762 protein-coding genes, 32 tRNA genes, 3 rRNA genes, 1 other RNA gene, 16 pseudogenes, 3 riboswitches and 1 other annotated feature (2 of these 818 cut by a window edge) are annotated in these 922,746 nt (G+C 40.7%); of the genes and pseudogenes, 304 read left to right on the forward strand and 510 right to left on the reverse strand.

Going from position 1 to position 922,746, the window contains the following annotated elements; translation table 11 throughout:
* Together nrdD and rssA are read right to left on the reverse strand one after the other, a co-directional pair.
* Window positions 1-1,513, reverse strand: partial view of an anaerobic ribonucleoside-triphosphate reductase gene (gene nrdD / locus ACRWP9_RS13790; RefSeq protein ID WP_434926478.1) — the 5' portion only. It extends 605 nt beyond the left edge of the window; the window shows 1,513 of its 2,118 coding nt (coding positions 1-1,513); the start codon lies at window positions 1,511-1,513; its stop codon lies off the left edge, out of view.
* A 236-nt stretch (window positions 1,514-1,749) separates the two neighbouring features.
* Window positions 1,750-2,715, reverse strand: a complete 966-nt coding sequence (rssA, locus tag ACRWP9_RS13795; RefSeq protein ID WP_434926479.1) for a patatin-like phospholipase RssA — start codon at window positions 2,713-2,715, stop codon at window positions 1,750-1,752.
* Between the two features lie 148 nt (window positions 2,716-2,863).
* Here rssA and ACRWP9_RS13800 point away from each other — a divergent pair, with 148 nt between their 5' ends.
* The 3 genes from ACRWP9_RS13800 to ACRWP9_RS13810 all read left to right on the forward strand — a co-directional run bounded on the left by ACRWP9_RS13800 (window position 2,864) and on the right by ACRWP9_RS13810 (window position 5,453).
* Window positions 2,864-4,219: a DEAD/DEAH box helicase gene (locus tag ACRWP9_RS13800; protein ID WP_434926480.1), complete on the forward strand. Its 1,356-nt coding sequence runs from the start codon at window positions 2,864-2,866 to the stop codon at window positions 4,217-4,219.
* Window positions 4,220-4,283: 64 nt separating this feature from the next.
* Entirely contained in the window at window positions 4,284-4,721 is a 438-nt protein-coding gene (locus ACRWP9_RS13805) for a DUF3010 family protein (protein ID WP_434926481.1), read from the forward strand.
* Between the two features lie 234 nt (window positions 4,722-4,955).
* On the forward strand, window positions 4,956-5,453 hold the full coding sequence (locus ACRWP9_RS13810; RefSeq protein WP_434929075.1) for a YgjP-like metallopeptidase domain-containing protein: 498 nt from the start codon (window positions 4,956-4,958) through the stop codon (window positions 5,451-5,453).
* A 45-nt stretch (window positions 5,454-5,498) separates the two neighbouring features.
* Here the strand turns inward: ACRWP9_RS13810 and ACRWP9_RS13815 are convergent, their stop codons facing one another.
* The 13 genes from ACRWP9_RS13815 to smc form a co-directional block, all read right to left on the reverse strand.
* Window positions 5,499-6,623, reverse strand: a complete 1,125-nt coding sequence (locus tag ACRWP9_RS13815) for a DUF481 domain-containing protein (protein ID WP_434926482.1) — start codon at window positions 6,621-6,623, stop codon at window positions 5,499-5,501.
* 228 nt (window positions 6,624-6,851) lie between these two features.
* Window positions 6,852-8,144: a peptidoglycan DD-metalloendopeptidase family protein gene (locus ACRWP9_RS13820; protein ID WP_434926483.1), complete on the reverse strand. Its 1,293-nt coding sequence runs from the start codon at window positions 8,142-8,144 to the stop codon at window positions 6,852-6,854.
* Window positions 8,145-8,435: 291 nt separating this feature from the next.
* On the reverse strand, window positions 8,436-12,131 hold the full coding sequence (locus tag ACRWP9_RS13825; RefSeq protein WP_434926484.1) for an AAA family ATPase: 3,696 nt from the start codon (window positions 12,129-12,131) through the stop codon (window positions 8,436-8,438).
* Window positions 12,131-13,423 carry an exonuclease subunit SbcD gene (gene sbcD, locus ACRWP9_RS13830; RefSeq protein ID WP_434926485.1) on the reverse strand — a complete coding sequence of 431 codons (1,293 nt, stop codon included), beginning with the start codon at window positions 13,421-13,423 and terminating at the stop codon, window positions 12,131-12,133. The genes ACRWP9_RS13825 and sbcD overlap by 1 nt, the downstream gene beginning before the upstream one ends.
* A gap of 69 nt (window positions 13,424-13,492) precedes the next feature.
* Window positions 13,493-14,254: a TSUP family transporter gene (locus tag ACRWP9_RS13835; protein ID WP_434926486.1), complete on the reverse strand. Its 762-nt coding sequence runs from the start codon at window positions 14,252-14,254 to the stop codon at window positions 13,493-13,495.
* 292 nt (window positions 14,255-14,546) lie between these two features.
* On the reverse strand, window positions 14,547-14,933 hold the full coding sequence (locus tag ACRWP9_RS13840; RefSeq protein WP_434926487.1) for a ribonuclease E inhibitor RraB: 387 nt from the start codon (window positions 14,931-14,933) through the stop codon (window positions 14,547-14,549).
* 10 nt (window positions 14,934-14,943) lie between these two features.
* Window positions 14,944-15,165: an RNA-binding S4 domain-containing protein gene (locus ACRWP9_RS13845; protein WP_226414945.1), complete on the reverse strand. Its 222-nt coding sequence runs from the start codon at window positions 15,163-15,165 to the stop codon at window positions 14,944-14,946.
* A gap of 61 nt (window positions 15,166-15,226) precedes the next feature.
* The gene (locus ACRWP9_RS13850) at window positions 15,227-16,033 is read right to left on the reverse strand and encodes an NAD-dependent epimerase/dehydratase family protein (RefSeq protein WP_434926488.1); all 807 of its coding nucleotides are present in this window, start codon (window positions 16,031-16,033) and stop codon (window positions 15,227-15,229) included.
* Between the two features lie 8 nt (window positions 16,034-16,041).
* Window positions 16,042-17,241, reverse strand: coding sequence for an HD-GYP domain-containing protein (locus tag ACRWP9_RS13855; protein ID WP_434926489.1), 1,200 nt, complete (start codon window positions 17,239-17,241; stop codon window positions 16,042-16,044).
* 92 nt (window positions 17,242-17,333) lie between these two features.
* Window positions 17,334-17,837, reverse strand: a complete 504-nt coding sequence (locus ACRWP9_RS13860) for a DUF2919 domain-containing protein (protein WP_434926490.1) — start codon at window positions 17,835-17,837, stop codon at window positions 17,334-17,336.
* Window positions 17,838-17,896: 59 nt separating this feature from the next.
* Window positions 17,897-19,903 (reverse strand): NAD-dependent DNA ligase LigA, encoded by a 2,007-nt coding sequence (gene ligA, locus ACRWP9_RS13865; protein ID WP_434926491.1) that lies wholly within the window; start codon window positions 19,901-19,903, stop codon window positions 17,897-17,899.
* A 75-nt stretch (window positions 19,904-19,978) separates the two neighbouring features.
* Window positions 19,979-21,004, reverse strand: coding sequence for a cell division protein ZipA (gene zipA / locus ACRWP9_RS13870; RefSeq protein WP_434926492.1), 1,026 nt, complete (start codon window positions 21,002-21,004; stop codon window positions 19,979-19,981).
* Between the two features lie 18 nt (window positions 21,005-21,022).
* A complete protein-coding gene (gene smc / locus ACRWP9_RS13875; protein WP_434929076.1) occupies window positions 21,023-24,457 on the reverse strand; it encodes a chromosome segregation protein SMC in 3,435 nt (1,144 codons plus the stop codon).
* A gap of 171 nt (window positions 24,458-24,628) precedes the next feature.
* On the opposite strand from smc, the gene cysZ reads away from it, so the two are divergent.
* Window positions 24,629-25,402, forward strand: a complete 774-nt coding sequence (gene cysZ / locus ACRWP9_RS13880; RefSeq protein WP_434926493.1) for a sulfate transporter CysZ — start codon at window positions 24,629-24,631, stop codon at window positions 25,400-25,402.
* Between the two features lie 270 nt (window positions 25,403-25,672).
* On the forward strand, window positions 25,673-28,009 hold the full coding sequence (locus tag ACRWP9_RS13885) for a DUF5916 domain-containing protein (protein WP_434926494.1): 2,337 nt from the start codon (window positions 25,673-25,675) through the stop codon (window positions 28,007-28,009).
* A 186-nt stretch (window positions 28,010-28,195) separates the two neighbouring features.
* On the opposite strand, the gene ACRWP9_RS13890 is transcribed toward ACRWP9_RS13885, so the two are convergent.
* A complete protein-coding gene (locus ACRWP9_RS13890; protein WP_434926495.1) occupies window positions 28,196-29,317 on the reverse strand; it encodes a beta-ketoacyl-ACP synthase III in 1,122 nt (373 codons plus the stop codon).
* Between the two features lie 378 nt (window positions 29,318-29,695).
* Between ACRWP9_RS13890 and cysK the strand changes: the two genes are divergently transcribed.
* Both cysK and ACRWP9_RS13900 read left to right on the forward strand, forming a co-directional pair.
* The gene (cysK, locus tag ACRWP9_RS13895) at window positions 29,696-30,661 is read left to right on the forward strand and encodes a cysteine synthase A (RefSeq protein ID WP_434926496.1); all 966 of its coding nucleotides are present in this window, start codon (window positions 29,696-29,698) and stop codon (window positions 30,659-30,661) included.
* 321 nt (window positions 30,662-30,982) lie between these two features.
* A complete protein-coding gene (locus tag ACRWP9_RS13900) occupies window positions 30,983-31,897 on the forward strand; it encodes a LysR family transcriptional regulator (protein WP_434926497.1) in 915 nt (304 codons plus the stop codon).
* 117 nt (window positions 31,898-32,014) lie between these two features.
* Here the strand turns inward: ACRWP9_RS13900 and focA are convergent, their stop codons facing one another.
* Entirely contained in the window at window positions 32,015-33,583 is a 1,569-nt protein-coding gene (gene focA / locus ACRWP9_RS13905; RefSeq protein ID WP_434926498.1) for a formate transporter FocA, read from the reverse strand.
* A 674-nt stretch (window positions 33,584-34,257) separates the two neighbouring features.
* On the opposite strand from focA, the gene ACRWP9_RS13910 reads away from it, so the two are divergent.
* The 3 genes from ACRWP9_RS13910 to pflA all read left to right on the forward strand — a co-directional run bounded on the left by ACRWP9_RS13910 (window position 34,258) and on the right by pflA (window position 39,443).
* The gene (locus tag ACRWP9_RS13910; RefSeq protein ID WP_434926499.1) at window positions 34,258-35,790 is read left to right on the forward strand and encodes a DUF3360 family protein; all 1,533 of its coding nucleotides are present in this window, start codon (window positions 34,258-34,260) and stop codon (window positions 35,788-35,790) included.
* Between the two features lie 545 nt (window positions 35,791-36,335).
* Window positions 36,336-38,618, forward strand: a complete 2,283-nt coding sequence (gene pflB, locus ACRWP9_RS13915) for a formate C-acetyltransferase (protein WP_434926500.1) — start codon at window positions 36,336-36,338, stop codon at window positions 38,616-38,618.
* An 87-nt stretch (window positions 38,619-38,705) separates the two neighbouring features.
* The gene (pflA, locus tag ACRWP9_RS13920) at window positions 38,706-39,443 is read left to right on the forward strand and encodes a pyruvate formate lyase 1-activating protein (protein WP_434926501.1); all 738 of its coding nucleotides are present in this window, start codon (window positions 38,706-38,708) and stop codon (window positions 39,441-39,443) included.
* A 39-nt stretch (window positions 39,444-39,482) separates the two neighbouring features.
* On the opposite strand, the gene yfbV is transcribed toward pflA, so the two are convergent.
* On the reverse strand, window positions 39,483-39,926 hold the full coding sequence (yfbV, locus tag ACRWP9_RS13925) for a terminus macrodomain insulation protein YfbV (protein WP_434926502.1): 444 nt from the start codon (window positions 39,924-39,926) through the stop codon (window positions 39,483-39,485).
* Window positions 39,927-40,113: 187 nt separating this feature from the next.
* On the opposite strand from yfbV, the gene ackA reads away from it, so the two are divergent.
* The 4 genes from ackA (at window position 40,114) to ACRWP9_RS13945 (ending at window position 45,359) form a co-directional block, all read left to right on the forward strand.
* Entirely contained in the window at window positions 40,114-41,316 is a 1,203-nt protein-coding gene (gene ackA, locus ACRWP9_RS13930) for an acetate kinase (RefSeq protein WP_434929077.1), read from the forward strand.
* Between the two features lie 91 nt (window positions 41,317-41,407).
* The gene (gene pta, locus ACRWP9_RS13935; protein WP_434926503.1) at window positions 41,408-43,564 is read left to right on the forward strand and encodes a phosphate acetyltransferase; all 2,157 of its coding nucleotides are present in this window, start codon (window positions 41,408-41,410) and stop codon (window positions 43,562-43,564) included.
* Between the two features lie 447 nt (window positions 43,565-44,011).
* Window positions 44,012-44,449, forward strand: a complete 438-nt coding sequence (locus tag ACRWP9_RS13940) for a hypothetical protein (RefSeq protein WP_434926504.1) — start codon at window positions 44,012-44,014, stop codon at window positions 44,447-44,449.
* A gap of 685 nt (window positions 44,450-45,134) precedes the next feature.
* Window positions 45,135-45,359: a hypothetical protein gene (locus ACRWP9_RS13945; RefSeq protein ID WP_226414899.1), complete on the forward strand. Its 225-nt coding sequence runs from the start codon at window positions 45,135-45,137 to the stop codon at window positions 45,357-45,359.
* A gap of 103 nt (window positions 45,360-45,462) precedes the next feature.
* Here ACRWP9_RS13945 and hrpA read toward each other — a convergent pair whose 3' ends face one another.
* The 3 genes from hrpA to ACRWP9_RS13960 all read right to left on the reverse strand — a co-directional run bounded on the left by hrpA (window position 45,463) and on the right by ACRWP9_RS13960 (window position 51,132).
* Window positions 45,463-49,374, reverse strand: coding sequence for an ATP-dependent RNA helicase HrpA (hrpA, locus tag ACRWP9_RS13950; protein WP_434926505.1), 3,912 nt, complete (start codon window positions 49,372-49,374; stop codon window positions 45,463-45,465).
* Window positions 49,375-49,481: 107 nt separating this feature from the next.
* Window positions 49,482-49,898, reverse strand: a complete 417-nt coding sequence (locus tag ACRWP9_RS13955) for a CBS domain-containing protein (protein WP_434926506.1) — start codon at window positions 49,896-49,898, stop codon at window positions 49,482-49,484.
* 217 nt (window positions 49,899-50,115) lie between these two features.
* Window positions 50,116-51,132, reverse strand: coding sequence for an isoaspartyl peptidase/L-asparaginase family protein (locus ACRWP9_RS13960; protein ID WP_434929079.1), 1,017 nt, complete (start codon window positions 51,130-51,132; stop codon window positions 50,116-50,118).
* Between the two features lie 217 nt (window positions 51,133-51,349).
* Here ACRWP9_RS13960 and ACRWP9_RS13965 point away from each other — a divergent pair, with 217 nt between their 5' ends.
* Window positions 51,350-53,125: an autotransporter assembly complex protein TamA gene (locus tag ACRWP9_RS13965; RefSeq protein WP_434926507.1), complete on the forward strand. Its 1,776-nt coding sequence runs from the start codon at window positions 51,350-51,352 to the stop codon at window positions 53,123-53,125.
* Complete coding sequence (tamB, locus tag ACRWP9_RS13970) at window positions 53,125-57,087, forward strand: autotransporter assembly complex protein TamB (RefSeq protein WP_434926508.1); 3,963 nt, start codon at window positions 53,125-53,127, stop codon at window positions 57,085-57,087. Before ACRWP9_RS13965 ends, tamB begins: the two co-directional genes overlap by 1 nt.
* Before the next feature lie 145 nt (window positions 57,088-57,232).
* Here the strand turns inward: tamB and rplY are convergent, their stop codons facing one another.
* Complete coding sequence (rplY, locus tag ACRWP9_RS13975) at window positions 57,233-57,517, reverse strand: 50S ribosomal protein L25 (protein ID WP_434926509.1); 285 nt, start codon at window positions 57,515-57,517, stop codon at window positions 57,233-57,235.
* 388 nt (window positions 57,518-57,905) lie between these two features.
* Here rplY and ACRWP9_RS13980 point away from each other — a divergent pair, with 388 nt between their 5' ends.
* Window positions 57,906-58,181 (forward strand): HU family DNA-binding protein, encoded by a 276-nt coding sequence (locus tag ACRWP9_RS13980; RefSeq protein ID WP_434926510.1) that lies wholly within the window; start codon window positions 57,906-57,908, stop codon window positions 58,179-58,181.
* Window positions 58,182-59,485: 1,304 nt separating this feature from the next.
* Here the strand turns inward: ACRWP9_RS13980 and ACRWP9_RS13985 are convergent.
* Both ACRWP9_RS13985 and ACRWP9_RS13990 read right to left on the reverse strand, forming a co-directional pair.
* A complete protein-coding gene (locus ACRWP9_RS13985) occupies window positions 59,486-59,806 on the reverse strand; it encodes an Mpo1-like protein (RefSeq protein ID WP_434926511.1) in 321 nt (106 codons plus the stop codon).
* A 13-nt stretch (window positions 59,807-59,819) separates the two neighbouring features.
* Window positions 59,820-60,446, reverse strand: coding sequence for a GNAT family N-acetyltransferase (locus ACRWP9_RS13990; RefSeq protein WP_434926512.1), 627 nt, complete (start codon window positions 60,444-60,446; stop codon window positions 59,820-59,822).
* A 154-nt stretch (window positions 60,447-60,600) separates the two neighbouring features.
* On the opposite strand from ACRWP9_RS13990, the gene ACRWP9_RS13995 reads away from it, so the two are divergent.
* Window positions 60,601-60,843, forward strand: a complete 243-nt coding sequence (locus tag ACRWP9_RS13995) for a DUF2789 domain-containing protein (RefSeq protein WP_434926513.1) — start codon at window positions 60,601-60,603, stop codon at window positions 60,841-60,843.
* Between the two features lie 26 nt (window positions 60,844-60,869).
* On the opposite strand, the gene ACRWP9_RS14000 is transcribed toward ACRWP9_RS13995, so the two are convergent.
* The gene (locus ACRWP9_RS14000; protein WP_226414874.1) at window positions 60,870-61,244 is read right to left on the reverse strand and encodes a DUF3192 domain-containing protein; all 375 of its coding nucleotides are present in this window, start codon (window positions 61,242-61,244) and stop codon (window positions 60,870-60,872) included.
* A gap of 179 nt (window positions 61,245-61,423) precedes the next feature.
* Between ACRWP9_RS14000 and ACRWP9_RS14005 the strand changes: the two genes are divergently transcribed.
* Both ACRWP9_RS14005 and ACRWP9_RS14010 read left to right on the forward strand, forming a co-directional pair.
* The gene (locus ACRWP9_RS14005; RefSeq protein WP_434926514.1) at window positions 61,424-61,774 is read left to right on the forward strand and encodes a hypothetical protein; all 351 of its coding nucleotides are present in this window, start codon (window positions 61,424-61,426) and stop codon (window positions 61,772-61,774) included.
* Entirely contained in the window at window positions 61,774-62,547 is a 774-nt protein-coding gene (locus ACRWP9_RS14010; protein WP_434926515.1) for a Zn-ribbon-containing protein, read from the forward strand. The genes ACRWP9_RS14005 and ACRWP9_RS14010 overlap by 1 nt, the downstream gene beginning before the upstream one ends.
* A 5-nt stretch (window positions 62,548-62,552) precedes the next feature.
* On the opposite strand, the gene syd is transcribed toward ACRWP9_RS14010, so the two are convergent.
* Window positions 62,553-63,203 (reverse strand): SecY-interacting protein, encoded by a 651-nt coding sequence (gene syd, locus ACRWP9_RS14015; protein ID WP_434929081.1) that lies wholly within the window; start codon window positions 63,201-63,203, stop codon window positions 62,553-62,555.
* A 54-nt stretch (window positions 63,204-63,257) separates the two neighbouring features.
* On the opposite strand from syd, the gene queF reads away from it, so the two are divergent.
* Together queF and ACRWP9_RS14025 are read left to right on the forward strand one after the other, a co-directional pair.
* Entirely contained in the window at window positions 63,258-64,115 is an 858-nt protein-coding gene (queF, locus tag ACRWP9_RS14020) for an NADPH-dependent 7-cyano-7-deazaguanine reductase QueF (RefSeq protein ID WP_434926516.1), read from the forward strand.
* 335 nt (window positions 64,116-64,450) lie between these two features.
* Entirely contained in the window at window positions 64,451-66,034 is a 1,584-nt protein-coding gene (locus ACRWP9_RS14025) for a S10 family peptidase (RefSeq protein ID WP_434926517.1), read from the forward strand.
* 27 nt (window positions 66,035-66,061) lie between these two features.
* Here ACRWP9_RS14025 and ACRWP9_RS14030 read toward each other — a convergent pair whose 3' ends face one another.
* The 4 genes from ACRWP9_RS14030 to ACRWP9_RS14045 all read right to left on the reverse strand — a co-directional run bounded on the left by ACRWP9_RS14030 (window position 66,062) and on the right by ACRWP9_RS14045 (window position 73,912).
* Entirely contained in the window at window positions 66,062-67,027 is a 966-nt protein-coding gene (locus ACRWP9_RS14030; RefSeq protein ID WP_434926518.1) for a 4'-phosphopantetheinyl transferase family protein, read from the reverse strand.
* Window positions 67,028-67,104: 77 nt separating this feature from the next.
* Window positions 67,105-69,183 (reverse strand): amidohydrolase family protein, encoded by a 2,079-nt coding sequence (locus tag ACRWP9_RS14035; protein ID WP_434926519.1) that lies wholly within the window; start codon window positions 69,181-69,183, stop codon window positions 67,105-67,107.
* A gap of 638 nt (window positions 69,184-69,821) precedes the next feature.
* A complete protein-coding gene (locus tag ACRWP9_RS14040) occupies window positions 69,822-70,424 on the reverse strand; it encodes a glutathione S-transferase family protein (RefSeq protein WP_434926520.1) in 603 nt (200 codons plus the stop codon).
* Window positions 70,425-70,480: 56 nt separating this feature from the next.
* A complete protein-coding gene (locus ACRWP9_RS14045; RefSeq protein WP_434926521.1) occupies window positions 70,481-73,912 on the reverse strand; it encodes a hybrid sensor histidine kinase/response regulator in 3,432 nt (1,143 codons plus the stop codon).
* Window positions 73,913-74,190: 278 nt separating this feature from the next.
* Here ACRWP9_RS14045 and acs point away from each other — a divergent pair, with 278 nt between their 5' ends.
* On the forward strand, window positions 74,191-76,143 hold the full coding sequence (gene acs, locus ACRWP9_RS14050; RefSeq protein ID WP_434926522.1) for an acetate--CoA ligase: 1,953 nt from the start codon (window positions 74,191-74,193) through the stop codon (window positions 76,141-76,143).
* A 224-nt stretch (window positions 76,144-76,367) separates the two neighbouring features.
* Here acs and ACRWP9_RS14055 read toward each other — a convergent pair whose 3' ends face one another.
* A complete protein-coding gene (locus ACRWP9_RS14055) occupies window positions 76,368-77,882 on the reverse strand; it encodes a carotenoid oxygenase family protein (protein WP_434926523.1) in 1,515 nt (504 codons plus the stop codon).
* 67 nt (window positions 77,883-77,949) lie between these two features.
* Entirely contained in the window at window positions 77,950-78,468 is a 519-nt protein-coding gene (locus ACRWP9_RS14060; protein WP_434926524.1) for a DUF2141 domain-containing protein, read from the reverse strand.
* A gap of 189 nt (window positions 78,469-78,657) precedes the next feature.
* On the opposite strand from ACRWP9_RS14060, the gene ACRWP9_RS14065 reads away from it, so the two are divergent.
* The 4 genes from ACRWP9_RS14065 (at window position 78,658) to ACRWP9_RS14080 (ending at window position 81,726) form a co-directional block, all read left to right on the forward strand.
* Window positions 78,658-78,996: a hypothetical protein gene (locus tag ACRWP9_RS14065; protein ID WP_434926525.1), complete on the forward strand. Its 339-nt coding sequence runs from the start codon at window positions 78,658-78,660 to the stop codon at window positions 78,994-78,996.
* Complete coding sequence (locus tag ACRWP9_RS14070; protein ID WP_434926526.1) at window positions 78,977-79,510, forward strand: LytTR family DNA-binding domain-containing protein; 534 nt, start codon at window positions 78,977-78,979, stop codon at window positions 79,508-79,510. The genes ACRWP9_RS14065 and ACRWP9_RS14070 overlap by 20 nt, the downstream gene beginning before the upstream one ends.
* Window positions 79,511-79,560: 50 nt before the next feature.
* Window positions 79,561-81,372 (forward strand): DEAD/DEAH box helicase family protein, encoded by a 1,812-nt coding sequence (locus ACRWP9_RS14075; protein WP_434926527.1) that lies wholly within the window; start codon window positions 79,561-79,563, stop codon window positions 81,370-81,372.
* 93 nt (window positions 81,373-81,465) lie between these two features.
* Window positions 81,466-81,726: a GrxA family glutaredoxin gene (locus tag ACRWP9_RS14080; protein WP_226414840.1), complete on the forward strand. Its 261-nt coding sequence runs from the start codon at window positions 81,466-81,468 to the stop codon at window positions 81,724-81,726.
* Between the two features lie 105 nt (window positions 81,727-81,831).
* Here ACRWP9_RS14080 and ACRWP9_RS14085 read toward each other — a convergent pair whose 3' ends face one another.
* From ACRWP9_RS14085 to wecB (ACRWP9_RS14175), 19 genes are all read right to left on the reverse strand, one after another.
* Window positions 81,832-82,986, reverse strand: coding sequence for a DcaP family trimeric outer membrane transporter (locus ACRWP9_RS14085; RefSeq protein WP_434926528.1), 1,155 nt, complete (start codon window positions 82,984-82,986; stop codon window positions 81,832-81,834).
* A 351-nt stretch (window positions 82,987-83,337) separates the two neighbouring features.
* On the reverse strand, window positions 83,338-84,228 hold the full coding sequence (gene galU / locus ACRWP9_RS14090; protein ID WP_434926529.1) for a UTP--glucose-1-phosphate uridylyltransferase GalU: 891 nt from the start codon (window positions 84,226-84,228) through the stop codon (window positions 83,338-83,340).
* Window positions 84,229-84,345: 117 nt separating this feature from the next.
* Complete coding sequence (locus ACRWP9_RS14095) at window positions 84,346-85,692, reverse strand: O-antigen ligase family protein (protein ID WP_434926530.1); 1,347 nt, start codon at window positions 85,690-85,692, stop codon at window positions 84,346-84,348.
* 433 nt (window positions 85,693-86,125) lie between these two features.
* Entirely contained in the window at window positions 86,126-86,830 is a 705-nt protein-coding gene (locus tag ACRWP9_RS14100; protein WP_434926531.1) for a hypothetical protein, read from the reverse strand.
* Window positions 86,831-86,836: 6 nt separating this feature from the next.
* Entirely contained in the window at window positions 86,837-87,565 is a 729-nt protein-coding gene (locus ACRWP9_RS14105; protein ID WP_434926532.1) for a tyrosine-protein phosphatase, read from the reverse strand.
* Window positions 87,565-89,808 carry a GumC family protein gene (locus ACRWP9_RS14110; protein WP_434926533.1) on the reverse strand — a complete coding sequence of 748 codons (2,244 nt, stop codon included), beginning with the start codon at window positions 89,806-89,808 and terminating at the stop codon, window positions 87,565-87,567. The genes ACRWP9_RS14105 and ACRWP9_RS14110 overlap by 1 nt, the downstream gene beginning before the upstream one ends.
* Window positions 89,808-90,341 (reverse strand): polysaccharide biosynthesis/export family protein, encoded by a 534-nt coding sequence (locus ACRWP9_RS14115; protein WP_434926534.1) that lies wholly within the window; start codon window positions 90,339-90,341, stop codon window positions 89,808-89,810. Before ACRWP9_RS14115 ends, ACRWP9_RS14110 begins: the two co-directional genes overlap by 1 nt.
* An 8-nt stretch (window positions 90,342-90,349) precedes the next feature.
* Window positions 90,350-91,552: an outer membrane beta-barrel protein gene (locus ACRWP9_RS14120; protein ID WP_434926535.1), complete on the reverse strand. Its 1,203-nt coding sequence runs from the start codon at window positions 91,550-91,552 to the stop codon at window positions 90,350-90,352.
* Window positions 91,553-91,731: 179 nt separating this feature from the next.
* Window positions 91,732-93,132, reverse strand: coding sequence for an undecaprenyl-phosphate glucose phosphotransferase (locus ACRWP9_RS14125; protein WP_434926536.1), 1,401 nt, complete (start codon window positions 93,130-93,132; stop codon window positions 91,732-91,734).
* A gap of 39 nt (window positions 93,133-93,171) precedes the next feature.
* Entirely contained in the window at window positions 93,172-93,915 is a 744-nt protein-coding gene (locus tag ACRWP9_RS14130) for a WecB/TagA/CpsF family glycosyltransferase (protein ID WP_434926537.1), read from the reverse strand.
* A complete protein-coding gene (locus ACRWP9_RS14135) occupies window positions 93,912-95,120 on the reverse strand; it encodes an aspartate-semialdehyde dehydrogenase (RefSeq protein ID WP_434926538.1) in 1,209 nt (402 codons plus the stop codon). Before ACRWP9_RS14135 ends, ACRWP9_RS14130 begins: the two co-directional genes overlap by 4 nt.
* A gap of 21 nt (window positions 95,121-95,141) precedes the next feature.
* The gene (locus ACRWP9_RS14140; RefSeq protein ID WP_434926539.1) at window positions 95,142-97,319 is read right to left on the reverse strand and encodes a bi-domain-containing oxidoreductase; all 2,178 of its coding nucleotides are present in this window, start codon (window positions 97,317-97,319) and stop codon (window positions 95,142-95,144) included.
* Window positions 97,316-98,362 (reverse strand): glycosyltransferase family 4 protein, encoded by a 1,047-nt coding sequence (locus ACRWP9_RS14145; RefSeq protein WP_434926540.1) that lies wholly within the window; start codon window positions 98,360-98,362, stop codon window positions 97,316-97,318. Before ACRWP9_RS14145 ends, ACRWP9_RS14140 begins: the two co-directional genes overlap by 4 nt.
* Window positions 98,359-99,579 carry a hypothetical protein gene (locus ACRWP9_RS14150; protein ID WP_434926541.1) on the reverse strand — a complete coding sequence of 407 codons (1,221 nt, stop codon included), beginning with the start codon at window positions 99,577-99,579 and terminating at the stop codon, window positions 98,359-98,361. Before ACRWP9_RS14150 ends, ACRWP9_RS14145 begins: the two co-directional genes overlap by 4 nt.
* Window positions 99,576-100,760, reverse strand: coding sequence for a hypothetical protein (locus ACRWP9_RS14155; RefSeq protein ID WP_434926542.1), 1,185 nt, complete (start codon window positions 100,758-100,760; stop codon window positions 99,576-99,578). Before ACRWP9_RS14155 ends, ACRWP9_RS14150 begins: the two co-directional genes overlap by 4 nt.
* Before the next feature lies 1 nt (window position 100,761).
* On the reverse strand, window positions 100,762-101,277 hold the full coding sequence (locus ACRWP9_RS14160; protein WP_434926543.1) for an acyltransferase: 516 nt from the start codon (window positions 101,275-101,277) through the stop codon (window positions 100,762-100,764).
* Window positions 101,270-102,385, reverse strand: coding sequence for a hypothetical protein (locus ACRWP9_RS14165; protein ID WP_434926544.1), 1,116 nt, complete (start codon window positions 102,383-102,385; stop codon window positions 101,270-101,272). Before ACRWP9_RS14165 ends, ACRWP9_RS14160 begins: the two co-directional genes overlap by 8 nt.
* A gap of 83 nt (window positions 102,386-102,468) precedes the next feature.
* Window positions 102,469-103,707: a UDP-N-acetyl-D-mannosamine dehydrogenase gene (gene wecC / locus ACRWP9_RS14170; RefSeq protein ID WP_434926545.1), complete on the reverse strand. Its 1,239-nt coding sequence runs from the start codon at window positions 103,705-103,707 to the stop codon at window positions 102,469-102,471.
* Window positions 103,708-103,784: 77 nt separating this feature from the next.
* On the reverse strand, window positions 103,785-104,927 hold the full coding sequence (wecB, locus tag ACRWP9_RS14175) for a non-hydrolyzing UDP-N-acetylglucosamine 2-epimerase (RefSeq protein WP_434926546.1): 1,143 nt from the start codon (window positions 104,925-104,927) through the stop codon (window positions 103,785-103,787).
* 1,254 nt (window positions 104,928-106,181) lie between these two features.
* Between wecB (ACRWP9_RS14175) and ACRWP9_RS14180 the strand changes: the two genes are divergently transcribed.
* From ACRWP9_RS14180 to ACRWP9_RS14190, 3 genes are read left to right on the forward strand one after another with little or no spacing between them, the layout of a single operon-like run.
* On the forward strand, window positions 106,182-106,862 hold the full coding sequence (locus ACRWP9_RS14180) for a transglutaminase-like cysteine peptidase (protein WP_434926547.1): 681 nt from the start codon (window positions 106,182-106,184) through the stop codon (window positions 106,860-106,862).
* 20 nt (window positions 106,863-106,882) lie between these two features.
* Window positions 106,883-108,943, forward strand: coding sequence for a bifunctional diguanylate cyclase/phosphodiesterase (locus ACRWP9_RS14185; RefSeq protein ID WP_434926548.1), 2,061 nt, complete (start codon window positions 106,883-106,885; stop codon window positions 108,941-108,943).
* Window positions 108,944-108,961: 18 nt separating this feature from the next.
* Window positions 108,962-109,453, forward strand: coding sequence for a hypothetical protein (locus ACRWP9_RS14190; protein ID WP_434926549.1), 492 nt, complete (start codon window positions 108,962-108,964; stop codon window positions 109,451-109,453).
* Between the two features lie 635 nt (window positions 109,454-110,088).
* Here ACRWP9_RS14190 and ACRWP9_RS14195 read toward each other — a convergent pair.
* The 16 genes from ACRWP9_RS14195 to ACRWP9_RS14270 all read right to left on the reverse strand — a co-directional run bounded on the left by ACRWP9_RS14195 (window position 110,089) and on the right by ACRWP9_RS14270 (window position 118,382).
* Window positions 110,089-110,193, reverse strand: a tRNA-Lys gene (locus ACRWP9_RS14195).
* Between the two features lie 60 nt (window positions 110,194-110,253).
* Window positions 110,254-110,348 (reverse strand) — tRNA-OTHER (locus tag ACRWP9_RS14200).
* A gap of 131 nt (window positions 110,349-110,479) precedes the next feature.
* Window positions 110,480-110,555 (reverse strand) — tRNA-Lys (locus ACRWP9_RS14205).
* A 140-nt stretch (window positions 110,556-110,695) separates the two neighbouring features.
* Window positions 110,696-110,771, reverse strand: a tRNA-Lys gene (locus tag ACRWP9_RS14210).
* Between the two features lie 39 nt (window positions 110,772-110,810).
* Window positions 110,811-110,886, reverse strand: a tRNA-Lys gene (locus ACRWP9_RS14215).
* A 58-nt stretch (window positions 110,887-110,944) separates the two neighbouring features.
* Window positions 110,945-111,020, reverse strand: a tRNA-Lys gene (locus tag ACRWP9_RS14220).
* A gap of 41 nt (window positions 111,021-111,061) precedes the next feature.
* A tRNA-Lys gene (locus ACRWP9_RS14225) sits at window positions 111,062-111,137 on the reverse strand.
* 60 nt (window positions 111,138-111,197) lie between these two features.
* A tRNA-Lys gene (locus tag ACRWP9_RS14230) sits at window positions 111,198-111,273 on the reverse strand.
* A 151-nt stretch (window positions 111,274-111,424) separates the two neighbouring features.
* Window positions 111,425-112,165, reverse strand: a complete 741-nt coding sequence (gene ybgF / locus ACRWP9_RS14235) for a tol-pal system protein YbgF (RefSeq protein WP_226414781.1) — start codon at window positions 112,163-112,165, stop codon at window positions 111,425-111,427.
* A gap of 51 nt (window positions 112,166-112,216) precedes the next feature.
* Window positions 112,217-112,753 carry a peptidoglycan-associated lipoprotein Pal gene (pal, locus tag ACRWP9_RS14240; RefSeq protein WP_434926550.1) on the reverse strand — a complete coding sequence of 179 codons (537 nt, stop codon included), beginning with the start codon at window positions 112,751-112,753 and terminating at the stop codon, window positions 112,217-112,219.
* Between the two features lie 25 nt (window positions 112,754-112,778).
* Window positions 112,779-114,107, reverse strand: a complete 1,329-nt coding sequence (gene tolB / locus ACRWP9_RS14245; RefSeq protein ID WP_434926551.1) for a Tol-Pal system beta propeller repeat protein TolB — start codon at window positions 114,105-114,107, stop codon at window positions 112,779-112,781.
* 63 nt (window positions 114,108-114,170) lie between these two features.
* A complete protein-coding gene (gene tolA / locus ACRWP9_RS14250; protein ID WP_434926552.1) occupies window positions 114,171-115,142 on the reverse strand; it encodes a cell envelope integrity protein TolA in 972 nt (323 codons plus the stop codon).
* Window positions 115,143-115,571, reverse strand: coding sequence for a protein TolR (tolR, locus tag ACRWP9_RS14255; RefSeq protein ID WP_434926553.1), 429 nt, complete (start codon window positions 115,569-115,571; stop codon window positions 115,143-115,145). It lies immediately after the preceding gene.
* Window positions 115,571-116,260: a protein TolQ gene (gene tolQ, locus ACRWP9_RS14260; RefSeq protein ID WP_226414766.1), complete on the reverse strand. Its 690-nt coding sequence runs from the start codon at window positions 116,258-116,260 to the stop codon at window positions 115,571-115,573. The genes tolR and tolQ overlap by 1 nt, the downstream gene beginning before the upstream one ends.
* Complete coding sequence (ybgC, locus tag ACRWP9_RS14265) at window positions 116,250-116,651, reverse strand: tol-pal system-associated acyl-CoA thioesterase (RefSeq protein ID WP_226414763.1); 402 nt, start codon at window positions 116,649-116,651, stop codon at window positions 116,250-116,252. Before ybgC ends, tolQ begins: the two co-directional genes overlap by 11 nt.
* A gap of 861 nt (window positions 116,652-117,512) precedes the next feature.
* On the reverse strand, window positions 117,513-118,382 hold the full coding sequence (locus ACRWP9_RS14270) for a flagellar protein MotY (protein ID WP_434926554.1): 870 nt from the start codon (window positions 118,380-118,382) through the stop codon (window positions 117,513-117,515).
* 190 nt (window positions 118,383-118,572) lie between these two features.
* Here ACRWP9_RS14270 and rnt point away from each other — a divergent pair, with 190 nt between their 5' ends.
* Complete coding sequence (rnt, locus tag ACRWP9_RS14275; RefSeq protein ID WP_434926555.1) at window positions 118,573-119,253, forward strand: ribonuclease T; 681 nt, start codon at window positions 118,573-118,575, stop codon at window positions 119,251-119,253.
* A 109-nt stretch (window positions 119,254-119,362) separates the two neighbouring features.
* On the opposite strand, the gene ACRWP9_RS14280 is transcribed toward rnt, so the two are convergent.
* A complete protein-coding gene (locus tag ACRWP9_RS14280) occupies window positions 119,363-119,968 on the reverse strand; it encodes a peroxiredoxin (RefSeq protein ID WP_226414754.1) in 606 nt (201 codons plus the stop codon).
* Window positions 119,969-120,325: 357 nt separating this feature from the next.
* Between ACRWP9_RS14280 and ACRWP9_RS14285 the strand changes: the two genes are divergently transcribed.
* Entirely contained in the window at window positions 120,326-121,651 is a 1,326-nt protein-coding gene (locus tag ACRWP9_RS14285; RefSeq protein WP_434926556.1) for a Na+/H+ antiporter family protein, read from the forward strand.
* Window positions 121,652-121,824: 173 nt separating this feature from the next.
* Here ACRWP9_RS14285 and upp read toward each other — a convergent pair whose 3' ends face one another.
* On the reverse strand, window positions 121,825-122,451 hold the full coding sequence (gene upp / locus ACRWP9_RS14290; protein WP_226414748.1) for a uracil phosphoribosyltransferase: 627 nt from the start codon (window positions 122,449-122,451) through the stop codon (window positions 121,825-121,827).
* Window positions 122,452-122,691: 240 nt separating this feature from the next.
* Here upp and purM point away from each other — a divergent pair, with 240 nt between their 5' ends.
* Complete coding sequence (purM, locus tag ACRWP9_RS14295) at window positions 122,692-123,729, forward strand: phosphoribosylformylglycinamidine cyclo-ligase (RefSeq protein ID WP_226414746.1); 1,038 nt, start codon at window positions 122,692-122,694, stop codon at window positions 123,727-123,729.
* Window positions 123,729-124,373, forward strand: a complete 645-nt coding sequence (gene purN, locus ACRWP9_RS14300; RefSeq protein ID WP_434926557.1) for a phosphoribosylglycinamide formyltransferase — start codon at window positions 123,729-123,731, stop codon at window positions 124,371-124,373. Before purM ends, purN begins: the two co-directional genes overlap by 1 nt.
* A 119-nt stretch (window positions 124,374-124,492) precedes the next feature.
* Here the strand turns inward: purN and cysB are convergent, their stop codons facing one another.
* Window positions 124,493-125,467 carry an HTH-type transcriptional regulator CysB gene (gene cysB / locus ACRWP9_RS14305; RefSeq protein WP_434926558.1) on the reverse strand — a complete coding sequence of 325 codons (975 nt, stop codon included), beginning with the start codon at window positions 125,465-125,467 and terminating at the stop codon, window positions 124,493-124,495.
* 424 nt (window positions 125,468-125,891) lie between these two features.
* On the opposite strand from cysB, the gene ACRWP9_RS14310 reads away from it, so the two are divergent.
* On the forward strand, window positions 125,892-126,677 hold the full coding sequence (locus tag ACRWP9_RS14310) for a hypothetical protein (protein ID WP_434926559.1): 786 nt from the start codon (window positions 125,892-125,894) through the stop codon (window positions 126,675-126,677).
* A 102-nt stretch (window positions 126,678-126,779) separates the two neighbouring features.
* On the opposite strand, the gene ACRWP9_RS14315 is transcribed toward ACRWP9_RS14310, so the two are convergent.
* On the reverse strand, window positions 126,780-127,793 hold the full coding sequence (locus ACRWP9_RS14315; protein ID WP_434926560.1) for a rhodanese-related sulfurtransferase: 1,014 nt from the start codon (window positions 127,791-127,793) through the stop codon (window positions 126,780-126,782).
* A gap of 208 nt (window positions 127,794-128,001) precedes the next feature.
* On the opposite strand from ACRWP9_RS14315, the gene ACRWP9_RS14320 reads away from it, so the two are divergent.
* Window positions 128,002-128,673 carry a glutathione S-transferase gene (locus ACRWP9_RS14320; RefSeq protein WP_434926561.1) on the forward strand — a complete coding sequence of 224 codons (672 nt, stop codon included), beginning with the start codon at window positions 128,002-128,004 and terminating at the stop codon, window positions 128,671-128,673.
* Window positions 128,674-128,887: 214 nt separating this feature from the next.
* On the forward strand, window positions 128,888-129,088 hold the full coding sequence (locus tag ACRWP9_RS14325; protein WP_434926562.1) for a hypothetical protein: 201 nt from the start codon (window positions 128,888-128,890) through the stop codon (window positions 129,086-129,088).
* Window positions 129,089-129,349: 261 nt separating this feature from the next.
* Here ACRWP9_RS14325 and ACRWP9_RS14330 read toward each other — a convergent pair whose 3' ends face one another.
* The 10 genes and pseudogenes from ACRWP9_RS14330 to hinT all read right to left on the reverse strand — a co-directional run bounded on the left by ACRWP9_RS14330 (window position 129,350) and on the right by hinT (window position 137,226).
* Window positions 129,350-129,898 (reverse strand): NAD(P)H nitroreductase, encoded by a 549-nt coding sequence (locus ACRWP9_RS14330; protein WP_434926563.1) that lies wholly within the window; start codon window positions 129,896-129,898, stop codon window positions 129,350-129,352.
* A 154-nt stretch (window positions 129,899-130,052) separates the two neighbouring features.
* Window positions 130,053-130,653: pseudogene (locus ACRWP9_RS14335) on the reverse strand (HvfX family Cu-binding RiPP maturation protein).
* A 192-nt stretch (window positions 130,654-130,845) separates the two neighbouring features.
* Window positions 130,846-131,892: a phosphotransferase gene (locus ACRWP9_RS14340; protein WP_434926564.1), complete on the reverse strand. Its 1,047-nt coding sequence runs from the start codon at window positions 131,890-131,892 to the stop codon at window positions 130,846-130,848.
* Window positions 131,885-132,553, reverse strand: a complete 669-nt coding sequence (gene pnuC / locus ACRWP9_RS14345; protein WP_434926565.1) for a nicotinamide riboside transporter PnuC — start codon at window positions 132,551-132,553, stop codon at window positions 131,885-131,887. Before pnuC ends, ACRWP9_RS14340 begins: the two co-directional genes overlap by 8 nt.
* Window positions 132,554-132,558: 5 nt before the next feature.
* Window positions 132,559-132,819 (reverse strand): hypothetical protein, encoded by a 261-nt coding sequence (locus ACRWP9_RS14350; protein WP_226414723.1) that lies wholly within the window; start codon window positions 132,817-132,819, stop codon window positions 132,559-132,561.
* Between the two features lie 115 nt (window positions 132,820-132,934).
* On the reverse strand, window positions 132,935-135,136 hold the full coding sequence (locus tag ACRWP9_RS14355; RefSeq protein WP_434926566.1) for a TonB-dependent receptor: 2,202 nt from the start codon (window positions 135,134-135,136) through the stop codon (window positions 132,935-132,937).
* A 59-nt stretch (window positions 135,137-135,195) separates the two neighbouring features.
* Window positions 135,196-135,320, reverse strand: a riboswitch (TPP riboswitch).
* Between the two features lie 141 nt (window positions 135,321-135,461).
* Complete coding sequence (locus ACRWP9_RS14360; protein ID WP_434929083.1) at window positions 135,462-135,857, reverse strand: YcfL family protein; 396 nt, start codon at window positions 135,855-135,857, stop codon at window positions 135,462-135,464.
* Window positions 135,858-135,879: 22 nt separating this feature from the next.
* Window positions 135,880-136,368 (reverse strand): PaaI family thioesterase, encoded by a 489-nt coding sequence (locus tag ACRWP9_RS14365; protein WP_434926567.1) that lies wholly within the window; start codon window positions 136,366-136,368, stop codon window positions 135,880-135,882.
* Window positions 136,361-136,873: a PaaI family thioesterase gene (locus tag ACRWP9_RS14370; RefSeq protein ID WP_226414713.1), complete on the reverse strand. Its 513-nt coding sequence runs from the start codon at window positions 136,871-136,873 to the stop codon at window positions 136,361-136,363. Before ACRWP9_RS14370 ends, ACRWP9_RS14365 begins: the two co-directional genes overlap by 8 nt.
* The gene (gene hinT, locus ACRWP9_RS14375) at window positions 136,873-137,226 is read right to left on the reverse strand and encodes a purine nucleoside phosphoramidase (RefSeq protein WP_434926568.1); all 354 of its coding nucleotides are present in this window, start codon (window positions 137,224-137,226) and stop codon (window positions 136,873-136,875) included. Before hinT ends, ACRWP9_RS14370 begins: the two co-directional genes overlap by 1 nt.
* A 175-nt stretch (window positions 137,227-137,401) precedes the next feature.
* Here hinT and ACRWP9_RS14380 point away from each other — a divergent pair, with 175 nt between their 5' ends.
* On the forward strand, window positions 137,402-139,165 hold the full coding sequence (locus tag ACRWP9_RS14380; RefSeq protein ID WP_434926569.1) for a M61 family metallopeptidase: 1,764 nt from the start codon (window positions 137,402-137,404) through the stop codon (window positions 139,163-139,165).
* Window positions 139,166-139,296: 131 nt separating this feature from the next.
* Here ACRWP9_RS14380 and ACRWP9_RS14385 read toward each other — a convergent pair whose 3' ends face one another.
* The 11 genes from ACRWP9_RS14385 to htpX form a co-directional block, all read right to left on the reverse strand.
* Window positions 139,297-139,929, reverse strand: coding sequence for a LuxR C-terminal-related transcriptional regulator (locus tag ACRWP9_RS14385; RefSeq protein ID WP_434926570.1), 633 nt, complete (start codon window positions 139,927-139,929; stop codon window positions 139,297-139,299).
* 260 nt (window positions 139,930-140,189) lie between these two features.
* Window positions 140,190-142,061: a protein kinase domain-containing protein gene (locus ACRWP9_RS14390; protein WP_434926571.1), complete on the reverse strand. Its 1,872-nt coding sequence runs from the start codon at window positions 142,059-142,061 to the stop codon at window positions 140,190-140,192.
* A gap of 213 nt (window positions 142,062-142,274) precedes the next feature.
* Window positions 142,275-143,741, reverse strand: coding sequence for a NarK family nitrate/nitrite MFS transporter (locus tag ACRWP9_RS14395; protein ID WP_434926572.1), 1,467 nt, complete (start codon window positions 143,739-143,741; stop codon window positions 142,275-142,277).
* Window position 143,742: 1 nt separating this feature from the next.
* Window positions 143,743-144,078, reverse strand: a complete 336-nt coding sequence (gene nirD, locus ACRWP9_RS14400; RefSeq protein WP_434926573.1) for a nitrite reductase small subunit NirD — start codon at window positions 144,076-144,078, stop codon at window positions 143,743-143,745.
* Window positions 144,075-146,693, reverse strand: coding sequence for a nitrite reductase large subunit NirB (gene nirB, locus ACRWP9_RS14405; RefSeq protein ID WP_434926574.1), 2,619 nt, complete (start codon window positions 146,691-146,693; stop codon window positions 144,075-144,077). Before nirB ends, nirD begins: the two co-directional genes overlap by 4 nt.
* Window positions 146,694-146,882: 189 nt before the next feature.
* Window positions 146,883-147,569, reverse strand: a complete 687-nt coding sequence (locus tag ACRWP9_RS14410; protein ID WP_434926575.1) for an ANTAR domain-containing response regulator — start codon at window positions 147,567-147,569, stop codon at window positions 146,883-146,885.
* Window positions 147,557-148,783, reverse strand: a complete 1,227-nt coding sequence (locus ACRWP9_RS14415; RefSeq protein ID WP_434926576.1) for a glycosyl transferase — start codon at window positions 148,781-148,783, stop codon at window positions 147,557-147,559. The genes ACRWP9_RS14410 and ACRWP9_RS14415 overlap by 13 nt, the downstream gene beginning before the upstream one ends.
* Window positions 148,776-149,654: a uroporphyrinogen-III C-methyltransferase gene (cobA, locus tag ACRWP9_RS14420; protein WP_434926577.1), complete on the reverse strand. Its 879-nt coding sequence runs from the start codon at window positions 149,652-149,654 to the stop codon at window positions 148,776-148,778. Before cobA (ACRWP9_RS14420) ends, ACRWP9_RS14415 begins: the two co-directional genes overlap by 8 nt.
* Window positions 149,654-152,491, reverse strand: coding sequence for a molybdopterin oxidoreductase family protein (locus tag ACRWP9_RS14425; RefSeq protein ID WP_434926578.1), 2,838 nt, complete (start codon window positions 152,489-152,491; stop codon window positions 149,654-149,656). Before ACRWP9_RS14425 ends, cobA (ACRWP9_RS14420) begins: the two co-directional genes overlap by 1 nt.
* 324 nt (window positions 152,492-152,815) lie before the next feature.
* A complete protein-coding gene (locus tag ACRWP9_RS14430) occupies window positions 152,816-153,151 on the reverse strand; it encodes a cytochrome c3 family protein (protein WP_434926579.1) in 336 nt (111 codons plus the stop codon).
* Window positions 153,152-153,416: 265 nt separating this feature from the next.
* Complete coding sequence (htpX, locus tag ACRWP9_RS14435; RefSeq protein WP_434926580.1) at window positions 153,417-154,280, reverse strand: protease HtpX; 864 nt, start codon at window positions 154,278-154,280, stop codon at window positions 153,417-153,419.
* Between the two features lie 269 nt (window positions 154,281-154,549).
* Here htpX and pepE point away from each other — a divergent pair, with 269 nt between their 5' ends.
* Window positions 154,550-155,260, forward strand: a complete 711-nt coding sequence (gene pepE, locus ACRWP9_RS14440) for a dipeptidase PepE (RefSeq protein WP_434926581.1) — start codon at window positions 154,550-154,552, stop codon at window positions 155,258-155,260.
* 92 nt (window positions 155,261-155,352) lie between these two features.
* Here the strand turns inward: pepE and ACRWP9_RS14445 are convergent, their stop codons facing one another.
* Together ACRWP9_RS14445 and ACRWP9_RS14450 are read right to left on the reverse strand one after the other, a co-directional pair.
* Window positions 155,353-156,888, reverse strand: coding sequence for an MATE family efflux transporter (locus tag ACRWP9_RS14445; RefSeq protein WP_434926582.1), 1,536 nt, complete (start codon window positions 156,886-156,888; stop codon window positions 155,353-155,355).
* Between the two features lie 87 nt (window positions 156,889-156,975).
* Complete coding sequence (locus ACRWP9_RS14450; protein ID WP_434926583.1) at window positions 156,976-157,824, reverse strand: ion transporter; 849 nt, start codon at window positions 157,822-157,824, stop codon at window positions 156,976-156,978.
* A 156-nt stretch (window positions 157,825-157,980) separates the two neighbouring features.
* Between ACRWP9_RS14450 and ACRWP9_RS14455 the strand changes: the two genes are divergently transcribed.
* Together ACRWP9_RS14455 and ACRWP9_RS14460 are read left to right on the forward strand one after the other, a co-directional pair.
* Window positions 157,981-158,484 carry a L,D-transpeptidase family protein gene (locus ACRWP9_RS14455; protein ID WP_226414681.1) on the forward strand — a complete coding sequence of 168 codons (504 nt, stop codon included), beginning with the start codon at window positions 157,981-157,983 and terminating at the stop codon, window positions 158,482-158,484.
* A 40-nt stretch (window positions 158,485-158,524) separates the two neighbouring features.
* On the forward strand, window positions 158,525-159,085 hold the full coding sequence (locus tag ACRWP9_RS14460; RefSeq protein WP_434926584.1) for a VOC family protein: 561 nt from the start codon (window positions 158,525-158,527) through the stop codon (window positions 159,083-159,085).
* Between the two features lie 27 nt (window positions 159,086-159,112).
* On the opposite strand, the gene ACRWP9_RS14465 is transcribed toward ACRWP9_RS14460, so the two are convergent.
* The 3 genes from ACRWP9_RS14465 to ACRWP9_RS14475 form a co-directional block, all read right to left on the reverse strand.
* Window positions 159,113-159,514, reverse strand: a complete 402-nt coding sequence (locus ACRWP9_RS14465; protein ID WP_434926585.1) for a GFA family protein — start codon at window positions 159,512-159,514, stop codon at window positions 159,113-159,115.
* Between the two features lie 106 nt (window positions 159,515-159,620).
* Window positions 159,621-160,469 carry a M23 family metallopeptidase gene (locus tag ACRWP9_RS14470; protein ID WP_434926586.1) on the reverse strand — a complete coding sequence of 283 codons (849 nt, stop codon included), beginning with the start codon at window positions 160,467-160,469 and terminating at the stop codon, window positions 159,621-159,623.
* A 121-nt stretch (window positions 160,470-160,590) separates the two neighbouring features.
* Window positions 160,591-161,463, reverse strand: a complete 873-nt coding sequence (locus ACRWP9_RS14475) for a 6-carboxytetrahydropterin synthase (RefSeq protein ID WP_434926587.1) — start codon at window positions 161,461-161,463, stop codon at window positions 160,591-160,593.
* Window positions 161,464-162,162: 699 nt separating this feature from the next.
* Here ACRWP9_RS14475 and ACRWP9_RS14480 point away from each other — a divergent pair.
* The 3 genes from ACRWP9_RS14480 (at window position 162,163) to ACRWP9_RS14490 (ending at window position 164,461) form a co-directional block, all read left to right on the forward strand.
* Window positions 162,163-162,747 carry a TetR/AcrR family transcriptional regulator gene (locus ACRWP9_RS14480; RefSeq protein WP_434926588.1) on the forward strand — a complete coding sequence of 195 codons (585 nt, stop codon included), beginning with the start codon at window positions 162,163-162,165 and terminating at the stop codon, window positions 162,745-162,747.
* A 128-nt stretch (window positions 162,748-162,875) separates the two neighbouring features.
* Window positions 162,876-163,562: a type 1 glutamine amidotransferase domain-containing protein gene (locus tag ACRWP9_RS14485; protein ID WP_434926589.1), complete on the forward strand. Its 687-nt coding sequence runs from the start codon at window positions 162,876-162,878 to the stop codon at window positions 163,560-163,562.
* Window positions 163,563-163,840: 278 nt separating this feature from the next.
* On the forward strand, window positions 163,841-164,461 hold the full coding sequence (locus tag ACRWP9_RS14490; protein ID WP_434926590.1) for a glutathione S-transferase family protein: 621 nt from the start codon (window positions 163,841-163,843) through the stop codon (window positions 164,459-164,461).
* Window positions 164,462-164,717: 256 nt separating this feature from the next.
* Here ACRWP9_RS14490 and rrf read toward each other — a convergent pair.
* The 6 genes from rrf to gmhB all read right to left on the reverse strand — a co-directional run bounded on the left by rrf (window position 164,718) and on the right by gmhB (window position 171,144).
* Window positions 164,718-164,833 (reverse strand): 5S ribosomal RNA (rrf, locus tag ACRWP9_RS14495).
* A gap of 144 nt (window positions 164,834-164,977) precedes the next feature.
* A 23S ribosomal RNA gene (locus ACRWP9_RS14500) occupies window positions 164,978-167,880 on the reverse strand.
* 361 nt (window positions 167,881-168,241) lie between these two features.
* Window positions 168,242-168,317 (reverse strand) — tRNA-Ala (locus ACRWP9_RS14505).
* 145 nt (window positions 168,318-168,462) lie between these two features.
* Window positions 168,463-168,539, reverse strand: a tRNA-Ile gene (locus ACRWP9_RS14510).
* 89 nt (window positions 168,540-168,628) lie between these two features.
* Window positions 168,629-170,173: ribosomal RNA gene (locus ACRWP9_RS14515) — 16S ribosomal RNA — on the reverse strand.
* The 16S, 23S and 5S rRNA genes sit together here with 2 tRNA genes alongside, the layout of an rRNA operon.
* A gap of 416 nt (window positions 170,174-170,589) precedes the next feature.
* Window positions 170,590-171,144: a D-glycero-beta-D-manno-heptose 1,7-bisphosphate 7-phosphatase gene (gene gmhB / locus ACRWP9_RS14520; protein ID WP_434926591.1), complete on the reverse strand. Its 555-nt coding sequence runs from the start codon at window positions 171,142-171,144 to the stop codon at window positions 170,590-170,592.
* Window positions 171,145-171,303: 159 nt separating this feature from the next.
* On the opposite strand from gmhB, the gene ACRWP9_RS14525 reads away from it, so the two are divergent.
* Together ACRWP9_RS14525 and ACRWP9_RS14530 are read left to right on the forward strand one after the other, a co-directional pair.
* Window positions 171,304-171,975: a GntR family transcriptional regulator gene (locus tag ACRWP9_RS14525; RefSeq protein ID WP_434926592.1), complete on the forward strand. Its 672-nt coding sequence runs from the start codon at window positions 171,304-171,306 to the stop codon at window positions 171,973-171,975.
* 71 nt (window positions 171,976-172,046) lie between these two features.
* Window positions 172,047-173,132, forward strand: coding sequence for a ketoacyl-ACP synthase III (locus ACRWP9_RS14530; protein WP_434926593.1), 1,086 nt, complete (start codon window positions 172,047-172,049; stop codon window positions 173,130-173,132).
* 95 nt (window positions 173,133-173,227) lie between these two features.
* Here ACRWP9_RS14530 and ACRWP9_RS14535 read toward each other — a convergent pair whose 3' ends face one another.
* The 4 genes from ACRWP9_RS14535 to ACRWP9_RS14550 all read right to left on the reverse strand — a co-directional run bounded on the left by ACRWP9_RS14535 (window position 173,228) and on the right by ACRWP9_RS14550 (window position 177,919).
* Entirely contained in the window at window positions 173,228-173,926 is a 699-nt protein-coding gene (locus ACRWP9_RS14535; RefSeq protein ID WP_434926594.1) for an exonuclease domain-containing protein, read from the reverse strand.
* The gene (locus ACRWP9_RS14540) at window positions 173,926-175,773 is read right to left on the reverse strand and encodes a DUF294 nucleotidyltransferase-like domain-containing protein (protein WP_434926595.1); all 1,848 of its coding nucleotides are present in this window, start codon (window positions 175,771-175,773) and stop codon (window positions 173,926-173,928) included. Before ACRWP9_RS14540 ends, ACRWP9_RS14535 begins: the two co-directional genes overlap by 1 nt.
* Before the next feature lie 147 nt (window positions 175,774-175,920).
* On the reverse strand, window positions 175,921-177,639 hold the full coding sequence (locus tag ACRWP9_RS14545; RefSeq protein WP_434926596.1) for a sodium:solute symporter family protein: 1,719 nt from the start codon (window positions 177,637-177,639) through the stop codon (window positions 175,921-175,923).
* 13 nt (window positions 177,640-177,652) lie between these two features.
* Entirely contained in the window at window positions 177,653-177,919 is a 267-nt protein-coding gene (locus ACRWP9_RS14550; RefSeq protein WP_226414645.1) for a DUF4212 domain-containing protein, read from the reverse strand.
* Window positions 177,920-178,390: 471 nt separating this feature from the next.
* Between ACRWP9_RS14550 and ACRWP9_RS14555 the strand changes: the two genes are divergently transcribed.
* Window positions 178,391-180,565, forward strand: a complete 2,175-nt coding sequence (locus tag ACRWP9_RS14555) for a sensor domain-containing diguanylate cyclase (protein ID WP_434926597.1) — start codon at window positions 178,391-178,393, stop codon at window positions 180,563-180,565.
* On the opposite strand, the gene ACRWP9_RS14560 is transcribed toward ACRWP9_RS14555, so the two are convergent.
* Window positions 180,543-181,997 carry an alpha/beta hydrolase gene (locus tag ACRWP9_RS14560; protein WP_434926598.1) on the reverse strand — a complete coding sequence of 485 codons (1,455 nt, stop codon included), beginning with the start codon at window positions 181,995-181,997 and terminating at the stop codon, window positions 180,543-180,545. The genes ACRWP9_RS14555 and ACRWP9_RS14560 overlap by 23 nt on opposite strands.
* 105 nt (window positions 181,998-182,102) lie before the next feature.
* Between ACRWP9_RS14560 and ACRWP9_RS14565 the strand changes: the two genes are divergently transcribed.
* Window positions 182,103-182,645, forward strand: coding sequence for a DUF6942 family protein (locus tag ACRWP9_RS14565; RefSeq protein WP_434926599.1), 543 nt, complete (start codon window positions 182,103-182,105; stop codon window positions 182,643-182,645).
* A 39-nt stretch (window positions 182,646-182,684) separates the two neighbouring features.
* Here ACRWP9_RS14565 and ACRWP9_RS14570 read toward each other — a convergent pair whose 3' ends face one another.
* From ACRWP9_RS14570 to ACRWP9_RS14620, 11 genes are all read right to left on the reverse strand, one after another.
* Window positions 182,685-183,692 carry a WD40 repeat domain-containing protein gene (locus ACRWP9_RS14570; protein ID WP_434926600.1) on the reverse strand — a complete coding sequence of 336 codons (1,008 nt, stop codon included), beginning with the start codon at window positions 183,690-183,692 and terminating at the stop codon, window positions 182,685-182,687.
* Window positions 183,693-183,853: 161 nt separating this feature from the next.
* On the reverse strand, window positions 183,854-184,684 hold the full coding sequence (gene nadE, locus ACRWP9_RS14575) for an ammonia-dependent NAD(+) synthetase (RefSeq protein WP_434926601.1): 831 nt from the start codon (window positions 184,682-184,684) through the stop codon (window positions 183,854-183,856).
* Between the two features lie 124 nt (window positions 184,685-184,808).
* Window positions 184,809-186,113: an inosine/guanosine kinase gene (locus ACRWP9_RS14580; RefSeq protein ID WP_434926602.1), complete on the reverse strand. Its 1,305-nt coding sequence runs from the start codon at window positions 186,111-186,113 to the stop codon at window positions 184,809-184,811.
* Window positions 186,114-186,248: 135 nt separating this feature from the next.
* Window positions 186,249-186,545, reverse strand: coding sequence for a hypothetical protein (locus ACRWP9_RS14585; RefSeq protein WP_434926603.1), 297 nt, complete (start codon window positions 186,543-186,545; stop codon window positions 186,249-186,251).
* A gap of 160 nt (window positions 186,546-186,705) precedes the next feature.
* Window positions 186,706-187,350: an adenylate kinase gene (adk, locus tag ACRWP9_RS14590; RefSeq protein ID WP_434926604.1), complete on the reverse strand. Its 645-nt coding sequence runs from the start codon at window positions 187,348-187,350 to the stop codon at window positions 186,706-186,708.
* A gap of 136 nt (window positions 187,351-187,486) precedes the next feature.
* On the reverse strand, window positions 187,487-188,353 hold the full coding sequence (locus ACRWP9_RS14595) for a co-chaperone YbbN (RefSeq protein WP_434926605.1): 867 nt from the start codon (window positions 188,351-188,353) through the stop codon (window positions 187,487-187,489).
* Window positions 188,354-188,409: 56 nt separating this feature from the next.
* On the reverse strand, window positions 188,410-190,323 hold the full coding sequence (htpG, locus tag ACRWP9_RS14600) for a molecular chaperone HtpG (RefSeq protein WP_434926606.1): 1,914 nt from the start codon (window positions 190,321-190,323) through the stop codon (window positions 188,410-188,412).
* Window positions 190,324-190,554: 231 nt separating this feature from the next.
* Window positions 190,555-191,154 (reverse strand): recombination mediator RecR, encoded by a 600-nt coding sequence (recR, locus tag ACRWP9_RS14605; RefSeq protein ID WP_434926607.1) that lies wholly within the window; start codon window positions 191,152-191,154, stop codon window positions 190,555-190,557.
* A gap of 114 nt (window positions 191,155-191,268) precedes the next feature.
* Window positions 191,269-191,955 carry a class I SAM-dependent methyltransferase gene (locus tag ACRWP9_RS14610; RefSeq protein ID WP_226414621.1) on the reverse strand — a complete coding sequence of 229 codons (687 nt, stop codon included), beginning with the start codon at window positions 191,953-191,955 and terminating at the stop codon, window positions 191,269-191,271.
* Between the two features lie 175 nt (window positions 191,956-192,130).
* Complete coding sequence (locus ACRWP9_RS14615) at window positions 192,131-194,614, reverse strand: ABC transporter permease (protein ID WP_434926608.1); 2,484 nt, start codon at window positions 194,612-194,614, stop codon at window positions 192,131-192,133.
* Entirely contained in the window at window positions 194,614-195,363 is a 750-nt protein-coding gene (locus tag ACRWP9_RS14620; RefSeq protein ID WP_434926610.1) for an ABC transporter ATP-binding protein, read from the reverse strand. The genes ACRWP9_RS14615 and ACRWP9_RS14620 overlap by 1 nt, the downstream gene beginning before the upstream one ends.
* Here ACRWP9_RS14620 and ACRWP9_RS14625 point away from each other — a divergent pair.
* A complete protein-coding gene (locus tag ACRWP9_RS14625) occupies window positions 195,329-195,982 on the forward strand; it encodes an arylesterase (RefSeq protein WP_434926611.1) in 654 nt (217 codons plus the stop codon). The genes ACRWP9_RS14620 and ACRWP9_RS14625 overlap by 35 nt on opposite strands.
* A gap of 128 nt (window positions 195,983-196,110) precedes the next feature.
* A complete protein-coding gene (locus ACRWP9_RS14630) occupies window positions 196,111-197,208 on the forward strand; it encodes a DUF3083 family protein (RefSeq protein ID WP_434929084.1) in 1,098 nt (365 codons plus the stop codon).
* Window positions 197,209-197,859: 651 nt separating this feature from the next.
* Here ACRWP9_RS14630 and sohB read toward each other — a convergent pair.
* Complete coding sequence (gene sohB / locus ACRWP9_RS14635) at window positions 197,860-198,870, reverse strand: protease SohB (RefSeq protein WP_434926612.1); 1,011 nt, start codon at window positions 198,868-198,870, stop codon at window positions 197,860-197,862.
* A 115-nt stretch (window positions 198,871-198,985) separates the two neighbouring features.
* Window positions 198,986-201,484, reverse strand: a complete 2,499-nt coding sequence (locus ACRWP9_RS14640; RefSeq protein ID WP_434926613.1) for a VolA/Pla-1 family phospholipase — start codon at window positions 201,482-201,484, stop codon at window positions 198,986-198,988.
* 259 nt (window positions 201,485-201,743) lie between these two features.
* Between ACRWP9_RS14640 and ACRWP9_RS14645 the strand changes: the two genes are divergently transcribed.
* A complete protein-coding gene (locus tag ACRWP9_RS14645) occupies window positions 201,744-202,481 on the forward strand; it encodes a YciK family oxidoreductase (RefSeq protein ID WP_434926614.1) in 738 nt (245 codons plus the stop codon).
* A 314-nt stretch (window positions 202,482-202,795) separates the two neighbouring features.
* Here ACRWP9_RS14645 and ACRWP9_RS14650 read toward each other — a convergent pair whose 3' ends face one another.
* From ACRWP9_RS14650 to pspA, 6 genes and pseudogenes are all read right to left on the reverse strand, one after another.
* The gene (locus tag ACRWP9_RS14650; protein WP_434926615.1) at window positions 202,796-203,122 is read right to left on the reverse strand and encodes a ComEA family DNA-binding protein; all 327 of its coding nucleotides are present in this window, start codon (window positions 203,120-203,122) and stop codon (window positions 202,796-202,798) included.
* Between the two features lie 138 nt (window positions 203,123-203,260).
* Window positions 203,261-204,419: pseudogene (locus tag ACRWP9_RS14655) on the reverse strand (TIGR01620 family protein).
* Between the two features lie 9 nt (window positions 204,420-204,428).
* A complete protein-coding gene (locus tag ACRWP9_RS14660) occupies window positions 204,429-205,886 on the reverse strand; it encodes a YcjX family protein (RefSeq protein ID WP_434926616.1) in 1,458 nt (485 codons plus the stop codon).
* A 46-nt stretch (window positions 205,887-205,932) separates the two neighbouring features.
* Window positions 205,933-206,328, reverse strand: a complete 396-nt coding sequence (gene pspC / locus ACRWP9_RS14665; protein WP_434926617.1) for an envelope stress response membrane protein PspC — start codon at window positions 206,326-206,328, stop codon at window positions 205,933-205,935.
* Window positions 206,321-206,554 (reverse strand): envelope stress response membrane protein PspB, encoded by a 234-nt coding sequence (gene pspB / locus ACRWP9_RS14670; RefSeq protein WP_235089213.1) that lies wholly within the window; start codon window positions 206,552-206,554, stop codon window positions 206,321-206,323. The genes pspC and pspB overlap by 8 nt, the downstream gene beginning before the upstream one ends.
* A 20-nt stretch (window positions 206,555-206,574) precedes the next feature.
* The gene (gene pspA / locus ACRWP9_RS14675; protein WP_434926618.1) at window positions 206,575-207,258 is read right to left on the reverse strand and encodes a phage shock protein PspA; all 684 of its coding nucleotides are present in this window, start codon (window positions 207,256-207,258) and stop codon (window positions 206,575-206,577) included.
* A 177-nt stretch (window positions 207,259-207,435) separates the two neighbouring features.
* Here pspA and pspF point away from each other — a divergent pair, with 177 nt between their 5' ends.
* From pspF to fabV, 7 genes are all read left to right on the forward strand, one after another.
* Complete coding sequence (pspF, locus tag ACRWP9_RS14680) at window positions 207,436-208,554, forward strand: phage shock protein operon transcriptional activator (RefSeq protein ID WP_434926619.1); 1,119 nt, start codon at window positions 207,436-207,438, stop codon at window positions 208,552-208,554.
* 146 nt (window positions 208,555-208,700) lie between these two features.
* Window positions 208,701-210,326: an ABC transporter substrate-binding protein gene (locus ACRWP9_RS14685; RefSeq protein ID WP_434926620.1), complete on the forward strand. Its 1,626-nt coding sequence runs from the start codon at window positions 208,701-208,703 to the stop codon at window positions 210,324-210,326.
* Window positions 210,327-210,328: 2 nt separating this feature from the next.
* On the forward strand, window positions 210,329-211,360 hold the full coding sequence (locus tag ACRWP9_RS14690; RefSeq protein ID WP_434926621.1) for an ABC transporter permease subunit: 1,032 nt from the start codon (window positions 210,329-210,331) through the stop codon (window positions 211,358-211,360).
* Window positions 211,347-212,237: an ABC transporter permease subunit gene (locus tag ACRWP9_RS14695; RefSeq protein ID WP_434926622.1), complete on the forward strand. Its 891-nt coding sequence runs from the start codon at window positions 211,347-211,349 to the stop codon at window positions 212,235-212,237. Before ACRWP9_RS14690 ends, ACRWP9_RS14695 begins: the two co-directional genes overlap by 14 nt.
* 3 nt (window positions 212,238-212,240) lie before the next feature.
* A complete protein-coding gene (locus tag ACRWP9_RS14700; RefSeq protein WP_434926623.1) occupies window positions 212,241-213,251 on the forward strand; it encodes an oligopeptide/dipeptide ABC transporter ATP-binding protein in 1,011 nt (336 codons plus the stop codon).
* A complete protein-coding gene (locus ACRWP9_RS14705) occupies window positions 213,232-214,017 on the forward strand; it encodes a peptide ABC transporter ATP-binding protein (protein WP_434926624.1) in 786 nt (261 codons plus the stop codon). Before ACRWP9_RS14700 ends, ACRWP9_RS14705 begins: the two co-directional genes overlap by 20 nt.
* A 104-nt stretch (window positions 214,018-214,121) precedes the next feature.
* On the forward strand, window positions 214,122-215,324 hold the full coding sequence (fabV, locus tag ACRWP9_RS14710) for an enoyl-ACP reductase FabV (protein ID WP_434926625.1): 1,203 nt from the start codon (window positions 214,122-214,124) through the stop codon (window positions 215,322-215,324).
* Window positions 215,325-215,553: 229 nt separating this feature from the next.
* On the opposite strand, the gene ACRWP9_RS14715 is transcribed toward fabV, so the two are convergent.
* The 10 genes from ACRWP9_RS14715 to ACRWP9_RS14760 form a co-directional block, all read right to left on the reverse strand.
* Window positions 215,554-216,453 carry an AraC family transcriptional regulator gene (locus ACRWP9_RS14715; protein ID WP_434926626.1) on the reverse strand — a complete coding sequence of 300 codons (900 nt, stop codon included), beginning with the start codon at window positions 216,451-216,453 and terminating at the stop codon, window positions 215,554-215,556.
* 160 nt (window positions 216,454-216,613) lie between these two features.
* Window positions 216,614-218,488, reverse strand: coding sequence for a SurA N-terminal domain-containing protein (locus ACRWP9_RS14720; RefSeq protein WP_434926627.1), 1,875 nt, complete (start codon window positions 218,486-218,488; stop codon window positions 216,614-216,616).
* A gap of 210 nt (window positions 218,489-218,698) precedes the next feature.
* The gene (locus tag ACRWP9_RS14725; protein WP_226414554.1) at window positions 218,699-218,971 is read right to left on the reverse strand and encodes an HU family DNA-binding protein; all 273 of its coding nucleotides are present in this window, start codon (window positions 218,969-218,971) and stop codon (window positions 218,699-218,701) included.
* Between the two features lie 262 nt (window positions 218,972-219,233).
* A complete protein-coding gene (gene lon / locus ACRWP9_RS14730) occupies window positions 219,234-221,585 on the reverse strand; it encodes an endopeptidase La (RefSeq protein WP_434929085.1) in 2,352 nt (783 codons plus the stop codon).
* 133 nt (window positions 221,586-221,718) lie between these two features.
* Window positions 221,719-222,996, reverse strand: a complete 1,278-nt coding sequence (gene clpX / locus ACRWP9_RS14735; RefSeq protein ID WP_226414552.1) for an ATP-dependent protease ATP-binding subunit ClpX — start codon at window positions 222,994-222,996, stop codon at window positions 221,719-221,721.
* A gap of 132 nt (window positions 222,997-223,128) precedes the next feature.
* Complete coding sequence (gene clpP / locus ACRWP9_RS14740) at window positions 223,129-223,740, reverse strand: ATP-dependent Clp endopeptidase proteolytic subunit ClpP (protein WP_226414549.1); 612 nt, start codon at window positions 223,738-223,740, stop codon at window positions 223,129-223,131.
* Window positions 223,741-223,830: 90 nt separating this feature from the next.
* Window positions 223,831-225,135 (reverse strand): trigger factor, encoded by a 1,305-nt coding sequence (gene tig, locus ACRWP9_RS14745; protein ID WP_434926629.1) that lies wholly within the window; start codon window positions 225,133-225,135, stop codon window positions 223,831-223,833.
* Window positions 225,136-225,459: 324 nt separating this feature from the next.
* A tRNA-His gene (locus ACRWP9_RS14750) sits at window positions 225,460-225,535 on the reverse strand.
* A gap of 8 nt (window positions 225,536-225,543) precedes the next feature.
* A tRNA-Arg gene (locus tag ACRWP9_RS14755) sits at window positions 225,544-225,620 on the reverse strand.
* Between the two features lie 94 nt (window positions 225,621-225,714).
* A tRNA-Pro gene (locus ACRWP9_RS14760) sits at window positions 225,715-225,791 on the reverse strand.
* A gap of 270 nt (window positions 225,792-226,061) precedes the next feature.
* Here ACRWP9_RS14760 and folD point away from each other — a divergent pair.
* Window positions 226,062-226,916: a bifunctional methylenetetrahydrofolate dehydrogenase/methenyltetrahydrofolate cyclohydrolase FolD gene (folD, locus tag ACRWP9_RS14765; RefSeq protein WP_434926630.1), complete on the forward strand. Its 855-nt coding sequence runs from the start codon at window positions 226,062-226,064 to the stop codon at window positions 226,914-226,916.
* Window positions 226,917-227,001: 85 nt separating this feature from the next.
* Here folD and ACRWP9_RS14770 read toward each other — a convergent pair whose 3' ends face one another.
* The gene (locus ACRWP9_RS14770) at window positions 227,002-228,456 is read right to left on the reverse strand and encodes a sigma-54-dependent transcriptional regulator (RefSeq protein WP_434926631.1); all 1,455 of its coding nucleotides are present in this window, start codon (window positions 228,454-228,456) and stop codon (window positions 227,002-227,004) included.
* Window positions 228,457-228,480: 24 nt separating this feature from the next.
* Complete coding sequence (locus ACRWP9_RS14775; protein WP_434926632.1) at window positions 228,481-231,972, reverse strand: PAS domain S-box protein; 3,492 nt, start codon at window positions 231,970-231,972, stop codon at window positions 228,481-228,483.
* Window positions 231,973-232,242: 270 nt separating this feature from the next.
* On the opposite strand from ACRWP9_RS14775, the gene ACRWP9_RS14780 reads away from it, so the two are divergent.
* Genes ACRWP9_RS14780 through ACRWP9_RS14790 form a run of 3 tightly spaced genes read left to right on the forward strand, consistent with a single transcriptional unit; the run spans window position 232,243 to window position 234,113 of the window.
* On the forward strand, window positions 232,243-233,556 hold the full coding sequence (locus tag ACRWP9_RS14780; RefSeq protein ID WP_434926633.1) for a SpoIIE family protein phosphatase: 1,314 nt from the start codon (window positions 232,243-232,245) through the stop codon (window positions 233,554-233,556).
* Window positions 233,557-233,566: 10 nt separating this feature from the next.
* Window positions 233,567-233,959, forward strand: coding sequence for an ATP-binding protein (locus ACRWP9_RS14785; RefSeq protein WP_434926634.1), 393 nt, complete (start codon window positions 233,567-233,569; stop codon window positions 233,957-233,959).
* 1 nt (window position 233,960) lies between these two features.
* Window positions 233,961-234,113 (forward strand): hypothetical protein, encoded by a 153-nt coding sequence (locus ACRWP9_RS14790; protein ID WP_434926635.1) that lies wholly within the window; start codon window positions 233,961-233,963, stop codon window positions 234,111-234,113.
* A 25-nt stretch (window positions 234,114-234,138) separates the two neighbouring features.
* On the opposite strand, the gene ACRWP9_RS14795 is transcribed toward ACRWP9_RS14790, so the two are convergent.
* On the reverse strand, window positions 234,139-234,339 hold the full coding sequence (locus ACRWP9_RS14795) for a hypothetical protein (RefSeq protein WP_434926636.1): 201 nt from the start codon (window positions 234,337-234,339) through the stop codon (window positions 234,139-234,141).
* Between the two features lie 600 nt (window positions 234,340-234,939).
* Here ACRWP9_RS14795 and ACRWP9_RS14800 point away from each other — a divergent pair.
* The 10 genes from ACRWP9_RS14800 to ACRWP9_RS14845 all read left to right on the forward strand — a co-directional run bounded on the left by ACRWP9_RS14800 (window position 234,940) and on the right by ACRWP9_RS14845 (window position 247,467).
* Window positions 234,940-235,305 carry an STAS domain-containing protein gene (locus ACRWP9_RS14800; protein ID WP_434926637.1) on the forward strand — a complete coding sequence of 122 codons (366 nt, stop codon included), beginning with the start codon at window positions 234,940-234,942 and terminating at the stop codon, window positions 235,303-235,305.
* 41 nt (window positions 235,306-235,346) lie between these two features.
* Window positions 235,347-236,618, forward strand: a complete 1,272-nt coding sequence (locus tag ACRWP9_RS14805; RefSeq protein WP_434926638.1) for a polysaccharide biosynthesis/export family protein — start codon at window positions 235,347-235,349, stop codon at window positions 236,616-236,618.
* 11 nt (window positions 236,619-236,629) lie between these two features.
* Window positions 236,630-238,195, forward strand: a complete 1,566-nt coding sequence (locus tag ACRWP9_RS14810; RefSeq protein ID WP_434926639.1) for an exopolysaccharide biosynthesis protein — start codon at window positions 236,630-236,632, stop codon at window positions 238,193-238,195.
* Window positions 238,135-239,421 carry an O-antigen ligase domain-containing protein gene (locus tag ACRWP9_RS14815; protein WP_434926640.1) on the forward strand — a complete coding sequence of 429 codons (1,287 nt, stop codon included), beginning with the start codon at window positions 238,135-238,137 and terminating at the stop codon, window positions 239,419-239,421. The genes ACRWP9_RS14810 and ACRWP9_RS14815 overlap by 61 nt, the downstream gene beginning before the upstream one ends.
* Before the next feature lie 407 nt (window positions 239,422-239,828).
* Entirely contained in the window at window positions 239,829-241,148 is a 1,320-nt protein-coding gene (locus ACRWP9_RS14820) for an oligosaccharide flippase family protein (protein ID WP_434926641.1), read from the forward strand.
* The gene (locus ACRWP9_RS14825; RefSeq protein ID WP_434926642.1) at window positions 241,145-242,185 is read left to right on the forward strand and encodes a glycosyltransferase family 2 protein; all 1,041 of its coding nucleotides are present in this window, start codon (window positions 241,145-241,147) and stop codon (window positions 242,183-242,185) included. Before ACRWP9_RS14820 ends, ACRWP9_RS14825 begins: the two co-directional genes overlap by 4 nt.
* A 207-nt stretch (window positions 242,186-242,392) precedes the next feature.
* Window positions 242,393-244,375, forward strand: coding sequence for a WecB/TagA/CpsF family glycosyltransferase (locus ACRWP9_RS14830; RefSeq protein ID WP_434926643.1), 1,983 nt, complete (start codon window positions 242,393-242,395; stop codon window positions 244,373-244,375).
* 9 nt (window positions 244,376-244,384) lie between these two features.
* The gene (locus tag ACRWP9_RS14835) at window positions 244,385-245,737 is read left to right on the forward strand and encodes a sugar phosphate nucleotidyltransferase (RefSeq protein WP_434926644.1); all 1,353 of its coding nucleotides are present in this window, start codon (window positions 244,385-244,387) and stop codon (window positions 245,735-245,737) included.
* Window positions 245,738-245,768: 31 nt separating this feature from the next.
* Entirely contained in the window at window positions 245,769-246,188 is a 420-nt protein-coding gene (locus ACRWP9_RS14840) for an adenylyltransferase/cytidyltransferase family protein (protein ID WP_226414508.1), read from the forward strand.
* 34 nt (window positions 246,189-246,222) lie between these two features.
* Window positions 246,223-247,467, forward strand: a complete 1,245-nt coding sequence (locus ACRWP9_RS14845) for a CDP-glycerol glycerophosphotransferase family protein (RefSeq protein WP_434926645.1) — start codon at window positions 246,223-246,225, stop codon at window positions 247,465-247,467.
* Window positions 247,468-247,496: 29 nt separating this feature from the next.
* On the opposite strand, the gene cysS is transcribed toward ACRWP9_RS14845, so the two are convergent.
* Window positions 247,497-248,876, reverse strand: a complete 1,380-nt coding sequence (cysS, locus tag ACRWP9_RS14850; protein ID WP_434926646.1) for a cysteine--tRNA ligase — start codon at window positions 248,874-248,876, stop codon at window positions 247,497-247,499.
* A gap of 142 nt (window positions 248,877-249,018) precedes the next feature.
* Here cysS and ACRWP9_RS14855 point away from each other — a divergent pair, with 142 nt between their 5' ends.
* Both ACRWP9_RS14855 and ACRWP9_RS14860 read left to right on the forward strand, forming a co-directional pair.
* Complete coding sequence (locus tag ACRWP9_RS14855; protein ID WP_434926647.1) at window positions 249,019-249,510, forward strand: peptidylprolyl isomerase; 492 nt, start codon at window positions 249,019-249,021, stop codon at window positions 249,508-249,510.
* A complete protein-coding gene (locus tag ACRWP9_RS14860) occupies window positions 249,510-250,229 on the forward strand; it encodes a UDP-2,3-diacylglucosamine diphosphatase (RefSeq protein WP_434926648.1) in 720 nt (239 codons plus the stop codon). Before ACRWP9_RS14855 ends, ACRWP9_RS14860 begins: the two co-directional genes overlap by 1 nt.
* A 112-nt stretch (window positions 250,230-250,341) precedes the next feature.
* On the opposite strand, the gene miaE is transcribed toward ACRWP9_RS14860, so the two are convergent.
* On the reverse strand, window positions 250,342-251,106 hold the full coding sequence (gene miaE, locus ACRWP9_RS14865) for a tRNA isopentenyl-2-thiomethyl-A-37 hydroxylase MiaE (RefSeq protein WP_434926649.1): 765 nt from the start codon (window positions 251,104-251,106) through the stop codon (window positions 250,342-250,344).
* 333 nt (window positions 251,107-251,439) lie between these two features.
* Here miaE and ACRWP9_RS14870 point away from each other — a divergent pair, with 333 nt between their 5' ends.
* Complete coding sequence (locus tag ACRWP9_RS14870) at window positions 251,440-252,036, forward strand: Yip1 family protein (RefSeq protein ID WP_434926650.1); 597 nt, start codon at window positions 251,440-251,442, stop codon at window positions 252,034-252,036.
* A gap of 85 nt (window positions 252,037-252,121) precedes the next feature.
* Here ACRWP9_RS14870 and fabB read toward each other — a convergent pair whose 3' ends face one another.
* Entirely contained in the window at window positions 252,122-253,333 is a 1,212-nt protein-coding gene (fabB, locus tag ACRWP9_RS14875) for a beta-ketoacyl-ACP synthase I (protein WP_226414494.1), read from the reverse strand.
* A gap of 155 nt (window positions 253,334-253,488) precedes the next feature.
* Here fabB and mnmC point away from each other — a divergent pair, with 155 nt between their 5' ends.
* Complete coding sequence (gene mnmC, locus ACRWP9_RS14880) at window positions 253,489-255,504, forward strand: FAD-dependent 5-carboxymethylaminomethyl-2-thiouridine(34) oxidoreductase MnmC (RefSeq protein ID WP_434926651.1); 2,016 nt, start codon at window positions 253,489-253,491, stop codon at window positions 255,502-255,504.
* Window positions 255,505-255,564: 60 nt separating this feature from the next.
* Here mnmC and ACRWP9_RS14885 read toward each other — a convergent pair whose 3' ends face one another.
* The 15 genes and pseudogenes from ACRWP9_RS14885 to ACRWP9_RS14955 form a co-directional block, all read right to left on the reverse strand.
* Window positions 255,565-255,915 carry a hypothetical protein gene (locus ACRWP9_RS14885; protein ID WP_434926652.1) on the reverse strand — a complete coding sequence of 117 codons (351 nt, stop codon included), beginning with the start codon at window positions 255,913-255,915 and terminating at the stop codon, window positions 255,565-255,567.
* 297 nt (window positions 255,916-256,212) lie between these two features.
* On the reverse strand, window positions 256,213-257,727 hold the full coding sequence (gene purF / locus ACRWP9_RS14890) for an amidophosphoribosyltransferase (protein WP_434926653.1): 1,515 nt from the start codon (window positions 257,725-257,727) through the stop codon (window positions 256,213-256,215).
* A gap of 35 nt (window positions 257,728-257,762) precedes the next feature.
* Complete coding sequence (locus tag ACRWP9_RS14895) at window positions 257,763-258,251, reverse strand: CvpA family protein (protein WP_226414484.1); 489 nt, start codon at window positions 258,249-258,251, stop codon at window positions 257,763-257,765.
* A 202-nt stretch (window positions 258,252-258,453) separates the two neighbouring features.
* Window positions 258,454-259,118 (reverse strand): annotated as a pseudogene (gene dedD, locus ACRWP9_RS14900) (cell division protein DedD).
* Between the two features lie 15 nt (window positions 259,119-259,133).
* Complete coding sequence (gene folC, locus ACRWP9_RS14905; RefSeq protein WP_434926654.1) at window positions 259,134-260,429, reverse strand: bifunctional tetrahydrofolate synthase/dihydrofolate synthase; 1,296 nt, start codon at window positions 260,427-260,429, stop codon at window positions 259,134-259,136.
* Between the two features lie 24 nt (window positions 260,430-260,453).
* The gene (gene truA, locus ACRWP9_RS14910) at window positions 260,454-261,239 is read right to left on the reverse strand and encodes a tRNA pseudouridine(38-40) synthase TruA (RefSeq protein ID WP_434926655.1); all 786 of its coding nucleotides are present in this window, start codon (window positions 261,237-261,239) and stop codon (window positions 260,454-260,456) included.
* Between the two features lie 94 nt (window positions 261,240-261,333).
* Complete coding sequence (locus ACRWP9_RS14915) at window positions 261,334-265,596, reverse strand: FimV/HubP family polar landmark protein (protein ID WP_434926656.1); 4,263 nt, start codon at window positions 265,594-265,596, stop codon at window positions 261,334-261,336.
* 267 nt (window positions 265,597-265,863) lie between these two features.
* Window positions 265,864-266,880 (reverse strand): aspartate-semialdehyde dehydrogenase, encoded by a 1,017-nt coding sequence (locus tag ACRWP9_RS14920; RefSeq protein WP_434926657.1) that lies wholly within the window; start codon window positions 266,878-266,880, stop codon window positions 265,864-265,866.
* Window positions 266,881-267,047: 167 nt separating this feature from the next.
* Window positions 267,048-268,187, reverse strand: coding sequence for a 4-phosphoerythronate dehydrogenase (locus ACRWP9_RS14925; RefSeq protein WP_434926658.1), 1,140 nt, complete (start codon window positions 268,185-268,187; stop codon window positions 267,048-267,050).
* 68 nt (window positions 268,188-268,255) lie between these two features.
* Entirely contained in the window at window positions 268,256-269,926 is a 1,671-nt protein-coding gene (glnS, locus tag ACRWP9_RS14930) for a glutamine--tRNA ligase (RefSeq protein WP_434926659.1), read from the reverse strand.
* 154 nt (window positions 269,927-270,080) lie between these two features.
* Window positions 270,081-272,390, reverse strand: a complete 2,310-nt coding sequence (gene feoB / locus ACRWP9_RS14935) for a Fe(2+) transporter permease subunit FeoB (protein ID WP_434926660.1) — start codon at window positions 272,388-272,390, stop codon at window positions 270,081-270,083.
* On the reverse strand, window positions 272,387-272,620 hold the full coding sequence (locus ACRWP9_RS14940) for a FeoA family protein (RefSeq protein WP_226414467.1): 234 nt from the start codon (window positions 272,618-272,620) through the stop codon (window positions 272,387-272,389). The genes feoB and ACRWP9_RS14940 overlap by 4 nt, the downstream gene beginning before the upstream one ends.
* 176 nt (window positions 272,621-272,796) lie before the next feature.
* Entirely contained in the window at window positions 272,797-273,327 is a 531-nt protein-coding gene (locus ACRWP9_RS14945; RefSeq protein ID WP_434926661.1) for a GNAT family N-acetyltransferase, read from the reverse strand.
* An 84-nt stretch (window positions 273,328-273,411) separates the two neighbouring features.
* Window positions 273,412-273,690, reverse strand: a complete 279-nt coding sequence (locus ACRWP9_RS14950) for a peptidylprolyl isomerase (RefSeq protein WP_235089149.1) — start codon at window positions 273,688-273,690, stop codon at window positions 273,412-273,414.
* 76 nt (window positions 273,691-273,766) lie between these two features.
* Window positions 273,767-275,605 (reverse strand): DUF885 domain-containing protein, encoded by a 1,839-nt coding sequence (locus ACRWP9_RS14955; protein ID WP_434926662.1) that lies wholly within the window; start codon window positions 275,603-275,605, stop codon window positions 273,767-273,769.
* A gap of 74 nt (window positions 275,606-275,679) precedes the next feature.
* On the opposite strand from ACRWP9_RS14955, the gene ACRWP9_RS14960 reads away from it, so the two are divergent.
* Window positions 275,680-276,189: a diguanylate cyclase domain-containing protein gene (locus ACRWP9_RS14960; RefSeq protein WP_226414458.1), complete on the forward strand. Its 510-nt coding sequence runs from the start codon at window positions 275,680-275,682 to the stop codon at window positions 276,187-276,189.
* 70 nt (window positions 276,190-276,259) lie between these two features.
* On the opposite strand, the gene ACRWP9_RS14965 is transcribed toward ACRWP9_RS14960, so the two are convergent.
* The 8 genes from ACRWP9_RS14965 to ACRWP9_RS15000 form a co-directional block, all read right to left on the reverse strand.
* Window positions 276,260-277,507 (reverse strand): tetratricopeptide repeat protein, encoded by a 1,248-nt coding sequence (locus ACRWP9_RS14965; protein ID WP_434926663.1) that lies wholly within the window; start codon window positions 277,505-277,507, stop codon window positions 276,260-276,262.
* Window positions 277,507-278,127 (reverse strand): energy transducer TonB, encoded by a 621-nt coding sequence (locus tag ACRWP9_RS14970; protein WP_434926664.1) that lies wholly within the window; start codon window positions 278,125-278,127, stop codon window positions 277,507-277,509. Before ACRWP9_RS14970 ends, ACRWP9_RS14965 begins: the two co-directional genes overlap by 1 nt.
* Window position 278,128: 1 nt before the next feature.
* The gene (locus ACRWP9_RS14975; protein ID WP_226414450.1) at window positions 278,129-278,533 is read right to left on the reverse strand and encodes an ExbD/TolR family protein; all 405 of its coding nucleotides are present in this window, start codon (window positions 278,531-278,533) and stop codon (window positions 278,129-278,131) included.
* Between the two features lie 13 nt (window positions 278,534-278,546).
* On the reverse strand, window positions 278,547-279,074 hold the full coding sequence (locus tag ACRWP9_RS14980) for a MotA/TolQ/ExbB proton channel family protein (RefSeq protein ID WP_226414447.1): 528 nt from the start codon (window positions 279,072-279,074) through the stop codon (window positions 278,547-278,549).
* The gene (locus ACRWP9_RS14985; RefSeq protein WP_434926665.1) at window positions 279,074-280,429 is read right to left on the reverse strand and encodes a MotA/TolQ/ExbB proton channel family protein; all 1,356 of its coding nucleotides are present in this window, start codon (window positions 280,427-280,429) and stop codon (window positions 279,074-279,076) included. The genes ACRWP9_RS14980 and ACRWP9_RS14985 overlap by 1 nt, the downstream gene beginning before the upstream one ends.
* Window positions 280,429-281,211 (reverse strand): DUF3450 domain-containing protein, encoded by a 783-nt coding sequence (locus tag ACRWP9_RS14990; RefSeq protein ID WP_434926666.1) that lies wholly within the window; start codon window positions 281,209-281,211, stop codon window positions 280,429-280,431. Before ACRWP9_RS14990 ends, ACRWP9_RS14985 begins: the two co-directional genes overlap by 1 nt.
* 1,175 nt (window positions 281,212-282,386) lie before the next feature.
* A complete protein-coding gene (locus ACRWP9_RS14995; RefSeq protein ID WP_434926667.1) occupies window positions 282,387-285,224 on the reverse strand; it encodes a TonB-dependent receptor domain-containing protein in 2,838 nt (945 codons plus the stop codon).
* A gap of 518 nt (window positions 285,225-285,742) precedes the next feature.
* Window positions 285,743-288,247 (reverse strand): DNA polymerase II, encoded by a 2,505-nt coding sequence (locus ACRWP9_RS15000; protein WP_434929087.1) that lies wholly within the window; start codon window positions 288,245-288,247, stop codon window positions 285,743-285,745.
* Between the two features lie 74 nt (window positions 288,248-288,321).
* Between ACRWP9_RS15000 and dinG the strand changes: the two genes are divergently transcribed.
* The 6 genes from dinG (at window position 288,322) to ACRWP9_RS15030 (ending at window position 293,867) form a co-directional block, all read left to right on the forward strand.
* Window positions 288,322-290,397: an ATP-dependent DNA helicase DinG gene (gene dinG, locus ACRWP9_RS15005; protein WP_434926668.1), complete on the forward strand. Its 2,076-nt coding sequence runs from the start codon at window positions 288,322-288,324 to the stop codon at window positions 290,395-290,397.
* Window positions 290,398-290,405: 8 nt separating this feature from the next.
* A complete protein-coding gene (locus ACRWP9_RS15010) occupies window positions 290,406-291,179 on the forward strand; it encodes a sulfite exporter TauE/SafE family protein (protein WP_226414433.1) in 774 nt (257 codons plus the stop codon).
* On the forward strand, window positions 291,176-291,838 hold the full coding sequence (locus ACRWP9_RS15015) for a primosomal replication protein (protein ID WP_434926669.1): 663 nt from the start codon (window positions 291,176-291,178) through the stop codon (window positions 291,836-291,838). Before ACRWP9_RS15010 ends, ACRWP9_RS15015 begins: the two co-directional genes overlap by 4 nt.
* Window positions 291,839-291,847: 9 nt before the next feature.
* Entirely contained in the window at window positions 291,848-292,552 is a 705-nt protein-coding gene (locus tag ACRWP9_RS15020) for a DUF2057 domain-containing protein (RefSeq protein WP_434926670.1), read from the forward strand.
* 7 nt (window positions 292,553-292,559) lie between these two features.
* Window positions 292,560-293,468, forward strand: coding sequence for a histone deacetylase family protein (locus ACRWP9_RS15025; RefSeq protein WP_434926671.1), 909 nt, complete (start codon window positions 292,560-292,562; stop codon window positions 293,466-293,468).
* A gap of 78 nt (window positions 293,469-293,546) precedes the next feature.
* Window positions 293,547-293,867 (forward strand): late competence development ComFB family protein, encoded by a 321-nt coding sequence (locus ACRWP9_RS15030; RefSeq protein ID WP_434926672.1) that lies wholly within the window; start codon window positions 293,547-293,549, stop codon window positions 293,865-293,867.
* Window positions 293,868-293,981: 114 nt separating this feature from the next.
* On the opposite strand, the gene ffs is transcribed toward ACRWP9_RS15030, so the two are convergent.
* An RNA gene (ffs, locus tag ACRWP9_RS15035) (signal recognition particle sRNA small type) lies at window positions 293,982-294,079 on the reverse strand.
* 262 nt (window positions 294,080-294,341) lie between these two features.
* Here ffs and ACRWP9_RS15040 point away from each other — a divergent pair.
* The 5 genes from ACRWP9_RS15040 (at window position 294,342) to ACRWP9_RS15060 (ending at window position 303,067) form a co-directional block, all read left to right on the forward strand.
* Window positions 294,342-295,157: a hypothetical protein gene (locus ACRWP9_RS15040; protein WP_434926673.1), complete on the forward strand. Its 816-nt coding sequence runs from the start codon at window positions 294,342-294,344 to the stop codon at window positions 295,155-295,157.
* 329 nt (window positions 295,158-295,486) lie between these two features.
* Entirely contained in the window at window positions 295,487-297,622 is a 2,136-nt protein-coding gene (locus tag ACRWP9_RS15045) for a multiheme c-type cytochrome (RefSeq protein ID WP_434926674.1), read from the forward strand.
* Between the two features lie 278 nt (window positions 297,623-297,900).
* Window positions 297,901-299,877, forward strand: coding sequence for an OmcA/MtrC family decaheme c-type cytochrome (locus ACRWP9_RS15050; RefSeq protein WP_434926675.1), 1,977 nt, complete (start codon window positions 297,901-297,903; stop codon window positions 299,875-299,877).
* Between the two features lie 103 nt (window positions 299,878-299,980).
* Window positions 299,981-300,967, forward strand: a complete 987-nt coding sequence (locus tag ACRWP9_RS15055; protein WP_434926676.1) for a DmsE family decaheme c-type cytochrome — start codon at window positions 299,981-299,983, stop codon at window positions 300,965-300,967.
* 12 nt (window positions 300,968-300,979) lie between these two features.
* Window positions 300,980-303,067 (forward strand): MtrB/PioB family decaheme-associated outer membrane protein, encoded by a 2,088-nt coding sequence (locus tag ACRWP9_RS15060; protein ID WP_434926677.1) that lies wholly within the window; start codon window positions 300,980-300,982, stop codon window positions 303,065-303,067.
* A gap of 202 nt (window positions 303,068-303,269) precedes the next feature.
* Here the strand turns inward: ACRWP9_RS15060 and ACRWP9_RS15065 are convergent, their stop codons facing one another.
* The 3 genes from ACRWP9_RS15065 to ACRWP9_RS15075 all read right to left on the reverse strand — a co-directional run bounded on the left by ACRWP9_RS15065 (window position 303,270) and on the right by ACRWP9_RS15075 (window position 307,431).
* On the reverse strand, window positions 303,270-303,797 hold the full coding sequence (locus ACRWP9_RS15065) for a tRNA-uridine aminocarboxypropyltransferase (RefSeq protein WP_434926678.1): 528 nt from the start codon (window positions 303,795-303,797) through the stop codon (window positions 303,270-303,272).
* A 76-nt stretch (window positions 303,798-303,873) separates the two neighbouring features.
* Window positions 303,874-304,194: a hypothetical protein gene (locus ACRWP9_RS15070; protein WP_226414409.1), complete on the reverse strand. Its 321-nt coding sequence runs from the start codon at window positions 304,192-304,194 to the stop codon at window positions 303,874-303,876.
* An 18-nt stretch (window positions 304,195-304,212) separates the two neighbouring features.
* The gene (locus tag ACRWP9_RS15075; RefSeq protein ID WP_434926679.1) at window positions 304,213-307,431 is read right to left on the reverse strand and encodes an SNF2-related protein; all 3,219 of its coding nucleotides are present in this window, start codon (window positions 307,429-307,431) and stop codon (window positions 304,213-304,215) included.
* Between the two features lie 178 nt (window positions 307,432-307,609).
* On the opposite strand from ACRWP9_RS15075, the gene ACRWP9_RS15080 reads away from it, so the two are divergent.
* Window positions 307,610-308,335, forward strand: coding sequence for a tRNA (adenine(22)-N(1))-methyltransferase (locus ACRWP9_RS15080; protein WP_434926680.1), 726 nt, complete (start codon window positions 307,610-307,612; stop codon window positions 308,333-308,335).
* A 24-nt stretch (window positions 308,336-308,359) separates the two neighbouring features.
* Here the strand turns inward: ACRWP9_RS15080 and ACRWP9_RS15085 are convergent, their stop codons facing one another.
* From ACRWP9_RS15085 to ACRWP9_RS15115, 7 genes are all read right to left on the reverse strand, one after another.
* On the reverse strand, window positions 308,360-309,544 hold the full coding sequence (locus ACRWP9_RS15085) for a trans-sulfuration enzyme family protein (RefSeq protein ID WP_434926681.1): 1,185 nt from the start codon (window positions 309,542-309,544) through the stop codon (window positions 308,360-308,362).
* Window positions 309,545-309,837: 293 nt separating this feature from the next.
* Window positions 309,838-310,353 (reverse strand): hypothetical protein, encoded by a 516-nt coding sequence (locus ACRWP9_RS15090; RefSeq protein WP_434926682.1) that lies wholly within the window; start codon window positions 310,351-310,353, stop codon window positions 309,838-309,840.
* A gap of 148 nt (window positions 310,354-310,501) precedes the next feature.
* The gene (gene oleD / locus ACRWP9_RS15095; RefSeq protein ID WP_434926683.1) at window positions 310,502-311,572 is read right to left on the reverse strand and encodes a 2-alkyl-3-oxoalkanoate reductase; all 1,071 of its coding nucleotides are present in this window, start codon (window positions 311,570-311,572) and stop codon (window positions 310,502-310,504) included.
* Complete coding sequence (gene oleC, locus ACRWP9_RS15100; protein WP_434926684.1) at window positions 311,572-313,314, reverse strand: olefin beta-lactone synthetase; 1,743 nt, start codon at window positions 313,312-313,314, stop codon at window positions 311,572-311,574. The genes oleD and oleC overlap by 1 nt, the downstream gene beginning before the upstream one ends.
* 114 nt (window positions 313,315-313,428) lie before the next feature.
* Window positions 313,429-314,322 (reverse strand): alpha/beta fold hydrolase, encoded by an 894-nt coding sequence (locus ACRWP9_RS15105; protein ID WP_434926685.1) that lies wholly within the window; start codon window positions 314,320-314,322, stop codon window positions 313,429-313,431.
* 65 nt (window positions 314,323-314,387) lie between these two features.
* Entirely contained in the window at window positions 314,388-315,437 is a 1,050-nt protein-coding gene (locus ACRWP9_RS15110; protein ID WP_226414388.1) for a 3-oxoacyl-ACP synthase III, read from the reverse strand.
* Between the two features lie 304 nt (window positions 315,438-315,741).
* Window positions 315,742-317,097 carry a methyltransferase gene (locus ACRWP9_RS15115; RefSeq protein ID WP_434926686.1) on the reverse strand — a complete coding sequence of 452 codons (1,356 nt, stop codon included), beginning with the start codon at window positions 317,095-317,097 and terminating at the stop codon, window positions 315,742-315,744.
* A 93-nt stretch (window positions 317,098-317,190) separates the two neighbouring features.
* Between ACRWP9_RS15115 and ACRWP9_RS15120 the strand changes: the two genes are divergently transcribed.
* Window positions 317,191-317,415, forward strand: a complete 225-nt coding sequence (locus ACRWP9_RS15120; protein WP_434926687.1) for a DUF1289 domain-containing protein — start codon at window positions 317,191-317,193, stop codon at window positions 317,413-317,415.
* A 125-nt stretch (window positions 317,416-317,540) separates the two neighbouring features.
* On the opposite strand, the gene ACRWP9_RS15125 is transcribed toward ACRWP9_RS15120, so the two are convergent.
* Window positions 317,541-317,894, reverse strand: coding sequence for a YajD family HNH nuclease (locus ACRWP9_RS15125; RefSeq protein WP_434926688.1), 354 nt, complete (start codon window positions 317,892-317,894; stop codon window positions 317,541-317,543).
* Between the two features lie 109 nt (window positions 317,895-318,003).
* A complete protein-coding gene (locus ACRWP9_RS15130) occupies window positions 318,004-319,971 on the reverse strand; it encodes a BCCT family transporter (RefSeq protein WP_434926689.1) in 1,968 nt (655 codons plus the stop codon).
* Window positions 319,972-320,487: 516 nt separating this feature from the next.
* On the opposite strand from ACRWP9_RS15130, the gene panP reads away from it, so the two are divergent.
* Window positions 320,488-322,128 (forward strand): pyridoxal-dependent aspartate 1-decarboxylase PanP, encoded by a 1,641-nt coding sequence (panP, locus tag ACRWP9_RS15135; protein WP_434926690.1) that lies wholly within the window; start codon window positions 320,488-320,490, stop codon window positions 322,126-322,128.
* A gap of 519 nt (window positions 322,129-322,647) precedes the next feature.
* Here panP and ACRWP9_RS15140 read toward each other — a convergent pair.
* From ACRWP9_RS15140 to ACRWP9_RS15175, 8 genes are all read right to left on the reverse strand, one after another.
* Window positions 322,648-322,733 (reverse strand) — tRNA-Leu (locus tag ACRWP9_RS15140).
* Window positions 322,734-322,783: 50 nt separating this feature from the next.
* Window positions 322,784-322,857 (reverse strand) — tRNA-Cys (locus tag ACRWP9_RS15145).
* An 18-nt stretch (window positions 322,858-322,875) separates the two neighbouring features.
* Window positions 322,876-322,951 (reverse strand) — tRNA-Gly (locus ACRWP9_RS15150).
* Between the two features lie 157 nt (window positions 322,952-323,108).
* Window positions 323,109-323,657, reverse strand: a complete 549-nt coding sequence (gene pgsA, locus ACRWP9_RS15155) for a CDP-diacylglycerol--glycerol-3-phosphate 3-phosphatidyltransferase (protein ID WP_226414372.1) — start codon at window positions 323,655-323,657, stop codon at window positions 323,109-323,111.
* 44 nt (window positions 323,658-323,701) lie between these two features.
* Complete coding sequence (gene uvrC, locus ACRWP9_RS15160; protein ID WP_434926691.1) at window positions 323,702-325,534, reverse strand: excinuclease ABC subunit UvrC; 1,833 nt, start codon at window positions 325,532-325,534, stop codon at window positions 323,702-323,704.
* A gap of 74 nt (window positions 325,535-325,608) precedes the next feature.
* On the reverse strand, window positions 325,609-326,253 hold the full coding sequence (uvrY, locus tag ACRWP9_RS15165; RefSeq protein WP_226414368.1) for a UvrY/SirA/GacA family response regulator transcription factor: 645 nt from the start codon (window positions 326,251-326,253) through the stop codon (window positions 325,609-325,611).
* A 203-nt stretch (window positions 326,254-326,456) separates the two neighbouring features.
* Window positions 326,457-326,879, reverse strand: a complete 423-nt coding sequence (locus ACRWP9_RS15170; RefSeq protein WP_434926692.1) for a secondary thiamine-phosphate synthase enzyme YjbQ — start codon at window positions 326,877-326,879, stop codon at window positions 326,457-326,459.
* A 41-nt stretch (window positions 326,880-326,920) separates the two neighbouring features.
* The gene (locus tag ACRWP9_RS15175) at window positions 326,921-327,469 is read right to left on the reverse strand and encodes a DUF1569 domain-containing protein (RefSeq protein ID WP_434926693.1); all 549 of its coding nucleotides are present in this window, start codon (window positions 327,467-327,469) and stop codon (window positions 326,921-326,923) included.
* Between the two features lie 123 nt (window positions 327,470-327,592).
* Between ACRWP9_RS15175 and ACRWP9_RS15180 the strand changes: the two genes are divergently transcribed.
* Entirely contained in the window at window positions 327,593-328,348 is a 756-nt protein-coding gene (locus tag ACRWP9_RS15180) for a substrate-binding periplasmic protein (protein WP_434926694.1), read from the forward strand.
* Between the two features lie 148 nt (window positions 328,349-328,496).
* On the opposite strand, the gene ACRWP9_RS15185 is transcribed toward ACRWP9_RS15180, so the two are convergent.
* A complete protein-coding gene (locus tag ACRWP9_RS15185; protein WP_434926695.1) occupies window positions 328,497-328,901 on the reverse strand; it encodes a hypothetical protein in 405 nt (134 codons plus the stop codon).
* Between the two features lie 60 nt (window positions 328,902-328,961).
* Window positions 328,962-329,585: a 2OG-Fe(II) oxygenase gene (locus ACRWP9_RS15190; protein ID WP_434926696.1), complete on the reverse strand. Its 624-nt coding sequence runs from the start codon at window positions 329,583-329,585 to the stop codon at window positions 328,962-328,964.
* Between the two features lie 439 nt (window positions 329,586-330,024).
* On the opposite strand from ACRWP9_RS15190, the gene ACRWP9_RS15195 reads away from it, so the two are divergent.
* Genes ACRWP9_RS15195 through ACRWP9_RS15205 form a run of 3 tightly spaced genes read left to right on the forward strand, consistent with a single transcriptional unit; the run spans window position 330,025 to window position 333,802 of the window.
* Window positions 330,025-331,419 (forward strand): diguanylate cyclase domain-containing protein, encoded by a 1,395-nt coding sequence (locus ACRWP9_RS15195; RefSeq protein WP_434926697.1) that lies wholly within the window; start codon window positions 330,025-330,027, stop codon window positions 331,417-331,419.
* Window positions 331,416-332,744, forward strand: coding sequence for a glycosyltransferase family 2 protein (locus tag ACRWP9_RS15200; protein ID WP_434926698.1), 1,329 nt, complete (start codon window positions 331,416-331,418; stop codon window positions 332,742-332,744). Before ACRWP9_RS15195 ends, ACRWP9_RS15200 begins: the two co-directional genes overlap by 4 nt.
* Window positions 332,744-333,802: an HlyD family secretion protein gene (locus ACRWP9_RS15205; protein WP_434926699.1), complete on the forward strand. Its 1,059-nt coding sequence runs from the start codon at window positions 332,744-332,746 to the stop codon at window positions 333,800-333,802. Before ACRWP9_RS15200 ends, ACRWP9_RS15205 begins: the two co-directional genes overlap by 1 nt.
* A gap of 97 nt (window positions 333,803-333,899) precedes the next feature.
* Here ACRWP9_RS15205 and ACRWP9_RS15210 read toward each other — a convergent pair whose 3' ends face one another.
* The gene (locus tag ACRWP9_RS15210; RefSeq protein WP_434926700.1) at window positions 333,900-335,669 is read right to left on the reverse strand and encodes a SulP family inorganic anion transporter; all 1,770 of its coding nucleotides are present in this window, start codon (window positions 335,667-335,669) and stop codon (window positions 333,900-333,902) included.
* A gap of 353 nt (window positions 335,670-336,022) precedes the next feature.
* On the opposite strand from ACRWP9_RS15210, the gene ACRWP9_RS15215 reads away from it, so the two are divergent.
* The 3 genes from ACRWP9_RS15215 to ilvN all read left to right on the forward strand — a co-directional run bounded on the left by ACRWP9_RS15215 (window position 336,023) and on the right by ilvN (window position 339,765).
* Window positions 336,023-337,198 (forward strand): multidrug effflux MFS transporter, encoded by a 1,176-nt coding sequence (locus tag ACRWP9_RS15215; RefSeq protein WP_434929088.1) that lies wholly within the window; start codon window positions 336,023-336,025, stop codon window positions 337,196-337,198.
* Window positions 337,199-337,552: 354 nt separating this feature from the next.
* Window positions 337,553-339,271: an acetolactate synthase 3 large subunit gene (locus ACRWP9_RS15220; protein ID WP_434926701.1), complete on the forward strand. Its 1,719-nt coding sequence runs from the start codon at window positions 337,553-337,555 to the stop codon at window positions 339,269-339,271.
* Window positions 339,271-339,765 (forward strand): acetolactate synthase small subunit, encoded by a 495-nt coding sequence (ilvN, locus tag ACRWP9_RS15225; RefSeq protein ID WP_226414341.1) that lies wholly within the window; start codon window positions 339,271-339,273, stop codon window positions 339,763-339,765. The genes ACRWP9_RS15220 and ilvN overlap by 1 nt, the downstream gene beginning before the upstream one ends.
* A 144-nt stretch (window positions 339,766-339,909) precedes the next feature.
* Here the strand turns inward: ilvN and ACRWP9_RS15230 are convergent, their stop codons facing one another.
* Window positions 339,910-341,922 carry a methyl-accepting chemotaxis protein gene (locus ACRWP9_RS15230; RefSeq protein WP_434926702.1) on the reverse strand — a complete coding sequence of 671 codons (2,013 nt, stop codon included), beginning with the start codon at window positions 341,920-341,922 and terminating at the stop codon, window positions 339,910-339,912.
* A gap of 789 nt (window positions 341,923-342,711) precedes the next feature.
* Here ACRWP9_RS15230 and ACRWP9_RS15235 point away from each other — a divergent pair.
* Together ACRWP9_RS15235 and ACRWP9_RS15240 are read left to right on the forward strand one after the other, a co-directional pair.
* Entirely contained in the window at window positions 342,712-343,761 is a 1,050-nt protein-coding gene (locus tag ACRWP9_RS15235; protein WP_434926703.1) for a hypothetical protein, read from the forward strand.
* 5 nt (window positions 343,762-343,766) lie between these two features.
* The gene (locus ACRWP9_RS15240; protein WP_434926704.1) at window positions 343,767-344,840 is read left to right on the forward strand and encodes a hypothetical protein; all 1,074 of its coding nucleotides are present in this window, start codon (window positions 343,767-343,769) and stop codon (window positions 344,838-344,840) included.
* 233 nt (window positions 344,841-345,073) lie between these two features.
* Here the strand turns inward: ACRWP9_RS15240 and nhaC are convergent, their stop codons facing one another.
* Window positions 345,074-346,486 (reverse strand): Na+/H+ antiporter NhaC, encoded by a 1,413-nt coding sequence (gene nhaC / locus ACRWP9_RS15245; protein ID WP_434926705.1) that lies wholly within the window; start codon window positions 346,484-346,486, stop codon window positions 345,074-345,076.
* A 371-nt stretch (window positions 346,487-346,857) separates the two neighbouring features.
* Here nhaC and ACRWP9_RS15250 point away from each other — a divergent pair, with 371 nt between their 5' ends.
* Window positions 346,858-347,991, forward strand: coding sequence for an ADP-ribosylglycohydrolase family protein (locus tag ACRWP9_RS15250; RefSeq protein WP_434926706.1), 1,134 nt, complete (start codon window positions 346,858-346,860; stop codon window positions 347,989-347,991).
* Here ACRWP9_RS15250 and ovoA read toward each other — a convergent pair.
* The 4 genes from ovoA to ACRWP9_RS15270 all read right to left on the reverse strand — a co-directional run bounded on the left by ovoA (window position 347,960) and on the right by ACRWP9_RS15270 (window position 353,329).
* Window positions 347,960-350,125 (reverse strand): 5-histidylcysteine sulfoxide synthase, encoded by a 2,166-nt coding sequence (gene ovoA, locus ACRWP9_RS15255; protein WP_434926707.1) that lies wholly within the window; start codon window positions 350,123-350,125, stop codon window positions 347,960-347,962. The two genes, ACRWP9_RS15250 and ovoA, sit on opposite strands and share 32 nt — an antisense overlap.
* A gap of 119 nt (window positions 350,126-350,244) precedes the next feature.
* On the reverse strand, window positions 350,245-351,378 hold the full coding sequence (locus ACRWP9_RS15260) for a MalY/PatB family protein (RefSeq protein ID WP_434926708.1): 1,134 nt from the start codon (window positions 351,376-351,378) through the stop codon (window positions 350,245-350,247).
* A 1,004-nt stretch (window positions 351,379-352,382) separates the two neighbouring features.
* On the reverse strand, window positions 352,383-352,805 hold the full coding sequence (locus tag ACRWP9_RS15265; RefSeq protein WP_434926709.1) for a hypothetical protein: 423 nt from the start codon (window positions 352,803-352,805) through the stop codon (window positions 352,383-352,385).
* A 2-nt stretch (window positions 352,806-352,807) separates the two neighbouring features.
* Window positions 352,808-353,329: a hypothetical protein gene (locus tag ACRWP9_RS15270; RefSeq protein WP_434926710.1), complete on the reverse strand. Its 522-nt coding sequence runs from the start codon at window positions 353,327-353,329 to the stop codon at window positions 352,808-352,810.
* Between the two features lie 41 nt (window positions 353,330-353,370).
* Between ACRWP9_RS15270 and ACRWP9_RS15275 the strand changes: the two are divergent.
* The 3 genes and pseudogenes from ACRWP9_RS15275 to ACRWP9_RS15285 all read left to right on the forward strand — a co-directional run.
* Window positions 353,371-354,077, forward strand: a pseudogene (locus tag ACRWP9_RS15275) (IS3 family transposase); the annotation flags it as partial.
* A 667-nt stretch (window positions 354,078-354,744) separates the two neighbouring features.
* Window positions 354,745-356,253, forward strand: a complete 1,509-nt coding sequence (gene ltrA, locus ACRWP9_RS15280; protein WP_434926711.1) for a group II intron reverse transcriptase/maturase — start codon at window positions 354,745-354,747, stop codon at window positions 356,251-356,253.
* 80 nt (window positions 356,254-356,333) lie between these two features.
* Window positions 356,334-356,807: pseudogene (locus tag ACRWP9_RS15285) on the forward strand (IS3 family transposase); the annotation flags it as partial.
* On the opposite strand, the gene ACRWP9_RS15290 reads toward ACRWP9_RS15285, so the two are convergent.
* The 4 genes from ACRWP9_RS15290 to ACRWP9_RS15305 form a co-directional block, all read right to left on the reverse strand.
* On the reverse strand, window positions 356,743-357,570 hold the full coding sequence (locus ACRWP9_RS15290) for an RHS repeat domain-containing protein (RefSeq protein ID WP_434926712.1): 828 nt from the start codon (window positions 357,568-357,570) through the stop codon (window positions 356,743-356,745). The pseudogene ACRWP9_RS15285 and the gene ACRWP9_RS15290 sit on opposite strands and share 65 nt — an antisense overlap.
* Window positions 357,571-358,165: 595 nt before the next feature.
* Window positions 358,166-359,749: a hypothetical protein gene (locus ACRWP9_RS15295; RefSeq protein ID WP_434926713.1), complete on the reverse strand. Its 1,584-nt coding sequence runs from the start codon at window positions 359,747-359,749 to the stop codon at window positions 358,166-358,168.
* Window positions 359,750-359,755: 6 nt separating this feature from the next.
* Complete coding sequence (locus ACRWP9_RS15300) at window positions 359,756-360,907, reverse strand: tyrosine-type recombinase/integrase (RefSeq protein WP_434926714.1); 1,152 nt, start codon at window positions 360,905-360,907, stop codon at window positions 359,756-359,758.
* 667 nt (window positions 360,908-361,574) lie between these two features.
* On the reverse strand, window positions 361,575-361,841 hold the full coding sequence (locus ACRWP9_RS15305; protein ID WP_434926715.1) for a helix-turn-helix domain-containing protein: 267 nt from the start codon (window positions 361,839-361,841) through the stop codon (window positions 361,575-361,577).
* A 129-nt stretch (window positions 361,842-361,970) separates the two neighbouring features.
* On the opposite strand from ACRWP9_RS15305, the gene ACRWP9_RS15310 reads away from it, so the two are divergent.
* A complete protein-coding gene (locus ACRWP9_RS15310; protein ID WP_182742552.1) occupies window positions 361,971-362,489 on the forward strand; it encodes a hypothetical protein in 519 nt (172 codons plus the stop codon).
* 419 nt (window positions 362,490-362,908) lie between these two features.
* Here ACRWP9_RS15310 and ACRWP9_RS15315 read toward each other — a convergent pair whose 3' ends face one another.
* The 8 genes from ACRWP9_RS15315 to ACRWP9_RS15350 form a co-directional block, all read right to left on the reverse strand.
* Complete coding sequence (locus tag ACRWP9_RS15315) at window positions 362,909-363,253, reverse strand: hypothetical protein (RefSeq protein ID WP_434926335.1); 345 nt, start codon at window positions 363,251-363,253, stop codon at window positions 362,909-362,911.
* Between the two features lie 383 nt (window positions 363,254-363,636).
* A complete protein-coding gene (locus ACRWP9_RS15320; RefSeq protein WP_434926716.1) occupies window positions 363,637-364,104 on the reverse strand; it encodes a hypothetical protein in 468 nt (155 codons plus the stop codon).
* Between the two features lie 312 nt (window positions 364,105-364,416).
* On the reverse strand, window positions 364,417-365,007 hold the full coding sequence (locus tag ACRWP9_RS15325; protein WP_434926717.1) for a hypothetical protein: 591 nt from the start codon (window positions 365,005-365,007) through the stop codon (window positions 364,417-364,419).
* A gap of 146 nt (window positions 365,008-365,153) precedes the next feature.
* Entirely contained in the window at window positions 365,154-365,639 is a 486-nt protein-coding gene (locus ACRWP9_RS15330; RefSeq protein WP_434926718.1) for an AHH domain-containing protein, read from the reverse strand.
* Between the two features lie 648 nt (window positions 365,640-366,287).
* The gene (locus tag ACRWP9_RS15335; RefSeq protein ID WP_434926719.1) at window positions 366,288-366,608 is read right to left on the reverse strand and encodes a hypothetical protein; all 321 of its coding nucleotides are present in this window, start codon (window positions 366,606-366,608) and stop codon (window positions 366,288-366,290) included.
* Between the two features lie 454 nt (window positions 366,609-367,062).
* Entirely contained in the window at window positions 367,063-367,338 is a 276-nt protein-coding gene (locus ACRWP9_RS15340; RefSeq protein WP_182743084.1) for a transcriptional regulator, read from the reverse strand.
* A gap of 488 nt (window positions 367,339-367,826) precedes the next feature.
* A complete protein-coding gene (locus ACRWP9_RS15345; RefSeq protein ID WP_434926720.1) occupies window positions 367,827-369,158 on the reverse strand; it encodes a tyrosine-type recombinase/integrase in 1,332 nt (443 codons plus the stop codon).
* 87 nt (window positions 369,159-369,245) lie between these two features.
* Window positions 369,246-369,335: transfer RNA gene (locus tag ACRWP9_RS15350), tRNA-Ser, on the reverse strand.
* Window positions 369,336-369,578: 243 nt separating this feature from the next.
* Here ACRWP9_RS15350 and ACRWP9_RS15355 point away from each other — a divergent pair.
* Window positions 369,579-371,336 carry a S16 family serine protease gene (locus ACRWP9_RS15355; RefSeq protein ID WP_434926721.1) on the forward strand — a complete coding sequence of 586 codons (1,758 nt, stop codon included), beginning with the start codon at window positions 369,579-369,581 and terminating at the stop codon, window positions 371,334-371,336.
* A 75-nt stretch (window positions 371,337-371,411) separates the two neighbouring features.
* Window positions 371,412-371,927 (forward strand): bifunctional 3-hydroxydecanoyl-ACP dehydratase/trans-2-decenoyl-ACP isomerase, encoded by a 516-nt coding sequence (fabA, locus tag ACRWP9_RS15360; RefSeq protein ID WP_434929090.1) that lies wholly within the window; start codon window positions 371,412-371,414, stop codon window positions 371,925-371,927.
* Between the two features lie 109 nt (window positions 371,928-372,036).
* Here fabA and rmf read toward each other — a convergent pair whose 3' ends face one another.
* The 5 genes from rmf to rlmKL all read right to left on the reverse strand — a co-directional run bounded on the left by rmf (window position 372,037) and on the right by rlmKL (window position 378,697).
* On the reverse strand, window positions 372,037-372,213 hold the full coding sequence (rmf, locus tag ACRWP9_RS15365) for a ribosome modulation factor (protein ID WP_226414298.1): 177 nt from the start codon (window positions 372,211-372,213) through the stop codon (window positions 372,037-372,039).
* Between the two features lie 279 nt (window positions 372,214-372,492).
* Window positions 372,493-374,397, reverse strand: coding sequence for a DUF3466 family protein (locus ACRWP9_RS15370; RefSeq protein WP_434926722.1), 1,905 nt, complete (start codon window positions 374,395-374,397; stop codon window positions 372,493-372,495).
* A gap of 26 nt (window positions 374,398-374,423) precedes the next feature.
* Window positions 374,424-376,340, reverse strand: coding sequence for an ABC transporter ATP-binding protein (locus ACRWP9_RS15375; protein ID WP_434926723.1), 1,917 nt, complete (start codon window positions 376,338-376,340; stop codon window positions 374,424-374,426).
* A 1-nt stretch (window position 376,341) separates the two neighbouring features.
* Window positions 376,342-376,572, reverse strand: coding sequence for a glutaredoxin family protein (locus ACRWP9_RS15380; RefSeq protein WP_434926724.1), 231 nt, complete (start codon window positions 376,570-376,572; stop codon window positions 376,342-376,344).
* On the reverse strand, window positions 376,562-378,697 hold the full coding sequence (gene rlmKL, locus ACRWP9_RS15385; RefSeq protein ID WP_434929091.1) for a bifunctional 23S rRNA (guanine(2069)-N(7))-methyltransferase RlmK/23S rRNA (guanine(2445)-N(2))-methyltransferase RlmL: 2,136 nt from the start codon (window positions 378,695-378,697) through the stop codon (window positions 376,562-376,564). Before rlmKL ends, ACRWP9_RS15380 begins: the two co-directional genes overlap by 11 nt.
* Before the next feature lie 309 nt (window positions 378,698-379,006).
* Between rlmKL and ACRWP9_RS15390 the strand changes: the two genes are divergently transcribed.
* From ACRWP9_RS15390 to ACRWP9_RS15405, 4 genes are all read left to right on the forward strand, one after another.
* Window positions 379,007-379,083 (forward strand) — tRNA-Met (locus ACRWP9_RS15390).
* A 57-nt stretch (window positions 379,084-379,140) separates the two neighbouring features.
* Window positions 379,141-379,217, forward strand: a tRNA-Met gene (locus ACRWP9_RS15395).
* Window positions 379,218-379,253: 36 nt separating this feature from the next.
* Window positions 379,254-379,330: transfer RNA gene (locus tag ACRWP9_RS15400), tRNA-Met, on the forward strand.
* Between the two features lie 52 nt (window positions 379,331-379,382).
* Window positions 379,383-379,459 (forward strand) — tRNA-Met (locus ACRWP9_RS15405).
* Window positions 379,460-380,169: 710 nt separating this feature from the next.
* Here ACRWP9_RS15405 and ACRWP9_RS15410 read toward each other — a convergent pair.
* From ACRWP9_RS15410 to prmB, 6 genes are all read right to left on the reverse strand, one after another.
* Entirely contained in the window at window positions 380,170-380,751 is a 582-nt protein-coding gene (locus ACRWP9_RS15410) for an RNA methyltransferase (RefSeq protein ID WP_434926725.1), read from the reverse strand.
* Window positions 380,752-380,754: 3 nt separating this feature from the next.
* On the reverse strand, window positions 380,755-381,033 hold the full coding sequence (locus tag ACRWP9_RS15415; RefSeq protein WP_226414285.1) for a YfcL family protein: 279 nt from the start codon (window positions 381,031-381,033) through the stop codon (window positions 380,755-380,757).
* A gap of 4 nt (window positions 381,034-381,037) precedes the next feature.
* Window positions 381,038-382,222 carry an ATP-NAD kinase family protein gene (locus ACRWP9_RS15420; RefSeq protein ID WP_434926726.1) on the reverse strand — a complete coding sequence of 395 codons (1,185 nt, stop codon included), beginning with the start codon at window positions 382,220-382,222 and terminating at the stop codon, window positions 381,038-381,040.
* A gap of 64 nt (window positions 382,223-382,286) precedes the next feature.
* Window positions 382,287-383,456 (reverse strand): MFS transporter, encoded by a 1,170-nt coding sequence (locus tag ACRWP9_RS15425; protein ID WP_434926727.1) that lies wholly within the window; start codon window positions 383,454-383,456, stop codon window positions 382,287-382,289.
* On the reverse strand, window positions 383,457-384,551 hold the full coding sequence (aroC, locus tag ACRWP9_RS15430) for a chorismate synthase (RefSeq protein ID WP_434926728.1): 1,095 nt from the start codon (window positions 384,549-384,551) through the stop codon (window positions 383,457-383,459).
* 63 nt (window positions 384,552-384,614) lie between these two features.
* Window positions 384,615-385,559 carry a 50S ribosomal protein L3 N(5)-glutamine methyltransferase gene (gene prmB, locus ACRWP9_RS15435; RefSeq protein WP_226414274.1) on the reverse strand — a complete coding sequence of 315 codons (945 nt, stop codon included), beginning with the start codon at window positions 385,557-385,559 and terminating at the stop codon, window positions 384,615-384,617.
* A 79-nt stretch (window positions 385,560-385,638) separates the two neighbouring features.
* On the opposite strand from prmB, the gene smrB reads away from it, so the two are divergent.
* A complete protein-coding gene (gene smrB / locus ACRWP9_RS15440; RefSeq protein WP_226414271.1) occupies window positions 385,639-386,166 on the forward strand; it encodes an endonuclease SmrB in 528 nt (175 codons plus the stop codon).
* Between the two features lie 75 nt (window positions 386,167-386,241).
* Here the strand turns inward: smrB and sixA are convergent, their stop codons facing one another.
* The gene (gene sixA, locus ACRWP9_RS15445) at window positions 386,242-386,709 is read right to left on the reverse strand and encodes a phosphohistidine phosphatase SixA (RefSeq protein ID WP_434926729.1); all 468 of its coding nucleotides are present in this window, start codon (window positions 386,707-386,709) and stop codon (window positions 386,242-386,244) included.
* Window positions 386,710-386,898: 189 nt separating this feature from the next.
* Between sixA and ACRWP9_RS15450 the strand changes: the two genes are divergently transcribed.
* The 3 genes from ACRWP9_RS15450 (at window position 386,899) to ACRWP9_RS15460 (ending at window position 395,045) form a co-directional block, all read left to right on the forward strand.
* A complete protein-coding gene (locus tag ACRWP9_RS15450) occupies window positions 386,899-389,685 on the forward strand; it encodes an insulinase family protein (RefSeq protein ID WP_434926730.1) in 2,787 nt (928 codons plus the stop codon).
* 285 nt (window positions 389,686-389,970) lie between these two features.
* Window positions 389,971-394,257 carry an EAL domain-containing protein gene (locus ACRWP9_RS15455; protein ID WP_434926731.1) on the forward strand — a complete coding sequence of 1,429 codons (4,287 nt, stop codon included), beginning with the start codon at window positions 389,971-389,973 and terminating at the stop codon, window positions 394,255-394,257.
* 110 nt (window positions 394,258-394,367) lie between these two features.
* Window positions 394,368-395,045 carry a hypothetical protein gene (locus ACRWP9_RS15460; protein ID WP_434926732.1) on the forward strand — a complete coding sequence of 226 codons (678 nt, stop codon included), beginning with the start codon at window positions 394,368-394,370 and terminating at the stop codon, window positions 395,043-395,045.
* A 303-nt stretch (window positions 395,046-395,348) separates the two neighbouring features.
* Here ACRWP9_RS15460 and ACRWP9_RS15465 read toward each other — a convergent pair whose 3' ends face one another.
* From ACRWP9_RS15465 to fadI, 3 genes are all read right to left on the reverse strand, one after another.
* The gene (locus tag ACRWP9_RS15465; protein ID WP_434929154.1) at window positions 395,349-395,564 is read right to left on the reverse strand and encodes a hypothetical protein; all 216 of its coding nucleotides are present in this window, start codon (window positions 395,562-395,564) and stop codon (window positions 395,349-395,351) included.
* Window positions 395,565-395,858: 294 nt separating this feature from the next.
* Entirely contained in the window at window positions 395,859-397,985 is a 2,127-nt protein-coding gene (gene fadJ, locus ACRWP9_RS15470) for a fatty acid oxidation complex subunit alpha FadJ (protein ID WP_434926733.1), read from the reverse strand.
* A 5-nt stretch (window positions 397,986-397,990) separates the two neighbouring features.
* Complete coding sequence (fadI, locus tag ACRWP9_RS15475; RefSeq protein WP_235088956.1) at window positions 397,991-399,301, reverse strand: acetyl-CoA C-acyltransferase FadI; 1,311 nt, start codon at window positions 399,299-399,301, stop codon at window positions 397,991-397,993.
* 346 nt (window positions 399,302-399,647) lie between these two features.
* On the opposite strand from fadI, the gene ACRWP9_RS15480 reads away from it, so the two are divergent.
* The 14 genes from ACRWP9_RS15480 (at window position 399,648) to ACRWP9_RS15545 (ending at window position 416,792) form a co-directional block, all read left to right on the forward strand.
* Window positions 399,648-400,604 carry an AAA family ATPase gene (locus ACRWP9_RS15480; protein ID WP_434926734.1) on the forward strand — a complete coding sequence of 319 codons (957 nt, stop codon included), beginning with the start codon at window positions 399,648-399,650 and terminating at the stop codon, window positions 400,602-400,604.
* Window positions 400,605-400,607: 3 nt separating this feature from the next.
* Window positions 400,608-401,543 carry a DUF58 domain-containing protein gene (locus ACRWP9_RS15485; protein ID WP_434926735.1) on the forward strand — a complete coding sequence of 312 codons (936 nt, stop codon included), beginning with the start codon at window positions 400,608-400,610 and terminating at the stop codon, window positions 401,541-401,543.
* The gene (locus ACRWP9_RS15490) at window positions 401,544-402,119 is read left to right on the forward strand and encodes a DUF4381 domain-containing protein (RefSeq protein ID WP_434926736.1); all 576 of its coding nucleotides are present in this window, start codon (window positions 401,544-401,546) and stop codon (window positions 402,117-402,119) included.
* A complete protein-coding gene (locus ACRWP9_RS15495) occupies window positions 402,113-403,117 on the forward strand; it encodes a vWA domain-containing protein (RefSeq protein WP_434926737.1) in 1,005 nt (334 codons plus the stop codon). Before ACRWP9_RS15490 ends, ACRWP9_RS15495 begins: the two co-directional genes overlap by 7 nt.
* Entirely contained in the window at window positions 403,114-405,219 is a 2,106-nt protein-coding gene (locus ACRWP9_RS15500) for a VWA domain-containing protein (RefSeq protein WP_434926738.1), read from the forward strand. Before ACRWP9_RS15495 ends, ACRWP9_RS15500 begins: the two co-directional genes overlap by 4 nt.
* Window positions 405,213-406,838 carry a BatD family protein gene (locus tag ACRWP9_RS15505; RefSeq protein ID WP_434926739.1) on the forward strand — a complete coding sequence of 542 codons (1,626 nt, stop codon included), beginning with the start codon at window positions 405,213-405,215 and terminating at the stop codon, window positions 406,836-406,838. The genes ACRWP9_RS15500 and ACRWP9_RS15505 overlap by 7 nt, the downstream gene beginning before the upstream one ends.
* A gap of 208 nt (window positions 406,839-407,046) precedes the next feature.
* Window positions 407,047-407,610 carry a sigma-70 family RNA polymerase sigma factor gene (locus tag ACRWP9_RS15510; RefSeq protein WP_226414235.1) on the forward strand — a complete coding sequence of 188 codons (564 nt, stop codon included), beginning with the start codon at window positions 407,047-407,049 and terminating at the stop codon, window positions 407,608-407,610.
* Window positions 407,603-408,310, forward strand: a complete 708-nt coding sequence (locus ACRWP9_RS15515; protein WP_434926740.1) for a DUF3379 domain-containing protein — start codon at window positions 407,603-407,605, stop codon at window positions 408,308-408,310. The genes ACRWP9_RS15510 and ACRWP9_RS15515 overlap by 8 nt, the downstream gene beginning before the upstream one ends.
* A gap of 145 nt (window positions 408,311-408,455) precedes the next feature.
* Entirely contained in the window at window positions 408,456-409,919 is a 1,464-nt protein-coding gene (putP, locus tag ACRWP9_RS15520; RefSeq protein WP_434926741.1) for a sodium/proline symporter PutP, read from the forward strand.
* A gap of 399 nt (window positions 409,920-410,318) precedes the next feature.
* The gene (locus ACRWP9_RS15525) at window positions 410,319-411,569 is read left to right on the forward strand and encodes an outer membrane protein transport protein (protein WP_434926742.1); all 1,251 of its coding nucleotides are present in this window, start codon (window positions 410,319-410,321) and stop codon (window positions 411,567-411,569) included.
* 195 nt (window positions 411,570-411,764) lie between these two features.
* Entirely contained in the window at window positions 411,765-412,835 is a 1,071-nt protein-coding gene (locus ACRWP9_RS15530; RefSeq protein WP_434926743.1) for an efflux RND transporter periplasmic adaptor subunit, read from the forward strand.
* A 14-nt stretch (window positions 412,836-412,849) separates the two neighbouring features.
* On the forward strand, window positions 412,850-416,083 hold the full coding sequence (locus ACRWP9_RS15535) for an efflux RND transporter permease subunit (protein ID WP_434926744.1): 3,234 nt from the start codon (window positions 412,850-412,852) through the stop codon (window positions 416,081-416,083).
* Window positions 416,084-416,128: 45 nt separating this feature from the next.
* On the forward strand, window positions 416,129-416,341 hold the full coding sequence (locus ACRWP9_RS15540; protein WP_434929093.1) for a YgaP family membrane protein: 213 nt from the start codon (window positions 416,129-416,131) through the stop codon (window positions 416,339-416,341).
* 67 nt (window positions 416,342-416,408) lie between these two features.
* Window positions 416,409-416,792 (forward strand): rhodanese-like domain-containing protein, encoded by a 384-nt coding sequence (locus tag ACRWP9_RS15545; RefSeq protein WP_434926745.1) that lies wholly within the window; start codon window positions 416,409-416,411, stop codon window positions 416,790-416,792.
* A 155-nt stretch (window positions 416,793-416,947) separates the two neighbouring features.
* Here the strand turns inward: ACRWP9_RS15545 and ACRWP9_RS15550 are convergent, their stop codons facing one another.
* Window positions 416,948-417,442: a GNAT family N-acetyltransferase gene (locus ACRWP9_RS15550; RefSeq protein ID WP_434926746.1), complete on the reverse strand. Its 495-nt coding sequence runs from the start codon at window positions 417,440-417,442 to the stop codon at window positions 416,948-416,950.
* A gap of 367 nt (window positions 417,443-417,809) precedes the next feature.
* Between ACRWP9_RS15550 and ACRWP9_RS15555 the strand changes: the two genes are divergently transcribed.
* A complete protein-coding gene (locus ACRWP9_RS15555; protein WP_434926747.1) occupies window positions 417,810-420,257 on the forward strand; it encodes a S8 family serine peptidase in 2,448 nt (815 codons plus the stop codon).
* Window positions 420,258-420,360: 103 nt separating this feature from the next.
* On the opposite strand, the gene ACRWP9_RS15560 is transcribed toward ACRWP9_RS15555, so the two are convergent.
* From ACRWP9_RS15560 to ACRWP9_RS15580, 5 genes are all read right to left on the reverse strand, one after another.
* Window positions 420,361-420,942, reverse strand: coding sequence for a CBS domain-containing protein (locus ACRWP9_RS15560; protein WP_434926748.1), 582 nt, complete (start codon window positions 420,940-420,942; stop codon window positions 420,361-420,363).
* Window positions 420,943-421,196: 254 nt separating this feature from the next.
* Window positions 421,197-421,733, reverse strand: a complete 537-nt coding sequence (locus ACRWP9_RS15565; protein ID WP_434926749.1) for a YaeQ family protein — start codon at window positions 421,731-421,733, stop codon at window positions 421,197-421,199.
* Window positions 421,734-421,808: 75 nt separating this feature from the next.
* On the reverse strand, window positions 421,809-422,720 hold the full coding sequence (locus tag ACRWP9_RS15570; protein ID WP_434926750.1) for a precorrin-2 dehydrogenase/sirohydrochlorin ferrochelatase family protein: 912 nt from the start codon (window positions 422,718-422,720) through the stop codon (window positions 421,809-421,811).
* The gene (locus ACRWP9_RS15575; RefSeq protein ID WP_434926751.1) at window positions 422,721-423,080 is read right to left on the reverse strand and encodes a rhodanese-like domain-containing protein; all 360 of its coding nucleotides are present in this window, start codon (window positions 423,078-423,080) and stop codon (window positions 422,721-422,723) included.
* Window positions 423,081-423,152: 72 nt separating this feature from the next.
* On the reverse strand, window positions 423,153-423,470 hold the full coding sequence (locus tag ACRWP9_RS15580; RefSeq protein WP_434926752.1) for a DUF2007 domain-containing protein: 318 nt from the start codon (window positions 423,468-423,470) through the stop codon (window positions 423,153-423,155).
* Between the two features lie 204 nt (window positions 423,471-423,674).
* On the opposite strand from ACRWP9_RS15580, the gene ACRWP9_RS15585 reads away from it, so the two are divergent.
* Together ACRWP9_RS15585 and ACRWP9_RS15590 are read left to right on the forward strand one after the other, a co-directional pair.
* Complete coding sequence (locus tag ACRWP9_RS15585; protein ID WP_434926753.1) at window positions 423,675-424,085, forward strand: DUF3224 domain-containing protein; 411 nt, start codon at window positions 423,675-423,677, stop codon at window positions 424,083-424,085.
* A gap of 175 nt (window positions 424,086-424,260) precedes the next feature.
* On the forward strand, window positions 424,261-424,716 hold the full coding sequence (locus ACRWP9_RS15590) for a hypothetical protein (protein WP_434926754.1): 456 nt from the start codon (window positions 424,261-424,263) through the stop codon (window positions 424,714-424,716).
* A gap of 87 nt (window positions 424,717-424,803) precedes the next feature.
* Here the strand turns inward: ACRWP9_RS15590 and secF are convergent, their stop codons facing one another.
* The 6 genes from secF to ACRWP9_RS15620 form a co-directional block, all read right to left on the reverse strand.
* Window positions 424,804-425,751: a protein translocase subunit SecF gene (gene secF, locus ACRWP9_RS15595; protein ID WP_434926755.1), complete on the reverse strand. Its 948-nt coding sequence runs from the start codon at window positions 425,749-425,751 to the stop codon at window positions 424,804-424,806.
* 14 nt (window positions 425,752-425,765) lie between these two features.
* Window positions 425,766-427,616 (reverse strand): protein translocase subunit SecD, encoded by a 1,851-nt coding sequence (gene secD / locus ACRWP9_RS15600; protein WP_434926756.1) that lies wholly within the window; start codon window positions 427,614-427,616, stop codon window positions 425,766-425,768.
* Between the two features lie 17 nt (window positions 427,617-427,633).
* The gene (gene yajC, locus ACRWP9_RS15605) at window positions 427,634-427,966 is read right to left on the reverse strand and encodes a preprotein translocase subunit YajC (RefSeq protein WP_226414194.1); all 333 of its coding nucleotides are present in this window, start codon (window positions 427,964-427,966) and stop codon (window positions 427,634-427,636) included.
* Window positions 427,967-428,028: 62 nt separating this feature from the next.
* Complete coding sequence (gene tgt / locus ACRWP9_RS15610) at window positions 428,029-429,153, reverse strand: tRNA guanosine(34) transglycosylase Tgt (protein WP_434926757.1); 1,125 nt, start codon at window positions 429,151-429,153, stop codon at window positions 428,029-428,031.
* A 155-nt stretch (window positions 429,154-429,308) separates the two neighbouring features.
* Window positions 429,309-430,349: a tRNA preQ1(34) S-adenosylmethionine ribosyltransferase-isomerase QueA gene (gene queA / locus ACRWP9_RS15615; protein WP_434926758.1), complete on the reverse strand. Its 1,041-nt coding sequence runs from the start codon at window positions 430,347-430,349 to the stop codon at window positions 429,309-429,311.
* Window positions 430,350-430,541: 192 nt separating this feature from the next.
* Window positions 430,542-430,757, reverse strand: a complete 216-nt coding sequence (locus ACRWP9_RS15620; RefSeq protein ID WP_434926759.1) for a hypothetical protein — start codon at window positions 430,755-430,757, stop codon at window positions 430,542-430,544.
* Window positions 430,758-430,977: 220 nt separating this feature from the next.
* On the opposite strand from ACRWP9_RS15620, the gene ACRWP9_RS15625 reads away from it, so the two are divergent.
* The 3 genes from ACRWP9_RS15625 (at window position 430,978) to ACRWP9_RS15635 (ending at window position 433,002) form a co-directional block, all read left to right on the forward strand.
* On the forward strand, window positions 430,978-431,574 hold the full coding sequence (locus tag ACRWP9_RS15625; protein WP_434926760.1) for an ACP phosphodiesterase: 597 nt from the start codon (window positions 430,978-430,980) through the stop codon (window positions 431,572-431,574).
* 105 nt (window positions 431,575-431,679) lie between these two features.
* On the forward strand, window positions 431,680-432,246 hold the full coding sequence (locus ACRWP9_RS15630; protein WP_434926761.1) for a protein disulfide oxidoreductase: 567 nt from the start codon (window positions 431,680-431,682) through the stop codon (window positions 432,244-432,246).
* A gap of 102 nt (window positions 432,247-432,348) precedes the next feature.
* Window positions 432,349-433,002: a pseudouridine synthase gene (locus ACRWP9_RS15635; RefSeq protein WP_434926762.1), complete on the forward strand. Its 654-nt coding sequence runs from the start codon at window positions 432,349-432,351 to the stop codon at window positions 433,000-433,002.
* A 145-nt stretch (window positions 433,003-433,147) separates the two neighbouring features.
* Here the strand turns inward: ACRWP9_RS15635 and sstT are convergent, their stop codons facing one another.
* The 6 genes from sstT to ACRWP9_RS15665 form a co-directional block, all read right to left on the reverse strand.
* On the reverse strand, window positions 433,148-434,383 hold the full coding sequence (sstT, locus tag ACRWP9_RS15640; protein WP_434926763.1) for a serine/threonine transporter SstT: 1,236 nt from the start codon (window positions 434,381-434,383) through the stop codon (window positions 433,148-433,150).
* A gap of 144 nt (window positions 434,384-434,527) precedes the next feature.
* Window positions 434,528-435,454: a chemotaxis protein gene (locus tag ACRWP9_RS15645; protein WP_434926764.1), complete on the reverse strand. Its 927-nt coding sequence runs from the start codon at window positions 435,452-435,454 to the stop codon at window positions 434,528-434,530.
* A 285-nt stretch (window positions 435,455-435,739) separates the two neighbouring features.
* A complete protein-coding gene (locus ACRWP9_RS15650) occupies window positions 435,740-436,219 on the reverse strand; it encodes a dual specificity protein phosphatase family protein (RefSeq protein WP_434926765.1) in 480 nt (159 codons plus the stop codon).
* A gap of 7 nt (window positions 436,220-436,226) precedes the next feature.
* Entirely contained in the window at window positions 436,227-437,504 is a 1,278-nt protein-coding gene (locus tag ACRWP9_RS15655) for a DEAD/DEAH box helicase (protein ID WP_434926766.1), read from the reverse strand.
* A gap of 335 nt (window positions 437,505-437,839) precedes the next feature.
* Entirely contained in the window at window positions 437,840-438,397 is a 558-nt protein-coding gene (locus tag ACRWP9_RS15660; protein WP_434926767.1) for a methylated-DNA--[protein]-cysteine S-methyltransferase, read from the reverse strand.
* 73 nt (window positions 438,398-438,470) lie between these two features.
* A complete protein-coding gene (locus ACRWP9_RS15665) occupies window positions 438,471-440,039 on the reverse strand; it encodes a DNA-3-methyladenine glycosylase 2 family protein (protein WP_434926768.1) in 1,569 nt (522 codons plus the stop codon).
* A 214-nt stretch (window positions 440,040-440,253) separates the two neighbouring features.
* On the opposite strand from ACRWP9_RS15665, the gene ACRWP9_RS15670 reads away from it, so the two are divergent.
* Together ACRWP9_RS15670 and ACRWP9_RS15675 are read left to right on the forward strand one after the other, a co-directional pair.
* Window positions 440,254-442,083: an ABC transporter ATP-binding protein gene (locus ACRWP9_RS15670; RefSeq protein ID WP_434926769.1), complete on the forward strand. Its 1,830-nt coding sequence runs from the start codon at window positions 440,254-440,256 to the stop codon at window positions 442,081-442,083.
* 183 nt (window positions 442,084-442,266) lie between these two features.
* Entirely contained in the window at window positions 442,267-442,557 is a 291-nt protein-coding gene (locus ACRWP9_RS15675) for a GIY-YIG nuclease family protein (RefSeq protein ID WP_434926770.1), read from the forward strand.
* A gap of 393 nt (window positions 442,558-442,950) precedes the next feature.
* Here the strand turns inward: ACRWP9_RS15675 and rfbC are convergent, their stop codons facing one another.
* The 7 genes from rfbC to ACRWP9_RS15710 form a co-directional block, all read right to left on the reverse strand.
* On the reverse strand, window positions 442,951-443,499 hold the full coding sequence (rfbC, locus tag ACRWP9_RS15680; protein ID WP_434926771.1) for a dTDP-4-dehydrorhamnose 3,5-epimerase: 549 nt from the start codon (window positions 443,497-443,499) through the stop codon (window positions 442,951-442,953).
* Window positions 443,500-444,531: a dTDP-4-dehydrorhamnose reductase gene (gene rfbD / locus ACRWP9_RS15685; RefSeq protein ID WP_434926772.1), complete on the reverse strand. Its 1,032-nt coding sequence runs from the start codon at window positions 444,529-444,531 to the stop codon at window positions 443,500-443,502.
* Complete coding sequence (rfbA, locus tag ACRWP9_RS15690) at window positions 444,531-445,403, reverse strand: glucose-1-phosphate thymidylyltransferase RfbA (protein ID WP_434926773.1); 873 nt, start codon at window positions 445,401-445,403, stop codon at window positions 444,531-444,533. Before rfbA (ACRWP9_RS15690) ends, rfbD begins: the two co-directional genes overlap by 1 nt.
* 50 nt (window positions 445,404-445,453) lie before the next feature.
* Window positions 445,454-446,536, reverse strand: coding sequence for a dTDP-glucose 4,6-dehydratase (gene rfbB, locus ACRWP9_RS15695; protein ID WP_434929094.1), 1,083 nt, complete (start codon window positions 446,534-446,536; stop codon window positions 445,454-445,456).
* 181 nt (window positions 446,537-446,717) lie between these two features.
* Window positions 446,718-448,946 (reverse strand): DUF255 domain-containing protein, encoded by a 2,229-nt coding sequence (locus tag ACRWP9_RS15700; protein WP_434926774.1) that lies wholly within the window; start codon window positions 448,944-448,946, stop codon window positions 446,718-446,720.
* Window positions 448,946-452,104 carry a CRTAC1 family protein gene (locus ACRWP9_RS15705; protein WP_434926775.1) on the reverse strand — a complete coding sequence of 1,053 codons (3,159 nt, stop codon included), beginning with the start codon at window positions 452,102-452,104 and terminating at the stop codon, window positions 448,946-448,948. Before ACRWP9_RS15705 ends, ACRWP9_RS15700 begins: the two co-directional genes overlap by 1 nt.
* Window positions 452,105-452,228: 124 nt before the next feature.
* A complete protein-coding gene (locus ACRWP9_RS15710; protein WP_434926776.1) occupies window positions 452,229-461,987 on the reverse strand; it encodes a putative Ig domain-containing protein in 9,759 nt (3,252 codons plus the stop codon).
* A 328-nt stretch (window positions 461,988-462,315) separates the two neighbouring features.
* Here ACRWP9_RS15710 and ACRWP9_RS15715 point away from each other — a divergent pair, with 328 nt between their 5' ends.
* A complete protein-coding gene (locus ACRWP9_RS15715) occupies window positions 462,316-462,819 on the forward strand; it encodes a hypothetical protein (protein ID WP_434926777.1) in 504 nt (167 codons plus the stop codon).
* Window positions 462,809-464,101 (forward strand): tail fiber domain-containing protein, encoded by a 1,293-nt coding sequence (locus ACRWP9_RS15720; RefSeq protein WP_434926778.1) that lies wholly within the window; start codon window positions 462,809-462,811, stop codon window positions 464,099-464,101. Before ACRWP9_RS15715 ends, ACRWP9_RS15720 begins: the two co-directional genes overlap by 11 nt.
* Window positions 464,102-464,200: 99 nt before the next feature.
* On the opposite strand, the gene ACRWP9_RS15725 is transcribed toward ACRWP9_RS15720, so the two are convergent.
* From ACRWP9_RS15725 to ACRWP9_RS15750, 6 genes are all read right to left on the reverse strand, one after another.
* Window positions 464,201-466,099: an asparagine synthetase B family protein gene (locus tag ACRWP9_RS15725; RefSeq protein WP_434926779.1), complete on the reverse strand. Its 1,899-nt coding sequence runs from the start codon at window positions 466,097-466,099 to the stop codon at window positions 464,201-464,203.
* A gap of 21 nt (window positions 466,100-466,120) precedes the next feature.
* A complete protein-coding gene (locus ACRWP9_RS15730; protein WP_434926780.1) occupies window positions 466,121-467,011 on the reverse strand; it encodes a sulfotransferase domain-containing protein in 891 nt (296 codons plus the stop codon).
* Window positions 467,012-467,013: 2 nt separating this feature from the next.
* Complete coding sequence (locus ACRWP9_RS15735; RefSeq protein WP_434926781.1) at window positions 467,014-467,865, reverse strand: hypothetical protein; 852 nt, start codon at window positions 467,863-467,865, stop codon at window positions 467,014-467,016.
* A 134-nt stretch (window positions 467,866-467,999) separates the two neighbouring features.
* Entirely contained in the window at window positions 468,000-468,272 is a 273-nt protein-coding gene (locus tag ACRWP9_RS15740; RefSeq protein WP_434926782.1) for a PqqD family protein, read from the reverse strand.
* A gap of 9 nt (window positions 468,273-468,281) precedes the next feature.
* Window positions 468,282-468,434 (reverse strand): hypothetical protein, encoded by a 153-nt coding sequence (locus ACRWP9_RS15745; RefSeq protein ID WP_434926783.1) that lies wholly within the window; start codon window positions 468,432-468,434, stop codon window positions 468,282-468,284.
* Between the two features lie 280 nt (window positions 468,435-468,714).
* Window positions 468,715-470,385 (reverse strand): ATP-binding cassette domain-containing protein, encoded by a 1,671-nt coding sequence (locus ACRWP9_RS15750; RefSeq protein WP_434926784.1) that lies wholly within the window; start codon window positions 470,383-470,385, stop codon window positions 468,715-468,717.
* Between the two features lie 155 nt (window positions 470,386-470,540).
* On the opposite strand from ACRWP9_RS15750, the gene ACRWP9_RS15755 reads away from it, so the two are divergent.
* Window positions 470,541-471,425 carry a hypothetical protein gene (locus ACRWP9_RS15755; protein ID WP_434926785.1) on the forward strand — a complete coding sequence of 295 codons (885 nt, stop codon included), beginning with the start codon at window positions 470,541-470,543 and terminating at the stop codon, window positions 471,423-471,425.
* On the opposite strand, the gene ACRWP9_RS15760 is transcribed toward ACRWP9_RS15755, so the two are convergent.
* From ACRWP9_RS15760 to ACRWP9_RS15945, 38 genes are all read right to left on the reverse strand, one after another.
* Entirely contained in the window at window positions 471,397-472,506 is a 1,110-nt protein-coding gene (locus ACRWP9_RS15760; RefSeq protein ID WP_434926786.1) for a sugar-transfer associated ATP-grasp domain-containing protein, read from the reverse strand. The two genes, ACRWP9_RS15755 and ACRWP9_RS15760, sit on opposite strands and share 29 nt — an antisense overlap.
* Before the next feature lie 120 nt (window positions 472,507-472,626).
* A complete protein-coding gene (locus tag ACRWP9_RS15765) occupies window positions 472,627-473,124 on the reverse strand; it encodes a lasso peptide biosynthesis B2 protein (RefSeq protein WP_434926787.1) in 498 nt (165 codons plus the stop codon).
* Window positions 473,125-473,135: 11 nt separating this feature from the next.
* Entirely contained in the window at window positions 473,136-474,281 is a 1,146-nt protein-coding gene (locus tag ACRWP9_RS15770) for a nucleotidyltransferase family protein (RefSeq protein WP_434926788.1), read from the reverse strand.
* 176 nt (window positions 474,282-474,457) lie between these two features.
* A complete protein-coding gene (locus ACRWP9_RS15775) occupies window positions 474,458-475,867 on the reverse strand; it encodes an MBL fold metallo-hydrolase RNA specificity domain-containing protein (RefSeq protein WP_434926789.1) in 1,410 nt (469 codons plus the stop codon).
* A gap of 733 nt (window positions 475,868-476,600) precedes the next feature.
* On the reverse strand, window positions 476,601-477,488 hold the full coding sequence (gene galU / locus ACRWP9_RS15780; protein WP_434926790.1) for a UTP--glucose-1-phosphate uridylyltransferase GalU: 888 nt from the start codon (window positions 477,486-477,488) through the stop codon (window positions 476,601-476,603).
* Between the two features lie 62 nt (window positions 477,489-477,550).
* Window positions 477,551-479,482 carry a polysaccharide biosynthesis protein gene (locus ACRWP9_RS15785; protein WP_434926791.1) on the reverse strand — a complete coding sequence of 644 codons (1,932 nt, stop codon included), beginning with the start codon at window positions 479,480-479,482 and terminating at the stop codon, window positions 477,551-477,553.
* Window positions 479,483-479,773: 291 nt separating this feature from the next.
* Window positions 479,774-480,940: a nucleotide sugar dehydrogenase gene (locus ACRWP9_RS15790; protein ID WP_434926792.1), complete on the reverse strand. Its 1,167-nt coding sequence runs from the start codon at window positions 480,938-480,940 to the stop codon at window positions 479,774-479,776.
* Window positions 480,941-480,944: 4 nt separating this feature from the next.
* The gene (locus ACRWP9_RS15795) at window positions 480,945-481,541 is read right to left on the reverse strand and encodes a sugar transferase (RefSeq protein ID WP_434926793.1); all 597 of its coding nucleotides are present in this window, start codon (window positions 481,539-481,541) and stop codon (window positions 480,945-480,947) included.
* On the reverse strand, window positions 481,534-482,694 hold the full coding sequence (locus ACRWP9_RS15800; protein ID WP_434926794.1) for a DegT/DnrJ/EryC1/StrS family aminotransferase: 1,161 nt from the start codon (window positions 482,692-482,694) through the stop codon (window positions 481,534-481,536). The genes ACRWP9_RS15795 and ACRWP9_RS15800 overlap by 8 nt, the downstream gene beginning before the upstream one ends.
* On the reverse strand, window positions 482,694-483,320 hold the full coding sequence (locus ACRWP9_RS15805) for a GNAT family N-acetyltransferase (protein ID WP_434926795.1): 627 nt from the start codon (window positions 483,318-483,320) through the stop codon (window positions 482,694-482,696). Before ACRWP9_RS15805 ends, ACRWP9_RS15800 begins: the two co-directional genes overlap by 1 nt.
* Window positions 483,304-484,170 (reverse strand): glycosyltransferase family 4 protein, encoded by an 867-nt coding sequence (locus ACRWP9_RS15810; RefSeq protein ID WP_434926796.1) that lies wholly within the window; start codon window positions 484,168-484,170, stop codon window positions 483,304-483,306. The genes ACRWP9_RS15805 and ACRWP9_RS15810 overlap by 17 nt, the downstream gene beginning before the upstream one ends.
* A gap of 52 nt (window positions 484,171-484,222) precedes the next feature.
* Window positions 484,223-484,528, reverse strand: coding sequence for a hypothetical protein (locus ACRWP9_RS15815; RefSeq protein WP_434926797.1), 306 nt, complete (start codon window positions 484,526-484,528; stop codon window positions 484,223-484,225).
* Window positions 484,528-485,658, reverse strand: a complete 1,131-nt coding sequence (gene wecB, locus ACRWP9_RS15820) for a non-hydrolyzing UDP-N-acetylglucosamine 2-epimerase (RefSeq protein WP_434929095.1) — start codon at window positions 485,656-485,658, stop codon at window positions 484,528-484,530. Before wecB (ACRWP9_RS15820) ends, ACRWP9_RS15815 begins: the two co-directional genes overlap by 1 nt.
* 11 nt (window positions 485,659-485,669) lie before the next feature.
* Window positions 485,670-486,788, reverse strand: a complete 1,119-nt coding sequence (gene wbjC / locus ACRWP9_RS15825) for a UDP-2-acetamido-2,6-beta-L-arabino-hexul-4-ose reductase (RefSeq protein WP_434926798.1) — start codon at window positions 486,786-486,788, stop codon at window positions 485,670-485,672.
* Complete coding sequence (locus ACRWP9_RS15830; RefSeq protein ID WP_434926799.1) at window positions 486,789-487,823, reverse strand: polysaccharide biosynthesis protein; 1,035 nt, start codon at window positions 487,821-487,823, stop codon at window positions 486,789-486,791.
* A 15-nt stretch (window positions 487,824-487,838) separates the two neighbouring features.
* Complete coding sequence (locus ACRWP9_RS15835; protein ID WP_434926800.1) at window positions 487,839-489,020, reverse strand: glycosyltransferase; 1,182 nt, start codon at window positions 489,018-489,020, stop codon at window positions 487,839-487,841.
* A gap of 117 nt (window positions 489,021-489,137) precedes the next feature.
* Complete coding sequence (locus ACRWP9_RS15840) at window positions 489,138-490,310, reverse strand: hypothetical protein (RefSeq protein WP_434926801.1); 1,173 nt, start codon at window positions 490,308-490,310, stop codon at window positions 489,138-489,140.
* Window positions 490,310-490,972, reverse strand: a complete 663-nt coding sequence (locus ACRWP9_RS15845) for a CatB-related O-acetyltransferase (protein WP_434926802.1) — start codon at window positions 490,970-490,972, stop codon at window positions 490,310-490,312. Before ACRWP9_RS15845 ends, ACRWP9_RS15840 begins: the two co-directional genes overlap by 1 nt.
* Window positions 490,973-491,028: 56 nt before the next feature.
* Window positions 491,029-492,072: an EpsG family protein gene (locus ACRWP9_RS15850; RefSeq protein ID WP_434926803.1), complete on the reverse strand. Its 1,044-nt coding sequence runs from the start codon at window positions 492,070-492,072 to the stop codon at window positions 491,029-491,031.
* A gap of 416 nt (window positions 492,073-492,488) precedes the next feature.
* The gene (locus tag ACRWP9_RS15855; RefSeq protein ID WP_434926804.1) at window positions 492,489-493,913 is read right to left on the reverse strand and encodes a lipopolysaccharide biosynthesis protein; all 1,425 of its coding nucleotides are present in this window, start codon (window positions 493,911-493,913) and stop codon (window positions 492,489-492,491) included.
* Window positions 493,914-493,950: 37 nt separating this feature from the next.
* Window positions 493,951-495,018, reverse strand: coding sequence for a TDP-N-acetylfucosamine:lipid II N-acetylfucosaminyltransferase (locus ACRWP9_RS15860; protein ID WP_434926805.1), 1,068 nt, complete (start codon window positions 495,016-495,018; stop codon window positions 493,951-493,953).
* Window positions 495,019-495,020: 2 nt separating this feature from the next.
* Complete coding sequence (rffA, locus tag ACRWP9_RS15865) at window positions 495,021-496,145, reverse strand: dTDP-4-amino-4,6-dideoxygalactose transaminase (protein WP_434926806.1); 1,125 nt, start codon at window positions 496,143-496,145, stop codon at window positions 495,021-495,023.
* 3 nt (window positions 496,146-496,148) lie between these two features.
* On the reverse strand, window positions 496,149-497,291 hold the full coding sequence (locus ACRWP9_RS15870) for an ATP-grasp domain-containing protein (RefSeq protein ID WP_434926807.1): 1,143 nt from the start codon (window positions 497,289-497,291) through the stop codon (window positions 496,149-496,151).
* Window positions 497,288-497,965: a hypothetical protein gene (locus ACRWP9_RS15875; protein ID WP_434926808.1), complete on the reverse strand. Its 678-nt coding sequence runs from the start codon at window positions 497,963-497,965 to the stop codon at window positions 497,288-497,290. Before ACRWP9_RS15875 ends, ACRWP9_RS15870 begins: the two co-directional genes overlap by 4 nt.
* 8 nt (window positions 497,966-497,973) lie before the next feature.
* Window positions 497,974-498,837, reverse strand: a complete 864-nt coding sequence (gene rfbA / locus ACRWP9_RS15880; RefSeq protein WP_434926809.1) for a glucose-1-phosphate thymidylyltransferase RfbA — start codon at window positions 498,835-498,837, stop codon at window positions 497,974-497,976.
* A gap of 64 nt (window positions 498,838-498,901) precedes the next feature.
* A complete protein-coding gene (gene rfbB / locus ACRWP9_RS15885) occupies window positions 498,902-499,981 on the reverse strand; it encodes a dTDP-glucose 4,6-dehydratase (protein WP_434926810.1) in 1,080 nt (359 codons plus the stop codon).
* 264 nt (window positions 499,982-500,245) lie between these two features.
* Window positions 500,246-501,205: a Wzz/FepE/Etk N-terminal domain-containing protein gene (locus tag ACRWP9_RS15890; protein WP_434926811.1), complete on the reverse strand. Its 960-nt coding sequence runs from the start codon at window positions 501,203-501,205 to the stop codon at window positions 500,246-500,248.
* A gap of 120 nt (window positions 501,206-501,325) precedes the next feature.
* Window positions 501,326-503,761 (reverse strand): SLBB domain-containing protein, encoded by a 2,436-nt coding sequence (locus tag ACRWP9_RS15895; RefSeq protein WP_434929097.1) that lies wholly within the window; start codon window positions 503,759-503,761, stop codon window positions 501,326-501,328.
* Between the two features lie 940 nt (window positions 503,762-504,701).
* Entirely contained in the window at window positions 504,702-505,211 is a 510-nt protein-coding gene (rfaH, locus tag ACRWP9_RS15900; RefSeq protein WP_434926812.1) for a transcription/translation regulatory transformer protein RfaH, read from the reverse strand.
* Between the two features lie 237 nt (window positions 505,212-505,448).
* On the reverse strand, window positions 505,449-506,000 hold the full coding sequence (locus ACRWP9_RS15905) for a DUF4136 domain-containing protein (protein ID WP_434926813.1): 552 nt from the start codon (window positions 505,998-506,000) through the stop codon (window positions 505,449-505,451).
* A gap of 133 nt (window positions 506,001-506,133) precedes the next feature.
* On the reverse strand, window positions 506,134-506,559 hold the full coding sequence (gene ruvX, locus ACRWP9_RS15910; RefSeq protein WP_434926814.1) for a Holliday junction resolvase RuvX: 426 nt from the start codon (window positions 506,557-506,559) through the stop codon (window positions 506,134-506,136).
* Between the two features lie 54 nt (window positions 506,560-506,613).
* Window positions 506,614-507,219 (reverse strand): YqgE/AlgH family protein, encoded by a 606-nt coding sequence (locus tag ACRWP9_RS15915; protein ID WP_434926815.1) that lies wholly within the window; start codon window positions 507,217-507,219, stop codon window positions 506,614-506,616.
* A gap of 139 nt (window positions 507,220-507,358) precedes the next feature.
* Entirely contained in the window at window positions 507,359-507,688 is a 330-nt protein-coding gene (gene yciH / locus ACRWP9_RS15920) for a stress response translation initiation inhibitor YciH (protein ID WP_434926816.1), read from the reverse strand.
* A gap of 571 nt (window positions 507,689-508,259) precedes the next feature.
* The gene (gene hemH / locus ACRWP9_RS15925; protein WP_434926817.1) at window positions 508,260-509,273 is read right to left on the reverse strand and encodes a ferrochelatase; all 1,014 of its coding nucleotides are present in this window, start codon (window positions 509,271-509,273) and stop codon (window positions 508,260-508,262) included.
* 113 nt (window positions 509,274-509,386) lie between these two features.
* Window positions 509,387-509,899 carry a glutathione peroxidase gene (locus tag ACRWP9_RS15930; protein WP_434929098.1) on the reverse strand — a complete coding sequence of 171 codons (513 nt, stop codon included), beginning with the start codon at window positions 509,897-509,899 and terminating at the stop codon, window positions 509,387-509,389.
* A gap of 385 nt (window positions 509,900-510,284) precedes the next feature.
* Window positions 510,285-511,409, reverse strand: coding sequence for a hypothetical protein (locus ACRWP9_RS15935; protein WP_434926818.1), 1,125 nt, complete (start codon window positions 511,407-511,409; stop codon window positions 510,285-510,287).
* Between the two features lie 178 nt (window positions 511,410-511,587).
* Complete coding sequence (locus ACRWP9_RS15940; RefSeq protein WP_434926819.1) at window positions 511,588-512,700, reverse strand: PilT/PilU family type 4a pilus ATPase; 1,113 nt, start codon at window positions 512,698-512,700, stop codon at window positions 511,588-511,590.
* A 12-nt stretch (window positions 512,701-512,712) separates the two neighbouring features.
* Entirely contained in the window at window positions 512,713-513,750 is a 1,038-nt protein-coding gene (locus ACRWP9_RS15945; RefSeq protein ID WP_434926820.1) for a type IV pilus twitching motility protein PilT, read from the reverse strand.
* A 24-nt stretch (window positions 513,751-513,774) separates the two neighbouring features.
* Here ACRWP9_RS15945 and ACRWP9_RS15950 point away from each other — a divergent pair, with 24 nt between their 5' ends.
* From ACRWP9_RS15950 to ACRWP9_RS15980, 7 genes and pseudogenes are all read left to right on the forward strand, one after another.
* Entirely contained in the window at window positions 513,775-514,467 is a 693-nt protein-coding gene (locus ACRWP9_RS15950; protein ID WP_434926821.1) for a YggS family pyridoxal phosphate-dependent enzyme, read from the forward strand.
* A gap of 220 nt (window positions 514,468-514,687) precedes the next feature.
* On the forward strand, window positions 514,688-515,506 hold the full coding sequence (gene proC / locus ACRWP9_RS15955) for a pyrroline-5-carboxylate reductase (RefSeq protein ID WP_434926822.1): 819 nt from the start codon (window positions 514,688-514,690) through the stop codon (window positions 515,504-515,506).
* A 132-nt stretch (window positions 515,507-515,638) separates the two neighbouring features.
* The gene (locus ACRWP9_RS15960; RefSeq protein ID WP_434926823.1) at window positions 515,639-516,187 is read left to right on the forward strand and encodes a YggT family protein; all 549 of its coding nucleotides are present in this window, start codon (window positions 515,639-515,641) and stop codon (window positions 516,185-516,187) included.
* Between the two features lie 198 nt (window positions 516,188-516,385).
* The gene (locus ACRWP9_RS15965) at window positions 516,386-516,826 is read left to right on the forward strand and encodes a DUF4426 domain-containing protein (RefSeq protein WP_434926824.1); all 441 of its coding nucleotides are present in this window, start codon (window positions 516,386-516,388) and stop codon (window positions 516,824-516,826) included.
* A gap of 139 nt (window positions 516,827-516,965) precedes the next feature.
* Window positions 516,966-517,583 carry an RdgB/HAM1 family non-canonical purine NTP pyrophosphatase gene (gene rdgB, locus ACRWP9_RS15970; RefSeq protein WP_434926825.1) on the forward strand — a complete coding sequence of 206 codons (618 nt, stop codon included), beginning with the start codon at window positions 516,966-516,968 and terminating at the stop codon, window positions 517,581-517,583.
* A gap of 80 nt (window positions 517,584-517,663) precedes the next feature.
* Window positions 517,664-518,799, forward strand: a pseudogene (gene hemW, locus ACRWP9_RS15975) (radical SAM family heme chaperone HemW).
* A 212-nt stretch (window positions 518,800-519,011) separates the two neighbouring features.
* Window positions 519,012-520,865, forward strand: a complete 1,854-nt coding sequence (locus ACRWP9_RS15980; RefSeq protein ID WP_434926826.1) for a DUF885 domain-containing protein — start codon at window positions 519,012-519,014, stop codon at window positions 520,863-520,865.
* Window positions 520,866-521,310: 445 nt separating this feature from the next.
* On the opposite strand, the gene ACRWP9_RS15985 is transcribed toward ACRWP9_RS15980, so the two are convergent.
* From ACRWP9_RS15985 to trmB, 5 genes are all read right to left on the reverse strand, one after another.
* Window positions 521,311-522,252: a LysR family transcriptional regulator gene (locus tag ACRWP9_RS15985; RefSeq protein ID WP_226414080.1), complete on the reverse strand. Its 942-nt coding sequence runs from the start codon at window positions 522,250-522,252 to the stop codon at window positions 521,311-521,313.
* Window positions 522,253-522,720: 468 nt separating this feature from the next.
* Window positions 522,721-523,572: a YggN family protein gene (locus tag ACRWP9_RS15990; RefSeq protein WP_434926827.1), complete on the reverse strand. Its 852-nt coding sequence runs from the start codon at window positions 523,570-523,572 to the stop codon at window positions 522,721-522,723.
* Between the two features lie 235 nt (window positions 523,573-523,807).
* Window positions 523,808-524,722 carry a glutaminase B gene (gene glsB / locus ACRWP9_RS15995; protein ID WP_434926828.1) on the reverse strand — a complete coding sequence of 305 codons (915 nt, stop codon included), beginning with the start codon at window positions 524,720-524,722 and terminating at the stop codon, window positions 523,808-523,810.
* Window positions 524,723-525,049, reverse strand: a complete 327-nt coding sequence (locus ACRWP9_RS16000) for a 50S ribosome-binding protein YggL (protein WP_226414077.1) — start codon at window positions 525,047-525,049, stop codon at window positions 524,723-524,725.
* A gap of 26 nt (window positions 525,050-525,075) precedes the next feature.
* Window positions 525,076-525,792 (reverse strand): tRNA (guanosine(46)-N7)-methyltransferase TrmB, encoded by a 717-nt coding sequence (gene trmB / locus ACRWP9_RS16005; protein ID WP_434926829.1) that lies wholly within the window; start codon window positions 525,790-525,792, stop codon window positions 525,076-525,078.
* 159 nt (window positions 525,793-525,951) lie between these two features.
* On the opposite strand from trmB, the gene mutY reads away from it, so the two are divergent.
* Both mutY and ACRWP9_RS16015 read left to right on the forward strand, forming a co-directional pair.
* Window positions 525,952-527,070: an A/G-specific adenine glycosylase gene (gene mutY / locus ACRWP9_RS16010; protein ID WP_434926830.1), complete on the forward strand. Its 1,119-nt coding sequence runs from the start codon at window positions 525,952-525,954 to the stop codon at window positions 527,068-527,070.
* Between the two features lie 2 nt (window positions 527,071-527,072).
* Window positions 527,073-527,348 (forward strand): oxidative damage protection protein, encoded by a 276-nt coding sequence (locus ACRWP9_RS16015; protein WP_226414073.1) that lies wholly within the window; start codon window positions 527,073-527,075, stop codon window positions 527,346-527,348.
* 297 nt (window positions 527,349-527,645) lie between these two features.
* On the opposite strand, the gene ACRWP9_RS16020 is transcribed toward ACRWP9_RS16015, so the two are convergent.
* Window positions 527,646-528,233 carry a YceI family protein gene (locus ACRWP9_RS16020; protein WP_434926831.1) on the reverse strand — a complete coding sequence of 196 codons (588 nt, stop codon included), beginning with the start codon at window positions 528,231-528,233 and terminating at the stop codon, window positions 527,646-527,648.
* Window positions 528,234-528,266: 33 nt separating this feature from the next.
* The gene (locus ACRWP9_RS16025) at window positions 528,267-528,818 is read right to left on the reverse strand and encodes a cytochrome b (RefSeq protein WP_434926832.1); all 552 of its coding nucleotides are present in this window, start codon (window positions 528,816-528,818) and stop codon (window positions 528,267-528,269) included.
* A 384-nt stretch (window positions 528,819-529,202) separates the two neighbouring features.
* Between ACRWP9_RS16025 and ACRWP9_RS16030 the strand changes: the two genes are divergently transcribed.
* Window positions 529,203-529,278 (forward strand) — tRNA-Phe (locus tag ACRWP9_RS16030).
* 7 nt (window positions 529,279-529,285) lie between these two features.
* Window positions 529,286-529,361: transfer RNA gene (locus ACRWP9_RS16035), tRNA-Thr, on the forward strand.
* Between the two features lie 293 nt (window positions 529,362-529,654).
* On the opposite strand, the gene nagP is transcribed toward ACRWP9_RS16035, so the two are convergent.
* From nagP to ACRWP9_RS16065, 6 genes are all read right to left on the reverse strand, one after another.
* A complete protein-coding gene (gene nagP, locus ACRWP9_RS16040; RefSeq protein WP_434926833.1) occupies window positions 529,655-530,959 on the reverse strand; it encodes an N-acetylglucosamine MFS transporter NagP in 1,305 nt (434 codons plus the stop codon).
* 158 nt (window positions 530,960-531,117) lie between these two features.
* The gene (gene nagX, locus ACRWP9_RS16045) at window positions 531,118-532,278 is read right to left on the reverse strand and encodes a transmembrane glucosamine N-acetyltransferase NagX (protein WP_434926834.1); all 1,161 of its coding nucleotides are present in this window, start codon (window positions 532,276-532,278) and stop codon (window positions 531,118-531,120) included.
* A gap of 54 nt (window positions 532,279-532,332) precedes the next feature.
* On the reverse strand, window positions 532,333-533,523 hold the full coding sequence (gene nagA / locus ACRWP9_RS16050) for an N-acetylglucosamine-6-phosphate deacetylase (RefSeq protein WP_434926835.1): 1,191 nt from the start codon (window positions 533,521-533,523) through the stop codon (window positions 532,333-532,335).
* Window positions 533,524-533,558: 35 nt separating this feature from the next.
* A complete protein-coding gene (nagB-II, locus tag ACRWP9_RS16055) occupies window positions 533,559-534,560 on the reverse strand; it encodes a glucosamine-6-phosphate deaminase NagB-II (RefSeq protein WP_434926836.1) in 1,002 nt (333 codons plus the stop codon).
* A gap of 100 nt (window positions 534,561-534,660) precedes the next feature.
* Window positions 534,661-535,566 (reverse strand): N-acetylglucosamine kinase, encoded by a 906-nt coding sequence (nagK, locus tag ACRWP9_RS16060; RefSeq protein ID WP_434926837.1) that lies wholly within the window; start codon window positions 535,564-535,566, stop codon window positions 534,661-534,663.
* A 267-nt stretch (window positions 535,567-535,833) separates the two neighbouring features.
* On the reverse strand, window positions 535,834-538,521 hold the full coding sequence (locus tag ACRWP9_RS16065; protein ID WP_434926838.1) for a family 20 glycosylhydrolase: 2,688 nt from the start codon (window positions 538,519-538,521) through the stop codon (window positions 535,834-535,836).
* A 594-nt stretch (window positions 538,522-539,115) separates the two neighbouring features.
* Here ACRWP9_RS16065 and ACRWP9_RS16070 point away from each other — a divergent pair.
* On the forward strand, window positions 539,116-540,018 hold the full coding sequence (locus ACRWP9_RS16070; RefSeq protein WP_434926839.1) for a sulfite exporter TauE/SafE family protein: 903 nt from the start codon (window positions 539,116-539,118) through the stop codon (window positions 540,016-540,018).
* Between the two features lie 104 nt (window positions 540,019-540,122).
* Here ACRWP9_RS16070 and ACRWP9_RS16075 read toward each other — a convergent pair whose 3' ends face one another.
* The 3 genes and pseudogenes from ACRWP9_RS16075 to ACRWP9_RS16085 all read right to left on the reverse strand — a co-directional run bounded on the left by ACRWP9_RS16075 (window position 540,123) and on the right by ACRWP9_RS16085 (window position 545,222).
* The gene (locus ACRWP9_RS16075; RefSeq protein WP_434926840.1) at window positions 540,123-540,824 is read right to left on the reverse strand and encodes a SapC family protein; all 702 of its coding nucleotides are present in this window, start codon (window positions 540,822-540,824) and stop codon (window positions 540,123-540,125) included.
* 187 nt (window positions 540,825-541,011) lie between these two features.
* Window positions 541,012-542,535, reverse strand: a complete 1,524-nt coding sequence (locus ACRWP9_RS16080; RefSeq protein WP_434926841.1) for a tryptophan halogenase family protein — start codon at window positions 542,533-542,535, stop codon at window positions 541,012-541,014.
* Window positions 542,536-542,610: 75 nt separating this feature from the next.
* A pseudogene (locus ACRWP9_RS16085) lies at window positions 542,611-545,222 on the reverse strand (TonB-dependent receptor).
* A 396-nt stretch (window positions 545,223-545,618) separates the two neighbouring features.
* Between ACRWP9_RS16085 and ACRWP9_RS16090 the strand changes: the two are divergent.
* Complete coding sequence (locus tag ACRWP9_RS16090; RefSeq protein WP_434926842.1) at window positions 545,619-546,629, forward strand: LacI family DNA-binding transcriptional regulator; 1,011 nt, start codon at window positions 545,619-545,621, stop codon at window positions 546,627-546,629.
* Between the two features lie 78 nt (window positions 546,630-546,707).
* Here ACRWP9_RS16090 and ACRWP9_RS16095 read toward each other — a convergent pair whose 3' ends face one another.
* Window positions 546,708-547,994 carry an NAD(P)/FAD-dependent oxidoreductase gene (locus ACRWP9_RS16095; protein WP_434926843.1) on the reverse strand — a complete coding sequence of 429 codons (1,287 nt, stop codon included), beginning with the start codon at window positions 547,992-547,994 and terminating at the stop codon, window positions 546,708-546,710.
* Window positions 547,995-548,088: 94 nt separating this feature from the next.
* Window positions 548,089-548,427: a nitrogen regulatory protein P-II gene (gene glnB, locus ACRWP9_RS16100; protein WP_226414035.1), complete on the reverse strand. Its 339-nt coding sequence runs from the start codon at window positions 548,425-548,427 to the stop codon at window positions 548,089-548,091.
* 239 nt (window positions 548,428-548,666) lie between these two features.
* On the opposite strand from glnB, the gene ACRWP9_RS16105 reads away from it, so the two are divergent.
* Together ACRWP9_RS16105 and ACRWP9_RS16110 are read left to right on the forward strand one after the other, a co-directional pair.
* A complete protein-coding gene (locus ACRWP9_RS16105; RefSeq protein WP_434926844.1) occupies window positions 548,667-549,188 on the forward strand; it encodes a GspH/FimT family pseudopilin in 522 nt (173 codons plus the stop codon).
* Between the two features lie 90 nt (window positions 549,189-549,278).
* Window positions 549,279-549,803 carry a GspH/FimT family pseudopilin gene (locus tag ACRWP9_RS16110; protein ID WP_434926845.1) on the forward strand — a complete coding sequence of 175 codons (525 nt, stop codon included), beginning with the start codon at window positions 549,279-549,281 and terminating at the stop codon, window positions 549,801-549,803.
* Window positions 549,804-549,878: 75 nt separating this feature from the next.
* Here the strand turns inward: ACRWP9_RS16110 and ACRWP9_RS16115 are convergent, their stop codons facing one another.
* The 12 genes from ACRWP9_RS16115 to murJ all read right to left on the reverse strand — a co-directional run bounded on the left by ACRWP9_RS16115 (window position 549,879) and on the right by murJ (window position 563,780).
* The gene (locus tag ACRWP9_RS16115; RefSeq protein WP_434926846.1) at window positions 549,879-550,172 is read right to left on the reverse strand and encodes a TapY2 family type IVa secretion system protein; all 294 of its coding nucleotides are present in this window, start codon (window positions 550,170-550,172) and stop codon (window positions 549,879-549,881) included.
* The gene (locus ACRWP9_RS16120; protein WP_434926847.1) at window positions 550,169-550,564 is read right to left on the reverse strand and encodes a type IV pilin protein; all 396 of its coding nucleotides are present in this window, start codon (window positions 550,562-550,564) and stop codon (window positions 550,169-550,171) included. The genes ACRWP9_RS16115 and ACRWP9_RS16120 overlap by 4 nt, the downstream gene beginning before the upstream one ends.
* 5 nt (window positions 550,565-550,569) lie before the next feature.
* Window positions 550,570-554,103 (reverse strand): pilus assembly protein, encoded by a 3,534-nt coding sequence (locus ACRWP9_RS16125; protein WP_434929099.1) that lies wholly within the window; start codon window positions 554,101-554,103, stop codon window positions 550,570-550,572.
* 6 nt (window positions 554,104-554,109) lie between these two features.
* On the reverse strand, window positions 554,110-554,535 hold the full coding sequence (locus ACRWP9_RS16130; RefSeq protein ID WP_434929100.1) for a pilus assembly PilX family protein: 426 nt from the start codon (window positions 554,533-554,535) through the stop codon (window positions 554,110-554,112).
* 50 nt (window positions 554,536-554,585) lie between these two features.
* A complete protein-coding gene (locus ACRWP9_RS16135) occupies window positions 554,586-555,557 on the reverse strand; it encodes a PilW family protein (protein ID WP_434926848.1) in 972 nt (323 codons plus the stop codon).
* Between the two features lie 8 nt (window positions 555,558-555,565).
* Window positions 555,566-556,114 carry a type IV pilus modification protein PilV gene (pilV, locus tag ACRWP9_RS16140; RefSeq protein ID WP_434926849.1) on the reverse strand — a complete coding sequence of 183 codons (549 nt, stop codon included), beginning with the start codon at window positions 556,112-556,114 and terminating at the stop codon, window positions 555,566-555,568.
* 257 nt (window positions 556,115-556,371) lie between these two features.
* A complete protein-coding gene (gene ispH, locus ACRWP9_RS16145; RefSeq protein ID WP_434926850.1) occupies window positions 556,372-557,331 on the reverse strand; it encodes a 4-hydroxy-3-methylbut-2-enyl diphosphate reductase in 960 nt (319 codons plus the stop codon).
* Window positions 557,332-557,340: 9 nt separating this feature from the next.
* Window positions 557,341-557,784 carry an FKBP-type peptidyl-prolyl cis-trans isomerase gene (fkpB, locus tag ACRWP9_RS16150; RefSeq protein WP_226414019.1) on the reverse strand — a complete coding sequence of 148 codons (444 nt, stop codon included), beginning with the start codon at window positions 557,782-557,784 and terminating at the stop codon, window positions 557,341-557,343.
* Window positions 557,781-558,299, reverse strand: a complete 519-nt coding sequence (gene lspA, locus ACRWP9_RS16155; protein WP_434926851.1) for a signal peptidase II — start codon at window positions 558,297-558,299, stop codon at window positions 557,781-557,783. Before lspA ends, fkpB begins: the two co-directional genes overlap by 4 nt.
* Before the next feature lie 12 nt (window positions 558,300-558,311).
* Complete coding sequence (gene ileS / locus ACRWP9_RS16160; RefSeq protein WP_434926852.1) at window positions 558,312-561,134, reverse strand: isoleucine--tRNA ligase; 2,823 nt, start codon at window positions 561,132-561,134, stop codon at window positions 558,312-558,314.
* Between the two features lie 30 nt (window positions 561,135-561,164).
* Window positions 561,165-562,100: a bifunctional riboflavin kinase/FAD synthetase gene (gene ribF, locus ACRWP9_RS16165; RefSeq protein ID WP_434926853.1), complete on the reverse strand. Its 936-nt coding sequence runs from the start codon at window positions 562,098-562,100 to the stop codon at window positions 561,165-561,167.
* 111 nt (window positions 562,101-562,211) lie between these two features.
* The gene (murJ, locus tag ACRWP9_RS16170; protein ID WP_434926854.1) at window positions 562,212-563,780 is read right to left on the reverse strand and encodes a murein biosynthesis integral membrane protein MurJ; all 1,569 of its coding nucleotides are present in this window, start codon (window positions 563,778-563,780) and stop codon (window positions 562,212-562,214) included.
* A 257-nt stretch (window positions 563,781-564,037) separates the two neighbouring features.
* On the opposite strand from murJ, the gene rpsT reads away from it, so the two are divergent.
* Complete coding sequence (gene rpsT / locus ACRWP9_RS16175; protein ID WP_226414009.1) at window positions 564,038-564,304, forward strand: 30S ribosomal protein S20; 267 nt, start codon at window positions 564,038-564,040, stop codon at window positions 564,302-564,304.
* 165 nt (window positions 564,305-564,469) lie between these two features.
* On the opposite strand, the gene ACRWP9_RS16180 is transcribed toward rpsT, so the two are convergent.
* Entirely contained in the window at window positions 564,470-564,766 is a 297-nt protein-coding gene (locus tag ACRWP9_RS16180) for an ArsR/SmtB family transcription factor (RefSeq protein ID WP_226415862.1), read from the reverse strand.
* Window positions 564,767-564,900: 134 nt separating this feature from the next.
* Between ACRWP9_RS16180 and ACRWP9_RS16185 the strand changes: the two genes are divergently transcribed.
* Window positions 564,901-566,340: a M20/M25/M40 family metallo-hydrolase gene (locus tag ACRWP9_RS16185; RefSeq protein ID WP_434926855.1), complete on the forward strand. Its 1,440-nt coding sequence runs from the start codon at window positions 564,901-564,903 to the stop codon at window positions 566,338-566,340.
* Window positions 566,341-566,496: 156 nt separating this feature from the next.
* On the opposite strand, the gene yaaA is transcribed toward ACRWP9_RS16185, so the two are convergent.
* Both yaaA and ACRWP9_RS16195 read right to left on the reverse strand, forming a co-directional pair.
* Window positions 566,497-567,273, reverse strand: a complete 777-nt coding sequence (yaaA, locus tag ACRWP9_RS16190) for a peroxide stress protein YaaA (protein WP_434926856.1) — start codon at window positions 567,271-567,273, stop codon at window positions 566,497-566,499.
* A 124-nt stretch (window positions 567,274-567,397) separates the two neighbouring features.
* Window positions 567,398-568,834, reverse strand: coding sequence for an alanine/glycine:cation symporter family protein (locus tag ACRWP9_RS16195; RefSeq protein ID WP_434926857.1), 1,437 nt, complete (start codon window positions 568,832-568,834; stop codon window positions 567,398-567,400).
* 511 nt (window positions 568,835-569,345) lie between these two features.
* Between ACRWP9_RS16195 and ACRWP9_RS16200 the strand changes: the two genes are divergently transcribed.
* From ACRWP9_RS16200 to pgi, 4 genes are all read left to right on the forward strand, one after another.
* Window positions 569,346-571,712, forward strand: coding sequence for a phosphoketolase family protein (locus tag ACRWP9_RS16200; RefSeq protein WP_434926858.1), 2,367 nt, complete (start codon window positions 569,346-569,348; stop codon window positions 571,710-571,712).
* Between the two features lie 377 nt (window positions 571,713-572,089).
* The gene (locus ACRWP9_RS16205) at window positions 572,090-573,208 is read left to right on the forward strand and encodes an OmpA family protein (protein ID WP_434926859.1); all 1,119 of its coding nucleotides are present in this window, start codon (window positions 572,090-572,092) and stop codon (window positions 573,206-573,208) included.
* Between the two features lie 291 nt (window positions 573,209-573,499).
* Complete coding sequence (tal, locus tag ACRWP9_RS16210; protein ID WP_434926860.1) at window positions 573,500-574,453, forward strand: transaldolase; 954 nt, start codon at window positions 573,500-573,502, stop codon at window positions 574,451-574,453.
* Between the two features lie 17 nt (window positions 574,454-574,470).
* Window positions 574,471-576,105, forward strand: a complete 1,635-nt coding sequence (gene pgi, locus ACRWP9_RS16215) for a glucose-6-phosphate isomerase (protein WP_434926861.1) — start codon at window positions 574,471-574,473, stop codon at window positions 576,103-576,105.
* 37 nt (window positions 576,106-576,142) lie between these two features.
* On the opposite strand, the pseudogene ACRWP9_RS16220 reads toward pgi, so the two are convergent.
* Both ACRWP9_RS16220 and ACRWP9_RS16225 read right to left on the reverse strand, forming a co-directional pair.
* Window positions 576,143-576,532 (reverse strand): annotated as a pseudogene (locus tag ACRWP9_RS16220) (IS4 family transposase); the annotation flags it as partial.
* A 162-nt stretch (window positions 576,533-576,694) separates the two neighbouring features.
* Window positions 576,695-577,096: pseudogene (locus ACRWP9_RS16225) on the reverse strand (transposase domain-containing protein); the annotation flags it as partial.
* Window positions 577,097-577,366: 270 nt separating this feature from the next.
* On the opposite strand from ACRWP9_RS16225, the gene ACRWP9_RS16230 reads away from it, so the two are divergent.
* Window positions 577,367-577,552 (forward strand): DUF3545 family protein, encoded by a 186-nt coding sequence (locus tag ACRWP9_RS16230; RefSeq protein WP_226413992.1) that lies wholly within the window; start codon window positions 577,367-577,369, stop codon window positions 577,550-577,552.
* A gap of 95 nt (window positions 577,553-577,647) precedes the next feature.
* On the opposite strand, the gene ACRWP9_RS16235 is transcribed toward ACRWP9_RS16230, so the two are convergent.
* The 4 genes from ACRWP9_RS16235 to thrA all read right to left on the reverse strand — a co-directional run bounded on the left by ACRWP9_RS16235 (window position 577,648) and on the right by thrA (window position 583,124).
* Window positions 577,648-578,199 carry a hemerythrin domain-containing protein gene (locus ACRWP9_RS16235; protein WP_434926862.1) on the reverse strand — a complete coding sequence of 184 codons (552 nt, stop codon included), beginning with the start codon at window positions 578,197-578,199 and terminating at the stop codon, window positions 577,648-577,650.
* 185 nt (window positions 578,200-578,384) lie between these two features.
* Window positions 578,385-579,668: a threonine synthase gene (thrC, locus tag ACRWP9_RS16240; protein ID WP_434926863.1), complete on the reverse strand. Its 1,284-nt coding sequence runs from the start codon at window positions 579,666-579,668 to the stop codon at window positions 578,385-578,387.
* Window positions 579,669-579,705: 37 nt separating this feature from the next.
* Window positions 579,706-580,656: a homoserine kinase gene (gene thrB / locus ACRWP9_RS16245; RefSeq protein ID WP_434926864.1), complete on the reverse strand. Its 951-nt coding sequence runs from the start codon at window positions 580,654-580,656 to the stop codon at window positions 579,706-579,708.
* Window positions 580,656-583,124: a bifunctional aspartate kinase/homoserine dehydrogenase I gene (gene thrA, locus ACRWP9_RS16250; RefSeq protein ID WP_434926865.1), complete on the reverse strand. Its 2,469-nt coding sequence runs from the start codon at window positions 583,122-583,124 to the stop codon at window positions 580,656-580,658. Before thrA ends, thrB begins: the two co-directional genes overlap by 1 nt.
* Before the next feature lie 710 nt (window positions 583,125-583,834).
* On the opposite strand from thrA, the gene slyD reads away from it, so the two are divergent.
* Window positions 583,835-584,407, forward strand: a complete 573-nt coding sequence (slyD, locus tag ACRWP9_RS16255) for a peptidylprolyl isomerase (protein WP_434926866.1) — start codon at window positions 583,835-583,837, stop codon at window positions 584,405-584,407.
* A 286-nt stretch (window positions 584,408-584,693) separates the two neighbouring features.
* The gene (locus tag ACRWP9_RS16260; protein ID WP_226413982.1) at window positions 584,694-585,077 is read left to right on the forward strand and encodes a hypothetical protein; all 384 of its coding nucleotides are present in this window, start codon (window positions 584,694-584,696) and stop codon (window positions 585,075-585,077) included.
* Between the two features lie 94 nt (window positions 585,078-585,171).
* On the opposite strand, the gene trpR is transcribed toward ACRWP9_RS16260, so the two are convergent.
* Window positions 585,172-585,447, reverse strand: coding sequence for a trp operon repressor (gene trpR / locus ACRWP9_RS16265; RefSeq protein WP_226413980.1), 276 nt, complete (start codon window positions 585,445-585,447; stop codon window positions 585,172-585,174).
* 195 nt (window positions 585,448-585,642) lie between these two features.
* On the opposite strand from trpR, the gene ACRWP9_RS16270 reads away from it, so the two are divergent.
* A complete protein-coding gene (locus ACRWP9_RS16270; protein ID WP_226413978.1) occupies window positions 585,643-586,092 on the forward strand; it encodes a c-type cytochrome in 450 nt (149 codons plus the stop codon).
* Between the two features lie 94 nt (window positions 586,093-586,186).
* Here ACRWP9_RS16270 and ACRWP9_RS16275 read toward each other — a convergent pair whose 3' ends face one another.
* Window positions 586,187-586,852 carry a cytochrome b/b6 domain-containing protein gene (locus ACRWP9_RS16275; RefSeq protein ID WP_434926867.1) on the reverse strand — a complete coding sequence of 222 codons (666 nt, stop codon included), beginning with the start codon at window positions 586,850-586,852 and terminating at the stop codon, window positions 586,187-586,189.
* 387 nt (window positions 586,853-587,239) lie between these two features.
* Between ACRWP9_RS16275 and hpf the strand changes: the two genes are divergently transcribed.
* Both hpf and ACRWP9_RS16285 read left to right on the forward strand, forming a co-directional pair.
* Window positions 587,240-587,590: a ribosome hibernation-promoting factor, HPF/YfiA family gene (hpf, locus tag ACRWP9_RS16280; RefSeq protein ID WP_434926868.1), complete on the forward strand. Its 351-nt coding sequence runs from the start codon at window positions 587,240-587,242 to the stop codon at window positions 587,588-587,590.
* Window positions 587,591-587,702: 112 nt separating this feature from the next.
* Window positions 587,703-587,827, forward strand: a sequence feature (Phe leader region).
* Between the two features lie 48 nt (window positions 587,828-587,875).
* Window positions 587,876-589,816, forward strand: a complete 1,941-nt coding sequence (locus tag ACRWP9_RS16285; protein WP_434926869.1) for a chorismate mutase — start codon at window positions 587,876-587,878, stop codon at window positions 589,814-589,816.
* A gap of 66 nt (window positions 589,817-589,882) precedes the next feature.
* Here the strand turns inward: ACRWP9_RS16285 and ACRWP9_RS16290 are convergent, their stop codons facing one another.
* The 8 genes from ACRWP9_RS16290 to ffh form a co-directional block, all read right to left on the reverse strand.
* Entirely contained in the window at window positions 589,883-590,263 is a 381-nt protein-coding gene (locus ACRWP9_RS16290) for a hypothetical protein (RefSeq protein ID WP_434926870.1), read from the reverse strand.
* Window positions 590,264-590,394: 131 nt separating this feature from the next.
* Window positions 590,395-591,534 (reverse strand): bifunctional chorismate mutase/prephenate dehydrogenase, encoded by a 1,140-nt coding sequence (gene tyrA, locus ACRWP9_RS16295; protein ID WP_434929102.1) that lies wholly within the window; start codon window positions 591,532-591,534, stop codon window positions 590,395-590,397.
* Window positions 591,535-591,545: 11 nt separating this feature from the next.
* Window positions 591,546-592,637: a 3-deoxy-7-phosphoheptulonate synthase gene (locus tag ACRWP9_RS16300; RefSeq protein WP_434926871.1), complete on the reverse strand. Its 1,092-nt coding sequence runs from the start codon at window positions 592,635-592,637 to the stop codon at window positions 591,546-591,548.
* A gap of 381 nt (window positions 592,638-593,018) precedes the next feature.
* The gene (gene rplS / locus ACRWP9_RS16305; protein ID WP_188955527.1) at window positions 593,019-593,372 is read right to left on the reverse strand and encodes a 50S ribosomal protein L19; all 354 of its coding nucleotides are present in this window, start codon (window positions 593,370-593,372) and stop codon (window positions 593,019-593,021) included.
* Window positions 593,373-593,406: 34 nt separating this feature from the next.
* Window positions 593,407-594,153 (reverse strand): tRNA (guanosine(37)-N1)-methyltransferase TrmD, encoded by a 747-nt coding sequence (trmD, locus tag ACRWP9_RS16310; protein WP_434926872.1) that lies wholly within the window; start codon window positions 594,151-594,153, stop codon window positions 593,407-593,409.
* A gap of 15 nt (window positions 594,154-594,168) precedes the next feature.
* Window positions 594,169-594,699, reverse strand: coding sequence for a ribosome maturation factor RimM (gene rimM / locus ACRWP9_RS16315; RefSeq protein WP_226413964.1), 531 nt, complete (start codon window positions 594,697-594,699; stop codon window positions 594,169-594,171).
* 20 nt (window positions 594,700-594,719) lie between these two features.
* Window positions 594,720-594,971 carry a 30S ribosomal protein S16 gene (gene rpsP / locus ACRWP9_RS16320; RefSeq protein WP_160053063.1) on the reverse strand — a complete coding sequence of 84 codons (252 nt, stop codon included), beginning with the start codon at window positions 594,969-594,971 and terminating at the stop codon, window positions 594,720-594,722.
* Between the two features lie 191 nt (window positions 594,972-595,162).
* On the reverse strand, window positions 595,163-596,536 hold the full coding sequence (ffh, locus tag ACRWP9_RS16325) for a signal recognition particle protein (protein WP_226413962.1): 1,374 nt from the start codon (window positions 596,534-596,536) through the stop codon (window positions 595,163-595,165).
* A 358-nt stretch (window positions 596,537-596,894) separates the two neighbouring features.
* On the opposite strand from ffh, the gene ACRWP9_RS16330 reads away from it, so the two are divergent.
* The 5 genes from ACRWP9_RS16330 (at window position 596,895) to ACRWP9_RS16350 (ending at window position 603,546) form a co-directional block, all read left to right on the forward strand.
* A complete protein-coding gene (locus tag ACRWP9_RS16330; protein WP_226413960.1) occupies window positions 596,895-597,683 on the forward strand; it encodes a cytochrome C assembly family protein in 789 nt (262 codons plus the stop codon).
* 217 nt (window positions 597,684-597,900) lie between these two features.
* Window positions 597,901-599,208: an HlyC/CorC family transporter gene (locus tag ACRWP9_RS16335; protein ID WP_434926873.1), complete on the forward strand. Its 1,308-nt coding sequence runs from the start codon at window positions 597,901-597,903 to the stop codon at window positions 599,206-599,208.
* Window positions 599,209-599,477: 269 nt separating this feature from the next.
* On the forward strand, window positions 599,478-600,014 hold the full coding sequence (locus tag ACRWP9_RS16340; protein WP_434929103.1) for a ligand-binding sensor domain-containing protein: 537 nt from the start codon (window positions 599,478-599,480) through the stop codon (window positions 600,012-600,014).
* A gap of 98 nt (window positions 600,015-600,112) precedes the next feature.
* The gene (locus tag ACRWP9_RS16345; RefSeq protein WP_434926874.1) at window positions 600,113-603,097 is read left to right on the forward strand and encodes an ATP-binding protein; all 2,985 of its coding nucleotides are present in this window, start codon (window positions 600,113-600,115) and stop codon (window positions 603,095-603,097) included.
* An 86-nt stretch (window positions 603,098-603,183) separates the two neighbouring features.
* Window positions 603,184-603,546, forward strand: coding sequence for a PilZ domain-containing protein (locus tag ACRWP9_RS16350; RefSeq protein WP_434926875.1), 363 nt, complete (start codon window positions 603,184-603,186; stop codon window positions 603,544-603,546).
* 36 nt (window positions 603,547-603,582) lie between these two features.
* On the opposite strand, the gene radA is transcribed toward ACRWP9_RS16350, so the two are convergent.
* Window positions 603,583-604,947, reverse strand: a complete 1,365-nt coding sequence (gene radA, locus ACRWP9_RS16355) for a DNA repair protein RadA (RefSeq protein ID WP_434926876.1) — start codon at window positions 604,945-604,947, stop codon at window positions 603,583-603,585.
* A 214-nt stretch (window positions 604,948-605,161) separates the two neighbouring features.
* On the opposite strand from radA, the gene ACRWP9_RS16360 reads away from it, so the two are divergent.
* Window positions 605,162-607,567: a PilZ domain-containing protein gene (locus ACRWP9_RS16360; protein WP_434926877.1), complete on the forward strand. Its 2,406-nt coding sequence runs from the start codon at window positions 605,162-605,164 to the stop codon at window positions 607,565-607,567.
* Window positions 607,568-607,597: 30 nt separating this feature from the next.
* Here ACRWP9_RS16360 and ACRWP9_RS16365 read toward each other — a convergent pair whose 3' ends face one another.
* Entirely contained in the window at window positions 607,598-608,554 is a 957-nt protein-coding gene (locus ACRWP9_RS16365; protein WP_434929105.1) for an alpha/beta fold hydrolase, read from the reverse strand.
* Window positions 608,555-608,639: 85 nt separating this feature from the next.
* On the reverse strand, window positions 608,640-609,689 hold the full coding sequence (gene serB, locus ACRWP9_RS16370) for a phosphoserine phosphatase SerB (RefSeq protein ID WP_434926878.1): 1,050 nt from the start codon (window positions 609,687-609,689) through the stop codon (window positions 608,640-608,642).
* Between the two features lie 140 nt (window positions 609,690-609,829).
* Here serB and ACRWP9_RS16375 point away from each other — a divergent pair, with 140 nt between their 5' ends.
* A complete protein-coding gene (locus ACRWP9_RS16375; protein WP_226413946.1) occupies window positions 609,830-610,480 on the forward strand; it encodes a YtjB family periplasmic protein in 651 nt (216 codons plus the stop codon).
* 70 nt (window positions 610,481-610,550) lie between these two features.
* Here ACRWP9_RS16375 and deoD read toward each other — a convergent pair whose 3' ends face one another.
* From deoD to pnp, 10 genes are all read right to left on the reverse strand, one after another.
* A complete protein-coding gene (gene deoD, locus ACRWP9_RS16380) occupies window positions 610,551-611,261 on the reverse strand; it encodes a purine-nucleoside phosphorylase (protein ID WP_188840584.1) in 711 nt (236 codons plus the stop codon).
* Between the two features lie 102 nt (window positions 611,262-611,363).
* Window positions 611,364-612,581, reverse strand: a complete 1,218-nt coding sequence (locus tag ACRWP9_RS16385) for a phosphopentomutase (RefSeq protein ID WP_434926879.1) — start codon at window positions 612,579-612,581, stop codon at window positions 611,364-611,366.
* Window positions 612,582-612,592: 11 nt separating this feature from the next.
* Entirely contained in the window at window positions 612,593-613,924 is a 1,332-nt protein-coding gene (gene deoA / locus ACRWP9_RS16390; RefSeq protein ID WP_434926880.1) for a thymidine phosphorylase, read from the reverse strand.
* 118 nt (window positions 613,925-614,042) lie between these two features.
* Window positions 614,043-614,816, reverse strand: coding sequence for a deoxyribose-phosphate aldolase (gene deoC / locus ACRWP9_RS16395; RefSeq protein WP_434926881.1), 774 nt, complete (start codon window positions 614,814-614,816; stop codon window positions 614,043-614,045).
* A 395-nt stretch (window positions 614,817-615,211) separates the two neighbouring features.
* The gene (locus ACRWP9_RS16400; RefSeq protein ID WP_434926882.1) at window positions 615,212-616,048 is read right to left on the reverse strand and encodes an outer membrane protein OmpK; all 837 of its coding nucleotides are present in this window, start codon (window positions 616,046-616,048) and stop codon (window positions 615,212-615,214) included.
* Window positions 616,049-616,408: 360 nt separating this feature from the next.
* Window positions 616,409-617,683, reverse strand: a complete 1,275-nt coding sequence (locus tag ACRWP9_RS16405; RefSeq protein WP_434926883.1) for a NupC/NupG family nucleoside CNT transporter — start codon at window positions 617,681-617,683, stop codon at window positions 616,409-616,411.
* 182 nt (window positions 617,684-617,865) lie between these two features.
* On the reverse strand, window positions 617,866-618,627 hold the full coding sequence (locus tag ACRWP9_RS16410; protein WP_434929107.1) for a TatD family hydrolase: 762 nt from the start codon (window positions 618,625-618,627) through the stop codon (window positions 617,866-617,868).
* A gap of 94 nt (window positions 618,628-618,721) precedes the next feature.
* Window positions 618,722-620,305 carry a peptide chain release factor 3 gene (gene prfC / locus ACRWP9_RS16415; protein WP_434926884.1) on the reverse strand — a complete coding sequence of 528 codons (1,584 nt, stop codon included), beginning with the start codon at window positions 620,303-620,305 and terminating at the stop codon, window positions 618,722-618,724.
* 77 nt (window positions 620,306-620,382) lie between these two features.
* Window positions 620,383-621,285, reverse strand: coding sequence for a lipoprotein NlpI (gene nlpI, locus ACRWP9_RS16420; protein ID WP_434926885.1), 903 nt, complete (start codon window positions 621,283-621,285; stop codon window positions 620,383-620,385).
* A gap of 158 nt (window positions 621,286-621,443) precedes the next feature.
* The gene (pnp, locus tag ACRWP9_RS16425) at window positions 621,444-623,540 is read right to left on the reverse strand and encodes a polyribonucleotide nucleotidyltransferase (protein WP_434926886.1); all 2,097 of its coding nucleotides are present in this window, start codon (window positions 623,538-623,540) and stop codon (window positions 621,444-621,446) included.
* Between the two features lie 412 nt (window positions 623,541-623,952).
* On the opposite strand from pnp, the gene ACRWP9_RS16430 reads away from it, so the two are divergent.
* Window positions 623,953-625,989 carry a putative bifunctional diguanylate cyclase/phosphodiesterase gene (locus ACRWP9_RS16430; RefSeq protein ID WP_434926887.1) on the forward strand — a complete coding sequence of 679 codons (2,037 nt, stop codon included), beginning with the start codon at window positions 623,953-623,955 and terminating at the stop codon, window positions 625,987-625,989.
* An 83-nt stretch (window positions 625,990-626,072) separates the two neighbouring features.
* Here the strand turns inward: ACRWP9_RS16430 and rpsO are convergent, their stop codons facing one another.
* The 14 genes from rpsO to rlmE all read right to left on the reverse strand — a co-directional run bounded on the left by rpsO (window position 626,073) and on the right by rlmE (window position 639,225).
* The gene (rpsO, locus tag ACRWP9_RS16435; RefSeq protein ID WP_235088586.1) at window positions 626,073-626,342 is read right to left on the reverse strand and encodes a 30S ribosomal protein S15; all 270 of its coding nucleotides are present in this window, start codon (window positions 626,340-626,342) and stop codon (window positions 626,073-626,075) included.
* 138 nt (window positions 626,343-626,480) lie between these two features.
* On the reverse strand, window positions 626,481-627,443 hold the full coding sequence (gene truB, locus ACRWP9_RS16440; protein WP_434926888.1) for a tRNA pseudouridine(55) synthase TruB: 963 nt from the start codon (window positions 627,441-627,443) through the stop codon (window positions 626,481-626,483).
* Window positions 627,443-627,865, reverse strand: a complete 423-nt coding sequence (gene rbfA, locus ACRWP9_RS16445; protein WP_226413920.1) for a 30S ribosome-binding factor RbfA — start codon at window positions 627,863-627,865, stop codon at window positions 627,443-627,445. Before rbfA ends, truB begins: the two co-directional genes overlap by 1 nt.
* Before the next feature lie 61 nt (window positions 627,866-627,926).
* Entirely contained in the window at window positions 627,927-630,572 is a 2,646-nt protein-coding gene (gene infB, locus ACRWP9_RS16450; protein ID WP_434926889.1) for a translation initiation factor IF-2, read from the reverse strand.
* Window positions 630,573-630,597: 25 nt separating this feature from the next.
* On the reverse strand, window positions 630,598-632,097 hold the full coding sequence (gene nusA / locus ACRWP9_RS16455) for a transcription termination factor NusA (RefSeq protein WP_434926890.1): 1,500 nt from the start codon (window positions 632,095-632,097) through the stop codon (window positions 630,598-630,600).
* 31 nt (window positions 632,098-632,128) lie between these two features.
* Window positions 632,129-632,584: a ribosome maturation factor RimP gene (gene rimP / locus ACRWP9_RS16460; protein ID WP_434926891.1), complete on the reverse strand. Its 456-nt coding sequence runs from the start codon at window positions 632,582-632,584 to the stop codon at window positions 632,129-632,131.
* A gap of 159 nt (window positions 632,585-632,743) precedes the next feature.
* A tRNA-Met gene (locus ACRWP9_RS16465) sits at window positions 632,744-632,820 on the reverse strand.
* Window positions 632,821-632,903: 83 nt separating this feature from the next.
* Window positions 632,904-632,990, reverse strand: a tRNA-Leu gene (locus ACRWP9_RS16470).
* Between the two features lie 12 nt (window positions 632,991-633,002).
* A complete protein-coding gene (gene secG / locus ACRWP9_RS16475; RefSeq protein WP_434926892.1) occupies window positions 633,003-633,338 on the reverse strand; it encodes a preprotein translocase subunit SecG in 336 nt (111 codons plus the stop codon).
* A 4-nt stretch (window positions 633,339-633,342) separates the two neighbouring features.
* Window positions 633,343-634,125 carry a triose-phosphate isomerase gene (gene tpiA, locus ACRWP9_RS16480; protein WP_434926893.1) on the reverse strand — a complete coding sequence of 261 codons (783 nt, stop codon included), beginning with the start codon at window positions 634,123-634,125 and terminating at the stop codon, window positions 633,343-633,345.
* 147 nt (window positions 634,126-634,272) lie between these two features.
* Entirely contained in the window at window positions 634,273-635,610 is a 1,338-nt protein-coding gene (glmM, locus tag ACRWP9_RS16485) for a phosphoglucosamine mutase (protein WP_434926894.1), read from the reverse strand.
* Between the two features lie 61 nt (window positions 635,611-635,671).
* A complete protein-coding gene (folP, locus tag ACRWP9_RS16490) occupies window positions 635,672-636,505 on the reverse strand; it encodes a dihydropteroate synthase (protein WP_434926895.1) in 834 nt (277 codons plus the stop codon).
* Window positions 636,506-636,581: 76 nt separating this feature from the next.
* Window positions 636,582-638,549: an ATP-dependent zinc metalloprotease FtsH gene (gene ftsH / locus ACRWP9_RS16495; RefSeq protein WP_434926896.1), complete on the reverse strand. Its 1,968-nt coding sequence runs from the start codon at window positions 638,547-638,549 to the stop codon at window positions 636,582-636,584.
* 46 nt (window positions 638,550-638,595) lie between these two features.
* Complete coding sequence (rlmE, locus tag ACRWP9_RS16500; protein ID WP_226413902.1) at window positions 638,596-639,225, reverse strand: 23S rRNA (uridine(2552)-2'-O)-methyltransferase RlmE; 630 nt, start codon at window positions 639,223-639,225, stop codon at window positions 638,596-638,598.
* A gap of 90 nt (window positions 639,226-639,315) precedes the next feature.
* Between rlmE and yhbY the strand changes: the two genes are divergently transcribed.
* Window positions 639,316-639,615, forward strand: a complete 300-nt coding sequence (gene yhbY / locus ACRWP9_RS16505; RefSeq protein WP_434926897.1) for a ribosome assembly RNA-binding protein YhbY — start codon at window positions 639,316-639,318, stop codon at window positions 639,613-639,615.
* A gap of 99 nt (window positions 639,616-639,714) precedes the next feature.
* On the opposite strand, the gene greA is transcribed toward yhbY, so the two are convergent.
* The 13 genes from greA to ACRWP9_RS16570 form a co-directional block, all read right to left on the reverse strand.
* Window positions 639,715-640,191 (reverse strand): transcription elongation factor GreA, encoded by a 477-nt coding sequence (greA, locus tag ACRWP9_RS16510; RefSeq protein ID WP_434926898.1) that lies wholly within the window; start codon window positions 640,189-640,191, stop codon window positions 639,715-639,717.
* Window positions 640,192-640,465: 274 nt separating this feature from the next.
* Window positions 640,466-640,687: a (Na+)-NQR maturation NqrM gene (gene nqrM, locus ACRWP9_RS16515; RefSeq protein WP_226413896.1), complete on the reverse strand. Its 222-nt coding sequence runs from the start codon at window positions 640,685-640,687 to the stop codon at window positions 640,466-640,468.
* A 25-nt stretch (window positions 640,688-640,712) separates the two neighbouring features.
* On the reverse strand, window positions 640,713-641,726 hold the full coding sequence (locus ACRWP9_RS16520) for an FAD:protein FMN transferase (protein ID WP_434929109.1): 1,014 nt from the start codon (window positions 641,724-641,726) through the stop codon (window positions 640,713-640,715).
* Between the two features lie 96 nt (window positions 641,727-641,822).
* Window positions 641,823-643,070 (reverse strand): NADH:ubiquinone reductase (Na(+)-transporting) subunit F, encoded by a 1,248-nt coding sequence (gene nqrF / locus ACRWP9_RS16525; protein WP_235088546.1) that lies wholly within the window; start codon window positions 643,068-643,070, stop codon window positions 641,823-641,825.
* Between the two features lie 47 nt (window positions 643,071-643,117).
* Window positions 643,118-643,726, reverse strand: a complete 609-nt coding sequence (gene nqrE, locus ACRWP9_RS16530; protein WP_226413892.1) for an NADH:ubiquinone reductase (Na(+)-transporting) subunit E — start codon at window positions 643,724-643,726, stop codon at window positions 643,118-643,120.
* Window positions 643,727-643,731: 5 nt separating this feature from the next.
* Window positions 643,732-644,364, reverse strand: a complete 633-nt coding sequence (locus ACRWP9_RS16535; protein ID WP_226413890.1) for an NADH:ubiquinone reductase (Na(+)-transporting) subunit D — start codon at window positions 644,362-644,364, stop codon at window positions 643,732-643,734.
* Complete coding sequence (locus ACRWP9_RS16540; protein ID WP_434926899.1) at window positions 644,364-645,149, reverse strand: Na(+)-translocating NADH-quinone reductase subunit C; 786 nt, start codon at window positions 645,147-645,149, stop codon at window positions 644,364-644,366. The genes ACRWP9_RS16535 and ACRWP9_RS16540 overlap by 1 nt, the downstream gene beginning before the upstream one ends.
* Window positions 645,142-646,341 carry an NADH:ubiquinone reductase (Na(+)-transporting) subunit B gene (locus tag ACRWP9_RS16545; RefSeq protein WP_434926900.1) on the reverse strand — a complete coding sequence of 400 codons (1,200 nt, stop codon included), beginning with the start codon at window positions 646,339-646,341 and terminating at the stop codon, window positions 645,142-645,144. The genes ACRWP9_RS16540 and ACRWP9_RS16545 overlap by 8 nt, the downstream gene beginning before the upstream one ends.
* On the reverse strand, window positions 646,341-647,675 hold the full coding sequence (locus tag ACRWP9_RS16550; protein WP_434926901.1) for a Na(+)-translocating NADH-quinone reductase subunit A: 1,335 nt from the start codon (window positions 647,673-647,675) through the stop codon (window positions 646,341-646,343). The genes ACRWP9_RS16545 and ACRWP9_RS16550 overlap by 1 nt, the downstream gene beginning before the upstream one ends.
* 492 nt (window positions 647,676-648,167) lie before the next feature.
* Window positions 648,168-650,240 (reverse strand): hypothetical protein, encoded by a 2,073-nt coding sequence (locus tag ACRWP9_RS16555; protein WP_434926902.1) that lies wholly within the window; start codon window positions 650,238-650,240, stop codon window positions 648,168-648,170.
* 164 nt (window positions 650,241-650,404) lie between these two features.
* A complete protein-coding gene (gene luxS, locus ACRWP9_RS16560; protein WP_226413880.1) occupies window positions 650,405-650,914 on the reverse strand; it encodes an S-ribosylhomocysteine lyase in 510 nt (169 codons plus the stop codon).
* 413 nt (window positions 650,915-651,327) lie between these two features.
* A complete protein-coding gene (locus ACRWP9_RS16565; RefSeq protein ID WP_434926903.1) occupies window positions 651,328-651,627 on the reverse strand; it encodes a BolA family protein in 300 nt (99 codons plus the stop codon).
* Between the two features lie 213 nt (window positions 651,628-651,840).
* On the reverse strand, window positions 651,841-652,452 hold the full coding sequence (locus tag ACRWP9_RS16570) for an alpha-ketoglutarate-dependent dioxygenase AlkB family protein (protein WP_434926904.1): 612 nt from the start codon (window positions 652,450-652,452) through the stop codon (window positions 651,841-651,843).
* 190 nt (window positions 652,453-652,642) lie between these two features.
* Between ACRWP9_RS16570 and ACRWP9_RS16575 the strand changes: the two genes are divergently transcribed.
* Window positions 652,643-653,254 (forward strand): PH domain-containing protein, encoded by a 612-nt coding sequence (locus tag ACRWP9_RS16575; protein ID WP_434926905.1) that lies wholly within the window; start codon window positions 652,643-652,645, stop codon window positions 653,252-653,254.
* Complete coding sequence (locus ACRWP9_RS16580) at window positions 653,247-654,824, forward strand: PH domain-containing protein (protein ID WP_434926906.1); 1,578 nt, start codon at window positions 653,247-653,249, stop codon at window positions 654,822-654,824. Before ACRWP9_RS16575 ends, ACRWP9_RS16580 begins: the two co-directional genes overlap by 8 nt.
* A gap of 250 nt (window positions 654,825-655,074) precedes the next feature.
* Here ACRWP9_RS16580 and ACRWP9_RS16585 read toward each other — a convergent pair whose 3' ends face one another.
* Window positions 655,075-655,506 (reverse strand): universal stress protein, encoded by a 432-nt coding sequence (locus tag ACRWP9_RS16585; RefSeq protein WP_434926907.1) that lies wholly within the window; start codon window positions 655,504-655,506, stop codon window positions 655,075-655,077.
* Window positions 655,507-655,688: 182 nt separating this feature from the next.
* Here ACRWP9_RS16585 and ACRWP9_RS16590 point away from each other — a divergent pair, with 182 nt between their 5' ends.
* The 7 genes from ACRWP9_RS16590 to ACRWP9_RS16620 all read left to right on the forward strand — a co-directional run bounded on the left by ACRWP9_RS16590 (window position 655,689) and on the right by ACRWP9_RS16620 (window position 661,206).
* Window positions 655,689-657,113 (forward strand): coniferyl aldehyde dehydrogenase, encoded by a 1,425-nt coding sequence (locus ACRWP9_RS16590; protein WP_434926908.1) that lies wholly within the window; start codon window positions 655,689-655,691, stop codon window positions 657,111-657,113.
* 14 nt (window positions 657,114-657,127) lie between these two features.
* A complete protein-coding gene (locus ACRWP9_RS16595; protein WP_434926909.1) occupies window positions 657,128-657,718 on the forward strand; it encodes a TetR/AcrR family transcriptional regulator in 591 nt (196 codons plus the stop codon).
* 216 nt (window positions 657,719-657,934) lie between these two features.
* Entirely contained in the window at window positions 657,935-658,282 is a 348-nt protein-coding gene (locus ACRWP9_RS16600) for a MipA/OmpV family protein (protein ID WP_434926910.1), read from the forward strand.
* Between the two features lie 11 nt (window positions 658,283-658,293).
* Entirely contained in the window at window positions 658,294-658,785 is a 492-nt protein-coding gene (locus ACRWP9_RS16605; protein ID WP_434926911.1) for a MipA/OmpV family protein, read from the forward strand.
* 2 nt (window positions 658,786-658,787) lie between these two features.
* Window positions 658,788-659,207, forward strand: coding sequence for a DUF3019 domain-containing protein (locus ACRWP9_RS16610; protein ID WP_434926912.1), 420 nt, complete (start codon window positions 658,788-658,790; stop codon window positions 659,205-659,207).
* Complete coding sequence (locus ACRWP9_RS16615; RefSeq protein WP_434926913.1) at window positions 659,207-659,920, forward strand: response regulator; 714 nt, start codon at window positions 659,207-659,209, stop codon at window positions 659,918-659,920. Before ACRWP9_RS16610 ends, ACRWP9_RS16615 begins: the two co-directional genes overlap by 1 nt.
* 14 nt (window positions 659,921-659,934) lie before the next feature.
* Window positions 659,935-661,206: an ATP-binding protein gene (locus tag ACRWP9_RS16620; protein WP_434926914.1), complete on the forward strand. Its 1,272-nt coding sequence runs from the start codon at window positions 659,935-659,937 to the stop codon at window positions 661,204-661,206.
* Here the strand turns inward: ACRWP9_RS16620 and ACRWP9_RS16625 are convergent.
* Entirely contained in the window at window positions 661,203-661,514 is a 312-nt protein-coding gene (locus ACRWP9_RS16625) for a DUF1289 domain-containing protein (RefSeq protein WP_434926915.1), read from the reverse strand. The two genes, ACRWP9_RS16620 and ACRWP9_RS16625, sit on opposite strands and share 4 nt — an antisense overlap.
* 85 nt (window positions 661,515-661,599) lie before the next feature.
* On the opposite strand from ACRWP9_RS16625, the gene ACRWP9_RS16630 reads away from it, so the two are divergent.
* Window positions 661,600-662,175 (forward strand): DUF4136 domain-containing protein, encoded by a 576-nt coding sequence (locus tag ACRWP9_RS16630; protein ID WP_434926916.1) that lies wholly within the window; start codon window positions 661,600-661,602, stop codon window positions 662,173-662,175.
* 46 nt (window positions 662,176-662,221) lie between these two features.
* Here ACRWP9_RS16630 and ACRWP9_RS16635 read toward each other — a convergent pair whose 3' ends face one another.
* Both ACRWP9_RS16635 and ACRWP9_RS16640 read right to left on the reverse strand, forming a co-directional pair.
* The gene (locus ACRWP9_RS16635) at window positions 662,222-663,364 is read right to left on the reverse strand and encodes an HlyD family secretion protein (RefSeq protein ID WP_434926917.1); all 1,143 of its coding nucleotides are present in this window, start codon (window positions 663,362-663,364) and stop codon (window positions 662,222-662,224) included.
* A complete protein-coding gene (locus ACRWP9_RS16640; protein ID WP_434926918.1) occupies window positions 663,364-663,792 on the reverse strand; it encodes a DUF3302 domain-containing protein in 429 nt (142 codons plus the stop codon). The genes ACRWP9_RS16635 and ACRWP9_RS16640 overlap by 1 nt, the downstream gene beginning before the upstream one ends.
* A gap of 220 nt (window positions 663,793-664,012) precedes the next feature.
* Between ACRWP9_RS16640 and purT the strand changes: the two genes are divergently transcribed.
* Window positions 664,013-665,188: a formate-dependent phosphoribosylglycinamide formyltransferase gene (gene purT, locus ACRWP9_RS16645; RefSeq protein ID WP_434929111.1), complete on the forward strand. Its 1,176-nt coding sequence runs from the start codon at window positions 664,013-664,015 to the stop codon at window positions 665,186-665,188.
* A gap of 171 nt (window positions 665,189-665,359) precedes the next feature.
* On the opposite strand, the gene ACRWP9_RS16650 is transcribed toward purT, so the two are convergent.
* The 5 genes from ACRWP9_RS16650 to ACRWP9_RS16670 are packed head-to-tail and all read right to left on the reverse strand — an operon-like array spanning window position 665,360 to window position 669,595.
* On the reverse strand, window positions 665,360-666,307 hold the full coding sequence (locus tag ACRWP9_RS16650) for a D-2-hydroxyacid dehydrogenase (RefSeq protein WP_434926919.1): 948 nt from the start codon (window positions 666,305-666,307) through the stop codon (window positions 665,360-665,362).
* Window positions 666,308-666,332: 25 nt separating this feature from the next.
* Window positions 666,333-666,950: an outer membrane beta-barrel protein gene (locus ACRWP9_RS16655; RefSeq protein WP_434926920.1), complete on the reverse strand. Its 618-nt coding sequence runs from the start codon at window positions 666,948-666,950 to the stop codon at window positions 666,333-666,335.
* A 57-nt stretch (window positions 666,951-667,007) separates the two neighbouring features.
* Window positions 667,008-667,781: a co-chaperone DjlA gene (gene djlA, locus ACRWP9_RS16660; protein WP_434926921.1), complete on the reverse strand. Its 774-nt coding sequence runs from the start codon at window positions 667,779-667,781 to the stop codon at window positions 667,008-667,010.
* Window positions 667,782-667,822: 41 nt separating this feature from the next.
* Complete coding sequence (gene murU, locus ACRWP9_RS16665) at window positions 667,823-668,539, reverse strand: N-acetylmuramate alpha-1-phosphate uridylyltransferase MurU (protein ID WP_434926922.1); 717 nt, start codon at window positions 668,537-668,539, stop codon at window positions 667,823-667,825.
* Window positions 668,540-669,595, reverse strand: coding sequence for an aminoglycoside phosphotransferase family protein (locus tag ACRWP9_RS16670; protein WP_434926923.1), 1,056 nt, complete (start codon window positions 669,593-669,595; stop codon window positions 668,540-668,542). It abuts the gene before it with no gap.
* Window positions 669,596-669,739: 144 nt separating this feature from the next.
* Here ACRWP9_RS16670 and lptD point away from each other — a divergent pair, with 144 nt between their 5' ends.
* The 7 genes from lptD (at window position 669,740) to ACRWP9_RS16705 (ending at window position 678,713) form a co-directional block, all read left to right on the forward strand.
* On the forward strand, window positions 669,740-672,040 hold the full coding sequence (gene lptD, locus ACRWP9_RS16675) for an LPS assembly protein LptD (RefSeq protein ID WP_434926924.1): 2,301 nt from the start codon (window positions 669,740-669,742) through the stop codon (window positions 672,038-672,040).
* Window positions 672,041-672,192: 152 nt separating this feature from the next.
* On the forward strand, window positions 672,193-673,497 hold the full coding sequence (gene surA / locus ACRWP9_RS16680) for a peptidylprolyl isomerase SurA (protein WP_434926925.1): 1,305 nt from the start codon (window positions 672,193-672,195) through the stop codon (window positions 673,495-673,497).
* A 9-nt stretch (window positions 673,498-673,506) separates the two neighbouring features.
* Window positions 673,507-674,490, forward strand: coding sequence for a 4-hydroxythreonine-4-phosphate dehydrogenase PdxA (gene pdxA, locus ACRWP9_RS16685; RefSeq protein WP_434926926.1), 984 nt, complete (start codon window positions 673,507-673,509; stop codon window positions 674,488-674,490).
* An 8-nt stretch (window positions 674,491-674,498) separates the two neighbouring features.
* Window positions 674,499-675,311, forward strand: a complete 813-nt coding sequence (rsmA, locus tag ACRWP9_RS16690) for a 16S rRNA (adenine(1518)-N(6)/adenine(1519)-N(6))-dimethyltransferase RsmA (RefSeq protein ID WP_434926927.1) — start codon at window positions 674,499-674,501, stop codon at window positions 675,309-675,311.
* Between the two features lie 66 nt (window positions 675,312-675,377).
* Entirely contained in the window at window positions 675,378-675,758 is a 381-nt protein-coding gene (apaG, locus tag ACRWP9_RS16695) for a Co2+/Mg2+ efflux protein ApaG (RefSeq protein ID WP_434926928.1), read from the forward strand.
* Between the two features lie 4 nt (window positions 675,759-675,762).
* On the forward strand, window positions 675,763-676,581 hold the full coding sequence (locus tag ACRWP9_RS16700) for a symmetrical bis(5'-nucleosyl)-tetraphosphatase (protein WP_434926929.1): 819 nt from the start codon (window positions 675,763-675,765) through the stop codon (window positions 676,579-676,581).
* A gap of 110 nt (window positions 676,582-676,691) precedes the next feature.
* Complete coding sequence (locus ACRWP9_RS16705; protein ID WP_434926930.1) at window positions 676,692-678,713, forward strand: HAMP domain-containing methyl-accepting chemotaxis protein; 2,022 nt, start codon at window positions 676,692-676,694, stop codon at window positions 678,711-678,713.
* Between the two features lie 188 nt (window positions 678,714-678,901).
* On the opposite strand, the gene ACRWP9_RS16710 is transcribed toward ACRWP9_RS16705, so the two are convergent.
* The 7 genes from ACRWP9_RS16710 to rplU form a co-directional block, all read right to left on the reverse strand.
* Complete coding sequence (locus ACRWP9_RS16710; protein ID WP_434926931.1) at window positions 678,902-679,297, reverse strand: DUF3718 domain-containing protein; 396 nt, start codon at window positions 679,295-679,297, stop codon at window positions 678,902-678,904.
* Between the two features lie 64 nt (window positions 679,298-679,361).
* Window positions 679,362-679,865 (reverse strand): type 3 dihydrofolate reductase, encoded by a 504-nt coding sequence (gene folA, locus ACRWP9_RS16715; protein WP_434926932.1) that lies wholly within the window; start codon window positions 679,863-679,865, stop codon window positions 679,362-679,364.
* A gap of 14 nt (window positions 679,866-679,879) precedes the next feature.
* On the reverse strand, window positions 679,880-680,350 hold the full coding sequence (locus ACRWP9_RS16720) for a threonine/serine exporter family protein (protein ID WP_434926933.1): 471 nt from the start codon (window positions 680,348-680,350) through the stop codon (window positions 679,880-679,882).
* Complete coding sequence (locus ACRWP9_RS16725) at window positions 680,350-681,108, reverse strand: threonine/serine exporter family protein (RefSeq protein WP_226413822.1); 759 nt, start codon at window positions 681,106-681,108, stop codon at window positions 680,350-680,352. The genes ACRWP9_RS16720 and ACRWP9_RS16725 overlap by 1 nt, the downstream gene beginning before the upstream one ends.
* Window positions 681,109-681,124: 16 nt before the next feature.
* Window positions 681,125-682,300 (reverse strand): Obg family GTPase CgtA, encoded by a 1,176-nt coding sequence (cgtA, locus tag ACRWP9_RS16730; protein ID WP_434926934.1) that lies wholly within the window; start codon window positions 682,298-682,300, stop codon window positions 681,125-681,127.
* A gap of 307 nt (window positions 682,301-682,607) precedes the next feature.
* A complete protein-coding gene (gene rpmA / locus ACRWP9_RS16735) occupies window positions 682,608-682,862 on the reverse strand; it encodes a 50S ribosomal protein L27 (RefSeq protein WP_006080527.1) in 255 nt (84 codons plus the stop codon).
* Between the two features lie 16 nt (window positions 682,863-682,878).
* Window positions 682,879-683,190 (reverse strand): 50S ribosomal protein L21, encoded by a 312-nt coding sequence (gene rplU, locus ACRWP9_RS16740; protein ID WP_226413818.1) that lies wholly within the window; start codon window positions 683,188-683,190, stop codon window positions 682,879-682,881.
* A 553-nt stretch (window positions 683,191-683,743) separates the two neighbouring features.
* Here rplU and ispB point away from each other — a divergent pair.
* The gene (gene ispB, locus ACRWP9_RS16745; RefSeq protein WP_434926935.1) at window positions 683,744-684,715 is read left to right on the forward strand and encodes an octaprenyl diphosphate synthase; all 972 of its coding nucleotides are present in this window, start codon (window positions 683,744-683,746) and stop codon (window positions 684,713-684,715) included.
* A gap of 65 nt (window positions 684,716-684,780) precedes the next feature.
* Here the strand turns inward: ispB and ung are convergent, their stop codons facing one another.
* Window positions 684,781-685,446 (reverse strand): uracil-DNA glycosylase, encoded by a 666-nt coding sequence (ung, locus tag ACRWP9_RS16750; protein ID WP_434926936.1) that lies wholly within the window; start codon window positions 685,444-685,446, stop codon window positions 684,781-684,783.
* A gap of 83 nt (window positions 685,447-685,529) precedes the next feature.
* Here ung and ACRWP9_RS16755 point away from each other — a divergent pair, with 83 nt between their 5' ends.
* The gene (locus ACRWP9_RS16755) at window positions 685,530-686,072 is read left to right on the forward strand and encodes a prepilin-type N-terminal cleavage/methylation domain-containing protein (RefSeq protein ID WP_434926937.1); all 543 of its coding nucleotides are present in this window, start codon (window positions 685,530-685,532) and stop codon (window positions 686,070-686,072) included.
* A 67-nt stretch (window positions 686,073-686,139) separates the two neighbouring features.
* Window positions 686,140-686,508 (forward strand): DUF3144 domain-containing protein, encoded by a 369-nt coding sequence (locus ACRWP9_RS16760; RefSeq protein WP_434926938.1) that lies wholly within the window; start codon window positions 686,140-686,142, stop codon window positions 686,506-686,508.
* A gap of 150 nt (window positions 686,509-686,658) precedes the next feature.
* Here ACRWP9_RS16760 and ACRWP9_RS16765 read toward each other — a convergent pair whose 3' ends face one another.
* Window positions 686,659-687,276 carry a LysE family translocator gene (locus ACRWP9_RS16765; protein ID WP_434926939.1) on the reverse strand — a complete coding sequence of 206 codons (618 nt, stop codon included), beginning with the start codon at window positions 687,274-687,276 and terminating at the stop codon, window positions 686,659-686,661.
* 112 nt (window positions 687,277-687,388) lie between these two features.
* Here ACRWP9_RS16765 and ACRWP9_RS16770 point away from each other — a divergent pair, with 112 nt between their 5' ends.
* On the forward strand, window positions 687,389-687,919 hold the full coding sequence (locus ACRWP9_RS16770) for a thioredoxin family protein (RefSeq protein WP_434926940.1): 531 nt from the start codon (window positions 687,389-687,391) through the stop codon (window positions 687,917-687,919).
* A gap of 96 nt (window positions 687,920-688,015) precedes the next feature.
* On the opposite strand, the gene ACRWP9_RS16775 is transcribed toward ACRWP9_RS16770, so the two are convergent.
* The gene (locus ACRWP9_RS16775; RefSeq protein WP_434926941.1) at window positions 688,016-690,595 is read right to left on the reverse strand and encodes a TonB-dependent receptor plug domain-containing protein; all 2,580 of its coding nucleotides are present in this window, start codon (window positions 690,593-690,595) and stop codon (window positions 688,016-688,018) included.
* 577 nt (window positions 690,596-691,172) lie between these two features.
* Here ACRWP9_RS16775 and ACRWP9_RS16780 point away from each other — a divergent pair.
* On the forward strand, window positions 691,173-692,771 hold the full coding sequence (locus tag ACRWP9_RS16780) for an AMP-binding protein (RefSeq protein WP_434926942.1): 1,599 nt from the start codon (window positions 691,173-691,175) through the stop codon (window positions 692,769-692,771).
* 73 nt (window positions 692,772-692,844) lie between these two features.
* Here ACRWP9_RS16780 and ACRWP9_RS16785 read toward each other — a convergent pair whose 3' ends face one another.
* Window positions 692,845-694,641 carry an ABC transporter transmembrane domain-containing protein gene (locus ACRWP9_RS16785; RefSeq protein ID WP_434929112.1) on the reverse strand — a complete coding sequence of 599 codons (1,797 nt, stop codon included), beginning with the start codon at window positions 694,639-694,641 and terminating at the stop codon, window positions 692,845-692,847.
* Window positions 694,642-694,851: 210 nt separating this feature from the next.
* Here ACRWP9_RS16785 and ACRWP9_RS16790 point away from each other — a divergent pair.
* Window positions 694,852-694,947 (forward strand): annotated as a pseudogene (locus tag ACRWP9_RS16790) (prepilin-type N-terminal cleavage/methylation domain-containing protein); the annotation flags it as partial.
* A 72-nt stretch (window positions 694,948-695,019) separates the two neighbouring features.
* A complete protein-coding gene (locus ACRWP9_RS16795) occupies window positions 695,020-695,343 on the forward strand; it encodes a hypothetical protein (protein WP_434929155.1) in 324 nt (107 codons plus the stop codon).
* Between the two features lie 92 nt (window positions 695,344-695,435).
* Here ACRWP9_RS16795 and ACRWP9_RS16800 read toward each other — a convergent pair whose 3' ends face one another.
* Complete coding sequence (locus ACRWP9_RS16800; protein ID WP_434926943.1) at window positions 695,436-695,846, reverse strand: hypothetical protein; 411 nt, start codon at window positions 695,844-695,846, stop codon at window positions 695,436-695,438.
* 286 nt (window positions 695,847-696,132) lie between these two features.
* Here ACRWP9_RS16800 and ACRWP9_RS16805 point away from each other — a divergent pair, with 286 nt between their 5' ends.
* Window positions 696,133-697,266 (forward strand): methyltransferase, encoded by a 1,134-nt coding sequence (locus ACRWP9_RS16805; RefSeq protein WP_434926944.1) that lies wholly within the window; start codon window positions 696,133-696,135, stop codon window positions 697,264-697,266.
* On the opposite strand, the gene ACRWP9_RS16810 is transcribed toward ACRWP9_RS16805, so the two are convergent.
* Both ACRWP9_RS16810 and ACRWP9_RS16815 read right to left on the reverse strand, forming a co-directional pair.
* On the reverse strand, window positions 697,256-698,158 hold the full coding sequence (locus ACRWP9_RS16810; RefSeq protein ID WP_226413792.1) for a sterol desaturase family protein: 903 nt from the start codon (window positions 698,156-698,158) through the stop codon (window positions 697,256-697,258). The genes ACRWP9_RS16805 and ACRWP9_RS16810 overlap by 11 nt on opposite strands.
* A 38-nt stretch (window positions 698,159-698,196) precedes the next feature.
* The gene (locus ACRWP9_RS16815; RefSeq protein WP_434926945.1) at window positions 698,197-699,222 is read right to left on the reverse strand and encodes a DUF2804 domain-containing protein; all 1,026 of its coding nucleotides are present in this window, start codon (window positions 699,220-699,222) and stop codon (window positions 698,197-698,199) included.
* A gap of 170 nt (window positions 699,223-699,392) precedes the next feature.
* On the opposite strand from ACRWP9_RS16815, the gene ACRWP9_RS16820 reads away from it, so the two are divergent.
* The 4 genes from ACRWP9_RS16820 to ACRWP9_RS16835 all read left to right on the forward strand — a co-directional run bounded on the left by ACRWP9_RS16820 (window position 699,393) and on the right by ACRWP9_RS16835 (window position 702,781).
* Window positions 699,393-699,959, forward strand: coding sequence for a YajG family lipoprotein (locus ACRWP9_RS16820; RefSeq protein ID WP_434926946.1), 567 nt, complete (start codon window positions 699,393-699,395; stop codon window positions 699,957-699,959).
* Between the two features lie 49 nt (window positions 699,960-700,008).
* Entirely contained in the window at window positions 700,009-700,608 is a 600-nt protein-coding gene (locus ACRWP9_RS16825) for a peptidylprolyl isomerase (protein ID WP_434926947.1), read from the forward strand.
* A gap of 314 nt (window positions 700,609-700,922) precedes the next feature.
* Window positions 700,923-701,255, forward strand: coding sequence for a hypothetical protein (locus ACRWP9_RS16830; RefSeq protein ID WP_434926948.1), 333 nt, complete (start codon window positions 700,923-700,925; stop codon window positions 701,253-701,255).
* A gap of 131 nt (window positions 701,256-701,386) precedes the next feature.
* A complete protein-coding gene (locus ACRWP9_RS16835) occupies window positions 701,387-702,781 on the forward strand; it encodes an AmpG family muropeptide MFS transporter (protein WP_434926949.1) in 1,395 nt (464 codons plus the stop codon).
* A 58-nt stretch (window positions 702,782-702,839) separates the two neighbouring features.
* On the opposite strand, the gene ACRWP9_RS16840 is transcribed toward ACRWP9_RS16835, so the two are convergent.
* Complete coding sequence (locus tag ACRWP9_RS16840; protein ID WP_226413779.1) at window positions 702,840-703,325, reverse strand: YajQ family cyclic di-GMP-binding protein; 486 nt, start codon at window positions 703,323-703,325, stop codon at window positions 702,840-702,842.
* A 152-nt stretch (window positions 703,326-703,477) separates the two neighbouring features.
* On the opposite strand from ACRWP9_RS16840, the gene ACRWP9_RS16845 reads away from it, so the two are divergent.
* Both ACRWP9_RS16845 and ACRWP9_RS16850 read left to right on the forward strand, forming a co-directional pair.
* Window positions 703,478-703,843, forward strand: a complete 366-nt coding sequence (locus ACRWP9_RS16845; protein WP_434926950.1) for a VanZ family protein — start codon at window positions 703,478-703,480, stop codon at window positions 703,841-703,843.
* A 16-nt stretch (window positions 703,844-703,859) separates the two neighbouring features.
* Window positions 703,860-704,807 (forward strand): ketopantoate reductase family protein, encoded by a 948-nt coding sequence (locus tag ACRWP9_RS16850; RefSeq protein WP_434926951.1) that lies wholly within the window; start codon window positions 703,860-703,862, stop codon window positions 704,805-704,807.
* A 24-nt stretch (window positions 704,808-704,831) separates the two neighbouring features.
* Here ACRWP9_RS16850 and ACRWP9_RS16855 read toward each other — a convergent pair whose 3' ends face one another.
* From ACRWP9_RS16855 to hemA, 8 genes and pseudogenes are all read right to left on the reverse strand, one after another.
* Window positions 704,832-705,704 (reverse strand): multidrug transporter, encoded by an 873-nt coding sequence (locus tag ACRWP9_RS16855; protein WP_434926952.1) that lies wholly within the window; start codon window positions 705,702-705,704, stop codon window positions 704,832-704,834.
* Between the two features lie 84 nt (window positions 705,705-705,788).
* Complete coding sequence (kdsA, locus tag ACRWP9_RS16860) at window positions 705,789-706,640, reverse strand: 3-deoxy-8-phosphooctulonate synthase (RefSeq protein WP_226413771.1); 852 nt, start codon at window positions 706,638-706,640, stop codon at window positions 705,789-705,791.
* A 16-nt stretch (window positions 706,641-706,656) separates the two neighbouring features.
* Window positions 706,657-707,904, reverse strand: coding sequence for a DUF819 domain-containing protein (locus tag ACRWP9_RS16865; RefSeq protein ID WP_434926953.1), 1,248 nt, complete (start codon window positions 707,902-707,904; stop codon window positions 706,657-706,659).
* Between the two features lie 152 nt (window positions 707,905-708,056).
* Complete coding sequence (locus ACRWP9_RS16870) at window positions 708,057-708,845, reverse strand: transglutaminase family protein (RefSeq protein ID WP_434926954.1); 789 nt, start codon at window positions 708,843-708,845, stop codon at window positions 708,057-708,059.
* Between the two features lie 10 nt (window positions 708,846-708,855).
* Window positions 708,856-709,251 (reverse strand): SirB2 family protein, encoded by a 396-nt coding sequence (locus ACRWP9_RS16875; protein WP_434926955.1) that lies wholly within the window; start codon window positions 709,249-709,251, stop codon window positions 708,856-708,858.
* Between the two features lie 86 nt (window positions 709,252-709,337).
* Window positions 709,338-710,192, reverse strand: coding sequence for a peptide chain release factor N(5)-glutamine methyltransferase (gene prmC, locus ACRWP9_RS16880; RefSeq protein WP_434926956.1), 855 nt, complete (start codon window positions 710,190-710,192; stop codon window positions 709,338-709,340).
* 9 nt (window positions 710,193-710,201) lie between these two features.
* Complete coding sequence (gene prfA, locus ACRWP9_RS16885) at window positions 710,202-711,287, reverse strand: peptide chain release factor 1 (RefSeq protein ID WP_434926957.1); 1,086 nt, start codon at window positions 711,285-711,287, stop codon at window positions 710,202-710,204.
* A 14-nt stretch (window positions 711,288-711,301) separates the two neighbouring features.
* Window positions 711,302-712,553: pseudogene (gene hemA, locus ACRWP9_RS16890) on the reverse strand (glutamyl-tRNA reductase).
* A 211-nt stretch (window positions 712,554-712,764) separates the two neighbouring features.
* Between hemA and lolB the strand changes: the two are divergent.
* From lolB to ACRWP9_RS16910, 4 genes are all read left to right on the forward strand, one after another.
* Window positions 712,765-713,370, forward strand: coding sequence for a lipoprotein insertase outer membrane protein LolB (gene lolB, locus ACRWP9_RS16895; protein WP_434926958.1), 606 nt, complete (start codon window positions 712,765-712,767; stop codon window positions 713,368-713,370).
* A 26-nt stretch (window positions 713,371-713,396) separates the two neighbouring features.
* Window positions 713,397-714,296 (forward strand): 4-(cytidine 5'-diphospho)-2-C-methyl-D-erythritol kinase, encoded by a 900-nt coding sequence (ispE, locus tag ACRWP9_RS16900; protein WP_434926959.1) that lies wholly within the window; start codon window positions 713,397-713,399, stop codon window positions 714,294-714,296.
* Between the two features lie 47 nt (window positions 714,297-714,343).
* Complete coding sequence (locus tag ACRWP9_RS16905; RefSeq protein ID WP_226415846.1) at window positions 714,344-715,291, forward strand: ribose-phosphate pyrophosphokinase; 948 nt, start codon at window positions 714,344-714,346, stop codon at window positions 715,289-715,291.
* A 187-nt stretch (window positions 715,292-715,478) separates the two neighbouring features.
* A complete protein-coding gene (locus ACRWP9_RS16910; RefSeq protein ID WP_434926960.1) occupies window positions 715,479-717,623 on the forward strand; it encodes a M3 family metallopeptidase in 2,145 nt (714 codons plus the stop codon).
* A 78-nt stretch (window positions 717,624-717,701) separates the two neighbouring features.
* Here the strand turns inward: ACRWP9_RS16910 and ACRWP9_RS16915 are convergent, their stop codons facing one another.
* From ACRWP9_RS16915 to ACRWP9_RS16965, 11 genes are all read right to left on the reverse strand, one after another.
* Complete coding sequence (locus ACRWP9_RS16915) at window positions 717,702-717,992, reverse strand: YkgJ family cysteine cluster protein (RefSeq protein WP_226413751.1); 291 nt, start codon at window positions 717,990-717,992, stop codon at window positions 717,702-717,704.
* Window positions 717,993-718,218: 226 nt separating this feature from the next.
* A tRNA-Gln gene (locus ACRWP9_RS16920) sits at window positions 718,219-718,293 on the reverse strand.
* Between the two features lie 38 nt (window positions 718,294-718,331).
* A tRNA-Leu gene (locus ACRWP9_RS16925) sits at window positions 718,332-718,416 on the reverse strand.
* 91 nt (window positions 718,417-718,507) lie between these two features.
* Window positions 718,508-718,584, reverse strand: a tRNA-Met gene (locus ACRWP9_RS16930).
* Between the two features lie 19 nt (window positions 718,585-718,603).
* Window positions 718,604-718,678 (reverse strand) — tRNA-Gln (locus ACRWP9_RS16935).
* A 52-nt stretch (window positions 718,679-718,730) separates the two neighbouring features.
* A tRNA-Gln gene (locus ACRWP9_RS16940) sits at window positions 718,731-718,805 on the reverse strand.
* 47 nt (window positions 718,806-718,852) lie between these two features.
* Window positions 718,853-718,937, reverse strand: a tRNA-Leu gene (locus ACRWP9_RS16945).
* 44 nt (window positions 718,938-718,981) lie between these two features.
* A tRNA-Met gene (locus tag ACRWP9_RS16950) sits at window positions 718,982-719,058 on the reverse strand.
* Window positions 719,059-719,386: 328 nt separating this feature from the next.
* Entirely contained in the window at window positions 719,387-720,478 is a 1,092-nt protein-coding gene (ychF, locus tag ACRWP9_RS16955) for a redox-regulated ATPase YchF (RefSeq protein WP_434926961.1), read from the reverse strand.
* Between the two features lie 62 nt (window positions 720,479-720,540).
* Entirely contained in the window at window positions 720,541-721,128 is a 588-nt protein-coding gene (gene pth / locus ACRWP9_RS16960) for an aminoacyl-tRNA hydrolase (RefSeq protein ID WP_434926962.1), read from the reverse strand.
* 133 nt (window positions 721,129-721,261) lie between these two features.
* On the reverse strand, window positions 721,262-722,536 hold the full coding sequence (locus ACRWP9_RS16965; RefSeq protein ID WP_434926963.1) for an FAD-dependent monooxygenase: 1,275 nt from the start codon (window positions 722,534-722,536) through the stop codon (window positions 721,262-721,264).
* Window positions 722,537-722,933: 397 nt separating this feature from the next.
* On the opposite strand from ACRWP9_RS16965, the gene miaB reads away from it, so the two are divergent.
* The 7 genes from miaB to ACRWP9_RS17000 all read left to right on the forward strand — a co-directional run bounded on the left by miaB (window position 722,934) and on the right by ACRWP9_RS17000 (window position 729,798).
* Window positions 722,934-724,358 (forward strand): tRNA (N6-isopentenyl adenosine(37)-C2)-methylthiotransferase MiaB, encoded by a 1,425-nt coding sequence (gene miaB / locus ACRWP9_RS16970; protein ID WP_434926964.1) that lies wholly within the window; start codon window positions 722,934-722,936, stop codon window positions 724,356-724,358.
* 147 nt (window positions 724,359-724,505) lie between these two features.
* Window positions 724,506-725,576: a PhoH family protein gene (locus ACRWP9_RS16975; protein ID WP_434926965.1), complete on the forward strand. Its 1,071-nt coding sequence runs from the start codon at window positions 724,506-724,508 to the stop codon at window positions 725,574-725,576.
* Entirely contained in the window at window positions 725,573-726,037 is a 465-nt protein-coding gene (gene ybeY / locus ACRWP9_RS16980) for an rRNA maturation RNase YbeY (RefSeq protein WP_434926966.1), read from the forward strand. The genes ACRWP9_RS16975 and ybeY overlap by 4 nt, the downstream gene beginning before the upstream one ends.
* Before the next feature lie 61 nt (window positions 726,038-726,098).
* Window positions 726,099-726,974: a CNNM family magnesium/cobalt transport protein CorC gene (gene corC, locus ACRWP9_RS16985; RefSeq protein ID WP_434926967.1), complete on the forward strand. Its 876-nt coding sequence runs from the start codon at window positions 726,099-726,101 to the stop codon at window positions 726,972-726,974.
* 201 nt (window positions 726,975-727,175) lie between these two features.
* Window positions 727,176-728,780 carry an apolipoprotein N-acyltransferase gene (lnt, locus tag ACRWP9_RS16990; RefSeq protein WP_434926968.1) on the forward strand — a complete coding sequence of 535 codons (1,605 nt, stop codon included), beginning with the start codon at window positions 727,176-727,178 and terminating at the stop codon, window positions 728,778-728,780.
* A 4-nt stretch (window positions 728,781-728,784) separates the two neighbouring features.
* Window positions 728,785-729,285 (forward strand): type II secretion system protein, encoded by a 501-nt coding sequence (locus ACRWP9_RS16995; protein ID WP_434926969.1) that lies wholly within the window; start codon window positions 728,785-728,787, stop codon window positions 729,283-729,285.
* A 222-nt stretch (window positions 729,286-729,507) separates the two neighbouring features.
* Window positions 729,508-729,798, forward strand: a complete 291-nt coding sequence (locus tag ACRWP9_RS17000; protein ID WP_434926970.1) for a DUF6482 family protein — start codon at window positions 729,508-729,510, stop codon at window positions 729,796-729,798.
* Between the two features lie 40 nt (window positions 729,799-729,838).
* Here the strand turns inward: ACRWP9_RS17000 and ACRWP9_RS17005 are convergent, their stop codons facing one another.
* A complete protein-coding gene (locus ACRWP9_RS17005; RefSeq protein WP_434926971.1) occupies window positions 729,839-730,339 on the reverse strand; it encodes a zinc ribbon-containing protein in 501 nt (166 codons plus the stop codon).
* Between the two features lie 138 nt (window positions 730,340-730,477).
* On the opposite strand from ACRWP9_RS17005, the gene leuS reads away from it, so the two are divergent.
* The 14 genes and pseudogenes from leuS (at window position 730,478) to lipA (ending at window position 744,775) form a co-directional block, all read left to right on the forward strand.
* On the forward strand, window positions 730,478-733,069 hold the full coding sequence (leuS, locus tag ACRWP9_RS17010) for a leucine--tRNA ligase (RefSeq protein WP_434929114.1): 2,592 nt from the start codon (window positions 730,478-730,480) through the stop codon (window positions 733,067-733,069).
* Between the two features lie 156 nt (window positions 733,070-733,225).
* Entirely contained in the window at window positions 733,226-733,720 is a 495-nt protein-coding gene (gene lptE, locus ACRWP9_RS17015; protein ID WP_434929116.1) for an LPS assembly lipoprotein LptE, read from the forward strand.
* On the forward strand, window positions 733,721-734,752 hold the full coding sequence (gene holA / locus ACRWP9_RS17020) for a DNA polymerase III subunit delta (RefSeq protein ID WP_434926972.1): 1,032 nt from the start codon (window positions 733,721-733,723) through the stop codon (window positions 734,750-734,752).
* A gap of 14 nt (window positions 734,753-734,766) precedes the next feature.
* Window positions 734,767-735,420, forward strand: a complete 654-nt coding sequence (gene nadD, locus ACRWP9_RS17025) for a nicotinate-nucleotide adenylyltransferase (protein WP_434926973.1) — start codon at window positions 734,767-734,769, stop codon at window positions 735,418-735,420.
* A gap of 154 nt (window positions 735,421-735,574) precedes the next feature.
* Window positions 735,575-735,904 carry a ribosome silencing factor gene (gene rsfS / locus ACRWP9_RS17030; RefSeq protein ID WP_226413721.1) on the forward strand — a complete coding sequence of 110 codons (330 nt, stop codon included), beginning with the start codon at window positions 735,575-735,577 and terminating at the stop codon, window positions 735,902-735,904.
* Window positions 735,904-736,374, forward strand: coding sequence for a 23S rRNA (pseudouridine(1915)-N(3))-methyltransferase RlmH (gene rlmH / locus ACRWP9_RS17035; RefSeq protein WP_226413719.1), 471 nt, complete (start codon window positions 735,904-735,906; stop codon window positions 736,372-736,374). The genes rsfS and rlmH overlap by 1 nt, the downstream gene beginning before the upstream one ends.
* A gap of 98 nt (window positions 736,375-736,472) precedes the next feature.
* A pseudogene (mrdA, locus tag ACRWP9_RS17040) lies at window positions 736,473-738,379 on the forward strand (penicillin-binding protein 2).
* The gene (gene rodA, locus ACRWP9_RS17045) at window positions 738,372-739,493 is read left to right on the forward strand and encodes a rod shape-determining protein RodA (protein WP_434926974.1); all 1,122 of its coding nucleotides are present in this window, start codon (window positions 738,372-738,374) and stop codon (window positions 739,491-739,493) included. The pseudogene mrdA and the gene rodA overlap by 8 nt, the downstream one beginning before the upstream one ends.
* Window positions 739,494-739,502: 9 nt before the next feature.
* Window positions 739,503-740,497, forward strand: a pseudogene (gene mltB, locus ACRWP9_RS17050) (lytic murein transglycosylase B).
* On the forward strand, window positions 740,487-741,311 hold the full coding sequence (locus ACRWP9_RS17055) for a septal ring lytic transglycosylase RlpA family protein (RefSeq protein ID WP_434926975.1): 825 nt from the start codon (window positions 740,487-740,489) through the stop codon (window positions 741,309-741,311). Before mltB ends, ACRWP9_RS17055 begins: the two are co-directional and overlap by 11 nt.
* Window positions 741,312-741,434: 123 nt before the next feature.
* The gene (locus ACRWP9_RS17060; protein ID WP_434926976.1) at window positions 741,435-742,649 is read left to right on the forward strand and encodes a serine hydrolase; all 1,215 of its coding nucleotides are present in this window, start codon (window positions 741,435-741,437) and stop codon (window positions 742,647-742,649) included.
* A 134-nt stretch (window positions 742,650-742,783) separates the two neighbouring features.
* Window positions 742,784-743,050, forward strand: a complete 267-nt coding sequence (gene ybeD, locus ACRWP9_RS17065; RefSeq protein ID WP_226413709.1) for a DUF493 family protein YbeD — start codon at window positions 742,784-742,786, stop codon at window positions 743,048-743,050.
* Window positions 743,051-743,159: 109 nt separating this feature from the next.
* On the forward strand, window positions 743,160-743,810 hold the full coding sequence (gene lipB / locus ACRWP9_RS17070) for a lipoyl(octanoyl) transferase LipB (RefSeq protein ID WP_434926977.1): 651 nt from the start codon (window positions 743,160-743,162) through the stop codon (window positions 743,808-743,810).
* Complete coding sequence (gene lipA, locus ACRWP9_RS17075) at window positions 743,810-744,775, forward strand: lipoyl synthase (protein WP_434926978.1); 966 nt, start codon at window positions 743,810-743,812, stop codon at window positions 744,773-744,775. The genes lipB and lipA overlap by 1 nt, the downstream gene beginning before the upstream one ends.
* Before the next feature lie 174 nt (window positions 744,776-744,949).
* Here lipA and ACRWP9_RS17080 read toward each other — a convergent pair whose 3' ends face one another.
* The 5 genes from ACRWP9_RS17080 to ACRWP9_RS17100 all read right to left on the reverse strand — a co-directional run bounded on the left by ACRWP9_RS17080 (window position 744,950) and on the right by ACRWP9_RS17100 (window position 751,233).
* Window positions 744,950-745,423, reverse strand: coding sequence for a hypothetical protein (locus ACRWP9_RS17080; RefSeq protein WP_434926979.1), 474 nt, complete (start codon window positions 745,421-745,423; stop codon window positions 744,950-744,952).
* Window positions 745,424-745,627: 204 nt separating this feature from the next.
* Window positions 745,628-745,933, reverse strand: coding sequence for a DUF3240 family protein (locus tag ACRWP9_RS17085; protein WP_434926980.1), 306 nt, complete (start codon window positions 745,931-745,933; stop codon window positions 745,628-745,630).
* Window positions 745,930-748,983 carry an efflux RND transporter permease subunit gene (locus tag ACRWP9_RS17090; RefSeq protein WP_434926981.1) on the reverse strand — a complete coding sequence of 1,018 codons (3,054 nt, stop codon included), beginning with the start codon at window positions 748,981-748,983 and terminating at the stop codon, window positions 745,930-745,932. The genes ACRWP9_RS17085 and ACRWP9_RS17090 overlap by 4 nt, the downstream gene beginning before the upstream one ends.
* Before the next feature lies 1 nt (window position 748,984).
* Window positions 748,985-750,016: a membrane fusion-like protein gene (locus ACRWP9_RS17095; protein ID WP_434926982.1), complete on the reverse strand. Its 1,032-nt coding sequence runs from the start codon at window positions 750,014-750,016 to the stop codon at window positions 748,985-748,987.
* Entirely contained in the window at window positions 750,013-751,233 is a 1,221-nt protein-coding gene (locus ACRWP9_RS17100; RefSeq protein WP_434926983.1) for a metal transporter, read from the reverse strand. The genes ACRWP9_RS17095 and ACRWP9_RS17100 overlap by 4 nt, the downstream gene beginning before the upstream one ends.
* Window positions 751,234-751,417: 184 nt before the next feature.
* Between ACRWP9_RS17100 and ACRWP9_RS17105 the strand changes: the two genes are divergently transcribed.
* A complete protein-coding gene (locus ACRWP9_RS17105; RefSeq protein WP_434926984.1) occupies window positions 751,418-751,915 on the forward strand; it encodes a helix-turn-helix transcriptional regulator in 498 nt (165 codons plus the stop codon).
* Window positions 751,916-752,050: 135 nt separating this feature from the next.
* On the opposite strand, the gene rimI is transcribed toward ACRWP9_RS17105, so the two are convergent.
* Window positions 752,051-752,497 carry a ribosomal protein S18-alanine N-acetyltransferase gene (gene rimI / locus ACRWP9_RS17110; protein ID WP_434926985.1) on the reverse strand — a complete coding sequence of 149 codons (447 nt, stop codon included), beginning with the start codon at window positions 752,495-752,497 and terminating at the stop codon, window positions 752,051-752,053.
* 239 nt (window positions 752,498-752,736) lie between these two features.
* On the opposite strand from rimI, the gene ACRWP9_RS17115 reads away from it, so the two are divergent.
* The 4 genes from ACRWP9_RS17115 (at window position 752,737) to torD (ending at window position 757,370) form a co-directional block, all read left to right on the forward strand.
* The gene (locus ACRWP9_RS17115) at window positions 752,737-752,907 is read left to right on the forward strand and encodes a periplasmic nitrate reductase, NapE protein (protein ID WP_226413701.1); all 171 of its coding nucleotides are present in this window, start codon (window positions 752,737-752,739) and stop codon (window positions 752,905-752,907) included.
* A gap of 39 nt (window positions 752,908-752,946) precedes the next feature.
* On the forward strand, window positions 752,947-754,125 hold the full coding sequence (gene torC, locus ACRWP9_RS17120) for a pentaheme c-type cytochrome TorC (protein WP_434926986.1): 1,179 nt from the start codon (window positions 752,947-752,949) through the stop codon (window positions 754,123-754,125).
* 12 nt (window positions 754,126-754,137) lie between these two features.
* A complete protein-coding gene (gene torA / locus ACRWP9_RS17125) occupies window positions 754,138-756,630 on the forward strand; it encodes a trimethylamine-N-oxide reductase TorA (RefSeq protein WP_434926987.1) in 2,493 nt (830 codons plus the stop codon).
* A gap of 101 nt (window positions 756,631-756,731) precedes the next feature.
* Window positions 756,732-757,370 (forward strand): molecular chaperone TorD, encoded by a 639-nt coding sequence (gene torD, locus ACRWP9_RS17130; RefSeq protein WP_434926988.1) that lies wholly within the window; start codon window positions 756,732-756,734, stop codon window positions 757,368-757,370.
* Window positions 757,371-757,442: 72 nt separating this feature from the next.
* Here the strand turns inward: torD and torS are convergent, their stop codons facing one another.
* On the reverse strand, window positions 757,443-760,592 hold the full coding sequence (gene torS / locus ACRWP9_RS17135; protein WP_434926989.1) for a TMAO reductase system sensor histidine kinase/response regulator TorS: 3,150 nt from the start codon (window positions 760,590-760,592) through the stop codon (window positions 757,443-757,445).
* Between the two features lie 86 nt (window positions 760,593-760,678).
* On the opposite strand from torS, the gene torT reads away from it, so the two are divergent.
* Window positions 760,679-761,755 (forward strand): TMAO reductase system periplasmic protein TorT, encoded by a 1,077-nt coding sequence (torT, locus tag ACRWP9_RS17140; RefSeq protein WP_434926990.1) that lies wholly within the window; start codon window positions 760,679-760,681, stop codon window positions 761,753-761,755.
* Here the strand turns inward: torT and torR are convergent.
* From torR to ACRWP9_RS17155, 3 genes are all read right to left on the reverse strand, one after another.
* On the reverse strand, window positions 761,739-762,464 hold the full coding sequence (gene torR / locus ACRWP9_RS17145) for a two-component system response regulator TorR (protein WP_434926991.1): 726 nt from the start codon (window positions 762,462-762,464) through the stop codon (window positions 761,739-761,741). The two genes, torT and torR, sit on opposite strands and share 17 nt — an antisense overlap.
* Before the next feature lie 187 nt (window positions 762,465-762,651).
* Window positions 762,652-763,401, reverse strand: a complete 750-nt coding sequence (locus ACRWP9_RS17150; protein WP_434926992.1) for a TorF family putative porin — start codon at window positions 763,399-763,401, stop codon at window positions 762,652-762,654.
* Between the two features lie 155 nt (window positions 763,402-763,556).
* The gene (locus ACRWP9_RS17155) at window positions 763,557-763,901 is read right to left on the reverse strand and encodes a DNA polymerase III subunit psi (protein ID WP_434926993.1); all 345 of its coding nucleotides are present in this window, start codon (window positions 763,899-763,901) and stop codon (window positions 763,557-763,559) included.
* Between the two features lie 380 nt (window positions 763,902-764,281).
* Here ACRWP9_RS17155 and ACRWP9_RS17160 point away from each other — a divergent pair, with 380 nt between their 5' ends.
* The gene (locus ACRWP9_RS17160; protein WP_434926994.1) at window positions 764,282-765,775 is read left to right on the forward strand and encodes a hypothetical protein; all 1,494 of its coding nucleotides are present in this window, start codon (window positions 764,282-764,284) and stop codon (window positions 765,773-765,775) included.
* A gap of 123 nt (window positions 765,776-765,898) precedes the next feature.
* Window positions 765,899-766,309: a hypothetical protein gene (locus tag ACRWP9_RS17165; protein ID WP_434926995.1), complete on the forward strand. Its 411-nt coding sequence runs from the start codon at window positions 765,899-765,901 to the stop codon at window positions 766,307-766,309.
* 99 nt (window positions 766,310-766,408) lie between these two features.
* On the opposite strand, the gene ACRWP9_RS17170 is transcribed toward ACRWP9_RS17165, so the two are convergent.
* Both ACRWP9_RS17170 and ACRWP9_RS17175 read right to left on the reverse strand, forming a co-directional pair.
* Complete coding sequence (locus tag ACRWP9_RS17170) at window positions 766,409-767,176, reverse strand: cobalamin-binding protein (protein ID WP_434929118.1); 768 nt, start codon at window positions 767,174-767,176, stop codon at window positions 766,409-766,411.
* A 242-nt stretch (window positions 767,177-767,418) separates the two neighbouring features.
* Window positions 767,419-768,435: a DUF2235 domain-containing protein gene (locus ACRWP9_RS17175; protein WP_434926996.1), complete on the reverse strand. Its 1,017-nt coding sequence runs from the start codon at window positions 768,433-768,435 to the stop codon at window positions 767,419-767,421.
* A gap of 156 nt (window positions 768,436-768,591) precedes the next feature.
* On the opposite strand from ACRWP9_RS17175, the gene ACRWP9_RS17180 reads away from it, so the two are divergent.
* The 7 genes from ACRWP9_RS17180 (at window position 768,592) to ACRWP9_RS17210 (ending at window position 775,916) form a co-directional block, all read left to right on the forward strand.
* Window positions 768,592-769,134: a hydrolase gene (locus ACRWP9_RS17180; protein ID WP_434926997.1), complete on the forward strand. Its 543-nt coding sequence runs from the start codon at window positions 768,592-768,594 to the stop codon at window positions 769,132-769,134.
* Window positions 769,135-769,199: 65 nt separating this feature from the next.
* Window positions 769,200-770,546: an ABC1 kinase family protein gene (locus ACRWP9_RS17185; RefSeq protein ID WP_434926998.1), complete on the forward strand. Its 1,347-nt coding sequence runs from the start codon at window positions 769,200-769,202 to the stop codon at window positions 770,544-770,546.
* A 72-nt stretch (window positions 770,547-770,618) separates the two neighbouring features.
* Window positions 770,619-771,410, forward strand: coding sequence for a subclass B1 metallo-beta-lactamase (gene bla / locus ACRWP9_RS17190; protein WP_434926999.1), 792 nt, complete (start codon window positions 770,619-770,621; stop codon window positions 771,408-771,410).
* Window positions 771,411-771,477: 67 nt separating this feature from the next.
* Window positions 771,478-771,864, forward strand: a complete 387-nt coding sequence (locus ACRWP9_RS17195; protein WP_434927000.1) for a VOC family protein — start codon at window positions 771,478-771,480, stop codon at window positions 771,862-771,864.
* Between the two features lie 212 nt (window positions 771,865-772,076).
* Window positions 772,077-773,783 carry a pseudouridine synthase gene (locus ACRWP9_RS17200; RefSeq protein WP_434927001.1) on the forward strand — a complete coding sequence of 569 codons (1,707 nt, stop codon included), beginning with the start codon at window positions 772,077-772,079 and terminating at the stop codon, window positions 773,781-773,783.
* A gap of 341 nt (window positions 773,784-774,124) precedes the next feature.
* Window positions 774,125-774,550, forward strand: a complete 426-nt coding sequence (locus ACRWP9_RS17205) for a GYF domain-containing protein (RefSeq protein WP_434927002.1) — start codon at window positions 774,125-774,127, stop codon at window positions 774,548-774,550.
* Window positions 774,551-774,617: 67 nt separating this feature from the next.
* Complete coding sequence (locus ACRWP9_RS17210; RefSeq protein WP_434927003.1) at window positions 774,618-775,916, forward strand: GYF domain-containing protein; 1,299 nt, start codon at window positions 774,618-774,620, stop codon at window positions 775,914-775,916.
* Between the two features lie 91 nt (window positions 775,917-776,007).
* Here ACRWP9_RS17210 and cobO read toward each other — a convergent pair whose 3' ends face one another.
* From cobO to ACRWP9_RS17250, 8 genes are all read right to left on the reverse strand, one after another.
* Entirely contained in the window at window positions 776,008-776,700 is a 693-nt protein-coding gene (gene cobO, locus ACRWP9_RS17215) for a cob(I)yrinic acid a,c-diamide adenosyltransferase (protein WP_434927004.1), read from the reverse strand.
* Window positions 776,697-778,181 carry a cobyric acid synthase gene (locus tag ACRWP9_RS17220; protein ID WP_434929119.1) on the reverse strand — a complete coding sequence of 495 codons (1,485 nt, stop codon included), beginning with the start codon at window positions 778,179-778,181 and terminating at the stop codon, window positions 776,697-776,699. Before ACRWP9_RS17220 ends, cobO begins: the two co-directional genes overlap by 4 nt.
* Window positions 778,182-778,261: 80 nt before the next feature.
* Window positions 778,262-778,834 carry a bifunctional adenosylcobinamide kinase/adenosylcobinamide-phosphate guanylyltransferase gene (cobU, locus tag ACRWP9_RS17225; protein ID WP_434927005.1) on the reverse strand — a complete coding sequence of 191 codons (573 nt, stop codon included), beginning with the start codon at window positions 778,832-778,834 and terminating at the stop codon, window positions 778,262-778,264.
* Window positions 778,834-779,616, reverse strand: a complete 783-nt coding sequence (locus tag ACRWP9_RS17230) for an adenosylcobinamide-GDP ribazoletransferase (RefSeq protein ID WP_434927006.1) — start codon at window positions 779,614-779,616, stop codon at window positions 778,834-778,836. Before ACRWP9_RS17230 ends, cobU begins: the two co-directional genes overlap by 1 nt.
* Window positions 779,617-779,623: 7 nt before the next feature.
* A complete protein-coding gene (gene cobT, locus ACRWP9_RS17235) occupies window positions 779,624-780,670 on the reverse strand; it encodes a nicotinate-nucleotide--dimethylbenzimidazole phosphoribosyltransferase (protein WP_434927007.1) in 1,047 nt (348 codons plus the stop codon).
* Between the two features lie 75 nt (window positions 780,671-780,745).
* Entirely contained in the window at window positions 780,746-781,828 is a 1,083-nt protein-coding gene (locus tag ACRWP9_RS17240) for a FecCD family ABC transporter permease (protein WP_434927008.1), read from the reverse strand.
* A complete protein-coding gene (locus tag ACRWP9_RS17245) occupies window positions 781,825-782,688 on the reverse strand; it encodes an ABC transporter ATP-binding protein (RefSeq protein ID WP_434929120.1) in 864 nt (287 codons plus the stop codon). The genes ACRWP9_RS17240 and ACRWP9_RS17245 overlap by 4 nt, the downstream gene beginning before the upstream one ends.
* A gap of 165 nt (window positions 782,689-782,853) precedes the next feature.
* Window positions 782,854-783,002: riboswitch (cobalamin riboswitch) on the reverse strand.
* Window positions 782,973-783,728: a histidine phosphatase family protein gene (locus ACRWP9_RS17250; RefSeq protein ID WP_434927009.1), complete on the reverse strand. Its 756-nt coding sequence runs from the start codon at window positions 783,726-783,728 to the stop codon at window positions 782,973-782,975. It overlaps the preceding riboswitch by 30 nt.
* A gap of 192 nt (window positions 783,729-783,920) precedes the next feature.
* Between ACRWP9_RS17250 and metH the strand changes: the two genes are divergently transcribed.
* The gene (metH, locus tag ACRWP9_RS17255; protein ID WP_434927010.1) at window positions 783,921-787,637 is read left to right on the forward strand and encodes a methionine synthase; all 3,717 of its coding nucleotides are present in this window, start codon (window positions 783,921-783,923) and stop codon (window positions 787,635-787,637) included.
* Window positions 787,638-787,782: 145 nt separating this feature from the next.
* Here metH and ACRWP9_RS17260 read toward each other — a convergent pair whose 3' ends face one another.
* The 3 genes from ACRWP9_RS17260 to pbpG form a co-directional block, all read right to left on the reverse strand.
* On the reverse strand, window positions 787,783-788,985 hold the full coding sequence (locus ACRWP9_RS17260; RefSeq protein WP_434927011.1) for a diguanylate cyclase domain-containing protein: 1,203 nt from the start codon (window positions 788,983-788,985) through the stop codon (window positions 787,783-787,785).
* Window positions 788,986-789,089: 104 nt separating this feature from the next.
* The gene (locus ACRWP9_RS17265) at window positions 789,090-789,725 is read right to left on the reverse strand and encodes a cupin domain-containing protein (RefSeq protein ID WP_434929121.1); all 636 of its coding nucleotides are present in this window, start codon (window positions 789,723-789,725) and stop codon (window positions 789,090-789,092) included.
* A 395-nt stretch (window positions 789,726-790,120) separates the two neighbouring features.
* Window positions 790,121-791,020 carry a D-alanyl-D-alanine endopeptidase gene (gene pbpG / locus ACRWP9_RS17270; RefSeq protein WP_434929122.1) on the reverse strand — a complete coding sequence of 300 codons (900 nt, stop codon included), beginning with the start codon at window positions 791,018-791,020 and terminating at the stop codon, window positions 790,121-790,123.
* 385 nt (window positions 791,021-791,405) lie between these two features.
* Here pbpG and ACRWP9_RS17275 point away from each other — a divergent pair, with 385 nt between their 5' ends.
* Genes ACRWP9_RS17275 through rpiA form a run of 4 tightly spaced genes read left to right on the forward strand, consistent with a single transcriptional unit; the run spans window position 791,406 to window position 794,203 of the window.
* Window positions 791,406-792,659, forward strand: a complete 1,254-nt coding sequence (locus ACRWP9_RS17275) for a hypothetical protein (RefSeq protein WP_434927012.1) — start codon at window positions 791,406-791,408, stop codon at window positions 792,657-792,659.
* A 21-nt stretch (window positions 792,660-792,680) separates the two neighbouring features.
* Window positions 792,681-793,004 carry a hypothetical protein gene (locus ACRWP9_RS17280; RefSeq protein WP_434927013.1) on the forward strand — a complete coding sequence of 108 codons (324 nt, stop codon included), beginning with the start codon at window positions 792,681-792,683 and terminating at the stop codon, window positions 793,002-793,004.
* A gap of 46 nt (window positions 793,005-793,050) precedes the next feature.
* Complete coding sequence (locus ACRWP9_RS17285) at window positions 793,051-793,503, forward strand: mechanosensitive ion channel domain-containing protein (protein ID WP_434927014.1); 453 nt, start codon at window positions 793,051-793,053, stop codon at window positions 793,501-793,503.
* A gap of 37 nt (window positions 793,504-793,540) precedes the next feature.
* The gene (gene rpiA / locus ACRWP9_RS17290; RefSeq protein WP_434927015.1) at window positions 793,541-794,203 is read left to right on the forward strand and encodes a ribose-5-phosphate isomerase RpiA; all 663 of its coding nucleotides are present in this window, start codon (window positions 793,541-793,543) and stop codon (window positions 794,201-794,203) included.
* Window positions 794,204-794,433: 230 nt separating this feature from the next.
* Here the strand turns inward: rpiA and ACRWP9_RS17295 are convergent, their stop codons facing one another.
* The 3 genes from ACRWP9_RS17295 to rsuA form a co-directional block, all read right to left on the reverse strand.
* Window positions 794,434-796,296 carry a methyl-accepting chemotaxis protein gene (locus ACRWP9_RS17295; protein WP_434927016.1) on the reverse strand — a complete coding sequence of 621 codons (1,863 nt, stop codon included), beginning with the start codon at window positions 796,294-796,296 and terminating at the stop codon, window positions 794,434-794,436.
* 312 nt (window positions 796,297-796,608) lie between these two features.
* Window positions 796,609-796,842, reverse strand: coding sequence for a cytochrome c3 family protein (locus tag ACRWP9_RS17300; RefSeq protein ID WP_226413640.1), 234 nt, complete (start codon window positions 796,840-796,842; stop codon window positions 796,609-796,611).
* Window positions 796,843-797,102: 260 nt separating this feature from the next.
* Window positions 797,103-797,795, reverse strand: coding sequence for a 16S rRNA pseudouridine(516) synthase RsuA (gene rsuA, locus ACRWP9_RS17305; protein WP_434929124.1), 693 nt, complete (start codon window positions 797,793-797,795; stop codon window positions 797,103-797,105).
* A 283-nt stretch (window positions 797,796-798,078) separates the two neighbouring features.
* Between rsuA and ACRWP9_RS17310 the strand changes: the two genes are divergently transcribed.
* The 4 genes from ACRWP9_RS17310 to ACRWP9_RS17325 all read left to right on the forward strand — a co-directional run bounded on the left by ACRWP9_RS17310 (window position 798,079) and on the right by ACRWP9_RS17325 (window position 802,171).
* Entirely contained in the window at window positions 798,079-800,175 is a 2,097-nt protein-coding gene (locus tag ACRWP9_RS17310) for a M13 family metallopeptidase (RefSeq protein WP_434927017.1), read from the forward strand.
* Window positions 800,176-800,313: 138 nt separating this feature from the next.
* Entirely contained in the window at window positions 800,314-801,096 is a 783-nt protein-coding gene (locus ACRWP9_RS17315) for a GTP pyrophosphokinase (RefSeq protein WP_434927018.1), read from the forward strand.
* 129 nt (window positions 801,097-801,225) lie between these two features.
* Window positions 801,226-801,627: an SMI1/KNR4 family protein gene (locus ACRWP9_RS17320; protein WP_226413636.1), complete on the forward strand. Its 402-nt coding sequence runs from the start codon at window positions 801,226-801,228 to the stop codon at window positions 801,625-801,627.
* Window positions 801,628-801,670: 43 nt separating this feature from the next.
* Window positions 801,671-802,171 (forward strand): DUF4447 family protein, encoded by a 501-nt coding sequence (locus tag ACRWP9_RS17325; RefSeq protein ID WP_226413634.1) that lies wholly within the window; start codon window positions 801,671-801,673, stop codon window positions 802,169-802,171.
* Window positions 802,172-802,305: 134 nt separating this feature from the next.
* Here ACRWP9_RS17325 and ACRWP9_RS17330 read toward each other — a convergent pair whose 3' ends face one another.
* Window positions 802,306-804,876: a TonB-dependent receptor gene (locus ACRWP9_RS17330; RefSeq protein WP_434927019.1), complete on the reverse strand. Its 2,571-nt coding sequence runs from the start codon at window positions 804,874-804,876 to the stop codon at window positions 802,306-802,308.
* A 341-nt stretch (window positions 804,877-805,217) separates the two neighbouring features.
* Between ACRWP9_RS17330 and ACRWP9_RS17335 the strand changes: the two genes are divergently transcribed.
* From ACRWP9_RS17335 to ACRWP9_RS17345, 3 genes are all read left to right on the forward strand, one after another.
* The gene (locus tag ACRWP9_RS17335) at window positions 805,218-806,480 is read left to right on the forward strand and encodes an Nramp family divalent metal transporter (protein WP_434927020.1); all 1,263 of its coding nucleotides are present in this window, start codon (window positions 805,218-805,220) and stop codon (window positions 806,478-806,480) included.
* A gap of 194 nt (window positions 806,481-806,674) precedes the next feature.
* Complete coding sequence (locus ACRWP9_RS17340) at window positions 806,675-807,139, forward strand: DUF1456 family protein (protein WP_226413628.1); 465 nt, start codon at window positions 806,675-806,677, stop codon at window positions 807,137-807,139.
* A 197-nt stretch (window positions 807,140-807,336) separates the two neighbouring features.
* Window positions 807,337-809,025, forward strand: coding sequence for an NAD-dependent malic enzyme (locus ACRWP9_RS17345; RefSeq protein WP_434927021.1), 1,689 nt, complete (start codon window positions 807,337-807,339; stop codon window positions 809,023-809,025).
* Between the two features lie 83 nt (window positions 809,026-809,108).
* On the opposite strand, the gene ACRWP9_RS17350 is transcribed toward ACRWP9_RS17345, so the two are convergent.
* Both ACRWP9_RS17350 and ACRWP9_RS17355 read right to left on the reverse strand, forming a co-directional pair.
* Window positions 809,109-809,537: a DUF3069 domain-containing protein gene (locus ACRWP9_RS17350; protein WP_226413624.1), complete on the reverse strand. Its 429-nt coding sequence runs from the start codon at window positions 809,535-809,537 to the stop codon at window positions 809,109-809,111.
* A 72-nt stretch (window positions 809,538-809,609) separates the two neighbouring features.
* Window positions 809,610-810,125 (reverse strand): phosphatase PAP2 family protein, encoded by a 516-nt coding sequence (locus ACRWP9_RS17355; RefSeq protein ID WP_434929126.1) that lies wholly within the window; start codon window positions 810,123-810,125, stop codon window positions 809,610-809,612.
* A 241-nt stretch (window positions 810,126-810,366) separates the two neighbouring features.
* Here ACRWP9_RS17355 and ACRWP9_RS17360 point away from each other — a divergent pair, with 241 nt between their 5' ends.
* A complete protein-coding gene (locus ACRWP9_RS17360; RefSeq protein ID WP_434927022.1) occupies window positions 810,367-812,250 on the forward strand; it encodes a diguanylate cyclase in 1,884 nt (627 codons plus the stop codon).
* Between the two features lie 148 nt (window positions 812,251-812,398).
* On the opposite strand, the gene ACRWP9_RS17365 is transcribed toward ACRWP9_RS17360, so the two are convergent.
* Window positions 812,399-813,178: a substrate-binding periplasmic protein gene (locus tag ACRWP9_RS17365; protein ID WP_434927023.1), complete on the reverse strand. Its 780-nt coding sequence runs from the start codon at window positions 813,176-813,178 to the stop codon at window positions 812,399-812,401.
* A 165-nt stretch (window positions 813,179-813,343) separates the two neighbouring features.
* Between ACRWP9_RS17365 and queG the strand changes: the two genes are divergently transcribed.
* Both queG and ACRWP9_RS17375 read left to right on the forward strand, forming a co-directional pair.
* Window positions 813,344-814,528, forward strand: a complete 1,185-nt coding sequence (gene queG / locus ACRWP9_RS17370; RefSeq protein WP_434929128.1) for a tRNA epoxyqueuosine(34) reductase QueG — start codon at window positions 813,344-813,346, stop codon at window positions 814,526-814,528.
* Window positions 814,529-814,864: 336 nt separating this feature from the next.
* Window positions 814,865-815,779 carry a LysR family transcriptional regulator gene (locus ACRWP9_RS17375; RefSeq protein ID WP_434927024.1) on the forward strand — a complete coding sequence of 305 codons (915 nt, stop codon included), beginning with the start codon at window positions 814,865-814,867 and terminating at the stop codon, window positions 815,777-815,779.
* A gap of 34 nt (window positions 815,780-815,813) precedes the next feature.
* Here the strand turns inward: ACRWP9_RS17375 and ACRWP9_RS17380 are convergent, their stop codons facing one another.
* The 6 genes from ACRWP9_RS17380 to ACRWP9_RS17405 form a co-directional block, all read right to left on the reverse strand.
* Entirely contained in the window at window positions 815,814-816,554 is a 741-nt protein-coding gene (locus ACRWP9_RS17380) for an HDOD domain-containing protein (RefSeq protein WP_434927025.1), read from the reverse strand.
* A 162-nt stretch (window positions 816,555-816,716) separates the two neighbouring features.
* Window positions 816,717-818,711, reverse strand: a complete 1,995-nt coding sequence (locus ACRWP9_RS17385) for a TonB-dependent receptor family protein (protein ID WP_434927026.1) — start codon at window positions 818,709-818,711, stop codon at window positions 816,717-816,719.
* 121 nt (window positions 818,712-818,832) lie between these two features.
* A riboswitch (cobalamin riboswitch) is annotated at window positions 818,833-819,027 on the reverse strand.
* A 133-nt stretch (window positions 819,028-819,160) separates the two neighbouring features.
* The gene (locus ACRWP9_RS17390) at window positions 819,161-819,826 is read right to left on the reverse strand and encodes a hypothetical protein (RefSeq protein WP_434927027.1); all 666 of its coding nucleotides are present in this window, start codon (window positions 819,824-819,826) and stop codon (window positions 819,161-819,163) included.
* A 160-nt stretch (window positions 819,827-819,986) separates the two neighbouring features.
* Window positions 819,987-820,286, reverse strand: coding sequence for a DUF3622 domain-containing protein (locus ACRWP9_RS17395; RefSeq protein WP_226413615.1), 300 nt, complete (start codon window positions 820,284-820,286; stop codon window positions 819,987-819,989).
* An 86-nt stretch (window positions 820,287-820,372) separates the two neighbouring features.
* The gene (locus ACRWP9_RS17400; RefSeq protein WP_434927028.1) at window positions 820,373-822,286 is read right to left on the reverse strand and encodes a peptidase U32 family protein; all 1,914 of its coding nucleotides are present in this window, start codon (window positions 822,284-822,286) and stop codon (window positions 820,373-820,375) included.
* 120 nt (window positions 822,287-822,406) lie between these two features.
* Window positions 822,407-822,973, reverse strand: coding sequence for a phosphoribosyltransferase (locus ACRWP9_RS17405; protein WP_434927029.1), 567 nt, complete (start codon window positions 822,971-822,973; stop codon window positions 822,407-822,409).
* Between the two features lie 180 nt (window positions 822,974-823,153).
* Here ACRWP9_RS17405 and ACRWP9_RS17410 point away from each other — a divergent pair, with 180 nt between their 5' ends.
* Window positions 823,154-823,813 (forward strand): DNA-J related domain-containing protein, encoded by a 660-nt coding sequence (locus tag ACRWP9_RS17410; RefSeq protein WP_434927030.1) that lies wholly within the window; start codon window positions 823,154-823,156, stop codon window positions 823,811-823,813.
* Between the two features lie 146 nt (window positions 823,814-823,959).
* On the forward strand, window positions 823,960-824,640 hold the full coding sequence (locus ACRWP9_RS17415) for a thiol:disulfide interchange protein DsbA/DsbL (protein WP_434927031.1): 681 nt from the start codon (window positions 823,960-823,962) through the stop codon (window positions 824,638-824,640).
* Window positions 824,641-824,771: 131 nt separating this feature from the next.
* On the opposite strand, the gene ACRWP9_RS17420 is transcribed toward ACRWP9_RS17415, so the two are convergent.
* The 6 genes from ACRWP9_RS17420 to ACRWP9_RS17445 form a co-directional block, all read right to left on the reverse strand.
* Window positions 824,772-825,383 carry a hypothetical protein gene (locus ACRWP9_RS17420; protein ID WP_434927032.1) on the reverse strand — a complete coding sequence of 204 codons (612 nt, stop codon included), beginning with the start codon at window positions 825,381-825,383 and terminating at the stop codon, window positions 824,772-824,774.
* A gap of 164 nt (window positions 825,384-825,547) precedes the next feature.
* A complete protein-coding gene (locus tag ACRWP9_RS17425; protein ID WP_434927033.1) occupies window positions 825,548-826,063 on the reverse strand; it encodes a cytochrome b/b6 domain-containing protein in 516 nt (171 codons plus the stop codon).
* Window positions 826,064-826,067: 4 nt separating this feature from the next.
* Complete coding sequence (hemG, locus tag ACRWP9_RS17430) at window positions 826,068-826,589, reverse strand: menaquinone-dependent protoporphyrinogen IX dehydrogenase (protein WP_434927034.1); 522 nt, start codon at window positions 826,587-826,589, stop codon at window positions 826,068-826,070.
* Window positions 826,590-826,734: 145 nt separating this feature from the next.
* Window positions 826,735-828,372 carry a di-heme oxidoredictase family protein gene (locus tag ACRWP9_RS17435; RefSeq protein ID WP_434927035.1) on the reverse strand — a complete coding sequence of 546 codons (1,638 nt, stop codon included), beginning with the start codon at window positions 828,370-828,372 and terminating at the stop codon, window positions 826,735-826,737.
* Between the two features lie 72 nt (window positions 828,373-828,444).
* Window positions 828,445-829,599 carry an imelysin family protein gene (locus ACRWP9_RS17440; protein WP_434927036.1) on the reverse strand — a complete coding sequence of 385 codons (1,155 nt, stop codon included), beginning with the start codon at window positions 829,597-829,599 and terminating at the stop codon, window positions 828,445-828,447.
* Window positions 829,600-829,666: 67 nt separating this feature from the next.
* The gene (locus ACRWP9_RS17445) at window positions 829,667-831,082 is read right to left on the reverse strand and encodes a hypothetical protein (RefSeq protein WP_434927037.1); all 1,416 of its coding nucleotides are present in this window, start codon (window positions 831,080-831,082) and stop codon (window positions 829,667-829,669) included.
* A gap of 298 nt (window positions 831,083-831,380) precedes the next feature.
* Between ACRWP9_RS17445 and ACRWP9_RS17450 the strand changes: the two genes are divergently transcribed.
* Together ACRWP9_RS17450 and ACRWP9_RS17455 are read left to right on the forward strand one after the other, a co-directional pair.
* Window positions 831,381-832,514 carry an MFS transporter gene (locus ACRWP9_RS17450; RefSeq protein WP_434929129.1) on the forward strand — a complete coding sequence of 378 codons (1,134 nt, stop codon included), beginning with the start codon at window positions 831,381-831,383 and terminating at the stop codon, window positions 832,512-832,514.
* Between the two features lie 11 nt (window positions 832,515-832,525).
* Entirely contained in the window at window positions 832,526-833,371 is an 846-nt protein-coding gene (locus ACRWP9_RS17455) for a TIGR03899 family protein (RefSeq protein ID WP_434927038.1), read from the forward strand.
* Window positions 833,372-833,378: 7 nt separating this feature from the next.
* Here ACRWP9_RS17455 and ACRWP9_RS17460 read toward each other — a convergent pair whose 3' ends face one another.
* The 3 genes from ACRWP9_RS17460 to ACRWP9_RS17470 all read right to left on the reverse strand — a co-directional run bounded on the left by ACRWP9_RS17460 (window position 833,379) and on the right by ACRWP9_RS17470 (window position 835,937).
* Entirely contained in the window at window positions 833,379-833,993 is a 615-nt protein-coding gene (locus tag ACRWP9_RS17460; RefSeq protein WP_226413604.1) for a hypothetical protein, read from the reverse strand.
* Between the two features lie 200 nt (window positions 833,994-834,193).
* Window positions 834,194-834,871, reverse strand: coding sequence for a type 1 glutamine amidotransferase domain-containing protein (locus ACRWP9_RS17465; protein ID WP_434927039.1), 678 nt, complete (start codon window positions 834,869-834,871; stop codon window positions 834,194-834,196).
* Between the two features lie 31 nt (window positions 834,872-834,902).
* The gene (locus ACRWP9_RS17470; RefSeq protein ID WP_434927040.1) at window positions 834,903-835,937 is read right to left on the reverse strand and encodes an NADP-dependent oxidoreductase; all 1,035 of its coding nucleotides are present in this window, start codon (window positions 835,935-835,937) and stop codon (window positions 834,903-834,905) included.
* Window positions 835,938-836,089: 152 nt separating this feature from the next.
* On the opposite strand from ACRWP9_RS17470, the gene ACRWP9_RS17475 reads away from it, so the two are divergent.
* The gene (locus ACRWP9_RS17475; RefSeq protein WP_434927041.1) at window positions 836,090-836,539 is read left to right on the forward strand and encodes a MarR family winged helix-turn-helix transcriptional regulator; all 450 of its coding nucleotides are present in this window, start codon (window positions 836,090-836,092) and stop codon (window positions 836,537-836,539) included.
* A 207-nt stretch (window positions 836,540-836,746) separates the two neighbouring features.
* Here the strand turns inward: ACRWP9_RS17475 and ACRWP9_RS17480 are convergent, their stop codons facing one another.
* Window positions 836,747-838,063: an amidohydrolase family protein gene (locus ACRWP9_RS17480; protein ID WP_434927042.1), complete on the reverse strand. Its 1,317-nt coding sequence runs from the start codon at window positions 838,061-838,063 to the stop codon at window positions 836,747-836,749.
* Window positions 838,064-838,283: 220 nt separating this feature from the next.
* On the opposite strand from ACRWP9_RS17480, the gene ACRWP9_RS17485 reads away from it, so the two are divergent.
* From ACRWP9_RS17485 to ACRWP9_RS17505, 5 genes are all read left to right on the forward strand, one after another.
* Window positions 838,284-839,336, forward strand: coding sequence for a 2-dehydropantoate 2-reductase (locus ACRWP9_RS17485; protein WP_434927043.1), 1,053 nt, complete (start codon window positions 838,284-838,286; stop codon window positions 839,334-839,336).
* 4 nt (window positions 839,337-839,340) lie between these two features.
* A complete protein-coding gene (locus ACRWP9_RS17490; RefSeq protein ID WP_434927044.1) occupies window positions 839,341-841,773 on the forward strand; it encodes an nSTAND1 domain-containing NTPase in 2,433 nt (810 codons plus the stop codon).
* A gap of 20 nt (window positions 841,774-841,793) precedes the next feature.
* Entirely contained in the window at window positions 841,794-842,669 is an 876-nt protein-coding gene (locus tag ACRWP9_RS17495) for a hypothetical protein (RefSeq protein ID WP_434927045.1), read from the forward strand.
* 10 nt (window positions 842,670-842,679) lie between these two features.
* Window positions 842,680-843,033 carry a DP-EP family protein gene (locus ACRWP9_RS17500; protein WP_434927046.1) on the forward strand — a complete coding sequence of 118 codons (354 nt, stop codon included), beginning with the start codon at window positions 842,680-842,682 and terminating at the stop codon, window positions 843,031-843,033.
* 123 nt (window positions 843,034-843,156) lie between these two features.
* Window positions 843,157-844,251: a diguanylate cyclase gene (locus ACRWP9_RS17505; protein ID WP_434927047.1), complete on the forward strand. Its 1,095-nt coding sequence runs from the start codon at window positions 843,157-843,159 to the stop codon at window positions 844,249-844,251.
* Window positions 844,252-844,354: 103 nt separating this feature from the next.
* Here ACRWP9_RS17505 and ACRWP9_RS17510 read toward each other — a convergent pair whose 3' ends face one another.
* Window positions 844,355-845,536: an alkane 1-monooxygenase gene (locus ACRWP9_RS17510; RefSeq protein WP_434927048.1), complete on the reverse strand. Its 1,182-nt coding sequence runs from the start codon at window positions 845,534-845,536 to the stop codon at window positions 844,355-844,357.
* A 154-nt stretch (window positions 845,537-845,690) separates the two neighbouring features.
* On the opposite strand from ACRWP9_RS17510, the gene ACRWP9_RS17515 reads away from it, so the two are divergent.
* Window positions 845,691-846,755: an AraC family transcriptional regulator ligand-binding domain-containing protein gene (locus ACRWP9_RS17515; RefSeq protein ID WP_434927049.1), complete on the forward strand. Its 1,065-nt coding sequence runs from the start codon at window positions 845,691-845,693 to the stop codon at window positions 846,753-846,755.
* 126 nt (window positions 846,756-846,881) lie between these two features.
* Entirely contained in the window at window positions 846,882-847,631 is a 750-nt protein-coding gene (locus ACRWP9_RS17520; RefSeq protein ID WP_434927050.1) for an oxidative stress defense protein, read from the forward strand.
* Window positions 847,632-847,802: 171 nt separating this feature from the next.
* Here the strand turns inward: ACRWP9_RS17520 and lgt are convergent, their stop codons facing one another.
* A complete protein-coding gene (lgt, locus tag ACRWP9_RS17525) occupies window positions 847,803-848,597 on the reverse strand; it encodes a prolipoprotein diacylglyceryl transferase (RefSeq protein ID WP_434927051.1) in 795 nt (264 codons plus the stop codon).
* Between the two features lie 179 nt (window positions 848,598-848,776).
* Between lgt and ACRWP9_RS17530 the strand changes: the two genes are divergently transcribed.
* Window positions 848,777-849,631 (forward strand): pseudouridine synthase family protein, encoded by an 855-nt coding sequence (locus ACRWP9_RS17530; RefSeq protein ID WP_434927052.1) that lies wholly within the window; start codon window positions 848,777-848,779, stop codon window positions 849,629-849,631.
* Window positions 849,632-849,649: 18 nt separating this feature from the next.
* Here the strand turns inward: ACRWP9_RS17530 and ybaK are convergent, their stop codons facing one another.
* The 4 genes from ybaK to ACRWP9_RS17550 form a co-directional block, all read right to left on the reverse strand.
* Window positions 849,650-850,120, reverse strand: a complete 471-nt coding sequence (ybaK, locus tag ACRWP9_RS17535) for a Cys-tRNA(Pro) deacylase (RefSeq protein WP_434927053.1) — start codon at window positions 850,118-850,120, stop codon at window positions 849,650-849,652.
* 261 nt (window positions 850,121-850,381) lie between these two features.
* The gene (gene dbpA / locus ACRWP9_RS17540) at window positions 850,382-851,785 is read right to left on the reverse strand and encodes an ATP-dependent RNA helicase DbpA (protein ID WP_434927054.1); all 1,404 of its coding nucleotides are present in this window, start codon (window positions 851,783-851,785) and stop codon (window positions 850,382-850,384) included.
* A 160-nt stretch (window positions 851,786-851,945) separates the two neighbouring features.
* Window positions 851,946-852,815, reverse strand: a complete 870-nt coding sequence (locus ACRWP9_RS17545) for a pirin family protein (protein WP_434927055.1) — start codon at window positions 852,813-852,815, stop codon at window positions 851,946-851,948.
* 348 nt (window positions 852,816-853,163) lie between these two features.
* Window positions 853,164-854,252 carry a hypothetical protein gene (locus ACRWP9_RS17550; protein ID WP_434927056.1) on the reverse strand — a complete coding sequence of 363 codons (1,089 nt, stop codon included), beginning with the start codon at window positions 854,250-854,252 and terminating at the stop codon, window positions 853,164-853,166.
* Between the two features lie 1,061 nt (window positions 854,253-855,313).
* Here ACRWP9_RS17550 and ACRWP9_RS17555 point away from each other — a divergent pair.
* A complete protein-coding gene (locus tag ACRWP9_RS17555) occupies window positions 855,314-855,883 on the forward strand; it encodes a DUF7010 family protein (protein ID WP_434927057.1) in 570 nt (189 codons plus the stop codon).
* Between the two features lie 111 nt (window positions 855,884-855,994).
* On the opposite strand, the pseudogene ACRWP9_RS17560 reads toward ACRWP9_RS17555, so the two are convergent.
* Window positions 855,995-856,225, reverse strand: a pseudogene (locus tag ACRWP9_RS17560) (DUF998 domain-containing protein); the annotation flags it as partial.
* Between the two features lie 268 nt (window positions 856,226-856,493).
* Here ACRWP9_RS17560 and ACRWP9_RS17565 point away from each other — a divergent pair.
* The 3 genes from ACRWP9_RS17565 to ACRWP9_RS17575 are packed head-to-tail and all read left to right on the forward strand — an operon-like array spanning window position 856,494 to window position 861,086.
* Entirely contained in the window at window positions 856,494-859,223 is a 2,730-nt protein-coding gene (locus tag ACRWP9_RS17565) for an EAL domain-containing protein (RefSeq protein WP_434927058.1), read from the forward strand.
* Window positions 859,224-859,251: 28 nt separating this feature from the next.
* Window positions 859,252-859,791 (forward strand): methanogen output domain 1-containing protein, encoded by a 540-nt coding sequence (locus ACRWP9_RS17570; RefSeq protein WP_434927059.1) that lies wholly within the window; start codon window positions 859,252-859,254, stop codon window positions 859,789-859,791.
* 5 nt (window positions 859,792-859,796) lie between these two features.
* Entirely contained in the window at window positions 859,797-861,086 is a 1,290-nt protein-coding gene (locus ACRWP9_RS17575; protein ID WP_434927060.1) for a sensor histidine kinase, read from the forward strand.
* A gap of 302 nt (window positions 861,087-861,388) precedes the next feature.
* On the opposite strand, the gene ACRWP9_RS17580 is transcribed toward ACRWP9_RS17575, so the two are convergent.
* The 3 genes from ACRWP9_RS17580 to ACRWP9_RS17590 all read right to left on the reverse strand — a co-directional run bounded on the left by ACRWP9_RS17580 (window position 861,389) and on the right by ACRWP9_RS17590 (window position 866,420).
* Window positions 861,389-862,348, reverse strand: a complete 960-nt coding sequence (locus ACRWP9_RS17580; protein WP_434927061.1) for a hypothetical protein — start codon at window positions 862,346-862,348, stop codon at window positions 861,389-861,391.
* A 619-nt stretch (window positions 862,349-862,967) separates the two neighbouring features.
* Window positions 862,968-865,373, reverse strand: coding sequence for an EAL domain-containing protein (locus ACRWP9_RS17585; RefSeq protein ID WP_434927062.1), 2,406 nt, complete (start codon window positions 865,371-865,373; stop codon window positions 862,968-862,970).
* A gap of 3 nt (window positions 865,374-865,376) precedes the next feature.
* Complete coding sequence (locus tag ACRWP9_RS17590) at window positions 865,377-866,420, reverse strand: polyamine ABC transporter substrate-binding protein (RefSeq protein WP_434927063.1); 1,044 nt, start codon at window positions 866,418-866,420, stop codon at window positions 865,377-865,379.
* 718 nt (window positions 866,421-867,138) lie between these two features.
* Between ACRWP9_RS17590 and ACRWP9_RS17595 the strand changes: the two are divergent.
* Window positions 867,139-868,240, forward strand: a pseudogene (locus ACRWP9_RS17595) (IS3 family transposase).
* Window positions 868,241-868,247: 7 nt separating this feature from the next.
* Here the strand turns inward: ACRWP9_RS17595 and ACRWP9_RS17600 are convergent.
* The 6 genes and pseudogenes from ACRWP9_RS17600 to ACRWP9_RS17625 form a co-directional block, all read right to left on the reverse strand.
* Window positions 868,248-868,400: pseudogene (locus ACRWP9_RS17600) on the reverse strand (transposase); the annotation flags it as partial.
* A 232-nt stretch (window positions 868,401-868,632) separates the two neighbouring features.
* Window positions 868,633-868,848 carry a hypothetical protein gene (locus ACRWP9_RS17605; RefSeq protein ID WP_434927064.1) on the reverse strand — a complete coding sequence of 72 codons (216 nt, stop codon included), beginning with the start codon at window positions 868,846-868,848 and terminating at the stop codon, window positions 868,633-868,635.
* Window positions 868,849-869,065: 217 nt separating this feature from the next.
* On the reverse strand, window positions 869,066-870,604 hold the full coding sequence (locus tag ACRWP9_RS17610; protein ID WP_434927065.1) for a transposase: 1,539 nt from the start codon (window positions 870,602-870,604) through the stop codon (window positions 869,066-869,068).
* Between the two features lie 215 nt (window positions 870,605-870,819).
* Window positions 870,820-871,284, reverse strand: a complete 465-nt coding sequence (locus ACRWP9_RS17615) for a hypothetical protein (RefSeq protein WP_434927066.1) — start codon at window positions 871,282-871,284, stop codon at window positions 870,820-870,822.
* A 56-nt stretch (window positions 871,285-871,340) separates the two neighbouring features.
* A complete protein-coding gene (locus ACRWP9_RS17620; RefSeq protein WP_434927067.1) occupies window positions 871,341-871,667 on the reverse strand; it encodes a hypothetical protein in 327 nt (108 codons plus the stop codon).
* Window positions 871,668-871,777: 110 nt separating this feature from the next.
* Window positions 871,778-872,278, reverse strand: coding sequence for a GNAT family N-acetyltransferase (locus ACRWP9_RS17625; RefSeq protein WP_009840367.1), 501 nt, complete (start codon window positions 872,276-872,278; stop codon window positions 871,778-871,780).
* Window positions 872,279-872,608: 330 nt separating this feature from the next.
* Between ACRWP9_RS17625 and ACRWP9_RS17630 the strand changes: the two genes are divergently transcribed.
* The gene (locus ACRWP9_RS17630; protein WP_434927068.1) at window positions 872,609-873,571 is read left to right on the forward strand and encodes an integron integrase; all 963 of its coding nucleotides are present in this window, start codon (window positions 872,609-872,611) and stop codon (window positions 873,569-873,571) included.
* Window positions 873,572-873,690: 119 nt separating this feature from the next.
* On the opposite strand, the gene ACRWP9_RS17635 is transcribed toward ACRWP9_RS17630, so the two are convergent.
* The 10 genes from ACRWP9_RS17635 to ACRWP9_RS17680 all read right to left on the reverse strand — a co-directional run bounded on the left by ACRWP9_RS17635 (window position 873,691) and on the right by ACRWP9_RS17680 (window position 884,672).
* Window positions 873,691-874,461, reverse strand: coding sequence for an ABC transporter permease (locus ACRWP9_RS17635; protein WP_226413527.1), 771 nt, complete (start codon window positions 874,459-874,461; stop codon window positions 873,691-873,693).
* Window positions 874,461-875,396, reverse strand: a complete 936-nt coding sequence (locus ACRWP9_RS17640; protein WP_261297065.1) for an ABC transporter ATP-binding protein — start codon at window positions 875,394-875,396, stop codon at window positions 874,461-874,463. The genes ACRWP9_RS17635 and ACRWP9_RS17640 overlap by 1 nt, the downstream gene beginning before the upstream one ends.
* 67 nt (window positions 875,397-875,463) lie before the next feature.
* On the reverse strand, window positions 875,464-875,991 hold the full coding sequence (gene hpt / locus ACRWP9_RS17645; protein WP_434927069.1) for a hypoxanthine phosphoribosyltransferase: 528 nt from the start codon (window positions 875,989-875,991) through the stop codon (window positions 875,464-875,466).
* A 7-nt stretch (window positions 875,992-875,998) separates the two neighbouring features.
* Window positions 875,999-876,658 (reverse strand): flavin prenyltransferase UbiX, encoded by a 660-nt coding sequence (locus ACRWP9_RS17650; RefSeq protein WP_226413521.1) that lies wholly within the window; start codon window positions 876,656-876,658, stop codon window positions 875,999-876,001.
* 46 nt (window positions 876,659-876,704) lie between these two features.
* Window positions 876,705-878,093, reverse strand: coding sequence for a UDP-N-acetylmuramate:L-alanyl-gamma-D-glutamyl-meso-diaminopimelate ligase (gene mpl / locus ACRWP9_RS17655; RefSeq protein ID WP_226413519.1), 1,389 nt, complete (start codon window positions 878,091-878,093; stop codon window positions 876,705-876,707).
* A gap of 116 nt (window positions 878,094-878,209) precedes the next feature.
* The gene (folE, locus tag ACRWP9_RS17660; protein WP_226415826.1) at window positions 878,210-878,869 is read right to left on the reverse strand and encodes a GTP cyclohydrolase I FolE; all 660 of its coding nucleotides are present in this window, start codon (window positions 878,867-878,869) and stop codon (window positions 878,210-878,212) included.
* Between the two features lie 40 nt (window positions 878,870-878,909).
* Window positions 878,910-879,287, reverse strand: a complete 378-nt coding sequence (gene folX / locus ACRWP9_RS17665; RefSeq protein ID WP_226413517.1) for a dihydroneopterin triphosphate 2'-epimerase — start codon at window positions 879,285-879,287, stop codon at window positions 878,910-878,912.
* 121 nt (window positions 879,288-879,408) lie between these two features.
* Window positions 879,409-882,480: an efflux RND transporter permease subunit gene (locus ACRWP9_RS17670; protein ID WP_434927070.1), complete on the reverse strand. Its 3,072-nt coding sequence runs from the start codon at window positions 882,478-882,480 to the stop codon at window positions 879,409-879,411.
* Window positions 882,481-882,487: 7 nt separating this feature from the next.
* Entirely contained in the window at window positions 882,488-883,570 is a 1,083-nt protein-coding gene (locus ACRWP9_RS17675; protein WP_434927071.1) for an efflux RND transporter periplasmic adaptor subunit, read from the reverse strand.
* 1 nt (window position 883,571) lies between these two features.
* Window positions 883,572-884,672 carry an efflux RND transporter periplasmic adaptor subunit gene (locus ACRWP9_RS17680; RefSeq protein WP_434927072.1) on the reverse strand — a complete coding sequence of 367 codons (1,101 nt, stop codon included), beginning with the start codon at window positions 884,670-884,672 and terminating at the stop codon, window positions 883,572-883,574.
* A 233-nt stretch (window positions 884,673-884,905) separates the two neighbouring features.
* On the opposite strand from ACRWP9_RS17680, the gene ACRWP9_RS17685 reads away from it, so the two are divergent.
* Window positions 884,906-885,310: a thiol-disulfide oxidoreductase DCC family protein gene (locus ACRWP9_RS17685; protein WP_434927073.1), complete on the forward strand. Its 405-nt coding sequence runs from the start codon at window positions 884,906-884,908 to the stop codon at window positions 885,308-885,310.
* A gap of 123 nt (window positions 885,311-885,433) precedes the next feature.
* Entirely contained in the window at window positions 885,434-886,336 is a 903-nt protein-coding gene (locus tag ACRWP9_RS17690; protein ID WP_434927074.1) for an SDR family NAD(P)-dependent oxidoreductase, read from the forward strand.
* Window positions 886,337-886,418: 82 nt separating this feature from the next.
* Here the strand turns inward: ACRWP9_RS17690 and mdh are convergent, their stop codons facing one another.
* The gene (gene mdh, locus ACRWP9_RS17695) at window positions 886,419-887,354 is read right to left on the reverse strand and encodes a malate dehydrogenase (RefSeq protein ID WP_434927075.1); all 936 of its coding nucleotides are present in this window, start codon (window positions 887,352-887,354) and stop codon (window positions 886,419-886,421) included.
* A gap of 506 nt (window positions 887,355-887,860) precedes the next feature.
* Here mdh and ACRWP9_RS17700 point away from each other — a divergent pair.
* Together ACRWP9_RS17700 and ACRWP9_RS17705 are read left to right on the forward strand one after the other, a co-directional pair.
* Entirely contained in the window at window positions 887,861-888,310 is a 450-nt protein-coding gene (locus ACRWP9_RS17700; protein ID WP_226413503.1) for a GNAT family N-acetyltransferase, read from the forward strand.
* A 147-nt stretch (window positions 888,311-888,457) separates the two neighbouring features.
* Entirely contained in the window at window positions 888,458-889,357 is a 900-nt protein-coding gene (locus ACRWP9_RS17705; RefSeq protein ID WP_434927076.1) for a hypothetical protein, read from the forward strand.
* A gap of 64 nt (window positions 889,358-889,421) precedes the next feature.
* Here the strand turns inward: ACRWP9_RS17705 and ACRWP9_RS17710 are convergent, their stop codons facing one another.
* Both ACRWP9_RS17710 and ACRWP9_RS17715 read right to left on the reverse strand, forming a co-directional pair.
* Window positions 889,422-890,195 carry a ribonuclease H1 domain-containing protein gene (locus tag ACRWP9_RS17710; protein WP_434927077.1) on the reverse strand — a complete coding sequence of 258 codons (774 nt, stop codon included), beginning with the start codon at window positions 890,193-890,195 and terminating at the stop codon, window positions 889,422-889,424.
* 172 nt (window positions 890,196-890,367) lie between these two features.
* A complete protein-coding gene (locus tag ACRWP9_RS17715) occupies window positions 890,368-891,192 on the reverse strand; it encodes a hypothetical protein (RefSeq protein WP_434927078.1) in 825 nt (274 codons plus the stop codon).
* Window positions 891,193-891,489: 297 nt separating this feature from the next.
* Between ACRWP9_RS17715 and yjjX the strand changes: the two genes are divergently transcribed.
* From yjjX to fliB, 7 genes are all read left to right on the forward strand, one after another.
* Window positions 891,490-892,047 carry an inosine/xanthosine triphosphatase gene (gene yjjX / locus ACRWP9_RS17720; RefSeq protein WP_434927079.1) on the forward strand — a complete coding sequence of 186 codons (558 nt, stop codon included), beginning with the start codon at window positions 891,490-891,492 and terminating at the stop codon, window positions 892,045-892,047.
* 6 nt (window positions 892,048-892,053) lie between these two features.
* Complete coding sequence (locus tag ACRWP9_RS17725; protein ID WP_434927080.1) at window positions 892,054-892,542, forward strand: GNAT family N-acetyltransferase; 489 nt, start codon at window positions 892,054-892,056, stop codon at window positions 892,540-892,542.
* Between the two features lie 249 nt (window positions 892,543-892,791).
* On the forward strand, window positions 892,792-893,832 hold the full coding sequence (locus ACRWP9_RS17730; RefSeq protein ID WP_434927081.1) for an NADP(H)-dependent aldo-keto reductase: 1,041 nt from the start codon (window positions 892,792-892,794) through the stop codon (window positions 893,830-893,832).
* A gap of 132 nt (window positions 893,833-893,964) precedes the next feature.
* Complete coding sequence (locus tag ACRWP9_RS17735; protein WP_434927082.1) at window positions 893,965-895,197, forward strand: aminotransferase class V-fold PLP-dependent enzyme; 1,233 nt, start codon at window positions 893,965-893,967, stop codon at window positions 895,195-895,197.
* Window positions 895,198-895,205: 8 nt separating this feature from the next.
* Complete coding sequence (locus tag ACRWP9_RS17740) at window positions 895,206-895,661, forward strand: SufE family protein (protein WP_226413489.1); 456 nt, start codon at window positions 895,206-895,208, stop codon at window positions 895,659-895,661.
* A 15-nt stretch (window positions 895,662-895,676) separates the two neighbouring features.
* Window positions 895,677-896,837, forward strand: a complete 1,161-nt coding sequence (locus ACRWP9_RS17745; RefSeq protein ID WP_434927083.1) for a membrane dipeptidase — start codon at window positions 895,677-895,679, stop codon at window positions 896,835-896,837.
* Between the two features lie 60 nt (window positions 896,838-896,897).
* Window positions 896,898-898,076, forward strand: a complete 1,179-nt coding sequence (fliB, locus tag ACRWP9_RS17750; protein WP_434927084.1) for a flagellin lysine-N-methylase — start codon at window positions 896,898-896,900, stop codon at window positions 898,074-898,076.
* 61 nt (window positions 898,077-898,137) lie between these two features.
* Here fliB and cysC read toward each other — a convergent pair whose 3' ends face one another.
* From cysC to cobA (ACRWP9_RS17775), 5 genes are all read right to left on the reverse strand, one after another.
* Window positions 898,138-898,761: an adenylyl-sulfate kinase gene (gene cysC / locus ACRWP9_RS17755; protein WP_434927085.1), complete on the reverse strand. Its 624-nt coding sequence runs from the start codon at window positions 898,759-898,761 to the stop codon at window positions 898,138-898,140.
* Window positions 898,762-898,834: 73 nt separating this feature from the next.
* Entirely contained in the window at window positions 898,835-900,559 is a 1,725-nt protein-coding gene (locus ACRWP9_RS17760) for an SLC13 family permease (protein ID WP_434927086.1), read from the reverse strand.
* 3 nt (window positions 900,560-900,562) lie between these two features.
* Window positions 900,563-902,005 (reverse strand): sulfate adenylyltransferase subunit CysN, encoded by a 1,443-nt coding sequence (gene cysN / locus ACRWP9_RS17765; protein ID WP_226413479.1) that lies wholly within the window; start codon window positions 902,003-902,005, stop codon window positions 900,563-900,565.
* Window positions 902,006-902,067: 62 nt separating this feature from the next.
* The gene (gene cysD, locus ACRWP9_RS17770; protein WP_434927087.1) at window positions 902,068-902,976 is read right to left on the reverse strand and encodes a sulfate adenylyltransferase subunit CysD; all 909 of its coding nucleotides are present in this window, start codon (window positions 902,974-902,976) and stop codon (window positions 902,068-902,070) included.
* Between the two features lie 58 nt (window positions 902,977-903,034).
* On the reverse strand, window positions 903,035-903,856 hold the full coding sequence (gene cobA / locus ACRWP9_RS17775) for a uroporphyrinogen-III C-methyltransferase (protein ID WP_434927088.1): 822 nt from the start codon (window positions 903,854-903,856) through the stop codon (window positions 903,035-903,037).
* 235 nt (window positions 903,857-904,091) lie between these two features.
* On the opposite strand from cobA (ACRWP9_RS17775), the gene ACRWP9_RS17780 reads away from it, so the two are divergent.
* Window positions 904,092-904,961 (forward strand): phospholipase A, encoded by an 870-nt coding sequence (locus ACRWP9_RS17780; RefSeq protein ID WP_434929132.1) that lies wholly within the window; start codon window positions 904,092-904,094, stop codon window positions 904,959-904,961.
* 532 nt (window positions 904,962-905,493) lie between these two features.
* Here ACRWP9_RS17780 and ACRWP9_RS17785 read toward each other — a convergent pair.
* Both ACRWP9_RS17785 and ACRWP9_RS17790 read right to left on the reverse strand, forming a co-directional pair.
* Entirely contained in the window at window positions 905,494-905,742 is a 249-nt protein-coding gene (locus ACRWP9_RS17785; protein WP_226413472.1) for a DUF3297 family protein, read from the reverse strand.
* A gap of 337 nt (window positions 905,743-906,079) precedes the next feature.
* Window positions 906,080-907,588 carry a cytochrome-c peroxidase gene (locus ACRWP9_RS17790; protein WP_434927089.1) on the reverse strand — a complete coding sequence of 503 codons (1,509 nt, stop codon included), beginning with the start codon at window positions 907,586-907,588 and terminating at the stop codon, window positions 906,080-906,082.
* A 398-nt stretch (window positions 907,589-907,986) separates the two neighbouring features.
* Between ACRWP9_RS17790 and ACRWP9_RS17795 the strand changes: the two genes are divergently transcribed.
* The 7 genes from ACRWP9_RS17795 to ACRWP9_RS17825 all read left to right on the forward strand — a co-directional run bounded on the left by ACRWP9_RS17795 (window position 907,987) and on the right by ACRWP9_RS17825 (window position 916,376).
* Window positions 907,987-909,813 carry a S8 family serine peptidase gene (locus ACRWP9_RS17795; protein WP_434927090.1) on the forward strand — a complete coding sequence of 609 codons (1,827 nt, stop codon included), beginning with the start codon at window positions 907,987-907,989 and terminating at the stop codon, window positions 909,811-909,813.
* A 311-nt stretch (window positions 909,814-910,124) separates the two neighbouring features.
* Window positions 910,125-911,198, forward strand: a complete 1,074-nt coding sequence (locus ACRWP9_RS17800) for a DUF2157 domain-containing protein (protein ID WP_434927091.1) — start codon at window positions 910,125-910,127, stop codon at window positions 911,196-911,198.
* Complete coding sequence (locus ACRWP9_RS17805; RefSeq protein ID WP_434927092.1) at window positions 911,191-912,333, forward strand: DUF4401 domain-containing protein; 1,143 nt, start codon at window positions 911,191-911,193, stop codon at window positions 912,331-912,333. Before ACRWP9_RS17800 ends, ACRWP9_RS17805 begins: the two co-directional genes overlap by 8 nt.
* A complete protein-coding gene (locus ACRWP9_RS17810; protein WP_434927093.1) occupies window positions 912,320-912,808 on the forward strand; it encodes a GDYXXLXY domain-containing protein in 489 nt (162 codons plus the stop codon). The genes ACRWP9_RS17805 and ACRWP9_RS17810 overlap by 14 nt, the downstream gene beginning before the upstream one ends.
* A 234-nt stretch (window positions 912,809-913,042) precedes the next feature.
* Window positions 913,043-913,867: a hypothetical protein gene (locus ACRWP9_RS17815; protein ID WP_434927094.1), complete on the forward strand. Its 825-nt coding sequence runs from the start codon at window positions 913,043-913,045 to the stop codon at window positions 913,865-913,867.
* A 129-nt stretch (window positions 913,868-913,996) separates the two neighbouring features.
* Window positions 913,997-915,190, forward strand: coding sequence for a serine hydrolase domain-containing protein (locus ACRWP9_RS17820; protein ID WP_434927095.1), 1,194 nt, complete (start codon window positions 913,997-913,999; stop codon window positions 915,188-915,190).
* A 184-nt stretch (window positions 915,191-915,374) separates the two neighbouring features.
* A complete protein-coding gene (locus ACRWP9_RS17825; RefSeq protein WP_434927096.1) occupies window positions 915,375-916,376 on the forward strand; it encodes a GGDEF domain-containing protein in 1,002 nt (333 codons plus the stop codon).
* 99 nt (window positions 916,377-916,475) lie between these two features.
* Here the strand turns inward: ACRWP9_RS17825 and ACRWP9_RS17830 are convergent, their stop codons facing one another.
* Window positions 916,476-918,077 (reverse strand): mannan-binding protein, encoded by a 1,602-nt coding sequence (locus ACRWP9_RS17830; protein ID WP_434927097.1) that lies wholly within the window; start codon window positions 918,075-918,077, stop codon window positions 916,476-916,478.
* A gap of 409 nt (window positions 918,078-918,486) precedes the next feature.
* On the opposite strand from ACRWP9_RS17830, the gene ACRWP9_RS17835 reads away from it, so the two are divergent.
* Both ACRWP9_RS17835 and ACRWP9_RS17840 read left to right on the forward strand, forming a co-directional pair.
* Window positions 918,487-918,945: a nuclear transport factor 2 family protein gene (locus ACRWP9_RS17835; protein WP_434927098.1), complete on the forward strand. Its 459-nt coding sequence runs from the start codon at window positions 918,487-918,489 to the stop codon at window positions 918,943-918,945.
* A gap of 85 nt (window positions 918,946-919,030) precedes the next feature.
* Complete coding sequence (locus ACRWP9_RS17840; protein WP_434927099.1) at window positions 919,031-920,050, forward strand: IS110 family transposase; 1,020 nt, start codon at window positions 919,031-919,033, stop codon at window positions 920,048-920,050.
* 340 nt (window positions 920,051-920,390) lie between these two features.
* On the opposite strand, the gene trxC is transcribed toward ACRWP9_RS17840, so the two are convergent.
* Window positions 920,391-920,813, reverse strand: coding sequence for a thioredoxin TrxC (gene trxC / locus ACRWP9_RS17845; protein WP_434927100.1), 423 nt, complete (start codon window positions 920,811-920,813; stop codon window positions 920,391-920,393).
* A 281-nt stretch (window positions 920,814-921,094) separates the two neighbouring features.
* Here trxC and ACRWP9_RS17850 point away from each other — a divergent pair, with 281 nt between their 5' ends.
* Window positions 921,095-922,306, forward strand: coding sequence for a porin (locus ACRWP9_RS17850; RefSeq protein WP_434927101.1), 1,212 nt, complete (start codon window positions 921,095-921,097; stop codon window positions 922,304-922,306).
* 111 nt (window positions 922,307-922,417) lie between these two features.
* Here the strand turns inward: ACRWP9_RS17850 and ACRWP9_RS17855 are convergent, their stop codons facing one another.
* Window positions 922,418-922,746, reverse strand: the 3' portion of a protein-coding gene (locus tag ACRWP9_RS17855; RefSeq protein ID WP_434927102.1) for a CBS domain-containing protein. Its footprint extends 97 nt past the window's final position; only the last 329 of its 426 coding nucleotides appear in the window; the start codon falls outside the window, past its right edge; its stop codon occupies window positions 922,418-922,420.

The following is a 922,746-nucleotide window of genomic DNA, read 5'->3' on the forward strand; positions in this document are numbered from 1 at the left end:
GTTGTGCACTGCCATATAAAGCATTAATGGTTTCATGTAAGCCGATGTAACCTAATGAAATTGACGCTCGACCATGTTTAAATATTTCACTGATGTCATCATCTGCTTTTAGGCGAACACCACAGGCGCCTTCCATATATAAAATTGGCGCAACACGGGCTTTAACACCCACTAACCGAGCAATACGAGTGTCTAAAGCTTTTTTTGCTACCACTAAGCGTTTATCTAATAAAGCATAGAACTTGGCCTCATCGCCCTTAGATTCTATCGCAATACGTGGCAGATTTAAGCTCACCACACCGAGGTTGTTGCGGCCTTCATGTACCAACTGACCATCTTGCTCGAACGTGTCTAAAAATGAGCGACATCCCATAGGTGTTTTGAATGAGCCAGTGGCCTTAACCACTTGTTCATAATTCAAAATATCGGGATACATGCGTAGACTTGCACACTCTAGCGCCTGACGTTTGATGTCGTAATTTATATCTGCCGCTTTATGATTAACGCCCTCTTTTATCGCAAAAACCAGTTTAGGAAAAACCGCTGTTTTACGATTTTTACCTAATCCCGCCTTGCGCACAGTTAATATTGACTGCTGAATTAAGCGAGACTCCCAACTTGTACCCAAACCAAAGCCAAAGGTGACAAAGGGCGTTTGGCCATTGGCGGTATGCAAGGTATTCACTTCATATTCAAGTGATTGAAATGCATCGTGGCATTCTTTTTCTGTTTGTGCTTTTGCAAAGGCTTCAGCGTCGGCAATTTGCCACTTAATCCCCGTCGCAAGATGCTTTTGATAGCTTTTTTGAACAAAGATTGCCAACACTTCATCAATACGATTAATGGTGGTGCCACCATAAATGTGACTCGCCACCTGGGCAATTATCTGCGCCGTTACTGCCGTTGCAGTCGAAATAGATTTGGGGGTTTCAATTTCGGCGTTACCCATTTTAAATCCGTGGGTTAACATGCCGGCTAAATCTATTAGCATGCAATTGAACATAGGAAAAAAAGGCGCGTAATCTAAGTCATGATAGTGCAGCTCCCCCCGTTCGTGGGCGGCCACCACATCTTTGGGTAACAAGTGCGTTTTGGCATAATGTTTTGCCACAATACCGGCTAATAAATCGCGTTGAGTGGGTATAACCTTGGCGTCTTTGTTGGCATTTTCATTTAACAGACTGCTGTCACTTTGCTCTACTAAACCGCGAATTTGACAATTTAACTTACTTTTGGTCTCGCGGCTCACATCGCGATCATGTCGGTATTCAATATAATGACGTGCAACCGACTTAAAAGGACCTGACATTAACCTGTTTTCAACTGCATCTTGTAGTTGATGAATATCCACTTCTGTTTGTTGCTGAAACTCTTGTTCAACTGTCAATGCCAAAGTGTTGGCATAGTCATGATCTGATTGTCCGGCAGACTTCATTGCTGCAATAACGGCATCTTTTATTCGACTTGAATCAAATGCAGTGCGGCATCCGTCGCGCTTAATAACAACCAACATAACCAGCTTCTCCTTTAGCGTCGCCAAATCAATATATCGGCATACGAAAAACACAAAACACTATATGTAGTGTATTAAGCGTTAAATCGTCACTAACCGTGTTGATCTAGATCATCATTTTTCACGCTAAAGAAAAGCAAAGTAAATTTATGTTATAAGCACCAAAAATCGGCTTGATAGCGCTTGATAGCGCTTGATCATAGATATCAAGCTAGTTTAGGAACAATATTTTCAAATTAGTTTTTAAGCGACGCTTTAATTAAATGCGCGATATCTTCAACTGCTTTTTTACCCGCGGCAATCGCTTCATCTGCACGATGAAACTCCATGGTGCCAATATCAGATACATTGGGAATAATACAAATATCTGGTGGGTCGCCCATTAATCGAGATCGCTTATGACGCTGTTCTAAAATATCCATCGATTGTGACATTACCGCTAACATGCCAGGGTGCGACTTAGTGCCAAGCGACAGTTTGTCACTTAAGCTACTGATATAGTCTTTGCCCTTACCCAATAAATCCATAAAGCCTGAATCTTGCGGTTCAGCATCTGCATCAAGGTGTTCATCAGACACAGGCTCAGAGCTACTGACTTGCTGGGGCAACACTTGCATTTGTTTACGTAAATAACCATTCAAATCAACAGCGATGACAATATCGACACCAAGCGAGCGACATAATGAAACTGGTACGGGATTAACTACGGCACCATCAACTAACCAACGGCCATTTTGTTGTACTGGCGGTAAAAAGCCAGGCATAGAACATGATGCCCTGACAGCATTGCGCAATAATCCTTCTTTAAACCAAATCTCCTGGCCAGAATATAAATCCGTTGCCACTGCGGCAAAGGGGTGTTTCAAGTTTTCAATGTCAACAGCGCCAATATGAGTAGACATAACATCAAATACTTTTTCACCGCTAATAAGCCCACCTTTACGCCAACTAATGTCCATTAATCCAATAACATCCCAACTTGAAAAGCTACACACCCAACTTTTAAGTTCAGCTAGACTGTCATTAGCATATGCCGCGCCAACCAGAGCGCCAACAGAGCAGCCAGCAATTTTATCCGGGTAAATACCTAATTCAGCCAAGCCTTCAAGCACACCAATATGCGCCCAACCTTTCGCTGCACCGCTACCTAATGCCAATCCGATAATCGGTTTTTTCTCTGGTGAAGCTTGAACTGGTGCCATTTACATACTCCATAGGGTCACTTTTAAACGTAAATAATCAGGCTTTACTGGCCAAGTGCTTTATTAGCATAAACAAGCAAGTCATTATTGGCTATACAAAGCTTATCCAGCTATAATATTTGGCTATTATTTTCTAGGGGATCCACCTTTGCAGTTTTCTGATTTTTCGCTTGATAAACGCTTGTTAGATAGTTTGAAGCATATGGGTATTACTGACCCAACCGAGATCCAAGAACAAGCCTTACCTATTGCCCTAGCGGGTAAAGATTTGATGGCATCATCGAAAACTGGCTCGGGGAAAACTTTAGCGTTTTTACTGCCTGCGATGCAGCGGATTATTTCCAGCAGAGCGCTGTCGAAAAAAGATCCTCGCGTGCTAATTTTATTGCCGACTCGTGAACTTGCTCAGCAAGTATATGGTCAACTTAGATTACTGGTTGCCAACACTCAGTACAAAGCAATCAGTATTTTGGGCGGTGAAAACTTTAACGACCAAGCCAAAGGTTTGTCCCGTGACCCACATTTTATTGTGGCAACTCCGGGTCGAATTGTTGATCATCTTGAGCAACGTCACTTGTTTTTAAATGGCCTTGAATTACTTGTTCTTGATGAAGCTGACCGCATGTTGGACCTAGGGTTTGCACCACAACTGAAAGCCATTAATGAAGCTGCAGATCATAAACGTCGTCAAACCTTGATGTTTTCAGCCACTTTAGATCATCAAAGCATTAACGATATTGCCGCCACATTATTGAAGAATCCAAGCCATGTGGCTATTGGCACCAGTTATGCTGAACACAAAGATATTGAACAAAAAATGCTGTTTGCTGATCATCTAGATCACAAACAAGCACTGTTAAGCCACTTATTGAAGCAGCCAGAACACAAGCAGACTATTGTATTTACCGCAACTCGCTCAGACACAGACCGCTTAGCCACACTTTTAGCTGAACAGGGATTTTCTACCGCAGCATTAAGCGGTGAGCTAAAACAAAATGCGCGTAACCAAATTATGGATCAATTTAGTCGTGGCCAGCAGCAAATTCTTATCACCACGGATGTGGCCTCTCGAGGGCTAGATTTAGTTAACGTGTCATTAGTGGTTAACTTTGACATGCCAAAATTTGCTGAAGAATATGTCCATCGTATAGGCCGTACTGGCCGTGCTGGCGCTAAAGGTATTGCAGTTTCATTAGTGGGCCCAAAAGACTGGCAAAGCTTTTTACAAGTGCAATCATTTTTACGCAAAAACTTTGAATTTACCGCGGTCGACGGTTTACCGGCTAAGTTTTCGGGCTTAAGTCAACAAGCGGGAACGAAAGCCGCCAAAGACAAGCCTGAAACCAAAGTAGCAGCTAAAACTAGAGCTAAGCAAAAAGCTAAAGCAGTCCCTAAGCGCGATAAAACATTTATTACTGGTATCGACGTTGGCGATGCGCCAATGCGCCGTAAAGCGAAACCTATTGTGATTATTGAACAAAAAATCAGTGACAGTGAAGACTAATTATTAAGTGACTCGCCGGTTAAAATATCATGCGGTCACTCATTGAAATACGGAAAGGATAAACATGAAAGTTTGTGGTGTAGAGTTAAAAGGTGGCGAGGCCATCATCAGTTTACTTAGCTATGAAGGTGAAACCTTCAATGTGCCGAGTTGTCGTAAAGTGTCATTTTCGGTGTCAGATTCGGCATCGACAGAGTCTCTGCGTGAGTTTCATTTTGCTTTTCATAAGCTAATGGAAGACTACAAGATTGACCAAATCGCGATTATTGAACGTGAACAAAAAGGTAAATTTGCCGGCAGTGCTACCAGCTTTAAATTAGAAGCGGCGATTCAAATTACCGAGCTGCCAGTGATAATGATTTCACCATTAACCATTAAAGAGCAACTGAAGCGTAATCCACCGCAAGTTGACTTTGATTCTTTAGATTTAAAACGCGTTCAGCTAAATGCATTTGATGTCGCTTATGTGCATCATAACCGATTAATATTCGGTAAAGTTTAATTCCGAGCTAACATTTTAAGGCTAAGCTTTAAGCGTTATCTGTCATCACACATAATGGAGATAACGCTATAGCAGCGCTTAACAACACTTATGACAACCTCTAAATCAAAAAAACTAACTGCTCCACCAAAAATGCAATTAAAGCCTACTAGCCAAGCATTAAAGCCCAAAATAGACATAAGCACACTCATCACCAGCGATGACGTTAAAAAGCAGCAAAGTGAGCGCAGTGCTATGCGCTATCTGTCTGGTTATAACCCTCAAATCATCAGCCAAATAGCTGAATTAGTTGACAATAATAAACTGGGCGAACATTTTTTAAGCCGCTACCCTAAAAAGCATGATATTCGTACAGATAAAGCACTATATGACATGGCAATTGCGTTGAAAAATACTCATATGCGCCAATCAGACCCGCTATCAAAAGTCATTTTTGACGAAAAAATTAACCTAAGTCATCATGCACTTGGATTACATTCATATGTTAATCGTCGCCAAGGACATAAAGTTAAAGCAAAAAATGAAATTCGTATTTCATCTCGCTTAAAACACACACCTTTTGAATTACTGCAAATGGTAGTGGTGCATGAATTAGCCCATTTACGTGAAAAAGAACATAACAAAGCCTTTTATCAGTTATGTACTTTTATGTTAGCTGATTATCACCAACTAGAGTTCGATATGCGGGTATGGCTGGTTGCCGAAGAAGTCGGACAATTACCCTATACTTAACGGCATATTGGTAATTGCCACACTAACATTTTGATACTGTAACAATTAAATAGCCACGCCAAAACCAATAATTAACTGAAAGTCATCTTTTTCAGGAACCTGACCATCGCTCTCAGCACGGGGAGTATTGGTTCTATCCCAAACTAATGACAAGTCAAGATCAAACATATCGGTTAACTCTACGACAATTCCAGCAACAGCATGGTGGGTATAACCGCCATAATTTTGGTTACCCAACTGCATCCGATAATCCGCATTAAAATCAACCGAGTCAGTTAGTTCAGTGGTAAACGTACTGTCTACAACCAAAGTGCCGCTACTTTCATTATCATCCTCGCCTAATTCAACCTCTTTAAAATTCGTCATGGTATAAGCGGGACCACCACTGATACTCCACTCGGTTTTAGCGGTATCAATAATGCTGTAACCCACACCAGAACCTAGAGTGACACGTGATGAAATATTCATAAAAGGATCGGTATAATATTCAACAAATATAGGTCGTAGGAAGAACTGATTCGATAAAAACCAATCGAAAAAACTGTTTACACGGTGATTGTTAGTAGTATTTTCTCCACCAGATTTACTGTAATTACCCAGGTAATCGGTTCTAAAACGCGACTCAGTAGTTCTGCGACTCATTCTTGCTTTGGCTGAATAGTCGATTTGATTATTATTGCCTGAACGCAAGTTTGCCCCTAATGACACAGTACTCGTCCAGTAATTGGCTTCATGTTGTTCACCGGCAATGATCGTCATAATGTCATTCACATTAAATACAACACCATCAAGGTAGCCCTGACCGTTCTGGATCAGCAAGCGCCCTGTGCGAGTAGATAAATCGGTAAAACCAATACTGACTGCACCGCGACTTTGCAACACCATGACGTCTTCCCAATCGACTATAAGCGTATCAAGCTGATCACTTTCAAACTCTAGTTTATTGTCATAAAGGTGTTTAATCTCGCCTTTAAGCAGCTCATTGCTGTTTAGCTGTAGCCAATCATACTTATCTCCCACAGGCACATTAACCTGCATGGGAGTAAATTGATTTTGCACATTTTGTTGTGCTGCTGGCGTTTGCGCAGCGACATTGGTACTAACTAAATAGCTAAAAAAAGTAAAAGCTAACGGCTTGAAGGTTCGCTTTACGTTTGAAGAGCGGATCATGTGAATTTTCCATTGGCCGCAGCTAACTTGTGAACTGCAATAAAATTATAATTTGCTGACATTTTAAAGGCTAGCGCCAACTTAAACAACCGCTAGCCGTTAGGTTATTAACTCGATATCAGTGACTTTTTTGAGTTCGAGAATGCAACTAATGACAGCCTAAAACAAAACTGCAGCCATTAGGCTGCAGTGTTAATTTGTGTAAAGCGGGCATTGATATTAACTGAGTTAACCCAATTCCATCATCATCTTACGGCTACGAACGATTGACTGGAACTCAGATAAATCTTTCTTTGGTAATACTTTCGCTTCGGCAATATTAGCTTTCATCGAGTCAATTGGGCGACCTTTGACATGAAATTCATAGTGTAAATGTGGTCCCGTAGACGCGCCTGTATTACCCGACAAAGCAATAACTTGACCTCGCTTAACACGTTGACCTTTTTTGACCTTAAAAGCAGATAAGTGTAAATATCGAGTACGCACTTTATTATCATGCTCTATTACTATGTATTTGCCTGCAAACGCATGATTAGTCACTAGGCTTACTACACCGTCACCGGGTGCAAGCACTGGTGTACCCACTGGAGTCGCATAGTCGGTACCGTTATGTGGACGTACTCGACCAGTAATAGGATGTTTACGATTAGGGTTGAAGCGCGAAGTCATGCGATAGTTTTTACTCAGGGGAACACGCTGAAAAGCTGGCGCTAAACTTTGGCCTTTTTCATCGTAATAATTGCCGTCTAAATGTTGAAATGCGGTAATATCACGGCGACCGGTGTGAATTTGTATCCCTTCTAAATTACTATTACCAGTGGTTTCACCCGCAATAAATTGATCATTCATTAATACTGAAAATCTATCTCCTGCACGCAATTCACGCGAAAAGTTTAATTTACTTGTTAATAAACTCTCAACCTTGGCGATTTCAGCAGCACTTAAACCAGCGGCTTTGGCTGACACATAAAACGAGCCGTTAATTTCGCCACCAACAATTCTATTTTGCCAAATCCCTTCAAGATTAATGTCTTTGACTTCATAGGTACCGTCATCATAACGGGTGAATACCACTTGGTGGGCTGGGTTAAAGTACAACTCCATTTTGGCCAAATTACCTTGGTTATCATCCCAAAATTGAATACGGTTACCTGGCATTAACGTATCTAAAGCCAGTACGTCTAAATCAGCCTCTAGTACTTTATACATGGTTTTTTGGTCGATACCGGCCATTTCAAACAATTTACTCAACGTGTCACCATTAGTGATCACATGTTCAAGTATTGGAGTCGGTTCTTCAAAAACCTGACCGGCTTTAATAGGCTGGTTAATATGGGGAATAAGTGCATCTAGGTCTAATGTGACAGGAATTCGCTGCGATGAAAATTCTTGCTGTGTTGGCCATAATAAAGCCGCACCAACCATAAAAACACTCGCCAATAACACTTTCTTATGCAAGTTTGGCAAGTTTGATAAACTTGCTGATGGCTTTTCGAAGCCCATAATTTTACTCGTTAGCAATCTTTAATCCACCTAAAAGTTTTTAGTTATTATTTGTCGTTATTAATATTTTTACTTTTATCGTAAACTTTAATCGCGCGTTATCAATATGTTAAGCCGAGACTAATGCTTTAAACATTTGTCACTTGCTTGCATCAACTGATGCATTTTCAAGCAAGAATAAATTTTCGTGTGCACTGTTATATCAAATATTTGTCATATTACAAATATATATTGAAGAGTTTTCATATATTTTTTGCGCTAGATTCCACTCTCTGCAGTAGCTTGAGCCAGATCAAGCCCTGAATTGTTTCAAGCTATTGCAAACTGGCTTTGTAGTTTACTTACACCAAGTCCATTCATTTTGTTGACTTTAATTTGTACAGCTATGCGCTCTTTCATGGCTTCTATATGGCTGATCACACCGATCATTTTGCCTGATGCATTAAGATTATCTAACGCATCTAACGCTGTATCTAATGTTTGACTGTCTAACGTGCCAAAGCCTTCATCAAGAAATAATGAATCAATGCTGGTTTTATGGCTGACCAAATCGGACAAGGCCAGTGCTAATGCTAAACTGACTAAAAAACTTTCGCCCCCAGATAAAGTTCGCGTATCTCTAATTGCATCACCTTGCCATGTATCCAGTACCTGCAGTTCTAGTGCTTCGCTATCTTTGCGCTCAAGTTGATAGCGACCATGCAATCTATCTAACTGTTTATTAGCCAAGGCGACCAAATGGTCGAGCGTTAAACCTTGCGCAAAACGGCGGAATTTATCGCCCTTTTGTGAACCAATTAATGAATGTAAATAGGCAATGTCATCATAGTCTTGCTTTGCCAGCGTCAACTGTTCAAGTAAAGTTTGTTGTTGATCTTTTAACTCTAGATCTTGTTTTAAGGCATGCTGACACTGCCATAATGTTTGTTGCTGAAGATGCTGGCGTTCAAGCAGTATTTGCTGCTCTAACGTGACCTCATCTATTTGCAACACATTAAAAGCATGCAACACGCCTTGCTGTTGTAGTTCATTGTTATTTTTAGTAGCTTGAGTGAATAACACCTGCGACTCTTGTAATTGATTATCTAGCTGGCGCTTCAATACTGTTAATCTTTGATGTTCATCTGGCGCCAGCAATGCTTGGTGATATGCCGCTGCATTTTCAAATGGACTGGCTGTTAATGCCAGGTGCCAACGCTCAGCAACCTGTTGATGGTCTTGATGCTCTGACTCAAGCTGACGAGTTAATCCCTGTTTTTGGGTGGCTAGGGCTTGAATGTGAGTTTTACTATCTTGCAGTTGAGTGAATTTTCCCTGCAAACCGCTTTCTTGCAGCATCAAACCATGTTCACTTTGATGCTTGACCTCATCGACTTGCTTATCGGCAAATAAATCCGCTCTTTGCTGCTGCTTTAACTGTAAATCCTCTTGGGTTTGAACTAATACTACTTGAGCCAGCTCAATTTGTTCGGCGATTTGCATTGCTTGATGCTGATATTGCTGTGATTCCTGCTCCAGCAATGCCAATTGCTGACGATTATTATCCAGCGTTTGACGAGCATCTAGCCATTGTTGAATATCGGCCTCAAGTGAGTGTAACCATGAAGCGGCCTCAGCCCAATCGGGTAATGTTAAATCACACTCGTTGATGTGTTGGGTTAACTGCTGTTTGATCTCGCTTGAACTCGACTCAATTTCGTTAATTTGATGGGTGTGCTTATCGATTTGCAGCTGAGCCGTTTTAAGCTCAAGTTGTGCCAACTGCAACTGGCTATTTTCAGCATTTTGTCGCTGTTCCAATTGAATCATCTGCTCACCCAATTGGCTGACTGATTCATTAAGGGCTTTAAGCTGCAACAATACATCTGACAACTGCTTTTTATATCCATCTATTTGGGCATTATAATCAGCAATAGCTTGCTGACTTTGCACATCATTCAAATCAAAGCTCACGCCCAAAGCCTGACAGCAATCTATTGCTTGATGCTGGTATTGCAGCTGTTTTCCTTGCCACTCTTGGATAGCGGTTTGTTGGTTTTGTTGAATATAAGTCAACTCGGCTAGCGCTTGCTTTTGCTGCTCGCCTTGTTTTTTCAATTGTTCAAGTTCATCGAGTAACACGGCTTCTCGGCGCTCGGTGTGCGATAAATCCAGTTCTTGGTATTCAGTCACTAAAGGATGTTCAATTGAACCACATAATGCACACGGCTCACCCTCAATCAGTTTTGCTCGCTCGCTGGTTAAATCAGCAATGCGCTGTTCTTGCTTGAGTAGTTGCTGTACATCTTTTAATTGCAGATTTTTATCGCTCCACTGCCCCCGTGTTTGGGTAAGCGCCTTATCTTTATCAACCATTTCCTGTTGGCGCTGATGAATAGCCTGTTGCCCATCAGCTAAAACTTGACGCCCGAGAGTGTAATCCTGTGCAAGTTGTGTCAATTTCTCTCGAAAACCTTGCTGTTCTAGTATCTGTTGATGTTCATTTTGTAAGTCGCCTTCGGTTTTACCCGCTAACAATTGGCTTATATTGGCTTTTAGGTTTTGTTGTTCGCTACTCAAAAGCACTACTTGCTCGCTATTGGCAGTAATACATTTTTGTACCCTATCAATTAGCTGTTGCTGCATTGCCGATGTGCGCGTATGAACATCAATCTCGGCGCGATACTCCCGTTGGTTTTTAGCCAGAGACAACCATTGCTGATACTGAGTTTTCCAAGAAGCAATATGTTGGCCAATAACCTGCCCCAAGGGAAACTGGCTCACCAAATCAGTTAAATGATGCTGGTTTTGGTTGATATTCGCGATGGCGTTTTGGCTATCGATAAGGCGTTTACTAACAGCCAGGTGGTCTTGCTGTTGTTTGGCAAGAGTTTGCTGCTCACGCTCAACCTGCTGCTTTAACACTTTAATATCATGATCTAAGGGTATAATTTGCTGATCAATTAATAGTAATAATCGTTTATGTAAGGTTTTAGCCGCATCGACTGTGAGTTGCTGAGCAATATAAGCCTGTTCATTTTGGCCTACCTTAATGCTTGATTGTTGTAACTGCTGACCAATGCGTTCGATTTGCATGGTTAAATCAACCAGCTTTTTGGCTAAATAAGCTTGCTGTTCAAATATCGGTTTAAGCTGTTGCGCTGGCTCACTATCCGCTAACCTTTGCAATGCACTTTGTTGACCATCAATAGCTACTTTTGCCTGTTCAAACGCTTTTTGGCAAGCTAAATGGTGTTGAGTGGATTGAGTCAGTTGCTTGTGCCACTGCAAGAACACATTTTTATGTTCGATCTGTTGATGTAATGTTTCCAATTCGCGGGTTAACGTTTGCTGCAACGCTTTATTTTCTAACACTTGATCAGTACTTAATACCTGAACATGGTTAATTTGGCTTTCGAGTAACTGTAATTGCTGCTTAGATTGGCTAAATTCCTGGTGCACTCGCTCAGATATCAAACCATAAATTTCCGTGCCGGTTAATTCTTCAAGTAACTCTGCTCTGACATTAGCATCGGCATTCAGAAATGCCGCAAACTCGCCCTGAGATAACATCATGGACTTAGTGAAACGCGCGAAATCTAACCCGGTTATTTTTTCCATGGCATCAGATTTTAATTTTATTTGGCTGGCTATAATTTTACCGTCGGCCATTTGTGCTAACTCAACTTGCGCATCCTGTAGGTTACCATCGGCATTATCTCTGGCACGACGCTGGCTCCAAAATGCCCGATAACCGACCCCTTTCACTTCAAATTCAACCTCAGCTAAACACTCACTGGTGCCACGGGTCATTAGCTCGTTAGTTGACTTTGATATCACAGCTAAGCGCGGTGTTCTGTGGTAAAGCGCTAAACAAATCGCATCTAAAATAGTCGTTTTACCCGATCCCGTTGGGCCGATAATGGCAAACAGACCGTTTTCAGCAAATGGGCTGGCGGTAAAATCAATTTTCCACTCATCTTTAAGTGAATTGATATTTTTAAATCGCAGAGACAGTATTTTCATTATTTATTCTCCGCTTGTTGCGCCAATTCAACTTCTTGCTGTAATTGGTCAAACTTGGTCATTATCCGTTGTTTAAATGCTTCATCATCAAACTGTTCTTGCATTAGTCGGCGTTGAAAAACCTCTTTTACTGATAATTCTGACAGGGTTTCATTTTGATTAATTTGCATTGCCGCTTTACGGTTAGCACGAGCACGTTTAAGTTGCAGTACTTCGACAGCTTTATGTTGAGTCATTTCGATAATTCTTGACTGTAAGTCAGATAAATAATCTTGTTCAGTGACCTCGATACTTAGCCAAGTTTGTTTGAATGAGCCAGAAACATCAGAAGCGCTAGACACGTTATCGTCATTACTGTCAGCAAATAATGCTATTTGTTGCTGAATTTGAGCAAGGTTGCCACGAATAAACTGCATAGGTTGGAACATAGGAATATTAAGTGCCTCAACCTGCATAGGGCCTTCAGCCTGCCACTGTACTAAAAACACACTTTTATTAGACTGGTTATCTTTTGATAACTCATCAAAACTTAATGCTAATGGCGAGCCTGAATAACGAATATGCTCAGTTTTAGCGACGTTTTGAGGCCGATGAATATGCCCTAAAGCGATGTAGTCCGCAGGTGGAAATAAGTTGGCATTAAAAGCATCTAAACTGCCAATATAAATCTCGCGCACTGATTCAGACGTACTGGCGCCAACAGTCGTTAGATGCCCTGTGGCGATGATCGGTAAATCTTCATTTGTAACATTTTTATGCTGCGCTTGCAGGATCTGTGCTTGTTCAAAGCTTGCTTGATAGTATTGGGCTATTGCATTGCCAAGCTTTAATTGCTTGTCTTTTGCACTTTCATCTACCTGGCTTTGAATTAACTCTCTGGGACGCAAAAAAGGAAGACCACACATAATGGCACCCGGCAGACCTTGACGGTTGTTAATCACAAAAACATGCTCTTCAGGTAAGGATAATGCGCCAGGGATCACTAGGGTATTTAGGCAAGCAAGTAGTTCTTTAGACTCGCCCAGCATGGATACTGAATCATGGTTGCCACCTAAAATAATCAACTGGCAACCAGATTGCTGCATTTGTACAATAAATTGATTGTAAAGGGTTCTGGCATAACTTGGCGGCGTGCCGGTATCAAAAATATCGCCAGCAATAATTAAGGCATCAACCTGATGTTGCTCAATTTGCAGCAGTAACCAAGCCATAAAAGCTTGATGTTCTGCGGCGCGGTTTTTTCCAAAAAAATGCTGACCTAAATGCCAATCTGAAGTATGAATAATGCGCATAATGACCTTTACTCTAATTCGTTTTCAATACGACCCACTGAAATAAATACTGGGTGCGGATGTTCGACATTACATATATTGTGACCACAAGAGTTTTATACTCATAGCAAAAGACATGACCACCACCAAGGGTTTGATGATTTTCACGCCTTTGGTCATCACTAACCTTGAACCCAAGGTGGCGCCTATAGCCTGGCCAACCAACATAATAAGCCCAAGTACTACAACCACCTGACCACCAATTACAAAGAATATTAACGACGCTATATTGGTTGAAAAATTCAGTACTTTCGCATGCGCTGTGGCTTTAGCTAAACCAAAGCCCATTAATGACACAAAAGCGAGTGCAAAAAAGCTTCCGGTACCTGGGCCAAAGAAACCATCGTAAAAACCGACACTCAGTGCAGCGGTAAAGGCAAATACGGTCGGGGTGAGCACTTGGTGACGATCATCTTCTGCAATTTTTTTAGAAAATAGAAAATAACAGCCAATGGCTAAAATTAAGAATGGCAATACCAGTTGTAACACCTCAACATCAATCATTTGAACTAAAATAGTACCTACAGCGGCACCTAAAAAAGCACATATTAATGAGAGTTTAATCGCTTTAAGGTCAACCATGCCTTTGCGAATAAAATATAAACTCGCAAAAAAGCTGCCTCCACAAGCTTGTAGCTTATTGGTACCCAATGCCGCCGCGGGCGGTAAACCCGCCCACATCAATGCAGGAATAGTAATTAAGCCTCCACCTCCGGCGATAGAATCAATAAAACCAGCAAGCAGCGCAACGGCAAATAAAATTAGGCCAATTTGTAAAGTGAGCTCAAACATGTATCGCAACCAGGACAGGCAAAGAGAGGTATTAAACCTGCTTTAAAACAGAATTACAAAGTATCAAAGCTAGAAAATACTGTAACCTTAATAAAGAGGCTTATTTGCGATTAAACAAACACCATTTTAATCGAATGCTGTTCATATCGTTTACAGGCTTATTGCGCTAATATTGATTAATTTAACCTTGTCATTTTATATGGCATAAAAAAACCACCTATTAAAGGTGGCTTCTAGTTGTTAGTCATATCTAGACTAACCCATACTTATAGTAATGAGTATGGCTGTAACCCTAGTGACGACAATGTTCATCATGTACATGATCGTCATCGGCAAAATCACCGTCACCTTCTTGATGCTGCATCACGCCCCAACCATCGGAAACACCATCAAACTCTTTAGCAAAGTCGTTTAATTGGATTTCTTTAGCCACTAATGCATCATAATCTGGCACCATATTGGTACACACAATGACTTCCCATTTACTGCTATCTTCATCAAAGTTGAGTTCTAACTCACCTTCTTCATCTTGTTTGCTTAACACTTCAAGTGCTGATTCAGCATCGCGCTTATCATCAAAAACAAGGAAAAAATCGACTTCTAATTCAAGGGTTAAATCAATACCAGACTCAGCCATTGCAGCCAACATTTGTCCGTTATCATCATCAGGGAATTGCATGGGATATTCCTTAAACTGTTGGCACTATTTTAATCATTTGACCGTTGAATGAAATTACATCATCAACGACACACTTTTTACGTTTGCGGGTGTCAACATCACCATTAACGGTAACTTGACCTTCAGTGATAACATGTTTTGCCTCACCACCGCCGTTCACTAAACCTTGTACTTTTAGCACTTTATAAAGTTCAACGAATTCATCGCCGGGTAATAATGGAAAATCTACCATGGGGATTTCACCTTGATTAACTAATTCATAAGATCAAACGAAAATTATACCCTATGGCAGCTTAGCAAGCATCAAGCATTTTTAATAGATGAGGTTGCTGATAGATAAAGCCCAGCTGTTGGCATATAAGATTGCCATCAATAACTTTACTTGGCGAAATTTGTTGATTAAAAGTCGGTGCACTCGTTCCAGCATGGATAGCAGCCTGGCTATAAAAAGTTTGCTTTGTTGGATGGTCTGGCGCACAAAGATTATAAACAGCACCGACTGTAGATGAACTTAGAATAAGGCTTATTGCCGCGACACAATCATCAAGATGAACCAGATTAACCGCTACATTACCGCCACTAACATTTTCTTTGCCAGCCAAAAAGCGTCCAGGATGTCGTTTAGGCCCGACAAGCCCTGAAAATCTGACGATACAAGCATTGCCCATACAAGAAAAAAGTGATTCAGCTTGTAACAAAATGTCACTGACTGGGCTATGTGATGTGGCGTCTTGTTCCGTCATAATCTTATCTTCACTAGGATAAACACCTGATGTACTGATAAAAATGACTCGTTGGTATTGTTTATCCCCAATGACTGTTTTTAGCGAATTAAGATTTGCCATATAGTCTGTTTCACCACGTCTAAGACCCGGCGGTATATTAACCACAAGCATGTCACTATCAAGTAACTCAGTAGCGGAAGCCACATCGATTTCAGTACTAAGATCTAATTGATATGCTGTGATGCCAGCTTGTGATAAGGCGATTAAATCTGCTTGTTTGCGTTTATTAGATTTAACATGGTGCCCTTGCTTAATGAGTGATTGAGCCAATGGAAAACCAAACCAACCACAACCAATGATGGTAACAGATGCCATAAAATACCTTAGTAGGAAAAATGATTAAAATAGAAGTTGATAAGATTATCTGCTTGCAAAGTTTTTATCGCGCCATCACTCAAACTGTCTTTTTTGACCACCTCAACAATTTCCACTTCACCGTCAATTAAAAAACGAAGGCTGGGATGACCACCACTGATATTACACGACCAAACATGGGGCTTTTTAACTTCACGGGTAGTCATCATCACTTTTGCGACTTGATCATCAGACAATTTAACTAATGTTCCTGGAGGGTAAATACCCAACACTTTGACTAATAGTGACACTAAATGAGCTGAATGCTGACCGGTCCGTTGTTTAAACAATATCCCTAACGCCAATTGAGGTGAATGGTACTGATGCATCAGCTTTTGATAATCATTGGCCAAAGCCACAATTTGGGTGGTTTCGGCAATGTTTTTTTCAGTGAGATGATCAGGATAACCTGACCCATCTATAAATTCGTGATGATGTAAAATAATATCGACTACCGCTGCAGGAAACAGACCACTGCGATTAACTAGGTCATAACCTAAATTGGGGTGCATCTTCATGAAATTAACTTCGTGGGCAGATAATTCGCCATGCTTACGCCGAATAGCCTCTGGTACTTTAAGCTTACCTATATCGTGTAACACACTCCCTAAAGCAATATCCCTTAGCTTTGATTTATCCATATTATTTAAGTGAGCAATGGCCATTGAAAGTACGGCAATTGAAACACCATGTGAAGTCAGGCTGCTCTCTTTCTTACCATGATCAACTAGGGATAAATATACTGCTTCACTTTCGAGTAAGTGTTCTAATAAGTCTTCAACTAATGTTGCTGATTCACGGTACATACCTTCAGGATCACTGATCACTTGACCAAACATATTATGGCTATCATTGATCGCTTTCATAAATCGTTTCTGCCCGATACGCATCGACTTTTTGGCTAGCGCTTTATAATCAGTTTCAACAATTTCTTCTTCAGTTTCTTCTTCAACTTCCCCAACTTCGCTAACAGTAGGCAGCAAATCATGACCAGCCAGTACAAATACAAAATCAATATCCAGCCCTTTAATTATTTCAATTTGGGCCTGTTGTTCAAGCTTAATTTTATTAATAAAAAAAGGGTTTTGTGTCCACGGCAAAGGCAGCTTTATCGTCAGCCCCAATATAAGCTCAGAAAGTGGTATTTGGATAGATTCTTGTTTAGCCAATGAATATGTCTTCCATACTGAATTGTTATTGTGGTCGGAGCCATGGTTCAAAATAGATATCGAGTACTTACACTATAGAATAAATGTTGAATTTAAGTTGCTTTTTTATCATCTTGTTCATCGTCTTGTTCATCAATGATGTGCCAATCATTAAAGTAATGATGTAAACGCTTAGACTTGAACAGGTAAATACTGGTCCAAAATAGAAATAAAGCATCCAGCGCATAGGTCAAACTAAATAAAAAATCAGCATGTATTAAACGTTGTATCAACATGCCTGCATCAAGCATCAATAACAACCACAGTATGGCTTTTCCACGCTTAAACCAGGGTATGAACCAGTGCCATTGCCTTTTACGCTCAGCAATAATCAGTCCATACAAAAATACCGCGCCTAACCCAGCAAATAATGCCAAAATAAAATCTTGTTTGTGCGGGTAAAACAACCTTACTAGCCCCGACTGATCATTAAACTGGGTCAAAGAGGCAATAAAAACACACCAACCACGGGCTAAAAACACCAAAATTATATACAAGAAGTAAGGCGGCTTTATATGGCCTTTATCATCAAGCCAAGTAATGTTGCTAAAATCCATGCTACACAATGACCTTTTTAACAAAGATATGAGTAGAGTCGTTCGCTATATTACTCATATTAAGCCCGTAAAATAGCGATTAAACCATCTTCATCAATCACTTTTACACCTAACTCCTGTGCTTTAGCGAGTTTAGAGCCTGCGGCCTCTCCTGCGACTAGACAATCGGTATTTTTTGACACACTACCTGCGACTTTGGCGCCTAACGCCTGAAGTTGTGCCTTAGCATCATTGCGATTCAATTGGGTTAAGGTACCTGTTAATACCCAGGTTTGACCTTTTAAACTTAAACCACTTTCATCTGTTTGCTCGATAGATGGCCAGTTAATACCGCTTTCGAGCAATTTATTCACCACCTCTAAATTATGCTCCTGGGCAAAGAAATGGCTGATATGTTGAGCAACAATTTGGCCAACATCATCAACGTCTAATAGCTGTTCAATTGAAGCAATACGAATTGCCTCAATAGTTTTAAAATGTGCCGCTAGGTTTGCTGCGGTGGCCTCGCCAACTTCACGAATACCTAGGCTATATAAAAAACGCGCTAAGGTAGTTGATTTGGCATCTTTAATTGCTGCAACTAATTTTGTTGCTGATTTCATTGCCATACGATCAAGCATAGTTATTGCTGACGCAGATAAACCAAATAAGTCCGCGGGGCTTTTTACCAGTTCTTTGTCAATCAGCTGCTCGACAATTTTATCGCCCATACCATCAATATTTAATGCTTTACGGGAGGCGAAATGCTTAATCGCTTCTTTGCGCTGTGCTTCACAAAATAATCCACCAGTACAACGAGTAACAGCCTCCCCCTCAATACGTTCGACATCGCTTTGACAAATTGGGCAGCATAGCGGGAAAACAATATCCGTGGCACTGTCGGCACGCTGTTCTAACACCACAGCGACGACTTTAGGGATTACATCTCCGGCACGTCTAATAATCACAGTATCGCCAATTTTCACCCCAAGACGGGCGATTTCATCGGCATTATGTAATGTGGCATTAGACACAGTAACACCACCAACAAAAACAGGCTGTAATCGAGCAACAGGAGTAATTGCACCAGTACGGCCCACCTGAAAATCAACTGCCTCTAATACTGTCATTTCTTCCTGAGCAGGAAATTTATAGGCGATTGCCCAACGTGGCGCTTTAGCCACAAAACCTAAATCAAGCTGTTGCTGAATAGCATTAACTTTAATCACCACCCCATCGATTTCATAGGCAAGTGCGCTTCTGCGGGTTAAAATATCCTGATAATAGGCATATACCTTATCTAAATCATCACACACTTTTACTTCAGCACTAACAGGCAAGCCCCAAACTTTAAGTTGCATTAACTGACCAAAATGGCTTTGTGCCATTGGCAGTGATTCACCCTCAACCACACCCAAAGCGTAAGCATAAAACCCCAGCGCCCGTGAAGCAGTAATTTTACTATCAAGCTGGCGTAAACTGCCGGCGGCGGCATTGCGGGGATTAACAAAAGCTTTTTCATCTTTCGCCATTTGACGTTGGTTTAAAGCATCAAAGGCGGCTTTGGGCATAAACACTTCACCGCGCACCTCAACTAATTCAGGGTAACCTTCACCCCGCAGTTTTAATGGGATTGACTTAATGGTGCGCACGTTGTCAGTAATATCTTCACCAACAGCGCCATCACCGCGGGTTGCTGCACGTTCAAGTACGCCATAACGATAAGTAATTGATACCGCTAAACCATCTAATTTGGGCTCACACACATACTCGAGCTGCCCAACCTTATCTGTAATACGCTTGTTAAATGCTTCAAAGTCGGCTTGTTCAAACGCATTATCTAAACTTAGCATAGGTTTTAAATGGGTGATCTGATCAAACTTTGCTAACGCTAAACCACCCACTCGCTGGCTGGGTGATTCAGAAGATTTAAACTGTGGGAAGTCTCGCTCAAGTTGAATTAAACGCTGCATTAAGCGGTCGTATTCAGCATCAGGAATAGTAGGTGCGTCATCTACATAGTAATTGATATTATGTTGATTTAAGACTTGAGATAATTGAGCGATTTCAGTTTGAATTTCTTGCATGATATTAATCCGTAATACAATAAATAAGGCCGCATTAGCGGCCTTATAATACTAATAAACAACAAATATTCGATATTAAGCGGTTGCGATCCGGCGCTTATAATCTTCTTTGGCAGCATCATTCCAAGGCTGACGCTTACCATCTAACAGTTCAGCGTCTAAGTCTTCGGCCAATTGCATGGCGGAATTAAGCATAATGGTGAAGTTCATTTTAGGGTCGCCATAGCAAGGTAATGTCATAAACAACACCACACCTTCGGTAACAAATTGTTCCATATTATCAGGATCAAACACCCCGGGTTTTACCATGTTAGCTAACGAAAATAGCACCTTGCCTGTTCCGGCATTATCAATATGACGGTGAAAAATTTCCATATCACCAAACTTAAAATTTAACGACAACAATGCGGGCAATAACTCAGCACCTTGCAATAATTCACCAGTTTTAGACACAACATGCAATACTAATACATCTGTTGGATCGCCTAGTGGCTGCTCTGGTTTTGAGTCGGCAACATCATCAGTAGCCACTTTTACAACCGCTGACTGCACTGGTTGACTATCTTGTATATTTTGCTGTTCAGAAAATGACACTTGATGTTTATCTGGTTTAGTTTGTAACAACTGTTCTTTAGATTCTGCATAAGTCGGCAGCTTTATTTCTTCAAGATTTCTATTTTTAACATCGCGACTTTCAACATCTCCATTAGCCGCGTTTAATGGCGCTTGCTTTTTATCAGTTGATGACTGCTGGCCGATTAATGTTTGTTGTTGTGCTTTCTCAGCCGCTTTATATAACCCCATCTCAACAGGTTTATCTTTGTCCTGCGCGGTTTTAAATATCGTGCTGGTTTTATTAAAGGCAGATTTAAGCACAGGAGGTTCAACTTCAGTTGATTTACGTACCCTTATAGGGCCAATACCATCATTATCGAAACCATTTGAATCGCGTCGATCGGCTTGTTCTTTATAGAAGTTTGCCATAGGGCTTTCTTTCATCGACTTTGGTTGCTGTTTTCTAATCGACCAAAAACCGTGCACAAGAACCGCAATAATTGCGATTGCACCTAAAACTAACAACACTAGCTGTAAATCTTCCATTGTATACTTAATTCCTATTTATATTGCGTCAGCAAGCGCTACAGCGGCTTCTATATCTACCGCGACTATACGTGAAACACCCGGTTCATGCATAGTGACACCAATGAGTTGGTCAGCCATTTCCATGGTTATTTTATTGTGGCTGATATAGACAAATTGCACACTTTGCGACATCTCTTGTAGCAAACGACAAAATCGTTCTACGTTAGCGTCGTCCAAAGGTGCATCTACTTCATCCAGCATACAAAAGGGTGCTGGGTTTAATCTAAATATGGCAAATACCAATGATAAAGCGGTTAACGCTTTTTCTCCACCACTAAGTAAGTGGATGGTACTATTCTTTTTACCCGGAGGCTGCGCCATGATGGTCACACCGGTTTCGAGTAAGTCATCATCGGTCAATGCAAGGTATGCTTTTCCACCACCAAAAACCTTAGGGAACAACTGCATTAAGCCATTGTTTACTGAGTCAAAAGTAGCTTTAAATCGTGTTCGCGTTTCTTTATCAATTTTACGAATAGCATCTTCCAATGTCATCAGACCTTGATTTAAATCACTATCCTGACTATCTAAATATTGTTTACGTTCACTTTGGGTATCATATTCCTCAATAGCCGCGAGATTGATGGCACCCAAGCCATTAATCTCGTCACGGACTGTTTCTAATGCTTTTGAACATGCCTTTATATCAAAATCATCATCAATATTGGCTAACGCGTTTTGAAGGTTAATATGCTCTTCCTGCAAAACCTGCAATTGCACATCCGCTTGGCCTTTTATACCCTCACGACGTAACTTTAACGCGCTTATTTTTTGAGTCAAGCTTTGTAGCGTGACAAGCTGTTGTTTTTGCATCATTAGTGATGCATCTAGGCTTTGTTGCAAATCAGCTTGTTGTTGACGGTTATCATTAAGCTTAATCTGATTGCGGTGCTGAATATCAAGCTGTTGCTCTAGCTGTAGCTTAATATTATCCCGCTCAACCTGTTCAAGTGACGCTTGTTTTACCTGACTACGCTGTTCAATAGTTTCGTAACGCTCTGATAGCTCAGATATTTTTTCACCCTGCTGGGTTAACTGCTGACGGCTGACGGCCACCTGAGTATTAATTTGCTGCAAGGTCTGATTGATATTGGCCTTATTTCTTTCAAGCTCCGCACGCTGGGTTTTCAAGTCGCGTAATTGTGTGCTGGTATGCTCAAACCTATGCTGTGCGTGCTCTAGCCTCAATTGACGCTGATGAGTTTGTGTCTCTAAAGTTTCAACTTGCATTGATAAAGCTTCAGCTTCAATCAATTGTTGTTGCTGATGTTCCTTGGCCAAGTGTAATTCTTGAACCAATTGCTGCAGGGTAATTTGATGATTATGCTGCTGTTCAACTAATCCTTCATACTTAGACTGTGCTTGGGTTTGTGCCACCAACAGCTGTTGTAACATTTGCTGAGATTGCCCTAATAGGACATTTACTTGAGCTAACTGAGTAACTTGAGTCGTTTGTAACTGCAATGCAGTAGCACTTTGAGCTTCAAGCTCTGCCACGCTTTCAATTAAGCATTGTTGCTCGGTGACTAAGCTGATCACTGATTGATGATTAGACTGCGCTAGTATAAAACCGTGACCAACTAAATAACCTTCTTTTGATACCACAACCGATGAGGCTGATAAACTGGCAATTTTTTCTTTTGCTTCTACAAGCGTCTCAGCAAACACAACCTGCTCTAACCAAGGTGCCAGATTAACTGGGCTGGTTAAAGCCATATGTGAAAAAGTATCACTTAAAAGCATAAAGCCATTACTGATAGAATCTAAATGAGTAAGCGCATTTTCAGTCGTTAGCACTGCAGCCTTGCTAACAGATTGTAGCAATACGTCAACGGCTTTTTCATAACCTGGGGTAACATTGATCACTTGCCATAACTGCTGAACATCGACATCGCCAACTTGGTTATCTAACCACTCATTAATTAATTGCAGCCGCGCCTTGGTGCTGGCGAGTGAATCTTTTATGAGATGATAACCATTTTGTGCCTGTAATAGATGTTGTTCAGCCTCAACTAAATGTAGATCAAGTTGTTGTTTAGCCGCTTGCTCCGCGATTGTTTGCTCATTTAAACGGCTTAATTTAGCTTGCTGTTCTAGAATATCTTGCTCGATATCTGCATGGGTTAACTGTTGCAATTTTTGCTGTAATAAAGGAATTGTTTGCTCATGCTTATTAAGCAATTGTTGCTGGTGCTCATTTCGCGATTGATACACGGCAAGCTCAGTTTTAACCTGGTTTAACGCATTTGCAGCATCATTAAACTGATGCCTTAAATCATCGCTAGATTCATCAACCTGATGAACTTGTTCATCTAACATCTCGAATTGAATTTTAGCTTCTTCAAGCTCAGGCATTAACGCTGACTGTTTATTTAATCCTGCAGCTAAAACTAACTCATATTGTTGTTGCTTGAGTACGGCATCATCAAGACGCTGCTGAATCACTAACATTTCTTGTTCGCGCTGCGAATCTTGAAGTTGTTGATGTTTCAATTGCTGCTCAAACTTAGCAACTTCATTGCCGGCTTGATAATATTGTTCAACCAGTTTTTGTTCGGTATCTGTTAAGCCGTTAATTTGTTGTTGTAATTGCAGCACTAAATTTTCAGATGATTGCTGACTCGCGGCAAATTCACTTTGTTGGCGTTCAAGCTCATTTAACTGGCTGTGCATTTCTGCCGACTGCTTCGACAAATCTTGGTAGCGTCCGGCTAATAAATTGGTGTGCAGCTCACGTTCTTGCGATTTTAACGCTCGATATTGTTTTGCTTCTTGGGCTTGCTGGGCTAAGCGTTCAATTTGATTGCCCAATTCTTGACGAATATCGTTTAACCGTTCAAGATTTTCACGGGTATGGCGAATGCGGTTTTCGGTTTCACGGCGGCGCTCTTTATAACGAGAAATCCCCGCGGCTTCTTCAATAAATACCCGTAACTCTTGTGGCTTAGACTCTATTAGGCGCGAAATGGTGCCTTGTTCAATAATGGCATAGCTGCGCGGCCCAAGACCAGTACCCATAAATAAATCGGTAATATCTTTGCGACGACACTTTTGACCATTTAAAAAGTAGAATGATTCACTGTCACGGTTAACCTGCCGCTTAACAGAAATTTCTTGATAGCTAGCATATTGCCCTGCTAGTCGACCTTGAATATTTTCAAATATCAGTTCAACACCCGCTACAGAAATAGGCTTTCTGGAGGTGGAACCATTGAAAATGACGTCTGTCATCGAGTCGCCGCGCAGGTTTTTAGCGCTACTTTCGCCCAGCACCCAACGCACAGCATCAATTACGTTAGATTTTCCGCAGCCGTTTGGACCTATAATGGCGGTCAAGGGATGATCAAAGGGGATTTTTGTTGGGTCTACAAACGACTTAAATCCAGCAAGTTTTATTTGTTTTAATCGCATTAATGCCGGTATAGTTTGGTTAACGTTGCTTCTAGGCTGCTCACTGTAGCAATTGAGGCGCATTTTGTAACGATTTTTTGCTTTTAGATACAGTTTATCGCTTGTTTTCTGTCACATCGATTGTCACACTCCCCCCTAAGAAATACTTATCACCCCGTCGAGGAGCCATCAATGGCAGTAACATCTCCTTCAAACCGTAAAAGTGGCGTTAACTACTTTTTGGAAGGCTTTGCGCTTATTAAGCAACCCGGATTACGTGCATTCGTGTTTATCCCCTTAATGATAAATCTACTGCTATTTGCTGCGGTCATGTATTTTGCAGTGGGAAAATTAGGCGATTTATTTACCTGGATGAACGGTGAAATACCGGACTATCTTTCATGGTTAAATTTCTTCCTGTGGCCGTTAGCCGTATTAACCATGCTAGTGGTGATGTCGTTTATTTTCAGCTCTGTGATGAACTGGCTAGCGGCACCTTTCAATGGTTTGCTAGCTGAAAAAGTTGAACAGCATTTAACCGGTAAAAATCTTAATACCGGTGGCGCGGTAGATTTAATTAAAGACTTGCCGCGCATAATGGGCCGCGAATGGATTAAGCTGAAATACTATTTACCCCGGGCACTGATTTTTTTAATCTTATTCTGGGTACCTGTTATAGGCCAAACCGCTGCGCCTATTTTGTGGTTTTTATTTACCGCATGGATGATGGCAATACAATATTGTGATTACCCATTTGATAACCATAAAGTGCCCTTTGATGATATGAAATTTGCTTTGCGAAATACTAAGGGAACCAGTTTTAGCTTCGGGGCATCTGTAACACTATTTTCAATGATCCCAATTGTGAACTTTATTGTTATGCCAGTGGCTATCTGCGGGGCAACATCAATGTGGGTTGACCGTTACCGTGATGCCTATAAAAACCCGTCAGTTGCAGCAGATTAACCATAGTTGCTTACAAACAGTAAACCCTTTATGCAGCGATTTCATTAAACAGTTGCAGGCCAAACAGTAGCCAACTTAAATCACCCCCAACTAAAGCGCTAAGATTGACTCTTGGCGCTTTTTTTGTAATGATATCTACATTCACATCGTACAATTTCACCAGCACAAATTTTGTAACATTTTGACAATCTTTTTATAGCATTAAAGGTCGGAATTATTGCGTTTGTTTGCGACAATGCATAAAACAACTAACAATATTCAAGATAACCAGTGAATAACTACTCAAAAACTCTATTAATACTCAGTGGCCTAATCAGCTTTAGCACCTTTGCTGGCAGTAGCGATCAATTTCATGCCACGCTGCCTACACTAAGCGATGACATTATTATTGATGGTGATTTCGATGAGCCTCAATGGCAGCAGGCTGAAGCAGTTGAATTGAAGTTTGAAACATCACCAGCTGAAAACGTTGCTGCACCAGTGGTTACAACCGCAAGAATATTTGCTTCGCAAACCAGTTTATATGTGGCATTCACCGCTCATGATCCTAATCCACAAGCCATTCGTGCCAATTTGCGTGACCGAGACAAGTCTTGGGGTGATGACATGGTGGGTATTAAACTAGATACATTCAATAATGCCCGGTTGGCCTATCAATTTTTTATCAACGCCTACGGTGTTCAAAGTGATTCAATTGAAAACGAGCTAACAGGACAAGAAAGTGATGCTTGGGATGGTATTTGGTACAGCAAAGGTAAAATCACTGAGACAGGCTATCAAGTAGAAGTTCAACTTCCGCTCAGATTATTCAATTTTGATGATTCAAATGCCGTTCAAAACTGGGGCGTGGAATTTATCCGCTTTTACCCTCGACATGAAAATCAGCGTTTTTCAACGCATAAAATAGACCGCAATGTGTCATGTAAATTATGTCAGCTGGGGATTTTACAAGGGTTAGAAGGTGCTAAACAGGGTAAAGACATTCAAATAACGCCGTCACTTGTTGCCAACCAAAATAACCAGCGCAACTTAACCCCTAGTACGCCCTGGGAAGCGGAGTCAGACGTTGAAGCAGGACTGGATTTACGTTGGGGCATAACGCCAACAACCCTATTAAATGCAACAATTAACCCCGACTTCTCCCAGGTGGAATCAGATGCAGGTCAATTAGATGTTAACAATACATTTGCGCTGTTTTTCCCCGAAAAACGTGCATTCTTTTTAGATAACAAAGACTACTTTGACAGCCAAATGGAATTGCTTCATACCCGTAATATCAGTTCTCCTGACTACGGTGTAAAACTGACCAGTAAAACCGATGATCATACTATTGGGGTATTAGCTGCAAATGATATCCAGACTCAATTTTTAGTTCCTGGTAATTTAAGCTCAGATATCGCCACCCTTGATCAAGAAAGTTATAACGTAGCAGCGCGATATCGTTACGACCCCAGCAAACAATTATCTATTGGCGGGGTCATGACACTCAAGCAGTCTGATAATTATCACAACTATGTTTATAGTACTGATATGAAATATCAGCCGACAGAACAAGACACCTTTACCGCCCAGTATGCATTTTCACAAACAGAATATCCTGATAAGTTTTTTAATCAATTCTGTAAAGGGGATGACTGTACTATTGCTCCAATAGAATGCGATTTAAGTAACTGTGACTATAACGAACGAGTCCTGCGAACGAATAAACAGGACCAATTTAGCGACAATATGTTCAAACTAACCTACCAGCATAATCGTCGCGAATGGTACGCCTCAACACAGTATGAATCTGTGGGTGATGACTTTAGAGCCGATTTAGGCTTCATTGAAAAAGTCGATGCGGCCAAGTTTGTTGCCGGTGGTGGCTATCGCTGGTACCCATCTGAGAACTTTTTTAATAAGATTCAATTAGGTGGCGATTGGGATATTACACATACCCAAAAAGGGGAGTTGCTCGAACAAGAAGCTGAAATGTTTGTTGAACTTGAAGGTGGCTATCAAAGCTATATTGCTTCAGGCATCACCCAACGTGAACGTGTAGGCAGACGCCATAATCCATCCAATATCGACATTGACAACAATACCCAAATGTTTGATGAAACTATCGGCTGGTTTTATACCAACTTTGTACCGCTGCAATCAATCAAGCTAGAGTTGGACATCAATTACGGTGATAGCATCGACTTTGCCAACGATCGCTTAGGCACATTAACCATGTTCAACCCCGAAATTGAATGGAAAATGACCGACTCGATTGTGTTAGATTTATCCCACAGATATCAAACGCTTGATGTTGATGGCGGTAGACTGTTTACCGCAAACCTAACCGACATCCGAGTAAACTGGCAAATTACTCTTAATAGCTTTATCCGCCTGTCTAGTGTGTATACAAATATAGAAAGAGACCCAAGCCTGTATATTTATCAACAACCTAATACCAAATATAAAGACCTAGGTAACGAGTTGCTCTATGGCTACAAACTCAACCCACAAAGTGTGTTCTATATCGGTTACTCAGATGCATTTAAAGCCGACGACGAGATTGATTCATTAACCCAAAATGACAGAACCTACTTTATGAAGGTAAGCTACGCTTGGTTATTGTAACGCGGTAAACAGGCATTGAGCGTGTATTTTTTATGATAAGCAGCTGCTAGGACAAGACACAAAACCAATAAAAGCCGTGAGTATTTACTGACGGCTTTTATTGAGTATTAATGTAATACAGAGTGGTGAAACAATCAGATATTTAAGTGCTTTTGATACAGCTGCACCGTATTGAACATTTAATCTTTAACATTTCTCGAGCACGATACTGCCAATAGAATAGCCAGCCCCAAATGAACATAGTAGACCGAGATCGCCGGTTTTAAAATCGCTATTAAACTTGTTAAAAGCAATAACCGAACCAGCAGAAGCGGTATTAGCAAACTCATCAAGTACTATTGGTGCCGTTGTTTCGTCAACGTCATCACCTAATAATTTTTTAACTACAAACATATTCATGTTGATATTAGCTTGATGTAACCATAAACGTTTAAATTCTTCAGGTTTGATTTGCTCATCTGCAAATTGCTTATCTAAATGCTGATAAATCATTGGCAAAAGCTCTTTAAATACTTTACGTCCTTGTTGATGAAATAACTTATCGGCAGTGCTCGCATTGTCAGGATCACAACGATTCACAAAACCAAAATTGCTGCGAATATTGTTAGAGTAATCTGTCATACAACTTGTCGATAAAATATTGAAAGCATGTTCTGTTTGAGCTAAATCTTGCCTTTCGACCACAACCGCAGTTGCCACATCACCAAAAATAAAATGACTGTCTCGGTCTCTGAAATTACTTTGCGGCGAAGTCAGTTCAGGGTTTATGACTAATACGCGATTTGCAGTACCGCCTTTAATCGCATTAACCGCATTTACTATGGCAAAGGTCGCTGACGAGCAAGCTACTAGCATGTCATAGGCAAAACCTTTAGTGCCAATAGCTTGTTGAATTTCAATTGCAATTGCAGGATACGCCCGCTGCGTATAGGCACAGGCTACAATCACTAAATCGATATCCTCAGCATTCACTTTTGCCTGGGCCAGCGCTTGCTTTGCAGCTGCAATACCCATGCTAGCCTGCAGCGACAGCTCATCAGACGCTTGATCAGCAATTAATGGCATCATTATCTCAGGGTTTAAGATCCCCTCTTTCACCATTACGTATCGATTTTTTATCCCTGATGCTTTCTCGATAAATTCACTAGATGAATATGCCAAGGGCTCAAGTTCATTGCTTTCTATTTGCTGAGAGTGTTGTTGATTATGCAAATCAACATAGCTGTTGTAGCTAGCAACTAACTCATCATTAGAAACCGCATAAGGAGGAACAAAAAGACCACTACCTGAAATAACTACTTTTATCATGATGATTACCATTATTAATTTAATTGAGCTAAATGCCTATTATTTGGAATAACAAAAACCATTAAAATCCCAAATGAGGCTATACAGTCACCACAAAAATTGTATCTGTGAAAAAGAATTCATATATTTAGCCGCTTGGCGCCATTTTAGTCCTAACTAGAAAAATAGTCTCACTAATATGTCCAAAATAACTCGATGGTCAGACCATACAGGGGCTAGAGGATATCTCTTTGTATACAAAACGACCACCAAAACCATGCATTAAGCATAACAGCGAACCCTTTTATAACCAAAAGGAATAAAGAATAACAAATATTCACTTCTAAATTCCCCTGTGAAGTTTATGATTAGGCAATGCAAAAATAGGAGTAAACATTCATGAGCAAAATTTTCGAAGATAATTCATATACTTTAGGTAATACTCCACTCGTTCGCTTAAATCGCGTCAGTAACGGTAACGTATTAGCCAAAATTGAAGCCCGTAACCCAAGCTTTAGTGTTAAGTGTCGTATTGGCGCTAACATGATTTGGGATGCGGAAAAGAAAGGCACCTTAACTAAAGATGTCGAGTTAGTAGAACCAACATCAGGTAATACAGGTATTGCACTTGCTTATGTTGCCGCAGCTCGTGGTTACAAGTTAACCCTAACCATGCCAAACACAATGAGCCTAGAGCGTCGTAAACTGTTAAAAGCACTTGGTGCTAAAGTGGTATTAACAGAAGGCGCTAAAGGCATGAAAGGCGCAATTGATAAAGCAGAAGAAATTCGTTTATCAGATCCGTCTAAATATTTAGTTTTAGGTCAATTCAGCAACCCTGCTAATCCTGAAATTCATGAGAAAACCACAGGTCCTGAAATTTGGAATGATACTGATGGCCAGGTAGATGTGTTTGTTGCCGGTGTTGGTACTGGTGGCACGATTACAGGTACTAGCCGTTTCTTAAAAGCACAGGGTAAAGAAGTTATTTCTGTTGCTGTAGAGCCAGTAGATTCACCCGTTATTGCTCAAGCTAAAGCGGGTCAACCTATCCAACCTGGACCACATAAAATACAAGGTATTGGCGCGGGTTTCATCCCTGGAAACCTAGACCTTTCATTAGTTGACCGCGTTGAAGCTGTTAGCAATGAAGATGCTATTGAAATGTCATTACGCTTGATGAAAGAAGAAGGCATTTTAGTAGGTATATCTTCTGGTGCAGCGGTTGTAGCAGCTAATCGTATTGCTGCACTGCCAGAATTTGCAGACAAAACAATCGTAGTTATTTTACCATCAGCCGCTGAGCGTTATTTATCATCAGTGTTATTTGCTGGTGAGTTTGGCGAAAGCGAAAACGTACAGTAATTTGTTATTTTCAGACCACTTTAATCAGTGGCTTGTTATTTAATCCAAAAGCCTAGCTCATGCTAGGCTTTTTCTTGTTTCAAATGTTTTAAAAATCAAAAACTAGAACTGGATCAAAATCTTACTTAAATTGCCTTGTTATTATAGTAGTCATTTAATTGGCTGCTTTAAATAACAGTACCGATGTCTTATTGGTATTCTGAAAAACATCAGCCTTCTAAAGCTGCTCGCCGTATTAACAAGCCATTAAACCACATATATTAATCTATCAATGATATTGATCTTTTTATTTTACAAAGACTATTAGGGGCTTATTCTTTAATGAAATACTCACTAAAACAAATAATGGTGTTTGACGCAGTAGCTAGTTTAGAGAGTGTTAGCGCCGCAGCCCGAAAACTGTCGATGACTCAATCAGCGGTTAGTATGTCACTTGGACAATTAGAAAACCTATTGGACCGCCCCTTATTTATCCGCCAAGGTAATCGCCTTACCCTGAGCCATTGGGGAAATTGGTTACGCCCCAAAGCAAGAAAGCTGCTTCAAGACGCCCAACAAATAGAGTTAGGGCTACACGAACAGCATCTTATCAGCGGAATATTCCGGTTATGTTCAAGCCAAACAGCAGCTGAACATCTACTTCCAGAACTTATCAGTAAAATTGATACTGACTTCCCAGAGCTTAGAATTGCTCTCACTGTGGAAAATACTGAACATGTAGTAGAAGGCTTACTTAATTATCAATATGACTTTGGCATTATTGAAGGCCGCTATGATGACAGTAGACTCCACCAAGAGCAGTGGTTAAATGACCATTTAGTCGTGGTTGCCTCGCCCCATCATCCTTATGCGCGTTATGAAACCACCAGCGTTTCTCAGCTAGAGCAGGCTAAGTGGGTACTTCGTGAGCAAGGAGCTGGCACACGACGGATTTTTGAAGGTGCAATTCATGGGGTAATTGAAACACTCAACGTATGGAAAGAGTATGAACATGTTTCCTTACTAAAGGCGCTGGTTAAAAATGGACCCTATTTAAGTAGTTTGCCATTCTTAGATGTCGAAAAAGAGGTCTCTGATGGTGATCTTGTTATTCTATCGACACCACAACTTAATATGCATCGTCACCTGTCATTTGTGTGGCGCTGTGATGCGGGAGAGAACCCATTGAGGGACTGTGTGATTACCCAAGCTCGAAAAATGAGTAAACATCGTCAGAACCATAAACTTTATAAATAATGTGAGTTTGTACAAATAATAAATGAGACCTTAGCCCCATTTATTATATTAACCATCGCGCACCTCATAGGGCCCACCCAAAGCCCAGGTTAACAATGTAGAGTTCACAATATAAGATTAACAAGAATAAACAGTCGAGATTTTCGCAGCGATGGCCTCTCTTGAAATGATACCAATTAACTTACCTTGAGCCACTACGGGGAAGCTGCTTGGTTTACTGGCATAGGCATGGCGTAAACGCTCCTCATAGCAGGCAAAAGTACTACCAGTAAATATCCCCATATCATTAACAGGAAATAGTTTATTTCTATCCACGACCATTAATTCAATTAAATCTGTAATGGTGTCATTTGGTGCGACAGTTAGCACTTTTTTTTGCATTAAGTCCGCCACTTTATATGATATATCGCGCATATACTCTTGTGACCATAAACTGCGTAATAGATCCTGCTGCGACACAAAGCCAATAAGCCGCCGCTGACTGTCAATAACGGCGGCCCCGCGCTCACCTTTATCAGACAAAAGCTTAAGCCCTTCATATACTGATAATTCTGCCGTTAAGGTAAATGGGGCAGTATTCATGACTTGACTAACAAGTAGTTGTTTAATCAATTTTGGCATAGATATTTCTCCAGAAGACATTGCGGATAAAATTTGCGGTTCAGTTAATGTTGATAACGTAGAGTTGTGTAAATTTAATGAGTGAGATAATGACAAAACACAATCAGCTAACGCTGGTGTTGCGGTATGAAGCGTTTTTTTATGGGGAGCTGCCCCTTCGATAAGCCAATAACCTAGACCAACTATGACTCCTCCCCCGACAATATTACCCAGCGTCACTGGAATTAAATTATTGACAATAAAATGACTCAAGGTTAAATCACTAAACTGGGCAGCTGTTAAGCCGGCAACAGCAAAATACTCAGCTGAAGCAAAGTGAGTAATCGCAATACCCAGAGGCACCATAAACAAATTAGCAATACTGTGTTCAAAGCCGCTACTAACAAACATCGCCACGGGTAGAATCAATAATAATGCCTTGGTTAGTGCATCTTTCGTCACAAAGGTCATCCAAATTCCTAAGCACACGAGTAGGTTGCACAATACGCCCAGCGCAAAAGCTTGCCCCCAACTATGGTGTAATTTATGCTGAGCAATATTTAGTGCATTAACTCCCCAGTCCCCACCGTCTAGCTCATACATTTTTGCAATCATAATTAAAGCAACCATCAGTAGTGCTCCTATTAAGTTGCCAAAATAAACCCTTGCCCAACACACCATTAGCTCCTTAGTGCTAACTAACTTTTGGGCCCAGGCAAGACTAACTAATACCGAGCTGGTAAATAATTCACCACCGCAAATAACGACTAGAATTAGCCCTAAACTGAAAACCAAGCCACCAACTAATCGAGTTTCACCCCATGAGCCAGTTGTTCCAGTGGTGACAGTGATATAAAACACAAAGGCTACTGCGATAAAGACTCCTGCAAAAGTCGATAAGCCTAAAGACTGCCATGCTGATTTGCTGACTTTCTCCATTCCATAGTCTTCTGCTTGCTGATACATATTTGCTTCAATATAACTCGACGTAGTTTGCGCATTATTGGTATTTATATACTCAATAGGCTGATTATGATTTGGGGCCTGCCCCATCGATGCAGCTGAGCTAGACCAAAAGGAGTTCATAAATTGACTCCTTGTTGCCGTAAAAATAATTGAGCTGGATTATTAGACATTTGCCCTCCAATGCTTAGACGGTGTAACTAACTTTGATGACACTGACCGTATCTCGATTGAGAGCAAAATAAAATCTGATAATAATGATTGTATGTATCAATAATATTGATGCATACATTATCAACAACCACAGACAACATAAGTGTTAGCCATTGTTTTATAACGATTATTAGATTAAACCGGCCTATCCATACATTAATAGCATCATTAATTGACTAAGCTCAAGATATTCTGTCATTCACTAAATTGCTTGTAAGGTAAGTCGTTCGAATTCACTGTGATTTAACTGCAACATGCACGTCTGATTTAATATTCACTGCACCAGTTCACGACAAACTGTTAGCTGTGTCTCAAATCAATAAATCAGTAGCGTCAAGTTTATTGATACATAATGCTTGCGCAACTTTGCTATGTTAAAATCCAATAGGTAAATTGGTCTTACCAATAAAATTCAATTTAAGGCTTACTACCCGCTCATCATGACGGTTATAAATTTACGATGATGGGCAAGTTTTTCACATTTAAATGACGACATTTCAGCCAAGTGATTGGGTCGATTCTATGTATTTTGTTGAAGTGATCATTAATAGGTAAACACTTTACCCTTTTCAGAGAAAAAAATTATGTCAGAAACAGTCAAAAGCAATGATATGGAAGCCTCTGAGTTAACTTATAAAGAGCTTCACCGTCCCGCGTCAGAGTTTAATAGCCGTGAAGAGTATTTAGATCATGAATTAAAGATTATGAAACCTAAGCGCTGGGGGCTCAATTTACCCGGTAGAGATTTTCGTTTTGAATGGGAGGATTTAGTACCAGCTATCGCTGGCACTATTGGTATAACAGTAATGTATTCAGCCGTCATGGCGGCTTGGGCATCAGGCTTAACAGAACGTTGGGACCATATTAACTTAGGCGCAGAATTCGCCATTCAAGTTGTTCGAGTAGAAATGCTCATTCCTGCGTTACTCTTTTGTATTATCAGTTCTGGATTTATTAACCCTCGTGCTAATTTGGCTGGTAATCATGGGCCGATGATCCCTTTAATTGGGGCAATTGCCTTAGCTGGAGCTCACCCACTTGCTTTAGCTATTTTACTGGGGATATTTGGTCTGCTGCTGAGTTACTTTAAAGGCGGTTCTAAATTAGTTAACCTCACCTCAAGCGGCGTCGCGGGTGGCTTGCTGGTATTTCTGGGGTTTATGGGCGCAAAAAGCCAAATCAGCTCTTTATTTGAATGGGCTGGCGAATTACAAACAAAGCATCAACTCGATTACAGTTTAGGTTATGTTGCTTTCTTTATTCTATTAGCCAATGTTATTTTATATGCTTACCTAGCAAAAGTGGGTAAACGTTGGCTAGCCATTCCGTTATGTTCCATCTCTGCCATTGCACTTGCATTTGGTCTAGGAGCAGGATTAGATTTACAGTTTGTGACAGAACCTGGCATTCCAAATCTTAATCCTGTTTATTGGTGGGGGTCAACCGAACATGGCTGGCAGTTAGGCTTACCCAATACGGCACACTTTATCGCTTCATTACCTTTTGCCATTTTAGCCGTTGCAATGTGGTCACCTGATTTCCTTGGCCATCGTATTTTCCAAGAACTGAATTATCCAAAAGGTTCTGAAAAAGTGCTAATGGATGTGGATGACACCATGACGACTTGTTCACTTCGTCAAATCGTCGGCACTGCTGTCGGTGGCGGTAATATTACCTCCTCTTGGGGGACTTATATGATCCCCGCTGCCATTGCTAAACGCCCTATCCCTGCTGGCGCAATTCTATTAGGTATTCTATGCATTATTGTGGCGATAATCGGTTATCCAATGGATGTCACCGTTTGGCGTCCCGTCATGTCCATTGCTTTATTGGTGGGGGTATTTTTACCTCTGTTAGAGGCTGGTATGCAAATGGTTAAAGACACACAAAACAGTCAGGCCGCAGGCATCTGTATTTTTGCGGCTTTTGTTGCCAACCCCGTACTAGCGTGGGCTTTAACCATGTTTCTGGATAATAATGGGCTTATTGGTGATAAAGAAAGAGCTAAGAGTTTATCGGTTACTGATCGTCTAATTATACCTGGACTTGCTTTTATCATCTGCTTAGCAGCTATGTTAGCGGTAGGCATGATTCAAGGTATTCCCGCTTTGTTATAAGCTATCTATTCACTAAGCAGCTTAGTGGTGCAATCTACCAAAAGAGAGCAGATGCTCTCTTTTTTATTTCTCCAACCGTTGGCTAACCTTAATATACTCAAAGATTGTTAATCATAGGCGGCATAACTTCATTACAATATCTATTATTAATACGAGTTAAAATTGGCAAACTAAGTAATTTTAAGACTGCTACAGAGAGTCAAACAAGCAAAAAATGATAGCTAGTTAACAGTTTTAAATATAGGCCAACTGATTTTAATGCGGTTGCTATATAGGTATGATAATATCATTAGGTAAATTGGTCTTACCAATATTGAAGTAAATTTTTATAAATGATTTTTTTGACGTCCTCAAAGTTATAATCAGCACGTTCATTTGACGTCAATTAATCCATGTGGCTATTGTGGTTGTTTGTGAATTGACCATTCAACTATGCAGCCTAAAAGAATTTCTGAGCCTGTTAGCCTAGCTATTTAACTCATTAAAAAAGCTAAATAGCATAACAGAGTGACATACCGATTCATTAAGTTTAAAGGTAAAATGACATGACTGATAAAACAACGGTTTTTGCAAATGCGTGGAATAACTTTGTCGCCGGTGACTGGAAAACACAAGTCAACGTTCGAGATTTTATTCAGCGTAACTATACTCCTTATGAAGGTGACGAATCCTTTCTAGCCGATGCCACCGACGCGACTTTATCTTTGTGGGATAAAGTAATGGAAGGTATCAAGCAAGAAAACACCACTCATGCCCCGATAGATTTTGACACAAAAATGGTGTCAACTATCACCTCTCACGATGCCGGTTACATTAATCAAGAACTTGAAACCATAGTAGGCTTACAGACAGATGCCCCACTTAAACGTGCCATGTTACCTAATGGCGGCATTCGTATGGTTGAAGGCTCATGTAAAGCTTATGACCGCGAATTAGACAGTGATATTAACTACATTTATTCAGAGCTACGTAAAACCCACAATCAAGGTGTATTTGATGTTTACACCCCTGAAATTATGGCTTGTCGTAAATCTGGCATATTAACTGGCTTACCTGATGCTTATGGCCGTGGCCGCATCATTGGTGATTACCGTCGTATTGCCTTATACGGTATCGACTATTTAATGCAAGACAAGCTTGCCCAGTTCACGTCTCTACAAGCACAAATGGAAGCGGGTGACGATCTCAATAACGTTATCCAGCTCCGCGAAGAAATATCTGAACAATATCGTGCATTAACGCAAATGAAAGTGATGGCCGCTAAGTATGGCTTTGATATTTCAGTACCCGCCTCGTCAGCGAAAGAAGCTATTCAGTGGACCTATTTTGGTTATTTAGCCGCAGTTAAGAGCCAAAATGGTGCGGCAATGTCTTTAGGGCGTACCTCATCATTTCTAGATATCTTTATTGAACGTGATATCAAAAATGGCATCATTACTGAACAACAAGCTCAGGAAATGGTTGACCATTTTGTGATGAAACTGCGTATGGTTCGTTTTTTACGTACCCCTGAATACGATGAACTATTCTCTGGCGACCCTATTTGGGCAACAGAATCTATCGCAGGTATGGGTGTAGACGGTCGTACTTTAGTGACTAAATCAAGTTTCCGTTTCTTACATACTCTATACAATATGGGCCCAAGCCCTGAGCCAAATATCACCGTATTGTGGTCAACAAAATTGCCACAGGGCTTTAAAAGTTATTGCGCAAAAGTCACTATCGATACCAGCTCAATCCAGTATGAAAATGATGACTTAATGCGCCCAGATTTCCAATCGGACGATTATGCTATTGCCTGTTGTGTTAGCCCTATGATTGTCGGTAAACACATGCAGTTTTTCGGTGCTCGCGCTAACTTAGCCAAAACTATGCTTTATGCTATTAATGGCGGCGTTGACGAAAAGCTTAAAAAACAAATTGCCCCAAAAACCGCTGCAATTACTGACACAGTGCTAGATTTTGATGATGTGATGGCGCGTTTAGATTCGCAAATGGATTGGTTAGCGACCCAATATGTCACCGCACTTAATAGCATTCACTTTATGCACGATAAGTATTCTTATGAAGCTGCGTTAATGGCATTACACGACCGTGATGTTCGTCGTACTATGGCCTGTGGTATTGCCGGTTTATCGATTGCAGCTGATTCACTTTCAGCGATTAAATATGCCAAAGTAAAACCTATTCGTGATGAAAGTGGTATTGCCGTCGATTTTGATATCGAAGGTGATTATCCAAAATTTGGTAACAATGACTCACGCGTAGATGATATTGCCTGTGACTTAGTTGAGCGTTTTATGGCGAAAATTCGCGATAAAAAAATGTATCGCAATGCGATACCTACTCAATCAATTTTAACCATTACCTCTAACGTGGTTTATGGTAAGAAAACCGGTAACACGCCAGATGGCCGCCGCTCTGGTGCGCCTTTTGCGCCAGGTGCCAACCCAATGCATGGTCGTGATGAAAATGGCGCTATTGCATCATTAACCTCTGTGGGCAAGCTACCCTTTGAGCACGCACAAGACGGTATTTCTTATACCTTCTCTATTGTGCCCAATGCGCTAGGTAAAGAAGATAGTACGCGTCGCAATAACCTTGCAGCATTGATGGATGGCTACTTCATGCACAATGATCATCAACAAGGTGGTCAACATTTGAACGTTAACGTGATGAACCGTGAAATGCTTGAAGATGCGATTATCAATCCAGACAAGTATCCACAGCTCACCATTCGAGTGTCTGGTTACGCAGTGCGTTTTAATGCCCTTACCACAGAGCAACAACAAGACGTTATCACCAGAACCTTCACTAAAGGTTTATAAACTCTGCTAAAATTAGCTGTATCGAATATTCGATGCAGCTTTTTTATTGAACATTGGTTTATTACTCTCATTTTTAAAGGGTGTTAAATGGCAACGGGACGCATCCACTCCATCGAATCATTTGGCACAGTTGACGGTCCAGGTATTCGCTATATTGCTTTTATGCAAGGCTGCCTAATGCGCTGCCAATACTGCCACAACCGTGATACCTGGGACCTAGAGGCGGGTAAGGAAGTCACTGTAAATGAGCTAATGTCGCAAATTATCACCTACCGCCCCTTTTTAGAAGCCAGTGGCGGTGGAGTTACTGCAAGTGGTGGTGAAGCCATTTTGCAGGCCGAATTTGTTGCTGAGCTTTTCAAAGCCTGTAAAGACCAAGCAATTCACACTTGTCTTGATACCAATGGCTTTGTCCGAAAATACGATCCTGTTATCGATGAGTTACTTGATAGCACTGATTTAGTGTTACTCGATATTAAACAAATGGATGACCCAACTCATATTTTGCTCACAAAAGTCAGCAATCAACGCACATTGCAATTTGCTCAGTACCTGGCAACTCGAGGGCAAAAAACCTGGATACGCTATGTGGTGGTCAATGGTTTTACCGATGATATTGAATCGGCAATTAAGTTGGCTGAATTTATCAAGCCCATGACCAATGTGGAAAAAGTAGAATTGTTGCCGTTTCACCAGCTAGGTGAACATAAATGGCAAGCCTATGGCGAAGCATCGCCTCTTGCTAATTTATCACCGCCAAGTGAACAAACCATGTTATCCATTAAACAAGTATTCACTGACCGTGGTATTGAAGCTATTTTTTAATTCGATGCTTGCAGTGTTAGTAATGTTAGCTCATGTAACTTATAGCTCATCCCAATAATGCTTATCCAATCGGTTAAAGGCAATATTAAGTAAGCTAGCAAAATCTAAGTAACACGCTTTGGCACCTAGTGGTTGGCAATTAACGCCCATTTGGTTGAGTTTTTGGCTAAGCTGATTGCTCCAATCAAACAAACTTAATGGCAATGGATGACGCGAACGCCAACCAAGCCAGAGCAAGCCTTGAATAGGTAAACTAATAATAAACAGGGTCATTGCCAAAGTTTGGGGTAAATGATCCCAACCTAAAACATAAATTTGGCTAAATGCAACAAACAAGGCAATAACTGGCATTGCCCAAAAAGCGGTTTGAGTCGCTTTAACGACACGGTATTCGGGAAAATAAAAGCCTAACTGGCGCACCATGGGCCAAGTGGACATGTATTTTTTACCGTCGCGAATGAGCGTGACAACATTGAGTACCAAAGAGAATTACCTAACATGGTGGAACATGCTTAAACAATAGCATATTGAGTAAGTTTGTCCCAAATAAACAGCCAAAATGATGTTGGCTAACACACGATACCAATGCACTGCCTAACATCGATTATGCGGCGCACTCTTTAAAATTTTTGATTAAGCTTAGTAAGGTCTAATTATGTCAGATAACCTAGTGTCAGATAATTTAGTATTAGTTTTAAACTGCGGCAGTTCATCGCTAAAATTTGCCGTTATTGGCGCACAGTCGGGTGAAGAGCACATTTCAGGTTTAGCGGAATGCTTTGGCCTTGAGGACTCGCGCATTAAATGGAAAGCTCAAGGCGGCAAAAACGAAGCAAAGTTAGGCGCATTTACCGCACATCGTGAAGCCGTTGAATATATTGTTAAAACTATTCTAGCGGGCCATCCAGAATTAGCCGCACAGATTAAAGCCATTGGTCATCGTATTGTTCATGGTGGGGAAAAATTCACTCGTTCAGTGATTATCACTCCTGATGTCATTCAGGGTATTGAAAACTGCGCGTCACTTGCTCCACTTCATAACCCAGCGCACTTAATTGGTATTCGTGCAGCAATGGCATCATTTCCAACACTGCCTCAAGTGGCGGTGTTTGATACCGCATTTCACCAGTCTATGCCTGAAAAAGCCTATATTTATGCTCTTCCATATAAATTGTATCGTGAGCATGGCATTCGTCGCTATGGCATGCATGGTACCAGTCATTTTTATGTCAGTCGTGAAGCGGCAAAAGTATTAAATAAAGACATTGCCGACACCAATGTTATCGTCGCACACTTGGGCAATGGCGCATCGGTTACTGCGATTAAAGGCGGTAAAAGTGTTGATACCTCAATGGGGTTAACCCCACTTGAAGGTCTAGTGATGGGCACACGTTGTGGCGACTTAGACCCATCGATTATTTTTCATTTAGTCAATCAACTCGGATACACCCTAACTGAAGTCAACAACCTGTTAAATAAGCAAAGTGGATTACTGGGGATTTCAGAACTGACTAATGATTGTCGTGGCATTGAAGAAGGCTATCAAGATGGCCACAAAGGCGCGACATTAGCATTAGAGATATTCTGCTATCGTTTAGCCAAGTATATTGCATCATACACTGTGCCACTAGGACGATTAGACGCGATAATTTTTACCGGTGGCATTGGTGAAAACTCTGACTTAATTCGTGCCAAAGTATTGGATTTATTAGCTATATTCAACTTTAAAGTCGATGATACTAAAAACAAAGCTGCTCGTTTCGGCAACGAGGGGATTATTACTGCTGATAACAGCCCTGTGGCGATGGTTATTCCAACTAATGAAGAGTGGGTTATTGCTGAAGATGCGGTTAAATTAATATCAGCTAGATAGACTCGGTTAAAATAAACACAGCTAACATAACACTAAGCAAACTCGGCTTTAAAGGTTTAGCTTTAGTCATTAAGAATTTATTGAGGTTTATATGTCTCGAAATATTATGCTCGTTCCGATCGGTATCGGCGTGGGCTTAACATCACTCAGTTTAGGTATGGTGCGCGCGCTTGAACGTAAGGGCGTAAAAGTACAATTTTTCAAGCCAATTGCACAAATACGCTCTGGCGATAAAGGCCCTGAGCGCTCTACCACCATTTTAAGCAAATCGCCCACCGTTAATCCGTTAGAGCCATTTGGTATGGAGCACGCTGAAGCGTTAATCCGCTCTGAACAAACAGATGTGCTAATGGAGCAAATTATTGCACGGGCATCAGAGTGTGCCGCCAATACTGAAATTATTGTAGTAGAAGGGTTAGTGCCTACCCGCAGCCACCCATTTGCCGATGATATTAACTATGAAATAGCCAAAGCACTTGATGCTGATGTTATTTTCATTGCAACACCAGGTAATGACACCCCTAATGGCTTAATGAACCGCTTAGAAATTGCTTATAACTCATGGGGTGGGGCTAAAAATAAACGCGTAATTGGTTCTATTATTAACAAAATTGGCGCTCCTACCGATAATGAAGGTCGTGCTCGTCCAGACTTGTCTGAAGTATTTGATCATAACAACGTTAAAGTCGGAGATACCGCAGGCATGTTTCAGCTACCAGGAAAAAGCCCACTGCGCATTCTGGGCAGCGTACCATTTAATTTAGATTTGATTTCGCCTCGTGCATCAGATTTAGCAAAACATTTAAATGCCAGAATAATCAATGCGGGTGAAATGCATATTAGACGTATGCGCCGAGTGACCTTCTGTGCCCGTTCAATTCCTAATATGGTAACCCATATTAAGACTAACTCATTATTGGTCACCTCTGGTGATCGATCTGATGTTATCGTCTCGGCCTGTTTAGCGGCAATGAATGGTGTCAAAATTGGTGCATTACTGCTGACCGGTGGCTATGAGCCTGAACCTGAAATTATGAAATTATGCGAACAGGCATTCGAAACAGGTTTACCGGTATTCTTAATTGACAGTAACACCTGGCAAACCTCACTCAACATTCAACGTTTTGATCATGAAGTACCTGTAGACGATGCGGTTCGAGTTGAGAAAGTACAAGAATATGTCGCCAGCCATATCGATCAAAGCTGGATCGAAAGTGTCACTCAGGATTCAACTCGCGAACATCGCTTATCACCGCCCGCTTTCCGTTACAAACTAACCGAATTAGCTCGTGCTGCGCGCAAGAAAATTGTGCTACCTGAAGGCGAAGAGCCACGCACCATTAAAGCTGCGGCTATTTGCGCTGAACGTGGTATTGCCCGTTGTGTATTGTTAGGCAATAGAGAAGAGATTCTTCGTATTGCTTCGGTTCAAGATGTGGTGCTAGGTGAAGGAGTTGAAATTATCGACCCTGAAACCGCACGTGAGAAATACGTCGAACCTATGCTAAACCTTCGTCGCCATAAAGGCTTAACGGAAGTGGTAGCCAGAGAGCAGCTAGAAGATAACATGGTACTCGGTACTATGATGTTGGCTGAAAATGAAGTTGACGGCATTGTATCTGGTGCAATCAATACCACAGCGAATACGATTCGTCCGCCATTGCAGTTGATCAAAACAGCGCCAGGCTCAAGCTTAGTCTCTTCGATATTCTTTATGTTGATGCCAGACCAGGTGCTCGTATACGGCGACTGTGCCATTAATCCAGATCCCAATCCTGAACAGTTGGCAGACATTGCCATTCAATCTGCAGAATCTGCTGCTGCATTTGGTATTGAACCTCGTGTCGCTATGATAAGTTATTCAACCGGGACTTCAGGTACTGGCTCAGATGTTGATAAAGTACGTGAAGCAACACGTATTGCCAAAGAAAAACGTCCCGACCTCATCATTGACGGTCCATTACAATATGATGCCGCGGTAATGCCGAATGTCGCCTTGTCTAAAGCACCTAATAGCCCTGTTGCAGGTAAAGCCACAGTATTTATTTTCCCAGATTTGAATACGGGCAATACAACCTATAAAGCGGTACAGCGTAGTGCCGATCTAGTCAGTATTGGACCAATGTTGCAAGGCATGCGTAAACCTGTAAATGACTTATCTCGCGGCGCATTAGTCGATGATATTGTTTACACTATCGCATTGACGGCTATTCAAGCTGCACAAAATGAAGCTAAAGCTAAATCTTAGCAAACATTCAATTTTATCGCTTCAAAGCTATTATTAAAGCTAACAAAAAAGCACTACTAATAAGCAGTGCTAATAAGCAGTGCTTTTTAATATCTTTTAATAATACGTAAAAGGCACTTTTTAACCAAGAAATATAGCCAAACAAAAACAATGACTTAGGTGATCATCATTAATCCATTCACATACTTGTCCACAGATTCTGTGGATAACCTTTAAGATGTAAAAGTTTACTCGCAGTTATAAATACTGCAATTAAAGGTGAATACATTGTTTACACCAATTCACCATAGCAATTTATAGACTTACCTTGCCAGTGATAATTTAATTATAGATACTATTACCCATTCATTTGGCTAGGTTTTGCACAAACTGCAGGCTTTAGCGGCATTTTAATACTCTAACGGGGTCATACCTTAATGAGTGTCTTTATAGGAACAGCGTATTTTTATGTTTAGATTTGTATTTATTTTTAGCTTGATAGCCTTATTAGGCTGTGAAAAAGTCATTGAAAAAGGCGAACCCCCGCAAACACCTGAAAGCGTCACATTAAGTTTTTTAGAAGCTATCTATAACGAAAGGGACGTAAGTAAAGCGTTACCCTACGTGACACCTGAGTTACGTGAAGTATTAGAACACTATCACATTGCCTCATCAGTACAGCGTCATGTGATGGGATTATCAATGACCGAAGTTAATATGAGCATTGATGAAATCGATATCGATTTTTTTCGTAAGTTTACTGATGAAGTGACCATTATTGTCAAAATGGAAGGACTTAAAGGCGGTAGACCTTGGATCGATGACAGAACACTGCATCTAAAGAAGAAAGGTAAAAAGTGGATTATTGTAGAAGTATTACCAGAGAAAGGCCGTATTAGTGGTTAATAACCTGAGTTTATTATTGTTGCTCGAAGTACACTTAATCGGTGTTCAATCATTATGAACGACAACATACTGCTCACGACCTACAAAAAACTCACCAGATAAAAGTCAGTCAACCTTTGGATAACTCTCCAAAAATAAAACAAAAAAATAGCAGTCTAGGCTGCTATTTTTTTGTTTTTGCATTGTCGCTTGGAGTGTAACCCTAAATCTATAGGCCATTATTCCTCGTTCAAACCCTACTCTTCATCAGAAGGCAGAGACTCTAACACGTCGTCTTTTACTTGATAGTAAGCGTTTTCGTATTCATGAACTTCCATAATAACTCCAATCATTTCTTAGGTCGTTTAGGGTCTAGGCATGTTTATTTTTTGACTATTTTGTCAGTAACATTTACCTAGTAACAGAGAAGAGTACCAATCACGTTCTTCTGTCGGTGAGTATATCAACCTAGGGCTAATGATTACTAGTCCAACACCCAAAAACTTACCAAAAACTTTCAGAATAGAATGTTTTTATTGCAGCACAATCCATATAACGGCCAAAATAATGAAACACTTTCAGATTAACAGTCACTTTTTATATCCTAAAAGCTGATATTAAGAAAGTATTACAATTAATGGTTATAACAAACCGCGTACTTTTACACTATATTTGAATTACCCCAACCTGTTTGTAGGGAATATATATGAATGCACTTGTTGAATATGAAGCAAGCCAGTTAGTGGCTCTCTTTAGGCAAAGTGATAATCTGGGTATGCATATGTTTATGGAACATATGAGTATCCCTGTTGATGTCCAAGATCTGCTGATTAATGAAATTTCAACCCTGCGCCAACTCGATCAACATTCTGTTGGTGAAGTTATTGAACACTATGGTCAAAGCTTGATGTCAGAACGTTTACTGCGGTAAATATTAGCTTCTATCGTTTACAGTTATCCCCATAAAAAAACCTCAACTTATACAATAAATTGAGGTTTTTATCTGTGTAGATCCTATTGAATTAAAACACGCTTTAAACTTGGCTGATGTGATTTAAAATTCGTTTTTCAGAAATTGGATACGCTGTGCCAAGTATTTGAGCAAAACACGACACCCGGTATTCTTCAATCATCCAACGTGCTTCATGTAATGCCTCTGGCACTGCTTGCAGTCGCGGGACTTTCGCTAATTGCGCTGCCAGCAATCCTTCAACCTTACTGATACTGTGCATGTGTATTCGGTCTCTACTAGGGTCAACAGGTAACTTATCTAATCGAGTTTCAATAGCGGATAAGTAACGAGCCACATCAGTCAGTTTATCCCAACCACATTCTTGCACAAATCCTCTATAAACCAATTTATCAAGCTGGGTTTGAATATCACTCATAGCAAAGGCAATATCTAAACTGATTTTACCTTTTAAGCGTTTTTTAATTTGCTGATAAATTGTTAGTACTTTTTCGACTTTTAAGGCAATTTTTTCAGCGGTGCTGTTGAGTTCTTGCCTGACCCAGTCTTTAGCTTGCTCAAATTGTTGTTCGTTGCGCACATCAAGGTTTTTTTCATCCAGTAATTGCTGCACAGATGCCTGAATAATATCGTCTATCAGTAATTGCACTTGGCCAAATGGATTAAAGTACATTGCCAGCTTAGCTTTGTTAGGCAAGGATTTTTGTAAATGCTTTACCGGTGAAGGAATATTGATCAACAATAACCGTCTAATGCCTAATCTGTGCTGCGTGGCCGCTTCTAACTCATCATCAAAAAGTTTAATCGACACGTCAGTTTTATTATCAATTAACGCAGGAAATGCTTTAACCTCATAGTTGCCTTTACGCTGCTGATATTGCTCCGGCAAATGGCCAAATGACCAGCTAGTTAAACTGTCTTGTTCAATACCTTTATCAGCCACCTGGCGAATAGCTTTGGAGACGACACCTTGCAATTGCTCTTTTAACGGCTCGATTTGTCGGCCCTGGGCAATTAATTCACCTTTATCATCTTCAATTTTAAAGTTAATTAATAAATGGGCTGTTAATTGGTTAAAGTCAAAATCATCTGCCGTAATGCGTGTCCCGCTCATGCGGAGTAACTGCTTACATAAGCTGTCGATTAAAGGCAATTCAAACGGTGTCATGGCTTGCACACATGCCCTGGCATAATCAGGTGCGGGCACAAAATTACGGCGTAATGTTTTAGGCAAAGACCTAATTAAGCCAATCACTTTTTCTTCACGAAGCCCTGCTACTAACCAATCAAAATCTTGCTCATCTATTTGATTCAATAACGCCACGGGTATGTGAACTGATACGCCATCATCGGCATTAGCCGGTTCAAAATGATAACTGACTTTAAGGGCTAGATTGCCTTTATGCCAAACCTCAGGAAAATCTAACGCTGAAATATGCTCAACACTGCGCTGCATTAATAAATCAGCGTTAAAGTCTAATAATTGTGGCTGTGCTACACGTGCTTGCTTCCACCACTTGAAAAATAGCGGCGCATTATAAATACCTTCAGGTATTCGTGGCTCATAAAAGTCCACCAGCACATCTTCATCCACTAAAATATCCCGGCGCCGAGATTTATGTTCTAGGCTTTCGATGTCATCGAGCAGTTTTTGATTGTTAATAAAAAAAGCTTCTTTGGTTTGCAACTGCCCTTCTGCTAGCGCGCTGCGAATAAATATCTCACGCGCTTCAATAGCATCGATAGGACCATACTGCACACGACGTCTATTGACGATAGTTAAGCCATAAAGTACTTGATTCTCTAGTGCGACGACGCTGCCAGCTTTGGCTTCAAAATGTGGCTCAACATGGTTGATTTTAATCAAATGAGCTGCAAGTGGCTCTAACCATTCAGGCTGTATTTTGGCGCAGCAACGGGCAAATAATCGTGATGTCTCGGTTAACTCGGCCGCCATAATCCACTTAGGGCCTTTTTTAGCTAAAGGTGACCCCGGAAACACAAAAAACTTACGGTTGCGGGCACCTAGATATTCATTATTAACATCTTTAAAACCAATATGACTTAACAGCCCTGCTAGCAAAGCTTTATGCAAATTATCATAGCTAGCCGGAGTGTCATTTAAGCGCCATTTTAATTCGTGAACCGCTTGTTTGAGCTGAGTGTATAAGTCTTGCCACTCGCGCACTCGCAAATAGGCTAAGTATTCATCACGGCACTGTTTTCTAAATTGGCTAGCGGATAATTCGCGTTTCTGATCCTTGATGTGATCCCATAATTTAATCCAGCTACTAAAGTCAGAGTCTTTATCGGCAAAGCGATTATGGTACTCGTTAGCGGCTTGTTTTTTATCAATGGGACGCTCACGGGGATCTTGAATCGATAATCCTGCGGTGATCACTAATGTTTCATGTAAGCAGCCCTGTTGATTAGCTTCAAACACCATGCGGGCTAATCGTGGATCTAGCGGAATTTTAGCTAAGTTTCGCCCAAGCGGGGTTAACACCAAATCGCCTTTTTGCTTTTTAACCGCTTGCAGCTCTTCAAGTAGTAAAAAACCATCGCGAATATGCTTTTGCTCTGGTGGCTGAATAAACGGGAAACCAGCTATATCACCTAAACCTATGGCCAGCATTTGTAAAATAACCGAGGCTAAATTGGTGCGCAGAATCTCAGGGTCGGTAAATTCAGGACGTTGAATAAAATCAGTTTCATCATACAGACGAATACAAATACCTGGGCCAACACGACCACAACGCCCTTGACGTTGATTGGCACTAGCTTGAGAAATAGGCTCAATCGGTAAGCGCTGCACTTTGGTGCGATAACTATAACGACTCATTCGCGCCGTACCGGGGTCGATAACATAACGAATACCGGGCACAGTTAATGAGGTTTCTGCCACGTTAGTCGCTAATACAATGCGGCGGCCTATGTGACTTTTAAATATTTTAGACTGCTCACCATAGGAAAGACGCGCGTATAACGGCAAAATTTCGGTATCACGATAATTTTGTTTACGCAGCATATCTGTGGTGTCACGAATTTCCCGCTCGCCATTCATAAATATCAGAATGTCACCGGGGCCTTCGGCAATCAGCTCATCTACGGCAGCAAAAATACCATCGGTCACATCACGATCTGCATCATCATCTTGCACCAAAGGCCGGTAACGAGTGTCAACCGGATAAGTACGGCCTGATACTTGGATAACGGGCGCATTATCAAAATGCTGAGAGAAACGCTCAACATCAATGGTTGCTGAAGTAATAATGACTTTTAGTTCAGGACGTTTTTTAAGCACTTGCTTCAAGTAACCTAAAATAAAATCGATATTCAAACTGCGCTCATGCGCTTCATCAATAATAATCGCGTCATATTGATTTAGGTATTTATCTGAGGTTAATTCTGCCAATAAAATACCGTCGGTCATTAACTTGATATAGCTATTTTCGCTGATAGCATCGGCAAAACGCACCTTAAATCCAACAACGTCGCCTAATGGACTATTCAATTCATCCGCTATACGGCTGGCAACACTGCGGGCCGCCAAACGACGTGGTTGGGTGTGACCAATAATGCCACGGCAACCTAAACCAAGATCAAGGCAAATTTTAGGCAACTGGGTGGTTTTACCCGAGCCAGTTTCACCTGCAACAATCACCACTTGATTGGTGGCTATTGCAGTGGCAATTTCATCACGCTTTTGCGAAATGGGTAAGTCATCAGGATAGTTTATTTTAGGCCGATTTTGCAGACGCAGCTGTACTTTTTCAACCGATGCGATAGCTCTTGCTTCTAACTCTGCAATCGCTTTTTCTCTAGCAGCAATATTTGTAGGATCTGGCGATGTTTGTTTATTGAGCCGAAACAAACGACGACGAATGTAGGCCGCGTCAGTTTGCACACAACGCTGTAAAAATGCTTTGGAGAGTGGCTTAAGATCCGCGTTCAAATTTGTTTCCTTAGCTAGCATCGAAATCGAAAATATCGATCCTAGCAAGGAAGCTGACACATTGGTATGTTTTAACGCGTTAGTTTGGTGCCTTTTTAAGCATATATGACTTTAAAAATAATTTAGCCCTAGGCTGGTGATAAATAACATTGTTGCATGTAGATGTTCATCGCTTTTAATACATCTTGACGAGTTATCGCACCTATCACTTTGCCATGTTCTACCACAGGATAAATTTTGGGTTTTGCGCCTGTCATTTGTTCAGCTAAATGCAGCATACTGTCCTGTGGACCGACACTCAGTACATCGGTTTTCATGCAATCTGTTACCATGCTAGTTAAATCACAGTGATAACTGCTTTTTAACATCACGGCAAGGCAGTCTTGTTGAGATAAAAAACCGACTAACTCGCCAGATTCACCCACTACTGGTGCGCCGGGTCTGTTACTGGTAATTAACTTTTCAACAGCAACCGCAATTGACATATCTGCTTTAAGCAACACAGGACGCTTGTCCATATAATCGATAATTTTAATTGAATCCATTTAATATCCCCATAATGATGTTTGACTGCCTGTTAATATTCCAACCTAAGCTAACAATAAATAAGCTTGGCAAATAAGGCTCAACTTCATAATTAAGTTTAGTCAAAAATTATTAAAGAGCATTAAAATAAATCTAATCATTTTAATCGATATAATCGATTGATTGGTTTTCAAAGTAAAAACTCATTCACAGATGAAAACCACTCAGAACCTATGCTTATTTATCTCTCCAAATCATAATATTAGCAGGCTCATTACCCACCTTAGTGGCACGATACATGCCCGAAGTATTAAACGGTGTAGCGATATTACCTTTGCCATCAATGGCAATCACACCACCAGTCCCGCCGGCTTCTACTAGTCTTTGGTTAATCACTTCATCCGCTGCTTGTATAATTGATTTTTGCTGATATTTAACCCGCGCGCAAATATCGGCAGCCACATTATAACGAATAAAAAACTCACCATGTCCTGTCGCAGAAATAGCACAAGTACCATTTTCAGCATAATTCCCTGCGCCAATAACAGGCGCATCACCTATGCGGCCAAACCTTTTTGCCGTCATACCACCTGTTGAGGTTCCTGCGGATAAATTACCCTGTTTATCTAAGGCAACTGCACCAACGGTACCAAACTTATAGTTGTCGTCTAATTTATTAACCGACGCTTGATAATCATTGTCTTGCAATTCTGATTCTATGATTTTCTTCTTTGCATCAAGTAATTGATTATATCTATGCGGGGTATCAAAATGTTGGTTTGGTACAAAGTCCATTCCCTGTGATATGGCAAACTCTTCTGCACCTTGACCATATAACATCACATGGGGAGATTTCTCCATCACAGCACGCGCTAAGTTAATCGGGTTTTTAATGTGACTCACTCCAGCAACTGCACCGGCTGCCATATTCCGCCCATCCATAACAGACGCATCTAACTCGTGTTTACCATCAAAGGTATATACCGCGCCAACACCAGCGTTAAATAATGGGCTGTCCTCTAATACGTTTATTGCTGCTTGCACAGCATCAAGACTGTCGCCACCTTGAGTCAAAATTTGATGCCCAGCATCAATAGCCTGTTGTAATTTATCGCGGTAGGCTTGCTGTTGTACTTCACTTAAATCGGCTTCATTAATGGTCCCTGCGCCGCCATGAATTGCTATTGCAAAAGGTTTATTATCATCCGCCTGTAGATTAAAACTTAAGCCAATTAGTAATGGCATTAAGCTCATCCCCACACTTAAACGGTTAAAAAGTTTATTTTTCATTATATTTCGTTCCTTCAGGATTAATTCTACCCATAGTTTGCCTTGCGACTTTAGCGCTTTCTAGCGACAATATACACAATATGCGCCTAAATCGGTAAGTACCTTAATATTGTTAATTAAATATCTAAAATTAAGCCTTTTTCTCATCATTACACTTGCTGTATTTTACAGCAACAGCATCATGGCGGCAGATGATTGGTTAACCGTGTCGATTTCGGGCGTTAAAAGCTCACTTAAGAAAAATATTATCTCCCACTTGGGGCAAAACCCTCAAAATGAAATACAGCGTCGGGCATATTTATTCGGTGTGGAAGACAATACCACCGAGGCCTTAGAATCCATGGGCTTTTATCGTGCTCAAATTGAAGTCAATGTAGTTGAAACTGAAACCGGCCCTTGGCAACTCAACATTAAAGTTGAGCCAGGAGAACCTGTAATCCTTCAGTGGATTGATATCGGCTTTGATGATGAAATGTTAGAGGATCGTACTTTTATGCGCTGGCTTGATGGGCTAACCATTAAACCTGGAGATTCATTACATCACGGTGTTTACGAAGACATAAAATCGCAACTGGTCACTTTAGCGTTAGCACGCGGTTATTTCGATGGTAAAATTACCCGTTCTGAGATTGTCATCAATCGAGATAAAAATACCGCCCAAATCAATCTTCATTTCCAATCAGGACAACGTTACCATTTAGGCGACGTAACCTTTGAAGGTCATACTCTTAACGACAACATAGTACAAGCACTAGTGCCGTTTAAACTTGATACCCCTTACGCCACGTCTGACTTAGGTACCTTAAACCGAAATCTAATCGATACAGGTTACTTCAGCAATATTAAAGTGTTGCCACAAATTGACCAAATAAAAGACGGTAATGTCCCCGTACTTGTTGAACTGACCCCGCGGGCAAGTCATTCGCTAGAAATAGGCGCGGGTGTAGATATTGGTAATAGTAGTGATAACGGGGTTGAGCCTCGTATTCGGCTCACCTTGCGTACACCGCAGGTTAACCGTTTTGGTCATAAACAAGAAACCACTGCTGAATGGGCACCAGACAGACCTAAGCTGTTAACGACCTATACCATTCCCCTGACACATCCATTAGATGACCAACTAAAAATAAGAGTTGGATTATTACGCGACAAATATGGCGTCACCCAGGAATACAGTGCCGATGATAGAAAGTTCGTCAATACTGGCCAATTAGAGTCCGAAAAATACCAAATAGGCTTTATTAGACAGCGTCGCACCGAAAGCAACTGGTTATTAGGTTACTCTTTTGAAGCCGTTAAGGAGTTTTATAATCAGCTAGATACTGACTATATGCCAAATTTTTATTTATTTGGTTTAACCATGTCAAATACAGTTCGCGGCGATAACACCCTCGATCCTAAATCGGGTTTTCGCCAAACCTACAGTGTTGAGTATGCCGATCCCAATTTAGGCTCGGCCATTCAATTAGCGCGTTTGCAGGCAAAACTGAAATGGATAGATACCTTTTATGACAAACATCGATTTGTCGCCCGGTTAGACATAGGCGCTAATATCGCGGATAAAGAAGATATTCCCTTTATTTCACCTTCACTGAGATATTTTGCCGGTGGTGATCAATCGATACGTGGCTATCGATATCAAGAGTTAGGCCCATATATTGATTATACTAATACCGAAGGTGGTATCTCACGGCAAGTTGTCGGTGGTCGTTACCTACTCGTCGGCAGTCTAGAGTATCAGTATTACTTAACCCCAACGTGGCGACTAGCGACATTTATTGATGGCGGTAATGCATTTGACACTGACCAATTTGAATCTGTGGTCTCGGTCGGTGGTGGTGTTCATTGGATTTCCCCTATCGGCCCAATTAAGTTCGATCTTGGTTTTGGCTTAAAAGAAACTGAAACCGTTGATCGCTCGTTCCGTTTCCATTTAACCATGGGGACTGAGTTATAATGAACACGCCTAATAACAAGAGTTCAACGACTGCTACCCCACTAACGGCTAAGCAACAAGGTGAGAATGCCGTTTCAGACAGTGCCACATCTCAACAATCTCAACAATCTCAACATGGTGTAGAACAAAACAAAGCTGAAAACTTAAAGCCCAAAGACTCTGTAGCCATAGGTCTGCTTAAACAGCTATGGCGAACCTTTAAGTTCTACACCCGATTATTAATTTATATTCCACTTGTTCTACTTGTTGTTGCTGCATTAGTGCTTGGCACCTCCTTTGGCAGTAAAATAGGCATTATTGTCGCCAGCCAGTTAGTGCCTAATTTAACCTTAGATTATCAATCAGGCGCCATTAATAGTGATCTAAAGTTACACTATGCATCTTGGTCGATGGACGGAATGAGTGTTGAAATTGAAGGCCTGACTCTGGACTGGTTACCACGCTGTTTTATCAACAAACAGCTTTGTGTCAATAACCTAGAAGCATCTACTGTTAAGGTCAACATTCAAACTGACCAGTTTAGCAATACCGCTAAAGTAAATGAAAATGCCAGTGTTGATGATGCTTCATTAGAAGAACTTGCGTTACTGCAACTGCCATTTGACATTAGCCTCAATCACGCTGAATTAACCAACGTGAATATCACTGTAAACGACATGCATTATAATGCCGCGCGACTCAAGGCCCAGGCAATTTGGAATGAAACAGGCTTAAAGGTCGAGCACCTAAGCAGCGTTGGACTAGAAGTGATTATTCCGCAAAGTGACGGAATCAATGATGTTCAAGTAGTAACTGATGCCAACAAACAATGGCCATTAGCTCAATTACCTGCGGTTTATCTTCCGTTTCGATTATTTGTAAAACAATTAACCTCAGTTGATAGCATGCTCCAGCTAGGTGATAGAAAAGACGTATTCGAGCTCATTAACCTTTCGGGTAATTATATTGGCTACAACGTCAGTATCAGCCAGCTACTTGTCAATCATACCTATGGCAATATTGATTTAATCGGTGATATTCATTTAGTTGACCATTATCCGATGGATATCAAGGTCAAAGCACAAATAGATAATATTACTGAAATACCGCATTTACATGATCAAACGCTAAACCTTGAAATGACAGATAACCTAAGTAACTTAGGTATTGAGTTAAAAGTCGCTGGCAATACCCGAGTCAATTTGCAAGGTGTGATCGATTTAACTCTCCCCACGGTGCCATTTGATGTAAAATTAACCGACAGCAAACTTATCTGGCCATTAGAAAATGAGTTATACATTGCTGATATCAAAAACCTGAATGCTAAAGGGTCAATCGACACCATTAAAGGGCAATTATCAGGGACATTTATCAGCCCTTATCAACCAGAGCTAAGCTTAGATTCCACATTCGCTTACCAGCAACAAACCCTAACATTCAACAACCTTGATATAGCATCCGAAGCAGGTAATTTTAATATTGCTGGCGACATAAACTTAGCGGACAACATTTCGTGGCAAGTGAATGTCAGCATGCAAGATTTTCGGCTACAGCAAATTCAATGGTTAAATCAACATTTGCCAATGCGCAGTAAAATTAGCGGTCAGTTCAACACCCATGGCAACATTGCTAATAAAAAATGGAACATAGGTATCGATGACGCGAGCCTACAAGGACGTATGAATGGCTACCCTTTGACGCTCGAAGGACAAGTTATCGTTGATCAAGATTTTGCGGTTAATGCTAACAACCTGCATGCTACCGCTTTAGGTGCTGACTTATTCGTTAATGGTCAAGTTGATGACATGTGGGATATCGACCTAGAGCTCAACGTACCCGATCTAAGCCAATGGCTAGCGGGTGCCAGAGGTAATTTACATGCCAAAGTGGATGTAACAGGTGAAAATAGCCATCCTAATGTCGATCTCAGCGCCGAAATGCAAAACACAAGCTACATGGGTGCAAAATTAGATAATCTGGGCTTAAAAGCGCATTACCTGCCATTTGACAAGCATGAGTATTCGTTATTACTAAGCAGTCAGAATATTTATTATAAGGGTTATAAACTCACTAGTTTGCAACTCGACAGCAAGGGCGATGAGAGCCAACAAATAAGTTCAATTAATGCCAGCGGTGATACCAGCATTAAAAGTGAATTAATCAGCCAAACTGATCTTATAAAGCAAACGATAAGCGCACAACTTAACCAGTTGAATATTGACAATATACTGGGGAGCTGGCAATTAGATGCGCCTCTTTCTGTAGCATGGGATCAACTTAAAAATCGAGGCAACATAAACGCTTTTTGTATCAGCCACCCCAGTAATAAATTTTGCCTCACCAACAATGTCACCCTCGGGCCTACAGGCCAGGCTGAGATAAATTTCAGTGGTAACCCAGGTCAACTTTTTGCTCCAATAATGTCAAAAAATATTGATTGGAACGGTAATGCAGCATTAACCAGTCAAATTAATTGGCAACCTAAACATAAGCCGACAGCATCGGTCAATTTCACCCTTTTACCGGGTAATATTAAGTTAATTCGTAATACTAACAACATCGTCAGTATTGATTATCAACAGCTATTGCTTACAGCTAATTTAGATGAGAAGCAATTGCGTACCACAATCAGTGCTGATTCAGAGGGCATCGCCAGCTTACAAGCTGAAATCAATGTCAATGTGACCCCAGATAAAAGTTTAGATGGATTTATTCACATAAATTCACTCAACCTTGAACCCTTTGGAGAGTTTTTCCCAAGAATCCAAACACTTCAAGGTGACTTATCTAGCCGAATTACATTAGCAGGCAATTTAGGCACCCCTGAATTAACAGGCAACATAAAACTAGCAGAAGGTGCTTTTGCGCTTTCATCTAACCCAACCTTGCTGGAAAAAATATACCTTGGCTTGCAACTTAATGGTCAACAGGCAGCATTGGATGGTCAACTTCATATTGGTGATGGACAAGCCTTAGTTAATGGCTCGCTCTATTGGCCTAATGGACAAGTGTCCGGAGACATAAGCTTTAAAGGGGATAATCTTGCGGTTATTCAGCCGCCAATTGCTATTTTAAATGTATCGCCAGACCTTAATATTCAATTTGATATGCAGCAAGTTTCAGTTAAAGGCGCATTAGATATTCCTTCTGGTCAAATTAAAATAATGCAGCTTTCTGAGGGCGGAGTCGCCGTATCAAATGATGTGATATTTAATGACTCAATATCTGAATTAGAAGTTAAGACCAGCCCTTATGCCATTTTAGCTGACATCAATATCAATGTTGGTAATGAATTATCCATTGATGGTATGGGATTAACCGGAAAATTAGCCGGTAGTCTAAGGCTTCAACAACAAGCATTTAAGCCACCACTATTATTTGGTGATATTAGAGTCACCAATGGTAACTACAAATTTATGGGCCAAACTCTTAAAATTAATGCCGGTGAAGTGCAGTTTGTTGGGCCAATAGAAGTGCCCAACTTAAATATTGAAGCGATTAAAGAAATCAAAGAAGAGGACTTAACCGCTGGAGTGCGAGTAACTGGCACGCCTATGCGTCCAACGGTTACGGTATTCTCCAATCCAGCAAAAGAGCAAGCAGAGGTTCTTTCCTACATCTTAACGGGCAAAGGATTTAGCAGTACTAACGATCAACAAAGCAACTCATTAATGATGGGCGCGGCGTTAAGCCTAGGCTCACAGGTTGATGGTGGTGCGATAAATAACATTGGATCAACAGCCAGAGGTGTTATAGAAAAGTTTGGGTTTTCGAACGTACAGTTAGATGCAAATGATGATGGCAGAATGGCTATCAGTGGATTCATTGGTGAAGACTTAATGATTAAATATGGAATTGGCGTATTTAATCCAGGCTATGAAATGACGGTAAGATATTACCTATTATCACAACTTTACCTTGAAACCGTATCAGGGACGATTAGCCAATCATTAGATATTTATTATAACTACGACTTTGATTAGTAAACTATCTCTACATCAATATGCCTTGAAGTGATATTGACCCCTTGAAGTGATATTGGCATAAGAACAGCTTGCCTTGCGGGATAAAAAGTAAATTACAAGTACAAAAAAAGCGCCTTAAGGCGCTTTTTTCACATAGATGCGATTAAGCAAATATGAAGTCAACATGTTCAATTAGGTGTCTAAAAGCATGACGTTGCATTGCTTTTGGAACAACTTTGATTTCTTTACCGTCAACGGCGATAGTTAAACCATCATAGAAATCTTTGTTTTCTTGAATGTTGATGATGTCTTTGTGTAAGAACTTAATTGAAATAGGCTCTTTACCAGGACCATAAATTACAGCAGGTACCATATCAGCGTGACGTAGGCGGCGGCTCGAACCTTTCCCGACTTCAGTGCGGATTTGGGCGTTAATAGTGTAAGACATGTTAATACTCACTTAATAATTAAAATAAAGGACGTCACCGTTCTCGACCAACGACGACTCAAAATAAAGCGCGCGAATGTTAACACACACACAGACAAAGCAACAAGGTTAATTAAATTTAAATCTTGTATGCTTCAATGTGTAGCCTTGTTTGCTTTAAATGTAATGCAAAACAGCAATCAAGCTCACTACCCTAAAGCAGTATAATGCAGTCTATTATTCAATAGACTGTTAGTTAACAATTATAACAGGCAAGATAACAGCTTGTTAAAAAACGCTTTAAAATTAACCGCATAAGTTAAATAAACAAGAGTTAATTGGGACTCAAGCTATATAATTGCTATAAAGCCCTAACAATGCCAATCACTCAATTAAATACGCTTTTTCTATGAATAAAAAACAGCTAATTTGTAAAATGTCGCAACAACTCGATATTCCACAAACACAGTGCAAAACTCAGTTAGAACAAATTCTCGCAACAATTCACCAGGCACTCTGTGAAGGGGAAAAGGTGTATATTCCGCAGTTTGGGACATTTGAATTACGGTTTTATCTACCTAAAAATGGGCGTAATCCCCAAACCGGTGAAAAGATAGAAATTGCAGGCTTTAATCAGCCGAGCTTTAAAGTATCAAATCACTTAAAAGCACAGGTCAACACCTAGACAGCTATAGTGGGCTATACCCATGACATTGATAGCAGGCTTTTATCTGCACAAAAAGAAAGGCCGCGACATAAAGTCACGGCCTTCTGATCTCTTGTTAAGCTATCCCGCTATTTTGGTTGCTCCCTGCACCATCCATGCGTATATGCTGCTCCTGCACCTATCCGTGTTCTATCCTTGAAAATCCTTGTACTTACGTACTGTCCTTCTTACTCGATTATCCTTTGACCGAGCCTGCTCCATCCTGAGCGTGTCCTTGAATCATCCTTGAAATCTATTTTATTTATCCACATCATCCTGATGGGTTTTACTATGTTAAGTGTCAATCCTAGACACTTATCTCGCCTTATCCATAAAACGAGTTTTTTATCCTTTGTTACAGCTTCGTTGTCTTCCATAACAACACATCCATTGTATAAGCATCCTGCCTAATCACATTTCCAATGTCGCGCTTTCCTTAGCTGCAGTAATAATAGTGGAAATCATTTAACCATAATAGGCTTAAACATATCCGCAACAAAAAACAAACAAGGCCACAAAACACATAAAATAAAAAACTCTTTTAATATCAATGGCAAAAATTAAAAATGTAAGTAGTCTATTATAATTAAAACCTATTAGGCTTACATGCTTTGTGAGATATATCTCACAAGGACGGTAGAGTTAAGCCATCAACAATAGCTTAGGGAAATGACTTACAGCCAATAAAAAGGCACAACCTAAAAAGGTTGTGCCCATTTAACACTGTCGTTAGCCATCCTGCTAAATTTGTGCTCCCTGCTCCATCCTTGCGATTCGCTATCCTAGCGGCTCCCTGTTCCTTTTATCTCAACATTCCTTTACTAATGTAAGTTGAGTTCAATCCATTGTTCAGTCATCCATGGCTGAAAATTCAAATCCGTTGAATCGTCCCTGTGCATCCTGCAATCCTATCCTTGATTCCTTGTGTTAGCTTACGCTTCCACTCATCCTTGTTTCGGCTATCCATTTACCGAGCTCATGCCCATAATCCTTGAGCGTGTCCTTGTTTCATCCCTGAAGTTCAAAATGGTGAGGTCATATTATTGCTCTTCCTGAGCAAACCTAGTGACCTCATTCACTTGATGTAACTATTGTATCTCGAACGGCCTGCATTGAAACACATCGCACCAACACAACTAAAAAGATATCCCCAACAAAAAACAAAGGTAAATCGTAAGGTATTGATATATATTTAAATAAATATTAATGATTGATTTTGTACTACAGCAAAACCTAATAACACCTACACAACTGTAGGATAAGGCTTACAAAATACTGGGCACTTAAAGCTTAGCAATCAACTTTGATAACACTCTTTTTAACATTTGCCCGTACATTACCCAATCTCCAAGTAAGCTATATAGAGGGTAAGTGAAAGTAGCTGGACGATTCTTCTCAAACATAAAGTGTCCAATCCAAGCAAAACCATAACCAATCACCGGCAACCAAACTAATTGCCACCATTGCTGGTTAATAAAAGTATTGATTAGCAAAACAACAATAATGGTGCTGCCAAGGTAATGCAGTCGCCTACATACTAAGTCTTGGTGCTGAGATAAATAGAATGGGTAAAACTCTTTAAACGTTTTATATTGTTTACTCATCATCGCTTACCATTCATTTTGCATAAAATAAGATTTCACCTTCAACCTCACCAATCGTTACACTGGCTATGCTTTTAAATCCCTGGTGACTAAACGCCTTATTATGAACTGGGTTGTTAACAAATACGCCAATGCCATCAAGTTGAGGCTGTTCATCACACCAACTCAACACAGCTTGAATTAATTTAGCCCCATTACCCTTGCGCTGCTCATTCGGTGTTAGCGCAATAAACTGCAATATTCCGCATTTATCAGAGGGTAAGTGTGTTAATAAACAGGTTTCTTTTTCCATTAATCCCTGGGTAGACTTCCAACCAGTGCCTAACACCATTTTCAAACGCCAATGCCAGTAGCGTGATTGACCAATCGGAATTTGCTGAGTAATAACACAAGCCACCCCAATGAGTCGCTCACCATCAAACCAGCCAATTAAAGGTTGTTCTTGCTGCCAAAGCTCATTTAATTCTTCACGAATAGCTGCACGTAACTTTTGTTCATACATACTATTATCTTGGTTGCCAAATACCTTTAAAAAGAATGGGTCATCGTGATACGCGTTATAAATAATAGAGGCTGCTACACGTAAGTCTTCAGCCGTTAGATACACTGCTTTAAATTGTTCCAAGGTTTTGTTATCCATTATTGTTCCTTGACTATTTTACGTTCAACATTAACTTAGCAAGTTAACAAGTTTGAAACAATCACCAATTAAAGCTGGATAATAAATTATAACCACAGTGGGTTTGCAATTAGCGGCTACGGCAGTAATACTGGTTAAAATCAAAGGAGCTAAAATGGATACCACTAAAACAGATCTGAACCATTTATTTATGCAACTAGGCTTAGCTTATGGGGAAAAGGAAGTGACTGCATTTATTGCTAGTCACCAAATAGATGACCATACATTATTGATAGATGCGCCCTTTTGGAATTTGGCCCAAAAAACCTTCTTCAAAGAAGCACTAAATCAAGACGCCCAATGGTCAGAGGTGATAGACCAATTGGACGTTATGCTAAGATCGACACATACTAGCTAGACATTAGCGGTCAGCCTAGAGCAAACTTAAATTTGTTTGTAGGCTGTATCGCCCCAGCCTACTAACTCGCTATTTTTAAATACAATAGGTGTGCATTCATCTTTGGTTGTTTTACCATCGCCTTTCGCCCATTGGGTACGATAAAATAATACTTTAACCTGTTCTTTATCTGCCTGGTTCACAAATGCCTCACTAAAGTCTGAGGTGCCCATAATCACTTGCACTTGATCTAAGGTCATTCCTAACGACAGTTTTGTTAAACTATCGCGGTTTTTTTCTTGTTGTACTTCCCAATAGTCGTGACTTTTTCCAGACTCATGATCACCCACATTTAATACACAGCCACTTAAGCCTAAAGATATAGCGGTAATTAGCGCTGCGCCCATTAATTTTGATTTCATGTTATTTCCTTTTTGTTAGAATAAATAGCTATTGAGTAAGTTAACACTTACAGTTCAATTAACATTCCTTAATGCTATTTTCATGCCAAAACGTATGCTATTGATTTTATATAAATTAATATCAAAATAATAATAAAGTAGTATTTCTCACTACTAAAAAACAAGGATTTTCACCACTTATGAGTCCAATTGAACACGTTATCGCGGCAGCTAAAGCCATCGCCATCAATGGACATACTCCCAGCGTTGCCTTAATTAAAGGCCGTGTAGGCAAAGTACCTATGCCATTAATTGTTCAAGGGCTTCAGCAATTTAAAGCAATACCTAAATCTGAATGGCAAGGTATTGCTGATTTTGTGCCGACGGAAGAATCAGAAAATAAACCGCAAAACAACATCAGCTTGATCGAAGTGGCAGAACAGCAACACAAGATGCAGCAACAAATTAATCAACTAATGGCGCGTATCACACAACTTGAACAACAACTCGAGCAGCAAGCTGAACAACCTTTAGCACAAAAGGCACCATAATGTTTGTTATTGAATTACGCTTTGAACCTTTTGCTGATACCACTATCTCCAGTGCCGAAAAAGCCATTAATCACTATTTAGAAGCTCTACGTGCCAACGGCCAAATACTGGGCAGAGAATTTGCAGTGGCGTTTAACGATGGCGAATTTAAAGCGCGTTTGATGCTGCCAGAAAAAACCAGCTTAGCAAAACGCCATAACAGCCCCTGGGTCAAATCAGCGATAAATGGATTAACTGAAGCTAAATTGCTTGCACCAAGGGAAAAGTTTATTGGTCAGGACATTAATTCAGAGGTCAGTAACACTGAACCGGCTAGTTGGCAGCTGCTTTACACCAGTTATGTACATATGTGTTCGCCATTAAGAAGCGGAGATAACTTACTGCCAATTCCGCTTTATCAGATCCCCGCAACCTTTAATGGTGATCATAAGCGCATCATCAAATGGCAAAGTGAATGGCAAGCATGTGATGAGTTACAAATGGCTGCTGCAACCAAAGCAGAATTTGCTGCACTTGAAGAAATAAGTACAGTCACTAGCGACCTGTTCAGGCGAGGCCGTGATTTATGCGGCAGAATAGAATACCTCACCCAAATTCCAACCTACTACTACTTGTATCGCGTCGGGGGTGAAAGCTTACTCGCTGAGCAAAGCCGAACTTGCCCTAAGTGCAACCGTGCTGAGTGGAAACTAGATGAGCCGTTATTAGATATGTTTCACTTCCGCTGTGAAGACTGCCGCATCATCTCAAACCTGTCATGGGATCATCAATAAACTGTTTATTTTTTACGTAACAGATATTGCCACATCAATTTAATACGTTGCCAAATACCCGGATGCTGCCACTCGGTATCATCCGGGGTATCGGGTTTAATTGGCGGCGTAATTCTTGGCGAAAGTTGATCAATAAAAGCACTCAATGAATCAGCTAACTTTTGTTTAGGCCTATCACCCGGTATTTCAATCCAAACACCACCGGTTTCATTATCAACTGTCAGCATTTGATCGCCATCGCCTAACACTCCAATAAACCAGGTCGGCTCTTGTTTAAGCTTTTTTTTCATCATTAAATGGCCAATCATGTTTTGCTGCAGATATTCAAAATCTTGTTGATTCCACGCCTGCAGTAACTCGCCTTCACCCCAGGTAGAGGTAAACATTAATGGTGCGCTATAGAATTGACCATAATATTGATTAATATCATCATGCAGTGAGAGTTCTAACGCATGCTCAACATTACTAAAGTCTGCTGATGTTTTACGTTTAAAAGGTTTAAAATATACTGCATGATCACTGTTCTGCTCGAACTGACCTTGAATACAAGCAGAGTCTTCACCCATAGGGTAATATCGCGGTAATTCCGACAGTGCATCTTGATATGCGAGCAGATACTTATTTATAAAATTTTCAAGTGCGGTTGAACAAGACACTGGTGCTTCTCGTAGTTTATAATAAAGCGATATTTTGACATGGAAACCGATTAGATGACACACAATCACGATCCTTATAGTGATGCAGAAGCACTCAAAGGCTTAACGTTAGGCCAAACAACCGAGTATCAAGCTGAGTATGATGTATCACTGCTGCAAGGGGTCCCGCGTAAACTGAACCGAAACGCTATTGAATTAACTAATGAATTACCTTTTCATGGCACAGATATCTGGACAGCTTATGAATTATCTTGGCTAAACAGCAAAGGTAAGCCAATGGTTGCCATCGCTGAAGTCAGCCTAGATATAAACAGTGTTAATTTAATCGAATCTAAGTCATTCAAGTTGTACTTAAACAGCTTTAATCAAACAAAATTCGACAGTGTTACCGCTGTAGAGCAAATATTACAAAAAGACTTAGCAAACTGCGCCCAGGGTGATGTGGTTGTTAAAGTGATTGAGCCTAAACACTTTAATCTAGAACGAATCGTTGAACTGCCAGGTACCTGTATTGATGATCTGGACATTGAAGTCGACAATTATGACTTTAACTCTGACTTGTTGTTGGGCAGTGGCTCTGAAGAAAAAAACGTTGCTGAAACCCTAAACTCTAACCTGCTGAAGTCTAATTGCTTAATTACGTCTCAGCCAGATTGGGGTAGCGTGATGATCCGTTATCAAGGGCCAAAAATAGACCGTGAAAAGTTGTTACGTTATTTGATATCTTTCCGTCAACATAATGAGTTCCATGAGCAATGTATTGAGCGGATTTTTGTTGATCTAAAACATTATTGTCGCTGCACTAAACTAACGGTTTATGCTCGCTATACACGCCGAGGCGGTTTAGACATAAACCCGTATCGCAGCGACTTTGAAAATCCACCGGAATCAAATCGTTTAGCAAGACAATAAGCTAGGCGCTTGTTAACCTGTAGAGATGAATTTTCAGCAGTTTGTAGCCGTTTAATATAGACAATAATTGGTTAGTGGCGATATAAGCCATTAACCCATTGATTACGCCATACTCACGCTGATTAACTCCCATAACTACTAACTGGCTTGGTCTTTATAGTTGTTAAGTTAACAAGCTCTGCAGTGAATAAAAAAGCCGCCATCAATTTATATTGATGGCGGCTTTTTGTTATACAAAGTGTTACAAAATGGTGATACAGACTGAACTCTGTTTGTCGACTTACATGTTAATCTGCTCATTAACCCTCAAAAATTAATAACAATGAGACTTTATAATGCGCAAACTTCTGGTCACATCCTGCACTGTACTATTTTGCATGCAATTAAGTTTATCGACTTCAACCAGTTATGCTGCCGACAACAAAAATAGCGGCGCGAATAACAATCCGAGTAACACCAGTAACACAGCTGACAGGGCAAAACGTCAAATACCAATCGATCAAACAGTTATCACTCAGCACAAAACGACTATATTAGATAAAAAAATAGCCTATAGCGCGACTACCGGCACCCAACCAGTTTGGGACGAACAAGGTAACCCTACCGCCACTCTATTTTATACTTATTACCAACGCACTGATATTAAAGACAATAGCAGCCGTCCCCTGGTTATCTCTTTTAACGGTGGTCCAGGTTCAGCATCGGTGTGGATGCATGTTGCCTATACCGGGCCGCGCGTACTCAATGTTGATAATGAAGGCTACCCATTACAGCCATATGGGGTAAAAAGTAATGATTACTCTATTTTAGATGTAGCCGATATTGTATTCGTTAACCCGGTTAATACCGGTTACTCACGCGTCCTGCCAGATGCAGAAGGCAAAATGCCTTCTAAAGATGAGCAACAGAAAATGTTTTTCGGTGTCAATGCTGATGTCAGTTATTTAGCAGAATGGATCACTACCTTTGTGTCACGAAACGAGCGTTGGCGCTCACCTAAGTATTTAATCGGTGAAAGCTATGGCACCACAAGAGTGTCTGGTTTAGCACTAGAGTTACAAAAAAACCAATGGATGTACCCAAATGGCGTTATCCTAGTTTCACCTACCGACATAGGTATTGAACGTAATGGGCCGGTAAAAGCCGCTAATCGCCTGCCCTATTTTGCCGCAACCGCCTGGTATCATAAAGCGCTAGCAGAGGATCTACAGCAACTGGATTTAACCCCATTATTAGCCGAGGTTGAAAACTTTACCATCAACCAGTACTTGCCAGCATTAGCCAAGGGAAGCTTTATTGATGATGAAGAAAAACAACGTATTGCTAAGCAAGTGTCGCATTATTCAGGCTTAAGTGTGACTGAAGTATTGCAAAGTAATCTAGATATCGACACCGACTACTTTTGGAAAACCTTACTGCGTGAACGCCAACAAACGGTTGGACGATTAGACTCGCGCTACTTAGGGATTGATGAAAAAACAGTCGGCGCACGCCCTGATTACAACGCAGAGCTTACCTCATGGTTGCACAGCTTTACCCCAGCAATTAATGATTATCTTCGCACTGAATTAAATTACAAAACGGACATGAAATACAACATGTTTGGCCCAGTTCACCCGTGGGATAGAAGTAATGATCATTCTGGTGAAAACTTGCGTTTAGCGATGGCACAAAACCCCTACCTAAATGTCATGATCCAATCAGGTTATTATGATGGCGCCACCAACTATTTTGATGCCAAGTACACCATGTGGCAGTTAGACCGCAGCGGCTTGATGAAAAACAGACTGTCGTTTAAAGGATATCGAAGTGGCCATATGATGTATTTACGTTATGAGGATTTAAAGCAATCTAATCAAGATTTACGCGACTTTATTCTCTCTAGTTTACCAAAACCAGACCAAGCGGCTAAGTACTAAGCTGCTGACAACAGTTGTTCACAATAATTAAGACAACAACTGAGCCAATGATGTTAAGACCATTATTGGCTCAGTGATGTTCACCCCACCCGCTAAATCATCACTGCCATTTGCATTACTGCCACTCAATACAGCATCAGTCCCGATACAAAAACTGAATCGATAGGTGTCAGTCAAGCGCCCGAAACGGCAAGCCCATTGTGAGTTATCAGTCACCGGAGCAGTAAAGTGAATCTCATCATGGCGGCATAATATCGGTGATGGCGCGCGCTCGGCGGCCTTGACATGAGCAGAGCTTACAGCAGCAGGCGCAGTTCCAGAAACAGAAACAGAAACAGAAAAACAGTCTGCTTGAAACACCTTGTTATCAGTGAATGAAAACGAAAATGAGCTTAATGATTGTGCTAACCCCTTACCCGTCGCTTTAATAAAGGCTTCTTTTAAGGTCCATAAATCAAAAAAACGCTGCCGTTGAAGCGCATCAGGTAAAGCGACTAAATCAGCCACTTCATTGTCAGTAAAGTAATGATTTAAAATAGGCTGAATATTTGTACTGGCACGCACACGTTCAATATCAAGACCAAATAATATCGCCTTGAACGCACCATAATGGCGACGTTCACTAGCACCAGAGCTAATACTAGAGCTAGCTTCAGCACAGGGCAACACTCCAATCATTAACCAGTCACCACTGTGGCTTAAGTTAAAATGTAACCCCGTTTGCTCAAATAGCTCAGCAGATAAACTCGGCTTACCTTTATCACCATATTCAAATAACCATTGATGTGGCAGCACATCACTGTGCATGGATAAAACCGCCCGCAATGCCAACCGAACCTGTAATGCATTATGTTGAGCCTGCTCAGCTTTATAACGATGCACCTTGTTTATTTCATCCTCAGTTAACCAGCTTAATGCCAATCCCTGTTCAAACTGAATTCGACTAAGCTGATTATTTAACGGTATAAAATAAACATGTGGTTGAATGATCATTAAAAACTCTATGTGAGCCGACAGGCTTTTTATCGTTAAAGGGTGTTCACATTATTTAGCAAACACACTCAAGTTAATTATTCAACAACGGTCGGAATTGCGGTAAAAGGCTTTATGCCAAATTCAGGGTAAACTTCACTTGGAAAATAAATCACCCCGCCTTTTGACACCATAGCCACAGTCTTAATGGCGCGAAGATCTGCAATAGGATCACCAGGCACTAAGAAAAAGTCAGCATACTTACCCACTTCAATACTGCCAAGCTGCTCGCCATAACCTAAATAATTCGCCATATCATAAGAAGCCCGGCGCAATACTTCAGCATTAGACATACCTATTTTTTTGAATAACTCTAACTCGCGATGCAGTTCAAAGGCGCCACCTAAGTCGGTACCCGGAACCAGTAAAATGCCTTTTTTATGCATCAATGCCAGTGTTTCAATCACTTTATCAAACGCTAGGCGATATTCTTTATCCTCTTGTTCATCGGCTACATTTAATAAGGCCACTTTCGCGCTTCTTTGCTCGCCAATCGGCATATGGTCGATATAGTCTTTAACGCCAATACGGGTTTCACCGTTTCTAGCCGTTAAACCTAATTCATGAATAACGATGGTGGGATCAACCGCGATATTTTTTGCCACCATAGTATTTAAGGTATGTTGTACTTTGTCGCTGTTAAGGTCTAAATCGACAAAACGTTTCATGCCAGTGATGCGATAAAGCGTGCGCGTATCTTCATCTTTATCAAGCACCCAACTCAGCATTGCCTGGTTGATATGGGTAATTTCATCATACCCTGCAGCAATCATTTCATCAGCGTTTGAGAAAGCAGGAATATGCCCAGTTATGCGCATACCATGCTTTTTAGCGGCTTTAGCCATAGCAGGTACCCACTCACCATTAATCGAGCTGTATACTTTTATTTGAAAATAACCGCCTTTTTCACCGTACATATTCACCAGGTCAACCGCTTCTTGCTCAGTAGATGCTATCTCACCGGTGGCCGCGGAAAACTCACTTTTACCCTCAATAAAACCACTTTTGGTAATGCGTGGGCCAATAATTTGATTAGTTTCAATTTTGTCGATTAATGGATCGAGAATGTCAATTTCATTGCCCATATCTCTAACAGAGGTGACGCCTGCCAATACATTCAATAAGGCATCGTTATCACTCATGTGGCCGTGCATTTCATACAACCCAGGAATTAATGTACCACCGTTACCCTCAATGAGTACTTCGCCCTCTTTTGCCGAATCAACCATGGCTTCAATAGCCTTAATTTTATCGTTTTCAAGCAAAACGGATTTAGCCGCAGTCAGCTGCAGGCTTACAGGGTCAAATATTCTAACGTTGTTAATCCGTATCGGCTTGTCATATTGATGAATCGCTTTCTGGGCAATTATTTCAAATCGGCTGGCATTCAAGTTAGCCGCTAAATCACTTAGCACCTTACTTTGTGCTTCTAATCCCTCACGAATAATCACCACACGTGGCGACAAATATCCAAGCATTAACTGGTTGTCATCAAGGGCGATATAACTTGGGTCAAGATTAATTCCTTTAACGGCATAAATCGTCGCATTCACCTTAGTGTTATTCGCATCGGTAAGCACAACTTTACTCACCTGACTAATCGTCAGCTCACCAGCAGGCAATGCCGATAATGACAATGTCGGTTGCCCAAGCAAGGCTTTGGCGTAAATGTAAAGCGCATAAGGACTAGCGTTTTGCGCAATGAATAACGCATCAGGGTTAAACTCAACACTGCCACTTTCAGATGAACTCTGCCAGTTCACCCTATTACCTTTAAGGCTAAACTGCTCATTCACCTCGTTGCCGAAAACCGTTTTACCGCTGATTTGCCAATCAATAGGTAAACCTCTATCAGAAAGCTTTAACACCTCTTGTGAACTGGCACCGCGACCGTTATTACTGAATGAAAAATCAATGTCGATGTTTTGACCATCACGATTAACTGTCATGCCACCAACATCAGTACCACCAAATATAACGCTAAACTTTTGTTGCGCCGGCTGAATAACAGCGGCTTTTTCGACTGAAGCATACTGCTGGGAACAGCCGGCAATAGTGATTAGCAGCACGCTATACATTATTGATTGGAAGATTTTTGACGGTATTTTAATCTGCATAGAGATACCTTTTTCTATTATTATTTTTAAAGTACGAAGAGTAGACAGCATCAATGCGTAATGCAACGTATTGGTATTGAATTCTGGCAATGTTTTTAAGCTAGATTACCAGCAATTGATTTTACAAGAGCCCTTTAAAATTCAACGATTTTAAAATCATCAGGCAGCATTCTTTGTTTTACAAGCGTTCGCAACCAGAGAGTCTTCATATGTTTTTGCATGTTATTTCTAAAAGCACGATAGTTCCACAGAGGTAAGCATGCTGCAGATGAGACACTTTTCAGCTAAGTGCAGCGTGTCGCAGCTTTACTCGCAGCTGAGTTCTATAGTGAATGCCCTATTATTTAAACCGCTTATAAAGCGAGATCCCCGATTAAAGATCTCGGGGATGACGTGATGGTGAGCTGACGAGATGGCGAGATGGCGAGATGGCGAGATGGCGAGCTGACGAGCTGACGAGCTGACGAGCTGACGAGCTGACGAGCTGACGAGATGGCGAGATGGCGAGCTGACGAGCTGACGAGCTGACGAGATGGCGAGCTGACGAGCTGACGAGCTGACGAGATGGCGAGATGGCGAGCTGACGAGCTGACGAGCTGACGAGCTGGCCAGATGATGAAATTATTGGATAGTTCAAACTAATCCATCATTCCCACAAATCCACTTTGTTGCTCAACATTCGCAAGCCATTGCTTAATAGCAGGGTAATGGCTTAAATCAAATCCGCCTTGATGGGCGACATGGGTATAAGCAAACAGGGCGATATCGGCTAAGGTAAATTGATCACCCACTAAAAATGATGAATTTTTCAGAGTGTGCTCCATTAAATCTAGCGCTTTATAGCCTTTTTTATGCATCGCTTTATATTCATCAAGTCTGTCATCTGGCATACCTAAATAAAACTGAATAAAACGGGCTACTGCAATATAAGGTTCATGGCTGTATTGCTCAAAAAACATCCATTGGTACATTTGCGCTTTGGCAAATGGATCGTCAGGGATCAACCCTGAACCCTCGGCTAAATACCCTATAATGGCATTCGATTCTGATAATAGTTTACCATCATCGGTTTCAATCAATGGAATTTTGCCAAATGGGTGTTTTGCAAGATACCAATCATCCTGGGTATCACCTTGTAAAATATCCATCTCATGCCAGCGATGCTCAATGGCTAATATTGCCAGCACTAATTTAACTTTGTAACAATTGCCAGATTTAATGTCGCCATACACAGTTAACATAGTTTTCCTTAAAAAAGCATTCCTTAACTAAATCCTTAAGTAAATCCTTAAGTAAATCATTGCTTAACTAAACTTGAGATAAGTGCCCTTAATGCCGCAGGTTTAATCATTTTCGCCATATAATGATAGCCGCGCCTCTCAACGTCTTCTACTAACTGTTTGTTGGTGTTGGCCGTAATCAAAATACCCGGTAAATGTTCCCCATATCGGGCACGAATACCGTCCATCGCATCCACACCATTTTGATCATCATCAAGGTGATAATCAGCTAACACAATATCTGGCGCTATGCCTTTTAGGCCTAACTTAATCCGCGCATCGGCTAAATCTTTGGCGCACACCACTTCACACTGCCATCGGGTTAATAATGATTCTAATCCCGCTAAAATGGCTTCTTCATTATCAATACATAATACTTTCACCCCAGCCAGAGGTTGTAATAAACTTGCGGTTGGTTTGGTTTCAACCTGGTGCACGGTTTGTCCTAGCGGCACTTTGATGGAAAACATAGAACCTTCCCCCAGCTGTGAAGTTACATTGATTTCATGTCCCAGCACCTTGCTTATTCTATCGGCAATCGCTAATCCCAAGCCTAATCCACTAATGTTGCGACTACTTGGATGGTTAAGACGTTTAAACTCGCGGAAAATTTCTTGTATATCGTCTTCAGCAATGCCGCAGCCAGTATCAAATACTTGAATCTCGATATATTGACCTTGTCGGCGACAACCCATTAACACTCTACCACCACGGGCATAGCGATAAGCGTTAGTTAAAAAGTTTTGCAAAATACGTCTTAACAGCGCAGGGTCTGAGTTAACCGTTAATGTTGAACGCACCATATTAAAATTAATCTGACTGTCTTGCGCCATCGCATCAAACTCTATCGCCAGTGCATTAAGCAACTCTCCAATAGCAAAGTCACGGCGATTAACCTCAACATTGCCAGAATCCAGCTTGGAAATATCTAATAAATCAGTTAATAACTCACCGGCAGTTTTCAATGAGCTGTTGACATGGGTAAGCGTAGTTTGTGCCTCTAAATCTAAATTAGGGTATTGCGCTAATGACGCCGTAAATAATCTGGCAGCATTCAAAGGCTGCATAAGATCATGTCCCACGGCGGCTAAAAATCGCGTTTTAGAGGCGTTTGCTAACTCTTCCTGGGCTTTAGCTTCCAATAATTCGCTATTAAGCATAGCCAACTCATAGGTACGAGATTTAACCCGTTCCTCCAAGGTTTCATTGGCTTCTTTTAAGGCTTTTTCCTGTAAACGATATTGGGTAATATCGGTAAACGTCATCACAAAACCACCGTCAGGCATAGGGTTACCTTGAATTTTGATGACTTTACCGTCCCTTCTTTCGCGCTCAGAAATATGCTGTGTACCGTTACGCATATGTTGTACTCGCACATTCACTTGGTCTTCAATATCACCCGTACCACAAAAGCCTCTGGCGGCATTAAATCGCACCACTTCACTGATTGGCATGCCTTGTTTTAAAAAACCTTCAGGATACTGATAAAGCTCAGAATACTTATAATTCCATGCCATTAAGTTAAGGTCTTTATCCACCACACTCATGCCCTCGTAGGCATGTTCAATCGCACCACGTAGCATATCCTGGCTAAGCATAATTTTAGAGGATGCTTCATCCACTAAGCTGAATACTTCATCCAAGGCAAGATCCCGCCCTTGCATGACAGAGTCCATCACTAACTTAGCACTAGATGCCCCCAATATGCCCGCTAACATGTGTTCTGTGTGGGCAATAAGCTCATCGGGTGCGGCTTTATGCCAGCTATCACTTTTAACGGCATCGGGGGAAAATCGACTAAAACTTTCATATGCCCGTGTGGGGCTAACAAAACGACTCGCAAGAATTAATAAATCTTGTTGTGCAATAGGGCCTTGGCGCTTATTGTCATTTTGTTTTAAATGCCAGGGTTTAACAAAATTACTGGCTTGAATACGCTCCGCAACCCCAGTTCTAAACCATAACGAGCCCAATACATAACAAATAATATTGGCTAAAAGTGCAATGAGGGTATCGCTAACATTAGGTTTAATCGACTCTAAAACACCTTGATTAGCACCAAAGTGCGATAACGCACTAACATCATTGGTGCTAAAAAACAAAATGTAACACCATAAACTAAAGCCCACACCCAAACCTAAAAATACCCCACTACGGTTACCGTATTTCCAGTACAAGCCACCAATTAATGCCGGGGCAAGTTGTGCAAAAGCGCCAAAAGACAGCATGCCTAAATGCGACAGCGAGTCACTATCAGCCAGGGTTAAATAGCTGATATAACCAAACCCTAAAATGAGCACTATGGCTAAACGTCTGGCATTCAGTAACAACTGTGAAAACTGGCTAAAGTTCTTTTTTCTTATCTGGCCGGTACGCAACATAATCGGCACTAACCACTCATTGCTGATCATAATGCTAATGGTCACCACAGCCACAATCACCATTCCTGTGGCGGCTGATAAAGTGCCTAGTAATGCAATAACAGCAATAATGGGCTGCTCTAATGCCAACGGCAGATTAATCACATAAGTGTCAGCAGCAACGCTGTCACCCAGTAGAATTTTCCCCGCCAATGCTAACGGCGCGACAAAAATACCAAACAAGGCTAAATAAACCGGAAAAATCCAACGGGCTTTCTTAAGCACCGACTCGCCACCGCACTCCACCACCATCACATGAAATTGCCTTGGCATACACAAAAATGCCGCCATACCGACAATCAATTCCGGCAATAACGCCCCAACTCGTAACTCACCAAACTCAATCAAATCGCGTTCACTAGCTTGGCGCCAAATATCACCAAAACCATCAAAATAGCCAAAGCTAATCACTACGCCCACCAGCATAAAAGCCGTTAACTTCACCAGAGATTCAAACGCAATGGCCACCATCATGCCGGGGTTATGTTCAGTAGCATCCAGTTTTCGGGTACCAAAAAGAATGGCAAACACCGCCAGAATAAAGGTGATCAGTAATGGTACGCCCTGGGGATTAAGCGGCGAATTTTCAGGTTGAAATAAGTTAAGCGAAAACACCATAGCCTTAAGCTGCAGCGCGATATAAGGCATGATGCCAAATAAGGCAATCAATGTGACTAACGCGGCTAATAGCTGTGACTTACCATAGCGGGCGGCAATAAAGTCAGCTACTGAGGTGATATTTTGCGCTTTAGACACCACCACCATTTTGCGCAGTAAACCAAAGCCAAAAGTAAAAATGATGATCGGGCCAACAAAAATAGGCAAGAACGACCAAAGGTCATTAGCCGACTGCCCTACCGTGCCCAAAAAACTCCACGACGAACAATATACCGCCAGACTTAAGCCATAAATCCATAACTGAACTTTTTGGCTAATTTTGCCATACCAACGCTCTGCGCCCCACGCTAAAGTAAATAATAGCGACACATAACATACGGCAATAATTGCCACAAAAAGGGTTAAATTCATAACGCGATTCATTACCTTGAATTATTGAATGAGTCATTCGATATCATTCTTATTATTATCTGGTTATCTTTTCAAAGCCTGCAACATTTGTCGATTAAACAATCAATATTATGCCGCCCTATTAAATTCGCGGCATATATGTACAATTGAACCTCAGTTTAGCACGTGCAACAGGTTAAATAATAAGGACTTTCTCAAACTAGACCAAGGTCTAATAGTGTTACAAGCCTGTTGCAGATGATACTTTAACCACGCCATTTATAGAAAGGGAAGCCCCAATGAGCTCGCAGTCTCTTTACAAAGTGCCTAGCGCTATCGCTGAAAATGCACTGGTCAATAACGATCAATATAAAAAAATGTACCAGGAATCTATTGTTAATCCAGAAGGTTTTTGGAGAGAACACGGTAAACGCATTGACTGGATCAAGCCTTACACTAAGATAAAACAAACCTCGTTTGATGACCATAACTTATCAATCAATTGGTTTTATGACGGCACACTAAATGCTTCAGCCAACTGTTTGGACCGCCACCTTGAAAAAAATGGCGACACTGTTGCCATTATTTGGGAAGGCGATGACGCTAATGAACAGCGTAAAATCACCTACGCAGAACTGCATGCCGATGTCTGTAAGTTTGCTAACGCCCTAAAAGGCCAGGGCGTTGTTAGAGGCGATGTTGTCACTATTTATATGCCTATGGTGCCAGAAGCTGCGGTAGCTATGCTTGCCTGTGCTCGTATTGGTGCAATTCATTCTGTTGTTTTTGGCGGCTTCTCACCAGACTCGATCGCATCACGTGTGATTGACGGCAAATCTAAAATCGTTATTACCTCTGATGAAGGTGTTCGCGGTGGACGTAAAATTCCGCTTAAGCGCAGCGTTGATGAAGCAATCGCTCACCCTGATGTTGATTGCGTCGAAAAAGTCATTGTACTTAAACGTACTGGCGGCAACATTGATTGGGTAGAAGGCCGCGATGTGTGGTGGCACTCATTAATGGAAGTAGCATCTGAGCATTGCCCGTATGAAGAAATGGGTGCAGAAGACCCACTATTTCTACTTTATACCTCAGGCTCAACCGGTAACCCTAAAGGTGTGTTGCACACCACAGGTGGTTACATGGTTTACGCATCAATGACCCACGAATACGTATTTGATTATAAACCAGGTGAAGTTTACTGGTGTACCGCCGACGTAGGTTGGATCACCGGACACTCTTACATGGTTTATGGCCCATTAGCCAACGGTGCAACCGTGTTAATTCATGAAGGGGTGCCAAATGCACCAACACCTTCACGCATAGGTGAAATGATTGACCGTCATAAAGTGAACATTCTTTATACCGCACCAACCTTAATCCGCGCATTAATGGCTGAAGGTAAAGAACAGTTCAGTGACTATAAAGGTGATTCACTGCGCATTATGGGCTCGGTCGGCGAACCCATTAACCCTGAAGCATGGCGCTGGTACCACGAAGTCATTGGTAATGAGCAATGTCCAATTGTCGATACCTGGTGGCAAACCGAAACCGGTGGTATTTTGATCAGCCCATTACCAGGCGCAACTGATACTAAACCAGGTTCTGCAACGCGACCATTCTTTGGTGTTCAACCAGCATTGGTTGATAACATGGGTGAAATTGTTGAAGGTGCAGCTGAAGGTAACTTAGTTATTCTTGACTCATGGCCAGGACAAATGCGCACCATTTATGGCGACCACGACCGTTTCGCCCTAACTTATTTTAAAACCTTCCGCGGTATGTACTTTACCGGAGACGGTGCCCGCCGTGATGAAGACGGTTACTACTGGATAACTGGCCGAGTGGATGACGTGATTAACGTATCTGGTCACCGCCTAGGTACCGCAGAAGTTGAAAGTGCACTTGTAGCACATGAACTGGTCGCAGAGGCAGCTGTTGTAGGTTATCCGCATGATATTAAAGGACAAGGTATTTATGCCTACGTCACGTTAACCCGCGACGTTGAACCAACAGAAGAGTTGCGTCAAGAGTTACGTCAGTGGGTTCGTAAAGAAATCGGCGCCTTAGCCACACCTGATTTAATTCAGTGGGCAACCGGTTTACCTAAAACCCGTTCAGGCAAAATCATGCGTCGCTTCTTACGTAAGATTGCCGCTAACGAAGTGACTAACCTAGGTGACTCTTCAACACTGGCAGATCCAGCAGTGATTGACACCTTGATAGAATCTCGTTTAAACAAAACCGAGTAAAAATAACATGAGTTGATCAGTTAACCCTACTGCTCAACTCTTTTGCTCGCTTAATACCCAAATGCTTATTTCCATTACTTGATTTCCATCCACCCAAGAGAATTCTAACCAGTTTCTCTTTTTCGCCCCTCTTTACGAGGGGCTTTTTTTGCTCTGCTTTTCGCGAAGAGGAACAGTTAAGCACCTAAGTGTTAATCTTGCTGCCAATACTGTTTAAATGGCCACTAACTCGCCATAAAATTGCCGTGAAACCCAAGCGGTAAATGGTAAGGTAACCAGGCTCTGGCTAATGGTCCCGCAGCTAAGTCATTAGCCGCAAAAATATTCAAGCAAGTGCGTTTTGTCGGCACGTGTAATGCCGTACCCATTAAGTAGCCGCTGCCCTCAACGCCTTTAGGGCAAACACTAACATGCTCTTCAACTAAATAATCATCTCCAAAATGATAATGCTGCGTCGCACCGCTATCAATATGCAAAGACGACAAGGTATCGCTCCATAAGCTGCTTGATTTAGCTGATAAGTGATACAAATACTGATTTTTAAGCCCAACAAGATGGTCGCATACCCGCGGAAACTCACTGCTATCGCCCACGGTTTGCATATCATAAGTGCCATCAATATATAAACTAAACAGGGCTGTTTGCGCCTTCACACTTGCCTGCGACATCTTACCTTGCATCACATTCGCCAACTTATGCAGCACATCAACATTAGGATACAAACTGGCGTCAAAATGAATGGTGCCATTGGCTTCTTCCCACGCATTACCATAATGAAACGCAAAACCTGCGGGTAACTCAAAGCGTTTAGTCACCTTAAGAGACTGCTTATTTATCACCAATACACTCATTGGAATATCGCTATTATATTGAGTACGGGCAAAATTACCTTCAATCGCCTTATCAACAAACAATGACGGTAAAATGATCAACACACTTTTATCTGTAATCAAAAAGTCATGCAACATACCGCCACGGTATTGGCTATTAATTAGCCCCACATTTTTAACCTTGCCATTAGCCGCTAATTGATAAATCACCACCTGACCTGATGGATGCAAACCAAAATTCCAAATATCCCCATTAGGGTCAACTTTAGGGTGCGCTGAAAAAGGCAGTCCTTGTAAACTGTTGTCATATTTAGACCCTGCGCCTAAATTAACCTGTTGAGTAAACTGCATGGTATCTCGGTCAATTTGGGTAGGAGATCCCGCCTCCCACAGCGCCCAAAGATCATCACCCACCGCAATAATATTAGTATTAGCGGTATTAACCGTATCAGCGCTGGTCACAGGCAAAGCATGGGCAATTTTAGTATCAGGGCCTGAGTAAACAAACTGCTGCGCCTGCTGTTCTTTAGCAAACTTAGGCGTGTTAATAAATTGGCCACGGTGGACTATTTTTTGGTCGCTAATCTCAAAACGCTGCAACATACCGTCGCCTTCAAAGGCATGTAGATAACGAATATCGCCACGCTCATATTTACCAGGGCCGTTACGATAAAAAACACCTTGTAAATCGGCAGGAATACGCCCTTCAATCGTCAGCGGTTGCGGCTCAAAGTTAGCGTCAACATTGGCAAAACCAATTAACTCAGGGTGCTGTGCCAGCGCCTGATTAAATTGCTGCTTAATATTAACCACAGTAGGAGCAGAAGATGCCAACGCATTCACTGCACCGGGCAACATGCTTGATGCGCCTATTATTCCCATGCCTTTTAAAAACTGTCTGCGTTGCATGCTCATCTCCAAAATAGTCACCTTTAAAATTGCCATCTCTAGAATTGCCATCTCACAAATGAGTGGCTTAATAAATAATTTGTGTGTGGTTAATCTGGGTTGATGCGTCTTCAGTGACCGTGAAAGCAGCGTCCTTATAAGCAACCGGACCATAATTAGGTTTAGCATTGTTAGAAAAACCATACCCTTCAGACGGCAAACCAAATAAATTGGTGTCTAACGTGCCGTTATTATTTTCGTCCTGAAAAAAGCGCACCGCATACTCACCTGCGGGAACGTCAGTAAAAGACACAAAATTAAGTCCCGCTTTAGCCTGAATGTAAGTCGCAGTTAGCGCATTGCCATTTAAGTAATTATCTTCACCATTAAACAGCTGCACATAAATCTTACTTTGCTGGGCATTGACCCCTGTAATCTCAAGCTTAATATCCGCAGCAAAAGTGGATGAATTAACCCACATTGATGCAAACAGCAATGAAACGGCTAATAACGATGATTTACTCATATTGCTGCTGTTGGTCTGAGTGAATTGAGTCACGGCATTATGTGCCAATGCGCCAGTCAGTTTAGTCGTTAATCTAGTCATTTTTATGTTCCTATCGTCTGTGATAAAGGGGTTATCTTAATTGGCAGTTCGCCTCGACATAAGCCGAGCCAATCTCGCCATTGCTTCGTGTTGAAAAGACGATAGAATGGAGCGATAAAAAATTAAAGTCGCTTTTCGTAAAGTGACCCAAAAACTTCGTAAAATGTAACTAAAAAGGAATGTGTACCTTTGACGAATCGTGAAATACCCCTAAATAATCAACAACTAAAATCTGAACCCACTAAAAACAAATTACTGCGCCAACTGCTTATTGTGGTGTTTATTGGATTATTTATTGGCTTTATGCGCCCCTTCGGCATGGATCAATTTACCCTATTATTGTCGATGAGTTACTGGGTGTTTACCTGTATTTGTGGCTATTTAATTTATATGCCACTGATCAATTTAGGCCATAAATACTTAGCAAAAAGCATCACTACGCTCTGGCAACGGGTAGCAATATCATCACTATTAGCCAGCCTAATAATGAGTCTAATTGTGCCTTTTATTGGCTGGCTTTTTTTTTGACCACACATTACATTTAGCTGATAATTTTCTACTCGCGCTGCCTAACACTCTGGTTATTGGCAGCATTATTACCTTTGTCAGCATGTTACAAAATCATGTTAATCATCAAAAACAGCAACTTGAACAATCACAACACGTCATTGAGCAATCGCAAAAGGTCATTGAACAGCATCAACAAAGTCGTGATACAGATACCATTCAAATTGAACAGTTTATGGGTTTATTACCATTAGAAAAGCGCGGACAATTACTGTGTTTAGAAATGGATGATCACTATTTAAAAGTACACACAGATAAAGGCCAACATATGCTGTTAATGCGCTTAAAAGATGCCTTAATGCAGCTAGAAGGGTTTCCTGGGCTGCAAACACATAGATCCTGGTGGGTAGCAAACCATGCCGTGGTATCGGTCAATAAAGAAAATAGAAAAATGTCATTGTTGTTAACCAATCACCTTGAAGTGCCAGTTTCCAGAACCTTTGTTGAAGCCGTTAAAGCTAACCTAGCCCTATAACCATGATATTATCCAACCATAGCTAACCCAATGCATGTTGAACCGAATATTTGAAAGCTTCTACTGACGCACCTACTTTGCAACTGCGCGATTACCAACAGGATTCGGTTAACGCCGCCATCAAGCACTTTCGCAGCAGCCAACAATCTGCCGTATTGGCTTTGCCAACGGGTGCAGGTAAAAGCATTGTAATTGCTGAACTGGCTCGCATCGCCAACGGCAATGTATTAGTACTCACCCATGTAAAAGAGTTAGTTGCGCAAAATGCTGAAAAAGTCGGCTTACTCACCCAGGCTGCCAATATTTACTCTGCCGGATTAAACCAGAAAAAAGCTAACGGCAAAACCGTCGTCGCCAGCGTACAGTCAGCAGCGCGGGCATTAGATAAATTCAACCAGCCTTTTTCGCTGGTGATTATTGATGAATGCCATCGTGTCAGTAATGAAAAAACCAGCCAGTATCAGCAAATTCTGCTGCACCTTAAAAAGCAAAACCCTGCTATAAAAATTTTAGGGCTTACTGCTACCCCTTATCGTCTGGGCATTGGCTGGATATATCATCACCATTACCACGGTAAAATTGGCAATACTGACACTGCAGTGTTCGATAAATGTATTTTTGAATTACCCATGCGCCCGCTTATCAAGCAAGGCTTTTTAACTGCGCCTAAGTTATTTGATGGCCTCAGTGCCCAGTACGATTTTAGTCAACTTGAACCGACAGAAAACGGCGAGTTTAATCAGCAGGAAGTCGAATCTTTACTGAATCATCAAGGCCGTGCCACAACCGCAATAGTCAAACAAATCGTCCAACTGGCAAACACCCGTAAAGGGGTAATTATTTTTGCCGCAACCGTACGTCACGCGCAGGAAATTATTGGCTTATTAAACAAGCTTATCGACAATGCCGCCACGCCAACCAAAGCAGCATTAATCACTGCTGCTACTCCCCATAATGAACGCGACACCATTATCGACGCCTTTAAAGCGCAGCACATTAAATACATTGTCAATGTGGCCGTACTCACCACGGGCTTTGACGCGCCCCATGTGGACTTAATTGCTATTTTAAGGCCTACGGCATCGGTAAGCTTATTTCAACAAATGGTGGGGCGTGGGCTGCGTTTAGCGCCGGGTAAAACCGATTGTTTGGTGATTGACTACGCCGCCAATGGTTTTGACTTATATTACCCTGAAGTGGGCCAGGCCAAACCCAATAGCAAGTCAGTGCCGGTTCAAGTGCACTGCCCTGTGTGCCAATTTGCCAATACATTTTGGGGACTAGTCGATAATGACGGTGACATCATCGAACATTTTGGCCGCCGATGTCAGGGGCTTGTTGCTGCTAATACCGCGACGGTAAAAGCTAAAACAGCCAATACCGAACAACAATGTGACTTTCGCTTTCGCTCTAAGGTCTGCCCAGACTGCGGCGCAGAAAACGATATCGCGGCGCGCATTTGCCAAACCTGCAACTCAACACTCATCGACCCGGATAAGCGCTTAAAGCAAGTATTACAGTCGCAACATCACCACTTATTCAAATGCCAAGAGATGTTAATTAGCCAAAATGAACAGGGTTTGCAGGTGCGCTACATAGATATTGAAGGCAATGACTTTAAGCAAAGCTTTAAGTTTGATACCCCAGCACAAAGAAAAGCCTTTTACGCGGTATTTGTGCTTAGCCACACCCGAACGCCTGGTATGTTACATCCGCGATATGACAAAGCAGAACAGGTACTGAGTGACCAGAGCCGCTTTAGAAAACCTGACTTATTATTACTAAAAAAACAAAAACATCACTGGAAATTAATTGATCTATTTTTTGACTATCAAGGTAAACATAAAACAGATTTCAGTTAACCTCACCTGAGTTAAGCTAAATTCATTCAATCTCGTTATCATTTGCAAAAAAGTTGTGCTATAAACACACCATCTAGCCAAGTAGGAGTTACTATGTTTGTTGTTATTTTTGGCCGTCCAGGCTGTCCGTATTGTGTTCGTGCTGTTGAGTTATCTGAAAAATTAGCCGCACATCGTGAAGATTTTAAATTTAAATATGTAGATATTCACGCTGAAGGTATTTCTAAAGCTGACTTATCAAAAAGTGTTGGTAAAACAGTAGAAACAGTACCACAGGTATTTGTTGATGAAGCCCCAATCGGTGGCTATACCGAATATGATCAATATGTTCGTCAACATGGTCTACTAGACTAAGCTTTTGTTTATAAAGCTTTTTATAAAATAAGAAAAAAGGGCCATAACAATGTTATGGCCCTTTTTTTATCGGTAATCTCAGTGATTAACCCGAGCTAAAATCACTTAAAGTACGTATTTAGCCGAGAACATAATGCGATTTAAATCGCCATCTGTGCCGTTTTCTCTCTCGTTCAATGCTCGCATAAACTCAACACCAAAGGTCACAGGCTTAGACGGTGAATACAGTAAGTTAATGTAGCTTGAGTAAGCTTCTTTGTTTACGCCGCCACCCGTTAACGTAGCGTTATTGTCTGCAGAAAATCCTGACAATGTCACGCTAGTGCGCCATTGATCATTCCACCAGTGACGATAGGCTGCAAAACCACCATAAGAGGTAATGGTCTCAATGTCGCCATTGGCATCCAATACACCCGCGTTAGCATAGTTTAATGCCATGTAACGGCCTAAACCTTCACCATAGGTAGCAGTGAATTTAAAATCATCTTTACCCACCGGAATAACACCCGCAAAGCTCACACCATAACCCATTTCGCTGGCATCAAGCTGAGTGCCGCCCTGTGTCTCTTCAATGTTTAATTGACGCACAATACCCGCTAATGAATACGCAGCACCGCCACCAGAGGTAAAGTTGTAACGTGCCACCACATCAGGAATCACGCCACTACCGCTAGTAATGCGACCGCCACCACCATTTGGGGTTAAAGTGGTTTCAGGGTTTTCTAATGCAAACTGAAAGCTACCGTTGGTGTATTTAATCAATGATTGACGCACAAACGGCGTACCATCAGCTGCACCCACAAAATCTAAATTATCGGGTAATGCACCAGGGTTTTGAAATGTGGTCCAGGTTTGACCAATGGTCCAGTTGTCATAGGTTACAAATGCATGGCGAATACGCGGTGAATAACTGTTTGATACGCGCTCGTTACCGTCGGTATGGGTCATAAAATCTAATTCAATAAACCCAGTTAACGAATGACCGCCTTCCATATCGGTAACGGTTTTAAAATTAAAGCGAGTTTCACGGGCTTGAAAGTCTACAACCTGTTCACCACTGCCTTCTTTACCATAAATAGTACCTGGCACATAAAATTGGCGCGACAAGTTGCCCGACTCAGGTGCACCATTACCATAATCACTAAACATAACATCGGCTTTAATATAGCCACCAAAAGTCATATCGGTATTAGCTTGCGCCGTACCTGTCATTGCTAACATTGCCCCAGAAATCAATGTAGCGAGTGTTAAATGTTTCATCCATGCTCTCCAAATTATTGTTTTAATCCTATGCAATATGTCTCAATTAACAAAAACGAAACATTAGCAATAGGTCTATAAGACAAAAGTAGAGCATTGAAAACTCACTGCCAGTGATATATGGACGTACCATTTGTGGGTAAATCACTTGCACTGATGAAAACAAGTTACTTCCACTTAAGCACAAATCTTAATGACGCGAGTAATTCGACTAACAAGGAAGGAAAAAAGGAAAAAGCAAGGAAACAAAACAAACCTAGAAGTGAACGCATTTAATGTAAACCTACAAAAAAGCCAATGCATCCTTTACAGATGTATTGGCCTAGGGTCTTGAGTTAAATATCAGCGGTGTTAGCGGTATTCTTCTAATAAACCAGCAAGTTCACTTTTAAATGCACTGCCCAGTTTAGGGTCGCGTATACCGTACTCAACAAACGCTTTCATGTAACCTAGCTTATCGCCACAGTCATGTGACTTGCCTGTCATATTGAATGCTTCAACCGTTTCAGTGGCAATTAGCATATCAATCGCATCGGTTAACTGAATTTCATCGCCTGCACCGGGTGGTGTTTTGGCCAATAAATCCCAAATTTTTTCAGACAACACATAACGGCCAACAACCGCTAAGTTAGACGGCGCCTCGCCAATTTCAGGCTTTTCAACCATGTTAAATATTTTAGTAGAGTCACCAGGGTTAATCTTCTCGCCACCACAGTCAGCAATACCATACTTATTAACCTGATCATCAGGCACTGGCGCAACCATAATTTGGCTGGCAAGAGTTTCACGGTAACGAATTAGCATAGACGCCAGGTTTTCGGTACGTTGGTCAGCAGAGTAAGAATCTAAAATAACATCCGGTAACACTACCGCAAACGGGTTGTCACCAATACACGGCTTAGCACACAAAATGGCATGCCCTAGCCCTTTAGCTTCACCTTGACGTACATGCATAATAGTCACATTTTTAGGGCAAATTGACTGCACTTCATGCAACAGCTGACGCTTGACCCGTTTTTCCAGGGTTGATTCAAGCTCGTAAGATTTATCAAAATGGTTTTCAATCGCGTTTTTACTGGCATGGGTGACCAACACAATTTCTTTCACCCCAGCGCTAACACATTCATCAACAATATATTGAATAAGTGGTTTATCCACCAATGGCAGCATTTCTTTCGGAATTGCCTTAGTCGCTGGCAGCATCCGTGTACCTAGCCCTGCAACGGGAATAACAACTTTCATAGATATCCTTATATAGCGTAACGCTAAATGAAACAAAATTGATAATTTATAATAGCTTACATAATTTTACCCAGACAACTTAATCTAGGCCTAAAACAAATATGATATTTCTGGCGCTTATGGCGCTTTTTGCAGCCTGGAACCCTGCTCAGTGGGTAAATAACGCACCAACCAACACAGGGTTAATATAGTCAAAAACAGCAAGGTATTCGCCGGAGACTGCAAATTAAAATCAACCGTACAATGAATCAGCATATGCACAATCGCCATCGCGCAGCCAAATGCAATGCCTTTGTACAGTTTATTATTACGTAAATACATGGTTCGGCAAGCTAACCACAAACAATAAATTATCCATAACCCAAGTGACGCTGTAATGACAACCCCATATTCTACTGCAAATTGAATATAGTCATTATGGGCATGGTCATAAAAGCCGGAATAAGGCACGGTTTGATACTGCGGAAAAACAGTGTAAAAACTGCCGGCGCCGTTACCGGTTAACCAGTGTTGTTCAATAATCGGAATACTGTCTCGCACCACATCATCACGTGTTTCTGCCGCAAATGAGGTATCTTCAATACGCTGCTTAACCTTTTCGACCCCAAATATAGACCCAACAATAATCAAATCTAAAATAAAAATACTGATCACCAGCGGCTTTAACATTTTTGGCGGATTACGGTAAATCACCAGGGCCAGTAAGGCTACGGTAATTAACGCGGTAAAAAATCCAGCGTTACCCATACGCGAGCGGCTTAAAATCAAGCCAATAATCATAATCACAATGGCTAATCGCAAAATAATCTTACTGCTTATTAGGGTTTCAAATACCCCTAACATAAAGGTTCTAAAATCAAATTGGCCTGAACGGGTTGTTTTTAACTCAGATATTAACCAACCAAAGGCAATGCTAATCGACAGGGCTAAAAAGTTAGCAAAATGGTTTTGATAGACAAATGATCCCCTTGCCCTGTCACCATCGCTAATACCAAATATTGGCGACTTTGGTAAATCCAGTAAATTCAATACACTGCCGTAAAATGCCTGAATACAGCCAGACACAATAATAGCAATACACACCCAACGCAGCAGCCTGGCTGACTGGCAATGCACAGCTAAAAGGTAGACAAATAAGCCAAAACATAAGGTTTTAATTAACTGCTGAAAAGTTTGAAACCCATCAACGGTATCAATACCCGTCACCAATCCAGTCCATTGCAGCAAGGTAAACAGCAATAATAAGCCTATCGGCAACAAAGCATACTTCTGCCAATGCTGGGTAAATAAAGGCTGGCTGCGCACAATACAAAATACTAAATGCAAACACGACAAACTAATAATGTAAAACTCAATAATAGACCAAGCCCAAATACGATTACTGGCAAGTGGAATAGGCGCCCACACCAGTAAAATGCACAGGGCAATAATAAAAAAAGAACTGCCATATAAAGATGGTTTCATAAAACGTTAAATAACCTCTTGCGGAACGAATAAAAAAGCCAGTTTGCTATGCTTATTTTGCCGTCATCCTCGAATGCTTTTATCGGGGATCCATTCTTGGCTTTAAGCGCCTGAACTGCGGCTAAAGGATTTAGATCCCGGCCCAGAAGCATTACCGGGATGACGTAGTAGAAACATACCCGGATGACGTAATAGATCCCGGCCCAAAAGCTCTACCGGGATGACGTATTAGAAGCATACCCGGATGACGTAATAGATCCCGGCCCAAAAGCATTACCGGGATGACGTAGTAGAAACATACCCGGGTGACGTAATAGAAACATACCCGGTTGAGGTCATTGATCCCGGCCCAGAAGCATTACCGCGATGACGTAATAGAAACATACCCGGGATGACGACAGGTGACGGGACAGATGATTCGCTGCTCGTCACACTAACGTTTTTTACACAAGGTATGTTCTATCCAGTTAGCAGTGTTTTCTGCTAGCGGTTCTGTCAGGTGGTTAAAATAGCTGCACACTACAGACTGTTTCTGGAACAACCCCATAACACTAGCAAGATGACGACGGGTGTCATAACCCATTCCGGCGGCAGTTTTTAGGGTTTCAAACACTAAATACTTATCCTCCATGGCAATAGTGTCCCAATTGGCAAAGCCAACCGTTAACACCTGTTGCACTACCTCAGGGGCAAAAGCGCCGTAATCTAGCCCAAGGCGCAGCTGCTTAAAGGCTAAATCGGGTCTAGCCTGGTAAAATGCTAAATTAAACGCGTAATCGCTATAGGCTGCAGGCCAATTGCGGCGCAGCTTAATGGCCTGGTTAAATAACTGGTTAAACTCGTCGCTTGTAAACGCATCAAAACCTGAATAAATGCCCCACTCCATCACTTTAGCCAGAGTAATAGCATAATGCGGGCTAGTATCATTTAAATCATAAGCTTTGGTTGCGGCCGCTAGGGCGTCACGGTACTGGGTTTCATCAATAGCCGTTTTACCTTGCCAGGCAGTAAGGTAAAAATTAGATTTAAAATGGTAAGTACTCGCTACGCCCTGGTTAAACACCAAAGGCAGTAAACTGACTAAGCCTAGCAGCAGCAATAGCAAAAAAAACTGGCGGGAATAACGCTTTATCGACATACAATATTAATCATTAAATAAACAAGCAGAAATTAACGCAGGCGTATTGCGGGTAACATCATCAGCGTACTGTTTATCTGTTAACTCACACACTCTTTGCCATGCCTGGGCAAGCTTTGGCGGACGCCTGTTCACACTATGACAATCAGACGCCACTATGGTGTAGCGCTTTTCTATAATCCATTTCTCAGCCAAGGTTTTGGCCGCGTCGCTCATATCACCCAGCAACGAAGCCCCGGTTAATTGAAATAAACAGCCTAACCTGGCAAATAACTCAATCCGTTCAGGGTGAGCTTGTAGCTCGCGGTTTCGCTCAGGGTGAGCAATCATAGGCAGCACATTTTTAGACAACAACCAGCTGATTAACTTATCTGTGCCAGGGGTAATATGGCTGCTGGGTAACTCAAGCAATAGCACATCTTTATCGGCAAATCGGCCAATAAAAGGCAATTGTTGCCGTTCAATAAAAAACATGATTTCAGGGCAAATACGCACTTCTGCTGCGGCACGAATATTTAGCTTACCGCCACGCAGTGTGTACTTTTGTTGCAATAGCTCAAATGCCGCAGTAATGGTGCTGATATTATTATCAAACACCCCCAAATGAATATGTGGCGTGGCCACCATATGGGTAATACCTTGCTGTTCGGCTAATTCAAGTAATGCTAGGGCTTCGTCAATCGACTTAGCCCCATCATCTATGCCAGGTAAAATATGGCAATGTAAATCAAACACTATGCCGTTTTCCCATCACTTTCAGCTCGCTCTATACTCGCAGCGTCTTGCCCATAAGCCTGATAGTAACCATATTGACCATAATACTGGCGCGCCTCGTCGGTATTAAACTGGTTTAATACCACCCCAAACACTTTACCGCGGGCCTGGGTTAACTTAGCTAGTGTCAGTTTAATCGCTTCTGTACGAGTATTATTAGCCTTAACCACAGCAACCACGGCATCACAATGTGACGACATCACTAAGGCATCACTCACGGCATGTACCGGAGGCGTATCAATAATAATTTTGCTGTACTGGCCTTTTAACTCGGCCAACAGCTCAGCAAACCTAGGCGACGATAATAGCTCTAGCGGGTTTAACGGTATTGCGCCCGCTGGCATTAAGTCAACATTCGGTTTAACGTTTTCAACAATACAATGGCTTAGTGCATCAGTACCGGTAAGGTAATTAGCTAAACCATGTTGAAACGTTGGTAAACCAAAACGCATGCCCATATTCGGTTTACGCATATCGGCGTCAATAACAAGCACTTTTTCCATCGCCGAATAGGCAAACGCGATATTCATCGACACTGTGGTTTTACCTTCATTAGGAAACGAAGACGTCACTTCTATCACCGACAAGGGTTCACCAATGGCCAACAAAGACAATGAAGTACGGATCGATCGCACACTTTCAGCATGCAGACGTTTTTCGGGATCAAAAAAGGCAAAGTTAGTTTGTTCAAAGGTTTCTTTTTTGCCGGCTTTAGGAATATAACCTAACGCCCGTTGTGCTAATAATTTCTCAACATCATCAGTTGACTTAATAGTGTCGTTAATAGCATCAAACACTAATACCAATACAATACCCAGGCCGAAACTGGCGACAAAAGCTAAAATAACAATCAGTTTTTTCTTCGGTTTTATCGGCTCTAATGCAATAACAGCATAGTCAGTAAAGCGTGCCACGGGTGAGTCAAAATCACCGGTTACTTCGGTTTCTTTTTGGCGCGACAAAAAGCTTTCAAATAGCTGGCGGTTAGTGGCAACTTCACGTACCAGTCTGCGGTAGTCAGTGTCCACTGAACTTAAATTTTGAAACGAGCCTTTAGACTGGCTAAATTGCGCTTCCAAGGCTTTAAGTTTTTGGGTCGCTGATTGTGCTTCATCTTCAATACCCTGCACTAATCGGCCAATTTGAGTGCGAAGATTTTGCTGCACTGTGGCTAGCTCGGCATTAGCACCAATCATTTTAGGGTGCTTAGGGCCGTAAACTTGTGACAGTTCCGACACTTTACGCTCAACTAAAATCACGTCTTTTTTAACGTTTTGCACCGACATATGTGAGGTAACTTCAGGCAAGCTTTCCAGGCGACCAATATCTGACTTACCATATTGTCTTACCACAGACAAAAAGCTTTCTGCTTGTGCTTTAGTCGATCTGGCAACGGTAATTTCATCGCTTAAACGTTCAAGTTCTTTGGCGTCTAACGCGGTGACCCCTTCAACGTCAACCAGGCCATTTTGACTTTTAAATTGTTCAAGCTTTAGCTCAGATGCATCTAACTTTACGCGTAAGTCTTCTAAACGCCCACCCAGCCACACATTGGCTTTTTGGGTCATGCCAGACTTAGCTTCTAGCTGGCTAACAATGTAGGCATCGCCTATCGCATTGGCGACAGACGCGGCTAATTTAGCATCAGGGCTGTTATAGCTAATATTGACTAACTGAGTTTTTCGCACGGGCGACACGCTAATGTCTGCCATAAAAGCATTAACTAATTTTTGTTTTTTGGCCACATCATCAACTTCAGCCTCGCTGATATCAATCGGTAAAAAATCTAACCAGGATATCACCTGTGACTTTACCTGTGACAAAGCTGAAGGCTTAGCTTCAAAGCTAGGATGATTAATTAAATCTAATTGGTTAAATACTCGCTCAGCAATAGAGCGCGATTTAATAATCTCAAACTGAGTTAAATAGTATTCCTGTTGGCCAGAATTCATACCATACACTTGCTCAATTTTAATCGCCTTCGCCTGTTCTGACTCAATTAGCAGGGTGGCAGTCGAGCTGAAAATAGGTTGTAAGCTAAACACCACAAAGGTAGTTAATGCGGTAATGAGTATTGAAAACGATAAAATACGCCACTTTGACTGCATCACTGGCTTAATCAGCTTACGTAAATCAATCACCTGCTCAATGGCTTTTTCAGGTGAATGAGGTTCGTTTATTAACACATTGGCTTGCGAGGTCATTAAAAAAATCTCTGTTCAATAGTAATAGTATCGCCAGCGCTAATTTGACTATTAATAGTACCGTTCACTGATTCTGACTTGGTCCCTTCGCGTGAGATAAAAATTTTCTCCTGCGAGGCACGTTCGGTAAGCCCCCCAGCCAGGGCGACAGCCTGATTGACTGTCATGCCGGGCTGATAAGGGTAGCCACCGGGTTTTTTAACTTCACCATGAATATAAAATGGTCGATATAACACAATGCCCACAAACACATTAGGCTCAACCAAATAATCCCCTTTTAAACCTTTATATACTAATTCTTCAACTTGCTTTATCGACAAGCCTTTAACCGAAATGGTACCTAAAAAAGGGTAATTTACCTTGCCACTATTGGTGATTTGCGTTTCAAGTGTCAGGTCATCTTCACCAAACACTTTAATCACAATGGTGTCACCTGCACCTAAGCGATAACTGTCATCAATTGCTTCAGCAGACGTTATCGGGCTTAGTAGTACAAGCAAGGCAAACAAACACGGAATAAAAAACCACTTCATCTTAAAACCTATAATGTCATCTGAGCATTAATATAATAAACGTTACGATCAAACCCAAAGTTTTCATCGCTAGACCAGCTATCGGTCACATCAACACCCGCTACAAGTGTTAACCAACGGGTGGTCACGTAAGATGCTGAAAGTGATAACACTTTTAGCTCATCTTGACGGTCAACGCCGTTATAGTCATCATCGGTTTGGTTATAGCTTACGTTAGTTGATACAAAGTCATTCCAACCGTGGTCCCAGCTAACGCCATAGGTGGTTGACTCAATATAGTTACCTGCACCATTAGGGTCTTTAGCGCTGTTACCGGTATTGAATGTCAGTGCTGAGTAAGTTAATGGCGACCATGTCACGCTGGCGTCCCACGATAAACCACTAAAGTCATCACGGCTTGCGTTATCAAAGTCTTTTTCCTGGTTACCTATTCGGATAGAACCTGATGTAGCAGCGGTTGCTTCCCAATCAACACCGACGCGATAGTAAGTGCTGGTACTGTTGCGATCACCACTTGGATCAACCGCCTCATATTCAGTGTTGACTATGCTGGTATCAAATACCCAGCTAACCGATGCGCCGCTATCGTAATAAAAAACCGCGCCATACTTGGTATCTGCATAATTACGAAATACCGTTGCCGCTTCAAAGTTAGTGAATTCTTTATCATAGTAATTGGCATTGACTTGCACGCGCGCAGGCGTGGTTTGTGCGCCATACTCGTAAAAGCCACCTACATTGTAACTGTCAAAAGTAGCAGGTTCATTTTGTAAATCACCGTTACCTTCAAACACTCCGCTACCACGTTCTTCATGGCCAGCATCATAGTTTGCATTAACGTTAAATTTGTTTGACTGGTTTAGTTCAACATCTGCTGCACCACCTAGATTGAAATCTAAGAAGTTATCGTCAGAACTGTCTAAAAAGTTACCGTAATCAAGATTGGTTTGGAAAGTATATTCACTATTACCATCCAATAATTGACCTTGCAAACCGGGGGTAATACCTAAAATCCAGCTGTCTGTTTTAAAGGTTTTAGTGCTGGCAATGTTGTCATCGTATTTAAAACCAGTATTAAGATACGGAATTAAATCAATGCCAGATGCCGTTTGAATCACGCCAGGCTGTTCATCTGCAGCAAAGGCTGGCGACAAAGCAAACACGCTGAGCAAGGCTGCACATGAGCAACTCAATTTAAAAGGGATGTTCATTTTATATATCCTTATAAAAACACGTATAGCAGAAAAGTGAGATTAGAACTCGCACCTATAACTGCTTATTCTACTTAAAATTATTCATCAAAACTTATTGCCAAAACTCGTTATCGAAACCTCTGTCAAACAAGGGGATTAAGCAATCGAGCTAACACTATCTAAAAAGTAGTGACTATCTAATAAACATTCTTGCCGACAAAGCCCTTAAATAAAGTCATAAACACAATTCTAACGTCCCACCACAGGGTCCAGTTACGAATATAAGCAAGGTCATATTCAATGCGCATTTCCATCTTATCTAATGTGTCGGTTTCACCGCGCCAACCGTTCACTTGCGCCCAACCAGTAATGCCGGGTAGCACCTTGTGGCGCAGCATATAATAACTTACCAATTTACGATATTGCTCATTATGCGATACCGCATGAGGCCTTGGGCCAACCACCGACATATCGCCCAATAACACATTAAAAAACTGTGGCAATTCATCTAATGAGGTGCGGCGAATAAACGCGCCTACTCTTGTAATACGGGCATCACCTTTACTGGCCTGGGTGACAATATCGGCATTTTCAGTCACCGTCATCGACCTAAACTTCCACACTTTAATTTTACGACCATCTAAGCCGTATCTGTCTTGCTTAAATAACACCGGCCCTGGTGAGGTAACAAACACCGCAATAGACACAGCTAATAACACAGGCGATATAGTAATAATGGCGAAAAAGCTGAATACCACATCAAAACTGCGTTTATAAAAACGCTTCATGCCATTTACCGGCGACTCAAACACACTAATGGTATCAACATCACCCACGTTGCCAATACGCGCATGCATCAGGTTTTTAATTAAAAAGTCAGGGGTAATTAGCACATCAACCGTGGTATTACCCAATTGCTCTATAATTTCGGCAATACGCTTTTCTGCTAATAAAGGCAAACAAATATATAACTTTTGAATGTCGCCATTTTTAGCTAATTCAATCGCATGATTAATATTGCCTTCTATTAACTTAGGCTCGTGGCTTTCAATCCGGCTAGGGTCTCTATCATCAAAAAAACCGACACAATCAAAGCCAAGTTCGTCGTGTTTCCAAATTTCTTCATATAAGCTCATCCCCATATCGGTTAAGCCAATAATGGCTACCTTATCGACATTGTAACCTTTAACCCGTCTAATCCGTTTTATTTCACGCACACAAAAGCGCCAGCTTAATAATAAGATGACCGACAGCACGTACCAACCCACCATTACCACCCGTGAATACAGCTCGGCATATTTGAAAAAAAACAGCGTAGTCACAATTAACACAAAGCATATGGTCACAATCATAACCAATAGGCGACACATGTTGGAAAACTTACCTAATCGCCACGACCGATATAACCCGAATGACTCACTAATATAACTAAATAGCAGCAGTAACCCTGCAAGCACTAATAGGTAGTCTTTATCGAAAAGCACCCCATAGCAGTAGGTAATAATGAATAAAGAAAATATTATTAATGAAATATCAACCATACGAAAAAGAAAACTCGCTTTGGAATCAACAAACTGAAAGTTAGAAGGGCTATCCATATCATTTACCTAAATTTTAATAAATATTCACTAATAAAACTAAAGCTTGTGACTTGAAAAAAGCTTTTCTTTTAAAAGCAAATAAAGAAAAACAGAATTAGTGACAAAATAGCGCTTCCACATTCTTCCTGGTTCTTGCATAACACGATAAAACCACTCTAAACCGTACTTTTGCATCCACACTGGCGCCCGCTTCACTTTGCCTGCAACCACATCAAATGTGCCACCTACACCCATAACAAAGTCGACACCTAATTTGTCTTGCCACTTATTAATAAAGTTTTCTTTTTTAGGTGAGGTAATAGCAACAAACAATAACTTAGCGCCTGATTCACGGATCTTATTAACCACGGCTTCTTCATTGTCCCAGAAGTAACCATCGTTGAAGCCAGCCACCTTCAAATTTGGATAAAGAAGTTGAACTTTTTCAGTCGTTTTTATCACCACATCCTCTGTTGCCCCCAACAGAAAAACAGGAAACCCGCGTTTCGCGCTCATCTTTAGCAATTCATGAAACAAGTCAACACCGGCAACACGCTCGGGCACATCATGGCCTAAAAATCTCGCACCAAATACAACCCCCATACCGTCAATGTTAATCACATCACAGGCGTTGACTGACGCAGCTAAAATAGGATCTTTTTGCATATGCACAATTTTGGCAACATTAACGACGACATGCTGTAAAAATTCGCCTTTGTCTATTTTAGCTTCAATAGAATTGACAGTTTCAGCCATGGTCGCAATATCCATTGGCGACTTGAGTAATTCAATACGTTTCATAAATGGGTCTTTTCCGTTTCCGTTTGGCTTTGTTGAAATGCTAAATCTTGAGCTTTACATCGATTAAAATAAGCAAATGAATAATAAACCCATGCTTGAGTCCAGCGAACATAGTTAATCTTATTGCTAAAGTGTTTATTTTTTTGATAAATAAACCTTTGCTGCTTTGGTAAATATAAGGCTTCAATCGCCCGCTCAATCACTTTTTCTGCCATCGCAAAGTCAGCTTCAGTTTTACCGACTTTAAGCAAAGTAAAAATAGCCTGCGACACGCTATGCATATCAAGTGGGTAACGATTGGTATTGTAATATTTAGCCGTGCCATCTTGTTCAAATAAATGGGTTTTATAATAGGTAAACCCAAGGTCAATTGCAGATTCAAACTCATCAACCATTAACGCATCACTCAGCATTCTAAGTGCTTCAAGATTATAACCTGTGTGAAAACCATCAATAAATTGATGATGATGGCGAGCACCATAAACCCAAGACCCATTAGCCCCTTGTTCAGACACCGACTGCCTTGCGGCATTCAACGCTAATTGCTTGTAGCTATCGTTATTGGTTAATACCGCAACCTTAGCAACCCAGGCCGCACCCCATAAACTGGCATTATGCACAAACGCCGTTTCGCCGGGAATATAAGCAAAAAATTTGCGCCCCTCAAGCTCGCTATAAAGCGTTTTTACAATAAAATGTGCCGAATCTAGCGCAGGCTCACGATACTTATTGTCACCGGTCACTTCACTTAATGCATATAAAGCTTGAGCGACATAAATAGTGGTGATCACATTCGGTTTGCCTTTGGGCACAAAAAAAGCACGCGCATTCCAATCAAAATGATAACCCCAGCAACTGTGCTGCCATAGGGCTTTATCACTTTGTTGAGTTAACAACCAATCAGCCAACGCTGTTGCTTCTTGTAAAAAATTAGCCTGCCCCGTGGCTTGGTAATCGTCAAGCAAACCTAAAATAAACAGCCCTATCCCCTTCGGATTACGCATTTTAGGAATACCAAACAGTGGCCGTAAATTAATAGGCAAACGTTTGTGAACTTGTATCCACGCCAGCCCAAATAACCCTTTTTTTAAACTCGGCACTAAGTTAAAAAATGCACTGTTTAAACCATCAAAAGGATCTTGGCCTGCATAGTTGTTGTTCTGCGCATCGGTTAAAATCGCAGTATTTATCGTTTTTATCTTCATAATTTAAAACGGGCAAGCCCGTTATTCTTGCTCAAGAATAGATAAGTCAACGTTCAATGTTGTGCCAACGGCTAACGATTCAACAGCTAAAATAGTTGCCAAGCTGTTACTCATTAAACATTGGTAACTTACACAGGGCTGACCTGAAGTTAAGCCTGCCAACCAAGCATTTAACATCGCCTTTTGACCCTTGTCTTGTGCGACTTGTTTTTTGACTTCTTGCTTTGCGTCGCCAGAATATAAAACCGCTTCTTTAAAATCATTAATCACAGCACTTCGGCCACCGCCAAATACTTCAATATATTCTTTCTGCATCGCCTTAGCGCCATCAGCGGTATAAATAATGGTTGCTATAGATCCATTTTCGAACGTTAAACTAATAACAACATTATCGTTAAGCAATGCAGATTTATTCGGTTTTGAAGTACCTATAGCTGATACCGTTTTAGGATTACTTCCTACAAGCGCTGACGCTAAATCAACGAAATGACAACCTTCACCTATCACTCGGCCACCACCTGTTTTAACATCTTGAATCCAATGATCCGCCGGAATGCTGCCAGAGTTAACGCGAATATTCACGACTAAAGGCGCTTGTACCCCAGAAAAATGGGCGATAACATCTTGTGTTGAAGGTGCAAAACGACGGTTGAAGCCGACCATAACCTGGCTATTATCATTAGACATTTTAGCCCTTTGGATAAGGCTCAACTCTTCTACAGTTAGCGCGATTGGCTTTTCAACATAAACATGTTTATTTGCATTGATAGCAGCCACTACAGATGATGCATGAGTATCATGGCGTGTAGTCACCATAATTGCATCAGTATCATCCGTTAAAATTTCATTGAACTCAGCGGCACAAAACACAAAACCAAACTGCTTAGCAACCCCTTGAGCGGTTCTGCCACTTGCGGTAACTAAACCTCGAAATTCGACATTTTGTTTATCAACTAAAGGAGGCAGCAAACTTGCGGTGGCATAATTACCCGCACCAAAAAATGAAATGCCCAATTTATCTTTGTTAATTGCTTTAGTACTCGTAGCAATACGCGTCGCATTATTTAAAACATCAGTATTGGCGGCATATTGCATCACAATACCTAAATACGGTTCGGTTTTTGCCCCTTCAATTAACTGATACGCTAGTGCGGCTTGATCCACCATAAAGCGGTGAGTAATAAGTGACTTAACATTAACTTTACCTTGGCTGACTAACTCTAAAAAAGTCTGCATATTACGTTGTTCGGTAAAGCGTACATAGCCAAGCGGGTAATCATTGCCGTTTTCTTCATAAAATGGATCATATCGGCCAGGTCCATATGAACGAGAAATCACCACACTGATTTCTTTTTTAAAGTAATCTTCACGCGGAATATCCATACGCACAGCACCAACAACCACCACACGGCCTTTTTCACGGGTAACAGCACCGCACAATTCAATCGGTTGATTACTCGATGTACCAGCACAAACCAGTACACCATCTACACCATGCCCTGCGGTTAATTGCTTACATAGTGACTCAACATCGGTTCCAGGCCCTGCACCGATAGCACCAAACCCTTCAGCCTGCTTAACTAGGCTAGCGTCTAAATCGGTGGCAATAACGTTACAGCCATTGGCACGTAACAGCTGTACGGCTATTTGGCCAAGCAAGCCTAAACCTAAAACTAAAAAGGTTTCGCCTAACCTAGGTTCAGCTAAACGAACGCCTTGTACCGCAATAGAGCCAACGGTAGTAAACGCAGCTTCTTCATCGGTAACATTTTCAGGAATTTTAACCACTAAGTTTTTAGGAATGGTCACAAATTCTGCATGGTTAGCATAATCAGCACCACCACACGCAACTCGGTCACCTGGTTGTATGCCTTCAACCAAACCGCCTGCGGCAACCACAACACCAGCACAGCTATAGCCTAATGGTGATGGAGAATCTAAACGAGACTTCACTGTTTGAAAGGTCTTTTTTAACCCTTCAGTTTGTATTTTTTGTAACACTTGTTTAACTAAATCAGGGCGTGCTTTGGCTTTTTGAAATAAATTCTTTTTGCCCATATCAATTTTAGTTTTTTCAGTACCAGCACTGATGACGGAAGCTGTATTACGAACCAGCACAAAAGCATCGGTTAATGTTGGAACTGGCACTTCATTAACTTCAACTACGCCGGTTCTAAGTGTTTGGGTAACTTGTTTCAATGTACAATTTCCTTATAAATTTTCTTCAAATCTTTAAAAACAGCATCAGGGTAGTAATTTTCCACCTTTTTTGATGATAAATTGCTGAATTTCTGACGAAGATCTGCATCTTTCATTCTACAAATGCAATTAACCAAACCATCTAGATCACCTGGTTCGTATAATAAGCCATTTTTATTGTCATCAATTAATTCCGGTATTGCTGCAATATTAGTTGCAATGACCGGAACGCCTATAGACATAGCCTCCAATATCACTATTGGCATCCCTTCCCTGTAAGAAGGAAGAATAAGTACATCAGAATCTGATATCGCTTTATATTTATCTTCTGAATCTAACCACCCTAAATTAATAACATTAAGGCGTGTATTATTTGATGCTTCATCAATTACATGTTGTAATTCACCAGCACCGGCAAATGAAAACTCAATATTATCATTCGCTAAAACCTTTGCTGCCTCAATTAAATCTAAAATACCTTTATTCTTTATGAAAAACCCTAAAAAAATAACTTTTAAATAAGCAGTACTTCTTATTAGTTTATCTCTGCTATAACTAACAGGGTCAACAGGATTTCTGAGAACAATTACATTATCAAGAGTGTAGTAGTTGGATAGCTCAGCTTTAAGTTTGGCACTTAATACAATAACAAAATCAGCCTTATTTAAAAGAAACCTTACTAGTTCCTTTCTCAACCCTAATTTAGTGAGGAAAAACTCTTCGAACCTGCTAGCATGAAAATTCCAAATTACAGGCTTACCCAATATTTTACAGAGAATCAAAAAAATAGATTTTCGATAAAAACTACCGTGAGAAGACCCTTGTAAATGAACAGCATCAATTGACTTAACGCTACAAAGAAATATGACTATCGCTTTTATGAAAACAATCAAATTATTAAGCTTGCTACCATGTTTATAGCCAGTTGTTTTTAATAGTTTATACTCGACACAATGATTTTTAGATTCCTTATAAAAGGTCTTAACAACACTAGCTATACCACCATTACTAGTCAAATCTGTTCCGACAACTAAAACCTTCATTGAAATTTCCCTGTATTTGAAATACCGCAATATTTCAATTGCAAAATTGATAAAACAAACAAAACGTCCAAGAAAAACCGACTTCCGCCTTGAAATAAAACAAAAAGTAAATAAGAAACAAACATTGAAACAGCAAGGGCAAACATATTTTTATTGTGGCCCTTACAATTACGAATCAACTTATAACTTAAACTTAAAATCATAATATATAGATATAAACCAATTAACCCATTATGAGTTAAAGCATCAACAAAACCGTTATGGGAAAAAACTCGGATCCCCACTACAGCTTCCATATTATCTTTAGAAGGTCCTATACCCGTACCAAACACCCAACCGAACAACCCAGAATCAAACCAATAAACAAGGTTTGTCCACCCCATCCACAGCCTGCCAGAACCAACATTGTAAAACCAATGCTCATGCTCCCTTTCATAGACACTTCCATCAAAGAGTCTGAGCATAATAGCTTCGTTATTAGACACAACTAAAGTTAAAACCAAAATTATTAATATTAAAAAGGGTGTAAACTTAATAAACCATCTAATCCCATAAAATGAATATAAGAAAGTTAATAGACCTATTAAAATCATCAACAGTCCAGTTCTAACTAGAGTTTTGAAAATGATAAATAAAGCGAAAACAAGTAGAATACAATAGAGATACTTCATTACTTTATCTTTTTGAACTGTAATCTTATAAAGAAAATATAACCCAACAGCACCCATAGTGATACTAGCAGCATGACCATTTTGAAAGGGGCCAGAGTAACCAGTTTCATCGCCACCAAGAGCAGTCAGTGCTATACCAGAGGATAACTCAGGTAAAAACCCAAAAACAAAAGGAATATTAAAAAGCAATAAGCTAATTGAAACAAAAGATATAGTCTGATTTACAACTCTTTCAGCTTGCTTGGGGGATCTATTATATAAAGTACTGAAAAAGTGTAGGATCAGTGGGATTGTAGAGGTTTTCACTAACTCCATAAATGATTCAAAAAAACTATGAATAGCGCCGAACGAAATAATATGTTTTAAGCTATATAAATAAGAGATTAAGTTTAGCTTTGTAATTCTCAAATCAGATATAGAATAAATAAAAATGGCACCTAAAAGTGCAGCCTTCCAGAGTAAGGATACTTTTACACCAAAAATACTTAATGGCTCAAGGTATACGGCCAAAAAAAATATGAAGAACAAAAAAAAACGCATGATCATGTTAAAAGCTCACTAACAGACTTAATAACTTCCTGTTGTGAAAAAACACCTTTCGCACGACTATATAACTCTTCAGTTATATCTATAGAATTGAGAGAAGCAATCAATTTAAGCATTTCATTATCATCCATACAATGAGTAACAACTACACCATTATTTATATTACTTATAAGATCACTTGATTCACTAAACTGGTTTGTTAAGCATAAAATTGGGATTGGAATATTAAAGTACTCGGCAAGTTTGCTAGGGATAAAAGGTGAATCTGTCATTTCAGCTTCAATTAACAAAACAGCTTTTGCTGAGAATGCTATATTAATTGCCTGTTTCTGCTCTACCTCACCAACCAATTCAAAATAGTCCTCCCATTGATTCTCTTTGATAACATTTAAAAACATGTCACAAACTCTACCAACAAGTTTAATTCGGTCTATCTTTAAATGTCCTAGTGAATCTACTAGACATTGAAAAAATTTAACATTGACTCTTTCTTTAGATAAATGCCCTATGTGCACGATATAACTATCACCTTCTACAGATTTCGAGTCTAAATCAATGTCTGCCATCTGATGCCTTACAATATTACACTTATGTTGTAAGGTTATTTGTAGTTTCTTCTCAATATATTGCATTGCTTTATTGTTTGTAAGTAAAACAGCATCTGCAAGATTGAGTACTTTTTTACTTCTAAACTCTTGTAATTTACTAATTAAAGGTAGTGCACTATTGCTATAGGGTTTTGGCATAATTGAGTGTGGCCATGGATCACTATAAAAACACAACCAGTTAAAATCATGCTTTTTATATACATCTAAAACAGCTAAATGTGAATCAAATGGCTCTGACAAGGAGATAACATTATTACTATATTGTAAATTATTGATTAACTCCTTCGATACTTCACGTGACCAAGCATTCCCAAACGTAACTTTAAACTCTTTTATTAATTTTCTAGCTATTTTTTTAAAAAAACCAACTTTATAACTATCAACAACAGGCGGTTTCCCCACCCTTATAATGACTAAATTCTCATTATTACTTTCGAAAGTATCACCATTTCTTACTGTAATTAAAATAACTTTATACTTAAGAGTTAGTGCATCAACAAAAAGTTTCGCTTGTATCGATCTAGCATTAGTTAAAGGCGGATAGTATTTTGCAACAACAATTATTGTTTTCATTTTATTGTCTCTCTGATATTTTTTTTGCCGGAACACCGGCATAAATACCATATTCATCTGTGCTTTTAGTAACTACTGAACCAGCAGCTATAACAGAACCTTTTTGAATAGTGACGCCAGGCATTATTTTAACATCAGCAGCGATCCAAACATCAGATTCTATTACAACCTTACTTCTGCTATAGCCTTGTTCACTTATTAAAAGACTTCTAGATATAAAATTATGATTTTGACTATAAATAAGCGCTCGAGGCCCTATAAGTACATTATCACCAATATCTATACCTCCTGCACAGTTTAAAACACTACCTCTATTGATACTTACATTATTACCTAGGCGTAAATTTCCCCTATACTCTATGGTTACACCATCCCATATCATAAAGTTTTGAGGCCCACTTAACTTGAAAAAAAAACGCCTCAAAAAACAACCAGTGAAACCTGGAATACACTTTAAAAAATGTAAAAACCACATGTCCAATTCCAGCAATATATAATATTTTAATTTACTAAACATAATTTTTTGACTTTAAGTAATATAAATAGGTTCTTACCATCCAAACAAAAGAAATTGAATAGATACAGAAATATACATTTTTAAAAAACAAATTAACTACACAAACAACACTTAACAAACCTAATGACATGTGATTTATTTTCAGGATATCATTAGAACTCGATTTCGCACCCATAATTGATGATAATAATGAATATGGAACTTTGCAAATAGCTATAATAAATGCAGCAAAAAAAACTTTAAAATCAAAATCTAGTGATATTAAATCTTTTACCGAGTACAAAATGACACTATAAAATACATATAATATAGATGAAAATAGAACTATCCGCCTCAAAGAATCTACCAAATTTATTTCCTTTCCAGCTTTGAAGGAAACCAACTCCTTATAACCAATATAATTAGAAATAATACCTAGAGGGAAAATCAGCAAAGTTATAAGATAAGCATATTCAGAAAATTCTTTATCAGTCAATATACCTTCTAAAAATACTCTATCAAAACTCCCCAGTACGGCAAAAAAAACAAAAGACATAAAAAAAGAATATTGAAAAACGATATTTTTAAAACTAGAGGACTCATTGGGTATTACTAAAACATCTGTAAACAATCTAAAAACGTCTTTTAAACAAAACAATAAAGATACACTAAAGGATATAACAACGTAGTTTACCAAAGCATCTACGCCAATATAACTATCAATAAAAAAAGCTATTAAAACCAATAAAAAAAATGCTATCTTCCAAGAATTCAAATAAAACTGAGAAATAAAAAACTCACTTTTCAACCGAGTAATAATGGAGCATAAAAAAACTAAAGAAATGATAATAAAGATTAAAAAGTAAATAGAATAGGTATACTTTAAGCCAATATAATCACCAACAAAAAAAACAAAACAAAAACAAGCTAAAACCCATGAGATAAGTAACTGCAATAATAATATAAAATCCACTTCAATTTTATTTCTAACTAAAGTTGAAAATCTTAAAAGAACGCTATCAGCACCTAAAAAACCTAACGTAAATACATAACCAATAAATATTTGTACGATTACAAAGCTACTATATACTTCTGGTGATGTATAATTTTTTAATACTACATTGGTCATAAATGTACATATAGAGGCACTCAACATTAATAATAACGACGAGTGCCCTTTAAGCTTTAAATATATATTAAGGCGCATAGAACTTAAACAATCCCGCGAGTATCAATAATCACTTTCTTAGCAAACTGGCTTTTATCCGCTGCTTTAAACTGCTTATGATCAACCAAGACAACAATAACATTAGCTTTTTCTAAGGCTGTTTCTAGCGTGACTAATTCAACGTTTTTATCCACCAGCTTATTCGGTAAGTTTTTAATATTTGGCTCTACCGCTAATATATCGGCAATACCTAAACCTGCTAGATGCTCAACGATTTGTAATGCTGGGCTTTCACGTAAGTCGTCAATATCAGCTTTAAAGGCAAGGCCTAAGCAGGCAATAACAGGCTTTTTAAATTGGTCTGCGGCTTGAATAATTTGATCGATAACATAAAACGGTTTGGCGTCGTTGGTTAAGCGGGCCTGGCGAATAATTTTAGCCTCGTCTGGGCAGCTATCAACAATAAACCATGGGTCTACCGCGATGCAGTGGCCACCAACACCTGGGCCTGGGCTTAAGATGTTAACGCGTGGATGACGGTTAGCCAGTTTGATTAGCTCCCACACGTTGATTTTTAGCTTGTCGCAAATAACCGACAATTCATTAGCAAAAGCAATGTTAACGTCGCGAAAGGAGTTTTCAGTCAGTTTGGCCATTTCAGCGGTACGTGCATTGGTGATAATGCATTCACCACGTACAAAAGTGTGGTAAAGCTCGACCGCTCTTTCACTACAGGCTTTGCTCATGCCGCCAATTACGCGGTCATTGGCTACCAGTTCCTGTAATACATAACCAGGTAATACACGCTCAGGACAATGCGCCACTTTAATGTCGGCTGTGTCCCCTAAGTCTTGTGGGAATGTTAAGTCTGGGCGCGCTTCTTTTAACCAGGCTGATAGTTTTTCTGTTGCACCTACTGGTGATGTAGATTCTAGAATAACCAAGTTGCCTTTTTCTAACACTGGCGCAATAGCTTTGGCTGCGGCTTCAATGTATTTAAGGTCTGGTGCATTGCCTTCTTTAAAAGGTGTTGGCACGGCAATCATAAAGGCTTCAGCAGGTTCTGGCTTAGTGGTTGCGCGCAAGTTACCTGTCGTTACCACACCACGTACAATAATATCTAAATCTGGCTCAACAATATGAATTCGGCCTTCGTTGATGGTATCAACCGCTTGTTGATTTATATCAACACCAATGACTTCTAGCCCTCTTGAGGCTAAAACTGCGGCGGTAGGTAGGCCAATATAGCCAAGGCCGATAACTGATACTTTTTTGAATGACATGATGCTTCCTTGAACACGAATTTGTTTTATAAAATAATTTAATTAATCAATATGCAAACTGGCTAAAAACCCAGTGTTTACGAGGGTGATGTTTCGCTAAAGTGTTGCTTAATTTTGTCAATAATATGCTGGCAAGCTTTACCGTCGCCATACGGGTTATGTGCTTTACTCATAGCACTGTATTGCGCTTCATTGGTTAGCAAGCTTTCAACTGCATCGATAATTATCTGTTTGTCTGTACCGACTAATTTAACTGTGCCTGCTGTAACGGCTTCTGGTCGTTCAGTGGTGTCGCGCATCACTAAAACTGGCTTACCCAGTGACGGGGCCTCTTCTTGTATCCCGCCTGAGTCGGTTAATAATATGTGTGCCTGATTCATAAAATACACAAAAGGCAGGTAGTCTAATGGTTCGATTAAGTGAACGTTATTAACACCTTGTAAAATACGATTTACCGGTTCACGCACATTAGGATTTAAATGCACAGGATAGATTATTTGGCATTCTGGGTGGTTTGCAGCAATGTTGACTAATGCTTCACAGATGCGTTCAAAGCCGCCACCAAAGCTTTCACGGCGATGGCCCGTAACCAAAATCATTTTTTTGGTTTTATCAATAACAGGATATTGCGCCGACAAAGCCTCATTTAGGCTAGCGTCTGTATCGAGCTTATTTTTAATAATCAACAGTGCGTCAATAACAGTATTACCCGTTATGGTAATTTGATCTGGATTAATACCTTCATTAAGCAAGTTGTCTAAGGACGCTTGAGTGGGTGCAAAATGCAAGGTGGCTATTGCGCCCGTTAATTTGCGATTGCCCTCTTCAGGCCAGGGCGAATAGATATTGCCGGTTCTTAAACCAGCCTCAACATGGCCTACGGGTATTTGCTGATAATAAGCCGCTAAACTGGTTGATAGTGTTGTTGCGGTATCACCATGCACAAGTACTATGTCTGGCTTAAATTCTTCAAGAACAGGCTTTAACCCCAGTAGGATATTGGTTGTGACATCATAAAGCGTTTGACCTGGCTTCATTATGTTTAAGTCATAATCTGGGATGATGTTGAATAAATTTAACACCTGATCCAGCATTTCACGGTGTTGTGCTGTTACACAGACTTTAGCCTTTATGCCTTCGGCGCTTTCAAGCGCTTTAACCAAAGGAGCCATTTTAATGGCTTCGGGTCTGGTGCCAAATACTGATAATACTTTGATCATATCTTATCCTAGCTTTAAGTTAGTCCATTAGAAAAAATTTATATAACAAATCTGTACAGGTTTTCAGCGAGCACTAGTGTTTAATAAATTCCAGTATTCACCAAAGGCTTACTTATGACCTTATAGCGCAGATGCCAATAAAGCACTTAAAGATAAAAGCTTAATAATTGACTGTTAGCTAAAAAAGCACGCTACCGCAACTAGATTGCAGCTTCCAGATTGCTGTGACACTTTTAAATTTTTGGCTTAGCGACTATAGCTATAACTCTACCGTAAAGGTTGACAAGGCCAACTTTGAACGCTAAGTACAGTGCTAACTAAGGTGCTAAGTAACGTTTTAAGCTGTAGACATGTCCCTTACATCGATAGTTAGGTAATACACCTAAAGTGATGGTTTGGAAATTCTGTGGGAAATAATAACGGGATGAGGAACATAGACACGCTAAAGGAGCTAAATCGTATGATTTTGACCCAAAAAATAGCTATCTGTGGCGTCATGCCTTGTTTTAAAATTTCCTTTTCTACTACTAATTTCTATGTCAGCACTCTAATTGGTGGCGATTATAGAGTAAATGCTAAGTGAATGACAGTTTTTTGACGCATTGGGTTATTTTTTGACGGTTTTTTATTTCTCTAATTTTTCATGTTATTTTTTTTATTTAAAATCAGAAACTAGTCACGCTTGCTGGTTTTGTCGTTTAGTCGTTTTGTCACGTCAGTAATAACACCTTGCACTGTATCCTCCCTGTTACTTTTACTTTCCTTTTCACCTTCACTATCACTATCACTTTACCCTAGTGCGCTTTCGTTTATGAGTTACGTTTTGGTTTCTGAGTTGCATTTTTACTTAAGAGTTGTTTTGGCTGCTAACGACGGTAACGATTATGTTCGCTAATTGGATATAGCTTATTTGACTATTATGACAATACTATGTTGGCCAATGTTTTGTTTTTGGCTGCTTTGTGGTGACTGGGCTAATGCTTCAGAAATGCAGCGACTAAATGTAAACGGCTTAAGCTAGTGTAAACGGATTTTTTCACTTGCATAATGGCTAACACTTTTGAATGACGAGGTTAAGCGCAACGCATTCAAATAAAAGACTTTGTTTGCCTGTGCCGTGTTCTTTTATTTTTGTTTGTAACTTAACTAGATTATGATGTGCATCAAGTTTGTGTCACTTTGATCTCAATAGATAGATTATTGGTTAATTTAGCGTTGATTATCGCCCTATTGATTCAATGATAAACAGCAGGAATGACGCGTATTAAGAGTGTGCTTGTTAATATGAATAAATACCGCCATTGGTTAGCCATACCTGTGGTGTTTTCCGCTGTGTGTTTTGCCACCTTAAGCGACAGTTTATTTACCGATGATTTTTTTGCTGGCATAAAACAAGGCTACGGCGATAAAAAACTTAGCGACTTTTATGACTGGCGTGAAACCATAAATGAAGGTAGCGACCTGGATGATTACGATAGGTTGTTACTGGCCAATGAATTTGCCAATAGGCATATTGATTTTAAGTCTGACTTGAAACATTGGAATACCTTAGATTACTGGGCAACGCCAATTGAGTCCCTAGGGACTGGCGCTGGCGACTGTGAAGATTATGCCATTTTCAAGTATATGACTTTGCTTGCTATGGGCATGGATGAGAATAAGCTGCGTTTGATGTATGTGCGGTCGTTAACCTTCAATGAACCCCATATGGTGCTAATTTACTTTGAAACACCGTCGTCTTTGCCGTTAGTGTTAGATAATCTTAATCGTAAAGTGTTATCGGCAAATCGTCGTCCAGATTTAAAACCCATATATTCCTTTAATGGGCAAGGTTTATGGTTAGCTAAGGCACATGGGTTAAGTTCAGCTAAACCCGACAGTAAAGGCACTACTGATTGGTCAGTTTTAATGCAGCGTATAGAAAACGGTGAATAACTTTAACAGGGTCAAATATTATGTTTAGAAAGGGAATATCTTTACGGGCGCAGTTGTATTTATTGATTGCGTGCTTGTCTTTATTTAGCTTTGGTGCGTCGCTGTTTAATAATGTGTCTAATATGCGCAGTTATTTAAATGAGCAATTAGCATCTCACGCTCAGGGGGCGGCTATTAGTTTAGGTTTGTCTATATCGCCTTATATGGATGAAGAAGGCATGGTGATTGCGGCAACCATGACTAATGCCATTTTCGACTCTGGTTATTATCAACGTATTTCGTTTACGGACATTAACGGTGACGTTAAATTTGAGCGGCTTAATAAGCAAGGTAACTTTAATGTCCCTGACTGGTTTATGGCGATATTGCCGCTTACGCCACCGTTAATGGTAAGTGAAGTGAGCAACGGCTGGAACATTGCCGGTACACTTGAAGTGCAGTCCCATGCGGGCACATCTTATAAAACATTATGGGACCATAGCGTTAATGCGTTAACCACCACCCTAATACAATTTTTTATCGCGTTATTGTTTGCCTATTTGATTATTAAGTCGGTACTTGCGCCGTTAAAACGCATTGAGTTACAGGCTGAAGCGGTCATTGAAAAGCGCTTTGATTTAAACCCTATCAAGCCGTTCACCACTGAGTTAAATACGGTTGTGAATGCCATTAACAAAATGGTGACCAATATTCAGCGCTCTTTTTCAGAGCAAACACTGAATGCGGAAAAGTTATCAAAAGAAGTGTATATCGATAGCCACACTGGCTTGCCTAATAGACGTGCTTTAATGAAGGCGTTTGACTCGTTAAAGCATGAGGCTGAAAAAAACGGTAACCGTTTGTATTTTGGCATGGTGTCGTTAACCTCACTGCAATTGATTAACGATACCGAAGGTTATGCCCACGGTGATGCGTACATTACTGAAGGGGCAACTATTTTAGCGGATCAGGTATCGGTTTATAACGATGTAAGCCTTTATAGGGTGTCGGGGTCTGAGTTTGCTATTTTGTCGCAAACCACCCATGACCTGGTGTCTATTTTAGACGGTAAAATTGGCGATGCGTTTTCGGTAGCCAATACCAACCGCTTTAGCCAGGGCTTTGCAAAACATGCATTAACCAGTGTTGAGTATAGTGAAACCTTTTCTGATGCGGCGCAGCGTTTAGATAGCCAGTTAACCCATGACAGTTATTTAGATTCCCCTGTAACGGGATTAACCACATCAACACCTACAGTAACCCATTCACGTGAAGAGTGGGTGGCAATACTTAAGCAGTTTACTGAATATTTTAACGCTGAAATTGTTCACACTAAGCCGCAGGATTTTGCGATTAAGTGTATCCCTTTAGATAAGCTGTTTGATTTAATGCTGCAACCGGTAGTAGATACCCATAATCAGCTGCTTTATGTTGAGTGTTTTGTGCGGTTTAAGCACAACAATGAAACGCTGTCGACCATTGATGTGTTTGCTATGGCCGAACGTTTAGGGTTACTGCAAGAATTAGAGCAAACGGTTATTTGTTTTATTTTTTACAAGCTGCATCATGTTAAAAATACTCGTGTGGCGATCAACATTAGTAACCATGCACTGCATAATACTCGGTTTACTGAATGGCTATTTGACACATATAAACAATTGCAGTCGAAACTGCCGCCGCTGTTGTGTGAATTTAATGAGTCTGGGGCCATGTTGTCACTGGAGTCGACTAAGCAATTTATTAGTCAGTCGAAAGCATTAAATATTGAAATCGCCATTGAGCGTTTTGGTTCAAGCTTAAGCTCGTTTCAATATATTAAAAATTTAAATGTTGACTACATTAAAATTGATGGCAGCTATATACGTGATATAGAACAAGCAGATACACAGTTTTTTATTCAAACCATTACCCAGATTTGTCACGGTATTGGCATTAAAATGATAGCACCACAGATAGAAACCTTAGCAATAAGCCAGCAATGTGTGCAATTGAACATTGATGGCCTGCAAGGAAACGGCTTGTACTCTGTACGTAATTTTAATACACTTTTCAGAGTAAGTGCTGGTACAATTGAAACAGAACTTAAACTGAATGATTTTTAACTAATTGTAAGGAACACAATGATGCGTAAGCTACAAACTGCTGCAGTTGTACTTTCTCTTCTATTGTCTGCCGGTGTTTCTGCTGCCAGCCTAGAAGAATTTAACGCTGGTTTACAGGCGGCCGTTGAAGCTGGCACTGTTGGCGACTACACAGAACAGATGTTCGCAAACTCAACCGCTGAAGAAGCTGAGGCAATTTTAGCAGCCGCACTTCAAGCTGCTGGTGCTGATGAAGCTGCGCAAACAAAAATTCTTGCTGCGGCTCAACAAGCTGGCGTATCGCCAGACCTAATTGCTGCAATTGCTGCATCAAATGGTGTTTCTGCAAGTGTAGTTGCTGCTGCAACTCAGATAGCGACTGCTGCGGGTACTAACAACGCTGGCAATTCAGGCAACCCAAATGCGATTAATGCTGCGAATAGACCAAACCCAGGCCAAGGCCGCGGTAATACCGGTGGAAATAACGGCGGTGGCGGCGGTGGCGGCGGAGACGGCGTTTCTGGTAACTAGAAACCGATTTCACTAGCTAATATCTGTTTTAAAAAAGCCCATTAATATGGGCTTTTTTATTGGCTGAATTTTAATAATTAACTGTTTTACTTCCATCTCTTATCCCGAGTTCATCAGGTTATTTTATCGAGATATACAGCAGTACATTGCCCTCGTTTTCAAATTCTAATCTTTGTTGCTTAGCACACCTCAGATCTCCTCAAGACTTAATCTGTAGGCTTTAAAGTGCCGAGCTAATTGATACGGTTTGTGTTTTAAATACCTATTACAAAAATGCGGATTCTGCATATAGATTTAAAGTGGGTTAGCGAGCCTGAAATGGCTTATTTATAATTAAGCTCACTTTGTGAGTCTACTCAATGATCTACGCTGCTAGCTGTTTATATTTGCTTGTAGAGGCACTTAAACATCATAACCCCAAAGCATTTTGTTTAAACAACTAGATAAGCCGTATTGGAAGAAACAAAGAGGTGTTGGGTCGTCAAGGATCGAACCCTAGACCAATGGGTTAAAAGCCAACTGCAGCTTTTGATCTAACTTTTAGCTTAGAGAAGAAGTGGCTGAGCTAATGACCCATCTTGGTTTTGCTGATCTTTAAGTAGTTAACTGAAATTTAATACGGAGAGTTGAAGAAGTGGTGGGTCGTGAAGGATTCGAACCTTCGACCAATTGGTTAAAAGCCAACTGCAGCTCTTGATGTAGCTCTTCGCTTAGAGAAAGAGTGACTGAGCTAACGACCCATCTTGGTTTTACTGATCTTTAAGTAATTAACTGGAATTTAATACGGATAGTTGAAGAAGTGGTGGGTCGTGAAGGATTCGAACCTTCGACCAATGGTTTAAAAGCCAACTGCAGCACTTGATCCAAATAGAGAGGATGACTGAGCTAACGACCCATCTTAGTTTTGCTGATCTTTAAGTAGTGAACGGGGATTCAACGGATAGTTATTAAGAGAATAAAAAGCTGATATAAATTAATAAACAATTGATAAATACAGGAGGAATTTAATACGGAGAATTGAAGAAGTGGTGGGTCGTGAAGGATTCGAACCTTCGACCAATTGGTTAAAAGCCAACTGCTCTACCGACTGAGCTAACGACCCAACGATGTTTTGCTAACCTTATTGGTTAACTGGAACAAAAGCCAACTGTCTATGTTTCAAGACTGACTGAGCTAACGACCCATCTTGTATTACTTTAAACTTGATTCTGCTTTAAATTCTTTAGCCACTCTCAAATAAAGTGGTGGGTCGTGAAGGATTCGAACCTTCGACCAATTGGTTAAAAGCCAACTGCTCTACCGACTGAGCTAACGACCCAACGATGTAAGTGAATTATTTAACCACTCTCAAATAAAGTGGTGGGTCGTGAAGGATTCGAACCTTCGACCAATTGGTTAAAAGCCAACTGCTCTACCGACTGAGCTAACGACCCATCTAGTATTAATTTAAACTTGATTCTACTTTAAATTCTTTAGCCACTATTTAAAAAGTGGTGGGTCGTGAAGGATTCGAACCTTCGACCAATTGGTTAAAAGCCAACTGCTCTACCGACTGAGCTAACGACCCATCTAGTATTGCTTTAAATTCTTTAACCACTATTTAAAAAGTGGTGGGTCGTGAAGGATTCGAACCTTCGACCAATTGGTTAAAAGCCAACTGCTCTACCGACTGAGCTAACGACCCAACGATGTTTTACTTAAACTTGATGTTACTTCTCAATTATTTAGCCACTCTCAAATAAAGTGGTGGGTCGTGAAGGATTCGAACCTTCGACCAATTGGTTAAAAGCCAACTGCTCTACCGACTGAGCTAACGACCCATCTAGATAAATTACCTTTCAACATCCCCCAAAAGGCTATGCCGTTCTGAGGGCGCCTATAATACCGTTTTCATTTTGTCATGCAAGCGCAAATTTCTAATTTGTGGTTGTTTGCATGAAAAACAGACTAAGAGGCTGCTTTTTGACTTTATTAGCCATTAAGTGCTGATAACTGCTGCTGTGCAAGGCGTGCTGAAGCGCTGTTAGGGTATTCTTTTAATACTTTATTATAGAGTGCTTTTGCTCCGGCAAGGTCACTCTCTTTTTCAGCTATCATACCTAGCTTAACTAAACTATCGCCACGTTTGTTTGAATCAGCAAATTGACTCACAACCGCACTAAAGGCGCCTTTAGCATCTGCATGCTCACCTTTATTAAACAATAGCTGACCTAACCAGTAATTGGCATTAGCAGCATAGCTTGATTGTGGATATTGTTTTATAAAACTTCGAAAGGCTGGAATTGCATCATCATACTTACGATCTTTAAGCACTAGGTTAACCGCAGCTTCATAGCTACCGGTTTCACCTAATGTCGAGCTTGAGGCGGCAACGCTAACTGCATCTGTTGCAGCGGGTGCATTTGCTACTGGTGCGGCTTTGGTCGATAAGTTTGCTATGTCTTCGTAAAGCTGGCGTTGACGTTGCAACATTTGATTAATCTGGTAATTCTGTTGCTCAGTAATGCCACGTAAATCCAACACTTCTCTTTGCAAAGCGTCTAGTCGACGTTGCATGTCAAATTCACCCTGTTGCTTTGCTTTTATGATGCGTTCTACACGTGCTAAACGATCATCGCTTGAACCATTAGCAACATCCTCTACAGGAGCGGGAGCAGCTACTGCTGCCCCTGCACCAAAGAACATTGCCGCAACTAATACGGCATGTTTCATGTAAATCTCCTAACGGGTCAACCAAGGTGGTTGACCTTTCTTCAATAACGCTTAGTAAACTAACACACCGCGACGGTTTTGAGCAAAACCGGTGTCAGTGCGAGAAAAGTCTAAAGGCTTTTCTTCACCGTAGCTTACGATACTCATTTGGCTAGGTTGTACACCCATACCTTGTAAGTATTTAGCAATCGCTTTAGCGCGACGTTCGCCTAGTGCGATGTTGTATTCTGGTGTACCACGTTCGTCAGCATGGCCTTCAATTAGTACGCGAACATTTGGGTGTTCAACTAAGTAATTGCCGTGTGCCATAAGAATATCAGCATTGTCAGTTTGTACTTCACTGCGATCGAAATCGAAGTAAATAATGTTTTGACGACGTAATTCTTGCTCTTTCAAACGTTGCTGTTCTGCTGGGCTTAATACTGCACCAGCACCACCAGTTTCAATACCACCATTACCATACTCGCTAGATGAACCAGAAGTAGAACCGCTAGCATCTGTGTCAGAGTCTGAAGTTGAGCTACAAGCACCCAGTGCCATTAGCGGAACTGCAACCATCATAGCTTTGAACAACTTATTCAGATCCATGTTAAATCCTTATCGATACTTAATATTAAAGAAATGGGGACCAGGCTGGTGATTTCACCTCACCTTGTCCAGCAGGCAATCTTGCCTTAAATCGGCCATCGGTAGAAACCGCTGCCAGTACTTGTTTACCTTCGTGAGTCGTACCATAAATCACCATAGTGCCATTAGGTGCAACACTTGGAGATTCATCTAATCGAGTAGATGATAACACCTGCATAAAGCGAGTTGCTAAGTCCATTCTGGCAATATTGAAACGTCCATTAGTACGATTCACAAAAATCATGCTGCGACCATCAGGTGTAATTGAACCACCTAAATTCCATTCGCCTTCAAAAGTCATTCGACTGACTTTGTTTGTATCCAAATTCACTTTGTAAAGCTGCGGTCTACCGCCACGTTCAGACGTGAAAAGAAGCGACTTACCATCAGGGAACCATGAAGGCTCTGTGTCAATGGCGTAGTGATCTGTTACACGTTTGGTTGCTTTTGTGGCTATATCCACTGTGTAAATTTCTGGCTGACCATCTTTTGATAAGGTCACGGCTAACTTTTTACCGTCTGGTGAAAAAGAAGGCGCACCATTTATACCGTCAAAACTACTTACTAGCGTACGAGTTTGAGTGTATATGTCTTGAACAAATATTTCAGCTTTGCGATTTTCAAAACTCACATACGCTAAACGACGACCATCTGGTGACCAGCTTGGTGACATTAATGGTTCTGGCGAGCGTAATAACATTTGCTCGTTGTAACCATCATAGTCGGCGATCATTAAATGATACGGCGCTTTTTGGCCTTGCTTAACGACAACATAGGCGATTCGAGTTAAGAACGCGCCTCTTATTCCAGTTAATTTTTCATATACCACATCGCTGATGCGATGGGCGTATTGTCTAAATTGGTTGGCGTTAATCACAGTTTCGCGGCTTTCTAAAACCAGTTCGCTATTGTTAACAGGGCCTTTGCCAGCTTGAAGCTGTGCTTTTACCAGGTCGATAAGTTCAAAAGTCACTAAAAATTGACCTGTGCCGTAGGGCTTAACCGAACCAATAACCAGTGCATCTGCGGACACATTGCCCCAGTTAGCAGCGTTGAACTGAGCCACTGTATTAATATTAGACTGTGGTAGTGCACGTTTATCTAGTGGTGAAAAAGTACCACTTCTAGATAAGTCAGACATCACTACATCTGAAATAGATGCAGGCGCTGCACCTTCACCTTGCCATACAAAAGGCACGATAGCGATTGGACGCGATTGATCAACACCTTCGGTGATCACAATATCCAAGGCTGCACGTGCTGGCGTTATCATTACAACACATGCCAATGCGAACCATTTAACCAAATTATTCATGAGACTCCTTCATACCCTTCGCATTTTTAATGCATTATTTTGTATCGGTAATACATTAATATACTAATTAAATTCCGGTGAAACCGTTAAGTTAATTTCTTTTAATTTATCGTACACACCCGCTTCTGTAGATACGGGTAAACGACCTGCTTTATTAATTGCTGCTTTTGCTGCACGACACACAACCTGATCGCCATCTAATGTCTGACTTGACGTCACAAAACCATCTTGTGCTAATCGGATAAACACGCGACAACTTTTTCCGCGCATCGATTCGTCAACCACAAGGTTACGTTGAATTGTGGCAATGATCATCGCTTTAAATCGATCCACTTCTGACATAACTTGCTTATTTCGCGTTTGCGATAATGTTGCTTGTTCTGCCGCGAGTGCGTCTGTCATTTCTTGCTCTTGACGTGCTTTTGCATCGGCATCGGCTTTCGCTTTGCGTTGGCGATCTTCCTCTAATTTACGTTTGCGTTCATCTTCTTCAGCTTTACGCTTACGTTCATCTGCGGCTTGTTTCGCTGCGGCTTCTTCTTGCTTACGTTTTTCGGCCGCTTTTTGTGCGGCTTGTTCCGACGCTTTTTGTTCTTGCTCTTTTTGCTTACGAACGGCTTCAGCCTTATTCGCACGCTCTTTTTCTTGCTGCACTTTTATTTGAGCAGCTTTAGCGGCATCATTGGCTTTTTGTGTTTCAACTTCTTTCTGTTTACGTTCGATTTCTAAATTCTTAATTTTTTGCTGTTCTTGCTCACGTTGTTGGCGGGCTTCGTTAGCTTTACGCTCTAGCTCTGCTTGACGTGCTTTTTCTCTGTTTTCAGTGTCTTGCTTTTGTTGCTTTAACTTTTCTACATACTGAGTGATTTTTTGTTGATCAACCATCACAGCTTGAATAGCAGGTGCACTAGGTGCAGATGGCATTGTTTTAGGCTTATCATCGAAACTTACGCCTATCACTAAAATAACAATCGCACCAATGTGGATACCGGCAGAAATCGCTACCGGTATTTTAATAGTAGATTGATTAGCCACCTATTTCTCCTTCGGTGAATCAGTCATTAACCCTACCGCAGGCACACCCGCTTGTTGCAAGCTCACCATGAGTTGAATAACATTTTCATAGGCAATACTTCTGTCTGCCTTTACAACCACAGGTCGTAACGGTTCAAGCTGGATCATAGCGCCAACCTGAATTGCAATTTCATCCAGGTCTAAAGGGTCGCTATTAGAACCAGTACCAACGTTTAAAAAGTATTCACCCGCTGCATCAATAGAGGCTACGATTGGCGGTTTACTGTCTGGTGGTAATGATTCAGCTTTGCCCTGTGGCAATTCAACTTTAACACCCTGAGAAACAATTGGCGCCGTGACCATAAAAATGATCAATAGCACCAACATAACGTCGATATACGGTACAACGTTAATTTCAGCAATAGGACGTTTACGCTTACGTTGGTACATTACACCGCTTCCTTTTCACTATAGGCTTGGCGCTGTAAAATGTTAGAAAACTCTTCCATAAAGTTTGCGTAGGCCATCTCTAGCTTTTCAGCTTGTGTAGCAAAACGGTTATAGGCAACAACAGCTGGAATAGCGGCAAATAAACCCATAGCGGTTGCAATCAGTGCTTCAGCAATACCTGGTGCAACCATGGCCAATGTGGCGTTTTCTACTGTACCTAACGCGATAAACGAGTTCATGATTCCCCATACGGTACCAAACAATCCAATATAAGGACTGGTTGAACCGATGGTGGCTAGCATAGGTAAATTGTTTTCCAGTTTTTCCATTTCACGTGACAAACTCACGCGCATGGCTCTAGATGTGCCTTCCATTACAGCATCTGGTGACTTACTGTTAACTTTGATCACTCTTGAGTATTCTTTAAAGCCTGCAACAAACATTGCTTCTAGGCCAGCAATGCTTTCGCCTCTGGCGGTTAGTTCTTTGTATAAGCGGTTTAAGTCGACACCGGACCAAAAGGTATCTTCAAAACGCGCGGATTTTACCCGTGCTGAATTCAGCATTGATCGGCGTTGAATGATCACCGCCCAAGATGCAATAGATAAACCTAACAAAGTAAACATAACTAGCTTTACCAACACACTGGCTTGTAAAAACAAACCAATAAAAGACATATCAGCGTGCACTCTTAAACTCCTGAACGATAAATTCTGGGATGGCTATGGGACGCATTTTTGATAAGGACACACAAGCGACTATCACTGTTGCCTCACAATAGCATTCACCTAGCTCATCAATTAAACGCTGTTGGAACACCAACGACGCTTTTTTTAATGACGATATAGAGGATTCAACTATAAAATCCTGTTCAAACTTTGCCGCGCGGCGAAAATCTAATTCTGCACGTTTTACAACAAAAGCAATGTCATCAGCCAATAATTTAGTTTGGCTAACACCCATTGATTTAAGCCATTCGGTGCGTGCTCTTTCAAAGAAGTTTAAGTAATTTGAATGATAAACAACGCCACCAGCATCGGTGTCTTCATAGTACACTGTTACAGGCCAATTAAACGTCACTTTAAGACTCGTTCTTTACTTACAAAATTTTGCATACTATACCGAGTAGCAAGGCAGTTGTGAATCATCTCACCCGCTAAAAACAGACTTTATTTCGAGCATAACAGTGTTAAATTGCATTATCTGGGTTTTAACCTACTTAGATGAAGATTCTTTAATGTTTTCTGGCCTTCAAACAACCCAAAAAATGAATCTTAATTAGATAAAGTCATCGCATTTAATGATACAAATTGCAGCTTAGTTAAATATTAATTTCAAAAAGCGCCTCATCGCTATGCTTTGCCGGTCAAAAGTATAAAAAACGATGGTAGATTACAAAAAAATAACCCAATAAAAGCTTATTTTTTCAGGTAAACGCTCACTTTATCAAAGCTATTAACATTTACTTTTAAAAAACAATTCAACTTATCCGAATATTTATTCACTCAAATATGAGTTATCTCAACAAAACCTAATATTATGGTACTCAGAGGCCATTTTAAATTCAAAACCAGTACACTCAATCATTAAAAAATCTAATGCGAAAGTGGAAAAAATCTATCTTGTGCATTTAGAGTAATAAATCTATTATGAACTTGTTTTCAGGACACATCGATTTGATGAGAAAACAATGAACTTCAAGTTAGTGTTTGTGAAACATTAACTTATTCCCAGTTCTTATGCTTGACTTCCTTCCTTAAATTTGTTGATTGCAAATTATTTAGCCCACTCGGTTTGAGTGGGTTTTTTTTGTCTAAAATTTACCTTCAAACACATACAAAAAAGCCTGAATATGATTCAGGCTAATGCTACAGATTAATGGCTAACGTTACTTTGAAACGAATTCAGGTCTGTGTATTTTCAAAGTAATAATTAACAGCACTATATAGGTTTAGTTATTCTAATCACGACTCTGCGGTTTGTTTGTCGCTCTGACGCTAAGTCATTACCAGCCACGTGACGTTTTTCACCATGCCCTTCTGTGGTGATACGGTCTTGTGAGATACCACTGGCTATTAATAAACTTTTAACTGAATCAGCACGTTTTTCTGACACTTTTTGGTTAATTGAACGCCCACCGTAGCTGTCGGTATAGGCATCAACCACCACTAACTCGATATTAGGATCGTATGATAAGTATTCTTGTACTTTTTTAAGCTGATAATTTGAAAAACGAGTTAATTCGGTTCCACCCTCTTGGTAGTTTAAAACCGTGAATGCAATGTCATCAAAACTGTATGGTAATAAATTAGCTAAGCATGAGCGAAACTCACGATACTTGCTGGCAAAGTTCACCGCTGAAATCCCCACTGCAACTTTACTTGATGCATCATACCAATCGGCATAATAAAACGTAGGCTGACGGCCCTGGCTTAATTCATTTAGCATAGCCCAGGCAGCTTTTTTAGGGACTTCACCGTTAAATTGTTTTTGATACTTTAATGCGATAATTTCTTTTGATGCATCACCTGGGCGCCAGGTCGGTGCTCGGCTGATTAATTTAGCATTGGTAACCGCGTCTGGCTTTGCCCACATATCAAGCGTAAAGAGTAGGTTGAGGTTTTTTCCTGATTTACTGGAAAAAATAGCTTTGCCGTAATCTGGAATATCATGTTCTAGTCGACATTCAATAGGGGTATTTTCACCTACACGCCAGGCAGAGTTTTCAAGGGAGGCAACATAGTGACGTAGATCAGCACTTGCAGAAGCACTGATACACAAACTGGATACTAATATGATTTTTTGCCACATGGTGTCACCTGTCGATTTTATTACCTGTTAATATATCGGCGGCTAAATCTTTTTCTTAAGTTTAAATTATCACTGAAACGAGCATATTAAGACAGTTTGGGTATAATGCACGGCCTATCTGTCACAATAGGCGCAGGCCGGTCTTTAATGGTGACAATAATATTCAGGTTTAATGGGGTAATAGAATTACATGAGTGACATCTGCAACAGCAATAAATTTAAATATCGATTTCGCGGTTATTTTCCTGTGGTGATTGATGTTGAAACAGCAGGATTTAATGCTAATACAGATGCATTGCTTGAAATCGCAGTTACCATGCTAAAAATGGATGATGACGGCTTTATAAGCTTAGATAAAACCCTTCATTACCACATTGAGCCATTTGAAGGTGCAAACCTTGAACCCGCTGCATTAGCATTCAATGGGATTGACCCTACCAACCCGCTTAGGGGTGCTGTTGATGAGAAGTCCGCTTTTTTAGAAATATTTAAAGAAGTTAAAAAGGCTCAAAAAGCGGTTGGCTGTCATCGCAGTATTGTTGTGGCACATAATGCGGCATTTGATCTTGGTTTTGTTAATCAATGTATCGAGCGAAATAGTTTAAAGCGCTCACCGTTTCATCCCTTTGCCAGTTTTGACACAGCGTCCCTTGCCGGATTAGCTATTGGCCACACGGTATTGGCTAAAGCGTGTAAAATGGCTGGCATTGATTTTGATAATAAAGAAGCTCATTCAGCACTGTATGATACTGAACGTACCGCTGAACTTTTTTGTTATATCGTTAATCGCTGGAAAACCCTTGGCGGTTGGCCGTTGGCGACTATAGATGACTCGGATGACGAGGCTGACAATAGTGATACCGACGACTAAACTTAGCAGATGTGCGGTTTAGTTTAGTTTAGTTTAGCTTAACTTTATTTAAGTTACAGAAACAAAAAAAGCTGCCTAGGCAGCTTTTTTGATATTCAACAAGCGAAGATTATAGCTTGTCTGAGTGATCTTTTAAGTATGAAGCAACACCATCAGTGCTAGCTGTCATGCCTTTATCACCTTTAGACCAACCTGCTGGACATACTTCACCGTGCTCTTCGTGGAATTGAAGTGCATCGATCATACGTAGCATTTCGTCAACGTTACGGCCTAATGGTAAATCGTTAACCACCTGGTGACGTACTTGACCTTCTTTGTCTACAAGGAATGAACCACGGAAAGCAACACCTGCTTCTGGATGTTCAACATCGTATGCTTTACAAATTTCATGCTTAACGTCAGCAACTAAAGTGTATTTAACTTGGCCAATACCACCTTTGTCTACTGGAGTGTTACGCCATGCGTTGTGAGTGAACTGTGAGTCAATAGACACACCAATAACTTCAACACCACGCTTAGTGAACTCTTCCATGCGGTGATCAAAAGCAATTAGCTCTGATGGACACACGAAAGTGAAATCTAAAGGATAGAAAAAGATAACCGTTGGCTTACCTTTAGTTGCCGAAGCAAGGTTAAAGTTGTCAACAATTTCGCCTGAACCTAATACTGCTGCTGCGGTAAAGTCTGGGGCTGGACGGCCTACTAATACGCTCATTTTATATCTCCATTAATGGCTTGTTAAAATTCTAAAAGAAGGTGCAATGTTCACCCTTCCACAATGTGCTATACCATACCTTTTATTTGCGCCCCCGATAAGAGGTTTCGAATGAATTTTGTTTTACCTGCTGAAAAACCCCTCATCACAGCCTTACTATTTTTAAGGTTTTAAAAACAAATAACTAAAAATGGCTTACAACAGATTACATTTTGGCCTCATTCTTTAACATTGATGAACGCGATAGGCACAGCATGCTAGTGATACACTAATAAAATAAAGGCTTTACTGGACAAGCAAAGTAAATAACGGCATAAATAAACGCCTTAACACTTATAATAAATAGAATTAAAAAATATGAATGCTGTGGTGATATCTGTTTGCTTAATGCTTGCATTGAGTTTTGTTCGAGTAAATGTGGTGATTGCACTGACAATAAGCGCTTTAGTTGCCGGCCTTGTCGGTGGGCTTGATATACAACAAACAATTTCCGCTTTTAACGATGGTTTAGGTGGCGGTGCTCAAATAGCCTTAAGTTATGCCCTACTGGGGGCGTTTGCTGCAGCATTGTCACATTCTGGTTTAACTACATTAATTTCTAACAGTATTATTAAAAAATTGGGTAAAGAGCCTAATAGTAGTAATACCCAGGTTGTGCGATGGATGCTGTTGGTGACTATTCTGGCAATGGCTATTTCTTCGCAAAATATTTTGCCCATTCATATCGCCTTTATTCCTATTTTAATTCCCCCACTATTGCATGTATTAACTGCATTGAAAATTGATCGCCGCCTTATTGCCTGTTTACTGACATTTGGTTTAGTGACTACCTATATGATTTTACCTATCGGTTTTGGGGGTATTTTCTTAAATGACATTCTACTGGCAAATTTAAACAGTAATGGCTTAAACGCGGTTCACGCTCAAGTACCACAGGCGATGTTATTACCCGCATTAGGCATGGTATGTGGGCTATTATTTGCGATGTTTATTAGTTACCGCAAACCGCGAGAATACCTATTTATCGCACAGCAAACGGTTACTGAACAGGCAGAGCAGACAATTAACACTAAAAGCATTGTCATTTCTTTAATCGCCATAGTCGCTACCTTAATAGTGCAACTTCAAACAGACTCAATGATATTTGGTGCCTTAACCGGATTTGTCATTTTCCGCTTTTCGGGGATTATTAAACAAAGTGTTGGCCAGGACTTATTTAACCAGGGCGTACATATGATGGCCAACATTGGTTTTATTATGATTGCTGCTGCTGGTTTTGCAGCGGTTGTAAAGTCAACCGGCGAAGTGAGCTCTTTAGTGACGTCACTAGGGGATTTTATTGGTGACAATAAAGCATTGGCGGCAATACTCATGCTTTTGGTCGGTTTACTTATTACCATGGGGATTGGGTCTTCTTTTTCAACGATACCCATTATTGCAACCATTTATGTGCCACTGGCACTTAGTTTTGGATTTTCGGTGGCTGCGACAATTGCCCTTGTGGGCACAGCAGCCGCATTAGGTGATGCTGGTTCACCTGCATCTGATTCAACTTTAGGCCCTACAGCGGGTTTGAATGCCGATGGACAACACGACCATATTCGTGACAGCGTGATCCCGACTTTTATTCATTATAATATTCCGTTGATTATTTTTGGCTGGATAGCGGCCATGGTGTTGTAGTGAGTAGTGAGTAGTGAGTAGTGAGTAGTGAGTAGTGAGTAGTGAGTAGCATTTAGTTTTTAGACATACTGCTTTAAGCGTCGACGGGGTAGATTAAGCAATATGACGGATAAAAAATGGGAACCTTGTGGTTCCCATTTTTTTCTAACCGATTTATAAAATCAGCTTATTTATTATTTAGTGCCGAATATCTTATCACCAGCATCACCTAAGCCAGGCAGAATATACCCTTGCTCATTTAGACAATCGTCAATTGCTGCGGTGTAAAGTTCAATATCAGGATGAGCTAAACCAAGTGCTTTAATGCCTTCAGGTGCAGCAACAAGCACTAATGCTTTAATTGACGTACAGCCGCGAGCCTTTAATAGGTCAATAGTGGCTATCATAGAGCCGCCAGTGGCTAACATAGGGTCAACGACTAACGCGATGCGCTCGTCAACATTACTGACTATTTTTTCAAAATACGGTACCGGTTCTAACGTTTTTTCATCACGATAAATACCGACAACAGAAATACGCGCACTCGGTATATGCTCAAGTACACCATCCATCATACCTAAGCCCGCGCGTAAAATAGGCACTACAGTAACTTTTTTACCTTTGATTTGATCGACTTCAACAGGGCCGTTCCAACCATTAATAGTGACTTTTTCAGTTTCAAAGTCTGCGGTAGCTTCATAGGTTAACAAACTGCCGACTTCGGTCGCCAATTCGCGAAAACGCTTAGTACTGATATCTGCTTCACGCATCAATCCTACTTTGTGGCGAATAAGAGGGTGTTTTACTTCAACAACTTTCATCTTCGATCTCCCAGCTTTGTCTAATTACAGCCAAATTTAACGAATTTTAGTGTATTTATCCCTTCTATAAAACATAAAGTTTTATAAATGCAGTAAATCGTGAGCTAAGCCAATAAAAATCACACAATTTGGTGTTTTATCTGGCGGATAAAGCTAAATGATGGCTTTCGAGTAACGGCACAAGCTGGTAGAATGTGGCCGCATAAAATTCCTTAAACGATGTACCCGAGAGGATCCTCCGTGAGCACTCCTACACCATTAAGTTACAAAGATGCCGGCGTTGATATAGATGCAGGTAACGCATTAGTTAGTAACATTAAAACTGCGGTTAAACGCACCCGTCGCCCTGAAGTTATGGGCAACTTAGGTGGTTTTGGCGCATTATGTGAATTACCGACTAAATATAAACACCCTGTATTAGTGTCTGGCACCGATGGTGTTGGTACTAAACTGAGACTGGCAATTGATCATAAGAAACATGACACTGTCGGAATCGATCTTGTTGCCATGTGTGTGAATGATTTAATTGTATCGGGTGCCGAGCCGTTATTCTTTTTAGATTACTATGCGACTGGCAAACTAGACGTTGAAACTGCAACCTCTGTTGTTAATGGTATTGCTGAAGGCTGTGTTCAATCTGGTTGTGCGTTAATTGGCGGTGAAACTGCTGAAATGCCAGGTATGTACGAAGGTGAAGATTACGACTTAGCCGGTTTCTGTGTTGGCGTTGTTGAAAAAGCTGACATTATTGACGGCACAAAAGTTAAAGCCGGTGATTCACTTATCGCTTTAGGTTCTAGCGGCCCTCACTCAAATGGTTATTCGTTAATTCGTAAAGTCTTAGAAGTAAGCAAAGCAGACCCTAAGCAAGACTTAGCCGGTAAGCCGTTAATTGATCATTTACTTGAACCAACCAAGATTTATGTAAAATCATTACTTAAATTGCTTGAGCAAACTGAAGTTCACGCGATGGCGCATATCACTGGTGGTGGATTCTGGGAAAATATCCCACGCGTATTACCAGCAGATTGCAAAGCGGTTGTTAAGGGTGATTCTTGGCAATGGCCTGTTGTGTTCGACTGGTTAATGACTAATGGAAATATCGCTAAGCGTGAAATGTACTTAACCTTCAACTGTGGTGTGGGTATGGTCATTGCACTGCCAACTGATAAAGTTGACGCTGCATTAGCATTGTTAACTGCTGAAGGTGAAAACGCTTGGCTAATTGGTGAAATTGCCAATCGTAATGCCGATGAAGAGCAAGTGGAGATTGTATAATGCCTGCTAGCTGTCGCGTTGTGGTGTTGATTTCAGGTAACGGTAGTAATTTACAAGCTATTTTAGACGGTTGTGATGACAACCTAAACGCTGAAGTAGTGGGTGTTATCAGTAACAAACCTGACGCATATGGCTTGATACGCGCTCACCATAGTGAAATTGATACCAGTTGTGTCATTGCTCGCAAAGGTGAAGCACGTGAAGAGTATGATATTCGTCTTGCTGCTTGCATTGAAAAATATCAGCCAGACTTAATTGTACTTGCCGGTTTTATGCGTATTTTATCCGATGACTTTGTCTGTCGTTATTTAGGTAAGATGATCAATATTCATCCGTCATTATTACCTAAGTATACTGGCCTTAATACTCATCAACGCGCTATCGATGCAAAAGACAAAGCGCACGGCACTAGTGTGCACTTTGTTATTCCAGAACTTGATGCAGGACCGGTTGTTTTACAAGCTAAAGTACCGATTTATGCTGAAGATGATGCTGAGATATTAGCAGAACGAGTGCATGAGCAGGAACACGCTATTTATCCTCTTGTGGTTAAATGGTTTAGTTTGGGCAGACTTGAAATGAAACAAAATCAAGCTTATCTGGACGGTGCGCTAATCGGCCCTAATGGTTACGCACCGGATTAATCCTAGCCCACTATGTTTGCATAAAAAAATCACGCTGCGGCGTGATTTTTTTATTCTAGTTATTTTTTAACGGGCTATTTTAAAAAACTCTTTTATTATCAACTTAGCTAATCGACACTTTAGCGAACAGGTAAGGTGATATCAGCAAACATTTCATCAATAAGTTGTTGATCACGCAAGGCCACCGCATTTTCAACCACGGTACGGGTTAAATGGGGAGCAAAATGCAACATGAAGTCATACATGTAACCACGTAAGAAGCTGCCACGTCTAAAGCCAATTTTAGTGGTGCTGTGAGCAAATAAATGACTGGCATCTATCGCGATTAAATCTTTATCGATATTGGCATCAATTGCCATAGATGCAATAACCCCTACCCCTAGACCAAGACGGACATAGGTTTTTAATACGTCAGCACTGGTTGCACTAAACACTACTCTAGGGTGTAAATTAGCACGATTAAACGACTTTTCAATTTCAGAGGCTTTATCAAAACCAAATACATAGGTCACTAAAGGATATTTGGCTAAATCTTCAATACTAGGTTTTGTGATACTGGCTAGAGGGTGATCGCGGGTGACCACTATTGAACGATTCCAGTGGTAACAAGGTAGCATAATTAGGTCGGTATAAAGATGCATAGCCTCTGTTGCAATAGCAAAATCAGCTTCACCTCGAGCCGCTTGCTCACTGATTTGGCTAGGCGTACCTTGATGCATATGTAAATTAACTTTAGGGTAACGCTTAATAAATTCTTTAATGATTTGCGGTAAAGCATAACGGGCCTGGGTATCAGTTGTGGCAATATTTAGCTCACCTTGATTTGGCTTAGTGTATTCTTCTGATACTTTTTTAATGCTTTCTACTTTGCCTAGAATATCATTCGCTATTTCGATAACCTGCAAACCCGCGGGGGTAACATGGGTTAAATGTTTGCCACTTCGACCAAAGATTTGGATCCCAAGCTCATCCTCAAGCATACGAACTTGCTTGCTGATCCCCGGTTGTGAGGTATATAAATTTTCAGCAGTAGCTGATACATTTAAATTGTGTTTGACCACTTCGGCAATGTATCTTAATTGTTGCAGCTTCATGGCACCATTCCTTACTATTTAATTGGAACATTAGCAGTAATGACGCAATAGGACGCCACTAACCTCAACCCATCTATAACTAAATGTTATAGATGTTAGCAAATGTAATGTAAATTAGCATATAAGACAAGTGAAAATAGCCTACTGTAACTCAGTAAAATACCCTGAAATAGGCGTTAGTCGGCAAACTCACACGTGTGACAAGCTACAAAAATAGTGCTTTTGATGATCATTCAACAACTAACAACAACTTTTATCATCAAAATGACTGGGTTTTCAACGACAGTAGGCATAACTTACGCTAAGATATATATTAATTTTGGTTTTGCTATTCATCTATTATTAAAACAACAAATAGACTCGTGTTGCTTCTAACTGTTTTTAGATGCTGTACACGCAATAACTATGACAACATGGAAAACCTATGTCTTTAATTCTAATATTAATGCTGATTGGCGCTCTACTGCTACTCATTATTGGCTTCAGTATTATTCAACAACAAAAAGAACGAGCTGAAGCAGAGCGAAGAGTAGAAGTCTCTCGTCATCGCGCTATTATTGATGAAACTGAAGCTGTTTTAGCTAACTCAGGAGCGGCATCTTGTTCTAGCCATATCATCTTAGTCCTTTATAAACGGATACAAGATGCACTCGAACAATCTATATCGCATGCGTCAGGCCAATTACTGAGTGATTATCAGCGTCGTTTAAGCGACATAAACAGCCAAATCAGCAGTATTTCTGGTTCGTCCCCTCAAGTACCTCCGGTTGAGAACTTTCGCTTACCTGATAATGATCGACAAGTATTAGACTTAGTAAAAACCTTAAAAAAGCTAAAAGCTATATTACGTGCCGAACACAATAAAGGAAAAGTTGATCCGTCTGTGTTCAACGCAGAAGAAATGCGAATTGACAGCTTACAGCAGCGTATTAACGTGGAGTCGATGATTTCCCGTGCACGCGCGGCATGCTATATGAAGCAATATGGTTCGAGTAAGCAAATGGTGACTAAAGCACTTTCTACATTGCACCTCATTAAAGCCCAAACGCCTAACGACCCCTTTATAACCCGAAAATTAGATGAAGCAAAACAGTTGTTAGATGAAATTATGGGTGCGCAGAAAAACTCAGGTCCTGCGGTTCCGCAACCGAAGAAGAGTGATGACGAAGACGATTTAGATATGTTATTTCAGCGGAAGAAAAAATGGTAATTGGCTGTATTCTTGTCTGAATAACCGTTAATAACCACTACTGACTGAAACAAAAAAGCCTCATTTACTGAGGCTTTTTTGTTTTATGATTTTAAATAATCATTACTTTTGCTTTTGTTTCTCTTGTGCTTTCTTTAATGCTTCTTTGTCTTGTCGGCGCTTTTCAATTACTTGATTTACGTCACTGCCGATATGGACCTCACCACGCTGCGTAGCAAGCTGTACCTGGCGTTCACGTTCAATAAAACGTTGACGCTGTTCGTCTGTCACCTTGTCAATACAATGCGGACAGCTAACACCTTGCTCATACGCAGCAGACAGCTTTTCTTGTTCCGTAATAGGCATGCGACAAGCGTTACACTGGTCATATTGACCTTTCTCTAACGCATGATTAACAGCAACACGATTGTCAAAAACAAAACATTCACCTTTCCATAAGCTGTCTTCTGGCTGAACTTCTTCAAGATACTTAAGAATGCCCCCTTCCAGATGATAAACCTCTTCAAAGCCCTGCTCTTTCAAATACGCGGTTGATTTTTCACAGCGGATGCCACCGGTGCAGAACATAGCCACTTTCTTGTGCTTAGCAGGATCAAGATTTTGCTTAACGTATGCTGGAAATTCACGGAATGTTTCTGTTACTGGATTAACCGCGTGTTCAAAAGTACCAATTTGCACTTCATAGTCGTTACGAGTATCAACGAGTAATACATCGGGATCAGAAATAAGTGCATTCCAATCTTTAGGCTTAACATAGGTTCCGACAACTTTGCGTGGGTCGATGCCTTCGACTCCCATAGTAACAATTTCTTTCTTCAGTTTAACTTTGGTGCGATAGAAAGGCATTTCATTATCGAAAGAGACCTTAGTGACAATATTATCTAAGCCGGGCTGTGAGTCTAGCCAGGTGAGTAAAGCATTGATGCCTTCTTTATTGCTGGCTACCGTTCCGTTAATGCCTTCACTGGCTAACAGCAATGTGCCTCTTACGTCATGTTGTTCCATGACACTCAGCAATGGCTGCCTGATGGTTTCAAAGTGAGGTAAAGCAACAAACTTATAAAGAGCGCACACCACAAATTCAGATGTAGTTGCTGGTGTAGGTGTAGTAGACATAAGATCTCCGCTAGCTGGAACTTCATTTCCAGTGCATTGTGATTAAAAAATTGTGTGTCGAGGCCAAAAAACGGCCGGAATTATAACTAAATCACACTAAAAAAACAGTTATTAATCCATCAATCGTCTTTTCTGTGTCATTTACCCCTCAGTCTTGATCTTTTACGATAGAATATTGCTCTATTTAATGATTTCTACTCAGGTTAGCATGATAAATTATTTGTATACTTTTCGTCGTTGTCCTTACGCTATGCGTGCAAGAATAGGACTACACCTCAGTACACTTAATCCCGATGTGCGTGAAATTGAGCTTAAAAACAAGCCTGCTGAAATGTTAGCTATTTCAGCAAAAGCAACTGTGCCTGTTTTAGCTTATCAACAGCAGACCATTGCAGAAAGTTTAGATATTTTACAATTTGCGATTAGGCATTATCCACTCGATACATGTCCATATTTAGATGAAACTGAATATCAATTAGTTATTCAAAGTATTCACTCTGAAGAACAGCAAGCACTGGTTTATAAAAATGATAACCACTTCAAACCCTGGTTAGATAAATATAAATATGCCGACAGACACCCACAAATGAGTCAATCGGCTTATCGACATAAAGCTGAAGAATTTGTCCAAGAGCTTGAACACAAACTTAATCTACAAACATTTTTATTTGCTAACAGTCCGACATTTGCTGACTACGCTATTTTTCCCTTTATTAGACAATTTGCAGCGGTTGATCATAAATGGTTTGAGTCTTGTGAATATATTAAAGTACAGCAATGGTTATCAGCGCTAGTTAACTGTGATCTATTTAAACAAGTGATGATTAAATACCCACTTTGGTTAGATGAAAAAAAATCGATCCCGCTAAAGCCACAATAAAATAGTTACTAAGTATTAGTTCTAAGTAATACTAAAAAATAATCTAAATTTTAATAACTTAAGGCTCTTTTATTTAGAGCAAACTTAAGGTAAATTAGCTTGCTGCACATAATACAGCTAAGTATTAAGATGGATTTTTAACTATTTTGCAGCAAGTTCACAATTAACAATTATGCTTAATAAAAGTCATTGCATAACGCAAAGGAAAAATGACATGGACAATATGGATATTACGCTAGCAATACTGCTTGTTACACTGATGCTATTACATGTTTTATTTTGTTATCGTGCGATTACCTCGCATGCGCAAATAAGCAGTAATAAACGCTGGTTTTGGAGTGGAATAAGCTTAGTGATGGGACCATTCGGTTATTATGTGTTTCAAAACTCATTGCCGATAGAGTCTCTTGAATAAAAGGGTTATTTGATACCCCTTACCTTTATAGCTTAAGTTTTACAGTTTAAGTGCTAAAGCTTCACTTGTTTTGGGTTAAGTTTTTGAAGTAACTTTTTATCTTGAGTTTGATACTTGAGAAGTGACCACGGCTTAACAATATCATTTAATGTTATCGCCGAAATGTATGCCCTCATAGGCTAAAAGAACACATACATTCAACACAGATAAAACTGCCATATAGCCAGTGCCTATTAGATAACAGGCACTAGAATGTATCCTCTACAAAAAGCGCGCAAATTGACGCCCTTCTTTCAATGACTTTATTGGTGCTGTTACTGTTGGCGTACCTATATATAAAAAGCCTACTATTTGATCATTGTCATTCAAGCCTAAATCTTGATGTACGTTTCTGTCAAAAGCAAAGTCTCCCGAACGCCACACAGCTCCTAGACCTAGAGAAAACACTGCCTGCTGCATCGCCATTGTTGCACACCCTGCTGCTATGTGCTGTTCTATAATTGGTACTTTGGAATGAGTTTGTGTTTTTGCCACCACAGTGATGACCAATGGCGCTCTAAATGGCATTTTTTCAGCTTTTTCGATAAGCGCTTCATCGGCTTGCGATTTTTTTGCGGCGCTGACAAAAATCTCAGCAAGGCGAGTCAGACCATCATCTTGGGCAATAATAAACTCCCATGGCGTTAACCCACCATGATCAGGTACACGAGCGGCTGCATTAAGAATGAAGTCCAGCTGTTCTGTCGTTGGCGCTGGAGTGGTCAATCTTGGGCTAGACTGACGAGTTAATAATAGTTCTGATGCTTTCAACGTTTTTATCCTAGCGATGGCTTTATTTAGGCTGATAATAACAAATATCCCACCTGTTTGGTGGGATATTTGCATTGGGTTTAATTGGGTTTAATTGACTTTAATTGGAATTAAACTCGCCTAATGTGATAAATACGTATGCCATGAATACTGCTTACGCAGTTTTAGCCAGAAAGCGCTGAATATAATAGTCGATGCTGACGTAACGCCCTCCGCCCATGAACAGTAATACCAAAAGCATCAGTAAATAGGTAATCGCAAACTCAATGCCGTTATTCAAAATAACAAAGTTACCTGAACTGGTTAACCATTCATAATTACCATGTTGCTGTAAAATAGCTTTAGCGGCGGCGAGTTTTTTCACCCGCGGCTAGCACACTGTCATTAGCTAGCCATGAGTTAGTATCAGCAATAGCTAACCAGCCATTTTGCCAATGAACCGCAAAAGCTGCCACAGCCATTGTCACTATCAAAGGTAATGAAATAAGTCTTGTGGCTAATCCCATAAGCAACAAAAAGCCACCAAAAAGTTCAGTTCCAGCTGCCAAAGCAGTCATCACTTCAGGCATAGGCAGACCAAGGCCCCAATCAGGATTACCAAACCAGCTCGCGGTATCTTCAAAATGGGCCAATTTATTGTATCCAGCTTGCATCAACACTGGTGCAAGATAAATTCTTAATGCTAGTGGAGCCAGACCATCAAAATGAGACAGTTTTTGAAGTATCTTTTGGTATAGAGAAAATAACGTTTGCATCCAACTTCCTTTATTAAACAACAACATTGTTAATACTTAAACTATGTCTGAAATATTATATAAATGGGTATAGCTAAATAAGACCCTGTATAAGGCAAAAATATTTCAACACAGAGGTATTTAAACCCAAATTCAGCACTATCAGGCAATTCGCATCATAAGTATTGATTAACTTACTGTCTAAATTTTCGTTTAAGGATAGCTGAAATCAATTAATGAAAAGTATCGATGATACAAGGGAAAGAAGTTTTGACGGGTATTTCTTGCCATCAATAAAGCCCACATAACACAAAATAGCCAATAACAATTTATCGCATATGCTACGCATTTAGGGGCATTAGTGTTTAGTGAAGGAGATGCAGTTTCTGCTTGCCATTGAAAGTAGGCTTGCAACAAAGTATCCGTTTGTTGCGTTGATAAACTGTGGGTTGCCAATATTGACGCTAAATCAAAAAGAGGATGACTGGTGGCTGCATATTCAAAATCAATACACATTAATCTTGCTAAGCCTCTGTTTTGATAGCCGTGAATGTCCAATAGCAGGTTAAAGGGGGTTAAATCCCTGTGGCAAAAAGTCGGTGCAATTAAACATTCCTCTAATGCATTAAACCACTGCTTAATCATGTCGCTTTGGTCGTCGAGTTGGTTAAAATAGTGTTGCCATTCGGCGGTTTCCTGCGGATAAGAGGCTATAAGCTGCTGCCGATACTCGTGCCATTGTTGCAGTAAGCTCACCTTTTTTTCAGGTAAAGGCAAAGTTGATAGGTTTTTTAATACTTCAAGAAGTTGTTCTACAGGTTGTGAGTTTGATGTACCTATGAGTATCTCATCCTGGCGAGGAGTATTTACACCATACTCGTGATAAGCCTTATGCCAAGGTGTGGTTTCAACAATAAAGTCACTGAGATAAATTTCATAATTATCACTGTAAAAGTGTAATTTAGGGGCGATTGCTATCTGCTGTGCTTGTCGCCAGCTAGCGACTTCATCTTGACGAGAGCACCACACAGCATCAACTTGATTCACTCTTAATACTTGTGATTTTTGTATCTGCTCAAATTTAGAGTTAAGCAGATAATTTTGGTTACTCAATCCCGCTGACAAGTGTTCAACGCTGATGCAATACTTAGCCAGTTTTTCCAGTTGGTTCGAAGGTACAAGCTTGAGCAGCAAGCTGACCACGTCATTAGGAAGTAAGTTTAACGCTGATTGAGCAACCAATGTTTCTAATTCAACCATTTTGAGAGAGTGGCTCTGAATTTGAATCTGTTTCTGCAAGCCATGTTTTGCGCCACATAAAGTATCCCACCACAGCCATAAAGACATAAAGTACAAACAGTGCAGTTGTCAGCATCAAGCCTTTACTAAAGTACAAATAAATTGATAGCGTATTGATAACAATCCAATAAAACCAATTTTCAAGCACCTTTTGAGCCACTAAAAAAGTGGTCATTACGGCAAAGCAGGTAGTGGCAGAATCTAGATAAGGAAATGATGCTTGGGTGTAGGTTGCCATAAGGTAACCCACTATAATTGATATTATTGATGTCACAGTAATCAACATGAAATGCGTATTAAGCGACCAACTAACAATGGCCGAGCCACTGTCATTAATAGCATGCTCCGGGCTATTACTCGGCTGCTGCATCCACATCCAATAACCGTAAACAGCCATCGCCATATAATAAATATTAAGCACTGACTCCATTAACAAAGACACTTTCCAGAAAAGTACCGTATAAATTGCCGTGCTGATAAACGCCGCTGCCCAGCACCAAATATTGGTGCGCATGGCTAATGCTAGGTACACCACGGCTAAAATGACTGCAACGGCCTCCCAGGCGGTCATCACACTCATTTCATTGAAGGCCTGGCTTATTGTTTGGCTAAATTCAAACATAAACATTACTCACTGTGGGCTAAATTAAGTTCACCACCAATAAACTTACATACAAATACCGCCTTGCCCCACTTAACATGTGCCGCTTGCATTTCAATCGCAAGCATCGACATAACATCCCCATACTCTCCACATATCTGTGTTGCCATAGCATTAGTTACTCGCTCAATATTGCTATAGCTGTCAACACGGCCTATAAACCACTTAATAGGGTCTAGGTAATTTTCATTAAATGGATACATGCTAATTTCTGCAGTTAATTTCATTATTGCCCCTCAAATAGTATTTTGCGGCGCCAGGAAATACCAAACCGTCGCAATGGTTAAGCTCATTTAACAACGTCCAATATCAACATATGATGCAAATGAGCTTCACGAAAAATTACATAAATTTATAGTCGAAAGTTACGCCAATTTGACGTGGGTCACCGTAACGAATGTATTGCTTATCAGCCCAATCTGTATCGGGTTCGTTACCAAAGTAGAATCCACGTACGCCATAGTTTTCATCAAACACATTACGACCCCACAAATAGGCCGACCAGGTTGGTGTTTCATAACCTAGGCGAGTATTGACTATGTTATAAGCGTCAGATTGAGAGTCATTGCTGTCTGAATAATAGAAGTCACTTTTACCACTAGTATTAATATTGGCAAACCAACCGGAGTCAGCAAGATAAGTCACACCAGCACTGTAAGTAAAGTTGGGAGAGTGAGCTAATTCGCGTCCAGATAAATCAACAATAGTCCCATTTTTATCCTGGTAGCTATAATCGCCATATTCTGTTTCTAACCAGCCAACACTACCGTACATTTGCAGATTTTCAGTCGCGTACCAATTCAAGTCAAGTTCGGCGCCGTAGTTACTTGAGCTGCCTGCATTTTCAGTGAATAACACAAAGCGTTGTGGATTTTCAGGATCTTGTAATGATGCTGCAACTTGTTGATCTTCTCTGTCCATAAAGAAAAGCGCAAAGTTAGTATCAATTGCCCCCGCTAACCACACAGACTTAAGACCCAACTCGTAGTTATATAAAATTTCAGTATCGAATTGTTTTTTATCAGCCAACTCTGCCGGTAAAGTCATGTTAAAACCACCCGCCTTGTAGCCACGCGCGACTTTCGCATAAGCATTGTGTGCAGCATTAAGCGATTTAGACAAGGCTATATGGCCGCCCCACATGTCTTCAGAAGGCTTGAAATTGTCATTATTAGTATCAGAGTACTCACTGTTGCGACGCTCAAGGCGCAATCCGCTAGACAGTAAGTAATCGTCACCTAAATGACTGTCAAGTTGCGCAAACACCGCGAAATTAGATGCATCATAGCTTGATTGCAGTACTTCATCTGGCCAGGTGTTATATTCAGAATATAAATCATTGTCTTCTTGAAGGTTCATGGCATACACGCCAACTAACCAGTCAGTTGAGTCATTAAAAATACGACTTGCCTGGTTTGATGTGAAGCGAAACTCCTGCGATACAGTGTTACGATCGCCCTTTTTGTTCCAGGTATAATCGTAAACACAAGGTGCTGAGCCGGTGACATTCCAGTTATCATCATATTCATTACAGGTTTTACTGCTCCAATAAGCAGGATTAGCCCAGTCACCGTCGTATCCATGTTGATGATCAGTTTGTGCAAATGAGGTTAATGACGTTAATTCAAAATATTTAGCGCCTGTGAACGACAGTTTTAGCCCTGCGCCAGTGGTTTTTTGATTATCAATACCCGGTTGATCAGTTAGGGTATCAAAACCATTATTATCCAATGTCCATGCATCATAACCGTTGTTATAGTTGGCGTGTAACAAGGTTAAGTCTGCCTGTACATCATCGGTGGCATACCAACGTAATTTTGCTCGGGTGGTCAATTCATCACGTTGATTAGTATCATCACGGCCTAAATAGCTGTTGTTTCTATAACCATTCTGATCATGCTTTTCAAGCGAGACTCGATAAAGTAGCTTTCCTGAATCCGTGATAGGACCAGAGCTAAAACCTGAAAAAGTTTGCAGATTATCATCACCTAAACTGACTTTGGCGCCATTTTCAAAAGTGTCTGTTGGGTCATTACTTTTAAGATAGATCAAACCCGCTAATGCATTGGCGCCGTATTGTGTGCCTTGTGGACCACGTAATACTTCAACCTGTTGCATATCGTACATGCTTGACACCATGCCAAGACCTGACAAATCGATATCATCAACAATAAAACCAACCGATGAGTTAGGCGCGCCTTGATATTGCTCTTGTTCGCCAATTCCGCGTATTTGGAAGTATTTTGGGCGTGAGCTACCACCCGACCAGTTAAAGTTAGCAATAGAGTTTAATACATCTTCAAAATGCTGCGCGCCTTCATCTTCTAATTGCTGGGCATCGATAACCGTGACACTTGAAGGCATTTTATCAAGACTGATATTGCTGAAATCTGCATTTACGACAATCACTTCCATCTTTTCAGATTCAGGTGCGATACGCTCAATAGATTCAGTTGCGGCAAGACCATTGGTTGCATAAAGTGCCGTAAGAACAGCTAATGCGAGTGATGATTTTGCTGGGAAGATATTTTTTACAGGAAGCATAGGACCTCAAATATTAAGTTTGAGATCCGGCAAGTAGCGATAAAGAAGTGCACATCCATGAGATCGAAGTGGCCCATTCCTACGCCGGTATTAGCCGGATCAGGTTCTAAGGGTTCATCATTTGATATCTCAGTTTTCCAATTAAATATAAAATTTAACCAGTAAAACACCCCTTGGCGGAGGGGATTATATCTTAAATTTAGCTCGCTAGCAGGCAAAACTAATACTTTTTTCTGACTAAAAATAAAGCCAGTAAATGCTGGCTTAAAAAACGTGGTTTTTTACTCATCTTAAAAGCTAAACACCTGTTTAGATAAGTTATCGGTTAATTTGAAAATGCCTGGCGAATATACACTTCAAACCGAGTGGCTGTGGCATTAGGGGCAACCGCATTAACTTGCATTTGTTGTTTGCCGTGTAGCTTAAATGATTTCCAGCTAGTGGCTTCATCTTCAATGGTAAAACCACTGGCATCAAACCAGGTGAATTTATACTGTAGGCGTAAATCTGTTGCCACTAAACTATTGATTTGTGCCGCTGCTTGAATTAAATCTGCGCTCTGGCGCTCATTCACATTAGTCACTGACACTTGTCGGCCAAAAGTACTGTTATCGACTCGTACTTCGCCTTGTGAATTAACTGAAATACCCGCTGTATGATTAGCGCAGGCTGACAATAATAAACTTACAGATAATACGAAGTAACCCGTTAACTTTTTGATATTCATTGCAAAGCCTCTTCATTTATTCAATCAAAAAATGTGCTCTAGCAGTGGCAATTAACTGCTTTCTATTGGTTTGCCAACAATTAATACTCACATTCGCCACTCTACGTCCCTGGCGAGTAATTTTACATTCTGCAAAGGTATCTTGATGTAAACCTGCGCGTAAATAGTCAATGGAGAAATCGACAATTTTAGGCACCTTCTTGGCTTGCATAAACACCATTAATTGCACAATTGCCGACATTTCCATAAAACCTGCTATTACCCCACCGTGTATAGCGGGCAATATAGGGTTACCTATATTGTCATCCTTAGCGGGTAATTTAAACACCATTTCGTCGCCAAATCGTTCTACCGACATACCAATAAATTGTGAATACGGCACTTTAGCCAGCAAATAACTGTAGTCATTCAGTTCAATCGCACGTTTTACCACATCTCTCACATCCAGTGAGGCTGAAGAGTCTGGCATATCGGCTTTGTTTGCTAAGGTTTTAGATTCAGTCATGTTTGGCCTCCGGTAAATTGCCCATTAATGCCTGGCGAAACTCTTCGCCGACCATTTCAGGACTGATACGCATAAAGGTGCCAACGGCATGGGCAATAGGCTCATCTATGCTGTCCTGATAAGCGATTGCACGGGTAAAGGCTACGCTAGAGGATAATCGATAACATTCAGCAAACGCATACACAGCTTTGTGCGGTTCAGCCGGTTTCATATAATCGACACGTAGATCTAATGTGGGTGATATTTCTAAGGTTTGATATTTTTTTAGAATTGCACACACTACCGCAGTACCGCAGGTTGTATCAATCAATGTGGTGATCACGCCGCCATGAATAACACCTGTATCTGGATAACCGATAATATCTTGACTGTAAGGTAGTTCAATAAGTACATGGTGTTCGCTGGCTTCTTTAACCGACAAGCCTAATCGACGACACTGGGCTAATTGATTAACAAATCGGGTTGCCACTTCCGTTAACGGGAAAAAATCAGAATTAATTTTCATTAGCCGTGGCTCAACATAGGTCCAAGCGGCTTACCACCTAATAAATGCAGATGAATATGATACACCTCCTGGCCACCATGTTTATTGCAGTTCATGATTAACCGATAACCATCTTCGGCAATGCCTGCTTCATCGGCAAGCTTGGCCGCGACAGTCATCATCCGACCCAAAGCTAACTCATCAGACGCTTTAACATCATTTGCAGTCGCTATTAGATGGTTAGGAATAATCAAAATATGCGTCGGTGCTTGCGGTGAAATATCACGAAATGCAGTAACCAAATCGTCTTGATAAAGAATATCAGCAGGAATTTCACGACGAATAATTTTGCTAAAAATGGTTTCTTCAGCCATTTAATTGTCCTTTTTGCGGTAGCCATGTTGAATGACAAAATGTGGATAGGCTTAAGTTTATAGTATTTTTCAATAAATATAACCGCTAATGATGCTTTTTCATTGTAGTCGTTTGCGTAAACCCGGCAATTTTGGCAGCATGGGTTCATTATCGTTTCTAGCGACTGGACCTTTTATGCATCATCACATTCATGCCATCGATCCCAAAGCCCATTTATTTGCCGTAACCGCCACATTGAATAATGCTCAGCCGCATCAAATATTCAGCTTACCAGCCTGGTTACCGGGCAGTTATATGATCCGTGACTTTGCTAAGAACATCATCGACATTCAATTTTTTGATGAAAATGATGCGCCGATTGCCTTTACGCAACTCGATAAACAAACATGGCAAGTGGATAATCAATCAACCACGATTACCTTGCGTTATCAAATTTATGCCTGGGACTTATCGGTGCGTACAGCTCACCTTGATACTAATCATGGCTTTTTTAATGGTAGTTCAGTTTTTCTCGCTGCCAATGGATTAGAGCATCACCCTCAACAGGTTACGATAGCGCCACCAGCATTGAATGACTTAGCCCAATGGAAAGTGGCGACCAGCATGACACGCGCAGCGGGTGAACAATTTGGTTTTGGCGAGTTTACCGCTGAAAATTACCAGGACTTAATTGATCATCCGGTTGAAATGGGCGACTTAACTATTGATACTTTTGTCGCAGCAGGCGTACCACACGATATTGTGTTAAGTGGAAAGCATCGCGCTAATATGGCCCGTTTAAAGCAAGACTTAAAAGCAATTTGCGAATACCAAATTCACTTTTTTGACAGCCCTGCTCCGTTTGAACGCTATGTGTTTATGACCACGGTATTAGATAATGGCTTTGGTGGTTTAGAGCATAAAGCCTCTACTGCCTTAATGTGTTCACGCAATGATTTACCTAAAAGTGAACAAGGTGAAGTCGAAACAGGCTATCGCACCTATTTATCCCTTTGTAGCCATGAATACTTCCATAGCTGGAATGTAAAACGCATTAAACCGGCAAAGTTTACCCCGTTTGATTTATCCCAAGAAAGCTACACTGAGCAATTATGGGCTTATGAAGGTATTACCTCTTACTTTGATGACTTAATCACTTATCGCAGTGGCTGTATCGATCAAGAAAGCTATTTAACCTTATTAAGTGAAACCATGACTCGGGTTTATCGTGGCCAAGGCCGCTTTAAACAAAGTTTAGCTTCATCAAGCTTTAATGCGTGGACAAAGTTTTATAAACAAGATGAAAATGCCGCCAATGCTATTGTCAGTTATTACACTAAAGGGGCGCTATTTGCGTTACTGTTAGACTTAACCTTAAGACTTGAAACCCAGGGCAGTAAAAGCCTGGACGATGTGATGCGCATTTTATGGCAAGAGTATGGTTTAACCGAAAAAGGCACCGATAACAAAAGCCATCAACGCATTGTTGAATCATTATTAAAGCGTAATTGTGATGATCTTTTCAGCTTTTTATACAACACAGATGATCTGCCATTAGCTGATTTACTCGCTAAAGTGGGCGTTGAAATGAGCCTGCGAAGCAGTGAAGGCAGCAGTGATACTGGCGGCAGCAAAGCTAAGGGCTTTAAAATTGGATTTGGTGCCCGTGTTAAAGCGGAAAGTTTAGGCTTAAAAATACTTACCGTAACCCAGGATAGTCCAGCTCATCAGGCAGGTTTAAGTGCTGGCGACTTATTAATAGCCGCTGATAATTTACAAGTAAATGGTCAATTTGAGCAACAACTGCAACACTACCCTATTAATGAGTCGATTAAACTACATTGGTTTAGACGCGATGAATTAATGCAAGGTGACTTAATAATTCAAGCTGCTGTAAAAGATACTGTGATGCTAAAGATTAAAGATAAAAATTTAGTCAAACTATGGTTATCTCAATAGATAAAATAACTTAGTACTTAAATATTAGCGCCTACTGATTAAAAAAAAGTGCTTAAGCTTAGCCCTAGAAGGTATCGTATTGTATGCGATATCTTCTAAGCTAATTAAGTCCGTCATTAGTCAAGTGGTCCCTAAACCATCACCTCATGAACATGAGTTTGAGCCCATGCAATTGCTTGACCGCGGCTTGATACCCCAATTTTTCTAAATGCGCGGTACAAATGGGTCTTAATAGTTGATTCACTGACAAATAATTTATTGGCTATATCAAGGTTAGTATTACCAGATAATAATGCCTGTAATACTTCACGCTCTCTGATGGTGAGGTTATCAATATCATTTTCATTGTCTACATTGTCGGAATCAACACGTAAATCAGCAGGAATAACACTTTGGCCTTTTAAAATACTTTCAAGCCCTTTACCTAAATTGGTTAATGTTGCATCAGTATAGAAAACGCCTAATGTAGTCTTAGGGTTTATTAAAAATCTTGCATCAACTTGCTTAGGAAAATTGATAAACACGGTTTTCGTTTCAGTTAACTCCCGTTCAATCACTCGTTGTAATTGGTAAGTTTGTTGTAAATCTATAGTCGACAAATCAAAAACAACTAAACTGCATTTCTGCACCGCAAGAAAATCGGCCATGTTACCTGGCTGTGCACAGGTTAATTTAACTAAAAACTCTTGTGGCCATCTTACTGTCAATAAATCCATTAATAAATGCGAGCGTGATACCAGCATCCAGTTGGCTACTTTAAACATTATTTAACTCTCCTTGTAAACTGATTAACATACAGTGCCGTTTCATCAGTCTAGATGAAACGCTAAAGCACTAAAGTAACAAATTAGTATTACATTAAATATTAGCCAAAAGAGTAGAGTTGTCACTTTTGTTTATATTTAAACATCTAACGCTATCAAAAAACCAACAAACTAAATCGTAAATTATTGATAAAGTTAAAAAAACAATAAATAACAGCTAGAACTATCATTAACTTAAATAGGTTCACCCCTCTTTATTACTATAAAAATTTGCTAAACAAAGACGCAAGCAATGACAGAAACAGCATAATTGATACTATTTGCCAGAACTTGAGTGGATCTTTTTCGATAAAAGGTACCCTAGCTTTGGTAATTTTATGTATTTGAGGGGTATTTATTTGATGGATAAATTCACAGGTATCGGCTTGCCTAAAGCTGGGTTCAATACTCATGGCTTTTTTGAGGACCGAATCCATCCATTCTGGCACCATAGGATTCAATTTATGTACACTGACATAAGTTAGTTTTAAAAAATCATTTCGCTTGTGACATTTGCATAGCTGACCTTTAAACGGCAATTCACCGGCAAGCATTTCAAAGGTGATTACCGCTAACGAAAACAAGTCTGCTCGGCCATCTGATTGGTAACCTAATATCACTTCTGGTGCTGTGTAATCTGCAGTACCCAAGATATTATCGCGCACTAATGGCGTGCTAATTTCAGCAATACCTTTAATAAAGCATGAGCCAAAATCGATAATTTTTACTCCACCCTGGCGGGTAATAAAGATATTATCTGGCTTTAAATCTTGATGTAATGTCTCACGTCGATGAAAGGCTCTAATGCCAAGTTCCATCTGCTTAACCAGCCGCAACACTTCTTCTACTGAGGCTTTTCTATGCTGTACTAACCACTGTGACAAACTCACACCATCTAAAAATTCGGTTAAATAGTACAGTGCGGATTTGGGTCTATTTTGTTCGGCTATTTTAACCACATAGTTATTATTGATGCGATTACCCACCCAGCTTTCTAGCATAAATCGCTCAATATAGGCGGCATCATCAAGGTAATTGACCGAAGGGGTTTTCATGCAAAAAGCTTTACCCTCGCTATTTATTACCCGATAAACCTGGCTGCGTTGCGACTGATGGATAATATGGGTCACTTGATATCCATCAAGTTTCATCCCTATATCCATTGGCGGTGGAAAAGGTTTGCTGGCCAGCCGTTGATAAACGTCATCGATTTCTTGATTGGGCAAACGGTCGATGTACAACAGCTGCGCACTGACATTATCTTTGCTTCCCGCGCTGAGTGCTTTTGCCATTAACTGGAGACAAAACTGCTCACATTGTTCATCTAATAATTGCGGGTGCAGGCTAATGTGTTTATTTAGGTATTGATTAATTTCATAGTCAGTGAGTACATCATGAATGCCGTCTGTGGTCAGTAAAAACACATCCCCAACCTGTAACGAAATGGCTTTATAGTCGACCTCTAACTTAACGTCCATCCCTAGTGCTCGGGTCAAATAATGCTGGGTCTCACTGACGCTGGTACTGTGATCGCGACTGAGTTTAACCAGCTCACCGGCTCGCAGTCGATACACTCGAGAATCTCCGACATGCAGCATATGAGCGGTACACGATTTGAATATCAGTGCAGAAAAGGTGCACACAAAACCTCGGCGAGCATCTCGATAATCTTGCCCTAACCCATATAACCAACGGTTTAATGCTGTTAGCACTTTATTACTTGAGGTTTGCACACTCCAGGTGTCAGGTGTGGAATAATAATCACTAATAAAATTACTGACACTGATGGCTGATGCCTGTGCGCCGCCTTCTGCGGTGCTTACGCCATCACTAATAACCGTGACAATACCTTTAGTGGTTAGCATTAATCCCGATGGAATACGGATGCCAATTGCATCTTCATTCGCCGCTTTAACGCCTTTTTCTGACGCTTGACCTACATGGATATGAAGTTGCTCGGTATCGGAACACATCAACACTGTATTATCTGGCTCTTGATTACTTGCTGTTGCTGATGTTTCTAATGTTACCAACACTTCTGATGGCGATACTAACGTCTGTTGCGTGGGTGGTTCAGCGCTTTGTTTGATCATATCGTCTTACCCGCACCTTATTTAAAGCCAAGCATTATAAAATTTATCGCGGCCGTTATTCTCATACTTGATTGGCTGGCGTGATTTACTAGCATGACAAAAACGATGTCACTAAAATAAAAGCAAAAAAGTACATTCACATCAATAAGCACAAAGCTCGCCGATGAGGTTAAATAGACTCACGGCGAGCTAAACAGGTTACACTTTTGGCCATTAGCTAACACTGATTAAAGTGACTTCACCTTGCTCATTCACCTCGGCAATATGCCCCTTAGGCTCACTCATAAATAGTAAGGTGATAAAGCCAAATATGGCACTTACCGCAATAACATAGAAGAACATTTGTGTCGATACCATAGAGTAAACGGTTAAGAAAAACACTGCACCGACATTACCATAAGCCCCTGTCATTCCAGCTATTTGCCCGGTTAAACGGCGCTTAATTAATGGCACTGCGGCAAATACTGCCCCTTCACCACCTTGTACAAAGAACGAACATGCCATCACCACCACTACCGCCACAGGCAAATTCCAGCTTGAATCAATTTGCGCGACCGAGAAATAACCAATCGCTAACCCCGCAGTTAAAATAAGTAAGGTAACTTTACGACCAAACTTATCACTTAACCAACCACCACCTGGGCGAGACATTAAGTTCATAAAGGCATAACTTGACGCCACCATACCCGCCTGCGCCATACCTAACCCAAAGGTTTCAGCAAAAAATAATGGCAACATAGACACTACCGCTAGCTCTGAGCCAAATGTGGTGAAATACAACACATTCAGCACCGCCACTTGCTTGAACTCATAACGCTCAAACTCTGGCACTTCGCTGCTAAAGATATGCTTATTGACTTGATAGGTCTGGTAATAGTCAATAATAAATATTACAACTAATGCGCCATAAATGAGGTTAGTGATGTCTTGGGTAAACATGCTGACGCCTGCTGGAGATAACTTCCACCCCAGTAAAGCAAGCGTGGCATACATAGGGATTTTCATGATAATCAACAACACAAAATCCCCTTTGCTGGTGACTTCTAAGCCGCCACCTTTTTTCGGTTTGAAATACGTCGACCCTTTAGGTGTATCGGTGATATTAAAATAATACACAAAAGAGAATGCCAAACTCATTAACCCGGTAAAGGCGATAGCATAACGCCAGCCATTTTCACCACCAAAAGCTAACGCAACAGCTGGTAATGTAAAGGCCGCCGCCGCTGAGCCAAAGTTCCCCCAGCCGCCATATATGCCCTCAGCGGTTCCTAGCTCTTTAGCGGGAAACCACTCACTCACTACTCTAATACCAATCACAAAGCCTGCACCGATAAAGCCGATTAAAAAGCGCGCTAAGGCTAGCTGCTCAAAAGTATCTGCGACCGCGAACATAAAACACGGAATAGAACAAATGGCTAATAACGCTGAATAGGTTAACCTTGGACCATATTTATCGGTCACCATGCCGATAATAATCCGCGCCGGAATAGTTAACGCCACATTCAAAATTAATAGGGTTTTGATTTGATCTTTCGTTAAGCCCAAACTATCCGCTATCACGCTAACTAAAGGCGCGGCGTTAAACCACACTACAAACGTGATAAAGAAGGCCATCCAGCTCAAGTGCAATACTTTCATTTTGCCCGTAAATGAAAACAAGTTAAATTTTTCTGCGCTCATATTAAACTCCTAATACTTTGGCGAAAACAAAGACTTTGCCCTGCTCGGTTTTGACTTCAAATGGACTGGCCACCAAATTGGTATCTTCAATGCAAACCCCTGTCACCAGGTTGTAATGCTGCTTATAAAGCGGCGAGGCCACGCAAAGTTCACCTTCCATTTCGCAAATCAATCCTCTTGCCAGCAGACTCACGCCTGATGCTGGGTCAACATTGTCTAATGCGAATAAGCCATCTTTACCTAGGTTAAAAATGGCAACCGCATTACCCCCTACCCATGCAGCGACCCCAGAACCTTGGGGCAGACTGGTTTCATCACAAATATTTATCCAACTCATGCTACAACCTCCTCAACAGTATCGTTTGTTTGTACATCAGTAATATCGCGAATAGCGATAGTCCCTGCCCCTGCATCTTTAATGGCGGGAAAACGCTGTTCACGTATGCGTTGATAGGCTGAAGTGTCCGCTTTAGGGGCATCTGCCGGGTTAACAAACTCATTGAAGCGGCTTAGGAATGATGGCTGTTCAAGACTGGTTTTCCACTCACATTGGTAAGAGGCGACGATGCTGTCCATTTGTTTTTCAAGCTCAGTGTTAAGACCTAGTGCATCATCAATAACCACTGACTTTAAGTAGCCTAAACCACCTTCTAACGAGTCCATCCACGTTGAAGTACGTTGTAATTTATCGGCTGTTTTTACATAGAACATCAACACTCGATCGATATATTGGTATAGCTCTGCTGTGCTTAAATCGGTTGCAAATAAATCACCATGTCGCGGGCGCATACCACCATTACCGGCAACATATAAATTCCAACCCTTGTCAGTTGCTATTACACCAATGTCTTTGCTTTGGGCTTCTGCACACTCACGGGTACAACCTGATACCGCAAATTTTAATTTATGAGGACTGCGTAAGCCTTTGTAGCGATTTTCTAAATCAATCGCTAAGCCAATCGCGTCTTGCACGCCGTAACGGCACCATGTGTTGCCAACGCAAGATTTAACCGTGCGCAAAGATTTGCCGTACGCATGACCGGTTTCAAAACCTGCATCAATCAGTTTTTGCCAAATTTCAGGTAATTGCGATAACTGCGCACCGAACATATCGATACGTTGGCCGCCGGTAATTTTGGTGTATAGGTCATAATCTTGCGCGATTTGCCCCATAGCGATAAGTTTGGCAGGGGTAATTTCACCGCCAGCAATGCGCGGCACAATTGAATAAGAGCCGTCTTTTTGCAGATTACCTAAAAACGCATCATTAGTGTCTTGTAATTGCACATGGCTATTGTCTTGGTTTAGTACATATTGATTTTGTAAACTGGCAAAAATGGATGCTGCTGCAGGCTTACAAATATCACATCCATAGGTGTGACCTTGGGGTGAAGGTTTGCCATGCAAGGTCATTAATGTCTCAAAATCATTAATGCCTTCTACCTGACAAAGGTGATACAAGGCTTGACGGTCATGATCAAAATGAGCACAAATTCCCGCATTAAAATCTAGCCCTTGCGCTTGTAATGTTTGGTCAATAATTTTTTGCACCATAGGTGCACAACCACCACAACCCGATGCGGCACGAGTACATGATTTGATTTCAGCCATTTTATGATTACCGGCTTTCACTGCATCGACAATATCGCCTTTGGTCACCTGATGGCATGAACACACTATTGAAGTGTCTTTTAAATCTGCTTCAGATTCTGCGCCCGCTAATAACAACTCAACCGCTGAGCCGATAATTTCATCCTGCGATAAATAAGCCTCTAATAAACGGCTGTAGTCGCTATTATCGCCCACCAGCACGGCGCCCTTTAAAAATTTGCCGGTTTCATCTAACCAGAGTTTTTTGTAAATACCCGCTTGATTATCAGATAGCTCGACAAACTGTGCATTATCAAAACCACGACTGGCGCCAATTGCGGCAACATCTACACCCAGCAATTTTAGTTTGGTGCTCATATCGGCGCCGGTAAAGCTAGCGGCTTTATTTTTAGGTTCTAAAATAGATACCGATGCGGCGATATGCGATGCCGCAACACGGGCCATTTGATAACCCGGCGCGACTAAGCCAAATATTTTTTGTTGCCATAAAGCGCACTCACCAATGGCATAAACATCAGGTGCTGAGGTTAAGCAGTAATCGTCAATTTCAATGCCGCCGCGCTCACCAATATTAATGTTGGACACTCTAGCCAATGCATCCTGCGGACGAATACCGGCAGAAAACACGATCATGTCGGCTTCTAAATATGATTCATCACTGAATGTCATTCGATGCAACGCGGTTTCACCATCAATAATTGCAGTAGTCGCTTTAGAGGTATGAACACTCACCCCGAGCTGCTCAATTTTGCTACATAACAAATCACCGGCTTTGTCGTTAAGCTGAACCGGCATCAATTGCGGTGCAAACTCAACCACATGGGTTTTTACTCCTAACTGCATCATGGCATTGGCCGCTTCAAGCCCCAATAAACCACCGCCGACAACGACGCCCACTTTACTGTTGTTGGCTGCGGCTTGAATGTCTTGTAGGTCTTCAATGGTGCGATAAACCAGACATTGCTGACGGTCGCTGCCTTTGATCGGTGGCACGAATGGGAATGAGCCTGTCGACAGCACTAAACGGTCATATTGATATTGATCACCTTTCGCGCTGGTGAGTGTTTTAGTGGCAATATCAATGGCGGTAATTTGCGTATTAAGGTGTAAATTAATTCCCCAATCAGCATAATCTTGCGCACTGGTTAACATAAGAGAATCGGCTGTGCCGGTTTCAAAATACTTGGATAATTGCACCCGGTCATATGCCGGGCGAGGCTCTTCACCAAAGACATGTACATCAAATTGTTTATTCAGCCCCAGGCTACACAATTGTTCAATAAAATGATGACCAACCATGCCATTACCCACGACAACTAACTTAGATTTTGTGACTGCCATATGCGGCTCCTTCATGCCTTGGTTTATTAAAAACAAAAGGCGCCAACTTCGTTTAAGAAGTTGGCGCCTTTGCCATAATAAAACCCAATTTTTAATGTAAACCTTACTGATAATGATGTTGCAGACTACATGCCAAAAACAATTTCATTATCAAAAACATTTACTACTTTTAAAACAATAACCTACAACCTAGCTATTACTCACATTTCTGCTTGCTACGTTCATATTAAGCGCAGTCGCACCATAATGAGGCGCACTGCTTTCTGGCATAACCGATATTCCTGCATTTTTTTCAGCCTGACCGGATGTCATCACGGCAATAATTTGTGCTGACATTTGAGCCACGCTGACGCCCTTTTGCATTGCTTGTTGCTGAATAATTTGGTGTGCTTTTGCTTCATCAAACCCTTGTTGCATTACAATCAATTTGGCTTGGTTCAAGAGTTTTAGACCTTTAATTTCATCAGCTAATTTTTTGAATTCTGCGATACTTTTATTGGCAGCATTCAAACGCGCCCTGGCCAAATCAACTAAGCTCAGTAATCGACTGGCGACCATAATGTCGGGGACAAAAGTGAGTCGACCACAGGCCAACAAGCCTTCTAATTGCTGAGGTTGCCACTGATTAACATTCACAATAATGGCGGTGGGTTGGTTTAACAGGCAACGCTGAATAAAACCATCAATCTGCCCTTCTAGCGTGTCAGTTAATACTAGTAAAACATCAAAATGTGTCGAAATTCTTTCAACAGCACTGATTGAATTCACGACACTGACTTTGCCCAGAGAGGCTAAAACGGTTTGATAATCAGCCAAGCGCTGCGCCGCGGTATCAAGCACAGAGAAGGTAGGATCGGATAAAATTACACTGTGCATGATTTCTCCTTGGTAGTTAACGGAGATGTGATTAATGACTGAGATAAGTGGGCCGGATTAATATGTGTTTCAGATGCGCTTATTGGCACTAATCGCCCAGTCCACCAGCACTGACTCAGAGTCATATTATTCGCAAGAACAAGACTATTAGCATGTAAAACGTCATGTAAACTCAACACCAAACACAGCGTAGCTTGCACACTGCTTAACGCTTGCTCATGCATTGCAGGCGTCATTGGTTGAGTGCGACAAGATGAGGACTCATTAAGATGTAGATAGCTTAATTCTGTGGTGTTTTCTGTGCGCCAAAGCTGCGCAAGTATTTCACTAGGCAGTTCTGCCTGGCCCACTTTTGCACCAGAAAAGCCCTCCAACAATGTTGGTAGCTCAAATGCACTAAACTGGACATTCTCACCAGAGCATTGCACAACTTGAACATCAGTTGTTACTCGGGGATTTATTTCCGTCTCGCCTTGTAAGCCTTTAAAAATAGCGACAACACCTTGTTGGTAGACATCTTCAGTAAATAATTTTTCTGCCACTTTTTGATGCAATTCATCAAGCCCAGGATGAAAATAACTGCGTAGGCTCAATGGCGCATTGCTAGGGTTGATGCAGCGAGATGCGGTTTGAATAATGCTTCTTAAGCCAAGTTCTTGATGCAACAAACGGCAATCATCTAACACTGGGGCTAAATCACCTGCAGGCACATAGACTATGCCGCTATCATCCAATGCTTGTTGTGCTTTTTCTGCCGTTTGACACAGGGCAATATCTAATGCTTGAATGCAAGACTCAACATGTCGACGATGGGGCAAGGCCTGACTATCACCGTGTAACATAATCCGCATACCTTTGCGGGCTAACATCTTTGTCACCAGCAGTAACCAGGGCAACTGCTCACGTTTTCCGGCATAAACAGGCCAATCAATATCAACGTTTAATTCCCCCCAAGCAGGATTAATAGTGTGTTTAAGCCCAGCAACAACACCTGCTACCTCTGCCACGGTTTCGCCTCGCACCCGCATTAGCATCATTGCACTGGCCATTTGGGCTTTAGTGACTTTGCCCTTGGCAAAACCTTGAATTAACAAACTGGCTTCGGCAAACGTTAAACTGCGTGAGCCTTTTTCGCCCTTGCCAAGCGCTTTGATCAATAATCGAAAGTCAAAGTCTTCAACAGAGGTGAGTTCAAGCTGTCCAATTTTAGGCATATAACACCTCAAATGATTCGCTTTGGGGGAATGAATGCTGGGTGTTATCGTCAATGTCGGCAAGTAACTGCGACAACAGCAACCCAACACTGACCACTTCACCGATAATAATTAGCGTTGGCCCTGAATTTTTAATGGTTAATGCATCGTGCCCCATATTACCGACGGTTGAATAAGTGACTAATTGATTGGGACGCCCGCCATTAGTGACAAAAGCAACCGGCAGATTTGCCGCGCACATTGCGTTTATTAATCCATGTGAAATTCCAACTGCCTGCTCTTTCCCCATATAGAAAACTAAGGTAGATTGCGCCGCGAGTAACGCCTGCCATTGTGTTGGCGCATTAGCATTATCGGCATCGGTCATTTTAGTACCGGTAATTAAAGTGACACTGCGCGCGACACCTCGAAAAGTCAGTGGAATACCTGTGCTGGCAGCACTGCCCAAAGCAGCGGTAACCCCGGCAAAAAACTGCGAGCGCACTCCATGATTAGCGAGATAAAGTGCTTCCTCAGCGCCGCGGCCAAATATATGTGGGTCGCCACCTTTTAAACGGACTACTTTTAACCCTTGCTGAGCTAATTTAAGCAATAACGCATTAATATCATCCTGCTGAGTACTGGGCTGGCCGCAACGTTTACCGACAAAATGACGTTGGCACTGCGCATTCACTAAGGTCAAAATATCGCTACTGACTAGGCTATCGAACACTAATGCTTCTGCTTGTGCCACCATGCGTGCGGCTTTAATTGTCATCAAATCTAATTGACCACAGCCTGCGCCAACAATAGCCACTTCTCCACCTTTGAGAGTTTGTTCTGCACTAAGTGTCTGATGGGTATATTTAATCATGGCTTCGACATTATTCATTAGGCAACATCCTCTTTTGCTGGATTGGTTTGTTGATACTCGGTATCTGAGTCACTGTAAGTGTCAGTATAAGTAAGTGCTTCAGCCCAATTCGCGACGGCGCACTGGTTAACTTCACTTTGGCAACTGCCACATTGTCGACCACAACCTAATGTGGATTGCGTCACATCTAAAGCCTGTTCAAAACTAAGGTTAGTAACACCTTGGTTAAATACTTGTTGATTAAACTGCAGATTAATTTCATCGCCGATATCAGCTTCAGTCATGCCTGTACAGGCACAAATTAATGGGCTATTTCCAGCTTTAATTTGTTGATGAAGTTGGCTTAATAGCTGACTATTTAAGGTTTTACCAATAAATGCACCCATAGGTTCTAATGCCACATTCACCGGTTTGTCAGATAACAGTTTCAACGCAATTAACTGCCCTTTTTGGATATTGCATTGAATGTGCAACAGCTGATGCCCAGATTGACTAACTCGCGTTAAGGTCCACTTTAATGAATAGGGCGTGGCTTGATACGCAAAACCATCTTGTTGGTTTTCAAACCCAATATGATGACAAATACCACTGGTTAACGTTTGAGCCACTTGCCAGCAAAGACCGATAGCCGCTTTATCATGATCTCCAAATACCACCCCTTGCAGAGCTAATATAACCGGCGATAAAGTGACAGCTTGGCATTTAAATCCTGGCTGAAGTGAAATGGGATCAACTCGGCTATCAATGACTTGATTAATCCCTTGGGTCAGTGAAAACTGCTTTGACCAGTGCATAGACATGGACGCAACATCGACTGGCATGTCTTTATCTGCGACCACACGCGCCATTGTAAAATCTTGGGAGGTTGATTTTGTTTTTTGTTCAGCTTGAATGCGGGCTAACCCACCTTCAACTAGATTAAATAAACCCAGTTGCTGTGGATGTATATGGATCACAGGTTCTGGCACGCTAGCGCGTAGGCTAGCAATATGACCCGTACGAGTCATGGTGTGCCACTGATCTCGACTGCGGCCACTATTGAGCAATAAAGCGGGTAAGTTTTGGTGGCTATTTTCAACACCATTCACTGATTGCCCTTTGGCTAAGTGAGTGGATACGTTCGCAGGCGTAATAAACTGTGCTTTACCGCTGACAGTTGCAAACTGGCCATGTGAAAACACACGCTGATGTCGCTGACCGATTTGCTCAATGGTTGCGACTGGCCACTGTGTTGGCACTAAATCATCATATTGAGTTTTCGTTAATCCAGCGAGTCCGGCAAGATTAAAGTGTTTATCTGGAAAAGCTTGTTTCACTTTGGCACTAAGTAATGCAAATTCGCTAAATACACTGGCATTATGTTCGAAATCAAAGCCGTTAAAGCCCATTTTAATCGCCACTTGGCTCACCGCCCACCAATCTGGTTTTGCCTGACCTTTTGCAGTGATAAAGCTGCGTTGGCGGGTAATAGTGCGCTCGCTATTAGTGACTGTGCCACACTTTTCGGACCATCCTTGCGCGGGAAGCAATATATCCGCTAGCTTAGCGGTGTCAGAATCAGGACTCACTTCAGACACCACCACAAACGGACAATCGGCTAGTGCTTTGGCAATTTTGGCACTATTAGGCAGCGATACCACAGGATTAGTGCCCATAATCCATATGGCTTTTATTTTGCCATCGGCTAATGCATCAAACATATCAACAGCGGCTAAGCCTTTTTGTTTAGCCACTGTACCGCATTGCCAAAAGTCTGCCAGTAACGCCCGCTCATTATCAGCAAATCCCATATGACAGGCTAATTGAGTAGCCAAACCGCCTACTTCTCGGCCACCCATTGCATTAGGCTGTCCGGTCAGCGAAAAGAATCCTGCTCCAACCTGGCCTATTTGGCCTAATGCAAGATGACAATTAATGATCGCATTAGTGATATCGGTGCCATTCACTGACTGGTTAACACCCTGGCAGGTGGCAGTAACGACTTGCTCATGCTGACTAAAAAGTTGGTAAAACTGTACTAAATCCGAATAAGCCACCCCAACAGAGTCGGCAAGTGTTTGCAGGTTTTTACTGAACTGTTGTGCGTGGGTAATGGCTTCAACAACACCTTCTGTGTGAGCATCAATATAGCGTTGATTTAGTGTGTTGTTATCTGCAATAAAGCCCAGCAAGCCAACAAATAAGTCTAAATCAGCCCCTGGGTTTATAGCTAAATGTAAATCAGCTTGCTTAGCGGTTGCGGTTGATAACGGGTCGACTACGACCAATTTGCAGCCATTGGTTTTTCTTGCTGCTAAAATACGTTGAAATAAAACCGGATGGGTCCAGGCGGTATTGGCACCAATTAAGACAATAACTTTTGCATGCTCAAAATCTTGATAACATCCGGGTACCACATCTTCACCAAATGCACGTTGCATTGCACTCACTGCTGAAGACATACAAAGGCGTGAATTAGTGTCGACATTAGCGGTTTTTAAGAAACCTTTAACAAACTTGTTGGCAACATAGTAGTCTTCGGTAAGCAACTGACCAGATAAATAAAAGGCCACTGAATCTGAACCATATTGATCAATGGTTTGCTGAAATGTATCTGCAATTAATTGTGTAGCGGCATCCCAATCAAGTGGTTTACCTGAGCGCAACTTAGGATAGCGCAATGTATGGGGCTGATTCAGACTGTCTAATAAACGTTCACCTTTAGCGCATAGCTGACCAAAGTTAGCTGGGTGAACATTGTCGCCTTGTAACGTCAACCCTAAGCCGGTTTCACCAAGTGTGTGTGTTGAATTTTGGCTGATGGTTAATCCACAGCCAACACCACAATATGCACAACTTGATTGAATATCCGTCATTCCTACACCTATTTGATCACTACAATAATTGCATTTAATATCGCAACTAGCGTGCCAAATTTATACCGGATTGAAATTAAAGGTTTTTTATATATTTACTTAGAAAAGTAATCGAAAATTGCGCAGCCAAAGTGCAACAAGTCGCACCAATGTTGCGCATCTTATTGAAAACAAAGTAATTAAAATACCTCTTTAGAGGTATAAAGATTTAGCAAGGTGGGTTATTTGAAGGCGATAAAACAAAGTAGACAATGATCGATAGTATTGAAAAAATGTCGCAAAAAGTGTTGATATAACACCATCATCAACACATTAGCTTACGCACTATTTAGCCACGCGACCATCATCGTGGCAGGCTTCGCAAGCAGGTTGTTCACCTACATTCACTTCATGTACCGCATGACAATCGACACACATCAACATGCCATCATGCGGTTTATGGTTATCATTCATTTTAGCTAATGAACCATGGCAACTTTGACATTGTTCAAATTCATATCCACCGCCAACCGAAGGTTCTTCATTTACATGACAGCTTTCACACCCGTTCATGCCGGCATGAAAATCAGCTAAGTTTTCCTCTGCGGCAGACGCGCCAATTGAAAAAGTGAGCACAGCAAAACAAACAGCGAATAGGGAACATAAGAAAATATTTTTCATATCAACCTCTTTTTATCCACGCTAGCCACAATGGTATTGAATAAAGATCATTATTCATGATTGAGACTTTATATGGATGATTTTTTTAGCTTAAATCCAATTTAGTCGAACTACCGTACTTAAGCAACTATCATGTTATAACAAGACCTTAGCATTGAAGCTGAACTTGAAACGAGCGCTACATCAATACATCCATAATAAAAGTTATAAAACAAAAACTGGAGCACAAGGCTCCAGTTTAGTGGTGTTTATTTTACCGGCAATATTAGCTGTTCTTTAAAGCCGCAATGCGTTTTTCTAGTGGTGGATGGCTCATCATAAACTCAGCCATAGAACGCTTACCGCTAATACCTAACGCTGACATTTGAGCTGGCATTGCACCCGCTTCTGGGCCCGTTTTTAAACGTTCAAGCGCAGCGATCATCTTATTCTTACCCGCTAAACGTGCAGCACCTTCATCGGCTCTAAACTCACGTATACGAGAGAAGTAAGCCACAATGATTGAAGCTAAGATACCAAACAGCATATCTAATACAAACACCACGGCCATATAGGCAAACATACCTAAGCCTTCACCCTCTTCACTGTTACTAGAGACAACATTATTAATAATACCCGCAACGACGCGTGCTGCAAAAATAACGAACGTGTTCACTACACCTTGAATTAGCGTTAACGTTACCATGTCACCGTTAGCAACGTGGCTAACTTCATGGGCTAAAACGCCTTCAATTTCATCCTGGGTCATGCCATAAAGTAAGCCTGAGCTTACCGCAACCAGTGAATTATTCTTACTTGGGCCAGTAGCAAACGCATTCATTTCAGGTGATTGGTAAATTGCCACTTCTGGCATTTTTATACCTGCTTGCTCAGCTTGACGAGCAACGGTTTCAACTAACCAGCGTTCAGTATTATCACGTGGATTGGTGATCACTTCACAACCCATGGTTTTCTTTGCCATCCATTTTGAAATGGCTAAACTGATAAAGGCGCCACCAAAACCGAAAATGGCAGCAAACACTAATAATCCACTCATCGTAGAAGTGTTAACTCCTAGAATAGACATTACAATTGAGGCCACTAGCAAAATTGCCATGTTGGTCGCAATTAACAAAAAGATACGCTTCATTTTAGCTCCTGTGTTGGCAAGATTGCCGATGTCAATACATTCTACAGACATAATATGTCCGGTAAAATGATTTTCAAGGTATTGTAGATTAAATATGATTTAATCAACCAAGATACATTATTACGCGCAGATTTTAGGTACAGATACTTAATTGAAACTTAAATGTCGCTAAACAAAAACCGGAGAGTTATCTCTATTATCTTGCTGTGATTAACTTTGTTAATATGGGGATAATCGACTGTGGTTATTGAAGAAAAAAAGGATATTCTATGTCAGTGAATGCTTTATTATTGAGCGCTTCTAGAGTGGGTGACACCCCGTATTTACAGCATGCTGTTGAGCTTATAAAACCATTGTGTATAGCAGGACAAAAATGGCTGTTTATTCCTTATGCAGGTGTTGGTATGAGCTACAGTGAATATTTGGAAAAAGTCCGCCAAGGCTTAGCTGATTTACCCATCAGTATTAGTAGTATTGATGAATACGGCGATCCAAAACAAGCCATAAAAGATGCCGATGGTATTTTTATTGGTGGCGGTAATACGTTCCAATTACTCAATGAATTATATCGTTATGATTTAGTTCACCTGATTAAACAGCAGGTCAGTGAGGGTAAGCCTTATGTGGGCTGGAGCGCTGGATCTAACATTGCAGGCTTGTCAATTCGGACCACCAACGATATGCCGATTATTGAGCCGCCTTCATTTACCGCTATCGGCCTAGTGCCATTTCAAATAAATCCACATTACAGTAATTATCAAGCACCGGGCCATAATGGTGAAACGCGTGCCCAGCGTTTATATGAGTTTACTCAAGTGGATCCGCTCACCCCTATTATTGCTATTCAAGAAGGTACAGCACTTAAGTTAACAGGTAATAAGCTGACATTAGTGGGTAACAAGCCAGGCTATTTGTTCCAAGGTGAGCAGCAAGAAGTGCCGATTGAACTTGGCACAGATTTATCACAGTACTTATCCTAATATAATTTACTTACAGTGACTTTTTACAACTGTAAGTACTGATAATCATTTAATTCAATACTCAAGATGTGGATTAGCCACAGGGTATTGAATTACTTTACATCAAGCTTATTATTACTTGTTGAAGCAGAAGTGGGGGCAGATTCAGGTTTAGCATCTGTTTCACCTAATTGCTTACACAAGGGTTCATCATCTAACTGAGCCATTTGAGCAGATGCTGATGACAATGGTGAAGAGACTGTTGTGGTGTTTAAAGGTAAGTCTTCTGACTTAGTAAACACCTGCGCAGACAATTCAGCCGTTGCGGTATGAGATAATTTATCGACTAATCGGTAGGCCACTATCACCCCCGCAAGACCAAAAATAATTGAACCGATAATCTGGCCAATTAATACGCCGTAAACCTCGCCCCACTGCGCACCAAAGTAAACAAATGGAATGGTACCTATGGTGGCTTTGCCCACATTGAAAAAGGTTGAATATTTAGCTTTGCCCAAATTATTGAAAGAGGCATTGGCGACAAACAATATTCCCGAAAAAATGAAAAATACCGCAATATACTGACAAAAGAACAATATCAGCTCTGCAGCATCGCCTTTCATATCAAAACCACTCACAATGTGATGACGAAGTAAGAATAAAATGAGCGATACGCTGACAACATAAATCACACAGAACTGAATCGCTTTATTCAAACTTTGCTTAACTCGATCAAATTCATTAGCACCAAAATTTTGTCCTACAATCGGTCCTACTGCGCCAGATAACGCAAAAATCATCCCAAAACTAACCGGGATCAACCGGCCTAAAATAGCCCAACCAGCGACATAACTGTCACCAAAATCAGCAATAGCGCGGGTGACTACCGCATTGCCTATCGGTGTGGCGATATTGGTTAGCATTGCAGGTGCTGCAATCGCAAAAATAATCGGTAAATCTTGTTTGAACTCATCAAAGTTAAACTTACCAACTAGCTGATGTTTAATCAAAACCCCATGCCCTGCAATGAACAATACGGCAAAGCGCGAAAATACTGATGCTACAGCGGCGCCTTCAATCCCCATAGCGAATACAAAAATAAAAATCGGATCAAGTACCGCATTAACACCGCCACCCGCTAATGTCGACATCATCGACAACTTGGCATCGCCTACCGCTCGAAGTGCGCCGCCCAGTGCCATTGCAAGACAAATTACCGGTAACGATGGCACTAATATATATAAATAACTTTGTGCAAGTTCAGCGGTGTAACCTTTGGCACCAACAAGGGCAAGTAACTCTGGAATAAAGCTCATCACGATCAATGCCACCAGCACACTGATAATGAATGTCACCACGGCACAGTTTAAAAATAAGCGTTTTGCTTGATCACTGTTTTTGGCTCCAATAGATCTTGAAACCAAAGCACCCAGTGCAATAGATAATCCAATCCCTATCGAAGTAGTAAAAAATGAAATAGTCCCAGCATAGCCCACAGCAGCCGCAAGCTCTTGCTCACCCAGCAAACTTAAAAAGAAGATATCTAATAAATCAACGACAAATAATGCAGAGATCCCCACTGCGGCAGTAGAACTCATCACTAATATATGGCGTAAAATCGGCCCTTCGACAAACTTGGCTGTGGTCATGCTTATCCTTTGAAATGTTCGCGATTATCTTATACGGCTTTATTAGGGTTATACGTCATTATTTAGCATATAAAAAAGAGCAACACGTTATGGCTGAGTGAGCGAAGCAAGCGACTCTAATTCACTACCACAATGATTACAAAACTGGGCGTCATTATCATGGCCTGCCTTGCCACAATTACTGCATTTACGCAGATCACGTACCTTGACCATTTCTTGAGAAATCTCAGCGGTTAAAATACCGGTCGGAATGGCTATGATTGAATAACCTATCAACATGGTTAATGCAGCTATTGCTTGACCCAGTGGTGTTTGTGGGGTGATATCACCGTACCCGACAGTGGTGATAGTCACAATGGTCCAATACATAGATTTAGGAATTGAGCTGAAACCATTATTAGGACCTTCAACCACATACATAACGACGCTTAATACCAATATTATCAAGCTCACCGAAAAGAAAAATATAAACACCTTTCGGCTTGACTGCAGCATAGCTTTTAATAATAAATTACCGTCAGCAAGAAAGCGTAATAACTTCAGTACTCTGAATACCCTAAATAATCTCAATACCCTAATAGCAAGAGCAAAATTTGCCCCTGGGAAGATCAATGCTAAATAACTTGGCAGAATGGACAATAGATCCACTATGCCAAAAAAACTGCGAGCGTAAAGTAAGCGATTTTGCGAGCAATAAAGCCTAAGTACATATTCAAAGGTAAATATGATGGTAAATATCCACTCACCAATCAGAAAAAAATTACCATAATCGGCATGAAAACTATCAATTGTGTCTAAGCTTATCAGCAATATACTGGCGACAATCGATATCAAAAGCACAATATCAAATGCTTTACCCTCAGGGGTATCTGTACCAAAAATGATGGACCGTAAACGCTGTTTTAGCGGCGAGTCGTCTAAGTGTGCTTCGTTCATACTCGTTTAACTCAAATCCTGAAAAAGATATCTAACATAACCATACCATTTACAAACGGATAACGTTAAAATCATTTCAATTAACTGATTAGCCGAGTAAAAGCGGCTAATTTACCCGCATTGTAAAAATAATAATATTCATTATACGGAGATATCATGCACTTGCGTTATTGGTTTTTCGCCCTCAGTATTGCTTGCCCTTTATTTGCCAGTGCTTCTTCAGCTCAGCCACATGCTAAAATCGATTTAGTGGTGGTCAATAAGTCCGAATCTCGTATGTCCGTGATGCGCGACGGTAAAGTATTAAAAACCTATGTTATTGCGATGGGAGATGCTCCGCAGGGACATAAATTAAAAGAAGGCGATCAACGTACCCCGCAAGGACGTTACGTACTTGATTATAAAAAACCTGACAGCGCGTTTTACAAATCTATTCACATTTCATATCCCAATGATGAAGACAAACTGCGTGCGCAAGCGTTAGGCATCAGCCCTGGCGGTATGATAATGATCCATGGTCAAAACCCTCGTTCATCCATGTCACCGGAAGAAGCGCAAAGATACAATTGGACTAACGGTTGCATTGCTGTCACCAACAAAGAAATGGATGAATTGTGGCGCATGATTGATGAAGGCACGCCTATTGAGATTTGGCCATAATCAACAGTCCATTTAAGCAGCCTAAAACTTTGGACTTTTTATGAATTACAGCGTTTTGCAACACACTTGGCCAGACTTTAGCCTACAAATCCAAGCTTTTATCAACAAGCTTGGATTAACTTCGCTGTCGTTAGCTTGTGATCACGCCGCTTTACGCGTCAATAATAGCCAAACCGCCCAAGCACTTGCAGATGAATTTGCTCAGCTAGGTGAAGTCATTTCAAATAATATAATTAATGGTCGGCCAATTTTAATCATTAAATTATCTGAACCTATGATGATGGGGACGACAGCAATTGAATGCGTTGAACTCCCCTTTCCATCAGATAAAATTTATCCAATGGAAGGTTGGGAGCATGTAGAGTTAGTGTTTCCGTCAAACGCGCAAACCTGTGATGGTTTAGTATCCCAGTTAATAGCTCATGTACCGCAACTTGCAGACGTCATTGCCGGAAAAACTGATGTGAAGGTTAAACTTAGCTCACCTAAAGGTGATAACGAGCGTTTAGCCAATCCGACCATCGCGTTCAAGGCGAATGGCATTTGTGTCAAAGTGCATCCGCACGATATTCAAACAATTATCGAAAGTGAGCAAGCGTAATAAAGATTTACGGTCATTGATAAATAATTATGTATTGTTATCCGCAGGATGATTAATACCATCAAGAGTCACAATATTCTCAAGTTCAAAGGGATTAACCCCCTCTAAACATCCCACGTTATAACCATACTCAGATGGGTTTGAGCGTCGTTGATGGTGAGTATAAATGCCACAATTTGAGCAGAAGAAGTGTTTGGCTGTATTGGTATTAAATTGATAGAGTTTAAGTGCCTCTTGGCCGCTGACTATCTCAATACCATCAAGCTGAACTGAAGCCACTATCGTCCCTCGCTTTCGGCACATAGAACAATCACAACGCCTTGGCTTTTCTATTCCATTGGGTAATGTCAGTACTAATTCGACAGACCCACAATGACATGTGGCTTTGTGTTTTAGCAGAATCTCAGTGTTACCAATTTTATTGATCATATATTGAATCCTTTCAAATATTATTGTTTAACATTGAATAAAAAAGGAGAACATCTATGTTCTCCTTTATATCAATCTAATTGATGAAGTCTACGCAATCAAACCGCTATTTTTGAGCGGTTTTTTCGGCCGCTAACACAGTCGACATAGATGGCACTATAGATACTGGGTCTAATCGCATTTGAAACCAATTCAAGCGCCAATCTAAATGTGGCCCAGTTACACGGCCTGTTGCGCCTATTTCAGCCAGCTTTTGGCCTTGAGTCACTTTATCACCAACTTTGGGATATAACTTACTTAAATGTAAAAATGTCGAGCTAACACCATAACCGTGGTCAATAATTAATGTCCCACCCGAGTAAAACATGTCTGGTACCGCTAAGGTAATCACACCGTCAGCTGGAGACACGACGACTGTACCCGTTGGTCTAGCGACATCGACACCAAAGTGCGGGTTACCTGGTACATCGTTATACACTCGCTGACTGCCGTATACGCCAGAAATTCGACCCGTTACTGGCCAAATAAAATCCTGCATAAAAGCGTCTTGTTCAATAAATGTCTCACGCGCGGCATAGGTTTGCTTACTGTCTTCAGCGGCTCGTTTTTGTGCAACAGGATCAGGCTTCATAATTGTGGTACTAATGCCAGTCACGCGATCGATTTTATATTCACGACTGGTAACCTTAATAGGCTTAAGCTCTGTTAATCCTGTTGGGTAGGTTACCTCCAACATTTGCTCGGTTTTAGCATCGCGGTCAAATCCAATAGCAAATTGCCCTTTAGGGGTGACTTTTACGACTCCACCATTAAGCTTAATGCTGCTGCCCACTGGTACAGTACCGCGCACTAATGCGCCTTGTTCAAATTGACCTTGGAAGGTAATTTCAGCGCTAGCTGTAGAAGTAAGCACACTTGATAATAAAGCACAGCAAGCTACCACTGACAATTTCATATAACTCAATTCCTTGTTACCCCTAATAACTCACAATAACTAACAGCAATTTAATAAACGACAATGACTTTTTTGTTTCTATCTATTTTGTTCAGACTATTACTCAGACTGCTGTTCAGGCCTATCCTCTGACCGCGATAGCGCCTTTGCCAATGCCTTCATAGGCAATCACTTTAAAATGGCTTTCAGGCACTTTAGCCGCCAAAGTTACTGCCATATACTCAGCCAGTAACTCTACTGTGGTGTCATGGGGAATAATATCGCAGCAATTTTTAGGCATGGCTAACTGGAAATCTCCCTGCGGCGCAACATAATGAAAACCATAATGGGTATCATCACTGACATTGGCTTGTTTTGATAATTGAAGATCTGCTACAGCAACAATATCTTCTTCAGTACCTAAATAAGCATCATGCCAGCGCTCAGCCCAATATTCGTCCCATTTAGGCGCTGCTATGCCATTTTCAAATACGGTAACAGGGCTGCGATGACCATGAGCAATACGCTGACAATTACCATCATGCTTACGCAAACCGTGGCTGTAATGATAATAAGGCGTGGTCAGCACTTCATTACGTAGCGTAATGCTAATATCTTGAACATTGTCAGGTAATGCTTCGCGAAGGGCTTTTTGTAAAAAGTCATTCACACTTTCAAAGTCGATGACTTCTGTAGGGATGAGGGCAAATGCTTGTGATGGACAAGCCAAATGAATATCGCCCTTTTGACTAGCAAAATCCATCCACACTCTGTCACCCTGTTGTTGCCACCTGACTTGATTACACGCTGTTGGGATCAACAAACGATGGTCGGCAACATCATCAATGGTATTCTTAATGGTTTTTTTGACTTTAGAAAAATCAAGCACCATATTTTGCTCGTCTAGCCCGCCATCAAGCAGCACATCAACAATCCAGCTTTCGCCGACCATACCGCGAATGGGGCAAAGATAAGAGAAGTCTATTACGGTTAAATCTTTTACAAACAGTTGCATTAAAGCTCCTAGGCAGAAAAACAGTCCACCTCAGTGTGAATCAGTTCCAATTAGCAAATGGCCAAAGGACGATGAGGACAAACATTCTAAACAAAAGTCACTCTATGAGCGAGTAAACATATTAAATATGATAAAAAACGCTGAAAATAGTGGTTGATCTAACTCTATTTTATAACCCATCTCATTTATAAAGTGAGGTAAGTTGCATCACGCAACATCGAGGTTATATTTGCAAGAGAAATGACCAGCTTATTTTTTGCATTAACCCCATTGCCATCCTCAAACTAGCCAAGATAAAGACCATCTAGACCTTTAAGCCACTCGCCTTGACAATTTTATAGCGCCAATGGAAGTTATATACTCCCAGTTGAGAGGGATCCAAGTCGTTAATCTGAGCAAAGCCGACAACTAAACACCTTTTGACAGTGCTTTGACATTAGTAGTTAACCCATCAAAAACTGAGTTGTAATATTATTCGGAATGCCTTTAAGCATAGATCGTGCGATGATATTAATAAATTAATCGTAGAAGATTTTTTACAGGCAAAAATTAATATTAAGAAAATACTATAAATTCAGATGCTCATCAGCCCAATATTAGTTGATAACAAAAAAGGATAGCCAGATTTGAAATAAGAACGAATTGATAGTCATAGGACACCCACTAGACGACTGGTCTATTTGAGTGTATCCTCACTGGATGAAAACAAGCACCCAAGATACACGCCAACATATTTTAGATATCGGCTATCAATTGATCGCAGCACGCGGCTTTGTCAGCGTTGGATTATCTGAACTCCTTAAACATGCCGAAGTCCCTAAAGGCTCGTTTTACCATTACTTCAAATCAAAGGAGCAATTTGGTGAAGCGCTCATCGAAGATTACTTCGATGATTATCAGCAACGTTTACAAATCCTGTTTGGTAACCCAGCTCAATCTGGATTAAAACGTTTAATGACATATTGGCAAGGTTGGATGACGTCACAAGCAGATAGCTGTTCATCACAAAAGTGCCTAGTGGTTAAACTGAGTGCCGAAGTAGCTGATTTATCAGAACCTATGCGAGTCGCATTATTAAAAGGAACCCAAGTAGTACAAGGCGCGATTAGTGGCTGTATCACCGCGGGTATTGAAGATAAATCGATTAAAAAACTCAGTGCAGATGAGACAGCTGAACTGCTTTATAATTTGTGGATCGGCGCTAGCTTAATGGCAAAACTAAGCAAAGATGACAGAGGGCTAAAGCAGGCAATGGACATAACTATATCATTTTTAAAGCCATAGTCAGCGATGATTAATTGATTCTAAAAGATTTATGTAAACCGACAAGCTATACGATTTAAGGTACATCCTCACCGTTTTAGAGCGGATATTGACAACCAAAAAATAGACGACTGGTCTATTAATTAGGAATGCAGATGAAAATTTTAATGGTATTAACCTCACACGATAAACTCGGTGACACAGGTAACAAAACAGGCTTTTGGCTAGAGGAATTTACCTCACCGTATTATCATTTTGCAGATAATGACGCAGTGATAGTGCTAGCTTCCCCTTTAGGTGGTCAGCCACCTTTAGATCCGAGTAGTGATGGTGCAGACTTCCAAACAGCAACAACTGCACGCTTCAAAAGCGATACTGATGCTCAAAAACAGCTCGCAAATACAGTACGCCTTGACAGTATAAATGTAGCTGACTTTGATGCTGTCTTTTACCCTGGCGGCCATGGGCCACTTTGGGACTTAACGGAAGACAAACACTCGATTGCCTTAATTGAACAGACTTACCAGCAAGGTAAACCATTGGGTCTCGTGTGTCATGCATCAGGCGCATTACGCCATGCTAAAAATGCTGATGGCAGCTTTTTAGTTAACGGTAAAAAAGTTACAGGATTTACTAATAGCGAAGAAGATGCTGTGCAACTAACGGCTATCGTTCCCTACTTAGTTGAAGATATGCTGAAAGAAAATGGTGGTATTTACACTAAAGGTGCAGATTGGGCTAGCCATATTGAAGTTGATGGCAACTTAGTTACTGGCCAAAATCCGGCTTCATCAGAAGCGGTTGCTCAAGCCATGCTAATGTTACTTAAAGTATAAATATTTTAAGCAACCTTTGGGTTTAATGGTTCATAAATAGCGGCATAATGGCCAAACTATTTAAGGCGTAAACAGCCAATCAATAACCCTAGCCAAACTGAAACATTGCTAGGGTTATTATTATGGCTAATAAAATATACTAACCACGGCAATCTATCTAATTAACCCTAGGTTCAAACCAAGTTAATCTTGATTCAGCTTAGTTAAATCTGGTTAATAGATTTATTAATTTCTATCTTGCCCGCTTTTAAAGGCAAACTGACAGTAAAGGGATTATTATGATCACACTACACCATCTCAATCAGTCTCGTTCGAAACGTATTTTATGGTTGTTAGAAGAACTAGGGCAAGCCTACCAAGTTAAAGCTTATCAAAGAGACAAAGTCACCTTTCTAGCACCACCTGAATTAACTGCAATTCACCCATTAGGTAAATCACCAGTAATTGAGCACAATGACTTAGTCATTGCTGAATCAGGCGCCATCACCGAGTATTTAATCAATCAATTTGCAAGTCACTTAGCACCGGAATCAAATAGCACTGATTACGTTAGTTATATACAGTGGCTGCACTTCGCTGAAAGCTCTGCTATGTTACCTCTGTTACTTCGATTATTTGTTGAAAAAGATGGCTGCCAAACCAATTTCATGGCGGGTTACGCCGATATAGAAGTCGCAAAAGTAATCGGTTACTTAAATGCATCTTTAGAAGGTAAGCGCTATTTAGTGGCAGATAAACTGACTGGCGCCGATATCATGATGTCATTTGTGATTGAGCTGCTAGCAGCCAGAGGTGAACTGGCTAAATACCCTAACCTTGAACGTTACTATAAACAACTTAACACTCATAGCGGATTCACTCGTGCCAGTGAAATTGAAGCTCAGCAGAATACCCTTTAGCGCCTTAAGCTAGATGTTGACTTATAACTTCATTAAGACACATTAGTTCAAAAAACATTTCAACCAGATAAAAAGTAAGGCTACCGATTAAGTTAGCCTTACTTTTTTATTTAGCGCCTGGAAATGATCTACTCTCACATGGGCATATCGGCCACACTATGTTTAATGTAAATTGTATGACTTATGCTCAAGAATAATTTTTCGACACAAAACAAAAAGGCCACTCAATTAGAGTGGCCTTGCTGTTTTATTTGGCGCCTGGAAATGACCTACTCTCACATGGGGAGACCCCACACTACCATCGGCGATACTGTGTTTCACTTCTGAGTTCGGAATGGGATCAGGTGGTGCCACAGCTCTATGGTTTCCAGACAAATTTGGTTATCTAACGCTATTTAACTAGCATTAAATAATAATTCGGAAAGCTGATTGCTTTATCTGAGTTTGAGTCTCGTCACACTATTTAAGCGTCCCATTCTAATACTAAGTCGTATCAGTAAAACCCATCTGGGTTGTATGGTTAAGCCTCACGGGTCATTAGTACAAGTTAGCTCAACGCCTCACAACGCTTACACACCTTGCCTATCAACGTAGTAGTCTCCTACGGCCCTTTAGAGAGCTTAAAGCTCTAGGGATGACTCATCTTGGGGCTCGCTTCCCGCTTAGATGCTTTCAGCGGTTATCGATTCCGAACGTAGCTACCGGGCAATGCCATTGGCATGACAACCCGAACACCAGCGGTTCGTCCACTCCGGTCCTCTCGTACTAGGAGCAGCTCCCCTCAATCATCCAACGCCCACGGCAGATAGGGACCGAACTGTCTCACGACGTTCTGAACCCAGCTCGCGTACCACTTTAAATGGCGAACAGCCATACCCTTGGGACCGACTTCAGCCCCAGGATGTGATGAGCCGACATCGAGGTGCCAAACACCGCCGTCGATATGAACTCTTGGGCGGTATCAGCCTGTTATCCCCGGAGTACCTTTTATCCGTTGAGCGATGGCCCTTCCATTCAGAACCACCGGATCACTATGACCTACTTTCGTACCTGCTCGACGTGTATGTCTCGCAGTTAAGCTGGCTTATGCCATTGCACTAACCGTACGATGTCCGACCGTACTTAGCCAACCTTCGTGCTCCTCCGTTACTCTTTGGGAGGAGACCGCCCCAGTCAAACTACCCACCAGGCACTGTCCTCAACCCCGATAAGGGGCCAGAGTTAGAACATCAAAACTACAAGGGTGGTATTTCAAGATTGACTCCACTCCATCTAGCGACGAAGCTTCAAAGTCTCCCACCTATCCTACACATGTAGGTTCAATGTTCAGTGCCAAGCTATAGTAAAGGTTCACGGGGTCTTTCCGTCTAGCCGCGGGTATACGGCATCTTCACCGCAATTTCAACTTCACTGAGTCTCGGCTGGAGACAGCGTGGCCATCATTACGCCATTCGTGCAGGTCGGAACTTACCCGACAAGGAATTTCGCTACCTTAGGACCGTTATAGTTACGGCCGCCGTTTACCGGGGCTTCGATCATGAGCTTCTCTTGCGATAACCCAATCAATTAACCTTCCGGCACCGGGCAGGCGTCACACCGTATACGTCATCTTGCGATTTTGCACAGTGCTGTGTTTTTGATAAACAGTTGCAGCCACCTGGTATCTGCGACTGCCGTCAGCTTAGGGAGCAAGTCCCATCACCAACAGCAGCGTACCTTCTCCCGAAGTTACGGTACCATTTTGCCTAGTTCCTTCAGCCGAGTTCTCTCAAGCGCCTTGGTATTCTCTACCCGACCACCTGTGTCGGTTTGGGGTACGATCCCTACTAACCTGAAGCTTAGAAGATTTTCCTGGAAGCATGGCATCAACTACTTCATCACCTTAGTGACTCGTCATCAGCTCTCAACGTGTACATTTAAGTACGTGTTCCCGGATTTGCCTAAGAACACCGCCTACTACCTTAAACGCGGACTACCAACGCCGCGCTAGCCTAGCCTTCTCCGTCTCTCCATCGCAGTTAGCAGAGGTACAGAAATATTAATCTGTTTTCCATCGATTACGCCTTTCGGCCTCACCTTAGGGGTCGACTCACCCTGCCCCGATTAACGTTGGACAGGAACCCTTGGTCTTTCGGCGAGGGAGTTTTTCACTCCCTTTATCGTTACTCATGTCAGCATTCGCACTTCTGATACGTCCAGTGTGGGTTACCCCTTCACCTTCAACCGCTTACAGAACGCTCCTCTACCGCTTGCAGTAAACTGCAAACCCGTAGCTTCGGTGGTATGTTTAGCCCCGTTAAATCTTCCGCGCAGGCCGACTCGACTAGTGAGCTATTACGCTTTCTTTAAATGATGGCTGCTTCTAAGCCAACATCCTAGCTGTCTAAGCCTTCCCACATCGTTTCCCACTTAACATACACTTTGGGACCTTAGCTGACGGTCTGGGTTGTTTCCCTTTTGACAACGGACGTTAGCACCCGCTGTCTGTCTCCCGAGTAGTACTCATTGGTATTCGGAGTTTGCAAAGGGTTGGTAAGTCGGGATGACCCCCTAGCCTTAACAGTGCTCTACCCCCAATGGTATTCGCTCGAGGCGCTACCTAAATAGCTTTCGAGGAGAACCAGATATCTCCGAGTTTGATTGGCCTTTCACCCCCAGCCACAAGTCATCCGCTCATTTTTCAACATAAGTCGGTTCGGTCCTCCAGTTGATGTTACTCAACCTTCAACCTGCCCATGGCTAGATCACTCGGTTTCGGGTCTACGCCTTGCAACTAAACGCGCAGTTAACACTCGGTTTCCCTACGGCTCCGCTATTCGCTTAACCTCGCTACAAAACGTAAGTCGCTGACCCATTATACAAAAGGTACGCAGTCACGGTCTCAAGAACCGCTCCCACTGCTTGTACGTATACGGTTTCAGGTTCTATTTCACTCCCCTCACAGGGGTTCTTTTCGCCTTTCCCTCACGGTACTGGTTCACTATCGGTCAGTCAGGAGTATTTAGCCTTGGAGGATGGTCCCCCCATATTCAAACAGGATGTCACGTGTCCCGCCTTACTCGTTTTCATCTATGGTTAGTTTTCGTGTACGGGGCTATCACCCTGTGCCGCTGAGCTTTCCAACTCATTCCACTAACACCCCATAGACTTAAGGGCTAATCCCCGTTCGCTCGCCGCTACTAGGGGAATCTCGGTTGATTTCTTTTCCTCTGGGTACTTAGATGTTTCAGTTCCCCAGGTTCGCCTCATACAGCTATGTATTCACTGTATGATGACCACTTATGTGGCCGGGTTTCCCCATTCGGATATCGTTAGCTCAAATGCTTATTACTAGCTCGCCAACGCTTTTCGCAAGTTATTACGTCCTTCATCGCCTCTGACTGCCAAGGCATCCACCGTATACGCTTAGTCACTTAACCATACAACCCAAATGAGTTTCACAACCCTTGTAAACAAGAGAATGAACTAATCAGACTGTATCGTAACTAGCTGGTTTTTACTTGTCTCACTCCCGACCAGGAAGTGTGACTCGCCTTAGTTTTTAGAATATTCAAGACACTTAAACAGTGTTTTGAGAACTCAAGATACTGATGCTTTCGCATCAATATTATTTTCGCACTAACGTAATCACACAAACGACAACGAATCATCATTTATGCGCCTTTAGTTAGTACTATCAGCTTTCCAAATTGTTAAAGAGCGGGCTTAAAAAAGCCAAAGATAAAATTTCGTTTATCTTTGGCATCTCGGACCAATATGTATGTTTCTCATTCAAGAGAATGGTGGAGCTATGCGGGATCGAACCGCAGACCTCCTGCGTGCAAGGCAGGCGCTCTCCCAGCTGAGCTATAACCCCTTTACATACAGTGAGAATTTACGTTTACCTTCTAAGAAGGTCAGCCAATTTATTTGGCTTGCCAATTCGAATTTATCCAAGGCAATTTATTGCGACGTTTAGTTCACTAAACGAGCGGTAAATTAACACAGGAGAAATGAAGAATTGGTGGGTCAGAGTGGACTTGAACCACCGACCTCACCCTTATCAGGGGTGCGCTCTAACCAGCTGAGCTACAGACCCAACGTAATTTCTCTTTCTTTCTATCAAGTAATCTGTGTGAACACTCACATGCATCTCTGCACTTTTAGGTATTGAGTTAGTCGTATAGGTAAGGAGGTGATCCAGCCCCAGGTTCCCCTAGGGCTACCTTGTTACGACTTCACCCCAGTCATGAACCACAAAGTGGTGAGCGTTCTCCCGAAGGTTAAACTACCCACTTCTTTTGCAGCCCACTCCCATGGTGTGACGGGCGGTGTGTACAAGGCCCGGGAACGTATTCACCGTGACATTCTGATTCACGATTACTAGCGATTCCGACTTCATGGAGTCGAGTTGCAGACTCCAATCCGGACTACGACGTACTTTGTGAGATTAGCTCCACCTCGCGGCTTTGCAACCCTCTGTATACGCCATTGTAGCACGTGTGTAGCCCTACTCGTAAGGGCCATGATGACTTGACGTCGTCCCCACCTTCCTCCGGTTTATCACCGGCAGTCTCCCTAAAGTTCCCGACATAACTCGCTGGCAAATAAGGATAGGGGTTGCGCTCGTTGCGGGACTTAACCCAACATTTCACAACACGAGCTGACGACAGCCATGCAGCACCTGTCTCAGAGTTCCCGAAGGCACTAAGCTATCTCTAGCGAATTCTCTGGATGTCAAGAGTAGGTAAGGTTCTTCGCGTTGCATCGAATTAAACCACATGCTCCACCGCTTGTGCGGGCCCCCGTCAATTCATTTGAGTTTTAACCTTGCGGCCGTACTCCCCAGGCGGTCTACTTAATGCGTTAGCTTGGGAGCCCAGTGACTAAGTCACCAAACTCCGAGTAGACATCGTTTACGGCGTGGACTACCAGGGTATCTAATCCTGTTTGCTCCCCACGCTTTCGTGCATGAGCGTCAGTCTTTGTCCAGGAGGCCGCCTTCGCCACCGGTATTCCTTCAGATATCTACGCATTTCACCGCTACACCTGAAATTCTACCTCCCTCTACAAGACTCTAGTTCCCCAGTTCCAAATGCAATTCCTAGGTTGAGCCCAGGGCTTTCACATCTGGCTTAAAAAACCGCCTGCGCACGCTTTACGCCCAGTAATTCCGATTAACGCTCGGACCCTCCGTATTACCGCGGCTGCTGGCACGGAGTTAGCCGGTCCTTCTTCTGTAGGTAACGTCACAGCAATAGTTTATTAAACTACTGCCTTTCCTCCCTACTGAAAGTGCTTTACAACCCGAAGGCCTTCTTCACACACGCGGCATGGCTGCATCAGGCTTTCGCCCATTGTGCAATATTCCCCACTGCTGCCTCCCGTAGGAGTCTGGGCCGTGTCTCAGTCCCAGTGTGGCTGATCATCCTCTCAGAACAGCTAGGGATCGTCGCCTTGGTGAGCCATTACCTCACCAACTAGCTAATCCCACCTAGGTTCATCCAATCGCGAAAGGCCCGAAGGTCCCCTCCTTTCCCCCGTAGGGCGTATGCGGTATTAGCAGTCGTTTCCAACTGTTATCCCCCTCGACTGGGCAGATCCCTAGGCATTACTCACCCGTCCGCCGCTCGCCGGCAAAGATAGCAAGCTATCTTCCCGCTGCCGCTCGACTTGCATGTGTTAGGCCTGCCGCCAGCGTTCAATCTGAGCCATGATCAAACTCTTCAATTAAAGTTTTTTGTTCGACTACGTCGAACGGCTCAATGAATTCTACTGTCATAATTCGCTTCGCTCATACGAGCTAACGAGTTATTTACTACATTGCTGTAGTTTCATATTACTATGAACATTCTCATCATCGAGTTAAATTTTTTGATTGCCAACATTCCGAAGAACAGAAGACAATTTCGAATAACTCAATACCTGTGAATGCCCACACAGATTACTTGATAAATTGTTAAAGAGCGGACTTGGTAACTTGCGTTAGACGCCGTGTTCCGTGTCAGTGGTGCGCATTATAGGGATAGGAGATTTTACCGCAACCCCTTTTTGCAAAAACTTTCAAATAAACCAACCAACCGAACACTTTTTAAACTAAGCGTACACTTAACCATCAAAAAAGGCCTGAAAGGCCTTTTTCGGCCTTACTAATTAAGTGTTTCTATAAAAGCGGGCACATCTGCAATGCTATCAACTACAATAGATGCGATATCAATTCCGGCTTCGTCTACCTTCTTACCACTTCTGACTAAAATACTGTGACCTATACCCGCAGCTTTAGCTGCACGGATATCATCAGCCTTATCACCGACCATAATTGAATTGGCTAGATCAAGTTTTAAAAACTTAGCCGCCTCTAACATCATTCCTGGTTTTGGCTTGCGACAATCGCAATCTTGCTTATATTCACCTAAACCTTTTTCTGGATGATGCGGACAATAATAAATACCGTCCAGTTCAATGCCTTTATCAGCAAAGTTCCAATCCATCCACTCAGTTAAGGAATGAAAATCGTCTTCACTGTACATGCCGCGAGCAATACCCGATTGGTTAGTCACAACGACAAGTTTATAGCCCATTTTCTTCAATGCGAGGCAGGCATCAAACACACCTTCAATATATTCAAAGTCATCCGTTTGATATACATAGCCATGATCTTTGTTGATCACACCATCTCGGTCAAGAAAAACTGCTTTATTCACTTATTAATCCTCATTAATTTTCTGTATTAATTATCACACCGTCTTCGCATTTGAGCTAGCCCAATAAAGGATAATTATAGCGAATGACCATGTTTCACTTTATTAAGGCGCCATGAAGCGGTAACCTTGCTCGGTTATTTCGCGAAAACAAAAGAGCTAATGAGTAATATACCCCCTATCATTCACAAAACGCGTACTCAACTTGTAGTTGAAGTACTCAGAGAACAGATCCTTTCTGGTGATATAAAAGGTGGCGAACCCTTACGTCAAACTGCTATTGCTGAACAATTGAACGTCAGTCGCATTCCTGTACGAGAAGCTTTAGTACAATTAGAAGCTGAAGGGTTAGTTAAGTTTGAGCCGCATAAAGGTGCCACGGCCACGGTTTTATCTGTTGAACAGGTCACAGAGCTATTTGAACTCAGAGCAATGATTGAGTCAGACTTGCTTGCCAAGGCTATTCCTAATTTACAAGACGCCGATTTTGAAGAAGCGGACAGAGTATTAAATGCATTAGAAAACGCATTTAAGCGCCAGGATTCTGTGGCAAGTTGGAGCGAGCTTAATACGCAATTTCATACTTGCCTATATAAAGCCGCCAACCGCAGCCATACACTCGAAGTCGTTCATGGTTTAAATACTAATTGTGATCGCTATATTCGTTTACAACTATTGTTAACAGGTGGGATCCCCACTGCGGAGCGAGAGCACCGTGAATTACTTGAGTTATGCCAAAGAAAAGATATTGAAAAAGCGACACACTTATTGCGTGAACATATTCTTCACGCTGCTGAAGCTATTAGAAAGTTAGTTGTTAAGCATTTAGACTAGACTAATTCAAGACTGAGTGGGTCAAATATCACCTTAATTGCTTGTTTTATTTATATATTGAGAGAAGTTTTATGCAGTATGCACATATCACCGGATGGGGAAAAGCTGTCCCTCCTGCATCGCTAACCAACGATGACCTTGCCACTTTTATGGAAACGTCCGATGAGTGGATTAAATCTCGTACAGGAATTAGCAAACGCAATATTAGCCATGTTAATACTTCTGTACTGGCTAGCGTTGCAGCAAAACATGCTTTAGCCGCTGCTGGGATTGATGGCAGTGAGTTGGATTTGATTATTTTGGCTACCGCAAGCCCTGATAGTTTAATACCTAATATTGCCTCTACCGTGCAGGCAAATGTCGGTGCGACATGTGGCGCATTTGATATTAATGCGGCATGCAGTGGTTTTTTATACGGTGTGGGATTAGCAAGCTCGTTAATTAAAAGCGGCCAAAATAAGAAAGTGTTAATTATCGGTGCTGAACGTTTATCTTTTTATTTAGACTGGTCTCGTCGTGAAACTGCGGTGTTATTTGGCGATGGTGCTGGTGCGGTCATTTTAGAAGCCCGTGATGAAGAAGGCGGAGTATTAGGCTATGAGCTTAATAATGATCCTGATGGACGTGAAATTTTAAAATCGAATTTTGGCAGCCAAATGGATCGCTTAGATAGCAGTTCGTTAGATTTCTATATTGAGTTTAATGGCCAAGAAATCTTCAAACGCGCCATTCAGGGTATGGGATCTTTAAGTACTAAAGTACTTGAGAAATGCAATGTTGATAAAGACGATGTCGATTGGGTTATTCCTCATCAAGCTAACGAACGTATCATAGATACTTTGGTTAGTCGGATGAAAATTCCTAAAGAAAAAGCCATCGTCAATATAGCAAACTATGGCAATACATCAGCTGCGACTATCCCAATTGCTATTTGTGATGCACTAGATAAAGGCTTAATTGAGCCTGGACAAACTATTTTATCCTGTGCATTTGGTGCTGGACTGACATCAGCAGCTTTACTTTTTAAATGGACTGACCGCGTTACTCCTATTAATACTAGTGAAGCCAAAGTGCCAGATTGTGAGCAAACTGCACTAGAATTAATTAAACCTGCGGTGGATTACTTTTTCAATAAAGCTGAGCAAGAAGGTCGATAGATCTAATATATAAAACGATACTCTACCGTACTCATAAAATAAGCCAGTCAATTGACTGGCTTATTTTATGTTTGAATTTAAGCTGTTAATTAGAGCTATTTAGTTACCCCAATTAACTCATGGCATTTGATGTTTTTAGTTCCGCCTAATGCCGATACTTGGGCTAAAAATAACTCAGCACAGGCAATGGCATCTATTAATGCATTATGTCCACCATATACAGGCAAGTGATAACGTTCTCGACTTTGCCCTAATCGAACACACCCTTTAACTAAGTGGTCATGCTGACGCAGGTAGCGTGTTTTTTCAATCGCTAAGGTGTCAATAAAAGGCAAGAGTACTTTTTGTCCAAATACACTGTGTAAGTTTTTTTGAATAAATGCCATATCCATTGGCGCATGGTGTGCTACCAAAATATACCCTTGGGTTTCTTTTAGTAACCAATTCATTGCTAAATCAATGGGTAAAGCATCTTGTAATTGATGATCAACAATACCGTGAACAGTCGCACTTTGGCCTACACTACCATCGATTGAAATCATCAAATGTTGAGCTTGAGACAGGGGGATTTGTCCTTGAATGATAGGCACAATACCCATACTAATGATCTGATCCTTCTCAGCATTAAGGCCGGTCATTTCCAAATCAATCGCCATCAATTTAGCATCAAAGATAGTATGATTAAATTGGTTTGTTAATGCCCGCTGATAATCCGCTAATATCGACTTTTCGCCCTGCTGATTAACCAGTGAATCTAACCAAAACCGACCTTTAAGCCATAAATGATTGACCACTAAAAACTCCGGGTAAACTTAAGTTTCAAACCTGATTGAGCATCATGGACCACTTTAAAGGCATCCCGTAATTGATGGCGCAATAAAGATGACAAATCCTGCGGCTTTAAAAAATTACTCACAACCAAATTATTAGTCGCCTGATATCCCTGATTAGCTAAGCGCATATGCGCTATAAACTCGTGGGCGTCCGCTAAATTAAGGGCATCTTTGCGATTAATGATATTGGCGTCCATTAACGCGCGAATACGTTTAGCGGTATTGACCTCTTTAATGCCAGCACTTAGGGCATAGACTCTGGCAATATCATTGATTAACGCACTGCCCTTGTGCTTCAAATCCATGCCTTTGACTTCACTGCCATCTCGTTCAAGTACAAATTTTCTGAAAAAACCTAAAGGCGGTGATTGCTGTAATGAGTTACCCGCCATACCGGCTAAAAAGATGTCATTATTTTGGGTATGCGACATTACTGAGTTCTGTAATTCATCAAACAAGGTTTGCGGTCCATACACTGCGCGCATATCAAAGAAAATACTGGCGTGCATTAGGGCTTTAGGATCTGGTGTGAGTACCCACTTTTTGAATTTATTCTGCCATTCGAGGAGTGATAACCGCCACTTAGGATTTTGCGCCATAATATCGCCAGGGCAATAGATATAACCGCATTGATCAAGTCCCTTACAAACCGCATGGGTTAATTTATCGAAGTAAGCCGCTGCGAATTCATCCGGTTCATGTGCTAATAACAAGCCATTATCTTGATCTGAACAAGCCACTTGATCTTGCCTACCTTGCGAGCCAAAAGCTAACCAACAAAAAGCCATCGGAGCTTTACCCAATAATTGCTGATTTAGTACAATTAAGCGACGGGTTAATACATCTGTGACCGACGTTAACACTCTGCCAATCTCTTCTGCTCGTGCATCAGCACTTATAAGGTTTTGTAATAATACTGGGATTTGCTTACTGACAAAGATCAACTTTTCAATTGAATCCTGGCGATCTATTTCACCAATTAATAATAATGGTTGTGAACTCTGGGCACGTAAAATATCAGTACTGGTCACCATACCTTTAGCTTGATTATTGTCTATTACAGGTAAATGGTGAATATTATATTCACTCATCAATAACATAGCTTCAAATACCAGTGCATTAGAGGCCACGGTTTTGGGCTGAACAGTCATGACTTGGTCTACACAAATATTGCCATCAAAACCTTCTGCTAAGACTCTATTTCGTAAATCGCGATCAGTGACAATACCGACTAAACCGTGATCATTTAACACCAACACAGATGAAACCCTATTATCGCGCATTAATTTTGCAGCATTTTGCACGCTGGCGTTGGTAGCAATACAAATTGGATTTTTAGACATCATATTAGTAATGCGACTGGTCGTAGTGAGATCTTTGGCTTTAAACTTATGTTCATTACGTAATCGCTGAGCAAACGCACGGGTAAAAAACGTATCAAACTGACGATTATGGGTTTTTAATTCGGTGAATAAATGTTGGGGGATATGATAAACCAAGCCATCTTCTAAAATAGCGACCTTGTTAACCACTTTTTCGCCTGACAATAATGTCGAAAAACCAAAACATTCTCCTTCTGCGACTCTATCAACTAATACACCCTGTGGATCTCTAACTTCAAATGCGCCACTTCTAACCAAATATAATTTAGGATTATCAGGATCAAACTCAACAAATGCCGATGCCTTTGCGTAATAGCCAATATTAATTTCCCTAGCACAGCGCTCAACTAAGGCTTTAGACAATAGATCAAAAGGTGCATGGGTTTGCAAAAACTGCTCAATTGGCTGTAATTCACTGGCATTCATATTATTTTCTCATTGGCGGTTTTATTTAATATACCTGTGCCAACTGAATACTGGCTATAAGACTTAAGCCCAAGCTTACTATATTTAGTCAATAAAAAAGAGCGCCGAGGCGCTCCTTTTAAAGGGGTCTAAATAAGGGATGAATAATTAGTGGTTTTGCGCTTCGCCTGCTCCTTGTGGGAAACGAATCGATTCAACCATATCAACAACATCTTGAGGTACAGGCTTAGTGACTTTACTGACAGCAAAAGCAACAGCGAAGTTAATAAACATACCAACCATACCAAACCCTTCTGGTGAAATACCTAAGAACCAATTATCACTTGTATTAGCAGCAGGGTTAATAAACTTAAAGTACACAATATAAGCAGCGGTAGATAGCAAGCCTAATACCATACCGGCAATTGCACCCTCTCTATTTACCTTTTTAGAGAAGATCCCCATGATAATTGCAGGGAAAAGTGATGCAGCGGCTAAACCGAAGGCTATCGCAACCACCGCGGCCACAAATCCAGGTGGATTTATCCCAAAGTAACCAGCCATTACAACACCCAATGCTGCTGCAATACGCGCATACATTAACTCTTTCTTATCAGAGATATCCGGCATGAGATTTTTCTTAAGCAAATCATGCGACACCGATGTTGATATCACTAATAGTAAACCCGCTGACGTTGATAGTGCAGCAGCTAAACCACCTGCAGCAACTAAGGCAATAACCCACGCAGGCAGACTGGCAATTTCAGGCGTTGCTAGCACAATAATATCACGGTCAATGGTCATCTCATTTGAATCACCATTAGCATAAGATATTTTGCCATCACTGTTTTTATCATCCCACGTAATTAAGCCAGTTTTTTCCCAGTTTTTAATCCACTGTGGCGCAGCTTCATAAGCAACACCGGTAGAATCTGGTCCATTAATGGTCTCAATCATATTAACACGAGAGAAAGCAGCTAAAGCAGGTACTGTTGTGTACATAATAGCAATAAACACTAGCGCCCAACCCGCAGATAAACGTGCATCTTTTACTCTAGGTACAGTAAAGAAACGAACAATCACATGGGGCAGACCCGCGGTACCAAACATCAATGCGCCTGTAATAAAGAACACATCAATCATTTCTTTAGAGCCTTCTGTATACTGGGAGAATCCCAATTCAGCAGAAAGACCATCAAGCTTGTCGAGTAAGAAGACTCCAGTACCATTACCTGCAGCATCAACTAGCTCAGCACCAAAACCGATTTGCGGTAGAATATGACCAGTCATCATCACAGAGATAAAGATTGCTGGAACCATAAAGGCAAATATTAACACACAATATTGTGCAACTTGAGTGTAGGTAATCCCTTTCATACCACCTAAAACAGCATAGAAAAACACCACTGCCATACCAATATATACGCCAGTTTCAACTTCGACTTCTAAGAAGCGAGAGAAGACCACACCGACACCGCGCATTTGACCCGCAATATAAGTAAAACAGATGAAAATGGCACAAATTACCGCAACAGTACGGGCAGTTTGTGAGTAATAGCGGTCACCGATAAAATCAGGAACCGTGAATTTACCAAACTTACGTAAATAAGGCGCCATACACAAGGCTAATAAAACATAACCCCCTGTCCAGCCCATTAAATAAACTGAACCATCATAACCTGTAAATGACACAATACCCGCTAGCGAGATAAAGGATGCCGCCGACATCCAATCTGCTGCGGTAGCCATACCGTTCATTACCGGATGCACACCACCACCGGCTACATAAAACTCTTGAGTGGAACCAGCTCTCGCCCAAATCGCGATGCCAATGTATAGCGCAAATGTCGCGCCAACAATAATATATGTTAATGTTTGAACATCCATTTTTCAGTGCTCCTTAATCTTCGTGAACATCATATTTCTTGTCTAGGGCATTTGCTTTTGCCACATAAACAAAAATCAGCGCCACGAATACATACATTGCACCCTGCTGCGCAAACCAAAAGCCTAATTTGAATCCCATAAAGGAAAACTCATTAAGCACGTCTACTAATAAAATACCGCAGCCAAATGAAACTGCAGCCCAAATTGCTAGCAGTACAAGTACTAAACGTAAATTTTCACGCCAATACCCTGCTGCCTTTTCGTTATTTTCAAAAGCCATTGCGACTTCCCCTGTATTGTTTTTTTAAAGTCGAATTGTAAAGTCATTGTTAATTTAGCAACTCACAGGGGTTCGACAATCAAGACCTTAGTCTAACCCTTAGTCAAAAACAACCTATAAATCATATTTATCTATTAATAAACAATAGGATAGAAAACTTACAACAAACCTAGCGAACACTATAACTATTGAAAAACTAGACCAAGGTCGAACGAAAAATAACGGGCTTTTAGCAACCTTGGATAAGAGAACAGCACTAAGTGTCGATAAAAAATAGTTAGCAACACACAAAAAGCCCTTTAAACGCTTCAAATTTATCTAAAATAAGCGAATACAATTAAATTCAATATAAGCAAACAATCTAAAAAACTTTACTTATCTGAGATTTAAGCCGTAATTAACAGTCAATCACTTGTGATTGTCCTATAAGAGGGGTAAAATTTTTTGATAATAATGAGAAAGGATATTTCATTGAAAAAATTGTCGTTAAATCCACATAATCTGATGTTTTCAATACTAATGGGTGTTATTGCACTTATTATTAACTTTTATCCTATCCCCTTCTTCGCAAACGTCCAATTTATACTCGGAAATACACTGACCATCGTCGTGGCCATTTTATGTGGCCCCTGGTATGCGTTAGTGACATCATTACTGGCCTCAACCAGTTTAATGCTCACCTGGGACAGTTATCATGTTTTCTTTATTTTTGGGTTAGAGGCATTATTTTTAGGTTTTTGCCGAAGAAAAGATATCTATGCGCTATATGGCAATATTATATTTTGGCTTGTTATTGGCATGCCCATTTTCTATTTAATGGCCAAGTTATTTTTTGATATGCCAACCGAGCACTTACCCTTTGTAACCATAAAGCAGGCGATAAATAGTTTAATTTATACCAGCATAGCCTCTATATTAGTTTTGATGGTGCCTAAATTATGGATGTTTGAAACCAAGATAAAAGATAAACAGCGCAGAAGCCTAAGCAAGCAGATGACATATTTCGTCACTCTGATGATTACCTTATCTTTATTATTTTCAACGCTCTATTTCAACTATATTTCACTGGATAAGCAACAAAACTTAATCGTGAAAAATCAACAAGAATCAGTTTTTCATTTAAGTAATGCTGGCGAGCAATATATCGATAATCACCAAAAAGTGATTGAGAATGCTGCACGCTATTTCAGTATAGCCAGCGGTTCACCACAAGAGATACAACCTCTTCTGAGTAATTTACATCAAAATTACCCCGGCTTTATCAGTATGTTAATTACCGATAATCAGGCACGAATAATTGCCGCATCACCTACTATACGATTAAATGATGCCAAAGATAACAATGTCATCGTCAATGATAGAGATTATTTCATAGAGTCATTTTATAACCAAAGGGTGTTTGTTTCTTCAGTGTTTTTGGGTAGAGGCTTCGGCAACGACGCGATTGTAGCGATTAGTGCGCCATATTATGACAAGCAAAATACAGCACAGCCTTTAGGTATAATTGAAGGTTCGTTAGATCTAAAATACTTTTCAGCAATAGACTATGATTTCAATCAACAGAAAAACCAATCGATAATTTTGACCGATGAAACCAATAATATTATTTATGCCTCGGAAAAGCTCAATTTAAACGTCATGTCGCCCTTTAAATATGGTATGCACAATGGACTGTATTTAACCCAATTACCCTTGATGAATATCACCGAAACGGAATCTAGAATTCCAGAATACATTTATGCTCAGAAGCAACTAAAAAATGGTTGGAATATTTATATTATTGAGCCCTTTTCACCATTATTGCAGCTCGCTGAAAAACAAATGCAAGCCAGTTTTTTTATGTTACTTGGTGCTCTTTTTATCAGTTTTTTCATTTCAAATCGAATTAGCCAACTGCTAACTATTCCCCTCGAAATGGTAGCGAACCAATTTGGCCACCTTAGCCAGCATGATTTAAATAACCAAGTACTAGATGAAAGCTCTCCTAAGGAAGTGTATAGCCTTTATCAAAGGTTATTGATTAGTAAGCAACAGCTGATAACTCAGCAATTGGAACTGGAAGAAACGGTTGTTAACCGCACTAAAGAATTAGAGAAAGCCAATCAAAAACTCAAAGAATTAGTCGACAAAGACCCATTAACTCAACTGTTTAATCGCCGATTTGCTGAACATAAGTTCCAGGAAGTGAGAGAGTTTTGTCTTCGAAGTGAACAAGCCATTACTGTGGCTATTCTTGATTTAGATTTTTTCAAAGCTGTTAATGATAGTTACGGCCATTTAGCGGGGGATGAATGCTTACGTCAAGTGTCAGCACAACTGTCTCAACATTTTAAACGTGATATTGATATTATTGCCCGTTATGGCGGAGAGGAATTTATTTTAATTTTACCTATGTCGAACGCACTTAACATTGAACATCACTTGAATGAATTTAAAATCAAACTGTCTCAAATGCCCATTAACACGCCAGACAGAACTGAAGCATTTGATATCACCGTCAGTATCGGGGCTATCACAGCTAATGCTAACTTTGATGCTAGGCTAGATAAATGGATAAAAATAGCCGACGATAATTTGTATCAAGCTAAAGCTCAAGGTCGTAATCGCACTATTGTCACTATTATCAATCCTGAGGTGGAATCATAAATTTGTCCATTCTATCCATCATATAGGGGTAGAATGGGTTCCATTTTTGGCGCAACATATTGGCTGCAGACATGGAAAACAATCCTCTTTCAGCTTGAAATACCGCTAAGCCTATTTGTACCGTTTCAGTATTTTCTATTATCAAAGGGCCATAAAGTGGGTCTTCTATCGGAAATGGCAACGCAATGTGCGAAAGCGAGAACACACCTTTAGGCCATTCGAGCAATAGTTCTTGTGGGGCTTGCTGATTCAATATACCAAGCTCTCTAGCTTGTACGGCCCGAGATTGTTGTGCCTGACTTTCAATTAGCGTTAAGCGATAATCCATATCATTATTTGTCCAAAATGGTTCAAAAAACGTGATTGGATCAAGATTCATTAACAACCTAAAACCGGTACTGCGATTATAGTCAAACATCACTAATTCATGACCGTTTTTAGGCAAATATCGGTAAAGCTCATCGACGACATTCACAGATGAAACCGTATCATCTATGACTGACTGAAAGGTTTGTATAGGCGCGATTTTCTGTTTTTGCTCTGCGGATAAACTGTCTAATAATTGTTTATTACGCAGAGTTAGCTGGTAAACAATATCACCTGCATTAACGGCAAATGACATATATTTAAATGGGTCGTACTCAACTTCAATACTATTCCAAAAAAGTTTTTCCTGCCCAAGTAATGCACCTAGTTTAGCCTGCCAATATGCCGCCTGGGCAATGGGAGCCAAGCCAATAGCTGGTGACATAAAAATCATCTTGTCATAATGAGTCGGCTTATTCAGACTTATCGCTTCTAATTGGTGGTTTAGCGCGAGTGCTGCACCAGTAGAAAAACCTACAACATATAAGGGTTTACCTTTTAATTTATCAGATAAATGAGCGGTAGCTAACGCCACAGCACCTGCTAAATCAGGCCAAGTAATATCTGTTAGCCCTGAAGGCGTGGTGCCGTGACCTGGTAATCTTAATCCGACTATATGGGCTTGATGTCGATAATGCTCAGCAATATGCGACATAGAGTAAGGTGAGTCAGACATGCCGTGGATCAATAACAAACCAAATTCTGCATCATCATTTGGCCACTCAAAAGATCGATTCCAGTCTTCATGCCACAAAGCAGGATCCGATGAGCTGCCCTTTTCATAACGATTTATCGGAGAGGCGACCTCCGGTTGGTATTGTTGGTATATTTTCTGCTCGACTTCAGCAAATAGTTTATTTTCTAGTGCTAAATACTGCTTAAAATTATCTAAACCTGATTGTTGATGATATTCATTTTTGAGATGTGTGGTATGCCAAAGCGACAGTTCTGGCCTAGCATTCAATAACCATACAGCAATAATAATCAACGCAATAGACGTGCCTATAGTGCTATAGAATAGGGCAAATAACATATGCTTAGTGGATCCGATAACAATAGCGCGCATGATTTCCCTTATACTAAAAAATGATTACAACGATGCAAATAAAGGCCTAAAATAGCCTGACAGAATAGGTGATTATAATAGCAAGTATGCTAAAAGCTAAAGAACATGAATACCGCTAGTAATGAGACACTTTCAAACAATATTATTAGTCACTACTTTGGTTCCCTTTTACCTAAAGTGATTTTTTACTTGCCCACACCACCTATCATTCCAACAGATTGGAGCGAAAGTGACCCAAATGCAGCAAAAAGACTAATCGAAGCTAATGGTAATCATTGGCGAAAAATTATCATTATTATCTGCAAACTTGTGAGTAAAGAATTATCTTGTTGGCGAACGATACAAAACACACTATTTCAACAAAATAGTATTGCTCATTTACCAATGGCCATTGCGATTGTGGATCAGTCTACTGAGAAAACTATCGACATAAAACCTGATAGCTCAATCATCCATATCATTTGCGGTAAAAATACCTTTTCAGGTTTTACCATTGAAAGTACATTACTTGTTAGCACTCTTTCATTGAATCAACAGCAAACGATTCGATACCACCAACAGGTTTTTCACACGCCATATTTAGATTATCGACAATTTCCTAATGCCTTGATTGATCTATTGAGACCCAAGCTACACCAGGACAGATAAATCAATCAGATACCTACTGCCAGCTAAATCTAGGCACATTTACAAACTCCAGGTTTCAAGACCACCATCTGAACTTAAGGTTAATAGTTTTCCATTAGGTTTAATCTTCATGGAAAATACCGTAGTGCCTACACTGTAGGCGGTGATATCCCAGTGACAAAGCTCCTTTCCAGAGTTTGCATCCCAGTAGATAACCGTTTGTTTTGAGGTGGCGGTAATTAAATTATTAGCATTATTGATAAATAGAGCCTGTCTAAAATAGCGATAGCGCTCAAGGTAATCTAGTTGGCTAACAGGCAAAGCGGTTTGAGAGTCAAGAATGACATTGTTATCTAGTGCATCGGCAATAAACAAGCGTCGATTAGTTTCATCGTAGCTAGCACTGGTGATCCGCTGCGGACGTGAAAAACTACTAATCAACGCGCCACTATAAGTGGACCAAATATGCACGTCACCATCTAGTCCTGTTGATAATACCTGCTGTTCAAAATTAGATAGTTCAATATGATTAACTGCGCCACTGTGTTGCTTGAACAATGACATCGTCATGCTGCTTCGTTGAATAACAGTAATAGAACCATCATTCATACCCACCAAAATAGTACTGCCGGTTTGGCTTAAAAAAAGGCTTGAAACACTTGCGTCAGGGTTAAAGCCTTGAGCAGGCCAGCGTATATCTAGTTTGCCGGTTTCAAGGTTGAAAATAGATATTTTGTGTTTACCGGCAGTAGCTAGATATTGGTTATTACCTGACATAGCCAGCAGATAGTTAGACTCATCAAAGTCATCATCAGTCCATTGATGTAATAATTTATTGGTCGCAATCTCCCATACCGATAATGCACGGCTTCTGCCTAGTGTCACAGCTATACTCGCATCGGCGGACAAAACGCCATCAACAAGGGTTTCTTTTACCAGTCTCAGAGCGTTATCCGGACTTTTGCTAACAGCACCTTGATTGCAACCAGTTACAGTGATAAACGCTACTGTGATGGCAATAATCAGACCGACCTGAAGCGATAATCTAGATTGGACCTTAGCTAACAAGTTAATTCCTTAAAAGTAATGCTTTTAATATATTAACATAGAGAATCAGCTTATTAGCCACCCTAGATTAAGTAGAATGACATAAAACCAAATGACACAAGTTAGAATTAGCTTAACTTGTGTCACATATATTGTCGGCTTAATCTGTAATCATAGCGATATTAATCGTAAATAGTGGGTATCGCTTTACGCTTATGCTGGGTGCGCTGATAAATGCTAATCAGCTTGGTTTCAACGCTAGCATCGACCGGTTTGCCTTCCAGAAAATCATCAATTTGATCGTAGCTCATGCCTAGCGCCACTTCATCTTCTAATTGTGGTTTGTCTTCTTCTAAATCAGCTGTAGGCGCTTTTTTTACCAGAATATCTGGTGCGCCCAAAAAGGCAGCAAGTTGACGCACCTGGCGTTTATTTAAACCAAACAATGGCGCTAAATCGCAGGCACCATCACCAAATTTAGTATAAAAACCGGTAATATTTTCTGCGCTATGATCGGTACCAACGACTAAACCACCTACCATACCGGCTATTTCATACTGGGCAATCATTCGCATTCTGGCTTTTACATTACCCTTAACAAAGTCGACTTTACCTTCTTCAGGTAAAGATACTCCCGCATCGTTCAAACCTGCTAAGGTGGCTTGATGCACACCTAAAACACCTTCGGCAATGTTAACAGTCACTTGTTTAGACGGTTGAATAAATTGACAGGCTAGTTGTGCTTCGTCTTCATCTTTTTGGACTTGATAAGGTAAGCGCACGGCAATAAATTGATAGCGATTATCGGCTAACTCTTGATTTAAGCTATCGACCGCTAACTGACATAAACGACCGGTTAAAGATGAGTCTACTCCACCGCTGATCCCCAACACTAATGAATGACAATGGGCCTCTTTGAGCTTCGATTTTATAAAGGCGACACGTCTTTGTACTTCAAAATCTGGCTCAATGGCCTTGAGTACATGCATTTCACGTAAAATTTGTCCTTTCACTTTAAGCTCCTTCAATTACTAACCTGGGCCTATTCTATTAAAATTTGATGAAAAAAAAACGATAATGACAAAACATTATCGTTTATTTTTAGACTGTTTTTTATTTAGCTCACTAAACCACTGATTAGCGTTCCCAATAAGACTCTTCTAGGCTGTCTTCTCGCTCTGGTAAACCGCGCGATAGACGTGGACTGTGTTGAGCTAACACTTCATAGGCAACGCGGTTAGCATACTTACACACTTGCGAAAACGATGAATAACATAAACCATCGCGTTTATGTTTACTTGATCCAGGCACATTGGTTTTATGGAAGGTATTGGCTGACAAGTCGTGCAACAAAGCTGATAAAGCGCCATCTCCTGCACCATTGGTGTTACGTATATAATCAGGTCCGCCCATATAAGGCGCAATGTGGGCATAGACTTTAATGGGTTCTTGGCAGTCAGCTTTTAGCATAGGGCGAGAAAATTCATAACGATTGAACTCAGGAATAGCACCTGGTAATAAAGTATGACTCGTCTCACGCTTGGCACTGTCTTCGGCATATCCTGCTGTGTATAAACCAATTGGGCCTGCCGTGGTCAACACCATATCACACCACTCAAGTGCAGCTTCACTGGCTAACAATGGGTCTTTAAACCCTGTAAGCGCTTCACCTTCATCTTCATTCATGGCTAATATAGTCACATGTTCTTTAATAAACTTTTGCCACCAAACAGGGTCTTCTTGAATTAAAAAACGGGTGCCTAAGGTTAATACTACAGGCACTTCAGCAGCTTTTGCATATTCGATAGCTTTCATCGCAGCAGATGTCATACCGTCACCTTCGCTAGCGCGCATCAAATAGGCCGTAATCACTAATGCAGAGCTTTCTTGAACCACCTGTTGATTTATATAATGTGGGGTCAGTTTATCCATCGAGCCTTTGCTGATCGCAAAAGTGCGTTCACCGTCTTCTGAAATTAATGTAAAGCAACGACCAATTGGACCATCTACAGGTTGAAGATAATTTAAGTCAACTTTTGAAGAGGTATTGCAAAGATAGCGATAAGCATAGCTACCGACCATAATATTCTGGCTCATCACGCCAAACAACACTGAGCGATCGTCAGCTAAAATGGAATAGTTATGTACCGTGTTGCCTATGGTGCCACCCGCAAACTCGTCGCTGATCATGTCATTAGATTTAAGTTCATTATAAAGCGCATGGGCGCCATCATCATCGATTAGTGTTGAGTTACCTTTAGGCAAGCCGTAACGTTCAAGCAAATCATCGGCAACTTTCGCTTCAATATCGACTAACGTTTGATCAACTCCACAAATATAAGTAGAAAATGCTTGAGGTTGATGGGTAAACTGCGCCAGAAGTGGATCGCGGTTACTGACAGGAAAGTAATGTTTCGACTTACGTTGACCAGGAAACTTCATAATCGATTCTCATGAGTTTGCATCCGTGCAACCAAATATAAATATCAGTTTAGCTTATTATTGCTGTAAGCCATGATTAAATAAAAACCGCCTTTGACAAAAGGCGGCGCATGATATCACATTAACTTCATGAGATTAAATGACTTTTAGTGCTTCATTGCCGCTAAACGACGCCTGTTCTTTAACTAGGTCAATCATCATATCGCTATGAATATCATCATCATTTAAACCTGGCATAAAGCCATTACGCTTACCCCCTGCATTAATAGAGGTTTGCTTAACCGCTATCGAGATTTCTACTAGGGTTTCTAACAGTCTGATATAAAGGCAGGACATATTAAATCTACTAAACGCACTCCACTGTTCGTTAATCCGGCCAATAACTAATCCGCAGATAGTGCTAATACTTATCTCATCGGACGTCGAAAACAACGATTTTTGCGATTTATGGGATTTATGGGATTTAAGCGATTTATGAATTAAATGTTCAGCAACTATCATAGCGATAGGCAGTGATAAAAATAAAAAAAGCCTGCAATGCAGGCTTTTAAATAATACCAACTAAGGTATTGTGATCAAATTGATTAAGCTATTACTTCAGTACTGCAGCCAATTGCTGACTTACGGCAGTAACACTCTGAGTGCCATCAAACTTGTTGTATAAAGTACGGCCTTCAGCAGCCACTTTACCGTAATAATCTACCAATGGCTTAGTTTGCTCATGGTAAATACCTAAACGTTTACGCACTGTAGACTCTTCGTCGTCTGGACGAATAGCGAGCTCTTCACCAGTAACATCGTCTTTACCTTCCACTTTAGGTGGATTGAATACAACATGGTAAACACGACCTGAACCTGAATGAACGCGACGACCGCTCATGCGCTTAACAATTTCTTCGTCTGGTACGTCAATTTCGATCACGTGATCAATAACGATACCATTGGCAGTCATTGCATCAGCTTGCGGAATTGTGCGAGGGAAACCATCAAGTAAGAAGCCTTTAACACAATCATCTTGCGCGATACGTTCTTTAACTAGCCCTATGATTAAGTCATCTGAAACTAACTGGCCTGCATCCATCACCTTCTTAGCTTCTAAACCAAGTGGCGTTCCCGCTTTAACCGCAGCGCGTAACATATCACCCGTAGAGATTTGTGGGATACCATATTGCTCCATAATAAACTGAGCTTGAGTACCTTTACCGGCGCCTGGGGCACCTAATAAAATAATGCGCATCTCTAAAGTCCTCTTTTAAGATTATATTCTTTTTAGGGCGGCGATTTTCGCATATCTACCGCTCTTTTCATAGTAGCAATAGCACTGCATTAGACCTATATCTAATAAGATTGGCCTAATGTAACGGCGTCCGTGTTTAATACAGCAAGGTATACAACTTACGGCGATATTGATTGGCTAACGCATTGCCCTGCCCCATGGCGGTCATGATCTCTAGAAACATTTGTTTAACTTTACCATCGCCAGCATTAAGATCTTTTTGTAAAAAGCTAAAAAGGCAAGCTAACGCTTCTTCATTACGTTGGGCTTTATTCAGTGCCTTAGCTAAGTCGATTGATAAGATAATATCACCCGGTTTTTCTTCAAGCTGTTGTTGAAGCTGACGAATTTCTGGTGTATTCGCAGCATCTTCTGCTAATGCCAGCTTAGCTTTTAAGTTTTGGTAGTAACTGTCTTGATCTGCAAGCCCTATCCCTTCAATTAAAGGTTTGGCATCTGCAAGTGCACCTAACTGTAGATAAACATCAGCTAAGACTAAACGCACTTCAGCCATGTTATCAGCTTGTACCGCGATCTCTTTTAATTGCGCCACCAGTAAGGTTAATGCCTCCTGTGTTAAGGGCTCAGCTTGCCCAAGCTGTGCTTTTAAGCCATCAAAAGCTTGCATCCAAAGTGCTGGTAAATGCTTATCCAACAAGCTTGCGACACTGGCAGCATCTTGAACGCCTGCAAAACCATCAATCGGGCGACCTTTATCTAAAATCAACGTAGTGGGTAAGCTTTCAATTTGGAAATACTGGGCGATTTCCATCTCCACTTCGCAATCAACACTGGCCAATATAAAACGACCAGCTTGCGCTGTGGCAAGTTGCTCAAGTGTTTGCAACATCTGAACACTTTCTGGTTTTTGTTGGGCAAAAAAAGTCAATACCACGACTTTTTCCATCGAAGCATCAACAACTTGCTGAATATTTTCTTTGGTTAACGAAATGATGTGTTCCATAGGTCCCCTTAAAATACAAAAGCGGACACTAAGTCCGCTTTTTTATCCGCTTAGTATTACTTAAAGCTCGACATTAACATTTGGTTCATTAATTTAATGAACGCTGAAGGGTCGGCTAAGCTGCCCTTTTCTGATAGCTGGGCTTGTTGTAGTAACAAGTTAGACCAATTTGCAAACAATTGCTCATCTTGTTCATTGCTCAAACGCTCAACTAAAGGATGGCTTGGGTTAATCTCAAATGTTGGCTTTGAATCAGGAACAGGTTGACCCGCCGCTTGCATCAATTTAATCATTTGGGTCGACATTTCGCCTTCACCGGTGACCACACAAGCTGGAGTATCAGTTAAGCGTGACGTCACTTTAACATCAGACACTTTACCGTCTAACGCCGCTTTAATGCGCTCAACTAAGCCTTTAGCTTCTTCGGCAACTTTTTCTTGTGCTTCTTTGTCAGCTTCATCTTCTAATGAACCTAGCTCTAAATCACCTTTGGTTACTGAATGCAGTTGCTTGCCTTTAAATTCAGTTAAGTGGTTAATTAACCATTCATCAATACGCTCAGACATCAGTAATGCTTCAATGCCTTTTTTACGCAGTAATTCAAGATGAGGGCTATTTACCGCTGCGTCATGGCTGTCTGCCACTATGTAATAAATCTTTTCTTGGCCTTCTTTCATGCGGCCAATATAGTCTTCTAATGACACAGTGGTTGCAGCGCTATTGTCATTGGTTGAAGCAAAACGTAGCAAACCGGCAATACGCTCACGGTTAGCATAATCTTCTGCTGGACCTTCTTTCAATACTTGACCAAATTCAGCCCAGAAAGATTGATATTGCTCAGCATCATCTTTAGCAATTTTTTCAAGCATGCCTAAAGCACGTTTCGTTAGTGCCTGACGCAATGTTTGGGTCACTTTGTTGTCTTGTAAAATTTCACGAGACACGTTAAGTGGTAGGTCATTTGAATCAATTAACCCTTTTACAAAGCGTAAATAGGTTGGCATAAACTGTTCTGCGTCATCCATAACGAATACGCGTTGTACAAATAACTTTAAGCCATGTTTTTGATCACGGTTAAACATATCAAACGGCGCTTTTGCCGGGATATATAATAAGCTAGTGTACTCTTGCTTACCTTCAACACGGTTATGCGCCCACTTTAGTGCGTCGCTGTAATCGTGTGAAATATGCTTATAAAACTCTTGGTATTCTTCATCTGAAATATCCGCTTTGTTACGGGTCCAAAGCGCGGTGGCTTTGTTCATCAGTTTCCAAGAACCTTCAGTAGCTAGAATTTTCTCACCATCTGGGCCGTCTGATTCAGGTTGACCTGCTTCAAACATTTGCACAGGTACAGAGATATGATCAGAATACTTGGTGATGATTGAGCGCAGACGATAATCGTCAGCAAATTCAGTTTCTTCATCACGTAAATGTAAGGTGATTTCAGTACCACGGGTATTTTTAGTGATGTTATCTACGGTAAAATCGCCTTCACCAGCCGATTCCCACAACACGCCTTCACTGGCTGGCTTGCCCGCAGCGCGAGTGCGCACGGTCACTTTTTTCGCGACGATGAATGCAGAGTAAAAACCGACACCAAATTGACCAATCAATTGTGAATCTTTAGACGCTTCACCTGATAAATGGCTGAAAAACTCTTTGGTACCTGACTTAGCAATTGTGCCTAAATGTTCGATAACACCATCACGTGTCATACCGATACCATTATCAGAAATAGTGACAGTGCCTTTTTCTTTATCGGTACTGACGCGAACTCGAAGGTCGCCGTCACCTTCATATAAATCATCATTGCTTAGCGCTAAATAGCGTAATTTATCCGCTGCATCGGCCGCATTTGAAACTAATTCACGTAAGAAAATCTCTTTGTTTGAATACAGAGAGTGGATCATCAAATGCAGTAATTGTTTAACTTCGGTTTGAAAGCCATGTGTTTCTTGTTGTGACATGAATAATTCCCTTGATATTACTTTTTACATAAACGATGACATTTGGCAGATAAAATTGATATCACCCAGCAAAAGTCACCACTCTTTAATGTTTCGTTATACAAGAGATGGGGCTTGGTGATCACTTTTCAAGGGGTAATGATTTTTTTGCTGTTTTTTTAAGCCATCATCAACTGACTGTCAATGATGGCAAATGTATTCGCAGGACTGTGGAGGAGGTTTAAGTCGTGATTATAGTTTAATACGACCATTAAAAGATAAGGCTAATGTGGTGCTATCTACATACTCTAATTCGCCGCCGACTGGTACACCATGGGCAATACGACTAATGATCACATTATGACGGCGGGCCATATCAGCGATAAAATGGGCGGTAGCATCACCTTCAACGGTTGGATTAGTAGCGAGAATAAGCTCTTGCACGTCATCGGAAGATAACTGCTGTTCAAGTAAGGCTAAGCCTAGCTCTTCTGGGCCAATGCCATCCAAAGGTGATAAATGGCCTAACAATACAAAATATCGGCCGTTAAAGTGGCCGCCTGCTTCAATGGCAAGCACATCTGCTGCGGTTTCGACTACGCATATTATTTCCGCATTACCACGTTTATGACTGGCGCAAATAGGACAAAGGTCTTGCTCGGTAAACGTGCGGCAACGCTGACAGTGACCGACTTCAGACATGGCTTTTTGTAATGACTCAGCAAGCTTAATACCTGCCTTTCTTTCACGCTCTAATAATTGAAATGCCATACGTTGAGCCGATTTAGGGCCGACGCCAGGTAAAATGCGCAGTGATTGGATCAGTTCATCGACCAACGGACTAAATTTCATCGTATTAAAAACCTTCAAATAAAAATACTATAAACGCTAAAGCGCCGATTATTCACTGTGTGTCGTAAGATTGCAAAAAATGAATGGCATTGAAATCCATTAAATAGACTTAAATTAATTTTGCGGTGAATATCTGGCAAAAATGAACAAATCGACAGTGGGATCTCTGCCTTCAGGTTGAAACTGTTTGCGCTGCAATTCAATAATATCAAAACCATACTGTTCTAACAGCTCGACCAGAAATGAACCTTGATAATAATGAATGTAAACTTGATCGCCGCTACTAGACGTTTGAAAACCTGATTTATTGACATCATCTTCCATCGTACTGATATAAACCAAACCTCCAGCCTTTAATAATCCAGCCATATCTTTAATCAGTTTAGTGACATCATTTTTGTCTAAATAAGGTAAACCAAAGCCACAAACAATGGCATCAAACTGGCGCGATTCATGCCCCGGCACTTTAAACAAAGTGTTTACCCTAGAAAGCTGGCGACTGTCCATTACTGCAAAACGTGCCGTCGGATTATTTTGTTGTGCCAGCATCACCATATTGGGGGCTAAATCAGTTGCTAATATATCTATATTAGGCAGTTTATCCAGTAAAAAACGAGTGATATTACCTGGACCACAAGCCACATCTAACACCCTCGTTTTAGTACTGCATTGAGGTAACGATTTCAGTAATGAACATAAAGTATCGTAAGTATCCGCATAAGATTCAAAATTCATGTATTTATCTTGATATTGCTGCGCTAACTTATCAAAGGTATTCACTGAAATTTGATATTTATCCATGCTTATACCCTATTTATAACTCACTTAATACACCGTAAACAAAATGGCTAATTGAATAACTCACCCCATTATTAACGTCAGTGATTAACATCAGTAACAGCAATGTGAATTAATCAAAAAGTACAGATACGTTACCTAATGAAAAAGGGAGAAGTTAGCCTCTCCCTTTTTATGTCTAACCCGCTTTCAATAGTTCACTGCATGATTGATTGAGTAATTGACGACAACGCCAGACACCCAATAATGCTACCACTAACGCACCCGATATTGGCGCAATAACCCACCACTCCCAATGCATATAAACCACAAGTTCAAATACTTGGGTTTTAAGCATATAAAGGGCAAACTCAGCAACAATCACAGCTAAGAACCCCGCTATTGCACCGAGTAAAGCAAACTCAAGTCCCGTTGCTGCGCGCAGTAACCAACCCGATGCGCCAAAGGTTCTTAATACTGCTAGTTCGCGCTGCCTTGTTGCCATTCCCGCTTCGGTTTGTGCTATTAACACTAACGCACTGGCAAGTAAGACTAATACCAGTACTAAGGTTAGCGATAACGACACTTGATCAATAATTTGCCGTAATTGTCCAACCATAGCGCCAACATCAATCACTGAAATAGTCGGAAACTGCTGGATCAACTGTAGCACCACAGCATTGGCGGTTAATTCGCTGCCTTGCGCCTTTAAGTCCTGGTCGTTTAAGTGAAAGCTGGCCATTGAAGTATACGAAAAAGGCGCTAAGGCTTTAGGCCTAAAAATCATAAAGAAATTAGGCTGCAAAGTTTCCCACTGCACCTTACGTATACTGGTCGCTTTTACGGTAAACGACTGGTTATCAATATTAAATGTCATAGTGTCATTCAACGCTAGCCCTAACCGTTCTGCCACACCAGATTCAACAGACACTTCGTCATCAGCCTGGTTAAACACCCCTTCGACTATTGGATTATTAGGCGGTAAAGTATCACGATAGGTCAGATTCAATTCTCGAGAAATACCCACTCGCCCAGCAATACCGGCACGTTCTTGCTCACCCGAAATCAACTCTTCATCATTAATGTGGGTTAAACGTCCACGAATCACAGGATAGATATCGGTTGCCTGAATCCGGTTATCATCTAAAAACTGCTGTAATGGTTGGCTGTCTTCCGGCGCAATATTGACTAAAAAGTAATTAGGCGCATCTTCTGGAAGCTGCTTTTGCCATTCATTAAGCAAATCTTGTCTTAGTGCTAAAATAGTCAGCAATAATACCAAGGCGCTACTAAAACCAACCAGTTGCACTGCATTTTGTCTCGCTCGGCGACGAAGACCAGCCAATGCTAATTGCAGTGGATTAGTGGTTTTCATGCCCACACTATGCCCCATGCGGATCATCACAAAACCCAGTATGCTCAATAATGCACCGAGTAATAGTACCGTGAGCACCACCGTCATGGTTAGGGCGAGACTACGAGAGTATAAGTAGCCTAACAGTGCCATAGCACCTAAGCTGAGTAACAAATGCAACCACATGCCAAATTGCAGCCCTTCAAGTTGACGTTGTAATACTCGCAAAGGTGGAATTGCCAATAATCGCATTAACGGATAAGCCGAGAACATAAAGGCGCTGATCAAGCCCGTTGACATCCCCAGCAATAGTGGCCGCAGATAAGGCGGTGAATAAGCCGCTATCTCAGGAGGTAAAAACTGGGTAATGGCTAAATCAAGTAATACTCCACCGAATAAACCTAACGCTATACCCAGCAAGGTCACCAACATAAGGTGAAAGCCAAATAACAATCTAATTTGCTTTGCCGATGCGCCGAAGGTTTTTAGCATGGCAACGACATCATAATGGCGCTGACAATAACGCTGCGCAGCAATACCGATTGCGGCACACGCTAATGCAATGCCGAGTAAACTGGCTAATAATAAAAAACGCTCCGCTCGTTTAACTGCCGAGGCAATTGGTGAGTCACCGGATTGCACATCTATCCAGCGCTGGCTGTTGTTCAATAGTGGCTTTGCTTGCTCTTCAAAGGCAACTAATGCATCTGCATCACCGGTGAATTGGTATATGTAGCTCACACGGCTACCGGGTTGAATAATGCCGGTAGCGTCTACATCATCAAGGCGCATTAACAATACAGGCGCAGAGGCAAATGGGTTAAAGCCACCATCGGGTAAACGACTTATTTCGGCAGATAACAGCAGATCACTATTACCTAATTCTAATGACTTGGGATAACCTAACAGTCCACCTAAACGGTTTTCAAACCAGGCCTGGCCTTTAGCCGGTAACAGTGAAGTTTCACCGGTAGATAACTCCACTTTCCCTTTTAAAGGATAACCCTCTCCGACCGCTTTTATGGTGACTAGCTGAAACTTGTCACCAGCATAGACCATGGAGTTAAACTGCATATTAGTCACATGATTCAGCTTTAACTCATCAGCTATAAGCAGTACCTTTTGATCAACTTCAACCGGTGAATCAATACTTCTATCGGCTGCAATAAACGTTGCCGCTTCACCATTGATAGCAACTTGTAAGCGTTCACTTACTCGGGCAAGGCCACTGACGGATAACACGGCTAAGGTGATAGCCAGTACGATAAGCAGCAACTGCCCCTGCGCTAGTTCACGTTTGAATAAACGCCATGCTAACTGCCATTCCATTAGTGCGCCTCCCCGTTTACTTCAAATTGAGGTGCATTGGTATTAGCGACGGACGCATTTGGCTCGGTCAACAGGCCATTATCCATCACAAATTGACGTTTACAGCGTTTTGCAAGCTGCAGGTCATGGGTAACCAATACTAAAGTTGTATCACTTTCTTGATTAAGTTCAAACAACATATCGGCAATTTTATCACCGTTAACGCTGTCTAAGTTTCCGGTTGGTTCATCGGCAAATAGTACTTTAGGTTCGCAGATAAAGGCCCTTGCAATGGCAACGCGCTGCTGCTCACCACCAGACAACTGTTTCGGTAAATGGGTTAATCTATGGGATAATCCTACACGTTCAAGCATGTTTTGTGCTTTTTGCCTGGCATCTTTTACCCCTGCAAGCTCAGCGGGTAACATTACGTTTTCAAGCGCAGTCAAAGTATCGACCAACATAAACGACTGAAAAACAAAACTGACTTTGCGCTTTCTTAGGGCTGCCTTTTGCTCTTCATTTAAACCTGATAATGCCGCGCCATCGAGTAATATCTCTCCAGATGTTGGCGTATCTAATGCGGCCAACAAACCAAGTAATGTTGACTTTCCCGAGCCAGAGGGTCCTAATATTGCAACGCTGTCTCCTTGCTTGACATCCATGTTGATGCCCTTGAGGATAGTCAGTTCACCTTCTTGAGTTACCACCGTTTTTATGAGGTTAGTTACTGTAATGGCACTAGAATCTTTAGCAAAATTTGTCAACATAGGATCCTTCTTTAAATTAGCTATTAAGCGCAGTCTTACGACGCTAATTATTATTGTTTCACTTTCTTCTACCAGCTATGCTGCCACGATTTTGATACTAGGTGATAGCTTAAGTGCAGGTTATGGCATGGAAGAAGGTCAAGGTTGGGTACAATTGTTAAGTAATGAGCTCCCGGAACACACTATCATTAATGGTTCAGTCAGTGGTGAAACTTCCGCAGGGGGAGCAAGGCGGCTCCCGAGTTTACTGGAATCGATGCAATTTGACCTGGTTGTCATTGAACTAGGTGGTAACGATGGATTACGTGGATTTCCACCAGTACAACTGAAATCAAATCTTACAAAAATCATTGATCTGTCACAACAAGCAGGCGCAAAAGTTTTACTAACAGAAGTCATGGTGCCACCCAATTACGGACCACGTTATAGCAAAATGTTCAACGATGTTTTTAGTCAACTTGCTGAAGACTATGATATCGGGCTTATTCCATTTTTCATGCAACAAATTGCCCCCAACCCAGCACTGATGCAACGCGACGGAATCCATCCTAACGTAGAAGCCCAGCCGGTTATTACGCAATGGATGAAGCCTTGGATCATTGATGCGCTAAAAATGTGATCCTGGTTAAATATATTCAACATAAAATAACAAAAAGTCATATTATTTTAAGATTTAATCTTTAGAATGTAATTACAAGGATTTGTTTAAAACGCTAAATCAATATTATTACTCAAACAATATTTACAATAAGACCTAACAAGACTAAAAGGAAAAATTATGTCCGTCAGTCGTCAAAAAAAGTATACCTACCTACCGCAACACGCAAAAACCAATATATTTCGGTAGGCTTTCCATTAACTGATGCTTTCTTAGCTGAATATGCCGATGTAGACACTTGCTACCACGAATTCAGTAAACTAGTTTATCAGGTAGCCGAAAAACATGAGTTGTTTAATGTTCATGTGATTGCCACAGACAAACTACCTATGGTGCGTTTCCATAGTGAATCATATTGCCTGTCAACTGAAGAGCAACTGCGTTTTTTCTATAACCCTGCTCATCACGAAGCAAACCGTTTGCACAGTATTGCCGGTCATAGAGCCAAAAAACTTAAAATTGTGTTTTTAGCAACGGGTACTGAACTGCGCAGTAACTCTGCAACCTTCCATGCCAACGTACAAAAGTTTCTAGCTGAAATTAAACCTTTGCTACCAGTTAAAGATATTAAAATTAAAGTACGTGACCATCAGCATATTTCATACGATTTCTTTGCTAAAAATAAAGGCATTAAAGAAACCTATGGCTACAAACTACGTGCGGTAGATAACCGCTATAAACGCCGTGAATGTAATCTACCAGAAGATGTCAGTGCGCTTAATTATGTCACGGTCAGCATTCCTGTCGGTCGTCGTATCAAAAAGCAATTACTTTCTGAAAACATGACCAACTTTGGTCCTAGCTATCAAAATGTTGCTGATAAATTTATTGCAGCAACTAAAAATAGCCAACTATTTCGTGTGGCAATGGTCGCAAACGGTAAATTGCCACTAGTACGTAATAGTAAGTTTGAGCGTTTGAATAACACAGCTGAATTTCAAATGGTTGGCTTTGATCCTAACGCCGACGCCCCTGCACCAATATTGCACTGGGACGACCAAAAATTAGTTGAAGCTATTCGATTCGTGATTGTTGCAGGTAAAAATGACTCGAATGATGAAGGCTTTGGTCGATTCATGAATCAAGTTGAAGATGCTGTTCGCAGCTTTACGAATGAATTTGACATCGATAAAGAACACATTGATGTTATTTTACGCTTCCATCAGCATTTAAGTTACAAGGCTTAAAAAATAACATTACTGTCAAAGTATTGAACCAACGTTTAAAACGGCAGCTTAGGCTGCCGTTTTTGTTTTTAAGACTTTAAAATAGAATGTTAAATAATTATGGCAAGATTTCATGTTGATTAACAACCGCCAAACAAGGCATGTTGGATGGCATACGGCAAAAAACGTCGTAGTTTGCTCAATCAAACCAATATCAATATCAATAATCAAAAGCAGGAGATGATATGTTCAACAAGAAATTGACTTGGCTTATGCCAACATTAGTGGCGACAGCAGTCATTAAATAATTAGAGGCTTATTTCAGCTTTGATAATTGCTCTGACTGTTTATACGGCTGCAGTGACGGAAGTAGTGAAACTGCCCCCCCTTAAAGATTACGCAGCCAATCATCACACCGCCGGTGGTGAATCTGCCCAGTGAAGATGGTGAGTGTAAAAACCAAACCACTGAAGTGAATTGGCTAGCAGCTAACGCCACCATTCCCACACCAATTTGCTGACAAACGGTTTGCACCAATTCATCACCAAATTATTGCTGGGTAAACAACAAAAGATTACGTAATTGAAAAGTGGGATAACATAGAACTCCCACCATTAAATTTACGTTATAACCGCCTTATTTAAACTTTACGCCATGCTCTCTAGCATCTAACTATATAGGCCGATTAAGCTCTGTCAGCTTATTAACTACACTGTTAACAGATAACGATGCACCGTGGGCAATTTTATCAGCCAGTTTTTTCTTCATTTGGTACTTAAGCTTGTAAACTTGATGATCTTTGGCTAGCAGCAACACGATATCATCGCTGGTAGCAATTTCGTCAACCAAACCTAATTCTATCGCCTGTTTACCATACCAGTGCTCACCAGTAGCCACTTTATCTAAATCTAACGCTGGACGATAATGACCAACAAACTGTTTGAATAATACATGGGTTTCTTCTAGTTCTTGTTGGAACTTTTCTCGTCCTTCATCGGTATTCTCACCAAACACTGTTAACGTCCGTTTGAAGTTGCCTGCGGTATGTTGCTCATAATCAATTTCATGTTTTTTAAGCAAACGACTAAAGTTAGGTAATTGCGCTACTACACCAATAGAACCCACAATAGCAAACGGGGCAGCAACTATTTTGTTGGCTACGCATGCCATCATATAACCACCGCTGGCTGCGACCTTGTCAATACAAACAGTAAATGGGATATTGGCTTGGCGTAAACGGTCTAATTGACTTGATGCTAAGCCGTAGCCATGAACCATCCCACCACCACTTTCTACATTGACTAATACTTGATCACCCTCTTCAGCAATGATCAAGATAGCAGTAATTTCCTCACGCAATGACGCAACTTCGCCGGCATCAATACTGCCTTTAAAGTCTAGAACATAAACCTTTTTAATTGGTTGCTCGTTTTTGTCGGCTGCTTTATCTTCTGCTTTAACCTTTTTCTCGTAAGCTTTAAGTTGTTTCTTAGACAATAACTCGTGTTTCAAATCATGTTTTAATTGCAATAACTCATCGCTTAAATCTGTCAGTATTAGCTCGCCTTTATCGGTTTTATTTTTCATTCCGCTGGCGATAACAACAACAACGACAGACACGATGGCAATCACTATAGTGACCGCTTTAGCCAAAAACATGCCGTACTCAATTAAAAAATTCAAAATTTACTCCGAAAAAAAATATTAACCTAGTTTACCAACATCTACTGAGAAACAAACAATAAAAAACCCAGCTTCTGCTGGGTTTTTAAACAATCAAAAGACTAAATTGTCATGATTAATTACAAGACTGAATCACATCAGAATTAGAAATTAATACAGTTGCAGAACCTAATGCTGCAGTACGAGCAAACATGGCTACTTGAGATTGCATTTCAGCAGTAGCTTGCGCTGCCATGCCATCAGTTGCTGCTGTCTCACGTGGGCTCACAATCGAACTGTGATGTCCTTTAGAGAAGCGAACCGCAGCAGAACCCGCAGCTGTTGAATCCGCACAACCTAAACCAAGAGAAGTAATTAATGGCTCTGTACCTGAAAGCGGAAAACCAGCAACCGCATTAGGTAAAGTTTGGTCTGATAGATTACCAGCGCCATCGCCAACCACTTCAATTAAATGAACCGGTAACCCTGTTGCAGCTAATTTAGCACCATGGTTAATTGGATCCGCACTGTCTACAGCTGTTTGAACAGCAAATGCAAAAGTCGGAAGAAACTCAGCATAAACCGCTTGAACTAATGCGGCATATTCTGGTGAGCCCACTTCATAACCAGGTACTTTATTAGCAGCATTAACCAACGCCATAAAGGTATCTGACTTACTAATACTATCAAACAATACTGGACCAAAGGCTGCTGAGCCAGCAAAAGCCCCTGCTAAACCGCCTGCTGGAGCAACTAGTGAAGATGCTGTTATTCCATAAGCATTAGGTAATTGTGTGCCAGATGCTGGATCAACTAAGCCTGTACTTGCGTAAGTTGAGAACGTTGTGCCTACAATGCCACCAAGGCTTAAACCTTGTGCACTGATTTTGCTTATATCGAATACTTGCTGACCACCCGCTTGGGCAATTTGTGAGTACATACCAGTAAGCAATAAACGCAGCGCTAGATGATCCATCGTCGCTTGGCGGAAGTTATCGCGCACAGTTAATGTACTACCAATATTGACAAATACTAATGGGCTGCCATTTTTGAATGCATCAGGTTTGCCAACTACCACACCGTAAGATGGGTCAGTTGCCGACACTTCATACTTGCCGTCACCATTGGCATCGAATGATCGGGCGCCATGCAATGGCATATCAATCGCAATTGTAGCAATACCCATTGCAGCGTAAGAACCTGCGTAGGCTAAGGCCATCTCTTTACCACCACCTAAACCATGCAATGCAATGTTAGTTGGCCAGCCGTTCGTTGGCGGCATAAAGGTCAAACCTTGAGATGCTTGAAATGCTGCAACTTTCGCAGCATTTGGGATTGCAATCAATACAGGTACCGTTTCATAACTCATGATTTTCGGAATAGGATTGAACTTAGTTAAATGTTTAGTTGGATCGGCAACAGTACCGTCATCTAACATCCAAGGGTAGCCAGCTAGCAAAGCAGGATTAGCAAGTGCAGCACTTGGGTCGATACCAAAACCAATAGCTTGCTGGGCAAAGTTAGCTTGACTCATCTTGCCAGCTTGAACCGCTAATAAGACTGATACAGGGCTATCGCCTTGGGCAAACCAACGGCCATTAATTAACGGCGCACCTTGTGGGCTTAAGCAAGCACTTGATGAACAGCTTCCATACATTGGCAACTTAATGCTCGCGGTATACACATCCGCTAAACTAGAAACCACATAAGCGGCACCGTCTGCAGGTGTTAATCCTGCTGCTTGTGCAACTGTCACCACACCACCAGCACCATTAGGCATAGGAGTAGGAGTTTGAACGAACGAAGGCATATACGGTGCTCGAGCCGCCATAAGTAGCTTGGTCGTTTCATATACATCTTTTACCGATTGAGTGGTAAATAAACCTGAGAAACTAATGGTTTCTGCATCAACACCGTGTGCTTCAGCCATACCTTTTTCATAACTGTTTACTAATCCTTGTAGTTGTAATTGTTGAGGTGTTGCTAAAGGATTAACATCAATGTCTAATTTCAGCAAACCATAGGTTGTTGAAGGTGCAATACCACGCCCAAGTGAATCTTGAATCAGGTCAGTTGTCGCATAAATATATGACTGGCCGGCTTTAAGTGGCTTAAGTGGCACAATGGCAACTTTATTACCAGAAGCCTTAGAAACGAAATCTACGCCAAATGATAATTCTTCACCTACTTTACATGCAGATACTGAAGCGGCTGCCTTACATTCTGGGTCGCTTGATAATGCCCCGCCAACCGTTGCTTCAAATACTCTTACGGCACCTGGCTGAAATACAGAAGCAGCATCCAGTGTTAATTTATTGCCATCTAAGTCATTGGCAAGGTCAACAGTAATAGTAATAGGAGATGAGGTTGACCAACCATCTAGGGCACCTAATGCAAGCTGTGGATTGACATAATCAATACCATCTTCACCTGGAATACTTAATGTGCCGTCTGTCGTGCCACTGAAGAGTAAATCGTTTGGTAATGGTACCTTGCCGTTAGCTGGATCAAATTGCATATGTGAAACAGGTACTAATGGAGTTGCTGTTTCTCTTGCTTCATTGAAGCTTTCTTCTGAACAACCGGTTAGTCCTAGAGCAGATGCAATAGCAACACCCAAAATGAGTCTTTTCATCTTTTTTCCCCAAATCTTGTTGTAATAATTTTGTTTTCCCCAAAAATTGGTCACAATAGTCCAATCCTGTGACCATAAGGACTTATTTTAGTCCTTAGCTAGTCTCAAGTTAACGTAAATATATAGAGTTAGCTACAAGTTTATTACACACTATTGACTGTTTGACATACAAATATCAGTCATTTGTTTAAAACAGTCGTTTATGTTTTGTTCGATTGTAGATTTGACGGGCAGTTCCGTCCCAAGGAATTAATGAATCATGTTGGAATATCAAGCTAAAAAAGATCTCCTTAGTAATAAAATAATATTGGTTACAGGTGCTGGTGATGGCATTGGTCGCGTAGCGGCATTAACATTCGCTGCACATGGTGCCACGGTAATACTACTGGGTAAAACCGTTAAAAAACTTGAAAAAGTATACGATGAGATAGTGGCACAGGGTTCACCAAATCCTGCGATAGTACCTTTAGATTTAAACGGCGCTACTGAGCAACATTATCTCGATATGGCCGACACCATTGCTGAACAGTTTGGGCAATTAGATGGCCTGTTACATAATGCTTCACACTTAGGCGCACTTGGGCCGTTTGAGCATATAGACTTAACATCACTAGAAAAAATAATGAAAGTGAATGTGACTGCAGCGGCGATTATGACTAAAGCATTGTTACCTGTAATGCGAAAAGCTAAAAATGCCTCTATCATCTTTACATCAAGCGGTGTTGGCAGAAAAGGTCGTGCCTATTGGGGACCCTATGCGTTTTCAAAATTTGCTACCGAAGGCATGATGCAAGTTCTGGCAGATGAATGTGAAAACACCTCAGTACGAGTAAACAGCATTAACCCTGGTGCTACTCGTACTGAAATGCGTGCAAAAGCTTACCCGGCTGAAAATCCACAAGCATTAAAAACGCCAGAAGATATCATGCCAACCTATGTGTTTTTAATGGGTGATGATTCGCTTAACACCAATGGCGAAGCTTTAAACGCACAATAAACTAGATAACTTCAACTCGAGACACTAAACGCTTGATAAACAGATTTGTGACTTTAATTGCACTTGCTAATAGGGCTATATTGAGGTGCAATTTACTCGCTATTGACGTATCGATGTAGGCTATATTTAAAACAAATGGCAAGTTTGCTACGAAATAGGCTAAACGTGTTGAATTTAGCTTATTACAAGCATCTTATAAGTCGAATTGAGGGTAGATATAAAACGATAACGGTTTGTCGCCAAGATATTCAAAGAGTGGTTTTGTTAAATACACAAGGAAGCTTAATGCTTCCTTGTGTATTACTAGACTAATGTTAAATAGCCAACCTGTCTGCATTTTGAGTTAATAGTTTTTCACCAATACCACTGACCTGAGTCAGCTGTTTTATATCGGTAAACTTACCATTTTTATTGCGATATTCGATGATTGCTTTAGCCTTTGCTTCGCCTATCCCATTAAGAGTTTGCAACTGTGCTGCATCCGCTTTATTCAGATTGACTTTAGCGGTCATTTTAGCGCTAGATTCAGTTGCAGCTTTTATGCTTGGCGTTGTTTCTTGTGCTGCATAGGCTGTATTATTAACAAAGGTACAAAGCATTATCGCAATCACAGCTGCAAGCCAAAAAGATGATATTTTCATGGTGTTCTCCTGTTATCCAAAATCAGAGCCTATATGCCGACTTCCCTATTCCCTGGCGGGCTCAATAATCTACTTCATCAGTAAAGCAGATAATAAGGCTAGACTAAGATTAAAAAACATACAAATCACCTTGTTAATTTATTGGTTTTTTTGCTTAATGACCTGCTCTTTTAATGCTTTTGACTGACTCAATGCATCAATCGTCAGCCCTTTTATCTCAGCCAATAAGTGTTGGTGTATTTTACTTAATTTTGGTTTATTCTTCGAATTGAACTGAATTGGTCGACATAGGCTCATCGCCTGATAACCCAACCTTGCCGTTAACAAACCACCACCTAAGCCCTGCGCGACTCGTGCGGAAAGTTTGCCTGTCAGCTCAACCGATAATAGTTGAGTGCCTAAATCAGTTGCCACTTCAGCTGTACCAGCATAAATGATATTAACAATAATCGAGCGAATGAGTTTAATTCGGCTCCAATAGCCAAGTTCAATGCCATAAACCTTGGCAATTTTTGAAATCATTGCTTGATTTCGCCATAATATCAACGCCATATCTAATGCAGCTAAAGGGCTAGCCGCCAGCAATAATGCCGACTCTGCAGCAAATCGAGCAACATACTGCTTAGCAAGTTCATCACGTTCGCTAAGGACTAAGTCATCAAAAAGTAGCACTTTTTCTGCATCATTGTGTTCCGCACTGACTTGGGATAAATACGCACGCTTGGCGTTATTATCAGGATAACGCTGTAATAATGTTTGAATGTAAGCTTCAGCTTCCCCTATCTGCATGCTATCAGCTAATCGTGAACCTGTGTCTTGATCAACACTGACCTGCTTTAGTGCAGCTAACTTACGCCACTCTTTGATACTTATCATGGCTACCCAACTTATCACCACAGCCAGTGCCATAGAGTAGAAACTAAATAGATATGGACTTGTCTCAAAGGCACTAATCAAACCCGTCACAGTTTGTACTATGACAAGCAGTGTAATAGCGAGTAAAGATAGCTTTGCCAGTAACGACCAACGATGTGGTTTTTTTAGCCTCTTTTGTCACTTCATCCAGTACGCTCTCTGGCATCATTTGATTGAATTCATCGCTATCAGCGTCAACTTGCGACATAGATGACAATTCATCAATAAAATCGGCGTGATCAAAAGACTTTGCTGGTTTAATAGACTTTGACGCTGGAACTGAACGAATCTCTGAATGTTGCATTTCAGTCGATTCTTCAACGTCTTGTGCTGAAAACACTTTAGCCTGTTTTATTGTATTACTCTGTTCCATACAATTAATACTCACTAATTAGGCAAGCTTATCGCCTAGTAAAAACTCTAATAAATGATCCAAACGAATATGGGGATAAAGACGCTCTTGTGAATTAACACTGCTACCAGAAACAAAGTCCTGATAAGGCGGTGCAAAAGTTGGAAAACCAAACCCCTGTTGCCGCCAAAACTCAGCATCAGGTAAGTGGCTGGGCACATCACCAGGGTAAAGGGTGATTAATTTTCCCGTTTTATCGCGCCCTTTTATGACTTCTTGTTGGCCATCTGCTGTATTAATCATCCCATGCTGAGTCGCTTTAATCGCACTAACTGCCATGGTTTCGACTTCACAACCTTCAAAACGAGCAAAATACTGGCTTTGTTTTAGCATGTCAGTTAATAGACTCAAAATATGACTTTGTTGACTTCGGGTTACACGATCCACCTGACTTGCGGCAAAAAGCACCTTATCAATTTTTGGCGAAAACAGGCGTTTTAGTAAACTCGACTGCCCAAACTGAAAACTTTCCATAATACTATTTAATGCCAACCCCATATCATTGAACTGGCTCTGGCCATGGTTTAGACCGTTTAAGCAATCGACCAACACAACCTGGCGATCAAACTTAGCAAAATGATCCTTATAAAATGGTTTAACCACCTGAATTACATATTGCTGGTAGCGCTTTTTTAGCACCTGATAAGTACTAGCGGGATCAGACTGACTCAGCTCAGCATGCTGAACGGGCGATAATGACAATAATGGAAAGAATGTTAGCAGCGGGGTATTTTCGTACTCACCAGGCAATAGCATTCTTCCAGGTTGAGCAAAATAAAAGCCCTGCTTATGCACCATGTCTTGTAAAAGATGCTGATAGCCATCTGCTATTTGCTTTAACACTTGCTCATCTGCAGGGGCTGATAAATCGAGTGCTGTGACTTGTTTTGCAAATGCACTATATGAAGGGGAGCTTTGTAATCGACTCACGCCCTGCTGCTGACTTAAGCACCAGGCGGTAAAATCTTGTTTTAACATAGGTAAGTCGAGCAGCCACTCACCAGGATAATCTACAATATCAACAATCAAAGTCGCTGAGTCAGTTAGCTTAGCTAACACACCTTGCTCTGGACGATACTTAATCGCTAGACGCAGTTCAGTAATATTTCGTGTCGATGGTGGCCAAAGCGGAGGTTGTTCACCCAAAGCTTGCATTGCGCTTTGATAATCAAAACTGGCGATATCAAGATCAGGTTGTAATGATCGCTTTACCGCCAGTAAACGCCCGTCACGCGCAACTTGCCACAAAGGTAAAGGATTTTTATCGAAGTTCACACCAGCATGTAGCAGCTGATTCACCAATCCAGTAATAAATGCTGTTTTACCCGCACCAGATAAACCCGTTACCGCTAAGCGAACATGTCGGTCGGTACTGCGATGAAGTAAAGATTGGGCTGACTGAGTTATTTTATTGAGCGATCGATCCAGTAAACTCATGGCTGATTCCAAATAAAATAAGGGCGGATAACCGCCCTAGATTTGATTACAGACTATTGATTTGGCGTTTCAAATCAAATGTGTCTGAAGTAACATGTTGTTCAAGCTTTTGTAATCGAGCTTCCAATGTTGAAAACTGTCGATTGACATCAAACAATGCCTGTTTTGCTGGCTCGCCAGCTTGCCAAACTTTCTTTTTAAGCTCAATGTCTTTATGGTTGTCTTGGTGCTGTTGCACTCGCGGTTTTACATCTAAAATCATCCACATTGCGATATAAATGACTAAGATTACACCGCTACCACCGAGTAAAAATATTGATGCAGCGACCACTCTGACCAACCACACTTCAAAATTTAAATACTCTGCAATCCCCGCACATACACCTGCAATTTTACCCGTTTGGGGAATTCGATATAAGGTTCGCGCTTTAGGTTCATTCATGCTTGGTCCTCCATTCTGGAGATTCACTGTCAAGAATTGCTTCAAGCGTATGAATACGACCACCCATTTTTTCCGCTTTAGCAATTAAATCATTTAGTTGGTTAAATTCTTCTTCAGTGAGCCCCTGGCTCACTTGTCGCTTACTGCGATAATGAAGAACCAACCAGATAGGTGCCACAATAACCAAAAAGATGATAATTGGTGCAATAAGAAGATCCATATCCATAACTCACCTCTGAAAAATTATTATACTTTTGATTTAGGTTGGTTTTTCGCTTTCATCTTTGCTTTTAATGCAGCTAGCTCATCGTTAACTGAGTCTTCAGCTTTAAGCGCGGCAAACTCATCATCTAAGGTCGATTTTTTGCCTAAATCATAAGCGTCAACTTGCGCTTCAAGTCCTTCAACACGACGCTCGTATTGTTCGAACTTCATCATAGCATCATCAATTTTACTTGAATCAAGTTGCTTTTTAACTTCTAAACGAGAAGTCGCTGTTTGCTTACGCATGATTATCGTCTTTTGACGGGCACGCGCATCGGTTAGCTTATCTTGTAATTGCGCCACTTCATCTTTCAAGCGAGTAATGTGTTCTTCAACAACCTTTAATTCCGCTTCAAGTGTTGCCAGCAAACCAGCTGTTTTTTGCTTTTCAACCAACGCAGCTTTAGCTAAGTCTTCACGATCTTTTGAAATAGCTAATTCAGCTTTATCTTCCCAATCCTGTACTTGCTCTTGCACTCGGCTAATACGGCGAAGTAGTTCTTTTTTCTCAGCTAACACTTTTGCTGAAGTAGAACGCACTTCTACGACTGTATCTTCCATTTCCTGGATGATAAGGCGAACCATTTTTTCTGGATCTTCGGCCTTATCAAGTATTGCGCTGATGTTTGAATTAACGATATCAGCAAAGCGAGAGAAAATTCCCATAATGTGTTCCTCAAAGTTATATGTAGATGTCGCATAGACTAATACATTATGTGTGCCAACATTTACAAACACTCTATTTTCAGATACTTAAAGTGAAAATGATGTTTTTCTTTATTTATTCTCTTAAGCCATCTATTATGATTTTCACCAATAATTAGCGTAAAAGACTAAAATACTGTGAATAAGCAATTTCAGCAAGATAACCTTATCGGTCAATCCAATGCGTTACTCGAAGTATTAGAGCATGTATCGAAAATAGCCCCTTTGTCAAAACCTGTGCTTATTATTGGTGAACGTGGCACAGGTAAAGAGCTAATCGCAGAGCGGCTACATTATCTTTCCGGTCGGTGGGATCAGAGTTTTATCAAACTGAATTGCTCTTCTTTAAGTGAAAACTTACTCGAAAGCGAACTTTTTGGTCACGAATCTGGGGCATTTACCGGGGCTAAAGGAAAACACGAAGGCCGTTTTGAGCGGGCCGACGGCGGTACCTTATTTTTAGATGAATTAGCAAACACTTCTGGGCTTGTTCAAGAAAAATTATTACGGGTGATTGAATACGGTGAATTTGAACGTGTGGGCGGCAGTAAAACGGTGCAAACCGATGTGCGCTTAATCTGTGCGGCAAATGAAGATTTACCTGCACTGGCTGAATCCGGTGAATTTAGAGCAGACTTATTAGACCGATTAGCATTTGATGTAATAACTTTACCACCACTGCGTTGTCGTACAGAAGATATTATGGACTTAGCTGAATACTTTGCCATCAGTATGGCTAGGCAACTCAAACTAGAATATTTTGGCGGTTTTAGTCCTTTAGCTGTTGAACAATTATTAAGTTATACCTGGCCAGGTAATATACGAGAACTTAAAAACGTGGTTGAACGTAGTGTATATCGAGAAGGCAGTGAGGGGCAGCAAATAGATCATATTATTCTTGACCCATTCGCATCTCCTTATAGACCCCAAACTCGTGTTAAAACCAAAGAGCGTCAACAGGCATTTATTCAGCCTGTTATTTCGAATAATGTCGATGAGATAAACACAGAGTCGATGGGTATAGAAGCGAGCCCTTCCATAGAGTCATCAACTTCACAGAGCCATCATGGACAAAAAACACAATTACCTCCAATCAACTTCCCTATCGACTTTAAAGAGTACACAGAAAAACAAGAAGTCACCTTATTACAATTAGCCTTAGCTGAAAGCCAGTTTAATCAGAAGAAAACCGCTGAAAACTTAGGCCTTAGCTATCATCAATTACGGGGGATTCTAAAAAAATACAACTTATTGTGAAGCTAAACTCTCTGTTTGCCCTTTAATTCAATATCCATTTAAAGGGCAAAGATAAAAACTAAAAAAAACAATTTAATAACTTGTTTGCTCCCAAGATATTTACACTGCTAAAATAGCCCTTCAGACTCATAAAATACGATTTAGCTATGGCAATGTCTTTAAGACAACAGATTCAGCATATGTTTATATGTCTTGGCGGACTTGTACTCAGTGCGTGTGGTCAAGCAACCCTTCCCCCAGGGCTGGTATATTGTAGTGAAGGTAACCCAGAAAGTTTTAACCCTCAACTTGTCACTTCAGGCACAACTATCGACGCCACTTCCCATCAAATATACAGTCGGTTAGTTAATTACGACCCTGAACTGGGTGATATTGTGCCAGGGTTAGCCACTGAGTGGCACATTAGTGATGATGGTTTAAATTATACTTTTGTGTTGCGTAATGATGTTTTATTTCACCAAACAAGTCGCTTTAAACCACAAAGAACGTTCAATGCAGACGACGTTTTGTTCTCGTTTAATCGCATTATTGACTCGCAGCATCCTTACCATTTCGTTAGTCGCACCGGTTATCCATTTTTTCAAAGCATCGGTTTTGATAAACTTATTGGCTCAATTGAAAAAATTGATTCCCACCATGTGGTTTTCCACTTGAATCGTAAAGATGCTTCATTTTTATCCAATTTAGCAACAGACTTTGCGGTGATACTGTCTGCAGAATATGGCGACATGTTGCTTAAAAACGGAGAACCCGAACAGATAGATTTCCAGCCTATTGGCACTGGCCCATTTCAATTAAATCAATATGTCAAAAATGAGTACATTCGTTACAACAGGCATCCTTATTATTGGGGAGCGGCGGCAGACATTGAGCATTTAGTTTTTGATATCACACCTAAAAGCACTGCGCGTATTACCAAATTAATTACCGGCGACTGCAGTGTATCAGCCTTGCCTAAAGCTGGAGAGTTAGCAGTAATAGACCAGCATAAGCATATCAAAGTGGATATTAAACCTGGGCTTAATGTTGCATTTTGGGCGCTCAACACTCAAAAACCACCTTTAAATGACATTAAGGTCCGACGCGCACTGGCACACGCTATTGATAAACAAAATATTTTAGACGTGGTATATAATGGCATTGCAGTAGAAGCAAAAGGGATTTTACCGCCCGCTTCATGGGCATATTCTGATAATATCAATGCCAATAACTATGATCCTGCAAAAGCTAAAGCACTATTAAATGAAGCCGGTATTGATAAATTATCGATTGATATCTGGGCAATGCCAGTGGCGCGAGTTTATAACCCTAACGCCCTTAAAACAGCAGAATTAATTCAAGCTGATTTGGCTAAAATTGGCGTCAAAATCAATATCGTTTCATATGATTGGAGTGTCTTTACACAAAAACTTATCCGTGATGATTATGATTCTGTGCTAATTGGATGGAACGCAGATAATAGCGATCCTGACAACTTCTTTACTCCTTTACTTAGCTGCGCAGCTTTAGCATCGCACAATAACCGTTCAAAATGGTGCCAAAAAGATTTTGACCACTTACTAACCAGTGCTCAAAATACTACTGAACGTGAAGCGCGTAAGGCAATATACCAAGCAGCTGAAGCCATACTGAGTGATCAAGTTCCGCTTATTCCTATTGCGCATGCTCAGAAGGTTATTTTAAAGAAAGACACTATAACCTCAATGCAAGTAAGGCCCTATGGCGGCATTGCATTTGCAAAAATAGTTGAGAAAACACCAGAGAGTAAATAATTATGTGGCAATATTTTTTTAGACGCAGCAGTTTATTTTTAGCCACAACCTTGATTATGATGGCCGTATTATTTTATGCCACTCATCTTTTTCCCGTAGATCAGACCTACGCTTTAACCGGTATTCAACAGCCGACTAACCAACAATTCGTTCAAATATACCAAGACTTTAAATTAGATAGTAATGATATAAGACAATTTATCGCTTATGTGCAACAACGTTTTTCAGGCAATATGGGCATTTCCATAAACTCACAACAGCCTGTTTATGACGAATTAAAAGCAGTGCTACCCGCATCATTTGAATTATCACTATTCTCAGGCGCTATCGCATTATTTTTGGGCGTACCAATTGGAATTATTGCGGCGCTGAGCAAAAATAAACTTGTCCAGGGTAGTATATTAGGACTTACCTTGACCGGTTATTCCACTCCGATATTTTGGCTTGGATTGACCTTATCACTTTGGTTTGGCGTAAATTTAGGCTGGTTGCCTATCTCTGGGCAAATAAATTTACTTTATCAAATTGAGCCGGTCACTGGTTTCATGTTAATTGATACCTTGCTATCCGATTCCGCTTATCGGCTTCAAGCTTTTGTCGATGCCATCATGCACTTGATTTTGCCCGCTATTACACTTGCGGTTTTGCCCTTTACCTTAATAGTGCGCATTACGCATCAGGCAATGTTACATGTGATGAATCAAACCTATATTCGTGCTGCTGAAGCTAGGGGCCTACACACATTCAAAATTATTATTCGCCACGCATTACCAAATGCAATGATACCTGTGCTTAAAAGTATCGGGATTATGTTAGGCTCATTTGCGAGCTATGGTATTGTTGTGGAAGTTATTTTTTCATGGCCGGGAGTAGGTAGCTGGTTAGTATCAGGTATTTACCAACGTGACTATACCGTCATTCAAGCAGGTATATTTTCTGTTTCACTGTTAATTATCTTTTTAAGCATACTGATTGAATTTATCCATACAGTGATCAATCCAATGAGCAAAAAGGAACTGTATGCCTCCTATTAAGATTTACAAGCAAGACTATATTGCAACCCCTGCTGGTAGGGTATGGAAAGCATTTTCTAAAAATCCATTTGCACTTATTGGATTGTGGGGGGTTTGTTTTTTATTATTACTCACTATTTTAGCCCCCTTTATTGCCCCTTATTCTGTTAATGAGCAGAATCAACAAATTTTATTACTGCCCCCTTCTTGGGATCCATTAGGGCACGTGGAATACTTTTTAGGCACTGACGATCTCGGACGAGACATATTCAGCCGTATTTTACACGGTGTTCAGCTAACGTTCGGCATGTCACTTATAATTGTAAGCTGTGCATTGTTTTTTGGATTTTTAATCGGTTCGATTTCCGGCATGATGCGAGGGCTAAAGTCTAGCATTTTAGGGCATTTACTCGATGCTCTTTTATCTATTCCATCATTATTAATGGCCATATTAGTGGTCGCGGTTATAGGCCCAGGACTTTATAACGTATTCTGGGCGGTTGGAATTGCTATGGTGCCGCAGTTTATTCGCACAATCCACCAGGCTGTTCATGAAGAATTACAAAAAGAATATGTCACTGCCGCTAGGCTTGACGGTGCTAATAATCTGCAAATTTTTTGGTATGTTATTATGCCAAATGTATGGGAAGTACTTATTATTCAAATTACTATGGCTATTTCGGCAGCCATTTTAGACATTGCTGCGTTAGGTTTTTTAAACCTTGGCGCCCAGGCACCGAGTCCAGAATGGGGCGCGATGATTGCACAGGGCTTAGATAATTTATTACTGGCGCCCTGGACTGTTACCATTCCTGGTGTAGCTATATTATTCAGCGTACTTGCCGTTAACCTGGTTGGTGACGGTTTACGATCCGCTATTGCACCAATAAGAAACTAATTTATGCCATTACTCGATATTCGAAACCTAACAATAGAACTCGATACCGACCACGGTAGAGTGGCGGTTTTAGAAAAGGTCAGTCTCACCATGAACCCTGGAGAAATTCATGGTTTGGTGGGAGAGTCAGGTTCAGGACGAAGTATATTAGCTAAAGCCATTTTAGGAATTTTAGGCACTAACTGGTATGTTATGGCTGACAGAATGATGTTTGATGGCAAAGACTTACTCGAATTAACCGCCAAAGAGCGCCGCTGCTTAATGGGCAGCGATATGGCAATGATCTTTCAAGACCCATCGGGCAGTCTTGATCCGGTAAAAACCGTCGGTAGCCAATTAATTGAAGCTATGGTACCTAACAAAAATGTTCCTTTTTGGCGTAGAGCCAAAGATACCTACCTAAACGCGCAAAAATGGTTACATAAGGTGGGCATCAAAAGCCCTAAATCCTTGATGAAGTGCTATCCATGGGAATTATCAGAAGGTGAATGCCAGAAAGTCATGATAGCTATGGCGGTTGCGAATCACCCCAAGTTATTAATTGCGGATGAACCGACAAACTCGATGGAACAAAATACTCAGGCACAGATATTTAGGTTATTATCACAACTAAATCAGCTGCAAAATGTGTCGATTTTATTAGTTAGCCATGAACTTGAAACATTAGTCCAATATTGCGATCATTTAACCGTATTATACGGTGGTCAAATGATGGAGTCTGGCCCCACAGATGAGATAGTTGCGAGTCCGTTTCATCCGTATACCCGTGCACTTTTAAAGAACTTACCTGATTACACGGGTAAAATGCGACATAAATCTGATTTACCAACACTGCAAGGATCATCTCCTTCAATTCAAAATCTCCCTGCAGGTTGCAGATTAGGGCCTCGATGCCCTGAAGCTAAACGACAATGTGTCAAACAGCCTAAAATAGAGCACGTTAAAGATCGTGCATTTGCCTGCCACTTTCCATACAAAAATGAGCAAGAAGCCGATGACAACACCTTTGCTTAAAGTGACCAACCTGAGTAAGCAATACTTAACGGGTTACAAAGGGTTTGTACCACAATATTATGATGCTCTATTACCAGTATCCTTTGAACTTGGGCGAGGCGAAACATTGGCAATTGTCGGTGAAGTGGGCTCAGGAAAATCAACCCTTGCGCGTATTTTAGTGGGTGCAGAACAAAGAAGTAGTGGTGATATTTTTTTTGAAGGTGAAGCCTTAGAGTCACGTAATGTAAAACAACGTTGCCGCTTAATCAGAATGATTTTCCAAGACCCAAACACCTCGTTAAATCCAAGATTAACCATTGGTGAATTACTGAATGAACCACTTAAGTTTAGTACAAGCCTTACCGTTGAAGAGCGACGGGTGCAAGTAATTGATACTTTGCGTAAGGTTGGTTTATTGCCTGAGCACGTTAATTTTTATCCCCATATGGTATCAGAAGGTCAAAAACAGCGTGTTGCCGTTGCGCGAGCATTAATGCTAAATCCCAAAATTATTATTGCCGATGAAGCATTAACCGCGCTTGATTTATCTGTTCGGTCACAAATCATTAACTTATTGTTAAAATTACAAAAAGAACTCGGTTTATCTTATATATTTGTATCGCATAACTTAAATATTATCCGCCATATCAGCGATAAAATTATGGTGCTTCACAATGGCTGTATGGTAGAAAAAGCAAATACCGCAGACTTATTCACTTCGCCTCAGCATGAATACACCCAAAGGCTCATTCAAGAGCAAACTCATTTCATGCAAAAGCGTTAAACTGCTCCAACCACTGGCCTAAATGGCAACTTTACACAAAAATAAGTGCCATTTCATCGACGATCTAATTATCCTAGTGCCAACGACAAAGGAAGAACTGACTTATGATTATTAAACCAAAAATTCGTGGCTTTATATGTACCACAACCCATCCTGTTGGTTGTGAAGCTAACGTAAAAGAACAAATCGATTTAACTAAAGCAAAAGGTAAAATCACTAATGGTCCTAAAAAGGTATTAGTGGTCGGTTCATCTAGTGGCTATGGCTTATCTTCACGTATCGCTTCAGCATTTGGTAGTGACGCAGCTACAATCGGTGTATTTTTCGAAAAACCAAGCTCAGAAACTAAACCCGGTACAGCAGGTTGGTATAATTCTGCCGCGTTTGATAAGTTTGCTAAAGCCGAAGGTTTATATTCAAAAAGCATTAACTGTGATGCATTTAGCCATGAAGCAAAGCAAAAGGTTATTGAGCTTATCAAACAAGACTTAGGTCAAATTGATATGGTGGTATATTCACTAGCCTCACCTGTGCGTAAACTGCCCGATACCGGTGAAGTTATTCGTTCATCATTAAAGCCAATAGGTGAAACCTACAGTGCAACCGCTGTGGATACTAATAAAGACACTATTATTGAAACCTCCGTTGAACCCGCTACTGAGCAAGAGATTGCAGATACAGTTACCGTTATGGGCGGCGAAGATTGGGAATTGTGGATTGAAGCACTTTCACAAGCAGGTGTACTTGCTGACGGTTGTAAAACAGTCGCCTACAGCTACATTGGTACAGAAATCACTTGGCCTATCTACTGGCATGGCGCCCTTGGCAAAGCTAAAATGGATTTAGATCGTGCTGCTCATTCATTAAATAACAAACTAGCCACTAAAGGCGGCTCTGCCAATGTTGCTGTATTAAAGAGTGTTGTGACTCAAGCCAGCTCGGCGATCCCTGTTATGCCATTGTATATCGCTATGGTATTCAAGAAAATGCGTGAAGAAGGTCTTCACGAAGGCTGTATGGATCAAATTTACCGTATGTTCAGTGAGCGTTTATTCCGCGCTGATGGTCAAGCTCCTGCAGTGGACGACACTAATCGTTTACGTTTAGATGACTGGGAATTACGTGAAGAAATTCAAAAACATTGTCGTGATTTATGGCCACTCGTTACCACAGAAAACTTATCTGAACTTGCGGACTACCGCGAATATAAAGAAGAGTTTTTGAAGCTATTTGGCTTTGGTATTGACGGTATTGATTACGAAGCAGACGTAAACCCGAATGTAGAGTTTGATGTTGTAAGTTTATAAACAATATATTCAGTTATTAAAAAACCAGCCTACTTGGCTGGTTTTTCTTTTTAAGCGAGGTAAGACTTAATAAAAGTGGGCTAAGTACACACTCACTCAAAGAGCTCTTCCCTCTTTCTAGATAAGCCTCTGAAGCACCTTGTCCTCACTTTAACAACGCTAACGCATTAATCACTGGCACATTAAATCAACCGGGTATTAAATCACTCACATATTGAACCATAGTGATCTAACTTACCGCTAAATATACTTTCACATGCACATCGTCAATAGTGTCAGTAAGATCAAAACGCTCAAAGGTTAGTGGATGCTCTGTAAGGGTAAAATCATTTTTAGCTAGCCATATGCTGTACAGATAGCTAATTTTACTTTGTAGCGCTATTTCAGAGCCTTTATGCTCGAAAGTAGCGTATGTTCCGCTTGGTATCGCGCTCGCTTTAAAATATTCTGAATCAGCCATTACAACCTTTAGATCACTCAATTTGGCTGTAGGTACACTCACACCAATATCAATCGCGTAATTCATACTCATATTTTGTGGCAAACTATAAACAAAATTAAATGTTCGGTTATCTAAGAGTGTTAATTGATGCGCTTTTCTAAAGGCGATTAACGCCTGAATAGTTTGCGGTAAATAAACTTTAGGTCCGCGATGTTTAATCAGCACTAAATCAAGTTTATCTAGCTGTATGATTTCACTATTTACATCAGTATCAGTTAAGGTGTTATGCCCCTGCGATAATGTTTTTAGTGGCTGTTGTTTTATAAAGAAATTAGCCCAATCGGGTGCTTGCCTAAAAGCTTGTGGAGTTTGACCAATACTTGATGTAAAAGCTTTGGTAAACTCAACAGTGGATGAATACCCAGCAGCTTTTGCAACGTCAAGGATACTGACACTCTTATCAAACCCTAAGGTTTGAGCCGCTTCAATATTTCTCAATAACGCGATATAGTCTCCAACTTGAGTGTGATACAAACTATAAAAAATAAACTCAAAATGGTTTAAAGGTACCCCCGCCTTAGCAGACAATCGCTCAAGGGACAGGTTTTCATTTAAGTGATTGTCAATAAGTTGTAAAACACCTTCAAATTGCTGCTCAAGATCCACAGTAAAGCCTCTTAAAATCATATTTAATCGAGATAAGCCTGAGAACATAGCTAATTAAAGTCATTATATAAACAGATGCAGTAAAAGCGAGATAAGTCATCGATAAGATGATAAAGCAAATAAAAAAGCCAAGGTTAAATAAACCTTGGCTTTTTTAGCATCGTGATAATATATCTAAAAATTATTCAGCTACAGGATATTCAATCTGTGCTTTAGACTTTAACGAATCTATCACAGCACGGTAATCCGCTTGGCCATATTGACGTGATAAACCGTCTTTAATCGACTGCAACAAGCTAGCATCAATATTTTCAGCAGCGTTAACTTTATCAAGTACAACAACAGCATAACCTGCACCTAATGCAACGGTATCAATTGACACAGCTTCTGCTTCTGGTGCTGGCATTTTGAATGCTTTATTAGCAATCGCAGCGTCAACATCTTGATTAAAGCGATCTAATTTAGCCACAGTGATTAATTCTGCTCCACTAATAGCAAAATCACCCGTTTTAAGCTGAGTCATATAAGTAGCCGCTTTTTCACGTGCCGCTTCATTGGCTTTATCATACTTAAGACGTTGTACGATTTGCGCTTCAACTTTGTCAAAACTCATGGTACCAGCATCTTGATGCTGCTTAACACGGATAACGACAACATGATTAGGGTCAAGCTCAATCACTTCGCTGTTCATGCCACTGCTCAGTACTTGATCTGAGAATGCCGCTTTGACTAAATCAGGCTTGTTTAAATTAGCCGGTGGATTATCTCGAGTAAACAAAGCTGTTGTCTGAACTTCTTTATTCACTGCATTAGCAGTATCAATTAATGTGTCAGGGATTTCATAGCTAGTATCTGCAAGCTTAGTTTGTAAGCCATAGAATATACTTAATGCTTTTGTCTCTTTAATTTGAGCAATAATTTTAGCTTTAACATCATCAAACGCAGCAATTGCGCCAGGCTGAACATCAACTAGTTTGATAATGTGGAAACCAAATTCACCTTTAACAACCGCTGATACTTGACCTTTTTCAAGACTGAATAAGACCTCATCAAATGCGGCATCCATAACGCCTTGCTCAAACCAATCGATTTGACCACCTTGCTCGGCACTGAATTTATCATCAGATTCCGTTTTCGCTAATTCAGCAAAATCTTCACCTGCTGCAATACGTGCTGCAATCGCATCTAACTTTGCTTCATCAGCTGCATCATCACCACTCGCTGCATAAATATGACTCGCTAAACGCTTTTCAGGTGTTTGATACTGCGATTGATTGTCTTGATAATATTCAGTCGCTTCAGCATCATCAACAACAATATCGCTGACCATATCTTTCACATTTAATTCAACATACTCAAGGCTGACAAGCTCGGGGCTCATAAACTGCATTAAGTTAGCATCATAAAACGCTTTAGTTTCTTCAGCAGTAACATCAGCTGATGCTAAAAAAGGTGTTGAATCAACAGAGATATAACGAATGTCACGGGTTTGACTTTGTACTTCAGCAAGCTGTTTTGCTTCACCATCAAGTACAAACTCACTACCTACTAACGCCTTTAATAACTGACTACGCGTCATATCAACACGCATCATATTGCGAAATGTGACTGGCTGATAGTTCAATTGACGCAATACTGCTTGATAACGATCGTTATCAAACTGGCCGTCGGTTTGAAATGCGGGTTCAGTGTAAATAGCTTGTTTTATTTGCTCATCAGAAACACGTAAACCAAGGTCAACAGCGGCTTGATCGACAAGTGTGTTTGCGACTAAACGATCTAACACACCTTTCTTGATGCCTTGCATATAGCTGTCATCTGCAGATAAAGCATCAAACATTTCGCCATATTGTTGTTTTAAACTAGCACGCTCGTTTTGGAAAGCTTGTTCTAATTCAGTTTCAGGAATTTCAATTCCATTAACAATAGCAGCAGGTACACCAGTATTAGAGCCTAAATAGCTACTAACACCAGCAAAAGCAAATGAAAATATCACAAGCACTAGAATCGTTTTAGCAACAATTCCCTGTGATCCTTCGCGGATTTTTTCTAACATCTGAATTCTCGCTTGTTGCGATTAAAATAAAAAGGCGCATCTCTTGTGATGCGCCTTGTTTACATGGAGTTATCAGACGCTACCAAGGGTACAACCCAATACTCCGAATATCAGTGAACTTAACAACTGACATTCCATTTCGTAAAAAGCACCGCCAAAGCAGTGCTTAACTCACGAATGCCTAACAAAAGGCGACGTAATTAACTCTTTTTAGTTAACAGCGTCTTTTAGTGATTTGCCAGCTTTGAACGCAGGAATGTTCGCAGCAGCAATTTTAATTTCTTTACCCGTTTGCGGGTTACGGCCAGTACGCTCAGCACGTTGACGTACTTCAAAAGTACCAAAACCAACTAGAGAAATTTTCTGACCGTCTTGTAAACCTTCAGTCACTGCAGCAATAAATGAGTCTAACGCACGACCAGCAGCAGCTTTAGAAATATCAGCACCAGAAGCAATTTTCTCGATTAGTTCAGATTTGTTCATGTCATCCCCTTGAATGTTATTGTCGCGCCGCAACCAAATCCATGTTTAGAGCGGTCTGCGGAGGCTTTTTGTTAAAAACTCAACACTATGTCAAATTTTATAGAAAACCAAAAAAATAAAAATTGGATACAGCTCAAAGTCAGATGCGCCAAGGGCTTGGTGTGTCTGACTCTCCACAAACCTAGGCTACCACAGCTCAGCGTTTTGTTAAGCCCCTTTTTTCACTTTTTTCATGCTCTAGAGCAATTTTTTCACTAAAGAGCTACTTTTTAACCACTTCGAAGCCTTCCACCGGACGCTCAAGCGCTAATTTAAGCACTTCATCAACCCAACGTACTGGATGTATTTGTAAATCAGCAATCACATTTTGTGGAATTTCTTCTAAATCACGCTCATTTTCTTTAGGAATAAGCACGTGTTTAATACCACCTCGGTGTGCTGCAAGCAATTTCTCTTTCAAGCCACCAATAGGTAACACTTCACCACGAAGCGTTATCTCACCAGTCATTGCCACATCACTGCGTACAGGGTTACCCGTTAAGCTAGAAACCAACGCGGTACACATAGCCGCACCTGCAGATGGTCCATCTTTCGGTGTAGCCCCTTCAGGTACATGCACGTGGATATCACGCTTCTCGTAAAAGTCTGCATTAATGCCTAACTGTTCAGCGCGGGCACGCACAACTGTCATTGCGGCTTTAATAGACTCTTGCATTACATCACCGAGTGAACCTGTGTAGGTAAGCTTGCCTTTACCTGCAACCGAGGTTGCCTCAATAGTTAACAGGTCACCGCCAACTTGAGTCCAAGCTAATCCGGTTACTTGGCCAATCTGGTTAGCAGACTCAGCTTTACCGTAATCAAAACGCTGAACACCTAAAAATGATTTCAAGTTATCTTGATTCACTTTAACCGTTTTGACGTTCTTATCTAATAAAATTTGCTTAACGACTTTTCGGCAGATTTTAGATAATTCACGCTCTAATGAACGCACACCTGCTTCACGGGTGTAATAACGAATAATGCCTAAAATTGCACTGTCTTCGATATTAATTTCTTTCGCTTTAAGACCATTACGCTCAATTTGTTTAGTCAACAAATGTTGCTTGGCAATATTGAGTTTTTCATCTTCGGTATAACCCGATAAACGGATCACTTCCATACGGTCTAATAGAGGACCGGGAATATCCATTGAGTTTGAGGTTGCCACGAACATCACATCAGATAAGTCATAGTCGACTTCTAAATAATGATCGTTAAAGGTCGCGTTTTGCTCTGGGTCTAATACTTCAAGTAATGCCGACGATGGATCGCCGCGCATATCTGAACTCATCTTATCAATTTCATCCAGTAGGAATAATGGATTTTTAACACCCACTTTAGCCATTTTCTGAATAATCTTGCCAGGCATAGAGCCAATATAGGTACGGCGATGACCACGAATTTCCGCTTCATCACGCACGCCACCTAATGCAACACGTACATATTCACGCCCAGTTGCTTTAGCAATTGATTGCCCCAGTGAGGTTTTACCCACACCCGGTGGCCCAACTAGGCATAGAATAGGACCTTTTAGCTGTTTGACTCTGCTTTGAACCGCTAAGTACTCTAAAATGCGTTCTTTTACTTTTTCTAAACCGTGATGGTCAGTATCTAACACATCTTGTGCTTTGGCTAAATCACGTTTTATTTTCGAACGTTTTTTCCATGGCACTGAAGTCATCCAATCAACGTAGCTGCGGACAACAGTCGCTTCAGCAGACATTGGAGACATCATTTTTAATTTGTTTAATTCAGCGTTCGCTTTATCTTTGGCATCTTTTGGCATGCCAGATTCTTCAATCTTTTTACCTAAGAGCTCAAATTCATCATGGCTTTCGTCAATATCACCTAGCTCTTTTTGAATGGCTTTCATTTGCTCATTCAAATAGTACTCACGCTGACTTTTTTCCATCTGTTTTTTAACACGAGTACGGATGCGTTTTTCAACTTGTAACAAGTCAATTTCAGCTTCCATCATCGCCATTAAATATTCTAAACGCTCGCCAACATTGATCATCTCGAGCACAGACTGTTTGTCTTCAAGCTTGAGTGGCATGTGCGCCGCCATAGTGTCGGCTAAACGTGCAGCCTCATCGATACCAGTTAGTGAGGTTAATACTTCAGGCGGGATCTTTTTATTCAGCTTGATATAGCCTTCAAATTGACCTATCGCGCTACGAACCAGCACTTCTTCTTCTTTCTCCGCTAACGACTCAGATTCTAAATACTCAGCAGTTGCAACAAAAAAAGTATCTTCCTGAGTATAACGGGTAATTTTAGCCCGTTGGCCACCTTCAACCAATACTTTTACGGTTCCATCAGGCAGTTTTAATAACTGTAATATTGATGCAACAGTACCTATGTCAAATATGTCATCTTTTGTTGGCTCATCGAGATCTGCATCTCGTTGGGCCACTAATAGAATTTGCTTGTCTTGTTCCATTGCCGACTCTAAGCAACGGATAGATTTTTCCCGTCCGACGAATAGCGGAATAACCATATGGGGATATACCACAACATCACGTAGTGGTAATACGGGGAGTTCGATATGCGCTTCACGCTCTTGGGTCATGGCTCGATTCCGTTTCATGAAAAGACTTATTACAGAGTATATTGGGGTGATGCACTCAGTTTCAATGGTCAATACGAAAAAAGGAGCCCAATGGACTCCTTATTTTTCAACTTATTACCTAGCTGTATATTTATTACTCGCCAGAGGCCGTTTTCGATTCACTATTTTCATAAATCAAAATAGGTGCAGACTCACCTTTAACGACTGACTCATCAACCACAGCTTTAACCACACCTTCTTGAGAAGGAATATCGTACATGGTATCAAGTAAGATACTTTCAACAATTGAACGTAAACCACGTGCGCCGGTTTTACGATTCATTGCTTTGTTAGCAATAGCTTTTAAGGCATCTTCGCGGAACTCAAGTTCTACATTTTCCATTTCAAACAATGCGGCATATTGCTTAGTTAACGCATTCTTAGGTTTGGACAGAATTTGAATTAAGGCATCTTCATCAAGTTCAGTCAAAGTGGCTACAACAGGTAAACGACCAATAAATTCAGGAATTAATCCAAATTTAACTAAATCGCCTGGCTCAACTTGACCTAAAACTTCAGAAATAGTCGCTTTATCTGCTTCGCCTTTAACTTCAGCCCCAAAACCAATGCCGGTTCCTGTGTTTATACGTTGTTCAATGACTTTTTCTAAGCCCGCAAACGCTCCGCCACAGATAAATAAGATTTTAGAGGTATCAACCTGTAAAAACTCCTGCTGAGGGTGCTTACGTCCACCTTGAGGAGGAACTGCTGCAACGGTACCTTCAATCAGTTTAAGCAAAGCTTGTTGTACACCTTCACCTGACACATCTCGGGTAATCGATGGATTGTCAGACTTACGGCTGATTTTATCAATTTCATCAATATACACGATACCGCGTTGTGCTTTTTCAACATCGTAATCGCATTTTTGCAATAACTTTTGAATGATGTTTTCAACGTCTTCACCTACATAACCCGCTTCGGTTAAAGTAGTTGCATCAGCCATCGTAAATGGCACATTGAGTGAACGCGCTAAGGTTTCAGCCAGTAATGTTTTACCACTACCGGTTGGACCTATCAGTAAAATATTACTTTTACCTAACTCGAGGCCACCTTTTGGAGACGCATTTTTAAGGCGCTTGTAATGATTATATACCGCCACGGCTAATACTTTTTTAGCTTTATCCTGGCCGATAACATAATCATCCAAATGATTACGTAACTCATGGGGCGTAGGCAACTTGTCATCATCACGTTTAGGTGAAATCTCTTTGATTTCTTCACGGATAATGTCATTACATAATTCCACACACTCATCGCATACATACACCGATGGGCCAGCAATCAGTTTTCTGACTTCATGTTGGCTTTTTCCGCAAAAAGAGCAGTACAGCAATTTTGTGCTGTCACCGTTATTTTTGTTATCGCCCATTATTATACCTCTGGTTGCAGCCTAGACCTGACGTCTGAGCTCTGCTTGTCGATATACTCTCAAGCCGTATATCTGAGTTATTCTCACAATTAAAGTAAGAATAACCCAGTCACAGCAAAAAATCAGCTTGTATTAGCTTCGAGTGGTAATTACTGAGTCAACTAAGCCATATTCTGCCGCTTTAGTAGCACTCATAAAGTTGTCACGGTCGGTATCACGCTCAATAACTTCAATCGGTTGACCCGTATGTTCAGCAAGAATTTCATTTAATTTATTCTTAATACCTAACATCTCTTTAGCATGAATAGCAATATCAGATGCCTGACCTTGGAATCCACCTAATGGTTGGTGGATCATCACGCGTGCATTCGGTAGGCAATGACGTTTACCTTTTGCGCCAGCGGCAAGCAAGAATGCACCCATGCTACAAGCTTGTCCCATACATACTGTGCTCACATTTGGCTTAATGAACTGCATGGTGTCATAAATCGCCATACCCGCAGTAACAGAGCCGCCAGGTGAGTTAATATACAAAAATATATCTTTGTCTGGGCTTTCTGACTCTAGGAACAATAATTGAGCCACAATTAGATTAGCCATGTGCTCTTCAACTTGTCCTACTAAAAAGATCACACGCTCTTTTAATAAACGAGAGAAGATGTCGTATGAACGTTCACCTTTAGCCGTTTGTTCAACAACCATAGGTACAAGAGCATTAAGTACAGATTCTGGCGCTTTAAACATTATTCATTTCCCTAAAATAAAAAATGGCTCGTATGAGAACCTCATACGAACCATTATAAATGGCTAACGCCTTATTAAGTCAAGCGAAGGTTACGCGCGACCGGTAGCCTTGTTCATAAATTCTTCAAAAGCGACGTCTTTAACGGTTACTTTTGCAGATTTTAGCAATGCTTCCACGGCTTGTTCTTCTAAAGCAACGTTACGCATATTTTGCATAAGCTCTTTGTTGCCATTGTAGTAAGCAACAACTTCTGATGGATCTTCATAAGCTGAAGCCATAGATTCGATTAATGCATTAACACGAGTATCTTCTGCTTTAAGTTCGTTAGTTTTGATAACTTCACCTAATAAAAGACCAATCTTCACACGACGCTCAGCTTGTTCAGCGAATAGATCCGCTGGTAGCTCAGGCATGTTTTTAGCGTCGCCGCCAAAACGTTGCATAGCTTGCTGACGTAAAACATTCACTTCACCGTCAACCAATGCTGATGGAATAGTAATGTCATTAGCGGCTAGTAAACCCGTGATAACTTGCTCTTTCACGTTAGCTTTTAATGCTTGATCAAGCTCGCGAGTCATATTTTTACGGATCTCAGCTTTAAGCGCATCTAAGCCACCGTCAGCAATACCGAATAGTGAAGCAAACTCGTCGTTAACTTCTGGTAAGTTAGCCGCTTGAACTTCAGTTAAGGTGATAACGAACTTGGCCGCTTTACCTTTTAAGTTTTCTGCATGGTAATCTTCAGGGAAAGACACTTCGATTTCGAATTCATCACCTGATTTATGACCAATGATACCGGTTTCAAAACCAGGGATCATACGATTGCTACCAAGTTGAAGTTCGAAGTCATCAGCTTTGCCGCCTTCGAACTCTTCGCCATCTACGCTGCCAACAAAGTTCATTTTAACTTTGTCGCCGTCAGCCGCATTACGCTCAACAGCTGCATAAGTAGCGTGTTGCTTGCGTAGCGTTTCAATCATTGCATCAACATCAGCGTCATTCACTTCAGCTTTTGGTTGCTCTACTTGAATGCTATCTAAACCAGCTAGTACAACTTCTGGGTAGATTTCAAAAGTAGCAACAAACTCAAAGTTTTCGCCTTCAACTTTACCCGGTGCAAATACTGGCGCACCTGCTGGGTTTAATTTTTCAGCAACAATCGCTTCAATGAAGTTGCGTTGCATGATTTCGCCAGTCACATCTTGACGAATTGCAGCACCATAACGTTTTTCAATTACTGAAGCAGGTACTTTACCTGGGCGAAAGCCAGGAATACGTGCACGCTTAGCTTCACGTAATAAATTGTCTTTTACCACTTTCTCAATTTGTCCAGCAGGAACAGAAATGGTTAGGCGACGCTCTAGGCCTTGAGTTGTTTCAACAGAAACTTGCATTGTTTTACCTCGAAATATGTCTAACGTCCTTTGTAGTAGTCGACATTTCAACTACTCAGTATTCGTTTCTTGACCATGGTTTTGACTAGAAGACCCAGCACAGCTATTTATAAATGCTGAAAACGCTGTTGGCACTAGTAGCTCATAATTGATATTTATCAAGACGCGACATTATAGCTAGCGTTTTTTGCTTAGTCGAGCATCAATAGTGGCTTTTAAGACATAAAAAAAGCGACCTAAGGTCGCTTTCGATATAATCGAACAAATTACGTTCGATTGGTTCATCATATTAATATTCTTCTTTAAATACTAATTTGAGAATAATGGGGTGACTGATGGGGTTCGAACCCACGACAACCGGAATCACAATCCGGGACTCTACCAACTGAGCTACAATCACCACTGAAATGGTACACCCGGCAGGATTCGAACCTGCGACCACCCGCTTAGAAGGCGGGTGCTCTATCCAACTGAGCTACGGGCGCATGGTACAGTTTTCACTGTTTCCTGTCTGGCTTAACAAGTTTATCACTTGTCACGTTATCTTTTTAGTATAAACATAAAAAAATAACTTAAATTTGGTCGGTGATAGAGGATTCGAACCTCTGACCCTCTCGTCCCAAACGAGATGCGCTACCGGGCTGCGCTAATCACCGAAACGTTATTTAAGAAAATATAATGCTATATAGTCTCAAGAACGGAGCGCATATTAACGAGTCACTTTGCTAGCGTCAACGATTTTTTTAATAGAATAATCTATATGGTGCTTTAAACAGCAAAATAATGATTAGCATCATAGCGCGAATAGTTTATTCACTGTATTTTCCTAGTCTAGCAAATGACACTCTTTCATACGCCTGTTAGAATAGCGTCCGATTAACCATCACCAATCTATACCTGTGTCTCTCAAAGGAAACTCTACAGCCATGTCTGCTCAAATTATTGACGGTAAAGCCATTGCACAATCTATCCGCAACACTCTTAAACAAAAAGTCACCGCTCGAAAAGACGCGGGACTTCGTGCACCCGGACTGGCGGTGATTTTAGTCGGCAGTGATGCTGCGTCACAAGTTTATGTCGGCAGCAAGCGTAAGGCCTGCGAAGAAGTCGGTTTTGAATCACAATCCTTTGATCTTGATGTATCTTCAACAGAAGCAGACTTACTGGCATTAATCGATAAATGCAATGCAGATCCTGCAATTGACGGTATTTTAGTGCAATTACCTTTGCCAGCACATATTGACGACTCTAAAGTCATAGAGCACATTCGTCCGGACAAAGATGTAGATGGTTTTCACCCTTACAACGTGGGTCGTTTAGCGCAACGCATTCCTGTGCTGCGTTCTTGTACGCCGATGGGTATTATGACCCTGATAAAATCAACCGGTATTGATACCTATGGCTTAGATGCCACCGTTGTTGGCGCATCTAATATTGTCGGTAGACCGATGACATTGGAGTTATTACTGGCTGGTTGCACCACGACAACATGCCATCGTTTTACAAAAAATCTAGAACAAAAAGTGCGTCAAGCCGACCTTGTGGTTGTTGCAGTGGGTAAACCTGGCTTTATACCAGGAGAATGGATCAAGCCTGGTGCAATCGTGATTGATGTTGGTATTAACCGTTTAGACAATGGTAGCTTAGTCGGTGATGTCCAATATGGTATAGCCGCACAAAATGCAGCCTTTATTACCCCCGTTCCTGGCGGCGTTGGCCCGATGACCATTGCTAGTTTGCTTGAAAATACCCTATATGCTTGTGAGCAATACCACAGCTAACAGGTTAGAAAAGCTTGTATGAAAAATGCCTGCTTTGATAGCAGGCATTTTTATTGTAGAAAATAATAACCCTAGTTCAGCTTAGTTATACCTGCTCCATTTCATCCCAGGATTGTTTTTTACGATAAATAGTCGATGGACTGATATCTAACATTGCAGCCGCTTTAGGGATATTTCCTTCACATAAGTTAATTGCATTTTCTATAGTGCGCTTTTCTGTTTTCCACAATGGCTCGATAACCTGCTCTGTTGTTATATCCGTATCATGCAGAATAACAGCCGCAGTGTCATGTGCTGCAATTGAGGATGAGCTAACTTGCTCTACTACCTTAGTGTTAGGGGCTATTGACGCTGCTACTCGAGTTTTTCCATCATTGACAATACGTGCAGGCAACATGGTGATATCCACTTCAACGGCCTCATTGAGCACCACAATTTGACGGATCACATTTTGAAGCTGCCTGACATTGCCAGGCCAGTGATAGTCACTCAACACTTTTTGCACCATCTGGTCAAAGCCTTTAAACGGTTTGCCTTCTTCTTTAGCGTATTGTCCAAGCAGTTTATTGGCGATTAACATAATATCTTTACCGCGTTGATTTAACGGCGGCAACTCAATAGGAATAACATGCAAACGATAATATAAATCTTCTCTAAACAAGCCATCTTGCACCTGCTGCCAAGGATCTTTATTGGTTGCGCTAACAAACCTCACATCCACCTTTTCATCTTTAGAGCCACCCACACGGCGGAATACTCCGGTTTGAATAAAGCGCAACAGTTTACTTTGCAACTCTAAATCCATTTCACAAATTTCATCTAAAAATAATGTTCCGCCATCGGCCTGGGTTGCGGCACCATCGCGCTGACTCACTGCCCCCGTAAACGCCCCTTTGGTATGTCCAAAGATTTGGCTTTCAATTAAATCCTTTGGAATTGAGGCACAGTTTAACGCAATAAATGCCTTATTTTTACGATTGCCTGCATTATGAATCGCTTGTGCACAAACCTCTTTACCTGTGCCGCTTTCGCCGAATATAAATACCGATGCTTTACTGTTTGCCACACAATCAATGGTTTTATAAACGGTTTGCATTGCCAGCGACTCGCCAATAAACCCTTGGTAGTTAGCCTTGGGTAAACTGTTCTCATATTGAGAGACTAGTTTGACAAGCTGACGTTGCTTCATTGCATTGCGAACCGTAATTGCTAACCGCTTACTGTCAAATGGCTTAACCAGAAAATCAAACGCACCAGAGCGCATAGCATCAACGGCAATATCAATCGTTCCATGGGCTGTTATCATAATGACTGTCATCTCTGGATGACTTTGCTGGACCTGTAAAAGAATATCCATACCGGACATGTCTGGCAGTTTGATATCTAAAATAAGCAAATCAGGTGGTTGACGGTCAATTTCTTTTATCGCATCGGCGCCATATTGCACTAATGTGACGTCAGCACCTTCGCTGCACAAGTATTCAGTATATAACGCACCTAGCGACATACTATCTTCAACTAAAATGACTCGAAATCCCATAATATTCCTCTGAAGTATTAGAGTTTATTCTTCTGTATTCAATAAATAAGTTTGTTTAATCGCAGCAATACTCTGCTCTGCAATGTTAATGGTTTGTTCAATTAGTGGATTAATTGGCTGCTGTTTAAGCCTTGCAGCCGCTTCTAATACTTTGGCCACTTCATATAATCTTGTGACACCAAAACTACCCGAGCTACTCTTTAAAGTATGAGCTTCATCTTCTATTTTACTAAAATCATCATCTGCGTTTATGTTATTTAATATGTCGATACGCATTTGGGTTTCTTGACACAAAACGTCTAACATTTTTTTCAAACTGGGTTCACCAATCACCTCAATTAAACTGTTTATCACATTGCTATCGATTATCGGCGTTTGAGAGTGATCCAAAAGCGCTACCTTTATTGGCTTCTGCAATGGGATTTGAAGGTCAATATTCAGATGACTTTTCACTTCCATGCTAGGCGCGAGTTGTAAATCTAAGGTTTGGGTTGTTTTTGGTGATGGGTTAACAGTCTTGTGGCGTAGCTTTGCGGTATTTAACCACTGCGCCACCGTTTGAATTAGCACTTTGCTGTTAACTGGTTTACCAATGAAATCAAGCATTCCCGCTTGAGTACAAGCTGCTAATTCTTCTTTAAACACATTTGCTGTCATCGCTAAAATAATTTGTTGTGGTTTATGCTGCAAAATTTTACTGGTGGCTTCTAAACCATCCATTTCAGGCATACGAATATCCATCAAAATAATGTCATAATCATCCGCTAGTGCCATTTTAACTGCTTCTATACCATTATTAGCATAGGCTAGTTCTGCACCTTGCTTAGTTAACATGGTGCCCGCAACCATCTGATTTGCAGGACTATCTTCGGCTAATAAAATTTTACTATTGGTAGGGAAGACAGTTATTTCCTGTGATTCAATTTCAATATGACTCTCTTGAGTTGCACCACTGATCAAATTCAATAACATGGCTCGACTAAGGGGTTTATTGACAACTTGCTCAATGCCAATGTCATTTAACACTTGTGATATTTGAGCATTTACACCTGTGCTGAGCGCCGCTAAAATCCCCTTGGGTAATAAAAAGTCCTGGTTCAATACTTTCAGCAACTTAGCATCGACCGTCATCATGCAAGAATCATCTATTAAAATCAGATCGAATCGTCCACGGATCTCAGAGTGTTTATAAACTTTAGCAACATCATTAATATAGATAGTTTCAACGCCATATTGAACGTATTGCTTTTTAACTAATTTACACAGCTGTTCATTGGGATGAATAATTAATACCCTAGCATGCTCTGGTAAACGAACATAATGACTCGATGTTTCAGAGCTTTCATCAAGGGTCACCATCACATTGAATCGACTGCCTGTTCCCAATTCGCTTTCAACCGATATAGTACCGTCCATCATACGCACTAACTCGGCACTAATGGCCAAGCCTAACCCAGTACCTTTATAATTAGTTGTATGGGTGTCGTGTACCTGAGAAAATTCAGCAAATAATTTATCCTGAGCTTCTTTACTGATGCCAATACCTTGATCCGTTATCGCACAACATAATTCAACTCGTTCTTTATGGCTATCGGGGATCCACATTTCTACTGTAATACAGCCAGAATTAGAAAACTTAATCGCATTATCAACTAAATTATGGATAACTTGTCGAAGTCGCTGCGGATCACCAACCAACAGCTGTGGTACATTTCGGTTAATAAAGCTGGCTAGATGCACCCCTTTATCAAGTGCTTTACTCTCTAAAATCTGTAATACCTGAGCCACCAACTTATCTGGTTCAAATTCATGGCACTCCAACACCATTTGGCCCGCTTCAATTTTAGAGAAATCCAAAATATCATTAATGGTATTAAGTAAAGCATCACCCGCTTCTTTGGCCATAGTGGCATATACACGCTGTTCTTTTAACAGAGTTGAATGAAGCAATAGCTCAACACTGCCAAGCACCGCGTTCAGTGGCGAGCGGATCTCATGACTCATAGTCGCCAGAAAGCGCGATTTTGCTTTACTGCCCGCTTCGGCTTGTTCTTTAGCAAGACGTAATTCTTCTTCTTTGGATTTTTGCTCAGAAATGTCATGTAAAAATGCTGTAAACAAAGTATCGTCACCTAATTGAATAGGGATCACCCTAAGCTCAATAGGAAACTCTTCGCCTGCTTTGTTATGAGCAGGTACCTCAACACGCTTATTCAAAACAGCGCCCTGCCCAGTTTGGCGAAAATGCTCCATGCCTTTTTTATGCGCTTGTTGGAAAGCCTTAGGGATAATAAGTTCTTCTAAATGCTTACCGATAACTTCATCACGGCTAAAGCCAAATAATTTAACCGCTGCGGTATTAAACTCCACAATGCTACCAGTAATATCTATGGTGATTAATGCATCTTGACTAGCTTCTAAGGTCGCTAATAATATCGACTGAGTTCGCTCAGCAGCTTCTTGATTGAGCTTAATTTCGGTAAGGTTTTTAAGGAAACCTAAAAATAAAACTTGTTCATCAATAATCATTTTTGAAATAGATAGCTCAACTGGAAACTGTCGGCCATCTTTATGCTCAACCTTTAACTCCTGTCCTACGCCGATAATTTTAGCTCCGCCCCCTTCTAAATAACGTTTCATATACCCATCATGCATATGACGCTCATTCATAGGCATCAATTTAACCACATTTTGACCCACTAACTCTTCTTTAGTGTAACCAAAAAGATTTGTAACAGACTGGTTTGCCTCACTAATAACACCATCAAGATTAATGACAATAAACCCATCAGCGGCAGACTCTAGAATGGTATTCAGGCGAATATTCGCCCCTGTTAATGCATGTGTTCTGGCATCGACATTACGTACCATCTGATTAAAGGCTATGGTTGTTTGTGCAACTTCGTCTTGACCAGACACAGGAATTTGAACGCCTGTTTGGCCGTCTAATATTAACTTAGATGCATTTTGCAATAGAGATAAATTGCGGGTTAAATAGGTGCCTAACAACCAGGAAAATAAAGCCACCAGCAGCATTTCAAGTACAGCAATAGAAAAGAAGCGCGTAGAGGCTTGAAGCAGTAATGCATCAAAACCAGAACGGTCAAAGCCAATTTTAACTGAACCAACATCACTCTTTTGATTAATTATTGGCATTTCAATATTAAAAATATGATCATTTTTATTTGACGACGCAAGCTCATTCCCTCCCCAAACAGCAGTGTCATCCTCTTTATGCATAGCAACGATTAAGTCATCACCTTTATAAATATAGACATAGGCAATCTCTTGCTGCTGGCTCAGTTCTGTTACAAGAAGGGTTAACTTAGGTTTATTAACGTCAACTAATGCATCCTTAGCGACAACAGAAAACAAACTCACCGTCAGTTGAGCACGCTTTTCAACTTCAATCTGATTTGATTTTTTAAGGTAACTGACACTGGTATAAACCAATAAAAGAAGCAACACGCCCTCGATAATTGCAATGCCTAAAATTGTTTTTAATCTAAAAGACAAATTATTGCTCCCTTTGTTAGCTGACCACTAAAACGTTTGATTTTACACCACATAATCACTATGGATGACGCTGTTGCATTTTGCAATGTGCACGATGCAATTTGATAATTTATTCATCACAACTTAGAACTAATAAATGTAAATCATTGTTTAATATTAATATTAAATTATGGAATGACTATTGCTATACCAATTAGGTATAAACACGGAGTGGTTTATTTGCTGTTGCATAATCAATGATGCAGGCATAACTGAAAACTGGAGTCACAGATGAATTTAACTGAAGCAACCCATAACATTAGTATTTTGCTTGTTGAAGATACACCAAGTGAACGCTTATTTATTGCCAGCATTTTGCAAAAAGTACAACTTGATGGTTGTACTATGGCATTGCATCAGGCTGCTGATGGAGAAGAAGCCCTTGCGGTTTGTCAAACTCAAGCAATTGACTTAGTGGTAAGTGATTGGCGTATGCCAAATCTTAGCGGCATAGCACTTTGTAAACGTTTGAAAGCCGAAATCTACACGCCTTATATACTGCTGCTGACAGGTAATAATGAAACGGAAGATCTCGTATATGCATTGCAATCAGGTGCTGATGACTACTTAGCAAAGCCATTTGATCCCAGAGTATTAACCATTCGTGTCATAGCTGCATTACGACTAATAAAAACTCAAAAAATAATGCAAGCTCAGCACAAAGCGCTCAATGACTCGCACAAGCAAACTATAAAGTTATTAGCTGAAAAAAAAGCCGAACTAAAGCAGGCCGCACAACTTCAACACTCTTTGTTACCCGCCAAACGTTTCACCCAACAGCAATGGCAGGTAAATCATTACTTTCAGGCTGCAACCGAGTTAGCGGGCGATGTGTTTCAATGTTTCAAAATTAATGAGCAGTGGATGGGTTTTTTTCTGATTGATGTATCAGGTCACGGTGCTGGCGCTGCAATGCAAAGTTTTACCTTGGCCCAGGCGCTCAACCCCAATAGAGCCAATTGGCATACTAGCCCAGATCTATTGATGGAATATATTAACCAAGTCTTTTTTGACCCCAGTGATCAAGGGCAGTTTGCCACCATGATCATTGGCAAAATGAATTGCACTACAGGTGAATATGAACTGTGTAATGCAGGGCACCCTCAGCCTCTATTAATCAGTGAAAATAGTTGTGACTCAATTAATATGCAATCCAGCCTACCCATTGGGATAGATGAGAATACCCAATACGTTAATTGGCAAGGTAGGTTAAGCGCTAATCAACAGCTAATGATTTTTTCCGACGGGATTTATGAAATGAATAACCCGACTCATGGAATGTTTGGGCTACAAAGGCTAAAAACGCTTTGCACCCTGAAACAAACCATCAGTGGTGATGCCATGATGCACCACATACGTCATGCCTTATCTGATTGGAAGCAAGGTGATGGCCAGGATGACATGTCGATTATGCTGTTTTCAAATAACACACACAGTCCAACCTTTACTCAACCACAGAGTACAAGTCAATTACAGAATACCGCTAAAGACCCAAGTAATAACTTATTAACTCAAATAACCCCCTCGCCATTATCCGTGGCATAAGGAGCGCAACATGAATAGTTTACAATTAAACTTAAATGAACAAGTTATTGAACAACAACAGTTTTGTGTTGAGCTAGATCAATTTATGCTGAATAACGCGATAAATGACCGCCAAAGATTTAAGGTGATCACCTGCACATTAGAGGGAGTTAACAATATCTTGCAACATACCAAATGTGATGCTGCAAATATTATCTTATTGATGCATTGTAATGCCGACCGAATTATTGTCGATTTATTAGATACCGCACCCTATCACTCGCTGCCAACGCCAACAGATTGTCCTGATAATAATACCGAAAACGGCAGAGGATTATGGATCATGTATAACTGGATGGATCAGGTTTTAAACCAACCTACGGTGTTAGGCAGCCATTTAAGAATGAGCCTATTAAGGCATTAAAATGGAAGATACCATAACAGCAAAATCAACAGTCTCAATTATCAGCTTGGCTGCACCTAAATCGCAGCCAACTTGTCGCAACCACAGCACTGAGACTTTATTAAACGGCAATAAAAAAACCACTTCAATAAACGCCATTAACTATTATGCTTAATAAGCGTTTCTATACCAAATTAAGGTTATTTCATGCCTTTTCGCCACACATCTTCGCGCCCCTCTTTAATAAGACGCTCGTTATTTTCCCTCATAGGGTCAATACTGTCGACTGGGACATGCGGCACGATACTGTTATCCTGACCATCATTATTGTCGTGAAGTGAAGTTGCACAAGCACTAAGCCCAAATAGCACTAATATTCCGCAAACTGATTTCAGCAACATGCCTTTACCTTTACTAATTTGATTAAGCTAGCCATTTTATGAATTGAAACCTATCGAGTCTAATTATTTACATTTAATAAAGCTAGATTGAATAGCTTTGTTAGTTAAATAAATGGCGAATAACCCCCTCACCTATATATTGCTGACCGCCCTCAGTTCTGTAACAACATCCATTAAAACTAGTCAAACCGGATTTAGGTGCAACAAGCTGCTTAACTTAGCCACTCGGGTAAAAGCTTGTCTGAGAGATGGTTAAGTCAGACTAATTCAAGGTCTTTGTTGGTCATAAAGACTCAAAAGCCAAGTACTCACTAGCGTTTAACTATTTTGTGATTTTTATTTATTAATGCTCATTTCAAGATTTTAAGTCCCTAAAAAGAGGTATATGCAATCTGTTGCATATTGCTAATTTTCATATTCAATTTGCAAAAGCCAGATCTGAAATCACTAATTATCCAATAAAAACAGACGATTAAATATTGGCACGCTTACTGCAAAACCTTAAGCACTCAAGATAGATCGTTTTAGGTTCCCCTTAAACTAAACGTAAAACGACAACATTATCTTACTTGGTAATTTAACAAAAAATGAGGTGACATTATGAACTTCGAATTAAAAGCAGAAAAACATGCCAGTGTGGTTCGTCTACCAGCAAAAATGGTTATGGCACAAACACCCACATACCGCGCCGCGATTTTAGATTACATCAATCAAGGCCATACCCGTTTAGTCATCGACATGAGCAACTTAGAGTATATCGATTCAAGTGGCTTATCAGTATTAATTTCAGCTCGTAAACAGGCGATGAGTTATCAAGGCAATATTGTCCTACTTAACCCAAAGTCGAGCGTTAGGGCATTAATCGAACTGACTCGTTTGCACCACATTATGGACATTTATGAATCTGAGGAACAAGCGTTAGACAACTTACGTTTTAGCTCAATCATCGAAGATATTGCCAGTTAACTCGCATTTATCTTAATTGATTCATTCTAAGGAGCTACATTATGACAAACACAAAACTTGCAGCACTTATCGGTATTTTCAGCACCAGCTTAACCGGCTGTGTGACCCCGAATGCACCTGCTAGCAAAGATATTTGTCAAATTGACACTCTGACAGAATGCCATTATTTTGGTCAAACTATGCCCTATGACCGCCAAATTAGTGCCCAGAAACCTAGTCATCCTGCATTTACACTTGCAGAACATCTGACCATGAACGATGCCAACAATGCTGTTATAACTAAAGACAGTTTTAAGATCGGTCATTTAGATCCGAGTTTACAAGCAACTCAATGGAAAAATGCCCAACTTAAGCTGTCTGTTGGCGATAAATTAGATATCAGTATCTTAAACGGTGATGATTTTAGCAAAGCCGTTGAGATTGATGCTGACGGCAATATCTATTTGCCTTACATGCGTGCTGTTGTGGCTAAAAACCTCACTTTAGCGCAACTCAACAGCGCAATTAAAAACCAGCTTATTATTGAAAATTTAATGCAGCCACATGCTATCCGCATTAGCATTGTTCCAATCAGCTGGGCGCCAATTAACATTATGACTTCAGGTGCCGTATTTGAACCTGGTCAACACATGATCAACAAGAAACTTCCCATTGAAGAGAAAGATGATGGTAGCAACTATGCCGGCGATCAGGCAACCGAGCGCAGCATTGAAGCCGCTCTGCGATCCTCTGGTGGCATTCGCCCTGATGCCGACTTAACAGCAGTCAATGTTATTCGAGATAATCAAATTTATAGTCTTGATCTCAGCGGTATATTAACGGGTGAGGCTATCAAAGAGTTCACATTAATGAGTGGCGATAAAGTCCATGTGCCAAGCAGTAATCAGTTTGATGATGAGCTAGCCAGACCATCGCCGATCACAGCGCCCGGTATTCGAGTGTATATTTCAAACCTAACTCAACCAGCAAGCTCAAACAGTCAATCTGCAGTAGACCGTGAGGCAACACGTTTTCCTTATGGAACACGTTTATTGAATGGCGCAATTGCCGCGAACTGTGTCGGTGGCGCACAAACAACTAACGCTGGACGTTACATTTTGCTTATCACTAAAAATCCATTATCTAATCAAGTGGATGTGGTAGAACGCTCTATTGATGGCCTTATTCAACAACCCTGGTCAAATAAGATGAACCCTGTGTTGCTGCCTGGTGACGGACTTGCCTGTTATGACTCTCGCATGACTAACTTCCGTGAAATGGCCCGCAGCGTAACCGAAGTGCTTATTCCTTCAAGCCTGATTGGCTGGTTATAAAGGAGTTTCCCATGGATAACGTCATTGAGAAAAACATAATTGAATATGAAAAAATCAGTGTGCCTTTTACTGAGCCAGTAAAGAACAACTCAAAAAAATCTTCCAATGAAGCTGATTATCAAATAAATGATTCAAAAGATAATAGCTTAAGTGAATTAGCTTATTTGTTTTGGATTAAGCGCGCGGCATTAGAAGGCAGTAAACTCACCCCTAAAGCCCGTAAAAAATTGTATCTTAAAACCGCATTAATCAGTTTACTGATTATCTGGGCTGCTACTTTCTTACTGATGGCGATTAAACCAACTTCTTATGTGTCTAAATGGACTCTGATTTTACCGGGGAATGGAGCAGGCTCATTGGTGAGTTTGGACAGTATTGGTCAGGCCACCAGCTCATCAAGCTCACCATATTTAAGCTCGGCAATTGACCCTCGTGAAAACTATAAAGCAATATCTGACACTGACTTATTACTGACCTCTGCGGCAACCAGCTTAAAAATACCCGTTGGCCAGCTTGGCAAACCAAAGCTTAAATTACCCAGTCAAACTGGCTTAATGGAATTTAGTATCAAAGGCGGCTCAGCAAAAGAAGCGCAAGATAAAGCTTGGGCGCTTTACCGTTCATTGCAAAATTTGCTAAACGATTTACGTGCCGATGAAGTTAATTTAAGGGAAAGTGGCATCATTCAGGGTCTAGCGGGATACAACCAAAAGGTGAAGCTATCCCAAGACGCTATTTTAGCGTTTCAATCTGAACGCGGCTTAGTCTCACTTGATCAATTTAAAGAATTAGCACTCACCATCGAACGTCTACGTCATAACCGCGTTAATATGATTTCAAAATTGAAAGGTATCGAAGCAGAAGAAAAATCATTAATGTTGCACTTAGGCACCACTGCCAATGAAGCCGCCGATTTATTAAAATTGCACAATGATAAATATTTTCAGCAATTACTGACATCTCACAATGAAATATTGGGTAAATTACACGAGCTTTCTGCACATTTTGGCAGTAATCATCCACAAATAACCAGCCTAAATGCCGAAGAAACAAAGTTACAAAATGCCCTTTCAGAAAGAATTAGCACTTTAATTGCACATCAAAAAGGTAAAGCCGATCGCACATTGATTAACAAGCTATTATTAGATGATATTGATGGCCGTGCCGATTTAATGGAGCAGCTCATTCAGTTAAAAGCGACTAACACTGGCCTTAATGAAGAGCTAAATACACTTGATAGCCAAATTTTGCAGTGGGAAACTCGCTTAGAGCTTTCTAATGATGATGCGGCTAAATTAGAAGATTTACACCGCGCTCATCAATTAGCGACGGCGGTAATGACCTCAGCAGTGGCCAAAATGGATGTAGGCAAGGCCGATATTTTTACTGCATATCCATTATTGCAATTATTGTCACCACCTTCTCTGCCATCAAAAGCTGATAATTTGGCGACAATGTTATTACTAGTAGCGGCTTTGGGCGCGTCATTTATGGCACTAATAGGACTGAGTATTTTATGGATCCGCAAACCGTTACTCCGCAAAATGCTGACGAAAGACTCGTCTATAAAGCAATAGTGTATAGCTATCTTTTTTGGCTAGTGGGGGCGTTATATATTGTCGCCCCTGTGATTGCCTGGATATTGTTTTGTCGCTTATTGGTTAAAAAAATATCTTACCAACCAGCACATACTATTAGTCTGGCCCACTATGTATGGCTATTGGGTATGTGGGTGATGTTAATGGCATTGATTGTGGGCCATTTAGAGCAAGGTTTAGGCCTAGCCAAATTAATTAAATCCACTATTGGTTGGGCAAAAGGCTGGGCACTTCTGGCCATATTCCCTGTGGTGGCTTGCCTTAATATCAGACCGCAAATTATTTACCGGGCTTGCTGCCAAGTGTGTAAACACACGGTTTTATTATTGCCTATATTCTTACTGGCTTGGATTATCCGTTTACCCAGCACCCTTTATGTTTCACCTTTAAGTATTATTGGTGGACCTGGTCCTGAGTTTTTCTCGTTAAGCTTATATGAAATAGACCCTGGTAGCGGTATTCCTCGCTGGCGACTATTCACGCCTTGGGCTCCAGCCTTAGGCATGCTTGGCAACTTATATTTCATTTTTGCTTTACAAGAATCATCAACTCAATGGAAACGGTGGGGAGTGATAGGCAGTCTGTTAATGGTGTTAATGTCGCAGTCACGCTTAGCATTAATTTGTTATCTCGCCTTATTTGGCTATTTCTCTATGCTTAAATTTGTCCGCTCTCCAATACTTTATTTCATTCTGTGTCCTGTCATTCTGGCCACAGGGTTTGTCGGAGAGTCGATTCTTAACAAAATATCCATGAGTATTGCCGCGGTAAAATCAGCACGGGCGGATTCCACCAGAGTAAGACAGGCCTTAGCTGACATTGCCGTTGAGCGTTGGTGGAATGAGGCGGTATTATTTGGGCATGGCATTGTTGAGCGAGGCCCGCACATGGTGGAATATATGCCAATAGGGTCACATCATACCTGGTATGGTCTTTTGTTCGTAAAAGGCTTAGTGGGTGCAGTTGCACTGGCTGTGCCTATGTTAGTGAGCTTTTTTGTGCTGATGGTTAATATATTTGCCCGCCCTTTAGCTAAAGTTGGTATGGCGATATTAATGCTACTAATGCTTTATACCTTAGGTGAAAACCTCGAAATCTTAGCTTATCTGTTTTGGCCCGGCTTAATTATTTTAGGTAAAGCCTTAATTGCAGACAATGACAACATACCAATAGAAGAACCTAATGGACAAATATCAACCAGATAAGACTAAAAACAATGCGCTACATCATCAGCGTCAAAGACTTTATAACTGAAATGCAATGGTGAGGGCCGTAAATTGAGTAATTGCTTTTTGATAACAAGATGATTATGCCCTAACAATTCAAATTTCAATGATTAAAATATGAGTCGCGAGAATCTAAGCCGCTAAGACCCTGTTAGACATTATCAGTATCGAAATATCTCACCATTCGATCCCTTTCACCACTTCAGCGCTCACCTTGGCTGTCACAAACTGAATCCCCCCACATTGCATTTTGCCTTTGCATTCTGCAAAACCATTTATCCAAACTAAAAAATAAAATAAAAATCATTTAAAAACAATAACTTAAAACATGGCACGATTTGTGTAACTCTTAGCATATAAAGCGATAAATTAACGCTAGGATGAATATGAAACACCAGCATAAAACAATATTTGATCAACCCCTCATGCTAATTCGCTCAGGATTTACAGGGCTAGGCAAAAGCATGATGTGGTTAGGTTCGGCCCAGTTTAGTGGACGTATTATTCGTCTGCTTTCAAGTATCGTACTGGCCAGATTACTGATGCCTGAAATGTTTGGCCAAGCGGCAATTGTACTCACCCTGTTTGAGTTGATTTGCACCGCAACACGCAGAATTACCTCCGCAGCATTAATCCGTATGGATAACGAGCAATTTATTGGCCATTTAAGCAGTGCTAATTGGGTTAACTGGGGAGTGTGTTTATTGGCATTTTTGCTAATGCTAATAACCAGTTACCCGATTGCCAGTTATTACCATGACTCATCGTTAATTTTACCCATTGCGGTAATGGCAACGAGCTTTTTATTACTGCCAATAGGTATGCAATATGCCACCTTAAACTTACGCAACAACAAAATGCGTATTGTCGGCCGAGCGAATCTTTGGCAAACCCTTATTGATGCGGCGCTTACTGCAATACTGGCCTTAGCTGGGTTTGAAATTTGGGCAATCATTTTACCCAAAGTATTGGTGATTATTGTGTGGATTGCGATTCATCGTTACCATAATCCTTTACCTAAAGTGCAATCTGTAATGGGTATTCAATATGCTCAAGTCATCACACTTTTACACTTTGGCATACCCGTTAGCTTAAGCGATTTAACCAACACCCTAAGACAAAATATTGATTATTTATTAATTGGCTACTTCATGGGTGTGGAAGCTTTAGGGGTGTACTTTTTTGCTTACAACATTAGCCTGGGGATAAGCCTTGGGTTAATTCAAAGCTTTGGCACCGCATTTTATAGCCACCTTTGCCAACGTAATGCGGTTGAGGATGATTTATCGGCAAAATACCTCAGCAGTATCGCCGCCATTATGGCAATAACCGTACCTGTTATTTTACTGCAAAGCGCACTTTCTGATTGGTATGTTCCATTGGTTTACGGTGATAAATGGCTATCAACCGATGCCATAAATGTCTTCCTGTTTCTTTGTCTAAGTGGCTTAGTAAGACCGCTAGGCGAAGCCGCAAGCCAATTGTTACTTGCAAATGGTTTAAGTCAAACCAACCTCAAAATTAATGTATCACTCACCATTTGTCTGGCAATAGTCATCGGCATTGCTTGCCAATTCAGTCTGATCACAGTGGCACAAACCGTAATGGTGAGTTACCTCGTCACCTTGCCAGTCATTTGTATCTATAGCTACCAAAAAGTATTTAAAAATAATCAACAACTTACCTCTGTAGGAGAATCACTATGACCCCTAAAATTACTGTTGTTATGCCCGTATACAACGTGCAAAATTTTGTAAAACAAGCGATTGAATCCGTCTTAGCACAAACCTTTACTGATTTTGAGCTGATCATTGTCAATGATTGTGCAACAGATAACAGCTTGAAAATCTGCCAACAATTCCATGATCGCCGAGTTAAGATAATTAATCATCTGGAAAACAAAGGGCTGGCTGCAGCACGTAACACGGGGATCAGGCATGCGCTTGGCAAGTATGTGGCATTTTTAGATTCTGACGATATGTGGCATGCAGAAAAACTGCAACGTCATTGCGATCATCTTGATGCCAACCCCAAAGTCGGGATCAGCTTTTCGCGCTCGAGTTTTATGAGCTATGACGGCAAGTTATTGGACTTTTATCAGATGCCACAACTCAACAATATTGATGCGGCGCATTTATTATGTCGCAACCCGGTAGGTAATGGTTCGGCGCCGGTGATCCGCCGTGCAACACTCAATGATATTCGCTTTCAAGCGGTGAACCATTATGAGCTTTACTCGTGCTATTTTGACGAAAAGTTCCGTCAATCTGAAGATATTGAGTGTTGGCTGCGCATTGTGGCAACAACAAAGTGGAAAATGGAAGGCTTACCACAACCATTAACTTACTATCGCTTAAATCATGGCGGATTGTCTGCTAACTTATTGAAGCAGCTGGCCTCATGGGAACAAATGATCAGTAAGGCACGTTACTTTGCTCCTAAGCTGTTAAAACGTCATGAAAATGATGCTAGGGCTTATCAACTACGATATTTAGCACGCCAGGCTATTAGAATGAAAGATGGCAAAATGGCCGCTAAATTAGCAACACAAGCCTTAACAACCTCGCCTAAAATCTTAAAAGATGAAATGGGCAGAACCATTAGCACTGTCAGTGCGGCATATATGCAATGGTTGTTACCCGCTTTTGCCTATCATTGGCTAGAAAGTTTAGGGCAAAAAGCCATTGGCAGTATCCAAAAGTATAAAATTAGCCGTGATGGTGTGTCATCTATCTTTTTATAAAAGCACTCATGTAACATTCCTTATTCCGTCTGATACAAACCTGTTTGCATGCTGCCTTGCAAACTGCAAACAGGTTCTTCCCCTCCTTAATTAAAAAAGCAAAAAGGCTTAAATACCAACAACTTAAAACATGGCATGATTTAAGCATTGCTAGATATATAACAACTAATTTCCTAGTGGAAATTCAACAATATATCGAGGTGGCTTATGCGAACTCACACTGTACAAATTTCAGCGTCAGTAAGAATTATCGAGACTCTACTGAGCTTAATGTTACTGGTATTTATCAGTCCTATATTAGTGCTTAAGGCTATTCATCTTAAAGTAACCTCAGGACAAGCATTCGAGACTATCTACCTTCACAGTGGTCAGGGTGAACCGATTGCATTGTTGCAGTTTACCCATTCAAAACTATCTTATCTGCTAGGTTTACTGAATGTCATAAAAGGCGAGCTAGGATTAGTAGGAAGCCAATATCAATATGCGGTATTACCCTATAATGACTACTTGGTTCGTCCTGGGTTAATGTCATTTAAGCAAATGCACGCCAGAATGGGCATAGCCTACGATCAATATGTGATTAACCCAAAACTGAACACTTCAGTAGTATGTTACCTGCTAGCCACACTGCGCTGCTTGCTGGGGTACGCCTTGTCTTCAACTGTGGTTTGCTCAACTCAAAAGCAGTTTCAATTATTCAAAGTCACCATCAGCAATATCACCATGAGTGATGCTATTAGCAGTATCCTTAACAGTGCTAAAACCCCTAAGTGCGACAGCTATGCATTTGTAAATGCCGACTGCATGAATATCGCCTACAAAAATATTCAATATAGACAGACACTTAATCTCAACAAACACGTATTTGCTGACGGAAGTGGTTTACGTCTGGCCTGTAAAATTCATCAAATTGCCCTAAAAGATAATGTGAATGGCACGGATATGTTTCCCCTTTTATGCCAACAAGCTGCCGATCAGGGTGTAGGAATATTCATGCTGGGTGCAAAACCGGATATCGCCAACAAAGCGGCGGCAAAAATGCAGCAGCGCTTTCCACAGTTACGTATTTGTGGCACCCATGATGGCTATTTCTCTGCGCAACAAACCGATGATGTAATCAACAAAATTAATGCCTCTGGCGCAAAAATACTGTTAGTCGCTATGGGCGCACCAACACAAGAGCGTTGGATAGCTGAGCACAGTTCAAAGCTAAGCGTTGGCGCGGCCATAGGTGTCGGTGGCTTATTTGATTTTTATGCGGATGCCGTAAGCAGAGCGCCTGTTGCCGTTCGTCAAATGGGAATGGAATGGACCTGGCGATTAATGCAAGAGCCAAAAAGAATGTGGCGCCGTTATATTGTGGGTAATCCTTTATTTGTAATGCGTGTCTTTATCGAGTTAGCCCAACAAAAAATCTTCAATAGCAAACCAGAATCAACACTTGAATTAGACGAATTGCAAAATGCAGCAGTTAACTTTCAAAATGCAAATTTAACCTCATCAGCGGAGCAGAATTTCTCGATGTTAGGTAAAAATACACCACAAGTTAATCACAAAAAATACCAATGGTTTTTTCTTAAAATCAAACTTAATCAAATCGCCAAAAGGCTGCTTGATATTCTTGGTTCAGGTGCGCTGTTGATATTACTTTCACCGCTATTCCTATTCACTGCCTTGGCTATTCGTCTCGAATCAAAAGGCGCTGTGTTATTCAGCCAAACCCGCGCTGGGCAAGACAATCAACCATTTACCATGTGGAAGTTTCGCTCGATGTTTAGTGATGCTGAAGCGCGTTTAGCTAAGCTTCAAAGTGAAAATGAAATGCGTGGTGGGGTCCTGTTTAAAATGAAGCTAGACCCACGGATCACCTACGTTGGTAAGTGGATCCGCAAGCTGTCAATTGATGAATTACCACAACTTTGGAACGTATTAAAAGGCGAGATGTCATTAGTTGGCCCGCGTCCTGCATTACCTACTGAAGTGAACCAATATCAATTGTCAGATAGACGCAGATTGATGGTAAAACCCGGTATCACTTGTATTTGGCAAGTATCAGGAAGATCTGACATTCCTTTTGATAAACAAGTTGAATTAGATGTTGATTATATCTACCAACAATCGCTGGTTAAAGACATTCAATTATTATTTAAAACCATACCCGCGGTGTTATTTGCCCGTGGTGCGTATTAGGAGAAGACCATGCAAGCCATTATTTTTGCTAATCGTTCAGCCACAGAACTAGCACCACTGAATCGTCAGTACAGCGCGGCATTAATGCCTTTAGTTAATAAAGCCTTAATTGAATATACGTTAGAGGACTTATCTTGTGCAGGTATTACCCATGCGAAGTTAGTGGTTGCCAACCGAGCAAGTGAGATTGAAGCGCATATTGGCACAGGGGCCAAATGGAACCTAACCATAGATTACTTTTTAAGTAAGCCTGAAGAAGATGTTAATTCAGTGCTACAACGTATGCAGTTAGACCCACAACAAACTCAGCTGGTTGTCCGCGGTGATATCGTTAGAACGCCCTGTATTAAAAGGTTTGTCGATTTTGCTTCAAACATAAAGCACACTTTTGTATTAGCAACTATGAACAATCAAAATCCTGGGTTATTAATGTTACCCGCGGGCCGTTCACATGGGGCAAGTTTAAATTGGCCTATCGCCGAATTACCCCTTAATCAGCAGCGTAGCATCAATCAAGTACTACACGGGAAAACCTTCCATTTAGACAGTATTGAAAACTTTGTTGCTGCGACAAGCCATATCATCAAACATGCCGATGAGTTCGCCATTAAAGGCCGTAAAGTAAACAGCATGGGAGTCGCTGGTTTATACCTTGGCCAACAAACCCAATGCCCAAGTTTTGCTGAACAAACGGTTCATGGCTGCATTGGCGCAAATAGCTTTGTCCACTCATCAGTTAACTGTAATAACTTAATCGTTATTGGCCAAAACTGTTTTATAGAAGACAGTGAGCTAAATAATAGCATCATCATGCCCAATACTTTTGTGGGTAAAAATCTCACCGTAAAAAATCAAATTATTTCGCAAGATTACATCATAGATATAGCCCATAGCACTTGGGTAAAAGTCGATGATACTAGCCTTGTTACAGCTTGTCAGACTGGCGTTAAGCCACAGAAAAAACCGTCATTAGTGCATAGATTCATTGGTTTTGCTTTGCTGATACTGGCTTTACCTTTAATGCTGATAAGTTTACTGGTCGCCAAAGCAACTTCCCCTCAACAGCCTATTATTCGCTTCAATGCCAGTAGTAACCAGCAGCGCACAATTCAGTTATACGAAATCGCTGTCAATTCGCAAATATTAGCCAAGTTACCGCAATTGTGGCATGTAGCCAAAGGCAATCTATTACTTTTCGGGGCAAGCGCAACCTTAAACCAACAGGCTAAATATGGGGTATTTGGTCCGGTACAACTGTTACTTGATAAAAATGCCCCCGCAGAAGAAATTGAATTAGTTGAGATGGAGTTTCAGCAATTAAGTCAACTCGGATACGTCAAACGTTTATGGCAATTAGCTTAATGCATACCAGACAAAATTTGAGGATACAGATATGAAAACCATTATAACCTACGGCACATTCGATTTATTCCATTTTGGCCATGTTAGATTGTTTAAGCGCTTAAAAAGCTTAGGAGATAGATTAATTGTAGGCGTTTCAACCGATGAGTTTAATGCCTTAAAAGGCAAAGCAGCCTTCTTTAATTATCAGCAAAGAATTGAAATTGTTGAGGCCTGTAAATACGTTGACATGGTGATAGCTGAAACGGATTGGCGTCAAAAACGTACTGACATTATTCGCCTCAATGCTGATGTATTTGCCATTGGCGACGATTGGGCAGGTAAATTTGATGACTTGAATGATATTTGTAACGTCCTATATTTAGAACGTACTCAACAGATATCGACCACTGATATCAAAAATAATTTAGCAAACACCCGTCCCGCGATATTAAGCCCGCAAACGGTTTAATTCGCGGTTCACTCATTCAATTTGGATAACGGTCATGAAAGGTATTTTACTGTTTATACGCTTTGCTATCACACAGCTTATTTATACTCTTTCAGGCTTGACTCCAAGAGGTCACAAAGCGGTGATGGGCTGTTATAAAGATAAATTTGCCGATAACAGTAAATACTTATTTTTACACTGGCAGCAACAACAAACCATCCGCGCTATTTGGATATCCGCTGATAAACACATAGTTAAGCGTTTGCAAGATGAGGGATATGAAGCCTATTTAAGATGGTCACTGTTAGGTGTGTGGCATAGTGCAACCGCTAAGTATTATGTGTATAACACCTATATTGGCGATGTTAATCAATACCTCGCCAAAGGCGCTGTTAAAATTAACTTATGGCACGGTTCGCCATTAAAACAAATCGAATTTGATATCAGTAATGGCCCACTATTTCAGGTTTATCATCCGCAAAATATCAGCCAAAAGTTCATTGCTAAAGCCCTGTATCATCAACAATATGTCCGCCCAAACTTAATGATAGCTCCCAGCGATACGGTTAAAAAACTGTTTGCTAGTAGCTTTAGAATTAACGATGAGCAGTTTTTAACCTGTGGCAATCCACGCACCGACTATTATCAGCGTTATAAAAGTGAAGATTGGTTGCAACTTCAGCTGCCGTTAAACACGCAGCAAGTTATCCTGTATGCGCCGTCATGGCGCGACAGCCATTTAGATAACGCTGCCAACATTTATACTCAAGCCATCGACTTTGAATGTTTGTCAGCACAATTACAACAGTCGAATCAATGCTTGTTGATAAGGTTACATCCAAATGAAGCGCATCTTGCGACTGAGCTAAGCCAGTATCCGAATATTATTAATGTCACTTTTTGGGATGATATTTACGGCATTCTGGAGAAAATTGATTTGTTAATAACAGACTATTCATCTATCTATATTGATGCCCTGCAATACCCATGTGACATTGCGTTTTTCTTATTTGATAAAGCACACTATCAAGCAGAATGTCGCAGTGAATACCCCTATGTGGCTGAATTACCTAAGGCAGGCATCGATTTATTCATCTTTAGTGATTTACAGGATTATTTAATTGAATTTGCTGATCAGCGCTATGATTTAACTGACAGTAAAGTACAGAACACTGTACAAGACTCAGCCAGAAGTCGTTTAATCAATACCTTTTGGCAATATCAAAGCCGCAGTGGTTTAGATTGCTTAGATGCCTTTGTTCAAAATGAGCAAATTGCAGCCACAAAAAAGCCTGCTTAATTAGCAGGCTTATTTTGTCAGCAATCTAATTACTTTTTACGCCATGTAGTGCCACTTGGGCCATCTTCTAACACGACGCCAAGCTCGTTTAAGCGATCGCGTGCAACGTCCGCTGCTGGCCAATCTTTTTCTGTACGGGCGCGGTTACGTTCAACAATCAAGGCTTCAATTTCAGCCACTTCATCATCAGTACCCTCACCTTTGAAGAAAGCGTCCGGAGTTTGGCTGACAATACCTAATACTGAGGTTAACTGTTGAAGGCTAACACCCAATGCCGAAGCTGCGGCCATATCCGTTAACTTAAGACGGTTGATTTCACGCACCATATCAAATAGTACTGAGTAGGCTTCAGGGGTATTAAAGTCATCGTCCATAGCTGATTTAAACTTAGCGACGTACTCTGTGGCTGGCGCAGCCTCAACGGTTAAGTCTAAATCCTTTAGCGCGGTGTATAAGCGCTCTAATGCGGCACGGGCCTGTTTTAAATTATCTTCAGAATAATTTAGCTGACTACGATAATGGCCTGACAACAAGAAATAACGCACAGTTTCAGGGTCGTAATGCGCTAATACATCACGAATGGTAAAAAAATTGCCTAATGACTTAGACATCTTTTCACGATCTATCATCACCATGCCTGAGTGCATCCAGTAGTTTACATAAGGCGTGTCATGGGCACAGCAGGACTGGGCTATTTCATTTTCATGGTGTGGGAATTGTAAATCTGAGCCACCGCCATGAATATCAAAATGCGTCCCTAAGTGCTTGCTGTTCATGGCTGAACATTCAATATGCCAACCTGGACGACCTGAGCCCCATGGCGAATCCCATGTTGGTTCACCCGGCTTTGACATTTTCCATAGCACAAAATCCATCGGATTTTGCTTACTTTGATCCACTTCTACACGAGCACCAGCTTGCAACTGGTCTAAGTTTTGCCCAGATAAACGGCCATAATCTTTGTAAGATGCAACACTGAATAATACATCGCCATCCGGGGCAACATAAGCATGACCACGGTCTAATAAACGCTGCACCATTTCAATAATTTCAGGCATGTGCAATGTAGCTTTAGGCTCAAAATCAGGACGCACCATGTTGAGTGCATCAAAATCTTTATGCATTTCAGCGGTCAAACGCTCTGTTAACGCATCGCAAGATTCATTATTCTCATTGGCACGCTGAATAATTTTATCATCGACATCAGTAATATTACGTTGAAAATTAACCTCGTAACCTATGTAACGTAAGTAACGCACTATCATGTCAAAAGATACAAAGGTACGGCCATGACCGATATGACATAAGTCATAGATAGTTATGCCACAAACATACATTCCAATTTTACCTGGTGTTATCGGCTTAAATTCTTGTTTATCGCGGCTCATACTGTTGTAAATCTTTAACATCGAAGTTCTCTTTTAAGCATATTAATCGAAAAATAATTCCTAGCGATTCTAGCATGATGGACACGCTTTTGAACACAATGCTTTAAGCAGCAATCAAGATAAGTTAGAATCGCCGCAAATTATTTTATTTAAGTGAGACTTCATGATTACTTTACATACCAACCTTGGTGACATTAGCTTACAACTTGATGCTGAAAAAGCCCCGATAACAGCGGCTAACTTCATGAAATACGTAGAAGAAGGCTTTTACGAAGGCACTGTTTTTCACCGTGTAATTGATGGGTTTATGATCCAGGGCGGTGGTTTTACTGAAGAAATGGATCAAAAACGTGTCAATGCTTCAATTAAAAACGAAGCAAGCAATGGCTTATCAAACCGCAAAGGTACGGTAGCCATGGCACGTACTTCTGATCCTCATTCAGCTACAGCGCAATTCTTTATCAACGTCAATGACAATACATTCCTTGATTTTAAGTCCGAAACGTCTCAAGGCTGGGGTTACTGCGTATTTGGTGAAGTGGTTGAAGGTTTAGACATCATTGAAAAAATGAAAGTGGTCGCCACAGGTAACCGTGGTATGCATCAAGATGTACCATTAGAAGCGATTGTTATTCAAAGCGTATCTGTTAAGTAATGCGTACCGCTTTTGTGGGTGATTTGCATTTAAGTGCAGATCGCCCTGACATCACCCAGGCATTCTTGCTGTTTCTAAAACAAGGCTTAGATAATGTAGAAGCACTTTATATTATTGGTGACTTGTTCGAAGTGTGGATGGGTGATGATATTGCCGAAATATATACCATTGAAATAGCTAATTCCATCAAGCTAGTGTCTCAACGTATACCGGTTTTTTTCACTCAGGGTAACCGAGACTTTATGGTCGGTAAGGCATTCTGTCGCAAAGCAGGCATGACCTTATTACCCGATGTGTATAAAACCAATCTTTATGACAACTCAACGGTTATTTTGCATGGCGATAGCTTATGTACTTTAGACATTGGTTACCAGCGCTTTAGACGCTTTCGCAGCCTAGCCATAGTCCGTTGGATTTATTCACACCTACCTAAACAGACCCGCCTAAATATTGCCGCTAAAATCAGGCAAAAAAGTCAAACGGGCAATCAGCAAAAACATTATGAAATTATGGATGTTGAGCCAAGTGCTGTTCAGCGTTTACTTGCTGAAACCGGTTGTGATCTTATGATACATGGTCACACTCATCGCCCTAACATTCACTTACTAGCCGAAGGCAAAAAGCGAGTTGTTGTTGGCGACTGGTATACCCAAGGCAGTGTATTAATGGTTGATAAATCAGGTTGTGAATTGGTGCAATTGCCTTTTATTGAAAATTAATTCAACATCAAACACTGGCTCAAAACACCGACCTATTTTATTTTTTGCTAATAATGTATTTAACTCAATCGCGCACCAAAACATTATAAGAGCTGTGTCTCGTAACGTATAACTACACTGGCACACCACTGTGAAATCGAAACTCGGTATCATCGGCCATAATCAATGCCCCTTCTTGCACCCTGAAATACGCGATACGATCACTGATATCCTCACCCGCTACATCTTGAGCAAGTGATAAATAATCTTGATAGTGACGCGCTTCTGAACGCAACAAAGAAATATAAAACTTACCCAGTTCATCATCTAAGTGAGGGGCGATTTTAGCAAATCGCTCACATGAGCGAGCCTCAATAAATGCACCGACTATTAGCTTGTCGACGATAGTGAGTGGTTCATGGGTGCGCACATGGCTAATGAGCTGTTTGGCATAGGTACCTGCACGCATATTGCTATAATCAATGCCTCTAGTCGTCATTATTTGCAGCACTTGCTCAAAGTGATGAAACTCTTCTTTAATCAACTTAATCATTTTTGATAATAAATCAGCGCTAATACTTAAACGATGGTTAGCCACTAACTCATTAGTAATGTCATTCTTTTTCACATCACGGTTAAGAAAAGCATTGGCATCGCGGGCTTGGCTATAGACAAAATCTTCATAGGGTTTAGCCCAGATTTTTAATATATTTGCGCTGCTTTTATCTATCGCATATTTACGCACCATCATCATCGCAGTTTGAGCCGCTTTTAACTCACAGTTACAGTGGTCGATTAACAAATCCGTTAATTGTTGCGGTTGTCTGGCGTGTTCAATCCAACTGTTTGGGGTTTCACAACCTAAAAACTCATTAATTGGTGCAAGTAGTTGCTGCATAAAGCCCATTATCCTATCAAGTATCTGTGACTATCTTACCTGCAGATATTTTTTTTATGAACACAAATACATAATACCGCTTGACGAAATGCCATTTATGTTCAATAAATAGTCTTGTGCGTAGTAAGTTTTAACTTAATGTTAACAAGCGCATTCAATTACCTTAATAGATAGACTTCAAATTAGGAATGAGGTTATTACTTAGCAATATTACTACTCAGTTTTGTAGTGCTAAGTATATGCAGGACTGATTAAGGCGATTGTAAAGAGCTGTAGTCAGTTCGTCTGTAGTTTGGCGAGCTTGTTGTAATGTGCTAAACAAGGATAACAATAATGATACTGAATCACTTAATGGGGCTTTACACTCATCCAAAACAAGAGTGGCAAACAATCGAAAAAAATCATGAGGCACTTAAAAGCAGCCTTAGTCATGTACTGCTTATTGCCCTCATCCCTGCGATATGTGCATATTTTGCAACCGCACATATTGGTTGGAACCCTGGTGCTGGGGAGGCCTTATTTCTAACCAGTGAAAGTGCGATGATAATGTCTGTTGGAATGTACTTTGGCCTTATTGCTGGCGTGCTAGCCTTAGCATATCTGGCCTACTGGATGGGTAAAACATTTGATGCCGACCCAACTTATACCCAAGCGGTTGAACTAGCATCCTATACCGCAACACCTTTATTTATGGTCGGTTTAGCCGCTTTATATCCGGTACTATGGTTTATTATGGTCGTCGGTTTATTCGGTTTAGCCTACTCTGTATATCTACTTTATGCCGGTGTTCCGATAATAATGAACATTCCAGAAGAAAAAGGCTTTATCTATGCCAGTTCGGTAGTGACGGCAGGTTTGGTCTTACTGGTCGCGTTGATGGGTTCAAGCGTTATTTTATGGAGCTTAGGCTTTGGCCCCATGATGCAATAGATTAAGTATTTAATTAGCTACCCAAGCTATAGCAATAAAAAAACCAGTCTAACGACTGGTTTTTTATTGGGTAAACTGTAAGAAGTTACTTATATTTACGCATAACCAATGTGGCATTTGTGCCACCAAAACCAAAGCTATTGCTCATAATTGTGGTTAAGTTAGCTTCACGTAACTCGCGAACAATAGGAATATCTTTCGCTTGCTCATCAATGTTATCAATATTGATGCTTGGTGCAATAAAGTTATTTTCCATCATCAACATACTGTAAATCGCTTCATGCACGCCCGCAGCGCCTAGTGCATGACCTGTAAGTGACTTAGTTGATGCAACAGGAGGCATTTTATCTTTAAATACCGCACGTAGTGCTTCTAGTTCACGAACATCACCAACTGGAGTAGAAGTACCATGGGAGTTAACATAATCAATTGGTGTATCAACATCCGCTAGTGCTAGGTTCATACAACGAACCGCGCCCTCGCCTGATGGTGCAACCATGTCGTAACCGTCTGACGATGCGCCATAGCCAATAACTTCAGCATAAATTTTTGCGCCTCGGGCTAAAGCATGCTCTAACTCTTCAACAACGACTATGCCGCCGCCGCCAGAAATCACAAAACCATCACGGTCTGCATCATAGGTGCGCGATGCTTTAGTTGGATTATCATTATATTTAGTCGATAGCGCTCCCATAGCATCAAAGCCCATGGTCAGTGTCCAATCAACTTCTTCAGAACCACCAGCAAATACCATGTCTTGCTTACCCATTTGAATAAGCTCAACGGCATGGCCGATACAGTGGGAAGATGTTGCGCAGGCAGAACTAATGGAGTAGTTAACGCCTCTGATTTTAAACGGCGTTGCTAGGCACGCGCTAGCAGTGCTAGACATAATACGAGGCACTATATAAGGCCCGACACGTTTGACGCCTTTTTCGCGTAATGTATCGGCTGCTTGTACTTGGTTTGAAGAAGACGCACCACCGGTACCAACCACTAATCCAACACGGTCATGTGAATACTGCTCTTCAGTTAAATTAGCATCAGCAATCGCTTCTTGCATCGCGATATAAGCATAAGCCGCGGCATCGCCCATAAAACGTAGTGCTTTACGGTCAATGTGGTCTGCTGGGTTGATTTTAATATCCCCCCAAACGTGGCTGCGTAACTTCATTTCTTCAAACTGCGCTGAATGGGTAATGCCACTGCGACCCGCTTTAAGTGAATCTAACACTTCTTGCTTATTGTTACCGATACTTGAAACTATACCTAGCCCGGTGATCACGACTCTTTTCATTATTTGATATCCATTTAGTAGATGTCGGCACTTAATTGCGGCAATAATATCTGTTTTACGGCATTTAAGTGGTCAGCTTTCCATAAACACAGGTAAAATAATGTTAATTATTCCTGTTTGAGTAAACTATTTTGAGTAAAAGCACCAATTTATTCATGGTAAATCATTATCTGAATTATCTCCAGCGGCTAATAAAACAACTTGATACAGAAACAAAGCTGATCCATGTTGGACATTTAGGCCTAGCTGAACCGTCACATATTAATGATTTAGTGGGTGCATTTACACAATTAAAACAAACCAGCCCAGCCTGGCAACATGGTCGTTTGCATGTGAGTTTATTTACTCATCATAGCAAAGAGCAACAAGCTGAATTTAATGCTTTTATGTTACATTTTAAACAAATATTATGCGATTTTATTTTAGATATTGCCATTGCGCCGATTGAAGGCTGTCAGCGCATTAATATTCGAGATGATATTTCAATAGACTGCTACTTTAGTCGTACTGAGCTGCAATTATCAAGCGTAGCCAATATTCAACATAAGGTTCACCATTGGTTTGCCTGTTCCGATACGATGACGCCCTTATTAAGGGATCACTTTTACCAGATAGCCAATGTTTGGCAACTCGGCAGACTTAGCCATAATAATACGGCAATCAGTATTTACGACAAACCAATCACGCCAACGGATCCATTTTTCTATTCACTGCAAACAGCTATTGCTCAGGCTGGGTTTAAGTTATTGACGGAGCAAACCACTGCTTCAATCACTCAGGAAGTAACTGGGCCAGCCACATCGACTAACGCTGTTGATACGATTGCTTGCCAAGAGCGACAAGCATTAAGGCATCAACAACAAGCTACTTTCGCCTATCAAAGTCCGCTTACGCCTGCATCAATTAATCAGCACATAGGAATTATTGGTGGCGGTATAGCCAGTGCTTCACTCGCTTTATCGTTAGCTGAAAGAGGAAAAAGTGTGGTGCTTTATTGTCAGGACGAAGAGATTGGTCAAGGTGCATCAGGCAATAGACAAGGTGCCATTTATCCTTTGCTCACACCCGAAAATGATGCATTAAGTCAATTTTTTCAACAGGCTTTTTTGTATAGTCGTCAGCGGATTCAACGTTTAACCAGTCAAGGTTATAACGTTAGTCATGGCTTCTGTGGTGTACTTCACACAGGTTTTGATGAACGCAGCAAAGCGCGGCTGGATAAAATAATCAAAGGCCAGGACTGGCCTGATGATATTGCTCGTCCGGTATCGGCAAATCAAGCGAGCGACATTGCCGGTGTAGAAATAAAGCAAACAGGTTTGTTTTACCCTTTAGGAGGCTGGATTTGCCCCTATGAATTTGCCAAAGCCTCATTAGATCATGCTATCGCTATTGGCAATATCACCATAAAGATGAACTGCAATATTGAATCTATCAAACAAACAGCGCAAGGTTGGGAATTATTTTCTGGCGAGCAACTGTGTAACGAACAAGACTCACCTATCGCCTTTCACCAGCAGTTAGTCGTTGCCAATGGTGCAAATTTAACCCGTTATCAACAAACCCGTGAGATCCCGCTCAGCGGCTTCAGGGGACAGGTCAGCCATGTACCTTCACAAGGAACACTTGCCAGTCTAAAAACGGTGATTTGCGCCAATGGCTACTTAACCCCAGTTTATGAAGAACTTCACTGTGTCGGCGCCAGTTATGTCAAAAATCCTCAACATTTAGATTTTTGTCCGACTGAACAACAAGAAAACGGTAAGAAAATGAGCCAAAGCTTTGCTGATGTAAGTTGGCCAGACGATATCGATGTGAGTAAAAATGAAGCCCGTGTCGGTATTAGAATGGTCAGTCGCGACCATTTTCCGGTAATGGGTTATGCAACTGATATGGCAGAATTAAATAAACGCTACCAAACTCAACAAGCCAGCAAAGATAAACCCAGTTTATGGCAACAATACTGGCAAACGACACCAGCTCCTATTCATGATGGGTTATTTGTTTTAGGCGGATTTGGCTCTCGGGGGTTAAGTTCAGCGCCCTTAGTTGCCGAGTGTCTGGCTGCAAGCCTATGCGGTGAAATCATGCCTATTAATCTTGAAACACAAACCCTGCTGAGCCCTAATCGAATGTGGATGCGAAAATTACTCAAAGGCAAAGCGATATAAATTGAGTGTTGCTTGCTTCAACCGGTTAAGGCTATGGTTCAATCATCGCCTCCCGTATACCTAGCGGCAAATGACCTGATTGTTTTTATTAATCGTGATGATGAACCGCTTATGAAGCTCATTACTCGTCACGTAACCGCAACTGCCGTTATAAACAGCAGAGTTTTCATTTTCAAATTGATAGCGGTACATACCATCATTTTGTTCCAGTGAATAATATAAAGTATTTTTCTCACCGTCATTAATCGCCCCAAAGTTTAAGTTTGAGCTTGGTAGAGCAACTTCTATTTGTTTGATGGCTGACGCTGAATGATTTTCGATGGTTACACTAGGCATAACAAATAAGCTTCCGTAATAGGCAAAACAAGCAATAACGAATGTGGAAATGACAACCTTAACGATAAGTTTCATATTATTCCTAGAGGTAAATCAATGCTCTTTTATGATGTAATAAAATTATAAAGGCTAACTAACTTTGGTTATCGATTCAAATTAAAAGCATGTTTTAATTAATAAAGACTTAAACATACTTTTAGAAAATTTAAATCAACTTACTGCTGTTTTAACAAAGCTCTTTGAAAGTCTATTTCAATAAGCTTCCACTCATTCACTTTTAAAAATGTAAATTAAAGCGTTAAATCAATGCCCGTGTAACAAAAAGCCTGCATTTTCGCAGGCTTTTAGCATTCAATCGACTAACGATTTAACTTAAGGATGACACTCATTGTGCATTTCTAAGTTAGTACCGATATCCTTGGTGCGATTCGCTTTAGCGTCATCATTACGTAACTGCATAATGTGATCTAAATATGCCTGGTCGACATCATTAGTAATATAATGACCATCAAATACCGATGTTTCAAAACGTTTAATTTCTGGATTTTCCATTCTAACCGCTTCAATCAAGTCAGTTAAATCCTGGAAGATAATACCGTCGGCACCGATAAGCTTGGCAATTTCATCCGCATCACGACCATGGGCAATTAGCTCATTGGTGGTTGGCATATCAATACCATATACGTTCGGGAAACGGATTTCAGGCGCTGCTGAAGCAAAGTACACTTTCTTAGCCCCTGCATCGCGTGCCATTTCGATAATCTGTTCTGAAGTCGTACCACGTACAATAGAGTCATCAACCAATAACACATTCTTACCTTTAAACTCGGCATTAATGGCGTTCAGTTTACGGCGTACTGATTTTTTACGCTCTTGTTGGCCTGGCATGATGAATGTTCGGCCAATATAGCGGTTTTTAACAAAACCCTGGCGATACGGTAAGTCCATATGGCGAGCGATTTCAAGTGCTACATCACATGAGGTTTCAGGAATAGGAATAACCACGTCAATGTCGTGTTCGTCCCATTCTTTTTTGATCTTTTCGCCTAACTTGGTGCCCATATTTACACGACTTGCATATACCGAAATATTATCGATAGTCGAGTCAGGACGTGCAAAATAAACAAACTCGAAAATACATGGCGAATAACTTGGGTTAACAGCACATTGACGAGTAAATAATTGACCATCAAGAGTCACGTAAATCGCTTCACCAGGAGCAACGTCACGCATCACTTCAAAACCAACGGCGTCTAAAGCAACGCTTTCAGATGCAACCATGTATTCAGTGCCAGATGCGGTTTCGTGCTTGCCTAATACTAATGGTCGAATGCCAAAAGGATCACGAAATGCCACTAAGCCCTGGCCAATGATCATTGCTGCAACCGCATAAGCACCACGGGTTTGAGCATGAACTTTACTAATAGCGTCAAAAACTTCGTCTGCTGATAGCGTTAAGCTGCGGGTTTCTTGCAACTCATCGGCTAACAAATTCAATAAAATTTCAGAATCTGAAGTGGTATTGATATGACGACGTTTGGTTATTAAGCTTGCAGCTAATTCAGTAGTATTGGTTAAATTACCATTGTGAGCCAATGAAATACCAAACGGTGAGTTAACGTAAAACGGTTGAGCTTCAGACGCGCTTGAGCTACCTGCAGTTGGGTAACGTACGTGGCCGATACCAGCATTGCCTTGTAAACGTTGCATATGTTTTGGTTCAAATACATCTTTAACCAAACCATTTGCTTTGCGTAAACGAAATGCATTTACGTCAACGGTTACAATACCTGCTGCGTCTTGTCCACGATGTTGAAGCACTGTCAGCGCATCATAAATCGTTTGATTAACTGTAGACTTGCCTACTATTCCGACGATACCACACATGGGTAAGGTTCCTTACTGTAAGGTGTTTTATTGTTTTAGATTTTGGGTACAAAGCTTGATGTATTTTCCAAGTAGTCAAAAAACCATTGAATAACCACACCAAATTCGGGCACGAGCACTGATGCCTTCCACCAATCGGTTGAAGGAAAACCAGTAAACGCATCCATAAAAAAGAGTAACGCGCTGACGATTAACGCCCCGCGAATAGCACCAAAACACAAACCAAGTACTCTATCGGTACCTGACAGTCCAGTTTTAGCAACGAGTTGACCTAAAAGATAATTAACAAGTGCACCAATAATAAGCGTCGCAATAAAAAGAATGGCAATTGCGACACCATTACGCACCATTGCATCTTGCATTTGCGTAAGATGAACAGCAAGGTCGAGATAAAATTGACTGGCGATAAAAAAAGCCGCAAACCATACCACTAACGACATGGCTTCTTTGGCAAATCCACGCACTAAACTAATGATGGTAGATAAGCTAATAACAATAATAATTGCGTAATCAATCCAAACCATTGAGATGGGGATCCGGGTAAGCACTAAGACGGCGCGATTCTAACAGAGGTGAAGACTTTTCTCACCCCCGATCGACTAAATTAATCATACATGAATCAGAACAATCAATTTCTACAACAGATAAATTATCAATCTAAGTAAAAAAATCTATGCAATCAATGAATGGCCGCATAGAGCAACTCAGTATAAATATTGACTAAGATTAATTGTCCATTGGATCATAAGCGATAATTTTACCTTTTAACCCTGTCAGTTTCGCTATTGCAGTTTGACGAGCTTCAAGCTTATCCTTTGACACTTCAGGGCCAACAAATACGCGGGTTAATGATCCCTCGACCGGTTTTTCAGGCAAAGTATAGGCGGTATAGCCTGACAGTCTAAGTTTAGCGATTAGCGCATTAACATTAGTCGCACTATTAAATCCACCCAATTGTAAGGTATAACCGGACTTAATTGGGCTTGATACTGCTTTAGCAACTGGCTTAGGAGCAGGCTTTGGTACGACTTTTTCGACTGCAGGTTTACTTGGAACAGCTTTAGGTTGAACTTTGGCGGTCTCAATCACTTTTTTGCCGCTGGCTCTTTGGCTACAGGTTCTGCTGCATTATTACCTAAAGGAACCACATCAGGATCCACTCGAGATTCATCATCGTCACCAACAATATCGACATTGGCAACATCAAGGACTTCAAAATCATCTGGTGTTAATGGCTTGCTCTGAACTAGAGGCGCTGAACGTAAAGGTATTTCAGTAAACTCTTCGACTACTTTGGCTTTTTTACCGTCTAAAAGATCAGGTAAGAAGATTACCCCAAGGGCAACAAGCACTATAGTTCCAACCAAACGGTTTTGAAATTGAAGTTTCAAGATTTTATCCCAGTGTTACATTAACAATTTAAAAGCAGCGACAGTATAAAAAGAGCCGAATACAATTACCACATCATTAGGCTCAATAGTAGCATTTACCACTGTCCAGGCCTCATTCATATTATTAAAAGCATTCAATTCAAAAGCGGCACTATGATTTAGCTGATTTTGTGCAATGGGCTCCATTAAAGCTATCAATTGCGCAGAGCTAGCACCACGCTCAGTCGATAGTGTCACCATATTCCAGTGATTCACTACATCAACAAGTTCTGCAAAAACGCCTGATATATCTTTATCTTTTAACATGCCACAAATGGCAACAATTTTGCCTGATATGGCTATTTTTTTGCGTAGCTGTTCAGCAAGATATTTTGCCGCGTGTGGATTATGTGCAACATCAACCAAGACTAACGGTATTTGGTTAACGCACTCCAAACGGCCCGGTAAACTTGCCAACTCAAGGCCTTTGTTAATCGTTGCATAATCTATTTCAGGCCAAAGCTTATCCATAAGTGCGACCACACAGGCCGCATTCGCTAATGGCAATGTAGGCAACGTCAATGCTGGAGATTGTGTTATTTGAGTAGAGAAAGTCCAATTATCATTATTAAGCTGATAATCAAACTCGTGCCCTACTCTGATAAGCTGGCAACTAATTTGTTGTGCATAATCAACTACCGACTGCGGTAAATTAGGTTCACCTATTATGCTGATACACTCACTGCGACACACACCCGCTTTTTCACGCCCAACCAGCTCTCGGGTATCACCTAAGTATTCTTGATGGTCTAAATCTATGGAAGTAATTATGGTCGCGGTTGAGTCAATCATATTGGTAGCATCTAAACGGCCGCCTAAACCAACCTCTAAAATAATCACGTCTAGCTGAGCGTGTTTAAATAAATATAAACCTGCCAAAGTGGCGTACTCAAAGAATGTCAGTGATATCTCTGCTCTAGCTTGTTCAATGGCTTGAAATGCGGCAATGAATTGATCATCGGTGCAATCTTGCTGATTAATTCTGACCCGCTCATTATAACGGAGTAAATGTGGCGAGCTGTATACACCAACTGTTTTGCCACTTTGAATTAATATCGATTCTAACATGGCACAAGTTGTGCCTTTGCCATTGGTTCCCGCTACCGTGATCACCTGTGCAGGTTGTAGATTAATTAAGGCTAAGCGCTCTGCAACAATAGAGACTCTGGCGAGTCCCATATCTATTTCGCTAGGGTGTATCGCAAGTAAATAGTCTAGCCACTCATCTAAATGAGCATCTTTATTGGGCGCAATAATTGTATCTGTGTACATCACGGTTGGCAGCCTTTGTCTTTATTAATCGAGCATAAACAATGGCCCTAAAGCCAACTTAGGCAAATCATATTGATCAGGGTAAGAAACGTCAACCAGGTATAAACCATTCGGTTTGGCTGTTGGCGCTGCTAATTTTCGATTTTTCTCGAGTAATAACTGCGCTAACCAGTTAATAGGTTGATGACCTAAGCCCACTTCAATCAAAGATCCAACAATATTTCTGACCATATGATGTAAAAAGGCATTAGCTTTAATATCAACCAGAATATACATGCCTTGACGAGTCACGCTGACATGATGCACGGTGCGATAAGGGGTTTTAGACTGACAGTGCAGCGCTCTAAAGCTAGTAAAATCATGTTCACCTAGCAATGTTTGTGCAGCTTGGTGCATTAAGGTTTCGTTAATTTCACCACGGTAATGGCTAACACCTTGAGACAGTACTCCAGCGCGTAGTGAATGGTTATAAATAATGTAACGATAGCGTCTAGCCGTGGCGCTATAGCGAGCATGAAAGCTGTCATCGACTTCTTTTGCCCAGCGCACAGCAATAGTGTTAGGCAGTTTAGTATTTACCCCTAAAGTCCACGCTGACATTTGACGTATCACGTCGGTATCAAAATGCACTACTTGACCGGTGCCATGAACGCCTGAGTCAGTTCGACCCGCGCAATGCAATCTAATCGGGGCATTGGCTATATACGAAAGCGCTGTTTCCAGTTGTTCCTGTACAGAATCGACTTCTGCCTGTCGCTGCCAACCAAAAAAATTACTGCCATCATATTCGACACCTAACGCTATCCGCATAACTTGACCTTTCACTTTAAATCAAAATGGCGCGCATTCTAGCATAAAAAAAACGACGCATGTCTAAGCGCCGTTTTAAATAGTAATTTTAGGCTTAGGTTAGCTTTTTCATCAACGAACTTGCTTCAGCTTGTTGGCGATCATTTCCATTCGCTTGAACTTCTTTTAATAAGGCTTTGGCATTATCTTCATCGTCAATTTCGATGTATGCACGCGCCAAGTCTAACTTGGCGCTAACGGAGTTTTCTTCGTCATCAACATCGATCATATCGGCATTACCAATAAGTGATTCAAACTCACCCATATCAACATCAATTTCTTTATATCTATCACTGGCAACGCTATCGTCTTCATCTGCGTCATTGAGTAATTTATTGATATCAATAAAGCCATTCTCGCGTTCAAAGTTGCTTAGTTCGGCCTCTGTAATATGTGGCGATGCTAATTTAGACTCTTTTGCATCAAGTGCCGCTATTGCCTCATCAACGGTCAAGCTATCATCTGACAAGACAAATTCGTCTTCATCTATATTAAAATCAATATCGTCATTTACACTGAAATCGACATCTTCATCATCGACTAAAAAGTCCTTACTGTTATCAATAAGGTTGTCAGTTGGTGCTGCAGGTTTGGCTGGAGGATTAAATAAATCAGTTTCCCAATCCAATAAATCTGCAGGTGCTTTTTTAGCTGCTTTTAAGTCATTGAAAAATCCTGAGTCTTTTTCAGCTTTAGCTGTGACCTGCTCTGCAGGGCTATTCACTTGTGCTGATGTATTGTCAAACGCAGACTCATAAAAATCTAACTCTTGAGCATCATTGCTCAACTCATCGTTTAACGTCTCATCTTCAGCGCTCATTCCTGCTAAAAGAGCATCGAGCTCATTTTCGGCATCGGCTAAAATTGAATCATCAATGTCATCGCTTTTTGTTAGATTTTTGTCACTATTAACCTCGGCAGACGCAGCTTGATTAAGCTCTGATTCTAATGCATTAAAACTCAAGTCATCTTGTTCAGTGGTTTCGTTCGCCAGCTCAAGTTCAGTAATTAGGTTTGATAAATCATCATCGTCTAGCTCATCATCTTCATTAAAAGATAGAAATTCTTCCGCTTCATCTTCAACGGTTGCTGATTCGAGCTCGGCTAATAGTGAGTCTAAATGTGGGGTATTTTCTGGCAGCTCATCAAATTCAAGAAATTCATCTTCAGTAAGACTGACGTCACCTTTATCAGACTCAGATCCAGCGGCGATAGCATCAACCATATCTTCTGTTTCAGTTTCAGCAGCTTCTGATGTAATTTCTGCTGTGCTTGCTGATGTGTTTATAGCAAGCTCATCGACAACGTCAGCGTCTTGATCTGTTTTAGCATCCTCAGCCTCAAAACTGGCTAGTAGTGCATTTATATCGTCGTCATCTGTATTAACTTCATTTGCATCAACTTCATCATCTGACTCAAGTTCAGCGGCAATAGCATCTGCTAGATCTTCTGTTTCGGTTTCAGTAGCTTCGGCCTCAGTTTCTGCTGGGGCATCATCAGCCTCAAAACTGGCTAGCAGTGCGTTTATATCATCGTCATCTGTATTAATTTCATTTGCATTTACTTCATCATCTGACTCAAGTTCAGCGGCAATTGCATTTGCTAGATCTTCTATTTCGGTTTCAGTAGCTTCTGTTTCTGAAGGGGTATCTTCAGCCTCAAAACTGGCTAGCAGTGCATTTATATCATCGTCATCTGTATTAACTTCATTTGCATCAACTTCATCATCTGACTCCAGTTCAGCGGCAATTTCATTTGCCAGATCTTCTGTCTCTTTTTCAGTTTCAGTTGCTTCTGTTTTTGCTGGGGCATCTTCAGCCTCAAAACTGGCTAGCAGTGCATTTATATCATCGTCATCTGTATTAACTTCATTTGCATCAACTTCATCATCTGACTCAAGTTCTGCGGCAATTTCATTTGCCAGATCTTCTATTTCGGTTTCAGTAGCTTCGGCCTCAGTTTCTGCTGGGGCATCATCAGCCTCAAAACTGGCTAGCAGTGCATTTATATCATCGTCATCTGTATTAACATCATTTGCATCAACTTCATCATCTGACTCAAGTTCAGCGGCAATTGCATTTGCTAGATCTTCTGTTTCTTTTTCAGTTTCAGTTGCTTCTGTTTCTGCTGGGACATCTTCAGCCTCAAAACTGGCTAGCAGTGCGTTTATATCATCGTCATCTGTATTAATTTCATTTGCATCAACTTCATCATCAGACTCAAGTTCAGCGGCAATTTCATTTGCTAGATCTTCTGTTTCTTTTTCAGTTTCAGTTGATTCTGTTTCTGTTTCTATTTCTGCATGGGCATCATCAGCCTCAAAACTGGCTAGCAGTGCATCGATATCATCGTCATCAGTATTAACTTCACTTACATCAGCTTCATTATCTGACTCCAGTTCAGCGGCAATAGCATCTGTCAGATCTTCTATTTCTTTTTCAGTTTCAGTTGCCTCAGTTTCTGCTGGGGCATCATCAGCCTCAAAACTGGCTAGTAGTGCATCGATATCATCGTTATCTTCATTATCAATTTCGGCTGATAAATCAGCTTTATCAGCTGTTTTATTATCAAGATCAAAACTGGCTAATAGCGAGTCGATATCATCTTCGTCAGCTGTATTTTCATCGACGATACTATTATTAACGTCATTCTTTGTTTCAAGTTCAGAGGCAGTTTCATTTGAAGCATCCTCATCAGGTAAGTCGAATCCTGCTAATAATTCATCAATGTTGTCTTGTTGATCAGCAAGGGGATCTTCAACAGAACTGCTTTCAGGTTCAACATCAAGATTTGCGAGTAATGCATCTAAATCATCTTCTGGCTCCGCGGCTACAGGCGCATCTACTTCATCAGTTTCACCATCGAGATTAGCAAGTAATGCGTCTAAATCATCTTGTAGCATTTCGGCGGGTGCATCGACTTCATCAGTTTCACCATCAAAATTAGCAAGCAATGCGTCTAAATCATCTTCTAGCGCTGCTGGAGAAGCCTCATCAATTTCTTCATCGTCAAGGCCTGCCAACAAACTGTCTAAATCTTCATCAGTTTCAAGAGGTTCAAGCTCAGAATCCTGCTCTTCCATGGCTTCAGCCCACAGATCATCAAGTGAAGTTCCTTCATCTTCCTCTTCGACTTCAGGCGTGACATCAATTTCATCTTCAGCTTGTGTTAAAAACATTTCAGATGCCATGTCCATCTGATCATCATCAATCACTAAATCAGTGTCTGACTGCATCTCTAAACTGTCTAAATCTAATAAATCATCGATGGACTCTTCATCGTCACCATCAAGATGAATGGCAAGATCTTCAAGATCATCCCCATTTTCATTATCTGTGCGGCTTGGAACAGTGTTAGAGGCTAATTTATTTTCTGTTTGAACTGGTTCTACAGTATTTGCACTTGAACGGCGACGCATGATTAAAGCAATAACGCCGAAGATTAATAAAATTGGCAAGCTTGCTGCTGCAATTAATAACCCAGTGTTACTGGTTAAGTTCCGCCAGAAATCAGTGGGTTGCTCTACAGGTGGTTTATTAGCCTCTTCAAGTTCAATAACCAGCGCTTCATTGTCAGCAATCAGCTGTGCTTGTTTTTCACCTGAAAGCTGTAAATCTTCTTCAAGACGGCCAATGCTTTGAGTTAGTTCTGCTAACTTTTGCTTTAAAATTTGATTATCACTGCGTGTAGCCATCAACTGGTCTTGCGCTCTAGCAAGCTCATCTGTCAGCATCAATGTTTTATTATTTGCGTTATCGAGCTGATTATTTAGGGTAATAATCTCATTCTGTTTAGCTGCGCTAAGGGGCTCTGCCTCGCTAATTTTGGCAGGTGTTTGAGCAATGATTTGCAGTGGTTTTTCTGGTACTGGTGCTTGTTCTACTTTTACTGGTGTAGCAACTGGACGCGGTGTTTGTTTAACAACAGTTCTCACTGCACTATCGTCGCGCTCTGCACGTAATTTAGCTTGTTCCTTTGGAATAGCAGCCATTACCTCTGCAGAAGGCACAGTTAGGATCATGCCTCTTTCTAAGGTGTTAAAATTATTTCCGCTAAATGCTTGGGGGTTGGCATCAAATAATGCTGCCATAACCTGATAAATGGTAACTTGGTCATTAGGGCGAACCTTCTGAGCAATACTCCAAAAAGTATCGGCTGAGGTCGTTGGGCCATATTGCCGGTTTGCCTGTTTAACTTCGCCATTAGGGCCGGTTATTTTAAGCGTATCGGCTTGAGCCGAAGCAAAAAGTTGAATTCCTGAGACTGCTGTGGTGGCACATAAAAGTAAACCCACCCAATATGAAGTACGAGATGTCATTCAATCCTTCCCTTTTAGCACGAAACATTTGTCATGGTGACAATTGGCTTTAGGTCATTTTTATCGTTAATTATTTGCTATAAAATTTCGTTAACTGTTATTAACATTATTGATGATTAATGAAATTTTGGCATTTTTACGACTATAAACTAAGTTTGTCAGCCCTGCTACTATAGCGGCAAGCCTAAAACTAAAAAAGCCCACAAAATGCGGGCTTTTTAGACTAAATAACTCAATTACCTGAGATAAATTTAACTCATCGGATATTTAGTAATAATCGCGAATTAAAATCTCAGCAATTTGAACACTGTTTAAGGCCGCACCCTTACGAATGTTATCGGCCGTTACCCATAAATTTATACCATGAGAATGAGAAATATCTTTTCTGATACGTCCAACAAAAACAGGATCATGACCAGCTGAGTCAGTTACCGCTGTAGGGTATTCATCATCACTTTCAAACATCACCACACCTGGGGCGCCACGAAGTACCGCTTTAACAGCTTCAGCATCAACAGGCTCACGGGTTTCAAGGTGAATAGCTTCTGAATGACCATAAAATACCGGCACACGAACCGCTGTTGGATTAACCACGATTTCGTCATCACCAAATATTTTTTGTGTTTCCCACACCATTTTCATTTCTTCTTTGGTGTAGCCATTTTCCATGAACTTATCAATTTGTGGCAACACATTGAATGCTATCTGCTTGGGATAAACGCTAGGTTCTGAAGGTAAACCTTGCAGTAGTTTAGTGCATTGTCCCGCTAGCTCATCAATGGCTTTTTTACCTGTTCCAGAAACCGATTGATACGTAGCCACATTAATACGCGTAATACCAAAAGCATCATAAATCGGCTTTAATGCAACCAGCATCTGAATCGTTGAACAGTTAGGATTAGCAATTATGTTACGGTTACGGAAATCAGCAATCGCTTCAGGATTCACTTCAGGGATCACTAATGGTACATCAATGTCATATCTGAAATGTGAGGTATTATCGATAACAACACAACCGGCTTCACCTGCTATTGGTGCCCACTTTGCAGAAACATCTCCACCTGCGGAGAAAAATCCAATTTGAGCTTGGGTCCAGTCGAATTTTTCTACATCAAGAATTTCAACCTGCTTACCATGAAAACTCACGGTTTCGCCGGCACTGCGACTACTCGCTAAAGGAAATAACTTAGCAACCGGAAAATTACGCTCTTCGAGGATCTCAATCATTGTTTGACCCACTGCGCCCGATGCACCTAAAACGACAACATTAAATTCCTGAGACATATAAACGCTCGACTCCTAATAATCTTATTGGACTAACAATCTACCTAGTTTACTGCGTTTATACTAGGCCTGATTAGTTAAAAATGGTTCGATTAGGTTGATTTTTTCTCAACTGACTAACCTTATGACAAAACAGGTAACGAATGGCTAAAAAAACGAGACTTTTATTAAGAAAAACCCAGTGATGACAAGGTATTTCTGCAATCTATACTTGCACTATTTGCATCACTCACAGGATATTTAACCGCTAAAGCACTGAACTCTCGTCTGTGGGTATGTTGCTTACGCAGCAAGTCAAATCCAGCAGCACTATCAAAATGCTCTCTAAATAGCGCATCATCATCGCGTAAATCAAATACTAAACGGCACATTTTAAGTAAGCTGGTTTCATCTAAGTTGGTGATATTCAATAACTGACTAAACTCAAATTCTGGTAATAAGTAATTCAATGATTGATTAACGGCAATATTCAAGTGTTGGCAGAGCTGTTGATATAATATAAAAGTGCCCCTAGCCTTACCTTCTAAGCTATATCCAGCGACATGGGGGGTAGCAAATTCAACTAAAGGAACCAGTTCAGCCATTGGATTGGGCTCACCTTCCCATACATCGAGAATCACTTTTAAATCTGTTCGCGTTTGTTTAATCTTTATTAATGCCCGATTATCAATCACCTCGCCACGACAGCAATTTATTAACCACATGTTTGGTTTTAATGACTTGAGCTTTTGCTCATCAAATAAATACCAGGTTTTATGCGGGCCGACTTTAGTAATGGGTACATGTAAAGACACAATATCTGCACGTTCAAGCAACTCATCAAGGGAGATAAAATGACGGCTATCGCCTTCTGCTTGCTTAAGCGGATCGCATAACAAAACTTGCAAGCCATAGGCTTGCAAACACTTGGCGGCAGCGGTGCCGGTATTACCGGCGCCAACAATCCCTACCACTTTACCTTTTAATGAGGTTTGTAACCTTTTAGCTAGCTCTAAAAGTGCAATAAAAACGAATTCACCCACCGCAGTGGCGTTACAGCCTGGGGCGTTTGAAAACATAATGCCACGCTGATGTAAATACTCGATATCAATGTGATCAGTGCCAATGGTGGCGCTACCAACAAATTTCAATTTATGGGCATGTTGCAACAAAGCTTGGTTAACCTTGGTAACAGAGCGCACTAATAACACATCAGCATCGTTGACTTGCTCAGCAGTTAGGGTTCTACCATTGACGAACTCTATTTGGCCAAGTTCTGCAAATAATGCCTCAACAAAAGGCATGTTTTCATCAGCAATTATTTTCATCAGCTTTTCTACATAGTTGAAAAATAATAAAAAAGGCGCATATAGCGCCTTTTATAAAATAATACAAGTTAAGCGAAAGAATCTCTTAACGGTACTGTTAAGTTAAATACTAAGCGATCGGCACTTGAGTCTTTATTATCAGCACAGTAGTAACCTTCGCGCTCAAATTGATATGCTTTTTCAGCTGGTGCACTTACCAGGCTCGGCTCGACCAATCCATTTAATACTACCAATGAATTAGGATTAATCACCTCATCCACGGTATCAAATGTTGCTGGATTAGCTTCAGTAAATAAACGTTCATACAAACGAAACTCAGCAGGTTTTGCAGAAGATGCTTCAACCCAATGGATCACGCCTTTTACTTTGCGACCATCAGCAGGGTTTTTACCTAAAGTTTCATCGTCGTAAGTGCAGTAAACAGTGGTCACGTTGCCATCTGCATCTTTGTCACAGCGCTCTGCTTTAATCACATAGGCATTACGTAAACGCACTTCTTTACCTAACACTAAACGTTTAAAGTGCTTATTAGCTTCTTCTTTAAAATCTTCAGCATCGATAAATAAATCTCGACCAAAAAATAACTCTCGGGTGCCCATCGCTTCATTAGAAGGATGCGCCGCAGCTTGAATACTTTCAGGCTCAGCATGTGGATAATTTTCAATAACTACTTTAATTGGGCGAAGTACTGCCATGGCGCGCGGTGCATGTTCGTTTAACTCTTCACGAATACAAGCATCTAACATACCCACTTCAATTAAGTTATCTTGTTTGGTGACACCGATACGCTGACAAAACTCACGAATTGAACCAGGTGTATAACCTCTGCGACGCAAACCTGCAATGGTAGGCATACGCGGGTCGTCCCAACCGTCAACAAGCTTACGAGTGACTAAGTCATTCAATTTTCGCTTAGACATTAAGGTATATTCAAGATTTAAGCGCGAAAACTCATATTGACGAGTTCGATTTGGCGCTTGAAAATCATCTAAATGATCTAATACCCAGTCATATAAACGACGGTTATCTTGAAACTCTAATGTACAGACTGAATGAGTAATATTCTCGAGCGCATCAGAAATACAATGGGTAAAATCATACATTGGATATATGCACCATTTATCACCTGTTTGGTGATGATGTGCAAATCGAATACGATAAATGATAGGATCGCGCATACACATAAATGGCGAAGCCATATCAATTTTAGCTCGCAGAGCACACTCACCTTCTTTGAATTCACCATTACGCATTTTTTCAAATAATGCGAGGTTTTCTTCAACCGATGAATCACGATGAGGGCTGTTTTTACCTGGTTCTTTTAAGGTGCCACGATATTCACGGGTTTGCTCGCCGTTTAAGAAACAAACGTAAGCTAACCCTTTTGTGATTAACTCAATCGCATATTGATGCAATTGGTCAAAATAGTTCGATGAATAACGAATATCGCCAGACCATTCAAATCCCAACCAGCGCACGTCTTCCTGAATAGATTTAACATAGTTAATATCTTCTTTCTCAGGGTTGGTATCATCAAAACGTAAGTTACACTGGCCTTGATAATCTTTAGCTATACCAAAGTTTAAGCAAATAGACTTGGCATGACCAATATGTAAAAAGCCGTTCGGCTCTGGTGGAAAACGAGTGTGCACCTGATTGTGCTTACCACTTTTTAGGTCTTCGTCAATGATATTACGAATGAAGTTACTTGGACGTACTTCGGTGTCCACTTGACTCATGAAAATCCTCTCGGCACACATGGCAATATTGTTAAAAATAAGATGATCCTACAGAACTGTAGCAGTTACAACTATTGCACTACAAAAAGCGTAAAAAAAACAATAAACCCAGCCAAAGCAGGGTTTATTGTTCAATATTCATCTATTAATTAGCTTAACCAGTAATAATTTTTATCCCGGGAATAATCTGTTGAGCTTTGAGGCCTTTCTTCTTTAACCAAACATAGAAGATGACCAATGCAAACATAAAGAAACTTATCCATGCCATTGATTGCACAGGGTGTTCACTGAATGTGGCACCTTGATAAACAACAGTGGCTGTTCCATAAGCTAAAGCAAATGTCCATAATGCGGCAAACCGCGCCCATTTAATACCAAACTCATTAACTAACGCGCCCATAGCCGCAACACATGGCGTGTAAAGTAAAATAAATAATAGATATGAAAAAGCAGCAATTTGTCCACTAAAGCCAGATTGTAAGGCGCTGAATGTTGATTTATCAACCGCTAACTCTTCTGCTGCGGTGTCAATATTATCAACACTCCCAACATCAATCGATAATGGATCATCAGGGGCGATACCAAGTAAGTTTTCAGGTATTGTTATCCATGCTGCATGGAATGTATCAGCTAACGATGCCAACTCTTCATCACCAGCGCTAGGTGTGCTATATAAACTATTCAAGGTGCCAACAACGGCCTCTTTAGCAAATATCCCAGTAATGATACCTACAGTTGCTGGCCAATTATCTTGTTCAATACCCATAGGAGAAAATAAAGGCGTCACTTGTTGACTGGCTACACTGAGTAGTGACTCCTGGCTATCCTCATGACCAAAACTACCATCAATACCAATTGCATTAATAAAGTTAAGCAGCGTCACTACGATTACAATGGTTTTACCCGCACCAAGAATAAAGCTTTTGGTGCGTTTAACAGTACGAGATAATACCGCTTTAACTCTTGGCATTTCATAGCTTGGTAATTCCATCACTACCGCACTGCTGCTTCCAGGAAGTACAGTATGGCGTAATAGTAGTCCTGTACCAACTGCGGCAAAGATACCAATAATATACAGCATGAAGACTAAATTTTGCCCCGAGTCAGGGAAGAAAGCCGCTGCAAATAATGCGTAAACGGGTAATCGGGCGCCGCAAGACATAAAAGGAGCCATCATACCGGTTACGATACGCTCACGCTCGCTGCCTAACGTACGTGTCGCCATAATGGCAGGAACAGAACAACCAAAACCAACTATCATTGGCACAAAGGCTTTTCCGGGCAAACCAATTCGACGCATTAAACCGTCAACAACAAATGCTGCTCTTGCCATATAGCCCGATGCCTCAAGTACAGATAAGACTAAAAATAGCGCTGCAATAACCGGAATAAAAGTCGCAACGGTTTGAACACCTTGACCAACACCACCGGCGAGAATTGTCACTAGCCAATCTGGAGAACCAATTGAACTTAACATAGCACCAAAATGATCGACAAAAATGGCACCGGCTGTCATGTCAAAAAAATCAATAAAAGAGCTGCCAACATTGATACTAAACATAAACATCAAATACATGACGAACAAGAATACCGGAATGCCTAAAAATGGGTGCAGCACAAAACGGTCTAACCTATCTGTCATACTAAGATGTTCGCCGACATTAACAGAAGCGTTAAAGATTTTTTCAACGAAATCGTATCGTGTTGTAGCTACCATCACTTCTATATCTTCACCGCTTTGTTCTGCGGTTTTGGTACAAGCGCTAACAATATCTTTAAGTTGACTGCTGTCACAGCTACCGCAACCATTGCCATTACCTAACATGGCTAAAGCACGGCCTCGGCTTAACTGAGGCAAATGATGTAAATTACTTTGTTGTTGCAATGTAATAACACTTTGCTCAATTGAAGCGTGATAATTAAGCTCAAGTGGTTTTTCTGCTATTTCTTTATCAACAATCGATAATATAGCGGACTTAACGCGTTCAACATCGTTCAAATCTCGAGAACATACACCTATAACTGGACAGCCTAGTGCTGCAGACATTTGTTCAATATCTATGTCGATTTTAAGTTTTTTAGCCGCATCAGTTTTGTTAAGTACAACGACCATAGGGATGCCAAGTTCACGTAACTGTACCGTTAAGTACAAATGACGTTCAATGTTAGTAGCATCAACCAGATTAATGATTGCATCAACTTTTTGATCAGCTAAATACTGTTGAGCAATTTGCTCATCTAGCGAGCAGTCACAGCTGTTACCTGCGGGTAATAAATCATAGATACCGGGTAAATCTGTTAAAAAAACCTCGGTATCGGCAAGACTAAACTGGCCAGTTTTCTTTTCAACCGTGACACCAGACCAATTACCCACCTGTTGATTTGAGCCGGTTAGGGCGTTAAAAAGCGTAGACTTACCTGCGTTAGGGTTACCTACAGTGACGCAATGGAATTGTTTAGTCATGATTTAACCACCTCAATAACTTCAGCTAAATCTTTACGCATACAAATATGGCTACCTCGAAGATTAAGTTCTACACCGGAACCCATTGGCGCTCGACGTACTAAACTAAAATGAGTATTAGGCGTAATCCCCATTGAGAGTAATTTACGCTTTACGGTTTGCGGAAGAGAAAGATGGCCGATTTGACAAATCATTGCCTTGTCGCCAGGACTTAGCTCGCTAAGTTTCATTAAGGTACGCCTTTTACATCATTGATGACCAGACAATTCTAGCGAAGGTTAGGCAGTTAAAACTTTATCTAGATCAAAGTTTTTAGTGTTAACGAGAATTGTTTTCAATTGTATTTAGTATTATGTGACAAACCTCTTAGTAAAAAAAGGGTTTTTTTATGAATTTTGAAACATCTTCATCGTGGAGCTAATACTAAGCCGAATTGGTAATCATCTATCCACTTCCCCGCTAAGTAAGTGTGCTGCAAAAAAGTGCCCTCTAAACTAAAACCTACTTTTTGTAATACTTTAATTGAAGGTAAATTCGTTTGCGCACAAACAGCAACATACTTATGAATATCAAATTGCAAGCGGCCCCAGTCAACTAAAGTTTGCAGGCTTTCTGTTCCATAGCCCATACCCTGCATGCTTGAAGACAATAAGTAACCCACCTCAACACGCTTTGAATAAAAGTCCTGACAATAAAAGCCCGTTAAGCCGACAAACTCGCCGTCAATGGTTTCAATCAGTAACGTGAGCCAGTCACCACTTTCGATAGACCAAGGCAACAATCTTGACTCAAACTTTGCCAGTAGCACGACTTCAGTCGCAGGTTCACGAATATACTGGTTAACTTGAGGATCTTGGTTGATAAATAAAAAATTATCCCAGTCTTGATATTGCAAACTTCTAATCACTAATCTATCGCTATACAGTGCTATATCCATATTACTCTCACCGACAATAACAACAAAAATTCCGACAAAAAAGGCGACACTCAGTCGCCTTTAACATCATTATTAACAAAGAGACTAACCTCGGCTAGTCACTTCTAATAAATGATATCCAAACTGAGTTTTCACTGGACCTTGAACTTGGTTTAATGGCGCATTAAATACGACTTCATCAAACTCTTTTACCATCATGCCTGGACCAAAAGAACCTAAGTCACCGCCTTGAGAACCTGAAGGGCATGAAGAGTAAGATTTTGCTATTTCAGCAAATTCAGCTCCATTTTCAATTTGTTGCTTTAATTCGTTACATTGCTCTTCAGTACTGACTAACAAATGTCTTGCCGTTGCTTGTACCATTCTAACTCCTACCTAGCTTGAAATAAATGTGCCGCACACCTTAGCATAAATAAGACGTGTGACACACGCATGAAAATTAATGTTTTGCTAATTCAGCATCAATCCAATCAGACACTTTTCTTTCCATTACCGCCATAGGTAATGAACCTGTAGTGAGAATTTGATCATGGAAACCTTTAATATCAAATTTATCACCCAATTGCTTTTCAGCATCTGCGCGTAGTTTTAGAATTGTTAACTGGCCTACCTTATAAGATAAGGCTTGGCCAGGAATGGCCATGTAACGCTCAACCTCTGCAACAATATCAGACTCCGCCATTGGCGAATTATCTTTCATGTATTGAATAGCTTGCTCGCGGCTCCAGCCTTTGGCGTGAAGACCGGTATCAACAACTAAACGCATAGCGCGCAACATTTCATCAGACAGCTTACCAAAATACTGATACGGGTCAGTGAACAAGCCCATCTCAATACCTAAGTATTCAGCATAGAGTGCCCAACCCTCTTCAAAAGCTGTATAACCCTGGAAACGTTGAAATTCAGGCACTTCTGATAACTCTTGTTTAATCGCTATTTGAAAATGATGACCAGGAGCTGCTTCGTGTAACGATAACGTGGTCATACCCCATTTAGGCTGAGCTTTTAAATTAAACGTATTGATATAAAAAACACCGGGACGAGAACCGTCAACAGCGGGTGATTCATATGATGCGCCTGCTGCAGATTGCTCACGGAAACTTTCTACTGGTTTCACTACATAATCAGCTTTAGGCATAACATTAAAATATTTAGGTAGTACTTGGTTAATGGTATCTTTTAATTCCATATAACCATCAATCAAGTCTTGCTTGTCAGTGAAGAAATATTGCGGCTCTGATGATAAAGAAGCAAAAAATGCCGTTAAATCACCTTCGAATTTAACTTGTTCTCTGACCATATCCATTTCAGCTAAAATACGCTTCACCTCAGATAAACCAATCTGATGAATTTCATCAACGGGCATTTTGGTCGTTGTATGGCTATTCGCTAAATGTTGATACCACACTTTACCATTAGGTAATCCCCACCAACCGTCAGAAGCCCTTGCGTTAGCCAAATAAGTACCTTGAACATAATCACGCAGAGTAGCCAGTGCAGGAATTAATTTAACGCTTATAAAAGATTTATACTCCTGTGTCAGTTCAGCCTTTTGTTCGGCCGTGAATGAATCAGGCATCAATTTTATGGGCGAATAAAACAGACTATCCTCAGGGTTAGCGACCACCTGGGCAGTTAGTTGAGGGATCATTCTATCTACCAATACTTTAGGTAGAACCACTTTGCTATTAATACCCTCGTCCATTCTCACTTGGGCCAACTGTAGCCAATTAACGAACCCATCTAAACGAGAAAGCCAGTTTTGATAGTCATCAACCGTTTTAAAAGGTTGTGCGCTTTCACCTGCACCTAACTGAACCATAGTGAAAACGGTGTTATAAAACTGATTCATGGGCAAGAAATGCTCGGGATAAGTTTCCGCCATCAATTCCATATCACGATCATAAATAAACATGCTGTAGCTAATTTTCAAATCAGCAGGTAAAGCATCTGCATCAATATCTTTAGCCTGTGAAAAATACTTGGCATTAAGATCATGACGAGCCTTTAAATATTCCTCGGTTAATGATTTACCAAATTGATCATTGTATTCATTCACGCCAACAAAGGTTGCGTAAATCGGTTCAAGTTTTAATTGCTCTTTAAAAAAGCTATCAACCATAGTTAAGTAAGCCTGTTCAGCAGATACTTTAGTTGATTGCGAAATTGATTGAGCTGCGGCTTCAGTCGAAGCCAAAGATGCTTGTGGCGTATTATCGCTACAACCTTGGATCGCAAACAATAACGATATGCTGGCTGCTAGGAGGGTTTTCTTCATTTTTATTAATCCTTTTACACATGAATCAAAAAACATATCTATAATTAAGTAAGAATATTCAATGGAGTTCCTCAATGACCTATTCTTTTCGCAATTCAAGCTTTAGAGATCCTGAAACGGGTGTCTATAATCAAATATACTTTATGGAAGTGTTTAACCGTGAATGGCACCGCCATCAACGAGAAAAACAAAGCTTAGCGTTATTGTATCTTTGCCCACACATACATGAAACAGTTAAACAGCCTCATTTACTGGAATTATTCACTAATCAGGTGCAAGAAGCACTTTTACGAGCAACGGATCTCATCGCAAGATTAGACACAAATCATTTTGCCCTTGGCTTATTCAATGTCGATGAGGAAGGCGCTAAAGTCGTTTTACAAAGAATTGATGAGCAAATAAATCAATTTCTCACCAAGTACGGTAAAGACCATAATTTCAGTATTAATTACAAACTCGCAGGAGGAATATGTCTGCCCAGTAATGATAAAAATATTGAAGGCTTATTTGTCAAAGTTGAATCACTTTCAAATGAATTAGCGCTAGACCATTCGCGTCATCAAGCTTTGACCCACTTACAGTAATTCATACAAACTACACATAATAAAAAAGCCCCTCGCGGGGCTTTTTTAATGTCTAGAGAATGAGTATTAACTACAGGGCCACGTTATGAATACGGGCTTTTTCTTTAATATAAGAAATGTAACTATTAGCACTTCTAGCAGTCTTTTTATCTTTCGATGCTTGAACAGCACGATTATAAGCAGACTTATATTGTTTCAAGGTCAAATGCACTAATGCTAGCTCGAAATGCGCTTCACCTGGGTTATCAATACCCAAGTCAAGTGCTTTTTCAAGGGCAACAATCGCTTCTTTATAATTTTGGTCAAGGGACAATAAACGCCCTTGCTTTAAATATAACTCACCATCATTACCTGCGACAGCAGCTTTACCGTAGTAATTAGCGGCTTGCTTAAACTCTTTAGCATTATGGTAGAATCCAGCGAGAACATTAAATGATTTCTGATTTTCTGGAATCAACCCTGATTTCAAGTGTTTTTCATAAATTTTAGCAGCTTGATAAGGCGAACCTTTTTGCGCTAAAAGTTGTGCTAAACGAGTGATGTTTCCATCAGTATCTAAGAAACCAGCTTTATAAGCTAAGTCATAAGTTGCTAAAGAACGATCATAATCTTCAGTCATCAAATAAAACTGTGCTAGCTGAACCCATAGACGCTTATCGTCTTGGAATAAAGGCACCATAGTTTCTAGAATTTTAACTGCATCTTTATACTTTTTCTGATTAAAGTATGCAGTCAATTTCATTTGATATAAGTTTTTATCAGGCTCTTCTGCTAATGCTAAACCTTTATCAGCAACTTCAAGTACTTTATTCCATTCTTTTAGCTCTGTGTGTGCAATACCTACACGGCGATACATTTGAGAATCAGCCTTACAGGTAAAGTCCATCCATTTGTAATAATATGGAATAGCTTCTTTGAATTTTCTCTCTTGTAGTAGCAAATCAGCATACAAACGCATTGTTGCAGCGTGATCAGTACCACCAAGAATGTCAGCTTCAACGGCAGTCTTCAAGTACTTGATCGCCGTTTGCATTTGACCTTTCTCAGCATAAAAGTTACCTAACATGCGATCGACATAAGCTTTGTCAAAATCGTTTTTAGGATTAGCTTCTAATAGCATAGAGATTGCTGCGTCTAAATTGCCTTCAGTATATGCTTCGAAAGACTTTTGTACTTTCTTTGCAGCACTGTCGCCGACTGCACGAGATTGACGCTTGTCAATCTCACACTTTTCAGCTGCAATTGCGGCACTGCTCAACATTGCGCTTCCACAAACAGAAAGAAGCAGTGCTGTTGCAATAGTCGTAATTTTGCGCATTATCTACCTCCTTTCTCTAAAGTGAAATCAAGTTGTACAGCCATACCGGTTTGTTTAAGCGCTTTGCCATCAACAATTTTAGGCTTGTATTTCCACTTCTTAAGAGCACGAATTGCTTCGCGGTCAAATAAGCGTTTTGGTTCTGCTTTGATAACGGTAACGTCATCTACACCACCAAGTTCATTGATTGTAAAAGAAAGTTGAACCCAACCCTCTTTACCATCACGAGCAGCAGCAATAGGATATTGAGGCTCGATACGAACAATCGGTGTAGCATCACCATCACGGGTCATCATGTTACCAAGCTTAAAGCCTGTTGATGCTGAACCCGCTTCAACTCCACCCATATTGAACGCCATATTAGTGTCAATATTGTTTGCAGCATCTGGCGGAGTAGTATCCGGCTTAGGTGGCTGCTCTGGTGGTGGTGGTGGCTTAGGAGTTACCCTTGGTTTCTTCTGTGCCTTCGAATCCTGCTTATCCATCGTAATTTCAATAACAGGGGTCTCAGTCGACTCATCGTTGCGCTGTGCACCGCCGCCGACCAAGAATGCCATGAAGGCAAACAGACCAAAAGTCACTGCGGCACCAATTATGATTGATACGAGTGCTCTTAGCATATTAGTCATTCCCCGCTGATACAGAAATTTTGTCGATACCAGCAGCTTTTACGTTATCAAGCACTTTAACTACTAAACCATGAGTAGTGTCTTTATCTGCTTGAATCAGAACAGCCGCTTCCGGTGCTTCAGCTAACATACGTTCTACGTTAGCGGTTACACGTTCAATATCAACCTGACGATTTTCCATCATAATGACGCCAGATTTACTGATGCCAATAAATATGTTTGCCGAAGGTTTAGACGTAGCCTGTGACGCTTTAGGCTTGTTATAGTCTAAGCCAGATGGCTTAACAAATGATGTTGTTACAATGAAGAAGATCAACATGATAAATACGATGTCAAGCATCGGAGTCATATCAATTTGCGCTTCCTCGTCTATACTGGAATGCTTCTTACGTGCCATGTTCAATCTCTCTTTAGTGGTGAGGCATGCTGTCTTTTAGCATTTCTAATCTGATTCTCATTTTCGAGTCTAAACGAGTGCTGAAAAATACACCCGATAGCGCTGCTACCATTCCTGCCATTGTTGGCATTGTGGCCATTGAGATACCAGCTGCCATTAGACGAGCATTACTCGTCCCCTGAACTGCCATCACATCGAATACTGAAATCATACCGGTTACGGTACCAAGTAAACCAATCATTGGACAGATTGCTACTAGGGTTTTGATTAACAGCATACGTGCATTCAAATCTTGCTTAGCTTGGGACACCCAAGCTTCACGGATACGGTGTGCGTGCCAAGAGTGTGTTTCATCTCTTGCTTCCCACGCAGATATAACAGCTTGATGTTGCTTTGGTGATATCCAGTTTAGATACCAGTAACGTTCAAGCATTAATACCCACATTAGGAAAAGCACAGCTGCTACCAACCAGAGGACATCTCCCCCGGAGGCCATGAAGCCCCTGACGGAATCCCATATATCCATCAGGAATAGCATCATTAGTCAGCCCTCTTCTCAGCATGTTCTGCAATGATACCAGCGCTTTGTTCTTCAAGAACTTGAACGATTGATTTACTACGAGCAACAACAATTGCGTGTAATAACATTAATGGTAACGCTGCAATCAGACCTTGTACGGTAGTAACAAGTGCCATAGAAATACCGCCAGCCATTAACTTTGGATCGCCTGTACCGAATAACTGGATTGATTGGAAAGTTGCAATCATACCGGTTACTGTACCTAAAAGACCCATCATTGGCGCGATAGCTGCTAGTACCTTAATGATTGAAATACGTGCTTCTAAAGCAGGCGTTTCTTTCAAAATAGCTTCATCAAGTTTCAATTCTAACGTTTCAACATCAACATCTTTGTTGTCTTGATATACTTTCAAGATACGACCAAGTGGGTTCTTACCTGGGTTATTGATATTTTTACGTTGGCTTTTAACTTTACCAGAAGTAATTGTTAATGTGACTAAACGCTCTAGGGCGATTAAACCACCTAATGCTAGTAGTACTAAAATAATATAACCAATTGGTCCACCAGCTTCTAAACGATCTTCAATGCTAGCTTTGTTAGTGAAGATATTTAGTAACACACCACGGGCTGGATCAATATAGAACTCAGAGAAACCAGAAGTGGTATTTTCCCAGTTGCCTACTGCAGAAACTTGATAACCTTCAGGTTGTTGTGAAAGCTCTTGAATTAAGCTTAACTCAGGCTTATAAACAACATATTGACCATCAGCTGTTAAGTTGAATGCACCAACACGGTAGATAGAAGTGCTAACAACGTTACCGTCGATTGCAGTCACATTACCGGTGAATTTAACAACTTTACCAGACTCAACCATTTCAAATAATTGCGCTTCCCAGAATTGCTCTAGTTCTTCAATTTTCGGTAATGATTTACGCGAGCCTAATTCTGCAATAAATGCATCACGGCCTGGGTATTGAGCAGAAATATTAGATGCTGCAAGTTTACCAGCGAAATCGCCAGCTTCACCTTTAACAACACCAAACATTTCGCCTAAGTCGCCTTGGGCTGTTTTTAAATCTTCTTCTAACTGAGCAATTTTACGCTCGTTATCTAAAAACGCTTGGTTAAGATCTTTACCACGTTGCTTCTCAGAAGCTAAAGCATCTTTTTCACGTTTTAATAGTGACGCTTTGTCACCACGTTCGTTTTGGAATTCTCTTTCACGTTTAGCGCTGTTTTTGCCTTCATTAGCGCGTTCAACTTTAACTTGTTGCAATAATTGGTCGATAGTTTTTGGTGCATCAGCAGCAGAAACCATGCCAGCAGTTAAAGACAAACTTGCAGCTAATACAGCTGTAGTAATTAACTTCTTCATTATTGAGCAGTCTCCGCAGCAGGAATTGGTAATGCGAATAGATCTAGAGCACCTTGCTTACGAGCAATGCGAATACCCTTTGTAATATCACGTAAATAGCTGTCTTCTAACTTGTTCCAAGTTTTAGCTTCAGCATCGTACATCCACGCAATTTTTTGATCTAAACTTTGAGCGTAAAGCGCTACGCGACCTAGGTTAAAGAAATCAACTAGCACTTCTTTGCCATCTAAGCTTAATTTACCAGTATGAACTGATACAAAGTTACCGTATTCACGTTCAATGCTGTATGCATCAAGAATAAGACGATATTTTTCAGCTAAAGTGACTTCTGCTGTGTCTAGAATATTTTTTAAATTTTGAACACGTTCAGTACGTACTTCACTGTTAAAAGGAAGATCTAATTGAACAAACTGCTCTAATGCATCAACCATTTTGAACATTAACGGCACAACACCTTGACGTAACTTGTCAACGCCATTGATGTCTGTTTGTATTGAATCCAGTGTTTTTTGTTGATCCGCCACTAAACCAGCTACGTAGTCATTGTAAGACTTTAGTGATTCGCGTTCATCAGCAACACTGCCATACTCAAACAACATGTCTTGAGCTTGGTCAAAGTATTTGTCAACTTTTTGTTGTGACGCTGCAGTTTCAGCATGAATTCTGCTGTCGGCCTTTTGCACATCGGCAAGAGGATTTGCAACTACCAGGTTGCTACTAGCTAAAGCCAGTGCGCCAACAAGTGCAGTAGCGATTTTTGTTCTATTGCTTACCTTGGACATAGTTCCCAACCAATTTGAAGTGAATTAAAAAAGTGTAGACAGTGCAATTGTAATAGCTTGATAACAATGTTAGCAAAACGTCAACAACGCTAAGCCTATCTTTCTCTTGTGATTGTTAGTTTTTCTTCCCTTTTCTATGCCTGTTAAGGCATAGACCCGCTCGCATCATTTCACAAAATGTTGACCTATGTCAACATTTGGGAACATCAAAAATGAGCGAAAAGAACACGAAAGATTGAGATTATGTGTAGTCGCTTAATTTGTAAGCATTATGAATTCGTCAGGGTATATCTTATTACCTAATAAACGATCGTCGGAGATACACTTAGTGGGCGTAACCCTGAAGAATTCTATGCGTGGGAAAATGAACAAGTGATCTTTTAAATAACAATTAATAATTTGCTTATTGTAATGTTAACAGTCATTTATTAAGAGACAACTTACCTTTCAAACTCATTTTAATAATACATCAGACACATTCGTAAGCACTTGTTATCTTTTCCAATTTTTTATCTGACTAGCTGATCATAACTGCTAATTACCGAGGTTGAATCGACCTAACGTTCGGTAAAGGAATAAATGATATTGCTTAAGATGAATATAATTAAATGACCCGTTAAACAACGTCTGGATAAATTCAAGCAATAAGCCCTAACTTTGAGACTTGAATAAAATCAGACTGTAATTCAACAGGTAAATTTTGACTTATAAATAGACAATTATTCATTGTAGTTTTTAAACTTAGAAAACAAGTTCCAACCTGTTATTTTTTAGATGAACACATCCAAGTTGATGCTTCTATACAAACGCATAGATTATATGCCCCCCGAGAGTCACTCAGGCTTTGCTGTTGCAGGTGTATTGTTTTAACCATTTGAGTTCCTTTAGAGCAACAAGCCATTACACTCTAGGTCTTACGAAGTAGCACAGAGTTTTCATAGAAGATTTGAATTTCTGAATAAGGCTACATAAATCTTGAAGTCATCACAACTGAGTACAATTCAGCCGAAACACTTTACCTTAAACCCTGTAACTAGCCTTAAATACGCATAAATTCCACTAAATGACCAGATAATTAATAGAACAGGAAGAAAGCCGTTAATATTTTGTTTGAACTAAACAACACATAAAAAAAGCACCCTAAAAGGGTGCTTTTTGTCTAGCTAAATTGGAATTTAGAATTTTTGTGAAATTCGTGCAAACCAGCTAGCACCGAATAAACGATATGTACTTTCGTCAGTATTACCGTTTGACCCAGTTTCGATATATGGAGGCTGTTCGTCAGTAAAGTTTTCAACACCTACACTGATTCTGGTACCTGTATCAAAGCTATAAGTTGCTGAAATGTCATGGTACATGAATGAGTCAACTGTGTAAGTGTGACCTTCTGTAACACCCCAATATACTAAATCATTATATTCAAGACCTGAAATATAATTAGCAGCATACGCAATAGTTAAGTCTTCCCATGTGTAGTTAGCACTGAAGTTGGCTTTATCTGTTGCATAACTAATGTCATTTTCAAAACGGCCATTCAAGTCTTCCATTTCAAACTCGAACGTGCTGTTGTTATACACTTGGTTTTCACGCTCTAGGAAGTGAGTCCAAGATACGTTTAGTGCAAAATCACCCGCTAAAGCACTGAATGCGTAGTTAGCATCAACATCGATACCTTTAGCAGTCATACGGCTTAAGTTAGTGGCTTGCTCAGTAATGTAAGATAGTTCACCGTTAGTACGTTCACTATTAGCACATAGACTTGCTACGCCACCTAAATAACAACCTTTTAGAGAGTCACCAGCAGAGATAGAGTCAATTACGCCATCAATTTCAATAGCCCAGTAGTCAACAGTTAGCCCTAAACCATCAACAAAATCAGGAGAGTAAGCTATACCAACAGTAAAGGTATCACCTTCTTCTGGTTGTAACTCAGGATTACCACCAGCTTGTGCAAGCTGTTGAGAATCTAGGTTATTTGAACCACCACTTGCTACGCCATCAGCCATACAGTTGCCTTGTTGCGCAGCTGTTAGTCCACCCCAAGCAGCTGTACTACATGGATCTGATGTGAATGAGAATGTGTCGCTTTCTGGTGAATACAAATCAGAAATTGTTGGAGCGCGGAAAACAGTACCGTAGGTAGAACGTACCATTAATCCGTCAATCACTTTCCATTCAGCACCTAGTTGATAAGTTGTGCTGCCACCAAATGCAGAGAACTCATCGTAACGGATACCAACAGGTAACTCTAATGATTCAACTAATGGTAAATCACGTAGTACTGGAATACGGAACTCAGCAAACAAGCTATTTACATCAAAGTTACCTTGAGTACCTTTTGACTTATTACCCGTCACTTCACCCATGAACTTACCCGAGTCAACACGAGCTTTATACTCTTCTTCGCGATATTCATAACCTACGCCACCAGTAATAGCACCTGCTGGTAACTCGATTAAATCACCACCAATAAAGGCTGTAATTGTTTGTAACGTGTATACTTCTGAGTCAACTAAAGGAGCAGTAACATAGTCAAGCATGTCTTGAGTTACTGAACCTGGACCACCAAAGATGTTCATAGACACACAGTTATCAATAGGGCTATCTTCCGTACCACAAACGATATTACCTTTATCATCTTTAAATGATGGGCCCATCGCTTTAGATAAGTTCGGTCCGAATAACTGACCAAAGTCATTTGATATTACTTGGCTGTGACCATAGTTATAGTTTACGTCGTAGTAGTAACTATCACCAATATCACCTTCGATACCAATAACTTGTTGGAAACGAGTTACATCTTGTTCAAAACTACGTCCACCTTCAAGCATACGACGACGTGAACGAACTACATCTTCCCCAAATGGGTTATAGAAGTTGTCCTTTGAAACACCATTAAACGCGGTACCATTAGGTAAAATACCTTTGTAAGCTGGGTCATATAACGTATCGTAAGGAACCGCTGCTAATTCTTGACGAGACTCACGTTTGTTAACACGAGTTTCAGAGTACATGCGTGTATCATCGTTTAACTCAAATTGACCTTCTACGAAAAAGTTAAGTTTTTCATAAGGTGTTTGTAAATAGTTAACTGGCGCATAGTTGTAAGTGTCATTGTTTGCACCACCGCCAACATAATTACGCATATCAGCTAGTGTCGCGATACCGCCATCACAGGTACCATTTGTTTTGCTCGGGCCGCCTGAAGCTAAGTAGAAGTTACCACAAGGAGTTGAACCAGAACCCACTTCAATAACGTTTGCATCAGGGCCAGTACCAATTAGACCGTTTTGCCAGAATGACTCTTCAGCTTCATCACCAAATACTTGCCAAGGATAGTTAAGAAAATCTACGCTTGTGTCACCTTGGTAAACAGCATCTTGCTTAACATAATCAACACCAAATACTAAATGACCAGCATCAAACGCTTTACCAGCAACTAAACTAAAGCTTGTCTGCTTGTTAACGTCAACATCAAAAGAATTTTTAGCTTGAGCTGTGATTTCTAAACCTTCGAAATCTTTACGAGTAATAATGTTAACAACACCCGCTACTGCATCTGCACCGTATGTAGCTGATGCGCCATCTTTAAGCACTTCAATACGTTCGATCATTGAGCTTGGAATTGTTTGGAAATCAGAACTTACTGGGCGACGGCCGTTAACAAGTACTAAAGTACGAGAAGAACCTAGACCACGTAATTCAACGAAAGTACCACCGTTACCACCATTGTTAGTTGTGGTCATAGCTGGTGAACCAGACATTACAGAACTATTCTGAAGGAACTGACCAACGTCTTGAATACCCTGAAGCTTCATTTGCTCAGCAGTAATAACTGTTACTGGTGATGCAGTTTCAAGGTCGGTACGCTTAATACGTGAACCCGTTACTTCGATACGTTCTACTTTTGCGCCTTCTTCAGCAGCAAAAACTGCTGGAGCACTAAATGCAGCTGCTGCTGCACCGCTGATCAGAGCAAAGCGCACTGATTTAGCTAATACGTTCTTATGCATTGTCTATCTCCCTGGATATATTTGTCTTTCTTATAATGCCAATCTTCGTTACTTGAAGTATTGGTGTTGAGATACTATAACACTTTGCGCTATAAAATCACATTTGCCACGCAATAAAATCACATTTGAAACAAGTAATCAACAATTGATACCTCGTAAGCGCAAAAGTTAATCAAGTTGATATTTAATATCCGTTCACTTTTATGGACAAAATGATAAAAAGGTAAATTAAAACAATAAAATTCAACAAGATAAAAATTAAACAATAAAATTAGCTAATTTTTCATTTTTAACCCTATAACAACATGTGTATAAACAATTCATCAGCAACTAATATAAATCTAATTTTGCAAAACTTGTGATTTTACATAAAGCATAAAACATATAACAACTTCATAATCGCTGAATGATAGCGGACCTTGCAGCTTCAGAAGCGATCAAGTGTGCTTGACGTGTAAATACCCCACTTGGCACAAAATAATGAATTCATTCACTCCCGCAATATTTTAGTAACAACATTAGATCAATGACATTTGACCGTTAGAAAAATCGCCATAACTTAACCCAAGTAATGACAATATCGGCTCTGCAATAGGTTGAATTTGTTTTTCGATGTAATAGTCATAATCCATTAACCAGTCTTTATCACACACAGGTTGAACGCCTGCGGTGGTGATCACATACTCAATAACCGCTCCCCTTTTTAACCAGTCGCTATTTTGCTGATACTCGGCCATCAACTTTGCCGCCCTAACATGTGGGGTCGACTTAGCGGTGTAGTCTTCAACATTTCGCTTTAAGCGTTTTTTGAACACTAGCTCTTGATCGAATGCTCCTTGCTTTAACAGCGCAACTTGGGACTCTAAAAACTCGCTAATATCTTGCTGATTAAAAAATCGCTGATACAGCTGATATTGAATGCGTTTAGAAAGCGGTGTCCAATCGCTTCTAACCTGCTCCATTCCTTTAAAGACCATTTCAGGCTTATCATGTTTATCTAATTTCAAGCCAACATAGCGTTTTTTACTGCCAATTTCACTTCCGCGCAAAGTGGGCATAATAAATTGCTGAAAATGGCTTTCAAATTCTAATTCAAGATAACTTGGCAAATTAAATTCTGTCGCACACCAATCAGCCCATTTATCGGTAATGATTTTTGCCATTTGCAAGCCAATTTCTAACGCATTTAATTGGATGTCATTACCTAGCCAAACAAATGTAGAGTCGGTATCACCATAAATGACTTGATAGCCCATTTCCTCTATCCAAATCTTGGTCATTTTCATTATCTGGTGACCGCGCATCGTAATAGAGCTGGCGAGCTTTGCATCATGAAATACGCACCCCTTTGACCCAAGAACTCCATACAATGAATTCATGATGATTTTAATGGCTTGCGACAATGGTGCATTGTGATCTTTTTTAGCCTGCTCACGCTGCTCAGCTAAGCTGGCTATCAACTTGGGCAGAATTGGATGATGGCGATTAAACTTTGCCCCTAGAAAGCCATCAACTAACATTTCACTGGTATCTAAATTTGACTCAGCTAACTTTAAGCCTTCTACTAAACCTTTAGGATCAATCAAAAAAGTGCGGATAATTGATGGATACAAACTTTTAAAATCAAGTACCAACACATTTTTATAATGTCCTGGCATAGAATCCATCACATAACCACCAGGACTTTCCAGCCCATTACTTGCGGGCATTTGGGGGGCAACAAAACCGCTGCGGTGTAAATGCGGAAGATATAAGTGATAAAAAGCGGCGACAGATGCCCCGACTCGACCAAACTCAAGCCCGGTTAACTTAGCGCGTTCTATGGCAAAATCAAGTAGCTGAGTCTTGTCAAAAATATCCCACACCAAGCGACAATCAGTTAAATTGTAGTGCGCTAGTTTGAGCTTATCCTCAACGAACATTTGGCTTATTTCATTACCTCGATTTTCAACATGGTCAATCGCTTTACCCTCATTTAATAAAGCACGCGACACAAACTCAAGCGAAAATCGATCAAAGTTATAAAATGCAGCTTTAAGCCAATCAATACCATCCAATACCACTCGTCCGGGCAAATTTAAGGTTTCAGGGCGATATTTATCTTCGACTTTCCAGCTTAACTCACTGTGGCCTCGGCCAATTCTGAGTGGAATATGATGATGTTTACAACGCTTAAATAGCAATGCTAAATCAAACACCACCACAGCCCACCCAATAATAACGTCGGGATCATATTGACTAAACCAATTGATTAATCGATGCAGTAAAGCAACCTCATCTTTAACCCACACAATGTAATCTTCGGCATCAGGGTATGATGCTTGTTCACCCACCATAATAACGCATTGATAATCAGTCCCGTAAAGGCCAACCGAATACAACTCGCCTTGCATACTGCATTCAAAATCGAGTGAAACAACTTTTAAATCACTTCTTGTTGATAACACATTTTGTTTATCACGCGCGCCATCAGCCAAAGCATTACCGCTGGCTGCAGCGTGCAAAAAATCATCGTTTACATTGTCTACCTTGGTTGTTCTTACGCTACCTCTTCTTGCACGATGCGCGGTAAGTACTGGCAGACTTTTTACACTAGACTCAACAGTGCCCTCACATTCGATATCAAATGCGATAAATCGCTCAATCAAATAACGTTGCTCGGCACGAATATCGGTTTCATATAAAGGCACCCCGATATCATTGGCAATGCGCTGCAATTGCTTAAGCGCAGAACTGGTTTTTAAATAAATGCCACAAACAATTTGATGGTCAAAATTGGTCATTGCTAAAACAGCCACACGGGCTTGGGTTAAGTAAGGTGTTAACTTGGCCACATCAGCTTGACGGCAAAAGCACACAACATCCTCGTTATGAAGTTCAACGAGCACAGGTCCATTAGCCGTTTTAATATAATATTGCAGCACTAACTGGCCCTGCCGATAGTTGGCATGACGAGTAAGTACCTGCCCTTCAATACGGGTTAAGGCTTTATTTACCGGTAAGAGATTTGAGTTCAATTTTATTATCTGTTTTAAGCACAAAGATTCACTGTTATTATGTACAGCATAAATCAGTCACCGCAGAATAAAAACTACTCATGCTCACTGACCAGGTAAAAACGCAAATTCGCACCATCTATAAAGACATTGCCTCGGCAATGCCACAATTTCGTTCACGCCGTGAACAAAATTATATGGTGGCAGAAATTTCTAAAACTTTAGCCGGTGAATATGACAAACAACGACCTATTATTGTTGTTGAAGCGGGGACGGGTATTGGTAAATCACTGTCCTACCTTTTAGGCGCTATTCCCTTAGGCATCGCGAGTAAGAAAAAAGTCTGCATTGCCACCGCAACAGTGGCACTGCAAGAGCAACTACTGCATAAAGACTTACCCTTTTTCTTGCAGCATTCTGGTTTAAATTTTAAATTTGGTTTAGTTAAAGGGCGTCAGCGGTACGTTTGCTTAGCAAAGCTAGAGGGAATGATGGGTTCCCAAGACAGTTCGCAAATGGCAATGTGGCAAACAAAGCCAGATCAGAGCCAGGTTGAGCAACTGCAAAAAATTCATCAAGATTATCATCAGAAAAAATGGAATGGTGAACTTGATAGTTTAAAAGAGCCTATTCCTGACTTTTTATGGCAACAAATATGCTGCGACAAACACAGCTGTCATCGTCAGGTTTCTGCACACCATAACTGCCCTTTCCATAAAGCCCGTGAAGATGTTGACACATGGGATGTGCTTATTGCTAATCACAGTTTATTGTTTGCTGACTTAGAATTAGGCGGTGGGGTTATTTTACCTGAGCCTGAAGATATGTTTTACATCATAGATGAAGCACATCACTTACCGATTGTCGCAAGGGACTTTTCCAGCGGGCAGGCGACGATACGTGGCGCATGTGATTGGTTAGATAAAGCGACTAAAACCTGTAGCAAACTGCAAAACCAGTTAAAAACTAATAATATTATTGCCCCAGTTCAAGCCATGCTTGATCACATCACCGACATTATCAGCTTACTTAATCAGGTGGCTCAGTTTTGTGATACGCAGCCACAGTTTTTTGCCAACCCAGAAACCAGATGGCGCTTTGAACACGGTCAATTACCCCAATCATTAACCATTCAGGCTGAAAACATCGCCACAGCTACGGGTAGCGGCTTAAAACAGTTTAATAAAGTGGTTTCGGTTTTATCTGAAGCAATTAAAGATGGTGAGGTGCCAAAGCACCAATCTGAAGGATTGCTGTCTGAAACAGGTTTTATTCTGCAACGATTAGAGAATCTGCATAAAGTGTGGAAAATGATCGCTAAAGAAGACAATAAAAAAGGCGCGCCTACTGCCAGATGGATTGAGTTAATTACCGGTAAACAACAAGATTACTTAGTCAGTGCCTCCCCCATTGAAGTCGGCTTTATGCTTGAGTCAATGCTATGGCAAAAGGCTGCTGGGGTGGTGCTGTGCAGTGCCACACTAAGAGCGCTGAATAACTTTAATCACTTTGCCCATCAGGTTGGTTTAAGTATCAATGATGGCAGTCGCTTTTTAGCCCTGCAATCACCATTTGATTATGAAAATAATGCCACACTTTTTATTCCCCATATGGATAATGAGCCAACAGATGATGATTACACCGCAGAGCTTGCGACCCAAATAGTCGCCTTAATTGAAGGGGAAATGGCCTCTTTGGTATTATTTGCATCGTACTGGCAAATGGACAAAGTGGTAGAATTAGTTGAAGGTAAAATCCCTAGTGAGCAACTTTTTATTCAAGGTTCAATGCCAAGGCAACAAATTTTAAGCCAGCATAAACAACGTTGTGATGATGACAAACCAAGCATTATTTTCGGCACAGGTAGCTTCTCTGAAGGGCTAGATTTACCCGGTGATTACCTCACTAACCTCATTATTACCAAACTGCCCTTTGCCGTGCCGACATCACCAGTTGAACAGGCCCATGCCGAATATATAAAAGTAAAAGGCGGTAATCCATTTTTACAACTCACCATTCCAGATGCTTCGCGCAAGTTAGTCCAAAGTTGTGGTAGATTACTGCGAAAAGAACAAGATTATGGTCGCGTGACAATCTTAGATCGCCGTTTGGTGACTAAACGTTATGGCAAATCGTTAATTGATGCATTACCGCCCTTTCGGCGGGTGATTGAGTAGGTATACCCTTGGAATTAATGTTAGACCCAAGCCACTTAGCGGCATTGGCGGTTATTGGAATTATCGCAGGCTTTATTGACGCTATAGTCGGTGGCGGTGGCCTTTTGTCTATTCCCGCCTTGCTCACTATGGGTATACCGCCGCATTTAGCCCTGGGGACTAATAAATTAGCGGCATGTTTTGGTTCAATTACCTCTAGCTATACCTATTATAAACAGCAATTATTTGTACCAGCATTCTGGAAGACCTGCGCTATTGCCACTTTTGTCGGTGCGATACTCGGTAGCGGACTGGTATTTTTAATTAACTCGAATTGGCTTGAAAAATTACTTCCCCTGCTTATTATCAGTATTGCGATTTATACTTTATTCAGCCCTAAAGCCATGGGCAGTGCACATTATGTCGCGCCTACCAAAGCTCCAACTAATAAACGCCAAGCAACTCAAGGATTAATTCTGGGCGGTTACGATGGATTTGCAGGGCCCGGTATCGGTGCATTTTGGACTGTTTCCTCTATTTCTTTACATAAATTACCGTTACTAGAAAGTTGTGCTTTAGCAAGAATTATGACACTAATCAGTAACATTACTGCGCTAATTATTTTTGCTAGCTTGGGGCAAGTTAATTGGATATTAGGCCTATGGATGGGAGTGTGCATGATGGCAGGATCATTTATTGGCGCGCGAAGCGCTATCCGTTTTGGCATTCCTTTTATCAAGCCGTTGTTTATTATCTCTGTGGTATCCATTGCCACCCATTTAGCTTGGAGTGCCTGGGCATGAATACTCAGCAATTAATCCTAATGCTGAAGCAACAACTTGCTCATATAGAACAAGAGGCACTGCAGCATGATAATCAATTAGGCGACCAGCAGAAAAAAACACTGCAACATGTTGAACGATTTAATCATAGCGTTTTTACCCAGGAAGGCGCTCAATTAAGCCCTTGCATTGTGCAACTTAGAAAGGATATCGCTCAATTAGAAAAACAGTTAACGCTTAACTTAGCTAAAAACACTATTGAACTTAGCTGCCAGCGGATTCAAGATAGGTTTACCGCATTAAGGCGTGCTTTGCTGACGACAGGATTAAACTTAAAATCTGCTGAGCAGAAAAAAGCCAGTAATCGTGCTCGATATGCTAAAAAACAACAGCAGTCGGTACAGGATAGTGGCTTTGGTTGGATAGCAAATAACATCATGCAAAACAGTCATCAACTTTACCAAGAGTTGAATAAACATTTTGCTTGGGCTAATAAAATTGAATTTAAAATTCAACAGATGGAATCAAATCTTGAGGTATGTCATGCTGCTGACAAAATTACATTGCAAAATGACATTCTTTTAATGCATCGTCGTTTAGGTAAGTGCCGCCAAGCCATCAGCTATATTGAAGAGCGGATACAACACTTTGAGCGACCACGCCAAAGTTTAAATCGTTAAGGAGCAACAATGAAATCATTATTATCCACCAGTGCAATTTTGGCATTACTTTCATCAACCTCACTGATGGCAGCTAATCTTACCATTCCAATGTCGTTTGAATATTTAGCTTTAGATGGTCAACAGATAGAAACAAATTCGTTTAAACATAAATCTGATTTAAATTTAACTACTGGCAGTCATAAAATTGCGATTAGATACCACGACATGGTTCAAGATGACTTCAGTGATAGCCAAAGCTTTATAAAATCAGCGCCTTTTATTGTCACTCTCAATGTTGATGGCGATTTTAATTATACTCTCTCTCCTGCCACAGGTGAGGTAGTAAAACGGCCAAAATCTTTTGCCAAAAAACCTGAAATTATTATTACTCGTCAAGACAAAGGTTCAGTCAGTTATTCGGTGGAAAATACTCAACTTGAAGAGGCCTCTTTTATTGCTAATTTGTTTGGCGGCAATAAAGTCGCTGACATCGATGCCATGTCTGCACATGCAACAAGTAGCAATCCTGCTGTTAATTATACAGCAACGACTTCTGCCCCAGTTTCACCTACAGTAGCCGCAACCGCTGTAACAGTGAATCAATTAAATACAGATAACTCGCCAAAAGCCACTAACCCAGCCCAAGCTGAGCAAATGTTACAATATTGGTGGTTACAAGCCGATGAGAAAACCCGTAAAGAATTTATGGGTTGGGCAATAAAACAACTGTAATTTGTTAATGAAAATCCCCTTTGTTTATCACGCCAGCTACTCACAGCTGGCGTTACCTTCTCAGCATCGATTTCCAACAAGTAAATATCAAAACTTGTTTGATTATGCTATTGAGCAAAATTTAGTTTGTCCAAGCATGCATCATCAAGCCAATAAAATTGATATTAGTCTCATAAAACAAGTACACAATGCTGATTATGTTGATGCGTTTATCAATGGTTCTATTCACCCTAAAGCACTGCGTAGAATAGGTTTCCCCTGGAGTGAGAGTTTAGTAAAACGCACTTTACATGCGGTAAATGGCACATTACTAACCTGCCAACTTGCCCTTAGCCATCAAATATCGGTGCATTTTACGGGCGGCTACCATCATGCTCACTATGATTTTGGCAGTGGTTTCTGCATCTTCAATGATTTAGTTATTGCGGCTAGTCAACTAATAGAAACACAACATGTTGATAAAGTATTAATTTTTGATTGTGATGTCCATCAAGGTGACGGTACAGCAACACTCTGCCAGGGCAACCCCAATATCATCAGTTGCTCAATTCACTGCAAACAAAACTTCCCATCCAGAAAGCCTATTTCAGATTATGATATTGAACTTGATAAGGGCTGCTCCGATGAGGAATATTTATCATACATTGACAGTGTCTTTGGATATTTAATACAACTTCACCAGCCCGACCTTATTATTTATGATGCAGGTGTTGATATTCATCAAGATGATGATTTAGGGTACTTAAATATATCTACACAGGGCATTCTCGCTAGAGATAAGCTAGTATTAACCTTAGCCAAACATCACAACATTCCTGTTGCCGCGGTAATCGGTGGTGGATATAGCCGACAGGCTGATGAGTTAACACAAAGGCATAGTCAATTGCTGATTGCGGCAAATCATGTTTGGGTGTAAAAATAAACTAATGATAAACGTTTTTGTTGTCTACTATAATGACAGATAAAGCCAACACGACACATAATGGAGAAGACCATGCATTTAGAATTTCGTAATTATTATGAAGTCTTACTTTTGGAAATATTGCGCGATGAAGGTTTAATGGATGAATTACCTGAAGATTATCTTGCGGATCTTTGTTGTGTGACTTTAAATCAATTACCAGTGCGCTATATTCGACATCTCGTTGACACTTACTTTTTCGAAGACTACAACGAACTTAAACAGATGAAAAATGAAATCAGCTCCGCTTTAGAGCGTTCAAGAGCCTTTTTAAAAGCCAATTTACACAATAAATTAAAACAAGAAAATGAACTGTCAGCTGAACAAGTCATACAGTTAGGTCACAATGAGTAATATTAGGTTTACTGAGTAAAATATTAGGACTTGAATAGCTTTTAACATATATGAATAGGTCTTATAAAATAGGACTTATTAACTTAATTATTGCGGGGAGAATTGTTGGAGGCTCCCCTAGAGCCGACACCCCGGCACACGAGTCGCTTGCTGCGGTTGCTCCCTTCCGGGCCTGGCCGAGTTCACAAGTTATCATTGCGGGGGGACCCTAGGGTCACCATAGATTTCTAAATAAGCTAAGTAAAAAAAAACTCATCTAGAACACTGGGGATTATCCCTTAACCCACCAATGCAATCAAGCCCTAAGTCTGGTCTTTTTGTCTTTAATGGCTTACTTGCACAATGATCACTCAATTTTACGATTTTCAATCAAGGTATAAGAACACCTTCTATACTTTATAGATAAAGTGTTCGCCGTAAAATACTGACTTAACCATTTTAAAGTCATTACCGATAATCTACAGGAGAAAGTGAATGCAACATCTCATATCAGTCACTTTCTTCTCCTTTATGATTTCTCTTTTGATCCAATTACCAGTGTTAGCCGCTCAATTTAATGTGGATTATTCAGCAATCCACAAGGTCAACTCCCACGTGTTATATATAGACAGCCACCAAGTTGAAAATAGTGTTGAAAATATGCTTGTAACTAAACAAGCAATATCGAATGAAGCTGAAGAGTTCAGCTTTATCCCTTCTATCAGCTTACTAAGTGAAATAAGTCCGGATGATAATTACGATTCATTACTGTACAGTCCATTACAAAACTCTCTATTACCAAATCATCTATCACAAAGCCATCAATTACAAAGCAGTCTTTTCCCGACTTATATACGTGCTAATGCTCAAGCGGGTATCAAATCACAATGGAAAATCACTACGGATTTCATGGTTAGTAGTTTTTTAACACGTAGAGCCTACTCAATAAACTGGCAAGCTGAACACTCAAACTCTGCATTTGAGTTTGAAAATACAGCCATAAGTGAAAACAGTATTATCGGCAGTGAAATTTCGATGCACAACTTATTGAATAATAAATTGATCATAGGTGTGAATTATCAACTAAATAACTTCCTAACACAGCAAACCGACTTCCCCCGCCAACAAATTAATACCTACGCAGATTTTGAAGTGATCAATAATCTCAATATACATTTGAATTGGATCTTATCTGAGAAAAAAGCCCTAACGCCACTTTTAAATACCAGGAAAACGACCATACTCACTCCAATTGACATCAATACGATTCATTCTCACTTACTCCTACTATCAGTTAGTTACAAAATGTGACTAATATCCCACCCTGAGAAGATAGCTTAAAAATTACCCACTTCAATCATCGTAAAGCGTGTAAACTTTGTAGCGCATTTGTTGCAAAAAAGTTTCCATTAATCGTTCGGTAATTTGCAGAGATAGATAACTTTTGCTCAAAAACTCACATACGTAACCTTTGTCACAATGAAAAAAATACCACTAAAGGAATAGATGGGCATAGTTCACAAATCTTACATCATCACGCTGAACAAGTACTTAAGGTTGGCTACACTGTCCATAGGTAAAAACCATACGCTTTATAATGAATAGCATTTGAAGTGATAAGAATATTGCAGGGAAATACGATGAAACGATTAAATTTAAATACAACAGCAAAAGCTGTGTTCAGTGCAGGGATACTCTCATTTGCACTTATTGGTTGTGGCAGCGATGGAAAAGATGGTGAGAACGGTATTGATGGTCCTATAGGTACACCAATAAAATCTGCAACCAATATCAAAAGCACTATTACTGCAGCAGATGTCGACGAAAACAAACGACTTACTCTCAGCTTTAATCTTACCGATGCTAACGGTGCCGCTATTTTAGGCCTTACTCAAACAGATATTGCTACAATTTCTTTTGGCCGTGTTGGGGCGGCAACTGAACTGGGTGAAAATGAAATCGTGAGCCCTAATCCGGAACGTAAAATCTGGTTAAGTTACTTTAACAAAGATAAAGGAGAAGGTTACTTTACAGGTTCTAGTTACTTTGATGGCACAAAAAGTCAGTGCACTGATTGTTTTGTTGATAAGAATAACGGCAGCTACTCAATTAAAATAGACAAAGCTATCGATACATTAGGTAAATATGACTATGTTGCCGATACGACAAATGGTGTCTATTTATCAATCAAAACAACAAATAACTTATCAAAAACCATGGTCGACAATAGCTTCTTTTATTGGGTCCCCGCAACCGATGTGCAAGTTGACAAACCACTAAAAATACTTGCTAACGCAGACTGCCAAAGCTGTCACCGAGAAGGACAGGCGGGCGAGTTATCAATGCATGGCAGCAAGCATAATACTGAAGAAGCATGTTCATTTTGTCATACCGACTACAACCGATACCTCAAAGAAGATAAAGATTCTGCCGGTAATGTGATTGGTGAAGCATATGCATATGACGGTTCAATCAAAGGCATGGTTCATAGTATTCACACTAATTCACATGCTTCAACCGTGGGTGTATACCCGCAAATGACATCAAACTGTTTAACCTGCCATAACCCAAATCAAGAATTCAACCTAACTGATAGCTGGAAGGCAGATATAGATACCACATCTTGCTGGAGCTGCCATAGCCCTAGCCCAGCGGCTGAAGCTGCTGGGGCAAAGGCTTCACATCATCAAGGCGAAAACTGCTTTGCTTGTCATGGTGGTGAAGAACGGGGCCGTGGTGCAGAAGATGCTCACTATTCACTTAACAGCACCCACTTAGCATCAAGATTAAAAGTCACTTTCAACTCGATGACGGTTGCAGCTGATGAATCATCTATCACGGCTAATTTTACCGTTAAACATGGTTCAGAACTGGTTACCCTTAATCAAATTGACCCTCGTCCTTACAAATATGGTGGTTTTAATAGCGCGATTGTTATCAATGGTACTTTAGGCGATGACTTTTTGGTTAACTATCAAAAAGTTGGTATTAATACCTTTACTCAACAAAGTGATGGTTCTATCAATGCTTTAATTAGTGCAACCAGCTTCAATATCAAAACACTCATTGATGCTAAATCTACCATATCTCTGAGCAGCCAACTTCATGTCTGTTCTAAAAAAGGCGTTATTGCAGATTGTGTTGTAGATGACTTAAACCGAGCCGATGGCGATAGAAGCAAACAATATGCGCCATACCTTACCTCTGATACTTTCTACTACAACCTAGATGGCAGCACGGTTAACTCATCACCGCGCATGCAACACGCTAAGATGACTGACTGCCAACAATGTCATACCACAGAGATCACCCACCGTTATTCTAATGATCTTGATGGATGTGCATCTTGCCATAATGGTACACGGTCAAACTCAAACTTAGCTATCAAGGTACATGCTAAGCACTATGTTTATGACTCAAGCGGCGATTTATTCTTCAAAAAAACCGAATGCCAAGCTTGTCATGGTGATGATGGATTCTCGATTCAGAACATCAAAACAACGGCATCGCCAGTCGCATTTGGTAAAGACAGTAATGGTGGCTTATTAGTGGTGTCACCGCAAACAGCTGCCTGTGTAAGTTGCCACTTACCGCCTTATGGATTAAGTGAATCAACGATTGGCCATATTGAAAGTAATGGCGGAGTGATTGGCACTATAAATCAACTTGGTGTTCCTGCCGCTGACTATGGGGCGATGAATGTTCAAGAGACATGTTCAACGTGTCATACGGATACTAGAATTCTTCAGTCTCATTCAAATTGGGGCGGTCATTAACGGTTAACGTAAAGATAAAATGAAGCCGCTCGATAGAGCGGCTTTGCTATCTAAGGTTACATTTATGCGTGACTATATAGGCAATTAATATACCTCTTTATAAATAGAAAGACCGGCTTCACATAATGTAAAGACCGATGAAGATTTACTCGATTTAATAACGTAATCTTATTATTAACAACGTTTTCCAACATCGACTTAACTGAAAACAACACGCTTTGACGTAGAACGCAGAAAATACTGACAGTTAAGAATATGTTTTACCTTTGCAGGGAAATATGATGAACACACAATACTCAAAAATAGCACTAATACTAGCCGCAACAATATTAACATTAGCGGGCTGTGGTGGTGGAGATGATGGTAAACCGGGCACACCAGGGTTACCCGGCGGTGAGCCAGCTGCAGATATTAAAGTACTTAATTTAGATGTTACTAACGTCACTTATGTAGACGGTAAACCGGTTATCGATGTCTTTGCGACTAACGAACAAGATATGCCCATTATTGGTTTACAAGATTTAGGCATTACTGCAGCGCAATTAACGCCCGTTGGCGCCACAGGAGCAGGCAATAGTGCTCAATGGACGCGTACTGCTAGAGTGTCTGGCACAGCCAATTATACCGACCTAAAAAACGGACATTATACTTTTACATTCGAAGTAGCTGGTTATAACCAAGCGCTGACTCAACGTTATAATGTTTATGCCGGTGGACAAGGTTCTACCTTACTTAACGGCGTAACTGCGGTGCCTAGAAAAGAAATAGTCGAAGACTTCGACGGTAATGGCTATCAAGCACAGTACACCAAAAACATTGTGTCACATGCAACCTGTACAAGTTGCCATGCTGAAGATAAACCTTTAACCACTCGCCATAGTAATTATTACACCCAAGAAACGTGTGCAACTTGTCATAGCAGCTCGATGTCTATGGAAAGTCAATGGAATCATTTAGTTCACAATATTCATAACACCTCAAAAACCTTTACCGATAAAAACGGTAAAGAATACACAGGTGCAGCAGCTGAGCATTTAATCGAAAATAACTGCCAGTCTTGTCATGTAGAAGATGAAAATCTATCTGAGTGGCAGAATTGGTCTCGTATACCCACCATGGAAACCTGTACAAGTTGTCACTCTGACATTGACTTTAAAGCGGGTAATGGCCACTCACAACAACTCGATAATTCAAACTGTATTGCCTGTCATAACGCCAGCTGGACTGAAGAAATTCATACAAGTCCCTTCACCCAAAAAGCCGATTTTATTGACATGTATGGCATGAGCGCAACTTTGGTTGCTAACAAAGCTGACCAAGATGACTTATCTGCAACACTATCAGTTACCATACTTGATACTAATGGGGCAAAAGTTGATGCTAACACCTTAATTAGTAAAATTAAGCGCCTTGAAACTATCACCAACGTTGGTCCTAACTTCCCTATCATGGGCTACAATCCAAATCCTGTTACAGGTTATAAAAAAGTCACTCAAGACCTAGTTAAAAGCGGCTTAGTTCAAGATAAGGTCACTATCCTTGATGGTGTATTGCGCTTCAATATCGCCAAACTTCCTTTTGGTGCCGGTGATACTGATACCGCATTCACTATTATTGGTTTAGAAATGTGTAATGACGGCGTACAGGCGATTGACTGTGCTGACGGCGTGGCGACAACATCAATGAAAGCTGAACTAACCCATGGGACATTATCAGGGGCAGCGCCAAGTTATCGTCACACTGATTCGGTTAACTTCAGTACTTGCCAAAACTGTCATGGTAAAGCCTTTGAAATCCATAAAGGCCATCATGCTGGTTTTGTCATGACCGAACAATTAGGTCGTGAAGTCGATGGTAAAGTGATTATTGGAGTCGATGCTTGTGTTGCTTGTCATACACCGGATGGCACTTATGCTTCAGGCGCAAACCAGGGCGCTATTGAAATGAAGTTGCACAGTGTACATGGCGAACAGAGCATTATTAGTAACTGTACCCAATGTCACAATGACTTCAACCTTGATGTATTCAAGCTAAAAGGCGCATTAGCCACTGCCGGTGGTGGAGATAGTTACACAACGCCTATCACTGCAACCTGTGCTTCTTGTCATGGGTTCGATGAAATCAAAGCACACGCTGAAGGACAAGGCGCAGTAGTTAACGGATCTTACCAGCAAGCTAATGACGCTGCGCAACTTGAATTCTGTTTAGGTTGTCATGTCCCCAGCATTGAAAATCATGCTGCTATGAAGTTTTAAATTGCCCACAGGGAGAAGCTGAACATTTCTCCCTGACTTATTGGCAATGCGCTTAATGATTTAGCGATATAGCGCTTTTATGGACAAATTAGGAAGTCTACTTATGAAGACCAAAACAACATCTCAAATCTTGTTATCAGCCTTGTTTTCACTGGTGCTGCTAATGGGTTTAGTAAGCCCTGCTAGTGCAGCAAAATGGGATGAAAAAATGTCGCCAGCCGAAGTGGAAGCGACATTAGATACAAAATTTGCTGAAGGTAAATACTCACCTAAAGGGGCTGACTCTTGTTTAATGTGTCATAAGCGTTCAGAAAAGGTCATGGATCTTTTTAAAGGCGTACATGGTGCGATTGACTCCAGCAAAAGCCCTATGGCGGGTTTGCAATGTGAAGCCTGTCATGGCCCACAAGGCTCGCATAACAAGGGTGGTAAAGAGCCGATGATAGCCTTTGGCCCAAACTCTACCCTGCCAGCAGATAAACAAAACAGTGTGTGTATGAGTTGTCACTTAGATGACAAACGCATGTCCTGGAATACCAGTCATCATGATAATGCTGATGTTTCTTGTGCATCTTGTCACAGTGTTCATACAGCCAAAGATCCGGTGCTGTCTAAGCAAACGGAAATGGAAGTCTGTACAAGCTGTCATACTAAGCAAAAAACCGACATGAATAAACGCTCTAGCCACCCAATGAAGTGGAATCAAATGACCTGTAGTGATTGTCATAATCCACACGGTAGCTTAGCGGAGGCTGACTTAATTAAACCAAGCGTTAATGAAACCTGTTACGAGTGTCACACCGAAAAACGTGGCCCTAAACTTTGGGAACATGCTCCAGTGACCGAAAATTGCGTCAGTTGCCACAATCCTCACGGCAGCGTGAATGACGCCATGCTTAAAACCCGTGCACCGCAACTTTGTCAGCAATGTCATACCAGCGATGGCCATGCAAGTAACGCTTATTTAGGTAACACAGGTATGGGTTCAAGTGTGGGTGACAATGCATTTACAGGCGGACGCAGTTGCTTAAATTGTCACAGCCAGGTACATGGTTCTAACCATCCATCGGGCAAGCTATTACAGCGCTAGGGAGTTAACACTATGAAGTACAAATTAAACTTAATTACCCTAGCCTTATTAGCGCCAGCCAGCTTTACCGCTATGGCCGGAGGTTATGGCTTAGCCAATGCTAATACTGATAATGTAAAATTTGATGCATGGGCTTGTAAAGGATGTGCTGTTGCAACTAGCACAACTGGCAGTATTGGCGTTGGTGTGGGTCATAACAGTCAAAGCGACATAAAGTCAGCTAATGCCTTCAAAAGTGATAATGAATTTGCAGGCAAGTTAGATGCCGATATCAATTATCGCGGTACTCAAGGTTATCGAGCACAGGTAGACGCTACAGATATTGGCATGGACAATGGTCGTGCCAATATTAATGTGGGTAAGCTGGGAACCTATAACCTAAATTTCAATTATCGCTCAATTGCTAGCTATAAAACCAATACCGCACAGACGCCCTACCAAGGCGTTGGTAGCAGCGATTTGACCTTAGCCGACAACTGGATAACCGCGGGTTCAAGCTCACAAATGCCTATGCTTTACTCAAGCTTAAATCCATTTGAATTATCACTTAAACGTGAAAAAACCGGTTTAGGCATTGAATACCAAACGGAGTCACTGTTCACAACCTTTGTTAATTATCAGCGTGAAGATAAAACGGGTCTTAAGCAAGCATCGGGGAGTTTTTTCAACCAATCTATCATGCTACCGCAGCCAGTGGATTACACCACAGACACACTAGAAGCCGGTATTAAGCTTAAAGGTGACAATTGGTTTACTAGCTTAAACTACAATGGTTCATCATTTAAAAATGCTAACAACCAATTAAGTTATGACAGTACCTTTAACCCTACCTTCGGTGCTCAAACACGTGGTTACATGTCATTAGACCCAGATAATGAAGCCCATAGCGTATCACTTATGGGTCAGTTCAATGACTCTGTGACTGCGGTATCGGGTCGCTTAATGCTGGGGCAAATGAGTCAAGACCAGGAATTTGTCACATCGGGTTACGGATATCAGCTGCCGTCTGAGTCATTAGATGCCAGCGTTGATATAACAGGCTTAAACTTAAAAGCAGTCAGCAGAATTAGCCGTACGCTAAGATTTAATGGCAGTTATGATTACAACGACAGAGAAAACAACACTCAAATTGAGCAGTGGACTCAAATTAGTATCAATAATGTTAACGGTCAAGTGGCTTATAATACACCCTATGATCACACTTCACATCGCGCTAAGTTAGCTGCCGATTATCGTATCAACTACGGTATTAAATTAGACGGGGGTTATGAATTCAAACGTGATGAGCGAAGCTATCAAGATCGTGAAATCACTGACGATAATAACCTTTGGGCCCGAATTCGTGTCAATAGTTTCGACAATTGGGACATGTGGGTTAAAGGCAGCTTTAGTCAACGAGATGGATCAGACTATGAAGTCTCTGAATGGACATCAAAAGAGCAGAATCAATTACTGCGTAAATACTATCTCGCTGACAGGGACAGAAGTCAGGTTGAAGTTCGTGTAAGTCATACGCCAATTGATGAGCTAACTATCGATTTTGGTGCGCGTTATGCACTTGATGATTACACCAATACCGAAATCGGTTTAACTGAATCTAAAGACACCAGTTACGACGCAAACTTAAGCTATATGTTCAGTGCCGATGTGATGCTAAATGCATTTTATAATCATCAAGTTATCGAGTCAGCTCAATCGGGTAGCAGTAACTTCGCTACCGCGACTTGGCAGGCTAATATTGAAGATGCGGTTGATGTAATGGGTGCAGGGCTAAGTTACAACAACTTAATGGATAGCCGTTTACGCCTAGGCCTAGACTACACCTACTCAGATTCGGATAGCACCACACAGGTTAGGCAAGGTATAACCGGCGACTATGGTGATTACTTTGCCAAAGTGCATAATGTTAACCTTTATGCGCAGTATCAAGCTACTGACAAAATGGGTTTACGTTTAGACTATAAAATTGAAAAGTACCTAGATAATGATGCCGCCAACGACATCGCCCCAGATGCTATTTGGAATATCGTTGGCTTTGGTAGTAATAGCCATGACTATACAGCACATATGATCATGCTAAGTATGAGCTATAAGCTATAACGACTGTGGGAATAACAACTAACTAAGTTAGAACCCAAAGTTAGAACAATAAATAAGCGAAAAAACGCTAATCTACCATCAAGATTAGCGTTTTTTTTGTAAAGCTCTTGCATTACACTATCAATTAACATTATATTAACAAATGAATTATCTTGTGATTGAAATTTGGGCAAATGGAACTTGCCTAGATTTATTTATGCCTTTAAACCGACCCAGGTTTTGGATTGAAATTAATCAGTTTTTCCCGCAACACATCCGCTTCTGTTGATAATCCACAATAAGATAACAGCAAACAAGCACACTCTGCGGTACACAAGCCTCCTTCAATTTGATTTCTTCTTAAACTAAAAATCGATGGGAGTTCATTCACTAGGGTAATCTTAGTCAATTGATGCAAATAATCACTTCGATTATATATTTTACGTGCTTCTTGCCATGTTGAATCAATAATAATCACATGGCTAAATTCGGCTAACCTGTGTGCATTGTCATTATCGATATCAATAAAACGTTGCTGCGGTGCTTGAATATCATTTAATGCCGAGTGTTCTTGTTTGGGAAATAATAAGCCTACCTGCTTAGTCGCTAACTTATCGAGTAAATAAGGATTGGGGTTAACTCTATCCCACACAATAACCTTAACTTGACCCAACATCACCTCGCTAACCAACTTACCCGTATTGGTTTTACGATCTAACTCTCGTTGATGGGTGAGTAATATAATGTTCATTTAACCCTTTACGTATTTCTGGTGCGCAGAAAGTAAAGCGCTGATACTGTTATTGTTATCGAAAGTACAATGGTTATTAATGCTGAAGTTGTTCATCAATAAAGGCGCACCATTCATCTGTACTGCGTTGAGGAACTGACTTATCGCCTCTAACACCTAACTTAAATTCAACAACACTTTGCCATTCGTTACCGCCAATATCAGGCCCGTGGCCTTGACCATCACCCGACGTTAACACTGCTTCAACTTTTTGATACCAAGCATCTGAACATAGTATTTGAATGGCATTAACACTTTGATCACCTGGTGGAATGGTTAACACTTTAGGCGCGTTAGCGTCATTACACCCCAACAACATAAATGCTATTAAAATGGTTACCTTATCAACATAGCGCATAGGCCACTCCAGTTTTGATTAACGTAACAGCGCTAATAAGTCATCCGCACTGCCTTTCCAAGGGCCTTTTTGGCCATCGGAAAGAATAGAGTCTGCTAGTCCTTGCTTATGTTGCTGCATAGCTTGGATTTTTTCTTCCACTGTGCCCTCAGCAATTAACTTATACACAAAAACGGGGTTTTGCTGACCAATACGATACGCCCTATCGGTTGCCTGGCGCTCTGCTGCTGGGTTCCACCAAGGATCATAATGGATCACAGTATCAGCCGCCGTTAAGTTAAGCCCTGTGCCACCCGCTTTTAAGCTAATTAAAAAGACCGAGTTATCACCTTCTTGGAAGGCATCAATCTGATTTTGGCGCTGTTTGGTTTGGCCGGTTAACTTACTGTAACTAATACCCAATACGTTAAGTTCTTGCTCGATAAGCGTTAACATTGAAGTAAATTGGCTAAAAATAAGTACTTTACGCCCTTCTTCTAACATTTCTGGCAAGTTTTCGACTAACCAGTTCAGCTTGGCGTTATCTTTTACTTTTTGTGCTTGTTCTAATTTCACTAATCTAGGATCACAACAGGCCTGACGCAGCTTTAATAACGCATCTAAAAACTCAATATGACTACTCGACACGCCTTTTTTAGCAAACAATTCGCGCAGTTTTTTCTCCATCACAAGACGGATAGACTCGTACAAATTACGTTGATCTTTTTCAAGTTCCAATGACTGGATAATTTCAGTTTTTTCTGGCAGCTCAGCCACCACCTGCTTTTTAGTCCGTCTTAACATAAACGGTGAAATACGCTTACTCAATAAGGTCGACTTATCGGCATCACCTTGCTTCTCAATCGGGCCTCTAAACTCTTTATTAAAATAAGTGTGCTGGCCAAGCAGCCCTGGCAAGCAAAAATCCATTAATGATTTTAGTTCGCCTAAGTGGTTTTCCAGTGGCGTACCTGACAAACACAATCTAAAACGTCCTTTCAAGGTTTTAATCACTTGAGTCACTTTAGCTTGGGCATTTTTAATCTGTTGAGCCTCATCTAATATAATGTGCTCAAAAACATGTTCATGGTAAATATCTTCATCACGCATAATTAATGGGTAAGTGGTCACTATCACATCGTACTGTTCTAGCTTGGTTAACCATTGATGGCGTTGACTGCCATGGATCACTATAACTTTCAAACTAGGAGTAAACTTTTCAGCTTCTTTTTGCCAGTTACCCACCAGGCTGGTAGGACAAATAATCAAGCTGGGTTTACGATCATTAACGGCGGTATGCTGTTTCACATACAATAAAAATGCTAACGCCTGAACTGTTTTACCTAGCCCCATGTCATCAGCCAAAATACCCCCTAGTTGGTATTCTTTAAGAAAACATAACCAGTCCACTCCCTGCTTTTGATAATCACGTAAAGTGGCATTTAAGCCTTGGGGTAATTCAATCGGCGTAATGCCGTTAAAAGAAGCTAACTTGCTGGCAAGTAAACGTATCCGCTCGCCATTGAGTAAGCGTACTTCACTGGCGGTAAGATCATTTAACAAATGAGCACGATTGCGTGGAATTTGAATTGCATCGGTAGAGTTGCGATTAAATAACTCTTGGATCACTGAGATCAATGGCTTAATTGATTTGGCTTTAATTTTAATAAAGCGACCATTATCACTGGGTAATATCAGCTCTTGTTCGTCATCGGGTTCACCATGTTGCTGTAACCATTTTGCTACCAGCGCTAATAATGAAATACGCTGGCCATCAATATCGGCATTTAACGACAACGAAAACCAACCTGACTCATCTTCATCGACAAGATCGACCGCCAGCTCGGCATCAATAATATGTAAGTCAAAGTCATTATCAAAACGAACATCAAACCCTTTTTCGATAAGGTCCTCAGCTCCTTCAGTTGATAATTCAGCCCAGGCCAAAATGGCTTCGGGCAATAAACCTTGGCTTAAAAAATAGCGTTTGCCCTGATTTAAATCTAAAAGCTCATTTAACACAGGAAGTAAATTCAGTTGATGTAATTCACTCAAGTGCTGCTTTTCAAACTCAACCTGGCGATGGACTTGATATTGCACATTGCTTTTTTTGAACAAACTGATGTGTTCAAACTGTTCACTGGCATCAAAACGAAGATCCCCATAGCAAAATTCAACCCTTATTGCAGGCTGCTTTAACAGGCTATCAGTGCGATTAATCAAACAAAATGTCAGCCGGGTTTTCAGCGCTTGGCTAATTTCTTGAAATTCAATTTCACTCGGAATGGGCACTATTTTAGACGGGAAATGTTTTAATAAAGCATGGCTTATTACATCCAACTTACCTTTGGGTACAGGGGGCATTTTTTGCAATAAAGTGAGTCGACTAACCGACAAATCAGTGTCAATTTGCCCTAGCTTTAAATAGTCGAGTTCGATAAACAATGGCGGCTCAGTTGCAATAAACTCCCAGTTATTTAATCCTGGCATGGTCATCTGCATTTGAGTGTGGTTTTTTTCCATATCGGCCCATATAAACTCAGGGGTAATGCCGTCACAGGAAACTAGCGGGAACCGGTTATCTTCCCAAAAAGCCACATCAGCTTTCATCATTTTCATTAAGGCTAAATAGCCAATTTCGCCTTCAAGGTAAACCTTGTTACCTTGCAAATTATTGGCAAATAATAACCCAATAATTTGCTTATCTTCCGGCCCTACCCACCAAGGCAGATGCAAACGTAAGTCACTAATGGCGAGTTTACTGCCGCGGTTGTACATGCCCTTTTTATTCAGCTTGCTACTTTTTAACTCAACATATACGCCTTGGGGATCACTTGATAAACAGTAAATAATACGATCTAGAACTGCTTCCTCATCAGAACTAGCGTGGAGTTTATCTAATCCATCTAGCTGGGTTAACCACTGGGAAACCCTTTGTTCTTCAACCGGTTTATTATCTATTAGTGCTAACAAGGCTGCGGCAACATGTTTACAGTCTCGCCTAACGGGACACGTGCAATAAGAGCGCATAATCACTTTGTGATTCACATTGACTAAGCTAATGTCTTGTCTATACGGCTCATCCGCAGCACCTTGGGTATAGGCTTCTATATTGTGGTTGTCGTGGCTAGCGGTCACTTCCAGCACACGCCCCTGGATCAAGTAGTTTTGCGCCTTTTGAATTTGAATAGCGGTAAACAATTTAGCCAATAATTCATGAGATAACTTGATAGGAAGATTAAACAGTTTAGCCGACATTCATTACACCCAGGTGCGCCGCTGAAAATGGTCAAGATAGCGGCAAAAAAGTTAACTTGCCATTTTATGGAAGAATCACGCTAATATCTATATAAATCGAGATTATCTGCGCTAGCGAACAAGTATCTTTGTCGTTACAATCGTATTTTTCAAAGCAACACTCACTGAAACAGGTCATATGAAACTCAGCCACCGTTTATCCAGTCTTGCTAATATGACCTCATCACACTACGACCATATTTGGGATTGTTGTTGTGATCATGGTTTGTTAGGCACTGAGTTGCTCAACCGCCAGTTAACCAAGCAGGTTCACTTTGTTGATATTGTGCCTGAGTTGATGCAACAGTTAGAACAAAAATTAAGCCACTTCTATCCGATTACGCCCCACACAGAATCTCACTGGCAGGTACATTGTTTGGATGTCGCAGAGCTACCGTTAGACAGTTTTAAGGGACAGCATTTAATTGTTATTGCCGGTATAGGAGGCAATTTAATGACGCAAATGGTGGCAGGCATTATTAATGCTCACCCGTCTTTAACGTTAGATTTTTTACTGTGCTCAGTTAATAATGTCGCAAAACTCAGGGCAATGCTCAGTGCTAACCATTGCCAATTGATTGATGAGCAACTTATCAGCGAAAACCGCCGTTATTATGAGTTACTTTACGTCCGTCGGCCGGCAACTAACCTGGTAAAACAAACATTAGCGCCATTGATAAGCTTATTTGGCGATAAGATTTGGCAAAGTCATTGCGCTGAGCAATCGATTGTTATCGAGCGTTACCTAAAGAATGTGCTTATTCATTATAGAAAAACAGCCAACAGTAAATCGGCAATGGATATCAGCTTATATGAAGGCTATCAGCACATCGCCGACAGCCTTCAGCTAGCGTCTGAAGTCTAAAGACTGATCGTTAACATCTCGCTATTAACTCAGTGCTTGCTCTATGTCATCAATCAAATCTTGCACATTTTCAAGACCCACTGAAATTCTTAACAGATTGTCTGTGATCCCAGCTGCCATTCTTGCTTCGGGAGAATAAGGAGAATGAGTCATCGACGCTGGGTGCTGAATAAGTGATTCGGCATCGCCCAAGCTAACGGCAATGGTAAACAGGCCTAAACGATTAACAAATTTCATCGCATCTTGCTTGTCACCCTTGAGTTCAAAGGCAATAACGCCGCCAGCACGCTTCATTTGAGTGCCAATGAACTTATGTCCAGCATGTTTGGCTAAACCAGGATAAAACACCTTGCCAAAGGCGGGATGTTTATCTAAATATTCAGCCAGAACTTCTGCATTGTCACAATGACGCGTTAAACGCACATCTAAGGTTTTTAAACCGCGTAAAATTAACCATGCATCATGCGGTGATATCACTCCACCAAAGTCTTTCAGTATTTCATATTTAAGTTTATGTAAATGCTCACTACTGCCACACACTATGCCGGCTATGACATCACCATGACCATTAAGGTATTTAGTCGCGCTGTGGATCACCATATCGATCCCCATTGCCAGCGGTTGCTGCAATAAAGGCGTCATAAAGGTGTTATCAACAATCGATACTAGGTTATGTTTTTTAGCGATTTGAGCCATTGCCGCTAAATCAAATACATCTAAATGCGGATTTACCGGTGTTTCACAAAAAAGTACTTTAGTTTGCGGGGTAATCGCCGCTTCTATCGCCGCTAAATCAGCAAAATCAACTAGGGTGGCTTTTATACCTAAACGGTTCAGCTGGGTTGTCATTAATGCAAAGGTACAGCCGTAAACCGCTTTAGAGGCCACTAAATGATCACCGGCTTGCAAATGGGTAAGTAAAGCACTTGATACCGCCGCCATACCTGAGGCACACGCAGCGGCGTCTTCAGCGCCTTCTAGCAGTGCCATCTTACGTTCAAGCTCAGAAGTGGTGGGATTACCTAAACGAGTGTAAATATAGCCAGCTTCGTCTCCCGCAAAGCGTGCTCCACCTTGTTCTACGTTATCAAATACAAATGTGGCACTTTGGTAAAGCGGGGTAACTAACGCGCCAAAGGCTTCACGCTGATGACCACCATGAATAGCTAATGTCGCCAAATTCCATTTGGCTTGCTTGTTATCTTGCATCTTGTTCTCCTAGCTCACTTTAGTTGTAGTAGTTTTAAGGTAGTGAGCCAATTTAAGATACAGTGGAATAAGATATAACCAATATGGATAAGCAAAATAGTTTCGGGCAAGATGTAAATACAATGTTACATAACCTAGATGATAGCGATATGAGTAGAGCATGTTACTGATTAAAGCCTAAGATAACTCAAGCCTTCACCACATATCTGATGCTTTGAACTAAAAGCAACAAATTAATGGCTTTAGACTAAACAATTTAGGGTAAAGCCTGAGCCACAAGATATAGAATAAGTTTAGATCCGTCGCCAAATCTCTGTCTCTTTTAACACACCATTTTCAACGCGCTTTGTATGCAGTCGGTTTTGCTTAAGTTGATATTCAAACTTAAAGCTTTCACCCTCAGACACTCCAAAAGAATTAAGTACCGGTTTTTCGATATAAAATTGATCAGTTAGTTGATAGGTTCCGGTTCCCGCAGCCCAAAATTGTTTAGAACCCTGGACAGACTTCATCGTGGTAAAACTGAAATGACTTTTAGATATTATTTTGATCGAAGTAAAATGCAGACTTTTATAATCGACCCATTGCTGCTTGTCATCAAGATATTGACCTGACACTAGCTGCCATGTACCGATTAATGGATTAGATTCAACGTGATCCTGTTCAGCATAAAACACTTCAAGCTGAGTATTTAACGGAATAGCTTGCCCCGTTTGAGCCATAGTCAGGCTGACAAGGATAAGTAATAAACTGTAGCGACTAGCAGATAATAGGACATTTGAAGATGAGAGAACAGATTTGATATGCATAACACTACTTCCTTATAGCATTGATCATAAATAGGGTGTGAAGATTAACTAGCTCGCAGCATACTTTAAAATGATGAACAGTAAATTACACTAAAGTCTGCAAATCAATCTGTGTGTTAAAAGTAAATTGAGCTGATAAGTAAATCAATTACCGCGTACTGACTAGTGAGTCAGCTAATCGAAGCATGCCTTCATCAATCGAGATCAACGGCTGATAGCCTAAGTCTTGTTTAGCGGCGCTAATATCAAAATAATGACTGGTTGATAACTGCTTAGCAACAAACTTGGTCATGATTGGTTCTTCGGCTTTATTTAATGCCAAATAAACAGATTCAAGCAAGGCGCCTACACCATAAGCTAATCCCGCTGGTACTCGCTTACTCACCGGAGGTAAATCAACACAGGCTAATATTTTATTGAGCATTTGCGCCATGGTAATAGGTTGATCATTACTGAGAAAATACGCTTTACCCGCAGATTTTGCCGCTGAGGTTAAATCAACTGCCGCTAGAAGATGCGCATAGGCCGCATTGTCGACATAAATAGTATCGACTAACTTATCCTGCTTGCCGACCAGCTTTAAGCGCCCTGCTTTGGCTCGCTCAATCACCCGTGGGACAAGATGGGGATCATTCGGCCCCCAGATAAGATGCGGTCTTAATGCGGTCGTTTTTAAGCTTGGACTATTGGCCGCTAGCATCATTTTTTCAGCAACCGCCTTAGACTCACCGTAATAATTTAAATAGCTTTTGGCATAGGGTGCCTGTTCATTGATACCATTTTCATCCTCACCGGCAAAGGTCACACTTGGGGTGCTGGTATAAATTAAGTATTGAATATTTAAACCTTGGCAGGCGTTAATAATGTTATCTACGCCATCAACATTAGGTGAAAAATAACTCTGTTTACTGCCCCAAACTCCGGCCTTAGACGCCACATGGAATACCAGATCACAGCCTTGCATCGCCTCAGTCACTTGCTCTGGGTTAGCAATATCACCTTGAATTAAGTGCACGCCCATCTGAGTTAATTTAGGGTAATCACTTCTTGCAAAACCCACCACGGCAATACCTGCGGCAATGAGTCGTTTACAGATAGCAAAACCTAAAAAACCCCCTGCACCGGTGACAAAAACCTTCGCCACCTTTTGCTTGAGTTGATTTAGTGCAACTTGCTCTTCAATTGGATAATCAGTCAGCATAGTGTGTTGTTCAAACATTATTCTTTCCATTCTTTTTGAGCCCAAACTGCTAATTTTTCACGAAATATTTTAGCATTATGACGCACATCAACCGGGAATTCTGGATGAATTAAAAAGCGGCTTATCCCCTGGGTATGTGGATGAGCATTAGCTAGTTCGAGTAGGGCTTGATACAGCACTTTGGAGGTTGAGCACACCACCCCTTTATTCAGTTCTATACATAAGAGTGGCACAATACTGCCATCAATAGTCACTGGCACTAATGCTGAACGTTTCACTTGCTCATGGGTATTAAATACGCGCTCGCAAGGGATAGAAAAATACCGTTTTTCAAATTGGCCCTTCACGCTTGCATCGACTCTGTGGGCTTTTCGGCCGCACATCCACAGTTGGTTATTCTCATCAAGGTAGCCAACATCACCCATTCGGTGACGCATCTGCGTGCCGTCTTGTATTTTTGCCCCTGCGGTGGCGCTATCACGTTGATAGTAGGCCTGGCTGACCATGGCGCCTTTCACCACAATTTCGCCTATTTGATTAGCGGGTAATATTAAATCATCTGTCCAGTGCGCGATGGGTTGCTCAATAATATCGATAATCGCTATTTCAACACCTTCAATAGCCTGTCCAACACAAATGCCTGCACCTTGATCGGTTTTATCAGTTGTAGTGAATAATGCGCTGCTAGCAATTTTACTGATGGGCAACGACTCGGTCGCGCCATAGGAATTAAGCACTTCAACGTCAGGCTCAAGCATATTGCTGAAACGTTTGATAGATGAAATGGTTGCTGGCGCGCCTGCTGAAATAACCCGCTTTACCGGGGTGAGCTTATGTTGAGTTTGCTCGCCAGCCTGGCCTAATCGTTCAAGAAGTGCGGGGTTAACAAACATATTGCTGCATTGATATTGCGTGATTGCCGCAAATAAGTGTTTCGGCTCAGCCGTAATAGGCTTACTGGCATCCATGTCTGGCACAATTGAAGCCATGCCTAAGGCGGGGCCAAATAATGAAAACAGCGGAAAAGTGGCTAAGTCGCGTTCGCCAACGCTAATGCCATAGTCATTTCTTAAGGCACTGATTTGGGCCTCAAACATTTTATGGCTGTAAACCACGCCTTTGGGCGTGCCGGTACTGCCACTGGTAAACAGAATTGCGGCCATGTCATCTTCGGCTAATTTAACCATAGGATAACGATTGTACTGGGTACCATTAACCTGTTTTAACGACTCAATACTGAGGCAACCCGCTAGCCAGCGCTCAACGCGATTACCGCCAACATTAATGCAATACTTGACTGATTTTTTACCCCAACCGAGTACACGTCTTGCTATATGGGCTTTAGGTATACCAATAAAGGCATCAGGTTTAGCTTCAATAAAGCATTGCTTTAGATTGTTAATCCCCATTCCTGGATCAACTAAAATGGGAATAATACCGGCTTTAAAAAGTGCAAAAGTAAGATTGAAAAAAGCAATACTTGGCGTCACCATTAATACCGCTTTCATGCCCTGTTGAATGCCAGCGGCGTTCAGCTTATAGGCCATCTCATCGGATTGTTTATTCAGTTCGGCAAAGGTTAACTCTTGATATTGATACTGGCCGTTGCTTTTAGCCTGTTGGACTGCAACCGCTAATAAATCAGGACTGTGCATAGCGGCATTCACTAAATGCTGACACAAATTAGCATATTCAGCTACTGAGTTAGGCTGCGTGTGCTGATCCGCTGTTGGATCTGGCAAAGATGTTGAGTTAGTCATAAATAGCTGAGTTACTTAATCAAAGTGGAATAAAAATAATGCCAATTAAATCAATTTGCCGTTATTACCGATAAAAATTCTTAAGTCTTTAATAAAAAAGGCTCCGAAGAGCCTTTAGTTTTGTTTGATAAAACCTTGAATTAGCTCAATAACATCATCACTGGCGTCTTCCAAAATATAATGTCCACAGTCTGCAAACTCATGAACTTCAGCGTGGGGCATACGTACTCGCCACTCGGCTAAAAAGTGTTTATCAAACACAAAATCTTGTAACCCAAAACAAATCAAGGTGGGCACATCCGCAAACTTAGTCAGGCTATCACCAATGCCAGTGACTAAACCAAAGTTACGATCACCTGGCTTTAATGGGATATCCTGCACAAAACGAATGGTAGAAATACGGTTTTTCCACGAATTAAATGGCGCGACATAGGCTTCACGCACGGCTTTATCCATAGGTTTGCGCTTAACACCGACATACGATGCTGCAGATGAAAAAGCATTTAAACCGCGCACTAACAAGGTGCCTAATAAGGTTTCACGGCAAATCCACAATGCCCACGGAAACGGCTTAGACTGAGGTAAATGGAACGCTGCTGTGTTCAAATACACTAAACGTTTAATTCGCTCAGGATGACGTGCAGCAAAGCCTGTGCCTATCATCCCGCCCCAGTCATGACACACTAAGGTAATGTTCTCTGTAATACCTAAACTGTCTAGTAGGGCTTCTAAATCATCAATACGATTGTTTAGGGTGTAATCATAATCAGGATCATTTGGTTTGTCGGATATTCCACAACCTATATGATCAGGCACAATGCACTGATTATTAGCACTAAGCGCACTGACTAAGTTGCGAAAGTAATAACACCAGCTTGGATTACCATGAACCATAACAACAGGTTCGCCCTGGCCTTCATTAATATAATGTAACTGATGGCCATTTCTATCTAAAAAATGGCTTTCAAATGGCAGTAATGACTGTAATTGTTCTGTGTGCGACGTCATGATGTGTCCTATTGAATGCTTATTGTTTTATGTTCAATGAGTTGTGTTCAATTAATAAGGGATTTTTACCACTTAATCCCTAACATCATGCAGTTCAAACCACTGCCAATACCTAAAAAGCTGACTTGATCGCCTTGACGTAAAAAACCTTCATCATGGGCCATAGCCGCAGTAACGGGCAAAGACACCGTACCCATGTTGCCTAAGGTTTGATAGGTTGGATATTCTTTTTCTTGCGGAATGTTTAACGCATTCAACACTTGCCTACGATTAGATGCCCCTACCTGATGGCAAATGACCTTATCAACCTGTTCCACAACCCAATCACGCTGTTCTAGAAAATGATCCCAGGTATGCTTGGCTAAGTCGACGCCTTCTTTTAACAAGGTTACCGCATCGGTACGCATAAATTCGCGGTACAACATATGCCCCGCTTCCTGTAAGCCCCACTCGCATAAATTGTGATGCTCGGGCGCTGAAAGATGACTTGCGCCTAATAATTGGTGCTGACGAGTATTTTTAAGCGATAAACTGCCATCAGTCAAAATAACTGCCACCGCGCCAGAACCACCTGTTAAAGTCGCTAATGACTGGGCAAAATTTTGCATAGTCGGTTCAGCCAACATATGGTCTATGGTTGCTTCAACGATATCGCGAGCAGATTCACAAGACACCACCATACCGGCTTTAATTTGTCCAAGTTCAATACGGTTAGCAATATCTAAAATACCGGATAAAACGCCTAAGCAAGCATTACTGATATCATAAATAGCAGTATCTTTAGATACACCTAACTTAGCGGCAATACGACAAGCCGTTGCCGGTTCGTGTTGGTCACGGCACACTCCGGTATAAACCACAGCCCCTAAGTCGCTCACATTGATGCCGGTTTCATTCACTGCTTTATTTGCCGCAGCAATTGCACCGTCAGATAGACGATAACCTTTAGGCCACCAGCGGCGCTCAGTGATGCCCGTTAAAGCAGCAAGTTGCCCCATAGGTATACGAAACTTTTGATATAAAGGCGCAAGACGAGATTCGAGATCTAGACTTGTGACAATTTGAGGCGCTAGCTCATAAGCCAGACTATTGATAAACACGCGAGAGTATTTCATTAAACCATTTGTTCACTTTTACTCAATACCACTCAGATTTGGCTTAAATATCCAAAGCACAGGGTCATTTATACCAAGATGTCGTTACACAAACATCACTGTTGGGTGGCTTGATTTGTTGTAATTCACTAATAACCCGACATTTGAACAAGAATGGCTTAAAACTGCAATAAAAAACCGTTAAAACTCACATGGTTTTGCTATTTAATTATTCGCTTGCTGTAAATTAAGTTTGCGCTAGATAACTGAATCAATCAGACTTTTATAAAATAAAACAGTCTAAACAAAAGCTTAATAGCATAAATTAAACCAAATGTGTTTTATAGGCATGGATTAAAGCATTTCTTGGGGTTATTTCAGTTGGACAAAATTCCGTCAGTGTTACCTGGTAACCTTGCTCGTTTAAAAAGCACACTCTATCTATTAACAACCATTGCTCGATAGCTTGCCTGAATAAATGTCGAACCAGATCGATCCGCTGGGTTAACCTCTGACGGTTAAGCCCTTGCTGAAGATAATCATCAAAAATAGTATCACTGGGTATAGATATACTTTTCTGGGCTGCTGCCCAAAAACAAAAATCACTAAACGAACCGGCTAACTGGCTTTGCTTGATGGTGGGTATGGGCAAATATTGATCCGATTGGCGTACTGTTCTTTGCAAACTATCAAACCCTAAACGCCATGCTATTTCTTGTTGTCTTAGGACATTGTGTTTTTGATTGGCAATCACGCTTTGCTGCAATGGCAATTGTAAATCATGTCGGGACAAGGTTAATTTAGCTTGTTTTGCGATACTTGATAATGGCTGATAATAGCTATTTTGGATCAAATGATAACAACATGGCGAAATTGAAATAATCTGGGTACCTGCTTCACTGGCCAAGTGAAGTAAACGAACATGTAAATCGCCACAGGCATGCAAAGCCACTGCATGTTGTGTTTGTTTAATCGGTGAAGTATTTGCGCCAACATCGGCAAACGCATCTGCACAAATAAATTTCTGATCTAACTGCCATTTATCAGCAAAAGACTGCCCTTGCTCACAGAGATCCTGTTGCCACTCTAAGCTAGTCACAGAACCTTGTTGTGTTTTTGCAATCAATCGGCCTAAATGCCCCTTACCTGCGCACCACTCAAGTATTGGAAGGTGGTCATGGTTATTAGCAAAAGCCTGCTCAGTAAAAGCAATAATTTGTTGCCATTTACGGCCTTTAATATGACCACTAAAATGTTTAAGGGCAGACTCATCAATGGGCTGATTTATTTCCGCTGCCAGCTCATAAGCTTGGCGATTAAGTAACGGCAGCAAACTGAGAGTCTGGTGCTGTTTTTCAGCTTGCAAATCCTGTTCTAATGCCGGCAGTAAACTGCTTAACAGTAACGTGGGGTTGCTGTCTATTAGATCAATCTCAGTATCAGGAATGCGCCATAGTTTGGCTGCTAATGTTGGAAATGCTTGTTGCCAAGGCAGGTACTTGCAATCAAACGCCACTACCTGCCATAAAGGCTGAGTCAACGCTAATAACGTGGATAATTGGCTTAGCCGAGTGGCGTAATCTGGCTTGATAACATCTTTTTGGGGGAGATCGGCAGATTGCGTTAACTCGCTATCTTGCTGAGATATTTGAACCTGTTCGGCCATAATGACAGTTAACACATTAGCAAATCGATGACTGCAATTGTAACAGCTCAATTTTAAACATGATAATATCAAGGCATATCATTACCGAAAAATAGGCAGGTAAACTTAATGCATTCACCTTGCGTCGCTCGATGTGGCTTAAATGAAGATGATTTCTGTATGGGGTGTTATCGACATGTCGATGAAATTGTTATCTGGTCACAGGCCAACGATCAACAACAGCAACACATTTTGGATCAACTAGAATCTCGTAAATTACAGTTCGCTGACAGTAAAAATAGCCAGACTCTATCAAGAGCTAAATGGTTAGATGCTGAAAAAAGATTACTTTAGGCAAACATCACAACATTATTAATGTATTAGCTGGCACTCTCAAGCAAACGTAAACAATAGCACTCAGCTTGACCCATTCGTGGTATTCAAGCTGATATGGCTATTGGCACTATGAATATACAAGCTTACTTTTTCATCATCGATTTTAAATTGGCAAACGGATTATGGGTCGCGACATCTTGCTTGTTTTCTGTGCTACTGCCATAACGAATTAACTCTTCAAAACGCGAATGTTCATTATCATGACAATATAAACACAATAACTCCCAATTAGTGCCGTCAGATGGATTGTTATCGTGGTTATGATCACGATGATGTACGGTTAACTCACTCAAGTTTTTATGGGTAAACTCTCGAGTACAGCGTCCGCAAACCCAAGGATAGAGCTTTAACGCCTGTTCACGATAACCTGTCTCGCGCTTGGCTTTATAGTCTCTTGCTTCAGCCAATACCTTGTCTAATTTGCTCTCACCAACCATGTCGAATCTAACCTCAGCATAAATAAATTGCCCCAAGGATAATAAGGCTTATCGCTTGGGGCAATGATTTTGTTTTACTAATGCACAAATGTGCAGTAATTAGCGTTGATTAATCGACAAGTTCCGCATGAGACAAGTGCACGTAATGCAAATAACGCTCATATTGAGTGACAATATCAGCTGTAATTTGCTCTTGAGTATATCCCATCACATCATATTGCTGACCACCATGCTCAAGGAAAACCTCCACACGATAATAGGCTTGATCAGAGCTAATATTCTCTTCTGTTGTGCCCGTAACTGTGTAAGCTCGTATACGAAGGCCATATACAAACGACAATAAGTCATCGGGACCAATAACCAACCTAACCCGCTCATCCTTAAAAATAATATCCGCTAATTGGCCCTTGCTTATTAGGGTATCTCTCATTTCAGTTAACGCCGGTTGAGCTATAGTATCAAGATAATTTTGTGCATCCTCTCTACTGGGCATAGACACTAAAATATCTAATCTGTCTTGCCAGGTCATATTGGCCTTAACATATTGCACGCTGGTATTGTGTGACTGCACGCTGTTGATTTTAAGCCAATCATCTTTTAATGCTTTATACAGACCCACACACATCAATAGCATCACGATTAAAAATGGCATTGCACTGGCAATAGCGGCCGTTTGCAGCGCTTGTAAACCACCCGCCACCAACAACACAGATGCTACAACACCCTGTAATGCCGCCCAAAATATACGTTGCCAAACCGGAGCATTATTGTCACCGCCCGAGGTTAAATTATCAATAACCAGTGAGCCAGAATCCGATGATGTCACAAAGAATGTCACCACTAAACAGACAGCAATTGTTGATAAAATCGTCGAGAATGGCATGTGTTCAAAAAACTTGAACAGTGCAACTGATACATCACTGGATACCGCTTCAGATAAATAACTCGCACCATGATTGGCAATGGCATCGATTGCCGTATTACCAAACACTGTCATCCATAAAAAAGTAATCGCTGATGGCACAAATAACACGCCGATTAAGAATTCACGAATAGTACGCCCGCGACTGACGCGCGCAATGAAGGTACCCACAAAAGGAGACCATGAGATCCACCAGCCCCAATACAATAATGTCCAACCACCTATCCAATCATCTTTTTGCTCATAGGCATATAAGTTAAATGTTTTACCAACAATCTCACTTAAATATCCACCGGTGTTTTGCACAAAAGATTGCATCAACAACACAGTTGGCCCCAGCACTAATACCGATACCATTAATAATAATGCTAAACCTAAGTTCAACTCACTTAAGCGTTTTACGCCTTTATCGAGTCCTGAAAACACCGATAAAGTGGCAATGCCTGTGATGATCACAATCAACACCACCTGCACAGTGGTATTGTTAGGCAGGCCGTCAATAAGATAGCTCAAACCTGAGTTTATCTGCAGCACACCAAAACCTAATGAAGTAGCCACACCAAACATAGTGCCAAGTACCGCAAAGGTATCAACGGCATGACCAATTGGACCATAAATCCGCTCGCCAATTAACGGGTATAAAGCGGAGCGAGGTAATAAAGGTAATTTGTGTCGATACGAGAAGTAGGCTAATGACAGCGCCACTACAGCATAAATAGCCCAGGCATGAATGCCCCAGTGGAAAAAAGTAATCTTTAATGCATCTTTCGCCGCTTTAATCGATTCAGGTGATGCATCGGGTGGCGCCAGGTAGTGCATCACAGGCTCTGCTACACCAAAGAACATCAGCCCTATGCCCATACCTGCCGAAAACAGCATGGCGATCCAACTTTTATAACTATAATCAGGCACAGAATGCTCTGGCCCCAACTTAATATCTCCAAAGCGGCTCATCATGACAAAAATGATAAACACTAAGAAGATGGCAACGCCTAATATGTACATCCAACCCGTTTTTACTTCTAACCAGTGCTGTACTGATTTAAAAAACAAGTTAGCTTCAGTTGGTGCGATGGCACAGAGTAAAACCATCATGGTAATAAGAATAACTGAAGAGAGAAATACAGGCGGGTTGATACTTGTCTTAATAGACATAATGTCTCCCGTAAAAAGTAACGCTTTGTACCAAAAAGTTAATTAAATAATAGGTGTTATTCTTTAATTAAAACGGCACAAAAATTAGTGGCTAATACTAGCATAACTGACTGCTATTTAGTGCAGACATGTGGATAAACATGACTCTAGTGCGGTAATCGAACATTTTTATTGTGTATGTGTAAAATAAAAACACTTAATCAGTTAACAAGCCGTAACTGTCGACCAACGCAAAATAATTGCCAATTTAGCCGAGCATGCGTTGTGCTGCAAACCATGCAGAAATTCAATGTGCCTACCATGGGTATTGCGCGTTAGTTACTGCGGTTAGTTTAGGTGATAAAGCTGTAGTAAAAATATGACGATTGCCCCACAGGCAATGAAGATAAAAACTTGAAGCAAACTAAGCCATAAAGTAAAGTTAGCCCCCTTATTTCGTCAATGGGTATTGTTGTACTTCTATCAACATTAACCAATACTCATTGAGGCGCTTTTTTATTATTACGGCAAGCCTAAATGACCTCGAATATAACCCGTCAAGCTGATGCATCAGAACAAAGTTTATTGCGCATTTTTACTGTGCCAGAAGATGCTAAGTCGACCTTAAGTATTATCGAACAAAAGCTTTCCCAAGACTTAGCAGGCTTTTTGGGAAACAGCATTGCCGCGTTAGAAAAACCATTGGCAGAAATAGAAACCGACTTTCAAGCGTTTGAAATACCAGCTGTGCCTCGCTTTGTATCTGATTACACAGATGAAATTATGCAAAACTTAGTGGCGCACTCGGTGCACACTTCTGCGCCTAGTTTTATTGGTCACATGACCTCTGCCTTACCCTATTTTGTATTGCCCTTGTCTAAAATGATGGTTGGGCTCAATCAAAACTTAGTTAAAATTGAAACATCTAAAGCCTTTACCCCGCTTGAGCGTCAGGTTTTAGGCATGATGCATCATTTAATTTATGATCAAGATGAAACTTTTTACCAACAATGGATGCACAGCGCCAATCATTCTTTAGGCGCATTTTGCTCTGGTGGTACAGTGGCCAACATTACTGCACTGTGGATAGCCCGCAATCAAGTGTTAAAAGCTGAGGGAAGTTTCAAAGGTGTAGGCCGAGAAGGCATGCTTAAAGCACTACGCCATTATGGTTATGATGATTTAGCGATTTTAGTGTCTGAACGAGGCCACTATTCATTAGGTAAAGCCGCTGATTTACTCAGCATTGGTCGGGATAATATTGTGAGTATTCCTACGGATGCCAATAATAAAGTCGATGTATCCGCCATGCGTCAAGCCGCGTTAAAGCTTGAGCAAAATAATATAAAAGTAATGGCCATAGTCGGCGTTGCTGGCACCACAGAGACAGGAAACGTAGACCCACTAACCGAGTTAGCCGAACTCGCCACAGAACTTGGCTGCCATTTTCACGTTGACGCAGCCTGGGGCGGCGCCAGCTTATTGTCCAATAAGTATCGTCATTTACTTAAGGGAATTGAACTGGCTGACTCAGTGACTATTGATGCCCATAAACAAATGTATGTGCCAATGGGTGCTGGTATGGTGTTATTTAAAGACCCTGAACTGGCACATACTATTGCCCATCATGCGGAATATATTCTCCGTGTGGGGTCAAAAGATTTAGGCAGTCAAACCCTTGAGGGCTCTCGCCCTGGCATGGCTATGCTAGTGCACGCTTGCCTACAAATTATTGGTCGTGAAGGCTATGAAATATTAATCAATAACAGCTTAGAAAAAGCCCGCTATTTTGCTGAGCTAATTGAGCAGCATTCAGAGTTTGAGCTAGTCACCGAACCAGAGCTTTGTTTGTTAACTTATCGGTATGTGCCGCTGTCGGTACAGTTAAAGCTGACTGAAGCAATTGCGATTAATGACTTTGAAATGGTTGCCAGAACTAATGAGCTTTTGGATGGCTTAACTCAATTTATTCAAAAGCACCAGCGTGAACAAGGTAAGTCATTTGTATCTCGCACCCGTATTCGCCCTGCAAGGTATCAAAGACAGCACACAACCGTATTCAGAGTGGTTTTAGCGAATCCGTTAACCAGCCATGAAATCTTAGCTGACGTGCTCAACGAGCAAACCCAAATAGCCCAATTAGATAACGAATTTTATCCGCAATTACTGGCGCTATAGTCTTCAAGACTCAAGTTTTAAGCCTCAACTGTGATTGTTGAGGCTTTTTTTTGATAAAAAACTAATGCCGATAAACTTATTAACCCAATAAATTTCAGACATAAAAAAGCCCCGACGCAATGTCGAGGCTGGTTTATCCATCACTCAATCTAGATATAAATATCAAAGTGAGTCTAATAATGGTACCCGAGGCCAGACTGCACTGACAACGACAGTGGCACGCTTGCTTTAGCGTGCCTACTAATTCAAACATTACTAACTTTCAGACATAATAAAGCCCCGATGCAATGTCGAGGCTGGTTTATCCATCACTCAATCCAGATATAAAATATCAAGGTGAGTCTAATAATGGTACCCGAGGCCAGACTGTTCTGACAACGGAAAGTGGCACGCTTACTTTAGCGTGCCTGCTAATTCAAACATTACTAACTTTCAGACATAAAAAAGCCCCGACGTAATGTCGAGGCTGGTTTATCCATCACTCAATCCAAATATAAAATATCAAGGTGAGTCTAATAATGGTACCCGAGGCCAGACTTGAACTGGCACGCTTATTCAGCGAGGGATTTTAAATCCCTTGTGTCTACCGATTCCACCACTCGGGCAAAGTGTTGTTTTAACCGCTTTAACATCAAAGCCATTAAACGCAATTTAGTGGAGGCGCGACCCGGAGTCGAACCGAGGTCGACGGATTTGCAATCCGCAGCATAGCCATTCTGCCATCGCGCCACAACGTAAAAAAGGATTTGGAGCGACATATCAGGTTCGAACTGATGACCTATACCTTGGCAAGGTATCGCTCTACCAACTGAGCTAATGTCGCGTAAATCTGATTAACTCGCTTTAAGCACTAGGCTGTCTAGCTGTTAGTCTCTTGTCTACGGGGGTGCATTTTACCGATTTCATCCCCGGTGTCAATTGCTGTTTTTATTAAAACTTATCGTTTGCGCACTAAATAATCTTATTGAAGTATTTATGTGCTATTCCGCGGTTAAATCATTCCAAGCCGCTGAAATGTAACTTATCATCGACCAGAAAGTCAGCAATGCTGCCACATAGAACAACACATAGGCCATATCCGTTAGAAATGGCGTAGGTTGCCAAATCAAACCGACTATCGCGGCCATTTGGGCTGCTGTTTTATATTTGCCAATCCAGGACACGGCAACAACACCACGTTTGCCTATTTCAGCCATCCACTCTCGTAATGCTGAAATAACAATCTCACGCCCAATCATAAACAATGCGGCTAGAGTTAAATAAATATTATCATTTTGCTGAACCAACAAGACTAATGCAGTCGATACCATCACCTTGTCTGCAACTGGGTCTAAAAAAGCACCAAAACGGGTTAGTTGACCTAATTTACGGGCAGCATAGCCATCTAATGCATCCGTCACCGCAGCAAGCCAGAAAATAAATGCTGCAGCAAAAGGTGCCCAAGTATAGGGTAAATAAAAGAAAAATATAAATACAGGCAGTAGCACTAAACGAAACAGTGTTAATGCAATAGGTAAGTTAAACGGCATAAATAGACCAATTATTCGTAAGCTGCGCCAATCTTGCCTTAATTTTAGCCCCCTCGCAATGTGTCATGAATCGTTTGTGCCATTTCTAGGCTAATTCCGGGAACTTTTGTTAATTCTGCCACACTGGCACCCTTTACTTCCTGTAATCCGCCCAAATGTTGCAATAAAGCTTTACGTCTTTTAGGTCCAACACCCGCTATCGATTCTAAAGTTGAAGTATTACGCGTTTTCTGACGTTTATTACGGTGTCCTGTAATAGCAAAACGATGAGACTCATCTCGAATATGCAAAACAAGGTGAAATGCGGGTGAATCACTGGCAATTTGAATAATTTCTTCAGAACCACCTAATACAAAGGTTTCTAACCCCGCTTTACGCCCTTCTCCTTTCGTTACCCCCACAATCAAAGGTGGTTTAGCTAAATGGGCACATTTTTCATCAACGATATTTTGCGCAATACGAAGTTGGCCTAACCCACCATCAATAAATAAAATATCAGGCACCTTGCCAGTTTCATCAATTCGGTCAAAGCGACGACTAATTGCTTGCTCCATTGCTGCATAGTCATCTCCGCCCGTTATACCATTGATGTTATAGCGTCGATAATCCGCTTTATGCGGCCCTTCACGATTAAACACCACACACGAAGCCACTGTACTCTCACCCATGGTATGGCTGATATCGAAGCATTCCATACGGTTTATTGGCGTAGACAGCTCTAAGGCCTCTTCTAGTAAGCTAAAACGTTGTTCAATTGTATTCTTGTGCGACAATCTGGTAGCCACGGCATTACTGGCATTTGTTATCGCTAAACGTAAAAAGTTAGCTCGCTCACCACGAACGTGTGTTTTTATCGAAAACTTTTTCTGTAACGCCTGTTCTATTGAGGCGGCGACCACTTCCATCCCGTCAAATTCGTGGCTGAGGATCACTTCTTTGGGCACTGTGCGCTGCACGTCTTCATTTAAATAAAACTGCCCCAAAAATGATGATAATACCTCATCTAACTCTGTGGCCACTGGCACACTTGGGTAATAACTGCGGCTACCAAAAATCTTACCTTCTCGAATAAACAGTAAGTGAAAACAGACAATTCCAGACGCATAATGCACGCCAACAACGTCCATATCACCTTTATTATTAGAGACTTCTTGTTGCTCACTTACTTTACGTAATGCGCTAATTTGATCACGATATTGAGCGGCTTGCTCATAGGCCATGTTAATAGCAGCATGTTCCATTTTATCCACTAAAGTGCTGATCACCTGCTGATCTTTGCCGCGTAAAAATAACGTGGCTAATTTAACCTGCTCTTGATAATCATCATCAGACACAATGCCAACGCACGGAGCGCTACAACGGGACAATTGATACTGTAAACACGGGCGAGAACGAGATTTATAGTACAGGTCATCGCATTGACGAATAGGGAATAACTTCTGCATTAAATTAAGGCTTTCGCGAACAGCACCGCCGTTAGGATATGGCCCAAAATAATGACCTTTCTCGCGCTTTACTCCGCGATGATAAGCCAAACGCGGATGTTTATGACCACTCAGTAAAATATAAGGATAAGACTTATCATCACGTAACAATACATTGTATTTAGGCATGTACTGCTTGATATAGTCATTTTCTAAAATAAGTGCATCGGTTTCGCTGTGGGTAACCGTGACATCGATGTGATCAATGTTAGCGACTAATGCCTGGGTTTTTACATTGGGTAAATTGGCTCGAAAATAAGAGGTTAAACGCTTTTTAAGATCTTTAGCTTTGCCAACATAAATCACTTTATCGAGTTTATCGTACATACGATAAACGCCTGGTGATGATGTTACAGTGCGAAGGAATGGTTTAGATTGGAACCCGTCAGACATAATTGATTACAACACAGTTAATGGTGACACAAATAAAAATCACGACAACATAATTAGGTTCTCGTGAAATTTGATTAGAATGAACCCGTGTCGAGCATTTTGTATCGAATGGCTAAGCGGGTCAATTCAACGTCACCATTAATACCTAACTTTGCGAATAATCGGTAACGATAACTGTTAACGGTTTTAGGGCTTAAATTGAGTTTTTCAGAAATTTCATTCACTTTCTCACCGTTAGTTATCATCAGCATGATTTGCAACTCACGCTCTGAGAGGCTGGTAAAAGGGTTTTCATCACTGCTATCGAACTGGCTTAACGCCATTTGTTGGGCAATTTCAGGAGAAAGATAACGTTGCCCGCGAGACACTTGGCTAATTGCACGGATAACTTCTGGAGAAGTAGAGCCTTTAGTTAAATAACCCGACGCCCCCGCTTGCATAACTTTTTTAGGGAAAGGGTCTTCAGTTTGTACCGTTAGTACTATTATTTTAGCATCAGGCTGATAACGTAGTATTTTACGTGTCGCTTCTAAACCGCCCATTCCAGGCATGTTCATGTCCATTAAAATAACATCAGCTTCATTCTGGCGAGACCACTGTACAGCGGTTTCGCCGTCATGTGCTTCACCAACTACTTTAATGCCACGCTCATCTTCTAAAAGGCGACGGATCCCAGTACGAACTAACTCATGATCATCAACTAAATATACAGATATCAACTTCAACCACCTATTTATTATTTGCCATTCATCCTGAATGTTGGCATTTTTGTTTTGCGAAACATCGACATAATAAAACATATGATGCTTTGAAGTTTCTAGCAGACAAATTTATCACTAATCCTTGAACTCACACAAGCAAGACAAGCACGATAAGCCAACTTTCAACTAAATAAAAATGGTCTGCACCTCAAGCTGATTACTTACTGGCCATTTAACGTCACAATAATACTGCGCGCCGAACCTTGGTCTCTGTGTTCACACAGGTAAATCCCCTGCCACGTCCCCAAATTAAGGCGCCCCTTACTAATGGGGATGGTCAGTTCAGCACCTATGAGTGACGATTTAATATGCGCGGGCATATCATCAGCACCTTCATAGGTATGTCGATAATAAGGGGCATTTTCAGGCACCATAACATTGAAATGTCGTTCAAAATCGCCCCTTACCGTTGGGTCGGCATTTTCATTTAATGTCAGTGACGCTGAAGTGTGTTGAATGAAAAAATGCGCCAAGCCTATTTCAAAGGTTTTAAGCTCAGGTAATTGTTGCAATAACTCATCTTCAACGAGGTGAAAGCCTCGTCTTTTAGCCGCTAGTTGGATGCTTTTTTGAAACCACATCATTTTCTCGCTTAGGGTCTATTTTAATAACATGATTATCAGGACTATCGGAGTTCAACTTCAAGTAAATGATCCATAAAATGCATGCCATGGGCTAACTCATATTGCTTTTTAGTTAGCGCACCATAGGCAAAGTGCGGCGCTAGGACTCCATCATAGGCTCGAAAATCAATTAATGATTGTTTAAAACGCGCATAAGCATTTGTGAGGTTATGACTCGTATTCAACAGTAACTGCTTATCCAAACTTGCTGCACCCGGAATAGGTTCACTTAAACTATGGGACATTTTTCTTTTTGACTCAAACACAGCAAATGCCAATGACCCAAGAGTTACTTTAAATAAATCAGATTTGTGTTGCGGATAACCCAACATTGAATACTCCACACTCTGTGCACAGTGCTGCAGAATTTGAGCGACATCCCACTCTCCATTAGCAACTGGATGACTTATCATAACCTTATCAAGCAATGTAATTATGGAGTCTATATCAAGTGGTGCCACTTGAGGTTCTACACTCACCCAAGCAGTGCCACCTATGGTTAGCATGGTCGTCGTGACTAAACTGAACCGCATAAACTGTCTTCTATTCATCATCACGCTCATTTCATATTATTTATCTAACCAATGCACCTTATTGTCACTTTGATTACAGTATTTATCTTGCAACCTTTGTGGTACATTTTTGTACATATATATAATACTCACAAAAATACTATGCATCGCCAATTATTCATATTACTTATTTTTGCCGTCTTATCGGTACAATCTGCCCATAGCACACCTATTGTTAAGGTTGCTGGTTATCAATTTGCGCCCTACTTAAATCAATCAAGTGATGGACTTTATACTGGATTATCAGTTGATGTGGTAAAGGCATTGAATGGCATTCAATCAGAAGTGCAATTTGAATTTGTTGCAACGAGTATTGGTAACCGCTATAAAGCGTATAAGATGGACCGTTATGACATGATATTATTTGAAAGCCCTATTTGGGGTTGGCAAGATATTGAACATGAATTTGTGCCATTACATATTAATGATGGAGAACTCTTTATTGCGTTGAAAGACAAAGCTATCGAACAACAATATTTTGATAACTTTAACGGTAAAGTACTCAGCCTGGTAAAAGGATATCATTATGCATTTGCTCAGTGGCAAGTTGACCCAAAGGCACTTAATAATGATTATAATATTCAATTCGTCAGATCAAACGAGGCCTCAATTGCGAGCATACTCAGAGGCAGAGCGGATATCGCCCCTGTAACCTGGTCTTACTTGCAATTCTATTTAGCCCAGTATCCTGAGGTCAAATCTCAGCTACTAATTTCTAAGAAATGGGACCAAAAATATGACCATGGTGTTTTATTAAATCCCAAAGCACCTATTAGCAAGCAACAACTTACAAAATGGATATCACTGCTGCAAGAACAAAATATACTACCCCGATTAGCGGCAAACTATGGATTATAAAAACATAATAAACAATGACTTAAAGAATAGTTTTGTAGGCTGTGAATATTAATTCTTTCAGGTGATAAATTATCAGCTAACAAAAACCGTATTCATTGAATACGGTTTTTTCTGTAATTAACAAGCTAGCGTTATTAATGTTGAGATGCTACATGGTCACCATCGACCAATAATCCAGACGTTTTTGAGGCTCATAGACAACGGTTTTACACAACTCTTTGTATTGCCCCATTAACCCGCCTAAATTAGACGAGCCACCTAACTTAGCAATTTGTTGTTGTTTCTCGGCTATAATATCTTTTGCAACTTGTTCTGCACTGCGATATTTCGCAGCTAATGTAGCAGCATCAGTCGCAGATATTTTTAAACGCTCACCCACTGCCTGCATTTGCGGAGCATTCATTGCACCAATCGCTTCCGAAGCAATTTGGTAATAAGCTGCACACTGAACCACTTCATCGGCAAAGGCTTTCTCGGCCTGATCTTGTGCGCAGACAGCTTGGCTTAAACATACTAACGAGGCCGTTAATAACCATTTCGCTTTAATACTCATATCCCGTCCTATTTAGTGTGCTAAATTTAAAAAAACACGTCATTAAAATCAAAGATACCATTAAAAACCATGCGTTGCATGACTTACCCTAAACCACCCCGCAATACTGTTACGGGTTTTTAATGTTGGTAACACTTCATGGGGAAAGCGCTCACTTAAAAATATGGCTAACGTTCCCATCTGAGGCTTTACCGTTTCTAGCAGTATATCGATCTCATCATAAATAAGCAGCTCGCCGCCATCGTCCAATTGCCAATGTGGATTTAAGAAAAATACCGTTGTAAGAATTCGATTTTGGCTGCCTTTTAAAGCATCAACATGCTTTTTATAATGTGCTCCAGGCTCATACACTGCATAGTGGCTCTCATAATCAAACAACCCCATAAATAAGCGTCGATTAAGGCCCTCTCTAAGTTGCTCCATAATAGACAGGTACGCTTTGTCTGTGTGGTCTTGTTTATCAAGCCAACTGATTTTATCTGAGCGGATCTCAGCATTAACTTGCTGTTCAATACCGCGACCAATAGCCGCATATTTAAAATCAATGTCATGCTTAGCCTGCATTTTTTCAAGTAGGGCTAAACTAACATAATCAGGAATGATATCTGATAAAAGACTATAGCCTTTATCGACTAACGCATCTGCGATCACATCCAGCACTGCTTCACTTATCGGCGAAACCATACATGCTACATCCAAAGAGACGACGCTTTTTACTTTACTTTAGGACTTAGAAAACAAGGTTAAGTCAGAATTTCGAGGGGGCGTGGTTTGCTAAATTAAAAGGGAATAATTAAATACGCCCGAATTTTTCAATAGAGTGTGAATACTCATTTAGGCTGCGAATATTAGTTTAACAATGGCATTATGACAACAAAATAAATATCCTCCTGCCAATATCGATTGGCAAGTTAAATTTCAATTAAGTCAAAACGTTTAGCAAAACCTTTAAACCACTATGCCACTGGTATAGATAGCTTTTTATAATCAATATACTTAAATATTATAAAGTTAAAAACTCATACGTTAGATGTATATTCAAACAATTTCAGTACTATTTATATTCTATAACTCTCTGCATTACTGTACTATGCCGTCCCAAATATTTAACGTTGAGATTGTTATGTTGAGCGATGTGCACGCTAGTGCGGATAAAAGGTACAGTGAATCCATTCTTTGCTGGGTGGGCCATTTATCAAATGAAGATTGGCCGTTAGACTTTCAACATTTCACCTCGTTTGATCACTTAAAATCGAGCGGCCTAAAACCTGCTCTGATTGTATTGTCGCTTCCAGAGGATCAACAAGACAAGCAACTCGACGCAATTAGGAAAGATGATGAGTTATCGCTTTGCCTTTTGCTCGTTGTTAAGGAAAGCAAGCTGTCTGGGTATTTATCCAATGGCATGTTAACTCAAAATGTCACCACTCAGCTTGACACCTTTTTAGAAAAGTCTGCACTCGTAAAACTGGATTATCAAGATAATTTAGCGTTTAAACTACTTTGTTATATGTGGTTACATAGCGACAGTATTCTTGAACCAATGCGCCAGCCTCAAAGCTCGCGACTCTATGTTTATCCACTATTGCAAGCTTGGGGAATAGCGCCTGAAGATTGTTTTTCATGGCTAAATGGTATTAGACAAAATAACTGGATTGAAACCGACCATTTAGTCAATCGGATCAGACTATGCCCAGACTGTCATTGCGGCCATTTAAACTACATTGATATATGCCCAAGTTGTAAAAATATTGATATTGGTAATCGAAGTAGTTTGCATTGCTTCAATTGTGGCCATGTGGGTGCTAAAGACGATTTCAAAAAATTAACCAGCTTACAGTGTCCTAATTGTTTACAACATTTACGCCATATTGGGGTGGATTATGACCGCCCAATAGAAAATCAGCACTGTAATAATTGTGAACATATTTTTGTAGAAGCACAGGTTGAAGCTGAATGTTTACAGTGCGGACAAGCCCATGCGATTGATGCTCTGCATGTAAGAAATGTATATGGATTCAAGCTGACTAGCCAAGGACGAATCTTGGCAATTCAAGGTAAAAAGCACACTTTGTTTTCACTCTCTGCAGGAGAGCAAATGAGTCTGCAGCAGTTATTATGGTTAATTGATTGGCAAAACAAATTAGCTAAAAGGCATAAACATACCCATACCTTACTGTGTATACAGCTGATTAATTTTAATCAATTTTTACAATCTGAAGGTGAAGCGAAGGCTCTAATGCAATTGGATGCTTTTCAAGACAGATTAAGAAGTATTGTTCGGGTAACCGATGCGTGTACAAACTATACCGATAATGGCCTGTTAATATTGCTCCCGATGACAAATACAAAACAATTGCAATCAATTTACTCAAAACTACTGAATGTAAAAGAGTATCAAGATAAATCAAATATTGAATTTACCGTAAAAGCCATCAGCTTACCGGCGGATATAGGTGATAATGTTGAAGATTGGCTCACAGACCAAATTTTAACTACCAAGTCTATAACGATATGAGCGAACTAGATACAATACTTTATATCTTTACAGATATTTGGTATCAACTCGCTAATCATTTGTTGTTTTTTATATGGCTTTTACCGCTAATATTTATTTATGAATTACCTCTGATGATGATAGTTATCAGTGGTATTTTACGCTTTCATTATGTGACCTTCATTCAAACACCGAAAGCTTCCATTTATCAACCCAAAGTATCTTGTATTATTACCTGTTACGCTGAAGGCAAGGCGGTAATGAGTACAATCTCATCACTCATTGAGCAGACCTACCCTGGAAATATTGAAATTATTGCGGTGGTAGATGGCGCGGTACAAAATGCACTAACTTATGAGTCGGCGATTCAATCTGCACAGGCGTGCAATCTACCCAATAGAAAAGTGATTGTTTTACCTAAATGGCAAAGAGGTGGCCGAGTATCAACTTTAAATGCAGGATTACACTTTGCTAGCGGTGAAATAGTGATCAATGCAGATGCTGATACTTCATTTGATAATGATATGGTCAGCCAGGTGGTGCCGTATTTTGAAGACCCAAATGTCCCGGCCCTTGGCGGTGCACTAAGAGTACGAAATGTTTCCCAATCGATAGTGACTCGTATGCAAGCAATCGAATATTTAATCTCTATGCAGGGTGGGAAAACCGGGTTAAGCCAATGGAACCTTATCAATAATATTTCAGGTGCGTTTGGCGCATTTCGTCGTACTTTTTTGATTCAAATAGGTGGCTGGGACACTCATACTGCTGAGGATTTAGATCTAACGATTAGGATTAAGCAGTATTTTAAAAGGCACCCCCAATGGCGAATTCCGTTTGCTACCCTAGCTATAGGACATACTGATGCCCCTGTTACTTTGAAAGAGCTTGTTTGGCAGAGGTTACGCTGGGATGGCGATTTACTTTTTCTTTATTTCAGAAAGCATTGGCCTGCATTTACACCAAAACTATTAGGGTTTAGTACCTTCATATTCACATTAATTTATGGCTTTTTACAAAATGTATTAATGCCATTTGTTATTTTTATTTACAGTGTCGGAATAGCGGCATTATATCCATGGCAATTTGTTGTTTCTATTTCCTTGGTTATTTACACCATTTACTTCTCTATTCTTTTATTTTTTTACATCTTTGTGCTGTGTGCTATTTCAGAGCGACTAAAACAGGATTTATCTTTAATTAAATGGTTACCACTTTACCCTTTTTACGCACTGTTTATGAGAATGGTGTGCTTGTTTGCCCTCTTGAATGAAATGATTCGTCGGTCGCACGAAGAAAGCTCTATGGCACCTTGGTGGGTATTAAAACGCGGGAGAAAATTTTAGTGAAAGTAAGTTATAACGCATCACCTAAGTCCAGTAAGCCTCAAACTGATAATGGATTAAAAGTACCCTATGCTGGCGCTAAACGTAGCGGTTTTAAAACTCGTTGGTATTTATTACTATTACTGGTAATTATTCCTTTAATATTAATCTCTTGGATCTTAATTCGGCCTGAAATATTTATTCTAGCCAACGGAATCATAACCACTGAACCTTTAGAAGTAAGATCACCTTATAATGGAGTACTAGTTAATTTAGAGGTCAGTGGTGGAGATAAAGTCAAAAAAGGCAACGTGATTCTTACCATATCAAACCCGCAGCTTGACGCTAAAATAACAAAGCTAAAAGACCATCTCGACAAATTTGAGCGCGAAAGTGTTGGCTTGGACAATGCTATCTTGTTGCAGCTTAGGCAGAGAATCTCTATCGCCGAGGAAGGTGTGACAGCCCAAGAACGATTAGTAAAACAATATCAAGACTTACAGCAAAAAAATAAAGGCCTTATTGCATCGGCAGAAATGGCAATGGTCCATCAAACCTATATATCTTCTAAAATGGAACTCGCTAAGTCGAAAGCGGATTTAGCCCAAGAAAAACAACGCCAAAAAATACTGTCGTCTGCCGGCAGTGTAACATTATCTAAAAATGAAATTGAATTAGAACTTGTGAGCTTAATAGCCATCAAGAATCAGCTAACAACCACAGCACCATTTGACAGTCAAATAGTCGATATAATGGTTCAGTCGGGGGAATATATTGTTGAGAACCAACCCATGTTACTGATCTCTGGTCGCAAAAAACCTGTTATTACTGCCTATCTAGCCCCTAAATACTTTAGCCACGCACAAATAGGACAACAGGCAACAATTAAGCTGCCTGATGGTAGTAAGCTCAGAGCAAAAATTTCTGAGCCAACTGAATTAGTGAGTCGATTACCACAGCAGTTATCAGGGCCTTTTGAAGGTGATAAGGCGGTGTTAAAAATAATTCTAACGCCCGATGATTCACTTCCAGTATCCATTGAAGGTTTACCTGTAGAAGTTATCTTCGACTATCAGTAGTTAATCATGTTTCAAGGTCAAACTTGATAACGTACATAGCCTGTACCTAAACTTAAACCTGCGCCTAAACGTCCTCAGTTTAACCTGAGGACGAAGTCTATATTTGGCTGTGGGTCAGCACAACCTTATGTTGCTCAAACTTATCTTGCTCAGTATCGGGCCCATGTTCCTGCAATGCCTCATCTGCCGCTTGTTTACTTTGATTGACTTTTAACGCTAGGTACAAGTCTGAACGGATATAAATACCTTCATTGCCAGACTTCATCCCAGTCTGTTCAAACCATGAGAGTAATTGACGCTTTCTACCAGCAAGCTCAAGCCGCACGCCGCGCTTTTTAAACAGCGCATCTAAATCGGCTAGCATTGCCATTACACTTAAATCTAAATGAGTAAAACACGGTACAGCATCAATAATAACGCATTTTATATCGCCTTTTTGTCTCGCGTATTGCTCTAACAATCGACGTTTAAAATAACCTGAATTAAAGTAAGTTAACGGTGAATTAAAACGATAGATGAAGATACCAGCCACAGGTTTAGCTTTGTCACTGCTATCTAAACTTCTGATCACCCCTTTTATATCAACCCCTAAAACCTGATCAGTTGGGCGCATAACCGTTCGAATAAATTGGAACAAACCCAATAACACGGCCAATGTAATCCCAGGGATAACACCGATAAACAATACCGCAAATAAGGTTATTGACGCTAAGTAAAAGGCTTGTTTGTCGCGTAGTCTTAATTGCCACACAGCTTTTAAATCTAAAAGATGCACTGACGCTATCACCAACACCACACCGAGCGCAGCACTTGGAATAAACTCCAGCGGCGCAGTCAGAAAAATAGCAATAATGGCAATAATCGCCGCAGCAATAATTGACACTAATTGTGTTTTACCACCATTAGCATCATTCACCGCGGTACGGGAGTCAGCGCCACTTACTGCAAATCCCTGTGATAATGCTGAGGCTATATTCGCCAGCCCCAGTGCTCTAAACTCTTTATCTGCATCAATGTCATAGCCATTTTTGGCTGCAAAACTGCGGGCAGTCAGCATCATACTGACAAAGCTGACTACCGCTAAGTTAAGCGCAGGCATAACAAGTTCGCGAATAATACCAACGTTAAATTCTGGCGCTTGAAACAAAGGTAATCCTCCTGCTACTTCCCCTATGGTTTTGACATCAAATTGCTCAAGGTTAAACACCCAAACTAATATCGCCCCAAACGCGATGGCAAACATTGATGAAGGCCAGCTTGGCCTAAGCCGTTTCATGCCAAAATAAATCGCCACTGTTAATATAGCCATTAGTAGGGTGGGAACATGTGTTTTTGACAAATAAGTAGGTGCGCCACCTAAACGTTCAAGTAAGTATCTTTCGTCGAAAGTGAAACCGAATATTTTTGAAAACTGACCAACAATAATGGTAATTGCCACACCATTTAATAGCCCCATTAAAATTGGCTTGGACAGAAAATCAGCCAATACCCCTAATTTAAATCGGCTAGCAATTAAACACCAAAACCCGGTCATTGCAGTCATGGTCATAACCAGTTGCCAATGCTTAACACTGTCGCCGGCCGCCAATGGCGTAACCACTGCTGCAATAACAGCACAAGTCGCTGCGTCAGGCCCAACAATAAGTTGCCTTGAGGTGCCAAACAAAGCATATATCATCATAGGTAAGACGCAGGAATATAAACCAACAGCTGCGTTAACGCCGGTAAGTTGGGCATAAGCTATTGCAACCGGAAGCGCTACAGCAGCAACTGATAATGCCGCTTTAACATCATCCGCAAACCACTTTCGCTCATAGTTAATAAGTGTATTTAAACCTGGCATAAACTCGTACAAACGTGACAACACAGCAGTTTCCTTGTCATTAAAGCTAATGCAGCAATGATAGGTTTTTATTAAAAAAATTACAGCAACTTGTGTGATTTTTTTCTAGCACAGAAATGTGACATAAAAATGAACCTCTGCTGCATAACCCGATAATTGCCCTTAGTGGATATTAACAAGGTGCTTTAAGAGGATGAGAAAAATTGATACTTTTGATTACAAAATCTCAAATCCAAAGTACCAATTACATGTTAAACTACTCTACTGAAATATAATTTCTCATTTATTTGCTCCAAATGGCTTCTCTATAATTTCCTGAGGTTTTTGTGTCTCAATCTTCAAACAAAGCTGCTCTAAACACTTTTCCACATTTGGCAATGTTACTCCCTATGTTAGCGGCAATCGTTGCGATAACGCCCTTAGCAATTGATATGTACTTACCTGCTATGTCAACTTTAGCGAAAGGTTTTGGCACCGATGTGACCATGGTGCAGCAATCGCTAAGTATTTACCTGGCAGGCTATGCGTTAGGCATGCTGACTTTTGGCCCGATTGCTGACAGAGTTGGCCGTAAGCCATTAGTAATTACTGGGTTAATCGGTTTTAGTGTCATCAGCTTACTGCTTGGATTCAGTCAAACCATAGAGCAGTTTCTTGTACTGCGCTTTTTACAAGCCTTTATCGGCGCAGCAGCCACCGTTGTGGTGCCAGGTTATATTAAAGAAATCTACGGTGACAATACTGCCAAAGGCATGTCTTACGTCAGTTTAATCATGATGTTAGCGCCGTTAATAGCCCCAACAATAGGCAGTTTTATATTAGAGCTGGGTGACTGGCACTTAATCTTTTTTGTATTAAGTTTTTACGCGGCATTATTACTTATCATTGTGTTAACAAAGTTAAAAATGCCCAGTGATACTGATTTAGAACAACGTAGCCAAAAATCTTTTTTTCGATCTTATTACACGGTGTTTTCTCGCCAAGGTGTAAAATTACATATCACCAGTGGTGTACTGACCTCTTTTGCATTTTTCTGTTATTTAACTGCATCTCCATTTGTGTACATGGAAGTGTTTGAATTAGACAAGTCGTTGTTTGCCATTCTATTTAGCTCTAATGTGGGTGCATTAATGTTAGCCAACATTGTTAACTCACGTATTGTCAGTCGTTATGGCTCAAAGCGTATGTTACATGTCGGTACTTTTTTTGCCACTATTGCCGCCATTGGTTTAGTCTTGGTGAATGTGTTTGATTTAAGTTATCACTTTACAGTGATAATGCTGATCCCATTAATGGGTGCATTAGGGATTATGTCAGTGAATGCTGATGCGATTGTACTGATGAAATTCAAGCAAGAAACCGGCACAGCTACTGCGGTTATTGGTACATTACGATTTGGTTTTGGGGCAACAGCAGGTCCATTGCTCGCCTATTTCTATACTGGTACAGCAGTGCCATTCGCCAGCTTAATGTTAGTGGCCATTTTAATGGTTGCCGCGTGTCAAATATTACAAAATTATCAAAGCAAATATCACACTCTTACTGATAACTGATAACTGATAGCTATCGTTGGTAAGTTAACGCGTAAATTCCTCAAAGCCATCAACCAAGCGTTTGATGGCTTTTTTGTTTGTCTGATCCAACATAGTCTGGAGATAACAATCCCTTCACTTAGATTAAATATGAAATATTTTCAAATTAATTAAAAAAATAAACAAAACACTTGCAGTAAATATAGATTTACATATGATAAAGCTGATACGTTCTGCAGAGCGGATAATGGGTTTAAGGTACGTCTTAACCTTTAACAGACTTAAATAACCGTTTAAGTTTATTTTTTAGAACGATTACCGTCGTTGTATGCAAGATACTGTTTACCATAACGGTAACTTAAGAGGATTGATTTCATGGAAAAGCTTTCTGGCGCCAGTATGATTGTGCGCTCACTAATAGATGAAGGTGTTAGCCATATTTTTGGTTACCCGGGTGGTTCTGTTTTAGATATCTATGATGCCCTCCACAAAATAGCTGGTGTAGAACATATATTAGTTCGTCACGAGCAAGCCGCGGTTCACATGGCAGATGGTTATGCTCGCGCCACGGGTAAAGTTGGCGTGGTACTGGTAACCTCAGGTCCTGGTGCAACCAATGCCATTACCGGTATTGCAACAGCCTACATGGACTCTATCCCCTTAGTGGTGTTATCTGGCCAGGTACCAAGCTCACTCATTGGTAATGACGCCTTCCAAGAATGTGACATGATTGGTATTTCTAGGCCTATCGTTAAACACAGCTTTTTAGTTAAAAACCCGGCTGATATTCCTGAAATCGTTAAAAAAGCATTTTTTATCGCCTCTACAGGTCGCCCCGGCCCTGTGGTTATCGATTTACCAAAAGACTGCCTAAGTCCTGATAATCTTTATGATTATATCTATCCAGACAGTGTAAAAATGCGTTCATACAACCCAACAACAACTGGTCACAAAGGTCAAATCCGCCGTGGACTCCAAGCCTTATTAGCGGCCAAAAAACCGGTTCTTTATGTGGGTGGTGGCGCGATTATTTCAGAGTGTGACAAACAGATATTATCACTTGCTGAACAACTTAATATTCCGGTAATTTGCACATTAATGGGCTTAGGCGCTTTCCCTGGGACTCATCAACAAAGCTTAGGCATGTTAGGCATGCATGGCACATTTGAAGCCAACAATGCTATGCATAATTGTGATTTGATATTTGGTATTGGGGTACGTTTTGATGATCGTACGACCAATAATGTTGATAAATATTGCCCTAACGCCACTATTTTACACATTGATATCGACCCTGCATCTATTTCAAAAACCGTACGAGTAGACATTCCGATTGTAGGTTCAGCGGATAATATTCTTGATACCATGCTTGAACTGTTAGCCAGCACCAAAGGTAAGAATGATACCGAGGCATTAGATGCTTGGTGGCAACAAATTACTCAATGGCGCGCTCAAGAATGTTTAGAGTTTGATAGAACGACTGACCGTATTAAGCCGCAACAAGTTATCGAATCCTTATATAAGCTAACCAATGGTGACGCTTATGTCGCCTCGGATGTCGGTCAACATCAGATGTTTGCTGCCCTTTATTACCCGTTTGATAAACCACGCCGTTGGATTAACTCTGGTGGACTTGGCACTATGGGCTTTGGCTTACCTGCCGCCATGGGCGTCAAAATGGCCTTCCCAGACGAAACCGTCGTGTGCGTTACTGGCGATGGTTCTATTCAAATGAATATTCAAGAACTATCAACGGCACTGCAATATGATACTCCTGTTAAAATTATCAACTTGAATAACCGCTTTTTGGGCATGGTAAAACAATGGCAAGATATGATTTATTCTGGTCGCCATTCGCACTCCTACATGGATTCTGTGCCTAATTTTGCCAAAATTGCCGAAGCTTATGGCCATGTAGGCATAACAATTAGCGATCCAAAAGAGCTAGAGTCAAAATTGGCCGAAGCATTAGCCATAAAGGATCGATTAGTATTTGTAGATATTAGTGTTGATGAGACAGAACACGTTTATCCAATGCTAATTCGCGGTGGAGCAATGAACGAAATGTGGTTAAGCAAAACGGAGAAAAGCTAATGCGTCGTATTATTTCTGTATTACTTGAAAACCAACCCGGTGCACTTTCTCGCGTTGTAGGCTTGTTTTCACAACGTGGTTACAACATTGAAAGCTTAACCGTTGCACCAACGGAAGATAACACACTGTCACGTTTAAACATTACCGTGATAGCGGATGCAAAAGTGTTAGAGCAAATTGAAAAACAACTGCATAAGCTTATTGATATTCTAAAAGTGGCTAACATTACTGAGGCCGCGCACATTGAACGCGAGCTAGCTCTCGTCAAGGTCAAAGCTATTGGTGATGTGCGTGAAGAAGTTAAGCGTACTGCGGATATTTTTCGCGGCCAAATAGTTGATGTAACAGCAAGCCTTTACACCATCCAAATGGCTGGAACCAGTGATAAAGTTGATGCCTTTATTGGTGCCTTAACAGAAGTTACTAAGGTTATTGAAGTGTCTCGTTCAGGCGTGGTGGGGCTGTCTCGTGGTGAGAAATCAATGCGGGCATAAGCTAAATTGAATTAAACCAGTACCATAGTTTGTAAACATAAAAGAGCCACAGGTTAATCTGTGGCTCTTTTGTTTGCTGATCTATTTGTTTATTACAGGCGCATAACGTCAATCATTCACTTAACAGCATAAACCATTAATAAATTACAGTTTAAACCGAGAAACAAGCAGTTCCAACTCGGTAACTTTTTCATCAAGTAGTCTCGCTGAGTCAGAGCCAATTTTTGTTTGCTTTAACGACTCATTAGCAATATCACTAATCGCCGTAATATCCCTGGATATCTCTTGTGTCGCATGTGATTGCTCATCACTTGCAGTGGCAATAGCATGGATCATCGAGTTAGCATCTACAGTGCGTTGAACAATTTTAGTAAGTGCTTCTCCCGCTTGATTAGCAAGTTGCACGCCCACAGCAACTAACTCAGTCCCATCACCCATCCGAGTTACCGCTTGGCGCGTTTCATTTTGAATAGCACCAATTAATGTACCCACTTCTTTGGTCGCCTTGGAAGTTCTCTCTGCTAACCCCCTTACTTCATCAGCAACAACAGCAAAACCTCGACCTAACTCTCCCGCTCTAGCAGCTTCAATTGCGGCATTTAGTGCCAACAAGTTAGTTTGCTCTGCAATATCATTAATCACTTTAATAACATTGCCAATTTCATCGCCGCGTTGGCCTAACACATTTACAGTAGATGCGGTTTCATTAACCACTTCTGCAATTCGATTAATTCCTTTGACGGTCTCTTGCATTAAACGCCCACCCTCTTGGGCTTCATCACCTGCTTGTTGTGAGGTTGTCGCGGCATCCGCGCTTTGCGCTGCAACTTCTTTCACTGTGATACTCATTTCTTCAACTGCAGCGGCAATAAGATTAGCTTTATCAGCCTGAGCTTGACTGCCCTGAACAACTTGATGACTAGAATGAGCCACCTGGGCACTACTAGAGGCGACCTGATTCGCCACATTTGATATTTGCTCAATAAGTGACTTTAGTGAACGCTGCATCTGATCAACTGACGCCGATAAAATACCTAACTCATCAGTTCGCTCATCGTTAATTAATGCAGCAGTTAAGTCACCATCAGCAATTAACCTCGCTTTAGACGAAATAACATCCAATCTACGTTGGATCATACTCGATATTTTCCAAGCGATTAAGGTTCCAACGACGAGCACAATTATCGCGTTTAAAATTAACCATAAAATCACGTTATCAACATTGGTGTTTAAGCTTGCTAACGCTGACTTTGCATCCACCTCTTCTTCCGTTGCAGAGCTCTTTAAAATGTCCATTATCGGCACAACCAACTCATGCTCTAACTTATCAATCAAAGCATTAGCTGTAGCTTTATTTGAAGGGTTATAATTTTCAAATACTTGGTTAGCTGTCGATTTTATTTCATTGTAATAACTTTCAATTCTACGAATATTATCTAGTTCTTGTGGTTTTTGCTCTAAAGGCTTGAGTAATGAAAGATACGATTGAAATGAGTCTGAGTCAGCTTTAAATGCTTCTTTAGCTTCAGGAACGCCTGAAATATAAGTATTTATAGATGAAATCATATCTCCTGCTTCATCCACTAGTTCAAGATAATATCGCAACCCAGGTAAGTCATCATTTAAAGATTCTTCTAAATTATCCGTCTTAAGAGCATCATTAAATTCCTCTTCTTTTAAAGCATCGAGTAAATCCTCTAAAGGTTTTCCTACATTTACCGTCAGTTCAGTAACCTGCTTAATGGCGGTTTGCTCCCTTAAAGGAGAATACTTTGCAAAAACATTGGACGAAAGCTGATCGATATATTGGTTGGCAAGGGTTTCAATTTTAGCCATTTTATCAATATCTTGTTGTTTAACTGATTCTAAGGGAACTAATACACTTAAGGCATGTTTAAAGTTTTTGATATTTTCAATAAAATCTTGTTTCTCATCCTCCTCACCATTTAAGTATTCAAGTGCATTTGTTTGTATTGCACTAATACTATCAGCGACAGCAAGGTAAGCGAGTACTCCGGGGACATCATCTTCGGCAATTTCTTGGGCGATTTTTGCCGAATCAGCAACAATGGACCAAATCACGACCGCTAGTAACAGTGTAATAGCAACAATTGAACTGAACCCTAAGTACAGGGATTGTGACAATTTTAGATTCATAAAATATGCTCTCAACAGATAAAAATTTAATCCATCCATGAGAATTCTCTTCAAAATCCATTTAGGGTTACAGCGTTAAGTTAATCACTTAATTTTGGTAAAGTTTAAGCAATATAAATTAATGCAAAATAAATGTTCCAACCTGAGCATGCATGGTACTCGCAAGCTTTGATAAATTATTCATTGAATGACTCAACAACAATTTGTTAGAAAAATGTAACCGTCACTAAAATAAAGTATTGCATAGAGTAGGTTTTATGCTAGGCAGAGAAACAAAAAAATTATTTTGTATCGGGAATGGTACATAAAGCTATTACGTTAAAAATCATCCCTCTGATATCAAATCGATTGCATTATATAAAAACCTGCACAAGCTTACTTTTGATGTTAACGAGGCGGGATATTTAGGTAATACTTAATTAAATGTTATATTTTTAAAATAATTGGAGTAAAAACTTAAAACACCAGTGTTAATAAAATGTTAAAACAATATTGATTTAAACTGACAATAACCATGCCTTAAAATCACTTATGGTAAACACCTTCAAAATAACTTTATAAAACTGACTATAAAACATTCAAACACGAGCCCCTTTCTTGTCATAAAATGACTAATTTTTAACTGTTGCAATCTTTTTTTCTCCTCTATGTTGATTGCTGAAAGTAAAAAAAAATTAAATTAACCCCCTAATTATAATAAAAATGCTAGCGCTACTATTACCTTCATTGAACACAATAATGTTAGTCGTAATGGTGGCCGCCGTAGCAGACAATAGACAAGGATATCAGATGAATAAATCACTATTTTTACTCATGGCGGGCTTACTCAGTGGTGCAGCTCAAGCCGCTGTAGGTGGCCATCCAGTCGTATTAGTACATGGCTTTCAACCCGACAACTTACAAAGTAAGCCAACAGGCACTCAGGTTAGCGATAATGGCGATCAATATTGGGCTCAGTATTGGCGGGATCGCGCCGATGAACGTATCGATTGGCCATCACATGAGCGTATAGCCAATAAAATCACTAGCAATTACGTATGGCCTAAATTACAGCAAATGTCCCGTGATGGAACCTGTGCCAGTGGCTGTGTGTTTGTCACTCACTCGACAGGTGATTTAGTCACCCGTTATATTATTGATAATCAAGCACTATGGTTACAAAATGCCGGTCTGCAGCCATTAAACATTGTGGCCACCTTCGATTTTGCTGGTGCGGGTGGTGGTGTTGAATTAGCCGATCTTGCCGTCAATGTTGCCAATGGCTCAGGACTTATCGATGCAACCTTAAGGTTTGCAGTGTCCTTATGGCTAGGCACCACTCCAACACCATCAACAATTGGTGTACTTAATGATTTACGTGTTAATAGTGCTCGCCAGCTTGCGCCCTTTCCAGAAAATAGAGTACCCCGCTTACGTTTTGCGGGTGCTGGGTCTGACTTTCTTGGGGCTACGGGTGCATTTTTACCGGGTGAAGATGATGGCGTAGTCGCCAGCCACTCAAGCTGTGGTGCAGCATCGGTAGGCACTTATAACAGCTGCTCACGCAGTGTCGCATTTGATGGTAAACTTCAATCTGTCAGTGGCCCGAGCCAGTTTATGCCGTATCATTACCCTATGTTAATGAGCGAAGGCTACAGTCATGGTGACACTATTTTAAACAGTGCCAAAGATGAAGTCACCACAGCTAACAGCAGTGCTAATTACCTAAATGGTGACAATTTACAATTTAATACCTATGAAGAAAAGCGCGGTTGGTGGGTGTTTAGTTCACGTTATCGACTAGTCCGCAACTCGGCGAATACCAGTATGTCATCCCTTGTGTATCAGGCGGCTAATTAATCATTGTGAAGAAGTATAATAAAAAACTTGTCAGTGCTATTACCCTGCTAGTCGGTCTAGCAGGGTATTGGTATTTCACCTCTGAGCCAGCGACATTGCCAGCTCAGGCGTTGATTACACCCCAAAAGGAGCCTTCTATTACTCAGCCGCCAGCTCAAACTTCGCAGGTAAAACCCAAGATAAAATATCAAGTAGAAACAATCCCTGAGTCTATTAGTGAGAGTTTCTCTTTGTTGGCAGATGCCTATGCTAATGAGCTAACGTTACCTTCTTATTCAATGCCATTAACTGCTGAAGATAGCCACTTACTCAACCCCAACAATTACCTGCCACAGCCCGTTATGTTACAAGGCGGCGGCAGCGCTAGCATAGTGCTACCTCAATATCGTTTCAGCTACCCTGAACCTGTAATAGTAAAACTTGTCGTAAACGGCATGGCAGTAACGGCTGTTAAGGTCTCGCTTAAAAACGAACAAAGTACTGATATTAACTATGGTAATGACATACTTGCTAAAAAAGATATGCTCGGCGATGAAGGGGAATGGGCTGCACAGCTCGACGCGAAAGAAGAGTGGGATGGCCCAATAGAAGTGAGTGTAACGTTTAGCGCGAAAGGCAAAAAGCAAACAATATCAACAGGCATTGAATACAGTTATCCAGCAGCCACTATCACCGGAGTAGGCAACATTCGGGCAGAAGGCAGTGATATGGTTATCCCCATCAAATTAGACGTTGAACAAGCGGGCTATTATCGTTTACGGGCTAATTTACACAATGAAAACGGCCAACCAATAGCCTTACTCACCAGCTCAGAAAAACTCTCAGAAGGTGGTGCTGAAATGATGCTTAAAGCTTATAAAGGCGTGCTTGCAACACACTCAGGCCCCTTCAAAATAGCGACTTTTGTGTTAGAGCTTCGCCCTGGTGTGCCCGGGGAGTTAACGCGTTATGGTCATAGCGAGCAGCCTAGTTTTGATCTTGGCGATTTTGCTGTCGAACAACTGTCAGATGAGCCATGGCAACCCGATGAACAAGAACAGCAACGCTTAGAGTTTTTGCAGAAGATGGCCGGGGAATAAGGGGGGCTTGATGTCACTATGAATTCCTCGACCTTGGAGCTAGTACTAAAGCTGAATTTATCGATTAGGTCAGAAAATCAGACACTCATATATTCCCCCTATTCAAAAGGAATAATATTCCACATCGTCTACGAATATTAAACACCTCCGAGGTCGATTCAACTCAAGCATTGGCTTGAATTTTACCGTATTAACACTAAAAAACCGGAGGGTTTATATGATATCAATATCCTTTATGCCACATCAGGTTTCGTTTTCAGTTTGAGAAGACCAATGCCAAAGGCTGCCATTGCCACTGCTACAATGGCATTAAGGTAGTTGAAAAAAGCATAGGGCGCGTAGTCAAGTACATCTACCCCTAGTGTGGCAGTATAAAAGGCACCGGCCGTAGTCCACGGAATAAGACCTGTGGTCATCGTAGCCCCTTCTTCAACTGAGCGCGAAAGAATGGCTGGCTCTAAATTTTGTTGCTCATATTTAGGCTTAAACAGTTGGCAACTTAGAATAATCGAAATATAGGCCTCGCCCATAGCAATGTTACCTAAAAAGCCCGACATAATCGTTGTCGCAATAAGGGTAGCGGTGCGCTGCACTCTTTTTATGATGCCAGCTAATAGTGCGGTGAGAAATCCCGCGCCGTGTAAAATTCCGCCTAGCGCGATAGCCATTAACGCCAGCAGTAAGGTCCAGCTCATGCTGCTAATGCCGCCGCGACCAAGCAAAGCATCTAAACTGGAGATACCCGTTGATTCCGGTGTATTTTCCCACAGCGCATTAAGCACAGAGATAGCACTTTCTTGCTGATAAAAAATCGCAATTAGCACGGCAAGTATAATGCTGCATGACATAGTCACTTCAGCGGGCACTTTTCTAATGCTCAGTACCGCGAGTAAAATCAGGGGTAATAAGGTAATCAGCGGCGTAAGGCTGTAATTGTTGGCGAGTGCTGTTTGAATTGAGGTGACCTCTGCCAAGTCTATATTTTGCTCACCATAGTTAAATCCGATCACTATAAATATTAAAAAAGTAAGGATAAAAGTCGGCGTTGTAGTGAACAGCATGGCGTAAATGTGTCGATAAAGATCGGTGCCAGCACTCATAGCAGCGAGGTTTGTGGTATCTGAAATCGGCGACATTTTATCACCGAAGGTGGCACCGCAGACAATCATACCGGCAACCAAAGGTAAGGGAATATTCATGGCAGAGCCAATACCAATAAAAACCACACCTAAGGTGCCAACGGTACCCCAAGATGTTCCAGTTGCTAGCGACATCAAGGCGCACAGTAATAAACCAACAGCCAAAAACAAACTCGGACTCAACCAGCTAAGGCCATAATAAATAAGTGTGGCGATGGTGCCACTGTGCATAAAACTAGCAATCACCATACCGATCAATATAAATATATAGATGGCAGGCATGGCTCTGGTGAGGGCGTTAGTCATCAACTCACGTATCTGTATATAGCCGTAACCAAGACTAAAAGCGTTGAGTCCTACCCACAACAGGCACAGAAACATTAGTGTATGCAGGCTGATCCCTAGACCAAAAAGTCCACCCGCTATGGTGATGATAATCACGCTAAAACAGATAAGAGACTGCAAAAAGCTAGGGCTACGGGGTAAGTTAGGCGTAATTACAGACATTGGCACACATTATGGTAACAATTGGAATGAAGCTGAGTATATCAGTACAAGTAATTGGGTAAACTATAAACAAGCAGGATATCAAAAATAAACCATCCATCTTTTGTAAGTGGTCGTTTAGCGCCAAAGACAAAGCTGGTTAAAAAACTGTTGCGCTTGTCTGAGTGAAGATTATGGTTGCGAAGTAAATTTAGCCTATTGCCTTAAAAAAACATCTAGTCTGGTATAAATGACGTATCAAAGATGACCACATACGTTTTTAATCAATATTAACATGGTAAAAATTACCCATTCGTTATCGATTCGTAAGCTATTGTTGCGGTATCTAATGTATTTGCGCGTGTTTTATTCCATGTAAAAGAGGCATTACCATGGATCACAACCCTTCTCAGCCACTTCGCGTTACCTGGGCACTTAAAACAAGCTTTATTGCTGATGCTTTGGCCATGCCGGTGCATTGGTATTATCAACCAATGGAAATCGAGCGTGCTTTTACGGGTGGTATTAAGCGCTTTGAAGCCGCACCTGAGTTTCATCCTTCATCTATTATGTCGTTGCACTCTAAACACAAAGGAGGGCGACAATCCAATGATAGGTCGTCTAAGGGTTATGCATCTAAAGATCAGCCGCCGCAAGTGGTAGGCGATATTATTTTAAAAGATAAGGCGCAGTTTTGGGACAGACCGAATGTGCATTACCATCAAGGCATGCAGGCGGGTGAAAATACCCTTAACGCCCATTGCGCTCGTGTGCTGATGCGCTCCCTGGCGCGTTCGCCACAACGCTACGACCGACAAGCATTTGTTAATGCCTACATTGACTTTATGACAATGACTCCCGCCGCTCATCCCGATACTTATGCAGAGTCCTACCACAGAGGATTTTTTGCTAACTTGGCGCAGGGACGCAAGCCTGAAAATTGTGGGATGATAACTCACGACACCGCATCCATAGGTGCATTGGTAACCATAGCGCCCTTGGTTTTTTCAGAACGACTTAAAGGCATAAGCGAAGACGAAATAAAGATTACCTGCCGAGCGCATCTGGCCTTGACCCATCCTGATGAATCTTTAATGCAGGTATGTGATAGCTACGTGCAACTCTTGTGTGGTCTGTTGGATGGGCCGGATGAGGCCGGCGCTAAAGCACTTTTACTTGAAGCAAGTATAGGTCTAACCAGTACTAATTTAGCCAGTCTGTTAAAACGTAACGTGCCCGACAATCAAGTCGTCGGCCAAGTGTTTTCAAGGGCATGTTATATTTCAGATTCCTGGCCCATAGTCTTGTATCTGGCCTGTAAATACCAAGATGATCCTTGGCAAGCACTGCAAGTCAATACTAACTTAGGCGGTGACAACGTACATCGCGGCATAGTGCTGGGAACCTTGCTTGGCTTGCAATGCGATACTGTGGCCACCAGCTGGTTTGAACAACTGGTAGACCACAAATTGATAGCTCAAGAAATTGACGCGCTTATACGCGAGGCAAGCGCTCCCAAACCGTAAGTTCAGACAAGGTATGCTGAAACTTGTGCTGAGTTTCACGGATCACAAACGGGACTTTTCGCGGCTCACCCACTAGCTTAAAGTGGCTTGATAATTGATCTTTCAAGCCATCTAATGTGCTGTAGTTTTCGCCATCTTTTTTGAAACCCCCTATCCACTCTTCCTTAGGTGTATGCTCTTCCAGCCAAGTGTAAGGTGATGCAATAATGAGCAAGCCGCCGTCATTGATACGCGCCGCGATATCGGCCAAAAAACGGCTCGGCTGATAGAGCCTATCAATTAAATTTGCCGCCAGTACTAAATCATAAGAAGTGAATTGGGGTTTGAGATTACAGGCGTCGCCTTGATGAAATGCTACGCGGTTTGAATAAGCTTGCAACCCTAGTTCTTGCAGGGTACGAGTATGATAGCTAACTAATTCGCCTTCTTCCGCTCGGGCATAACGCACTGCACCTTGCTGTGCCATTTTAGCCGCTAGGCGAGTAAAGTTTGCAGAGAAATCAATACCGTCTACTTCATCGAACTGACGCGCCAACTCAAAACTTGCTCGGCCACAGGCACAGCCTAGATCAAGGGCTTTAGCTGTGGGTTTACCCTTCATAGCCTCAAGTGCAATATCAGCTAAGGCTTTAGGGAAATTATCTACGCCATACCAGGTGTCACCAAAGTGAAACTCTGCATATTCTGACAACAACTGGTCACTTTCGTAGTAAGCCTTATGAGACGTTGCCTCCACTTCAGAGGCAATATAGCGAAATCCGGCGTGCTGCAAAAAGTGACGCCTAAATGCATAACGTGCACTAAGGCGTGTTTCGTTGCCACTTGAAATCCATGAACCACCTTTGATCAGGTTGTGTTTACCATCAAAAGTTGGCGTGGTGAAATCGTCATACAATGGGTGTACTTTAAAGTTATCGAACGGGTAAATAGGCGTTTCGGTCCATTGCCACACATTGCCCACCACATCAAACCAATTACCATGTTGATAGCGCGTTACCGGGCAGCATGAGGCAAAATGGTCAAGATGCAAGTTAGCATTGGCGGCACTATTCCCCAACTCTTCGACGCCCGCTTGTGCACACAAGCGATACCATTCGTCTTCAGTTGGCATGCGAATTTGTTGCCCGGTTACTACTGTTTTCCATTCACAAAACGCTTTCGCTTCATGGTAGTTAACTTCAGCAGGCCAGTCCCAAGCCATATCCACTTCTTCCGTCATCAAGCGCAAATACCAGCCATTATGCCAACGCCAAAATGCTGGGTGTTTCGCCTCAGTAAATTGCCGCCAAGCCAGGCCTTCATCGCTCCAGAAACGATTTTGCTCATATCCACCGTCCTCAACAAACTCGAGAAACTCCTGATTACTGACTAAATATTGGCTGGCTTTAAATTCAGCGACCTCTGCCTGATGTTGGCCATATTCGTTGTCCCAGCCATAGAAAGCACTATCAAGTGATTTGCCAAGATTTACTGAGCCAGCGGCAACGCTGATAAGTTTGTTTTTTGGAGCTTGGCCAGTATCTTTGCAAGCTTGCCATTGAGGTAATGGCTGGACTTTGGCCAATTCATGTTGGCGAATGAGTACCGACGACGTCTCAAGGTGAATACGCTCATGCTCAATACCCATGACGATAGGCCACCAGGTGTTGTCCCAATCAATGGGTAGCACCAGGTCCAAGGTATCAATTAATGTTAATACTGTGGCACGTACTTTAGCGCGATAGTCTTTTACCGCAGCAACACTGGGCCAGTCATAACTGTCTTCAGACAGATCATCCCAGCTCATTTCATCAACACCCACCGCAAAAATTGATTCCATATGAGGATTAATCCTATCAGGTATCAGTTTTGCCAATAGTAGCTTGTTGATGAAAAAAGTGGCCGTATGCCCAAGATAGAAAATAAGCGGGTGGCGCAAGGGGATAGGTTTTTGATAAAAACCGGCATCATCGCGCAAACAATCAAACAGTTGCGTATAGGTATCAAAGGTGTTGGTGAAGTAAAGCGCTATTTCTTGGCGCTTATCATCCACGGTGCCACTGTTGAGTTTAGGGGTTCTGCGCAATGCTCCAGAGTCAACAAACGTTGTCGATCGTTTAGCCATTTCTTGAGCGTTTTGTATAGGTAATGTCATCGTGGAACACGTTCCCTTAATTCTTATTCTACATTTATACGAGTAACTACTGGATGAAGGGTCAATTTTTTTACTTTATATTGATATTACCCGTAAAAAAACAAAAGTTTTGCCGGCGGTTAAACGTCTCTGCCCTGCAGTTTTTTAATGGCTTCGACTAAATAATCTCGTGAACAGCCGAAGTTCAAGCGAAAACAGTCTTTATCACCAAAGTCTTTGCCCGCTGATGGGCCGACACCTTTGGCTTCACACCAGGCTTGCGTATCGGTAACTTGCAACCCGCTGGCATCAACCCAGAGTAAAAAAGTTGCCGCGGGTGCGATAGCTTTTAAACCGTCGATTTTGTTAATTTCAGTGACTAAATAATCGCGATTTTCTGTTAAATAAGCCACTTGTTGTTGATGCCACTCATCACAATGTCTGAAGGCTGCATTGGTGGCAGTAAGGCCTGTCACAGTGACCGATGGCATAATTCCACGGGCGGCATGGTTAAAGGCTGCTCTTAATTTTGCGTTGGGAATAATAGCAAAAGACGTACCTAATCCCGCAATATTGAAGGTTTTACTCGCGGCCATCAATGTCACTGAATGCTCAGCCAACTCTGGGTGCGCACTGGCAGGTAAATGTGGCACGTCATCTAAAATTAAATCACAGTGTATTTCATCCGAACACAGCATGACGCCATGCTTCGTGCAGATTGCTGCAATTGTGTCGAGTTCTGCTTGGTTTAAGACTGTTCCAAGCGGATTCATTGGATTACACATAATAAATAAGCTGGCTTTAGGATCCGCGGCCGCCGCTTCTAAGGCATTAAAGTCGAGTGTCCAGCGCCCTGCCACTTTTATCGAGCCTATACAGGTTCGGTTGAGATGATTAATACCCGCTGCAGCTAATATAGGAGGATAATTGGGTGTTTGTACGATAACCGTATCCCCTGCTTGGCAATATGCTTTTATAGCCACATTAAACGCCGGCACTACACCCGGAGTCCACACTAGCCAACTGGGATCAATCTTCCAGTTATATTGACGTTGACACCACGCCACAACGGCCTCACAGGCATCGGTATCGTGAGCCGGTGAGGTATAACCGAACAGACCATCATCAATGCGCTGATGTAAGGCGGTTAAGATAGGCTCAGCACAGCGAAACTCAGTATCAGCGATCCACATAGGCAGTATATCGGTACCTTTATATTTTTCCCATTTATGGGCTTTTGACGATGTACGGTCAGGTTTATCACTGAAGTTCATTGCGGGTCCTTTAAACGTTAATTTAGCAGTCTGCAGAAAACAGCCGATTTAGCTATGACTATTAACCTTTGGTTTAGGTTAAAACACAAGTCAAAATAACCCAAGAGCTTGTTAATATTACATGCTTTTTTTGTCTGAGGGAGTACATAAAATAGTATTATAGTTAGCCGTACCTCTATTTAAATGACAGAGTCAAAACAAGTCAGACATTAATACCCCAAAAAATTGCTGATTAGCATCAAATAGAACCCTTATGTGCAGCTGTCTGACCCATTAGCCAAAAGTGATTTCTGATATGAAAATTAGCTTAAACCATCACTCGCAGTGATTACACTCTTACATAAATCACTGCCAAGTTAATAAAGTCAAAAATGAAACAACCTTGGAATGTAGCGAATGGATAGCTAACTTGTCACAAATCGGAACCCAGAGGTTTAAATTCCTATTTTTAGCCCAAATAAAAAGGCCTTATCTTTCGATAAGGCCTCTTCATTAGAATGTGGCGGAGGGATTGCTTGTAATAAAGAGGAACCTAGGGTTTAAAGTTTTATCTTTCGCCAAAACAAAAAAGCCTCATCATTTATGATGAGGCTTTCTCGTTGAATGTGGCGGAGGGATAGGGATTTGAACCCAGACTCTCGAATTAAATAGTTAAAATAGTCGTTTAAATTCATTTTGTTGCAGAATTTTACATCATCAGATTCTGCAATTGCTAAGTAAGATTGACTTTATTCCTGAAGTTGAAAAAAGTCAATAATTATGAACTGATTTCATTAGGTTCAGATTTCACTGTTAAGCCCGCGACTTTATAAATATCAGGGCAGTAAAACCACTTCTAGCGGTAAATGCGCGCATAAAAAGCAACGATAAGAGTGAGAATGCTGTACAGGAAACTAAGGCCAAAAAGCCTTCGGTGAGCAGAGTATTATCTTGACTCACCGGGAGCGTCCATATATGGCCATGTTTAATGTCTATGTTTAATTTCTTACCGCCAGTTGGTCGTCTTAATTATTTTCAGTTAATGGATTAACCCTTAATCTTGATAATTTACTTATATTACCGAAAACCCCACTCTTTGAAGGTTTTTTTTGGCTATAAATACCAATTACTTGAACAGCCTTTTGATTAAGACTTTCTTTAGCAAAGTCAAATACTTCTTTATCTACAACAACCTTTATTCTATCAAAAGAATTCTTATTCCCTCGGCTAATATCAACTGGATATAAATAGACTGAGTATTTACCATCATCAAAGTCACCCCAAACTTCTAACCATCCTTGAATCTGTATTTTTTTGCCATCCAAAACAGTCTCATTCGCAGCCAAAGTGTAGAAATTGACATCTTCATAATCAATTTCCTTTGTTGCTAACGTGTTGTTTGAAAAAATAATAAAATATACACATATTGAAAAAGACAACAATTTCATTATTAGCATTTTGTTCCACATATATTGACCTCTGCACCCTTAGAATATTTTTGTAAAACATATGATTTGAGTAAATAATTGTTCGCTCTAGACAAATACGCTGCTCTTGAATCAATCTGGTCTGCCCAGTCTGTATCAGCACCTATAGTAAAAGGTGCCGGATCAGGTCCGTGAGAATGCCATCTTCCAGATATATTTAATTTGGGATTGTTAACTGAACCTGATAAATCTACTTGGTTTCTCATATGAGAGGTCACAACAATACCCAAATAATACTTATCAACAAGCTCTTCTCCCGTCCAATAGGAGTTCTTAAATATTTCAGCTCCAATTTCTGTGTCATAATATATTGCTAATGAATTTACATTATTATGATACCATGCGGCAGCATCGTCTCTTCGTTCAAATCCACCATTTTTATTAACAACACCAGCTATAATATTCAATGCTTTCAACTTAGCTTTCAACTTATCTTCAAGCTCATTTCGCTCTTTAGTTTGTTCTGGTCTAATTCCATCGGACACTTAATTTTGAGACAGTATGGTCAATAAATTAAGAGGTCAATATGAGTCTAAAAAAATCACATAAGAGTTATCCGCAGGTATTTAAAGATGAAGCCGTCTTGATGGTGCTAGAGCAAGGTTATAGCGTTGCTGATGCAGCAAAGTCTCTTGGGGTTAGCACTAGCCTGCTTTACAACTGGAAGGAAAAACACCAAGCCCTGCAACAAGGTATCACCTTAGAAGAATCTGAGCGTGATGAGTTGAAACGATTGCGTAGAGAAAACAAAGAATTACGCATGGAGAAAGAAATACTAAAAAAGGCAAGCGCCTTCTTTGCGAGAGAAATGAAGTAAAATTTCGCTTCATCAAACAGCAATCTAACCGGTTCCCTATCGCACTCTTATGCCGAGTAATGAGTGTCAGTAAGTCAGGCTATTACGATTGGCATAAACGCCCAGCAAACGTGATAAGCCTTGAAACACTGAAGCTTTATCGCCTTGTTAGACAGCTATTTAAGCAAAGTCGAGGCAGCTTAGGAAATCGTGAAATGGTGAAGAAATTGCGCAAGGAAGGCTACCAGGTTGGTCGCTATCTCGTTCGTAAAATTATGCACCGCCTTCGACTCAAAGCTACCCAGCGACGAGCTTACAAGGTGACTACACAGCGCAAACATTCAGATGCAGTGGCTGATAACCTGTTAAACATGAACTTTAACCCAGTATCGGCTAATGAGGTTTGGGCGGGTGACGTGACCTATTGTGTGCCCGGAGTTCAGCACTAGCATGGAATGCTTTAATGAACCACGAGTCTATCTGAAATACATGAACACTACGGCAGGAGCTACATTGTTTATGGCACTATCTGGTTGTGCAGATAGTTGAGTCTGAGCGGCAGTGACTTATCGTATGCTGATAAGGTGATGTAACTCGCTGACAACGGGGAGTGAGGCGAATTCGTTAAGCCAAGATGCTCCTCTAGACTAAGTATTGGACGGATGAAGAACATGAACCGATTAACCCGCATCTATGGGCTGAAACGTCGCCATTGCCTACACGAATTAATAGGTAATATGGTGCTGCAATAGTGCTAAATGTATGGGCACTATTGCCGAGTTAATGAGTAATAAATATGTACTTATTAATGGATAAACGTTAAATCACAATTCTGCGTTTAAGCATCATCACCTTACAGTACGATAAGGTCAAAGACTGCGATCGGCATCCACCCCAATATGGTTGAGTTCAGGTAGGTAAACCGGGGAAGGTTTGTTTTGAATGCTAAGGGAGTATGACCCCGATGACAAACAAGCTGGCGGAGCGTTCGTAGTAGTCTGAGATGGGGAAAGCCCATTACATGGCGAAGGGACGCAGTTTAATTGATTTGCGTGAGCAAATTATCTGACCTTAATGAGGTGAATACCTTTGATAATCAGCGAAATGCAACGCAAATTAGCAACATGGACAGCAACCGATAAAGCGCACCGCGTTAATCGACTGTTGCGCCTTATCAGTCATCCGCATTGGCTTAGCCAAGCGGCACAAGTAACGCTTTCTTCAAAAGGTGCTAAAACGCCTGGTGTTGATGGGTTAACGAAGATTCATTTACAGATGAATTTGGTAGGTTACCTTGATGAGATCAGAGATGATTTATTGTCAGGTAACTATCAACCGAAACCTGCTAGAAGAATTTATATCCCCAAGGCCAATGGAAAGCAACGCCCCTTAGGCATACCAACGCTTAGAGACAGAATAGTACAACGTGCCATGCTCATGGCCATGGAACCAATATGGGAAAATGATTTTCATTCATTATCCTACGGTTTCAGACCCGAGCGTAGCGTCCATCACGCCATTAGAACAGTTAAGCTACAAATGACTGAATCCAAGGAGCCTAGAGGCCGCTGGGTAGTTGAAGGTGACTTATCAAGTTATTTTGATACAGTTCACCATCGATTATTGATGAAATGTGTACGTAAACGAATCAATTGTCGTCGATTTAATGAATTGCTTTGGCGCTTTATTAAAGCCGGACATATTGAACGTAACCTATTTTGTGCAACAAGCGAAGGCGTACCACAAGGTGGTGTAATTTCTCCGTTATTGTCAAACATAATGCTTAATGAGTTCGATCAATATTTGGATAAATGTTACTTGAGCAAGAAAGCCCGTAAAGACCGCTGGTACTGGAACCACAGTATCAAAATCAAGCGAAAACCTGCGGTTGAGGAAAACAGACAATGGAAACCTGCCGTTGCTTATTGCCGTTATGCTGATGACTTTCTAGTGATTGTCAAAGGCAATAAACAACAAGCAGAGGCAATTCGGGACCAATGTCGACACTTCCTAGAAGGTAAGCTGCAACTCACGTTAAATATGGATAAAACTCATATTACACATGTGAATGACGGTTTTATATTTCTCGGACATAGGATCATTCGAAAGCGTGGACCTAAGGGAAATATGCGAGTGGTGTCTGGTATTCCAAACGGTAAAGCCAAAGCATTTTCTCATTCATTGAGTCAGGCTTTATCAGGGGATCATAGCTGTAGCAAGATAGACAAAGTGGAACAACTCAATCGCAAACTTAAGGGTTGGGCACAATTTTATCGACATACTGATTACACCGCAAAAGTTTACAGCAAAATTGATCGTATTATTTTCTGGAAACTCGCTAAGTGGTTGGCTAGGAAATATCGTTGTTCTATTAAATCGTTAATGATGAAATGGATCAAACGTCCGACACCAAATCAGGCAACGACATGGGTGTTATTTGGTAAAAGCAATCGTGGAAATTTATGTGGCGCGTCACTATTTAGATTAGTGAGTAGCCCTAAATTACCCTTTAGATGGCGATCACCAGAAGCAAACCCCTACCTCAGAGATGAAATTAGAAATACTGTCACGTCTCGCTATAGCGATGTTGCCATGGCTGTTAGCCACAATTAAGCGGAGAGCCGTATGCGCTGAAAGGTGCACGTACGGTTCGGAGAGGAGAAGCAGAGAAATAGTTCGACTACGCTCTGCCTCTTACTCTACTAAAGACAGGTGAAGGCTGGATGTATTTAGCAGTGGTAATGGATTTATATTCACGCCGGATTGTTGGGTGGCACATAGACAAACGCATGACTACAGATTTGGTATCCAAGGCATTAATGAAAGCCTACAACCTGCGCCAACCGGCCAGAGGGCTGGTATTTCACAGTGACCGAGGCTCACAGTATACCAGTAAGCAATTCGGTAGGCTGCTATCGAGCTATGGTATCCGAGCCAGTATGGGTGATGTGGGTGCGTGTTGGGATAACGCAGTCGTTGAGCGTTTCTTTGGCAGCTTGAAACACGATTGGATTTTTAACGTTGCTCAACCAACAAGGGAGTTTATGAAGCAAGATGTGACTGCTTACATGAAATATTACAACTTGGAGCGACTTCATTCTGCTAATGGTGATCTGTCACCGGTAGAGTTTGAAAATTCTCAACTAAAAGTGTCCAGTTTGGCTTGACCAGTACAGGGTAAGTATTAGATTCTCTTGGACTGTGAGTTCCTTGAACATTTTTTTCTTGTTCATGGGTATCACTAGCCCCTTCATCTTCATGTTTCTTTGAGCCATTACCCGTAGATTTTTCTTCGTTTTTCTCGCCATTTGAAGTTGATTTTTTAAGCGCTTTCATCGCTTTATTATATTGCATCTCCTCAACTGTTTTACGGAAGGAATACATGTCTCCCATGAACTCGTTTGTGGCCCAAGCAGATGCATTACCACCTCGAACAGCACTATACCCGGTCGGATCTGTCCCTCTCATCGGGTTATTCAAAATATACGAATACGGATTAGCGCTCTGGCTATTCTCTGGGAACTGTAAAAACGGGTCAACACTTAAAAAACGGCCGATGTTGAAATCATAAATCCGCCCGTTCATGTGAATGAGCTCTTGATCAATCAAATGCTCATGGTCGGTGTAGCCCTTAGTGACACCTTGCCAATTAGTACCAGATAATAATGTATTACCAGATGCGATGTCCCTTGGACGACCAAATACATCATAACCACGGTGCTGCAGTACAGCTCCGGTTTTGGCATCCATCAAGGTATCGACACTGCCTAAGTGGTCGCGCAGTACATGCTGGAACGGTGATTGATTATCTAAGCTGCCCACATGGGCTTTCATCTTAATAGTGTGGTCACCAATGTAGGTTTTATCTACCGTACTGCTTAGGGTCACTTCACGCTCAAAACTGCCCACATAATACGTGGTCGATACCACACTACCGTTTTGCTGCTTAACCTGTTTATAGCGGTTACCATTCGCATCGTAACTGAATATACTTTTTACATTATTGCTGTCTACCGTTAACGGCTTGTTTTGGTCGTTATAGCTTAACGTTACGCCATCACCGGTGAGCCGGTTACCGTTATTGTCATAGGTGAAGCTTGGGTGCGATTGCGCTCAGCTGTGTTTGGCTTTTGGGGTTCAAAGGGGCTCCCCTTGCCCGAGTTTATCTCCCATCTTTTTGGAACAAAAAGTGGGAGATAAACGTACCGGGTTTCGCTGTAATCCTCTTTTCAAGAGGATTGGTTTTTGCTTCGCAGTCATCGACTGCAGGTCTATTTTTTCGCACTCTATTAGTGCGGTTTTTAAACAAATTAAGCCATTTAAAAACGGATAAAACTACATTATGAAAGTAGATGTCTGAGTTCACAACATCATAAAATTCAATCGCATCCAGCTGAACCTCAAACCTTGTCATCTACAGCATTTTCTGGATAGGATGCAATAAAAAACCGCCACATTTGACGGTTAACAATTTAGTGTCCAGTTCGATATGAGCAATGTCGTAGAGTGAAAATCATTATCTTAGTTACAACTTTAGATTATCTTCAGCATCATAATTTCTATCCATATCTTCCTTATCTAGTGTTTTCACCACTGATTCATCTTTTAGTTCAATTGCTAATTTCTTAAATGCAGGCTTTAAAATGTCAGGAAGATAATTGGAAAATCGATACAAGATTGGACTTAAGTATTTTTCAGCAAGTTCGATTCTTTTCGAACTTGTAAAAAAGTCCCTGAAAGCCATGCTGCGAAGCATTTCATAGATAACCTTCGCAACATTTTCTTCTCGCCCTTCAATTTCCGATAACACCTTATTATTTTGTATAATTGTTGATTCTTGTTCTACTATTATTTGTTTATTTTCGTGTACTAGGTTAACCACATTGATGTGTTCTGTTTGTGTTTTTTTAAGTAGCCTATCAGAATAAGTCTGTTCTATTTTTGTTTTTTCGAGCAACTTATCTGCAGACAACTGTTCTGCTTTTGTAGATTCGAGTTTAATTTTTGCTTTTTCAGCCTCTTCAAGTACTCGCATTGCATGTTGATAATCGCGGCTGGATTTTGCTTGTCGGCTTTGATTTTTTCTTTTAGCTAAATCTTCTGGAGTGAGAGCGGTCTGATCAGCGAATACCGCATTTAACCCCCTTGAATTAAATAAGTGTTTATTTATATATTCATAGAACATTCGTTGCATATGATATGTGATCGCACTACTTTGTTTTCGCGTTAATTTCCCTGACTCATCCATACATAATTGAGAAAGATCTTTTTCTCGTAAATAATTGTTTATGCATTTTATTTGCGCAATTCGTAAATCGTAGCATCCTGTAACTCTATTTTGGCCAGATATAAACCCATGCACATGACCTACAATGTCTTCACTGGCTAATCTTTCATCATTGTGTAGTACCAGTAATTCTATTGGATAGTAGGGGTAAAATTCGGTTAAGTACCCCTTTAAAGCCTGCATCATCTCTTGATTACTGACAGCCTCTAATCCAATTTCATTTATGAGCGGTATCTTAAATAAAACCTCTTGAAAATGAATGGAATTACGCGTTTTTGGCAAATGAACCTGACGATTATGTGACTCTACGTAATTGAAAAGCTGTTGTATTCGCTGTTTTTTTCTCGTCATTTCAAACTTATCAAACTGATTTAGAATTTCTTGTGCATCAATGTAAGCCGTTGAAGCTAAAACTTTGCTAACAAAACTACAGGCATCCTCAGGCAGAGCTTTAGATTTTATCCAGTCATTCAATTTACTCTTGGATTTAGTTTTTATAATTCTACAATCAGCAACTCCACGACCTTTTTCCGGGCCCATTATAGAATCCTTTACACCATGTCGCTCTAAGCTAGTAACACTATTTAGCGGGACAATTCCATCTGGCAATTCAATGAGATTAAAGTGTGATAAATCTTCATTCCACTCGGGTTTGAAATTCGTCTCTGAACGAGATATTTTTTCCAACTTATTTAAATGTAAAACGTTTTTTTTGGGCTGTGTGATTCTCAATGTATGAGCAAGTGTGGTATTTGCGATAGCTCTACCATTTTTATTGTGCAAGCAATTGAATATTGAGAAAAAGGTTGTAATATTTTTCATAACCATTTACCCGCCAACACTATGACTTAAAAGCATTTTTAGATGCTGTGTGATTAAGTGAGGGTGACTGAGGAGCAGTTGCGATATTTGCTGCTCAGTTAGCTGGATATCAGCGTTTGAAACAGTATTTGAAGTCGTTGTTAAATCTGATGTGTTTTCAACGACGGCTATAGATTCATCGAGTTGTTTAGGTGTAAAAATGCCACTGAATTGTTGTTCAACTTTATTAACAAAGTCGGGTGCATCTGCACACATCCACCTGGCATAATGAATATCAATCATCGCAGTGCTTTCGTGCCCCATTTGCCTTGCCAGCCATTCTTTTGAGATGCCTGATGTCAGCGCTTGGCTTGCAAAAGTGTGTCTAAGTTGCCCTGCGCCGCGGTGCTTAACTTCTGCAGTTGCTAAGAAAGGTGTGAAAAATGTTTTATTGAATTGTTTCGCACTAATAAAAGGCTGATTTGTCTGAGTGTTGTAGAAAACCAGTGATAAATTTTCTATTTTTTTCGTTTTATTGTCGCGTTGAAGCACTGAGATTTTTCTAGCTTTTCGATGTCCAGTTATCAGTTTTTGTTGTGTTAATATACTGATAGCAGAAGCACATAACTCAACTGTGCGTTGAGAACCTGGGGTTTTTGGAGTTTTATATTGTTTATCAACTAACGCAATTTTGACTTTGAGTTTTGCATTAATAAAGTCAATATCTTCCCATGATATAGCTAAGAGCTCACTTATTCGAAGTCCAGTGAGCACGCCAAATTGAAAAGCGTTTTTTCCAGATGAACACAGTACTTTAGTTTGTGCTAACGCTGTTAATTCTGTTCGAGTGAAAGGATTTGGCTCAGAGTGACACACTTTGAGATTTTGAACCCCATCCATCGGGTTCCGTGTTATCACTCCATCACGAAATGCATTATTGAAAATAGCACGCAGAATAATATAAAATTCGTTTATCGATTTGTTTGCATAGCTTTTATGCAACTTTTGACGCAGCTGAATGATGTCACTATGAGTGACAGAATCAATATAACGTTGTCCGATCAACTTAATGATTTTTGAGGCTTTGCAACGCTCAGAACGCAATGTTGAAGGTGCTACTTCGTGTACTCTTGACGATAAATATTGCTTAACATAATTGGAGACTGTTAAATCTTTCATTGCTTAACCCACGCAGGTCTTTGCCTGCTTTTTCTTAAGCGCAGATTAACAGATATTGAAACATACACAATACAAAAATTACTATTAAATCGTTATATTTCAGATAATTATACACTCTTAATATTTAAAAAAGTCAATATTACAACGTTTGGGTCATGATAAAACGTTACATAATCACAGTGTTAAATATCATAGCGAACACTTTTAAAATGAGTAAAATTATCATCAACAATTTAGATTGTTGAGTACATTATTTTTTGAATATATTGAAAAATAGGCTGAGGGTTAGGAGGTATTAACGGTTCGTCATGACACAGTAATGTTACCGACATTGTTGCGCTGTCATACCATGCATTAATTTAGTTAACCTGGCAGTAATCATTTCAATACTAAAAAAGTATCGCTAAATGAAATTGTATATTGATGGGCAAAAATAATATTTGGCGGTTGTAACCACTTTAGCCGTTTATCTTGTGCTTAAGTGGTCTTTGCCAGTCAGAATGATACTTAACTAGCATTAATACTCGCCATACGGCAAATGATTGTCATGGAGTTGTGTCTAAATCGCGCTTCGATAAGATTATTCTCATAACTGCATTAAGTAGCATGTCATCTCCTCTAACGTTAAATAAACCCTCACTTTACTCGGCAATCTTATGTCTTAACGTTATTCATTTTCGAGTGAAAGTTCTTTTTCATCGGGGATTAAATCATGCACTGAGCATTCAAGAATAGCAGCAATAACAAACACTTTCTCTAAGCTAATGCTTTTCTCACCGCGCTCTACGATGCCGATATAATTAAGACTAAAGCCACATTGTTGAGACAAGTCTTTTTGAAGTAGTCCTTTTTCTTTTCTTTTTTCTTCGAGTTTTCTTCCAAACTCAATCGCAATCTTTTTTTCATTCTTATCTTGTAGATCAGAACAAAACACACTATAGTGTGTTTTGTGGTAATTAATCACTTAGCTAATATCAGTTTGCCGCTGCCACATTAGCTAAACTCCCGCCCACTGATGTTCGCATCAGTGGGTTCATTTACTCACAACTCGAATCCATCAAAGATGAAACAAATTGATTTTATAGCGATTATTAATAAACATTGCCCCGTTGTTTTTCAAACGGAGTTTTTATTACAAGCACTTATTGTTACCGCTAAAGCTAACTGCTATGAAGACATCGCCATTCTTCGAAAGTGTATGTATAACCACTTATCTAGATTAGAAAAACAATATCTTGTTAAACGGCTTTCCCCTAAAGGAAGCCGGAATGCCCATTATGAACAACTTTTTAGCCTAAAAAGCCCCATTCAAGTGTTCATCAAAAGACATGACAACACTCAAGATAAGCATTGTCATAATCAGAGCCTGCTGAAAAGCCACTATAGTGTACTTCAACAACATATCAAGCAGTTAACACATAAACTCGATGCGTTTAAATTACTTAATGATAAGTTTGACTCATACAGCCCCATAATTAATCGCAAGCTCAAGCTGTTGGATGCTGAGCTGTATCTTAAAAGTATTGAGTTCAATGCGGTTAATGAGTTGATGGATGAGATCAAAAAAAGCCATGTTACGTAAAAGGTGTTGTCGATTTTAATCTAGTGTAGTGACCGACGAATACTGCCACTACACAGCCAAAAGGTGGCACAACTAAGCAAATATTTTTTCAAGAAGGTTAGTACAAAGGCTTCTTGAATAGGTTATCAAAGTTTTCTGCTTCAATGATTTGAGCAACTAATGGGTCAAACATCAAAACAGGCCCTAAGAATTTATCGCGAATGTGTGTTAAAGGGCGTGGTGACTTACACCTCAATATGAAAATCTAAAACAGACTGTAAAATTTATACAAAATAGTTAACGCACTTAGCTGTGAGTTTGATGAAATTCTACCTGCTAGGCTCAAATATAAAATAAAACTAGATTAGTGCTTATATTTAAATTGGGCCTAATTAATTTACATTTACAGCAGCACTTTAGTAATTAAAATCATTAACTTATTAGCTAAGGTTATAATGGAACTGATAAGAAAAGGTTCCAAAGCCATATTGTTTAATCAAATCTGCAACACTGGGCAAATGAGTTTGCAATACATATGCTGCTCGCAAGCGTTTATCATCCATTATGCAAGTTTCATTCATACCCTCGCATTCAATCAATGCGCTTTTCATTTCTTCAAACGAGTAAAATCCTAACCCCGTTGAAAAATAAGGCCCAGCAAACTCGTTAATTTGAGTCTTTGTACCGGATGCTATTACATACGTAACACCTTCTCCAGTAGCAAAATACTCACAAATACCAACGTATTTAGTATCCATAGAACTACTGTTTAAATCAGTTGTCATGAAGTTAAGCTTCCTATAATTAATTCAGCGCATTGGTCGTGATTTCAAGTTGATGAGCCATTAAACAATGAGCTAGTTATGTGCTCATTAAACTTGAAAATGGACATTTCCGAGTTAGACTTTTAGCTCGAATTAGTAAGTTTCGAATTAAAATTTCTCTGGGATCACATCTGAAGTGAGGCGGCCGATGTGATTAGACCAGAACAAGTTCCTAAGCTATATCGTAATCCTAAAACTCACAGAGTAAGTCTTAAAAAGCAACATGCAAACCGAATAGGGTTATCCCGTGGAGATAAAACTGCTCGGTTTGCATGTTGTTTTGCAGTTTAAAATAATCTTATTTGAAAATAGCGTCCATTTGCAATTTAAGCAGTTTAAATTTATTAATGGCAATCAAAAATCTTCTCTCCCTGATAATTTACCTTTCCTGACTCAAAGAGATACATTCGTTCTCTTGCTATTCCACAAGTATCCACATTGATAACACCCTTACCAATACTAGGTTTATCGATAAAATACGCAGCTCCATGAGGGTCGCGAAGCTGATAAATATTGAACCCCCCATCTAAAATACCACTGCAAGATAAAATGCCTTTGTAGTCATCCTTTTTTTTGTCAAAAGAGCCTGTATCACCATGAGAGAAAAAGATATCCACAAATTTACCTTTATCAACATACACAACAAAAACTCGGTCAATATCTTCAATATCTTGTCCGTCATCGCCACTGGTACTATATGCATTCAAGCAAGAAGCGATTAGTGGCGGAAATGGATCTAAAAATGGCCTAGCCCTCTGGTCCGCACAACCAAGTTGAAACATAAGAATAATTATTAATAAAATAAAACGCATAGTTACAATACCTTACTGGGTTCAGTTCTATATGGACTATCAAAGCAAGTTACTGCAGTACAGCTTCCTATAAAAATTTTACCGCCAATTTGCGTTCCTAGATACAATATTACGTTCCTGTTTCTCGAATCATTTAACCAGCCAACATCTCCTGTACCACCACTTTCAGAATCATGGCTATTTGAAAATTCAAAAAATGCATTTGGATGCGTATGGTATCCATCCAAACCAAAAGTTATATAGACTGAGGTTGTAGTGGCATCAATAGCTTTCAGAGCTTTTTGATATGAAAAAATAATAAAAATTTTATTCTCAACAGCACTCTACTTCCTTAAAAAAGAGTCCTGAAATACTATTTTTTTTAACTATTGAATATAAGCTATTTTCTGCATCTGTAGTGTAATAAAAAAGACCCGTTTCACGAACTCTAAATAGGTTCGGGTTAGTTATACCACTCTTATTAAATACCATGCGCTTAAACTTACGAATCCTATCAGGTCGACCATTACGCATATTTCTTTCACTAAGATCTTCATTCAAAGCGCTATCAAACCCTAAAACATTAAATGCAAGCCATTTTTCGCCGTCATTATTACATTCTAGAAGCTCAATGTTCTTTCCAAAATCATTAAGGAATAAGTGCGAATACATTGGAGAAACAACAAAGGTAGAGGCTCCTAAGCCAGCTATGTCTGGTACTTTAAGCTTCTGCTTGTTCGAAGGTTCAACTTGCCAAACAACATTGAGTAATCCCCAAAATTCTTTCATTGAAATATTACCGTTAAATGAAAGCAATCTATTTTCAGTCAATTGCAAAACATGTTCAAATGCGGATTCACTCAGAAGCATAAATTCATCAGGGTCAAGATATACGCTAAATACCTTATTAAACTTTGAAGTCATTAGTTATTATTACCCTGCTGCAGTTAAAGATGAATTAATCGGAAATACACCAATCTTGAGGTCTTCTGCTACATCACGTAACGTTTCAATAATCCCACGATGGCCTAAACCTTCGGCTATAGTATCTTCAAGTAGGTATTCAACATTCAGATAGTATTCAGATAGTATTTACCGGAGTGTATCTTTGAGTGAGGATAAGCATCAGGCATTGAGTCCATTGGGACATGCTTTTGAAATCTAGGAAGGTAAACACCATTGGCTTCGTGATCTATATCTATACCAAAAGCGGCTAATCTTAATCTAGACCTAGCGGCACGCATATCACTCCAGGATACAATATGATGAGCTGCAGTATTTTCAGGCTTCTTTCCACGATTAGCTGCAGACATATTCTCGGCTAATTTAGTAGAGTGCATCTTCATGTGTTCCCAACGCACTCGACGAGATAACAGCAGGTCTGCTTGTGGAATAATGCCTTCTTTATATTTTACCGAGTCAATAATTTCACCGCGATAATAAATACTCAGAGATTCTGCATGAGCTTTTGCGAGGGTACGGTTACCTGTTATTCGAGTTAAATCATCCTCAATATCAGTGACCGATACTTCATATATTTTTTGTTGATTGCTCATTTATCTAAGTTCCTTTTAGATTTTAAAAAATTATTATTACAAATAGCAAGATTACATACAAGTTTCATATGGATACTGATATAGCGTAATAACATGTATAAGTAAGTCAATTGGTGTAATTAATGTTTTAACTCACTAACTTATTTTTGGACAGAAACGTTTTAGAGTTTTAGCCTACTGCCATTAGGAAAAGTATTACTATGATAGTCGTTAACGCCACGTTAGCGGGCTTTGACACTGCGCCAATTTGAACCTAATACATAAAAAATATAAAGGTAAATTAGAGGCCAAATAACCGCAATAACAATTGAAAGTAATTTACTTATATTTTTGAAGCAATGAATAATCGAACATACCCAAAGATAAAATGTTGAAGTGAACGACAGATACAAAAAGGCTAATTCCAAGAAATGCATTTCCTCTCCGTCGAGACCTGAATCAATTACTCGAGGATCTCCGATATAATTTAATAAGCCTAAATATGCCCAAATTGAAGGACTCAGGGCTAAAATTATTATTAGTGACTTAGAATTCAAGAACAGCTTCATAATGCTCGCTAACGCTCCTCTAATAAGTTAACCATGTGCTGCGGGCGATTTGCTCAGCAAATGGCATGACAGCCTTGGTACATCTTAATTCAGAGGCTTGTTATACTCCGCTATTGATAAAGGCAAAGCGTCCAGTAACCCGCTGCCCTCTCTTTTTACCACACCAGAATGCATATAAGGGATATATACCCGCAGACCCCAATAGCGAAAAGATGAACCCTAAAAAGCCGTATACTGCGGAAGAAAATAAAAACATCGATGATTCAACTTCTGATGAGGCTGCTACCGTGGTAACAACTAGATGCATTGCTACACCAGAAGTAATCGCAACACCAAAGCAAATCCATATCGCAACAGCCATAAAGGAATAGAAGTCCAATTGCATTCTGGCTTCCTGGCTGTATTGCTCATTCACATCCATTGTTACTCAACACTCCATTGGTGGGGTATAACGCTTATTGAACGGCTCGCCAAATAAAGTCGGGCGCTTAAGTTATTCATTAATATCATCCTACATTTGCTATGTCGTTGATGTAAAGCGATAAGTTATTCGTAAAGCCAAAAACAAACCGAGATAGCCAAAATAAAGTATTCATAAAATCGCTATAGAAACTTATTTACTACAATATCAATCAGTTAAGTTTAATCTCATAATTTATACTTACTATCTTAGACTTACTTATCGGGTTGTTTGATATAAGTTAAGCCAAAACGTATTATAACTGTATATAAAACCAGCTCATTAGATTATGCAATCTAGGCAGTAAATAGTGGTCTCTGTAGAAGATTCATATCAATTAGCTTTTATATGGAAAACGAAGGTAAGCACTGTTAAATAGAGCTTTGGTTCTAACAAACCTTGGGGCAACTGTGAGTTACATTGGGAAGTGTTCATTTTCATATGTTTCAACTAATGAAATCCATTTTTCGAGCTCAGAACCTTCCGCGGTATTAGGTATTGCATCAAACAATCCTTCAATTTTCTTTAATGCTGCACGATACTCATCATCAGAACTCAGGGGCGTATCTTCGCAATCCGTGACAATCTCATTTCCAACAGAAGGAGAATCAAGCCATTCAGCTAAGTCATCAGGTATTGGTGCCGTTACGTCACATTTTGAGAGCAATATATTGAGTTTAGTATTCTTCATTATCAATTCTTCTCTTTGAATCGTCACCGTTACAGCAGCCACTCTGTAGTATGACTGAAATTGGGTCTAATTTATCCTGACACTTTGGGGGCATAAACGTTTTAGCAGGTTTAATGCAGAATCCCTATATCTTTAAAAAATAAAGGTCTAGCTAAAACTACTTACTCACTCTTTAACACAAATTTTTTTACTCTCAGTGAGAGCAAAAAGGTTTGTTTCGCACTACCCTGTAGCTGATGATATCTGGGTTACAGAGCATTTAAGACAATTTAATAAATAAGCAATGTTTGAAACATTTGTTTGATTAAACTGTTATATTTCGCACTCACTGACTGCGAGCCATTTTCAACAGCCTAATTATTCGCTCTCTGCTGTAGCGAAATAATTACAGCTTTGGCAGTGTTTGTGCCTCAACTGACACTGTTACTGCCAATCGAGACAGATTGTTAATTTAGGTTTAAAGTTTATTTATTAACCACACCCGATCATCAAATTTGATATTCAATTCTCTCAATATCCTTAAGCAATGCTGCAACGTTTATATCTTTGCCGTAACGACTGAAAGTGATGTTGGGATTAGCGTGACCGACGATTTGAGCAACGATGTGCTCGCTGATATCCAGTTGCTTCATTTCATCGATAAACGTGTGTCTGAAGCCGTATGCTGTTGGACGCTTATTTGCTTGCATACCTATTTCGTTTTGAAGCTTTGCCAGCTGTTTGCAGTAGTTTTTTGACCAGTCTTCGTTTATACCAACGGGTTTATAATCAAACAGCTGGGTATGTGTTGATTTTCGCTGAGTAACGAATGCCATAAAGCCTTGTTCAAGTAATGCGTTATGAATTGGCACATAGCGCTTGGCATTGAGGTTCTTTAATCGTTGTAAAGCGCCACTGTCATCAACGCTAATGCAGTGTATGCCGTCGATTAGCTTGATATCGGCTGGTTTGAGCTGGCAGGCTTCTGAGGGCCTTAAACCACCATAAAGCATCAAACGGGTGACCCACTTGAAATCGATTGTTGAAGCCTTGAATGATGAGCTGCGAAGTAGGCGTTTAAGTTCAATGTGCGTCCAGCGGTCTCTAGCTTGATTCGGTTTAGCTTTTGGTTTTTGACCTACAGTAACGCTTTCAAAGGGGTTGTGGTTGCAATAGTTCATTAGTTGGCACCATTTAAAGAACTGCAATACAGCAGCTAAGTACTCTTTATTGCTTTTGTAGCTTCGGCCTTGAATCAGTAAAGCATCTCGATAGGTCATCGCATCAGCGCTGGTGATATCGTGCACACATTTGCTCTCAGCGTTAGTTTTGGATCTTGATTTATCTTTTGATGATACGGTATCAATAAAATGCCTAGTACGCTGCTCAAGTTGCTTGATAGAGAGCGGTCTGATGGCTGATTTTTGTTTTGAAATAATAAATGCGCTTAATGCTTCATTTAACGCTAAGACAGGCATTGCTTGAGCCACAGTGGTGGTTTCACGATATTCCGACAACTTAGTGTCTCTAATGGGGATAGCATGAGGTTTCGGCGTGATGTTGAACGTAATATCAGAATCATCAGCATCAAACTGAGCTCTAAGATGGTTAATCACTTCATCGACGTAGCGAATAAAGTCATTAATACGGGTTTTATGGTCAATAGACTTGATGATTTTTTTGAGTGTTCCGGCAACATCAATGTTACGGATGACCGCTTCTGCTCTGTCACGAGTCAGTAAGGAGACTTTTACGTCAAAGGGGTAGCCCTTGTCGCGTAAATATTTGGATAAACAGATACGTGTGAAGTATACGTTGTTGGGTGCTCGATAAAGATACATTGTCTGAGTCAATCCTTATGGAGAGCCCCTCAAACGCCAGAAACAAAAAAAGCCGTTGATAATCAACGGCTTTTCTCATATTTAATGTGGCGGAGGGATAGGGATTTGAACCCTAGAACGGGATAAACCGTTGCCGGTTTTCAAGACCGGTGCATTCGACCACTCTGCCATCCCTCCGAACGAGCTGAATAATATAAGTATCTCTGGTGCTTGTAAACTATAAACTTTAAAAAAAAATCTAAATGTTTACCATTTGACCACTATGATGTGTTTTTATGCAAAAATGGATAAAACCGCCCTACTTGGGCTTACATCCCTTTATAACAGTTAACTTGCTAGACGATTCATTTAAAGACTTTACAGCGCTTTATGCTACTATTTGAGTCATTATTTTCCAGTATATCGTCCACTTATTAATTTATGAATCTAACATTGCTTCCTAGTGCCAAACTGGCACCACAATTTCATGTACCTAAAGAGGTACCAAGTACTTTTTATCCAAGTCACTTATTGCTGGGTCAGGATAGAGTTGTTGATAGCTTTAAATTAATGAATAAAGTGAGCGGGCAAAATCTGTTTCTAGCTGATTTCCCAGGTGTGGACCGTGTCGATTTTATTGAAGCATTATGTACACAGGCTGATACTCCTGCGGATCAATACCTGGTTGCAACAAAATCAACAGAAGATCTCCAGCCGGTTAAATTTAAATGGCAGCCGCAGCGTCCCCCTGAAAATGTTGGCACAATCGCTAAACAACAATCATTGTTTTGTTATTTACAAGGTCCTATAAGACGTAATGACCTTATTGGGAAAATGCAAAAGACCGATAAAAATAGCCAATATAAAGCAGGGGCATTAGCATCTAATCATTTTGTGTTTATTTGTTTGCAGTCAATTTGGAAACGCGAAGGTCTATGGGAGTTGTTGTTACAAATTCTCTCTGATGGAGAGTATCGTATTAATCAAGATTTAGCCCCTATTCCATTAAACTGCAAGATTATACTAGTGGGCTCGGGTATCTCTTTTAGTCACTTACAAAGTGAGGACAGATTATTTAGTCAGAATTTTCCAATATTAGCTGAAATCAGTTATGAGTTAGATTTAACCAAACATTCAGAAACGCAATATGTGCAGTGGTTAGCGACATTAGCCAATAAACAAGGCGTAGTGCTTGAAACATCAAGCATATTACCGTTACTTTGGTACAGTTCTAGACTCATTGAGCATCAACAAAGATTAAGTCTGAACATGATAGGCATGCGATCTTTAATGCTTCAAGCTAAGGCTTTTATTCCTAGCCTGCCAAGTAACAAACAGGGTAATGGTATTAACAGTAATGCTGTGGCTAAAGCTTTACAGCAACTCAAATTTCGTCACAATAGTTCAGAAATTTATTCAGCCCAAAGTTTTGATGATAACTTTATTAACCTCCCTACCGAAGGGGCTATGGTTGGGCAAATCAATGCATTAACGGTTATCGATACGAGCGACTACTCATATGGAGAACCTGCCCGTATTACGGCATCAGTTCACTATGGTGATGGAGAAATTGCGGATATTGAAAGAAAATCTGAGCTTGGAGGCAATATTCATACAAAAGGCATGATGATCCTTTCGTCCTGTTTGTATCGCATATTTGGCCGTGATGCGCCGCTTCATTTAAATGCCAATATTGTATTTGAACAATCTTATCAAGAAATTGATGGTGACAGTGCTTCATTAGCTGAGTACTGCTGCTTAATGTCTGCCATTGCAGAACACCCGATTTTACAATCTTTAGCTGTCACTGGTGCATTAGACCAATTTGGTAATGTACAAGCTATCGGCGGCGTGAATGAGAAAATTGAAGGTTTCTTTAATTTATGTTCTCGCCGAGGTTTAACAGGTGAGCAAGGTGTTATTATTCCTAAAGCGAATATTTTGCAGTTAAACCTTGAACCAGAGGTAATAGCTGCAATTGCCGAGGAAAAGTTTCATATTTACGCCATTGAGCACATGGATCAAGCTGTTGAATTATTGATGACGATCCCTGCCGGTGTAGCAAATGAAGATAATGATTTTCCACCAGAAACCTTATACGGCATGGTACAACAACGACTCGATCGTCTTGCAGGACATGGAGACGAGGTCGAACTTAACTTTTTTGCAAAAATATTAGCAAAATTAGGCATTATTTAGTGATCGGAGTTGTTTAGCTTACACGTGTTCGCTATCTTGTCTGCATCAAAAAGTCATTCTAGTGGTATTGAGAAAATGGAAAGAGCAAACAGTTTTACCAAGGAACAACTAATCGCATGTGGTCACGGCAATTTACTCGGTCCTAATCGTCCACGTTTACCTGTAGACAACATGTTAATGATGGATCGCATTGTCACTATTAATGATAATGGCGGTGAATTTGGTAAAGGCGAGATCGTTGCAGAACTCGATATCAATCCAGAATTATGGTTTTTTGATTGCCATTTTATCACTGACCCTGTTATGCCGGGTTGCTTAGGCTTAGATGCTATGTGGCAATTGGTTGGATTTTACTTAGGCTGGGAAGGCGCTGATGGTAAAGGCCGTGCATTAGGCGTCGGTGAAGTTAAATTTACAGGACAAGTTTTACCTGATGCAAAAAAAGTGACCTACAGACTTAATATTAAACGTACTATTCATCGCAAATTGGTTATGGGTATTGCAGATGCCACATTAGAAGTGGATGGTCGTCAAATCTATTCAGCGAAAGATTTAAAAGTGGGTGTATTTAGCGACACTTCTACTTTCTAACTCAATAAAATTGAATATTAATGATCTCAACAAGTCTAATTACCTGACTATGTTAATGCCCTCAAAGTGAGGGCATTTTTTGGTCTATATAATCCACAAATGATTCAGATCATTTATTAAACAGCCCATTCAACCTGCCATCAATGCCCTCACGCCAACCGCCAAGCCATTGCGACCGAGGGTCTAAACCAGCATAGGGACACAATTCCTTAGAGCGTCCTCCTATCCCTGCTTGAAACCCTTTTGAAAAAGCCCTATCTAAACGATCTCTTTTTTGTCTTTTCATGTAAGCGTCCTCGTTTGTGATTAAACTGACTCGCTATACTTAAAACCCGTTGTATTAAACAAGCCAGACAAATAGAAATAGCTCGTTTTTCAAACAAGATCAACACAAAAAATCATCAATTAGAGTGAAGGTCAATTAACATATTGAGAATAAAAATAAAAAAAAATCGAGAATATTTTCTCGATTTTTTATGTTTCATAGTCTACTCAATAACAGTATCAGCACATAGCGTAAATCAGCGTTTAACTGAGTTCAACAAGCTGCTAGAGTGATTAACACTTACTTAGCTAATTTGACTTTGCGTCGTCTTAACCATAATAGTGGCAGCGCAAATAACCATGACAAACTTGCTGCACCTTGACGCACATAAGGTTTTTCTTCTGGTACATCAGTGTAACTACACGCTTCACCGCTAGTCGGTTTTAACACCACCATACGAGGAAGATAAGATGTAACCGGATTACCATTCCCGTCTAGCGCAAAATAAGGTAGGCCGTTTTCTTCATTGATGATTAAGTTGCCCAGAAGATCAAATTGATACTGTGGTTTTCTAATAAATGCGGTACCCACAATAGTACCATCTTCATTAATACTATTAGCTTCAACGACATAAAATTCTGAATCGTAAGTTAACTCTTCTCCTGTACCATCTTGAATAGTGATTTTCTTACGAGCCCACGAATCACCAGAAGACTCATAACCTTTTGATTCACAAACCAAAAGATTATTAATGTTTAAAAATTCTTTATCTGCGTGATTATATAAAAAACCCGCTTTTGGTCTAGGTTTTTCTTTATCGTAAGTCACTTCAATTTGACCCACTACTTGACCTTTATTATTAATGTCTTTCGCTTTGCTACTAAGATCTGAAAGTCCGATATTAAAATCATCAGGAGTGACGGGTAACTCTGTTGTATTATTGGTGTCAAAAATGAAAAACTTACTACGTAGATAGCCGCCAATGTACTTTTGGTAACTACCAACCATTAAACCATCATCATTTATATCATATGACATTGAGGCTAAAATATCGTTATCTTTAAAATCAACCCAATTATATTGATACACACCATTTGCATCTTTTTTCCAAAAAGCGGCATCCTGACGTAAATTATTAGTATCCCCATTGCGATAAACATGGGAGCGTCCAACAACATCTGCTTGACTATTAATACCTAGCCCTTGGGCAGTAAATACCAAAGTTGACTCGCCTGGAGTTAACCCCAAAGGTAATTCAGTAACTAAAGGCTTACCTTCAGCATCAATAGTATTTAAATCCCACACAAGGGCACGGGTTTGATATTGAATGTTACGGCGGTTATTGACAGGGTATTGATCTGCTTGAACACAGACATCGATCGGTGCAGGGTTATCCACATCAGGATTATAATTATCAATACAAAGGTTGACTCGGTCTTTACTGAATGAAGCCAGCTCAGTGCTGCCGTAACCCGTTGCAATATTACTTTCATTTACAGCTGACGCCGATGACCAACCGCCTAACTCAACCGTCGCGGCAGGTTTATCACCGCTAGCTTCACGCGTAAAGGTGGTATATGGCGGAATTAAAGGCAGTTCAATTGCAGGACTTTCATTCGATTGAACCGCTACACCACGCAGTTCAAAATCACGAATATACCAATACTCTTGGTCTTCTATGGTACCTTCATAAGGTATTTTTTGTTCTGGCGCACTATAAGCACCGACTTTAATACCGCTGCTATTCATACCATAAAAATAGCTATCCACTGAATTGACGACTTGCTCGCCTTCCGCATCTAACGTGTCGGGAGCAGTCGTACCTGCGATGCTAAAAAAAGCAGGTTTCCATGCTTCAGCAGCATTTGCAGCAGCAGTAAAGGTAAAGTTATTTGCTTCAATTGGTGTATAAATTGAATAAGTAATTTGTTCGGCTGGTGCTATACCATCTTCAACATCTATGATGCCGCCTTCAATGTCTTCAGTGCTGAGCTTCTTTTTCCCCTTAGAAATACCGACTAATTCATCGTTATTATCAACACCTAACGCATAACCTGAACGAGTGCCTGTGAGCGTACCGCGTAAATCGTAAGTCACTTCATCTAGGTTATCAATCTCATATACAGGTGCTGCTTGCGCACTGCCGATAACACTTAATACACTGATAGCAACCAATGATAAGGCTCTGTCTAACTTTAACTTCATGTAAACTATTCCTGTTATATTATTCTTTATTTTAATGATTCAAGCTCTTCCCAACGCTCAAAACATTTTTCTAAACTCTGTTCGGTTGTCGCTAATAGCTGTAATGCGTTATTAACCGTATCTTGTGGCTGATTATAAAAGTCAGCATTGTTCGTCGTTGCTTGTAAGGATGCAATTTCTTGCTCTAACTGCTCCATTTTAGCGGGCAACTCATCCAGTTCACGTTGCATCTTATAAGATAGCTTTTTTGCAGGCTTTTCAGCAGCCTTAACTGGAGCCACTTCTTTAACCGCTGGAGCTTGGACAACGATTTCTGCCGCAGGTTCCTCAGAATAAAATTTTGCACCTTGGGATACCGCATCTTGGTAACCGCCAACATACTCACTCCAATGGCCATTTCCAGTAAACCACCAGCTACTTGTCACAGTGTTATCGATAAATGCTCTATCGTGGCTGACGATTAATAAGGTACCTTCGAAATCAGTTAGTAGTGACTCTAACAACTCTAAGGTCTCAATATCAAGATCGTTTGTTGGTTCATCGAGGATAATTAAGTTTGCTGGACGTAGGAGTAAGCGAGCAAGCAATAACCGGTTTTTCTCTCCGCCAGATAAGGCTTTAACCGGCGTTCTTGCACGCATAGGCGAGAACAAGAAATCCTGTAAGTAGCTTAAAATATGACGATCTTGTCCATTTACTGTTACTGTACTTTTACCTTCACCGACGTTTTCTTCAACGGTTTTTTCAGGATCAAGCGCTTCACGGTACTGATCAAAGTAAGCCACTTCTAACTTGGTGCCGACTTTAATTTCACCAGATTGCGGTTGCAGTTGATCAATTAACAATTTAATTAGCGTTGATTTGCCGCACCCATTAGGGCCGATTAAGGCAATACGGTCACCACGCATGACAGTTGAGCTGAAGTTTTTAACTAAATTTTTCTCAGGAATGTTGTAATCAACATTAAGAATATCAAACACCAACTTACCTGAACGTTGACCATCTGACACGGCCATTTTGGCATTGCCTTGACGATTTAAGCGCTCTCCCCGCTCTCGGCGTAATGCTTCAAGTGATCTCACTCGTCCTTCATTACGGGTACGACGTGCTTTAACACCTTGTCTTATCCAGACTTCTTCTTCTGCCAGTTTTTTATCAAATTGAGCATTCTTTTCAGCTTCAACTCTTAACCATTCAATCTTGCCATCAAGATAAGTTTGATAGTTACCAGGCCAAGATGTCACCACACCTCGATCTAAATCGACAATACGAGTCGCCATACGTTGAATAAAACCACGGTCATGACTGACAAACACAATAGCGCCTTTAAAACTCATTAAGAACTGCTCAAGCCATTCGATAGTATCGATATCTAAATGGTTGGTTGGTTCATCAAGTAACAATAAATCTGGCTCGCTTACTAACGCACGCGCTAACGCGACTTTACGTTGCCAACCACCTGACAATTCAGATAATGGCTTATCCGCATCTAGGCGAAGTAGTTCACAGGTTTGCATGATGCGAGAATCTAACTGCCAACCATTATTATGATCAAGAATGTCCTGAAGAGGCTGCATTTCCTTTAGCATACGATCCATTTCGTCAGGCGATGCATCGGCGATGTCGTGAGACAATTGATGGTACTTCTCTAATGCTTCACCAACTTCCTGTAAACCTGCGGCAATATAAGCATAAACAGTGCCTGTTTCTGCTTTAGGAGGGTCTTGCTGTAAGCGACTGACATTAACATTATTAGTGATGTTAAATTCGCCATCGTCGAGTAATACATCACCCGACAAAATTTTCATTAAACTCGATTTTCCAGCACCATTACGGCCAACAATACACACCCGTTCTCCGGGTTCAATGGTAAAATCGGCATTTTGCAATAATGGCGTGTAACCATAGGCTAATGAGCCATTACTAATTCGAACAAGACTCACACTACTCTCCTAAAAATCGCGCTAATTCAGACGCATTGAAAGGCCAACATATTTCACGCTGGCCATCAGCAAACACGGGGATGGAAGTGCCATAACGCTCGGCTAACTCTGCAACTTCACAAATATCGACCTGCTTAAAATTGATTTTAGATTGCTCAACCAAAGCTAATGCTAACTCGCACAAGTGACAGCCTTCGGTATGATACAACACATATTCACTCTCATTTGGCATGGGTAATTAGCCAAACATTGTGAATATGAGGATTACGTTTAAAATCAAGCGGCAAACACTGGTCATCAATATTGACAACATTCATGCCCATCTTGGTTAATAAATCGATATCCATTTTAAATTTACGTTTATTGTTAGAGAAGATAATTTCACCTTCTGGAGACAACAATTTGATTGCATCACCTAACATATTGACGTAGTCACGCTGAACGTCCCAGCTGTCTTCCATACGTTTTGAGTTAGAAAACGTTGGCGGATCTATGAATATAAGCTCATATTTATTATGGCTATTTTCTTTAATCCACTGTAAACAATCAGCTTGTACAAATTGGTAATGTCTACCCGCTAGGCGGTTTAAGCTGAAGTTTTCTTTCGCCCAGCTGATATAAGTGTTCGACATATCAACGGTAGTAACCGATTTAGCACCGCCTAATGCTGCATGAACTGACGCGGTACCCGTGTAGGCAAAAAGGTTTAATACATTACGATCTCGTGACTTTTCACCTACCAGTTTGCGAGTAACTCTATGGTCTAAGAACAGACCTGTATCTAAATAACCGGTTAAGTTTAATTTGAAACGTGCGCCATATTCTTGGGTGATAACTTCTAACTTTTTCTCATCCAACTTTTCATATTGATTAGTGCCTTTTTGGCGCTCTCGCGTTTTCAAGGTAATTTTATCAGCACTAATGCCTAGAGCACCTGGTAAAGACAGTAAAACATCACTAACACGACGTTTAGTAATCGCTTCTGGAATAGTCGCAGGGGCTGAATATTCTTGAATCACAACGTAATCAACGTATTTGTCGATAGCAACGTTATATTCTGGCAAATCGGCATCGTAGATACGGTAGCTATTGATATTTTCTTTCTTTGCCCACTTTTCTAACTGCTTCATATTCTTTTTAATACGATTAGAAAACGCGGGGGCAATATCAACAATATCGACGCCTTCAGGTAACTCAGGCGCGATGCGACGGGTGTCTGTTGCATGCAGGGTATAAAGGTTAAACACACACTCAAGTGCACCGTTAAACATTTTCATTTGTTTATCGGCTTTAAGCTTTAGTGATGAGATAAGCTCTACATCACTGCACAGCATGGCCACTTTCCAACCACCAAATTCTTTTTTGAACTTGTCGCCGAGTTGATAGTAAAGCTGTAGTAGCTCAGTCACACTGCCAAGACGTTCACCATAGGGTGGGTTAGAAATTAAGAAACCTTCCGCTTCAGGTGGGGTTAATTGCAGCACGTCGGTAACATTAAACTCAATAAGATCATCGACACCTGCGTTTTCAGCATTGCGCTGTGCCAGTGACACGATACGAGAATCGATATCAGAGCCATAAAACTTAATGTTACAACGGCTTTTACCTAAGGTTGCACGTGCGTGAGCTTCTTCTAGAACAGATGCCCACATGGTTTTGTTATGGCTGCGCCAACACTCAAAACCAAAGCGTTCACGCTTAAGACCTGGGGCAATATCGCAAGCCATTAACGCCGCTTCAATTAGTATGGTGCCACTACCACAAAATGGGTCTAATAAGGTAACAGGTTGTTGTTGCCAACCTGAACGGACCAACATATTGGCAGCTAAATTCTCTTTTAATGGCGCTTCACCGGTAGTCGAGCGGTAACCACGCTGATGCAAAGACGAACCTGAAAAGTTCATCGCTATAGTGACTTGTCCATTTCGGAAATGTGCATCAATTTTAAAATCAGGGTTAACCCTTTCAACATCGGGGCGATTGTCACCATCATCACGGAAACGGTCAACGACAGCATCTTTGATTTTTAACGCACCAAACTGGGTGTTGTTAATAAAACCGCCGGTACCGTGAAAATCGATACTAAAGGTATTCTTATTAGAAAAATGCGACGGCCAGTCAATACAGTAAGCAGCGTTATATAACTGCTCCGGTGATTCACAAGGACCTTTATAGATAACCAACACAATTCGGCTTGCTAACCTTGTCCATAAAGTGATCCGATAGGCGAGTTCAAGGGGGGCAGAAAAATAAACACCTGCAACACTTTCTTTTACCTCTTGCGCACCGAATTCTTTCAGTTCACAAGCAAGGCTATATTCAAACCCTTTCGGGGAGGCAGCAAAAAAATTAAACATGGGTTGGCTAGTCATCTTTACTCAATAAATTCTGAGGCGCATTATACCTGCTCAAACGGATATCCCCAACGACTTATCTAATTTGGTAGTGCTTCTATTGCCTAACGTTAATGAGACAACCTCATCTTTCAGCCCTTAAGCCTAAAAATCGCTATTTAAACAACCAAACCGAGCACTTTACCTGCAAACAGGTGCATATTTTAAAAATACGCTTGCAAAGCCAAAGGTCAGTCGTTATAGTTCGCTCCGCTTTGAAGGGCACAGCAAACTTTCTTAAGGATGCGAGTCAACAAAGCAGCGTTTATCGGACGCGGGATGGAGCAGTATGGTAGCTCGTCGGGCTCATAACCCGAAGGTCGTCGGTTCAAATCCGGCTCCCGCAACCAATAATTATTTAATAGAACTTTAAATAATTACGATAAACGAAGCGATTCAAATACAGTCGCGGGATGGAGCAGTATGGTAGCTCGTCGGGCTCATAACCCGAAGGTCGTCGGTTCAAATCCGGCTCCCGCAACCAATTTGATGAGCAAGTAATAAAAGCGATAAATACAGTCGCGGGATGGAGCAGTATGGTAGCTCGTCGGGCTCATAACCCGAAGGTCGTCGGTTCAAATCCGGCTCCCGCAACCAATTTATAACTAATGAAGAAATAGATTTACCCAGCAAAAGCAACAAATACAGTCGCGGGATGGAGCAGTATGGTAGCTCGTCGGGCTCATAACCCGAAGGTCGTCGGTTCAAATCCGGCTCCCGCAACCAATTTAATAGTGTTGTTTAGTTTGTAGATATGTCGGGCTCAGCTCTTATTACCTACAAAGGTCGTCGCTTCTGTTGTTAACAGTAATCCGGCTCCCGCAACCAATTTATTAATCTTTGTTATCATCACAACCCTTTCCAGTTTTAAAAATCTCACTATCACAATAGTAAAAAATCTTAAAGCAACTCGTCCGGCTCGACTCTTTATACAAGCCAACGAAGGTCGTCGCTTAAGTTATTAACAGTAATCCGGCTCCCGCAACCAATTTATTAATCTTAGTTATCATCACAATCCTTTCTAGTTTTAAAAATCTCACTATCACAATAGTAAAAAATCTTAAAGCAACTACTCCGGCTCAACTCTTTATACAAGCCAACGAAGGTCGTCGCTTCAGTTGTTAACAGTAATCCGGCTCCCGCAACCAATTTATTAATCTTAGTTATCATCAAAATCCTTTCTAGTTTTAAAAATCTCACTATCACAATAGTAAAAAACCTAAAAGCAACTCGTCGGGATCAACACTTTATGCCCGCCAAAAGAAAACCGCTGATTAAGCTTCGCTAGGAAAATGAGTTAGTGATGATTGTTGCGGATTTTTAGGAAGATAAAAAATAGATATTTATGGATGAAGTAAGAAAACTAAAACGTGGAATTAAAACAACATAGAAACAAAGTGCCTTGATGATTAACAGCAAAACACCCTACTTATTGGTTACTTCTTTAACCAGTGCTTCACGCGGGTACGGTTATTAGTATCGCGATTTTTGATAATCAGCTTATCATCCGTTTGATGCTCAGTTGATTTGGCTAATCGGTCATAGAGCAACACATTTACTGAAGCAGCAAGATTCATACACCCTTTGGTCGGCACATAAACTACGTCATCAGCGGCATCGATAAGCTGCTGGGGAATGGTGCCATCTTCAGGGCCAAAAATGTAGAAGGCATTCTCTGGATGGATAAATTGCGGTAATGGAATCGCACCCACAACAAGATCAACGCAAATGACCTTACTGCCTTTGGGCACTTGGGCTAATAATGATTCAACGCCTTTCAGTGGAATGGTTTTGGCAGCTTGCTTTTTATCAACTTCATATTGAGTATCCGCTTTAACCGCAAAATCATAACGTCTACCAGTATAAAATACTTGATTGACACCATAGCAACCCGATGCGCGCATAATCCCGCCCACATTCACTGGGGTTTTGGGATTAACCAGCCCAATTGCAACGTGAGCAGATACTTGCTCAAATGCTGTTTCGAGCTGTTTATCATCTAATATAGTAAGTGACATTAACTATGCTACTGCAGATACAATACGACTGCGTAATTGCTGCCAAGCTTGGGCAACTAATACATAATCAGCATCATTAAGTTCTTCATTTGCCAGCGCAAGACACTGAATCACTTGATTGTCGAGTGCATCAATACCTTGATCAGCTTGCACTTCAAGTTTCGCTAAAACCACTGCAATATGGCCTTGTAAGTAACCACTGGCAAATAATGCATCATCATCACCATTGCTAACGGTTTCTTGTATCCAAGATTCCATCGCGACATCATACTTTTCTAACATAGGTTTATTCCACCAAATCTGGGTTAGCCACTTGATACATGACGTAATCATGGTAACCAGTTATTACTTTATAATAGCCTGTAAGGGCTACATCTAATTCTGGGTCGCCACTATCCACAATTAATGGCCGTCCTTCAAGTGCTTTTAGCTTAGTTTTTGTGGCAACGATCAAAATATTGTCTTTACCCAGCTGTTTTATCAATGCGGGTGACAATTGTTGGTTACCTCTTCCAAGCACATGACCTTGGCCACCAATTAAGGTGATCACAAGCTTGGCTGATTCGCCACTTGTTATCTGCAATAACTCTTGGGCTGTTACGTCAGTGGCAATTAATTGTTTATCTTGAATAACATCAACACCAAGCAAGGTGTTATCTAAATAAAGATCATCCATAATTGCCGCGACAGTACTGCCTGAACCCATGATAAAAATCTCATCATCCATAGATTCAATCACATCGGCTGCAATATCGGCCAATACCAATTCATCTGTCTCTTTGCCGCCCATTTTTACCGCTTGTACATAACGCGGCTCTGCTGGCACTAACATTTCACCAAAGCGTTTAGCTTTAACTGTACCTTGCCTAAATGCCGTTTCATCAATATCCATGACATCAGCGGTCATTAAACTGACTAACTCACCATCCAGCAGCATTTTAACCACTAAACCCGAAGCCTTAGGCGTTATGCCATAAACGCCTGAATGAATTTTAACCCCAGCAGGTACGCCTAATACAGGAATAGCATCATCAACAATAGAGTACACATCTCTTGCAGTACCATCGCCACCAGCAAAGAGTAATAAATCCAGTGACTGATCTAATAATGCCTTTACTGCGTCACGGGTATCTTGCTGTGTGGTAATTAATACTCTTTGAGTACTTTTATTAACTTCACTTAGATCCGCACCAGATTGATTTTGATTATCACCGCAGTGATGCACAACCTGAGTATTAAAGCCCATCTTAACAGCGATATCTTCGCCCATACAGCCAGACGAAGTAACGATTTGAATGCGATCTTTATACGCGGACACAACATCTAGAGCCTGTTGCATCCGCAGATGCGCTTTGGGCTCAGCACCTTTGGCCAATGCTTCTTCGGCAACACCGTCAGACCCTTTTAAACCGACACTGCCACCTAAACCTGCTAGTGGGTTAATGAGTAAACCTAAACGAAACGGCTTCACATTGGCTCCTTCTCTATAAATTGCAGTTGAATGAAACAATTAATCTATATTTGAATCCACAACATCAGCTGTGCTGGCTTTTACCATTCATATCGGGAATAAACATAACGGCCACGGCAGAGGCTATCGCACAAGTTGCTGCGAATAACCAAACATGCGCAGCGCCACTACCATCGCCCCAAATATAGCCGCTAACCCAAGTTCCTAACGCACCACCCACACCAAAACTCAAGCTAGCATATAAGGCCTGGCCAGTACTGCGATGATGGATACCAAAATGACGGTGAATAAATTGAATAGACACGGCATGGGTCAAACCAAAAGTAAATGCATGCAATGTTTGGCTAAATATCAGCATAATAACCACATCGGGATAATACCCTAAAATTAACCAACGCACAGAGGTCAGCACAATACTAACAATAAGCAACAGGCGTAAACCATATTTGCCAATCAATTTTGAAGCGTATAAAAAGATGCCTATCTCGGCCAATACCCCAAAGGCCACCATGATCCCAGCGAAGGTTTCTGAATAACCAACTTGCTTAAGATACAGCACAAAAAAACCGTAGAAAGGTCCAACACTCATTTGTAATAACAAGGCTGACAATAGAAACAGAATGATTGATTTATCTAGCCGTAATTTGGGTCGTTCTGACCCGCTTAACACAGCGGCTTTAGTTGAAGGTAGCGGCATTGAACATATTAATAATCCAATAAATAATACCATGCCAATATACGGCAACACCTCAGCCCCTAAACGTTCGATACTCACGCCAGTAAGCACAACTAAAACAATGTAACCAACGCTGCCCCAACTTCGAATTGCGCCATATTGATTGGCATTGTCACCTAAGGTCTCAAGAGTGATGACTTCAAGTTGCGCTAAAATGGCATTCCAAAAAAAGGTATAGATGGTCAAGCTAATCGCTAAATACCAAAAACCACCTTCAAAGAAAAAGCTGATAAAAGTCAGTGCTGCACAAAAAGCCCCTAGCTTGATCAACCCTGCCCGCATCCCTGTTCTATCAGCAACCATAGCCCAAAGGTTAGGCGCAACGATCCGCGTCGCCATGAGTATGGCAAGTAATGAACCAATCTCTTGGGCATCAAACCCACGGGCGTCAAAAAACACCCCAAGATAAGGGACTAGAACACCGAGAATAGCAAAGAAGAAAAAATAACAAGCCCTGAGCCAGCGAAGCTGAAACTCAGGGCTAGAACTGGTTGGCATTTAACGCATTCCGATTACGGGTGTTAGGCTGTGTACATCTTGATTTTGAGCACGATGACGTAATAGATGATCCATCAATACAATCGCTAACATAGCTTCAGCAATAGGCACTGCACGGATCCCGACACAGGGATCATGACGACCTTTAGTGACGACATCGGCAACCTCACCTTGCGCAGTCATACTTTTACCTGGCACACTAATACTCGATGTTGGCTTTAGTGCAATATTGGCTACAATCGGTTGCCCTGAAGATATGCCGCCTAATACGCCGCCGGCATGATTTGACTCAAATCCAAGGGGTGACATCAAGTCACGCCCTTCTGATCCCTTCTGTGTTACCACACCAAATCCATCACCAATTTCAACCCCTTTTACCGCATTGATACCCATTAATGCGTGGGCAATATCTGCATCTAGTCGGTCAAATACTGGCTCACCAAGACCGACTGGCACACCTGTAGCCAATACGGTAATTTTTGCACCGATAGAATCGCCTGACTTTTTCAGCTCACGCATGTATTCATCTAGTGCATCAAGCTTTGACGCATCAGGAAAGAAAAAGGCATTTTGCTCAACCTGTGCTAAATCAATAGACTCAGCACTAATCGGCCCTAGCTGTGACAAATAGCCATGAATATCAATGCCATGCACCGCTTTTAAATACTTTTTAGCCACAGCGCCGGCTGCAACACGCATCGCGGTTTCACGGGCTGACGAACGTCCACCGCCACGATAATCTCGTAGACCATACTTTTGCTGATAAGTGTAATCAGCATGTCCAGGGCGAAATAAGTCTTTTATGTTGGAGTAGTCTTGGCTGCGTTGGTCGGTATTTTCAATCAATAAACCAATCGAAGTCCCTGTGGTTTTACCCTCAAACACCCCTGATAAAATACGCACTTCATCAGCTTCACGACGAGCTGTTGTATAGCGTGATGTACCGGGACGACGACGATCAAGATCATGTTGCATATCTTCAACGGTTAATTCTAGCCCCGGCGGGCAACCATCAATAATACACCCAAGTGCCACACCGTGACTCTCACCAAATGTGGTGACGACAAAGTTTTGCCCAATACTATTTCCTGACATGCGCCATTTATCCCTTTACCAATAAAAAACTGAATAGCGTAATGCTACACTATTACAGCATGATTATTCACTATCTTTATAGATGGCAAAAAGTGATTGATTTTCAACTAGCTGATCACGGGTTAATACAAACACCCCGTCACCACCAAATTCAAACTCGACCCACATGAAGGGTACATCAGGGAATTGCTCCATTAAATGCACCATAGAATTACCCACTTCAACCACCAATAAACCGTTCTCGGTTAAGTAATCGGCTGCGTTAGCTAAAATACGCTTGGTTAAATCTAATCCATCACGGCCCGATGCTAAACCAATGGCTGGCTCGTGATGATATTCACTTGGCATATCATCAATATCTTCAGCATCTACATAAGGAGGATTAGATACGATCAAATCGTAATGTGGCCCTTTTTCAATTGCTGCAAACATATCTGACTGAATTGGGAATACACGATCTAACACGCCTAACGTCTCGATATTAATTTGCGCCACTTCTAGGGCATCTTCACTAATATCAAGCGCATCAACTTCAGCATCTTCAAAAGCATAAGCACAGGCTATGGCAATACAGCCGCTGCCAGTACACAAGTCCATAATACGATGTACTGGTTTGTTGTATAACCAAGGGCTGAAATTATTATTAATCATTTCAGCAATAGGTGAACGTGGCACTAACACACGCTCATCAACAAAAAACTCTAATCCAGCAAAATGGGCTTTATTAGTCAAATAAGGAACCGGTAATCGTTCACGAACACGGCGGATAATCAGCTCAACTATTTTATGTTTTTCGCTACTGGTTAGGTTGCTTTGAATAACCTGCTGGCCTATTTCTTCCGGTAGGTGTAATGCATGAAAAACTAATGCAATGGCTTCATCCCAAGCATTATCTGTACCATGGCCATAAAAAATTCCGGCGTCATTAAAACGGCTAACAGCCCAACGGAGCATATCGCCAATAGTACGTAACTCGGTTACCGCTTCATCTACAAAAATTTTATCCAAAACACACTCCTAAAAAATAGTTCTGCTGCATTGTAACTGATGTCTATTAAGATGGGCTAGAATTCAATACAATATCGCCATGAATGACAAAAATATCACTGATTTCGAGTCGTTTAGTGATTTAGTTGCCGGGATAAAACCCCTTAAGCAACAAGCCCATCACTTTAAACAACCCGTAAAAAACAAACAGCAAGTGGAAATAAAAGAGCTACAGCTTCATTCAAGTAGCTACTTTTCTGACACCTATCAACCGTTATTGCCCGTCACAGGGCCAATGCGCTGGACGAACGACGGCGTTGATAAAATAGAGTTAAAACGTTTACGCCGTGGCGATTACGTACCAGACCTATTGCTTGATTTGCATGGATTAAGACAATCAGAAGCCAAACTAGAGCTTGCCGCTCTTATTCAAGCATGCGTAAAGCAAAACAGCATTTGCTGCAGTGTAATGCATGGATATGGTATGGGGATTTTAAAGCAGCAGCTGCCCATGTGGTTAGCACAACACCCCAAAGTAAAGGCTTTTCATCAAGCACCTAAAGAATGGGGCGGTGATGCAGCACTACTGATTTTGATTGATATTGGCGATCAGCCACATCGAAGATAGATTGAGAGATAATCGGCTATTAATCTTACAAGATGAATAGCCCTATCATTTACTGAAACTTTGTAGAAATAAACGTTACACCCCACTAGGGTAATTCATGCCCACAAAGCTTGCTTGTTCTGAATGCTTGTCAATTTGTGCAAAAGCAGAGGTGGCAAAAATCGGCGGTTCTAATCCCGCAACTAGTTCACTCACCAAAAAACCTACTATCGGCATGTGAGTAATCACTAACACAGTGTCTGCTTTGTATTGCTGAGCATAAGCTAAAATAGCATCAGCGGCCATTTTAGGGTCACCTGAAGGGGTAATATTGTCTAACACAACGCATTTTCTTGCTTTAGGTAAGTGTTTACTGACGACTTGCCACGTTTGTTGGGCGCGCAAATAAGGGCTGACTAAAACTAAATCAAGCTGAGAAATACGACTATTGAGTAAGTTAGCCATTTGGCCAGTTTGGTAACGTCCGTGATGCGTTAACATCCTTTCACGATCTGATGGCGCATCAAAACTGGCTTCACCATGGCGCATCAAAAATAGCTGCATACTTAACTCATTATCAATCTTATTTTACTAATACGTCAATTGTAGCGTCATTAAAGCACTTGCGAAACCGTCACCAAACAAAAATTAACTCAACTTTAGTCGATAGTGGTCATAAAGTTTGACGAGTTATTTGCTAAAAGCCGATAACAATATCAATATGTAACTAGAACCGTTACTTGGAGCCTTCACTTGTCCGATTTTCCAGCAATACATGCAAGTCAAAATGATCATCGTTTATACCGTTATATCCGCTTATCGAATCAACTTCGGGTATTACTAGTTGAAGACGTGCAAACCAACCAAGCTGCTGCTTCTATGGCTGTTCAAGTTGGTCACTTTGATGATCCTGTCGATCGCCCAGGTATGGCACACTTTTTAGAACATATGCTATTTTTAGGAACAGAAAAGTTCCCTGACTCAGGTGAGTACCATGCTTTTATTAATCAGCATGGCGGTAATAACAATGCTTGGACTGGCACCGAACAAACAAACTTTTTTTACACCATTAATGCAGATGTTTTTGAAGAGTCATTAGATCGCTTCAGTCAGTTTTTTATTGCACCTAAATTTGATATCGAATTGGTCGATAGAGAGCGTCATGCTATTGAGTCTGAGTATAGTTTAAAGCTAAAAGACGATATTCGCCGTGTATATCAGGTGCAAAAAGAGACCACTAACCAAGCCCACCCTTTTTCTAAATTCTCAGTGGGTAATCTCGCCACATTAGCTGGGCCGCAGTCTGAATTACGCGAAGAGTTATTGTCATTTTATCAACAGCAATATTGCGCAAACATTATGACTCTGTGTTTGGTTTCGCCTGCTTCACTGGACCAATCAGAATTATGGGCTAAAACCTATTTTGAAGGCATCGTCAATCGAGGAGTAAGTAAACACTACCCTTCTGAATCACTGATTACAGATGCTGAACGCCTCAAACAGATTTCAATTATCCCTTTAAAACAACAAAAACGAATCAGTGTAAATTTTGCACTACCCGGAATTGACCAATTCTATAAACGCAAACCATTAACCTTTATAAGTCACCTGTTAGGCAATGAAAGTCCAGGAAGTTTGTTGTCTTACTTAAAAGAGCAAGGCTTAGCTAATAACTTATCAGCTGGCGGTGGCATCAATGGGTTTAACTTTAAGGATTACTCAGTCAGTATTCAATTAACTGATCAAGGTTTTAATGCTATTGATGAAGTCGTTAAGTGTATTTTTGAATATATCCAACTCATCAAAATACATGGACTTGAAGATTGGCGTTACCAAGAACGCGCTAATTTATTAAACACCGCTTTTCGGTTTCAAGAACAAATTAAAGCATTAGATCTCGCCAGCCACCTCAGCATTAACATGCATCACTATGATATTGAGGATGTGGTCTATGGTGATTATAGAATGGATAACTTGGATGTGGCTGAAGCACTGTCGCTACTTGAATTAATGCATCCGCTCAATATGCGCTTGCAGGTTGTTGCCCAAGATCTTGATACCGACAAGCAAGCGGCCTGGTATCACACACCTTACAAGGTATCGAATATTGAGTTATCACGATTAGCATATTGGCAACAAACTGAGATTAGACAAGCTTTAAAACTGCCCCAAGCTAATCCATTTATTGTGCCCGATCCGCAGTCAAGAAATGAGGCAAGTCAACATCCAGTACCTGTGGTAGTGGCTGAAGGCGAAGGCTATAGAATTTGGCATAGAAAAGATGACGAGTTTAATGTGCCCAAAGGGCACCTTTACTTATCACTTGATTCACAAAAAGCCAGTATGTCACCCCGTCATGCAACCTTAACCCGTTTATATGTTGAGCTATTGCTAGACTACTTAACTGAATCAACCTATCAGGCTGAAGTTGCTGGATTAAATTATAATATTTATCCGCATCAAGGTGGCATTACCCTCCACCTCACTGGGTTTACGGGTAATCAGGAAACCTTGCTTGCGTTAATCATACATAAAGGGCGTGAGCGACAATTTACCCAAGAACGCTTTAACATGATCCGTAAGCAGATTTTAAGAAGCTGGAATAATGTTGCTCAAGCAAAACCTATCTCGCAATTATTTACCAGCTTAACAGTCACATTACAAAAGCGTAGTTTTGAACCGGTAAGAATGGCAGAAGAGCTCGAAACAATTACCTTAGATGAACTTCACAATCATGTAAGTGAATTTTATGAAAAAATCTATCTGGAAGGTCTAGTCTACGGTGATTGGTTGGTGTCAGAAGCTCAAGCATTGGGTAAGAAATTACAACACTTATTATCCCTGGTGACAAAACCTAGCCATGAATCATCACGAGAGTTAGTTAACTTACAAGGTGTTGGTACCTTGCTACGTGAGAAAGCAATCCAGCATCAAGACAGTGCTATTATTGTTTATTATCAATCTAGTGAAGCAACTACAGATAAGATGGCACTGTTCAGTTTATTAAACCATACAATGTCATCAACCTTTTTTCATGAACTGCGAACAAAACAGCAATTAGGTTACATGGTAGGCACAGGTTACCTACCACTCAACAGACATCCTGGGCTGATTTTTTATATCCAATCCCCTTCTACTGGTCCCCGAGTTTTGCTTGAAGCCATTGATGAGTTTATAGCCGACTTTAGCTATGCGGTAATGCAAATAACCAATCAACAATGGGAAAGTACTAAACAGGGTTTAATTAGCCAAATTATGGAACACGATTCTAATCTCAAAACCCGTGGACAGCGCTATTGGGTTAGTCTAGGTAATAGGGATTATCAATTTGATCAACGTGAAAATGTTGCCGCAAAGGTCGAAACACTCACCAGAGCAGACTTAATCAAATTCATGATGCAACAGATGCGGAGCAAGCATTGTGACCGCTTAGTCTTATTCAGTTGTGGTGAGCAACATTCTCAACAGCAACTCGGATCTAAAAATATGATTCTAGATCTAAGAACATTTAAGCAAGCTGCTGAAAAATTTAACTTTTAGAGATTATGTCTGTTAACATTAAATTACTTTGTAAATGTTTAACATCAACTTAAACCATACAAAAAACTAACTTTATTACTATGTGGAGTATAAATCACTAATTACTTAGTACTAGTTAAACAAAACAACTAACTCGTATAAAATTACATCAGCTCAAGAAGGGTAAAAAAACAACACTTAGTCTCATTTGTGTTAACAGACTTTTGACAAACCCCATGGATTCTGAAAAAGTAGGCAAATCAACGCTTCTACTTGGCATCTACGAGAACAAGAAAAATAAAAATTATGCCTAAAATCTTATCTTTACTCTTATTTCTTTTTGCTTTTTTTCAAGCATCATTCGCTATGTCGATGTCTTTTTCGGACTTTAACGAAGAACAGCTAGATATTATTCTCAATTATGATTCATACACAGTCGCAGATGGTCTTTCTCAAAATACAGTAACCAGCATAGTTGAAGACAGTGAAGGCTACATTTGGATTGGTACTGTTAATGGCTTAAACCGTTTTGATGGCACAGAATTCACCCATTTTTATGCTGAAGATAATGGAAGCGGCCTACCCAGCTCATTTATTCGAAATCTAATCATAGATGATCAAGATAGATTACTAGTGGGTACTGATAAAGGTTTAGCAATATTCGATAAATATACAGAAACCTTCTCATTAGCAAAAAAAAATCATCCTATATCAAATTCTGTTATTTGGGCTTTGCATAGTGAAAATGGAATTAATTATGTTGGTTTGAATAATGAAATTTATGTTTTCAATGAAAACTTTTCACATGAAATGAAAAATATATCAAATGAAAAATTCAAAGAAATAAAAAAAATTAGAATACGAAATTCTAATGTAGTTGTTAGAAATTATGATGGAACTATTTTTGAAAACACTAACAGCAACCTACTAAAACTATATGATAACACTAGTGACTTTGAAATTTTAGGAAATAGAATAATTTATTCATCTAAAGATGGAATTTATTTTGAAAAAGAAAAGATTTCATCACAACACACTCTAAATTTATCAAAAATAAAGAATAAAGATATTGCCTTAGGGTTTACTTCTGACGAAATCATTTTTCTAGAAAAAAATGAAAAATCAATTAACTTACGAACCATAGGAAAAACAAACTCCAGCAATACAATGAATGGACTGCTAATGTCATATTCGACAATTGAAAAAATATTCATATCAAATTACACTGATGGTGTAAAATTTATATCAATTGAAAACAATCTAGCAAAAAAAATAAATAAAGAAACCAAAAACATTTTTTCAACCACAGAGAATAACGCCTCTTTTTTTGTTGCGGCTGAAGAAAAAAATATTATTGAATTTAATAAAGATTTAATACAAAAAAGAGTTATAAATTCATTCTCTGGACATAAATCAATTGCTGCAACTAACATAAGCATCTTTATAGGTTCGTCACATGGTTTGTATAAAGTAAATTTAAAAACTGAGGAAAGTGAGCTTTTAGTATTAGATAACATCATGAAAGTTAAAAAGCATGATGATAAAATATTTGCAGCGAGCTTTAATGGCTTAATTTATATTTATGAGACTAAAAGTAAAATAATAACAAAAATTGATACAAAACTAAACCACCCTATTTATGACGTAAAAATCATTAATGACAGCATTTACATCGCATCCCAAAAAGGCTTATATAAATACACTAATGATCATTTAATTAAAATTTTTGACAACGAGTTGGTTGCAAGTATTCAGGAATACCAAGGTACTTTATACTTAGGTACACGCACAGCAATTCTTACATATAATCTAAAAAATAAAATGCTACATGAAATTTTAAAAAACGGTAAAATAACATACTCAATAGACATTGTGGATAACATTTTAATTGCACCATCAAATATGGAAGTAAACTTAATAGATTTAAAAAACAATAAGAAAGTTAAGCTTTTACCAAACAATGGAATCCTTCCTGATTTTACAACGCAAGCAACTCTTAACTTCAGTAAAGGATTACTATTAGGTGGGAGCTATGGTTTAAACTATATAAACCCTAGAAGAATAATCAATCATATATCTGAACACAAAGATGTAAATTTATCATACAAAAGCCTTTCCATTTTCAATCAGCCAATACATTCAGGAGGTAAAATATTAGACAAGCCTATGAAATATAAAAAAACAATTTCACTTAACCACTCAGATTATCCATTTACAATAGATTTTAACATTATTGGTAAAAACACAAGTGACTATAATTTTTTTTATATGTTAGAAAAAATCGATTCAGACTGGCTTCCTACAAAGAATGATAGTTCTGCCACATATACAAACTTACCTCATGGTGAGTATCAATTTTCAGTTTATGCTGAAAATAAAATCACAGAACAAAAAACAAAAATAAAAAATCTTAAAGTAATTATAAATCCCCCTTGGTGGCTTTCAACAAGAGCCCAAATGATATACAGCTTCATCTCGTTAATTTTATTTTTATTAATAACTAAAGCCATTTTACGCCGTAGAGAAATCCAAAAACAAATCGTACTCAGTGAAGAGCGTCTTAAACTTTCACTTTGGGGCAGCGGCGATGAGATGTGGGACTGGGACATAGAGAGCGGAAAAATATTTCGCTCCAATATTTGGGGCACACTAGACTTCCCTCAAGATGGACATCGCTCAGGAAAAATAGGTGAAGAAAGTAATATTCATCCTATAGATCAACCTAGAGTGCAAAAAGCCCTTAATGATCATTTTAGCAGTATCACAGATCACTTCGAAATCGCTTATCGAGTGAAGGGTCGCAATGACCAATGGATGTGGATTTTAGACAGAGCCAAAATCGTTGAACGCGACCAGAAAGATCATCCAGTTCGTATGACAGGAACAATTAAAGACATTAATAATATTAAACAAGTTGAAGAACAGCTTAAACTTTTTGCCCGCGCAATTGAAAATATTTCAGAGGGAATGTTCATTCTCAACCAAGATTATGTATTTGTTGAAGTTAACGAAGCATGCTGCGAGATCGCACAATGTAGTCACGATAATTTTTTAGAGCAGCAACTTGAGTTTACTCGTTATCCTAATTCTTATTCAGAGCAAATTAGAAGTGCATTACGTCAACAAGGAAGTTGGAATGGTGAAATAGAAGCCAATAAAGGTGATGGTAGCTTCTTTTTAATGGAATTAACCATAGATGCTATGTATGACGAGCAAGGTGAAACAAGTCATTATGTAGGTGTTTTTTCAGATATCACCCGCCGTAAACAACAAGAAGAAGAATTACGTAAATTAACTAACAACGACTTACTCACTGGACTACCAAATCGCTCAAGTTTACAAGTCACTTTAAACAACCTAGTAAAGAAAGATATTCACCATACTTTAATGGTATTAGACTTAGATAATTTTAAACGCATAAACGACTCTCTAGGGCATCAAGTCGGTGATGAGTTACTTATATCTGTTGCAGAACGCATTAGAACTTCAATCCCAAGTCATGCCAGTTTATATCGACTGGGTGGTGATGAATTCGCATTACTTATTGACCAGAACCCCGATATTGGCTCTAGTGCCATGATTGCCTCTAACATTATTCAATCACTAAAACCCGCATTTGAAATTAATGGGGACTTTTTGGTACTAGGTATTAGTATTGGCATTGTACTTTATCCAGAAGATGAGCAAAACGAGCAAGCATTGTTACGCAAAGCAGATATTGCTATGTACCATGCAAAATCTGCCGGTGGTAGTCGCTATCAATTCTATTCTGAGTCCCTAAACCAGAATGCATTACGACAACTAGAAGTTGAAAATTTAATTCGTGAAGCATTAAAGGAAGATTTTTTTGAAGTCTACTACCAGCCTAAAGTCGATTTAAAAAATGATTGCTTAGCAGGTATGGAAGCACTCGTCAGATTAAACCACCCTAAACATGGCATTATTCCGCCTAATGATTTTATCCCACTTGCTGAAGAAAACGGCTTAATAGTTGAGATTGGTGATGTTGTGTTGCGAAAGGCGTGTTTTGCTGCGCAGAAGTGGTTGGAGCAAGGCTTATTTAGTGGCCGGGTTGCCGTCAATTTATCGTCACGTCAATTTGCTCTCCCAGATTTACAGCAAAGAATAGAGTCAATTTTACGGCTTACCAAGCTACCGGCTCACCATTTAGAGTTAGAGATCACCGAAGGAACGGTAATTAAAAACCCCGAAAATGCCATAAAAGTGATGCAACAACTCGCAAAAATGGGCGTTAGTCTTGCTTTAGATGACTTTGGTACGGGTTACTCATCATTATCCTATCTTAAGCGCTTTCCAATCAATTGCTTAAAAATTGACAAATCATTTGTCGACGATATAGACAAATCTGATCGCGACTTAAAAATGGTCGATTCTATTATTACTATTGCCCACAATATGGGGTTAACTGTGGTAGGAGAAGGTGTAGAGCAGGCCGCTCAGCTTAATATTTTAAAAGCTCTTAATTGTGAGGAAATACAAGGATATATATTTAGTAAACCTGTGCCTGAAAAAGACTTCGAAGCTCTGTTAACTGCAGATGTGGATAAAGTAAGACTTCGTAAGAAACCATAAACAAAACAAATATCACACCTTTAATCAACATTGGCACAAGAACTGCTTTTAAATCGTTAGTTGTCAAAAATAACAATTTAATATTAACCCTGAGCCAAGAGAGACTAAAAATGATTAAAGGAATAATTGCACTTTCAATATTGACCGCTTTCCCAAGCTACGCGAATGTCTCTGAAGGTATGCTTTCGCATCAAACAGCTGCATTACCGACGATTAAAGTCTTAGACACACAAACTGCGGCATTGCCGACGATTAAAGTGTTAGACACACAAACTGCGGCATTGCCGACGATTAAAGTGTTAGACACGCAAACTGCGGCATTACCGACAATTAAAGTGTTAGACAAGCAAACCGCTGCATTACCGACGATTAAAGTATTAGACACACAAATTGCGGCATTACCGACAATTAAAGTGTTAGACACACAAACCGCTGCATTACCGACGATTAAAGTGTTAGACACGCAAACCGCTGCATTACCGACAATTAAAGTGTTAGACACACAAACCGCTGCATTACCGACAATTAAAGTACTAGACACTCAAACTGCTGCATTACCGACGATTAAAGTACTAGACACTCAAACTGCTGCATTACCGACGATTAAAGTACTAGACACTCAAACTGCTGCATTACCGACGATTAAAGTACTAGACACTCAAACTGCTGCATTACCGACGATTAAAGTACTAGACACTCAAACTGCTGCATTACCGACGATTAAAGTACTAGACACTCAAACTGCTGCATTACCGACGATTAAAGTACTAGATACTCAAACTGCATAAGGAATATAACTATGTTTAATTCATTGAAAATTGCATTGGGTTTAGCTAAACCAGCTCGTAAGAAAGTTAAATTGCCTGCAGGCTTAGAGCGTTTAGAAGTGACTCAAGCTAAAGCCTGGTGGAAATAACTAAGCGGGTATTAATAAAAAAGGAGCTGCGAGCTCCTTTTTTGTTGTTTAGACATTTGCTGTTATTAAACAAACAGATAATGATTTACAGGATCCTTTACCAGTCTAAATAATCATCTAGCCAATTCTTTTATCTAATTCATCAGGCAAACATATTTTATGAACGCACTAAGCCTCAAAAACTCGCTCTATGGGCGCCTAAACCTTCAACTTTACGATAAGCTAAATGTTTATGAGTAGTGAATAATGGGTATGCCACAGGCCCTAAAACCACGCCAACCAATGCCCAACGTTTAACCGCTAAACCTGCATAATAAGCAGAGAAGCCAAGAAAAATGCTACTCAACACAAATAATAAAGCGAGTAATAACCAATCTAATTGAAAAACCACTGAAACCTCTTTATATCTTCAGTTAACTGCATTCCATCATAATAATGGCTAAAAACACTGCACAGCAGCATTCCATTTTCAGCCTAGGCTATCTGTATTATTAAAACTGCCTTTAGTTTCGCCCAAATTGATACATCTTAATAATACTAAAAGATTACAAACTAACCGCATTATAGCCTAAAGCACCACTCACTTCGATTAAAATTCAGGCAAAAGTATTCCGGCAAGGTAATAAAAAGCGGCAAATAATTGCCGATTTTTTAATCCCCACTAAATCTAGTGACTCAGTATTCATCAGTTAGTATGAAAATGAGTTCCTTCAGTTGCCATATTTTTTAGCATTTCACAGGGAGCAAAACGATCACCATAAAGTTTCTGATAACGATTTAAGGTATCAACCAGGTTTTTAGGCCCTAATGAATCAATATAACGGAAAGGGCCGCCTAAAAATGGTGGGAAACCAATACCAAAAATAGCACCAATATCACCATCTCTTGCGTTAGCAATGATGCCCTCTTCTAGGCAACGAACCGCTTCGTTAAGCATTTGAATAGTACAGCGCTCGGCAACTTCTTTTGCTTCTTTATCAGATGAAGCTTTAATACCTAATACGCCATAAACCGATTCATCAACCAACTTGGCTTTTTTCGCTTTAGGGCCATATTGATAAAAACCTTTGCCGTTTTTACGCCCTTTACGATCATCGGCAAGTAACTTATCAAATGCCGCTGGTGCTGAAAAACGCGCCCCCAACTCTTTTTCTAAAATAGGCGATATTTTAGCCCCAACATCAATGCCCACTTCATCTAATAAAGTCATTGGGCCGACCGGAAAGCCAAACTTAATTAATGAACGGTCAAGATGTTCAATTCGCTGACCTTCAAGTAATAATTGCGCGGCCTCATTCATGTAAAGCGCAAGAATACGATTGACGTAAAATCCCGCCCCATCTTGAACCACAATAGGTGTTTTACCTTGCTTACGGGCAAAGGCTACAGTAGTGGCGATAGTTTCAGGTGAAGTAGTCTTGTGGGCAATCACTTCCACTAACGGCATTTTTTCAACCGGTGAAAAATAATGCAAGCCAATCACATTTTCAGGACGCGCTGCAGCAGCAGCGATTTGACCAATAGGTAATGATGAAGTGTTAGAAGCAAAAATAGTATTTTCACCACATTCACGCTCAACATCCTTAACCATTTGATGCTTTAATGCTAAGTCTTCAAATACAGCTTCAACTACGATATCAGCATCTTTGATACCTTTATAATCAGTTGTAGTTGTCATAAGAGACATCACATTGTCACGGGCAGCAGGCGTCATATGACGGCGCTTAACACCTTTATCCAGCAGCTTATAGGCATAAGCTAAAGCATTGCTTAGCCCTTGCTCTGAAATATCTTTGACCCGTACCGGTATTTTAGCTTTAGTTGTGGTGACAGAAGCAATACCGCCGCCCATTAAACCGCCGCCTAACACCATGGCTTTTTTAACTATGCGAGGCTCAGCACCTTCAGCACCGGTTTCTTTTTTCATTTCGGTGGTAGCAAAGAAAATACTGCGCAGTGCAGCTGACTCTTTGGACATTACTAAATTAGCAAAATGAGTCGCTTCGATTTCTAAGCCTTTTGCCATACCTTTATTTAAGCCCTGGCGAACACAGTCAATAATTTTCCCAGGAGCTGGATAATTGCCGGCTGTTTTCTTTTCGACTTGTTTACGCGCTTGATCAAACATGATGTCACGGGTAAATGAGGTTGACTCTAAAAATTGATTTAACTTTGACGGCTTAATCGGTTTGGCAGCGCTTTTACCTTTTTTAGCAAGCTCAATTGCGGTAGCAAGCAAAATTGAGTTAGGTACCACATCATTCACTAAACCCATTTTTAATGCTTGTTTGGGACGAACTTGCTTACCCGTTAGCATTAAATCTAAGGCTGTTGCTACGCCCACTAAACGAGGTAAACGTTGTGTTCCACCGCCACCAGGTAACAAGCCTAGCTGTACTTCAGGTACACCAAGTACGGTTTTGCTATCATCGCTACATACACGTAAATGACACGCCAAAGCCAGCTCTAAACCACCGCCTAAACACGCGCCGTTTATCGCAGCAACTACCGGAATAGTCAAACCTTCTAGCTCATTAAATACCACATGTCCCTGCTGTGATAAGTCTTTTGCGTCTTGTTCACTTTTACAAGCGGCCAACATACTGATATCAGCACCGGCAACAAATGAATCTTTTTTGCCAGAAACAACAACTAGCCCTTTAATGCTAGCATCGGTTTTTATTTCGATGAGTATTTCTGAAATCTCAGCACCAAATTCAGCTTTTAAGGTGTTCATGGTTTCACCAGGAACATCCATAGTCAAAATAGCGATACCGTCGTCACGACGTTTTAAATTAAATGTCTTTTCCATTGTAATTACTCCACTTCCACGATCATTGCAGCACCTAAACCACCCGCGGCACACGCCGTTGCCAAACCAGTTCCACCACCACGGCGCTTAAGTTCTTGACACACTTGGGTGATTAAACGAGTTCCGGTTGCCGCAAAAGGATGACCATAAGCTAATGAGCCACCTAACACGTTAAATTTACTCATGTCGATTTCACCAATTGCGCGATTACGACCTAATTTTTCTGCCGCAAACTTCTTCGAACCAAACATCTGCATATTGGCAAGAGTTTGGGCAGCAAATGCTTCATGCATTTCAACTAAGGTTAAATCTTCTAATTCCATACCGGCACGTTTCAGCGCTAACGGTGTAGCATATGACGGGCCCATTAACATATCTTGCCAAACGTCAATCGCAGTAAAGGCGTAACTTTTAATGTAACCAATAGGCTGATACCCAAGCGCTTTAGCTCGGCCTTCACTCATTAAGATGATTGCTGATGCACCATCGGTTAATGGCGTACTGTTAGCCGCGGTGACTGTACCGTGTTTACGGTCAAAAGCTGGACGAAGCTTGGCGTAAGACTCTAGTACTGAATCTTCACGGATATTGTTATCACGGTCGATAAACTGCTTATAAGGTGGAATATGCGCCGCCATCACTTCTTGTTGCAACACGCCTGAGTTCCACGTTTGTGTTGCAAGCGTGTGTGAACGGTGGGCTAATGCATCTTGATCAGCACGGCTAATACCGTAAGTCTTAGCCATCTGTTCCGCGGTTTGCCCCATAGATAAACCGGTTGAATACTCTGCTACGGCAGGCGGTACAGGCATTAAATCTTTCAAACCTAAACGGCGCATAATGGCAAATTTTTGCTGGAAGGTACGCGCCTTGTTTAAGTCAACTAATGCATGAGCTAACTTTTTAGACACGCCAATGGGCAATACAGATGAAGAATCAGCACCACCAGCAATACCGATTTCAACATTACCGGTCATGATGGATTCAGCAACGTTAACCGCTGATTGGAAGGATGTCGCACACGCGCGAGTAACACTGTAAGCATCGGTAGAAACATCCATACCTGTGCCTAGCACGATTTCACGGGCAATGTTTGGCGCCGCTGGCATTTGAACAACTTGGCCATAGACTAATTGTTCAATAGTTTTGGGATCTAATTCTGAGCGAGACAACAACTCATTAACTACCATTTTGCCCATATCTAATGCTGATACGCCATGGAATGCGGTAGCCTGCTTTGCAAAAGGCGTTCTTAAGCCGGCGACGATTGCAATACGCTCTCCGCGGGCATTTGTTACCTGTTGTCTATCACTCATTTTTCACCCTCTTTTTATAGTTAACCTGGCGACACAAGCTCAAGTTGTTAATATCCGTTTCGCCCGACCATAGTGGTCAGACCATCAAAGTGTGATTTGATTCTAACTTTTTATTTACTGGTTTTAAACACCTGTTTAGATATATCTTGCAATAGCACTATATCTGCCGTGACTGACTTTAGCTATTAACCGACAACTAACCGATAAAATCCCCTTAGTGTAGCTTATTGCGCTTATTGGTTTCATTAAGGGTTAAAATCTGTTAATCCTACTAGCTAAATCCATATAGAATTCATAACATAAGCCGCATTGTGTTTATGTTATTAGCAAATGATTGAGTAACCGTATGCCTTTAAGCCGATTTCATTCTTTAAGAACTTATCTCGACACTGTTATTTTAGGTCAACCTGTGTTGACTGAAAATCTTTTAATTGCCTTAGTAGCTAATGGTCACTTACTGGTTGAAGGCCCTCCAGGCCTAGCTAAAACCCGCGCAGTTAAAGCTCTGTGTGATGGGGTTGAAGGTGAGTTTCATCGTATTCAATTTACACCAGATTTATTGCCAGCAGATTTAACCGGTACTGACATTTATCGCCAGCAAACTGGCACATTTGAATTTGAAGCAGGTCCTATTTTTCATAACTTGATTCTAGCTGATGAAATAAATCGTGCCCCGGCTAAGGTACAATCAGCCTTATTAGAGGCCATGGCAGAAGGTCAAGTCACGGTAGGTAAAACCAGTTACCCTTTACCTAAGCTGTTTTTGGTGATGGCAACCCAAAACCCGTTAGAAAATGAAGGCACATACCCATTACCCGAGGCTCAGTTAGATCGTTTCTTAATGCACATAAATCTGGATTACCCAGATGCTGAAACTGAGTGCCTTATTTTACGTCAGTCACGTAAAGAAGCGATTAGCCATCAATTGCCCACTACTGAGCCTGTTGCGCAGGCAGATGTATTTGCCGCACGGGATCAAGCACTTGAAATTTATCTTGCAGACCCTCTTGAGCAATACATTGTTGAAATCGTTATGGCAACCCGTCAGCCTGAACGATACAGCCCTGAATTGGCTAAATGGTTAGAGTATGGCGTTAGTCCACGTGCCACTATTTCATTAGAACGTTGTGCCCGTGCAAGAGCTTGGCTTTATGGTCGTGATTATGTATCACCAGAAGATATTCAAGCCGTCGCGCCTAATGTGCTACGTCATCGTCTACTACTAAGCTATCAAGCGCAAGCTGAAGGCATAACCGCTGATCGCGTTATTGACACCATTTTGTCTCAAGTAGCAGTACCTTAAACAATGAGTACAGCAGAATTATCACTGCCGTTATTTAGTGATGGCATAAACTTGAACGAGCAGGAATTAATTGCCTGCCAAAGCTTGTCGCATGTTGTAGCTGACCGTAAAACACGCACAAAAGCGGCTATGGCTGGTCATAGGGCAAGTTTAGTCAAGGGCCGCGGTATGGAGTTTGCTGAGGTACGTCATTATCAAAATGGTGATGATGTACGCTCTATTGACTGGCGAGTTACCGCGCGTACCGGCGTGGCTCACACTAAATTGTTTATTGAAGAACGCGAACGTCCTATCCTATTACTAGTCGATTTAAGCCACAGTTTATATTTTGGCTCACAATTACTATTACAAGCAGTTCAGGCTGCCCACGTGGCCACAACCATAGCCTGGAGTGCGGTAAAGCATGGTGATAAACTCGGTGCATTAATTGCCAGTGAAACAACCCATTTAGAGCTCAAGCCCCGTAGCCGTAGACAAGGCATGTTACAACTGTCTTCAGGTTTAATTGATGTGCATCAAAAACAGCTCAATCAATTTGATAATTTGCCGCAAGACCCCGAACACATGTTCAAAGCTTGCCAGCGATTACAGCGGATAGCAAAACCGGGCTCTTTAGTATGGATCATTACCGATGGCCACCATTTCAGTCCACAATGCCTTGCGCCGCTAACACAACTAAAACGTCACTGTGATATAGGTGCATTTGTAATAACAGATCCGCTTCGCCAGGGGACACTGAATTTGCCTAAGCAGTTTGTTTTTCCGGTACGTGATGGCAAGCAGCAATTAACATTAACCCGCGACAGTTATCAAAAATGGTTAGTAGAGCAGCAAGTTGCCCAACAAGGCTTTGTGCAATTAATGAAGCAGCTTAATGTGCAGCCTAAATTCATCGATGCTGGTAAACCACTGAGTGACCAATTGGAATTATTACGCTAAATGTTACCTATTTTAATTAACTCAATCATAGCGTCGGCAGCCGCACCTGCCGCGGTGGCTAACCAAGATGTTTTGCCTTTAGCTCAAATGCATGACATTTTATTGCCTAACATGGTTTCTGCTATGCCAATTGCACCAGGCTATTGGCTATTACTTGTGCTATCTATCCTAATACTGAGCTGGATCATGGGTAAAGTTCTCAAGCAGCGTCGTTATCATGCGCCCCGAAAAACCGCGCTGAAAATATTACAATCAATGGACAGTAATGCAGATAACTTTGCCTCAGAGGTCAATAGCTTACTAAAATGTACCGCAATGACCTATTTACCAAGACAATCACTGGCACATTTAAATGGTCAACCGTGGTTTAATTGGCTAGATCAACGTTTACCAAAAACCAAACAACAGCTTATAGGTACGTTATTAGTCAAACGCCACCAGGCTAAAGGGCTCACACTTGAAGATAATCAGCAATTATTAATGCTGGCGAGTCTGTGGCTAGCCAATAAACATCCGTTTGAGCCTGTCAGCATTCAAGATACTGATAAACAGCATAAACAGGAGGCTGCATGTTAAGTGTCACTTGGCCTTTGGTGTTTATTTTATTGCCATTGCCGTTATTTTTTAGACAAACAAAAATCGTCGACCAAGGTGGACACCTGCAACTTCCCGGTGTCGGTCACGCCATCAAAAACCAAAGCCAACAAACGGTAAAACGCTCACGAAAATTATATTGGCTAATGTGGGTATGTTTATTGTGTGCAGTAGCAAGGCCCCAATGGCTGGGCGACCCGATAGAGTTACCGTCAAAAGGTCGTGATTTAATGATGGCTGTTGATTTATCAGGCAGTATGCAAATTGAAGATATGGTGATTGATGGCAAAATCGTCGACCGTTTCACCTTAATTCAGCATGTGTTAGCCGACTTTATTGAACGTCGCAAAGGCGATCGCCTCGGATTAATATTATTTGCTGATCACGCTTATTTACAAGCGCCACTGACCCAAGATAGACGCTCGGTGGCAAAGTTTTTAACCGATGCACAAATTGGTTTAGTCGGCAAACAAACGGCTATTGGCGAAGCCATCGCATTAGCGGTAAAACGATTTGAAATGGTTGATGAAAGTAATCGGGTGCTGGTGTTGTTAACTGACGGTTCAAACAATGCTGGTAATATTGACCCCGAAATGGCAGCAGAAATAGCTGCAAAAAGAAACATTACTATTTATACCGTAGGTGTTGGCGCCGAGTTACTTGAGCGCCGTACTATTTTTGGTAAAGAGCGCATTAACCCATCAATGGATTTAGACGAAACTCAGTTACAAAAGCTAGCCGATATGACCAATGGGCAGTATTTTCGCGCTAGAAACAGTGAAGATCTGGCAAAAATTTATCAGACCATAGATACATTAGAGCCGGTTAGCCGCGATCAATTAAGTTATCGCCCGAAGAAAGAATTATTCTATTGGCCTTTATTAATGTCTTTATTGCTCAGTATCTTAATTAGTGCCCAGCAACACTTTCAAGCTGGTCTGGTATTACCTTCATTTAAGCGTGGGGGCAAAATAGAATGATCCACTTTATCCGCCCAGAGTGGCTATTAGGTTTAGTGCCGCTTATTTTATTAAGCTTGCTATTTTGGCGCCGTCATCAGCAACAATCTGCTTGGAAAGCCTATATTGCGCCGCATCTAACCCGCATGCTGATAAGCGACAGTGCTGAACAAAGCAATAAACCTAAGGGGTTACTGGCATTTTGTTGGATTGTTGCAGTATTAGCATTAGCAGGTCCTGCTATCAGCAAACAAAATTTACCTGTATTTGCGACGGATCAAGGTAGAGTGTTGATTATGGACATGTCTTACTCCATGTACGCGACCGATCTGACTCCAAATAGATTATCCCACGCTCGCTTTCGCGCGACGGATTTACTGTCTGAAATAAAAGAAGGCGAAACGGGCTTAATTGCCTACGCCGGTGATGCTTTTACCATTAGTCCTTTGACCCGTGACAATGGCACTTTGTTGAACCTCTTGCCCACATTATCACCGGATATTATGCCTGTAAGAGGCTCTAATTTATCCTCAGCCATCACATTAGCACAGCAGCTTTTAGCCCAGGGCGGCCATATTACTGGTGATATTATTCTAATGACAGATGGGGTTTCAGATCAGCAATTTAACCAGGTATATGATGAATTAAAAAATAGCCGCTACCGTTTATCCATATTAGCCTTTGGCAGTAAAACCGGTGCCCCTATAAAGCTATCTGATGGCCAATTAATGCGCGATAGCAGCAATGAAGTGGTGGTCGCTAAAACCGATATTAAGTTGCTGCAAAAACTGGCTAAACAAGGTTCAGGAGTGTTAATTGCAGCGCAGTCAGATGGCAGCGATATCAAACAACTCATTCAATGGCTTGCTGAAGATGGCCAAGCAAAAGCCACTGAACTTGAAGGTGAATCATGGCAAGATTTAGGTCCCTATTTAGCATTATTATTATTGCTACCTGTGTTATTAAGCTTTAAACACGGTGTGCTAGCTAACCTTATGTTACCTACAGCCTGGCTACCTTTAGCTGGACTAATGGGTTTGTTAGCCTTCAGTACTGGCTATAGCAAGCCTGTACAGGCCAATATTTGGGATGACTTATGGCTGACAGCGGATCAACAAGCCCAGCAGGCTTTTGATAAAGAAGAGTATGCCAAAGCGGCGGCAAATTTCAGTCAACCTAATTGGCAGGCTAGCGCCCATTATAAGGCAGGAAATTACCAACAAGCGCTTGAAGGTTTTGAATTAGACAATAGCGCCGAAGGCTTATATAACCAAGCCAATAGTTTGATGCAGTTAGGAGATTTACCTGAAGCTATTAAGCGCTACCAACAAGCTTTAGAATTACGAGCTGATTTTATTGAGGCAGAAGAAAATCTAGCCATAGCACAAGAATTATTTGAACAACAGTCACAGCAAAATAAACAAGATAGCGATCAAAATGGTGAGCAGAAAAATGACTCGCAGGATAAAGATCAACAACAAAATGATCAAAATAACCAGCAGAACAGTCAGCAAAACCAGGACAAGCAAAACAGCAGCCAACCAAATGATCAGCAACAAGACTCTCAAGATTCAAGCTCAGACTCTGATCAGTCTAACCAGAACCAACAAGGCAAGCAGCCTGAGAATGCAGAGCAGGATAAACAATCTAAAAGCAATGAAACACCAGACAAACAACAGTCTGAAGATAGCCAAGACGAAAATCAGCAACAATCATCTGGCAGTCAACCCAATGATAAGCCTAATGATCAAGCAGAAGAAAATGCCGATAATGCTCAGTCTAAATCAGGCTCTTCAGAAAACTCAACCGCGGAAGATGAACCTGCACCAAGTAATGAAGCCAGTATGCAAGCCGATACTGAGCAAAGTACGGATGCTAAAAATGCTCAGCAATCAAATCAGCCAACGACTTCAGCAACACCTTTAGAAGAAACATTAGATGAGGATGGCAAGCCTATAAATCAGGTTATTAGTCCAACAACGATAGGCCAACAACCTTTGCCAGAAGATATGGAAAGAGCATTAAGAGCAATAAATGAGGATCCACAAGTATTGATCCGCAATAAAATGCAATTGGAATATCAAAAACGTCGTCAACAGGTCAAGGAAAAAGAACAGTGGTAATTCGAATTTTATTAAGCCTAATCCTTATTATTTTGGCCCCTTCGGTTATGGCGCTCACTCAAGTAGAAGCCAGTATCGACAAAAATCCGGTGAGTGAAGGTGAATACTTTGTGTTGAACATCAGCGCCGATGACGATCTCAATGCCGGCGCATTAGATACATCTTCATTACTGGATAACTTTATTGTTGGTCGCACAAGTGTGGGCAGAAGTACTCAAATGATAAACTTCAGCACCACCAAAGAAACTCGATGGCAAGTGCTGTTATCACCTAAATATACCGGTAAGGTGACTATTCCAGCGTTCACTATCGGCGGAGTAAGTTCATCGCCAATTACCCTGCAGGTTAATCCAGCAGGAAGTCAGCCTCAAGAAGCTGAAAATTTGTATATTGAAGTCAGCACTAATGTTGATGAAGCCTACGTTGGTCAGTTAATTAACTACAAGGTAAAACTCTATTTAGCCGTAGAATTGCAACGCGGTGTACTGGGTGCCCCTGTCGTCCAAGGTGCACAAATAAAACAAATTGGTGAAGATACCGACAGCACTGAAATCGTCAATGGTCGCCGCTTTAGAGTGATTGAGCGTAACTACGGTATTGTTGCAGGCTTACCTGGTGACATTATTATTAACGGTGCGACTTTTTCTGGTGATGTATTAATTGAAACACAAAACCGTGGCGGTATGTTTGGTTTTAATGAAAGTATTCCAATGCAAACTGAAGCCGAGCGGAAAGTGATTCAAATAAACAGCTACCCACCGAGTTATCAAGGTGAGTGGTTAGTGAGTGATTTAGTGTCCTTACGCGAAGTATGGCCCGATGATAAAACTACCTTTGAAGCAGGCAGCCCCATTACTCGGACCATCAGCTTAATTGCGATTAATGTTGATGAACATAGCCTTCCCGAGCTGACAATGCCTGCGACAGAAGGAATGAAGATTTATCCTGAGAAGCCGTTACGCCAAACGGGTATTCGTGATGGACAAGTGATTTCGCAATACAGCTTAACTGCCGCTATGGTGCCCACTAAACCGGGCACTTATACCCTGCCAGAAATAAAAGTACCTTGGTGGAATATTCAATTAAAGCAGCAGGAATATGCCATTTTACCTGCCAAAACCATTACCGTTATCGCCGGGCAAATGGCCGATAATGCACTACTGATTACGCCCCAAGCTCAATCTAACAATAGCGAGGATTACTGGCCATGGTTGACCGGATTATTTGCAGCACTATGGTTAATCACTTTAGTGTTATGGCGAAAAGCCGCAGGCCAAAGTCATCAAAATCAAGCTGGCGACATAAATATCAGCGTACGTCCATCAACGAATATGGCTAACTTAGCAGCCATAGTGGATGCCTGTGATCGTAATAATGTCAGCGATGTGATAAGCACGCTGCAACAGTATTTTTCAGCGATATTGAAGCGTAAAGTCACTTTGGCGGAAATTAGTCAGCTTTCTGAATTACTGTCACAAGCAATTAGCGTTTTGCAATCAGGCCGCTACAGCCAACATACAACCCCTGTGAATAAAAAACAGCTTATTGATGCTATCCAATCATATCAACCTAATAGCAATAAACAGACGGATTCAATCATAGCTAAACTGAATCCTTAAGGCCTATCAAATGGGTTGTGCTCCCTTTTATGAAATAGCATAAAAGGGAGATGTTATTTGGCACTTTGTAGCGACTTATAATAATTGCCACTAGTGATCTGTCACTGATAATAATGAAGATCAGTAATAAAATAACCTCAACAATAGTCGTTGCACTCTTGCGCTGACCCAGTAAGCTAAGTGTAATTATTATGAGAAAAATATAAAAATGTTTGAAATTCTGCGAAAGAAAAAGTCCGACCCTACGGTCTTATCTGACATGGTAAATAAACAAAGACGTTACGATAGCCTTGTCAGGGCACTTCATACCGACATTTTCCGTTATGCCTATTGGTTATGCGGTAATAAACATGTGGCTGAAGATATCACTCAAGAAACCTTTTTACGGGCATGGCGTGCGTTAGATTCTTTGAAAGATGATAAAGCCGCAAAAGCCTGGCTTATCACTATTTTACGTAGGGAAAATGCCAGACGCTTTGAACGTAAGCAGTTTGATTACAGTGATGTAGAGCAAGAGCTACTTGAAGATGTTATCTCTAGTAGCACTGAAGATGAAACCGAGCAATATTGGCTACGCAGGCAAATCGGCAAACTTGATTTAGAATATCGTGAACCTTTGTTATTACAGCTCATTGGTGGATTTAGCGGAGATGAAATCGCCGAGATGCTTGAATTAAATCGCAACACGGTAATGACACGATTATTTCGTGCCAGAAACCAATTAAAAGATGCATTAGACAGCCCAGAAGTAAGAGGTCAATCAAATGGATGATCTACAATTTCGTCGCCAAGCTTATGGCGATCCCAATACTCAGTCAGATGACTTTTTGCAGCATATCGCAAATAACTCAGCTGATGCGAAATTGGTTAAAGATTTACAAGCACTTGATGACAGGCTAACACAGGCGCTTAATATTCCGGTACCTGATGACCTAGCGGACAAGTTATTATTGCGTCAACAGCTAAGCCAACATCATCAAACCCAAAAGCGTACTCGCTATTTAATGGCGATGGCGGCGTCTATTGCGTTTGTTGTTGGGGTTAGCTTCAGTATGCTACGTTTTACCCCAATTGATTTATCTGAAAATGCTTTAGCCCATGTTTACCATGAAACCAAAGCGCTACAGATGGAACAAAACATCGGTTTTAATGACGTAAACTTCAAGTTAGCCAGTCTATCAGGCCTACAACAGTCTAAATTTATTCAGCAGCCAGGAAGAGTCTTCTATACTGCCTACTGCGATTTTCAAGGGGTTAAATCTTTGCATTTGGTGATGCAAGATGAAAATGGTCACAAAGTAACCTTGTTTATTGTGCCAGCAGAGAACAGATTAACCTTAGATGACGCCTTTGCCGATGCAAAATACAAAGGACAAGGATTCAAATTTGCCGGAACCTATATGCTACTTGTCGGTGAACAGCAATCTGATCTAAATTACATTAAACGCGAAATTGAGCAAACGTTTATCTAAGGTAATTACGACAAACTAAACATAGCACTTAGCCGTACTTTACAGTGCGGCTGAGTATTTTTTCCCTATCCTTCCCCCGCGAAAGTGTGAACTACATCAATCTTCTGCTAGCATTGCTCCATAAAAATAACCATATGGAACAATCATGGAAATTCAAGCACCTATTTTAATCACTTTCATAGGCTATCTAGCCGTTATGATGGGGATTGGTTTTTGGGCATATAAGAAAACGGAATCTGTCGATGATTACATTCTCGGCGGTCGCAAAATGGGCCCAGCAGTTACCGCATTAAGTGTCGGCGCATCGGACATGTCTGGTTGGTTGTTACTTGGCCTGCCAGGTGCGGTTTATTTAGGTGGACTAGGTGAAGCCTGGATTGGCTTTGGTTTAGTGTTTGGCGCATGGCTTAACTGGCTATTTGTCGCAAAACGCTTACGAATTTATACTGAACTTGCAGATAACTCCCTCACCCTACCCGACTTTTTCGAACATAGATTTAACGATAATCATGGTGTCCTTAAGTTGGTCTCAGCGGTGACCATTTTAATATTCTTCACCTTCTATGCATCATCTGGCATGGTGGGCGGTGCCATTCTATTTGAAAAAGTCTTTGGCCTTGATTATACCCTAGCCTTGGTCATTGGCTCGGTCATTATTGTGTCATACACCTTTGTTGGCGGTTTTTTTGCCGTCAGCTGGACAGACTTTTTCCAGGGCTGTTTAATGCTAATTGCGTTAATTATTGTGCCTGTCGCCATATTTAATCACGCCGACACCCAGGCAAACATGGACAGTTTAGATCCTGCTATGCTGACATTTGTGGGTGATAAAACCACAGTTATTGGCCTAGTGTCATTACTGGCCTGGGGACTTGGCTATTTTGGTCAACCACATATCCTATCTCGCTTTATGGCGATTGGCAGTGCGAAAGATTTACGTTTATCAAGACGTATTGCCATGAGTTGGATGATTGTTGCATTAATTGGTGCACTGGCCACCGGCATTGCAGGTACATTATATTTTGCCCAATCACCTTTAGAAAATCCTGAAACCGTGTTTATTCACTTAGCCCGTGCAGCGTTTAATCCGTGGGTGGGTGGTTTACTTATTGCGGCTATTTTATCGGCAATAATGAGCACGATTGATTCGCAACTATTGGTTTGTTCAAGTGTGATAACGGAAGATTTTTACCGTAAATGGCTACGCCCTCAAGCCAGCAGTAAAGAATTAATGTTAGTGGGTCGAATTGGCGTTATTAGTATCGCACTTATTGCAGGTATTATTGCCCTTGACCCACAAAGCAGCGTATTAGGCCTAGTCAGTTACGCATGGGCAGGTTTTGGTGCTGCATTTGGTCCTGTGGTGATTCTATCGCTTTTCTGGAAAGGATTTAGCCGTAACGGTGCAATTGCAACAATATTAGTCGGTGCGGTAACCGTTGTAGCTTGGGAGCAATTAAAAGGTGGGATTTTCGATTTATATGAAATTATTCCTGGCTTCTTTTTCGCTACTATCTTTGGGGTTGTATTTAGTAAATTATTCCCACCATCGACTGAAGTGCAAGGCCAGTTCAATGCATTTGAACAAAACCTACAAAGCCAGAAATAGTTATCGATTAAAATAACAGCTTAGGTACTGAAATAGGTCAAACAGAACAAATAAACAACCTTTGTGTAAAAAAGCGTACAAGTGTACGCTTTCTTACATTTTAACTTCATCTAACACCCGCGTTTGAAAGCAACATGGCATTAACAACATAACCAGCCAAAATATAAACCAACCTACTGTTAAACAACAAATTAAAATAAAAAATCACCAACCACAACCTTAATACACAAAAAACAGCCTTTTGAATTAACTCAATATTAACAACAACTAACATGTGGTCGGACTTGTTAGCCTCTCCCCTGTTACCTAAGATGCCTGCACATTCAAAGCTGCACAATGAAATTGGCTTATCCAGTCATAATTTCAATCATAATAACAGCTCAAAATAGGTAATAAACAATGACTAAATTCAACAAGACATTACTAGCAGCTGCGGTAGCACTTGCAAGCGCTCAGGCAACTGCTGCTGGTTTTCAGCTTAATAGCCAATCTGCTGCAGGTATTGGCCGTGCGATGGCGGGTGATGCCATAATAGCTGACAACGCATCGGTTTTAGCACGTAACCCTGCCGCAATGGCTTTGTTTGATCAAAAAGCACTCTCTCTTGGTGTGTCATATGCCGATGTCAACGTAGAGGTTACTGATGCACAAATGGACTTCATGGGGCGAACATTTGAATTAGGCCATATTGATAACGCCGCTGAAGCAAAAGTTATCCCTAATGCCTACTTTATCAACCCAGTTAATGACACCTTTGCTTATGGTTTTGCTGCATTCAGTAACTATGGCACGGGTACCGATTTAACCCCATTAGCTAATAACCATGGCTCACTGGGCCCAAATACCATTCCTGCACCAGCGGATTTACTCGGTAATACAGAAGTAACCACAGTAAACTTAAATGCCAGTGCGTCATATCGCATTAATGAATCGCTTAGCCTAGGCCTAGGTTTAGACGTGATCCAAGCTTCTGGTACGTTAACCAGAAACAGTAATATCCTTGGCTCATTAGTTGATGTTGAAGCCGATGGTTGGGCTTTAGGCGGCATTGTTGGTCTAGCATATGAAATTAATCCAAATAACAGATTTGGTTTAAGCTATCGTTTCAGTCCAGAAATGAATGCCACTGGCGATGTACGTTACCTAGCTGAAAATTTCGATGAAATTAATATCCCTATTGCTGATATAGCCCAATTTGCTGGTTTTCATCAGTTAACTGAAAAGTTTGCTGTGCACTATACGGCGCAGTGGACTCAGTGGAGCAGCTTTGACCAGATCTCACTAAACGAAGGTGACAAAGGTACAGCGTCACATAGCTTAAAAGAATACCATTGGAAAGACTCTTGGTTTCTTAGCTTAGGGGCAACATATGACATTAATAACAACTGGACAGTAAGAACCGGTATTGCCAGTGATGATGGCGTAGTAGGTGAAGTCTCTTCATTATCTATTCCTGACTCAGATCGCATGTGGTATTCAGCAGGTTTCACATATAATCTGTCGCCAAAATCTTCACTCGATTTCGGTATCACTAAGGTTGTTGGCGAAAAGGTCCATGTTATTGAACAAAGCGGGCTGGGCTCGACTGTTAATGCCTTTACTGAATCAGGTGCCACCTACTATTCGGCTCAATACAACTATAAGTTCTAATACATATAAGTTCTAATACTAGGTATTGAATATTTAAACCGCTCTTTTTAGGGCGGTTTTTTTATGTCTGGCTTTCGATGTAACGAGTGTGTAACTTAAGTGAAGTCTAATGCATTAACTTTTACTAATAAACACCTTGCAAGCATCACCAAAGTCCATTAGAATTTTCTTATGGACTTTTATAAGGCTACTATTATGCATACATCAATACTTCGATTATCTACATCATTCAGTCAGAGCATATTGCTCATTGCAGGCCTCATGGCCCCCTGCATAGTCGTTGCACAAAGTCCTGATTTTGACACCATTGAGATCCAATTAAATCAGCAAACAAGTTACTTACAACTTGACGCTAAAGTTGAACCGGTGAAAGCTGCAACTGTGGCGGCACAAACGTCCGGCCGAGTATTAGCGATTCATTATGATGTCAATGATTTAGTCCCTGAGGGCGCTGCATTACTGGAAATAACTAGCAAAGAGCAAGGCGCTGAACTCGCAGCGGCTGAAGCCGATCTGGCTAAAGCACAAGCCATGAATGTGGAAGCACAGGCTCAATTTCAACGTTACAGAACATTATTCCCTCAAGGAGCGGTATCCCAAGGTGCAATGGATGAAGCCACTGCCAATGCTAAAAGCTCTAAACAGGCTGTCAGCGCAACCCAAGCACGTTTAGTTCGCGCCAAAGAAAGCGTTAATTACACCATTGTCAGTGCCCCATTCTCCGGGCGGTTAACCGCTAAAATGATAGAAGAAGGTGAAACCATCAGCTATGGCCAAGCGCTACTTTCTGGCTATGCTACCGATAAGCTTAGAGCCGTTTTTTATGTTCCACAACAGTATCGCCAGCAACTTAATTTACTGACTCAACTCAGTTTTTTAGATGGTAATTATCAATATATGAGTGAACAGCTCAATCCATTTCAATTTAGTACTCAACAAGACCACAGCCTTAAGGTAAGGGCTATTATCAATAACCCCGACAACACTTTGCAGGCAGGGCAATGGTTAAAGGTCGCCTTACCTGTTGCGACTAAAGATGTGATTAGTATCCCTCAATCTGCATTTTACCAAGTCGGAGAAATGACCACTGTTTACCGCAAGCAACAAAAGCACTATTTACAAACTCAAATTCGCTTAGGCAACGCCTATGAAGATGATCAAGGTGTGGCTATGGTAGAGGTGCTTGCCGGTGTTATGCCTGGGGACAATATAGTATTAAACGCGGCCAATTATGTGCTCCACCTTGGTCAAGCTACAGCCAACTAAACAGGAATAAACAGATGAAACCATCGAATACACCTGCTCTTGGCCTTTCGGGTAGCATTGCTAAAACCTTCCAAGCCAGTGCAATAACGCCTTTATTAGCAATATTAGGTTTATTGTTAGGACTTTTTGCTGTCATCGTGACCCCGAAGGAAGAAGACCCGCAAATTGATGTTACCTTTGCAGACGTTTTTATTCCCTACCCCGGCGCTAGCCCAAGTGAAGTTGAACACCAAGTCACTTTACCCGCTGAACAAATTATTTCCGAAATTAAAGGCGTTGATACGCTTTACTCTTTTTCTCAACCCGATGGCGCATTAATTATTACCATTTTTGAAGTGGGTATTCCCCGTGACGAAGCTGTGGTCAATATATACAACCAGCTATACTCAAACCGGGACAAATTTAATCATGCTGCGGGTATAGGCGAGCCACTGATTAAACCCCGTGGCATTGATGATGTCCCTATTGTTAGCCTGACCTTATATGCTAAGTCTGCCGACATGACCGCAGAGCAACTCACACAAGTCGCTAACGGATTAGAGACAGAACTTAAACGTATCCCCGGAACCAAAGAGATTTATACCCAGGGCCGTCATGACATGGTGCTTAACGTCCGTCTTGATAGTGCCAAAATGAATAGCTTTGGGGTCACTATTGACCAAATATCTCAGCGTTTACAAGATAATAATCAGATATCTATGCTGCAGTCTTTGGTGCAACAAAACCAAGAAATTAAAGTCCGTGCAGGGCAATTTATCAATACAATTGATGATGTCAAAAACTTACTTGTGAAAGTCAATACCGCTCCCAATAATCAAGGTATCTCCTCTGCGGTATATCTATCCGACGTTGCTGAGATCACCTTAAAAAGTGATACGCCAAAACACAATGTTCGTCACGTTGATAGCACAGGTGATTACCCTGCTGTCACTATCGCCATTGGTAAACAAGCTGGCCAAAATGCGGTTGATATTGCTGATGCAGTGCTCAGCCGCATTGCAAAAGTAGATAACCTGCTGATCCCCGATAATGTTGGGGTTGCCATATCACGTGATTATGGCCAAACCGCTGGAGATAAATCTAACACGCTTATTTTTAAGCTAATGTTTGCTACCTCTGCAGTAGTATTATTGGTACTTTTTGCCATGGGGGCGCGTGAATCTGCCGTAGTTGGCATTGCGATTATTGTCACTTTAGCCCTAACCTTATTTGCCTCGTGGGCATGGGGATTTACCCTAAACCGGATCTCACTGTTTGCGCTTATTTTCTCTATCGGAATTCTGGTCGATGATGCCATTGTAGTGGTAGAAAATATTCATCGGCACATGGCGTTAAGCAATAAACCGTTACTTGAAATTATTCCCGAAGCGGTCGATGAGGTTGGCGGACCGACCATATTAGCCACATTCACCGTTATTGCGGCATTACTTCCAATGGCATTCGTGTCTGGTCTAATGGGACCCTACATGAGCCCAATTCCCATAAACGCCAGTATGGGCATGCTATTATCACTGGCTATCGCCTTTATTCTAACGCCTTGGTTAGCTTACAAGTTACTGGCCCACCACCCAAAAGCTGAACACGCTAGTTTGGCGGAAGTAGATCAGGCAAATGACAAACTGGCTAAATTGTTCAGCCGTCTAATGTCACCATTTTTAGTTGGTGAACATGCCGCCAAAGCTCGAAAAGGCCTAGCCGTTGGTATTGTCGCACTGATTGCTATCGCACTTGCATTACCCGTCATGCAGGCTGTTGTGCTTAAAATGCTGCCATTTGATAATAAATCCGAGTTTCAGGTCATTGTCGACTTACCTGAAGGCACGCCTGTGGAACAAACCCAGCGCGTATTACAAGAGATGAGCTTATACCTCAGCACAGTAGAAGAAATTAACCACCAGCAGTGGTACGCAGGAACCCACGCACCAATGAACTTTAATGGGCTTGTGCGTCACTACTTTTTACGCAGCAGCCAGGAGCTAGGCGACATTCAGGTTAACTTGGTTGATAAGTCACACCGTAGCCGCGACAGTCACAGTATCGCGTTAGCTGTGCGGGAACCACTAAAGGAGATTGCCAATCGTTATAACGCCAACATAAAAGTGGTCGAAGTACCTCCAGGACCGCCTGTATGGTCGCCAATTTTGGCCGAAGTTTATGCGCCAACAACAGCACTTCGCGAGCAAACGGCTAACGCCTTAGAGCAACGCTTTAAAAATACTGAACATGTGGTTGATGTGGATATTTATTTACCAGCCCAACAACAGCAATGGCAAGTTAACATCGATCGCGCGAAAGCAAGCCTGCTTGGGCTATCGTACGCGCAAATCGTTAATACCATTGCCACCAGCATTGGCGGCAAAGATGTCAGCTATTTACATTCCCAAACCAATAAATATCCCACACCTATCAGGTTACAATTAGATGACGCTGAAAAAGTGGATTTGCAGCAAGTGCTTAATCTAAAACTAATCAATCCAGCTGGCGAGTCAATTAACTTATCCTCTGTCGCCAGCATTCATAAAGGCAGTATTAATGCCCCAATAGTGCACAAAAATATGGTGCCGATGATCATGGTTGTGGCGGATATGGCGGGACCAACAGATAGTCCACTTTATGGCATGTTCGATATTTCAGCTCAAATTGATGATGCCAATATTGATAAGCCCTACCCCATAGCACAGCATTTTGTTAATCAACCAGATGGATTATCGCAAGTGGCGATATTGTGGGACGGGGAGTGGAAGATCACTTATGAGACTTTCCGCGATATGGGCATTGCTTATGCGGTTGGCATGATAGCTATTTACTTGTTAGTGGTTGGCCAATTTAAATCTTATTTAGTGCCATTGGTTATTATGGCACCTATACCATTGACCATTATTGGTGTTATGCCAGGGCATGCTTTATTAGGAGCACAGTTTACCGCAACATCAATGATAGGAATGATCGCCTTAGCGGGTATTATTGTGCGTAACTCGATACTACTGGTCGACTTTATCAACCAGCAACTCACTCAGGGAATTGCACTCGATAAAGCGGTTATTAACGCGGGGGCAGTTCGGGCTAAACCGATTATGTTAACCGCTTTAGCAGCAATGATTGGCGCCTTATTTATCTTAGATGACCCAATATTTAACGGTCTTGCTATTAGCCTTATATTTGGCATCTTTATCTCAACCATTTTAACCTTGGTGGTGATCCCTGTGTTGTACTTTGCAGTGATGCGCAACCGATTAACCGTAAAATAAAGGAGCAATACCATGACCAATAAAACCATTAACAAAGTGAACAGAATGTCTGTCGAACGTACTATCATGGCCTTTGCTGGCTTTATGGTACTGCTGTCATTAGTGCTGACCGCTATTGTTAGCCATCATTTTATCTGGCTGACCGTATTTGTAGGTGCTAATCTATTTCAAAGCGCATTTACCGGTTTTTGCCCAGCTGCAATGGTAATGAAAAAACTAGGCTTGAAAACTGAAGCAATGATTGCCACCGAAAAATAAGAGATTGCCACCAAAAATACTATTTTCTGGCAATCAGTTACACTAAATATAAGGAATATAAAGTTTAATGAGAGCCATTAAAAAGCTAAACAGCAAATTAGCATTGTTGACGATATTAGCAACCAGCTTAGTTTCATTTGTACCTATGGGGTTTGCAAAAGATGTCACACCAACACAAGCGTGGCAGATGATTGATCAGCAAGCGTTAGTGATTGATGTTCGCACTGCTGAAGAATTTAATGAAGGACATATTGAAGGAGCTGTTAATATTCCTTTTGAACAAATTGTTGCAGGCGTGGCAAAACTAGGGCTTAAAAATGATGACAGCATTGTTTTATATTGCCGAAGTGGACGCCGAAGTGGCATTGCAGATGATGCATTAACCCAAGCAGGATTTAGCAATACTGCTAACGCGGGTGGTGTTGATGGATTGATACAGTCAAAACCCTGAATTTATTTGGTATTTCGTTAGTAATATTAACGGTTAGCGACAGAATCCGAGTTCAGGTTACACATCTTACAAGATGCCTTTATGTGAATAATAAAGGCATTTTTTATTCAATAGTCCCCTGTTACTTAACCTCAAAAACACTATCCACAGGTCAACTAAACCAGTTGTTTTTTCATCACAATACAGTCTAAATCAAAGCCTCTAGGGGAGTGATAAACACTGATTTCATTACCTACAAAACCACATTTTCGATAAAATGCAGCAGCATTTAACGTCGACTCTAATGCAATAAAAGTCAATCCTGATTTTTTTGCTATGCGCTCAAGATGAGCCAACATTAACTTGCCGATACCTAAATTCATGTATTCAGGATGGACGAACAGCGCATCAATAAATCCGCTACTAACATCAAGCATCCCAGAGGCAATAATTAACTGTTGTTCAGATAGATTTGACTGCCCGTCAACCACATAGACATAACCATCATATGATAGCTTATCAGCATATGCCTCAGGCATCTGACCTTCAGTCCATTTAGTCATTGCATCAATACCATAACAATCAACACATTGGGATAATATAGCAAGATTTCGGACTATAAAAGCTTGTGATGCATCAGCTTTATGGGCTCGCCTTAATATTCCATTCATATATAAGTTATTCCTTTTATTTATATACAACTAAAGGCGCCATATCGACTTTCCATTAAGCATAATTGAACACCATACCGCCGCTAACTTTATGTTTCGGTTATTAGTAATTGCTTGTGTAACAGGAATATTAACCTTGTATAGTCACATTCAAAACAAGAATAAAAAGTCAACTTTAGCGGGTAAATATTCACAAACATAAGCTACTTAATGATTATACAAAACAGCGCACGGTAACATTTTGTTTACATATGTACTCATCCTGTTACATTTCAGTTGTTGAACGAAGTTTACCCTTAAGTAATAAGCCGAAAGTTCAACTATAAAAATAATATAAATAATAAAAACATCACACGGAAGATAAAAAATGCAAAAGAAACGACCTTTAGTTTTATTAAGCCTCTCAGGTATAGCGCTTGCTGTATCTACTAGCTTATATGCCGCACCTCAATCCCTAAACTTAACATCACAAAATGGGATTTCAGCAACTAGCTTAGATAATACCTCACCATTACCTAAACGTTATATTGTTAAGTTTAGAAATGGCAGTGACATACAATCAAATCTACAACAATTTAATGCTCAATCAACAAACCAATCGGATGATGCTGCTAGCTATCAGCCACGTTCACACGAAATATTCTCTCATTTTAGAGCACTAAACGGTGTTCAAGCCAAAGAGATGAAGCGCATATCCCGTGGTAATAGCTATACCGTTAAATTAGATCCAAAGTCAGTACAATCTCTTCGCCTTCGCGCTGATGTTGAATATGTCGAAGAAGATATGCCACGCCGTTTGCTTGCTGAAACCACTCCTTGGGGGCAAACCTTTGTAGGTGCTACTGCACTTAGCGATAGCCAAACGGGTAACCGTACCATCTGTATTATCGATTCAGGGTATGACCGTAGCCACAATGATTTAAGTGGCAACAATGTTACAGGTACAAACAATTCAGGCACAGGTAACTGGTATCAACCGGGTAATAACAACGCCCATGGTACGCATGTCGCTGGTACCATTGCGGCTATAGCCAACAATGAAGGTGTTGTTGGGGTTATGCCTAACCAAAATGCTAATATTCATGTCATTAAAGTCTTTAATGAGGCTGGCTGGGGTTATTCTTCATCACTTGTGGCGGCAGTAGATACCTGTGTTAGCAATGGTGCCAATGTGGTGACTATGAGCTTGGGTGGAAGCGGCTCAACCACTACTGAGCGTAATGCATTAAATGCACATTACAACAATGGCGTATTACTGATTGCAGCTGCGGGTAACGCTGGCGACAGCACATACAGCTACCCAGCTTCATATGACGGTGTTATGTCTGTTGCTGCTGTTGATAGCAATCGAGATCGCGCTGCTTTCTCTCAATATACTAACCAAGTAGAAATATCTGGTCCTGGTGAAGCAATTTTATCTACTGTAACCGTAGGTGAAGGGCGTTTGGCTGACATTACTATCGGCGGACAATCATACTTCAATAATGGCGTCGTTCCACACAATCGTTTAACACCTTCAGGCACTAGCTATGCCCCTAGCCCTGTTAATGGCCAAGTAACCGCCACCTTAGCTGAATGTACCGTAAGTGGAACTAGCTTTAACTGTGGCAATATGAGCAACAAAATTTGTTTAGTTGAGCGTGTTGGCAATCAAGGTACAAGCTATCCTGAAATAAATGCAGCCAAAGCCTGTAAAACGGCCGGTGCAGTTGGCGCCATTGTTTACAGTAATAGTGCATTGCCCGGCTTACAAAACCCATTCCTAGTTGACGCTAATAGCGACATCACAATTCCTACGGTATCAGTAGACAGAGCAACTGGTTTAGCACTTCGCGCTAAGCTTGGCGCCAGCACAACTGTTGCCAACCAGGGCAACAAGGACTACGCGTTTTACAATGGTACATCTATGGCAACACCGCATGTTTCGGGTGTAGCAACATTAGTGTGGAGCTATCATCCACAATGTACAGCAACACAAGTTCGTGCAGCATTAAATGCAACTGCTGATGATTTAAGTGTTGCCGGCCGTGATAATCAAACTGGTTACGGCATGATTAACGCTACAGCGGCTAAAGCCTATTTAGATGCATCATGTGATGGCCCAACTGATCCAGGCACAGGTGGTGGAGATTTAGTGCTTGTTAATGGCGTGACAAAATCAAACCTCACCGGTGCAAAAGATGATGAGCTTTATTTCTCGCTAGATGTCCCTGCAGGAGCTAAAAACCTCAGCTTCACCATGAGCGGTGGTACAGGTGATGCAGATTTATATGTCCAATACGGTGCTTCTCCATCTACCACTAGCTATGACTGTCGTCCTTGGAAAGGTGGTAATAGCGAGTCTTGCCCAATAACCACAGTTCAATCGGGTACCTATTATGTGATGGTTAAAGGCTACAGCGCATTTAGTGGCGTAAACCTAGTCGCTAATTATACTGCAGGCACTACAGGTGGCGGAACGACAGGTGGTCCAGCAAGTTATACCAATACCACTAACGCTAACATTCCTGATAACAATACTACCGGTATTACAAGCTCAATTAATGTGACACGAACTGGTGATTCTGGGACAGTTTCTGTTAGCGTGGGGATCATCCACACATATATTGGTGATTTGAAAGTTGAACTGATTAGCCCTACAGGCCAAAAAGTTGCTTTACATAGCAACAGCGGTGGTGGAACCGACAACATCAACACAACCTACAGTGCAAACTTTACCGGTGTTGAGTCAAGCGGAACTTGGAAGCTCAAGGCTGTAGATAACGCAAGTCGTGATACTGGCTATATCGATACATGGACACTGACTTTTAAGTAATCAGTTAGAGATAAAACAATCATTTTATCGAAATGATTTACACAATAAAGCCCCGTTTAGCGATTTGATAATTAGCTTAACGGGGCTTTTTTATGCTTCAAATTTACACTACAAGCGGTTGAGGAATAGGTGAAATAGCCTCAAAAATGCTCGCAAAACTTGTTGCTGTACTCACATCTATCGCCAAGTGTAATTTTTTAGCAATATCATTTGCCGATAAAACACCGCGGATAGTATGATCTTTGCGGTCTATGACTAAACAATGTTGTTGACCAGCAACTTTTAGGGTTTCAATGACATCGCCAATTTTAGCGTTAGCTATATCAGCATACGCAATCGCTTTTAACTTCGATTTAGGGATCATAAAGTCAGTAATGAGTAAATTTTCGCGTAAATCTCCTTTGACCAGCTTTTTAACGATTTCTTGGCTATTCAATGAGTCATAACTCACTAAACCAATAAAATGTTCTTTTTTATCAATAACTAATTTTAATCTAACATGTGCTTTTTTCATCAAGCTTTCAACTTCTACAGCAGAAGCGTGTGCATCGATAACCAAAGGTTTTACGTTTTTAAAATCGGTAAAGACATCTAAAGCGGGTGAATGAAGACTATATTCTTGATGGTTTGCAGGCCAAGCAAGTTCATCGACTGCTTCGACTTCATGTAGGGTTAATTTTTTCACAACGACATCCTTAGCAATATAAATCTAAACCATTGATTTAAATGCACTATAAAGAGTTACAACTGTTATTAACTGAATTTTATTATCTGCCCAAGATAAACATTTCACAATATACCAAAGGATTAAATTTAGTTCATATTACGATAATTAAGGTTCAGTTCAGTTTTATTGCGTATGGATTGTGCTAGGTGGGTAAGCTTTGTGATGATGAGAAGAAAGATCACTGACCATAGATAAGCCAGTGATAATTAATATTATTGAAGTATTTCAGGCTCAACAAGTACGCTTATGTCGGCATTAGATAACCATACTTGGCTTTCATTAATATTCACTTGAACCGCCATATTACGACCCACAAATGCAGCTAATTGCTCTACCGCTACTTCTGGAAAATTAACTATTTTTAGGTTTTTATAACGGCTTAAAGTACTTTGATTTTGTTGCCACCAAATCGGTACACTACGACCACCATAAGTATACAAAATGACATTTTTTGCTCGCCCGCATGCTTTGCGTAACCACTTTTCATCGGCCTGACCAAACTCAACCCATAAATCAACCACACCTGATAAATCGACATCCCATAATTCAGCCTCATCATCAACACAAAGTCCTTTACTAAATTGTAAAGATTCACTGGCATTGAGAGCAAAAGCTAATAAACGCACCATCATACGGGTATCGGTTTCTGACGGATGCTGTGCAATCGTTAATGGATGCTCACCATAGTAATGCCTATCCATATCAGCTATTTGTAAGTTGACTTTGTAGACGGTAGATTTAGGTGCCATGTTGACCTCAAAAATAAAAAACCGAGCTAATTTACTCGGTTATAAAAGATGAACGCAATCATAAATGAAATGCGCTTAAATAGCCCCTGGTCTTAAATGTTTTGCCATAGGAAAGTGTGCTTTAAGTTGATTAACTTTTTCAGCTGAAGCCACAAGCAACATTCTATCACCAAGTTCAAACTGCTTTGAGATCGTACTTAATGCGGGTAGCGACTCCCTTGATGCATCGCGCCTTAATAGCTCATTTGTATGCTCATCTAAATCATTTTCAATAAATACTACATCCAGTTTTTGCAATAGTGGCATCACAGCGATGGGCAATAAACATGCTGGAGTGGTTTCATCCAATAATAAAATTTCACCACGGCTTTCATAACTACTAAATGCTTGCTGGTAGTGAGTATCGGTCGCAGTATCAAAACGATCTTGATTAAGATTAAAAAATCGCTCCCAAAATAAACGTCTATCTTTGCCATTGGTAAGTTTTTGCTGCACGTCCTCCCGCTTACTGGCAACATAATCAAATAAAGGCGCTAATGAGTTAGGTAACAAGGTTTCTAAACGTGAGCGAATTGTACGGGCAAATACTGGCGCAGCACCTGCAGTGCTTATCGCTACAACAAGTCGGCCTCTATCCACGATTGAAGGCGTGATGAAGCGGCAGAATTTAGGATTATCAACCACATTAACCCAAATACCTTTTTCACTCGCAATAACCGCTAATTCAGTATTGAGTTTTTCATTTGCTGTTGCAAAATAAATGAGGTCATAACAGGACATGTCCTCAATCGAAACCTCTCGGCGTGATAGTTTTATCCTACCTTTGTTAGCATAAGCTTCAACATCAGCAGCCACTTGAGGTGCTACAACATGAATAGTGGCATCAGTACGGGCGAGCAAATCAAGTTTTCGACTCGCTACCTCACCGGCACCAACGATTAACACAAAGAGTTCTTTTGTATCTACAAATAACGGGAAATATTGCACTTAATCTTGCACCACTGGAAATTGATGTTGAACCCAGGTTTTAAAGCCACCGACTAATGATCCTATCTGGGTATACCCCATTTGCTGAATATTATAAGCAGCTAATGACGAGCGATGCCCACCACCGCAATAAAGCAATAACGGAGTTGATTTATCAGGAAAACGCGTTTCAATGTCACGCTCAATTATCCCCTTACCTAAGTGTTTCGCGTTAGGTAAGTGACCTTGTAGCCATTCATGATCTTCCCTAACATCGATTAATACCCATTTATCATCAGCTTGAAATTGTTCAATACTAATATGAGTCACTTTGTCTTTAATTGAATCGACTAGCTGTGCAAATGCAGAAGTGGGTTGCATAATTCTCCCTGTATTAAATCCTGAGTAAAAAGAATTTATCTGAATAATTGTTTACTAAAATTATCGATAAACTTAGTTATGTGTCTCACTTTTGGGAGAACTACATTGCCAGCAAAGCTCAAAACTACCTTCATTGGTTTCATGGCATTGTACACATAGCCATTGCGGCTGCTCAACATCTAAGTTAGCCAAAATGCTTTGCGCTTCGCTTAAATGATCTGTATCTATCCATAATTCAACACTCTGAAGATCAACAGGTAGCTCCCCAACCCCTCCCATTAACGCCTCACCACGTAAATCAACTTCAATCCCACTGGTTTCCAACAAACCTTTCCAAGTGTGGGCTTGAAGTAAATTACCCCCTGTTAACAAGACTTTGCGTTGTTCCATTATTATTATCCTAGGGTATTATTTTAAGTGAAATACAGCTTAAGCCTCTATCACTTTAGCAAAATTTTTATTCATCCTACTGCTAAACTTATTTACTGTCGAGTTGAGAACCGTGCCATGGTTGAAAATTAGACAAAAGCAGCTATTACCGTTATAAATTATCTTTATCACAGTTAAGTCTTCTCAAAGCTACCAGGGTGAACAATGAGTAAAAATGACATTTACAGGGGCCACTTTCAGATCACCGCTTGGGATGAAAGCACCTACATCACCTTTGCTGAAGGTGGTAAGCAAACCCATGCAAAGATAACCCAGCAATATGATGGCGAGATAACAGGCGATGCTAACGTAAATTACCTAATGACATATCTGAACGATGATCATGCCTTTTTTGTTGGCTATGAGGTGATTAATATTTTTATTAGCCAATTAAAAGGTACCATTACGTTACAACACATAGGCGAATATCAAAATCATATTGCCTCAAGTAACTTTACCATTGTGGTTGATGCTGGAACGGGTGATTTTAAAAACGTGACGGGTCAAGGTTTTTTTAAAACGACAGACAATGGTCAAGCAAATTATGAGTTATCATTATCAATACCTGCGAAATAGCAGTTAACAAACTGAAGCTAACATACTGAAGATAATGTCTAATACAGCTGAGTAAATTTCGTCATTGAATGCAAAAGCTAGCAAACAGCATTTGCACATAAAGTCTCGCCCAAATAGGTTTTAATTAGCTATTGTTAATCAGTCCCCCTATCACGCCACACATTGAGGTTATTGAATGTCGAACTTGCCAACTGATGAAAACAAAAACATAGCATCATCACCTGTTGCGCTCGATATTCGTCAAGATGAACTCATTGTAAAGTTACTTGGGCGCCTCCCGTCGTCATTAGCCCAAACTTACACTGATGAGCAACTACAGGGCATTAAAAGTGCACTCGGCCCCAATACATGGGGCGGCCACTTTATTGATAACAGAGGCACATTTAAGTTCCCGTTTATAAAATGGCGATTTTATTATGTGTTTCTGTTAGGTAAAAACAAACGTGCTTATACTCGCACAGAAAAGAAAATGTCAGTGGCCATGCTGATGTTAAGTATCATAGCGGTAATATTGGCGGGTATTTTGTTGGGGGTATTGTCACTGTATATCTTAAAGTCAGCATTAGGTATCGACCTATTCCCTGACCTTTCACTTGGGATATGGGATCAAGTAAAAGATTGGTTTGAGTAACTCAGCTAATGTTAAGTGACATTATTAGCTTTATAAAAAAAGCCACTTTAGCAGACTAAAGTGGCTTTTTATTCAAAAGTTGGCTGATTAAGGCATCATTGGAGGCTGATCAGCACCTTCTTTTTCGATTTCAACTGGCATCATATGCTCACGGTTAATACCCAATTTAATGGCTAAATAACTTGCAACATAAATCGATGAGTATGTACCCACAAAAATACCACACAATAACGCTGTGGCGAATCCGTGGATCATAGTGCCACCTTTTAAGAATAGTGCGATAACCACAATTAATGTCGTACCTGTTGTAATCACGGTACGGCTCATTGTTTGCGTAATTGATTGGTTAACGATCTCTTCAGGCGTGCCTTTACGCATTTTGAGGAAGTTCTCGCGAATACGGTCATATACAACAATCGTATCGTTAAGCGAGTAACCGACAACGGTTAATAGCCCCGCCAAAACAGTTAAGTCAAACTCAAGCTGTAATATAGAAAATACACCTAGGGTAACAATAACGTCATGGGCAAGCGCGGCTACAGAGCCGGCAGCCAAACGCCATTCAAAACGGAACGACACATAAATCAAAATACAGATTAATGCGACAATAACCGCTAAACCACCTTGCTCGGCTAACTGTTTACCTACTTGAGGTCCAACAAATTCAACGCGCTTTTGAATTGCGTTATCATCCATTGAGTTAACCACTTTCATAATGCCAGTGGCTTGAACGTCGCTTTTAATGTTTTCACGCACAGGCAAACGGAACAACACATCAGTACTTGAACCAAAGTTCTGTACTAATGCACCTTCTGTTTCAACAGACGTTAGCTTGCTACGTAATACATTTAAATCAACTGGGCTAGAAAACTCAACTTCAACAACCGTACCACCGGTAAAATCTAGGCCCCAGTTAATGCCTTTTGTTCCTAAAGACACAAATGAGGCAATCACTAGAAGCATCGACATAACACTTATCGGCGCCGCATGGCGAAGAAAGTTGACGGTATTATTCACTGAAAATAACTGAAACATGTTCAACTCCTTCCTTAAATTGACAGCGTTTTAAGACGTTTACCGCCCCAAAGCGCATTAACGATTGAACGCGTACCGACAATTGCGGTAAACATTGAAGTCGCAATACCTATCATTAAGGTCACCGCAAAGCCTTTTACTGCACCAGTACCTACAGCAAACAAAATTAACGCTGTCATAAAGGTAGTAATGTTGGCATCAGCAATGGTTGAAAATGCATTGGCATAACCTTCATGAATCGCCTGTTGAACACTGCGTCCAGCCAGTAACTCTTCACGAATACGCTCATAAATAAGTACGTTACCATCAACGGCCATACCAACCGTCAATACCATACCGGCAATACCAGGAAGTGTTAACACCGCACCAGGTATCATCGACATCACGCCTACAACCATCACTAGGTTAGCAAGCAATGCTAAGTTAGCAATAAAGCCAAATGCGCGGTAATAAACCAGCATAAATACCAATACGATGGCCAAACCAAAAATCATAGCTTGCATACCATTTTGAATATTTTCAGCACCTAAGCTAGGACCAATAGTACGTTCTTCAACAATTGTCACTGGTGCAATCAATGCACCCGCACGTAACAGTAATGCCAGGCTTTGTGCTTCTTTATGCTCAAGGCCAGTAATGACAAAATTACGTCCTAAACGTGCTTGAATAGTGGCGACAGAAATGACTTCTTCAATCTTAGTCATTTTCACTGTGCCATCAGGATTACGTAAACCGCTATCCTTATATTCAATAAACAAGGTTGCCATTGGTTTGCCAATGTTGTCCTTGGTCACGTTTGAGAAAATATTGCCACCTTTAGCGTCTAAGTTAATTGCTACTTGAGGACGGCTATATTCATCAAAAGTAGGTTGTGCACCCGTGATATGATCACCGGTTAACATGACTTCTTTACGCAATACAGCAATACCACCGTCACGACGAGGATAAACCTCTGAAGCAGCAGACACTCGACCACTTGCAGCAGCTGCAGCATCGGCTTTGTCATCAACCATACGGAATTCAATTGAAGCGGTTGCGCCTAAAATTTCTTTAGCACGAGCTGTATCTTGAACACCTGGTAATTCAACAATAATGCGCTCAGCACCTTGACGTTGAACGACTGGCTCAGCTACCCCTAACTCGTTAACACGGTTACGAATAGTGGTAATGTTCTGTTGTAACGCTTCTTCTTTAACTTGCTTGATATAAGCATCGCTCATATCGGCAACTAAAAAGAAATTACCATCACGACTGCCATCAGAATAAACCATGTCGTTACTTTTGGTTTTCAGAAAACGTTCGGCAACACCCACAGTTTCTGCATCACGAAATTTAATTTCGATGCCTTTAGGGGTTTTACGGATCCCCGCGTAACGAATTTTCTCTTCGCGCAGTTGGCTACGGAAATCAGCTATTTTAGCTTCTTCCATTTTGCGTAGCGCCTCGCCCATATCCACTTCCATTAAGAAGTGAACACCACCACGAAGGTCAAGACCTAACTTCATTGGCGAACCACCAAGGGCTTCAAGCCATTCTGGTGTTGCCGGCGCTAGATTTAATGCCACGGTATAATTATTGCCTAATGCCTCTGCTATCGCTTCTTTAGCAAGTAATTGCTGCTCAGGATCACTAACACGCACTAACAATTGGCCATTTTCGAGCTCAGAGCGTTTAATCGCTATGCCTTTACTCTCAAGTACGGCTGTGATGTTTGATTGCGTGGTGACAGTGACTTCAGCACTACGAGTCGCGACAACTTGAACAGCATGGTCTTCACCAAAAAGGTTCGGCATTGCATAAAAACACCCGACGGCGATAACAATCATCACCATCAAGTTTTTCCACATAGGGTATTTATTTAACACTCTGACGCCCTCTTGGCTTATAGCGAGGCAATAGAACCTTTAGGTAATACTGCTGCAATATAGTCCTTTTTAATAGTGATTTGATTGTTATCATTAATCGCTAATAACACATAATCGTTTTCATCACTGATTTTAGTCACTTTGCCTAAAATACCGCCGCTAGTGAGGACTTCATCACCTTTTGAAATCGATGACATTAGGTTTTTATGCTCTTTAACACGCTTTGACTGTGGACGGAAAATCATGAAGTAAAAGATTAAGCCGAACATGACTAGCATGAACACTAATTCCATGGTGCCGCCACTTTGAGGTCCGCCTGCTGCGCTTGCATATGCATTTGAAATAAACATAGTTCTCTCTCTTCTTATAAATAAACAATTAAATGAACAAAAAAGTCTAAATAAACAGTAAATTAGCCTTTAAACTCAGGCACTTCACGCCCCAAACCGGTATAGAAGTCTTTTACAAAGGCGTCTAATGTACCTGTCTGAATCGCGCCGCGCAAACCTTCCATTAAAATTTGATAATAACGTAGATTATGAATAGTGTTTAAACGCGCACCTAGGATCTCATTACAACGATCTAGGTGATATAAATAGGCGCGTGAATAGTTTTTACAGGTATAACAATCACACTTAGCATCAAGTGTTGACGTGTCATCGCGATGACGTGCATTACGAATTTTAATCACACCTTCGCTGGTAAATAAGTGACCGTTGCGGGCATTTCGCGTTGGCATAACACAGTCAAACATGTCAACACCGCGACGCACACCTTCAACTAAATCTTCTGGCTTACCTACGCCCATTAAATAGCGAGGCTTGTCAGCGGGTAACTGTGGGCAAACATGTTCAAGAATCCGATGCATGTCAGCTTTAGGTTCACCTACCGCTAATCCACCAACCGCATAACCGTCAAAACCGATATTCGTTAAACCTTCAATCGATTCATCACGTAAATCCTCAAATACACCACCTTGGATAATGCCAAATAATGAATTTGGATTTTCTAAGCGGTCAAACTCATCGCGTGAGCGCTTTGCCCAACGTAATGACATTTGCATCGATTTACGTGCCTCATCATGTGTTGCTGGATAAGGTGTACATTCATCAAAAATCATTACCACATCACTGCCTAACGAATCTTGAATTTGCATCGACTTTTCAGGGTCTAAGAAAATCTTTTCACCATTAATAGGTGAACGGAAATGTACGCCTTCTTCAGTGATCTTACGTATATCACCTAAGCTAAATACTTGAAACCCACCCGAATCGGTTAAAATTGGGCGCTGCCAATTCATAAAGTCATGTAAGTCACCGTGCTTACGCATGATTTCTTCACCAGGACGTAACCATAAGTGGAAGGTATTTCCTAACAGAATATCTGCACCCGTCTCGCGGACTTCTTCTGGGGTCATACCTTTTACAGTACCGTATGTGCCTACAGGCATAAATGCTGGCGTCTCTACCGTTCCGCGTTCAAAAACTAGGCGGCCACGACGCGCACGTCCATCAGTGGTATCTAACTCAAATTTCATAAATCACCTTGTCAGATAAACAGTCTGACTTGTTGTTGTTTCAATAGTAATGAGGGCAAATGTTCATACTTCAAGTAATGAACAGTCAAACCAGTAAAAATTCAATAAAAAAGCCCACATATGAGTGGGCGCTTATTTTAAATCAATTTTGCCGCTTACGGGGCTTTTTTCGTCACAAACATCGCATCGCCATAGCTAAAAAAGCGATATTTCTGCTCAATCGCATGATGATAGGCCTTCATTACCTCTTCATAACCGGCAAAAGCACTCATCAACATGATTAATGTCGACTCAGGCAGGTGAAAGTTAGTCACCATGGCATCAACTACTTTGAATTGAAAACCAGGATAGATAAAAATATCCGTATAACCGCAAAACGCCGTTAATGGATCATCACCACAGGCTTTTGCTGCGCTTTCTAATGAACGTACAGAAGTTGTACCGACTGCGACAACACGTTTTCCTGCCGCTTTAGTTTGCGCAATTAACTCGATAACCTCTTGTGGTACATCAGCCCACTCAGAATGCATTTTGTGCTCAAGCACGTTATCCACTCTCACTGGCTGAAAAGTACCAGCACCCACATGAAGGGTAACAAAGGCAATATTAACGCCCTTGTCTTTTAATGCTGCAAGCATTGCATCATCAAAGTGTAACCCCGCCGTTGGTGCAGCAACCGCACCAGGCTTTTGGTTATACACTGTTTGATAGCGCTCTTTATCAGCATCTTCGTCGGGACGGTCGATATAAGGAGGCAGCGGCATATGGCCGATTTGCTCAAGGACGTCTAAAACAGTCTTGTCAGATAGCAGCTCAAGTTCGAATAGAGCATCATGACGAGCAATCATTTTCATTTGATAGCCAGCATCTAAGTCAATTAAGCTGTCAACTTTAGGTGATTTTGAACTACGAACATGCGCAAGAATACGTTTATCATCTAGCATACGCTCAACAAGGATTTCTAGCTTTCCGCCAGTTGTTTTTTGACCGAATAAACGTGCGGGTATTACACGGGTATTGTTAAATACCATCAAATCACCAGGATTTATCATTTGCAGTAAATCGGTGAATTTTTTATCCGCTAAGGCGCCATTATGGCCATCAAGCGTCAGTAATCGCGATGCATTGCGCTGCGCCGTTGGATAACGGGCAATCAATTCATCAGGCAGCTCAAACGAAAAGTCAGTGACGCGCATAATTGGATCTCAACTAGTCAAAAATCGGCCGCCAGTCTATGGCGACCATAGATAAAGATCAAGTTAAGACGATCAATTTATGACAATATTATTATTGTAACCTTAGTATTAACGGTGACTATTATAAGTTATTCACTGATGTCATTACTTAACGGGTCTCCTGGCATATCTGCCAGCTGAAGGCCGGGTTAATTACTTAATTGAAGATTCTGTAGAAGAAGCGATTTCACAGGCCAGATCTTCAGCCGAAGCTAATTCTGATTCATCTGTGTTGTCGGAACTGTCTGTATTTGGATGTTTAAAATCATCCATGCTGAAACGATAGGAATGATAGCGCAAATCAACCTGCACTTTATGGCGTACCAACATAGGTTCGCGCCCCAATATTTTATTAAGCCAGCTTTTCATCTTCCATGATCCTAAAACAAACAAAACGAATAATATAAATCGTATTTCTAAATAATCTTTATAGCATGGTTACTTCAGCATTATTTATTCAGCCGAGACAGAGTCTGTGGTACATTAACTCACTGTATTATTAATGCAGAAATAGCATAACTAACAAATAGCTTGATTATTTTTCATACGTTATCATACTGTAAAATCTACAAAAAAGAAGTATAAAATTATGAACTTTTTAGCACATCTACATCTCGCAGATATTAGCGACACGCACCTTTCGGCTAATCTTGCGGGTGATTTTGCTAAAGGCAGCATAATCGACCACCCTAAACACTTGCAGCAAGGGATCTGGTTGCACAGACAAATTGATATTGTGACCGATAGTCATGAAATTATTAAGGACTTACTCAGTCAATTTCCTAGTAGCTCTCGCAGAGTTGCGCCCATTTTAATCGATTTAGCTTTTGATCATTATCTAGCTTATTACTGGGAAGAATACCATCAACAATCATTACTAGATTTCACTCAAAAAGCTTACCAATGCATGCAGACAACTCAAGAATTGCCCCCGAAACTGCAAACGATTATTCCAAGTATTATTCAACAAGACTGGTTAAGCAGTTATCAATCGAGACAAGGTTTGGATCAGGCCATCACAGGCGTCAGCAAACGTCTGTCTAAACCAGAGCTATTCAATAGTGCAATCAAAGATGTAGATAAACTTTATATCGAAATTGAAATTGCATTTCGCACCTTTTACCCTCAACTAATGGCATACAGCCGTATTTACAGCCGTAAAACACCTGCAGAATATTTAGTTTAATCATTAAATATTAGCTATTGGGTCTACAAACAATAAGAGGCTGCTGACCGAAATAGCTTTATAAGATGCTGTAAGTTGAAGTCATTGAAGTTTGGGAAATAGCTTATGGACAATAAAATTTTGCTTCGCCAACGTATTCGCACCGGCTCATTCTGGGTAAAACAACTCCGCGATATAAGTCTCATCCTAGTGATACTTTTCGTTATAACCAGTTATTTACAGCGCGACATGATCAATGGCCAAGCACCCAACTTATCTGCGCTAACGGTCAGTCAACAGCCTTTTGACTTAACGACCTTAGCATCAACATCAACCAAACCGACACTCGTTTACTTTTGGGGTACCTGGTGCTCGGCCTGTAAAATAACCTCACCAATGGTAAACTCTGTTGCTTCTTCAAATGACTACCAAGTCATATCGATTGCCGTTGCCTCTGGTTCTGATGATGATATCACCCAATATATGCAACTTAATCAACTCAGTTTTGAAGTTATTAATGAGGCACAATTACCACAGGCGATAAACCTGCCAAGTTTATCGCAACAATGGGGCGCAAATGTTTTTCCTTCTATTTATATTATTGATGAAAATCAGCATATCCGCTTTGTTACCTCTGGTGTAACCACCGCTTGGGGCTTAAAATTACGTTTATGGCTGACGACTTTTTTGTAAGCCAAAACAGCTGGTATCATTAGCTATACTTATTATAGAAACCTGAACTTGCTGTAGAGCCCTAAAACTCACGCGGTACAAAAGTGATCAAAGAGAAAATCAATGCACATTTTTACTTATCAGCCACCCAGTATTCCCTGGCTAGATATTCGATACGTAGACAAAGACATTATTGTTATCAATAAGCCATCAGGATTATTATCTAATCCGGGACGAGCGCCTGAAACCCATGACTGTGCCATTAATCGGCTAACAGAGCGATACTCAGATGCCATTTTGGTTCACCGCCTTGACTGTGACACTTCAGGCATTTTAATTTTTGCCCGTAATAAAAAAGCGGAATCACACCTAAAAACGCAGTTTCAAAATCGCCAGGCTAAAAAAGTCTATATTGCTGAAGTAAGCGGACATATCGACAACCAAACAGGCCAAATTGATTTAGCCTTGGGCCCAATAATCGATAACCCGCCTTTTCAACACGTTACCGACCAAGGCAAAGCCGCTATAACCGACTATAAAATCATTGAACTACGTCCCTATTCCACTTTAGTTGAGCTTAGTCCGCATACTGGTAGAACCCACCAGCTTAGGGTGCATATGTTGGCATTAGGTCACCCTATTCTTGGCGACACATTCTATGCTGATAAAGCGAGTATTGATGCTAGCCCAAGATTAAAATTGCATGCACAGTCGCTAACGATTACTCATCCTTACAAGCAAACCCTATTAGAATTTGTTAGTTCAGCACATTTTTAGCATCCATTGAAAATGGGACTGATTGATTCGTTCAGTAAACAAGTCATAAAAAATGCCGAAACCTGAAAAGGGTTCGGCATTTTTGTTTTAATCGCATTTACGCTCTAATGCCGTAATGAGTTTTTAATACTGAAAGAGCTGTGCCTTAGATTGAATGAGTTTTGTTTGCTGCATTCTCTGCCGCTTCACAAGCCGCAGCGGTAAATACCACGTCAGTTGAGCTATTCAATGCCGTTTCAGCAGAGTCTTGGATAACGCCAATAATAAAGCCAACCGCAACAACTTGCATTGCCACATCATTTGAAATACCAAATAGGCTACATGCCAAGGGTATGAGTAATAACGAGCCACCAGCAACACCTGATGCACCACAAGCAGACACTGCAGCAACAACGCTTAATAAAATCGCCGTCGTAATATCAATTTGAATACCTAACGTATTCACTGCCGCTAAAGTTAGCACTGTAATGGTAATCGCAGCCCCGCCCATGTTAACTGTCGCGCCTAGCGGAATAGAAACAGAGTAAGTATCTTTATGCAGTTTTAACTCTTCACACAACGCCATGTTAACCGGAATATTAGCGGCACTTGAACGGGTAAAAAATGCAGTCACACCACTTGAACGTAAGCACTTTAATACCAATGGATACGGGTTACGTTTAATTTTAATGTATACAATCAGTGGGTTTATCACCAATGCAATAAATAACATAGCGCCAACTAATACTAGCAATAACTGTCCATATCCGGCTAATGCGGCAAAGCCAGTCGTAGCAAAAGTTGCCGCAACTAAACCGAAAATACCAATAGGTGCTAGGCGAATAACAAAACGTACAATAGTCGATACGCCATCACTTAAGTCAGCTAACATACGTTTACTTGAATCACTTGCATGGTGCATTGCGACACCTAAGCCGATACCCCAAGCTAATATGCCAATATAATTACCCGTCATTAATGCATTAACCGGATTATCAACCACTTTAAACATCAAGGTATTTAATACTTCACCAATACCCTGAGGTGGATTAGAACCTTCAATACCTGTGGCTAATAATAGTGTGGTTGGAAACATAAAACTGAACATAACCGCTGTAATCGCTGCGGCTAAAGTACCAATCAAATACAGCACAATAATAGGACGCATATTAGTGTGGCTATCTTTCTTTTGATTAGCGATAGATGACGCCACTAAAACAAACACTAAAATAGGCGCAATGGCCTTTAATGCTCCGACAAATAGATCGCCTAAAAAAGCAACCTGACCAGCGGCTTCGCTTGACACAGAGGCGATGATAACCCCACAAATAATCCCGCCAATAATTTGTAGTACTAAGCTACCATTAGCGATACGTGCAAACAGTGATGTGTTTTGATTCATTACTTTACCTTAACATTATTTATTATTATTGATTTACTTACTAAGGTCTGTATATCAGGATGAGGCGGGCAAAGTCTAGCAAAGACGTTAAATTGATGCGGAAATTACCCTAAACTTCTATGTTAGCCACATTAATTAAACATGTTAACTGGGAGATTTAACCAAGTTGGCTGCGTCGCTAATGTGTTTTGCACCGCGCAGCATGGCTTCGATCAATTCTTTGGCATCAAACTTAGTTAACGCTTCATTGGCACCAACTTGCTTCGCTTGACTTAAACTAATTTCGCTTGAAAGTGAGGTATGTAAAATAATATAAGCTTTGGCAATGTCGGGGTTGTTTTTGACCTCGAACGATAATTCATATCCATCAAGACCAGGCATTTCGATATCGCTCACCAACAGCTGTACTGGATTGCGCTCTTTTGCCGCCTCAACCATCATAGTCAATGCTTCTTGGCCATTAGATGTAACCTGGTAGCCAATGTTAATCGAATCTAACGCATCAGATAGTTGCTTACGGGCTACTTTTGAGTCATCAACAATCAAAATACGTAATGGTTTAAGTTTTTCTCGCTGCACATCGGTTAAAATGGCACGATTAACAGAGGGATCGTGCGGGAATATTTTTGATAGCAATAGCTCAACATCTAGCAATTGCACTAACTGGCCTTCAAAACGTGTCACACCGGTTAAAAAGGCATTCTTGCCTAAGTTAGTCGCCGGTGACTCAATATCACGCCAATTACATTCAATAATTTTGTCTATTGCGCGTACCACAAAACCAATCACCATCCGCTGACAATCAGTAATAATGATAAAACAATTTTTTAATTCACTTTCATCTATCGGTCTAAATCCAATACCTGCTGCCATATCAATAATCGGAATGGTGCCACCACGCACAGCTGCGGCCCCCATGATACTAGGATGAGAATTAGGGATCTTTGTCAAGGCAGTAAAAGGCACCAGTTCACGAACTTTTAATGTACCCAATGCAAACAGTTGACTCTGATTTAAATGAAACAGGAGCAACCCTTGGGATTGACTGGCTTTGCTAACCTTTGATGCCATTGAGTGTCCTCACTAAAAATATAAAATGACTACTTTGATAATATAGCAGTAAATGGCTGTCATTATTGTGCTATCAATTCAATTTTCTATTTAAAGTAATATAGATAAAGTGAATGGCAGATTATTTCAATACCATTTGGATATAATTGTTAAATTTGATCAGTAATGGCTAAGAACCTAACATCCAATAAAAAAGGAATACCCGTCAGATAATCACTGAATCATTAATAAATCGATTCAGTATTGCACTGCTAAGTATTCCCTTATTCTAACAAATACCAATAATTAGTTAGATGACTCTTGTAATTTGTACAGCACATCGTAAACGAACTGATCCCAGCCTTCAGCGTCAAACGCTAAACCACTGGCGTTACGCACCTGGCTAACAGCATGCACAGGGGCTGCGCCATTTTCCATTAAATAATACGCCATCATAAGTTCGGTACGGTTAATACCTGAGCGACAATGCAGTAATACGGCTTTATTTTCCGACTCAGCCTGACGAATAAAAGCTAACACCTTAGGCATAATTTCTGCACAAATCTCAACATCACCTTCAATAGGCGGGATGTTATCAGGTAAGCTAAATACCTGATGCGCTATCCCTAAATCGGCCATAGCTTGTGTGTCACACATAGCACCATCATTGAGTGACGCTATCGCACCGAATCCGGCGGCTTTAAGTTCTGCTAAATCCCATGCATCTTTATTGGGACCACTGCGTCCTGCAAGTTGCCCATCTATTAACCAAAAAACTTGTTTCATATACCTACTACTTAATTTCGTTTTTAGACCAAACATTTACATTTTCAGGAGGAAGTTTTTTACGCTTCTTTTTTCCCGTTCCTGCAGGCTTAGCCATTGGTTTAACGATTTGCGCGCTTAATGGCATTTCTTCATCTGCCTCAAAGCCTACTATTTGCTCACGTTCAAGGCGAATTTGATTCTTTTTCTCTATTACTGAGAAATGATGATAATCATCATGACAAAGCAAACTTATGGCTAAACCCACTTCACCAGCTCGGCCGCTTCGACCAATACGGTGCATATAATCAGCAGGACTTCGGGGTAAGTCAAAATTAATTACCACGGGTAGTTTTTCAATATCAATACCGCGAGCAGCAATGTCGGTGGCAATTAATACATCAATTTCAGACAATTTGAAAGCTTCTAATACACGATTTCTTGCACCTTGTGCTTTATCGCCGTGAAACACTTCTGCATTAATGCCTCTTTTAGCCAGTTTTTGGGCTAAATGATTACAGGTGTTTTTTGCATTAACAAATATAAGTGCCTGACGCCATTGATTTTCATTAATCAAATGCGCTAATAATGCCGTTTTAGATTCACGATTAACAGTAAAAACCCGTTGCACCAAAGTACTTGCTTCAGCACTTTGTAAATGTATCTCAAGTGGCTTAGTTAATAATGATGAAGCTAGGGCTTGGACCTCTTCAGGAAAAGTCGCAGAAAACAGCAAGGTTTGCTTTTTCTTTGGCATTAACTCAAGTACTTGAGTTAACTCTTCGGTAAAACCAAGACTTAACATGCGATCAGCTTCATCAAGCACTAAATGAGAAACGGTATTTAACTTAAGTGCATTTGAAGAGAGTAAATCTAATAATCGCCCCGGCGTAGCAACCACTACATCGGCGCCGCCACGTAGAGCTAACATTTGGGTATTGACTGACACACCACCATAAATGGCAACGGTTTTAATCAAGCCATTTAAATGACTCGCATAAGACTGAAAGCTATCGGCCACCTGTTTAGCGAGCTCACGCGTTGGCACCAATACTAAGCAACTGACATTATTATTTTTTGAGGTATTTTTCTTGGTGCTAAGGCTTAAATGTTGAATGATAGGTAATGCAAACGCAGCTGTTTTACCTGAACCGGTATTGGCTCCCGCAAGAATATCCTGACCTTGCAATAACGCCGGAATTGTCGCCGCTTGCACAGGAGTTGGGGAGGTATAATTTAGCTCAGCAAGTCGAGCTAGCAAAGGCGCCGACAAGCCAAAATCAGTAAAAGTAACAGTTTGGGTCATGTATCAATTCAATTAATTTGGATAAACCACAATTTTACATTAGTTTATGGGTGAAGTCTGAAATAATTCAATCAGCAGAGTGCCGTTCTGTGAGCTAACAATCCAATTCTACACTCTGAACCAGCCTCGACATTATCGAAAATGCTTTAAATTGAAAATAATAAGCGAGATCCCCGATAACAGATCTCGGGGATGACGAGTCAAAATAGTCTCAAAGATGACGAAGGTAAAGTCATCCAGGGAATAAGCACACTAGATTGTCATCCCGGCGATGCTTCTGGGCCGGGATCTGGCTTTTCTATTTATTCAATCCGAGCAACATCGTACTTGGCATTTTAATATTTAGCCTCTAACCCTAACAAGAATTGCTTCATCTCTAAGCCATAGGCATAACCGGTTAACTTACCACTTTTACCAATTACTCTGTGGCATGGCACTATTATCGCAATCGGGTTGGCCCCATTTGCAGCCCCAACGGCCCTTACCGCTTTAGGACGATTGATACCGTTAGCAATGTCGCTGTAACTGCATATCTCGCCAAATTGCATGGCTGATAACGCTTGCCAAACTTGATGCTGAAACACAGTACCTTTGGGCGCGAGAGATAACTCAAACACCTTACGCTTACCGGCAAAATATTCAGTTAACTGCTTATGGACCTTGTTTATGTGTTGCTGAGCAAGATGCTTTTGTTGTCGACTTAGGTCATCTGATTGCTCGCGATTACATTCAAGTTCAATAACCTCACCAAATGTTTCAACAGCAGCCGATTGACGGCTAATATCAACAACCGTCAAATGAGTCAGTCCTTCGCTTGACGCTTTTACTGACAACACCCCCACAGGGCTGGTTAAATTGACTGTTAATACTGGCGGCTGATATTGATTAACCATTTTGTGTATCCTTGTATAAATTAAATCCAGGCGGGCTTTAATTAAATCATACCGAGATTAAGTAATACCAACATCACTCGGCGGACCATAACTGAAACGTTAAGTAACTGCCCCATGGCGCGGCTTGCTCGGCAACCTTTTCAGCCAGTTGTTGATATTGTTTTGCGGTTTCCATGCTAATAGCGCTTTTGTCACATAATGCTTTTAAGCGATTTTTGATCACTAAATCACCGCTCAAAAATACATTAGACTGACTCTCACCGCGCATTTGCGCATAGGCGACAGTCCAAGGGCCAATACCTTTAACATTAAGCCAATCAAGTGGTGAAGACTGCGGGTTATTATGCACAAACTTACCTAAGCCATTTAATGCCAACTTTCTTGCCCCTGGCATTTTCAGCTCATCTAAACTAGCACTGCCAATGGCTTCAGGCGTTGGAAACAATCTAAACGTTTGCTGACCAAGCGTTATACTCTCACCATAATGTTCCACCAGAGTATTGAGCAACTTAGAGGCTTGTACCACACTCACTTGTTGACCAAGCACGGCGCGGCAGGCCGCTTCAAACACAGAAAAAGTAGCCGGTATTCTTAAACCCGGCTTTAATGCAACTGCACTGATATCGATAGCCTTAATACTTTTCAGTTGGCCTTCAATGGTTAACATGTCAGCATCCAAATCGAGCATCTTTCTGACGGCATTAACCACAGCAGCTAAATAACGTGAATCTGTTGGTTCGACAAAGCTTACCGCAAGTTCAAACAGTGACTTAGTCTCTATGTGTTTGATCTGCAATATGCCTTTAACGCCATTAAGATTAAAACTTCGACCATAAATATCGTCAGCTAACCATTCCATATTGGCAACTTGCCTTAAATGATAAAAGTCATGCATTGCCTGCCAGTTTAAGGGTGGCCGATAGCTGAGTTTTAAGGTGATGCTCGCGCGGGTGTTCATAACATCGCTTTGATAGGTGTTTTGATGGTTGCTTTGCATATCCGTCGACACTGTTTGAACTGTTTTGTCGCTTTTATCAATAGAGGCTTTACTAAGGCTCTTTCTTAGTGATGTTGGCGTTAATTGTAGCGCTTGCTTAAATGTGTCATTAAAGCTGCGGATACTATTAAACCCAGATGCAAGTGCTACATCGGTTATCGGCAACGCCGTTTGGTGTAATAATGTTTTGGCAAACATCACTTGCTGATATAGAGCATATTTCTTTGGTGATGTACCCAGAAATTGAGTAAATAATTTCACTAAATATCGGCTGCTAATGCCGAGTTTATCGGATAACTGCTCAACACTAAGCGCCGACTCACCTGCCATCGCCCCATTATCGATTAGCTTTATCGCTCGCTGTAATGTGGTTTGAGTGCCTATCCACGCATAGGAATGAGGCGCACTATCTGGACGACAACGTAAACAAGGCCTTAAGCCATGATTAGCCGCTTTAATTGGGCTGTCAAAGTAGCGAACGTTTTTCTCATGCGGCGGTGACGCGGGACAAATAGAGCGACAATAAATCCCTGTACTAAAAACACCCGTATAAAATTGGCCATCAAACCGCGCGTCACGGCTAAGCCTAGCTTGACGACACACCTCGGCCAAAATCGTACAGTCATGTTCAGGAAGAATAGCCACAATGGCACCAGTAGAATGAATAATAAGCTTACTTTACGTCAGCAGACCATTTTGCACTAGCGGAAATCGGTACTGAAGCCTCCCCTAATTGAACAACCATCACAAACACAGCCATTTACATTTCTCTCAATATTAGCGGTAAATAATACTGAGGTTATAAAGTACTTGAGGTATCCTAACAGCAAAGATTATTGAAGAATAACCAGAGCCTTGCATGTTTAAATTTTTTGAATCACTCGTACAACCTTTGCCACCCGAAGAACCGACTCAGCCACCCAAAAGCTTATATGCTTTTTGCCGTCATTATACCAAAGGGTTCGGCGCGCCATTAATTGCGATGTCGGTGCTAACGGCTCTTTTGGCGATGCTAGAAGTGTCCCTTTTTGGCTTTATGGGACAATTGGTTGATTGGTTGGTGACGAAAAATCCCCAGACATTATGGCAAGATGAAGGGGACACATTAATCACCATGTCGGTTATCGTGTTAGTCGTTATTCCCTTTCTAGTTTGGCTACATGCATCAATTGTTTATCAAACCTTGTTAGGTAATTACCCTATGGCTATCCGGTGGATGGCACACCGTTATTTACTAAAACAAAGTATCTCGTTCTATCAAGATGATTTTGCAGGCCGAGTGGCCACCAAAGTCATGCAAACAGCCCTTGCTGTACGTGAAACTGTGATGAAACTACTCGATGTATTGGTATACATTTTAGTCTACTTCACCTCAATGTTAGTCATGATTGCCAGCGCAGACCTACGCCTAATGCTGCCGATGCTAATTTGGTTAGCGGCTTATGTGGCTATCCAATGGAAATTAGTACCAAAACTTAAAGCTATAGCAACAGAACAAGCCGACGCACGTTCAACCATGACAGGGCGAATTGTTGACAGCTATACCAATATAGCCACCGTAAAACTGTTTTCTCATACCCAACAAGAAACCGATTACGCCAAAGACAGCATGATGATTTTCTTAAAAACCGTTTACGGTCAAATGCGTCTGGTCACTGTGATTAACGTATCAGTACAAATCATTAACTACATCTTAGCCTTCACTATTACTGCGGTATCTATTTGGTTATGGGCGGACGATGCCATCACAGTCGGCGCTATCGCTATTGCGGTTAGCTTAGCACTGCGACTCAATGGCATGTCACAATGGATAATGTGGGAAATCAGTTCATTATTTGAAAATATCGGCACAGTGACAGATGGAATGAATACTTTATCTAAGTCTATTTTGATTGAAGATAAAGTCGATGCCAAACCACTCAATGTTAGCCGAGGGCAAATTGACTTCAATCAGGTCAGCTTTCATTACGGTGAAAAAACGGGCGTGATTGAAGGGCTAGACTTGCACATTAAAGCCGGTGAAAAAGTCGGCTTAGTGGGGCGTTCAGGCGCGGGTAAATCTACCCTAGTGAATTTATTAATGCGTTTTCATGACATCGAAAAAGGTGAGATTTTAATTGATCAACAGGGATTAAAAGATGTCACCCAGGACTCATTACGCGCTCATATCGGCATGGTGACACAGGACACATCGCTATTGCACCGCTCCATTCGTGAAAACATTCTTTATGGTGACCCTAATGCCAGCGAAGCACAATTAGTTGCTGCAATTCAACAGGCACAAGCTACCGAGTTTATTGCCGCATTAACAGACCCACATGGCAATGTCGGCCTGGATGCTCAAGTTGGTGAACGTGGTGTCAAACTGTCAGGCGGACAACGCCAACGTATCGCCATTGCCCGGGTATTACTTAAAAATGCCCCTATTTTGCTGTTAGATGAAGCCACATCAGCACTCGACTCTGAAGTTGAAGCGGCGATTCAAGAATCATTATATGAATTAATGGAAGGTAAAACCGTTATCGCCATCGCCCATCGACTATCAACCATAGCCGCGATGGACAGGTTAATCGTATTAGACAAAGGCAAAATAGTTGAGCAAGGTAGCCACCAAGAACTTATCGCCAGTGGCGGTATTTATAGCCAGCTATGGGCACATCAAACTGGAGGGTTTTTAGGGCTAGATTAACCCAGTTTAAATGGCGTCATCCGCACGAACAAAAATAGCGGATGACGTTCTCTGGACTTATTTGAGCGCTCAATAACATTATTACCAGTACCTGCGCCTTGTTACCGCTATATGCCAAAAGCAATTTTATCAACTACCATAATAACCAGAAAACACGCTAACTATGGATAGGTTTTCACTGCTATGGATCAGCAATCATACGTTTATATACTCACCAACAAACCTAACGGCACTCTTTATATAGGGGTAACGTCTTCACTCATAAAGCGTATATATGAACACAAAAATAACGTGTGTGATGGATTTAGTAAAAAATATAACACCAAGAAATTAGTTTATTTTGAAGTTCATGATGATATTTATCAAGCCATCACTCGTGAGAAACAACTTAAAAAATGGCATCGAGATTGGAAAATCAAATTGATAGAGAAAAATAACCCTTACAGGGTTGATCTTTATGATGATCTACTTTAAATCCTAAAATATGCTTTTAAATCAAATGCTCTACGTACAATACCTGCCAACTGCCAAAATCGAGATCCCCGATAAAAGATCTCGGGGATGACGAAAAAAATCAAACCGGCAGTCATATAGGTAATGCCGCGTCGGCAGTCATACAGGCAATGCATCACCCACCGTCATCCCGATAAGCTTCCACCTAGCGTCATCCCGGTAATGCTTCTGGGCCGGGATCTTGTCTTCATACAAAATATCTAAAATCGAGATCCCCGATAAAAGATCTCGGGGATGACGAAGGAAAAACATCAAACCGGCAGACATATAGGTAATGCCGCATCGGCAGTCATACAGGCAATGCATCACCCATCGTCATCCCGGTAACGCTTCTGGGCCGGGATCGAGCTTTAGTCAAACAAGTAGCCTAATATTTTTAAACAAGTGCCCATGTTGATCTTTGTCCGATAATAAAGGTGCATCATTTACAGGCCACTTGATATCTAGATGAGCATCATTCCACAAAATGGTTTCTTCTGATTGTGGATGATAATAATCAGTACATTTATAAACACATTCTGCCGAATCACTTAGTACATAAAAACCGTGGGCAAAACCGGCAGGGATCCAAACTTGGCGTTTATTGTCAGCTGAAAGCAACACCCCAACCCATTGCCCATATGTCGGCGAGTCAGTGCGAATATCAACGGCAACATCAAATATTTCACCTGATATGACTCGAATTAACTTACCTTGAGTCTGCTGACGCTGGAAATGTAATCCGCGCAAGGTGCCTTTTACCGACTTAGAATGATTATCTTGCACAAAATGAGTTGGCTTGCCTGCAACTAATGTCTCAAACTGTTGTTGATTCCAGGTTTCGCAGAAATAGCCTCTGTCATCACCAAACACCTTTGGCTCAATGATTTTTACACCGGCTATATTAGTTTCAATCACGTTCATTTATTGCTCTTTCTCGGACTTAATTGGAGGTGTAAATCTTATCTGCGAAGTATCATCCTCTAATGCAAGGGGCGCTAATACAGTCACAACTTTAGATAAAGCCGATATCCAGTCACTGGGATGAATGCCGAATGTGTCAGTGATTTTTTGACAATGTAATTTACTATTGTGCGGTCGTTTGGCGGCGACAGGATACTCATCTGTGCTAATTGGCTTTAATTCAGCAAGGTTCAACTTTGTTGCTATGCGATGAATTTCAGTCTGTTTGTGATCATTCACTATCTTTTGTTGAACTATCTTTTGCGCAAATTGATACCAACTCACATGGGGCAAACCTGAGAAATGATACACGCCATAAAGAGTGTTATTAATATGCTCATTTTGGCCACGCTGAGCACCTAGAGTATGAGCTGTATTAGTATCTAATTGCAGCATAATCGAAATCAAAGTCTGTGCAACATGTCCCGCATAAGTAGGGCCACCAAACTGATCATCAACAATATGTAAAGTGGGTTTATCCTGACTTAAACCTAATATAGTGCGGACAAAATTATTGCCATATTCACTGAACATCCATGCAGTACGCAAAATAATATGCTTAGGGTTCGTTTGCATTACAGCAAGTTCACCAGCGAGTTTACTTTCGCCATACACACTTAAAGGACTGGTAATATCGTCTTCTTGATATTCGCCAAGCTTATCACCAGTAAAAACATAATCGGTTGAGACATGTAATATTGTCGCACCAATGCCATTGGCCGCTTGGGCTAAATTTTTCGCCCCATCACGATTAACCGCATAAGCGAGTTCAACATCATTTTCAGCCCTATCAACAGCGGTATAAGCTGCGGTATTGATAATATAATCGGGTAAAAACTTTGCCATGACCAATTCAACAGCATCAAGGTTTGAGATATCTAACTGCTGCTTTGTTAACGCTAATACTTCAACATGCTGCACCATCGTGCTGTGCAGATGTGCCAATAGCGACCGCCCCAGCTGACCATTGGCCCCAGTTATCAACAAACGCACTATCTTACTTCCTCAATCAAACGTAGTAGGTATTGGCCGTATTCATTTTTCAATAATGGCTGCGCAATTCGGTAAAGGTCATCGTCAGAAAGCCAACCATTACGCCAAGCTATCTCTTCTAAACACGCCACCTTTAATCCTTGCACGGCTTCAATGGTTTGTACAAAAGAAGACGCCTGGTGCAAGCTTTGATGAGTGCCAGTATCAAGCCAGGCAAACCCTCGACCTAACAGCTCAACTGATAAACTTGCATCATCTAAATACCGTTGATTTAAATCGGTTATTTCAAGCTCATGTCTGGCTGAAGGTGTAAGCGCCTTCGCAAACTCAACCACACGATTATCATAAAAATACAGCCCAGTAACCGCGTAACTCGACTTAGGCTTTAGTGGTTTCTCTTCAATCGAAATAGCATTCATTTGCGGATCAAACTCTACCACGCCAAATCGCTCAGGATCTTTCACCTGATAACCAAATATTGTTGCGCCAAACGGCTTACTTACAGCTTGTTTAAGGGTATGGCTAAATGACTGTCCATAAAAAATATTATCCCCTAATACCAAGCAAACATTATCATTACCAATAAACGATTCACCAATGATAAAAGCTTGTGCTATGCCATCTGGTGACGCCTGGATTGCGTAACTTAGGCGCACACCATAATCTGAACCATCACCCAAAAGACGTTCAAAACTGTGTTTATCTTCAGCGGTAGTGATAATAAGAATATCTCTTATACCCGCCAACATTAAGGTTGATAAAGGATAATAAATCATCGGCTTATCATAAACCGGCAACAACTGCTTAGATATTCCACGCGTAAGAGGATATAAACGCGTACCCGTTCCACCCGCTAAAATAATGCCTTTCATAACCCCTCTCATTTTCAACGTGACATAAGCCAGTATTTAATCAACCGTTATCAAGAATTAAGGCCTAAACGCTCACCTTGATAACGACCATCTTGCACATGTTGACACCAGGTTTGGTGGGTTAAATACCATTCGATAGTTTTACGTAAACCTGTTGCAAAGGTTTCTTGTGGTTGCCAGTTCAATTCATGGCTTATTTTGGTGGCATCAATAGCATAACGACGGTCATGACCGGGTCTGTCTGTGACATAAGTAATTTGTTCAGCGTAAGAAGTCTCTTTAGGCAAAAGAGCATCTAAAATACCACAAATAGCCTTCACTACATCGATATTGCGTTGCTCATTATGGCCACCAATATTGTAGGTCTCACCCACCTTACCTTCAGTCACCACTTTATACAGTGCCCTAGCGTGGTCTTCGACATATAACCAATCACGAATTTGATCGCCTTTACCATAAATCGGTAAATCTTTACCCTCTATGGCATTTAAAATAACCAGTGGAATTAACTTCTCAGGAAAGTGGTAAGGACCATAATTATTCGAACAATTACTCACAATCGTTGGCAAGCCATAGGTGCGGCACCATGCACGAACTAAATGATCACTGGATGCTTTTGATGCTGCATAAGGACTACTGGGTGCGTATGATGTTTGTTCAGTGAACTTAGGTAAATAGGCAAATTGATCAGCACACACATCATCAGGATGAGGTAAGTCACCAAACACTTCATCGGTAGAAATATGGTGAAAACGAAATACTGATTGCCGATCTAAGCTAAGTCCACTCCAGTATTGGCGGGACGCCTCTAAAAGAGTATAAGTGCCAACAATATTGGTCTGAATGAAATCACTGGGCCCAGTAATTGAACGGTCTACATGACTTTCAGCGGCTAAATGCATAATACAATCAGGCTGATGCTCGGCAAAAACACGATCTAATTCAGCACGATTACGAATGTCGACCTGCTCAAAATGATAACGCGGGTTATTACTCACAGATTGTAAAGACGCTAAGTTACCCGCATAGGTGAGTTTATCAACATTAACGACTTCATCTTGGGTATGCTCAATTATAAAACGCACTAAGGCCGAGCCAATAAAACCTGCTCCACCCGTCACTAAAATCTTCAAAGACATTCACCAAGTTAGCACTAAAACTGATGTGATCAATTGTAATTGAGCGCTAAGCATCAAGCAAAGATAGAGTGAATAAATCTCTTATTAACCATCTGAGGATTGCAACGCTCAATATTCTGATCAAGTATTATTTAATGCAAATAATAGCCTCAAACTTCTCGACTATATTCAGCAGTTATTTTGAGATTAAAATGAACTCTTCAGGGAGTAAACATAATGAATCTGAACAAGCTTGAAGTGTCACTTTGAGGTTAATTGGCTTGTTGATTGATATAGGGATCGAATTAGCCACATCCGCTAATTTTATAATAATATTAGTTGTGCCTATGTATAGCGCCAACTCTGTTTGGCTAAATCCAAGATGGCGTAATATTGGTTTTGGATAATCAACACTGAATAACTCTGGCAGCTCAAGCACTTCCACATTTGTCGCGATTAACTTTTCATTCGAACTAGGATTAGCATTAACGTGCCAACCTGGCTCTAAATCAACTTCTATTAGCACCCCACTTTCATTGTTTGAAGTCGTCACCTTGCCATGGCCTCTTGCAAAATAACGATGGCTCAACACAGTATTAGATTGATACCCCTTTACTGACGCCCAAAAACTAAAGTTATCTGCAATACTTTTAGGGCTATCGGCGTGTTTATTAATTAATTCTTTGGCAATGTCAGCATATTTTTTTTCACTGAAACTTTGATAACCTAATGCCATAGCTTGATAAACACTTGAATACACTGAAGGAACTTCACCATCACGATCGAGAGTTTGAACCAGTGAAAACTGATACTTAATCACAAGCTGATCTAGTAGCCATTTGGCACGTTCTCTATGGCTCACTAGCTTACTAGCATCGCTACCATGAGTACTTTGCACTCTTGCTGGCCAATCTTCATAAAAGCTTAGTTGAGTAAAAACCTGTGCCATCCAAGCAAAATCCTCTAACGTAGCATCTATGCTGGCACGCCCTTGAAATACAATTCTATGCAGTTTTTGGCCAACAATTGCTGTTTGCCAAAGTTCATCAGCAGTTTTTATAGAAAAGTCCAAAAACTGCTTGTTATCAGTAGCACTATAAGCTTCGAGCAATGCTGTTATATACATAGCATTCCAGCTAACTATAATTTTTTCATCAACCAGTGGGGCTACATTTTGCTTACGTTTGATAATTAACCGACGATGCGCTTCATTATTGGTCCAATCTTTATTCAAATCTGTTAATGCCACCAAACCAGAACTTTGATTGCCCACAAGGCTAAAGCCTGCCAAATCTAAATCAGCTTTAACATCAGTACCAAAGTAATAGTAACCTCCTTCAAAACCATCAGAGACCGCAGACATAGCGGAGGAGCGCCCCCCTTTTTGTATCAATGCGGTTTCAACCCAATCGATAGTCTGCTCCATGGCAATGCGATATTTAATCTCTGCTGTGGCGATATATAACTGAGCCAAAACTTTTATCATAAAAGCTTGGGTATAAAGCATCTTTTCAAAATGTGGCTTAAGCCATGCCCCATCAACGGCATAACGATGAAAACCACCATTGATGCCATCATAGGTCGGACTCATTAACAAGGAATCAACATGATGGGTGACTAACGCCAATGCAGACTTATCATTGTGCTCAAAATATTTTTGCAATAATCCTAATAACCAATACTCTCGGATGAATCTAGGGCCACCTTGTTTAGCTTCATTTTGCAATGAATACCCGGCTTGAAGGTACACCTCATCAACCACTTTATTAACATTAATATTATTAATAACAGCAGGCTCAGCAAGTGAATTAAGTTGAGCTGAAATATTGGCTGCGGTATGTCGAATTGTCGCCGGTTTTGTTTGCCAGCGATGGGTCAAAGCATTTAGCACTTTTAGTAATTTAGCTTGTGGTAAGTAAGAGTCAGCCCACAGAATGTGGCCCTCTGGGGTTAAAATAACATTAATTGGCCAACCGGCTTCGCCTTTTAACCATTCCAAAGCAAGCTTGTAACGGTTGTCGACTAAGGGCCATTGTTCTCTATCAACTTTAATATTCACGAAGTGCTGATTCAGAACAGCGGCAACAGCTTCGGAATTAAAGCTTTCTTGCGCCATAACATGGCACCAATGGCAGGTTTCATAACCAATAGAGATAAAGATTAATTTGTTTTCGCTTGCAAAATCATTTTCAAAACGAGATTGCCACTGCAACCAATTTACCGGTTGCAGTGCATGGCTGAGTAAATAAGGAGAATCAGCGCCAATTAAGCTATTAACATATTTAGGTTTATCACCTTCTTTTAATGCACTCTCAAGCAGCTGACGTTGTTCAAACCAACTTTTTCGTGATTCAAAAGACTGCTCATAACTGGCAGCAAAAATGCCGTTACTGCAAAGTAGTAATAACACAACAATAACACGCATTATTGCACCGCTGCTGCACGATATTTTATAGTGTAGGACTTATTCGCCGCTAAATTTTCAAATGCTTGACGCTTACCATTTGGCCATATGACCATCACTCTTGCGGTATTTTGTTTACCTAGGCCAAATACTTGCTCTTTGGGGTGCACGGACATATAACCTTGGCTACCACTTACTTGTCGCCACCCATAACCTTTATCCCCAAAACCTATAATAATTTGAGCCCCTATACCGTCTAGGTTTACACCGTCACTTGGCGAACCTTCAAGACGCAGTTTTAACCAATTGTTATTAAGAGATTCAGCTTTATTTTCAAATAGCTGCGCTTTATCGTGATAGTTATTAACGATTATGTCTAAATCACCATCATTGTCAAAATCAAAATAAGAGGCTGAGCGTGAATTGGCAACAAAATCGAGCCCACTTTGTTCAGACATATTGATTAAGCCACCGGCATTATTAAGAAAAAACACATTACTGGCCTTGGCAGCATCAGGAAAGATTGCATTCAGGTTTTCGCCCGTATGAGGGTCAGCATAATAAGGATTATTGGTCGAATAAACATAGTAATCGTTCATACCATTTAGCACATAAAGATCTTCATCGCCGTCGTTATCAACATCAAAAAAATCTGCATCCCATGCCCAACCAGTTGATGAATAGCCCCTGCCCACTTTATCACTGGCTTGGTACTTCAAAGCACCTTTGCTTGTCAAACTGGACATGAACAGATCGTTGCCTTCTACAACACGCATATTAGCTAATTTATCAGGGTTAAATTCTGCTTGGGTATCTTCACTAGGTAACACATATTTTTGATCTTTATTCATGGTCACAATGTTTGAAATATACACATCAGCAATACCATCTTGATTAAGATCGCTTAAACCAATGTTCATTGTATAAGACGGTTTACCTGTGCCTAACTTATCAGCATAATCGACAAAACCTTTACCTTGTTGATTAATATAGTAAGCATTGACCCCAAAATCATTACCGACAATAAGATCCTGCCAGCCATCCATATTAAGATCAGCATGGGTTACAGCCTGTCCCCATCCTGAATTATTAGCACCTAAGGCATCTTTGGCTTGCTCGAAAACAAAATTGCCTTTGTTAATATATAACTCATTGACACCGCCATTTTCATTGCGGCGTTTTAAGGTGGGTAAATCGCCTTTGAGGTAATTACCAAAATACTCTATGTAGATATCTAATAAACCATCATTGTTAACATCTAAGGTGGTTGCAGGCCCACCAACCTTACCAGCACCACCCAACTTAGCTATCGTGGTAACGTCAGTAAAACTGCCATCGCCATTGTTACTATAAATGCGGTGAGCCTCATCAACATAAGTGATCATTAAGTCTTGATCGCCATCGTTATCCCAATCGGCAATTAATGGCTGTCTAGGCTCTCCTGCGAGTATTTTTGATGCGCTAGAGCCATTACGTTGACTAACGTTACTTAAGCCAGATTGAATAGTGACATCCTCAAAACTATCACCCCGGTTAACATAAAGTTTATTACCCAGTCCACTCAAGATAAAAATATCAACTAAACCATCACCATTAATATCTTCAGTTGCAACGCCACCGCCACCAAATGCTGGAGGTATGGTTGAAATGCCAGTATTAGCACCTTTATCCAAATAACTGCGTAATTGACGGCTCAACCAATCCGATGTTCGATGTTCGAAATTGACCTTTTGTTTGGCAGTAACATTTTCAAAATAACGTGTTGTTGACGTTTCTTCACTACCCGCTGATACAATCATAGGAATAGCTAATTGCTCTGGCTGATATTTATGATAAGTACTCACCTCTTCATTAATCGTTTCATATGCTAAAGTCACTAAACCTGCTGATAACCTAGTTTGCTTGCTATTCTTCCCCTGTTGCCCAGCGGTACGTAACAATAAAACGCCATAGTGAGCAATGGCTTCAGACAAAAGTTCTGCTGCGAAAGGGTCAGCTTCTAACTTCACCCGATCACCTAAATCAGATAGTGCTTCTTTTAAGTACAACCAATGCAAACCTGAATCTCTAAAGGAATCCATATCGTAAGACTCAATCACAACTTGCTGGTCTTGCGGATACTGTGGGAAAAAGATCACATCTTCATATTCATTAACATCATGGGGTAAAAGCAGTTGCATAGCTTTTGCGACATCAGCTTCTTTAATCACATTACTGTCTACCGCTTGAGTTTGCGATAACAAATAGAAGTTAGCACTGAAGGCAATCATTGCCTCTGTAAAGTAACGTTTAAACTCTGCTGATTCGCTATCATTTTCAGGAAGTGCCAATTTGGCAAAATATACCTGTAGATTGCGGGCAAACAATGTTTGATTAACTTGATTATATTGATCAAAGGCAGTAATTTTTTGTTCAATAAGCTGTGATAACAAACCTGAATGTTGGGCGCGATTTGCCAATGAACTTACACTTTTGTTATTTTTTTTGCTCGCTGAATCAGATGTAAAATCAGGAAACAAAATATGCCAAGTTTTAGACAAGGTTTCTTTGCTGACATCATATTGATTGTTAGTTCTGGCTAAATTGTCAGCTTGTTTTAGTAATGACAGCGTCACTAAATCAATTTGATCGGTTATAAATTGAGTCGCCTCATCCGTTAATATTGGAAGGTCGCGGTCAAGATCTAACAAAGCTTCCTGCTGAACCGCTAGCATCGCACGTAAACTATAGGCTATTGAACCATAATGGCTTTGATCGCGTTTATCGATATCGATAGAAATAGCCGGTGTAGTTACTTTCCAGCGTCCAGCTGACAGAGTCGTGTTAAATAATTTATCTGATACTGATTTTATTTGCGTTAAAGATAGGCTTTCTGCGGTGGGATTCAGTATTGCAGCTTGATGCCAAATATCGCGGATTAAAATCTGTTGGTATTCTGCTTTTAAGTAGCGGGCATCGTCTGTTAGTGGCGTACCATAAATTAATCCTTCAAGCCGAGTAGCGGTAGCATGGCATTTAGGATCTCTAGCTGATTCTAGTTTACCCATTAATTCAAGTAAACCATTGGGGTTTTGAGAGGGTAAGTTGAACGGTTCATTTGCCGCATTGAGACCAACAACACTGCAACTGAACAATAAACTCGTTGCTAAAACAAGGCGTGACAAACGAAAACTTAACATCTATGTATCCCTAAAAACATCGCTGACAACTCAAAAAAATCATCAGGTCCTATAAAATAATGAAAATGATGCAGGGATTAACTCCTCTGCATCATTCATTGTGGCTAAAAATAAAACACTAAGACTATCGAATACGAATCATATTCGTTCTAAAGATAGCCATTAACAACAATGCTATTACAACCCAAAGCGGTATGCTACCACCATCAGATTTTTGAGGCGCGAACACATCAAAGCTTGCATCATGCTTATTGTTGTTGCTATTAAGGTCATATTCTAGACTTGTCACCTCACCGATCAAAGATAAGTTACCTGCATTTTGTGGGCGAACACTAAATATGACATCTTTAGACTTACCTGCCGCAATTCCCCCCAACTTACAAGTAATCACTTTAGCCGCTACGCCACAGTTATTAGGTAACTGTACCGTTGATAATCCTACATCCATAGTTGCAGTTAATTCAACTTCACTGGCACTCGCTTTACTGAGGTTGTAAACAGACCAAGTCACACTTACGGCTTGATCAACTTTTGGATAACTCGCAATGAGACTGGTTAACGCTAAATCGACATCTTCCGGTCCAGCATTGCCGCCAACACTTAGGTACCAAATAGACACGCCTGTTTGCTTATCAAAAGTAACGATATCTAAAAGACCGTCATTATTAATATCAATCACAGCAACAGAAACAAGTTCATTGGTCTGAATAACAAAATTATCAGGACGAATATCCTCTGGGCCGTAATAGTGCCAAATGCTGACGCCTTGAGGCATCACTAACAAAAGCTCTGCAACATTATCATCGTTTAAATCAGTCACAATAATATCAGTAGCTTTGGGGAAAACCACACTGCTGTTAACAAAGTCACTTTCAAATGCATTAAGAATTAAGTGCCAACCATCATCTTGAAGCACAAAGACATCTGCTTGCTGATTATGGTCTAAATCAGCACTGATCATGCGTTGAGCGTTTTGTGAAAGTGATACCACAGCACTTCCTGTCCATACCGTTTCCTCAACAGTAAATAACAATGGCTTCTGGTTGTCCAAGCCGACTAAAAGCTTAGTGACGCCATCGATATTGACTGCCGATAGTGTTGTTACCCCAGAAGCAACTTGTGATGACACGCTAGCTGCAGAGGAAATCTGTTGGGCACGTTTTTCGGCGCTAAACGACGGTAATGAAACCGGTATTGGTAATAAGGTAACACTGGTATCGCCGCTGCCTACACCCGAATATATTGCTACTTCAGGTTGATAAACTCCAGCTAACACCACTTCATAATTACCATCAGAGTCAAAATCAGCAATTAATATAATATCAGCCTTCACATCATCTAAAAATTCAGTGGCAGTGATGTCAAACTGGTCATTTAATAAGTAAACACGGTTACTTGCTGTCGCACCGCCAGTGGTGAGAATATCAACATTGCCATCTAAATTGATATCGGTAGCCGTTAAAGAGGTAATAGTGCCACTCAACATGATTTTTACATCAGGTATTAACTGACCTAAGCCATCATTTAGCATCACTTGAATCGCCATCTCATTAGGTAGATAAACCAGTAAATCGCTGAACATATCATCGTTCATATCTACCGCATAACCCAAGCTAGAGGGAACACTGATTAGCACTTTGCCCGGTAATATAGATAAGGAATTAGCTAATAAAATGGTTGTTTGATGGCTAAATATGACATCACTTAAATTGTCACCACTCACAGTTATTTCAGCAGAACTAAAACCAGAGTCAACATTGTCAACTGTTAAGCCAACAATACGAGTTAACTTTTGTCCAATTGCTAATTCCTGTGTAATAACACAATCTAAAACACCCACCTTCGTCTCAATACACTCACTAGGCAATGCATCAAGGGACAGCTCGCTGGCAAAGGTAATATGGTATTTAAGCCCTATAGCAGCGATATAACCGGTATTAACAACATCAATCACCAAGTTAACTTTTTGACCGACTATTGCTGGTGCTGGTGAAAAGTAAAACGTAACGTCTAGCTCAGTATCAGTAGGCTGAGTAATGTTAAGTTCAAAACTTTGTTGGATCGGTGTATCGATAATGCCATCAGTCACGCTCAACACAATACTTACATTTGTATCAGCAGCCTCTAAAGGTGGCGTACCAACTAATTGATTTAAGCTGTTAAGAGATAACCATTCAGGCGCGGTCACAATGATCAAGGTTAGAGAAGCATCAACATCAATATCCGATACAAGCACGTCATACTGGTAAGGTGCTAATACACTAGTTTCAAGTACCGGATCAGATTCAAATATAGGTGCATCATTCACATTAACAACTTCGATATTAAATACCGGCAAATCAACTTGAATAGTACCGTCTGATACTGAAATCATAATATCTGAAGTCACACCAACGTCAGCATTAGTGGGGGTACCACTTAATGTACCATCGGTAATATTAAATTGTGCCCAAGCAGGTTTGTTGGCAACCATAAAGCTAAGCACATCTAAATCATCAGCATCAACCACAACAGGGGTAAAGATATAACTTTCATCTTGATCAATCGACAACAGCGGAGAGCCACTGATTTCTGGCGCATCGTTGATATTTTCAACACTGATGCTGAAGCTCTGCTCTGCGGTTAAACCGGCAGTATCAGTTACTTTTAAGGTCACCGCATGGCTACCCACTTCAGCGTTGGTTGGTGTTCCGTTTAATACCCCTGTGGCAATGTTAAAGCTTAACCAATCAGGCTTAGTCACAGCGGCATAGGTTAACGTATCACCAACATCTGCATCGCTCGCCACCAAGGTATAACTATAAGCCGCATCTTGGGTGGCCGCAGTAATCGCAGTAGAACTGATCACCGGTGCATCATTAACATTATTAACACTGATGCTGAAGCTCTGCTCTGCGGTTAAACCAGCAGTATCAGTTACTTTTAAGGTCACCGCATGGCTACCCACTTCCGCGTTGGTTGGTGTTCCGTTTAACAAGCCTGTGGCAATGTTAAAGCTTAACCAATCAGGCTTAGTCACAGCGGCATAGGTTAATATATCACCAACATCTGCATCGCTCGCCACCAAGGTATAACTATAAGCCGCATCTTGGGTGGCCGCAGTAATCGCAGTAGAACTGATCACCGGTGCATCATTAACATTATTAACACTAATACTGAAGCTCTGCTCTGCGGTTAAACCGGCAGTATCAGTTACTTTTAAGGTCACCGCATGGCTACCCACTTCAGCGTTGGTTGGTGTTCCGTTTAACAAGCCAGTGGCAATGTTAAAGCTTAACCAATCAGGTTTAGTGACAGCAGAATAAGTTAATATATCGCCAACATCTGCATCACCCGCCACCAGGGTATAACTATAAACCGCATCTTGGGTGGCCGCAGTAATCGCAGTAGAACTGATCACCGGTGCATCATTAACATTATTAACACTGATGCTGAAACTCTGCTCTGCTGTTAAACCAGCAGTATCAGTTACTTTTAAGGTCACCGCGTGGCTACCCACTTCCGCGTTGGTTGGTGTTCCGTTTAACAAGCCTGTGGCAATGTTAAAGCTTAACCAATCGGGTTTAGTGACAGCAGAATAAGTTAATATATCGCCAACATCTGCATCACTCGCCACCAGGGTATAGCTATAAACACTATCTTGATTAGCGGCAGTAAGAGCAGTAGAACTGATCACTGGTGCATCATTGATATTCACTACTGTGATGCTAAAGGCCGCTAAGTTCGTCGTGACCGTTCCGTCATTAACACCAATAATAATACCGGCTGTTGTGCCCACATCGCCATTGGTAGGAGTACCCGTTAACGCTCCATTAGCAGGATTAAATGTGGCCCAGGTCGGTTTATTGATAATGCTAAAGCTTAACGTATCCGTGCTGTCGTCATCACTTGCCGTTGGCATGAAGCTATAAGCGCTATCTTCGTCTACTGACGTAGCCGGTGCGCCGCCAATAACCGGTGCATCATTGGTATTCACTACTGTGATACTAAAGGTCGCTAAGTTAGTGGTGACTGTACTGTCACTAACCCCAATCACGATACCGGCTGTTGTGCCCACATCGCCATTGGTAGGTGTACCCGTTAACGCTCCATTAGCAGAATTAAATGTGGCCCAGCTCGGTTTATTGATAATGCTGAAGCTTAACGTATCCGTGCTGTCGTCATCACTTGCCGTTGGCATGAAGCTATAAGCGCTATCTTCGTCAACTGACGTAGCCGGTGCGCCGCCAATAACCGGTGCATCATTGGTATTCACTACCGTAATACTAAAGGTCGCTAAGTTAGTGGTGACCGTTCCGTCATTAACACCAATAATAATACCGGCTGTTGTGCCCACATCGCCATTGGTAGGTGTACCCGTTAACGCTCCATTAGCAGAATTAAATGTGGCCCAGCTCGGTTTATTGATAATGCTGAAGCTTAACGAATCCGTGCTGTCGTCATCACTTGCCGTTGGCATGAAGCTATAAGCGCTATCTTCGTCAACTGACGTGGCAGGCGAACCTGTGATAACCGGTGCATCATTGGTATTCACTACCGTAATACTAAAGGTCGCTAAGTTAGTGGTGACCGTTCCGTCATTAACACCAATAATAATACCGGCTGTTGTGCCCACATCGCCATTGGTAGGTGTACCCGTTAACACTCCATTAGCAGAATTAAATGTGGCCCAGCTCGGTTTATTGATAATGCTGAAGCTTAACGTATCCGTGCTGTCGTCATCACTTGCCGTTGGCATGAAGCTATAAGCGCTATCTTCGTCAACTGACGTAGACGGTGCGCCGCCAATAACCGGTGCATCATTGGTATTCACTACCGTAATACTAAAGGTCGCTAAGTTCGTGGTGACCGTTCCGTCATTAACACCAATAATAATACCGGCTGTTGTGCCCACATCGCCATTGGTAGGTGTACCCGTTAACGCTCCATTAGCAGAATTAAATGTGGCCCAGCTCGGTTTATTGATAATGCTGAAGCTTAACGTATCCGTGCTGTCGTCATCACTTGCCGTTGGCATGAAGCTATAAGCGCTATCTTCGTCTACTGACGTAGCCGGTGCGCCGCCAATAACCGGTGCATCATTGGTATTCACTACTGTGATACTAAAGGTCGCTAAGTTAGTGGTGACTGTACTGTCACTAACCCCAATCACGATACCGGCTGTTGTGCCCACATCGCCATTGGTAGGTGTACCCGTTAACGCTCCATTAGCAGAATTAAATGTGGCCCAGCTCGGTTTATTGATAATGCTGAAGCTTAACGTATCCGTGCTGTCGTCATCACTTGCCGTTGGCATGAAGCTATAAGCGCTATCTTCGTCAACTGACGTAGACGGTGCGCCGCCAATAACCGGTGCATCATTGGTATTCACTACTGTGATGCTAAAAGCCGCTAAGTTAGTGGTGACCGTTCCGTCATTAACACCAATAATAATACCGGCTGTTGTGCCCACATCGCCATTGGTAGGTGTACCCGTTAACGATCCATTAGCAGGATTAAATGTGGCCCAGGTCGGTTTATTGATAATGCTGAAGCTTAACGTATCCGTGCTGTCATCATCACTGGCAGCAGGCGTAAAGCTATAGCCACTGTCTTCGTCAACTGACGTGGCAGGCGAACCTGTGATAACCGGTGCATCATTGGTATTCACTACCGTAATACTAAAGGTCGCTAAGTTAGTGGTGACCGTTCCGTCATTAACACCAATCACGATACCGGCTGTTGTGCCCACATCGCCATTGGTAGGTGTACCCGTTAACGCTCCATTACCAGAATTAAATGTGGCCCAGGTCGGTTTATTGATAATGCTAAAGCTTAACGTATCCGTGCTGTCATCATCACTTGCCGTTGGTATGAAGCTATAAGCGCTATCTTCGTCTACTGACGTGGCAGGCGAACCTGTGATAACCGGTGCATCATTGGTATTCACTACCGTAATACTAAAGGTCGCTAAGTTAGTGGTGACTGTACTGTCACTAACCCCAATCACGATACCGGCTGTTGTGCCCACATCGCCATTGGTAGGTGTACCCGTTAACGATCCATTAGCAGAATTAAATGTGGCCCAGGTCGGTTTATTGATAATGCTGAAGCTTAACGTATCCGTGCTGTCGTCATCACTTGCCGTTGGTATGAAGCTATAAGCACTGTCTTCGTCTACTGACGTAGCCGGTGCGCCGCCAATAACAGGTGCATCATTAAAGTCATAAATCACAGCATAATTAACTGCTGAAGTATTAGCGTTGCCTAAAGCATCAGTAGCAACACCTGCATTAATAGCTAGCCCAACACTTGATTGTGCAATTGGATTAACATCAACCGTATATTGCATTCCATTTATATTGGTAAAAGATGACAGGTTTGCGTTAGTAGTTTGGATGTCACTTACATCGAAACCACTTACAACTTCACTGAAATTAATTGTGGCGCTAAATCCAGCAATAACAGTTCCTGATGGGCCACTAATACTAACCGAGGGCAATAAATCATCGTAATTAATATTTAATGTATTAGAAGCACTATTGCCATTGCCCGCGCTATCAGTCGCGACACTATCAGCAATGCTGATATCAATAGAAGTTTCACCTGAAGCGCTTACTTCTACAGTATAATTTCTAGCATCTATTATAGTCTGGAAGTTCGACAAACTGCCGTTGACAACAGAAATATCACCTATATCAAAACCTGATACATTTTCGTCAAATACAATAGTTAAAGTAAAATCACTTGTCTGATCTGCCGCTAGGGTACTCAGAGTTACGATAGGTTTTTTAGTATCCACCACAAAAACAGTTGATGGCCCAGCTGCTGGAGCAAGGTTAGTACTAAAGCGTGCCGTATCCGCTGCAATATTGATCCCTAAAGAACCATTACCAGTGAAGCCACTTAACGAAACAACTGCTGAACTAGTTCCACCATTTAAAACAGTAACGGTTGCATTTGCATCACCGGTTTTATTAAGACTGATTGCTGTCTCAGTTAAATTGACTGTTTCAACATCGGTGTAACCAATATCAAATGTCACAGCATTGGAACTGGTTAGAAATAGAGAAGGACTACTAATTGTAAGACTAGGAGTTGGCGCTAAAGGAGTTGTTTGATAAACGAAACTGATCGGAACTGCAGCTGTCGACTCAATAGTAATATCCACAGCATCTTGTGCTGCATTAGTGCCAACATTTAAGGTTACCTCACCGTCAGTTGTCGGCATAACTTCTACGCTAAATGTGCGAGCGGTAATAGGTACAAAATTACTAAGAGTGGCATTAGTTGCCACAATATCTGAAATATCGAAACCTAAAACATCATCAGAAAACGCTATCGACATTAAAACAGTGCTTTCAGAGGTAGGGCTACTAACGTCAATAGAGGTAAGTGTCGATAGTTGATCAACAGTCAAATTTGCTGTCAATGCAGCAAAACTAACATTATTACCACCTACCGTTGTGGTTATAGCGCTAGTGACATTTGAATAAACATTTGCCGGCATATTTGCAGGCAGTAGTAGCGACACTTCAAAGGTGCAGCTAGTTGACGGCGTTAGTTCTCCACTAATTAAAAACAATGAAGTACCCGCAATAGTGGCACTCGAACCTGTCCCACAGGCATCAGCTTGTGTTACTGAAGTAACGGTAACACCAGAATATAGATTGGCAAAATTTTCATTAAACTGAATTGCTGAAACGGTATTAACTGGATCGGCATTATTGAGTACATAGGTAGATTTTAGCGTTGTACCAGTGCCCACCTTTAAAGAGGCCGGGGTAAAGCTTTTTGAAGCACTAAAATTGGTTATTTGTAAATCAGTAGAAACGGTCGGTGAAGTCAATGTAGCCGAATTTATAGAGGCACTTAATACTGAAGTAATAAAGCTATAAGTTGCAGATACAGTATTAGCTGGAATAGTCACAGGCACTGAAAATTCACAACTTTCACCAATACCTAATAATGCGGAAGATAAAATTAAATCCGTTGTTCCGACAATTGTAGAACCAACGCCACAGGGATCGGTTGGTAAACTTTGCACCGTCAGGCCTGAAAGAATAGAGTCTAAAGCAACACTAAAACCAATATCTGTAGCGCCATATGTTGACCCGTCACTATGCCTAATTTCAAAGTCAATAGTTGAACTACCACCAGGTGTTGTAACCGCGGGAGAAAAACTCATCAGCAGTGATGGCGCAGTATTTATACCAAAAATCTTACTCGCGGAAGGCGACTCAGACTGTACCGAAATAGCATTTATCGATGCAGTAATCGAACCTACCGACAATAAGTAATTACCAGCACTAAACGTAGCAGGAACTGTGTAATCAACCGAAAAAACACAATTGTCACCAGCAGTCAAAGATAGGCCAGTAAATGCGACAAAAGGTGGTGCGTTAGTTGTTGTAGCTGTAAAATTAGCAACTGACCCTGTACCACAAAAATCGTTAGCGGGTAAAGTTGCGGTAAAACCAGACAAATTATCTAACACATGACTAAACGCAATCGCTGAGGCCGCATTATTAGCATCAATATTAGTCAGAGTATATTCAACAGAGAATACCTCCCCTGCTGCGACTGCAGAAACCTGAACACCTGATTGCTTGGTATCAATGCTCAAAGTGGGTGCGCTATTAACATTAAAAGAACTTAGCGCGTTTGAAGGAGTCACTGAACGACCGTCAAGATCATAGCTGATAGCGGAAGTCGTATTGGTATACGTGCCAGGTGTAGCGTTACTAGGTACTGCAATTGCTATACTAAATTGGCAGCTTGACCCTGCGGCTAACGAGCCACCAGTAAATGATAAAAGTCCCGTCCCTGTCAGTGCTGAGCCTGAGCCACAAACATCGGCCAGATCGCCAGTAGACACAAGACCTGTTAACGCAGCATTTAAATCATTAGTAAAAGCAATATTTGTAGCATCATTGGTACGATCAGTATTTAAAATCGTAACGTCTATGCTACCAGTACCACCTGGAGCAAGATTTATTGGCGAAAATACACTGGTTATAAATCCAATTTTTGACTCATAACTAGCACTGACTTTACCTATGGGTTGATTATTAGCAGTATTAGTTAATAAACCACTATAAAAATTTTTAACCCCAGCAGATTCCGCTTTCACATCGAAACTAAGTTCACATTCAAATACATCGGCCGGGCCGGTCGGTAAAGCAAAAGTTTGGCTACCAGAGGCATTATTATTAGTTAGCGCGCCACAAGTAGTGCTGAAATTAACAGGAGAGGCTAATAACACACCATCAGGCAAAAATATGGTCCCAGAAGGCATTCTATAAAAACCGGTAAAATATACAGGCAGATTACTCAAATTTAACGTCATTCGGTTAATACTACCCACTGACAGCTCACTTTCAGCGACGGTTAAAGAGGCTGAAATGGAATTTATATCAACGGTTAACAGAATTGAGTCTGGAGGATTAGTACCAGGGCCAGCGCTTGATATAAGACCAGTAACAGTAACGCCTGAAATAGTGGTATCGCTAACGGTCACCCCTTTAACATCAAAAGTAAACGAACAACTTTCGCCATCTGTCATTAAATAATCAACAGCGGTAAAGTCTGTGGTAGTAAATGAATAAGAACCGCCACTACAAGATGTTGATATATTATTAGGGGTGGCAAAATTTAAAATAGCTAAATCATCGATAGTCGCCACAAAGCCAACACCACTAATCGACTGACCGGTTCCATTATTCAAGGTCAAAGTCAGTGAGCTAATATTACCACTGCCAATCGTTGCGCTATTAAACTGCCCTGTTGCTGTAAAACCTACCGGAACAGCGATAGCGGTAAATGCTGGTATGTAAGCCAGTATTGCGAAAATTAAAATACCAAAAAAACGCACTATTCCCATCTTGATAAAAGTGGCATCCATATAAAACCTTCTTCCTGTTATCGCAATATGTCACCCAAGCATAAATTGCTGAGCACAATCTTTAACATAATGATAACAGTAAATAACAAAAATGCCCCTCCTTTACTGATTTTACTTTTAATAATCTGTGACAAATTAAATGCAAAATCTAATCCATCCCTATCTATCTGTTTTTACGACTAATAAGTAATCATTGTTTAAAACGGTAAAAATCAATATTGAATACAGCCTGAAATGATATGCAACTACTGAGCATTTGCTGCGTCTTAAGCTTGCTAATTGTTACTAATAAGTTAAAATTAATTAATTGTGAAAAAAAGGTTTCAGCATGAAAACAGTAACACAACTTATCACATCAGCCATTTTGGCAGCAGGATTGGCAATAACATCAACGACTATGGCAGCAAGCATAGCGGTGAGTGGCTCCACACTTGATATTGATACTGGCAAAAAATTTGATCAAGCCATCATGACCATTTCAGGCCCAAATGGATTTAATACCAACTACACACTTAATAACAATCAAACTCAAATTGATATTGATGCCTTGAATATTTCAGCGGCTGGAAACTACAGCTATCAAATACAGTACATTCAACTAGGTAAAATTGAATACGTCAGTGACCCAACTACGGGTCGACAAACAGCGCCACGTAATACTGGCTTAGTCGAAACAAAGTCGGGCTATTTTAACGTAATGGATAATCAATTTATTGTTGAAGACCAAACAGAAACAGATGTAGAGCTGAATCAACAGCCACTCGACACTAATCCAATTTCCCCTCCAATGAATAGAACTCAAAACACGCAGGGACTGAACAATGAATACTAAATTAAAAGTTGTAATTGCACTGTTGCCGCTAGTGGTATCAACAAATCTATATGCCGACGTCGTACACCAAGATGATGTCATTATCATCGGAAGTGCATGTATGGGTTTTGACTGTGTTAATGGTGAAAATTTTGGATTTGATACATTAAGATTAAAAGAAAACAATTTACGCATTCACTTTCAAGACACTAGCTCCTCCGGCAGTTTTCCAACGAGGGACTGGCGAATTTCTATCAATGACACAGCAAATGGTGGAGCAAATAAGTTTTCTATCGAAGATGCCGATGCCGGACGTACACCATTTACCATTATGGCTGACGCACCAAGCAACGCTTTGTTTATCAACAATTCTGGAAAATTAGGTTTAGGAACAAGCACTCCTGCTGTCGACATGCATGTTGTAAAAGGCAATACGCCAGCGCTCAGATTGGAACAGGATGGGAGTTCAGGCTTTACGCCGCAGACATGGGACGTTGCAGGTAATGAATCAAATTTTTTCATTAGGGATGTCACTAACGGCTCTAAATTGCCTTTTAAAATTGTTCCTGGAGCCCCATCAAATTCACTTTATATCAGTAATACCGGTAACATCGGTTTAGGTACAGCCTCACCTAACGGTAAACTAGTTGTCGCCAACGGTGATGTGGGTTTTGGTACATCCTCGCCCTCAGCTAGATTACACGTTGTTGACTCGACAAGTACTAGCCTTTCAACAAGTTCAGTGTTAGTTGAAAATACAAATGCAGCTAGAAACTCAGTACTTCTCGAATTAGCACATGCTGGTAACAGCTATTTAAAAATATCGAATACAGAAGCTTCGCCTACGGTTGCCTATTGGCTACTAGGTTCTAGACAGGATGGTACATTTTCCTTTACTAACAACGTTGGCGGACAGGTGTTTATTGTCGATTCGACTGGTAACATCACAACTAAAGGGACTGTAACAGCAAACAACGTGTTGTTAACTTCTGATGTGAACAAGAAAGAGAATTTTCAGACTATTAATGGCACTGAAATACTCGGTGCCATTTCTAAATTGGCGATTTCTAAATGGAATTACAAATCTCAAAGTGCTAGTGAGCAACATATCGGCCCTATGGCGCAAGATTTTTATAAATTATTTGGTCTTGGCGGAAATGATGACAAACACATTTCCGCGATTGATTCTGCCGGTATATCGTTAGCCGCAATCCAAGCGCTATATGATTTGAATATGAAGAAGGACAAACAAATAGAAGAGTTGTCGAATCGAATTTCAGATTTAGAAATGAAGACAAAATAAATTGCGGCGTTTTCTATACTGTGTTTACTCAGATTTGCTAGTACATTGATGAATGTTAGTTCAAATCTGAGTAAAACATCGATTTAATAATACCTCAATTTACATGTCACTAGATTGATTCATATAAATTGAGCCATTTTCAAGCTGCTGTTGCAGTGATTCAATCACCAATAAATACCGTTGAGCGATATGCGGATAGTCTTGAACCACTTGTGCTAGTGCAGTTTTATCAAAAATGGTATCAAGGTCAGATGCCCAATTAGCAACCACTTTTTGTAACAATTCATCAGCCTTTTCTTGCATTTTATCAATATTAAGCGTCGTTAATACATCGGCTTTGCGTCTCATACGAATACGCTCTGTTGTATGCCCTTTTAAAATCTCTCTAAACATATAACGTTCAACGCCATATTTGCACTTAAGATGACTAGATAAACTGTAGGCAAACTCCACCAATTCTTTATCCAGCATAGGGTATCGATACTCACAACGATGATGCCGTGCGGCTATTTCAGTCAACGTCATACGACGTTGAACGCCCACTTCAATCAGCTCGCGATGGTCACGTGCTTGCACTGAGGTTCTGTCAATAATGGCATAATAAGGTTTGATTATTTCAGCTAACTTATGAGTAACCTTGGCAGTCAATATTGGATGATAAAACAAATCAGCCGACTGCTTCGCTAACCCATTACGCAATTGAAGTTGCTTTTTATACACTTGGGGTATTTGATGTTGGATTAACAATCTCAGCATAGCTTTTATTGGGTTACCACCACGTCCACGTTGCTGGCGCAACTTCAGCTGTCGATACAATAAAAGATAGTGCCGCCCTAAAAACAACTCATGAATATATTCATCGCCATAGCCAGTGACACAGTGATCCCCTCCCCAACCTGAAAGCACAGTCCGGCACCCCTGAGACTGGGCAAGGGCAACGCGAGGCGCATACCAAGAGGATATAACAGAAGGACCACCAAATGTATTGCCGTACGCACCTGCTTTCAATAGGCTGGGAGTCTCTTCGCGCCAAAGCGGCTGCACATTTGGCCATAGATCAATTGCATCAAACAACTCTTGATAGATATCTGACCAAACTGACGCATTATCATCGTTCAACGCGGTACCATTAAAGGACATAGTATATAAAGGTTTATCGCCTAACAAACGACTGGCATAGCCCACCACGCCATTTGAATCCAAACCTTCACTTAACTCAGCCGCTATGGGGTATTGCGATACTAAACGCCGCGCCACTGCCAGCTCAAATAACTTAGCTAACCTAGCAAGGTTTTCATCATCCGTTAATGCTGGTAGCACTTGAGGTTTTAATGACCAATATGGTTGACAGCTTTGCCCTTGCTGATTTATTACAAGCTGATGCGCCGCAGGTAAAGACTGAATAGCATTGAAAGGAGAAAGGAATTCATTCGTAGTAATTGACATAAATGTATCAGCCAGCCATTGATGGGAGAGTTGACGCGAAATGTCCAGCTCGGGCACCAGCAATGCTTTATGCTCATTTGACAATACAACTCGTCCAGACTGCATAGAATAAAACAGCGACTTAACCCCGAAGTGATCTCGAGCACAATAAAGCTGCTGTTGCACCTTATCCCAAATGATAAAAACAAAATCCCCCAATAAATGAGCGGCGGTTTCCTCTTGCCAGCATAGATAAGCCTGTAAAATAAAACCTGCATCGCACAAGTGCTGACAGTCTGTTAACTGCAGTTTATTGGCAAGTTCATCGCGGTTATCAAGCTGCGCATTGGCAACAATCGCATATTGTCCGCAATCACTTAATAATACTGCGTCTTGCTCGGAATTCAGCCGATTATATAGGCATGCTTTTGCTAAACGGACATCAGGTTGGTCACTTACCTGTATATGATGACGAGCATCAGGTTGCCAATAGTCACTACAAGACAGCATTGCTTGCATAGCATGTTCAGGTAACGCTTTTTGCCAATCAATTACGCAGTGAATCGTGCTCATGCATCATCCTTTAAATAACCACTAAATATTAGTGGGATAACACAGTGGCGTGATTTGCATGTTGTCATCAAGATAGCCTAACCTTTGCATCACGTAACCATGGTCGGTAATCAGCCTATCGACCTGAGACAGGGATAACGTATTTTGCCAGTCCCCTACGATGCCCTTTCTAAAAAACGCTTTTGATTTAACGGGTCGCTCTTTAAAGCCATGCTTGTCTTCTTGCTTTTTAAGCTTATCAAAATGGCACATTGCAATGGCTTTTTTAACTGAGTTTTCATCATCAGACAAATGCAAAAATTGACTAACCTGCGTAAAGCACACAAGTGAGTGATTCTGCATATCCTCATAACGCACGACTAATATTGGTAAATCACAGTCTATCCAAGAGCTAACATGGTCACTCCAGGATCCCATATGCTGCCGCACCTGCGGCCGATATTTTTTATTATCTGCTAGCAGTGCAAAATCACTTGTGCCCATCATACCTATGCTCTTATCAAGCGAAACGCCCATGTGATTAGCAAATGAAATTGCCACATCGAAGGGGTTGCGGACCACATACAAGGCACCTGCACAGGCATCAGGCGAACACAAGTGTCCAACCGAAGCACACATATGATTGGCATCATGAATTTTATGATAAGCAGGTTCAGTCAATTGACTATGGATAAAGCGATACGCATCACTACGATATGACTCAATTTGCTCAGCCGAATGTAATCCTAACTCCACACCCAAGCCATTCGCTAACCAACTGCGGCTGCTAGCAATAGCGCCAGTGTGCAATTGATTAATATCAATTGTTGTAACATCAGTCGTAGATTGATTTTGTAAGGCAAAAATAAAACTTCTCAACCAAGTATTTCCGGATTTCGGGTAAGAGGCGAGCCAGTAAATACCTGCAGACATAACTAAACTAGAGCCTCAAATGAATCGGTAATAAAGCGGCTTAATGCGTGAAGATTTTCTAGTGACAGTTTTGCTTTGCCGCGATCAAGCCCATAAACAGGAGTCTTTGCTAAAAAGGCGCTGCACTGCTGCATAAACAGTGCATCTTGCCCCATTGCTGTTGAAAATTGAGTTCGGTAGCGATTGGCTTTAAGCGGTGCAAATTTACGCATCCCCTTAAACTCGGTTAGTACGTCAGCTAAAACGCCATCACCCCGAGCTTCACTTTGCTCGTTATCGTGCTGCTCACTTAAGCAATAGACAGCCACTAATGGGAATGCGTCTAAGCTTTCTTTAGCATCTTCATTACCCATTGATGAACCTTCCGGCACATACTGCAACTTTGCAATTTGGGCTGCTAAGGGTTTGGCCTCTGACAACTGCAAAACCTCAGCAACATCTGGCCAGACTTTAAGATCATTACAGCCTTGTAGCACTTTCCCATTTGTATCAAAAACGCATAAATCATCGGATACCAATTGCCAACCTTGGGTCAACAGTGTTGCCGCCAACGTGGATTTACCACTGCCTGAGTTACCGCAAACAACAATAGCGCTGCCATTTTTTTGCAGAACAGTGCCATGTAAGACTAGTTGGCCACGCTGCTGCATCACAACAGCAAGCATATAACCTTGAATATAAGTGATCACCAGTGCCATATCTGCATCGTCGGCAACAGCAACCTCAATCGACTGTCCGTCGCGCACATAAAAGTCAGCTAATCGAGGAATCGATAACAGAAAACTTGACGAATTCAGCCAACAATAAGCGCCAACTTGACTCAAGAAAGCAGTATCGACATCTAGTTTATCCACATTTTTTATGCAAATATTTGCAGGATGCGTTTCTTGGACACAAGGAAAATTTGGAAGGATGAATTGGCTATCAAAGGTAAGATTATACAGAGAGTAACGCACGGGAGTTTTGGCCTTAATAAACGGGCTGCAAATTAAGCAGCCGCATTGACTTCTACAAGCTTTCTATCGACTAACTGTTGAAGAAAATATTCAACATCTCGACGACAATCATTTTCTTGAACGTCGAATGTCAACATCAACTGAATCACAAGGTCATCAAAACTGATAGGTGAGGCTAATAACCCCCAAATATGGGTTGCTGTTGTATCTAGTCCCAAATATTGATCTTGCAATACATCCATCATCACTAGTTGATCGCCCATAGGCGCAACACTAAGAGATTTTTGTTGGCTATAAAGCAACATACACTATTCCTATGAGGTACCAAAAGGGCCAGTTTCACTAGAAGAAGCAGCTTTACCCTCAGTATCACCAATCTCAATCACTTCAATCACTGGCTTTGTCCAAACTGATTTATCAATACTTGTCACATCTAGATCATTATTTGTTTTAGTTTTATGTTGCATTTATATCGCTCCAGTTTTAAAAATAAGCTATCAAAATGAGCAAGACTACTGATAGTTCATAGTTCATAGTTCATAGTTCATAGTTGATAGTTGAATTAATTGTAGTTAAAAAGACCACAACCTTAATAACTTAATCTTTACAAAGTATAGCCTGATTTACAACCGAAAACCACGAATTAGCAAACAAACTGCAACAAGCCTTTACAAATGATTATCTGTAATCATTACTCATTTTGCTTATTCAGTTAAACACACCTACAACTATCAAAAACGTGTCTTTTTATAAAAGCACTGTCTTATCAGCAAAAGCCTGAGCTTGTTCACTATGACTGACTAAAACTATCGTCATTGAGTTTCGATATCGCTGTAAAGTTATAAATATTTCTTTCTCGGTCTCACTATCCAGCGCATTAGTTGCTTCATCTAAAATCAACAATGGCCGCTTTCTAACTAATGCCCTTGCCAATACAAGGCGCTGCCTTTGCCCACCAGAAAGTTGTATGCCACCGTCACCAATCATGGTGTCAAGACGATGAGGTAATTCACGAACAAAATCGGCACAACATTGAGATAGCACACTATAGATCTCACTATCAGTACAGCACTCGCCCCATAGAATATTGTTGCGAACACTGGCGTGAAATAAAAATGGTTCCTGAGACAAATAACTCACCTGTTGACGCCATGAATGGTGCGCACTTGCATCCAGCGGATTGCCATCTAACATCACCTTCCCCGCAGAGGGTGTAAGCAAACTGGTTAGAATATCGATAACCGTGGTTTTACCTTGTCCTGACGGACCTTTTATTAGGGTAATCTTATGCAATGGAAACTCAATGTTAATATTTGATAATAAGGGTAAACGTGTTTGATAAGCAAAACTGACCCCTTGTAATGCCAAGTGTTTACGCGGAAATTGAACAATGCGTGTGTTATTTGGCATATGAGCTTGCTGATTTTTTTCAATCGCGCCCTCAATATCAATATACGCGGGTAACATATGCAATAAACGCTGAGTATTGGATTGTAAATCTGACAGCATGGGCATCATGCGGCTAAACATAACAATCAACACAACAAGCTCAGCAACGCCTAATTGCCATACTTCCAAGCCAACAAAAACTAACACGCACAGCAGTAAAGCGGTAATCACTTGAAAGCCAAATTGCTGCAAAGCTGTTTTATCTTGATAGGCTAGTTGATTGTCTCTTAACTCTTTTTGAGTCATTTCAAACGATTTAAGTTGTTGTGCTTCATATGCACATGCCTTAACCGTTTTCATACCATTTAAGAAAAACATCACCCTTTGATAAAGCTGTTTATTACTATTAGTCAAACCTGTACCAAATTCTGCTGCTTGGCGAAAAATGTGGCGAAAAAGTAATAAAATAATACCGCCGACTACGATGGCTATTAATAATGCTATAGGGGCAATAATGATTGATACCACGCTATATACGATAAGAAAAATAGCCGTAGTCGCTAGCTTTAGAATGTAGAAAGTAGCCATTCCGACGCGATTAACTCCATTAGTTAGCTGCTCTAGCTCTTGATGTTGCTCGGAATTAATTCTTTGCTGCCAATCTGAAAACAACATGGTTTCAAATAGCTTTTTGCGCAGTTTATCTGTGGTTTGCAGGCGAATTTGGGTTAACACTCGCTCACGAAAATACACCAAAGTAGAGCGCACAAGTAGCAAACATAAAAACAATGCCAGCACGATTTCTAAAGAAAGCACCTCAGGGTTAAAACCTGGAATAACGTGTAACCAACTGGGCAAGGTTTGGCTTGGGTCTGACATAAAGTTAACCACGGGTACCAACATTAATATCCCGACGCCTTCAGTAAGACTACTTAGCAGTAATAGACCAAAAGCAAGCACGAGTAACTTGGAGGCTTGTTGTCCCAATCCGTATAAATATCTTTTTAATGCACTAAAACTAGACGACATTCTATCTACAGCCTTCTTTACTCATCTTAATAAAATTAACTTAAGCTTGTTTTTGTATTGTAAACATATTCAGTTATCATGCCTTACCAGCATATACTTATATCAATTAAATGGGGTTCTAGTTGTCACCGTTAAACATTTATCGCATATATGGAATGAACGTAGAAACGTCATTGGCTTTACCCGCTCCCTTCGCTAATGCCGGTGCAGATATATCCATAATACAAGGAGCGGTCCCTAATGTGTTATCAGCACAATTTACAACTCATACTAGACTGCAATTTGATGGTGAAAAAGCACTTTTTAAACAAGCTCTTTTTGGGCGTTTCCTTTTAGAAAAAAAAGGCTTAATCACTGTAGACTTCCCGACTACATTAACTGAACCGCATGCCATAACAGCTACCCTCGGTTCAGGCCTTGGCATGATGTTACATCTTAGGGGCAACATTCCACTTCATGGTATCGCAATTGAAACCCATAAAGGCGCAATAATAATATTGGCTGAAAGCGGTTGCGGAAAAAGCACTTTAGCAACGTCTTTACTACTAGCCAATATCAATATATTTGGTGACGATATTGTCGCTTTGCATCAAGACAGTCACGGTATATTAAATGTACATCCATCCCATAGGCGTTTTAAATTGTCACCAGTACAGCTAGAAGCGATGGAGATTGATACAACACAACTGTCAAATACTGCACCTGGTATTAATAAATTCGGTTGGGATATCCCCTTGGAGCTTATGGCTAAACAGGCGTTGCCGATTGTAAGATGCATACATCTTCAACCTGAACGCTTAAAATGCATTCAGCCTAAAATCAGCCCAATTAATCAACTTGAATCATTCACACGACTTCGAAAAAACGTATATCGCCCAAGATTAATCGGCGCATTCAAGCACGAACAGCAATTCTTCTTGTTGAATCAAATTCTTCAACATCAATGTAAAAGCTACACAATGCAACTTCCAGAAATATCTCAATTCACTTCATACAAAGAGTATGGTGAGGTTATCGCAAGTCAACTGTTGGCGCTTTAGTGGGAGTAACAGCAAACTGGCTACTCTGTGATATTAATAACGGTAATAATGGTGCTTGTGCAGCATATTGAAGAGGGTTAACGCCCCAATTTATGTTTCCTTCAAGTAATACCACTTCAGTATCGGTAATAACGACATCCCACCCGACAGTGTGAACATCTGCACATAAACTGTGAGCAAGTGTTATTTCATCAGCTACAGACTGCCAAAATGGTATTGTCACCCGGGTCGTTAAATCAACTCCCATGACTTTGGCACGATAGTCTTGGTCCAATATGACACTGCCATTTGTTACATCAATTGCAAACACATTAAACCGTCGATGAGAATCATCATTTAGCTCAAGATTACCGATGACTAAGTGACATTCACCCTGTTCTAGACAACTTACAATCCTCAACGTAATAGTTTTATCACTATCCTGCCAAGCACTCATTTCAGAATGATGGCTCAATAAAGGTTGAACGATATATTTGCATGCTGGCAATAATGCTTTAACAGCATTAAGCCCTTCATCTCCGTAATACTGTTTACCTAAATAATCAAATTGCCAATCGGTATCATGTCTCGTTAGGCTAACGCAGCCTATACTTCTGGATGCTGATTCCGGTTTAATAAAAACGTTATCAGACAACTTTAACCACGCTTCTATAGCCCAATTATCGTTTAGGTTAACACGATCAAGGGTAGCAACGGTTTGACCGCCAGCTTTAGACAAGCGCTGAGCAAAGGTTAATTTATTACTCAAAAAAGCCTGTGAGGTTGGACTAATTGCATTAAATTGATATGTGGAATGAAAAAAAGGTAATTGAAAATCAAATACGTATTGCCACCATAGCATTGAAGAAGTCTGATAAAGCTTAAAACGATAATAGTCAAAACCTGAAATACCTTGACCTAATCCTGCCCTCAACAAACCGAATATTTGTGAAGGTATGGATACTTCATCAGCGACGGCTTGCTGATTAAATTTAAGGAACGATCGATACGCCGCTACCCAAAACCAACAAATATACCAGCTAATCAATGAGTAAATAAAACTAACCAACAACAACGGCTGCTTTTGCAAAGAGCGCAACATTACCCATCGGTGTAATTTAATATAGTCGTCACACGGTAAACCATATCGCCAACTTAATCGAAATAATGGACGCCTCCTTAATAATAAAGCCTTAATTCTGTTTTTAATCGTCATTGGCATTTAAGCACTAACCTTAGTTGCAAAATCACATTGTGAACAACAATAACAACCAACCACTGAGTGATGTTTAAAACCATTGTCACCCGTGATAAACAGCTGATTACAGCACACCCATGCATGCGCTTTCAAACTGGTATTTTCACGCCGTAAACCAAAATACAAACGATAGGGTAAGCCAAACATCCCAAGTAAAACACGCGCAACAATTGCTTGCGCAAAACAGTTAGCATGCCAAGGACAATATCGAGCGGTATTCACCACTAAACGAGAAATTTGACGTGCACGCTTCAGTTGTTGCTCACTTAGCTTTGTGATGACTAGAGGCTGGGTATCAAAGCTGGCAACTGATACACCTAAATAGGGCGCGACACGCGCAAATGGGAAAATCAGCACTATTGCTCTGGCAATTCCAAGTGATATCCAAGCAAAAACAAACCCAATTTTAAAAAACAATTCATGCTTTTTAAAAGCATGTAATTTTTTATATAAGAATTTCATTGTTAGTTACTTCATTGCTCATTGATAAGTCTTAACCATTTCTTTTTCGTGTAACTAATAATTTTTCTAAAAGGTAAAAGTAGCATAATATATCGGCCATCACTTTTTGCATAATGATCTATAAATGCCTTATCACTATCGCTTGGGCAAAACAACAATATGGTAAAAGCTTTACGTCTATGCTCAAATTTGCTGTTCATAAGCAAAGGGCACATGAGCTTCTTTATTGAAGCGATAGAGCGATATTCACGCAGCCATAAATCGCTTACCCAATTACAATAACTTTTTAAGCCAATAAAACCTTGTGGTGTAACTGTAATATCAAGATATTTTGCCATTAAGTACTCACACGCAATAACCTGACGAGTAACCCCAAACTTATGCGCTTCTGCCCACTTTACCTTATCCCAATCAGGAATATGCTGATTAAGTTTTTCATAATAAAATGCTAAATCGATTAGCCATTTTACTCGATGGCAATTTGACTTCATCGCATGAACACACAAGTAAAGGTATTCAATAATCGACACGCCTACCAACCCATCTAATAGGGATGCAGTAACCGCCTTAGAAAACTGCGTATCCTCATTATTCACTCGAGTATGCAGCTCAATTTTCGGTAAGCCGAAAGCATGGTACCCTTTATCCTTGTAAAATACCCCCTGAATAACACTGCTTGGCGCAATATCAGTAAAGGAGTCACTTATGGGCTTATAACCATATTTTAGTAATACTTGTTCTGCTTTTATAGCGTCTTGAACTGAAATCAACAAATCAATATCACTAGAGAAACGACAATTAAGATCACCATAAAGACGTAAACTTAAATCTATGCCCTTAAAGAAATGATAATTAACCTCAACGTCATTCAGCTGCTTAGATAACTCTGACTGCACTTTAAATTGCTGTAATGTTTTTTGCTTGCAATCAGCTGCAGCAGCACTTAACCATAGACGGAAGTTTAGTGAAAAATTGTCTGCATCAAGCTTTTTTACCGCAGCAGCAACCAGGTTCCACACTCTATGGCGCTCAATAAGCCACTTGAGTTGTTCTTCATTAGAAAAGTCTAACAAAGCGAGCTTGAGTACCGAAACTGGAGTTTTTGAATTGCACAAGCACAAAAACGTTCTCAATAACGAGTCTTCTGACGAGGTCATAGATTTCTTTTTAGTTTAAAACTTATTGTTAACACAGAATACACAATACTTTCACCAAAGTCCTTCCCACCGCCAACTTGCGCTGAAAAAAATGCCACTCATTAATAATGAATGGCATTTTTAAATGTTAAAACCAAATCAAAGAACTAGCCCTCGTTGTTAGGCTTTATACATCATTATTGGCCACCTATCTCAACCTCACAATCGGGTAATAGTTGACGGTACTTGCCAGCCAGTGCCTGTTTAGCTTCATCATCACCATGCACTATGCGAATATGTTTGGGTTTATGATGCATGCGTTTGACGAAGTTAATTAAATTAGCCTGGTCAGCATGGGCTGAGTAACCGCTTATTGTATGCACACCGGCTTTAATATCGATACGTTCGTCATCCAACATTATATAGCCACCTTTCGGGCCAAAGTTTTGAATGTCTCTACCCGGAGTACCTTGAGCTTGATAGCCAACAAACAACACATCAGCGGTAGGCTCAGATAAAAAGCGTTTTAGGTAATTCATAATCCGACCACCACTGCACATGCCTGAGGCTGCAATAACGATGGCAGGCTTATTACGGGAATCTAGGTAATTGATCACCGCTAGATGGTCTTGATGACTATCGATAGTATAAAGTTGCTCAAAATCTAACGGGTGACGGCCTTTATTCACCACCCGTTTAGCTTCACTATCCCATAAAGCTTGGAATTCTAGGTACTTCTGGGTGAATTTAGCCGCCATGGGAGAGTCGACAATAATATCAATATTTTGCCAAATAGGATTATGCTGGTTTTTAGCTATAATGTTTTCAAACTCATATAATAACTCTTGAGTTCTGCCAATGCTAAATGCTGGAATAAGTACCACACCATTATCGGCAACACACTTTTCAATAATCTGCTTAAGTAACTTACTGCGGTCTTTTCGACCCTGATGATTCTTATCACCATAGGTAGATTCAATGACTAACGTATCGGCACGATAAGGACTACGTGGACTGGCCAATAAAGGAGCATAAGTTGCACCTAAATCCCCCGAAAACACCACTCGATGCTTTGCTTTACCTATCAGGTCAAACTCAACATAGGCTGAACCTAAGATATGCCCTGCGGGTTTAAACTTAAGTTTGACCTCTGTCACTTCATCCTGCTTAGTAGTGGAGTCAACAAGCGGCAATGATACCCATTGATGATAATTTATCGGCCGTATTAATGACTCAAGCCGCAATAAAAAAGCATCAATTAATTTTTTATCACGCGTCACGCCAATTTTTAATGCATCTTCAATCACTAACGGCAACAATGCCGCAGTCGCTTTAGTGGCATAAATCGGCTTATCAAAACCTGCAGCAATTAAATAAGGGATGCGACCGACATGGTCAATATGACAATGGGTGACAATTAGCGCTTGAATAGCACTAATATCAAACTCAATTTGAAGCTGCTGAGCAGAAGACTTACCCGCCGTTTCAGCGCCTTGAAACAAGCCACAATCGATAAGGTAACTCGATAAAGCCTCACCTTGATTGATATCCAATTGGTGACAAGAGCCTGTCACCCCATTAACCGCCCCATGATGAAGTATCCGCATAAAAATCCCTTTTATATTTTAGATAGACTTAACTTAGCACAGAAAACAGCCTAAACGAAAAGAGAGATCCCCAATAACAGATCTCGGGGATGACGAAATAGAAGCAGCCACATGGATGACGAAATGAGGCTTACCACATGGATATGGAGGATGAAAGATAGAAACAGCCACAGGGGACTCTGTTTGGCTGAGGGCTGAGGACTGAGGTTGAAGTAGGTGGCATAGCGTGGCTGAGCTTGATCAAGTGTGACAACAACCTTAAAAACCTCAACGTCATCCCGGCAACGCTTCTGGGCCGGGATCTGCTTTATATGACGCCAAATACCAAAACCTAGATCCCCAGGATGACGAAATGGGAGCTGTAACTGGGGGCCGGGGTGTGACTGATTGTGATTGAGTATGATCAAGTGTGACAACAACCTTAAAAACACCGACGTCATCCCGGTAACGCTTCTGGGCCGGGATCTGCTTTATATGACGCCAAAAACCAAAACCTGGATCCCCGATAACAGATCTCGGGGATGACGAAATAGAAGCAGCTACTGGGATGAAGTGATGTGACGGATTGTGATCAAGTGTGACAACAACCTTAAAAACACCTACGTCATCCCGGTAACGCTTCTGGGCCGGGATCTGCTTTAAATCAATAAAATCCCTTTCAAAACGAAAAAAGCCTCGAGTTTTCACTCAAGGCCTAAATAAATTTTCAAGGGCAACTTACGAACAAGGAATGTTAAAACGTATTAAGCAATGCTTTAAGTTCAGCTTGAAAAGCGACACCTAACTTGGGATCACGCAAACCATACTCAACAAAAGCTGTCATATAACCTAGCTTATCACCACAATCATGCGACTTACCTGTCATATGAAACGCTTCAACAATATCTTGCTCAATCAACATATCAATCGCGTCGGTTAACTGGATTTCATCTCCCGCACCCGCTGGCGTTTTAGCAAGTAATGGCCATATTTTCTCAGATAGCACATAACGGCCTACAACCGCTAAATTAGACGGCGCCTCACCCACATCAGGTTTTTCAACCATAGCTTTAATCTTCGCCGAATCACCAGGTGCTATGTCGGCCCCATCACAATCGGCTATGCCATATTTATTAACGTCACATTCTGGAACCGGCGCAACCATAATCTGACTGGCTAAAGTGTCTTTATAACGTTTAATCATTGCCGCGAGATTGTCAGTTTTTTGATTAGCACTGTATTGGTCTAAAATCACATCAGGTAATACAACGATAAAAGGATTATTACCGATACAAGGTTTAGCACACAACACCGCATGACCTAGACCTTTGGCTTCACCTTGACGCACATGCATAATCGTTACATCTTTGGGGCAAATAGCTTGTACTTCTTCAAGTAGCTGACGTTTTACGCGCTTCTCAAGTGTAGATTCAAGCTCGTACGATTTATCAAAGTGGTTTTCAATCGCATTTTTACTCGCATGAGTCACTAAAACGATCTCTTTAACACCAGCTGCCACACACTCATCTACAATATATTGAATTAACGGTTTATCCACTAAAGGCAACATTTCTTTCGGAATGGCTTTTGTGGCGGGTAACATGCGAGTACCCAAACCAGCGACAGGAATAACAACTTTCATACATAATCCTTCAAAAAATAAACCCAACATAATGTCGGGTTTATTGGTTAACGCTTTTGAACCTAAGCCAATTTAATAACATTATTGCTTGAAACTGAATTTTTCTCTGTTTGCTGATACAACAAATCACAGATACCATCTGTAGGTGCAAAACCTGTTGGTGTTTTCAATAAGATTTCACGAATAGCTTCATGGTCGAAATTATGACAAGCACTATCCAAACGTTCAAGAATTTTAGCGTATTCATTCCAAGTCAAACATAACTCATTAGCAGTCATGATACGTTCGTGCTCAGTACCAGTAACATCATCACCAATAAGCAGCTCTTCGTATAGTTTTTCACCTGGTCGCAAACCACTAAACTCGATTGCTATATCACCGTCAGGGTTGGTCTCATCACGCACTTCAAAACCACTCAAACGGATCATCTTGGCTGCTAAATCAACAATCTTAACCGATTTCCCCATATCCAATACAAAGACATCTCCGCCTTTACCCATTGAGCCCGCTTGAATAACAAGTTGTGAAGCCTCAGGAATGGTCATAAAGAAACGGGTGATCTCTGGATGTGTAACAGTGACAGGACCGCCATTTGCGATTTGACTACGAAATAAAGGCACTACTGAGCCTGATGAACCTAGAACGTTGCCAAATCGTACCATGCAAAAACGAGTGCTATTCTTTTCTTTAGCAAAGGCTTGTAACACTAATTCAGCCATACGTTTAGTCGTGCCCATCACATTGGTAGGACGAACCGCTTTGTCGGTTGACACTAAAACAAAAGTTTCTACCTTTGCGGCAATAGCCGCTCTAGCGGTGTAAAGAGTCCCAAATACGTTGTTGCGAACGCCTTCTACCACGTTGTGTTCAACTAATGGTACATGTTTGTAGGCGGCGGCATGATAAACAGTTTGTACCCCAAAAGATTCCATAATGGCTTGAACGCGATTCTCGCGCTGAACTGACCCCATCATGGGTAAAATACGGACATTCAAACCCAGTTCAATTGCAGTCGCGCTCAATTCCCTTTCAATTGCATATAAAGAATATTCAGACAATTCGAATAAAACCAATTTTTTGGGTGCTTGCTTTAATATTTGACGACAAAGTTCAGAGCCAATAGAGCCGCCAGCCCCCGTCACCATGACCACCTTATCTTTAATATTGGCAGATAATAAATCTTTTCTTGGTGCGACAGAATCCCTACCTAAAAGATCATCAATTTCAACTTCTTTAATATCACTATATAGCTTTGTACCATTGACTAAATCAGCCATAGCGGGAATGGTTAATACTTGAACCGATAATGGCTCTAATCGATTTAGAATATCTTGACGTTTAACGCGACTAGCACTGGGCATGGCCAATAACACTTTGGTCGCCTTTTTCTGCTTAATCAACTTACGAATAATCGATGGGGAATGCACATGCACCCCTTGAACAACCGTGCCATGCAATGCATCATCATCATCGACAAAGGCAAATGGGTAGTATTCATGGCTAAGAACTAATGACGTTAATAATTGACGACCACTAACACCTGCACCATAAATAATTACGGGCTCACCGATACGTTTGACGCCAGAACCTACAAGCGATCTAACAATCGCGCGCGTACCGCCAATAAACACAATAGCAAAAGCAGCATAAATAATGGGAACAGTGCGAGGAAGTAACGCATCAGTGAAATAGGACGCGATAACTAATGTAATAGTTGATACCACAACGCCTAAAAAGATAGCCGTCAAAGCTTGCAGGCCCATATAGCGCAATACAGCGCGATATAAACCAAGTTTGGTAAAAGCCACTAAACTAAAAGGCACCACAATAGCCACTAACAACCAGTAACTTGCATCTGCTAATACGCTAATGTCATCAACCCGAACTAACAATGCCGCCCAAAAAGCAAAACAAAGAAAGATTGAATCAATGACTAAACTTACAACACGTTTATGTGAACGTTTAAGTCCAAATAATGTTTGCAAAAAATCCATTTTCCGCTCCAAATTCATAATATTCATAATAATCAAAAATCTTATCTACATAAAAGCTTGTATAACGAGTCAAAACATCAATTTTAACACGAGTGTACATTATTGATAAAAGTTATGTTGTATGGAAAGACAATATCAGCACAATATTCAATAAGACATTGGCTGATATAGGCTTGACAATGACAAAACAAGATAAATTGAGATAAAAAATTAACAACGTAGACGTAAGTTCAAGAGAATATTGAGTGTGTACGAATAGATAGGCTTATTCGGCTGGCAGAACAACTAAAATTAATCAGAACCGAATAAATCGCGAGTATACACTTTATCCGCAACATCACGAATTTCATCAACCATACGGTTAGACACGATCACATCACAACTCGCTTTAAACTCTTCAAGTGACTTAATAACTTTAGAGTTAAAAAATTCATCTTCTTGAAGTACAGGCTCGTATACAACAACTTCGATTCCTTTTGCTTTTATACGCTTCATTATCCCCTGAATACTCGATGCTCGGAAATTGTCAGAACCAGACTTCATGATTAATCGATAAATTCCAACACGTTTAGGATTCCGCTTTACAATTGACTCGGCAATAAAATCTTTACGAGTAGTATTCGCATCAACTATTGCACTAATAATGTTATTTGGTACGTCTGCGTAATTAGCACGTAATTGCTTGGTATCTTTAGGTAAGCAATATCCACCATAGCCAAATGATGGATTATTGTAATGTTTACCAATTCGAGGATCTAAACCTACACCTTCAATAACTTGACGAGCATCTAACCCATGTGTTTCGGCATAAGTGTCAAGTTCATTAAAGTATGCTACACGCAAAGCTAAATAGGTATTAGAAAACAATTTAACAGCTTCTGCTTCAGTTGAATCAGTAAGCAGGACTTCAATATTACTTTTTACAGCACCTTCAAGTAAAAGGTTAGCAAATACTTTAGCACGCTGAGAACGCTCACCGACAATAATACGAGAAGGATAAAGGTTATCATAAAGCGCTTTACCTTCACGTAAAAATTCTGGTGAAAAAATAATATTATCGGTATTATACTTTTCACGTACACTTTTGGTGTACCCAACTGGCACTGTAGATTTGATCACCATTACAGCTGATGGGCTAATAGTTAAAACATCTTTAATTACAGCTTCAACTGAAGATGTATTAAAGTAATTAGTTTCTGGATCGTAATCTGTTGGAGTAGAAATTATGACATAATCTGCATCACTATAAGCTAATTTTTTATCCAATGTAGCTGTAAAATCGAGATTTCTATTAGCTAAATAATCTTCAATTTCCGCATCAACAATCGGTGATTTTTTTTGATTAAGCATTGCTACTTTTTCAGCTATTATATCGATAGCAATCACTTCATTATGTTGTGCAAGAAGCATAGCATTAGATAAACCGACGTAACCTGTTCCAGCAACTGCAATTTTCATAAACTCACTTTCTATTAAATATTTTAAATAATGTAGAAAAAATAATATTTAAATCACCTAAAAAACTATGCTCTTCTACATATTTTAAATAACATGCTTGTTTTCTCGGTAAAATAATATCTATATATGCTTTTTGGGGGTCGGGATAGCCACTTAGGATATTACTTTCATCAACCATTTCAATCGATGCCCTATCGGTTATGCCCGGTCGAACAGAAAGTACTTTCTCACGAATGTCTGCAGGATAACAGTCTATAAACTCTTCAACTTCTGGTCTGGGTCCAACTAAACTCATCGTTCCAATTAAAACATCTATGAGTTGTGGCAGTTCATCAATTTTGAATTTTCTTAGAAATTTTCCAGAATGCGTGATGCGACAATCATCACCAATAGTCAGCTGACTTACATTTTCAGTATCTAATCTCATGGTCCTAAACTTATGAATTGCAAACAACTTTCCGTATCGACCAACTCGCTGTTGTCGATAAAAAACAGGTCCGCTAGAATCTAATTTAATCCATATGCTGACTAATAAAAACAACGGGATAAGAAATATAAGCCCGACAAAAGAGGCAAAAATGTCAAATAACCTCTTAAGCATTAGATAATACCTTTTTTACAGTCTCAACAACACGAGCAAGATCTTCGCTCGTCATCTTTGTGTAAAGTGGTAACGATACTTCTGTTTCGTAAATACTTTGTGCAACGGGATACATATCAGGAGACAACTGATAAGTATCACGCCAGTATGGATGTAAATGTAAGGGAATAAAATGCACAGAACATCCAATACCATGTTCAGACATTTTTTCAATGAACAAATCACGAGAAATATTTGCAGCAGGTTGCAATCGTATAGCGTACAAATGCCAAGCATGGGAACTGTCAGGTGAAGGCATTGCTGGAAGTTCTATAGGCAAGTCCTTTAATGCATCATTATAGTACTCAGCCATTTGCTGTCTTTTAATCTGAAAACCAGGTAATTTTTTTAGCTGATGAATACCAATAGATGCGGCAATATCAGGCATATTATATTTGTAACCTGGCGCAATAATTTCATAAAACCATGAAGGTTTTGTTGATGTATAACGGTCAAATGCGTCACGGCTTATGCCATGTAAACGCATAACTTTGCAACGCTTAGCTATATCAGGATTTGCAGTAACAACCATTCCACCTTCACCCGTTGTCATGGTTTTATTTGCATAAAAGCTAAAAACGGTCACATCACTGTCTAAAGTCCCTATCAGATTACCTTTATAAATTGTCGGTAATGCATGAGCTGCATCTTCAACAACTTTAATATTATTCTTTTTTGCGATAGCGATTATAGCATCCATATCACATGCTAAACCTGCAAAATGAACGGGTACCACAGCTTTAGTTTTAGAGGTTATAGCGTTTTCAAAGCTTTTACTGGTCATATTAAAGGTTTTGGGATCAACATCGACCATTACTGGTGTAGCACCAAGATATCGTACTATTTCAGCTGTTGCGGTAAAAGTATAAGTAGGAACAATAACTTCATCCCCAAGACCTACACCAACGGCTTCAAGCGCAAGATGAAGTCCAGAGGTTGCAGAATTCACAGCAATTGACTCGAGCCCTTCGAGACCAAGAAAGGAAGTAAAATCTTCCTCTAGTCGTTTAGCTTTAGGACCCGTAGTCACCCAACCGCTTCGCAAGGAATCAATAACTTCATTAATTTCTTCCTCACCAATTTCGGGTAAAGCAAAGGGTAAAAAATCACTCATTATACAACCTCTTTATTAGATATTTTTTTTACAAATCGAAGCATTATTCTTTTGCCGGATTGGCTAAACTGAGACTCTTGAAAGTAATCGGCTTTTGTGTAAAATCCAATCACTCGTTCATTGCTATTTTTATCAGTGGTTAAATATACATATTCCAGTCCACCGTTGTGACGAACTTGTTCCTCAAAATCCGCTAATAAAGCACTGCCCACGGCCTTACCTGAATAATTAGGGTCTACAGCTAAACTACTAAGTAAAGCTGCATTCGGTAGCGTTTCAATACCATCACCTTTGTAGAATATAGCGTGAAATAATTTTTTAAAAACGACAATAGGATTCGATATCAAACTTGGCAAGGCTGCAATGAAAAATTTAAACCAATGTCTCTGCCTAAGCTCTGAAAAAAAAGTGTCAGGAAGAGTAGAGCCAGCAGAAAAACCGCAAATTCGCTGCTCAATACAAGAAACTCTTAATATTCCGCTTTCAGTTTCTAAGAACCCTTTATAAAGCAAGGTAAGAAATCGACGGCCAAGCGTTGTTAAAAAAAAACCTTCAAATGAGTTAATATGAACGTCTACTATCTGGGCAATATCGTCTAAATTAGCATTCCTAATTTGCATATTCATTTACAACCTTTTTCAAAACAATATCAATTTTTTTATAATTACTAGCAGTTGACAAATTTTCGAGATAAAAAGCTCTTGCGTTATTACCCAAATCAGCCCATTGATGACGAGCTGCTAATAGTACAACCATAGAAGCCCTTATAGAATCAACATCGGCAGGCTCTGATACAGCACCAGCATTAGCTTGCAATAATAACTCATTAGCCTCACCACCAACAGCCATCAAAACTGGCTTACCAATAGCTAACGACGATTGAGTTTTAGAAGGTATAGTAATACGAAATAGTGGATCATCTTTTAAATGTACAACTAAAATATCAGCTTCAGAGAGGTTATAAAAAATCTGACTCGAGGGAACATAATCCCTAATAAGTACATTATCAATGTTGTTTTTATTAATGTAAGCTTGAAGTTCATTCCTTTCAACGCCACCACCAATTAACGTCAATTCAATTTCATCTTTTGAAAAAGTAGCAGCGGCTTGAATGAGTGAACGTAAAGATTGCGCGGCCCCCATATTACCGGCGTAAAGGAATTTAGCGGATTGGTTTGGGTCTGTTGTCAGTGTAGAAGTTGCTCTTTCTTTAAGCACTTTCTCAATTTGACTTTCTTCCGGACACCAATTGTAAACGACAGAAATTTTAGATTCCGCTACACCGCGAGCTATTAATTTTTCTTTAAAGCCGTTTGATAACACAATAATATGGGATGCGTGTTGAAAAATTAATGAACACCAACGGCCAAGAAACCTGACAATCACACTTTGAGGATTCATGCCTGTTGCAATCAAAGCATCTGGCCAAAGATCTTGTACATCGGTAATAAATGGTACACGTCTAAGCTTAGACATTAACAAACCAATCAATCCCGTTGTAGATTGCGGATGATAGGTATATACCACATCAATTTTTTTTTAAAATTGAAAACAACAAGGCCATTATTGTGAAGCTTATGTACGAACTTGCTCTTGATATTTTAGATTTTGAGTGAGAAATATACGACCATAATCGTGTCACTTTTATGCCATCAATATCAGTTTGGTTATAAAGCTTAACTTTATAACCATCAAATACTTTTCCTGTCGGATAATTCGGAAAAGTCGTCAATACTTCAACATCATGCCCTTGATCACGCCAGTATTTCATCAGCTCCAATCCCTTTATTGAATATTCAGGATCAAATAACTGACTAATAAACAAAATTCTCATTAATATTCTTTCCAAACAACACGTTTTATATAATCTGTATAAGAATGAATAATTCTAATAATTTTATCGGATACATTAGGCATACTGTAATCATAAACCGGACGCAATAAACGTATATCGCCACATGGTTGACTTTCTAAAATCTGCAGTGCTTGCATTACACGTTCAACACCTAGGCCCACCATCATTACTGATGCTTCTTCCATTCCTTCTGGTCGCTCATGTGCCTCACGCAAATTCAGCGCAGGGAAATTCATGATCGAAGATTCCTCATTAATAGTGCCACTGTCAGATAACACTGCTTTAGCGTATTTCTGCAAATGATTATAATCATGAAAACCTAAAGGCTTTAATAGTTGAATATTTGGATGAAACTCAATTCCTTGAGCCTCAATACGGTTTCTTGTACGAGGGTGAGTCGATACAATAACAGGTAAACCATAATGCTCAGCCACTGTATTTAACGTTTCAGCAAGTTTAGCAAGGTGCTTTGGTGAATCAACATTTTCTTCGCGATGAGCACTCACTACAAAGAATTGGCCTTTTTGTAAATTTAAACGAGCTAAAACATCTGATAACTCAATCTGAGGCATATAATGAGTTAACACCTCAAACATTGGGCTACCCGTTTTAATAACCCTATCTGCAGGCAACCCCTCAGCTAAAAGGTAATCGCGAGCGATAGAGCTGTATGTAAGGTTAATATCTGATGTGTGATCAACGATTCTTCTATTTATCTCCTCTGGCACACGCATGTCGAAGCAACGATTACCCGCTTCCATATGAAAAATAGGAACTTTACGTCGCTTCGCAGGGATAGCTGACAAACAAGAGTTTGTATCACCTAAAACCAGCATGGCATCAGGCATAATCTCTTCCAACACTTGATCAACTTTTATAATGACTTGACCAATAGTTTCTGCAGCATTTTTACCAGCAGCATTTAAAAAATAATCAGGTTTTCTAACACCAAGATCATCAAAAAAAACTTGATTTAATTCAAAATCATAATTCTGCCCTGTGTGAACTAAAATATGTTCACAGTGTTCGTCCAACTTAGCAATAACCCGTGATAAACGAATAATTTCAGGACGGGTTCCAACGACAGTCATTACTTTCATTTTAGCTATTGTATTCTGGGTCATACTAAGGGTCTCGCTATAGTATCGGGTTTATTTCGATCAAAAATTTCATTTGCCCACAACATTACAATAAGCTCATCTTCGCCAATATTAGTAATATCATGCGTCCAACCTGGGACTGTTTCTACAATTTTATAGTCACTCGCATCAGTAATGAGCTCATACTGCTCGTCAGTACCAATATGTTTAAATCGGTAACAAGCTTTACCTTTTATCACAAGGAACTTTTCATTTTTAGTATGATGATAATGTCCACCACGAGTAATTCCTGGGTGCGCGGTAAAAAATGAAAACTGCCCAGCAGAGTGAGTCTTTAACATTTCCACAAAAGTACCACGGGGATCGGTATAACCAGGAACAGTATAGGCAAAGTGTTCTGGGTGAAAGTAACTTAAGTAAGTTGAATACAAAGCCCGGGTAAACCCAACACCAACCTCCTCCGTTACTAAGGAGTCCCTACTTACTTTAAATTTCTGCAGCAAATCGACAACCGCACCAACAGTAGTTTGATAAACGGGTGATATGTTTTTATAGCCTACGTCTTGCAACACGGAATCATCATTTGGCATTAAGCTGATAAACGCTTCGCAAACATCATCAATATAAACAAGAGAAAGTTGAGCGTTAGCATCGTGAATGTTTATGGGCAAATCATTGACCGTATTATGACAAAATGTAGCAATTGCAGAATTGTAATTAGGCTTACACCATTTACCAAAAACATTAGGTAATCTGTATATGTAAACTGGAGCACCTGTAAGCTTTTGATATGAAATAACAACCTCCTCGGCAGCAGCTTTACTGACACCATAGGGATTATCTCGTTCAGCTTGTATAGAAGAAGTTAAAACAACAGGAGTTTTTTTATCTAATTTAATCAGATGATTGACTATTAATGCAGTCAAATCCGTGTTACCAGTTTTAAAATCATCTTCATTAACAGGTCGATTTATGCCAGCTAAATGATAAATAAAATCTGCAGTGGCAACTTTTGATAAAATATCGTCTTTACTATCAGAGCTGGTAATAGTGGTTATAGAGTCAAAACCTGCTTCTTCTAAAAAGACTCGTAAATTCTTGCCAATAAAACCATTTGCTCCCGTTACAACAATATTCATTTATACGCCCTCTGGAACCACTAAATTGCCCGCTTTTATCTCTCTCATAAAATCAAGTTTAAGCAGCAGTTGTTCCATACCTGCGACATCAAGACCCTGTGTATTATGGGAATTATAGTCTTCGACTTTAGAGAGGTCTTGTTCACCTTCGTCTGTAAATTGAGCATAATTTAAATCACGGTTATCAGCAGGAACGCGAAAATAATCGCCTTGGTCTTCGGCTACAAACATTTCTTCTCGGCTACAAAGCGCTTCGAATAATTTTTCACCATGACGTGTACCAATAACGTTTACTGTATGCCCAGGCTTACCCATTATGTTAAAAATGGCCTTGGTAAGTACATCGATGGTGGCACCAGGTGCTTTTTGCACAAAGATATCACCATTATTGCCATTTTCGAAAGCGTGCAACACTAAATCAACTGCGTCATCGAGCGTCATCATAAACCGAGTCATATTAGGGTCTGTAACGGTTAATGCTTTGCCTTCAATAATTTGACGACAAAATAGTGGTATAACACTGCCACGAGAAGCCATTACATTACCGTAACGTGTTGTGCAAATTGTCATACCGTCAGGAACATTACGAGATTTAGCTACTATCACTTTCTCCATCATAGCCTTAGATATCCCCATTGCATTAATAGGATAAACGGCTTTATCTGTACTTAAACAAACAACTTTATTAACACCATGATTAATCGCTGCTTCAAGCACGTTTTCAGTACCTATCACATTAGTTTTAACAGCCTCTAGAGGATAAAACTCACAAGATGGTACCTGTTTCAGTGCTGCAGCATGAAAAATATAATCGACACCACGCATAGCATTTGAAACACTTTGATAATCGCGAACGTCACCAATATAAAACTTCAACTTGTCAGAGTTGAATCTTTTGCGCATATCATCTTGCTTTTTCTCATCACGGGAGAAAATACGAATTTCAGAAATATTACTATCTAAAAAACGACGTAGGACAGCGTTACCGAAAGAACCTGTTCCCCCAGTTATCAATAAAACTTTATTCTTAAACATTATTAAACCTCTTACTCACAACGAATTCAAAAAAGCTTTGATACGTTTCCCCTGAACGGCAGAAGATTTATCACTCAAAACATAATTACGGGCTGCACTTCCAAGTGAATCTAAATCACCTATTTTAATAGTCGACAATTCAATCATCTTTCTTTTTATACCTTCAACACTTGTATCGTCTAAATAAATTAAGTAATCATCATAACCTGAAGGTATTGTAGGAAGGCGTGAAGTAAGAACACAAACCCCCGCACACATATATTCAAGTAATTTAGATGGAAAGGAATACTTAATAAAATCCAAATCTACGGGACGAGGGTTTACCAAAACATTTACATCGGAAAGGTTATCAATTAAATTATCGGGAGAAACGAAGCCATAGTATGAAACTAACTCGCTTTTCCTCGCTAAAGACGATATGTACTCATTTAAATCTCCCAAACCAAATATTTTCAGTCTAATTTTAGGATCTCCAATTGAAATTACAGCATCAACTAAATTTTTAACTCCATATTTTTCGTACAACCCACCAGTATAAGCAAACGTAATGTTCGAAGTTCGGTCAAGTCTTATAACACCGTTTGAATTAGATGAAACAATCCCTTCAACTAAAAGATTTGGTCTATTGGGCATGTAATCGGTAAATAAACTATCTGTTAAAGTAATAGACCCATCCATTTTATCCAATAAATAGAGTACGACTCTTTTATCAATTCGCTTTAATAATTTAGTAAAATCAGTATCGTGTCTATTAAAAATACCTGCGGGGTCTGTAAGAATAACTACAACTTTAAATTTAAATAACAACTTAGAAATAAATGCAGACAAAAGAAATGGAGTGTGTATACCATGGATTATTATAGTCTTGTTCAAAGACCTACGCTTGAACAATTCTAAAAAACTTGAAAAAAAACGACTTAGATGTTTAAGGATTATTATATTTATGAAAGATATAGTCTTAATATTAAGGTTCTTACTAAAATATTTATGACTTTTAAAAAAACGTTGATGATACAAAGGAAAATTTGAAACTGGATCAGAAGAAATACATTCAACATCAACACCATTACATGATAAAGCCTCGACAAAAGACCAAGCAAATTTATGAGTTTGAATAGGCATATTAGGATCAGACTCAAGAATTTTAGAAATTACATTATCGGGAACGGTAAATCCCATAAATATTATACTACTCATCAAACTCCCCAAAAACGGTGAAAGTAGTTAGTTAGAGTCACACTGCTACTAACTAACCATAACTTATGTATAAAATAGAAAAAATACATGAGATATTTATAGGAAACAACAAATACCCTATGAAAACAGAGACTTTAAACTTGCAAACATGTCTTTTAGGCGTTTTCTAAGTGTTAAATTACATTCAAGATAATGAACTCTTGGAGTTCTAAGTATTGAAACCAAATTTTTTAATTTAAATTGTCTAATATCAGTATCGTAAATATACAATGATCTCCCAGATGCAGAATATATGACATTTAGTTCCCAAGACTTATAAGACAAACCAAAACGTTCAATTACTCTATAATTCCTTAATTGTGCACATAAATGATATTGCGCCACACTCTTTTTTGTTCCATAAAAGTCTACAGTAACATCATTTAATTTGCAGCGAAGTCTATCTGCGACCAATTTTTGCACGTGCATACTTTCAAAATGCGAATCATACACGCTTATACTAGTATTCAAATCACAAAACCTATAATTAAATATTCCTCCCGACAATAAACTTACCTGATACAAGGTGTTAGATTTATTATTATGAGTACCTAAATCTGTAAAATTAGTAGATAGTGATTGACGAGGATAAACAAAATATTTATTTTTTTCATTAAGATACCAAATAAAATATTTTAACCAAGAAGATTCAGGCCAATTTTTAATGTTTTCAGGTAAATTTGAGTTAATTAGTTTTGCTGCGTCAATTTCCTGATACCATTCATGAAATTGATTCCATTGCAACTTCGTCCAAAACTGCCCCCAAGAAGAAGCAATCTGAAGAAAATAATTATCTGAGCCATCAAGAATAGGATGAAAAGGTTCATTATTTAAAAAATTCTTTTTATGATTATATAGTGAAAAGCCACCGATGTTTGGGTCAGCCTCAAAAAAATCAATAGATTTAGTGACATAGCTCAAAGCAAATGGAGATATAACTATATCATCTTCCAACATGAGTAATGCATCATAATCTTTGACTAAACTTCCACAAGCTAGAATATGCCTTCTTAAGCCAAAGTTTTCTGGTAAATGAATAACTTTTTTATCATTCATATGCCAATCAAACAAATTTGCTACATCAACACACTCGATATTTTTTTTCGGTTCTTCATTCTCTTTAAAATGATCGATAGAGATACATATATCAACTGAAATATCGGTTCTTGATTTTAAATTTGATAAAGAACTCAAACATCTGGATAATGATTCAGGTCGATTATAAGCAACAACTACTATCAGGAGATTCATTATTTTGCCTTTTCAATAAATTTGTTAATGTCATGAAACAAATGTGCCTTATCATGCAGCCAAGAAGTTGGTTTATTCCACCATTCAATTAATATAAGACGTTCAATCTGATCTTTTTCGAAACGAGTTGATATTTTTTTTGCTGGTATTCCAGCCCAAATCTCATAAGGCGGTATGTCTTTTGTTAGAAGTGCACCAGCAGCAATTACAGAACCATTTCCAATTGTTACTCCATCCATAACCCTTACGCCAAAACCAATCCAGACATCTGAGCCTACAGTGCAAGCATAGCCTTCTGAATTTAGCTTGAATTCCTGAAAATTTTCATTTTTGATAAAATGCGAGCCTAAAGCATTATTTCCACTATAAAAACAAGGGCTTGTAGACACATAATCTAACGGATGTCTACCAGACAGAATTACAAAATCTTGAGCAATCGAGCTAAATGACCCAACTTTTAAATTTGAAAGAGTTATAGTTTTACCTATATATGAATAACGACCAACGTTACAATTTAGTAACCTATTTGTTGATATGTTACTTCTTTCACCTAAAAACGTGTTTCTGTCAGCATAAGCAAAAAAACTAGCAGAAAAATCACCTGAAATTCTAGAGAACTGAAATAGAATATAACTAAATAAAAACTTAATAACTTTCAACATAACTCTCCGGATAATTTTACTAAATAATAACGGCCTATCTCTAAAAATTTAATAAATCAATAAAAAGGTCTAAATATGTAATTTGTGTTCGAAACAAAAAATATTAATTGCACAGAAAAGTACAAAATGAAAGGTATCATAATTAAATCGTACCGCCTGGCTATAGGATATATTAACAGCACTGGATAGATAATAAATGGAACAATAAGCAATCGATAAGCCACTTCCATAGAAGACAATGCAAATGCCACAGACAATAAAGAAATAAAATAGCAAAAAACAAACCTTAGTTTCTCATCACTCATTAAAGAGCGGTTTAAGGATGTGTAAATGATTAATAATATCACCACGGATAGAAATTGCACTTTTCCAAAAAGAGAAATAAACTGATTAAAACTTATTCCTGAATTAATATAATATACTATTTTATTAAAAAGCAACCCGTTGAGTGGCAAAGAAGATAATACACTTCCCATAAAGAAAGAAATAACAACACCAAAGATTACAGCAAGGTAATACACCCACCATTTATTGGCTTTAAAAAGAATATGAGAAAAAATAAATGACATAAATATAATTATTCCCATTGAATGTGAGAATAGCATTAAACTAAAAAAAACAAAGTAGAAAACAATCATTTTATTCCTACACATGTACATATTTTTTATATAGTGGCCCAACATCAAAAATGATAAACCTATGCACAATGATTGCCTTATCGTATTTGTTAATGCTTCAACAAACATAGGGTAAAAAATTAAAATAAAAAAACAAGGCAAAACCCAGGTTGTTATACTACGGTAAAAGTAAAAAAGGGAAAAAACAAAAAACAAAGATATTGCAAAAATGAAAAACTGAAAATCAAATAAAACAAAAGACTGTAACTTTATAACAAAATAAAGTAAAACTTCATTTGGGGGCGCCCCGATTTCATAATTACAGAAATTATTATGAGCTTCCGCAATACAACTATAATAATTATTATAGTTTTGTGTATCGTTTTTAATATTAGCTTGTAAGTTCCTAGATGCACTTATGTAGGAAACAAAAATACATAGAATAAAAACTAATGTATAATTAGTCAATTTAGCTATTTTCATATTATATACAAACTTAGAAATCCTAATTTAAACTATGCTAATTACAGTGCATCGATGTTTTAAAGTAAAGTTCATACGATCATAAATTCGATTTAAAAAACCTGACTATTACCAATCATAAATAGAACTAGCCTCGGATTCAGAATACGATGTTTACCTAACCACTTATTAATGAGCCATATCAACATTTTTCAAAACAAGAGCACTACCTTTCAATTTCACAATGGAAAATATCAATCGATATAACGCAGAATCAATGATTATCAGTATAATTAACAAACAAGAGGCTGATATACTTGTTTACTTATCATTTATTAAATTTACAATATAAAATATTTATTTACAACTATGTCTATTTGATTAAAAGCCTATTCTGTTTTTACTTCATCCTTTCCTGACTAACAAAAAAGTTAAAATTAATTTTTAACTTTTTTTCTGACCAATTCATATATTTTTATTTTAATTAGTAATAATTCCACCCTAAAAAACCAGCATGAAATAATAAATAAAACAAACCAATAAATATATAAAAAATAGCCAAGCCTGTCCTGTTTAAGAGCTGCAATTATTGCACCAGCAACGGCCATAAAAGTAAAAGTATATAGTGCTACTCTAGGAAAGGGTTTCCAAACTAAAATGGAGAATTCAGTCCTAAAAATTAAAAAAGTCCAAAACGCGAATGCTGTACTACTTGCTGCACCTGCTGCACCAAACTTTGGAATCAAAAAGATATTACAAATAAAGTTAACGCAAAACGCTAGTGCTGATGCAAGCAAAGCGTAGCGTGATTTACGAGAAATACCTATTCCTACGACAGTTGTCTCTGAAAGCGTGTAGAGCAATGGATAAGCAAGGCAAGCGACCAAGATCCATTGCACTGCATCGTATTCGCTCGGTAGAACAAAAGGAACAATCCAAGATAGCAAGCCAGCAAAACAAAACAACATAATCACAGCAAGTAGCACGTAGCGACTGACCATAATTACTTTCTCGTATCCTTCATCTTTACTAGCCCATTTATAAACCGTAGGAGCCCATACAGTCGAAAATACCGATTGAAAAATAGTCGCAGCTGCGGCGAAACTAACAGATACAGAGTAGACACCCAACTCACTGAAAGTACTCCAACGGCTTAACAATACTCGGTCTATTGAAGTTAATCCCCAGAATGCTACACCGCCTAGAATCAATGGCATACCAAAATTTAACATTTGCTTAAATTGTTGTAGCTTAATTTTCTCAAAAAAACATGAGTGCCAAACTGTTCTGGTATTCCAAATAAATATAAAACACGTAAGAACTATCGCTAAAGTATAAGCTATGAGTAAATATTCAAAAGACTTAGCAACATCTAATAAAAAATATGCAAGTATTATTGCAAGAACAAATGCTTTAGGTAATAGTTGACTCATTGAAAAAGCTATTCCGCGCTCGTCCATCCGCAGTACGAGTGATAGAAAGCGAGAGATAAAAGTACATACCAAAGCCACGGAGAGTAACCAACTTATTCCCGTTGACTTCATATCAAATACGATTTGAGACAAAAATGTCCCAAATGATAAACATAATACCAGAGTACTCATCAACAATATAAAGCCAGGTAATACTGCAGTTTTTAGTAACAGAGGTCTATTCGTCGACTCATGGTATTCACGAACATACCCTTGATCTAGCCCAAGGGTAAAAAATAATGTTGTAAAACTCAAGACCACTTGTAACAATGCTATTTTACCTATGTCTTCTTGACTGAATATCCAAGCGATGATAGGTAACGATATAATTCCTAATAATGCCCCACCAAGAGGCCCTATGGCGAAATGGAGAATTTTTTTTGGTGTCATATTATTGTACTAATTATTATAAATGGAGCTATGCCGGTCACCCAAAAATGTTTTTAAGTTGCTTCACTAAATTTAGTTCACTAAAATAATTACGGACATTCTTATTATTAGCGATTGAAACTTCATCAGTCTGTGGGATTAAGCTTAAATAATCCAAGGCATAAACTTTTATTTTCAGCTTAGTAAGTAAAGCATAAGCACTCGTGTCTGTCCGCATAAATACTGTTTTACCGCGGCCGAGTAAATTAATGGTGCTACCCATTGCTTGTTGTCGATTATGAGCAAATATCCCTATGTCAATTACATCTAATATTTTGTTGTATTGTTCTAATGGCATGAAGTCCATCAATGGATAGAATTTATCTCCAAACATCAACTCCCCCAAATTTTTAATTCTTTCAGCATAGTCTGAGTTACCATACGATAACGGGCAAAAAATTTTATCTACTCCATTTTCAATATCTAATTTCACCAACTGCTCAAATATTTGTTTGTGATTATTACTCTGATCAGCGGAATTACCCACCAACAAATTAACTTTCACAGCTTCATTTTTAGCTGTCTGATTTATAACCGTTTCACATAAATCACCCCCACTAAAAATATTACTCTTATAAGTTATAGATTCATACAATACACCTTTCGCCCCATACCAATTTTGAGCTTTTCTATAATCACCATCTACATAAGTAATAAAACCACCTAAACGGCTAATTAAAAATCTACGGAAAATTTCAAAAAAGTGATATCGAGTATTCTTTATCGCTAATTTATGATAATAAAGATCTCCGCCCCAAATAACCCAAAGACATTTTTTGTGAAGCCAAGGCATAAAACATAACAGCAGTGTAAGTTGATGCATGAAGAGACCATGCAAAATTATTTTATTGTGGGTATGACAAGTAAACGCTAATCTAGTTAATACCATAAAGCTTTTGATTGTTGGATAGTGAGTAGTATTACTTGTCTGCTGATAAGGATATTTATCTATGTCACCAAATGTAATAAAAGTATGCGATTCATCTGAAAAATTATCCTTTAAAATTTCAATAAATCCAGGAATAAACTTATCAAGGTAAGCTATGTGTAAAGTTTTATTACTCATTATCAACACACTAACTTACTTAATTCACTGCATATTTTATCAACTTGCTCATCTGTTAACTCATAAAAAAGCGGCAGCCTTACTAGATTATCAGTAAAGAGATCAGAATTGGGCAGTTCAGGGCCGAAATATTTTTCTTGATAATACTCGCTTGAATGAAGTGATAAGTAATGGAAGACTGTATGAACACCATTATCTTTTAATTTTTGTATAAGGGAAGTTCGTTGTTCCAAGCTTTCACAAACTAAATAAAACATATGTGCATTATTAGTTGAATAATCTGGAACCTTAGGTAATTTGATCGCACTATTTTCAAAAACAATACTAAGTTTATCGTAATATCGTTGCCAGATTGCTTTACGTCTAGCTTGAATTATATCTAAACTTTCAAGCTGAGCATAAAGATATGCTGCAATTATATCAGATGGTAAGAAAGAAGAACCAATATCCGCCCAACCATATTTGGCAACCTCACCACGGAAGAAAGATGACCTATTCGTACCTTTTTCTCGAATGATTTCTGCACGCTGAATATACTGTTCATCATTAATTGCTAATAAACCGCCTTCACCAGCAATTATATTTTTAGTCTCATGAAACGAAAAAGTGCCGAATGTTCCAATACTACCGAGCGGTTTCCCCTTATAATAACCATCAATAGCCTGCGCCGCATCCTCAACGACGGCTATATTATTTGTATTGGCTAATTCCATAATAACGTCCATATCACAAGCAATACCCGCATAATGAACAACTACAATTGCTTTTGTATTCGGGGTTATAAGTTTTTCTATTTGTTTAGGATCAATATTTGGATGATCACTATAACTATCTGCAAAGACTATCTTGGCACCACGGAGAACGAAAGGATTAACTGTTGACACAAAAGTATAAGATGGTGCAATTATCTCATCACCAGGTTTAATATCCAACAGTATCGCAGCCATTTCCAAAGCGTCGGTACATGAAGTTGTCATCAATACTTTCTTAAAACCAAAGCGTTGTTCAAAAAAATCATGACATTTTTTAGTATATGCACCATCACCAGCGATTTTGCCCGAAGAAACTGCATCAGCTATATAAGCCAACTCTTTACCGTGTAAATAAGGTTTGTTAAATGGAATCATTTGTTAAAATCCTAATATTTTCAGTGCTTTATCTCGTCTTTCTTGATCCGTGACTAATAGTAAATGGCCTAGCCTATCTGAACTTGATGTTATTTTTTTATTATGAATACCGTTAGTATTATTTAAGTTTGAATGAACGACATCACCATAAAAGCAAGCATTGTGACATTTTTTTACATCGTCATCGTTAAAAACAAATTTGACTATTGAAATCATGTGCTTTTTTTCTTGCGAGTAAAACTCTGTAGCTTTATAATTACTATTCATCGCAATAGCAAGTACAGCTTTGGTAAAGTCAAAGCCTGTACTATAGAAAACCAAGTCTGAACCGATGTAATCGCCCCCCATCCTGGAACCAATTTCAATGATATATGCATCACCAATATCATTTATTTTTAATTCTGTGTGTGCAGCACCATTTGAAATATTAACCGCTTTAAGCGTTTTACAAACCAAGTCACTGATTAAATCTCGCTCTTCACTTGTAATTCTAGCAGGGCAAATATGCCCTCTTTCTATAAAATCGGGAGAGCCAGTTGTAAACTTTTCAGTGATCTGAAGAATTTCGTGACTGCCATTATAACTTATTGATTCTACGCTAAACTCTCTACCATTTATAAATTCTTCAATCAAAATTTCTTTTGAAAAAGATTCATCAAATGCAACTTTAATTGCCGTAAGAATATTAAGCGGAGAATCAACCAAAGTTATCCCTCGGCTACCTGACCGATCTACTGGCTTAACAATGACAGGATAGCTAAGGGGTTGAAAGTTTTTAATTTCATTTAAATAATTAAAGTGGGGTACAGGAATATTATTCATTATCAAATGCTGTCGCATTAGATATTTATTAGTAGTGATCTCTGTACACTCGATGCTATTACTAACTAAACCTAAGGCATTGGCTACAAAATTGACAGTTATATTTGCTAAGTCAGACCCTATAGAGCAAATGCCATCAATTCCAATTTCTCTACATTTATCTAATATTAACTGTTTCTCTATAATACTAATATTATAAAAAAAATTTGCTGCTAACTCATTTCCGCCCCACGAAAAAACATGAGTCTCTAAGCCTTCTTCTCTAGCAGATTTAATTAATGGCAGTTGGAATTCACCAGAACCAATAATTGCAATTTTTTTCATGGAAAAGAAACTCCTATATTTTTATCGATATTTGCAATGTGTCTTGCCGGTAAGCCAAAGTATTTTGATAAATCTTTAACATTTGAGTTAATTAAACTGCATGCGCCAATTATACATTCTCGACCAATTTCAACTGAGTCAATTAAAGTTGCACTAAAACCAATAAATGTAAGAGTTCCGACTTTTACAAAACCACCTAAGGTTGAATTTGCAGCAATAAAGCAATGACTATCAACTTCAACGTCATGGCAAATGGTTACATTAGACCAAATTGTAACATTATCATGTATAAATGCACCTTGCTCAATTACAACACCATCAAAAATAATACAACCAGAACCTATTTTAATTGCATCTACGTGAGCATTGGGTGATATTAATGTTGCTATATTAAGGTTATGTTTAATTAATTTGTCATAAATTAATTTTCTTGTTCGCATACATTTATAACCAACAGCTATTGCATAACTTGCATTAGGGTGTAGTAATAAAGATTCATTGAATCCTACAACTTGTAATCCACTAAATGTCTCTGGTAGATCTAAAAGATATTCATCATCAACACAGATTGCTACTACCTCTATGTTTTCTATTTTATTACAAAGCGCTATAATACTATTTGAAAACGATGAGCATCCAAAAATCACTAATTTATTATTAGTAATACTTTTCATTTTTATACCTATTGAATTAAAGACTTAAGATATTTTCCATAGCTATTTTTAGCCATTTCATTCGCTGCCTTTAATATTTCATCGTCAGTTAACCATGTATTTCGCAAAGCAATCTCTTCTAAACAAGCAATTTTATAACCTTGTCTTTTCTCAATAGTTTCGACAAATGTAGCTGCTTCAAGTAAGCTTTCATAGGTGCCAGTATCGAGCCAGGCAAAACCACGGCCTAACAACTCAACATTTAACTCGTTTTGTTTCAGGTACATTTCATTAAGGGTAGTAATTTCTAATTCTCCCCGAACAGATGGTTTAACTTGTTTGGCTAGCTCAATGACTTTATTATCGTAAAAATAAAGACCTGTCACTGCGAAATTGGATTTAGGTACAAGTGGTTTTTCTTCAATGCTGATAGCTTTTAATTTGTCATCAAACTCAACAACACCAAAGCGTTCAGGATCTTTTACTTGGTAACCAAATACCGTTGCACCACTTTTGCGCTCTGCAGCTCGTTTTAAAATAGGTGAAAAGCCTTGTCCCCAGAAAATATTATCACCTAGTGCAAGACAGACACTAGAATCACCAATAAAATCTTCACCAATAATAAAAGCTTGGGCTAAACCTTCTGGTTTCTCTTGGACTGCGTATTCCAAGGTAATCCCGAAATCAGAGCCATCACCTAATAAGCGTTTAAAAGAAAACTGATCTTCAGGAGTAGTAATAATTAAAATTTCACGAATACCCGCTAACATCAAAACAGATATCGGATAATAGATCATTGGTTTATCGTAAACAGGCAAAAGTTGTTTTGAAATCCCTTTAGTAATTGGATACAAACGAGTACCTGAACCACCTGCCAAAATAATGCCTTTCATATGAAAATAATTTCCTAGATCGTTAACCCTAAAAGTAGGGCTTTAAGTTAAAGCTAGAGGTCAACTAAATACCTAAACGCTCGCGTTGATAGCTGCCATCTTGAACATGTTGACACCAATTTTGGTTAGATAAATACCATTCAACAGTTTTACGTAAACCAGTTTCAAATGTTTCTTTTGGTAGCCAGTTAAGTTCATTGCTCATTTTGGTTGCATCTATGGCGTATCGGCGGTCGTGACCTGGACGGTCTTTTACAAAATTAATTTGATCAGCATAAGGCGTATCTTTAGGGACTAAAATGTCTAAAATATTGCAAATTGTGTTAACTACTTCAATATTTTTCTTTTCATTGTGCCCGCCAATATTATATGTTTCACCAACTTTACCTTGTGTAACGACTTTATAAAGTGCACAGGCATGATCTTCTACATATAACCAATCACGAATTTGATCACCTTTACCGTAGATAGGTAGTTGTTTACCTTCTAATGCATTTAAGATAACCAATGGTATTAACTTCTCCGGAAAGTGGTACGGGCCATAATTGTTAGAACAGTTTGTAATAATGGTTGGTAAACCGTAAGTGCGTAGCCATGACCTGACTAAATGATCACTTGATGCTTTTGATGCCGAGTAAGGACTGCTTGGTGCGTAAGTAGATTCTTCTGTAAATAATGGCAACTCTTCACTCAAGCTTAAACCATCCAGATCATCAGGATGAGGTAAATCACCATAAACTTCATCTGTTGAGATGTGATGGAAACGAAATGCTTTTTTGGAATCTGCTGATAAAGTATTCCAATACTCTCGAGTCGCTTCAAGAAGCGTATATGTACCAACAATATTAGTTTGAATAAAGTCTGAAGGTCCGGTAATTGAACGGTCTACATGTGATTCCGCAGCTAAATGCATCACAGCGTCAGGCCTATAGCTTCTGAACACACGTTCAAGTTCAATCGAATCGCATATATCAACATGCTCAAATGAATACCGATTATCATTTTCAACACTAATCAAAGATTCTAGATTGCCCGCATAAGTTAATTTATCTACATTAATAACACTATCATTTGTGTTCTTAATTATATGGCGAATTACAGCAGAACCAATAAATCCTGCACCACCTGTAATTAGAATTTTCATTTTTACTACCAAATTCGATGAAGACAACCACAAGAAATGGTTATCTTAGAGTGACAAATACTGAAAGGTTACACTTTTTCATCTCAGCCTTTCAAATCAAGCTGCGACACTTTATATCCATATTGAGACAGGCCAATCTTCGCTATCCCACGTAGAGCCTAGGTTTTACTGTTTTCAGCGTCTCTGTTTTATTTAAGCAGTCCTAATGGACTCTTATAAACAGTTAGATTCCGGCTCAAATGCTTTGCCGGAATGACGAGGAAGTTAAGCTTCTTTTCTAACAAAATATCTAATTAATACCAACATGACACCCAACATACCACCCAGCAAAGTGCCTAACACACAGATTAATGCCCGCTTAGGCTTTGATTTTTCTTCTGGAATTAATGCTGGGTCGATGGTTTTAAATACGTACTCATCGCGAACTTCTGCAAACATAATTGTTTTCGCTTGCTCTTCGATTAACTTGTATAAAATTGAGCGAATATCGGCTACGTTGGTTTGATCGATTTGAGATTCTAAAAAAGCAATACTTCGTTTCGCTTCTGTGACATCGCGGTCTTTCATCACTTTATTGATGTCTTGTACTAACCAGTTAACCCATTGCTGTGCGATGCTTGGTGATAAATGTTCTACTGAAATTGTTACCATTCTGGTTTCTTTATCAGTATTAACTGCAATCACTTTGCTGAATTTTTTAAATGCTTCTTGCATTGATGGTTCTGGTTTAAATGGGGCTTTAACTTCACGGATCCATTTATTTTCCACCGCTAGATACATTTTATCATTGTAGCTGATGGTGTTTTCAGCCATATTCCAGCTTTTTATCGCCATTAAATCTGGCAGCAAATTATGATTTTGTATAAAGTCACTGGTGAAATGACGTGACTTCATTACCTCTATGGCCATTTGGGTTTTATCTACACCACCCTTACGGCCAAGGTTAATTCCCGCCATTGACGCTAAACCGCCGAACTGGCCAGCTAATGCCGCTAAACCGCCCCCACCTTGTTCTGTATCAGCGGGGGCTAATAAGGCCTCTGACTTATATATGTTGGGTTGGTTGATGGCGAATACCACAGAACCTATAGCGAATACTGCCGTAATGGCAATAATAAGCCATTTACCTTGCCAGATAACGGAAAATAACTCCCGAAGGTCAATCTCATCATCAGGCTGTTGTGGGAATTGAGCATCGTTGTATTTATTTATTTCATTAGACATTTAAAACTTATCTCATTGTTTTAAGTTTTCGAATACGGTTAACGGCACGTTCGCTGACTTACAAAACACTTAGATCACCGTTGACGCCATTAAAGCAGATTGTAAGCTTAACTATATGCCCTACAAAGTCGATATGGTGGCGACGGCAATGGCGCTGTTGTACATAATGGTTGTTATTTGGGTCCACAGTGACAGGTTGTCTTTGTACTCAGTATCTAACGGTACAATGATAGTGTCACCCGGTTCCATTTCGTTGCTACTGCTAAACCAGAATGAACTGCCTGGCATGGCCACTGACCCGTCTGCTTTAATGATGTAACTTCTACCATCATCGGCACGTTTACGTGGGCCACCAGCCAGTGCTAAGTATTGACTGAAAGTGATCCCGTCGCGGTATCTGTGGGTACTTGGATGCTGTACTTGGCCCATTATCGAAACCGTTTGATTGTGAGCGGGTATATACAGTTGGTCTTTATCTTCTAAATCCATATCAGCTTCTTCAATACCCACTTGCAGGGCGGTAAGGTCAATCACTAATCGGCCAACCACTTCTATATTTTCAAGCTCTTTAAGCATTAACTGTGCATCTGCATAACCCACTGTTGGGGTGTCTTTAGTTAGTGCTTTTGATGATATTTCACGGCGTAGCTCATCTGATAACTTAGCCAGTTCTTGTTTTTCTTTTTGTTTAACCGATTCACGCAAAAAAATAGCACTTTTTAATGCCGCATCTTGGGTATACCCACCGGCACGGGCAATCACGTCTGCTAATTTTTCACCGCGCTGTATAGAATAAGTACCTGGAAACTTGACTTCGCCTTTAATGCTCACCCAACGGGTTTCTTGCCAATCGGGTAAAGTGCGTACGGTTAAAATATCACGACTGTTTAATGCGAGATTTGATGATGGGTCATTGTTTATTACATCATCTAAGCTTAATTGAAGATGCTCAATGGTTACGCCCTCGGTTTCAGACACATTTTGGCGAGTAAGCTCTGCTGATAAAGTGTAAGCACCCTCTTCTAGGCCGCCTGCAGCAATAAGCAACTCTTTGACGTTAGCATTAACGGTTAATGGATATTTACCTGGAAATCTTACATTGCCGTTAATATCTACCAATTTAGCGGCATCACCAAAGCGGCTTTGCTGTTTTAGTTGTTTGATAACTGGCTCAAGTAATAATTCACGATCAGCATAGTCAAATACCAGTAAGGTGTCTCGGGGCTGTAGCGCAATATTGCTGAGTGAAAAAGGCTCGGCAATGGCTTTACCTAATGCAACGCGATGTACTTCTATGTCACCCCGTTGATTAATTTCGCGAATGAGTAATGAATAATCTAAGTCAGCAGAAATGGTTAAATTGCCCCACACTGATGGCAATAAATCAGCGACTTTACTTCCGTTAGTCCATTGATATTTACCGGGACGAATAACGGCCCCCGCGATGGTAATTGCATTTTCAATGCGACTAGAAGCTGATTTAACATTTAACACATCACCGTTTCTAACCTTAGCCGACAAACCAGATTGAGTGGTTAAGTCGACGTTAATTACCGTTTTAACCGCATTTTCATTATAGCGTTCAACCACACTGGCTTTAGGAAATGCACCCGGGTTTAAGCCACTGGCCATTGTCATCACATCAGCCATGGTTTCATGTTGCTTTAACTCATAAATTGCAGGACGGCGCACTTCACCTATTACGCTAACGCTGTCACCTGCCGATGGAATAAATACCACATCGCCCGACTGCAATCGTTTATCGCCTAATGCATCACCACGCATTAATAGGTCATATAAATCTAATGTGGCGATGGTTTTACCGGCACGTTTTAATTGAATATTACGCAATGAGCCAATTTCATTTATGCCGCCGGACACAAATAATGCTTGAGTAATGGTAGATAGGCTCGACACAGTATATGAACCTGGCTGGTATGCATCACCTGCTACAAAAATGCGTACAGTGCGTAGTTCACCCATAGTGATACTGGCATTAATACCAATCATTGATTGGGATATTTTATCTTGCAGCAGTTGTCTGGCTTCAGAAAACGATAAACCCACGAGTGAAATAGGGCCTAAATCGGGAAATTGAACCGCGCCGTCACGGCCAATGACTAATTGATAATTTTTATTTTCTTTACCGTATAACTGAATATTGATGTTATCACCTGGTCCCATCATATATTCAGCTGGAACGGGGACATCTGATACTGGCGCAAAGGTAGAAGGTGAACCGGCAAATAAATCATAACCAAAACGTTTTAACTGAGAAAGTTTTTCAGCTTCTCGTTGAACTACAGTAAGTTGTGTTTTAGTTTTTTGTAAGTTTTCATCACTTTCTGATTGGTCGTGTATTTCATCAGCCTTGTACTCAATTTCCCGGGGCATTACTACTTGCGGATTGTCAATTTGAATTGCTGCACCTTGACCTGCCGACAACATTGAAGGATCCAAACCGTATTGTTTCGCTAACCTTTCTTGTTCTGATTTAGGCAGCTGTTTAAATTGCTCAATCATTTGTGGTGATGGAGTAACCGCTTGTACTGGCATGGTTAATATAATAAAGGCAGATAAGCCTGCAATGAACAATGTTTTGATTTTATGAAACACCAGGTATCTCCAATATTATTAATAAAATTAGGGTTAATTTGATAACAGCCTATAGCGAACGATGCGACTGACGATAAGGCTGATGTACTTGGCAAATTGCCAAATTTTTCAAAATCTATATACCGCTGTTTGTAGCGATCAACACAGTATGCTTTGCTAACCTTGCTAACGTTTTTTTAGCGACCGAGAAGCCATGCTTTGCTACCGTTCTTTGTAGCGACCGAGAAGCTATGCTTTGCTACCGTTCCGCGTGGCGACCGAGAAGCCATGCTTTGCTACCGTTCCGCGTGGCGACCGAGAAGCTATGCTTTGCTACCGTTCCGCGTGGCGACCGAGAAGCTATGCTTTGCTACCGTTCTTTGTAGCGACCGAGAAGCCATGCTTTGCTACCCTTCTTTGTAGCGACCGAGAAGCTATGCTTTGCTACCGTTCCGCGTGGCGACCGAGACGGTCTTCGGCGTTAGCTAAAAGACAGAAACTTTTCTGTCTTTTGTCTTTCAGACACGCTACCGCCCTTAGATTGCGGCTTCTATTGTGCCCTTCGCATTGCGAAACATCTAATTTTTTGATTAAATATTTATTAGTTCAAACTGAACCAATGTAAAATTTGGTGCGTATTATAACTTAAGTGTGTTGTTAAATATGTAGAAAAATCAATCAGTCGGCATTAAAAAAACATTTTATAAAACCGACAAAGTCATACAAGTAACTTTAACATCAAAAAAACCAATAAATATTTGATATAAAACATTAAAAACCATCAAATCCTTAATGTTTATCTGCGGTTAAAATTTATAAACATAAGCTGCTATAGTCAATGTCTTACAAGGTTGTCAGTATATCTCTATTGTGTCGACTAACTTATAATCAACTCGATTAATTAACAATCATTACCTGCTGCACTTTTTTTGATTGCTTGCTCATCAATTAAAATACGCTTTTGTTGACCCATTATATTGAACAATACGTAACAGCGCTTCTCTGCATTTCGCTCTTCGAAAATAGCTTCTAGATCAATAAAAGGTCCTTCAGTAAAGGTAACTTTATCGCCTTTTATTAAGCCTTTTTCCAGCTCAGGCACAAAAGCATTAACACGCCGTTTAATGCCACTAATTAATCTATCATCTATAGGTGTCATCACTTCTTTGCAGCCGATAATACGACTTACACCGCGAGTTGAGTGAATTTTACTCACGCTGAATTCAGTAGGGTCAAAGTGGATAAACAGGTAATTAGGAAATAACGGTACGTCGGCCATTTTGGTGATTGATTTTGATTTTTTTGATTCTTTAATCATTGGTAAATAGCTTTCAATTTGTTGAAGCGCTAAATTCTGTTGTGCACGTAATTCCTCACGCGGTTTACAATACAAAAGATACCAAGATTTCATCATGACTCACTTACAAATGAAGGGTGAATTTCCTTATCACGGTTAGGAATTTTATCAAATGGGTGAGAGTGGGTAAAGATAAACAGCACAGAATGATAGATGACACTGACTTATGTTTATGGTCGTCATGTTTAGTGTTAGTTATTTTATTCTGATATTTACGAAATGCTGACTTTTAAACAATAAAGCGCTGCCCAAAAGGGAAGCGCTTTAAGAATCTATATCAGTTTTATACTACTATTCTGCTTTTGGCGGGTAAGCGGACATTACATGTCCAATGGCATTGTTGATAATCTCTACACGCTCTTGTGGCGTATTTTGATCGCGTATTGTGTCTTCAACACTACCACGCCATACAAGTTTCTCCGTTTTATTATCAATTAAATCAATTATTAATGTGCCGACTTCATATTCGCGCACCGTGGTTTGAGTGTGCATTGAACCACTCCATCCCCAACCTGGTCCATAATATGGGTTATAGCCAAAGTTGTTATTAAACGTATCGACATTAATTTTTTTGTCTACTTTGGTCAGGTAGTTAACTAATAAATCGGCATCAGCTGCGACTTTAGTTAACCCTTTAGCTGCCATTTGATTATCGACGGCATCTCTCACTCGCTGATCAAGTAATCCATCTAAGTGATAACCTTTGTCTTCTTCTTTGGCTGCAACCCAAGTGAATGTTTTATATTGGTCAAATGACACTGCTGGGTCAAAATCAGTATTGGTTTTTAATGTGCTACATGCACTTAAGGCTAATACTGCTATCGCTAAAACTAACTTTTTCATACAAACTCCAAAAACATTTAAATAATCACAAGCTTATAGACAGTTAAATGATTGTCAAGTTCATCATTTAATCAATAAATTAAATACTATTGAGGGTAACGAAAGGTCTGATTTAAAAATACGATAAAGCCGTTTAGTCTCCGAATTGATTTTCAAAGTAACTTTCGACAATCAGTACCGCAGAAACTGCATCAATTTGCCCTTTTGATAGTGCTTTAAATCCACCAAGTTCAAACAATCTGGCTTTGGCATCTGCCGTTGTTAGACGTTCATCTTGAGTCGCTACTTTTATACCAAAGCGCCCATTAATGCGATTAGCAAATTTACGAGCCCGCTGGGTCATTTCTTGCTCTGTACCATCCATATTTAACGGTAATCCTACTACCACTAAATCTGGTTGCCATTCGGTTATCAATTTACCAATATCGTCCCAATTGGGAATGCCATCAACCGCTTTAATCGACATTAATGGACTGGCACTGGCGGTAATAGCTTGGCCGATTGCGATACCAATACTTTTGGTGCCATAGTCAAAACCTAATATGGTTTGAGGTTGCATGATGTTCCTTCAGGTAGATAATGTAGAGTTGGCATAGTGTGTCGTAGTCTTGTCTCAAGCATGACCTACCTGAGATGAAATTTGCCACATATCAAAGCCCAGTTGCTTAGAGGCTATATCCCACAGGTGTTCAGGGTCTTTGGTATACAACAATTCTGGAGTTGCTTTAATGGTTAACCAGGTATTGTTTGCTAATTCTTGCTCTAATTGATCTTTTCCCCAACCAGCATAACCTAATGCGACGACGTAATCTGCGGGCGATTTTTGAGTACCAATGGCTGATAATACATCGCGTGATGTCGTCAGCATGCAGTAATCTGTTACCTGATGGCTATTAATCCAATTCGGCTGTGGACTATGAAGCACAAAGCCACGATCTGGTGACACTGGGCCGCCCGATAATACTTGAGAATTAATATAGAAAGCCGACTCAGGTGAAGGATTAAGCCCCATTTGCTCTAGTAAGTCTTCGAGCTCAAGACCAATTGGGCGATTCACGACCAACCCCATTGCGCCTTTTTCATCATGCTCACAAATGTAGATAACACTGCGCTCAAAAAATGTCTCTTCAAGCGATGGCATAGCAATTAATAGATAACCTTGTAAACAGTCACCTTGAAGACGGCTTTTTTTGGCAATACTGACTTCTGAACCATCCATAATAACTTCCTTTGCTTGAATACCTAGCCCTAATACTTACTTATTGAAACAGAGTGTACAAGTATATAAACCAATACTTTATTTAATAATCGTTTGATATTAATTATCTTTGGATATTAGGGGCTTAATGTTTAAGGGGTTATCCACCGGCTAGCTTCACCGTGTAACCCATTTTTTCTAATAGGATTTTCAATTGTTCACGGTTATCTGTTTGAACCTCGATATCAAAGTCTTTCACAGTACCGCCACAACCACACTGTTTTTTTAGTTTCTGCGCTAAGGCTTTAAGTTCCGTTTGATCTAAACCTAGGCCCTTTAGCACACTCACCCCTTTGCCTTTACGGCCTTTAGTATCTTTATGGATCCGAACTATGCCGTCACCATCGGGTACTGCTTCTACTTCTTTTTCAGGTTCAATACGGCCTTTATCGGTACTGAATACTAATCTTATATTAGGATCTATTTTCATAATTTATGTGTGCTTTTTTACAATAGATTTAGTCTATCAAATTGAGATAGATGAGGCGAGAAAGTAAATTTTTATGCTGTGTTAATGGTGTTTAGTTGAAACAAAAGCAGATCCCCGACAAAAGCAATCGGGGATGACGCATGGGAAGCATTCGAGATGATGCTTCTAACGTCATCCTGGCAATGCTTGTGGGCCGGGATCTGTTTCTAACAATAAGGTTTTACAATGTTAGCCATCATTTGAAGACGCACGGGAAACATTCATGATGATGCATTGGAAACATTGAAAATGAAGCATTGAAAGCATTGAAGATGATGGATTGGAAGCATGCAGGCTGACGAAATGATGATTGGGAACAATGGTTTTAGTTTATGAAATTGAGATAGACGAGGCGAGAAAGTACATTTTTCATGCTGTATTAATGGCATTAACTGTATTAAAAGCAGATCCCCGACAAAAGCACTCGGGGATGACGCATGGGAAGCATGTAGGCTGACGAAAGACTTTATACGTCATGCTGACAATGCATCTATACGTCATCCCGGCAATGCTTGTGGGCCGGGATCTGTTTCTAACAATAAGGTTTTACAATGTTAGCCATCATTTGAATATGGTCGTCATTATCATTTAAACATTCAATATATCTGAAGTCTGTGCCACCAGCGCCTTCAAACACATGACGATTTTCCCCTTGAATTTCTTCTAAGGTTTCTAGACAGTCAGCGCTAAATGCAGGGCAAATAACAGCAATATTATTTATGCCTTTGGCAGGTAAAGCTTCAATGGTGACGTCAGTATATGGCTGTAACCATTTTGCTTTACCGAAACGAGATTGGAAGGTAACGATGTAATCGTCTTCCGTTAAGCCTAATTTCTCAACCACTAAACGGCTGGTTTTCATACAAAAACAATAGTAAGGGTCGCCTAGATGTAAATTACGTTCCGGCATACCGTGATAGGACAGCACTAACTTTTGCGGTTTACCATGCTTAGCAAAATCTTGCTCAATTGAATTAGCCAGTGCTGAGATTAAATCAGGATGATCATGATAGGTATTAATAAAGTGTAATGCGGGTAAGTAGCGCCATTTGCATAACTCTTTGGCGATTGCATCAAATGCCGAAGCCGTTGTTGGCGCGGCATATTGAGGATAAAGCGGTAATACCACTAAATTATCAATTCCTTGCTTGTGCATTTTTTGCAAAGTTGAAGCGACGGAGGGTGAACCGTATCGCATGGCTAGGTGTACGCTAGCATCAATTCCGCTTGAAGCTAATAACTTATCGAGTTTAGCCTGCTGTTGTTGACTTATAGCCAGCAGCGGAGAGCCATTCTCAGTCCAAATTTGCTTATATAAAGCGGCAGATTTTGCTGGACGAACGCGTAATATAATACCGTGAAGGATCATCATCCATACTAGTTTAGGGATTTCGACTACACGAGGATCGGCCAAAAACTCTGCCAAATAACGTCTAACGGCTGAGGTGGTAGGCGCGTCAGGCGTACCTAGGTTAAGCAACAATACGCCTGTTTTACCGCGAGCACTGTGCCCTGTCTCTTTATCTAACCCTGAAAATCGCGCCAAAGCTCGCTCCTAGTATAATGAACTGATGAATATATTTATTTATGACAAGAGGATATTTGGAAAATATCCTCTTGTCTCAATTTTTTATTAAAAATGCGACTGAAATTAAATAATTAAATACTTAGTTGCTTGTCGATAGCTTTTTTAAGCTCTTCACTATCTGGTTTTACGCGCGAGCTAAACTCAGTGACAGTCTCACCGTCACCCGAAACTAAATATTTGTAAAAGTTCCACTTTGGGGCAGTGCTTTTCTGGTTTAAGTGCTGAAAGACTGAGTTGGCATCGTTACCACGCACTGGCGAGGTGGCAACCATAGTGAATGTCACACCATAATTGATAAAACAGACATCGGCGGTTTTGGCTTCATCTTTTTCTTCTTGGAAAAAATCATCAGATGGAAAACCAATAACAACTAATCCTTTGTCTTTATATTGTTTGTGTAAGGCTTCAAGCCCTTCAAATTGTGAGGTAAAGCCACAGTTTGAAGCCGTGTTGACTATTAACACTGTTTTACCTTGGGTGAGCTCACACAAGTTGACGTTATCGTCTGAATGCAGTTTACGCGCTTCTACATTTAGGTAATCAGGGCAACTTGCTGCACTAGCATTAGCACTGAAAAATGTCATACCAATAGTAAGAGCCACTAGTGATGTGGCAACCAATGAAATCTTCGCTATAGAAGGAAGCGTTTTTGAAGACATTTGCGATAAACCTGACATAAGACATCCTTATTGAATTAATGAATACGTTAAGCTGCTAATATTTAACTAAATCTACTGATATCTAGCTTTACTAAAAACTGACTTTTAAAACCTGACTTTTAGAAAATGGCTAGTTAGCTAGTAAGCACTAACTGAGTAAGTGCTAGTGACGATTAAATCAATATTATTAGCCCAATTTTACAGCCCAAATATGTCTCATATGTACGGTTATACTGCTGACTTAGATCACTGGCTTGAAATCATTGATATAGCTAAATTAACTCTTGTACATCGTTAAGTCTGAGCCTAATTAAAAATAAAACCCGACATTAATGTTTAGTCGAGAATGCCACGAGGTATCACCATTATCAATGCCAACACCGTCGCCGCCAACAAAGTACATATTCTTACCCGCTATCCAGTCAAGATACGAATAAAATTTACCAGCGGTAATGGCACAGCCCGTTACATTTTGAATCGAATTAGCAAGCTCACTTCCAGATACAAGTACGGTGCTGTAATCGTTATAACAGTTAATATTTGAAATAGGCCCCCAATCGACATCGATAGATTTTGATAGGTTAGCGGTTACTACATCAGCTTGTGCCGCTATTTCAAATGGGTATGAAAATGCCGATAATGCGATACGATTACCATACTTAACATCATAATTGTAATGTAAATACTGCAATTGAAGTTGCCAGGTTTGCCAATCTACTTGCCAATGCACTGCTCCGGCAAATGTGCTGATGTCATCTGTATTAGGTGTATTGCCATCAATGCCCTCTGCCCCGTTAACGCTAGTAACATAATCGAGTTGACCATATTGAATAGAACTACCAATCTTTTGGCTAAAACTATTTTGGCTTATCTCATATTCAATACGGGCATTTAATTGGCCAGATTCTTGATAAGGTGATTGCTCTGTGGTTGCTACATCGAATGAATAGCGATCAAAGCGACTACCTTTACCGTACTCATCATTGGCGAAATAAGCTAAATCAACACGCAAATTATCACGCTGATATTGATAATGTAACCCGGCATCGTAATCATCTTCAAAACCTATGTAGTATGTCGCACCAAACCAAAAAGAATGCGCGGCGTAAGGCAATAGTCCAAATGGCACTTGGGTAACTCCCACCTGTACTGATTGCGCCTCATCAAATTGATAACCCATATACGCATGGTGGATGACATCCATATCTTGGTACCAACGATATTGAGCTGACGCAAACAAGCCATCATATGAATTGTAATTCACATCGGCGCGAAATAACTCAAACTCTAATTTTGCGTTATTGTCGTAGTCTTTCCAGCCGTAATTAACGCGAACTGCGCCACTAATATCTAACTCATCAGTGACCTCAACGGCTTGAGGCTGAAAGGATAAAATAGCGAGCAGTAATGGTGATAATTTCTTGAGAGAAGACATGAAATGATCCTTACGGTGGTGTTAACGTGATGAAAGCAAATCCCCATTTGAACAGTTGTAAAGTGACAGCTTAATTATTGATGGCAAAGGTACAGAAAAAGGGCAACTATTATAACAAAAAGCCGCAACGATTGTTGCGGCTTAATCATAAATAGCACAAAGCGTTAATTAACTTGGCTTAATCCATGTCTAATGTCACACCTTCCAAAAAGCCTGAATTAGAAGAGTCATTGGTTTTAAGCTTAATCATTAAGCGCAAATCATTAGGAGAATCGGCATGGTGTAATGCATCGGCGTAACTAATTTCACCTTCAGAGTACAAACCAAGTAAGGCCTGATCAAAGGTTTGCATGCCCTGCTCATTCGATTTAGCCATGGTTTCTTTAAGTAAGTGCAGTTCATTTTTTGCAATCAAACTACCAATACGCGGAGTATTAATAAGGATTTCAATTGCCGCACGACGACCAGAACCATCAGATTTAGCAATAAGCTGTTGAGCAACAATACCGCGTAAGTTAAGCGACAAATCGAATAATAACTGAGCATGCTTACTTTCAGGTACTAAATGCATAATTCGATCAAGTGCTTGGTTGGCGTTGTTGGCATGCAAGGTTGCCATACATAAGTGACCCGTTTCAGCAAACGATAATGCAAACTCCATGGTTTCTTGGGTACGAATTTCACCAATCAAAATAACATCGGGCGCTTGGCGTAAAGAGCTTTTAAGTGCCGCATCAAAAGACACGGTATCAATACCCACCTCTCTTTGAGTCACAATACTTTTACGGTGGTTATGCACAAATTCGACCGGGTCTTCAATGGTTAAAATATGTCCCCGAGCATGGGCATTACGATAACCCACTAACGCGGCTAGCGATGTTGACTTACCCGTCCCCGTGCCGCCGACCATAATAATTAAGCCGCGTTTGCTCATGACTAAATCTTTAAGAATGGGCGGCAGTTTTAAATCATCCATTTCAGGAATGTTGGTTTCAATACGGCGCATGACACAGCCTGCTGAGTCACGCTGCCAAAATGCACTCACACGAAAACGCCCTAAGCCCGAAACCGCATAGGCAAAGTTACACTCGCGAGATTCTTTAAACTCTTTTTTCTGCACATCGGTCATTAAAGATTCAACAAACTCTAATGACTGGGCAGGTGTTAGCTTTTGCTCTGACAGTGGATGCAACTCACCATCAATTTTGGCACTTGGTGGAAACATAGCTGTGATAAATAAATCAGAAGCTTTTTTTTCAACCATAGTGGCTAAAAAAGGGCGAACATCCATTTGTACTATTCCTTAAAAGTTGGCTTGCTTATTACCGCTTTTATGCATGGCATCTTCACGCGTAATCAAACCTCGATTAACTAACGTTTGTAAGCATTGATCTAGTGTTTGCATACCGTGAGCCATACCCGTTTGAATGGCTGAATACATTTGCGCCACTTTATCTTCACGTATTAAGTTACGAATAGCCGGTGTTCCCATCATAATTTCGTGTGCGGCTACACGTCCGCCACCGACCTTTTTAATGAGTGTTTGTGAAATAACAGCCTGCAATGATTCAGATAGCATAGTCCGTACCATGCCTTTCTCACCCGCGGGGAATACATCTACAATACGGTCAATGGTTTTTGCCGCTGAAGTGGTATGCAAGGTACCAAATACTAAGTGGCCGGTTTCTGCCGCTGTCATAGCTAAGCGAATGGTTTCTAAGTCACGCATCTCACCCACAAGAATAACATCGGGATCTTCACGCAGTGCACTTCTAAGCGCCGCATTAAAACTGTGGGTATGCTTATGCACTTCACGTTGGTTGACCAAACATTGCTTATTTTGGTGAACGAATTCGATTGGGTCTTCAATCGTCAAAATGTGTTCATGACGATTTTCATTAATGTAATCGACCATTGCCGCTAATGTGGTTGATTTACCAGAGCCTGTTGGTCCTGTCACTAATACTAACCCACGAGGAAAGCTGGAGATTTTTTTAAAAATATCCGGTGCACCTAGCTGCTCGAGTGACAAAATATCTGAAGGAATGGTACGAAATACAGCACCAGCACCACGGGATTGGTTAAATGCGTTAACACGAAAACGTGCTAAGTTAGGCACTTCAAACGAGAAATCTATTTCAAGATGTTCTTCGTAATCTTTACGCTGTTTATCATTCATAATGTCGTACACTAAACTGTGTACACCTTGATGATCTAACGGCGGCAAGTTAATTTTTCTGACTTCACCGTCAACACGGATCATAGGTGAAACACCTGCAGAAAGATGTAGATCTGATGCTTTATGTTTTACACTAAAGGCCAGTAATTCAGTGATTTCCATTATAGAGACGTCCATTTTAACAATATGAATACAACAATAGCAGACAGATTATCAATCGCCCAGAGTAGAATGAATCAAGCGGCGCAAAAATGTTCACGCTCGCCCAGCGAGATAAAGCTGCTTGCGGTGAGTAAAACTAAACCTATTAGCGACATTATAGAAGCTTATCAGGCTGGACAGCGACTTTTTGGCGAAAATTATGTCCAGGAAGGTGAGCAAAAAATTATCGCAATGCAACAGGCATATCCAGATATTGAATGGCACTTTATTGGACCATTACAATCGAACAAAACTAAAATTGTTGCAGAGCACTTCGACTGGATGCATACCTTAAGCCGTGAGAAAACCGCCAAACGCCTAAACGATCAACGCCCTGCGCAAAAAGCACCGCTTCAGGTGTGCATTCAAGTCAATATTAGCCAAGAAGACACCAAATCAGGTATTGATGCGCAAGCTGTTATTGAATTAGCCAAGCAAATCAGTCAAATGCCAAATTTATCGCTAAGGGGAGTCATGGCCATTCCGACCGCGACAGATGATGTCAACGTTCAGCAAGCTGAGTTCAGTCAACTTAAGCAAATATATCAACAATTACAGCAACAATTTGAAGGTATTGATACCCTTTCAATGGGAATGAGTGGCGATTTAGATATGGCCATTGCTAATGGTTCTACCATGGTAAGAATAGGCAGTGCGATATTTGGAGACAGAGCGTAAGCTAGCGCTCGCAGCACGCTGTATTAACGCCTTCTAAATGTTAGTGCATGCAACATTTACAAGCTCAATAACGATAGAGATATGGGTAGTTTCACCTTCAAGTTGTTCTAAAAGTGATAGCTTATAGATACTGTTGCACAGTGGCTAACATTGAAAATGGCTTTTTTGCCCTCATATAAACAAACATGATACGTAATCGAATTAAAAGTTGGACAATATAATGACACAAGCGAAAGTATGTTTTATTGGTGCAGGAAATATGACCCGCAGCATTATTAGCGGACTGGTAAAAAACGGTTATCCAAGTGAGTTAGTTCACGCGACTAATCCCAGTCAACCTAAGCTTGATGCACTTAATAGTGACTTTGGTATTCTGGTATCTAACGATAATATTCAGGCTGCTAAAGATGCCGATGTGATTGTACTCAGCGTCAAGCCCCAATTGATGCAACAAGTTTGTGAGTCTATGCAAACTCTCGATTTATCCAAGAAGTTAGTCATCACTATTGCTGCAGGCATTCCAGCATCGAGATACCCAGAATACTTCAACCAACCCATTAAACTTATTCGCACTATGCCAAATACGCCAACACAATTAGGTTATGGCATGACAGGCATTTTTGCTGATGAGAGTATTACTGAAACACATAAAGCCATATGCCAAACCTTGATGGAAAGCGGTGGCAAAGTCATTTGGGTCGAAAAAGAAAGCGAACTTAATCAAGTTATCGCGCTTGCTGGCAGCTCACCAGCTTATTTTTTCTTGTTTATTGAGTCAATGATAGAAACAGGCAAAAGAATGGGTATGGATGAAGCCAAAGCACGGGCATTAGCAGAGCAAGCGGCTCTGGGTGCGGCGCAAATGGTGATTCAGAATCAAGATTTATCCTTAGCAACATTGCGTAATAATGTCACCTCAAAGGGTGGCACAACAGCCCAAGCCGTTGAAACCTTTGAAAAAGGTGGTTTACGAGAATTAGTCGATAGCGCAATGAGTAATTGTGTTGCTAAAGCAGAAGAAATGGCAAAAACATTTTAAGTTTATAAATTGACTTAAATTACGTGTTTTCGCGGTTTTGAGTGCTAAAATCACTCAAGTTATTTTGACATCATTGGTTAATAAATCAGGCCAATGACTATACCCTGAACACTAAAATGGTAAGGCAACATCATGAATGCGATGAGTTTTTTAGTTAGCACCTTGTTTGATTTATATTTAATGGTTGTTATTTTACGTTTTTGGCTACAGCTAGTTAAAGCCGATTTTTACAACCCATTTAGCCAATTTGTAGTAAAAGCGACCCAACCGATTGTCGCGCCAATGCGCAGAGTTATCCCCTCTATAGGTAGCATTGACACAGCATCGTTACTATTAGCTTTAATCGTAGTAATACTAAAAATGTTAGTGCTGACATTCATTGCAGGCGCTGGAATTGATATTGCTACCTTATTACTTTTTTCAGTAGTTTCGGTACTGAAAAACGCTGGGGTACTGCTATTTTGGATGCTGCTTATTCGTGCGGTATTAAGCTGGTTTAATCAGGGCTACAACCCTATTGTCATGATAATGTCTCAACTTACCGACCCAATTTTAGCGCCAATTCGTAAAGTGATCCCGGCAATCGGCGGTTTAGATTTATCAGTATTAGTATTATTTATTGCGATGAATTTTATCAATATTTTATTTTCCCAATACATTCCATTTTGGGCGATGATCTAGCTTAAAACGTATCATATTGAAAGGCAGTCTTTTTAGACTGCCTTTTTCATACTGAAAACTGGCACTAGATTGATGTAAAAATGGCGTTACGCTTATTGCGACACCTAATACCAGAATTAACCGCGACACATGATATAGCGCTATACTTACAGTTCTGACATACAGCAGCTTTGCGCTGCTTTTAAAAAGGATATTAAAATGTTTAACAAAATACTCCCGTTTGCACTCATCATGAGCCTCATGCTATTAATTGCGCCAGCACAAGCAGAGCAGAAACAACAAGTCGGTAATTTTGACATTCATTATATGGCACTTAACAGCACCTTTATTACCCCCACTATAGCTAAAACCTATGGTATTGAGCGCAGCCGCTATAACGGCATTATCAATATTGCGGTATTAGATACAAGCCAAGAGGGTAATCCAGCGGTTGCGGTTGAAATATCGGGCATTGCTAATAATTTACTTGATGCAAAAATGGAGCTTAATTTTAAAGAAATTCGTGAAGGCGATGCTATTTATTATATTGCCCAGGTCCCCTATCGTGACGACCAGGAAATTAACTTTTCGATTGCCATTAAACACGCTAAAAAATTAAATACCTCGCTAAAATTTAAGCAAAAGTTTTATGTTGATTGATTAGAATACAGACTAATAAGCCCGTATTGGGTTAGCTAAACTTGCACTGGTTAACTTAGCGAGCTGATTTACCGCCTTCTTTTACTGCTAGCTTGGGGTATAATGCCGATCTTTTCAGATGACAAAATAAGGCAGTTTCATGCAAGCACCCATTTCACAACAAATTGTGTTAGCCAGCGGCAATAAAGGCAAACTTAACGAGTTTGATCAAATGTTGGCCCAATTCAATATTCAAGTGCTTGCCCAAAGCCAATTTAATGTCTCAGAAGTCGCCGAAACTGGTACTACATTTGTTGAAAACGCCATTATTAAGGCTCGTCATGCTGCTGAAATTACGGGTAAACCCGCTATAGCAGATGATTCAGGTATCGAAGTTGACGCATTAGACGGCCAACCAGGTATCTATTCGGCACGTTATTCAGGCCAAGGCGCGACAGAAGTCAGCAACTATCAAAAGTTACTTACAGAAATGAAGTCACATCAAAATCGTGCAGCTCGCTTTCAATGCGTATTAGTGTATATGCGTCATGCCAAAGACCCGACGCCAATTATTTGCCAAGCTGCGTGGGAAGGCACTATTAATTTAGTCCCCCAAGGTGAGCAAGGCCACGGCTACGACCCTATTTTTATTCCACACGGATTTGATAAAACCGCCGCTGAACTAACCAGTGATGAAAAGAATGCCCATAGTCATCGTGGTAAGGCATTAGCCATGTTAGTCGCAGCCATGAAGGCCAAAGGAATTATTCAGGGCTAATAGTAAGTTGAATATTCATTTTTAAAAACTACCGTTAAGCGAAAAGTGTCATTATACCCATTTAAATAGGCTAACCATCGATGTTGTCATTACCACCACTTAGTTTGTACATCCATATTCCGTGGTGCGTGCAAAAATGCCCTTATTGCGACTTTAACTCCCATGGACAAAATGGCGAATTACCACAGCAACAATATGTCGACGCGTTATTGGCAGATCTTAAAAATGACCTGAGTTATGTTCAACAAAGACCTATTCACACCATCTTTATTGGTGGCGGCACGCCTTCATTATTTGACGCTAGCCAAATACAACGTTTACTCGAAGGGGTTAAAGCCATGATCCCATTCGAAACAGACATTGAAATTACCATGGAAGCCAACCCTGGCACGCTTGAACATGACGATTTTGCCGCATACCGCGCCGCAGGCGTGACGCGTTTATCTATTGGAGTGCAAAGCTTCTCTAAAGAAAAGCTTAATCTATTGGGGCGTATACACGATCAAGATGAAGCAAAAACAGCAGCAGAGAAAGCCAAGCAAGCCAATTACTTAAGTTTCAACTTGGACTTAATGCACGGTCTGCCCAATCAAAGCTTTGATGAAGCCATGCATGATATTGATACCGCTGGCGCTTTAATGCCGCCGCATCTGTCTTGGTATCAGCTTACCATTGAGCCCAATACTTTGTTTCACTCTAAACCACCACAATTACCTGATGATGAGAAATTGTGGCATATCTACGAGCAAGGACAAAAAAATTAGCTGCACTAGGTTATGAGCAATACGAAATATCAGCCTACGCAAAACCTGGTTTTCAGTGTCGACATAATCTTAACTATTGGAAATTTGGTGACTACTTAGGTATTGGTTGTGGCGCCCACGGAAAAATTACTCTACCAGATACGGACAGCATTATTCGCACAGTCAAAGTTAAACACCCTAAGGGCTACTTGGCGGCGAGTGATTACACCTCAGAAACCACAGAGGTCATAACCGAAGATAGAGCTTTAGAGTATTTAATGAATCGCTTACGTTTGATGACGCCCATTCCTAAAACAGAATTTGAAGCGCGAACAGGTCAAAGCGCGACAGTTGTAAAAGAAGGTATGGCTAAATCAATTCATCGAGGCTTGTTAACTGAAACCGACACCCATTGGCAGCTGACTTCAAAAGGTCATATGTTTGTCAACGATCTTCTATCACAGTTTATTTAACTGTAATAAAAGGGTTAATTAAAGCAAGGCAACAAATAAGCTTTACATAACATATCAGTCTGGTGCTAACTAGTCGCACCAGACTGTAACTAATTTGAGTGTCTTTCAGGTTATTTTCACAATATCGAAACACTTACTAACACTTCAATTTACACTTTTACCTCCAGCTTTATTAGGATAGCGTTTTTAAAAATAAGATTGGAATGCCCGCAATGCTGATAAAAACTAAAACAACGTTACTTGCGTTGACTCTTTCTAGCCTTTTAAGCGGTAATATTTACGCTCACTCACATTCAATGCCTGCTGATAGTGCTCAAGAAAGTGTTACAAAAGTCAGTTCACCACAGACTGAATCTCAAAAAGCTAATGCATTGTTTGATGAGTTATTTATGCAAAGCATTATGGCTAATCCTATCAATCAAACCTATTTAGGCATAAAGCAAGATTATGATAAATGGGGTGATATTTCAGATGCCGGTGCAGATAAAAATCTTGCACTCGCCAAAGCACAATTAGCTCAATTACTGACATTAGATGTCAGCAAGCTTGATCAACAAACAACCTTAAGTTTTGAGCTATTTAAAGCAAGCTTAGAGCAAGCTATTGCTGATGATAAATGGCGTTACCATACTTACCCGGTTAACCAGATGTATGGTATGCATTCAATGATTGCCTCATTTTTAATTAACCAACATCAAATTACTGATCTAAGCGATGCTAAGGCTTATATCAGCCGTTTAGAGGGCGTAAAGCCTCTGCTGGCTCAACTTGAAGCTGAATTAACCATACGTGCTGATAAAAACATTATTGCCCCTAAATTCGTGTTTCCTTACGTAATATCAGACAGCCAGAATATTATTACCGGTGCACCTTTTGATTCAACGGGAGAAGACAGCGCGTTATGGGCAGATTTTAATCGTAAAGTCGCAAAATTATCTATTACAGAATCAGAAAAAGAATCATTACTTGCTGATGCAAAGTCAGCTTTAATAGACAGTGTAAAACCAGGTTATGAAAGCCTGCTAAGTTACCTTGTTAAATTAGAGAAAAAGGCAGATAACCGAGATGGTGCCTGGAAGTTCCCTGATGGTGAGACCTACTTTAATAATGCCTTAGCTCGTACAACGACTACCGATATGACTTCGGATCAAATCCATGATTTAGGGTTAAGTGAAGTCGCGCGCATTCAAGATGAAATGCGTATTATTATGAAAAAAGTCGGCTTTGAAGGTAATCTGCAAGCATTTTTCGCCTTTATGCGGGATGACAAGCAATTCTACTACCCAGACACACAAGCGGGTCGTGATGCCTACATTACTGATGCGAAAGCGATGATTGATAATATGGAGTCTCGAATAGATGAAGTATTCAAAATCAAACCTAAAGCAAGTTTGAGTGTACGCCCGGTAGAAGCATTCCGTGAAAAGTCGGCCGGAAAAGCCTTTTATGATCAACCAGCACCAGATGGTTCACGACCTGGTATTTACTACGCTAATCTTTATGACATGAACGCTATGCCTAAATACCAAATGGAGGCACTGGCTTACCATGAAGGTATTCCTGGTCATCATATGCAAATTGCCATAGCACAAGAGTTAGAAGGTATTCCGCAATTCCGTAAGTATGGTCGTTACACTGCCTATAGCGAAGGTTGGGGTTTATATACTGAATACTTCCCAAAAGAAATGGGCTTATATGCTGATCCTTATTCAGACTTTGGCCGCTTAGCCATGGAATTATGGCGTGCCTGTCGCTTAGTGGTAGATACAGGTATCCACACTAAAAAGTGGACCCGTGAACAAGGTATTGCTTATTACGTTGAAAACACGCCCAATGCAGAGTCTGATGCCATAAAAATGGTTGAACGTCATGTAGTTATGCCTTCACAGGCCACAGCTTATAAAGTGGGGATGATTAAAATCCTTGAGCTACGTGAACACGCCAAGAAACAATTAGGCGACAAGTTCGACATTCGCGACTTCCACACACTCGTTTTACAATATGGACCGTTACCATTAGATGTACTGGAAACTAAAGTGAACCGCTGGGTTAAATCGATTAAGTAACGACGTTACGATAAGATGAGTTTTTGAAAATAAAGCAGCGACCATGGGTTGTTGCTTTTTTTTACACAAAAAAATAACCCCAGACAAAGTCTGGGGTAAACCAATAAAACTAGGATGATGGTTTCAAAGCTAACATTGTTTTAATTATAAACTGCTGCCAGCCGTGACTCAAAATTTGCGAAGTGGCTGATTTGTACACGCTAATGAAAAGGGGTCATTTCTCAAAATCGTATTTATTCAAATCATTTCGAATCAACTGACATCTATTGTATTCAAATAAGAACAGACTGCAACACCCCCATGGTAAGCAACGGTTAAACCATTGATTTACTAATTTAGCTTTTACTGCATAATAATCAGCTTAAGCTTTTGATAAAAAACACAAATAAAAAAGCCATGCTGGGCTGCATGGCTTTATTCTATTTTAAGAACAATGTTTTCAAAATTACTTACGTAATTTATACAAATGTTCGAATTTAACGTCCCAATATGGCGATGTACCAATATGGCCTTTAATGAAGTCAATAAAGGCACTAACTTTAGGAGCTAAGTGCTTACGTCTTGGGTACACGGCTTGCAAAGGTAAATTGTTGGTCAATTGCCAATCTGTCAGTAAAGGAACTAATGTGCCTTTCTCGATTTCATCTTCCATCAGATAACTAGCAAGATAGGCTATACCTAACCCGCTAACGGCTGCTGATTTTAAAGCCGGTGCATTATCAACGCGGAAATTACCTGATACACCAATCTCACAATAATCGTCACCTCGCTTGAACTGCCACATACTGTGTTCATGCCATTCACCTTGGTAAACTAAGCAATTGTGTTCAACAAGCTGTTCAGGGCGCGATATGTTACCGTGCTTAGCCACATACTCAGGCGATGCTGCTAATAAGAACTGGCACTTCATTAATGGACGAGCCACCATGCCTAAAGGGAGTTGCTCAGACATCGTTAGCAACAAATCTAAGCCTTCACTAACAACATCAACCTTATGGTCCAACAAACTTACCTGCAACTCTAGATCAGGATGTTTAGCCATAAACGCTGGTAGTGCAGGGATAAGATGCATGGTACCAAATGATTGTGAAATTCCCACTTTAAGTACACCACGTGTTGCATCATTCAAATTATGCACACTGGAAACCGCTTGTTCAGCATCGCGCAGCAGCTCTTCACCTTGTAAATAAAGTAAATTACCCGCTTCAGTTAAACTTAAACTACGAGTTGTTCGCTGAATAAGCTGCACGCCTAATTTATGTTCTAAATCAGCTACCTGCGTACTTACTTTAGATTTGGATATTCCAAGGCGTCTTGCAGCAGCACTAAAACTACCTGCACGAGCAACATGGGTAAAAATGGCAATTGGTTCTAACAGTTCTAACATGAAAGTCGCCTTAAGCTGTTACGACATTGAAAACGATTTTCGGCAATTTCTTTACTCACTTTATCTTCCATGAATGTCATATCAATGGAAGCCGTTGGCTTAAATAGCATTATTAAACATTAAATAAATCCAATAGGTTGTAAAGTTACGCCAATTATCCGAAAAACTAGCAAAAATTTAAATAGAGTGCATTTTTCTTATAATTTTTATGAGTATAACAAAAAACTATATCATTGCTCTATATTTATAATTGAGAATTTTTTTATCAGAACAAACTTGCTAGTTTACTTGAAGAGGTGCTGCAGGAAGGTACATAACGAATATAAAAAGCCCCCTGCCAAATAAGCACTAGCAGGGGGAAAGTCAGGTGACATACATAAGACATTGAAACCAATGATTTACAAAGTCTTCCTCAAGTTAACGCGCTTGAGTCGCGTAAAATTTATCGGGTAAGGGAAGTAGAAAAGATTATTCAGATAAAGGCTGCGCCTCTAAACTGGCTAGTTTGTAAGGTGCCAATTGTGGAATATCTTTTCTAAGTTGATTTTCTAGTACCATCAACTTTTCAAAATCGCCGCAGACTTTGTCAGCTCGGCCTTCTAAAGCCTCAGATTGTGATTCCATTTGTAATTCAATATCTTTACCTACATTTTCCATTTTAGTCGCAAAAGCATTCATTTTCTGTTCGAATGATCCACCTTCTGAAGACATGATCTGGCTTCCCATGCTCATCATCAAACTTCCAATTGAGTTTGAAACAATGTTTTCCATTTCTTGCTCAAACTCATCATTAAAGGTTTCTTCTAAAGACGATTCTGTTGAACCAATGAAAAACATATCACCCTGCTGATAAGCCATAGTATCTACACGTTGCTCAATACCATCCATCAATTTATCGATTTGGCTACCGGCTGCGTCACCAAGCAACGGAGTCAGCGCCATTGTAACTGCCTGGGTTGCCAAGGTAACAACTTCACCAACTAGATCTATCACCTCAGGCACCTGACGAGAGACTTCATCAGAGTATTGAGTTAATGTTTTTTGCTGAGCAGCCGTTAATTTTACCGGTTTTCCTTCAACGAATAACTGACCAACTTCAACACGGTATTTTTCTAACCCCTTTTCACTGACCTTAACGGATTTAGGCTCAACAGTTACGTCGTAGTGCAAGGTGACATTACAGCTTTGATCGTTCAAAGACATTTTAGCCATTGCAGGGGTGAACGCGCCGGCAGTAAAAATCAGTCCAGAAAATATAAGGCCCGTTAGTAATTTCTGGCTATTAAGCGTGCTTTTAGTGACTTGATTATGTTGAGTCATTTAATAAATCCTTTTGCTATACGGGAATCACAATTGACTAAGAAGAAGCAGTCAATCAACAATTATTGATAAGTTACTAATGACATAGCATGTTGTGTGCCAAAATTAATAAGCCGCTTTATTTCAGTTACTTAAAACAAAATCAAAGATAACACTAACCGAATAACTTAATTGCATTAGCCAAAAAAACTAAAACTTAGTTAAATTAATCATTTTTATCTAGATTGAAATATGTTTAAAAGATCGAGCGACCTAATTTTTGACAAAGATGTTCTAACATTGCGGTTCCGGCCAATGAATTGCCATTACCGTCTAATTCTGGAGACCAAACGCATACTGACATATCACCAGGGATCACGGCAATAATACCGCCACCGACTCCACTTTTACCCGGCATACCAACCCGATAGGCAAATTCTCCCGCACCATCATATAAACCCGAGGTTGCTAACAGGGCATTGAGTTGCCTTGTTTGTATAGGCGTTATCCATTGTTCACCTGACAAGGTTTTACCGCGATTAGCCAGGTAAAGCATCGACTTAGATAAGTCAGCACAATTCATTTTTAAGGCACAGTAATGAAAGTAGTTTTTAAGTACATTTTCAACTACGCCGTTAAAATTACCAAACGATTTCATTAAGTAAGCAATCGCCGCATTACGCGCACTAAAAGCAAATTCAGAATCAGCTACTACTTTGTCGTAACTTATAGTTGGATTCATACTCAGCTTACGCACCACTTCTAACATTTGATGTTTTGGTGCACTGCTTCTGGTTTGTAACAAATCAGCAATGACTAACGCGCCAGCATTAATAAATGGATTACGCGGTTTACCCCGCTCTAATTCAACTTGAACTAGTGAGTTAAAAGAATGCCCTGACGGTTCTTTGCCTACTCGGCTCCATATTTCATCTTCACGATAAAGATTGAGCGCGAGGGTGAGACTAAATACTTTTGAAATAGATTGGATAGAGAAGGGTTCAAGATAGTCTCCAGCTCCAATTGTTTGACCATCAACTGTGGTTACTGCAATTGCAAGTTTAGTACTATCAATATTGGCTAATGCCGGTATGTAATTGGCTACTTTGCCTTTACCTAAAAGCGGCCGAACACTGTCGACCGCCTCTTGTAATAATGCTTGGTTTAGCAATTAACCCCACCAAATATCATACAAAGTTGTAGCTTCTACATCTTTTACTGGTTTGCTTTTCCAAAAATCAGTAATCACTGCAATGTCTTCATCGGTACATTTACCAATGTGTTGAGTCGCAATAATACCTTGCCATTCTTTATGTCCGCCGCCATGGAAACCTAATTGGCGAGGCTCGATCACTTCATGAATAAATTGATCGATTAAGCTATCAATATCTTGCTCTGACACAGACTCTTCAAACGTCCATTGGATGTCAAAACCAAACTCTTGGAACTCATCAACTCGTAATTTCTTACGTAAACGACGGCTACGATTTGTTGCCATGATACTTTCTCCTAATTTAGACGTTATTAACTAATACGTTCGAACATAATATCCCAAACACCATGGCCTAAGCGATGACCCCGGGCTTCAAATTTTGTTAATGGGCGATAATCTGGTCTTTCAACCACTGTGCCAGTGGCTGATTGGTTTTTATAACCTTCAGCAACTTGCATTACTTCAAGCATATACTCGCTGTAATTTTCCCAGTCGGTCGCCATATGAAATACGCCACCAATTTTAAGTTTACGGCGAATTAGCTGCGCAAATTCAGGCTGCACTATACGACGTTTATTATGACGTTTTTTGTGCCAAGGATCCGGGAAGAATAACTGCACACGTGATAATGAACCATCTGCAATACTGTGTTCTAGCACTTCCATTGCATCGTGATGATAAACGCGTAAGTTAGTCACTTGCGCTTCACCTGCATCGCCTAAACATGCGCCAACACCTGGTTTATGTACTTCAATGCCTATGTAGTTAAGCTCAGGTGCAGCTTTAGCCATTTGCACTAAAGAGCCACCCATACCGAAACCGATTTCTAATACGGTATCAGCTTCACGGCCAAATACTTGGCTGAGATTTAATGCTTCAGGACTGTAATCAAGCCCCATTGCTGGCCAATGTGATTCAATAGCTTGTGACTGACCTTTAGTTAAACGGCCTTCACGTAATACAAAGCTTCTGATTTTACGAAGGTACTTACCTTCTTCATTAAATTCAGCTGTAGTAACGTCGCTCATTTTTGCCTCTTTATTACAATGGTGCAATTTCCACCGAAACGGCCCGGATCATAATAGTTAATCTTAAATTTTTTATTTCAGCGGCACAGTATACCTAATCTACTAACAATTGTTTATATAAACCTTGTTTGATTATAGGCGTATCGCTACACTGCCCGCATGAAAATAGCAGCCACTTTCGCTGAGCGTATTATCGCTTGGTATGATGTTCACGGTCGTAAAAAATTACCGTGGCAGATCAATAAAACCCCATATAGAGTATGGGTTTCAGAGATAATGTTACAACAAACCCAAGTTGCAACAGTGATCCCCTATTACGAAAAATTTATGGCAAGGTTTCCTACCGTTGTCGATTTAGCAAATGCGCCACAGGATGAAGTGCTTCATCTTTGGACTGGCCTTGGCTATTACGCCAGAGCCCGTAACCTGCATAAAGCCGCTATTTATGTTCGCGATGTGTTTAAGGGTGAATTTCCCATTGAATTTGAACAAGTGCTAGCATTATCGGGCATTGGCCGTTCAACCGCTGGAGCCATTTTGTCATTGTCACTTGGCCAGCAGCACCCTATTTTAGACGGTAATGTTAAACGCGTATTGGCTCGACATGGTGCTGTTGAAGGATGGCCCGGACAAAAGGCCGTTGAACAAGCCCTGTGGCATTTAACGGAACAGTTAACTCCAAGTGATGATGTGCAAAAGTACAATCAAGCTATGATGGATTTAGGCGCTAGCATTTGTAGCAGAAGCAAACCTCAATGCGCATCTTGTCCAGTAGCCATTGATTGTATTGCTCAACTTAGTGGCAAACAAAGCCTATATCCGGGTAAAAAGCCTAAAAAGACAATTCCGACTAAACAAGCCTGGATGTTAGTCATGCTTCATCAAGGCCAAGTACAATTAGTACAACGTCCACCTACTGGCATTTGGGGCGGATTGTGGTGTTTTCCACAATTTGATGACCAAGCATCAATAGAGCAGTATTTAGCGTTACAGTCGCTGCAAAAATCTGCCATTGACTTAGTAGGTTTTCGGCATACATTTAGTCATTTTCATTTAGATATTCAGCCTATTATGGTTGAAGTGTCTACTCAAAATGACGTTAGAGTTCCACAGGAATTTACTGGGGTGATGGAACAAAGTCCACCACTCTGGTATAACATCAAGCATCCAGCCAAAGTCGGATTAGCCGCCGCAACAGAAAAGATTCTTGCCAATCTTGGTGCGGTGTTAAATCAACAGTCTGATTCTGTCGCTTCCCCCGTTCACGTTAAGGAGTAAACATGGCTCGCACGGTAAATTGCGTTCATTTAAACAAGTCAGCTGATGGCTTAGATTTTCAACTTTATCCAGGCGATCTGGGTAAACGTATCTTTGATAATATTGGCAAAGAAGCGTGGGGTTTGTGGCAGAAAAAACAAACCATGTTGATCAATGAGAAAAAACTTAGCATGATGAATGTTGAGGACCGTAAGTTTCTTGAAGAGCAAATGGTTAACTTCTTATTTGAAGGCAAAGACGTTGAAATCGAAGGCTATGTGCCACCAGCCGAAGATTAATTCAATTCCTTCTGCTTTTGATTAAAGGATAAGTTATTTACTTATCCTTTTTTATTGATGCTATTCCGGCTAGAAACCTCCTTCATCTATGTAACCTTAAACGTGCCTGTATCAACAAAGAGCTCACTACCCATTCCCTAGCGTTAAATATAATGACTGATATTTATCATCACTTGATATCTGCAGTAGTTTAATTGCTCAAATAAAAACGGCCTGTAATCTAGATTACAGGCCGTTTCTGATACTAAAGCAGCCAAACTATTACAGATTAGCCGTTATATCTTAATTATGACTTTATTACTTCTTGATCCCTTCAACAACTAATTCAAGCTCGACATTGGCAGATGCAGGGCCAAGATCCATTTTTATACCGTAATCTTTCATTTTAAAGCTGGTTGTTCCGGTAAAACCTGCACGGTATCCGCCCCATGGGTCGTCACCTTCGCCAATCATCACCGCATCAATCGCTATAGGCTTAGTCACGCCGTTAAAGGTAAAATCGCCATTAACAACAAACTTACCCTCGCCTTTATCTTCTACCGACGTTGATTTAAAACTAGCCTGCGGGAATTTATCGGTATTTAAAAAATCAGCGCTACGTAAATGCTTATCACGCTCAGCATGATTTGAGTCAACGCTAGTGGTATTGATGTTTACTTTAATATTACCTTTGCTGACATCTTTACTGTCGAAGCTAAAATCACCAGAAAAATCATTAAAGCGCCCCATCACAAAGCTATAACCTAAGTGGCTTACTTTAAATTGAATAAAAGCATGGGCACCTTGGGTATCAATAACGTAATCAGCTGCGTTGGCAGTACTTGTGGCAAACATAGGCGTTAGCATTGCCGTGCTCATTAATGCTGCTATTAGATGTTTTTTCATGTTAATCCTTCCTTTGTATAAATGATTTGGTGATTATTTATGCTTAACCCATAACATACGGGTTAAGGTTGAATCTTTATCAATAAAGTGATGTTTTAACGCACCGACTGCATGGACTATCACCAGAGTAATTAAGCTATATGCAGCATATTGATGGAACAGTCCGGCTAAGTCAGCCTGGTCGGTAAATAGCTCACCGACACCGGGTAACTCAAACCAGGTAAATACCCATATTCCACGTCCATCAGCGGTCGAAATTAATATTCCTGATACCATAATGGCTATCATCAGGACATAAAGTAATTTATGTACCAAATGAGCGCTGCTTTTCTCCCAGGTTTTATGGGTTGAAATGGGATTAGGTTTTACGGTTGTTGCTCGCAAAAAAACTCTAATAAGGGTTAAAAATAATAATATAACCCCGACACTTTTATGAATATCTGGTGCGGTTTTATACCAACTACTGTAATAGGTTAACTCTACCATCCAAAAACCTAGGCCAAATAATCCTATGACAGCAATGGCGGATAGCCAGTGAACTAAGATATTAAGCAACCCATATCGAGTCGGAGTATTATTTAACATAAACAGATCCTTGTTTTTTACTCAGTAACTGCGACTATAACGAATCTAAACAGTCTACTTACTATTTATTGAAATAAAACCTCTAAAAATTGTTAAAATCATTCTAATAAATAGAACTATTGTAAAAAATGGATATTTACTCGCTAAATACCAGCTAATAACTCTATCTAAATAATCATTTCAGCTCATGTTTGCCTTAAAAATCTGCAATAGTATTTAAAAAAACACCATCTTGCGCACAAACTAACCGAACGAGTAAAAACTTTTAAAAACCACTTGCACGATAAAAACCATCACTATATTATGTGCGCACTCCAGACGAGACAGGCCTTACTTAGTAAGATTGTTGAGTGTGAAGTAGATAACTAGACACTTAGTTTAGTTGCCCGAATAGCTCAGTCGGTAGAGCAGAGGATTGAAAATCCTCGTGTCCCTGGTTCGATTCCGGGTTCGGGCACCACAATTTAGCCGGCATAGCTCAGTTGGTAGAGCAACTGACTTGTAATCAGTAGGTCCCGAGTTCGACTCTTGGTGCCGGCACCATAAAAAACAAAAAAGCCACTCAATGAGTGGCTTTTTTGCATCTGAATATTAGCGATTTAATTAATCCTTTTATCTCAAGCATTGTCTCAGCCCGCCTATCACTGTATCCCCCTTCATCTAAAGCATTAAGAATAGAAAGTATCAATAATATAGCAAAACACATCGAACCATCAGCTAATACTCAAACTGCAGCCCTGAATCTTATTAATCGGTTCGTTACTCATTATTTGATGAAATAAAAAAGAACGCTTATGCGCTCTTCTTTATTGTTAGCAGGACTTGATAATAAAAAGCTATCTCCAACTTTTCATTTTATAGCCTTTAACTGCATAGAATAGGATGAATAAGTAACATGGGAACATCACCATATAACCGCCCTGCATACCTAATGAGGTTGCAGAACTGGTTAATCCCCAAAATAATGGTCCAAAAGCGCCACCGGCAATACCCATAATTAATAAGGCAGAACCCGTACTGGTTAACTTACCCATACCTGACAATGCTAATGGCCATACCGCAGGCCAAACAATGGCATTAGCCAAACCTAAAAAGGCGATCATCAGTAAAGTATCAGGAAGCTGAGCACCACCAAATGGGACTAATAATACATTGGCAATAGCATAGGACTGACTGTCACCAAATACGATGCCAGCGGTTAACACTAATCCCAAAATAGCACTGACCATTAGTGCGTTAGGCTGTGAAATAAACCGCGGGATACAAATGATACCTAAAGTATAACCGAACACCATACACAGCATAGTATATGAGGTCATTACACCATAATTTTCAACGCCCAGAGTTAATGCAAAGGTACCAATAGTGTCACCAGCAATCACTTCAACGGCAACATAGACGAATAAAGCGACCACACCTAAAGCTAAGTTAGGATGGGCCAAAGCTTGTTTAATTTGACCTTTTTCAGAACCTTGTTCTTGCTCATCTTTTTCAAGCTCAGGCAGTGGTGATTTTTTAACGGCTATAGCCAAAATACCAATAAATATTGCCATACCTAAGTAAGGATAAATCAAGCTATTAGCCATTTCATCAATTTGAATTTGACTTAGTTCAGTACCAACACGATCCTTAAAACTGTCTAAGATTAACGCTGTGAATACCATAGGCGCAATCACGCCCGCGCCTTTATTCAAAATACCCATCACACTGACGCGAGCAGCCGCTGATTCTTCAGGGCCTAGGCGAACTACATAAGGATTTACCGCGGTTTGCAGTAACGTTTGCCCCGTTCCCATAACTAGCTGCGCAAGTAAAAATAATACAAAAATTTGCGTTTGTGCGGCAGGAATAAACAATAATCCGGCTAGCATCATGACCCCCATACCTAATGCCATGCCATTTTTGTAACCCACTTTACGGATCACCCAGGCAGAAGGTAATGCGGTGAAGGTTACCGCAATGTAAAATGAGAATAATATCAGCGAGGCTTGAAAGGGAGTCAGTTGCAAAATTTGCTTAAGGTATGGCATCAAAGAGCCATTCAACCATGTGGCAAAGCCAAGAATAAAAAACAGCACCGCGACAATTGCCATAGGGACAAAACTGCTTTTAGATTGTTGTTCTGTTGTTGTCATTTCCATAAACCTGCTCATTATTTTTATTTATAGGGCCTTTGTAGTTTGAATAATCTAGATATGGATTGAGTCACATATAGACTATCTTGTTCGATAATAGAACACTTTAACCACCAAGACAACGCTGTCATTTATAACTAGTAGCAGCTAGACCTGCCTTTAATTTAAATTCGAATAAATATATTACGACGATACATCCACCATAAAATTAACCACTGCACTGTGATAAAACCCACCACACCAACAAGCGGCTGGCTTGCTGAAGGAAATGCTTGAATAACGCCGCCAAACACACTGCGAGTAATGTACTGCCAATCAATTAAACTTGAACCAAGGTAAATAATAATTGCATTGGTCCCTATCACGACAAATACAAACGACCACCTCTGCCATTTCAGCACATCGATAATGGCGTAAAATAACGCTAAAAAGAGTAAACTCCAGCCAGAGGTAACCAATACAAAGCTAGGGGTCCATAAGTCTTTATTGACCGGAATAAGCGGGTTTAGCAACCAGCCTAAAGCTAACAATACCAACCCAGAAAGCGCCATAATCCCAACTTTTGCCCAATCGCCTTTATCATGCGGTCTAACAATAAATTGCCCAACAAACACACCGACTAACGCATTGACGACAGCGGGCAAGGTTGATAACACACCTTCAGGATCGAGTGCCCTATGCTGATAAGCAATACCAGGGCGAAGCAAGCCATCGATATAAGCATTGATGCTGCTATCCATAGTGAAAACACCTGCTTGACCACCGGGAAAAGGCATAAAACATAATAATAATGAGTAGAAAACGAGTATACCTACCGCGGTAAAAATTTGAGTTCGTAATGAAGTATGCCAAACTAAAAATGCCGCTAAAAACCAGGCGAATCCAATACGCGCCAATACACTAGAAAACCGAATTTGTTCAGGATCTGAAGGGATACCCGCTCCCCAACCATGGTTGTAAAGTACCCCAAGAGAAATCAACAACGCTAAACGCTTGACCGCATGTCGATATAAAGGCATTCGTAAATTATAAGGAAGCTTATCTAATCGCTTAGGCGATAAGCCTAGTGCCACACCTGATAAGAAAATAAATAGCGGGAAGATTAAATCATATAGGGTGAAGCCATGCCATTGACTATGTTGCATTTGACCTGCAGCTAGCTGCCAACCCGCCCAACTGGTTAATGCAAACATGGCGGCAAATAAACCTTCGCCACCAATAATCCAAAACATATCAAAGCCACGTAAAGCATCAAGGGACTTTAGTCTTGGTTTATCTGGCTTGGTTTGTTCACTATGTATTCTAGTAGCGGGCTTAACAGACATACTGGCCTCTATTGTTATTATTATCGAGAAGCTGAAACTGAACGAATAAATCGATTACTGGGCAAAAACAATTTTGCCACCAATGTAAGTTCGAGTGACTAGATTTTTTTGATTAAGTAATACCAAATCAGCTCTATATCCAGGTTTAATAAAGCCTAAGCTATTTGATAAACCTAAGTTACTTGTTGAGCCTGGGCCGCATTCTAAACCAAGGAACTGAGCTGGATATAATGATGCCATGCGCAATGCTTCACCATGGGATAAGCCCAGCATGCTGACACTGTTATTGACGGCACCAACCATATCTAACACACAACCCGCCAGCTCGCCTGTTGTGGCATTAAGTCGATCGCCTTGACGTACTACTTTTATGCCAAATAATTCAAAACTTGCATCTTCGCTCATGCCAACTGGTGGCATAGCATCAGTGACTAACATCATTTTGCCGCGTGGTTTAGCATTAATTGCGATTCTGGCTGCAGCACTGTGTACATGATGCCCATCTACAATAAGACCACACCAGGCATCCTGGCTTTCAAGTGCTGCGCCAACCATACCCGGTTCACGTGAACCTAAAGCTGACATGGCATTGAATAAATGAGTAAAGCCAGTAGCGCCAGCATTTAGTGCTGCAACAACCGTGTCATAATCTGCATTTGAATGACCAAGACATACTCTGACGCCTGCTTTAACTAGACTTTTAATCACTTGAGTTGAAACGTTTTCAGGCGCTAAGGTAACCACTTTAATACCCAGATCTTGGCGGCTAAATATAGCCAGCTCTGCATCACTGATATTGCGGATATACTGCTGGGGATGAACGCCTTTTTTAGGGATGCTCAAATGCGGCCCTTCAAAGTGAACACCTAATACACCCGCTTTATTTTGCTTAATAGCAAGCGCAACGGCATCAGCCGCTTTTGCCATCACTTCAACATCATCAGTGATTAAAGTCGGTAGAAAACCTGTGGTCCCAAACCTTGCATGGGCGCGGCCAATTGTTTCAATGCATTCAACATTGGGCTGGGCATTAAATAATGCCCCGCCACCGCCATTAACTTGAACATCAACAAACCCTGGCGTTAGCGTACCCGCTAGCTTAGAGATGGTATTAGGATCAATATCAATGTCTATAGCTTCAGCAGATTGAACTGCGATAATACAGCCTGCTTCGATAGTGACCGCCATATTTTGATGAAAATCTTCTCCATCGAATAATCGCTCAACAATCAGGATTTGTTTCATAATGCTCTCGTTTTATTTTAGTTTTATTAAAGATATTACAGTGTTTGTGTCACTTTCTTTAAGCCAGCAGGTTGGTCTGGATTAATACCGCGAGCAATAGCAACCGCGGCTACATCAATGTAAAAACGCTGTAATAACGCTAAAGGTGCAACACGTGGGTGAATATCCGCTGCCGTTTGATTCAAATGCACTAAATCAGCACCACGTTGGTTAACGTTATCAATTTGCTCTACATGGCTTGCGTAAGATTCATCATTAATACACACATCTACAATTGCCAGTTTCTTTTCAACTAAGGTTACTGGGCCATGTAAAAATTCAGCACTACTGAATGCTTCAGCATGGATTGAACACACTTCTTTCATTTTTAATGCTATTTCTTTTGACACTGCATAACCTAAACCACGACCAAGTACGACAAGGTTTTTAACGCCATCTAATGACTCTGCGGTTAATTGTGGTTCAGCATCAACAGCTGTCTGTAGCGCCTGTGGTAAGGAGTCTACCGCTTGTGCTAATGACTCACTTTGAGTCCATTTAGCGGCAACTTGTAAAATGGCAGACAGGGTTGCTAAATAACTTTTAGTTGCCGCAACGGCTTTCTCTTCACCTGCGCGCAATGGCACAACTACATCGACGATATCTTTAATTGGCGCTGTTTCATCATTCACTAACGCGACACAGTATGCACCTGCATTTTTCGCCATTCTTGCTTGAGCAAGAATGTCAGGGCTACGGCCAGATTGTGAAATGACAATCACTAAACCGCCTTCAAGCTGTAATGTTTTACCATAAACGCTTGCTACTGAAGGCGCTGCTGCAAATGTTGGTATACCCGCTTCTATTTCAAATAAATATTTCGCAAACACACCGGCATGATCAGATGAGCCTCGGCCAACTATCATGACAAACTTTGGTTTAAATTCTCGTAACTTTTCACCCAGTAATGTAGTAATGCTTTCATTCGCTTTTAACTGCTCAGCTATTTTTTGAGGGGCTGTGCGAGCTTCTTGTTCCATGATGGTATTAGTTGTCATAATAAACCTTTATGCAAAATTGTTATGTCATAACCAGTAACTTATTTAAAAAACTTGATTTAATTACGTGTCTTCAAACGGTTAAATCAAGTTATTTGTATTAAGCTACCGACTGGGTTTTAAATTGTTTTTGAGCAAATAAACACGCGCCAAATTCAGGCGGAGAAAGCGCAGGGGAAACCTTGTCCGCTACATCGTCATCTAACCAAGGCAATAAGGGTTCTGCTAATCCACCAATCATTGAGAATCTGCTAGGATTAATAGTGAAAAGTCTTCTGGCAAGCTCACTGATATAACTGGCTCCCTCTTTAACGATAGCCGTAGCTACCTCATCACCGTCATGGGCACTTTCTATCACTAACCGGGCTAATTGGGCGTAGACACTTGATGACTTACCCGCAAGATTTTCAACCAGACCGATAGCCTCTGAAACATTGAAGTGAGTCAGTAACTTTTGTGTAAGCTGAGTGTTGGTTGCAAATCCATCAAGGGCGAGTAATACATGTTCGGCTGCTTTTAAGCCCAGCCATGCCCCACTGCCTTTATCACCAAGGGCAAAACCATGTCCACCTAAGCCGATGCTCTGATGGCCGACATGGGCATATCCGCATGAGCCTGTGCCGGTAATAATCACGGCGCCGTCGGCACCATTGTGTGCGCCAATACAAGCAGTATGCAGATCGGTTGTTAAATACATTAATTTAAACGGATGTTGCCAATTTGAAATTTGATCGTAGAAATGACCCACATTGACGCCAGCAAGACCTAGACCCGCTACAAGTTGGCTACAGGCTTCAACGGATAAACCTGCATCGGCTAAAGCAAGCTGGGTTGACTCTGTTATTGATTGAAAAGTTTGCTCTAAGCCATGTAATGGATTAGCCCGGCCTGAGACACCAGTGCCTAATAGCTTATAATCTTCAGTATAAATGGTTGCGCGACATTTACTGCCACCGCCATCGATGCCAATGTAAAGCTGCGAATTGCTAAGCTGATTTTCACCCATGACTTCCCTCTCGGTATTCAGTTTATGGCTACTATTTTTTTGATTGTATTCGAGCCAATGAATAAGTTAAGGCTATGTTACACTTAAAATGACAGCGTTGTCATTTGTTTTTTGCGTAAAAATATCATACCAAATAGAATTTAAAACTTAACCATTTAAAAACAATATGATAGATGGATAATAGAGAGGTATAAACTTGGCTTTCTAAAATAAAAAAGTCGCCAACAATGTCATTGCTAGCGACTTTTTAAGTAAACAAGACAACAACTAATTCACAACTAGAGTGCGCCCTTTTCGCTTACCGTCAGGTGTAATCGCACGAACTTCAACCGGGCCTTTAACCGCTACAGGGCTAAGATAAGACTGCCACGCTTTACCTTGCTCTTTATATTCAATTTGTAGACCAGGGAAAGCAATATTTGCCGTTAATACGCCTTTGTCATCAATAATTGCACCTACTGTAGGCACTCGATATTCAATACCTGCTTTATCAAGTTTAGCTAATTCTTTGTGGCCCAAATGATTAGCCATTTTTTGCCATTCAGTCGCCTGCTGCTGTCTCATTTGTGCACTAAAGTGCTGAGTAGATTGGTTATATATAGCGCCATCATGTTGATACGGAACTTCCCATTCAGGTTTGTTCCACGCTCTTTCTGCCAGCATTAACAATCTTGGGTAAATCATGTATTCAACAGTTTGATCGCTACGTAATGTTTCGCTCCATAACTGTCCCTGAATACCATCAAAGGCTTTTCCGGCAGCAATAGGGCCACTGGTTTGCTTTCCATTTTCATCTACTTGAGGACGATCATCAGCCTCAAATGGGTTACCTTCAATATCTAACCACTGTTCAGCATTGGCAGGTAAATTACCTGGCATGAAACTGAATATGTGTTTGCTATTCAAGCCTCTAGATGCCCAGTAATAACCATGCTCTTTTGGATCCGCTTCATAAGGGAAATCAAAATAAAGCACTTCTGGATTTGAAAGAATCGTTGTCCAACCATTGTTAACTTGCTGATGAGCACGCTGATGGCCCTTATGAGATACAACATCCCAGACATTACTTTGCGAGTTAGACGGCATATTCGCTGGATTAGTATGGCTCATACCATCGCTCCAACCTGCTGGCTGAATACCTTTTTCAGCTAACATATTCGCTACGCGCTCAATAAAGTAAGGGCCCACTAGCTTGATATCTGTCACGCCGTATTGGTTATTGGCAATAAAATCATGACAAATAGGTGATTCTAACCAGGCGCCCGCGGTCTCATCTGCGCCAATATGGTAAGTTGTTAAAGGCTGACCCGCTTGGGTGTGCAGGGCTGCTATTTCGGTAATCACTTTATCGACAAAATGATAAGTCGATTCCGTACACACGTTCAGCGTGTTGTCGTCATAATACTGTACTGACGAATACTGGGTGGTATCATTAGGGTCTGTGAGTACGAACTCTTTTGCGGCTTGCTCATCGCCCTTGGCCATAAGGTTACGGTATCGAGCATCCATTGATTTAATCGCGGCGCGTGAATGGCCAGGCATATCCATTGACGGAATCACCTGAATTTGGCGCGCATTCGCATACTGAAGAATGTCAATATAATCAGCTTTTGTGTAGTAACCATTCACTTTGGTGTCAACAAAAGGTCCACTGCCTAATTGAGGTAAAATACAACTTGATTCGGTTACATCATGGCATCGTTTGCTGCCAATATCCGTCAATTCAGGTAAGCCATCAATCTCTAAACGCCAACCTTCGTCATCACCCATATGCAAATGCAGTTTGTTAAGTTTATAGGCGGCCATTTGATCAAGCAGATCTAACAAGAATTGTTTACTATGGAAATTACGCGACACATCCACATGCATACCACGGTATTGATAACGTGGGCTGTCATCAATTTTCATCGCATTTATGGTTAGATCGTTTAAATTAACTAGCGAGGTTATTGACGCAATACCATAGCTAAATCCACTCGGTTCGCTAGCCTTAATCACAATCCCCGAATCAGCAACCGTTAGCTGATATGAGCCCGCGTTTAGGTTATCAACTGGCGATAACGTTGCAAATGAGACTTTTACGCCATTTTCTGATTGTGGTACGCCAATGCGTTCTAGGCGGGCTAAAGCCGCTTGAATGTCATCAACATTCAACTTTGCATCAGTGGCACTTTGAGTGTCTAAGGTGATCCCTTGAGATAAAGATACCGCTTTGACGTTATCTAGCAGGACTTGTGTTTGAGGTGTGGGTAATAAAGAATTCGCGATTAATGCCGGTGCAACAGATACGGCTTTATTCTGTTCAAATAACACAGCGGGTTTTGCCCAAACCAATTTATCTTTATCGCTACGCTGATATTGTCTTTTAGCATCAACAAATGCTTCGACGTATGGCCTAACTTCCATGCCCGTGTCAGCATCAATTTCAACACGCGTACTACTAATGATCTGTGGTGCTAGCTCAATACCTTTAGCGTCTTTAGCAACGATATAGTAATTAGGCATAGCGTCAGTTTCTGATAATTGCCATAACTCGCCACGAAAACGTACTGTTTTTACCTGTCCTGCTTTAAAACCAGTAAATTGGTCGGTTGGCGTTAAACGGTGAAGATCGCCTTTAACACGCTCAATATTAAACTCATCGTTCAGTACCGTTTGAACTGGACGCATTTGGCTAAAATAGATTTCCCAATCACCATTCAGCATATCTTTTGGACTAGTGAAATCAATCTCAGCAATAAAACAACGCTCATCAGCTTTAGCATCTGCAGGACATGCTTCTTCTGGTAAATTGGAGACTAAACGATATTTAACCATCAGTTCATCTGCAAATTCAGCAAGATGACCTTGCTGCCAGGTGGCTGTTGCTGAAGTAGATACAGTCGATTGTGATGGAGAGCATGCTGTCAAACTTAATGACATCATGATGGCACTGAGCGCCCAAGTCGTTTTCATAGCGTCCTCGTTATAAATTTTGTTTTTATTAGGGCTTATTTAGTGTGGCCGATTGATATCATAACCAATAAATACTGAGGTTAGGCTACTGCCTATAAAATAGTATCCTGCTGGTTTGATTCAGCACACCACATTGTAAAATGAGTGCTTGATAAATGTTCAATGTTAAATTTAAGGAAAAAAAAGCTGGGACATAAATCAGTTAAGACATGTTCCCAGCCTATACTCGTTTCTGGGGAGAGACTAAAAGTATATTAAAATGGAAAATGATATCTCGCCCGACCGAGAAACCATTATCACTCATGAATTGGAGACCTCTTCCTATTCATGTTGACCTTAAATAACAACGTTACCTACAATCAATGACAACGCTGTCATTACTTAAGTTACCTAATAAATGGCGAGAGGTCTACATCTTTTTGACACAATTTTATTAACTCAATATTAAAAAAACACTAACCAATTAAGAATCAGCTAGTTACATTAACCGTGCTACACCTCTAATACCACAACAGATTGTTAACATAGTACGATGACATGTTATCTACACACTGATAGGATTAATCCACTTTCCTTTACGCTGCACTTTTTTATATGCCTATGAATCGTCTAATTGCCAAAATTCCACTTACGAGTTTAATTATTACAATTACCTTATTTAGCTCGTGGGTGTTATGGGCTTGGCACACACCCAATATTTCACAGCTATTAAATAGTCATAGTGTTTTTACACTGCTAGGAATATGTGGAGCTATATTTGCTAATGCGACAGGAGCGGGAGGTGGTGTAATATTTATTCCTGCATTTTCTGCATTAGGATTTAGCCCCGAAGAAGCGATATCAACCTCATTTCTGATCCAATGCTTTGGCATGACAGCAGGTGCATTAACCTGGTGCCATCATTATATAAAACAACATCATCATAACAAAACCTGGCATGGCTTCAGTACCATGATCATCTGTTGTTCGATATCCTCTATTGCAGGTTTATGGTGTAGTAAACTAATGCACATTAACGCTCCTGCATCTTTACATATCAGCTTTAGCCTATTTTCAATCATTTTAGGCAGCATTATCATTATAAACAGCCTAAAAAAAACGAACAATGGCATCGCGACTCAGTTTGAGGCCAAACCTTTATTCGACTGTGTCTTATTATGTTGCATAGGCTTTATCGGTGGCATTATTACTGCTTGGTTATCTGTTGGCGTTGGAGAGATAGCGGTGATTTACTTAATGCTGCGGGGATATTGCACCAAACTGTCAATAGCGGTAGGGGTTGTAGTCAGTGCACTCACTGTTTGGTCGGCAACACCTATCACCTTAGGGCAAGACTCATTAGCCAATTTTGAGGTGTTACTTTTTGCAGGGCCTGGGGCATTAATCGGTGGATTGCTAGCCAAACGGGTCGCACTGTTTTTTTCTGTTGTGAAACTTAAGTTATTTTTTGCGGTATGGATAATTTTAACTGGAACGATAATGTTATTTATTGCTTAGCTTTAAACTAGCTCATCTGTATTCACTAAGTTCTACTCGATAAATGAGCCAATGCAAATTAAAATGGCGCTTTATCAGCGCCATTTTATTAGCAATATTAAAACTTAACGCCCTAATACTTCCATACGCGCTAAACGGTTAACTTGGTTTAACGATCCTAAATGACCAAAAATTGGACCTAATAATCCACGCTTTTTAAGCTCTAAAAAGTCTTCGTCCGAAAGTTGATTTAGCTTCTGCTCATCGATCAAATATAGACCGTTAATGTTACGTTTCTCACCTGCTACATCAACTGTGAGTGTTTGACTAACAAACAGTTCTTTTTCAGCTAAGAAACCTAAAATACCACGGGTTGCCTGATCTTCTTCAAAATGCGTAATTAGCGCTTTTTTGCGAGACTCTAAAAATGGAGTTTCTTGCTCACCTTCAAATAACGCTTGTCCTTCGGTTTTACTTAAATCTTTAGCAGCTTCACGAATTCCTATCCAAACTTTATCTTTAACGTCAGGGTTTAATATTAAACCTAATGGGTAGTCACGAACCACTGCAGGGATATATAAGCCTAGCCACTTACCGTCTTTAACACTTAAGTTTTCACCAGGCTTCAAACCTAACATAGCAACGGATTGAAATTCACCAGTATCACTGTTCTTAACAAATACGATTGGATACTCAGTTGCTGCTCTAGCAATCTCATGTAATGTAACAGGTACAATATGCTGGTCTGCAACGTGAGAAAAATCACTAGGAATGATTTTTAGATCACCGTGCTTAGTATGATCGATCAGGGTAATTTGGTTAGACATCTTGGCTCCTTGAGGCGCTTCTCATTAAATATGGCTGTGGTAATAACAACTTTTGAGGCTTGTTATAATGTGTTTAAAATAAATTAGTACTTGAAACTACCAAGATACTCAGATTTTTCAAGCGGGAACTGAGCTTATCGAGATAACAATGTGTTAACCGCTTAAATATCCATCAAAAAATATATTTTTAGATTTTTTGTAAACCATACTGGTGAATTTTTTGCAGTAACTCTCTATGTGCAGGTAAATGTCCACTCAGTTGTTTACCTCTTAATGCTATCTGCGCCGCATGTTGTTGAGCTACTTGCGCTGATTTAGGTGTTAATTGAGGCGCTTTGGTTTTGTACTTCATCCCGTACAATACATAGAGGTAATTCTCGACATTAAAGACTTCAAACTTTGAAAATAAATCTTCACTCAATGGACTATATTGTTGCCATAAAGCGAGCTTTTTTTGCAGCCCTTCAGGGATAGTTTTAGCATCTTTATTATCCATCCAAAAGTCTGAATCCGTTCTATCGGATAAACAATAATGCATTTTAGCAAACTCAACTACCCTCTCCCAAGCATATGTCATGGTGTGATTAAAGCGCACTGATAAGCTTTCGCACTGGCTGCTATCGGTAGGGAAACGACTAGCTAAATACCCAGCAGCAAAATCGGTTAGCATAATCGAAGTGGCTTCAATTGGTTCTAAAAAGCCTTGAGCTAACCCCAGTCCGACACAGTTTTTAGCCCAAAATTGTTTTCGATAACCCACTTGCATTGGAATAGTGCGACAAGAATATTGGTCTAAGTGGCCGTTAAGATAACGATTTAACTTTTGCTTTGCTTGCTCATCATCAAGATGCGAATTGGAATACACTAAACCAATGCCCCGGCGATTTGTTAAAGCAATATCCCAAATCCAACCGGCTTGATGCGCTGTCGCTTTGGTATAGGGTGGAATAATGGCTTCAGACTCAGTAGGCACTTGCACAACAACCGCTTTGTTAATGAACAACTGTTGTGACTTATCGACAAATGGCACTTTTAACGCTTTAGCTAACAACACAGACTCAAAACCGCTGCAATCTATATAAAAATCGAATTTTTGTTCACCACACGTATCTAATATTAAGCCATCGATACTGCCATCTTGACTTAAACGAGTGTCCTGTACATTGGCTTTAACATGCTTAACGGCAAATTTTTGTTTTGCGTTGTCAGCGAGTAACAACGCAAATTTGGCCGCATTTAGATGATATGCATAGCCTTGTACCGCTTGATATTCAGGGGTAGTGATCAATTTAGGTGCTAAATTAGCTTCACAAACAGCATGCTGACTTGACACAAAATCAGCATAAGCCTTGGTTGAGCCTTGAAGCCAAAGATCAGATAAGTCACCACCCATTGGGCTTGGTGGATCAAAAAGATGATGGTAGAAATTATTATTTCCATGACTTTTTTTGTCTAGCCAATTTTGAAATTTGATCGACTGTTTAAATGTTACATCACAGCGCTTAATAAATTCAGTTTCACTAATGCCAAAGCTTTGTAATGTTTTACGTATGGTAGGAACGGTTCCCTCACCTACGCCAATGGTTGGAATATCTGGCGACTCAATTAAGGTAATTGATACATTCATATGAAGTAACGCCTTACCAAGATGATTTGCCGCTAACCAGCCAGCTGTGCCACCACCAATAATCGCAATTGATTGAATATTCATAAGACCTCTGGAAATATAACAAAAAGCCCAGCAGAAGCTGGGCTTTAAAGTTTTATAATCAACTATATCATTTGATTAAAAACGGAACGCTACACCCACTTTATAACGTGCTTCACCTTCAAAGCTCCAAACTGGATAGTCAGCTTTGAACTCAGGGATCACTTCAGCATCTAATGGCGCTACACCCGTTTGGATACTGTCTTCTTCAGTTAAGTTAACTGCTTCAAAAGTCACATCCATCCACTCTGTCACACTGTAAGTTGTACTTAAATCAAGTGTGCCATAGTCTTGATGTTGACGGTTACCATAGAAACCTGGTAATTCGCGCATCATGTACTCGCTGCGCCAGTTATAAGCTAGACGGGCAGAGAATGCATCCATTTCATAATAACCAACTAAGTTAACAGTGTGCTTAGAAGAATCAGAGAACACACCCACTTGATCAGGATAGTTTTCAGCAGGAGAACCTGCATCTGCATAAGTATAGTTAACAGAATAACCTAAACCGCTGTCATAAGAGTCTTGTAGTTGTAATTCAAGACCTTCAATACGGCCACCGGTAGCATTGTATTTCTCGCTTACCGTCCAGCAGTCATAAACGCCAACACCACATGAGCTTTCGCCTTGGGCAATTAAATCATTGTCATTAATACCAATTTGTTGATTCAACTTCTGACGAGTAGAAATAAACGAATTAACATCTTTGATAAAGTAAGTTGCAGCAGCTAAACCAGAATCACTGAAATACCACTCTAAGCTTAAATCAGCTTGAGAAGCTTTAAACGGGTCTAATGATACTGCACCACGGTTAAGCTTTTCATTACCAGGAGTACCATCATTTAAGCCAGGTAAAGTCGAGGTAGCAAATAATTCAGCATAGTTAGGACGAGAAATAACTTGTGATGCTGAGGTACGTAGGATTAAGTCTGGTGCTAAGTCAAATGCCACGTTAATGCTTGGTAGCACGTCGCTGTAGCTTGATGAATCGGTCGACAATGCATCAGCAAACTGACCCGTGCTGCTCAAATCATAATAATCTGACTCAACATCGGTAGAAATATAGCGTAAACCAAAGTTACCACGGATACCTTCTGACTCGAAGTTAGCCATTGCATACAAAGAAAGGTTCTTCTCGTTCAGAGTACCATAACCAGATTTATCACGTGTAAAGCCATCAATTGCCGCTTTAGCATCATTAATCATGTTATCAAAGTTTGGTCTAGGCAAAGTAAAGCCTGCACCTGAACTCATAGTACCATCGTAGTAGTATGATGCATCACGCATTGCAATATCACCAACAATTGCAGCATCAGTTTCTTGGGTTACATCATGATCAGCATAGCGTAAACCGGTTTTAATCGATGAAATCGCACCTAAATCAGTTGGTACAGTGATATCAAACTGTGCATAGGTCTCTTCATCTGTGTTAGGTTGTTTCTTTAACGCCCAACCCGCACTAGATAATTGCCCATTATAATCACTTGCAGCAAAATCTTTCTTAGCTATATCGATATTAATAATATCGCCAGTTGCATCATAGTGACCTGCGAAATCGCCAGGTTGACCAATAGAGCCACCATAGTTAGACGTTAAGCTAGTACCACCATCAGCCGAAGTATTACCTACGCGACCTTCAAGTTTGAAGTTATCGTTGTTGTAAGTGAAATCGAAATCAATAGTATCTGAATTCATTTCAGCTTCACGAGCCCAAGCTTGGTTCCAAGCAAAACCACCAACACCTGAATGAGTGATGTCTGTACATACACCAGCAGCATTTGTTTGGTTACAGGTGCTTTCACCCTGTTGAGTTGGGAATAAGAAAATTGAGGTGTTAGCATTGTTTGCTTGTAAGCTTAAACCTGTGTAGGTTAAACCAAACTCTAATGCATCGCTTGCTCTATATTGAGCTGCAACGTTCAATGCTGTACGTTCACGGTCTTGTTGGAATGTTGAAGGAACAATTTCCCCCAACCTAAAAGTGTTTCAATACCGTTACGTTGATACTGTGTATTAGCACCGGCACCAGAGATTAAGAAACCAAAGTTTTCATCTTCATTTTTCCAGCTATATAAGCCAGATAATTCAGGGTCAGTCTCTTCTGAAATAGTACCGTAATCGCCTTTAGCACTGATAAATGCAGTATTTGCATCTAAGTCTAACGGCTTACGTGTTTTAACGATAACTGTACCGCCGATACCACCTTCTGGTAAATCAGCTTGTGAAGACTTATACACTTCAATACCACTCACCATTTGTGGTGGTAATAAAGAATAGTTAAAGCTACGGTCAATCGCTTGTTGATCAAACCAGCCTGTTGAAGCAACTGAGTGACCATTTAGTAGTGTGCTAGTCAATTGACTTGATGCACCACGGATTGAAACCTGTTGGCCTTGACCAAACTGGCGGTTTACCGCAACGCCAGGGATCCGGCCTAATGATTCACCAACGTCACCATCAGGGAATTTACCGATATCTTCTGCAGTCACAGCGTCAACCACAGAGTTTGAAAATCGCTTCTCATTAACAGAAGCTTTCATCGATGCACGCATACCACGTACTTCAATTTTCTCAATGTTGTCATCAGCAACAGCTTCGTCTGCAGCATAAGCGCCAACAGATACAACACTGCCAAGTAGGATTGCGATGTTAGTCGCTAGTACATTTTTTTTAAAGGTAGATGGTCGCATCTTTTTTTCCCCTTCCATAACTTTATTATCGTTTTAGAGTTCATAACCATTCCGACGGAATGACAACGCTGTCATGTCTAGAGCAAACATTACACAAAAATTAACAGTCACGCCACAACAAAATAACTATTCAAGCTATTTTTTTACTGTGTTTTTGTCTGATAAATAGATCGAGAGTTAAATAATCTTATATAAAACATGAGAGTAAAGAATGTAAATATAATGTAAAATCACATTCTGTTACCTTTTAAAATAGAACAGATCCTACCTGTTATAAATTGGTGATTGCCTATTTATTTAAAAACTCGCACTATTGGCAGATAAATAACCCTTTTAACTGATCAATTACGGGGGATCAGTTAATTGGATTTCGCCTGAAGAAGAGTTAATTTTCACATGAAAGTAACCATTAATGACGTGGCTAAATATGCAGGCGTCTCAATAAAAACAGTATCAAGGGTAACTAACAAGGAGCCTTCGGTAAAGCAAACGACTATAGACAAAGTCAACCAAGCTATTAGTGCATTAAATTATCAACCTAATGTTGCGGCTAGAAATTTAGCCAGTACAAGTTCATATGTGATTTGCTTCATTTATGACAACCCAAATGCTTATTATGTTATTGATATGCAAAACGGCATTTTATCTGCCTGCAAAGATAGGGGCTTTGAACTGCTCATCCATCCTTGTAACGCAAAATCGCCAACAATTTGTGAAGAACTCACCACTATGGTCAAACATTCTCGATTAGCAGGGTTAGTGTTAACTCCGCCTATGTCAGAAGACCCTAATATCTTGGCTGCTCTAGATAAAATTAATGCAAATTACGTCAGAATTATCGCAGGTGAACAGATAAATGATCATAAAGGCTTAACCGTTTTAGTTAACGACAAACACGGCGCCGTTGAAATAACGCAACATTTGATAAACCTTGGGCATCAGCATATTGGGTTTTTAAGTGGTGATCATCAACATGCATCAACCAAAGAGCGATTACATGGCTTCAAGCAAGCCATAGAAAGTAATGATTTAACCGTCAACGAAGACTGGGTATTGGACGGAAGATACTCTTTTGAATCGGGTGTTGAAGGGGCAAATAAATTAATTGCGATGAAAAATAGACCCTCTGCAATTGTTGCCTGTAATGATGAAATAGCGGCTGGTGCACTTTTTGCTGCAAGACTTGCGGGGTTGGATATACCAAAAGATTTATCCATTGTAGGCTTCGAAGATAGCCCTTTCTCACGTCAAACCTGGCCAAAACTAACGACTGTTCATCAACCCAATATTGAGATAGCACAAATTGCGACTCAATTATTAATTGATAAACGAAAAGATCAAGGCAAAGAAAGCTTTAAGGTATTCACGCCAACCCCAGTAATACGAGATTCGGCATCATCTCCGTAATAAGCGGCTGTTAAGTCTTTTTATGCGATAAAAAATGCCTTGTTAATAAGGCATTTTTTTATATTCACTAGTTAAAGACTAATGTAATTTAAGCTTAGGTCTTTTCCAACGCAATAATCTTTGCGCTAAGCGGTATACAAATGCCGAGAACCAGCCATATAAACTAATAAGGTGGCGCTGATAGAGCGAAATATACATAAGACGCGCTAAGTGTCCTTCAACAAAAAACGTCCCCGTGCGTAAGTTACCCATCAAATTACCCACAGCAGAAAAACGACTTAGTGATACTAAAGAACCGTAATCTTTATAAACAAACGCTTTTTGTGGCTGTTGTTTCATTTGTGCACTGATATTTTTAAAAAGTGTTTCAGCCATTTGTGCTGCGGCTTGAGCTCTTGGTGGCACAGGCTTACCAGTATCCAGTATTAGCTGAGCGCAATCACCTAAGGCATAGATATTGTCTATGCCCTTCACTTTCATATAATGATCAACTTCAATTTGGTTTCGAGCGGTAATCGGTAATGCGCTGAAGTTTTCTAACACTTTAGGCCCTTTTACACCCGCTGCCCAAACTTTTATATTGGCATTTATTGTTTCACCTGCTGCAGTGATAAAGCCTGCCTTAGTGACTTCTTTTACTTGCACCGCTAAGTGCAGCTTAATGCCAAGTTTGGCTAACACAGCTTGAGCACGAAAACTGACTTGTTCCGGCAACTGTGGCAACACTTTATCGGCGGCCTCAATTAGATGGATCTCTAAATGCTGCTTTGAAATATTGGTATAACCATATTGGGTAACCGACTCTATAACATGATGCAGTTCAGCGGCTAATTCAACACCTGTAGCACCCGCTCCGACAATACCTATGCTTAGGTGAGTTTGTGTCTCGTTAAGTTGTAATAGCGCATCTAAGAGCTTGTCATGAAAACGATTAGCACTTTCTAAACTGTCTAAGAAAATACAATTTTTCTCTGCACCTAAAGTATTAAAACTGTTAGAGACACCTCCTAGTGCGAGTACTAGATAATCATATTCAATTTTGCGCTGTGGAATAATGACTTCATTGTCATCATTGAGTACCGGCGCTAAATAAATACATTTTTGATCGGGAGCGCAATTTTCAATACTGCCTCTAATATATTGATAACCATTCTTTAAACCATGGTCACGATATTGAAGACCTTCGATTGATTGGTCTATCACCCCCACTGCCACTTCATGCAGTTTTGGCTTCCAAATATGAATAGTATTTTTATCAATTAAACAGACTTCAAGTTGCTTACTACGACCAAATTTACGACCTAATCGAGAGGCTAATGCTAAGCCAGCAGCTCCACCACCCACGATTACAATTTTTTGAGTCATTACATAACCCTATTAAATAAAAACCATAAAATGCATAACTATATAGTGACTAACAGAAAGCTCAGATAATAAAAAAGGCCATAATGGCCTTAGTTTATACAGCTTCTTCGTTTTCTTCACCGGTACGAATTCGGATAACTCGCTCTACATCGGTGACAAATATTTTACCATCACCAATTTTTCCTGTCCTGGCCGTATCAACAATCACATCGATAGCTTGCTCAAGTAATTCATCTTGTATTACCAATTCAATTTTTACTTTGGGTAAAAAATCTACCATATACTCGGCGCCACGATAAAGTTCAGTATGCCCTTTTTGACGGCCAAAACCTTTGACTTCAGACACTGTCATACCAGTAATGCCAATTTCAGCGAGTGATTCGCGCACATCATCTAATTTAAATGGCTTAATAATGGCTTCTACTTTCTTCATTTAATCACTCCTAAAAGGGCTGTATAGGTTAACTTAATTACCTAAGATGATGTAACTTTTAAAGTTTATATCAATTTTCTATCACTACTGAATATCTTACTCGAAAGTGAGGTAAGTTTCTGCTGCATTTTAAACTTATTTTTAAATTGATTTATTCTAAGCAAAAAACCAAATCTTGGCTATAATTTAACCAAGTGTCGCAGGGATCGGCATATTGATAAATCAAGGATGAGTCTATTATGATGTTATATCAGCGCAATTTGGGTTTTAATCTTATTGAATTAATGACCACAATAATGATCACCAGCTTACTGTCTGTTATCGCCTTTCCCTCGTTTAAATCATTACAACAACAAATCAGAGTTGACAGTAATATCAGGACAATTCAGCAATCGATGCAATTTGCTCGAAACATGGCGATCAGTTATGGCGTAAGAATAACGGTATGCCCTTTATACCAAGGAAAATGTGGTAATGATTGGCACACAGGCTTTTCTATATTTACCGATTCCGGCAAAACCAATGAATTAGATGGCCAAGATAAAATCATTCAAGAAGTCAGCCAGTTTCATCAAGAAGATATCATACAATATAATCGAAAGGCATTAAGGTATCAGCCTGACGGCTTAGCATCAGGTACAAATGGCACACTTACATATTGCCCTGAAACATTTGATAGCCCCTACTCTAAAGCTATTATTATCAATCAAGCAGGCAGAGTGAGGTTTTCCACTAAGAAAAATATTGCCTGTAAACCCTAATACTCAACTTATATTTACCTGAATGGAATAAATCGCTGAATTTCATTGGTCTCTTGGTTATACTGAATACATATGACCAAGGATAATAAAATGAAACATAAATCTAATGGCTTCACACTGGTTGAGTTAATGGTGACTGTGGTCGTCGCAGGTATCTTGATGACTGTAGCTGTGCCCTCATTAGTATCATTATATGAAGGACAGCGTGCTAGAGGCGTTATCAGTAATATTGAATCAACCATATTATTTGCCCGCAGCCAAGCCGTAAGTTACGGTAGCAGGGTATCAATATGCCCATTTAATGGAACAAGTTGCGGCGCTGACTGGACTGAAGGATTTAGTGTTTTTATCGATAATGGGGCATTGGGGTCACTGGAAAACAATAATGGTATACAGGATACTGTATTACGTACCGTCGATGCCGTAGACAGCAATGACTTTATTAAATCAACTTTATCACGCTATACATTCAATGCTGATGGGTTAATGAACCAGGCTCAAACAGGTAGTATCATTTATTGTCCGGGTGATAAGAGTAATCCTGATTCTAAAGGAATAACAATTGGCGTGTCCGGACGAGTTTCAGCAATCACAGCTAGTGTAAACTGCAATTAAAAAAGGTAGCCGATGGCTACCTTTTTTACACTATAAAATAAAATTACTAAGCTACTAAGCTACTAAGCTGATGAATTATTGAGTAATCTCTTCATCCATTTTATTGGCTATTTTAGACTGAAATTTTTGTTCAAGTTTTACACATTCGTCAATATGCCTCACAACACCTCGTTTACCTGTCATAGTGCTAACATCCTGAGTCAATAGTGCAGCCTGTTCTTTAGTGAGGTCAGTAGCTAACCAACTAAAATTAGCGATATCTACACCATGCTGAGTTTCAATAAAACATTTATAGGTTATCGGTAGCTCATCACTATGAGTCGTAATACTGAATACTAAACCAACGATAAGTAAAGGTAATAACTTCATTTCCAACACTCCTTAGGCAATTTGTTTCCTGCTGCATTTAAGGTAATTGAAGCGCAAGCTGCATCTCGAGTCGCTTGAGTCCCCTTTGCTGTTGCGGTTAATGTAAAATCACTATTATTTACCACAACAGCATCGATGGAATAAAATTTATTCTCCACTATCCAGGGGTCTGCACCTAAACCCAGCTTATTCATATCATCGGTATACTTTTTATTATCTAAATAGTACTGCTCTTGTCTATTTGCAGCATTCATTAACCCAGCAACACCATCAGCTCTCGCCCCCTTAGCGACAAATTGAGTGTAACTTGGGTAAGCAATAGATGCCAAAATGCCAATCACAACAACGGTAATCATAAGCTCTATCAGGGTAAAACCATTTTTTAGTTTCATTTAGTTTACTCGTCAATATGATAATAAATTTTGTTTACACCAGGCCCTGCACCAATACATTTTTCATCACCTGCTTTACAGCCATCAGGATCGGGATTTAGAGGATCTTTTACTTTCTCCATTTTATCTCCCGCGTTACCAATACCGATAAGGTACATGTAACTGTCATCTGCGCCATTGGGTGGAATAACCAGTTGCGGTGTATCAGGAACACGAGCGCCCATCTCCATAAACTCTTGCGTATATGAGCGAGTACCTTTATGTAAATCAAAGCCATATAAGCGACCTTTACCTGATACTAAACATTGATTCGCAGATGTCGCATCCCCGGGTACATATGAAGTAAAGAACACACGCCCTTGAATAATCGTCGAGGCAGACAAACTCTTTTCACCAATAGCGCCGAAGTTATAATACCAGCCACGCATCTTACCAAAGGCAACATTTTCATCTTCTGTTACGGGAGGGGCTGATGACACATTGTAAAGGTTCGATAGGTCTAAAGCCGCCGGAACCAAATTACCTGCAGTCCCAGTGAAAGACTTACTGACGACATTTCTGTCCTGTAGGACAAAAAACTTATCCGAACGTGACTTATCTAGCGGGTGTGGCCGATGGCCAGTACCTATTGTGACTGCATCATAGGGGACATTTTGATAGGTTCGCGTGGTCGTAGTGCCAGTAGGTGTTGTTACACTGACTTCTGAGATGTTAGTAAATACTGTTTGGGCGACTGCAGGTTCTGCAAAAAAACGACGATCATTACCTTGAGACGTTCCACCTAAACTGGCAAACTTAAATGCAGTCCAAGGCACTGTGGTACTATCCGGCGAAGCGCTAGGAAGATCCATTCGCCACACATTAGCACCGGTGTCGGTTGCATATATTCGGTCTGTCAATCGGTCATTGTTACTGTCCAATACTGCAACGCTGTTCGGAATACTATCAACAATACCATCAAGCTTGGTTTTATTACTACCACCCGCTATGCCAAAATGATGTACAAGCGCGCCAGTTTCGGCATTGAGTACATACACTCCACGACCATTGGTATCATCTTGGCCAACGCCAGCACCATCCTTTGTTGAAGGATTATAGCCTCCACCAATAATCAGCACTGGTAAAGCATTAGCTGGAGAAGTATTGCCTGCAGGCAAGCCAGGAATAAAAGTAACAACAGGCTCAGCCCAAGACTGGCCCATATCACTCATACCGGCTGAGTCAGGGCTGACCTTCCACATGAATGATGGTTTATCTGGGTCGGTGATATTAAGTGCATAATATGACTTACCACCACGGCGCATACCGGTAAATAGCCAGGCCTTTTCAATTGCACCGGAAGCATTGCGTTTAACATAGGCCACTGAAGGACTATCCATTCCGTATACAGAATGCACGCCTGTGGGAATATTGGCGCGAAGCTCTCTTAGATTAGGTAATAGCTCTTGTGGCATAAATGCCCAGGACTCTTCTACCGTATTACCCTTATCTTTAAACATATGAATAAAACCCTGGTTTGTGCCTAATATCACGCGAACATCAGGAGAACCAGCGGTACCATAGTTTATTGCTAAAGGTTTTGAATGAAGCGGGTCACCCATAATATCAACACGGGTATCTGAGGTAGATTTGTCTTTATCCTCATCATCAACGTCAATGCCCTGGGTCCATTTAAACAATTTATCTAACTCAGATTTATCTACTCCCATAAAGCGCGCGAGTTCATCTTCATTGCCAATGCCAGCGCCATTTATTGCATTAGCTTTAGTGAATGCTTTTAATGAGCCTCCGGAACCAAAGTTGCTGTACAAGGTTCTCGTTGCAGTATTTTGCAGCATAAGTGAAGCACCACCGATAGCAACATTATTACCATCGCCACCACCACTTGTCGCATCGCAGACGGCTTTTGAAGTCCAATATGAACACGCTGAGGATTTTAGATTACCATCATCACCAATGGCATTATTTCCTGATTGGTCTACAACATCACCGCTACCAGTGACTTTGAACTTTTTCAAGTTGCCTAGCCAGCGTGGTCCCTTGTTAGGTAAAAACATTGCATAATAAACGGAATCGAGGGTTTGGGTTCTATCAAAATTATTGCTAGCAATAGAAGGTGAGGTAAAACTCGAGTTGACCTCTAAGATATTAGAGAAAATTTGCTGTAATGCTTCCTGCAATTTTTGTGCATCTTTAGCTGAATAATATGCGCCACCACCGCGTAATGCGGTTTCTTTTAAAATAGGTGCAGCGCTATCTGCGCCAGAACTAAATCCAATGGTATAGGTACTCACAGTTTGAAAACCATCAACAGTAGTGTTTACATCATTCTTCTTTAACCAACCAGCTAGCGCGGGAAGATAACTATTACTGTATTTATCGGTTTTAGTGACTCCATCAAGCCCTAATATAAGATCATCTGCATTGGTATCATTTGTTGGCTCACCATCCGTCACATAAATCACATAAGCGTTATCTTGACATTGTTTACCTACAAAGGGGGATTTGTATTTGCCTCCAGACTCTGCATTGGTATCCCTGTAAGGAGTTCGACTGGTATCATCATCACCATAATGGACACCTAAGCCTGCAAAATAACGATACGATTCGTACAATGTCTCACATAATGGCGTCCAAGTTTCGGCTTTAAATCCACCTATGGTTGTCAACAATTTTGCTTTTGATGATTCATTAGTCGGAGATATGCCGTAAACAATTCTACCGCCATTACGGGTGTCACCACCATTAAAGTTAAATACTGAAAGGCCAAAATCAACCCCCGGAGTAGTAACAATGGTATCTTCTATCACTCGCTGAGCAATTTCTAGACGAGAATAATTTTGTTGAGTTTTCGAACTGTGATACCACTTCACGTATTTTTCAGTGTAAAGAGTAATAGGTTGGCCAATACCAAAGTTAGTAAGTTTAGCTTTAGCGACTGCTGCGTCAATCTGAGCTGGTGTTGATGAGTTGTTTGCGGCAGTATGGCTTATAGGATTAGCACTTGTTCCTAACCCATCAACCGGAAAGCCCCAAAAGTTTGTGTTATTGTTATAATAATTCTTCTCAGCAATATCTTCATAACAATCAACCTGGGTAATCCCTGAACCATCAGTTAACGGTATTTCAGACCAGGTCCCGTTTTCTCCAACATACTTATGCTCGCGTACATAACCTGTAAACATACCGTAGTCTTGAAGATACTTTTCGCCAACATCACAGCCATTTACGCCATGTAAAAAGAATTGCTTGCTAGAAGCACTAGGGATATTACTGCTGCTACGAGTATAAAATAGTTTAGTATCTGGTTTTAATGTTCCACCTGAATTGACGTTCTCTGCACCACGAACATAAGGTGTATCCGTTTTGAAGTTACTGCCCATACTGCCTGAAGTATCAAATATAATGAGTACCTGGGGCCGTGAACCTGACCTTGCTGTAGACTCAAAAACATAAAGTTCAGTGTCATCTGCGAAACTATTAGCAGATAAGCAAAGTACCGCAAATAACGATGTAAACGATATAAGCTTTATCATAATTAGCTCCTAAGGTAACATTTCTTGTTCAAAACCTAAAATAACAGTAACTTGCCCTAAATTACTGCGACCAAAACTTGCTCTACTTGATACTTCAAAGCGTCGGCATATTAGTGATTTTCCCGAATTAGCCTTCATACTGCGTTGGCAGTCAACATCTCCTACTGACATAGGAGTAATCGTATTCGTCACGCCTAATACGGCATCATTCATTACAGTCACGACACTCATAGCACCCATTACAGCGCCTTCATTATCAGCTATGACCTTTACCTGCGCACCTTGAGCAGACATCATGGCCTCTATTCGCTCAGATCCCGCACCAGCCATACGCAATGACTGGGTAGAATTTACTGCAAGCGCGACACCTATAACTGTCATTATGACTAAAATGATCAAAGAGAAGAATAAAACGACTCCCTGCTGCTTTTTTATTGAATTTTGCATTGCTGTTACCTAAATGTATTTGCAAACTTGTTTAATGATTAATTCCTAATTAAAACAGGATTTTCTAATACAATAGTCGTGGAGACAACTTTTCGACGAAAGTTATCATTAAGTGGGCCAACGGTTTTATCACCCAAAGTATATGTCACGTTGTTAGTATAACTTCTGTCTTCTTGGGTACTACGCACTAACAGGTAAACCCGAAGAGACACTAAACGTTGGAAAAATGCATTATCCCACATAAGTGATGTTACATTTTGTACAGGCATATAACTGTCTGCAGTATCATCACCATTATTGTCAAAACCATACAAAATACGCATATTTTCGATGCCTTCAACTAATTGCTCATCGTTATTCATCCCATTACCAATTGAAAGTGTACGACGTTTTAATATTGGAATATCGCCGTCATTCTCAATATAGTAAACATGATGTTGATATTCCCAAATACGGCTGTTCATTAGGGTAGGTGGAACAGCATTACCATTAAAAATTTCAATCTGAGTAGATGTAGATGCTGCATAATAACGAGTAGGATTAATATTGGCAGGCAAAACGGACGGACCAACAAGACGCTTCATCTGTAGAACATCAGTCTTCGCATTTGGGGTAATGCAGGCCAACACTTCACCACTTACCCCGGCTTCATAACCCCACAACCGCCTAAAGTGAGAAAGCTGGTTATTAGGGAAGCTTGCATTATTTACACCGGCGCCAACACAATCATTAGGCACTGCTGAAGCTGATACAATAGTATTGGTGCCAACAATAAAGTCGGTGCCGGTAATATCACCTGTAAAACCTAGTTGACTAATATCTCTTTCCATAATAGCTAATGCGATACGGCCATTTTCTTGTAATTGGTTAAACTGGCTCGTGGTGGTCACATTACTTGATGACATACTAAACATGCTAAAAAGACCTGCGGTTAAAAACAAGCTGATCAGCATGGCGACCATTAATTCAACAAGCGACAATCCCGCTTGTAATGTTATTTTTTTTAGCATTTTTTACCCTACAAAATCGCGGTATTAATAACTAACGCACGACGCCTATCATTTGACGAGCCACAACTTTTTGCAAAAGCACTGCCCTCGCTTAATCCATCTGTTGAAGCGCGAATGCCACGCCAGGTCATAACAACTGTGACATCCCTACCAGTAATATCTATACAAGCGGTTGTAGAATCTAATCCGCCGACACTCGTACCAGAATACTTTTCATTTTCACCTTTAAACGACTGTTCCCACTGGTATATATCCCATAGGCGGGTCTCAACATTAGTGCAAATACTGTTCACACCAATAGCAACATCACAGGCTTTAGTTGGCGCAGACGTGCCGCCATTATAAGTTCCTTCATAATTGCTAAGTTCAGATGGATTCATTCGCATTCTGTTAACAATATCATTGGCATAATAAGAGGCTTGAGTTTGTTGAAAAGACTCAAAACTGCCTTGTTTGGCCACTATGTGCAAATTAAAAATGCCAATAAGGCCTATCACCAGTATCACCAGTGAGACCATAACTTCAATTAAGGAAAATCCATTCCCTTTAGATGACATGCGTCAACCCTCCGACAACCGTCATATTTTTGACCTCGAATTTTACATTTTAAGCTTAAAAAACGATAGCTTATATCAAATTTCTGTTCAACAATTCTAACTTACAAGTTGTTAACAATCTAGCTTAATATGTTTACCTTCATATAAAGCGATTATTGGTAACAAGTATACTCCGATTAAATTTTAAGCACAAAAAAACCCGTAACTTAACGCTACGGGTTTATTGTAAATAGCATTAACTAGAAAAAGTGCTAACGCTATCTTAGCTCTGCAGGCACAGCAAAAACAATGTCTTCTTTTCGCCCTTCAACTTCAGTAATCACACTTGGAGCATGCTCAGCAATAGCCTTAACAACTTGCTGAACCAGTACCTCAGGTGCTGAAGCTCCGGCTGTAACAGCAACTTTTGATACATCTTTAAACCAGCTAGGGTCGACATCTGCTGCGGTATCAACTAAGTAAGCTTGGGTACCGGTTTTTTCTGCCAACTCTCGCAACCTGTTTGAATTAGAGCTATTTTTAGAACCTACAACAATCAATAAATCAACTTGTGCAGAAAGACTTCTCACCGCATCTTGACGATTTTGAGTGGCATAGCAAATATCATCTTTACGTGGCCCTTCAATTGAAGGAAAGCGTTTCTGTAAGGCGGCAATAATATCCAGTGTATCGTCGACAGATAATGTTGTTTGGGTAACAAAACATAAGTTATCCGCATTTTTGACCGACAATGCGGCGACATCTTCTGGTGACTCAATTAAATAAACGCCACCCTTATCATTGTCGTACTGCCCCATGGTCCCTTCTACTTCAGGGTGGCCTTCATGACCAATTAAAATACATTCAATACCTTTACGACTTGCTCGAGTCACCTGCAAATGTACTTTAGTCACTAAGGGACAAGTTGCATCAAACACTTTTAAACCACGCTGCTTGGCTTCTTTTCTAACAGCCTGAGAAACACCATGTGCACTGAAGATAACAATTGAGTTATCGGGTACTTGTTCTAGCTCTTCAACAAATATCGCCCCACGGTCTTTTAAGTTTTGAACTACATATCGGTTATGCACTACCTCATGACGCACATAAATAGGCGGTTCAAATAACTCTAAAGCACGTTCAACAATACTGATAGCACGATCAACACCCGCGCAAAAACCACGTGGGTTTGCTAATAAAATATTGAGTTTAGCTGAAGTAGGATCAACTTTTAGCATAGGTAATGTTTACTCCGTGATAACCTGTACAACATCTAGCTCAAAAGTGATTTTATGCCCAGCCAATGGATGATTTAGATCCACAGTAATAGAGTCACCTATTGTTTCACGCACAATACCTGGAATTTCACTGCCGCCTGGGCCAGAAAAACTGACAATAACCCCAGCTTCTAACTTCATGTTAGCTGGAAAACGACTGCGGTCCATATGATGAATAGCATCTGGGTTTGACTCGCCAAAAGCATCTTTAGCATCCAGGGTAAAAGTATGTTTATCACCCTCAGATAAATGTTTAATTTGTGCTTCTAACGCTGGGCTCAGGCTTTGATCACCTAAATTAAACCGCGCAGGCTTACCTGATGCTTTGGTGCTATCTGCGGTCGAACCATCTTCTAAAATAAGGTTCATATGGCATAAAATAGCATGGTTATCGGGTTTATTTAAATCGGTCACTTTGATTGCTCCTGCTCAGTTTGAGCAACATCAGGCTTAAAGGCTTCCCACAGAATTAATATTGCGCCAATAAAAATAGCGGAGTCAGCAATATTAAATGCTGGGTAGTGGCTAGTTTTCCAATAGAAATCTATAAAGTCCACTACGAAGCCATGCATTAAACGATCAACTAAATTACCTAATGCTCCACCAATAACGAGTGTGTAAGCAAGGTTTGTACGTAACAATTGATGTGACTGCTTTCTTAACCAGATGGTTAGCAAGGTGCTGAAACCTATCGCAATAACCGCAAAAAACCAACGTTGCCAACCTCCGGCATCACTTAAAAAACTAAATGCAGCGCCGTAATTTCGTACATAAGTAAAATTAAAAAATGGCAATAACTGAATTGATTCATATAAATCAAAGTTTTCCAGTACCCATTGTTTAGATAGCTGATCTGCAATAAACACAAATACAGCTACCCAATACCAACGCAAGCCACTGTCCTTCCATGTTGCTGGAACAGTACTCATAACATTCTATCCTTATGCAAATTCGCGTTGTTCGCCTTCACCTTCAATATTGGTCACACAGCGTTGACACAATGTTGGGTGGGCTTCAATGGTGCTAACTTCTTCACGGTGGTGCCAGCAACGCTCGCATTTCTGCGCTTCACTTTTAGTCACCACTAATTTTAGATTTTCAAGTTCAGTTACTACAGCATCTGCTGGTGCATCAGCTAAAGGCGCAACTACCGCTTTTGAGGTTAATAATACAAAACGTAATTCGTCATCTAACTTAGCTAGCTCTGCGGCAAGTTCTGCATCGGCAAATAAAGTCACTTCAGCTTCTAATGAACCACCAACACGTTTATCACGGCGGGCTTGTTCAATCACTTTATTCACTTCATTACGAACAGCAAGCAGCTTCTGCCAGTAATCATCACTTAAATCGCTTTTAAGAGTGACAGACTGTAACCCTTGATACCATTCTTCAGTAAAAACATACTTATCGCGTTTGCCTGGTAGTAATTGCCAGACTTCATCTGCGGTAAAGCTTAGAATTGGGGTGATCCAACGTACCATAGCTTCAGATATATGGAATAATGCCGATTGACAGCTACGACGAGCATTACCATCTTGCTTAGCGGTATATTGACGATCCTTAATGATATCTAAGTAGAATGCACCTAATTCAATTGAACAGAACTGCATTAACTTTTGAGTCACTAAGTGGAAATTATATTGATCATACGCGGCAATAATTTCATTTTGTAGCGCATCAGCACGACGCATTACCCAGCGATCTAATGCCACCATATCTTCAGGTGCTACCATATCGGTTTCTGGATTAAAGCCATTTAAGTTAGCTAATAAGAAACGAGCGGTATTTCGAATACGGCGATACGCATCGGCGCTGCGATTTAAAATCTCATCAGAAACAGTCATTTCACCGCTGTAATCGGTTGCTGCGACCCATAAACGTAAAATGTCGGCACCCAACTTATTGGTTACTTGCAATGGCGCAATCACGTTACCAACTGATTTAGACATTTTACGGCCTTTACCATCAACGGTAAAACCGTGTGTAAGTACTTGCTTATAAGGCGCCTTGCCGTTCATCGCGGTAGAAATCATCAGTGATGACATAAACCAGCCGCGGTGTTGATCGCTACCTTCAAGGTATAAATCAATATCATGGCCTTGAAACTCTGGGCGGGCAGCAACAACTGACGAGAAGGAAGAGCCTGAGTCATACCAAACATCTAAGGTGTCAGTGACTTTACGATACTGAGAGGCTTCTTCACCTAATAGTTCTGATTCATCTAAGTCCCACCAAGCTTGAATGCCTTGTTGCTCAATTCTATGGGCAATACGTTCCATCAATGACACGCTATCTGGATGTATCTCATCGGTTTCACGGTGTACAAATAATGTGATTGGTACACCCCAGGTACGTTGGCGTGAAATACACCAATCTGGGCGGTTTTCAACCATTTTTTCAATACGACTTTGACCCCAATCTGGTAGCCAATGCGTTTTCTTGATTTCAGCTAAAGCTTGTGCACGTAAACCTTTGTTGTCCATTGAGATGAACCACTGCGGTGTTGCACGGAATATAATCGGTGTTTTGTGGCGCCAGCAATGCGGATAGCTGTGACGATAAGCAACGTGATTAAGCAGTGCGCCCTTTTCCGTTAATAGTGCGACTACATTGTCATTGGCTTTAAACACGTGTTGACCGGCAAAGAACTCAGTATCAGGTTTGAATACACCGTTATCGCCAACAGGGTTGGCCACTTCTAAACCGTATAACTGGCCAACAACAAAGTCATCTTGACCGTGCCCTGGTGCAGTGTGAACAATCCCAGTACCCGCTTCAGTAGTAACATGGTCGCCAAGAATCGCAGGTACATCAAAGCTTAAAAATGGGTGTTTAAAACGAGTCAGCTCAAGCTCTGCGCCTTTGACTTCACCAATAATTTTATGTGAATCAAATCCATAACGTTCAACACATGATTCAACCAACACTTGGCCTAAAATCACAGCAGCTGTCACACCGTCTTTAGTAAACTCCACTAAGCTATAGGTAAACTCAGGGCTTAAAGATAACGCGCGGTTAGCCGGTAATGTCCACGGTGTTGTGGTCCAAATAGCCATTGATACTGGATGAGGATAATTTTCTACAGCAAATTTTGCTGCAACAGCAGCACTATCTGTCGCTTCAAAAGCAACATCAATCGCTGGTGATGTTTTATCTTCATATTCAACTTCAGCTTCAGCAAGTGCTGAGCCACAGTCAGTACACCAATGCACTGGCTTTACACCTTTGTGTAAATGGCCGCTGTCAATAACTTTGGCTAATGAACGCACAATGTTAGCTTCAGTAGTGAAATCCATGGTGAGGTAAGGGTTTTGCCAGTCACCTAGCACACCTAAACGAATGAAGTCATCGCGCTGACCATCTACCTGAATAGCAGCATATTTACGACACTCTTCACGAAATTCAGCCGCTGAAATCTTTTGCCCTGGCTTGCCCACTTTTTGCTCGACTTTTAACTCGATCGGCAAACCGTGACAATCCCAACCAGGGATATAAGGCGCATCAAAACCAGACATGGTTTTTGATTTAATAATAATGTCTTTTAGGATTTTGTTTACAGAGTGACCAATATGAATACTGCCATTCGCATAAGGAGGGCCATCGTGCAAAATAAACGGTTTACGGCCAGCTCTATGTTCACGAATGTGTTGATATAACCCATCCTGCGTCCAGCGATTTAACATTTCTGGCTCGCGATTAGCTAAATTACCGCGCATCGGAAACTCAGTTTCCGGCAAATTCAAAGTCAGTTTATAGTCGCTCATTGATCCCATACCGTTAATTAAGCTGAATAATCAGCTTGCATCAAAGCAGAATAAAGCCTTAGCTTCATTCGCATCATTCAAAATTTGTTTTTTTAGTGCATCCAATGACTCAAAAGGTTGTTCGTCACGGATTTTAGCCACTAATTCAACTTCTACTCGCTTGCCATATAAGTCACCATCAAAATCAAATAAGTGCACTTCTAACTGACAAACTTGGCCTTGCACTGTCGGGCGAAAGCCCACATTTGCAACACCTTCATATACATCACTACAATGCCAAAAAAATCGTACTGCAAATACACCGCGTATTGGCACGACTTTTCTTTTTAACGCAATATTTGCCGTTGGAAAACCGATAGTTCTACCAATTTTTTGCCCATGAGCCACTTTACCACTCAACATAAATGGATGACCCAATAACCGTCTTGCTTGTTCTAAATGACCTAACATGAGCTGTTCACGTACTAAAGTTGAACTCACTCTGTGGGTTCCAACGACAAAGCTTTGAGTGCTGACTACGCTGAAACCAAATTGCTTACCTGCGGCGACCAGCATCTCAAAATTGCCTTCACGCCCTTTCCCAAAGCAAAAGTCGTCACCGACAACCAGGTATTTAACACCTAGTTTGTTAACCAATAATTCTTCAATAAACGCCTGAGCGGGTTGACTGGCAAAAGATCGTGTGAAATTAACACATAATAGGCGGTCAATTTCTAATTCGTCCAATAAACGGACTTTATCTCTTAAAAGGCTTAACCTTGCTGGAGCATGCTCTCCACGAAACAACTCTTGGGGTTGTGGCTCAAATGTCATTATGGTCGCAGGCAGTTGAAAATGGTGCGCTTTACTTACCAAATTACGGATCACCTCAGCATGGCCACGGTGAACACCATCAAAGTTGCCTATGCTTAGCACGCAACCATGATGAGAAGGTAATAAATTGTGTATACCGCGGATTAATTCCATTACGCCAATGCTTGCCTAAAATTGTTTATTAATAGTAAATCGGCAGATTATATACCCAAACCGCTATCCACTTAAACCCAATAACTCTATTAAGAGACTATAAATCTGCGTTTAAAGAACCACTGGGGCTGTTTTTATTTTCCATGGTCTGACACCGAGCAAAAGTAAGGTAACCAGATAAGTTAATGCGCCGCTACAAATAAGCGCGACTAACGCCATCATTCTTTCACTAATGCTCCAACTAAGCCATTGCGATTGAGCTGGTAAAAAATACCATAACATTGCAGACATGACCGCTGTAGCGATAACAATTTTAAGCGCAAATATCAATGTTGCGCGGCTAAGATTGTAAACCCCAGCCTTATGTAAACCGCTATATAACAAACCAGCATTAAGCAATGCCGATAAGGATGTCGCTATTGCTAAACCTACATAGCCGAATGGAATAGCAAATATAAGGTTAAACACCATGTTGGTTACCATGGCAATAATACCGAATTTAACCGGTGTTTTTGTATCATGCCTAGAATAATAACCTGGCGCTAATACTTTAATCATCATAAAACTCAGCAAGCCTGCACCATAAGCAACTAAACTGTATGAAGCCATTTCAACATCGGTGAGACTAAATGCCCCGCGCATGAATAACACCATTAACATAGGTTGCGCGAGCAAAATCAAGCCAAACATAGCAGGCATACCTAATAGTAAAATAGCTTTAACGCCCCAATCCATTGTTTGACGAAACCCTTCCCCTTCAGCATTAATATGCTTTCTCGAGAGTGCTGGTAAAATTACCGTTGCGATAGCAATACCAAATAATCCGAGTGGAAATTCAAGTAACCTATCTGCGTAATACAGCCAACTAATCGATCCCGTCATTAAAAAGCTGGCAATAAACGTATCAAACAGCAAATTGATTTGAGAAACCGATACCCCAAACAGTGCGGGAAGCATTAAGGTGCGAATCTTAACGACACCAGGATGATGCCATCCCCAGGAAGGTTTAACTAAAGCGCGCTCTTGAATTAAAAAAGGGATTTGAAATACAAACTGCACCAGACCACCAACAAAAACCCCCCATGCCAATCCAATTTCTGGATTTTCCATAGTGGGAGAGATGTATAAAGCAAACCCGATGATTGCAATGTTAAGAAAAACTGGGGTAAATGCCGATACAGCAAACCGGCCTCTGGTATTTAAGATTGATCCTGCTAGCGCAGTAAAAGTGATAAACCACAGATAAGGGAAGGTGATTTTAAGCATTAAAGACGCAAGCTCGAATTTCTCGGCATTGGGGCCATCGTTCAACCAGTCTAAAAACCAACCGCCGCCGAATAATGCTGCAAGTATAGGAGAGCCAATAACACCAACTAAGGTTACTATCGTCACCAGCAAACCAAGCGTACCGGTAACTTTTCCGAGTAACTCCCGGGTTTCTTCAGGGGAATGCTTTTCTTGATATTCTGTTAACACAGGCACGAAAGCTTGTGCAAAAGCACCTTCAGCAAATAGGCGGCGTAAAAAGTTAGGTATTTTGTTAGCAAAGAAAAAAACATCCGCGCTACTTCCTGCACCCATTAAGTTAGCAATAACAACATCACGCACTAACCCCATCACACGAGAAATCAATGTCATAGCACTGACAACGACACCTGATTTAATTAACTTTTTACTCAATTGACCCCCAAAAGCTCATCTTGCCCATAAAATTTAATGGTATTTGTTGCAAATATTCTAAGCAAACTCTGTCACATAGGCTAAAGAGCTGTTAGAATTACGCCACATATTACACGAGTGGGTTGAAGATAAGCACGCCGATTGTATATTTTATCATTTATGATGAGATTTCAATTTTAGTCGTTGACAAAGCGACTTAAAGCAGGCATATTCCTCGGCCTTTAAAAGTATCAAATCCAGTTTTTAGGAGTTGCACCTTGGCTAATAGCAAGTCTGCAAAGAAGCGCGCGCTTCAGTCTGAAAAGCGTCGTCAGCATAATGCAAGCCGTCGCTCAATGTTACGTACATACGTTAAGAAAGTCATCGCTGCTATCAAAAGCGGTGACCACAAAGCGGCTACAGAAGCGTTCGCAGTTGCACAACCAATAGTTGACCGTATGGCGACAAAAGGCCTTATTCACAAGAATAGAGCTGGCCGTCAAAAGTCACGTTTGAATGCTAGAATCAAAGCACTAGTTGCTTAATTCAGTATTCAATCTCAAAAAACCGGCCTAGGCCGGTTTTTTTATGTTTAAAATTCAGCATATGTATTCGATGCAAGCATTAAGCCGATCAATAGCATTAATTATGTGACAGATAATAAAAAGCCTTAATCGCTAAATAGCGATTAAGGCTTAAAAGAAGACAGATTAGTGGCAGTACATATTATTCAGTACTTGAATAAGTGCTTTTACTTCATCGCTTTTTAATGAGTAATAAACGGTTTGTGCCTCTTTACGTGTGCCAACTAGATTATCCTTTCTTAACCATGCAAGGTGTTGCGATAAAGCAGACTGGCTTAGCCCTAGCTTTTTATTCATATCACCTACACACATTTCACCATCATTCAGCAGGTGGCATAAAATAAACAGTCTGCGTTCATTCGCTAGCGCTTTTAATAAGACAACGGCATGGTCGGCTTGTTGCTGCATTTTTTCTATATCCATCACCTAAAATACTCTCCTCATCTAACATTTGCCTAATATAGCGTCACCTTAAAAATAGAGTCGGGACATGAAGCACACTTTTTGGTAGATTGTTTAAAAAAGTGAGACATAGTTAGAATATTTGAAGGAAACTCATGAGAAATTATAAGCACGTCACCTTAACAGCTTTATTTACAGTGGCATTATTTGGCTGCCAGCAAACAACACCATCACAATCTAAATCGCCTGAAAAAGTGATTAATGACTCTGAAGATGTGCAAATCAGTCAACTGTTAGCGCAACAAGCCCTTAATTCAAACAGAGCCTACGATATTGTTGAGTCACTCACCGTAGAGGTAGGACCACGATTAGCTGGTACAGATAAAGATATTATGGCTGTCGAATGGGCAATGGAAAAACTGTGGCTGATGGGCTTTGATAAAGTCTATAAAGAATCAGTCCAAGTTCCAGCATGGTCTAGAGGGATAATGACTTCGGCCAGTATTGTGTCACCATTTGAGCAGCCTTTGGTGATTACAGCCCTTGGTGGCAGTATTGGTACGCCAGAGACAGGCATTCAAGCACCTATAGTACGTTTTGAGTCATTAGAGGAACTCACTTTAGCCTCACCTGGGCGTATTGAGGGCAAGATTGTTTTTATCGACCATAAGACTGAACGGCATAAAGATGGCAACGGATATGGTATTACTGTTGGCGGACGCTCTAAAGGAGCTGTAGAAGCGGCAAAAAAAGGCGCTGTTGCAGTTGTAATACGCTCAATTGGGACTGATCATGACCGTATGGCTCATACGGGTATGATGCGTTACCAAGAAGATGTGCCTAAAATTCCCGCGGCGGCAATGTCAGCACCTGATGCCGACTTAATCAACGCCATGTTAACACGCGACCCCAATATTGTTATGTCGTTGAATATGACATCTGAAAACTTAGGTATTGCCACATCTTACAATGTAATAGCAGAGGTGACAGGCAGCAGCAAACCAGATGAAATTGTCTTAATAGGCGCGCATCTAGATTCGTGGGACGAGGGTACGGGCGCTATTGATGACGGAGCCGGTGTCGCAATTGTCACTGCAGCCGCAAAGTTAATTCAAGATTTACCACAAAAGCCTGCTCGTACTATCCGCGTTGTACTCTACGCTGCTGAAGAAGTCGGTTTAGTCGGTGGAAAAGCCTACACAGAGATGCATGCCAATGAATTAGAAAAGCATTACATAGCAGCAGAATCTGATTTTGGTGCTGGTCCTGTTTATCAAATTGATTTTAATGTTGCACCGACAAGCTTTAGCCAAATTCAGCATCAGGTGTCGACGATGACATTAAATGGGATTGCTTTAGGAACAAATGACGCCTCTGGTGGTCCAGATGTCTCCATGATGCCTGGTTTAGGTGTGCCAGTGGCATCGTTAAAACAAGATGGTACAGATTATTTTGATTATCATCACACCCCTAATGATACTTTGGATAAAATCGACCCAAAGGCACTAGCCCAAAATGTAGCAGCATATGTGCAATTTGCTTATATGATGGCGCAATCTGAAATTGAGCTAAGGCCACTCGCTAAATCGGAGTAATCACCGTCAAGTGAGCCAACTCAACTTACTATTCTGCTAGGTTATATTTATAGAATGTTTTATCCATAAAAATGCCCTTAACGAAAAGGGCATTTTTTTTATGACTAAACTGAACCGACTTTTGACTCTATATTCATCTGAAAATATTAATAAACACTAGTGTTGCTCATCACGTAAAAAAACCGGACTATCTAACTTGGACTGTTCAGGGCTGTAATAGTAACCCTCTAAGTCAAATTCAGTTAACTGCTCTAATGTCTTAGGTTGATTATTGACAATATACCTTGCCATCAAACCGCGCGCTTTTTTGGCATAAAAGCTAATTATCTTATATTTACCATTCTTACAATCTTTAAAAATTGGGGTAATAAGTTGCCCCTCAAGCTGTTTGACTTTAACTGATTTAAAGTACTCATTAGAGGCTAGATTGACGATGATGTCATCACCCTGCTCTGCTAATGCTTTATTCACTTCATTGGTAATAATCTCCCCCCAAAATGCATATAAATTATTTCCAGCCGAGTTAGCTAATTTGGTGCCCATTTCTAAGCGATAAGGTTGGATTAAATCGAGGGGTTTTAGCAAGCCATATAAACCTGACAAAATACGCATATGTTGCTGTGCTGAGTGAATTTGCGACTCTGATAAGCTATCTGCATCAAATCCGGTATAGACATCCCCTCTGAAAGCGAACATCGCTTGCTTGGCATTGATTGGAGTGAAATCAGGTTGCCACTGCTCAAAACGGGCAGCATTCAAACCCGCTATTTTATCGCTAACTTTCATTAAACTAGCAATATCAACAGGCGTAAGTTGCCGACATATCTTTATCAGTGTTTCGCTATGGGATAATAATGTCGGTTGAGTAAACGTTGCCGTTATCGGCGGATGTTCAAAATCTAATGTTTTGGCAGGTGATACTAAAACCAGCATGGTTAACTCCTTTATCTGAATACACCACATAATACGTGACTGATATAAAAAAACCATGCTGATTCAGCATGGCTTTTTCGATTACCCTAACGCCTTTAATCAATGCACAAAAAACAATAGCGGCTTATTTTTTGTTACTAGCAGATAAGTCAGGCCAAATTTGTTCTTCCAATTGATCGGCTAGCTCAGGAAATTTACTTGTATCAAATACCGGATCTTTTCCTTCTTTAACTTGCTGACGATAGTCATTAATGACCCTAATCGCCAATCCTGAAAGTAACATTATCGCGACAATGTTAACCAATGCCATCAGTCCCATGGACACATCAGCTAAATCCCATACCAAACCAATTTTAGCCATAGCACCAAACATCACCATACCTAATACGACAAGTCTAAATAAAGGTAACGCTTTTTTACTGTTGCCAGACAAAAACATGATGTTAGTTTCGGCGTAAGAGTAATTTGCAATAATTGAGGTAAAACAGAATAACAAGATAGCAAAAGCAATAAAGGCACCGCCCCACGAACCTACGTGGAAAGTTAATGCATTGATTGTCATGCCAATGCCTTCACCAGATCCAGCAGCATCACCCGAAAGCAATATTATTGCCGCCGTTGCGGTACAAATAACAATAGTATCAAAAAATACCCCCATCATTTGTATATAACCTTGAGATGCTGGATGATTTGGGTTGGGTGAAGCACTTGCTGCAATGTTAGCAGCACTACCCATACCCGCTTCATTTGAAAATAACCCACGAGCTATACCAGCCTGCATAGCTTGCGAGACACTATATGCAATAGCGCCACCAGCAGCTTCTTGCCATCCAAATGCACTATTGATAACGAGCATAAATACTCTTGGTAGTTCCTCAATATTTATCAGTACGACAATAAACGCCATAATGATATAAACTAATGCCATAAAAGGGACAACAAATTCCGATACTTTAGCAACCTTTCTTAATCCCCCCATAATAACCACGCCACTGAATAACGTAATCAAAATACCAACATAGAGTGGATCAACATCGAATACTGCGGTCATTGCACCGGCAATCGTATTGGCTTGAACTGCATTGAAAACCAAACCGAAGCAGATAATCAATAGCACAGAAAATAATACCCCCATCCAGCGCTGCCCTAGGCCTTGTTCCATATAGTAAGAAGGACCGCCGCGATATTGCCCATCAACATCTTTTACTTTATAAACTTGAGCAAGAGTGGATTCGATCATCGCTGTGGCCATGCCTAAAACAGCAATAGCCCACATCCAAAAAACGGCACCAGGACCTGCTACCCCTATAGCAAAAGCAACACCAGCCATATTACCTGCACCGACTCTAGCAGCCATACTGGTACAAAAAACTTGAAACGAAGATAATCCATTTTTACCCGGTCTACGGCTAATGGCGAGTAATTTAAGGCCGTGACCAAACTGAGTAAACTGAATAAACCCAAGGCGTATCGTAAAATATAAGCCAGCTCCAACCAGCCCATAAACTAATAGCTCGCCCCAAAGTAGGCCGTTTAAATAATTAATTATTTTTTCTAACATTGCCATAATGCTTATCTATTCCTTTGGAATAACTCAATCTATCGTGTAACAATCTTATTTATAGCTGGGTATAGATGCTGTAATCACGACATATAAAGTTATTTTAATTGCTTGATTATTATTGGTTTATATTTTTATTAATTAAAAACCAGTCTTGTGGCTTGGCTTATTATACCTTTTCAACCAATGATCTCTAATTTAGTTTGAAACTGCATTCAGACTACTTAAGATATTCGATGATGTTCTTTGCAAACAAATTAGCACAGGCAGTCAATTAGAACTTAATAAATTCACCGTAAAAATCACTTTATCGCCCTCAGATCAACAACAGCATAACAATCCTCCACTTTATAAAACCAACATAACAACAAATACAACATAACTCTCAGTGAAATATCACCACCTAATTAACAAAAGTTAGATCCACAACACATTATTGACTCTCAAAATGAAATACAGTGTTCTCAAATTAAGACTAACATTCAATTTCTCTCGTTTTAATGAGGTCAATATGACAAATGCTAATGAAATTATCGCACTCAAAAAGTTTGTTCGAGCTACTAACTTCCTTGCAACTTCGCAAATTTATTTGAAGCAAAACGTACTTTATAAACGTAAGCTTGAACACACTGATATTAAACCTAGATTACTAGGCCATTGGGGAACTTGCCCAGGTATTAACTTTGTCTACGCTAACGTAAACCGTCTTATTGTTAAACATAATCGTGAGTTCATCTACCTTGTTGGCCCTGGTCATGGTTTTCCTGCAGTACAGGCCAACCTATTCATGGAAGGTTCATTAAGCCATTTCTATCCAGAGACAATTCCTTATACAGAAACCGGTATCGAAGATATCTGTAAAAAATTCTCTGCAGCCTATGGCTATCCTTCGCATGCTAACCCAGAAGCACCAGGACAAATCTTAGAAGGTGGCGAACTTGGCTACTCATTGTCTGTTGCATGGGGTTCTGTGCTAGATAATCCAAATCTGATTGCTGCATGTTTAATCGGTGACGGTGAAGCTGAAACAGGCCCACTAGCAGCATCTTGGTATGCAAACCGTTTGGTATCACCTAAAAATAACGGCGCAGTTCTTCCAATCGTGCATATCAATGGTTATAAAATCTCTGGCCCAACCCGTATGGGCCGCATGAGTCATGAAGAGCTTGATTTAGAATTCCGTGGTCTTGGTTATCATCCAATTATTGTTGATGATGAACTTGATATTGATATCTTCGAACAAATGACAGCCGCTATGGACTTGTCATATGACATGATAAACGACATTCAACGCCGTGCACGCTCTGGCGAAGATGTTGTTAAACCACGCTGGCCAGTGATTTTATTGAGAACAGCAAAAGGCTGGACTGGTACTATTGAATATGATGGAAAAAAACTTGCAGGCAACTGTGAATCTCATCAAGTCATCGTTAATAACTGTGCAACTGACAAAGGCCATTTAGATGCGCTTGATCAATGGCTAGCCAGCTACAAATTTGATGAACTAGTACAAACAACAGACACCGGCGCGCTAGTATTTGATAAAGACATTATGTCTTTGATGCCACCAACAGATCTTTGCTGTGGCCGTCAACGTCTAAGCTACGGCGGCGAAGTGGTACGTGCGTTAGCTAACCCTGATCTTACTAAACTTGGTTACGGCGCTGAGACTCCACGGGGTCAACGTGGTTACTCAATGTTGAAAATGGGTGAATGGATGCGTGATGCATTCAAATTAAACCGCGATCAACGTAACCTGCGTATTTTCAGCCCAGATGAAACTTATTCAAACCAACTTCAAGCTGTGTTTGAAGAAACAGATCGCGCCTGGCAATGGCCGATTGAGAGCTGGGATGAGGATATGTCTCGCGACGGTCGTGTGATTGAACTATTATCTGAAAACTTACTTTTCGGTATGTTACACGGTTACACAGTAACGGGCCGTCACGGTATGTTCCCAACTTATGAGGCTTTCTCTCAAGTTGTGTCATCTATGGCTGATCAATACTGTAAATACGTCCATGCAAGTCAAGACATCCATTTCCGCAAGCCAATTCCAGCGTGTAACGTGGTACTGTCTTCGTTACTAGAGCGTCAAGATCACAACGGTTATTCTCATCAGAATCCGTCTTTCCTAGGTGCTATGCTTGAGAAGCACCCAAACATTATTTCTGCTTATTTACCAGCAGATGCTAACAGTACTTTGGTGTATACCGAAAAAGCTTATGCTGATCGTGACAAACTAAACATCATTGTTGCTGGTAAGAAATCACTACCACAATGGTTGTCATTAGACGAAGCTCGTAAGCAAGCTAAAGACGGCATGATGGTGTGGGATTTCGCCTCTGATACTAATCCTGATGTTGTTTTAGCCGGTTGTGGCGATTATGCAACTCAAGAATGTATGGCTTCACTAGTACTAATTCGTGAAATTCTACCACGGGTACGCATTCGCTTTGTGAGTGTGTCAGAACTTCACAGCAGTGGCTTAGGTAGTCTTGAGTTCCAAAGCAAGCCTTGGATGATGGATGAAGTCTTTACAGAAGATAAAGGCGTGGTATTTAACTACCACGGTTACCCAAACACCATTAAGAAGCTAGTATTTGATTATAAAGGTAACCGTCGTTTCCGTATTAAGGGTTATGAAGAAGAAGGTTCAACGACTACACCGTTTGATATGGGCGTACGTAACGGCACCTCTCGCTACCACTTAGTTATCGACATGGCGTATAAATTGTTCCAACAAGGCGTAATTGACGAAACCCAACACGTTCGTATTACCACTGATATGTTGCAACGATTGGTTGACCATAAAAACTATATCAAGGCAAATGGGGTAGATCCTGTTGAAATCGAAAACTGGGTATGGACTCGCTAACATTAAATTATTGTAAATTGATTTAACAATAGCTTTATTTACCTAGGTATAGAATAACAAAAATGCGTCCACAGGACGCATTTTTTATTATTCTATTATGAATATAAATTGGCAGCTAATGCAGCAAAAAATAAACATTCAACCACAACCTGCAACAAAAATGTGAGTATAAAACTCTTTAAACGTGTCAGCAATGCCATAATTTAAGCATTAAAGTTAAATTAATCATATTTACTATAGCAAATCACATAATTAACGATGATAATTAAAGCGCTGACTAAAACATAACGGATTCACCTCTCAAGTGTCAGTTGCACATGTTTACAATAATCGTAAAGCATGCGTGTTGGTGAAGTATAATAACAATGGACTTATAAATGATGAAGAACACATTAAAAGTAGTACTACTCACCTCTATGTTACCTTTCGCTGCATCAGCTGCAGAACAACTATCACCTTGGTATGTTGGTGGTGGATTAGGTGTCAACAATTACGAACAAAACTGTGACCAACCTGGTACTAAAATGTGCGGTGAAGACTCCCCGTACGCTTGGGATGTTGTAGGTGGTTACTTATTCAATGAATATATCGGTCTTGAAATGGGTTACCGTGACTTAGGTCGCGCTGATTGGACGGCTACTGATAACACTATGTATGACGTAGGTGCCACAGGTCTTAGCTTAGGTTTAGTCGGTTTTTACCCACTAGCCGACAAGTGGAGCCTATCATCTGAATTAGGTACTTATAGTTATCTATTAGAAAATAAACAGTCTTTTAATGGCGTAAACTTAAGTGAGTCAGGTATAGCCTTATTTGCTGGCGTTGGTGTTGGTTATAACTTTAACGAAAACTTAAAGTTAGCAGCAAAATATCGTCGTTACGAAAACCTTGATGCGGATGTATTAAACAACCTACAAATGGAAAGTAACTATTGGGGTCTAGAATTAAGCTACCGCTTTGGTTCTGGCCACGCTGCTCCAGTAGCCGCAGCAGTTGTTACTCCAGTAGTTGTTGCTGCCGATGCTGATTCTGACTCTGATGGCGTTGTTGATCGTTTAGACAAATGTCCTAATACACCAAGTAACCACAAAGTGGATGCGACTGGCTGTACAGTATACGAATTAGCAACAACTAAGCATGACTTAGGTGGCATATTATTCGCTAATGATTCTGCAGTTATTAATCAAGCTTCATTCTCTGATCTAGAGAAATTAGCTAACTATATGAAGAAAAACCCAGAGCATACCGTTATTGTTGAAGGCCATGCGTCAAACGTAGGTAAACCAGCATATAACATGGCGCTATCTGACCGTCGTGCGAGTTCAGTTGCCAATGCACTAAAATCAAAATATGGCATTAGTGCAAACCGTATTAAATCTATCGGTTATGGTGTAACTAAGCCTGTAGTTGAAGGTAACACTGCTGAAGCTCATAGACAGAACCGTCGTATTGAAGCTATCGTTACTGGTACTGAAAAACGTGCTGTATTAAAATAATTTAATACTAATCGATTTAACGAAAAGCCGCTGATATCAGCGGCTTTTTTATTTACTGAACAATAGTAAACTTCTCTAAACATCTACTATTAGTCATAATTCTATTTTTATCACCCAATTTAATAAACATAAATTTGCACTAAATTCGAAATTTAACAACAATAAAAAACAAAAATTAAGCAAAACAGTGCAACATTTGGTAATTTTTTTACCAAAACGTTGGAATAAAGAGTAAAATCGCGTTTAATAAAGGAAGTAAAATAACCATTTTTTATCGAGAGGAAACGTTACATGGCCAACGCACTCGCTCAACTCAAAGCATTCACTACTATTGTCGCAGATACCGGTGACATTGAAGCAATCAAACGCTATCAACCAGAAGATGCAACCACAAATCCATCGTTGATTTTGAAAGCTGCACAAATTCCTGAATATGCCTCTTTAATCGAAAATGCTGTTAGCTGGGCAAAAAACCAAAGCAACGATCAAGCACAACAAATTGAAGATGCCGGTGATAAGCTTGCGGTAAACATTGGCGTTGAGATTCTAAAACTTGTCCCAGGACGTATTTCTACTGAAGTAGATGCGCGTCTTTCTTTCGACAAGCAAGGCTCTATTGATAAGGCACATAAGCTTATCAAGCTTTATAAAGAAGCTGGAATTGATAAATCACGCATTCTAATCAAATTAGCATCTACCTGGGAAGGCATATGCGCAGCTAAAGAGTTAGAGCAAGAAGGCATTAACTGTAACTTAACCCTATTATTTAGCTTTGCTCAAGCAAGAGCTTGTGCAGAGGCTGGTGTTTATCTTATTTCTCCCTTTGTAGGCCGTATTCTTGACTGGTACAAGAAAGATACTGGTAAAGATTACACTGCGGAAACGGATCCTGGGGTTATTTCGGTTACTGAAATCTATGATTACTACAAACAACACGGCTATAGCACGGTTGTAATGGGGGCGAGCTTCCGTAATATTGGTGAGATCATCGAATTAGCAGGTTGCGATCGCTTAACCATTGGACCGGCTCTATTAGAAGAGTTAGCCAATACTGATATCCTTGTTACTGAAAAACTTAAAGCAGTACCGGCATCATCAACCGCACCTACTGCGCTAACTGAAGCAGAGTTCCGTTGGGCATTTAATGAAGATCCAATGGCGGTTGATAAACTTGCTGAAGGTATTCGTAATTTTGCGATTGACCAAGGTAAACTTGAGGTCATGCTAAAAGAGAAGTTAAGCTAAACAAGGAATGTGAATTAATGACTCAATTAACACAATCAGCTACATGGCAACAGTTAATTAGTAATGCAGCTGCGCTGCCTCACATGCGTGAGCTATTTAGTCAAGACAAGCAACGTTTTGACTCAATGCATCTCAAAAGCTGTGGCTTACTGCTAGATTACTCAAAAAACCGTGCTGATAAAGAAACCTTGGCGTTGTTATTTAAACTTGCTAATGAAGCTCAGCTACAAGATAAAATCAGCGCAATGTTTTCCGGTGACATTATCAACAATACTGAGCAACGTGCAGTACTGCATACCGCACTTCGCAGTATGGCTGACCAAGATATTAAAGCTGACGGAAAAAACATTGTTCCTGAAGTACAGCAAACTCTTACCAAAATGGCTAAGTTTGTTGAGCAAGTACAAAGTGGTCAATGGAAAGGCTACACAGGAAAAGCGATTACAGATATCGTTAGTATAGGTATTGGCGGATCTTTTCTAGGCCCTAAAATAGTAACTCAGGCGTTAAGACCTTATTGGCAAGGACTAAATTGTCATTTTGTTGCCAATGTCGATGCCACATCGATTTGTGAGAAATTGAAGGGTTTGAACGCTGAGACCACGTTATTTGTTATGTCATCAAAGTCGTTTAGCACGCAAGAAACGCTTACTAATACGCTAAGCGCAAAAGAGTGGTTTTTAGCACAAGGGGCATCACAGAGCGACGTTGCCCAGCACTTTGTTGCTGTTACCTCAAATGTCGCTAAAGCGACTGAGTTTGGTATGGATGCCGACAATATTTTTCCTATGTGGGATTGGGTCGGTGGCCGCTATTCTTTATGGTCAGCAATTGGTTTACCGATAGCACTGGTTGTGGGTATGGATAATTTTAAACAATTATTATCCGGTGCCTTTGACATGGACCAACATTTTCAGCAAGCACCGCTAGAACAAAACATGCCAGTCATTATGGGAATACTATCTGTGTTATATAGTAATTTTCATGGTGCACAGTCCCATGTCATTTTAACCTATGATCACTATTTACGTGGTTTGCCTGCTTATTTCCAGCAACTTGATATGGAAAGCAACGGCAAGTCGGTCACTTTAGGAGGGCATACTGTTGATTACAGCACAGGTCCTGTTATTTGGGGCGGCGAAGGCACCAATGGTCAACATGCTTACCATCAATTATTGCACCAAGGAACAGCACTTATTCCTGCTGATTTTATCATGCCTTTACAGAGCCATAATCCGCTAGGTGAGCATCATAACCAATTAGCTTCAAACTGCTTTGGCCAAACCCAGGCACTGATGCAAGGTCGTACATACGAAGAAGCGTTAGCCGAAATGAGCACAAGCAAGCTTGATGATGCTCAAAAACAGCTTATTGCTAAACACAAAGTAATGTCTGGTAATAAACCTAGCAACACTTTATTAATGGATAAACTGACTCCACAAACCTTAGGCGCTTTAATTGCTTTATATGAGCACAGAACATTTGTTCAAGGTGTCATTTGGCAGATTAACTCCTTTGACCAATGGGGAGTTGAATTAGGTAAATTACTCGGCAACGATGTACTCGACCGGATTGGAGCTGGCCAGAATGCAAATGAATTAGATTGTTCCAGTAATTCCTTAATCAATTTGTATCGTCAAGGGCAGATTTAACCACTAAAAAAGCCAGCGTAAGCTTAACACCATTCAGTTAAGAGTTTCTTCTCTTAACTGGATAGCGGGTTTTGTTAATTCGAACGGTCCTACTTTTGAGCCGTTTTCGTTTTTTGGGCAAGATAAATTGCTTAACGTTTTCCCTCATTGCTTTGAGCTTTTTAGGGATTGTTCCTGGCGAAGCAATTGCACACCACATCAACTCATCCTGTATATAGCGCATCGCCATTACAAAGCTAATCCGTAATGGTGACACTTCTGCCTCTTTAGCGATTTGGCTTATTTCAACTCGGATCAAGTTGTACGCTATCAGTAATCCCCAAATCTCCTGATAAATGCCTTCAACTGTCTGACTTCTTAATAAAATACTCTCATCAAGTTGATATTGCTTGATTTCTCCATAGCCATTTTCTATCTCCCAGCGTTCGATGATGCTATGGTTTTTATCTAGGACTAATTGGGCTGCTTCAAGTTTGAATTCAGGACTAAATGTTTTTCGGGTTGTCGATCTCATGTGTTCACCTAAAGTAATTTACGAGGTAATAATATCACCTCTATTTAGGTGGCCAAAATAACTATGCCACTACATTCCATCAACAGAAAATAACTGAAGACCATGCCATGTATCTTGGCTGTCTTCCCTATGACACCAGTGTTTAGAAGTGATATCAAAAAGGGCTTTAAGGGGAGCGGCTGTCAGTCGCTGTCTGGCTTGCGGGATAGCACTTGGTGCAACGGTTTCTCCCAACTTATCAACTAACGTTAAGTCGAGCTTGGAGACGACTTCAGCGATGGAACGATTTCGGTAGAGGCCAATTCCAACGATGAGCCAAACGACTAATTCTGCTGGAAGTTTTCTGCGCCTAATACTTGCTTTGTTGGTTAGCTCCAAAGCTTGTTCAATCCATTCCAACGGCAATTCTTTTTGAAAGATAGATAGTTCTTCGGGGGCGACAAGTAATTCAGTATCAATAAGCCAGTTAGACAACATAAAAAATGACTCCGTTCAAAAGAAGGAGCCATTTTCGTAGGATCATTTTTGCTGTCAACCGATCAGTTTCTTAACTGATCGGTGTTAAGCGTAAGCTGGCTTTTTATTAGTCTACTACCACTCTATTCAGCACATCATGCCAATTATGGTTCAATAGCTTCATCAAAACTTCACTTTCGCTTAACACAATTGAAACATAAAAGTTGCACCCTACAATAGAAATATGATACTTATTCGCATAGAGACATCATAATAACAAGGGAGGTTACCATGGATCGTTTAGACTATGGTGGTGCGTTAGACGAAGTTGTTGAAAGACCAAGCCGTTCCAAAGGATCTAACAAAAAGCGTAAATGGCGTGAGATTGAGGCAATTAAGGATAAGCAACGCTTACTAAAAGAATTACAAGATATTGATGATTCTTTTGAATTTGATGCCAATACTTTAGTGTTATAGATATGAGTAGCCGTGAATATTTATTCACTAAATAGCAATATAATAAAAGAGCACTTAGGGTGCTCTTTTTGATCAAACTGATAACATTTATAATGTTAGATATTAATTTTTTTATCTGCTTTCACAATATACTGTCGAAGCTCTTCAAAAATTACATTATCGTTTTGGCTAAATAGTGGATCCACAACCAGTTTTTTATGGCATAAATGCTCAATTTTTTGCCAATCACTAGCATCTAATGCTTTAGCAAAGTGAGGAAAAACCTCCGTTTCTTCAAACTGCATGTGCTCAACGTGTAACTTGATGTAGTTGGCCAAATCATTGATCAACTTTTCTCTTGAAATCACAATATCTGAGAGGATCATATTTAAACTGTACATCAAAGAACCGGAAACTTGCGCCAACCGCTCATGCTCATCACGAAGCTGATCGCTATTAGGTATAGACATTTTTTGGGCATAATAATGATAAGTGATGTCTTCTACTGGATGATGACTATGTTCTGCATATCCCTGCATGTACTCAACAATATCTCTAACAAGATTAAAGTTAACAGCTTCACCTTCGGCTAAACGGGCATTTTTGTTGGTGAGTATATTCAATAAAATGGCTATGTGCTGGTGATCACGTATTAATCGCTTAAGCATCGTCTTCTCCGTCATGTCTATCTCACTTACTCAAATTGTAGTCAATATCCTATTAACTTCCAATCTACTACAACTATATAAATTAGTTATGACAGAGATCATATTCCAGATAATTAACAAGCTAGGGGTTTCAGAAACACTAAAGCACCTAAAAAGGTGCTTTAGTGTTTCTGCTAACAATGTATTTATCTAAGGGTACTAAATAAATGTGACTTTAACTGAGTAAAATCAGCGTCTAACTCAACAGATAAAATAGTTTTATTGACGACAGCTTCAAGTTCAGGTGGTAAAGGTAAGTCAACTTGTAACTCTCTATCAACCACATCCTTAAATTTTGCAGGATGCGCTGTACCTAAAAATATCCCATACTCATCTTTAGCCAATAATTGACGTAAACCTTGAGCTGCAATAGCAGCATGCGGCTCTGATTGATAACCCAATCGATATAGATTTTTAAGCGCTTCAGAGGTTTGCAATTCATTTAATGCTAAGCCAGTAATATCAGAAAGTGGCCAGCCCATTTGCTCACAAATAGCTTCAACGCGGGGCCAATTACTCGGCTCTGACACATCCATCGCATTTGACATAGTTGCAACAGTATCATGTGGTGCCCAGTCACCATTTTGTAAGTAACGTGGCACAGTATCATTGCTATTGGTTGCTGCAATAAATCGCTTTATTGGCAAGCCCATCGCTTTAGCAAATAAACCTGCAGTTAAATTACCAAAGTTGCCGCTAGGAACTGATACCACAAAGTTTTCATGACCAGCTTTTTTAGCTTGGGCGATGGCTTCAAAGTAATAACAAATTTGCGCCAATAAACGGCTTATATTGATTGAATTTGCAGAGTTTAGCGCTAAACCTTCTCTGACCTCTTCATCATCAAAGGCCTGCTTCACTAAATGCTGGCAAGCATCAAAATCAGAATTAACCGCCACTGTGTGGATATTCTTGCCTAAAGTAGTGAACATTTTCTCTTGCAGCTCACTGATTTTCCCCTTCGGATACATCACAACAACTTGTACTTTATCTAAACCATAAAATGCATCCGCCACAGCAGCGCCTGTGTCACCAGAGGTTGCTGTCAGAATCGTTAACCCTTTATCGCCTGATAATAAATTGATACATTGCGCCATAAAACGTGCACCAAAATCTTTAAATGCAAGGGTTGGCCCATGAAAAAGCTCTAAACAGCTGCGATGAAAATCAACTTCTTTTAGGGGAGCCTCAAAGGTAAATGCTTTATCAACAAACGCGTCAACATTATCTTGTCCTAATTCATCCGCTAACCAAGCGCCTAAAACAAGTTTACTACGCTGCGCAAATGGCATATCAAGTAAACTGTCAATATCATCTAACACAGGGATCGTTTTAGGGAAAAACAACCCTCTATCTTTACCTAGCCCTAATTGAACAGCCTGACTAAAATTAACTTCCTGCGAAGGATGTTTTAAATTATATAATTCCATTACCACTACCTATTAAATTGAAAATTTTGTTTCGATACTAAACGCGTCGAGTACCTTGTTCATCTAATTGACATACATGGGCAAAACCACCTTGCTCTGTCACATAATGTTGCTCTAGCCAGGTTTTAGCCTGCTGAGCTTTTTCTAATGAGTCGGTGACGCTAAATAATGTTGGTCCGCTGCCTGAAATCCCCGTAGTCAGCATTCCTTGTTGCGCTAGAGCTTCTCTGGCATCAAGGTAGCCAGGAATAGCTGCCGCGCGATAAGGCTCAGCCATTACATCCTTGAGCACTTCAATTGCCATAGCAGCATCTTGTTGATAACTAGCATGTACAAAAGCACTCAGATAACGACCAAAATCAATCGCCACCGCTTTATCATATTGAGCGGGTAACAATGCGCGCATTTTAGCAGTCGATAATGAAATACCAGGATAAGCCACCACCCAATACCATTGCTTAAAACTCGGTATCGCCGCACAAACCTTATCGGCGGTATTAAGCATTAGTTGCATGCCACCTAAGTAACAGGGGGCAACGTTGTCATAATGGACACTACCTGAGATTTGTCCTTCAAACTCGCCCATTAACAATAGCAAAGCTTGTTGATCAAATGGTTGTTCAAAGTATTCATTTAGTGCATAAAGAGCAGCAACTACAGAGCTAGCACTCGAACCTAACCCACTACCAACGGGTAAATTTTTCTCTAAAATGAGTTTAACGCCATCTTGACGTTGTAGTTTATCAAGAAAAAAAACGGCACACTGATAAACGATATTGTCTTTCAAATCCGTTGGTAATTTATGCGCCCAAGGTCCTACCTGAGTAAATTCAACGCCGCTTTCAATACCGCTAATAGTGACTTTATCGCCCAGAAGGCTACCATCAATAGGCGCTAACGCAGCACCTAATAAATCGAAACCTACACCTACATTCCCCATAGATGCTGGTGCATAAACACTCAGTTGAGCTTGATTAATGCTATTCATTACAAACCCACCTCACGTGTCCAGTTAAGGGTTCTAAGTACGTCGGCGAACACACCTGCTGCAGTCACATCAGTACCCGCGCCATAGCCACGTAAAACAAATGGAATGGGTTGGTAGTAGCGACTGTAAAAAGCCAGCGCATTTTCACCACCTTTGACACTATATAAAGGATCGGTCGCATCAACTTCAATAATGCGAACATAACACTTACCTTGATCAATTTGACCAACATAACGCAGCACCTTTCCCTGCGCTTTAGCATTAGACACTCTTGTAGAGACTTGTGCATCAAGACGGGATAAGTTGGCCATAAATGTCTCAACATCACCGCTATCATCAAAATCAGTAGGTAATACAGATTCAATGTTAATATCGCTAAGCTCTAACGGCAAGCCAACTTCACGGGCTAAAATAAGCACCTTACGAGCAACATCCATTCCACTTAAATCATCGCGAGGATCAGGTTCTGTGAAACATTTATCACGGGCAATTGATGTGGCTTGCGATAAACTCATTCCCTCATCGAGCATCCCGAAAATATACGATAACGAACCTGATAAAATACCATTAAATTTATGCAGTTTATCACCCGCGCATAACAACTTTTTCAGGTTATCAATAACGGGTAAACCTGCACCAACCGTGGTTTCATATAAAAATTGACGACGTTGCTCTAAACTCACTTTGCGTAATGCTTGATAAAATGCATAATCACGGGTATTGGCTTTTTTGTTTGGCGTGACCACGTGAAATCCAGCATTCATTACATCTAAATAACGGTCTGAAACCGCTTCACTTGAGGTACAATCGACTAAGACTGGGTTGAGTAATTGTTGCGCTTGCCCCCATAGTAATAAATTATTTAAATCATAGGGTTGAGCATTATCAGTCATTAAGCATTGCCAGTTAGATAATTCAATTCCATTACTGTCCAGTAGCATTTGACGTGAGTTAGCAATACCGCATACTCGAATGCTGATGTGCTGCTCTTTTAGCATGTCATTTTGTTGTTTTATTTGTTCAAGCAATCCTGCGCCCACATTACCAGCACCGACTAAGAACACATCAACGTATTGCTGCACATCAAAGAAAGCCTGATGGCAAGCACTGATAGCGTGTTTGGTTTTACTTTGCTGGATAACGGTTGAAATAGAGCGCTCTGACGACCCCTGAGCGATTGCTATAATATTAACGCTCGCCTTAGCTAACGCGCTGAAGAACTTAGCCGCCACTCCTTTATGCGTTTTCATGCCATCACCAATTAAGGACACGATAGCTAAACCTTGGCGCAACTCAATAGGCTCAAGTAATTCGGATTTTATTTCTAATTCAAATTCTTGTTCTAGAGCCCATTTCGCTTTCGCTGCGTCACGGGTTCCAACACAAAAACTGATACTGTATTCAGATGAGCTTTGGGTGATCAATGATACCGAAATACCACTGCGCGAAATGGCTGCTAACGTACGACTGGCCATCCCAACCATCCCCTTCATACCTGGCCCAGATACGTTAAACATAGTCTGATCATCAAGATTAGAAATGGCTTTAACTTGTAAACCAGTTTGATCTTCATCGTTCGATACCAATGTACCTGGGGCTGATGGATTAAAGCTGTTTTTGATATAGCAAGGAATATGATACTGCGCAATTGGGGCGATAGTTTTAGGGTGCAATACTTTCGCACCAAAATACGATAGCTCCATCGCCTCTTGATAACTCAACTGAGACAATAACTTAGCATCTGTCACCGCACGAGGATCTGTGTTATAAACACCATCCACATCGGTCCAAATTTCACAGCTAGATGCATCTAAACAAGCGGCTAACACGGCAGCAGAATAATCAGAACCATTACGGCCTAAGGTCACAATTTTTCCATGAGCATCTGCGGCGGTAAAACCTGGCATAACCCATACTCTGTATTCACTTAACGGTAATACTGCAAACCGAGGTTTACTGACATTAATATCAACTACAGACTCTAAAGGCTGTCCATGGGCAAGAAACAATGCAACTGGGTCCAACTGAGCGGCAGTAATGTTTTTAGCCAACATCACTTGCTCCATTAACGCTGCGGATAAACGCTCCCCAGAAACAACAATAGCAGCCCTGACTGAATCCGGGCACTCACCTAACAAGGATATTCCCTCTAACTTAGACTTCCATTGCTGCATTTGCATATTAAGTTTCTGTTTAAGCAATTCCTGTTGAGCTACAGACAACAAGGTTTCACCCGCTTGGGTATATAAATTATTAAAAACATGATCGATATGATCCACAACCGCTTGGTAAGATTTTCCCTCCACCGCTATATCAACCATTTCCAACAATGCATTCGTAATTGTTGCAGGGGCAGAAAGGACCGTTGCTACTGGTTCAGCCTCAGAGGACTCAGCTATTATATCTGCCGCCATTAAAAAACGAGGCCAATTTGCTAACGACGTACCACCAAACTTCATCACTTTCATACCGTTTTCTCCTGCCAATATCATGACATCAATGCAAAATTTTATAATAAAAAAGCCCGCTTCTTTTGTGGGAAGCGGGCTTGTTACTGAATTCTATTTAGGATGAATCAGCCCGCCCCCACTATATTGATAGTGGTGGTTGTAATGATTGTAATGGTTGCTATTACAACGGACTTGTAGGCTGACATATCGCTCACTTATTCGGGTTTCATCAGTGTTACCAAACGCATACGCTTTCCATTGCAGGTAACTCTTATTCACTAATGCTTACAGAATTGCTTTTTTAGCACTATATTGTCAACCCCAGTTGCCAATAAATTTGCATATTAATTAGCATTTAAGTTGATTTATTTAAGATTTCATATTTCATAAACTGAAACATCAATTGCATTCGCAATAAAACAATTAAAATACTGTATTTACGCTAACGTCAACGTTATTAGTATCACAATTAAATTATTATATTTTTCAATTATTAAAGATAAAGCGCACCCATTACGCTCCCCCAAATAGTAGTACAGCAAGAATGAGCAAGCTGATAATGTTCTTGATGCTTAATTAATGAGTAAATTTCTATAGCATTCGATTAATCGGATAAAAACAATAACGAGTTAACTAAATCAATAGGAATTGTTCAAAATACGACACAAATCATCGCAGCCCCAAAAAAATAAAGGTATTATGCGCCCATATCAGCAATTGGAGTCATTATGAAAATTTCAAAACATGCCGCGGTTACCATTCATTACCGTCTAAGCGATGCACAAGGTCAATTATTGGAAAGCTCTTTTGATGCAGAGCCAATGATTTATATTCAGGGTACCGAAAATCTTATACCTGGCCTAGAAGCTGAATTAGAAGGTAAAGTTGTTGGTGATAAATTTGAAGCAAACATACCAGCCGAACAAGCTTATGGTGTATACCACGAAGGTTTGAAGCAAGAAGTGCCTTTAGCTGCATTTGGTGATATTGAAGATATCGTTCCGGGTATGCGCTTTATTGCAGAAACAGAAATGGGTCAGCGCCCTGTTCAAGTAACAGAAATAAAAGACGATAGTGTCATTGTTGACGGTAATCATCCCCTAGCAGGCCAAGCATTAACATTTAATGTTGAAGTTATTGCTGTGAGAGAAACAACTGCGGAAGAAATCGCCCACGGACACATTCATGCCCATGGTGGCAGTTGTGGCGGTGGACATGAACATAATCATGAGCACGATCATGAACCTTGTGACACCCAAAAACCGGGTTGTGATGGCAATGGCGGATGTGGTTGTAATTAATAATAAATGTAGACTATTTTACTAAGCTATTAGGTTATTTCACCTAATTAAAACCAGTAGAAAGTTTGAATAAATGCAAGTCGCTGATTAAAATATAGTCAGCGACTTTTTTTATACGCTATACTTTATCCTGTGTGGTATCAATTGATACGCCATTTAATAGTGTCACGCTTGCCCTTTCCACCTTGTTTATGATTGAGGACAATTTAATAAACATGCGTTAGCAGCGTGGTATATCTCAGTATAAAAATAATAATAATAATTAATGATTAGCGACGGAGTGCTCATGTTAATTAAGCCACTTTATGAGTTATTACCTTACACATATATTGCTATCGGCGGGGTAAGTATTTTGATTCTACAACAAGAATATGCAATTGCAGCCGCTGTTGTAGTGTTTTTGTTTGGCGCCAGAATTTATAACTTACGCTCACAAAACCGTCGAACCGACACTAAACGCAGACGTAAAGAAGGTTTATGGCCAGACTGGTTGTATGGGTATATGCCATTCCTTTATATTTTATCGGCAGCTTTGCTTTATCGTTTTATCCCTAAAGATTCTAGCGCTCTGTTTGCTATTTGCTTGGTAACCTTTGGGACTTACCTACTTTTAAGGCGCTCTAGTTATAGACGCCATAAAATTCCAGTGTTTAGAACCCATGGCCGTTAATCAATCTTAACTAGAGATAATAAAGGCTTAACAAAAAATAAAAAACCGCTTAATCACATCAAGCGGTTTTTATTGTAATGGGTGTCCTATCAATCTACAAAATCAACTTTTGAACTTGCTCACGCTGCTCATTAGACATGTTTTTAAGGTAATTAGAACAGCGTGTAATCGTTGCAATGCTGACTTGATACTCAGCTGCGATTTGCCTTTGACTTAACTTACCTTCCAGTAAGGTTTGAAACACCTTTAATCGGCCAGCAACTGCGCTGCGCTCTTCCTCTGTCAGCAATAACCGAAATAACACCGCTAATTCATCATGATTCGAATGAGTCAAAATTTTATCGACCACTAAACTCCAATTCGCTCTCATAGGTACTCTCTTTAATAAAGTCCCCCTGATAATAACAAGGAAACAGCCGAAAGCAAAAGCTGCACAAACTATATAGCGATATCCAAAAGTGAAGTTATGTAAACTCGCCTCACATTCAGAAACAATCTAAAGGTGATTTCATAAAATAAATGTGTAAAATAAAGCCGATACTCCCTGATAATAATAGAGAATACAATGAAAAAAATTTTACTCGCAATGACGGCAACTGCACTACTTATCCCAAGCGTTTATGCTAATAACTTTAAAGATACTGATCATGCCATTAAATATCGCCAATCAGCATTCGGTTTAATTGCCTATAACTTTGGCGATATGGGTGCGATGTTAAAAGGTAAAAAAGAATTTGATGCCACGGTATTTGCAGCTCGTGCAACCAATGTTGCAGCACTATCAAAAATCCCTCATGAAGGCTTTATCGCAGGTTCAGACAAAGGTAATACCGACGCGTTAGCTAAAATTTGGACTGACAAAGCCGATTTTGATAGCAAAATGACTGAATTCCAAGAAAATGCCACTAAATTGGCTGTCATTGCGCAAGGTACGGATTTAGGGCAGATCAAAAAAGCATTTGGTGATACAGGTCAAAGCTGTAAAGGCTGTCACGACGTTTATAAAAAAGATTAATATCGCAAACATTCTGCTCTAGTATGATAAAAAGCCCATATCGCTAATATCGAATGGGCTTTAATTTTTAGCAGGCATACCGATTAGCAATCGACTACATATACTTGACGACATCTGCTAACAAGCTAAACCACACCCCTGTAAATAAAACAGCAAACACAATTAACGCAAGCCAGATGGGTACCATTTTAGGTTGTTTCAACTCACCTTGAACGTGCTTATAACCTGTTATCATTGCCGTAATTAGGTTTTCACCTTTAATGAGATAAACCATTACAGCCAAAACATGCATTGCAGCAAAACCGAGAATAAGATTGAAGTTTTGTTTATGCACCCATGTTAATGTGCTCGCTGTGGCAGATGATACATAACTATAAAAGGGCCCTTCAGTAAAAATATCATCAGTAGCGAATAATCCTGTTACGAGTTGTATTATTAATAGGCTCAGTAGTAATACCACCATATAGCCGCCTAGCGGATTATGCCCTAACGATTGGGTTTTCTGTTTATCTTTGGCGTATTGAACAACCGTTTTAGGGGGGCGAATAAAATGGGTGAATTTAGCAGTATCACTACCAATAATGCCCCAAATAAGCCTAAAAGCTAATAGCGTTAGTAGCAAGTAGGCAAATATCTGATGCAGACTCATCTCTCCCGCATCAGCACTCCACCACAACGCTCCGAGTAATATCACCATACTCCAATGAAACGCTCTTACTGAAAAGTCCCACACTTTAATTTGCTTAAATTGAGATTGCATTTAATCACTCGACTTTAATAAATGTTGTAATAATTCGCCATAGGCGAAAACATCACTCATTATAAAATTATTTATTCAATTAAGGGGAGTTGAAAACGTAAAGAAGTGTAAGAAATAAAAAGGCGACTCAGGTCAATAAACATTATCCTTAAAAACACAGGTTAACACACTGTTAAACCGCATAACACACTGTTGTTATTCATTCAAATATGCGCCTAAGTTGACTAGCTTTTCAAGTTAAATTACCGCTATTTTTAACGAAAATACCTATACGCTCAAATTAATATCACCTAACAAAACCCCTGTTCAATTATGTGACGCGGATCACGTTTTATTAGCCTTAAGTTGGTAATCTGAAGTTAAGCAATACAACAGAAGGTTCAAAATATGCTGAAAATCACTAGCAAGCAACTTGAAGTCACTGCCCCTATTCTTGAACGTATTGAAGGACAATTTGAAAAGCTCACAAGACACGATGTTCATCTTATTAACCCACATGTCATTATTACTCAGGAAAAGCAGCTCTTTAAAATTGAAGCATCTATAGGCTTGCCAAGTGGAGAATTATTTGCCCAGGCGAAAAACGACAACCTTTACGCAGCAATTACTGCAATGGGTAAAAAGCTGGAAAAACAGCTAAATCGCCTGACCCATAAACCCCAAGCTCAACGTCATACTACACTTGAACGTGCAGAAGATGATTTTGAGTACATCTACAAGGAGGATACCGCCGCTTGATACTCATACCAAAAACACATAGCGCATCCTCGGGTGCGCTTTTTTATGCAGGTTTAAGCCAAAGTGAACAATTTTACATTGACACTCACCTAGCGAAGTTTTAGTTTTAACCTATGAACAAAATATTGTGTCGCGTTTTTATTTTCTTTTTTATGCAACCCACATAGGGAGGCGGTTTTTCTGTATTAAAAAGAAAATGAAAATACCAAAGCCTCCCAAATGGGGGGCTTTTTAGTTTTCACTATCGAAATAAGCAATCGAATTGAACAATATTAAGAGGTTAGTATGAATAAGCCACAAGGGTTAGATCTAACGCGAGAACAGATTACATCGTTAGATAATGAGCTACTGACCTTGCTCTCTAAACGTCGTGAACTCAGTCTTGAAGTCGCCCGCAGTAAGGAAGTTGATGTTAGACCTATTCGCGATACCCAAAGGGAAAAAGCATTATTAGAACGACTTGTTCAACTTGGACGAGACAAAGGGCTTGATGCACATTTTGTGATATCTCTTTATCAAAGCATCATTGAGGACTCTGTGCTTAACCAGCAAGCTTTTTTACACGGCAGAGCCAATCCTGACACACAGAAACAACACTATACAGTGGCCTTTTTAGGAGCCAGAGGTTCATATTCATATCTTGCCGCCACTCGTTACTGTGATAGAAGGCAGGTGACAATGATCGACTTTGGCTGTCAAAGTTTTGATGACATTGTCAACGCAGTTGAATCAGGCCATGCTGATTACGGATTCTTACCGATTGAAAATACCTCTTCAGGATCAATTAATGAGGTGTATGACGTTTTGCAACATACCAGCCTATCGATTGTGGGCGAAACCACAATAGAAGTCGGACATTGCTTATTAGCAAAACGAGGTACTGATACTGCCAATATTAAAACCGTCTATGCGCACCCACAACCCATTAGTCAATGCAGCCGCTACCTGAGCTTACATCCAGAATTTAAACTTGAGTATTGTGCTAGCAGTGCTGAGGCAATGTCTAAAGTGATTGAAGCTGATAATCAAAGTGTTGCCGCTATTGGTAGCGCTGAAGGGGGTGCTCTATATCAGCTAAGCGCTATTGAAGATGGGTTAGCGAACCAAAAAATAAATCAAAGCCGTTTTATTGTTGTTGCGCGTAAACCAGTTGATGTACCAGCACAATTACCTGCTAAAACAACGTTAATTATGGCTACAGGCCAAAAACCTGGCGCGCTGGTTGAAGCACTACTGGTGTTAAAAGCCCATAGTTTGAATATGTCTAAACTTGAGTCGCGTCCCATTCCTGGTACACCTTGGGAAGAAATGTTCTATATCGACATTGATGGCAATCTTGCCAACCATGATGTGCAGCAAGCCATTAAGGAATTAGAGCGATTAACCCGTTTTATTAAAGTATTAGGTTGCTACCCTTGTGAGTCTGTCAAGCCAACACAATTGTCGCAAGCACAATTACTGATTGAACCGAACAGCTCAAGGGCTGTCGAGTCACCAAATCAGTTTACTACATCACCCACAACTAAATATAGTCGCGAATATAAGTCACAGGACAGTGAAGTCCAATGCAAACAATTGCAAGTAGGTAATAATCAATTTGGCGCATTTCAATTAGTTGATGCACCTAAAACTGATACAGAGCTAGCGAGTCTTGCAAAACAAACTAAAGAAGCGGGCTTTCAAGCTATTATTCTTAACCCATCTTTGGGCGTAACTAGCGAAAGCCAACTAAAGAAACATCTTCAGGTCATTGAGCAAGCGGGATTAGTAAGCGTATTATTTATCGAACAAGAAAACGATATCAGCAGTGCCCACTTAGCCGATATGGTTATGTTAAGTGGTCAAAATATGTTTAATCAAGGCTTGCTCGGTCAATTAGGCAGCTTAAATAGGCCTGTCATTATTGAACGTAATAACATGGCCAGTACTGAAGATTGGCTTGCTGCTGCACAAATAGTATTAGCGCAAGGAAATCAACAGGTCATCCTGTGTGATTCTGGGGTCAGAAGCTTTGCAAAGCCAGATCAAATCAGTCTCGACTTATCATCATTAGTCAGCATAAAACAAATGTGCCATCTACCTATCATTTGCAATGTAGCTAATGAGAAGAGCAATAACCGATATCCACAGGCCAAAGCCGCCAAGCAACTTAACGCTGATGGTATTGTATTAGCAGCGCCTTGTACCGATGCCGATAGCAACCTGCTTCGTGAGCTTTATTTGTAGTCTTTATCCACAAAAATGCCGGTATTAACCGGCATTTTTTATTCCTTCTGAATAATACTATAAAACCTAAACCATTAAGCCTTCATTCAAACTCACCCAGCCTTTAAATATACGGTAACTAAACCACGTTATCCCCATAAGATAGAGCGACACACTTAGCCAAACAGGACTTAATAAATAGCCCGCTATAAAAAAGGGACATAGTCCAATAATACTGAGTCGTTGCCAACGCAAATGCGATGCAAGTAATGAATTAGGCTTAATGTTTTTCTGAATAAGATTAAGCCAAAAGCTCATTAACACAGGAATAAAAAAAAGCGGAAAAGCACTCATCATTGCATAGAGAAAATGGCCTACGGTATTATCTTGCGATGTTGATGTTGATGTTGATGTTGATGTTGATGTTGATGTTGATGTTGATGTTGACAGCGTATCGAATGAAGTCATGGGCACATCTCCAAAATAGAATAGGTAAAGGGCAATTTAATTGCTCTGTCATCGATAATATACGCTGACTACTAGAATATAAATGTAAGCCCTATACTGTATTTACGCAAACAACAAAAAATGAAAAATGATTAACCTGTCTTCATATCATTCACTGACTGCAGCATTGCACGGCTTTCATGTTGAAACTGTGGAGCAAAGTCACCAAACCATTTAGCGACGCGTTTAAATTCTTCTACAAACGCATTACGGTCACCTGACTTTAATAATGCTAACGCGTCTCGATAGTTATCCAAATAATCACTTATCACGTCTTGGCTGCCTTGCTGTGCAAATATAATATCGGCATAAAGCTCGGGATCTTGAGCAAACAATCGACCTACCATCGCCAGCTCTAATCGATAAATTGGCGAACTAAATTGCAGTAATGTATCTATATCAGCCTGCTCCTCACATAGATTCACACCATACACAAAACTAGAAAAGTGACGCATAGCTTGTACAAGTTGCATCGCTTTGTCGTGTTTAACCGGTTCAGCTTCAACAACTCTTGCGCCCCAAATAGCAATTTGTTCAAGTAACCATTGATAAGATTTAGGCTGACGCCCATGGCACACCACCACAACTTGTTTAGCTAAACTGCCGACATCTGGACCAAACATAGGGTGTAAACCTACCACAGGCCCTGTGTGCGCCTCTAGCATCGCCAAAACAGGCTGTTCTTTAATCGAAGTTAAATCAGCTAAAATGCATGTGTCAGGTAAATGAGTCAGGTGTTCTCGAATAACATCACAGGTGACTTTAATTGGCACAGTAACCAGCACCATTCCGGCACCATCAAATAGTGCTTCGGCGCGGTGCCAATCATTCTTGTCCAAGCTTTTCACTTGATAACCAGATAGTGTAAGCATTTGAGTAAATAACTGACCTAACTGGCCATCACCACCAACGACAACCACATGGCCTAAGTCTGTTTTTACCTGTTTAAAGCCAACATCTTTTTCATTCAGATAAGACTCACGCATTAAGCGACGTAAAATATCTTCGATCAATTGTGGCGATACATTCATCTTTTGCGCTTCGTCACGACGTTTAGCTAACATGGAAGCTTCACGTTGTGGGGCATAAATGGGCACACCAGCGGCGTGCTTGACTGCACCAACTTGGGCGACTAAATCTAAACGTTTACGCAATAAATGTAGAAGTTGTTGATCAACGCCATCGATTAAATCGCGAAGTTTTTCTAAATCAGCTGTGGTTTTTTCGTTCATCATACTTTTCATTAACCATTAACAACTTGCAGCACATTAAAGCGAGTTGGCAGTACGGCAGATAATTGGTTAGCGCCTTGTCGTAAAATTGTTTCAGTTGTTGCCCAATCAATACAGGCATCGGTGACAGATACACCATAGTCAAGTTCATTTAATGGCTTATTGGTACTTTGATTACCTGCATTTAAATGGCTTTCAAGCATAACACCAATGATAGATTTATTGCCCGAGACAATTTGATTAAATACATCTTCGCACACTTGTTTTTGACGATTGTGATCTTTAGATGAATTACCATGACTGCAGTCAACCACTAAACGTGCATTCAACTTAGCATTATGAATTTGTATTTCACACTCAGCCACACTTTTAGCATCATAATTAGGTGCAATACCGCCACGAAGAATGATATGACCGTCAGGATTACCGGCAGTTTGCAATAAGCTGACCTGGCCTTCTTGATTAATACCCATGAAACGGTGGCTGCTGGCTGCAGATTTAAGGGCATTAATAGCAACATCTAGCTTGCCTTCCGTGCCATTTTTAAAACCTACAGGCATAGATAACCCCGATGCCATTTCTCTGTGGGTTTGAGATTCAGTGGTGCGGGCGCCAATAGCAGACCAGGTGACTAATTCAGAAATATACTGAGGACTAATAGGATCCAGCGCTTCAGTTGCCACGGGCAATTCTAATTCAGCTAACCAAATCATCAATTCACGAGCCATACGGAGTCCTTTTTCTACATCAAAAGACTCATCCATATTCGGATCGTTAATCAGCCCTTTCCAGCCTACTGTGGTACGAGGTTTTTCAAAGTACACGCGCATTAAAATATAAAAATCATCACTGAGTTCATCGTGTAATTTTTTCAACTTAAGCGCATATTCTTTAGCTGCATCAATATCATGTATTGAACAAGGCCCTGTCACAACCAATACCCGACTATCACGTTTATGCACAATGTCTGCTACCGTTTTACGCGCATCCAAAATATAACGATATGCATGTGCTGATAAGGGTAACTCTTGTTTCAGTTGTGACGGCGTTGACAGTATTTGCTCAGAACTAATATGAATATTGTTGATGGTATCTTGCTGCATGATATCGGCTCACTGTAATAAGGTAAAAAGCAATCTAGTCACACTTTTTAGTGATAACTAAAACCACTGTATTTTTGTAATGATACACCATTACAAAATAGAACTAACTATGCCTGCGCATTTTTATGAGATCAAGACTTATTTAACTCAAATGTGTAATTACTGCCATATCAATGTTCATGAGGATCATATGGCTATCTATTGTTAAATGACTAATGTGAAACTCAGATAATGAGTCAGGCTCGATAAGTAAAGCTAAGGGCTAAATAAAAGTCTGCTTACATGACTCAAAAATGATGGGGACGAATGCTAAAAACAAAAAACCGCCTTTCGGCGGTTAGTTGTGCGAACACTGCATCTTTTAAACTAAATTGATAACTATTACTTAGTTGCCAATTTTTCACGGATACGTGCAGATTTACCTGAACGCTCACGTAAGTAGTAAAGTTTAGCACGACGAACACGGCCGCGACGCTTAACTTCGATGCTAGCAATTAATGGGCTGTGCGTTTGGAAAGCACGCTCAACACCTTCACCATTAGAGATTTTACGTACTGTGAATGCAGAGTGCAAACCACGGTTACGCTTAGCGATAACGATACCTTCAAAAGCCTGAAGACGCTCTTTATCACCTTCTTTTACGCGTACTTGAACTACTACTGTATCACCAGCACCAAAATCAGGTACGTCTGTTTTCATTTGCTCATCGTTGAGCATTTTAATGATGTTGTTCATAACTTACTCCATTCTAGAATAACTGAAACAATGACTATACGGACGTGTCCGTTTCATTTACAAACTGCGCTAATAAGGCTGTTTGTTCGTCAGTCAGAGCTAGATTTTCAAATATTTCTGGTCGTCGTAGAAAAGTTCTTCCGATACTTTGCTGCAACCGCCAGAGTCTGATTTTTTCGTGGTCACCGCTTAACAACACTGCCGGTACGTCCATGCCATCTAAGTTTTCAGGGCGAGTATAATGAGGACAATCCAGTAATCCGTCAGAGAAAGAATCTTGCTCTGCTGAAGCTTGCTTACCCAGTACACCAGGTACTAGGCGAGCCACTGAATCGATTAAAGTCATTGCAGGTATTTCGCCGCCCGAAAGCACGTAATCCCCGATTGACCATTCTTCATCTACTTCAGTTTGAATAATGCGCTCATCGATACCTTCGTAGCGACCACACACTAAAATCAAACTGTCTGATTTAGCTAACTCAGTAACGCCTTGCTGATCCAGCTTGCGCCCCTGAGGAGATAGATAAATCACTTTCGCTCTGTCACCCGCTGCAGCTTTAGCAGCATGAATGGCATCTCGTAAAGGTTGCACCATCATTAACATTCCAGGCCCACCACCGTATGGGCGATCATCAACCGTGTTATGTCTGTCATGGGTGAAATCACGAGGATTCCACGTGTGCACCTTAAGCAGGCCGTTTTTTACGGCTCGACCCGTCACCCCAAAGTCTGTAACAGCACGAAACATCTCTGGAAACAGGGTTATTACCCCTAACCACATATGTTGTACCTCGACTTAGAAGTCAGGATCCCAATCCACTATTATCTGTTTGCCTTGCAAATCCACTTTTAAAATGAATTGTTCAGGGACAAAGGGGATCATACGTTCCACTTTGCCAAAAGCATCTTTGGCATTAGCTTTAACAAGTAACACGTCGTTAGATCCTGTTTCCACGATCTGGTCAACAATGCCCATGTTGTAGCCGTTATTATTAGTCACTTCACATCCGATAAGATCACGGTGATAAAATTCATCATCACTGAGTTCTTTCATTTGCTCAGGCATAATCGCAATTTCACAATTTGTGAGCATTTGCGCCTGTTCCCGTGATACAACCCCTTCAAGTTCAGCGATAACCGCCTTACCTTGTGAGCGCCACTGGCTGACTTTAACTTCACGCCATTTCCCCTGGTCATATATAAGCCAAGGAGAATAATCAAAAATGCCTTCAACAGAATTGGTATAGGCAGTGATTTTTAGCCAACCTTTAATGCCATGACAAGCGCCTATTTTACCCAGCACAATCGGCTGTTGGTTACTACTCATCTATCTATACCTAAACGCAATTAAGCAGCTGCTTTACGTGCGTCTTTAATTAACTTAGCAACACGCTCAGATGTTGCCGCGCCAGTAGCAACCCAATGCTCAACACGATCTAAATCTAAACGTAAAGTTTCTTCTTGACCACGAGCTAGTGGGTTGAAAAAGCCTACACGTTCGATGAAACGACCGTCACGAGCATTGCGGCTATCAGCAACAACGATATTGTAAAATGGACGCTTTTTTGCGCCGCCACGAGCTAAACGAATGGTAACCATGCGTTTTATTCCTCTAATGATTTGCTAGAAGCAAAAATAAAAACTGGAACCCGTGTTCGCGAAGGTCCCAGTAAGAAAGCCGGAAGATTTTACCCTACTTTGAAACTAATGCAACCCAAAGCGCCGTTTTTTACAGCGAAAAGGGTTATAGCGCCAAGCAAAGTATCACTTCCGAAGATTAAATTGATTAACTAACGACCGGGCATCTTCATACCAGGCGGTAACATACCGCTCATACCACGCATCATTTTCTTCATGCCGCCTTTAGCTGACATTTTTTTCATCATTTTTTGCATTTGAGTAAATTGCTTTAATAAGCGATTTACGTCTTGAATTTGTGTCCCTGAACCTAGCGCGATACGACGTTTGCGTGAACCTTTGATTACATCAGGGTTTTTGCGCTCTTTGGCTGTCATGGAGTTAATAATCGCTTCCATTTGACCAGTCATTTTACCGTCTTGAACTTGCGCTAATGCTTCTGGAGGTAACTTACCGACACCAGGCAGTTTTTCTATCATGTTCATCATGCCGCCCATGTTTTTCATTTGCTGCAGCTGTTCACGAAAGTCTTCTAAATCAAAACTACCACCAGCCTTCACTTTAGAAGCCAGTTTCATCGCTTTGTCTTTGTCGACACCGCGTTCAACTTCTTCAATCAGTGAAAGAACATCACCCATGCCTAGAATGCGCGATGCGATACGGTCAGGATGGAAAGGCTCAAGCGCGTCAGTTTTTTCACCAACACCTAAAAACTTAATCGGTTTGCCAGTTATGCTGCGAATTGATAACGCAGCACCACCGCGAGCATCACCATCAACCTTAGTTAAAATCACCCCTGTTAATGGCATTGCTTCATTAAAGGCTTTAGCCGTATTTGCCGCATCTTGACCTGTCATTGCATCAACAACAAATAAGGTCTCTACAGGCTTAATAACCGCATGAAGCTCTTTAATTTCGTCCATCATGGCTTCGTCAACATGCAAACGACCTGCTGTATCGACAATAACAACATCAATGAACTTTAGTTTGGCATAAGCTATTGCAGCTTTTGCTATATCTAACGGCTTTTGACTGACATCAGATGGGAAAAATGCAACCTCCACCTCTGCCGCTAAGGTTTCAAGCTGTTTAATTGCCGCTGGGCGATAAACATCGGCACTGACGACTAACACGGATTTTTTATGACGAGTGCGTAAAAACTTACCTAACTTGGCTACAGAGGTGGTTTTACCCGCCCCTTGAAGACCCGCCATCATAATGACAGCCGGAGGTTGAGCAGCTAGGTCAAGCTCTTCATTAGCTTCCCCCATAGCGCGTTCAAGTTCGCTTTGCACAATCTTAATAAAAGCTTGGCCTGGACTTAAACTTTTAGAGACTTCTTGTCCGACAGCGCGATCTTTTACACTGCTAACAAAGTCTCTTACTACTGGCAATGCAACATCAGCCTCGAGCAAAGCCATGCGGACTTCACGTAAGGTGTCTTTAATGTTGTCTTCCGTTAATCGACCGCGACCACTTATATTTTTTAGTGTTCGTGATAGTCTGTCAGATAGATTCTCAAACATTTAACCGCTCTTAATACGCTTATCGATAATGCGCACTATTATACTCAAAAATTTTTAAGATGCGCGCTTGTGTGACAAATTATTCATTTTTAACTCAAACGATTAGCCTTACGCCTTATTTATAAGAGGATCAAACTCATGATTAATCATGCTACTCAAGTGTCTTATTACCCATAACAGATGCAATAAGGTAAATTATTTGCAGCTAACGGTCAGAAACTGTTAAATTTTGCGTAATAGGTCACTGCCCTTATTGGGTGACTTCATGTTAATCTTACCCAATAGTGTTCATGTGCGTTTTGAGACTAGATATTATATCCAGTCAGCATGTCCATATAACTTGATAGGTTTAAATCAGATGGTTATTTTTTCTGCTTCGGCTATGTTTTTTTATTGTATTGCATTGATTCTCGCCACTAGCCGGCTATTTCATGCTGATGGTCCCAATCGCAAACTTATTATGATGATATCCGCTTTGGGTGTGATTATGCATGGTTTTGCGTTATCGAATTCAATTTTTACACTTGATGGGCAAAACTTTAGTTTAACCAATGTCATTTCAATGGTGAACTGGATCATCGCATTCACCTTTACCGTTACCTTACCGCGGCTAAAAGTGATTGTAGTGTTACCGGTAATTTATGCCTGCTCAATAATCTCAGTAGCTTTGCTATGGCTATTACCACCCCAATTTATTATTCATTTTGAATTGCATCCAGAAATTCTTGCTCATGTCGTGTTGTCGCTAATGGCTTACAGCGCATTAATGATTGCTGCACTTTATGCGCTACAACTATGGATTATTCAAAATAAGCTTAAAAATAAAAAAATGATAATGAGCACAGCTATGCCACCGCTCATGACCGTAGAGCGTCAGCTATATCATCTTGTTGTGATTGGCTTTATTTTATTAAGCTTGTCGCTAGTGACTGGGTTTGTGTTTTTAGAAGATATGTTTGTTGATGGTAAAGGCCACAAAGCTATCCTGTCTATGGCTGCCTGGGCTGTATATGGCACTATGTTGTGGCAACACTACACAATAGGCTGTCGTATCCGCACTGCTGTGGTTTACAGTTTATCTGGTGCAGGACTACTTTCATTAGGCTATTTTGGTGCCCGTATTGTTAAAGAATTGATTATTAATTAATTCCCACTTCGGTTATGACTATGAAAGTCGTCATAACCGTTAAAAAGCGGGTACTTTCAACGAAATGAAGTTGTTCACTCTGCATGATGTCTTTTACTTTACTAATATTATAAGCCTCTATAACTTGACTCTTTTCGTCAGTGGTTAATAATGCTGGTTAAATATATCTATTCTGGTCGTCAATAACGGCCTACATACCATAACGGAGCCCCCTTCCTTGGACGCTATATCTACCAGCGCACTGTTAATTTTCCTTGTAGTATTGATTTTGATTTCTGCATACTTTTCTGGTTCAGAAACCGCCATGATGACGCTTAACCGTTATCGTTTACGGCATTTGGCTGGCAGTGGTAACAAACCAGCACAGCGAGCGCTAAAGCTACTTGATAGGCCAGACCGATTAATTGGGCTTATTCTTATCGGCAATAACTTAGTAAATATCCTCGCATCTTCAATTGCAACCATTATCGGTATGCGCGTACTTAGCCAATATAATATTGATGAAGCTGCCAGCATTGCTATCACTACCGGCGTATTGACTGTCGTTATTTTGATTTTTGCAGAAGTCACCCCCAAGACCTATGCTGCATTACACCCAGAAAGAATCGCCTTTCCATCAAGCATTATTCTGAAATGGCTACTGATTATTATGCTGCCGTTAGTAAAAGGGCTTAACATTATTACTACCGGTTTCCTGCGTTTATTGGGTATTAAAACAGTCAAAACCAATGATGCATTAAGCCAAGAAGAATTACGTACCGTTGTTCACGAAGCTGGTGCGCTCATCCCCCAGCGTCACCAAGAAATGTTATTGTCGATATTAGATTTAGAAAAAGTCACCGTAGAAGACATTATGATTGCGCGTTCCGATATTTACGCTATCAATATGAATGATGATTTTAAGCTCATTAATAAGCTTGTTATCCAAAGCCCACATACTCGTGTATTAGTATATCGAGACACAATTGATGATTCGGTTGGGTTTATCCATTTACGTGATGCTCTTCGTCTACAATCAAAAGAGCAATTTAGTAAGTCATCATTATTACGTGCGGTAAAAGAGCTGTACTTTATTCCTGAAGGCACACCGCTAAACGTGCAGTTAGCAAATTTTCAACAAAATAAAGAACGCATAGGGCTGGTTGTTGATGAGTATGGTGACATCCAAGGGCTTGTTACGCTTGAAGATATTTTAGAAGAGATAGTCGGCGACTTCACCACATCAATGATGACGACACCAAGCGAAGATATTAACATCCAACAGGATGGAAGCTTTTTAATAGATGCAACTATTAACATTCGTGATTTAAATAAAGAGATGAAATGGGATTTTCCTATCGATGGCCCCAAAACACTCAATGGGTTAATTGTCGAGTATCTTGAGGATATCCCTGCAGCTAAAACTAGTTTGCGCTTAGCTGATTATCATATAGAAGTTATCGAAGTATCGGATAACATGATTAAATCCGTGCGGATTATGCCAAACTCACCCATCGTAGACCCTGATGAGAGTATTATTGGTTAACAGTAATTGGTTAGCTTCAATTAGTTAGCAGCAATGAATTAACTTCAAATTAGTTAACAAATAAAAAGGAACCTTCGGGTTCCTTTTTTTGTCAACGCCAGTACTTAACTCGCATTTTATTAATTTAGTTCTACACTTAAATTTAACACTTAAGATAATTATTAAAGTAAAAAAGTGTAAGGATCAACTGTGTGAGAAAAAAACGCCTACTAAGCTACTATACTTTTTTGAGTATATTCTTTTTTGCTCCTCATCTTACTCAGGCTGTGGTGCTATTTGACACAATTGGAGCCGAGCATGGCTTATCCATGAACACTGTTAATGATGTCATTACGGATCAAGATGGTTATTTATGGATAGCGACACAGGCTGGTTTGAATCGTTACAATGGTAAAGAAATAAAGATTTACTTAAAAGAAGATCAATATGGCCCATCAGGCAATCATATTAGTCATTTGTATTACAGTAAAAAAGGAGAGCTTTGGCTGTCCACCGTCAATGATGGTTTAAATAGATTCAAACCAAAAACCAAACGTTTTGAGCATTACAACGCGCCTAAATTTGGATTACCCTCTAGCGGAATTAACGACCTAAGTGAAGATAGTGAAGGTAATATTTGGATTGCTACTAATAACGGAATTTATATTTTTTCTGCTACACAAAATGTGGTTATTGAACACTTAAATATCGGCGACAAAGGTTTATTAGATGACAATATTCACGGCCTATTTTTAGATAAATCATCGCGTTTATGGGTTTATCATAATCAAGGCCTACAACTTTACTTACCTGAACAAAAAAATTAACCACGATATCTCAACAATCTAAGCAAACAAAATATATTACTCGTATTGCAAATGGAGACGATAATAACATTTGGCTAGCAACCAGTAATAGTGAATTATTGCATCTAGATTTATCCCAAGGGTTAACATCGCCTACCACCACTTTGCACCAGTTATTTTTTCCCGATACCATTCAGCAAAACAATATCAATGACTTAGCTTTAGATATCGATGGTAAACTTTGGATTGGCTTTCAACAAGCTGGTGTAGCTTGGTATCAGCCAGACACACATCAATTTGAACATTTTTCTCATTCAGCAAGCAATACTCGTAGTGTCAGTAGTGATTTAATTACCAGGCTGTGGATAGACGACGAACACCAACTATGGATTGGCACAAGAGGGGCTGGTTTAAGTAAAACAGATCTAAATAGCCAAGCTTTCAATACTATCAATCAATATGCATTCTTTGAAAACAATATCTCTGATAACGATATTAGAACTATTTATCGAGATAAACAAAACGTCCTTTGGATTGGAACTGCCCAAGGGTTATTCATTGCAGCTGAAGATACTCAAAGAAACATTACTGGCTTCTCACTTTTTACCCACCCACAATTTGATAGTAAAAGCTTTATTAGTTTTATAACACAAGATGATAAACAACAGCTTTGGATTGGTACGCGCGGCAATGGTTTATATATCATGGATATTAAAACCAAGGAAATTAAGCAATATGTAGCTCAGCCAGATAACCCTCTGGCAATAGCAAGTAACCATCTCTATAGCATTTTATTCGATGACACTAAGCAAGCTTGGGTTACGACAAAAGATGCAGGGCTAAGTTTATTTATACCCACTATATATGGTTTTAAATCCTGGTCTCATGATCCCAATTTACCGGACAGCCTTGCGAGTAATGAGATAAGTAAGATTTTACCTGCTCAGCAAGGCGGGTACTGGATATTGACTTATGGTGCAGGGTTAATTCATATGTCTGTAGAGGGAAAATTTACGCAATATGCGCCAAACACTGTCGAGCAATTTCCTAGCAAACATTTATTTAATGCGTATTGGATAAAGGATAGGTTGTGGATCTCTTCCAGTGATGGGGTTTTCTCTTTTATACCTGAAACAAAGGCGGTGCAACTATTTAATAAGCAAAATGGTTTAATCGACAATATCGCTTACCTTATGGTTAAAGATAAGTCGGATCAACTCTGGGTCGGTACATCTGAAGGGCTTAGCGTTCTTAATAGCAAAGATCATACAATACGTAATTATACTGATGTGGACGGGCTTCAGAATAATGAGTTTAATTTCGGTGCAGGCTTTATTGATGATAATAATCGTGTTTATTTAGGTGGCATAAATGGGTTTAACATCATTACCCCCTCTGATTTACCCGTCACACCAGAACCTAAAACGCCCATTATCGACGAGTTTTACTTATTAAATAAATTGCAGCGTCTACAAGATGACACACGGTTTAATCAATCGCTGGATGTCAGTTATGCCGATAATATTCAGTTGAGTTATCTAGACACATTATTTTCATTTCGTTTTCACAGTAATAATTTACATCAAGCCCAACAGATTAAATATGAATATAGGATGCTAGGACTACATCAGCAATGGTTTGATGATTTAAACAGTCATGTTGCCCATTTTTCTGGCTTATCACCGGGTAAGTACCAATTTCAAGTCAGAGCTAAAAATCACAATAATCAGTTTAGCCAGATAAGAACCTTGGAGATTCATATTATGCCCCCACCCTGGCAAACATGGTGGGCATATTTACTTTATTGCTTGTTTTTTATTGTCATCATCGGATTTTTTAGCTGGTTACAAACTCGCAAATATCGCATTAAAGTCTTTATGATGGAGCAAGTTGCTAAAAGCGAGCAGCGATTACAGCTCGCATTATGGGGCAGTGGTGATGAGTTTTGGGACTGGGACATTCGCAATAAAACCGCTACTCGCACTAATACTTTTTTACAATATCCTGAACACGAAATCAGTTTAATGGACACCCTACAACAGTGCGTTCACCCTGATGACTTACCCCATGTAATTAATATTATGACCTCTTGCTTAAACTTAGAGGAAAATAAATTTGAACTGGCTTATAGAGCAAAAACACCTGATGACAAATGGCTTTGGGTACTTAATAGAGGTCAAGTGATAGAGAGAAATAATCAAGGCAAACCAAACAGAATAACGGGTACAATAAAGAATATTCAGTCGTTAAAAGAAACTGAAGAAGCACTAAAGCTGCTCAACATTGAGCTTGAAGATAGAGTAAAGTCTCGCACTGAAGAGCTTAAACTCACTCAAAATGAGCTCATTGATAAGGAAAAAATGGCCACGTTAGGTGGACTCGTCGCAAGTATTACTCACGAAATGAATACTCCAATCGGTATTAATGTGACAGCGACATCGCACCTTTCGGACAGGGTCGAGGAGTTCAATAAAAAATATCAATCTGGCGATGTTTCACACGAAGATTTTGAACTATATCAATCTGAAGTTGCTGATTGTGCAAAACTGATGCTATCTAATTTAAATAGAGCAACTAAATTAATACAAAGTTTCAAAAAAGTTGCGGTGGATCAATCTCATGAAGAAGTAAGAGACTTTAATCTGAAACAATATTTAGATGAAATATTTGTGTCACTGCACCCATTATTATCCCGTACTAAACACCAATATGATTACCAGTGCCCTGAAGATATTTCATTACACAGTCAGCCGGGCGTACTGTATCAAATTATCAGCAACTTATTAAATAATTCGATAATTCATGCTTACCCTGATAATAAAATCGGCCAACTGACTTTAACCGTAACGCGAGAACCTAACGGGCTTAAAATTATTTATAAAGATGATGGATGCGGTATGTCAGATGAAATTAAGCAGAAGATTTTTACCCCCTTTTTCACCACTAAACGTGGCCAGGGTGGAAGCGGCCTGGGAATGAACATTCTATATAACTTAGTTAATCAGGTTTTAAAAGGCAAAGTCACCTTGAGCACGGCTCCAGAACAAGGCGCTATATTTACAATTGAATTACCCGAAGAAATAATGACGAAACAAATAAATTGAATCTGGGTGTTTTATGTGTGCTTATATCGTATGCTAATCTATAGCAATCAATACAACACTAATCCTATAAATTAAAGGACAGACTAATGGACGAGAGACGCAAATTTTCGAGAATTCTATTTGATGCTAATGCTTATCTTGCTCAGGCTGAGTCTACCTGGCGTACAACGATTCTAGATTTAAGCCTTAATGGTGCTTTGGTCGAAATCCCTGACACATTCAGCGGTACAAAAAATAGTGATATAACATTAGAGTTTGTATTACCTGATTCAGATATTCAGTTAGTCATGAACACAAAAATTGTACATAAAACTAGCAAGCATTTAGGCTTACGCTGTTTACATATCGATGTTGAAAGTATTAGTCACTTGCGCCGTATTATTGAACTTAATTTAGGTGATGCTGAGCTGCTTAATCGAGAGCTGGAAATGCTGATCCAACCCGAATAATAAATAACCGTTAAATTTAACGCTGAAAACGCACAACTAAAGTGCGTTTAAAGCTTCAGTTAATTTGCTTACCCCTATAACCTCCATTCCCGCAGGTGGTTTTTTTGGCATGTTAGCTTTAGGTACTATTGCACGTTTAAAACCATGTTTAGCTGCTTCAATTAAACGTTCTTGGCCATTAGGCACAGGTCTAATTTCCCCTGATAAGCCAACTTCACCAAAAACAACTAAATCAGTTGGTAAAACCTGACCGCGAAAACTCGATACCATCGCCAATAATAACGTTAAATCGGCACTGGTTTCAGTTACTTTCACACCACCTACAACGTTCACAAACACATCTTGATCAGACATCTGCAACCCACCATGGCGGTGCATCACCGCCAGTAGCATGGCTAAACGATTGGCATCCATCCCCACCGCGACTCGACGAGGGTTAGACATGGCTGAACTGTCGACCAGAACCTGCAACTCCACCAGCAATGGACGCGTACCTTCCCATACCACCATAACTAATGATCCCGATGATGCTTCATCGCCACGGGATAAAAATATTGCGGAGGGATTGGCCACTTCTTTTAAGCCACGTTCCGTCATCGCAAAAACACCCAACTCATTAATTGCGCCGAATCGATTTTTATGTGAACGTAAAGTACGGTAACGACTATCACTATCACCTTCAAACATCACCGAGCAGTCAATACAATGTTCTAATACCTTCGGGCCAGCTAAACTGCCATCTTTGGTGACATGGCCAACCATAATGACCGCTATACCATGCTGTTTTGCAAATCGGGTCAAATATGAAGCTGACTCTCGAACCTGAGACACACTACCAGGTGAAGATTGAATATCGCTCATATGCATCACTTGAATAGAATCAATCACAATCACTTTAGGCTTTATTTGTATCGCAACATCACAAATAGCTTCAACACTGGTTTCAGACAGCATACGTAGATTTTGAGTCGGTAACCCTAGACGATGGGCGCGCATAGCCACTTGTTGTAAAGACTCTTCCCCCGTGACGTACAAGGCGGGCATAATTTGCGCTAATTGACACAAGGTTTGCAGTAACAGCGTACTTTTACCAGCGCCAGGATGGCCACCAATGAGTATCGCGCTACCAGGAACAATACCGCCACCAAGAACCCGATCTAACTCACCAAACGTACTGGCAATACGAGGTAACTCATTTAAATCTATTTGATCGAGCGTTTGTACTTCTTTACTGGTGGAACCGGCATAACCACTAAACTGATGAGTTCGCGTAGCACTGCTTGCGCCCAAACGAACCTCTGTGATCGTGTTCCATTCCTGACAGGCATTACACTGCCCTTGCCAACGCGGAAAATCTTGACCACATTCATTGCACACATATGCTGTTTTATTCTTTGCCATAATGCCCGGTTAGTAAATTAAAAAGTTGAGGAAGACCTCTTTTCAGTCCAAGATATATCAAATCATAGACACTAATTGTTCTGTAAACTTTATCATTTATCTCAAATAGGGTTAAGATTAACTTCAGACCCATACTATTGATAAAGCAATGTCTTTTCATGCCGATAAGATTAACAGCCAGACTCACAATAAGCATTAAAAACGATAATTGAACATGAGCCTAGACAACCACAGCGCACTTATAGAACAATTAAAGCCCTTATTAATGGAACCTGATTTTCAGGAACTGTTCGAAAGCCTTACGGCTGATGAATCAAATTCTACCCGCTTTTTACTTAAAATGGAGCTAAACCGCATATCAGCCCTGTGTACTCGCGTAATAGACTTACGTGATAAAACCGAACTGGCCTGTGAAGAAGTTTTCATTGGTAACCAACGACACTTTTTAGATGCGCCCTCAAAAGAAGCCCTTGAAGAAGCGTTACCTATTTATCGAAACAAATACACCTTAGGTGTGTATGAAAAAGTCATTAAAGCTCACCAAAAACGTAAACAGCTTAAACAAGAAGGCAGCACTAATGAACCGAGCCTAAATGCCTCACCGTTTATGGTACCAGGTATTGTTTTAGGCAGTTATTTTAATCGTAGTGAAGAGCGAATGAACTACAGCATTAAAATTGCTGTGTCACAATCTGGATCCGCTGAAGTATTAGGGGCTACCCTAGACTTATCCGTTGGCGGCGCCAGAATAAAACTCCCATTAAAACATAACTTTCAACCTGAGAGACCACTTAGGGTAAAGTTGCTTGAACTTAATGAAGAGTTTTACTTTGAAGACTTACAGCAAGGTGTTGATTACGCTATTGTTGATATCCAAAATAAAGATGACAACGCCATATTTCGCCTAAAACGAATTGGTAGCAGTGAAGAACTAGATAAGGTTATTGCTCAATTAATTAATAGTTATAAATTTCGCTACAAAGTCGATGTCAACGATGTCATTGTTAATGCTACAGGTTTAGGGTTCGAGCGTCATTACTTACCCTTACAGCCTCATTTACCTGTCTACATTTCGATTAAAGAAGGTAAGCCTCATATCACCCATGCCCTGCTTGGCCGCGGTAATCAGCCATTACTGCATTTTTTTCAAAATGAGGATGATATTAACCAGCTGCCAGGGATGTTAACTAATAACCGCATAGTGCATTTATTAAAGTCACCGGATATTACTGAACATCAACTGATGTTTTGTTTTACACATATAGCCAACGAAAAAGTGCACTTTTATTCAGCGACATTATTTGAACTGCAACAAAGCGAACACTTGGGATTATTCTTAGGTTTTGGTTCAAAAAAGTCTAGTTGGCGGGTCTATAAATTAGTTAGCCAAAAAGTGGATCATAAACTGAATTATAAAACCTCTACACTTCCGGGCGATGATGCACAATATTCAGCATTAACAGAACAACAGTTGGCCAGTTTTAGTCATATTATTCAAGTTTGTGATATCACAAACTCAAGTGTAAATAGCCAATATCAAGCTTGGTTCAATAACCAAGATGTAAACCAACTAAAAACCTTTGCGCAACGTAAAATAAATGTGAATAGCATTAAAAGAATATCAATGCCATTTACAGAGCGGCGCCATGAATCAAGATTCGCTTTTAAAACATTAGTTAACATCAAACAAGGTAATAAAATTGCTTCTGGAATAACCCATGATATTTCTAGCCGAGGCTTGCAAGTAACCTTAGCGGAAGCATTCGATTTTAACTCACCAGCATCTGTTAGTCTTAGCTTGCCTAGCTTACAGGCCAAAGCAATTCAGATTGACTTGAGCGCATTACCATACCAACTTATTAGAACGCGCTCAAAAGGCAGCATACTTCATTTAAGTGCATTAATTGGTCACTCACCACATATCGGCGTTGAATTTTTAAATAAACTGATCAATCACAACAAAGCAAAGTTAACTAAACTGTCCGATAAAGATGGTGAACAAAAAGAGCTGGCTGATGGTATGAAAAATTTGATGATGCGTGAGCTAGTTAGCGTGCCATATTTTATTGAAAAACAGAGTAAATCATTCTCCCTTTCAGCCATCGGCATTGGCACCAAAGTAGATGAGATAAGCCATTTATTCTCTCAAGATACAGATCAAATAATGCAATACAACCTGACACCGCTCATGGCAGATGGGGTACTAAAAAGTCAAATTATAGATCCAATTAAAACAATGAAAGCCGCTGATGATATGCGCTTTTTTGAAGTATTCATTCAAATAACTAGACACGCTCGTGGCACAATCAATCTAAATTGCAAAGTTGCGACAGAAATCAGTGTCGTAGATCAACAATCTTTTATAGAACAAAGCCAACGTTTAGGTAGATTTATGGCGTTAAGGGTATATTTGGGGGCAGCAGATAAACCAGATATGACCTATATTCGTCGTGAATTAGAATATATTACTATCCATGCAAATCATAAAGCCAAGCAGCTTGAAGAACAGCTCTGGAAAGTTATTGGTATTGGCGAATTTCTAGACATCACGACAGAAGTAAAATTACGTTTCCCTAAACTGAGTACAGTGCAAAACAACAAGAACTTAGCCGCATCTTAATGGATCATAATAAAATAAGCTTTAGCATCGTCAGTCACTCAGCTCAAGATACCACTTTTTAATCTGCATAAAGTGGTCATCGTTGGCTTGTTTGTGAGTCAACATATCCGCATGGCCATAATCATTTAGGTAGCCATTTTTTTTAGCAAGCAAGGTATATTTTGCTTGCTGCAAACCGCACTCTGCCATCATATCTTGCACATCCGACGGGTTACCCAATACAGTGTCATTTTCTCCGGCAATAAACCACGTACTAGGCCAGTTTGCACTTTTTGCAGCAAGTGCGTAATTAAACTGGTCATCATGGTCTATCCACTCTCCCCTAACCCAATCAATACTCTGGTGTAGTGATTGATGGCTTTCATTATCCATACCAAATCGATAACGGTTAGCATCGAAAAAGCCTTGCCTAGATACACAAAAAGGGGCGAACCGGTTCCAGAAAAGATCTACCATTATCCATTTTCGTAATGACTTAATTTTGATGGTGCGTTTACTACCAAAAGTTAACAGTGAGGCGACACTCGTCTGTAAATCCACAAACCGAGCCAAACTACTTGCCATTAACACTCCCCCCCAGGAATGTGCGCTCCAATGTACTTTTGATGTCATAGGATGACGTTTTAAAATAAATGATTGCACCAAAGGTAACTGCTCTCTAATAACCTCCCCTTGGCCTAATTCATATTGCTTATCAATCAAGGGAGTACTTTTCCCTCTTCCTGCGGTATCTAGCACATAAACATCAAACCCTTGCTGCGCCATAAAACAGCCTAAACCACGCCCTGAGTCACTATAAAAGACTCGACCGTTAGACATAGCACCATGCAGCATTAAAATAGGTGTAAGACGCTTATGCGAAGTTTGAGCTGGAATATAACGTAGATGTAATTGCCCCTGTCGATAGGGAATAAACAAAGACTGTTGAGTGGGTGATATCAAAATGGCAGCTATTGGTATTGAGTGAGTAAGCCCATACTTAACCATAACTGCCATCAATATCAACTAAAATAGAGCAAACATCCTAAATAATACAACTGCGCTGTTTTGAGTAACAACAGCAGCGTAATGCTTATGAGGCTTGTAAACAAAAAACCAAAGCACGTAAATCTAATTTATTTACCGCTAAATTGGCCGCATTGATTAACTTAGGCTTACCATGGAACGCAATTCCTAAGTCAGCGGCTTGGATCATCGGGATATCATTAGCACCGTCACCGATAGCCACTACTTGTCCTGTTTCAATTTGCCACTTTTGAGCACACTTACCAATAACAGTCGCCTTATATTGCGCATCGACTACATCACCCGATACATGACCAGTCAGTTTGCCATCCTCAATAATCAGTTCATTAGCAAAGGCTGCATCTAACTTTAACAGATACATTAAATGATTCACAAATGGCATAAATCCACCAGAGGCGACAACCACTTTCCATTGGTTAGCTTGTAACTCTGCTAAAGAGGCGGTTAAGCCGGGCATCAATGGTAAATTTTTGCATAGTGTATCAATGATAGTTGCATCTGCATTAGCAAGTTTGCTTACTCGTAATCGTAAGCTTTGTTCAAAATCTAATTCACCTCGCATCGCACTAGCGGTGACTTCGGCCACTTCATCACCCACTCCAGCTAACACAGCTAGTTCATCAATACACTCTATCTGAATCGCCGTTGAATCCATATCCATCACTAGCAATCCGCGCTGTTTCAGCAAAGGTAATGGCGCAGTGATCAATAATAATTCAGCCGCTAAACTATGCTGAGTCACACTAATATCAAAAGCCGACATCATTTCAGTAAAAGACTTACTGGCTGAAATTTCTATACCGATAAGATCATTTTCGCGTTCAAGTACGCTAAAATACGCAGGAAACGGCAGTTCAGCAAGCCATGCATCAATGTGTGATTGAGCCGATGATTCAAATATCACTCTAACACGTTCATGACTTAAAGAAGCGATATCACTATGATACTGCGCCTCTTCATAGCGTTGGCATAATAGGTCATTGTGCCAATACTCAGTGGTAGTTGATGTTAATAACCAAGATAGAATACTGACACCTCTGTTACTTGGGGTACTCTTATTAAGTGCATTGGCGGATGCTAGACTTCTGCGGTGCATGGATCAGACCTCTTTGATTACAACTATCTACTGATGAGTTTTTAGATTAATATAATTTCCACACCACCAAGCCATCAAAAATATGGCAATCAGGCGCCTACTAAGCGTTTCATTAAATAGAAAAATGACTGAGGATTAAAGTGATTTTTGTTAACGGTCTCAAGAAAAGACAAAAAATTAGCAGGATCATTCAGGTTATTGTTGCCATAGGCTTAGTATTAGGCCTAATCAATCTTTGGCAAAGCAGCTTGAAAAACGGTCAAAAACTGTTGAGTTCACAGACTCAACTTATGGCGAGAACCCTTGCGCAACAGGCGGCAAACGGTGCAGCTCCGGCTATGTTTTTACAAAATGATGAACAACTACGATGGCTGACATCGACTTTAGCGTCAGACCCTAAAGTAATGTCGGTTAATATTTATAACTCTCAAGGAGTCAGACTCGCTTTTGCCCAATCAGTGACTACCGATGATTTAGCACCTGATTCAGAAGCATTACGTCAACTATTAGCCAATTATCCACCATTAATTGAAAATGTGATGCAACAAGACAATAACCTTGGCTATGTGGAAGTAAGATTAGACCTGAGCAAATTTTTTGATGAAATTAAATATTTGCATCAAGAGAATATGGAACTATTGAAGTGGATGCTACTTGTGGCCAGTTTTATTGGTTTCTTGTTATCACGCGCATTATCGTTTAAGCGCGCTGACTTTGATCGTCGAAAAACACGTATTAAACAATTTAAAAAACATCTCGCCTCTAAAGATGAGCCGGAAGATAAAAGTTAATAAAATGATGTAAATATAAAATAAAAAATGGGCGCTTAATGCGCCCATTTTTATTGGTTTGCTATTAAAACTAAAGTGTTAATGCAGCATCCAAAGTCATCACTATCATGTCATTGAAAGTCGTTTGACGTTCATCAGAAGTGGTTTTCTCACCAGTACGGATGTGGTCTGATACAGTGACAACACATAGTGCCTTAGCACCTAATTCATGGGCAACACCATATAAACCAGCGGCTTCCATTTCGACACCTAATACACCCATTCTTTCCATAACATCGAACATTTCAGGATCGGGTGTATAGAACAAGTCAGCAGAGAAAACGTTGCCCACTTGAATTTTAGTGCCGTGTGCTTTGGCAGAATCAACTACAGCGCTTAGTAAGCTGTAGTCCGCAATTGCTGCAAAATCTTGGTTTTTGAAACGTAAACGGTTAGCTTGTGAATCAGTACATGCACCCATACCAATAATCACATCACGTACTTTTACATCCGTGCTAATAGCACCACATGTCCCAACACGGATTAAGTTTTTAACACCGTATTCTTTAATCAGCTCATGTGCATAGATAGAACAAGATGGAATACCCATTCCTGAACCCATTACAGAAATACGCTTACCTTTATAAGTACCCGTAAAACCAAGCATGTTACGTACATCGGTTACTTGCTCAACATTTTCTAAAAATGTCTCTGCAATGTATTTTGCACGTAATGGATCGCCTGGGAAAAGCACTGTCTCAGCAAATGCACCTTCAACAGCATTAATATGTGGTGTAGCCATGTTATAACCCCTATGTTTCTATTTTATTTTGTATTGCTTAATCTTGTTGATAGTTTAGCAAAGCTATTAAGTTTTATATAGAACCGTCGTTCGAAAATGTGACTAATCTATAAAAGATTGGCCATAATCCATAGGTTCTAGCTTAAAATAGCTTGCAATCGACTGACCAATATCAGCAAAAGACTGACGACGACCTAATGAACCAGCGGCTAAACCTGCACCATAAGCTAATACAGGTACACGCTCACGAGTATGCTCAGTACCAACCCAAGTAGGATCGCAACCATGATCTGCGGTAAATACCACTAAATCATCTGGCTGTAAAATCGCAAATAATTCAGGTAAACGGGTATCGAAATATTCTAATGCTTTAGCATAACCTGCTGTATCACGACGGTGGCCATAATGAGAGTCAAAATCGACAAAGTTGGTAAACACTATGGTGTTATCGCCAGCACGTTTAATTTGCGTTAGCGTTTCATCAAATAGCTCTTCAAGACCTGTCGCTTTAAACTGCTGAGTAATACCACTATGGGCATAAATATCAGCAATTTTACCAATACTGACCACTTCACCACCGGCGTCTTTAAGCTTATCTAATACGGTTGGCGCTGGTGGTAATACGGCATAATCATGGCGGTTACCGGTACGAGCAAAATCAGCTGCACCAGTCCCAACAAATGGGCGTGCAATAACACGTCCAATATTATACGGCTCTAACTCTTCACGGGTAATTTTACACAGCTTGTAGAGGTTTTCTAAACCGAAGCTTTCTTCATGACACGCAATTTGAAAAACAGAGTCTGCTGACGTGTAGAAAATAGGCATGCCCGTTTTCATGTGCTCTTCGCCTAACTCTTCAAGAATGGTAGTGCCCGAAGCATGGCAATTACCTAAGAACCCTTCTAGACCAGCACGTTTTAGAATTTTGTCGGTTAACTCTTTTGGGAATGAATTAGTTAAATCGCTAAAGTATCCCCACTCATACAAAACAGGTACACCTGCCATTTCCCAGTGACCACTGGGCGTGTCCTTACCTGAACTTAACTCATCGGCATGGCCATAGGCACCAATCACTTCAACATCAGCGTTAAAGCCATCAGCAAACTTACCCGTGCTTTCAAAGCCTGCATGGCCTAGGCCTAATTTAGCCAAGTTAGGTAAAACTAGTGGTCCTTTGCGGCCTATATCTGCTTTACCTTCTGCACAGGCTTGAGCAATATGACCAAAAGTATCAGACCCAACATCACCAAACTTATCAGCATCTGTTGCAGCACCAAGACCAAATGAATCTAACATTAAGATAAAAGTACGTTTCATTGTGTTTTCCTTTATAAATCTGAAGCGCGAATATAGCGATAAATTTCAGGCGTCTTTTCTGGCGCACTATCGCCAATCACGATGGCCTGTTGAATTGCTGCCGCAGCTTCTGAAAATGCCTCTTCAGATTGCGCATGGATCATCGCTAACGGAACATCTTTGTTAACGGCTTGACCTAATGCACAAACTTGAGTTAATCCGACACTGTAATCAAGCGCATCGCCAGGCTTACGACGACCGCCGCCTAAAGTAACAACCGCTAAGCCAAGCTCTCTAGTATCCATTTTGTAAGCAAAACCACTAGTATTGGCATACACAGGACGAATAATTTTGGCATGGGGTAAATACTTATCATACGCCTCAACAAAGTCAGTTGGCCCACCTAAACCAGCAATCATTTTAGCAAAGGCTTCAGCTGCTTTACCATTATCTAATACAGTATTTAGTTTAATACGCGCTTCAACTTCATTTTGTGCAATACCGCCCAAAATCAGCATTTCAGCACATAAGCCCATAGTCACCGCATACAAACGTGGGTTGCGGTATTGGCCAGTTAAGAACTGTATTGCTTCACGTACTTCAACAGCATTACCTGCACACGAAGCTAAGACTTGATTCATATCAGTTAATAATGCAGTGGTCTTAGTGCCCGCACCATTTGCAACAGCGGTAATACTGCGAGCTAGCTCTTCAGATGCTTCGTAAGTTGGCATAAATGCGCCACTACCCACTTTGACATCCATAGCCAGTGCATCGAGTCCTGCGGCCAATTTTTTAGATAAAATTGATGCAGTGATCAGCGAAATAGACTCAACAGTAGCTGTGTTATCACGGATGGAATAAAAACGTTTATCGGCGGGTACTAAATCACCCGTCTGGCCAATAATCGCTACGCCAGCATCTTTAACTACTTTGCGGAACAATTCGCTAGATGGCTCAGTTTGGTAACCAGGAATCGCATCAAACTTGTCTAATGTCCCACCGGTATGGCCTAAACCACGCCCGGAAATCATGGGCACATAACCGCCGCAAGCTGCCGCCATTGGACCAAGCATTAAACTAATAACATCACCAACACCGCCACTGCTGTGCTTGTCAATAATAGGACCATTTAATTTTAATGAATCCCAATTTAACACTGTGCCTGAATCACGCATTGCAATCGTTAATGCAATACGCTCGTCCATATTCATATCTTTAAAGTAAACTGCCATGCCAAAGGCGGCAATCTGGCCTTCTGATACCGTATTAGTTGTTATACCGTTAACAAAGAATTGAATTTCTGCGGTGGAAAGGACTTCACCATTACGTTTTTTGCGGATAATTTCTTGTGCGAGGAACATAATATAGCCTCCATCTAGGCAATCCACAGGCTGCTAGATTTGGATCGCCAAAAATATCTATAGCTATAGGTTTATTAACACTAAAGGCAATAAACCTTAGCTATAACATTGATTTAAATTAGTAACCTTGAGTCGGTGCTGGTGCGTCAGCAAGCTCTAAAGTATGTAATAAGCTCGTCAACAGGCTTGATGCACCAAAACGGAAAGTACTTGGGCTGATCCAGTCTTCACCTAAAATACGGGCCGCAACAGCTAAAAACTCTGCTGTTTTAGCTGCATCTTTTACGCCACCGGCGGGCTTAAACCCAATTTTACGGTTCTTTTCGCTGATCACGGTTAGCATAATTTCAGCCGCTTCTAGCGTGGCATTAACCGGCACTTTACCGGTAGAGGTTTTAATAAAGTCAGCACCTGCATCAATTGATAGCTCTGATGCTTTGCGAATTAATGCGGGATCTTTAAGCTCACCCGATTCAATAATGACTTTAAGAATAGCATCATCACCACAGGCTTCTTTACAGGCTTTAACTAGCTCAAAACCGACGGTTTCATCCCCTGCCATTAATGCGCGATATGGAAATACCACATCGACTTCATCAGCACCGTAAGCAACTGCTGCGCGAGTTTCTAATACTGCAATTGCAATATCATCGTTACCATGTGGGAAGTTAGTCACTGTCGCGATTTTAATGTCTTCACAATCAAGATCATTCAAGGTTTTACGTGCAATAGGAATAAAGCGAGGATAAATACAAATTGCAGCGGTATTACCTGCAGCAGTTTTGGCCTTATGACATAAGTCGATAACTTTTTGATCAGTATCATCATCATTTAACGTGGTTAAATCCATTAATGAGATACCAAGTTGCGCAGCTTTTTTTAAATCAGTCATGTTTGTTCTCCATAAAGAAAAATCAGTAGATAATTTTTGTCAGGGCAACAAAGTAAAGTGGCATATGATCATAGCTAACTAGAATATAGCTAAACAGATTACAGCTTATATGATTACAGCTATGGCCGAGTCTTCACGTGTTGCCAGTAAACTAATATGATTTACTAACCTAAGTATTCAATCTGATAACGAGTACCACGACTTGAATCCTTGAAGACCGGAAAAGGCAAAATAAATTAATGACTTATTTTATCATTTTCCGCGAAAAATCCATTTTAGCGCGTTGTGCTTAATGCTTAATTAACGGCATTTTTAATAATGCATTTAATTAAGTATTAACTTTTAAAAACTATAGAGGAGCCACAATTTTTGTGGCTCCAATGTCTTACAAAGTATTAGAACTTGTAAGTAGCTGTTAGGTAGTGACCCCAACCAGTTGTATCTAAGCCAACAATACCTGCGCCGTCTTCAAGAAGGTATACATCTTTGTAACCTTTAAGACCATAGCCTAAAGCATAGTTGTCTGAATGCCAGTGAATACCGAAATATGCAGCACCACCGCTAGAGCTCATAGGAACAAACTCATTACCATACTCGTCATCAGCACCAAATTGATAATCAACATAACCTTGGAAAGCTATGAAGCTTTTGTTATCAAAGAATTTGAAAGGCTTGAACCAGTTAGCAGAGAACTGGTAACCATTCCAATCTTTACCGTTCATGTCATAGTGTGCGTATAAGTTCATGCCAGTTTTACCTAACCATGGAACCATAACATCAGCACCGATACCCCAGAAAGATGCGTTTACATCTTCACCGACAACTCCACCACCCCAGTTAAATAGAGTAGAGAAGTAGACCTCTTGAACTGGACCAAAAGAAAGGTCTTTACCAGTAATAGCATCTAGTGAGAAACGTGGATTGAACTTCATGAACATTTTGCTAGCGCCTGAACCAGTCGCTTTATCACCTGAGTCACCAGTCGCTAAGTTGAAAACATCAACATAACCGTATAGGTCAACAACGCCAGCACGGCCGCCGAATTCCATTTCTAGATAATCGTGACCACTTTCGCCAGTGCTTGGTAGCTCATCAAAAGAGTACATAGCATTGAACTGCATCCAGCTGTAATCGCCAGAACGAATATCTTCACCACGGTCAGCAGCTAGTGCAGGTGCAGCCATTGCTGCCATAGTTGTTGCTGCTAAAGCTAAAGTTTTAAAGTTTTTCATCATCAACCCCATTTATCATAATTTGCCGCCTTCTAGGACAGCTTTTGTTTTAAGCTTTCGTATTTTACCGCTATTGTTGTAAATCACAATATTTAACCGGTATAAAAACGAATACTAAATTCTTTTTTGTGAACAATGTCGCGACTTACTCACAACATCACACTAACAGTTACTTTTGTGTCGCATTCGAAAATGAATGATTTTGCGGTGTTAATATGAAAATATGCACCTGTCACTCATTACCACTTCGCTATCTGGAAACCGGTGGATTAACGCCAATCATTATGATTATGTAATCTTAAATACAGGGCTTTACTCACTAAAGTAGGTAAAGCCCTTGTAGTAAAAGAATATCTTTTACTACAGTGCTAGGAATAAACCAGCAAGAGTTGCACTCATTAAGTTAGCCAATGATGCAGCGATAACCGCACGTACGCCTAACTTAGCTAAGTCATGGCGACGAGTAGGAGCCATAGCACCTAAACCACCTAGCAGAATCGCAATTGACGATAGGTTAGCAAAACCACACAGTGCGAAAGAAATAATCGCTTTAGTACGGTCTGTCATTGCTTGACCTGTAGCTTCAACCAAGATGCCACCATCAGCAATATCTTTAAGATAAGGAGCAAAGTTCAAGTAAGCCACAAATTCGTTAACAACGATTTTTTGACCAATGAACGAACCAGCAACCATAGCCTCAGACCAAGGCACACCGATAAGGAATGCTAACGGCATAAAGATGTAACCAAGGATCAGTTCTAGTGATAAACCTTCGAAACCGAACCAGCCACCGATACCACCAAGCATGCCGTTAACCATTGCAATTAGACCAACGAAGGCTAAAAGCATTGCACCAACGTTAAGTGCTAAGTGCATACCTGAAGCGGCACCTGATGCAGCTGCATCAATAACGTTTGCTGGCTTATCAGTATCTTCTGGTAAGTCAGTCATGTCATTATTAGTTGCTTCAGTTTCTGGGTGCATTAGTTTAGCCATCATTAAGCCACCAGGAGCCGCCATAAATGATGCTGCTACTAAGTACTCAATTTTCACGCCCATACCAGCATAACCAGCAAGTACCGCACCAGCGATAGAGGCTAAGCCGCCTACCATGATTGCGAATAACTCAGAGTTAGTCATTGTTGGAATGAAAGGACGTACAACTAAAGGCGCTTCAGTTTGACCAACAAAGATGTTTGCTGTAGCAGACATAGACTCTGTGCGGCTTGTACCAAGTGCTTTTTGTAATCCACCACCGATGAACTTAATTACTATCTGCATAATGCCTAGATAGTAAAGAACAGCGATTAAAGAAGAGAAAAAGATAATAACAGGTAATACGCGAACGGCGAATACGAAGCCTACGCCATTACCAAACATAGCGTCAGTACCTAAACCGCCAAATAGAAAGTTGATACCTGCTTGAGAATAACCAATTACATCAGCAACGGCAGTTGAAACACCACCTAATACTTGTTGACCAATTGGCACATATAATACGAAACCTGCAAAAAACGCTTGAATTAATAAAGCGCCACCTACGGTACGTACGTTAATAGCTTTTTTATTTGTAGATAGTAAGAAACCTATCACAAGTAGGGTGACCACCCCTACTAGACTCATAACTATATCCATTAAACATCACCCTTTTTAATTGTTAACACTTCTTATTAATGTTGTTAACTCACCTTATTTCCAAGACAGATTATAACCGAGCAATTGAGGAAAAGCGTCGTTTTGATCAAACTTTTAAAGTTTAGTTTCAGATATTTACGCAAGACAATTGTAGTAAACAGGCCTCGTTTCAAAAAAAGTAACTAAAGCTCAAATAGTTGCAAAGAATTTCTATTAAGCTGTTCTAATATAGGAACAGTTGAAATTTGACGCAAAAAAGCTATTTTTTTAATAATCAGCGGTAAAATGAGCGGTGTATTGCGTTTATCAAGCTGATTTTCGGGTGACATACTCGGTGAATCAGTCTCAATGACAAATAATTCTAAAGATAATTCTGCTACTACTTTATGCAGTTTTTTTGCCCTAGGGTTTAATATCAAGCCACCAATGCCTAATTTAAAACCTAATTTTTGGTACTGTTTTGCGACCTCAACGCTGCCATAAAAACCGTGTATAACGCCACCTTTTGTCAACGCAGCTTTTGTTAACAACTCAATTAACAAAGCATGGCATTTTACCGCATGCAGAATTACGGGAAGTTGGTACTTTTTTGCTAGCTGTAATTGCTGTTCACACAACGCTTGTTGTTGCTCAAATTCTGGACGTAATTTATCTAAGCCACACTCACCAATAGCAACAAATAATGGGTTAGTTTGATTTAGATAAATTTGATGCTCTAGCTCTTCAAGAGCGGTATCAATATTCTCAGGAAGATACCAGGGATGGATCCCTAGTGAGAAATAACATTGATATTGCTGAGCAACAGCCAGTTGCTTAAACCACAGTTCAGGACTCACGCCCGGTATAAGTATTTTAGTTATATTTTTGTTTCGCATGTGGTTGAATAATTCATCACGGTCATGATCAAATACTTCAAAATCAAGATGTGCGTGGGTATCAAATATAGGTAAGGACATAGAATCGACTCTAAAAACATGCAATAAAAAAGGCAGTCACTACTGCCTTTTTAACATTAACTATAGCCTAGCCTAAAATAGATTAGTTTTCGCGTGTCTTCGCAAACTCTACTTCAGGATAGCGTTCCATTGATAAATTAAGGTTAACCCTTGTCGGCGCAATATAAGTTAAATTATCACCACCATCTAACGCAAGGTTTGGACTACATTTACGGCGGAACTCTTCAAGCTTTCGCTCATCTTTACAGTAAACCCAACGTGCTGTAGAAACACTAATACCTTCATAAATAGCTTCAACGTTATATTCACTCTTTAAACGTCCTACAACCACTTCAAACTGTAGCACACCAACCGCACCAACAATTAAGTCATTCGAGTCTATTGGTCTAAAGACTTGCACTGCACCCTCTTCAGAAAGCTGCACCAAACCTTTTAAAAGCTGCTTTTGTTTTAATGGGTCTTTTAAACGAATACGACGGAACATTTCCGGTGCAAAGTTAGGAATACCGGTAAATTTAAATTTTTCACCTTGGGTAAAAGTATCACCTATTTGAATCGTGCCATGATTATGCAAACCAATAATATCACCTGGGTAGGCTTCTTCAACTTGCTCGCGATCACCAGCAACAAAGGTTAATGCATCTGAAATCCGCACATCTTTGCCAATACGAACATGGTGCATTTTCATGCCCTTTTCATATTTACCTGACACTACGCGCATAAAAGCAACTCTGTCGCGATGCTTTGGATCCATATTAGCCTGAATTTTAAAGATAAAACCGCTAAAATTTTCATCTTTCGCGGTAATTTCACGCACTTCAGTATTGCGTGACTGAGGCTTTGGTGCCCACTCAAGCAAACCATCAAGCATATGATCGACGCCAAAATTACCTAGCGCAGTACCAAAGTATACTGGCGATAACTTGCCTTTTAAAAATGCATCTAAATCAAACTCATGTGATGCTCCGACAACTAACTCAAGCTCATCACGTAATTGATCTGCTAACTCACTACCAATGGCCTCATCAAGCTCTGGGTTATCAATCCCTTTTACAATACGCACTTCTTGGATCATGTGACCAAGGCCTGATTTATATAAAATAGCCTCTTGACGATGAATATGGTAAACACCTTTAAATGACTTACCACAACCAATTGGCCAAGTAATAGGCGCACAGGCAATTTTTAACTCTTCTTCCACTTCATCCATCACTTCCATAGGATCGCGAATATCACGGTCGCATTTATTCATGAAAGTGATAATGGGAGTATCGCGCAAGCGAGTGACTTCCATTAGCTTACGAGTACGATCCTCTACACCTTTAGCGGCATCGATAACCATAAGACAAGAGTCAACAGCGGTTAAGGTACGATAAGTATCTTCAGAGAAGTCTTCATGACCTGGTGTATCAAGTAAATTGACTAAGCATTCTCTATAGGGGAACTGCATTACAGAGGTAGTGATAGAAATACCACGTTCTTGCTCCATCTCCATCCAGTCCGACTTAGCATGCTGCTTAGAGCCTCGGCCTTTAACCGTGCCCGCGACTTGAATTGCTTGACCGAATAACAATACTTTTTCAGTAATTGTTGTCTTACCCGCATCCGGGTGGGAAATGATGGCGAAGGTTCGACGTTTGTCGACCTCAACATTTATGCCTGACATGGTAACCTTTGCACTTGATACTAAAAAAGGCGCAAATTATAGCGCCTATCAGTAAGCTTGGCTAGGCAAAGCGCCTTTTAGGACTGAGGAGGCTGTTCGAGGATGTGTTTTATTTTAGCTAACTCGATACGCGCGTATCTATGTTCAACAAAATCATAAATATTAGTTGCTAGGGTGAGACGGTAATAATTTGCCGCTTCTTGGTACAGTCCTAACTCTTCTGCCCGTTTACCTAAATAAAAGTACGCTTCGCATAAACGCTCTGCATATTCTTTAGGTTGATTTAAACCCACTTTAGCGGCAGCAAATAATTGTTTCTTGGTTAATTTGCCTAAGTAGTAGTCGACTAATACACTTGACCAAGCTTTATCTTCAAGTTGCCCGCGCTGAGTACCTAACGCAACTAGTGCAGCCTTCGCATCAATTTGTGATGACATGAGGTATAGCCATAAAGAGCGATAACCATCATTTGGATCACGTTGATAGAAAGTCATCATATCTTTTACTGCAAGCTCGTAGCGTTCACCATAGAATAATGCGATACCGCGATTAAGGTATGCATAGTCGTATTCTGGGGCGAGTTCTAATACGCCATCAAAAGCCTCATATGCACTTTCAAATTCACCTTCTTGGGTATAGTAAATACCTAAGAAGTTATAGGCATCAGCTAAATTTGGTTGTAGCTTAAGTGCCTGGTGGAAATCAATACGTCCGAGTAGGCGTAATCCAACACTGTCGTAAATAACACCGCGATCATAATGAAAACGTGCACGCTGATCGTTGGTCAGTTCCATACTAGCCAAAATTTCATTCAACTTGGCCAAAGTCACTTCTAATTTATAATCTGGCATAACTGGGGCGACAATAATTTGCCCTATCGCAACATCCCCATTTGAACCCGAAGTAGCAGCACAACCGGTAAGCAACAAGCTAACACCTGCCACCATGGCGACAAACGAGGTGCGTAATTTAAATTCCATCTACTTTACCTTTAATCAGGTTCATTAATAATCAGCATGATAACAACCTAGCGGGGTTAGTGCTATTTGCTATTTGATTTAATTGTCAAAAAACTAAAAAAAGGAGACCAATTGGCCTCCCTTTCATCACACTCAATTTTTACACTTAAAATAGTCGCTTATTCAGCAGCTTCTTTAGTTTGTGCTTCTTTAATTGATAAACGTACGCGACCTTGACGATCCACTTCCATCACCTTAACAGCAACTTCTTGGTTCATTTCTAAGTGATCTGATACATTTGCTACGCGCTCATCACTGATTTGCGAAATATGCACTAAGCCATCTTTACCAGGAAGAATGTTAATAAATGCACCGAAATCAACGATACGAATCACTTTACCATTATAAATACGACCAACTTCAACTTCAGCGGTAATTTCTTCTATACGACGAATAGCTTCTTTAGTTGCCTCGCCATTATTAGAAGCAATCTTGACTGTACCGTTGTCATCTAACTCGATAGTTGTACCCGTTTCTTCAGTCAGTGCACGAATAGTTGCACCACCTTTACCGATAACATCACGGATTTTTTCAGGATTGATCTTGATAGTCGTGATACGTGGAGCATGATCAGAGATATCATCACGATGAGAACCAATTGCTTGATCCATTACGTTAAGAATATGAACACGTGCACCGTATGCTTGTTGCAGTGCAATATCCATGATCTCTTTAGTGATACCTTCAATCTTGATATCCATCTGCAATGCAGTAATACCATCACGAGTACCAGCCACTTTAAAGTCCATGTCACCTAAGTGATCTTCATCACCTAAAATGTCAGAAAGTACAACAAAATCGTCGCCTTCTTTAACTAGACCCATCGCAATACCAGCAACAGATGCTTTGATTGGTACACCAGCATCCATTAATGCTAATGACGTACCACATACTGAAGCCATAGAGCTTGAACCATTAGATTCAGTAATTTCAGATACTACGCGAACGCTGTACGGAAATTCTTCAGCTGAAGGCATAACAGCCTTCATACCGCGCCATGCTAATTTACCATGACCGATTTCGCGACGCTTAGGTGAACCAACCATACCAGTTTCACCAACACAGTACGGAGGGAAGTTATAGTGCAGCATAAAACGATTAGTACGTTCGCCCATGATGCTATCAATTTTCTGTGCGTCACGCTCTGTACCTAAAGTACATGTCACTAACGCCTGAGTTTCACCACGGGTAAACAGTGAGCTACCATGAGTACGTGGAAGAACACCTGCTAATACACTTAATGCGCGGATCATGTCAGGTTCACGACCATCGATACGTGGCTTGCCACTGATAATACGGCCGCGAACGACTTTCTTTTCAAGGCTGGCAAGTAGATTATCTACTTCCCGTAAATCAACATCGCTATTTTGAGCTGTTAATGCAGCTTTAGCCGCTGATTTAACTACGCCAACTTGTGCATAGCGATCTTGCTTAACTTCAATTTGATAAGCTTCTGTCAAACCCGCTTCAGCAAGTTCTTTGATTTTTGCAACTAAATCTTGATCTTGAACTGGTGCAGTCCAATCCCATGTTGGCTTGCCTGCTTCAGCTTTAAATTCGCTAATCGCATTGACAACCACTTGTTGTTGATCGTGACCATAAGTCACGGCACCTAGCATAATTTCTTCAGCAAGCGATTTCGCTTCTGACTCAACCATTAACACAGCGCTTTGCGTACCCGCTACAACCAAATTAAGGTCGCTAGTCGCTAGCTGATCAACACTTGGATTAAGCACATATTCACCGTTGATATAACCAACGCGAGCAGCACCTAAAGGACCACTAAATGGAATACCAGAAATAGCTAATGCTGCGGAAGTACCAATCATTGATACAATGTCTGGCTCAATCTGTGGGTCAACAGAAACCACAGTAATGATAACTTGAACTTCGTTTTTAAAACCGTTAGGGAATAAAGGACGAATTGGACGGTCGATAAGACGGGCAATCAGAGTTTCATCTTCTGACGGACGACCTTCACGCTTGAAGAAACCACCAGGGATTTTACCCGCAGCATAGGTTTTTTCTTGATAGTTAACAGTTAGTGGGAAAAAATCGCGGCTTAAATCAGCAACTTTTTTACCGACGACAGTAACTAACACTGTGGTATCGCCCATGCTTGCTAAAACAGCAGCATCAGCTTGACGTGCAATAACACCCGTTTCTAAGGTGACTGTATGTTGACCATACTCAAAACTCTTTACAATTGGATTCACGTGACCCATTCCTTAATTAATGACCTTTAAATTACCTGCGCAAGTATACTTCAAATAGAATCAATAGTTAAATAGACACTTCTTATCTAGGTATAAAAATTTACTCTTCATTCTAAAATACTTCCCTATTTACTGATAAATAAAGTACTTCAAACTTGGTAAATCATTTCATTATTTTTGCTAGCGTAAACTTAAATCACCGGTGTTAGACGCTAATCGCATAAATATGAGTGACAAGTAGCACTAATTTTACTACAGTTACTTTAGGGTAATAGATAGATTCTATTTAATGAATCAATTTGTTATCAATCACATAAAACGAATTTTTTGTCACAGAACTATTAAAATAATAGACAAAAACTAATAATAAAGACGAATAACATTACTGGTCTTATAAGACACGGAATTAATGATGACCTCAAGATTTAAATCACTGACTTGGAAACAAACTAATCTTGTCGTATTTACGGCGTTGTTTTTTGCAATCGCTGTATTTGTAGTTGAAATAGCCCTAGTTGTTGTTACGACTAAACAACAACTATCCAGCTCGCAGCAAGAACTGCTTAACTCTGTAGAGCAAACAACCACGAATGCCATCTGGGCATTAGATGATAAATTAGCTCAGCAAACCTTAGAGGGTATTATTAAAGTTGATAATGTGGGCTCTGCGGTGCTTGAGCTTGATGATGGGTCACTTTTTGTCAGTGTGGTGAATGAAGGTGAAGACTTTTCAGAAAATTACATTTTATTGAGTAACCGTTTATTTGGCGACCTAAAGGAAATATCACGCCCCTTATACCGCCCCTTCTATTTTGAAGGCAGTAAAAAGCAACAGCTAATTGGTAGTTTAACGATATTTTATGACACTCAAAAGTTAACGACGCATCTGTTTGACCAACTTCAGCTCAGCTTTATTGCAACATTGGCCCGTGCATTATTACTCACCTTGGTACTTACCGTCGTTTTCCATCGATTCTTAACTCAACCTATCGCGAGAATAAGTGAAGCCATAGATAAAATAGACCCTGATTCACCCGGTGAAAACTTATTACCAATTTCTAAAGCCCATAAGGATGATGAGTTAGGGTTAGTGGCCAGTAAATTTAATCAAATTTTACTGCAATTTAGCCAAACTCAAAATAAGCTTCGTAAAATGGCCACCCGAGATCCACTCACAGGATTACCCAATCGAACTTTATTACTAGAAACACTCAATGTAACTATTCAACGTTCGCGTGTGCACAAACGCAACTTTGCACTGCTTTTTATCGATTTAGACCGCTTTAAAAATGTTAATGATTCGCTAGGCCATGCATTAGGTGATCAATTTCTAGCACGTATCGCCCGTATTCTGGAACGCGTTGTTGGTGATAAGGGTAGCGTTGCTCGTCTAGGTGGGGATGAATTTGTCGTATTAGCCGATGATATCCAAAGCCCAGATCAGGCGGCAGACTTTGTTGATAAACTGCTGATACAGCTTAACGCTCCGCTGCAGTTAAATGAACACACCATCCACCCAGCGGCCTCGATCGGCATTTCCATTTACCCTGATGATGGTGAGAGTGCAGAGGATTTAATACGCCATGCTGATATCGCCATGTACAGTGCTAAAGCGGCAGGTTCGAATCAATGGGCGTTTTTTAAAGAACAAATGACCGAGCGGGCAGCGGTAAGACTTCGTACCGAAGCCTCTTTGCACGATGCACTTAAAAACAATGAGTTCCTACTTCATTTTCAACCTAAATTCGACATTAACACAAATAAGGTTATTGGTTGTGAAGCATTAATTCGTTGGCAAAAAGATGGCAGACTCATCAGCCCAATGTCTTTCATCCCTGTAGCTGAAGAGACTGGTATTATTATTCCAATAGGTAGATGGGTCATTGAACAAAGCTGTAAAATACTCAGAGATTGGCAGAAAAAATACAATTATGCCGTTCCTATTGCCGTTAACGTCGCATCCCAGCAATTTGCCGACTCAAGTTTGGTGCCTGATATCAAACAACTTGCTTTACGCTATCAAATCCGTCCAGACTTACTTGAAATAGAAATCACCGAAACATCATTGATGAATGATATAGAACAGGCAATAGCAAAACTGGAACAACTCAAATCCGCTGGTTTTGGTATTGCAGTTGACGATTTTGGTACTGGATACTCTTCGTTATCTTATTTACGCCATTTGCCTATAACCACGATGAAGATAGATCGCGCTTTTGTAAGCGACCTTCCGGTTGATAGTGCAATAGCATCAACTATTTTGATGCTAGGGCGCCAACTAAATTTATCAATTGTTGCTGAAGGAATTGAAAATGAGGAGCAACTTGACTGGCTTAGAGAAAATAACTGTCCTATTGGGCAAGGTTTTTTCTTCAGCAAGCCATTACCATTAGAAGAGTTCGAACAAAAGTATATTGCCTCTGAAAGCGCTAAAATATTACAACTTTAGAAATCATCAAATTTAAGACAATAAAAAAGGAGGCTAAGCCTCCTTTTTACGGTTTTGACTTACTAAAGTAAGCCAAAGTCGTATTAACGACGTAAACCTAACTTCTGGATCATAGCAGTATAACGAGCTACGTCAGTGCGCTTTAAATAAGCAGAAAGCTTACGGCGAGCACTTACCATACGTAACAAGCCACGACGTGAGTGGTGGTCGTGAATATGCGTTTTAAAGTGACCTTGAAGGTGGTTAATTTGAGCAGTTAATAAAGCAACCTGTACTTCAGTAGAACCAGAATCGTTTTCGCAACGACCGAAGTCTGCTAGAATTTTTGCTTTAGTTTCAGCACTTAGTGACATGTGTATCTCCAAAATATAATAAATAATCTTTAGCCGATCACTAACTCAGCTAAAGGAAGCGCGACATTCTACCGAGAATTAATGACTAGAGCAATATAAATAATTAGTTTGCCCAATTTAAGCAATAATAAACTTGCATCAACTTATAGTATTATCTGATTCAGCTTCGCGAATAACAATGAGACGCTTAGGTGCGAGTAAACCATCATCATTCATAGACCCCACGCCGACAAATTTATGCTCTTCACCAATGGTGATGCGCACTAATTCGTCGGGTTTTAATCCCGATGCCTGTATTGCTTGGCCCTGCATAACATAATACAACATATCTTGCGGTAAATTTATTTCTGCGAAATTAGCTACCGCAGTATCCATAGGCAGTAATAGTGAATCTAACGCTTCAAAAGGAGAAATATCTTGCTCAGTCGCAGAGTCAATCATCGCCGCTAACTGTTCTAAGGTTACCATCTTATCGTAAGGATAATTGGCAACTTGTGTGCGACGCAACATAATAACATGCGCACCACAGCCTAGCATTTCACCAAGATCATCAATAATAGTGCGAATGTAAGTGCCTTTGGAACAGTGAATATCAAGTGTTAGCTCGTCACCTTCTAGTCCCAAAAAGTTCAATTCAAAAACCGTAATCGGTCTTGCTTCACGTGGGACTTCAATACCCTCTCGAGCATATTTATAAAGCGGCTTACCTTGATGCTTTAATGCAGAATACATTGAAGGCACTTGCATAGTATCACCACGAAAATGCGCTAATGCTTGTTGCAGTTGATCTTCAGTAAAATTAATGTCTCGCTCTTGAACCACTTCGCCATCTGAGTCACTGGTATCTGTTCGCTGCCCTAGCTTAGCAATCACTGTATAGCGTTTATCAGCATCTAGAAGATGTTGAGAAAACTTGGTAGCTTCGCCTAAACACACAGGTAGCATACCCGTTGCTAGAGGATCTAGCGCACCGGTATGTCCAGCTTTGTTGGCATTAAAAAAACGTTTTACTCGCTGAAGTGCATGATTAGAGCTAATGCCCGTGCCTTTATCGAGTAAAACGATGCCATCAATAAAACGACCTTTTTGACGACGCGCCATTAATCTTTCTCCTGGGTATCGTCTTGGTCAATCTCATCAACACGACCACTGTCTTGCTGCTTTTGCTTGTCTTTAGTGATGACCTGGCTAACTAGGTTAGACATGCGCATACCTTCGACTAATGAACTATCGTACATAAAACGCAGCTCAGGCATAACCCTAAGTTTCATGCGCCCTGCAATTAATGTACGGATATAAGGTGCAGCAGCGGTTAACGCCGCAATTTTTTCTTCAACTAACTTAATGTCTTCTTCGAAGAAAGTCACAAATACCCGGGCGTAACTTAAATCACGTGAAACTTCAACGTCATTAACTGTAACAAAACCGATACGAGGATCTTTCATATCACGTTGCAGCACCATAGCCAGCTCTTGTTGAAGCTGCTGAGCGATGCGACGAGTACGACTAAATTCTTTTGCCATGACTATTAACCCACTTAAGCCATTAAATCAAAAAGGGCGGCTAATGCCGCCCTTTCACATGTTATAGCGTTCTAGCTACTTCGACGATTTCGAATACTTCGATTTGGTCGCCTACGCGAACATCGTTGTAATTCTTAACCCCGATACCACATTCCATGCCATTACGAACTTCAGCGGCATCATCTTTAAAGCGACGTAGAGACTCTAGCTCACCTTCGTAGATCACCACGTTGTCACGTAGTACACGAATTGGTGCACTGCGCTTAACAATACCTTCAGTAACCATACAGCCAGCAATTGCGCCTAACTTAGGAGACTTAAATACATCACGAACTTCAGCAAGACCAATGATCACTTGCTTGAACTCAGGCGCTAACATACCAGTCATTGCCGCTCTTACTTCATCAATTAAGTTATAGATGATGCTGTAATAACGTAAATCAACACTTTCAGCTTCAATTGTCTTACGCGCCTGTGCATCAGCACGAACGTTGAAGCCAACCATAATAGCATTAGACGCTGCAGCTAACGTTGCGTCAGTTTCAGTAAGGGCACCAACGCCACGAGCGATAATGTTAACTTTAACTTCAGCTGTTGATAGACCTGTTAATGAATCACAAATCGCTTCCAGAGAACCCTGTACGTCTGCTTTGAGAACGATATTCAATTCCTGAACTTCACCTTCTTCCATGTTAGCAAACATGTTTTCAAGTTTAGACTTCTGCTGACGAGCAAGCTTAACATCGCGGAACTTGCCTTGACGATAAAGTGCTACTTCACGTGCTTTGCGTTCATCACGTACAACGGTAGCTTCATCACCCGCTGATGGCACACCAGAAAGACCTAAAATCTCAACTGGAATTGAAGGGCCGGCTTCAGTGATTGAATTACCATTCTCATCTTTCATTGCACGGATTTTTCCGTACTCTAAACCACATAGAACGATATCGCCTTGACGTAAAGTACCTTCTTGAACCAATACAGTTGCGACAGGTCCACGGCCTTTATCAAGCTTAGACTCAATGACTACACCTGCGGCCATAGTGTCACGAACGGCTTTAAGTTCTAATACTTCAGACTGAAGTAAAATACCTTCTAATAGATCATCAACGCCTTCACCAGTCTTAGCTGAAAGATTGACGAACATATTATCTCCACCCCAATCATCTGACATTACGCCATGTTGAGATAGCTCGCTTTTAACACGTTCAGGATCAGCATCTGGCTTATCCATCTTGTTAATCGCAACGATTAATGGCACGTTACCGGCTTTAGCATGTTGGATAGCTTCGATTGTTTGTGGCATTACACCATCATCAGCAGCAACAACTAGAATAACGATATCAGTCGCTTTAGCACCACGGGCACGCATAGAGGTAAACGCAGCGTGACCAGGAGTATCTAAGAAGGTAATCATACCGTTCTCAGTTTCTACATGGTAAGCACCAATATGCTGGGTAATACCACCGGCTTCACCAGCTGCTACTTTAGCGCGACGGATATAATCAAGTAATGACGTTTTACCATGGTCAACGTGACCCATGATGGTCACAACTGGCGCACGCGTTTCTAACTTAACGTTATCATCACGATCTTGCATTACTTGATGTTCTAGTTCGTTTTCACGAAGTAGAACCACTTTATGGCCCATTTCTTCTGCCACTAACTGCGCAGTTTCTTGGTCAAGTACTTGGTTAATGGTAACCATAGTACCCATTTTCATCATTTGCTTAATGATTTCAGTTGCTTTAACTGCCATCAAATGAGCTAATTCAGAAACTGTAACCGTTTCGCCAATACGCACATCACGAGTCACTGCGGCAACAGGCTTGTTAAAGCCATGAGCCATGGACTGTGGTGCTGTATTGCGACGCATATGTCTTTCACGACCGTCACGTGCATCTTTACCACCGCGTTTCTTACTGGTGTTTTTGTTGCGAGCACGACGACCACGTTTTTCATCATCCATATCAGAACTATCTTCAGCAGCTCGCGCTACTTTAGATGTCGTTACATGGTGATCACCATTCTTTTCAGCTTCTAGGCGTAGACGCTCTTCATCAGCCCAGCGCTTAGAATTTTCTTCAGCCAATTTACGCGCCTTTTCAGCAGCTTTGTCGGCTTCTTCAATTTGCTTTTGCGTCAGAACTTTCTCCTGAGTCGCTTTAATGCGTTCAGCTTCTTCCTTTGCTGCTTGAGCTGCTGGGTCTAAAGGCTTATCAGCTTTAGGCTCAACTTTTGGTGCCTTGGCAGCTTTAGCTTTAGCTTCAGCGTCTTTAGCCACTTTAGCTTTTGCATCTGCATCAGCTTTAGCCTTTGCTTCAACTTTAGCTTTTTCATCTGCAGCCGCTTTAAGCTTAGCTTCTTCAGCTTTAGCTTGTTCTTCAGCAGCTAGTTTAGCTACATCGGCGTCATCACGTTTAACAAAAGTACGTTTTTTACGCACTTCAACTTTAACGTCTTTTGACTGACCACCAGAACCAGACACACTTAACGTAGATACGGTTTTACGTTGCAATGTCATTTTTGTTGGTGCAGATTCGCCACCATGTTGCTTCTTCAAAAAATCTAATAACTGCTGTTTCTCATTTTCAGAAACGGTGTCAGCTTTTGTCTTTTTAATGCCGGCTTCGTTAAATTGTTCAACTAAACGATCAACCGTTTTGCCCACTTCTTGAGCTAATTTTTCTAAACTTGTATCTGCCATCAAATAAATCCCCCTGTTGATCGACTTATGCTTCTTCGCCAAACCAACAGATATTGCGGGCTGCCATGATGAGCTCACCTGCTTTTTCTTCTGTCAATTCTTCTATTTCGATTAAATCATCGATACCTTGCTCAGCAAGGTCTTCTAATGTAACAACACCTTTACTTGCTAATACGAAGGCAAGATGTCTTTCTAAACCGTCAAGCGCTAATAAGTCTTCACTTGGATGTGCACCATCTAATGCTTCTTCTGAAGCTAATGCACGCGTAGAAATCGCTGCTTTAGCGCGTTCACGCAAAGAAGCAACGATATCTTCGTCAAATCCGTTAATATTAAGTAATTCTGCTTCTGGTACGTAAGCGATCTCTTCTAATGAAGTGAAACCTTCTTCCGCTAGAACTGTTGCAAAATCTTCGTCTACTTCTAAAGTAGCCATAAATAATTCAACCACTTTTGCGCTTTCCGCTTGGTGTTTCTTATTCATGTCTTCTACTGTCATTACGTTTAATTCCCAACCAGTTAGTTGAGTCGCTAAACGTACGTTTTGGCCGTTACGACCAATTGCTTGTGCCAGACTGTCAGCTTCAACGGCGATATCCATTGAATGGTTATCCTCGTCAACAATAATTGAAGCAACATCAGCTGGTGCCATCGCATTGATGACATATTGTGCTGGATTATCATCCCACAACACGATATCAACACGCTCACCACATAATTCATTCGATACAGCTTGAACACGTGCACCGCGCATACCAACACAAGCACCTATTGGATCTATGCGTTTATCGTTTGACTTTACGGCTATCTTAGCGCGAGCACCTGGCTCACGGGCAGCACCCATAACTTCAATTAACTCATCATAAATTTCAGGCACTTCAACACGGAAAAGCTCAATAAGCATTTCAGGCTTACTGCGAGTTAAAAATAACTGAGCGCCACGTGCTTCTGGGCGAACTGCATAAAGTAATGCACGAACGCGATCACCTGGGCGGAATGATTCACGGCTAATTAAGTCTTCTTTAAATATCACGCCATCAGCGTTATTACCTAAATCAACAACCACGTTTTCACGGGTGCTTTTCTTAACAACACCAGTAACAATCTCGCCTTCACGCTCAATAAACTGTTCAACAACTTGAGCACGCTCAGCTTCACGTACTTTTTGTACGATAACCTGTTTTGCGGTTTGAGTTGTTATACGGTCAAATACTACTGAATCGATCTCATCTTCGACATAATCGCCAGGTTGAAGATCAGGGTTCTCATAGCGTGCAGCTTCAAGGGTAATTTCGCTATATGGGTTTTCTAACGGCTCACCTTGATCATCGATAACCATCCAACGACGGAAAGTGTCGTAGTGTCCGGTTTTACGATCAATAGCAACACGAACTTCAATATCACCTTCGTATTTTTTCTTGGTTGCTGTTGCAAGGGCAGTTTCTAACGCTTCAAAAATTTTCTCACGCGGAACCGCTTTCTCATTTGAAACCGCTTCTGCTACTAGCAGGATCTCTTTATTCATTTGGTCTAGCCTCGTTCTTCACCTGAAACTATTAAAATTTTGCGATGATGTTGCCTTTGCGGATATTATCCAAAGCAACAACCAAGTCTTTTCCATCTACTGTTATTGTGAGCATTTGCCCGTCAACTTTAGCAATGGCGCCTTTTAAATTTCGACTACCCGATACCGGCATAGTCAATTGTACTTTTGCATCTTCGCCTACATAGGCTGCATATTGCTGAGCAGTAAATAAAGGTCTATCTACACCCGGAGAAGATACTTCAAGGGTAAATTCTGTAGAGATAGGGTCTTCAACATCAAGTACCGCACCCACTTGTCGGCTCACTTCGGCACAGTTTTCAATATGGATGCCATTTTCATGATCTATAAATATGCGTACTATTGAGTGTTTACCAGCTTGGACATATTCAATGCCCCAAAGCTTAAAACCAAGTGCTTCAACTGGTACCGTTAACATATCTACCAGTCTTGATTCTAATGTTGCCAAAAATGACCCCCAAAAAACAAAAAAAGGGCAAAAGCCCCTGTATAATCCGCCTTAAAATCACGGAAAATCAAAAGTCCATATAACAAAAAACCCCGTAAATACGAGGCTATTTTGCTATAGAACCTGTATCTGTTATCGAAATATCCAATAACAGGGAGCTGGTTGCGGGAGCCGGATTTGAACCGACGACCTTCGGGTTATGAGCCCGACGAGCTACCAAACTGCTCCATCCCGCGTCAACTGCATGCAAGTATATTGACTTACGTCTAATCTTGCAATAACTATTCAGTAATACAAGGCTAACTGAACAATTTTTAACTGGTGCCGAGAGCGGGACTTGAACCCGCACGTCCGTTAAGACACAGCCACCTCAAGGCTGCGCGTCTACCAATTCCACCACCTCGGCTAATTTGGTACTTTAATCAGGGATTTTATCTTCTGATTGTTGTTCAACTACTGGCGCTTCATCAATGATTTGCTCAGTGGCTGGACCTATATCGCTCCAATTATCTCCAGCTTTACTGTGATTGGCACTAAGATTGCCAATTACTAAGCTTAAAGCGAAAAATGCGATAGCTAAAACTGCTGTGCTGCGAGTCAGAAAGTTACCTGAACCGCTAGAACCAAATAACGTACCAGACGCTCCGGCTCCAAATGATGCGCCCATATCGGCGCCTTTACCTTGCTGAATAAGAATTAAACCTACTAGGCCAATTGCTACCACCATGTAAACAACTATAAGTACTTCGTACATATTATTATGCGCTCATTGCTATGGAACATAAACTTAGGAATTCGGACGAATTTAAGCTAGCTCCGCCAATCAATCCACCATCAACATCAGGTTGGGCAAAAATATCTGCCGCATTACTTGGCGTGACACTTCCACCGTATAAAATTCTGATATTTTCTCCAATAAATGGAGATACTTCAGAGAGGCGACTGCGAATAAACGCATGAACTTCTTGTGCCTGCTCTGGAGTTGCGCTCTTACCTGTACCTACAGCCCATAAAGGTTCGTAGGCGATAATCGCATTGTCAAAAGCCATAGTGCCATTTTTCTCAATGACTATATCCAACTCTTCAGCAATAACTTCAAAAGTACGTCTTGCTTCTCGTGCTGGGCCTGACTCTCCTACACATAATATAGGCGTCAAACCATGTTTTTGAGCTGCGGCAAACTTTTCTGCCACTATATTACTCGTTTCACCGTACATACGGCGACGTTCGGAGTGACCGATAATTACGTATCGACATCCTGAATCTTTTAGCATCTGCCCGGATATTTCGCCGGTATACGCGCCGAAGTCATGTTGACTAAGATTTTGCGCGCCCATTCTAACAAGTGCCCCATCTAGGGTTTGCTTGTTTGACTCAAGCAGTTGCCTAACACTTTCAAGATAAATTGAAGGCGGGCATAAAACCACTTCAGCTGAATCATTTTGGAGCTTTGCTGCAAACTTTTTAAATAACTCTTGGGCTAATGCCGAATTGCCATTCATTTTCCAGTTGCCAGCTACCATAGGACGTCTGAGTGCCATCACTGTCTCCTTTGAAAGCGGCGTGAATAATAGCGAACCACTTATCAAGTTACAATAGGTAATAGATGAATATTTACAATAAGCTGTCGAAGTGGTTACTTTTTACCCCAGCAACAGCTTAATTAAATATTTATGATTTATTTCTGACTAACAGGACATTTTTACCGCTTCGGCAATTCTATTTGCAAAGGCTAGCACTTGATCATGCTCTTCGCCTTCTACCATCACGCGAATAAGCGGTTCTGTACCAGACTTTCTTAATAATACTCTGCCTCGAGCACCAAGTTGTTGCTCAACATAGGCTTGTGCCGATTTAACTGCATCAGAATCAAGTGGATTATTAATGCCTTCAAATCTTACATTAACTAGCACTTGCGGTAGCATCTTCATCGCTTCGGTAAGCGACTCAAGGGAAGCATTCTGCCTACGCATCGCTGCCAATACTAAAATACCTGCAATAATACCGTCGCCTGTAGTGCCATGATCTAAGTTAAGAATATGACCTGAATTTTCACCGCCGATACGCCACTCATGCTTTTTCAGCAGTTCCATCACATAACGGTCGCCAACATTAGAGCGAACAAAAGGAATATTCAACTCTTGTAAGGCTAAATCAAGCCCTAGGTTGGACATTAAAGTGCCAACAACCCCACCTTTTAATACACCACGCTTTTGTGCATCGACAGCTAATATGTATAAAATTTGATCGCCATCAATCACTTCACCATGTCGATTAACCATCATAATACGATCGCCATCACCATCTAACGCGATACCTAAATCTGCGTTCTCAGCGAGTACGGTTTCGCAAATTTTAGCCATTGCGGTTGCGCCAACTTTATCATTGATATTTAACCCATCAGGTTTATCACCAATAGCAACCACTTCAGCACCTAACTCTCTAAATACACTCGGTGCGATGTGATAAGTAGCACCATGGGCACAATCCACTACAATTTTTAGCCCTGTAAGCGTATGCTCTGCAGGGAAATTCCCTTTACAATACTCAATGTAACGCCCTGCTGCATCATCGATACGGCGTGCCTTACCAAGCAAATGTGATTCAACACATACCAGTGGCTTTTCAAGTTCGGCTTCAATTTCAAGTTCAATAGCATCATCTAGCTTACTGCCATCGGTTGAAAAGAACTTAATACCATTGTCATAATAAGGATTATGCGATGCACTGATCACAACCCCGGCTTCTGCTCTAAATGTTCTGGTTAAATATGCCACCGCAGGTGTCGGCATAGGCCCAAGCAGTAACACATTCAAACCTGCTGCAGATAAGCCCGCTTCGAGTGCTGATTCAAATAAGTAACCTGAAATACGAGTGTCTTTACCGATAATCACTTTTTTAGTACCACTGCGTGAAAGCACTCGTCCAGCTGCCCAGCCTAGTTTTAATGCTAACTCAGGTGTCATCTTGCCTGAACCGACCTTTCCACGAATGCCATCAGTTCCAAAAAATTGTCTTTGTTTCACATATCCCCACTTAAGTGAATTCACTCAGTTTGTTGTAATTAATTTATTATCAGCGGCTAACTTAAATATTCGCCATGGTAGCCGACATGACTTTCAGTACATCGACGGTTTCGGGAACGTCATGTACACGTATAATTTGAGCTCCTTGCTGCGCAGCAATTAACGCGCCGGCAAGACTGCCGGCCAAGCGCTCAGACGTTGGCCTTGCTAATAAATCACCAATCATGCTTTTTCGAGACAAACCAATTAATATTGGTAAGTGAAATTGATGTAGCAGCGGCAATGTCGCTAATAAGCGGTAATTATGCGCTAAAGTTTTACCAAAGCCAAAGCCTGGATCTAATATTATCTTGCTTCTTGTGATCCCTGCAGCCTCACAAGCTAGAATGCGTTGCTCAAAAAAAGCACTTACCTCAGAGATAACATCTCCATATTCTGGTGAGTCTTGCATTGTTTTAGGTTCACCTTGCATGTGCATCAAACAAACTGGCACTTTTAAAGTTGCTGCCATCTCAATTGCACCAGGGAGCTGTAAAGCTCTAACATCATTAATTAAATTGGCACCCGCTGCTACAGCTTGCTGCATAACCTCAGGTTTACTGGTATCAATGGAGATCCAAACATCATGTTTATCAGCAATATATTTGATTAGAGGTAATACTCTTGCAAGTTCTTGTTCAACAGTAACCTCAGAGGCACCTGGACGGGTCGATTCACCACCGACATCAATAATGCTAGCACCTTGCTCGATAATATAATCAACATGTTTGCAGGCATGTTCAAATAAATTGAATTCTCCACCATCGGAAAAGGAATCAGGTGTTACGTTAACAATCCCCATTACAACAGGTTGAGCTAAATCTAACTGTTTATTACCATGTGATAATTTAAACATTTCTGGTTACCTATAATTACCCATCAGCTAAAACAAAAAAGCCCCTTGCGGGGCTTTTTTAACTTACACCACGTAATTACTTAACGGGCGACTCATCAGGCTTTAAATCATCTTTCTTAGCATTATCTTCCGATTCAGTTGTCACATTTTCAACTTTATCATCATCTTTTGCTTCAGGTTTACCATCACCTTTATCATCAGAAGAGTCATCAACTTGCCAATCAGCTGGTTGACGAACTTCACGACGGTTCATCAAATCATCAATTTGCAATGAATCAATGGTTTCATACTTCATCAATGCATCTTTCATGGAGTGTAAAATATCCATGTTTTCAGTCAGCATTGTTTGCGCTCGTTGATAATTTTTATCAATAAATGCTTTAATTTCAGAATCAATAAGCGAAGCGGTATCAGCAGACATAGCTTTTGATTTGCCCATGCTACGACCTAAAAACACTTCATTATCTTCTTCAGCGTAAAGTAAAGGACCTAATTTGTCTGAAAATCCCCACTGAGTCACCATATTACGCGCTATAGAAGTAGCGTATTTGATATCTTGTGATGCACCAGTTGACACTTTATCACTACCATAGATCAACTCTTCAGCTAATCGACCACCATAAGCCACAGAAATTTGTGACTCTAGTTTTAGACGACTTTGACTAACGGCATCAGCTAATGGCAGGAAGAAGGTCACACCTAATGCACGTCCACGTGGGATAATAGTCACTTTGTGCACAGGATCATGCTCAGGTACTAAACAACCTACGATGGCGTGGCCAGCTTCATGATAAGCTGTCATTTCTTTTTCAGATTCTGACATCACCATAGAACGGCGTTCTGCGCCCATCATAATTTTATCTTTGGCCCGTTCAAACTCTTCCATGCTAACCATGCGGCGATTACCACGTGCAGCAAATAATGCAGCTTCGTTAACTAAGTTAGCGAGATCAGCACCAGAAAATCCAGGTGTACCACGGGCAATAACACTTGCTTTAACATCTTCAGACAAAGGCACTTTGCGCATGTGTACTTTTAAAATTTGTTCACGGCCACGAACATCAGGCAATCCAACCACGACTTGTCTGTCAAAACGACCAGGACGAAGTAACGCAGAGTCTAAAACGTCAGGGCGGTTAGTTGCAGCAATAACGATGACGCCTTCATTACCTTCAAAACCATCCATCTCAACCAGCATTTGGTTTAAGGTTTGTTCACGTTCATCATGACCACCACCTACACCGGCGCCGCGTTGGCGACCTACTGCATCGATTTCATCGATAAAGATGATACAAGGTGAAGATTTTTTTGCTTGTTCGAACATATCACGCACACGAGATGCACCAACACCAACAAACATCTCAACAAAATCAGATCCTGATATAGTAAAGAATGGCACCTTAGACTCACCGGCAATAGCCTTGGCTAATAGGGTCTTACCTGTACCAGGTTGACCAACCATTAACACGCCAGTTGGAATACGGCCGCCTAGCTTTTGGAACTTGGTTGGATCACGTAAATAATCAACCAGCTCTTTAACTTCTTCTTTTGCTTCATCACAACCTGCAACATCAGCAAAAGTGGTCTTAATTTGGTCTTCACTCATCAGTTTGGCTTTACTCTTACCAAACGACATTGCACCTTTACCGCCACCACCTTGCATTTGACGCATGAAGAAAATCCACACACCGATAAGCAGTAGCATTGGGAACCATGAAATGAATATTTGGGTTAAGAAGCCTGATTCTTCAGCTTCTTGACCTTTCATCGAGATACCTCTGCGATCAAGATCATTTATTAAATCTTGGTCATACATAGGCATAATCGTGGTGAACTTATCTCCTGAAGATCTTGTTCCCTCAATAGTACGCTGATCGCTTTTAATCTCAACAGTCTTAATCTGTCCATCTCGGACATTATCAAGAAAAGCGGAATAGTCCATCTTCTGCGAATTCGAAGAAGTGGGGGAATAACCCTGAAATACTGACATCAACACAACAGCGATGACGACCCAGAGTATTAAATTTTTTGCCATGTCACTCAAATTATTAGACCTCTATTACAGTCTTGCGATAATGGATATTAGACTACTACAACTTGTAACCAGTCGCCACTAAATAGACTTCTCTAGAGCGGGCCCTAGATGAGTCTGGTTTACGGGTTTTTACTACTTTGAAAACTTGTTTAACCGACTTCATATAATCGTCAAAACCCTCCCCCTGAAAGACTTTGACGGCAAAGCAGCCGTTTGGAGCCAATACTTGCCTACACATGTCTAATGCCAATTCAACTAAATACATTGCTCTAGGTTGATCAACAACATCTGCACCGCTCATATTTGGTGCCATATCTGATAATACCACATCCACTTTAGCTTCACCTACACGGTCAAGCAAAGCTTCGAGTACTTTTTCTTCTCTAAAATCCCCTTGCAAGAAATCGACTCCGACAATGGGATCCATAGGTAAAATATCACAGGCGATGACTTTACCCCTTTCTCCAGCTAACTTAACCGCAACTTGAGACCAACCTCCAGGAGCTGCACCTAAGTCTACTACAGTCATACCTGACTTAATCAAGTGATCTTTTTGCTGAATTTCTTCTAGTTTAAAAGCAGCGCGCGAGCGCATTCCACGTTTTTGAGCCAATTTAACATAATGATCATCAAAGTGTTCTAGCATCCAGCGATTAGAGCTGGCTGTACGTTTTTTAGCTGACATTGAAATTCCGCAACGATTGAGAGTTACATAAAGACTATATAAGGGTAGAATAGCCGCTTTTCAACAGTAACTCAGTAAAAGTTGGTATAAATGAATTTAACAACCAAACAAAAGCAGCATCTAAAAGGCTTGGCGCACAATTTAAAGCCCGTTGTGATGCTTGGTGCCAATGGTTTGACTGAAGGTGTTCTGGCTGAAATTGATAGCGCACTTAGTTATCATGAATTGATCAAAGTAAAAGTTGCCTCTTCTGATAGAGAACTTAAAAATGCCATCGTTGACGCCATTGTTCGTGAAACACAGTCTACGAAAGTGCAAACTATCGGTCATATTTTAGTTATCTTCCGTCAATCTGCAGAAATGAAAATTGCCATTCCAAAAGTAAAATAATTACTGTCAATGAATCAACGAGTTCATTAACTTAAGTTATAACAATTTGACATAAAAAAACCACTGCCTTGGCAGTGGTTTTTTTATTATCTGTAAAAATTAGATATATTTAACTGATAAAATTTCGTAATCAGTTATTCCACCAGGAGTGGCAATACCGACTTCATCACCTTCGTTTTTACCAATAAGTCCACGAGCAATTGGGGAGTTAACAGATATCAAATTCAATTTGATATCTGCTTCATCATCACCAACTATTCGATAAGTCATTTCAGCATCGGTATTGATATTGAGAATGCTGACAGTAGTACCAAAGATAACTCTGCCAGTATTCTCTATTTTAGTGACATCAATAATCTGTACATTAGACAGTTTGCCTTCAATATCACGAATACGGGCTTCACATATACCCTGATCTTCACGTGCTGCATGATATTCTGCATTTTCTTTTAAATCACCAAGCTCACGCGCCGAAGCAATTGCTTCTGTAATTTTAGGGCGTCGATCAAACTTTAAGATGTCTAATTCTTTGCGTAATTGATCAGCACCAACAACGGTCATTGGAACTTTATTCATGTTAAGTGATCTCCATAAAACAAAAGCATCCCGTGCCGATAAAATATCGACACAATAATAATCGTTTGGAATGACTTACTTTAAAACCTACAAGTAATACGACAGGGATGTTACATAGATAATGGGCAACAGCTTACCTAAGCTTTTACTGACTTGCTAGTCAGATAGCTAAAAATGCTGCTAAAGACGATAAATTTCAGCGTCATCATATAAAAACAGCCCACTTTCTTGTGCGCTGTTATATGTACAACTTTATTAACTCTAATCAAATAAGTTAGATGATTCTGTTTTGCGCTAACTTCTCGAGGCGTTCTTCTTCTGCCATTCGACGTTTACGTTTGTCACAGGGGTCATCGCAGTCACAGGCTTTTTCGATGCCTAACACTCCTAAGCCACCACAACTTCCTTCCACTGCTTTTTTCTTAATGATATAGCCAATAGACATCAATAAGAAAAAAACTAATAACACCACAAACGCAGCAATAAATGTGCTCATTTCGGACTCCAGTTTAATGGATGGATCAATCAAGATAAGGCTTAAAGGCCTCACTATAAAAGACCTGATACCCTTGTTCCTGCTTTTCAATCAGCATTATTGCTAAATTTTGCTCTTTGGCAAGTGCTAATGATGCCTCTGTGCCTAATACCATCATTGCTGTAGCATAACCATCTGCTGTCATTGAACTTTTGTGCAGCACAGTGGCTGAGGCTAATTTATGCTTAATTGGATAACCAGTACGGGGATCGATTAAATGCGTAAAACGTTCACCGTTTTCTTCATAATAAATACGATAGTCACCTGATGTTGCTAGGGCCATTGTATCAAGTTCTATCACTTGCTGAACTTCTTGCCCGTCTTCTGCAGGCTTTTCAATTGCGACACGCCAAGGCGTGCCGTCAAATTTAGTCCCTTGGGTACTAATTTCGCCACCAATTTCAACTAAATAACCTTCTATTTGATACTTGTCTAATAAAGATGCCACTTTATCAACACCAAAGCCTTTAGCTATTGAGGATAGATCAACATATAAATCGGCATTATGTTTAACTAGCTTGGAGCCTTCAATAGTTAACTCATTGATCCCTGTCTTTGCTTTAGCATCGCTTATGGCTTGAGCAGTTGGAATAGATGTAGGACGTTTGTCTGGACCAAATCCCCATAAGTTAACCAGCGGCCCAAGAGTAATATCTAAAGCACCGTCGGTTATCTCGTTCAAACGGATCCCCTCTTTTACAACCAAAAGAGTATCGGGTGAGACATCGACGCCTTGTCTAATTTGTAACTGATTAAAACGAGATAACTCTGAGTTCGGACGATAGGTAGACATTTGATTATTAACGGTCTCAAGGGCCATATCTATTTCTGTTTGTAACAATTGTGCTTGTGGCAAATGCTCGTTAGTAACCAAAGTAATATGATATGTGGTGCCCATTGTTCGCCCTTCCAACTTAATGGTTGTCTCAGGCTGTGTACAGGCTGTAATTGTGCAAGCTATCAGGATGAGCAGGAATGATTTAATTGATGTCGCCATAATGAACTATCCCATAAAACAAAAAATTGCAGTAGCTGATGCATACTGCAATCTATAAAAAATTAAGGTGCTAAATTTAGCACCTTAACTTAATTGATATTAACCGCCGAAGTCATCTAATAAGATGTTTTCGTCTTCAACACCTAAATCTTTTAACATGCCTATAACTGCTGCGTTCATCATTGGAGGTCCACACATGTAGAACTCACAATCTTCTGGTGCATCATGATCACGCAGATAGTTTTCATACAATACGTTATGAATAAAACCTGTGTAACCAGTCCAATTATCTTCTGCCTGAGGATCAGACAAAGCAACATGCCATTTGAAGTTATCATTTTCAGCTGCAAGGCCGTCAAAATCTTCTACATAGAACATTTCACGTTTTGACCGCGCACCGTACCAAAAACTGATCTTACGTTTCGAGTTTAAGCGTTTAAGCTGGTCGAAGATATGAGAACGCATTGGCGCCATACCTGCTCCACCACCAATAAAGACCATTTCAGCATCCGTATCTTTAGCGAAAAACTCACCAAAAGGACCAGAAATAGTGACTTTATCACCCGCTTTCAAGCTCCAAATGTAAGAAGACATTTTGCCACAAGGTAAGGTCAGATTACGTGGCGGTGGCGTAGCAATACGCACGTTCAACATAATAATACCAAACTCTTCTGGATAGTTAGCCATTGAGTATGCACGAATTGTTTCTTCGTCTACTTTTGACTCTAACTTGAAGAAGCCAAAATGCTCCCAGTCGCCACGATATTGTTCAGGCACTTCAAACTCAGCATATTTAACATGATGAGCAGGTGCTTCAATTTGAATATAACCGCCGGCACGGAATGGAACTGTTTCACCATCAGGAATTTGAAGCTTCAGTTCTTTAATGAAAGTGGCTTTATTATCGTTAGAGATAACTGCACATTCCCATTTTTTAATACCAAAGATTTCTTCGTCTAATTCAATGTCCATGTCACTTTTTACGTTGACCTGACATGACAAACGACAACCTTGGCGAGCTTCGCCTTTACTGATGTGATCAAGTTCTGTTGGCAAAATATCACCGCCACCAGATTTAATCATCACGCGACATTGACCACATGAGCCACCGCCACCACATGCACTTGATACGAAAATACCATTATTGGCTAAGGCACCCAGTAGCTTACCACCGGCACCTGTTTTAATTGCCTTGTCTGCATCACCATTGATACTAATGGTGATATCACCGCTAGCAACCAGCTTCGACTTAGCGAATAAAATCACTAATACCAAAACTAGTACGATAACAGTAAACATACTCACACCTAGATAAACATCTATTGGAGTAGATTCAAGAATACCCATTCACTTATTCCTTAAAGGTTCAAATTAATACTTCGTCTCAGTATTTCTTACAAAGAAACACCAGAGAACGACATGAAACCCAAAGCCATAAGACCTGCAGTAACAAAGGTAATACCTAAGCCACGTAAGCCATTTGGCACATCAGAATACTTCATTTTCTCACGGATACCCGCTAACAATACAATTGCTAACGCCCAACCGATACCAGAGCCGATACCAAACACTACGCTTTCGCCTAGGTTATAATCACGCTCTACCATAAATGATACTGCACCGAAAATTGCACAGTTAACAGTAATCAATGGTAAGAAAATACCCAATGCATTGTATAAAGGTGGAAAGTATTTATCTAATGCCATTTCCAAAATTTGTACAAGCGCTGCAATCACACCGATGAAGGTAATGAACTTCAAGAAGCTTAAATCAGCTTCCGGTATACCAGCCCAAGCTAAAGCACCAGGAGCAAGTAAACCTTGATAAATAATTTGGTTAGCAGGTACAGAAATAGCCAGTACCACGATAACTGCAACACCTAGGCCCATCGCAGTAGTCACTTTCTTAGACACAGCTAAAAAAGTACACATACCTAAGAAGAACGCCAGCGCCATATTTTCAATGAAAACGGAGCGAATTAATAAACTAATATAATGTTCCATTGCGTTTACCCTTTTGCTTCTACTTGCTCTGGCTTATAAGTACGGATCAACCAGATAAAACCGCCGATCAAGAAGAACGCACTTGGTGGAAGCAGTAATAAACCGTTAGGTTGATACCAACCACCGTCAGAGATTTTACTGAGGATTTCTACGCCGAATAATGAACCATTACCAAATAATTCACGGAAAAAACCAACAGACAATAAAATAACACCGTAGCCTAATCCGTTACCGATACCATCCATAAAACTCATCATCGGAGGCGTTTTCATTGCATAAGCTTCAGCACGACCCATTACAATACAGTTAGTAATAATCAAACCTACGAATACTGATAACTGTTTAGAAATAGCATAAGCATAAGCTTGTAGTACCTGGTCAACCACAATTACCAATGAGGCAATAATGGTCATCTGTACAATAATACGCACACTGCTTGGAATGTGATTACGAATAAGCGAAATAAACAGGTTAGAAAACGCTGTTACCGCTGTTAATGCAATCGTCATTACCAGTGCAGTTTCAAGCTTTGTGGTAACAGCAAGGGCACTACATACACCCAATATTTGCAAGGCAATTGGGTTATTATTGATAATCGGTCCAGTCAGAACCTGTTTAAGTTCTTTAACGTCAGCCATTAGCTTAACCCTCCGTTGCGTGCTTTAGCGATAAAGCTTGCAAAGCCTTCTTTACCTAACCAAAACTGCAATGAATGTTGTACACCGTTACTGGTTAATGTTGCACCAGAAAGTGCATCAACACCGTAAACAGTGCTCGCCACTGCAGGGTTTTTAGTTACACTGATCGCAAAGTTACCTTGCTCATCAAATAACTGTTTGCCGTTCCACAAGGCTTTCCATTTTGGATTTTCAACTTCACCGCCTAAACCCGGAGTTTCAGCTTGGTCGTAATAAACTAAGCCTTGAATCGTGTTTAAGTCAGCTTCTAATGCTAAGAACGCATACATGGTTGACCATAAGCCGTAACCGTGAACAGGTAAAATAACACTGGTTAATTTACCATCATCATCACGAACCAAATACACTACCGCTTTATCGGCAACGCGCTTGATCGAGGCAATGTCATTTTCAGGAATTGATGAAGTACTTAGATCACGTGATGCTTTACGTTGATCATAAGCATTAGCGTCACCTTCGACAAACTCACCGGTTTTCAGGTCGACTAAACGCGCTTCAACATATTGATTATATTTGCTAAGAATATCTGCTTTAGTGACCTTACCTTCTTTAGTATTAATAAGGCTTGCCGCTTCAAGTATATACTTTTGCTTATCAAGTAACTTGTTCTCTTGCTGAATAGGTTTTAATACCACAGCAGCGGTAGAAACAAGCACTGAGCAGATAAGACATAAGCCGACAACAACAAATAGCGTTCTACCGAACGAATCTTTATTACTAGCCACGTGCGATCCTCCGTTTGATATTTGCTTGCACGACGAAGTGGTCAAATAATGGGGCAAATAAGTTGGCAAACAAAATAGCCAACATCATACCTTCAGGGAATGCAGGGTTAATCACACGGATAAACACTACCATCGCACCGATTAACAGACCGTAGGCCCACTTTGCAGAATTGGTAAATGAAGCTGATACAGGATCAGTCGCCATAAACATCATACCGAAAGCAAATCCACCTAACACTAAGTGCCAATACCAAGGCATTGCGAACATAGGGTTAGTATCGCTACCAATTACGTTTAATAATGTTGCAATAGCAGCCATACCTATGAAAACACCACCAACGATTCTCCATGAAGCGATGCGAGCATAAATAATGACTAAACCACCCAGCAAAATAGCAAAGGTAGAAACTTCACCCATCGAGCCAGGAATGAAACCCATAAAGGAATCAATCCATTTTGCATTGTTAGCATAATCAAATGTGCCTTGTGCAGCCAAGCTTAGTGATGTTGCGCCAGAATAACCATCGGCAACAACCCAAGTCGTGTCACCAGACATACTTAAGGGGTAAGCAAAGAACAAGAATGCACGACCCGCTAACGCAGGGTTAAGGAAGTTACGGCCTGTACCGCCAAAGATTTCTTTAGCAACCACAACACCGAATGTAATTCCCAACGCCACCATCCATAAAGGAATCGTTGCAGGTAAAGTTAGTGCGAATAGCACTGAAGTCACGAAGAAACCTTCGTTTACTTCATGGCCACGGACTGAAGCGAATAATACTTCCCAGAAACCACCAACAGCGAAAGTCACCGCGTAGATGGGTAAGAAGAAGCACGCGCCATACCACATCAATGATGTGATCCCAGAGTCAGCGGTCAACTGAGCACCAAATAACTCAAACAAGCCAACTTGCCAAACATCTGGAGTACCAAAGCCAGCAACTAATGCCACTTGCGCTTGAAGACCCACGTTGTACATACCAAAAAACATAGCTGGAAATGTACACGCCCAAACCGTAATCATAATACGCTTTAGATCGATGTTATCACGAACATGGGTTCTACCCTTGTTCACTTTACCTGGAGTATAAAATACCGTGGCAGCCGCTTCATAAAGCGCATACCACTTCTCGTATTTGCCGCCCTTTTCAAATTGCGGTTCAATACGTTCGATAAAATCTTTCAAGCCCATTAGCCTTCCCTCTCGATCGTATCTAAGCAGTCACGTAGATATGAAGCATAGTCATATTTACCTGGACATACGAAAGTACATAACGCCAAATCTTCTTCATCCAACTCAAGAGCACCCAGTCTCACAGCGCCATCATAATCACCCGACACTAAGTCACGTAATAACATGGTAGGAAGAATATCAAGTGGCATTACCCGCTCATAGTTTCCAATTGGCACCATAGCGCGGTCTGAACCACCAGTGCTAGTTGTCATTGGAAATAAGCGAGAAGGACTTAAGTGACCTAAAAATGCACGAGTGACTGAGAATTTATCCGCCCCAGGCATAGCCCAGCCGAATAACTCTTTCTCGTAACCTTCTTCAAGTAAGCTAACTTGCGTGTGGTAGCGACCTAAGTATGCATGAGGCCCGATTGCTAAGCGGCCGTTTAATACTGAGCCAGAAACGACGCGAACTTTGCCTTCATCAACTTCATTTGTCGTTAACTCAGTAATGCTTGCGCCTACTTGAGTACGAACTAAACGAGGCTGTTTTGCTTTAGGACCGGCAATGGCAATAACACGCTCAGTATTTAAAGTGCCCTGAGTGAATAATTGGCCAATAGCAATAACATCTTGATAGCCCACATGCCAAACACTTCGCGTAGCTGAAGCTGGAAGAATGTTATGTATGTGTGTACCAACAAGCCCCGCAGGGTGCTTCCCGCCAAACTCAGCCACTTGGGCATTTGCTGAAGGAATATCCGCACCAGGTGCTTTACATAAATACACTTTACCTTCAGTTAAACGTGCAAGCACCTTTAAACCATTGGCAAAATCATCTTTATATTCGGCAATGACTACCACAGGATCTGCAGCAAGAGGTTGTGTATCGATAGCAGTGACAAAAATGCCTTGTGTAGCAGCATCAACTGCAGGCACTTTGCTAAATGGGCGCACACGCAATGCCGTCCACAAACCTGATTCAATCAGATTATCACGAACAACTTGCGAGTCTAACGAGTCTAATGAGCCAGCATCATATTTATTGAACGCAACACAATCGTTACCTTCAACTTCAATGACAACAGACTGAAGTACACGTTTAGCACCTCGGTTAATTTCGGAAATAGTACCACTGGCTAAAGCCGTATATTTAACGCCTAAATTCTTCTTATCTTCAAAAAGAACCTGGCCTTTTTGTACTTTATCGCCCACTTTAATCTTCATCGTTGGACGTAAGCCAATATACTCTTCACCCAAAGTAGCTACGTATCTAATGGCTGGGCCATTATGGATAACTTGCTCTGGTCTACCTGTTATAGGTAGTTCCAATCCTTTCTTAATTGTAATCATATCCACAAGCACTACGTTTGAAGGAAAGACAATGCGCCACGTTCCGCTACAAAAACAATGTGTTAAAAAACACCTCATTCTGGAGCTAGCGCAGGTTTAACACGGAAATGCGATCATAATCACGCTGGTCGCGCGCATTTTACCCCATATATAAGACTATCGCCACGAAAATAATAGGTGTTTTCAAACCAATGCACCAATTTAGTCTTCTAATATAGTACAAAGCGACTGGCGATTATTTATTAGGTCTAAAGCGCATATTTTGTTCCATGCAAACTAAAATATAGCATTAATTTTAAAAGTAATATTTTTGATTAATATTTTTAAAATAGGAAGGATTAGAAATAAAGCCCATGCTATTTCAGCATGAGCTTTACACTATCTTTAAAGATGAAATGATTATTTATCAACCAGAACACTGCCCAGCGGATAATTAGCCAACTAACCTATAATAAGCAGGCTAGTTGACAGGTGTAAAATTTACAATCTGAATTAGAATTTACCTTGATAACCAATGTAGGTTGTCATTTCACTTTGAGATAACATTCCCATCTGATAATTTTTAGCGATTAACTCTTCATCTAACACATTCTCTATGCGGACATAGACATTGTGCGCTTGAGTCATTTGATAATGCGCTGCTAAATCAATTTTAAGTTGCGAGTCAATACCATAATTCCCTAAGGTAAACACGCTGCCAGTTTCTGATTGATACAAGCCATTGGCAAAAATACTAAACTTGCCCATAACCAGACCAATACTGGCGCTAACTTGTTGCTCTGGCACCCAAGGCAATTGTTGGCCATCAGCATAACAACCAACAACGGCATCACAGCTAGACTGACCAAATTCAGCTTGGGTATAGCTATAATCTAACGCCATTGGAATAGAGAAACTGTTAAAGTCCATTTTGTAGTCAATCGTTAAATCTACACCTGCAACAGAGACATCTTGTAAATTAACCTGTAATGCTTCTTGCAAAGGAACACAATTAACACCCAATTTACAGGTCATATGCTGATTGTCAAAGTCATGCATATAAGTCGATAAACCGACATTGAAATTTTCTTGTTGATAATGTAATGCCAGTTGATATTGTAATGCCTCTTGTGCTAGTTGCTCGGCATTACCAGCACCAGCAGCGGTCCAGGCTTGTTTAGCACTTAATGCTAATAGCCAGGCATCCTTGTTATAAGCAAGTTCAACAGAAGGTAACCAGCCATCATTAGAAAAGTCAGCCGCGGTTAATAAATCTGCATTATCACCTAACTCACGCGTCACGCTCACACTTTCATAACCTAAGCCGAAATTTACTGACCAGGCATCATAGTTCAGCTTGGTATTAACCGACGTAGTAAATGCATCTGCATCATCCGTATAATCACCAATACCATATTGCACATCCAGTGCATTGAGGCCTAAATTTTCACTTAATAAGTAATCTATTTTAGCCACTTTCATTTCAGCTTTATCACTATGATAACGTGCTTGATAGGTTACTTCATGAGCGCCATAAAGGCTGACACCCTTCGTCTGCACACCAAAACCATCAAAATCGTTATTGGCAACCACTGCACTTGTGGGTAAGCCTTCGGAGGTAGGATTGGTTTCAAAATCCGATAATACCTGTAACAACTGACGGTTAATTATTTCGTCATTGATTGTTAACGTATTATGGCCACGTTGAGCAAAGCTTTGATAATAAAAGTCTGTCGACATAATCGACTGACCTGATAAATTAACTTGATGCGCTAGGGCATATCGTTGACGCTTACCTTGATCAAAATCCAACGCTGTCGCTGCATAGCGATTATCAGCCGATGTAGTAAAATCTGCGAGGGTTAATCCAATATCACTATTATCAAGTGTAGTATCAGTAAAATGATAACTGAACTCTGTTTTTTGTGGATTTCTAGCACCGACTAGGCTATCAGCATTAATTTTAAACAGGATATCTGTTGCTTGATGTTTATTATCTATACTGCTGTTAAGCCCTACATCTGTTTCATCTTTTTGGTAATCAACGCCCAATAACATGCCATATTGCTTAGTTTTGCCACTAACAATTAAGCCCCCTGCAGGCGATCCATCTTGATCGGCTTCAATATTAATAATCGCATCAGTTTCACGCTCACTGATTTTGGCCGTCAGATAATTAAGTTGCCCAAAAGCGCCCTGCCCACCTGAGTTTACATTGGTGTGCTTGTTGGTTGAGACTGCCGATTGGAGAAATAAGTTCGGTTGAGAAACAAGGTTTTGGCCAGAATAAGGCGACGCAGAATAAAAAATATTATCTTGTAATATTGCAACGCCATTGGTTGCACCACGAATTGAAATCGCATTCTGCGCATGTTCAACATTGGGAAGGACCGTTACACCAGCTTTGGCCAATACATTGGCCGATTGGCGATAATGAAATATTGACACTCCATCTTGTTGTAAATCAATACGGGAGTTTTTATCTTCAATAGACTCCGTTACTGTGCTTGCTACACTTGGAAAACTGCCAAGCATTAATAATACTGCTGAGGCCACCATTGAAACGCTAAAAGAGCGATCAGACATATCAATCTCCGTATTCTATCTTGTCTTATAAAATGCACTGTTAATGCTATATACAATAACGGTTTAATCCACATAAAAACAGCATCAACCACAAGCTGTTAAAAATTAGTTAATTTTAGACACAAAAAAACGGCCTAAGCCGCTTTTTTGTGTAATAACTGACGTTAAAGCGTGCCTAAAATCTCACCACTTAATGCTAAATCATCATTCTTATTTACGCTAACACCGGCAGCAATAATATTTTTGGCGATATCTTGTGCTTGTTCAAGTGAATGCATCTCATAAGTACCGCACTGATATTCGTTTAATTCCGGAATATCTTTTTGCTCAGTCACTTTTAATACGTCTTCCATTGCGCCTAGCCACGCATCTGCAACTTGTTGCTCGTTTGGCTCACCAATAAGGCTCATATAAAACCCTGTACGACAACCCATCGGTGAAATATCGATAATTTCAACATTGTCGCCATTAAGATGATCACGCATAAATCCTGCAAACAAATGCTCTAAAGTATGAATACCACGTTCACTTAAAATGTCTTTGTTAGGAGCACAAAAACGTAAATCAAATACGGTGATTGCATCCCCTTTTGGAGTGCTCATATGTTTGGCAACTCGAACAGCGGGAGCATTCATACGAGTGTGATCTACAGTAAAACTATCTAATAACGGCATTGTGTTCTCCAAAGATAAGGGCGCGCTAACTTGAAACAACTCAAAATGGTCAACACGTTTAACGATAACAGAATCATCATACCATCAACAATGCACAACTCTCTACCAGCATGAATTAAACTCAACTAAGACTTATAGTGATTAATTGTGATAGTTTTTCAGCCGTTTGCTGTTTCGGCATCCGATTAAAACATAACCTCAATGGTTTCTCGATACAGAAATAGGCACTTGATTATCAGTGTCCCTTTTATCTTATTGACAAATGGCGCAATCAGCTCAAGCAAGTCGTATAAATATAGCGTAAATGTAAAGGTAAAGGTAATCAAGCTTAGATCGCAAAAGAATAGTTATGCTAACTTGAAGTTTAATTCAATAAAAAACCCCACTAATCAGTGAGGTTTTAAATGGCTCTATTACCCTTTGCAGTTTGGGGTTCGAGGAACTTCAGCAAGACTTTGCCAGTCTGCTTCAGTATAGGTATTAATTGATAATGCATGTACGCCATTCGCTAATTCATCAGCTAGAATCGCATTCACGCTGCGATGCCGCGCTAATGGACGCTGCCCATCAAATAGATCACTGACGATGACCACTTTAAAATGGGTTTCTGAATTAGGTGGAACATGATGGCGATTACTTTCATTAATCACTTCAAGATGTGATGGTGTAAACGACTGATTCAGTTTATCAGTAATAGTCTGTGCAACTGACATAGCGACCTACTCTTGGGCTCTTAAAAATCGAAGAGTACTGGGTTAAAACGTAAACGTCAAACACTGTGGCGATAAAATGTTAACTCAGCAAGAAACAAAGATAGAATTATTAATTCGCGAGAATAGCGGCTGATGTTTTTGACACCAAACAGGCCGCGTCTTGATAACCCTTTAAACCTTATGTGCTGTTTTATAAAACACATTGTGGGTAATTCATAGCTGGTAAAAATAAGGTGTTATCTGCCTAAAAGTAAAATTAATCCGTGGAGTATTGACCGTTAAACGCTTAGGCAAACAGTGTTGCCAAGTTTGCTGCATCCCAGGTTGCATAATCAATAAATCGCCCGATTGCAAAGCGTATGACATTTTTTGTTGAGATGCCTTATGACGCACAACAAAGTCGCGACATGTTCCAAGTGTAATGGATGCAATAGCACTATTAGCAACAATTTCAGGCTCATCATCACTGTGCCAGCCCATACATTCTGTGCCGTTAGCATACCGATTAACCAACACGGCATTAAAGTCTAAGTGGCACTTTTGTAATAATGTTTGCCGTAATTTTGACAATACTGGAGGCCAAGGTAAGGGATTAATCAAAGTTTTAGAGTATCGACAATCACACCCTTCATCACCAAACCAAACCTGTGTGCGCGGAATAAAGTGCTTCTTTCCATACACCTCAATTTCTATTTTAGTTAAAGGGTAATCGCTCGCTTCTTGTAATAAAAGCCTTTGCTGACGCTCGGACAGAAAATCTGGCTGGTGCACCACTGGGGGTAACTTAATATTGGGATCGTGATCAGTAAATAAATCTAACGTCATGTGTGCCACCCTGCTCCATCATTTATAAAACCTAATTATCACCTAAAATGGAACATCATTATCATCTAAAAATGCTCACAATCATTGGTAAGAGCTGATTGCAAATAAACAAACTACAACCAATCACTCCCCTATCATGTGACATAAAATGTCGATATAGTATCTTTCAAGTTTTAATGACTGATGAGATATGATGACTAATACTGATATACATAGCCAGATGCCACCTACATTAACAGGCTATGATCACGGTGACTTATTGCCCCCCACTCAGCTGACGCCTTTACAGGATTTAGTCCTAAATAAGGTCGACGACAATTATCCTAAGCTGCAACTCTACACCAGTGGTGTATTATTTAGCGCAATAGCCATAGTAACTTGTCTTTTTATAATACTGGCCTCACCCTTGGATTTGATCAGTAAAATTATTATTTTGCCTATTATTGTAACCATTGGGGCTTTTGCTACTCGATTGACTTATTTAAAAGCATTAACGGTTTGCTATGGCGTATTTAAAGATGAATTTATTATGCGACAAGGCTTATTTTGGGTATCAACAACCTCACTACCCTACACACGGTTACAACACGTTAATCTATCTCAGGGGCCACTTGAACGAAAATACCAACTTATTACCCTAAAATGTTTCAGTGCGGGATCAGGTGAAGCCGAAATAAATTTGCCCGGATTGCCGGCGGAAGTAGCTGAACACCTTCGCCAGCATTTATTGCATCAAGCGGCGCAGAACCAACAAATAGAACAACAAGTGTTAAATACTGATTTGGATCCTCAACATGACTGATGATCAACCATCAAGCGCACATGAACAAGCCAACATCAAGCAAACGCCGAGTTTAACTGATTGGAAAGCATTATCACCTTGGTCGATATTAAGCTTTGTGTTCGGTTCGCTGAAAAACATTCTAAGTAACGGTTATGCTTTAATCCCAATTTTTTATGCTGGTTGGAGCAACGATGTATCGATTATGTGGGTTATTGATGGATTTATAGTCTTACTTATTTTATTGACCTCATTTGCCTTCATTCAATGGCGAAAATTTCGCTACAGAATAAGTACAGAGCAACTCGATGTAAAACGAGGGCTGTTTTTCACTAAAAAAGATGAAATCCCTCTTAATCGAATTCAAAATATTCGTTTTGAACAACCTTTTTATTTCAAGCCACTCAAACTTGCCGTTTTAGTCATAGAAACCGCTGGTTCAAGTAAAGATGAAGCCAAGCTAACTGCCCTTGACGCTCAACATGCGCAGATTTTAAAGCAGCACTTATTGCAGCTAAATGATGTCAGTGAAACAGTAACAAGCAAGGATGATGAAACTAGCAAAATAGCGATGAAAGCGACGACCTCGGACCAACCGATTATAAAACGAAGCTTGAAGGAGCTGATCATATTTGGTTTTTATCAAAATAACTTTATTTGGTTCGCCATTATTGCAGGTCCTGTAGCTGGACAAATTGAGTGGGAGAAAGTCGCTCAATCTCCCTTAATTAAAACATCGATAGAATGGGTAAACCAAGCCACACATGATAGTTTCATGCTGCAATTAATCATGATTAGCAGTTTATTTATCATGGGTTATCTACTTTTTTCGGCTATTTCAGTTCTAGCCTCAGTACTCAAATATCATCCATATTCACTCGATAAACATCAACAGACATTGCAACGTAGCGGCGGGGTTATTGCACATCAACAAGATGCATTAGCGATTAAGCGCATTCAGGTTATCCATTTTCAACAACCGCTATTAGCGCGCTTTGTTAACCGATGGACGCTGTTTTTGAAGCAAGTAAAAGGTAATGAAGTAGAGGAAAGAACCAAGCAACATATGCTTATCCCTTCTATTAAAAATGCTGAAATAGAATCGATATTCAGTATGTTACCTTCATTAAGCCCTTCAGTTATTACATTACCGACCGACTACACTGGGATAAATATTGCTTGGTTGTATAAAAGAATATGGCTGCCATTTATTCCCTTTAGTATTTTACTTGGCCTATTTTTCACCTTGGATATAGACATCAAACTGGTTGAGTTCGCGTTTGTTGCAGCCATATTAGCGAGCCTACTGCTTTATATTCGCTATAAGCGATGGGGATATGTGCTAGAACAAGATGCAGTTTGGCAACACAGCGGGTTACTAGGACGAGACTGGAAACGAATTCCATTTGAAAAAATACAACACGTGAAAGTCACGCAGACAGCAAGACAAAAAACGCAACAACTTGCCTATTTAGAATTAGGTTTAGCAAGTGGTGCTATTATACTGCCTTATATACCAATTGAAGTGGCAAACACATTAATAGCCCGATCACTCAATACCGTTTCAACTCAATATAAGCAGTGGATTTAGCAATTACCAAGCATCACTTAATACTCAGTAAAATAACGAGTGCCACTCACTCTTGTGGCACAGTTATTTTTTTATCCGGGTCATCTTTTTATCTAAGTCATCTTTTTATCTAAGTCATTTTTTTATCGATAAGCACTAATTTTGCCAATAAATAGTCGGTCTTGGTACAAATGACGGTTAATCATTAATAATAGAGAATAGATTTAATGGGGAAGTAACTGAGACCATCTAAATCAATTCTACAATTGCACTATTTGACCACCAGCACCGGACAACTTGCTTGATTGGCGACTGATTCAGCAACATTTTCATGTAAAAAATGGGCCAAACCTGTGCGTCCATGGCTGGCTATCACAACCATACCTATATCGCCTGAATTAGCTTCAGCGACTATTTCGGTGACAGCATCACCTCTACGAACAATGGTTTCAACGGGAGTAGTAATAGTTAACTTAGCGAGCAAAGAGTGCATTTTTTGTGCCGCAGCCTCCTCCATACTTTTAGCTAACTCTTCTGGAGTTACCGCTAAGATCATATAATTTTCATCACCAAAAGGTTGATCAACCACATGCAAAATTCTTATGCTGACGTTATACATATTGGCCATTTCAATGGCATATTGCAGTGCATGGGACGCCGTCTCAGAAAAATCTGTCGGCCATAAAATCGTTTTACTTCGCATAATAACCTCCTTAAAAAATGTAGCCTTATTTAAAGTGTAGTCTTTTATCGCAACGTCTAAGTGATCTTGGTCAAATACTCAACAGTTATTGCATATCGAGTAAAACCCCCTTAGAATTAGACCGACTAATCAGTCGGTTTATATTTAACCGTATTTTCGATTCTTTTTGCAGGAGTTACCTTATGAATATGGCCGTTGAACACTCACCGTTATCACCACTACAGCAATTGCTTCATTCCCAACGCAGCCAATATTTATCAATGCCTGCTCCAAGCTATGAGTCGCGAGTGACTAAACTGAAACAACTAAAGCAATCACTATTGCAAAATCAGCAAGAAATAGTCACCGCACTCAATAATGACTATGGCCACCGCTCAGAAAACGATACCGTCATTTCCGATATTATGCCTTGTATTAATAACATTAATTACACCCTAAAAAATCTTAAAGCCTGGATGAAACCTAGTAAGCGCCATGCTGGTTTATTACTTTCGCCTTCTAAAGTCACTGTGCAATATCAACCTTTAGGTGTTGTAGGCATTATTGTGCCGTGGAACTTTCCAGTGATGTTATCAATTGGTCCGCTGATCACCGCTATCGCTGCGGGTAATCGAGCCATGTTAAAAATGTCTGAGTTCACCCCACACATTAATCAAGTATTGCGGGATTTATTAGCACAGGTTTTTGATCAAAATGAAGTCGCATTAGTGGAAGGTGAAGCTGATGTCGCAGCTCAATTCTCAGCGCTGCCTTTCGACCACATTCTGTTTACTGGCTCAACGGTTGTTGGCCGTCATGTTATGCGAGCTGCAGCAGAAAATCTCACCCCAGTGACATTAGAGCTTGGCGGTAAATCACCGGCTATTATTGCCCCTGACATGCCTATTGAAACCGCTGTAGAGCGATTAATTTTTGGTAAATGCTTAAATGCAGGCCAAATTTGTGTTGCACCTGATTATGTACTTTGCCCTGAAGATAAAATTGCCGAATTTATACAAGCCTACCAAGCAAGATTTAACAAAATGTACCCTGACTTTGATAGCAACCCAGATTACGGCAATATTATTAATGATCGCCAATTTGAACGCTTAACGAAAGTAATTGATGATGCCAAGGCAAAGGGAGCGACTGTCATATCAGCTTCTACTGGCAGAGTCACATCTGGCAAGCGAAAACTAGCAACCCAATTGATGACCAATGTGAATGCCGATATGCTAGTAATGCAAGATGAAATTTTTGGTCCTATTTTACCAATTATTGGCTATCAATCGGTAGATGAAGCGATAGGTTATGTCAATCAACGCGATCGCCCGCTTGCATTATATATATTGAGTTTTGACGGTAAGACTCAAAATAATATTTTACATCATACCCACTCAGGTGGCGTTTGCATTAACGATACCGTATTTCATGTGGCTGCTGATGACGCACCCTTTGGTGGCATTGGACCTTCAGGTATGGGCCATTACCACGGTAAAGAGGGCTTCCTTACCTTTAGTCATGCAAAAACAGTATTAAATAGCGGTAAAATTAACTCGGGCATTTTAGTTCACCCGCCTTACGGTACTGTGATTCAAAAGATGTTAATGAAGTTCTTTTTACGTTAGGAATAATCCTTGTGATGACTAAAAGCGCAACTAACAAACAAACTGATAAGAAACAAGCCATCTTAGCGTCTGCGTTAGCGCTTTTCGTCAATCAAGGTTTTCATGCCACCTCAACAGCTTCTATAGCCAAAGCTGCGGGCGTGGCAACCGGCACCTTATTTCATCACTTCCCTTCTAAAAACAGTATTATCAATCAACTCTTTCTAGATATTAAACAAGAATTTGCTGATGCAATAACCCTTAATACGCGATACATAAATGATGTAGAGCAAGATGCAAATAGTCTGTGGCAAAATGCCATTGATTGGGCGATTACTCACCCCATAAAACAAAGGTTTTTTTTGCAATTTTCACTGTCAGCAGAAATAGATCCCATTACGCGGCAACAAGCAATGAATAGCATATTAGGGTTTGTTGTCGAGTTAATTGAACAAGGTCAACAACAAAATCTAATTAGCCACTACCCACTCCCTTTGCTACTTGAAAACTGTCATGGACAATACTTAGCCGCAATCCGTTTTTTTACTGATCATCCTGAACTTGGGTGTGATGACTTACACAGACAAGCTAGTTTTCAATTGTTCTGGAAAGCAATCAAAAGCTAAACCCAGCCCTTTTTAAACGCCTTTCACTCGTAACACTTTGTATCAGTCATGGGTTAGTTATTAATGCAATAGAGAGATAGTGATAACATACTGTTTATTACGAGCTTCATATTTAACGACTTAGTTTCAATAACGTTAAATATCAACATCTTAATATTAAACATATATAAGGTTATGCCGTCACCTATGCTTAAATATATCCATATAGTTATTTTTATGCTGATTCTCGGCGCGCACTTTACTGCAGCAGCAGAAACAGATCACCCTTGTTTAGTCTCAGGAGACTGTATCACTGAAGGTGAGTGGGACATATCTATCGCCATTGGTTTTGGCCAGAAAACCAATCCATTGCAAGATTATGATGACATTCCACTGTATGTCTTACCATCGATAGCCTATTACGGCGAGCAGTGGTTTTTTGATAACGGCAACTTTGGATATAGTTTGCAAGAAGCTGAAAAGTATTCGCTCAACCTCATCACCAGCTATAGTGATGACAGAGCTTTCTTTTATGATTGGGATCCGAGTAACCTTTTTTTAGCCGAAGCTCTGCAGACAATTTAAACATTATGCCGATGGGGTTATCGTCATTATCTAGAACCAGTGAACCTAAAGTGTTTAATAGTTTAGAAAGGCGAAAATTTACCTTTTATGGTGGTCTTGAAGCCTTCTACTATGCTCGTTTTGGCTTCTTTAAAGTAGCTTATGCCCATGACATGTTCAATGTTCATAATGGTGACACTGCACATATTAGTTGGAATTACGGCTTAGCGGTTAAGCAATGGGTATTTGACCTAGCCCTAAGAACTGACTGGAAAAGTGCTAAAGTTATTCAATATTATTATGGGGTTAGACAAAACGAGAATAACTATTGGAGCCAGCAATACCAAGCTCATTCAGGCTGGAATAAAGGGATGGAGCTCACCACCCGCTACATTCTTAATGGGCAATGGAATATTTTAATGGCATATCGTTACACATCCTTGTCTGATGAAATAACTGATAGTCCATTAGTCAATCAAGATAACAGTCAAAGTTATTTTGTTGGCGTAGCTTATAGGTTTTAGTTTTGAAATATCATCCTATCAGCATTTTATATCAGCTTATTGGTATATCAGTTTTGTTTATGAGTGTTTTTTCAACAACGGCAGAGCCTCTTAAACATCAAGTGCAGCTAAATGCTATGCCAAATTTTTGCCTCACTGATGATCAGTTTGATTACTGTGAGATAGACCTTTTACTCACATGGAATTTGGTCAATGAAGAACTCGTATGCATTATTTCAGACTACCCAAGCATACCGAGATGGTGTTCGGACAACCCAAACGAAAAATCGGTCAATTTAACCATAAAAACCGATAAAGACATCCAATTTATACTTGTCAGCAAACACGACAACATCACGCTTGCGGGCGTAAAATTAAAGGTCAATAAAGCATCATCTCGACAAATCAGAAGACGCTATCGAAATCCTTGGAGCTTATTTTAATGACCCAACCACAATCTACCCACAGAGTTTTATTAGTTGAAGATGATATTCGACTAGCCAACCTGATTGTTGATTACTTAAAAACCCATGACATGCATGTTGAAGTAGAACGTCGCGGCGACACAGTATTGACACGTTTAATCAGCTACAAGCCTGACATTATTTTGCTTGATATTATGCTACCAGGACTTGATGGATTCAGTCTTTGCGAAAAGTTAGCCGATTATTTTTCCGGCCCTATTTTATTAATGAGTGCCTTGGGCACCAATGAAGATCAAATTAAAGGCTTAGAATTAGGCGCAGATGATTACGTCGTGAAACCGGTTGAACCAGCATTATTAGTGGCTAGAATTAATAATTTACTTCGTCGCCAAGCTTTGCCTAATAAGCCAGAGTCTCATTGTCTTAATTTTGGCAAGCTCAGTATCGATCCGCATACGCAAACGATTCGACTAGGCGATACACAAGTTGACCTTACCAACCATGAATTTGAGCTGTTATGGCTGTTAGCCTCACAGGCAGGTCAGGTATTAAGTCGTCAATATATTTATCAATATCTACTCAACATCGATTTTGATGGCAAAGATCGCAAAATTGATGTTCGCACATCTCGTCTACGCAAAAAACTGGGGGATAGTATTGAAACGCCGTTTCGTATTAAAACAGTATGGGGACAAGGTTATTTATTCGCGCCAGAAGCATGGAATGGCTAGGTGATAACACTAAAATGAAACGTTTATTCATCAGCCTATATTTACTACTCAGCTTAAGCTTTTTAGGCATAGGCTGGACATTAGATAGCCTTTGGCAAAACCATGTTGACGAAAATGATGATGTCGATACGCCGCTTGTTGTTTTAGCATTGCTCTTATCTCAGCAGCCAGAGATCGATAGGCAATCTCTTCTGGATGCGATAAGTGATCAACACTCATTTTCATTACAACTGCTTCAACGTAATCAAGTTGCCTTAAATGGTGATATACAACTTGCAGATAATCAGATATTAACCACTGAATCAAATGAGCAACAATTGCAATTTATTGCCGTCGGTGAACAAGTGCTTGTGGCTGGACCGTTTGACATTGAACCCCGCAGTCAATTACGCGGAATATTTACTATCGTTTTTTATGCCTCACTGGCACTGGTAGCTTTAATATGGGTATGGCCCCTTTCGCGAGATTTAAAAATACTGCGTATGGCTACTAAAAAATTTGGTGAAGCCAACTGGGATACTCGCATTGAGCTCAGTACTAGTTCTCAAGTATCACCTCTTGCTCTCACCTTCAATGATATGGCACAGCACATCAGCAGTTTAATAGATAACCAAAAACATCTTACTAATGCTGTCTCACATGAAATTAGAACACCTTTAGCAAGGCTTAAGTTCGCGCTTGCTCTACTGCCGCAATATTGTCTACCTCAAAGCGATATTAACCAACGTATTGATTTTTTGGAGGGCATGCAAACTGATATAAAAGAGATGGAGGACTTGTTGCAGGAGTTATTGACTTACGCCAGCCTAGAAACGATGCAAATTGAGCCCATTTTAGAAAACTGCGAACTGGTCAGTATCTGTAAACAATTGATCCTCAGGCTTGAAGATTTAAGTGATCATGATATTGAATTAAGTCTTACTAACAGCACGCAAATCTATATTAAAGGCGAAGGGTCCTTGGTCGAACGGGCAATACAAAATCTTGTTACCAACGCACAGCGCTATGCTAAATCAAGTATTCAAATCAATTTACGAACGGATCAACATAAAGTCTACTTATCAGTTAACAATGACGGCCCTAGTATTCCGGTAGAAGATCATCCTTATATTTTTGATGCTTTTTATCGTAGCCAATCCCAACATAGTGGCAATAAAGGCCACGGTTTGGGCCTCGCCATTGTTAAACGGATTATGATGCGCCATAAGGGAAATGTAGCCATATCAAGTAACCAGGCAAAAACTGAATTCACTCTAAGCTGGCCTATAATAATGGCAAAAAGCTAATCTAGCTCAAACTGACTGAAATCACTCAATAAATCCGTATCATCAGCTTGGTTAAAATCAAACTGATTATTACTGCTCGCTTGTTGCTGTTGTTGCTGTAGTTTTTGCGCTTTGAATACAGCATATTGACGTCTTTTTCGCCGCGCAGCACACAAGCGCACGATATCTTGCTTTTGAAGTTCAGAGAAATGCAGCCAATTAAAGCGCTCGTCACGACTGCGAAAACAGCCTGAACAATACCCTTTAGTATCTGACTGACAGATACCAACACAGGGGCTAGGAATAGCGAAAAAACTTAATTGTTCCATAGTGAGAGCGAAGTTAACCAATTAACGATATAGTTAAGGTTATACCAATTGCAGTAAAAATGTACATTTTTTGGAGACACCTCTTATGTTAACGCCAATCATGCATTATAAAACCTTGTTGCACTTTTTCTCTAAAGCCATATTGTTGATAGTAGGTTTGGCTGCTTTAGGTTGCCAAAGTACGCCAAAAAATGACTATGATATTAATTATGATTTTAGTCAGTTACAAAGCTTTAACCTTGTAGATGTTGCCAATACCGACGATCCGCTCACTGTACAAAGAGTTAACCGGGACATTGTGCAAGCATTGGTCAGCCAAGGTTTTATCCAAACTGATAATAATGCTGATTTCTTGGTTAGTTTTGCCTTTCAAACTGAGACCAAGCCTAAAAGTTCAGGTCTTTCAATTGGTTTGGGGACAGGTAGCTGGGGAAGTAGCGGTGGAGCAAGTATTGGTACCAGTATTGGGGTTCCGATCGGCAGTGATAGTGCAAAAATGCAAACTATTCAGATTGATGTCATTGACCCAAAAGAAAACCGATTGATTTGGCGCGGTACTGATAAATATGATTTTGAACAAGGTGGCGAGCTTAAAGCCCAGAAAACGGCTGAAACTGTTTATCATATTCTTCAACAGTTTCCGCCCAAACCGGCAAAATAATCACTTCACTTTTAGTTAAACCAAGTTGATTGAGATCAGCTAAAAGTTAATGATCGCCAAATAGATAATTCAACCAGCCCTGCATTCTCAGTAGTACTTTACGCATAACAGCAACATGACTGAAGTGTTCAGTGTAAATAGCTGCCTGTCCAGCAACGCCTGCAGGCAAGCTATCAAGGGTGGTATTCTTATCAAGATCAATTAATACTACTACGCGACCACGTTGAAACAGTCTACTTGATGATTGTAAGCTACCACTAAACTGGACTTCACCTTCGGCCATCGCGGGTAAAATTTTAGCCACTTTGCCTTTAAACACCACACCAGGCACTGCATCGATAATCACTTCAGCTTCATCGCCTTCCTTTAAACGCATTAACGAGTTTTGCCAAAAAGCACCGGCAAAATATCGTTCTTCATCTGGAATAAAAGTTAATGCAGGACGAAGTGGAATGGGAACGGCCATTACCCCTTTGCGCAATGCTAATTGGGTTACCACACCATCAGCAGGTGCGCGCACAATGGTTTGCTCTAATTCAAATTGCGCTTTAGCTAACTCAGCTTGTAATCCCGCAACCTTAGTATTAACCCCGTCAATATTTGACTCAAATGCTAGGCGGCTGCGAAGTTCATCCGCTTTTGCAGCATCGCGCTGCGCTAATGATGCTAAGTAAAGTTGACGACGATTATCTAATTCAAGTTCAGTAAAAGGTGAGTTTTGACCGCCTTTTTTACGTCCTTCTTCATAACGTCTATATGCTGATTCCGTCCGGGTTGAATCTGCCTGAGCTTGTTCTAATTTAGCATGTGCGGACTCAAAGGCAGCTTGTAGTTGAGGCACCTGTTGTTCAGCTTCTTTAAGTGCTGCTTGCTTTTGCTTTACCATTGCAGCATAAGGTGTGGGATCTATTTTGAATAAAACATCGCCCTCTTTGACAGGCATGTTGGGCTGAACATTCACCTCAGTCACAATCCCCTTCACCGCAGGGGTAATAGGAATAGAAACGAAGTACTCTCTAGTAAACTTGGTATAGGGATGGTTATAGTTCATTAATAACAACAATGAACCTATTAACACTATGCCGCCAAGTAAGGCTGTCGGCACAGTCCACTTATTTAATGGAATTTTGAAGACTTTAAAAATTGCGATACAAATGGCGCCATAGGTCAGAATAAGCAGTAAATCCATTATTTTATCTCCTTATCAACTGACTCGGTTTGAAGCTCTTCAGTTACTTTTACCGCAGCTAAATCACCTTTAGAGGCAATGGCTTTAGCCACTTTACTACTCTCAACTTGGTCTAACCTAAGCGTTAATTGAGTCACTTGCTGAATAAGTTCTTTTACCTCACCTTCAAGAATTAACTCTCTTTGGCGGCTATCTGAAAATCCCCAGCCTCTATCCTCACGATATAACGTGGCCCAAATCCACAGAAAAGGCCAAATAGCATGCAAAGTAAACAAGCTAACCCAACCTGCAATATGTAAGGCATCCTGTTGCGGATGATTACGTTTTTTAGCAATCTCATAGGGAATATCATGGATAGCAATAATGCCGTAAAAAATAAAAATAACGACAAAAAATAATATCCCTAATGCAAAGTAATCTAAAAACATTTAGCCTCCAGGCCATGTAAAATCTAATAACAATAAATCTTACATACCCACTTACAATTTACAATGTTTGTTTAATGTTAAGATAAAGCTAAATAAGTAAATCTAACGTATTAGCTTAATATTTACAGTAAAACAATAGCAAAGCGACCTCCAAAGTAGGTAAACTGTTCTAATAACAAAACACTGAACAAGGGTGAATATGAGTACTTCGTCATTAGAGATATTAGGCACGCCAGGTTGTACTGATGCCGTAAAGGCCATGTTGCTTGGTTGCGGTGAGTTGGGTAAAGAAGTCGCTATTGAATTGCAGCGATTTGGTATTGAAGTGATAGGTGTCGATAGATACCCTAACGCTCCAGCGATGCAAATAGCCCATCGTAGCCATGTGATTAACATGCTAGATGGGGCTGCTTTATCTGCTGTCATTGAATTAGAAAAACCAGATATTGTTATCCCTGAAATTGAAGCGATTGCAACAGATATGTTATTGGCTTTAGAAGCCAAGGGATTAAACGTAGTGCCTTGCGCGCAAGCGGCAAAGTTAACCATGGACAGAGAGGGCATTCGTCGATTAGCAGCCGAAACATTAGGCTTACCGACTTCAGCATATTTCTTTTGCGACACGTTAATTGAACTGAACCAGGCAATAGCACAAATTGGCTTCCCGTGTGTGATCAAACCTGTGATGAGCTCATCAGGTAAAGGCCAAAGTGTCATTAAGTCTACTGACGATATTCAGGCGGCTTGGGATTATGCTCAGCAAGGTGGGCGTGCAGGTCAAGGACGAGTGATCATCGAAGGCTTTATTCCCTTTGATTACGAAATTACCTTACTCACCATTAGCGCAATTGATGGCATTCATTTTTGCGCACCTATTGGACATAGACAAGAAGACGGCGATTATCGTGAATCATGGCAGCCTCAAGCTATGCCGGACAATGTGTTAGAACAAGCGCAAATTGTCGCAATGAAAACGGTTAAAGCGCTGGGCGGATATGGACTCTTTGGGGTTGAATTATTCATTAAAGGCGACGAAGTTTACTTCTCTGAGGTTTCCCCTCGCCCACATGATACTGGCCTAGTCACCTTAATCAGCCAAGACTTATCGGAATTCGCATTACATGTGAGGGCTATTTTAGGCTTACCTATCGGTAAAATTGAGCAGTTTGGTCCCGCTGCTTCTGCGGTCATTCTAGGGGAAGGGAAATCGGACAACATTCGATATCAAGGTATGGGAAAGGCTTTAGCCTTACCCGATACTCAACTTAGGTTATTTGGCAAACCCGATATTGATGGACGTCGTCGTCTAGGTGTCGCCTTGGCCAAAGATACCAGTATTGAAAATGCCATCGAAAAGGCAAAAAAGGCCGCTGCAGAAATTAAAGTGATATTTTAGTGATTAGCTAAATTAAGCGATGTAACTGACATCTACCTTCGCCATATTAAATATTAATATGGCGTTTTTTTATGCCGCTCATGCGAGGTCATACTTCATACTCATCTTATAACCCCTCTTATCAAGTCAGAGCAACTCTGGCCATGCAATTAAAGGGACATAAATATGCGACTAGACCACATTAGTTGGTTTGCCTAGTATGAATTGTCGGCAATTATTCACCGCTATATCCATCAAGTTTTGCCTAGCTTCTTTCGTTGCCCAAGCAATGTGAGGAGTTATTGTAATATTTTTAGCAGTGATTAATGGATTATCAATTTTGGGAGGCTCGCTCGACAATACATCTACCGCCGCAAAGCCTTTATCTTGGTTAAGCCAGTCTGCTAAATCTTGTTCATTGACTAAATCACCTCTGGCAGTATTTATTATTAATGCCTTGCTAGGTAATTTCGCTAAAGACAATGTATTGATCATTTGGTGTGTTGCATTAGTCAGGGGGCAATGAAGTGATAAAAATTGAACTTTAGGTAATAGATCGTTTAACTCGCACCACTCTATACCTTGGGAAAGTCCTTCTTTAATTTTAGGAGTATGAATCAAAACCTGCATCCCAAAAGCTAACGCAATTTGTGCCACATGCTGAGCAATGTCACCAAAACCAATTAACCCGAGCACTTTGCCTTTTAGCGACATTAATGGAGATAAAGTGAAACAGAAATCACGCTGTCCAGCCCACAGGCCTTGCTTTACCGCGTTATCATGCAAGGCGACTTGTTGTGTATGATGCAAAATATGGGCAAACACCATTTGCGCTACCGCGTCAGGGCCATACGCTGGTACATTGGTGACTATTATGCCCCTTTGCTTGGCGTAGATAAGGTCAACCACATTGGTACCAGTGGCTAGTACACCAATATATTTAATATCAGGAAGCTGTTTTAAAATATCCGCTGTTATTGGGGTTTTGTTAGTTAAAATGATTTCTGCACCCTGACAACGAATAACCACATCATCAATTAAGCTATGCTCATACACTTTGCAGGGTGCTAGTTGCGCCAATTCATGCCAACTTAAATCACCTGGGTTTAATGTAAATCCATCTAGCACAACTATTTTCATTATCTATTAGCCTTTAGTCCTTACATTAAAAAGCAATCTCAAGACCAAGGTTAACTTGGCTTTGCCACATTAAATCACCCTGTATTTGCCATATACAGCCAGCTTGATTACAAAATAATCCACCATCTGAATTCAAAAAAGTGGCATATCCGCGCACATCAGCAAACAGACTAACATTTTGAGTAACCTCATAGGCAACACCGCCACCAATGCCCATAGAGAAATGAGTTTCACTTGAATACTCTTTGCTTGGACGCAGTTGGGTTAAACCTGCACTGGCTGTAATATAAGGTTTCAAATTTCCATTTGGAAAATATAATGTTCCGCCAAGATGGAAATAATTAACCTCTAGTTCGGTTAACTTATCTGATGACAGCGAGCCTTGACGTAAATCTGTATCTTGTCGGCTATATAGAAAGTACATATTGCCAGGATCATTGGTCGTTACACCTAACATAATACCTATGTTGCCACTTTCAGTGATGTTTAACTCTGATAGATTAGTCTGGGCATCATTAACTGAGACTTCTAGCCCATTACTACCAAAACTATAACCACCAAAAGGGGCTACAAATATCTCAGCATAACTATTTGGGTTAATCAATGCACAAACAGCCATAAGTGCTAATCTTACTAGCTTCATATTTTGCCCAACTCCTGTTTACATTTTATCCATTAATATAACCGCTTAATTAATCAATTAACGCATACCTCTAGAAGTTTTTATCGTTTCATAAGCGGCTTGAATATCTTGAGCTTTAGCTTTAGCTATCATCATCATCTCTTCCGGCAGCCCTTTGGCAACCAACTTATCAGGATGATGCTCATTCATTAGTTTCCGATAAGCGCGTTTAATTTGCTGATCCGTTTCAGACTCGGCAATACCCAGTACCAGATAAGCATCGTTAAGTGGCATTTTACTGCCTTGGCCTGATTGATGATGTTGAAATTCTGCTTGCCAGCGAGCGAGCAAATCTTTTAGCACTGCAGATAATCCTAACTGTTCCGCTATTACAGCAAGCACTTGCTGTTCTTTAGCTTGTAGTTCGCCATCTGACAGAGCCGTTTGAATTTGAATTTCTAAAAACATTTGTAGCAGTTCATGCCGGCTTTGTGTAACTCGTTTAAAATCGGCTAAGGTTTGAAATAAATCAAAATTGGCTTGGCGACCCGAACGAAATGCAGCCTGAGCATCAGCACGCGGCTGGCCAGTAAGCTGCATTTTATCCATTAATAATGTTGCTACGCGAATATCAGCTTCGGTTACATGGCCAGATGCTTTGGCAACATGCCCCATAACAGCAAAGGTCGCATTAAAAAAAGTCGCTTGTCGCTCACCCGCTTGTTGGATGAGGCCAGATAAACGTTTACGCTTGTCGTAAAGGTGTCCTAAAAAAAGGCCCATTATGCCGCCAGCAATTCTGCCAAACATAAACCCAATGATAAACCCAAAAACCTTGCCCCAAATTCGCATTGACTGTTCCGTTATATTTTATAAAAATTTGTTATCCAAACTTAAGATAATGACATTACTCGTGTATTTAACGCATCTAATCTAGCAATAGTGCCAACATCACACCAATATTGTGTCAAACAGTGACCATAAATTTGTGCTTGTGCAATAGATTGCCTAAGTAACGGACCGAGTGGTTGTGATCCGTTTGCTAGCTCAGTAAACATTTTAGGATGATACACGCCCATTCCGCTATAAGTGAATCGCGTAGAACCATCAAGAACCACTAGCGCATGCTCAAGATCGCTCTTACCCACAGAACTTAACGAAGAAATAAGGCAAAAATCCCCTTGAGAGTGATGTGATGGATTATCAACCAACCAAATATAAGCATCTGCTTTTCGTTGATTAACCACAGATAATGCGGCTTCTATATCTGGTAATGCATCTATAAAAATATCGCCATTCAGTAATAAAAAAGGTTCTGAACCTAACAAAGGTAAAGCATTTTTTATCCCGCCTGCGGTTTCTAACGCCTCGGCTTCAGCGCTATAATGAATCGATAACCCCCAACGTTCACCATTACCTAATGATTCAACAAGCATATGTCCAAGCCAGGCATGATTAATTATGACGTCAGTTATACCCAACTCAGCAAGCTTCTCTAAGTGATATTCTATTAAAGGTTTACCATTAACTTTAACCAAAGGTTTAGGCATTAAATCTGTTAGTGGTCTTAATCTTTCACCTCGCCCTGCCGCTAATATCATCGCCTTCATTTAGAGACCTCCTCCTAAAGTGGCATTCTTTGCGAGCACCTTTGGTAACACCACCTCTTCAACCCATTGGCTTAAGGACTTCAGCGAAGGATAACGCCCCGCAATATCGACAATATATTGTAAGGTTAAAGGAATATCTGCCATATAACCTGCTTTTCCATCTCTTAATTTTAATCGCGCAAAAATACCCGCAGCTTTAATATGACGCTGTAGCCCCATCAAATCGAACCATTGTTGATAAACAGAAAAATCGGCATTGTGATCAATTAATTCATGTTTCATTAGCAATTGATAATGATAACGCATCAATGAATTCACTATATTCTCTGGCCATCTGACATAACAATCACGAAGCAGTGATACGGCATCATAGGTTATCGGACCTATTACAGCATCTTGAAAATCAATCACAGCAAGGCGCTCTAGACCGGGTATGCCATGATTCATAAGCAAATTACGGCTGTGAAAATCACGATGCATACCCATTTTAGGCTGAGCCTCTACATTAACTATCAACTGCTGAAAACAGTCATTCAACATGGTAGATTCTACTTGTGACAAATCATACTGAAGATGAGCACCAATCAACCATTCGGTGAAAATAGTTAATTCTTTTTCAACAAAGGCACTATCGTAAAAAGGAAATGATTGGCTTTTACCTTCTGCATTATGGTATTGAGTAACACCTGTAATAGGCACGAGTAAATCCAGCGCCCGTTGATAGTAACCAGCAACATTATCGTTTTTCAAAATGGATAGTAACTGCTCATCACCGACATTTGTTTGCAAAACAAAACCTTGTTCTAGACAGTAATGTACAACTTCAGGAACTAATACTCCGGCTTGATGATATGCCTTTGCTATCGCAATAAATGGCACAATAGGCACTAAAGTCACAGGCGAATCGGAGACAATATAATGGTTGTTTTTGACCGTCAGTTTAAAGTAACGTCTAAAGCTAGCATCACCACAAATTAGCGAAACGTTTACTTCTTGACCAAAATACTGATTTAACCAAGAGGATAATAAGGAAAATCTTAAATCTGTTTGACTCATCTCAATGGCTCTTCGACAAAAATTGCTTTATTATAGCCAGCATAACATTTGGAAACAGCTAAAGAATGGATTGTTTTTGTTAGCTGCTAACTTCTTTATTAATCCAAACTTTCCAGAACAAGAATTCATAATTATTTGACTATAATGCAGATCCGATATCTTCTGGCCTTATGCCTATTACCTCAATACGTGTTTGCTCAGGCACCCAATGTAGAAGAGGAACTCCCTCAACTTTGTATAGTCGAGCCTCCAGTCTCTCGCTCATTTAGCGATCGTGAAAAGCTATCTGGCATAAAAGATACTGACATTGTGATTATTTCAGACGATTCGTCGGCCTCTTTTGAAAACAAAGCCCACTTTCGCGGAGATGTTAGTTTTAGTCAGGGCACAAGGCATATCGCAGCTGACGAAGCTATTTTAGATCAGCGCAAACAACAACTAAATGCTAATGGCAATCTCATTTTTAAAGATGAGCAATTCACCATTACTGCTGATTCACTGCAAGCACAAATGAGCAGCAGCAGCGCCAATTTAGAAGGTGCTGAATACTGGCTTAATGGTCAACAAATTCATGGGGACGCTAAACGGTTACAGATAACCTCTGACAATAACTTAATTTTATCTGGCACTAACTTTACCACTTGCCCACCCGGTGATGAATCTTGGTTACTTGAAGCTGACATGATTAAAATTGACAGTGAAGAAGAATGGGGTGAAATATGGAATGCCAAACTGCGTATTGCTGACGTGCCTGTTTTATATATCCCTTACATGACGATTCCGGTATCAGATAAACGAAAATCAGGATTTTTATTTCCAGCATTCAGTACAAGTACTACTAATGGCCTGCAATTTAGCGTGCCATATTATTGGAATATTGCACCAGAGTATGACTTATCCTTTACGCCAGATATCATGTCTTCACGCGGTATATTTACTAAAACAGAGTTCCGTTATCTTGCTGGCGAACAACAAAATGGCCAGATGAATGTTGAATATTTAGGCAGTGATCGCAAACTATTTAACAACCCTGATCGCTATTTATATCATTGGAGTCATCAAGGCGCTCTTAATGACAATTGGCGTGTCAGAGCAAACTATACCGATGTATCTGATAACAACTATTTCAATGACTTAAATTCCGATGTTAACCGCTCAACAGATAATCAATTGTCGCGTATTGGTGAAGCCAGCTATTTTGAGCAAAATTGGGACTTCAACATGCGAGTACAAGACATCAAAGTACTGGGCGAGGACGAGTTACCCTACCAAGTTATGCCACAATTAAATTTCAATTATCGTCAAACCGATTTTTTCAATAGTATTGACTTTAAATTCAACTCAGAACTGACTAATTTTCGTCATCAACAAGATGAATACTCAACGGCGACACGCTTACATATGGTGCCCAGTTTAACCTTACCCATTCAGGGGCCTGCGGGAAGTTTAACCAGTGAAGTTAAGCTTATGCAGACCCAATATTGGCAGCAACTTATCGATCTCGATACTGACTATGACGAATCAGTAAGCCGTACAATTCCTCAAGTTCGAGTGTTGGGCCAAATAAATTTTGAGCGTCCAACAACGATGTTTGATAGTCTATCAAAACAAACATTAGAGCCACAGTTTCAATACCTGTATGTGGGTTATGAAGACCAAACAAACATTGGCATTTACGACACGGCTCAACTTCAGGAAGATTATTTTGGTTTATTCCGGGATAGACGTTATTCAGGCTTAGACCGCATTGCTGATGCAAATCAACTGACTTTAGGTTTCACTACTCGATTGTTTGATGAGCTAAATTTCGAAAAGTTTAAATTTAGTTTGGGGCAAACGCTCTATTTTGACGAATCGAAAGTATTAAGTGAGAACCAGCGTTTACAGGAAACTGAGTCAACGTCAATTTTGGCCGCAGAGCTCGATGCACAGTTATATAAAGATTGGTTTATTAGCGGTTCTGTTCAACATGATACCGAAAATGGCAAAAATAAAAAAAATGAAGTCACTTTAGATTTTCGCCCTAGTAACGACAAATTACTGCAATTTAGCTACCGTTACGTACCAGATCTTCTCAATACCAACACCAATGACCGAGTCAGTATTTCTCAAGCTGGCCTCAGAACATCTTGGCCGATTAGCGATGACCTATACTTTGTTGGTAATTGGTATTATGACTTAAATGAATCTCGCAGTGTTGAAACCTACTCTGGAGTCCAATATGAGTCATGTTGCTGGGCTATACGATTAAGTTACCATTACCGCATCAAAACAAACTATGATGACGATTTATCACAAAGTATCGACGGGCGTGAAGAATTTGATAAAGGTATTTACCTCAATTTTGTCATTAAAGGCTTAGGCGGATCAGGCCCACTTGGAGTTGAAGATATGCTAAATGAAGGTTTATTTAACTACCGTAAGCCACTTTACTTAAGGAATTAAGCCGCTTTTATGATAGCTTATGATAAATTGCTGAACCAAGATTAAAAACCGTAGTCCTATGTTAAGTTAATTAAGATTAACTGACAAAAATGATAACAATAGATTTGGGTCCCCCCCAAAATACCAGAATAAAAGTGCCAAGGATTTATTGGATGAAACACAGTAAGAAACTTTTTTTTGCGTTATTTGCACTGACAATAAGCCAACCAGCTTTATCAGCTCCGCAAACGTTAGACAGCGTAGCCGTTCAATTAAATGACGGTATTATTTTAGAAAGCGAAATTAGCAACATGATTACGACTGTTTCTGCAAACGCAAAAGCATCTAATCAAACGCTGCCTTCTGATGAAGCTTTACGCACTCAAATTATTGATCGCTTAATTTCAACGCGTTTACAACTGCAAACAGCTGAACGGATTGGTTTATCTATTGGTGATCTTCAATTGGATCAAACTATTGAAAATATCGCTAAAGAACAAAAAATTACCGTAAACCAGATGCAGCAGCAACTAGAATCAGAAGGTATGAGCTTCAGCCAATACCGTGAACAACTTCGCGAAGAGATCACTTTAGGTGAAATTCAACGTATTCAAGTACAGCGTCGTATCCAAGTATCCCCTCAAGAAATAAACAGTCTAGTTAAACTGATTGAAGAACAGGGTTTGAAAGATGTTGAATTTCAAGTGGGTCATATCTTAATTGAGATCCCAAACGACCCAACCAGTGAGCAACTGGAACTATCAAGTCGTAGAGCAGATATTGTATTAAAGCGCCTTAATGAAGGTGATGATTTCCGCAGTACAGCGATAGCCTCTTCATCTGGCCCCAAAGCACTTGAAGGCGGTATATGGGAGTTCATGAACATCAATGAGATGCCAACTTTGTTTGCAGAAGTTGTTGTTGACGCTAAAAAAGGCGATATTTTAGGGCCGATAAAATCAGGTTCAGGTTTTCATATCATTAAGGTCATGGATACTCGTGGTTTACAAACTCAAGAAATCGATGAAGTTAAGTCACGTCATATTTTATTGAAACCGTCACCTATTTTATCTGAAGATCGTGCTCAAGCTATGTTAGCAAACTTCTTAAAAGACATACGCAGTGGCGATGCAGATTTTGATAAGTTAGCTCGCCAATATTCTGAAGATCCTGGTTCAGGAGCTAAAGGTGGTGAATTAGGCTGGGCTGAACCAAGTTTATATGTTCCTGAATTCTCACAAACGCTCCAAAACTTAAAGCCGGGTGAAATTAGTGAACCTTTTCGCACCACTCACGGCTGGCACATTGTCCAGCTAGAGGATCGTCGAAAAACAGATGCAACAGATAAGTTTAATAGTAATCGAGCACACCAATTAATTTTCCGTCGTAAATTTAACGAAGAATTACAAAACTGGTTAGATGAAATGCGCAGTGACGCATACATCGAAGTATTCGAGCCTGAAAATATACGAGGCTAATAACTCACAATGATCAAACGTATCGCGATAACGCCGGGTGAACCGGCGAGTATCGGCCCTGACATCGTCATTAAACTAGCTCAGCAGGATTGGCCTGCTGAGTTAGTTGTTTGTGCTGATCCACAATTATTATTAGATAGAGCCAAATTACTTAATTTACCGTTACAGCTAAAACCGTATGACTCAACATTACCGGCTAAAGCGCAGCAAGCGGGCACATTAACTATTCTGCCATTTAAGTTGGCAGAACCTGTTGAATGTGGCGTGTTGAATGAAGCTAACAGTGGCTACGTTGTTGACACGCTTAAATGTGCCGGTGAAAAGAACATGTCAAAAGAATTTGACGCTGTTGTCACAGGGCCAGTCCATAAAGGCATCATTAATCAGGCGGGTATTTCATTCAGTGGTCACACAGAATACTTCGCCCTACAGGCAAATTGCCCAGATGTAGTCATGATGTTAGCAACACCCGGATTGCAGGTTGCATTAATGACAACCCATATTCCACTCGCTTATGTGGCAAAAGCCATTACGCGTGACAGGTTGCACCACATTATCGGTATTTTACATCGTGAGCTTGTCAGTAAATTTGGCTTAGGTTCACCTAAAATATTTGTGTGTGGCTTAAACCCGCACGCTGGTGAAGATGGTCATTTAGGTCGTGAAGAAATTGATACCATAATACCAGCCTTAAATGAGCTACGTCAGCAAGGTATGGACATCGTCGGTCCACTTCCAGCAGACACATTATTCCAGCCTAAATATCTTGAACAAGCTGATGTTGTATTGGCTATGTACCATGATCAAGGTTTACCCGTGCTCAAATCTATAGGTTTTGGTAAATCAGTTAATATCACCTTAGGTCTACCGTATATTAGAACGTCTGTAGATCACGGCACAGCGTTAGATCTTGCCGGCACAGGGCAAGCAGATAGTGGCAGTTTATTTTGCGCATTAAATAAAGCCATTGAAATGATTGATAAGAGTAAGTAATTAATCTAATGAGTAATAAAGTACATTTAGGCCATACAGCCAGAAAAAGATTCGGACAAAATTTCTTAACTGATGAAGGTGTGATAAGTAGCATTGTTGGTGCTATTTCCCCTGATAATGACCACGTTATGGTTGAAATAGGACCAGGCTTAGGTGCACTAACAGAGCCAGTTGCAGACACCATAGATAACCTCACAGTCGTTGAACTCGATCGCGATTTAGTTGAGCGATTAAAAACACATCCTATATTAAAAGATAAACTGACTATTCACCAGGGTGATGCATTACAGTTTGATTTTAACCTGCTTAGACAAGAAGGCAAAAAAATGAAAGTGTTTGGTAATCTACCTTACAACATTTCAACGCCTTTAATGTTTCATTTATTTGAGTTTGCAGAATATATTGAAACCATGCACTTTATGCTCCAAAAAGAAGTGGTATTGCGTTTATCGGCCAGCCCAGGTTGCAAAGCTTATGGACGTCTCACCGTTATGGCGCAATATTTTTGTCAAGTCGTACCTGTATTAGAAGTTCCTCCGCACTGCTTTACTCCTGCGCCAAAAGTAGACTCTGCCGTGGTACGTTTATTGCCTTATGAGCAAAAACCTTGGCCATGCAAAGACGTAACTGTAATGCGTCATTTATGCACAACAGCATTTCATATGCGCCGTAAAACCTTGCGCAACAACTTGAAAGGCATGCTCAATGATGAAGACTTTGCCCTACTCAATATAGATTCAACCCTGCGACCAGAGCAAATCAGTGTGCAACAATATGTTGCGATGGCTAATTTATATATAGATAAAAAAACAACAAATTAATTACTTCATCTTAAGGGGCATGTTCAATGAATATGCCCTTTTGCTTAAGGACGAAATATATCACCTATGAGTCAAGCTGAATCTCCGATAAAAATTAAAGTCGACACTGAATATCTTGAGCATCAATCAGATATAGCAGATGAGAAATATTTATTCTCCTACACTATCACTATAATCAATGTGGGCGATCAAGCTGTAACGTTAAAAGATCGTCACTGGATCATCACTAATGCTAATGGCGATAAAAGTGAAGTAAAAGGCCCTGGCGTCGTAGGAGAAACCCCTACTATTGCACCTAATACCGCTTACCAGTATTCAAGTGGAACAGTATTAGAAACCCCTATCGGTTTTATGGAAGGCTCATATGGCATGGTCTACAATGATGGCAGACTATTTTCAGCTGTCATTCCCACCTTCAGGTTAGCTGTGCCAGGGTTGCTGCAATAAAATTATGGCCAATTATTTTGTCGGTGATATTCAAGGATGCTTTCAAGAGCTACAAAGACTATTACAGAAAGTCAGTTTTAATCCTTCAAAAGACATACTCTGGGCTGTTGGTGATTTAGTTGCCCGCGGGCCGTGCTCGCTAGAAACCTTAAGACTATTTGAATCACTTCAAGACAGCGGCAAGGTAGTGCTAGGTAATCATGATCTTCATTTAATGGCTATTCATGGCAAAATAAAGCGCGCAAACCCAAATGATCGCTTACAAGCATTGCTTGAAGCGCCCGACTGTCCTAAGCTGATAAATTGGCTAAGGCAACAACCATTAGCACGATACATACCTGAACATAATCTTATAATGAGTCATGCAGGTGTACCTCCACAGTGGAATTTGGGAACACTTATATCTGAAAGTTTAATGGTTAGTGAACAGCTTAAACAGGCTGATTATTTGACGAGCATTATTGACCAAATGTATCAGAATAAACCCAATTTTTGGAACAATAACCTAAATGGAATTGAGCGCACGATATATTGTATCAATGCTCTAACACGGATGCGGTTTTTACATTCCGATGCCAGTTTAGACTTTGAATGTAAACTGCCTCCAAACCAAGTGAAAGATAAAATATTAAGGCCATGGTTTGATTTTGAGTCTAAGCTAAAAGCACCTTACCAGATCGTTTTCGGTCACTGGGCGGCATTAATGGGGCAAACATCTGCAGCACATTTACATGCTTTAGATACAGGATGCTGTTGGGGTGAACATTTAACACTGTGGCACCTTGAAACAAATGAAAAAATTACCCAAAAAAAGCTCATTTAGCGTTAAACTAAAAGACGAATAAGCCGATAATCTACTATCGGATTTCAAAAAGTACCTGAATACAAAAGTCCTTGCTGTTGGGATAAAATAATAATAGGTTGGAGTAACATATGAAGATTAAAGTGGCCACTAGGGTTATAGGCGGATTTTCTGTCTTAACTTTATTACTAATCATACTTGGCGTTGTCACATTATTAGGCAATAGCAGCATCAAAAAAGGTACCCAAACCTTAAAACAAGTTAGTCTACCCGCTTTGGCACATACTAATTTGTTAAGCGAAAATATTAGTGGCCAACAGATTCAATTTATTTTAGGTTACTACAGTGACCATTCTTCAAAAATCCCTGCTATAGAACAATACCTTGCTAGTGAAAATAAAAAATTCGTGTCTGAATTCAGTAAATTAACAAACTTAATTTCTGAACAAGAACAACTTTCGCAACCACTAAACCAACTAAAAACAGCTTATGTAGCCTATGAAAATATAGCAGATAAGATGCTTAGCGAAAGATTGCAATCCTTATCTAAACAAGAGGATGCATTAAAAATGCGCAGCGAGATAGAAAATGCTGCTGATGACGCATCTTCTATTCTATTGGACGTAACAGATTTAGAGACCAGTGAAGACTCTGTAGAAAGAAGCTTAGCTTCTTCTGCCAATATTGTTGATAACACATTTATCAATTTAATCACTACGGTATATGACCTCGTTGCGGTCACTGACAGCAGTAAGTACGAACTGATTATAAAAGAATTGGAATTCATGGTCAGTGAAGCAAAAGGCAAGTTGAGCCATATAAGTTTACAAGGTCAAGATATAATTGACAGTGATACATTGGCAGACCTTAATACAGAAACAGATAAAGTGTTTAAACTATTATCCGGCAATAACTCTATAATTGGTCTAAAAAAGCAGCAATTACAACATGAAGCGGCTGCAGCGGCCGCCTTAAGTGATATCCAAGTTAAAACCAAAACCGTCAATGTAAAAATGAATGAATTTGCCACGGCAATTGATGGATTTACTAACGAAATAAGTAACGAAGCAATTGATGTGATTGACTCCGCAGAAGTTAAAACCATGGCAGTAGTGCTTTTTGCTATATTTGTTGCGATTTTTGTCAGCTATATGGTTGTCCAGCCATTAAAACAATCTTTAGCACAAGTAAACCAAGCCCTTAATGTATTAGCTTCAGGTGATTTAACCCATAAGTTAGATGACTCTGGCCACGATGAATTTGCTGAACTGTCGAAAAACTGTAACCGTTTAGTCGACAGCCTTCGCAGCTTAATTATGGGGATTTTAGATCGTTCAAATCAACTTGCCGCGGCCGCAGAAGAAACTTCAGCTATTACAGCACAGACCACTATTAGCATTCAAGAGCAGAAAAGTCAGGTCGATCAGGTCGCTACGGCAACCACTGAGTTAAGTTCAAGCTCTCAACAGGTTTCAATGAGCGCAGATCAGGCATTAGAACAAATAAAACAAGCCGACGAAGAAACCAAACACATGCGCTCTCTTGCTGATGAAAGCAAGCTTACTATCTTAGCCCTGGCAGATGAAGTGGCTAAAGCTGGCACAGTAATCAATAAACTTCACACCGATAGTGCATCTATTGGCTCAATCTTAGATGTTATCCGAGGCATTGCCGAACAAACTAATCTACTGGCATTAAATGCCGCAATTGAAGCAGCCAGAGCGGGTGAGCAAGGTCGAGGTTTTGCGGTGGTTGCTGATGAGGTCCGCAGTCTTGCCTCACGCACCCAAGATTCAACCCGAGAAATTCAGTTAATGATCGAAGTGTTACAGCAAGGTGCTCAGCAAGCCGTTGCTGTTATGGAGCTAGGCAAATCACAAGCTAGCAGCTGTGTTGATAAGAATGAACAGGCTAATATAGCGCTTGAAACAATTATCAAGTCAGTTCATAAAGCTTATGACTCTGGCACTCACATTGCTCACGCAGCACAAGAGCAGAATCTGGTCAGTCAGCAGGTATCTGAGAAGCTTGAACATATTGCGCTTATATCAGAAGAAACCTCTTCTGGTGCAGAACAAACTGCACAATCAAGCCATCAAGTCGCAATGTTGGCAGAAGAACTACAATCGTCTGTTAAAGAGTTTAAAGTCTAAGCTAGATTTTAAATTATCTTCCTAATGAGAAAAGGCCCTATAGGCCTTTTTTGTTATGGCTAACTTATGGAAGAACTTATCGATTAGAAGTCGTTGATTTAGTTTAAAGCCAATTTTAAATAAAAAAATACCGACTTATTCGTCGGTATTTTTGTATTCACATTGTAGGTAAAGAATAATCTTAGCGATTAGTCCGCACCACCACTTAAACGATCATTGATTGCTGCGGTAATAGGGCTACCACTATGACCGTTGGCACTTGCCCAGTCAATAATAGAAGCACCGTCTGCTTCAGCAGCGGAAAGGTCTGATGCAGGTAATTGTTTCGCAATAAACTCACCAATGTCATTCGCGTTAGAATTGTAGGCAGTACGTAATAAACTGCTGCCATCACAATTCATACCTGAATAAATATTACGCAATTTTACACGGGCTTCTTTAAGCTTTTTACGTAAACGGTTTTTATCGTCTGACTTTACATAATCACATATGTTAGCAACTAACTGATCAGTGTTTGCTACAGCTGGGGCTGACACAGAAGATGCTGCTATCAGGACGGCTATAGCCACAGGCATTAAACGCATCTGACACTCCTTTATAATTTATTATTGTATCTTAATACGCTCATCTTTGTGATTGTATTTAGTTTCAGGGTAACTCGTGAACAAGTTTACAGTTTTTAACAAAAGTGTTAAAGCTATATTGCAATCCATACTCATTTGTTGCTGTAATGGTGTGTTTCAAAAGCCAACTTCCATCATCCCATTCAGGAAAGTAAGTATCACCTTTTACATCTAGGTCAATTTGAGTTAAATATAATACATCTGCCTTACAGAGTAGTTCAGCATACAGCTGACCGCCACCCATTATGATTAATTCTTCACACTCACCCGCAGCAGCAACAGCTTGATCAAAATTACCGACACAAGTGACCCCATCCGGTGCATAATTCGACTGTCGAGTAATGACAATATTGTGTCTTCCAGGTAATGGACGCCCTATTGATTCATAAGTCTTACGCCCCATTACCACAGGCTTTGATAACGTCATAGCTTTAAAATGCTTTAAGTCTTCAGGTAAATGCCATGGCATTTGATTGTCTTTACCAATAACACGATTGTTAGCCATAGCGGCAATCATTGCGATACGCATGATGAATCCTCTAATTAAATGATAGGGCGATTGCGATAATATAATAAACTAGGTAGTGCTAGCCCTACAGCTAAGGCTCCCAAAATAAAGACCGTTTTAAGCCCATTGACAATGACTTGCGCACTTAACTCTGGACTGACTTGGTTTTGAGCCGTTAATTGAATAAGCGCTATAACAGTATTAAAGGCGTAGGTTCCGGGTATCATCGGAATAATAGCTGCAACGGCATACATTGACGGTGGCGCTAAATGACGTTTAGCAAATTGAATTGTGATAACCCCCACGAGAGCGGCTCCAGCAAATGTAGCCCACTCAATCGGCATATTAACGTGCATTAACACGGTTCGAGTACTGTGACCTAATGCACCTGCTAACGCACAGAATCCAAGATAACGTTGCGGTACATTGAATAAAATGGCAAAACCAAAAGCTGGTATAGCGGAAAAAAAAGCATTATGTAACAAGTCGAATAACAGAGGCGGCATTAAAATATCCCGCCTAATTGCATTGCTATAGTGATACCAATTACTGAAGCTAAGGTGAGTAGACTTGCATTTCCCCAGCGGGATATTCCTACATTAATATGACCTTTTACCATATCAGAAATCGCGTTAATTAGCGGAAAACCTGGCACTAGCATTAATACGCTTGCGGCTAATGCAATTTGAGGAGTTTCACTAATGGGATAAATATAACCTAATTGAGCAACAACATTAGTAATAAAGGCTGTAATAGAAAAGTTAACGAGTAAATTAAAATGTCTTTTAGCAAGAAAAAGTCTCACACTCATCCCTATGGAGGATGCAATAAAAGTCACTAAACAGGCCATCACATCGCCACCTAATAAATGACAAAAGCTAGCACAGGAAAGTCCAATGACAGGAATAACTACTTTAGCAGGATATGTTTTAGGCTGAATACGAGCGAGACGGCGGCGGACCTCATTAGGGCCATAAATGCCTTTTTCAGCTAGCAAACATAGCCGTTGTAATTCACATACCACCATCATATTGATCCCATGAGCTCGGATCCGTCTGGTCGTAGTAATGCAACGCCCATGTACAAGGCTAGTTAGCACAAGTGCATTGGAAGATATAGAGAGTTCAACACTTGCAAGGCCCAATGCTTTACCTAATCGCTGACTTAGTTCTTCAACCAAGTCAGACTCTGCACCATAGGCAAGCAGCAATTGAGCGCAGCGGACAACTAAACGGGTTATATCATTTTGGTTGTCTGCGTACACGGTAATCCTTTAAAACTTAGCGTTGATAAATAACTTCAACGTCATAATCATCATCATCAAAGTCATCATCATCTAAGTCATCAGTATCATCAAAATTCTCGTTGATGCTGTCGTCTTTACCCTGATGATAATTATCCCACTTAAATTCAACTTCTTGCTCGTCATCTTGATCATCTTGACCAACAGGCAATGTTTGAATGAAATCAAGTAACTTAATACTCAACTCTTCAGTACCTTGGCGGTTATAGGCGGACATAGTAAAGACTTCGCCTTCCCAAGCTAGTTCTTTAATAATATGAGCGACTTTTTCTTTTACTTCATCTTCAAGCAATAGATCGATTTTATTAAATACCATCCAACGAGGCTTAGCGGCAAGCTTTGGTGAATACTTTTCTAACTCACCTACAATAGCTCTGGCTGAATCAATCGGATCACTACCGTCAATAGGGTTAATATCAATAATGTGTAGTAATGCGCGACAACGTTCAAGATGCTTTAAAAAACGAATACCTAAGCCAGCACCTTCCGCAGCACCTTCAATTAGCCCAGGAATATCAGCAATAACAAAACTTTGCCCATGACGTGGGTTAACAACGCCTAGGTTTGGAATTAAAGTTGTGAATGGGTAATCAGCCACTTTTGGTGTAGCACGTGATACCGAGCGTATAAACGTAGACTTACCAGCATTAGGTAAGCCTAACAATCCCACATCGGCCAGTAAAAGCAGCTCTAGCTTTATTTCACGCACTTCACCGGGAGTACCCAGAGTCTTCTGACGTGGCGCACGGTTAGTACTACTTTTAAAACGTGTATTACCTAAACCATGAAAACCGCCTTTAGCAACCAGTAACTTTTGGCCATGGCTAGTTAAGTCGCCTAAAGCTTCTTCGGTTTCTTGATCGATTGCACGTGTACCTACAGGTACTTGTAACACTAAATCTGCACCGGCATGACCAGTACAATCACGACCACGACCATTGGTGCCACGTTCAGCCATATGAAAACGAGTGAAACGATAATCAATAAGGGTGTTCAGGTTTTCATTTGCCTGTAAAAAGACACTACCACCATCGCCACCGTCACCGCCATCGGGACCGCCATCCGGTACATATTTTTCACGGCGAAAACTAACGCAGCCGCTACCACCGTCACCGGCTTCTACACGGATATTGGATTCATCAACAAACTTCATACGGACTCCTAACACTTCAATCATCTAATAGCACAAGGTGAAGACACCTTTGAGCTATAGAACCTTGGCGCTAATTATAACCCTAAATACAATAAATATCAGGGGGCAGAAAAGCGTGGTGTATGGATAATACATCTTCCGCTTGCTGCAAAAAATAGATCTTTCTAATCACTCAGTTCACTATTGTTTTAAAACCAAGAGGATAACGTGAGCTTAGAAATAATTTTGTATTGGTAAACAAGATCAATAACAAAAACACAAAAGCCCTACCAGGGGCAGGGCTTTAGATTTTAGCTTAGTTAAAAAATTAAGCTTCGATACTAATAAACTTACGGTTATTAGCACCTTTAACTTCAAATTTAACTTTGCCGTCAGTTAGAGCAAATAAAGTATGGTCGCGACCGATACCTACATTTACACCAGCGTGGAATTTAGTACCACGTTGACGAACAATAATGTTACCTGCTAAAACTGATTCACCGCCAAAGCGCTTAACACCAAGACGTTTACTTTCTGAATCGCGGCCGTTACGAGTAGAACCGCCAGCTTTTTTATGTGCCATGAGTTAGACTCCTAAATTATGCGCTAATCGCAGTGATTTTAACTTCAGTGAACCACTGACGGTGGCCGGTTTTCTTTTCGTGATGCTTACGGCGATTAAACTTTTGAATAGTAATCTTTTCACCGCGTCCGTGGCTAACCACTTGAGCAACAACTTTACCACCAGCAACTAATGGAGCACCAACGTGAACGTTCTCACCATCAGCAACCAATAGAACTTGATCAAACTCAATCGTTTCACCAGTAGCAACTTCAATTTTTTCTAGACGAACTGTATGACCTTCAGCAACACGATGTTGCTTTCCGCCACTTTGAAAAACAGCGTACATAGCTATTTCACTCCAAATGACTAACACACTAACTCGATCTTACGAGAATAGGTGCTAAAAAACTTTTAATGACAATGGGCGCGGATTCTACGCGAAGAATTTCATACTGGCAAGCGTTAATTCAGGTTCAAATTAAAAAGCCGTTACTACTGCACAATATTCACTGTTACAAACTGAATATTGTATAAACATTAAGTACAATTGCCTTAACTACCACGCAAAAATACTCATTCTATTAGTTTAAAAGTAGCGCTAAAATCTTCCTGTGTTATCTTCACCGGATTTTGAAATGATTTTACCTAAATTTATCTTGAAAAGCACTGACTCATTTGCTCTTACAGCATATTAGATCAGGGATTTTCCTTTGTATTAATGAAGTAACTAAAAAATTTGCACCGACATAGATTTTAGAAATTGAGAATAAGTCATAACAAGTTTAAAAATTAGTAACAACAACTTTGAAAATCAGCGCGTTTCTCCTGTAAGATATGACCCCAGATGCGCACCAAATAGAAAGACAGTTAACGTCTTCCACAATAAATTAGAGAGTATTATGGATTTAACCGCCATTCGTCTGTTGGCAGACTCAGATATGCAATCTGTCGACCAACTTATTTATAAGCAACTTGAATCTGATGTAGCCCTAATTAACCAACTAGGCTTCTACATTATAAATGGTGGCGGAAAACGTCTGCGTCCTTTACTGTCAATTCTTGCAGCAAGATCTGTAGATTACCAAGGTAAGTTACATGTTAAATTAGCCGCTATTATTGAATTTATTCATACTGCATCACTACTGCATGATGATGTCGTCGATGAATCAACATTACGTCGCGGCCGCGAAACAGCTAATGCACTATTTGGAAACAGTGCGAGTGTATTGGTTGGAGACTTTCTCTATACCCGCTCTTTTCAGATGATGACTGAACTCGACAGTATGCATGTACTAAAGGTTCTGGCTGATACAACCAATGTGTTGGCTGAAGGGGAAGTGCTGCAACTAATGAATTGTAATGACCCCGAAACCACTGAAGCTAACTATATGCGTGTCATTTACTGTAAAACAGCAAAGCTGTTTGAGGCAGCGACATTACTGGCAGGTGTATTAGCAGGCTCCCCAACTGAATGGCAACAAGCACTTGGTGATTACGGTAAGTATTTAGGTACAGCATTTCAATTAACCGATGATTTACTCGACTACACGGCAGAAACGGGTGAGCTAGGTAAAAATATTGGCGATGACTTAGCGGAAGGTAAACCTACATTACCCTTAATCTATGCCATGGTGCATGGTGATGATACCGCCAAAGCGTTAATAAAAATGGCCATAGAAAAAGGTGACGGCACCCAGGCAATTGATGAGATAGTGGCCGCCTTAAACAAATCAGGTGCGCTTGAATACACGCAAAAAAGGGCTGAAGAAGAAGCACAAAAAGCCATTGATGCGTTGATCGTATTACCAGATACAGATTATAAACAAGCGCTTATTGCCCTTGCCCACTTATCAGTAAACCGTAAGCACTAGGTTATGTTTAACTAACGTACACTAAGTTGTTTTAAAAAGCAGTAACACCCCTTGTTACTGCTTTTTTACACCTGCCAATCAATCGGTTTGAGGCCATTTTTAATAAGCTGTTGATTTATTTTGGAGAAATGACCGCATCCAAAAAAACCACGATATGCCGATAATGGAGACGGATGAGGACCACTTAAAATAGTATGATGTTCATGGGTAATTAGACGTCCCTTCTTAATAGCATGGCTGCCCCACAGTACGAATATCAGTGGCTGAGGTAAGCTGTTAAGATAATCTAACACATGATCGGTAAACACTTCCCACCCAGCCTTAGCATGTGAATGCGCCAAAGATTTTTCTACCGTTAAAACCGTATTTAACATTAACAAGCCTTGCTCAGCCCAATGGGTTAAATCACCGTGTGATGGTATTGAAAAAACCGCTATATCTTGTGCTAACTCTTTGTAAATATTGGCTAGTGACGGTGGTACCTTCACGCCAGATTTAACTGAAAAGGCTAACCCATGGGCTTGCCCTTCGCCATGATAGGGGTCTTGACCTATCACCACCACTTTCACCTTTTCAACTGGCGTTAATTCAAAAGCACGATAAATATCAGCCTTTGGAGGAAAGATGACTTTGTTCATCGATTGCTGCTCAGACAGAAATTGATTTAACCGGATAAAGTAATCCTGTTGTTGTTCATTCTCTATAAATATAGGCCAACTTTTCACTTTCATTATCCTTAACTTTTTAGGAGTAAATTGCTAATTTATATCAGCTACTTTAAAGTACTGATATTGTAAATCGTTTATTAAGTATTATGAAATTTAAAGCAACTCAACAGCAGCAAGGTTTTACCTTAATAGAATTAGTCATTGTTATTATTATTTTAGCTATTCTTGCTGTCATAGCTTTGCCTAAGTTTATCAACCTACAACAAGATGCCCATGTATCAAATGTCAAAGGTACAGGTGGCGCATTTTCATCAGGCATTAGCCTTGCACATCTCAAATGGGCTTCTATGGGAAACTCTGGTCCTGCGGACAATTTACAAATATATGAAAATGCTGGTGTTGCTGGACAGCTTGATATAAATCTATGGGGATACCCAGCTCAAAATTACCCACCATTTGAAAGTTCACCTCGACTCAATAACACTAACGACTGTATTTCTGTTTGGAACACTATTTTGCAGGACGCTCCTAGTGTTTCAACCAATGTAAACTCAACAGCATTTGAATACAGAGTCACCTATATCAACCCTGACCAATGTCGTTTCTTCTACAATAAATTAAATACGCTTTCGATTTATTATGATTCCCGTAATGGGCAGGTCATCACAGATTCGGATCCTAATAGCTAAATTTAAACTGAATTTCGCTGTTAAACTCGATACACTCATTATTTTACTAACACCTTAAGTGAGCATTATGACTGAACAATCTGCATCTCAAAACGTCGCTTCTGAAACACCAAGTTCTGAAACACAAAGCGCTACGACTATATATCAACTAGCGGATCAATTTATCGCTTTAGCCAATCAAATCGGTCAAACAGAAAATGATATTGGTAAAGTGGGTACAGCATTGCGCTATGCAGCATCTCGCTATAATGCATTTGAAGCAGCAATAAAGTCATCTGATCTAGCAGCAGAAAAAGACAATGCGTTAGCTTGGTTTGCCAATGAGTATAAACTCATGCTAAATGAAAATTTAGACGATCACATTAAGCACCCACCAATCTCTAAAGCTGAAAACGAACCCGCAAAAGATGACAGTGTGCAAGTTTTCAAAAACTAGATCATTGGATTAAAAATAATGCCATCTCTAAATGATGATGGCATTATTCATCATTTCAGAGTGTTAGTATTAATTTCGTATCTCTCTACACCTACACGTTAAAAATGTCACGCACAGCTATCCTGACACTGAGGCCTATACTGAAAATCTTTATATCAATGTAAAAATAACCCGCCCAGCAAGCGCAATTAGCACCACTCCAGACACCCTATCAATCCATACTGCTTTTTCACGTAGCTTAGGCAATATCGCTGAATGCGATAATATAATCGCAATCAAGGTATACCAAAGGCCATCAATCACTAAAGGGGTTAATACAATCAATGTTTGCCCTGATATCGTCTCTGCTGCTAACACGAACTGACTAAATAACGCCAAAAAGAACAATAGAATTTTGGGGTTAAATAATGAAATAGCCAAGCCATCGCGTGCAGCAACTAATAAACTGGTTTTGCTTCCAGCGGAGAGTGTTTGCTGCATACCACCTTTAGATTGCAAAGCCTGAATACCTATCCAAGCCAAATATAATGCACCAATAATCGCAATCGCATTAAACAGCAATGGCGATGTTTTAAGGACTGCTGCAAGCCCTAATAAGGTCACTAAAGCATAAATTCCAATACCAATGGAATGCGCCCAAGCACACACAATACCGTGTAAGCGACTGCCACCTAATGTATGCCTAACCACCATAGCCAAGCTCGGCCCTGGTGACATTGCCCCTAGGCAACAAATGGCCAGTAACCCTAACCAAGTCGTAAAACTCATACTTTCCCTTACTTATTCTTATATAAACTACTGCATTGTTACTGCGAACATTAACACCAAATTAAGTAAATCTTGATATGCTATTTATAATTTCCCTTCATTAAGCATCACTATGTCTATTATTGCTTCATTGTTACTTATATCGTTAATGTTAGCGATTGCAGGTTTATTGTTCGCAAAGTTTAAAGGCAAAGCTATCCCTATGGCGGTTATTTTCGTTTTAGGCGGCCTAGCGCTTTGTCTTGCCAGCATTATCGCCTTTATTAATAAAGGCGAAAACTATCAAGCATATAAAAACCTTCATTGGCAACCACTTGCGCCAGAAAAAATAGCACCTTATGTTGAGCAAGGCTTTACTGTTTTTGTCGATATAACAGCTGATTGGTGTGTTCCTTGCCAAGCGAATAAAGCCAATGTGCTTCATCGCGAACAAGTAGTTAATACCCTAATGACCGATAACATTATTTTAATGCAGGGGAATTGGTCTGAGGCTGATACCGTCATTGAACAGTATATGGGTATTCAAGGCGCTGCAGGTACACCTTACAACAAAGTTTATGGTCCAGCCTACCCAGAAGGAATAGAGCTGCCTAAAGTACTTGAAATCAGGCATGTTTATCAGGCTTTAGACATCATGAAGTGATGTTAAAACATAATAGGTACAAAAAAGACTGCCTAGGCAGTCTTTTTTATTGGTTATTATTTAAGGGCTGAAATTGATTAAGCCCTTAAGTTGTTTCTAGAAACGGTAATTAACTTTACCGTAGTAGTAACCACCATTGTAGTCAAATGGACCACTTTCGTAATAAACACCACCTAGTTCACCTAAAGTACCATCTTTAAGCTTCTGCGCTTCTTGGTCAAATATGTTATTTGCACCTACCGAGAAGGTCAGGCTATCCATAACGGTATAGCTCACCTCTAAGTCAAATGTTACTGCTGAACTGGCCATTTCAGAACCCCAATCAGACGTATCATCAGCATGCGTTGCATAGTACTCACCGAAGTAGTTAGCACGTAAATTCATGCTTAACTCATCCCAGTTTTGACCCCAAGTTAATGTGGCACGATGTGCTGGAATACCATCTTCTAAACGGCGAACCTTACCCGCATCAGTAGTTTCTTCATTAAATTTATCAACATTAGTGTCAGTCCAACCATAGGCTAAGCTGAACTTAGTGTCACCAGCTAACAACTCAGTATCATATGAACCAACAATATCAACACCCTGAGTTGTTGTATCAAAGTCATTGGTATAATAAGTTACTGCAGAAATTAACTCTGGAAACTCAACACCTAAATCTCGTAGGTCATCATAATCTGCCGCTTCAACATCAATTTGGCTTGATTGAGCAATACGCCCTGTTACTTCAATCGTGTAATAATCAACTGTTAAGAAGAAATCACCACTTTGATAAACAGCACCTAAAGCATAACTAACAGACTCTTCAGGAGTTAGCACTTTACCACCGTAGTAAGCGGCTAATGGATCCGTTGGAGGCGCAATGAATGATTGAATCAAATCGCCATTAACAATTGAAGTCTGTGTGTTAACAACGTTCTCTTGACCTACTGTCGGTGCACGGAATCCCGTACTGTGTGAGGCACGGAAGGCTAAATCATCGGTAGCCGAATATTGTGCAGTTAGCTTGTAATTTAGCGTATCACCAAAGGTTGAAAAGTCTTCATAACGCAGTGCTGCGCCAACTAACCATTTCTCACCTAAATAGGCTTCTGCATCAACGTAAACACCGATATTACTGCGATCATTTTTACCAGCGGATTCAGGACCAAAGCCTTTAAATCCGTGTGAGCCGATGTTGAAACCCTGTGAAGCATAAGGACCCGCTTCCCAAGATGCTTGCTCACCTGCAGTAATTTCAAATGACTCTTCACGCCACTCTACGCCAGTTGCAAAATTTAGTCCTTCAAAAACATCAAATAAACGAGAAAAATCTAAGTTAACCGTAGTTTCAACTTGCTCGTAAGCACCAGTTTCAAAGTCAGTTGGCGTAGCTAAACCTAATGATGGGTTTAATGAGTTACGTAAACTAAAAGTTGACTTGTTAGAACCAGTACCCGCACTTGCATCATAGTCCCAATCAGCAAGCTCACCTTTAATACCAGCAAAGAACGACATATCTTCAATGGTACCGGCAAACTGTGGTGTGTATCCGCCTGGACGCACTTGGTTCATTGAGAAACAGTTCGGATCAGCAACCATTGCTTGGTAGGCGGCAGTATCTAATACATTACCGTCTGTACCATCAAGGTTCTTAGGGATTGGCACATTCATGTTATTACATGTCGCCACGCCATTAGTTGCTAAACCTACATCACCTACTAATAAAGTTTCACCGCCGTCGTTTGAATAAACAGAACCACGGTTGTGTGGGTTACGGTAATAGAAGCCACCTACAGCATCACGTGAAGACACGTTACCAAAGGCATAAAGACTGTGTTTGTCATTTATATCAAATCCAGAATTAATGAAGATAGTGTAATCATCTTTAATTTCTGGGTTACCCCAAGTTTGTGCTGGGTTTGGAATATCTGTATTACCAGCAGCTGAAATAGCTGCTGCATCAAAACGTTGCACACTACGACTTGTTGCATCAGCAGTTTTATACTGAGCGGTTAAATTAACAAAACCATCGTCTGTTAACGGTAAGCCAACGTTAGCATCAATAGTCGTTGATGTGCCATCACCTTCATAATACTGGCCTTGGGTTGCTGAAATAGAGCCACCTTCAGCGCTATCTTTTAACACAAAGTTCATTACACCTGCGATCGCATCAGATCCGTACTGCGCAGCAGCGCCGTCACGTAACACTTCAACTTGCTTTAATGCCGCACTTGGAATAACTGAAATATCAGGGCCTTGGGCGCCGTCGTTAACTCCGCCGCCTTGGAAAGCAATAACTGATGCGCGGTGACGACGTTTACCATTAACTAAAACCAAAGTACTGTCTGAAGGTAAACCACGTAAATTAACTGGACGAACAAGTGTTGCCGCGTCGCTAATAGGCTGGGCACGTGAGTTGAAAGAAGGCACTGATGTCACCAACATGTCAATCATGTCTGTTGAACCATTCTTCTTTAAATCATCACTGCTAATAATATCAATAGGGACTGGGGATTCACCCACTGAACGAGGGGCTGAACGTGAGCCAATTACGGCCATCTTCTCAACTTTTTGTTCAACAACTTCTTCATCTGCTGCATACACTTGAGCGCTTAATAAAGAACCGGATAATGCGATAGAAACAGCTAAACTCAATGAGTTTTTGCCAAATTTTCTTTTATTGTTAATAGTCATTTTATATTCTCAGTCATTATTATTTTATTGTTTGAACACCACTTCCTAACACTCCCTGTATAAAGAAATCGTCTCTCCCAAAATGAATTACCATCATCTCAGCTACATTTTTATAACAACACCAGCACAATTGCCAACATTTATTAGCAATTAGTGTGCTAAAAAGCAGTATTTTTCGAGTAAAAAATCAAAAAGCAAGGCCAAGAAACTGTTTTAAAAGGGATTTATTTAAATTAAAAATAAATCAATTTTTTTACAAAAAAACCAATTAAATATACTGGAAATTAAAATTTACAATTAAGTCAGTGCTAATGTTTAACCATTTATACTCACTGAATAAACTGTGTATTTGTATGTCAATGCTGCAAGGTTTACCAAATTAAGTGAACGGAGCTAACTAAGCGCAAATAGAGCAAATACTCTTAAATACATCAGTATAAATAATAAGTTGCCACTTTATGACTCAAATAAGTTTTCATTGACCTGATAACTAAAAGCACTCTAATCTAAACACACGTTTGATTATTAACCTACCGATATAATCGGCATAAATATAAAACTAATAAAGGTGAATACCATGGCATATGATGCTGACTCAACTCTCGACCTAAGCAGCTACAAATCTATTGTTGATTTGATTGAACAAAGTTGCGCCAAGTTTGGTAATAAAACAGCATATGCTTGCCTAGGCAAAAACATCACCTTTACCGAGGTTGAACAGCTTTCGCGTGACTTTGCAGCATACTTGCAAAACTGCACAAATTTGAAGCCAGGTGATCGTATCGCCGTTCAGTTACCTAATATCACTCAGTTTGTCATTGCCGCTTACGGTATTATTCGGGGTGGTTTTGTTATAGTGAACACTAACCCACTGTATACGGAACGAGAGTTAATTCATCAATATAATGACTCTGGCGCTAAAGCTTTAGTGGTATTATCAGACTTACTGCCCACCTTAGAAAACGTGGTCAAATCTACTACCATTGAATACGTCATCTCTACCCACGCGCTGGATATGATCGCGCCACAAGATCAACCCCAAACTGCCATCAACAATATTGAATTTAATACATTATTATCCCAAGGTCGCGAGCACATATTCACCCCAGTAAAGCCTAACCAAACAGACTTAATTGCCTTACAGTACACAGGCGGCACAACTGGATTATCAAAAGGCGCCATGCTAACCCATCGCAATTTGTTGGCTAACTCAGGGCAAGTTAAGTCAAGAATTGCCAGCACCATGACCGAAGGCGAAGATATCTTTGTTGCCCCGTTGCCGATTTATCATATCTACGCTTTTATGGTTAACTTAGTGCTGTATTTTGAATCGGGTGGGTGCTCAGTATTAATCCCTAATCCTCGGGATATAGCTGGATTAATCAACACCATGAAAGCTTATCCTTTTACAGGATTTGCTGGCCTTAATACCTTATTTATTGGCTTATGCCACCAGCCAGAGTTTAAAGCGCTCGATTTTAGTCATATGACCATTACCATTTCCGGCGGAACAGCGCTAACGAGCGCTGCTGCCAATTTATGGCAACAGACTACCGGTTGCATGATATCTGAGGGTTACGGCTTGTCAGAGACCTCTCCAGTTGTCAGTTTAAATGCGCCAGGACATCAACGCTTAGGTACTATCGGAAAGCCTGTTTTAGACACCAAAATTAAAATCTTAGACATGAACGATAACGAAGTGGACATTGGCACAGCCGGTGAACTCGCTGTAAGTGGCCCCCAGGTTATGTCTGGATATTGGAATAAACCACAAGAAACAGCTAACGTAATGACTCAAGATGGCTATTTCAAAACAGGTGATATAGCGATAGCAACAGAGGATGGTTACCACACTATCGTTGATCGTAAAAAAGACATGATCATTGTATCCGGCTTTAATGTTTACCCAAATGAAGTGGAAGATGTCCTTTCTGGCCATGAACTTATTATGGAATGTGCCGTGGTAGGTGTCGTAAACGATCATTCCGGAGAAGCAGTAAAAGCGGTAATTGTATTAAAAGATCCCGATCAAGATAGCGAAGCAGCCAAAGAATCGATTAAGCAATATTGTCGTACTCAGCTTACCGCCTATAAAGTACCTCGTATTATTGAGTTCACCGCCCAATTACCTAAAAGTACTGTTGGTAAAATTTTACGCAGAGAATTACGTAAGTAACCAACACTAATCCCCAATAAAAAAACATGCCCAGACATCTTTTTTATTGGGGAACGATTTAACTCAAATCTGATCACTCTGGCTGCTCAGTCAGTAATTGCAAACTGGCAAATTCTCGATATAACTCACTCGATTGCATTAATTGATTATGCGTTCCTGATGCGACAAGCTGGCCTTTATCGAGTACTAAAATACGATCAGCGTTAATAACCGTTGCCAACCTATGGGCAATTATCAGTGTGGTGCGATCCGCCATTAATGTCTCTAAAGCTTGTTTTACTTTCACCTCACTGACCGCATCCAAAGCACTGGTTGCTTCATCTAATAACAACACGGGTCTATCGGCTAATATTGCTCTAGCAATTGCAATACGTTGTTTTTGCCCTCCGGATAAACGTACGCCGCGCTCACCTAAATAGGTATTATAACCTTCAGGGAAATCAACGATAAACTCGTCGGCCTTAGCAGCAATACATGCTTGCTTAACCTCTTCCTCTGTCGCATCAATTCGCCCGTAGCGCACATTTTCAAACACACTACTGGCAAAAATCACCGACTCTTGTGGCACTAGGGCAAACTGCTGGCGTAATTGATGTAAAGACAAGTTAGCGATATCAATACCATCTAACGATATCGAACCAGACTTGGGCTGATAAAATCGCAGCAGTAATTCAAATAAAGTACTCTTACCTGCTCCACTGGGCCCAACTAAAGCGACCCGTTCACCGGCTTGAATGTCGACGCTTAAATGATTAATCACATCAATATTAGTCTCTGCAGGGTAAGCAAACACTAACTCCGACAATGATAATGCACCATGAGTCTTACCTTTTAATTGCTCTGGTATCGCTAGTTGAACGATATCAACTGGCGCTAGGCTTAATTCAATTAAACGCTCTGTCGCTCCTGAAGCACGCTGAATTTCACTGAACACTTCACTGATGGTTGCAACCGCTCCAGCTACCATCACGGCATAAAACATAAAGGCCGATAATTCACCGGCAGATATACTGCCAGACATCACGTCCTGCGCCCCGACCCAGGTCACAAAAGCAATCGCTGAAATACTTAAAAACATCACAGTGGCAATCAATAACGCGCGATACTTAATCCGCCCTTTAGCCACACTCATCACCGACTCGACACGTTCGGTAAAAGCCGCTTTATCCTGTGACTCATGTGTATAAGCTTGCACCGTATGTATTTCATGCAAGGTTTCGTCAATATAAGCGCCTAAATCCCCAACTCTATCTTGGCTCTCACGCGATAATCGTCTGACTTTATTGCCAAAAAAGGCCACCGGCCCTAGCACTAACGGTACAGCGAGTAATACTAACCCAGTTAATTTAACCGAGGTAAAACCCATCATCACAATACCGCCAATAACTGTCACAGATGACCTTAGCGCCATCGACAAACTTGACCCTACAACGCTTTGTATCAAGGTGCTGTCAGCAGTAAAACGAGAAATAACCTCTCCGGTGCGTTGCGAGGCAAAAAAAGCCGGTGACAAGGTCAACAAATGCGAATAAACCCTTAAACGAATATCTGCACTGACCCGCTCACCCAACCAGGTCATTAAGTAGAATCGACAGAAAACAGCACTAGCACTGATAATAGTAATGCCCACAATAAATAACATAATCTGATTTAATCGGTCGGCGTTGTCGGCAATAAAGCCTTCATCTACCATTAACTTCACTCCCTGACCTAAAGATAACCAAGCAAGTGAACCGATGAATAGGAAGACTATCGCAGCAAACACTTTCACTTTATAAGGTTTTAGAAAATCGAGGATCCAAGGTAGTACGCTATAAGTAGTATTTGATGTCGATAATGTACTAGTGGATAGCAAAGGAGTGCCACTCACTGAAGGAGTAACAGGACCATTATCTGCCGTGGATTTTGTCACTGTAATAACCTACATAACAAATTAAGATGATACGATACTACCAATAAATCGTAGTATTGTGGATGTATTATCCATATCCACTGTATAGCCATCGAATGATAATGACTGTTACACTGTTAGCTAACATACATTCTGACCATTCATAAATCTAATTCGACCCAGAAAAATATGAACTATAGCCCCAACAATGCATTCAAACTATCACGCGGATTCACCCTAATAGAATTGGTCGTAGTCATCTTAATTTTGGCTATATTAGCCATTATTGCCTCAAGTAAATTTATTAATTTCCGGCGGGATGCCATAATCTCAACTATGGCAGGTATGGAAAGTGCGATGCAGACAGCTGCAACGTTAACTTACTCAAAAGCCGCTATTGCGGGTGTTGAAAAGCTGGCTACACATATTCTTGATATTGATGGTATTGCAGTGACCCTAGCTTATGGTTATCCAGATGGCACAGCATCTGGTATCGACTTACTGATGGATGTCCCCAGTGGAGATTGGAAAAAACGCCCTAGTATTTATTCTGGTGCTTGGATTTACTGGCACGGTAAAATTGCAGAAGATGCGGGCGTCGCGGCTTGCTACTTGCGGTACAGGCAAGCAGTTTCTGTCAGTGGCCGGCCAATTATTGACGTAGAGACGACAGGTTGTTAATGAGTACTTGGTAGACTTATTGACACTGCTTGCTAGCAGCTCAGTAAAATGAGTCTATTATTATAAACGTTAACGCTCGCTCACTTAACATATCATGCTTCTGGATAGCGTTTTTCAATCGTTTTAAGCGAGCGAAGAAAAATACCTAAACCACCGACACTCAGCACCAGAATAACAATTAAATCAAATGCGCTCATATGGCTGAAGCGGAAATTAATAGAACTAATCACCCCAAAAATTAATCCTACTAATGAGCCAAAGGTCAATATCCAGCCAAAGATATTTTTAGCATTGTAAAACATTAACCCCACACCAAACATAAAGGGGATCATAATCATCCCGCTGGTCAAGTTCATACCGCTTACATTATATAAACTTTGGCTAAGGCCAAATGAGCTGGTGATTTTAATCGCCTTGAGCAGCATATAAAAGCCACCACTCATCATAATTAAGCCAATAAAAAATGACCCTATTCCCCCAGATGTTCCACCAGCACCTTTCATATCAATCCTTTATATGTATTATGTTTTAGCAGATGTTACTCAGTCAAAGGCTTAAATACAATCATATCGACACCAGCCATTTGTACTAAGGCCTAGCACTTAATAGATAACTAAGGGAGCAAACTCACTTTCCACAGTGCTGCACACCATGACATGAGCACCAGCAATACGCACAATCAGCCATAGTAAGAGTCAGTTTGATATAATATACAAACCAGTGATTTCAATCACACGCCTTAACTGCGATAATTAACAGCTTTAATGCATTCACTTTTGGGTAACATCAATGACAACCAGCCAATTTTCCTGCCAAGGTATCGAACTCACCTTATTTCGTTATCCTAAAAAGCAAGAATCTAATCTGCAGGCCTGGGATGCTAGCGATGAACACCTGATAAAGCACCTTATTGAAAACCAGCAAAAGCCGGTTAATACTGCCATCATAAATGACAGTTTTGGGGCCTTACAGTGTGCATTAACCGCTATAAATGATCACTGGCCATTAGTGATTGAAACAGACGCAAAAACAAGTCTGTTGGGCGCACAGCAAAACCTGTCGGACAATCACCTTAATGCAAAGTATATTGAGTACTTTAATAGCCGAGAGTTACTGCCACCTAACATCCAACTCGTGTTGATGAAGTTGCCCAAAAACCTCAGCTATTTTGCCCATCAATTACAGCGGTTATCGCACGTGTTACCACAGGGCGTTGAAGTGTTGATTAGCGCTAAAGCAAAGTCGATTAACAAATCGATTATTGATGTGATTAGCAAAAATTTAGGCCCTGCATCAGCCAGTTTAACCTGGAAGAAAACCCGCGTAATTTCTTGTATAGCAGATGGTTTAACTAGAGCCTTGCCGCAAGACGTGAGTTGGGAGGTGGCTGAATTAGGCTTAAGCATTAATAATATGACTAATGTTTTTGCCGCCAACAAACTCGATATCGGCGCGCGCTTCATGTTAGATAACATGCCACAAGGTCAGTATCATACCATTGTCGATTTAGGCTGTGGCAATGGCATTTTAGGACTACGAGCTGCGCAGCTTTATCCTAATGCTAATATCCATTTTGTCGATGATTCTGAAATGGCAGTTGAATCAAGCCGCGTTAACTTTAGTGCCAATAAACTTAACGCTAATGCTGAGTTTCATTGGGATGACTGTTTGACCAATCTGGGTGATGTTGAGCCTGATTTAGTCCTATGTAATCCCCCATTTCACCAAGGTGAAGCGATTACCGACCATATTGCTTGGCAAATGTTTTTAGACGCCTATCGCAAACTAGCAACCGGCGGCGTATTACACGTAGTAGGTAATCGACATTTAGAGTATCACGTCAAAATAAAACGCATTTTCAAAAACTGCACAACCATTGCATCAAATGATAAATTCGTTATTTTGCATGCAATTAAACAGTAGTCTTTTCATCTGCAAGGTTGTTGTTATCTGAACCACTATTTTCTATGGAGTTACTCGCTTGCGGCGGTGACAATAGCAGTGCAATTTTCTGCCGCCAAGTTAAATGAGGCTGACTCACATCTGCTAACAAATCACGCCACTCAGCAAAAGTTACCGTTAACGGATTAAAACTGTTTACTGGTTTAGTGATACCGTATTCAACCGTATCCACTTCGGGTTCAAACGTGCCAAAAAGCTTATCCCAAATAATCAATACTCCGGCATAATTTTTATCAATATACTGCGGGTTACGGCCATGGTGAACTCGATGATGTGAAGGAGTATTAAATATATACTCCATAAACCCTAAAGACTTAACGGCTTGGGTGTGCACAAAAAACTGCAAACCTAAGTTTAACAACACCACAAATACCACCCAGTTAGGATCAAAACCGACCACGACCAAAGGCAACCAAAATAACCACATACCCGCCAGCGGGTACATTAAACTTTGTCTAAAAGCGGTACTAAAGTTCATATTCTCCGAGCTATGGTGCACGACATGCGCCGCCCACATCCAACGAATACGATGACTGGCACGATGAAACCAGTAATAGCAAAAGTCTTGGGCAATAATCAGCGCAATAAAACTCACCACCGTCATTTGAATATCGAACATGCGCCAATCAAATAGCCATAAATACAGTTTTGCAATGAGTAACCCGGCCAATAAATCAGTAGCCTGATGCATTGCCGCTAAGGCAAAGTTACACGCCACTTCAACACCATGATATTGAGCGTTGGCAGGTAAACGGTTTCGAACAAGCCATTCGAGTAAAATGCATACAAAAAATAGCGGCGCAAGTGCTAATAGCAGCACTTCAGGATGAGATATTAACCATTCAAAATTCATCTAATTGTCCGTGTTATAACTTAATGTGTGAACGATCACTACCATTTTGCAAAGTGGTCTTCCGCTAACCCTAGTTGATTGTGTAAGTGATATTTTGTGCCATCATTATCAATCAATATCCCACTGTAATAACCTATATATTGACGAAAATTATTCTTTATAAAACCAAGGTTAAGCTTTTCTTTACGGCAATTGAGTGCCCTAAAAGTCAAATCGACTTGACCATCATTAGTCGATATCTGCCAAAAATCATCACTAATCTGACGGTTAAAAATAAAGTTCGCAGCACCTAAAAAGTGACGTTGACCATTTATCCACATAACATTTTCAGTATTACCGGTTTCATTAACACCCGCAGCCAAATTTAATCCTATGGCCCCTTGGGAGGTTAACGCATTAATTGAAGCCCAGCGCCATGCTGTTTTAGCCCGCATATAGCCCGCTGAAAAATCATAACTGGCCAAAGCATTAAGTAAAGGTTGCGGCTCATTGAAAACAGTTAGCTCGCCAGACACCGCCAAGGCATTATGTTTTTGGGTATATGTCCAACCATTATAACCGGTCGGTGTAGACAAGCTGAGCGGCAAACTTAATGTAGGTGGCGACAAAACTAGCTTGGCTTGAATATTAGTTAATAGAATATTGACCTGCCACTGACCATCTTTAATATCAAATTCAAAATGATGATGCTTACTGCCCACTTTTGCAGAGCCCTTACTAGCAGATGCACTTAATCGACACCCAATCCCAAAAGGCCTTAGCCATTCAGATTGCACCAAGCGGTTAGCTTGAATGTCGTATAAATAACAAAAACTGGAAGCAGCGTAGCGAATATCAGCAATTGCCAAACCTAATATATAACGCTGAGTCACAATGCTGACAAATTGAAATTGTTTAAAATCAAAATACTTTGCAACAAACGAGGCGGGCTTATCCATTTCATTAAAATACTTAAAGGCTTTCACATTTAAGTTTTTAACACTTCCATCAAATAAACCAAAAACAGGTTGCCCGTCATGGCCAATTAAACTTTCAGGGGCAAATTGCGGCTGAACAAGCTGCATACTGGGTCCATATTATTTAACATTATTATGACTGCTAAATTGACCTGATAAAATCAGATTGTCAACCAAGATAAATCATTTACCCCACACAATGCCAGCCATGTTAAAACGCTCGTTTTCTGTTATCCTTTCGCTATAATCTATCAACACAATGATTTTTAAGTATCACCATGAAAAAAATAATCCCTGCTTTATTAAGTATCTTGTTATTAACTGCTTGTGCTAGCCACGAGCCAACTCATATTGCATTAAATCCAGCTCTTGGAGCAGTCGGTTTACACACAACTAATGATACTGCGATCAGTATCGAGATGCTTGATACCCGTTCAAAAAGCTTTATTGTTCAACTTGACCAGGCCCCTGAGGCACCAAAGTTAGTGAGCTCAAGTGAACCGATCCGAGCGCAGCTCGATACTATTTTTAGAGCTGGAATGCGTAAAGCTGGTTATGTGGTCGATCCTGCTGCCAGTAAGCAGGTCGAATTTCAACTAGAATATTTGCTCACTAATGTCATCAATAACACCTTAAATTACGAAGCGAAAACACGTTTAGTGATCAATGTTAAAGCGTCGAATTCACGTCAAGAATTTACCAAAAGCTTCAGTGGTAACGGTTATTTTAAAGACTCATTCAGTCCTGATTTCGCCACGTTAGAGCTGGAAATGAACAAACTGATTGATAAGTTAACCACTGAAATTCTTAACGATGATGAATTACATCAATTTTTGAATAACTAAATATACCCAAAAGTTGATAGATAGATTTTTTAAAAAAGAAGGATTATTCATGTTTTCGAAATTTCGTTCAGTTACCACTGCCGTGTCTATATTGTTATTAACGACCTTTAGCGCCGAGGCTGCTGTCGATATTCAACCCGATACGCTTTATCCCAAAGTCACCCTAGAAACCTCTATGGGTAACATAGTGATTGAGCTCGACCGCACTCGCGCCCCACGTACAGTCGATAATTTTTTAACCTATGTTGTAAAAGGTGAATATAACGGCACTTTATTTCATCGTGTCATTGCTGAATTTGTTGTGCAAGGGGGCGGAGTTACCACTGCATTAGAAGAACTGCCAACAATGGCTCCGGTGGTGAACGAGTCAGGCAATGGTCTATCAAATGGCTTAGGCACTATCGCTATGGCACGTGATAACGATCCGCACTCTGCTAATAGTCAGTTTTACTTTAATGTTGCCGATAACAAAAAACTCGACCCATCTAAACGTCGCTGGGGATATGCCGTGTTTGGTGAAGTTATTGAAGGGATGGATGTGTTAGAAGCCATTTCGTTAGTGCCAACAGAGCAAAATACCACTCTAAATTGGCCAGATGTGCCAGTAAATAAAGTCATTCTTAAAAAAGCGACATTACAAGCTCGTTAGTTTACTCCTTCAACTGCTGATTATCGGCTTCTTACCAGGCTTGTCGACAACATCTAAAGGGTATTTGTGATAACGCGTTTTATTTATAAAGCGCGTTATCGACCAAATTAAGCCACACTTCAGTTTTATTTATTGAAATAAACAGACCAAACCAACAGCATTTACTGCAACATATTAAAATAAATCATTAATAATCTATTTTGTAACAAACATTAATTCTGTAGCACCTAACTACCGTTTTAGAGCTTTACGTCTATACTCTAAAACATACTCCAAATGCTGTTTCTTTATGCATTCATTTTCAAGGACGTTTTATGACAGCTAACGATTTTATTGAAACCAAAGCTCCCCAACTGGCATTCTATGGCAAAGCGTTTTTAAGCAACCAGTTAGAATACAAAGAAATGCAGCTTTACATGTGGGATGTACTTGAGGAGTGGCAGCATTTGACTGAGATGACTCCCGCTATAGAATATTCACAAACGGACACTGAAAAAGTGTTTTGGCATCTATTACACTGTTTCGACAAGTGGCCTGATTGGGCGTTGCGGGGTGATATGTTCCTGCGCAGTCAGGTTAATGAATGCTGTGACTATATTAATATTGGTGGCACCTTTCCTCAAAGTTGCATCGGTGTTCGACCTTAATCATGTAAATGAATATTTATGGTTAATTCCAGCAGTCGAGCCATTGATTTAAGCTAATTTCATAATCAATGGCTTGAACCATTTCAGTCCAGGCCGTAAGCTAGCCCCATCGCCTCATTAATCCAGCATCCATGTCAGATATATTAAACCGTTGTCGTGACCTTTTTTCCGTTTACTATCACAAACGGGTACTGATCCTATTATTTCTCGGGTTCTCCGCCGGTTTGCCTTTAATGTTGGTATATTCAACTTTGAGCTTTTGGTTAAGGGAAGCTGGTGTTGACAGGGCTGCTATAGGCTATTTTAGCTGGATAGGACTAACCTTCGCTTTCAAGTGGGCTTGGTCGCCTTTAGTTGATCGGATGACTTTACCACTATTTACCGCTTTTTTTGGCCGCCGAAGAGGCTGGATGATCTTCGCTCAATTGTGTTTAATTGGCGCTATTATTGGCCTATCGACAAGCGATCCTATTGAAGATCTTGAACGCTTAGCTATTTGCGCCCTGCTACTCGCTTTCGCCTCTGCTACCCAAGATATTGTTATTGATGCATTTAGAATTGAATCTGCCCCAGAGAAAATGCAAGCCGCATTAGCCGCAGCTTACCAAATGGGTTATCGCAGCGCTATGATTGTTGCTACCGCGGGGGCCTTAACTATTGCCGCTTGGATCTCTCCAGATAGCCAGACCTACAACCTTGAATCTTGGCAAACAGCTTACTTTGTTATGGCGCTTTTTATGAGTGTTGGCTTAATCACCACATTATTTGCTAAAGAGCCTGAAGTTGACACAAAAGCCGCTGATGCAATCGAACTGAAATTACAGCAAGATTTTGCCAAGCGTTATCCGCCTTTGCTTGCCAAAGGTTTTGCATGGGTTTACAACGCCTGCATCTTGCCTTTTATCGACTTTTTTAAACGATATGGTAAAAAAGCTATCCTAATTTTATTGCTGATTTCCTGTTACCGAATTTCCGACATTGTGATGGGCGTGATGGCCAACGTATTTTATGTTGACATGGGATTTAGCAAAGAAGAAATAGCTTTTTTAAGCAAAGTTTACGGCTTAATTATGACATTAGTCGGCGCAGGTGCTGGCGGTATTCTGGTGATGAAATATGGCACCATGCGTATTCTATTTTTAGGTGCACTCTTAGTTGCGGTGACTAACTTGCTGTTTGCATGGCAGGCCTATATTGGTTACAACGTGCCCTTTTTAACCTTCGCGATTTCTATCGACAACTTCAGCGCAGGTATTGCTACCGCGGCCTTTATTGCCTATCTCTCCAACTTAACCAGTAGCGGCTATAGCGCAACCCAATATGCATTATTGTCTTCTATTATGATCTTATTCCCAAAATTTATTGCAGGGTTTTCAGGCGAGTATGTCAATGCTTTTGGCTACGTTAACTTTTTTATTGCCGCTAGTCTGATTGGTTTCCCGGTGTTGTTGTTAATCGTGTTGCTTAATAGGGCGAATGCTCGCCAAGCAATTGAAGATGCACAAACACCAACTGATCCGTATTAATCTTTATTACTAATAAAAAAACCGACATAAATGTCGGTTTTTTTATTAATACCCAGAATTAATCTCTGAAGTTATTGAACTGGAATGGTTGGCCAAGTTCCGACTCTCTGGCTAGGCGCATAACAGCTTGCAGGTCATCACGCTTTTTACCGGTAATACGCACAGAATCACCTTGAATAGCAGCTTGGACTTTAAGCTTGCTATCTTTAATGGCTTTGACCAATTTTTTAGCCACTAATGAATCAATACCCTGCTTAAAATTAACTTTTAAACTGAAGGTTTTACCGCTGTGAACCGATTTATCGTCAACTTCCATTGATGAAGGATCAACATTTCGCTTACTCAGCTGCATCCGTAATATATCGACTAGCTGCTTACAGATAAAATCATCCTCTGACTTTAAGGTAACGACATTGTCTTTCAAATCAATATCGATTTCTTTTCCACGTAAGTCAAAACGGCCTGATACTTCACGGCGAGAGTTTTCTACCGCGTTTCGTAGTTCTTCTTCGTCAACTTCTGACACGATATCCATTGATGGCATGGGGATCCTTTAATAAAGCTTGAGGTATTTGGGTTATTTTAACGCAAAATATTCAGTTTTGGCGATATAACAGCGGAATATAGATGACTTTAATCAGTAGTTTTCTTATCATGGGGCAAATTTAGATAAGCCTCAAGGCAGATGTAACACTTGTGATCAATTATCGAAATGCTTTTAAACTGGCATTATTAATAGCTGTTGTAGTAACAAGCTACTTAGTATTTTCTAAGCCGAACTATTCACAGTCTTTTCAGCATATGGACAAAGTCGGTCATTTAGGCAGCTTTTTTGGCCTCGCTTTTCTTGCCCACTATGCCTTTAAACCCAAATGGTATTACTTGTTCGGTGTATTAGCCAGTTATGCGGTATTGATTGAACTGGTTCAATCAAGGCTTCCTTACCGCAGTGCTTCAATAGGGGATGTTATTGCTGACTTTGTCGGCATTGCATTGTTCTATTTGCTTCATTTCAGCTTTTTACAGTATAAAAAACTGAAAGATAAAGGCGCTAAACCTTAATTAACGAGTGCTTGTGATGACGAAACAAAAAATTGGTGTGATAGGTGCTGGCGCTATCGGCCAATTAATGTTCAATTTAATCGCGACACAAGCTAACTCGCAAACGGATACTGTCGTTTATTTAATTGGCCGTGAGCCAAGCTCTCATTCGAACACACTTCAATTTACAGATCACTCCCAATCACGCCTAAATCGCACTGTTACTGTACTTGGACAAAATAGCTCAGAATTAGCGGAACTAGATCTTGTTATCATTTGCGTTAAAGCCTATCAGGTCAATAATCTTCTTTGCGACTTATTACCTAAGCTTGCCTGTCATTGTCATCTTATTTTGCTTCATAATGGAATGGGTCCACACTTAAATGCCGCTAAGCATCTTTGTGGTTACCCTAAAATGGGCCTAAGTTTAGCAACAACATCCCAAGGTGCTTTAAGAAACGCACAATGGCAGGTTACCCATACAGGCAATGGCCAAACAACTATCGGTCATTACCAAGGGCAAAAATTAGCTACATCGCTAAAAGACTGCTTATCGCAGGCAATACCTGAGCTGATATGGCACACCGACATTATTACCGCATTATGGCAAAAGTTAATCATAAATTGCGCAATTAACCCACTTACAGCGATATTTGCATGCAAGAATGGTCAGTTGGCAGAGGAGCGCTTTACCAAGCACATTCGCAAGATTGTGGAAGAGTGTATCGAGGTAGCTAAAGCTGATGGTATATCGTTATCGCTCCCTGCCAGCATAGAGATGGTCTACAAGGTCATTACGCTAACGGCCAATAACATCTCATCTATGTATCAAGATATTCTTCAACAGCGAAAAACTGAAGTAGATTATATCAGTGGTTATGTGGTTGAGCGCGCTGCACAACATCAGATTGCCGTGCCCGCTAACCTTAATAATCAGCAAAGCATTAAAGCCTTAGAAAATGCTAATCAGTCAAATGCCACTTAGCTAAACAAGCGCCACATAATCAAGCTAACTCCACATCACTAACACCGCAGCAACAGCGATTAATAATAACCCTAACATATCATTTATTTTGACCTTTTGTTTAAGCCAAAAACTGGCGATGATCATCATAAAAAACACTTCTATTTGGCCTAATGTTTTAACATAAGGCACGGCCTGTAAAGACATAGCCGTAAACCAACCGATTGAGCCTATACAGCTGGTAACACTAATAAGTAGCGTTAGCTTAGGTCGCTTAAATAAATCAACTAAGGTTGCTTTATCATAGCTAAGTAAATAACTCACTAATATAGCCGTTTGTAGGCTGATAACGGCCAATAATACCCAGGCTGCACCGTGGGGGAATGGCGCATCAAGTTGTAAGCTCGCTTCTCTTACCCAAAGTGAAGTTAATGCAAAAGCACTACCGCAGGCTAGCCCAAGTAAAACTGTTTTTATCGACAGTTGTTTAAAGCCTTGTTTGGCACTTAATAGCATAATGGCAACCCCGCCAACCATGACACCTAACCAGCCCAATAAACTTAACTGAGTACCGAAAAAAAACACCCCCAGAATAGCTGCAACTAAAGCTTCACTTTTTGCCAGTCCAGCTCCAACGGCAAAATTTTGCATTTTAAATAACTTTACCATTAACCCTGTGGCCAAGATTTGCATTAAGGATGCACCGACGATAAATTGGATAAAATCAACATTAAAATCGGGGATATGAGTCGGTTGCCATTGATACAAACTCAATAAGTAAACTAACGCGATAGGCCCTGCCCAAATAAATCGCGCTAACGTGACACCGGCAATGTTAACGTCTTGACTTAACTTACTTTGAAAAGCATTGCGCCACGCTTGCATAAATGCAGCAAGAACAGTAAAGGCAATCCACATGCTTACTTCCCCCATAAAAAGTCGTATGAAAGTCGATTAAACAGCCATAAAAAAGCCCTGATAAACAGGGCTGTTTTTAATGTACTACTTACTGGTATCTATATATTCAAACGATTTAACGAGATCATCAACCGCTTTAATTTGTTTCAAATAATTTTCTAATTGATGTAATGGTAAAGCACAAGGGCCATCACACATGGCATTATCTGGATCAGGATGCGCTTCAATAAATAAACCCGCAATGCCCAACGCCATACCACTTCTAGCAAGTTCAGTTGCCTGTGCACGGCGTCCACCGGCTGAATCACTACGTCCACCTGGGCGTTGCAAAGCATGGGTGGCATCAAAAATAACTGGGTAGCCAGATTGCTTCATTTCATCCATACCCAGCATATCGACAACGAGGTTGTTATAGCCAAAACAACTGCCGCGCTCACATAATAAAATGTTGTCATTGCCCGCTTCATTAAACTTTTTCACAATATGGCGCATTTCATGCGGCGCAAGAAACTGCGGCTTTTTGACATTAATGATAGCGCCCGTTTCAGCCATTGCGACAACTAAGTCAGTTTGACGAGCCAAAAACGCAGGTAATTGGATCACGTCAACCACTTCAGCCACAGGCTTACATTGGTAGATTTCATGAACATCAGTAATGATTGGCACATTAAAGGTTTTTTTGATTTCTTCAAAAATCTTCAAGCCTTCTTCCATACCCGGACCGCGATATGAATGCACTGATGAACGGTTAGCTTTATCAAAAGAGGCTTTAAACACATAAGGAATACCCAGCTTTTGGGTTACTTCGACATAATGTTCAGCTATCGACATGGCTAAATCACGCGATTCAAGTACATTCATGCCACCAAATAACACAAATGGTTTGTCGTTGGCTACTTCAGTGCCATTAGCTAATTCAATGATTTTTTGATTCATTTGACCTTCTTAACGCTTACGCGCCAATAATTAGTAAAAACTGACCACATAGCCACGCCATGTAAGTACCTAATGCATAACCTAATACTGCCAGTAAAACACCTACAGGAGCCAGTGAAGGATGAAATGCTGCTGCAACCACAGGAGCAGAAGCGGCACCGCCAACGTTGGCTTGACTGCCCACTGCCATATAAAACAACGGCGCTTTAATTAATTTAGCCACTAACAGCATAAAGCCTGCATGAACTAACATCCAAACAATCCCGACTAAAAAGTAAATCGGGGTGTCCATAATTTTGGTAACATCCATGTGTAAACCAATAGTTGCCACTAATATGTATAAAAAGGCGGTAGCTACTTTCGATGCGCCCGCGGCTTCTAAATGCCTGACTGGGCTAAATGACATCGCTAAGCCAATTGTGGTAACAATAACAACTAACCAGAAAAACTTAGAGGTTAAACTGTAATCTGCTGTCCAGGGGTAATTGGTTTCAAAAAAGGGTCCTAGAAAATCTGCGGCCAAATGGGCAAAACCGGTAACACCAAAACCGACTGCAACTATCATCATTAAATCACGCTGGTTCGGAATACGGGCGTTTTCTGCTTGATACTTTTCAACTTTAGCTTTTAATACTTCAATTGCACGGGTGTCAGCACCGGTTCTGGCATCGATTTCTTTGGCTTTGGAGGCCATAAATAATAACACTGCCATCCAAATATTGGCGACGATAACATCGACAGTGACCATTACAGAGAAAATTTCCCCGCCTACACTATAAATCTCTTTCATCGCAGCCTGGTTTGCACCGCCGCCAATCCAGCTACCAGCAAGGGTTGTCATACCACGCCAAACCGCATCAGGGCCGTTATTACCGATAAGTGTTGGGTCGATAAATGAAACCAGTAATAACGCAATCGGTCCGCCTATAACAATACCCACAGTGCCGGTTAAAAACATGATAACCGCTTTAGGGCCCAAGCCTAAAATAGCTTTTAAATCGACACTTAAAATAAGTAACACTAGACACGCCGGTAATAAATAACGTGATGCTACATAATATAATTGAGAGGTATGACCGTCGACCACCCCAAACGTATTCAGCAATGAGGGTAAAAAGTAACATAATAAAAGTGCAGGAATAAACTTATAGAATTTTTGCCAAAATGGATGTGGCGATGAACTGGTATAAAATACAAACCCGAGAATAGCGGCCAGTAAACCCAGTGCGGTGGCGTCATTTGTGACCAGTGCCGACGTCGTCATGCAGTTTTCTCCCTTGCAAATGCAGTATAGAAAGCGAAATTCGCTTATGGTTATTTTCTTGTTTTTATTTATTGTTGATTGTACGGACTTGGTAAATTTTCTTAGGCGCGCTTACTTTATATCAATATTTAGGCTCAGATGAGCCTAATATATTAATGATAAATTTGTGAGTGCTGACTTAGCTCTTTTAACTGCATTTTAACCAACTCAATCACAGGATCATGTGGGCTATTATCAATAAAGTGCTGTAAGTCAGACATCGCCACTTTAATGCAACCTAATTGCTGTGCAATAAAAGCACGTTCACGATTTAAGTTCACATCATCAGGATGCCATTGCAACAGTAAATTACAACATTCCATTGCCTGCTCAAACTTCTGGCTCACAATACAACCCGCTTTTAGCTCATGCAACATTCGACTGATTAAACGTTTTAAAGATGCTGGCTTAATATGGCTTGGTTTTAACTTAGCAGCATTACCTAACTCGCCTCGCACTAATGAATGTAATTGATGTCGGCTTAACTCTTTACCTGTTAATGGATCAAAGTAACTGATTTTATCATTCAATAAACTACGTAAAACCGTTTGCCCCGGCAGTAACACAGCCTCAAGCGGTAAATCCAATTGCTTAGCTAGCAACACGAGTAATGTCGCAAGAGTTGTACTATTACCCTGGCGCTTTAATACACAATAACAAAGGTCAGCCGCCTCTACGCTGAAGTAATCTTCACGTGCTTGAAAGCCTAAATCATTATAAAACCAGTTAAGTAGCCTTTGCAGCCGTGCTTCTTGATCAACCACATAATGGCTCAGTACTGAGCCTGCTATTTCATACCAAGCCCATAGAGCTGGCTGTGCACGAGAAAAACCTAAATGTTCTGATAATTCAAATGCAGTTTCAGGAATAGAAACTGCATTATCAAGTTGAAGTTTTGCCATTAAAAATCAATTAACCCATTAATACGACTTGTTTGAAATGAGCCAGTTTGGCCGCTAACACTAACCAACCGATTGCGCCGAGGAAGGCGAAAAACTTAAACAGTTTATTACGGCTTGATTTAAGCGCCATGATCCCTAATGCAATATATGCCACTACAGAGATAATTTTTTCCGTCATCCACGGATCCACGAATGGATATTGGTTGATCATGAAGCAAAGGGTGATCCCTGACGCTAATAAAAAAGTGTCAACTACGTGGGGTGCCACTTTAAGGAATTTTCTGTCCATAAGCGGTGATTGGCGTAGGTGCAATACAAAACGCAACACAAAAAACGAGACGCTTAAAGCAATAAACATTAAATGAGTATGTTTTACCGCTGGATATAAACTGTAAAATGTTTCCATTATTGTTGTTCTCAGTTGGGCATAAATAAAATAGCGGCTAGTCTACTCGATAAACTAGCCGCTTTCCAATAGCATCAGTGTAATGACTACTCTGTCCAGGTCCCTATAGTACAGCGATCGTTACTGCCAAAATCTCGCACGGTGGCGACATCTTTGTAACCTAAGTCGATCATTTTCTCTCTTACTCTAATAGCTTGTTGATAGCCATGCTCAAGTAATAAAAAGCCACCAGGCAGCAGGTGCTCACGAGCCTTGTCTGCTATATGGTAAATATCAGCGTAACCTTCATCGGCAGCAGTCAATGCACTTTGTGGCTCAAATCGAACATCGCCAATACTTAAATGTTCGTCTTGCTCAGCGATGTACGGAGGGTTGGAGACAATTAAATCAAAATCACGATCTTTTACCGCGCTAAACCAGTCTGACTGTAATATTTCAACTTGTTCAAGTTGTAAGTTTGCTCGATTAGCTTTCGCTAAGGCGACAGCTTCTGGCACTTTATCAATTGCTGTTATCCGCCATTTAGGTCTTTCATGGGCAATAGATAAGGCTATCGCGCCAGTCCCAGTGCCTAAGTCCAGCACCCTAGCATTAAATCGAATGTCTAAATTTAATGCGGTTTCAACTAATATTTCAGTATCTGGGCGTGGGATCAGTGTTGATTCATTGACAATAAAAGGTAATGACCAAAATTCTCGCTCACCAATAATATGCGCAACTGGCATGCCTTGCTGACGCTTTTTAACCATCTGCTGAAAGTTTTTAAACTGCTCAACGGTCAGTGTGCGCTCAGGCCAGGTATATAAAAAACTACGTGTTTTATTGAGACAATGAATAAGCAGAGCCTCTGCATCTACATGGGCAGAGTCAGAGGTTGATGCCAATTGTGAAAAAGCCCATTGCTGGGCTTCAACTATTGTTGAATACGATGACTGGGGCAAGGTTGCTCCTTAATCGCCTGATAAGGCCGCAAGTAAATCCGCTTGGTGTTCTAGCATAATAGGATCAAGTAATGCATTGAGATCACCTTCCATTATTTCACCTAAACGATAAAGAGTCAGGTTGATCCGATGATCACTGACTCGCCCTTGTGGGTAATTATAGGTACGAATACGTTCTGAACGATCACCACTTGCCACAAGACTACGGCGAGTTGTTTCTTCTTCGCTACGACGTTTTTCATCTTCAACAGCTTGAATACGGGCAGCCAGTACACTCATCGCTTGGGCACGGTTTTTATGCTGTGAGCGTTGATCCTGACATTCCACAATAATTCCGCTGGGAATATGGGTAATTCGAATAGCTGAATCGGTTTTGTTAACGTGCTGACCACCTGCACCAGATGCGCGGAAAGTATCCACTTTTAAGTCGGCAGGGTTGATTGAAATCGCTTCTGCTTCGGGCACTTCATGCATAACTACTACGGTACAAGCTGAGGTGTGAACACGACCTTGAGATTCTGTTTCAGGAACACGCTGTACACGGTGTCCGCCCGATTCATATTTCAATTTGCCGTAAACACTTTCGCCACTGACTTTAACAATAATTTCTTTAAAGCCACCATGTTCGCCTTCATTGACGTTCATGATTTCCATCTGCCAGCGGTTTGCTTCTGCAAAACGGCTATACATACGGTACAAATCACCCGCAAAAATAGCCGCTTCATCACCGCCTGCACCCGCACGAATTTCCATAAATGCATTGGTATCATCATTCGGATCTTTAGGCAGTAATAGAATTTGAAGTTCATCTTCTAAACGGGCTAATTCATTTTTAGCCGCTTTCATTTCTTCTTGGGCCATTTCACGCATTTCTGCGTCGTCTTCTTCAAGCATTTCTTTCGCTGACGCTAGATTGTCCTGCGCTTGTTGAAACTCTTTAAACCCTTTGACGACATCTTCAAGTTGAGAATATTCTTTTGACAATGCGCGAAAACGCTCTTGATTGGAAATTACACCAGGATCTGATAATAATGCCAATACTTCTTCATTTCGCTCAAGCAAGCCTTCAAGCTTGCGGATAACGGATTGTTTCATTTAGCTCGCTAACCTTAATTTTTATCGAGTCCGAGCGCTATTCTTAATTGTCCTAACGTATTCAAATCGCCCTGACGGCTTGCGACCGTTAATGCTTGTGTGGGGGCATGAATGAGGCGATTGGTTAGTCTATTTGCTAATTCCAATAACACTTGCTCGCCATCGCCACCTTGAGCCAATTTGTTCAAGGCACGTTCGACCAGTTCATCTTTAATTGCCACACTTTGGCTGCGATACTCACGAATACTGTCAACAGACTCTAAAGAACGTACCCATTCCATAAAAATATGAGATTGTTCTTCAGTTATTAATTCAGCTTGTTCGGCTGCTTCCATACGGGAAGCCATGTTCTGTTCAATGATACTATGTAAATCGTCCACAGTATAAAGGAAAGCGTCGTCTAACTCACCGACTTCCGCTTCAATATCTCTGGGCACTGCAATATCGACGAGCAACATAGGTTGATGACGACGTTGCTTGAGTGCTTTTTTCGACCATACCTTTACCCAAAATAGGTAAAGGGCTAGCCGTGGATGATATCACGATATCAGCCTTAGCAAGGTAATCAGGTATTTGCTGCAAGGTAATTGCAGTCGCGTTGAACTCTTCACACATGGCTTGTGCACGTTCAATAGTGCGATTGGCGACAATAATTGATTCTACATTATTATCTTTTAAATGTTTGGCAACCAGTTCAATCGTTTCACCGGCACCAATAAGCAAGACTTTAGTACGGCTCAAGCTTGAGAAAATGTGTTTAGCCATGCTCACCGCAGCAAAAGCGACTGATACTGCTGCGGCGCCGATTTCAGTTTCGGTGCGCACTTTTTTAGCAACTGAAAAGGTATTTTGAAATAAACGGTCGATGGTTATCGCTGTTGTACCAGCCTCTTTAGCTTTTACAAAGGCTTGTTTTACCTGGCCAAGAATTTGTGGTTCACCCAATACCAATGAATCAAGCCCTGAGGAAACCCGCATTAAATGCTTCACTGCGACTTGATCGCGATATACATAAATGCATGGCATTAAGTCTTCATGCTTTAAACCATGATAATCCTGCAGCCATTCTATAATGTCCGCTTCACTGCCATTATTACAATAAAGTTCTGTTCGATTACAGGTAGACACAATCACAGCTTCGCCTGTGGTGGTGCGACTTGCCAAACTTTTCATCGCATCATGTATTTTATCTGGTGAAAAAGCGACTTTTTCACGTAGATCTACTGTGGCGGTTTTATGGTTTATCCCGATTGCTACTAGGCTCATCTGACTCGTTCTAAGTTTTTCTCGGTATCGTTAATTAGGCTATTCTACTGAATCAGGCTAATTAAAAACACTGTAGGGTTAACAAAACCGAATATATGTCTAATTTTTCTTTCAAATAACCGATTAACAAACCTTAATCACAAAAGCATTTTTACAACAATGCCAATGCCCAGTATTATAGAGGAATCACTTCCTAGTACACGAGTTACTTTTGCAACGTTTTTTTAAAGCTCACTTTTTGGTTATTACCGCATCGATACTATTTTTGAGTGCTTGTACCTCATTGCCAACACAAGAGTATCAGCCAATTGAAGTCACCCATGTCAAAGACGCCGATAATTGGGAGCTACAGGGCAAAATTGCTTTTAAGTCATCAACAGATAAGTTTAGTACTAATTTATATTGGTTTCATCACCTTAATGGAAATGAGTTACGCCTAACCACTCCGCTGGGCACCAATGTGCTCACCCTGAAAAATGATCAAGGTCTTGCAACATTAGAGGTCGACGGAAAAACCTACCACGACAATAACCCCCAAGCATTGTTAGAAGGCGTAAGTGGGATAACGATTCCATTTGCTGATATACCTTTATGGCTTACAGGACAAATTGGCAGCAAAGATAACGTTATCAGCTATAATTCTTCTGGTCAGGTGCTCCAATTTAACAGTCCTGATGATGAAGCCGACTGGCAAGTCAGTTTTGTTAGCTGGCAGCAACAAAGCGGTGTTTTGGTGCCTAAGCAGCTAAAAATTGTCCGTAAGGACGTACAAATAAAAATTCAGACCAATTTATGGCAGGCATTGACGCCAAAATAAACGCCACTTAATAATAGGATAATAAATTGAAGCCTAATCACTCAACCTCTAAAAGCTGGCCAGCTCCTGCCAAGTTAAATTTATTTTTACATGTTACTGGCCAACGTGAAGACGGTTACCATGAGCTGCAAACCCTATTTCAATTTATAGATCATTGCGATTACCTCGACTTCCAAGTTACAGAAACGCCTGAGCTCCATCTTCATTCGAATATCTCGGATTCTGTCCCCGACAGCGATAACTTAATTCTTAAGGCTGCAAAGTCTTTAAAAAAATACACAAATTATCATGGCGGCGCGCATATTTGGTTAGATAAATTACTGCCCATGGGCGGCGGTTTAGGTGGAGGTTCATCTGATGCAGCCACAACGTTAGTGGCGTTAAATGCCCTGTGGAAAACGAACCTTTCAGTGAGTAAATTAGCTGAGATTGGATTAGCGCTAGGGGCTGATGTTCCTGTATTTATTAATGGCTTAGCGGCATTCGCTGAGGGTGTGGGTGAACAACTTCAGCCGGTATATCCTACTGAATATTGGTATCTCGTTATCGCTCCTGATGTCCACGTTTGTACCCGCAGTGTATTTCAACACCCTGACTTGCCCCGTAGTACACCCAAGCTACAACTGGACACATTAATGTCCAATGAATGGAGCAATGATTGTCAAAATCTGGTAACCAAACAACACCCCGAAGTTGCCAATGCCTTAAGCTGGCTGGTAGAATATGCGCCGTCGAGAATGACCGGAACAGGCGCATGTGTGTTTGGGGAATTCGAGCGTTCGCAACAAGCTCTTGATGTCTTAGCGCAACTTCCTGCTAATATGAAAGGTTTTGTTGCAAAAGGGCTTAATACTTCGCCGCTACTAGTGCGCTTAGATGAGTTCGAACAATATTCTTCTGAGTCAATTTTGAGTGCTAACACGTAAAATTGATTTAGCCACTAATTTTAATGCAAACACCTGAGGTTCATAAAGTGCCCGACATTAAGCTCTTTGCTGGTAACGCTACCCCAAATCTAGCCATCAAGATTGCAGACCGTTTATTTTGTAAACTTGGCGACGCAGTTGTAGGCCGTTTCAGCGACGGTGAAATCAGTGTTCAAATTAACGAAAACGTACGTGGTGCGGATGTGTTTATCATCCAATCTACCTGTGCTCCAACCAACGATAACCTGATGGAGTTAATCGTGATGGTTGATGCATTACGTCGTGCTTCTGCAGGCCGTATCACCGCTGTAATTCCTTATTTTGGTTATGCACGTCAAGACCGTCGTGTTCGCAGTGCTCGTGTCCCTATTACCGCTAAGGTAGTTGCAGACTTTTTATCAAGTGTTGGTGTAGACCGCGTATTAACCTGCGACTTACACGCTGAACAAATACAAGGTTTCTTCGACGTGCCTGTAGATAACGTATTTGGTAGCCCAGTGTTACTTGAAGATATGTTAGCGAAGAAATTAGATAATCCAGTGGTTGTTTCTCCTGATATTGGTGGTGTAGTTCGCGCCCGTGCAGTTGCTAAATTACTGGATGATTCAGATTTAGCCATTATTGATAAACGCCGCCCACAAGCCAACGTTGCACAAGTTATGCATATCATAGGTGATGTTCAAGGCCGTGATTGTATTATTGTTGATGACATGATCGACACAGGTGGCACCCTATGTAAAGCAGCTGAAGCATTGAAAGAACACGGCGCTAACCGCGTGTTTGCTTATGCTACGCATCCTGTATTTTCAGGCAATGCAGCAGAAAATATTGCTAACTCAGTGATTGATGAAGTGATTGTAACTGACACAGTACCTTTAAGTGCTGAAATGCTTAAGGTTGCTAAAGTCACTCAGTTAACAATGTCAGCAGTGCTCGCTGAAGCAATTCGTCGTGTAAGCAACGAAGAGTCGATCTCAGCGATGTTCCGTCACTAAGCACGTCATTCAGTAAACATATACTGATACCATTTTATTAATGCCGTTTGTATTATTACAGACGGCATTTTTTTATGCGGTAAAATGCAATTCTAGCTAATCCTGTCAGATTAAGATGCTTTTAAGATAGGCTTGTTACCTTGTCAGCACAAAAATAATAGGTATCATTTATTGAAGGTTTACTTATATGCGCAAGGCATTACTGGCAGTATCAATAGCAGCATCTTTGATGGCAACAGCTTGTTCAATCACTCATGATTCATCAACAACTCAAGCATCTTCCGCTAAAAATGTACAAATGCAAAACCCATTGTTAACCCCAAGTGCTCTACAATATCAAGCACCCGACTTTAGCATTATCAAAGATGCACATTTTCAGCCTGCCTTAGAGCAAGGCATTAAAGAACATTATCAGCAGGTTCTTAATATCGCGAACAATAGTGAAGCACCAAGCTTTAGCAATACTATTGTCGCATTAGAAACCAGTGGCGAATTACTGACTCGCACTTCGCAAATTTTCTACAATCTAACCGGCTCCAATAGCAATCCAACCTTACTTGAAATTAAAGCCGAAATGGCGCCTGTTATGGCTGCGCACTCAGATAACATTCACCTGAATAGTGCTCTTTTTTCACGCATTGATAGCCTTTACCTGCAACGTAATGCACTCAACTTAACCGCCGAAGAGGTGCGCTTAATTGAGGTGTATCATCAGCGTTTTGTGCTTGCTGGCGCCAAGTTAACCGACCAACAAAAAGCAAAAATCCGTTTATTAAACGAAGAGCAATCAAACTTAACGAATGAGTTTAGCCAACGCTTACTGACACTAACCAAACAAAGTGCGGTAATAGTTGATTCTGTTGATGAGTTAGCTGGGTTATCGGACAGCAGTATTCGAGCAGCTCAAATGGACGCAGAGGCACAAGGTCATACGGGCAAATACTTAGTCAACATCACTAACACTACGCGCCAGCCTGTTCTAGCCAAACTTGAAAACCGTGAACTACGTGAGCGTATCTGGTTAGCATCAGCTAATCGTGGGCTAAGCGGCGAAAATGAAACCGCATCGTTAGTTTCACGTTTAGCACAACTTCGTGCCGAGCGAGCAGCGTTATTAGGTTTTAAAAGTTGGGCAGATTATCAATTATCGTCTCAAATGGCAGAAACACCTGAAGCGGTATACAGCATGTTTGGCTCTATGGTACCTGCCGTTATCGCTAATACTGAAAAAGAAGCTGCCGATATTCAAGCTATGATCAACAAAACCGGTGGTGACTTTATCCTGGCACCATGGGATTGGGAGTTTTACGCAGAAAAGGTGCGCCAGGAAAAATTTGATTTAGATTCAGCATCAATTAAACCGTATTTTGAATTTGAACGTGTGTTACAAGATGGGGTGTTTTTCACCCTTGAAAAACTTTATGGTGTGACCTTGAAGCCACGTCCAGACTTGCCTGTATATCATGAAGATGTCAAAGCTTATGAAATGTTTGATGTCGATGGTAGCTCAATCGCCATCTTTTATGCAGACTATTTTACCCGAGAAGGTAAAAGTGGTGGAGCATGGATGAGCTCATTCGTCGGCCAATCGACTTTGCTTGATACCAAGCCTGTGGTCGTTAATGTGATGAACATTAGAAAAGCCCCTGACGGTGAGCCAACATTTGTAAGCTACGATGAAGTAACGACAATGTTCCATGAAATGGGTCATGGCACCCATGGAATGTTCTCAAAGGTGAAATACCCAAGCTTAGCAGGCACTTCAGTATCTCGAGATTTTGTTGAGTTCCCATCAACATTTGAAGAAGACTGGGCTGCACATCCTGAAGTGTTAGCAAACTATGCAAAGCATTATCAAACCGGCGAAGTGATCCCAGAAGCCCTACTGCAAAAATTACTTAACGCACGTAGCTTTAACCAGGGATTCGACACATTGGAATACATGGCCGCAGCACTAGTAGATTTAGAATGGCATTCATTACCTGCTGATGCGCCACTGCAAGATGTTGTTACCTTTGAAGCCGCCGCACTCAAAAAGCATGGTGTTGACATTGCTGCGGTACCACCACGTTATAAATCAAGCTTCTTTGCGCATTCATTCCCTGGAGGCTATTCTGCTAGTTACTATGCTTATATGTGGAGTGAAATCTTAGCCGCTGACGCCTTTGCTTATGTACAAACTCAAGGTGGTCTAAACCGTGAAATAGGCATGAAGTATCGTAAAACTATTCGCGAGGTAGGTAATAGCGTCCCACCAATGGAAGCCTACCAATCCTTCAGAGGACAAGCACCGACTACAGATGCACTGCTTAAACGCCGTGGCTTAAATTAATCCCCATTAAAAACGACAATGCCGCTAACATTATATTAGCGGCATTTTTTTATCTCGATACTGGCTGATAAGTGAAGACTAACTTACCTCGGCCCTTTGAGTGACACACTCATATGAACCCATCTCAAATTCACGGCAAATCCAGGGACGATTTTCATAAATCGTGCACATCATAGTTTCTCTATCTAATGCTGAGCACCAGCCATCGTTTAAGCGCAACATGGTTTCGCCACCCCACTTATCGAAAGCGATATGTTTTTTTGGCACACCAGTGTCTGAAATGATCATCACTTCTAATCGGCAACAACAAGCTTGGCAGTTTGAGCAACTGACCTCTTGAATGGTGATATCTTTTATTTCAATATTCATCAATATCCTGAATGTCCCGAAAAGTAATACTGCATGATAGCAATAACAATTTAGCTTATCTAGACAGTGTTATATTAATGCTATTTGAATTGCTAGGAAGGTAATGAACACTAATGTAAGGGGTCTCATATCAATGCCAGTTTAGCTGATATGCACTTCAAACATGGTCTACTATTATGATGTTCCAAAAACGCAAAAACCTGTCATAAAGACAGGTTTTTATATATGGCTGGGGTACCAGGATTCGAACCTGGGGATGCCGAGATCAAAACCCGGTGCCTTACCACTTGGCGATACCCCAATATTTTTATAACGAATGAATTACTTTAGACAATTTGATGGTACGGGAAGAGAGACTTGAACTCTCACACCTTGCGGCACCAGAACCTAAATCTGGCGTGTCTACCAATTTCACCATTCCCGCATCAAACTTTTTACGAGTATACCCTAATTCATATTAGAATAAACTTTTGAAATTAACTTACTGCTCTAGCTAACCATTCCATATAAAAATATGGTAGCAATGGCGGGACTTGAACCTGCGACCCCAGCATTATGAATGCTGTGCTCTAACCAGCTGAGCTACATTGCCACATTTTTATTACTAAAAATGGCTGGGGTACCAGGATTCGAACCTGGGGATGCCGAGATCAAAACCCGGTGCCTTACCACTTGGCGATACCCCAATAATCTGTTTAAGACTATGGTCAAACTAAAAACATTACGCTTACAATAAAATGGCTGGGGTACCAGGATTCGAACCTGGGGATGCCGAGATCAAAACCCGGTGCCTTACCACTTGGCGATACCCCAACTGAAACACTTTTGAAAAACCCGCACAAGCCAGCTTCTCTAATAAATGGTACGGGAAGAGAGACTTGAACTCTCACACCTTGCGGCACCAGAACCTAAATCTGGCGTGTCTACCAATTTCACCATTCCCGCACAACTGTTCTTGTTTTACATCTTGAACTCACTTTAAGTGAAGATGGTAGCAATAGCGGGACTTGAACCTGCGACCCCAGCATTATGAATGCTGTGCTCTAACCAGCTGAGCTATATTGCCACTACATTTTTCATCGCCCTCTTACTGAGGAACGGGGCGTATTATGCTTATTCAAGGTATCGAGGTCAACTGCTTTTTTTCGCTTATTTCATCATTCTTGTTTATTCGGCTATTACTTCACCAAACTGAATGATCTTCCAACGAATTAGCGACCTAAAATGCTGTCATTTACATCACACGCCCAGATTTCAACCTAAACTAATACAGGCTTACTATTTTAGGTAAACGGATATTTTTACCTAGATTGATAATAATTATCCTTTTATGACAATTAATCCTACCAACTCCATGTTAAAAAATGCAACCGTTAACCCTAAAACAGTCAATATTACACGTTAAATAAGAAATGCATTACATCGCCGTCTTTAACCACGTATGTTTTACCTTCTACGCGTAATTTACCCGCATCTTTAGCGCCCGCTTCACCTTTGTAAGTGATAAAGTCATCATATGCCATAACTTGCGCGCGAATAAAGCCACGTTCAAAATCGGTGTGAATGACACCAGCAGCTTGTGGTGCAGTAGCCCCAACTGGCACTGTCCAGGCACGAACTTCTTTTACACCCGCAGTAAAGTAGGTTTGTAGATTCAATAATTCGTAACCAGCACGAATTACGCGATCCAAACCTGACTCTTCTAAACCAAGGTCAGCCATAAACTCTGCGCGGTCATCAGCTTCCATTTCGGCTAATTCAGATTCAATAGCGGCACATACTGGTACAACAATAGCATTCTCTGTTGCTGCAATAGCACGGACGACATCTAAATGCGGGTTATTTTCAAAACCATCGTCAGCAACGTTAGCGATATACATTGTTGGTTTAATGGTTAAGAAGTTAAGGTAAGCAACGGCTGCTAACTCTTCTTTAGTTAATGCCAACGAACGCAACATTTGGCCTTCGTTTAACACTGGACGCATTTTTTCAAGTACTGCTACTTCAAATTTTGCATCACCGTCGCCGCCTTTAGCACGTTTGGCTTGACGAAAAATAGCACGTTCACATGCGTCTAAGTCTGCTAAAGCTAACTCAGTATTAATCACTTCAATATCACCAGCTGGGTCAATTTTGTTCGCTACGTGGACAATGTTCGGGTCTTCAAAACAACGTACTACGTGACCAATTGCATCGGTTTCACGAATGTTAGCTAAAAATTTGTTACCTAAACCTTCACCTTTCGATGCACCAGCAACCAGGCCAGCGATATCGACGAACTCCATAGAAGTAGGCAAAATACGTTGAGGTTTGACAATAGCAGCTAACGCGTCAAGACGTGCGTCTGGTACCGGTACCACGCCCGTGTTTGGCTCAATAGTACAAAACGGAAAATTTGCCGCTTCAATACCCGCTTGTGTTAACGCATTAAACAGCGTTGATTTACCAACGTTTGGCAAACCAACTATGCCGCATTTAAAACCCATATGCATACCTTTATATGTAGAATTATCTTAATGATAATGACGTTCGAAATAGTATCGCCAAGCTATTCAGCTTTAAACGAATGTAGTCTGTTCATGGCTTTCACCATATCTTCTTTGTATAAAATATCTGTCGCGCGTACGGCTTCATCAATAGCCGCAACAATCAATTCTTGTTCGGTTGCAGGGGCTTTGCCCAATACATAGCCGCTGACTTTATTTTTATCACCAGGATGGCCGATACCTATCCGTAAACGATGAAAACCTTTATCGTTAGCCAGACTTGAAATAATGTCCTTTAAACCATTATGACCACCGTGTCCGCCGCCTAATTTAAATTTAGCAACACCGGGTGGCATGTCTAGCTCATCGTGGGCAACTAAAATCTCTTCTGGCAAAATACGAAAAAAATTCGCTAAAGCAGCAACAGATTTACCACTTAGATTCATAAAAGTCGTTGGAATTAATAAACGCACATCACGGTGGTTAATGGTCACTCTAGCTGATAATCCAAAATATTTACTCTCTGGGACCAGTGGCACATTAAAAATGCGTGCAAGCTCTTCGACATACCAGGCACCAGCGTTGTGGCGGGTTTGCGCATACTCAGCACCAGGGTTAGCTAACCCTACAATCAGTTTAATGTGGCTCATGACAACCTAAATAATGTTTGAATTACCCACAGCACATAGTGCACTGCAGCTTTAAAACGCGGCATTTTAACACTCAATTTGGCTACCAACAAACACCGATTAACGAAAGCCATTTTAGCTTAAGATTTTTCAGTTATAGGCCAAGTGCATATTTGAGCACTTTTTGCTTAATAGGCCCGTCGATGTTAGCCAGTTTCAACATGCCATTTCGCAGGATTTTCAGGGGTAAAATATCATTACTAAATCCTGCATAAAAGGCATCCATTGCGGTCATCATCAACTGGTTATCGACATATCGGGCTTGTTGATAACGTTTTAACACGCAGTCATGCCACCACACGTCACCATTACCAATCGCACTGGCTACCTGTGTGATTAATATGTCGACGTCTTTAAATCCGATATTGACACCCTGCCCCGCTAAGGGATTAATGGTATGAGCAGCATCGCCCAGTATCACTAAATTAGGCTCATAGTATCGTTGGGCATGACGACGTGTTAACGGAAAACTACCTTTAGCCTTTACAGTAAAGTGAGGATCTAGACGCGACGGAAAATTTTCTCTGATCTGCTCAGCTAGCTGGGCATCATTAAGCTGCATTAATTGTTTTATGCGTGCTGGCGAGTCATACCAGACTAATGACGCATTATTGCCCGGTAAAGGCAGTAGGCTTCGGGGACCTTGGGGCGTAAACTGTTGCCATGTCACAAACTGCTGCGGGGTTTGAGTTTCAATATTAATCAGCATAGCCGATTGCGAGTAATCCCAACCGGTAAGGCCTATACCGGCCCATTGCCTTACTTGCGAGTTAGCCCCATCAGCACCGACTAAAAGATGAGTCGACAATATGCTGCCATTATCAAGTTCAATCGTTATCGCATCTTGGGCAACATCTAACGACTCCCCCTTACCCGATGGCTTTATGCGTTCAAATTTAACCACTTTAGCGGGGCAAAAAAGCTCAACATTGGTTAAAGTTTCAATCTGTTGCCACAAACCCAGTTGAATCAACCTATTTTCAAAGAAGTAACCTAACAATGGCTCAGCCACTTGCTCAGCACTAAACTGAGTGACACAGCCTTCCATTTCCCATGTTTCAAGCCCAGTATAAGGTACATGGCGTAAAGCCAGTAAATTCTCCATAACCCCTAGGCGCGACAGCAACTGCGCTGATGCAACACTTATAGCCGATACTCGCACATCTAAAGGCTGGCTGACATCAAAGGCTTGTGGAGCCCGAGCCTCAATCACAGCAACCGATAATCCAAGCTGCCCAAGCCCAACAGCAACAGCAGCTCCCACCATGCCGCCGCCATTAATAACAACATCAAAATGGCGAGTGTGTGATTGATTGCCTGAATGCTCAGCTGTACTAATAGGCTCTGATGTGGATTGATTCTGCGACATGCGACTTCCTTGGGTAAATAAACATCACTTAGTAGGTATAACAGTCTACACAAACTCAATGATTAACAAGTATTAGGTTAAGTTATCAAAATCGGTTCAATTATGCCCTATATCAATAAAGCACGGAAATACTGACGAGCGTTAATCGAAAACTTGAACAAAAAAATAGTCCTGGAAGCAAGTCACCAGTCAAACGATGTAGCAGTTTTTGGCGTGCTTAACCCGTAAACAACCTCTAAAAGGCGAGCATATTAAGATGCGATTAAGTCATTACCTAAAACAAGGGTATTATCTCTACTTGGGTAATATTCACGAAACTTGCACAAAGGCTAGCCACAAGGCCCGACAACAGGTAAAATATCGCGCTATTTTTACTATAGGTTACCGGCGAGCAGTGATGAGTAAAAAACTTCATATTAAAACCTGGGGCTGTCAAATGAATGAGTATGACTCATCTAAGATGGCTGATTTATTAGACGAATATCAAGGCTATACCTTGACCGAAGATCCAAGTGAAGCAGATATATTACTGCTTAATACTTGTTCTATTCGCGAAAAAGCGCAGGAGAAGGTTTTCCATCAATTAGGCAGATGGAAAACCTTGAAAGATAAAAACCCGAATTTAATTATCGGCGTGGGCGGCTGCGTGGCTTCACAAGAAGGTAAAGCCATTAAAGATCGCGCTCAATGCGTGGATATTATTTTTGGCCCACAAACCTTACATCGCCTTCCAGACATGATTGATCAAATTCAACGTGGCGAGAAAGCGGTTATCGACATCAGTTTTCCTGAAATTGAAAAATTTGACCGTTTACCCGAGCCCCGCGCTGATGGTCCAACGGCTTTCGTGTCAATTATGGAAGGATGTAGCAAGTATTGTTCATTCTGCGTGGTGCCATACACCCGTGGCGAAGAAGTCAGTCGTCCTGTCGATGATGTCATTCTAGAAATTGCGCAATTAGCGGAACAAGGCGTACGTGAAGTTAACCTTTTAGGCCAAAACGTTAACGCGTTTCGTGGTGCAACCCATGACGACCAAATTTGTACCTTTGCTGAGTTACTGCGCTTAGTCGCCAGTATTGATGGTATTGATCGTATTCGTTTTACGACAAGCCATCCTATTGAGTTCACCCAAGATATTATTGATGTTTATCAAGATACGCCTGAATTAGTTAGCTTTCTTCATTTACCGGTGCAATCAGGATCTGATCGCATCTTAACTCAAATGAAGCGCGGCCACATGGCAATCGAATATAAGTCTATTATTCGTCGCTTACGTAAAGCCCGCCCTGATATTCATATCAGCTCAGACTTTATTATTGGCTTCCCAGGTGAAACTGAACAAGACTTTGAAGACACGATGAAGTTAATTGAAGATGTGAGTTTCGATCACAGCTTTAGTTTTATTTATAGTGCTCGTCCAGGTACACCTGCTGCAGATTTGCCAGACAACGTATCAGATGAAGAGAAAAAACAGCGTCTAGCTATTTTACAAGACCGTATCACCCAGCAAGCCATGCGCTATAGCCGTCAAATGTTAGGCACAGTGCAACGGGTATTAGTCGAAGGCCCGTCGGTTAAAAACCCAATGGAATTACGTGGTCGTACTGAAAACAATCGCGTGGTTAACTTTGAAGCGCCACATTCAAGCATTGGTGGTTTTGTCGATGTCGAGATTGTTGATGTTTACACTAACTCTTTACGCGGTAAATTTGTTCGCGGTGAAGCTGAAATGGACTTACGCAGAAACCTACGCCCAGCTGAAATTTTAGCTAAGCATAAGCTAGATGACGAAATAGGTGTGACCCAATTTAAACCTTAAGTCAGGTTTAAGCGTATAAAGATAAAATAAAAGGTGGCTGGTCCACCTTTTATTTTTTGTTTCTATTTATGCAGGACGCTAGAATTAATTCCAGTACCTACGTACACTGTTTTTAAATGATCAGCACAGCAATTAACGGAGCCTTATTTGTCGACTAAAGTGACTACCATGAACTTGTATCTGGAACCCTCAGATACACGCCGTTTAACTTCATTATGCGGCCCATTTGACGATAATATTAAACAGTTAGAACGCCGTTTAGGTGTTGAGATTATTCATAAAAATAATCACTTTACTATTGTAGGCCTACCGCGCAATGCCTTTAACGCTAATAATATTCTCAAGCAACTTTATATTGAAACTCAAACCGTAAAAGGTAGTACCCCTGACTTAGAGCCTGACAGAGTGCACTTGGCTATCCAAGAAGCGGTCGCACTAGAGGCCGATGATGGCCTGAATGATTCTGGTATTAGTATCAAAACTAAACGAGGTGTCATCAAGCCTCGTACCCCAAATCAAAGCGTGTATATGCATAACATTACTCGCCATGATATTAGCTTTGGTGTAGGACCAGCCGGTACAGGTAAAACATATTTAGCAGTAGCTGCCGCAGTTGATGCCTATGAGCGCCAAGAAGTGCGCCGTATTTTACTCACCCGCCCCGCGGTTGAAGCGGGCGAGAAACTGGGTTTTTTACCCGGTGACTTAAGTCAAAAAGTAGACCCTTATCTGCGTCCACTTTACGATGCATTATTTGAAATGATGGGCTTTGAGAAAGTAGAAAAACTGATTGAGCGTAGCGTAATTGAAGTTGCACCTTTAGCCTACATGCGTGGTCGCACATTAAATGATGCCTTTATTATTTTGGATGAAAGCCAAAATACTACGGTAGAGCAAATGAAAATGTTCTTAACCCGTATTGGTTTTAATTCTCGTGCGGTGATCACTGGCGATATCACTCAATCAGATTTACCCCGAGGTCAAAAGTCTGGCCTACGTCATGCAATAGAAGTATTAAGTGAAGTGCCTGAAATCAGCTTTAACTTTTTTATGGCTCGAGATGTTGTTCGTCATCCGATTGTTGCCAGCATAGTTGAAGCCTATGAAGCATTCGAGCAAAAAGAGCAGCTTGAGAAAGCGGCTAAAGAAAAAGCTTACCAAGAGCGGGAACAAAAACGGCAGCTTGCAGCCCAAGAAAGTGTGAGCATGACGAAATGAGCAAGATCAATTTAGATTTAGATCTGCAAATTGCGGTTGAAGCAAACAATTTGCCTACTCAAGCGCAGTTTGAATCATGGGTACGCATCGCTGTGGGTCAAACAATGCCTGCAGTAGAGCTCACCATCCGTCTTGTGGAAGTGAGCGAAAGTCAGCATTTAAATCATACATACCGTGGCAAAGACAAACCAACTAACGTATTGTCTTTTCCATTTGAAGCGCCTGCTGAAATTGATCTGCCACTATTGGGTGATTTAATCATCTGTGTTGATGTGGTAGAAAAAGAAGCACAACAGCAAGATAAATCCCTAGAAGCCCACTGGGCTCATATGGTGATACATGGCTGCTTGCATTTACTAGGTTATGACCATATTATCGATGAAGAAGCTGAGGAAATGGAATCTTTAGAGACCCAACTCCTTGAACATTTAGGTTTTACAGACCCCTATAAGGAAGCATAAATAAATAGATTTTCAGGCACAAGATAACATCGATGCCCAATTATCTATTTAGTTAAATATTATGAGTGACGATATCCCCCCGAGTACAAACGCCTATAAGAAAAGTTGGTTCGATAAATTTAACCAATTATTCCAGGGCGAACCTCAAAATCGCGAAGACTTAGTAGACGTGATAGATGGCGCAGAGCTGCGCGACTTAATCACTGAAGACACCCGCGAAATGATTAAAGGTGTGTTAGAGGTCTCTGACCTACGCGTGCGAGACATTATGATCCCACGCTCACAAATTGTTACTCTGCAAATTGATTCTACGGTAGATGAGCTTCTTGAAACCGTTATTGCATCTGCTCACTCTCGTTTCCCTGTTGTAAATGAAGATAAAGACCATATTGAAGGTATCTTGTTAGCCAAAGATTTGCTTAAATATGGTTTCAAAAATTCAGATGTACCTTTCACATTGTCTCAAGTTATCCGCCCTGCCGTAGTTGTACCTGAAAGTAAGCGGGTTGATGTGTTACTCAAAGAGTTCCGCTCACAGCGCTACCATATGGCAATCGTTGTCGATGAATATGGCGGCGTATCAGGCCTTGTGACCATTGAAGATATTCTTGAAGAAATTGTTGGCGAAATTGAAGATGAATTTGATCACAGTTCAGTGGAAGACACTGAGGTGAAAAAAATCAGTAATACGGTATTCATTGTTAAAGCATTAACTGAAATTGATGATTTCAACGCAGCCTGTGGTACCCACTTCAGCGATGAAGAGTTTGACACCGTTGGCGGATTAGTTTCGCACGCTTTTGGTCACTTACCAGAGCGAAACGAAACCATTATGATTGATAATATTGAATTTAAAGTGACTAATGCTGACACTCGCCGTTTGATCCAATTAAGGGTAAAACTGCCTGACTCTGACAGTATTAACGACGATAACTAATTTTATTAATTAAAAATCTAACACCAATAAAGCAGCTTTAATGTTAATTAAGCTGCTTTTTTATTTTATCCATTTTAAAATCCGCTGTCGTAGCAAGTTAATGGCTTTATAGCCTAATGGCTCATGGCATAATACGCATCTACATGATGCCACTTAACCCCAAACTGCATTGTTAAAATAAAGCGATCAATAAGGCGAGTTGTGTTTAAAAAATTATTACCTCAAAGCCAATTAAGTTTAATCACCTTAATCAGTGCGTTTACTGCTGGTGCAAGTACCTCTTTATCTTTTGCACCCTATAATGTTTGGCCACTTATGCCGTTGGCACTGGCTTTTGCATTATGGCAAAGTCAGCAGTTAATCGGCAAACATGCCTTTCGCTATTGGCTTAGCTTCGGTTTTGGTACCTTTGCCGTCGGGATCAGCTGGGTGCACGTCAGCATGGCCACGTTTGGTGGTCTGCCCTTAATAGTTTCATTAGCATTAATGGCTATTTTGTCGCTCTATCTTGGGCTTTATCCAGCATTAGCGGGTTACTTACTCAATAAAATTATTCGCCCACAGTCGGCATCTAGCCATTATGGTGTGCTGGTATTTAAATATTTAGGCTTGTTTCCAGCGTTATGGATACTCACAGAGTGGCTTCGCGGCTGGGTATTAACCGGTTTTCCATGGCTATGGATTGGCTATAGTCAAACCAATGGGCCATTAAGTGAATTAGCCAGTATTATTGGGGCACTTGGAATCAGCTTTGTGCTGGCGATAATCGCTGGCGCTGTCATGCTAGCAACACAAAAACGTGTATTACCTGTTCTAACAGTCTTATCTGTTGTCATTATTGCCGCAATCATCACGCCACATATTAACCCAATTACCCCAAGTGGAAAATCAGTCAAGGTAGCATTAGTACAGGGTAATATCGCCCAAAGCATGAAGTGGGAGCCGGATGCATTATGGCCAACCATGCTCAAATTTATGGATTTAACTCGCAATCATTTTGACGAAAAATCGAGTGTTGATATTGTGATTTGGCCTGAAGCCGCAATCCCCGCACCAGAAGCCATGGTTGAAGACTTCTTAGTTAATGCTAACCAAGTAGCTAACTTAAACAACACTGCCATTATTACCGGCATTATTAGTCGAGAAGAACAGAGTTTTTATAACTCTTTAATCGTCTTAGGCAATCATCACGGCAAGCAACAACCTAGTGCTGACTATCAAATTAACGGTGATAATGAATTCAGAAAACATCATTTATTGCCTATAGGGGAGTTTGTCCCTTTGGCAGAATTATTAAGACCATTAGCCCCTTTTTTCAATCTGCCAATGAGCTCTTTTCAACGGGGTGATTTTATTCAACCAAACTTATCTGCGGCAGGATATAAAGTGGCTCCGGCAATTTGTTATGAAATTGTTTTTCCAGAACAGGTCAGAGCCAATACTCAAACCGATACTGACTTTATACTTACTGTGTCAAATGATGCTTGGTTTGGTACCTCAAATGGTCCATTGCAGCATATGGAAATTGCGCAAATGCGTGCAATTGAAATGGGCAAACCTTTACTCAGGGCAACCAATAATGGCGTCACTGCTGTGGTTGACCCTTATGGTAAAATAGTCGACATCCTGCCTCAATTTGAAACAGCTGTATTGATTAATGACGTTGCGCTTTATCAAGGTGAAACTTGGTTCAAACGTATTGGACAAACACCATTACTGACTCTTTGCTGCTTATTTTTATTATTCGCACTGGGGTTAAGATATCGAGGATTAACACATCAAGACAGCAATGATGTCACTGAATAGAATCGTGACAGGAGCGCCCCCATCACTTAAACAGGGCTTTACTTTAATTGAGTTGGTAGTGGTGATTTTAATTTTAGCTATTTTAGCCGTTGTCGCATTACCAAAATTTATTAATTTAGGATCAGATGCCCGAGCCAGTACCCTATCGGGCTTATCCTCAGCGGTGAAAACCGCCAACACTCTTGTGTATGCCAAATCGAAACTTCCTAGCCTACAAGTTCAGCCTGTCAGCGGTCGAGCTGATTTAATCGATATCGATTTAGAAGGTGACGGTATTTTTGAAACCCGCTTAAAATGGGGCTATTTGGATAATACTGACATTGAGAAATGGATTAGCCTTGATAGTCGCTTGAGCATTCAATATCAGGGCATAGCCAACACCTATATAGGTTATGACATAGATAAAAATGGTCAAGTCATTAATGATAACTGTTACTTCCGCTATACCCAGGCCGCCAATGCTGATACTCCCCCTTTATATTCTGTACAATTAAGCGGCTGCTAAAAAGCTATAACGTTACACAATACGGCTATTGAATATTCCCGTTGAAGATTGCGGTTAAACATTGCTATTAAAAATTTACAAAAATATTGCAGCTTAACATTACAAAAACTCACTCTATAGATTTTCCCATCCATATTCTGGTGTTTTTTCATTCACAATAATGAACCTAAAAACTCGCCCCTGCGTATAGTTAACAATTATGAAACATTATGGGGTGTAAAAATGCAACTTTCAGAAATAAAAAATGCTATCGAACTACAACCATTACAGCCAACCATCATCAGCTATGCTGACTCGAACCATTATCTGTTAGGTGTTAAAGATAGCAGTGGTAACTTTCGCAGTGCACGCAGTAAAGATGGAAAAAGGCTAAGCCTTAATTCAATTAAAGAAGCAGAAGAACTGCTTAAACTGCAAGGGATCCGTTACGTCATTATAGAAATCCAAACCGCATATGATGAAATGATCGGTAATAGTAGCTCCAGTAATTGTCAATATAGGGTTAATTTTTAAAACGACAGTCGATACTCGACTGTCATTAGAAAATCAACACTTAAGGCGACAAGGGTTCTCGAGAGAACGTATCGTGGTCACAGTTAGGACAATCTGGTATCACGCCAGGAAAGTCGATTGTCATTTGATGGTTGCAGTTGTCACAGGTCAATACGCCTTGATTAATAATCTCTCCAGATTTATAGCAACCATGATGCTTAAAATCTTGCTGTAATTCGTGCCATTGCACCTGGCTTCTGTCAGTTATGCTACTTAACCATTGCCATAAGGTGTTTTCAAATGCAATTGCTGTTGGGCTATAACTAATATCGTCGGCATTTTCCCCTTTTAAAAAGCTGGCAATATCACGCTTTAAAAATTCTTCTACCAAAGCCAGCTCTTGTTCATCGGCTGTAGATTTGAGCTGTAAATAGTTTTTTCCTTTAGTAATAGATTTAAACAAACTTTTAGCAGTCAATGAGTTATCCTGCTCAAACTGCTGTTTCACTTGGTCAATTAATGCCTGATATAAGGCCAATAATGCTGTACTTCTTCCACTCATATTAAATACTCCTTAAGACGAACCTTTTTAAAGCATCACTTCTAGTTTATTCTATGTAGTTATTCATCAGGCGAATGCGCGTTAGATCATACAATACGCGCAAATCCAACAGTGGGCGGCATGGCCGAAAATAGATTGATGCAAGAACAATATAATCCTTTAGAAATTGAAGCCTTAGTGCAAAAGCACTGGCAAGACCAAAAAACCTTCGAAGTGACTGAAGATGAGACTAAAGAGAAGTTTTACTGCCTCTCTATGTTCCCTTATCCGTCAGGTCGCCTTCACATGGGACACGTCCGTAACTACACCATAGGTGATGTTGTCGCTCGTTACCAACGTTTGCAAGGAAAAAATGTTCTGCAGCCTATTGGTTGGGATTCTTTCGGCCTGCCTGCGGAAAATGCAGCGATTAATAATAAAACCTCGCCAGCTCCATGGACCTATGAAAATATTGAGTACATGAAGAACCAGCTCAAATTATTAGGTTTTGGTTATGACTGGAGTCGTGAAATTGCCACATGTACCCCTGAGTACTATCGCTGGGAACAGTGGTTTTTCACTAAGCTGTATGAAAAAGGTTTAGTGTACAAAAAAACCTCATCAGTAAACTGGTGTCCAAATGACGAAACCGTACTGGCAAACGAGCAAGTACAAGACGGTTGTTGTTGGCGCTGTGACACTGAAGTCGTGCAAAAAGAAATTCCACAGTGGTTTATTAAAATCACTGACTACGCAGAAGAATTATTAAACGATATCGATACGCTTGATGGTTGGCCTGAGCAAGTTAAAGCTATGCAACGTAACTGGATTGGCCGCAGTGAAGGGATTGAAATGACCTTCCAGGTGGAAAATAGCCAGCAAAGTTTCGATATTTATACCACTCGCCCAGATACTGTAATGGGTGTGACTTATGTGGCTATTGCTGCAGGTCATCCTTTAGCTGTTCAAGCCGCTGTGAATAACCCAGCTTTAGCAGAGTTCATTGAAGAATGTAAAAATGCTGACACCACTGAAGCCGCTATGGCTTCAATGGAGAAAAAAGGGGTGGCAACAGGCTTAAACGCTGTGCATCCAATCAGTGGCAAACTTGTACCTATTTGGGTCGCTAACTTTGTGTTAATGAACTACGGCACTGGTGCCGTCATGTCAGTTCCAGCACATGATCAGCGTGATTATGAATTTGCTAAAAAGTTTGGTTTAGCTATTGAAGCGGTTATTAAACCTGTTGATGGCGACGTTGATATCAGTAAAGAAGCCTTCACTGAAAAAGGTGTCGTGTTTAATTCTGGCCCGTCTTTCCCAGCACTTGACGGCTTAGATTTTAAAGCGGCTTTTGAAGCTATTAACGCCAAGCTAAGCGCTGAAGGCAAAGGTAAACTCCAAGTTAACTTCCGCTTACGTGACTGGGGTGTTTCTCGCCAACGTTACTGGGGTGCTCCGATCCCAATGGTGACCTTGGAAGATGGTACAGTTATGCCAACACCAGAAGATCAACTGCCAGTTATTCTGCCAGAAGATGTGGTGATGGACGGTATTCAAAGTCCAATTAAAGCAGATAAAGCCTGGGCTGAAACCACCATTAATGGTCAAACTGCCTGGCGTGAAACCGATACCTTTGACACCTTTATGGAGTCATCTTGGTATTATGCTCGCTACTGTAGCCCGCATGCAGATCAAATGCTTGACCCAGCCAAAGCTAACTACTGGCTGCCGGTAGATCAATATATTGGTGGTATTGAGCATGCGTGTATGCACCTATTGTATTTCCGCTTTTTCCATAAGCTGTTACGCGATATGGGCTTAGTTAACTCGAACGAGCCAGCTAAGCAATTGCTGACTCAAGGTATGGTATTAGCTGACGCTTACTACTACAACAACGAGAAAGGCGCCCGAGTATGGGTATCGCCGCTTGATGTTGCTGAGCTTGAAAAAGACGACAAAGGTCGCGTCATCAAAGCTATCGACAAAGACGGTAACGAGTTGGTTTATACCGGCATGAGCAAAATGTCGAAGTCAAAAAACAATGGTATCGATCCGCAAGTCATGGTTGAAAAGTACGGTGCTGATACCGTCCGTTTATTCATGATGTTCGCTTCACCTCCAGAATTGACCCTCGAATGGCAAGAATCTGGCGTAGAAGGTGCACACCGCTTTATCAAGCGTTTTTGGAAACTGGCCAGTGATCATATCGCAGCCGGGACAACAGAAGCGTTAGAGGTTAAAGCACTAAGCGGCAGCCAAAAAGCACTGCGTCGTGAACTGCATAAAACCATTGCTAAAGTCAGTGATGATATTGGTCGTCGTCAAATGTTCAATACAGCTGTTGCAGCCGTTATGGAATTGATGAATCATCTATTAAAAGCGCCACAAGAGTCCGCTCAAGATCGCGCATTAATGGCTGAAGCTTTATCCGCAGTCACACGTTTATTGTACCCAATAGTGCCGCACATCAGTTTTAATCTATGGAAAGAGCTTGGCAATAGCAGCGATATCGAAGATAGCCGCTGGCCAGAAGTTGATGAGTCAGCCCTTGTTGAAGACAGCAAACTGATTATTGTGCAAATTAACGGTAAGTTACGTGCAAAAATCACTGTCGCAGCAGATGCAACTCAAGAACAAGTTCAAGCACTCGCGATGGAAGATGAGCATGTACAAAAACACTCTGAAGGACTGACTGTCCGTAAAGTGATTTATGTACCGGGTAAATTGCTTAATATTGTTGCTAACTAGTATGTTGTTGCCAGTCTAAACTTGGCAAATAACAGGTAGGGTAAAGTCTACCGAACACTAATGAGTAACTTGCCCATCTTATGCTAACCAGCATAAGATGGGCATTCACTATCAACGCCATGATTTTCATGGATATAAAGGATGTCGATAACACTTATGTTGGCAAAACGTATTGGCTTAGCGTTACTCTTTTTTGTGCTAATTGCCACCGCAGGTTGTGGCTTTAAATTACAGCGCAGTTACTCGATTCCGGTTGAATTACAACAATTACACCTCAGTAGTAGTGACCAATATAGCGAACTAACCCGCTTAGTGGGCGACAGGCTACGTATTAATCGTGTCACACTGGTAGCAGCTGCAGAAGATACGCCTACGCTAAGACTTGTCAGTGATTCATTAGAGCGTGCAACCCTCTCCCTTTACCCTACGGGCAATGTCGCTGAGTATGAGTTAATTTACTTGGTCAACTATACTGTGATGTTACCTGAGCAAGAACCAACAGAATTCCAAGCTGAAATACGACGAGACTACCAGGACGATCCCCGAACAGCATTAGCTAAAAGCCGCGAAATGGAAATATTAACCCGTGAGATGCGTGCCCAAGCCGCCGACAGCATTATTCAAACACTTGCATCTATCGGTAGTGAATAAATGCGGGTTTATCCAGACCAGCTAAAAACTCATCTGCAGAAACTTCCCCAAGTGTGTTTATTATTTGGTGATGATTTATGGTTGATTGAAGACAGTAAAAGACAAATTATTGCCGCCGCCAAAAAACAAGGCTTTGATGAGCGCGTTCAGCTTAGTCAAGAAACTGGTTTTAACTGGGGTGAGTTAATTCAAGAATGGCAATCGATGAGCTTGTTTGCCAGTAGACGGATTATCGAACTTAATTTACCTAATGGTAAGCCTGGTACTGACGGTGCTAATGCGTTCCAAATATTATTACAACAACTAAATCCAGATATTCTGTTAATCATTCAAGGTCCCAAAGCAGGCGTTGAACAAACTAACAGCAAGTGGTTTAAGTCACTAGATAGCCAAGGATTATATATTCCTTGTGCCACCCCTGAAGGTAAACAGTTTGAGCGCTGGTTAGACAATCGCATTCAGCAGCATAAATTAACCATACATCATGACGCCAAAGCAATGATGTTTAATTTGTTTGAAGGTAATTTACTCGCCGCCGAACAAGCGATGCAAATTTTGCAACTGGTCAGCCCAAATGACAACATTACCCCAGAGCAACTGACTGACTATTTTGAAGACCAATCACGCTTCAGTGTGTTCCAGCTTACCGACGCCATTTTGAGTAATCATCAAAAGCAAGCTCAGCATATGTTGGCACAGCTGCAAGGTGAAGGTACAGCCATGCCTATTTTAATGTGGGCAATTTTTAAAGAAATAACCCTATTACTTAATTTGAAACTAGCCCAATCACAGGGTGAGCAACTCAGTCAATTGTGGGGTAAATATCGAATTTGGGATAAACGAAAACCCCTTTATCAAGCTGCATTAACGCGTTTAGAGCTTCACCATATTGAACATATGTTGGGTTTGGCATCAACATTAGAGCTCAACCTTAAACAGCATGGTATTGAAGATTGGGTGGGTATGAGCCATTTGTGTATTCTTTTTGATCCGCGGGCACACAATCGTTTAGCCCATATAGAATTAAGCTAGACCTAGGATTAAACATGCGAATAGGTATTTTAGGCGGCACCTTCGACCCTATCCATTTAGGCCATATTCGCCCTGCACTAGAAGTGAAACAGCAATTACACTTGGACAAAGTGTGGCTGATGCCAAATCATATTCCGCCCCATAAGCAATCCACTAATGTTAGCAGCAAACACCGACTTGCCATGGTAGAAGATGTTTGCCAGCAATTCAGTGATCTTGAGGTCTGTGACATTGAAATTAACCGTGATAGCCCTTCATATACTGTCGTGAGCCTACAGAATTTACAGCACACTTATCCGCAGCATCAGTTTTATTTTATTATGGGAATGGATTCATTTTTACACTTACCTAGCTGGCATCTATGGCAAACATTATTTAATCATTGCCATATCGTGCTATGCCAACGTCCAGGCTGGCAACTTGACACCTGTAATTCAATGCAGCAAGTACTTGATAGCAAATCAATTAACCATGTCGATTATGTACAACAATTAATATCTCATCAAACACCACCTACACATGGTGCAGTCATTCCAGTCGCTATCGCTTTACAGAATATTTCTTCAACCGATGTACGTTACAAGCTACACAACAATCAGCCAGTCAATGAACTTATTATGCCTTCTACGCTTAGCTATATTCAGCAACATAAGTTATACCTTTGTTAAATAACCAATCACCAAAACAAATCTAAATAGGATTAAAGCTGTTTGTCGCGCCCTGATTGCAATATGGATCAGCATAAACACCTTTGCTTAATTGCTTCCGTGGGATGAAATTGAGTATAATGCTCCGTTAATTTTGACTAGTGAGGTAATTCGCGTGCAAAGCACCGAACTGAAAGATTTCGTCGTCGATAAAATCGAAGACTTAAAAGCAAAAAACATCGTTGTATTAGATGTTAAAAAACAATCAACTATCACTGATACTATGGTGATTTGTACTGGTACATCTAAAACACACGTTCGCTCTATTGGTGAACATCTGGTTGTTGAAGCCAAAAAAGCTGGCATGCAACCACTTGGTGTTGAAGGCCGTGACAGCAGCGAATGGGTATTAGTAGACCTAGGTGAAGTGATTGTTCATGTGATGCAAGAGCAAACTCGTGAATATTACGAGCTTGAAAAATTGTGGTCGAACAATAACGCCTAATGAAGTTACAACTGATTGCCGTAGGCACAAAAATGCCCGACTGGGTTACCCGAGGTTTTGAAGAATATCAGCGTCGTTTCCCCCGGGATATGCCGCTAGAATTAGTCGAAATCACTGCGGGTAAACGGGGCAAGAATGCTGATATCGCTCGAATTTTGCAAAAAGAAGGCGAAGCAATGCTAGCCGCTGTTGCAAAAGGCAATCATATTGTGAGCTTAGATTTGCCCGGTAAAAATTGGACAACACCCGATTTAGCTGAACAAATGACAAAGTGGCAATTAGATGGACGAGATGTAAGTTTATTGATTGGTGGGCCAGAAGGACTTGCCCCAGCCTGCAAGGCCGCAGCAGATCAAAGCTGGTGTTTGTCAGCCCTAACATTACCACATCCACTTGTGCGTATCTTAATTGGTGAAAGCCTCTATCGCGCCTGGAGCATCAATAATAATCATCCTTATCATCGCGAGTAATAGGGTGTGAGTTCATTAAAAGACATTTATGGTTGTTGACACCGCAACACGATAAAAGCGACGCTAACCTTTTCGCTATTTACCCGCTGGAGACTTAAGTGCCGCCAAAGAAGCGCATCACAATGCATGACCACGCCGCCGAGGCTTCGTTATTCAAACGCCGTGCATTGTTCACTTTTTTTTGCGTGTTCATTTTACTCAGTATAGTATTTTTTAATCTGTATCAATTACAGGTGGTTTCTTACAAAGATTATGAAACCCGCTCCAACGATAACCGTATTAGAGTTGTCCCCACCGCCCCCAGTCGCGGACTTATTTTTGACCGACACGGTCAGCTACTCGCAGAAAACCAACCTTATCACTCTCTTGAAATGATCCCTGAGCGAATTGACGATCTTGATGCCACTTTTGATCAACTCAATGCTGTGGTTGAGATATCTCAAGAAGAACGTGATCAAATTAAAGACACCCTTAAGTTTCATCGGCGCTTTAAACCGCTCACCATTAAGGGAAAATTGACCGAAGAGCAAGTAGCCGCTTTTTCAGTTGATCAACACATGTTTCCCGGTATTTATGTTGAAGCTGGGTTAAAACGTAACTACCCCTACAATAGCCTCATGACACATGTTCTAGGTTATGTTGGTAGGATTAACACCAGTGATAAAGCACTGTTAGAAAAAAGTAATAGCTGGAAGAATTATGCGGCGACTAACGATATTGGCAAACAAGGTATCGAAAAGTTCTATGAGACTTTACTCCATGGACTGCCAGGACATTTAGAAGAGGAAGTGAATAACCGTGGCCGAGTTATTCGCACCTTGAGAGTCACTCCGCCGACACCTGGGCAGGATATATATCTCACGCTTGATTTAAAGCTCCAACAAAAAGCAATGGAGTTGCTAGCGGGTAGACGGGGGTCAGTGGTTGCCATCGATCCTCAAGATGGTGGTATTTTAGCTATGGTGTCTAGCCCAAGTTATGACGCAAATTTATTTGTCCATGGTATTAGTAGTCAAGGATATAGTGAGTTACTGAATGATAAATCTCGGCCATTAATAAACCGTGCCACCCAGGGACAATATTCCCCTGCATCCACTATTAAGCCATTAGTTGCACTCCTTGGTTTAGAAGAACGCGCAATAAGTGAGAAAACACGGGTTTGGGATCCTGGCTTTTGGCAAATTCCTGGCGTTGAACGCAAATGGCGCGATTGGAAAAAATGGGGCCATGGATGGGTTGATGTTTATCATGCCATTGTTGATTCATGCGATATCTTTTTCTACGACCTAGTTTATAAAGTCGGTATCGATAAAATGGCCAGTTTCATGGCGCAATTTGGTTTTGGTGAAAGAACCAATATCGATATATATGAAGAAGTCGCAGGCATTATGCCATCACGTGACTGGAAACGCTTACGTTACAACCAAGCCTGGTATATTGGCGACACGATTTCTGTTGGTATTGGTCAAGGATACTGGACAAGTACGCCATTACAACTCGCTAGTTCTACAGCAATTTTGGCCAATAAAGGTCGTCGTTTTACGCCACATTTATTGAAAACCTTTAAAGATGACAAGGTCAAAATTGATGCGCCAATAGATGAACAGCCACCGATTGAGCTTAAAAACCCTAGAAATTGGGACATTATTAACGAAGCTATGCGTCAAACTGCTGATAAATCAAGATTTACCGATGCGACGTACACAGCTGCAATGAAAACAGGCACGGCCCAGGTATTCTCGGTCGGTCAGGATGAAAAGTATAATGCTGATACTATTGCCGAGCATTTACGCGACAATGCACTCATTGTTGCCTACGCCCCCTATGAGAATCCACGCATCGCCTTAGCCGTTGTGCTTGAAAATGCTGGTTGGGGGGAGCTAATGCCGGCCCCTTAGCGCGGGCCCTACTGGACGAATATATCCTCAGGGATGAATGGACTGTACCTAGCGACACACTAACAGATACCGCTACAACGCCTGCAAATGAGCAACCAAATGAATAGCCATCATAGTCACGGTCATCATCATAAAAAAAATATTTGGCAAAAGCTGCATATTGACTTGCCGCTATTGTCAGGTCTGTTGATATTAATGGCTTTTGGATTATTCGTTATTTATTCAGCCAGTGGCGAAAGCATGGCGATGATGGAACGTCAGTTAGTGCGAATGGGGTTATCTTTATTCATCATGCTTGCCATGGCACAAATTAATCCCGAAGCATTAAAACGCTGGGCGCTACCTATTTATGTCGCGGGTATTATTTTATTATTAGGGGTAGATTTTTTTGGCACCATTAATAAAGGGGCGCAGCGCTGGTTAAATCTTGGCTTTATGGAATTTCAACCTTCAGAGCTTATTAAACTTGCCTTCCCCATTACCATGGCATGGTATATCAGTAAATTTCCCTTACCGCCTAAAAAACGCCACCTTGCAGGTGGGGCAATCATCCTATTAATTCCAACGCTACTGATCGCCAAGCAACCAGACTTAGGCACCTCAATTTTAGTCGCTGCTTCAGGGGTGTTTGTATTGTTTTTATCGGGCATGAGTTGGTTAATAGTGGGTGCTATTATCATTGCTGGACTGATTTTTTTACCGATTTTATGGTTCTTTTTAATGCACGACTATCAGCGTACTCGTGTGCTGACATTATTCGACCCGGAGAAAGATCCCTTAGGTGCGGGTTATCATATTATTCAATCTAAAATAGCCATTGGCTCAGGCGGATTTTGGGGCAAGGGTTGGCTAAATGGCTCTCAGTCACAGTTGGAGTTTTTACCAGAAAGACACACCGACTTTATCTTTGGCGTTATTGGTGAAGAATTTGGTTTAATGGGCAGTTTATTGCTATTGAGTATTTATCTGTTCATTATTGGCCGTGGTTTAGTCATAGCCTCACGGGCACAAACCAGTTTTGCACGCTTATTAGCCGGCAGTATTACACTCACATTCTTTGTATATATCTTTGTTAACATAGGCATGGTTTCAGGCATTCTGCCTGTAGTAGGCGTGCCTTTACCGCTAGTCAGCTATGGCGGTACATCTATGATGACGCTGATGACAGGCTTTGGCATTTTAATGAGTATTCAAACTCATAGACGATTTATTGATCGATAGGAAGGTGTAATGAAATTATCTACCCGTTTATTTAGCGCGATCACCTTAGTCGTATCGACACATATTGGTATCGCCTCGGCGGCGACAGATGTCGACGCCTTAAAAAAGCAGTTTATGGCAGAGCAAATTAAACAAGGCTTTAGTCAACAAGAAATTGAAGCATTTTTAAATGAGTCGACTTATACCCAAGAAGTGATTGATGCCATAACCAAACCCTGGGAAGCAAAACCTTGGCACCAGTATTATCCTATTTTTCTCACCGAAAAACGCTTAGCCAAAGGGCTAGAGTTTTGGCATGAAAATGCCAATACCATAGCCAAAGCTGCAAATAAATTTAATGTTGACCCGCAAATCATTGTCGCCATCATAGGTATTGAAACATTTTACGGTGGTTACATGGGTAACTATCGCGTGCAAGATGCCCTGTACACTTTAGGCTTTTACTATGCCCCAAGGGCCACTTTTTTAGAAGTGAATACAGTAACTTGATGTCACTCATTAAGGAAGAAAAACTCGACAATGCCAGCTTGAAAGGCTCGTATGCCGGCGCGATGGGGTTTGGTCAGTTTATTCCATCTAGTTATCGCCATTACTCAGTCGACTTCAGTGGCGATGGCCGCAGAGACTTACTCACGAGTAAAGCCGATGCGATTGGCAGTGTAGCCAATTATTTTCATCAACATGGTTGGCAACGAGGAGCTCCTGTAGCCTTACCGCTAAATCATACCGATAATAAGGCGCCAAAAGCCAAAGTATGGACTAAAGAGAGATTGCATTATCGAGCCTCAGATATTTTGGCTCCGACATTAAGCTTGGCATCGGCGCAGGACATTGATGTTTCTCAGCAAGCGCTATTAGTAAAATTAGAACAACCCGAAGCAGACGAATACTGGTTGGGACTTAAGAACTTTTATGTTATCACCCGTTATAATCGCAGCCCGCTTTATGCAATGGCGGTTTACCAATTTAGCGAACAATTAAAAGCCCAATACAATGCAAAATAAACTCTATCTAAGTACCATTGCCATGATGATTATCTTGCTTATGGCGGCATGTTCATCAAAACCAGATAACAAAAAAGGCAGTGTAGGGGCAAGTAGCCAATCGGGTCGTTACCAAATGGCGGATGACCGCTATCCTGATAATGCGCCAGATGTCAGCAAAGTTAAAAATGCGGTGCCCAAATACGAAGCATACACCCGCCAAGGCAATCGTAATTACACTGTTTTAGGCAAAAGCTATAAAGTACTGCCTACAGGTAAAGGCTTTTCCGAAACCGGTCACGCATCATGGTATGGGGCTAAGTTTCATGGCCACTTAACCTCAAATGGTGAAACATATGACATGTATACCATGTCAGCAGCACATAAAAACTTACCGCTGCCAAGTTACGTTAAAGTCACTAACCTTGAAAATAATAAACAAATTATTGTGAGGGTAAATGATCGCGGACCTTTCCATAATGGCCGCGTCATTGACTTGTCCTATGCCGGTGCTTATCACCTAGATATGTTGGCAAAAGGCACAGCCAAAGTAAAAATCGAAGTCATTCATATTGAATCAAATGACCAGCGAGGCATATCTGAGGCGACCAGCAACGAAATTCATTACATTCAAGTCGCAGCATCCAAAGACAAACTACGTGTGAATGCCCTAGCCAAAGAACTCGAAAATAAATACGGCGTTTCATCTCGAATAGTATCAAGGGATGGTATACATCGAGTTCAATTAGGTCCTATTGGAAAAATTTACTTAACCAATAAACTATTAGACAACCTACATAGCCAAGGTTACCCACAAAGCTTTATTGTCCCTTAATTTATCTAGTAATTTACTCGATTAAGGAACCTTAATGCAATTTGGTTGACTAATAGTGGCACGACTAATGTTATAATCTTTTTTATTGTCTTTTCTTCGAATTAATAGAGACCAGCTAATTTCATGATAAATATTGCCAAAGCACCAATTGCGACTGCACTGCTACTTTCTTTTGTGTCGTTTACCTCTTCTGCTAACACACCGCAGCCAGATGCACGTCCAACGCCTAATCGCGCCCCAATGGTTACCCCTGATGCACCAAGTGTTGCGGCAAAAGCCTATGTGTTAATGGATTATTATTCAGGCCGCGTCATCGCAGAACAAAATGCTTATGACAGCTTAAACCCTGCCAGTTTAACTAAAATGCTGACCAGTTACGTTATTGGGCATGAAGTTAAAGTGGGGAATATTTCACTAGATGATGATGTGCTTATCACCCAAAATGCCTGGTCAAAAAACTTTCCTGATTCATCAAAAATGTTCATTGAAGTGGGCAAAACAGTCAAAGTTTCCGACTTAAATCGCGGTATTATTATTCAATCAGGAAACGATGCGTGTGTTGCTATGGCTGAACACATTGCAGGCACAGAAGGTGCATTCGTTGATTTAATGAACTCATGGGCAAAGCAGCTAGGTATGAATGACAGCTACTTTGAAAACTCACACGGTTTAGATTCAGATGCTCATAAAACAACCGCATACGATATGGCCATTTTAGGCGCGGCACTTATTCGTGATGTACCTGAAGAATATCGTGTCTATTCAGAAAAGTCTTTTACCTTTAATGGTATTAAACAATACAACCGCAATGGACTACTGTGGGATAACAGCTTAAAAGTAGACGGCATTAAAACAGGTCATACTTCAGGTGCAGGTTATAACTTAGTCTCATCTGCCACCAGTGACGATGGCATGCGTTTAATTACCGTAGTACTCGGTACTAGTAGTGAGTCAGCCCGTAAAGCTGAAAGTAAAAAGTTACTTAACTACGGTTTCCGCTTTTTTGAAACCATCACGCCTTACAAAGCGGGTGACACTTTTGTAAGCCAAAAAATTTGGTATGGCGATGTTGATAATGTTGACCTAGGGGTCATAACAGATACGCCTATTACCATCAGCCGTGGCAAGGCCAAAGACTTACAAGCTAACTTTGAGTTAACTAAACCATTAAGCGCCCCACTTGCCAAAGGCGAAACGGTTGGCCGTGTGTTCTTCCAATTAGATGGAAAAGACATTGCTCAGTATCCTTTAGTGACATTAAATACTGTTGAAGAAGGTAGCTGGTTCAGCAAATTGATGGACTACTTCAAACAAATGTTTGCTAGCTGGTTTGAATAAGCAATAATAATTATCATGAAAATCAATTAATTGAAGCCGCTTTTACAGCGGCTTTATTATTTCAAGTTATCTAAGCCTTGAATCAGGTATAATCGCCACCATATTTAGTGTAACAATCACCAATGAGTAATCCGATGTTAAACACCACTTTTGATGAAGTAATGACGTTTCCTAATGCATGTCCATTTAAAGTAATTGGCGATGCTGATGACACCTTGGCCGATCGCGTTGTCGCAGTAGCCCAACAACTTGCCCCAGGCGACTATGTGCCAACCGTTAAAACATCAAGCAAAGGCAGTTATTATTCGATTACGATCCGCATTACCGTCACCAGTAAAGAACATATTGAAAAAGCGTATATTGATCTTGCCGCTATTGAGGGCGTAAAACGCGTACTCTAATCGTTAAAGAGTTCTGTAAACGTGTAAAACTTGAGTATAATACTCTGGAATTATTTTAAACACGTTGAACATACACGTGACCGGTCCAACCTTTGGGGAGACGTTGCCCTTGCCAGCATCAACATTGCACATTCGCCATCTTGGTATGCAAGACTATCAATCTGTATGGCATGCTATGCAGGAATACACTGACACCCGTGACAGTGATAGCCAAGATGAACTTTGGGTTGTAGAACATCAACCTGTTTTTACCCAAGGTCAAGCGGGTAAAAGTGAGCATATTTTAAATCCTGGCGATATCCCGGTGATCCAAGTAGACCGTGGTGGTCAAGTCACCTATCACGGCCCAGGGCAACTAGTGGTTTATCCACTTATCGACATAAAACGTAATAAAATGGGCGTCAGGCAGCTGGTTAACAACATAGAGCAAAGCATAGTTGATATGTTAGCGCTATATAATGTCGAAGCCTATGCTAAGGCCGATGCCCCCGGCGTATATGTACAAGAACGCAAACTAGCTTCTTTAGGCTTACGCATTCGAAAAGGCTGTTCATTCCACGGCTTAGCGTTAAACGTAGACATGGACCTAGGCCCATTCCAACGTATTAACCCCTGTGGTTATGCCGGTCTTGAAATGGTGCAATGCAAAGCACTCGGCGGTCCACAAACCGTACTTGAAGCTGGCGATAAACTCATTCAAACATTTAGCCAAGTTATGGGCTACCAACAACTTGTGCATCATCAAGGATTAGCAGAATAATGAATAGGCCTGAAAGATTACAACCGGGAGTTAAGTTACGTGACGCCGATAAAGTTGCACGCATTCCTATCAAAATTGTACCCTCAGAGCGCGAAACCATGCTGCGCAAGCCAGATTGGTTACGGGTAAAGCTGCCTTCATCTAATACACGTATTTTAGAAATTAAAGCTGCCCTGCGTAAAAATGGCTTACATTCTGTTTGTGAAGAAGCATCATGCCCTAACCTAGCAGAATGTTTTAACCACGGTACAGCGACCTTTATGATCCTTGGCGCTATTTGTACTCGTCGCTGCCCATTTTGTGATGTTGCCCATGGTCGTCCATTAGCCGCTGATGCCGAAGAGCCTAAAAAGCTGGCGCAAACTATTGCGGATATGAAGCTTAAATATGTTGTTATCACCTCGGTTGACCGTGATGACTTACGTGATGGCGGCGCACAACATTTTGCTGATTGTATTCGTGAAATTCGCCTGTTAAACCCTGCTATTAAGATTGAAATTTTAGTGCCTGACTTCCGTGGTCGTATCGATGCGGCATTAGAAATCTTAGCCACTGAGCCACCTGATGTGTTCAATCACAATTTAGAAACCGCGCCTAAGCATTATCGTAAAGCGCGTCCTGGTGCTAACTATCAGTGGTCACTAGACTTATTGAGAAAGTTTAAAGAACGTCATCCTGATGTACCCACTAAGTCTGGCTTAATGATGGGCTTAGGTGAAACTAACGAAGAAATTGCAGAAGTACTGCATGATCTACGTGCTCACAAGGTTGAAATGCTGACATTAGGTCAATATTTACAACCAAGTAAGTTCCACTTACCGGTTGAACGTTATGTGCCACCAGCAGAGTTTGACGAGCTTAAAGCATTAGCAGACAAACTTGGTTTTACCCATGCAGCATGTGGCCCGCTTGTTCGCTCAAGCTACCATGCAGATTTGCAAGCTCAGGGTAAAGAAGTAAAGTAACTTTTTGGCTTTAGAGTTTGAACAAAAACGGCGCTTATAGCGCCGTTTTTTTATGGGGAATGATTTACTTGAATTGGTAGGTCTTCTGCCGTATCACCGAAGCCATAGGCAATATCATGTTTTGATAGTTCAATATTCGACTTGATTTCTGTCACTTTTTTAAGGTGACAGCCCCTAATGATTCAGTTTTTTATGCAAAATATTGTATCTATGCTTCTTAGTCGAGGGACGAGGAAAAGTGTTATCTGCTGATACGCTTAATAGGCCATGACCATTTGAAATGGCATCGTTTACGTCCTGTACCGTCCAACTCAGCTGATATTCTGCATTGCTAAGCTCTGGAATTTTGATATAAAAAACGCTCCGGTGTATTGAATCCGGTTCACCAAATTGGCCAGCATCGAGTATCTGCTTTGCTAGGGTTTGTGAGTCTAAACTGAGTACAATATTGTTATCGCGTTTTAAGGTGATGGATATCAAAGTCACCTGATGTTCAAAAGTGGCTTTCAGTACATTTGGGGTGGTACAGGCCCATTCAAACTGCCCATTAATCTGCGGATTATCACTCTTATTAGCATATGCGCAGTATATTGGTGCGCTAACCAATAACAGCACAAATACCAAATTTAAAAAGCGATAAAAATTCATAGCTAAACACCTTATCATTTATTAATCCGTCAATTTCAGGTGTGTGTATTAAGAATAATTAACGTTAATATGATTGGCGCTTGTTACACACCAATCATATTGCCCAATACAACCAACACCATACTCACTATGGCTTTATAGATACTTTGGCGTTATGCACATACCTTAGATTAAGCACTCACATAAGTACCTAGCATTAGCTCGCTAGCATAACGTTCCTGTTTGCGTGATCGGGGTGATCCAGTAGCGACAAGGATTGTGTTTACACACAACAGATAGCGCATTCAGTAATGCGGCTTGAGCCTCAATAGGGTGCATAATTTCAAATTTACAAAACTCGCGATATCCTTCTACCTGCTCTTTGATATTAAAGTGGCTATGCTCGCGGCTAAAACCGCAAATATTGCCTAGGCTAAAACCTGACAAGAAATCGAGTGAAATCAAAGTGTCAACTATGTCGTCTTTAATATCATTTTGAGCGATTAGCACTAATACTTGCTCTGCGTTCATTGACGTTTCTCCAGCCAGTAATACAGGATTGGTAATAAATAAAGGGTGGTAATAGTCGATGTCAGCAAACCTCCGATAACCACTATAGCCAATGGCTTTTGAATTTCAGCGCCTGGGCCGGTGGCAAACACCAAGGGCATCAAACCAAACATGGCTGTTGTGGCTGTCATTAAGATAGGCCTTAATCGTCTTGCGGCGCCCTGTTCTACCCTAGTGATTAAGTCGCTAAATAGGTGCTTGGTTTGTTCGTAATAACTCACCATTACCACGCCGTTGAGCACTGCAACACCGAGCAAGGCGATAAACCCCACTGATGCAGGTACAGATAAATACTCACCCGATAAATACAAACTGACTATACCGCCCATCATGGCAAAGGGGACGTTGGCCAAAATTAAACTGGCTTTAGTGAGCGACCCAAATGTGGTGAATAGAATCAGGGTGATAAGCGCAATGGCGATTGGGATCACTAGTAGTAAGTTATTGGTTGCCCGTTGTTGGTTTTCAAATTCCCCGCCAAAACTGACGCTGTAACCGCTTGGAAACTTAATCTCTGTGGCTATTTTGGCGTTAAGCTCTTCCACAAACCCAACGATGTCTCGGCCTTGCACGTTGGTGGTTATCACAGAGAAACGGTCACCTTGTTCACGCTCAATTAAAATTGGCCCTTCTTTATAACTGAGCGTTGCCACATCAATTAAACGCTTTAACGAATGGTCTGGCATTACCAGCAATTGCTGCTGTAGCTCGCTGATGCTGCTTAGCCCGAGCTGATTACTGGCAATCAATACTGGAGTGCGTTTTTTACCTTGCAGCACTTCCGTCACCATCACACCTTCAAGCTGACTTTTAAGATAACGGGCAAACTCGATAGTGCTCATGCCAAAGCCGCGGGCCATTTCATTATTTAGAGTTAAGTTAATAAATGGGCTACCTTCTATCATCGACATTTTGATATCGATGCTGCCTTGGGTGGCACTGACAAGTTGTTCAATTTGCCCGGTAAGCTGGCCAAGGGTATCGATGTCGGTGCCAAATACTTTAATTGCAACGTCACCAATACTGCCGGTCAACATTTCAGACACGCGCATTTGGATTGGCTGAGTAAAGTTAAAGTTTACCCCGGGGTAATGTAATAACTCGGTGCGGATAGCTTCTATAAGCTCATCTTTAGTATCAAATCGCCATTCATCGCGAGGGGCTAACTCTAAAAAGACATCGGTTTCATTCAATCCCATAGGGTCTAATCCAATTTCATCTGCGCCAGTTCTTGCCACCATCTGCTTAATTTCAGGAAGCTGAGCTAATAGGGTTTGTTGAATTTGTTTATCAATCTCAATAGAAGCCTCAAGTGAAATAGAGGGCGATTTTTCCAACTGTAAAATAATATCGCCTTCATCTAAGGTCGGCATAAAGGTTTTACCCACCAAACTAAATAAGCCTAAACTGACAATCAGTAAGGAAAATGCCACAATCATAAAAGGCTTTTTATAAATAAAAGTGCCTTTAAGACTGGTTAAATAAGCGGCTTTCAATTTTTCGATGGCTTTGGGTTCTTGCGCCGATTTTTCATTCACTAAGTAAGATGCAACAACCGGAATAACGGTTAACGACAACACAAGTGCCGATAACATGGCAAACACTATGGTGACCGCAACGGGGGTGAATAACTTACCCTCTAGCCCAGTTAAGGTTAGCAAAGGCGAGAATACAATCATTACAATCACAGTACCGGAAACAACAGGCACTGCGACATCTTTTGTCGCTCTAAAAATAAGGTGCAAGCGCGGTAAACGTTGTTTGGTGGCGATAAGGTTCACCATGTTTTCAACCACTACAACCGATGAGTCCACCAGCATACCTATGGCGATAACAAGCCCACCCAAGCTCATTAAATTAGCCGATAGATTGAACAAATCCATCATTAAAAAGGTCATTAAGGCGGCTAAGGGCAAAGACAATGACACCACTAAAGCCGCGCGCACATTACCTAAAAACAGGGCGAGTAATACAATCACTAACAACACTGCCTCAAACAGCGCCGTTGAAATGGTATCAATAGCGGTATTAATCAAATTAGCGCGATCATAAAAAGTGTTGATCACACTGCCTTGTGGCAATGTCATGCTTATTTGATCAAGCTTTTGCTTAATATTGCTCACCACCTGCGCGGTATTAGCATCCTTTAGAGCAATGATTAATGCTTCGGCGGTTTCTTCACCATCTTTGGTTACGGCGCCATAACGCGCTAAATGACCAACATCAATATCAGCCAAATCCGTCAGGCGATACACTTTGCCGTTATCGGCTTTGATGACTAATTGCTCCAATTCATCGATGTCATCAATACGCCCTTCTGCGCGCACAATAATGGTGTCGGTACCTATGGTTAGCTTGCCCGCGCCCTCGTTATGGTTATTTTCCATAATGGCCTGTTGCAGCGCAGCAAAGCTGACCCCAGCCGCAGCCATTGCTGCGGGGTTCGGACTAATATTAAAACTTTTAGCGTATCCACCTAAAATATTCACATCGGCAACCCCAGCAACAGTGCGCAGTAACGGTCGCACTTCCCACTCAAGTAATTGCCGACGCTCCATCAAAGACAGATTAGGGTTTTCTAACGAAAACATGAATATTTCACTCAGCGGTGTGCTCATGGGCGCAACACCGCCAGACACACCCTCAGGAAAACTGTCCCACACGGCAGCAAGACGCTCACTGACCTGTTGCCTTGCCCAGTAAATATCGGTTCCTTCGGTAAAATCTAAGGTAATGTCACTGATGGCATATTTAGTGGTCGAACGAAGAATCGCCTGATTAGGAATGCCCAACAGCTCGGTTTCAATCGGCACGGTGATCTGTGCTTCGATTTCTTCGGGCGTCATCCCCGGAGCTTTTAAAATAATTTTAACTTGAGTAGGTGAAATATCAGGAAAGGCATCTAATGGGATAGAAAACCAGGCACGCCCGCCCGCAAGCATTAACATCAGCGCAACGATCAACACAAATAAGCGTTGTGTAAGCGAAAAACGAATAACCGCAGCCAACATGTTATTCGCCTCCCAAACCAAGCAATATACCTTTAGCTGCCGCAACAGATTGCGATAACACCTGCATTTGGCTTAAATCATGATCACTGGCGACAATATATTGATCCGGCGTAGAGCCTAAAACATCGATGCTCATCGCGGTTAAGTTAGTGGCAGCTTGGGTAAAAATTTGCGTGTCTTGATGCCAGGTAAATACACTATTTTTAGGCAGCAAATACACAGCTTTTTGATATTCAGGGATCACCGTAATTTGCTGTCCAAGTAACAGACCACAATCAGAGGTAATAGGCATTGACCATGCGGTTAAAAAGATCCCCTGTGCAATCGATGACACCTCATCAATGGCGATATGACACTGATTAATATTAATTGCCGATAATGATGTTGACTGGCTCATTGGTACATCGATTTTCACCCGAACACTGTCAGCGGGGATCAATGAAAACAACTGTGTGCCCTCTACATATTGGCTGTCGATATGATTCAATTTCACCACACCAGCCATAGGAGACGTCACCACCAAGGATTCTGTCTCTGCATCAATGCCTTGCACTATCTCCATAAAGTGTTGCATATGTTCAAACGTTAAATGGGTACTGAAATAATCCAGGCTGATCTCACGCCATTGATCGGTACTGATACTGCCACTTTTTAATAAAGGCTGATTTCGTTCATAGCGTTTTTTTGCCAGTGAATATAAACTTTCAGCGGCATCAATTTGGGCTAAAAAATGAAACACCTCCGGCCCAGTTAATCTCACTATGGCCTGCCCCTTAGTGACGTTTTGGCCCTGTGTGACTAAGAATGTCACTTGCTGAATATTTTCCGGCGCAGTGACCCAATAATCATTGCCAGGCAATCGCTCAACTTGAGCGGGTAAGGAGCTCCCTTCATAACTTGCCAACTTTTGCGGCTGAATATAACTCAGGGTTAAATTGCCCAGGTCAGCCAGTGAAATAGATTCTGCTCGAATGGCTGCCGATGATAAACACACTAAAACAGTTAAAAAATGAGCACCAAACTTGAGCATCATAATGAAATTCCTAAGGCTTGCAGTTGCTGAGAATGTAATTGTTGTAACGTGACTTGATTCAAGGCTAAGCGCGCTTCAGTATCGAGAGCATCTATGTAACGACGCAGCCAAATTTCATAGCCAATTTGGTTTTGATTTTTCACTTGGGCTAAATTTTCAGTAATGGAACGGCTCAAGGACACCCCCCTTGTTAACAAGGTTTGTTGAGCCCGCAAGTTTTGCTGCTGAATAGCAAGCCGTTGAATTTGGCTGGTAAGCTCAAGGTAGATGCGTTCACCGTTGACACTTTGTTCTTGAAAATCTTTTTGCCACATAGAAACATCGCTTTGAGACAAAGCCGAACTAAAGCTCAAGGGCACATTAATTCCTATGCCTAAATGCTTGTCATTAAACTGATCAACTGCGGTTTCTTTAGCGGTTAACGATAACGTCCACGGATCTTGCTCTCCGCTTTGCTGGCTTTGTAACATCAGTTGTTTTTGTTGCAATTGCAGAGAATGAAGCAGCCAGGAAGGATGTTGCATCAACGCAGTTTGAACATGTTCTGGCGCGCTAAACTCACCTATATCAATCGCTTTTTCGACTATGTCATCGGGTAATTGATTCAGGCCAGTTAGCGAGGTAAACAAAGTCAGTGCTTCGGTTTGTTGCTGCTTAAACCCTATCTGTTCAAGCTCAATATCCACCAGCTCTTTTTCGAGCAGCAATATATTCACCAAGGGTAATTCCCCTGCTTCGGCTAATTTTTTTTGCTGATTATATAGTTTAGATAACAGTCTTGATTTACGCTCAAGTTGATTTAACTTTACAGCGGCAAGTCGTTGGTCCCACATACTTTGCCTTAACAGCCCAGATAAATACAACTTTTGTAAGCGGGTTTGTTGTGTCTGAAGCGCCTGACTCAGTTGCACAAGCTGTTTATCACTTTGGTGCAAACTGAAGGTTTTTATTGGCAGGTTTAGGGATAATTCTTGCTCATAAATGTTACTATTATCCAAATCACCAAGGTAACTTAAGCTCACACTGGGTAACCCTGTTAACCAAGATGAACTGTTCAGTTCAATTGCAGATCTCTGACTTAGCGGTGATTTAGCTAGTCTTGATTGACTGATTTCAACTAATTGAGGTAACGCATTATTGGCAGCAATACTGCCAAAGCAAGTGCTACCTAAAGCGATAAACAAACATATTTTGATACTAAACTTAACTGCCGACATAAGTGATTTCTGTTCCCCTAAATGAATACTCACTTTATCATTTAGGGCCTAAACCACATGGGTAAGATGTATCATAAAAACGCTTATGGGACATATGTACCATAAAATAAAGCCATGATTTTATTTGATTTATTAAAAACACTTATATCTAGCCCAATACAAGCCGTTTGATTCAGGATCTACCATGAAAAAAGATGTATTCATAATTGTACTGTTACTGTTGATCACGCTATTCAAACTGTTTGATATTTTTGCAGACATTCAACTCGACATTCCTGTGTGGCATATCGCCCAAGAAGCCGTGCTGGTGCTTTTAACCATAATTGGCAGTATTTATTTAGGCTTTGATTTAATCCGTAACTCTCGTCAGGTAAAAGCCCTGAGAAGTAAACTTGCTAAAGCGGATAAACAGATCAACAACATGTCTAGTCAAATGCGCGCTGCAAGACAGGAATACAGCCAAACCATTGCGGCACAATTTGAACTATGGGGCTTTACTAAAAGCGAACAGCAGGTCGCACTGTTATTGTTGAAAGGACTGAGCTTTAAAGAAATAGCAGAAGTACGACTAACAAAAGAGAAAACAGTACGTCAGCAAGCCTCAACCATTTATAGCAAAGCTCAGGTTGATGGTCGCCACACACTATGTGCCTGGTTTATGGAAGACTTTATTCAAGAGTAAACAATATTAACAGTTAAAACGAATTGATATTTTCAGCAAAATCAAAAATCTAACAGAGCTATTACAAATATAGCTCAATCGAAGAGATTAAATATCGGGAGTAATCGAGAATCTAACTATCGATAGCGAGGATAATTAACTCAACACCAAATCCATCAAAATCGCATCTTCATGGCCATCGTCCGTTGGGTAATACCCCTTACGACGACTGGTTTCAACAAAGCCTGCTTTTTCATATAGCCCAATCGCACTCAAGTTAGACTGACGAACCTCTAACATAATCACCACTGCATCGCATGTCTTTGCCTGTGAGACTAATGAGGTTAATAAGCGCTTACCTAAGCCTAAACCTTGTGCTGAGGGGGCAATGCAGATATCCATCAAGGTCACTTCATCAATCACCTGCTGAACAATACTAAAGCCCAATAATTGCCCCTCTGCCATCACGCCTTCAACGCGATACAAATGCCCGAAACAGCTGGCTAAGATGGCTTGCGACATCGGCGAATGATGACATGCCTGTTCTATAACTGACATTTCAGCAAGATGATCTTCAGTTAACACGGCCAAGGAATAAGTCATAAATATTTCCACAAAATGGGCAATTACAAAGTGATACTGCCTAAGGTAGCGAGCAGGTATACCTAAATCATATCAGTTAGTTAAAGTAATTGTTACCAGATTAACAATTGCCCCTTAGTGATTTATTCATATTCTTTCATAAGTTGTTCTATATCCATTCATCCATGGTCTGACTGTTGTTAACAACTCTTATCTAATATGGGCTTCATCGGTAGATGTCATCATTAAGAGAGCAAATCATGACCACAAAAGAATTATCTGAAACACCTAAAAAAGTGAAATTCAATGAACTTAAAGCACTGGGATTTATCATTTTTTTGTTTTTCCCCATTGCCACAGCCACCAGCATTAGCGCCTATGGCTTTGTTATTTGGATGATCCAAGCCTTTGGTGGTGTGGTCGCTCACTAGTCCTTCTCACTCTGGGTCAATCTTATTAAGGATGTCGTTATGAAATGGTTTATCAATACCTGGCGCACACTCAACCAGCCAGCTAAATACCTCACTTTAGGCACTATTAGCCTTTCAGCCTTTTTAATGGGCATTATTTTTTGGGGCGGTTTTAACACTGCTTTAGAACTGACTAACACTGAAGAGTTTTGTATTAGTTGTCACAGTATGGAAAGCAAACCCTACCAAGAGTTACAGCAAACCGTGCATTGGTCTAATCACTCTGGTGTGCGTGCTACGTGTCCTGATTGTCACGTGCCGCATAACTGGAGCCGTAAAATTGGCCGAAAAATTGAAGCATCACACGATATGTGGGGCTGGTTAATGCAAACCGTGAATACCGAAGAAAAGTTTGAAGCAAAACGCCTTGAAATGGCAAGCCGTGAGTGGAAACGTTTTGATCGTGATGATTCATTGGCCTGTAAAAACTGTCATAACTACGACTCAATGAAGTGGGAAGACATGTCAAAACTGGCGCAGAAACAAATGAAACGTGCTGCGGAAACAGACCAAAGCTGTATCGATTGTCACAAAGGAATTGCCCACAAGCTACCTGATATGGGTACCTCACGTGCACCTGAATTAATTGCCCAAGTCGGTGCTGGCGAATCTAGCCTTGAAGCAAGCAGCAGTTACTTTACCGCATTAACTAAACCACTTTACTTCAACGAAAAAACTGACGTTGAAGCCGGTACCCTAAACATTGCCACTAAAGTGACCGTATTAGAAACCAAAGGTAATCGCGTTAAAATTGGCATTGATGGCTGGCGTAAAAAAGTCGGCGCAGGCCGAGTGATTTACTACGATTTTGGCCTAAACATTTTATCGGCTCAATTGTCAAAAGATGCCGCCCTTGAAGACGGTGTAATGGAAGTGTTCGAGCAAAAAGAAGACCCTATGACAGGACTTATTTGGCAACGTGTTGAAGCCAAAATTTGGACCGACTCAGATTATCTAGTCAAAGATCTACAACCACTTTGGAACTATGCAAGAGACACATATACCAACAGTTGTAGTGTGTGTCATACCCAACCTGCTGAAGCGCACTTCGATGCCAACAGCTGGCCTGGAATGTTTCAAGGCATGATAGCGTTCGTCAACATGGACCAAGATACCAAAGCACTTGTGCAAAAGTACCTTCAGGAACATTCATCTACTTTCGACAAGTCAGCGCATTAATAGGACATCATTATGAACAGAAGAGACTTCCTTAAAGGCTTAGCAGCAACCTCATTTGTTAGCCTAAGCAGTGCATCAGTGCTAGCGCCATTTAAGGCTTTGGCAGCAGCGGGAACCATAGCTAATGATGACTGGTTAACAACCGGCTCGCATTTTGGCGCATTCAAGATGAAGCGTAAAAATGGTGTTATTGATCAGGTGATCCCTTTTGACTTAGACAAGTATCCAACCGACATGATTAACGGCGTAAAAGGGTTAGTGTATAACCCATCACGCGTTCGTTACCCTATGGTACGTTTAGACTTTTTATTAAAAGGTCATAAAAGTGATACTTCACAGCGCGGTGATTTTCGTTTTGTTCGCGTCACCTGGGACAAGGCACTGAACTTGTTCAAAGACTCATTAGACGAAATACAAACCAAGTATGGACCATCTGGCTTGCATGCGGGTCAAACGGGTTGGCGCGCAACGGGGCAACTGCACTCAAGCACTAGCCATATGCAGCGCGCTGTAGGCATGCACGGTAATTTTGTTAAAAAGATTGGCGACTACTCTACCGGCGCAGGGCAAACCATTTTACCGTATATTTTAGGCTCAACAGAGGTATACGCCCAGGGCACGTCATGGCCGTTAATCCTTGAACAGTCAGACACCATTGTCTTATGGTCTAACGATCCCTATAAAAATCTGCAGGTGGGTTGGAACGCTGAAACCCACGAGTCATACGGCTACCTTGCTAAGCTGAAAGAGAAGGTTAAGCAAGGCAAAATCCGCGTGATCAGCATTGACCCTGTGGTTACTAAAACGCAAAAGTATTTGGGCTGCGAGCAACTGTATGTCAATCCACAAACTGACGTGGCATTGATGCTAGGTATTGCCCATGAAATGGTGTTCCAAAACCTGCATGATAAAAAGTTTATCGAAGGATACAGCTTAGGGTTTGAACACTTCTTACCTTACCTATTAGGCGAGTCTGATGGTATTGTAAAAACCCCTGAATGGGCCAGTAAGATTACTGGCGTGACTCCTGAAATCATTCGTGATTTAGCCAAGGTAATGACTAAAGGTCGTACCCAAATCATGATGGGCTGGTGCATCCAGCGTCAACAACACGGTGAACAACCGTATTGGATGGCCGCTGTGTTAGCCACTATGATTGGCCAAATTGGTTTACCTGGCGGCGGAATAAGCTATGGTCACCATTACTCAAGTATTGGCGTACCCTCATCAGGAGCCGCAGCGCCTGGAGCATTCCCACGTAATTTAGATGAAGGCCAAAAGCCGCTGTTTGATAATAATGACTTCAAAGGCGCAAGTAGCACTATACCTGTTGCACGCTGGATTGATGCCATATTAGAGCCAGGTAAAACCATTGATGCTAATGGCTCAAAAGTGACTTACCCAGCTGTCAAAATGATGGTGTTTTCGGGTAATAACCCCTGGAACCATCATCAGGACAGAAACAAAATGAAGCGGGCATTCAAAAAGCTAGAATGTGTGGTCACCATTGATATGAACTGGACGGCGACATGCCGCTTCTCTGATATTGTGTTACCAGCCTGTACCACGTTTGAGCGCAATGATATTGATGTCTACGGCAGTTACGCTAACCGTGGTGTATTAGCGATGCAAAAGATGGTTGAGCCGTTATTTGAAAGCTTATCTGACTTTGAAATCTTTACTCGATTTGCCAAAATTATGGGTAAAGAGCAAGAGTACACCCGCGGTATGTCTGAGTTTGATTGGCTTAAAAAGCTCTATAACGAGTGTAAAGCCGATAACGCGGGCAAGTTTGACATGCCAGATTTCGATACCTTCTGGAAAGACGGTTATGTTCACTTTGGTGAAGGTCAACCTTGGACTCGTCACGCTGATTTCAGAAACGATCCAGAAATGGCGCCACTTGGCACGCCATCGGGTTTGATTGAGATATTCAGCCGTAAGATTGCGCAGTTTAACTATGATGATTGCCCAGGCCACCCAACCTGGATGGAAAAGTCAGAACGCAGTCATGGTGGACCCGGTTCAGATAAGTACCCTGTGTGGATGCAATCTTGTCACCCAGATAAACGCTTACATTCGCAAATGTGTGAGTCTGAGCAATATCGTGCAACCTACACAGTAAAAGGGCGTGAGCCAGTTTACCTAAACCCAACTGATGCCAAACAACGTGGTATTAAAGACGGTGATATAGTGCGGGTATTTAACGACCGTGGTCAATTGCTTGCAGGCGCTGTGGTGTCTGACAATTTCCCACGCGGTGTTATTCGTATCCACGAAGGTGCCTGGTACGGTCCTGTAGGCAAAGATGGCAGCAAACAAGGGGGCAATGAAATTGGTGCATTATGCAGCTATGGTGATCCAAATACCTTGACTCAAGATATTGGCACCTCCAAGCTAGCCCAAGCTTGTGCAGCCTATACTTGTTTAGTTAACTTTGAAAAGTATCAGGGCAAAGTGCCAGAGGTCAGCTCGTTTAGTGGCCCAATTGAAGCAAAAATCTAAATCAGCTCAACTTAAGGTTTTACACGCCAAGTTTATCCTTGGCGTGTAAACCTTAAACAGTATTAGTAATGAGCTGAACAGGCTTAAAGGAGACAACATAGATGAATGAAACTCAAGTGTACGCCACCCCAATGAACCAGGGCCGCGCTATGGTATACAGACTGCTCTCATCGCTTTTTGCTAAAGAGCTTGATCATCAACTATTGCATGAACTGACATCCAGTCAGGCTCAGGCCTTCTTTGCTCAACTGGCCAGCGACCCCTTGTTGGCACAAGATATCGCTAGCTTAAATTCAGTGTTGAATACTCTACATACTGACAGGGCGTTATTAGAACTTGCGGCGGATTATTGCGGATTGTTTTTAGTCGGCACTAAACATAGCGTAAGTCCCTATGCCAGCTTGTATCTTGGCGATAATGACACTGGGGATGAAGTATTATTATTTGGTGAGCAGCATCAGCAAATGAAGACTTTTTTACAACAAAGTCAATTGGCTGTGCAAAGTGAGTTTCCTGAACCTGCGGATCATATCGCGGTAATTTTAGCCTACGTAGCCCACCAAGCCTGTTGCAGTGACGATAAAACACAACAGGCCTTTATCGGCCAATATTTGAATGCTTGGTTACCTCAGTTTACCGATAAGGTAATGACGGTTGATAGCGGTAATTTCTATGCCGCCCTTGCCAGACTTACCCAGGCCTGGGTTGCCAGTGATTGTGATGCTCTACGAGCAAATTAGTTTCACCTTTCCTCCCCAAGGACCAAAACACCGAGCTTGCTCGGTGTTTTTTTATTCATGCAATCTGCTAGCTTAAGTCATATCCGTCAGTTTTAGCGACACGGCATCAATCGAGTCCTGCCATAATCGTTGCAGTGCTTGATACCCTTCATCAGTTAACGTACATGATTCCAATTGCTGACACCGCTGAGTTAACGCAACTAATCCCATGCTGGCGCTACTGCCTTTGAGTCCATGTAATAATTCGCCGCAGTTGGCTGGCAACTGAGCTAATGCTGCTAACTGAGCGCTGCTGCTTACTTTAAACAAGCTTAACATTTCAGTTAACGCATCAGCGCCTAAGTATTGTAAGTCCTCAGTAATTTGCTGCTCATTGAGCAAATGCGCCGCTGATTTGTCTGTTGGAGAAGAGTTCGCCTCCGTCTTAAGTGTGCTAGCAGCAATAGGCTTATCTTCAACTAGGCTAACTGTATCTATGGTATTAGGATTCAATTCATCTTGTTCAAGCGTTGCAGTGTCGGTTTGAAATGCTGCCCCCACACTGTGAGTGTCGGTTTGAAATGCTTCACAAGCAACGCCAATCCATGCAGCTAAAGCCTGCATATTCAGTGGTTTTTCGAGTACTGAATCAAACCCTGCTGCTTTATAGATTTGCATATCATCATCTTGCACTTGAGCGGTAAACGCGGCGATATTAGTGCTTAAATGCGCCGATTGTGTAATCTGGGTTAACTCAGCTAACAACTCAATGCCCGAGCCATCACCTAACTGAATATCCAGCATAATCGCGTCAAACTGTGCGGCATTATCCTGCCGATAAACTGCTCTTGCCTGCGCGCAGCTTTCAACCAATATAGACTGATGACCAAGGTGAGCTAAAAAGCCCTGGGCAACCATGGCATTAACTTTATTATCTTCAATCACCAGCAGGTTTTTAGGTGCCACTTTGGGCAGCTCAATATGGCTTAATTCATCGGCTTGATTACAAATAATGAGTGGTAAGCTAAAGCTGAATGTCGAGCCCTTACCCACTTGGCTATCCACGCGAATACATTGGCTAGCATTGTCGAGGTTGTTTTGGCTGTTATTGTCGAAATCGTTCATCAGCGCGACCAACTCTTTACAAATTGACAGCCCCAATCCTGTACCACGGGTGCGTCCTTGATTAGGTTGAGCGCTATAAGCGATAAACAATTGCTCCATTGCGGTTTCACTAATGCCAACACCGCTGTCAATAACGGCGAATGTCAGCTGCTGTTCAACCACACCTACGTGTAATTCAACCCCGCCCTTGGCGGTAAACTTAATGGCATTAGCTAACAAATTAAACAACACCTGACGCAGTTTAGGCCCATCGACATGTATCCATTGCGGCAAATTTTGACGGTTTAACGATAAAGATAACCCGGCTAGCCCCGCACCCGACATCATCACCGCCATCACTTCATCTAACAGATCATTTAACGCAACGGGTCGCGGCTCGTTAGTTAACTTGCCTTGTTCTAAACGCGAAAAATCTAAAATATCGTTCAACACGGTTTGCAGTAAAGTGCCGCTATATTGAGACAAAGCCAGCATTTGCTTTTGGGCAGGCGGTAAAGGTGAATGGCTCAATAAGGTTAACGTGCCTAAAAGCCCATTTAATGGCGTGCGAATTTCATGGCTCATGGTCGCTAAGAATAATGATTTAGCATTACTGGCCTGCTCAGCCATCTCCCTTGCGGCCGAGTGCCCTTTTGCTTCAGCATCTAACTGACGGTTGGTTTCGGCTAATTCAATGGTACGCGCCTGAACGGTATTTTCTAATGAGGCTTTATGCACAATCAGTTCAGATGCGGTAGTTTGTAACTCGGCTTGCAACGCTTGATTTTGGGTAGTTTTTTGCTTGAATGCTTCGATAGCTGAAGCCATAGCGGTTAGCTCATCATCGCCATGGGGATCAAGCACAACCTCGGTATTACCTAGGCTTAATTGTGATAACGCCGCAGTCGCTTCATTTAAGCGCAGGGCAATGCCTTTATAAATCACCCGATATACCACCAGCATCATGATAATGAACATTAACACGCCCGTTGCCCACAGGCCGGACTTTGCCCAAAACAGTTGCTGTAAAAAATCGCGGCGGGCATTGTCTGCTTGGATTTGCTGGGCTTTCATCGCCCCATCGACCGACTTATTCAACAGGCTTAATTTGTCAGTTAACTGCATCAACTGAGCATTTTGCTTAGCTAACACTTGCGCATATTGCTGCTGTAAACGTAAACCAATATTCACTTCCCTTAGCAAAACTAATTCTTGCTCAAGCTCTGTCGCCCTCACCGGATCGCGAATAAGCCCTTTTAATAATTCAAGCGGCATTAAATCAATTTGCTTACCCACAGCGCTATTTGAAACATCAAAGCCTGAGGCGTGATTGGGGTGTTCTCCCGCCACATTTTGGCCGCTTGTTTTAGGGCGAATACCCGATTGATAAAGCACCCGTGTCATGCTGTCTAATATTTTATTTAATCCAAGTTGTTGCTCGGGAGACTGCAATAATTGGCCCACTAATGCGATATGATGAATAAGCGCTAACGCCCTGTTTAAGCGCTCTCTGATATCTAAATCTTGTTCTATGATAGTGTCGAGCAAGTGAGCGCTTTGCGCTTCACCTGCCACTTGCGGGTAAGCTAGGCTTAATTTGGCCAAAATAGCCGAGTCGACGACCGCCTGCTCGGCTTCAAGCAACACACCGCTTCGTCTAGCCGCTTCGGCAAGGTCGCTGCCTTTATCATCTAATAGTGCGGTTAATGCTAAACGTGCGCCAACCTGACGCCCTAAAACAGATAAGTCATCAATAATCTCACTCGCAAGTAAGGCTAAATTATTATCTTTACTGTTATGACTATCTTGCACTTTTAACGCATTAAGCCGTTCAATTGCAGCAAATAAATTGGTGCTTTCTAAAGATAATTTACGTCCTAAAAATGCTCGTTGGGCTTCTTCTTCCACTCGTTCAAGCCCTTGAGCATTGTCGAGTAATGCATTGGACGACTGCATAAGTTGTCTGGCGGCTTCCGAGGCTGGTAAGGCTTCTTCGTATAAATACTGATCGGCTAATTTTACCCAATACAAGGATAAACTGCCCAGACTGACTAATAATAGTAATAGCAGTCCCAATAGACTAAATGCCAGCATGAGGCGACCAACTAAGCTCTTACCTGATAGTGATAAAGCACTCACATTCATTCCTTAAACTGTTACAATCTACTCGACAAAAACCACAGTGTTTTACTTAACGGCTTAGACACCCTAATAGAGACAATAAGATGCGACAACTCATTTATATACTCATTTTTTGTTTAGGGACAATTTCATCACTGGTTGAAGCAAAAACCGACAACCATTGGTCATTAGAGCAACGAACGCCGTTTAATGAAAAAATTCAAACCACTGAAAAAATCCATTATAACGCCTTAACGTCTGCCCAAAAAAACTGGCGCATTTGTGCATTAGTTCCCCACCTTAAAGATGCTTATTGGATAGGCATCGATTATGGTTTGGTGTCACATGCCAGCCAACTAGGGATTAACCTAGAGTTATTTGAAGCGGGCAGTTATTACCGCAAAGACCAACAACTAAAGCAACTGGAACACTGTTTAACAGAGCCATTTGATGCGATTTTGCTTGGTACTGTCAGCCCTGATTTACTTAAGCATTATAAAGGATCCATCAATAAACCGATTATTGCGCTGGTCAATCAACTCAATAGCCCTATCATCAATACCCGTGTTGGCGTCAATTGGTATCAAATGGGTTGGATTGCCGGCAATTATATTAGCCAATCGCAACAAAAGACCCCAGCAGATAAACCAGAAAAACTAGCGCTATTAACTGGCCCTGAAGGCGTTGGCGGTAGCAGTTGGGTTGAACTTGGTATTCTTGATGCCATAGCAAACAGCTCGATAGAAGTGTCATCTATTCGCCATACTGATAATAATCGCAACCTTTACCGTGACCAATTGCATCACTTACTCAATGATCATATTCCCGATTATATTTTAGGAAGTGCCGTGGCCATTGAGGCGGCGATTGGCTCTTTACAACATAAGCAGCTAACTGGGCAGGTAAAGTTAGTCAGTAGTTATTTATCTCCCGCCACGTTGCGGGGACTGTATCGACATAAAGTGGCTTTTAGCACAGATGATCAGGTGGTGTTACAAGGTAAGTTAGCCATTGATGTTATAGTAAAAGAGCTTGAAGGTGCCGCGCCCTTTGGTGACATAGGCCCGCAAATACTAAAGCTATCACAAGGTAAAGTGTCCTTTAATGCACTTGAAAATAGCTTAGCCCCTGCTGACTTTTATCCCGTCTACCGTGTAGTTTCGCCTAGTCTTCAACCTTAGTGGCAAATAAGTAACCTTCACCGTGTACGGTAACAAATAAATCTGCCTGAAGCTTATTGCGTAGACGGCGGATAATCACGTCTATGGTTCTGTCATTGACATCTTCATTTCGATGACTTGTTTGCTGCATCAAACGTTCGCGAGATAAAACCTGCTGTGGGTGTAAAGCAAAAGCCGTCAGTAATTCAAATTCCGCTTTGGTGAGTTTAATCACTTCATCACCGCGGGATAACTTACGACTATTTAATTCTAAAACGTACCGGTCGAACACAATTAAATCGTCACACTTTTCAAATTGCTCTACCACTTCCTGCTGGGCTTTTTTAACTAACGAAATCCGCCAAAGCAAATTTTTAACCCTAACCAACAGCTCTCTAAGTTCAAAGGGTTTAGTCACATAATCATCGGCGCCCATTTCAAGGCCAACAATTTTATCTATAGTTTCATCGCGCCCAGTAACCAAAATAATGCCGACATCAGAACGGCTGCGTAAATCACGGGCTAAACTTAAACCATCAACACCAGGTAAGTTGACATCTAACATGACTAAATCGATATGATTATTGGCAAATTGTAGCCACATCTGCTCGCCGTCGCCGGCTTCGAGTACACGATAACCTTCACGCTCAAAATATCCTTTTAAGCGAGCACGTATTACCGCCTCATCATCAACCACCAGCACTGTGTGTGATACAAATGTATGCGCCATCGTTAAATCCAAAGTATTTAAGCCAATGACCGATATTATTCATAATTTTTCACATTTGCCTATAAAGATCTCCAAGGAATGAGTAGCGGGTAGCAAAAAAAGTCTAAAAAAAGGACCTGAATATCACTAAGGGAGAGTGACGTTTCAGATCCAATACTAATAATTACTGCGAAGCTGCTATTGCAGGCTAGAAACTTTTGTTAATACCAACAACAAGGCGATCATCAAAAATTTCGGTTTGGGTACCATACACTTTATGATCAGAGTCAACTGTGCTGCCATGGTAACGCACATCGAAATTAATCCCTGCATAGGCTTTACTGACACCAAGATTCCAGTGCCCCCAACCTTCTGCTCCCTCGCCATCTAAATCCTGATAACCCACGCTGCCAGACACTTTCCAGCCACTGTCGAATTGATAACTTGGGTGTACTGCGTAGTTCACCCCTTGCCAGCCTTCTACACCAAACCAGTCATCAACCGTTGGGGTCACTTCTAGTTGTACGTTTGCACGGCCAAACTGTTTGCCCACTTTAATCCATAATTCAGTGTAGTTTGAATAAGACGCACCCGGATAAAGGTAAGAAAAGACCATCACGTCATAGGTAATGCCACTATCACCAAACTCGCCAGCTTTACCAATGTATGGCGCGGTCACGATTTCTAAATTAGGATCAGCAAACTTAATATTTGAAGCAAAAACGCCAGTGTACCAACCATCATCGTTAGCCCAACCTAACGTGCCTTGTACCACGGGAACGTCGCCGTCCATGGTTTCAGATTCACCGCGAAAAACATAATCAGATGCAAAAGTCATGTTGCCGCTAATTTTACCACCAAACACGTCGGCATCATCTGCAGCAAATGCAAATGGCGCGGCTGAAAATAGCAAGCTGCCAAGTAAAACCGATTGAGTCAGTTGATGTATTTTGTTCATAATTATCACCCTATGTTTACCACTTATTATTGATAGGGTGACTATAGGGAAAACTTATGAATGGCTATTGTGCTTGATATGAATTGATAAGAAATGAATATGAAAAATTATGAATAATGGCATTTAATCCGATGTAAAAGATAAGCCCTATAAAATTAGCTTTGTTGTTTATCTACCACAGAACAAATTTGCTGCCATAGCTGACGCTTTTCAGTCCCACTTTGAAGCACATCTTCCAGTGGTGCACTGACTAACCATGCTACCCGTGGACGTCTTTTTACTTTACGCATATCCCAAACAACCTGCGGACCTTTGATCACTTCGCAATCAAAATCACATTGCTCTGGGGTTATATCTAATTGGGCCAACACATTTTCAATAAACTGTTGTTCAGATAAATCTGCATCGACATCGTGTAATACCAAGTAAGGTTTGCCCGGTTTGTCAGCACTACGCCAACGGGTGATGTTCATTGCATCAAGAAAAGCCGATTTGTCCATATTCACAGTCTATTAATCAATAATAAAATAAGAATATCAGGTTAGCCTAGATGAGGGAAAGCCAATGCTAAAAATGCAGTGCAAATAAAGCGGTTGTAAGCCAGTAGGGTAAGCCAACTCCTAGTGATATTTGAAACCCTGTTGAGATTTGTTAAGAATAGCGGTTCAGTGATATTTTTATCTTTTTTTGCAACAAAATCCGCAGTCCACCTTTGACATGGTTGTTAAATACTTGTTAAATTAGAGCCGCTACTCAATTATTAGTCATAAAACAGTACTAAAGTACGGATGAGTAAGCGCTAGCAATGCCAATTAAACAGAACATGATTAAAAAAGTAATTAGCATAAATTCAAGCAAAACCAAAAGGATGTGCCCGACAATGAACAAACTGTTAGTGTTAATGCTGCTTATTTTAAGTCTACCCGTTTCAGCCAAATCACTTCCCCCTATTCTTAATTTTTTACCTTCATGTGCGCCTATTATTGTTGATGGTATTTATATTGAAAAAAAACTTACTGACAGCGCGAATAACAAGCTAATAGCCAGTAGTTTTCAATTAATCAGAGAAAAAGCAAAAGAAAAACGCGTCGATGCCATTATTATCACTAATCTTATCCAAACCGATAAGCTAATTATCACCGCTGATTTAATCGATTTTTGTGATGATGATGAAAGTTTGTCATCAATGAGCACCGCCTACAACCAACTGAGCCGTAGACCCATTACTTTTGAGCGCTCTGTTACTCCGTCACAAAAAAAACCGGCCACATCAATTACAATACCTAAGCCTGAACCTGAACCTGAGCTAGCGATTGCTCGTGTCCAACCGGAACAAGCAGTGCAAGCACCAACGCGAACAGTCAATACCGCCAGAGCAGGCACATCATCAAAAAACTTTAAACCAGCACTGATGACACAATTAGAACTGGCAAAACTTGCTGCTAAAGCAAATGAAGCGGGCAAGCTGTCAACAAATATCACCTTATCAGGTGCTTATGGCATTAACATTAATAACTCGACTGAATACGTTCTCAATATTCTTGGCCCAGCAAGTGCCGTGTTTACCCTAAGTGCAGACACCACGGCTTGGTTATATGGCCGTGACTTATGGCTTATTATCGAAAATGACAAAGTACAAAAAATTACTTATAAAGAGCATTCACTACTGAATTACACCGGTAAGAATTTTATTTTATATGATGAAGACTTTGACAATAATTGGCTTATCGATGATAAAGCTGGGTTCCGTGATGATGTACCTAACGTACGCGCAAAATTAAATTACCTCAAACAGAAGTCAAAAGCTGAATACACTGTTTCAAACCAAAAAAATCTATTGAAGTTAGATTTCTCAGAGTTTTCCTCATATAACGGTAAAGAACCAGATTTATTGTTAAGTGGCTTTACTTTTTACTCACGTGATTATGATAGAGATGAAAATCAGATCCAGTATTCTGATATCGACAACAACTTGTTAAATAACTTACTCGTACCAGTATCTAAACCTAAACCGTTAAAAATACAAGATTTAGTCACTCACTACGTTCCTAACGTTATCAATTACTCTGATGATGGTAGCTGGGAGGTATTGTCTAAACACATACAAGTAAAACACGTCGACAATACAATCAAGCAAATCAAACTATCGGAAAGTATCAATTACCCAGTTGAATCTGATGAAGACTTTATGCGTTTTTTAAAGCAAATGAACATACCTGAAACTAAACAAGCCATGATGGATAAGTATGCAAGCAGCGCGACATTCTGGTTAGAAAAAATGACAGTAACCAATAATGATTATGAGATTAGAGCGGAGTTCACCACTGAAGATGACGATGCTATGCTGATTTCACTCGAAGTAGAATATTTATAAATTCACTAATCTCACCGTTCTAAATTAACAGCACATAAGTCAGCCTAAATTTAAAATTAGGCTGACTTTTTTATTTTTTCACACTAACATAATTTAATGATTTATTATTAAGGCAAATAAACAATGAAAATAGATTTTGCCCAACATGGGAGTTTTACATTAACGGTAGAGAATAATGTCATTGTGGCAACACTTAATGGCAGTTGGAATAAAGAGGCTGCCATAGCCTATAAAAATCAATTCATGCATGTCGCTCAGCCATTAATAGGCAATCCTTGGCGGCATATTGTATATCTTGATGAATGGGAGTTATGCGAAGCAGAAATGTTCCAGGTGATCACTCCTTTAGTGACGTGGTGTATCGATAATGGCCTAAAAAAAGCTGCACATATTTACAGTAAATCGGCTATCAAAAAACATTTCATAGACCAAATGGTCATTGAGAGACACGGTGATTTTGAAAGGTGCATTTTCACTAGTAAAACAGAAGCTGCCGATTGGCTAGCTGAATCCGATTTTATAGTGCAGCGCTAATTAGCGATTCATTGCTCAGGTAAATAGGGACACAGTACTATATTGCCCCCTTTAATAATTAAGTTAAGTGCTACCTTAACCAAGAAGCTTCAAATTATCCTATCTCGCTTTATCAAGAGCTTCGCAAACCAGCTTAATCCCTTGAAGAACTCGCGGTGACGCCCTATGTAATACATCGGCATCTAACTGATAAATGTGTTTGTTTTTAACCGCTGGCAGTTCGGGCCATTGTGACCAATTAACCCCCATGGCATTTCCTTCGTCCTGACTTTGTAATATCACTTCGGCGTTAGTTAATAATACATTTTCAATACTAATTTGCGGATATTCGCTTGCGGCCTCATAAAATACATTAGCCCCATTGCATACACCAATAATATGCTCAATCCAGCTGCCTTTAGACACAGTCATTAGTGGTGTCGACCACAACTGATAAAACACTTTAACCTTGGATTTAAGTGTGTTTTGTTGACGAATCTCAGCTAACTGCTGACGGTAATCATTTGCCACCTTCTGTGCTTGTTGCGCTTGACCAGTAAGTTGCCCTAACTGTTCAATCTCTGTCGCCACATCATCTAATGATTTAGGGTCACTATTAAACACAGTAAAACCCAGTTGCTTAATTTGATTAATATCCTCCAGCTTATTACCACTTGCCCAAACGACAACCAAATCAGGGTTAAGCTCAATAATTCGCTCTATTTGAATGCCATAATAGCCACCAATACGGGGAATAAACTTTGCTGACTCAGGGTAGTCCGCATGATCTGTGGTCGCGACAATTCTGTCGCCTGCTCCTATGGCATAAAGCATTTCAACGCCGTGAGGAGATAAAGCAACAATACGTTTTGCGCCAGTAGCGTGAATATTTGCGTGGCTATTAGCTGGAGTGACATCCTGAACAGTTTGCGCAAAGACGGTAAATGACACTGTCACTAATGCGGCAGAAACAATAGGGAATAATAAAAAGCGAGTGAGTATGAAATATAGCAAACGAGTGTCCTTTTCGAGTGTAGTGCTCATTTTTAATAAATTTAACTTAAGCGATACTGATTAGTCATTGTGATTAAAATGGTTAATAGCTAAGAATAATAGTCATATCAGGTTTATTACCAACCATGCAGCTTTGCATATTCAAGCAGGTTTTCAGGGCGATAACTGTCATCTTGTTGCCAGCGCGCTTTAACTGACGAGTGAACTTGTGCTGCGCCTAAATCGTTAATCGTTCGCAGCGATTTTGTCTTTAGTCGATAAAATTTGCGTCTGGAATTAACTAGCTTAGCCAGCGGATTAAGCACGATACCATCGAGTAAATGATGTTCAATACTCAGCCCATTTAACTGAGCTTGCTGCATCATCCATTGTAACGGAATATCAGATAGCCGAGTACCATCATCATCTGCAGGATAACTGCCGCCAACGTTGCTGTGCGCCCCCGCAAACCAAACCTGTTCAATATCCACACTGTCTTTTGATGACCAAATCGTTGGGGTAAAATCTTGTCGATGTTCATCAATTGCCAATGCATGTCGGGCTACTTTAACATTGGCACCAATTTTGGTATCAAAAAATTCATCTTTATCTTCAAATAGCCCTAAAAATGAAAAAGGGATCCCCATAGCACCGACTGTATCCCAAACACCCACAAAAGCGACGTCACGTGTTGCATGAGAATATTTCTCCCTAAATTCGACAGACTTAATACCGTCAGGAGCATATTTATTATCTTGGGTTTTATAGTGATCAAACGCTTTTTGAATATACTTAGCATCGGGCCGCTTGATAATGCCGCAATTATTGATTAATCCCGATAAACAGCGAACCGTGTAAGCACCGCGGCTAAAACCAAATAACCAGACTTCATCCCCTGGGGAGTAATTTTGCACAATATAGCGATAACCATCGACAATGTTTTTATGTAGTCCTCGACCCGTTGCCCCGCTAATTAACACGTCATGGTAAGAGCCAAGGCCCCAATCATAAAATACCTGTTGTGATTTACCGTCACTGGCTATCGGGTCAATGGCACGGGCCAATTTAAGCACATTGGTGGCATGATCTTGTTCAACATCCAGTTCTGGCCGATTCCAAGTACCATCTGCGCACACTACAATCCTTTTACTCATTAGCTAACATCCTTTTAACGTTTGACACAGCTTTAGACTAAGGCCCTATTGGAAGCTTGTCTAAAAAACAATCTACTACCATAATAAAATATTGTGCTTAGGTACCTATCTTATCGTTATCTTATTCTTATCACTTACACTTAATTGGACTCAATTATGATAAATCCAGCAGATTGCGTACTCATGGTCGTTGATGTACAAGGAAAACTTGCCCAAGTGATGCAACACTCCGCTCAACTGCACCATCATTTAACAACGTTAATTAAAGGGGCAGCCCTTTTCGATATGCCAATTATTTGGTTAGAACAATTGCCCGATAAACTCGGCACAACCTCGCCAGAATTAGCTGAATTGTTATCCCCCTTATGCCAACCTATTGCAAAACAACATTTCAGTGGCTGGCAGTCAAAACAAGTACAAACCTTACTTGCCCAAAAAGGCCGTAGGCAAGTTATTTTGTGCGGTATCGAAACCCATGTTTGTGTTTATCAAACATGCAAAGACCTGCTTCAACATAACTTTGATGTTCATGTTGTCGCCGATGCCATGTCGTCACGCTCAACGGATAACAAAGTACTGGGTATTCAAATGATGCTTAATCTTGGTGCGCAGCTGACAAATGTAGAGTCATTACTTTTTGAATTACAACATCAGGCAGAAGGCGATAGGTTTAAAGCCTTATTAAAATTGATTAAATGATCTTAACCGCTTTATTGGCGTATTATTTGATCATCTTTCATTACTGGTAGTCGATTTTAGCCTATATGAACAAGCCATCAGATACTCAAAAAGCCGCTAAAGTACCCAGTAGCCGAGTTGCACGTTTTTCGGCATTTGGCGGGTTAGCCACTCGCTTAGCTGGCAACATAATTAAAGAAGGGGTAAAACAATACAGCCAGGGTCAATCACCGCAGCTGAAACAGCTGGTTATGACCCCAACGAATATTGGCCATATTGCAGACAAACTGGCGCAATTACGTGGCGCAGCGATGAAAGTCGGCCAAATGCTTTCGATGGATGCAGGCGAGCTGTTGCCACCAGAGTTAACTGAAGTACTGGCCAAGTTGCGTTCTAACGCTAACTACATGCCCCATAAACAACTTATCGGCGTATTGAAGTCTCACTGGGGAGACAATTGGTTAGATGCTTTAGGTCAATTTGAGTTACGCCCATTTGCAGCTGCATCAATCGGTCAAGTGCATCTTGCTTACTTAGCCACAGGGGAGAAGCTGGCGGTAAAAATTCAATATCCGGGTATTAAAGACAGTATTGATAGCGACATTGATAATGTCGCCTCACTATTAAAAATGTCAGGATTAGTGCCGAATAACGTCAAACTTGACGAGCTCCTTTCCCAAGCTAAACAGCAACTACACCATGAGGCTGATTATCTTCACGAAGCGGCATTACTGATTCAATATAAGCAATGGGTTAAACACCAAGCCCACTTTATTGTGCCAAAAGTTTACCCTGCACTGAGTAACAACAGTATTTTATGTATGGAGTTTGTTGAAGGCCAGTCAATCGAATCTATAGCGTCATTAGATCAACACACCCGTGATAGTGTAGCCACCAGGTTATTACAGTTGTTTCTTGATGAGTTATTTACTTTTAAGCTTGTTCAAACTGATCCTAATTTTGGTAACTTTCAGTACCAAGCAGATACAGGTTGCATAGTACTGCTTGACTTTGGTGCTACGCGAACAATATCAAACTCATTATCGCAGGGTTATAAATTACTGATGCAGGGCGCAATGACCAGTGATATGGCATTAATCACTGAGGCTGCATCACAAATCGGTTTCTTCCAAGACAATATTTCTGCTGAACAGCAAGCATTGATTGTCGATATTTTTCATCAGGCATGCGAACCCTTAAGACACAATGGCGAATATGATTTTGCCCAAAGCCGATTAGCTAAAAGAGTCACCGATGCAGCTAGATCAATGAGCACACAACAAGATGAATGGCACACGCCACCAATGGATGCTATTTTTATTCATCGTAAATTGGCAGGCATTTATTTGTTGGCGGCGAAGATTAAAGCCAAGGTTAACGTGCAGGCATTATTTTCTGTTCATCAAACTAATGATATCGAAAAATCGGTGTAACATGCCGTTATCTACTTTTTAAGAGCATGCTGTTAATGCTCAACAAACATCAAATATTATCGCGGAAAAACTATGGATAACGGCTTTAAGATCGGCTTGTTCTGTTCGTGCTTACTCAGTGTACTCGTTACCGCATCAAGCCAGGCACATTCGATTAATACAGAAACGGTTACCCAAAATAGCTCAAACAGCACCAGTGAACCTGGTGAGTTTGCAATTGCAGAAATTGCCGATGGCGTTTATCTGCATCATTCATATTTAAATGTTACTGACTTTGGTGTAGTCGAAGCCAATGGGCTTGTCGTGGTGCAAGATAAGCAAGCTTACATTATAGATACACCATGGACAGACAGCGATACGACATTGTTACTTGAATGGATAATACAGCAAGGTTTCACCCCTGTTGCCAGCATTTCGACCCATTCACATCAAGATCGCGCCGGTGGTATAGGCTATTTAAATAACCATGGCGTTCAGACTATTGTCTCTGACCGTACCCAAGATATTTTAGCTGTAACTAATAAACCTCAAGCAAGCATGGCTTTTGAAGGTAATAGTTACACTGTAAAGTCTGATCTTATTGAGGTGTATGACTTAGGTGCTGGGCATACAAAAGATAACCTTGTGGTGTGGTTGCCAAAACAGCAAATGCTATTCGGCGGTTGTTTGATAAAATCACTCGACTCAAAAACCATGGGCTATATTGGCGAAGCCGATATGCAGGTATGGCCGACAACGATTAATAAAGTAAACCAACAGTTCCCTAACATTAATCTCGTTATTCCGGGCCATGGTGCAAGTGGCGATACGACATTGCTCAGCCATACCATTGAACTAATCGAACAGTATAATCGTACACAATAACCTTACTGAATTGAGCAAAAACCCGTCTATTAATCGAACTCAATGAGTTCACACAAGGAGAGTCACCATGTTTAGTCACATCATGATCGGCGTTAATGATATTGAAAAGTCGAAAAAGTTTTACGACGCAATTTTAGCGACTTTAGGCCACGCACCAGGTGTCATAGATGATAAAGGCCGCTGCTTTTACTTCACCCCTACAGGCATTTTTGCATTAACTAAGCCGATTAACGGCGAGCCAGCTTGTCATGGTAACGGCACGACTATTGGTTTTGCCGCTAAAACCCCTGCCGCTGCTGATGCATGGGAAGCTATGGGTGTTAAAAGTGGTGGTACCGCTTGTGAAGGAGCGCCAGGTCTACGCCAAGGTCCTGGCTTTGAATTGTACCTAGCCTATTTACGCGATCCTGATGGTAATAAACTGTGTGCACTGCACAGAGTTGCTAAGAAATAATCTGCGCATGCAATCACAACTTAATGGGCGAAGTATTTATACTGCGCCCATTTTTTCATAAAATAAATTAGTAATACAACATCCTCTGAATTACGCTAAGACCTATTGAACCTTTATGCTTGAAAACACCACTTAAAGTAATAACGCTTATGGATGCATCACAATCCACTACAAGGTAAAATAGCCGCCCTTTGGTATAGTAAGAGTGTGTAATGGCTGTTAACGATCCCTGTTTTATTCTTTTCAATGGCAGTATTGCTGAACACAGCTTACCGGAGTCGTTTACTTTTCCGTTTTATTATCAACCCCACACCCTGTGCATACAAGCGGCAGAACAGTTACAACAAGACTTGTTAGACACAAACCCTTGGCGACATAACTTTGGCTTAGATCCTGAAAACGATCGTGGAATGGTCATAGGTAAAATGTTTGGGGTACTGGTTGTAAAAAATCAGCAGGACAAACTGGGATTTTTAGCAGCATTTTCAGGCAAGTTGGCAGATCAAAATATTTTGCCTCCCTTTGTACCGCCAGTGTTTGACATGTTAACTAAAGACAGCTTTTTTAGTGTCGAAAACAAACAAATCAATGATATCAATCAACTCATTATTCAGCATGAAGCAGCTCCCCAATTAACCAGGTTAGTTGACCTTTTAGCAGATCAACAGCTGCAGTCAGAAAATGAGCTCGAACAGCTACGTTCTGTCATTATTGAAAGCCGTAAGCATAGAAAAGATCAGCGTGAGCAAGCTGATTTAGCCTTAGCGCAACATAACATGACAGCTGAAGCATTCACATCATTGTCAATTGAGCTTAGTCGCCAGAGTGTGCAACAAAAATTTAAGCTTACTGAGTTAAAACAACATTGGGCAATCAAGGTTGACCATACCCAGCAACAGGTTGACACACGACAACAACAAATAAACCAATTAAAAAAACAGCGCAAACAGCTTTCTAATCAACTGCAAAAGAAGCTGTTTAATCAGTACCAATTTTTAAATGTGTTAGCAGAAAGCAAAGATTTAAACACAATATTTCACGATGCCCCGAATCATCTGTCTCCAGCTGGTGCTGGTGAATGTGCTGCACCTAAATTATTACAATATGCCTTTCAGCACCAGTTAACCCCTATCGCTATGGCTGAGTTTTGGTGGGGCTCATCACCTAAATCAGAAATAAAGCAGCATAAAAACTTCTACCCAGCCTGCCACAGTAAATGCCGTCCTATATTGGCACATATGCTTAAAGGTATGACCGTCGACCCTGATCCATTACTTGTGAATACCGCAGTCAATAAGCACATTGAAATAGTCTATCAAGATAAAGACTTAGCGATTATCAATAAACCCGCTGAGATGCTCTCTGTGGCAGGAAAAAATGTCACCGACTCAGTACAAACCAGAATGAAACAATTATTTCCCCAAGCCACTGGTCCACTTATAGTACATCGTCTTGATATGTCGACTTCAGGACTAATGGTAATAGCACTAACCAAAGACGCTAACAAAGCATTACAACAACAGTTTATTAATCGCACAGTAATCAAACGCTATATTGCATTAGTTGACGGTAAACCTAAGGGGCAAAATGGCACAATAAACTTGCCGCTTAGAGTCGATTTAAATGATCGCCCCAAGCAATTAGTTTGTTATGAACACGGTAAGCAAGCCGAAACCTATTGGGAGGTATATAAGCACAAAGGTGCCCGCACCCTTTTACACTTATATCCAAAAACAGGACGTACTCATCAACTTAGAATGCACTGCGCCCACCACCAAGGCTTAGGATTGCCCATTGTAGGAGATGACTTATATGGTGTTCAGCAAAACAGGTTGCATCTGCACGCAGCATTTATCGGCTTTAACCACCCAACCACCGATGCGTGGATCGAATTTAATACTTTTGCTGACTTTGAATGATCGACATCAAAGACCCGCTAGGTAAAAACAATTAGACTATAATATCAGCACTAAAAAAAGCTTAACACTGCTGCAGTGTTAGGTTTGCGTCAAATAGACATTACATATTTAACAAGATCGATCCTTGATAAACAGTAGTCATGTTAAAAAATATAGGTTATTGTAACAAAATATATAGGTGCTAATTATGACTTCTGCTTGTTGTTGACACTTTTAGCTCCTAAAACATGACAAACCAAGTGACGTTGCCGCAAAAACGTGACTATAGTTGTAGACTACACCCCTGATTAATTATAAAAATAACTATAAGCTCAAGCACTGTTAAGGATAAAAGTGGAACTATGAAAGAATGGTATTTCTCACATAATGGTGAAGTTAGCGGGCCTCTAGGCTTGTCGGACTCAAACAAGTTTATCGAAAAAAACCCAGACACCTACGCCTGGCATCCATCTTATGCCCAATGGATACCAGTCAGTCATGTCGATGAGTTTGATATAGTAATCACACCACCACCTCCGCCTCAAGCTATCCCAAAAAAGTTGATTGAGCGTTTTATAGCGAAAGAACAAGAGCTTAATACCGCACTAAGTCGAATTGAAACAACGATAAAGTCTCTTAGCAATTCACTCGCTGATTTTGATCGTGATACTAATAAGACGAAAACGATAACCCAGAATTTAAATCAAGAAGTTAAAACAACAATCCGAAGTGTTAATGAACAGTATGAGGCTTTACAAAGAACTCTTGCTGGCGTCGCAACTAAGTAATGATTCCAAATCATATTTGCGATAACTCCTAATCACTGTTGATAACGACTAAATAAGAATTATGATTATGAAAAAATGGTTTTTTTCACATGATGGCGACGTAACAGGGCCATTAACCGAAGTTGAGGCTATTGCGTTTTTACAAGACCAGCCTAACTGTTATGGCTGGCATCCAGCATTTTCACAATGGCTGCCGGTTAGCCATATTAGTGAATTCTCTGGTTTAGTGTCGCAGCCAGAATCGCCAGCTCAAATTCCAAAAGAGCTTATTAACGAGTTTACCTCTAAGCGACATGAGTTGACTGAAAACCTCGTTGAAATAGACGAGTCTATTAAATATTCTAAAACTTATCTATATGAGTTAGAACAAGAAATAAATATATACAAGCGTCTAACAAGTAAGTTAAGCGATGAAGTTAAGAACAATATCAGCAGCATTGAAAGTCGATATGAAGATTATCAAGCCCATTTTGAAGAACTTGTTAACGCTGTCAGTATTGCTAAATCTGAAATAGCTGAAGTCACTACAGAATTTGATAAACGTCTACAAATAAGAGAAAAAGATCAAGCTTCAGTGCCTACGCCGTCTCAAGTTATGTCAGATGCTTCTGCCACATCAATTATTGCCTCGAGCGTATCATTTGAATCAGTAGCAGCGAAATCAACATCAATCGATCCAGTTGCCACTAAATCGGCATCTATTGATCCTGTCGCTACTAAAACGTTATCACTTGACCCTATAGCAACCAAGTCTGCATCATTAGACCCTGTGGCTAGCTCAGGACTATCATTAGATCCCGTAGCAACAAAAACAGTGCCTTTAGATCCTATTATTAGTAAAACAATCACCCTAGATAACGTTGCTGAAATTAGACCCAGAACAGCATCGTTAGACCCTCAGCCTATCCGACCATCGGCCAGCATGGACAATGTTGCTGTACGCTTGAAGCCGGGGGAATCTATTGATGATATTACGCCAAAAAAGTCGCAAGAGAAAATTGATAACATTCAATTTTCTGAAGAACTAAAAAACAATATAGAACAAAAGCTTGAAAAGGTTTTTGAAGCAAGCCCTGCAATACCTGATGAAAAATCTAGTTCAAAAGCTGAGCCCTCTGCAAAATTGCAAGGCGTGACCAGTATTTTAAAATCAGTGTTCAGGGGCGATAAAAAAGTTGAACCCAAGCAAGAAGTCAAAGTGGAATCACCAGTATCTCTAGCCCACAGCAATGATGATCTAGATGATGATCATGATGACCATGATGACGATTTTCTTGATAATGAAGAACGAAATGGAACTGACGGAGAACCTACTGCAGCAGATAAAGAAAGCCGTATGCGCCGCCGTAGTAGAAGACGTCGTTAACACTAAGTACCAATACAAATGGCCAACTTAACGTAAGTTGGCCATTTTTTTAGCTGAACCCTATGTATGCTTTCAGCGACATTTTTATTAATTAATAGTCAAATCCTAACTGAGCTTTAATCCCTGCATTAAACGCATGCTTAATCGGCTGGACTTCACTCACCGTATCAGCAAGCTCGATAATCTCCCGGTGACAAGAACGCCCAGTAATAATCACATGTTGCATTGCAGGTCTGTTTCTCAAGGCTGTGAGAACTCGCTCTAACTCGATATAATGATAGCTAACCATGTAGGTTAACTCGTCCAATAATAATAAATTCACCGACTCATCTTGCAGCAGTTTCTCTGCGTATTCCCAGGCTTCTACAGCCGCTTTAGTATCTTTTTCTTTATCTTGTGTTTCCCAGGTAAAGCCGGTTCCCATAACATGAAACTCAACCCCTGCACCTTCTAACAAATTACGTTCACCACATGCCCAAGTGCCTTTAATAAACTGCACCACAGCGGCTTTGTGACCGTGGCCAACCGCGCGTGCAACAGAGCCAAAGCCAGAAGTTGATTTACCTTTACCATTACCGGTAAGCACTAATAAAATGCCCTTTTCTTGCTGTGCTGCGGCAATTTTAGCGTCTACACCTAGCTTTACTTTTTGTTGACGTGCTTTATGGCGATCCGCCTTTTGATTACCAAGCTTAGTACTTTCAAGACTTGTATTGTCAAGATTAGTACTGTCAACATCAGTACTGTCGATGTTTGCATTGTTGTCTGTTGTCTTCTCGGTCATGAGATCACTCCGGTTAATTTGTCTAAATCAAGATGTGTTTCTAATACGTCAGCAAGACGATTTAATTGCTGTTCGCGAATGTGATTAATGTCGATTGCTTCAGCTTGCGCAAGACCGGCCCATTGTAAAAGCAGCTGACAAGCTGCTGGACTATCAAATAAGCCATGAATATAAGTGCCCATAATCAAGTTATCTTGACTAACTTGACCATCAAACTGAGCCGTATCGGTGCCAATTTGAATCGGATGCGAAATATCGCTATGGGTAAAGCTCGATACACCACAATGAATTTCATAGCCTGTAAAGCTAACCTGTTGTTGCTCTAAACGTAAGTAACCACTTACTTGAGTAAGCGTTTTATGTGTGGTTAATTCAGTATGAATATCTAACAAAGCTAAACCTTTGATGCTGCCTTCAATATCTTCTACACCGTGGGGATCATCAATCATCTGGCCTAGCATTTGATAACCACCGCAAATACCAATAACTTTGCCACCGTAACGTAAATGCTTAAAAATAGCCTTATCCCAGCCTTGCTGGCGCATAAAAAGTAAGTCGGCACGGACATTCTTACTGCCAGGTAAAATAATCAAATCAGCATCAGGAAACACCTTGTGCTGATCAGCCACACTGATATAGCGAAACTCAACCTGAGGGTGCAGGCGTAATGGATCAAAGTCGGTATGATTACTGATCTGCGGAAAAACTAGCACCAATACGATTAGCTTGTTCGTGGTAAGTGAGGGGCTTAGGTTCGAAGATTCAACTAAACCGTCTTCGGCATCAAGATGTAAGTCGTGCAAATAAGGTAATACACCAAAAACAGGTTTTTTAGTATAGCTTTCTAACCAGTCAATGCCGGGTTGAAGCAAACCTATATCACCGCGAAATCGATTAATCACAAAGCCTTTTACTCTAGCTTGTTCAGATTCGCTCAACAGTGCCAATGTACCCACAAGGTGAGCAAACACACCGCCTTTATCGATATCAGCAATGATTATCACCGGGCAATCCGCGACTTCGGCAAAGCCCATATTAGCGATATCACCCTGGCGTAAATTAATTTCAGCGGGACTGCCAGCGCCTTCAATAACGACCAGTGAGTACTGTTGCTGCAAGCGCCGATAAGATTGCATCACTGCCGTTAATGCTAGGGTTTTATAACCTTGGCTTTCAGGTCCAAAAAATGCTTTAGCTTCAAGTGTGGTTAGCGCTTTACCATGAATAATGACTTGAGCACCGGTATCAGAACTAGGTTTAAGTAATACAGGGTTAAAATCAGTATGCGGCTTTAGATAACAGGCAATGGCTTGCAACGCTTGTGCTCGGCCAATTTCACCACCGTCTTCGGTTACCGCACTGTTTAACGCCATATTCTGTGGTTTAAACGGCGCGACAGCAATATGCTTACGGGCAAAAACACGGCACAAACCAGCAACTAGAGTACTTTTACCCGCATCGGATGTGGTGCCCTGCACCATCAAAGCCCCTGTTAATATATTTTTGAAGTCGCGAGTAGATGGGGTATGACTGGTCTTGAGATGAGCGCTATCTATAGCCATTAGGATTTAGGTGCTTTTAATGAAAGAGGTAATCCGGCAACGACTAAACTGACTTGATCAGCCAATAAAGCAACGGATTGGTTTAACCAGCCAGCTTGATCAACAAACTCACGGCTCAGTTCCCCCATAGGCACAATACCCGACCCCACTTCATTACTGACTAAAACAACATGTGACTGCATTTTAGCCAAAGTAGACAGTAACTGCTGCTTTTCCGTTTGCCAGCTAGATAGGATACCGTTTTGTAATTGCTCTGGTGCCAAAGATAATAGATGATTGGTTAAATATAAGGTTAAGCAGTCAACTAAAATAACCTGGTTAGCTTTATCAATTTGGTTTAAACAATCAGCCAATGCCAATGGTGTTTCAATGGTTTGCCACAACAGCTGACTGGTAATTCGATCCTGCTGATGACGCGATATTCTTGCGTTCATCTCGTCATCACCAGCTGTAGCAGTCGCAATGTAAATAACATCCATATGTTGCGGGAATGCCTTAACAATATTGGCCACATGTTGTTCTGCAAAGCCACTTTTACCGCTTCTGGCTCCACCGAGCACTAAATGGATCACTAACTTAAACCAACCGCCAAAATAACCAAGTAGCACACAATTTCGCTAACTTGTTGCGCGGCACCTAAGGTATCACCCGTGTATCCGCCTATTTGGCCTCTAAATAAACTGCCTAATAAAAAACGTACACCCCAAAGAATAATAAACAAAGCAAAAGCAGCAAAACCATTGAGCCACAACAATACAAAAATACCGCTGGCTAACAGAATGAATAAATCGTTCAGCGACTGATGCTGCGCTAAAGGTTTAGATTTGCCACTGTCATCTCGGACATATTTTTCACTAAATATTAAGCTAGCGGCAACCACTCTGCTCAATGTGTGCGCCACAATAAAACCACTAATTGCCGCCATTGGGCTATATAATGCTAGCTCCACTAATAACTGCCATTTCAATAATAACGCTAAACCAATAGCTAGCGCACCATAACTTCCCAAACGGGAATCTTTCATTATCAGTAGTTTTTCTTCAACACTCCAACCACCACCAAAACCATCAGCAGTGTCCGCTAAGCCATCTTCATGGAAGCCACCAGTGGCAATAACACCTACTACCATGGCCACTAATACCGCTATACTGGCCGGTAAAATAAGTTGAACTAGCCAAAATACCAAAGCGCTGATTAAGCCAATCACTAAGCCTACTACACCAAAAAATCGGCTAGATTTATTGAGCTTTTCAGCATCAATTACAACCCATGATGGGATAGGAAGACGAGTAAAAAAACTTAATGCCACAAAAAATAGATTTAATTGTCTTAAACCACGGTATAGATTAGCCATACTTTCCTTAAACTACATTATCAACACCAGCATCTTCGAAACTGGCCATGTCATTATAAAAATTGATTGCTGCTTGTACTATGGGTAGTGCCAACGCCGCCCCCGTTCCTTCCCCTAAACGTAATCCTAGGGACAAAATAGGCTTAGCATTTAAATGCGCTAGCATTAATTTATGCCCTTGTTCTTCTGATTGATGAGCAAACACTAAATAGTCTCGAGCCGCAGGGTGTAATCTTACAGCGACTAATGCCGCAGCGGTAGAGATAAACCCATCAATTAGCACTAATATTTTTAGCTCAGCCGCCGCCAAGATAGCCCCAGTCATTTGCACAATTTCAAATCCGCCCAAACACGCTAAAATATGCAGGGGAGAAGTTAAACTTGAACGATGTAATATTAATGCCTGACTGATAAGTGATTTTTTCAATGCATAGGTCTTGTCATCAATACCTGTACCACGCCCGACGCATTGCTCAACATCTATATCAAGTAACACCGCCATCATTGCCGCTGCGGATGAGGTATTACCTATGCCCATTTCACCAAGGGCGATGACATTACAACCGGACAATACGTGTCGTTCAACCACTTCACTAGCAGCCTCAAAACCTTGTGTGACTTGCTCAATACTCATGGCTGGTGCCAGATGAATCGCCTCGGTACCATTACCTAATCGATGTTCAGTTATCCCATCTAACCCCAAAGGAGCGAGTACACCAGCATCTATAACTTCTAGATTAAAGCCAATTTGCCGACAAAAAACGTTAACTGCGGCGCCACCATGAACAAAATTAGCCACCATTTGGCTGGTGACTTCACTTGGGGCAATAGACACGCCGTACTTAGCAATACCGTGGTCGCCTGCAAACACCAATAAACCTGGCTGATTAATATGTAATTTTGTGGCTGTAGGATCACATGAAAACTGTATTTGAGCGATTTGCTTAACTAATACTTCCAGTAAGCCTAGGGATCCCTGAGGTTTAGTTTTTTGATCAATCTTATGTTGGATCATAGCATCAAACTGATGAGTAACCGGCACAACGGTAAACATAACCACTCCTCGTCAGGGTAATCACTGACAAATCAAAAAACGTCATTAACACTCAAGCTATTATTAACTCAGCTATTAGTGCCTGTGCCGTAGAATAAATAAGAAAAATACACTGCCAATGGCTGCGGTAATAATACCTACTGGTAACTCTTGATTGCCTAAAATACAACGAGCGACAACATCAATCCAAACCATAAACAGCCCACCTACCATGGCCGTTACTACCATAGGCTGGCGTCCTGGAAATAGTAAACGCACACAATGGGGGATCATCAAACCAACAAATCCAATGCCACCACAACTTGCGACTAAAATGGCGGTGATCAACGAGCACAATAACAACATATTTAAACGCAGTTTGGCGACATTAACCCCTAGGGTATGCGCGGTTTCATCACCGGCTTGCAGCGCAACAATTTGACGTTTAAATACTAAAATAATGACTAAACTGCTGGCCACAATAACACTGGGTAATACCACGCCAGCCCAATTAGCTTTAGCAAAGCTGCCTAATGTCCAAAACAGCACTGAGGCAGTGGCTTGCGGGCTTGAAAAATACAGCACTAGACTCGTTAAGGAACCAAATAAAAATGATGTAGCCACACCAGATAACAACATCCGCTCAATTTGGCTACTGCGTCCTAAACCAGACAAACTCAACACCAGCAGTACTGACAAACTTGCGCCCGCAAATGCGCCTATAGGCAGGAGTAAATTTTGCCAACTCCACCAAGCGAGTTGCCCAGAAGAAAGCGCTAATAAATCAGCCTGCGCAAATAAGCCGCTTGATAGCAGGCTAAAGACCACCACAGCGCCAAATGATGCACCAGAACTAATGCCAAACAAATACGGGTCGGCTAATGGATTGCGGGTAACTGTTTGCAATACGCTGCCCGCTAAGGCCAAGCCAGCTCCAGCAACAAAAGCCAGCATAATACGCGGAAAACGCAGTTCAAATACAATCCGTTCAGTAATGCTTGCGGGATGAAAGACCAAGTCATCTTGCCAAGGCAGTCGTTGAATTATCGCCGATAACACATCGGTAAAGTTGATACTGGCGGCACCAAAGCTGGCCGCAGCAATCGGGCTCATTGCTGCCAATATAGCCAATATAAGCAGAAAAAATTGGTAGCGACGGTGCTCTTTAACTGGGCTCATGATTGAACCTCGCACTCACTTGAGGTTAATCCATTATCAGCAAGCACTTTCACCTGTTTCTTGGGCACATAACCATAAAAATAATTGATCAGTGGTTTAGTATGTTGCGGATGTTTTTTGACTTCACAGCACACTTCAAATACGTCGCCAATTTGCGCTTCTGTTAGTACCTCAGTTGGACAGCCCTGCGCTACCAGCAGGCCCTTATTGAGTAATAAAAGGTGGTCACACATTGCACTTGCTAGATTTAAATCATGAATAGACGCAATGACCGTAATACCTAAACTTTTCACTAATTCTAAAATTTGAATTTGATAACGAATATCTAAATGATTAGTTGGCTCATCTAAAATAAGTAATTGCGGGCGCTGCACTATCGCTCGAGCAATCAAAGCTCGTTGTTTTTCACCACCCGATAATTGGCCATATTGCAAAAATGCTTTATCAGTTAAGCCTACTTTGTTGATGGCATCATTAATAAGCTGATTATCTTCAGCCGTATAACCATCAAACATACCTTTATGCGGTGTTAACCCCATTGCAATTAACTGACTGGTGTTCATGTCAAAAAATTGCGGAGTATCTTGTTGGACTACGGCAACTTGAGTGGCAAAAGCTTTTCCATGAAATTGACTAATATCTTGACCAAATAAGGATATTGTTCCGCGACTAGGGGTAATGTAGCGATATAAACAGCGCAGTAAACTCGACTTACCCGCACCATTGGGGCCAATAATTCCAAGCATTTTATTGGCTGTAAGGCTAAAACTAATATCAGCTAAAATTTGAGTATCATCATGTCGCCAACTCAGCTGATTAACCACTAAAGCAGGTATCGATGCTGATGAATTAGCGGCCATTAGCGCTTCAACACTTTGGGAATTCACAAATCACGCCCTCGACAATGGCTTGATTTACGATTAAGTAAGCCAAGCATAAACAAGCCGAAGTTAACTAGATGGCTAATAGGGGAAGCACGAACAAGATCAAACATACACGCTCCGCTGAGTATCCCGCTCAGGCGTAAAAATGAATAGTGACAAGCTGGTATCTGACTTTTGCTGGCCACAGACATATAATATGCAGGACAAACAATCACAGTTGCGGGGACAGTTCGGGCTTACCCGATTCCCAATACTCAACACTATATATAACACGGCTCTATTTTGGTGGTTAATGATGGCCAGTTCAATCTAAAACTGATCTTTTCAAAACATAAGCTGCCTTGTGTGGCCATTTGTAAGTCATCTGCATCAATAAATACATCAACTGTCATCAACGCGGCATAGGGTAATTGTAATTGCGTAAACACGCCAGCCTGCCCTTCAGCACCTAACAGTTGTGCCATAATGCAACGCATTACCCCGCCATGGGTCACAACAAGTGCTTGATTGGGTAATTCACTTATCAGAGTTTCATTGGTCAATTTTGCAGAGGCAAAAGACTCATCCTGAACATCACCGTCAATCGAATTCAGCATCTGACTAATAATTTTCACTAATACCTGCTTCACTCGGGCACTAAAATCAACTAAGTGCTCACCTCCTGGTGGCGTGTTCTCATGCAGCCAAGGGTTTGCCCAGTATGCATCTAATTGCGCTTGGTGTAGCTTATATAATGCCTGCCAGGTTTGACCATCCCATTGGCCAAAATCAATTTCTTGTAAACTGTCTAATAGTGTTATGGGCAACTGGTGTTGTTTTGCGATAAGGTCACTAAACACAGCGCAACGCCTCAACGGGGATGAATACACAATAGCAGGGCATAGCGCTAAGCTATTAAAAGCTTGTTGCATTTGTATTTGACCTTGTTCAGACAAGGCTACATCTGTTTTACCGCGCAAGATCTCACCGCCAAGGCAGTGACCATGGCGCAGGAATACCAATTGAAGATGTTTCATGGTTTTCTGCCTTGCCCTGAAGATAACAACTCGCGTATTATGGACGTCTATACGTATAAATGTCCAAACAAAATTCTGTTTGTTGAGAGCCAGCTATTCATTATTTACCCATTAACTCTCAATAAAATAGCTAGTTAGATAAATATGTCACGATTAAGTTAACGTGCCACTGCATTAAAAAGGTAATCAGTTATGACCAAGTCAACTTCCTACACTCAAGTGCTTGAACAACTGACAAACACGCTAAAAGAGCGAATTGTCATTCTCGATGGTGCTATGGGTACCATGATCCAAGACTACAAGTTGGAAGAAGAAGATTACCGTGGTGACAGATTTAAAGACTGGCATTGCGACGTCAAAGGCAACAATGACATGTTGGTCCTTAGCCAACGTCAAATCATTAAAGATATTCATACTAAGTATCTGCTAGCCGGTGCTGACATTATTGAAACCAACACCTTTAACGCTACCACCATTGCTATGGCTGACTACGATATGCAGTCGCTATCGGCTGAAATTAATTTAGAAGGTGCCCGGGTTGCCCGCGAAGCAGCCGATGAAGTGGCCGCGCAAACGGGTTATGCCCGCTATGTAGCGGGTGTGCTTGGTCCAACCAATCGCACCTGCTCAATCAGCCCAGATGTAAACGACCCTAGCTTTCGTAACGTTAGCTTTGATGAGTTAGTTGATGCTTATGTTGAGTCAACCACAGCCTTAATTGAAGGCGGCGCCGACATCATTATGGTTGAAACCATCTTTGATACCTTAAACGCCAAAGCCGCCTTATTTGCCATTGAGAAAGTATTTGATCAACTTGGCGATCGCTTACCAGTAATGATTTCAGGCACAATTACCGATGCATCTGGTCGCACATTGACCGGCCAAACCACTGAAGGTTTTTACAATTCACTGCGTCATATCAAGCCGTTATCTATCGGTCTTAACTGTGCATTAGGCCCAAAAGAACTGCGCCCTTATGTAGAAGAGTTATCCCGTATTGCTGAATGTTTTGTGTCTGCTCACCCAAACGCAGGTTTACCAAACGAGTTTGGCGGTTACGATGAAACTCCAGAGGAAATGGCCGAAATCATTAGTGATTGGGCCCGTGAAGGCATGCTGAATATTGTAGGTGGATGTTGTGGCAGCACACCCGCTCATATCAATACCATACGAGAATCAGTGATCAATCATGAGCCGCGCCAGATACCTGATATTCCGGTGGCTTGTCGCCTATCAGGATTAGAGCCATTAACCATTGATGGTAACTCACTCTTTGTTAACGTCGGCGAACGTGCCAACGTCACCGGCTCAGCTAAATTCTTACGCTTAATTAAAGAAGAAAAATTTGAAGAAGCGTTAGATGTGGTGCGCGAACAAGTTGAAAATGGCGCACAAATCATCGACGTCAACATGGATGAAGGCATGCTAGACGGTGCCGAGTCGATGAAAAAGTTCTTAAACTTAATCGCTTCAGAGCCCGATATTTCCCGCGTACCGATTATGATCGACTCATCAAAATGGGAAGTGATTGAAGCCGGCCTTAAGTGTGTTCAAGGCAAATCTATCGTTAACTCTATTTCGATGAAAGAAGGCGAAGAAGCCTTTATCAAACAGGCTACGTTAGTCAAACGCTACGGCGCGGCAGCCATAGTGATGGCCTTTGATGAAGACGGCCAAGCCGATACCCGTGAGCGTAAAACCCAAATTTGTACCCGTGCCTATCGTTTGTTAGTTGATGTGGTCGGCTTTCCCCCTGAAGACATTATTTTTGACCCGAACATTTTTGCTATTGCTACCGGTATAGATGAGCACGACAATTATGCGGTCGATTTTATCGAATCAATTAAAGACATTAAAGCCACCTTACCCTATGCGATGATTTCTGGCGGTGTGTCAAACGTGTCATTTTCATTCCGTGGCAACAACCCTGTACGTGAAGCGATTCATGCGGTGTTCTTATACCATGCGATTCAAGCGGGTATGGACATGGGCATTGTTAACGCTGGGCAACTAGCCATTTATGATGACATTGATGCCGATTTAAAAGAAAAGGTCGAAAACGTTGTTCAGAACCGGCCCTGCCCGGTTGCTGATTCAACCAACACTGAACAATTATTAGATGTGGCTGAAAAGTACCGTGGCGACGGCACTCAAGTGGCTAAAAAAGAAGATTTAGCATGGCGCAGTTGGCCAGTAGAGAAACGTTTATCGCATGCCTTAGTCAAAGGTATCACCGAATTTATTGATGAAGACACCGAAGCAGCAAGGCTTCAAGCAGCACGTCCACTTGATGTTATTGAAGGGCCGCTGATGGACGGCATGAATGTGGTCGGCGACTTATTTGGTGCTGGTAAAATGTTCTTGCCACAAGTGGTTAAATCCGCTCGAGTGATGAAAAAAGCAGTTGCTTTTTTAAACCCGTATATTGAACTAGAAAAAGTTGAAGGCCAATCAAACGGCCGTATCTTAATGGTGACGGTTAAAGGTGATGTACATGATATTGGTAAAAATATTGTTGGCGTTGTCTTGGCATGTAACGGTTATGAAGTGGTCGACTTAGGCGTGATGGTGTCGGTCGATAAAATTATGGCCGCGGTCAAAGAGCATAATATTGATATCATCGGCATGTCAGGCTTAATTACCCCAAGCCTTGATGAAATGGTACATAACGTCAAAACCTTCCACCGTGAAGGCCTGACCATTCCAGCCATTATTGGCGGGGCAACCTGTTCTAAAATTCATACTGCGGTAAAGATTGCACCGCATTATCCACACGGTGCAATCTACATTGCCGATGCGTCACGCGCCGTACCTATGGTGTCTAAGCTGATTAACAATGAAACACGCCAGGCGACTATTGATGCAGAATATGCCGAATATGATGTCATGCGTGAAAAACGTTTATCGCAAACTAAACGTAAAACCATTGTGCCAATTGAGGTTGCCCGCGAAAATCGTTGCAAACATGATTGGCAAAACTACACGCCATTCACGCCCAATGTTTTAGGCCGTCAAGTGTTTGATGATTATCCATTAGAAGATTTAGTTGAACGTATCGACTGGACACCATTCTTTAGAAGCTGGGAACTTCATGGACGCTATCCAGATATTTTAGAGGATAAAGTCGTCGGTGAAGAAGCGCGTAAATTATTTGCTGATGGTAAAGCCATGCTTGAAACCATCATTAGTGAAAAGTGGCTAACAGCTAAAGCGGTAATAGGCTTATTCCCTGCTAATACAATCAACCATGACGATATTGAGCTTTACACTGACGAAAGTCGAACGACAGTAGAAATGACTACCCATCATTTGCGTATGCAGTTAGAGCGAGTTGGCAACGACAACTTCTGTTTATCTGACTTTGTTGCGCCAAAAGATTCTGGTGTCGCAGATTATATGGGTGGCTTTGCCGTCACTGCGGGCCATGGCATTGATGAGCATGTGGCACGCTTTGAAGCCAATCACGATGACTACAATGCCATTATGCTTAAATGCCTTGCAGATCGCTTAGCTGAAGCGTTTGCTGAACGCATGCATGAGCGGGTACGCAAAGAGTTTTGGGGATATGCGGCTGATGAAGTACTTGATAACGAATCCATCATTCGTGAGAAATACAAAGGTATACGTCCAGCACCAGGTTATCCGGCATGTCCTGATCATACTGAAAAAGGCCTATTGTGGGATTTACTTAAACCTGACCAAACCATTGGTTTAAATATTACCGAAAGTTATGCGATGTTCCCCACAGCTGCAGTATCCGGTTGGTACTTTGCCCATCCGAAATCCCGCTATTTTGGGGTCACTAACATTGGTAAAGACCAAGTAGAAGATTATGCCAAACGTAAAGGCATGAGCTTAGCCGAAGCCGAGCGTTGGTTATCACCTGTACTTGACTACGATACAGAGTAATCATTACTTTATATCCTTAGAAAGTCCTCTTTACTCCCCCAAGTGACTCATAGCAGGCCGATACACAGGCCTGCTAATGTTTATCAAACGAACTCTCTAAGTTATAACAATACCTGGATAGACTAGCAGAGAGCATTAAACTAGGTTAATTCTGTTGCGCAATAAAACCAAATCTATCGACATTCAACTCTTGCAAACTAGCGGTCTGAGAAGTATTAACTTGCTGAATTGGTTGCTTCAAGACACGTTCTGCTTGTTGCATTAATATTTGCCAACTATGGTCATTGTCTGACTGCATCGCAAAACCAATGTTGATATTAACTCTCAGGTCATCGTGCAATGGTTTAATGACTAAATTAGCCACTTTCTCTTTTAATCTAACGGTTAACCGTTGCAATTGATCCGTTGAAGTCTCTTCAAACAACAAGACAAACTTATTATCATGATGTCTAAAAATTCCGCTATTAATATGAGCCGTAAACTCTAAAACACTGGCGACATGCTTAACAACACTATCACTACCACCGTAGCCATATTTTTCACTTATATGAGGTAGTGAATCAATCTCAACAATCATAATGGCCATGGGGGCATTTTGATAAAGACCTAACTCAAAAACTTGTTTGGCTCGATGGTGTAAAGCTTGGCGATTTAACAACCCTGTTAATGGATCAACCTGAGTCACATCTTGCAATTTGAGTTGTTGTTGACGATATACAATTAAACAACACGATAATGTTATCAAGATTAAAAAAGTGAACACAGCCAAAGTGCCTGACGATTGTAAAACGCGATTCCCCGCAGCACTTAAGGTTAATTGTTTATCAAAAGCTACAAATATAAATCGAACAAATTGTTGTCCAAAAAATATCAATTCAGCAAACAGAAAAGGGTAATAAATAGCGTGAAGCTTTCTAGATTTAGCCGCCAATATAATGGTCAAAACAGTACAGATATTAATAAGCATTAACAAAGGGTATATATAAAGCAACCTAGATGTCAGTGACTCTAAAAAGCCTGGAACGTAATGCATTAAAAACACAATTACAGAGATCAATATCATTGATGGCCACTGAGGGGTAAGCTGAAGCTGCCGTCTGATACCGGCAAGTAAACCAAGATGAGCTAATATATAACATGCATTAGCTAAGCTAGGGCCAAGCCAATAGGGAATAGGTAAAAAGTAAGAAAGTAAGCCAATGCAACTGCTGACAAAAAATAATCCACCAGCTATGCTCCAATCTATTAAGCTGCGCTGGCGATGACCAACAACATAAAATGCCAGTAAACTGATAGCCATCATCGCACTGACTATTGCGGTTGATACGTGAAGAGTAAAAGCATCCATTGCTAAATTACATCCTAAATATGCATGTTAAGTTAATATATCGTTAAAAATAATACTTTAAAAGCAACAAACTAATATTTATCACAAATGACGCGTTATATCCGTTATAAATGCCCTGTTTTGACCCAAATAACCGTATCCTGTTCAACATAGGGATTGTGCTGACTTAAGTGTGGACTGCGTAGCCAGGTCCCAGCAGGATAATGGCCGTGCTCATCAATAAACTCGCCACTGATAACATATATTTCTTCACCACCAAAATGACGATGTGGTTGAAATTGACATCCTGCAGGCCAAAAAACTAACGCACTGGATTCAGTTAGATGCTGATGTAACGGCATTACTTGCAACTGACCTTGGCCCGGTAACCAAGGCGCGTGTTGAGTGTCGATACGAACTTGCTTTAAATCTGATGGTTGAAACTGATGCAACTTAACCAGTAATTCACAGCCCTGTAAACTAAAAGGGGCGTGACTAAAACCTTCGGGATTGCGAATGTATGTGCCCGCTGGATAATCGCCAGTTTCATCAGAAAACACGCCAGATAAAACCAGAATTTCCTCACCTAATGGGTGTGGATGTGATGAAAAACAGGCACCCGCATCATATTTAACGATACTGGTTGCATGGCCTTGCTCAGCTTCTTCTCTAGCAAGACGCTTACGCCACACGCCCTTCGCGGGGCTTTTATCCCAGCCCAATTGATTAGTATCAATAACCACACGTTGGTTAAAGTCCATGTTAATTGAGTCAGTTTTTATCGACTTTAAAGGATTAATCTCTGGGATATCAACATCGTTAGAATTACTACTTTGCATTACGGTTCCTCATTCACACTATGTGGTTATCATAGATTGATTAAACAGGAAAACAAGCAGGTACAATTGTGACACCTAGGTACTTTTAGGTGTATTTTAATGAAATATAAGTATTAATTTAATTTACCAGACCGATAAATAATGAGAGCCTTAAAATGCTTTCACCCAATAATGCAATATTATGAGGTCACCACAAGTTAAGGCTTACGACAAAACCTAGTTAATAAACTGTCGTAGCTGCAATGCTTAACAGGTCAACTAAATGTGCCCATTACAAAATGCTCAACCACCCACTTTTGGGCTTTAGCTACTGATGTTTAGCTATTAGATTTGGCCAATTGCTTTTGTTGTTTATATGCCTTAGCCGATGCAGGAATTGGGGTTACTTTACCCGTTTCTAACCATTTTTTAAGACGGCTAGCATCTGCTATATGGGTATATTTGCCAAAGGTATCGAGCACCACAAATGCGACTTTTCGCTTATTCATTTCGGTCAACATAATTAAGCAATGACCGGCTTTGCTGGTATAGCCAGTCTTAGTTAGCGCGATATTCCAACCGTCTTTAAATACCAACTTGTTGGTATTCTGGAAGTCAAGATTGTATCTTGGCTTATTGAAAATAATGTGTTTTTTCTCAGTTGAACTTAACTTGCCCAATAAAGGATATTTTTGACTTTCCTGTAGCAAAATAACCAAATCCTTTGCACTGGAGACGTTATCAGCAGATAAACCTGTTGGCTCTGCATAACGAGTTTGCTCCATACCCAATGCTTTCGCTTTGGCATTCATTGCATAAATAAAAGCAAAGTAGCCACCAGGATAATGATGGGCAAGCGCTGTGGCTGCACGATTCTCTGAAGACATTAAAGTCATCAGCATCATGGTTTCACGGCTAACTTCACTGCCAACTCGTACTCTGGAGTAAACATTACGCATAATTGGGGCTTGATGAATATCTACTGTAATCATTTCATCTAAAGGTAATTTAGCATCTAACACCACCATTGCAGTCATCAGCTTAGTCACAGATGCTATGGGTACTTGATGATTAATATTACTCGAATATAAAACTTCATTAGTGTTAAGGTCCACCAGCATAGCACTACCCGCGGCTAGCTCTTGTTGTTGAGAGGACGCAACGGCTGTTGCTGCATAAGCCTGATGGGTTAAGCTAGCTAATAATAACAGTGTCGAAAAAGCAGATTTGAATGGCATCATCAAGGTTAATTTTTCAATAAAAAATAAAAATTAAGTATACGCTAAACAATGATTAATCAGCGAATCAATTCATACTAAAGTAGCGCTTTAACTTCACTTTCCATGAACAAATAGCCTACGGGGTCATTACATCGTGTTATCTGCTATCCCGTAAACGATGGGGCATTAAGATAGCTATACTCATTTATTAACCATACTTGCCAGCAGTAATAACCTATAATCACAGTAAATTGGTAATAATAACAATCACAACTAGCACTCTATGCCAGCGTTAATTTACTGTTATAGTACTTATTCTGACGTAATGAAAAACGTTATACCTGTTAACTCGATTTACTTTTTAGAGGTTGGATCAGATGCTGCTTACTAATGGCTTGATCAAATGGATAATATTATGGCAATGACTATCGATGCACTTCTTGGTAAGTGGCAACAATTTCTAACCTACATCAACCCTAATAGTGCAGCTACAGAGCAAGAGTCAGAGCCGACAAATACATTATCCTTAAAAGCCATTGCGCAAACCTATCGACACCATGGACTTAGAAGCCCGCTCAAACAACAGATCTCTTATTCAGTAAATACGGATATTTACCATGTCATCGGGCGAGAACAAGCTATAGATCAAATCAACAACGCCATTGAGTTATGGCGTGATAACCAAGGTGAATTGAGCGCGATCATTGCCCCTTTTGGAGCAGGTGTCAGTACTTTTATTCAGAATATTATTCGCGGGCAACCGGAGTCTGAGCCACTATTATGGCTTAGCTTCTGTAAAGCGCCGCTGTCTTCAAAAGAAGCTATCGCCACTTTATATGATTGTTTTGATATCCAAAATGAGCCCCAATTAATTACAGATGCCATTAGATTAATCAATGCACAGCCTCAACATATTATTTTCCTGGATGACATTCATCGATTAATGCAGCGCCGAATGGGCAGTTATCAAGCTTTGGTAACATTAGCGACTATATTAATGGAAACCAGGCAAAGGCATTGCTGGATTATGGGGTGTGAAACCTATGTATGGCAAAGACTCTCTTCGCAATATCAAATTACTCATTTTATTAAAACCGTCGTTCAGCTTAAGTATTTTACTCAGACTGAATTAACCACATTTCTTACGCTTTACTTACCTGATATGGGTATAAATTTACCGCATGAAAGCAATAACACACAAGAGAATGAAGGCGATTCAGCTCTCACCATAGAGTTAAACGCCCTAGAGTCCCACACCAAAACCTTAATGAAAATCTGCCAAGGCCAGCCTAGACTCGCTTTATTCATTTTAAAGCAATCTATTGATGAGCATAAGGTATCTAAACTTAGCGATCTCAACTCAAAAGATATTTTCACTATCGACACCCACGCACTAAAAAGTTTAGATGAAGAATCTCTCTTTGCACTCGCAGAAATTTATGTTCATGGCGGATTAACCGTTGAACATTTAAGCATTATTTTCAACATGTCTATCGAAGAAAGCTCGTTAAAATTGGAGTTTCTCAGCAGGCAAGGTCTATTGATAACACAATACTGTGAAAGTGATTTTGCGCGACACTTTTATCAAATACCACCAGTACTGAGTAAAATAGTCGCCACGCACCTGCTTAATCACAACAAACTTTTTAGCTTCTAATCATTACCAAAGAGAATAGGTATGGAATCAACAACAGACGCATTACAGTCGCTAATTAGCATCATCTCATTAGAGAAAATAGCCTTAATTTTATTGATATGCTTTTTTGCCTGGGCGCTATTGAATGTAATAAAAATCAGTTTAGATAAACTCACCATAAAGCTGCCAAAATATCGATTATTCTGGGGACGACTTTACCCGTTTATCCGCTTATTTATTTGGGGCTGCGTAATAATTTATACTACTGCAGGAATTATCGCACCTCACCAAAATGTAGTGTTAGCTATGATTGGTTCAATCAGTATAGTTATCGGTTTAGCGACTCAAGAACCGCAAAAAATATGATTGCTGGCTTCATTATTATGTTAAATCCCCCTATCGAGTGGGTGATATGGTCTCGCTCGCAGGCCATTATGGCGAAGTAATAAAACTTGAATGGAGCGTAACCTGGCTGCGAACCTTTGATGACAACACCATCATGGTGCCTAATGCTGAGGTATTAAAAAATGCCGTATCAAATGCCAATAGCGGCGCCCTAGATGAAATGGTTGTAATCAGTTTTAATTTACCTTTGCACGCCGATCATAAACAAGCCATAGCCCTTGCCAAAGAAGCTAGACAATGCTCACCTTACACCTTTTTAAATAAACCCATTAGGATCATATTAGGGACAGATTTATCCTATGGGCAGCACATGCAAACCATTACCATAAAAGCTTATGTAATGGATATACGCTTGGAAAGAAAGTTCATCAGTGATATCAATGTAAGAGTGTTAGATGCTTTTAAAGATGCGCATTTTTATGACGACAAGCAAATAATTTCGCCGCAGGTTACGTTATAATCGAGATAATGTTAAAAACAACTAATGGAATTGCCTAATGACTCAAGATGAAATGAAAAAAGCGGCCGGCTGGGCTGCATTAAAATATGTCGAAAGAGATACCATTGTAGGTGTAGGTACAGGCTCAACGGTTAATCACTTTATTGATGCACTAGCAACAATGAAAGATGATATTAAAGGCGCGGTTTCAAGCTCGGAAGCATCAACAGCAAAAATGAAACAATTAGGCATTGAGGTATTTGATCTAAACAATGTTGCAGACATAGCCGTTTATGTCGATGGCGCCGATGAAATTAACGACCGCATGGATATGATTAAGGGCGGTGGTGCAGCTTTAACCCGTGAAAAAATTGTTGCCGCAGTAGCCAAAAAATTCATCTGTATTGTTGATAACACTAAACAAGTATCGATATTAGGCGACTTCCCGCTACCGGTAGAAGTTATCCCGATGGCGCGCTCATATGTGGCACGTGAATTAGTTAAATTGGGCGGTGATCCTGAATATCGTCAAGGTGTAGTGACCGATAATGGTAATGTGATAATAGATGTTCACAATATGAAAATTTTAGATCCTAAAGTCATGGAAACTAAAATTAATGCCATAGTCGGCGTTGTAACCAATGGTTTATTTGCTAACCGTGGCGCTGATGTATTGCTAGTTGGCACACCTGAAGGCGTTAACACTGTCACCTCAAAGTAACAGCTTTTTATACTGCTAGCTTTGAAATAGCTATTTTTTAGCAGCTTAACAGGCTAAAGCAGCATTCTCGTCTAATAAAAAACCTAACTCGCTAAGTTAGGTTTTTTATTTATCTAGCACCTGCGAATGCAAGATGTAATAGCCGCTGCCCCTGAGAAAAAGTATAGAAATAGCTAATTCATTACTGAGCTACAGATACTAATAACCATGTCCAACACATCAAAGTACTTTTAGACTTTAAACATACTCACTGATTTATGCAGACCAGCTGCGCGAATACGCAAATCCTCTGATGCTGCTGCATTCTCTTCTGAAGCATGCGAAGACTCATCAGCTATGTCACGAATAACCACCACGTTTTTATTAACCTCAGCAGCCACCATGCTTTGCTCCTCAATTGCGGCAGCGATTTGAGTGCTCATGTCCATAATATTAGTCACATCTTCATTAATTAAGCGTAGTAATGAACCCGCACTTGCAGCTTGGTCAGCACTTTCTGCACCTTGGCGCTGGCTAGTTTCCATTAACTGTACAATAGAGCGAGTCCGTGTTTGCAAGGTAGTAATAATACCGGCAATCTCCTCGGTAGACTCTTGGGTTCGCATCGCTAAACTTCTAACCTCATCTGCAACAACCGCAAAACCGCGACCTTGTTCCCCTGCTCTAGCAGCTTCAATTGCGGCATTAAGTGCCAGTAAGTTAGTTTGCTCTGCAATTCCTCGGATAACATCTAATACACTGCCAATAGTCTTACTGTCCTGCTCGAGCTCGCGAACCACTTTAGCTGAATCATTAAGCTGACTGGCAAGTAGTTGAATTTTTGCTATCGTTTCTTCTACACCAATTTGACCACTCTTTGCGTTATCGTGGGTTTGGCTAGCTTTTAATGCGGCTAATTCAGTGTTATTAGCAATCTCATCAATTGTGGCGCCCATTTCAGTAATGGCGGTTGCAACCATGTCAGTTTCATTCAGCTGCCTTAATACACCTTCCGATGCTAAAGAGGCATTATTAGATAGCTCCTGGCAGGAAGTATTCATTGCATCAACAGCTTCATTGACTTGCTCAATCAAACTTTGAAATGCTCCCACCATACTATTAAAATGAGTGGCAATTCGTGATAACTCATCATCCCCTGAGTCATCACAACGCAGGGTTAAATCTTTAGATTGCTCAATACTGGCAATTACGCGGGTAATATTTTCAACGGGGGTAATAATGCTGCGAATAATATAATAAGTGGATATCGACAAAGCCAGGGTAATCAATAAGAAAATACTGCCGCCTAAATATATGCCATTTTCTTCTGCTTGATTAATTTCAGCTAAAGTTTGTTCTTTTAACGCTTTACTATCGTCATCGGTTTTATAAATAGCATCGCGTAACACCTTCATTTTACCGTCAACTTCAGTCAAGCCAAATTCTTGCTCTTTACTCACTAAGGCCTGAAAGTCAGCCTGATATTGGTCAATACTCGCCTGTAATTCATCTTTGGTTCCAGAGGCTAAATACGAACTATTTACCGCTTGCTTAAACTGACTAATATAAGATTTAAACGAGTCTATATATTTAGGGTCGCGGCGCAACATGAAATCTTTTTCATTACGGCGAAGTTGTAACATGATGACTAATAATCCATTTTCATCATTGCTGCTTAAGATAGATTCCACATTATGAACAGCTTCTCTTAGCTGACCATACAGACCTGTTTTAGGGGTTAAGCCTATTTCTTTTTGCAGCACCACAACATCGTTAAATGTCGATTTATAAGTCTGGACACTGTCTTTTAAGCCATTTAAAGCAGTAAGGGGGATATTGCGATCATTTAGCACTTCTTCAACACGCTCAAACAATACATTTAGGTCTGCGAAATTCTGTTGATGTTTTTCAAGATATACGACATCCAATCTGTTTAAAAAATCTTTTTCCTCTTTTCTCAGTTGATAAATTTCTTTTTCAATTTCCATTACACTGGTTGCTGCCAATGCTAGCTGCTGTTGTACGTTGATGGAATATTGTTGTAATGCAAACATAGCAACAAGTGCCGAGATCGATACGGCTGCACTCAACAGAAGCTTAGATCGGATTAACATAGCGCATCCTTTTTTCATTTTAATAGTTAATATATAGTCGTTTTTATGTAAGTAAGCTAATAAATAAACTAAAAAGTAAGCTAAAAATTAAGCTAAAAATTAAGCTAAAAATTAAGCTAAAAATTAAGCTAAAAATTAAGCTAAGTATTCTTTACAAAAAAATTACCATTAAATTATTATCGGCATATGACATTAAACCTAAATGTTTTTATCGACATTTACAGCCAAAAAATCATAAAAAAAGGCCTTCCGAAGAAGACCTTAATTCATCACTATTATGCTAAAAGCCCAATGCTTGCACAAATACGAGGCTTATTTTTCCATTTGGTGGCAATCAGTACATTCTTTCATTGTCAGTTCAGGGCTGTGCATTTCCATGTCTATTTCATGCGCATCACCAATAGCATGACAATCAGCACAAACAGCTAAGGTTGCTTCATTTTCAGTATGCATAGCAACGTCGATACTTTCATGACACTCAACACAGTCAACTGCAGCAGCTGAACCAGCAAAAAATAGTGCAGCAAATAAAATTGAATATTTCATATATACTCCTAAGTCATTTAGGCGCAGATCAGTATTATGCGTTCCAAAGCTCAACATTTACTGCACGCGTTTAATAAGTGTATTAACCACTATTTTAGTTTCTATTTCAAAAAAGATTATCAAAAATGATAACAACATCAAATTTTAAGCGTTATTTTTACAATCTGAATCAACTTTAGCAAAGCTATAGGCTTCTGCACGATTTTCAACCAAAAAAATTACCACCAAGCTATTTACCACTTGGATATCTAAATCATAAATTAATGGATGGAGTCCACTTCTTCTTGTGTTAAGTAGCGCCAATCTCCGGGCACTAACTCTGGGTCTAGTTCAATTTGACCAACACACTCACGGTGTAAATTAACCACTTTATTACCAACTGCGGCAAACATGCGCTTAACTTGATGATATTTGCCTTCGCTAATTGTCAAGCGTACCTGTTGTGGGGTAATAAGCTCTAAAATAGCAGGTTTAGTTAACCCATCCTCATTACGCAGTGCAATACCACTGGCAAAAACAGCCACTAAATCTTCAGTAATGGGATCAGCTAATTCGACTAAATAACGCTTACCACAATCTTTTTTAGGTGAGGTTATTTTATGAGACCACTGACCATCACTAGTGATCAATACTAAACCTGTGGTGTCAGCATCTAGCCTTCCGGCAATGTGCAAAGTATCGATTTTTTCGATATCCATCAGGCTCAACACCGAAGGATAAACTTCATCAATAGTCGAGCAAATAGTGTCTACTGGCTTGTGCAACATGATATATCGTTCACCTACCACAGAAATCACTTGGCCATCTAAACAAACCACTGTTTTTTCTGTCACTTGAAATCCCGAATCTTTTATAATGACACCATCACAGGTAACATCACTTCGGTGAAGTGCTTTTTTCGCCATAGTACGGGTCAGTTCGGTACTCTCACAAATAAATTTGTCTAAACGCACAATCAATACTCACTGCTTTAATTTGTTCATATTATGCGGTCTTAAGTTAAAAATAGAAATAACAGCCGAGTAAATCGTACTTTTCGTTACACCTAGTCACAAAAAACCACACTAAAACCCCCAGAGAACGCTTGTATTATTAGCCGACAACCCCTTAACATAGCTGTCACAACAATAAGTCAGCAGTCAATTCAAAGAAATACTTTGGCACTCAAAACCTGACAAGATAAAAACAAAATTACCAGCCTCCATTGAAGGGCATATTTAACGCAAGGGAAACAACATGAAAAAATTGGTTATTGGAGGACTTTGTGCCTCGCTTATCGCTGGCCTGTCAGCTTGTAGTGATAATACTCAAGCAACAGCTGATTCGGCAGCAAAAACTGAAGTCACTAAAACAGCAACCGCAGCAGCTGTTGAAAAAGCACTGACTTCAGGTATTAGCTTTGACAATATGGACAAAAATATTCGTCCACAGGATGACTTTTACTTATATGTTAATGGCGGCTGGATGAACACAGCTGAGATCCCAGGCGATCGCACTAATATTGGTGCTTTTTACGACTTACGTGAAAATGCCCGTGACGACGTTAAAGTCATTATTGAAGATTTAAGTGCCACGCCTAATTTAGCAGATGGTACCGACGAGCAAAAAGTGGCGGACTTGTATCGCTCATTTATGGACGTTGCAACCTTAAACAAGTTAGGTATCGCACCAATTCAAGCTGATTTAGATAAAATTGCAGCACTAAAAGACAAGAATGAATTAACTGCATTTTTTGGTGAAAATCAGGCTAATGGTGGCGGAACGCCATTGGCATTCTACGTTGAAATAGATGCCAAAAACTCTAGCCGTTATGCGACTCATATTTGGCAATATGGCTTAAGCCTGCCAGAAAAGGATTACTATTTTAACCAGGAAGAGCGCTTTGTTAATATTCGTAAAGCCTATGTTGAACATATCGAAAAAATGTACGACCTAGCTGGTTTACCAAATGCTAAAGCAAACGCACAAGCTGTGCTTGCGCTAGAAACCAAAATTGCTGAAAAGCATTGGGATGTCGTTGAAACTCGCGATAGCACCAAAACTTACAACTTGTATCAAGTAGCTGACTTAGATGAGTTAGCACCGGACATTAACTGGCAAGGTTACTTGGCAGCATTAGGGGGTGATAAGCAAACTGATATTATTATCAACCAACCTAGCTATATCCAAGGGTTAAATGAAGTCATTAAGAACAATGACCTTGATGCATGGAAAAATTACCTCACGTGGATGGCCCTAACCCACAATGCAAGTAACTTATCAGAAGCGGTAGACAACGAAAATTTTGCTTTTTTCTCTAAAACCTTAAATGGTCAGGCAGAGCAAGAACCGCGTTGGAAGCGTGGTGTCACTACAGTAAGTGATACCCTAGGTGAAGTCGTCGGTAAAGTGTATGTTAAACGTCATTTTGCTCCAGAAGCGAAAACACGGATGGAACAGCTTGTCGAAAACCTTCGTGGCGCTTATGGCTCGAGCATCGATTCGCTAGATTGGATGAGCGCTGACACTAAAGTCGCGGCAAAAGACAAGCTAGCTAAATTTAACCCTAAGATTGGTTATCCAAATAAATGGGATGACTATACTAAACTGACGATTAAAGCGGATGATTTATTAGGTAATGCTAAACGCGCTGCAATTTTTGAACATAACAAAAATTTAGCTAAGCTAGGCCAACCAATAGATAAAGACGAGTGGCACATGACGCCGCAAACCGTTAATGCTTACTACAACCCAACCATGAACGAAATTGTGTTCCCTGCTGCAATTTTACAACCACCGTTCTTCAACTTAGAAGCTGATGATGCGGTTAACTACGGTGGTATTGGCGCGGTTATCGGTCACGAAATGGGCCATGGGTTTGATGACCAAGGTGCTAAGTTTGATGGTGAAGGTAACATGCGTGACTGGTGGACTGAAGCTGATTTAAAAGCATTTGAAGCTAAAGGTAATGCCCTTATTACCCAATATAGCGGTTATAAAGTATTTGACGATTTGAACGTAAATGGTGAATTAACCTTAGGCGAGAACATTGGTGATTTATCAGGTGTGACCATTGCTTATAAAGCTTATAAAATGTCACTAAATGGTCAAGAAGCACCAGTAATTGATGGTCTAACTGGCGATCAACGTTTCTTTATGGGCTTTAGCCAAATCTGGCGTGTGAAAATGAAAGAAGAAGCCATGCGAAATCGCGTAGCAACTGATCCACATTCTCCAGGCCATTTCCGTGCATTAGGCGCATTGTCTAACATGCCTGAGTTTTATACTACTTATGACGTGAAAGAAGGTGACAAGATGTACCTTGCACCAGAAAGCCGCGTAAAAATCTGGTAAGCATAATCTAATATTGAAGGGCGCCATTAGGCGCCCTTTTTGTTAACCTTTCTTAATCTAAATATCTGTCTTTATTCAGGATTGATTCAGCTTCAGTAAGTTACAGTGTCCCCAAGCTAATCGCTTGGAGAATTTACATTGAATAAACTTTTTCGTACTCTTTTTATTTTTTTAGTGCTATTGAGCACCCGCCAAGTTACCGCCCAGTCACTTGCGCCTGTAAATCAACAAGATGACAAAGTCCCTTACGGATTAAATCTCGGTACTCACAATGCGCTTGATATTTTATATTCAATCCCTGACTTTCAAGCATACCAGCCTATGCAACAATCAGCAGACTTGATTGATTTAATGACACAAGCAGATCTGGCTCAAACTGAGTTAGGCCAGCTTTTGTCGGTTATCAGTCAACAGAATAAAACAACCATGTTGTTACCTGCGGCCAAAAGCTATCATCGGGCGTTACAAAAAGTAACTCATAAGTTTGAAGGCGATGCCCGTTTAATTACCGATTTAGCCCGAGGAAGCATAGTGGCTAATAATGTTGATGACTTAATGGCAAGCTACAAAATGTTAGCTGAAAACAGCGAAGTGGTACAAATTAAAAACCGCTTTGCTAACCCAAAGGTATCAGGTTATCGCGATTTAAATGTTCTGCTGAAACTGCCACAAAGCCAAATGATTGTTGAAGTGCAGTTACACCTACAAACCATTGCCAATATAAAAAGTGGTCAGGATCATAAACACTACGAACAAATTCAGCAAATAGAAGCCATCGTCAGCATAGAACATCGTCCATTGAATGAATTTGAAATACAGCAAATAACCCGAATTCGTCAACAATCCCATAAGCAATACCATAAAGCTTGGCTGGTGTATAAACGTCAAGCTATCACTACCGATTATCCACAAGCAGCCTAACCAGCCATTAATTCCACCCACCCTTTTGCGCTCATATGAGCGCATTTTTTTTATCTGAATCAGCCATTATCTCTGCTATAATCCCGCCCAATATCGCATTGACCGCTATCGCGACTAAAGGAACATCCAATGCAAGACATTATTGACCATTTACAAGAACTCAGTGAAACCGTTCCAGTTCCTTTTGAATTACCTACTTTTGAGCAACTAGTCGAAGTTGAAGAACAAATATTAATTGGGCTTCCAGGCGATTTAAAAGAGTATTTACTGTATGCCAGTGACGTTATTTATGGCACTTATGAGCCAGTTACTGCCACAGATCCCTACTCGCACACGTATTTGCCAGAAGTAGCCAGTTACGCATGGTCTATTGGATTACCAAGAGAGCAAATCCCCATTTGCCAAATAGGTGACAGCTTTTACTGCATTGAAGAAAACGGTCAAGTGCAATTTTGGAAAAACGGTCGCTTTAGTGATGCACGTTGGGAATCATTGTGGGACTGGATTGAAGATATTTGGCTTGGACTATAACACCCATTTTCACATTCAAACATCAGCTTATTTAGGAAATATTATGTCAAACCCTTCTGGCTTAAACGCCATTGAAATGCAGTGTTTACGCCAATCATTTGGTTTAACAGTTGAGCAGGTCGCACTCATCACTAAAACGACTTCTGAAGCGGTTATCGCATGGGAAGCCGGTGAAGCGGAGGCGCCAATACCTGCTCAAAAGAAGCTATTAGAAATTGATGACATCATTGAAATGCAAGTGCTCAATACCACCGATGGCATTGAAGAGTTATTTAAAAAAGAGCCTAAACGCCGTTTAGCGTTTGTGGTATATCCAACCCAAGCACTTTATACCCAATATAATCCTGAATTTTTAAGCTCATTACCGGTAACAGAGTTGTATAATACTGCGGCATGGCGAATTAAAAAAGAATGTAAGCTGGTACTTGAAGTTGATGTGAGCCTTATAGCGCTGGATGCAGAAGCATACAAAACCTATCGCGCAGATAGCGGCATGAGTGAAAGCCGTGAAAGCAGAGCTAAATGGGCTGCAACTCAGCTATAGTGATTGGCTATAACATAACAAACAACAAGGAAGCTTAATGCTTCCTTTTTTAATGCCGATAAAATCATAATCTATTAATGAAAAAGCCACACCCAAAAGAGGGATGTGGCTTTTATTATCTGAAGATTTAATGCTTAAAACTTCATGGTCACTTTAGTGTAGAGATAACGACCAAGCGGGTTATGGACACCCATTGCATAACCATAAAGGTCAGCATCACCATCGCCAATCGCAAATGATGGCGATTCATCAAACACATTATTTACACCTACAGATAGCTTAACCGTGTCATTGAAACGGTATGAGCCAGACATATCCACTAATAACTGCGACTCAACAGTGCGGGTTTCATTGTAGTCTTCAAACTCACCGATATAGCTTAAGTTAACGTTAGCGGCAAAATCATCCATCATCCAGTTAGTTGTTGCTAACCAGCGATGTTCTGGGTATTCGTATTTTCCTGTGTAATCAGTAACATCCCCCTCGGCACCTACTTTTTCGAAGCTGATTAAGTAGCTGTACTCTAAACCAAACTTCACATCACCAAAATTGTTTAACTCAATACCATAGTGAGAAGATAAATCTACACCCTGTACTTCTTGCGAACCAATGTTAACGAACCCTGATTTGATCACATCAAGAGGACCTAATGTTTGGCCAGGTTGCGGCGCATTTCGTAAACAAACAGTACTATTTTGAACGTTACAATTTGCATCATAAAGATCTTGGTTTTGCAGTGAATCAATTTTGTTGTCTTGCAGAATATTAAATATATCAAAACCCACATCAAACTGTTGGCTTGGCGCCCATATCATGCCGACGTTCCAAGTCTCAGACTCTTCCGCTTTAAGGTTAGGGTTACCGGCAAAAATAAAGTTGTAGTCAAGTAACTCACAATCTACATTATCGGCGGCACAGCGGTAGCTATCGACTAAAAAGTCACTCTTTTCAGATGGACCAAGACCAATTTGTGCAAGTGATGGTGCGCGGAAACCGGTAGACCAAGAACCACGAGCGGTTAACTCATCATTAATGCCCCACTGGAAAGCAATTTTAGGGTTAGTGGTTGAACCGAAATCACTGTAATTGTCATAACGACCCGCTAACTGCAACTCAAAGCTATCAGTCACTGGAACAGATAACTCTACATAAGCCGCATATTGATCGCGTGAACCAAATGCTGATATAGCTTCAGTACCAAAAATCAAACCACGTTGGAATTGCTCATCGGGAATATCGCTAACACTTTCTTCACGGTACTCAGCCCCAGCTGCCATCATGATATCGCGGTCTGCAATGGTAAATGCATGGCCTGAAATACTGGCATCATAAGCAGTAATACTCGACTTACCTTGTCTTACAAGGCTAGTGGTAATACGATCAATAACATCTTGTGAATTAACCGCTGCGCCGAATGGATTGTAGTTACCGGCATCAATTTCAGCTTGTAAATAATCCGTTCTTACCCAGCCCTGTGAGCGATCACCTGTTTGAGTGGATTCACTGCGACCACGTTGGGTTGATACTTCCCAATCCCACTCGTTCACAACGCCACGAAGACCTGCCACAATACGCATAGTATCGGATTCGATATCCCAACGACGCGCACCGGCATCAACGGTACGATAACGACCAATTTCAATATCTTGTCCAAAAGGATTATTTGGGTGTGAACCCGGAACGGTTAAGCCAGCATCTTCATCTAATGGTGTTGGTGCACCGCCCGCTTCAGAAGTATTATGTTGTACAGATAACTCTAAAAATGCGGTTAAGTCTTCGCCCAACATGTAATCAAATTGCCCAATAGCACCAACACGCTCAGCCGTAGGAATAGTTAGGTTGTACGGGCCGTAATCGAATAAACAACTGCCACTTGATGTTGCATTTTCAGGAGGACAATCTGGATCGATGGTTTTAACACCGTTAACGTAAAAATAGCCAGGGTAGCCACGTGATGAACGATAATCTTCGCCGCCATATGGTGATTGATTTGCGGTACCAAATTGGCCCATGTCTTCTGCAGATAATGTGCCGTTGGTAAAGTAATCTAAAATAATAGATGCACTGCCTTTATCGGCTTTAACGCCCCACACTAAACTCGCTGTGGTTTCGTCATATCCCGTGCCGCTATCATCGCCATAACCTAAGTTAAGCTCAATGCCTTCAATGTCTTTTCTTAAAACAATATTGACTACACCGGCAATAGCATCAGAGCCATAAATTGCTGACGCGCCATCTTTTAAAATATCGATACGCTCAATGGCAGATACAGGAATGTTATTAATATCAACAAACGAGTTTGAAATTCCTTCGGCAAATGCACTTGCACCAACACGGCGGCCATTAATTAATACTAGTGTCGCATCAGGGCCTAAGCCACGTAAACTGATTGACGCACCGCCGTTTGCGGTAGAATCCTGGCTGTTGCCGCGAGTTGAGAATGCGCCAGAACCATTGGCAGGCATACGCTCTAATAATTGCTGTAGGTTGTCAAAACCCATGTTAGCAATATCTTCTTTGTTAAGTGATTGTACTGGCGAAGGTCCTTCAATATCTGTCCGTTTGATACGAGAACCGGTCACTTCGATACGTTCAACTTTAGCTTCAGCTGATGCATCGGCGGCTTGAGCAACAAAGGCGATTGGGGCCAATGACAGTGATACAGCAATAGCGCACGCGCTGCGCAAAACGTTAGGTCTTTTCATGATCTTCCTTAAAATATTTTTTATTTTATATCCATGACTACTGCAAATTGCGGTAACAATATAATTACCTACAACTTGCTTGGATTATTATTTACATGTCCAAGTTAATTTAAAATTTAACAAAGTCAATACAATGCAGTAATGTAAATGTAACCAAACACTTAATCAAGAATAAAAAGCTAAAATAAATGAATTTAAATTCAAAAAATAAATATGACAGGCTGATACATAAATAAGATAAGTAACTAGAATTACCGACCTAGCCCTTGTCTAATCAAAGATAATGGTTATATTTTGCCGTTAATACGTTAACTGTTGAACAATATACTTAAATGGTTTTTATGCTAAATCAACAATTGGTTCCGATTTCCACACTCTCTAAAATCAAGATTTTGTTTAAAGCAACAGGTCCTGGTATTTTAATGGCTGCAGCAGCTATTGGTGCATCACATCTTGTAGCATCAACCCGTGCGGGGGCTGAATATGGTTGGCAGTTAGCCTGGTTAGTATTGGCGGTAAACCTGGTTAAATATCCCTTTTTTGCTGCTGGAGCGCGTTATACCGCAGCAACGGGAGAAAGCTTGCTAGAGGGTTATTTACGCCAGGGACGCGGTTATTTGTGGCTGTTTACTGGGCTCAATACTATTGCCGCCGTGGCAAGCACTGCGGGAGTATGTATGTTAACCGCAGCAATGCTGACTCAATTTATTCCACTCTCTATTGATGTATTAGCCTTAATAGTATTAATCACTTCATTGGTATTGTTAATTGTCGGCCATTATAAGTGGCTGGATAGCATCACAAAAATCATCATGTTTGTACTGACTATCAGCACATTAATTGCCGTGTCATTGGCTTTCTCCAATCAATGGGGTAAGCCGGTAATCACCTCTTCTGCTGATGCATGGCAATGGGCTAATGTAGGTTTTTTAGTGGCTATGATGGGCTGGATGCCTGCCCCTATTGAAGTCAGTGCATGGAACTCGCTGTGGTTATTAGAAAAGCAGAAGAGCCAAACGGTAACCCCCAAACAAGCCATTTTCGATTTCAATTTAGGCTACATCACCACCGCAATCCTCGCGCTGGTCTTTTTGGCATTAGGTGCATTAGTCATGCATGGCTCGGGCGAGCAGTTTTCAGACTCTGGGGCTCAGTTTGCCAATCAATTAATCACTTTATACAGTCAAGTCATGGGCGAGAACTCCCGCTACCTTATTGGCATTGTGGCGTTTTTATGTATTTTCAGTACCACTGTGACCGTGATTGATGGCTATAGCCGTACCCTCAATATGGGTTGGCAGCTACTCACTAAAGCGCAAGACTCGCCTAAAAGACTTAATATGATTATGTTGCTAATGAGCGCTTTAGGCTTAGGGTTAATTTTATTTTTTAAAGGTGCGCTGCTGCCTTTATTAGAGTTTGTGATGATTTTAGCTTTTATGACCACAGTGATATTTGCATGGCTTAATTTTCGTTTAATGACCAGTAAAACCTTAGCGTCGAAACACCGTTATGGTAAGGCAATGGTCGGCTTATCTTGGTTTGGGCTACTGTATTTAGTAGGCTTTGCGATAGTGTTTATTTATTGGTATGTCACCAAATGATCGCTTCACAGAAATAAGTAGCGATAACACAAAAAGTTACCTTAGCTATTAAGCAGGTTAAAAATAAAATCCGCCAAACGGTAGCAGAGCAACTTATAGCACACGAATAATCTGACGAATTAAAGATTAATCGCTATAATATACTTCAGTCACGTGACCTAAACTATTTATGCGCAGCCGCGCCAGAGAACCTTATGATTAACAATGATATTCTTCGCCGTATTCGTTTTGTTTTTGATTACTCAAATGCAAAAATGATCAATATTTTCAGCCAAGCCAATGCCGAAATCACTTCAGATGAGATAATCGCGCTACTGAAAAAAGAGGAAGAAGAAGGTTATCAAGCTTGTAACGATAAATTAATGTGCCAGTTTTTAGATGGTTTGATCATCAAAAATCGTGGTTTAAAGCCTGACGCTGAAGTACCTACGCCCTTAAAGCAGCTAACCAACAACCTTATTTTTAAGAAACTACGGGTCGCATTAGAAATGCGCGAAGACGAAATCATTGCCGTACTAGCCTTAGCTGATTTTGCGATGTCTAAATCTGAATTAGGTGCATTGTTTCGCAACCCTGAACACAAAAACTATAAACCCTGTGGCGATCAAGTGTTGCGTAACTTCGTTAAAGGTTTGTCAATTAAACACCGCGGTAAATAAGATTAGGCTCAATAAAGCCTGTTATACCCTATCAATGCACAGCTAGCGGCTGTGCATTTTTGTTACTGGCGAGTAATTCAAACAACTGCTTCATAAAAAAAGTGTGAAATTCATCACTTAACAGACCACAATACATATTAGTCATGTTAATCTATCCTTTAACAAACCTATCAAACAACACACAAAAAAGGTTACCCATGGACGATACTAAACGCCCACTCTATCTTCCTTTTGCAGGTCCAGCCATTCTTGAATCTCCGCTGCTAAATAAAGGCACTGCCTTTACTGAAGATGAACGTATTTCATTTAACCTTGAAGGCTTATTGCCTTGGGTAATTGAAACCATTGATGAACAGGTCGCACGCGCATATCAGCAGTTTACTAACTTCACTAACGACTTAGATAAACATATATACCTGCGTAATATTCAAGACACCAACGAAACGCTATTTTATTCATTGGTGCGCAACAACATCAGTGAAATGATGCCGATTATTTACACCCCAACGGTAGGATTAGCCTGCGAGCGCTTTTCAAAAAACTATCGCCGTAACCGTGGGTTATTTATCTCTTACGAGAACAAAGATCGCATCGACGACATTTTGAATAATTCGACTCGTCATAAAGTCAAAGTCATTGTTGTCACCGATGGTGAGCGTATTTTAGGTTTGGGCGACCAGGGCATTGGTGGTATGGGTATTCCTATTGGTAAGCTATCACTTTACACCAGCTGTGGTGGTATTAGCCCGGCTTACTGTCTGGCGGTTACATTAGATGTAGGTACTGATAACCCGCAACTACTCGATGACCCCATGTACATGGGATGGCGCCATCAGCGTGTTGGCGGTGATGACTATAAAGAATTCGTAGAAGCCTTTATGCAAGCGGTTAACCGTCGCTGGCCAGATGCATTAATTCAGTTTGAAGACTTTGCCCAAAAAAATGCCATGCCTTTACTTGAGCGCTATAAAGACAAGTACTGTTGTTTTAATGATGATATTCAAGGCACGGCTGCGGTTACTGTCGGTTCATTGTTGGCAGCCAGTAAAGCCGCTAACACCACACTAAGCCAACAGCGCATTGTGTTTTTAGGTGCAGGCAGTGCTGGTTGTGGTATCGCTGAAGCTATTATTGCCCAAATGGTCTCCGAGGGTATCAGTGACGCGCAGGCTCGATCGCAAGTCTTTATGGTTGATCGCTGGGGCTTGTTACTCGACAACATGCCTAATCTATTACCTTTTCAAAGTAACTTGGCACAAAAAACAGCTTTGGTTGATCAATGGCACAACTACAGCGACAATGTCTCGTTGCTCAATGTAGTTAATAACGCTAAACCCACAGTGTTAATTGGCGTATCGGGTGCACCAGGACTATTTACTGAAGATGTGATTAAAACCATGCACAGCCATTGCCCACGTCCAATAGTATTTCCATTATCTAACCCAACAAGTCGAGTCGAAGCGACCCCAAAAGATATTTTAAACTGGACATCAGGCCAGGCGCTTGTGGCAACAGGTAGCCCATTTGAACCAGTTGTGGTCAATGGTGAAACCTTTGAAATAGCCCAGTGTAATAACAGCTTTATTTTCCCAGGTATTGGTCTTGGGGTATTATCATGCGGCGCAACCCGTGTATCTGATGAAATGCTAATGGCCTCTAGCCGTGCACTGTCTGAATGTTCGCCATTGGGTACAATGGGTGAAGGTTCACTATTGCCTAAGCTTGAAGATATCCATAAAGTGAGTAAGTACATCGCTTTTGCAGTGGCTAAAGTCGCAATTGACCAAGGTTTAGCCTTACCTTGTACTGATGAGTTACTGCAACAAGCCATTGATAATAACTTTTGGCAACCAGAATATCGTCGTTATCGCCGTACTGCATTTTAATCTGTGCTTGAATAATGATGTAAAAAATCCCAGTAATGAATTACTGGGATTTTTATTTTAATCAAATAACTGATAAAAAATGCTTAATCTGCCATAACCTTTTTGAAGCTATTAAGCATCACTCTATCGGTTCGGGCTTTTTTCAGCTTGCGTAAACATTCTTTTAACGACTGCTCAGCTAAACGGCCAAAAATACCATCGTATTCGTTATTGTTCATCTCTTCTTCTGTGTCATTGCTGTCGGCAATCTCTTGCGCAACACGACTCAGCTGCATCCAAGCATTAGCAATATAAAAACCATGAAACTCAGCCTGCGAAATAAGCTTTTGAGCACTGGCAGGCAATTTGTCCCAGGCATTGTTAAACGCTTGTGCTTTATCAGCAAACAACTCTTCAAACAGGCCGTCATAGGCTTCAATTAAGCTGTCAGGTAGTTGATCCATTGGTAGCACTTTATTGGCGACATTATAAGATACCTTTTTCGCGGTATCTCTATAGGTTTGTTCAACCATGATTACACCTTATATTCATCAATATTAGAATTTAAATTAGAGTTATAATTTGAGTTAGCGTTTGAATTTAGATTAAAAACGTCCACTAATAAACACACCGTAAGTGCCATTATAAGCCAGTGGCACCACGCTAATGTTTTCATAAGGATCAGTAAAATACCAACCCGCTACAATGCCAATGGCCGCCCCCGCAAGCACATCTTCAATATGATGCTTGTCGCTGGCAACACGAGTATAAGCAACGTATGACGCAACCACATAAGACGGTACGCCATATTCCCAACCATAACGTTGATTTATAAATGTTGCTGCAGCAAAGGTGTCCGCTGAATGCCCAGAGGGAAATGAGTCATCACCACTGCCGTCAGGTCTTTGCTTATCAACGCTTAACTTGAGTGCTTCAACCACCAAGCGGCTTGAAATACCTGACTTAGCTAATTGCCAAGCGCCTTGATAATCATCTTCTATCATTAATGTCGAAGCTAATGCTACCGCAGGTAAAGCAAGATGCAATGCATCCCCAGAGGTTTCCAGATCACCTTCAGCTTGGCTAGGTAAAGACATAACCAATAGCATTATCGACAGCATTACAGGTCTAATGGTACTTATCTTCATCTTTACTCACTTATAAATGACAACAACGATAACCGCGACGTTATACGCTGCAAGCCCTCATAATGCAAATACTGTTACCGTTTAAAATAACAAGTAGCATGTCTGTTATATATTTGTTATTTATATCTATAATCGGCTATAATTCAAACATTGCAGGAACAATAAACATCAAGTTTTTATTGTTACATCAAACAAAAATAAGTGGCCTGTTATCTTGAAAAAATATCGCGAGAACATTCTTAGCATTTCAATTTTGCTAACAACACTACTTTTATTATCTCCAGCATGGGCTGAGTATTATGATAATGCTCGGGCAGATGAAATCTATCAAAAGTTTGAGCAAGTAGATTATAAAGATCAAAAAGAAGCCGATGCACTGCTAAAAGAATATAAACAAATTATCGCTGCTGACGATGATGTACGTCAAAAACTGTTTATCCGCCAAAATTGCTGGGGCCAACCATCAGAAACCAATGAGCAACTAGCCAAAGCTATTGAGTATGCTCAACAGCAATTACTGATCTATTCAGACCCATACCCTTCTGAAATTCACACTGACTTACTGCTATGCTTGGGTTATTACAAAAATTATGCAGGACAAACCGAAGGTGCATTTGCTGATATATCATCCGCCGTTAGCAGCGCATATGAGCTAGAAAGCCCAAGACTAATCGCTGACGGACGCAGTATTCGCGGCTCAATGATGTCATACCAAGGTAACTACAACGCAGCCTTAGAAGATTTAATTACCGCACAACACCTTTATGAAAAGCTGAATCTAACCTATTGGGCGAATGAAACCTTAAATGAAATAGCCACCAGTTATCGCCGTTTTGGTGATTCAGAAACCGCACTTAAATATCAAATAAAATTAGAAAAAATGTACATAGAGTCTGGCCAGCTTATGGAGGCTGACACCATTAATGTGCAAATCGCATTTTCATTAGAAGCACTGGGGAAAATTAATGAGTCCACTGAACGCTTTTATCGATCGTTAAAGTACTGGCAATCAAAAAAAGATAAGGTCGCCATTGCAGGCACCAAAGTTAATATTGCTGGCAACCTTATTTTACAAGGTCAAATAGATAAAGCGCTCATGTTACTTAAGGAAGCAGAACCTGATGTCCCGTTAGAATATGAGGGCCCACATAGTTTTATGTGCTTGTATTTTGCTCAAGCTTACTTAGTAAAAAATGAGTTAGATAAAGCGATTGAATACAGCAAAAAAGCCTCCATTGATTTTACCCGTGGTGCAAATAAACGTGGTGAAACTCAAAATCTGCGCTTATTAAATGATATTTATCTCGCCAAAGGTGACATAGCAAATGCGCACAAGGCATTAAGTGATTTTGTTGATATGCACTTAATCTTAGACAAACAAATCATGTCCGATAAAAACGCTGAAATGCAAACCAGATTTAACACAGACAAAGTACAAAATGAAAATGAGTTATTACTTAAAGCGGCTAGCGACAAAGAATTGCAGCTGCAAATAATGCAACGTAACGAGTCAATGCAAATTGTGATCATTATCTTAGTGGCCATCATCTTAATTATCGTTTCAGTATTTGCTTACAAGCAGGTTAAACGTAAGCGGACTTATCAAACCCTTGCGTTAACCGATGAGTTAACCGGACTATCTAACCGCCGAGATACCTATCATCAAGGTGAGCTTTTTATTAAGCAAGCAAAACAAAGTGGCAAACCTTTTTCTGTAATTTCGTTTGATGCAGACCATTTTAAGCAAGTGAACGATACCTTAGGTCATGAAGTTGGCGACAAAGTATTAGTCAAGCTAGCAGCCTTAACCATGGGCATGATGCGAGAAAACGATGTTGTTGGTCGTGTCGGCGGTGAAGAGTTTTTAGTCTTATTGCCTAACATCTCACACACTATCGCACTGGAAATTGCCCAACGTTTAATAGACTGTATTGCTAATTATGAGTGGAGCCAAATATCACCAGAATTACATCAAACGGTTAGTGCGGGAGTGACTAGTTTAACCAATGAAGCCGAACTGTCTCCATTGTTACTTAAAGCTGATCATGCACTGTATAGTGCCAAAGCTGATGGTAGAAATTGCGTTAGAAGTGCTTAAAACCTATTGATTTTATTATATTTAAGATAAGTATACTGAGTTGGATAATGATTTAATCCAAGGAGAAAGTTTATTACTTTTAGTTATACCGCACAGAAAGTGCTTACAAAGTAGCAAGCAGCTTCAAAAACTGTATTAAGGGGTTTAGTTAATTATTCACGGTAAATAACTTTGGTTCATTAGGGTGCAAGTCAGTTTCAAACCACTTTTGATACAAAGCTGTATATTCTGGCGTTTGCATAAATTGACCTAATGCCTGATGCCATTGTTGGATAAGCGCTGGTGATGTGCCATCAGAAAAGGCTAAATATATCGCTAAATCTTTAATTTTATATGCCATTCTTACATCAGACTTACGCTTACCAATTTGATTAAGTGTATACGGCACACCAAAATCAGCCTGACACAAAAAACGAACCCTAGACAACACTAGCTGTTTGACGCTTTGGTCAGGATAATTTGCCACAGCTAATTGACTTATATGCGAGTCTTTAAGTGTCTGCTGACAATCACCTTCGCGGTATACCCCTATGTCCCCTTGATTAGTTAGGTCACTCAAATTATCTAACTTGATAGGGTCATCCTTAAGTACAAAAATCCCCATACTTCCTTCAGCAATTGGCCCAATAAATGAAAATCGACTTTCTCGTTGATGATTCTTGGCCATGGCAATTAATAAAACATTTTTTTGAGATTGACCTAGCAAATTAGCCCGTGCCCAAGGTAAAAAGACTATCGGATCTGTTCTAGATAATTGTAACTGCAGCACTTGAATTAACTCAATAACGTAACCCGTAGGTTGATCATTAACACGATAACTCATCGGTGCCCAATCTTCTGCGACGATCATCAAGGGCTCAGCGGCAATTGATTGTTCACACTTAATGCAAACTAAAGCCGCTAATAACACATAAAAAAGTTGCTTCAATGCCAACCCCCACTCTTTTATACAATATCTTACACATAATAATAAGACCGAATTTTCCCAATGAAAAAATCTATAGTCCATTACAGATAGCGTATAATCAACGGCAAGATTACTCACACCTAATGATTTACCATGGCCGAATCGACTGCGCTACTCAATACTGACATGCCCAATACTGTACTAAGTGTAAACCAACTTGCCGAGCTTGCCCGAGAAATTAAGCAATGGGGTAAACATTTAGGTTTTGCACATATTGGTATCGCAGATGTTGACCTATCAGCACACGAAGCTGATTTGCAAGCATGGTTAGATAAAGGTTACCACGGTGATATGGGTTATATGGCTAACCACGGCATGATGCGTGCAAGGCCAGCAGAACTTCACCCTGGTTGTATTAGAGTGATTAGTGCACGCATGGATTACCTGCCACCTGATGCAGGGTTTGCCAGTAACTTAACTGACCCTAATTTAGCTTATATCTCACGTTATGCCGGTGGCCGTGACTACCATAAACTCATGCGACAACGGCTAAAACAACTTGGCGAAAAAATAGCATCACACTGTCAAAGTCTTGCGTTTAATAACACCGACTTTCGCCCTTTTGTCGACTCTGCGCCCATTTTAGAAAGACCTCTAGCTGAAAAAGCAGGCTTAGGCTGGACAGGCAAACACTCGCTAATTTTACATCCAGACGCAGGCAGCTGGTTTTTTCTCGGCGAATTATTAATTAACTTGCCCCTGCCAACTGATGTCCCTATTAAAGACGGCTGTAATACCTGTGTGGCCTGCATCAAGTCTTGCCCAACAGATGCGATTGTCGCCCCTTATGTTGTTGACGCCAGGCGCTGTATATCCTATCTCACCATAGAATTACAAACTGCTATTCCGGAAGAGTTTAGACCCTTAATTGGCAATCGAATTTATGGTTGCGACGACTGCCAGCTAGTATGCCCGGTCAATGCCAAAGCCCCACTCACCCAGGAAACCGACTTTCATACCAGGGCAAAACTAATACAACCTGACTTACTGAGTTTGTTTGCATGGTCAGAAAGTGCATTTTTGTCAAACACCGAAGGCAGTGCTATCCGCCGCATCGGCCACAAACGCTGGCTACGCAACATAGCCGTCGCCCTAGGTAACGCTCCCGCAAGCGATGATATTATTGCCGCACTGACTCAAAAAGCTCAAACAGATGAAGTAGATGCATTAGTCATTGAACATATTGAATGGGCCATTAATCAGCAGCAAGTAAAGCTAGCGGAACAAGCGCTCGCCATAATAGAACCGCTAAGCCGCAAAACCCAACGGGTTATTCGCAGTGTTCAAAAAGGGCTGCCAAGAGATGCCTAGTTTCAGCGAGTGTGTGAGTATAGTTTTACTAGCAGTAATGAAATAATCATGCACTACTCGGCTAATTCCAAACTCAGCTAACTCCAAACTTGCTCTTCCCAATCTTACCAGCTCCCCTATAAAGCCAACTTAAGTGCGCCTTACCCAACAAAGCGCATAAAAGCTAAACTCGTAATTTTCATACTACTTTTCTTGTGGGCGAACAGATTATTGTTGCCTTTGTGTAAATAAATTACACAGGCGTCTGGACGTCTAGAAGTTTATTGTGCTAACCTGCTACCAAGTAATCGAATTGATTTCATCGGTAAGTTGAGTAAGTTTCATGTGGAGTGAGCAATGATAGAACTTAGACACCTTCGCACCTTAATGGCGTTAAAGGAAAGTGGCAGTTTAGCGGGTGCAGCTAAGAAACGTTTTGTAACCCAATCGGCTCTTTCTCACCAAATTAAAGAATTAGAAACCCGCATTAATTCATCTATTTTTGTTCGTAAAAGTAAACCGCTCACCTTCACCCACGAAGGTGCCCGTTTACTTAACCTTGCTGAAGAAATTTTGCCAAAGGTGATTGCGACAGAATCTGATTTGAAGCGTGGATTAGAAGGTGAAAATCAACAACTCAAATTAGGCATTGAATGCCACAGTTGCTTTAGATGGTTAATGCCTGTTATTGAAGCATTTAAGCAACACGCACCCGATGCACAGATTGATATTTCAAGCCGTCATCTTTTCGACTCCCTTAATGCGCTTGAAACTGGCGGATTAGACATAGTACTCACTTCTGATCCTGTACCTGGACATACTTTGGCGTATCAGCACTTGTTTGATTTTGAGGTTAAATTAGTGGTTGCCAATAATAATCCATTGGCTAAGCAAGCTTTTATTAGCCCTGTACATTTAGCCAAACAGACATTATTGACATACCCTGTGCCGCTTACCCGTTTAGATATTTATAAGCACTTTTTAGAGCCAGCCGGGATAGAAATTGGTGAACAAAAACAATGTGATTTAACCTCAATGTTATTACAAAGAGTAGCCTGTAATGATGGGGTTGCAGCGCTGCCTACATGGTCAATTAAAGAAAGCCAGGGCTTAAGCTTAACCTCATTACCATTAGGCGCTGAAGGCTTAAAACGACCATTGTTTGGAGCCTATAGACGTGATGCCACCAATGCTAACTTAATTCAGAAATGGTTAGAATTAGTGGCACAGGAAGGGTTGGCGCTGCAAAGATCGAGTCTAACTCAGGCCTAACACTTCAAAGGTTTAGCACCACTCAGGTCTGGCGCTATAGGGGATTTATCAACAAACCTCTTTTCGACAAGACTCTACGCAAAAGAAGCCCTGCTGAGTCAGGGTTTTTAGTTTGTTGTAAGTTATGCGCAATCATAAACTCAATACGCAAATCATCATCTAGACCTAAAGATTCAAAGGCTTCAATTGAAAGTGTTTGCTGATGGTTGTCAAGTAACGACTTAATAACCCGCAGTGATACGGGGGTTTCTTGCTCGCTGTTCAAGTAAGCAAAAGCGGTTAAGGCGATAACCTGGCCAAACACACTAAACAGTGCCAAGGTTTGCATTTCATCGGCGTCAATTTTTAGGCCGCTACCCTTTTCGGTTTCTTGACGTAAAAGCGAAATAGAATCAACCGCAATTAACTCGTTCAATTTCCAATAGCCATGGATCAACTTTTTATAAGGCTCGGCAAGACCATCTAAACGTTCTTTTAGATAGAACGAAAATGCATAACGATAAATGTTAACCTGACCAAGACGAATTAGCGCATCTTTAATGCTGCGATTCTTAGTTGATATAAGCCCTGCCGTTTGCGCGGTATTACTGCGCATAAGTAAGTGTCCTGCTAATGCGGGATCATCTGACACAATATCAATCACAACTCTGATATCAGCTTCGTTAATTAGCGCTTTTTTTAGCGGAATAAGAATGCCGCGACGGCCAATGACTTGATCTTCATTACCAATAATTGCCCTAACTTGAGTTAACACTCTTTGCTCAAGATCCGTCATACCCCATTGTCACCTTATTATTAAATCGAAATTTGTATTTAGGCTGTTAGCAAAACCATAGCATAAAAAAGCCAACAAGAAACTTGTTGGCTTGATAAAGTATAGTCACTTTGTGATTTAAACCAATAGCATTTAAGCCAGTGTGATTTAAATCAGCAAGATTTAAAAACGATATCCTGCGGTTAAACGTAAGTTACGCCCATCGCCTGGATAAAAGCCACTTCCCCATGCCGAATAGTAACCTGCGCTGACATACTCTTCATCAAGTAGATTGTCAGCCCGTAGGCTTGCAGACCATTGCTGGTAACTGTAATTAACAGCAATATTGGTCAGAACATAGCTGTCTAATTTAGGGTCAACGTTAGCATTGTCACCTTCAATAAAGCGCTCACCAGTGTAAACACCTTCAGCAAATACTTGCCAATGATTAGCAAAATCATAACTCACATAACCGCGGCCATTGTGTTTGGCCACCCAGGATAAAGCCTTACCTGCGTTCTCGCCTTCAGTAAACTCGGCATCAATATAGTCATATGCAACACCAAGCATTAATGCAGGACTAAGCTGAATATCATAATCAGTACTGACACCATATCGACGCGATGCATCGGCATTAATGTTAGCGCCATTGAAAGCACCACCGACTGGTTTTTCAGCACTTTGATCCCAGACAATTTCATCTTCTAAATCAAGTTGAAACAGATTAATTTGTAGATTATGAATATCGTATGCATAGTCCCAACCCGCTTCAAATGATCGCCCTAGCTGCGGCTTTAAGCCCACTGTACCTGGTGAGGTATAAGCCTGCTCGTCCACTTTAGCAAAACGGAAGTTATCATCAGCACGCACATACAAACGATGTTCAGTATTAGGGCGATAATTTAAGCCCAGTTCAAATGCATGTGCATCCTGGTCTAAATCAATGCCATTAGGATAAATATTCCCATCAACTAGGTCATCTTCAGCTTCTGCATAACGACCGCCAACCACATAGGATAATGAAGTTGTCAGTGGCACAGAGGCTTGAATATAAGCACTGCTTTGGGTTTGTTGATTACTTCTACCAAAGCTAAATATTGATTCACCTAAATTGTAATCAATACCGGTAATGATATTTAGTTCGCCACTTTCGACTTGATACTTAGCAACCGCTTTGGGTGAAATAGACAATAAAGTACGTTCATTACGGCCTGAACTGCCCCATTGCAGGCTGGTATTATTACTGTCGGTATAGCTGACATCGGCACCTAAGGTCCAGGTATCAGTAACTTGATTGTGATAACCCGTGCGCAGTGCTGTCGTCATGCCATGAATATAATCGCCTTTATTCCAAGGGTTAGATTGGCGTGGATTTTCTTCAAGTTGCTCTTTGGTTAACGATCCTGGGGTTTGACGATCATTATCAAAGTAGTTTGCTTCAATATAAAAATCTTCTTCAAGGGTTTTATATTGTAAACGACCTAATATTGAGCTGGTTTCATTGGCATTATCATCACGATAGTTGTCCGACTCGTTATACTGACCCGCTAAGTAATATTGCCAAGCATCATTAATCGCCCCAGCAACATCACCCTTTGCTTCTAAAGTATCAAAACTACCTGCCGACACGGCTAAGCTACCACCAGTGCTATTTGGCGCTTTAGTGATAATGTTAATTACGCCACCCACAGCTTGATCGCCGTATAACACCCCAGAACTGCCAGATAATATTTCTACGCGCTCAATTTGATTAAGCGAAATGGCGCTGACGTTAGGTGCGGCAATATCGATATTATTAAGACGACGTCCATCGACCAAAATAAGGGTATTATTTGCCGCTTGTGAGGCGGTAAATCCACGCATAGAAAAAACCGGGCCAGTATTGTTATTGGAAACCTGAATACCACTATGACCACGCAATAAATCACCCAAATTGGTGGCGCCGCTCATTTGAATTTCAGCGGCATCAATGACATTAACGTTAGCTGCAATGTTAAGTGGTGTTTCTGCACGGCGGCCAATAATCACCATGCTCTCTTCTTGCTGCACGATATCATTAGTTTGAGAGTCAGCTTGAGCGATAGATTGAATTTCATTTGCAGATAGACACAAAGAAAGACTCGAAAGTCCCAGAATAGCGCTTAATGATAAGGCTAGTTTTGTTGGATTAGTACCCATTTACCTTTAACTCCTGAAAGGGAAAATGGGGCAATTACGTCGCAATAAATCGCTTTCAACATCGAATGAATAAATCGAATCAAAAATAGCTTATTACATTTTAAGATCTGCCCACCGAAATCTCAAAATCATCTTTAGGGCCGGTCTCCGGACTGAGGTATTTTGTATGAACAATTTATTCAACAAACAAATAATGCAATGGTTATACATTATCTTAACCTTTCACCGTTGCGGGGGCAGTATCAGCTTTTCACTGATTTCCCGATTATCCATAAGCTCATTTAAACGTTATGGCACCACAAAAGATTGACTAGTCATCATGACCATAAAATCGCGCCGATTATACGGATTAACAGCTAAATTAGATACAGGCAGGGAGAGCTACGGCAGAAATTGAACATTAAAAATATTCAGCATTCACAGTCGTAGCAATCAAAGATATGACAGACTTAAGGGTTAGCCATAAACTCGCGGTAGTTGTTGGCATCAAGCGGGGGTTGGTTTTCTCTGAACACAGCTACACGTATCGATTTATGGATAAGATAAAGATCTTGGGAGCCGCTAACCACAGTAAAGTATCCAATTTCACCTTTGGGAATAGTGGAAAAATCTTTTTCAACAAAAATGGAGGCATGATGAATATTGGGCATGACTGTGCACCCCAAAATACCATGCACCGCATCTAAACCTTCCACTTCTGATGTGCCTAAAACGGTATAAACTACCTTGCCTTCGCAATGTTCTTTATAGGTATCGGCCATTCCATCAAGAAATTTTTGCGGTTCAATGTCATTAGCTAAGCCTTTAAAGCCTTGCATACACACAAGGCCGCTCCAATCATTTAGCGATTCATTGGCTGGAATGAATTCAGCCATAAACATCTCACCTTGCATTTCACTGAATGCCAATTTCCAATTCAGCGGAGGCAAGAAACCAAACTTTGAGGCAAAGTCAGTTAATTGCTGCACATCCTTTGGCATTTCAACTTTACCAAGGCTTTGGTTGTCATCGCCAAACAGCGTGTTTATTGAAGAGAACGGTTTTGCAAAAAGCACAGCACAAGGGACTAGACAAGCTAGCCCCAGCCAAAGCTTTATTGCAGTAAACTGTTTCATTTCATACATCCTTTTGTAAACATTCACCAACATCCTTTGATGAGGCTATTTTAGATATCAGTCAAAATAACTATGCAATTGTGCACTAACTATATATCACAACAGCTACTTTTTGAAACTTATCTTTAACAACTCGTTGTATAAACAAATACTTTGATGACTAACCTAACTCTTCATCATAATCTTGAGTATCTGCTTCAGTTTCACTTGATTCTGCAGCAATGGCATCTGCCAAGGTTTTTGCTTTTAGGTGTTTAGCCGTTTTACGCTTATTACGATCAGCTTGTTTGCTTAAAAAGCCCTTCAATGCTTCTTCGCCCCATGCTGTAGCTTCAGCTTCTGTTGCAAAACCATCATGACTTTTCGATACTATCGTTTTAGTCGAGGTCATACGACGAGTGATTTCTGTTTTCCAGCCATTGTCAGCTTGAAACACGCGAGACTCATACTTTTTACTCATTTATCTATTTTTCCTAGTGAATTAACGCTTTAATAGGCATTTAGCCTAATTTATTACTGTACTAATAAGTGCTTATTAAGTGCAGTTTAACTTTTTACCATCTGATTTGAGCCAACAATCATCATTTCGCATTTTTGGCAATCAAACACTAATTTCAATTTATCTTTACCGACATCTAAAAACATTGGGTCAGCTTTTATGCCCTCTACTTCTTTAGGGCATAAATTAAAGCTGTAACGTAAACAATGCTTGGTCACCATTAAAGGTGCGTCATGTAGCACTTTATTTTTTTCATAGGTGTCTTCCATTTGAATAACACCATGTTGCTCGTAAAAATTACGCGCTTGTTCGTTGGCAACGTTAGATAAAAAGCTTAACGATTTCTGCGGGAAACGCGCCTCTTTATCATGTGTCCAGCGCTCTGGTCGTTTATATGCAGCCACTCGCGCAAGCATTAGGGCATCAACCGCATCACGGCGAAGCTCGTTTACGGTTGAGGCCGGTAAAAACCAGGCTTGTTCGGTTAATAAGTTCAGCTTATTAACAGTAAAATCGGTACTGCCTAACTTACCTAACTGCTTTTTAAGGTTAGCAGCTGATTTAGCTTGATCGTTTGCCGCTTGCTTTTCACATTGCAAACGGGCCGTAGCGCTAATGCCGTGAATATCGGTCATCGTCAGCGCAACGCCATCTTCAGTATCATGCAATTGCATATCAACACTGATTTTACGGGTAGCGGATTCTTTATTTAACGTCGATTCAAATTTATGATCGAAGTTTCTGAACATCATCACGCCAACTTTTAAATCTTTTGGCACCTCAGTTAAATATAAGGTATTACCGTCAGCGCGGTTAACTCGCGTTCCTGCAAGTTTATCATCCGACAAACGCTGAGTTTCATAATGCTCAACAAAAAAGCACAAACCATCACCGTTATTGAACACAATATCTTTGCCGCTTTCAGTCGTATCGAGTTTGATAAAATCTTTACCAACCTGAGTAATACGGCCCACTTTTTCACCAATAAATTTCGGCGAACTAAAGTGTTCAATCGCTTCGGTTCTTTGGGTAACAAAATAGTCGGTTTTACCGCGGTTAAAGCTTTTATCTGGATCAGGAGTAAAATTAAACTCGCAACGCCCGTGAGAAATAGATTCAACATCACTGCGCTTGGCAATAATGGCATCTAATTGTTGACGATAATGGGCGGTGACGTTTTTAAGATAAGTAATGTCTTTTAAACGGCCTTCAATTTTAAAAGATGACACTCCAGCTTCAATTAACGCTTCAAGGTTATCGGTTTGGTTATTATCTTTTAAAGACAATAAATGCTGATTTTCCGCTAACACCTCACCTTCTCGAGTAGTCAAGTTACACGGTAAGCGACACATTTGTGAACATTCGCCGCGGTTAGCACTGCGATTAGAATAAGCATGGCTTAAGTTACATAAACCACTGTAACTAACACATAAGGCGCCATGAATAAAAAACTCTAACTTCATTTTAGTGCTGTTAGCAATATCACGAATTTGCGGGATATTTAACTCACGCGCGAGTACCACTTGAGAAAACCCAACCTGCTCTAAAAAAACGGATTTTTCAGGGGTACGGTTATCCATTTGCGTACTAGCATGTAACGCTATTGGCGGTAAGTTTAATTGCAACACGCCCATATCTTGAATAATTAACGCATCAACACCAGCTTCGTATAAGTCCCAAATCATTTGCTCAGCTTTAGGTAATTCATCGTCCATTAAAATAGTATTTAAGGCGACAAACACTTGGGCATGATAGCGATGAGCAAACTCAGCTAAACGGGCAATATCTTCAACACTATTACCCGCATTATGACGGGCACCAAAAGCAGGACCACCAATATAAACCGCATCTGCACCATGGCGAATTGCCTCAATACCATAATCGGCATTTTTAGCAGGTGCTAACAGTTCAAGCTGACGCTTTTTGGCGGGTGTAGGTGTAAAAAGTTCAACAGAGGCCATATGGTTATATCAATTCTTGTAATTAAGCAAAATCGGTTAGATAAAAAAGTGCGCCAACAAAATTGTTGGCGCACTCATATATTTTCTTATTCTAGCAAATTTGTTGTAAAAATGCCCAGATTAGATAAATAAATCTTGGATGTTTTTCAAATCAGCTTTGCCGTTGGCAATTTCGTCTGGAGTCAAGCCTTTCACTTCATGCGGAAACACTAACCACTCGTCAGACTCATGGATAAAGTAGTCTGGTTTTAACGGTACTTTAGTGTTGTTTGGCTTGTAATAAGGACAAGCAATACGAATATCCGTTGGAATATTTAATCGCATAAATTTCTGCAACTTACCGATTAAGGCATGGATGCTGCGACCAGAATCAAATACATCATCAACAATTAGTAAGCCATCTGTGGCGTTGGCATTTTCAATAATGTAATGCAAACCATGCACTTTAATATTCTTATCTTGCTTGTCGGTGCCAATACCATAATAAGATGAGGTTCGAACGGCTATGTGATCTGTTTCCACTTCCTTGAAATCAAAATATTCTTGCACCGCAATACCAATGGGTGCACCGCCTCGCCATATGCCCACAATAAATTGGGGTCTAAAGCCAGATTGGTAAACCTGTGCTGCTAAACGAAATGAATCTTCAAGTAATTGTTGCGCGCTTATAAAGTGTTTATCGGTCATTGGTGTTTACCCCCATTTTTATTGCGGAGAATTTTATACCAAAACCAGCCACTTTGCCTGCATTGTTAACGTTTATTAGACAATGAACACGCCGCAAAGCAGATAAAAATCTGCTTTTCCTTGCATCATCACTATGGCATAGTATTTTTTATCGCCATTTTCAGCATGAAGACGCTCATTATGTTATTTGAAAAACGTTCCGCAGAGCCTAGCTTAGAAGCACCATCGTCATCGATGACTTCTGAAAAAGGTGATAATCCACTTATTTGGCCACTGTTAAGTGTATTGCAGTCTTCGAATCACAGTTGGAAGGTGCATCATTTAGCCAGTGAATTGCAACATAAAGGCCTAATGCATGATTTAGACCCATTACCAGAAAAAGACCTGTTTAAACGTAACTTTCTATTGATGAATGCCTTGTATGAGTTACAGGATATTTTGCTACCCAAGCAATGGTTACAAGTGAAGGCTATGGAAATTCAGTTGTTTAGAATTGTGCCAGGCAACGCAGACCTATTACACCGTCAAGACGCTGCACTGCGGGATTACTATTTAGACTGGAAAAATTACGATACCAGCATTAATGTCGTCCGTGAAATGTTGGAGTCGTTCTGGAACAGCTATCAAGAATATATTGGCGTAAACATCCAATTAATGAATAAAGGTCATGCTTTAAAAGTATTTGAATTAGATGATAGCGCATCAAACAAAGACATCAGAAGGCAATGGAAAAAGTTAGCCTTAAAATGGCACCCTGATCGTGACCAAGGCAATGCCGAACGTTTTAAAGAAGTCTGTGAAGCATGGCAAACATTACGCGACAAAAGCTTAGTTGCCTGAATCATTAGTAGGCTTATCGGAAGCACTAAAAGTGCAATATTTGTCACAAATCACCACTGGATCACATAAATCTTTCGGTCTAGTTTGTCAAAATATGTCATCATTAGCGGATAAAATTCCATTAATAACATAATTTTGAGGTATTCATGTTTAAACATTTTGCATTAGCCGCCAGCGTAATTAGCACACTCATTTTTTCTTTAATCATTGCCCCTATTAATAGTTTTGCCGCCCCCTTTGTAGAAGGTAAGCACTACACACAAGTTTCAAATAGCATGGTGCCAAGCGAACCTAAAGTGACTGAGTTTTTCTCTTTTTATTGTCACAACTGTTTCAATATGGAAACCAAGTATTTACCAGAAATTAAAGCAGGCTTAGACAAGCAAGTTACATTTGACACTAAGCATGTCGATTTTATGAACAGCGATTTAGGCACTGAGGTTATGCGCTCGCTAGCGGTGATCCACACTCAGGACAATCAAGAAGCGTTAAAAGTAGCAATGTTCGGTGCCATTCAAGGCGATGAAAACGATGGCGGTCATGATCACAGTGCCCATGGTGACAAACATGAGTCACAGGTTAATAGCCGCGATGACATTAAAAAGGTCTTTGCTAAATTTGGTATTGATGCCGCTAAATATGATGAATTGGCCGACAGTACTGATACCGACAAAAAATTGAGCCTATGGCGCCAACAGCAAGTGATATATCGTGTTCAAAGCGTACCGACTTTTATCGTTAATGATAAATACGCCATCAATATGGACGAAATGCGCACCCTTGATGACTTAATCAATGTGATGAACTACTTAGCATTGCAAAAATAACTAAACTGCGCTGCTAATTTATTTTACAAACTAAAAAACCGATATAGCACTGCTAATATCGGTTTTTTTATTGTTGAACATTTATTGTTAAAAATAAGTCGCTAGAAAACCGACGCAATTTTAAATCACAATTAGAAGTTATTCGACCTTTCTTCGATATGCATTTGTTCAACTAATGCCTTATCTTCACGTCTTTGTTCAACTAATCCTGAACCATTGCGTTGCTGATATTTACCTTCAGCCTGTTTCATACGGCTACTGCCGCTATTGATTAGGTTTTGGCCTTGTTCTATGGCACTTTCACCCTCAGCTAACTTAGTATTGCCGTCCTCAACCAATTCTTTACCATCTGCAAACTTGTCATCAGCGTCTTCCCAAAGATCGGCAATTTCTTCCAGCTTATTCAATAAAACAATCGCTCGTTTGCCCGTCGGTGCACCATTTAATGTGCTAGTAAAACTCAAAAAAGCTTGTTTCTGTTTCTGGCCTTCAATTCTTGCCTCGGCGATTAGCTTCTCACCTTCACGGATCTCAGCACTACCTTCTTGCACCAGTTTACGGCCATCTTGTAATTGCTCTTTACCGTTTCTAACATCCTTATCACCCTGCTCCCATTGTTGAGATAAATCAAGGTTTTGCGCACCTTCTGATTTAACTTTAGAGGCAAAATTATTCTGAGTTGCTGCACAACCACTCATACCCATAACGCCTAAAACCAGTAAGCAACATAGAGTCGATTTCATATATAATTCTCAATAAAATGAAGTAGAGATAAATTGCCGCAATTAAACAGTTGAGCGAAGGAAATAGCAAGTGGCTGAAATGTTAAATAGTGTTAATACGCTAAATAATTTAGATAATGATAATAACTAAGGGTAAAGAACCTATTAGCCTCTAAACACATGGCTTAGTCAAAAAAGTCCTTAATATGCAGTAACGCTAATAGCAGGTGAATAATCATAAAACCGATAAAACATTGGCCAAGCACTTGATGATAGCTGCGCCATACTAAGGCATCGCTCGGGTCAACTAAATACCAAACCACACCGCTGACCGCCACCAGCAAAAGTAAAATAACACCTATTCCTTCAATAACACTGAACAATCCCTTACCTCCTGCAACCGGTATCTTGCCTGTTAATATACCAATCAAGTCCGTGTTAACTTGATTAAAGTCCAACAGTAACCAGGGGAAGAACTGTCGCCATTGACCTTTAAGGCACACTTTTATGGCAAACAATAACGCTAAACATGCTGTAATTAGGCCGCCGTATACATGAAAGTGACTCCAAAAACCGGCATTTGCGCTTAATTGCCGCCCTATTAATACCCAAGGGTTAGTGCACACTAATATGACCGACATGACGAGTACCAATGCATGTAGCTTAACTGCAATTTTTTGCCATATCAGCTTTAGTACCATAGCGTTACGCCTCAATCATTTTAGCGATAAAGTCATCCACCCTTTGCCAGTCAGTGTATTCAACCTTGGTATTGGGATCGGTTGGACCTTTGGTCATCCACATAATAAATCGAATGATATTGCGATCCATTGGGCCATAGCCCTGGTAATCTAAATTCCCCGCAAAGGTCTGTAATAAAGCGGGTTTCCATACGGTTTGTTGTAAAAATGCCTGCATATAGGCATTGGTTTCTGGGGTGTTTTTATTCGGTTTGCGCGCCACCAAACTGACTGAAAAAAAGCCGCTGGGTTTAGTTTCTAACTCTACCTGATGCTGCTGAATAAATTCATATAAAGCGGGTCGATGTTTACCATGACGGATACTTGCACCAATATAAATTCTATCAAAGCCAGACAAATCACTCACATCATCTAAAGCCGCTAAGGTCACATGATGATCAGCTTGGGGTATTTGTTGTTGGATGTACTCGCATATTCTACGGGTTTGTCCGTGTACGCTGGAGTAAACAAGAAGGATCTGAGCCATATTGCCGCCTAAACAAGTAATTAACTCGCTTATATTACGTTATATAGCAGGTATTGACCTTGAAACAGATCACGGCTTTAACATCAAAATAGATCAAAAGAAGCAAGCACCTGCCTTGCTTCTTTTATAGGGGTTACATCGGTCGTTATAGTGACATTAAAAACGCTACCACCTGGTCTCGCTCATTCTGGGTTAACGCCATAAAAGCTTGTTGGCTTTTTTCAGCTTCGCCGCCATGCCATAAAATAGCTTCTTCCAATGTTGCCGCACGGCCATCATGTAAAAATCCGGCTTGCGGATTCACCGTTTGAGTTAAGCCTATGCCCCATAAAGGACGTGTGCGCCATTCATTACCGTTCGCCAAAAAGTCAGGGCGGCCATCAGCAAGTCCTTCACCCATGTCATGCAATAGCATGTCACTGAACGGATAAATTGTTTGACCCTTTAAGCTATCGCTCATCGGTTCACCGCCAATATCACCGGCGGTTTTCGTGGTAAATGATGGTGTGTGACAACCTGTACAATTAACTTGCTCAAACAAACGTGCTCCCTCACGTACATTGCTGTTACTGACGTTACGTCTGGCCGGAACCGCTAAGGTTTCAGCGTAAAAAGTCACTGAGTCACTGAACGCAACATCGGCTTCTGGCTCACCATTTTCATCACTGCCGGTATCAACAAAACCTGTACGGGTTAAATAAGCATCATGCAAGCTAGTACCTGCAATACTTTCGTCTGGAAACAGTGGGTTAGTAATACCAATGTCACCCCGTAATGCGCCTAGTGATTGCACTCGTACGCTAGGGGTATTGGCTTTCCAGCCAAAACGCCCTAATGACACTGGATGCGCGACACCATCGCGGGCTTTTACGGCATCAAATACCCAATTAGCTCGGCCTGACACACCATCGCCATTAGCATCATTGACATCAACATTGGCTAAAATATCCGCTTCAGGTATCGCTTCTAATAAACCTAAACCAAATACTGGCATACCGTTTCGCCAGCCCATTAGTACGTCGTCTTGCAATAGGTTAGAGGTAACATTAGCGCTTTGTTTGGTTTCACCCGGTGCATCGTAGGGATTTTCAACATCAAATAAAGGTTTTTTAAGGATAAGGGTTCTGCCGTCAGCGTAGGTTATTTCGCTGCGCTGATAAGACAAATATACATCAGCTTGACCAACAAAAGCATTTTGCTGCCAATCTGGGCGAGCTTTAAGCACGCCGCGGTGAAATAGCTGACCACCAAAATCAGGCACGGCTATTGGCGCACAATAATTGTTTTGCGCAGTTCCTTCAGTGCACACTTCATCAGGTGCTTTACTGATGCGTAAAAATATTCCCGCGGCAGATCCTAGCTTAACCCGGGTTTCATTGGCGGCTAAAAATGGGGTTGAGTTACGCCCATCCCGCTGATGACAAGAGTTGCAATCGGCATTGTTAAATACCGGACCTAGTCCATCTAATTCAGGATGTTCACTATTAGGCGCTGTGGTAAAAGAGGTTTCAAAATTAACGTCACCCTCCAAATGCAATGCCAACTCACTGGCGGTTAAATTAGTTGCTGGGGTAGAAAAACCATGGCCTGAATTACTGGCATCAAAGGTAGTGGTATCACCACCTGAGGCACTAATATCGGTATAACTAGGGTAAGTGACTACTGGTGGCTCTGGTACTATTTCAGTGGTAATTTCATCACCACTGCCACCACAGCCGACTAAAATTGTTGTTGTCATCATCACTGACATTAACGCATAAAGCTTAGTTGTTATTTTCATCATTTTGTTCACACATTTTTACAGTTTATCAAAATACCTAGCCTCAATTGAGGCCAGGCATACTTCAACTAAACGTTAGCTGGTTTTCCAATCTGACAATAAAGGTAACATGTCTGATTCTAGCGATGCTTGCAGCTTACTTAATGCATCAACAGCCACTTGCACACGCTTACGGCCCTCAACATCTAAAATAGCCTGACGAAACGGCATATCATTACTGCCCTTAATCGCTTGAATTTTTAAAATAGCATCATCAATTTCACTGCCAATGCGAGTCGCCAAAACAGTGTCTGCAGCAGCAACAAAATCAATTAAACCTTGCTTGTCTGCACTGCCGGTATACTCACCCTGGTAAACATTACGTACGCCAATAATGTTATTTGAAAAGTCAGTTAATGAATTCCAAGAATATTGCGATTCTACTTTTGAGGTGTCAGCAGTGGTAATTGAGTCACCAAATGGATCAGCAATTTTACCGTTACCCACTTCATCGACAATACCAATCATGCCATTGATCAATTCTTCAACAACCGCCAGTTGTGAAGAGTAAATAGTATTAGTACTGGTACCAGGTTGCTTTAATAACTCAGCATATGGCAGTGCGTTGGTATCTTGTGGGTTATGGCTAACTTGCCATGCATCATCAAGTTGCTTAGTGTAATCACGAAACACTTCAGCTAAGGCCACTAGATACTCACGTTCACGGGTGGTTAACTCGGCAATGTCTTTAGTGTTGTCGTTAACGCCATCACCAAATAATAGGTATTCCATAGTATGGAAACCTTGCACATCATCGTTCCAACCTTTAATGGTTTCAGCATCAAACCCGACCGCGCTGTTTAACTGTGTTTGCAGGTCAGTAGTATTTAATGGCCAGCTGTCTAAATGCGGGTCAATACTTAATGAGTCAACAGGGCCAAAAATATGCGACTCACCTTGTTCCCAAGGCTGACGAGCCGCTTTCCAGGCCGCTTGTGCTGCGATTAAATCCGCTTGAGAGGTTGAGTTAATTAAACTTTGGGTAGCATTAAATAACGCTTCACCTTTACTGGCTAAATCAGCATAACCGTCAACAATAACCTCATTGGTTAAGTTGGTGATCATTTCAGTCGCAACAAATGAGAAACTATCATCTGGCACGATTGGCGCAGTATCATCTGAGCCAGAACCACCACAAGCAGATAACCCCATGATTAATGAAAATGCGATAGCTGAATATTTAAATTTCATAAAAACTCCATGTAAAACAAATTAACGTTAAAAAAACACACTATTAAACGCCTGTTAAGACATTGACTTATAAAGAAAATTGGTACCCAACACCTAATGCGAAGAAATTAGTATCAGGAATACTGGCCACGGCAACTTGATGTATGCCGCCTTCCGCCTTAATCACAATTTCAGGAATAGGGAAATAATTGATACCTATGCTGCTCCAGGTATTTTCAAAACGCTTAGTAGCAGTCCCCGTTTCAACCGCCATCAGCGGATTTGAGTAATCGATGTTAGCAAACGCAGTTATTGGTATATTGATCCAGCTGTCCAGCTTGACACCCGCTTCAACAAAGAAAGATTGTGACTCAGAACCTAGCTGGGCAAAGTTACCTGGACGTAAACCTGGGGTGGTTTTGTTGGCCTGAGTAATCGCATCAGTGTTTTCCAGAGTGCCATAAAGATACTGGCCACGAAGAATCCATGGACCTTCGACAAATGCCCCAGCAACTGACACAATACTCATTGCACCATCTACATCTAACTTATTACTTTTATGGCGATTACCTGAAGTATTGCCATAGTAATAAGCCACACCTACAGCGCTACCGGTTTTAAAGTTGCCGTAATCTAAACGTCCGGCAAAAGCTAAATCATCGCCGTTAACATGCTCAAAACGTTTTTGATGCCCAGAAGCAGCCCAGTCATAGGTACGGAAGTATTCTGAATTTAATCCACTGACGACCTGAGCCTGGTAATGAAAATCGCTAATTTCACCATAAACGCCGATACCGTTTTCATTCCACACAGCCGGTAACATGGCCGCTTCACTTTTGTGGCGCAAAACGGTGAGATATTGATTAGGCTTGTGCAGTGTGCTGGTTAGGCCGATTGGAAGGTGAATATTACCGAACTTAACCCCAAATTCTTTACTTGGGCGATAGCGGATCTCCGCTTTTTCAACAATGACTTCGCCGCCCGCTTCAACTTCAGATTCAAACTCGCCAAATTCATCAAAACCATCATACTCAAGCGATGTGCCTGTGCCACCATGTTCATATTCAATCTCAACTTCCATGCTCCACTCATCGGTGAACTGATAACCAAACTCAGTCACTATGCGCTCTAAGTCAAAACGATTACGGCGCTCAGGGGTGGTATCTTGAACGTTATCGAAATATTCATCGCTGGTGTAGTTCGCGGTGCCGTAAGATTTAAAACTGAAGCGGCTATAACGGTCTTGCGCTGCAAAGACCTCACTGGCAACGGTTTCAACCTTTGACGTTAAGGCATCGCGCTCAACCTGTTGCTGTGCAGACTGTGACTTTTGTTGCTCGGTTAATAGATTTAACTGCTGCTTTAATGCTGCAATTTCAGTTTCTTGCTTGGCAATAGCCTTGGCAAGTGCATCGGTCTCATTAGCAGCATTTGCATTCGCTACAACACCTAAGCCCATAACGCTCGCTAAAGTCATCGCCAATAGTGAGATTTTGCTATTCATATCAACTCTCCACGTACACTTAAATAATTAAGCTTATTTTAATAATTCGCCACACAATAAATCAATTGATAATCATTTGCATTAAAATTAAGATCTTTCTTCGCAACAGCATTTACAAATAAATTACACTTCCCATAAAAATGTTTTTTTGCCACTATGGTCACACGCTTTTAAAATCACCCTTTGGAACTTCATGGATTCATCATCACTGACCACGGCTAATGTATCTGCTAGCACAACTGCAAATACCTCAGCCACTGAGGGTTATCAAACCAATCCACAGCATTTGTTGCTATGGATGACCTTTGTTATGTCGATGGTATTTGCGGTGTGGCAAGCCTTACTAAACAACTTTGTGATTGAAAGGGCGGCGTTTACCGGTGCTGAAATTGGTATGCTGCAAAGCTTACGAGAGGTGCCCGGCTTTTTGGCCTTTACTGCGGTATTTGTTTTACTGCTTATTCGCGAACAAGCCTTTGCCCTTATATCGCTGGCATTGTTATGTATTGGTGTGGGTATAACCGGATTTTTTCCCGACGTACTCGGGCTATATCTGACCACAATTTTAATGTCGATAGGCTTTCATTATTTTGAAACCATCAACCAATCATTAACATTGCAATGGGTAGATAAAGCAGAAGCACCAGGTTTTATGGGTAAAGCACTCGCATGGCGCTCAGCCGCGGCGTTAATCGGATATGGCAGTATTTGGCTAGTCATGACATGGCTAAACCTTGACTACATTTGGATGTATTCAATCATTGGCGCATTAGGACTAATAATGGTGCTGATGATGAGTCTGTACTTCCCCCGTTTTGCTATTAGCGAAACACAGCACAAACATTTATTAGTGCGTAAACGATACTGGTTATATTACTTGCTAACCTTTTTCTCCGGCGCGCGTCGGCAAATATTTATGGTTTTTGCCGGCTTTATGATGGTCGAAAAGTTTGGCTATTCGGTATCAGAAATAACCGCCCTGTTCTTAATTAACTATGTGGTGAATTTATTTTTTGCCCCCGCTATTGGAAAACTGATTGGTCGCATTGGTGAGCGTTATGCGCTTATCTTTGAATATGTGGGCTTAATTATTATTTTTATCAGCTATGCCTATGTTGAAAATGCCCATGTAGCAGCGGGGTTATATGTGATTGATCATTTATTGTTTGCCATGGCAATCGCAATGAAAACCTACTTTCAAAAAATTGCTGATAAACAAGATATAGCCTCAACCATGTCGGTTAGCTTCACCATTAACCACATTGCCGCGGTGATCATTCCTGTACTATTGGGTATGCTGTGGTTAAGTTCGCCTAAATATGTCTTTTTCATCGGCACAGGATTCGCGGTATGCTCTTTATTACTGGCATTCAATGTCCCCAAATCACCCAAACCAGGATTTGAAACTTACTGGCCTAAACCACGCGAATAAATGAGTAAATAATGGCTGAACCAGACAACAATATCATTGAAGTCGATATACAAGCGGCAGATACCGCCAATATGTCTGCGCGCAAAAAAGCCTTGTTACTCGGGCGCATGTTAGGGCTAGCCAGTGAAGAAGATTACCGTCCATCAAGCGCATCTATTGCCGAGCGGGCGCAGCATCGCCAGCGTAAACAGCTAAGTGCATATCAAGCCAATCTGGAAAATATTTTTGCATTAGCATTAAATTACACCCCTTCAGATGTAACGGGTGTCGATTTAGATGCTGATTGGAGTCATCAGTTTTTTCAAATGGCCGAGCAAATTCATAATCGCAAAATGCAGGATTTATGGGCGCGTATTCTTGCCAGTGAAATAGTGTCTCCAGGTAACTTTAGCCTTCGTTCGCTGTTAGTACTAAAACAATTCACCTTTCGTGAAGCGCTTATTCTTGAAAAAGCCTTAGGCATGTCGGCTAAAATTGGCACAGATAACCGTTATAAATTACTCAGTGGTTATCGGATAAATGGCGGGGTGAAGCAATATTTTCGTAAAAATAATCAGGTAAATATCCCCTTGTCTCAATATGGGTTGCCTTACTCAAATATTTTAACCTTAATAGATGCGGGGGTGATCCATAATAGTGAGTTTGAAACAGGCCTGCTTGACCCTAAAGTAAAATTACCCATGCAATTTGTGCATGATAATTTTACTCTTCAACCCAAAAGCCAACACCTGCTATTTACCTATTATCGATTAACCACCATTGGCGATGAAATTTGCCAGCTGATTGCAGCAAAACAAGATAAAGGTTTCAACCAAATGTTAAGAGGCGTATTGCAGCAGGATTTTAATATTAGCTAGATATGAGTTAAATATTATAAAGGTGAGAATACTTGGTTTTGTGGGCGCTGAACAAAAACTGCCTTAACGCTTCCCTTGCTTCACCATGGGCATTAATTTTAGCCGCCATAATACCATTTTCAGCACGTACGGGCTCAAAATCTACATCCACTTGCAAACCATTGGTCAGCATAAGTTTGCCAGATGTAGGCATTTCTGCGTGTAAGTCACCGCGCATTTTAATCGTTAAGCCAGAGCTGGATAGCGACAACACCTCAACCTCTTGCTCAGTATTACCAACAACGGTGACATCTTTTAAATCGGTTACGCGCCAGCTGCGTTCAACACCTTGCATATCGACCACTTCAGGTACGCCTAATACAGGAATAAACTGCCCTAGTTCATCGCGCTTTAACACTAGCGGAAACCACAAACGATAGTGACTAATTTCAGCCAGCAAGGTTAATTTAGCCTCACCCAGAATATGGGCTAATACCTGAGGAATTTCTGTCGAAACACTTAAAGAGTTATCAGCCAAAATGTCCGCATCAGTTCTAGACTGTAAAGGATTACCTAAAGTCATCTTTGATGTAAAAATATCACTAAAACAGGCTAACTCTTCATCACTCAACGATTTCGACACGCTTTCCATATCCTCTTGGTTCACATTTCATATTGAGCGCAATATATCATTATTTTGACATTCGAATAAACTTTAACCGTTATATTGAGAAAAATTAATGTTTTGTACAACTATTTACCTACTAAAATCTATTTTTTGTCCGTAAAAAACAAAAAAGCAAACCTAAGTTTGCTTTTGCATAAGCCAATAAATAATAGCAATTAGCTTAAAAGTGCCAACATTTTATGTGCTACTAGCTCAGATGACGCAGGGTTTTGACCTGTCACTAATTTACCATCAACCTGCGCAAACGGATGCCAGTCATCTGCCTTGGCATAATCTGCGCCATTGGCAATTAACATGTCTTCGACTAAAAATGGCACTATGTCGGTTAATTGCACCGCATCCTCTTCGCCATTAGTAAATCCTGTGACTTTTCTGCCTTTAACAACAGAGGTGCCATCAGCATTTTTAGCGTGCTTAAGTGCGCCTGGTGCATGACAAACTAACCCTAATACCTTGTCTTGTTTTACCGCATGTTCAATCAAAGCAATTGATGTGCTGTCTTCGACTAAATCCCATAATGGACCATGGCCACCAGGGTAAAATACCGCATCATAATCGGCAATATCTACCGACGACAACAATAAGGTTGTAGCCAGTTGTTGTTGGGCATCTGTGTCTAATTTAAAGCGCTTAGTCGACTCAGTTTGAAAATCCACTTCATCACTTTTAGGGTCTAACGGTGGTTGTCCACCTAACGGCGACGCCAGTACCACGTCAACATTACTGTCTTTAAACACATAATATGGCGCGGCTAACTCTTCTAGCCAAAAACCGGTTTTATGCCCTGTATCGCCTAATTTGTCGTGCGATGTTAATACCATTAGTACTTTCATTTATGTATTCCTAATAAAGTAAAAAATCTCATTAAATAGACAGTGGCTCATTCAGTTTAATCACTAATTTGCCAAAATTTTCGCCTTTTAACAGGCCGATAAACGCTTTAGTCGTGTTCTCTATACCGTCGACTAAATGCTCACGATATTGGATCTTGCCATTGGCTAACCACTGGCTCATATCCTTAGCAAATTCAGGGTAACGATGGCCATAATCATCAAAAATGATAAAGCCTTGCATCTTAATGCGCTTCACTAACAAGGTGCCCATCAGCAGTGATAAACGATCCGGTCCTGCAGGTAATGAGGTGGCGTTATATTGCGAAATCATCCCACACACTGGTACTCGTGCACCTGTGTTAAGTAAAGGTAAAACAGCATCAAATACCTTGCCACCGACATTTTCAAAATACACATCAATGCCTTGGTCACAGTGCGCAGCTAACTGTTCAGCAAAATCAGCTGCTTTATGGTCGATACAGGCATCAAAACCAAGTACTTCAACCGCATGGCGACATTTTTCAGCACCACCCGCTATGCCAACCACTTTACAGCCTTTAAGCTTACCAATTTGGCCAACAGTTGCGCCAACAGGCCCCGTTGCCGCAGCAACCACTAAAGTATCACCCGCTTTAGGCGCGCCGATTTCAAGCAGCCCCATATATGCGGTAAATCCTGGCATGCCCATAATGCCTAACGCATAAGATGGCATACTTGGGTTAGCGCCTAAGTTCATTAGGCCTTCACCGTTTGATACGCAGTAATCCTGCCAACCACCAAAGGCCAATACCCAATCGCCTACCTTGTAATCAGGGTGCTGACTTGCTTCAACCTGTGACACAGTCGCGCCGACCATCACTTCATCAATACCAACCGGATCAGCATAGGATTTAGCATCATTCATGCGTCCACGCATGTAAGGGTCAAGTGATAAATAAACCGCACGCAATAACACTTCACCAGATTGTGGCGTTGGCTTGCTGACGGTTTCTAAACGGAAGTTTTCGGCAGTCGGTTCGCCCTGTGGACGAGAGGCTAAAACGATACGACGATTGTTTGATGACATGATTAATCCTTTTTAATTGCAATCCAAAACGTTGACAAAGGTTGACTCAATGAAGGCTACAATAGCTAAAACAACAGTGGTAACATCGTCACACGTTTTACTTATTTACGTGACTGTGAGCCATTTTTATCACAGTCCAGACAGAGTGAGTTATGAAAGAAGATCACCAGTTACATCTTGATAATCAACTTTGTTTCGCTGTTTATTCAACATCACTTGCGATTACTCAGCTTTATAAACCTTTATTAAACTCGCTAGGGCTAACCTACACCCAATACCTGGTGATGTTGATTATTTGGCAAAATGAAGGCTTAAGCCTTAAAGATGTTGCCCAAAAACTGGCCCAAAAATCGGGAGCTATCACACCGGTAGTCAAACGGCTTGAAGCTTTAGATTATATCCAACGCGTTAGACACCCTGAGGACGACAGACAACTGTCATTAACTCTCACTGAAAAAGGTATCGCGCTAAAGTCAAAAGCCATGCAAATCACTCAGCACGTTAAGTTACAAAGTGGTATTGATGAGGCCGAAATGTCCGACCTTAAACAACGCTTAGATGCTTTTCGTAATAAGCTACCAAAGCAAATCAATCTGCCTTAGCCCTAACATAAAAGCAGCCCTAACATTAACAGCGAGCAAAATTATCATTGCGTGAAGCTATTAAAACACATTGTTATCGCGATAATCAATTGCGCGCAATTAAAAAATATTAATATTGTAATTAAATAAGTGTTAAACGATAAGCAACTAGCTGATTTTACCCCATAAAATCAGCTACTTGCAACAAAACAAGACAAACAGGTTTGCTTATAAATCTTGTTTATAAACAATGCCTGACTTCATTACGAAGGGGATATTTAATAAGGTTTCAATGTTATCAAGCGGACTTTGTGAGGTCGCAATAATATCGGCAAACTTGCCTTTTTCAAGCGTACCCAACGTAGCTGACATATCAATCAATTCAGCTGCATTAACCGTCGCACTTTTCAAAATATCCATGTTGGTCATGCCCGCAGCGTGCATTAATACCGCTTCTTTAGCATTGTCACCGTGATGCGACACACCACTGTCAGTGCCGTAAGCTATCTTAACCCCTGCTTTATAAGAGGCTTTAAAGTTGTCCATCATATCGCCGCCAACACGAATGGCTTTTTCTTTAATCGCAGGAGAAAACACATCTGTGCTTTTAGCCATTTGCACCACAGTGTCGCCAGCCAGCAAGGTTGGCACTAAAAACGCACCCGACTTTTTGAATAATTTAATACTGTCTTTATCGGCATAACTGCCATGTTCAATACTATCAACGCCTGCGCGTAATGCGGCGTTAATGCCCGCGGCAGAATGGGCATGGCTGGCCACTTTACGCCCTAAAGCGTGAGCTGCATCAATCACTTCTTTTAGCTCATCATCTTCCATTTGCTGACCCGTACCAGTATTGGTGTCAGACAACACCCCGCCTGTAGAGGTAATTTTAATCACATCTGCGCCAAATTTAATCGCCCGGCGTGTGGCTCGGCGGCAATCAAAAGGGCCATCACAAATAGTTTTTTCTGTGTATAAATCCAATAAATCTGGGCTCATACCATCTACATCACCATGGCCACCGGTAACCGACACACCGCCAGAGGCAATAATTCTTGGGCCATCAACCCAGCCTTTATTAATGCCATCGCGCAGGGCATAAATTTGCTCAACTTTAGCGCCTAAATCACGTACTGTGGTAAAGCCTGCCAATAAGGTTTTTTTAGCAAAATACGCACTGTGCATCGCCACATCGGCATCAGACATACGCAGTTTTTGGCTGTCATTTTTAGGGCCTAATTCACCCTGTAAATGCACGTGCATGTCCATTAAGCCCGGCATAACAAATGCCTGGCTTAAATCTATAATCGCTAACGTGTCATCAGCCGTTACAGCAACCTCTTTAACAAAACCGGCTTTTACCTCTTCAATAATGCCATCGCGCACAATAATAGATTGCTGCTCTAGTGGCTTTTCACCGGGTACAGCCAGTAATTGTCCTGCATGAATAATTTGAATTTCAGCGGCTTGAGATGCTAGCGCTAATAATGCGCCGCCGATTAAAGTGGTTAATCTTGATACTGCGAATACTGTTGTTTTCATTATAAATCGCTCATTTGATAATAATTGCCACCTAAGCTGACAAAAAAGGCAAAAAGTTACAAGTTATTATGCTTTTTGTTACATTTTAGGTTGATGTTATTGCCATTGAATAAAAAGAAAATGGCATAATTTAACGCTAACAATCCTGTAGAATCGACAGCGCGAGCCACTTACTGCGGATGTAGTTTCATTGTAAATGCACTTTATTGGGTAAAATAAAATGATCAAGCCAACAAGCACGGCAATGAATATCGCGGTTTATGGTGCAGGCTCTACTGGGTGTTACTTAGCAGCTGAGCTATTAATCGCCAAGCAAAATGTCTCTGTCATCTGTCGAGAACGGATTAAACAAGTCATCCTCGATAATGGCGGCATAACTATCAGCGACTATCACGGCTCAAACCATTGCGTCATGCCTAGCAATATCATCACCGACTTAACCCTATTAGACCCATTAACTGACCAGCCCCCACGTTTCGATTTAGTGTTTGTCACCTTAAAATGCCATCAGCTTGACAGCAACTACCCAGATTTACTCAACATTACCCATGCCAACAGCAGCATTATCTTTATGCAAAATGGTCTTGGCAGCTTTGATAACGCCCATCGACAGTTGCCCCAACGTCAAATTTATCAGGGCATCACCCCGTTTAACGTGTTGCAGTTAGCTAATGGCCGTTTTCACAAAGGCACTGAAGGTCAATTTATCTGGCCTTTATGCAAGCACACACAGCAGATTAGCCAGGACATGACCAAGCATGGCCTAAGCTGCCAATTGCATGACAATATGACCGCTGTAATAAACGGCAAACTGTTGCTTAACCTTAACAATGCCCTTAATGTTATTTGCGATCTGCCGATACAGGCTCAATTGAAACAGCGGCCTTTAAGGCTATTACTGGCTCAAGCTATGCAAGAATGGCTTGATATATGTCATAAAACACAGCGCCCGTTAATGCAATTTACTAAAGTCGCCCCAAGGTGGCTGCCATTAATACTGCGTTTGCCCAACGGCTTGTTTAATATTGCAGCAAAGTCTATGTTAGCCATTGACCCACATGCCCGTTCGTCAATGTGGGAAGACATTCAAGCCAAACGTTTAACAGAAATTGACTATCTAAATGGCGCGGTAGTCAAACTGGGGGCGCAATGTCATATAGCGACACCAGTGAATGCGATAATATATCAAGCCATAAAACAGCTGGAACAAGGCGAAAAGATCAACATTAACGATGTTACTTCGCTGTTAACTACACCTAAAAAGAAAACATAATAATATGAATAAACAACATTTCTTCTTCGGGGTCTGGCAGGTCAATCCAGAAAGTAACAGCTTGCAACAGGGCGCTGACATCAAGCAAATTGAGCCCAAAGCAATGGACGTGCTACAACTGCTGTGCCAACACCCAGGTGAAGTGCTCAGCCCAGATACTATAGTCGAGCAATGTTGGGGCCATACTGTGGTGGGTGATAATCCGCTACATAAAATTATTAACCAATTGCGCAAAACCCTTGGTGACAGCGCATCTAACCCCACATTTATTGAAACCATTCGTAAACGCGGCTATCGCACCTTAGCCGAGGTTCACTATCCATTAGTGGAGCAAGACGAACATATTCAAGCTAACACCTGGCAAGGTGGCTCACCCTTCCCCGGATTGCGCGCATTTGACGCCAAAGACGCCGAGGTTTTTTACGGCCGCAGCGAACAAATCAGCACCTTACTCAAGCGCATGAGCAACCAGGTACAATTTGGTCGGGCATTTTGTTTATTACTCGGCCCTAGCGGCAGCGGTAAATCATCATTATTAAATGCCGGTGTGGTGCCGCAGTTTATGCGCCCACAGGGGTTTGATGGCATTGGCATTGTGTCTCACACCAGTTTAGATTTAGCCGATATTAGCCAGGACCGTTTATTTACCGACATCGCCCTTGCACTGCTGGATTTAGACATAAACGATACACCGGTATTTGATGGCATGACCGCTGAAAATCTCGCCGTCATGTTGCAGCAAGATATGCCCAAGGTCATTGAACAAGCCAAACAGGCCTTAGCCAATACCGAGCAAACTAACACCGCAATTACGCCCAAACTATCGATATTTATTGACCGTGTAGAAGTGCTACTTTCTTCACCTATTTTTACTGAAGCTCACATTCAAACCGCATTAGATATAATTGAATCGCTCGCCACCAGCGGCTACTTTATGGTGTTCAGCGCCTGTAGAAATGACTTTTATCCGCAGGTGGTCAGTCGTCCCAGTTTAATGGCCGGTAAAGCCAGCGGATCACACTTTGACTTAACCGCACCAAACCGCACTGAGTTACTGCAAATGATCCGCCTGCCCGCTAAAGCTGCGGGCCTTAAATGGGACACAGACCCGCAAACCCACACGCCATTAGATGAACTACTGTGCGCCGAAGCGGCTAATAACCCTGACGCACTGCCTATGCTGCAATACACCTTACAAGAGCTGTATTTACAGCGCGATGAACACGACACCTTATTAGTGTCGGTATATCAAAAACTGGGCGGAATAGAAGGCGCTATTGGTCAAAAAGCCGAAGGTATTTTTGCCGCATTAGCCGCAAAGCACCAACACAGTTTAAGCAAAGTATTATCGTTATTAGTCACCTTATCCGCCGATGAAACCAACATCACCAGCCGCGCCGCACGCTTAAGCCAACTGAGCAACGACAACGAAACCGCTCTAGTACACACCCTGATTGATAACCGCTTATTTGTGTCACACCTGCAAAATGGCCAGGGCTGTTTCAGCGTTGCCCACGAGGCACTATTACGACGCTGGCCACGGGTATTACAATGGATAGAGGCACATCGTGACAGCTTGCGGGTTAACGCACGTTTAACCGTACTTAGCCAGCGTTGGCAAGATGAGCAACAGCACAAAGCCTATTTACTGGCCGAAGGTAAACCGCTGCAAGAAGCACTAGCACTGGCCGACAACCCGCTGTTTAATTTAGATACTGAGCAACACGCCTTTATTCATGCCTCTAAGAAAAGCGTTGGCGTAAAACGCCTGGCGAAAATGTCCACCATAGCCGTGCTGTGCATGCTGACCTTATTGGCTGTTTTTATGAGCGTTAAAAGTATTCAGGCTGAACAATTTGCTAAACAAAAACAACAGCAGGCAGAAAGCTTATTAGGCTTTATGGTCGGCGAGTTCGCCGATAAATTACGTAGCGTCGGTCGCATGGATTTATTAGATGGTATCACCCAAAAGTCGATGGAATATTTTGCTAGTAATGATCAACAAACGAATGCATCAGCCGCCTACAAAAAATTAAGTTATCAAAGCCGCTTACAACACGGTCAGGCATTGGCAGCAAAAGCAGAGGTTGCTTATTCAAGGGGCGATAACAGCAAAGCATTAACAGCATTTATCGATTCTCAACACATTCTTCAAGCGCTCTATGATGAAACCAGCAACGCCCCAGATATTGAACTACTCAAACTATTGGGCGCAAACGCTTTCTGGGTAGGTCAAATAGCATTAAATGACAGAAAAGATGCTGAAACACTAAAGCAATTTGAACTTTACCGCGATTACAGTATTAAAATGAATCAAATTGCACCAGACAATATCGATGCATGGATCGAATTATCCTATGCCTACAACTCGCTAGGCAGTCTATTTTTCAACCAAAAAAATTCATTAACGCCAAACGCAATTTTGAACTCTCTTTAGAACTAAAGCAAAAAGCTTTAGTGCAGTCACCTCAAGACAGTTTACTTGCCTCATCTACAGCCGATACCTATTCATGGATAGCCAGTACCGCGATGAAACAAGGTGATTTAGAAGGTGCATTAGCGCTATATGCTCAAGGTCAGCATTTATTGGAATTACTCTTAAAAGAAAAAGCAAAAGATGCACCACTAATGGAGGTGCTCTCTTATATCTTAAGTCATCAAATAGCGATTTTAACCGCTCAAGCCAAGTGGCAGCTTGCATTTGATATGAGCAAACAGGCATTTGAATTATTGGATAAGATGCATAATCAAGACCCTGATAATAGCTACTGGCGCTTTGAAAGATTAAACATACAAGCCAAGCAGCTGATTTTAGCTGCCCACTTAATTAGCGAACAAAAATCATCACAATCAAGTTTTATTACCCCACTCGAATTATTCGCTCAATTTGCTGATCAATATTCTTTATCTGAGCAAAACAATAAGTACTTAGAGCTTAAAACTATTAATCTGATTGCCGCCATAAAATATTTTCAAATACTAGGTCTGTGGCAGGAAAGTGAATTACTTCTAATCGAGCTAAACCAGCTATCGACTATAGCCCAATCAACACCAAGTTCTTTTTCAATGGAGGCTGCGCTACTATCTGCAACGCAAGCAAAACAGAATCAGCAGAAGCTAGCTATGGAGTCATACTGTCAATTAGTACTCTCTCATATACCTGAAAGATTTTATCTGTATGACATTGAGTTGAATCAAGCATTTGTTGCTGCCAACTTATGCCTAAAATCGAAAGTATCAATAACCGAGCAGTTAAATGCACTAGATCAAATGCACATTAATATCTCACATCATTACCCACTTTTAACCTCTAAAATATCAACCCCACCATAAGGAAATAAAAATGTCATCTGCCCATAAAATTAGTGTCACCGTAACTTATGAACAATCGAGCTTTTTATATAACGGCTCACCAAAGTGTCAACTAGTTGTACAAGAAGACACATCAATTAGATTCATATTAGATACCGCGACAGCGGCTAAATATCGATTTGTGGGAATCATTTTTGGTAATCCAAATGATCCTGATATCGGAAAAGTCAGCATAAAGAACCAAGCCACTGAGTTAAAAATTCAAGACACATACTGTAACCATGACGATGATATTTCATTCAGAATCGTGTTAACGCCACTCAATACAAATGAATGCATTGTGAGCCCTGACCCACAAGTACTCAACAGACCTCCTCAAAATTAAATTTAAAAACAATAAGATACAACCAGAAGGTTAACGGAAGGCTGTTTTTTACTTTTTCCAATATAGTGTGTGTCATCGAAATACGTTTGTTTGACACACACTATATTTTAAAAGGGACTGACCATGATTACCTCTGACAAATACCAAGAATTCCATGACACATTAACCCGTGCCACTGAACTTGCTAAGGCGTTATCAGGTAAAAACTTCCCCACGCCAGATCAAATAAATGCGCCTGTTACCCCCACTAAAACGGCGTTAACCAGTCCCCCAAAAACAGTATCAACACCGAAAATTTTTGAGCACACGTTAGATCAGGCCACCCAATTATCTAGCCTAGGTTTTTTGATGAATGCCATTTCAGAAGCCATTTTTGTGGTCAATGATGAAGGCGTCATTGAAATGATTAACCAGCATGCAGCCAAACTTTTCGGCTCGCCAAAAGAGTTATTGATTGGTCAAAAATGGACTAACTTTGTTAACTCGGCCTACCAAGAAGAATACCAAGAGTTGTTTGCCCATTGGCGTGAAACCTTCACCCCATTTAATCACGGCCCCAAAGAAATTGTACTGCAACGCTCTGACTCAAGTTTAGTCAATGCCGACATTTCACTGTCGTGCCTGCCCGTAGGTGAAAATGCCAAACCGTTAATTGTCGGGGTAATGCACAACCTCACTAGCCACAAAGAAAAGTTTGAAGAGTTAACCCGTTTAGCCAATACCGACAAACTGACCAGTTTAGCTAATCGTCATGCTTTTGATGAAGCATTGCAAAATGCCTGGGACGATAGCAGACAACATCAACATCCGTTAAGTTTGATCTTGATTGATATCGACTTCTTTAAAATTTTTAACGACAACTATGGCCACATTAATGGCGATAAGTGCTTACAAAAAGTGGCTCAGGTGATTAACTTAGCCATGCCTAACCGCGACTGCTTAGCCGCCCGTTTTGGCGGCGAAGAGTTTACCGTTATTCTGCCTAACTTCAGCCAGGCGCAGGCACAACGGGTGGCTGAAAAGATTCAGCGCCAAATTAATCAAATTAAATTTACTGATATGGGCTTAACCCAGGAAGTAAAAATAAGTGTCAGCCAGGGCATAGCCTGTGAACAACAAGGCCAGTTCCGCACCGCCACCGCACTAATTTGCGCCGCTGATACCGCGCTTTACCGTGCTAAAGCAGAAGGCCGTAATCGTATTAGCCTAAGTTTGTAATATCAGCTTAAGCCTCTATTTGTAATATCAGCTTAAGCCTCTATTTGTAATATCAGCTTAAGCCTCTACATAGCATTACATATCAGCCTAGGTTAATACTGACCTAGGCTGGTATTGAACCCGTTTCAACTTGATGCATTTGTTGGTAAGCCGCTATACCGCTGGCGTCATTGGCTTGTTGCGCTAATACTTTTTCATCCTCATTGGCAAAATGAGTATCCCAATGGGCTAACCTAGGCAGCATAAGTCGATGCCATAACGGCGGAATAAGGGTTAACCCTAAGGTAGCTAAGTAACCACTGATCATCATAGGTGCACCTTCATAAGGTGCTAAGCGGTGATACGGTACTTGAGCTTGCGCATGATGATGCGAATGGCGAGTTAAATTAAACAATGACCAGGAGCTGATGCGTTTATTGGTGTTCCATGAATGCCGTGGCGCCACCTTAGTGCCATTGGCGCGAACCAAACCATAGTGCTCCATATAATTGACTATTTCTAACGTCGCCTTAGCCCACAGTGCGGTGGGAATAAAAAATGCCAATGCCTGCCAAGACCCCAAAGCAAACACCGCCAGAAGAATAACCAGACTCATGGCAATGCCTCTTAACGCGCGATTATGCCGTGAAAATATCGGTAAACTTTTAACGGATAAGCGACGCTTTTCAATATTCCAGGCACTGATATTGCCATACCAGCTAGACACAATAATGTGCTGATAAACATTGCGGCCTCTTGGTGCAGAAGCTGGGTCTTGCGCGGTACACACAAAACGATGATGGCCGTATACGTGTTCAATGGCAAAGTTAGCGTCAAAACTAAAGGCTAATAACCATCGCCCAATAGTGTAAGACATTTTATGCCAAGTACGATGCACCAGTTCATGCCCCGTCACTGTGCCTATCACCCCGATAACCAGCCCAGTAAAAGCCACTAATACCAGTTGTTGATACCAGCTGGTATTGGCTTTGGCCGCCAGTGCATCATAGCCGGTTAATTCGGTTATCCATTGGCCATAACCCCATATATCTGTAGTAGCAAAATGCCAACTAAACACAAATAGAATGGCCATTAACAAGGGCAATGCCAGCCAAAGCTGCCAGGTCATAATGCTGTGATGAGCATAACTTGGCGTTGAATCATCATCACCTAACACAATGTCGCCACCAATATAGAATAACAACCAGATGGCATAACCCAGCACGATGTAAAATTGACCTAACGTCAGCGCAGCCAGGGTAAATAGGCCCATTAAATGGAACGACATAAATTTTAAATAGTGCACCGTTAGCTCCTAGCTAATGCCTTTTATTAATAATTAATCTATCAAGTGTGAGTAAAAATAATAGCGGGTAAAAAAGACATCTAGGGGTCATTTATAGACAACTTTGATTAAATCCGCTACAACTAGGGCATTGATGTCTGACTAGGATGTGACCTTGACTGCAACTCCCCCTATAAAGCATGACAAAGTCATCAAAAATATGTCTGCGGTTAGCGAGCCTTTAATACCGGTATTTTATCTGCATCAGTTGTATCAGCAATTGTGTGATTGGCAATTACCGGCGCAGCAATGGTTACAACAAAATAAACTGACACTAGCTGACTTACAGCAAGCCAATAGCCAGTTAACCCTTAGCCAATATAGTGAGTTAATAGACAGCGCGATAACACTGTCACAGCGGCCAGATATTGGCCTGTATGTCGGTAAAAAAATATCTGTTATTGCCCATGGCATGCTAGGGTTAGCGATGCTCAATAGCGCCTCGTTAAATGATGCGCTATTACTGTTAAAGCAGTTTATTCATACCCGTAATCCGTTAATTGAAATTGATATCAGCGCGCATCATCAAAAACTACACATCAACTTTGACTTGTCTCAGCCTCTTCCTCAAGGCCATCAAGCCTTTATTGATGCCATTACGGTGACGTTTCTAACCCTGTTTTTACACCTTCTGACTGACAAGTCCGTGATCAAAGCGGTTCATTTAAAAGTAACAAAGCCTGATTATTACGAGCAATATTCACTCTTTATGCCCTGTGAACTGCTATTTTCACAACCGAATAATAGTATTGTGTTATCGCAAACTACCGCAAACCAAAGGCTGGCTAGTAGCGACCCAGCGGCGGCATTTCAGGCCAAACAATTTTGCCAACAGCAACTTGATGCACAACAACCCATAGATTTAATCAGCCAGGTTCAACAACTTATTTTGAAGCATCAAGGCAAAATATCTCAACAGGATATCGCCCAGCTATTACATGTAAGCCCACGCACCTTGCACCGTCAGCTGCTAAAACATCACACCAGTTACCAGCAATTACTCACCAATGTTCAACAACATTTAGCACAGCATTATTTACGTGAATCAAACATGAGTATTAAGCAAATAGCCTTTGAATTAGGCTATGTTGACGTCGCAAACTTTAGACGAGCCTTTAAACGTTGGTACCAGATCACGCCACAGGATTTTAGAAAAAACCCGCCATTACGGCGCGTGTGATGCCAGCAATAAAAAATAAATAATATTGTTAACCCTTTTTAGATTTACTCTCGTTTATAGCGTTATCAACATTAACGAATAAAACAAATTACACTTGAGGCACATCGCCCTTATTTGGAGCAATACATGAACCTGCTTACTTTTTCTAACTCATTTTCAGCCTTAACCTTTCCTACAGTACGCACATCAGCACTGGCATCAATCATGTCATCAGTACTGGCGTTCAGTGCTTTACCGGCTTTTGCGGCAGACTTACCATTTCCCCACTTAGAAACCATCGGCAGCAGCGAAATTAGCATTGAGGCTGATATGGCCACTATTGATATTGAAGTAGTGGTTGATGCACCCACAGCAAAAGAAGCTAAAACCGAGTCAGATAAGGCCATTAGTCAGTTTTTAAGCCGATTAGATAAAGCCGGTATTGCCAAAAATGATATCGACAGCGCCAATTTAAATATCCGCCCGCAATATCATTATCAAAACAATGAGCCCGCTAAACTGGTGGCTTACCAGGCCAGCAGAAGCATGACGATTACCGTACGAGATTTAAGCCAGTTAAATGACTTACTCGACACCGCTTTAGATCAAGGTATCAATCGGGTTAACAACATTAAACTGAGCTCAAGTAAGCAGGCGGAATATGTTGAACAGGCACGCCAAAGCGCTATCACAGATGCCAAGCAAAAAGCCGCATCGTTAGCCAAAGGATTTGATAAAAAGGTCGATGGCGTGTGGCAAATTCGCTATTTTGACCAACAGCCAGTGCAACCGGTAATGTACCGTATGGCGGCAGAATCGAGTGACGCTAATCAGGGTTATCAGCAAGGGCAAGTCACCGTGAGTGATCGCGTTGAAGTGATATTTAAATTGAAATGATTTTAAATTAAAGTGATTTTAAAATAGTAATAGCGGCTCACAGGCACGCGAAACTAGATTGTTATCGACATAATTGTCATTAGCATAAAAAAGTGGTCAGGCGCATATCGCCTTGACCACTTTTTTGTTCGCTTATTAAATCGCCTTAAAAGTATTGATAGCGCTAGCTAATCACTTCTTTGTCACGGGTTCACTTTTTGCCATCATAGCGCGACCAAGTAATACAACACCGACAATTAAAAACGGCACACTTAACCACTGGCCTGCTGTCATCAAGGTTTCGCTGTAAGCGGTTTGGCTAACCTTAACCGATTCAATCGCAAAACGGGCGCTGAACACTAACACTAAAAACACCCCGAATAGGCCACCATGTTGCAGCTTTAATTTTGTTTTGCGGTATAAACCCACCAGCAAAATAAAAATCAGTAGATAAGCAAACGCTTCATACAATTGCGCCGGATGACGCGGTAGCAAATCGATACGTTCAAAGATAATACCCCAGGGTTTTGTGGTTGGCTCACCTAGAATTTCTGAATTGGCAAAATTTGCCATACGCACAAAAAAGCCGAAAATTGCCGTGGCAATCGCCAGTCTGTCTAACAAAAACAAAAATGGCAGGCCTATTTTTCGTTTGTAATAATACAGGGCTAAAATGGCGCCTAAGCCGCCGCCATGACTGGCTAGGCCGCCTTCCCAAATAGCGAGTATTTTAAGTGGATGAGCAAAATAGTAACTCGGGTCATAAAATACACAATGGGCTAGCCTTGCCCCCACAATAATACCGATAACGCAGTAAACCAGAAAGTTATCTAATGACTCAAGGTCCAAGCCTTCTGCCTGATAGATTTTTTTCATTACCTGGAAACCCGCCGCTATCGCGGTAGCAAATAATGCGCCGTACCAATGTACAGTCAACCCCATAAACGACACCAAAACAGGGTCTGCATTCCAAAAAAAATGGTCCAATTGTTGCTCCAAAAAAGGCTTACTTATGCCGCTAATGCTACGCTGTTTTATCTTACCAATAAAGAAACTTACGGTTAAAGTGGCCTGAAATATTATTCACCTATCGCCAAATTGATCACCTCTTCAGCAACAAATCACGTAAAATAGTGTTTATCAAACTGTAAAAGCCGATGCAAACTATGCCAGATACACCACAAATAGATAATCTGATTGAATGCCATCTCGACATTACTTCCTGTGAGGTCGATGCAAGCACGTTATTGTCGCAACATTCTGGTCTATCAAAGCAAGTGATTAAACAGGCCATGCAAAAAGGCGCCGTTTGGCACACCCATGGCAAACAGGTTATTCGACTTAGGCGCGCTAAAAAAGCCCTTAAAGTGGGTGATAAACTGCATTTATATTACAACAGCCACATACTCGCTGAAGTCCCCGCCAATGCGCAGTTGATGTTTGACCAGGGTGAATACAGCCTGTGGTATAAACCCTATGGCTTACGCTGCCAGGCTTCTAAGTGGAGCGATCACACTACCATTAATCGCTTTATTGAATTAAATACCGAGCCGCCACGTAGCGCGTATATTATCCACCGCCTTGACCGCGCAGCATCTGGGTTGATTATTATCGGCCACACCAAAAAAGCCACCGCAGCAGTTGCTAAACTGTTTGAGACTCGTCAGTTAGATAAATTTTACCAGGTGATAGTGCAAGGACGTTTTTCCGATAATAAGGTAACTATTAATACCCAAGTAGATGGTAAACCCGCGCTATCGCACGCAATTTTATTGCAATACAACCCTGAATTAGATCAATCTAAAGTGCAGGTTAAAATTGAATCGGGTCGTAAGCATCAAATTCGTATTCACATGGCCAGTATTGGTCACCCTGTGGTGGGCGACAGATTACATGGCAATGCCACGGCGGATGCTCCAGATTTAAAATTATGCTGTTGTGAATTTGCTTTTGTTTGCCCAGTCACAGCTAAACCTGTGCAGTTTTCACTGCCAGAAGCATTAAGGCCTCAATTTGAGTAGCGACAGCGTCTAAACCGCTCAGTCATTGGTAATATCAGCAAAGCTGGCGGACAGTAACGCTTGTAAATCCGTTGGCGACATCTGTAATTCAAGCCCTCTTTTGCCGGCACTAAAATACAGTTGTGGTAATAATTCTGCGCTTTGATCAATCACAGTGGCCAAACGCTTTTTTTGCCCCAAAGGACTCACCCCACCTAATACATAACCTGTAGTGCTTTCCACCAAAGCACTGTCTGCCATGTGTACTTTTTTAACCTTCAGCGCTTTGGCCATTTTCTTAAAGTTCAGCTGTTGGCTGACAGGCAATATCGCTACCGCTAATTTATGGCTGTCGGTTTCGACCACTAAGGTTTTAAACACCAGTTCAGCTTTTACTTGTAGTTTTTCAGCGGCTTCTAAACCATAAGAGACCGCATTCGAGTCATGCTGATACTCATGCACAGTAAAAGGTAAGCGGTGTTTTTTAACTAAATCAATGGCGGGAGTCATAGCAATCATACCTTTTGAAATCGACTGTTCAGTATCCGTCTATTGACGTTATTGATCATTTTACTTGCAGTGAATTTACCTCAAACATGGCGCTAGCTCAAAGTAATAATCAGATAAGACTGCCGCTTACCGTGATGATGCTATTAAAAAACGAAAACAAAAAAAGGAGCATTATGCTCCTTTTGGGGTGAAACTAACGACTAGCTATAGGGTTAAGTCACGATAAGCGACTATCCAATAATGCTAGTTGATAAGTCTGTTTTACATAAACCAAGCGCGGTAGGTTTTACCTTTCAGCTTGCCCTTAGTAATTTTAGACATAGCTTCCTGTGCCACGGTGCGAGATACCGCAACGTAAGCACGAATATCAGTCACTTTAATTTTACCAATATCGTTGAAATCAATGCCGTTTTCGCCAGTCAATGCACCAACAATATCGCCTGGACGAATTTTTTGTTTCTTGCCGCCCTCAATTTGTATGGTTTGCATAAGAGGTGCAAGCGGTGCTTTAGTTAACGCACTTAATGGTGGCAGTGTTGAAGGCACAATATCTTTATTCAATGCTTCTTCAATCATCGCCATTTTATAGCCGTCATTTTCACCAAAGAAGCTATATGCTGCACCTTGGCTACCCGCACGACCTGTACGGCCAATGCGGTGAATATGCACTTCGCTGTCGTAAGCTAAATGGTAGTTAAATACCGCATCTAACGCGTCAATGTCTAAACCACGCGCTGCTACGTCAGTTGCCACTAAAATACGGGCACTTTTGTTAGCAAATTGCAGTAACATTTGATCGCGATCGCGTTGTTCTAAATCGCCGTGTAATGCTAAAACACTGAAACCAAACTCAAGCAGTGCATCAGCCACGTCTTGGGTTTCACGCTTGGTATTACAGAATACCACAGCGCTTTCTGGTTGCTTATCAAGTAATAACAAACGCAGCGCTTCTAAGCGGCCTTGGTTGTCTTCAATACGGTAAAAGCGCTGATCAATAGTTAAGTTATCGTGGGTAGATTCCACTTTCACCATCACCGGCTTATACATGATGCGCTCAGCAATAGATTGAATTTGCTCTGGAAAAGTCGCACTAAACAGCAGGGTTTGACGCTCATGCGGAGTTTGATCGATAATCGCATCAATGTGCTCTTGAAAGCCCATTTCTAACATACGATCGGCTTCGTCTAACACCAACATATTCACATCGCTTAAATCAAGACGGTTACGATCTAGGTGATCAATAATACGCCCTGGGGTACCGACAATAATGTGCGCGCCATGTTCAAGTGAACCAATTTGTGGTCCCATTGGCACACCACCACATAATGTCAGTACTTTCACGTTATGAATGCCGCGGGCTAAAGTACGAATTTCTTTAGCGACTTGGTCTGCTAGCTCACGCGTAGGACAAAGCACCATAGTTTGAATGCGAAAACGCTTCACATCTAATTTATTTAACAAGCCTAAACCAAAGGCGGCAGTTTTGCCTGAGCCGGTTTTACCTTGGCCAATCACATCATCACCCGCTAAAATCGGCGGTAAACTTTCTGCTTGGATTTGTGTCATAGACTCATAGCCCATAGTGCTAAGGTTATCTAATAACTCGGGTTTTAAGTTTAATGATGAAAATGCCTGACTGGCAACTTGCGAAGGTGATTGACTCAAAGGAATATCCTGTGCTGAAAGCAAACTAAAAATAATAAGGCCAAAGCAAATGGCTTTGGCCGGAACGGGCTAATTATAGCAATAAACCCTAAAAATTACTGCATCATTGTTTAAGCTCTATTATTTTAGCCGTTTAATAAATCAGCAACCCTCTAAACGATTAATGTGCTAAATGGCCAAAACGCCCTTGCTGGTAATCTTCAACCGCTTGATTAATTTCAGCTTGAGTATTCATTACAAACGGCCCCATATGCACAATATGCTCATTAATTGGGTTACCCGCCAGAATTAAACACCCTAGCCCTGAGTCACCTGCGTTGAACTGTGCCAATATGTGCGGATTAAGTTTAAGCATAGTGCCTTCGCCAAACACCACATTTTCGCCGTCAACCAGCACATTAAGCTGGCCTTGATAAATATAAACATTGACTGCGCCATGCTGGTTTAACGCAATATTAGCAGAGCTGTTTGGCTCAATAATCAAATCAGCAATAGCCCCACTGCCTGCAAGCCCTTCAATATGGGTATTAGTGATACTGTCTGGTGTATCAGCAAACTGCCAAGTGCCGGCTAACGCAATCAGCTTGGCGCCCTTATTGTTGAGCAAGCTTGGGTTAGGATTAACCGTTGTATCGCGATAAATAGCCGGACGCATTTTGTCTTTAGCTGGCATATTGAGCCAAATTTGAAAACCGTGTAGCCCTTCATTAGCATCTGCTAACGGCATTTCAGAATGAATAACGCCACTGCCTGTGCTCATCCACTGTACATCACCAGCACGAATAGCTTTCACATTGCCCATATGATCACGGTGCTCAAAACCGCCTTTCATAATATAGGTAAAGGTTTCAATGCCACGATGAGGGTGCGGTGGAAAACCGCCAATAAAATCTTGCTTATCATCCGACTTTAATTCGTCCAACATTAAATAGGGGTCATAGCTTTGTTTACCAAAATCAGCGACACGTTTAATGTTCACCCCATCACCATCCATTGCTGGGCGAGCTTGAGTTTTATAGATAATTTGCATAATCACCTCGAAATACCAGACTAGCAAAACAGTTTTGCCAGTGAATTACCTCTAGCTTATCGACTATTAAGTTGAATAAAAATAGCAAAAAATGCCTTAAAGCATTCGAGTTATTAGAATGGTTATCATAATAACAAAAGGCACTTTTTAAGATTAAAGGGTCAAACTGTTAGAGTCGTTGTTGGCAGCAACCTGATTGAACATAAGTAAAATGAACTCTTAGATTTTATCCGATATCACTCGGCCCTAAATCAATAAAACCCGATTAACACGCAATGTTAATCGGGTTTTATTAACGTTAAGCACACTTGCTTTAGTCGTTTATGAAGAGGCCTTATCTAAGTATTTTTATTGCCTATCTTCAAGTGTATAGCCATTGGGCACATTAAATCGACTATCATTTATTTGTTTTTCAGACACTGAAGTGACTTCATATATATAACGTACCCTTGCATCTTTTTTCCACTCTGAAACAACACTGTCAACAACGTTATCTGCTTCATCTTTAATCAGATTACCAAAAAAATTTGTCGCTGCACTTTCAAGGCCTTGAGATAAATCGAGCCCAGCGTCAGATCGCTTTTTCTTCACAGTAGGGCAAGCTTCACTTTTTTGAAACCATTCCATTTTTATCGATAATGGGTAACCTTGAATAGTGGCTAGCTTTTCAGTAATGCTATTAAAATTTTGTTTATCATTTTTCTCTACGTCACCACTAAAAGCACTAATGGCTTTATAGCCATCTTTACCCAATAAACGGACTAAACCATTTTTGTCGCCTACCTGATTAAGATAGTTGTCAGTGGCTTTTTCATGAATTTTCCAAACGCCTTTCATGTCTGCCGTTGGGGTGGTGGTCCAAAATACAAATTGCAGTAAATTAAGGTCTATTTTACCGTTTTCATCTTTAAATTCGGTTGTCCAAGTCGCGGTATATTCCTGCGAGGCTAAGCCACCTATTTTACGTGTGTTATTAGTCGCAACGACTGTGAAGTCATTTTTATCTAACGTGACACTACAGCCTTTTTCTTCATAAGTTTCATATTCTTCTTCCTCATCTGAAGCGCTTTGGGTTTTAGCCATAAATTCTTCAAACACATTTTTACAACCACTGAGAGGACATTCACGATAGGTTTTCTTATCATGGTCAACATGCCATAGTAGGTTTTCAGAAATCCTGAAAATAAGAGTCTCATCGTAGTCTGCCCAACCCATATAAAAACTATCAAATTCCGCTTTTTGATCGATCGCACGCATATTTTCACGTGTATAAACGGTTTGCGTACCTTTATGATCCGGCAGATATAAACCATTAATAGTAAATTCTGCAGTAACCACTGCTGTCGGGTGCTTTGGTGTATTGTCAACTTGTGTCGCTGCACAAGCAGAAAGTGCACCCGCTACAGCGATTGCAGTAATTTTACGAGCAAGATTCATTTAAATTTCCTTATATTATTGAATTGGTTATTGCCACTACCCAGTGGTAAATAGACAAAATATTTTATGATGCCTTGGGATTAATTTGAAACTAAACCGCAATATTGTTCATAGTTAAACACCTTGATTAGGCCATTAAAATATGAGCAAATATCACAATATGAAGTCAGCTCTAGGTCTTTCTAGCCGATGACGAGTCCAAATTATTAGCAAGCTTTATGCTTATATAACGAGTCATTTACAGTTTGATGCTGACTCTGAGTGACTGAGTAGCTTGGGATGAATTGATATTGCCTAGCAGATAAGTTTTTCACTGAAATTCCTTTTTCATTGTTCTAGTCCATTATACATAGGTTCAATTATGTATCAGTTCCATTGAATATATTAATTATAACTGATTCAATATCCGTAATATACCCTATCTAAATCTTATTGAGTTAAGTAAGTCGTCTTAATTAAGTCATTGATTGTTAATTTTTAGTTTGCTTGAGTAGGACGATGCGGGAGTCGAACGCTAAACTATAGCTTGGTAGAGTTTATCTTCGTTTCTGTTGTAAAAAGCATCAATAGTCATGTTATTAATCCTAATATTGATGTTGTCATTTAGCCTTTAATTTTAGAAGCTTACGATTATTATGTTACTCCAGTTCCTTTCCTAAACCTTCAGCACTAAAAAAGTGTATCAAAGCTACCATCACTGATAGGGATAGATAATTAAGGAGTAAATAAACCTCTACGATTGATTCTTTGTTGGTATGAATTGATTGTTCAGCCCAAATTTGTATAACCACTTCGAATACACCAAATCTGAAGATAATTCTGCCAGTGAATAGCTCCCTAGTTTATCGACCATTTAATTGAATAAAAGTAATAAAAAATGCCTTAAACAGCCAATTTATTAGGTTCATTTAAATCGATTGGTCTATAACCATCAGTTTTAAAATCTATTAAAACAACCCTATAGGACATGACATTTGTCATCCTCTATTGTTGACACTTCTCACTAACGCAAACATGCCGTTACCCAGATAATGTGTCTATACCAACAAGGAGGCTACATCATGCAATACAAATCATTAGACCAACAGTTAATTGAATACCGTCAACTACGCGCGTTAGCAATGCCCTTATCTGGCATGATTGTTTGGAGTTTATTATTGGTATTAAGCTTTGTATTACCCGCATCAGAAATGATAATGGCAGTATTTATAGGCACGGGATCAATTGTTTACCTAGCAATGGGCGTATCTCGTTTAACCGGTGAGAACATACAATTTAAGAAAAAGCATCAACGTAACTGGTTTGAAAGTGTATTTTTAGCCGCGATGGGCATGAGCTTACTTACCTTTGCGATTAGCATCCCATTTTTTATGGAGAACTATCTCGCATTACCTTTTGCCCTGGCAGTACAAACAGGACTGATGTGGCTAGTCCATGGTGTTTTAGCAGCACAAAAAGTGGCTATAGTACATGCTGTTGTACGCACAGCTGCCTGTGTAACCGCCTTTTTACTTTGGCCTGAGCTAAGCTTTCAAATTCAGCCTTTTATTGTTGTATGCTGTTATGGTTTTACCATCCCCGCAATGGAGCTTAGCTGGCGCAGACAACAAACCCTTCATACCAGCTATTAGATCAACAATAACGACAGATACACCTTGATGGTAAGCTTAGATAATGAAGCGCTTAGGTTGAGCAAGCTAGTAATCTGTAACCAGTGCTAGCTTGTAGTGCAACGGATTCAACACGACTGAAAGTTGGGTTAAATAGCTGCCAAAAAAGCAGAATAAAAAGCCTAAAGGGTAATTATTAATTAACGCAGATAATTTTTCAATGGGGCTTCCTGTTGCGCCTAACTCACTGCAAAATTGTTTAGAGTGACTGTAACCTGCATAGAATTTGCTCGCGATATAAATCCCAATGACAATCCAAACTGTAGCGATTACCCCTGAATAGATAACAATATTTTCCAGCACAAAAAATCCTTCACGCCCACTCCCAAAAAACAGTGAAAATCAGCTCTAGCATCTAATAAGCTAACCGCTATTTTTGGGGTGATGTCATCTCAATTGTCATTTTGAAAGAGCAAACAAAGCCTAGCAGGCTGTTTAATACTTAATCAACAATCGAAGCCACGATGATTTTTATTTTATTGCCATCATAATGTACAAAAATATTTTACTAAGCTATAAATATTAAAGATTATAAAACTAATCATGAATATTTATAGAGTGAAGGAAGTCTATGAACATACAAGGCAGTCCCAGTATTGAGCGTGGTGAAGAATTATTATTCGCTAACACTCCAAGAACAAAACGAACTGACAGCCATGACTCAAAAATACCCGCTAAAAAATCAACATGGAAAGTGGTAATTATTGATGATGATCAGGACATTCATGACGTTTCACAGCTAGTGCTTAATGATTTTACGTTTAAAGAACGTAAGATTCATTTTATACATGGTTATTCGGGTAAAGAAGCGCGTGAAATGATGGCATTGCATCCTGATGCTGCCGTTTTATTGCTAGATGTGGTGATGGAAAGTGATACTGCAGGGCTTGAGACCGTAAGGTATATTCGTGAAGAGCTGCAAAATAGAACGGTTAGGATTATTTTACGAACAGGTCAGCCCGGTCAAGCCCCTGAGCATAAAATTGTACGCTTATATGATATCAATGATTACCTAGAAAAAAGTAAACTTACCTCGCAATACCTAGAAACAGCGATGATCACTTCACTGAGATCCTATGATGATATTTGCACCATTAACCAACTATCGACAAACAACGACAATTTAGAATCATTGGTAAAAGCAAGAACTCAGGACTTAATTGAAGTAAACGATCAACTACAACAACAAATGGTGATCAAAAACCAAAGTCTTGCAGCTCTTCAGTGCAGCGAAGATCGACTCGCAGAGGCCCAAAGAATTGCTAAAATAGGCCATTTTGAATGGTCAATTACAAATGATAGCGTTTCTTGCTCGGAACAAATATATCGCATACTCCAACTTCCCCAAGGCAAGAGATTTATTTTGCAAGAAGATTTTATTGCTAAATTAGCAATTGAAGATCAAAACTATGTTTTGGATATTCTCAAGCAAACAATCCGAGAACAAAAACCCTATGATATAGAGCATCACTTAGTGCTTGATAATGGAACCGTACTTTTTATAAGGCACCAAGGTGATGTGTCAATTAGCCCTGATGGTCAGGTAATTAACATAGTTGGCACCTTACAAGATATTACAGAGCGGCGTAATGCTGAACTTGAAATGCGTAAACTGGCAACGGCTATTGAGCAAATAGCCGATGGCATTATGATAACAAACAAGGAAGGTATTATTGAATATGTAAATCCGGCTATGTGTCAGATGACTGGATACGCAAAAGAAGAACTCATAAACCGTACTCCTAGAATATTAAAATCAGATAAACAAAGTTATCGGTTTTATCATCGACTTTGGAAAACAATTCAAAGGGGCTCAATTTTTAATGAGATTATTATTAATAGGCATAAAAGCGGACGCCTTTACTATGAAGAGAAAACAATAACCCCACAGCTCAATAGCCTAGGTGAAATTACTAGCTATATATCTAGCGGTAAAGACATTACGGACCGTATTGAGGCACAAGAGAATCTCTATCACCTCGCCCATCATGACTCACTAACAGGTTTACCAAATCGTGTTTTGTTCCTCGATCGTCTCGAGCAAGCAATTAAAACAGCACATTGGAGAAACCGTATCCTGGCGGTATTATTTTTAGACTTAGATAGATTCAAAATCATTAATGACTCACTTGGCCATCATGTTGGTGATTTATTGCTCAATGAAATGGCGCAAAGGTTATCAGACTGTATGCGTGATGATGATACTGTTGCCCGTTTTGGTGGCGATGAGTTTGCCATTATGCTGAATGACATCGCAGCGGTAGACGATATTGCTGCGATAGCGCAAAAGATACTGAGCTCCCTTTCTGAAGTCTACTTATATGAAGGTTTTGAATTATTTATTACAGCCAGCATCGGTATCAGTCTTTACCCTGATCACGGAATTACTGCACAATTACTCCTTAAAAATGCAGATGCTGCTATGTATCTTGCTAAAGGAAGTAGTAGGAATTCATTTCGGTTTTATACCTCTGAAATTGAACAAGTTACATTAAACCGCCTAACGCTTGAATCTGGATTACGCCGCGCATTAGAGCGTGACGAATTTAAATTATATTATCAACCTCAGCTAAGTTTAACCTCCTGCAAAATTGAGGCATATGAAGCATTGCTTCGCTGGCAACATCCTGAACATGGCTTAATTTCTCCCGACAGTTTTATTCCTCTATTAGAAGAAACTGGCATGATTATACCGGTTGGGCATTGGGTGTTGCAGACCGCTTGTCAGCAGGAAAAAGCCAATCAATCTGCAGGGAAAGTGGCAAAAAAAGTCGCTGTTAATATTTCAATTCATCAATTCAAAGAGAAAAACTTTGTTGAAATGGTCCATGAAATACTTATCAAAACAGGATTAGAGGCGAAATATCTTGAGCTTGAAGTCACCGAAGGCATATTAATCGATAACATTGCTGAAACCGCCGAAAAATTACATGAGCTGCATAATTTGGGCGTCTCACTATCGATAGATGATTTTGGAACAGGATACTCTTCGATGAATTACCTAAGAAGAATGCCCTTTGACCTGTTGAAAATTGATAGATCATTCATCACAGATGTTACAACCAATAAAGATGATAGAGCCATCGCCTCTGCAATTATAACTTTAGCTCACTCAATTGGGCTAAATGTCATTGCCGAAGGTGTCGAAACTACTGAGCAATTGAGTTTTCTGGATGAATTAGGCTGCGATTCAATTCAAGGGTATCTCTGTAGCCCTCCTCTTCCAGCCGATCAAGCATTTGAAATTAAAGTAGACCAATACAAAAATTGGAAAAACTATTTAAGACATTGCAATAGGTAATCACTTTCAACGACGACGGAAAATAATCATGAATGAGATAAAGGTAAACAATATCCGATTAGATAATCTCAGTATCCCACTTGAACGTGATACTTTTTTTCGCTCGGTTATTCGAGGGATCTCAGGGCAATTAGAGGACCTTATCGGCCTTGATGAAGCATCGGGATTTATCAGTATCGTCGGGCAAGAGATTGGCACTGAAATCAATGATAGCTATAAAAAAGAATTACAGGTATCCAAACTAAGTAGAGACCAAATTTGTGGGGTATTACAAGACCTCAAAACTCGTATAAAAGGCAATTTTCATATTATTAGCGTCGATGAAAATAAGGTTATTTTTGGTAATAACACTTGTCCATTTGGTGATAAAGTTCATGGCCGCCCTTCATTATGCATGATGACATCTAACGTTTTTGGCACCATAGCGGCTGAAAATAACGGCTATGCCAAAGTCACTCTAGATAAAACAATTGCTCGAGGCGATAAATATTGCCATGTCACTGTGTATTTTCAACTAACTGACGAGGCAAAAGAGGCCGAAGGTAGAGATTACTACGAGGGAAGTTAATCAATATGCTGCCAGAGAACTTCGTTAAAATCACCAATGCGCTTCAATCGCCTCATTTATTACTCACTAATAAAGGCATTATCGTGTCCTTTAACAGCCGCGCTAAATATATATTTCCGTTACTAAAAGTAACAAGCTCTATGATTCACATCAGTGAACTCTTAAATGAAAGCCCTGATAAAATAGAGCGGCTGTTAAAAATGTGGTCTCGCACTCAAACTCCTCTCCCCTCAAGCTTGGTATTTCATGAACAAAATGAGTCTAGTTCGACATACCGATGTAATGGGAGTGCGATTAGATCCAGTGCTAATAATCATCAGCCCTTGATCATGTTGCAATGTAACAATAAAGAACAATCCACGGCGATTTTTGCAACCCTTAATCTAAAAATTGAGCAACTAAAACATGAAATAAAAGAACGTCGTTATACTGAACAACAAATTCTTTTGCTTAATAAAAACCTAGAGCAATCTATAAATGAAAGAACAGCGGAACTACAACATAAAAACCAAGAACTAAATCGTTTTTTAGCCGAATTGAAAAGCGCTCAAGATCAAATTATTCGCTCTGAGCGTTTAGCATCCTTGGGAGGAATGGTTGCCGGCGTAGCACACGAAATCAATAATCCTGTCGGGGTTTGTTTAACGGCATCATCTCATTTGACTCAACAAGTTAGCTTCTACCAAACGCTTTATGATCAAGATAAGTTAACACGTAATGATTTAGAGAAATTTTTAGAGACGGCCTCTAAATCTTCTGCAATTATCGAGTCCAACCTTAACCGTGCAGCCAGTCAAATAGGACGCTTTAAACAGTTAGCGGTAGATCAATCAAATGATGAAGCGCGCATTATAAATGTAAAAAAATATCTCACTGAACTTCTTTTAAGTCTGCAGCCCTATTTTGAAAATACATCACACACATGGAATATTATTTGTGATAAAGCACTGACAATCGAAACCTATCCTGGTGCCATTGGGCAAATTATCACTAACCTCATCAGTAACTCAATGACCCACGGATTAGTTGATATTGACAATGGAAAAATTGAAATCGAAATAATCCAAAATAAAGGTTTAATTCAATTTCACTATAAAGACAATGGAATTGGTATTCCACTGCATGACAGACCAAAGGTTTTCGATCCATTTTTCACCACCAAACGCAACCAGGGCGGAAGTGGCTTAGGAATGAATATTGTTTATAACCTTGTCACAGGAAAACTAGGCGGAAATATCAGTATTGAGAATAAACAGAGTAACGGTGCGTATTTCGTTTTTACCATTCCAGAGTAGCTGTAACAAAATATTGTTTGTTAATGGTTGATTAGCATAAGAATTTTAAGCGAATAACATCATAAATCGCGCGGTATTATCCGCTGTAAGATTAGGCTATTAAATATGCCAAAGACCAAAATACACACTGAAAACGTCGATAATTTACTAGGGAACTACAATTACGGACTTCAATAATGCCACCCATAATTTTGAAGTCGCAGAAAAGCTTGAGATCAATCAAGTGGGAAATAGTTTTGTCTGATTAAGAACTGATTGTTTCAAAGACATCTTAGACCATATTAGTAGTTGGAATACACTCACTAATCTTGATCTTGAAAATCAGTTTTTAATTTCAAAAGCTTACGATTATTGTTATGCAATTCAGCCCACCCTTTTCTAAACCCTTCAACACTAAAGAAAAGTTCATCAAAACTACCATCACTGATGGCAATAGTTAAGCCGCGCTCAATACGATCAGCTAAGGCTTTGTCGTTTTTATTTACAAAAAAATAAATCGGCGATGGATAGTTAAGGATCAATGACTCCTCTATAACCAAACCTTTGTTTGCATGGGCAGGTTGCTCCGCCCATATTTCATACAATCCTCGCGGAAAGTAATCAAAGCGTTTACTGGCTAGCATCGGGAACAAAGAATCGGATTGGGTCACAGTGACAAGTGGCATGTCATTAGCCGCCAATACATTCGCATCAGGCCACTGCGCACCTTGCCCAGCAATAAAGCCTCGCAAATCCTGTAAGCTATTAACAAGATTAAATTTTACCTGGTCATCTTTTCTAATAAGAAAGATACGATAGCTATTAAGTCCTTTCAGAATTGATATTTTAACTGGACGTAACTGCTGTTGACGTTCAGCGCTGTTCGCTGTCCACATGACACTGAGTAAATGCGTATCTTTCGATAGTTCAGCAATAAGCCGATGAGTGGTATATTGCTCATTTAGATAGGATATCTTGTAAGGCCCATCTGTAATGCTTGTTTTGTCTAACGCCAATGCCAACAGCTTTGGAAAATATGACACATGACTTTCAGCGAACTCCTTGCCCATTGGTATGTGTACTTGCAAAACAGCAGCATCAGATACAACTGACGAGTCTGCAACTAACCCTTCACCTGCATTGGCAGCATAGGTAAAACGGAGCAAGAACAGCACTATAATCATCAGGAAAAAAAAGGCTGCAAAACAGCTTAGGTAAACACTATTACAATTGCGAATAACCTTGTGACCCAAGCCCCTTAGTGAAAACTTACCTATCGTCATGTAAAACTCCCTGTCATTACATCTTTAAGTATATATTTTACAATACGTAAATTATTGTAGTAACGTCAATATAACACTATATACGATAGTGCTAAGCAAAAAAGCAAAAGCAAAAATGCCACCCATTATGTGATGCACACCTCGGTCTGGCCAAGGGCTGTTAATCCGAGTGGGTGATAAGAGCCGCAAGATAGCACATTGAATACTCACCAAGGTTATTGTTAACGATGAACAAATGGCTAAGGCCAACAAGTACTAAATCTAATTCGCATGGGTGTTGCAATTGACAGACACTGTAATACGGATTTCATTAGGGGCGCAGCTTGGCTGTTAAGCCCGCCCTTTTATAAATATCAGGGTAGTACAACCGCTTTTAGCGGTAAATAAGCCACATTAAAAGCAATGGCAAGTGTAAAGTAATAGAATTGAAAATTAAGGCCAAAAAGCTTTAGATGAGCTGAGTATTATCTTTGCTCACAGGGAGCGTCCAGATATTGCAGTGTCATTTACAAGTGATTTTTTTAAAAAACCGTTAACGGGAAAGAACTGGCAAAATTCAGCCCTTTATTAGCATAGCTTTTATTATTAGCCTAGCTTTTACTCACAAACCAAATATTATTTAGCCACTTTTATTCGTTGGTAAATAACTTATATTTGTTTTATTCACTAAGGCTTTAGCTTGGTTCCAATCTAATGGTTTTGACAAATAAAAACCTTGAACCGTATTGCAGCCTAAATTTTTTACATGATTTAATTCTTGTTCGCTTTGCACTCCTTCTATAACAACATCTAACCCATGGATGTTGGCAAGGTCGTAAATAATATCAATCAGCGGTTTATTACCCATCTGAACATCTCTCATTTGCAGTAGGAATGAGCGATCTATTTTTAATGAGTCCAATCTATAATGATTTAAATGGCTAAAGGCTGAATAATTTACTCCAAAGTTATCAATAGCAATTTTAATCCCCAATGCTTTTAACCTAGTGAGATTAACTAACACTTTATTATCTTTCGCAAGTAGCGGAGCCTCTGCAATTTCGAATATAATTTTATAAGGCGGAGTTTCATATTGCTCCATTAAAGACGAAACTTCTGCTACGAAACCATCATTAAATAGCTCTCGAGATGAAATATTGATAGCCAGTGTACCGTCAAAACCTTGCTTACTTCGCAGATTTGTCAGCTTACTCAAGGCTTCATTAATGACCCATAAATCAATTTTTGTAATCAGATCACTTTGTTCTGCAATCGAAATAAACTTATCAGGACCAATGCCTTTCTTCTCTAACGCTGGCGCCCTTAGTAACACCTCAAAACCTTTTACTTCAAGTGTTTCGGTATCGTAGTAAGGCAAATAAACCAGATACAAGGAATTATCACGTAACGCTTTTGATACCTCGGAATCAATATATTTCTGCTCTTTTAATTGATTATCTAACGAGTCGTCATAAGTACAATAACTATTTTTTCCCGCTTTTTTTGCTGCATACATGGCACTATCAGCTTGCTGTAAAAATGCATCAGCTTTAAATTTGTTACCAAACTGGAATGCTATACCGATACTGGCATGAACATCATAAGTTTTGCCGTCAGCTTCAAACCCCAAATCAAACAAACCAACAATACGTTGAGCTATCGCTTCTAGCTCTTCAACATTTTGCAGTCCTTCAAGCAATACCACAAACTCGTCACCACCTAGACGTGCGATACATTGATCCTGTTGTTTATTATTAACACGGTTGATTTTTCTTAATGAGTTTGTCAACCTGTTAGCAAAGTTAACTAAAACACGATCACCGGCCTCGTGGCCAAAATTGTCATTAACGTATTTAAAATTATCTAAATCGATAAACAGTAAACCTAACGTGTTAGTCTCAGCCGTACACGAGTCGAGTTTATTATTTAATTCTCGGTTGAAGTATGCTCTATTCGCAAGGCCTGTTAACTCGTCATTGTTGGCTAACTGCTGAATACGTTCTATTAATGCAAGATAACTATTATTGAGTTCTGCAACTTCATCGTTAGTATTTAACGGTATAAGTGAATCACTATTTCCTTTCTGTACCGCATTAACACCTTCTGCCAATTCAGTTATTGGCCGAATGATTTGTCTATATATCAACAAATGTAAAATAAAATAACAAAATAAAGATAATGCTACGGCGCCTAATCCAATTTTGATTTTTAAATTCATTAATGATGAGTTAAAAAACGCTTTTTTTAGACTGATGTTCACAATTCCATCAAATACTTTTACCGTAAAACGATATGAATCTACACCTTCAATTTGCTCTACAACAATACTATTATTAAGCGCTTTCTCAGTTAAAGGATGTGTGAACATTTCAACCGAAAGGTATTCCTTGTACTGGCTAATCTCTTGATTAAAAATATTTTTAAGATAATTCGGTTTTAATCTAGTTTGAATAACGACTAAATCGTTGGTGTAATTATATAAAGGTTGTGATACTAAAAGGTAAGGTGAAAAAATACGAAATAGCTGGATCTCATCAGACTCAGTCTCTGTGGCGGTAATTTGGTAGTAGTGAGCAAATATCCGTTGACGATTTTTACTTACAATAGCGTTATTGATTTTGTTTATTAAAAAATGTGTTGAATCTGTCACTGAAGCATCGGCAAAAGGATCTTCAAAATTGATGTAGCTGATGGGCTTTTCACGTAAATTAAAAATAGCGATATCTTGAATAGACTTACTGTCACTCGATTTAATCAACCGGTCTAAAAACTGCGCACTCACTCTGATATCAATTTCATCAACTTTAGCATTCTCAAATAAATCAGCTGCTTCTTTAGTTTGCAGTTGAGAATTTATCATGTTTTCAACCGCAATAACCTTCGCTGCACCACGGCTTGCTATGCGCTCAAATTGATATGAGAAAGCACTCAGAGCAGCATCAACAATATTATTTTTAGCTGATTGATAAAAGAAAAAAGAAAACGTAAAAAATACTACCGCGATAGCGGGCAGTAAAATCAAATTAATCCGTTTTCTTAACTTCATAAGTTATTTATCTTTTAGCAAGTTATTCATCCGCTGACGCAATAACATTGATTCATTACTAATAGGCTGATAAAAACTACTGCGCGCTTGGATCTCTGGAGAAATAAACAAATCAGGATCTGATAAGTAGCTTTCACTTCCTAAAGTAACAGCAGCATCATTAGTCGTAGAGAATAAAACTTCTTCTACCACTCTAATCGCTACTTGTGGATCATTAATGTAATTCAAAAACGATAAGGTCGCTTCTGTCGCATTTTTTTCAAACGGGATAGCTAAGCAATCAACCCAAAACAGCGTGCCTTCATCAGGAACAACATATTTCCAATCATTTTGACCACTATTTTTAGTTATTGTTGCAATGTCGCCACCATAAACCATAGCCAAACTGGCTTGGCTTTTTTCTTGATTAATGGCTGTGTGAGTTAATAGGTATTGATAACCCAATAAATAGGGCTCTTGCTGCTTTAATGTGTCGAACGCAACTTTTAAGTCGTCTTTATTTTCAGAAAACGGAGGTAAATTATTGGCAATTAAAGCAATGGCGGCGGTATCAAGACTATCTTTTATCATTAATACTCTATTTTGGTGCTCTGCGGGTGGTTTAAAAAATTGGGTCCAGGAAGTAATAGGTGTTTTGCTGACACTTTCCCGATAGGCAATACCAATAGTTCCTTTCGCGTAAGGCACACCAACATCGCCACATGCCTGACGCCATTTAGGATTATTATTCACTATTGTTGGCAGAGATTTTTCAGAGAAATGATACATAGGTTGTTTTTTTGAATTAATACCCAGCATTAAACTATCAATCAACACAACATTAAAATTTTTCGCTTTCTCACTGAGTAGCAATGCATCTCTGTCTGATTCGCTGTCATAATAAGTCAAGGTCACTTTATGACCCGTTTTTTGTTCAAATTCAGCGATAACATCATCAGAAAAATAATCTTCCCAAGTATAAATATTAATATTCTCAGCGCATACAGCACTAGAGAGAATCATGAATATTGATGTTATGAGTAGTTTTCTAATACTTGATAGACTCATTTTTATCTCTTAAGTTCGTTTGTCTAAGTGTTTAACTTTAGCAGTTTATTGTGCTTATAGAGGGTATAAAAGACTTACAGCATCATCTTACTTACTACCGATTAAATTAATACTGCTCATTTAACAATATAAGACCATGATCATACATTTATGACGAGAAGAACCTTAACTTTCATATCGTAGCCCAAATGTATCAAATTTGCTCTGTTAATCTCCGTACAGATGGTGATGATACATAGTATTCATAAAGATAAAGCTGAGTAAATAAAAAATGCTGCGAGCAAAAAGAGAAAGAGTAAAAAGTTAGAATAAAAATGCCATATATGGACATGTTATTTATCGTTGAATATTGAGTGTGCTCATACTTAATAGCATTGAAGCCTTCACTAGTCGCGGCAGTAACCTTCGCCGACACGAACTGACAGGCAATTAGCTTTCTCGCTAAGCCACTTCATTCCTGTTTCAACACCGCTTGTTGCTCGCAGATGCTCTTTCACGCCATTGCGTTCAAACCTGATTTGATCTCCCACAGCAAGGCCTTTGAAGGTTTGCGGACCGTCTAGGTTTTGAATTGTAACCTCGTATTTTCCGCATCCACCAGCGAGCAGAAGAAATGTGCCCTCCGGTCCGGCCCACTTGCCAAGTGTAGTGGCATAGTTATTTTGGCCACCTAAATAGAGGTGATATTATTACCTCGTAAATTACTTTAGGTGAACACATGAGATCGACAACCCGAAAAACATTTAGTCCTGAATTCAAACTTGAAGCAGCCCAATTAGTCCTAGATAAAAACCATAGCATCATCGAAGCTGCAAAGGCGATGAACGTGGGTAAATCAACCATGGATAAATGGGTGAGTTGAACAAACACATAGCACGTATTGAGGAGCATAATCTTATCCTAAAAAAGGCTACCGCTCTCTTGATGTCAGACTCGATGAACAATTTGCGCTAATCAGCCAACTCAAGCAGAGCCACTCTATTCTCACAATTTGTAATGCATTCAAAGTGCATCGAAGTAGCTATAAATATTGGCTAAAAAGAAAAGAGCATATTGATGCTGATTTTACAATTTTATGCAGTGAAGTGAAGACCGCGCATCGTATTAGTAATGGCTCTGCCGGTGCTCGAACGATAGCGCAATTAGTGACTAACAAAGGGATTAAACTTAGTCGTTATCGAGCTCGTAATCTCATGATAAAGCTTGGGTTAGTCAGTTGTCAGCAGCCTAAGCATGCTTATAGGAAAGCAACACAAGAGCATGTAGCTATCCCTAATACGCTTAATCGACAGTTTGCTGTTACCCAACCAAATCAAGTGTGGTGTGGCGACGTGACGTATGTTTGGGTCGGTAATCGTTGGGCATATTTAGCGGTTGTTCTAGATTTATTTTCCCGCAAACCTGTGGGATGGGCTTTGTCATTATCGCCAGATAGCGAACTGACGTGCAAAGCCTTGAATATGGCGTTTGAGTTAAGGGGTAAACCTGAGAATGTGATTTATCACAGTGATCAGGGTTCGCATTATACTAGCTTGAAATTTAGGCAGTTATTATGGCGTCTTCAGATTGAGCAAAGTATGAGTCGTCGCGGGAATTGTTGGGATAACGCACCAATGGAGCGTTTCTTTAGAAGTTTGAAATCTGAATGGGTACCTGTAAATGGTTATGGGAATTTTACAGAAGCAGACAAAGCGATCACAAATTACATCACTGGATATTACAGTGAAACTAGACCCCATCAATATAATGGTGGGTTAACGCCAAATGAGTCAGAACGTTTATATTGGAATGACTCTAAAACCGTGGCCAATTTTACTTGACCACTACATTGTGATACCAAGCATCAAACCCTGATAAGTCGAGTTTGTTTTCGATAATATAACAAAGGGCATACTCAAATGTACCAGGCAGAATTTGCTCTGAAAAATTGATGGGAATGAATTTACTTTGGCAGGATAAGTCAGGCTTATAGTTGGCCATAACAATTTACTGTAGGTGAATAATATCTATTAGATCACAGACACCGACACGCTACAAGCTCAAAAAACAACCAATTAACTTTATTTGTAAAAAGACGTTGAAAATGTCTATTTGGGAGAAATTCTACAGCCTCAACGCCCTAATAATGGGCAAAAAATTGTTGGCTAAAATGTTGAGGAACGAAAACAGCCAACTGTTTTTTGTCCTTATTAATTAGCTTGTTATGTGCCGATTAAAAGCTTAACAATAGTGCTAGCCACATAATTAAAACAGCCACTGCAAACAGCCAATTACCAAATAGTAAGATTGCCACAATTGAAGCTAGAAATACAAAATGAATTAACGTGATTTTTAACTTTGAAAGAATCCGCTTCCTTTTGATTTTTGCAACTTTATCCTTTAAGGCGCTACCTGATATAAGTTCACCTTTTTGATTTGTGCTATCCATATTTACATACACCACGCTAAAGGCTCATAACGAGCCTGTAGAATTACTCGTTTTTAAATTCATTTTGATTAATGAACAAACAATATCTGAGTTTCTATTTTGATTCAATTATTTAGTGGTGTTTAGATTACTATTTAACATGCTGATGTATTGTTATTTTTAGAGGGAGTATAAGGCAGGTTTGGTGAGTTTTTGAGGTGAAAAGGGCTTACCCTTCTTAGTGCATCACGTGTTGCAGCTTTTCTATGTTGTGAACAAGGCAATACAGTTGCCACTGGGCATTAACTTTGACTTGGCCGCGTAAGGTCAATTTATTCATCCCTTTGTTGACCGTAATATTGCCAAACACAGGCTCAATGCAACCCAGTCGTTTGCTATATTGCCGCCGCCCCATCGGGCTATCTATTTTCACTTTCATCTTGTCGGTGTAACTCAGCTTTTTCCGTGAGGCATCATTTTTAAACTGCACTTGCCGCCCCGTTTTTATCGGCGGTTTTCGCATGCATTGCTGTTGCAGCGGACAGATTTTGCAATCTTTTAAATAACCACAGAATCGGGTGTATTCTTGGTTATAGCTTTTGACATTGATGCCGCTTCGCCACATCTCATTGCCTGCGGGACATCGGCAGGTTTGTGTTGCTTCATTATAATGAAAGTCATCACAGGTAAACAATCTTGGCTTGCCGTTACGTCGTTTTAATCTGCGCTTTTCTTGCTCGGTTTCGTAAGTTTCACTTTCTTTAAACAACGGGTTTCGTTTTCTAAATTGGTTATCTGCGATGTAGGTATCAAAGCCACTTTGCGCCATAAATGCCAGATTAGCTTCGCTGTTGAACCCGCTGTCTGCGGTGAATTTTATGGTGTGTTCGTTTGAGGGGTTATCGATATTGAGCTTTTCGAGTTGTTGTTTTAATTGCGTGACCGCGGGCTGAAGCGTTTGTTGTTCACCGACCGAACCCCACGTTTGTGCTTGTAAAATAATTTGATGTTTATCATCGTTTATCGCAATACCATTGTAACCTTGAATGGTGCCTTTGGATGTGGTCATCTTTGCGCTGTCAGGGTCGGTTATATTGCTTTTTACAGGATTGCCTTGACTGCCTATTTTTTCTTGGTGTGTCGCGAGGAATGCCGTTATTTTGTCCGCACTTTTATCCAACTTTTCTTTTTGTTTTAAGTCTTGTGTGACTAACTCTTCACTTAGGCCATCTTGCGCTTGATGACGTTCAATAATCCGTTTGCTTGCCCGCGCTAATTTCGTTTTTTTACGGCCGAGTTCATCGAATGTACCACTCCATTCTTTGCTCGCATTTGACTTTAACTTACAACCATCGATGGCAAACATATTGCGGCCAATTAGCCCTTCCTCATCACAAATCAGCAGCACTTGAGTAAATAAGGGTTCTATTTGTTCGTGCATTTTAGCCACGAAACCCGCTATCGATGTGTAATGTGGCTGTACATCACCCGACACGCTCATGAACAAAATATTGTTTTCACACGCCTTAGCAATGCGTCGACTGCTAATTAAACCATGCGCATACCCGAGTAAAATAATCTTCAACATCACAGCCGGTGAATACGCTGCAGCACCCGCTTTATCATTGTGATACCAAGCATCAAACCCCGATAAATCGAGTTTATTTTCGATAATATAACAAAGGGCATATTCAAATGTACCAGGCAGAATTTGCTCTGAAAAATTGATGGGGATGAATTTACTTTGGCAGGATAAGTCAGGTTTGTAGTTCGCCATGGCAATTTACTGTAGGTGAATAATATCTATTAGATCACAGACACCGACACGCCACAAGTTCAAAAAACAACCAATTAACTTTATTTGTAAATAGACGTTAAAAACGGCTCTTGGGGAGAAATTCTACAGCCTCAACGCCTCGTTAAGCGGATAAAAATGATTGGTTGAAATCGCGAAGCGATAACCAACTGTTTTTATTCCGTTTAAACGACTTGTTAGGCATTTTTTAGACCGAGCCAAACTTTTTCAATATAACCTAGCTCGGAACTCTTTGTTATTTGAGTAATTAAACCAGTAACCTTTAACTTCTCTAAAGCTATTGGTAAATCATTTGCTATAAGCTTAAATAAGTCAGACCAATCTGACTCAGTTCCAATTCTATCGTAGTCAAACCTCAATAAGTTTGACTCGTATTCTAACTTTTCAGTAAAACTTTCTAAAGTTAACTTCAAAGGATATTCCATAGGTTCAGTTGAAAACTGTTTATTTGGTGAAGTCATAAACTCAAACTCAGTAGGTCTTGCACAAACTACGTAAGCTTTAGAGCCATTACTTTGAAACTTACCACTTAACCCAATAAATCCAATAGTCCATTCGCCTATATTACAAAAGGCACATGATTTCCCTTGGCGTGAATATCCAACTTCCTCAATATTTATTAAAAACTCTGAATAATTCATGTAATGCCTAACGCCGCAAGCAAGCGCCGCTTTAGCGGTCGCTTTGACTTGCCTTGTTAGTGAGCTTTTACAAAATACGCTTTGGCTTCTTCACCGTTAAGATAAACCGCACCTAAAATAAAATATATTGCAGGAATCAGTAATTGTAGAATCAGCAGTAAAAATGCGGGTGCTTCATAAAGTATGATACCAATAGGCAAAACCCAACCGTAAATAAATAGAATTCTGCTCCAGTTTTTACGCAATAGTAACCCAATACCTGTTAAAACTAACCAGCCACCAATCAATAAAGAAAATGAAAAGCCTTGAAACAATGAAGGGACAAACAATAATAGCCCATAAACAAAATTTCCCAGACCAAATACTTTTACTCCAGTTGGCACCTGAACACTCCTTGCTCACTAACGCCCACTTAAGCGGACAAAAATTGTTGGTTAAAATGTGAAGCGAAGCGGAACCTAACCAACTGTTTTTGTTCCGTTTGAAGTGCTTGTTATGCGTATTTTAACCTAAACGTAGTACAAGATAATGGCTTATTATTTAAACTAATAAAATCAGGTGCATCGCCAATAATTTCAAAGCCTTGCTTTAACAACACATGCTTTGAAGCAGGATTGTTTTCTAATACTCTAGCTTCCAGAGATTGAACACTAAATTCTCTTTGTGCAATTTCAACTAGCGAAGCTAGACAAAAGCTTGCATAGCCTTGGGATATAAAACGTTTTGAAACCCTATAACCTACATAAGCTTTATTAGAGCTAATATCTCTTAAATTGGCTCTTGCGACAATTTCATTATCTTTAATAAGTAAACCACAAAACGCAGAACCAGAACGTACTTTATCAAGTTCTGCATTAATATGTTGTTCAACACCTTGCTCAGAATAAAAATCATTATCCCGAGGCTCAATTAATGATTCAAACCATGATCTATTTTCTAGTTCAAAATCAAACAATTGCTTCAAATGATGTTCAGATAACAGCTCAAGTTGCATTGATACTCTCTATACGCATAACAGCTTATTGAACGGCTCGACCGATAAAGCCGCCCGTTTAAGTTATTGATTAATATCATCCTACATTTCCTATGTCTTTGAAGTAAAGCAATTTAATGACTCTTACACTCAAATATAAAACTAAAATTGCGCGTTAAAAGTGTCTGCGCCAAATGTAAAAAAATAAACCAAGCAAGATCAATATATTAGAGCAGCCCTATTTTTCTCGACATAGTCCTTTAGACTGCTTTTTGTTCACTTATTATTGTTATTCCGTCAAAACCCATTATAACTGTATATAAATACAGTACAGGTAACATAAAGGGGGAAATGATGGCAGGAACTGGATATTTAGAAGCTATTAGACAACAAATTAGAGTAAGGCATTACAGCTACCAAACTGAAAAGTCATACCTTTATTGGAACCGTTATTTTATAAGATATTTTAAGTTTACTGCTGCAAAGCATATTTTACCTACGCACATTGAACAGTTTTTATGTTTTCTAGCAAACGAACGGCGAGTGTCTAGCAGTACGCAACAGCAGGCGCTTTGCGCGCTGGTTTTTGCCTTTAAACATGTGTTAGCCATCAATACAGACAATTTGCAGTTTCCTTATGCTAAAGCACCAACACGCATTCCTCAGGTATTAAATGATGCAGAAGCCAAACAAGTCATCAACCATTTACAAGGAAAATATCAGCTAATAGGCAGTTTATTATATGGTGCGGGTTTAAGGTTAAGTGAAGCCTTAAGCGTCAGAGTTAAAGATATCGATTTTGAAAATCGCACCCTGTTTATTTTTAGAGGTAAAGGCAAAAAAGATAGAGTGTGTATTTTACCCAAAATGACCATTGACCCTATACATGAGCAGATGCTGAATGTGCGTGAGACTCATGATCATGACTTATCTCAGGGACTAGGAATGGCTTCTTTACCCTCAAGCTTACTTAAAAAATTTGGTGCAAGTGCCAAGCAATTGCATTGGCAATATCTTTTTCCCTCCATTCACTGTGTCTCACATCCTATTAATGGCTATATATGCAGGCACCATATTGACCCTACAACCTTTAGAAAAGCATTACGTAAAGCAGTACATGAAACCAACATCACTAAACGGATTACCGCTCATACTTTCCGGCATTCTTTTGCGACCAACTTACTTAAACGTGGGCACGACATCAGAACAATACAGGAGTTATTGGGCCATAATGATGTCAAAACGACCCAAATATATACCCATGTAGCAGGTTTGCACCAAACTGGGGTGCAAAGCCCAATGGATTATAGTTAACGGCATTAGATGACCAGCCTTTGTGATCGCCAACAAAGTGAACCATGTAAATTACGCCCACAAAAAAGGACTCTTGTGAGCCCTTTAAAATTACGTTTATGCTTATAAGCTATTAGCTTCTAGCTACGCAAACCAATGCCACGCGATATGAGGTAGTAAGCCAAGGTCCATAAGGCGACACAAAAGCCGACCATAATAGCCACCGATAACGGCACGCTGATATCGGCAAAGCCTAAAAAGCCATAGCGGAATACGTTAATCATATACACCACAGGGTTTAACCCTGACACACCTTGCCAAAACTCAGGCAATAATGACAACGAGTAAAATACTCCGCCAAGGTAAGTTAATGGGGTTAATACAAACGTTGGAATGATGCTGATATCGTCAAAACTTTTGGCAAATACTGCATTAATTAATCCGCCGAGTGAAAATAGCACTGAGGTTAAAAACACCGTTAATATTACCAAGCCAACGTGGTGTAAGCTGATGTTAACAAACAGCATAGCCACTACAGTCACAATAAGGCCGACACATAAGCCACGGGCAACGCCGCCGCCGACATAGCCGGCTATCATCACATAATGCGGCACGGGCGCCACCATGATTTCTTCTATATTGCCTTGAAATTTAGCACTATAAAATGATGAGGCCACATTAGAATATGAGTTAGTAATAACTGACATCATAATTAACCCTGGGGCGATAAATTCCATGTAGCTTACGCCACCCATTTCACCAATACGACTACCGACTAAGTTACCAAAAATGAGAAAGTATAAGGTCATAGTGATAGCTGGCGGCACTAAGGTTTGCACCCAGATACGGGTGAAGCGATTAATTTCTTTCTTTAAAATACTTCTAAAGGCGACTAAATACAGTGCGTTCATTATTTCGCCCCCTTGGCTTTTTCAACGAGCTCGACAAATAGCTCTTCTAGGCGGTTAGCTTTATTGCGCATTGATAGCACTTCTATGTTGGCAGTGGTTAGCTGGGTAAATAGGCTATTCATACTTTGGTTTTTAGCCACATCAACTTCTAGTGTGTGTGGGTCTATCAAGCGACATGACATGTTTTCCAGCTTAGGTGCGGCGCTGAGATTTTGAGTCAAATCTAAGATAAAGGTTTCAACATTTAACTTACTAAGCAATGACTTCATGCTAGTGCATTCTACTAAACGCCCGGTGTCGATAATACCAATATTACGGCACAGCATTTCAGCTTCTTCAAGATAATGGGTGGTGAGAATAATGGTCACGCCCTGGGCATTAATCTGCTTTAAAAAATCCCACATTGAACGGCGCAGTTCAATATCTACTCCGGCTGTGGGCTCATCTAAAATAAGCAGTTTAGGTTCATGCATTAATGCGCGAGCAATCATTAGGCGACGTTTCATGCCACCGGACAGTTCACGTGCCTGCGCATTACGCTTGTGCCATAAATCCAGTTGTGACAGGTATTTTTCAGCACGAACCAACGCAATGTTGCGTGTCACGCCGTAGTAACCAGCCTGGTTAACCACGATTTGCAGTACGGTTTCAAACTGATTAAAGTTAAATTCCTGAGGCACTAAGCCAATACACAATTTGGCGCGTTCAAGTTGTTGGTCAATATCAAAGCCAAACACTTTGACGCTGCCTGCGGTTTTTTGCACTAACGAGCTAATAATGCCAATAGTGGTCGACTTACCTGCTCCGTTAGGGCCTAGCAATGCAAAAAAGTCACCTTGTTTAACCGTTAAACTGAGTGACTTAACGGCTTCAACTCCCCCTTTATAGGTTTTTTGTAGGTTTTCTATCACCAGGGCATCGGTGTGTTCTGTCATGCTAAATTCCTTATTTTATCGAAAAAAACTCCCACAATTGTGGGAGTAATTTGTAATACTGCTGTCGTTATAAAGGCACGACTTTAGCTATGTAAGGCAGATTTCGATATTGCTCGGCATAATCAATGCCGTAGCCCACAATAAACTCGTCGGGAATTGTCATGCCAATAAAATCAACGGGCACATCCACTTCACGGCGTTCTGGCTTATCTAATAAGGTGCATAAGGCCAGACTTTTTGGATTACGCAGCAATAAAATTTCACGCACCTTATTTAAGGTGTTGCCCGAGTCAATTAAGTCTTCAACAATCAATACGTCACGACCAGCAATATCTGATTGAACATCTTTTAATATTTTTACATCGCGAGAACTAGTTGTTGAGTTGCCATAACTTGATACCGACATAAAGTCGATTTCAACATGACCTTTAATACGGCGACATAGGTCTGCCATAAAAACCACTGAGCCTTTCAATAAGCCAACCATGAGTAAACGTTCGCTGTTGGCATAGTGGGCGTTAATACGCTCGGCAAGTTGATCTAAAGTTTTATTGATTTCTTCGGTTGAAATCATAGGTTCTATGGTGTGTTTCATACAGTTCTCAATTATCAATATCTTGGGGGGCGTCGACGCCATAACCCCAGCGATTTGTCAGTTCGTGTGCAATACCCAAATGATCTAGAATTCGGGAAACCATGAAGTCTACCAGATCTTCCACCGATTTGGGATTATGATAAAAACCCGGTGCGGCTGGCATTATGGTGGCACCATTGCGAGTCAGGCTTAGCATATGCTCTAAGTGTATGGCACTAAAGGGCGTTTCTCTTGGCACCAGTATTAACTGGCCGCGCTCTTTAATCACCACGTCGGCTGCACGTTCTAATAAATTATTACTCATGCCACTAGCAACTGCGGCTAATGTGCCTGTTGAACAAGGGCAAATCACCATTTGCTTAGGTGCAGCACTGCCGGACGCTGGCGGCGAAAACCATTCTTCTTTGCCAAGTACAATTAACTCACCGGCTAAAGGTGCTTGCTGCTGAGCAAAATAGCTGAGTAGTTGCTCGCGGGCTTTGTCGGGATTAGCACTTAATTGCAAGCCGTGTTCGGTGGCAAGTACCACTCTGGCGGCGCTCGATATCATTAAAAAAACCTGATAATCGGCAACCAATAAACATTGTAGTAATTTGATGCCATAAGGTGCACCCGAGGCCCCGGTCCACGCTAGGCTAATTGATTTATCTTTTTTGGCGTAAGCCATCTTTAATCCTTTATGAAGCGAGCAGCATGATTAATTAAATAACTGACTATTTCTTCAGTAGCGCATTAATGATTTGTTGGTGAATACCATTAAAACCACCGTTGCTCATTATCACTACCGTGTCACCTGGATTAGCCGCTTGACTGACTTGTGCCACAATTTGGCTAATATCATCACTGACGGTTACCGGAATAGCAGCTGAGCGCATATTATCGGCAATGTCCCAACCGACATTACTGGCTTGATACAACCATGCTTCATCGGCCAGCGCCATCGAATTGGCGAGAGTATCTTTATGCACGCCACTTTTCATGGTGTTAGAGCGAGGCTCAAGCACGACAATAATTTTGCCATTGGCGTTATCACCTGTGCCCACTTTGGCGCGAAGTCCTTTTAGGGTGGTTTCAATCGCTGTTGGGTGATGGGCAAAATCATCATAAACCGCAATATTATTGGGTGCTGCTAATAATTCCATTCGACGCTTTGGTGGGCTAAATTGCGCTAAAGCGTCAATAGCATGCTTGGGAGTAACGCCCACGTGTCGCGCTGCGGCAATGGCCATTATTGCATTTTCAATATTGTGCTGACCGATTAAGCCCCAATTTAAAACGCCTTGAGACTCACCTTTAAACATCACTTCAAACTCGTGGCCGTCGGCGGCAATACACTGACCTTGCCAACCATCGCTGTCAGTTGCACTAAAGGTTTCTTGCTCGCTCCAGCAGCCCATGTCCATAACCTGTTTAACCGCAATCACATCCTTAGGCCAAATCACTTTACCTTCACCCGGTACGGTGCGAATAACATGATTAAATTGGCGTTGAATAGCGGCTAAGTCAGCGAAAATGTCAGCATGATCAAATTCTAAATTATTGATCACCAATGTACGGGGTTTGTAATGGACAAACTTAGAGCGTTTATCGAAAAAAGCACTGTCGTATTCGTCTGCTTCGACCACAAAAAAAGCCGAATCACCTAACCGCGCTGACACACCAAAGTTTTGCGGTACGCCACCAATTAAAAAGCCCGGTTGGTAGCCGCAATACTCTAATACCCACGCCAACATGCTGGCAGTTGACGTTTTTCCGTGAGTGCCAGACACAGCCAATACCCAACGATTAGGCAAAATATGTTCTGACAAAAATTGTGGCCCAGAGGTATATTTTATCCCGCGGTTTAATACCGCTTCAACGCAAGAATTGCCTCGACTCATCGCATTACCAATCACCACAATGTCGGGCTGATTAATGCCTTCTTCGCCCAATTGGCTTGGGTCAAAACCTTGAATCAGCTCTATGCCCTGTTGCTCAAGTTGCGTGCTCATTGGCGGATAAACATTAGCATCGCTGCCTGTGACCTTATGGCCCATTGCACGTGCTAATAACGCTAAACCACCCATAAAGGTGCCACAAATGCCAAGAATATGTACGTGCATGCAAAAACTCTATTAAAGAACCATTTGCGCTTATTCTACCCAGTAGCAAAGGCATTGTCAGTTAACAATGCCTTAATTTAACTTCATGATGAACGACAGAGACTGGCTAGACTTGATTAAGCGGCTAAAAACTCTGCGCGAGTAGAGGCGTTAGCCTTAAAGCTGCCACCTAAGGCGGTGGTTTGCGTGCTTGATGTGGTGTCCATTATGCCGCGAGACTTAACACAATAATGGGTTGCTTTAATGGTTACCGCTACATCTTCGGTTTCTAGTAATGTTTGCAGTGCCACTAATACCTGCTGTGTTAAGCGCTCTTGCACTTGAGGGCGCTGGGCAAAAAATCGCACAATACGATTTATTTTTGATAACCCAATAATTTTGCCTTTAGGGATATAAGCCACTTTCGCTATACCATCTATGGTAATAAAGTGATGCTCACAGGTGCTGACCACGCTGATATCGCTGACTTTAACCATCTCTTCCACGCCCATTTTATTTTCAATTTGGCTGATTTTTGGAAAATTGGCATAGTCTAAACCAGAGAAAATCTCATTAACGTACATTTTGGCAATACGGTGCGGTGTTTCAGCTAGACTGTCGTCGGTTAAGTCTAACCCTAGCGTTGCCACAACTTCGGTCATTAACCCTTTAATGCGCTCATATTTTTGCTGTGCGGTGAGCTCTGTAGGTAATAATGGCGTTTCTAATCCGTGCGCAACTAATGCTGACTGCACTTTTTTGGCGGCGTCTGAAATAATGCCGTTGTTTACTGACATAATGCTATTTGCTGACATAAAATTGGCCTCTTAAATAAGGTTAACGGCGGTGTTCTAAAGATAGCGACACAGAATCGGCAAAGCGCAATGCATGGGGCTTGTCGATGGTCACTTTAGCTAAAGTCACTGATGGATGTTCGCTACATATGTCCACGACATCGGCAACCAGCTTTTCAAGTAGTAAGAATCGTCCTTCCTCTACATGCTGGATCACTTTTTTAGTGATAATTTTATAGTTGAGCGCATCTGCCACATTGTCGGTTTGAAATGACTTGTCTGCTGGGTAATGTATTTCAATATTGATCACCACATCTTGCTGCTTTTCTCTTTCATCCTGGTTAAAGCCGATAAAAGTGCGTAAACGAAGGTTGGTGACATTAATAACAGCTTGGCTATAAGCGCCTATTTTTGAAGACATCGTTAAGGCTCACATTAAATACATATGCAACTTTATACGGGACGTTTTGTTGAACGGTTCACATAGCGGTAATAAAAAAGCCCTACTCGATGAGCAGGGCTTTAGCGGTTAACAATCTTGACTAGAAGGTCTTATAATCTCGATATTTCACATTAAAGAATATGATGTAAAACACAGGTACAATAATTAACGTTAAGATGGTGGCAACACCTAACCCAAACATGACTACCGCAGCTAATGATTCAAAAAATGCATCTGTGATTAACGGCAACACCCCAAGAATAGTGGTTACCGCTGCCATACACACAGGACGCACACGGCTAACCGTAGACTCAAATACCGCTTGAAATATCTCTTTGCCTTCATTAATTTCGGTGTTGATTTGATCAAGCAACACAATGCCGTTTTTCAGTAACATACCCGATAAACTCAACATACCAAGTAGCGCCATAAAGCTGAAGGGCTTGTCTAAAATCAATAACCCTGAAGTGATACCTATAATCGCTAACGGAACACAACACCAAATAACCAGTGGCTTACGCACTGAGTTAAATAAGAAAACCGTGATTAAAAACATCAACAAGAATCCAATAGGCAAGGTTGAAAACAGTGAAGCTTGCGCATCACTTGATGATTCAAACTCGCCGCCCCATTGCAATTCATAGCCTACTGGTAACTCAAGCGCTTCAATTTTAGGCCTAACTTGATTAAACAGTGCCGCTGGCAAAATATCGTATTCAAAATCAGCATCGGCAAACACGGTTAAAGTGCGTTTACGGTCACGACGTTGAATAATTGGGTCTTCAAATTTAACGTCAAAGCCATCTACAACCTGCTGAAGTGGCACAAAACCGTTAATCACCGGACTCCAGATACGGATACTTTCCATTGACTCAATATCGACACGTTCATCATTAGGTAAACGACCAATAATAGGTAATAAGGTGGTGCCTTCACGGTAAACCCCTATATCTACCCCAGTAAAGGCGAACTTAATCGATCTATCCACTTCACTTTTAACAATACCTAAGCGGCGGGCCTGGGTTTCATTAAAGCGCGGTTCAATGTATTTGACCCGGTCACGCCAATCATGGCGTACGTTGACCGTACCTGGGGTGTCGTTAAAAATGGTCATAACCTGTGCCGCAAGTTGACGCAGTACATCTGGGTCTGGGCCGCTTAATCTGGCTTCAATTTTGGCATCTGTCGAAGGGCCGATTTCTAAGCGTTTGAACTTAAGCTGGGTTTGTGGGAAAAATTGCTCTGCTTGACGTCTAAACTCAACCATTACCGGTTGTAAAGTATCAAAACTACTGGCACGAACCGCTATTTGACCGTATGAGGCAAAGTTTTTTTCCGGCGAATAGGTTAATAAGAAACGCGGAAAACCTTTACCTATGGTTGAAGCAACATACTCAACATTTTCAATAACGGCGACTTTGGCTTCCATTTGTTTAATAACCGCTTCTGTTTCGCGAATATCTGCGCCTTCTGGCATCCACACATCCACTAAAAATATCGGCGTTGTTGAAGGCGGGAAGAAGGATTGCTTAACATAGGCAAAACCAGCAATAGAAATAACGAACATCACCAGTACCGCAAAGGTGCTGAACCAGCGAAATCGCATACAAATATTGAGTATTTTTTTATAAAACACAAAAAATGCGCCGCCATAGGGATCGGCTAACTCACCTTCAGGCACTTTTTCACCCTCTTTGCCAAAAAATATCTGTGCAAAAAATGGTGTAATCGTAATGGCGGTAATCCAGGATAAAAACAGTGAAAACAGCAATACCCAAAACAATGACCCAGCAAATTCACCGGTAGCATCAGGGGATAAGCCAATGGGCGCAAACGCGATAATCGCGATAACGGTAGCGCCTAATAATGGCCACATAGTTTGCTTAACAATGGCTTGGCCAGCTTCGAGTGTAGTTTGGCCTCGTTGGCGACCAATTAAAATACCTTCGACCACCACAATGGCGTTGTCCACCAGCATGCCTAAGGCAATGATCAATGCGCCAAGTGAAATACGCTGCAATTCAATTTCTGCCTGCAGCATTAACATAAAGGTGCCAAGGCAGGTTAAAAATAGAATAAGACCGATTAAAATACCGCTTTTAACCCCCATAAAGACCAGTAGCACACCAATAACAATGACGACTGCGGCAATCAGGTTCCACACAAAACTGCTAACCGAAACATCCACCTCGTTAGGCTGGTTATACATGGTTTCAATGTGCATACCTGCGGGTCTGGCGCTTTCAATTGAGGCTAATTTAGCATCGACTAGCTTACCCACTTCAACAACATTGACCCCAGATGAAAATGAAATACCTATGTTGATGGCACTATTTTGGTTAAAGCTTAATAGGTTTGTGGGAATATTTTGAAAGCCACGGCTGACGGTCGCCACATCTTTAAGGTAAATCAGTTTATTACCTTGAGTACCGGGAATAATCAGCTCTTCTAGCTCTTCAACGGAACTAAAGCCGCCACTGGTTCTGATTTTAAGGTTATCACCCGAAACACGAATGTTACCGGCATCAGACACCATATTTTGTGAGTTAAGTAGGTTTGAAATAAGCTGTGGGTCAATATTAGAACTGGCCGCTTTGTTCAGCGACATTTCAACAAAAACTTGCTCTTGCTGTTTGCCCGCAAGCGACACCTTACCCACGCCGGGTATGAGTTCTAATTCACGCTTAACATAATCAACATAGTCTAATAAATCTCGATAACTGTAATCTGCACCGCTGACCATCAGCATGATGCCGTATACATCACCAAAGTCATCGTTAACCATTGGCGCATGCGCCCCAGGCGGTAAACTTGATGCCATATCATTCACTTTACGACGCAGCTCATCCCAAATTTGGGGCAATTCATCTGGGCCATAATTGTTTCTCATGGTGACGGTAATTTGCGACATACCTGAGGTACTGAGTGAGCGAATTTTATCAATGTAAGGCAGTTCTTGAATGGCTTTTTCGACCAAATAAGTGACTTCTTCTTCGACTTCAGTTGAGGTTGCACCTGGGTATAAGGTGACTACCACGGCATCTTTAATGGTAAATGGCGGATCTTCTAGCTGGCCTAATCCAGTGAAGGCCATTAATCCACCGATAAGTAAAATAAGGATAAACATCCAACTGATCACGGTATTTTTTACGAAATATCCTGCAATATTCATCTAGTTATTACCCTTGAATTAATTGAACTTGTTGGCCTTCAATCATACGAGAAGCCCCTGTGGTAATAATAGTTTGACCATCTTTAAGTCCACTGACCACTTCAATGTTATCACCCACAATAACCCCCAGTTTGACTGGCTGATACTGGACGGTTTTAGTGTTGGCCTGATAAACCCACACACCACTTTCCTGATGAGCGAGTTGGTCACCATCTTTCATTACAACCGCTTTTATGGGTAATAAAAATTGGCGGCTGTAGGTGTAAGTCATATTACTTAAATTGACTTTAACTTTGGCTGGCATTCCTTCCAACACTTTATATTGATCGTCTAAATCTACTGCAATAGTGGCAATATAGGTTGATGTAGTAGGATCTTTTTCAGTATTAATTTCAAGTAATCGACCTTGAAATACCACCCCTTCAAATGCTTCAAAACTGACTTCGAAGGCACTCTCATCTGTTGCCCGTCGAGAGACGGCTATCAACATATCGGGGATTTGCACATCGACTTCAATTTGTTCGGTTTTTTGTACACTTAATACCGATATACCCGGTTGAATGTTTTCAAATGACTGTAAAAAAACATCGCTGACCATGCCATCAAAAGGCGCGCGTAATTCAGTATATTGCAGGCTAAGTTCTGCCTGTTTTGCCTGTGCTTTTGCAACTAAATATTGCGCGTTCATTTGGTCATATTCTGATTGTGCCATCAGTTTTTTATTGACTAACTGTTTACCACGCTGGGCTTGTTTAAAGGTCACCTCCATACGAGCCTGGCGATCATTAAGCACAATTTCATAATCACGCTTTTCAAGCACGGCGAGTAAATCACCTTGCTTAATCGTCTGGCCTTTGGAAACCGGTAATCTTGCTATGCGCCCTTCAACTCGAAATGATAATTTAGTCAGGTCTTGCGCCCGTGACACGCCGTTAAACTCTCGCATCACCTGATTTTCAATACTGGGTAAAGTATATACATCTACTAGGGTAGGTTTATGTGCCATCTCAAGCGGTTTGCTACAACCGACCATAAAGACCAATGAGACCAAAGCGCTAATGACAATATTAGTGGTGTTGTTAATCTTCATATTACAGCCCTCTTTCCTTGACCCAGCGAACCGTACTTTCACCGTCGGTTAACTCACTAGCGCCCGCGACCACTAACCAGTCACCGTCCTCTAATCCTGATTCAAGTTGATTATCATTTAATGTCACCGCTACTTTTTCGACTTTTAGTTGTTCAGGTAACCAACGAAAAACATAGGTTTGACCATTTTCTTCAACTCTCGCGCCCGCGGCAATAACAGGATTACTGCTAGCACCTCGGTAAGGCAGCTTAACCCTGACTGATGCAGCCATTCCGGGTAATACATTTAATTCGGTTGGCATTTTCAAGGTGAGAATAATGGTATAACTGCCAGTACTAGTATCCGCTACGGTACTGAGCTCTTTCAGTCTGGCTTTATACCAGGCATCACGGCTGTCAAATTTAACATCGATATTTTCTACTGGGCCTTCATTGACTCGATTAGCTTGAATTGCGCCAATAAATTGCTCGGGCAATTGAAAACTAATGTCGATAAATGATTCAGTGCGAATGCCCATAATCGATTCTTGTGCTTGCACAAATTCAAACTGTTTGCGATCACGCTTTGAAATCATGCCATCATAGGGCGCTTTTAGTTGGGTATAAGCCAGATCAGTTTCGGCTTTATCAAGCGCTGCTCTGGCAATGGTGAAATCACTTTTAGATTGGTCAAAATCGTTACGGGACACCACACCTTGTTCCACTAAACTACTGGAACGTTCAAATAGCACTTTGGCCAGTTCGTATTGCGCTTTAGCCACTTCGTACTGTTGTTGGTATAAATCACTGTCTAGCTTGGCCAGTAAGTCACCCGCTTTAACATGATCGCCCGGGCGCACATAAATATCGGCTATTTGTCCTGCGACTCTAAATGACAACGAGGCTTTATCTGCCGCGCGGACCTCACCGGGTAATAACCGCTCACGAAAGCCTTTGCCAATATCAAGCTGTATGACTTTAACGGGGCGGGCAAAGGGTTGAGCATTAGCATTAGCATCAACTGCAATCTCATTACTATCACTAGCAATGCTAGGCGGAGCAACCATCAAGCTAATCAGCATGATCGAGGAGGAGAACGAACAGAACATCTGACGAACATTCATTGTGCTTGGTCCTTCAAAACATAATATTAATTAATGTTAACATTTAACTAAGTGGGACATTAAGTCAATTTAAAAACAATGAGGATCTAATTAGCTTATTTAATCGTATAATTCTTCATCTACGCGCTACTGTAACGTTAACATCGTTTTTAGACCGCCATTCTACAAGATAATGGCAATGATTAACCTTGATACCCAGGTTCGATTGATTGTAATGACATAAGGAAAACACCATGGAATTGACCATATTTTACGACAGCACCTGCCCACTGTGTGCCAATGAAATGCGTCAACTTAAACGGCATGATAAGCACGACGAGATTCATTTAGAGGACTTATACAGTGCTGATTTACATGAGCGTTTTCCACAAATTGATATCGAAAAAGCTAACATTATACTGCACGGCTTAACTAAAGACGGACAACTGCTGCTGGGGCTAGATGTTACGGCAAAGGCATGGGGAATTACCGGTAAGCACTTTTGGGTTCAGTGGCTTAGAAAACCTTTTATTAAACCGGTCGCGGACCAAGCGTATCTGTTTTTTGCTAAAAATCGCTACAAAATCTCGTACCTGCTTACCGGTAAGCAGCGGTGTAATAATGGTCAATGTGGCTTACCTAAGAACAATTTAAAGTAATCAGATTTGAAGTCATCAGATTTGAAGTCATCAGATTTGAAGTCATCAGATTTACAGCAATCAGTGCTGATAATTAACCTCAAAGGCCTTAGAAAACCTTCAATTTAACGGTGGATATGATCAGTGCATAATAACGCTAACCCTAACAACTCCTCTAATACTGTTGCTAACAATACTGCTGCTGTTAGCACTGTTACTGAAAGTACTGCTGCTGAAAGTACTGTTGCTAATAGCACTGCTGAATTTGTGATTATTATTGGTGCAAATTCGGCTATTGGCCATGCCTTTGCTACTCAATGTCTTAAGCAAAACCAAGCCGATAATCACCCGCAGCCGATTAATTTGATCACCATTAGCCGAGATGACTATCTACACAGTGCCGATATACACAGTCTAATCACACAAGATCAACAGCAGTCATCATGGCAACATTACCAATGCAGTAATTTACAGCAGGATATTGAGCAACTGATGAATCAACAGATCATTCCTCAAATTACCGCAAGCAACGGCAGTGTTAGCAGAATATTAATCTGTAATGGGGTACTGCATCAGGGGGCGATACAACCTGAAAAAAAGATAGAGGATATCAATGAAGTCAATTTACTCGCTTTAATACAGATGAATACCATCACGCCCCTTCTTTGGCTGCAAGGTTTGGTAAAGCTGTTATCAAAGCAGCGAAGTCGAGTTGTGATCAGTATTTTAAGCGCCAGAGTCGGCAGCATAAGTGATAACCGCCTTGGCGGTTGGTATAGCTATCGCACCAGTAAAGCGGCATTAAACATGTTGATAAAAACCACTGCCGTCGAGTTTGCTAGGCGGCTCAAGCACGTCAAATTGATAGCCTTTCATCCTGGCACCACAGACACACCATTATCAAAACCTTTTCAGCACAATGTGGCCGAAGGTAAATTATTTACTCCTGAGTTTGTGGCGCAGCAGCTTTACAACATACAGTCAAATATTACCCTAGACGGCCAAGCCAGTTTTATTGATTGGGCTGGCAATGACATTCAATGGTAATGCAGGGTTGGTTATAGAGATATAAATTACAGCCATAAAAAAATGCGAAGCATAGCTTCGCGTTTTTTATTAGAGAGTTGAATTACTTAACGAATTCAACACCTAGTTTAATGTCAGCTTTTAATGTATCTAACATTGAATCACGTGCGTTAGCTTCAAATGCACTTACATCACCGTAAGGAAGCACTTTTTCTACGCCGTTTTTACCTAAAAGGATAGGTTGAGCGAAGAACTCAGCGTGTTCGCTGCCACCATCAACATAGGCACATTCAACAACGTTCGCTTCGCCTTGAAGACCACGTACTAATGATAAACCAAAGCGACATGCTGCTTGGCCCATTGATAATGTTGCGCTACCGCCACCGGCTTTAGCTTCAACAACTTCAGTACCTGCGTTTTGAATGCGAGTAGTCATTGCTGCAACTTCTTCATCAGTGAAAGTCACGCCTTCAATTTGAGAAAGTAGTGGAAGAATAGTCACACCGCTGTGGCCGCCGATCACGTTAACTTTAACATCAGCAACGTTTAAGCCTTTAAGTTCAGCAATAAAGGTTTCGCTACGGATAACGTCAAGTGTAGTGATACCGAATAAACGGTTTTTGTCGTAAACACCGGCATTTTTTAATACTTCAGCAGCAATCGCTACAGTCGTGTTAACTGGGTTAGTAATAATACCCACTAATGCTTTAGGACAAGTTACTGCCACTTTTTCCATTAGGTTACGCACGATACCTGCGTTGATGTTGAATAGATCTGAACGATCCATACCAGGCTTACGCGCAACACCAGCAGACATTAATACGACGTCAGCATCAACTAATGCATCCGTTGGATCTTGACCAGCAAAACCTTTTACTTCTACATCTGTTGGGATGTGACTTAAGTCAACCGCAACACCAGGAGTAACAGGAGCGATGTCATATAGAGACAACTTTGAGCCAGCAGGCAGTTGAGTTTTTAACAATAAAGCTAAGGCCTGGCCAATACCACCAGCAGCACCAAGTACGGCAACTTTCATAATCATCTCCATCTATTTAAACAATTTGTGACATAGGTCTACTATCTTTCGTGGCGTCACATTACTGGATTGGCGGGCTAATTTCAATTATCCATTAGTGGAGTGTCGTAAATAAGTGTTTACTCAATTCAAGGTAAATCAGCACTGCGTGTTTGAATGTGAGGGTTATATCATGGTGCAATAAGATATGACTGAGCAGTGCAAGTTTAAATGCCACTTTTCAACTGTCAATTCGATGGCTTATTTGTTTTACATTAATGGCGAATAAGCCTTGATATGAATTAGATTATTCGAGTTTGATCGCTTTACCCATCACAGGTTGTTACAAATACCGATTAACCGCTGAGCTAACTTGCAAAATACAATATATGTTGTAAACACATATTGTATTGGTAACACCACGGGTTATTAACGCCATGACTATAAGTGGATAGGTCATTTATAGTAGGATGCTAATGGACCCTAAATTAAATTGACCGTAATCAACCGCCAAATTGAGAGAAAAAATGAAAATAAGAAAAGGCCAATTAGCAGACCTTACCGCACTGGTTAATTTTAACCAGGCGATGGCAATGGAAACTGAAAACCTGCAATTAGACAATGCAACACTTACCCGTGGCGTAAACGGATTACTCGCCAATCCTGAACGTGGTTTCTATTTAGTGGCTGAAATTGATGACGTTATTGTCGGCTCATTAATGGTGACATTTGAATGGAGCGACTGGCGCGCTTGCCAGTATTACTGGATCCAAAGCGTGTATATTCGACCAGAAAACCGTCGTCAGGGGATTTATGCAAAACTGTATCAAGCAATAAAAGATATGGCCGCTGAAAAAGGTGACGCTGCAAGTTTTCGTTTGTATGTTGAACAAGAAAATAAACCGGCGCAAAAAACCTATGAGGCTTTAGGTATGGAGCAAAGTCACTATTTAATGTACGAAGAAAAGGCCAAATAACTTAAGTCGCCATTGTACAATCACAACAAAACAGCTTACAAAACCTCGGCGAGTAAGCTGTTTAATGAACGTTAAAACACATAAACACTGACCATGAAGGTCAAGTAAACAAGCATGTTTACTATTGTATTGTTAAGGATGATCTCTTTGTTAAACATGAAAAAATTATTGCCACTTCTAGGGGTAATGACGTTCTCAGTTTCAACTCTTGCTTCACAAGAAATATATCTTGAGTGCAATACTTGCACAACTCACTCTCAACTAGTTAATTTTGCTAAACAAAACGCAAGATCAAATGCGACTATTGTCATGCATGTCATTAACTTAAATGATATTTTGTATGAGAAATATCTAGTCACTAAAACAAAATCTTTTGAATGTGAACAAAACAACAAGTCAGAAATACCTACAGATAAATCACCGGTTTGCCAGAATGTTTATCATTACAAAACGACCAGTCAAAGCATTGATAAAAAAGATTTAACTGACTTTACCAACTACGCCTTAGCGTATAATGAGACTAAAAAGTTTTTCACCCAAAGTGCTATCGAAATCCCTAGCAGTATGGTGACATCAGCTTTTGAGTTAATTGACAATAGCTATCCCCAAGGACTTTCAGTTGATTACTTCAATAATAGCCTACCAAGCTCCGCGCTTTACAAAGAAAAACTCACTACATGGTCTACAGGCATTTCAAACAAAATAACCACCTCAATAGCGGTCAAGCCACCATCATTAGTCTTTACCTATTCTGATGGCACTTTAGCTTATGCGGCTCTGGATTTCGTCGATTTCGATGGGCAATACCATTTTAAATTTACAACAATTAAAGAGGGTAATAATAATTTGGACTTAACAAAAACCAATCCATTTGGCGACAATTATACTTTTACGAATATGTCGCTCGAATCTTGGGGAGTCTTATTGGAAAAGCTATCACTTCATGACTTGACGGTGAGCAATACAACCAAAATGATAGTACCTAGCGGTAATGTGAGCATTGTATCTATATGCGCAACAAGTGAAGCCTGCACTGATCAAATTTAATATTGAGTATCTTTACTGCGGGTTAATGAACCCACAATAAAGATACTTAAAGCTGTACCTAAAATTACCCGGCTCGCATCGCCATTATCGACGTTAGGTTGATTGGCTCGGGATACTGAACAAAATCCTTTTGTTGCTGATCTACGGCATAGATAGACATTCTGTCGGCCAGTTCATTGCCTTCTATACCAACATGGGCAGCCACATGGACAATATCAAGGTGATCTTTATATTGATCATAAAGCGCATGGGCTTGTTTGATCAGATCTAAATTGGCAATCTCGCTGCCTTTGCGGGTCCAGCCTTTGGCTTTCCAGCCGTAGGCCCAATTACTAATACAGTTAATAGAATATTGTGAGTCACTGTAAATACGCACGGTCAAGTTGTCAGCCAGCGCGCTAGCAGCCATTTTGATCGCTTCATGTAGCGCATTTAATTCAGCGGTATTGTTAGTGCCATTTGGGTTAAATAAGCCATACCACAAGTCAGCAAGCTCACCTTTGCGATATACAGCCACGCCAGAACCCGCTTTACCTGGATTAGGGTCACAGCCGCCGTCGGTATACAGCACAACGTCAAACTCACTTAATGCAGTGGGTTGATGCGAGGCCGTTGAGCCAGATTGAGGTTTTGTTGCAGCCGATTTAGCCGAGCTGTTTTTAGCCGAAAAGATTACTTTATTGGCTGACTGGGCAAAAGCCGTTTTTGCTTCTGATTCGCTAGGGAAAGATTTGTACTTAGCCCCAGGAAACTTGTCCACCTGACGCTTTGCTTCGTCCCAGGTGGTATAAATGCCAGGGGTATGACCTTGCCAAACGACGTAAAATTTCTTTGCCATGAGTGGCCTTGATATTTAAAAAAATGATATATCGATCATGCCATGTCAAGCTTATGTCGTCTATTGCTTATGGCTTAGCTTTGCTAACTGAGCTTTGATTAGCTGAGCTTGCACATGTGTCGTTTACTGTTCGCTACTGGCTCTTAACCAGATAGCGAACTTATCACTAAAACTATAAGTTTACTGGCCCATCAATATGTTGATATTTCACATCACCAGAACCTGCGGTGTGAATTGTTAACCCTTTGGCATATTCAACATCGATACCACCTGAACCATCATTAATGCTCACTAATCCGGCAACATGCTTAATCACCATGCCACCTGATCCATCATTAACATCAAGATTGCCTTTAATATCTGCCACATCTATGCCACCTGAACCATCTTTAATTGTCAGGTTACCCGCAACATTATTAACATTGATTGAACCAGAGCCGTCTTTAATGGTTAAGTTACCCAATACATTTTTCGCATCAAGTGAACCTGAACCATCTTCAATAATAATGTCTTTGCCACCATCTACTGTAATACTACCTGAGCCATCTTTTAAGGCAATATCAGCGTTCATACCTTGAATGTCGATTGAACCAGAGCCATCTATAATATCCATCACCATATGCTGGGGTAACGTTAAGGTGACATCGATATAAGGCGAGTCGACATTAATCCAGTTTGAACTTTGCTCAACTTTAGCCACTAGCCTTGCTTGGTCGCCATCTTTAACTAACTCTAAGGTCACGTCGGCATCATCATCGGCAAAAATTTCTGCGGTTAACTTAATATTTTTAGCATTCTCATCGCCTTTAATCACTAACTTACCCGCACCAGTTTCTGCAACGAGCTTTTGAATGTCAGTGCTGTCCAGGATTAACACTTGCTGTTTTTGATCAAAGTCGCTGGCAATGCTGTAAGAGACATTAAACACGTCGGTATACATTACTAACAAAGCCGCTGCTGCGCCCACTAAGACGACTTTGGTTTTCATTGTGGCCATTTTATTCTTCCTTGTTTTTATTCATTGGCTTCTTGTTAATTGAAGCCATCATTATGATCACGTTATTAAGTGCTAAAACTCATCACTTATTAGCTTTTGTCATTATTATTCATAGATAAGCAATTCTTACACCAAAATCATAAGACTTTGTTTTATATGATTAACTATATTTAAGTATCAACATCAATATGTTAAAAGCACTAAAAAATATGTCTTTTCACTAACTTCTGATCAAGTATAAACTTCTGCTATCATGGCGGTTATGTCAGTAAAAATACAATAAGAAAAAAGCATCATATGACTCAACAACAGATTACTATCCTAGTCGGTTCAAATAATCCGGTTAAAATTGCTGCCGCTAAAGATGCGATAGGCCAGTATTTCCCCCAGGCTGATATTAATTGCCAAGGCATGCATGCGCCCTCATTAGTGGCTGAGCAGCCAATGACAGACGCCGAAACCAAATTAGGTGCCATTAATCGAGCTAGATATTGTCAGCAACATGCGATTGAGGCAAATCAGCCTGCGGATTTTTATATTGCGATGGAGGGCGGTGTGGATAAATTTGACCATGGCGCAGCTACGTTTGCTTATATGGCGATAATTCATCAGGATAAACTCAGCATTGGTCGTAGCGCTTTATTACCCTTACCGCAAAAAGTGTTTAACGCCTTAGAAGCGGGTGAAGAGTTAGGCCATGTGATGGACAGACTGTTTAATACCCACAATGTGAAACAAAAAGGCGGTGCGATTGGCTTATTGACCCAAGGGCTGGCCACACGAGGCAGTATTTATACCCAGGCGATTATTTTAGCCATGGCCCCTATTATTAACCCTGATTTTTTTGCCGAGTAACTTATTATGTCTATTACCATTCCGATTATCCGTCCATTAACCGTAGATGATAATGCCGCTATTGCAGATGTTATTCGTCAAGTGTCTGCTGAATATGGGCTAACACCCGATAAAGGCTTCAGTGTTGCTGACAAAACCTTAGACACCCTAAGCCAGGTTTACAGTACTGCACGCAGCCAGTATTGGGTTATCGAGCTAGATGGCCACATCATTGGTGGCGCTGGCATTGCCCCATTAGCGGGATACAGTGATATTTGTGAACTGCAAAAAATGTACTTTTTACCGCAAGTACGCGGTAAAGGATTAGCCAAAAAAATATCTCATTTAGCGTTTGAATTTGCTAAAGAACAAGGCTTTAACAAGGTCTATTTAGAAACCACTGCGGTATTAGTTGAAGCCTTAGCGTTATACCAAAAGCTCGGATTTGAGACTTGTCAGCACCTTGGTGAAACAGGCCACGATGCCTGTGAAATTGCTATGCTGAGAAATCTTTAACTTCGTATACCACGGTTAATAAAGCAGTCGCTGGCTTAAAAATAGACAGCGACTCGTGATTAGCCTTTATTGATCATTGTGTTAATGTCTATTTTTAACCTTTTCATTTCCCTAAATAATCCCAAATAATGAAAACATTAAAGATTGCGCTGGTTTTTTAAGCAATACATTTACTGATGATTCAATAACCTTTGCAATCTGCCCAAAGCTTGATAGCTTAAAGTATAGGGTTTCCATCAGGAGGATGATATGGAATATCGACGTCTTGGGCATTCAAGCCTAGAAGTAAGTAATATCTGTTTAGGTACCATGACATGGGGTGAGCAGAATAATCAGTCTGAAGCATTCGAACAATTAGATTATGCCATCGGCCAAGGGATCAATTTTATTGATACTGCGGAAATGTATCCCGTACCGCCAACGGCAGAAACACAAGGTGAAACCGAACGTATTTTAGGTCGCTATTTAAAGGCCCAAGGTAATCGTGATGAATTAGTAATTGCCACAAAAGTCGCTGCACCTGGGCTAAAAGGTGATTATATTCGGCCTAAAATGGCACTAGATTGGCGTAACATTCACCAGGCGGTTGATGACTCCTTGTCACGTTTACAAATCGATACCATAGATTTATACCAAGTCCACTGGCCAGACCGAAATACCAACTTCTTCGGTGAAATGATTTATACCCATGATGAGGATGAGCGTTACACCCCCATTTTAGAAACCCTTGAAGCCCTAGCCGAAGTGGTAAAACAAGGAAAAGTGCGTTATATCGGCATTTCCAATGAAACCCCTTGGGGCTTTATGCAGTATCTGCGCTTAGCCGAAAAGCACGACTTACCCCGTATTGTGAGCATTCAAAATCCGTATAACTTGCTAAACCGCAGCTTTGAAGTTGGCATGTCAGAAATAAGCTTACGTGAAAACGTGCCGTTATTGCCCTACTCTCCGTTAGCCTTTGGCGCGTTAACCGGTAAGTATGAAAATGACCAATGGCCAGCAGGCGCCAGGTTAACGATACACAAACGTTTTGCGCGCTATAACAGTACACCAATGGCTTTACAGGCAACCCAGGCTTATGTTGATCTAGCCCGAGAGTTTGGCTTAAGTCCAGCTCAAATGGCTTTGGCTTTTGTTAATTCTCGCCAGTTTGTCGCCTCCAACATCATAGGTGCGACTAACTTGCATCAACTCAAAGAGAATATCGACAGCCATAAAGTCATATTGTCTGATGAACTACATAGTCGATTAAATGAATTAACCGCGCTTTACCGTTTTCCTTGTCCTTAAACTATGACTAAGTGTTAAGCCATAATTTAGGTGTAGATTTAGGTTTAGGTTTAGGTTTAGAGTCAGGTTAACCTTGCAATAGGCATCAATATCATTGAAGATCTTGATGCCTTTTTTATGAGTGTTAAGTGAATGACCGACAGCCAATTTGATCATCAAGCCATACGCAGCCAGTTTCCGATCCTAGATATGCAGCTAGGCGATAATCCGCTTTGCTATTTAGATACCGCGGCAACCAGTCAAAAACCGCAATGTGTGCTTGATGCGATGAATGAGTACTATGTGCAAAATAATGCCAACGTGCACCGTGCAGCGCATCAATTAGCGGCCAGAGCCACCCAAAAATATGAAAACGTGCGCATGCAAGTGCAGCACTTTATTCATGCGGCCACCAGTCAACAAATCATCTTTACCCACGGCACGACAGAATCAATCAACATGGTCGCCCACGGACTCACCGAACAGTTTAAACAAGGTGATGTGATTTTAGTTGATGACGCTGCGCATCATGCCAACATAGTGCCTTGGCAAGCATTAGCGCAGCGTACTGGTGCAAAGGTTATCCCTATTCCATTAGATAGCAATGGCCGAATTGATCTTATCGCTTACGATAACTTATTAGCTCAACAGCCTAAATTAGTCGCTTTATCCCATGTCACTAATGCACTTGGCACACTAAATCCGGTCAACCAGATGGTTGCCAAGGCTAACAAAGTCGGCGCACTAACCTTAATTGATGGCGCACAAGCTGTGGCCCATTTAGACATAGATGTAAAATCAATAGGTTGTGATTACTATGTGTTTTCAGGCCATAAAATGTATGGTCCGACTGGGGTTGGCATTTTATATGGCAAGCTTAATGCGCTAGAAATGCTAACACCTATGCTAACCGGCGGCGAAATGATCAAAACGGTCAGTTTTGATGGAACAAGCTATGGCGAGTTACCGAATAGATTAGAAGCGGGGACTCCAGCAATAGCGGAAGTGATCGGCTTAGGCGCAGCAATCAGCTTTTTATCTAACTTACCTAAAATACAAATTCGTCAACACGAACTGCATTTAATTCAATATCTTCAGCAACAGTTAAGCCAATTGGGCGATATTAGCGTATATGGTGTAACGACTGACAATGACAATATTGGCGCAGTGGCGTTTAATTTGGCTGATGAGCACCATCAGGATGTCGGCATTTTATTAGATCAGCAAGGCGTGGCTATCCGTGGCGGCCATCATTGTGCTATGCCGTTAATGCAAAGCTTGCAGATTAAAGGTTGCTGTCGAGCCTCAATTGGGGTGTACAGCAATCAGCAAGATGTTGATCGCTTTATTAGCGCACTGACTGAAGTAAAATCGATTCTATTGTAAGGTCAAATATGAGTCTTAACACCATAGCTAAACCAGCTTCAACTTTGTTTTTGCCTTTATCTGACGACCTGTTAACCGGCGCTAAGTTGATAGAACAGGCCAGTAATTGGCAAGAAAAATACCGCCAAATTATGCTATTAGGTAAAAAACTGCCAAGCTTAGCGGATGAATTTCGTCTTGAAAGTGCACAAGTTAAAGGCTGTGAAAGCCAGGCATGGCTATACCACCAACACATTAATGACCAACATTTTTACCTAGCCGACAGTGATGCGCGTATAGTCAAAGGACTTATTGGATTATTGCTGGTGGCTACACAAGGGCAGACTAGCAGCCAAATAGCGCAATTTGATGTCAGTGCTTACTTCGAAAATTTAGGGCTAAACGGACAGTTAAGCCCATCGCGTACCAATGGTTTGCATGCACTAGCACACGCCATTAAACACTACGCAAACGAGAAAAATTAAAAGGATACATCGTTAATGTCACATGACTTGCTCACCCGCCGTAAATTACTTAAAGGCCTTGGCGCAGCAGCGTTATGTAGTCCATTTATAAGCCAACAAGCGTGGGCAGCACGCTCACAACCTTTGTACATTGATGGTTTATCATTTTTGCCCGACGATATTAACGATGTTAAAGCTTCTAAGTTGAGCGCCTTTATCGCCGACATATCAGACATTGAAGCCATCAAGCAGGCTGACGGCACCACCAATTACAAGCGCAGTTATAATGCCTGTATCAAAAGCATTAAAGCAGCGAAAGCTGTGGTCGATGCCAACCCTAACGTTTATCTACAGGGGCAAACAGGCCTTGATATTGCTAGAGCATATGACACTGAACGTACCGCTGTATTTTTCCAAATTCAAGGCGCTGATTGTGTCGAAGATGACAGCAGCGACACCAATTGGCAGCAACTAGAAGAATTTAAACAACAGGGTTTACGGGTTTTACAGCTCACTCACCATTACGGTAACCGCTTTGCTGGCGGTGCATTGGATAACAATGGTAAAACAGGGTTAAATTTACCTTTAACTCCTGCAGGCCACGAGCTGATTGAGGCCATTAACCATCGCCATATGTTAATTGATGTTAGCCATTCCAGTGCACAAACCGCGCTTGATACCGCCAAAGCCAGTAAAAGCCCAATAGTGCAAAGCCATGGCGCGGTAAGACATATAGTTAATCATGCCCGTTGCTCCCCCGATGAGGTTATTCGCGCCATTGCCGACACCGGCGGCGTATTTGGTATTTTTATGATGAGCTTTTGGTTAACCAATAAACCGACTCCAACCATTAGCGATTACATTAAACAAATTGATCATGTGGTCAGAATTGCCGGAGTAGACAGCGTAGCGATTGCTAATGACTATTCATTACGGGGCCAGGAAAATTTATTAAAGCTCAATAATGACAATGCTGAAGGGGTAAAAGAGTACTTAGATTGGTGGCACAGTCTACGGGCTAAAAATGTATTAGGTTTTGATGTAGAACCGAAACATGTGGTTATCCCCGAATTGAACAATATCGATCGTATGAGCTTGATTGATGACGCGCTGAAAAAAGCGCGCTTTAAATCATCCGATCGCGATCGCATCATGGGTGGTAACTGGCAAAGAGTATTGAAGCAGGTATTGATTTAATACACAATCTAAGCATAAATAAGTCATTATATCTTGAGATAACTTATCAAAAGGATTTACATGGAAAACCTGACAATTAAACCTAATTATGTGGATTTATTTAGTTGTATAGGGCCTAAATGTGCAGACAGTTGCTGCAATGACTGGAAGATAATATTTGATAAACAAAGCTATAAAAAAACCATAAAGCATAAATATTTAGCAGATCTGGCTAAATTTGCTTTACGCGAAACCAAAGAAAGCGACAGCTCATGGGCGGTTGTGAAATTAGATGATAATGGCGCTTGCCCTTTTCTAGACCCACAAAAACTATGTAACATTCATGCAAAAGCCGGTGAGAAAGCCTTAAGTTATACCTGTAAAACCTACCCTAAAAACGAGCAATTAATTGGCCCAGACAAATATCAAAGCTTATTTTTATCTTGCCCAGAAGTAACTCGTATCGTGCTATTTGACGACAATGCTTTTCAATTTTCAGCCAATGAAAACGGCAGTAAAGCAGCGCTAATACCTAGCCCGCCCTGGTTAGAAAAATCTTACGAATACAGTTTAGATTTATTGTTAAATTCAGGCCTAAGCTGGCAAGAATCATTTTTAGCCATTGGATTACTACTCAAAACCAGTAATGAAGTTCGCCTAGATAAAGCTAATATTGAACAATTAAGCGTACGTTACCATCAGCTGCTGAATATGACTCAAATGGGCATGATTACTGAGCAATTTAACAGTATTCCTTACACTCCTTTGCCTCAGAAGCACACTTTTGTGGCTATTCATGATGCGCTGTGTAAAACCCATTCTAGAAGTACACGGGCTCGATTTGAGTCGATTAACAATGCGATTGCAGCTTTGTGTAATGAACAAAATGATTATTCAATCGATAAGATTAATGAGATATGGAATACCGAAGTCACAACTAAGCTGACAGAACACGCGGAACTATTTACCAAATTTATTCTGTATTCCATGTTCCACGATCATTTCCCGATGCACGAAGATCATGACCCAGAACAAGTTTTACAACAGCTTATTATTGATTGTTTTATGATCCGTTGTTATTTAACCGCGGTATATCACGCAGAAAATGGCTTAACAGAAGAAAATATTATCAAGTGCTTTCAAGTTTATCATGTGGTGCGCCAGCATAAACCCAGGTTTATTGAGCGGATTAAAAACATCTTAAGTGAATACGGATTAACCTCTTTACCCGCAGCAATCAGCTTACTTAAAACACAGTAACCTGCACCACAGTCGATGTGAATAAACCACACCGACTGTGATTAAATCCAATCTGTTACGATTAAATGCCTAAACCTGCCATCATTTTTTCACCATCTACCACTTGCAGTGCGCTTAAGTAATCAACTAAGGCTTGTACTTGAGTGGCCAGATCACCTTTACTGGTGTCTATGGTGAGTTCTGCTGACTCAGGGTTTTCATAAGGTGATGATATACCTGTAAAGTTGGCTATTTCACCTTTGCGAGCTTTGGCATATAAACCTTTAGGATCGCGCGACTCACACACACTTAAGGGTGTTGAAACATGCACCTCAATAAATTTGCCTTCAGGGAATAAATTCCTTACTCGTTCACGCTCGGCACGGGTAGGTGAAATAAATGCCGATAGCACCACCAAACCGGCATCGACCATTAACTTAGCTACTTCACCGACGCGGCGTAAATTTTCATCGCGATCATCGAGGCTAAAGCCTAAGTCTTTGCATAAACCATGGCGTACATTATCACCGTCAAGCAAGTAAGTATGAAAACCTGCGTTAAATAGTGCATGTTCTAATGCCCCCGCTAGGGTCGACTTCCCTGAACCCGATAAGCCAGTAAACCATAATAACACTGGGTTTTGATTCTTTTGACGCCCACGGGCAGCTTGATCTATTTCATGCTGATGCCAAACGATATCAGTCATAACAACTCCTTTTATGCCGTACGTTCAAACGGCATATAAAAACTAAAATTCAATACTACAAATGACTCATTCATTAGAACGGGAAAAAATATGGCACTGCAAAAATAACGGTCAGTGAATACACCACAGACAAAGGTAATCCTACTCGTACAAAATCAGATAACTTATAATTACCCGCGTTATAGACCATCAAATTGGTTTGATAACCGTAAGGCGAAATAAAGCTAGCACTGGCTCCAAAAACGACCGCCATAATGAATGGACGAGGGTCGACACCGTAACTGGTTGCTACAGCATAGGCGACTGGGAATGCCAGCGCTGCTGCAGCATTATTGGTGATCAATTCAGTCACAATGAGAGTAATAAAAAATACCCCAACAAACGCCGCAAACACCCCATAACCATCAAAGACACTGATAACGCCATCCGCTAAATTTTTAGCTAAGCCGGTATCAATCATTAGCGTAGCCAAACACAAGGCACTACCAACAATGATGACTAATTCAAGTGGAAAACGACGCTTTAATTCCGACAAACTCACCGCACCAATGGCGAAGTAGCTCAGCAATAAAACCACTAACCCTTTTGCTAAAGGTACCAGTTCAGTTACGCTGGCTAAAATGGTCAGTACAAAGCCTAAAATCACCCAGTTACTGCGTTTATCATCTAATCGAACATTCAAATCTAAACCACTAATGGCTGCAAAGTCGGTACTTAAATTTGGACTATTGGAGAATCTGTCTCCAGGAGTAATTAATAACACATCCCCTGGTTGAAGAACGATATCACCTAAGCCACCTTTAAGTGGAGCGTGACCTCGGCGAATTGCCATCACAGCCGAATCATAAATTTCACGAAAACGCGCATCTTTAAGTGTGGTACCGACCAATTTAGACGACGGCCCTAATACTGCCTCAACAAGGTTTTGACCTTTAGCATGCTGCTTACCAAACCATTCCAGCCCATCAAATTGATGCAATAGCTCAACGGACTCAACTGCACCACTAAAGCGCAGCATATCTCCCGCTTGAATAACCATATTAGGTGGCACGGGACAAATACGAATACCACTGCGTTCAAGTTCAACCAGGTAAAGCTTTTTTAGTGCACGTAGACGGTTATCGACCACGCTATGCCCTACCAGTTTAGAATGCTTAGCCACATGCGCTTCGAGTAGATAAGGCAATGCTTCATCAAGGTTTTCTTCACGACGATCAGGTAAGGTATTAGCCAATAACATCAATACCGCTAAGCCGGTTATCACCACCAAAATACCGACTTGGCTAAACTCAAAAAAACCAAGCGGCTCAAGCCCTGCATTTTCAACAAACGAGTTAACAATTAGGTTAGTTGAGGTACCAATTAAGGTTAATGTACCGCCTAAAATGGCGGCATAGTTTAATGGCAGTAATAGTTTAGATGGCGCATGGGCTTGATTACGTCTAACAACGCCAATTAACGATGCCACTACGGCAGTGTTATTGGTAAATGAAGACAGTAATGCGGTAGAAACGCCCATTTTAGCTAAGGTACTAAACAAGCTACCTTTACCAATCACCTGACTTAACTTACCGATCAGCCAGGTTTTTTCTAATGCTGTAGCGGCTAACACCAACAACACTAATACAATCAAGCCATTATTTGTAAAGCTCATTAGTGCTTGGTTAAGCTCCACCAAGCCTAATAAGTAGGCGCTTAATAGCGCCATAAAAAACATTGTGGCAGGTTTGGCGGCTCCTGCTATCAGGCCGCCTACCATTGCTAACAATATGATCGCTAACAACCACATTTCATTCATAGATTATTTTCCAAGCAAACTGATGTCGCGGGCATTCCAGTGTGGAAAATGTTTGCGTACCAAGGTATTAAACTCAAGTTCAAACGCGCTGAACTCAGTATTCACTTGTTTCTCACCTTGATAACCGTCAACCACCATCACTGCTGCTACTGTGGCATTTGATAAGCGATCAATTAAGATCATTCCGCCAGTATCACGCACCAAACTATAGGCATCTAATACGACGGTTTCGGTTAAATCTAACTTCACGCGTGCAATAGTGTTTAAGCTTAAAGACGTAGCAGCGCTGCGCTCTAGGGTATTAACGTCAACGACATATTCAATTTCACTGACTACCGCCTGGGTCTTCTTGCCTGCCACTTTTACATCGTAAAGTTGGCCAATCTGTAATGGCTTTTCATCCATCCACACAAGGTCGGCGACAATATGGTTCGCTAGGCTTGGCGCGCTGTCTGGTTTAGCGAGTAAATCTCCGCGAGAAATATCGATTTCATCTTCTAGGGTGATAGTGACAGCTTGTCCAGCAACCGCTTCAACCAAGTCACCGTCAAAAGTCACAATACGTTCTATTTTGCTGCGCTTGTTAGATGGCAGTGCGACAATTTCATCACCCACTTTTAAAATGCCCGATGATAAGGTTCCTGAGAAACCACGGAAATCAAGGTTAGGACGCAGTACATATTGCACAGGGAAACGTGCTGGTAATTCACTCAATTCACGTTGGGTGTCAATGGTTTCCAGTAGCTCTAGCAGTGTGCCACCTTGATACCAATCACATTGGGTACTACGGTTAACAACGTTGTCGCCATTTAAGGCAGATAACGGCACATAGTGAATGTCTAAATCACCAAAATCACTGACAAACTTAGCGAAGTCAGCTTGAATATTATTGAAAACCGTTTGATCAAAACCGACTAAATCCATCTTATTGACCGCCACAACAAAGTGACGAATACCCAATAATGATGCGATAAAAGCGTGGCGTTTAGTTTGAGTTTGCACGCCATAACGCGCATCCACTAAAATAACCGCTAAGTCACAGGTAGAAGCACCTGTTGCCATGTTGCGGGTATATTGCTCATGCCCTGGCGTATCAGAAATAATGAACTTACGTTTTTCACTAGAGAAATAACGGTAAGCCACATCAATGGTAATACCTTGCTCACGCTCAGCCTGTAAACCGTCAACCAGTAATGCTAGGTCGATAGCCTCACCTGTGGTGCCCATTTTGGCGCTGTCATTTTTTAAAGTCGCTAATTGGTCTTCATAAATTTGCGCGCTGTCGTGCAACAAACGGCCAATAAGAGTACTTTTTCCATCATCAACACTGCCACAGGTTAAAAAGCGTAAAAGACCTTTGTTTTGCTGAAGGGCTAAATACTGTTTTACGCCGTGCTCTAAAATTTCAGCGGCCATGCGTGTTGTGTTGTTTTCTGCTTGATTCATATTCTTTCTCACTCAATTTGAGTTTATCAATCTGATGTCTAAAACCATTTCCAATACTGGACTTAGAAGTAACCTTGACGCTTCTTATGTTCCATTGATGCGCTTTGGTCTGAGTCAATCAGTCTACCCTGGCGTTCACTTGAGCGAGTGAGTAGCATTTCTTCAATAATTTTTTCTAACGTATCGGCATCAGAAGGCATTGCAGCGGTTAATGGATAACACCCTAATGTTCTGAAGCGGACTCGCTCTGTGGTAACTGCTTCACCCGCATCTAACGGCATGCGGTCATCATCTTTCATGATTAGCTGGCCGCCTTTGTTCACTACTGGACGATCTGCAGCGAAATACAAAGGGACGATTTCAATATTTTCCTGATAGATATATTGCCAAATGTCTAGCTCTGTCCAGTTTGATAAAGGGAAAACACGAATACTTTCACCCTTGTTAACTGCGCCGTTATAGGTGCGCCATAACTCTGGGCGCTGACTTTTTGGGTCCCAGCGGTGATGCTTATCACGGAATGAATAGACACGCTCTTTTGCACGTGATTTTTCTTCATCGCGACGAGCGCCACCAAATGCCGCATCAAAGCCATATTTATTTAGGGCTTGCTTGAGGGCTTGGGTTTTCATTATGTCAGTGTGCTTAGCACTACCATGAGTGTAAGGACCAACGCCTTGCTCTACCCCTTCCTGATTGGTATGGGTGATCAGATCTAAGCCAAATGCTTTGGCCTGACTATCACGAAACTCAATCATTTCTTTAAATTTCCAACCCGTATCAATATGCATCAGTGGGAAAGGAATTTTGCCTGGGTAAAAGGCTTTACGCGCCAAATGCAGCATCACAGATGAGTCTTTACCAATCGAATACATCATGACAGGGTTGTCAAATTCAGCGGCCACTTCACGAATGATCTGAATGCTTTCAGCTTCCAGTTGTTGTAAATGGCTTAATGTGCGACTTGCCATAATTCTTCTCCATTAACTTTGAGTTACTGCTGCTGCAGCAAAATTTAAACTATTTTAATTACAGTTTTTTAACTGTAATGTTTGAATATTCATGTTGTTGCTGTTCAGTAGCAGGGACAAACCAATTTAAGCTGTCAGCTAACTGAACCACTTCGCCAATTATCATTAACGCAGGCATTTCAAGCGCGGGGTCAGCTGCTAGCTGGCCTAATTCACCTAAGGTGCCAAAAAAACGCTGTTGAGCTGAGGTGGTCGCTTTGGAGACGATAGCCACAGGCGTATCGGCACTGCGCCCTGCGTTAATCAGCCCATCACTAATAATGCTGGCATTCAATATGCCCATGTAAACTACAAGCGTATTGTTTGGGTTTGCATAGCCTTGCCAGTCCATAGGACGGCTCGCTAATTGGCAATAGCCGGTAATAAAAGTCACACCTTGGGCGTGATCTCGATGCGTTAGCGGAATACCGGCATATGCCGACGTGCCACTGGCAGCCGTAATACCCGGAACCACTTCAAACTCAACGCCAGCTTTCACTAAGGTTTCTAGCTCTTCACCGCCACGTCCAAAAATAAACGGGTCGCCGCCTTTTAAGCGAACAACATTTTTACGGGTATAGGCTTTAGTAACGAGCAACTGGTTAATTTCATCCTGATTAGCACTATGCTTACCAGCACGTTTTCCCACCGCGATTTTCTCTGCGCCATGGGGAATTAAATCTTGGATATCTTGGCTAACAAGTGCGTCATACAAAACCACATCTGCGTGCTTTATAATACGATAAGCTTTGAGGGTTAATAGCTCTATGTCGCCCGGGCCTGCGCCCACCAGCCACACCTTGCCTTTAGCCTGCTGACCAGGCATTGATACTAACTCCATTACACTTACCCCGTATTCTTTGATGACATCAAATATAACGGTTTATATATTCCAGATATAATAGTAAATAGTTAGTTTTTATTCCATTTAGCTATAAGGAGGCGAGACTTTTTACTCGATATCAATCAAAAAATAAAATTTCACATGATTTCACTCAAGAATTGCGCTTACAATGCCATTACATGATAGGAACACTCTTAACGGACTAGTGACAATGAGACCTCCAAAACTTTTGATGGTACTGCCCTTAGTCGCAGGTTTTTTCTCTTTTTCTTTACTTGCTGAAGACTCACTGCTTGATGAGCGAGTAAAAGATGAGTTAGCCACATCTGAAAAACCTTTTGTACTGACTCCCCACAGGCCAAACTATATTTTACCTGTGACATACCAGTCACGGACTAACAACACACCTTTTAAGGAAAAATATCCTGACGAAGATATCCAAGTTGATGATCTTGAAGCCAAGTTCCAAATTAGTTTCAAATTTCCCCTTTGGTATAATATGTTTGGTGATAATGGCCATTTATTTTTTGCCTATACCAACCAATCTTATTGGCAGCTATACAACAAAGAGGTGTCATCACCCTTTCGTGAAACTAACCACGAACCGGAAATGTTCATGTTATTTAACAATGACTGGAAAGTGGCAGGCTTAACAAATTCTTTTTGGGGATTTGGCGCGGTGCACCAATCAAATGGACAAGCTGAGCCCTTGTCTAGAAGTTGGAATCGTCTTTATGGCACCATGGTATTTGACCGCGGCCCTTTTGCTTTAGGCATAAAAGCCTGGTGGCGTATTCCTGAGGATGAAAAAGCCTTCCCAACCGATACAAAAGGGGATGACAACCCAGATATCGATGACTATATGGGTCATGTTGAAGTCACCGGGGTTTACGGTTTAGATGAACACAGATTCACTATGTTGCTGCGAAATAATCTAGCAAGTGATAATAAAGGCGCTGTCGAATTAACCTGGAGTTATCCCATCATAGGTAACTTGCGTGTTTATACCCAGTACTTTAATGGCTATGGCGAAAGCTTAATTGATTATAACCACCATAACCAGCGCATCGGTATTGGTGTGGCATTAAATGATATTTTGTAAAAATGAGTAGTGTAAAATTAACAGCAAGCAATAAGCAGTTAATGCCACTCATTTAAGCACTTTGCTTACATAAATAGGCCTCTGAGTTGTTGCTGAGGCCTATTTATGTATCTGTATTATCGCAAGTTGCAGACAAGCACTCGATTCACTTTCATTATTACATTTTATTCCTCTGTAAAAATCATCTCCATTGAGTTTACCAAACAGTTAATAACACCTCTATTTAGGTAGCCAAAATAACTATGACACTACAAACTAACTTATTAGATGAAGAACGCGATCAAGTGGCAACCGATCTCAATTACATCCAAAAAAGTCGCAGCGTTTACGCTGGCATAAGAGCAAACTTCTAACGCTTGATAAAGCTGGTCTTGATAGAGCTAGGACTTGATTAAATCAGGAAACGGCTCACAAAAACAGCGTGAATTTCACCCCAAAAAAAAGCGAACCCATGGGTTCGCTTTTTTATACATTCAATAATTAGCTGCAATCATCACTAGCACATTCACTAGCGACAAAAATAATACTCAGATTACTTATAAAATGCTTCAACTTTACCTTTTATCGTCATCGTCAATGGTTGGCCACGGCGATCTAACGCTTTGCCAGCTGGGACTTTTACCCAACCTTCACTGATACAATACTCTTCAACATCAAAACGTTCTTTACCGTTTAAGGTAATGCCAATTTCATGTTCAAAAATAGCTGCCACATGGTGTGGACTACGTGGGTTAACGCTTAAGCGATCTGGTAAAGCAGGTTGCGAAGTTGTGTCGTTCATAGTCGTTGTCTGTTGTGAATAAAGCGTGCGTCATTGTAGGCAATACACGCCTGATGCTCAATAGCGGCAGCGATAAATGTGATTGCTAAAGCCATTTAGGTGAAGATAATAACCGTATCAAACAGGTAAATCTTTTGAAAATCGCTTGTTTACCCCGCCTTTTTAACCCGAGCGGCGGTTATTTATCTTAAAACTCCCACGACACATCGATATTCACTTTAACTAAGGTGGCGTTAACCAAGGTTAAAAATTGCAGTTTTTATCCACTGAATAAGACCGATATCAATAAAAAAACAGGGGCCATATAGACCCCTGTTTTTTATTGTGCCAATGATTATTACTGGCTGAATTTAGCCTGTAACCTTAAACCATCGGGATCGGCTATTGCATCATTAGGTACCCATTTATCTAAACAGGCATCTGTTGTTGTATTAGCAATACATTTATCTGTCAGGGTATTTAAAAATGCCATCAATTGAGATACTTGCTCATCACTTAACATAATATCTTCAATAACATTATCTACTCCTGCAACTCTATCACTGATTAGCTTTTCAATAGCCTCTTGGGTGTTTTCAGCCATGTTATTGGTTTGTACACCTACCTGAGTCACGTTATCCGATACCGAATAGTTGGTTACCGCAGTTTCTGGATTCAAATGATGACGCACAACTGCTTCTAAAGATGCATACGCACCATTATGCCCATAAGGTAGCGTCACGCTCACATTCAATAATGAAGGGGTTCTGAAGGCAAATTTATCAGTTGCCTGCTTAGTCACTTTAAAGCGTCCAAAATCATTTGTGCCAGTCACACCATCGCCTTTGCCTCGGCCAATTTGTGGCATAGCAATATTGTAGTACAACTCATCAGTGAAAAAATCACCACTGTGGCAACTTGCACAATTTGCCCCACCTTCAGCTTGAGTGGCAAAAAACAATTTAGCGCCATTTTTAGCAGTAATATCGATAGCATCATCATCACCTGCTACAAAGTCACGCCATGGGTTGTCAACAAACACCTGCGAACGTTCATATTCACCGATCGCCTGAAACACATTCGATTTGTTAATTAGCGACTCAGCAGTTCCTGCAGCATCTTCAAAACCTAACTGAAAGGCAGCTAACCATTGATTTGTGGTTAAATCTGCATTATCACCTCTTAATCTAGCAACTAAGTAATCTCTTATACCTTCATTGGTTAAATCACTTTTATGATGGCCTTTCATCTCTTCATTTGAAGTCACCGGGAAACGCGCTTGAGCGGCGGTCAAGTTCAACGCTTGAGGATCTGGCGTTTCTCTGTTTGCTGAGTCTGGGGTCAGTGTTTGCGTGCCACTGCCATTGGTACCAATTGTGCCTTCAATACTCTCAATTCGACCATCATGAAATATGGTTTTATCCCACAAACCTATGTTAAACGTGGTGGGTGCATTACGTGGCACTGTTGGGCCACCATCAAAATGTGTCCCATCTGAACGGTGTTCACGCTCTGACCCAAGTAGTTCAGGATCTATCGCCTCAACACCTATTGATAAAGCTAATGCATCTCCGCCCCCCAAAGCAGGATGATGGCAACTCACACAGGCAACATCCATTTCGCCGCTTAACGCTTTACTAAAAAACAATTGCATACCTAATGTGACTAAAGGGGTGCCGACTTGAGGTAAATCACGACCACTACTCGGGTCGCCCGTTAATGCTAATTTGCTGACTAAACTTCTTACATCTTGAGTCACTTTGCTGATCTGTGCAGCCGATGAGTCATCCTTATTATCATCATTACAACCGCCTAATAGAATTAAGCTCGCTATTGCTATAGCGTTAAGTTTGAAATGGGTTGGCATATATGTTTTCCGTTGGATGAGTGGACAGATCTGAGTATAACCACGCCACTTTGTTAAGCAAATGTTAAATGGTGTAACAAAATAATTCTTAAAAAATTAATGACTTATTTATAAAAACAATCGCACAATTAATCACAAAAAACACATAAAGCACTGAAAAGAAGTAACTCTTTAAAAATTAACCTTATAAAACAACACTTCATAAACTCATGTAAATATTTTAAAATTTGCATAAAAGTATTTAAAGCAATATTAAGTTAAACAATTGTTAAGAATAATACCTTGTGCTACTTTCTACTGAGTTAGATAGAAAGACCTTAAATAATATGTACTATCAAAGCTTGCAAAGACAGGCTGATGTAGTGGTGGTAAAAACAATAACTAAAAAGAGAAAAACAATGAAATTATCTATACTTTCAAGTGCAATGTTAGCTCTAACTGTAGGCGTTTGTGCCTCATCACAGGCAGCAGATGATCGTTATGTCATTCAAGTAGATCAACAAAAAAAAGGCATTGTTAAAGCCTTAGCAAAGCAGTTAGGCGCGCAAATCCATGTTGATGGCGACGGCTTTATCGCTGCCACATTTAGTGGTAAAGACTTAGAACAAGTAAAAGGGCTATTAAACAATCCCCACGTTAAACTTGTTGAATTAGATCAACCACGTCATTTAATGTCTGTATTTGCTGATGACAGCGGCAACCCAATGACGCAACAAATCACTCCTTATGCGGTATATCAATCACAAGCGAACCAAGTCACCTTTAACCCTAATGCAGGCATTAAAGTGTGTATCATCGATTCAGGGTTAGACCGTAGCAATACTGATTTTGAGTGGAACAATATTTCCGGTGATAATGATTCAGGCACAGGTAGCTGGGATGTTAACGGTGGCCCACATGGTACTCACGTAGCGGGAACCATTGCAGCAGCAGATAATGGTTTTGGTGTTGTCGGTATGGCGCCAGGTGTCGATTTACACATCATTAAAGTATTCAATGAAGCAGGCTGGGGCTATTCATCAGACTTAGCAAAAGCGGCTAATTTATGTAGTGCAGCGGGTGCTAAAATTATCAGTATGAGCCTAGGTGGTGGCGGTTCTAACGCCACTGAATCAAATGCATTTAAAGCGTTTACTGACGCAGGTGGTTTAGTCGTTGCCGCAGCAGGTAATGATGGTAACAATGTGCGTTCTTACCCAGCCGGTTACCCATCAGTGATGATGATTGGTGCTAATGATGCCAATAATAACATTGCCGATTTTTCTCAATTCCCAACTTGTACCTCAGGTAGTGGTCGTCGTGCAACTACAGATGAAACCATTTGTGTTGAAGTCACTGCCGGTGGCGTAGACACTTTATCTACTTATCCAGCAGGCATGGCTACGGCATCAAGCTTGACTGTCGATGGCGTTTTTGTTGCTTCCTCTGCAATGGAAAATTCTGGCAATGTCACTGGCTCAAATTATTATATGGGTACAGCAGAAGCGTTAGATAGCGGCGCAAATGGTAATGTATGTATTATCGATCGTGGCGTTATTTCTTTCTACGATAAAGTAGCAAACTGTGAAGCATCTGGTGGTGTTGGCGCAGTGCTTATTAATAATGCACCGGGCATGCTTTACGGTACATTAGGTGATGCTAACGCAACTTCAATCCCTGCAGTTGGTGCAGCGTTTGAAGACCGAGCAACTTTACTTGCGGCATCAAGTGTTAATATTAATATTGGTACATCTGATTTTGGCTTTATGAGCGGAACGTCAATGGCGACACCTGCGGTTTCAGGTATTGCTGCACTAGTTTGGTCACAGCACAATGAATGTACCGGTACTGAAATTCGAAAAGCACTTAAAGCAACCGCTCAAGATGCTGGCACGTCAGGTAAAGATGATTACTTTGGATACGGTATTGTTAAAGCTGCTGCAGCGCATGCGTATTTAACGGCTAATGGTTGTGCAGGCGGCGTAACACCTCCACCTACTGGCGGCGATATTACTTTAAGCTTGAATGGCGTGAAGAGTAAAGGCGCTAAGTTTATCAACTTAAGCTTTGCTGGATTGTCAGGTAACAATGTCGATGTTTATCGTAACGGCACTAAAGTCACCACCACCGCCAATGATGGTGCTCACACCGATTCATTAAACACCAAATCAACCCTTAACTACACTTACAAAGTATGTGAAGCCGCTACTGCTACCTGTAGTGCTGACAAATCAATCACTTTCTAAGCATCATAATTAATGGCGCAAACGACATAAAGTAAGCGCCATTTAACAATATAAAAAGCCAGGAAACTGGCTTTTTTTATGCCATAAATCTATCCATTGAATCAATAATTAACGACTCCCCTCAAAAATGGGCATGTTTTTTGATGATTATGATTGCTATATTGGCCATTGTTTTTCATTATGGCCATAGATCACCAAGGAGTTTCGCGAAGCAATATTTAGGTGATATCTACCATGAATGGACCACAATGCGTCACCCAAAAATCGTCAAGCAGTGTTAATCATCAGCGGCATAATTCCAAGGAAATGGAATGATAATCAGAAAACGTTCAGAAATATGGCAATGGTTTACTGAGGGTAAAATAGTCCCCAACAATCTTAACGCCGCCATGCTAGTCGCCTACCCTTATCCCAATGAACACAATTGGCTGCAACTCATCTCTAATCTAGTGCTGTTTGTTGGCATTTTATTACTTGGGGCTGGGGTAATATTTTTTATGGCATTTAATTGGGATGCGTTAGCCAACCTGACTAAATTTGCGATTATTGAAAGCCTGTTTGTCGCCTTTATTGGCGGGTTTTATCTCGCTAATGGTGTAGCAAATACCTCAAAACCACCTAAGTTTAGTGCGCTAAACGCAGGCTGGAACTTACCCAACGCCATGTTATTAGGTGCCAGCATCATGGTCGGCGCACTACTCGCATTAGTTGGACAAACCTATCAAACAGGTGCTGATCCCTGGCAGTTGTTTGCCCTGTGGGCGGTGTTCATTTTACCCTTTGCTGTTATCGCAGGGTTTGATCTGTTGTGGTTAATGGTTGCAGTGTTGTTGAACGTCAGCTTAGGTATTTACTTTGATTCATTCTCACATGTGTTTGGGCTATTACTGGAAGATATTCAAATCATTGCCATTTTTGGCTTAGTTAATTTATCTATTCATCTACTATTTACCCTTGCTCGCAAGCTAACATGGCCAGCTCAGTTACGTTTTCAGTGCCCAGCAGTTGAGGCCACCAGCTTATTAGCAAGTATTGTCAGTTTAACTTGGCTGATGATTTGGGTTATTTTTGATTTCAAATCCACCGTCAACTTGGGTTACTACTGGTTACTGTATTTAACGATAATGGCCGCTATTTTTGGCTGGTATCGTTACCGTTCGCCTGCGCTTTACCCACTCACCTTAGTATTAACCAGCCTCTGCGCGACCATTGTGTCACTACTATCAAGGGGCTTATTTGAAAGTCATGATCCCATCGGGATCTTCTTATTGATTGCCATGATCATTGTCGGTCTCACCAGCGGCTGCTTATATTGGCTAAAGCAAATACAAACAGAGTTCACCGCAAAAGCCCAACTTAGTCATAAGGATGCCAGTGATGAGTAAGCCAACAAATAGCCCAGCCCAAGGGTCGCAAGCACAATTATGGCAATCACTATTTAATCAGGGACTGGTTGGCAACGACATAGCATCTGATACTCCGTTATCAAGTCCCTGGTATATTATAGGTGCCCAAATTATTGGCGGTTGGATAGCAGCCTTGTTTATATTGGCATTTGTATTAGCGAGTATTGCCTCTGTCGGCGACAAGGAACTGTCGATACTGGTGATGGGTATACTCATTACACTTGGCTGTTTAACCTATTATCGCGTGGGTAAAAGTAATCAAGAGTTTGTGCTGCAAATGGTATTCGCCTTCAGTATATCTGGCCAACTTATGCTACTTTGGGGAATTTACGACGCGCTAAAACATACTGATGATGCCATCATAGCGTTAATGTATACACTGGTTTTTGCCTTACACTGGTGGCTTATTCCACACAAGGCCAACCAATTTATCGCTGCCATAGCAATGGTACCCAGCGTGCTAGCGATATTGGCAATATACCAACTCAGCCAACTTATTCTGCCACTGTTAATTGTCAGTTTAATGCTAGTGTGGTCGCAGCTTTATCGATGGCCACAGTGTTATCAACGTCTGCGGGTATTAGGTTACGCCCTGAGCCTTAATTTACTGTTTGCTAACTTTGCCTTGTCAGATATGGGCCGATGGATCGACCTTCCCGAAGTACTGATGGCATTTGACACCCGCTTTAGTCATTACCTTGCTGTCGCTATGGTACTGTTATCTGCACTGTGGTTAATCCACCAAGTATTTAATCAGTTAAGCGACCAGCCTATTGAGCTAACAAACACTGCACAGCTTAGCCGAGTTAAATTTATCGCCATATTAAGCGCAATATTAATCAGTTTATTATCCATTCCCATGGCGGGGATCAGTACAGCGTTATTGATGCTGTTATTAGGTTACTTCTACAATGAATTTAAACTCCTTGCCCTTGCCATCGGCGCATTAGTTAGCTTTATCGGCCTATATTACTACTCGCTGCACATTAACTTATTCGACAAATCATTATGGTTAATGGCCAGTGGTGTGGTGTTATTGCTGATCCGCTTGGCGATGGCTTTATCGATTGGCAAAACAATCGCAAACAAGGAGCTACGCCATGACGTTCAGTAAAAGCGCGATTGGGGTGACACTTAGTGCTTTAGCCATATTGGCACTAGTAAACTTCAGCATTTATCAGCAAGAACAGCAGCTTGCAAACGGAGATATTGTGGTATTTGAACTGGCGCCCGTCGACCCTCGCTCGTTAATGCAGGGCGACTATATGGCACTCAACTACCAAATAACCAACCAAATTAACCAAGCAAATGACCTAGAAAACCATGATGGTTTGTTTATCGTTACCCTAGCACAACATCAACTTGCCCAATTTGAAGCCCTTTACCAAGGTCAAACCTTACAGCCAAATCAACAGTTAATTCAATATCGGGTGCGAAGCGGCAGAGTAAAACTCGCCAGTAATGCTTTTTTCTTTGAAGAGGGCCGAGCAGAAGAGTTTGCTAAAGCCAAATATGGCGAGTTTAGGGTTAACCCTGCCGGAAAACTACTGCTGAGTAACATGTTAGATAAAGACTTTAAGCGAATTTAACAACGTCGCCAGAAGTACAATAGCTGATGTTAAATCCACTAAATTTACAATGAATTTCTTCAGCCAAATTTAACTTGACCCGAAACAGTCCCAGATCCGAATAGCGCTACACTTAGTTTATTAAAAATTGTTCGCTCAAACAGACAAACATGAGGTTGGATTAAGGCAAGGCCGCAGGTAAACTACAGACTATTTTATACCTTTGTTTTAACTGTATTTTAATTAAGGATGATGATGATATTTATAAGTCATTTTATTGGTACTGTCGTTGAAGGAATGATGGACAGCAAAACAGAAAAGCTATTGGAAACAATCCTACCTGTTTTAAAAGAAAGCAATTGGGTAAGTAAAGATGTCGATGAAGACATTGAACCAAACGAAGTGGCCGAGTACATTAGAGCAAATGCTGCTGATCGTATTGTGATGTTTGATTGTGAATGCATTGAAAACGATGATGATTATGCAGGTTTGCTGGCGATGTTTGTTGAAAACGCCAAGCTAAGCGATAAAGTATCTGACATACAATCTAGTTACATTGACAATCAAGCAACCATTTCATGTACGGTTGATGGCAATGTCTTAACAGGCGCGTGGTCACAAAAATCTGACTGGGTTGAAGCTGAGTTTTTTACTTTTACCAATGCCCTCTTTAGCGAACACTTTAACCTGCATTTCTCTGTTCTACCCAGTGAAGATCAATGTGCTGAATGTATTCTATTAGACGCTGAAAACGGAAAGGTTCTCACTGAATTTTTTGAACGAGTATCAGGTAATTACGATCCCGATGAAGTGTCAGGTAACACAATATTACTGACTATTTTCACCGCTGTTTCCGGCTTGATCATTTTCACCATAATAGGTTGGTTCCTTGTCGGCTTCTGGCCTAGTTTCGGGGGCAACTTATTGTTCTGGCTAATTTTTACGGTGTATTTCTCATTCAAAACCGTCAATAACCAAGAAGAGCAAGAATTGCTTGAAGAAAATCTACAACAAAACCCTGAGCTGATTGGCCAAATGGTTGTTGATATGGTGGACGAGCTTAAAAAGCACAAGAAATAAACCTGATAATAGCGCCCGCTATGCACACAATAGTGGTTAACGCTTCTCTCACAGCTAACCATTTGATTTATGTTTCGCATGACGGTAAGTTATTGTCAGTAAATAAATTTAATCCATTTGGGGTCATCAATGTCGTCTTTGTTAAAGTTCATCAAAGGTGCTGTTTTAAGCATTCTTGTTGTTATCATCATTATTGTTGGATTTAATTGGCAAAGCGTTAATCGCTTGTACAGCGTGATCACCCTATTTGATGATGCCTTAATCGTCGATAATTTTTCACACATGAACGATATCTTTTTTAACCAGAAAATTAACCAACATGGCGAGCCTTCTGCCTTTGGCGTTAACTTAACGCCTTTACCAGAGACATTTAACTATCGAAACCAAACAACCCACTCAAACGAGTTTCTCACGCGGCGGGCAACAACGGCATTGCTGGTGCTTAAAGACGACAACATTACCTACGAGCAATACTTTTTAGGCACCCAAAGTGATGACAAACGCATCTCCTGGTCAATGGCGAAATCATTTGTATCGATACTATTCGGTATGCAGGTTGATGCAGGCAAAATTGATATTGAAAAAAGCGTTGATTTTTATCTACCGGAACTAGCAAGTTCTGGTTATGCCAATGTGAAAGTAAAACACATTTTACAAATGTCATCCGGGGTTAAGTGGAATGAAGATTACCAAGACTTCTATTCTGACATTAATAAAATGGGACGTGTGCTGGCCATCGGCGGCTCGTTAGATAAAATGACCAGTGAACTGGTTAATCAATCCCAACCAGGTAAAGTGTTTCGTTATGTCAGCATGGATACCCATGTCATTGGCATGATTACAAGACGGGTATCCGGCAAATCATTAGTCGAGCTTTTACAGACCAACATTTGGGACAAAATAGGCATGCAAAGCGATGCTTACTGGCTTACTGACTCCCAAGGCTCAGCATTTGCATTAGGCGGCTTGAATGTTACTACTCGCGACTACGCCCGCTTTGGCCGTTTACTGCTTAACAACGGCGCATATAATGGTCACCAAATCGTCTCACAGGCTTGGATAAAAGCCGCCACCACAGCACAAGCCGATTACCTGCAACCGCAAGCTGACAAACTTGGTTATGGCTATCAAATATGGTTACCACCAGGCGCTGAAGCGGGTGAGTTTTTTTGCGTCGGGGTCTACGGCCAATATATTTACGTTAATCAACAACACAATGTTGTCATCGTCAAAAATAGCGCAGATTTAGGCTTTCAAGACAGCTTAATCTCTAAGCATGAAACTATTGCCTTTTTCCGGGAAATTGTCGCGTCACTGGAGTAGCGTGTTCGATAAGTGCTAGCCACAACAGCTGGCCCATAGACTAATAAATGTAAATTAAAATCAATTGATTACCAAATAAAATAATTGGTTTTTAGGCATGTTTTTTTAAGTTTATTCACTCAGTTTTTCAAATAAAAGCTATGATGCAATAATATAAAAACGAGTAATTTGACATGGATACGTTATGCATATAATAAAGTTGGATAAAACCTATCGGCTTAGAAAAAAAGTATTAATAGGCACCTGCTGTGTATTGAGTGTCATTGGTTTATTTTTAGGTCTATTTAACTTATTTAGAGAAGCCAGTAATCCAGTGTTAGCGGCTTTTCAGCTCATGTACTCTTTGCTATCTCTTGTAGTAATGCATCGTGCTTTAAATGAACGCCATCAACTTTGGCAAGTGCATCTATACGTTTATAGCCTTACAGCATTGATTATTTTTGCTGTTTATATCGCAGACTTAAACAGCTTTCGGTTTTGTTGGGCGCTGGTTATCCCTTTGCTGTACTTTCTTATACTGGGTAAAAAAACAGCCGCTATTCCTACCAGTATTTTGCTGCTGTTTTCAGTGTTCGATATCAGCGTAAAGTCGGAAGTGATTTTCCCATCTATGCTAATTAATTTTGTATGCAGTTATCTTATTGTGTGGATCGTATCTTATGTATATGAAACGAACAGAGAGAACTCAGAAAGAGAGTTACAAGAGTTAGCCTTGCTTGACCCTCTTACCCAAAGCTATAACCGTTTGGGTTTAGCAAAACAGTTCCAAGAAATGTCAAAAAAATCTAATACTTCAATGTATATCTTGTTATTAGATCTTGATTACTTTAAAGAAATAAATGACAACTATGGCCATGAAGCTGGGGATATTATTCTAAAAGAATGTGCCTCTCAAATTCGTCTTATCGCCAATCATCACTGTACTTTTAGAATAGGTGGTGAAGAGTTTTGTGTCATAGTTGAAGCTGAAGAATTAGCCGAAGCATTAGCGTTAGCGGAATCTATTCGACTAAAAATCAGTCAATATAAATTCAAATTTGAAGATCAGGTATTGCCCATAACCTTAAGTATAGGCATAGCCAAATTTGAAGCAGAAATGACGCTATCTAGTGCGCTATCACAAGCAGATGCACAGCTCTATGAAGCTAAACACTTAGGTAGAAATAGGGTTGCTTATCAAGAGTGATGGGCACGACAATAAATCTTTATGTCTATAATCACTAAAGCGACGAACATGAAATAAAAACAGTTAGTGATAGAACTAACTGTTTTATCGTCATCAACATTATTGATTACAACAACCACAAACGGTTTGCGGTAATTGCGCACCAGTACTGGCACTTTGATTTGTCCATTGACCATTCCACTTAAGTTTCGAAGAAGAGTTAGTACAGGTACTAGGGCAGTCTGCCTTAGCCTGTACCTGACTATTAATAGTATTAGATGCTTGCACATCCAGACACTGATTCGAGCCCACTGCGATATCATCGAAAATATGACTTAAACTATTAGATGTAGTATTACTCGCAGTGCTTGCCGTACCGGTATAATTATGACAACCAAAACAGTTAGACACAAAACCTGCTGAAGGCGATGATGCAGAAGCCAGATTTTTTTGATCTGGATTAAGATTTATAGCTGCGGTATTTACATCTTGATATTCAGTTTCAGCCACCGTATTAGCGAGTCTTAGTGACCCTCTTTGATTACCAATCTGCGACACTGGCTGACCGTTTGTGGGGGTAATATAAGAGCCCTCAGTAATGTCACTTACCCACAAAGCCCCCACATTAAAGTAGTTTGCTAACACTTTGAAATTACCGGTTAAATAAGGTTGAACATTTGCGTTAAGGGTTTTAATGGAACCGGTATTTTCATCAAAATTTGCATCCCCAAGTGACGAACCATAAGGATACATACGACAAATTTCTGTTGCTGCGCCAGTGATGTCCGTTTGTTTAGTTGGGTTATTAAAATCACAATTTGCATTGTTATCTTTTAAGCTAGCCGTACAGGCTTGACTTGCAAAAGACCAATTAGTGGTCGACTCGGGCAAGGTACAGTCTGGCGAGTTTTGTTTATGCTCAAAGGTGGCCCAAATAAACTCAGGGTGATTAGGGGTCGCGACAGCGATATGAAAGCCCACCATACCCAGCTGAGTGGTTTTGCTGTCCTTTTGGTCTGCTTTAACCGGCGTAATGTTGGCATCCATAGTGATGAATTTACTTGGGTCATCATTAGCGCCAAGCACTTTCCAGGCGGTTTTAAGCTCAGTGGTTCCACCAGGAAAATTCTGCTTTTGCTGTATAGCCTTTACATCACACATGTTTTTACTAAAACGAACATCATAATAGACCACATTTTCATTTTGATCGTAAATAGTCGCGCCTCCACCAGCTTGGCCTATACGCTCAGGGATCGTAAAAGTAGTGCCGTTTTCTTGTGGTTTTGTTGAGCGAATAAACAATACATGTGAGTCATGCTTATCATCACAGGAGTTGGCTGGGGTACCATCAGTATTCACTTCAAGTTCATTAAATTGACTGGTATCTTGAAAGTTGAGCACCTCTGGATTCGTTTGTGACTTCGCCATTAAGTAACTAAAGGTTTGCCAGGAAAACTGATAAAAGTCGCAAAAAGAACTGTCCCCAGGACCATTACTTTGTTTCACTTCCGCAGGCAAGCTAGGTGTTGTAAACCAGCTGGCATCTGCACTGCAATTAAATCCAGCAGGAGCAGTTAGTTTACTCTTGGCTATATCCGCCATAGCCACTAACCCTGTTTTTTCATATGCTGCTTGGTTAGCTTGGGCAATACTGGTGCCCGATACGCACAACACTAAGCTACTGACTAATGAGCTTATATTCCTTTTAGAGAATCTATTCATACTATATTCCTTTATGTAAATTATCACTGATTGCCCTTAGGTAGTAACCAGCCTCTTCATATGCATAGCCTGCATATTGCTCACAATGACTTGCAAGCGTTATGACTATAGTCAAGATTATTTAACGTGAACCTTCTAATATTATTCTGTATTAAAATCATTAACTAACATCCTGGTAGATAAGCATTTATGACATGAATAGACCTGACTTTCAGCAAGCGACTTGACCGAACTGTGGCATATCTAACAAATAAGACGGTTTATCGATGTAAATCTATAGTGGCTTAAGATAATGGTAAATAACGATATTTATACTATGTCTACATCTGTACTATATTAATGAAAGCTCAACTTGCTTGATCAAAGCGTTATCATGCAACCAGTTGCTCACGACTCTAGGAATCGAAAAATGACCAAGATCGCCTTAGTTTTATTAGTATTTGTCTCAATGACAGCAGTTGCTGATGACCTAATACTTACAGACAAAATGAAAGCCTTAGATACAGAGGTATTTGAATCATTTAATCGTTGTCAAAGTCCAGATGAGCTGGAAAAACATGCTAGTTTTTTTGCATCTGATGTTGAGTTCTATCACGATAATGGCGGGGTAACCTGGAACCGTGACAGTATGATAGCCAACACCAAAAATAATGCATGTGGTCATTACAGCCGAAAACTGGTTGAGGGGACTTTCAACGTACATTCGATTAAGGACTTTAGCGCCATCACTGAAGGGGTGCATATTTTTTGTCAAAGTAAGACGAATGAATGTGAAGGTAAAGCTAAGTTTGTGATGGTTTGGCACAAGGTTGACGATAAGTGGCAAATTACCCGAGTATTAAGTTACGGCCACAGCGAGAATGACTAACCTGATGTGATGGTCTCCTCCCACTACGGCATCGATGTGCCATGATTGAAGTGGTTACAAACAATCAAAATGGGAGAAGACCAAAATGAAGATTACAACAATAGGGTTAGACATAGCAAAACGATTCTTTCATATGGTTTGTTGCAATGAACAAGGTCGGTTAATTAATAAAAAAATGTTAACACGAGCTCAAGTATTAGCGTTTTTCCAAAAACAACCAACATGTTTAGTTGCTCTTGAGGCTTGTGCAACATCGCATTATTGGGCTCGAGAAATACAAAAGTGTGGTCATAAAGTAAAGCTTATTCCACCTCAACATGTAAAAGCCTTTTTAATTGGCAATAAAAATGATTATAACGATGCTTTCGCCATTTCTGTTGCAGCAAACCAGCTACATATTAAAAGTGTAGGTATAAAGTCGATAGCACAACAAGATAATCAAGCACAATATAAAGCCAGAGAACTAACCGTAAAACAAAGAACTGCACTTTGTAACCAAATCAGAGGGCTGATTGCTGAATACGGCATTATTTTAAACCAAGGTGTGAGTCACATACGGAAAACCATCCCATTAATACTGGATGATGAAACCACACAATTATCAGAGGCGTTCAAAACAATACTGAGGCAGCTACAAGCACAACTTAATGCATTAGATACGTGTATTGAAACCTATAGCCAATTAATTGTTGAAACAGTCAAAAACAATGCCATTTGCCAGAGGATACAAACCATACCGGGATTTGGACCGATGGTGTCCAGTGCCTATTTTAATGAAGTCGGTAATGGTGCTAATTATAGGCGAGGTCGCGATGTATCTGCTTCATTGGGTATTGTTCCTAAACAGCACAGCAGTGGAGGTAAAGATATTTTACTTGGGATAAGTAAGCGAGGTAATAGTTACCTAAGGTGCTTGTTAATACAAGGTGCTAAAGCGGTTGTATCCAGAGCAGGCACCAAGAATGACAAGTTGAGCCAATGGATAAATAAGCTTGTGCAAACTCGAGGGCATAACCGCGCATGTGTCGCTTATGCTAACAAAATGGCGAGAATGGCTTGGGCTATAACCGTGTCAGGCGAAGATTATTCAACGATAGAAAAATAAGTACCAATAAAAAGTAAACCGCTCTTCAACGAATTGCGTGGGTAAAATGAAACGATGACATAACAGGTAAAACCTGCATATTGAAAACCTGGCGAGTTCAGTGGTAGTCAATACCGATAACCTGATAAGGACAATATGTGCGGAATACATCGAGGCCAGAAGTCTTGAACTTCCTATAAAGGCCGTATATATGACAGCAATCCTGTCCCTGTTATCGATGAGTGATACCTTGCAATACGGGAGGAGACCATATATGAACTAGACTCGCCATAACAAAGCGCGACATCTTATTGTCGCGTTTATGATTATCTCAATATTGGCCTATCAAAAACCTAAAAGCCTATTTTACTGACTCTAGCCATTGGTTGAATGCTGATGCTGGCATAGCACCTGATTGCTGTGCAATTATTTTGCCTTGCTTGAAGACCATTAAGGTTGGGATAGATCGAATATTGAATTGAGCCGCTAATGCTTGCTGCTCTTCTGTGTTAAGTTTACCAAAGCGAAATGTGGGCTCCCATGTTTTAGCTGCTTGAGTAAATACTGGGGCAAAGCTTTTACAAGGACCGCACCAACTGGCCCAAAAGTCGACCACTAATGGCAATTCTGATTTGTTCGCATGGTAGCTAAAGTTAGCCGCAGTAAGCTCCATCGGCTCGCCCACAAATAGGCTTTGCTTACACTTACCGCAAGTAGGTTGTTGTTCAAGGCGATCCTGTGGCACGCGATTTAAAGTATCGCAATGGGGGCAAGCTATGATCATGTTTAGTCCTGTTTAATTTCATTCTTAATGACTATTAAATCAGAAAAAACAATGTTACTTCAATGTAACTATTGTTCCCACCGTGTTTCAATGGTGTTTTTATAGCATTTAATTCTGTTTATCATCGGTTAATGAGTTAGAAATTGTGACGTTTATCGCCTGTTATAGTATTTTTTGTCTTGGAGGGATTGCTCATCCTTTGCTAATCTCAAATTCAACTAACAAAGACATAAAATCACGAGGTGCAGCTTGCCGCCTCAAATTACAAGGTTAATCACCCAATGAAAACCACACTTTTAGCTACCGCGCTTTCAGCACTGTTTATCGCCCCGACAGTTTCAGCTATAGAAATTTACAAAGATGATAAAAATGCTGTCGAAATTGGCGGCTTTGTAGATGCACGTATCATTAATACTCAGGGTGAAACTGAAGTGGTTAATGGCGCCTCACGTATTAACTTTGGTTTTGATCGTCAATTAACCCATGGCTGGAATGCTTTTACTAAATTAGAGTGGGGTGTCAACCCTGTTGGTAACAGCGATATTGTTTATAACAACCGCTTTGAATCTGTCCAAGATGAGTTTTTTTATAATCGTTTAGGTTATGTGGGGCTTGAGCATGACGACTACGGTACGCTAACCATAGGTAAGCAATGGGGTGCCTGGTACGATGTGGTTTATAACACTAACTACGGTTTCGTTTGGGACGGTAATGCCGCTGGCGTATATACCTATAACAAAGATGATGGCGCTGTAAACGGTGTTGGACGTGGTGACAAAACTGTTCAGTACCGTAATGCCTTTGGTGATTTCAGCTTTGCCGTTCAAACGCAGCTTAAAAACAGCAGCTTCTATACTTGTGATACAAGCGAAGAAATTAGCCAGGCTGATTGTGAATCGCTATTTCAAAATGGTGAAAAAGCAGCCCAGCAAGTTGACTTTAACTACACCTATGGCGGCTCTGTAACCTATAGTGCAACTGACATGCTAACATTTACCGCTGGTATTAACCGTGGTGAGTTTGATGTTCAATTTGGCAATGGCGAACAGACAACCGCTATCGATCTTATTTACGGTGCAGGTGTCACCTGGGGCAACTTTGACAATGATGGCCTTTATGCTGCTGCTAACTATAACAAACAAGAAAACCATGACACCGATAACATAGGTCGTTTAATCAAAGACGCATACGGTGTCGAATCATTGTTATCATACAAGTTTGAAAACGGTTTACGCCCATTGATATCGTATAATATTTTAAATGCCGGCAGTAACTATGTTATTCAACCTAACTTTAACGCCGATCCAAACGACGTGTTTAAGCGCCAGTTCGTGGTCATGGGTTTACACTATGTATGGGATGCCAACACAGTGCTATATGTTGAAGGTCGCAAAGATTTCAGTGACTTTACTAGCGCTGATCAAGAACAAGAAGCCAGAATGTCGCTATCAGAAGAAGATGGTATCGCCATAGGTATTCGTTACACCTTGTAATAGATTAAACCTGTAGCTTAGTTTTAAACAAACGGCTTAGTTTTAAACAAGAAGCCCGAAGTGAAAACTTCGGGCTTCTTTAATAAATCAAACAAATAAAAAATAGTTAACTTACTTTTGCGTCAACAATAGCCGCTGGCACAATTTAACAAAATCCGACGAGGTAACAATACCTAGCACCTTGTTTTGATTATCAACCACAGGTAAGCAGCCTAACTTGTTATCAATAAAATATTGCACAACCACTGTTAGCGGTTCATCTAGGCCTAACTTTTCTGGATGATTTTCCATTACATCTGCAATCGGGGTATAGCGCTCTTTTCTATCTAACGCCCCTTGGCCATATTTATTAAGCATGGTTAACACACTGGCAATCATCCTTCTGTGTGTCAGCACCCCTATACATTGACCATTCGTTTCAGAAATCACTGGCAGATGAC

This window comes from Shewanella sp. HL-SH2 (genome assembly GCF_051164935.1).
Lineage (GTDB): Bacteria > Pseudomonadota > Gammaproteobacteria > Enterobacterales > Shewanellaceae > Shewanella > Shewanella glacialimarina.

Bases quoted from the DNA above. Each gene is read 5' to 3' on its own strand.
- ACRWP9_RS14155 (WP_434926542.1), bottom strand. From the start codon at position 100,760: ATGAAAACAATAATTGTTGTTGCAAAATACTATCCGCCTTTAACTAAT.
- ACRWP9_RS14185 (WP_434926548.1), top strand. From the start codon at position 106,883: ATGTTTAGAAAGGGAATATCTTTACGGGCGCAGTTGTATTTATTGATT.
- sixA (WP_434926729.1), bottom strand. From the start codon at position 386,709: ATGCAGCTATTTTTGATGCGCCATGGTGAAGCCAGTTTTGATGCGCCA.
- ACRWP9_RS17715 (WP_434927078.1), bottom strand. From the start codon at position 891,192: ATGGCCACAATGAAAACCAAAGTCGTCTTAGTGGGCGCAGCAGCGGCT.
- ACRWP9_RS14920 (WP_434926657.1), bottom strand. From the start codon at position 266,880: ATGTCTCAGGAATTTAATGTTGTCGTTTTAGGTGCATCGGGCGCAGTG.
- ACRWP9_RS16020 (WP_434926831.1), bottom strand. From the start codon at position 528,233: ATGAAAAAACATCTAATAGCAGCATTAATGAGCACGGCAATGCTAACG.
- rpiA (WP_434927015.1), top strand. From the start codon at position 793,541: ATGACTCAAGATGAAATGAAAAAAGCGGCCGGCTGGGCTGCATTAAAA.
- tamB (WP_434926508.1), top strand. From the start codon at position 53,125: ATGAACACGCCTAATAACAAGAGTTCAACGACTGCTACCCCACTAACG.
- ACRWP9_RS16285 (WP_434926869.1), top strand. From the start codon at position 587,876: ATGAATAAGCCACAAGGGTTAGATCTAACGCGAGAACAGATTACATCG.
- ACRWP9_RS16755 (WP_434926937.1), top strand. From the start codon at position 685,530: ATGAAATTTAAAGCAACTCAACAGCAGCAAGGTTTTACCTTAATAGAA.
- ACRWP9_RS14695 (WP_434926622.1), top strand. From the start codon at position 211,347: ATGCCTCCTATTAAGATTTACAAGCAAGACTATATTGCAACCCCTGCT.
- pdxA (WP_434926926.1), top strand. From the start codon at position 673,507: ATGATCAAACGTATCGCGATAACGCCGGGTGAACCGGCGAGTATCGGC.
- ACRWP9_RS16625 (WP_434926915.1), bottom strand. From the start codon at position 661,514: ATGGAACAATTAAGTTTTTTCGCTATTCCTAGCCCCTGTGTTGGTATC.
- ACRWP9_RS14270 (WP_434926554.1), bottom strand. From the start codon at position 118,382: ATGTGGCAAAAAATCATATTAGTATCCAGTTTGTGTATCAGTGCTTCT.
- ACRWP9_RS16185 (WP_434926855.1), top strand. From the start codon at position 564,901: ATGAGAAATTATAAGCACGTCACCTTAACAGCTTTATTTACAGTGGCA.
- ACRWP9_RS13850 (WP_434926488.1), bottom strand. From the start codon at position 16,033: ATGGCATCTGTTACCATCATTGGTTGTGGTTGGTTTGGTTTTCCATTG.
- ACRWP9_RS15715 (WP_434926777.1), top strand. From the start codon at position 462,316: ATGAAAACAGTAACACAACTTATCACATCAGCCATTTTGGCAGCAGGA.
- ACRWP9_RS15130 (WP_434926689.1), bottom strand. From the start codon at position 319,971: ATGTCTATTAAGACAAGTATCAACCCGCCTGTATTTCTCTCTTCAGTT.
- ACRWP9_RS16875 (WP_434926955.1), bottom strand. From the start codon at position 709,251: ATGGAAACATTTTACAGTTTATATCCAGCGGTAAAACATACTCATTTA.
- lptE (WP_434929116.1), top strand. From the start codon at position 733,226: ATGTTGGCAAAACGTATTGGCTTAGCGTTACTCTTTTTTGTGCTAATT.
- lptD (WP_434926924.1), top strand. From the start codon at position 669,740: ATGCAGATCCGATATCTTCTGGCCTTATGCCTATTACCTCAATACGTG.
- ACRWP9_RS16430 (WP_434926887.1), top strand. From the start codon at position 623,953: ATGACCTCAAGATTTAAATCACTGACTTGGAAACAAACTAATCTTGTC.
- ACRWP9_RS17685 (WP_434927073.1), top strand. From the start codon at position 884,906: ATGGAATTGACCATATTTTACGACAGCACCTGCCCACTGTGTGCCAAT.
- ACRWP9_RS15460 (WP_434926732.1), top strand. From the start codon at position 394,368: ATGATTAAAGGAATAATTGCACTTTCAATATTGACCGCTTTCCCAAGC.
- ACRWP9_RS16230 (WP_226413992.1), top strand. From the start codon at position 577,367: ATGGATCGTTTAGACTATGGTGGTGCGTTAGACGAAGTTGTTGAAAGA.
- ACRWP9_RS17475 (WP_434927041.1), top strand. From the start codon at position 836,090: ATGAAAGAAGATCACCAGTTACATCTTGATAATCAACTTTGTTTCGCT.
- ACRWP9_RS17340 (WP_226413628.1), top strand. From the start codon at position 806,675: ATGATTAACAATGATATTCTTCGCCGTATTCGTTTTGTTTTTGATTAC.
- nagK (WP_434926837.1), bottom strand. From the start codon at position 535,566: ATGGGTGAAAATCAGCTTAGCAATTCGCAGCTTTACATTGGCATCGAT.
- ACRWP9_RS17195 (WP_434927000.1), top strand. From the start codon at position 771,478: ATGTTTAGTCACATCATGATCGGCGTTAATGATATTGAAAAGTCGAAA.
- holA (WP_434926972.1), top strand. From the start codon at position 733,721: ATGCGGGTTTATCCAGACCAGCTAAAAACTCATCTGCAGAAACTTCCC.
- ACRWP9_RS16570 (WP_434926904.1), bottom strand. From the start codon at position 652,452: ATGACGTTAGATTTATTTACTGATCACGATCCCAATATTAAGTTACCC.
- ACRWP9_RS14660 (WP_434926616.1), bottom strand. From the start codon at position 205,886: ATGAGTTTACTGGATCGATCGCTCAATAAAATAACTCAGTCAGCCCAA.
- pspC (WP_434926617.1), bottom strand. From the start codon at position 206,328: ATGAATGAACCTAAAGCGCGAACCTTATATCGAATTCCCCAAACGGGT.
- ACRWP9_RS15215 (WP_434929088.1), top strand. From the start codon at position 336,023: ATGTTACTCCCTATGTTAGCGGCAATCGTTGCGATAACGCCCTTAGCA.
- ACRWP9_RS16070 (WP_434926839.1), top strand. From the start codon at position 539,116: ATGCCTATGAATCGTCTAATTGCCAAAATTCCACTTACGAGTTTAATT.
- ACRWP9_RS14485 (WP_434926589.1), top strand. From the start codon at position 162,876: ATGCAGATGAAAATTTTAATGGTATTAACCTCACACGATAAACTCGGT.
- ACRWP9_RS15765 (WP_434926787.1), bottom strand. From the start codon at position 473,124: ATGAAATTCTTATATAAAAAATTACATGCTTTTAAAAAGCATGAATTG.
- serB (WP_434926878.1), bottom strand. From the start codon at position 609,689: ATGCACCGCAGAAGTCTAGCATCCGCCAATGCACTTAATAAGAGTACC.
- ACRWP9_RS17725 (WP_434927080.1), top strand. From the start codon at position 892,054: ATGTCTATTACCATTCCGATTATCCGTCCATTAACCGTAGATGATAAT.
- ACRWP9_RS16350 (WP_434926875.1), top strand. From the start codon at position 603,184: ATGGACGAGAGACGCAAATTTTCGAGAATTCTATTTGATGCTAATGCT.
- proC (WP_434926822.1), top strand. From the start codon at position 514,688: ATGACACAAGCGAAAGTATGTTTTATTGGTGCAGGAAATATGACCCGC.
- ACRWP9_RS15675 (WP_434926770.1), top strand. From the start codon at position 442,267: ATGGATCAGCAATCATACGTTTATATACTCACCAACAAACCTAACGGC.
- ACRWP9_RS16180 (WP_226415862.1), bottom strand. From the start codon at position 564,766: ATGGATATAGAAAAAATGCAGCAACAAGCCGACCATGCCGTTGTCTTA.
- yjjX (WP_434927079.1), top strand. From the start codon at position 891,490: ATGACTCAACAACAGATTACTATCCTAGTCGGTTCAAATAATCCGGTT.
- ACRWP9_RS14940 (WP_226414467.1), bottom strand. From the start codon at position 272,620: ATGAAACTTAGCGAGCTAAGTCCTGGCGACAAGGCAATGATTTGTCAA.
- ACRWP9_RS15065 (WP_434926678.1), bottom strand. From the start codon at position 303,797: ATGAACATTATATTACTCACCCATCAACGAGAGTTAGATCGTAAAACC.
- nagB-II (WP_434926836.1), bottom strand. From the start codon at position 534,560: ATGACAACTAATACCATCATGGAACAAGAAGCTCGCACAGCCCCTCAA.
- ACRWP9_RS16795 (WP_434929155.1), top strand. From the start codon at position 695,020: ATGCAGACAGCTGCAACGTTAACTTACTCAAAAGCCGCTATTGCGGGT.
- ACRWP9_RS15200 (WP_434926698.1), top strand. From the start codon at position 331,416: ATGAGCGAACTAGATACAATACTTTATATCTTTACAGATATTTGGTAT.
- ACRWP9_RS17250 (WP_434927009.1), bottom strand. From the start codon at position 783,728: ATGAAACATCTTCAATTGGTATTCCTGCGCCATGGTCACTGCCTTGGC.
- ACRWP9_RS17545 (WP_434927055.1), bottom strand. From the start codon at position 852,815: ATGCAAATTATCTATAAAACTCAAGCTCGCCCAGCAATGGATGGTGAT.
- ACRWP9_RS15620 (WP_434926759.1), bottom strand. From the start codon at position 430,757: ATGAAAAGCTGGCTTAATAAAATATTGGGGCGCGAACCTATGTTGGTA.
- ybgF (WP_226414781.1), bottom strand. From the start codon at position 112,165: ATGAAACATGCCGTATTAGTTGCGGCAATGTTCTTTGGTGCAGGGGCA.
- ACRWP9_RS14870 (WP_434926650.1), top strand. From the start codon at position 251,440: ATGATACTGAATCACTTAATGGGGCTTTACACTCATCCAAAACAAGAG.
- ACRWP9_RS17820 (WP_434927095.1), top strand. From the start codon at position 913,997: ATGTCGTCTTTGTTAAAGTTCATCAAAGGTGCTGTTTTAAGCATTCTT.
- queG (WP_434929128.1), top strand. From the start codon at position 813,344: ATGCCCAATACTGTACTAAGTGTAAACCAACTTGCCGAGCTTGCCCGA.
- ACRWP9_RS16300 (WP_434926871.1), bottom strand. From the start codon at position 592,637: ATGCAGCAAGATACCATCAACAATATTCATATTAGTTCTGAGCAAATA.
- ACRWP9_RS15480 (WP_434926734.1), top strand. From the start codon at position 399,648: ATGCCTTTAAGCCGATTTCATTCTTTAAGAACTTATCTCGACACTGTT.
- secF (WP_434926755.1), bottom strand. From the start codon at position 425,751: ATGTTTCAGTTATTTTCAGTGAATAATACCGTCAACTTTCTTCGCCAT.
- ACRWP9_RS14845 (WP_434926645.1), top strand. From the start codon at position 246,223: ATGAAAGGTATTTTACTGTTTATACGCTTTGCTATCACACAGCTTATT.
- ribF (WP_434926853.1), bottom strand. From the start codon at position 562,100: ATGGAATTAATCCGCGGTATACACAATTTATTACCTTCTCATCATGGT.
- ACRWP9_RS17800 (WP_434927091.1), top strand. From the start codon at position 910,125: ATGATAATCAGAAAACGTTCAGAAATATGGCAATGGTTTACTGAGGGT.
- pilV (WP_434926849.1), bottom strand. From the start codon at position 556,114: ATGTCATCTAAAGGGAATGGATTTTCCTTAATTGAAGTTATGGTCTCA.
- ACRWP9_RS16820 (WP_434926946.1), top strand. From the start codon at position 699,393: ATGAAAAAAATAATCCCTGCTTTATTAAGTATCTTGTTATTAACTGCT.
- ACRWP9_RS15860 (WP_434926805.1), bottom strand. From the start codon at position 495,018: ATGAGTAATAAAACTTTACACATAGCTTACCTTGATAAGTTTATTCCT.
- pflA (WP_434926501.1), top strand. From the start codon at position 38,706: ATGGCAACGGGACGCATCCACTCCATCGAATCATTTGGCACAGTTGAC.
- rfbA (WP_434926773.1), bottom strand. From the start codon at position 445,403: ATGAAAGGCATTATTTTAGCGGGTGGAACGGGTACGCGTTTATATCCT.
- ACRWP9_RS17220 (WP_434929119.1), bottom strand. From the start codon at position 778,181: ATGGTGCAGGGCACCACATCCGATGCGGGTAAAAGTACTCTAGTTGCT.
- ilvN (WP_226414341.1), top strand. From the start codon at position 339,271: ATGCGTCGTATTATTTCTGTATTACTTGAAAACCAACCCGGTGCACTT.
- ACRWP9_RS16835 (WP_434926949.1), top strand. From the start codon at position 701,387: ATGTCAGATATATTAAACCGTTGTCGTGACCTTTTTTCCGTTTACTAT.
- ACRWP9_RS16705 (WP_434926930.1), top strand. From the start codon at position 676,692: ATGAAGATTAAAGTGGCCACTAGGGTTATAGGCGGATTTTCTGTCTTA.
- ACRWP9_RS13840 (WP_434926487.1), bottom strand. From the start codon at position 14,933: ATGCAATTCCCTGATGATGATAACGGACAAATGTTGGCTGCAATGGCT.
- ACRWP9_RS15950 (WP_434926821.1), top strand. From the start codon at position 513,775: ATGAATACAACAATAGCAGACAGATTATCAATCGCCCAGAGTAGAATG.
- ACRWP9_RS15015 (WP_434926669.1), top strand. From the start codon at position 291,176: ATGAATACTCAGCAATTAATCCTAATGCTGAAGCAACAACTTGCTCAT.
- ACRWP9_RS14340 (WP_434926564.1), bottom strand. From the start codon at position 131,892: ATGGTTGAATTAGAAACATTGGTTGCTCAATCAGCGTTAAACTTACTT.
- ACRWP9_RS16805 (WP_434926944.1), top strand. From the start codon at position 696,133: ATGACAACCAGCCAATTTTCCTGCCAAGGTATCGAACTCACCTTATTT.
- pal (WP_434926550.1), bottom strand. From the start codon at position 112,753: ATGGATCTGAATAAGTTGTTCAAAGCTATGATGGTTGCAGTTCCGCTA.
- ACRWP9_RS15800 (WP_434926794.1), bottom strand. From the start codon at position 482,694: ATGAGTGATTTTTTACCCTTTGCTTTACCCGAAATTGGTGAGGAAGAA.
- ACRWP9_RS14805 (WP_434926638.1), top strand. From the start codon at position 235,347: ATGACAAACACAAAACTTGCAGCACTTATCGGTATTTTCAGCACCAGC.
- nirB (WP_434926574.1), bottom strand. From the start codon at position 146,693: ATGGCAGTCACAAAATCTAAGTTAGTTGTCGTGGGTAATGGCATGGTT.
- ACRWP9_RS14000 (WP_226414874.1), bottom strand. From the start codon at position 61,244: ATGAAATCAAAATTAATGGGCGCAGCGCTAATTACCGCTATATCTTTA.
- ACRWP9_RS17265 (WP_434929121.1), bottom strand. From the start codon at position 789,725: ATGGACTTTAACCAACGTGTGGTTATTGATACTAATCAATTGGGCTGG.
- ACRWP9_RS14560 (WP_434926598.1), bottom strand. From the start codon at position 181,997: ATGCGCGCTATTGTTATCGGATCCACTAAGCATATGTTATTTGCCCTA.
- ACRWP9_RS15500 (WP_434926738.1), top strand. From the start codon at position 403,114: ATGATCCACTTTATCCGCCCAGAGTGGCTATTAGGTTTAGTGCCGCTT.
- mdh (WP_434927075.1), bottom strand. From the start codon at position 887,354: ATGAAAGTTGCCGTACTTGGTGCTGCTGGTGGTATTGGCCAGGCCTTA.
- ACRWP9_RS14380 (WP_434926569.1), top strand. From the start codon at position 137,402: ATGCATCATCACATTCATGCCATCGATCCCAAAGCCCATTTATTTGCC.
- ACRWP9_RS13990 (WP_434926512.1), bottom strand. From the start codon at position 60,446: ATGGATAACAAAACCTTGGAACAATTTAAAGCAGTGTATCTAACGGCT.
- ACRWP9_RS16590 (WP_434926908.1), top strand. From the start codon at position 655,689: ATGAATATGGCCGTTGAACACTCACCGTTATCACCACTACAGCAATTG.
- ACRWP9_RS16640 (WP_434926918.1), bottom strand. From the start codon at position 663,792: ATGTTTTTAGATTACTTTGCATTAGGGATATTATTTTTTGTCGTTATT.
- ACRWP9_RS15835 (WP_434926800.1), bottom strand. From the start codon at position 489,020: ATGAGTAGTATAATATTTATGGGATTTACCGTTCCCGATAATGTAATT.
- ACRWP9_RS16615 (WP_434926913.1), top strand. From the start codon at position 659,207: ATGACCCAACCACAATCTACCCACAGAGTTTTATTAGTTGAAGATGAT.
- nqrF (WP_235088546.1), bottom strand. From the start codon at position 643,070: ATGGGTATTCTTGAATCTACTCCAATAGATGTTTATCTAGGTGTGAGT.
- ACRWP9_RS16065 (WP_434926838.1), bottom strand. From the start codon at position 538,521: ATGAAAACGACTTGGGCGCTCAGTGCCATCATGATGTCATTAAGTTTG.
- ACRWP9_RS17335 (WP_434927020.1), top strand. From the start codon at position 805,218: ATGCTAAATCAACAATTGGTTCCGATTTCCACACTCTCTAAAATCAAG.
- nagP (WP_434926833.1), bottom strand. From the start codon at position 530,959: ATGGAAATGACAACAACAGAACAACAATCTAAAAGCAGTTTTGTCCCT.
- ACRWP9_RS16205 (WP_434926859.1), top strand. From the start codon at position 572,090: ATGATGAAGAACACATTAAAAGTAGTACTACTCACCTCTATGTTACCT.
- ACRWP9_RS15555 (WP_434926747.1), top strand. From the start codon at position 417,810: ATGCAAAAGAAACGACCTTTAGTTTTATTAAGCCTCTCAGGTATAGCG.
- nhaC (WP_434926705.1), bottom strand. From the start codon at position 346,486: ATGTCTGTAATTACGCCTAACTTACCCCGTAGCCCTAGCTTTTTGCAG.
- adk (WP_434926604.1), bottom strand. From the start codon at position 187,350: ATGCGCATTATTTTATTAGGTGCCCCAGGCGCCGGTAAAGGTACTCAA.
- ACRWP9_RS13980 (WP_434926510.1), top strand. From the start codon at position 57,906: ATGAATAAAAAACAGCTAATTTGTAAAATGTCGCAACAACTCGATATT.
- rffA (WP_434926806.1), bottom strand. From the start codon at position 496,145: ATGATTCCATTTAACAAACCTTATTTACACGGTAAAGAGTTGGCTTAT.
- ACRWP9_RS15585 (WP_434926753.1), top strand. From the start codon at position 423,675: ATGAGTAAAAATGACATTTACAGGGGCCACTTTCAGATCACCGCTTGG.
- ACRWP9_RS15645 (WP_434926764.1), bottom strand. From the start codon at position 435,454: ATGGCATCAAAGGTTAGCAAAGCCAGTCAATCCCAAGGGTTGCTCCTG.
- ACRWP9_RS16865 (WP_434926953.1), bottom strand. From the start codon at position 707,904: ATGACGACGTCGGCACTGGTCACAAATGACGCCACCGCACTGGGTTTA.
- ACRWP9_RS16810 (WP_226413792.1), bottom strand. From the start codon at position 698,158: ATGAATTTTGAATGGTTAATATCTCATCCTGAAGTGCTGCTATTAGCA.
- ileS (WP_434926852.1), bottom strand. From the start codon at position 561,134: ATGAGCGACTATAAACTGACTTTGAATTTGCCGGAAACTGAGTTTCCG.
- ACRWP9_RS15310 (WP_182742552.1), top strand. From the start codon at position 361,971: ATGAAACAAATTGATTTTATAGCGATTATTAATAAACATTGCCCCGTT.
- ACRWP9_RS17295 (WP_434927016.1), bottom strand. From the start codon at position 796,296: ATGTTAATCCGATCTAAGCTTCTGTTGAGTGCAGCCGTATCGATCTCG.
- ACRWP9_RS17445 (WP_434927037.1), bottom strand. From the start codon at position 831,082: ATGAATAGCAAAATCTCACTATTGGCGATGACTTTAGCGAGCGTTATG.
- ACRWP9_RS15660 (WP_434926767.1), bottom strand. From the start codon at position 438,397: ATGGTTAATCAATATCAGCCGCCAGTATTAACAGTCAATTTAACCAGC.
- trmD (WP_434926872.1), bottom strand. From the start codon at position 594,153: ATGTGGTTAGGGGTAATAACCCTGTTTCCAGAGATGTTTCGTGCTGTT.
- ACRWP9_RS15940 (WP_434926819.1), bottom strand. From the start codon at position 512,700: ATGGATGTTCGCCCTTTTTTAGCCACTATGGTTGAAAAAAAAGCTTCT.
- ychF (WP_434926961.1), bottom strand. From the start codon at position 720,478: ATGGGTTTTAAATGCGGCATAGTTGGTTTGCCAAACGTTGGTAAATCA.
- ACRWP9_RS14145 (WP_434926540.1), bottom strand. From the start codon at position 98,362: ATGAAGGTTTTAGTTGTCGGAACAGATTTGACTAGTAATGGTGGTATA.
- ACRWP9_RS15930 (WP_434929098.1), bottom strand. From the start codon at position 509,899: ATGACATTTTTCAGTGCTAATGCTAGTGCAGCAAGTTGCCCTGATTAC.
- lipA (WP_434926978.1), top strand. From the start codon at position 743,810: ATGAATAGGCCTGAAAGATTACAACCGGGAGTTAAGTTACGTGACGCC.
- rplS (WP_188955527.1), bottom strand. From the start codon at position 593,372: ATGAACAACATCATTAAAATGCTCAACGATGAGCAAATGAAAACAGAC.
- ACRWP9_RS15315 (WP_434926335.1), bottom strand. From the start codon at position 363,253: ATGACAACTGATTTAAACAGTAGTTCTATGGATACTAAATACGTTGGT.
- ACRWP9_RS16655 (WP_434926920.1), bottom strand. From the start codon at position 666,950: ATGAAGCTAGTAAGATTAGCACTTATGGCTGTTTGTGCATTGATTAAC.
- ACRWP9_RS14840 (WP_226414508.1), top strand. From the start codon at position 245,769: ATGAAAACCATTATAACCTACGGCACATTCGATTTATTCCATTTTGGC.
- ACRWP9_RS15710 (WP_434926776.1), bottom strand. From the start codon at position 461,987: ATGGATGCCACTTTTATCAAGATGGGAATAGTGCGTTTTTTTGGTATT.
- ACRWP9_RS15030 (WP_434926672.1), top strand. From the start codon at position 293,547: ATGCATTTAGAATTTCGTAATTATTATGAAGTCTTACTTTTGGAAATA.
- ACRWP9_RS14095 (WP_434926530.1), bottom strand. From the start codon at position 85,692: ATGAAACCATCTTTATATGGCAGTTCTTTTTTTATTATTGCCCTGTGC.
- ACRWP9_RS16080 (WP_434926841.1), bottom strand. From the start codon at position 542,535: ATGAATATTCAATCAATTGCGATTATTGGTGGTGGCACAGCTGGCTGG.
- rfbA (WP_434926809.1), bottom strand. From the start codon at position 498,837: ATGAAAGGCATTATTTTGGCAGGTGGTTCAGGTACTCGTTTGTATCCA.
- cysS (WP_434926646.1), bottom strand. From the start codon at position 248,876: ATGTTAAAGATTTACAACAGTATGAGCCGCGATAAACAAGAATTTAAG.
- nadD (WP_434926973.1), top strand. From the start codon at position 734,767: ATGCGAATAGGTATTTTAGGCGGCACCTTCGACCCTATCCATTTAGGC.
- ACRWP9_RS15175 (WP_434926693.1), bottom strand. From the start codon at position 327,469: ATGAATAGAAGACAGTTTATGCGGTTCAGTTTAGTCACGACGACCATG.
- ACRWP9_RS17325 (WP_226413634.1), top strand. From the start codon at position 801,671: ATGTCAAACCCTTCTGGCTTAAACGCCATTGAAATGCAGTGTTTACGC.
- ruvX (WP_434926814.1), bottom strand. From the start codon at position 506,559: ATGCAACCTCAAACCATATTAGGTTTTGACTATGGCACCAAAAGTATT.
- ACRWP9_RS15850 (WP_434926803.1), bottom strand. From the start codon at position 492,072: ATGAAAATAGCTAAATTGACTAATTATACATTAGTTTTTATTCTATGT.
- ACRWP9_RS14545 (WP_434926596.1), bottom strand. From the start codon at position 177,639: ATGGATGTTCAAACATTAACATATATTATTGTTGGCGCGACATTTGCG.
- miaB (WP_434926964.1), top strand. From the start codon at position 722,934: ATGAGTAAAAAACTTCATATTAAAACCTGGGGCTGTCAAATGAATGAG.
- ACRWP9_RS16840 (WP_226413779.1), bottom strand. From the start codon at position 703,325: ATGCCATCAATGGATATCGTGTCAGAAGTTGACGAAGAAGAACTACGA.
- ACRWP9_RS15455 (WP_434926731.1), top strand. From the start codon at position 389,971: ATGCCTAAAATCTTATCTTTACTCTTATTTCTTTTTGCTTTTTTTCAA.
- ACRWP9_RS17060 (WP_434926976.1), top strand. From the start codon at position 741,435: ATGATAAATATTGCCAAAGCACCAATTGCGACTGCACTGCTACTTTCT.
- ACRWP9_RS16595 (WP_434926909.1), top strand. From the start codon at position 657,128: ATGACTAAAAGCGCAACTAACAAACAAACTGATAAGAAACAAGCCATC.
- nqrM (WP_226413896.1), bottom strand. From the start codon at position 640,687: ATGAGCACATTTATTGCTGCGTTTGTGGTGTTATTAGTTTTTTTCTTA.
- ACRWP9_RS14895 (WP_226414484.1), bottom strand. From the start codon at position 258,251: ATGGTTTGGATTGATTACGCAATTATTATTGTTATTAGCTTATCTACC.
- ACRWP9_RS17730 (WP_434927081.1), top strand. From the start codon at position 892,792: ATGGAATATCGACGTCTTGGGCATTCAAGCCTAGAAGTAAGTAATATC.
- clpX (WP_226414552.1), bottom strand. From the start codon at position 222,996: ATGGGCGATAACAAAAATAACGGTGACAGCACAAAATTGCTGTACTGC.
- torA (WP_434926987.1), top strand. From the start codon at position 754,138: ATGAACAGAAGAGACTTCCTTAAAGGCTTAGCAGCAACCTCATTTGTT.
- ACRWP9_RS17435 (WP_434927035.1), bottom strand. From the start codon at position 828,372: ATGATGAAAATAACAACTAAGCTTTATGCGTTAATGTCAGTGATGATG.
- thrB (WP_434926864.1), bottom strand. From the start codon at position 580,656: ATGAATAGCATTAATCAAGCTCAACTGAGTGTTTATGCACCAGCATCT.
- ACRWP9_RS17105 (WP_434926984.1), top strand. From the start codon at position 751,418: ATGAAAAAAGATGTATTCATAATTGTACTGTTACTGTTGATCACGCTA.
- ACRWP9_RS14445 (WP_434926582.1), bottom strand. From the start codon at position 156,888: ATGACCACAGCCAAGTTTGTCGAAGGGCCGATTTTACGCCATATATTA.
- rlmKL (WP_434929091.1), bottom strand. From the start codon at position 378,697: ATGTTTAATTTTTTTGCTGCCTCCCCGAAAGGGTTTGAATATAGCCTT.
- ACRWP9_RS17100 (WP_434926983.1), bottom strand. From the start codon at position 751,233: ATGTCGGCAGTTAAGTTTAGTATCAAAATATGTTTGTTTATCGCTTTA.
- prfA (WP_434926957.1), bottom strand. From the start codon at position 711,287: ATGAAACAATCCGTTATCCGCAAGCTTGAAGGCTTGCTTGAGCGAAAT.
- ACRWP9_RS16385 (WP_434926879.1), bottom strand. From the start codon at position 612,581: ATGAAACGTACTTTTATCTTAATGTTAGATTCATTTGGTCTTGGTGCT.
- thrA (WP_434926865.1), bottom strand. From the start codon at position 583,124: ATGAAAGTGATGAAGTTTGGTGGTACGTCGTTAGCAAATTGGCCTCGT.
- ACRWP9_RS14410 (WP_434926575.1), bottom strand. From the start codon at position 147,569: ATGCACAGTGTAATTTTATCCGATCCTACCTTCTCTGTGCTTGATACC.
- ACRWP9_RS14580 (WP_434926602.1), bottom strand. From the start codon at position 186,113: ATGAAGTTTCCTGGTCAACGTAAGTCGAAACATTACTTTCCTGTCAGT.
- deoC (WP_434926881.1), bottom strand. From the start codon at position 614,816: ATGACTGATTTAAAAAAAGCTGCGCAACTTGGTATCTCATTAATGGAT.
- bla (WP_434926999.1), top strand. From the start codon at position 770,619: ATGGATAACGGCTTTAAGATCGGCTTGTTCTGTTCGTGCTTACTCAGT.
- ACRWP9_RS16120 (WP_434926847.1), bottom strand. From the start codon at position 550,564: ATGAAACTAAAAAATGGTTTTACCCTGATAGAGCTTATGATTACCGTT.
- ACRWP9_RS15635 (WP_434926762.1), top strand. From the start codon at position 432,349: ATGCACATTTTTACTTATCAGCCACCCAGTATTCCCTGGCTAGATATT.
- mnmC (WP_434926651.1), top strand. From the start codon at position 253,489: ATGGTAAATCATTATCTGAATTATCTCCAGCGGCTAATAAAACAACTT.
- ACRWP9_RS14395 (WP_434926572.1), bottom strand. From the start codon at position 143,741: ATGAGCGCAGAAAAATTTAACTTGTTTTCATTTACGGGCAAAATGAAA.
- ACRWP9_RS17310 (WP_434927017.1), top strand. From the start codon at position 798,079: ATGAAAAAATTGGTTATTGGAGGACTTTGTGCCTCGCTTATCGCTGGC.
- ligA (WP_434926491.1), bottom strand. From the start codon at position 19,903: ATGCAAGAAATTCAAACTGAAATCGCTCAATTATCTCAAGTCTTAAAT.
- ACRWP9_RS17550 (WP_434927056.1), bottom strand. From the start codon at position 854,252: ATGAATCTTGCTCGTAAAATTACTGCAATCGCTGTAGCGGGTGCACTT.
- folC (WP_434926654.1), bottom strand. From the start codon at position 260,429: ATGTACACAGATACAATTATTGCGCCCAATAAAGATGCTCATTTAGAT.
- ACRWP9_RS14525 (WP_434926592.1), top strand. From the start codon at position 171,304: ATGAGTAATATACCCCCTATCATTCACAAAACGCGTACTCAACTTGTA.
- pspB (WP_235089213.1), bottom strand. From the start codon at position 206,554: ATGGATATGGATCTTCTTATTGCACCAATTATCATCTTTTTGGTTATT.
- ACRWP9_RS16815 (WP_434926945.1), bottom strand. From the start codon at position 699,222: ATGCAGCTTGTTCAGCCGCAATTTGCCCCTGAAAGTTTAATTGGCCAT.
- ACRWP9_RS17840 (WP_434927099.1), top strand. From the start codon at position 919,031: ATGAAGATTACAACAATAGGGTTAGACATAGCAAAACGATTCTTTCAT.
- ACRWP9_RS17165 (WP_434926995.1), top strand. From the start codon at position 765,899: ATGAAAATAGATTTTGCCCAACATGGGAGTTTTACATTAACGGTAGAG.
- ACRWP9_RS14490 (WP_434926590.1), top strand. From the start codon at position 163,841: ATGATCACACTACACCATCTCAATCAGTCTCGTTCGAAACGTATTTTA.
- ACRWP9_RS16330 (WP_226413960.1), top strand. From the start codon at position 596,895: ATGGTTATTTTTTCTGCTTCGGCTATGTTTTTTTATTGTATTGCATTG.
- ACRWP9_RS15235 (WP_434926703.1), top strand. From the start codon at position 342,712: ATGAATAAATCACTATTTTTACTCATGGCGGGCTTACTCAGTGGTGCA.
- torT (WP_434926990.1), top strand. From the start codon at position 760,679: ATGCGACAACTCATTTATATACTCATTTTTTGTTTAGGGACAATTTCA.
- ACRWP9_RS15755 (WP_434926785.1), top strand. From the start codon at position 470,541: ATGAACGTAGAAACGTCATTGGCTTTACCCGCTCCCTTCGCTAATGCC.
- ACRWP9_RS14180 (WP_434926547.1), top strand. From the start codon at position 106,182: ATGACGCGTATTAAGAGTGTGCTTGTTAATATGAATAAATACCGCCAT.
- hpt (WP_434927069.1), bottom strand. From the start codon at position 875,991: ATGAAACACACCATAGAACCTATGATTTCAACCGAAGAAATCAATAAA.
- ltrA (WP_434926711.1), top strand. From the start codon at position 354,745: ATGCAACGCAAATTAGCAACATGGACAGCAACCGATAAAGCGCACCGC.
- aroC (WP_434926728.1), bottom strand. From the start codon at position 384,551: ATGTCAGGAAATAGTATTGGGCAAAACTTTGTCGTCACCACATTTGGT.
- ACRWP9_RS17795 (WP_434927090.1), top strand. From the start codon at position 907,987: ATGAAATTATCTATACTTTCAAGTGCAATGTTAGCTCTAACTGTAGGC.
- truA (WP_434926655.1), bottom strand. From the start codon at position 261,239: ATGCGGATAGCGTTAGGTGTCGAATATGATGGCAGTAATTTTTTTGGT.
- rpsO (WP_235088586.1), bottom strand. From the start codon at position 626,342: ATGTCACTAAGTGCTGAAACTAAAGCAAAAATTCTAGCAGACTTCGGT.
- ACRWP9_RS17505 (WP_434927047.1), top strand. From the start codon at position 843,157: ATGATTACCTCTGACAAATACCAAGAATTCCATGACACATTAACCCGT.
- folP (WP_434926895.1), bottom strand. From the start codon at position 636,505: ATGTTTAAATTATCACATGGTAATAAACAGTTAGATTTAGCTCAACCT.
- ACRWP9_RS16620 (WP_434926914.1), top strand. From the start codon at position 659,935: ATGAAACGTTTATTCATCAGCCTATATTTACTACTCAGCTTAAGCTTT.
- ACRWP9_RS15485 (WP_434926735.1), top strand. From the start codon at position 400,608: ATGAGTACAGCAGAATTATCACTGCCGTTATTTAGTGATGGCATAAAC.
- cysD (WP_434927087.1), bottom strand. From the start codon at position 902,976: ATGGCAAGTCGCACATTAAGCCATTTACAACAACTGGAAGCTGAAAGC.
- ACRWP9_RS15490 (WP_434926736.1), top strand. From the start codon at position 401,544: ATGTTACCTATTTTAATTAACTCAATCATAGCGTCGGCAGCCGCACCT.
- ACRWP9_RS14030 (WP_434926518.1), bottom strand. From the start codon at position 67,027: ATGATCATTCAACCACATGTTTATTTTATACCGTTAAATAATCAGCTT.
- ACRWP9_RS15340 (WP_182743084.1), bottom strand. From the start codon at position 367,338: ATGAAGAATACTAAACTCAATATATTGCTCTCAAAATGTGACGTAACG.
- cgtA (WP_434926934.1), bottom strand. From the start codon at position 682,300: ATGAAGTTTGTTGATGAATCCAATATCCGTGTAGAAGCCGGTGACGGT.
- ACRWP9_RS16765 (WP_434926939.1), bottom strand. From the start codon at position 687,276: ATGAGTTTTACGACTTGGTTAGGGTTACTGGCCATTTGTTGCCTAGGG.
- ACRWP9_RS13825 (WP_434926484.1), bottom strand. From the start codon at position 12,131: ATGAAAATACTGTCTCTGCGATTTAAAAATATCAATTCACTTAAAGAT.
- ACRWP9_RS15320 (WP_434926716.1), bottom strand. From the start codon at position 364,104: ATGCGTTTTATTTTATTAATAATTATTCTTATGTTTCAACTTGGTTGT.
- ACRWP9_RS15945 (WP_434926820.1), bottom strand. From the start codon at position 513,750: ATGGAAATCACTGAATTACTGGCCTTTAGTGTAAAACATAAAGCATCA.
- ACRWP9_RS14885 (WP_434926652.1), bottom strand. From the start codon at position 255,915: ATGAAACTTATCGTTAAGGTTGTCATTTCCACATTCGTTATTGCTTGT.
- cysZ (WP_434926493.1), top strand. From the start codon at position 24,629: ATGGCAGTAACATCTCCTTCAAACCGTAAAAGTGGCGTTAACTACTTT.
- ACRWP9_RS17615 (WP_434927066.1), bottom strand. From the start codon at position 871,284: ATGAATTATTCAGAGTTTTTAATAAATATTGAGGAAGTTGGATATTCA.
- ACRWP9_RS14165 (WP_434926544.1), bottom strand. From the start codon at position 102,385: ATGACCAATGTAGTATTAAAAAATTATACATCACCAGAAGTATATAGT.
- ACRWP9_RS14370 (WP_226414713.1), bottom strand. From the start codon at position 136,873: ATGAAAATTAATTCTGATTTTTTCCCGTTAACGGAAGTGGCAACCCGA.
- ACRWP9_RS15325 (WP_434926717.1), bottom strand. From the start codon at position 365,007: ATGACTTCAAAGTTTAATAAGGTATTTAGCGTATATCTTGACCCTGAT.
- slyD (WP_434926866.1), top strand. From the start codon at position 583,835: ATGAAAATTTCAAAACATGCCGCGGTTACCATTCATTACCGTCTAAGC.
- ACRWP9_RS14995 (WP_434926667.1), bottom strand. From the start codon at position 285,224: ATGCATAAGAACGTATTAGCTAAATCAGTGCGCTTTGCTCTGATCAGC.
- ACRWP9_RS15300 (WP_434926714.1), bottom strand. From the start codon at position 360,907: ATGAAAGATTTAACAGTCTCCAATTATGTTAAGCAATATTTATCGTCA.
- ACRWP9_RS16825 (WP_434926947.1), top strand. From the start codon at position 700,009: ATGTTTTCGAAATTTCGTTCAGTTACCACTGCCGTGTCTATATTGTTA.
- ACRWP9_RS15890 (WP_434926811.1), bottom strand. From the start codon at position 501,205: ATGTCTAATGAAATAAATAAATACAACGATGCTCAATTCCCACAACAG.
- acs (WP_434926522.1), top strand. From the start codon at position 74,191: ATGAGCTCGCAGTCTCTTTACAAAGTGCCTAGCGCTATCGCTGAAAAT.
- ACRWP9_RS15760 (WP_434926786.1), bottom strand. From the start codon at position 472,506: ATGTTGCGCTCTTTGCAAAAGCAGCCGTTGTTGTTGGTTAGTTTTATT.
- ACRWP9_RS15075 (WP_434926679.1), bottom strand. From the start codon at position 307,431: ATGTCGGCTAAACTGTTTAATCTTCCTATCAAGTTATCTCATGAATTA.
- cysN (WP_226413479.1), bottom strand. From the start codon at position 902,005: ATGAATCAAGCAGAAAACAACACAACACGCATGGCCGCTGAAATTTTA.
- yajC (WP_226414194.1), bottom strand. From the start codon at position 427,966: ATGTTTATTTCAAATGCATATGCAAGCGCAGCAGGCGGACCTCAAAGT.
- smrB (WP_226414271.1), top strand. From the start codon at position 385,639: ATGAATGACAAAAATATCACTGATTTCGAGTCGTTTAGTGATTTAGTT.
- tpiA (WP_434926893.1), bottom strand. From the start codon at position 634,125: ATGGCACTCAGACGTCCTATGGTAGCTGGCAACTGGAAAATGAATGGC.
- ACRWP9_RS15870 (WP_434926807.1), bottom strand. From the start codon at position 497,291: ATGAAAAAAATTGCAATTATTGGTTCTGGTGAATTCCAACTGCCATTA.
- ACRWP9_RS15775 (WP_434926789.1), bottom strand. From the start codon at position 475,867: ATGCGGATACTTCATCATGGGGCGGTTAATGGGGTGACAGGCTCTTGT.
- ACRWP9_RS15025 (WP_434926671.1), top strand. From the start codon at position 292,560: ATGAAAATCCCCTTTGTTTATCACGCCAGCTACTCACAGCTGGCGTTA.
- ACRWP9_RS15790 (WP_434926792.1), bottom strand. From the start codon at position 480,940: ATGAAAATTGCAGTTGCTGGAACAGGTTACGTCGGTTTATCTAATGCT.
- pflB (WP_434926500.1), top strand. From the start codon at position 36,336: ATGACTGATAAAACAACGGTTTTTGCAAATGCGTGGAATAACTTTGTC.
- ACRWP9_RS17675 (WP_434927071.1), bottom strand. From the start codon at position 883,570: ATGAAGATTAACAACACCACTAATATTGTCATTAGCGCTTTGGTCTCA.
- ACRWP9_RS17500 (WP_434927046.1), top strand. From the start codon at position 842,680: ATGTCATCTGCCCATAAAATTAGTGTCACCGTAACTTATGAACAATCG.
- ACRWP9_RS14480 (WP_434926588.1), top strand. From the start codon at position 162,163: ATGAAAACAAGCACCCAAGATACACGCCAACATATTTTAGATATCGGC.
- ACRWP9_RS14115 (WP_434926534.1), bottom strand. From the start codon at position 90,341: ATGAAGTGGTTTTTTATTCCGTGTTTGTTTGCCTTGCTTGTACTACTA.
- ACRWP9_RS14530 (WP_434926593.1), top strand. From the start codon at position 172,047: ATGCAGTATGCACATATCACCGGATGGGGAAAAGCTGTCCCTCCTGCA.
- ACRWP9_RS17200 (WP_434927001.1), top strand. From the start codon at position 772,077: ATGGCTGTTAACGATCCCTGTTTTATTCTTTTCAATGGCAGTATTGCT.
- ACRWP9_RS15060 (WP_434926677.1), top strand. From the start codon at position 300,980: ATGAAGTACAAATTAAACTTAATTACCCTAGCCTTATTAGCGCCAGCC.
- ACRWP9_RS17280 (WP_434927013.1), top strand. From the start codon at position 792,681: ATGGAATCAACAACAGACGCATTACAGTCGCTAATTAGCATCATCTCA.
- ACRWP9_RS16260 (WP_226413982.1), top strand. From the start codon at position 584,694: ATGTTAATTAAGCCACTTTATGAGTTATTACCTTACACATATATTGCT.
- ACRWP9_RS15085 (WP_434926681.1), bottom strand. From the start codon at position 309,544: ATGCAAGATAACAAGCAAGCCAAATGGAATTTGGCGACATTAGCTATT.
- ACRWP9_RS15120 (WP_434926687.1), top strand. From the start codon at position 317,191: ATGCATTCACCTTGCGTCGCTCGATGTGGCTTAAATGAAGATGATTTC.
- rimI (WP_434926985.1), bottom strand. From the start codon at position 752,497: ATGACTTATTCCTTGGCCGTGTTAACTGAAGATCATCTTGCTGAAATG.
- ACRWP9_RS13955 (WP_434926506.1), bottom strand. From the start codon at position 49,898: ATGGATTCAATTAAAATTATCGATTATATGGACAAGCGTCCTGTGTTG.
- rpsP (WP_160053063.1), bottom strand. From the start codon at position 594,971: ATGGTTACCATTCGTTTAGCTCGTGGCGGCGCAAAAAAGCGTCCATTT.
- htpG (WP_434926606.1), bottom strand. From the start codon at position 190,323: ATGTCACAACAAGAAACACATGGCTTTCAAACCGAAGTTAAACAATTA.
- ACRWP9_RS14715 (WP_434926626.1), bottom strand. From the start codon at position 216,453: ATGATTTTAAGAGGCTTTACTGTGGATCTTGAGCAGCAATTTGAAGGT.
- ACRWP9_RS15540 (WP_434929093.1), top strand. From the start codon at position 416,129: ATGTCTGTCGAACGTACTATCATGGCCTTTGCTGGCTTTATGGTACTG.
- ACRWP9_RS17830 (WP_434927097.1), bottom strand. From the start codon at position 918,077: ATGAATAGATTCTCTAAAAGGAATATAAGCTCATTAGTCAGTAGCTTA.
- ACRWP9_RS14475 (WP_434926587.1), bottom strand. From the start codon at position 161,463: ATGCAACTGTTTGTAAAAGATTTAACCGTAATAGACTTCTCTTATCTT.
- ACRWP9_RS16830 (WP_434926948.1), top strand. From the start codon at position 700,923: ATGACAGCTAACGATTTTATTGAAACCAAAGCTCCCCAACTGGCATTC.
- zipA (WP_434926492.1), bottom strand. From the start codon at position 21,004: ATGGAAGATTTACAGCTAGTGTTGTTAGTTTTAGGTGCAATCGCAATT.
- ACRWP9_RS14110 (WP_434926533.1), bottom strand. From the start codon at position 89,808: ATGACCTCGCAAGCCAATGTGTTAATAAACGAACCTCATTCACCTGAA.
- ACRWP9_RS17565 (WP_434927058.1), top strand. From the start codon at position 856,494: ATGAACATACAAGGCAGTCCCAGTATTGAGCGTGGTGAAGAATTATTA.
- ACRWP9_RS16915 (WP_226413751.1), bottom strand. From the start codon at position 717,992: ATGAATATTGAAATAAAAGATATCACCATTCAAGAGGTCAGTTGCTCA.
- trxC (WP_434927100.1), bottom strand. From the start codon at position 920,813: ATGATCATAGCTTGCCCCCATTGCGATACTTTAAATCGCGTGCCACAG.
- ACRWP9_RS14025 (WP_434926517.1), top strand. From the start codon at position 64,451: ATGCGCAAACTTCTGGTCACATCCTGCACTGTACTATTTTGCATGCAA.
- apaG (WP_434926928.1), top strand. From the start codon at position 675,378: ATGAGTCAAGCTGAATCTCCGATAAAAATTAAAGTCGACACTGAATAT.
- ACRWP9_RS15905 (WP_434926813.1), bottom strand. From the start codon at position 506,000: ATGAAAAAGTTAGTTTTAGCGATAGCAGTATTAGCCTTAAGTGCATGT.
- pepE (WP_434926581.1), top strand. From the start codon at position 154,550: ATGTCAGTGAATGCTTTATTATTGAGCGCTTCTAGAGTGGGTGACACC.
- leuS (WP_434929114.1), top strand. From the start codon at position 730,478: ATGCAAGAACAATATAATCCTTTAGAAATTGAAGCCTTAGTGCAAAAG.
- ACRWP9_RS14100 (WP_434926531.1), bottom strand. From the start codon at position 86,830: ATGTCGATAAAGCGTTATTCCCGCCAGTTTTTTTTGCTATTGCTGCTG.
- ACRWP9_RS14705 (WP_434926624.1), top strand. From the start codon at position 213,232: ATGACAACACCTTTGCTTAAAGTGACCAACCTGAGTAAGCAATACTTA.
- ACRWP9_RS17150 (WP_434926992.1), bottom strand. From the start codon at position 763,401: ATGAACAAAATACATCAACTGACTCAATCGGTTTTACTTGGCAGCTTG.
- ACRWP9_RS14950 (WP_235089149.1), bottom strand. From the start codon at position 273,690: ATGGTACAAGCAACGGCAAGACATTTGTTAGTCAGTACTGAAGAGCAA.
- ACRWP9_RS15650 (WP_434926765.1), bottom strand. From the start codon at position 436,219: ATGAAACAAGTTTTTTGGTTAATAGATGGGCAACTTGCAGGACGCAGT.
- ACRWP9_RS14945 (WP_434926661.1), bottom strand. From the start codon at position 273,327: ATGGATATAGCACTGTATAGCGATAGATTAGTGATTAGAAGTTTGCAA.
- cobO (WP_434927004.1), bottom strand. From the start codon at position 776,700: ATGACCGAGAAGACAACAGACAACAATGCAAACATCGACAGTACTGAT.
- rmf (WP_226414298.1), bottom strand. From the start codon at position 372,213: ATGAAAAGACAAAAAAGAGATCGTTTAGATAGGGCTTTTTCAAAAGGG.
- ACRWP9_RS14815 (WP_434926640.1), top strand. From the start codon at position 238,135: ATGGATCCGCAAACCGTTACTCCGCAAAATGCTGACGAAAGACTCGTC.
- ACRWP9_RS15195 (WP_434926697.1), top strand. From the start codon at position 330,025: ATGTTGAGCGATGTGCACGCTAGTGCGGATAAAAGGTACAGTGAATCC.
- ACRWP9_RS16015 (WP_226414073.1), top strand. From the start codon at position 527,073: ATGGCTCGCACGGTAAATTGCGTTCATTTAAACAAGTCAGCTGATGGC.
- ACRWP9_RS14055 (WP_434926523.1), bottom strand. From the start codon at position 77,882: ATGCAACGCAGACAGTTTTTAAAAGGCATGGGAATAATAGGCGCATCA.
- ybaK (WP_434927053.1), bottom strand. From the start codon at position 850,120: ATGACTCCCGCCATTGATTTAGTTAAAAAACACCGCTTACCTTTTACT.
- ACRWP9_RS15535 (WP_434926744.1), top strand. From the start codon at position 412,850: ATGAAACCATCGAATACACCTGCTCTTGGCCTTTCGGGTAGCATTGCT.
- ACRWP9_RS14970 (WP_434926664.1), bottom strand. From the start codon at position 278,127: ATGCTAAGAGCACTCGTATCAATCATAATTGGTGCCGCAGTGACTTTT.
- ACRWP9_RS16575 (WP_434926905.1), top strand. From the start codon at position 652,643: ATGATGACTAATACTGATATACATAGCCAGATGCCACCTACATTAACA.
- ACRWP9_RS17555 (WP_434927057.1), top strand. From the start codon at position 855,314: ATGCAATACAAATCATTAGACCAACAGTTAATTGAATACCGTCAACTA.
- ACRWP9_RS15530 (WP_434926743.1), top strand. From the start codon at position 411,765: ATGCATACATCAATACTTCGATTATCTACATCATTCAGTCAGAGCATA.
- ACRWP9_RS14470 (WP_434926586.1), bottom strand. From the start codon at position 160,469: ATGAAATTGTCAGTGGTAGCTTGCTGTGCTTTATTATCAAGTGTGCTT.
- wecB (WP_434926546.1), bottom strand. From the start codon at position 104,927: ATGATCAAAGTATTATCAGTATTTGGCACCAGACCCGAAGCCATTAAA.
- ACRWP9_RS17185 (WP_434926998.1), top strand. From the start codon at position 769,200: ATGAACAAGCCATCAGATACTCAAAAAGCCGCTAAAGTACCCAGTAGC.
- ACRWP9_RS15190 (WP_434926696.1), bottom strand. From the start codon at position 329,585: ATGGTTTCGCCGATAAGTGAAGCAGTGCTGGATGTGATCGCAGATGCG.
- ACRWP9_RS16635 (WP_434926917.1), bottom strand. From the start codon at position 663,364: ATGGATTTACTGCTTATTCTGACCTATGGCGCCATTTGTATCGCAATT.
- ACRWP9_RS14965 (WP_434926663.1), bottom strand. From the start codon at position 277,507: ATGCGCAAAATTACGACTATTGCAACAGCACTGCTTCTTTCTGTTTGT.
- ACRWP9_RS16700 (WP_434926929.1), top strand. From the start codon at position 675,763: ATGGCCAATTATTTTGTCGGTGATATTCAAGGATGCTTTCAAGAGCTA.
- secG (WP_434926892.1), bottom strand. From the start codon at position 633,338: ATGTACGAAGTACTTATAGTTGTTTACATGGTGGTAGCAATTGGCCTA.
- ACRWP9_RS15830 (WP_434926799.1), bottom strand. From the start codon at position 487,823: ATGTTTAAGAATAAAGTTTTATTGATAACTGGGGGAACAGGTTCTTTC.
- ACRWP9_RS17210 (WP_434927003.1), top strand. From the start codon at position 774,618: ATGAAAAAATGGTTTTTTTCACATGATGGCGACGTAACAGGGCCATTA.
- ACRWP9_RS15040 (WP_434926673.1), top strand. From the start codon at position 294,342: ATGCAACATCTCATATCAGTCACTTTCTTCTCCTTTATGATTTCTCTT.
- deoA (WP_434926880.1), bottom strand. From the start codon at position 613,924: ATGTTCCTCGCACAAGAAATTATCCGCAAAAAACGTAATGGTGAAGTC.
- ispB (WP_434926935.1), top strand. From the start codon at position 683,744: ATGGATTTAACCGCCATTCGTCTGTTGGCAGACTCAGATATGCAATCT.
- ACRWP9_RS14725 (WP_226414554.1), bottom strand. From the start codon at position 218,971: ATGAACAAATCTGAACTAATCGAGAAAATTGCTTCTGGTGCTGATATT.
- rplU (WP_226413818.1), bottom strand. From the start codon at position 683,190: ATGTACGCTGTTTTTCAAAGTGGCGGAAAGCAACATCGTGTTGCTGAA.
- ACRWP9_RS17405 (WP_434927029.1), bottom strand. From the start codon at position 822,973: ATGACCGATAAACACTTTATAAGCGCGCAACAATTACTTGAAGATTCA.
- ybeY (WP_434926966.1), top strand. From the start codon at position 725,573: ATGAGCAAGATCAATTTAGATTTAGATCTGCAAATTGCGGTTGAAGCA.
- ACRWP9_RS14625 (WP_434926611.1), top strand. From the start codon at position 195,329: ATGGCACTAGAATCTTTAGCAAAATTTGTCAACATAGGATCCTTCTTT.
- ACRWP9_RS14795 (WP_434926636.1), bottom strand. From the start codon at position 234,339: ATGTTGCTGAAATCAGTTTGCGGAATATTAGTGCTATTTGGGCTTAGT.
- ACRWP9_RS16850 (WP_434926951.1), top strand. From the start codon at position 703,860: ATGACGAAACAAAAAATTGGTGTGATAGGTGCTGGCGCTATCGGCCAA.
- ACRWP9_RS17410 (WP_434927030.1), top strand. From the start codon at position 823,154: ATGTTATTTGAAAAACGTTCCGCAGAGCCTAGCTTAGAAGCACCATCG.
- ACRWP9_RS15965 (WP_434926824.1), top strand. From the start codon at position 516,386: ATGTTTAACAAAATACTCCCGTTTGCACTCATCATGAGCCTCATGCTA.
- ACRWP9_RS17330 (WP_434927019.1), bottom strand. From the start codon at position 804,876: ATGAAAAGACCTAACGTTTTGCGCAGCGCGTGCGCTATTGCTGTATCA.
- ACRWP9_RS17530 (WP_434927052.1), top strand. From the start codon at position 848,777: ATGCCAGATACACCACAAATAGATAATCTGATTGAATGCCATCTCGAC.
- ACRWP9_RS14595 (WP_434926605.1), bottom strand. From the start codon at position 188,353: ATGGAACACATCATTTCGTTAACCAAAGAAAATATTCAGCAAGTTGTT.
- ACRWP9_RS14325 (WP_434926562.1), top strand. From the start codon at position 128,888: ATGGACAATATGGATATTACGCTAGCAATACTGCTTGTTACACTGATG.
- ACRWP9_RS14830 (WP_434926643.1), top strand. From the start codon at position 242,393: ATGCGAACTCACACTGTACAAATTTCAGCGTCAGTAAGAATTATCGAG.
- fabB (WP_226414494.1), bottom strand. From the start codon at position 253,333: ATGAAAAGAGTCGTGATCACCGGGCTAGGTATAGTTTCAAGTATCGGT.
- sstT (WP_434926763.1), bottom strand. From the start codon at position 434,383: ATGAATCAAAACACATCACTGTTTGCACGTATCGCTAATGGTAGCTTA.
- ACRWP9_RS17850 (WP_434927101.1), top strand. From the start codon at position 921,095: ATGAAAACCACACTTTTAGCTACCGCGCTTTCAGCACTGTTTATCGCC.
- ACRWP9_RS17520 (WP_434927050.1), top strand. From the start codon at position 846,882: ATGAACCTGCTTACTTTTTCTAACTCATTTTCAGCCTTAACCTTTCCT.
- ACRWP9_RS14465 (WP_434926585.1), bottom strand. From the start codon at position 159,514: ATGATCAATAAAATTGGTAACACTGAGATTCTGCTAAAACACAAAGCC.
- folD (WP_434926630.1), top strand. From the start codon at position 226,062: ATGTCTGCTCAAATTATTGACGGTAAAGCCATTGCACAATCTATCCGC.
- murU (WP_434926922.1), bottom strand. From the start codon at position 668,539: ATGAAGGCGATGATATTAGCGGCAGGGCGAGGTGAAAGATTAAGACCA.
- greA (WP_434926898.1), bottom strand. From the start codon at position 640,191: ATGAATAAAGTTCCAATGACCGTTGTTGGTGCTGATCAATTACGCAAA.
- fabA (WP_434929090.1), top strand. From the start codon at position 371,412: ATGGAAAGAGCAAACAGTTTTACCAAGGAACAACTAATCGCATGTGGT.
- clpP (WP_226414549.1), bottom strand. From the start codon at position 223,740: ATGTTTAAAGCGCCAGAATCTGTACTTAATGCTCTTGTACCTATGGTT.
- ACRWP9_RS17785 (WP_226413472.1), bottom strand. From the start codon at position 905,742: ATGAACGACACAACTTCGCAACCTGCTTTACCAGATCGCTTAAGCGTT.
- ACRWP9_RS17740 (WP_226413489.1), top strand. From the start codon at position 895,206: ATGAGTCTTAACACCATAGCTAAACCAGCTTCAACTTTGTTTTTGCCT.
- ACRWP9_RS16110 (WP_434926845.1), top strand. From the start codon at position 549,279: ATGAAACATAAATCTAATGGCTTCACACTGGTTGAGTTAATGGTGACT.
- ACRWP9_RS14955 (WP_434926662.1), bottom strand. From the start codon at position 275,605: ATGAAGAAAACCCTCCTAGCAGCCAGCATATCGTTATTGTTTGCGATC.
- ACRWP9_RS15705 (WP_434926775.1), bottom strand. From the start codon at position 452,104: ATGTTAAGTTTTCGTTTGTCACGCCTTGTTTTAGCAACGAGTTTATTG.
- ACRWP9_RS17350 (WP_226413624.1), bottom strand. From the start codon at position 809,537: ATGGTTGAACAAACCTATAGAGATACCGCGAAAAAGGTATCTTATAAT.
- ACRWP9_RS15330 (WP_434926718.1), bottom strand. From the start codon at position 365,639: ATGAGCAATCAACAAAAAATATATGAAGTATCGGTCACTGATATTGAG.
- ACRWP9_RS15745 (WP_434926783.1), bottom strand. From the start codon at position 468,434: ATGCAACATAAAACTAAAACAAATAATGATCTAGATGTGACAAGTATT.
- ACRWP9_RS15410 (WP_434926725.1), bottom strand. From the start codon at position 380,751: ATGTCACTTACTATATTAGATGATAAACAGCTCGAAACAGCATTTGAG.
- ACRWP9_RS15170 (WP_434926692.1), bottom strand. From the start codon at position 326,879: ATGATGTGGTTTCAAAAAAGCATCCAACTAGCGGCTAAAAGACGAGGC.
- ACRWP9_RS17385 (WP_434927026.1), bottom strand. From the start codon at position 818,711: ATGGGTACTAATCCAACAAAACTAGCCTTATCATTAAGCGCTATTCTG.
- torC (WP_434926986.1), top strand. From the start codon at position 752,947: ATGAAATGGTTTATCAATACCTGGCGCACACTCAACCAGCCAGCTAAA.
- miaE (WP_434926649.1), bottom strand. From the start codon at position 251,106: ATGCAGCAACTACTTGCACCAATTAATGAGTTTTTAGGTTGTGAAACC.
- ung (WP_434926936.1), bottom strand. From the start codon at position 685,446: ATGAAAGTGAAAAGTTGGCCTATATTTATAGAGAATGAACAACAACAG.
- putP (WP_434926741.1), top strand. From the start codon at position 408,456: ATGGAAATTCAAGCACCTATTTTAATCACTTTCATAGGCTATCTAGCC.
- ACRWP9_RS13960 (WP_434929079.1), bottom strand. From the start codon at position 51,132: ATGAGCTTAATGCCATTACTAATTGGCTTAAGTTTTAATCTACAGGCG.
- ACRWP9_RS16965 (WP_434926963.1), bottom strand. From the start codon at position 722,536: ATGTCGCAGAATCAATCCACATCAGAGCCTATTAGTACAGCTGAGCAT.
- rfbB (WP_434926810.1), bottom strand. From the start codon at position 499,981: ATGAAAATTCTAATTACAGGTGGTGCAGGATTTATTGGTTCTGCTGTA.
- pth (WP_434926962.1), bottom strand. From the start codon at position 721,128: ATGAGCCACATTAAACTGATTGTAGGGTTAGCTAACCCTGGTGCTGAG.
- wecC (WP_434926545.1), bottom strand. From the start codon at position 103,707: ATGTCATTCAAAAAAGTATCAGTTATCGGCCTTGGCTATATTGGCCTA.
- ACRWP9_RS17160 (WP_434926994.1), top strand. From the start codon at position 764,282: ATGAACAAACTGTTAGTGTTAATGCTGCTTATTTTAAGTCTACCCGTT.
- rfaH (WP_434926812.1), bottom strand. From the start codon at position 505,211: ATGAAATCTTGGTATCTTTTGTATTGTAAACCGCGTGAGGAATTACGT.
- ACRWP9_RS16025 (WP_434926832.1), bottom strand. From the start codon at position 528,818: ATGTTAAATAATACTCCGACTCGATATGGGTTGCTTAATATCTTAGTT.
- ACRWP9_RS15630 (WP_434926761.1), top strand. From the start codon at position 431,680: ATGGACAATAAAATTTTGCTTCGCCAACGTATTCGCACCGGCTCATTC.
- ACRWP9_RS17055 (WP_434926975.1), top strand. From the start codon at position 740,487: ATGCAAAATAAACTCTATCTAAGTACCATTGCCATGATGATTATCTTG.
- ACRWP9_RS16115 (WP_434926846.1), bottom strand. From the start codon at position 550,172: ATGAAGTTATTACCTTTACTTATCGTTGGTTTAGTATTCAGTATTACG.
- ACRWP9_RS17485 (WP_434927043.1), top strand. From the start codon at position 838,284: ATGATCAAGCCAACAAGCACGGCAATGAATATCGCGGTTTATGGTGCA.
- ACRWP9_RS15565 (WP_434926749.1), bottom strand. From the start codon at position 421,733: ATGGCACCTAAATCTACCGTCTACAAAGTCAACTTACAAATAGCTGAT.
- rlmH (WP_226413719.1), top strand. From the start codon at position 735,904: ATGAAGTTACAACTGATTGCCGTAGGCACAAAAATGCCCGACTGGGTT.
- purF (WP_434926653.1), bottom strand. From the start codon at position 257,727: ATGTGTGGTATCGTCGGAATAGTAGGCAAGTCTACAGTTAATCAAACG.
- ACRWP9_RS16800 (WP_434926943.1), bottom strand. From the start codon at position 695,846: ATGAAAGGTGCTGGTGGAACATCTGGGGGAATAGGGTCATTTTTTATT.
- nirD (WP_434926573.1), bottom strand. From the start codon at position 144,078: ATGAGTTGGATAAATATTTGTGATGAAACCAGTCTGCCCCAAGGTTCT.
- glnB (WP_226414035.1), bottom strand. From the start codon at position 548,427: ATGAAGAAAGTAGAAGCCATTATTAAGCCATTTAAATTAGATGATGTG.
- tgt (WP_434926757.1), bottom strand. From the start codon at position 429,153: ATGAAATTTGAGTTAGATACCACTGATGGACGTGCGCGTCGTGGCCGC.
- ACRWP9_RS16600 (WP_434926910.1), top strand. From the start codon at position 657,935: ATGCTGATTCTCGGCGCGCACTTTACTGCAGCAGCAGAAACAGATCAC.
- ACRWP9_RS14645 (WP_434926614.1), top strand. From the start codon at position 201,744: ATGTTGGAATATCAAGCTAAAAAAGATCTCCTTAGTAATAAAATAATA.
- ACRWP9_RS17095 (WP_434926982.1), bottom strand. From the start codon at position 750,016: ATGATGCTCAAGTTTGGTGCTCATTTTTTAACTGTTTTAGTGTGTTTA.
- ACRWP9_RS17490 (WP_434927044.1), top strand. From the start codon at position 839,341: ATGAATAAACAACATTTCTTCTTCGGGGTCTGGCAGGTCAATCCAGAA.
- fabV (WP_434926625.1), top strand. From the start codon at position 214,122: ATGATTATTAAACCAAAAATTCGTGGCTTTATATGTACCACAACCCAT.
- ACRWP9_RS17760 (WP_434927086.1), bottom strand. From the start codon at position 900,559: ATGAATGAAATGTGGTTGTTAGCGATCATATTGTTAGCAATGGTAGGC.
- ACRWP9_RS14540 (WP_434926595.1), bottom strand. From the start codon at position 175,773: ATGAATGCCAGTGAATTACAGCCAATTGAGCAGTTTTTGCAAACCCAT.
- ACRWP9_RS14080 (WP_226414840.1), top strand. From the start codon at position 81,466: ATGTTTGTTGTTATTTTTGGCCGTCCAGGCTGTCCGTATTGTGTTCGT.
- ACRWP9_RS15550 (WP_434926746.1), bottom strand. From the start codon at position 417,442: ATGAATGGAATATTAAGGCGAGCCCATAAAGCTGATGCATCACAAGCT.
- ffh (WP_226413962.1), bottom strand. From the start codon at position 596,536: ATGTTTGAGAATCTATCTGACAGACTATCACGAACACTAAAAAATATA.
- folA (WP_434926932.1), bottom strand. From the start codon at position 679,865: ATGCGTATCGCAATGATTGCCGCTATGGCTAACAATCGTGTTATTGGT.
- ACRWP9_RS16075 (WP_434926840.1), bottom strand. From the start codon at position 540,824: ATGTCTAACCAAATTACCCTGATCGATCATACTAAGCACGGTGATCTA.
- ACRWP9_RS14190 (WP_434926549.1), top strand. From the start codon at position 108,962: ATGATGCGTAAGCTACAAACTGCTGCAGTTGTACTTTCTCTTCTATTG.
- ACRWP9_RS15020 (WP_434926670.1), top strand. From the start codon at position 291,848: ATGAAATCATTATTATCCACCAGTGCAATTTTGGCATTACTTTCATCA.
- ACRWP9_RS17245 (WP_434929120.1), bottom strand. From the start codon at position 782,688: ATGGCCGCTAATTCATCAGCATCGATACCTGCTTTAGTGGTTAATCAG.
- ACRWP9_RS14820 (WP_434926641.1), top strand. From the start codon at position 239,829: ATGAAACACCAGCATAAAACAATATTTGATCAACCCCTCATGCTAATT.
- ACRWP9_RS14620 (WP_434926610.1), bottom strand. From the start codon at position 195,363: ATGTTGACAAATTTTGCTAAAGATTCTAGTGCCATTACAGTAACTAAC.
- ACRWP9_RS15960 (WP_434926823.1), top strand. From the start codon at position 515,639: ATGAATGCGATGAGTTTTTTAGTTAGCACCTTGTTTGATTTATATTTA.
- tolR (WP_434926553.1), bottom strand. From the start codon at position 115,571: ATGTACCAACGTAAGCGTAAACGTCCTATTGCTGAAATTAACGTTGTA.
- oleC (WP_434926684.1), bottom strand. From the start codon at position 313,314: ATGACTAACTCAACATCTTTGCCAGATCCAACAGCGGATCAGCACACG.
- ACRWP9_RS14280 (WP_226414754.1), bottom strand. From the start codon at position 119,968: ATGAGCGTATTAGTAGGCCGTCCAGCCCCAGACTTTACCGCAGCAGCA.
- ACRWP9_RS15810 (WP_434926796.1), bottom strand. From the start codon at position 484,170: ATGTCTAAGCTTAGACGTGTACCATTTATTACCGATGTACAAGATCTT.
- ACRWP9_RS14125 (WP_434926536.1), bottom strand. From the start codon at position 93,132: ATGGATAGCCCTTCTAACTTTCAGTTTGTTGATTCCAAAGCGAGTTTT.
- torR (WP_434926991.1), bottom strand. From the start codon at position 762,464: ATGGCGCATACATTTGTATCACACACAGTGCTGGTGGTTGATGATGAG.
- ACRWP9_RS16780 (WP_434926942.1), top strand. From the start codon at position 691,173: ATGGCATATGATGCTGACTCAACTCTCGACCTAAGCAGCTACAAATCT.
- ACRWP9_RS14315 (WP_434926560.1), bottom strand. From the start codon at position 127,793: ATGTCTACTACACCTACACCAGCAACTACATCTGAATTTGTGGTGTGC.
- ACRWP9_RS17320 (WP_226413636.1), top strand. From the start codon at position 801,226: ATGCAAGACATTATTGACCATTTACAAGAACTCAGTGAAACCGTTCCA.
- ACRWP9_RS14035 (WP_434926519.1), bottom strand. From the start codon at position 69,183: ATGCAGATTAAAATACCGTCAAAAATCTTCCAATCAATAATGTATAGC.
- ACRWP9_RS17085 (WP_434926980.1), bottom strand. From the start codon at position 745,933: ATGAACGCAGAGCAAGTATTAGTGCTAATCGCTCAAAATGATATTAAA.
- ACRWP9_RS13900 (WP_434926497.1), top strand. From the start codon at position 30,983: ATGAAATACTCACTAAAACAAATAATGGTGTTTGACGCAGTAGCTAGT.
- ACRWP9_RS16555 (WP_434926902.1), bottom strand. From the start codon at position 650,240: ATGTCTGATCGCTCTTTTAGCGTTTCAATGGTGGCCTCAGCAGTATTA.
- ACRWP9_RS17355 (WP_434929126.1), bottom strand. From the start codon at position 810,125: ATGCTGTCGATAATGCTATTGGTTATGTCTTTACCTAGCCAAGCTGAA.
- ACRWP9_RS14160 (WP_434926543.1), bottom strand. From the start codon at position 101,277: ATGTTTAGTAAATTAAAATATTATATATTGCTGGAATTGGACATGTGG.
- surA (WP_434926925.1), top strand. From the start codon at position 672,193: ATGAAACACAGTAAGAAACTTTTTTTTGCGTTATTTGCACTGACAATA.
- ACRWP9_RS17285 (WP_434927014.1), top strand. From the start codon at position 793,051: ATGGTCTCGCTCGCAGGCCATTATGGCGAAGTAATAAAACTTGAATGG.
- ACRWP9_RS16360 (WP_434926877.1), top strand. From the start codon at position 605,162: ATGAGCCTAGACAACCACAGCGCACTTATAGAACAATTAAAGCCCTTA.
- oleD (WP_434926683.1), bottom strand. From the start codon at position 311,572: ATGTTTGAACAACACACTATGCTGACTGATTATCCAATTGAAGAGCAA.
- ACRWP9_RS16535 (WP_226413890.1), bottom strand. From the start codon at position 644,364: ATGGCTGACGTTAAAGAACTTAAACAGGTTCTGACTGGACCGATTATC.
- ACRWP9_RS15750 (WP_434926784.1), bottom strand. From the start codon at position 470,385: ATGTCGTCTAGTTTTAGTGCATTAAAAAGATATTTATACGGATTGGGA.
- ACRWP9_RS15840 (WP_434926801.1), bottom strand. From the start codon at position 490,310: ATGAATCTCCTGATAGTAGTTGTTGCTTATAATCGACCTGAATCATTA.
- ACRWP9_RS17450 (WP_434929129.1), top strand. From the start codon at position 831,381: ATGACCTTTGTTATGTCGATGGTATTTGCGGTGTGGCAAGCCTTACTA.
- ACRWP9_RS14040 (WP_434926520.1), bottom strand. From the start codon at position 70,424: ATGTTAACTGTGTATGGCGACATTAAATCTGGCAATTGTTACAAAGTT.
- ACRWP9_RS14010 (WP_434926515.1), top strand. From the start codon at position 61,774: ATGTTTGTTATTGAATTACGCTTTGAACCTTTTGCTGATACCACTATC.
- rssA (WP_434926479.1), bottom strand. From the start codon at position 2,715: ATGGCACCAGTTCAAGCTTCACCAGAGAAAAAACCGATTATCGGATTG.
- pbpG (WP_434929122.1), bottom strand. From the start codon at position 791,020: ATGCCATTCAAATCTGCTTTTTCGACACTGTTATTATTAGCTAGCTTA.
- ACRWP9_RS14780 (WP_434926633.1), top strand. From the start codon at position 232,243: ATGAATTTAACTGAAGCAACCCATAACATTAGTATTTTGCTTGTTGAA.
- ACRWP9_RS16200 (WP_434926858.1), top strand. From the start codon at position 569,346: ATGACAAATGCTAATGAAATTATCGCACTCAAAAAGTTTGTTCGAGCT.
- smc (WP_434929076.1), bottom strand. From the start codon at position 24,457: ATGCGATTAAAACAAATAAAACTTGCTGGATTTAAGTCGTTTGTAGAC.
- ACRWP9_RS15670 (WP_434926769.1), top strand. From the start codon at position 440,254: ATGTTTAAATTTTTTGAATCACTCGTACAACCTTTGCCACCCGAAGAA.
- ACRWP9_RS15855 (WP_434926804.1), bottom strand. From the start codon at position 493,913: ATGACACCAAAAAAAATTCTCCATTTCGCCATAGGGCCTCTTGGTGGG.
- yaaA (WP_434926856.1), bottom strand. From the start codon at position 567,273: ATGCTGGTTTTAGTATCACCTGCCAAAACATTAGATTTTGAACATCCG.
- ACRWP9_RS14720 (WP_434926627.1), bottom strand. From the start codon at position 218,488: ATGTTAGAAAAAATCCGCGAAGGATCACAGGGAATTGTTGCTAAAACG.
- ACRWP9_RS13940 (WP_434926504.1), top strand. From the start codon at position 44,012: ATGTTTAGATTTGTATTTATTTTTAGCTTGATAGCCTTATTAGGCTGT.
- nagA (WP_434926835.1), bottom strand. From the start codon at position 533,523: ATGAAACAAATCCTGATTGTTGAGCGATTATTCGATGGAGAAGATTTT.
- ACRWP9_RS16855 (WP_434926952.1), bottom strand. From the start codon at position 705,704: ATGTGGATTGCCTTTACTGTTCTTGCTGCATTTATGCAAGCGTGGCGC.
- ACRWP9_RS16630 (WP_434926916.1), top strand. From the start codon at position 661,600: ATGTTAACGCCAATCATGCATTATAAAACCTTGTTGCACTTTTTCTCT.
- ACRWP9_RS14135 (WP_434926538.1), bottom strand. From the start codon at position 95,120: ATGAAGATAAAAACGATAAATACTGCGATTTTAACCGATGCGCAGAAC.
- ACRWP9_RS17700 (WP_226413503.1), top strand. From the start codon at position 887,861: ATGAAAATAAGAAAAGGCCAATTAGCAGACCTTACCGCACTGGTTAAT.
- nlpI (WP_434926885.1), bottom strand. From the start codon at position 621,285: ATGGAATTTAAATTACGCACCTCGTTTGTCGCCATGGTGGCAGGTGTT.
- tolB (WP_434926551.1), bottom strand. From the start codon at position 114,107: ATGAATAATTTGGTTAAATGGTTCGCATTGGCATGTGTTGTAATGATA.
- ACRWP9_RS14855 (WP_434926647.1), top strand. From the start codon at position 249,019: ATGATTACTTTACATACCAACCTTGGTGACATTAGCTTACAACTTGAT.
- ACRWP9_RS14365 (WP_434926567.1), bottom strand. From the start codon at position 136,368: ATGACTGAATCTAAAACCTTAGCAAACAAAGCCGATATGCCAGACTCT.
- folX (WP_226413517.1), bottom strand. From the start codon at position 879,287: ATGTCTTCAAAAATAGGCGCTTATAGCCAAGCTGTTATTAATGTCACC.
- ACRWP9_RS14150 (WP_434926541.1), bottom strand. From the start codon at position 99,579: ATGATCATGCGTTTTTTTTTGTTCTTCATATTTTTTTTGGCCGTATAC.
- cysC (WP_434927085.1), bottom strand. From the start codon at position 898,761: ATGACTGATATCGTTTGGCATCAGCATGAAATAGATCAAGCTGCCCGT.
- cysK (WP_434926496.1), top strand. From the start codon at position 29,696: ATGAGCAAAATTTTCGAAGATAATTCATATACTTTAGGTAATACTCCA.
- mpl (WP_226413519.1), bottom strand. From the start codon at position 878,093: ATGCACGTACATATTCTTGGCATTTGTGGCACCTTTATGGGTGGTTTA.
- ACRWP9_RS17650 (WP_226413521.1), bottom strand. From the start codon at position 876,658: ATGGCTTACGCCAAAAAAGATAAATCAATTAGCCTAGCGTGGACCGGG.
- ACRWP9_RS15510 (WP_226414235.1), top strand. From the start codon at position 407,047: ATGTTTGAAATTCTGCGAAAGAAAAAGTCCGACCCTACGGTCTTATCT.
- ACRWP9_RS15090 (WP_434926682.1), bottom strand. From the start codon at position 310,353: ATGCATATCAAATCTGTTCTCTCATCTTCAAATGTCCTATTATCTGCT.
- hemG (WP_434927034.1), bottom strand. From the start codon at position 826,589: ATGGCTCAGATCCTTCTTGTTTACTCCAGCGTACACGGACAAACCCGT.
- ACRWP9_RS17590 (WP_434927063.1), bottom strand. From the start codon at position 866,420: ATGAGTCTATCAAGTATTAGAAAACTACTCATAACATCAATATTCATG.
- kdsA (WP_226413771.1), bottom strand. From the start codon at position 706,640: ATGAATCAAAAAATCATTGAATTAGCTAATGGCACTGAAGTAGCCAAC.
- cobA (WP_434926577.1), bottom strand. From the start codon at position 149,654: ATGAATAATGTCGAAGCCATGATTAAATATACCCATCAGACACTTAGT.
- ACRWP9_RS17345 (WP_434927021.1), top strand. From the start codon at position 807,337: ATGGACGATACTAAACGCCCACTCTATCTTCCTTTTGCAGGTCCAGCC.
- ACRWP9_RS17610 (WP_434927065.1), bottom strand. From the start codon at position 870,604: ATGGCGAACTACAAACCTGACTTATCCTGCCAAAGTAAATTCATCCCC.
- ACRWP9_RS17635 (WP_226413527.1), bottom strand. From the start codon at position 874,461: ATGAACGCACTGTATTTAGTCGCCTTTAGAAGTATTTTAAAGAAAGAA.
- ACRWP9_RS15725 (WP_434926779.1), bottom strand. From the start codon at position 466,099: ATGAGCACGATTCACTGCGTAATTGATTGGCAAAAAGCGTTACCTGAA.
- ACRWP9_RS15050 (WP_434926675.1), top strand. From the start codon at position 297,901: ATGATGAACACACAATACTCAAAAATAGCACTAATACTAGCCGCAACA.
- ACRWP9_RS16720 (WP_434926933.1), bottom strand. From the start codon at position 680,350: ATGCCGCCTCTGTTATTCGACTTGTTACATAATGCTTTTTTTTCCGCT.
- infB (WP_434926889.1), bottom strand. From the start codon at position 630,572: ATGGCAGATACAAGTTTAGAAAAATTAGCTCAAGAAGTGGGCAAAACG.
- radA (WP_434926876.1), bottom strand. From the start codon at position 604,947: ATGGCAAAGAATAAAACAGCATATGTGTGCAATGAATGTGGTCAAGAT.
- ACRWP9_RS15770 (WP_434926788.1), bottom strand. From the start codon at position 474,281: ATGACCTCGTCAGAAGACTCGTTATTGAGAACGTTTTTGTGCTTGTGC.
- ACRWP9_RS15655 (WP_434926766.1), bottom strand. From the start codon at position 437,504: ATGACCCAAACTGTTACTTTTACTGATTTTGGCTTGTCGGCGCCTTTG.
- ACRWP9_RS17375 (WP_434927024.1), top strand. From the start codon at position 814,865: ATGATAGAACTTAGACACCTTCGCACCTTAATGGCGTTAAAGGAAAGT.
- trpR (WP_226413980.1), bottom strand. From the start codon at position 585,447: ATGAGAGCGAATTGGAGTTTAGTGGTCGATAAAATTTTGACTCATTCG.
- ACRWP9_RS15220 (WP_434926701.1), top strand. From the start codon at position 337,553: ATGGAAAAGCTTTCTGGCGCCAGTATGATTGTGCGCTCACTAATAGAT.
- recR (WP_434926607.1), bottom strand. From the start codon at position 191,154: ATGAAATTTAGTCCGTTGGTCGATGAACTGATCCAATCACTGCGCATT.
- ACRWP9_RS17000 (WP_434926970.1), top strand. From the start codon at position 729,508: ATGCAACTTTCAGAAATAAAAAATGCTATCGAACTACAACCATTACAG.
- ACRWP9_RS14860 (WP_434926648.1), top strand. From the start codon at position 249,510: ATGCGTACCGCTTTTGTGGGTGATTTGCATTTAAGTGCAGATCGCCCT.
- metH (WP_434927010.1), top strand. From the start codon at position 783,921: ATGACCAAGTCAACTTCCTACACTCAAGTGCTTGAACAACTGACAAAC.
- ACRWP9_RS17465 (WP_434927039.1), bottom strand. From the start codon at position 834,871: ATGAAAGTACTAATGGTATTAACATCGCACGACAAATTAGGCGATACA.
- pta (WP_434926503.1), top strand. From the start codon at position 41,408: ATGTCTCGAAATATTATGCTCGTTCCGATCGGTATCGGCGTGGGCTTA.
- ybeD (WP_226413709.1), top strand. From the start codon at position 742,784: ATGTTAAACACCACTTTTGATGAAGTAATGACGTTTCCTAATGCATGT.
- ACRWP9_RS15720 (WP_434926778.1), top strand. From the start codon at position 462,809: ATGAATACTAAATTAAAAGTTGTAATTGCACTGTTGCCGCTAGTGGTA.
- ACRWP9_RS15740 (WP_434926782.1), bottom strand. From the start codon at position 468,272: ATGTTGCTTTATAGCCAACAAAAATCTCTTAGTGTTGCGCCTATGGGC.
- ACRWP9_RS14690 (WP_434926621.1), top strand. From the start codon at position 210,329: ATGTGGCAATATTTTTTTAGACGCAGCAGTTTATTTTTAGCCACAACC.
- ACRWP9_RS17400 (WP_434927028.1), bottom strand. From the start codon at position 822,286: ATGGCCTCTGTTGAACTTTTTACACCTACACCCGCCAAAAAGCGTCAG.
- ACRWP9_RS16605 (WP_434926911.1), top strand. From the start codon at position 658,294: ATGGGGTTATCGTCATTATCTAGAACCAGTGAACCTAAAGTGTTTAAT.
- cobT (WP_434927007.1), bottom strand. From the start codon at position 780,670: ATGTTTACCGTTGTGCCGGTTACTCATCAGTTTGATGCTATGATCCAA.
- ACRWP9_RS13805 (WP_434926481.1), top strand. From the start codon at position 4,284: ATGAAAGTTTGTGGTGTAGAGTTAAAAGGTGGCGAGGCCATCATCAGT.
- ACRWP9_RS14045 (WP_434926521.1), bottom strand. From the start codon at position 73,912: ATGAATTTAACCCTTTTTGTGGCAATTATTGCCGTATGTTATGTGTCG.
- ACRWP9_RS13945 (WP_226414899.1), top strand. From the start codon at position 45,135: ATGAATGCACTTGTTGAATATGAAGCAAGCCAGTTAGTGGCTCTCTTT.
- ACRWP9_RS16910 (WP_434926960.1), top strand. From the start codon at position 715,479: ATGCGCAAGGCATTACTGGCAGTATCAATAGCAGCATCTTTGATGGCA.
- ACRWP9_RS13860 (WP_434926490.1), bottom strand. From the start codon at position 17,837: ATGGATTTTAGCAACATTACTTGGCTTGATGATAAAGGCCATATAAAG.
- ACRWP9_RS16400 (WP_434926882.1), bottom strand. From the start codon at position 616,048: ATGAAAAACTTTAAAACTTTAGCTTTAGCAGCAACAACTATGGCAGCA.
- ACRWP9_RS17790 (WP_434927089.1), bottom strand. From the start codon at position 907,588: ATGCCAACCCATTTCAAACTTAACGCTATAGCAATAGCGAGCTTAATT.
- ACRWP9_RS14130 (WP_434926537.1), bottom strand. From the start codon at position 93,915: ATGAAACGTATTGAATTACTCAAGTCGCCAATGGATATTGCGACCATG.
- yhbY (WP_434926897.1), top strand. From the start codon at position 639,316: ATGAATTTAACAACCAAACAAAAGCAGCATCTAAAAGGCTTGGCGCAC.
- uvrC (WP_434926691.1), bottom strand. From the start codon at position 325,534: ATGTCTGACGGGTTCCAATCTAAACCATTCCTTCGCACTGTAACATCA.
- trmB (WP_434926829.1), bottom strand. From the start codon at position 525,792: ATGAGCGACGTTACTACAGCTGAATTTAATGAAGAAGGTAAGTACCTT.
- ACRWP9_RS16270 (WP_226413978.1), top strand. From the start codon at position 585,643: ATGAAAAAAATTTTACTCGCAATGACGGCAACTGCACTACTTATCCCA.
- ACRWP9_RS14285 (WP_434926556.1), top strand. From the start codon at position 120,326: ATGAATGCTGTGGTGATATCTGTTTGCTTAATGCTTGCATTGAGTTTT.
- ACRWP9_RS14650 (WP_434926615.1), bottom strand. From the start codon at position 203,122: ATGAAAATATCATCTTTTTGGCTTGCAGCTGTGATTGCGATAATGCTT.
- ACRWP9_RS15915 (WP_434926815.1), bottom strand. From the start codon at position 507,219: ATGGATGGTTCAGAAGTCAGTATTGCCAAAAAAAGCCGTCTTCAAGGT.
- ACRWP9_RS17735 (WP_434927082.1), top strand. From the start codon at position 893,965: ATGACCGACAGCCAATTTGATCATCAAGCCATACGCAGCCAGTTTCCG.
- ACRWP9_RS17205 (WP_434927002.1), top strand. From the start codon at position 774,125: ATGAAAGAATGGTATTTCTCACATAATGGTGAAGTTAGCGGGCCTCTA.
- ACRWP9_RS15515 (WP_434926740.1), top strand. From the start codon at position 407,603: ATGGATGATCTACAATTTCGTCGCCAAGCTTATGGCGATCCCAATACT.
- ACRWP9_RS14320 (WP_434926561.1), top strand. From the start codon at position 128,002: ATGATAAATTATTTGTATACTTTTCGTCGTTGTCCTTACGCTATGCGT.
- ACRWP9_RS15045 (WP_434926674.1), top strand. From the start codon at position 295,487: ATGAAACGATTAAATTTAAATACAACAGCAAAAGCTGTGTTCAGTGCA.
- tig (WP_434926629.1), bottom strand. From the start codon at position 225,135: ATGCAAGTTTCTGTTGAAACAACTCAAGGCCTAGAGCGTCGCCTAACC.
- ACRWP9_RS17425 (WP_434927033.1), bottom strand. From the start codon at position 826,063: ATGGTACTAAAGCTGATATGGCAAAAAATTGCAGTTAAGCTACATGCA.
- galU (WP_434926790.1), bottom strand. From the start codon at position 477,488: ATGAAAGTTGTTATTCCTGTCGCTGGTTTGGGTACTCGCATGTTACCC.
- focA (WP_434926498.1), bottom strand. From the start codon at position 33,583: ATGAACTCCTTTTGGTCTAGCTCAGCTGCATCGATGGGGCAGGCCCCA.
- ACRWP9_RS15180 (WP_434926694.1), top strand. From the start codon at position 327,593: ATGCATCGCCAATTATTCATATTACTTATTTTTGCCGTCTTATCGGTA.
- ACRWP9_RS17395 (WP_226413615.1), bottom strand. From the start codon at position 820,286: ATGAGTAAAAAGTATGAGTCTCGCGTGTTTCAAGCTGACAATGGCTGG.
- pgsA (WP_226414372.1), bottom strand. From the start codon at position 323,657: ATGCCGTTTAACTTACCTATTGCATTAACACTGTTTCGTTTAGTGCTA.
- rodA (WP_434926974.1), top strand. From the start codon at position 738,372: ATGAATAGCCATCATAGTCACGGTCATCATCATAAAAAAAATATTTGG.
- ACRWP9_RS15990 (WP_434926827.1), bottom strand. From the start codon at position 523,572: ATGACTCAACATAATCAAGTCACTAAAAGCACGCTTAATAGCCAGAAA.
- ACRWP9_RS15265 (WP_434926709.1), bottom strand. From the start codon at position 352,805: ATGAAATTGTTGTCTTTTTCAATATGTGTATATTTTATTATTTTTTCA.
- ACRWP9_RS17380 (WP_434927025.1), bottom strand. From the start codon at position 816,554: ATGACGGATCTTGAGCAAAGAGTGTTAACTCAAGTTAGGGCAATTATT.
- ACRWP9_RS14425 (WP_434926578.1), bottom strand. From the start codon at position 152,491: ATGACGGATATTCAATCAAGTTGTGCATATTGTGGTGTTGGCTGTGGA.
- ACRWP9_RS13995 (WP_434926513.1), top strand. From the start codon at position 60,601: ATGGATACCACTAAAACAGATCTGAACCATTTATTTATGCAACTAGGC.
- hrpA (WP_434926505.1), bottom strand. From the start codon at position 49,374: ATGCTAGCTAAGGAAACAAATTTGAACGCGGATCTTAAGCCACTCTCC.
- pnuC (WP_434926565.1), bottom strand. From the start codon at position 132,553: ATGTTTGAATTTAGCCAAACAATAAGCCAGGCCTTCAATGAAATGAGT.
- sbcD (WP_434926485.1), bottom strand. From the start codon at position 13,423: ATGCGCATTATTCATACTTCAGATTGGCATTTAGGTCAGCATTTTTTT.
- ACRWP9_RS13835 (WP_434926486.1), bottom strand. From the start codon at position 14,254: ATGTTTGAGCTCACTTTACAAATTGGCCTAATTTTATTTGCCGTTGCG.
- ACRWP9_RS14060 (WP_434926524.1), bottom strand. From the start codon at position 78,468: ATGACTAGATTAACGACTAAACTGACTGGCGCATTGGCACATAATGCC.
- mutY (WP_434926830.1), top strand. From the start codon at position 525,952: ATGAAAATAGCAGCCACTTTCGCTGAGCGTATTATCGCTTGGTATGAT.
- ACRWP9_RS17575 (WP_434927060.1), top strand. From the start codon at position 859,797: ATGCTGCCAGAGAACTTCGTTAAAATCACCAATGCGCTTCAATCGCCT.
- ACRWP9_RS15495 (WP_434926737.1), top strand. From the start codon at position 402,113: ATGTTAAGTGTCACTTGGCCTTTGGTGTTTATTTTATTGCCATTGCCG.
- ACRWP9_RS14415 (WP_434926576.1), bottom strand. From the start codon at position 148,783: ATGCCTAAAATTGGACAGCTTGAACTCACCTCTGTTGAAGACTTTGAC.
- ACRWP9_RS15415 (WP_226414285.1), bottom strand. From the start codon at position 381,033: ATGTTAGAAAAGTATGATGTCGCGATGGAATCTTGGATACAAGAAACC.
- yciH (WP_434926816.1), bottom strand. From the start codon at position 507,688: ATGAAAATAGATCCTAATATAAGATTAGTATTCAGTACCGATAAAGGC.
- ACRWP9_RS14700 (WP_434926623.1), top strand. From the start codon at position 212,241: ATGCCATTACTCGATATTCGAAACCTAACAATAGAACTCGATACCGAC.
- ACRWP9_RS17390 (WP_434927027.1), bottom strand. From the start codon at position 819,826: ATGAAACAGTTTACTGCAATAAAGCTTTGGCTGGGGCTAGCTTGTCTA.
- rfbC (WP_434926771.1), bottom strand. From the start codon at position 443,499: ATGAACGTGATTGAAACTAATATAGCCGGTGTAAAAATCATTGAGCCA.
- ACRWP9_RS17155 (WP_434926993.1), bottom strand. From the start codon at position 763,901: ATGGACAAATCGGCTTTTCTTGATGCAATGAACATCACCCGTTGGCGT.
- ACRWP9_RS13910 (WP_434926499.1), top strand. From the start codon at position 34,258: ATGTCAGAAACAGTCAAAAGCAATGATATGGAAGCCTCTGAGTTAACT.
- queA (WP_434926758.1), bottom strand. From the start codon at position 430,349: ATGCGCGTCACTGACTTTTCGTTTGAGCTGCCTGATGAATTGATTGCC.
- cysB (WP_434926558.1), bottom strand. From the start codon at position 125,467: ATGAAGCTGCAACAATTAAGATACATTGCCGAAGTGGTCAAACACAAT.
- ACRWP9_RS14610 (WP_226414621.1), bottom strand. From the start codon at position 191,955: ATGGATAAATATCAAATTTCAGTGAATACCTTTGATAAGTTAGCGCAG.
- djlA (WP_434926921.1), bottom strand. From the start codon at position 667,781: ATGCGAATTTGGGGCAAGGTTTTTGGGTTTATCATTGGGTTTATGTTT.
- nusA (WP_434926890.1), bottom strand. From the start codon at position 632,097: ATGAATAAAGAGATCCTGCTAGTAGCAGAAGCGGTTTCAAATGAGAAA.
- ACRWP9_RS15700 (WP_434926774.1), bottom strand. From the start codon at position 448,946: ATGCGTGTTATTGTTGTGTTATTACTACTTTGCAGTAACGGCATTTTT.
- corC (WP_434926967.1), top strand. From the start codon at position 726,099: ATGAGTGACGATATCCCCCCGAGTACAAACGCCTATAAGAAAAGTTGG.
- deoD (WP_188840584.1), bottom strand. From the start codon at position 611,261: ATGGCTACACCACATATTAATGCTGTTGAAGGTGCATTTGCTGAGACA.
- lon (WP_434929085.1), bottom strand. From the start codon at position 221,585: ATGACCCAAGAGCGTGAAGCGCATATCGAACTCCCCGTATTACCACTA.
- glnS (WP_434926659.1), bottom strand. From the start codon at position 269,926: ATGAGTCAAGTGGACACCGAAGTACGTCCAAGTAACTTCATTCGTAAT.
- ACRWP9_RS14990 (WP_434926666.1), bottom strand. From the start codon at position 281,211: ATGTCCAAGGTAAGCAATAGAACAAAAATCGCTACTGCACTTGTTGGC.
- ACRWP9_RS14615 (WP_434926608.1), bottom strand. From the start codon at position 194,614: ATGGAATGGCAGTTAGCATGGCGTTTATTCAAACGTGAACTAGCGCAG.
- nagX (WP_434926834.1), bottom strand. From the start codon at position 532,278: ATGTCTGTTAAGCCCGCTACTAGAATACATAGTGAACAAACCAAGCCA.
- rlmE (WP_226413902.1), bottom strand. From the start codon at position 639,225: ATGTCAGCTAAAAAACGTACAGCCAGCTCTAATCGCTGGATGCTAGAA.
- ACRWP9_RS14960 (WP_226414458.1), top strand. From the start codon at position 275,680: ATGACCTATTCTTTTCGCAATTCAAGCTTTAGAGATCCTGAAACGGGT.
- ACRWP9_RS17625 (WP_009840367.1), bottom strand. From the start codon at position 872,278: ATGCAACTTGAGCTGTTATCTGAACATCATTTGAAGCAATTGTTTGAT.
- ACRWP9_RS15080 (WP_434926680.1), top strand. From the start codon at position 307,610: ATGAAACTCAGCCACCGTTTATCCAGTCTTGCTAATATGACCTCATCA.
- ACRWP9_RS14800 (WP_434926637.1), top strand. From the start codon at position 234,940: ATGAACTTCGAATTAAAAGCAGAAAAACATGCCAGTGTGGTTCGTCTA.
- ACRWP9_RS16670 (WP_434926923.1), bottom strand. From the start codon at position 669,595: ATGAGTCAAACAGATTTAAGATTTTCCTTATTATCCTCTTGGTTAAAT.
- ACRWP9_RS16550 (WP_434926901.1), bottom strand. From the start codon at position 647,675: ATGATTACAATTAAGAAAGGATTGGAACTACCTATAACAGGTAGACCA.
- luxS (WP_226413880.1), bottom strand. From the start codon at position 650,914: ATGCCGTTATTAGATAGTTTTACTGTAGATCACACTCGTATGAATGCT.
- ACRWP9_RS14430 (WP_434926579.1), bottom strand. From the start codon at position 153,151: ATGAAAAATATTTTCTTATGTTCCCTATTCGCTGTTTGTTTTGCTGTG.
- pgi (WP_434926861.1), top strand. From the start codon at position 574,471: ATGACTCAATTAACACAATCAGCTACATGGCAACAGTTAATTAGTAAT.
- ACRWP9_RS16365 (WP_434929105.1), bottom strand. From the start codon at position 608,554: ATGGTTAAGTATGGGCTTACTCACTCAATACCAATAGCTGCCATTTTG.
- ACRWP9_RS15545 (WP_434926745.1), top strand. From the start codon at position 416,409: ATGAGAGCCATTAAAAAGCTAAACAGCAAATTAGCATTGTTGACGATA.
- ACRWP9_RS14565 (WP_434926599.1), top strand. From the start codon at position 182,103: ATGAATACCGCTAGTAATGAGACACTTTCAAACAATATTATTAGTCAC.
- ACRWP9_RS17745 (WP_434927083.1), top strand. From the start codon at position 895,677: ATGTCACATGACTTGCTCACCCGCCGTAAATTACTTAAAGGCCTTGGC.
- ACRWP9_RS15785 (WP_434926791.1), bottom strand. From the start codon at position 479,482: ATGGATTTTTTGCAAACATTATTTGGACTTAAACGTTCACATAAACGT.
- ACRWP9_RS16870 (WP_434926954.1), bottom strand. From the start codon at position 708,845: ATGGCAAAACTTCAACTTGATAATGCAGTTTCTATTCCTGAAACTGCA.
- ACRWP9_RS17805 (WP_434927092.1), top strand. From the start codon at position 911,191: ATGAGTAAGCCAACAAATAGCCCAGCCCAAGGGTCGCAAGCACAATTA.
- pspA (WP_434926618.1), bottom strand. From the start codon at position 207,258: ATGGGAATTTTCTCTCGCTTTGCTGATATCGTTAATTCAAACATCAGC.
- ACRWP9_RS13965 (WP_434926507.1), top strand. From the start codon at position 51,350: ATGGCGGCAGATGATTGGTTAACCGTGTCGATTTCGGGCGTTAAAAGC.
- ACRWP9_RS14770 (WP_434926631.1), bottom strand. From the start codon at position 228,456: ATGGGATTTCGAGTCATTTTAGTTGAAGATAGTATGTCGCTAGGTGCG.
- ACRWP9_RS17415 (WP_434927031.1), top strand. From the start codon at position 823,960: ATGTTTAAACATTTTGCATTAGCCGCCAGCGTAATTAGCACACTCATT.
- ACRWP9_RS14825 (WP_434926642.1), top strand. From the start codon at position 241,145: ATGACCCCTAAAATTACTGTTGTTATGCCCGTATACAACGTGCAAAAT.
- ACRWP9_RS15625 (WP_434926760.1), top strand. From the start codon at position 430,978: ATGAACTTTTTAGCACATCTACATCTCGCAGATATTAGCGACACGCAC.
- tyrA (WP_434929102.1), bottom strand. From the start codon at position 591,534: ATGAACGAAAAAACCACAGCTGATTTAGAAAAACTTCGCGATTTAATC.
- ACRWP9_RS16090 (WP_434926842.1), top strand. From the start codon at position 545,619: ATGAAAGTAACCATTAATGACGTGGCTAAATATGCAGGCGTCTCAATA.
- ACRWP9_RS13890 (WP_434926495.1), bottom strand. From the start codon at position 29,317: ATGATAAAAGTAGTTATTTCAGGTAGTGGTCTTTTTGTTCCTCCTTAT.
- ACRWP9_RS15110 (WP_226414388.1), bottom strand. From the start codon at position 315,437: ATGAAATACTCTCGCGTGTTTATCAATAGTCTGGCTTATGAGCTAGCG.
- ACRWP9_RS13985 (WP_434926511.1), bottom strand. From the start codon at position 59,806: ATGAGTAAACAATATAAAACGTTTAAAGAGTTTTACCCATTCTATTTA.
- ACRWP9_RS17260 (WP_434927011.1), bottom strand. From the start codon at position 788,985: ATGGATGCTTTTACTCTTCACGTATCAACCGCAATAGTCAGTGCGATG.
- ACRWP9_RS15185 (WP_434926695.1), bottom strand. From the start codon at position 328,901: ATGAGTATTAAAGCGAAATGGTTATTAACGGCCTCGTTAGTATGTTTA.
- ACRWP9_RS15590 (WP_434926754.1), top strand. From the start codon at position 424,261: ATGTCGAACTTGCCAACTGATGAAAACAAAAACATAGCATCATCACCT.
- ACRWP9_RS15425 (WP_434926727.1), bottom strand. From the start codon at position 383,456: ATGCCAACCAGTTCTAGCCCTGAGTTTCAGCTTCGCTGGCTCAGGGCT.
- ACRWP9_RS17605 (WP_434927064.1), bottom strand. From the start codon at position 868,848: ATGGATAGCACAAATCAAAAAGGTGAACTTATATCAGGTAGCGCCTTA.
- ACRWP9_RS16290 (WP_434926870.1), bottom strand. From the start codon at position 590,263: ATGACTTCATTCGATACGCTGTCAACATCAACATCAACATCAACATCA.
- ACRWP9_RS14790 (WP_434926635.1), top strand. From the start codon at position 233,961: ATGGAAGATACCATAACAGCAAAATCAACAGTCTCAATTATCAGCTTG.
- fadJ (WP_434926733.1), bottom strand. From the start codon at position 397,985: ATGGAAAAGACATTTAATTTAAAACGTCGTGACGACGGTATCGCTATT.
- tal (WP_434926860.1), top strand. From the start codon at position 573,500: ATGGCCAACGCACTCGCTCAACTCAAAGCATTCACTACTATTGTCGCA.
- ACRWP9_RS17835 (WP_434927098.1), top strand. From the start codon at position 918,487: ATGACCAAGATCGCCTTAGTTTTATTAGTATTTGTCTCAATGACAGCA.
- truB (WP_434926888.1), bottom strand. From the start codon at position 627,443: ATGGCGCGTCGTCAAAAAGGTCGTTTTATTGATGGCATCGTTTTACTC.
- ACRWP9_RS15105 (WP_434926685.1), bottom strand. From the start codon at position 314,322: ATGACGTCGCACACAGAACAATTACAGTCATTACTGCCATTTGAAAGC.
- ACRWP9_RS16775 (WP_434926941.1), bottom strand. From the start codon at position 690,595: ATGACTATTAACAATAAAAGAAAATTTGGCAAAAACTCATTGAGTTTA.
- ACRWP9_RS16135 (WP_434926848.1), bottom strand. From the start codon at position 555,557: ATGCTAAAAAAAATAACATTACAAGCGGGATTGTCGCTTGTTGAATTA.
- rpmA (WP_006080527.1), bottom strand. From the start codon at position 682,862: ATGGCACATAAAAAAGCTGGCGGTTCTACTCGTAACGGCCGCGATTCA.
- ACRWP9_RS14810 (WP_434926639.1), top strand. From the start codon at position 236,630: ATGGATAACGTCATTGAGAAAAACATAATTGAATATGAAAAAATCAGT.
- ACRWP9_RS15335 (WP_434926719.1), bottom strand. From the start codon at position 366,608: ATGGATGTGAATGAGCAATACAGCCAGGAAGCCAGAATGCAATTGGAC.
- ACRWP9_RS13810 (WP_434929075.1), top strand. From the start codon at position 4,956: ATGCGCTATCTGTCTGGTTATAACCCTCAAATCATCAGCCAAATAGCT.
- ispH (WP_434926850.1), bottom strand. From the start codon at position 557,331: ATGCTAAAAGTTGATCCTACTTCAGCTAAACTCAATATTTTATTAGCA.
- ACRWP9_RS17825 (WP_434927096.1), top strand. From the start codon at position 915,375: ATGCATATAATAAAGTTGGATAAAACCTATCGGCTTAGAAAAAAAGTA.
- ACRWP9_RS17090 (WP_434926981.1), bottom strand. From the start codon at position 748,983: ATGTTGGCTGCGGTTATTCGTTTTTCGCTTACACAACGCTTATTTGTG.
- ACRWP9_RS14550 (WP_226414645.1), bottom strand. From the start codon at position 177,919: ATGGCTTTTGAAAATAACGAAAAGGCAGCAGGGTATTGGCGTGAAAAT.
- ACRWP9_RS14350 (WP_226414723.1), bottom strand. From the start codon at position 132,819: ATGAAATTAACTGCAGAAATTAGCATGTATCCATTTAATGAAAATTAC.
- ACRWP9_RS16545 (WP_434926900.1), bottom strand. From the start codon at position 646,341: ATGGGCTTGAAAGATTTTATCGAACGTATTGAACCGCAATTTGAAAAG.
- ACRWP9_RS14915 (WP_434926656.1), bottom strand. From the start codon at position 265,596: ATGACATCTCGTACTTCATATTGGGTGGGTTTACTTTTATGTGCCACC.
- ACRWP9_RS14835 (WP_434926644.1), top strand. From the start codon at position 244,385: ATGCAAGCCATTATTTTTGCTAATCGTTCAGCCACAGAACTAGCACCA.
- ACRWP9_RS16580 (WP_434926906.1), top strand. From the start codon at position 653,247: ATGACTGATGATCAACCATCAAGCGCACATGAACAAGCCAACATCAAG.
- ACRWP9_RS14685 (WP_434926620.1), top strand. From the start codon at position 208,701: ATGGCAATGTCTTTAAGACAACAGATTCAGCATATGTTTATATGTCTT.
- ACRWP9_RS17240 (WP_434927008.1), bottom strand. From the start codon at position 781,828: ATGAGCCCAGTTAAAGAGCACCGTCGCTACCAATTTTTTCTGCTTATA.
- ACRWP9_RS15055 (WP_434926676.1), top strand. From the start codon at position 299,981: ATGAAGACCAAAACAACATCTCAAATCTTGTTATCAGCCTTGTTTTCA.
- ACRWP9_RS15795 (WP_434926793.1), bottom strand. From the start codon at position 481,541: ATGCTTAAGAGGTTATTTGACATTTTTGCCTCTTTTGTCGGGCTTATA.
- ACRWP9_RS14005 (WP_434926514.1), top strand. From the start codon at position 61,424: ATGAGTCCAATTGAACACGTTATCGCGGCAGCTAAAGCCATCGCCATC.
- ACRWP9_RS17570 (WP_434927059.1), top strand. From the start codon at position 859,252: ATGAATGAGATAAAGGTAAACAATATCCGATTAGATAATCTCAGTATC.
- ACRWP9_RS17780 (WP_434929132.1), top strand. From the start codon at position 904,092: ATGGTACTGCCCTTAGTCGCAGGTTTTTTCTCTTTTTCTTTACTTGCT.
- ACRWP9_RS16770 (WP_434926940.1), top strand. From the start codon at position 687,389: ATGTCTATTATTGCTTCATTGTTACTTATATCGTTAATGTTAGCGATT.
- ACRWP9_RS15525 (WP_434926742.1), top strand. From the start codon at position 410,319: ATGACTAAATTCAACAAGACATTACTAGCAGCTGCGGTAGCACTTGCA.
- ACRWP9_RS16275 (WP_434926867.1), bottom strand. From the start codon at position 586,852: ATGCAATCTCAATTTAAGCAAATTAAAGTGTGGGACTTTTCAGTAAGA.
- ACRWP9_RS13845 (WP_226414945.1), bottom strand. From the start codon at position 15,165: ATGGTAGATTTTCCATTATTACCCGGCGATGAATTCGTTGAACTTTAT.
- ACRWP9_RS17440 (WP_434927036.1), bottom strand. From the start codon at position 829,599: ATGAAATTTAAATATTCAGCTATCGCATTTTCATTAATCATGGGGTTA.
- ACRWP9_RS14640 (WP_434926613.1), bottom strand. From the start codon at position 201,484: ATGAAAAGACTCATTTTGGGTGTTGCTATTGCATCTGCTCTAGGACTA.
- ACRWP9_RS14450 (WP_434926583.1), bottom strand. From the start codon at position 157,824: ATGAACGAAGCACACTTAGACGACTCGCCGCTAAAACAGCGTTTACGG.
- ACRWP9_RS15985 (WP_226414080.1), bottom strand. From the start codon at position 522,252: ATGTTAGAACTGTTAGAACCAATTGCCATTTTTACCCATGTTGCTCGT.
- ACRWP9_RS15845 (WP_434926802.1), bottom strand. From the start codon at position 490,972: ATGTTGAAAGTTATTAAGTTTTTATTTAGTTATATTCTATTTCAGTTC.
- ACRWP9_RS15935 (WP_434926818.1), bottom strand. From the start codon at position 511,409: ATGTCTTCTCTCAAGAAATTATCACCATTACTGCTCGCTATTTTATCC.
- rimM (WP_226413964.1), bottom strand. From the start codon at position 594,699: ATGAGTAGTAACCAACAGCCGATTGTGCTGGGTAAAATAGGCGCTTGT.
- ACRWP9_RS13815 (WP_434926482.1), bottom strand. From the start codon at position 6,623: ATGATCCGCTCTTCAAACGTAAAGCGAACCTTCAAGCCGTTAGCTTTT.
- wbjC (WP_434926798.1), bottom strand. From the start codon at position 486,788: ATGAATATTGTTGTAACGGGAGCAAATGGTTTTATTGGCAAGAATTTA.
- folE (WP_226415826.1), bottom strand. From the start codon at position 878,869: ATGTCAGTAAACAACGGCATTATTTCAGACGCCGCCAAAAAAGTGCAG.
- ACRWP9_RS15260 (WP_434926708.1), bottom strand. From the start codon at position 351,378: ATGAACTTCAGTGATAAACCTGACCGTACATCGTCAAAAGCCCATAAA.
- ACRWP9_RS17420 (WP_434927032.1), bottom strand. From the start codon at position 825,383: ATGAAATCGACTCTATGTTGCTTACTGGTTTTAGGCGTTATGGGTATG.
- ACRWP9_RS17585 (WP_434927062.1), bottom strand. From the start codon at position 865,373: ATGAAGTTAAGAAAACGGATTAATTTGATTTTACTGCCCGCTATCGCG.
- queF (WP_434926516.1), top strand. From the start codon at position 63,258: ATGACACACAATCACGATCCTTATAGTGATGCAGAAGCACTCAAAGGC.
- ACRWP9_RS14975 (WP_226414450.1), bottom strand. From the start codon at position 278,533: ATGGCACGTAAGAAGCATTCCAGTATAGACGAGGAAGCGCAAATTGAT.
- ACRWP9_RS17230 (WP_434927006.1), bottom strand. From the start codon at position 779,616: ATGGCTAATCTATACCGTGGTTTAAGACAATTAAATCTATTTTTTGTG.
- hinT (WP_434926568.1), bottom strand. From the start codon at position 137,226: ATGGCTGAAGAAACCATTTTTAGCAAAATTATTCGTCGTGAAATTCCT.
- ACRWP9_RS14085 (WP_434926528.1), bottom strand. From the start codon at position 82,986: ATGAAACATTTAACACTCGCTACATTGATTTCTGGGGCAATGTTAGCA.
- ACRWP9_RS14390 (WP_434926571.1), bottom strand. From the start codon at position 142,061: ATGATCAAACAAAGCGCTGAACCACCCACGCAACAGACGTTAGTATCG.
- panP (WP_434926690.1), top strand. From the start codon at position 320,488: ATGACCTCGAATATAACCCGTCAAGCTGATGCATCAGAACAAAGTTTA.
- ACRWP9_RS17815 (WP_434927094.1), top strand. From the start codon at position 913,043: ATGATATTTATAAGTCATTTTATTGGTACTGTCGTTGAAGGAATGATG.
- hpf (WP_434926868.1), top strand. From the start codon at position 587,240: ATGCTGAAAATCACTAGCAAGCAACTTGAAGTCACTGCCCCTATTCTT.
- ACRWP9_RS15070 (WP_226414409.1), bottom strand. From the start codon at position 304,194: ATGCGCTATGTTGATAAGGTAACCATTTTAATAGCATTTATGTTGTTG.
- rsmA (WP_434926927.1), top strand. From the start codon at position 674,499: ATGAGTAATAAAGTACATTTAGGCCATACAGCCAGAAAAAGATTCGGA.
- ACRWP9_RS14460 (WP_434926584.1), top strand. From the start codon at position 158,525: ATGAATTACAGCGTTTTGCAACACACTTGGCCAGACTTTAGCCTACAA.
- cobA (WP_434927088.1), bottom strand. From the start codon at position 903,856: ATGGAGTTAGTATCAATGCCTGGTCAGCAGGCTAAAGGCAAGGTGTGG.
- ACRWP9_RS16105 (WP_434926844.1), top strand. From the start codon at position 548,667: ATGATGTTATATCAGCGCAATTTGGGTTTTAATCTTATTGAATTAATG.
- ACRWP9_RS16710 (WP_434926931.1), bottom strand. From the start codon at position 679,297: ATGCGTTTAATGCCTGTGGCTATAGCCGTCCTGATAGCAGCATCTTCT.
- rnt (WP_434926555.1), top strand. From the start codon at position 118,573: ATGAGTGACATCTGCAACAGCAATAAATTTAAATATCGATTTCGCGGT.
- ACRWP9_RS16235 (WP_434926862.1), bottom strand. From the start codon at position 578,199: ATGCTTAAGCGATTAATACGTGATCACCAGCACATAGCCATTTTATTG.
- ACRWP9_RS15575 (WP_434926751.1), bottom strand. From the start codon at position 423,080: ATGCAACCCACTTCTGCATTTGCACAGCTAGTCGATTCAATTAAAGAC.
- ACRWP9_RS17005 (WP_434926971.1), bottom strand. From the start codon at position 730,339: ATGAGTGGAAGAAGTACAGCATTATTGGCCTTATATCAGGCATTAATT.
- ACRWP9_RS17680 (WP_434927072.1), bottom strand. From the start codon at position 884,672: ATGAATGTTCGTCAGATGTTCTGTTCGTTCTCCTCCTCGATCATGCTG.
- ACRWP9_RS17175 (WP_434926996.1), bottom strand. From the start codon at position 768,435: ATGAGTAAAAGGATTGTAGTGTGCGCAGATGGTACTTGGAATCGGCCA.
- ACRWP9_RS15815 (WP_434926797.1), bottom strand. From the start codon at position 484,528: ATGAGAATTTTGTTTATTAGTCAGTTATTTGATCCTGAATATTCAATA.
- ACRWP9_RS17275 (WP_434927012.1), top strand. From the start codon at position 791,406: ATGGATAATATTATGGCAATGACTATCGATGCACTTCTTGGTAAGTGG.
- rbfA (WP_226413920.1), bottom strand. From the start codon at position 627,865: ATGGCAAAAGAATTTAGTCGTACTCGTCGCATCGCTCAGCAGCTTCAA.
- ACRWP9_RS16000 (WP_226414077.1), bottom strand. From the start codon at position 525,049: ATGGCAACAAATCGTAGCCGTCGTTTACGTAAGAAATTACGAGTTGAT.
- ACRWP9_RS15230 (WP_434926702.1), bottom strand. From the start codon at position 341,922: ATGAATCTAAAATTGTCACAATCCCTGTACTTAGGGTTCAGTTCAATT.
- ACRWP9_RS17180 (WP_434926997.1), top strand. From the start codon at position 768,592: ATGATAAATCCAGCAGATTGCGTACTCATGGTCGTTGATGTACAAGGA.
- ACRWP9_RS16585 (WP_434926907.1), bottom strand. From the start codon at position 655,506: ATGCGAAGTAAAACGATTTTATGGCCGACAGATTTTTCTGAGACGGCG.
- ACRWP9_RS15355 (WP_434926721.1), top strand. From the start codon at position 369,579: ATGAATCTAACATTGCTTCCTAGTGCCAAACTGGCACCACAATTTCAT.
- fadI (WP_235088956.1), bottom strand. From the start codon at position 399,301: ATGAGTGATAGACAACAGGTAACAAATGCCCGCGGAGAGCGTATTGCA.
- ACRWP9_RS15295 (WP_434926713.1), bottom strand. From the start codon at position 359,749: ATGAAAAATATTACAACCTTTTTCTCAATATTCAATTGCTTGCACAAT.
- ACRWP9_RS17640 (WP_261297065.1), bottom strand. From the start codon at position 875,396: ATGACAGAACACACCGATGCCCTGGTGATAGAAAACCTACAAAAAACC.
- ACRWP9_RS17710 (WP_434927077.1), bottom strand. From the start codon at position 890,195: ATGGCAAAGAAATTTTACGTCGTTTGGCAAGGTCATACCCCTGGCATT.
- ACRWP9_RS17115 (WP_226413701.1), top strand. From the start codon at position 752,737: ATGACCACAAAAGAATTATCTGAAACACCTAAAAAAGTGAAATTCAAT.
- ovoA (WP_434926707.1), bottom strand. From the start codon at position 350,125: ATGACATTACCTATACAAAACGCTCAAGAAATGGCTAAACGATCGACA.
- purN (WP_434926557.1), top strand. From the start codon at position 123,729: ATGCCTGCTAGCTGTCGCGTTGTGGTGTTGATTTCAGGTAACGGTAGT.
- ACRWP9_RS16565 (WP_434926903.1), bottom strand. From the start codon at position 651,627: ATGTCAGTTGCACAGACTATTACTGATAAACTGAATCAGTCGTTTACA.
- ACRWP9_RS14355 (WP_434926566.1), bottom strand. From the start codon at position 135,136: ATGCTTCCTGTAAAAAATATCTTCCCAGCAAAATCATCACTCGCATTA.
- ACRWP9_RS17080 (WP_434926979.1), bottom strand. From the start codon at position 745,423: ATGAATTTTTATCGCTTTTTAAATTTGGTATTTGTGCTGTTATTGGTT.
- upp (WP_226414748.1), bottom strand. From the start codon at position 122,451: ATGAAAGTTGTTGAAGTAAAACACCCTCTTATTCGCCACAAAGTAGGA.
- ACRWP9_RS15250 (WP_434926706.1), top strand. From the start codon at position 346,858: ATGGATCACAACCCTTCTCAGCCACTTCGCGTTACCTGGGCACTTAAA.
- ACRWP9_RS16195 (WP_434926857.1), bottom strand. From the start codon at position 568,834: ATGTTAGAAAAAATAATTAATTATTTAAACGGCCTACTTTGGGGCGAG.
- prfC (WP_434926884.1), bottom strand. From the start codon at position 620,305: ATGTCAGGCATAAATGTTGAGGTCGACAAACGTCGAACCTTCGCCATC.
- ACRWP9_RS15875 (WP_434926808.1), bottom strand. From the start codon at position 497,965: ATGAAAAGTATTACTAATAATAAATTAGTGATTTTTGGATGCTCATCG.
- galU (WP_434926529.1), bottom strand. From the start codon at position 84,228: ATGAAAGTTGTTATTCCCGTTGCAGGGCTAGGTACACGGATGCTGCCA.
- ACRWP9_RS14985 (WP_434926665.1), bottom strand. From the start codon at position 280,429: ATGAAGAAGTTAATTACTACAGCTGTATTAGCTGCAAGTTTGTCTTTA.
- ACRWP9_RS14980 (WP_226414447.1), bottom strand. From the start codon at position 279,074: ATGATGCTATTCCTGATGGATATATGGGATTCCGTCAGGGGCTTCATG.
- lspA (WP_434926851.1), bottom strand. From the start codon at position 558,299: ATGAGTACTGTTCCAGCAACATGGAAGGACAGTGGCTTGCGTTGGTAT.
- ACRWP9_RS17810 (WP_434927093.1), top strand. From the start codon at position 912,320: ATGACGTTCAGTAAAAGCGCGATTGGGGTGACACTTAGTGCTTTAGCC.
- ACRWP9_RS15730 (WP_434926780.1), bottom strand. From the start codon at position 467,011: ATGTCTGCAGGTATTTACTGGCTCGCCTCTTACCCGAAATCCGGAAAT.
- rdgB (WP_434926825.1), top strand. From the start codon at position 516,966: ATGCAAGCACCCATTTCACAACAAATTGTGTTAGCCAGCGGCAATAAA.
- ACRWP9_RS17630 (WP_434927068.1), top strand. From the start codon at position 872,609: ATGATGGCAGGAACTGGATATTTAGAAGCTATTAGACAACAAATTAGA.
- ACRWP9_RS17300 (WP_226413640.1), bottom strand. From the start codon at position 796,842: ATGAAATATTCAATTTTATTTGCTGCACTATTTTTTGCTGGTTCAGCT.
- ACRWP9_RS17455 (WP_434927038.1), top strand. From the start codon at position 832,526: ATGGCTGAACCAGACAACAATATCATTGAAGTCGATATACAAGCGGCA.
- ACRWP9_RS17580 (WP_434927061.1), bottom strand. From the start codon at position 862,348: ATGACGATAGGTAAGTTTTCACTAAGGGGCTTGGGTCACAAGGTTATT.
- ACRWP9_RS15980 (WP_434926826.1), top strand. From the start codon at position 519,012: ATGCTGATAAAAACTAAAACAACGTTACTTGCGTTGACTCTTTCTAGC.
- ACRWP9_RS14925 (WP_434926658.1), bottom strand. From the start codon at position 268,187: ATGAAAATAATTGCTGATGAAAACATGCCTTTTGTTGAGGCATTATTT.
- torD (WP_434926988.1), top strand. From the start codon at position 756,732: ATGAATGAAACTCAAGTGTACGCCACCCCAATGAACCAGGGCCGCGCT.
- ACRWP9_RS15895 (WP_434929097.1), bottom strand. From the start codon at position 503,761: ATGCCAGTACAAGCGGTTACTCCATCACCACAAATGATTGAGCAATTT.
- ACRWP9_RS16650 (WP_434926919.1), bottom strand. From the start codon at position 666,307: ATGAAAATAGTTGTGCTAGATGGATTTACATTAAACCCAGGTGATTTA.
- ACRWP9_RS15380 (WP_434926724.1), bottom strand. From the start codon at position 376,572: ATGCCAAATGAGAGTGAATATGTGTTGTATCATACCGAAGGCTGTCAC.
- ACRWP9_RS16095 (WP_434926843.1), bottom strand. From the start codon at position 547,994: ATGACTCAAAAAATTGTAATCGTGGGTGGTGGAGCTGCTGGCTTAGCA.
- ACRWP9_RS16760 (WP_434926938.1), top strand. From the start codon at position 686,140: ATGACTGAACAATCTGCATCTCAAAACGTCGCTTCTGAAACACCAAGT.
- ACRWP9_RS15805 (WP_434926795.1), bottom strand. From the start codon at position 483,320: ATGAATATGCAAATTAGGAATGCTAATTTAGACGATATTGCCCAGATA.
- rplY (WP_434926509.1), bottom strand. From the start codon at position 57,517: ATGTCTTACACTATTAACGCCCAAATCCGCACTGAAGTCGGGAAAGGT.
- ACRWP9_RS14120 (WP_434926535.1), bottom strand. From the start codon at position 91,552: ATGAACATCCCTTTTAAATTGAGTTGCTCATGTGCAGCCTTGCTCAGC.
- nqrE (WP_226413892.1), bottom strand. From the start codon at position 643,726: ATGGAACATTATATTAGTTTATTAATTCGCTCCGTTTTCATTGAAAAT.
- thrC (WP_434926863.1), bottom strand. From the start codon at position 579,668: ATGGAATTATATAATTTAAAACATCCTTCGCAGGAAGTTAATTTTAGT.
- ACRWP9_RS14785 (WP_434926634.1), top strand. From the start codon at position 233,567: ATGAATAGTTTACAATTAAACTTAAATGAACAAGTTATTGAACAACAA.
- ACRWP9_RS15370 (WP_434926722.1), bottom strand. From the start codon at position 374,397: ATGAAGTTAAAGTTAGACAGAGCCTTATCATTGGTTGCTATCAGTGTA.
- htpX (WP_434926580.1), bottom strand. From the start codon at position 154,280: ATGAAGCGTATCTTTTTGTTAATTGCGACCAACATGGCAATTTTGCTA.
- feoB (WP_434926660.1), bottom strand. From the start codon at position 272,390: ATGACTAAACAATTCCATTGCGTCACTGTAGGTAACCCTAACGCAGGT.
- ACRWP9_RS14455 (WP_226414681.1), top strand. From the start codon at position 157,981: ATGCACTTGCGTTATTGGTTTTTCGCCCTCAGTATTGCTTGCCCTTTA.
- ACRWP9_RS17480 (WP_434927042.1), bottom strand. From the start codon at position 838,063: ATGAAAACAACAGTATTCGCAGTATCAAGATTAACCACTTTAATCGGC.
- ACRWP9_RS17470 (WP_434927040.1), bottom strand. From the start codon at position 835,937: ATGTCATCAAACAATCGTCGTATCGTTTTAGCCTCTCGTCCACAGGGC.
- ACRWP9_RS14385 (WP_434926570.1), bottom strand. From the start codon at position 139,929: ATGTTTAAAGTAGCCAACTGGATGCTGGTATCACGCTCGCATTTATTA.
- ACRWP9_RS14310 (WP_434926559.1), top strand. From the start codon at position 125,892: ATGTCTTTAATTCTAATATTAATGCTGATTGGCGCTCTACTGCTACTC.
- ACRWP9_RS16405 (WP_434926883.1), bottom strand. From the start codon at position 617,683: ATGGATATAGTTATGAGTCTAGTAGGGGTGGTCACCCTACTTGTGATA.
- ACRWP9_RS15345 (WP_434926720.1), bottom strand. From the start codon at position 369,158: ATGTATCTTTATCGAGCACCCAACAACGTATACTTCACACGTATCTGT.
- dinG (WP_434926668.1), top strand. From the start codon at position 288,322: ATGCTCACTGACCAGGTAAAAACGCAAATTCGCACCATCTATAAAGAC.
- ACRWP9_RS15125 (WP_434926688.1), bottom strand. From the start codon at position 317,894: ATGGTTGGTGAGAGCAAATTAGACAAGGTATTGGCTGAAGCAAGAGAC.
- ACRWP9_RS15580 (WP_434926752.1), bottom strand. From the start codon at position 423,470: ATGGAACAACGCAAAGTCTTGTTAACAGGGGGTAATTTACTTCAAGCC.
- ACRWP9_RS17670 (WP_434927070.1), bottom strand. From the start codon at position 882,480: ATGAATATTGCAGGATATTTCGTAAAAAATACCGTGATCAGTTGGATG.
- fliB (WP_434927084.1), top strand. From the start codon at position 896,898: ATGGAAAACCTGACAATTAAACCTAATTATGTGGATTTATTTAGTTGT.